This window comes from Nocardia salmonicida, from assembly GCF_036142455.1.
In the GTDB taxonomy this organism is placed as follows: Bacteria; Actinomycetota; Actinomycetes; order Mycobacteriales; family Mycobacteriaceae; genus Nocardia; species Nocardia salmonicida.
On sequence record NZ_CP108014.1, the window covers coordinates 510,999 to 1,433,744 of the forward strand.

841 protein-coding genes, 4 tRNA genes, 9 rRNA genes, 1 other RNA gene, 2 pseudogenes and 1 riboswitch (2 of these 858 running past the window's edge) are annotated in these 922,746 nt (G+C 67.2%); of the genes and pseudogenes, 448 read left to right on the forward strand and 409 right to left on the reverse strand.

Going from position 1 to position 922,746, the window contains the following annotated elements; genetic code table 11:
* On the reverse strand, positions 1-672 hold the 5' portion of the coding sequence (locus OHS03_RS02580) for an SDR family NAD(P)-dependent oxidoreductase (protein ID WP_328660484.1). The gene continues 177 nt to the left of window position 1, outside the view; only the first 672 of its 849 coding nucleotides appear in the window; its start codon is at positions 670-672; its stop codon lies off the left edge, out of view.
* A 136-nt stretch (positions 673-808) separates the two neighbouring features.
* Here OHS03_RS02580 and OHS03_RS02585 point away from each other — a divergent pair, with 136 nt between their 5' ends.
* Positions 809-1,477: a TetR/AcrR family transcriptional regulator gene (locus tag OHS03_RS02585; protein WP_328660486.1), complete on the forward strand. Its 669-nt coding sequence runs from the start codon at positions 809-811 to the stop codon at positions 1,475-1,477.
* Positions 1,478-1,576: 99 nt separating this feature from the next.
* Here the strand turns inward: OHS03_RS02585 and OHS03_RS02590 are convergent, their stop codons facing one another.
* From OHS03_RS02590 to OHS03_RS02600, 3 genes are all read right to left on the reverse strand, one after another.
* On the reverse strand, positions 1,577-2,284 hold the full coding sequence (locus OHS03_RS02590; protein ID WP_328660488.1) for an isochorismatase family protein: 708 nt from the start codon (positions 2,282-2,284) through the stop codon (positions 1,577-1,579).
* 50 nt (positions 2,285-2,334) lie between these two features.
* Positions 2,335-2,811: a DUF1772 domain-containing protein gene (locus OHS03_RS02595; protein WP_328660490.1), complete on the reverse strand. Its 477-nt coding sequence runs from the start codon at positions 2,809-2,811 to the stop codon at positions 2,335-2,337.
* A gap of 115 nt (positions 2,812-2,926) precedes the next feature.
* Complete coding sequence (locus OHS03_RS02600) at positions 2,927-3,499, reverse strand: TetR/AcrR family transcriptional regulator (RefSeq protein WP_328660492.1); 573 nt, start codon at positions 3,497-3,499, stop codon at positions 2,927-2,929.
* A gap of 124 nt (positions 3,500-3,623) precedes the next feature.
* Here OHS03_RS02600 and OHS03_RS02605 point away from each other — a divergent pair, with 124 nt between their 5' ends.
* Complete coding sequence (locus OHS03_RS02605) at positions 3,624-4,643, forward strand: aldo/keto reductase (RefSeq protein WP_328660493.1); 1,020 nt, start codon at positions 3,624-3,626, stop codon at positions 4,641-4,643.
* Between the two features lie 7 nt (positions 4,644-4,650).
* Here the strand turns inward: OHS03_RS02605 and OHS03_RS02610 are convergent, their stop codons facing one another.
* Positions 4,651-5,430: an ATP-grasp domain-containing protein gene (locus OHS03_RS02610; protein ID WP_328660495.1), complete on the reverse strand. Its 780-nt coding sequence runs from the start codon at positions 5,428-5,430 to the stop codon at positions 4,651-4,653.
* Positions 5,431-5,574: 144 nt separating this feature from the next.
* Positions 5,575-6,102, reverse strand: coding sequence for a nitroreductase family deazaflavin-dependent oxidoreductase (locus OHS03_RS02615; protein ID WP_328660497.1), 528 nt, complete (start codon positions 6,100-6,102; stop codon positions 5,575-5,577).
* A gap of 210 nt (positions 6,103-6,312) precedes the next feature.
* On the opposite strand from OHS03_RS02615, the gene OHS03_RS02620 reads away from it, so the two are divergent.
* The 6 genes from OHS03_RS02620 to OHS03_RS02645 all read left to right on the forward strand — a co-directional run bounded on the left by OHS03_RS02620 (position 6,313) and on the right by OHS03_RS02645 (position 11,692).
* Positions 6,313-7,239, forward strand: coding sequence for an ABC transporter ATP-binding protein (locus tag OHS03_RS02620; protein ID WP_328660498.1), 927 nt, complete (start codon positions 6,313-6,315; stop codon positions 7,237-7,239).
* Positions 7,236-8,048: an ABC transporter permease gene (locus OHS03_RS02625; protein WP_328660499.1), complete on the forward strand. Its 813-nt coding sequence runs from the start codon at positions 7,236-7,238 to the stop codon at positions 8,046-8,048. The genes OHS03_RS02620 and OHS03_RS02625 overlap by 4 nt, the downstream gene beginning before the upstream one ends.
* Positions 8,048-9,190 carry a sensor histidine kinase gene (locus OHS03_RS02630; RefSeq protein ID WP_328660501.1) on the forward strand — a complete coding sequence of 381 codons (1,143 nt, stop codon included), beginning with the start codon at positions 8,048-8,050 and terminating at the stop codon, positions 9,188-9,190. The genes OHS03_RS02625 and OHS03_RS02630 overlap by 1 nt, the downstream gene beginning before the upstream one ends.
* Entirely contained in the window at positions 9,187-9,807 is a 621-nt protein-coding gene (locus OHS03_RS02635; RefSeq protein WP_328660503.1) for a response regulator, read from the forward strand. Before OHS03_RS02630 ends, OHS03_RS02635 begins: the two co-directional genes overlap by 4 nt.
* Before the next feature lie 59 nt (positions 9,808-9,866).
* Positions 9,867-11,096 (forward strand): vWA domain-containing protein, encoded by a 1,230-nt coding sequence (locus tag OHS03_RS02640; protein WP_328660505.1) that lies wholly within the window; start codon positions 9,867-9,869, stop codon positions 11,094-11,096.
* 107 nt (positions 11,097-11,203) lie between these two features.
* Positions 11,204-11,692, forward strand: a complete 489-nt coding sequence (locus OHS03_RS02645; protein WP_194828570.1) for an FBP domain-containing protein — start codon at positions 11,204-11,206, stop codon at positions 11,690-11,692.
* 164 nt (positions 11,693-11,856) lie between these two features.
* Here the strand turns inward: OHS03_RS02645 and OHS03_RS02650 are convergent, their stop codons facing one another.
* Complete coding sequence (locus tag OHS03_RS02650; protein ID WP_062988119.1) at positions 11,857-12,129, reverse strand: hypothetical protein; 273 nt, start codon at positions 12,127-12,129, stop codon at positions 11,857-11,859.
* A gap of 205 nt (positions 12,130-12,334) precedes the next feature.
* On the opposite strand from OHS03_RS02650, the gene OHS03_RS02655 reads away from it, so the two are divergent.
* Positions 12,335-12,625, forward strand: a complete 291-nt coding sequence (locus OHS03_RS02655) for a hypothetical protein (RefSeq protein WP_056821229.1) — start codon at positions 12,335-12,337, stop codon at positions 12,623-12,625.
* On the opposite strand, the gene OHS03_RS02660 is transcribed toward OHS03_RS02655, so the two are convergent.
* Entirely contained in the window at positions 12,622-14,388 is a 1,767-nt protein-coding gene (locus OHS03_RS02660; RefSeq protein WP_328660507.1) for a TerD family protein, read from the reverse strand. The two genes, OHS03_RS02655 and OHS03_RS02660, sit on opposite strands and share 4 nt — an antisense overlap.
* A gap of 282 nt (positions 14,389-14,670) precedes the next feature.
* Here OHS03_RS02660 and OHS03_RS02665 point away from each other — a divergent pair, with 282 nt between their 5' ends.
* Entirely contained in the window at positions 14,671-15,165 is a 495-nt protein-coding gene (locus OHS03_RS02665) for a hypothetical protein (RefSeq protein WP_328660509.1), read from the forward strand.
* A 3-nt stretch (positions 15,166-15,168) separates the two neighbouring features.
* On the opposite strand, the gene pabB is transcribed toward OHS03_RS02665, so the two are convergent.
* Positions 15,169-17,229, reverse strand: coding sequence for an aminodeoxychorismate synthase component I (pabB, locus tag OHS03_RS02670; RefSeq protein WP_328660511.1), 2,061 nt, complete (start codon positions 17,227-17,229; stop codon positions 15,169-15,171).
* 70 nt (positions 17,230-17,299) lie between these two features.
* Here pabB and OHS03_RS02675 point away from each other — a divergent pair, with 70 nt between their 5' ends.
* The 3 genes from OHS03_RS02675 to OHS03_RS02685 all read left to right on the forward strand — a co-directional run bounded on the left by OHS03_RS02675 (position 17,300) and on the right by OHS03_RS02685 (position 20,195).
* Positions 17,300-18,364, forward strand: coding sequence for a phosphotransferase family protein (locus tag OHS03_RS02675; protein ID WP_084787306.1), 1,065 nt, complete (start codon positions 17,300-17,302; stop codon positions 18,362-18,364).
* 71 nt (positions 18,365-18,435) lie between these two features.
* Entirely contained in the window at positions 18,436-18,960 is a 525-nt protein-coding gene (locus OHS03_RS02680) for a DinB family protein (RefSeq protein WP_328660513.1), read from the forward strand.
* A 104-nt stretch (positions 18,961-19,064) separates the two neighbouring features.
* On the forward strand, positions 19,065-20,195 hold the full coding sequence (locus OHS03_RS02685; protein ID WP_328660516.1) for an NDMA-dependent alcohol dehydrogenase: 1,131 nt from the start codon (positions 19,065-19,067) through the stop codon (positions 20,193-20,195).
* Here the strand turns inward: OHS03_RS02685 and OHS03_RS02690 are convergent, their stop codons facing one another.
* Positions 20,196-20,552 (reverse strand): iron chaperone, encoded by a 357-nt coding sequence (locus OHS03_RS02690; protein ID WP_328660518.1) that lies wholly within the window; start codon positions 20,550-20,552, stop codon positions 20,196-20,198.
* A 10-nt stretch (positions 20,553-20,562) separates the two neighbouring features.
* Positions 20,563-21,240, reverse strand: coding sequence for a zinc ABC transporter ATP-binding protein AztA (gene aztA, locus OHS03_RS02695; protein WP_328660520.1), 678 nt, complete (start codon positions 21,238-21,240; stop codon positions 20,563-20,565).
* Positions 21,241-21,288: 48 nt separating this feature from the next.
* On the opposite strand from aztA, the gene aztB reads away from it, so the two are divergent.
* Genes aztB through aztD form a run of 3 tightly spaced genes read left to right on the forward strand, consistent with a single transcriptional unit; the run spans position 21,289 to position 25,506 of the window.
* Positions 21,289-23,355 (forward strand): zinc ABC transporter permease AztB, encoded by a 2,067-nt coding sequence (gene aztB / locus OHS03_RS02700; RefSeq protein WP_328660522.1) that lies wholly within the window; start codon positions 21,289-21,291, stop codon positions 23,353-23,355.
* 5 nt (positions 23,356-23,360) lie between these two features.
* Positions 23,361-24,320 carry a zinc ABC transporter substrate-binding protein AztC gene (gene aztC, locus OHS03_RS02705; RefSeq protein WP_328664057.1) on the forward strand — a complete coding sequence of 320 codons (960 nt, stop codon included), beginning with the start codon at positions 23,361-23,363 and terminating at the stop codon, positions 24,318-24,320.
* 25 nt (positions 24,321-24,345) lie between these two features.
* Positions 24,346-25,506 (forward strand): zinc metallochaperone AztD, encoded by a 1,161-nt coding sequence (aztD, locus tag OHS03_RS02710; RefSeq protein WP_328660524.1) that lies wholly within the window; start codon positions 24,346-24,348, stop codon positions 25,504-25,506.
* A gap of 82 nt (positions 25,507-25,588) precedes the next feature.
* Here the strand turns inward: aztD and OHS03_RS02715 are convergent, their stop codons facing one another.
* Complete coding sequence (locus tag OHS03_RS02715) at positions 25,589-26,785, reverse strand: serine hydrolase domain-containing protein (RefSeq protein WP_328660525.1); 1,197 nt, start codon at positions 26,783-26,785, stop codon at positions 25,589-25,591.
* A 39-nt stretch (positions 26,786-26,824) separates the two neighbouring features.
* Between OHS03_RS02715 and OHS03_RS02720 the strand changes: the two genes are divergently transcribed.
* Both OHS03_RS02720 and OHS03_RS02725 read left to right on the forward strand, forming a co-directional pair.
* Entirely contained in the window at positions 26,825-27,640 is an 816-nt protein-coding gene (locus OHS03_RS02720; RefSeq protein WP_328660527.1) for a serine hydrolase domain-containing protein, read from the forward strand.
* A gap of 103 nt (positions 27,641-27,743) precedes the next feature.
* The gene (locus OHS03_RS02725) at positions 27,744-28,280 is read left to right on the forward strand and encodes a DUF3145 domain-containing protein (protein ID WP_056821216.1); all 537 of its coding nucleotides are present in this window, start codon (positions 27,744-27,746) and stop codon (positions 28,278-28,280) included.
* Between the two features lie 46 nt (positions 28,281-28,326).
* On the opposite strand, the gene OHS03_RS02730 is transcribed toward OHS03_RS02725, so the two are convergent.
* On the reverse strand, positions 28,327-28,698 hold the full coding sequence (locus OHS03_RS02730) for a nitroreductase family deazaflavin-dependent oxidoreductase (RefSeq protein ID WP_328660529.1): 372 nt from the start codon (positions 28,696-28,698) through the stop codon (positions 28,327-28,329).
* Between the two features lie 94 nt (positions 28,699-28,792).
* Between OHS03_RS02730 and OHS03_RS02735 the strand changes: the two genes are divergently transcribed.
* Positions 28,793-29,446, forward strand: coding sequence for a TetR/AcrR family transcriptional regulator (locus tag OHS03_RS02735; protein ID WP_328660531.1), 654 nt, complete (start codon positions 28,793-28,795; stop codon positions 29,444-29,446).
* Positions 29,447-29,520: 74 nt separating this feature from the next.
* Complete coding sequence (locus OHS03_RS02740; RefSeq protein WP_328660533.1) at positions 29,521-29,937, forward strand: hypothetical protein; 417 nt, start codon at positions 29,521-29,523, stop codon at positions 29,935-29,937.
* A 40-nt stretch (positions 29,938-29,977) separates the two neighbouring features.
* Here OHS03_RS02740 and OHS03_RS02745 read toward each other — a convergent pair whose 3' ends face one another.
* Positions 29,978-30,868, reverse strand: a complete 891-nt coding sequence (locus OHS03_RS02745) for a ribonuclease Z (protein WP_328660535.1) — start codon at positions 30,866-30,868, stop codon at positions 29,978-29,980.
* 126 nt (positions 30,869-30,994) lie between these two features.
* Between OHS03_RS02745 and OHS03_RS02750 the strand changes: the two genes are divergently transcribed.
* A complete protein-coding gene (locus tag OHS03_RS02750; RefSeq protein ID WP_328660537.1) occupies positions 30,995-31,756 on the forward strand; it encodes a class I SAM-dependent methyltransferase in 762 nt (253 codons plus the stop codon).
* Positions 31,757-31,807: 51 nt separating this feature from the next.
* Here OHS03_RS02750 and OHS03_RS02755 read toward each other — a convergent pair whose 3' ends face one another.
* Both OHS03_RS02755 and OHS03_RS02760 read right to left on the reverse strand, forming a co-directional pair.
* Positions 31,808-32,443 (reverse strand): histidine phosphatase family protein, encoded by a 636-nt coding sequence (locus tag OHS03_RS02755; RefSeq protein ID WP_328660538.1) that lies wholly within the window; start codon positions 32,441-32,443, stop codon positions 31,808-31,810.
* An 83-nt stretch (positions 32,444-32,526) separates the two neighbouring features.
* Positions 32,527-33,345, reverse strand: coding sequence for a CE1 family esterase (locus OHS03_RS02760; RefSeq protein ID WP_328660541.1), 819 nt, complete (start codon positions 33,343-33,345; stop codon positions 32,527-32,529).
* 574 nt (positions 33,346-33,919) lie between these two features.
* On the opposite strand from OHS03_RS02760, the gene OHS03_RS02765 reads away from it, so the two are divergent.
* From OHS03_RS02765 to OHS03_RS02775, 3 genes are all read left to right on the forward strand, one after another.
* The gene (locus OHS03_RS02765) at positions 33,920-35,188 is read left to right on the forward strand and encodes a PucR family transcriptional regulator (RefSeq protein WP_328660543.1); all 1,269 of its coding nucleotides are present in this window, start codon (positions 33,920-33,922) and stop codon (positions 35,186-35,188) included.
* A 178-nt stretch (positions 35,189-35,366) separates the two neighbouring features.
* Positions 35,367-35,930, forward strand: coding sequence for an RNA polymerase sigma factor (locus OHS03_RS02770; protein ID WP_328660544.1), 564 nt, complete (start codon positions 35,367-35,369; stop codon positions 35,928-35,930).
* Positions 35,923-36,195, forward strand: a complete 273-nt coding sequence (locus OHS03_RS02775) for a hypothetical protein (RefSeq protein ID WP_328660546.1) — start codon at positions 35,923-35,925, stop codon at positions 36,193-36,195. The genes OHS03_RS02770 and OHS03_RS02775 overlap by 8 nt, the downstream gene beginning before the upstream one ends.
* 51 nt (positions 36,196-36,246) lie before the next feature.
* Here OHS03_RS02775 and OHS03_RS02780 read toward each other — a convergent pair whose 3' ends face one another.
* The 6 genes from OHS03_RS02780 to OHS03_RS02805 all read right to left on the reverse strand — a co-directional run bounded on the left by OHS03_RS02780 (position 36,247) and on the right by OHS03_RS02805 (position 41,078).
* The gene (locus OHS03_RS02780; protein WP_328664059.1) at positions 36,247-36,840 is read right to left on the reverse strand and encodes a GNAT family N-acetyltransferase; all 594 of its coding nucleotides are present in this window, start codon (positions 36,838-36,840) and stop codon (positions 36,247-36,249) included.
* A 27-nt stretch (positions 36,841-36,867) separates the two neighbouring features.
* On the reverse strand, positions 36,868-38,196 hold the full coding sequence (locus tag OHS03_RS02785) for a hypothetical protein (protein ID WP_328660548.1): 1,329 nt from the start codon (positions 38,194-38,196) through the stop codon (positions 36,868-36,870).
* Entirely contained in the window at positions 38,193-38,507 is a 315-nt protein-coding gene (locus OHS03_RS02790) for a hypothetical protein (protein ID WP_407942495.1), read from the reverse strand. The genes OHS03_RS02785 and OHS03_RS02790 overlap by 4 nt, the downstream gene beginning before the upstream one ends.
* Before the next feature lie 50 nt (positions 38,508-38,557).
* On the reverse strand, positions 38,558-38,746 hold the full coding sequence (locus OHS03_RS02795; protein ID WP_165610175.1) for a hypothetical protein: 189 nt from the start codon (positions 38,744-38,746) through the stop codon (positions 38,558-38,560).
* Complete coding sequence (locus OHS03_RS02800) at positions 38,743-40,590, reverse strand: hypothetical protein (RefSeq protein ID WP_328664062.1); 1,848 nt, start codon at positions 40,588-40,590, stop codon at positions 38,743-38,745. Before OHS03_RS02800 ends, OHS03_RS02795 begins: the two co-directional genes overlap by 4 nt.
* 146 nt (positions 40,591-40,736) lie before the next feature.
* Positions 40,737-41,078, reverse strand: coding sequence for a winged helix-turn-helix transcriptional regulator (locus OHS03_RS02805; RefSeq protein ID WP_328660553.1), 342 nt, complete (start codon positions 41,076-41,078; stop codon positions 40,737-40,739).
* Positions 41,079-41,212: 134 nt separating this feature from the next.
* On the opposite strand from OHS03_RS02805, the gene OHS03_RS02810 reads away from it, so the two are divergent.
* On the forward strand, positions 41,213-41,866 hold the full coding sequence (locus OHS03_RS02810) for an FMN-dependent NADH-azoreductase (protein ID WP_328660555.1): 654 nt from the start codon (positions 41,213-41,215) through the stop codon (positions 41,864-41,866).
* Between the two features lie 67 nt (positions 41,867-41,933).
* Here OHS03_RS02810 and OHS03_RS02815 read toward each other — a convergent pair whose 3' ends face one another.
* Complete coding sequence (locus tag OHS03_RS02815; RefSeq protein WP_328660557.1) at positions 41,934-43,133, reverse strand: lipid-transfer protein; 1,200 nt, start codon at positions 43,131-43,133, stop codon at positions 41,934-41,936.
* Entirely contained in the window at positions 43,126-43,572 is a 447-nt protein-coding gene (locus OHS03_RS02820; RefSeq protein WP_371852098.1) for a Zn-ribbon domain-containing OB-fold protein, read from the reverse strand. Before OHS03_RS02820 ends, OHS03_RS02815 begins: the two co-directional genes overlap by 8 nt.
* A 119-nt stretch (positions 43,573-43,691) precedes the next feature.
* Here OHS03_RS02820 and OHS03_RS02825 point away from each other — a divergent pair, with 119 nt between their 5' ends.
* On the forward strand, positions 43,692-44,432 hold the full coding sequence (locus OHS03_RS02825; RefSeq protein ID WP_328660560.1) for a GTP-binding protein: 741 nt from the start codon (positions 43,692-43,694) through the stop codon (positions 44,430-44,432).
* Between the two features lie 73 nt (positions 44,433-44,505).
* Positions 44,506-45,408: an aminoglycoside phosphotransferase family protein gene (locus OHS03_RS02830; RefSeq protein ID WP_328660562.1), complete on the forward strand. Its 903-nt coding sequence runs from the start codon at positions 44,506-44,508 to the stop codon at positions 45,406-45,408.
* A 387-nt stretch (positions 45,409-45,795) separates the two neighbouring features.
* On the opposite strand, the gene OHS03_RS02835 is transcribed toward OHS03_RS02830, so the two are convergent.
* Together OHS03_RS02835 and OHS03_RS02840 are read right to left on the reverse strand one after the other, a co-directional pair.
* The gene (locus tag OHS03_RS02835; RefSeq protein WP_063003365.1) at positions 45,796-46,008 is read right to left on the reverse strand and encodes a hypothetical protein; all 213 of its coding nucleotides are present in this window, start codon (positions 46,006-46,008) and stop codon (positions 45,796-45,798) included.
* A 126-nt stretch (positions 46,009-46,134) separates the two neighbouring features.
* Positions 46,135-46,818 carry a DUF8020 domain-containing protein gene (locus tag OHS03_RS02840; protein WP_482809856.1) on the reverse strand — a complete coding sequence of 228 codons (684 nt, stop codon included), beginning with the start codon at positions 46,816-46,818 and terminating at the stop codon, positions 46,135-46,137.
* A 589-nt stretch (positions 46,819-47,407) separates the two neighbouring features.
* On the opposite strand from OHS03_RS02840, the gene OHS03_RS02845 reads away from it, so the two are divergent.
* Positions 47,408-48,550: a serine hydrolase domain-containing protein gene (locus OHS03_RS02845; protein ID WP_328660566.1), complete on the forward strand. Its 1,143-nt coding sequence runs from the start codon at positions 47,408-47,410 to the stop codon at positions 48,548-48,550.
* Between the two features lie 46 nt (positions 48,551-48,596).
* Here OHS03_RS02845 and ligD read toward each other — a convergent pair whose 3' ends face one another.
* The 4 genes from ligD to OHS03_RS02865 all read right to left on the reverse strand — a co-directional run bounded on the left by ligD (position 48,597) and on the right by OHS03_RS02865 (position 51,631).
* Positions 48,597-49,502, reverse strand: a complete 906-nt coding sequence (gene ligD / locus OHS03_RS02850) for a non-homologous end-joining DNA ligase (protein WP_328664064.1) — start codon at positions 49,500-49,502, stop codon at positions 48,597-48,599.
* A gap of 401 nt (positions 49,503-49,903) precedes the next feature.
* On the reverse strand, positions 49,904-50,749 hold the full coding sequence (locus OHS03_RS02855; RefSeq protein WP_328660568.1) for a helix-turn-helix domain-containing protein: 846 nt from the start codon (positions 50,747-50,749) through the stop codon (positions 49,904-49,906).
* Positions 50,746-51,276: a DUF6879 family protein gene (locus tag OHS03_RS02860; RefSeq protein ID WP_063003362.1), complete on the reverse strand. Its 531-nt coding sequence runs from the start codon at positions 51,274-51,276 to the stop codon at positions 50,746-50,748. The genes OHS03_RS02855 and OHS03_RS02860 overlap by 4 nt, the downstream gene beginning before the upstream one ends.
* The gene (locus tag OHS03_RS02865; protein WP_245661351.1) at positions 51,260-51,631 is read right to left on the reverse strand and encodes a hypothetical protein; all 372 of its coding nucleotides are present in this window, start codon (positions 51,629-51,631) and stop codon (positions 51,260-51,262) included. The genes OHS03_RS02860 and OHS03_RS02865 overlap by 17 nt, the downstream gene beginning before the upstream one ends.
* A 206-nt stretch (positions 51,632-51,837) precedes the next feature.
* Here OHS03_RS02865 and OHS03_RS02870 point away from each other — a divergent pair, with 206 nt between their 5' ends.
* Both OHS03_RS02870 and OHS03_RS02875 read left to right on the forward strand, forming a co-directional pair.
* Positions 51,838-52,059 (forward strand): hypothetical protein, encoded by a 222-nt coding sequence (locus OHS03_RS02870; RefSeq protein ID WP_328660570.1) that lies wholly within the window; start codon positions 51,838-51,840, stop codon positions 52,057-52,059.
* Positions 52,060-52,276: 217 nt separating this feature from the next.
* On the forward strand, positions 52,277-52,705 hold the full coding sequence (locus tag OHS03_RS02875; protein WP_328660571.1) for a Z-ring associated ZapG family protein: 429 nt from the start codon (positions 52,277-52,279) through the stop codon (positions 52,703-52,705).
* Positions 52,706-52,755: 50 nt separating this feature from the next.
* Here OHS03_RS02875 and OHS03_RS02880 read toward each other — a convergent pair.
* Positions 52,756-52,827: transfer RNA gene (locus OHS03_RS02880), tRNA-Val, on the reverse strand.
* 34 nt (positions 52,828-52,861) lie between these two features.
* On the opposite strand from OHS03_RS02880, the gene OHS03_RS02885 reads away from it, so the two are divergent.
* Complete coding sequence (locus OHS03_RS02885) at positions 52,862-53,482, forward strand: GTP-binding protein (RefSeq protein ID WP_328660573.1); 621 nt, start codon at positions 52,862-52,864, stop codon at positions 53,480-53,482.
* Positions 53,483-53,698: 216 nt separating this feature from the next.
* Here OHS03_RS02885 and OHS03_RS02890 read toward each other — a convergent pair whose 3' ends face one another.
* Positions 53,699-54,625 (reverse strand): winged helix-turn-helix transcriptional regulator, encoded by a 927-nt coding sequence (locus OHS03_RS02890; RefSeq protein WP_056821189.1) that lies wholly within the window; start codon positions 54,623-54,625, stop codon positions 53,699-53,701.
* 253 nt (positions 54,626-54,878) lie between these two features.
* Here OHS03_RS02890 and OHS03_RS02895 point away from each other — a divergent pair, with 253 nt between their 5' ends.
* Positions 54,879-56,117, forward strand: coding sequence for an acetyl-CoA acetyltransferase (locus tag OHS03_RS02895; RefSeq protein ID WP_056821187.1), 1,239 nt, complete (start codon positions 54,879-54,881; stop codon positions 56,115-56,117).
* A 112-nt stretch (positions 56,118-56,229) separates the two neighbouring features.
* Here the strand turns inward: OHS03_RS02895 and OHS03_RS02900 are convergent, their stop codons facing one another.
* The 7 genes from OHS03_RS02900 to OHS03_RS02930 form a co-directional block, all read right to left on the reverse strand.
* Positions 56,230-57,711, reverse strand: coding sequence for a carotenoid oxygenase family protein (locus tag OHS03_RS02900; RefSeq protein WP_056821185.1), 1,482 nt, complete (start codon positions 57,709-57,711; stop codon positions 56,230-56,232).
* On the reverse strand, positions 57,708-58,241 hold the full coding sequence (locus OHS03_RS02905; protein WP_245661349.1) for a PaaI family thioesterase: 534 nt from the start codon (positions 58,239-58,241) through the stop codon (positions 57,708-57,710). Before OHS03_RS02905 ends, OHS03_RS02900 begins: the two co-directional genes overlap by 4 nt.
* 1 nt (position 58,242) lies before the next feature.
* Entirely contained in the window at positions 58,243-59,982 is a 1,740-nt protein-coding gene (locus tag OHS03_RS02910; RefSeq protein ID WP_056821183.1) for a class I adenylate-forming enzyme family protein, read from the reverse strand.
* Between the two features lie 35 nt (positions 59,983-60,017).
* Positions 60,018-61,214 carry a thiolase family protein gene (locus tag OHS03_RS02915; protein ID WP_328660575.1) on the reverse strand — a complete coding sequence of 399 codons (1,197 nt, stop codon included), beginning with the start codon at positions 61,212-61,214 and terminating at the stop codon, positions 60,018-60,020.
* A gap of 2 nt (positions 61,215-61,216) precedes the next feature.
* The gene (locus tag OHS03_RS02920; RefSeq protein ID WP_328660577.1) at positions 61,217-62,878 is read right to left on the reverse strand and encodes an aldehyde dehydrogenase family protein; all 1,662 of its coding nucleotides are present in this window, start codon (positions 62,876-62,878) and stop codon (positions 61,217-61,219) included.
* A 170-nt stretch (positions 62,879-63,048) separates the two neighbouring features.
* Positions 63,049-63,990 carry a winged helix-turn-helix transcriptional regulator gene (locus tag OHS03_RS02925; protein WP_056821793.1) on the reverse strand — a complete coding sequence of 314 codons (942 nt, stop codon included), beginning with the start codon at positions 63,988-63,990 and terminating at the stop codon, positions 63,049-63,051.
* A 53-nt stretch (positions 63,991-64,043) separates the two neighbouring features.
* Positions 64,044-65,237 (reverse strand): thiolase family protein, encoded by a 1,194-nt coding sequence (locus OHS03_RS02930; RefSeq protein ID WP_328660579.1) that lies wholly within the window; start codon positions 65,235-65,237, stop codon positions 64,044-64,046.
* Between the two features lie 94 nt (positions 65,238-65,331).
* Between OHS03_RS02930 and OHS03_RS02935 the strand changes: the two genes are divergently transcribed.
* Complete coding sequence (locus tag OHS03_RS02935; protein ID WP_328660581.1) at positions 65,332-66,888, forward strand: class I adenylate-forming enzyme family protein; 1,557 nt, start codon at positions 65,332-65,334, stop codon at positions 66,886-66,888.
* Between the two features lie 43 nt (positions 66,889-66,931).
* Positions 66,932-67,936 (forward strand): NAD(P)H-dependent flavin oxidoreductase, encoded by a 1,005-nt coding sequence (locus OHS03_RS02940; RefSeq protein ID WP_056821173.1) that lies wholly within the window; start codon positions 66,932-66,934, stop codon positions 67,934-67,936.
* Between the two features lie 262 nt (positions 67,937-68,198).
* On the opposite strand, the gene OHS03_RS02945 is transcribed toward OHS03_RS02940, so the two are convergent.
* From OHS03_RS02945 to OHS03_RS02960, 4 genes are all read right to left on the reverse strand, one after another.
* A tRNA-Val gene (locus OHS03_RS02945) sits at positions 68,199-68,270 on the reverse strand.
* A 32-nt stretch (positions 68,271-68,302) separates the two neighbouring features.
* On the reverse strand, positions 68,303-68,767 hold the full coding sequence (locus OHS03_RS02950) for a peroxiredoxin (RefSeq protein ID WP_056821170.1): 465 nt from the start codon (positions 68,765-68,767) through the stop codon (positions 68,303-68,305).
* Positions 68,768-68,840: 73 nt separating this feature from the next.
* On the reverse strand, positions 68,841-69,263 hold the full coding sequence (locus OHS03_RS02955) for a DUF3052 domain-containing protein (RefSeq protein ID WP_056821168.1): 423 nt from the start codon (positions 69,261-69,263) through the stop codon (positions 68,841-68,843).
* Between the two features lie 127 nt (positions 69,264-69,390).
* Entirely contained in the window at positions 69,391-69,939 is a 549-nt protein-coding gene (locus OHS03_RS02960; RefSeq protein ID WP_328660584.1) for an Rv2240c family protein, read from the reverse strand.
* A 214-nt stretch (positions 69,940-70,153) separates the two neighbouring features.
* Between OHS03_RS02960 and aceE the strand changes: the two genes are divergently transcribed.
* The 7 genes from aceE to OHS03_RS02995 all read left to right on the forward strand — a co-directional run bounded on the left by aceE (position 70,154) and on the right by OHS03_RS02995 (position 79,163).
* A complete protein-coding gene (aceE, locus tag OHS03_RS02965; RefSeq protein WP_407942456.1) occupies positions 70,154-73,036 on the forward strand; it encodes a pyruvate dehydrogenase (acetyl-transferring), homodimeric type in 2,883 nt (960 codons plus the stop codon).
* A gap of 44 nt (positions 73,037-73,080) precedes the next feature.
* Positions 73,081-74,382, forward strand: a complete 1,302-nt coding sequence (locus tag OHS03_RS02970) for a PucR family transcriptional regulator (protein WP_174551937.1) — start codon at positions 73,081-73,083, stop codon at positions 74,380-74,382.
* Between the two features lie 127 nt (positions 74,383-74,509).
* Positions 74,510-75,424 (forward strand): ACP S-malonyltransferase, encoded by a 915-nt coding sequence (locus OHS03_RS02975; RefSeq protein ID WP_194828530.1) that lies wholly within the window; start codon positions 74,510-74,512, stop codon positions 75,422-75,424.
* Positions 75,425-75,505: 81 nt separating this feature from the next.
* A complete protein-coding gene (gene acpM, locus OHS03_RS02980; RefSeq protein ID WP_056821158.1) occupies positions 75,506-75,811 on the forward strand; it encodes a meromycolate extension acyl carrier protein AcpM in 306 nt (101 codons plus the stop codon).
* A gap of 9 nt (positions 75,812-75,820) precedes the next feature.
* The gene (locus tag OHS03_RS02985) at positions 75,821-77,077 is read left to right on the forward strand and encodes a KasA/KasB family beta-ketoacyl-ACP synthase (protein ID WP_056821156.1); all 1,257 of its coding nucleotides are present in this window, start codon (positions 75,821-75,823) and stop codon (positions 77,075-77,077) included.
* 118 nt (positions 77,078-77,195) lie between these two features.
* Positions 77,196-78,626 (forward strand): acyl-CoA carboxylase subunit beta, encoded by a 1,431-nt coding sequence (locus OHS03_RS02990; RefSeq protein WP_328660586.1) that lies wholly within the window; start codon positions 77,196-77,198, stop codon positions 78,624-78,626.
* 72 nt (positions 78,627-78,698) lie between these two features.
* Entirely contained in the window at positions 78,699-79,163 is a 465-nt protein-coding gene (locus OHS03_RS02995; protein WP_056821152.1) for a winged helix-turn-helix transcriptional regulator, read from the forward strand.
* 1 nt (position 79,164) lies between these two features.
* Here OHS03_RS02995 and OHS03_RS03000 read toward each other — a convergent pair whose 3' ends face one another.
* Entirely contained in the window at positions 79,165-79,857 is a 693-nt protein-coding gene (locus tag OHS03_RS03000; RefSeq protein ID WP_328660588.1) for a nitroreductase, read from the reverse strand.
* A 114-nt stretch (positions 79,858-79,971) separates the two neighbouring features.
* Positions 79,972-81,807, reverse strand: a complete 1,836-nt coding sequence (locus OHS03_RS03005; protein WP_328660590.1) for a vWA domain-containing protein — start codon at positions 81,805-81,807, stop codon at positions 79,972-79,974.
* Between the two features lie 194 nt (positions 81,808-82,001).
* On the opposite strand from OHS03_RS03005, the gene OHS03_RS03010 reads away from it, so the two are divergent.
* Complete coding sequence (locus OHS03_RS03010) at positions 82,002-83,762, forward strand: Eco57I restriction-modification methylase domain-containing protein (protein ID WP_328660592.1); 1,761 nt, start codon at positions 82,002-82,004, stop codon at positions 83,760-83,762.
* Here OHS03_RS03010 and OHS03_RS03015 read toward each other — a convergent pair.
* From OHS03_RS03015 to OHS03_RS03030, 4 genes are all read right to left on the reverse strand, one after another.
* A complete protein-coding gene (locus tag OHS03_RS03015; RefSeq protein ID WP_328660594.1) occupies positions 83,730-84,341 on the reverse strand; it encodes a TetR/AcrR family transcriptional regulator in 612 nt (203 codons plus the stop codon). The two genes, OHS03_RS03010 and OHS03_RS03015, sit on opposite strands and share 33 nt — an antisense overlap.
* Before the next feature lie 13 nt (positions 84,342-84,354).
* Entirely contained in the window at positions 84,355-84,537 is a 183-nt protein-coding gene (locus OHS03_RS03020) for a hypothetical protein (RefSeq protein WP_062992070.1), read from the reverse strand.
* 117 nt (positions 84,538-84,654) lie between these two features.
* Positions 84,655-85,170, reverse strand: a complete 516-nt coding sequence (locus tag OHS03_RS03025) for a gamma carbonic anhydrase family protein (RefSeq protein WP_056821791.1) — start codon at positions 85,168-85,170, stop codon at positions 84,655-84,657.
* A gap of 8 nt (positions 85,171-85,178) precedes the next feature.
* Complete coding sequence (locus OHS03_RS03030) at positions 85,179-86,135, reverse strand: GlxA family transcriptional regulator (RefSeq protein ID WP_328660597.1); 957 nt, start codon at positions 86,133-86,135, stop codon at positions 85,179-85,181.
* 71 nt (positions 86,136-86,206) lie between these two features.
* On the opposite strand from OHS03_RS03030, the gene OHS03_RS03035 reads away from it, so the two are divergent.
* On the forward strand, positions 86,207-86,977 hold the full coding sequence (locus tag OHS03_RS03035; protein ID WP_328660599.1) for an MBL fold metallo-hydrolase: 771 nt from the start codon (positions 86,207-86,209) through the stop codon (positions 86,975-86,977).
* A 508-nt stretch (positions 86,978-87,485) separates the two neighbouring features.
* Here OHS03_RS03035 and OHS03_RS03040 read toward each other — a convergent pair.
* Positions 87,486-87,674, reverse strand: coding sequence for a hypothetical protein (locus tag OHS03_RS03040; RefSeq protein WP_328660601.1), 189 nt, complete (start codon positions 87,672-87,674; stop codon positions 87,486-87,488).
* 48 nt (positions 87,675-87,722) lie between these two features.
* Here OHS03_RS03040 and ald point away from each other — a divergent pair, with 48 nt between their 5' ends.
* Positions 87,723-88,835, forward strand: coding sequence for an alanine dehydrogenase (gene ald / locus OHS03_RS03045; protein ID WP_328660604.1), 1,113 nt, complete (start codon positions 87,723-87,725; stop codon positions 88,833-88,835).
* A 10-nt stretch (positions 88,836-88,845) separates the two neighbouring features.
* On the opposite strand, the gene sigJ is transcribed toward ald, so the two are convergent.
* On the reverse strand, positions 88,846-89,772 hold the full coding sequence (sigJ, locus tag OHS03_RS03050) for an RNA polymerase sigma factor SigJ (protein WP_328660605.1): 927 nt from the start codon (positions 89,770-89,772) through the stop codon (positions 88,846-88,848).
* Positions 89,773-89,890: 118 nt separating this feature from the next.
* Here sigJ and OHS03_RS03055 point away from each other — a divergent pair, with 118 nt between their 5' ends.
* Positions 89,891-90,832 carry a cobalamin biosynthesis protein gene (locus OHS03_RS03055; protein ID WP_328660608.1) on the forward strand — a complete coding sequence of 314 codons (942 nt, stop codon included), beginning with the start codon at positions 89,891-89,893 and terminating at the stop codon, positions 90,830-90,832.
* A gap of 599 nt (positions 90,833-91,431) precedes the next feature.
* On the opposite strand, the gene OHS03_RS03060 is transcribed toward OHS03_RS03055, so the two are convergent.
* Both OHS03_RS03060 and OHS03_RS03065 read right to left on the reverse strand, forming a co-directional pair.
* Positions 91,432-92,298 (reverse strand): SURF1 family cytochrome oxidase biogenesis protein, encoded by an 867-nt coding sequence (locus tag OHS03_RS03060; RefSeq protein ID WP_328660610.1) that lies wholly within the window; start codon positions 92,296-92,298, stop codon positions 91,432-91,434.
* Entirely contained in the window at positions 92,298-92,801 is a 504-nt protein-coding gene (locus OHS03_RS03065) for a low molecular weight protein-tyrosine-phosphatase (RefSeq protein WP_328660613.1), read from the reverse strand. The genes OHS03_RS03060 and OHS03_RS03065 overlap by 1 nt, the downstream gene beginning before the upstream one ends.
* A gap of 71 nt (positions 92,802-92,872) precedes the next feature.
* On the opposite strand from OHS03_RS03065, the gene cobC reads away from it, so the two are divergent.
* Both cobC and OHS03_RS03075 read left to right on the forward strand, forming a co-directional pair.
* Positions 92,873-93,925 carry an Rv2231c family histidinol phosphate aminotransferase CobC gene (cobC, locus tag OHS03_RS03070; RefSeq protein WP_503629752.1) on the forward strand — a complete coding sequence of 351 codons (1,053 nt, stop codon included), beginning with the start codon at positions 92,873-92,875 and terminating at the stop codon, positions 93,923-93,925.
* A 46-nt stretch (positions 93,926-93,971) separates the two neighbouring features.
* Positions 93,972-95,087 carry a Nif3-like dinuclear metal center hexameric protein gene (locus OHS03_RS03075; protein WP_328660617.1) on the forward strand — a complete coding sequence of 372 codons (1,116 nt, stop codon included), beginning with the start codon at positions 93,972-93,974 and terminating at the stop codon, positions 95,085-95,087.
* A 6-nt stretch (positions 95,088-95,093) separates the two neighbouring features.
* Here OHS03_RS03075 and OHS03_RS03080 read toward each other — a convergent pair whose 3' ends face one another.
* Positions 95,094-95,696: a hypothetical protein gene (locus tag OHS03_RS03080; protein ID WP_328660619.1), complete on the reverse strand. Its 603-nt coding sequence runs from the start codon at positions 95,694-95,696 to the stop codon at positions 95,094-95,096.
* Between the two features lie 134 nt (positions 95,697-95,830).
* Between OHS03_RS03080 and OHS03_RS03085 the strand changes: the two genes are divergently transcribed.
* The 3 genes from OHS03_RS03085 to OHS03_RS03095 all read left to right on the forward strand — a co-directional run bounded on the left by OHS03_RS03085 (position 95,831) and on the right by OHS03_RS03095 (position 98,546).
* Positions 95,831-96,568 carry a zinc ribbon domain-containing protein gene (locus tag OHS03_RS03085; RefSeq protein ID WP_062991542.1) on the forward strand — a complete coding sequence of 246 codons (738 nt, stop codon included), beginning with the start codon at positions 95,831-95,833 and terminating at the stop codon, positions 96,566-96,568.
* A gap of 16 nt (positions 96,569-96,584) precedes the next feature.
* On the forward strand, positions 96,585-97,715 hold the full coding sequence (locus tag OHS03_RS03090) for a bifunctional RNase H/acid phosphatase (protein ID WP_328660621.1): 1,131 nt from the start codon (positions 96,585-96,587) through the stop codon (positions 97,713-97,715).
* A gap of 141 nt (positions 97,716-97,856) precedes the next feature.
* Entirely contained in the window at positions 97,857-98,546 is a 690-nt protein-coding gene (locus OHS03_RS03095; protein WP_062991546.1) for a S1 family peptidase, read from the forward strand.
* 63 nt (positions 98,547-98,609) lie between these two features.
* Here OHS03_RS03095 and OHS03_RS03100 read toward each other — a convergent pair whose 3' ends face one another.
* A complete protein-coding gene (locus OHS03_RS03100; protein WP_407942496.1) occupies positions 98,610-99,380 on the reverse strand; it encodes a helix-turn-helix domain-containing protein in 771 nt (256 codons plus the stop codon).
* A 141-nt stretch (positions 99,381-99,521) separates the two neighbouring features.
* On the opposite strand from OHS03_RS03100, the gene OHS03_RS03105 reads away from it, so the two are divergent.
* Together OHS03_RS03105 and OHS03_RS03110 are read left to right on the forward strand one after the other, a co-directional pair.
* Positions 99,522-99,914 carry a hypothetical protein gene (locus OHS03_RS03105; protein WP_328660625.1) on the forward strand — a complete coding sequence of 131 codons (393 nt, stop codon included), beginning with the start codon at positions 99,522-99,524 and terminating at the stop codon, positions 99,912-99,914.
* Positions 99,911-100,303, forward strand: a complete 393-nt coding sequence (locus tag OHS03_RS03110) for an SgcJ/EcaC family oxidoreductase (RefSeq protein ID WP_328660627.1) — start codon at positions 99,911-99,913, stop codon at positions 100,301-100,303. Before OHS03_RS03105 ends, OHS03_RS03110 begins: the two co-directional genes overlap by 4 nt.
* Before the next feature lie 21 nt (positions 100,304-100,324).
* On the opposite strand, the gene OHS03_RS03115 is transcribed toward OHS03_RS03110, so the two are convergent.
* Together OHS03_RS03115 and OHS03_RS03120 are read right to left on the reverse strand one after the other, a co-directional pair.
* Positions 100,325-100,867, reverse strand: a complete 543-nt coding sequence (locus OHS03_RS03115; protein WP_328660629.1) for an NUDIX domain-containing protein — start codon at positions 100,865-100,867, stop codon at positions 100,325-100,327.
* A gap of 40 nt (positions 100,868-100,907) precedes the next feature.
* Positions 100,908-101,795 carry an alpha/beta hydrolase gene (locus tag OHS03_RS03120; protein WP_328660631.1) on the reverse strand — a complete coding sequence of 296 codons (888 nt, stop codon included), beginning with the start codon at positions 101,793-101,795 and terminating at the stop codon, positions 100,908-100,910.
* A 36-nt stretch (positions 101,796-101,831) separates the two neighbouring features.
* Here OHS03_RS03120 and rnpB point away from each other — a divergent pair.
* An RNA gene (rnpB, locus tag OHS03_RS03125) (RNase P RNA component class A) lies at positions 101,832-102,239 on the forward strand.
* A 63-nt stretch (positions 102,240-102,302) separates the two neighbouring features.
* On the opposite strand, the gene OHS03_RS03130 is transcribed toward rnpB, so the two are convergent.
* The gene (locus tag OHS03_RS03130) at positions 102,303-102,674 is read right to left on the reverse strand and encodes a hypothetical protein (protein WP_062991551.1); all 372 of its coding nucleotides are present in this window, start codon (positions 102,672-102,674) and stop codon (positions 102,303-102,305) included.
* A gap of 414 nt (positions 102,675-103,088) precedes the next feature.
* Here OHS03_RS03130 and OHS03_RS03135 point away from each other — a divergent pair, with 414 nt between their 5' ends.
* Both OHS03_RS03135 and OHS03_RS03140 read left to right on the forward strand, forming a co-directional pair.
* The gene (locus tag OHS03_RS03135) at positions 103,089-103,421 is read left to right on the forward strand and encodes a hypothetical protein (protein WP_056821111.1); all 333 of its coding nucleotides are present in this window, start codon (positions 103,089-103,091) and stop codon (positions 103,419-103,421) included.
* A gap of 68 nt (positions 103,422-103,489) precedes the next feature.
* Positions 103,490-104,926: an RNB domain-containing ribonuclease gene (locus OHS03_RS03140; protein WP_328660633.1), complete on the forward strand. Its 1,437-nt coding sequence runs from the start codon at positions 103,490-103,492 to the stop codon at positions 104,924-104,926.
* A gap of 13 nt (positions 104,927-104,939) precedes the next feature.
* On the opposite strand, the gene OHS03_RS03145 is transcribed toward OHS03_RS03140, so the two are convergent.
* From OHS03_RS03145 to panB, 4 genes are all read right to left on the reverse strand, one after another.
* On the reverse strand, positions 104,940-105,797 hold the full coding sequence (locus OHS03_RS03145) for a CHAD domain-containing protein (protein ID WP_328660635.1): 858 nt from the start codon (positions 105,795-105,797) through the stop codon (positions 104,940-104,942).
* A 3-nt stretch (positions 105,798-105,800) separates the two neighbouring features.
* Positions 105,801-106,763 carry a prolyl aminopeptidase gene (gene pip, locus OHS03_RS03150; protein ID WP_328660636.1) on the reverse strand — a complete coding sequence of 321 codons (963 nt, stop codon included), beginning with the start codon at positions 106,761-106,763 and terminating at the stop codon, positions 105,801-105,803.
* Complete coding sequence (locus OHS03_RS03155; protein ID WP_255284813.1) at positions 106,763-107,167, reverse strand: hypothetical protein; 405 nt, start codon at positions 107,165-107,167, stop codon at positions 106,763-106,765. The genes pip and OHS03_RS03155 overlap by 1 nt, the downstream gene beginning before the upstream one ends.
* A 143-nt stretch (positions 107,168-107,310) precedes the next feature.
* Positions 107,311-108,177, reverse strand: coding sequence for a 3-methyl-2-oxobutanoate hydroxymethyltransferase (panB, locus tag OHS03_RS03160; protein ID WP_328660638.1), 867 nt, complete (start codon positions 108,175-108,177; stop codon positions 107,311-107,313).
* Between the two features lie 199 nt (positions 108,178-108,376).
* On the opposite strand from panB, the gene OHS03_RS03165 reads away from it, so the two are divergent.
* The 3 genes from OHS03_RS03165 to OHS03_RS03175 all read left to right on the forward strand — a co-directional run bounded on the left by OHS03_RS03165 (position 108,377) and on the right by OHS03_RS03175 (position 114,440).
* Positions 108,377-109,909, forward strand: coding sequence for an alpha/beta hydrolase (locus OHS03_RS03165; RefSeq protein ID WP_328660640.1), 1,533 nt, complete (start codon positions 108,377-108,379; stop codon positions 109,907-109,909).
* Positions 109,910-110,030: 121 nt separating this feature from the next.
* Positions 110,031-111,371, forward strand: a complete 1,341-nt coding sequence (gene glnA / locus OHS03_RS03170; protein WP_062991563.1) for a type I glutamate--ammonia ligase — start codon at positions 110,031-110,033, stop codon at positions 111,369-111,371.
* A 57-nt stretch (positions 111,372-111,428) separates the two neighbouring features.
* Positions 111,429-114,440 carry a bifunctional [glutamine synthetase] adenylyltransferase/[glutamine synthetase]-adenylyl-L-tyrosine phosphorylase gene (locus tag OHS03_RS03175; RefSeq protein ID WP_328660642.1) on the forward strand — a complete coding sequence of 1,004 codons (3,012 nt, stop codon included), beginning with the start codon at positions 111,429-111,431 and terminating at the stop codon, positions 114,438-114,440.
* A gap of 11 nt (positions 114,441-114,451) precedes the next feature.
* Here the strand turns inward: OHS03_RS03175 and OHS03_RS03180 are convergent, their stop codons facing one another.
* The 11 genes from OHS03_RS03180 to OHS03_RS03230 all read right to left on the reverse strand — a co-directional run bounded on the left by OHS03_RS03180 (position 114,452) and on the right by OHS03_RS03230 (position 124,025).
* A complete protein-coding gene (locus tag OHS03_RS03180) occupies positions 114,452-115,714 on the reverse strand; it encodes an amidohydrolase family protein (RefSeq protein ID WP_328660644.1) in 1,263 nt (420 codons plus the stop codon).
* 15 nt (positions 115,715-115,729) lie between these two features.
* The gene (locus tag OHS03_RS03185) at positions 115,730-116,797 is read right to left on the reverse strand and encodes an acetamidase/formamidase family protein (protein WP_328660646.1); all 1,068 of its coding nucleotides are present in this window, start codon (positions 116,795-116,797) and stop codon (positions 115,730-115,732) included.
* A complete protein-coding gene (locus OHS03_RS03190; RefSeq protein WP_200950515.1) occupies positions 116,794-117,195 on the reverse strand; it encodes an allophanate hydrolase-related protein in 402 nt (133 codons plus the stop codon). The genes OHS03_RS03185 and OHS03_RS03190 overlap by 4 nt, the downstream gene beginning before the upstream one ends.
* Before the next feature lie 15 nt (positions 117,196-117,210).
* The gene (locus OHS03_RS03195; RefSeq protein ID WP_056821090.1) at positions 117,211-117,861 is read right to left on the reverse strand and encodes a GntR family transcriptional regulator; all 651 of its coding nucleotides are present in this window, start codon (positions 117,859-117,861) and stop codon (positions 117,211-117,213) included.
* Entirely contained in the window at positions 117,858-118,739 is an 882-nt protein-coding gene (locus OHS03_RS03200) for a hypothetical protein (protein ID WP_056821089.1), read from the reverse strand. The genes OHS03_RS03195 and OHS03_RS03200 overlap by 4 nt, the downstream gene beginning before the upstream one ends.
* 40 nt (positions 118,740-118,779) lie before the next feature.
* Positions 118,780-120,153 (reverse strand): allantoinase AllB, encoded by a 1,374-nt coding sequence (gene allB, locus OHS03_RS03205; RefSeq protein ID WP_056821087.1) that lies wholly within the window; start codon positions 120,151-120,153, stop codon positions 118,780-118,782.
* Positions 120,154-120,184: 31 nt separating this feature from the next.
* Positions 120,185-121,240: an ABC transporter substrate-binding protein gene (locus tag OHS03_RS03210; RefSeq protein ID WP_328660649.1), complete on the reverse strand. Its 1,056-nt coding sequence runs from the start codon at positions 121,238-121,240 to the stop codon at positions 120,185-120,187.
* Positions 121,241-121,278: 38 nt separating this feature from the next.
* Positions 121,279-122,073, reverse strand: coding sequence for an ABC transporter permease (locus OHS03_RS03215; RefSeq protein ID WP_328660651.1), 795 nt, complete (start codon positions 122,071-122,073; stop codon positions 121,279-121,281).
* Positions 122,070-122,828: an ABC transporter permease gene (locus tag OHS03_RS03220; RefSeq protein ID WP_056821083.1), complete on the reverse strand. Its 759-nt coding sequence runs from the start codon at positions 122,826-122,828 to the stop codon at positions 122,070-122,072. The genes OHS03_RS03215 and OHS03_RS03220 overlap by 4 nt, the downstream gene beginning before the upstream one ends.
* On the reverse strand, positions 122,825-123,631 hold the full coding sequence (locus OHS03_RS03225; protein WP_328660653.1) for an ABC transporter ATP-binding protein: 807 nt from the start codon (positions 123,629-123,631) through the stop codon (positions 122,825-122,827). Before OHS03_RS03225 ends, OHS03_RS03220 begins: the two co-directional genes overlap by 4 nt.
* Positions 123,632-123,821: 190 nt before the next feature.
* Positions 123,822-124,025, reverse strand: a complete 204-nt coding sequence (locus OHS03_RS03230; RefSeq protein ID WP_056821080.1) for a cold-shock protein — start codon at positions 124,023-124,025, stop codon at positions 123,822-123,824.
* 221 nt (positions 124,026-124,246) lie between these two features.
* Here OHS03_RS03230 and OHS03_RS03235 point away from each other — a divergent pair, with 221 nt between their 5' ends.
* Both OHS03_RS03235 and OHS03_RS03240 read left to right on the forward strand, forming a co-directional pair.
* Positions 124,247-125,269, forward strand: coding sequence for a hypothetical protein (locus OHS03_RS03235; RefSeq protein WP_328660656.1), 1,023 nt, complete (start codon positions 124,247-124,249; stop codon positions 125,267-125,269).
* Between the two features lie 103 nt (positions 125,270-125,372).
* Positions 125,373-127,886: a GmrSD restriction endonuclease domain-containing protein gene (locus tag OHS03_RS03240; protein ID WP_328660657.1), complete on the forward strand. Its 2,514-nt coding sequence runs from the start codon at positions 125,373-125,375 to the stop codon at positions 127,884-127,886.
* Here the strand turns inward: OHS03_RS03240 and OHS03_RS03245 are convergent.
* Positions 127,883-128,164, reverse strand: a complete 282-nt coding sequence (locus tag OHS03_RS03245) for a hypothetical protein (RefSeq protein ID WP_328660658.1) — start codon at positions 128,162-128,164, stop codon at positions 127,883-127,885. The genes OHS03_RS03240 and OHS03_RS03245 overlap by 4 nt on opposite strands.
* A gap of 61 nt (positions 128,165-128,225) precedes the next feature.
* Between OHS03_RS03245 and OHS03_RS03250 the strand changes: the two genes are divergently transcribed.
* Positions 128,226-129,176, forward strand: coding sequence for an endonuclease/exonuclease/phosphatase family protein (locus OHS03_RS03250; protein ID WP_328660660.1), 951 nt, complete (start codon positions 128,226-128,228; stop codon positions 129,174-129,176).
* A gap of 74 nt (positions 129,177-129,250) precedes the next feature.
* Positions 129,251-130,696 (forward strand): neutral zinc metallopeptidase, encoded by a 1,446-nt coding sequence (locus OHS03_RS03255; RefSeq protein ID WP_063057199.1) that lies wholly within the window; start codon positions 129,251-129,253, stop codon positions 130,694-130,696.
* A 1-nt stretch (position 130,697) separates the two neighbouring features.
* Here OHS03_RS03255 and OHS03_RS03260 read toward each other — a convergent pair whose 3' ends face one another.
* From OHS03_RS03260 to OHS03_RS03270, 3 genes are read right to left on the reverse strand one after another with little or no spacing between them, the layout of a single operon-like run.
* Positions 130,698-131,159: a 6,7-dimethyl-8-ribityllumazine synthase gene (locus OHS03_RS03260; RefSeq protein WP_194828495.1), complete on the reverse strand. Its 462-nt coding sequence runs from the start codon at positions 131,157-131,159 to the stop codon at positions 130,698-130,700.
* Positions 131,160-131,192: 33 nt separating this feature from the next.
* Positions 131,193-132,029: an alpha/beta hydrolase gene (locus tag OHS03_RS03265; RefSeq protein WP_328660662.1), complete on the reverse strand. Its 837-nt coding sequence runs from the start codon at positions 132,027-132,029 to the stop codon at positions 131,193-131,195.
* Entirely contained in the window at positions 132,026-133,444 is a 1,419-nt protein-coding gene (locus OHS03_RS03270) for a M20/M25/M40 family metallo-hydrolase (RefSeq protein WP_328660664.1), read from the reverse strand. Before OHS03_RS03270 ends, OHS03_RS03265 begins: the two co-directional genes overlap by 4 nt.
* 119 nt (positions 133,445-133,563) lie before the next feature.
* On the opposite strand from OHS03_RS03270, the gene OHS03_RS03275 reads away from it, so the two are divergent.
* Positions 133,564-134,307 (forward strand): DUF4191 domain-containing protein, encoded by a 744-nt coding sequence (locus OHS03_RS03275; protein ID WP_056821069.1) that lies wholly within the window; start codon positions 133,564-133,566, stop codon positions 134,305-134,307.
* Positions 134,308-134,389: 82 nt separating this feature from the next.
* Here the strand turns inward: OHS03_RS03275 and OHS03_RS03280 are convergent, their stop codons facing one another.
* Positions 134,390-134,845, reverse strand: a complete 456-nt coding sequence (locus OHS03_RS03280; protein ID WP_328660665.1) for an RDD family protein — start codon at positions 134,843-134,845, stop codon at positions 134,390-134,392.
* Positions 134,846-135,133: 288 nt separating this feature from the next.
* On the opposite strand from OHS03_RS03280, the gene glnA (OHS03_RS03285) reads away from it, so the two are divergent.
* Positions 135,134-136,570: a type I glutamate--ammonia ligase gene (gene glnA / locus OHS03_RS03285; RefSeq protein WP_328660668.1), complete on the forward strand. Its 1,437-nt coding sequence runs from the start codon at positions 135,134-135,136 to the stop codon at positions 136,568-136,570.
* 156 nt (positions 136,571-136,726) lie between these two features.
* On the opposite strand, the gene OHS03_RS03290 is transcribed toward glnA (OHS03_RS03285), so the two are convergent.
* A complete protein-coding gene (locus tag OHS03_RS03290) occupies positions 136,727-137,938 on the reverse strand; it encodes a lipase family protein (protein WP_328664068.1) in 1,212 nt (403 codons plus the stop codon).
* Between the two features lie 242 nt (positions 137,939-138,180).
* Positions 138,181-138,768: a TetR family transcriptional regulator gene (locus OHS03_RS03295; RefSeq protein ID WP_056821063.1), complete on the reverse strand. Its 588-nt coding sequence runs from the start codon at positions 138,766-138,768 to the stop codon at positions 138,181-138,183.
* A gap of 44 nt (positions 138,769-138,812) precedes the next feature.
* Here OHS03_RS03295 and OHS03_RS03300 point away from each other — a divergent pair, with 44 nt between their 5' ends.
* A complete protein-coding gene (locus tag OHS03_RS03300; RefSeq protein ID WP_328660670.1) occupies positions 138,813-139,775 on the forward strand; it encodes an SDR family NAD(P)-dependent oxidoreductase in 963 nt (320 codons plus the stop codon).
* Between the two features lie 7 nt (positions 139,776-139,782).
* Positions 139,783-141,429: a CocE/NonD family hydrolase gene (locus tag OHS03_RS03305; RefSeq protein WP_328660672.1), complete on the forward strand. Its 1,647-nt coding sequence runs from the start codon at positions 139,783-139,785 to the stop codon at positions 141,427-141,429.
* A gap of 52 nt (positions 141,430-141,481) precedes the next feature.
* On the opposite strand, the gene OHS03_RS03310 is transcribed toward OHS03_RS03305, so the two are convergent.
* The 3 genes from OHS03_RS03310 to OHS03_RS03320 all read right to left on the reverse strand — a co-directional run bounded on the left by OHS03_RS03310 (position 141,482) and on the right by OHS03_RS03320 (position 144,884).
* Entirely contained in the window at positions 141,482-143,218 is a 1,737-nt protein-coding gene (locus OHS03_RS03310; RefSeq protein WP_328660674.1) for an alpha/beta fold hydrolase, read from the reverse strand.
* 70 nt (positions 143,219-143,288) lie between these two features.
* Positions 143,289-143,843: a TetR/AcrR family transcriptional regulator gene (locus OHS03_RS03315; protein ID WP_328660675.1), complete on the reverse strand. Its 555-nt coding sequence runs from the start codon at positions 143,841-143,843 to the stop codon at positions 143,289-143,291.
* Positions 143,844-143,933: 90 nt separating this feature from the next.
* Positions 143,934-144,884 (reverse strand): NAD(P)H-dependent flavin oxidoreductase, encoded by a 951-nt coding sequence (locus tag OHS03_RS03320; RefSeq protein WP_328660678.1) that lies wholly within the window; start codon positions 144,882-144,884, stop codon positions 143,934-143,936.
* 107 nt (positions 144,885-144,991) lie between these two features.
* On the opposite strand from OHS03_RS03320, the gene OHS03_RS03325 reads away from it, so the two are divergent.
* A complete protein-coding gene (locus OHS03_RS03325) occupies positions 144,992-145,294 on the forward strand; it encodes a hypothetical protein (RefSeq protein WP_063006120.1) in 303 nt (100 codons plus the stop codon).
* Here the strand turns inward: OHS03_RS03325 and OHS03_RS03330 are convergent.
* On the reverse strand, positions 145,230-145,808 hold the full coding sequence (locus OHS03_RS03330) for a TetR/AcrR family transcriptional regulator (protein ID WP_328660679.1): 579 nt from the start codon (positions 145,806-145,808) through the stop codon (positions 145,230-145,232). The genes OHS03_RS03325 and OHS03_RS03330 overlap by 65 nt on opposite strands.
* Before the next feature lie 99 nt (positions 145,809-145,907).
* On the opposite strand from OHS03_RS03330, the gene OHS03_RS03335 reads away from it, so the two are divergent.
* Entirely contained in the window at positions 145,908-146,576 is a 669-nt protein-coding gene (locus OHS03_RS03335; RefSeq protein WP_328660682.1) for a class I SAM-dependent methyltransferase, read from the forward strand.
* Between the two features lie 73 nt (positions 146,577-146,649).
* Entirely contained in the window at positions 146,650-147,291 is a 642-nt protein-coding gene (locus OHS03_RS03340) for an HD domain-containing protein (protein WP_328660684.1), read from the forward strand.
* 116 nt (positions 147,292-147,407) lie between these two features.
* Here OHS03_RS03340 and OHS03_RS03345 read toward each other — a convergent pair whose 3' ends face one another.
* The 6 genes from OHS03_RS03345 to OHS03_RS03370 form a co-directional block, all read right to left on the reverse strand.
* Positions 147,408-148,169, reverse strand: a complete 762-nt coding sequence (locus tag OHS03_RS03345; RefSeq protein WP_328660686.1) for a copper homeostasis protein CutC — start codon at positions 148,167-148,169, stop codon at positions 147,408-147,410.
* Position 148,170: 1 nt separating this feature from the next.
* Positions 148,171-148,950, reverse strand: a complete 780-nt coding sequence (gene nagB, locus OHS03_RS03350) for a glucosamine-6-phosphate deaminase (protein WP_056821047.1) — start codon at positions 148,948-148,950, stop codon at positions 148,171-148,173.
* Positions 148,950-150,116, reverse strand: coding sequence for an N-acetylglucosamine-6-phosphate deacetylase (locus OHS03_RS03355; RefSeq protein WP_328660687.1), 1,167 nt, complete (start codon positions 150,114-150,116; stop codon positions 148,950-148,952). The genes nagB and OHS03_RS03355 overlap by 1 nt, the downstream gene beginning before the upstream one ends.
* Before the next feature lie 208 nt (positions 150,117-150,324).
* Positions 150,325-151,989, reverse strand: a complete 1,665-nt coding sequence (ptsP, locus tag OHS03_RS03360; protein ID WP_328660689.1) for a phosphoenolpyruvate--protein phosphotransferase — start codon at positions 151,987-151,989, stop codon at positions 150,325-150,327.
* A complete protein-coding gene (locus OHS03_RS03365; protein WP_328660691.1) occupies positions 151,989-152,252 on the reverse strand; it encodes an HPr family phosphocarrier protein in 264 nt (87 codons plus the stop codon). Before OHS03_RS03365 ends, ptsP begins: the two co-directional genes overlap by 1 nt.
* A 4-nt stretch (positions 152,253-152,256) precedes the next feature.
* Positions 152,257-153,603 carry a PTS transporter subunit EIIC gene (locus tag OHS03_RS03370; RefSeq protein WP_056821038.1) on the reverse strand — a complete coding sequence of 449 codons (1,347 nt, stop codon included), beginning with the start codon at positions 153,601-153,603 and terminating at the stop codon, positions 152,257-152,259.
* 228 nt (positions 153,604-153,831) lie between these two features.
* On the opposite strand from OHS03_RS03370, the gene OHS03_RS03375 reads away from it, so the two are divergent.
* From OHS03_RS03375 to OHS03_RS03385, 3 genes are all read left to right on the forward strand, one after another.
* Entirely contained in the window at positions 153,832-154,062 is a 231-nt protein-coding gene (locus OHS03_RS03375; RefSeq protein WP_056821036.1) for a PTS sugar transporter subunit IIB, read from the forward strand.
* Entirely contained in the window at positions 154,059-154,514 is a 456-nt protein-coding gene (locus OHS03_RS03380; RefSeq protein WP_328660693.1) for a PTS sugar transporter subunit IIA, read from the forward strand. The genes OHS03_RS03375 and OHS03_RS03380 overlap by 4 nt, the downstream gene beginning before the upstream one ends.
* A gap of 496 nt (positions 154,515-155,010) precedes the next feature.
* Entirely contained in the window at positions 155,011-156,069 is a 1,059-nt protein-coding gene (locus OHS03_RS03385; protein WP_328660694.1) for a class I SAM-dependent methyltransferase, read from the forward strand.
* On the opposite strand, the gene OHS03_RS03390 is transcribed toward OHS03_RS03385, so the two are convergent.
* Complete coding sequence (locus OHS03_RS03390) at positions 156,051-159,341, reverse strand: DEAD/DEAH box helicase (protein WP_328660695.1); 3,291 nt, start codon at positions 159,339-159,341, stop codon at positions 156,051-156,053. The two genes, OHS03_RS03385 and OHS03_RS03390, sit on opposite strands and share 19 nt — an antisense overlap.
* Positions 159,342-159,463: 122 nt before the next feature.
* A complete protein-coding gene (locus tag OHS03_RS03395; protein ID WP_328660697.1) occupies positions 159,464-159,718 on the reverse strand; it encodes a hypothetical protein in 255 nt (84 codons plus the stop codon).
* Between the two features lie 127 nt (positions 159,719-159,845).
* Here OHS03_RS03395 and OHS03_RS03400 point away from each other — a divergent pair, with 127 nt between their 5' ends.
* On the forward strand, positions 159,846-160,499 hold the full coding sequence (locus tag OHS03_RS03400; RefSeq protein ID WP_328660699.1) for a hypothetical protein: 654 nt from the start codon (positions 159,846-159,848) through the stop codon (positions 160,497-160,499).
* Here OHS03_RS03400 and OHS03_RS03405 read toward each other — a convergent pair.
* On the reverse strand, positions 160,426-161,049 hold the full coding sequence (locus OHS03_RS03405) for a SanA/YdcF family protein (RefSeq protein ID WP_328660701.1): 624 nt from the start codon (positions 161,047-161,049) through the stop codon (positions 160,426-160,428). The genes OHS03_RS03400 and OHS03_RS03405 overlap by 74 nt on opposite strands.
* 482 nt (positions 161,050-161,531) lie before the next feature.
* Here OHS03_RS03405 and OHS03_RS03410 point away from each other — a divergent pair.
* The 3 genes from OHS03_RS03410 (at position 161,532) to rrf (OHS03_RS03420) (ending at position 166,747) form a co-directional block, all read left to right on the forward strand.
* Positions 161,532-163,050 (forward strand): 16S ribosomal RNA (locus OHS03_RS03410).
* 326 nt (positions 163,051-163,376) lie between these two features.
* A 23S ribosomal RNA gene (locus OHS03_RS03415) occupies positions 163,377-166,514 on the forward strand.
* 116 nt (positions 166,515-166,630) lie between these two features.
* Positions 166,631-166,747: ribosomal RNA gene (gene rrf / locus OHS03_RS03420) — 5S ribosomal RNA — on the forward strand.
* Together the 16S, 23S and 5S rRNA genes form the textbook arrangement of a ribosomal RNA operon.
* A 68-nt stretch (positions 166,748-166,815) precedes the next feature.
* On the opposite strand, the gene OHS03_RS03425 is transcribed toward rrf (OHS03_RS03420), so the two are convergent.
* On the reverse strand, positions 166,816-168,777 hold the full coding sequence (locus OHS03_RS03425) for a UvrD-helicase domain-containing protein (protein ID WP_328660703.1): 1,962 nt from the start codon (positions 168,775-168,777) through the stop codon (positions 166,816-166,818).
* Positions 168,778-168,969: 192 nt separating this feature from the next.
* Here OHS03_RS03425 and OHS03_RS03430 point away from each other — a divergent pair, with 192 nt between their 5' ends.
* Both OHS03_RS03430 and OHS03_RS03435 read left to right on the forward strand, forming a co-directional pair.
* Positions 168,970-169,431, forward strand: coding sequence for a hypothetical protein (locus OHS03_RS03430; protein ID WP_328660705.1), 462 nt, complete (start codon positions 168,970-168,972; stop codon positions 169,429-169,431).
* Positions 169,432-169,533: 102 nt separating this feature from the next.
* On the forward strand, positions 169,534-170,907 hold the full coding sequence (locus OHS03_RS03435; RefSeq protein ID WP_328660707.1) for a DoxX family protein: 1,374 nt from the start codon (positions 169,534-169,536) through the stop codon (positions 170,905-170,907).
* A 25-nt stretch (positions 170,908-170,932) separates the two neighbouring features.
* On the opposite strand, the gene OHS03_RS03440 is transcribed toward OHS03_RS03435, so the two are convergent.
* The gene (locus OHS03_RS03440) at positions 170,933-171,205 is read right to left on the reverse strand and encodes a MoaD/ThiS family protein (RefSeq protein WP_328660709.1); all 273 of its coding nucleotides are present in this window, start codon (positions 171,203-171,205) and stop codon (positions 170,933-170,935) included.
* Between the two features lie 4 nt (positions 171,206-171,209).
* The gene (locus OHS03_RS03445) at positions 171,210-172,295 is read right to left on the reverse strand and encodes a WD40/YVTN/BNR-like repeat-containing protein (RefSeq protein WP_328660712.1); all 1,086 of its coding nucleotides are present in this window, start codon (positions 172,293-172,295) and stop codon (positions 171,210-171,212) included.
* Positions 172,296-172,507: 212 nt separating this feature from the next.
* Between OHS03_RS03445 and OHS03_RS03450 the strand changes: the two genes are divergently transcribed.
* Entirely contained in the window at positions 172,508-172,768 is a 261-nt protein-coding gene (locus tag OHS03_RS03450; protein ID WP_328660714.1) for a hypothetical protein, read from the forward strand.
* Between the two features lie 171 nt (positions 172,769-172,939).
* On the opposite strand, the gene OHS03_RS03455 is transcribed toward OHS03_RS03450, so the two are convergent.
* From OHS03_RS03455 to OHS03_RS03465, 3 genes are all read right to left on the reverse strand, one after another.
* Positions 172,940-174,190, reverse strand: a complete 1,251-nt coding sequence (locus tag OHS03_RS03455) for an McrC family protein (protein ID WP_328660715.1) — start codon at positions 174,188-174,190, stop codon at positions 172,940-172,942.
* Positions 174,183-174,611, reverse strand: a complete 429-nt coding sequence (locus OHS03_RS03460) for a hypothetical protein (protein ID WP_328660717.1) — start codon at positions 174,609-174,611, stop codon at positions 174,183-174,185. The genes OHS03_RS03455 and OHS03_RS03460 overlap by 8 nt, the downstream gene beginning before the upstream one ends.
* 98 nt (positions 174,612-174,709) lie before the next feature.
* Positions 174,710-175,357 (reverse strand): hypothetical protein, encoded by a 648-nt coding sequence (locus tag OHS03_RS03465; RefSeq protein ID WP_328660719.1) that lies wholly within the window; start codon positions 175,355-175,357, stop codon positions 174,710-174,712.
* 426 nt (positions 175,358-175,783) lie between these two features.
* On the opposite strand from OHS03_RS03465, the gene OHS03_RS03470 reads away from it, so the two are divergent.
* A complete protein-coding gene (locus OHS03_RS03470; protein ID WP_328660722.1) occupies positions 175,784-176,188 on the forward strand; it encodes a DALR anticodon-binding domain-containing protein in 405 nt (134 codons plus the stop codon).
* A gap of 154 nt (positions 176,189-176,342) precedes the next feature.
* Here OHS03_RS03470 and brxL read toward each other — a convergent pair whose 3' ends face one another.
* From brxL to OHS03_RS03550, 16 genes are all read right to left on the reverse strand, one after another.
* Complete coding sequence (gene brxL / locus OHS03_RS03475) at positions 176,343-178,490, reverse strand: BREX system Lon protease-like protein BrxL (RefSeq protein WP_328660723.1); 2,148 nt, start codon at positions 178,488-178,490, stop codon at positions 176,343-176,345.
* 61 nt (positions 178,491-178,551) lie between these two features.
* A complete protein-coding gene (gene pglZ, locus OHS03_RS03480; RefSeq protein ID WP_328660725.1) occupies positions 178,552-181,044 on the reverse strand; it encodes a BREX-1 system phosphatase PglZ type A in 2,493 nt (830 codons plus the stop codon).
* Positions 181,037-184,471: a BREX-1 system adenine-specific DNA-methyltransferase PglX gene (gene pglX / locus OHS03_RS03485; RefSeq protein ID WP_328660727.1), complete on the reverse strand. Its 3,435-nt coding sequence runs from the start codon at positions 184,469-184,471 to the stop codon at positions 181,037-181,039. The genes pglZ and pglX overlap by 8 nt, the downstream gene beginning before the upstream one ends.
* The gene (brxC, locus tag OHS03_RS03490) at positions 184,471-187,950 is read right to left on the reverse strand and encodes a BREX system P-loop protein BrxC (RefSeq protein ID WP_328660728.1); all 3,480 of its coding nucleotides are present in this window, start codon (positions 187,948-187,950) and stop codon (positions 184,471-184,473) included. Before brxC ends, pglX begins: the two co-directional genes overlap by 1 nt.
* Positions 187,951-187,955: 5 nt before the next feature.
* Positions 187,956-188,567 (reverse strand): DUF1788 domain-containing protein, encoded by a 612-nt coding sequence (locus OHS03_RS03495; protein WP_328660730.1) that lies wholly within the window; start codon positions 188,565-188,567, stop codon positions 187,956-187,958.
* Complete coding sequence (locus OHS03_RS03500; protein ID WP_328660731.1) at positions 188,567-189,175, reverse strand: DUF1819 family protein; 609 nt, start codon at positions 189,173-189,175, stop codon at positions 188,567-188,569. The genes OHS03_RS03495 and OHS03_RS03500 overlap by 1 nt, the downstream gene beginning before the upstream one ends.
* Before the next feature lie 81 nt (positions 189,176-189,256).
* Positions 189,257-189,466, reverse strand: coding sequence for a helix-turn-helix domain-containing protein (locus OHS03_RS03505; RefSeq protein ID WP_328660734.1), 210 nt, complete (start codon positions 189,464-189,466; stop codon positions 189,257-189,259).
* A 276-nt stretch (positions 189,467-189,742) separates the two neighbouring features.
* Positions 189,743-190,681: a GIY-YIG nuclease family protein gene (locus OHS03_RS03510; protein WP_328660736.1), complete on the reverse strand. Its 939-nt coding sequence runs from the start codon at positions 190,679-190,681 to the stop codon at positions 189,743-189,745.
* A complete protein-coding gene (locus tag OHS03_RS03515) occupies positions 190,674-190,832 on the reverse strand; it encodes a hypothetical protein (protein WP_328660738.1) in 159 nt (52 codons plus the stop codon). The genes OHS03_RS03510 and OHS03_RS03515 overlap by 8 nt, the downstream gene beginning before the upstream one ends.
* 413 nt (positions 190,833-191,245) lie before the next feature.
* Positions 191,246-192,118: an IS3 family transposase gene (locus tag OHS03_RS03520; protein WP_328660740.1), complete on the reverse strand. Its 873-nt coding sequence runs from the start codon at positions 192,116-192,118 to the stop codon at positions 191,246-191,248.
* A gap of 14 nt (positions 192,119-192,132) precedes the next feature.
* Entirely contained in the window at positions 192,133-192,462 is a 330-nt protein-coding gene (locus OHS03_RS03525; RefSeq protein ID WP_328660743.1) for a transposase, read from the reverse strand.
* 124 nt (positions 192,463-192,586) lie between these two features.
* Entirely contained in the window at positions 192,587-194,545 is a 1,959-nt protein-coding gene (locus tag OHS03_RS03530) for a UvrD-helicase domain-containing protein (RefSeq protein WP_328660745.1), read from the reverse strand.
* A gap of 385 nt (positions 194,546-194,930) precedes the next feature.
* Positions 194,931-196,013: a HigA family addiction module antitoxin gene (locus OHS03_RS03535; RefSeq protein ID WP_328660748.1), complete on the reverse strand. Its 1,083-nt coding sequence runs from the start codon at positions 196,011-196,013 to the stop codon at positions 194,931-194,933.
* A 26-nt stretch (positions 196,014-196,039) separates the two neighbouring features.
* Positions 196,040-196,339: a type II toxin-antitoxin system RelE/ParE family toxin gene (locus OHS03_RS03540; RefSeq protein WP_328660750.1), complete on the reverse strand. Its 300-nt coding sequence runs from the start codon at positions 196,337-196,339 to the stop codon at positions 196,040-196,042.
* A gap of 223 nt (positions 196,340-196,562) precedes the next feature.
* On the reverse strand, positions 196,563-198,068 hold the full coding sequence (locus tag OHS03_RS03545) for a hypothetical protein (protein WP_328660753.1): 1,506 nt from the start codon (positions 198,066-198,068) through the stop codon (positions 196,563-196,565).
* Positions 198,065-198,280 (reverse strand): hypothetical protein, encoded by a 216-nt coding sequence (locus tag OHS03_RS03550; protein ID WP_328660754.1) that lies wholly within the window; start codon positions 198,278-198,280, stop codon positions 198,065-198,067. Before OHS03_RS03550 ends, OHS03_RS03545 begins: the two co-directional genes overlap by 4 nt.
* Before the next feature lie 103 nt (positions 198,281-198,383).
* On the opposite strand from OHS03_RS03550, the gene OHS03_RS03555 reads away from it, so the two are divergent.
* Entirely contained in the window at positions 198,384-199,103 is a 720-nt protein-coding gene (locus OHS03_RS03555; protein WP_328660757.1) for a TetR/AcrR family transcriptional regulator, read from the forward strand.
* Between the two features lie 297 nt (positions 199,104-199,400).
* Here OHS03_RS03555 and OHS03_RS03560 read toward each other — a convergent pair whose 3' ends face one another.
* On the reverse strand, positions 199,401-200,819 hold the full coding sequence (locus OHS03_RS03560; protein ID WP_328660759.1) for a WGR domain-containing protein: 1,419 nt from the start codon (positions 200,817-200,819) through the stop codon (positions 199,401-199,403).
* Positions 200,820-201,286: 467 nt separating this feature from the next.
* Between OHS03_RS03560 and OHS03_RS03565 the strand changes: the two genes are divergently transcribed.
* The 3 genes from OHS03_RS03565 to OHS03_RS03575 all read left to right on the forward strand — a co-directional run bounded on the left by OHS03_RS03565 (position 201,287) and on the right by OHS03_RS03575 (position 203,420).
* Positions 201,287-201,928: a VldE C-terminal domain-containing protein gene (locus OHS03_RS03565; RefSeq protein ID WP_328660761.1), complete on the forward strand. Its 642-nt coding sequence runs from the start codon at positions 201,287-201,289 to the stop codon at positions 201,926-201,928.
* Between the two features lie 137 nt (positions 201,929-202,065).
* Complete coding sequence (locus OHS03_RS03570) at positions 202,066-202,806, forward strand: glucose 1-dehydrogenase (RefSeq protein WP_056816690.1); 741 nt, start codon at positions 202,066-202,068, stop codon at positions 202,804-202,806.
* Between the two features lie 80 nt (positions 202,807-202,886).
* On the forward strand, positions 202,887-203,420 hold the full coding sequence (locus tag OHS03_RS03575; RefSeq protein WP_062991977.1) for a hypothetical protein: 534 nt from the start codon (positions 202,887-202,889) through the stop codon (positions 203,418-203,420).
* A 48-nt stretch (positions 203,421-203,468) separates the two neighbouring features.
* Here the strand turns inward: OHS03_RS03575 and ppnP are convergent, their stop codons facing one another.
* The 6 genes from ppnP to sucB are packed head-to-tail and all read right to left on the reverse strand — an operon-like array spanning position 203,469 to position 208,810.
* Positions 203,469-203,780 (reverse strand): pyrimidine/purine nucleoside phosphorylase, encoded by a 312-nt coding sequence (ppnP, locus tag OHS03_RS03580; protein ID WP_328660762.1) that lies wholly within the window; start codon positions 203,778-203,780, stop codon positions 203,469-203,471.
* A 38-nt stretch (positions 203,781-203,818) separates the two neighbouring features.
* Positions 203,819-204,841, reverse strand: a complete 1,023-nt coding sequence (gene lipA / locus OHS03_RS03585) for a lipoyl synthase (protein WP_328660764.1) — start codon at positions 204,839-204,841, stop codon at positions 203,819-203,821.
* Positions 204,838-205,587, reverse strand: coding sequence for a lipoyl(octanoyl) transferase LipB (gene lipB, locus OHS03_RS03590; protein WP_328660766.1), 750 nt, complete (start codon positions 205,585-205,587; stop codon positions 204,838-204,840). Before lipB ends, lipA begins: the two co-directional genes overlap by 4 nt.
* Positions 205,588-205,631: 44 nt before the next feature.
* Positions 205,632-206,135, reverse strand: a complete 504-nt coding sequence (locus tag OHS03_RS03595; RefSeq protein WP_328660768.1) for a GNAT family N-acetyltransferase — start codon at positions 206,133-206,135, stop codon at positions 205,632-205,634.
* 8 nt (positions 206,136-206,143) lie between these two features.
* Positions 206,144-207,037, reverse strand: a complete 894-nt coding sequence (locus tag OHS03_RS03600) for a TIGR01777 family oxidoreductase (RefSeq protein WP_328660770.1) — start codon at positions 207,035-207,037, stop codon at positions 206,144-206,146.
* Positions 207,038-207,049: 12 nt separating this feature from the next.
* Positions 207,050-208,810 (reverse strand): 2-oxoglutarate dehydrogenase, E2 component, dihydrolipoamide succinyltransferase, encoded by a 1,761-nt coding sequence (sucB, locus tag OHS03_RS03605; protein ID WP_328660772.1) that lies wholly within the window; start codon positions 208,808-208,810, stop codon positions 207,050-207,052.
* Between the two features lie 232 nt (positions 208,811-209,042).
* Here sucB and OHS03_RS03610 point away from each other — a divergent pair, with 232 nt between their 5' ends.
* Entirely contained in the window at positions 209,043-209,393 is a 351-nt protein-coding gene (locus OHS03_RS03610; protein ID WP_056816674.1) for a hypothetical protein, read from the forward strand.
* Here the strand turns inward: OHS03_RS03610 and OHS03_RS03615 are convergent, their stop codons facing one another.
* Entirely contained in the window at positions 209,394-210,902 is a 1,509-nt protein-coding gene (locus tag OHS03_RS03615) for a leucyl aminopeptidase (RefSeq protein WP_328660774.1), read from the reverse strand.
* Positions 210,903-211,039: 137 nt separating this feature from the next.
* Between OHS03_RS03615 and OHS03_RS03620 the strand changes: the two genes are divergently transcribed.
* The 6 genes from OHS03_RS03620 to OHS03_RS03645 all read left to right on the forward strand — a co-directional run bounded on the left by OHS03_RS03620 (position 211,040) and on the right by OHS03_RS03645 (position 218,263).
* Entirely contained in the window at positions 211,040-211,825 is a 786-nt protein-coding gene (locus OHS03_RS03620; RefSeq protein ID WP_056816669.1) for a hypothetical protein, read from the forward strand.
* Positions 211,822-212,907, forward strand: coding sequence for a hypothetical protein (locus OHS03_RS03625; protein ID WP_328660776.1), 1,086 nt, complete (start codon positions 211,822-211,824; stop codon positions 212,905-212,907). The genes OHS03_RS03620 and OHS03_RS03625 overlap by 4 nt, the downstream gene beginning before the upstream one ends.
* Positions 212,904-214,385 (forward strand): hypothetical protein, encoded by a 1,482-nt coding sequence (locus tag OHS03_RS03630; RefSeq protein ID WP_328660778.1) that lies wholly within the window; start codon positions 212,904-212,906, stop codon positions 214,383-214,385. The genes OHS03_RS03625 and OHS03_RS03630 overlap by 4 nt, the downstream gene beginning before the upstream one ends.
* A complete protein-coding gene (locus OHS03_RS03635) occupies positions 214,382-215,689 on the forward strand; it encodes an AAA domain-containing protein (RefSeq protein WP_328660781.1) in 1,308 nt (435 codons plus the stop codon). Before OHS03_RS03630 ends, OHS03_RS03635 begins: the two co-directional genes overlap by 4 nt.
* Positions 215,690-215,912: 223 nt before the next feature.
* A complete protein-coding gene (locus OHS03_RS03640; protein WP_328660782.1) occupies positions 215,913-217,892 on the forward strand; it encodes a sensor histidine kinase in 1,980 nt (659 codons plus the stop codon).
* The gene (locus OHS03_RS03645; RefSeq protein WP_063056814.1) at positions 217,889-218,263 is read left to right on the forward strand and encodes a DUF742 domain-containing protein; all 375 of its coding nucleotides are present in this window, start codon (positions 217,889-217,891) and stop codon (positions 218,261-218,263) included. Before OHS03_RS03640 ends, OHS03_RS03645 begins: the two co-directional genes overlap by 4 nt.
* Here the strand turns inward: OHS03_RS03645 and OHS03_RS03650 are convergent.
* From OHS03_RS03650 to OHS03_RS03665, 4 genes are all read right to left on the reverse strand, one after another.
* Positions 218,260-219,723 carry an MFS transporter gene (locus tag OHS03_RS03650; protein WP_328660784.1) on the reverse strand — a complete coding sequence of 488 codons (1,464 nt, stop codon included), beginning with the start codon at positions 219,721-219,723 and terminating at the stop codon, positions 218,260-218,262. The genes OHS03_RS03645 and OHS03_RS03650 overlap by 4 nt on opposite strands.
* A gap of 126 nt (positions 219,724-219,849) precedes the next feature.
* Positions 219,850-220,317: a MarR family winged helix-turn-helix transcriptional regulator gene (locus OHS03_RS03655; RefSeq protein ID WP_328660787.1), complete on the reverse strand. Its 468-nt coding sequence runs from the start codon at positions 220,315-220,317 to the stop codon at positions 219,850-219,852.
* Between the two features lie 177 nt (positions 220,318-220,494).
* On the reverse strand, positions 220,495-222,450 hold the full coding sequence (locus OHS03_RS03660; protein ID WP_328660788.1) for a GMC family oxidoreductase N-terminal domain-containing protein: 1,956 nt from the start codon (positions 222,448-222,450) through the stop codon (positions 220,495-220,497).
* A gap of 111 nt (positions 222,451-222,561) precedes the next feature.
* The gene (locus tag OHS03_RS03665; protein ID WP_328660790.1) at positions 222,562-222,978 is read right to left on the reverse strand and encodes a carboxypeptidase-like regulatory domain-containing protein; all 417 of its coding nucleotides are present in this window, start codon (positions 222,976-222,978) and stop codon (positions 222,562-222,564) included.
* 223 nt (positions 222,979-223,201) lie between these two features.
* Here OHS03_RS03665 and msrA point away from each other — a divergent pair, with 223 nt between their 5' ends.
* A complete protein-coding gene (gene msrA, locus OHS03_RS03670; protein ID WP_328660791.1) occupies positions 223,202-223,717 on the forward strand; it encodes a peptide-methionine (S)-S-oxide reductase MsrA in 516 nt (171 codons plus the stop codon).
* Between the two features lie 108 nt (positions 223,718-223,825).
* Positions 223,826-224,872 carry a DUF2189 domain-containing protein gene (locus tag OHS03_RS03675; protein ID WP_301905760.1) on the forward strand — a complete coding sequence of 349 codons (1,047 nt, stop codon included), beginning with the start codon at positions 223,826-223,828 and terminating at the stop codon, positions 224,870-224,872.
* A 54-nt stretch (positions 224,873-224,926) separates the two neighbouring features.
* Here the strand turns inward: OHS03_RS03675 and OHS03_RS03680 are convergent, their stop codons facing one another.
* Positions 224,927-225,175 (reverse strand): hypothetical protein, encoded by a 249-nt coding sequence (locus OHS03_RS03680; RefSeq protein WP_328660794.1) that lies wholly within the window; start codon positions 225,173-225,175, stop codon positions 224,927-224,929.
* Between the two features lie 115 nt (positions 225,176-225,290).
* Between OHS03_RS03680 and OHS03_RS03685 the strand changes: the two genes are divergently transcribed.
* Positions 225,291-226,325, forward strand: a complete 1,035-nt coding sequence (locus OHS03_RS03685; RefSeq protein WP_328660796.1) for a glycoside hydrolase family 18 protein — start codon at positions 225,291-225,293, stop codon at positions 226,323-226,325.
* On the opposite strand, the gene OHS03_RS03690 is transcribed toward OHS03_RS03685, so the two are convergent.
* The 3 genes from OHS03_RS03690 to OHS03_RS03700 form a co-directional block, all read right to left on the reverse strand.
* Positions 226,292-226,945 (reverse strand): nucleotidyltransferase domain-containing protein, encoded by a 654-nt coding sequence (locus tag OHS03_RS03690; protein WP_328660798.1) that lies wholly within the window; start codon positions 226,943-226,945, stop codon positions 226,292-226,294. The two genes, OHS03_RS03685 and OHS03_RS03690, sit on opposite strands and share 34 nt — an antisense overlap.
* Before the next feature lie 83 nt (positions 226,946-227,028).
* Positions 227,029-228,621: a bifunctional phosphatase PAP2/diacylglycerol kinase family protein gene (locus tag OHS03_RS03695; protein ID WP_235569525.1), complete on the reverse strand. Its 1,593-nt coding sequence runs from the start codon at positions 228,619-228,621 to the stop codon at positions 227,029-227,031.
* Positions 228,622-228,728: 107 nt separating this feature from the next.
* Positions 228,729-228,926, reverse strand: coding sequence for a hypothetical protein (locus OHS03_RS03700; protein ID WP_328660800.1), 198 nt, complete (start codon positions 228,924-228,926; stop codon positions 228,729-228,731).
* Between the two features lie 111 nt (positions 228,927-229,037).
* Between OHS03_RS03700 and gcvT the strand changes: the two genes are divergently transcribed.
* Positions 229,038-230,138 (forward strand): glycine cleavage system aminomethyltransferase GcvT, encoded by a 1,101-nt coding sequence (gene gcvT, locus OHS03_RS03705; protein ID WP_328660803.1) that lies wholly within the window; start codon positions 229,038-229,040, stop codon positions 230,136-230,138.
* A 54-nt stretch (positions 230,139-230,192) separates the two neighbouring features.
* Positions 230,193-231,290: a branched-chain amino acid aminotransferase gene (locus OHS03_RS03710; RefSeq protein WP_328660805.1), complete on the forward strand. Its 1,098-nt coding sequence runs from the start codon at positions 230,193-230,195 to the stop codon at positions 231,288-231,290.
* 37 nt (positions 231,291-231,327) lie between these two features.
* On the opposite strand, the gene OHS03_RS03715 is transcribed toward OHS03_RS03710, so the two are convergent.
* The 6 genes from OHS03_RS03715 to OHS03_RS03740 all read right to left on the reverse strand — a co-directional run bounded on the left by OHS03_RS03715 (position 231,328) and on the right by OHS03_RS03740 (position 236,722).
* Positions 231,328-232,041: an MBL fold metallo-hydrolase gene (locus OHS03_RS03715; RefSeq protein ID WP_056816620.1), complete on the reverse strand. Its 714-nt coding sequence runs from the start codon at positions 232,039-232,041 to the stop codon at positions 231,328-231,330.
* Positions 232,042-232,174: 133 nt separating this feature from the next.
* Positions 232,175-232,924: an adenosylcobinamide-GDP ribazoletransferase gene (locus OHS03_RS03720; protein WP_328660806.1), complete on the reverse strand. Its 750-nt coding sequence runs from the start codon at positions 232,922-232,924 to the stop codon at positions 232,175-232,177.
* Positions 232,925-232,949: 25 nt separating this feature from the next.
* Positions 232,950-234,065 (reverse strand): nicotinate-nucleotide--dimethylbenzimidazole phosphoribosyltransferase, encoded by a 1,116-nt coding sequence (gene cobT / locus OHS03_RS03725; RefSeq protein WP_357367956.1) that lies wholly within the window; start codon positions 234,063-234,065, stop codon positions 232,950-232,952.
* A 39-nt stretch (positions 234,066-234,104) separates the two neighbouring features.
* Positions 234,105-234,626, reverse strand: coding sequence for a bifunctional adenosylcobinamide kinase/adenosylcobinamide-phosphate guanylyltransferase (locus OHS03_RS03730; protein ID WP_328660810.1), 522 nt, complete (start codon positions 234,624-234,626; stop codon positions 234,105-234,107).
* 37 nt (positions 234,627-234,663) lie between these two features.
* Entirely contained in the window at positions 234,664-235,554 is an 891-nt protein-coding gene (locus OHS03_RS03735; RefSeq protein ID WP_328660812.1) for an alpha/beta hydrolase, read from the reverse strand.
* Between the two features lie 214 nt (positions 235,555-235,768).
* On the reverse strand, positions 235,769-236,722 hold the full coding sequence (locus OHS03_RS03740; RefSeq protein WP_328660813.1) for a helix-turn-helix domain-containing protein: 954 nt from the start codon (positions 236,720-236,722) through the stop codon (positions 235,769-235,771).
* Between the two features lie 85 nt (positions 236,723-236,807).
* Between OHS03_RS03740 and OHS03_RS03745 the strand changes: the two genes are divergently transcribed.
* Positions 236,808-236,975 (forward strand): hypothetical protein, encoded by a 168-nt coding sequence (locus tag OHS03_RS03745; RefSeq protein WP_156677469.1) that lies wholly within the window; start codon positions 236,808-236,810, stop codon positions 236,973-236,975.
* A gap of 59 nt (positions 236,976-237,034) precedes the next feature.
* Here the strand turns inward: OHS03_RS03745 and OHS03_RS03750 are convergent, their stop codons facing one another.
* The gene (locus tag OHS03_RS03750; RefSeq protein ID WP_405150624.1) at positions 237,035-237,691 is read right to left on the reverse strand and encodes a DUF3043 domain-containing protein; all 657 of its coding nucleotides are present in this window, start codon (positions 237,689-237,691) and stop codon (positions 237,035-237,037) included.
* Between the two features lie 257 nt (positions 237,692-237,948).
* Here OHS03_RS03750 and OHS03_RS03755 point away from each other — a divergent pair, with 257 nt between their 5' ends.
* Complete coding sequence (locus tag OHS03_RS03755; RefSeq protein ID WP_056816608.1) at positions 237,949-238,305, forward strand: HesB/IscA family protein; 357 nt, start codon at positions 237,949-237,951, stop codon at positions 238,303-238,305.
* 221 nt (positions 238,306-238,526) lie between these two features.
* A complete protein-coding gene (locus tag OHS03_RS03760) occupies positions 238,527-239,453 on the forward strand; it encodes a carbohydrate kinase family protein (protein ID WP_407942497.1) in 927 nt (308 codons plus the stop codon).
* A gap of 56 nt (positions 239,454-239,509) precedes the next feature.
* On the opposite strand, the gene asnB is transcribed toward OHS03_RS03760, so the two are convergent.
* Positions 239,510-241,453: an asparagine synthase (glutamine-hydrolyzing) gene (asnB, locus tag OHS03_RS03765; RefSeq protein WP_328664072.1), complete on the reverse strand. Its 1,944-nt coding sequence runs from the start codon at positions 241,451-241,453 to the stop codon at positions 239,510-239,512.
* A gap of 483 nt (positions 241,454-241,936) precedes the next feature.
* Here asnB and ctaC point away from each other — a divergent pair, with 483 nt between their 5' ends.
* Both ctaC and OHS03_RS03775 read left to right on the forward strand, forming a co-directional pair.
* Entirely contained in the window at positions 241,937-242,926 is a 990-nt protein-coding gene (gene ctaC / locus OHS03_RS03770; RefSeq protein WP_373864364.1) for an aa3-type cytochrome oxidase subunit II, read from the forward strand.
* Between the two features lie 10 nt (positions 242,927-242,936).
* On the forward strand, positions 242,937-243,353 hold the full coding sequence (locus tag OHS03_RS03775) for a cytochrome c oxidase subunit 4 (RefSeq protein WP_062988680.1): 417 nt from the start codon (positions 242,937-242,939) through the stop codon (positions 243,351-243,353).
* A 223-nt stretch (positions 243,354-243,576) separates the two neighbouring features.
* On the opposite strand, the gene OHS03_RS03780 is transcribed toward OHS03_RS03775, so the two are convergent.
* The 13 genes from OHS03_RS03780 to OHS03_RS03840 form a co-directional block, all read right to left on the reverse strand.
* The gene (locus OHS03_RS03780) at positions 243,577-244,848 is read right to left on the reverse strand and encodes an FAD-binding oxidoreductase (protein ID WP_056816601.1); all 1,272 of its coding nucleotides are present in this window, start codon (positions 244,846-244,848) and stop codon (positions 243,577-243,579) included.
* 51 nt (positions 244,849-244,899) lie between these two features.
* The gene (locus tag OHS03_RS03785) at positions 244,900-246,453 is read right to left on the reverse strand and encodes an alkaline phosphatase D family protein (RefSeq protein WP_328660817.1); all 1,554 of its coding nucleotides are present in this window, start codon (positions 246,451-246,453) and stop codon (positions 244,900-244,902) included.
* 97 nt (positions 246,454-246,550) lie between these two features.
* On the reverse strand, positions 246,551-247,930 hold the full coding sequence (locus OHS03_RS03790) for an ABC1 kinase family protein (RefSeq protein ID WP_062988678.1): 1,380 nt from the start codon (positions 247,928-247,930) through the stop codon (positions 246,551-246,553).
* A gap of 183 nt (positions 247,931-248,113) precedes the next feature.
* Positions 248,114-248,842, reverse strand: coding sequence for a lysophospholipid acyltransferase family protein (locus OHS03_RS03795; RefSeq protein WP_328660819.1), 729 nt, complete (start codon positions 248,840-248,842; stop codon positions 248,114-248,116).
* Positions 248,843-248,960: 118 nt separating this feature from the next.
* On the reverse strand, positions 248,961-249,956 hold the full coding sequence (locus tag OHS03_RS03800; protein WP_328660821.1) for an ROK family protein: 996 nt from the start codon (positions 249,954-249,956) through the stop codon (positions 248,961-248,963).
* Entirely contained in the window at positions 249,953-250,663 is a 711-nt protein-coding gene (locus OHS03_RS03805; protein WP_328660823.1) for a hypothetical protein, read from the reverse strand. The genes OHS03_RS03800 and OHS03_RS03805 overlap by 4 nt, the downstream gene beginning before the upstream one ends.
* Positions 250,653-251,933 (reverse strand): ArsA family ATPase, encoded by a 1,281-nt coding sequence (locus OHS03_RS03810; protein ID WP_328664074.1) that lies wholly within the window; start codon positions 251,931-251,933, stop codon positions 250,653-250,655. The genes OHS03_RS03805 and OHS03_RS03810 overlap by 11 nt, the downstream gene beginning before the upstream one ends.
* Complete coding sequence (locus tag OHS03_RS03815; protein ID WP_056816585.1) at positions 251,930-252,367, reverse strand: SRPBCC family protein; 438 nt, start codon at positions 252,365-252,367, stop codon at positions 251,930-251,932. Before OHS03_RS03815 ends, OHS03_RS03810 begins: the two co-directional genes overlap by 4 nt.
* Before the next feature lie 104 nt (positions 252,368-252,471).
* The gene (locus OHS03_RS03820; RefSeq protein ID WP_056816580.1) at positions 252,472-252,861 is read right to left on the reverse strand and encodes a hypothetical protein; all 390 of its coding nucleotides are present in this window, start codon (positions 252,859-252,861) and stop codon (positions 252,472-252,474) included.
* A gap of 43 nt (positions 252,862-252,904) precedes the next feature.
* A complete protein-coding gene (locus OHS03_RS03825) occupies positions 252,905-254,032 on the reverse strand; it encodes a glycosyltransferase family 4 protein (protein WP_328660825.1) in 1,128 nt (375 codons plus the stop codon).
* A 63-nt stretch (positions 254,033-254,095) separates the two neighbouring features.
* Complete coding sequence (locus OHS03_RS03830) at positions 254,096-255,103, reverse strand: peptidase MA family metallohydrolase (RefSeq protein WP_328660827.1); 1,008 nt, start codon at positions 255,101-255,103, stop codon at positions 254,096-254,098.
* Between the two features lie 9 nt (positions 255,104-255,112).
* Positions 255,113-256,177: an NlpC/P60 family protein gene (locus OHS03_RS03835; protein WP_328660829.1), complete on the reverse strand. Its 1,065-nt coding sequence runs from the start codon at positions 256,175-256,177 to the stop codon at positions 255,113-255,115.
* Positions 256,178-256,401: 224 nt separating this feature from the next.
* On the reverse strand, positions 256,402-256,971 hold the full coding sequence (locus tag OHS03_RS03840) for a C40 family peptidase (RefSeq protein WP_328660831.1): 570 nt from the start codon (positions 256,969-256,971) through the stop codon (positions 256,402-256,404).
* Between the two features lie 673 nt (positions 256,972-257,644).
* Between OHS03_RS03840 and OHS03_RS03845 the strand changes: the two genes are divergently transcribed.
* The 4 genes from OHS03_RS03845 (at position 257,645) to OHS03_RS03860 (ending at position 262,174) form a co-directional block, all read left to right on the forward strand.
* Complete coding sequence (locus OHS03_RS03845; protein ID WP_328660832.1) at positions 257,645-258,919, forward strand: ATP-binding protein; 1,275 nt, start codon at positions 257,645-257,647, stop codon at positions 258,917-258,919.
* Between the two features lie 488 nt (positions 258,920-259,407).
* Positions 259,408-261,210 (forward strand): DEDD exonuclease domain-containing protein, encoded by a 1,803-nt coding sequence (locus tag OHS03_RS03850; RefSeq protein ID WP_328660834.1) that lies wholly within the window; start codon positions 259,408-259,410, stop codon positions 261,208-261,210.
* Between the two features lie 132 nt (positions 261,211-261,342).
* On the forward strand, positions 261,343-261,894 hold the full coding sequence (locus OHS03_RS03855; protein WP_328660836.1) for a phosphoribosylanthranilate isomerase: 552 nt from the start codon (positions 261,343-261,345) through the stop codon (positions 261,892-261,894).
* Positions 261,895-261,898: 4 nt separating this feature from the next.
* Positions 261,899-262,174 carry an Lrp/AsnC family transcriptional regulator gene (locus OHS03_RS03860; protein WP_056816554.1) on the forward strand — a complete coding sequence of 92 codons (276 nt, stop codon included), beginning with the start codon at positions 261,899-261,901 and terminating at the stop codon, positions 262,172-262,174.
* A gap of 10 nt (positions 262,175-262,184) precedes the next feature.
* Here the strand turns inward: OHS03_RS03860 and trpD are convergent, their stop codons facing one another.
* Together trpD and OHS03_RS03870 are read right to left on the reverse strand one after the other, a co-directional pair.
* Entirely contained in the window at positions 262,185-263,246 is a 1,062-nt protein-coding gene (gene trpD, locus OHS03_RS03865) for an anthranilate phosphoribosyltransferase (protein ID WP_328660838.1), read from the reverse strand.
* A 90-nt stretch (positions 263,247-263,336) separates the two neighbouring features.
* Positions 263,337-263,753: a hypothetical protein gene (locus tag OHS03_RS03870; protein WP_328660840.1), complete on the reverse strand. Its 417-nt coding sequence runs from the start codon at positions 263,751-263,753 to the stop codon at positions 263,337-263,339.
* A gap of 179 nt (positions 263,754-263,932) precedes the next feature.
* Here OHS03_RS03870 and ctaE point away from each other — a divergent pair, with 179 nt between their 5' ends.
* The 4 genes from ctaE to qcrB are packed head-to-tail and all read left to right on the forward strand — an operon-like array spanning position 263,933 to position 268,217.
* Positions 263,933-264,544 carry an aa3-type cytochrome oxidase subunit III gene (ctaE, locus tag OHS03_RS03875; protein WP_056816546.1) on the forward strand — a complete coding sequence of 204 codons (612 nt, stop codon included), beginning with the start codon at positions 263,933-263,935 and terminating at the stop codon, positions 264,542-264,544.
* A 57-nt stretch (positions 264,545-264,601) separates the two neighbouring features.
* Positions 264,602-265,474, forward strand: coding sequence for a cytochrome bc1 complex diheme cytochrome c subunit (gene qcrC / locus OHS03_RS03880; RefSeq protein ID WP_169812834.1), 873 nt, complete (start codon positions 264,602-264,604; stop codon positions 265,472-265,474).
* Entirely contained in the window at positions 265,471-266,610 is a 1,140-nt protein-coding gene (gene qcrA, locus OHS03_RS03885) for a cytochrome bc1 complex Rieske iron-sulfur subunit (RefSeq protein ID WP_328660842.1), read from the forward strand. Before qcrC ends, qcrA begins: the two co-directional genes overlap by 4 nt.
* Positions 266,607-268,217: a cytochrome bc1 complex cytochrome b subunit gene (gene qcrB / locus OHS03_RS03890; RefSeq protein ID WP_328660844.1), complete on the forward strand. Its 1,611-nt coding sequence runs from the start codon at positions 266,607-266,609 to the stop codon at positions 268,215-268,217. The genes qcrA and qcrB overlap by 4 nt, the downstream gene beginning before the upstream one ends.
* A gap of 60 nt (positions 268,218-268,277) precedes the next feature.
* Here qcrB and OHS03_RS03895 read toward each other — a convergent pair whose 3' ends face one another.
* Positions 268,278-268,775, reverse strand: coding sequence for a polyadenylate-specific 3'-exoribonuclease AS (locus tag OHS03_RS03895; RefSeq protein WP_328664076.1), 498 nt, complete (start codon positions 268,773-268,775; stop codon positions 268,278-268,280).
* A gap of 183 nt (positions 268,776-268,958) precedes the next feature.
* On the opposite strand from OHS03_RS03895, the gene OHS03_RS03900 reads away from it, so the two are divergent.
* On the forward strand, positions 268,959-270,344 hold the full coding sequence (locus OHS03_RS03900) for a class II 3-deoxy-7-phosphoheptulonate synthase (protein ID WP_056816537.1): 1,386 nt from the start codon (positions 268,959-268,961) through the stop codon (positions 270,342-270,344).
* A 177-nt stretch (positions 270,345-270,521) separates the two neighbouring features.
* On the opposite strand, the gene pknB is transcribed toward OHS03_RS03900, so the two are convergent.
* The gene (gene pknB / locus OHS03_RS03905; protein ID WP_063005433.1) at positions 270,522-272,441 is read right to left on the reverse strand and encodes a Stk1 family PASTA domain-containing Ser/Thr kinase; all 1,920 of its coding nucleotides are present in this window, start codon (positions 272,439-272,441) and stop codon (positions 270,522-270,524) included.
* 125 nt (positions 272,442-272,566) lie between these two features.
* Between pknB and OHS03_RS03910 the strand changes: the two genes are divergently transcribed.
* On the forward strand, positions 272,567-272,935 hold the full coding sequence (locus OHS03_RS03910; RefSeq protein WP_062988752.1) for an Rv2175c family DNA-binding protein: 369 nt from the start codon (positions 272,567-272,569) through the stop codon (positions 272,933-272,935).
* Positions 272,936-273,245: 310 nt separating this feature from the next.
* Here OHS03_RS03910 and OHS03_RS03920 read toward each other — a convergent pair whose 3' ends face one another.
* From OHS03_RS03920 to OHS03_RS03935, 4 genes are all read right to left on the reverse strand, one after another.
* Positions 273,246-274,196, reverse strand: a complete 951-nt coding sequence (locus tag OHS03_RS03920; RefSeq protein WP_328660845.1) for a phytoene/squalene synthase family protein — start codon at positions 274,194-274,196, stop codon at positions 273,246-273,248.
* A gap of 22 nt (positions 274,197-274,218) precedes the next feature.
* Positions 274,219-275,880: an alpha-(1->6)-mannopyranosyltransferase A gene (locus OHS03_RS03925; RefSeq protein ID WP_062988648.1), complete on the reverse strand. Its 1,662-nt coding sequence runs from the start codon at positions 275,878-275,880 to the stop codon at positions 274,219-274,221.
* A 101-nt stretch (positions 275,881-275,981) separates the two neighbouring features.
* Entirely contained in the window at positions 275,982-277,559 is a 1,578-nt protein-coding gene (gene crtI, locus OHS03_RS03930) for a phytoene desaturase family protein (RefSeq protein ID WP_328660847.1), read from the reverse strand.
* 13 nt (positions 277,560-277,572) lie between these two features.
* Positions 277,573-278,727 carry a polyprenyl synthetase family protein gene (locus tag OHS03_RS03935; RefSeq protein WP_405151556.1) on the reverse strand — a complete coding sequence of 385 codons (1,155 nt, stop codon included), beginning with the start codon at positions 278,725-278,727 and terminating at the stop codon, positions 277,573-277,575.
* A 250-nt stretch (positions 278,728-278,977) separates the two neighbouring features.
* On the opposite strand from OHS03_RS03935, the gene OHS03_RS03940 reads away from it, so the two are divergent.
* Complete coding sequence (locus OHS03_RS03940; protein ID WP_393287179.1) at positions 278,978-279,979, forward strand: methylenetetrahydrofolate reductase; 1,002 nt, start codon at positions 278,978-278,980, stop codon at positions 279,977-279,979.
* Positions 279,980-279,988: 9 nt separating this feature from the next.
* On the opposite strand, the gene OHS03_RS03945 is transcribed toward OHS03_RS03940, so the two are convergent.
* Both OHS03_RS03945 and OHS03_RS03950 read right to left on the reverse strand, forming a co-directional pair.
* Positions 279,989-280,567, reverse strand: coding sequence for a DUF2867 domain-containing protein (locus OHS03_RS03945; RefSeq protein ID WP_328660849.1), 579 nt, complete (start codon positions 280,565-280,567; stop codon positions 279,989-279,991).
* Positions 280,568-280,713: 146 nt separating this feature from the next.
* Positions 280,714-282,291 (reverse strand): DHA2 family efflux MFS transporter permease subunit, encoded by a 1,578-nt coding sequence (locus OHS03_RS03950; protein WP_328660851.1) that lies wholly within the window; start codon positions 282,289-282,291, stop codon positions 280,714-280,716.
* A gap of 87 nt (positions 282,292-282,378) precedes the next feature.
* Here OHS03_RS03950 and OHS03_RS03955 point away from each other — a divergent pair, with 87 nt between their 5' ends.
* Positions 282,379-282,855, forward strand: a complete 477-nt coding sequence (locus OHS03_RS03955) for a MarR family winged helix-turn-helix transcriptional regulator (RefSeq protein WP_328660853.1) — start codon at positions 282,379-282,381, stop codon at positions 282,853-282,855.
* A 50-nt stretch (positions 282,856-282,905) separates the two neighbouring features.
* Here the strand turns inward: OHS03_RS03955 and OHS03_RS03960 are convergent, their stop codons facing one another.
* Genes OHS03_RS03960 through OHS03_RS04015 form a run of 12 tightly spaced genes read right to left on the reverse strand, consistent with a single transcriptional unit; the run spans position 282,906 to position 296,518 of the window.
* Positions 282,906-284,054: an LLM class flavin-dependent oxidoreductase gene (locus OHS03_RS03960; RefSeq protein ID WP_328660855.1), complete on the reverse strand. Its 1,149-nt coding sequence runs from the start codon at positions 284,052-284,054 to the stop codon at positions 282,906-282,908.
* Positions 284,051-284,860: a DUF1684 domain-containing protein gene (locus OHS03_RS03965; RefSeq protein ID WP_328660856.1), complete on the reverse strand. Its 810-nt coding sequence runs from the start codon at positions 284,858-284,860 to the stop codon at positions 284,051-284,053. The genes OHS03_RS03960 and OHS03_RS03965 overlap by 4 nt, the downstream gene beginning before the upstream one ends.
* Complete coding sequence (locus OHS03_RS03970) at positions 284,857-286,224, reverse strand: NtaA/DmoA family FMN-dependent monooxygenase (protein WP_328660858.1); 1,368 nt, start codon at positions 286,222-286,224, stop codon at positions 284,857-284,859. Before OHS03_RS03970 ends, OHS03_RS03965 begins: the two co-directional genes overlap by 4 nt.
* On the reverse strand, positions 286,221-287,381 hold the full coding sequence (locus OHS03_RS03975) for an LLM class flavin-dependent oxidoreductase (protein ID WP_328660861.1): 1,161 nt from the start codon (positions 287,379-287,381) through the stop codon (positions 286,221-286,223). The genes OHS03_RS03970 and OHS03_RS03975 overlap by 4 nt, the downstream gene beginning before the upstream one ends.
* The gene (locus OHS03_RS03980) at positions 287,378-289,042 is read right to left on the reverse strand and encodes a dipeptide ABC transporter ATP-binding protein (RefSeq protein ID WP_328660863.1); all 1,665 of its coding nucleotides are present in this window, start codon (positions 289,040-289,042) and stop codon (positions 287,378-287,380) included. The genes OHS03_RS03975 and OHS03_RS03980 overlap by 4 nt, the downstream gene beginning before the upstream one ends.
* A complete protein-coding gene (locus OHS03_RS03985; protein WP_328660865.1) occupies positions 289,039-289,935 on the reverse strand; it encodes an ABC transporter permease in 897 nt (298 codons plus the stop codon). The genes OHS03_RS03980 and OHS03_RS03985 overlap by 4 nt, the downstream gene beginning before the upstream one ends.
* Complete coding sequence (locus tag OHS03_RS03990) at positions 289,928-291,043, reverse strand: ABC transporter permease (RefSeq protein ID WP_328660867.1); 1,116 nt, start codon at positions 291,041-291,043, stop codon at positions 289,928-289,930. Before OHS03_RS03990 ends, OHS03_RS03985 begins: the two co-directional genes overlap by 8 nt.
* A 2-nt stretch (positions 291,044-291,045) precedes the next feature.
* The gene (locus tag OHS03_RS03995) at positions 291,046-292,665 is read right to left on the reverse strand and encodes an ABC transporter substrate-binding protein (protein ID WP_328660869.1); all 1,620 of its coding nucleotides are present in this window, start codon (positions 292,663-292,665) and stop codon (positions 291,046-291,048) included.
* A complete protein-coding gene (locus OHS03_RS04000; protein ID WP_328660871.1) occupies positions 292,662-293,732 on the reverse strand; it encodes an LLM class flavin-dependent oxidoreductase in 1,071 nt (356 codons plus the stop codon). Before OHS03_RS04000 ends, OHS03_RS03995 begins: the two co-directional genes overlap by 4 nt.
* A gap of 28 nt (positions 293,733-293,760) precedes the next feature.
* Positions 293,761-294,720: an ABC transporter substrate-binding protein gene (locus OHS03_RS04005; RefSeq protein WP_328660873.1), complete on the reverse strand. Its 960-nt coding sequence runs from the start codon at positions 294,718-294,720 to the stop codon at positions 293,761-293,763.
* A 32-nt stretch (positions 294,721-294,752) separates the two neighbouring features.
* Positions 294,753-295,514: an amino acid ABC transporter ATP-binding protein gene (locus OHS03_RS04010; RefSeq protein WP_328660874.1), complete on the reverse strand. Its 762-nt coding sequence runs from the start codon at positions 295,512-295,514 to the stop codon at positions 294,753-294,755.
* The gene (locus OHS03_RS04015) at positions 295,511-296,518 is read right to left on the reverse strand and encodes an amino acid ABC transporter permease (RefSeq protein WP_328660877.1); all 1,008 of its coding nucleotides are present in this window, start codon (positions 296,516-296,518) and stop codon (positions 295,511-295,513) included. Before OHS03_RS04015 ends, OHS03_RS04010 begins: the two co-directional genes overlap by 4 nt.
* Before the next feature lie 158 nt (positions 296,519-296,676).
* A riboswitch (SAM riboswitch) is annotated at positions 296,677-296,770 on the reverse strand.
* A gap of 371 nt (positions 296,771-297,141) precedes the next feature.
* Here OHS03_RS04015 and OHS03_RS04020 point away from each other — a divergent pair.
* A complete protein-coding gene (locus tag OHS03_RS04020) occupies positions 297,142-297,855 on the forward strand; it encodes a hypothetical protein (RefSeq protein WP_328664080.1) in 714 nt (237 codons plus the stop codon).
* 36 nt (positions 297,856-297,891) lie between these two features.
* On the opposite strand, the gene OHS03_RS04025 is transcribed toward OHS03_RS04020, so the two are convergent.
* From OHS03_RS04025 to OHS03_RS04045, 5 genes are all read right to left on the reverse strand, one after another.
* Positions 297,892-299,064: a glycosyltransferase family 2 protein gene (locus OHS03_RS04025; RefSeq protein WP_328660878.1), complete on the reverse strand. Its 1,173-nt coding sequence runs from the start codon at positions 299,062-299,064 to the stop codon at positions 297,892-297,894.
* A 1-nt stretch (position 299,065) separates the two neighbouring features.
* Positions 299,066-299,821, reverse strand: a complete 756-nt coding sequence (locus tag OHS03_RS04030; RefSeq protein ID WP_328664082.1) for an LppM family (lipo)protein — start codon at positions 299,819-299,821, stop codon at positions 299,066-299,068.
* An 84-nt stretch (positions 299,822-299,905) separates the two neighbouring features.
* Positions 299,906-300,826 (reverse strand): carotenoid biosynthesis protein, encoded by a 921-nt coding sequence (locus OHS03_RS04035; RefSeq protein WP_328660880.1) that lies wholly within the window; start codon positions 300,824-300,826, stop codon positions 299,906-299,908.
* Complete coding sequence (locus OHS03_RS04040) at positions 300,823-302,388, reverse strand: phytoene desaturase family protein (RefSeq protein ID WP_328660884.1); 1,566 nt, start codon at positions 302,386-302,388, stop codon at positions 300,823-300,825. Before OHS03_RS04040 ends, OHS03_RS04035 begins: the two co-directional genes overlap by 4 nt.
* Positions 302,385-303,011 carry a GNAT family N-acetyltransferase gene (locus tag OHS03_RS04045; RefSeq protein WP_062988623.1) on the reverse strand — a complete coding sequence of 209 codons (627 nt, stop codon included), beginning with the start codon at positions 303,009-303,011 and terminating at the stop codon, positions 302,385-302,387. The genes OHS03_RS04040 and OHS03_RS04045 overlap by 4 nt, the downstream gene beginning before the upstream one ends.
* A 117-nt stretch (positions 303,012-303,128) precedes the next feature.
* Between OHS03_RS04045 and OHS03_RS04050 the strand changes: the two genes are divergently transcribed.
* The 15 genes from OHS03_RS04050 (at position 303,129) to ftsZ (ending at position 321,206) form a co-directional block, all read left to right on the forward strand.
* On the forward strand, positions 303,129-303,578 hold the full coding sequence (locus OHS03_RS04050; protein WP_056816477.1) for an SAV_6107 family HEPN domain-containing protein: 450 nt from the start codon (positions 303,129-303,131) through the stop codon (positions 303,576-303,578).
* A 125-nt stretch (positions 303,579-303,703) separates the two neighbouring features.
* A complete protein-coding gene (locus tag OHS03_RS04055; protein WP_328660886.1) occupies positions 303,704-304,132 on the forward strand; it encodes an SCO2097 family morphological protein in 429 nt (142 codons plus the stop codon).
* Between the two features lie 401 nt (positions 304,133-304,533).
* Entirely contained in the window at positions 304,534-304,965 is a 432-nt protein-coding gene (mraZ, locus tag OHS03_RS04060) for a division/cell wall cluster transcriptional repressor MraZ (RefSeq protein ID WP_056816815.1), read from the forward strand.
* 196 nt (positions 304,966-305,161) lie between these two features.
* The gene (gene rsmH / locus OHS03_RS04065) at positions 305,162-306,160 is read left to right on the forward strand and encodes a 16S rRNA (cytosine(1402)-N(4))-methyltransferase RsmH (RefSeq protein ID WP_328660888.1); all 999 of its coding nucleotides are present in this window, start codon (positions 305,162-305,164) and stop codon (positions 306,158-306,160) included.
* A complete protein-coding gene (ftsL, locus tag OHS03_RS04070; protein WP_328660890.1) occupies positions 306,157-307,176 on the forward strand; it encodes a cell division protein FtsL in 1,020 nt (339 codons plus the stop codon). The genes rsmH and ftsL overlap by 4 nt, the downstream gene beginning before the upstream one ends.
* Entirely contained in the window at positions 307,173-309,050 is a 1,878-nt protein-coding gene (locus OHS03_RS04075) for a peptidoglycan D,D-transpeptidase FtsI family protein (protein WP_328660892.1), read from the forward strand. Before ftsL ends, OHS03_RS04075 begins: the two co-directional genes overlap by 4 nt.
* Positions 309,051-309,255: 205 nt before the next feature.
* Entirely contained in the window at positions 309,256-310,845 is a 1,590-nt protein-coding gene (locus OHS03_RS04080) for a UDP-N-acetylmuramoyl-L-alanyl-D-glutamate--2,6-diaminopimelate ligase (protein WP_328660893.1), read from the forward strand.
* Entirely contained in the window at positions 310,842-312,335 is a 1,494-nt protein-coding gene (locus tag OHS03_RS04085; RefSeq protein ID WP_328660895.1) for a UDP-N-acetylmuramoyl-tripeptide--D-alanyl-D-alanine ligase, read from the forward strand. The genes OHS03_RS04080 and OHS03_RS04085 overlap by 4 nt, the downstream gene beginning before the upstream one ends.
* Positions 312,332-313,408, forward strand: coding sequence for a phospho-N-acetylmuramoyl-pentapeptide-transferase (gene mraY, locus OHS03_RS04090; RefSeq protein WP_062988615.1), 1,077 nt, complete (start codon positions 312,332-312,334; stop codon positions 313,406-313,408). Before OHS03_RS04085 ends, mraY begins: the two co-directional genes overlap by 4 nt.
* Before the next feature lie 50 nt (positions 313,409-313,458).
* On the forward strand, positions 313,459-314,895 hold the full coding sequence (gene murD / locus OHS03_RS04095; RefSeq protein WP_062988613.1) for a UDP-N-acetylmuramoyl-L-alanine--D-glutamate ligase: 1,437 nt from the start codon (positions 313,459-313,461) through the stop codon (positions 314,893-314,895).
* A 153-nt stretch (positions 314,896-315,048) separates the two neighbouring features.
* Positions 315,049-316,422 (forward strand): putative lipid II flippase FtsW, encoded by a 1,374-nt coding sequence (gene ftsW / locus OHS03_RS04100; RefSeq protein ID WP_062988611.1) that lies wholly within the window; start codon positions 315,049-315,051, stop codon positions 316,420-316,422.
* Between the two features lie 51 nt (positions 316,423-316,473).
* Entirely contained in the window at positions 316,474-317,589 is a 1,116-nt protein-coding gene (murG, locus tag OHS03_RS04105) for an undecaprenyldiphospho-muramoylpentapeptide beta-N-acetylglucosaminyltransferase (RefSeq protein ID WP_328660896.1), read from the forward strand.
* A complete protein-coding gene (murC, locus tag OHS03_RS04110) occupies positions 317,586-319,100 on the forward strand; it encodes a UDP-N-acetylmuramate--L-alanine ligase (protein ID WP_062988608.1) in 1,515 nt (504 codons plus the stop codon). The genes murG and murC overlap by 4 nt, the downstream gene beginning before the upstream one ends.
* An 8-nt stretch (positions 319,101-319,108) precedes the next feature.
* Complete coding sequence (locus OHS03_RS04115; protein WP_056816807.1) at positions 319,109-319,786, forward strand: cell division protein FtsQ/DivIB; 678 nt, start codon at positions 319,109-319,111, stop codon at positions 319,784-319,786.
* Between the two features lie 160 nt (positions 319,787-319,946).
* On the forward strand, positions 319,947-321,206 hold the full coding sequence (ftsZ, locus tag OHS03_RS04120) for a cell division protein FtsZ (RefSeq protein WP_056816448.1): 1,260 nt from the start codon (positions 319,947-319,949) through the stop codon (positions 321,204-321,206).
* A gap of 66 nt (positions 321,207-321,272) precedes the next feature.
* Here ftsZ and OHS03_RS04125 read toward each other — a convergent pair whose 3' ends face one another.
* A complete protein-coding gene (locus OHS03_RS04125; RefSeq protein WP_328660899.1) occupies positions 321,273-321,818 on the reverse strand; it encodes an LppU/SCO3897 family protein in 546 nt (181 codons plus the stop codon).
* Positions 321,819-321,996: 178 nt separating this feature from the next.
* Between OHS03_RS04125 and OHS03_RS04130 the strand changes: the two genes are divergently transcribed.
* The 8 genes from OHS03_RS04130 to ileS all read left to right on the forward strand — a co-directional run bounded on the left by OHS03_RS04130 (position 321,997) and on the right by ileS (position 332,333).
* Entirely contained in the window at positions 321,997-324,921 is a 2,925-nt protein-coding gene (locus OHS03_RS04130) for a helix-turn-helix transcriptional regulator (protein ID WP_328660901.1), read from the forward strand.
* 82 nt (positions 324,922-325,003) lie between these two features.
* Positions 325,004-325,735 carry a peptidoglycan editing factor PgeF gene (gene pgeF / locus OHS03_RS04135; RefSeq protein WP_056816443.1) on the forward strand — a complete coding sequence of 244 codons (732 nt, stop codon included), beginning with the start codon at positions 325,004-325,006 and terminating at the stop codon, positions 325,733-325,735.
* Positions 325,732-326,454 carry a YggS family pyridoxal phosphate-dependent enzyme gene (locus OHS03_RS04140; RefSeq protein WP_328660903.1) on the forward strand — a complete coding sequence of 241 codons (723 nt, stop codon included), beginning with the start codon at positions 325,732-325,734 and terminating at the stop codon, positions 326,452-326,454. Before pgeF ends, OHS03_RS04140 begins: the two co-directional genes overlap by 4 nt.
* 107 nt (positions 326,455-326,561) lie before the next feature.
* On the forward strand, positions 326,562-327,317 hold the full coding sequence (locus OHS03_RS04145; RefSeq protein WP_056816438.1) for a cell division protein SepF: 756 nt from the start codon (positions 326,562-326,564) through the stop codon (positions 327,315-327,317).
* 89 nt (positions 327,318-327,406) lie between these two features.
* Complete coding sequence (locus OHS03_RS04150; RefSeq protein ID WP_056816435.1) at positions 327,407-327,709, forward strand: YggT family protein; 303 nt, start codon at positions 327,407-327,409, stop codon at positions 327,707-327,709.
* A 60-nt stretch (positions 327,710-327,769) separates the two neighbouring features.
* Positions 327,770-328,627 (forward strand): DivIVA-like cell division protein Wag31, encoded by an 858-nt coding sequence (wag31, locus tag OHS03_RS04155; RefSeq protein ID WP_062988599.1) that lies wholly within the window; start codon positions 327,770-327,772, stop codon positions 328,625-328,627.
* Positions 328,628-328,716: 89 nt separating this feature from the next.
* The gene (locus OHS03_RS04160; RefSeq protein ID WP_328660905.1) at positions 328,717-328,917 is read left to right on the forward strand and encodes a hypothetical protein; all 201 of its coding nucleotides are present in this window, start codon (positions 328,717-328,719) and stop codon (positions 328,915-328,917) included.
* Between the two features lie 281 nt (positions 328,918-329,198).
* Positions 329,199-332,333 (forward strand): isoleucine--tRNA ligase, encoded by a 3,135-nt coding sequence (ileS, locus tag OHS03_RS04165; RefSeq protein WP_328660907.1) that lies wholly within the window; start codon positions 329,199-329,201, stop codon positions 332,331-332,333.
* Positions 332,334-332,393: 60 nt separating this feature from the next.
* Here ileS and OHS03_RS04170 read toward each other — a convergent pair whose 3' ends face one another.
* Positions 332,394-332,807 carry an organic hydroperoxide resistance protein gene (locus tag OHS03_RS04170; RefSeq protein WP_056816423.1) on the reverse strand — a complete coding sequence of 138 codons (414 nt, stop codon included), beginning with the start codon at positions 332,805-332,807 and terminating at the stop codon, positions 332,394-332,396.
* A gap of 111 nt (positions 332,808-332,918) precedes the next feature.
* On the opposite strand from OHS03_RS04170, the gene OHS03_RS04175 reads away from it, so the two are divergent.
* On the forward strand, positions 332,919-333,452 hold the full coding sequence (locus tag OHS03_RS04175) for a TetR/AcrR family transcriptional regulator (protein WP_328660909.1): 534 nt from the start codon (positions 332,919-332,921) through the stop codon (positions 333,450-333,452).
* A gap of 6 nt (positions 333,453-333,458) precedes the next feature.
* Here the strand turns inward: OHS03_RS04175 and OHS03_RS04180 are convergent, their stop codons facing one another.
* Entirely contained in the window at positions 333,459-333,878 is a 420-nt protein-coding gene (locus OHS03_RS04180) for a hypothetical protein (protein WP_328660911.1), read from the reverse strand.
* Here OHS03_RS04180 and OHS03_RS04185 point away from each other — a divergent pair.
* The gene (locus OHS03_RS04185) at positions 333,877-334,239 is read left to right on the forward strand and encodes an NlpC/P60 family protein (protein ID WP_328660913.1); all 363 of its coding nucleotides are present in this window, start codon (positions 333,877-333,879) and stop codon (positions 334,237-334,239) included. The two genes, OHS03_RS04180 and OHS03_RS04185, sit on opposite strands and share 2 nt — an antisense overlap.
* Here the strand turns inward: OHS03_RS04185 and OHS03_RS04190 are convergent.
* Positions 334,236-335,117: a UTP--glucose-1-phosphate uridylyltransferase gene (locus OHS03_RS04190; protein WP_328660915.1), complete on the reverse strand. Its 882-nt coding sequence runs from the start codon at positions 335,115-335,117 to the stop codon at positions 334,236-334,238. The two genes, OHS03_RS04185 and OHS03_RS04190, sit on opposite strands and share 4 nt — an antisense overlap.
* Positions 335,118-335,296: 179 nt before the next feature.
* Here OHS03_RS04190 and OHS03_RS04195 point away from each other — a divergent pair, with 179 nt between their 5' ends.
* From OHS03_RS04195 to OHS03_RS04205, 3 genes are all read left to right on the forward strand, one after another.
* The gene (locus tag OHS03_RS04195) at positions 335,297-336,598 is read left to right on the forward strand and encodes a DNA polymerase IV (protein ID WP_407942498.1); all 1,302 of its coding nucleotides are present in this window, start codon (positions 335,297-335,299) and stop codon (positions 336,596-336,598) included.
* A gap of 60 nt (positions 336,599-336,658) precedes the next feature.
* The gene (locus OHS03_RS04200; RefSeq protein ID WP_056816407.1) at positions 336,659-337,156 is read left to right on the forward strand and encodes a WKL family lipoprotein; all 498 of its coding nucleotides are present in this window, start codon (positions 336,659-336,661) and stop codon (positions 337,154-337,156) included.
* Between the two features lie 105 nt (positions 337,157-337,261).
* Positions 337,262-340,501 (forward strand): arabinosyltransferase domain-containing protein, encoded by a 3,240-nt coding sequence (locus OHS03_RS04205; RefSeq protein WP_328660918.1) that lies wholly within the window; start codon positions 337,262-337,264, stop codon positions 340,499-340,501.
* A 30-nt stretch (positions 340,502-340,531) separates the two neighbouring features.
* Here the strand turns inward: OHS03_RS04205 and OHS03_RS04210 are convergent, their stop codons facing one another.
* Both OHS03_RS04210 and rarD read right to left on the reverse strand, forming a co-directional pair.
* Positions 340,532-341,461: an ADP-ribosylglycohydrolase family protein gene (locus tag OHS03_RS04210; protein WP_328660920.1), complete on the reverse strand. Its 930-nt coding sequence runs from the start codon at positions 341,459-341,461 to the stop codon at positions 340,532-340,534.
* A 123-nt stretch (positions 341,462-341,584) separates the two neighbouring features.
* Positions 341,585-342,502 carry an EamA family transporter RarD gene (rarD, locus tag OHS03_RS04215; RefSeq protein ID WP_328660922.1) on the reverse strand — a complete coding sequence of 306 codons (918 nt, stop codon included), beginning with the start codon at positions 342,500-342,502 and terminating at the stop codon, positions 341,585-341,587.
* 34 nt (positions 342,503-342,536) lie between these two features.
* Between rarD and OHS03_RS04220 the strand changes: the two genes are divergently transcribed.
* Both OHS03_RS04220 and OHS03_RS04225 read left to right on the forward strand, forming a co-directional pair.
* Positions 342,537-344,960, forward strand: coding sequence for a cation-translocating P-type ATPase (locus tag OHS03_RS04220; RefSeq protein ID WP_328660924.1), 2,424 nt, complete (start codon positions 342,537-342,539; stop codon positions 344,958-344,960).
* A 118-nt stretch (positions 344,961-345,078) separates the two neighbouring features.
* The gene (locus OHS03_RS04225) at positions 345,079-345,252 is read left to right on the forward strand and encodes a hypothetical protein (RefSeq protein ID WP_328660925.1); all 174 of its coding nucleotides are present in this window, start codon (positions 345,079-345,081) and stop codon (positions 345,250-345,252) included.
* Positions 345,253-345,268: 16 nt separating this feature from the next.
* Here OHS03_RS04225 and OHS03_RS04230 read toward each other — a convergent pair whose 3' ends face one another.
* From OHS03_RS04230 to lspA, 3 genes are read right to left on the reverse strand one after another with little or no spacing between them, the layout of a single operon-like run.
* Positions 345,269-346,108, reverse strand: coding sequence for a hypothetical protein (locus OHS03_RS04230; RefSeq protein WP_328660927.1), 840 nt, complete (start codon positions 346,106-346,108; stop codon positions 345,269-345,271).
* Positions 346,101-347,027, reverse strand: coding sequence for an RluA family pseudouridine synthase (locus OHS03_RS04235; RefSeq protein ID WP_062988582.1), 927 nt, complete (start codon positions 347,025-347,027; stop codon positions 346,101-346,103). Before OHS03_RS04235 ends, OHS03_RS04230 begins: the two co-directional genes overlap by 8 nt.
* Positions 347,024-347,641, reverse strand: a complete 618-nt coding sequence (gene lspA, locus OHS03_RS04240; RefSeq protein WP_328660929.1) for a signal peptidase II — start codon at positions 347,639-347,641, stop codon at positions 347,024-347,026. Before lspA ends, OHS03_RS04235 begins: the two co-directional genes overlap by 4 nt.
* 85 nt (positions 347,642-347,726) lie before the next feature.
* Between lspA and OHS03_RS04245 the strand changes: the two genes are divergently transcribed.
* Both OHS03_RS04245 and OHS03_RS04250 read left to right on the forward strand, forming a co-directional pair.
* Positions 347,727-348,680 (forward strand): hypothetical protein, encoded by a 954-nt coding sequence (locus tag OHS03_RS04245; RefSeq protein ID WP_056816393.1) that lies wholly within the window; start codon positions 347,727-347,729, stop codon positions 348,678-348,680.
* Positions 348,677-349,393, forward strand: a complete 717-nt coding sequence (locus tag OHS03_RS04250) for a hypothetical protein (RefSeq protein WP_328660931.1) — start codon at positions 348,677-348,679, stop codon at positions 349,391-349,393. Before OHS03_RS04245 ends, OHS03_RS04250 begins: the two co-directional genes overlap by 4 nt.
* A gap of 13 nt (positions 349,394-349,406) precedes the next feature.
* On the opposite strand, the gene OHS03_RS04255 is transcribed toward OHS03_RS04250, so the two are convergent.
* Positions 349,407-350,255 carry a TIGR03619 family F420-dependent LLM class oxidoreductase gene (locus tag OHS03_RS04255; protein ID WP_328660932.1) on the reverse strand — a complete coding sequence of 283 codons (849 nt, stop codon included), beginning with the start codon at positions 350,253-350,255 and terminating at the stop codon, positions 349,407-349,409.
* Between the two features lie 191 nt (positions 350,256-350,446).
* Between OHS03_RS04255 and OHS03_RS04260 the strand changes: the two genes are divergently transcribed.
* Entirely contained in the window at positions 350,447-350,917 is a 471-nt protein-coding gene (locus OHS03_RS04260; protein ID WP_328660934.1) for a VOC family protein, read from the forward strand.
* A gap of 8 nt (positions 350,918-350,925) precedes the next feature.
* On the opposite strand, the gene OHS03_RS04265 is transcribed toward OHS03_RS04260, so the two are convergent.
* Entirely contained in the window at positions 350,926-351,348 is a 423-nt protein-coding gene (locus OHS03_RS04265) for a QcrA and Rieske domain-containing protein (RefSeq protein ID WP_328660935.1), read from the reverse strand.
* A gap of 163 nt (positions 351,349-351,511) precedes the next feature.
* Between OHS03_RS04265 and OHS03_RS04270 the strand changes: the two genes are divergently transcribed.
* Together OHS03_RS04270 and OHS03_RS04275 are read left to right on the forward strand one after the other, a co-directional pair.
* On the forward strand, positions 351,512-352,777 hold the full coding sequence (locus tag OHS03_RS04270; protein WP_328660937.1) for a Fic family protein: 1,266 nt from the start codon (positions 351,512-351,514) through the stop codon (positions 352,775-352,777).
* Positions 352,778-352,859: 82 nt separating this feature from the next.
* Positions 352,860-353,843 (forward strand): NAD(P)-dependent alcohol dehydrogenase, encoded by a 984-nt coding sequence (locus tag OHS03_RS04275; protein ID WP_328660939.1) that lies wholly within the window; start codon positions 352,860-352,862, stop codon positions 353,841-353,843.
* A 25-nt stretch (positions 353,844-353,868) separates the two neighbouring features.
* Here the strand turns inward: OHS03_RS04275 and OHS03_RS04280 are convergent, their stop codons facing one another.
* From OHS03_RS04280 to OHS03_RS04315, 8 genes are all read right to left on the reverse strand, one after another.
* On the reverse strand, positions 353,869-354,489 hold the full coding sequence (locus OHS03_RS04280) for an LON peptidase substrate-binding domain-containing protein (protein ID WP_328660941.1): 621 nt from the start codon (positions 354,487-354,489) through the stop codon (positions 353,869-353,871).
* A gap of 166 nt (positions 354,490-354,655) precedes the next feature.
* Positions 354,656-356,560 (reverse strand): acetate--CoA ligase, encoded by a 1,905-nt coding sequence (acs, locus tag OHS03_RS04285; protein WP_328660943.1) that lies wholly within the window; start codon positions 356,558-356,560, stop codon positions 354,656-354,658.
* Between the two features lie 76 nt (positions 356,561-356,636).
* Positions 356,637-358,274: a monocarboxylic acid transporter gene (locus tag OHS03_RS04290; RefSeq protein WP_328660945.1), complete on the reverse strand. Its 1,638-nt coding sequence runs from the start codon at positions 358,272-358,274 to the stop codon at positions 356,637-356,639.
* Positions 358,271-358,627 carry a DUF485 domain-containing protein gene (locus OHS03_RS04295; protein ID WP_328660947.1) on the reverse strand — a complete coding sequence of 119 codons (357 nt, stop codon included), beginning with the start codon at positions 358,625-358,627 and terminating at the stop codon, positions 358,271-358,273. Before OHS03_RS04295 ends, OHS03_RS04290 begins: the two co-directional genes overlap by 4 nt.
* Positions 358,628-358,779: 152 nt before the next feature.
* Positions 358,780-360,534, reverse strand: a complete 1,755-nt coding sequence (locus OHS03_RS04300) for a sodium/solute symporter (RefSeq protein WP_328660949.1) — start codon at positions 360,532-360,534, stop codon at positions 358,780-358,782.
* A 10-nt stretch (positions 360,535-360,544) separates the two neighbouring features.
* Complete coding sequence (locus OHS03_RS04305) at positions 360,545-360,910, reverse strand: hypothetical protein (RefSeq protein WP_328660951.1); 366 nt, start codon at positions 360,908-360,910, stop codon at positions 360,545-360,547.
* The gene (locus OHS03_RS04310; protein ID WP_328660954.1) at positions 360,907-361,704 is read right to left on the reverse strand and encodes a LytR/AlgR family response regulator transcription factor; all 798 of its coding nucleotides are present in this window, start codon (positions 361,702-361,704) and stop codon (positions 360,907-360,909) included. Before OHS03_RS04310 ends, OHS03_RS04305 begins: the two co-directional genes overlap by 4 nt.
* 60 nt (positions 361,705-361,764) lie before the next feature.
* Complete coding sequence (locus OHS03_RS04315; RefSeq protein ID WP_328664085.1) at positions 361,765-362,943, reverse strand: sensor histidine kinase; 1,179 nt, start codon at positions 362,941-362,943, stop codon at positions 361,765-361,767.
* Between the two features lie 156 nt (positions 362,944-363,099).
* Here OHS03_RS04315 and dnaE point away from each other — a divergent pair, with 156 nt between their 5' ends.
* The gene (gene dnaE, locus OHS03_RS04320; RefSeq protein WP_328660956.1) at positions 363,100-366,663 is read left to right on the forward strand and encodes a DNA polymerase III subunit alpha; all 3,564 of its coding nucleotides are present in this window, start codon (positions 363,100-363,102) and stop codon (positions 366,661-366,663) included.
* A gap of 54 nt (positions 366,664-366,717) precedes the next feature.
* Here the strand turns inward: dnaE and OHS03_RS04325 are convergent, their stop codons facing one another.
* Together OHS03_RS04325 and OHS03_RS04330 are read right to left on the reverse strand one after the other, a co-directional pair.
* Entirely contained in the window at positions 366,718-367,914 is a 1,197-nt protein-coding gene (locus tag OHS03_RS04325) for a Cmx/CmrA family chloramphenicol efflux MFS transporter (protein WP_328660959.1), read from the reverse strand.
* An 82-nt stretch (positions 367,915-367,996) separates the two neighbouring features.
* A complete protein-coding gene (locus tag OHS03_RS04330) occupies positions 367,997-368,569 on the reverse strand; it encodes a TetR/AcrR family transcriptional regulator (RefSeq protein ID WP_328660961.1) in 573 nt (190 codons plus the stop codon).
* Positions 368,570-368,700: 131 nt separating this feature from the next.
* On the opposite strand from OHS03_RS04330, the gene OHS03_RS04335 reads away from it, so the two are divergent.
* From OHS03_RS04335 to OHS03_RS04345, 3 genes are all read left to right on the forward strand, one after another.
* The gene (locus tag OHS03_RS04335; protein WP_328660963.1) at positions 368,701-370,614 is read left to right on the forward strand and encodes a hypothetical protein; all 1,914 of its coding nucleotides are present in this window, start codon (positions 368,701-368,703) and stop codon (positions 370,612-370,614) included.
* 45 nt (positions 370,615-370,659) lie between these two features.
* Positions 370,660-372,411, forward strand: a complete 1,752-nt coding sequence (treZ, locus tag OHS03_RS04340; RefSeq protein ID WP_328660965.1) for a malto-oligosyltrehalose trehalohydrolase — start codon at positions 370,660-370,662, stop codon at positions 372,409-372,411.
* 75 nt (positions 372,412-372,486) lie between these two features.
* Positions 372,487-373,740, forward strand: coding sequence for a serine hydrolase domain-containing protein (locus OHS03_RS04345; protein ID WP_328660967.1), 1,254 nt, complete (start codon positions 372,487-372,489; stop codon positions 373,738-373,740).
* Positions 373,741-373,756: 16 nt separating this feature from the next.
* Here the strand turns inward: OHS03_RS04345 and ilvA (OHS03_RS04350) are convergent, their stop codons facing one another.
* The gene (gene ilvA / locus OHS03_RS04350; RefSeq protein ID WP_328660969.1) at positions 373,757-375,109 is read right to left on the reverse strand and encodes a threonine ammonia-lyase IlvA; all 1,353 of its coding nucleotides are present in this window, start codon (positions 375,107-375,109) and stop codon (positions 373,757-373,759) included.
* Positions 375,110-375,197: 88 nt separating this feature from the next.
* Positions 375,198-375,632, reverse strand: a complete 435-nt coding sequence (locus OHS03_RS04355) for a nitroreductase family deazaflavin-dependent oxidoreductase (RefSeq protein ID WP_062992459.1) — start codon at positions 375,630-375,632, stop codon at positions 375,198-375,200.
* A gap of 97 nt (positions 375,633-375,729) precedes the next feature.
* Here OHS03_RS04355 and OHS03_RS04360 point away from each other — a divergent pair, with 97 nt between their 5' ends.
* Positions 375,730-375,945 (forward strand): hypothetical protein, encoded by a 216-nt coding sequence (locus OHS03_RS04360; protein ID WP_328660971.1) that lies wholly within the window; start codon positions 375,730-375,732, stop codon positions 375,943-375,945.
* A 27-nt stretch (positions 375,946-375,972) separates the two neighbouring features.
* On the opposite strand, the gene OHS03_RS04365 is transcribed toward OHS03_RS04360, so the two are convergent.
* The gene (locus tag OHS03_RS04365) at positions 375,973-378,738 is read right to left on the reverse strand and encodes an AAA family ATPase (RefSeq protein WP_328660972.1); all 2,766 of its coding nucleotides are present in this window, start codon (positions 378,736-378,738) and stop codon (positions 375,973-375,975) included.
* Positions 378,739-378,896: 158 nt separating this feature from the next.
* Between OHS03_RS04365 and OHS03_RS04370 the strand changes: the two genes are divergently transcribed.
* Both OHS03_RS04370 and OHS03_RS04375 read left to right on the forward strand, forming a co-directional pair.
* Positions 378,897-379,253 (forward strand): nuclear transport factor 2 family protein, encoded by a 357-nt coding sequence (locus OHS03_RS04370; RefSeq protein WP_056816327.1) that lies wholly within the window; start codon positions 378,897-378,899, stop codon positions 379,251-379,253.
* Positions 379,254-379,279: 26 nt separating this feature from the next.
* Positions 379,280-379,699, forward strand: a complete 420-nt coding sequence (locus tag OHS03_RS04375; protein ID WP_328660974.1) for a hypothetical protein — start codon at positions 379,280-379,282, stop codon at positions 379,697-379,699.
* A gap of 73 nt (positions 379,700-379,772) precedes the next feature.
* On the opposite strand, the gene treY is transcribed toward OHS03_RS04375, so the two are convergent.
* The 3 genes from treY to OHS03_RS04390 all read right to left on the reverse strand — a co-directional run bounded on the left by treY (position 379,773) and on the right by OHS03_RS04390 (position 384,927).
* A complete protein-coding gene (treY, locus tag OHS03_RS04380) occupies positions 379,773-382,160 on the reverse strand; it encodes a malto-oligosyltrehalose synthase (protein ID WP_328664086.1) in 2,388 nt (795 codons plus the stop codon).
* A 48-nt stretch (positions 382,161-382,208) separates the two neighbouring features.
* Positions 382,209-384,314: a glycogen debranching protein GlgX gene (glgX, locus tag OHS03_RS04385; protein ID WP_063057215.1), complete on the reverse strand. Its 2,106-nt coding sequence runs from the start codon at positions 384,312-384,314 to the stop codon at positions 382,209-382,211.
* 67 nt (positions 384,315-384,381) lie between these two features.
* Positions 384,382-384,927 carry a cupin domain-containing protein gene (locus tag OHS03_RS04390; protein ID WP_328660977.1) on the reverse strand — a complete coding sequence of 182 codons (546 nt, stop codon included), beginning with the start codon at positions 384,925-384,927 and terminating at the stop codon, positions 384,382-384,384.
* 29 nt (positions 384,928-384,956) lie between these two features.
* Here OHS03_RS04390 and OHS03_RS04395 point away from each other — a divergent pair, with 29 nt between their 5' ends.
* The 19 genes from OHS03_RS04395 (at position 384,957) to OHS03_RS04485 (ending at position 407,410) form a co-directional block, all read left to right on the forward strand.
* Positions 384,957-385,424 carry a MarR family winged helix-turn-helix transcriptional regulator gene (locus OHS03_RS04395; RefSeq protein WP_328660978.1) on the forward strand — a complete coding sequence of 156 codons (468 nt, stop codon included), beginning with the start codon at positions 384,957-384,959 and terminating at the stop codon, positions 385,422-385,424.
* A 60-nt stretch (positions 385,425-385,484) separates the two neighbouring features.
* Positions 385,485-386,762: an adenosylmethionine--8-amino-7-oxononanoate transaminase gene (locus OHS03_RS04400; protein ID WP_328660980.1), complete on the forward strand. Its 1,278-nt coding sequence runs from the start codon at positions 385,485-385,487 to the stop codon at positions 386,760-386,762.
* A gap of 151 nt (positions 386,763-386,913) precedes the next feature.
* Positions 386,914-388,062, forward strand: a complete 1,149-nt coding sequence (locus OHS03_RS04405; RefSeq protein WP_328664088.1) for an 8-amino-7-oxononanoate synthase — start codon at positions 386,914-386,916, stop codon at positions 388,060-388,062.
* Positions 388,059-388,739, forward strand: coding sequence for a dethiobiotin synthase (gene bioD, locus OHS03_RS04410; RefSeq protein WP_328660982.1), 681 nt, complete (start codon positions 388,059-388,061; stop codon positions 388,737-388,739). The genes OHS03_RS04405 and bioD overlap by 4 nt, the downstream gene beginning before the upstream one ends.
* A 444-nt stretch (positions 388,740-389,183) precedes the next feature.
* A 16S ribosomal RNA gene (locus OHS03_RS04415) occupies positions 389,184-390,702 on the forward strand.
* Between the two features lie 330 nt (positions 390,703-391,032).
* A 23S ribosomal RNA gene (locus OHS03_RS04420) occupies positions 391,033-394,167 on the forward strand.
* A 124-nt stretch (positions 394,168-394,291) separates the two neighbouring features.
* A 5S ribosomal RNA gene (rrf, locus tag OHS03_RS04425) occupies positions 394,292-394,408 on the forward strand.
* A 181-nt stretch (positions 394,409-394,589) separates the two neighbouring features.
* A complete protein-coding gene (locus OHS03_RS04430) occupies positions 394,590-395,672 on the forward strand; it encodes a sugar ABC transporter substrate-binding protein (RefSeq protein WP_328660984.1) in 1,083 nt (360 codons plus the stop codon).
* Entirely contained in the window at positions 395,672-396,436 is a 765-nt protein-coding gene (locus tag OHS03_RS04435) for an ATP-binding cassette domain-containing protein (protein ID WP_328660986.1), read from the forward strand. Before OHS03_RS04430 ends, OHS03_RS04435 begins: the two co-directional genes overlap by 1 nt.
* The gene (locus OHS03_RS04440; RefSeq protein WP_328660988.1) at positions 396,433-397,674 is read left to right on the forward strand and encodes a sugar ABC transporter permease; all 1,242 of its coding nucleotides are present in this window, start codon (positions 396,433-396,435) and stop codon (positions 397,672-397,674) included. Before OHS03_RS04435 ends, OHS03_RS04440 begins: the two co-directional genes overlap by 4 nt.
* 25 nt (positions 397,675-397,699) lie before the next feature.
* A complete protein-coding gene (locus tag OHS03_RS04445) occupies positions 397,700-398,896 on the forward strand; it encodes an ROK family protein (protein ID WP_328660990.1) in 1,197 nt (398 codons plus the stop codon).
* Positions 398,897-398,931: 35 nt separating this feature from the next.
* Entirely contained in the window at positions 398,932-399,399 is a 468-nt protein-coding gene (locus OHS03_RS04450; protein ID WP_328660992.1) for an SRPBCC domain-containing protein, read from the forward strand.
* A 148-nt stretch (positions 399,400-399,547) separates the two neighbouring features.
* Positions 399,548-400,639 (forward strand): ABC transporter substrate-binding protein, encoded by a 1,092-nt coding sequence (locus OHS03_RS04455; protein WP_328660994.1) that lies wholly within the window; start codon positions 399,548-399,550, stop codon positions 400,637-400,639.
* Complete coding sequence (locus tag OHS03_RS04460) at positions 400,639-401,499, forward strand: ABC transporter permease (protein ID WP_328660995.1); 861 nt, start codon at positions 400,639-400,641, stop codon at positions 401,497-401,499. Before OHS03_RS04455 ends, OHS03_RS04460 begins: the two co-directional genes overlap by 1 nt.
* The gene (locus OHS03_RS04465) at positions 401,475-402,239 is read left to right on the forward strand and encodes an ABC transporter ATP-binding protein (RefSeq protein ID WP_328660997.1); all 765 of its coding nucleotides are present in this window, start codon (positions 401,475-401,477) and stop codon (positions 402,237-402,239) included. Before OHS03_RS04460 ends, OHS03_RS04465 begins: the two co-directional genes overlap by 25 nt.
* Positions 402,236-403,585 (forward strand): LLM class flavin-dependent oxidoreductase, encoded by a 1,350-nt coding sequence (locus tag OHS03_RS04470; protein ID WP_328660999.1) that lies wholly within the window; start codon positions 402,236-402,238, stop codon positions 403,583-403,585. Before OHS03_RS04465 ends, OHS03_RS04470 begins: the two co-directional genes overlap by 4 nt.
* A gap of 49 nt (positions 403,586-403,634) precedes the next feature.
* Positions 403,635-404,858 carry an MFS transporter gene (locus tag OHS03_RS04475; RefSeq protein WP_328661001.1) on the forward strand — a complete coding sequence of 408 codons (1,224 nt, stop codon included), beginning with the start codon at positions 403,635-403,637 and terminating at the stop codon, positions 404,856-404,858.
* 159 nt (positions 404,859-405,017) lie between these two features.
* Positions 405,018-406,163: an RNA-guided endonuclease InsQ/TnpB family protein gene (locus OHS03_RS04480; RefSeq protein ID WP_328661002.1), complete on the forward strand. Its 1,146-nt coding sequence runs from the start codon at positions 405,018-405,020 to the stop codon at positions 406,161-406,163.
* 101 nt (positions 406,164-406,264) lie between these two features.
* Positions 406,265-407,410, forward strand: a complete 1,146-nt coding sequence (locus tag OHS03_RS04485; protein WP_328661004.1) for an alpha/beta fold hydrolase — start codon at positions 406,265-406,267, stop codon at positions 407,408-407,410.
* On the opposite strand, the gene OHS03_RS04490 is transcribed toward OHS03_RS04485, so the two are convergent.
* A complete protein-coding gene (locus OHS03_RS04490; protein ID WP_063005105.1) occupies positions 407,411-407,995 on the reverse strand; it encodes a TetR/AcrR family transcriptional regulator C-terminal domain-containing protein in 585 nt (194 codons plus the stop codon).
* A gap of 150 nt (positions 407,996-408,145) precedes the next feature.
* Here OHS03_RS04490 and bioB point away from each other — a divergent pair, with 150 nt between their 5' ends.
* The 6 genes from bioB to OHS03_RS04520 all read left to right on the forward strand — a co-directional run bounded on the left by bioB (position 408,146) and on the right by OHS03_RS04520 (position 412,163).
* Complete coding sequence (gene bioB / locus OHS03_RS04495; RefSeq protein ID WP_056824775.1) at positions 408,146-409,159, forward strand: biotin synthase BioB; 1,014 nt, start codon at positions 408,146-408,148, stop codon at positions 409,157-409,159.
* A gap of 72 nt (positions 409,160-409,231) precedes the next feature.
* Positions 409,232-409,441 carry a biotin synthase auxiliary protein BsaP gene (gene bsaP / locus OHS03_RS04500; protein WP_405151566.1) on the forward strand — a complete coding sequence of 70 codons (210 nt, stop codon included), beginning with the start codon at positions 409,232-409,234 and terminating at the stop codon, positions 409,439-409,441.
* The gene (locus OHS03_RS04505; RefSeq protein WP_328661006.1) at positions 409,441-410,091 is read left to right on the forward strand and encodes a DUF2567 domain-containing protein; all 651 of its coding nucleotides are present in this window, start codon (positions 409,441-409,443) and stop codon (positions 410,089-410,091) included. Before bsaP ends, OHS03_RS04505 begins: the two co-directional genes overlap by 1 nt.
* Positions 410,092-410,162: 71 nt before the next feature.
* Entirely contained in the window at positions 410,163-410,696 is a 534-nt protein-coding gene (locus OHS03_RS04510; protein ID WP_328661008.1) for a DUF1353 domain-containing protein, read from the forward strand.
* 61 nt (positions 410,697-410,757) lie between these two features.
* Entirely contained in the window at positions 410,758-411,897 is a 1,140-nt protein-coding gene (locus OHS03_RS04515) for an AI-2E family transporter (protein WP_328661011.1), read from the forward strand.
* Positions 411,898-411,995: 98 nt separating this feature from the next.
* Positions 411,996-412,163 (forward strand): hypothetical protein, encoded by a 168-nt coding sequence (locus tag OHS03_RS04520; RefSeq protein ID WP_165610398.1) that lies wholly within the window; start codon positions 411,996-411,998, stop codon positions 412,161-412,163.
* A gap of 39 nt (positions 412,164-412,202) precedes the next feature.
* On the opposite strand, the gene OHS03_RS04525 is transcribed toward OHS03_RS04520, so the two are convergent.
* The 4 genes from OHS03_RS04525 to nadA form a co-directional block, all read right to left on the reverse strand.
* The gene (locus OHS03_RS04525) at positions 412,203-412,586 is read right to left on the reverse strand and encodes a hypothetical protein (RefSeq protein WP_328661013.1); all 384 of its coding nucleotides are present in this window, start codon (positions 412,584-412,586) and stop codon (positions 412,203-412,205) included.
* A 39-nt stretch (positions 412,587-412,625) separates the two neighbouring features.
* Positions 412,626-413,486 carry a carboxylating nicotinate-nucleotide diphosphorylase gene (gene nadC, locus OHS03_RS04530; RefSeq protein WP_328661015.1) on the reverse strand — a complete coding sequence of 287 codons (861 nt, stop codon included), beginning with the start codon at positions 413,484-413,486 and terminating at the stop codon, positions 412,626-412,628.
* 101 nt (positions 413,487-413,587) lie between these two features.
* A complete protein-coding gene (locus OHS03_RS04535) occupies positions 413,588-415,201 on the reverse strand; it encodes an L-aspartate oxidase (RefSeq protein WP_328661016.1) in 1,614 nt (537 codons plus the stop codon).
* Between the two features lie 31 nt (positions 415,202-415,232).
* The gene (gene nadA / locus OHS03_RS04540) at positions 415,233-416,270 is read right to left on the reverse strand and encodes a quinolinate synthase NadA (protein WP_328661018.1); all 1,038 of its coding nucleotides are present in this window, start codon (positions 416,268-416,270) and stop codon (positions 415,233-415,235) included.
* 78 nt (positions 416,271-416,348) lie between these two features.
* Between nadA and OHS03_RS04545 the strand changes: the two genes are divergently transcribed.
* A complete protein-coding gene (locus OHS03_RS04545) occupies positions 416,349-417,065 on the forward strand; it encodes an NUDIX hydrolase (RefSeq protein WP_328661020.1) in 717 nt (238 codons plus the stop codon).
* A 32-nt stretch (positions 417,066-417,097) separates the two neighbouring features.
* On the opposite strand, the gene OHS03_RS04550 is transcribed toward OHS03_RS04545, so the two are convergent.
* The 4 genes from OHS03_RS04550 to OHS03_RS04565 all read right to left on the reverse strand — a co-directional run bounded on the left by OHS03_RS04550 (position 417,098) and on the right by OHS03_RS04565 (position 419,569).
* Positions 417,098-417,508 (reverse strand): arsenate reductase ArsC, encoded by a 411-nt coding sequence (locus tag OHS03_RS04550; RefSeq protein ID WP_328661021.1) that lies wholly within the window; start codon positions 417,506-417,508, stop codon positions 417,098-417,100.
* Positions 417,509-417,523: 15 nt separating this feature from the next.
* On the reverse strand, positions 417,524-418,609 hold the full coding sequence (gene arsB, locus OHS03_RS04555; RefSeq protein WP_328661023.1) for an ACR3 family arsenite efflux transporter: 1,086 nt from the start codon (positions 418,607-418,609) through the stop codon (positions 417,524-417,526).
* Positions 418,606-418,977 carry a metalloregulator ArsR/SmtB family transcription factor gene (locus OHS03_RS04560; RefSeq protein WP_328661025.1) on the reverse strand — a complete coding sequence of 124 codons (372 nt, stop codon included), beginning with the start codon at positions 418,975-418,977 and terminating at the stop codon, positions 418,606-418,608. Before OHS03_RS04560 ends, arsB begins: the two co-directional genes overlap by 4 nt.
* A 73-nt stretch (positions 418,978-419,050) precedes the next feature.
* The gene (locus OHS03_RS04565; RefSeq protein WP_328661026.1) at positions 419,051-419,569 is read right to left on the reverse strand and encodes an ArsI/CadI family heavy metal resistance metalloenzyme; all 519 of its coding nucleotides are present in this window, start codon (positions 419,567-419,569) and stop codon (positions 419,051-419,053) included.
* A 99-nt stretch (positions 419,570-419,668) separates the two neighbouring features.
* Here OHS03_RS04565 and OHS03_RS04570 point away from each other — a divergent pair, with 99 nt between their 5' ends.
* Entirely contained in the window at positions 419,669-420,028 is a 360-nt protein-coding gene (locus OHS03_RS04570) for an Rv2640c family ArsR-like transcriptional regulator (protein WP_328661029.1), read from the forward strand.
* A 39-nt stretch (positions 420,029-420,067) separates the two neighbouring features.
* On the opposite strand, the gene OHS03_RS04575 is transcribed toward OHS03_RS04570, so the two are convergent.
* The 3 genes from OHS03_RS04575 to OHS03_RS04585 form a co-directional block, all read right to left on the reverse strand.
* Positions 420,068-421,246: a winged helix DNA-binding domain-containing protein gene (locus OHS03_RS04575; RefSeq protein ID WP_328661030.1), complete on the reverse strand. Its 1,179-nt coding sequence runs from the start codon at positions 421,244-421,246 to the stop codon at positions 420,068-420,070.
* A 79-nt stretch (positions 421,247-421,325) separates the two neighbouring features.
* On the reverse strand, positions 421,326-421,877 hold the full coding sequence (locus tag OHS03_RS04580; protein ID WP_328661033.1) for a P-loop NTPase family protein: 552 nt from the start codon (positions 421,875-421,877) through the stop codon (positions 421,326-421,328).
* 47 nt (positions 421,878-421,924) lie between these two features.
* On the reverse strand, positions 421,925-422,257 hold the full coding sequence (locus OHS03_RS04585; RefSeq protein ID WP_328661035.1) for an ArsR/SmtB family transcription factor: 333 nt from the start codon (positions 422,255-422,257) through the stop codon (positions 421,925-421,927).
* A gap of 99 nt (positions 422,258-422,356) precedes the next feature.
* Here OHS03_RS04585 and OHS03_RS04590 point away from each other — a divergent pair, with 99 nt between their 5' ends.
* From OHS03_RS04590 to hisH, 12 genes are all read left to right on the forward strand, one after another.
* Entirely contained in the window at positions 422,357-423,565 is a 1,209-nt protein-coding gene (locus tag OHS03_RS04590) for an MFS transporter (protein ID WP_328661036.1), read from the forward strand.
* Between the two features lie 89 nt (positions 423,566-423,654).
* Positions 423,655-425,829, forward strand: a complete 2,175-nt coding sequence (locus OHS03_RS04595) for a TRAP transporter permease (protein WP_328661038.1) — start codon at positions 423,655-423,657, stop codon at positions 425,827-425,829.
* Between the two features lie 47 nt (positions 425,830-425,876).
* Positions 425,877-426,857 carry a TAXI family TRAP transporter solute-binding subunit gene (locus OHS03_RS04600; RefSeq protein WP_328661040.1) on the forward strand — a complete coding sequence of 327 codons (981 nt, stop codon included), beginning with the start codon at positions 425,877-425,879 and terminating at the stop codon, positions 426,855-426,857.
* 89 nt (positions 426,858-426,946) lie between these two features.
* Positions 426,947-428,002 carry an alpha/beta hydrolase family protein gene (locus OHS03_RS04605; RefSeq protein WP_328661041.1) on the forward strand — a complete coding sequence of 352 codons (1,056 nt, stop codon included), beginning with the start codon at positions 426,947-426,949 and terminating at the stop codon, positions 428,000-428,002.
* 66 nt (positions 428,003-428,068) lie between these two features.
* Positions 428,069-428,929, forward strand: a complete 861-nt coding sequence (locus tag OHS03_RS04610; protein ID WP_328661044.1) for an arylamine N-acetyltransferase family protein — start codon at positions 428,069-428,071, stop codon at positions 428,927-428,929.
* Between the two features lie 120 nt (positions 428,930-429,049).
* Entirely contained in the window at positions 429,050-431,098 is a 2,049-nt protein-coding gene (locus OHS03_RS04615; RefSeq protein ID WP_407942499.1) for an acyltransferase family protein, read from the forward strand.
* A 67-nt stretch (positions 431,099-431,165) separates the two neighbouring features.
* Positions 431,166-432,908 carry a penicillin-binding transpeptidase domain-containing protein gene (locus tag OHS03_RS04620; protein ID WP_328661048.1) on the forward strand — a complete coding sequence of 581 codons (1,743 nt, stop codon included), beginning with the start codon at positions 431,166-431,168 and terminating at the stop codon, positions 432,906-432,908.
* Positions 432,909-433,095: 187 nt separating this feature from the next.
* Positions 433,096-434,595, forward strand: coding sequence for a serine/threonine-protein kinase (locus tag OHS03_RS04625; RefSeq protein ID WP_407942500.1), 1,500 nt, complete (start codon positions 433,096-433,098; stop codon positions 434,593-434,595).
* A gap of 130 nt (positions 434,596-434,725) precedes the next feature.
* A complete protein-coding gene (hisD, locus tag OHS03_RS04630; protein ID WP_056824713.1) occupies positions 434,726-436,063 on the forward strand; it encodes a histidinol dehydrogenase in 1,338 nt (445 codons plus the stop codon).
* Positions 436,060-437,187 (forward strand): histidinol-phosphate transaminase, encoded by a 1,128-nt coding sequence (locus tag OHS03_RS04635; RefSeq protein ID WP_328661053.1) that lies wholly within the window; start codon positions 436,060-436,062, stop codon positions 437,185-437,187. The genes hisD and OHS03_RS04635 overlap by 4 nt, the downstream gene beginning before the upstream one ends.
* Before the next feature lie 23 nt (positions 437,188-437,210).
* Positions 437,211-437,825, forward strand: a complete 615-nt coding sequence (gene hisB, locus OHS03_RS04640; RefSeq protein WP_328661055.1) for an imidazoleglycerol-phosphate dehydratase HisB — start codon at positions 437,211-437,213, stop codon at positions 437,823-437,825.
* Positions 437,822-438,451: an imidazole glycerol phosphate synthase subunit HisH gene (hisH, locus tag OHS03_RS04645; RefSeq protein WP_056824708.1), complete on the forward strand. Its 630-nt coding sequence runs from the start codon at positions 437,822-437,824 to the stop codon at positions 438,449-438,451. Before hisB ends, hisH begins: the two co-directional genes overlap by 4 nt.
* A gap of 30 nt (positions 438,452-438,481) precedes the next feature.
* On the opposite strand, the gene OHS03_RS04650 is transcribed toward hisH, so the two are convergent.
* Positions 438,482-439,723 (reverse strand): DUF2786 domain-containing protein, encoded by a 1,242-nt coding sequence (locus OHS03_RS04650; RefSeq protein WP_328661057.1) that lies wholly within the window; start codon positions 439,721-439,723, stop codon positions 438,482-438,484.
* 211 nt (positions 439,724-439,934) lie between these two features.
* Here OHS03_RS04650 and OHS03_RS04655 point away from each other — a divergent pair, with 211 nt between their 5' ends.
* Positions 439,935-440,537 (forward strand): maleylpyruvate isomerase family mycothiol-dependent enzyme, encoded by a 603-nt coding sequence (locus OHS03_RS04655; RefSeq protein ID WP_328661058.1) that lies wholly within the window; start codon positions 439,935-439,937, stop codon positions 440,535-440,537.
* Between the two features lie 35 nt (positions 440,538-440,572).
* Here OHS03_RS04655 and OHS03_RS04660 read toward each other — a convergent pair whose 3' ends face one another.
* A complete protein-coding gene (locus OHS03_RS04660; protein WP_328661060.1) occupies positions 440,573-441,484 on the reverse strand; it encodes an RNA polymerase sigma-70 factor in 912 nt (303 codons plus the stop codon).
* A 164-nt stretch (positions 441,485-441,648) separates the two neighbouring features.
* Here OHS03_RS04660 and OHS03_RS04665 point away from each other — a divergent pair, with 164 nt between their 5' ends.
* The 5 genes from OHS03_RS04665 (at position 441,649) to OHS03_RS04685 (ending at position 445,643) form a co-directional block, all read left to right on the forward strand.
* Complete coding sequence (locus OHS03_RS04665; protein ID WP_328661062.1) at positions 441,649-442,134, forward strand: carboxymuconolactone decarboxylase family protein; 486 nt, start codon at positions 441,649-441,651, stop codon at positions 442,132-442,134.
* Between the two features lie 84 nt (positions 442,135-442,218).
* Positions 442,219-442,950 carry a bifunctional 1-(5-phosphoribosyl)-5-((5-phosphoribosylamino)methylideneamino)imidazole-4-carboxamide isomerase/phosphoribosylanthranilate isomerase PriA gene (priA, locus tag OHS03_RS04670; protein WP_056824696.1) on the forward strand — a complete coding sequence of 244 codons (732 nt, stop codon included), beginning with the start codon at positions 442,219-442,221 and terminating at the stop codon, positions 442,948-442,950.
* 8 nt (positions 442,951-442,958) lie between these two features.
* A complete protein-coding gene (locus tag OHS03_RS04675) occupies positions 442,959-443,780 on the forward strand; it encodes an inositol monophosphatase family protein (protein WP_056824693.1) in 822 nt (273 codons plus the stop codon).
* 5 nt (positions 443,781-443,785) lie between these two features.
* Positions 443,786-444,601, forward strand: a complete 816-nt coding sequence (gene hisF / locus OHS03_RS04680) for an imidazole glycerol phosphate synthase subunit HisF (RefSeq protein WP_056824868.1) — start codon at positions 443,786-443,788, stop codon at positions 444,599-444,601.
* A 103-nt stretch (positions 444,602-444,704) separates the two neighbouring features.
* Complete coding sequence (locus OHS03_RS04685) at positions 444,705-445,643, forward strand: TIGR03564 family F420-dependent LLM class oxidoreductase (RefSeq protein WP_328661064.1); 939 nt, start codon at positions 444,705-444,707, stop codon at positions 445,641-445,643.
* A gap of 7 nt (positions 445,644-445,650) precedes the next feature.
* Here the strand turns inward: OHS03_RS04685 and OHS03_RS04690 are convergent, their stop codons facing one another.
* The 7 genes from OHS03_RS04690 to OHS03_RS04720 form a co-directional block, all read right to left on the reverse strand.
* Complete coding sequence (locus tag OHS03_RS04690) at positions 445,651-446,808, reverse strand: acyl-CoA dehydrogenase family protein (protein WP_328661066.1); 1,158 nt, start codon at positions 446,806-446,808, stop codon at positions 445,651-445,653.
* A gap of 87 nt (positions 446,809-446,895) precedes the next feature.
* The gene (locus OHS03_RS04695; RefSeq protein ID WP_328661068.1) at positions 446,896-447,642 is read right to left on the reverse strand and encodes a DUF8020 domain-containing protein; all 747 of its coding nucleotides are present in this window, start codon (positions 447,640-447,642) and stop codon (positions 446,896-446,898) included.
* 74 nt (positions 447,643-447,716) lie between these two features.
* Entirely contained in the window at positions 447,717-448,973 is a 1,257-nt protein-coding gene (locus tag OHS03_RS04700) for an ABC transporter substrate-binding protein (RefSeq protein ID WP_328661070.1), read from the reverse strand.
* Positions 448,963-450,015: a branched-chain amino acid ABC transporter permease gene (locus OHS03_RS04705; RefSeq protein WP_328661072.1), complete on the reverse strand. Its 1,053-nt coding sequence runs from the start codon at positions 450,013-450,015 to the stop codon at positions 448,963-448,965. Before OHS03_RS04705 ends, OHS03_RS04700 begins: the two co-directional genes overlap by 11 nt.
* Positions 450,012-450,890, reverse strand: a complete 879-nt coding sequence (locus OHS03_RS04710) for a branched-chain amino acid ABC transporter permease (RefSeq protein WP_328661073.1) — start codon at positions 450,888-450,890, stop codon at positions 450,012-450,014. Before OHS03_RS04710 ends, OHS03_RS04705 begins: the two co-directional genes overlap by 4 nt.
* On the reverse strand, positions 450,887-451,636 hold the full coding sequence (locus OHS03_RS04715; protein WP_056824671.1) for an ABC transporter ATP-binding protein: 750 nt from the start codon (positions 451,634-451,636) through the stop codon (positions 450,887-450,889). The genes OHS03_RS04710 and OHS03_RS04715 overlap by 4 nt, the downstream gene beginning before the upstream one ends.
* Positions 451,633-452,391: an ABC transporter ATP-binding protein gene (locus OHS03_RS04720; RefSeq protein WP_328661075.1), complete on the reverse strand. Its 759-nt coding sequence runs from the start codon at positions 452,389-452,391 to the stop codon at positions 451,633-451,635. Before OHS03_RS04720 ends, OHS03_RS04715 begins: the two co-directional genes overlap by 4 nt.
* 134 nt (positions 452,392-452,525) lie before the next feature.
* Here OHS03_RS04720 and OHS03_RS04725 point away from each other — a divergent pair, with 134 nt between their 5' ends.
* Together OHS03_RS04725 and hisI are read left to right on the forward strand one after the other, a co-directional pair.
* Entirely contained in the window at positions 452,526-453,815 is a 1,290-nt protein-coding gene (locus tag OHS03_RS04725) for a PucR family transcriptional regulator (RefSeq protein WP_056824665.1), read from the forward strand.
* Positions 453,812-454,156: a phosphoribosyl-AMP cyclohydrolase gene (gene hisI / locus OHS03_RS04730; protein WP_056824662.1), complete on the forward strand. Its 345-nt coding sequence runs from the start codon at positions 453,812-453,814 to the stop codon at positions 454,154-454,156. The genes OHS03_RS04725 and hisI overlap by 4 nt, the downstream gene beginning before the upstream one ends.
* On the opposite strand, the gene OHS03_RS04735 is transcribed toward hisI, so the two are convergent.
* The 4 genes from OHS03_RS04735 to OHS03_RS04750 all read right to left on the reverse strand — a co-directional run bounded on the left by OHS03_RS04735 (position 454,153) and on the right by OHS03_RS04750 (position 456,227).
* The gene (locus OHS03_RS04735; protein WP_328661077.1) at positions 454,153-454,620 is read right to left on the reverse strand and encodes a MarR family winged helix-turn-helix transcriptional regulator; all 468 of its coding nucleotides are present in this window, start codon (positions 454,618-454,620) and stop codon (positions 454,153-454,155) included. The genes hisI and OHS03_RS04735 overlap by 4 nt on opposite strands.
* A gap of 144 nt (positions 454,621-454,764) precedes the next feature.
* Positions 454,765-455,337, reverse strand: coding sequence for a permease (locus OHS03_RS04740; protein ID WP_328661079.1), 573 nt, complete (start codon positions 455,335-455,337; stop codon positions 454,765-454,767).
* A 67-nt stretch (positions 455,338-455,404) separates the two neighbouring features.
* Entirely contained in the window at positions 455,405-455,875 is a 471-nt protein-coding gene (locus tag OHS03_RS04745) for a peroxiredoxin (protein ID WP_328661081.1), read from the reverse strand.
* Positions 455,876-455,948: 73 nt separating this feature from the next.
* Positions 455,949-456,227: a hypothetical protein gene (locus OHS03_RS04750; RefSeq protein ID WP_328661083.1), complete on the reverse strand. Its 279-nt coding sequence runs from the start codon at positions 456,225-456,227 to the stop codon at positions 455,949-455,951.
* Positions 456,228-456,360: 133 nt separating this feature from the next.
* On the opposite strand from OHS03_RS04750, the gene OHS03_RS04755 reads away from it, so the two are divergent.
* From OHS03_RS04755 to OHS03_RS04805, 11 genes are all read left to right on the forward strand, one after another.
* A complete protein-coding gene (locus tag OHS03_RS04755; RefSeq protein WP_328661085.1) occupies positions 456,361-457,899 on the forward strand; it encodes an anthranilate synthase component I in 1,539 nt (512 codons plus the stop codon).
* Entirely contained in the window at positions 457,896-458,645 is a 750-nt protein-coding gene (locus tag OHS03_RS04760; protein ID WP_328661087.1) for a TIGR02234 family membrane protein, read from the forward strand. Before OHS03_RS04755 ends, OHS03_RS04760 begins: the two co-directional genes overlap by 4 nt.
* A gap of 124 nt (positions 458,646-458,769) precedes the next feature.
* Positions 458,770-459,591, forward strand: a complete 822-nt coding sequence (gene trpC / locus OHS03_RS04765; protein WP_067459522.1) for an indole-3-glycerol phosphate synthase TrpC — start codon at positions 458,770-458,772, stop codon at positions 459,589-459,591.
* A complete protein-coding gene (gene trpB, locus OHS03_RS04770) occupies positions 459,588-460,856 on the forward strand; it encodes a tryptophan synthase subunit beta (RefSeq protein ID WP_328661089.1) in 1,269 nt (422 codons plus the stop codon). The genes trpC and trpB overlap by 4 nt, the downstream gene beginning before the upstream one ends.
* A complete protein-coding gene (gene trpA / locus OHS03_RS04775) occupies positions 460,853-461,653 on the forward strand; it encodes a tryptophan synthase subunit alpha (RefSeq protein ID WP_328661091.1) in 801 nt (266 codons plus the stop codon). The genes trpB and trpA overlap by 4 nt, the downstream gene beginning before the upstream one ends.
* A gap of 121 nt (positions 461,654-461,774) precedes the next feature.
* Positions 461,775-462,884 carry a prolipoprotein diacylglyceryl transferase gene (gene lgt / locus OHS03_RS04780; RefSeq protein ID WP_328661093.1) on the forward strand — a complete coding sequence of 370 codons (1,110 nt, stop codon included), beginning with the start codon at positions 461,775-461,777 and terminating at the stop codon, positions 462,882-462,884.
* 224 nt (positions 462,885-463,108) lie between these two features.
* Positions 463,109-463,636 (forward strand): TM2 domain-containing protein, encoded by a 528-nt coding sequence (locus OHS03_RS04785; RefSeq protein WP_056824628.1) that lies wholly within the window; start codon positions 463,109-463,111, stop codon positions 463,634-463,636.
* A 177-nt stretch (positions 463,637-463,813) separates the two neighbouring features.
* Positions 463,814-464,566, forward strand: a complete 753-nt coding sequence (locus OHS03_RS04790; protein ID WP_328664090.1) for an amino acid ABC transporter substrate-binding protein — start codon at positions 463,814-463,816, stop codon at positions 464,564-464,566.
* Between the two features lie 3 nt (positions 464,567-464,569).
* Positions 464,570-465,241: an amino acid ABC transporter permease gene (locus tag OHS03_RS04795; protein ID WP_056824623.1), complete on the forward strand. Its 672-nt coding sequence runs from the start codon at positions 464,570-464,572 to the stop codon at positions 465,239-465,241.
* Positions 465,242-465,385: 144 nt separating this feature from the next.
* On the forward strand, positions 465,386-466,804 hold the full coding sequence (gene pyk, locus OHS03_RS04800) for a pyruvate kinase (RefSeq protein WP_194828909.1): 1,419 nt from the start codon (positions 465,386-465,388) through the stop codon (positions 466,802-466,804).
* Positions 466,805-466,806: 2 nt separating this feature from the next.
* Positions 466,807-467,703, forward strand: a complete 897-nt coding sequence (locus OHS03_RS04805) for an acyl-CoA thioesterase (RefSeq protein ID WP_235569919.1) — start codon at positions 466,807-466,809, stop codon at positions 467,701-467,703.
* A 31-nt stretch (positions 467,704-467,734) separates the two neighbouring features.
* Here the strand turns inward: OHS03_RS04805 and OHS03_RS04810 are convergent, their stop codons facing one another.
* The 3 genes from OHS03_RS04810 to OHS03_RS04820 all read right to left on the reverse strand — a co-directional run bounded on the left by OHS03_RS04810 (position 467,735) and on the right by OHS03_RS04820 (position 469,550).
* Positions 467,735-468,091 (reverse strand): hypothetical protein, encoded by a 357-nt coding sequence (locus OHS03_RS04810; RefSeq protein ID WP_328661095.1) that lies wholly within the window; start codon positions 468,089-468,091, stop codon positions 467,735-467,737.
* Between the two features lie 140 nt (positions 468,092-468,231).
* On the reverse strand, positions 468,232-468,855 hold the full coding sequence (locus OHS03_RS04815) for an arsenate reductase/protein-tyrosine-phosphatase family protein (protein ID WP_328661096.1): 624 nt from the start codon (positions 468,853-468,855) through the stop codon (positions 468,232-468,234).
* 185 nt (positions 468,856-469,040) lie between these two features.
* Complete coding sequence (locus OHS03_RS04820; protein WP_056824613.1) at positions 469,041-469,550, reverse strand: monooxygenase family protein; 510 nt, start codon at positions 469,548-469,550, stop codon at positions 469,041-469,043.
* 112 nt (positions 469,551-469,662) lie between these two features.
* Between OHS03_RS04820 and OHS03_RS04825 the strand changes: the two genes are divergently transcribed.
* The 8 genes and pseudogenes from OHS03_RS04825 (at position 469,663) to polA (ending at position 479,112) form a co-directional block, all read left to right on the forward strand.
* Positions 469,663-469,749, forward strand: a tRNA-Leu gene (locus OHS03_RS04825).
* A 165-nt stretch (positions 469,750-469,914) separates the two neighbouring features.
* Entirely contained in the window at positions 469,915-470,526 is a 612-nt protein-coding gene (locus tag OHS03_RS04830) for an ANTAR domain-containing response regulator (RefSeq protein WP_056824610.1), read from the forward strand.
* Positions 470,527-470,798: 272 nt separating this feature from the next.
* A complete protein-coding gene (locus tag OHS03_RS04835) occupies positions 470,799-471,956 on the forward strand; it encodes a branched-chain amino acid ABC transporter substrate-binding protein (protein ID WP_328661099.1) in 1,158 nt (385 codons plus the stop codon).
* Between the two features lie 72 nt (positions 471,957-472,028).
* Positions 472,029-473,066 carry a branched-chain amino acid ABC transporter permease gene (locus OHS03_RS04840; protein WP_056824606.1) on the forward strand — a complete coding sequence of 346 codons (1,038 nt, stop codon included), beginning with the start codon at positions 472,029-472,031 and terminating at the stop codon, positions 473,064-473,066.
* Positions 473,063-474,499 (forward strand): branched-chain amino acid ABC transporter permease, encoded by a 1,437-nt coding sequence (locus OHS03_RS04845; protein ID WP_328661101.1) that lies wholly within the window; start codon positions 473,063-473,065, stop codon positions 474,497-474,499. Before OHS03_RS04840 ends, OHS03_RS04845 begins: the two co-directional genes overlap by 4 nt.
* A gap of 41 nt (positions 474,500-474,540) precedes the next feature.
* Positions 474,541-475,446: pseudogene (locus tag OHS03_RS04850) on the forward strand (ABC transporter ATP-binding protein); the annotation flags it as partial.
* Between the two features lie 150 nt (positions 475,447-475,596).
* Positions 475,597-476,292: an ABC transporter ATP-binding protein gene (locus tag OHS03_RS04855; protein ID WP_235569926.1), complete on the forward strand. Its 696-nt coding sequence runs from the start codon at positions 475,597-475,599 to the stop codon at positions 476,290-476,292.
* A gap of 81 nt (positions 476,293-476,373) precedes the next feature.
* Positions 476,374-479,112, forward strand: a complete 2,739-nt coding sequence (gene polA / locus OHS03_RS04860) for a DNA polymerase I (protein ID WP_328661104.1) — start codon at positions 476,374-476,376, stop codon at positions 479,110-479,112.
* 66 nt (positions 479,113-479,178) lie between these two features.
* Here polA and OHS03_RS04865 read toward each other — a convergent pair whose 3' ends face one another.
* Both OHS03_RS04865 and OHS03_RS04870 read right to left on the reverse strand, forming a co-directional pair.
* Positions 479,179-479,517, reverse strand: coding sequence for an LGFP repeat-containing protein (locus OHS03_RS04865; protein ID WP_056824593.1), 339 nt, complete (start codon positions 479,515-479,517; stop codon positions 479,179-479,181).
* A gap of 113 nt (positions 479,518-479,630) precedes the next feature.
* Complete coding sequence (locus tag OHS03_RS04870) at positions 479,631-480,548, reverse strand: haloalkane dehalogenase (protein WP_328661106.1); 918 nt, start codon at positions 480,546-480,548, stop codon at positions 479,631-479,633.
* 220 nt (positions 480,549-480,768) lie between these two features.
* Here OHS03_RS04870 and OHS03_RS04875 point away from each other — a divergent pair, with 220 nt between their 5' ends.
* On the forward strand, positions 480,769-481,533 hold the full coding sequence (locus tag OHS03_RS04875; RefSeq protein ID WP_328661108.1) for an acyl-[acyl-carrier-protein] thioesterase: 765 nt from the start codon (positions 480,769-480,771) through the stop codon (positions 481,531-481,533).
* A 78-nt stretch (positions 481,534-481,611) separates the two neighbouring features.
* On the opposite strand, the gene OHS03_RS04880 is transcribed toward OHS03_RS04875, so the two are convergent.
* Positions 481,612-481,941, reverse strand: coding sequence for a DUF6191 domain-containing protein (locus OHS03_RS04880; protein ID WP_328661110.1), 330 nt, complete (start codon positions 481,939-481,941; stop codon positions 481,612-481,614).
* Between the two features lie 338 nt (positions 481,942-482,279).
* On the opposite strand from OHS03_RS04880, the gene OHS03_RS04885 reads away from it, so the two are divergent.
* Entirely contained in the window at positions 482,280-482,699 is a 420-nt protein-coding gene (locus OHS03_RS04885) for a 2-keto-3-deoxygluconate kinase (protein ID WP_328661112.1), read from the forward strand.
* 82 nt (positions 482,700-482,781) lie between these two features.
* Here the strand turns inward: OHS03_RS04885 and trxA are convergent, their stop codons facing one another.
* Positions 482,782-483,159: a thioredoxin gene (gene trxA, locus OHS03_RS04890; protein WP_194828899.1), complete on the reverse strand. Its 378-nt coding sequence runs from the start codon at positions 483,157-483,159 to the stop codon at positions 482,782-482,784.
* 197 nt (positions 483,160-483,356) lie between these two features.
* Here trxA and OHS03_RS04895 point away from each other — a divergent pair, with 197 nt between their 5' ends.
* The 4 genes from OHS03_RS04895 (at position 483,357) to OHS03_RS04910 (ending at position 487,187) form a co-directional block, all read left to right on the forward strand.
* The gene (locus OHS03_RS04895) at positions 483,357-484,436 is read left to right on the forward strand and encodes an isocitrate/isopropylmalate dehydrogenase family protein (protein WP_328661113.1); all 1,080 of its coding nucleotides are present in this window, start codon (positions 483,357-483,359) and stop codon (positions 484,434-484,436) included.
* Between the two features lie 126 nt (positions 484,437-484,562).
* Entirely contained in the window at positions 484,563-485,468 is a 906-nt protein-coding gene (locus OHS03_RS04900) for an ABC transporter substrate-binding protein (protein ID WP_062985500.1), read from the forward strand.
* Position 485,469: 1 nt separating this feature from the next.
* On the forward strand, positions 485,470-486,408 hold the full coding sequence (locus OHS03_RS04905) for an amino acid ABC transporter permease (protein ID WP_056824570.1): 939 nt from the start codon (positions 485,470-485,472) through the stop codon (positions 486,406-486,408).
* Positions 486,409-486,434: 26 nt separating this feature from the next.
* Entirely contained in the window at positions 486,435-487,187 is a 753-nt protein-coding gene (locus tag OHS03_RS04910; RefSeq protein ID WP_328664092.1) for an amino acid ABC transporter ATP-binding protein, read from the forward strand.
* A 71-nt stretch (positions 487,188-487,258) separates the two neighbouring features.
* Here OHS03_RS04910 and OHS03_RS04915 read toward each other — a convergent pair whose 3' ends face one another.
* Positions 487,259-487,900 (reverse strand): MerR family transcriptional regulator, encoded by a 642-nt coding sequence (locus OHS03_RS04915; protein WP_328661115.1) that lies wholly within the window; start codon positions 487,898-487,900, stop codon positions 487,259-487,261.
* A gap of 102 nt (positions 487,901-488,002) precedes the next feature.
* On the opposite strand from OHS03_RS04915, the gene OHS03_RS04920 reads away from it, so the two are divergent.
* Both OHS03_RS04920 and OHS03_RS04925 read left to right on the forward strand, forming a co-directional pair.
* The gene (locus tag OHS03_RS04920; protein WP_328661117.1) at positions 488,003-488,950 is read left to right on the forward strand and encodes a hypothetical protein; all 948 of its coding nucleotides are present in this window, start codon (positions 488,003-488,005) and stop codon (positions 488,948-488,950) included.
* Entirely contained in the window at positions 488,947-489,408 is a 462-nt protein-coding gene (locus OHS03_RS04925; RefSeq protein ID WP_328661119.1) for an ABA4-like family protein, read from the forward strand. The genes OHS03_RS04920 and OHS03_RS04925 overlap by 4 nt, the downstream gene beginning before the upstream one ends.
* A 45-nt stretch (positions 489,409-489,453) precedes the next feature.
* On the opposite strand, the gene OHS03_RS04930 is transcribed toward OHS03_RS04925, so the two are convergent.
* Positions 489,454-491,001 carry an acyl-CoA carboxylase subunit beta gene (locus tag OHS03_RS04930; RefSeq protein WP_062985676.1) on the reverse strand — a complete coding sequence of 516 codons (1,548 nt, stop codon included), beginning with the start codon at positions 490,999-491,001 and terminating at the stop codon, positions 489,454-489,456.
* Positions 491,002-491,133: 132 nt separating this feature from the next.
* Here OHS03_RS04930 and OHS03_RS04935 point away from each other — a divergent pair, with 132 nt between their 5' ends.
* A complete protein-coding gene (locus OHS03_RS04935) occupies positions 491,134-491,805 on the forward strand; it encodes a pyridoxamine 5'-phosphate oxidase family protein (RefSeq protein WP_328661120.1) in 672 nt (223 codons plus the stop codon).
* 25 nt (positions 491,806-491,830) lie between these two features.
* On the opposite strand, the gene OHS03_RS04940 is transcribed toward OHS03_RS04935, so the two are convergent.
* Positions 491,831-492,742 carry a LysR family transcriptional regulator gene (locus OHS03_RS04940; protein ID WP_328661123.1) on the reverse strand — a complete coding sequence of 304 codons (912 nt, stop codon included), beginning with the start codon at positions 492,740-492,742 and terminating at the stop codon, positions 491,831-491,833.
* A gap of 71 nt (positions 492,743-492,813) precedes the next feature.
* Here OHS03_RS04940 and OHS03_RS04945 point away from each other — a divergent pair, with 71 nt between their 5' ends.
* The 3 genes from OHS03_RS04945 to OHS03_RS04955 all read left to right on the forward strand — a co-directional run bounded on the left by OHS03_RS04945 (position 492,814) and on the right by OHS03_RS04955 (position 495,290).
* Positions 492,814-494,157: an FAD-binding oxidoreductase gene (locus OHS03_RS04945; RefSeq protein WP_328661124.1), complete on the forward strand. Its 1,344-nt coding sequence runs from the start codon at positions 492,814-492,816 to the stop codon at positions 494,155-494,157.
* A 66-nt stretch (positions 494,158-494,223) separates the two neighbouring features.
* Positions 494,224-495,111: an SPFH domain-containing protein gene (locus OHS03_RS04950; RefSeq protein WP_056824543.1), complete on the forward strand. Its 888-nt coding sequence runs from the start codon at positions 494,224-494,226 to the stop codon at positions 495,109-495,111.
* A gap of 8 nt (positions 495,112-495,119) precedes the next feature.
* Positions 495,120-495,290 carry a type II toxin-antitoxin system antitoxin gene (locus tag OHS03_RS04955; protein WP_131816700.1) on the forward strand — a complete coding sequence of 57 codons (171 nt, stop codon included), beginning with the start codon at positions 495,120-495,122 and terminating at the stop codon, positions 495,288-495,290.
* A gap of 20 nt (positions 495,291-495,310) precedes the next feature.
* On the opposite strand, the gene OHS03_RS04960 is transcribed toward OHS03_RS04955, so the two are convergent.
* Positions 495,311-496,342, reverse strand: coding sequence for a helix-turn-helix transcriptional regulator (locus tag OHS03_RS04960; RefSeq protein ID WP_328661126.1), 1,032 nt, complete (start codon positions 496,340-496,342; stop codon positions 495,311-495,313).
* 104 nt (positions 496,343-496,446) lie between these two features.
* On the opposite strand from OHS03_RS04960, the gene OHS03_RS04965 reads away from it, so the two are divergent.
* Both OHS03_RS04965 and OHS03_RS04970 read left to right on the forward strand, forming a co-directional pair.
* Positions 496,447-496,797 carry a hypothetical protein gene (locus tag OHS03_RS04965; protein WP_328661128.1) on the forward strand — a complete coding sequence of 117 codons (351 nt, stop codon included), beginning with the start codon at positions 496,447-496,449 and terminating at the stop codon, positions 496,795-496,797.
* A gap of 4 nt (positions 496,798-496,801) precedes the next feature.
* Positions 496,802-497,383, forward strand: a complete 582-nt coding sequence (locus OHS03_RS04970) for a hypothetical protein (RefSeq protein WP_328661129.1) — start codon at positions 496,802-496,804, stop codon at positions 497,381-497,383.
* Here OHS03_RS04970 and OHS03_RS04975 read toward each other — a convergent pair.
* Positions 497,380-498,228, reverse strand: coding sequence for a class I SAM-dependent methyltransferase (locus OHS03_RS04975; RefSeq protein WP_328661131.1), 849 nt, complete (start codon positions 498,226-498,228; stop codon positions 497,380-497,382). The genes OHS03_RS04970 and OHS03_RS04975 overlap by 4 nt on opposite strands.
* 228 nt (positions 498,229-498,456) lie before the next feature.
* Between OHS03_RS04975 and rpsA the strand changes: the two genes are divergently transcribed.
* The gene (gene rpsA / locus OHS03_RS04980) at positions 498,457-499,935 is read left to right on the forward strand and encodes a 30S ribosomal protein S1 (RefSeq protein ID WP_056824523.1); all 1,479 of its coding nucleotides are present in this window, start codon (positions 498,457-498,459) and stop codon (positions 499,933-499,935) included.
* A gap of 155 nt (positions 499,936-500,090) precedes the next feature.
* Positions 500,091-501,632: a phospholipase C gene (locus OHS03_RS04985; RefSeq protein ID WP_328661132.1), complete on the forward strand. Its 1,542-nt coding sequence runs from the start codon at positions 500,091-500,093 to the stop codon at positions 501,630-501,632.
* A gap of 37 nt (positions 501,633-501,669) precedes the next feature.
* Here OHS03_RS04985 and OHS03_RS04990 read toward each other — a convergent pair whose 3' ends face one another.
* On the reverse strand, positions 501,670-501,885 hold the full coding sequence (locus tag OHS03_RS04990) for a hypothetical protein (protein WP_328661134.1): 216 nt from the start codon (positions 501,883-501,885) through the stop codon (positions 501,670-501,672).
* A gap of 149 nt (positions 501,886-502,034) precedes the next feature.
* Here OHS03_RS04990 and coaE point away from each other — a divergent pair, with 149 nt between their 5' ends.
* Together coaE and OHS03_RS05000 are read left to right on the forward strand one after the other, a co-directional pair.
* A complete protein-coding gene (coaE, locus tag OHS03_RS04995) occupies positions 502,035-503,237 on the forward strand; it encodes a dephospho-CoA kinase (protein ID WP_328661136.1) in 1,203 nt (400 codons plus the stop codon).
* Between the two features lie 120 nt (positions 503,238-503,357).
* Positions 503,358-503,789: a hypothetical protein gene (locus tag OHS03_RS05000; protein WP_328661139.1), complete on the forward strand. Its 432-nt coding sequence runs from the start codon at positions 503,358-503,360 to the stop codon at positions 503,787-503,789.
* Positions 503,790-503,817: 28 nt separating this feature from the next.
* Here OHS03_RS05000 and OHS03_RS05005 read toward each other — a convergent pair whose 3' ends face one another.
* The gene (locus OHS03_RS05005) at positions 503,818-504,369 is read right to left on the reverse strand and encodes a ribonuclease FAU-1 family protein (RefSeq protein WP_063005068.1); all 552 of its coding nucleotides are present in this window, start codon (positions 504,367-504,369) and stop codon (positions 503,818-503,820) included.
* Between the two features lie 46 nt (positions 504,370-504,415).
* Positions 504,416-505,036: a ribonuclease FAU-1 family protein gene (locus tag OHS03_RS05010; protein ID WP_328661141.1), complete on the reverse strand. Its 621-nt coding sequence runs from the start codon at positions 505,034-505,036 to the stop codon at positions 504,416-504,418.
* Between the two features lie 372 nt (positions 505,037-505,408).
* On the opposite strand from OHS03_RS05010, the gene uvrB reads away from it, so the two are divergent.
* Positions 505,409-507,589 carry an excinuclease ABC subunit UvrB gene (uvrB, locus tag OHS03_RS05015; protein ID WP_056824505.1) on the forward strand — a complete coding sequence of 727 codons (2,181 nt, stop codon included), beginning with the start codon at positions 505,409-505,411 and terminating at the stop codon, positions 507,587-507,589.
* Positions 507,590-507,622: 33 nt separating this feature from the next.
* Here uvrB and OHS03_RS05020 read toward each other — a convergent pair whose 3' ends face one another.
* Complete coding sequence (locus OHS03_RS05020; protein ID WP_056824502.1) at positions 507,623-508,090, reverse strand: VOC family protein; 468 nt, start codon at positions 508,088-508,090, stop codon at positions 507,623-507,625.
* 62 nt (positions 508,091-508,152) lie between these two features.
* Here OHS03_RS05020 and OHS03_RS05025 point away from each other — a divergent pair, with 62 nt between their 5' ends.
* From OHS03_RS05025 to OHS03_RS05035, 3 genes are all read left to right on the forward strand, one after another.
* Entirely contained in the window at positions 508,153-508,992 is an 840-nt protein-coding gene (locus OHS03_RS05025) for a DUF6597 domain-containing transcriptional factor (protein ID WP_328661142.1), read from the forward strand.
* Positions 508,993-509,122: 130 nt separating this feature from the next.
* Complete coding sequence (locus tag OHS03_RS05030; RefSeq protein ID WP_328661145.1) at positions 509,123-509,554, forward strand: hypothetical protein; 432 nt, start codon at positions 509,123-509,125, stop codon at positions 509,552-509,554.
* 268 nt (positions 509,555-509,822) lie between these two features.
* Positions 509,823-510,275 (forward strand): universal stress protein, encoded by a 453-nt coding sequence (locus tag OHS03_RS05035; RefSeq protein WP_328661148.1) that lies wholly within the window; start codon positions 509,823-509,825, stop codon positions 510,273-510,275.
* Between the two features lie 76 nt (positions 510,276-510,351).
* Here OHS03_RS05035 and OHS03_RS05040 read toward each other — a convergent pair whose 3' ends face one another.
* Together OHS03_RS05040 and OHS03_RS05045 are read right to left on the reverse strand one after the other, a co-directional pair.
* A complete protein-coding gene (locus tag OHS03_RS05040) occupies positions 510,352-510,732 on the reverse strand; it encodes a cupin domain-containing protein (protein ID WP_056824489.1) in 381 nt (126 codons plus the stop codon).
* An 11-nt stretch (positions 510,733-510,743) separates the two neighbouring features.
* Positions 510,744-512,180, reverse strand: a complete 1,437-nt coding sequence (locus OHS03_RS05045; protein ID WP_328661150.1) for an MFS transporter — start codon at positions 512,178-512,180, stop codon at positions 510,744-510,746.
* Between the two features lie 66 nt (positions 512,181-512,246).
* Here OHS03_RS05045 and OHS03_RS05050 point away from each other — a divergent pair, with 66 nt between their 5' ends.
* A complete protein-coding gene (locus OHS03_RS05050; protein WP_328661151.1) occupies positions 512,247-512,903 on the forward strand; it encodes a TetR/AcrR family transcriptional regulator in 657 nt (218 codons plus the stop codon).
* Between the two features lie 19 nt (positions 512,904-512,922).
* On the opposite strand, the gene OHS03_RS05055 is transcribed toward OHS03_RS05050, so the two are convergent.
* From OHS03_RS05055 to OHS03_RS05065, 3 genes are read right to left on the reverse strand one after another with little or no spacing between them, the layout of a single operon-like run.
* Positions 512,923-515,208: a HelD family protein gene (locus OHS03_RS05055; protein WP_328661153.1), complete on the reverse strand. Its 2,286-nt coding sequence runs from the start codon at positions 515,206-515,208 to the stop codon at positions 512,923-512,925.
* A 44-nt stretch (positions 515,209-515,252) separates the two neighbouring features.
* On the reverse strand, positions 515,253-515,588 hold the full coding sequence (locus OHS03_RS05060; RefSeq protein WP_056824476.1) for an antibiotic biosynthesis monooxygenase family protein: 336 nt from the start codon (positions 515,586-515,588) through the stop codon (positions 515,253-515,255).
* 13 nt (positions 515,589-515,601) lie between these two features.
* Positions 515,602-516,939: a diguanylate cyclase domain-containing protein gene (locus OHS03_RS05065; RefSeq protein WP_328661155.1), complete on the reverse strand. Its 1,338-nt coding sequence runs from the start codon at positions 516,937-516,939 to the stop codon at positions 515,602-515,604.
* 87 nt (positions 516,940-517,026) lie between these two features.
* Here OHS03_RS05065 and OHS03_RS05070 point away from each other — a divergent pair, with 87 nt between their 5' ends.
* Entirely contained in the window at positions 517,027-518,220 is a 1,194-nt protein-coding gene (locus OHS03_RS05070; RefSeq protein WP_328661156.1) for a beta-ketoacyl synthase N-terminal-like domain-containing protein, read from the forward strand.
* 1 nt (position 518,221) lies between these two features.
* Here OHS03_RS05070 and OHS03_RS05075 read toward each other — a convergent pair whose 3' ends face one another.
* Positions 518,222-520,045 (reverse strand): sensor histidine kinase, encoded by a 1,824-nt coding sequence (locus tag OHS03_RS05075; RefSeq protein ID WP_062985543.1) that lies wholly within the window; start codon positions 520,043-520,045, stop codon positions 518,222-518,224.
* A 139-nt stretch (positions 520,046-520,184) separates the two neighbouring features.
* On the opposite strand from OHS03_RS05075, the gene OHS03_RS05080 reads away from it, so the two are divergent.
* Positions 520,185-520,967: a sigma 54 modulation/S30EA ribosomal C-terminal domain-containing protein gene (locus OHS03_RS05080; protein ID WP_056824467.1), complete on the forward strand. Its 783-nt coding sequence runs from the start codon at positions 520,185-520,187 to the stop codon at positions 520,965-520,967.
* A 4-nt stretch (positions 520,968-520,971) separates the two neighbouring features.
* On the opposite strand, the gene OHS03_RS05085 is transcribed toward OHS03_RS05080, so the two are convergent.
* Complete coding sequence (locus OHS03_RS05085; RefSeq protein ID WP_056824462.1) at positions 520,972-521,604, reverse strand: response regulator transcription factor; 633 nt, start codon at positions 521,602-521,604, stop codon at positions 520,972-520,974.
* A 320-nt stretch (positions 521,605-521,924) separates the two neighbouring features.
* On the opposite strand from OHS03_RS05085, the gene uvrA reads away from it, so the two are divergent.
* Positions 521,925-524,915: an excinuclease ABC subunit UvrA gene (uvrA, locus tag OHS03_RS05090; protein ID WP_328661158.1), complete on the forward strand. Its 2,991-nt coding sequence runs from the start codon at positions 521,925-521,927 to the stop codon at positions 524,913-524,915.
* Between the two features lie 464 nt (positions 524,916-525,379).
* Here uvrA and OHS03_RS05095 read toward each other — a convergent pair whose 3' ends face one another.
* Positions 525,380-525,721, reverse strand: a complete 342-nt coding sequence (locus OHS03_RS05095) for a DUF1844 domain-containing protein (RefSeq protein WP_194828871.1) — start codon at positions 525,719-525,721, stop codon at positions 525,380-525,382.
* A gap of 335 nt (positions 525,722-526,056) precedes the next feature.
* Here OHS03_RS05095 and infC point away from each other — a divergent pair, with 335 nt between their 5' ends.
* The 4 genes from infC (at position 526,057) to OHS03_RS05115 (ending at position 528,350) form a co-directional block, all read left to right on the forward strand.
* Positions 526,057-526,788: a translation initiation factor IF-3 gene (gene infC, locus OHS03_RS05100; protein ID WP_056824840.1), complete on the forward strand. Its 732-nt coding sequence runs from the start codon at positions 526,057-526,059 to the stop codon at positions 526,786-526,788.
* Positions 526,789-526,817: 29 nt separating this feature from the next.
* Positions 526,818-527,015 (forward strand): 50S ribosomal protein L35, encoded by a 198-nt coding sequence (gene rpmI / locus OHS03_RS05105; protein WP_056824456.1) that lies wholly within the window; start codon positions 526,818-526,820, stop codon positions 527,013-527,015.
* Positions 527,016-527,130: 115 nt separating this feature from the next.
* Positions 527,131-527,517 (forward strand): 50S ribosomal protein L20, encoded by a 387-nt coding sequence (rplT, locus tag OHS03_RS05110; protein WP_019046423.1) that lies wholly within the window; start codon positions 527,131-527,133, stop codon positions 527,515-527,517.
* A gap of 35 nt (positions 527,518-527,552) precedes the next feature.
* Complete coding sequence (locus tag OHS03_RS05115; protein WP_328661160.1) at positions 527,553-528,350, forward strand: TrmH family RNA methyltransferase; 798 nt, start codon at positions 527,553-527,555, stop codon at positions 528,348-528,350.
* Positions 528,351-528,353: 3 nt separating this feature from the next.
* On the opposite strand, the gene OHS03_RS05120 is transcribed toward OHS03_RS05115, so the two are convergent.
* The gene (locus tag OHS03_RS05120; protein ID WP_328661163.1) at positions 528,354-528,842 is read right to left on the reverse strand and encodes a MarR family winged helix-turn-helix transcriptional regulator; all 489 of its coding nucleotides are present in this window, start codon (positions 528,840-528,842) and stop codon (positions 528,354-528,356) included.
* 94 nt (positions 528,843-528,936) lie between these two features.
* On the opposite strand from OHS03_RS05120, the gene OHS03_RS05125 reads away from it, so the two are divergent.
* Entirely contained in the window at positions 528,937-529,803 is an 867-nt protein-coding gene (locus OHS03_RS05125; protein WP_328661164.1) for an NmrA/HSCARG family protein, read from the forward strand.
* Positions 529,804-529,816: 13 nt separating this feature from the next.
* Here the strand turns inward: OHS03_RS05125 and OHS03_RS05130 are convergent, their stop codons facing one another.
* Complete coding sequence (locus tag OHS03_RS05130; RefSeq protein WP_328661166.1) at positions 529,817-530,389, reverse strand: TetR/AcrR family transcriptional regulator; 573 nt, start codon at positions 530,387-530,389, stop codon at positions 529,817-529,819.
* 101 nt (positions 530,390-530,490) lie between these two features.
* Between OHS03_RS05130 and OHS03_RS05135 the strand changes: the two genes are divergently transcribed.
* Positions 530,491-531,924, forward strand: a complete 1,434-nt coding sequence (locus OHS03_RS05135) for a DHA2 family efflux MFS transporter permease subunit (protein ID WP_328661167.1) — start codon at positions 530,491-530,493, stop codon at positions 531,922-531,924.
* Here OHS03_RS05135 and OHS03_RS05140 read toward each other — a convergent pair.
* A complete protein-coding gene (locus tag OHS03_RS05140) occupies positions 531,903-532,373 on the reverse strand; it encodes a hypothetical protein (protein WP_328661169.1) in 471 nt (156 codons plus the stop codon). The genes OHS03_RS05135 and OHS03_RS05140 overlap by 22 nt on opposite strands.
* Before the next feature lie 728 nt (positions 532,374-533,101).
* On the opposite strand from OHS03_RS05140, the gene pheS reads away from it, so the two are divergent.
* From pheS to OHS03_RS05190, 10 genes are all read left to right on the forward strand, one after another.
* Positions 533,102-534,163, forward strand: a complete 1,062-nt coding sequence (gene pheS / locus OHS03_RS05145; protein WP_405151571.1) for a phenylalanine--tRNA ligase subunit alpha — start codon at positions 533,102-533,104, stop codon at positions 534,161-534,163.
* 19 nt (positions 534,164-534,182) lie between these two features.
* On the forward strand, positions 534,183-536,684 hold the full coding sequence (gene pheT, locus OHS03_RS05150) for a phenylalanine--tRNA ligase subunit beta (protein WP_328661172.1): 2,502 nt from the start codon (positions 534,183-534,185) through the stop codon (positions 536,682-536,684).
* Between the two features lie 130 nt (positions 536,685-536,814).
* Positions 536,815-538,197, forward strand: a complete 1,383-nt coding sequence (locus OHS03_RS05155; protein WP_328664094.1) for a TerD family protein — start codon at positions 536,815-536,817, stop codon at positions 538,195-538,197.
* The gene (locus tag OHS03_RS05160; protein ID WP_328661174.1) at positions 538,194-538,952 is read left to right on the forward strand and encodes an alpha/beta hydrolase; all 759 of its coding nucleotides are present in this window, start codon (positions 538,194-538,196) and stop codon (positions 538,950-538,952) included. Before OHS03_RS05155 ends, OHS03_RS05160 begins: the two co-directional genes overlap by 4 nt.
* Positions 538,953-538,991: 39 nt before the next feature.
* Positions 538,992-539,492, forward strand: a complete 501-nt coding sequence (locus tag OHS03_RS05165; RefSeq protein ID WP_062985559.1) for a PspA/IM30 family protein — start codon at positions 538,992-538,994, stop codon at positions 539,490-539,492.
* A 45-nt stretch (positions 539,493-539,537) separates the two neighbouring features.
* Positions 539,538-540,563, forward strand: a complete 1,026-nt coding sequence (locus tag OHS03_RS05170; protein ID WP_056824431.1) for a hypothetical protein — start codon at positions 539,538-539,540, stop codon at positions 540,561-540,563.
* Between the two features lie 376 nt (positions 540,564-540,939).
* Positions 540,940-543,738: a sensor histidine kinase gene (locus tag OHS03_RS05175; RefSeq protein ID WP_328661176.1), complete on the forward strand. Its 2,799-nt coding sequence runs from the start codon at positions 540,940-540,942 to the stop codon at positions 543,736-543,738.
* 27 nt (positions 543,739-543,765) lie between these two features.
* Positions 543,766-544,194: a roadblock/LC7 domain-containing protein gene (locus OHS03_RS05180; protein WP_056824424.1), complete on the forward strand. Its 429-nt coding sequence runs from the start codon at positions 543,766-543,768 to the stop codon at positions 544,192-544,194.
* Positions 544,191-544,631, forward strand: a complete 441-nt coding sequence (locus tag OHS03_RS05185) for a DUF742 domain-containing protein (RefSeq protein WP_056824421.1) — start codon at positions 544,191-544,193, stop codon at positions 544,629-544,631. Before OHS03_RS05180 ends, OHS03_RS05185 begins: the two co-directional genes overlap by 4 nt.
* Positions 544,632-544,641: 10 nt before the next feature.
* Positions 544,642-545,208 (forward strand): GTP-binding protein, encoded by a 567-nt coding sequence (locus tag OHS03_RS05190; protein ID WP_056824418.1) that lies wholly within the window; start codon positions 544,642-544,644, stop codon positions 545,206-545,208.
* Positions 545,209-545,226: 18 nt separating this feature from the next.
* Here the strand turns inward: OHS03_RS05190 and OHS03_RS05195 are convergent, their stop codons facing one another.
* From OHS03_RS05195 to OHS03_RS05225, 7 genes are all read right to left on the reverse strand, one after another.
* Positions 545,227-546,756, reverse strand: coding sequence for a hypothetical protein (locus tag OHS03_RS05195; RefSeq protein WP_328661178.1), 1,530 nt, complete (start codon positions 546,754-546,756; stop codon positions 545,227-545,229).
* Positions 546,753-547,379 carry an AF_1327 family membrane protein gene (locus OHS03_RS05200; protein WP_328661179.1) on the reverse strand — a complete coding sequence of 209 codons (627 nt, stop codon included), beginning with the start codon at positions 547,377-547,379 and terminating at the stop codon, positions 546,753-546,755. The genes OHS03_RS05195 and OHS03_RS05200 overlap by 4 nt, the downstream gene beginning before the upstream one ends.
* 95 nt (positions 547,380-547,474) lie before the next feature.
* On the reverse strand, positions 547,475-548,854 hold the full coding sequence (locus OHS03_RS05205; protein WP_328661181.1) for a lipase family protein: 1,380 nt from the start codon (positions 548,852-548,854) through the stop codon (positions 547,475-547,477).
* A 79-nt stretch (positions 548,855-548,933) separates the two neighbouring features.
* Complete coding sequence (locus OHS03_RS05210) at positions 548,934-549,575, reverse strand: TetR/AcrR family transcriptional regulator (protein ID WP_056824405.1); 642 nt, start codon at positions 549,573-549,575, stop codon at positions 548,934-548,936.
* Positions 549,576-549,591: 16 nt separating this feature from the next.
* Positions 549,592-550,401 (reverse strand): ABC transporter ATP-binding protein, encoded by an 810-nt coding sequence (locus OHS03_RS05215; RefSeq protein ID WP_328661184.1) that lies wholly within the window; start codon positions 550,399-550,401, stop codon positions 549,592-549,594.
* Positions 550,401-551,483, reverse strand: coding sequence for a FecCD family ABC transporter permease (locus OHS03_RS05220; RefSeq protein WP_328661185.1), 1,083 nt, complete (start codon positions 551,481-551,483; stop codon positions 550,401-550,403). The genes OHS03_RS05215 and OHS03_RS05220 overlap by 1 nt, the downstream gene beginning before the upstream one ends.
* Positions 551,480-552,511, reverse strand: a complete 1,032-nt coding sequence (locus OHS03_RS05225; RefSeq protein WP_328661187.1) for a FecCD family ABC transporter permease — start codon at positions 552,509-552,511, stop codon at positions 551,480-551,482. The genes OHS03_RS05220 and OHS03_RS05225 overlap by 4 nt, the downstream gene beginning before the upstream one ends.
* A gap of 83 nt (positions 552,512-552,594) precedes the next feature.
* On the opposite strand from OHS03_RS05225, the gene OHS03_RS05230 reads away from it, so the two are divergent.
* The 4 genes from OHS03_RS05230 (at position 552,595) to ppc (ending at position 557,609) form a co-directional block, all read left to right on the forward strand.
* Positions 552,595-553,662, forward strand: coding sequence for an ABC transporter substrate-binding protein (locus OHS03_RS05230; protein WP_328661189.1), 1,068 nt, complete (start codon positions 552,595-552,597; stop codon positions 553,660-553,662).
* Between the two features lie 54 nt (positions 553,663-553,716).
* Entirely contained in the window at positions 553,717-554,274 is a 558-nt protein-coding gene (locus tag OHS03_RS05235; RefSeq protein WP_328661192.1) for a sugar O-acetyltransferase, read from the forward strand.
* Positions 554,275-554,348: 74 nt separating this feature from the next.
* On the forward strand, positions 554,349-554,771 hold the full coding sequence (locus OHS03_RS05240) for a VOC family protein (RefSeq protein WP_328661194.1): 423 nt from the start codon (positions 554,349-554,351) through the stop codon (positions 554,769-554,771).
* Positions 554,772-554,837: 66 nt separating this feature from the next.
* Positions 554,838-557,609, forward strand: a complete 2,772-nt coding sequence (ppc, locus tag OHS03_RS05245) for a phosphoenolpyruvate carboxylase (RefSeq protein WP_328661196.1) — start codon at positions 554,838-554,840, stop codon at positions 557,607-557,609.
* Between the two features lie 3 nt (positions 557,610-557,612).
* Here ppc and OHS03_RS05250 read toward each other — a convergent pair whose 3' ends face one another.
* The 4 genes from OHS03_RS05250 to OHS03_RS05265 all read right to left on the reverse strand — a co-directional run bounded on the left by OHS03_RS05250 (position 557,613) and on the right by OHS03_RS05265 (position 560,100).
* Complete coding sequence (locus OHS03_RS05250; protein ID WP_165610252.1) at positions 557,613-557,780, reverse strand: hypothetical protein; 168 nt, start codon at positions 557,778-557,780, stop codon at positions 557,613-557,615.
* Positions 557,781-557,885: 105 nt separating this feature from the next.
* A complete protein-coding gene (locus OHS03_RS05255) occupies positions 557,886-558,293 on the reverse strand; it encodes a RidA family protein (RefSeq protein WP_328661198.1) in 408 nt (135 codons plus the stop codon).
* Positions 558,294-558,298: 5 nt separating this feature from the next.
* On the reverse strand, positions 558,299-559,069 hold the full coding sequence (locus OHS03_RS05260; protein ID WP_328661200.1) for an IclR family transcriptional regulator: 771 nt from the start codon (positions 559,067-559,069) through the stop codon (positions 558,299-558,301).
* Positions 559,066-560,100, reverse strand: coding sequence for a sugar kinase (locus OHS03_RS05265; protein WP_328661202.1), 1,035 nt, complete (start codon positions 560,098-560,100; stop codon positions 559,066-559,068). The genes OHS03_RS05260 and OHS03_RS05265 overlap by 4 nt, the downstream gene beginning before the upstream one ends.
* Before the next feature lie 157 nt (positions 560,101-560,257).
* Between OHS03_RS05265 and OHS03_RS05270 the strand changes: the two genes are divergently transcribed.
* From OHS03_RS05270 to OHS03_RS05285, 4 genes are read left to right on the forward strand one after another with little or no spacing between them, the layout of a single operon-like run.
* Positions 560,258-561,550, forward strand: coding sequence for a type III PLP-dependent enzyme domain-containing protein (locus tag OHS03_RS05270; protein WP_442942370.1), 1,293 nt, complete (start codon positions 560,258-560,260; stop codon positions 561,548-561,550).
* A 9-nt stretch (positions 561,551-561,559) separates the two neighbouring features.
* Positions 561,560-563,173: an N-acyl-D-amino-acid deacylase family protein gene (locus OHS03_RS05275; RefSeq protein WP_328661205.1), complete on the forward strand. Its 1,614-nt coding sequence runs from the start codon at positions 561,560-561,562 to the stop codon at positions 563,171-563,173.
* Positions 563,170-563,811, forward strand: coding sequence for a bifunctional 4-hydroxy-2-oxoglutarate aldolase/2-dehydro-3-deoxy-phosphogluconate aldolase (locus tag OHS03_RS05280; protein WP_328661207.1), 642 nt, complete (start codon positions 563,170-563,172; stop codon positions 563,809-563,811). Before OHS03_RS05275 ends, OHS03_RS05280 begins: the two co-directional genes overlap by 4 nt.
* A gap of 11 nt (positions 563,812-563,822) precedes the next feature.
* Positions 563,823-565,250: a GntP family permease gene (locus OHS03_RS05285; RefSeq protein WP_328661209.1), complete on the forward strand. Its 1,428-nt coding sequence runs from the start codon at positions 563,823-563,825 to the stop codon at positions 565,248-565,250.
* Positions 565,251-565,257: 7 nt separating this feature from the next.
* Here the strand turns inward: OHS03_RS05285 and OHS03_RS05290 are convergent, their stop codons facing one another.
* From OHS03_RS05290 to OHS03_RS05305, 4 genes are all read right to left on the reverse strand, one after another.
* Positions 565,258-565,926 carry a response regulator gene (locus OHS03_RS05290; protein WP_328661212.1) on the reverse strand — a complete coding sequence of 223 codons (669 nt, stop codon included), beginning with the start codon at positions 565,924-565,926 and terminating at the stop codon, positions 565,258-565,260.
* Positions 565,923-566,903 (reverse strand): sensor histidine kinase, encoded by a 981-nt coding sequence (locus OHS03_RS05295; RefSeq protein ID WP_328661214.1) that lies wholly within the window; start codon positions 566,901-566,903, stop codon positions 565,923-565,925. The genes OHS03_RS05290 and OHS03_RS05295 overlap by 4 nt, the downstream gene beginning before the upstream one ends.
* Positions 566,900-568,315, reverse strand: coding sequence for a serine hydrolase domain-containing protein (locus OHS03_RS05300; RefSeq protein ID WP_328661216.1), 1,416 nt, complete (start codon positions 568,313-568,315; stop codon positions 566,900-566,902). Before OHS03_RS05300 ends, OHS03_RS05295 begins: the two co-directional genes overlap by 4 nt.
* A gap of 107 nt (positions 568,316-568,422) precedes the next feature.
* Positions 568,423-568,971 (reverse strand): TetR/AcrR family transcriptional regulator, encoded by a 549-nt coding sequence (locus tag OHS03_RS05305; protein ID WP_328661219.1) that lies wholly within the window; start codon positions 568,969-568,971, stop codon positions 568,423-568,425.
* A 99-nt stretch (positions 568,972-569,070) separates the two neighbouring features.
* Here OHS03_RS05305 and OHS03_RS05310 point away from each other — a divergent pair, with 99 nt between their 5' ends.
* Positions 569,071-570,168, forward strand: coding sequence for an FAD-dependent monooxygenase (locus OHS03_RS05310; protein WP_328661221.1), 1,098 nt, complete (start codon positions 569,071-569,073; stop codon positions 570,166-570,168).
* A gap of 32 nt (positions 570,169-570,200) precedes the next feature.
* On the opposite strand, the gene OHS03_RS05315 is transcribed toward OHS03_RS05310, so the two are convergent.
* Positions 570,201-571,187, reverse strand: coding sequence for an MBL fold metallo-hydrolase (locus tag OHS03_RS05315; protein ID WP_328661224.1), 987 nt, complete (start codon positions 571,185-571,187; stop codon positions 570,201-570,203).
* A 47-nt stretch (positions 571,188-571,234) separates the two neighbouring features.
* On the opposite strand from OHS03_RS05315, the gene OHS03_RS05320 reads away from it, so the two are divergent.
* A complete protein-coding gene (locus OHS03_RS05320) occupies positions 571,235-571,630 on the forward strand; it encodes a MerR family transcriptional regulator (protein ID WP_063005045.1) in 396 nt (131 codons plus the stop codon).
* Here OHS03_RS05320 and OHS03_RS05325 read toward each other — a convergent pair.
* A complete protein-coding gene (locus OHS03_RS05325) occupies positions 571,625-572,611 on the reverse strand; it encodes a helix-turn-helix transcriptional regulator (protein ID WP_328661225.1) in 987 nt (328 codons plus the stop codon). The two genes, OHS03_RS05320 and OHS03_RS05325, sit on opposite strands and share 6 nt — an antisense overlap.
* 63 nt (positions 572,612-572,674) lie before the next feature.
* On the opposite strand from OHS03_RS05325, the gene OHS03_RS05330 reads away from it, so the two are divergent.
* From OHS03_RS05330 to OHS03_RS05365, 8 genes are all read left to right on the forward strand, one after another.
* Complete coding sequence (locus OHS03_RS05330) at positions 572,675-573,163, forward strand: pyridoxamine 5'-phosphate oxidase family protein (protein ID WP_328661227.1); 489 nt, start codon at positions 572,675-572,677, stop codon at positions 573,161-573,163.
* Positions 573,164-573,257: 94 nt separating this feature from the next.
* Complete coding sequence (locus OHS03_RS05335; protein ID WP_328661229.1) at positions 573,258-574,481, forward strand: cation:proton antiporter; 1,224 nt, start codon at positions 573,258-573,260, stop codon at positions 574,479-574,481.
* Positions 574,482-574,508: 27 nt separating this feature from the next.
* Entirely contained in the window at positions 574,509-575,567 is a 1,059-nt protein-coding gene (argC, locus tag OHS03_RS05340; RefSeq protein ID WP_328661230.1) for an N-acetyl-gamma-glutamyl-phosphate reductase, read from the forward strand.
* On the forward strand, positions 575,564-576,790 hold the full coding sequence (argJ, locus tag OHS03_RS05345) for a bifunctional glutamate N-acetyltransferase/amino-acid acetyltransferase ArgJ (protein ID WP_328661232.1): 1,227 nt from the start codon (positions 575,564-575,566) through the stop codon (positions 576,788-576,790). Before argC ends, argJ begins: the two co-directional genes overlap by 4 nt.
* Entirely contained in the window at positions 576,787-577,701 is a 915-nt protein-coding gene (gene argB, locus OHS03_RS05350) for an acetylglutamate kinase (RefSeq protein ID WP_328661234.1), read from the forward strand. The genes argJ and argB overlap by 4 nt, the downstream gene beginning before the upstream one ends.
* Positions 577,698-578,900 (forward strand): acetylornithine transaminase, encoded by a 1,203-nt coding sequence (locus OHS03_RS05355; protein ID WP_328661236.1) that lies wholly within the window; start codon positions 577,698-577,700, stop codon positions 578,898-578,900. Before argB ends, OHS03_RS05355 begins: the two co-directional genes overlap by 4 nt.
* Positions 578,897-579,829 carry an ornithine carbamoyltransferase gene (gene argF, locus OHS03_RS05360; protein WP_328661238.1) on the forward strand — a complete coding sequence of 311 codons (933 nt, stop codon included), beginning with the start codon at positions 578,897-578,899 and terminating at the stop codon, positions 579,827-579,829. Before OHS03_RS05355 ends, argF begins: the two co-directional genes overlap by 4 nt.
* A gap of 34 nt (positions 579,830-579,863) precedes the next feature.
* Positions 579,864-580,367: an arginine repressor gene (locus tag OHS03_RS05365; protein ID WP_056824335.1), complete on the forward strand. Its 504-nt coding sequence runs from the start codon at positions 579,864-579,866 to the stop codon at positions 580,365-580,367.
* A 6-nt stretch (positions 580,368-580,373) separates the two neighbouring features.
* Here the strand turns inward: OHS03_RS05365 and OHS03_RS05370 are convergent, their stop codons facing one another.
* Positions 580,374-580,937, reverse strand: coding sequence for a TetR/AcrR family transcriptional regulator (locus OHS03_RS05370; RefSeq protein WP_245661643.1), 564 nt, complete (start codon positions 580,935-580,937; stop codon positions 580,374-580,376).
* A gap of 126 nt (positions 580,938-581,063) precedes the next feature.
* Between OHS03_RS05370 and OHS03_RS05375 the strand changes: the two genes are divergently transcribed.
* Positions 581,064-582,479, forward strand: a complete 1,416-nt coding sequence (locus tag OHS03_RS05375; protein ID WP_328661240.1) for an MFS transporter — start codon at positions 581,064-581,066, stop codon at positions 582,477-582,479.
* Here OHS03_RS05375 and OHS03_RS05380 read toward each other — a convergent pair.
* The 5 genes from OHS03_RS05380 to OHS03_RS05400 form a co-directional block, all read right to left on the reverse strand.
* Positions 582,363-583,184 carry a DUF4184 family protein gene (locus OHS03_RS05380; RefSeq protein ID WP_328661242.1) on the reverse strand — a complete coding sequence of 274 codons (822 nt, stop codon included), beginning with the start codon at positions 583,182-583,184 and terminating at the stop codon, positions 582,363-582,365. The genes OHS03_RS05375 and OHS03_RS05380 overlap by 117 nt on opposite strands.
* Positions 583,185-583,214: 30 nt before the next feature.
* Positions 583,215-584,024 (reverse strand): aldose epimerase family protein, encoded by an 810-nt coding sequence (locus tag OHS03_RS05385; RefSeq protein ID WP_328661243.1) that lies wholly within the window; start codon positions 584,022-584,024, stop codon positions 583,215-583,217.
* 66 nt (positions 584,025-584,090) lie between these two features.
* On the reverse strand, positions 584,091-584,246 hold the full coding sequence (locus OHS03_RS05390) for a hypothetical protein (protein WP_156677664.1): 156 nt from the start codon (positions 584,244-584,246) through the stop codon (positions 584,091-584,093).
* 62 nt (positions 584,247-584,308) lie between these two features.
* Positions 584,309-584,440 (reverse strand): hypothetical protein, encoded by a 132-nt coding sequence (locus OHS03_RS05395; RefSeq protein WP_255284563.1) that lies wholly within the window; start codon positions 584,438-584,440, stop codon positions 584,309-584,311.
* A 30-nt stretch (positions 584,441-584,470) separates the two neighbouring features.
* Positions 584,471-584,611: a hypothetical protein gene (locus tag OHS03_RS05400; protein ID WP_165610251.1), complete on the reverse strand. Its 141-nt coding sequence runs from the start codon at positions 584,609-584,611 to the stop codon at positions 584,471-584,473.
* Between the two features lie 271 nt (positions 584,612-584,882).
* Here OHS03_RS05400 and OHS03_RS05405 point away from each other — a divergent pair, with 271 nt between their 5' ends.
* Together OHS03_RS05405 and argH are read left to right on the forward strand one after the other, a co-directional pair.
* Positions 584,883-586,085 carry an argininosuccinate synthase gene (locus OHS03_RS05405; RefSeq protein ID WP_056824327.1) on the forward strand — a complete coding sequence of 401 codons (1,203 nt, stop codon included), beginning with the start codon at positions 584,883-584,885 and terminating at the stop codon, positions 586,083-586,085.
* Between the two features lie 106 nt (positions 586,086-586,191).
* Positions 586,192-587,610 carry an argininosuccinate lyase gene (argH, locus tag OHS03_RS05410; protein WP_328661245.1) on the forward strand — a complete coding sequence of 473 codons (1,419 nt, stop codon included), beginning with the start codon at positions 586,192-586,194 and terminating at the stop codon, positions 587,608-587,610.
* Positions 587,611-587,632: 22 nt separating this feature from the next.
* On the opposite strand, the gene OHS03_RS05415 is transcribed toward argH, so the two are convergent.
* From OHS03_RS05415 to OHS03_RS05425, 3 genes are read right to left on the reverse strand one after another with little or no spacing between them, the layout of a single operon-like run.
* A complete protein-coding gene (locus OHS03_RS05415; protein ID WP_328661247.1) occupies positions 587,633-590,008 on the reverse strand; it encodes a PEP/pyruvate-binding domain-containing protein in 2,376 nt (791 codons plus the stop codon).
* Positions 589,999-590,991, reverse strand: coding sequence for a TIGR03617 family F420-dependent LLM class oxidoreductase (locus OHS03_RS05420; RefSeq protein ID WP_328661248.1), 993 nt, complete (start codon positions 590,989-590,991; stop codon positions 589,999-590,001). The genes OHS03_RS05415 and OHS03_RS05420 overlap by 10 nt, the downstream gene beginning before the upstream one ends.
* A 10-nt stretch (positions 590,992-591,001) precedes the next feature.
* Positions 591,002-592,117: an Rv3169 family protein gene (locus OHS03_RS05425; protein ID WP_328661250.1), complete on the reverse strand. Its 1,116-nt coding sequence runs from the start codon at positions 592,115-592,117 to the stop codon at positions 591,002-591,004.
* Positions 592,118-592,166: 49 nt separating this feature from the next.
* Here OHS03_RS05425 and OHS03_RS05430 point away from each other — a divergent pair, with 49 nt between their 5' ends.
* Positions 592,167-592,790: a TetR-like C-terminal domain-containing protein gene (locus OHS03_RS05430; RefSeq protein WP_328661254.1), complete on the forward strand. Its 624-nt coding sequence runs from the start codon at positions 592,167-592,169 to the stop codon at positions 592,788-592,790.
* Positions 592,791-592,834: 44 nt separating this feature from the next.
* On the opposite strand, the gene ilvA (OHS03_RS05435) is transcribed toward OHS03_RS05430, so the two are convergent.
* Both ilvA (OHS03_RS05435) and OHS03_RS05440 read right to left on the reverse strand, forming a co-directional pair.
* Positions 592,835-594,058: a threonine ammonia-lyase gene (ilvA, locus tag OHS03_RS05435; protein ID WP_328661256.1), complete on the reverse strand. Its 1,224-nt coding sequence runs from the start codon at positions 594,056-594,058 to the stop codon at positions 592,835-592,837.
* A 60-nt stretch (positions 594,059-594,118) separates the two neighbouring features.
* A complete protein-coding gene (locus tag OHS03_RS05440) occupies positions 594,119-595,297 on the reverse strand; it encodes a serine hydrolase domain-containing protein (RefSeq protein WP_062985629.1) in 1,179 nt (392 codons plus the stop codon).
* A gap of 106 nt (positions 595,298-595,403) precedes the next feature.
* Here OHS03_RS05440 and OHS03_RS05445 point away from each other — a divergent pair, with 106 nt between their 5' ends.
* From OHS03_RS05445 to OHS03_RS05455, 3 genes are all read left to right on the forward strand, one after another.
* On the forward strand, positions 595,404-596,126 hold the full coding sequence (locus OHS03_RS05445) for a GntR family transcriptional regulator (protein ID WP_328661259.1): 723 nt from the start codon (positions 595,404-595,406) through the stop codon (positions 596,124-596,126).
* 84 nt (positions 596,127-596,210) lie between these two features.
* A complete protein-coding gene (locus tag OHS03_RS05450; protein WP_328661261.1) occupies positions 596,211-597,698 on the forward strand; it encodes an NCS1 family nucleobase:cation symporter-1 in 1,488 nt (495 codons plus the stop codon).
* Complete coding sequence (locus OHS03_RS05455; RefSeq protein WP_328661263.1) at positions 597,698-598,426, forward strand: aspartate/glutamate racemase family protein; 729 nt, start codon at positions 597,698-597,700, stop codon at positions 598,424-598,426. The genes OHS03_RS05450 and OHS03_RS05455 overlap by 1 nt, the downstream gene beginning before the upstream one ends.
* Positions 598,427-598,434: 8 nt before the next feature.
* Here the strand turns inward: OHS03_RS05455 and OHS03_RS05460 are convergent, their stop codons facing one another.
* Positions 598,435-598,788 (reverse strand): hypothetical protein, encoded by a 354-nt coding sequence (locus tag OHS03_RS05460; protein ID WP_056824299.1) that lies wholly within the window; start codon positions 598,786-598,788, stop codon positions 598,435-598,437.
* A 186-nt stretch (positions 598,789-598,974) separates the two neighbouring features.
* Entirely contained in the window at positions 598,975-599,535 is a 561-nt protein-coding gene (gene idi / locus OHS03_RS05465) for an isopentenyl-diphosphate Delta-isomerase (protein ID WP_328661265.1), read from the reverse strand.
* Between the two features lie 614 nt (positions 599,536-600,149).
* Here idi and OHS03_RS05470 point away from each other — a divergent pair.
* Positions 600,150-603,107, forward strand: coding sequence for an AMP-binding protein (locus OHS03_RS05470; RefSeq protein ID WP_328661267.1), 2,958 nt, complete (start codon positions 600,150-600,152; stop codon positions 603,105-603,107).
* A gap of 90 nt (positions 603,108-603,197) precedes the next feature.
* Here the strand turns inward: OHS03_RS05470 and rffA are convergent, their stop codons facing one another.
* Positions 603,198-604,334 carry a dTDP-4-amino-4,6-dideoxygalactose transaminase gene (gene rffA, locus OHS03_RS05475; RefSeq protein ID WP_056824291.1) on the reverse strand — a complete coding sequence of 379 codons (1,137 nt, stop codon included), beginning with the start codon at positions 604,332-604,334 and terminating at the stop codon, positions 603,198-603,200.
* The gene (locus OHS03_RS05480; protein ID WP_328664096.1) at positions 604,331-605,371 is read right to left on the reverse strand and encodes a glycosyltransferase; all 1,041 of its coding nucleotides are present in this window, start codon (positions 605,369-605,371) and stop codon (positions 604,331-604,333) included. The genes rffA and OHS03_RS05480 overlap by 4 nt, the downstream gene beginning before the upstream one ends.
* A 261-nt stretch (positions 605,372-605,632) precedes the next feature.
* Between OHS03_RS05480 and OHS03_RS05485 the strand changes: the two genes are divergently transcribed.
* From OHS03_RS05485 to OHS03_RS05495, 3 genes are read left to right on the forward strand one after another with little or no spacing between them, the layout of a single operon-like run.
* Positions 605,633-607,876 (forward strand): hypothetical protein, encoded by a 2,244-nt coding sequence (locus OHS03_RS05485; RefSeq protein WP_328661268.1) that lies wholly within the window; start codon positions 605,633-605,635, stop codon positions 607,874-607,876.
* A complete protein-coding gene (locus OHS03_RS05490; protein ID WP_056824284.1) occupies positions 607,873-608,310 on the forward strand; it encodes a GtrA family protein in 438 nt (145 codons plus the stop codon). Before OHS03_RS05485 ends, OHS03_RS05490 begins: the two co-directional genes overlap by 4 nt.
* A 9-nt stretch (positions 608,311-608,319) precedes the next feature.
* The gene (locus tag OHS03_RS05495; RefSeq protein WP_056824282.1) at positions 608,320-608,544 is read left to right on the forward strand and encodes a Trm112 family protein; all 225 of its coding nucleotides are present in this window, start codon (positions 608,320-608,322) and stop codon (positions 608,542-608,544) included.
* A gap of 89 nt (positions 608,545-608,633) precedes the next feature.
* Here OHS03_RS05495 and OHS03_RS05500 read toward each other — a convergent pair whose 3' ends face one another.
* The 5 genes from OHS03_RS05500 to OHS03_RS05520 form a co-directional block, all read right to left on the reverse strand.
* Positions 608,634-609,269, reverse strand: a complete 636-nt coding sequence (locus tag OHS03_RS05500) for a TetR/AcrR family transcriptional regulator (protein WP_328661270.1) — start codon at positions 609,267-609,269, stop codon at positions 608,634-608,636.
* Positions 609,270-609,303: 34 nt separating this feature from the next.
* On the reverse strand, positions 609,304-610,065 hold the full coding sequence (locus OHS03_RS05505) for an ABC transporter permease (RefSeq protein WP_328661272.1): 762 nt from the start codon (positions 610,063-610,065) through the stop codon (positions 609,304-609,306).
* Positions 610,062-610,796 carry an ABC transporter ATP-binding protein gene (locus OHS03_RS05510; protein WP_328661273.1) on the reverse strand — a complete coding sequence of 245 codons (735 nt, stop codon included), beginning with the start codon at positions 610,794-610,796 and terminating at the stop codon, positions 610,062-610,064. The genes OHS03_RS05505 and OHS03_RS05510 overlap by 4 nt, the downstream gene beginning before the upstream one ends.
* 72 nt (positions 610,797-610,868) lie before the next feature.
* Complete coding sequence (locus tag OHS03_RS05515; protein ID WP_328661275.1) at positions 610,869-612,380, reverse strand: multicopper oxidase family protein; 1,512 nt, start codon at positions 612,378-612,380, stop codon at positions 610,869-610,871.
* 91 nt (positions 612,381-612,471) lie between these two features.
* Positions 612,472-613,362 carry an oxidoreductase gene (locus tag OHS03_RS05520; protein WP_328661277.1) on the reverse strand — a complete coding sequence of 297 codons (891 nt, stop codon included), beginning with the start codon at positions 613,360-613,362 and terminating at the stop codon, positions 612,472-612,474.
* A 95-nt stretch (positions 613,363-613,457) separates the two neighbouring features.
* On the opposite strand from OHS03_RS05520, the gene OHS03_RS05525 reads away from it, so the two are divergent.
* From OHS03_RS05525 to rrf (OHS03_RS05575), 11 genes are all read left to right on the forward strand, one after another.
* On the forward strand, positions 613,458-614,015 hold the full coding sequence (locus tag OHS03_RS05525; RefSeq protein ID WP_328661279.1) for a TetR/AcrR family transcriptional regulator: 558 nt from the start codon (positions 613,458-613,460) through the stop codon (positions 614,013-614,015).
* Positions 614,016-614,105: 90 nt separating this feature from the next.
* A complete protein-coding gene (locus OHS03_RS05530; RefSeq protein WP_328661282.1) occupies positions 614,106-615,284 on the forward strand; it encodes an NAD(P)/FAD-dependent oxidoreductase in 1,179 nt (392 codons plus the stop codon).
* Positions 615,285-615,298: 14 nt separating this feature from the next.
* Positions 615,299-616,177 (forward strand): RNA polymerase sigma-70 factor, encoded by an 879-nt coding sequence (locus tag OHS03_RS05535; protein WP_328661283.1) that lies wholly within the window; start codon positions 615,299-615,301, stop codon positions 616,175-616,177.
* A 73-nt stretch (positions 616,178-616,250) separates the two neighbouring features.
* Positions 616,251-617,396 carry a low temperature requirement protein A gene (locus tag OHS03_RS05540; RefSeq protein ID WP_328661285.1) on the forward strand — a complete coding sequence of 382 codons (1,146 nt, stop codon included), beginning with the start codon at positions 616,251-616,253 and terminating at the stop codon, positions 617,394-617,396.
* Positions 617,397-617,430: 34 nt separating this feature from the next.
* Positions 617,431-618,042 carry a DNA-3-methyladenine glycosylase gene (locus tag OHS03_RS05545; protein ID WP_328661287.1) on the forward strand — a complete coding sequence of 204 codons (612 nt, stop codon included), beginning with the start codon at positions 617,431-617,433 and terminating at the stop codon, positions 618,040-618,042.
* Between the two features lie 119 nt (positions 618,043-618,161).
* A complete protein-coding gene (locus OHS03_RS05550; RefSeq protein ID WP_328661289.1) occupies positions 618,162-618,584 on the forward strand; it encodes a DoxX family protein in 423 nt (140 codons plus the stop codon).
* Between the two features lie 204 nt (positions 618,585-618,788).
* Complete coding sequence (locus tag OHS03_RS05555) at positions 618,789-619,637, forward strand: alpha/beta hydrolase (protein ID WP_328661292.1); 849 nt, start codon at positions 618,789-618,791, stop codon at positions 619,635-619,637.
* A 28-nt stretch (positions 619,638-619,665) separates the two neighbouring features.
* The gene (gene tyrS, locus OHS03_RS05560; protein WP_056824249.1) at positions 619,666-620,952 is read left to right on the forward strand and encodes a tyrosine--tRNA ligase; all 1,287 of its coding nucleotides are present in this window, start codon (positions 619,666-619,668) and stop codon (positions 620,950-620,952) included.
* 553 nt (positions 620,953-621,505) lie between these two features.
* Positions 621,506-623,024: ribosomal RNA gene (locus OHS03_RS05565) — 16S ribosomal RNA — on the forward strand.
* Between the two features lie 337 nt (positions 623,025-623,361).
* Positions 623,362-626,499: ribosomal RNA gene (locus OHS03_RS05570) — 23S ribosomal RNA — on the forward strand.
* A 125-nt stretch (positions 626,500-626,624) separates the two neighbouring features.
* Positions 626,625-626,741: ribosomal RNA gene (gene rrf, locus OHS03_RS05575) — 5S ribosomal RNA — on the forward strand.
* 22 nt (positions 626,742-626,763) lie between these two features.
* Here the strand turns inward: rrf (OHS03_RS05575) and OHS03_RS05580 are convergent.
* Complete coding sequence (locus OHS03_RS05580; protein ID WP_328661294.1) at positions 626,764-628,758, reverse strand: hypothetical protein; 1,995 nt, start codon at positions 628,756-628,758, stop codon at positions 626,764-626,766.
* Positions 628,759-628,830: 72 nt separating this feature from the next.
* Between OHS03_RS05580 and OHS03_RS05585 the strand changes: the two genes are divergently transcribed.
* The 6 genes from OHS03_RS05585 to recN all read left to right on the forward strand — a co-directional run bounded on the left by OHS03_RS05585 (position 628,831) and on the right by recN (position 634,771).
* A complete protein-coding gene (locus OHS03_RS05585) occupies positions 628,831-629,769 on the forward strand; it encodes a hypothetical protein (protein WP_328661296.1) in 939 nt (312 codons plus the stop codon).
* A gap of 292 nt (positions 629,770-630,061) precedes the next feature.
* Positions 630,062-630,955, forward strand: a complete 894-nt coding sequence (locus OHS03_RS05590; RefSeq protein ID WP_328661298.1) for an HAD-IIA family hydrolase — start codon at positions 630,062-630,064, stop codon at positions 630,953-630,955.
* Positions 630,956-630,968: 13 nt separating this feature from the next.
* Entirely contained in the window at positions 630,969-631,253 is a 285-nt protein-coding gene (locus tag OHS03_RS05595; RefSeq protein ID WP_328661300.1) for a hypothetical protein, read from the forward strand.
* Position 631,254: 1 nt separating this feature from the next.
* Positions 631,255-632,076 carry a TlyA family RNA methyltransferase gene (locus tag OHS03_RS05600; protein WP_328661302.1) on the forward strand — a complete coding sequence of 274 codons (822 nt, stop codon included), beginning with the start codon at positions 631,255-631,257 and terminating at the stop codon, positions 632,074-632,076.
* Positions 632,073-633,002 (forward strand): NAD kinase, encoded by a 930-nt coding sequence (locus OHS03_RS05605; RefSeq protein ID WP_056822857.1) that lies wholly within the window; start codon positions 632,073-632,075, stop codon positions 633,000-633,002. The genes OHS03_RS05600 and OHS03_RS05605 overlap by 4 nt, the downstream gene beginning before the upstream one ends.
* Positions 633,002-634,771 (forward strand): DNA repair protein RecN, encoded by a 1,770-nt coding sequence (recN, locus tag OHS03_RS05610; RefSeq protein ID WP_328661304.1) that lies wholly within the window; start codon positions 633,002-633,004, stop codon positions 634,769-634,771. The genes OHS03_RS05605 and recN overlap by 1 nt, the downstream gene beginning before the upstream one ends.
* Before the next feature lie 181 nt (positions 634,772-634,952).
* On the opposite strand, the gene OHS03_RS05615 is transcribed toward recN, so the two are convergent.
* Positions 634,953-635,372: an SRPBCC family protein gene (locus tag OHS03_RS05615; protein WP_056822863.1), complete on the reverse strand. Its 420-nt coding sequence runs from the start codon at positions 635,370-635,372 to the stop codon at positions 634,953-634,955.
* Between the two features lie 115 nt (positions 635,373-635,487).
* On the opposite strand from OHS03_RS05615, the gene steA reads away from it, so the two are divergent.
* From steA to der, 11 genes are all read left to right on the forward strand, one after another.
* Entirely contained in the window at positions 635,488-636,687 is a 1,200-nt protein-coding gene (gene steA, locus OHS03_RS05620; RefSeq protein ID WP_063005342.1) for a putative cytokinetic ring protein SteA, read from the forward strand.
* Positions 636,684-637,625: a copper transporter gene (locus tag OHS03_RS05625; RefSeq protein WP_328664097.1), complete on the forward strand. Its 942-nt coding sequence runs from the start codon at positions 636,684-636,686 to the stop codon at positions 637,623-637,625. The genes steA and OHS03_RS05625 overlap by 4 nt, the downstream gene beginning before the upstream one ends.
* Positions 637,626-637,828: 203 nt before the next feature.
* A complete protein-coding gene (pyrG, locus tag OHS03_RS05630; protein ID WP_082844127.1) occupies positions 637,829-639,550 on the forward strand; it encodes a CTP synthase in 1,722 nt (573 codons plus the stop codon).
* A gap of 21 nt (positions 639,551-639,571) precedes the next feature.
* On the forward strand, positions 639,572-640,237 hold the full coding sequence (locus OHS03_RS05635; RefSeq protein ID WP_328661306.1) for an NUDIX domain-containing protein: 666 nt from the start codon (positions 639,572-639,574) through the stop codon (positions 640,235-640,237).
* Positions 640,238-640,293: 56 nt separating this feature from the next.
* Positions 640,294-641,226, forward strand: coding sequence for a site-specific tyrosine recombinase XerD (xerD, locus tag OHS03_RS05640; protein ID WP_056822918.1), 933 nt, complete (start codon positions 640,294-640,296; stop codon positions 641,224-641,226).
* A 251-nt stretch (positions 641,227-641,477) separates the two neighbouring features.
* Positions 641,478-642,311: a ParA family protein gene (locus OHS03_RS05645; RefSeq protein WP_131816759.1), complete on the forward strand. Its 834-nt coding sequence runs from the start codon at positions 641,478-641,480 to the stop codon at positions 642,309-642,311.
* Positions 642,308-643,192: a segregation and condensation protein A gene (locus OHS03_RS05650; RefSeq protein ID WP_371852114.1), complete on the forward strand. Its 885-nt coding sequence runs from the start codon at positions 642,308-642,310 to the stop codon at positions 643,190-643,192. The genes OHS03_RS05645 and OHS03_RS05650 overlap by 4 nt, the downstream gene beginning before the upstream one ends.
* Entirely contained in the window at positions 643,189-643,845 is a 657-nt protein-coding gene (scpB, locus tag OHS03_RS05655) for an SMC-Scp complex subunit ScpB (RefSeq protein ID WP_328661308.1), read from the forward strand. Before OHS03_RS05650 ends, scpB begins: the two co-directional genes overlap by 4 nt.
* 67 nt (positions 643,846-643,912) lie before the next feature.
* Entirely contained in the window at positions 643,913-645,304 is a 1,392-nt protein-coding gene (locus tag OHS03_RS05660) for a pseudouridine synthase (protein WP_328661309.1), read from the forward strand.
* Positions 645,305-645,342: 38 nt separating this feature from the next.
* A complete protein-coding gene (gene cmk / locus OHS03_RS05665) occupies positions 645,343-646,047 on the forward strand; it encodes a (d)CMP kinase (RefSeq protein ID WP_328664100.1) in 705 nt (234 codons plus the stop codon).
* A complete protein-coding gene (gene der, locus OHS03_RS05670; RefSeq protein WP_328661312.1) occupies positions 646,044-647,459 on the forward strand; it encodes a ribosome biogenesis GTPase Der in 1,416 nt (471 codons plus the stop codon). The genes cmk and der overlap by 4 nt, the downstream gene beginning before the upstream one ends.
* Positions 647,460-647,511: 52 nt before the next feature.
* Here der and OHS03_RS05675 read toward each other — a convergent pair whose 3' ends face one another.
* Entirely contained in the window at positions 647,512-648,108 is a 597-nt protein-coding gene (locus tag OHS03_RS05675) for a TetR/AcrR family transcriptional regulator (RefSeq protein ID WP_328661314.1), read from the reverse strand.
* Positions 648,109-648,198: 90 nt separating this feature from the next.
* Here OHS03_RS05675 and OHS03_RS05680 point away from each other — a divergent pair, with 90 nt between their 5' ends.
* Together OHS03_RS05680 and OHS03_RS05685 are read left to right on the forward strand one after the other, a co-directional pair.
* Positions 648,199-649,086, forward strand: coding sequence for an alpha/beta fold hydrolase (locus tag OHS03_RS05680; protein WP_328661315.1), 888 nt, complete (start codon positions 648,199-648,201; stop codon positions 649,084-649,086).
* 178 nt (positions 649,087-649,264) lie between these two features.
* Entirely contained in the window at positions 649,265-649,540 is a 276-nt protein-coding gene (locus OHS03_RS05685; protein ID WP_056822932.1) for a YggT family protein, read from the forward strand.
* Here OHS03_RS05685 and OHS03_RS05690 read toward each other — a convergent pair.
* The 3 genes from OHS03_RS05690 to OHS03_RS05700 all read right to left on the reverse strand — a co-directional run bounded on the left by OHS03_RS05690 (position 649,530) and on the right by OHS03_RS05700 (position 651,355).
* Positions 649,530-649,736 carry a hypothetical protein gene (locus tag OHS03_RS05690; protein ID WP_328661317.1) on the reverse strand — a complete coding sequence of 69 codons (207 nt, stop codon included), beginning with the start codon at positions 649,734-649,736 and terminating at the stop codon, positions 649,530-649,532. The two genes, OHS03_RS05685 and OHS03_RS05690, sit on opposite strands and share 11 nt — an antisense overlap.
* Position 649,737: 1 nt before the next feature.
* Positions 649,738-650,232: an SMI1/KNR4 family protein gene (locus OHS03_RS05695; RefSeq protein ID WP_328661318.1), complete on the reverse strand. Its 495-nt coding sequence runs from the start codon at positions 650,230-650,232 to the stop codon at positions 649,738-649,740.
* Between the two features lie 268 nt (positions 650,233-650,500).
* Entirely contained in the window at positions 650,501-651,355 is an 855-nt protein-coding gene (locus OHS03_RS05700) for a helix-turn-helix transcriptional regulator (RefSeq protein WP_328661321.1), read from the reverse strand.
* A 101-nt stretch (positions 651,356-651,456) separates the two neighbouring features.
* Between OHS03_RS05700 and OHS03_RS05705 the strand changes: the two genes are divergently transcribed.
* Positions 651,457-652,209, forward strand: coding sequence for an SDR family oxidoreductase (locus OHS03_RS05705; RefSeq protein WP_328661323.1), 753 nt, complete (start codon positions 651,457-651,459; stop codon positions 652,207-652,209).
* 22 nt (positions 652,210-652,231) lie between these two features.
* On the opposite strand, the gene OHS03_RS05710 is transcribed toward OHS03_RS05705, so the two are convergent.
* Positions 652,232-653,353: an ACT domain-containing protein gene (locus OHS03_RS05710; RefSeq protein WP_328661325.1), complete on the reverse strand. Its 1,122-nt coding sequence runs from the start codon at positions 653,351-653,353 to the stop codon at positions 652,232-652,234.
* A 201-nt stretch (positions 653,354-653,554) separates the two neighbouring features.
* Between OHS03_RS05710 and OHS03_RS05715 the strand changes: the two genes are divergently transcribed.
* Both OHS03_RS05715 and OHS03_RS05720 read left to right on the forward strand, forming a co-directional pair.
* Positions 653,555-654,811, forward strand: a complete 1,257-nt coding sequence (locus OHS03_RS05715; RefSeq protein ID WP_056822945.1) for an aspartate kinase — start codon at positions 653,555-653,557, stop codon at positions 654,809-654,811.
* Between the two features lie 69 nt (positions 654,812-654,880).
* The gene (locus tag OHS03_RS05720; protein ID WP_328661327.1) at positions 654,881-655,726 is read left to right on the forward strand and encodes an alpha/beta fold hydrolase; all 846 of its coding nucleotides are present in this window, start codon (positions 654,881-654,883) and stop codon (positions 655,724-655,726) included.
* Positions 655,727-655,730: 4 nt separating this feature from the next.
* On the opposite strand, the gene OHS03_RS05725 is transcribed toward OHS03_RS05720, so the two are convergent.
* The gene (locus tag OHS03_RS05725; protein ID WP_056822950.1) at positions 655,731-656,453 is read right to left on the reverse strand and encodes a GNAT family N-acetyltransferase; all 723 of its coding nucleotides are present in this window, start codon (positions 656,451-656,453) and stop codon (positions 655,731-655,733) included.
* A gap of 790 nt (positions 656,454-657,243) precedes the next feature.
* Between OHS03_RS05725 and OHS03_RS05730 the strand changes: the two genes are divergently transcribed.
* From OHS03_RS05730 to OHS03_RS05745, 4 genes are all read left to right on the forward strand, one after another.
* Positions 657,244-657,534: a hypothetical protein gene (locus OHS03_RS05730; RefSeq protein ID WP_328661329.1), complete on the forward strand. Its 291-nt coding sequence runs from the start codon at positions 657,244-657,246 to the stop codon at positions 657,532-657,534.
* A 314-nt stretch (positions 657,535-657,848) separates the two neighbouring features.
* The gene (locus tag OHS03_RS05735; protein WP_328661331.1) at positions 657,849-659,333 is read left to right on the forward strand and encodes a sugar porter family MFS transporter; all 1,485 of its coding nucleotides are present in this window, start codon (positions 657,849-657,851) and stop codon (positions 659,331-659,333) included.
* 36 nt (positions 659,334-659,369) lie between these two features.
* Positions 659,370-660,512: a N(5)-(carboxyethyl)ornithine synthase gene (locus OHS03_RS05740; RefSeq protein WP_056822953.1), complete on the forward strand. Its 1,143-nt coding sequence runs from the start codon at positions 659,370-659,372 to the stop codon at positions 660,510-660,512.
* Positions 660,513-660,651: 139 nt separating this feature from the next.
* On the forward strand, positions 660,652-661,131 hold the full coding sequence (locus OHS03_RS05745; protein ID WP_328661334.1) for a DUF6328 family protein: 480 nt from the start codon (positions 660,652-660,654) through the stop codon (positions 661,129-661,131).
* On the opposite strand, the gene OHS03_RS05750 is transcribed toward OHS03_RS05745, so the two are convergent.
* Complete coding sequence (locus OHS03_RS05750; RefSeq protein WP_328661336.1) at positions 661,058-661,990, reverse strand: TetR-type transcription factor C-terminal domain-containing protein; 933 nt, start codon at positions 661,988-661,990, stop codon at positions 661,058-661,060. The genes OHS03_RS05745 and OHS03_RS05750 overlap by 74 nt on opposite strands.
* Positions 661,991-662,118: 128 nt before the next feature.
* On the opposite strand from OHS03_RS05750, the gene OHS03_RS05755 reads away from it, so the two are divergent.
* Both OHS03_RS05755 and OHS03_RS05760 read left to right on the forward strand, forming a co-directional pair.
* Positions 662,119-663,327: an acyl-CoA dehydrogenase family protein gene (locus OHS03_RS05755; protein ID WP_328661338.1), complete on the forward strand. Its 1,209-nt coding sequence runs from the start codon at positions 662,119-662,121 to the stop codon at positions 663,325-663,327.
* On the forward strand, positions 663,324-664,343 hold the full coding sequence (locus OHS03_RS05760; RefSeq protein WP_328661340.1) for a phosphotransferase family protein: 1,020 nt from the start codon (positions 663,324-663,326) through the stop codon (positions 664,341-664,343). The genes OHS03_RS05755 and OHS03_RS05760 overlap by 4 nt, the downstream gene beginning before the upstream one ends.
* Before the next feature lie 40 nt (positions 664,344-664,383).
* Here the strand turns inward: OHS03_RS05760 and OHS03_RS05765 are convergent, their stop codons facing one another.
* Positions 664,384-665,043, reverse strand: coding sequence for a TetR/AcrR family transcriptional regulator (locus tag OHS03_RS05765; protein ID WP_328661342.1), 660 nt, complete (start codon positions 665,041-665,043; stop codon positions 664,384-664,386).
* 101 nt (positions 665,044-665,144) lie between these two features.
* Between OHS03_RS05765 and OHS03_RS05770 the strand changes: the two genes are divergently transcribed.
* From OHS03_RS05770 to OHS03_RS05785, 4 genes are all read left to right on the forward strand, one after another.
* Positions 665,145-665,981: an SDR family NAD(P)-dependent oxidoreductase gene (locus OHS03_RS05770; protein ID WP_328661343.1), complete on the forward strand. Its 837-nt coding sequence runs from the start codon at positions 665,145-665,147 to the stop codon at positions 665,979-665,981.
* A gap of 23 nt (positions 665,982-666,004) precedes the next feature.
* Positions 666,005-666,931, forward strand: coding sequence for a ferritin-like domain-containing protein (locus OHS03_RS05775; protein WP_328661345.1), 927 nt, complete (start codon positions 666,005-666,007; stop codon positions 666,929-666,931).
* Entirely contained in the window at positions 666,928-667,422 is a 495-nt protein-coding gene (locus tag OHS03_RS05780; RefSeq protein WP_328661347.1) for an NAD(P)/FAD-dependent oxidoreductase, read from the forward strand. The genes OHS03_RS05775 and OHS03_RS05780 overlap by 4 nt, the downstream gene beginning before the upstream one ends.
* Before the next feature lie 61 nt (positions 667,423-667,483).
* Positions 667,484-668,968, forward strand: a complete 1,485-nt coding sequence (locus OHS03_RS05785; RefSeq protein ID WP_328661349.1) for a flavin-containing monooxygenase — start codon at positions 667,484-667,486, stop codon at positions 668,966-668,968.
* Positions 668,969-668,983: 15 nt separating this feature from the next.
* On the opposite strand, the gene OHS03_RS05790 is transcribed toward OHS03_RS05785, so the two are convergent.
* Positions 668,984-669,952: a helix-turn-helix transcriptional regulator gene (locus tag OHS03_RS05790; RefSeq protein WP_328661351.1), complete on the reverse strand. Its 969-nt coding sequence runs from the start codon at positions 669,950-669,952 to the stop codon at positions 668,984-668,986.
* 62 nt (positions 669,953-670,014) lie between these two features.
* Here OHS03_RS05790 and OHS03_RS05795 point away from each other — a divergent pair, with 62 nt between their 5' ends.
* Positions 670,015-671,154, forward strand: coding sequence for an epoxide hydrolase family protein (locus OHS03_RS05795; RefSeq protein WP_328661353.1), 1,140 nt, complete (start codon positions 670,015-670,017; stop codon positions 671,152-671,154).
* On the opposite strand, the gene OHS03_RS05800 is transcribed toward OHS03_RS05795, so the two are convergent.
* A complete protein-coding gene (locus OHS03_RS05800; protein ID WP_328661354.1) occupies positions 671,151-673,145 on the reverse strand; it encodes a BTAD domain-containing putative transcriptional regulator in 1,995 nt (664 codons plus the stop codon). The genes OHS03_RS05795 and OHS03_RS05800 overlap by 4 nt on opposite strands.
* 107 nt (positions 673,146-673,252) lie before the next feature.
* Here OHS03_RS05800 and OHS03_RS05805 point away from each other — a divergent pair, with 107 nt between their 5' ends.
* Complete coding sequence (locus OHS03_RS05805; RefSeq protein WP_328661356.1) at positions 673,253-674,131, forward strand: alpha/beta fold hydrolase; 879 nt, start codon at positions 673,253-673,255, stop codon at positions 674,129-674,131.
* Between the two features lie 14 nt (positions 674,132-674,145).
* Here OHS03_RS05805 and OHS03_RS05810 read toward each other — a convergent pair whose 3' ends face one another.
* Positions 674,146-675,615, reverse strand: a complete 1,470-nt coding sequence (locus OHS03_RS05810; RefSeq protein ID WP_328661358.1) for an alpha/beta fold hydrolase — start codon at positions 675,613-675,615, stop codon at positions 674,146-674,148.
* A 122-nt stretch (positions 675,616-675,737) separates the two neighbouring features.
* Here OHS03_RS05810 and OHS03_RS05815 point away from each other — a divergent pair, with 122 nt between their 5' ends.
* Positions 675,738-676,625 (forward strand): LysR family transcriptional regulator, encoded by an 888-nt coding sequence (locus OHS03_RS05815; protein WP_328661359.1) that lies wholly within the window; start codon positions 675,738-675,740, stop codon positions 676,623-676,625.
* A gap of 39 nt (positions 676,626-676,664) precedes the next feature.
* On the opposite strand, the gene OHS03_RS05820 is transcribed toward OHS03_RS05815, so the two are convergent.
* Entirely contained in the window at positions 676,665-677,219 is a 555-nt protein-coding gene (locus tag OHS03_RS05820; RefSeq protein WP_328661361.1) for a TetR/AcrR family transcriptional regulator, read from the reverse strand.
* Positions 677,220-677,396: 177 nt separating this feature from the next.
* On the opposite strand from OHS03_RS05820, the gene OHS03_RS05825 reads away from it, so the two are divergent.
* Positions 677,397-678,734 carry an MFS transporter gene (locus OHS03_RS05825; protein ID WP_407942501.1) on the forward strand — a complete coding sequence of 446 codons (1,338 nt, stop codon included), beginning with the start codon at positions 677,397-677,399 and terminating at the stop codon, positions 678,732-678,734.
* A gap of 38 nt (positions 678,735-678,772) precedes the next feature.
* Here OHS03_RS05825 and OHS03_RS05830 read toward each other — a convergent pair whose 3' ends face one another.
* From OHS03_RS05830 to OHS03_RS05840, 3 genes are all read right to left on the reverse strand, one after another.
* Complete coding sequence (locus OHS03_RS05830) at positions 678,773-679,495, reverse strand: MerR family transcriptional regulator (RefSeq protein ID WP_328661363.1); 723 nt, start codon at positions 679,493-679,495, stop codon at positions 678,773-678,775.
* 10 nt (positions 679,496-679,505) lie between these two features.
* A complete protein-coding gene (locus OHS03_RS05835; RefSeq protein ID WP_328661366.1) occupies positions 679,506-680,408 on the reverse strand; it encodes an alpha/beta fold hydrolase in 903 nt (300 codons plus the stop codon).
* A gap of 64 nt (positions 680,409-680,472) precedes the next feature.
* Entirely contained in the window at positions 680,473-681,897 is a 1,425-nt protein-coding gene (locus tag OHS03_RS05840; protein ID WP_328661368.1) for an aminotransferase-like domain-containing protein, read from the reverse strand.
* Between the two features lie 64 nt (positions 681,898-681,961).
* Here OHS03_RS05840 and OHS03_RS05845 point away from each other — a divergent pair, with 64 nt between their 5' ends.
* Positions 681,962-682,300 (forward strand): cupin domain-containing protein, encoded by a 339-nt coding sequence (locus OHS03_RS05845; protein ID WP_328661370.1) that lies wholly within the window; start codon positions 681,962-681,964, stop codon positions 682,298-682,300.
* A gap of 43 nt (positions 682,301-682,343) precedes the next feature.
* Here OHS03_RS05845 and OHS03_RS05850 read toward each other — a convergent pair whose 3' ends face one another.
* Entirely contained in the window at positions 682,344-683,189 is an 846-nt protein-coding gene (locus tag OHS03_RS05850) for an aldo/keto reductase (protein ID WP_328661372.1), read from the reverse strand.
* Between the two features lie 172 nt (positions 683,190-683,361).
* Positions 683,362-683,910 (reverse strand): TRADD-N-associated membrane domain-containing protein, encoded by a 549-nt coding sequence (locus OHS03_RS05855; RefSeq protein ID WP_328661374.1) that lies wholly within the window; start codon positions 683,908-683,910, stop codon positions 683,362-683,364.
* Here OHS03_RS05855 and OHS03_RS05860 point away from each other — a divergent pair.
* Entirely contained in the window at positions 683,909-684,301 is a 393-nt protein-coding gene (locus OHS03_RS05860) for a hypothetical protein (protein ID WP_328661376.1), read from the forward strand. The genes OHS03_RS05855 and OHS03_RS05860 overlap by 2 nt on opposite strands.
* Positions 684,302-684,494: 193 nt before the next feature.
* Positions 684,495-685,796 carry a lipase family protein gene (locus OHS03_RS05865; protein ID WP_328661378.1) on the forward strand — a complete coding sequence of 434 codons (1,302 nt, stop codon included), beginning with the start codon at positions 684,495-684,497 and terminating at the stop codon, positions 685,794-685,796.
* 58 nt (positions 685,797-685,854) lie between these two features.
* Here the strand turns inward: OHS03_RS05865 and OHS03_RS05870 are convergent, their stop codons facing one another.
* Both OHS03_RS05870 and OHS03_RS05875 read right to left on the reverse strand, forming a co-directional pair.
* Positions 685,855-686,205, reverse strand: coding sequence for a histone-like nucleoid-structuring protein Lsr2 (locus tag OHS03_RS05870; RefSeq protein WP_056822989.1), 351 nt, complete (start codon positions 686,203-686,205; stop codon positions 685,855-685,857).
* A gap of 123 nt (positions 686,206-686,328) precedes the next feature.
* Positions 686,329-687,177: an SDR family NAD(P)-dependent oxidoreductase gene (locus OHS03_RS05875; RefSeq protein ID WP_328661380.1), complete on the reverse strand. Its 849-nt coding sequence runs from the start codon at positions 687,175-687,177 to the stop codon at positions 686,329-686,331.
* Positions 687,178-687,267: 90 nt separating this feature from the next.
* On the opposite strand from OHS03_RS05875, the gene OHS03_RS05880 reads away from it, so the two are divergent.
* On the forward strand, positions 687,268-688,209 hold the full coding sequence (locus OHS03_RS05880; protein ID WP_328661382.1) for an alpha/beta fold hydrolase: 942 nt from the start codon (positions 687,268-687,270) through the stop codon (positions 688,207-688,209).
* On the opposite strand, the gene OHS03_RS05885 is transcribed toward OHS03_RS05880, so the two are convergent.
* The gene (locus OHS03_RS05885) at positions 688,191-688,781 is read right to left on the reverse strand and encodes a dihydrofolate reductase family protein (protein ID WP_328661384.1); all 591 of its coding nucleotides are present in this window, start codon (positions 688,779-688,781) and stop codon (positions 688,191-688,193) included. The two genes, OHS03_RS05880 and OHS03_RS05885, sit on opposite strands and share 19 nt — an antisense overlap.
* Positions 688,782-688,956: 175 nt before the next feature.
* Between OHS03_RS05885 and OHS03_RS05890 the strand changes: the two genes are divergently transcribed.
* From OHS03_RS05890 to OHS03_RS05920, 7 genes are all read left to right on the forward strand, one after another.
* Positions 688,957-691,152: an MMPL family transporter gene (locus OHS03_RS05890; RefSeq protein WP_328661385.1), complete on the forward strand. Its 2,196-nt coding sequence runs from the start codon at positions 688,957-688,959 to the stop codon at positions 691,150-691,152.
* 48 nt (positions 691,153-691,200) lie between these two features.
* A complete protein-coding gene (locus OHS03_RS05895) occupies positions 691,201-691,662 on the forward strand; it encodes a VOC family protein (RefSeq protein WP_056823283.1) in 462 nt (153 codons plus the stop codon).
* Positions 691,663-691,677: 15 nt separating this feature from the next.
* Entirely contained in the window at positions 691,678-692,190 is a 513-nt protein-coding gene (locus tag OHS03_RS05900) for an anthrone oxygenase family protein (protein ID WP_328661387.1), read from the forward strand.
* A 46-nt stretch (positions 692,191-692,236) separates the two neighbouring features.
* The gene (locus OHS03_RS05905) at positions 692,237-693,067 is read left to right on the forward strand and encodes an alpha/beta fold hydrolase (protein ID WP_328661390.1); all 831 of its coding nucleotides are present in this window, start codon (positions 692,237-692,239) and stop codon (positions 693,065-693,067) included.
* 112 nt (positions 693,068-693,179) lie between these two features.
* Positions 693,180-693,842 carry a hypothetical protein gene (locus OHS03_RS05910; RefSeq protein WP_328661392.1) on the forward strand — a complete coding sequence of 221 codons (663 nt, stop codon included), beginning with the start codon at positions 693,180-693,182 and terminating at the stop codon, positions 693,840-693,842.
* A 50-nt stretch (positions 693,843-693,892) separates the two neighbouring features.
* Positions 693,893-694,558: a GNAT family N-acetyltransferase gene (locus OHS03_RS05915; protein ID WP_328661393.1), complete on the forward strand. Its 666-nt coding sequence runs from the start codon at positions 693,893-693,895 to the stop codon at positions 694,556-694,558.
* A gap of 594 nt (positions 694,559-695,152) precedes the next feature.
* Positions 695,153-696,424, forward strand: a complete 1,272-nt coding sequence (locus OHS03_RS05920) for a PucR family transcriptional regulator (protein WP_328661396.1) — start codon at positions 695,153-695,155, stop codon at positions 696,422-696,424.
* Here the strand turns inward: OHS03_RS05920 and OHS03_RS05925 are convergent, their stop codons facing one another.
* A complete protein-coding gene (locus OHS03_RS05925) occupies positions 696,425-697,978 on the reverse strand; it encodes an acyl-CoA carboxylase subunit beta (RefSeq protein ID WP_328661398.1) in 1,554 nt (517 codons plus the stop codon).
* Between the two features lie 139 nt (positions 697,979-698,117).
* Positions 698,118-699,863 (reverse strand): GMC oxidoreductase, encoded by a 1,746-nt coding sequence (locus OHS03_RS05930; protein WP_328661400.1) that lies wholly within the window; start codon positions 699,861-699,863, stop codon positions 698,118-698,120.
* A gap of 290 nt (positions 699,864-700,153) precedes the next feature.
* Here OHS03_RS05930 and OHS03_RS05935 point away from each other — a divergent pair, with 290 nt between their 5' ends.
* The 8 genes from OHS03_RS05935 to OHS03_RS05970 all read left to right on the forward strand — a co-directional run bounded on the left by OHS03_RS05935 (position 700,154) and on the right by OHS03_RS05970 (position 710,529).
* Positions 700,154-700,975, forward strand: a complete 822-nt coding sequence (locus tag OHS03_RS05935) for a hypothetical protein (RefSeq protein ID WP_328661402.1) — start codon at positions 700,154-700,156, stop codon at positions 700,973-700,975.
* 357 nt (positions 700,976-701,332) lie between these two features.
* The gene (locus OHS03_RS05940) at positions 701,333-706,795 is read left to right on the forward strand and encodes an ATP-binding protein (RefSeq protein WP_056823021.1); all 5,463 of its coding nucleotides are present in this window, start codon (positions 701,333-701,335) and stop codon (positions 706,793-706,795) included.
* Positions 706,796-707,046: 251 nt separating this feature from the next.
* Positions 707,047-707,235 carry a hypothetical protein gene (locus OHS03_RS05945; protein WP_056823023.1) on the forward strand — a complete coding sequence of 63 codons (189 nt, stop codon included), beginning with the start codon at positions 707,047-707,049 and terminating at the stop codon, positions 707,233-707,235.
* A gap of 76 nt (positions 707,236-707,311) precedes the next feature.
* Positions 707,312-708,271 (forward strand): Acg family FMN-binding oxidoreductase, encoded by a 960-nt coding sequence (locus OHS03_RS05950; RefSeq protein WP_328661404.1) that lies wholly within the window; start codon positions 707,312-707,314, stop codon positions 708,269-708,271.
* Positions 708,272-708,374: 103 nt separating this feature from the next.
* Positions 708,375-708,665 (forward strand): hypothetical protein, encoded by a 291-nt coding sequence (locus OHS03_RS05955; RefSeq protein ID WP_056823027.1) that lies wholly within the window; start codon positions 708,375-708,377, stop codon positions 708,663-708,665.
* Positions 708,646-709,341 (forward strand): HemK2/MTQ2 family protein methyltransferase, encoded by a 696-nt coding sequence (locus OHS03_RS05960; protein WP_328661406.1) that lies wholly within the window; start codon positions 708,646-708,648, stop codon positions 709,339-709,341. Before OHS03_RS05955 ends, OHS03_RS05960 begins: the two co-directional genes overlap by 20 nt.
* 13 nt (positions 709,342-709,354) lie before the next feature.
* A complete protein-coding gene (locus OHS03_RS05965) occupies positions 709,355-709,534 on the forward strand; it encodes a CDGSH iron-sulfur domain-containing protein (RefSeq protein ID WP_245661687.1) in 180 nt (59 codons plus the stop codon).
* Positions 709,534-710,529 (forward strand): iron-containing redox enzyme family protein, encoded by a 996-nt coding sequence (locus tag OHS03_RS05970; protein ID WP_328661408.1) that lies wholly within the window; start codon positions 709,534-709,536, stop codon positions 710,527-710,529. The genes OHS03_RS05965 and OHS03_RS05970 overlap by 1 nt, the downstream gene beginning before the upstream one ends.
* On the opposite strand, the gene OHS03_RS05975 is transcribed toward OHS03_RS05970, so the two are convergent.
* The 4 genes from OHS03_RS05975 to OHS03_RS05990 all read right to left on the reverse strand — a co-directional run bounded on the left by OHS03_RS05975 (position 710,504) and on the right by OHS03_RS05990 (position 712,939).
* Positions 710,504-710,932 carry an ATP-binding protein gene (locus OHS03_RS05975; protein WP_328661410.1) on the reverse strand — a complete coding sequence of 143 codons (429 nt, stop codon included), beginning with the start codon at positions 710,930-710,932 and terminating at the stop codon, positions 710,504-710,506. The genes OHS03_RS05970 and OHS03_RS05975 overlap by 26 nt on opposite strands.
* Before the next feature lie 79 nt (positions 710,933-711,011).
* Positions 711,012-711,428: an STAS domain-containing protein gene (locus OHS03_RS05980; protein WP_328661412.1), complete on the reverse strand. Its 417-nt coding sequence runs from the start codon at positions 711,426-711,428 to the stop codon at positions 711,012-711,014.
* 139 nt (positions 711,429-711,567) lie between these two features.
* Complete coding sequence (locus tag OHS03_RS05985) at positions 711,568-712,404, reverse strand: RNA polymerase sigma factor SigF (protein WP_056823036.1); 837 nt, start codon at positions 712,402-712,404, stop codon at positions 711,568-711,570.
* Between the two features lie 97 nt (positions 712,405-712,501).
* The gene (locus OHS03_RS05990) at positions 712,502-712,939 is read right to left on the reverse strand and encodes an ATP-binding protein (RefSeq protein WP_056823038.1); all 438 of its coding nucleotides are present in this window, start codon (positions 712,937-712,939) and stop codon (positions 712,502-712,504) included.
* Positions 712,940-713,134: 195 nt separating this feature from the next.
* Between OHS03_RS05990 and OHS03_RS05995 the strand changes: the two genes are divergently transcribed.
* A complete protein-coding gene (locus OHS03_RS05995; RefSeq protein WP_328661414.1) occupies positions 713,135-715,282 on the forward strand; it encodes a catalase in 2,148 nt (715 codons plus the stop codon).
* Positions 715,283-715,410: 128 nt separating this feature from the next.
* Positions 715,411-715,827 (forward strand): hypothetical protein, encoded by a 417-nt coding sequence (locus OHS03_RS06000; protein ID WP_328661416.1) that lies wholly within the window; start codon positions 715,411-715,413, stop codon positions 715,825-715,827.
* A gap of 21 nt (positions 715,828-715,848) precedes the next feature.
* Here the strand turns inward: OHS03_RS06000 and OHS03_RS06005 are convergent, their stop codons facing one another.
* The gene (locus tag OHS03_RS06005) at positions 715,849-716,535 is read right to left on the reverse strand and encodes a PAS and ANTAR domain-containing protein (protein WP_062988414.1); all 687 of its coding nucleotides are present in this window, start codon (positions 716,533-716,535) and stop codon (positions 715,849-715,851) included.
* A gap of 124 nt (positions 716,536-716,659) precedes the next feature.
* Between OHS03_RS06005 and OHS03_RS06010 the strand changes: the two genes are divergently transcribed.
* The 3 genes from OHS03_RS06010 to OHS03_RS06020 all read left to right on the forward strand — a co-directional run bounded on the left by OHS03_RS06010 (position 716,660) and on the right by OHS03_RS06020 (position 718,612).
* Entirely contained in the window at positions 716,660-716,833 is a 174-nt protein-coding gene (locus OHS03_RS06010) for a CsbD family protein (protein ID WP_328661417.1), read from the forward strand.
* A gap of 75 nt (positions 716,834-716,908) precedes the next feature.
* On the forward strand, positions 716,909-718,018 hold the full coding sequence (locus OHS03_RS06015; protein ID WP_407942502.1) for a glutamate--cysteine ligase 2: 1,110 nt from the start codon (positions 716,909-716,911) through the stop codon (positions 718,016-718,018).
* A 141-nt stretch (positions 718,019-718,159) separates the two neighbouring features.
* A complete protein-coding gene (locus OHS03_RS06020; protein WP_328661421.1) occupies positions 718,160-718,612 on the forward strand; it encodes an STAS domain-containing protein in 453 nt (150 codons plus the stop codon).
* A gap of 7 nt (positions 718,613-718,619) precedes the next feature.
* Here the strand turns inward: OHS03_RS06020 and OHS03_RS06025 are convergent, their stop codons facing one another.
* Positions 718,620-719,405 carry an alpha/beta fold hydrolase gene (locus OHS03_RS06025; protein ID WP_328661423.1) on the reverse strand — a complete coding sequence of 262 codons (786 nt, stop codon included), beginning with the start codon at positions 719,403-719,405 and terminating at the stop codon, positions 718,620-718,622.
* 182 nt (positions 719,406-719,587) lie between these two features.
* Here OHS03_RS06025 and OHS03_RS06030 point away from each other — a divergent pair, with 182 nt between their 5' ends.
* The 4 genes from OHS03_RS06030 to OHS03_RS06045 all read left to right on the forward strand — a co-directional run bounded on the left by OHS03_RS06030 (position 719,588) and on the right by OHS03_RS06045 (position 724,569).
* Positions 719,588-720,796, forward strand: coding sequence for an alpha/beta hydrolase family protein (locus OHS03_RS06030; RefSeq protein WP_328661424.1), 1,209 nt, complete (start codon positions 719,588-719,590; stop codon positions 720,794-720,796).
* A gap of 211 nt (positions 720,797-721,007) precedes the next feature.
* Positions 721,008-721,511, forward strand: a complete 504-nt coding sequence (locus tag OHS03_RS06035) for a 2Fe-2S iron-sulfur cluster-binding protein (RefSeq protein ID WP_062988422.1) — start codon at positions 721,008-721,010, stop codon at positions 721,509-721,511.
* On the forward strand, positions 721,508-722,494 hold the full coding sequence (locus OHS03_RS06040; RefSeq protein ID WP_328661426.1) for an FAD binding domain-containing protein: 987 nt from the start codon (positions 721,508-721,510) through the stop codon (positions 722,492-722,494). Before OHS03_RS06035 ends, OHS03_RS06040 begins: the two co-directional genes overlap by 4 nt.
* Complete coding sequence (locus OHS03_RS06045) at positions 722,491-724,569, forward strand: xanthine dehydrogenase family protein molybdopterin-binding subunit (protein ID WP_328661428.1); 2,079 nt, start codon at positions 722,491-722,493, stop codon at positions 724,567-724,569. The genes OHS03_RS06040 and OHS03_RS06045 overlap by 4 nt, the downstream gene beginning before the upstream one ends.
* Here OHS03_RS06045 and OHS03_RS06050 read toward each other — a convergent pair whose 3' ends face one another.
* From OHS03_RS06050 to OHS03_RS06060, 3 genes are read right to left on the reverse strand one after another with little or no spacing between them, the layout of a single operon-like run.
* Positions 724,570-725,757, reverse strand: coding sequence for a lipase family protein (locus OHS03_RS06050; RefSeq protein WP_062988428.1), 1,188 nt, complete (start codon positions 725,755-725,757; stop codon positions 724,570-724,572).
* A 23-nt stretch (positions 725,758-725,780) separates the two neighbouring features.
* Entirely contained in the window at positions 725,781-726,989 is a 1,209-nt protein-coding gene (locus tag OHS03_RS06055; RefSeq protein ID WP_405150984.1) for a lipase family protein, read from the reverse strand.
* Positions 726,979-727,875, reverse strand: a complete 897-nt coding sequence (locus tag OHS03_RS06060; RefSeq protein ID WP_062988432.1) for an oxidoreductase — start codon at positions 727,873-727,875, stop codon at positions 726,979-726,981. The genes OHS03_RS06055 and OHS03_RS06060 overlap by 11 nt, the downstream gene beginning before the upstream one ends.
* A gap of 236 nt (positions 727,876-728,111) precedes the next feature.
* On the opposite strand from OHS03_RS06060, the gene OHS03_RS06065 reads away from it, so the two are divergent.
* Genes OHS03_RS06065 through OHS03_RS06080 form a run of 4 tightly spaced genes read left to right on the forward strand, consistent with a single transcriptional unit; the run spans position 728,112 to position 740,039 of the window.
* Positions 728,112-734,591: a type I polyketide synthase gene (locus tag OHS03_RS06065; RefSeq protein WP_328661430.1), complete on the forward strand. Its 6,480-nt coding sequence runs from the start codon at positions 728,112-728,114 to the stop codon at positions 734,589-734,591.
* Between the two features lie 26 nt (positions 734,592-734,617).
* The gene (locus OHS03_RS06070; protein ID WP_328661431.1) at positions 734,618-737,755 is read left to right on the forward strand and encodes a type I polyketide synthase; all 3,138 of its coding nucleotides are present in this window, start codon (positions 734,618-734,620) and stop codon (positions 737,753-737,755) included.
* A complete protein-coding gene (locus OHS03_RS06075) occupies positions 737,752-738,726 on the forward strand; it encodes an AfsA-related hotdog domain-containing protein (protein ID WP_328661432.1) in 975 nt (324 codons plus the stop codon). The genes OHS03_RS06070 and OHS03_RS06075 overlap by 4 nt, the downstream gene beginning before the upstream one ends.
* A 14-nt stretch (positions 738,727-738,740) precedes the next feature.
* A complete protein-coding gene (locus tag OHS03_RS06080; RefSeq protein ID WP_328661434.1) occupies positions 738,741-740,039 on the forward strand; it encodes a protoporphyrinogen/coproporphyrinogen oxidase in 1,299 nt (432 codons plus the stop codon).
* Between the two features lie 27 nt (positions 740,040-740,066).
* Here the strand turns inward: OHS03_RS06080 and OHS03_RS06085 are convergent, their stop codons facing one another.
* The 3 genes from OHS03_RS06085 to OHS03_RS06095 form a co-directional block, all read right to left on the reverse strand.
* A complete protein-coding gene (locus OHS03_RS06085; RefSeq protein ID WP_328661436.1) occupies positions 740,067-741,317 on the reverse strand; it encodes a PucR family transcriptional regulator in 1,251 nt (416 codons plus the stop codon).
* Between the two features lie 148 nt (positions 741,318-741,465).
* On the reverse strand, positions 741,466-742,731 hold the full coding sequence (locus tag OHS03_RS06090; RefSeq protein WP_328661438.1) for a YhgE/Pip domain-containing protein: 1,266 nt from the start codon (positions 742,729-742,731) through the stop codon (positions 741,466-741,468).
* Positions 742,732-742,823: 92 nt separating this feature from the next.
* The gene (locus OHS03_RS06095) at positions 742,824-743,102 is read right to left on the reverse strand and encodes a hypothetical protein (protein WP_056823080.1); all 279 of its coding nucleotides are present in this window, start codon (positions 743,100-743,102) and stop codon (positions 742,824-742,826) included.
* Positions 743,103-743,256: 154 nt separating this feature from the next.
* On the opposite strand from OHS03_RS06095, the gene OHS03_RS06100 reads away from it, so the two are divergent.
* Positions 743,257-744,168 carry a hypothetical protein gene (locus OHS03_RS06100; protein ID WP_328661440.1) on the forward strand — a complete coding sequence of 304 codons (912 nt, stop codon included), beginning with the start codon at positions 743,257-743,259 and terminating at the stop codon, positions 744,166-744,168.
* Positions 744,169-744,175: 7 nt separating this feature from the next.
* Here the strand turns inward: OHS03_RS06100 and OHS03_RS06105 are convergent, their stop codons facing one another.
* From OHS03_RS06105 to OHS03_RS06120, 4 genes are all read right to left on the reverse strand, one after another.
* The gene (locus OHS03_RS06105) at positions 744,176-745,846 is read right to left on the reverse strand and encodes a DUF885 domain-containing protein (protein WP_328661442.1); all 1,671 of its coding nucleotides are present in this window, start codon (positions 745,844-745,846) and stop codon (positions 744,176-744,178) included.
* A 104-nt stretch (positions 745,847-745,950) separates the two neighbouring features.
* Positions 745,951-746,592, reverse strand: a complete 642-nt coding sequence (locus tag OHS03_RS06110; RefSeq protein ID WP_407942503.1) for a DNA alkylation repair protein — start codon at positions 746,590-746,592, stop codon at positions 745,951-745,953.
* Positions 746,593-746,653: 61 nt separating this feature from the next.
* The gene (locus OHS03_RS06115; protein WP_328661446.1) at positions 746,654-747,295 is read right to left on the reverse strand and encodes a class I SAM-dependent methyltransferase; all 642 of its coding nucleotides are present in this window, start codon (positions 747,293-747,295) and stop codon (positions 746,654-746,656) included.
* 129 nt (positions 747,296-747,424) lie between these two features.
* Entirely contained in the window at positions 747,425-747,979 is a 555-nt protein-coding gene (locus tag OHS03_RS06120; protein WP_301906199.1) for a DUF8020 domain-containing protein, read from the reverse strand.
* Positions 747,980-748,308: 329 nt separating this feature from the next.
* Here OHS03_RS06120 and OHS03_RS06125 point away from each other — a divergent pair, with 329 nt between their 5' ends.
* Positions 748,309-749,127: an NAD(P)H-binding protein gene (locus OHS03_RS06125; protein ID WP_328661448.1), complete on the forward strand. Its 819-nt coding sequence runs from the start codon at positions 748,309-748,311 to the stop codon at positions 749,125-749,127.
* A 299-nt stretch (positions 749,128-749,426) separates the two neighbouring features.
* Positions 749,427-750,245, forward strand: coding sequence for a DUF4129 domain-containing protein (locus OHS03_RS06130; protein ID WP_328661450.1), 819 nt, complete (start codon positions 749,427-749,429; stop codon positions 750,243-750,245).
* Positions 750,246-750,262: 17 nt separating this feature from the next.
* On the opposite strand, the gene OHS03_RS06135 is transcribed toward OHS03_RS06130, so the two are convergent.
* The 4 genes from OHS03_RS06135 to OHS03_RS06150 form a co-directional block, all read right to left on the reverse strand.
* On the reverse strand, positions 750,263-750,910 hold the full coding sequence (locus tag OHS03_RS06135; protein ID WP_328661452.1) for a TetR/AcrR family transcriptional regulator: 648 nt from the start codon (positions 750,908-750,910) through the stop codon (positions 750,263-750,265).
* 244 nt (positions 750,911-751,154) lie between these two features.
* On the reverse strand, positions 751,155-752,204 hold the full coding sequence (locus OHS03_RS06140) for an alpha/beta hydrolase (protein ID WP_328661454.1): 1,050 nt from the start codon (positions 752,202-752,204) through the stop codon (positions 751,155-751,157).
* Positions 752,205-752,247: 43 nt separating this feature from the next.
* The gene (locus OHS03_RS06145; protein ID WP_328661456.1) at positions 752,248-753,816 is read right to left on the reverse strand and encodes a glycosyltransferase family 39 protein; all 1,569 of its coding nucleotides are present in this window, start codon (positions 753,814-753,816) and stop codon (positions 752,248-752,250) included.
* 16 nt (positions 753,817-753,832) lie between these two features.
* Entirely contained in the window at positions 753,833-756,043 is a 2,211-nt protein-coding gene (locus OHS03_RS06150; RefSeq protein WP_328661458.1) for an MMPL family transporter, read from the reverse strand.
* Positions 756,044-756,311: 268 nt separating this feature from the next.
* Between OHS03_RS06150 and OHS03_RS06155 the strand changes: the two genes are divergently transcribed.
* The 6 genes from OHS03_RS06155 (at position 756,312) to ligA (ending at position 770,063) form a co-directional block, all read left to right on the forward strand.
* Entirely contained in the window at positions 756,312-762,743 is a 6,432-nt protein-coding gene (locus OHS03_RS06155; protein WP_328661460.1) for a type I polyketide synthase, read from the forward strand.
* The gene (locus tag OHS03_RS06160) at positions 762,743-764,149 is read left to right on the forward strand and encodes a condensation domain-containing protein (RefSeq protein ID WP_062988561.1); all 1,407 of its coding nucleotides are present in this window, start codon (positions 762,743-762,745) and stop codon (positions 764,147-764,149) included. Before OHS03_RS06155 ends, OHS03_RS06160 begins: the two co-directional genes overlap by 1 nt.
* Positions 764,146-764,862, forward strand: a complete 717-nt coding sequence (locus tag OHS03_RS06165) for a hypothetical protein (protein WP_328661462.1) — start codon at positions 764,146-764,148, stop codon at positions 764,860-764,862. The genes OHS03_RS06160 and OHS03_RS06165 overlap by 4 nt, the downstream gene beginning before the upstream one ends.
* The gene (locus OHS03_RS06170) at positions 764,859-766,292 is read left to right on the forward strand and encodes an MFS transporter (protein WP_328661464.1); all 1,434 of its coding nucleotides are present in this window, start codon (positions 764,859-764,861) and stop codon (positions 766,290-766,292) included. Before OHS03_RS06165 ends, OHS03_RS06170 begins: the two co-directional genes overlap by 4 nt.
* 68 nt (positions 766,293-766,360) lie before the next feature.
* On the forward strand, positions 766,361-768,013 hold the full coding sequence (locus tag OHS03_RS06175; RefSeq protein WP_328661465.1) for a bifunctional 3'-5' exonuclease/DNA polymerase: 1,653 nt from the start codon (positions 766,361-766,363) through the stop codon (positions 768,011-768,013).
* A gap of 58 nt (positions 768,014-768,071) precedes the next feature.
* Entirely contained in the window at positions 768,072-770,063 is a 1,992-nt protein-coding gene (ligA, locus tag OHS03_RS06180) for an NAD-dependent DNA ligase LigA (RefSeq protein ID WP_328661467.1), read from the forward strand.
* A 69-nt stretch (positions 770,064-770,132) separates the two neighbouring features.
* Here the strand turns inward: ligA and OHS03_RS06185 are convergent, their stop codons facing one another.
* The 6 genes from OHS03_RS06185 to OHS03_RS06210 are packed head-to-tail and all read right to left on the reverse strand — an operon-like array spanning position 770,133 to position 775,789.
* The gene (locus OHS03_RS06185) at positions 770,133-771,743 is read right to left on the reverse strand and encodes an acyl-CoA synthetase (protein ID WP_328661469.1); all 1,611 of its coding nucleotides are present in this window, start codon (positions 771,741-771,743) and stop codon (positions 770,133-770,135) included.
* Positions 771,744-771,767: 24 nt separating this feature from the next.
* The gene (locus tag OHS03_RS06190; RefSeq protein ID WP_328661471.1) at positions 771,768-773,006 is read right to left on the reverse strand and encodes a hypothetical protein; all 1,239 of its coding nucleotides are present in this window, start codon (positions 773,004-773,006) and stop codon (positions 771,768-771,770) included.
* Between the two features lie 5 nt (positions 773,007-773,011).
* Complete coding sequence (locus OHS03_RS06195; protein WP_063005268.1) at positions 773,012-773,563, reverse strand: hypothetical protein; 552 nt, start codon at positions 773,561-773,563, stop codon at positions 773,012-773,014.
* A complete protein-coding gene (locus tag OHS03_RS06200; RefSeq protein ID WP_328661473.1) occupies positions 773,563-773,790 on the reverse strand; it encodes a ferredoxin in 228 nt (75 codons plus the stop codon). The genes OHS03_RS06195 and OHS03_RS06200 overlap by 1 nt, the downstream gene beginning before the upstream one ends.
* On the reverse strand, positions 773,787-774,584 hold the full coding sequence (locus OHS03_RS06205; protein ID WP_062988485.1) for an SDR family oxidoreductase: 798 nt from the start codon (positions 774,582-774,584) through the stop codon (positions 773,787-773,789). The genes OHS03_RS06200 and OHS03_RS06205 overlap by 4 nt, the downstream gene beginning before the upstream one ends.
* Positions 774,584-775,789, reverse strand: coding sequence for a cytochrome P450 (locus tag OHS03_RS06210; protein ID WP_328661475.1), 1,206 nt, complete (start codon positions 775,787-775,789; stop codon positions 774,584-774,586). Before OHS03_RS06210 ends, OHS03_RS06205 begins: the two co-directional genes overlap by 1 nt.
* A 190-nt stretch (positions 775,790-775,979) precedes the next feature.
* Between OHS03_RS06210 and OHS03_RS06215 the strand changes: the two genes are divergently transcribed.
* The 9 genes from OHS03_RS06215 to OHS03_RS06255 are packed head-to-tail and all read left to right on the forward strand — an operon-like array spanning position 775,980 to position 784,536.
* Positions 775,980-776,921, forward strand: coding sequence for an ABC transporter permease (locus OHS03_RS06215; RefSeq protein ID WP_328661476.1), 942 nt, complete (start codon positions 775,980-775,982; stop codon positions 776,919-776,921).
* The gene (locus OHS03_RS06220; protein ID WP_328661478.1) at positions 776,921-777,784 is read left to right on the forward strand and encodes an ABC transporter permease; all 864 of its coding nucleotides are present in this window, start codon (positions 776,921-776,923) and stop codon (positions 777,782-777,784) included. The genes OHS03_RS06215 and OHS03_RS06220 overlap by 1 nt, the downstream gene beginning before the upstream one ends.
* A 4-nt stretch (positions 777,785-777,788) precedes the next feature.
* Positions 777,789-778,832 carry an MlaD family protein gene (locus OHS03_RS06225; protein ID WP_328661480.1) on the forward strand — a complete coding sequence of 348 codons (1,044 nt, stop codon included), beginning with the start codon at positions 777,789-777,791 and terminating at the stop codon, positions 778,830-778,832.
* Positions 778,832-779,830, forward strand: coding sequence for an MlaD family protein (locus OHS03_RS06230; RefSeq protein ID WP_328661482.1), 999 nt, complete (start codon positions 778,832-778,834; stop codon positions 779,828-779,830). Before OHS03_RS06225 ends, OHS03_RS06230 begins: the two co-directional genes overlap by 1 nt.
* Positions 779,818-780,822, forward strand: a complete 1,005-nt coding sequence (locus OHS03_RS06235) for an MlaD family protein (protein ID WP_328661484.1) — start codon at positions 779,818-779,820, stop codon at positions 780,820-780,822. Before OHS03_RS06230 ends, OHS03_RS06235 begins: the two co-directional genes overlap by 13 nt.
* Positions 780,822-781,928, forward strand: a complete 1,107-nt coding sequence (locus OHS03_RS06240) for an MlaD family protein (protein WP_328661486.1) — start codon at positions 780,822-780,824, stop codon at positions 781,926-781,928. Before OHS03_RS06235 ends, OHS03_RS06240 begins: the two co-directional genes overlap by 1 nt.
* Positions 781,925-782,989: an MlaD family protein gene (locus tag OHS03_RS06245; protein WP_328661488.1), complete on the forward strand. Its 1,065-nt coding sequence runs from the start codon at positions 781,925-781,927 to the stop codon at positions 782,987-782,989. Before OHS03_RS06240 ends, OHS03_RS06245 begins: the two co-directional genes overlap by 4 nt.
* A complete protein-coding gene (locus OHS03_RS06250; RefSeq protein ID WP_328661490.1) occupies positions 782,986-783,942 on the forward strand; it encodes an MlaD family protein in 957 nt (318 codons plus the stop codon). Before OHS03_RS06245 ends, OHS03_RS06250 begins: the two co-directional genes overlap by 4 nt.
* A gap of 18 nt (positions 783,943-783,960) precedes the next feature.
* Positions 783,961-784,536: a hypothetical protein gene (locus OHS03_RS06255; protein ID WP_328661492.1), complete on the forward strand. Its 576-nt coding sequence runs from the start codon at positions 783,961-783,963 to the stop codon at positions 784,534-784,536.
* Positions 784,537-784,541: 5 nt separating this feature from the next.
* On the opposite strand, the gene OHS03_RS06260 is transcribed toward OHS03_RS06255, so the two are convergent.
* Entirely contained in the window at positions 784,542-784,688 is a 147-nt protein-coding gene (locus OHS03_RS06260) for a DUF1059 domain-containing protein (RefSeq protein ID WP_063816260.1), read from the reverse strand.
* Between the two features lie 88 nt (positions 784,689-784,776).
* On the opposite strand from OHS03_RS06260, the gene OHS03_RS06265 reads away from it, so the two are divergent.
* Positions 784,777-785,433, forward strand: coding sequence for a class I SAM-dependent methyltransferase (locus tag OHS03_RS06265; RefSeq protein WP_328661494.1), 657 nt, complete (start codon positions 784,777-784,779; stop codon positions 785,431-785,433).
* A gap of 3 nt (positions 785,434-785,436) precedes the next feature.
* On the opposite strand, the gene OHS03_RS06270 is transcribed toward OHS03_RS06265, so the two are convergent.
* The 6 genes from OHS03_RS06270 to OHS03_RS06295 form a co-directional block, all read right to left on the reverse strand.
* On the reverse strand, positions 785,437-786,459 hold the full coding sequence (locus OHS03_RS06270; protein ID WP_328661498.1) for a prenyltransferase/squalene oxidase repeat-containing protein: 1,023 nt from the start codon (positions 786,457-786,459) through the stop codon (positions 785,437-785,439).
* Positions 786,449-787,180, reverse strand: coding sequence for a class I SAM-dependent methyltransferase (locus OHS03_RS06275; RefSeq protein WP_063005259.1), 732 nt, complete (start codon positions 787,178-787,180; stop codon positions 786,449-786,451). The genes OHS03_RS06270 and OHS03_RS06275 overlap by 11 nt, the downstream gene beginning before the upstream one ends.
* Before the next feature lie 37 nt (positions 787,181-787,217).
* Entirely contained in the window at positions 787,218-788,462 is a 1,245-nt protein-coding gene (locus OHS03_RS06280; protein WP_328661500.1) for a glycosyltransferase family 4 protein, read from the reverse strand.
* The gene (locus OHS03_RS06285; protein WP_328661502.1) at positions 788,462-789,721 is read right to left on the reverse strand and encodes a cytochrome P450; all 1,260 of its coding nucleotides are present in this window, start codon (positions 789,719-789,721) and stop codon (positions 788,462-788,464) included. The genes OHS03_RS06280 and OHS03_RS06285 overlap by 1 nt, the downstream gene beginning before the upstream one ends.
* 19 nt (positions 789,722-789,740) lie before the next feature.
* Positions 789,741-791,093: a lanosterol 14-alpha demethylase gene (cyp51, locus tag OHS03_RS06290; protein ID WP_063056482.1), complete on the reverse strand. Its 1,353-nt coding sequence runs from the start codon at positions 791,091-791,093 to the stop codon at positions 789,741-789,743.
* Between the two features lie 107 nt (positions 791,094-791,200).
* Positions 791,201-791,794, reverse strand: a complete 594-nt coding sequence (locus OHS03_RS06295; protein WP_062988513.1) for a TetR/AcrR family transcriptional regulator — start codon at positions 791,792-791,794, stop codon at positions 791,201-791,203.
* Positions 791,795-791,911: 117 nt separating this feature from the next.
* Here OHS03_RS06295 and OHS03_RS06300 point away from each other — a divergent pair, with 117 nt between their 5' ends.
* Genes OHS03_RS06300 through OHS03_RS06320 form a run of 5 tightly spaced genes read left to right on the forward strand, consistent with a single transcriptional unit; the run spans position 791,912 to position 795,962 of the window.
* Positions 791,912-793,381: an aldehyde dehydrogenase gene (locus OHS03_RS06300; protein ID WP_328661504.1), complete on the forward strand. Its 1,470-nt coding sequence runs from the start codon at positions 791,912-791,914 to the stop codon at positions 793,379-793,381.
* Between the two features lie 36 nt (positions 793,382-793,417).
* Complete coding sequence (locus tag OHS03_RS06305) at positions 793,418-794,167, forward strand: SDR family oxidoreductase (RefSeq protein WP_062988517.1); 750 nt, start codon at positions 793,418-793,420, stop codon at positions 794,165-794,167.
* Positions 794,164-795,051 carry an NAD(P)-dependent oxidoreductase gene (locus OHS03_RS06310; RefSeq protein WP_328661506.1) on the forward strand — a complete coding sequence of 296 codons (888 nt, stop codon included), beginning with the start codon at positions 794,164-794,166 and terminating at the stop codon, positions 795,049-795,051. The genes OHS03_RS06305 and OHS03_RS06310 overlap by 4 nt, the downstream gene beginning before the upstream one ends.
* On the forward strand, positions 795,048-795,428 hold the full coding sequence (locus OHS03_RS06315; RefSeq protein ID WP_056823156.1) for a carboxymuconolactone decarboxylase family protein: 381 nt from the start codon (positions 795,048-795,050) through the stop codon (positions 795,426-795,428). The genes OHS03_RS06310 and OHS03_RS06315 overlap by 4 nt, the downstream gene beginning before the upstream one ends.
* A gap of 51 nt (positions 795,429-795,479) precedes the next feature.
* The gene (locus OHS03_RS06320) at positions 795,480-795,962 is read left to right on the forward strand and encodes a nitroreductase family deazaflavin-dependent oxidoreductase (RefSeq protein ID WP_407942504.1); all 483 of its coding nucleotides are present in this window, start codon (positions 795,480-795,482) and stop codon (positions 795,960-795,962) included.
* Positions 795,963-795,966: 4 nt separating this feature from the next.
* Here OHS03_RS06320 and OHS03_RS06325 read toward each other — a convergent pair whose 3' ends face one another.
* Positions 795,967-796,803, reverse strand: a complete 837-nt coding sequence (locus OHS03_RS06325; protein ID WP_328661510.1) for an SDR family oxidoreductase — start codon at positions 796,801-796,803, stop codon at positions 795,967-795,969.
* A 105-nt stretch (positions 796,804-796,908) separates the two neighbouring features.
* On the opposite strand from OHS03_RS06325, the gene OHS03_RS06330 reads away from it, so the two are divergent.
* On the forward strand, positions 796,909-797,493 hold the full coding sequence (locus OHS03_RS06330) for a TetR/AcrR family transcriptional regulator (protein ID WP_328661512.1): 585 nt from the start codon (positions 796,909-796,911) through the stop codon (positions 797,491-797,493).
* A 3-nt stretch (positions 797,494-797,496) separates the two neighbouring features.
* Here OHS03_RS06330 and OHS03_RS06335 read toward each other — a convergent pair whose 3' ends face one another.
* Positions 797,497-798,294, reverse strand: coding sequence for an MBL fold metallo-hydrolase (locus OHS03_RS06335; protein ID WP_328661513.1), 798 nt, complete (start codon positions 798,292-798,294; stop codon positions 797,497-797,499).
* Positions 798,295-798,302: 8 nt separating this feature from the next.
* Positions 798,303-798,773 (reverse strand): PNPOx family protein, encoded by a 471-nt coding sequence (locus tag OHS03_RS06340; protein WP_328661515.1) that lies wholly within the window; start codon positions 798,771-798,773, stop codon positions 798,303-798,305.
* 87 nt (positions 798,774-798,860) lie between these two features.
* Here OHS03_RS06340 and OHS03_RS06345 point away from each other — a divergent pair, with 87 nt between their 5' ends.
* A complete protein-coding gene (locus OHS03_RS06345; RefSeq protein WP_328661517.1) occupies positions 798,861-799,994 on the forward strand; it encodes a helix-turn-helix transcriptional regulator in 1,134 nt (377 codons plus the stop codon).
* Between the two features lies 1 nt (position 799,995).
* Here the strand turns inward: OHS03_RS06345 and OHS03_RS06350 are convergent, their stop codons facing one another.
* A complete protein-coding gene (locus tag OHS03_RS06350) occupies positions 799,996-800,571 on the reverse strand; it encodes a TetR/AcrR family transcriptional regulator (protein ID WP_082844136.1) in 576 nt (191 codons plus the stop codon).
* A 225-nt stretch (positions 800,572-800,796) separates the two neighbouring features.
* Here OHS03_RS06350 and OHS03_RS06355 point away from each other — a divergent pair, with 225 nt between their 5' ends.
* Positions 800,797-801,204, forward strand: coding sequence for a helix-turn-helix domain-containing protein (locus OHS03_RS06355; RefSeq protein ID WP_328661519.1), 408 nt, complete (start codon positions 800,797-800,799; stop codon positions 801,202-801,204).
* A 6-nt stretch (positions 801,205-801,210) separates the two neighbouring features.
* Here OHS03_RS06355 and OHS03_RS06360 read toward each other — a convergent pair whose 3' ends face one another.
* Positions 801,211-802,041 (reverse strand): MaoC/PaaZ C-terminal domain-containing protein, encoded by an 831-nt coding sequence (locus tag OHS03_RS06360; RefSeq protein WP_328661520.1) that lies wholly within the window; start codon positions 802,039-802,041, stop codon positions 801,211-801,213.
* A 55-nt stretch (positions 802,042-802,096) separates the two neighbouring features.
* Entirely contained in the window at positions 802,097-802,585 is a 489-nt protein-coding gene (locus OHS03_RS06365) for a DinB family protein (RefSeq protein ID WP_328661522.1), read from the reverse strand.
* A gap of 434 nt (positions 802,586-803,019) precedes the next feature.
* On the opposite strand from OHS03_RS06365, the gene OHS03_RS06370 reads away from it, so the two are divergent.
* Positions 803,020-803,093: transfer RNA gene (locus tag OHS03_RS06370), tRNA-Pro, on the forward strand.
* A gap of 484 nt (positions 803,094-803,577) precedes the next feature.
* Here OHS03_RS06370 and OHS03_RS06375 read toward each other — a convergent pair.
* The 4 genes from OHS03_RS06375 to OHS03_RS06390 all read right to left on the reverse strand — a co-directional run bounded on the left by OHS03_RS06375 (position 803,578) and on the right by OHS03_RS06390 (position 806,003).
* Complete coding sequence (locus tag OHS03_RS06375) at positions 803,578-804,081, reverse strand: IS30 family transposase (RefSeq protein ID WP_442942350.1); 504 nt, start codon at positions 804,079-804,081, stop codon at positions 803,578-803,580.
* Positions 804,082-804,445: 364 nt separating this feature from the next.
* A complete protein-coding gene (locus tag OHS03_RS06380; RefSeq protein ID WP_328661524.1) occupies positions 804,446-804,805 on the reverse strand; it encodes a MerR family transcriptional regulator in 360 nt (119 codons plus the stop codon).
* A gap of 506 nt (positions 804,806-805,311) precedes the next feature.
* Positions 805,312-805,443: a YegP family protein gene (locus OHS03_RS06385; RefSeq protein WP_328661525.1), complete on the reverse strand. Its 132-nt coding sequence runs from the start codon at positions 805,441-805,443 to the stop codon at positions 805,312-805,314.
* 227 nt (positions 805,444-805,670) lie between these two features.
* On the reverse strand, positions 805,671-806,003 hold the full coding sequence (locus tag OHS03_RS06390) for a hypothetical protein (RefSeq protein WP_328661528.1): 333 nt from the start codon (positions 806,001-806,003) through the stop codon (positions 805,671-805,673).
* 233 nt (positions 806,004-806,236) lie between these two features.
* Between OHS03_RS06390 and OHS03_RS06395 the strand changes: the two genes are divergently transcribed.
* Positions 806,237-806,440, forward strand: coding sequence for an ATP dependent DNA ligase (locus tag OHS03_RS06395; protein WP_328661529.1), 204 nt, complete (start codon positions 806,237-806,239; stop codon positions 806,438-806,440).
* Positions 806,441-806,488: 48 nt separating this feature from the next.
* Here the strand turns inward: OHS03_RS06395 and OHS03_RS06400 are convergent, their stop codons facing one another.
* The 3 genes from OHS03_RS06400 to OHS03_RS06410 form a co-directional block, all read right to left on the reverse strand.
* A complete protein-coding gene (locus OHS03_RS06400) occupies positions 806,489-806,761 on the reverse strand; it encodes a hypothetical protein (RefSeq protein WP_328661531.1) in 273 nt (90 codons plus the stop codon).
* Positions 806,762-806,828: 67 nt separating this feature from the next.
* The gene (locus OHS03_RS06405; protein WP_328661533.1) at positions 806,829-807,437 is read right to left on the reverse strand and encodes an NUDIX hydrolase; all 609 of its coding nucleotides are present in this window, start codon (positions 807,435-807,437) and stop codon (positions 806,829-806,831) included.
* 189 nt (positions 807,438-807,626) lie between these two features.
* Complete coding sequence (locus OHS03_RS06410; protein ID WP_328661535.1) at positions 807,627-809,147, reverse strand: phosphatase PAP2 family protein; 1,521 nt, start codon at positions 809,145-809,147, stop codon at positions 807,627-807,629.
* A 325-nt stretch (positions 809,148-809,472) separates the two neighbouring features.
* Between OHS03_RS06410 and OHS03_RS06415 the strand changes: the two genes are divergently transcribed.
* Entirely contained in the window at positions 809,473-810,129 is a 657-nt protein-coding gene (locus tag OHS03_RS06415; protein ID WP_056817616.1) for a nitroreductase family protein, read from the forward strand.
* Positions 810,130-810,712: 583 nt separating this feature from the next.
* Positions 810,713-810,958: a microaggregate-binding protein 1 gene (gene mbp1, locus OHS03_RS06420; RefSeq protein ID WP_328661538.1), complete on the forward strand. Its 246-nt coding sequence runs from the start codon at positions 810,713-810,715 to the stop codon at positions 810,956-810,958.
* A gap of 588 nt (positions 810,959-811,546) precedes the next feature.
* Here the strand turns inward: mbp1 and OHS03_RS06425 are convergent.
* The gene (locus OHS03_RS06425; protein WP_328661541.1) at positions 811,547-811,963 is read right to left on the reverse strand and encodes a hypothetical protein; all 417 of its coding nucleotides are present in this window, start codon (positions 811,961-811,963) and stop codon (positions 811,547-811,549) included.
* A gap of 1,102 nt (positions 811,964-813,065) precedes the next feature.
* Positions 813,066-813,281: a hypothetical protein gene (locus tag OHS03_RS06430; protein WP_328661543.1), complete on the reverse strand. Its 216-nt coding sequence runs from the start codon at positions 813,279-813,281 to the stop codon at positions 813,066-813,068.
* Between the two features lie 380 nt (positions 813,282-813,661).
* Here OHS03_RS06430 and OHS03_RS06435 point away from each other — a divergent pair, with 380 nt between their 5' ends.
* On the forward strand, positions 813,662-815,101 hold the full coding sequence (locus tag OHS03_RS06435; protein ID WP_328661545.1) for a helix-turn-helix domain-containing protein: 1,440 nt from the start codon (positions 813,662-813,664) through the stop codon (positions 815,099-815,101).
* Here the strand turns inward: OHS03_RS06435 and OHS03_RS06440 are convergent.
* Positions 815,084-815,947, reverse strand: coding sequence for an alpha/beta hydrolase (locus tag OHS03_RS06440; RefSeq protein WP_328661547.1), 864 nt, complete (start codon positions 815,945-815,947; stop codon positions 815,084-815,086). The genes OHS03_RS06435 and OHS03_RS06440 overlap by 18 nt on opposite strands.
* A gap of 238 nt (positions 815,948-816,185) precedes the next feature.
* Positions 816,186-816,806, reverse strand: a complete 621-nt coding sequence (locus OHS03_RS06445) for a hypothetical protein (RefSeq protein WP_328661550.1) — start codon at positions 816,804-816,806, stop codon at positions 816,186-816,188.
* A gap of 23 nt (positions 816,807-816,829) precedes the next feature.
* On the opposite strand from OHS03_RS06445, the gene lanKC reads away from it, so the two are divergent.
* The 5 genes from lanKC (at position 816,830) to OHS03_RS06470 (ending at position 823,508) form a co-directional block, all read left to right on the forward strand.
* Positions 816,830-819,391, forward strand: coding sequence for a class III lanthionine synthetase LanKC (lanKC, locus tag OHS03_RS06450; RefSeq protein WP_328661552.1), 2,562 nt, complete (start codon positions 816,830-816,832; stop codon positions 819,389-819,391).
* A 529-nt stretch (positions 819,392-819,920) separates the two neighbouring features.
* Positions 819,921-821,183: an MFS transporter gene (locus OHS03_RS06455; RefSeq protein ID WP_328661554.1), complete on the forward strand. Its 1,263-nt coding sequence runs from the start codon at positions 819,921-819,923 to the stop codon at positions 821,181-821,183.
* A 33-nt stretch (positions 821,184-821,216) separates the two neighbouring features.
* Positions 821,217-821,669, forward strand: coding sequence for a hypothetical protein (locus tag OHS03_RS06460; protein WP_328661555.1), 453 nt, complete (start codon positions 821,217-821,219; stop codon positions 821,667-821,669).
* A complete protein-coding gene (locus OHS03_RS06465; protein WP_328664108.1) occupies positions 821,662-822,861 on the forward strand; it encodes a sensor histidine kinase in 1,200 nt (399 codons plus the stop codon). Before OHS03_RS06460 ends, OHS03_RS06465 begins: the two co-directional genes overlap by 8 nt.
* Positions 822,858-823,508, forward strand: coding sequence for a response regulator (locus tag OHS03_RS06470; RefSeq protein WP_328661558.1), 651 nt, complete (start codon positions 822,858-822,860; stop codon positions 823,506-823,508). The genes OHS03_RS06465 and OHS03_RS06470 overlap by 4 nt, the downstream gene beginning before the upstream one ends.
* Positions 823,509-823,539: 31 nt before the next feature.
* Here OHS03_RS06470 and OHS03_RS06475 read toward each other — a convergent pair whose 3' ends face one another.
* Together OHS03_RS06475 and OHS03_RS06480 are read right to left on the reverse strand one after the other, a co-directional pair.
* Positions 823,540-824,046: a hypothetical protein gene (locus tag OHS03_RS06475; protein ID WP_328661560.1), complete on the reverse strand. Its 507-nt coding sequence runs from the start codon at positions 824,044-824,046 to the stop codon at positions 823,540-823,542.
* Between the two features lie 210 nt (positions 824,047-824,256).
* On the reverse strand, positions 824,257-825,693 hold the full coding sequence (locus OHS03_RS06480; RefSeq protein ID WP_328661562.1) for an MFS transporter: 1,437 nt from the start codon (positions 825,691-825,693) through the stop codon (positions 824,257-824,259).
* A gap of 261 nt (positions 825,694-825,954) precedes the next feature.
* Here OHS03_RS06480 and OHS03_RS06485 point away from each other — a divergent pair, with 261 nt between their 5' ends.
* Entirely contained in the window at positions 825,955-826,593 is a 639-nt protein-coding gene (locus tag OHS03_RS06485; protein ID WP_063893731.1) for a TetR/AcrR family transcriptional regulator, read from the forward strand.
* Here the strand turns inward: OHS03_RS06485 and OHS03_RS06490 are convergent.
* A complete protein-coding gene (locus OHS03_RS06490; RefSeq protein WP_056820874.1) occupies positions 826,590-827,270 on the reverse strand; it encodes an SGNH/GDSL hydrolase family protein in 681 nt (226 codons plus the stop codon). The genes OHS03_RS06485 and OHS03_RS06490 overlap by 4 nt on opposite strands.
* A gap of 329 nt (positions 827,271-827,599) precedes the next feature.
* Between OHS03_RS06490 and OHS03_RS06495 the strand changes: the two genes are divergently transcribed.
* The 7 genes from OHS03_RS06495 (at position 827,600) to OHS03_RS06525 (ending at position 846,658) form a co-directional block, all read left to right on the forward strand.
* Positions 827,600-834,133, forward strand: a complete 6,534-nt coding sequence (locus OHS03_RS06495) for an SDR family NAD(P)-dependent oxidoreductase (protein ID WP_328661564.1) — start codon at positions 827,600-827,602, stop codon at positions 834,131-834,133.
* A gap of 120 nt (positions 834,134-834,253) precedes the next feature.
* Entirely contained in the window at positions 834,254-835,195 is a 942-nt protein-coding gene (locus OHS03_RS06500; protein WP_328661566.1) for a hypothetical protein, read from the forward strand.
* A gap of 13 nt (positions 835,196-835,208) precedes the next feature.
* Positions 835,209-836,987, forward strand: coding sequence for an FAD-dependent monooxygenase (locus OHS03_RS06505; RefSeq protein ID WP_328661568.1), 1,779 nt, complete (start codon positions 835,209-835,211; stop codon positions 836,985-836,987).
* On the forward strand, positions 836,978-838,315 hold the full coding sequence (locus OHS03_RS06510; protein WP_328661570.1) for a GDSL-type esterase/lipase family protein: 1,338 nt from the start codon (positions 836,978-836,980) through the stop codon (positions 838,313-838,315). Before OHS03_RS06505 ends, OHS03_RS06510 begins: the two co-directional genes overlap by 10 nt.
* 11 nt (positions 838,316-838,326) lie before the next feature.
* Positions 838,327-844,716, forward strand: a complete 6,390-nt coding sequence (locus OHS03_RS06515) for an SDR family NAD(P)-dependent oxidoreductase (RefSeq protein ID WP_328661572.1) — start codon at positions 838,327-838,329, stop codon at positions 844,714-844,716.
* A gap of 39 nt (positions 844,717-844,755) precedes the next feature.
* Positions 844,756-845,778, forward strand: coding sequence for an NADP-dependent oxidoreductase (locus OHS03_RS06520; protein ID WP_328661574.1), 1,023 nt, complete (start codon positions 844,756-844,758; stop codon positions 845,776-845,778).
* Between the two features lies 1 nt (position 845,779).
* The gene (locus tag OHS03_RS06525; RefSeq protein ID WP_328661576.1) at positions 845,780-846,658 is read left to right on the forward strand and encodes an SDR family NAD(P)-dependent oxidoreductase; all 879 of its coding nucleotides are present in this window, start codon (positions 845,780-845,782) and stop codon (positions 846,656-846,658) included.
* 54 nt (positions 846,659-846,712) lie between these two features.
* Here OHS03_RS06525 and OHS03_RS06530 read toward each other — a convergent pair whose 3' ends face one another.
* The 5 genes from OHS03_RS06530 to OHS03_RS06550 form a co-directional block, all read right to left on the reverse strand.
* Positions 846,713-847,975, reverse strand: coding sequence for an FAD-dependent oxidoreductase (locus tag OHS03_RS06530; RefSeq protein WP_328661578.1), 1,263 nt, complete (start codon positions 847,973-847,975; stop codon positions 846,713-846,715).
* On the reverse strand, positions 847,972-853,416 hold the full coding sequence (locus OHS03_RS06535) for a type I polyketide synthase (protein WP_328661580.1): 5,445 nt from the start codon (positions 853,414-853,416) through the stop codon (positions 847,972-847,974). Before OHS03_RS06535 ends, OHS03_RS06530 begins: the two co-directional genes overlap by 4 nt.
* Positions 853,417-853,448: 32 nt before the next feature.
* Positions 853,449-855,602, reverse strand: coding sequence for an AMP-binding protein (locus tag OHS03_RS06540; RefSeq protein ID WP_328661582.1), 2,154 nt, complete (start codon positions 855,600-855,602; stop codon positions 853,449-853,451).
* A 25-nt stretch (positions 855,603-855,627) separates the two neighbouring features.
* Positions 855,628-856,533: a menaquinone biosynthetic enzyme MqnA/MqnD family protein gene (locus OHS03_RS06545; RefSeq protein ID WP_056820862.1), complete on the reverse strand. Its 906-nt coding sequence runs from the start codon at positions 856,531-856,533 to the stop codon at positions 855,628-855,630.
* A 70-nt stretch (positions 856,534-856,603) separates the two neighbouring features.
* Positions 856,604-858,574, reverse strand: coding sequence for a helix-turn-helix transcriptional regulator (locus tag OHS03_RS06550; protein WP_328661584.1), 1,971 nt, complete (start codon positions 858,572-858,574; stop codon positions 856,604-856,606).
* Between the two features lie 460 nt (positions 858,575-859,034).
* Between OHS03_RS06550 and OHS03_RS06555 the strand changes: the two genes are divergently transcribed.
* On the forward strand, positions 859,035-859,808 hold the full coding sequence (locus OHS03_RS06555; protein WP_328661585.1) for a thioesterase II family protein: 774 nt from the start codon (positions 859,035-859,037) through the stop codon (positions 859,806-859,808).
* Positions 859,809-859,906: 98 nt separating this feature from the next.
* Here the strand turns inward: OHS03_RS06555 and OHS03_RS06560 are convergent, their stop codons facing one another.
* The 3 genes from OHS03_RS06560 to OHS03_RS06570 form a co-directional block, all read right to left on the reverse strand.
* Positions 859,907-861,364 (reverse strand): FAD-binding protein, encoded by a 1,458-nt coding sequence (locus OHS03_RS06560; protein WP_328661587.1) that lies wholly within the window; start codon positions 861,362-861,364, stop codon positions 859,907-859,909.
* Between the two features lie 206 nt (positions 861,365-861,570).
* The gene (locus OHS03_RS06565) at positions 861,571-862,032 is read right to left on the reverse strand and encodes a cupin domain-containing protein (RefSeq protein WP_328661589.1); all 462 of its coding nucleotides are present in this window, start codon (positions 862,030-862,032) and stop codon (positions 861,571-861,573) included.
* Complete coding sequence (locus OHS03_RS06570; RefSeq protein ID WP_328661590.1) at positions 862,029-862,466, reverse strand: hypothetical protein; 438 nt, start codon at positions 862,464-862,466, stop codon at positions 862,029-862,031. The genes OHS03_RS06565 and OHS03_RS06570 overlap by 4 nt, the downstream gene beginning before the upstream one ends.
* Positions 862,467-862,470: 4 nt before the next feature.
* Here OHS03_RS06570 and OHS03_RS06575 point away from each other — a divergent pair, with 4 nt between their 5' ends.
* Positions 862,471-863,310, forward strand: coding sequence for an inositol monophosphatase family protein (locus OHS03_RS06575; RefSeq protein ID WP_328661592.1), 840 nt, complete (start codon positions 862,471-862,473; stop codon positions 863,308-863,310).
* A 45-nt stretch (positions 863,311-863,355) separates the two neighbouring features.
* On the opposite strand, the gene OHS03_RS06580 is transcribed toward OHS03_RS06575, so the two are convergent.
* The 4 genes from OHS03_RS06580 to OHS03_RS06595 form a co-directional block, all read right to left on the reverse strand.
* Positions 863,356-863,820 (reverse strand): pyridoxamine 5'-phosphate oxidase family protein, encoded by a 465-nt coding sequence (locus tag OHS03_RS06580; protein ID WP_328661594.1) that lies wholly within the window; start codon positions 863,818-863,820, stop codon positions 863,356-863,358.
* 71 nt (positions 863,821-863,891) lie between these two features.
* Positions 863,892-865,373, reverse strand: a complete 1,482-nt coding sequence (locus OHS03_RS06585; protein WP_328661596.1) for an FAD-dependent oxidoreductase — start codon at positions 865,371-865,373, stop codon at positions 863,892-863,894.
* A gap of 241 nt (positions 865,374-865,614) precedes the next feature.
* Entirely contained in the window at positions 865,615-866,370 is a 756-nt protein-coding gene (locus OHS03_RS06590; protein ID WP_328661598.1) for a dienelactone hydrolase family protein, read from the reverse strand.
* A 579-nt stretch (positions 866,371-866,949) separates the two neighbouring features.
* On the reverse strand, positions 866,950-868,626 hold the full coding sequence (locus tag OHS03_RS06595; RefSeq protein WP_328661600.1) for an ABC-F family ATP-binding cassette domain-containing protein: 1,677 nt from the start codon (positions 868,624-868,626) through the stop codon (positions 866,950-866,952).
* 209 nt (positions 868,627-868,835) lie between these two features.
* Here OHS03_RS06595 and OHS03_RS06600 point away from each other — a divergent pair, with 209 nt between their 5' ends.
* The 7 genes from OHS03_RS06600 to OHS03_RS06630 all read left to right on the forward strand — a co-directional run bounded on the left by OHS03_RS06600 (position 868,836) and on the right by OHS03_RS06630 (position 875,723).
* Positions 868,836-870,620: an N-acyl-D-amino-acid deacylase family protein gene (locus OHS03_RS06600; RefSeq protein ID WP_328661602.1), complete on the forward strand. Its 1,785-nt coding sequence runs from the start codon at positions 868,836-868,838 to the stop codon at positions 870,618-870,620.
* Positions 870,617-871,222 carry a TetR/AcrR family transcriptional regulator gene (locus tag OHS03_RS06605; RefSeq protein WP_328661603.1) on the forward strand — a complete coding sequence of 202 codons (606 nt, stop codon included), beginning with the start codon at positions 870,617-870,619 and terminating at the stop codon, positions 871,220-871,222. Before OHS03_RS06600 ends, OHS03_RS06605 begins: the two co-directional genes overlap by 4 nt.
* Positions 871,219-872,052, forward strand: coding sequence for an alpha/beta fold hydrolase (locus OHS03_RS06610; protein WP_328661605.1), 834 nt, complete (start codon positions 871,219-871,221; stop codon positions 872,050-872,052). The genes OHS03_RS06605 and OHS03_RS06610 overlap by 4 nt, the downstream gene beginning before the upstream one ends.
* A 436-nt stretch (positions 872,053-872,488) precedes the next feature.
* Positions 872,489-873,529: a ThiF family adenylyltransferase gene (locus tag OHS03_RS06615; protein WP_328661607.1), complete on the forward strand. Its 1,041-nt coding sequence runs from the start codon at positions 872,489-872,491 to the stop codon at positions 873,527-873,529.
* On the forward strand, positions 873,526-874,158 hold the full coding sequence (locus tag OHS03_RS06620; protein WP_328661609.1) for a GNAT family N-acetyltransferase: 633 nt from the start codon (positions 873,526-873,528) through the stop codon (positions 874,156-874,158). The genes OHS03_RS06615 and OHS03_RS06620 overlap by 4 nt, the downstream gene beginning before the upstream one ends.
* Positions 874,159-874,330: 172 nt before the next feature.
* Positions 874,331-875,305, forward strand: a complete 975-nt coding sequence (locus OHS03_RS06625) for a helix-turn-helix domain-containing protein (RefSeq protein ID WP_056820844.1) — start codon at positions 874,331-874,333, stop codon at positions 875,303-875,305.
* A 202-nt stretch (positions 875,306-875,507) separates the two neighbouring features.
* The gene (locus tag OHS03_RS06630) at positions 875,508-875,723 is read left to right on the forward strand and encodes a helix-turn-helix domain-containing protein (protein ID WP_056820842.1); all 216 of its coding nucleotides are present in this window, start codon (positions 875,508-875,510) and stop codon (positions 875,721-875,723) included.
* Between the two features lie 49 nt (positions 875,724-875,772).
* Here OHS03_RS06630 and OHS03_RS06635 read toward each other — a convergent pair whose 3' ends face one another.
* Positions 875,773-877,146 (reverse strand): cutinase family protein, encoded by a 1,374-nt coding sequence (locus OHS03_RS06635; protein WP_328661610.1) that lies wholly within the window; start codon positions 877,144-877,146, stop codon positions 875,773-875,775.
* 437 nt (positions 877,147-877,583) lie between these two features.
* On the opposite strand from OHS03_RS06635, the gene OHS03_RS06640 reads away from it, so the two are divergent.
* Both OHS03_RS06640 and OHS03_RS06645 read left to right on the forward strand, forming a co-directional pair.
* Positions 877,584-878,651 (forward strand): phosphotransferase family protein, encoded by a 1,068-nt coding sequence (locus OHS03_RS06640; RefSeq protein ID WP_328661611.1) that lies wholly within the window; start codon positions 877,584-877,586, stop codon positions 878,649-878,651.
* Complete coding sequence (locus OHS03_RS06645) at positions 878,651-879,805, forward strand: acyl-CoA dehydrogenase family protein (protein ID WP_328661612.1); 1,155 nt, start codon at positions 878,651-878,653, stop codon at positions 879,803-879,805. The genes OHS03_RS06640 and OHS03_RS06645 overlap by 1 nt, the downstream gene beginning before the upstream one ends.
* A 54-nt stretch (positions 879,806-879,859) precedes the next feature.
* On the opposite strand, the gene OHS03_RS06650 is transcribed toward OHS03_RS06645, so the two are convergent.
* Entirely contained in the window at positions 879,860-880,429 is a 570-nt protein-coding gene (locus OHS03_RS06650; protein WP_328661613.1) for a hypothetical protein, read from the reverse strand.
* A 281-nt stretch (positions 880,430-880,710) separates the two neighbouring features.
* On the opposite strand from OHS03_RS06650, the gene OHS03_RS06655 reads away from it, so the two are divergent.
* Both OHS03_RS06655 and OHS03_RS06660 read left to right on the forward strand, forming a co-directional pair.
* Positions 880,711-881,934: a cytochrome P450 family protein gene (locus OHS03_RS06655; RefSeq protein WP_328661614.1), complete on the forward strand. Its 1,224-nt coding sequence runs from the start codon at positions 880,711-880,713 to the stop codon at positions 881,932-881,934.
* A gap of 332 nt (positions 881,935-882,266) precedes the next feature.
* Entirely contained in the window at positions 882,267-883,175 is a 909-nt protein-coding gene (locus tag OHS03_RS06660) for a hypothetical protein (protein ID WP_328661615.1), read from the forward strand.
* A gap of 46 nt (positions 883,176-883,221) precedes the next feature.
* Here OHS03_RS06660 and OHS03_RS06665 read toward each other — a convergent pair whose 3' ends face one another.
* A complete protein-coding gene (locus OHS03_RS06665; RefSeq protein ID WP_328661616.1) occupies positions 883,222-883,830 on the reverse strand; it encodes a DUF8020 domain-containing protein in 609 nt (202 codons plus the stop codon).
* A gap of 313 nt (positions 883,831-884,143) precedes the next feature.
* On the opposite strand from OHS03_RS06665, the gene OHS03_RS06670 reads away from it, so the two are divergent.
* Positions 884,144-884,749, forward strand: coding sequence for an LppU/SCO3897 family protein (locus tag OHS03_RS06670; RefSeq protein WP_442942371.1), 606 nt, complete (start codon positions 884,144-884,146; stop codon positions 884,747-884,749).
* Positions 884,750-884,785: 36 nt separating this feature from the next.
* On the opposite strand, the gene OHS03_RS06675 is transcribed toward OHS03_RS06670, so the two are convergent.
* Positions 884,786-885,391 (reverse strand): TetR/AcrR family transcriptional regulator, encoded by a 606-nt coding sequence (locus tag OHS03_RS06675; RefSeq protein WP_328661618.1) that lies wholly within the window; start codon positions 885,389-885,391, stop codon positions 884,786-884,788.
* A gap of 150 nt (positions 885,392-885,541) precedes the next feature.
* Here OHS03_RS06675 and OHS03_RS06680 point away from each other — a divergent pair, with 150 nt between their 5' ends.
* The 3 genes from OHS03_RS06680 to OHS03_RS06690 are packed head-to-tail and all read left to right on the forward strand — an operon-like array spanning position 885,542 to position 888,647.
* On the forward strand, positions 885,542-886,921 hold the full coding sequence (locus tag OHS03_RS06680; protein ID WP_328661619.1) for a flavin-containing monooxygenase: 1,380 nt from the start codon (positions 885,542-885,544) through the stop codon (positions 886,919-886,921).
* The gene (locus OHS03_RS06685) at positions 886,918-887,871 is read left to right on the forward strand and encodes an alpha/beta hydrolase (RefSeq protein ID WP_328661620.1); all 954 of its coding nucleotides are present in this window, start codon (positions 886,918-886,920) and stop codon (positions 887,869-887,871) included. The genes OHS03_RS06680 and OHS03_RS06685 overlap by 4 nt, the downstream gene beginning before the upstream one ends.
* The gene (locus OHS03_RS06690) at positions 887,868-888,647 is read left to right on the forward strand and encodes an SDR family NAD(P)-dependent oxidoreductase (RefSeq protein WP_328661621.1); all 780 of its coding nucleotides are present in this window, start codon (positions 887,868-887,870) and stop codon (positions 888,645-888,647) included. Before OHS03_RS06685 ends, OHS03_RS06690 begins: the two co-directional genes overlap by 4 nt.
* Before the next feature lie 49 nt (positions 888,648-888,696).
* Here OHS03_RS06690 and OHS03_RS06695 read toward each other — a convergent pair whose 3' ends face one another.
* The 3 genes from OHS03_RS06695 to fadD1 are packed head-to-tail and all read right to left on the reverse strand — an operon-like array spanning position 888,697 to position 892,494.
* Positions 888,697-889,782, reverse strand: coding sequence for a phosphotransferase (locus tag OHS03_RS06695; RefSeq protein WP_328661622.1), 1,086 nt, complete (start codon positions 889,780-889,782; stop codon positions 888,697-888,699).
* A complete protein-coding gene (locus OHS03_RS06700) occupies positions 889,779-890,903 on the reverse strand; it encodes a TIGR03857 family LLM class F420-dependent oxidoreductase (protein WP_328661623.1) in 1,125 nt (374 codons plus the stop codon). Before OHS03_RS06700 ends, OHS03_RS06695 begins: the two co-directional genes overlap by 4 nt.
* Positions 890,890-892,494, reverse strand: a complete 1,605-nt coding sequence (gene fadD1 / locus OHS03_RS06705; RefSeq protein WP_328661624.1) for a fatty-acid--CoA ligase FadD1 — start codon at positions 892,492-892,494, stop codon at positions 890,890-890,892. Before fadD1 ends, OHS03_RS06700 begins: the two co-directional genes overlap by 14 nt.
* Before the next feature lie 234 nt (positions 892,495-892,728).
* On the opposite strand from fadD1, the gene OHS03_RS06710 reads away from it, so the two are divergent.
* The 3 genes from OHS03_RS06710 to OHS03_RS06720 all read left to right on the forward strand — a co-directional run bounded on the left by OHS03_RS06710 (position 892,729) and on the right by OHS03_RS06720 (position 896,964).
* Positions 892,729-894,267, forward strand: a complete 1,539-nt coding sequence (locus OHS03_RS06710) for an aldehyde dehydrogenase family protein (protein ID WP_328661625.1) — start codon at positions 892,729-892,731, stop codon at positions 894,265-894,267.
* Positions 894,268-894,355: 88 nt separating this feature from the next.
* Entirely contained in the window at positions 894,356-895,261 is a 906-nt protein-coding gene (locus OHS03_RS06715) for an SDR family NAD(P)-dependent oxidoreductase (protein WP_328661626.1), read from the forward strand.
* Positions 895,262-895,296: 35 nt separating this feature from the next.
* Positions 895,297-896,964 carry an FAD-dependent oxidoreductase gene (locus OHS03_RS06720; protein WP_328661627.1) on the forward strand — a complete coding sequence of 556 codons (1,668 nt, stop codon included), beginning with the start codon at positions 895,297-895,299 and terminating at the stop codon, positions 896,962-896,964.
* A 56-nt stretch (positions 896,965-897,020) separates the two neighbouring features.
* Here OHS03_RS06720 and OHS03_RS06725 read toward each other — a convergent pair whose 3' ends face one another.
* The 6 genes from OHS03_RS06725 to OHS03_RS06750 all read right to left on the reverse strand — a co-directional run bounded on the left by OHS03_RS06725 (position 897,021) and on the right by OHS03_RS06750 (position 902,177).
* A complete protein-coding gene (locus OHS03_RS06725) occupies positions 897,021-897,875 on the reverse strand; it encodes an LLM class F420-dependent oxidoreductase (protein ID WP_328661628.1) in 855 nt (284 codons plus the stop codon).
* 20 nt (positions 897,876-897,895) lie between these two features.
* Positions 897,896-898,981, reverse strand: coding sequence for an S-(hydroxymethyl)mycothiol dehydrogenase (locus OHS03_RS06730; RefSeq protein WP_328661629.1), 1,086 nt, complete (start codon positions 898,979-898,981; stop codon positions 897,896-897,898).
* A gap of 5 nt (positions 898,982-898,986) precedes the next feature.
* Positions 898,987-899,538 carry a Cif family virulence factor gene (locus OHS03_RS06735; protein WP_063003945.1) on the reverse strand — a complete coding sequence of 184 codons (552 nt, stop codon included), beginning with the start codon at positions 899,536-899,538 and terminating at the stop codon, positions 898,987-898,989.
* Between the two features lie 171 nt (positions 899,539-899,709).
* Positions 899,710-899,982, reverse strand: coding sequence for a hypothetical protein (locus OHS03_RS06740; RefSeq protein ID WP_328661630.1), 273 nt, complete (start codon positions 899,980-899,982; stop codon positions 899,710-899,712).
* Between the two features lie 174 nt (positions 899,983-900,156).
* Positions 900,157-900,933, reverse strand: coding sequence for an SDR family NAD(P)-dependent oxidoreductase (locus OHS03_RS06745; protein WP_328661631.1), 777 nt, complete (start codon positions 900,931-900,933; stop codon positions 900,157-900,159).
* Positions 900,934-901,064: 131 nt separating this feature from the next.
* A complete protein-coding gene (locus OHS03_RS06750) occupies positions 901,065-902,177 on the reverse strand; it encodes a GGDEF domain-containing protein (protein ID WP_328661632.1) in 1,113 nt (370 codons plus the stop codon).
* Between the two features lie 175 nt (positions 902,178-902,352).
* Between OHS03_RS06750 and OHS03_RS06755 the strand changes: the two genes are divergently transcribed.
* From OHS03_RS06755 to OHS03_RS06765, 3 genes are read left to right on the forward strand one after another with little or no spacing between them, the layout of a single operon-like run.
* Positions 902,353-902,961 carry a TetR/AcrR family transcriptional regulator gene (locus tag OHS03_RS06755; protein WP_328664110.1) on the forward strand — a complete coding sequence of 203 codons (609 nt, stop codon included), beginning with the start codon at positions 902,353-902,355 and terminating at the stop codon, positions 902,959-902,961.
* Between the two features lie 48 nt (positions 902,962-903,009).
* The gene (locus OHS03_RS06760; RefSeq protein ID WP_328661633.1) at positions 903,010-904,173 is read left to right on the forward strand and encodes an oxygenase MpaB family protein; all 1,164 of its coding nucleotides are present in this window, start codon (positions 903,010-903,012) and stop codon (positions 904,171-904,173) included.
* A 53-nt stretch (positions 904,174-904,226) separates the two neighbouring features.
* Positions 904,227-905,063, forward strand: a complete 837-nt coding sequence (locus tag OHS03_RS06765; protein WP_328661634.1) for an LLM class F420-dependent oxidoreductase — start codon at positions 904,227-904,229, stop codon at positions 905,061-905,063.
* Between the two features lie 69 nt (positions 905,064-905,132).
* Here the strand turns inward: OHS03_RS06765 and OHS03_RS06770 are convergent, their stop codons facing one another.
* The 3 genes and pseudogenes from OHS03_RS06770 to OHS03_RS06775 form a co-directional block, all read right to left on the reverse strand.
* Positions 905,133-905,663, reverse strand: a complete 531-nt coding sequence (locus OHS03_RS06770) for a zinc-binding dehydrogenase (protein WP_328661635.1) — start codon at positions 905,661-905,663, stop codon at positions 905,133-905,135.
* 79 nt (positions 905,664-905,742) lie between these two features.
* Positions 905,743-905,802 (reverse strand): annotated as a pseudogene (locus OHS03_RS34655) (hypothetical protein); the annotation flags it as partial.
* Positions 905,803-905,944: 142 nt separating this feature from the next.
* Positions 905,945-906,775: a helix-turn-helix transcriptional regulator gene (locus OHS03_RS06775; RefSeq protein WP_328661636.1), complete on the reverse strand. Its 831-nt coding sequence runs from the start codon at positions 906,773-906,775 to the stop codon at positions 905,945-905,947.
* A gap of 142 nt (positions 906,776-906,917) precedes the next feature.
* Here OHS03_RS06775 and OHS03_RS06780 point away from each other — a divergent pair, with 142 nt between their 5' ends.
* Entirely contained in the window at positions 906,918-907,808 is an 891-nt protein-coding gene (locus tag OHS03_RS06780) for an NmrA/HSCARG family protein (protein WP_328661637.1), read from the forward strand.
* A gap of 76 nt (positions 907,809-907,884) precedes the next feature.
* On the opposite strand, the gene OHS03_RS06785 is transcribed toward OHS03_RS06780, so the two are convergent.
* The 5 genes from OHS03_RS06785 to OHS03_RS06805 form a co-directional block, all read right to left on the reverse strand.
* On the reverse strand, positions 907,885-908,643 hold the full coding sequence (locus OHS03_RS06785; RefSeq protein WP_056820811.1) for a MerR family transcriptional regulator: 759 nt from the start codon (positions 908,641-908,643) through the stop codon (positions 907,885-907,887).
* Positions 908,644-908,748: 105 nt separating this feature from the next.
* The gene (locus OHS03_RS06790) at positions 908,749-910,269 is read right to left on the reverse strand and encodes a flavin-containing monooxygenase (RefSeq protein ID WP_328661638.1); all 1,521 of its coding nucleotides are present in this window, start codon (positions 910,267-910,269) and stop codon (positions 908,749-908,751) included.
* Positions 910,266-911,186, reverse strand: coding sequence for a ferritin family protein (locus OHS03_RS06795; RefSeq protein WP_056820993.1), 921 nt, complete (start codon positions 911,184-911,186; stop codon positions 910,266-910,268). Before OHS03_RS06795 ends, OHS03_RS06790 begins: the two co-directional genes overlap by 4 nt.
* A 1-nt stretch (position 911,187) precedes the next feature.
* Positions 911,188-912,087: an SDR family NAD(P)-dependent oxidoreductase gene (locus OHS03_RS06800; protein ID WP_328661639.1), complete on the reverse strand. Its 900-nt coding sequence runs from the start codon at positions 912,085-912,087 to the stop codon at positions 911,188-911,190.
* Positions 912,088-912,089: 2 nt separating this feature from the next.
* Positions 912,090-913,094 carry an alpha/beta hydrolase gene (locus OHS03_RS06805; protein ID WP_328661640.1) on the reverse strand — a complete coding sequence of 335 codons (1,005 nt, stop codon included), beginning with the start codon at positions 913,092-913,094 and terminating at the stop codon, positions 912,090-912,092.
* Positions 913,095-913,206: 112 nt separating this feature from the next.
* On the opposite strand from OHS03_RS06805, the gene OHS03_RS06810 reads away from it, so the two are divergent.
* Positions 913,207-914,250 carry a 2Fe-2S iron-sulfur cluster-binding protein gene (locus OHS03_RS06810; protein ID WP_328661641.1) on the forward strand — a complete coding sequence of 348 codons (1,044 nt, stop codon included), beginning with the start codon at positions 913,207-913,209 and terminating at the stop codon, positions 914,248-914,250.
* A 31-nt stretch (positions 914,251-914,281) separates the two neighbouring features.
* Here the strand turns inward: OHS03_RS06810 and OHS03_RS06815 are convergent, their stop codons facing one another.
* Positions 914,282-915,199 (reverse strand): DAPG hydrolase family protein, encoded by a 918-nt coding sequence (locus OHS03_RS06815; RefSeq protein WP_328661642.1) that lies wholly within the window; start codon positions 915,197-915,199, stop codon positions 914,282-914,284.
* A gap of 126 nt (positions 915,200-915,325) precedes the next feature.
* Between OHS03_RS06815 and OHS03_RS06820 the strand changes: the two genes are divergently transcribed.
* Complete coding sequence (locus OHS03_RS06820) at positions 915,326-916,225, forward strand: fumarylacetoacetate hydrolase family protein (protein WP_328661643.1); 900 nt, start codon at positions 915,326-915,328, stop codon at positions 916,223-916,225.
* Between the two features lie 31 nt (positions 916,226-916,256).
* On the opposite strand, the gene OHS03_RS06825 is transcribed toward OHS03_RS06820, so the two are convergent.
* Positions 916,257-916,730, reverse strand: coding sequence for a MarR family winged helix-turn-helix transcriptional regulator (locus OHS03_RS06825; RefSeq protein WP_328661644.1), 474 nt, complete (start codon positions 916,728-916,730; stop codon positions 916,257-916,259).
* A gap of 119 nt (positions 916,731-916,849) precedes the next feature.
* On the opposite strand from OHS03_RS06825, the gene OHS03_RS06830 reads away from it, so the two are divergent.
* Both OHS03_RS06830 and OHS03_RS06835 read left to right on the forward strand, forming a co-directional pair.
* Positions 916,850-917,731, forward strand: a complete 882-nt coding sequence (locus OHS03_RS06830; RefSeq protein ID WP_328661645.1) for a DODA-type extradiol aromatic ring-opening family dioxygenase — start codon at positions 916,850-916,852, stop codon at positions 917,729-917,731.
* Between the two features lie 78 nt (positions 917,732-917,809).
* A complete protein-coding gene (locus OHS03_RS06835) occupies positions 917,810-918,745 on the forward strand; it encodes an NADP-dependent oxidoreductase (RefSeq protein ID WP_328661646.1) in 936 nt (311 codons plus the stop codon).
* A 118-nt stretch (positions 918,746-918,863) separates the two neighbouring features.
* Here the strand turns inward: OHS03_RS06835 and OHS03_RS06840 are convergent, their stop codons facing one another.
* A complete protein-coding gene (locus OHS03_RS06840) occupies positions 918,864-920,684 on the reverse strand; it encodes an ABC transporter ATP-binding protein (RefSeq protein WP_328661647.1) in 1,821 nt (606 codons plus the stop codon).
* A 77-nt stretch (positions 920,685-920,761) separates the two neighbouring features.
* Here OHS03_RS06840 and OHS03_RS06845 point away from each other — a divergent pair, with 77 nt between their 5' ends.
* Positions 920,762-921,166: a MarR family winged helix-turn-helix transcriptional regulator gene (locus OHS03_RS06845; protein WP_328661648.1), complete on the forward strand. Its 405-nt coding sequence runs from the start codon at positions 920,762-920,764 to the stop codon at positions 921,164-921,166.
* Between the two features lie 60 nt (positions 921,167-921,226).
* On the opposite strand, the gene OHS03_RS06850 is transcribed toward OHS03_RS06845, so the two are convergent.
* On the reverse strand, positions 921,227-921,718 hold the full coding sequence (locus OHS03_RS06850) for a beta-class carbonic anhydrase (protein WP_328661649.1): 492 nt from the start codon (positions 921,716-921,718) through the stop codon (positions 921,227-921,229).
* A gap of 275 nt (positions 921,719-921,993) precedes the next feature.
* On the opposite strand from OHS03_RS06850, the gene OHS03_RS06855 reads away from it, so the two are divergent.
* Positions 921,994-922,476 (forward strand): nuclear transport factor 2 family protein, encoded by a 483-nt coding sequence (locus OHS03_RS06855; protein WP_328661650.1) that lies wholly within the window; start codon positions 921,994-921,996, stop codon positions 922,474-922,476.
* Between the two features lie 56 nt (positions 922,477-922,532).
* On the forward strand, positions 922,533-922,746 hold the beginning of the coding sequence (locus tag OHS03_RS06860) for a hypothetical protein (protein ID WP_328661651.1). Its footprint extends 353 nt past the window's final position; the window shows 214 of its 567 coding nt (coding positions 1-214); its start codon is at positions 922,533-922,535; its stop codon lies off the right edge, out of view.

Sequence of the window (922,746 nt, forward strand, 5' to 3'; positions counted from 1 at the left end):
TGCCGCTTCGACGGGTTGGCCCTGGTCTCGCATACGGGCGACCAATGCCGCACTGGCGGCGTCGTATTCGCCCGTGAAGGCGGTTGATGTCAGGCCGGGGTGTAGGAGAACGTAGCGAATCCTGCTGTCGGGATAGTGGCGGGTGAAGGCTACTGCCAGTAGGTCGCTCAGCTTGCCGCACTGGCCCATGACCTCGTCGGGATTGTAGGAATCCTCGAATTGCAGATCGTTCCAGCGGATTCGGGACAGGTCACCGCCTGGGCCGGACAGGTCGAGGATCACTGGTGAGTCTGCCCGATCGAGATGGCCGACGAGGCCGTGGCCGAGCAGGTATCGGCTCAGGTAGAACAGGGCGAAGTTGGCTTCGAATCCCTCCGCGGTGACGAACCGCGTCGCGCGGAAATAGCGCGCGCCCAGCACCAGTGTGTCCACTCTCGGATACGTCGCACGAATCCGATCGATCACCCGCCGGTTCTCGGACACCAGGCTCAAGTCGGCCTGGATGAACTCGACGCGCTGACCGGCCCCGATTTCGGTGGCAGCCGCCAGAACCGCTTGACCTTTCGGTGCATTGGTGCCGACAACGATCACCTGCTCGCCACGTTCCAGATATGTCAGCGCGAGCGCCTTGCCCATGCCGTCGGTTCCGCCCGTAATGACCACGGTTTTCACGCGTATCTCCTTGGCTGTGCTCGATGACTGCACTACGCAGACTGCTTATCTAGACTCATGAGTCTAAGCAGACTCGTGAGTCTATGTAAACAGGGCGGTAGGTACAGTTCCGTCGAAATCGCTATAGGATCGGGTGATGAGTGCGGCTTCGAATCCGACCCGATCGTCATCGGTCACACCTCGTGGGCGGATCGACAAACAGCAGGCAGTGCTGGCGGCGGCGTTCACCGTGTTCGCTCGGGCGGGCTACGCGCAGGCCCGCGTCGACGAGATCGCCGCCGTGGCACAGGTCGCCAAGGCCACCGTCTACAACCATTTCGGCGACAAGGAAAACCTGTTCCGTCAAGTAGTGCAGTCGCTCACGAACACGGCCCTGGCGGCCAATTTGGCCGCGGTCGAGCAGCTGGTCGGCGACGGCACCGATCTGCCGGAGAATCTGCGCGAGGTCGGCCTGCAGTTGGCAACCTGCTACTGCCTCGAAGAGTCCCGCGCCCTACGACGACTGGTCGCCGCTGAATCCGCACACTTCCCAGATCTGATCGATATTGTCGCCGAGGTTCCTCACCGGGTTGTCCAGACCCTCGCCGACCGCCTTTCCCGCCTCGCTCTCGCGGGCGTACTCCGGATCGACGACCCAGAATTGGCGGCCACCCACTTCACCGCACTGCTCACCGGCAGCATCGACACCCGATCCAAACTCGGCACCCACCCCCTCGCCACCCCCGAATTACGCATCATCTCGGACGCCGCGACGACGACCTTCCTCAAGGCTTTCGGTGCATCTGCCATTCATTCGGCGCCGTGAGGGCGCGTCCATGGTTCCGTGAGCACGGCTGGACGACTCCGCGGCGCTGAGTCGATCTCCTCCGAGTGCGCATTCGGCACCGACGGATTGCTGTCGGACCTATCCGGAGGTCGTGCGAGATTCCGTAACTGGGGCAGAGGCGTTGAGCATCTCGAGTACGTCGGACGTCGGGCGTACGTCGCCGAACGAGCGGTAGATCGTGTGGAGGGTCGCGTTGTGTTCGTGGTCGTTCCGTGCGGCATTGGCGTCGGCGACCATGATCGTTCGGAAGCCGAGGGTCGAGGCATCGCGGGCGGAGGACTCGCTGCACACATTGGTGACGGTGCCCGCGATCAAGACCGTGTCGATCGCGCGTTGTTCGAGTAGTCCCGGTAACGAACACCGGCCGGGGAAGAACGCGCTGAAGGCGGATTTCTCGACGAACAGGTCACTCGCGCCGACGGTCAGATCAGGCCAGAGGCGGTCGGGTAACGGGCCAAAACCGCCTGTGCTGCTATAGCTTTCGGCGACTTGTGGGCCGAAGAACTCGATCGCGGCATCGGTAGGTTCCCCGTCGCTGGGCAGAACCCAGGCAACCGTCCCGCCCACCGCTCGCAGCGCATCTGCGATCCGGTTGATGTTGGGCACGATCCCACGGCAATAGGGATTGGCTCCGACGTGAAACGGCACCATGTCGATCACCACCAGGGCGGTACACGCCGCAGTGAGAACCGGGTAGGCGTGCCTGCGTCCGCGCCGAGCCTCATGGCGGGCGTACTCACCGACACCGATCTTCCAATCGTGCAGCGCGACCGAGTTCTCACCCATAACCCCATCGTGCCGTAGACATGGTCCAGTCGGCGCTGCGACTTCTGGGATCAGAACAGGATCAGCGCGGCACACAGGCCGGCAAGGGCGATGAACTGCAGGGCGACCCGGTACTTCAGAATGCTGTCCCACTTGTCCTGCAGCGCGCGGGCATCGGCCGGAATGATGCCGCTCAGGGCGGCGGCGGTCTGCTGGGCATTGATCGGCTTGGCGATGCGGACGTAGAAGGCGAGCCAGGTGAGCAGTGCTGCCACCGTGATGCCTGCCGCGACAGCGGCACCGATCTGGCCGGCCAGCAGTGCGATCAGCAGGGTGAGCACCGCGGCGACCACGCCGCCCGCCCCGACGACCGGCATCCGCTTGTCGCCGTAGTAGTGACCCCATCCCGCACTGACGGTCACGGTCGCGTCGTCGAGCTTGCGGTACACAGACCGCATGATGACGGCCCCACAGACATCGGTGCCGTAGACAACGGCATTCGCGAGAACGGCGACGACGGCGATGATCTGGCCGGTGACAATGAGCATTTCGGGTCCCTCTCCAATATCTAGCAGCGCTAGAAGCTAGAGCAACGGTAACATTTGCTCGCTAGACTGTCTAGCGTTGCTAGATTATGATGGCGTCAGGCTCCGCGTCTCAGGTCTACTTCGCGCTCAGTCCCGCGATGAGGAAGGCGACCATTCGGCGCGGGTTGTAGCGGGGAGTGTCGCCGCCGATGCAGAGATTGCCGACCGCGCGGAGCAGTTCGTAGGGGTCGATGTCGGGGTGGATTTCACCTGCGGTGGTGGCGGCGGAGAGCAGGGCGGCGCAGGTGGGGACCAAGCGGTCGAGGAAGTAGGTGTGGAGGGTTTCGAAGGTGGCCGCGTCGGATTGCAGTGCTTCTGCCAGGCCGTGTTTGGTGGTGAGGAAGGCGGCGAAGAGGGTTATCCATTCGCCGAGTGCGGCGTGAGGGGAGCCGTGGGAGGCAAGGAGGGCGGGGCCGGCTTCGGCGCACGCTTCGACCTGATGGCGGTAGACGGCGACGATGAGGTCGGCGCGGGTGGGGAAGTGGCGGTAGATGGTGCCGACGCCGACACCTGCTCGGGTGGCGATCTCGCGGACGGGGACGTCGACGCCGGAGGCGGCGAAGGCGGCCGCGGCGGCGTCGAGCAGCGCTTGCTGGTTGCGCCGGGCGTCCGCGCGTTTGCGCGGCGCCTCGATCGGGTTGTCGACCACGGTCGCGAAGCCTCCCTTGGCAAACGGAACGGTGTTCCGTATGTTGGTTAGCGGAACATTGTTCCGTTTGGTTGAGGATGCCAGAACCGGCGAACCGAACCAAGCTCATCTGGGAGGAACCGCCATGCACTACCGCACTCTGGGCCGTACGGGCGTTCAGGTCAGCACGCTCGTGCTCGGCGCGATGAACTTCGGCAAGCTGGGAAAGTCCACACAGGACGAGGTCACCGCCATGATCGACGTCGCCATCGATGGCGGCATCAATCTCATCGATACCGCCGATATGTACGGTCAGGGCGAATCGGAGGAATTGGTCGGCAAGGCCATCGCGGGCCGTCGCGACGACATCGTGCTGGCCACGAAGGCGAGCATGCCGATGGGCGAGGGGCGCAACCATCGCGGCGGCTCGCGCCGCTGGTTGACCACCGCGCTCGACAACAGCCTGCGCCGACTCGATGTCGACCACGTCGACCTCTATCAAATCCACCGCTGGGATCCCGAAACCAGCGACGAGGAAACTCTCGCGGCACTGACCGATCTGCAGCGCGCAGGCAAGATCCGTTACTTCGGATCCTCGACGTTTCCCGCCTACCGCATCGTGCAGGCGCAGTGGGCCGCCAAAGAGCATCACCTGAGCCGATACGTCACCGAACAGCCCAGCTACTCGATCCTTCAGCGCGGCATCGAAACTCACGTCCTGCCGGTCACCGAGGAATACGGCCTCGGCGTGCTCGCCTGGAGCCCGCTGGCCTCGGGTTGGCTCTCGGGCGCGATCCGCGCCGACCGCGAAATAACCACCAGCCGTTCGACATTCATGCCGGACCGCTACGACACCACCATCCCGACCAACCACGCCAAGATGACCGCCGTCGAACAACTGGCCACGGTGGCCGACCAGGCCGGCCTGACCCTGATCCAACTCGCCCTAGGTTTCGTCACCGCCCACCCAGCCGTCACCAGCGCCATCATCGGCCCACGCACCATAGACCACTTACACTCCCAACTGGCCGCCGCCGACACCGTATTGCCGCCGGACGTCCTCGACGCGATCGATGCCATCGTCGCCCCCGGCACCGACCTCGCTCCCCACGAAAAACACGACACCCCACCGGCTCTACTCGACCCTTCCCACCGTCGTCGATGAGCCGACGCTAGAAGCTCGTGGTTCGTGTCGGCCGCACCTCGGAAGTCAGTAGGGCGCGCCATCGATTCATCAGCAGTGCGGTGTACTGGTCGGCGGTGATGTCGTAGGCGCCGAGGGCGTAGCCGTCGTTGGCCTCGACGAGTGTCGTCTCACCGTTGGGCAGTACGCCGAAATCGATGGCGTAGGCAGTAGGGGCGGTTCCGGAACGGTAGTAGGCGGTGACCGCTGACTCGACTGCTTCCATGTTCAGCGGCACGGAGTTGTCACCCTCGTAGTGGTCGACGGCGACGATCTGCCTGCCGATGACGTAGACGCGGTATTCCGACACCCAGGTGACGACCTCGGAGCACCAGACGCGCTGGCGCCGACTGGTGTTCCCCCATGCGGCGAAATCGTGTTCCGAGTAGCAGACCGAGCCCGTGAAGGCCTTTCGGCGGTCCGCGGGTTTGACGAAAACCGGTGGGGAGGAGCCGCCGTCCATCGAGCGCTCGATCTCACCCAGTGTCGACGCCCACACCTTCCGCCCGAGGAAGCCGCGAAGCACTTCGGGATAGTCGTCGGGTTGCGGTATAGGAATGCCCAATTGGCGCATCGCGCCGTGCATCGCATCCATGTCCCCGGCGATGAAAATGCCGGGCCCCAACGCCAACTGCCTGCGTTGAATGCGCTTCAGGCTGTAGTGGCGGACGGGGACGTCGAGTTTTCCGAGGCCCTCCGTGAGGAGCTTCTCTTCGTGCCGCATCGGACCCGATCCGGCGTACTGCAGGTAGGCCACCGTAAAACTCATGCATTGATTTTGCATGTCGGAGGCGTTGTGGCTTCAGCAAATGGCTGGGAAATTACTTGTGCGCCAATCGAAGTCCCTTCCGGTCGGCAGCGGATCGGGGCACGGCAGTGGAGGGGACCGCTCGGGGACTTGATCGGATGGCATCTAGGTGCGGGGAGTGAGGATGACGATCGGGATCGTGCGGTTGCCTGCGTGGCGTTGGTAGAAGTCGTAGCTCGGAAAGAAATCGATGAACTTCGGCCACAAGAGGTTTCGTTCCTCGTCGGTTGCTACGCGGGCTCGGACGGGGTGGGAGCGGGCGCCGATTCGGATGGTGGTGTCCGGGTTGGCTTTCAGGTTGTGAAACCAGGCCGGGTGGGTTGGTTGGCCGGCTTTGGATGCGGCTATGGCGATGAGGTCGCCGTCGGCGTGGTACATCAAGGGTGATGTTCGGTGGGTGCCGGACTTGGCGCCGACGTGGTCGAGGAGCAGGATTCGGGCGTCGGGCCAGGCGGGCAGGTGGCCGCCCACTCGGCCGTTGGTCCGGCGGTACAGGGCCACATGGAGTTTCGTCGATCGGCGGCCCAGGAAGATCCCGCGCTTGTTCAGGAACTGAGAACTCGATTCCACCAGTCGTGCCAGCGGTGACCTCTTGGGGCCACGCCGGGGATCGGCATTGTTCGGATCGCTCATGGGCTCCTCCGATGTTCGGTCTACTACGTTCAATAGTAGACCTGCGGTGGACCGGCGGATGGTGAATCGTCAAGCGACGAGGCGGCGGGCACGGGGGTGGTCGCCGGTGGGACCGATGACGTATGTCATGACCGACCCATGCGAATCCCATCGCGCATCGGTGACTGCGCTTACTACTGGTGACACCCCGCGTCGACCACCGTAGAAGGCATGGGAAACACAGACGTCATCACCGCACGCGGGCTGCGCCGGACGTACGGTCGCGGCGACGACGCATTCGAAGCCGTCAAAGGTGTCGACCTCGAGGTGCACGAGGGGGAGGTGTTCGCGCTGCTCGGGACGAACGGTGCGGGCAAGACCTCGACGCTGGACATGCTGGAAGGGCTCGTCGCCCCCTCGGCGGGCGAGGTCGAAGTCTTCGGCCTCGACCCCCTCCGACACCGCGCCCAGGTGCGCGCGAGGGTCGGCATCATGTTGCAGTCCGGTGGGTTGCCCGCCGAACTGACCGTCGGCGAGACGCTGGAGATGTGGCGGGGGACGTGCACCGATCCGACCACCACCGAGGCCGTGCTGGCGCAGGTCGGCCTGACCGATCGGACGGGCGTGCGGGTCGGCTCGCTGTCGGGTGGTGAGCAACGCCGCGTCGATCTGGCGTGTGCCCTGCTCGGGCAGCCGCGCTTGCTGTTCCTGGACGAACCGACCACCGGCCTCGATCCGGAAAGTCGGCGTGGGACATGGCAATTGCTCGCCGACCTCAAAGCGTCGGGGGTGACGATGGTTCTCACCACGCACTATCTGGACGAGGCCGAAGCTCTCGCCGATCAGATCGCGATCATGCACAAGGGCGCGATCGCCCGCAGGGGCACGCTGCGCGACATCGTCGACGACCATCCTGCGCGGATCGCGTTCGACCACCCGGGGCTGCCCGTGCCGCAGTTCCGTGGTGCCCGCGTCGATGCAGGCGCGCGAGTCACGATCAGCACCAACGATTTACAGGGCCATCTGTTCGAGCTGCTCGGCTGGGCACGCGAAGCGGGCGTGCGGTTGACCGGACTCGAAGCGCGCGCCGCGTCGCTGGAATCGGTCTTCCTCGATATCGCCGAGGCCACCACTCCCACCTTGATCGGAGCACGATGACTACCACCCTGCCCGCCCATGGATTCCGCCGTCGACCGCTCACCGCTCTGGCCAAGGCCGAGTGGCTGCAGTTCCGGCGCAACAAGACTCTCGTCTACATGGCGACGGTGTTCCCGATCGGCATTCCGGTGGCCACCTTCTTCATCGCCCGCAAAGATGCCGAGCCGACAGCGGCGATGGCGGCAGTGACCTTCGAAATGCTCGCGCTGCTCGCCTTGCTGTTCGTGCAGTACTACTCGGTGCTGTCGATGGTGACCACCCGCCGCAGCGAAGGGGTGCTGAAACGGTTGCGCACCGGTGAGGCCACCGACTGGCAGATCCAGCTCGCTCCGGCCATCCCCGGTGCGATCATGACGGTCGCGTGCACGGCTGTCGTCACCGCGGTGGTCTACGGAACCGGCACACCCGCGCCGATCAACCCGCTGGCGATCGTGGTCGCGCTCGTCGGCGGAACGGTGCTGTTCTCGCTGCTCGCCCTGGCGACCAGCGCGTACACCAAGAACGCGGAGGCGGCGCAGATCACCTCGCTGCCGGTGATGATCATCGCGATGCTCGGCATGTCCTCCATCCGTGGTGTGCTGCCGGACCGGCTGGCACAGCTGGCCGAGTGGACCCCGTTCGCCGCCGTCTCCGACCTCATCTCCCTCGGCGCGGCGGGCAAGATGTCGGCGGTCGCCGAATCCGACGCCGCGCTGGGCTTCGTGGACACCGTCACCGAATCCGGCCGACCGTTTGCGACACTGGCGCTATGGACCGTGCTGGCGCTCGCGCTGACCCGCAAGAGCTTCCGCTGGGACGATCGCGGGTGATGCGCGCGACCGCCTGGTGGCACGAGCTGTCCGGGGCAGCCAAGTTCCGGCTCTACAGCCGGGGCTCGTTCCAGGCGGTGATCGCCGTGCTGGTCGTGGTGCTGGCGATCAAAGCCGAGTCTGTGCCGTCGGTGCTCGGGATCGTCGTGGGTGGCCTCGCGGCCGCTGTCGCACTGGAGGCGCAACCTGATTTCGCCACCTTCCCCGGCGTGGTGACGCGGCCACGGATGTTGCCGATCGCCGTCGCAGTGCTGGCTGCGCTGTGGGCGATCAGTGGGGTAGTCGCCCGAGTGGCGAGCAACGAGTCGACTGTCGTCAGCGCGCGCATGGTGGGCATGGCTGCGGTGATCATGGCGATCTTCTCCGTCATCCCGTTCACGCGCCACCAGTGGTGGATTCTGATCGGACTCAGTGTGGCCACCCCGCTGCTGGTCTTCGGAACGCCGCTACGCGCGGGCCTTCAGGGGGCGGCGGTGCTGGTGATCACCGGGATCTGCGCGATCGTGTTGACCCGGCTCACGGTGTGGGGACTGGGAATCATCGACGAATTGGAGCGAACCAAAGGTGTCGAGGCGCAACTCCAGGTCGCCGAGGAACGGCTGCGTTTCTCTCGGGACCTGCACGATGTCGTCGGCCGCGGGTTCTCGGCCATCGCGGTGAAAAGCGAACTAGCGGTGGCACTGTCGCGGGCGGGCGACAGCGATCGGGCGACCGCGGAGATGGAAGAGGTCAGAACGCTGGCGGTCGAGTCGATGGGGCAGATGCGCACCCTGGTGCGCGGCTACCGCAATATCGACCTGCGTGGCGAGGTGGCCGGGGCCCGGTCACTGCTGTCGGCGGCGGGATGCGAACTCGTCGTCGAGGGCGACGCGGCCAAGGTGCCCGCGGCATTCCACGAAGTCGCGGCCTGGGTGGTGCGGGAAGGCACGACCAATATCGTCGAACACTCGGCGGCGGCGACCGCGACGCTCACCCTCGGCGGGTCGGGCATGTCGCTGCGCAACGATCGTCCGCAGGGCGCGATCGGCGAACGATCCGGGCTGCGCGGCCTCGGCGAACGACTCGCCGCCGTCGGCGCGACCCTCGACATCGCCACATCCAGCGACGAGTTCACCCTCGAAATCCATTGGGAGAATCAGTGATTCCCGTATTCCTGGCCGACGACGAAACCCTCATCCGCGCCGCGATGGCGACGATGCTCGGCCTCGAGCCCGATCTCGAGGTCGTCGCCCACGTCGGTTCCGGTGCGGAACTCGTCGCGGCCTGGCGTCGCAGGGCCGAGGAAGGTGAGCCCGCCGCGGTCGCCGTCATCGATCTGCAGATGCCGGGCATCGATGGCATCGACACTGCCGTCGAACTGCTGCGGATCACCCCTGGCGCAGGCACTTTGATCGTCACCAGCCACGGCAGGCCCGGCTATCTCAAGCGCGCGCTTTCCGCGGGCGTGCGCGGGTTCCTGCCCAAGACGACCTCGGCGACGACGCTGGCCGAGGTGATCCGGTCGGTGCACAACGGGGGCCGTTACGTCGATCCCGAACTCGCGGCCGAAGCCATCAGCGCGGGGGACACCGTCCTCACCGCCCGTGAGGCCGACGTCCTCGAATTCGCCGCCGACGGCGCGTCGGTGGAGGACATCGCCAAACGCGCGCACCTCTCCCCGGGCACCACCCGTAACTACCTGTCCTCGGCGATGACCAAGCTCGGCGTGTCCAATCGCTACGAAGCAGCACTCAAAGCTCGTGAGAAGGGTTGGATCTAGCGCGTTTTCGCTAGGGTGTGGGGCATTACGGCCGAGCACGTGTGAGATGAGGAGCGACAGTGGCTGCTGCGCTGGTGAAGGGGCAGAACGCTGGACTGGCGCCGGGCGAGGTGGTGCTGTCGGTTCGGGGCGGGGTCGCGGCCGATCTCTCGGCGCTGTTGGTTACCGAGGCGGGGAGAGTTCGCTCGGATGCCGACTTCGTCTTCTTCAATCAGCCACAGGCACCAGGGGTTCGGCTCAACGGTGCGGGGCTCGAGATCTCACTCGGAGCGGTGCCGGGCGAGATCGCGCAGATTCGCGCGGTGATCACTGTCGCGACGCAGGGCGATACGTTCGGAACGGCCGCGGCGCCGGTGGCATCGGTCGCTGATCGTGCGGGGAATGTGTTGCACGAGTATGTGATCGACGGACTCGATCGCGAGTCGGTGGTGATCGCGCTCGAACTGTATCGCCGGGGCGAACAATGGAAGGTCCGCGCTGTCGGGCAGGGCTATGCGGGCGGGTTCGCCGACCTGGTCACCGATCACGGGGTGAGCGTCGACGACGAGCCGGAAGTTGTCGCGGCGCCCGAGGTTCGGACCGTACCCGGCGAGGCGGCGCTGTCGTTCGACAAGCGTCAGACGCTGGACATGCGCAAGCGTGAAGTCGCGAAGGTGCTGATCGACAAGAGCGCTTTCGGCGCCAGAGCGCGGGTGGTGCTGGTGATCGACAAGACCGGCAGCATGCAGAAAATGTATCGCGGCGGCACCGTGCATCGGGTCGTCGAACGGATGATTCCGGTTGCCACCCAACTCGATGACGACGGCACGCTCGAGGCCTACCTCTACGCACTGACCTACGCGAAGCTGCCCGATATCACCGTCGCGGACGGGGAGCGGTGGGCACAGACCTACCTCCATCTCACCGGCACGCACGAGGGCATCGACTACGACGCCATGGGCGGTCGCAACGACGAACTGCCGATCATGCGCGCGATCATCGAAACCCTGACCGAGCCCACCCTGGTGCTGTTCTTCACCGACGGCGGCTTCGCGAAGAAACGCGAGATCGCCGCACTGATGCGCGAGGCCGCCCACCTGCCCGCCTTCTGGCAGTTCATCGGCCTGGGCAAAGCCAACTTCGGCGTTCTGCGCACCCTCGACGAACTCGACGGCCGCATCGTCGACAACGCGGGCTTCTTCGCCCTCGACGATATCGACCAGGTCGACGACGCCGAGCTCTACCGGCGCCTTCTCGGCGAATTTCCGGACTGGCTGCGCGCCGCCCGTACTGCGGGGATCGTCGGCTGACGGGTCCGCCCAGCGTCGGCTGGGCGGTGGGAAATCCGGTTGTTTCCGCAGGTGGTGATCGTTAGCGTGTCTATCGTTTGCTGTTCGCAGACTGAAAGGATCAACGCATGGAACCCATTACCGAACGCGACATCAGGTCGTCGTTCGTCAACTGTTCGAAGGGTGACGCGAAGCGGTTGAATGTGCCGCGTGACCTGGGTGAACGGCCCTGGGACGATCTCGACTTCCTCGGCTGGACCGACCCGTCGTACGCGGGGCGCTGTTATATCTCGGTGCCGAGGGAGGACGGGCTGGTCAGTGTCGCACTGCGGCACGAGACCGGCGGATCGGGCAAGACGCAGATGTGCACGATCTGCCTCACCACGCACTCGGGTGGCGGCGTTTCGCTGATGACCGCGAGCAAGACGGGCGAGTCGGGGCGCAAGGGGAACACGGTCGGCAGCTACATGTGCACCGATCTGGCCTGTTCGCTGTATGCGCGCAACAAGAAGCGGCCGTCGATGGGCAGCCGCTATCGCGAGGATCTGACGCCGGAGGAGAAGGCCCAGCGCGTGGTGGAAAACCTGAACGCCTTCGTGGACCGGCTCTACACCTAGCCGACCCGAACCACCGAATGACAGGAGGTAGATGCTGTGCGCCGACACTCGACAAACCAGTTGACCCGAGTTCTGTTGAATCCGAACAGAACTCGGGTCGATGTGTTCCTGGCCGGTCGAGTCGGGCCGGGTTGATCCCGGACCGACCCGAGCGGAGCGGGAACCTAGAGCAACGCTTGCATGATGGTGCCCGCGCTGGTGGCGACGACGCCGCCGATCATGGCGCCCGCGACCATCTTCGGTGACTCCATGGAGCTGCCGGTCCACTTCTCCCAGGCGAACTTTCCGCCCGCGACAGTGATGGCGATGATGCCGGACAACAAGATGAACCAGGTCAGGTACCTGACCAGCTGCATGATCTTGTCCGCCAGTGGCGGTGCTTCGGGGGTCGGATTGCCGATCTGCGCCAAGGTATCGGTGACGGCGGCCAGGAGCATGGGGTCTCACTCGGTATCTCGGAGGAACGGGACGACGATGAACTCAGCACTGATGGTATCCGGTCGTGTGCCACCGTGTCGGCGCCCATCTGACCGAACCGATCGGTTTTGTTGGTGTGCAGCGGGTTCGCGCCCGTATCCTGGACCACGTTCGAATACGGCAGGGCTGGAACGCAGTTCGCGTCACGCGATAGGGGAGCAGGCTATGAGCATCATTCTGACGTCGATGGCCGACACCATCACCACGTACGCGCAGATCGGCAATCCGACGCCGGAAGCGCCTCCGCTGTCGGACAAGATCATGAAAATGGTCCAGTACCTGACCTGGTTCATGATCCTGTCGGGCGTGCTCGCCATCACCGTCGCCGGTGGAAAGTTCGCCTGGGAGAAGTGGAACGGTAGCGCGATGGAGTCGCCGAAGATGATCGCGGGCGCCATGATCGGCGGTGTGGTCGCTACCAGCGGCGGCACCATCATGAACGCGATCCTCAGCTAGATCCGCGCGCCCTTGGCGCGATTGCAGGCCCGGCACAGGATCTGCAGATTCGTCGCGCTCGTCGCACCACCGCGACTGAGCGGGATGATGTGGTCGAATTCCAGGTAGTGGCCGTCGCCGCACTCGACGCACGCGCCGCCGTCGCGCTGCCACACCTGGGCTTTCACATCCTGGGGAATACTGCGGCTGTCGAGCTGTCCCGGCGTCAGGACCAGGCGTTTCGACACGCGCAGCGCACCCTCGAGTGCTGCCGCCACATAGTCGGGATCGGTGACGCCGAAAGTCGCGCCGCCCCGCGCGGACGTCGCCGCGAGCACGACGGTGCCGTGCTCGGGATGCACTGAAACCACCCGGTTCCACGGCAATTCGATGCCGGTGCCGTCGCCGACGAAGCGCAGTTTCTTGGAGCTGCCGATGAGCCGGCCCTCGGTGTTGCGTGGACCGCGGGCGAGCATGCGGATGTGGACGGCGGGCAGGTCGAGGTGAACGCGCTCGTCGGGGTCGAGGTGCAGGCCGGGGGTGTTGATGGTGGGCAGTTCGCCGGCGCGCAAGCGGGAGAGGGTGCGGCCGCGATACATTCGGCGGCGCAGATCGTCGACGACGGCGCCTGACAGCGCCAGCTCGCTGACGACGTGTTCGAAGGCATCCAGTTCGTCGGCGAATACCTCACCGTCGGCGAAGGCGAAGGCGACCATGCGCTCGACCTGGGTCAGGCCCGCGTCGCGTAGGAGTGTTCGGCCGCGCTCCTCGTCGATGCGCTGGAAGCGCAGGGCGGCCCACACCTCGGTCCATTCCTGCGACATCGTGCCGGGGCCCGCGAGCACGCGCCTGGCCCGGTTGCGCCAGTGGGTGAGGAATTCCTCGATCTCCTCGGCACAGTTCTTGCACGGTCCGTGACCGCCGAACAGCTTGCGACGCAAGGGATTGCCGCAGCGGGTGCAACGGGTGCGGTGATCGTGGATGTGCGGGTGGACGCTGGAGGTCCACTCGTCGCCGTCCCACCAGCGGAGTTGATCGGGGGTTTCCGGATCGGGGTGCCAGTCGGCGAGCTCGGGGTCCGGCGGTGGTGGCGGGGGGACGTCGATGACGCGGCGGGTGAGGGCGGGAGCGTGGGTCGGTGCCGGGACTTCGTCGAGTGGATAGGCGGCAGCGGGCGTAACAGCCCGGTGCCGTTGGTCGGGCGAGCCCTCGAACTGGCCCATGACTGCGTGGGTCGGTCGCGTGGGGGTGCTCGATCCGGTGCCGGCACGTCCGGCGGTGGGTTCGTCCACCGTTACCCCGAATTCGGTGGCCAACCCGGCCAATCCGCCCGCCCAACCCTGGCCGATCGCACGGAAGCGCCATTGGCCGTCGCGGCGGTAGAACTCGCCGAACATCATCGCCTGGACGTCCTCGATGCCGTCGATGGTGAACTGGGCGATCGGGCCGTCGGCGGCGTGCACGGTCAAGGTGAGGTCGGGGAGTTGGTCGAAGGTGGCGTCGTCGAGGGACGCGCTGATGACGATGCGTGCCACATCGGATTCGGTGCGGGGCAGCGAAATGCTCAGCCGCGCGGTGCCGGGGGCGGGCTCCTGGTCGAGGGTGACCGCCTGGGAGGCGTGGCGGGGCGCGTTGAAGAAGACGAAATCCCGGTCACCGCGGACCAGGCCCGATTCGGTGACCAGCAGGGCGTGCGCGTCTACGGCATGTGCCGACCGCCATGAAACGACCACGGCGAGAAGCGATGTCGGGACCGGCGCGTGCGCACCCTTGCGTAGTTCCATGGTGCTCGCATGATGTCATGAGGGTCCGACAGAGTTTGTTTGAGCGCTGGCGCGCTCGAGTTCGCGGCCCTGCCGGTCCCGCTGTTGCGGCACCGTTGCTTGCTCCTTCGTCGCCTACGCAACGGCACCGCAACAGCGGGACGGCCGCGAACCGCCGCTGCGCGGCGGACCCTCCTCGAGGTCGGGTCGTGCGTGGCTGGTTGTGCGGTAGGCGGCCGGACACGAAGCGGAGGGCGGGTGCTCATCCCTGCGTCTGTGGCGTCCTTGCGGCACAGTGGTGTCATGACGAACCCGAGGAAGCGGGGGCGCGCGCAGGAGGCTGCTCCGCCGGCGCAGGCGCGGAAGGTGCCAGGGGCCGAATTGTTGTCGGCGGCGCAGGCGGCGGTGGGGGCTGCGCAGACCGCGGCGGGGCAGGCTATCGATGCCGCTCAGCAGACGGCCGGATATGCCTTCGACGCGGCGGTTCGGTTGCCGCCCGCTTCGGCGCAGCTGGCCGCGCAGTTGCCGGATCTGGTGGAGAACCTCTCGATCGCGGTCGATCGGCTCAACAGCACCATCGATCGGCTCGATCGGACCTTGGCGTTGGCCGATCCGGTGTTCGCCACCTACGACCGGTTGTTGCCGCGGCTCGAGGCGTTGATCTCGCTGGGTGAGGACGTGCTCGGTGCGGTGGCCAAGCTGCCGGGTGTCGGCCTGCTCGGGCGGATCACGGGGCGTGGGGGCGAGGAACCCGCACCGGAACCGGAGCCGGACAAGCGCGGCCGCCGGCGGCGGTGATGCTCACGTTCCGGGCGGCAGCGCGCGGAACGTCGCTGCCGCCTTGAGCACCATCTCCGCGTACTCGTCCTCGGGATCGGAATCCAGCACGATCGCGCCGCCCGCGCCGATCCGCCACTCGCCGTCGTAGCGCACGGCAGTGCGGATGACGATATTGAGGTCGGCGGTGCCGCTCAGGCCGAGGAAGCCGATGGTCCCCGAATAGATTCCGCGCGCTTCGGTTTCCAGTTCGTCCAGGATCTCCATGGTCCGCAGCTTCGGTGCGCCGGTCATCGAACCGCCCGGGAAGCAGGCGCGCAGACAGTCGATCACGCTGGCGTCGGGGCGCAGCGTCCCGCGCACGGTCGACACCAATTGGTGCAGGGTGGAATAGGTTTCGGTGTCCATCAGCTTCGGGACGTGCACCGAACCGACTTCGCAGACGCGGCCGAGGTCGTTGCGCAGCAGGTCGACGATCATCAGATTCTCGGCGCGCGTTTTCGGGTCGTCGGCCAGCGCGCGACGCAGGCGTTCGTCCTCGTCGGCGGTCCGACCGCGCGGAGCGGTGCCTTTGATCGGCTTGCTCTCGACCACCCGGTCCCGGTCGATCTCGAGAAACCGCTCCGGCGAGGAACAGGCCACATCGAGCCCGTCGAAGCGCAGGTAGGCGGCGTACGGGGCGGGATTGCAGCGGCGCAGTCGCCGGTAGAAGTCGAGTCCGTCATCGGGCGCCGCGGCGACGACGACCGCGTCGGTCAGGCAGATCTCGTAGGACTCGCCCGCGTGCAGCCGATCCTGACACACCGCGATATCGGCCAGATAGCGGTCGCGGCCACGTACCAGATGCGCCGGCACGGCGTCGGGATCGGCGGGCACGCGCAGGTCGGCCGGGTTGACCCAGGTCGGGAGGTCGCCGAGGGCGTCAGAACTCTCGCGCAGCCACCGCTGCGCGTCGTGCTCGGTGGCGGGTTCGCTCAGGGCGATCAGGTGGGTTCGTCCTGCCTCGTGGTCGACCACGATCAGCCGGTCCGCGAAGATCCACTGGGCATCGGGAGTGGGCGAGCGGTGCGCACTGCGCCCACCGCAATCGGCTTTCACCTCGTAGCCGAGATAGCCGACGTAGCCGCCCGCGAAATCGAAAGGCAGTGGTGGGGTCTCGCAGTGCCGAGCCCGGAGTTCGCGGTCGAGATAGTCCAGGACCGTGCCCGCGACGGTGCGGGTGCCCTCGACGTCCGTCACGGTGACGGAGCCGTCACCGACCCGATAGCCGACGATTTCGGCGTGCGGTCCACTCGCGTCACCGAGGAAGGAGAACCGGTCGAGTCCTGGTTCGACGTGTTCGCTGTCGAGCCAGAACGCGCGCACGGCGTCGGCGAAGCGGCGCAGGAAGATCGCTTCGGTGTCGATCGCTCGTTCGATCACCGTGTGCTGCAAGCGAAACGATCGTTCGGGCGAGGTGGGCACTGCTGCCGAGGGCCCGCGCACGACGACGGGTGCGGAAACCTGCGCGCGCGCTTTGGTCAGGTCGGCGAAGTTGCGCAACAGCGCGGCACCGAATTCACTCGACACCGACTCGGGATGGAACTGCACACCCCACTGCGGCCGCTCGCGATGACGCACGCCCATGATCACCCCGTCGCTGGTCGAGGCGGTCACCTCGAGGGCCGCGGGCAGCGGGCTCCGCGCCACGAGCGAGTGATAGCGCACCACGGTGAAGCCCTGCGGCAGACCGGCGAACAGATCTCGATCGCCATGGGTCACTTGATCGAGAAAGCCGTGCCTGGCCTGCGGCGCGCGCTCCACCGTCCCGCCCGCCCCGAGCACGATCCCCTGATGGCCGAGGCACACGCCGAGCAGCGGCAGTTCGGTCTGTGCGATGAGCGAGGTCGACACGCCCATGTCCCGCGTCCGATCCGGTCGGCCGGGTCCGGGCGAGATCACCACATTGTCGAAGTGGTCCAGGTTCAGGACGCTCTCGGTCTCGTCGTTGCGCACGACGGTCGGCTCGCTCCCGTTGACCTCGCTGATCAGCTGATAGAGGTTGTAGGTGAACGAGTCGTAGTTGTCGATCAAGAGCGTGCGCATCGTGGCAGAAACATTACGCCGGGCGTGCGCGTGCGCATTCCCGCGCAGTCCCCACAGCTGCCGGGGCACAATGTGCCCCATGGCTGTTTCTCAACCTGTCGATGTTGACCCGGCGATCGCTGATTTCGCGGCGATCGGGCGGTGGATGGACGAACAGGGCTTGCCCGGGACGGAATTCGAGGCGGTCACCGCGCTCGGTGGCGGAACGCAGAACGTGATGTTGCGCTTCACCCGGGGCGGGCGCGAGTACGTGCTGCGGCGCGGACCCAAGCATCTGCGCGCCAAGAGCAACGACGTGATCGGCCGGGAATCACGGCTGCTCGCCGCTATCGCCGAGACCGAGGTGCGTTCGCCACGGGTGATCGCCGCTTGCGACGACGAGTCGGTGATCGGCGCGGTCTTCTACCTGATGGAACCCATCCACGGCTTCAACCCGCAGACCGAACTGCCCGCCCTGCACGCTGGTGATCCCGAGATCCGACGCCAGATGGGCCTGTCCGCGGTCGAGGCCATCGCCCGGCTCGGCTCGCTCGACTACCAGGCGCTCGGCCTCGAGGACTACGGCCACCCCGCCGGTTTCCTCGAACGACAGGTACCGCGCTGGCTGCGCGAGCTCGACTCCTACAGCGGCAACGAGGGCTACCCCGGCCCGCAGATCCCCGGTCTCGAGCAGACCGGTGACTGGCTCGAACGGCACCGGCCGACGGACTGGACGCCCGGCATCATGCACGGCGACTGCCACCTGGCGAACATGATGTTCGACTACGACGGTCCCGAGGTGGCGGCGATGGTCGACTGGGAGATGTCGACCATCGGCGACCCGCTGCTCGACCTCGGCTGGCAGCTGGCGACCCGACCCGAACCCGGCACCGTCGGCGCGGGCCTGATGGGCACCCTCGGCACCGTCGGGGGCCTGCCGAGCGCGGCGGAGATGATCGAGCACTACGGCAAGTTCTCCGACCGCGACCTCGGCGCGGTCACCTGGTACACCGTGCTGGCCTGCTTCAAGCTGGGCATCGTCCTCGAAGGCACCTATGCGCGGGCGTTCGCGGGCAAGGCGCCCAAACAGGTCGGCGACTTCCTGCACGCGGTGACGCTGGAACTCTTCGAGCAAGCGAATCAGCTCGCCGAATGATGCCCGGATCTCGCCGATAGTTGGCTCGATATTGATGGAGCATAAGAAGCAGACAACCTAGGCTGACTCCCATGATCGTCCCCGACACCAAGAACTGGACCTGGGTCCTCGAGCGTGCCTGCTCCGAATGTGGATTCGACGCCGAGCACACCGCGTACGCGGCCGTTCCCGAGATCGTCCTCGACAGCGCCGCCCGGATCGGCTCGGCGCTCGAACGCGACGACGCTCGGGTGCGCCCCGACGAGCTCACGTGGTCTGTTCTCGAGTACGGCGCCCACGTGCGCGACGTGTGCCGGATCTTCGACAGCAGGCTCGCGCTGATGCTCGGCGGCGACGGCGTCGAGGCGCCGCGGTTCGAGAACTGGGATCAGGACGCGACCGCCGTCGCCGACCGCTACGGTGAGCAGGACCCCGCGGTCGTCGCGCGGGAATTGGCCGTTGCCGCTGATCGGGTGGCCGCCGCGTTCGCCTCGGTCCCGTCGGATCGGCTCGACCTGCGGGGTGCGCGCAGCGACGGATCGCTGTTCACGGTCAGCTCGCTGGGTCGGTACTTCCTGCACGACGTCGTTCACCACGTCCATGACGTGCGTGGATAGAAAACTCTCGGAAATTTTCTAGAACGTGTTTCAGAAACCGGTGATTTGTGGCTAGGGTGAGTGCAGTCACAACGAGGCACGAGCTTGGCGAGAGGTCTACCGGCATGAAGACGAAGGGCGCGATCCTGTGGGGCATCGATCAGGAATGGTCGGTCGAGGAGATCGAGGTCGGCGACCCCGTCGCCGGTGAAGTGCAGATCCGGATGGAAACGGCGGGCATGTGCCACTCCGACCATCACATCGTCACCGGCGCGACGCCGATGCCGGGCTACCCCGTGATGGGCGGACACGAGGGTGCGGGTGTGATCACCAAGCTCGGCCCGAACTGTCCGGCCGATCTGGCCGTGGGCGACCACGTCATCCTGTCGTTCATCCCCGCGTGTGGGCGTTGTCCCTCGTGCGTCTCGGGCAACATGGCGCTGTGCGACCTCGGTGCCGGACTGCTGATGGGACAGGCGATTTCGGACGGTACCTACCGCATTCAGGCGCGCGGCGAGAACGTCATCCCGATGTGCCTGCTCGGCACATTCAGCCCGTACATGACGGTGCACCACACCTCCGTGGTGAAGATCGATCCCGCCATCCCGTTCGAGGTCGCTTGCCTCGTGGGCTGCGGCGTGCCGACCGGGTTCGGATCGTCGACCCATGTCGCGCAGGTGCAGCCGGGTGAGACCGTGGTGATCGCGGGCATCGGCGGCGTCGGCATGAGCGCGCTGCAGGGCGCTGTGATCTCCGGTGCGTCGAAGGTCATCGCCATCGACCCGAATCCGTGGAAGCGCGAGCAGGCTCAGAAGTTCGGCGCCACCCACACCTACGAGAGCATGGCCGCCGCGATCATGCCGATGATCGAGGCCACCGAGGGGCGGATGGCCGAGAAGGTCATCCTCACCATGGGTGAGATGCACGGCGACTACGTCGAAGAGGGTCTGATCCTCACCGGCAAGGCGGGCACCCTCGTCGTCACCTCGATGGGCCGCATGGACGCGGGCGACGTCAAGATGAACACCTTCCTGCTGTCGATGTTGCAGAAGACGGTGAAGGGTTGCATCTTCGGCGGCGGCAACGCCCGCCAGGACGCGCCGCAACTGCTCTCGCTCTACAAGGCGGGCCAGCTCAATCTCGACGACATGGTCACGCGCAGCTACTCGCTCGAAGAGATCAACCAGGGCTACCAGGACATGCTGGACGGCAAGAACATCCGCGGGATCATCCGCTACACCGAAGCCGACTGGTAGTCAGCTCTCGCCGACTCGCTCGGCGAGACGAACCGCCACCTGAGCGATCAGGTCGTACGGGATCGGTTCGCCGAGCGGGAATTTCAAGGTGCCACGACCCGAGTTGTAGGGCTCGATGGCTTTCTCGAGCGCCTCGTCCCCCTCGGGGACGGGGTACACGCTCACGTGGGACTTCCAGCCCGCGAAGAAGATGAACACCCGGCCGTCGATGGTGGCGGCCGGGATGGCGTAGCTGATCTTCTCGCCCGTGTCCGGCACCGCGCGATGGATCGTGTCGCGGATCTGCTGCAGGACGGCGCGTTCGGCCGACGGCTGGGCCGCCAGGTAGGCGTCGACGGAGTCGGGTTTCTCGGTCATGCTCTCGACTCTAGGCTCTGACCAGCACTTTCTTCGGGTGACCCGCTGCTTTCAATTGGCCGTCGCGCAGTAGTAGGCAGTGGTCGGCCCTGCCTGCCTCGTCCCGATCGTGGGTGGCTTGCACCACGGTCACACCGGCCGCGCTGATCTGAGCCAGAGCGCGGGAGATCTCGGCCTGCGAGGTCTCGTCCAAGCCCGCCGCCGGTTCGTCGAGCAGCAGTAGATCGGACTCCTGCGCCAGAGCCTGTGCGAGCAGGGTGCGTTGGCGTTGTCCGCCCGACAGGGTGTCGAGCCGCCGAGTCGCCAAGTCGGTGAGCTCCATTCTTTCCAGGCAGGTTCGCGCGATCTCGCGATCTGCCCGAGTCAGTCGCCGCCACGGTCCGCGGTGTGCCCAGCGTCCCATCGCGACCACTTCGCGCACGGTGATCGGCAGGGTCGGCGGAATCGCCGTGTGCTGCACCACGAAGGCAGGACGCCGGGTGGTGCTCCGGTGCACCGCTCCCTCTTGCGTCTGCACGGTTCCGGCGAGGACTCCGAGCAGGGTCGATTTTCCCGAGCCGTTGGGTCCCACGATCGCGGTCACCTGCCCGCGCGGGATCGTGGCGGTCACCTCGCGGAGCACGGGTCGTCGGGCATAACCGGCCGTCAGGTGCTCGATCCGGATCGCTGCGTCATCTGTGTGGTTCATCTCACCTCAATTGAAACGATAATCATTTTCAGTATATCGTCTCGCGCTATGGATTGGCTGTTCGCCCCGTTCGAGGTGGCATTCGTGCAACGCGCGCTGTGGGGTGGGCTGCTCGTCTCGTGCGTGTGTGCCCTCGCCGGGACCTGGGTGGTGGTGCGCGGCATGGCATTTCTCGGTGACGCGATGGCGCACGGGATGCTGCCCGGCGTCGCGGTGGCGGCGTTGCTCGGGGGGAACCTGATGCTCGGTGCCGCGGTCAGCTGCACTGCCATGGCTGCCGGGGTGTCGGTGCTGAGCCGTGGCAAGCGCTTCGCGCCGGATACCGCGATCGGGCTGTTGTTCGTCGGGATGCTCGCGGCCGGGGTGATCATCGTGTCGAGGTCGCAGTCGTTCGCGGTGGATCTGACCGGGTTCCTGTTCGGCGATGTGCTGGCCGTGCGAGCCGTCGACCTGTGGTATCTCGTTGCAGCCCTGGGCATCTCGCTGGTCGTGGCGATGCTCGGCCATCGTGCGTTCGTGGCGCTGACCTTCGATCCGCGCAAGGCGCACACCCTCGGACTACATCCGAGACTGGCGCACGCGGCGCTGGTGGGGTTGGTGGCGGTGGCGATCGTGGCGTCGTTTCATGTCGTGGGGACGCTGCTGGTCTTCGGATTGCTGATCGCGCCGCCCGCCGCCGCGGTGTTCTGGTCGAACCGGGTGCCGGTGGTCATGGCGGTCGCCGCGCTGATCGGCGGGCTGTCCACCGTGGGGGGACTGGTCATTTCGTGGCATGCGGGAACCGCGGCGGGGGCCACCATCGCCGCCGTGGCCGTCGGCTCGTTCTTCCTGTCCGCGATCGTCTCCGCGCTGCGGGAACGGGTCGGTCGGGTGGGAGTGGTAGCGCTCGCCGCCGTGCCGTTGGTCGGCTGTGGAGCGGGGCAGGTGCCGGTTGTCGAGGAGGCGGCGCCGCACGGGTTCGTCGCCGGTGCGGAGGAGATGAGCGAGGCCCAGAAACGAGTGGTGGTCGCCGATGCGACCGGAGCCGTTCGGGTGATCGATCTGCTGACCGAGCAGGTCACGCCGATCGACCCGGAAAGTGCTCGAGCGCAACCGGACTCGTCCTCATCGGCAAATCCCTCGCCGTTGTCGAGTGGCGACCAGCGGGGTGCGGTCGGTGACGGGCGCTTCGCGTATCTGAGCGCGGGTGCGTCGGTACAGGTCGTGGACAGCGGGGCGTGGACCGTCGACCACGGCGACCACCGGCACTATTACCGTGCGCCGAGCCGCGATGTCGGTGCGGTCGCCGGCGATACGTCGCCAAGCGAGCCGGGGGGTGCAGGCCCCGGAAGCGCGGGTGGTTCCGAGGCGGTCGGTGCGTACAGCGATGCCGCCGTCGCGTCGGTGGTGCTCGGCTCCGGTGCGACGATCTTGTTCGACCGCGCGGAGCTGGACGGCGGTCTCGCCCGAGCACAACGCCGGGTCGATGGCATCGCGGTGCCGTATGCCGAGCGGATCGTCGTCGCCGACAGTTCGGGGCGGGTCGAGGTGCGCGGGCGTGACGGCGCGGCGGGGCAGGTCCAGCCCACCCCGTGTCCGCAGCCGAAGGGCCAGGCTGTGACCAGGCGCGGAGTCGTCTTCGGTTGCGCCGACGGAGCACTCGTGGTGGCACAGCGCGACGACGCTTTCGTCGCCGAGAAGATCCCCTACCCGGCGCCGACGGCGGAGCGGGCGAGCGCGTTCACCCATCGCCCCGGCAGCACCACCCTGACCGCGATCGCAGGCCGCGATGCCGTCTGGACGCTCGACATCAGGAAGAAGACCTGGACGCGGACTCCGATCGCCGACCCGGTCGCGGTGAACACCGCGGGCGAGGGATCGTCGTTGCTGGTCCTCACCCGCGACGGCGTGCTGCACGGGATCGACCCGGTAACCGGCACGGAGACAGCGCGGAACCCGCTGCTCGGAGGACCCGTCGAGGGCGATCCGGTGATCTGCGTCGACTCGGAACGGGCCTATATCAACGATTCTCGGGCGCGCGTCGTCCACGAGATCGCCTACAACGACAACCTCCGCCTCGCGCGCACGTTCTCGCTGGACATCGCGCCCTCGCGGATGGTGGAGACGGGCCTGTGAAGCACATGTTCCCCGATGACCGTCGGACCTCGCGGACCGATCGGCTACGCAGGCTGATCCAGTTGCTTTCTGCCGCAGTACTTCTCGTGCCCTTGGTGAGCGCGTGTACCGGCGGGAGCGAGCGGTCCGGGATCGTGGTGACCACGAACATTCTCGGCGATCTGACCCGGGCCGTCGTCGGTGACACGGTGCCGGTGACGGTGTTGATGCAGGCGGGGGCCGATCCGCATTCGTTCGCTATTTCCGCTCGTCAGGCGGCCGAGATCGAGCGAGCCGCGCTGGTGGTGCACAACGGGCTCGGGCTCGAGGAAGGCGTGGCGCGGCACGTGGGGGCCGCCGCGGCCGCCGGGGTTCCCACGCTTGCCGTGGCGGAGCGGGTCGATCCGATCGCGTACACCTCCGATGAGTCGGCGGGGCAACCTGATCCGCACTTCTGGACTGATCCGCGCCGGGTGCGCATGGCCGTCGAGGCGATCAGTGCCGAGGTGCTGGCACGAGTCGACGGCGTCGATGCCGCTGCGGTGCAAGCGAATACGCAGCGCTACCTCGGTGAGATCGATGAGCTGGACCGGTGGATGACCGAGCGGTTCGCGGCCGTCCCGGCAGAGCGCAGGCAGTTGGTCACCGACCATCACGTCTTCGGTTATCTCGCACAGCGATTCGGGTTCCGGGTGATCGGCGCGGTGATTCCCAGCGGCACCACTCTCGCCTCACCCAGCGCCTCCGATCTCGACGACCTCGCGACCGCGATCAGGACCGCCGGAGTGCGGGCGATCTTCGCCGATTCCGCACAGCCCGATCGGCTTTCGCGCGTCCTCGCCGAACACACCGGTCTGCAGGTGCAGGTGATCGCCCTGCACACCGAGTCGCTCACCCCACCCGGTGACGGCGCGGGCACCTATCTGGAGATGGCCCGCGTCAACACCGAGGCCATCGCCCGTGGTCTATCCGGGCCTACAGCTTAATTCGCACAAAGAGATGGAGCATTTCATGAACAGGTCACGGACCACCACGATGGTGGCCATGTCCGGGGTTCTCGCCTCGGTGGTAGCGCTGAGTGGTTGTGGCACAGAGGATTCCGGCCATGAACATCAGCACACGCCGGGCGCCGAACCGATCGCCCTGACCTACGACGGCGGGATCTACGTCCTCGACGGCGCGTCACTGACCCAGCGGGCCGACGTGAAGATCGACGGATACAACCGGCTCAATCCGGTCGGCGACGACGACCATCTGATGGTGTCGACCAAGGAGGGCTTCCGTGTCTTCGACGCCTACGACGGCGCGTTCACCGGAACCCAGTTCCCCGCCGCCAAACCGGGCCACGTTGTTCGGCACGCGGGCAAGACCGTGCTGTTCGCCGACGGGTCCGGTGAGGTCACCATTCTCGAGACCGCACAGGTCGACAGCGGTAAGCAGACAGAGGTCTACAAGGCTGCCGCACCGCACCACGGCGTCGCGATCGAGTTGAGCAACGGGAATCTGGTGCTCACTCTCGGCACCGAGGACAAGCGCGTCGGCGTCGTCGCGCTCGACAAGGGCCGCAAGGAACTCACCCGCAACGAGGACTGCCCCGGTGTGCACGGCGAAGCCGCTGCCCAGGGCGAAGCGGTCGTGATCGGCTGCCAGACCGGCGCCGTCGTGTACCGCGACGGCAAGATCACCAAGGTCACCAGCCCGACCCCCTACGGCCGGATCGGGAACATGTCCGGCAGTGAGGCGTCGCCGATCGTGCTCGGTGACTACAAGCAGGACAAGGACGCCGAACTCGAACGTCCGCAGCAGGTGTCGCTGGTGAACACCACCGACGGCACACTGCGCCTGGTCGATCTCGGCACCAGCTACACCTTCCGTTCGCTGGCTCGCGGCCCGCAGGGTGAGGCGCTGGTACTCGGCACCGACGGCAAGATCCACGTGATCGATCCGTTGGCGGGCACGGTCGTTCGCACCATTCCCGTGATCGGCGCCTGGCAGGAGCCGCTCGACTGGCAAGCCGCTCGCCCGGCTCTGTTCGTCCGCGACGGCATCGCCTACGTGAGCGATCCGGCCGCCAAGCAGGTGCACCGCGTCGACCTGACTGCCGGAAACATCACCGCCACCGCCACTCTGGCAGGCACGCCGAACGAACTCACCGGCGTCACCGCGCACTGAGCGCGCCGATCGAGGTCACCACGCTGGTCCGGAAACACTCCGCCGAGAGCGTGGTGATCCTCGTTCGCGCCTGACGGACAGGTCAGTCGGCGCACCGCACGACGACCTCGCGCAGGTTGCGGCTGCGCACATCGTCGAGGATCGCCATGCCGAGGCGGTTCATGCTGTAACCGAAACCCAATCCGGTTGTCGGGTCGGCGAATCCGAAGGAGCCGCCCAAACCGGTGGTGCCGTAGGCGCGTTTGTCCGAGCCGAAGCGGAAAGTGCCGCGCGACTTACGGAAACCGAGGTGGTAGCGGCTCTTGGTGTGCAGGACTAGATCGTCGGCGGGCACATCGTCGGCGGTGTCGGCGGCGGCGAGCAGGTCGAGAACACCGTCGTCGATGGGCAACGCGCCGGTGCGGCCCGCCGCGGCGCCGTAGACCTTCGCCAGCGCGCGGGCATTGCCGACGCCGTTCATGCCGGGCCACTCGATCTCGAGGAACTCCCGCCGGGCGGCACGCGCCGGGGCGCCGGGGCGCGGATTGGTCAGCGCCGCATAGGAATATCCACGCTTGGCGTAGACCTCGCCGCCGACCCGCAGCGGGATATCGCGACGCTCGTAGCGCCAGATGTCCAAGCCCTTGGTCGCCGACAGCTGGGCCACCCGTTCCATGGGCTCGGTCTCGGGCAGACCGATGAATAGATCGGCGCCGACCGGTCCCGCGATCTCCTCGGCGAAGAATTGGCCGAGACTACGGCCCGCCGGATCCACCCGTCGCAGCAATTCGCTCTGATACAGGCCCAGCGTGAGCGCGTGATAACCGTGCCGGGTGCCGGGCTCCCACGCCGGTTTCTGCGCGGCGAGCAGCTGGCCGAGGGCGTCACGATCGATCAGTTCCCGCAGTTTCACGATCCGGTCCAGCCCGGACAGCCCCGCCTGGTGGTCGATCAGCTGACGCACGGTGATCCGTTCCTTGCCGTGCGCGCCGAATTCCGGCCAGTACTTCACCACCGGCGCCTCGTAGTCGAGCAGCCCCCTCGACACCGCCGTCGCCAGCGTGAACGCCGACATCCCCTTCGACGACGAGAACACCGGCACGATCGTGTCGCGCTCCCACGCCACCTCGCGTGCGCGATCGCGATGGCCTGCCCACAGGTCGACCAGTGGCTGGTCGCCGGAGTAGACGGCGACGGCGGCGCCGATCTCGCCGTGGTGGGTGAAGTTGCGGCGGAAGGCGTCGGCGACGGGGCCGAAACCGGCCGCCACGTCGCCGTGGATCGATGGTGCGGGACTCATGGTGTCCTCGATCGTAGCCGCGTCTCGTACGCTGCCGATATGCGATCGTTGCAGCAGATTCAGCACTGGCCGGTCAAGAACGCCGCCGCCGCCGTGGTCACCGCCGACGGTGTGTCGACCCTCGGCGATACCGAGCGGGTGTTCCGGCTCGCCTCGGTGACCAAACCGCTCGTCGCCTATGCCACGCTCGTGGCGCTCGAGGAAGGCGCGGTCGAACTCGACCAACCGGCGGGTCCGCCCGGTTCCACCGTGCGCCATCTGCTCGCCCACACCTCCGGCGTCGCGTTCGCCACTCCAGAAGTTCTCGCCGAACCCGGCGCCCGCCGCATCTACTCGAGCGCGGGATTCGAACTGCTCGCCGATTTCCTCACCGCCCAGACCGGTATCGAATTTCCGCGATATCTGCGCGAAGCGGTTTTCGATCCGCTCGGCATGGCCACCGCGGTCCTCGACGGTTCCGCCGGCCACGCGGGCAGCGCCTCCCTCGCCGACCTCACGCTATTCGCCACCGAGTTGCTGACGCCTCAATTGATATCTCGGCAAACCTTGGACGACGCGACCTCGGTGCAATTCCCCGACCGCAACGGAGTCCTGCCGGGATACGGCTCCCAGCGTCCCAACGACTGGGGATTGGGATTCGAAATCCGCGACGGAAAAACCCCGCACTGGACGGGTTCAGCCAATTCCGCCCGCACCTACGGGCACTTCGGCCAGTCCGGCACGTTCCTCTGGGTCGACCCGGAAATAGCGGTGGCGACAATCGCGCTGAGCGACGAGAATTTCGGTGACTGGGCCAGAACAGCGTGGCCGAAATTCAGCGATTCCGTTATCGCAGAGACACATAACACGCAGTAAAGTAACACGCGCAACACCGCACACTTCAGTACACTCGTGCCACGCCAGACCACGACGGGCCGTTGGGGAAGACGTTCCTTGTCGAGGCTGGAGGTGTTGGTAAGTGCGCGCATCGAGTCAGTTCGCTGACGCGACGGCGGGTGTGGTTTACATCCACTCATCGCCCGCCGCGTTGTGCCCTCACGTGGAATGGGCGCTGTCCACCGCGCTGTCGTCCCCCGCGAAATTACGCTGGAACACCCAACCAGCCGACGGGCAACTCCGCGCCAGCAGCGACTGGGTCGGTCCCGTCGGCACCGCGGCCCGGATTGCCCAATCATTGCGCACCTGGCCTGTGCTGCGTTTCGAAGTCACCGAGGACCCCAGCGAAGGGGTCGACGGCGAGCGCTACAGCTTCGTCCCCACCCTCGGGCTCTGGCACGGATCCACCGGCGCCAACGGTGACGTGATGCTGGGCGAAATGCGATTACGAGCCTTACTCCAGGCCGCCAAAGAACTCGACGTCCACGGAACCTTCGACCTCTCCACCGAACTCGACAGGGCACTGGGCGCGCCGTGGGACGAGGACCTCGAGGCCTACCGGCAGGGGACCGACAGCGTCGGCGCCGAAGTCACCTGGTTGCGGCGGGATGTGGGTTGAGAGCTGATCCGGGGCCATTACGGGATCCCGATGATCAGGGGCGAAGTCAATCGGCGAGGTCCATGCGGAGGAACTCGGTGATGCGGAGGAGTTTCGGTGGGTGGGGGATCTCTGGGGGCAGTGCCTGAAATGCTTCGTCTCTGCCGACGACGCGTGGTGTGGTGAGGGCTATCTCCTGGCCGTCTTTGCGGAGTTGCGCGGTGCCTGTGGCCAGGATGTTCTGCACCCAGTCCGAGGCCGATCCGTAGACGAGGACGAACAGGTAGCCGCCGTCGACGGCGTGGGCGTCGAGCGGGGCGCGGTAGGTCTTTCCCGAGGTGCGGCCGGTGTGGGTGAGGACCGGCCATTTTCCGCCCGCGACGGCGCGGGGATTGAAGACGCGTTTGTTGATTTTGCCCCACCAGATCGGCATAGGCATGGGGGTGCTCCCTTGTTCGGGCCAGCGTGACTTACACCTGTAAGGCTGACTTACATCTGTAAGCTTGTCAACGCTTCGTCACCGAGGAGGTCCCATGCCCGTACGGCAACCGCTGAGTCGCGATCGTGTGCTCGATGCCGCGATTCGGGTCGCTGACCGTGGGGGAGTGGAGGCCATCACGATGCGGCGGGTGGCGCAGGAGTTGGGGGTGGAGGCGATGTCGCTCTACAACCATGTGCCGAACAAGGACGCGATACTCGACGGCGTTGTCGACGCGGTGTTCGCGGCGATCGAGTTGCCGGCGGCCGGACGCGCCGATTGGCGGGAGGCGATCCGGGCGCGGGCTCGCTCGGCACGTTCGGTGCTGGCGCAACACAGTTGGGCGCTCGGGTTGATGGATTCGCGTCGGAATCCCGGCTCGGCGACCCTGCGTCATCACGACGCGGTCCTGGGAGTTCTTCGGCAGGCCGGGTTCTCGCTGCCGATGGCCGCGCACGCGGTCTCGCTGATCGACAGCTATGTGGGTGGTTTCGTCCTGCAGGAGGCGAACCTGCCCGTGTCCGTACCGGCGGACGTCGAGGAAGTCGCGGGCGGCATTCTCGCGAATCTGCCGGCAGACGAGCTGCCGTATCTCACGGAGATGATCGTCGACCATGCCTTGCAGCCGGGGTACGACTACTCGGGCGAGTTCGGATTCGGGCTGGATCTGATCCTGGACGGGCTCGAAGCGCGCCGAGGTCAGCGCTGAGCGCCAGCCCCTGATTGCAGGGGCACGACTTTTCCTTGTGTCGAAATTCGTTGTCGTGCAGCATCGAAGAGGTGATGAACAGACGAATTTCTGGAGCATTCCTCGCCGCATCCGCCGCCCTAGTCGCATTCGGTCCCGTCGCGATCGCCCCCGCGGGCGCGGCAACGCCGTTCGTAGCACCCGAGATCACCTTCGCCGGAACCGCGGCGGGTACCGTCACCGCCACTCTGCGCAACCCCAACGACCGTGGGCAGTGCTGGGCCGAAGCGGGCGTCGGCCCCGAGAACAACCACGTCTTCTTCGGCGACGGCGCACCGGAATCGCTGGCCGACCCCGGCAAGACGGTCGTGACCTCGCTCGACGGCCTCGAGCCCGGCACCACGATCACCGCACGCGGCGGCTGCGTCAACGGCGCCGAGTTCGCGTTCTCGGAGTTGGTTACCGTGAACGTTCCGACCGCTACGCCGTCGACCGGAAGCTTCGGCTTCTAGCAGATCCGCAGGCAGCCGCGGCGCGATTCTGCGGCTGCTTTCAGCCGCCCGCGCGGCGTGCCGGAAGGGCGACGCGGTCGAGATCGTGGGCGAGAACGGCGCCGGGAAAGCCGGCCTGTTCGATGAACAGGTGATCCTCGCTCGCGGTGTAGCGCTCCGAAAAGTGGGTCAGAACAAGGGTGTTCACCCCGCAGGAGCGCGCCACCTCGCCCGCCTGACGCGCGGTGAGATGACCGCGTTCGTGCGCCTGATCCGTCTCGGAGTCGAGGAAGGTGGACTCGATGATCAGCATGTCGACGCCATCGGCGAGCTGGAAGACGTTGTCGCACAAGCGAGTATCCATGATGAAAGCCACCTTCTGGCCCGGTCTCGGTGCCGAGCATTCCTCGAGTAGCGGCCCCGACAGCTCACGGATCGCGGCGCCGGAGATGCCGTGCTCGCGGAGCTTCTCGGGCAGAAATGTTCGGCTGTCCGGTTCGGCGAGGCGGTAGCCGTAGGTCGGGATGCTGTGGGCCAGCGGGAGCGCGGTGAGGGCGAAACCGTTGCCCTGCAATGTTTCGCGGGGACCGCTCACCGGGTGTTCGACGAGGCTGGGCGAGCCGTAATAGCTCGTCGCGTATCTCAGTCGTTCCCAATACTCGGCGCCCTCGGCGGGGTAGACGGCGTGCACGTCATGGGGCACCCCGTCGCGGCCGAGTCGCTGCACGATGCCGGGGACGCCCAGCGAGTGGTCGCCGTGGAAATGGGTGATGCACAGCCAATGCAGTTCGGTCGCCGAAGCTCCCGCGTGCGCCATCTGGCGCTGGGTGCCCTCGCCGGGATCGAACAGCACGCCCTGCCCGTCCCAGCGCAGGAGGTAGCCGTTGTGGTTGCGGCGGCGGGTGGGCACAGCCCCAGCTGTGCCGAGGACGACGAGTTCTCGTGTCGACATCGACCCATCCTGGCGGGTCGCCGCGTCGGTGTCACGTAGATATGAATGCCGTCGCGGTGGTGAGATGGACCGAGTGCGTGCCTGCGCCGAAGCTCGCACCGATGACACAGCTTCCGGAGGACGACAATGGATCTGTTCGACTACGACGCCGAACTGCGTCGGCACACTGCGCTCTTCTTCGCTGCCACGGAGGTCGGCGCCGGTGATCGCGTGCTCGACATCGGCTGTGGCACAGGGCAGACCACCCGTGCGGCCGCCCGTGCGGCCGTTGACGGGATCGCCGTCGGGGTCGACATCTCGGAGGTGATGCTCGAACAGGCCCGTCGGATCAGCGACGACGAGGGACTGTCGAATGTCAGTTTCGAGCTGGCGGACGCCCAGGTGAATCCCTTTCCGCCAACATCTTTCGACCTCTGTATCAGCAGGTTCGGTGTGATGTTCTTCGCCGATCCGGTCGCGGCGTTCACCAATATCGCGCGCGCACTGCGTCCCGGGGGTCGTCTCGCGTGGTTGGTCTGGCAAGGGCACGACCACAACGAATGGGCATCGGTGTTCAGTGAGGTTCTCGCCGCCACAGTCCCCACGCCGGGTCGCGGCCCGTTTTCACTCGCCGACCCTGCCGCCACCGAATCCATGCTGGCGACAGCGGGTTTCACCGACATCGGCTTCGCCGAGATAGATGAGCCCGTGTACTACGGCCCCGACAGTGGCGCCGCCTACGACAACCTGCTCCGCCTGACGGGCTTCACAGCATTCCTCGCCGACCTGGAGCCCACCGAATCCGAACAAGCCCGCGCTCGGCTCCACGAGATCCTGGCCGACCATCAGACCGACAGCGGCGTGTACTTCGACTCCCGCGCTTGGCTCATTTCCGCTCGTCGTTCTTGAAGTAGATCAGGTTGCGCTGTGGACAGACGCAGCGCGACATCCCGAGACACTTCACGCGGGGTCACGCAGGTGGCCGGTGTCGTCGAGGCGGAACACCTGACGGTTGTGGAAGAAATCGTCTTCTCTCAGCTCGGTGATACCGCCGGGGGTGGCGTGGAAGGCTGCATATCCCGCCGACTCGATCGGCATCGCGATCCATGCCGCGACCACGAACGTGAGGCTGCCGCCGTGCGTCACGATGACCTGGTGTCGGCAGGTGCTGGCCACGATCGAGTCCATAGCCGCGTAGATGCGTTGTGCGAAGACCTCTTTCGTCTCGGCGCCCGGAATGCCTTCGTCGTGCCGCATGCGCTCGCCGACGCGAGGTGGCGCGACGAACCTGTCATCGAGCCACCGCTGCGGCCTGCCTCCTGCCTCGCCGTACGACTTCTCGCGTAGCCGCGCGTCGAGGATCGGCTCGACGCCCAGCCCCGCACCGATCGCGGCGGCCGTCTGCGCTGTCCGTCGCAGATCCGAGGAGTACAGCTCGACTCCGATGTCTGCGGGTATCCGTGCTCGCAGCTCGTCGGCGGCCGCGGCGGCGACGACCGAACCGGCCGGGGTGAGCTCGGAGTCGTACCAACCGCCGACGAGTCGCTCGAGGTGATGCGTCGCCTCGGGGTGTGTGACCACGTAGATCTTGCGCAACTGCTGTCCTCCCGACGAGTGCTTGTGGTGCCCGAATCCAGCTCGTGCCAACCGGTGTTGCGTGTGTCCGTGGGGTGGTTCGCTCAGGTGTTCATCGGATGAGAGCGGAAGAAGTCCCAGATCAGGGCGGTGGCGTTGATCGAGTTCGTATTCTTGCCGACGATGAGCTCCGGGTACAGCGGGGAACTGGTCCCGGGCCAGATGTGCCCGCCTCCGGTGATCGTGTACAGCTGAACGTCGATACCGGATGGGCACGAGTATCGATCCAACACGACGTCGGCGGCGATCGTGGCCCGAACCGGAGCGCCGGTGCAGCCATCGCGGCGCGCCCAGGCCGCCGCGCTGTCGGTCACCGGGTGCTGACCTACGCCGCTGTTCTCGCCACCGGCCGGCCCGGATGCCGAACCGGAATTCGATTGTCCCGCATACGGAACGATCGCGTCATCGGTGCCGTGGAAGGCGATGACCGGCACCGGCCGGGTGGGACGACACCAGCTGAAATCTCGTAGCCCCGACACCGGGGCGATGGCGGCGACGCGGTCGGCGAACTGGCAGCCGATGGAACTGGTGGCGAAGGCGCCCATCGACAATCCGGCGACGAAAATGCGGCGTTTGTCGACGCAGAGGCTGGACTCCACGGTGGTCAGCACTTCCGAGACCCAGGTCATGTCGGCGGAACCGAGACCGTACTCCCACTGCGAGAAACCCAGCCGATCGAGCTGGGGGGTGATCGTGATGAACCCCTCTCGGTAACCGTATTCGCCGAAGCCGCTACCCGCATCGGCGATGTCGATATTTTCCAGGAGGCCGTGCAGGGCGATAACGACCGGCAGCGGGCGATCGGCTCCGGCGGGGACATGCTGCCGATACCGGCCCGTTTTTTCGGTGCCCCGCAATTGCACGGTCGTCTCGCCTCGAGCAGGAACCGGTCGGCCACACCCCGCAGAAGGCGAGGGTGCGGGCCCCGGATCGTCGGCGTGCGCTACGCCACCGGCAGCGGCGAGCAACGCAACGACACATATCGCTCTCAGTGCCCCCGTGGTAACAACCCGCAGTCCGGACCGGACGCTTCCTCGGCGGGAAGTCCCAACTCCGACCTGCGAAATATCATTCTTGAACATGAGAGAAAGGCTCTCAAATCGTGACCGGATTCTTCCGGGTTCGCGACATCTGTCGGAAATCCTGACTGCCACCCCGCGTTCCTGCCTGTAGTGATCACAGGCGGCTGTGGAGTGGGTCACTGGTCACGGTGGAGTCGCACCTTGACTTGATGCGGTGACGTCGGACACACTACCAGTCAGTAACCGGATTCTTATGTCCGGTTATGGTGTGGCCAGCGAGACCACACGACTCGAAGAGGAGTTGTCGATGGAGGAGCGCAAGCGCAACGGGACGCACGGGCAAAGTCGAGGTCTACTGATCGAGCCATCGCCGGCGGGCAAATCGGCGTCGCCGGCATCGTCTGGTTCCGGAACCGTGGGATCTCTCGGACCTGCCGCGACATCGTTGCGCGACACCAGGTCTCTCGCCGAGGAGATGGTCCGGCACTTCAGGCTGACCGTCGCCCGATGCCTGACCCTGCCCGACGAAGCGCTCCGTGGCGATATCACCGCGGTGACCGTCAACTGCTTGCGGATCGCCACCACGATTCTCGACGGGCGCGGCGCTCCTACCGAACGCGAAGTGGCGCAACTGGAATCGGCTGCCGCGCAGTGGGCCAGAGGCGGTGTGCCCATCGATGTGATCCTGCACGCCCTGCACGAGGGTTCGAAAATGGCCCATGAACTGGTGGCGAGCAGGTCAGCGATCGACTCGGTCGCCGAATGCGTGGACATCGGGGCACGCACCGTCGATCTGCTCGACCTGATGACGACCACGGTGACCATGGCCTACCTGCGCGAATACCGCGGCACCGCACACGAACACCGATGTGCGGTCAACACTTTCACCACCGCGCTGCTCAACGGTCGAGTGACGACGGCGATGGCGCGCGAATGCGGTTTGTCGATCGCCGATCACTACCACCTGCTGGCGCTGTCCATCCTGCCTACTTCCCCTGGGTTCGAGGACGGCGTCGATCCCCGGGCAGCCTCCGGGCGCGTGCTTCGGCGAATTCGCGCCGATCTTGCCGAAAGGGGCGGCAACGAGGTCTTGTCCTTGCTGAGCAACAGCGGCGGAACGATCCTGATCCCCAGTACTGCGCTGCCCACCGATCAGCTGGAACCACTCGTCCGGGTAGTCGCTGAGGCAGCCGACGCCGTGGTCACCGCCGTCCATCTCGAAGTGGCCGTCGACGCGATCCCGCAGATGTCACCGACTCTGCACGACATGGTCGACGTCGCCAATCGGCTGACCCGCGTACTGTCGGCCGAGCCCGAGACTCGCCTCTACGATTTCGCTGAGCTGGCCGCCGAATACCAGCTCACCCGGCCGGGGGCGGTCAGGGAGTCCATGGCACGCCGACTGGACCCCTTGGTGGCCAACCCTCTGCTGCTGCGAACGCTCACCGTCTACCTGCTCAGCGATCAGAACCGCCAGCGAGCAGCACGCCGATTGTTCATCCACCCCAACACCATCGACCATCGACTCAAGCGCATAGCGGGGATCACCGGACTCGATCCCGCCCGCGCCGATGGCCAGTGGGGACTGCGCGCCGCGCTCGTCGCCCGCGCTTACCCGTCGGGAACCACGACCGTGGACACTGTGGAAACCGCCGACAGCGGGAACCGGAACGCGCGCACATAGCGCGGGCTGATTTCGGGCGGGGGTGAATCCTTTCGCATCGCGGGTGCCTCTTATGTGTGTCGCGACGGACGTCGGGACGGGACACGGAGGTTTGTTGTGGTCATCGGTATCGGTGTTGTCGTCGGTGTGGTGCTGCTGTGCACATGCATGGTCGTCGTGCGGCGCAAACGAGCTGGGCGTGGGTGAGTCTCGCTGGCCTGACCAGGGGTTGATCGTCGCCGCGCAGGGCGGGGACGTGGATTCGATCGCGGCGTTGGTGTCGGGTTCGCATCCGCATATCCAGCGCTTCGCTCATTCCCTCTGTGCGACACCGGAAGACGCCGAGGACGCGGCGCAGGAGGCGCTGATCATCCTGTATCGCAAGATCGGGATGTTGCGGGCCTCTGGCGCGCTGGCGTCGTGGATGTTCCGGATCGTTCGCAACGAGTGTCTGCGTCGGGCGCGGACGAGTCTGTCGGGGCGAATTGCTCTGCCGGACAACATCTTGGCTGCTTCGGCTGAGGACGAGGTGTTGCGACGTCTGGAGGCGGGTCGGGTGGCGGCCGCGGTCGCCGACTTGCCCGCGGACCAGCGCAGCGTGCTGATCATGCGCGACATTCAGGGCTACAGCGGCCGGATGGTCGCCGATGCGCTCGGGCTCAGTACCGCGGCGATGAAATCGCGACTGCACCGTGCTCGGGCGGCAGTTCAACAAGCTCTACAGGCCACGCCTGGCGACGTTGCTGGAGGACATGATGAGTGATGATTTCGCGAGCAAGTCCATGCCCGAGCACCTGCTGCGTGGCGGGGTGGGTTTCGGTGCGCTGGTCGGATCGGTGGCTCTGATCCCGGTCGTCGGGCCGTTCAGTGTGTTGTTGCTGCCCGTCGGTTTGGTCGCGCTGCGCGGATGCCCGACCTGCTGGGCGATCGGGCTGATGCAGACCTTGTCGAGGGGTCGGCTGCAGCGCTCCTGTGAAGACGGCCAGTGCACACTGACCGTCGGCGACACCCATCGAGTCACTTCCTAGGAGCTGACGCCTTCGAGCGGCCGACGATCCAGCCGGTCGCTCGAAGGCGGTTCACGCGGCGCCGAGCAGGGGTAGACAGGGGGTGAGTCCGTCGATCGTGACGGTTGTTCGCTGGTGGCTCTCCCATCTCGTGCGCGAGAGCCGTACTCGGCGCATGACGGTGATCTTCTCGCGCACAGCGAGGCGCTGGATCCCGTCGGGCTCGTAGCCGAGTTTCTCGGAGACTCGGAACGAGGACGGGTTGTCGGCGAACGCGCCCGAGACCGCATCGGTGGCCTGTAGCCCGGCGAAGGCGAGATGGAGGACCGCCGCGCGCATCTCGGTGCCGATGCCTCGCCCGTGGTGGCGAAGGCCGATCCAGGAGCCCGTGCCGACCTCGTGCAGGGTCGCGAAATTGCGAGCGGAGATAGCCTGCTGGCCGACGATGCGGCCGTGCTCGAAGACCGCGAAGTTCAGTGTCCAGTCGTCGGGGGCCCAGTTGCCGAGTTGGAGCCAATGATGCTGAAACATTGAGCGTGCTCGTTCGAGAGGAGGTAGGTCTGTCCATGGGACAGTGAAGGGCATGCGGTCGGGGTCGTGGACGCCTTCTGCCGCAAGATCGGCCAGCGCGGCCAGCTCCTCATCGGAGGGCAGCCGGAGTTCCAGTCGGGGTGTGGTGAGCCGGAGGCGCGGCTAACCCCCGAACAGCAGATACAGCCCGGTGAACGTGAAGCCGACCATGGTCAGCATCAAGGCCAGCTGGCCGGTCAGTCGGTGACGAGGCGGGAGAAGTTGCAGGCAGCGGTCGTGAGCGGCGGCTACGCCGAGGATGTGGCCGGTCAGGACCGCGAGCACTTTGCAGGTGGCGAGCACAGTCGGATGACTCGACAGCACGTAGGCCACCTCTCGATCGGCCAGGCCCGCGAGGTTCCATCCGCGGTCGAGCGGGTCCGCGAACAGCAGTGCCGTCGCCTGCCCTTTCTCGACGAGAAACGTGAGGTAGTGGGCGATCAGATAGCCCGCCACGATCGGGGTGAGGCTGAGCGCCAGCCGCCGCGGCAGCAGCGCGCGATCGGTGGGGGAGACACCGCCGGTGGCACGCGCGGCGAGGGAGAACAGCCCGCCCACCACTCCGATGAAGACCAGCAGTCCGGCCGTGCGCACCAGTGTCGCTTCGACGACCGGAGCCAGGTCGTCGACCAGTTCGCGCCACCACGGGAAGGTGGAGAAGCTGTCGAAGGCGGTGGATCCGAGCAGCGTCGCCGCGACCGCGACAGATCCAGCGCGTCCGGGAGTCCCCGCGAGATTGTTCAGCGGCATCCGCAGCACCGGTTGGCCCGAGGGGTCGCGGCTGTAGGGGCTCAGGTGCGAAAGCAGCGTGCTGTACACCTCGAGGGGATCGGCCCGCTCTGCCCAGACGGTACCGAACAGCGCGAGCCCGATCGAGGTCACGACCAGATAGCCGAGCAGCCAGGTGAGCACCGAGCCCACCGACCCTGGTGCGCGCCAAGCCAATTCCAGCCACACGAAGGAGAACAGGCCGAGAGCGGCTGGGAGATGACCCCATTCGTCGCGATAGCGGAGAATTCCGTGGTCCGGCGGGCGTCGTAGCAGCAGGCACCCGAATCGATGGAGCGCCCTGACGGGGGAGAGGACCTTCCACACAGGTCCGATCAACAGGGATGCCACCATCACCCCGACCCAGACGCCGATGTACAGCACTCCTGGCACGGGATTCAGAGCCGGATCCGAGGAACGGAACATCGCGATGACGATCACGCAGGCAGTGACCATCACGCTCGCTGTGGCGATGACCATCCGTGGCGCGCGCGCGTCGATGATCCGCTGTACCGGCGCGGGCAGGACGAATCCCGACGAGTCGGGGTTCAGGCGCGGCTGACGCCAGGCGAAGAACAGCAGCGCGAACGAGAAGGTCAGCGCCCACGCCGCGCCGATCAACGCGTAGGTGAGCGGAATCGGCAGGTCCGTGGCGCCGTTGAGGCCGTGGGCGAGGGGAGTCACTGCCGGACCAGCAGCGTCGTCACCGTCCGTCCGAGCTGGTGCAGTTCGATCTCCACCTGGCCCGGCACGGTCACCGTGAAGTCGAACTCCTGGTCAGAAGCCGCAGCGACGGGAAAGGTGTGCGCGGGGGCGGAGTGGATGTGCAGTTCATCGGTGGCGTCACTGTCGACCCGCAACACGATGCGTTGCCCGACCTGGGCTTCGGTGCGTGTATTGGTCGGGGACACCGCGCCGTTCGCGATCCGGATGTCGATGGTGGGGCCTGTTGTCACGGGTTCGGTGGTCGGTTCGCTCGACGAGCAGCCCGCCATCAGTGCCCCCGCGGCGACCGTGAGCAGGCCGAACCGGAGCCGATGAAGGGTCACGGAATCTCCTCGGTGCGGTCGGTCGGCGCGGATTCTGTGCCTTCCTTCTCGCGTTTCTCCGCGCGCCGGTCGCGGAGCGCGATGAACAGCACCACACCGACCAGCGCGACAGCGGGCAGGAAGGCCGGAATCGCCAGCAGGATGGAATGGTCTGCGAGCAGGTCGACGTTCTCCTGGCGGATCAAGGTTCGACCGTTGCCTTCTGGTCCGGTGTGCTGCCCGCCGCCAGATAGCGGTCGTTGACCCGGGCCGCGCCCCACGCCATCGCGGCGATCAAGGCCAGGGAGCACGCCAGCACCACCAGGCCCGCGAGGCCGATCAGCCAGGACGGATGGTCGAAGGACCGCTCGCGCTGCAGTACCGAGATCTCCTCGACGAACGGCCGCGTGAAGCTCGCGGGCGCGGGCACCTCCGCGGCGCCGATCCCGGGATCGAGCGGCATGAAGATCGGAAGCGCGGATTGCATGCGCCCGTCCTGCAAGCGCAGCACCGTTTTCCAGGTGCCGTGCACGGGCACGGGCTGGGTGGACACGAAGTGGTCGTCGCCGAGGCGACGCAGCTTGTCCACGACGAGGCCGTGGCCGGGACTGTCGTCACCGATACCGCCTTGCCAGGCCAGGATTTCCACCCATTCCGGATCGGGGCCGATGAGATCTCCGGGGGAGAGCCGGATGTCGGCGGTGACCATGCGCCCGCCCTGTTCGGGATCGGCGTCGGTGAGCGCGACGGTCGCCGACGCGTCCTCCGGTACCCGGATGATCAGCCCGTTCGCGGTCGCCGCGGCCGCGATCACCACGGCGGCGACCACGATCCCGCGCCGTATCGCTGGCCTGGGCAGTGCCTCGCCGCGCAAGACGGTGCCGAGCATCGCGCCGATCACACCGCCTGCCACACCCACCGGCACCGCCATCGCGAGCAGTTCCAGCCACATCCCGCCGACCCAGGGATTGACGAACATCCGCCCGATCCACAGGGATTCGAGCCAGATGCCCACCGTCGCCACACCGAGCCCGGTGAGCGCGCCCCACCAGAGCGGTCGGCGGATCAGCGGCACGACGGCGAGCAGTTCGACCACGATCGCGGCACCGAGGTAGAGCGGAAAGACGTTGCGCGGCGCCTCGAATCCGGTGCCGACGAGGACCGCGACGATGTAGCGCACACAGAAGGCGAAGGCCACGAGCAGCAGCGTGCTGAGCGGGCCCAGCGTCAACCGCGCCGAGATCAGGGCGATCGTGGCGGCGAAGACGATCAACATCGGTTGCAGCACCAGCCGGAACTGTTCGACGCCGAAGTCGAACTCGACCTGGAACACCGACAGTCCGATCACCAGGCCGCCGAAGGCGAAGCCCTGAATCGCCCAGAGGAACCGCCCGTCGATCCGCTCGGGATCGGGCCGGTTGTATCGGCCCTCGAGTTCGAGCAGGAGTACACCGATCAGCGACAGACCCGCGCCGCCGATGAGCATGAGGTGGGTGGGTCCCCAGAGCGTGACGTCCTGGCCGAACAGTCGGTGCCAGATGTCGTCGAGCGGGAAGCCGATCAGCGCGTACAAACCGGCACCGGCGATCAAGATGCCGCCGACGGGGGCGTACCAGTCGCGGGTGATCTTCACCGCGGCTCTGCCCGGCTTCTCGTCGAGCGGCAGGATCACGGCAAGCATGCCTGCCATGAAGAGGAAGAACAGGCCGACCAGGATGAAGTAGTGCGCCGGATTGGCCAGCGGTCCGGCGTCGCGGCCCTTGCCCACGTGCAGGCTCACATCCCAGATGAAGCCGAGAAACGCGGTCAGGATGGTCGCGAGGAACATCGCGATCGGCAGCGCCACCCAGCCGGGACGGTTCATGATGCGACCGCTGAAGTCGGCCAGCCGCCGCAGCCAGGTGATGCGCCGCGTCCGATGCAGGTAGGCCACCCACAGCAGAACCGCACCGACCACCGCGGACGCGCCGGTCATCAGCGCGACTTGATCGAGGGCCGCGCCACCGCCTTCGGTGCCCTGCGCGACGATGATGGTGGACGGATCGGTCATCGCTGTGGCCACGGCAGTTCCTCCGATGTGTCGAAGCGCCCGGTCTGCGGGGTATCGAACAGTATCTCGAATTCCGCGCGGCACCGATACCCCGCGCGCACAGGTGCGGGTTCGGATCCAGCGGTCGGGGTGCGCGTGCCGGTTGGCTACCCGGCCTGCGGGAGCTGCTTGCGGTACTGCTCGCCCCAGGTCTCCATCAGCCCGATGATCGGGACGAGACCGCGGCCGAAGTGGGTCAGCTCGTACTCGACGCGGGGCGGGACCTCCGGATACACGGTGCGGGTGAGGACGCCGTCGCGCTCGAGTTCGCGCAGCTGCGCGGTCAGCATTCGCTGGGTCACGTGCGGCATGGCACGGCGCATCTCGTTGAACCGCGCCGTTCCCTCACTCAGATGGAAGACGATCATGCCCTTCCATTTGCCGCCGATCACATCGAGGGTGACCTCGACGGGGCAGTCGAAATCGAGATCCTGCTTACGTTTCGTCACGCCACGTCCTCGTCTCACCGGCAAAGGTATGGAAAAGGGTACTGGGTAACAGAAATGTGCGTTCTTACGCGGATATTCCCCCTCGGGCAGGCTCGATCCCGTAAGCCGACCCAGTCCCGACAGGAGCATCACAGATGGCCCAGCTACTTCAGCTCGACGCGAGCCCGCGCCGTTCGCGCTCCCACACCCGCACGCTGACCGGGGAGTTCGTCGCGCGCTGGAGCGAGGGCCGACCCGGTGACACGGTGATCCGCCGCGACCTCGGCCACGAACCGCCGCCGCACCTCACCGAGGAGTGGATCGCCGCCGCCTTCACCACACCGGCACAGCGCACCCCGCAGATGCACGAGGTGCTGGCCTACAGCGACCGGTTGGTGGACGAGCTGTTCGCCTCCGACGTGCTGGTGCTCGGAGTCCCCATGTACAACTTCGGGGTACCGGCGATGCTGAAGGCCTATATCGACCAGATCGTCCGGGTCGGTCGCACCTTCTCCTTCGACCCCGATGCCGCGGCACCGTACACACCACTCACCTCGGGCAAGCGCGCCTTCGTCATCGTCGGCACCGGCGACGCCGACTACGAGGTGGGCGGTCCGCTGGCGAGCATGAATCACGTAGAGCCGTATCTGCGCACGGCACTGGGTTTCATCGGCATCGATGAGGTCGAGTTCGTCTACACGGGCAACGATGAATTCGGCGGTGAGCGCCTACTGCGGTCCCTCGAACTTGCTCGAAACCGGGTAGCCGACCTGACTGCCGAGCGCGAACCAGCCGAAATCGCGGGCTGAAGGCATCTTGGTGCGCGGTGATGCCGAAACCCCGGACAGAGCCCGGGGTTTCGGTAGATCTCCAGGGTCAGCGAGTGGCGATGATCGCCGATCCATGACCGAAGAGACCTTGGTTCACCGCGATGCCCGCGCGGGCATTGTCGACCTGGCGGCCATCGGCCTGGCCGCGCAACTGCCAGGTGAGTTCGCAGACCTGGGAGATGGCCTGGGCGGGGATGGCCTCACCGAAGCAGGCAAGGCCGCCGCTGGGGTTCACCGGTACTCGTCCGCCCAATGTCGTTGCGCCACTGCGCAGCAGAGCTTCCGCTTCGCCGGTCTCGCAGAGCCCGATGTCCTCGTACCAGTCCAGTTCCAGAGCGGTGGAGAGATCGTAGACTTCGGCGAAGGACAGGTCGTCGGGACCGATTCCGGCCTCTTCGTAGGCGGCGTGCGCGATGGCCGACCGGAAGGTGCGTGACGGGGGCTCGACGGCCACGGCGGAATCCGTCGAGAAATCCGGCAGGTCGAGCACGGTTTTCGGGAACGTCGGCGTGACCGTCGACAGCGCTGAGATGCGCACCGGATCCGCGATGCCGTGGCGGCGGGCGTAGTCCATCGACGTCAGCACCAAGGCGGCTCCGCCGTCGCTGGTCGCGCAGATGTCGAGTAGCCGCAACGGGTCCGACACGATCGCCGAGGCGGAGATCTCCTCGACCGAGACTTCCTTGCGGTAGCGCGCATTCGGGTTGTTCAGGCCGTGCCGGGAGTTCTTCACCTTGACCGCGGCGAAGTCGTCGAGGGTGGCGCCGTGCAATGCCATGCGGCGGCGGGCGTAGAGCGCGAAATAGATGGGGTTGGTGGCGCCGAGCAGATGGAAGCGCAACCAGTCGGGGTCGTCGCGGCGCTCGCCACCGACCGGCTGGAAGAAGCCCTTCGGGGTGGTATCCGCGCCGACCACCAGCGCCACCTCGCACAGCCCGGCCAGGATCTGGGCGCGCGCGTTGGCGATGGCCTGTGCGCCGGAGGCGCAGGCGGCGTAGCTACTGGAGATCTGCGCACCCGACCAACCCAGCGCCTGCGCGAACGTCGCGCCCGAGACGAATCCTGGGTAGCCGTTGCGGATGGTGTCCGCGCCGGCGATGTAGCCGACGTCGCGGTGGTTCAACCCGGCGTCGGCCAGCGCCGCGCGTGCCGCCACCAGGCCGTATTCGACGAAATTGCGCCCCCACTTACCCCACGGGTGCATGCCCGCACCGAGGACGGCGATGTCGCGATTCGTATCAGTCATTGACCGGCCTCCACATCCACACCGTGTGCTCTGCGTCCTCGTCCTCGTACAGCGTGCCGACGGTCAGTTCGACCGGCATGCCGACGGCCAGGTCGTCCACCGTGAGACCGCGTACGACCTGCCCGAGAATCACCATCTGCTCGACCTCGAGCTCCACCGCCGCGACGACGTAGGGCACGAAGGGATCGGCCGAGACGTAGGGCGCGGGCGGCTTGTATCGAGCGTCCGCGTAGGACCAGATCCGGCCACGCGTGGAGAACAGGTACTCGACGAGCTCGGAGCCGTCATGGGTACCGGCGCATTGCGGATTGCGGCAGGCGAGGGTGTTCTTCGGGAAGTACGGCGTGCCGCAGTCATTGCAGCGAGTTCCCACGAGGCGTACCTGGCCGTCGTCCGCAGTGAACCAGTCAGCCACGGCGGGGCGTTGTTCTTTCTGCACGTGGCCGACGGTATAGGAACACGTTCTACTTTGGGGCGGAATTCCGTTCCAGCGCTGCTCGGGCGCGGGTACGGTGAGCGGATCGAGGATGCGATGACATCGATCTGGAGTACCGCGCGATGGGCACCAAAGCTATTGACCCGCAGTCGATTCGCAACGTCACGATCATCGGCGATGCCGACGGGACGGCACGGGTGGTCCAACGTCTGCGCCGATGTTTCGGCGACACGGAGAACGCGGTCCACTGGTCGACGGATCACATCGAGCACACGATTCGCGTCGCCGCGCTATCGAGCGATGCACTCATCGCCGACCTGGAACGCGCCATCCGCGTAGCCGACGGGGTGATCGCGGTCGTGAACGCCGCCGCGCACAGCACCCCGCGGCTCGAAACCATGCTGCGAGTCGCCGACGATCACCAGGTCGCCCGCCTGTGCCTGGTCACCGGGCTCGGTCACCCGGGCGCCGACTTCGACCGCTGTGTCCGCACGATCGCCGAGACTCGTGGGGCAGCGCCGTTGGTATTGCAGGTCCCCGTCGGCGCCGGTGCCGACTTCGACGACGTCATCGACCTGGTCCCGATGGCGTTGTCCGGATCCGGAGGAAGTCATGGGGAACCCGTCGAGCGGTGGTATCGCGAACTCGTCGAGACCCTGACCGACCGAGACCACACGGATTCCCTCGCCCTCCGAGACCTGCACAACCGCATCCGCCGCCGCACTCGCAACGGTGACGTCGTGCCCATCCTGTGCGGCACGCCCCTCGCGAGCGACGACATCGCCCCACTCCTGGACGCCATCGTCCGCTACCTGCCATCCCCCCTGTACGTCTGCCAGCCGGAACACGCCCTCGACTACTGACTGCCGCGTTCGGGACGTGCTCCACGCCATAAATCGGTTGCTGGAACGAGCTGGTGGCACCGACGATGACGTGATGCCAGACGCAGCGGATGGTCGCGCCGGAATTGACGCACTCCTGGTAGAAAGCCTGATCGCGGCACAATTTCCGCACTGGCGGGGTCTTCCTGTCACCCCGGTGGAGCACGACGGATGGGACAACCGCACCTATCGACTCGGCGAAGAAATGTCGGTCCGACTGCCCACCGCCGCCGGCTACGCACCCGCGATCGCGAAGGAGCGCCGCTGGCTGCCGCGACTGGCCCCCGCCCTGCCGATACCGGTGCCGGTCGTCCTCGGCGATGGCGTCCCTGACCTCGGCTACCCGTACCCATGGTCGGTGCGTCGCTGGATCCATGGCGAGACCGTCGAACGCGCCGCCGTACACGACATGACCGAGCTAGCGATTTCGCTGGCCGAATTCCTGCGCGCGCTGCAACGATGCGACACCACCGCGGCACCGGCAGCCGGGGCGCACAGCTTCTACCGCGGCACGCCACCGAGCTACTACGACCAGCAGGTCCGGCACTGCCTGAACGCACTCGTCGATCGCATTGATACCGCCGCGGCCACTGCCGTTTGGGAAAATGCCCTCGCCAGCGAATGGGATCGAAGTCCGGTGTGGTTCCACGGCGACCTTGCCCCGACCAACCTCCTCGTCGATGGTGAAAAACTGACCGCCGTCATCGATTTCGGCACTTGCGGTGTCGGCGACCCTGCCTGCGACCTGGTCTTGGCATGGACACTGCTGTCCGGCGACAGTCGCGAAGCCTTCCGTCGAACGGCCGACCACGACAGAGGCACCTGGGCGCGCGCACGGGGCTGGGCGCTATGGAAAGCGATGCTGACTCTGACCGATCAGTCTGCCGACGGCGACTTGGTCGGTCGCACGCAGAACCTGGTCCACGACATCCTGACCGACCACGATCGGCTTGCCTGAACCACCGCGATCGACCATGCGGCTGTTGACGAAGTCGTGATCAGGTGGTCAGGCGTAGGAGCCGTGCCCAGTCGCGGCACCCACCCCATGAGGTGCATAATCGAACGTATGTGCGACTCGACTCGGCTCTATCTGCGCAATGGACGCTGGACGGAACCAGCGCCGCGCTTCTGCCCGAACGGGCACCGACTCGGGGCAGGGCGGTCGCTCGTCAGTGTGATGCCCTGCCTCCGGATCGGCGGACATCACCGAACGCACACCTGTCTCGCCTGTTCCACGACCATCTACTGTCCGCCGATTCACACCGATTGCGAGCACTAGGTCTGCGCTGGTCGAAGTCCTCCGCCCGCCGGACAGCGGGCGGTAAGGAGCTTCTGTATGGGCCGATTACGTGGGGATGATGATGGACCCGCAGGAGTTGGCGCCGACAGCGCATCCGATCGCGGTGAACACGGACTGCAACAGGCTGGAGGAGCCGGTGCCCAACGAGCTGCTGCCCGAGGGGGATTCCGCGACGGCGGGACCGGCGGCGGCGACCAGTCCGGCGGTAATGGCGAGGGCTGCGATGCCGGTGCGCAACGCCCGGGTGGTGAGAGTCATATCGGAAGCGTAGGGGCGATCTGCTGATTCCGATCGCCCCCTAATCCTGGGGCACCGGTGTATTTCAGAGCCTTCGGACGCATGGGACATGCACGACGTTGCGGGTCGGCCGAATCTGCTGGGAGATCACGCGGGCAATAGGGTACCGACTACGGCGCCGACCCCACCGCCGAGTGCGCTGCCTGCTACGGATCCGACCTGTACGAAGCTGACTCCCGCCGTGGCGCAGCCGACAATCGCACCGGCAATGGCCAAGATCCCAGCGGTCGTGGCACCCACTGCGGCACCGGTTCCGAGCCCGCCGAGCACGCAGCCGGCGGCGAAGCCGATCGCACCGCCCACTGCGGCACCGATGACTCGCCCCAACTCGATGGCGCCGGGAATGTCGCGCTGGCGGCCCTCGGTCGACGGGCCGTCGATTGCGGTCACGCCTGCGGCCACCGGCTTTTCGGCGGGTACCGGCGACACGGGCGCAAGGCCGAGCGCGGCTGATTGTGCCTGATCGGCCGTCAAACGCAGTGTGCTGTCGCTGATGTCGGCGGCAAACGGGATCGACCGACCGGCAAGCTCGAACGTCAGCGGCACCCGTAGGACTACTGTCCCGGCCGAGTCGGTGAGTTCGACAGCGTTTCCAGCGTGCCGAAAACTCCCGGAACTGACTTCTGCAACCACAGTCGCCCCGTCGACGCGGGTATCCCAATTGATCTGCGCTACCGGAGCTGCCGAGGCGGATCCGGTAGTACTCACCATTGTCCCCAGCATCGCGACGCCGGTCAGAGCCGACGCTAGTGCAATTCGAACTGTACGCATCGTTGCGTTCTCCCATTCAGGTGGCGATCCGACGAAGCCCGGTCGAAAGGCCGAAGCCTGCTGCGACGTAACCACCGCGCAAACGAAATGTCTACGGCGCGTAGTGATTATCCGAAACTGGCATCATCGAGAATGGAAGTGTAACGGAACCGTTTTACTTTTGGGACGGCTATGGCAACTGTCCGCACCGGCCCGGCGGCCGAGCTGGAAGTCCGCTCCACCTGTGGGTGCGTAAGTCGCGACGGTACCACCGAGGACACACTGAGAAAGGGTGATCGGCCTCGTGGAAATGCTCCTCCATAGCTCCTCGATTTCGTTGCCATCGCCGAGCAATTCAGTGACGGTTCACAGCAACACCTGTCCCTATTCGGCCTATTGTCAGTGGAACACCAGCGATATTTGTTGCGTGAGTTGTTGTTCGTAATAGTCGATTCCCCGACTGAGTTCCAGTGCGTGCCGCGACGAGTTCCGCCCGATCGCCCAGCTGGCAGGTAGCCAGTGGTGGCTGGTCGGTAGTGGTGCCAGCACCACCGGGTATCGGGGTGGCGGCAGGCTCCTCATGACAGGTCGTTCGCCCTAGTTTCAGGGGATGCGAATGAGACTTGCGATGCTGGGGATGACGGTCTTGGTGGCCACATCGTGCGGCGTGGACGATGCGCCCGACGCCATGGAAGCGGGCCGGGCGCAGATCACCGACGCGCTGAACAGTGCGGTGCACCAGGGCTATCCGGGAGCGCAGGCGGTGATCAGCGATCACGGCCACACCTGGACGGTCACCGCAGGGGTAGCGGACTTGAGTACCGGCAGGCCGTTCCCCGACCGTGCTCGGCTCCGGATAGCCAGCAACACCAAGCCATTCGTCGCCACCGTGATGCTGCAATTGGTGGCCGAGGGCAAGGTCGAGTTGGACGCGCCGGTGGAACGGTATCTTCCGGGCGTGGTGCACGGGCCGGGCATCGACGGCAATCGGATCACCATCCGAAACCTCTTGCAGCACACCAGTGGACTCCCCGAATACGCGGCCGAGTTCGGGACGCCACCCGAGCCGGGCCAGATCGCCGGCCTCACCGAGGAAGTCCGATGGGGGACAACGGATATCGCCGCGGCGGTCCGCAACGTGCTCACCACGCCCGCCGATTTCGAGCCCGATGCGCAATGGGCGTACTCCAACACGAACTACGCCGTCGCCGGGATGGTGATCGAGGAGATCACCGGAAATCCGATAGGCACCGAGATCACCCACCGCATCATCGAGCCGCTCGGCTTGCGCGACACCTACTACCCGAGTCCCGATGAAGTCGACATCCGCGGCCCACATCCCAAGGGCTACACCGACATCAGTGGTGTGCGAGTCGACTACACCAGCCAGAACGTCTCGTGGGCAGGCGCGGCAGGCGCCATGGTCGCCTCCGGCGCGGACCTGAACCACTTCTTCATCGCCCTGCTGGACGGAAAGCTGCTCCCACCCGAGCAATTGGCGGAAATGAAGAACGTCCGACCGACCGGAGTGGACAGCACCTGGGCATACGGCCTCGGCCTGGCGCGGATCACGATGTCGTGCGGCAACGAACTCTGGGGCCACACCGGCGGTCTCTCGGGCACAGTGACCTACGACGGCGTAGTGCCTACCACCGGCCGCGCCATAACCATCGCCCTCAACCAAGACCTGATAGACGACCGCTACGACGAAGGCTCCCGGGCCTTGGACGCTGCCGCCTGCGCGGCACCCTAGGGCCTGTGTCGAAGTCCCACCCCGGGCGAGCCTTTGGGGCTTATCGCTATCCGTCCGTGTTGGGAAGGGTGATCTCCTGCGGAGTCTTGTCGGTTCGGATTCCCCGGAAGCTGGGGTGTCGCAGTAGGCCGTCGCCGCTGATCTCGCGGTACTCGATGTCGGCGACGAAGACTGGCTCGACCCACCACGCGGCGTGTGAGATGGGCGGCGGTGGTGGGTTGTCGAGGGGGCTGGTTTCGCGACGGACTTTGTCCAGTGCGGTGCGGATGCTGCGTCGTGATGCCGCGGTGAAGCCGGTGCCGACGCCGCCGATGCAGCGGAGGTGTCCGTCGGGGGTGTGTCCGGCCAGGACCAGGCCGCCGAAGGTGGTGGCGTTGGCGCCGTTGCCGGGGACCGCGCCGACGATCACGGCCTCGGTTGTGAGTCGCAAGACCACTTTCGTCCAGGCTGAGGAGCGGCGGCCGGGTTCGTAAATCGAGTCGCCGTGTTTGCAGACGATTCCCTCCAGCCCGGAGTCGGCGGCGATTCGGAGCAGTTCCTCGGCGTCGGTCTCGGCCAAGGACCACATCGGTGGAACCCGTACGTGCTCACCGTCGTCGAGGGTGAGGTCGGCCAGTTCGGCGCGGCGTGTGCGGTAGGGGTCGTCGAGCAGGCTCTGGTCGTCGACGCCGAGTAGGTCGAACACGAGGTAGTCGACTCGTACCTGGTCGATCAGTAGGGCTGAGGGGCGTCGGACGTGCATGCGTCGCTGTAGCCGGGAGAAGGAGGGGGCGCCGTGGTGGTCGGGGGCGACGAGTTCGCCGTCGAGCAGCATGGTGCGTCCGTCGGTGATCTCGGTCAGCGCGGTGACGATCTCGGGGTAGGAGCCGGTGATCTCGCGTAAGTTGCGGCTCCACAGGCTGATCCCGGTCGGGGTGCAGTGGGCGATCGCGCGGACGCCGTCCCATTTCATTCCGCGCACCAGCCACCTGGCGGCTGTGGTGGCCGTCCGGCCTTGGCCAGCATCGGTGCCGGCACCGAGAAGCCCACAAGATCAGTTTAGGCCGGTCCGGCCGATCAGGCGGTCATGCTCGGCACGGCGATGTCAACAGCGGTCAGGTCGCTCATCGGTCGGCGGACGTTCCGTAGATGGTGTCTTGGCATCTCTGTCGTTCCAGCTCGGAAGCACAGTCCCAGTCATGGGGTTGTCCTCTCACACCGAAGAAGCAGCTGCGCTCACCCTAGCCAGCGAAATAGGGCAACCGCCGAGTCGACACCCGGTCCACGGCGGGGCGGGACAGTCGTATGTAGGCGTGCCGACACAGAACAGCCCCGGAATCCTGATTGATTCCGGCGCTGTTGCCGTCTCGGGGGTCACAGGGCGCTCAGCCGTTTTTCCCTCGCTCGGCGGATCAACGTCCGTGCGCGCTCTCCGGTGACCGCCTGACGGGCGAGGACATCGAACGCTCGTGCGTAGAGCCGGATCTCTCGTGGCTGGGTGACGTTCAGCTCTGCGGAGATTGTTTCGACCTGGACCAAGCGGTCATCGAACATGACGAACCCGTTGATCGTCGGTGCTCGGTAGACCGCTGCGGCGGGGACGATCGCCAACGACACCCGCGCAAGCTCCATGACGGTCTGGAGGCGGTCGAGTTGGCCCAACATGACCTGATCGTCCCCGGCGGTCGTGTGGAGCACCTGCTCAGCGATGACGAACCAGAACCGATGACGGCCGTGGTAGAGCACCCGTTGCCGCTCGATGCGGGCGGCTACGCCCTGCTCGAGGTCGTTCGGGGTTTCGTAGAAATCGGTGACGCGGGCAAGTATCCAACGCGCGTAGTCGGCCGTCTGCAGGAGACCGGGCACTACCTGCGGCTCGTACCAGCGTGTGACCTCGGTGTCGGCTTCGAGCTTGACGGCCTGTTTCTGCCGACGCTTCGTGCCGGTGGCCAGGACGCGCCGGTACTCCAAGTAGGCCGCCTCGATGTTGCGCAGAGCTGCGATGAGGTCGGGCAGATTCTCGGTGCTGCGGGTGTACTCGCACCATGTCCGAACGTCGTCCTCGGACGGCGTCTGTTTTCCATATTCGATCTTGCTGACCTTGGATTCGTGCCAGCCCGCGAGACCCGCGAGGGCGCGACCGGTGAGTCGGGCGTCGTGGCGAAAGCCCCGGAGTTGGAGCCCCAGGGCCTCGCGTGCCGCGTGGACGGCGCCTGTCACCGCTGGGGTTCTCCGGCGGCATACTCATCGCGAGGAACCGACTTCAGCCAGACCGTGTCTCGAACTTCCCGCAGCATCGCGAGAATCCTGCGGTCCGTGGTCACCGCACCGCCCGCGAAACGGCCGGACGGCTCGAAGACGTTGAACGAGGCGACCTCGTCATCGAAGAGCCACCAATCGTCGGCGGTCAGTAGCTCAGGGTCGATGTCGGCGCGGTCGATGTACTGGATCTGTTCCCCCGCGCGGATGTTCTCCCGCGCGACATGCAGACACCACCGCGTGTAGTCGGTGTGCGGACGGCTGACCACCCGAACCCGGCGCACAGTCGCACCGGACGCGGTCAGGTCGGCCACCTGGTCGAGCCACGGCGTCATCCATCCGTAGTCGTCGGGTTCACCGGCCAACCATCGCGTGTATGGCCCGCTTTCGAGGTCCACGGCGTAGGCGTCTTGGACCTCGAGGTGGAACGCGTCGCGCTTGGTTCGGCGGAACAGCTTACCGAACCCGTCGTCACTGAGTTGCTGCATGACCGTAGAACTCTCGCTTTCCTAGCGGTACCTCGATGGCTGTTTCGTCGGCAGCCAGGTGGATCTGTGCGAGCGTGTCCGCCTCAGTGACCGGGCGGCCGGTGAGAGTGAACGTCCCTCGGCCGGTGTCGGTGAGCGTTGCGCCCAAGTAGGTGCGTGGCTTTGCGAAACCGGTGAGCAAGTGGGGGATTTCGACCTTGTCGGCGGTGTCGGTCGTCCAGCCCTGCACCAGGAATGTGTCCTGGTCTGTCTCGTAGAGCGATGGGCACCCGTTCGTGTTCGATCCACCTGATCCCAGAAAATGAAGCTTCACTTTGGACCCTCCCTTCCAGCGGTGTGCGTGAGTTTTCGTCACACACGTTCATGGTCGCGTGAAACCCAGTGTGCTGACCAGTATTTGCGTAGATTCGAGCAAACTGAAGCAAAGTCGTAGTCTTGCTGACCTCGCGGTTCGTACGTTGAACACGGCTCCGGTAGCGAGTGACAGATCCGGATGGCCACTCCCTCTGTGTTGTGCCTCGCTACCGGATGCCTACCAACTTCGGCCCTGGAAGGCTCGCCATGAGCAAGGCGATAGATGAGACGTTGGACGCCCTGCGCGAACGCGCGGCGCTCCGTTCGATGACCGTGAAGTCAGCGCCGGAAGGCTGGGCCCTCGCGAGTCCCTTCCGGGTGGTCTGCCTCGGCTCCTCGGCCGACGTCGCCGATTGGCTCGCGGCCGCCGAATCGCGCAATCACCAGCCGCTCCCGCTTTTCGCGATCGGCGCGAGGGCGGACTCATGATCACGCTCGGGTTCGTTCTCGCGGTTGTCATCCCGGCGGCCGTCCTGGTCGGCGCGATCGTCTGGCCCGAACACATCACAGAGGATCGGACGGTGGGCGGGATCCAAGCGCGCGTCGAATCCGAGCGCGGGCAGGAACGAGGCCGCCGGCATAGTGCCCGGTCGTCGCACCGGGCAACAATGCCACACGCGCACTTGGGATCTGGGAAACTGACGCGGTGGCGATAGACCCAGCAATTGCAGCGCTGCTCGGCACGCTGCTCGGCGTGGTGAGTACGATTTTCACATCTCGAGCAACGGCCAAGGCCGCTGAGCGGAAGGATGTTCGGGCTCGGCAGGCTGAGCTACGCAAAGAGCGTCGTGAAGCCGCCCATGCCTTCAACGAGATCTACCAAGAGCTCGAAGAGCATCTTGCTTCGGGTGGGGAGCGCGACCGAACCCTGATTCGCCGGATGTGGGTCGCTCACAACAAGCTCGCCTACGTAGCGGGCGACGAGTTACAGGTCGCGACCACCGAACTTGCAGATCAGCTCAACGTGATGTTCTGGAGTTCGGAACCTTGGACGAACGGACGCTTCTATGACTCGCTGCTGCCGGTAAATCGTAAGTTCCAAGCCGCCGTCCGTAGCGACCTGCGTGAGGAGTGACCCGGCCACCGGATGTGCAGCTCGGATCGAATTGACCTGCTGTCTGTGAGTGGGCGCAGAGGGGATCGAACCCCCGACCGCTGGTGTGTAAAACCAGTGCTCTACCGCTGAGCTATACGCCCTGGCACCGCCGGGGAGTACCGGCGGTGTCGGGTTATGAATATCGAGCACACGATTCGCGTAGCCGAGCTATCCAGCGACGCCCTCATCGCCGACCTGGAACGCTCCATCCGCGTAGCCGACGGAGTAGTCGCGGTCGTGAACGCCGCCGCGCACAGCACCCCCCGGCTCGAAACCATGTGGCGAGTCGCCGACGACCATCAGGTGGCCCGCCTGTGCCTGGTGAGCGGGCTCGATCAACCCACCGCCGACTTCGACCGCTGCGTCCGCGCGATCGCCGACATTCGTGGGGCAGCGCCGTTGGCACTGCAGATCCCCGTCGGTACCGGCGCCGACTTCGACGATGTCCTCGACCTGGCTCCGATGGTGGCCCTCGGCCCCACGGCAACCGAATCCTTCGGAATCCATGGGAAAGCCGCCGAGCGGTGGTGCCGCACACTCGTCGAGACCCTGACCGAACATGATCCCGCGGACTCCCTCACCCTACGAGACCTGCACAACCGCATCCGCCGACGCACCCGCAACGGTGACGTCGTGCCCATGCTGTGCGGCACGCCCCTCGCCAGCGACGACATCACCCCACTCCTGGACGCCATCGTGCGCTACCTGCCATCCCCGATGTACGTCTGCCAGCCAGAACACGCCTTCGACTACTGACTGCCGCGTTCGGGACAATATCTGTGGGCGCGTGATATCGCGTTGCTCGGCAACCCGCCACAATCGGGCCGCGTCCTCGTGCCGCCCCAGCTTCCAACGCGGTAGTCCGGTCTCGATCTGACACAACGTCACCTGATTTCCCGGATCGTTCGGTGTTTTCCGGTATGCCATGCGTGTCCGGGCTCGTCTGGTGGTGCGACGGGACCGGGCGGCTCGTCAGGATGCTGCCCCCGGTCGGCTGAATTCGGTGTCGGCCCTGCGCAATACGCCGTTGCAGGCGTTGCAGGTGTACTGGGGTTCGAGCAGGTGCTCGCCCGCGCTGTGCACGATCGTCAGACCGGACCGTCCGTCCTCGGTCAAACGTCGCGCCGCCCACGCGTTGAGCGCGGCGAACACGGGAAAGAAGTCGAGGCTCTTGGGGGTGGTGCGGTACTCCTGCCGTCGCGCGCCGTCCACGATCGGCGTGCGGACCAGCATGCCGTTGTCGACGAAGTACGCGAGGCGGTCGGTCAGGGTGACCGGCGAGATCGACCCGAGCCGGTCCTGGAAATCGCCGAACCGGCGGTTGCCCTCGAGGGCGGCGGCGAGCAGGAAGGTCGACCAGCGATCGGCGAGCACGCTGCTGGAGTCCATCCCCGGCGCGTCCGCCTTCGCGGTGCGCCGGGACCGGCGGTCGGCGACGTCGACGAGTAGCGGCGCGTCGACCTCGGTCCGCACGTCGCGGGCGGTCACCCCGATCGCCTGACACCCGCCGCAGCCGAACACCGGGGTGATGAGGTGCCCACATGTGCGGTGCCGCAGCTGGGTGGTCGGCCGGTCGGGTGCCCACGGCGCCCAGTGGCGGTCCCAACTCCATAGTGCGACGAAGGCCAGCCACAGATCGTCGCCGAGATCGGTGAGGCGGTACTCGTTGCGCGGCGGCGCGGTCGAGTACGGATGCGCGTCGAGGATCCCGTCCTCGATCAGCCGGCCCAGGCGATGCGACAGAACGGCGTCGGAGATCCCCAACTCCTCACGCAGTTGCGCGAAACGTTCGGCGCCGCCGAAGACGGCCCGCGTGATCTGCAGATTCCATCTGTCGCCCGCGATGAGCAGGGCGTGCCCCAGCGCGGACGATGCCGGGTGGGTCGGGACTGAGGACATGGCGTCAATGATCGCAAACAGGGTCCGGCCGGGCGCCACGGCGCTGTGTCCGGGCGTCTGCGCGAGTGGCTCTTCACTCAGAAGTAATCGAAAACGTGCACGGCTCAATCCGGGAGGGGTTTGCTGGCATTATCGGCGATGTTTCGCCTTTCTACTGGCGATTCGCCGATGAAAAGGGTGAGTCTTGGTAACTCTTTATCTTGTAGTAATAACGGGTCGTAGCTAGCCTGAGATGCGACAACAAGGAGGAAAGATGACGAACCCCGTGTACGTGCTCGGAGGCGCCCAGACCGACTTCGCCAGGAACTGGTCGAAGGAAGGGCTCGGCCTGGTCGACATGTTCGCCGAGACCGTTCCCGCCGCCCTGGCCGACGCGCGTGTGGACGACCGCGAGGTCGGCGTGATCCACGTGAGCAACCTCGCCGGCGAACTCTTCGCTGGCCAGGCCCAGCTCGGCGGCATGGTGGTCGCGGCGGTGCCGGGCCTGGACGGGCTGCCGAGCACCCGGCACGAGGCGGCGTGCGCCTCGGGCAGCACCGCGATCCTCGCCGCCTGCGCGGACATCGAATCGGGCCGCTATGACGTGGCGCTGGTGGTCGGCGTCGAGCTGATGCGCAATGTGTCCGCACAGACGGCTGCCGGATATCTGGGGACCGCGGCGTGGGCGGGGCGCGAGGCGCTGGATGCGCAGTACCCGTGGCCCGCGCTCTTCGCCGACGTCGCGCAGGAATACCAGCGGCGCTACGGCCTCGATCACGCGCATCTGGGCCGATTCGCGGAGATCGCGTTCGGCAACGGATCCCGCAACGGCCTTGCGCAGACCAGGGACTGGGACTTCCCGGCGGGATCCTTCGACGAGAACGACGAGGTGAACCCCCTCGTGGAGGGGATGCTCCGCAAGACCGACTGTGGGCGCATCACCGACGGCGCCGCCGCCGTGGTGCTGGCCGGACCGAAGTTCGCGCGGGCATGGGCGCAGCGGACCGGAGCCGACCTGGACCAGGAGGCCACGATCGCCGGATTCGGCCATCGCACGGCCACCCTGCTGCTCACGGACAAACTCGCCGCGAGCGCCGACCAGGACTACCTGTTCCCGCACCTGCGCGGAGCCGTCGAGGACGCCTACCGGCGCGCGGGGATCGCGGGCGTAGCCGAACTGGATGTCGCCGAGATCCACGACTGCTTCACCATCAACGGGCTGGTGACGCTCGAGCACATCGGTCTGGCCGATCCGGGCAAGGGCGGCGAGGCGGTGATGGACGGCTCGATCGAACGCGGTGGGCGGCTGCCGGTGAACCCCAGCGGCGGGCTGATGGCGCACGGCCACCCGGTGGGCGCCACCGGAGTTCGCATGGTGCTCGACTCGGCGCGGCAGGTCACCGGCCGGGCCGGAGACCATCAGGTCGACGACGCCCGCCGGGCCCTCACCGTCAATATCGGCGGTTCGTTCACGACCGTGGTGTCCACGGTCGTCGTCCGGGGTACCAGGTGACCGGCGGCCGCGCCCGCCCGGCGCCGGCCTAGCCGCCAACGACGAAAGTCTCCTGGGCGAAGCGGTTTCGGACCGCCTCGCACCAGGAGACTTTCGATTCATCCTCGTCGCGCTACGCGCGGGCCTCGGTGAGCTGATCGGCGCGGACCCAGGTGGCATGGAAGCCGGAGGGCACCCGGCGCGGCAGCAGCACCCGCGCGATCGGTCCCGCCGCGATGTCCTCGGCGTCGAAGATGTTGATCTCGCCCTTGTCCTCGGCCTCGTCGTTGACGAAGCAGACCAGGTAGCCGTCGGTCTCGCCGGTGGATCCGTCGCGCGCAGCGAAGGGCGCCTCCGAACCCCAACGTCCGGCACCGAACTTGTGTTCTTCCTTGGCGCCGGTCTGCGAATCGAAGCGCACGAGGCCGTCGAAGAGCAGGGTCGGCTCATTGCCGAGGCTCATGCTGTAGGAGTACCGGTGCGGGCGGCCCATGACCCGCGAATCCACGCTGGGGAACTCGATATTGGCGTTGTCGAGTTCGGTCTCGATGGTGGCGCCGGTGCGCAGGTTGAAGCGGTACCGGTAGAGCTGGGCATCGAGGCGCATGTACGCGAGCATGTTCGACAGCGGCGAGGCGAACGTCGTCTGGTGCTGAGGGTTCTTCACCCGGCACACGTCCATGATGATCTCCTCGCCCGCTTCCCACGCATTGACTACGTGGTAGATGTAGCAGGGCTTCACCTCGAACCAGCGCACCTCACTGCCCTGTCCGTGCCGGGGAATGACGGCGAACCGGGCGGGAAGTTCCTGATCGTAGAAGATCCGGTACTTGCCTGCCCGGCGCGCATCGTGATCCTGCACCAGCGGCAGGTCCATGAGGATCGAGTAGTTGTCGGTGATCCCGATGTCGTGCGGAAGGCGCGGACCCGGCAGATCGATCTGCGTGAGGTGCGTCTGACGACCGTCGGCGCCGATGATGCCGTAGCGCAGGAAGTCCTGGTCGGGGCCGTAGTCGAACCAGATCAGTTCGCCGGTGGCCTCGTCGACCTTCGGGTGGGCCATCATGTCGCCCGCGAAGGTGCCGAGGAAGTCTTGTGCGCCGAGGGTTTCCAGCGACAGCGGATCCACGCTGTAGGGCGTTCCGCACAGGTACCAGGTCGCCAGGACCTCGCCGCGATGGTAGATCACGTCGGTGTTGGCGGAATCCTTGATCCCGAGGCCGTGTCCGTTGCCCCACGGATTGCCCTCGGGGTTCTCCATGAGTCCGGTCCACAGGGCGCGGCCCGCCTCGGACTCGTCGTGGAAGGCCTTGGTCCGGACGTACCGATTGCGGTACCGCACCTTCCCGTTCTCGAAGTGCGCGGCGTGAATCATGCCGTCGCCGTCGAACATGTGATAACGGCCCGGCGCCTCGAACTGCCGGTTCGGGCCGTTGCGCAGGTACACGCCGTTGAGGTCCTTGGGGATCTCACCGATGACCGTGAGGTCGTCCAGGGTGAGTTCGTCGTGGACGGGCGCGAACACTCCGAGGGTGTACGGATTGTCGTCGGTGGCCTCGACCGGGCGAGCGACGGCGATGGGCTCGCCGTTCGCGCGGGGCTGGGTGGAAGTCATGCCTGCTCCGTTTCGGTATTGCAGAGTTCTCTTCGAGAGTGCGAATGTTGTTGCGGCGCCGTCGGATAGAGCACCATCTGGGTGCAGCGGAAGAGCGCGATCGCCCGCCCGGCGTCGTCGCGGACGGTGGCGTCCCAGACCTGGGTGCGCCGTCCACCATGGACGAGCGTCGCGTCGACGGTGACCGTCCCCGCCCGTGCGGTGCCGAGATAGTTGGTCTTGAGTTCGAGTGTGGTGAATCCGGCCGCCTCGGTGGGCAGCGCCAGCCGCGCGCCGACACCGCACACCGTGTCGGCCAAAGCCACGACGGTGGCCGCGTGCAGGTATCCGTTCGGCGCCAGCAACTCCTCGCGCACCCGCAGGTCGCCGGTGACCGCCGATGCCGAGGCCGCGAGGATGCGCATCCCGACCAGGCCCGGGAACCGCCCGTCGAGCATCGCCGTCAGCTCATCGGCGATGGGCCGGTCGGACCCGGTCGGCGTCTCGCGTGGTCGGCCCACCGGTGCGTCGGCACCATCTGGCGATCCCACGTCAGCCTGCCTGCTCGATCGCGCTGCGGATGTCGCGCCGCTGCAGCTTTCCGATCGGGTTGCGGGGCAGCTCGTCGACCGTGACGATCCGCTCCGGCAACTTGAACGAGGCCACCTCCTTCGCGCGCAGGAAGTTCACCAGGTCCTCGAGTGCGACCCCGTCTCCGGTGGCGGGAACGACGACCGCACAGCACTTCTCGCCGAGAACGTCGTCGTGGTAGCCGACGATCGCCACGTCGGCGACCGCGGGATGGTCGATCAGGATTCCTTCGATCTCGGCCGGAGCGATGTTCATTCCGCCTCGGATGATGATCTCCTTGCTGCGGTCGACGAACCTGAGGTACTCGCCGTTGTCCCCGCACAGCTCGAAGATGTCTCCGCTGCAGAGGTATCCGTCGTCGTCGAACGGGCTCGACGCCGCTGTTCCCTCGAGATAGCCGGCGAAGATCGTCGGTCCCTTCAGGCGCAGTTCGCCGCGCCCGCCGACGGCGGTGACCTGCCTGCCGGTCGCCAGATCCACCAGGCGCACCGAGGTGCGCTCGGCCACGGTGGTGACCCAGGACCTGTCCGGCGCACCGTAGTTCGGCAGGTACTCGGCGCGGATCATCGGGTCCGGTGTGTCCGACGGTGCGCCGAGCAGGCACACGCCTTCGTTCGAGCCGAAGAAATTGAGCACCTCGACGCCCAGCGAGTACTGCCAGTCGCGCACCACGCCGGGGGGCAGCGGAGCGCCGCCCGACCCCACCCGGCGCAGCGCGGACAGGTCGTGCGCGGCCCGCAGGTCTTCTCGTTGCAGCAGCATGGTGAGGATCGCGGGCGGCATGCTCGTGTGGGTGACGCGATAGCGCTGGAGCTGATCGAGATACACGGCCATGTCCAGCGGGTGGTGCAGCACCAGGTGGCCACCGCCGAGCAGCCACGGCAGCAGCGATGTCGCGAACCCGGCCATGTTGACCACCGGGAACGGGTTGAGCATGACCGACGCCTCGTCGGTCTCCAGACCGTCCTGCACCGCCTGCCCGACCGCGATCCAGTCCCCGTGGCAGCGGGGCACGCCCTTGGGCGCGGCCTCGGTACCGCTGGTCCAGCAGATGGTGATGCAGTCGTTCACCGAGCGGGGCAGCGCGGTGTAGGCGCGACGCACGGCATCGACCGATTCGCCGGTGGCGGGGGCCGCGTCCAGCGGCAAGCCGCCGTTCGACGCCGGTGGGCCGAAGGTGAACACCGAACGCAGCGAGGGCAGTTCGCCGATCAGGCTGAGCGCTTCCTCGGACGGTGTTCGGTCACCGAGACTGTTGACGGTGACCACCGCGACGGCCGAGGCTGATTCGACGATCCGCGTGAGTTCGTGCCGTCGATACGAGGCGGGCATGGGGGCCGCGATCGCGCCGAGGCGCCACAGCGCGAAGTAGGTCGCGATCAGGGCGACGGAGTTGGGCATCAGCACCGCGACGACATCGCCGGGACCGACACCGGACTCGTGCAGCGTGGCGGCGAGGTCGTCGACGCGGGCGGCGAGTTCGCGCCAGGTCAGTGCCGTCGGCTCGATCCCGCACAGCGCGGGCAGGTTCGTCGGATCGGTCACCGCCGGGGCATCCCCGCGGCGACGGACCTGGTCGTCGAGGAGGTCCAGCACGGTCAGTGGCGACCACCACTGGTGTTCGAGGTAGTCCTGGACTCGGTGATCGGGATGGCACGGGCGTAAGCGGTTGGCGGCGTTGCCGTCCGAGTTGGCGTGCATGGCGTCCTTCGGTGCGAGAGGTTCGGGGTGGAGGGTCAACGGAGTCGGCGCACGACGACGGCGGCACCGAGCCCGAGCGCTGCCGGGATGGTCACGAGGGCGTACTCGCCGTCGATGCGGGCGAGCTGGTCCAGGGCGTTGACGAGCAGTGCGCCACCGCCCGCGCCCAGTGGGTGGCCGGTGGCGAGCGATCCGCCGAGCGGGTTCACCGCGGTCGGATCGAGCCCCAGTTCCCGGGTCATCACCAGGACGGACGCGGCGAAGGATTCGTTCGCCTCGATCACGTCGAGTTGGTCCGCGGTGATTCCCGCCTTCTCGAGTGCACGCCGCGCGGCGGCGACCGGTGCCGTCAGCAGCGGCGAGCGCACGGCGACCTGGGCTACGCCCACCACTTCGCCGATCGGCTCCCGGCCGATTCGGTCGCGCGCGGCGGCGGACCCGAAGACCGCCATCGCCGCACCGTCGGCCATCTGCGGAGCGGTGGCTGCGGTGTGCAGCCCGCCCTCCGGCCGACCGACGGCGGGCAGCCGCATCGCCACCCTGCTCCACGACGGATCCTCCCCGAAGAGGGGAGCGAGTTCGCCGAGGGATTCGAGGCTGACCTGCGGTCGGGGTCCCTCGTCCGACTCGAGGATCGTGGTGCCGCCCGAGCGGACCGCAATCACCGACTCCGACAGCGGGGCCGCGACGGCACGCTGGTGCGAGGTCACCGCGTAGGCGTCGAGATCGGTTCGGGTCAAACCGTATTGGGCCGCGAGGAGATCAGCGGAGACCCCGATGGTCACGTAGCCGGTGCGATCGCCGAGCTCCTCGTCGCCGACGAAGGCAGGCCGGTCGGACAGCATCGGTACCCGCGACATCGATTCGACGCCACCGGCGAGGACGACATCGGCGATGCCGGAAGCCACCTTGGCCGCGGCGGACTCGATCGCCTCCAGCCCGGAGCAGCACAGTCGCGAGACCACCCCGGCGCCGACCTGGTCCGGCCAGCCCGCCCAGAGCAGCCCGGCGCGGGCGACGTTGCCGCCCTGTTCTCCGACGGCCGTGCTGGTGCCGACGATGACATCGTCGACCGTGTCGGCGGGGAGTCCGCGTTCCTGCAGGGCGGTCAGCAACTGGGCGAGGAGTTCGTGGGCGGGGACATCGGCGAACGTGCCGCCCTGACGCCGGACCCGGGCCTTCGGCGTGCGGACCGCGTCGTAGATGTAGACCCCGGAAGTGAACTGGGACATGGTCATTCCCCCTCGACCTGGCGGCGATCCTGGACGATGCGGAATCGCCCGGCGATGAAGGACTCGTCGGTGAGGGTCGCGTTGCCCGCCGGGTTGAGGCCGGTGACGTGGTAGTCGCTGTAGGCGGCCGCGAACTGCATGGGCATCGAGGACACCAGATTCGCCGACAGGGAGGCCCCGGCATCGGCGTACGCGTCGGCCACCTCGTCGATGACGGCGTCGTCGGTGCAGTAGAGGTAGGAGCTGATCGCGCCGTGGCTGCGGACGCTCGCGGTCGCGTGCGCCACCGCCGACGCGGTGTCGGCACAGTCGACCAGGAACGCGACCGGACCGAACTGCTCGCCCTCGGGAAGCGTCTCGCCCCGACGGGGGTCGACCCGGATGACCAGCGGCGTCACCGCCCGGGCCTGGGGGTAGTCGGGATGCGCGTACGGCACCGGCTTGCGGAGCAGGGTTCCATTCGCCTCGGCCGCGTCGGCGAGCGCGGTGATCGAGTGCAGCGTCGCGTCGGACTGGAGCGCGCCGCAGACCGCACCGGCGCGGCGAGGTGCACCGGCCAGGTCGTCGATCGCCGACAGGAGCGCGGCGATGACGTCGTCCCGGGCGATCACGCCGTCGTCGGTGCGCACGCCCGCGTCCGGGATGTAGAAGTTCTGCGGCGTGGTGCACATCTGGCCGCTGAAGAGCGAGAGACCGCCGGCGAGCGTGCGCATGGCCGCCGACAGGTCGGCAACGGAATCGAGGACGACGGTGTTGACGCCCGCGGTCTCGGTGAACACCAGGGCGTTCGGGACGTTGCGTTCCAGCCACGATCCGAACGTGGGACTGCCGGTGAAGTCGACGATCCGCACTTCGGGACTGGTAGCCAGCTGCCCGGCGACGGGGGCGTCGGCGGTGTCGACGACCAGCTGAACGGCGTCGGCGGGCAACTGCGCCTCGACCAGCACCTCGCGCAGCACGCTCACCGCGAGCGCGGTCGCCAGGACCGAGCGGGGGTGCGGCTTGACCAGCACCGGATTGCCCGTCGCGAGGTTGGCCAGAATCGCCGGATAGGCGTTCCAGGCGGGGAACGAGGCGCAGGCGACGACGAGTGCGGTGCCGAGCGGGCGGACCCGGAAACGCTTGCGCAGGGTCACCTCCGACTTGCCGAATCGCTGCTGCCAGGTCACCTGTCCGGGCACCCGGGTCATGGCCGACCAGGCCGTCGCCACGGCTTCCAGGCCGCGGTCGAGGGCGTTGGTCCCGCTTCCGCTGCACGCCATGGCCAGGCTCTGCCCGGTGGTGTGCGCGGTGACCGCCGCGAACTCCTGGCCACGCTGGTGGATCCGGTGCAGCGCCTCCAGGCACACGCCGACCCGGCGTTCGACGCCGGCGTCGCGCAGGGCGGTGGCGGCGGCCGCCGCGCCCACGAGCGCCTCGTCCACCGACGGCGCGCTGTAGCTGACATTGAGCGACTTCCCGGTGTACGGGGAGACCTCGTCGGCGGTGATCACCGAGCGGGTGGGCGACGACAGCGACAGGGTGGCGCCGTCGTAGGCGCCGAGTAGGGCGTCGGCTCGCGCGGCGTCGGGCGGGGCGATGGGCGCGTACCCGGTCCACGCGGTGCGGGTGCGGTTGGCCTCTGCCGCTGCCTGCAGCAGTTCGAGGTGGGAATCGAAGAACATGGGCGCTCGTTCCTGTGTCAACAGTTGTGCCGAGATCAGTCAGTCATCGGAGGACGGGGCGTGTGTCCGCTCACTCGGAATAACTACTGTTATTGAAGTGAACCAGGACACAGCGTGAATTGTCAACGGCCGACGAGGTCGAACCGCTCGAAGGGGGGAGGGTTTGTCGGCTAGCGCGGGAGCTGAGCGCCGAACGGGAAGGGCTCGAAGTGCACGGAGGTGCGATCCAGCCGGGCGTCGCATCCGCGGCAGCGCAGCGCGGGGAGCAGCCAGGAACCACATTCGGGGTGGCGGAGTCTCGGACCGAGCGGGAGCGCGTCGGGATGTGCGATCTGCGTCCACGAGATCAGGAAGGCGAAGATCGGGAACAGTCCACGGCCGCGTGGGGTCAGCACGTATTCGCGCCCGCCACCGCCGTCGCTGCGGGTGAGTATCTGCACCTCGGACAGCCGTCCCAGCCGCTCGGTGAGGGTCGTCGGCGAGATGCTCAGGATCGACTGGAACTCGCCGAAGCGGCGCACCCCCGACAGCGCCAAGCCCGTGACCATGGCGCTCCAGCGATCGCCGATCGCCTCCATGACCTCGGTGAACTGCAGGTCGGCCCGGCTCACCGACGGGGCATTGCGGGTCGACCGCCGTCGCCCGCTGTGTGCGACGAGGACCAGCGAATCGCGGTCCAGTTCCAGCCGCGCGTCCCGGGCGCCGACGGTGCCGTCGCAGTGCGCGCAGGCCATCGCCGGTGGTCCCCGATGGCCGCAATCGATGTGCACCAGCTCGGGTTGCAGCAGCCCTTCCGGGGACCATTCGCGCTGCCACGCCCACACGCTGGCCAGGATCTCCCAGGTCGCCAGCCCGAGTTCGGTGAGCATGTAGTCGTGACGGTCGCCGCCGTCGGTCTGCGGCCTTCGCTCCATCAGGCCGGCCTCGACCAGCGCGTTCAGTCGCGCCGTCAGCATGGCGGGCGGAGCGCCGGTGCGGTCGATCCACTGGCTGAAGCGGCGCACGTGATCGACGAAGGCCTCGCGCAGGATGGCAAGGGTCAGCCGGTCGCCGAGCAGGTCGATCGTCTGGGCGACCGGGCTCGGAGGTGCGGCGGTACCGGATTCGGTCACCTCACCCACCTCTCCGTAGTACCTGCGACGATCGCATTCCGGCGCTCGCTTCTTCAGGCCTCCAACACAATAGCGATGCCCTGTCCCACACCGATGCAGGCCGCCGCGACCCCGATGCCGCCGCCGAGCCTGCGGAGATGACGCAGGCAATCGACCAGCATCCGCGCCGCCGATGCGCCGAGCGGATGACCCAGGGCGATGGCGCCGCCGAACGGGTTGATCCGATCGATCGGGATGCCGGGAAGTTCACGCAGGCACGACAGCACCATCGCGGCGAACGCCTCGTTGAGCTCGAGTACTCGAACATCGGCGAGCTCGAGACCCGCGCGGTCCAGCGCTTTCGAGATGGCGGCCACCGGCGCCAGCGCGAACCTGTCGGGCTCGGCGCCGACGACCGCAGAGGCCAGCACCCGGCCGAGTGGTTCGACACCGAGTTCGTCGGCGACGGCTCCGGTGCCCACCAGGGCAGCGACCGCTCCGTCGCTGATCGGAGACGAATTCCCGGCGGTGACGCTGCCACCGCTGGAGAAGGCCGGGCGTAGGGCAGCCAGGGTCGCCGCGTCGGGCTCGCGGATCGATTCGTCGCGGTCGAGGTTCGGGTGTGGCACGACGAAGCCGTCGTGGACGCGGTCCGTCCATGCCCGCCCAGCCAGCTCATGGGACCGCAGCGCCCATGCGTCCTGCTCTGCGCGGCCGACGCCCAGTTCCTCGGCCACCAACTCCGCTGACCTGCCGAGCGTCTCGACCCAGGCCGTCGGGAAACGGGGGTTCGGCATGCGCCACCCGACGGTGGTGGAGATCAGTTCCATCGATCGCGGAAACGCGGTGTCCATCGGCGGGAGCACGTACGGTGCGCGGCTCATGCTCTCCGAACCGCCCGCGATCGCGACCTCGGCGTCACCGACCGCGACCCGTCTGACCGCGGACAACACCGCTTCGGCGCCGGATCCGCACAGCCGGTTGACCGACACGCCCGGAATCGTGTGCGGGAGTCCAGCGAGCAGCACAGCCATCCGGGCCACGTTGCGGTTGTCCTCGCCCGCGCCGTTGGCATTTCCCCAGACGACGTCATCGATGCGGCTCGGATCGAGAGTGGGATGCCTGCGGACCAGGTCGGCGATCGGCAGCGCGGCCAAATCGTCGGCGCGGATGTGGGCGAGCGCGCCGCGGACTGCGCCGAACGGCGTGCGGACCGCATCGATCACCCACGGCGCGCGTCGGTCGGCGGGGGAAAGGCGTCGGGTCATGGGTCTCCTCTGGTGTTCGGTCGGTTGCGTGGCCCTTGCGGAAACGCGCCCGCCGTTGTCTACTTCAATAACTGTAGCGAATGAAAGGGATCTCATGTCCATAGCCGACGTGGTTCGTCTCGCGGCCGATCGGTACGGGCCCACGATCGCGATCGAGGACAGCCGCGACACTCGAACGTTCACCGAACTGTCCGACCGGGTACACGCCATGGCCGGGGGCCTGCTGGGCCTGGGTCTCGCGGCGGGAAGCCGGGTCGTGGTTCTGCTCGGTAACTGCACCGCGGCGGTCGAGGTCGATCTCGCGCTGGCGATCGGCGGTTTCGTCCGGGTCTCGCTCAATCCGCGCGTGGGCCCGGTGGACTGGGAACGCGTCGCCGCGGACTGCGTGCCGGACGCGTTGATCGTCGACCCCCGGATCGACGGCGCGGCCGAGTTCGCCGCCCGGGCGACCACATCGACCGTGATCACCGTCGGCGCGACGTCGTCGACCGGTCCGTCGCTCGACGAGTTGGCGGCCGGTGCCGTGGGCCACGCCGCGATGCCCACGCCGGCGCCGGATTCGCTGTGCGCGCTGCACTATTCGTCCGGGACGACCGGAGTACCGAAGGGCGCCCAGCGGACCCACGCGAACCGGCTGGCTTCACTGGGCGCGATGCGCGACCGGGTGCTCGCAGGCACCCTCGACGGCGCCGAGCCCGCGGTGTTCCTGCACGCAGGCCCTGTCATCCACACCAGCGGGCTGTTCGTGCTGCCTTTCCTCGAGGCCGGCGGGCGTCAGGTGCTGCTCGACCACATCAACCCGGCGGGCCTGATCGACGCCGTCGCCACCCACGCCGCGACCCACACCGCGCTGGTACCCACGGTCATCGCCCGGCTGCTGGACTTCGACGACGACCGGCTGTCGGCGCTGCACCGCCTGCGCATGCTCGCGTACGCGGGCGCCCCGATGCCGGTCGAGCACATCCGGCAGGCGTATCGCCGCATCACGTCGAATCTCGTCCAGTACTACGGAATGGTCGAGGCGATCCCGCCCCTGACCGTGCTGACCGCGGCGGACCACCGCCGTGGCGTGCTCGGGAACGCCGATCTGCTCGGTTCGGTGGGGCGCGCCTGCCCGGCGGCGGCCATCGCGTTCCACGCGCTCGGCGGCACCGTCCCCGACGGGGAGATCGGCGAGCTCGTCGTCGCGGGTCCCGCCGTCAGCCCCGGCTATCACAATGCGGGCACGCGCACGGATCTCGGCAAGAGCCACGTCGACGGACGCCTGTACTCGGGCGACCTCGGCTACCGGGACCCCGACGGCTACATCCACCTGACCGGCCGCAGCAAGGACATGATCATCACCGGCGGGTACAACGTCTATCCCCGCGAGGTGGAGGAGGCGATCTCCGCGATCCCCGGGGTCGACGATGTCGTCGTCGTCGGACTGCCGGACGAGGTGTGGGGGCAACGCATCGTCGCCGCGTACACCTCGGCCGACACGACTGTCGAGGACAGCGTCGTGCTGGCCCAGAGCCGCACGCGACTGCCCGACTACAAACGCCCCAAGTCCGCCCACCGCGTCGACCGTCTCCCGTTGACCGCGCTGGGAAAGGTCGATCGGGCGGCGGCCGCCGAACTGCTCGACGCCCTCGTCCGAGCCGCATCGTGAACGCACACAAGCACTTACACCGACACCCGACAGAGGAAACACCATGACCGACTCGTTCCTGTCCACCCTGCGCCTGCCCGTCGTCGCGGCACCGATGTTCCTGGTGTCCGGCCCGGAGCTCGTCACCGCCGCCTGCACCGCAGGCATCGTCGGTTCTTTCCCGACGCAGAATTGCCGCACCGCGACCGACCTCGACACCTGGATGGGATCGATCACCGATCAGCTCCGCGCGGCGGAGGCCACCGGGCGCCAGGTCGCGCCGTGGGCGGCGAACGTGATCACCCACAGCAGCAATGCCCGCCTCGGGGACGACCTGCGCCTCATCGCCGAATATCAGCCGCAGATCGTCATCACCGCCCTCGGGTCCCCGAAACCCGTGATGGACATCGTCAAGGGATACGGCGGCACGGTGATCGCCGACGTGGTGAACCTGCGCCTGGCGCGCAAGGCCGCCGCCGCGGGCGTGGACGGCATGGCCTGCGTGTCGGCGGGCGCGGGCGGGCACACCGGCCACCTGTCGCCCTTCGCGTTCACCTCCGCCGTGCGTGAGTTCTTCGACGGAATGATCATCATCGGGGGCGGCATCAGTGACGGGCACGGTGTCGCGGGGGCGATCACGGCGGGCGCCGACCTGGTCTACATGGGTACCCGGTTCCTGGCGGCCGAGGAGAGCATGGCCGTGGACGGGTACAAGCAGATGGTCGTCGACCACGGACCCGACGACCTCGTGATCAGCTCCGCGATCACCGGCACCCCCGCCTCCTGGCTCGCGCCCAGCCTCGTCGCTTGCGGCCTCGACCCCGACAACCTGACACCGCCGACCGGGGAGAAGAACTACACCGCCGGTGCAGAATCGATGAAGCGATGGAAGGACGTGTGGGCGGCCGGCCAGGGGCTCCAGCCCATCCGCGCGATCGAACCGGTGAGCACGATCGTCGAGCGGATCGAGGAGCAGTACGTCGCGGCGCTGCACCGGACGAACCAGCGGATCGTGACCACCTCGCTCACGTGTGCGGCGCACGCGGAGCCGGTGCGATCCAGGTGGTGAGGTAGGAGCGCGGGGCGGCGCGGGCTTGTCTGGAACCCACCGGGCGACCTGTGCTCGCGGCGCTGCTCCGATGGCTGTGTCTCGGTCGGCGCCCGTGCTGCCGATTCCTTGCGGTAGTCCGCGTCACCGCCGCCGGAGCCAGCTTCGCCGAATAGCGGCCGTGCCTCGACGAAGGTGCTCGCACGCTGAGCGGCGATCACCGGACAAGTGATATCGGGGGAGTGGAGACGGGCGGCGGGAACAGTGCCTGCTGTTTCGTAGGTGGGCGCAGAGGGGATCGAACCCCCGACCGCTGGTGTGTAAAACCAGTGCTCTACCGCTGAGCTATACGCCCTGGCACCGCCGGGGAGTACCGGCGGTGTCGGGTTATGAATCTAGCGCGGCGAGGGCTTTCTCCCAAGCCGCCTGGTCACGGGCTTGTCCGGGGCCGTTCATCTCCGCGAAAGTGATGTAGCCGGACTTGTCGACAACGAAGGTTCCGCGGTTGGGGTAGCCGGATTTCTCGTTGAAGACGTCGTAGGACTGGGTGACGGCGCCGTGCGGCCAGAAGTCCGACAGCAGGGGGAACAGGTAGCCCTGTTCCGCGGCCCAGATCTTGTGGGTGGGTGGAGGGCCGACGGAGATCGCGATGATCTCGGCGTCGTCGTTCTGGAACTTGGGCAGCTCGTCCCGGACCTTGCACAGCTCGCCCTGGCAGATGCCGGTGAAAGCGAGTGGATAGAACACCAGCAGCACGTTCTTCTTGCCGCGATAGTCCGACAGGGTGACGGGCTGGTTGTTCTGGTCCTTGAGCGTGAAATCCGGCGCGAGAGTGCCAACCTCTAGCGGCATACTACGAATCCTCCGTCGTGTCGGGTCCCAGCCGGGCTCGCGAGCCCAACTGAGACCCTAGCGAACGGCGGATTCAGCGCTGTTTGGATGGTGCCTTCGGCTGAACGAGCCGTGAGGCCGTCCAACTGCCGAGGCTGATGGTCGATGTCTGGGTCAGGCCGGCCGTGGGTGCGGCTTCGGCGATCTCGCTCGGATCGACATGGCCTTGTTGACCGGTTTTGGGGGTGAGGACCCAGATGAAGCCTTCATCTGCCAGCGGGCTGATGGCATCCATCAGCTCGTCGGCCAGATCGCCGTCACCTTCTCGCCACCACAGCAGGACGGCGTCGACGACCTCATCGGAGTCTTCGTCGACCATTTCGCCGCCGCTGACCTCCTCGATCTCGGCGCGCAATGCGTCGTCGGTGTCCTCGTCCCAGCCCAATTCCTGAACAACCAAGCCGTGAGAAATGCCAAGCTTCTGAGCGTAGTTCTGCGCGTCCGCCGCGGCGACCACGGTGGTGTCCTCCCTAAACTTCCGACAGTAAGATAGGTGCAAGCGAACATGGTTATCGGCCGCAGCGCAAGCTGATCGGATGAATTGGGACCGTATGCCGCGTGTCGGGAGGGCAAAATCGGCCGTCTCAGCAGGCGTCGTGGACTGAGGTTCGTGCCTGGTTGATGGCGCGACTGGCCTCGTTGAGCTTGCCGACAGGTGAGTTGTAGGTCATCTTTCTGGTCTGCACGGCCAGCTCGCGCGCGGCGACGACGTAGGCGGTGAACTTGTCGGCCAATTCGGTCGGCAACGCGCCCGCCGCGGTGACGATGCCCGACTCGACCTTGGTCGCCGCGTTGTCGAGGGTGGTAGCCGCGGACTCGCGCTTGGCGGCGTAGTCGGGGGCGTTGGTGTCGTGCGCGGAGACGAAGTCGTTGTAGGCGGTGACGCCGGCGCCGGTGGTGGTGGCGAACTGCCCGCAGTTGTCGGTGATCGCGCGCTCTCGCGCCGCCGCGGCGCGCGAGGACGCGGCTGCCGAGGAAGACGCGGCGGCCGCGGTTTTGTAGGCGGCAACTTCGGCCGCGTCGGTCGTCGGTGTGCCGGGGATCTGTTCGGCGCAACCGGCTATCACCGACCCCGCGGTCACGGCGACAAAGGCGCAGATCAGCCCCAGCCGACGCGCGTGCAGCACCCTCATCGTTCGGCGTTCCCTCTCACTCACCTGCGCGACTCGTCTTCCCCACAGAACCTACCTAATGGTATTCCCGCTCAGGTGATGACCTGGGCAGCCGTTTCGGTAAGGATGGGGGTGCACCCGAACCTTTCGTAACGGGTGGTCCGCACACCAAGCGGGCAGGCCCGGGGATAGCGACGCCGACCAAGCAGTTCAGCCCCCATCACGAGGAGCAGATTTGACCGACCTGATCCACTCTGCAGCTTCCAACGATCCAGTAGCGACCTCCGCCGCGGGCGGTGAATCCACCACCAAACCCACCGGTGAACGGGTACGGGTCATCCGCGAAGGAGTGGCGTCGTATCTACCGGATATCGATCCCGAGGAGACCAGCGAATGGCTGGAATCCTTCGATGACATGCTCGACCGCGAAGGCCCCGGCCGCGCCCGGTACCTGATGTTGCGCTTGCTCGAGCGCGCCGGCGAACGCCGTGTCTCGATTCCGGCGCTCACCTCCACCGATTACGTCAATACGATTCCCACCGAGAACGAGCCGTGGTTCCCCGGTGACGAGGAAGTCGAGCGCCGCTTCCGTGCCTGGATCCGGTGGAACGCCGCGATCATGGTCCATCGCGCGCAGCGCCCCGGAATCGGTGTCGGCGGTCATATTTCGACCTACGCGTCCTCGGCGGCGCTCTACGAGGTGGGTTTCAACCACTTCTTCCGCGGCAAGGATCACCCCGGCGGCGGCGACCACGTCTACATCCAGGGCCACGCCTCGCCCGGCATCTACGCGCGCGGTTTCCTCGAGGGCCGCCTCAGCACGGACCGGCTCGACGGATTCCGTCAGGAATACAGCCACGGCGGCCTGGGCAAGGGCCTGCCGTCCTACCCGCACCCGCGGCTGATGCCGGACTTCTGGGAATTCCCGACGGTGTCGATGGGCCTCGGCCCGATGAACGCGATCTACCAGGCCAGGTTCAACCACTACCTCACCGATCGCGGTATCAAGGACACCTCCGACCAGCACGTCTGGGCCTTCCTCGGCGACGGCGAGATGGACGAGCCCGAGTCGCGCGGCCTGATCCAGGTGGCCGCCAACGAGGCGCTCGACAACCTCACCTTCGTGATCAACTGCAACCTGCAGCGGCTCGACGGCCCGGTGCGCGGCAACGGCAAGATCATCCAGGAACTTGAGTCGTTCTTCCGTGGCGCGGGCTGGAACGTGATCAAGGTGGTCTGGGGCCGCGAGTGGGACGCGCTGCTCGGCGCCGACCGCGACGGCGCGCTGGTGAACCTGATGAACTCCACCCCCGACGGTGATTACCAGACCTACAAGGCCAACGACGGCGCATACGTGCGCGACCACTTCTTCGGCCGCGACCCGCGCACGAAGGCGCTGGTGCAGAACATGTCCGACAGCGAGATCTGGAATCTCAAGCGCGGCGGCCACGACTACCGCAAGGTCTACGCGGCGTACTCGGCGGCGATGGCGCACAAGGGCCAGCCGACGGTGATCCTGGCCAAGACGATCAAGGGCTACACCCTCGGCAAGCACTTCGAGGGCCGCAACGCCACCCATCAGATGAAGAAGCTGGCGCTGCAGGACCTCAAGGACTTCCGCGATCTGCAGCGCATCCCGATCAGCGATGCCGAGCTGGAGAAGGACCCGTACCTGCCGCCGTATTACCACCCCGGCATGAACGATCCGGCCATCGAGTACATGCTGGCCCGGCGCAAGTCGCTCGGCGGTTTCGTGCCGGAACGACGCTCGGCCGCCGTGCCGCTGAAGCTACCGGGCGACGAGGCCTACCGCTCGGTCCGCAAGGGTTCGGGCAAGCAGAAGGTCGCCACCACCATGGCCTTGGTGCGCCTGGTCAAGGAGCTGTTGCGCGACAAGGAGATCGGCAAGCGCATCGTGCCGATCATCCCCGACGAGGCCCGCACCTTCGGCATGGACTCGTGGTTCCCGACGCTGAAGATCTACAACCGCAACGGCCAGCTCTACACCTCGGTCGACGCGGAACTGATGCTCGCCTACAAGGAGAGCGCGGTCGGCCAGATCCTGCACGAGGGCATCAACGAAGCCGGTTCCACCGCCTCGTTCACCGCGGTCGCCACCTCCTACGCCACCCACGGCGAGCCGATGATCCCGCTCTACATCTTCTATTCGATGTTCGGGTTCCAGCGCACCGGCGACAGCTTCTGGGCCGCGGCCGACCAGCTCGCGCGCGGATTCGTCCTCGGCGCCACCGCGGGCCGCACCACCCTCACCGGTGAGGGTCTGCAGCACAACGACGGGCAGTCGCTGCTGCTGGCCTCGTCGAATCCCGCTGTGGTGACCTATGACCCGGCGTTCTCGTTCGAGATCGCGCACATCGTGCGCGACGGTCTGCGCCGGATGTACGGCGGCGGCGAGGCCCCGGCCAGTCAGCTGCCCGGTACCGAGGTGTCCGCGGTCGGCACGTTCGGCGGGGAGAACATCTTCTACTACATCACCCTGTACAACGAGCCCTACCAGCAGCCGGCCGAGCCCGATGATCTCGACGTGGCGGGTCTGCTCAAGGGTCTGTACCTGTACCAGGACGGTGGTGAGGGCGAGGTTCGTGCCCAGATCCTGGTCTCCGGCGTGACCGTGCCCGACGGGTTGCGCGCACAGGAGATCCTGGCGCAGGAGTGGGGTGTGGCCGCGGATGTGTGGTCGGTGACCTCGTTCGGCGAGCTTCGCCGGGAGGCGCTCGACAAGGAGATCGCGGCGCTCAAGCACCCCGACGCGGATTCGGGCTCGCCGTATGTCACCCAGGCGCTCTCGGCAGCGCGGGGACCGGTGGTCGCCGCGACGGACTGGATGCGCGCGGTGGCCGATCAGATCCGGCAGTGGGTGCCCGGCGACTACATCACCCTCGGCACCGACGGGTTCGGCTTCTCCGACACCCGCACGGCCGCGCGCCGGGTGTTCAACGTCGACGCGCAGTCGATCGTGGTCGCGGTGCTGGAAGGTCTGGTCAAGGACGGCACGTTCGACAAGGCCAAGGCGGTGGAAGCGGCCGCGAAATACGGCATCGACAGCGTGTCCGCCGCGCCGAAGCCGAGTGCGGACGCGGCAGAGGAACTCGCGTAGCGGACTATTGGACTGTGGAGCGCAAACCGCCGCGGCCCCGTCGGATCACCGAGGGCACCAGCGAACACGAGGTCTATCTGCCGACGGGGGCTCTGTCCCCGAACCGGCAGACCCGTGATCCGCTGCCCGACACGCTGCTCAAGCGGGTCAAGCAGTTCTCGGGCCGGCTGTCCACCGAGGCGGTGGGGTCGATGCAGGATCGGCTGCCGTTCTTCGCCGATCTGGACGCCGCGCAGCGAGCGGGCGTGCAGATGCTGGTGCAGACGGCGGTCGTGAACTTCCTGGAGTGGTTGCAGGATCCCGATTCCGATATCCGCTTCAGCCTGGACGCGTTCCAGGTGATTCCGCAGGATCTGGCGCGGCGGCTCACGCTGCGCCAGACCGTGGACATGGTGCGGGTGGCCATGGACTTCTTCGAACAGTGGCTGCCCGCGTTGGCGCGCAACGATCGTCAGCTGGTGGCGCTCACCGAGGCGGTGCTGCGATACGGGCGTGAGCTCGGCTTCGCGGCCGCCTCGGTGTACGCCAGCGCCGCCGAGTCGCGTGGCGCCTGGGATACCCGCCTGGAGGCCCTGGTAGTCGACGCGGTGGTCCGGGGCGACACGGGTCCGGACATGCTTTCGCGGGCCGCCACGTTGAACTGGGACGCCACCGCGCCCGCCACGGTGCTGGTCGGCACACCGCCGCTGGACCAGGGCGTGTCGACGGTCGGCGCCGTGCACACCATCGCGACCAAACACGGCAGGGCCGCGCTGGCGGTGGTGCAGGGCGCGCGCCTGGTGATGGTGGTCAGCGGGCACCTGGGGGAGTCGGGCATCGGCTCGCCGTTCCTCACCGATCTGCTGGCCGAGGTGTTCTCCGACGGTCCGGTGGTGATCGGCCCCACGATGCGCACCCTCGGCGCCGCGCACGCGTCGGCGATCGAGGCATTGGCGGGAATGGAGGCCGTTGTCGGCTGGCGCGGGGCGCCAAGGCCCGTTCACGCCACGGAGTTGTTGCCCGAACGCGCGTTGCTGGGCGATAGAGCTGCGATAGAGGCGTTGAACGAGTATCTTGTGCTCCCGTTGGCCGCTGCCGGATCTTCGTTATCCGACACACTCGACGCGTACCTGGATTGTGGCGGAGCAGTAGAAACTTGCGCTCGGCAGCTGTACGTCCATCCAAATACCGTCCGGTACCGACTCAAGCGAATCGGCGAAGTCACCGGCCGTGATCCGATGAATCCCCGGGACGCGTATGTGCTCCGAATTGCAGCAACAGTGGGCCGTTTGACACGAACGCATAACGAATCGTCACCCCCAGTCACAGAAACCCCACCCATCCCAATGGCCAAGGACCCCCTGTAACGGGATCGGGGAAACGGTCGATCCCGACACCCCACCTCGGATTTTGTGGGACCCCTACAAAAGCGATCCGAAACCTTCATTCGCGCCGACATCTCATGCGGTGGGGGTCACAGTGTTGTCTTAGGGGGTGATCGCGTTGCTTACCCCTGGACAGGGGTCCCAGACACCCGGCATGCTCACGCCGTGGCTCGCACTTCCCGGTGCGACTGATCGCCTCGAGCTCTGGTCGAAGGCCGCAGGCCTCGACCTGGTCCGTCTCGGCACCACCGCGACGGCCGAGGAGATCGTCGACACCGCGGTGACGCAGCCGCTCGTGGTCGCCGCCGCACTGCTCGCGTTCGCCGAAATCGCCCCCGGGTCGATTCCGGCGGATACAGTCGTCGCCGGACACTCCGTCGGTGAATTCGCCGCAGCCGCTGTCGCCGGTGTCATCACCGCCGACGAGGCAGTCGCCCTCGCCGCCATCCGCGGCCGGGAGATGGCCAAGGCCTGTGCGCTGGAGCCGACCGGTATGTCCGCGGTGCTCGGTGGTGACGAAGCCACCGTGCTCGCACGGCTCGCCGAACTCGATCTCGTCCCGGCCAACCGCAACGCGGTAGGCCAGATCGTGGCAGCGGGCCGCCTGGAAGCTCTGGCGGAGCTCGCCGCGAACCCGCCGGAGAAGGCACGGGTCCGCGCGTTGCCCGTCGCCGGTGCGTTCCACACCGTCTTCATGGCTCCGGCACAGGAAGCTGTCGCCGATGCCATCGCCCAGATCTCGCCTAGCGACCCGATCCGGACGCTGCTGTCGAACTTCGACGGACAACCGGTCACCTCGGGCGCCGACGCGATCGAAAAGCTCGCCGCTCAGGTCACTCGCCCCGTGCGCTGGGACCTGTGCAACGAGACCATCCGCGCCGCGGCCGTCTCGGCCGTGGTCGAGTTGCCGCCCGCGGGCACGCTGGTCGGCATCGCCAAACGGGAACTGAAGGGCACGCCCAATCTGGCCCTCAAGACCCCGGAAGACCTCCCCGCGTTGGTCGAACTGACCACCTCGGGCTAGCTTTCCCCCCGGCGGTCGTGCACAGCGAAGTGCAGGCCGTTCACGAACCCTACAAATAGCAACAAGAAGGGAGCCACCAAAGTGGCCGCTCTGACCCAGGAACAGATCGTCGAAGAACTCGGCAAGATCATCGAAGAGGTTACGGGTATCGAACCCTCCGAGGTGACCCTCGAGAAGTCCTTCGTCGACGACCTGGACATCGACTCGCTGTCCATGGTCGAGATCGCTGTGCAGATGGAAGACAAGTACGGCGTCAAGATCCCCGACGAGGATCTGGCCAGCCTGAAGACCGTCGGCGACTCCGTCGCTTACGTCCAGAAGCTCGAGGCCGAGAACGCCGACGTCGCCGCCGAGCTCAAGGCCAAGTTCGACAGCGCCGGCGAGTAGGGCCGAACTTTGACCACTCCTGCTCCCAGTACTTTGAACGGGAACTTCCCCAACGTCGTCGTCACGTCGATGGCGGCGACCACGTCGATCGCAGGTGATGTCGATGCGACGTGGAAGGGACTCCTCAACGGTGAGAGCGGAATCGACGTTCTCGAGGATTCCTTCATCGAGGAATACGACCTGCCGGTGCGAATCGGCGGTCACCTGAAGGTCAGCCCCGACACCCTGTTGAGCCGGGTCGAGATCCGCCGCATGGCGTATGTCGAGCGCCTGGCGACCGTCCTCGGTCGTGAGGTGTGGAAGAACGCGGGCAGCCCTGAGGTCGACAACGACCGTCTCGGCGTCGCGATCGGTACCGGACTCGGCGGCGGCGACGCCCTGATCGACTCGGTCGACAAGCTGAAGAACGGTGGCTATCGCAAGATCTCGCCGCTGGCTGTTCAGATGGTCATGCCGAACGGTCCGTCGGCGGTCGTCGGTCTCGAGCTGAAGGCCAGGGCGGGAGTGGTCACTCCGGTCTCGGCGTGCTCGTCGGGTTCGGAGGCCATCGCCAACGCGTGGCGGATGATCGTGATGGGTGACGCCGACATCGTCGTCACCGGTGGCGTCGAGGGCTTCATCGACTCGGTGCCGATCGCGGCGTTCTCCATGATGCGCGCGATGAGTACCCGCAACGACGATCCCAAGGGTGCTTCGCGTCCCTTCGACAAGGATCGCGACGGTTTCGTCTTCGGTGAGGCCGGCGCGCTCATGGTCATCGAGACCGAGGAGCACGCCAAGGCTCGCGGTGCCACCATCCACGCTCGTCTGCTGGGTGCCGGTATCACGTCCGACGGTTTCCACCTGGTCGCTCCCGATCCCGAGGGCACCGGTGCGGCCAGGGCGATGACGCGTGCGATGCAGACCGCTGGTCTGACCAAGAGCGACATCACCCACATCAACGCCCACGCCACCGCGACGCCCATCGGCGACTCCGCCGAAGCGAACGCGATCTACAAGGCGATCGGCAAGCACGCTTCGGTGTACGCGCCGAAGTCGGCACTCGGTCACTCGATCGGCGCCGTCGGTGCCCTCGAGTCGATCCTCACTGTGCTCGCTATCCGGGACGGCATCGTTCCGCCGACACTGAACCTGGACAACCAGGATCCGGAGATCGATCTCGATGTGGTGCACGGGGAAGCCCGTCGCCAGGAAATCGAGTACGCGATCAACAATTCCTTCGGTTTCGGTGGGCACAACGTCGCGCTCGCCTTCGGTCGGGCATAAGCCGCCGACTGCATTCCGATCCCCGGTGGGGGTCGTGCCAACTGAATGGTTCGACCCCCACCGGCGGTTCGCCACAGCAGCCGCCGCAGCGGCAATCTCTTTCGAAGGAGTGAGCGCGATGACCATCATTGCTCCCGCGTTTCAAGACACCACCACCGATCCGCGCGACCCACTGGGTCGGCTCCAACGTTTCTTCGACCCCGGCACCGTCCTGCCGCTGCATCCGCGCGACCGCTCCGGCGTGCTCGCCGCAATCGGCGAGGTCGACGGGGTCCGCACCGTGGCCTACTGCTCCGACGCGACCGTCATGGGCGGCGCGATGGGTGTGGAGGGCTGCAAGCACATCGTCGACGCGATCGACACCGCGATCGAATCCGGCATTCCCGTCGTCGGGCTGTGGCACTCCGGTGGCGCGCGCCTGGCCGAGGGTGTCGAGGCGCTGCACGCGGTAGGCCTGGTCTTCGAGGCCATGGTTCGCGCGTCCGGTCTCGTGCCCCAGATCTCGGTGGTGCTCGGCTTCGCCGCTGGTGGCGCCGCCTACGGTCCCGCGCTGACCGACGTGGTCATCATGGCGCCCGAGGGCCGTGTGTTCGTCACCGGACCCGACGTGGTGCGCTCGGTGACCGGCGAGAACGTCGACATGGAGACCCTCGGTGGTCCCACCACACACTTCAAGAAGTCCGGCGTCTGCCACATCGCCGCCGATGACGAGGCCGATGCCATGCACCGCGCGCGTCGGCTGGTGTCGATGTTCGCCGAGCAGGGTGACTTCGACCTGGTCGCGGCCGAGCACGGCGACGTCGACCTCAAGGCGATGCTGCCGGAGTCGGCCAAGCGCGCCTACGACGTGAAGCCGATCGTGCACGAGCTGCTCGACAACGTCGACGGCGAATCCTCCTTCGAGGAACTACAGGGTGGTTACGCCCGCAGCATGGTCACCGGCCTCGGCCGGCTCGGCGGTCGCACCGTCGGCGTCCTCGCCAACAACCCGCTGCGCCTCGGCGGCTGCCTCAACTCCGAAAGTGCCGAGAAGGCTTCACGTTTCGTGCGCCTGTGCGATGCCTTCGGTATCCCGCTGGTCGTGGTCACCGACGTCCCCGGCTATCTGCCCGGCGTCGGTCAGGAACTCGAAGGCGTGGTCCGCCGCGGCGCGAAGCTGTTGCACGCCTTCGCCGAAGCCCGCGTCCCCCGCGTCACCCTGGTGACCCGCAAGATCTACGGCGGCGCCTACATCGCCATGAACGCCCGTTCCCTCGGCGCCACCGCCGTCTACGCCTGGCCCGGCTCCGAAGTGGCCGTCATGGGCGCCAAGGCCGCCGTCGGCATCCTCCACAAGAAGGCACTGGCCGCCGCCCCCGAGTCCGAGCGCGAAGCCCTCCACGAGCGCCTCACCGCCGAACACGAGCAGCTCGCAGGCGGCGTCGAACGCGCCGTAGCCATCGGCGTAGTCGACGAGGTCATCGACCCCGCCAAGACCCGCAGCATCATCGCCGCGGCCCTCGCGTCGGCACCGGCACGCAAGAGCCACCACAAGAACATTCCACTGTGATCTGACCCGTTCTCCGGTAACCCCCGTCGCTGGTTCGAACCAGCGACGGGGGTTACCGCGCATAATGGCAGGGTGCGCTATGAAGAACTCGCAGATGTCCCGTGCTCGATCACGCGGCCGCTGGTGATCTTCGGTGATCGCTGGACCTTACTGATTCTGAAGTACAGCTTCGCCGGAGTGCGCCGGTTCAATGCGTTCCAGAGCGCGCTCGGCATCTCACGCAGCCGATTGCACGATCGCCTCGAGCGCCTGATCGAGCATGAGATCCTGGTGAAACGCCCGGCTGAGGACGGTGCCTACGAGGAGTACCGCCTCACCGAGAAAGGCCACGCCATCTATCCGATCCTGATGGCGATCCGCGACTGGGGCGACACCTACATGGCACCGGACGGGCCGCCGGTGGAATACCGGCATCGCGGCTGCACGGGTGAAGCGCACGCGCATCTGACATGCGACAAGTGCGACTTGGAGGTCACTGCTCGAGATATCGAGCTGGAAGCCGGTCCCGGAATGACCTCGGCCGCACGTCCCGCCTGACTCAGGACGTATGCCAGGTGATCTGGTCTTCCAGAGGCGCGCGGGCGGTGCGGAAGGTGTTGACGGGGTGGTCACGGTCGGGGTGGCCGAAGGAGATGCCGAACACGACCTTGCGGGTGTCGGGGATGGCGAAGTACTCGCGGATGAAGGGGGCGTAGGAGGCCAGGGCCGCCTGGGGGGCGGCACCGAGGCCGAGGGCCTGGGCGCCGAGGAGGAAGTTCTCGAGCCAGAGGCCGCAGTCGATGGCGCCGTAGATGCCGAGGTCGGCTTCGGAGGTGACGATGGCGACGTGCGGGGCGTCGAAGAACTCGAAGTTGCGCACCATCTGGCGCATGGTCTTCTCGTGGTCGCCCTTGACGATGCCGACGCTGTCGTAGAGCTGGAAACCGCAGGTGCGGCGACGGTCGCGGTAGATGCCCTCGTAGGCGGCGGGAAATTCGAAATCGGGTGCGGTGCCGACGGTTTGGATGTGGTCGAGGAGTTCCTTGCGGAACCGGTCGGTGCCCTCGCCCGTGGTGACCACGACCTGCCACGGTTGGGTGTTGCACCACGAAGGGGTGCGCTGCGCGAGGGTCAGGAGCTGTTCGATCGTCGCGCGGTCGACCTGTTCGGGGGCGAACTGGCGGCAGGTCCAGCGTTCGTCGGCCAACCGCCGCAGGGTGGCGAAATCGCTGTCGTGGTCGGTCTGCGCCATCGCGCGGCTCCCTTGGCTACGGAGAACTAGTCTCATTTTGAGACTAACTTAGCAGGTGGGTCACCGCCGCGGAACCCGCCGACACCGCGAATTCGGGTGTCGGCGGAGCCGGAATCAGTCGCGTCGACGGGCGACGACCAAGATCGCGACACCGATGCCGACGACCAGCGCCACTCCCGCCCCGATCAGGACATACATGGCCCACGGCCGGGCGACTGTGGCCGGACTGCTCACGGCGACAGGCTGGTCTTGCGCCGCCTGCGCGCTGACGCCGAGGTAGGTCGGCCCGGGTTCGGCCGTGCCCGACACGGTGACGTCGAGCTGCACCGGAGTCGGCGGCATCGCGTCCGCGCCCATGGGGATGCCGAGTTTGACGGCGATGTAGTGCCAACCGGCCACCGCCTCCCGCTGGACCTGCGCGTCGGACTCTTCCCGATTGGCGTATCGCACCGGCACCGAAGCCAGCGTGAGTTCGGCGCTCGACCTGCCGGTGTACGCGGCGGTGTCGGAGTCGATTTCGCGACCGAGCGGCGAATACAGGGTGGTTTCCACATTCGACGCGGCGGTACTGTTCGCGCCGCCGGTCTCGGCGAACCGCACGCGGTAGGCCAATCCCTGTCCCCAGTCGAGTCGCACGCGATAGAAGACGTACTCACCCGACTGCAGGGTGTCGGTGAAGTTGCCGCTGCCGGGCAAGGTGGCGGCGGCCGTGAAGGAGCCCGCACCGCTCACCGGTTGCGCGGGCCCGGCCGGGTCGGTGAAGGTGACCGGGGTACTCACCGCGGCCGGTCCGGGATCGGTGACCCCGGGTTCGACGCCGACGAGTACTTCCAAGGGCAGGCGCGCGGGCGAGCCCTTGGCCACCAGATCCCAGTTCAGCTCGAAGTAGTAGCGACCCGCACCCTTGCACTTCGCCGAATCAGCGCTGGTGGGTTCCTCGGTCGCTCCCTCGAAAGCTGTTGCGACGGTGAGCGCCACACCGTCGCTGGCTCTGGTCTCGAGTTCACGCTCGCGGATATGGCAGTCCACTCCGTCGCGGCCGTAGACCCGCAGTTCCAGCGCGTTCATGTCCTCGGTCGTGGACACGCCCTTCGCCCGGGGGAACGAGACGATCCCGGTGAAGTAGGCGGTGGCGCCCGCGGGCACGTCGACCGCGTAGAACCGCTTCTGCTGCTGGCCGATGGTGTCGAGGTACTGGCCGGGCTTCGCGACCGGGGCGGTCCGGTATTCGTCGGTGCCGGTGATGGGCGTGCCGGAGGCCTGGTAATTGCGCAGAGCGGCCGAACTGACCCGCGGCAGAATGCGTTCCAGCGCCGCGCCGTCGGCGGCATCGCTGTAGGTGCCGCCGGTGGCCTGCGCCATGCAGGTGAGCTGGGCACGTGCCTTGTCGTCGACGGCGAACCCGATCGAGTGCACGATCAGGTCGAGGCCCTGCTGCTTCAACTCCCTGGCGACCTCGCACGGGTCCGGCGGTGAACAGGTGTCGTCACCGTCGGAGACGAGCACGATCGAACGCGGCCCGGAATCGGGGAGCGCGTCGGCGGCCTGGCGCAGCGCGACGCCCATCGGAGTCCAGCCACGCGCCTGGATACCGTCGACAGCGGCGGTGAGGGCGGGCTTGTCGATGGTGTTCGGCTGCTGCAGCACCTGCACGTCGCGGCAGCCCGCCGCCTTGTCCGCCTCGGAATTGCTGGTGCCGGTGCCGTAAGTGGTGAGACCGACCGAGGATTCGGCAGGCGCCGAGGCGACGAAGCTACGGACCGCCCGCTTGGCGGAATCCATCATGGTGCCGCCCTGATCGGGGCGCTCCATCGAGCCGGAGGCGTCGAGGATCAACATGGTCGGCGCGTAGTGTCCGGGGTCGGCGTGCGCGAGGACCGGGAGTGACGCGGGCAGCGCGGTGAGGGCTACGGCGGTGAGTGCGGCGGTCAGCGTGCTGAGTCTCGACATCGTCCTCGGCTTCGGTGCAGCGGGGTGAAACCGGACAGACGTTACCTATCGACCACTTCTCGCTCTACCCCTGACGAAGTGGTGCAAACCACTGTTTGAAACACTCGATCGCATTTGCGCAGGTGAGACTGTCGCGGTGTGGCCCGGCTCGCGCCTGCGCCGCATCGGGTCGGTTCCGGGGCACAATCGACCGCATGGCTTTGCAGGCCCGCGACGCGCAGGAGCGCAAACGGCACGGCAGGCACTACACGCCACCGGAGCTCGCGCGGTTCCTGGCGCGACGGGCGCTGCGCTACGCCCCGCGCGCCGGGGAGCTGCGTGTGCTCGACCCGGCGTGCGGGGACGGCGAGCTGTTACTGGCGGTGCAGCGGGAAATCGCTTCGAGCGCACCGGATGTCACGGTTCATCTCACGGGATATGACCTGGATCGACAGGCTGTCGACGAAACCGCCGGGCGGGCTGCCGCGCTCGGCGTCGAAATAGACTGCCGTGCGGGCGATTTCCTGGCGGCATCCGCTCATCTGGCCGACGGCTCGTTCGATCTGATCATCAGCAATCCGCCGTATGTCCGGACCCAGCAATTGGGCGGGGCGACTGCCCAACTGCTGAGCAGGCAATTCGGCCTCCGCGGCCGGATCGACCTCACCCATCCCTTCGTGGCCGTCGCGCCGAGGCTGTTGGCCGCCGGGGGAGTCCTCGGATTGCTCTGTGCCAACCGGTTTCTCACCACTCGGGCCGGCGCGAACCTGCGCCGGATCCTCACCGGTGAACTGACGCCGGTGGAGCTCTACGACCTCGGTGACACCAAACTCTTCGCCGCCGCGGTGCTGCCCGCGATCACCGTGGCTCTGCGCGCCACCGGCCCACCCGACTGCCGCTATGTCTCGGTCTACGAGGAGCTGGGAGTCGAACCCGATTGCACTACCGAGCTTTTCGATGCGCTCGCGGGCGAGGACGCCTGTCTCGTCCGCGAGGGCGGGCGCGTGTTCGCGGTGGAGGTCGGCGTGTTGGCGACCGGCGAATCGGCGAGCATCGCAACGCTCCCGACAGGCCCGCCGTTACCTGGCCCCGCGGTGGTGGACCCGGTCGACAGCGGCCGGTCCGATCGTCACGGCGACACCGCCTGGCGTATGTCGCGCCCCTCGGTCGATCACTGGCTCGGCCGCATCGCCGATCGCACCTGGCATTCGTTCGGGGAGACGGCACGCATCAGGGTGGGGATCAAGACCACGGCGGATCGGGTGTTCATCTCGGACCGGTGGGACCAGATGGATCCGACGCCCGAGCCCGAGCTGCTACGGGAGTTGATCACCCACCACGATCTGCAACCGTGGCGAGTCGCGATGGCGCGTGGCACGAGGGTGCTCTATCCCTACGATCTGCGCGAGCCCCGGCGCACCCCGATCGATCTCGCCGAATTCCCTGGTGCGGCTGCCTATCTGCGCTCTCACGAACAGGTGCTGTCGGGCAGACGTTACGTCCTCGACGGTGGCCGGAAGTGGTTCGAGATCTGGGTGCCGCAGCGCCCGCACCTCTGGGGTGCCCCGAAATTGGTGTTCCCCGACATCAGCGAACGTCCGCGCTTCGCGCTCGATCGGTCGGGCGCGGTCGTCAACGGTGACTGCTACTGGATCTCGCTCACCGACCTCGGCAATGGCCGATCAGCCACCGACCTGGCGTATCTGCTGATGGGCGTGGCGAATTCGGCACTGGGTCTGCGGTTCTACGATGCTGTCTGCGGCAACCGGCTGTACTCGGGCCGACGCCGCTGGATCACCCAGTACGTAGCGCGACTGCCGCTGCCCGATCCGGCCTGCGCGGCGGCGGGTGAGGTCGTGCGAAGGGTACGCGCGCTGCTGGAAGACGGTGTGCCGGTAGCTGATGCGGGCATCGATGAGGTGGTGGCGGCGGCGTTCGGCGTGTCAGGGGAGATCGCGGATACCGACCATCGGTAGCAGTGTGCGCCGCGCGAACTCCCGCCCGGCTTCCGCGTCATCGAGCGGAATGAGCCCGTCCGGGGTCAGCGCCAGCGACAGGGCCAGCCGCGCCATGATCTCGGCGACCAGATCGGGGTCGAATTCGGGGACCGATAGCTCGCGTAGCTTCTCGGCCAGATACGCGCGCCCGACGGCGAGAATCGGTCCGGCCTCGGTGGTGAGGCGGGGCAGGATGATCTCCGGTTCGGTGCTGAGCAGCCGGCGCAGCAGTTCGTTGCCCGCGATGGTGGTGACGAAGGCGACGAAGATCTCGACCAGCTGTTCGTCGGGTGCGGTGACCGCGCGTACCCGCTCGTCGATATCGGTCACATAGCGCTGCGCCTCGCGCACGCCGACGGCTTCGACCAGGTCGTTCTTGGATTCGTAGCGCCGGTACAGGGTGGCCGGGCTGATGCCGGCCCGCCGCGCTATCTCGCCCATGCTCGTGCGTTTGATCCCGTAGTCCAGGAACGCCGACAGCGCACTGTCGAGCAGCTTTTCCCCATCGGTGACGGGCTTCTCGAGTATCCGCGCGAGGATCGACGAAACAGTAGGCATTACCCCATTATCCCTATGGGGAAAGATCCAACGCGGCCATCTCCTGCTCGATCGCATTGGCCGCGAAATGCACTCCGGAAGAACGGAGTTCGTGAACGCGGATGTGGAGTGCCTCGATGCCACCGGGCTGGGCGGCGATATCGGCAACGCTGAGCCGACCCGTCGCTCGGTGCACACCGGAATGCATGTATGCCACCGTGATACCTCCTGCCTCGCGTATCCGGTTGCCGATCGCCACTCTCATGATCGGCACGCAATACGCAGGACAAATGCTATCAGGGAAACCTACTGGTCACTTGCTCAGTGTGACTAGTCACAACACCTCGGCGGCCCGGTGGTTGGTCAGATTGTGCAGATACACCGCGGCGTTGAGCTTGATCCCGTCCTGCTGGGCCTGGGTGAGCTCACGACGCACCTTGCCGGGCACGCCGGCCACGAGCGAGCCGGGCGGAATCTGCGCGCCCTCGGGAATCAGGGCATTGGCCGCGATCAGGCTGCCCGCGCCGATCACCGCGCCGTTGAGCACCGTCGCACCCATGCCGACGAGAACATCGTCGCCGATGGTGCAGCCGTGCAGAATCGCGTTGTGGCCCACCGAAACGCCGGTGCCTACGGTGAGGGCGAAACCGGGGTCGGCGTGCAGCACGCAGCCGTCCTGGATATTGGTGCGTGCGCCGATGCTGATCTGTTCGAGGTCGCCGCGCAGGACCGCCGAGTACCAGACGCCGACCTCGGCGCCGAGGCGCACCCGGCCGATCACGGTCGCGTTCGGCGCGATCCAGGCCGTGTCGTCGATCTCGGGAGTGAACCCGCTCACCTTGATGATCATGAACGTCATTATTGCGCCGCGCCGCGGAACTGCGCGCGGTGGGCCGCGGGCGAGGTGCCGAGCATGCGGTGGAAGTGGTGGCGCAGGCTCACCGTGCTGCCGAAACCGGTGTCGCGAGCCACGCGGTCGACGGTGTCGTCGGTCGACTCCAGCAGTAGCCGGGCATGGTCGATGCGCTGCTGCAACAGCCACTGCTGGGGGCTGGTGCCGGTGCGATCGCGGAAGCGGCGGGTGAAGGTGCGCCGCGACATCAGTGCCTCGCGGGACCAGTTGTCGAGGTCGACGGCGGTGTCGAGGCGGGTGCGGGCCCAGGCCATCGCGCATTCGATCGGGTCGTCGGGGTCGTCGTCGGGTACCGCGATCGGGATGTACTGCGCCTGCGAACCGTTGCGGTGCGGGGCGGTGACCAGCGATCGCGCCAGTTCGGTGGCAGCGCGTGCGCCGAGGTCGGTGCGGACGATGTGCAGGCAGCAGTCGAGGGCCGCGGCGACTCCGGCGGAGGTGATCACGTCGCCCAGGTCGCTCCACAGGGTGTCGGCGCGCACGTTGATCGCGGGATAGGCCAGGGCGAGGGCGTCGGCGGCGGCCCAATGGGTGGTGACGTCGCGGCCGTCGGCGAGGCCGGTCGCCGCGATCGCCCAGGAGCCGAGGCACAGCCCGATCAGCCGGGCGCCGTTCGCGTGGGCGGTGTGGACCGCCTCGTTCAGCGCGGGCGAAATTCCTTGGTCGCGTAGCCATCCGGGAAAGACCACCAGATCGGCGGTGCTCACGATGTCGAGGCCGTGTCGGACTGTGATGTCGAAACCGGCTGCCGTAGCCAGTGTTCCGGGCTCCTCGGCGCATACCCGCACGTCATAGGGCGACGTGTTGTCGACGCCGATGCCGGATCTGCCGAACACCAGGGTCGGCACCGACAGGTGGAACGGGCTGATTCCGTCGAACGCGATCACGGCCACCGAGGTCATGGCCCGATCTTATCGTTGTACGGCCTGCAGGCCACTATCGGGACGGGGATCGCTGGGCGAAAGTTGTCCACATGACCGAGATGATCACCCGCCCAGCTCTGGCCGCCGCCCTGCATATCGGCGGTCCGACCCTGCGTTTCCGCTACGGCGGACTGACCTGGCTCACCGATCCCACCTTCGACGAGCCCGGCGACTACCCAGGGCCGATCACCCTGCACAAGCTCAGCGGTCCCGCTGTGCCGGTCGAGGAGATCGGGACGATCGATGTCGTGCTCCTCTCGCACGACCAGCACGCCGACAACCTCGACAACGCGGGTCGCGCCCTTCTCGCTCGAGTCGACACGGTCCTGTCGACCCCCGACGCCGCGGACCGGATCGAGGGTGTGCGCGGCCTGGTGCCGTGGGAGACGGTGACCGTCGGCGCGGTGGAGATCACCGCGGTGCCCGCGCTGCACGGGCCGCAGGGGTGCGAGCCGTTCAGCGGTGTGGTCACGGGATTCGTGTTGCGTGCGCCGGGGGAGCCCACGGTGTACGTCTCCGGTGACAACGCGTCGGTGGAGTTGGTGGAGCAGATCGTCGAGCGGATCGGACGGATCGATGCCGCGGTGTTGAACATCGGCGGGGCCAATGTGGGGCGGTTCGGCGACAGCGATGTCACGTTGAATGCCCGCACCGCCGTCGCGGCCGCCCAGGTACTCGGGGACGCGGTGATCGTCGCCGTGCACGCGGAGGGTTGGGGTCATTTCAGCGAGTCGCTGGACTACCTCGAGCGCACCTTCGCCTACGCCGATCGCGCACACCAGCTGATCGTTCCGGTGCGGGGTGAAATGTTTTCGGTCTGAGCGGCGATCAATGAATAGTTCTGCTATCTAACATCTTTCGTCGACCCGCGCCTGCCTCCGGCAGGCGCGGGTCCGTGTGCTGAGGAGAAGACGTGTTGCGGAAGTTACTGAGGGGCAATCTGTCTCGCGTGGTTCTCGGTCTGCTGCTGGCCCTGGTCGTATTCGCGGTCGGTGCGTGTTCGTCGGATGGCGGCGATTCCGGTGGGTCGGGATCGAGTTCGGTGTCGAAGACGTCGGCGACCGCGACGACATCGGTGCCGCCGACGAGTTCGCCTGCGGCCTCGACTGATCCGGGAGGTTCGGGCGGTGGATCGACGCCGGAGTCGTCGTACTACCACTCGCCGACGCAGGCTGCGCCGGGCGCGCCCGCGCAGGGCGAGATTCCGCCCGGGTTCACCTGCGTGCCGGGCCCGGATTGTGGAACGGATTCCTGCGGGCACAACGAATGTGGACTCCCGCCCGGGCACACGTGCATGCCGGGCCCGGAGTGCGGAACAGACACCTGTGGTCACAACGAGTGCGGCGAGACGGCCCCGCCGGTCACGACAACCGTGGACCCGACTACCACCACCCCGCCTCCGGTGACGACAACAGAGCAAACGACATCGCCGTCCGCCACCACGGCTCCGGCGACCGCTCCGGAAACCACGTCGAGCCCGGCGGCTGCGGCCCCGGCGTAGACGGGCGGTCGCGACACGCGATCGAGGCGGCGGGTGAGCTCCGCCGCAGGTCCTAGGCTTGCCGGATGACGCGAACGGGCGTAGTCGTCGGGGTGCCGACGGAGGTCAAGCCGCAGGAGTTCCGGGTAGCGCTCACTCCGGCGGGCGCCGCTGAACTGGTCGCGCGCGGGCACGAGGTGCTCGTGCAGGCCGGCGCCGGGGTCGGGTCGGGATTCGCCGACGACGACTATCGCGCCACGGGTGCGCGGATCGCGGCCGCCGCCGATCAGGTCTGGGCTCGATCGGAGCTGGTGGTGAAGGTGAAAGAACCTGTCGCGCAGGAATATCCGCTGATGCGCCGCGATCAGGTGCTGTTCACCTTTCTGCATCTGGCGGCGTCGAAGGAGTGCACCGACGCGATCCTGTCCTCGGGGATCGTCGCCATCGCCTACGAGACCGTGCGCGGGGTCGATGGATCACTGCCGTTGCTCGCGCCGATGAGCGAGGTGGCGGGCAAGCTGAGCGCGCAGGTCGGGGCCTATCACCTGATGGCGCCGATGGGTGGTGGTGGCGTGCTGCTCGGTGGTGTGCCCGGGGTGCGACCGGCCGACGTGGTGGTGCTCGGCGGCGGCGTCGCGGGGACGAACGCGGCGAGTATCGCGGTCGGCATGGGAGCCCGGGTGAACGTGCTCGATACGAATCTCGCGCGGCTGCGTGTGCTCGACGCACGCTTCGCCGGCCGGGTCGGCACCCTCGCCTCACACGCACTGGAGATCGACAAGGCCGTGGTCGCGGCAGATCTGGTGATCGGGTCGGTCCTGGTGCCGGGAGCCAAAGCGCCGAAATTGGTCTCCGACGAACTCGTCGCGCGGATGCGGCCCGGCTCGGTCCTCGTCGACATCGCCGTCGATCAGGGCGGTTGCTTCGCCTCGACCAGGCCGACCACGCACGCGAATCCGACCTTCCCCGTGGCTGATTCGCTGTTCTACTGCGTGGCGAATATGCCGGGCGCGGTGCCGCATACCTCGACCGTGGCACTCACCAACGCCACCCTGCCCTTCGCACTGGTGATCGCGGACAAGGGATGGCGCGGAGCATGCGCCGCGGACCCCGGTCTGGCCGCGGGTCTCACAGCCGTCGACGGCAAGCTGCTGTCCGCCGAAGTCGCTGCCGCGCACGGGTATTCGATCGGCGCATAACCGGAACGGGCTACTCACCGCCGCCTAGGTACCAGTCCGGGTCGCCCTCGGTGGGCAGGTCGCGGAGCTTGTCGGGATTGCGGACGACGTTGATCGCCACGACGCGGCCCGCGTCGATGACGAACGAGAAGACGCCGACATTGGTGCCGTCGAAGACGACCAGGCCGGGCATGCCGTTGACCAGCACCGACCGACCCCAGCCGTTCGCGGTGTTGTACCAGCCGAGCAGCATCTTGGCGATGAGCTCCGCGCCACGCACCGGCTGACGGATGGCGGGCACCTTACCGCCGCCGTCGGCGGTGAGGACCACGTTCTGGTCGAGCACGCCGAGCAGCGAACTCAGATCACCCGAACGCCAGGCCAGCGCGAACGCCGAGACGACCTTCTCCTGTTCGACCGGGGACGCGGGAAAACGTGGCGTGCCGTTCTCGACGTGCTTGCGGGCGCGAGAGGCGAGCTGGCGGACCGCGGCGGGCGTGCGCCCGACTACCTCGGCGACCTCGGGGCCGGTCATGCCGAACACGTCCTGCAGCACGAACGCGGTGCGTTCGGCGGGCGAGAGCGACTCCAGGACCACCAGCAGCGCGGTGGTGACACGTTCGTCCTGGGAGATACGGTCGGCGGGATCGTCCCAGGAAGTGACCTCTGGTTCCGGCAGCCACTCGCCGACGTACTGTTCGCGGCGGGCGCGCGCGGACCCGAGCTGGTCCAGGGCGAGGCGGCCGATGACTGTGGTGAGCCAGGCGCGCAGGTTGTCGATCTCATCGGCCTTGCCCGCTTCGAACTGTCGTTGCAGGCGCAGCCAGGCGTCCTGCACCACATCCTCGGCGTCGGTGAGGCTGCCGAGCGTGCTGTAGGCGAGTCGACGCAGGTAGGGGCGATGTTCCTCGAAGCGGAGGGCCAGTTCGGCCTGATCGAGAGGCTGCGATGAGGTCATGGTGTGCGCCCGTTCGGTTGATCTTGCTCGGTCCCCGGCGAGTTTAGAAGTGCCGTCACAGTGATGACGAACCAGTGGTCGCCGGTGTGACATCCCCGCCGCCCGCTACCCTCGGCCGGTGCGGAAAGCGACATCGACGGCGGTCGGGCTGGTGCTGGGGTTCGTGCTCGATCGGGTATTCGCCGATCCGCGGCGGTGGCATCCCGTGGCCGGATTCGGTTCTGCGGCAGCGGCATTGGAAGCGAAGACCTACGTAAACGATCGTCGCGCCGGGGTGGTGCACGAGGTGATCGCGGTCGGCTCGGTCGTCGGAATCGGTTTGCTCGTCACTCGCGGTCGGGGGCGTGGCGGTGTGCTGGTGACCGCCTTGGCGACGTGGACCGCGCTGGGTGGTCGCAGCCTCGTGCGCGCCGGGTTCGCTATGGCCGACCGTCTCGAGGCCGACGATCTCGCCGGTGCTCGCGAACTGTTGCCGTCGCTGTGTGGGCGTGACCCGTCGGTTCTCGATGCCGATGGACTCGCGCGCGCCGCTCTGGAATCCATTGCTGAGAACACTTCGGATGCGACGGTTGCCCCGCTGCTGTGGGGTGCTGTCGCGGGGGTGCCGGGGGTGCTCGGGTATCGCGCGGTCAACACTCTCGATGCGATGATCGGTTACCGGAACGAGCGGTACGAGCGGTTCGGTTGGGCTGCGGCGCGGACCGACGATGTTGCCAATCTCGTTCCTGCTCGCGTTACCGGGTTGCTTACTGCCGGCCTTGCGCCGATTGTCGGCGGGAGTTCTTCGGGGGCGTTGCGGGCGTGGCGACGTGATGCGGGTGGTCATCCGAGTCCCAATGCTGGGGTCGTCGAAGCGTCTATGGCGGGGGCTCTCGGGATCGGGCTCGGGGGGCGTACGGAGTATCGGCATGGGGTTGAGCTTCGGCCGACTCTTGGGGATGGGCCTGCGCCTACGGCTGGGGATTTGCGGCGGGCGGTGCGGATGTCGGCGGGGGTGCAGGTTGGGGCGGTTGTGGTGGGTGTGGGGGTCAGTGTGTTGCGGGGGTGGTTAGAAAGATGACCTGGGTTCGGTAGTCCCAGAAGGTTTGAGGCTGTGTTTGTTGGCGCGCTGGCGCGCGCGTGTCCGCGGCCCTGAGGGGCCGCCGGTCAGGCACCGGTGCTTGCTCCTTCGTCGCCTACGCACCGGCGCCTGACCGGCGACCCGGCCGCGGACCGGCCACTTCGTGGCCGCCGCTCCCTAGGGGTCGCGGGTACGGGGCTGGGAGTGCGGTCATGGCGGACCTGGGGTGCAGGGTGTGGCTGGCAGGGCGGCGGTTATGGCCGGACTTGGGGTGCAGGGTGTGGCTGGCAGGGCGGCGGTTATGGCCGGACTTGGGGTGCAGGGTGTGGCTGGCAGGGCGGCGGTTATGGCGGACTTGGGGTGTGCTGGGTGGCGGGAGGGAGTCCGTTAGGGCTGCGGATTTCAGGGGAGTGCGTGGTGTGGCTGGGTGCACGGTGTGGTTGTGGGTGCCGGCGTTTGTTGCGGTGGGCGCCTGCCTTGATTACCGGGCTGGGGTGGCTCGCCGATCTCCTCCCAGCTGCGGCGCACCCACGCGGGGGCGCCGAGAGCCAGTCGAGCTACCGGATTACGTGCTGCCTCGCCGAGAGGTAGGTCAGCTGTCAGCGGTTGCGGCCGTAGCGATCTGCTAGGCGGGCTTCGGTGGTGGGTTCGGCGGGCGTCGGTGTTTCTGCGGTGGGTGTGGGGGCGGTCGGTGCAGACGGTTGGGCGCGGTCTCGGCGTCGGGCTTTGAGTTCGGCCACTACGAAATAGCCGAGGCCGAGGGGGGCCATCAGGCCGAAGGCGAGCCATTGGAGGCCGTAGGAGAGGTAGGGGCCCGCGTCGAGTTGGGGGAGGGGGGTGGGGGTGAAGGCGCCTGGTTGGTCGGCGGCCAGTTGGAGGTAGCCGCCCTTGTCGGTGCCGGTCGGGACGGGGGTGAGGGGGGTGCCGAGGACGGTGGATTCCTGGGTGGTGTCGACGGTGTACACCTGGCGGAAGCCGTCTTGGGTGCTGGGAGTCTTGTCGGGGACCACGCCCTCGGAGGCTCGGACTCGGGCTTCGATGCTGTGTGGGCCCGCGGGTGGGTCGGCGATCGCGGGTGGGCGGGTGCCGTCCACGGAGGCGACAAGGCCGCGGTCGACCAGCAGGGTGCGGCCGTCGTCGAGGCGGAAGGCGGCCAGGACCGCGTAACCGGGGGCGCCGTCGAGGTGGCGTAGCCGGACCAGGACGGTCGACTCGGGGACGAAAGTGCCGGTCGCGGTCACCTTGCGCCATTCGGTGTGGGTGCCGGTGTCGCCGTCGAGGACCTCGGTCACGGCCACGGGGTCGGCCTGCACGGAGTCGGCGATCAATTGGTTGCGGTGCTCGGTGCTGTTGTTCTTGCCGAGCTGCCATGGTGCAAGGACGGTGAAGCACAGGTAGGCGAACGCGGCGACGATCACCGCGAGGATCAGCCAGCTGGGGCGCAGTAGGAAGGCGATTTTGCGCATCAGAGCGGCACGTCGGCGGGGTTGCGGGCGTCCAGTTCGGCGTGGACCCAGTCGAGCAGGCCGGGGATGGCGGCCTCGATCTGGTCGCGGACCAGGTCGAAGTCGGACTGGTCGCCGTAGTACGGGTCCGGCACGTCGGGGCCGTCGGCTGCGGGATCGAAGCTGCGCAGCAACCTGCGCTGGTCGGTGGAAACGCCGCGGTGCGCGAGCTCGCGGTCGTGGCCGGTGTCCAAGGCGATGATCAGGTCGGCGTCACTGTGCTCGGGACCGAAGGTCGCCGCGGTGTGCTCGGTCGGGTAGCCGGCCCGGCGCAGGGTCGCCTCGGTGCGCGGGTCGGCCGCATCGCCGACATGCCACGAACCGGTGCCCGCGCTGCTCACTCGCACCCGGTTCGCGAGGCCGGCTCGGTAGAGGTGCGCCTCGAACATCTTCGCGGCCATCGGTGACCGGCAGATATTGCCTGTGCAAATGAACGAGACATGTAAGGGACCCACGAGAGCCATTGTCGCCCGTGCTGCCGATTCGCCGCCACGTAGGGTGTTCAGTTGTGCTCGAGGACTCTGTCGACCCCGCGATGTTGCGCCACCACGGCGACGTGGAAGCGCGCCCGGGCATGCTCGATTTCGCGGTGAACGTCCAGGGCCTCGCCCCACCGAACTGGCTGCGCGAACGCCTCGCGGCCCGGCTCACCGACCTCGGCCGCTATCCCAGTTCCGACGACGAACACGCCGCCCGCGCGGCCGTCGCCGCCCGCCACGGCCGCTCGCCGGACGAGGTGCTGCTGCTGGCGGGCGCCGCCGAGGGGTTCGCGATGCTGCCCCGCCTGGCCCCCCGGCTCGCCGCCGTCATCCACCCGTCCTTCACCGAGCCGGAACTCGCCTTACGTGAGGCTGATGTCCCGGTCGCCAGGGTGATCCTCGAACGCCCGTACACCCTCGACCCCACCCAGGTCCCCGACGAGGCCGACCTCGTGGTCGTCGGCAATCCCACCAACCCCACCTCGATCCTGCACCCCGCTGAGACGATTCAGGCACTGCGCCGACCAGGCCGGATCATCGTGATCGACGAAGCCTTCGCCGATGCGGTCGTTGGTGGGCACAGCGCCGATGGTGTGCGATCCAGCCCCGCGTCCGAGGAACCGGAGTCGTTGGCCGGTCTCTCCGCTCCCGATGTCCTCGTTTTCCGCAGCCTCACCAAGACCTGGGCACTGGCCGGTTTGCGTTGCGGCTACGCCCTCGGCGCTCCCGACGTCCTGGCACGGCTCACCCATGGCCGCCCGCACTGGCCACTCGGCACCCTCCAACTCGAGGCGATCATCGCCACCGCCGAACCCGCCGCCGTCGCCGAATCCCGGCAGCACGCACACCGCATCGCCGCGGACCGCACCGCCATGATCGACCGACTCACCGCGCTCGGCGTCGACGTCCACACCCCGGCCACCGGCCCCTTCCTTCTCCTGCGCGTCCCCGACGGGGCCCTGCTGCGCAAACACCTCGCCGATCTCGGCATCGCGATGCGCCGCGCCGACACCTTCCCCGGGCTCGGTCCCGACCACCTCCGTGTCGCGGTGCGTGGCGCCGCCGAAGTCGACCGGTTGATCGACGCGCTGCGTGCGGCACTGTGGTGACTCGGCCACAGTGACGAAAGTTCCGACGGAAAAGAAGGAGGCAGCGGTGACCGACCTGGCCGAACTGATCGGGGTACTCGACGCGGCATACCCGCCGAGACTGGCCGAATCGTGGGATTCGGTGGGGCTAGTCTGCGGTGACCCCGCGCAGGAGGTCACCAAGGTGGTGTTCGCCGTCGACGCGACCGCCGACGTTGTCGACGAGGCAATCGGTTGGGGCGCACAGGCTTTGGTCGTGCATCATCCGCTGCTGTTGCGCGGGGTCGACACCGTCGCCGCCGATACTCCGAAAGGCGCACTGCTGCACCGGTTGATCCGCTCCGGCTGTGCCCTGTTCTCCGCCCACACCAACGCCGACTCCGCCGACCCGGGCGTCTCCGACGCGCTGGCCGCCGCCGTCGGCCTCACCGTCACCGGCCCGCTGGATCCCAAACCACTCGCCTCCGTGGACAAATGGGTCATCCAGGTGCCCCAGACCCACACCGCTTCCTTGATGTCGGCCTTGTTCACCGCGGGCGCGGGCGCGATCGGCGACTACCGCGAAGCCGCTTGGTACACCGCGGGCACCGGCCAATTCCTGCCGATCGCGGGCGCCAACCCGGCGATCGGGGCGATCGGCACCGTCGAAACCGTCACCGAGGACGCCGTCGAGGTGGTCGCGCCCCCGACCTCCCGCCTCGCCGTACTCGCCGCCCTGCGCGCCGCCCATCCCTACGAGGAACCGGCCTACCACGTCACCGAACGCGCACCCCTGCCGTCCTCGCTCGGCATCGGCCGCATCGGCGAACTCCCGCAGCCCGAAACCCTGCGCGAATTCACCGCACGCGTCGGCGTCGGACTGCCACGCACGGTCTGGGGCGTGCGCGCCGCGGGCGATCCCGAACGCGTCATCGAACGCGTAGCCGTGTGCGGCGGCGCGGGCGACTCCTATCTCGACAAGGCCATCCGCGCCGGCGTCGACGCCTACCTCACCTCCGACCTGCGCCACCACCCCGTCGACGAACATCTGCGCCGGGGCGGCCCCGCCCTCATCGACGCCGCTCATTGGGCCACCGAGTTCCCCTGGTGCGGTCAAGCCGAACAGTTCGTCAACATCGCCCTCCCCGCGGTGCAGACCCGCGTTTCGACGCTGCGCACCGACCCGTGGACGGTCAGCGGCTGATCGGTGTCACCGCTGCGCCTGACCGGACCACGATCGGGCGAAGTCGGGATGTGCGCGCACGGTGACCGAGCTCGCGTCCGGTGCCAGGGCCGCTTCGAGGTAACGGTCGGTGCGCGCGAACACCGCGGGACCGAGCGTCATCGCGAGAAGGACGAGCCCGACTCCGGCCGCGCAGAGGATCCACGCGAACGCCGACGGCCGAGCCATCATCAGCGCGCCGCCGACGAACAGCGGTATCAGGCTGCTCACGTAGTAGGCGATCAGTTTCTTGACGCGCGCATCGGCCCGCGCCGCGCATCGCTCGCAGTCGGGCCACCGCGCCTTGACGATGGCGAGGGGCTCGTTGCAATCGACCACGAGGGCGCCGAGGGCGCTCTTCGGCCGCTCCCACAGCAGCCGCCCGACACCTTCCTGGCGGTAGGCGCCCGGCTTGCCCCAGAACCGCAACATCTGCTCCTTCGGCTCGATCGCTGCCAGCCCGTGCACGAGACACACCGGGGGTAGTGGCGTTGCCAAGGTCAGCTGAAGCTGGTGCGCTTCGGCATGGGAGTCGAAGATGTGCGGTCGCAGCGGCAGTGCCAGGTCAATTCTCGGGTTCGATGTGGTCACACTTGCTTGGACGCGGCCGGGACGCGTTCGGTTCCCGCCTTCGGCGATCTCTTCGGGTCATGGCGTGATCACACCCCGCGGCGCGGTACGGTTGATCGATCCATCCGTCCACTGTGTTCAGGAGTTCGTGCGCGTTGAATGTCGAACCGTCGGTCCAGACCAAGCTGTTGCAGCTCGCAGGAGTCGATGCCGAGTTGACGCGCATCGCCCATCGCCGTTCCGCGCTGCCGGAGCAGCAGGAAGTGGCGCGTCTGGCGGCCGAGCGCAACGGCTACAAGGACGCGGCCGTGGCGGTGGAGATCGGCATCGACGATCTGGACCGCGACATCCGCAAGCTCGAGGGCGAGGTCGAAGCCGTCCGCAAGCGTGAGGACCGCGATCGCGGCATGCTCACCGCGGGCACCGTCGCCGCCAAGCAGCTCTCCGAGCTCCAGCACGAACTGGGCAGCCTGGAGCGTCGCCGCTCGGTGCTCGAGGACGAGCTGCTGACCGTGATGGAGCAGCGCGAGGCGATGCTCGCCGACCACGACCACGCGGGTGCGCGCCTCAGCAAGGCCGACCACGACCTCGAGGACGCCGAACGTCTGCGCGACGAGGCGATGGCCGATCTCGAAGTGGCGCAGCAGCGTTGCGAGAAGGATCGCTCCGAGCTGATCGGCCTGTTCCCCGGCGAGCTGATCGCCGTCTACGACAAGCAGCGCGCGGCGCACGGTGTCGGCGCGGCCCTGCTGCAGGCCCGTCGCTGCGGCGCCTGCCGGATCGAGATCGACCGCGGCGAGATGCAGCGCATCGCCAAGGCCGCGCCCGACGCGGTCCTGCGCTGCCCGGAGTGCAGCGCGATCATGGTGCGTACCAAGGAATCGGGGCTGTGACCGGATCGGCGCGTCGATGACCGAGGTGATCGTCGAAGCCGACGGCGGCTCGCGCGGCAATCCCGGCCCGGCCGGTTACGGCGCGGTGGTGTTCGCCGCCGATCACGTGCGGGTGCTCGCCGAACGCAAGGAGTTCATCGGCGTCGCCACCAACAATGTGGCCGAATACCGTGGTCTCATCGCGGGTTTGGCGGCGTCGGCCGAGCTGGGCGCGCGTGTTGTCACGGTGCGCATGGACTCCAAGCTCGTCGTCGAACAGATGTCGGGACGCTGGAAGATCAAGCACGCCTCGATGATTCCGCTCGCCGAGCAGGCGCGGGCGCTGGTCGCCGGATTCGATCGGGTGAGTTTCACCTGGATTCCGCGCGCGGAGAACTCCCACGCCGATCGACTCGCGAACGAGGCGATGGACGACGGTGAACTCACCGGAACCGTGCGCGCGGCCGTCGCGGCCGGACATGCCGCCGGTGACGAAGTCGCGGTGCCGAAATCGGTTGACGCGAACAAGGTTTCGCCCGGCTGGACCGGCGCCGTCGGCAAGCCGACTCGCCTGCTGTTGCTGCGCCACGGCCAGACGGCCCTGTCGGTGGAGCGCCGCTACTCCGGCAGAGGCAACCCGCCACTGACCGATCTCGGTCGTGAGCAAGTCGAACGCGCCGCGAAAATGCTCGCCGCCAAAGGCGATATCGCCGCCGTCGTGAGCTCCCCGCTGCAGCGGGCCCGTTCCACCGCCGAAGCCGCCGCGACCGCCCTCGACGTACCGCTGCGCATCCTCGACGGCCTCACCGAGACCGACTTCGGTGACTGGGAGGGTCTCACCTTCGCCGAAGCCGCCCAGCGCGATCCGCTGCTGCACAGCGACTGGCTCGGCGACCCGTCGATCCCCGCGCCCGGCGGCGAGAGTTTCGATCAGGTGCGCGAACGCGTCGAAGGGGTGCGCCGCGATCTGGTCGCGCTGTACCCGGGCCAGAACGTGGTGGTGGTCAGCCACGTGACCCCGATCAAGACCCTGTTGCAGTTGGCCCTCGGCGTCGGCCCGTCGCTGCTGTACCGCCTGCACCTCGACCTCGCGTCGCTGTGCGTCGCCGAGTTCTATCCCGACGGTGGCGCCTCGGTGCGCCTGGTCAACGACACCTCGTACCTGTGAGCTAGCCGCTTGTCACCCGGGCACGGTACGGTCGCCCCGGCGCACGGTCGGCGTAACGACGACGCCGCATTTCCCGAAAGATTCTCGGGCATGCGGAATGCCGCGGCCACACAGGAAAGGTACTTGATGAGGTTTCTACGGATGGCGGCGTTTGCGGCGGCCATCGCGGGGGTGCTCACCGCGTCCGCGGGCGCGGGTAGCGTGACGGCCGACCCGAGCGTGGTGCTCGGCGCGGCCTCGGGCATTGTCTTCGACAACAACTCCGGTTGCTCGCTCACGGCCATCGGCCACGACGGCGCGGGCCGCCTCGTCGGTCTCACCGCGGGGCACTGCGCGCCGACCGGTTCGCGCGTCGGCGCCGAGCAGGCGCTCAAGGCGGGCGTGATCGGCACGGTCGCGTATTCCGATGACGGCGACTACCTGGATTTCGCTGTGCTGCAACTGGATGCGTCGAAGGTGGTGCCGGTGCGCACCATCGGCCAGACCACCGTCGCGGGTATCGGCGCCTCGCCCGGCCCCGGTACCACGGTGTGCTCGGACGGCCGCACCAGCGGTCGTAGCTGCGGCGTGGTGTGGGGTGAGCTCGAAGGCACCTCCATCAACCAATACTGCTCGCAGCCGGGCGATTCCGGCGGACCCGTCGTGGTCGGCGACCGCCTCGTCGGCATGAACCAGGGCCGCCTCACCGGCCTCGGCCCTGTCGACTTCGACGTGCCCTGCACCGGCGGCGCCAACCCGATCCACTCGCCCGCCTACTTCCAGCCCATCCAGGTGATCCTGGATGTGCTCAACCGCGCGGGCGGCGTGGGCGCGGGCTTCCAGCCCATCTGATCCACTCGCGACAACACAAGGGGCGCAGTACCGAACAGGTGCTGCGCCCCTTGTCGTCGTCGATCACCCGGGTGGCTGTGCGTCGCTCATCGCCCGCAGAGCCGTGGCGGTGGCGTCGTCGAGGGGATAGAAGAACTCGATGGCGAGTTCGGACAGCGTCACATCGGCGGGCGCGCCGAAGGTGGCCATCGTCGAGAACATGGACAGGGTGCCGGTAGGCGTGGTGACGCGGATCGGCACCTGGAACGGGCCGGTGGATTCGGCGGGCGCCCGCGAACCCGGTGGCGCGGGATAGGAGTTCACCTCGTCGTAGAGGGCGCGCAGACGGTCGTCGCCGGTGGCTCCCGCCTGGCGGCGCAACCGTTCGAGGAAGAGTTCCCTGACCTGATGCAGGTTCTCCAGCCGCCGCGCGAGGCCATCCGGGTGCAGGACAAGACGGTAGACGTTCGGGCGGGGGAGCAGCAGTTGCTCGGGTACGCCGATCATCAGGACCGGCATGGCGGCATTGCCCGCGACCACGTCCCACCACCGGTCGACCACCACCGCCGGATACGGTTCGTGCGCGCGCAACATCGTGTCGATGGCGGCCCTGGCCGCCGAGAGTTCGGTGGCGTCGAGCCGTGACTCCTGGTAGGCAGGCGCGAATCCGGCCGCGAGCAGCAAGGTATTGCGTTCTCGCAGTGGCACTTCGAGTGCCTCGCACAGGCGAAGCACCATGGCCCGGCTCGGCTTGGAGCGCCCGGTCTCCAGGTAGGAGAGATGCCGCGCCGAGGTATCCGCGGTCAGTGCCAGATCGAGCTGGCTGAGCTTGCGCCGCTGCCGCCACTCGCGCATCAACGGGCCGATCTGGGCGCTCGTCGTCGTCACCCGGCCAGCGTATCGGCCCTGCCCGAGGCAAGGCCATGACCTCCGAGGTCATTGCCACGACGACCCGGCTGCCGCACAGTGGGCCATCCCCCCAGACAGGAGAAGACGATGACCTCGATCGCCGGTCAACGACCCGGCCTGCTGCCCACGGTGCTCCGTGTAGACGGCTGGAGCACCGGGCTTTTCGGCATCGCGATGGCGGCCGCCGCGCCGCTACTGCGCGACCCACTCGGCCTTCCGGTCCCCGTGTCGCTGCTGTTCGGTGTCGTCATGCTGACCGGCGGTGCCACCCTGCTCGCCATCGCCCGAGGCGGTCCCGCTCGCTTCGCCCCCGCCGTCATCGCGGTCAACGCGCTCTCGGCCATCGGCATGACCGCGCTCGCCGCCACCGACATTTTCGCCCTGACCACCACCGGCATCGCGTTCCTCCTCACCGGCGCCACCGTGGTCGCGATTTTCGCAGCTCTCGAGCATGTCGGCCTCCGGCGGGCGGACCGATGAGCAACGAGACAGCAGTGCTGGAGTTGCTCTCCGAACAGGTCGCAGCCTGGGCAGCCGGCGACGGTACCGCATTCGCCGCGACGTTCACCGATGACGCCGACTTCATTTCGGTGATCGGCGAATTCATTCACGGCCGAGCGCAACTCGCTGCCGGCATGCAGGAAGGCTTCGACGGCTTCATGCGCGGCACCCACCTGTCGGAGCCCGAGCGCAGCACCCTGCGATTCCCCACCCATGACACGGCGATCCTGGTGACATACGGAGTCCGCGTCCTTCGCCCAGAGCAACCTGCTCCACCACCCAGCAGCGTCCAGATCCGCACAGCCGCCCTCACGAACAACGGCTGGCAGTTCACCTCGTTCCAGAACACCCGCATCGCGAACGACTGAGACTGATGCTTTGTCGTGCGATCAGCTGGGGCCGAGACCGCGCTCGTGCATGAGCAGCAACCCGTAGGCGGCTACCGTGTGGGCGTCGATGATCTCGCCGCGCAGGATCATCGCCTCGACCTGTGAACGGGAGAACCAGGCCGTCCGCATGTCCTGCTCCTCGTGCTCGCGGTCCGGCTGGCCCGGTGTGAGGCCGGTGGCCAGGAAACAGTGGCCGCGCTGGTCGGTCAGCGCGGGTGCCGCGGCCAGGGCGCCGAGCCGAAGCATGTGTTCGGCGCGCAGCCCGGTCTCCTCACGCAATTCGTTGTGCGCCAACTCGACCGGCGTCGCAGTGGTGCCGTGTGGCGGTGTGCCCGCGGGGAACTCCCAGCACCGCATGCCCAGCGGATAACGGAACTGTTCGACGAGGTGGAATCCCGTGCCGTCGAAGGGGATCACCAGTGCCCAGTCGACCTTGTCGAGGACGCCGTAGATCCCCACCGAGCCGTCCGCCCGCCGAACAGTGTCCTCCCGCAACCGCATCCACGGGTTGGTGTACAACGTGCGCGAGCTGATCTGTTCCATCACCCCATGGTGCCCCACCCCCGCGGCGTATCCGGGCGGTTCAGGGGCGAAGGACCGACACCAGGAAATCGGTCTGGTCGCGCACTACCTGTTCGAAGACATCGTCGAAGTACACGTCGAAGTGGCCGACCGGATACTGCTTGACCACCGCGTGTTTGGTGCGTTCGGCGGCCTTGCGGGTCGGGCCGACGGGGGCGATCGAGTCGTTTTCGGCGATCGCGTAGAAGACGGGGACCTTCAACGACTTGGCGCGGCGGCCGGGGGAGTCGAATAGGGTCGAGAAGGCCACGCGGGCACCGACTTTGGGGTCGTAGGTGGCGCTCTCCTCGGCTAGTCGGCCGTAGCCCTCCGGCACGTCGGTGGCGCTCATCAACGCCGCGGAGCGTTTGCGCCCGGCCAGGCGGATGCGGATGGGCTTGCGGCGGATCGGGCCGAAGAACAGGTCGGTGGCGGCAATGGTGGCGACCTTGGTGAGGCTGATCGGGCCCTTCGCCATCCCCGACGCCCACCCGCTGGTGAACGGCACCTGGGCCACCACCGCGGCGAGGTAATCGTCGTCGGGCGCCACCGCGAGCACGTGTCCACCGCCGAACGAGGTGCCCCACAACGCGATCCGTGTGGCATCGAAGCCCCGGATGCTGCGCGCGTAGGCGATTGCGGCCTTCCAGTCCTCCCGCTGACGGCCGATGTCGATCACCTGGCGAGGCGAACCCTCACTGGCACCGAAATTCCGGTAGTCGAACGCCAGCACCCCCATTCCCGCCGCGACGAACCGCCGCGCATACCGATCCAACCCCATCTCGCGGGTGGCCCCGAGCCCGTGTCCCATGATCACCAACGGGCGCGGACGAGGCGCGCCGTCGGGCAGGTAGAGCCACGCGGCGCACTGCTGGTCACCCGAAGGGAAACTGACGTCGACACGTTCCATGAGTCAATACCGTAGCGAGTACTCTGTACCGGCGGGCGAGTCGGCCGGGCGACCGCGGTAACGGGAACGGGCACCAACGGTGTCGCTGCCCGGTACCGAGGAAAGTCCGGACTCCACAGAGCAGGGCGGTTGTTAACGGCAACCCGGGGTGACCCGCGGGACAGTGCCACAGAGAACAGACCGCCGCACGCGAGTGCGGTAAGGGTGAAACGGTGCGGTAAGAGCGCACCAGCGCCTCGGGTGACCGAGGCGGCTAGGTAAACCCCGCCCGGAGCAAGGTCAAAGGTCGCATCGGCAACGGTGCGGCTGCGCAGGTGTTCGAGGGCTGCTCGCCCGAGCCTGCGGGTGGACCGCTCGAGGCACCCGGCAACGGTGTGTCCAGATGGATGGTCGCCCCCCGATGCGAATCGGGGACAGGATCCGGCTTACAGGCCGGCTCGCCCGCCCACGAAACGAGAAGGCGGCGGTTCCCACCGGGAGCCGCCGCCTCGCTTCGCCGCTGACGGCTCAGCACATCAGCTTGGACATCTGGTAGACGGCCGTGGCCTCTTCGGTGGTCGCGGCGGTGTCGCCGTTCTTGGCCGCCTTGATGATCGTGGCGACGGTATCGGCCTCGGACTTGCCCGCTTTGATCTCGGAGCAGGAATGGTTCAGCACCGCGGCGATGGCGGCATCGTCACGCCCCTGCGCCAGCTTCGGGAAGGCGTTGCGGTAACTCACCACGAACATGCCCGCCTTGCTGGCTTCGACCTGGAAGGTCGGCGCGGCCGTGGTGGAAGCGGTGGGGGCGCCGGCGGAGGAAGAGTCGTCGCTGCAGCCGGCCAGAAGCAGGGCGAAGACGGTGGCGCTGGCCGCGATGGCGGCGGTAGTTCTACTCACGCAGCGGGATGCTAGCGGCCCAGGAAACACGCCGCTTCCCCTGTGGTTAACGGGAAGCGACATGTTCTGGATCGAAGCGGTGAGCTATCCCGGGTTAATCGCCAGTAGATGCGCCCAATAGCTGGCCGCGTCCGGTCCGAGGATCGGCGACAGGTAATCGAAAATCAGCCACGACATACGTTCGCAAACTCCCATTTATCGACGTGAGTGCCGCACAACCCGGCAGCTGCCGAGTGCGCCGCCGCCACAGTAACAATTGCCCGCGAGGTCATGGCGTTCGTGTGTCCGGACAGCGAAAATGCGCTGGAACTCGCCGGGAACGTGAGCGAGGTCATAGAGTGATCGCCGTCGGCAGGGCTCGCTGCCACTTCCTCGGGCCCATTACATTCGATCGCGGAAGCAGGTCACATTTACATGCGGGTAGTTCGTTCCATTGTCGCCGGTGCACTGATCGCCGGAGCCGCTGCGGTTTTCGCAACGCTGGGTGCCGGTTCGGCGAGCGCGGTCGCGGTGACCCCGCTCGCAGGCGGGGTCCAGGTCGACCTCAGCCCGGCTGATACCGCCTGGGTTCATCAGTCTCGATTCGGCCTGACTGTCGCCGGTCTGCCGCACCCGTCGGCGGCCTCGTTCGGTCAGGCGCTCGACGCGGCCGCGACCGTGTCCTCCGCCGTTCCCAACGGCCGGGTCACGTTCACGGTGTACGGCCCGCTCGATCAGCTCAACGGCACCATGCTCGCCCTGAAGTAGAACTCGCTAGTCTGCGAGCTATGGACTTCGGATCACACACGACGAGTAGTTCGCAGAACCTGGGTCGGATGGCTGGTTTCCGACTCCACCAGCGGATCGTCTCGGCGCCGGTCGACTTCGGCGCCATCCGTTCCGAATTCGGACTGGCCTCGGAATATCCGGCCGAGGCAGTCTCCGAAGCCCGCGACGCGGTCGACGCGTTCGCGGGCACTCGGGTCGATCGGACCGATATCGAGTTCGTGACCATCGACCCGCCCGGCGCGCTGGATCTGGACCAGGCGCTGCATATCGAACGCACTCCCACCGGCTTCACCCTGCACTACGCGATCGCCGATCTCGGTGCGGTGATCGTGCCGGGCAGTGCTCTGGCCGCGGAGGCCGAAATGCGCGGGCAAACTTTCTATCTGCCCGACGGCACGGTCCCGCTCCATCCGACGGTGCTGTCCGAGGGCACAGCGAGTCTGCTGCCCGGCGTCGACCGGCCCGCCGCGTTGTGGACCATCGAACTCGACAATGATGCTGCGCCGCTGAGCTTTTCGGTGACCCGCGCGCTGGTGCGCTCCCGGGAGCGGTTCGATTACGCGCAGGTTCAGGCCGCTGCCGACGCGGCGACGTTGCATCCGTCGTTGCTCGCGCTGCCCGAATTCGGGCGGCTGCGGATCGAGGCGGGATTCGAACAGGGCGCCATCTCGCTGCGGTTGCCCGCCCAGGAAGTGGTTCCCGACGGTGACGGCTGGCGTCTGCAGCTGGAGCCGCGTACCGACGCCGACGACTGGAACGAGCAGATCTCGCTGCTCACCGGAATGTGTGCCGCGCGAATCATGGTGGAGCACAACGGGATCGGCTTGCTGCGCACGATGCCGGCGCCGCCGGAGAGCGCGATCGCATCGATGCGGCGTACGGCGGCGGCGCTGGGCGTGCGGTGGCCCGCCGAGATGCCGGTGGGGCGGATGCTCGCCGGACTCGACGCGAACACGCCCGCGGCGCTGGTCTTGATGTCGGAAGCTACCGGCTTGTTGCGGGGGGCCAGTTACACGCTGCTCGCCGAACTCGACGATCCGTCGCCGGAGCAGTTGACGCACAGTGCGATCGGGGCTCCGTACGCGCATGTGACGGCGCCGCTGCGACGGCTGGCCGATCGGTTCACCACCGAGATATGCCTGGCCTACTCCGCCGGGGTCGAGGTGCCGCAGTGGGTGGTGGACGGGTTGACGGGAGCCGCCGAGACGATGCGGCGCACCGACGGGGTGGCCAACAAGGTGGATCGTGCGTGCGTCGATCTGACCGAGGCCACCGTTCTCGCGCCTCGGGTCGGCGCCGAGTTCTCCGCCGTGGTTCTGCGTGATGCCAACGAGTCTCGGCCCGCCGAGATCTTCGTCAGCGAACCGCCGATCCTCGCGCGCTGTGAGGGACGGCCGCCGGAAGGGCAGACGGTCGCTGTGCGGTTGGCTGTCGCGGATCCGGGAACTCGGACGATCGGGTTCGAATACGACGGGGCCCGTTGATCGTCGGGGACTGTCAGTTCCGCACGGAGATGAAGGCCGCGGCTGCGGGGTAGTGGGAGATGGCTCGGCCCGCGGCCGCTTCTTCGGTATCGGCCAGAAGTTCGTAGACCGTGGCCGCGGGGCCGTGCGCGTGCGCGGCCACCGCCAGGATCGCTTCGCGGGATTCGACGGCGTCACGGTGGTCACCGAGCACGGATTGCAGGCGTTTGGCGCGGGTGCCGAGATCGCCTGCGTCGGAGCCGAGGACGGTGGTCGCGGCTTCGCAGGAATACCGTAACCGCTTGGCGCCCTTGCGGATGTCGTGGAGCAGTTCCACCCGGTCGGCGGGGGTGGCGGTGGGTTCGGCGAAGACCAACTTGCGCAGGCGTTCGCGGTCGCGACGTAGGACCCGGTCGAAGACGTCGGTTGCCTTGTCGCGAGCGAGTTCCGGTGCGAGTGGGGGATCGGTGCGCCAGGTTTTCAGCACTGTGCGCAGGCGACGGTAGCGCTTGGCATCCAGTGCGCTCAATACCTCGGCGTGGGCATCGGTGTAGGCCTTGCGGGACGCGCCGACCAGGGAATCGGTGATCTCGGTGGGGGCATCGTCGTAGTCCGACAGCAGGTCGGTGAACCGTTCGGCGCGGACCTCGGCGTCGCGGGCCACGCCGAGCAGGTCGGCCAGCCACTTCAGCTCCGCCTCGGTGGCGGCGGCTTCGTCGGCGTCGAAGAGCTTGCGGTAGGAGCGAAGGACGCTGCGCAGCCTGCGTGTGGCCACCCGCATCTGGTGGACCGAATCGTCGGCGTCGGCGCGGACGTCGGGCTCGGCGTCGAAGAGCCGGTCGATGTCCTCGCGTAGTGCCGCGACGACGGCTTTTCCGGCCTTGGTCGCCATGTGTCAGCCTCGCTTCCCGAACGCGTCGGTCGCCTCCACCAGGTGGTGGGTGATGCCGGGCTCGTGCGCGGTGTGCCCGGCGTCCTCGACGATGTGCAGGGTCGAGGACGGCCACGCGGTGTGCAGATCCCAGGCGCTCACCGCGGGGCACACGATGTCGTGGCGGCCCTGCACGATCACGCCGGGGATGTCGGCGATCCGATCTATGTCTCGCAGCAACTGTCCCTCGTCGAGGAATCCGCCGTGGCGAAAATAGTGGTTTTCGATCCGGGCGAAGGCGAGTGCGAAGCGCGCCTCGGCAGTTTCGGCGACCCGATCAGGTTGCGGGAGCAGCGAACTCGTCGCGCCTTCCCACGTCGACCAGGCGATCGCGGCATCGAGTGCGACCTGCGGATCGGGGGAGTGCAGCAATCGGTGATACACCTCGACGAGGTCGTCATCGCGGTGCTCGACCGGCACGGGCGCCAGGAATTTCGCCCACTCGGCCGGGTAGACATTGCCCGCGGCGCCGTTGTAGTACCAGTCGATCTCCTTGCGCCGCAACAAGAAGATGCCACGCAGCACCAGTTCGGTCACCCGCTCCGGGTGCGCTTGCGCATAGGCCAGGCCGAGGGTCGAGCCCCACGAGCCGCCGAACACCAGCCAGCGCTCGATCCCGAGATGTGCGCGCAGCAACTCCATGTCGGCGATCAGATTCGGCGTGGTGTTGGTGTCGAGGGAAGCCCCATCGGCGATGTGCGGCATGGACTTTCCGCAGCCGCGCTGATCGAACAGCACGATCTTGTACACCGCCGGGTCGAAGAAACGCCGTTGCAGGGGCCCGGTGCCCCCGCCCGGTCCGCCGTGCACGAACACCACCGGCTTGCCGTCGGGGTTGCCGCTGACCTCCCAGTACACCGACTGGCCGTCGCCGACAACGAGCAGTCCCTGCTCGACGGGCTCGATCTCGGGGTAGAGGGTGCGCATCAGAACGCCAATCCCGCGGCGAGGGAGGGCAATTCGAGGGCGGTGAGGGCCTCGGTACGCACCTCGGGGCAGCTCTCGGTGGTCGCCCGGTCGACCATCGCCTTGTCGGCGAGGATGTGCCCGTTGATGCCACCGTTGCGCAGCCCCCAGTCGTGCACCATGGCGTTGAGCGAGATCCTGCCGAGCGTCGGCCCCTGCACCCGGAAGTTCGACAGCTCCGGCCTGATCATGTCGCACAGCTGCGCGGCGGACGACGGGCTGATCGTCAGAGTCCCAGCCGGTGCGGCTGTGGTCGCCGCCGCGGCAGAGGAGGTGGTGCTGCCCGCACTGCCGGTGGAAGCCGGTGGCACACCTCCGCACGCGGTCAGGGTCGCGGCGGCGAGCGCACCCGCGATCAACAGCACAGAACGAGAATTCCAAGGGCGTCGCGGCATCGGTACCTCTGCTAGTCGAACAGTGTCGACATCGAGTCTGCCATCAGCCGCGGACAAGCACCTTTCACACGCGACGGCCGCCCCCTCGCGGGAGCGGCCGCACGGGTCGAACTTCAGAAGCTGTGTTCGGGACCGGGGAAGGTGCCCTGGCGGACCTCCGCGGCGTAAGCGGCTGCGGCGGTGCGGAGCTCGTCGCCCACGTTGCCGAAGCGCTTGACGAATTTGGCGGTCTTGCCGCTGGTGTAGCCGGCCATGTCCTGCCAGACCAGTACCTGGGCGTCGCAGTCGGCGCCGGCGCCGATGCCGACGGTCGGGATGGTCAGCTTGCGGGTGACCTGGCCCGCGATGTCGGCGGGAACCATTTCCATCACCACCGAGAACGCACCGGCTTCCTGCACGGCGATCGCGTCGGCCACCAGCTGCTCGGCGCCGTCGCCACGGCCCTGGACCCGGAACCCACCCAGGGTGTTCACGCTCTGCGGCGTGAACCCGATGTGGGCCATCACGGGGATGCCCGCGGAGGTGATCAGCGCGATCTGTTCGGCGACACGTTCGCCGCCCTCGAGCTTCACCGCGTGCGCGCCGCCCTCCTTCATGAAGCGGGTGGCGGTCGCGAGGGCCTGCTGCGGCGAGGACTCGTAGGTCCCGAACGGCAGATCGGCGACCACCAGGGCGTGCGGCGCGCCGCGTACGACGCCGCGCACGAGCGGGATGAGCTCGTCGATGGTGATCGGCACAGTGGTGTCGTAGCCGTAGACGACATTGGCGGCGGAATCGCCGACCAGGAGCACCGGGATACCGGCTTCCTCGAACAGCCGCGCGGACGAGTAGTCGTAGGCCGTCAGCATCGACCAGCGCTCGCCCTCGGCCTTCATCTGCTGCAGATGCTGGACGCGGGTCTTGCGGCGTGGTTTCTCGGCGGGGACAGCTTCGGCGGGAGCGGCACCGTAGGCAGGACTCTGCTCATCGGATACGGACATCATCGTCCCTTTCGTCTGGTTCCTCGAGGCCCATACCGGGTCCCCGGGCTTTTCTGACAATCCCAGTGTGCCACCTGCGCCCGCACGGGTTTAAGGCCCGGCGTCGGTGTGATCGGTCACATCGACGATTCGGCTACCGTGAGGCAAGCCCATTCGGGCGCATCGTGTGCGCCGCAGGGCGCGGAAAGGTGGGCCCACCGTGCAGTCTGTCCGGCTCGTCGTGCTCCTCGGCGCTGTCTCCGCGTTGATCGTCACCGGATGCGGCACCGGCGAGGACAGCACACCGCGCGCTGAGCTGCCCCCGCCGCCGTCGGGTCTGAACACCTTCTACGACCAGCAGATCAGCTGGGGCTCGTGTGAGGGCTACGGCAGCCCGGAGGACCGGGTGCCGCCCAAAACCGAGTGCGCGCGGATCACCGTGCCGATCGATTACGCGCGCCCGGACGGCCCGACCGCCCAGATCGCGCTCTCGCGGATCCCGGCCACCGGCAAGAAGGTCGGCTCGCTGCTGATGAACCCGGGTGGTCCCGGCGTCTCCGGCCTCTCGATGGTCGGCGTCGGCAACCGCACCGAACTGGCGGAGAAGTTCGATCGGGTCGGGTTCGATCCGCGCGGTGTCGGCTCGTCGCTGCCCGCGATCGTCTGCCTGACTCCGCAGCAGGCCGATGCCGAACGCGCCGAGCGGCCCACCGACAACACCCCGGCGGGCATCGCCGACGCCGAGGCCGACAACCGCGAATACGCCGACCGCTGCGCCCAGCGATCGGGTGTGGACCTGCTCGGTCATGTCGGCACCCGCGAGGTGATCCAGGACATGGATGTGATGCGGGCGGTCCTCGGTGACGCGAAGCTGAGCTATCTCGGCTACTCCTACGGCACCCGCCTCGGCTCCGCCTACGCGGAGAAGTTCCCGCAGAACGTGCGCGCCCTCGTCCTGGACGGCGCCGTCGACTCCTCGCAGGACCCCGTCCAGGAATCGCTGCGCCAAGCAGCGGGCTTCCAGGGCGTGTTCACCGCCTACGCCACCGATTGCGCGAAGAACGCCGACTGCCCCCTCGGCACCGACCCCGCCCAGGCGGTGGCCCGCTTCCGCGAGCTTGTCGGCCCACTCGAACAGACCCCGGCGCCGACCGCCGACCCGCGCGGCCTCAGCTACAACGACGCGATCACCGGCGTCCAGCAGGCCCTCTACAGCGACGAACTGTGGGAGATCCTCACCCAGGGGCTGTCCGAACTGCGCGGCGGAAACGGCGACACCCTGCTGCAACTGGCCGATATGTACGACGGCCGCCGCCAAGACGGCACCTACGCCAACACCCAGGACGCGTTCAACGCGATCCGCTGCGTCGACGATCCCCGCATCACCGATCCCGCGGTGACCGGCCGTCAGGACTCCGAATACCGCAAGGCCGCCCCGTTCCTCGACGACGGCAAGGGCACCGGCGCCGCCCCGCTGGAATTGTGCGCCGCCTGGCCGGTGCCCAACACCAGCACCCCGCATCGGGTCTCGGCCCCTGGCCTGCCGCCCACCGTCGTGGTGTCCACCACCGACGACCCGGCCACCCCGTACCAAGCCGGTGTCGACCTGGCCGCACAGCTGGGCGCCGACCTGATCACCTTCCGTGGCAATCGGCACACCGCGGCTCTCGTCGCGGGCGATCGGTGCCTCGACGACGCGGTGATCAACTACCTCGTCGATCTCGCCACGCCCGCTCCTGGTCTCACATGCTGAGAGCCAGATTTACTCACCACGCCCCGTCGTGGCCGGTGAGATGTGCGAATGATGTGACGCGATCGCAAACCCGTCTGTGTATGTAACACGGATTTAACGCCGGGTGCTTACGCTCGCCGGTATGGATCGCCAGAAGGAATTCGTGCTGCGGACGCTCGAAGAACGGGATATCCGCTTCGTCCGTCTCTGGTTCACCGATGTGCTGGGCTACCTCAAGTCCGTCGCCATCGCCCCCGCCGAGCTCGAAGGCGCCTTCGAGGAGGGCATCGGCTTCGACGGCTCGGCCATCGAAGGCTTCGCGCGCGTGTCCGAGGCGGACATGGTCGCGCGGCCCGATCCGTCGACCTTCCAGGTGCTGCCGTGGGCCAGCTCCAAGGGCCACCAGCACTCGGCCCGGATGTTCTGCGACATCGCCATGCCCGACGGTTCGCCGTCCTGGGCCGACCCGCGCCACGTGCTGCGCCGTCAGCTGAACAAGGCCGCCGACGCGGGCTTCAGCTGCTACGTGCACCCCGAGATCGAGTTCTTCCTGCTGAAGGACCAGCTCAAGGACGGCTACGAGCCGACCCCGGCCGACAACGGCGGCTTCTTCGACCAGGCCGTGCACGACGCGGCGCCGAACTTCCGCCGCCACGCCATCGACTCGCTGGAATCGATGGGCATCTCGGTGGAGTTCAGCCACCACGAGGGCGCTCCCGGTCAGCAGGAGATCGACCTGCGCTACGCCGACGCGCTCTCGATGGCCGACAACGTGATGACCTTCCGCTACCTCATCAAGGAGGTGGCGATCGACGAGGGCGTGCGCGCGACGTTCATGCCCAAGCCGTTCTCCCAGTACCCCGGCTCGGCCATGCACACCCACATGAGCCTGTTCGAGGGCGAGAACAACGCCTTCGCCGATCCCGACGACCCGAACAACCTCTCGGGCACCGCGCGCTCGTTCATCGCGGGCATCCTCGAGCACGCCCCCGAGATCAGCGCGATCACCAACCAGTGGGTCAACTCCTACAAGCGCCTGATCCACGGCGGCGAAGCCCCCACCGCGGCTTCCTGGGGCCGGTCCAACCGGTCGGCGCTGGTGCGTGTGCCGATGTACACCCCGAACAAGTCGTCCTCGCGTCGCGTCGAGATCCGTAGCCCAGACTCGGCCTGCAACCCGTACCTGACCTTCGCGGTGCTGCTGGCCGCCGGTCTGCGCGGCATCGAAAAGGGCTACACCCTGCCCCCAGAGGCCGAAGACGACGTCTGGTCGCTGACCGACGCCGAGCGTCGCGCGATGGGCTTCCGCACCCTGCCCGGCACCCTCGACGAGGCGCTGCAGGCGATGGAGCGCTCGGAGCTGGTCGCCGAGACTCTCGGCGAACACGTCTTCGACTTCTTCCTGCGCAACAAGCGCCGCGAATGGGCCGACTACCGCTCGCAGGTCACCCCCTGGGAGCTGAAGGAATACCTGAGCCTCTAAGCGTTCCAAGGTTCCCAGGCCGAAAACCCGGCGGCGCCAGCCGCTAGAGTTACAGCTATGGTCCGGCCACCGACTGCCCGCTCCGCTGTACCCGGCGTCGGCCGGCTCGGTTTACTCGAACCGACGGCGACGGCTTCACTGCGTCAGCTCGGCTGGGACAACGTCGACGGGGTGCCCGTGCTCTGGGCCCTGTCGCGTTCGCCCGATGCCGATCTGGCCCTGTGCACGCTCGTGCGGCTTCACGAATCGCTCGAAGACGCATGGCCCGAACTGGATTCGGCGATCCGATCCGACACCACGTTGCGCGGCAGGCTGTTCGGTTTGCTCGGGTCGTCGACGGCATTCGGCGACCACCTGGTCGCTGTCCCGGCCGCGTGGAAAGTGCTGCGCAAGAAGGAGCTTCCCAGCCGGGACGAGCTGATCGCCGATCTGCTCGACGCCGTCGACGCGGCCCCGGAGACCGGTCCGAACGCGGGACCGATGCTGTTTCGCGCCGGCATCGCCGGTCCCGAGGCGGTGGCGTTGTTGCGCAGCAGGTATCGCGATCAGCTGATGCTGCTGGCCGCCGTCGACCTCGCCTCCACCGTCGAGAACGAGCCGGTCCCGCCGTACCTGGTGGTCGGCAAGCACCTGTCGGATCTGGCCGACGCCGCGCTCACGGCCGCCCTGTCGGTCGCGGTCGCGCGGGTGTGCAAGAACGGCGAGCTGTCGGTCCGGCTCGCGGTGATCGCGATGGGCAAATGCGGTGCGCGAGAACTGAATTACGTCAGCGATGTCGACGTGGTGTTCGTCGCCGAACCGGCCGACGCCACCGCGACCCGGCTCGCCGCCGAGATGATGAGCGTGGCCAGCTCGGCCTTCTTCGAGGTCGACGCCGCCCTGCGCCCCGAGGGCAAAGCGGGCGCCCTGGTGCGCACCCTCGATTCCCACCTCGCCTACTACAAGCGGTGGGCGCGTACCTGGGAGTTCCAGGCGCTGCTGAAGAACCGGCCGATGACCGGCGACATGGAACTCGGCCGCCAGTACCGCGACGCCCTGATGCCGATGGTGTGGACCGCCTCCGAACGCCCCGACTTCGTCGCCGACGTCCAGGCGATGCGTCGCCGCGTGGAGGACCTGGTCCCCGCCGACATGCGCGAGCGCGAGCTCAAGCTCGGTGCGGGCAGCCTGCGCGATGTCGAATTCGCCGTGCAGCTACTGCAATTGGTGCACGGCCGGGTCGACGACGCACTGCACGTCACCAACACCGTCGAGGCGCTGGCCGCACTCGCCGCGCGCGGCTACGTCGGCCGCGAGGACGCCGCCAACCTCACCGCCTCCTACGAATTCCTGCGCCTACTCGAACACCGCCTGCAACTGCAGCGGCTCAAGCGCACCCACACGCTGCCCGCCGCCGACGACGAGGAGGGCATGCGCTGGCTCGCCCGCGCCGCCCACATTCGCCCCGACGGCCGCCAGGACGCGGTCGGCGTGCTCGACACCGACATCCGCCGCAACGCCGTGCGGGTGCGCCGCCTGCACGCCAAACTGTTCTATCGCCCGCTGCTGGACGCGGTCGCCCGGATGGACTCCGACGCCCTGCGCCTGAGCCCCGATGCCGCCGTCCGCCAGCTCGCCGCCCTCGGCTACGGCGCCCCTGCCAACGCGCTCGGCCACCTCAAAGCCCTCACCGGCGGGGTCTCGCGCAAGGGTCGCATCCAGGCGCTACTGCTGCCGACCCTGCTCGAATGGCTCGGTGACACACCGAATCCCGACGCGGGCCTGCTCGCGTACCGCCGGGTCTCCGAGGGTCTCGACGACCAGATCTGGTTCCTGCGTGAACTGCGTGACGAAGGCGCCGTCGCCCAGCGCCTGATGATCGTGCTCGGCTCCTCGGAGTACCTGCCCGACCTGCTGATCAACGCGCCCGACACCATCCGCATGTACGCCGACGGGCCCGGTGGTCCGCAGCTGCTCAGCACCAACCCCGAAGACGTCGCGCGCGGCATGCAGACCGCGGCCGCTCGCTACGACGACCCGAAACGCGCTGTCGCGGCGGCACGTTCACTGCGTCGCCACGAACTCGCCCGGGTCGCCTCGGCCGACGTGCTCGGCATGCTCGACGTGCCGCAGGTGTGCGCGGCGCTGTCGTCGGTCTGGGTCGCGGTGCTCGAGGCAGCACTGAGCGCGGTCATTCGCGCTTCGGAGGCCGAACGTGGTGGGCCTGCGCCCGCCGACTTCGCGGTGATCGGCATGGGCAGGCTCGGCGGCATGGAACTGGGCTACGGGTCCGACGCCGACGTGCTGTTCGTCTGCGATCCGCGCCCCGGTGAGGACGAGGCCACCGCCGTGAAGTGGGCCAACGGGATCGCCGAGCAGGTCCAGCGGCTGCTCGGCGCACCGAGTGTCGACCCGCCGCTGCAGGTGGACGCGGGCCTGCGCCCCGAGGGCCGCAACGGGCCCCTGGTTCGCACGCTGGCCGCTTATCAGGCTTACTACGCGCAATGGGCTCAGCCGTGGGAGGTACAGGCGCTGCTGCGCGCCCACCAGGTGGCGGGCGATCAGGATCTGGGCGTGCGCTTCCTGCACGTGATCGACCCGATCCGCTATCCGATCGGTGGGGTGTCGGAGGAATCGGTGCGCGAGATCCGCCGCATCAAGGCCCGCGTGGACGCCGAACGCCTGCCGCGCGGCGCCAATCCGTCCACCCACACCAAACTGGGTCGCGGTGGTCTGGCCGACATCGAATGGACCGTCCAGCTGCTGCAACTGCGCCACGCGGACGAGGTCCCCGCACTGCACAACACCTCGACCCTGCAGGCGCTCGACGTGATCGAGGCCGAAGGGATCCTCGAATCCGAGGACGTCGCGTTGCTGCGCGAATCCTGGATCACCGCGACCGCCGCCCGCAACGCCCTCGTCCTGGTCAAGGGCAAACCGACCGACCAGCTTCCCGGTCCCGGCAAACTGCTGTCGGCGGTCGCCCGGGTAGCGGGCTGGCCCAACGACGACGGCAGCGAATTCCTCGACACCTACATGCGCATCACCCGGCGCGCGAAAGCGGTCGTCGAGCGTGTCTTCGGAGCCTGATTCCGCGCGGCTCAGGCGTTACGCGGCGCGGCCGTCGACAGTTCGGAACGGCTCACCGAGACGAGCCTGCCGTGATGCAGCACGACGCGGTCTACCGGTGCGCAGGCCATCGCGTCCTCGAGGTTCAGCGCGCGAATCGCCAGCAGATCGGCCTGCGCGCCGACCTCGACACCGGCGACCGGAAGCCCGATGACGTCGCGGGCGCCCGTACTCACCGCGCGATAGGCCTCCCGCGGAGTGAGGTGCGCGGCCGTCACCAGCAGCATCGCCGTTTCCATCGCGTCGCTGCGACCCATCGGGTTATACGGGTCGCGTACGTTGTCGGCGCCTGCGGCGAGCCGGACGCCCGCGTCGAGCAACGCGCGGGTCGCGGTGATGCCGCGTGGCGTCGCGGTGGCGTGGTCGCGACCTTGCAGGTAGAGGTTGGTGATCGGCAGGGTGACGATCCCGATGCCCGCGGCCTCTACCGAACCGACTACGCGCGCTAGGGTTTCGGGGTCGAGCATCCCGAGGCTCACACAGTGGCTCGCGGTGACCGGCAGCGTCCAGCCACGGACCGTGTGAGCCAGTTCTTCCAGCGTCAGCATAGTGGGATCGAGCCGCTCGTCGGTGTGCATGTCGACACCCACCCCGCGAGCCAGAGCGACCGCGAGCAGGCGCTGAAGATTTCCGCTGGGGTCCGGTGTCTGGTGCGGATGCCCGCCGACGAAGTCGACGCCGAGATCGATCGCCTCGTGCAGGGCATCGTCGCCGACCACATAGGGCGTCAACGCGACGAGCTGGATGTCCATCAGATCGGCGAGTTCGTCGCGCACCGAGACGAGCGCGCGTACGCCGCGCAGTGGGTCGTCACCACGCAGCAGGTTGACGTGGGTGCGCACGGCCGTTGTTCCGTTGGCGAGCAGGCGCAACGCCGCACGGCGCGCGCGATCGGCGATGCTCTCGACCGTCAGGTGCGGGGTGTGCTCCTCCCACGCGCGGATCGCGGCGCCGAGATCGCCCATGGGCGGCCGGATCTCGTCGAACGACAGTGCCTTGTCCAGGTGGGCGTGTGGTTCGGCCGGTGCGGTGAGCAGCAGGTGGCCGGTGAGATCGAGGTCGCGGTCGCCGGGCGTCGCCGCGGTCGCGGATGTCACCGCGGTGACGACGCCGTCGGCGACTTCGACGTCGACTACGCGGCCGTCGGGTAGTCGCGCGTTGCGCAGTGCGGGGACAGGCAGGCCGTCGGCGCGACGCAGGGTGCCGGACCAGGGCTGTAGAGCGGTGTCGAGCATGGATGGCTCCGGTGGCTAGTGGGTGAAGTCGCGCTTTCTGATCGAGCAGTGCACGCCCTTGACGAGGTCGACGACCTGCGTCACCGAGAAGTCGCCCGCGGCACTGAGATACAGGTACGCGTCGGTCGGTGTCATCCCGGTGTAGGAGGAGAGGAACTCGACGGCGAGCCGGGCGCAGTGCCGCATGGCGACGTCGAGGTCGGCGTCCATCCCGAGCACCACCCAGTGGTCGTCCGTTTCGACGAACGGGAACGAGGCATGCTGGGGCAGGCCCGAATTCACGACCGTGAGCCGGGCGGTCGCCCGCAGCGACCCCTCCAGGGCGGTGAGGGCGATCTCGCCGTTGCCCTGCGCGAAGTGCGGGTCGCCGAGATAGAAGCCCGCGCCGTCGACCTGCACCGGCAGGAACAGCGATGTTCCGGCGACGATCTCGCGGATATCGATGTTCCCGCCGAATGGCCCGGGCGGAATTGTGCTCAATGCCGCACTGCCCGAGGGAGTTACCCCGCACAGGCCCATGAACGGCGCGAGTTCGATCGAGGCCTGCCCGCCGTCGAATCCGAACACCGCGGAGGTGCCGGGCTCGTCGAGCGCGCAGAACTTGCTCAGCACCGCCACCGCGCCTCCATCGGCACTGCGCGGCAACAGTTCCGGCAACGCCCCACGTTGGTGACGGCTCGAAATGATGCCGTAGGGAACGCGGGGAGTGAGATCGAGGAAATCGACGCGCAGCCAGTCACCCGGTCGCGCCCCGCGAACGTGGATCGGGCCGAGCACGATATGCGGACCGAGCGGAACGGCCATCCGGTGTAGGTCCGACCCAGCCAGCTCGACGGCGTCGGGCAGTACCGCGTTCGCGGCGATACCGTACTGCTCGAAATAGGCAATCGGGTCCCGACCCTGGTCCTCCATCAACCCCTCCTGGGAGACGGTGTCGAAGGTGACCGTGTCGCCGCTGTCGATGGTGAGCACGGCGGGGGAGTTCGGCGTGGGCAGGGTTCCCCAGCTGACGGTGTCCGGCGTGCACCACAGGTAGTGGTCCGCGGAGCCAGGATCGATACCCGCCGTGAGTATTTCGCTCATAGGCGGTCGGCCGATGCGGCGCGGTGCTCGTGCCAGCCGCCCGCCGCGGTGATCTCGCGCACGGAATCGTCGCCAGCCGGCAGGCGCCTGCACACCATGCTCAGCGAGCCGCGGCCGTCCTCCAGTTCGATGACCGACAGTTCGAGCTCGGCGGGCTCGCGCGGCAGCAGTTGATCGCGCAGTTCCCGGTAGGACACCTCGTAGATCTCGCCGGGCACGCACCAGCCACCCTCGGAAACCGGTGCGAGACCGGGGAATACGTCATCGAAGTCGAAGAATCGGTAGACCGGCGCGGTGCGGACCCGGCCGACGAAGCGGGCGGAGGCGAGCGCGTCGTGCAGTTGCCCGCCGCGCATGGCCTGGCCGTTGACGAACATGCGGACGGTGTCATCGGACATGGTGGAGCTCCTCATCTACAGAGTGGTGTTGCCGGGCCCACGCAGCGCGTGGATGCGCGCGGCGGTGATGGCGCGCTCGACATCACCGCTGGACAGGTCATCCAGCAGCGTGCGGTGCTGTGAAATCGGCTCGTGCCCTGGCTGCTGGACATAGTCGTCGGTCGGGTAGAGGAACGCTTGGCGCTCCAGGAACGACGAGGTGACCGGCGTGAACGCGGCCCGATTGACGGCCATGTGGAAGGCGAGATGGGCCATCGAATACTGCGCACTTCCGACACCGTGTTCGCGCAGCGCTTCGGCCAGCGGGTCGAGGAGGCCGTAGAGCGAATCCCAGTCGACGGTCTCGGTTTTCGCGCTGATCATCCTGGCGGCCACCTGGTCGAACGCGACCCGCAGTTCGTGCAGTTCGGCTCGCGCGGCCGCGTCGACCTCGACGACGACGAGTTGCCCGCGGCGCACCCGCTCCACGAGACCCTCACTGGTCAAGCGCTGCAACGCTTCCCGGATCGGGGTACGACTCACCTGGAGCTCGTCGGCGATCTGTTCCTCGGTCAGCCGGATGCCGCCCGCGTACTCGCCCGTCGTGATCTGTTGGCGCAGATAGCGATACACGCGTTCGCGCAGACTGGTCGGCTCGCTGCCGCGTGCCGTGCCGAAGGTCGTCACTGCGACCTCGCTTTCAGCAGCGCCGCCCGGCAGGCGTTGGTGGCCCGCTGCATGAACGTTCCCGACATCACGTTCATACCGGCCTGCAGTGCGGCGATCTGCAGGGCGGAGACCCGGTTGTTCAGATCGAAGTAGCTGTTCCCCGGCGCGGTGAGCGCGGCGAAGTCGAAGGCGAACGGTCGGTCCTCCGACACGTCGGTCTCACCCCAGGTGGTGGTGTTGACGAGCAGGGTCGGCGCGTCTTTCGCGAAGAGCCCGGCGAGTTCGCCGGGGGCCACGGTCTCCGCGGCGAAGCGGTCGGCCCAGCCTGCCGACGCGTCGGCATTGCGGGCGCTGCCGACCAATCGTGTTGTCGGCCAAGCACGTCGGGCCGCCAGTGCCACCGAATTCGACGAGCCACCCGAACCGAGCACCACGATCGAGGTCGGAACCTGCCCGCCGAGCAGGGTTTCCATCGCCGCTTGCGCGGCCCAGCTGTTGGTGTTCACCCCGACCGTCGCGCCGCCGCCACGCACCACCGTGTCGACAACGCCGGTGCGGGTGGCCGAAGCGGTGAGCTCGGTCAGGTGCGCGCCCAGCTGCTGTTTCCACGGGCTCAGGACCAATGCCAGATCCCAGGAATCGTCGCCGACCAGCTCGGTCGGATTCGCGAACGGCAGCGTCCGGTCGACCGCGACTTCGTAACGTGCCAGCGCGTCGAGTAGCAAGGTGCCCCGCAACGCGTGCGGCGCCGTGGTCCCGATGCCCGCGATCACCGCGGGCGAGGTGGCCGCGGTCGATGGCGTCGGCACTTCGGCGAGGCAGTGCGTCACGGCGTTGCGCAGGGTGGCCGCCCCGTCGCCGCCCTCGCTGAGCAGGGTTGTCTGATGATCGCTCACGCGTCTCCCTCGGTCATGTGTGTGCGGAAAAGTCGTGCGGTCACGGCGCGACGGTGTGCGCGGCCCGGACGGGGACGACCTGGCGCCCGGTCGGCGTTCCGATGATGTCACCCTTCTCGAAGACCAACCGGCCGCGCAGGTACGTGGCGATCACCGACCCGACCAGCGGCCACCCGTGGTACGGGCTGACATTGTGCTTGGAATGCAGGGCCGCCGCGTCGAGCACGGATTCCGCGGTTGGATCGACCAGCACGAAATCGGCGTCGAAACCCGGCGCGATCTGGCCCTTGTTCGCCATCGACCACCGCTGGGCGGGCCGGTATGAGCACAGCCGCACGATGTCCTCGACGGTGAGTTTGCCCTCGGCGGCGGCCGTGAGCAGCAGCGGCAGCATCGTTTCGACCCCGATGAAGCCACCGTAGGCCTTCCACACGTCTTCCTCGGCCTGTTCAGCGGCGGTGTGTGGTGCGTGATCGGTGGCGATGATGTCGACGTCACCGCGCGCGATGCCTGCCCATAGCGCGTCGACGTCACGGGCGGGGCGGATGGGCGGGTTGAGCTTGATCAGGTTGCCGTAGGTCTCGTACCCCTCGTCGTCGATGAACAGATGCGCGACAAGCGCTTCGACGCTCACCTCGTGGCCCTGGGCACGCAGATCCATCACTCGCTGCAGGCCGACCGCAGTGGACAGGTGGTGGATGTGCAGCTTCGTGCCCGCCTCGGTCGCCATGGTGATGATCCGGGTGACGGCTTCGACCTCGACGAACGCGGGTCTGCCCTCCAGATGCGCGCGCGGGTCCTTGCGTCCCGAAGCCTGTAGGCGCTCGCCGAACATTCGCAGCAGGTGGTCGTTCTCGGCGTGCACCCCGACGACCAGATCCATTGCCGCCGCGGCTTCGAGACCACGGAAGATGGCCGCGTCGTTCGGGCAGCGATTGTCACCGGTGGTCTGGCCCATGAACAGCTTGAATCCCATGGCGCCGAGTTCGGCCATGCCCGCGATCTCGTCGGCGTTGTCGTGGTCGAGCATCCCGTAGAGCCCGAAGTCGACATAGGCCTTGTCGCGCACCAGTTCCAGCTTCTGGCGGTAGCGCTCGGCGGTAGCGACCGGCGGCTTGGTATTGGGCATGTCGACAACCGTGGTCACACCGCCGGCGGCGGCGGCCCGGGTGCCGCTGGCGAAGTCTTCCTTCTCGGTCATTCCCGGCTCGCGCAGGTGGACGTGCATGTCGACCAGGCCGGGCAGCAGAAGCAGACCCGTCGCGTCCACGGTGCGGACGCCATCGGTGGCGAGTTGTTCGCCGACCGCGGCGATCCGGCCGTCGCGGATGGCCACATCGTGGCGGCGCCTGCCGTCGTGGGAGACGACGGTCGCGCCGGTGACGACGCAGTCGAAGGGGGCGGGTGTGGACATTCGTTGTCCTTTCGGTTCGGTGGATCGAGGGTCAGGCGAGGGTGAGCTCGGGGTTCTCCTGGTACACCTCGCGGATCGGCCCCAGCTCGAACAGGTCGTCGGCGGACAGTTTCAGTCCACCCGCGGCGATGGCGGCGATGTTCGCGGCGGCGGCTTCGTCGGAGACGGTGAGGATCTGCTGGCCCGGTTTGCCGTTGCGGATGAGTTCGTTGCCCGCCAGACAGCACTGGTAGGTGCTCTGCGGGTTGAGGTTCAGGGTCTTGCCGTACTCGGTGACGGTGAGGTCGGCGGCACGCTGCGGATCGGCGAGAACGTCGGTCCACCCACGGATCTCGGCCTTCAGGAACGCCTTCAGCTTGGCGCGGTTGTTGTCGATGTTGTCCTGGGTGGTGATGTAGACCTGACCGACAAGGGGGAAGCCGACGTCGGCGAGCAGCATTGTCCTGATGTCGAATCCCTTGGCGCGCAAGTCGACGACCTGGCTGTTGATGAACCCGAGGTAGCCGTCGATCTCGCCTGCGGTCATTCCGATGGGATCGCCTTGCACCGGAACTGTTTTGATGCGTGAGCTGTCGAGGCCGAGTGCGGCGACGAAGTTGCGCCACACCGGTTCGCTGGACGACGCGCAGCCGATAGTCTTGCCGTACAGGTCCTCCGGGGTGTTGATCGGCTTGGTGCCCATCGACATCACGCAGCCCGCGTAGCGCTGATAAACCGCGCCGACGATCTTCAGTGGCGCGCCCTTGGCGACCGCCGAGCCGACGATCGGCACCTGTGAGACACCGGCGAAAGTCCTGGAAAGCACGTCGGATTCGATGGGCGGCGCCGTCGGCCCACCGGCGACGAGTTCAGCGCCGGAGAAGCCGGCCTGGGTGTAGTAGCCGAACTTGTCGGCGAAGTAGCTGCCCGCGAACTGGGTGTTCTTGATCCAGGCCAGGCGCTGGGACGCGACGCCGAAGCCGGCGCCGGAACCGGATTCGGCACCGCTGGACACACAGCCCGACAGCACGGTCGGCGCCGCGAGGGCGAATCCGCCGACGGCGAGGCCACGGGTGAGGAACTTTCGGCGGTCGAACTGAGAGGACATGGTGCTCCGATGGTCGAGAAGGTGACGGGAGGGCGCGGTCAGCGGGCCGCGCGCATACGGGATCCGACGGCGTCTTCGACGACGGAGACGAGCTGGTAGATGACGACGCACACCACGGTCAGGACGACGACCGAGGACCACAGGCGCGCGAACTGGAATTCGTTGGCGTCCCTGAGCATCTGGCCGCCGAGACCCTCGCCGGTCGCCAGCCACTCGGCGAGCAGCGCACCGACCACCGAGGTGGTGACTGCGACCCGACCCGCCGTAAACCACGTCGGAACAGCATGCGGCAGAGACACTTTGAAGAATGTCGCGATCCGTGAGCCGCCGAACGCGGTGATCATGTCCAGGTCGGTGCGCGGGGTCGACCGGATGCCGTGCAGCATCGTCAGCAGTGCGGGAACCACCACGATCGCGGCGCCGACGACGGCGGTGCCGAGCGCGCCGCGTCCGAAGATCAACACCAGGATCGGGCCGACGGTGACCATCGGGACGGCATGCATCGCCGTCACGGTCGGCACGAACATCGACTCGACGGTGCGCGAGAAGTAGAAGACCAGCGAGATCACCGCGGCGAGGAACATCCCGAGGACGAAGCCGTAGGAGGCATCGATCAGGGTCCGCACGAGGTCGGCGGTGATCGCCGAACGATTCGCCGCCGCTTCGGATTCGGTGAACAGGTAGTGCCAGACATCGCTGGGCGATTTGGCGACGAACGGGCTCACGTTCACCAGCCGCAGAAACACTGTCCAGACGGCCACGATGGCTACGCCCGCGCCTGCGAAGGTGATCAGCGTGCGCGCGAGGCTGCGCGCGATGGCGTTCGAGGTCATCGGGTACCTCCCGAGGAGCTGGGCGCCCACGGGGTCGCCAGGCGTTCGACACCGGCGACGAGGGCGAAGGCGATACCGGCGAGCAGGCTGCACACCAACGTGATGCCCCAGGCCCGCACGACCTCACTCGACTGCTGCGCGACGACCAGCGCGGCGCCGAGTCCGCGTTCCTGGCCCATGAATTCGCCGATGATGGTGCCGAGCACCGCGGCGGGTACCGCGATCTTCAGCGAGGTCAGGATGTAGGGGAGCGCGGACAGGAACTGGACCTTGCGCAGGATCAGCACGCGGCCGCCGCCGTAGGCCCGGATCAGATCCTCGCCCGCGGGGTCGGCCCGGCGCAGCCCGTTGACCGTGCCGACCAGCGTCGCGAAGAACACCGACACCGCCGCCATGATCGCCGAGGTGGCCGGCCCGTTGAAGCAGGCCGCGAGGATCGGCGCGATCGCGATCAGCGGGATACAGGCCGACGCGATCCCGATCTGCAGCACCAGCTTCTCCAGCGCGGGCACGGTCATCACCAGCGCCGCACAGGCGATCGCGGCGAGATTCCCCCAGAAGTACCCGACGGTCGCCGAGGTGAGCGTGACGGGCAAATGGGTGCTGTAAAAGGCCGTGCCGTCGGCGACGAGTCCACCGACGATCGCCACCGGAGCGGCGATGGCGGGCCCGAGAACGCCGGTCATGCCGACGAGTTGCCAGACCGCCAGCACGATCGCAGTGCCGAGCGGTCCGAGATACCGCCTGGCGCTCATCGGGCCGGCTCCAGGTTGTCCACTGCGGCCATGTCGGTGCCGAACAGGATCGAGGACAGCAGATCCACGTATTCGTGAAATGCCGTCGTGCGCATCATGGCGGGCGTGCGTGGGCGTGGCAGGTCGATATCGACGACTTTCTGGACGCGACCCGGCCTCGCACTCATCACGACGACCTTGTCCGAGAGGAATACCGCCTCGGAGATGCCGTGGGTGACCATCAGTGTGGTGGCCGGTCGCTCGGTCCAGATCCGCAGCAGTTCGATGTTGAGGTTCTGGCGGGTCATGTCGTCGAGCGCGCCGAAGGGTTCGTCCAGCAGCAGCACCCTCGGTTTGACGACCAGTGCTCGCGCGATCGCGACGCGCTGGCGCATTCCGCCGGAAAGCTGTGTGGGACGGGCATTCTCGAACCCGGTGAGGCCGACCAGGTCGATCAGATCCTGAATGGCGAGGTCGTCGGAGCGGTGACCGGCGACCTCCAGTGGCAGTCGGATGTTCGTGCGCACCGACCGCCACGGCAGCAGCGCGGCGTCCTGGAAGGCGATGCCGAGATGATGGTGTTTGCGCATGTCGACAGGGGTTTCGCCGTGGACGAGTGCGGTCCCCGCGGTCTGGGTCTCCAGTCCGGCAAGAATGCGCAGGATGGTGCTCTTGCCGCATCCGGACGGGCCGAGCAGAGTGACGAATTCTCCTTCGTCGGAATGGATGTCGACGCCGTCGAGGGCGGTGACCTCCTTGCGGCCGACCTCGAAGGTCTTCGTGAGGCTGCCGATATGGATTCCTGGCGCGGTGGGCGGGACCATGCGAGCTCCTAGAGGGAAGGAAGTCGAATCTGTATCCAAGTTTGGATCCAAACTCGTATCCAGGAATCTAGAGCTCGTTTATTTCCGTGGAGTGACGTGCTGACACGACTGGGTTACCGTCCGCTCACCGGGTCCGGACATGAAAAAGCCCCGCACCACTGGTGCGGGGCTTTTTCAGTTCACGCCGAAATCAGATGGCGCGGACGTCCTGGGCCTGCGGGCCCTTCTGGCCCTGGCCGACCTCGAACTCCACCCGCTGTCCCTCTTCGAGGGACTTGAAGCCCGAGCCGCCGATAGCCGAGTAGTGAACGAAGACGTCGGGGCCGCCTCCGTCTTGGGCGATGAAGCCGAAGCCCTTTTCGCCGTTGAACCACTTGACGGTGCCTTGAGTCATGTTTTAAAAGTCTTTTCCGTAGGTGAGCCATGGCGATCACTTGCGATCAGCCCAGTCTCAGCAACCCAGTATGCCATACTCGCCAGCAAACCGCGCCTAGCGCTTTCTCGCAACGCGATCTGGGCGGAGTCTGGGGTGGAAAACCGGCGTGTCGCGTCGCTCGGCAACCAATGTGAGTGCCCCTTTCCCACCGCGTCGCGGACTGTGCCAATCTGGGCGGTATGGGTGAGACGAACGCGGGGCGTGGCGGGCACGTCGACCTGGCCATGCGGGTGCTCGACGCGCATGTGGCGTTCACCAAGCAGCAGCTGCGTGAGCCCGCCGGGTTCCTCGAGTTCGTCACCGAGGAGATCGACGGTGCGCTCGACGAGGCCGCGGAGCTGACGCTGGCCGAGGCGGTCACCCGCGAGCAGATCAAGGCGGTCGCGCACAAGTTCGCCGTGCAGGTTCCGGTGGAGGGGGCGATTCCCGAACTCGTCGGCGAGATCGCGACGCGCTTGTACAACCATCGCGCCAACGACGAGATCGAAGTCGGCGAGCTCGTCGACAACCGCCGCTTCGACGAGCTGGTCGACGCCGTCGCCGACCTGGACCTCACCCACCGTCTGGTGCGGCTGGTGCTCGACAGCCCGGTGACCGTCGACGCGTGCGTCGAGGCGGTCCAGCGCGCGGTGGTCACCGCGGTCGACGAGGGCCTGCACCCCGAAGGGGGAGGGCTGGTCCGATCGTTGCGCGGCGCGCTGTCGCGGTTGGCCGAACCGGCGATGCCGGCGATCGAGAGCGGCGTCGGCAGGCTCACCCGCACCGGCGCGCGATTCGTGTTGCGCGGCACCAGCAGTGACGTCGACGAGGTGCTGCTCGACAGCGCCCGCGAGACCTGGCGCAAACACACCGGCGACGCGGTCGGCTCGTTCCGTGATCTGGTCTCGGCCACCGATGTCGAAGACATCGTGGTGCTCGTCTTCGAATTCTGGCGCACCTTCCGCGATACCGACTACTTCCGCGCCCTGCTCGATGAGGGCGTCGACCACGTCTTCGACAAATACGGCGACACCCCCCTTGCCGAATTGCTGGCTGAGCTGGGCGTAGGGCGCGCGGAGATGCTCGAAGAGGCGCTGCGTTTCGGCCCGCCGGTCCTGGAAACACTCGACGAGCGTGGCTATCTCGATACCGTGCTGCGCCGCAGGCTGGCCCCGTTCTACGCCTCCGACGCCTTCCGGGCCGCTGTGTCCGGGATGGAGTGACCGCACCAGTTCCATTCGGCCGCTGGCATGTCGGGATGTGTCGGTACGATTCGTGCAACGATGGGGCGCTTGCCTGCCACCGGATCTCGATCGAAAGGCTGCCGTGACACGTCTGTCCTCCCTGCTCGACCAGATCGACTCCGGTGCTGTGCTGCTGCCCGAATTCCAGCGTGGCTACGTGTGGAACCGCGATCAGGTGCGCGGACTCATGCGGTCGCTGTACCTGGGGTATCCGGTCGGTGGGTTGCTGGTGTGGGAGACCGGGTCCGAGGACATCGCGGTGCGCGGGTCGACGACCGGCTCGGGGCTGCGCCAGTTGCTGCTCGACGGGCAACAGCGCATCACCACCCTCTACGGGATCATGCGCGGGACGGCGCCGTCGTTCTTCGAAGGCGACGAGATCGCTTTCACCGGTTTGCATTTCGATGTCGAGCGTGAGCTTTTCGAATTCCAGGTGCCCGGCCGCGATACCGCGCCGGCCTGGATCGACATCACCGAACTGTTCGCCCAGGGCCCGATGCACTACCTGTCCAGGTTCCCGGACGAGTCGCCGGAAACCCTTGCGCTCTATCTCGATCGCCTGAACAAGGTTCGCGAGGTCGCCAACCGCGAGTTCAATGTCGAGACCATCACCGGATCGGATCGCACGGTCGACGAGGTGGTCGACATCTTCAACCGGGTCAACTCCGGCGGCACCAAGCTGTCCAAGGGCGACCTCGCGCTGGCCACGCTGTGCGCGCAGTGGCCGCAGGCCAGGGGCAACCTGCGCGACCACCTGATCCGCTGGGACAAAGACGGCTACACCTTCACCCTGGACTGGTTGCTGCGCAATGTGATCGCGGTCGGCAACGGGCGCGCGCACTTCGACGCGCTCGGTGATCTCGCGCCCGCGGAATTCGAACAGGCGCTGGTGGACACCACCGAGCAGGTCGATACCTTCCTCGACACCGTGGCGGGTAGGCTCGGACTCGATCACGACCGAGTCCTGATGGGGCGCTACGCGATTCCGGTGATCACCCGGCTGCTGTTTCTCAACGGCGGCCGTTTCGACAACGATCTGCACCGCGACCGGGTGCTGTACTGGTACGTGCATTCGGCGCTGTGGGGCCGGTTCAGCGGCTCCACCGAGACCTTCCTGCAGCAGGACTACGACACGCTCGAGCGTGGTGGCATCGACGCGCTGATCGGCTCGCTGGAACGGCTGCGCGGCGGCTCGCTCGATCTGTGCGCCGACGATTTCGCCGGTGCCACCCGCGGGTCCCGGTTCTATCCGCTGCTCTACATGCTGACCCGCGTCGACGGTTCGCGTGATCTCGGCAGCGGCTCGGAACTCGGCATCGAGCAGTTCGGTGAGCGCACGCCCGTGCAGGTGCACTACCTGTTCCCGAAAACGCTGCTGCGCGATGCCGGTTACGAACGCAACGAGATCAACGCGATCGCCAACTTCTGCTTCCTCGGCCCCGGGTCCGAGGCCGAGCTCGGCGAGCGCGAGCCCGCCGAATACTTCGCCGAGGTGGAGCGCCGCAACCCGGGTGCGCTCGCCTCGCAGTGGATTCCGACCGACCCGTCGCTGTGGCGGGTGGAGAACTATCGCGAGTTCCTGCGCGCCCGCCGCAAACTGCTCTCCGCCTCGGCCGATGCCTTCCTCGAAAAGCTGCGCACCGGCAAGCTGCACCGCCCGACCCTGCTGACGGTGGGTGTGGCCGGGGTGACCGTCGGCGATCCCGCGGTGGACCAGGTCAACGCGCTCGTCGACGACCTCGTCGCCGACGGCTTCGGCTTCCCGCTGCTCGACAGCGAGGTCTCCGACCCGGTCACCGGGCGCGAACTCGCTGTCGCCGAGGCTTTTTGGCCCGAAGGTCTGCAGCCGGGCGTCGGCATGCCGGTCGTACTCGTGCTCGAACCGTCCAATGCCGACCTCACCCGCTTCGCCCAGCTGGGCTACGCGGTGTTCACCTCCGTCGACGCCCTGCGCGGGTACGTCGACAACCTGCGCGTGGAAGCCTCCGGTGATACCTCCGTCGACGGCCCGGTAGGCGACCTGGCCGTACTGGCCGACCGTCTGCCCGCCACCTGGGTCGGCAACTCCGAACAGGTCTGGTTCCGCTTCGCCTGGAATCAGCTGGAGCACGACCGCGCCGACGGCCCCGATGCGCTGCTCGGCGCCGAACAGCTCGCCCTGCGCTACATCGCCCTGTGGGCGCTCACCCGCACCTTCTACATCCACGCCTTCGACCAGGGCAATCCGGGCGAATGGCGCTACTACCTCGGCGACGCCATCGGCCCGAGCCCTCTGGTTCCGCGCGCCTGGCTGGCCCAGCGCGCCGTCGAATCCGGTGCGCTGGCCCCCGGCATGCCGCCCGGCGACGAAGACATCGCGATCGCGCTCGTGCACGGCGTCATCGATACCGTCGAAGAGGTCGCCACCGCCCTGGCCCATATCCTCGGCGGTCCGGGACTCTTCGCGTCCCTGTGGGCATCGGCGGGCGCGGCCGAGCACTACGGCTACCCCCTGTCCAACGACCAGATCAACGACCTGATCAACCAGGTGGTCAACGACCCCGAGTCCCGAAAGATCCAGGCCTACAACTGGATCGAGGCAGGACTGCCGCTCTAGGGCTTCCCGGTCGCGCGCTGGAAGGTCGAGACGAAGTCGGTCAGCGCGGTGCGATCTTCGAGATCGGCGGGCCGGTAACCGCGATCGGCTTCGACGGTGATCGAGGTGCCCGCGCGCACGGGCAGCTCGTCCCAGCACACCGGCAGCACCGGTAGCTGTACGGTGCGCTCGCCGACGGTCAGGGTGATGGCCGAGGTGTATCTGTTCGCGACGGTCATCAGCGCCTCGACCGCTTGCTCGGTGAGCGGTCCCGCGGCGGTGAATTCTTCGATGTACACGGCCTCCACTCTTCAAGACGCTCACAAGGGAGTGACAAGTGGGGCCGCTTAGGGTGGCGCCATGATGCGTAAATGGGTGGAACGAGCGTTGCTCGTCCTGGGGTGGGGCGCGGTGGTCGCGGCGGTCGTCGGGATCGTGTTGCACGTCGTGGACTGGCGCCAGAAGTCGATGGTGTTGTTGGCGTCGGGGGCGATGTGGTTGATGCTCGGTGCGGTCGTGGGGCTGGTGCTGATGCTTCTCGCGCGGGGATGGCGCAGTTCGGGGGCCGCGATCCTGGTGCTCGCCGGCGCAGCGTGGCTGGTGGTGCCGTCCTACATTCCGGAGGCCAGGGCGGCGCAAGGGCCGGAACTGGTGGTGATGCAGTCGAATATCCTCTTCGGCAAGGCCGACCCGGTCGCCGTGGTCGGTGCGGTGCGTGACAACAACGTCGACGTACTCACCGTCGAGGAATTGACCGTCGACTCGATCGCGGGTCTGCGCGGGGCAGGACTCGAAGAGCGGCTGCCCTACTTCTATCTCGAACCGGCGCAGTCGGGCGGTGGCGGCACCGGCATCTACAGCCGATACCCGTTGCGCGACAACAAGAAGTACGACGGCTTCATCATGAGTAATATCTCCGCGATCATGGAACACCCGCAGCGTGGTCCGATGCCGGTGTTCGCCTTCCATCCGATTCCGCCCAACATCGACTTCGGCGCCTGGTCGGCGGAGATGCGCGAGTTCGACGAGATCCTCGCGGCGACCAGCGCACCCGCGATCGTCGGCGCGGATTTCAATGCGACACATGATCATTCGGCCTACCGAGCGCTGCTCGACGGCGCGTTCGCCTCGGCCGCCGACCAGACCGGCGACGGCGTCCTGCTCACCTACCCGTCGGATCGCCGCTGGGGACCGGTGATCGGGATCGATCATATCCTCGTCGCAGGTGGGGTGGCAGAACAGATCCGCACCCTCACCATCCCCGGTTCCGACCATCGCGCGGTGCTGGCGACGATCCGAATGGGCCTGTGACAGTGGTCGTTTACCATGTGATCGCTCGATCGCGGACCGCACGGCGTCCGCGTCTTTTCCGGGGAGGACAGCGCATGAGAAGACATCGGTTCGGCGCGACCATGGCAGCTTTGGTGAGCATCGGCATGCTCGTATCCGGTTGCGGCGCGACAACAGTCGCCAGCGACCAGGCGCAGCCGGTCATGGACAACCCGTGGGAGGTGGCGGGGGCGGCGTCGTCCACCGGTCCCAGCGGGTCGCGTCCCGGTGTGCCCGACACGGACAAGAAGGCCGACAACGGCGACAACGGCAAGATCGACAAGCTCGCGCTCAATGCCATCGCCGACATCGAGGAGTACTGGCAGACCGAGTATTCCAAGACGTTCCGCGGCAACTTCAAGCCCGCCTCGAAGTACATCTCGTGGTCGGCGAAAGCGCCGGAGTCGGAGTCGGTGCAGTTCTGCAAGAGCAGCACCTACAAGCTGGTCAACGCCGCCTACTGCCCGCTCGACCACACCATCGGCTGGGACCGCACCGTCCTGCTGCCGCTGCTGGTCGACAAGTACAAGGAGATGTCGGTGGTGATGGTGCTCGCCCACGAATACGGGCACGCCATCCAGTCCCAGGCCGACCTGCTGCGCGGGTTCCTCACCGACGCGCTGGTCAAGGAGCAGCAGGCCGACTGCCTGGCCGGTGTGTTCCTTCGCCATGTGGCAGAAGGCAATTCGAAGCACTTCACGCTCAACACCACAGACGGCCTCAACGGTGTGCTCGGCGCCACCGTCGCCGTGCGCGACCGCGACCCCAATGACCCCGACGCCGTCCACGGTTCGGCGTTCGAGCGGGTCACCGCCGTGCAGATGGGTTACACCCAGGGCGCCAAGTCCTGCAAGGACATCAACGAGGACGAGATCGAGAAGCGTCGAGCCGGTCTGCCGGTCACGTTCGAAGAGGATGAACGCGACAAGCAACTGCCGGTGAACAAGGAGACGTTGACTACTTTGGCCGCCCAGCTGGGCAAGTCGATGCCGGTCAAGAACGCGCCGAAGTTCGACTACGCCGGCGTCACCCGCAACTGCTCCTCGACGACCACCACCGAGCCGGTCTCCTACTGCCCGGGTTCCAACACCATCGGCACCGACATTCCCGCTATGGCCAAGCGCGCGGGAGAGGGCTCCAGCACCAAGGAGGAGCCGCTGTCGGCGGTCGTCACCGGCGACTACAACGCGGCCGCGGTGTTCGTGTCCCGCTATGCCCTCGCGGTGCAGCAGGATCGCAAGCTGTCACTGTCGGGTGCCGATTCCGCGGGCCTGCGCACCGCGTGCCTGACGGGCGTGCTGACCACGAAACTCAGTGAGCCGAGCAGTGATCCGCGTCTGTCGGCCGGTGACCTCGACGAGGCGGTTTCGGGCCTGCTCGCCGACGGCCTCGCGGCCTCCGACGTCAACGGCAAGGTGGTGCCGAGCGGATATCAGCGCCTGGAGGCGTTCCGCACCGGCGTCCTCAGCGGCGAACAGGCCTGCCTGAACCAGTTCAAGTAGGTCAGCGCGAAGCGGGCAGTGACCGCAGGGAGCTGAGGGTGTTCGCCACCGCGCGGGCAGCCTCGGCTCCCTTTGTCACGAAGTGGTTGGTGTAGTAGTCCACGTGCTCGCTGTGCTCGTGGAAGTGATGCGGGGTGAGCACCACCGAGAACACCGGCACATCGGTGTCGAGCTGCACGCGCATCAGGCCGTCGATCACCGCGGAGGCGACGAAGTCGTGGCGGTAGATGCCGCCGTCGACGACCAGGGCCGCGGCGACGATCGCGTCGTAGCGGCCGGTGCGCGCCAGGCGCTGGGCGTGCAGGGGGATCTCGAAGGCTCCGGGGACGTCGAACACCTCGACGACCTCGGGATCGAACCCGAAGCCTGTGTATTCGGCGAGGAAGCCCTCGTGCGCCTTGTTGACGATGGAGCTGTGCCAGCTCGCGCGGATGAAGGCAACGGCGCCGGAAGACGTGGTCATGAGCAGAGTCTACTAGGTCACCCGCACGGGAACTTACTGGCCGGTAACATGGGCTGACAGCCAGTCGGTGACATCGCCGAGCACCTGCGCGCGCTCGGGTTCGTTGAACACCTCGTGGTAGAGCCCGGGGTAGCGCAGCACTGTCACGTCGGTCGAGCCCGCGTCACGTTCGAGAAGGTCGGCGCTCGACGGAGACGCGATCACGTCGGCGGTGCCGTGCAGCACCAGCAGTGGCGCGGTGAGCGCGCCGAGGCGCTGTTTCACCAGTGCGGTGTGTTGCAGGATCTCCACCGCCGTGCGCGCTGGCAGCTTGCCGCGGAAGACCAGCGGGTCGTCGTCGTAGGCGCGAACCACCGCGGGATCGCGGCTGATCGTGGACGAATCCAGAGTCAGCACACCGAGATTCGGCGCGAGCCGGGTGAGCAGCGGAGCGGCCAGGCGCTGGATCGGGTTGCCGAGCGGGATGTCGAGGGGTGGCGCGGACACGATGATGCCCGCCACGTCGAGCGGTCCGCGAGTCGCCAGGTGCAGCACCACCAGGCTGCCCATTGAATGTCCCAGCAGGAACCGGGGGATACCGGGATGGGCGGCGCCCGCGAGACCGAGCAGAGTCGCGACATTGTCGGCGGCGCCCTGCATCGAACCGATATTGGCCGCCGCACCCTCGGACAGGCCGTGCCCGATGTGGTCGAGCGCGTAGACGGCGAAACCCGCGTCGGTCAGTGTGGTGCTGACGTATTCGTAGCGGCCCGAGTGTTCGGCGACGCCGTGCACCAGCACCACCACCGCGCGCGGCGCCGTCTCGGGTTGCCATGCGCGCCAAGCGATCTTGCCGCCGTGCCCCGCGAACTCGCCGGTGTCGGTTGTCATCGTGGCGCTCCTCCTGCTCCGGGCGCCGCGGCGAGCCGCTCGATGAGACGCCGGTTGAACTCGATCAGCCGAGCGTAGTTGAGCCGCGAGATCCGCTCGTCGGTTCCGTGGATACGTTCCAGATCGGCCGCGTTCACCACGATCGGCGCGAAGTTGCACCGGGTCACGGCCAAGCCGTCGTAGTGGCGTGAATCGGTGGCGCCGGGCACGATTCCGGTGGTGGTCACGATTCCGGGCACCACGCTGGAGGCCAGTTCGGCGACCAGGTCGTAAGCCGGGCCCGGCTCGGTGAACCGGGAAGGCTCCGACGCCGGTCCGACGAGGTCGATCGCCACGCCGATATCGCGGATCACCCGGGCGCAGTGCGCCAGCACCGCCGCCACCGAATCACCGGGCAGGATACGGAAATTCACCAGCGCCTCGGCGCTCTGTGGGAGCACATTGGCCTTCACCCCGCCGCTGATCACCGTGGGTGCGGTGGTGGTGCGGACAAGTGCTTCGGTGGTCGGGCCCGCCGCCATGATCCGGGCGACGAGCGGGCCGGTCAGTCTGGCCAGTCCGCGCGTGTCGGTGAGTTCGAGCAGTCTGCGCCGTGGTTCGGGCATTGCCTCGCGCATGCGGGCGAGCATGTCGCTGATCACCGGCGTCAGCCGCAGCGGCATCGGATGATCCTGCACGCGCGCGACCGCACGTGCCAGTCGTCCCACCGCGGTCTGCTTGCCTGGCATCGAGGAGTGACCGCCGGTCTCGGTGACCGAAAGCCGGACGGTCGCATAGCCTTTCTCGCCGAGCATGATGCTGGCCACCGGCCGGTCGACCCCGTCGGCGACGCCGTCGGTGATCACCCCGCCCTCGTCGAGCAGCAACTCCGCGCGCACGTTCTCCTTGCGCAGGTGCTCGGCCATCCGGACCGCGCCGCCGTCGCCGAAGACCTCTTCGTCGTGCCCGAAGGCGAGGAACATGGTGTGGCGCGGGCGAATTCCGGCCGCCAATGACCCCTCGACCGCCTCCAGGACGGCGAGCACGCGGCTCTTGTCGTCGATCGCGCCACGGCCCCAGATGAATTCGTCGTCGACGACACCGGCGAACGGGGGATGGGTCCAGCGTTGCGCGTCGTCGGCGGGCACCACGTCCTGGTGGGCGAGCAGGATGGCCGACACCGAGCCAGGCTCGGCGCCGTCCCAGCGGTAGAGCCTGCTGTGGCCGAAGCTCGTCAAAGCCAGCTCGGCGTGCACGCGGGGGAACGAGGTCTCCAGGTGGGTGGCCAGGCGGACGAACTCCGCGTCGGCGGTGTGCGCGGGATCCTCGGTCGACACCGTCGCGCACTGCAACGCGACGGCCAGCCGCTGTGCGACCTCGTCGTCGACGCCCTCGGTGACGGGGGACATGGCGGTGTTCTCGGTGATCGGGCGCATCTCAGTCATTGTGGCCCGTGGCGAGGCCCTTCGCCCAGCAAAGGCGTCCGAACCGCCGAGATGGTGGCGCGGTGTGATGCGGTCAGACGGTCCGGCGACGCGCCATCTAAGCTGGCACCATGGCAGGAGGCAAGGGCGGCAAGCCGTCGAAGGAAGCCAGGGCCGCGGCTAAAGCGGCCCGTAAGCAGGCATCACGCGAGCGACGTCAGCAGTTGTGGCAGGCGTTCAACATGCAGCGCAAGGAAGACAAGGCGCTGCTGCCGCTGATGATCGGCGCACTGGTCGGCACCACGGTGGTCTTCTTCCTCATCGGGCTGATCTTCGACATGCAGTGGTTCCTGCTGCCGCTGGGTCTGCTGCTGGGTGTGCTGCTGGCATTCATCCTGTTCGGGCGCCGCGTGCAGAAGAACGTGTACCGCAAGGCCGAGGGTCAGGCGGGCGCCGCGGCGTGGGTGCTGGAGAACCTGCAGGGCAAGTGGCGGGTCGCCAACGGCGTCGCCGCGACCACCCAGCTCGACGCCGTGCACCGCGTCATCGGCCTGCCCGGGGTGATCTTCGTCGCCGAGGGTTCGCCGCAGCGGGTCAAATCGCTCATTCAGCAGGAGAAGAAGCGCACCGCCCGCCTGGTCGGTGACACCCCCATCTACGAAGTGATCGTCGGCAACGAGGAAGGCCAGACTCCCCTCAAGGAGCTGCAGAAATACCTCACCAAGCTGCCGCGCAACATCGATGTCAAGCGGATCGACCAGATCGAGGGCAGGCTCTCGGCCCTGAGCTCGCGCAGTGGTCCCGCGATGCCGAAGGGCCCGATGCCCCCCGGCGCGAAAATGAAGGGCATGCAGCGCGCGATCCGTCGCCGCTGACCCACTCCCGCCACGAGCCCGTCACCTGTCCGGTGACGGGCTCGCGACGTTGTCAGGCGTTGGGTGAGCGGGCCCAAACGGCTCAGCGAGCGTTGACCAGTGCCGTCCCGGTGGCCCGGTCGTGCATGCCGCGGCCGTCGGCATCGGTGAACAGCGCGGGCACCACGAACACCAGCAGCACCTGCCTGGCCAGCGCGCGCACGAATCCCACCGCCACCGGTGCGTCGATGCGCAGCACCCGCAGCTTCATGAAGTACTGGCCAGGGGTGAACCCGAACAGCGTCACCGCGGCTACGCCGACCACGAACCACACCAGCAGCGGCACCGACGACGACACGAAACTGCGGGTGATCACCGCCGCGATCCCGACCGCGATGAACCAGTCGATGAACAGCGCGACGACTCGGCGCCACGTGGGGGCGAGGGAGCCCGCTCCTTCGCGCGGCAACCCGTACAGCTCACCGGGGTAGCCGGAGATGTCCGAGTCGCCGGGTTCGCTCGGGGATCCGGATAGCCATGTGCCGGTAATACGCGCCATGGCTCCCAGGATAGTGGCGCGCGATCGGCCGCCCACGACCGCATTAATGGAGGTCACGTCAGCGCGGGATCACGCGGATGGCAGGATTAGCGTGAAGGTCGCGCCCGGATGGCTGACATCACCCAGGTATCCGGCTCGCGTAACACTGGCGAAACACAGCCTTGACTGTTGGGAAACACCGCGTCCTTAGCGTCAGGTCGCGACGAACCCCTTCGTGGCGACTGCGCGCAGGTCGTTCGAAAGGGCCAGCATCGCGACTGGCTGGGAACCGATTCGTAAGGAGAGCAAGTGACGTTCAGCACGGCCGAAGAGGTCATCCAGTACATCAAGGAAGAGGACATCGAATACGTCGATATCCGCTTCTCCGACCTGCCCGGCGTCCAGCAGCACTTCTCGATCCCGGCCAAGGCGTTCACCGCTGACCTGGCGGAAGAGGGTCTGGCGTTCGACGGCTCCTCGGTGCGTGGCTTCCAGTCGATCGACGAGTCGGACATGCTCCTGCTCCCCGACTTCAGCACCGCCCGGATCGACCCGTTCCGTGCCGCGAAGACGCTCAACCTGAACTTCTTCGTGCACGACCCGTTCACCCGTGAGGCGTACTCCCGCGACCCGCGCAACATCGCGCGTAAGGCGGAGGAGTACCTGCGTTCGACCGGTATCGCCGACACCGCGTTCTTCGGTGCCGAGGCCGAGTTCTACATCTTCGACGGCGTTCGCTACGGCTCGCAGATGAACAGCTCGTTCTACGAGATCGAGTCCGTCTCGGGCTCGTGGAACACCGGCAAGGAGTTCAACCCGGACGGCAGCCGCAACCTCGGCTACAAGGTCCGCAACAAGGGTGGCTACTTCCCCGTCGCACCGTACGACCACTACGTCGACCTGCGCGACGAGATCTCGACCAACCTGCAGAACGCGGGCTTCGAGCTCGAGCGCGGGCACCACGAGGTCGGCACCGCCGGTCAGGCCGAGATCAACTACAAGTTCGGCACGCTGCTCTCGGCGGCGGACGACCTGCAGCTGTTCAAGTACATCGTGAAGAACACCGCGTGGAAGGCCGGCAAGTCGGTCACCTTCATGCCGAAGCCCCTCTTCGGTGACAACGGCTCGGGCATGCACGTGCACCAGTCGCTGTGGAAGGACGGCAAGCCGCTGTTCCACGACGAGGCCGGCTACGGTGGCCTCTCGGATCTGGCGCGTCACTACATCGGCGGCATCCTGCACCACGCCCCGTCGCTGCTGGCGTTCACCAACCCGACCGTGAACTCGTACCACCGTCTGGTGCCGGGCTACGAGGCCCCCATCAACCTGGTGTACTCGCAGCGCAACCGCTCGGCTGCCGTGCGTATCCCGGTGACCGGCAACAACCCGAAGGCCAAGCGCATCGAGTTCCGCGCGCCTGACTCCTCGGGCAACCCGTACCTGGCCTTCGCCGCCATGATGATGGCCGGCCTGGACGGCATCAAGAACAAGATCGAGCCGCTGGCTCCGGTCGACAAGGACCTCTACGAGCTCCCGCCGGAGGAGGCCAAGAACATCCCCCAGGCCCCCACCAGCCTGGCCACGGTCATCGATCGCCTCGAGGCAGACCACGACTACCTCACCGAGGGCAACGTCTTCACGCCTGACCTCATCGAGACCTGGATCAACATCAAGCGCGAGCACGAGATCGCCCCGGTCAACCTGCGCCCGCACCCGTACGAGTTCGAGCTCTACTACGACGTGTGATCCTGACCTGCGGGAACGGGCCTGATCGGCCCGTTCCGTACGCAGTGGGTACGCAGTAAACGGTGTCGAGTCCACCCGCCCCGTGATCACAGAACGCGATCACGCGGCGGGTGGACTCGTCTGTATCCGGGCACAGATGCCCGGCGAGGTAGCGCGCTATGAACCACCGAGCGACATGGACGTCACCGTGCGCGTCGGGCAACCGTCCGGCGCGGGCTGCCCTGCCAGACGCTCATCGATCCAACGCAGGACCGCGGAAGTCGCGCTGATCGCGAGACTGACGTGCTCGCTCAATTGGTCCCGCGTATAGGTGATTCGGGCCCCCGATGCGCACCACTGTGCCACCGCCCTGTCGGGCCCCGCGATGGTGACGATCTCGTCGTGCACGGCGTTGTAGAGGAACAGCGGCGCGGTCTGCGACGAGGGGCTGAAGTCCAACTCGGCCAACGACTCTTGTATCTGCTCGATGAGTTGCGAAAAAGGGATCGTCAGGTAGTCGTCCATGCGCAGGAACGCGTGCTGAGCCACGTTCGGCGTCACGCATTTGCTGTCCCCGGCGGCCATCAGCGCTTGCCCGGCAGGCGTCAGGTATTTGTCGAAGGCCGCCGCCAGACGTGGATCGGCGCGCAGCATGCCCGGCAGGAGCGACGGCAGGAAACCGGAGAACGGACCGGCATCGAGCGTCCCCATGTAACTGCCGATGGGCGCTGTCCCTCCACCCATGCCGACGCCGACCAGTCGTATTTCGGGAGCGTAGGTCGGCTGCACGTGCGCGACCCAGCTGGTGCCGTACGCTCCGCCGGAGTAGCCCATCGCGGCAACCGGAGTATCGGTGCCGGACAGGCCGAGCGGCGCGAATCCCTGGGCCGCGCGCACTCCGTCGAGCGCGGCGTAACCCGGCTGTCTCGGGGCGAACAGCGTCCCCTTCGGCCCCTCCCAGTCGGGTACGGAAATCGCATGACCGGACGACAACATCTGCTCGATCTGAATGAGATCCAGCGAGGAGTCGTACTTGTCCGGCGCTCCTTGCCGGAGCACGTAGGAGGGTGCGCACTGTGGGGCCGAGGCATCCGTGGCAGCCTGATAGGTGATCAATCCTTTGACCTGACCGGCTCGCGGGCGCAGCACCGTCGTCACGGTCGCCATGGGTCGGCCGTCGGTATCTGTCGTTCGATACAGCAACTGCCAGGCGTCGGCGTCCTGTGCCTGTGGCGTCAGCGAGGCCACCTCGGCGGGTCGCGAATTCAGGATGGCGCCCGGTGCCTGCGAGTCCCAGCCCGACGGCGGGGTGTAGAACGGGTCGTTCTGCGGAGTGGTCAGCGGATCCGCACTACCGACCGCAGTGGGAGTACCGGTCAAGCACAACACGGCCGAAACTGCGATCAGAACCGAGCGCAGCTGACCGCGCTTGACCACTGAACGCCTTGCACCACAGGCTGATACGACACTGCCCACCATTCGGACTTCCCTCCCTGGAGGGGACCGCTCCGAATCCCCCTGAAGGCAGCCAGATTACATCCCCTGATCCGGATGAATGCCCGAACCGACGACGAAGTTGGTCCCTCGATCAGTTCGCCCGCAGCGAGCGATCTGGCCGGGTTGGTGGCGCGTCACGTGCGTCGGGGAACGGATTCGGCCAACGCCGCGCGGGCATCGATCAGGTGTCGGTCGAGGTCGCCGCCTTCGTGGAGCCAGACTCGGTACGCGGAGAAGAAGCACGCCATCCCGATCTTCGCCCACAGGGCAGGCCGCACGTCGCTGTCGACAGCGACGCCCAGTTGGCGGGCCAGGTGGTGTTCGATGAGCTTTTCCACGGCGGCCTGTTTGGCCAGGTCGCGGGCCTGTAGCGCCGGCGTGCTGGTGATCAGGGCGTCTCGGGTGCGCGCCTGTGCGAGTTGTTCGCCGCCGAATCTGCTGATCAGTGGAGTGATGACGACGGCGAGGGTGGTTTCGGGGTGTTCGCCCTCGGGGCGTTCGGCGAGGAGTCGGGCCAGGTCGGCGCGCAGGTCATCGTCTTCGGGGAAGACCAGCTCTTCTTTGCTGGTGAAGTAGCGGTGCAGGGTGCGGGTGCCGACTTCCGCGGCTGCCGCGATCTCGGCGACGGTGACGCCGTCGAAGCCCCGTTCGGCGAACAGGCGGAACGCGGTGTCGACGATGGACTGCCTGGTCCGTTCCCGTTTGAGTTCCCGCAGCGACATCGAGACAGTGTCGCACGACAGCAATATATGGCAGACTGTGCCATATGACATCAAGTGACAGAACATTCGTCGTCACCGGCGGCACGAGCGGGCTCGGCTACGAATGCGCCAGGATCCTCGCGCTCGACCCGATCAACACGGTGGTGATCACCGGTCGCGACGCGACTCGAACTCGGGAGCTGGCCGCGACGATCGGTGCGCACGGTATGGCGCTTGACCTGTCCTCGCGATCGTCGGTCGGCGCGTTCGTCGCCGAACTCGTCTCCGCCGACCTGCCACCGCTGGCCGGCCTGGTGTGCAACGCGGGCGTGCAGTTCACTCGTCGGACCCTCACCGCAGACGGTATGGAAGCGACCTTCGCCACCAATCACCTCGGCCATCTCGGCCTCATCCTCGATCTGCTCGACCACTTCACCGCACCGGCGCGAATCCTCCTGGTGTCCTCGGGAACCCATGACCCCGACCAGTTCACCGGGATGCCGCACCCACTGCACGCCACGGCACACGCATTGGCCTACCCGCCGCCGCCGACCGAATCCGCACAGCGCGACGCTCGTCGCCGCTACACCACCTCGAAACTGGCGAACCTGCGAACCGCCTACCACCTCGCCCGCGAGTTGGCCCCGCGTGACATCACGGTGAACGCGTTCGACCCAGGTCTGATGCCTGGAACCGGATTGGCCAGGGACGCGGGCGCTTTCCAGCGGCTGGCCTGGAAGACGATCGCCCGCGCCCTCGTCGTACTCCCCGGTGTCCGCACGCCGCAAGGATCCGGCGCGGACCTCGCATGGCTGGCCGCGGCGCCGACCCGCGAGGGGATCACCGGCGAATATCTCGTGCGGCGCACACCGGTCCGATCCTCCGCGGCGTCCTATGACGAACCGGCCCAGCGGGCTCTCTACCGAGACAGCCTGGAGTTGCTCGCCGAGTTGGATACGGACGGCCCGAAGATCGGCGACACGCCCCGGATAATCGGGGCTGGACGGCGAGGCGGCGACCGGCAATAGTCCGGGGGTGCGATTGGGTGTTGTGGTGGCGCGGGCGGTGGCCGGAGTGGCGTTGGTGCTCGGGATGGCGGCGCCGGTCACGGCCGAGCCGGTGAATGTGGCGTTCACGTGGACGCAGGAGTATTTCACCGCGCCGGACGGGACTCGGCTGCACGCTGATGTCCTTCGGCCGCCGGGTGTGGCGGCTGACGCGCGGACTCCGGTGTTGTTGACGGCGAGTCCGTACCGGGCCCATCTGGCGTACCTGTCCCAGCCTAGGCCCGGTGGTGGGCCGTCGACCGATAACCTGCCGGTCGAGTGGGCGCTGCGGGCCGGATACACGTATGTGATCGTCGATCTGCGCGGGTTCGGTGGGTCCAACGGATGCCCGGATTTCGGTGGCCCGGGGGAGCGGTCGGATGTGGCGGCGGCGGTGGAGTGGGCGGCGAGCAGGCCGTGGTCGACGGGTCGGGTCGGGGTGGTCGGGACGTCCTACGAGGGGTGGACCGGGATGATGGCGCTGGCCGCGAAGCCGAAGGGGCTGGCCGCGGTGGCGGCGTTCGAGCCGGTGGTCGATCCGTACTCGTACCTCTACATGCAGGGCACGGCGTGGAAATTCGGTGGAAAACCGTTGACCGAGGACGGGATTCGCCCCGCCGACACCGCGGGCGCGGAACACCTGGCCATCGCTTCGACTCCGGGCCACCCCGACGACGGCGACGAGTACAAAGCCAACGCGATCCAGATGACCCAGGACTGCGCGGCCCGCTACCTCGCCCTCACCACCGACCACAACGCCGCCAACCCGGACTGGCGCGAGCGCGACATGGTCGAGGCCGTCCGCGGCAACACCACCCCGATGTTTCTCGGCCAGAGCTTCCTCGACTCCAACACCCGAGCCGACCGCATCATCGACGCATGGGAAGCCAGAGGCCCCGGCGAACATCGCGCCTGGTTCGGCCAATGGGGCCACTCGGACTGCCGGGAAAAGTGCGGCACACCCCAATTCGGCTCGGAGCTCTACGCATTCCTGGACAAACACGTGGCGGGTGCCGATGTGGAGGTGCCGGGTCCTCCGGTGACCGTCGGCCAGTTCGACGGCGGTTGGCGCGGTGAAACCGTGTGGCCGCCTACGGATTCCCGGCGCGTGTCGGTCGCCTTGCGCACCGGTACCTACAACGATCGTGGTCTGTTGCCCGGCGCGGACCGGGAAATCTGGTCGATTTCGGCGCCGGTCACCGAGCCCGTTCACCTAGCGGGCCGCGCCACCGCGGAGCTGACCCTCTCCGGCCCGCCCGAAGCGACTGTCGCACTGGAGCTTTACGACATCGCTCCCGACGGCCGTGCCACGGTCATCACCCGTGGCATCGCCCCGGTCCGCCCCGAATCCGGGATCCGGTTGCTCTGGCAGGACGCCCGCCTGGCCGCCGGCCACCGCCTCGGCGTCCGGATCACCAACGCGGTCGACGACGTGTGGTCGCACACGCCGACGAACGCCGCCGTCACCGTCGCCTCCGCCCGCCTGGACCTGCCCTTGCTCACCACCCCGCGCGAGCTGGACCTGCCCGGCGGCGTCCCCATTTGGCACGCGCGGTGGCGAACCGAGGAGACCATCGCACTTCCGCCGGAGATGTTGAACGACCCCGCACTTCGCGTCGAACTCGGTGCCGAGTGAGTGTGGTCCGCGCGGCGGCACGGCCGAGTCTCCACGGATGCGGTCATCCTGGCTAACGGTTCATCGTCGGGCTGTTCTCCACGTATCGCGGTGCGGCGCTGACATCTTCGCCTCGCACGACACGCGCGACCAGATCAGGATGGGTCAGCTGCGGGTAGTGCCCGGTGCCGACGATCGTAGTGACCGGCCGATCGGTCGGCTCGATCAGCGGATCGTCCGCACCCACGATGATGTCGACCGGAACCGTGACCCGCGCAAGCTCGGCGGCGAGCTCGTCTCGCGAGGAACCCGCGGCGCGCAAGGCCGCGAAGGTGCGCTGAGCGACGCCGGGCCGCCGCAGATTCGCCACGGCGGAGGCGACGGCGGGTCCATCCGGAATGCTCAGTCGCGCAGCCAATGCCGCAGGAGACATCCGCTTGACGACCTCGGCGGCGATGGGTGAACCCGTGAGCCGAGAGGTCGGCTGTTGCAGAAATGCCGGGGCGATGAGCACGAGTCGTGACACCCGATCGGGATGGCGAAGCGCGAATTCGATGGCGGGCCAGGTACCGAACGAATGACCCACGATGACCGGTCGAGTCCGCACCGGCGCCATCAGCTCCGCCATCCAGTCACCGGTCGACTGCGAAGTAGCCGCCGAACGGCCCAGCCCGGGCAGATCGGCTGCCAGTACCGGTCCATCCAATTCGCGCACTACCTCGGCCCACGAATCACTGTCGACCGGAATGCCGTGCAGTAGAACATATTCCGGCTCGACCTGCTCGCCTACCACCCACGTACCGTCGCGGAATCCGGATTCGGGCGCGGGTGTGACGGTGCCGTTGCGACTGGCGACGATCCCGTCGGCGTAGGTGCGCAGCAGTTCGCCGACCGGCGGATGAGCGACGCCGAGCCGTCGCGCGACGATATCGCTGTCGCCGGTGTCGTAGCGGTCGCTGCTGATGAAGGACAGTGCTTCGGGATCGGCGTGGGTCACCGCCCGTGGCAGTCGCCGGACCAGCGCGGTCGGCAACGTGAAGCGCGGCGCGGCGACGTGCAGATGATCGGCGACGAGCCGAATCAGTTCGGGCAGTGCGGGAGTCGCGGCATCCAGCAGCGGATAGGACTTGCCGACCGTATCGGGTTGCGTGGGCAGCCCGACCATGAACCGGGCCACGTAGTCGAGATCGACGACCGGGACGAAGGTATCGGCGGAGCCCGGCAGTGCGGGCAGGCGACCCTGCCAGAGATTGTCGATGATGTCGGAGAGCCCGAAATACTGGCCGGGTCCGAGCACCCCGGAGGGATTCGCCATGGTCAGCGGGATGTCACGATCGGCCGCGATGCGCCGCAGCAGCAGATCGGCCTCGACTTTCGACGCCTCGTACGCGCCGTTGCCGTAGTCCTGCTCGCCGCCGTCCTCGGCGGCGCGATAGCCGGTGATGTGCACGACGCGCCGCAGATCCGGTTGCCGTGCGGCCCATTCCAGTACGTGCACCGCCCCGTCGAGATTGACCCGACGCGCCACCTCCGCATCCAGCCCGAACTTCATCAACGCGGCCGCGTTGTACACATCGCGCACCCCGTCGATCGTGTCGCCCAGCGCGAGATCCGGTTCGGCGATATCGGTGGTGGTGATGGTCAACCCGGCCGTGTCGACACTCTGCGTGTCGAGCCAGGTCCGCAGCCGATCCTGACTGCCCGCACGCACCGCGGCGGTGACGGTGTGCCCGGTTCGCAGCAGCTCGGCGACCAACGAGCGGCCGATGAATCCGGCGGCGCCGAAAACAATCGAGTCGGTGTGTGCCATGGTGTCCTACTTTCAGTAGACCGATTTACATATTTTGAAGACGTAAGTCCGGAGCGGAGGCGGGAGGAGTTCAGACCAGAATGTCGATGGTGTCGGCGAGGTGCCGCAGCGGTTGGCGTGAGCGGTGGGTGCGAGCCAGCACCAGTCCGCCTTCGATCAGGGCGAGCGCGACCGTGGTGATCCGTTCGGGCTCGGGATGACCGAATCCGATCAATCGTTCCCGGATCGCCTCTTCCCATAGTCGATATGTCGCTGAACAAGCTTGCTGCACGGCGTCATTGGTAGCCGCGGTGTCCAGGGCGACAGCCGCCACCGGGCAACCGATGGTCCAGTCCGATGCTTCCAGCTGATCGCCCAGCAGGTTCATCATCTTGCGCGCGAAATCTCGTGCGTCCGTCGCCTCGATCGTGCGGATGATCCCCGCGATATCGCTACCGCTCTCGGCAAGCGCCGCGGCCACCAATTCGTCCTTGCCGCCGGGGAAGTGGAAGTACAGGGACCCGCGCGGCGCCCCGCTCTCCTGCACGATCTGATTGAGCCCGGCGCCGAAGTAGCCATGCGACTCGATCAGCGACCGCGTCGCCCTGATCAACTTGCACCGCGTTTCGGCTCCCTTTTTGCCCACCCGTTAAAACTAGACCGATCTATATATTTCTGCAACCGTGGCGAACCTCGGCGCCGGTTGGTTTGTCGCAACCAGCGGGCGCCGACTCGACTACGTGTGGCGTGATGCCAGAAGTTCGGCCGCGTCCCCGCACAAGCGGTCGATAACAGCGGCGGCGGGCTCGATATGGGTCACCAAGCCGACTCCCTGGCCCGCGTCCACGGGCGCGAGCTTGGGATCGTCGACCGCGATCGCCGCGCGAAGGCGTTCGGCGTCGGGTAGGTCGTCGGCGTCGGGTCGGGCCCACGGGTCGGTGAACTCGTTGCGCAAGACACGCGCCGGATAGATCGGCGGCCAGGGCAGATCGAGCGCCTCGTCGAACGCGGTGGTGACGGTGGTGCTGCTGGAGTCCGCGGCGAGCATCGCCAGGCGGGCGGATTCGGGCAGCAGTGATTCCTCGGCGGCGGCCAGGCAGGTCCCGAGCCACGCTCCTGCCGCTCCCGCTGCGAGCACGGCGGCGAGCGTGCGCCCGGAGCCGATACCCCCGGCGGCCAGGACCGGCACGGTAGCGATCTCGAGAACTGCGTCGAGCAACGGCAGCAGGCCAAGTCGGTCGGCGCCGTGGCCGCCGCCTTCGCTACCGCGCGCCACCAGAACGTCGATGCCCGCATCCTGCGCCCGGTGCGCGCCTGGGGCGTCGTACACCTGGGTGACGGTAAGGATGCCCGCGTCCTGTACCTGCGGCACCCAGGCGAAATCGGTGCCGAAACTGACCGAGATCAGCCGTGGACGTGCGGCGATCGCGGCTTCGAGCAGGCCGGTTTCGCGGGCGCGGACCCAGTCGACGAGCCCGATCCCGTCCGGCGTACCCGCGATGGCCACCTCGCGCCGCAACGCCGCGACCGACCCCGCGCTGCCCATCCCGATCATCCCGAGCCCACCCGCCGCGCTGACCGCCGCCGCGAGCCGTCCCCCCGCGGCGCCACCCATCGGCGCGTTCACGACCGGCACGCGCAGACCCAACGATCGAGACCACGGTGTCGACAATGACTGCTCTGACATCGGTGCACCTTTCGCCATGGCTGTGACACTCACATCATGGCAGCCGCCAGCGGGCCCTCGAGGCGCGTATCTTCGACGGCACTGCCGAACGATGAGACGGGGACGCTATGACGATCAGAGATCGCCTCGAACAGATGGTGGTCGAGCCGCCGATGGTGTTCGGCGAGCCGATCGACACGGCCGACGGCACGACCATCATCACCGTCTCGCGCGGGAGTGGTGTCCTGCGCCACGCCCGTCCGGTCGGATTGTTCGTCGTCCACGAGGGACGTGTGCACTGGACGCCCGCGATGGACACCAATCGCATCGCTCAATTGGGCGAATGGATCGGCCTACTCGCCGCGGTCATTGCGGCACTGGCGATTCTGCGCCGCCCGCCGTGGCCGGATCTGGGCCGCCGGACCCACTGAGCCCGTAGAGCGCGAGCGTCTCGAATCGCTGCCACGCCTGCGCGGGTGGTGTCGGCGCGCTCGGTTCGATCACTGTGCCGAGCACGCCGATCAACCCACACGACACGAACGCGATCGTGCCTGCTGGCTGCTCGCCGAGGAGCTCACCGACCAGTTCGGTGACGCATTGCTGGTAGGCGCGCACAACGGTGGCGGTCGCTTTCGGCCCGATCAGCGGGCCGTACACCTCGGGATACTGCGCGGCGAGATGGAACATCACGCGCAGCGGCAGGAGCGGGGAACCCGGCGTGGTGGTGCGGACGATCTCGCGACGCAGGAATTCGGTGCAGCTCACCAGCAGCAGGTCGTCCTTGTCGCGATAGTGCGCGTAGAACGTGGACCGCCCGACATCGGCGCGAGCGATGACGTCGCTCACGGTCACCTTGTCGTAGCCGCGCTCGATCATCAGCTCGATCAACGCCTTGTGCAGCGTGTCCCTGGTGCGTCGAACCCGGCGATCGGGGCGCTCGGCCATCGCTTCCTCCTGCACGGTTTTCCCGGATCTGTTCGATAACGGACACCTCGGGCGATTCTGCTCCTGGTGACGTGCGCGGCGGCGTCCGACCATGAACTCATGTCCCGAAATCAGCTTCTCACCCCAATGTTCGTCGACGACGCCGACACCGGCCTCGTCATCGCAGGCCTGCGTCGCTACAACCTGTTCACCTCGGTGTTCTTCCTCGGCAGACACCGTCGGCTGCTCGCCGAACTCGTCACGCGCTCCGGTGCGAACCCGGGTGCTCGCGCACTCGATATCGGTTGCGGTCCCGGCAAACTCGTCCGAGCGCTCGGCGGCGCGGTCGGACCGAGCGGAACTGCCGTCGGTGTCGATCCCTCGGCCACCGCGGTCGCCGACAACAGCGACAGGGATCGCACCACGCACCATCGGTACGTGGTCGGCCCGGCGCAGTCGCTGCCCCTACCCGATGCCGAATTCGACGTAGTCACCTGCACTTTCGTCATGCACCACATCCCCGAGCCACATCGTGACGCCGCGATCGCCGAGATGTGGCGGGTGTTGCGACCGGGCGGGCGACTCCTGCTCGCCGACGCGTCACCGTCACCCCGCATGCGGAAAGTACTCTCGCTGTTCCTCGGCCGTGGCGGCGATCCGTTGGCCGACGCCGATATCCGCCACTACACCGGCCAGGTCGAGGCGGTCGGCTTCACCGATCTCACCTACACCCAGAGCCGCGACCAGACGGGCATCCTGACCGCGCTGAAGCCGGTCGCCCACCACTGATCTCGGCACCGTGTCGGTGCCCTCGGTTAGGGTCGATCTCGACACGATCACCAATCGAGCACGGGGGTGCGGCATGGAGTTCGATCAGCGCGAAATCGAAGCACGGGAGTTCGCCATCGCGGCACATGGTGATCAGCGCTATGGCGAGCATCCCTACATCACCCATCTCGCGGCCGTTCGTGGTGTCCTCGACGATTTCGGCTACAGCGGTGAACTCGCCCTCGCGGCCTGGCTCCACGACGTCGTCGAAGACACTCCGGTCACAGCTGAAGACATCGAATCTCGTTTCGGCCGTGAGGTTCTCGACCTGGTCTGGGCGGTCACCGGCATCGGCCCCGACCGCAAGGCGCGAAACCAGAACGCCTACACCAAGATCGCCGCACACCCGAGGGCCGTGATCCTCAAACTCGCCGACCGCACCGCCAATGCCGAGGCCAGTCCGCTCGCCAGCAGCTGGATGGGCATGTACCGCACCGAGCACCCCACCTTCAAGGCCCACCTCGGCGAACTCCTCGCCGACGACCCCACCGTGGCCCGCATGTGGGAACGCCTCGACCGCCGTCTCGACCCCTCCGTGGCCCCGCCCACCGATCAGTGGGCCGATATCGACCAGCTCGTTGCGGCCGGTGAACACGAGAAGGCCGTCGCGGCAGTTCAAGCGGCCTTCGACTGCAATCCCGGCGAAGCGGAGTTGATCCTCGCCGAGCGCGCCTGAAACGCGTCGCTGACGGCGGTGGCGGGCGCCGCTGTGATTCGGGCAGGTCTCGACCGCGATGTGGCCCGCGAAAGCCGAACTCCTGCCGGCCCTTCTCGTCGTCGCGTGCGGCTGGTTCAGCAGCCTGAATCAGGTCGGGGATTCGGGGTAGTCGGCCGGTCTACAGCGAGCAGCTGACGAGCAGCGGCGACTGCGAGCTCTTCGTCCAGTTGTTCGTGGCCGGTCTTGCCGCCCCCGCCGGGTCCGCCGTCGTCAGCGATGACACGTCGGGCCGACAGGTGGATCCCGTCGACGCCGGTCCGGAGCAATGCCGGGATGTCGCCGACGGCGATTCCGCCACCCGCCATGATCTGGATCCGCCCTGCGGCGTGATCGACCAGTGCGGCGAGTCCGTCGAGGCCCTCGGCGCAGGTGGCTGCCCCGCCGGACGTGAGCACCCTGGTCATGCCCTCGGCGATCAGCATGTCCAGCGCCGCCTCGCGGTCGCGGATCTGATCCATCCCACGATGAAAGGTCAGCTCTATGTCGTCGACATCGACACCATCGAGAACACGGCGTAGACCCTCGTCATCGACCTGGTGGGCGGGGGTGAGCGCACCGATCACCAGACCGGACGCGCCAGCCGAAACCGCCGCGCGCGCATCAGCGTTCATCACCGCGAGCTCAGCAGCGTCGGAGTACACGAAACCGCCGGCCCGGCACCGGATCAACACGTGGACGGGAATCCCGGTCCCCACCGCGGCCTCGATCGTCCCGATACTCGGCGTCAGCCCACCCGTACCGCCCAGCGCCGCACACAATTCCACCCGATCCGCCCCGGCGCGGCGAGCGCCGAGCGCACCCGCCACGTCCTGCACCGCGAACTCGAGCGCGGTCACGTCAGAACGATTGCCAAGCGGGCTTGTTCGCCAGCGCGTACTTGTAGTAGTCCGCCAACTTCAACTTGCTGGCCGCGGCTTCGTCGATCACCACCGTCACGTGGCGATGCCACTGCATGACCGAGGCCGGGCAGAATGCCGACAACGGCCCCTCGGCGGCGGCGGCGATCGCATCGGCCTTGCCCGCGCCGAGCGCGATCATCACCAGGTGTCCGGCCTCGTTGATGGTGCCGAGACCCTGGGTGAGCACGTGATGCGGCACATCCTCCGGTCCGTCGAAAAAGCGCGCGTTGTCCTGACGGGTCTGCTCGGTGAGCGTCTTCACTCGCGTGCGCGAGGTCAACGCCGACCCGGGTTCGTTGAACCCGATATGCCCGTCGGTCCCGATGCCGAGCAGTTGTACGTCGACCCCACCCGCCGCGGCGATGGCCGCGTCATACCGTCGGCCTTCCCCCGCGACGTCGCCTGCCTCGCCGTTCGGGCTCAGCACCCGGGCTGGATCGAGGTTCACGTGGTCGACGAACTCCGACCGGATCACCGAGAAGTACGACTGCGGATGATCTTTCGGCAGCCCCACGTATTCGTCGAGCAGGAAGGCGCTCGCGGTCGTGAAGTCCAGCTCACCCTCGCGATAGCGGCGTGCGAGCTCCTGATAGCTCCCCAGCGGCGACGACCCGGTAGCCAAACCGAGGATGGCGTTGCCGCCTGTCACATAGCCGCCGACGATATCGGCGACCGTGCTCGCCACCTCGTTCTCATCAGCCCGGATCACGATTTCCATCAGATTCCTTCCGTTTCGGCGACGAAAACCCGCCGCGGCCGCAATGACTGGTCGGTGACAAGGATGTCGGCACGTGCGCCGACTATGAGACTGCCGCGTTCGCCCTCGAGGCCGAGGACGCGAGCAGGGGTACGTGTCGCGGCGATGACCGCGTCGGACAGCGGTATGCCCGCATCGAGGACGGTCCAGCGCAGCACATCGATGAGTCGTGCCGTGCCGCCCGCGATCGCCCCGGGCGAACCGTCGTCGGTGGCGAGCCGGGCGACACCGTCGTGCACCTGAACATCGAGGGCGCCCAGCCGGTAGTCACCGTCGCTCATGCCCGCCGCCGCCATCGCGTCGGACACCAGCGCGATCTGATCCGGACCGACGGTGTCGAACACCATCACCACCGTCTCGGGTGCCAAATGCACACCGTCCGCGATCAATTCGACCACCATCTCGCCCCGCCCGGCCGCGGCCAGGCAGGCGGCGACGGGTCCGGGGGAGCGGTGGTGCAGTGCGGGCATCCCGTTGAACAGGTGGGTAGCGGTGGTCGGCCCGCCACGAGCATCGGCGATGCGCGCCGCGGTGGTCGCGGCATCGGCATCGGTATGCCCGAGGCTCGGCAGCACATCGTGACGGCGCATCGCGGCCAGCAGTTCGTCGAAATGCGCGGTTTCGGGAGCCAATGTCATCGACCGCACGGTGCCGCGCGCCGCCGCGTAGATCCGCTCGAACAGGGCGGGGTCGCCGGGAATGATCGCCGCGGGATCCTGTGCGCCGCAGCGGGTCGCATTGATGAACGGGCCCTCGAGATGCACCCCGAGCAACGCCCCGTCCTCGACGAGATCAGCCAGTATCGCCGCCTGCGCGACCAACACGTCCGGCTGATCCGACACCAAACTTCCCAGCAACCCGGTAGTGCCCTGACCTCGATGATGCGCCGCCGCGACCCGAGCACCGCGCGCATCAGCATTCGGAAAACCGAATCCGGCGCCACCGTGGCAGTGCAGGTCGATCAACCCAGGAAGCACGAGATCATCGCTGGGAGCCGGAAACTGTTCGGAGTCAGGATGATTCGCGACAGGGCCGACCCAGGTGATCCGACTGTCATCGAATTCGACGATCCCGTCCGCGATCTCGCCCTCGGCCGTCCCCACGAGTCGACCGCGCAGCACCCCCATTACAACCAGCCCTTCCGGCCACGCCTGTCACCGGAGCGGCTGACAGCTCCCGAGCATCTGAAGGACGCGAAACCGGCCACCGGATATGCACGCTCGGTCCGCACGAGATCGGCAGTCAGACGGGTGGCCCCCACCCTCTTCGACGACCGACGACGGAAGCCACACCGCGGTCCGACCGACGGCCGGACCCCGCACATAACAACCGTTTTCACGACCGCCCGATGATCGCCGCAACAACCTCACGCGCCACCTGCGGATTCCGCGCCGCACACGCCGCATCCGCCGCGTCCTGGCACCGCTGCATATCCACCGCGGCCAACGCCGCCCGCACCGCGGGCAAAGCGGGCACCGACATCGACAAACTCGTCACCCCGAGTCCCACCAGGACCGGCGCCAACGTCGGATCCGATGCCGCCTCACCACACACCCCGACCGACTTACCCGCAGTCGCACCGGCAGCACCGACCATAGCGATCAGATCGAGCACCGCGGGCTGCCACGGATCGAGCAGCTGTGCGAGCCCGCCCGCCATCCGGTCGACCGCACACGTGTACTGGCTCAGGTCGTTCGTCCCGATGCTCACGAAGTCGAGATGCGCGAGCAGATCGGCGGCGCGCAACGCGGCCGCCGGGATCTCGATCATCGCCCCGACCTTCGTCAACCCGGATTCCCGTGCCAGCGCGGCGAATCCGGCAGCCTCGTCCGCGGTGGCGACCATCGGCGCCATCACCCACAGGTCGGCCCCGGTCGCCTCGCCCGCGCGGGCAAGTGCCGTGAGCTGCGTGGCAAGCGTCTCCGGGAACACCGTGCCGATTCGCAGCCCCCGCACACCGAGCGCCGGATTCTCCTCGCTACCGAGATCGAGAAACGGCAGCGGCTTGTCCGACCCGGCATCGAGAGTCCGCACCACTACGCGCCGCCCGGCGAACTGCTCGAGAACCGTTGTGTACGAGGCGGTCTGCTCGTACAGCGACGGCGCGGACGCCTTCCCGAGGTACATGAACTCGGTGCGGAACAGCCCCACACCCTCACTGTCGACCGGGCCCGCCTTCACCGCGTCGTCGACGGTGCCGATGTTCACCAGCAGCTGCACCGGCGTCCCGTCAGCGGTGTGTCCCGGCCCGCTGGCCGCCGCGATCCGCGCCTTGTCCGCGGCGGCCTGCTCGACAGCGGCCCGCTGATGCTCAGGACTGGGATCGATCACGACCTCGCCGGTGGTGCCGTCGAGCAGCACCGGTACGCCATCGACGAGCCGATCGGTGTCGGGACAGCTCACCACCGCGGGCAAGGCGAGCGACTTCGCCAGAATGGCGGTATGGCTGGTCGGCCCGCCCTCGGTGGTGAGCAACCCGACCACATCACTGTCGCCCAGCATCGCCGTATCGGCAGGTGCGAGATCCCGCGCGACCAGCACGAACGGATACCCCGGCTCCGGAATACCCGGCATCGGCAGCCCGAGCAGCACCGCGACAGTGCGTCCGCCGATATCGCGCAGATCGGTCGCCCGCTCCGCCATGTACCCGCCGAGCGCTTCCAGCTTCGCGCAGAATCCCTCGAACGCCAGGTGCACCGCGTGTGCCGTCGGCATTCCGGCCTCGAGTTCCTTCTGAGTGGCGGCGACGATGCCCGGATCACGGGCCATCGTCGCCGACATCGAAAGGATTTCCGCCGCAACACCGGTCACCCGCGTGGCCCGCGCGGCCATCTCGTCGGAGACGACGCCGAGCGCGTCCTTTACCCGTGCCAGCTCCTCGGCGGGCGAGCCGCCGACAGGATCGTGCGCCGAAGTCTCGAACTGCGCTCCGAACCGCAACCACGGCGCGCACACCACGCCCGGACTCACGCCGAGCCCACGGATCACCTGCTCCGGCATCAGGCCGCGTCCAGGTCGGAGGCGATGAGTTCGGCCAACTGGTCCAAGACGTCGTCGGCACCCTCGGCGTGCAGGGTCACCTCGGCCCCGTGGTCGGCGCCCAGTGTCATCACCGCGAGCACGCTGGCCGCGTCGACCGGTTCGCCACCTCCCACCGAAATCCGCACCGGCACCCCCGCGGCCTGCACGGCCCTGGTGAGTTTCGCGGCGGGCCGCGCGTGCAGCCCCACCTCGGATCCGACGATGACGGTGCGGGTGCTCATGGCTTCACTCACCTTCCAGTTTCTTGTCCAACTTCGATTCGACTTCGGCGACCGATGGCGCATCGGTTCGAGTATCGCCCGTGGCGGTCAGCGCGGCCTGCGCCTCCACCGCGGCCGTGTCGGGCACGCCGGCCTCGACGTCGGTTTCCGACTCGCGACCGGGGGTCCGCAGGTTCCACTTCTTGATCACGAAGCTGAACAGCGCGTAGTAGATCACCGCGTAGCCGAGCCCGATCGGGATCAGCAGCCACGCGTCGGTCGCCTTGCCGAAGTTGAGCAGGTAGTCGATCGCGCCGGCGGAGAACGTGAATCCGTCATGGATGCCGAGCGCGTTCACCAGCGCCATCGACGTGCCCGTCAAGATCGCGTGCACCACATACAGTGGCCACGCCACGAACATGAACGAGAACTCCAGCGGCTCGGTGATGCCGGTGACGAACGCGGTCAGACCGGTCGACAGCATGATGCCGCCCACCAGCTTTTTCTGCGACGGCCGCGCATTGCGCCAAATGGCAAGCGCGGCAGCGGGAAGCGCGAACATCATGATCGGGAAGAAGCCCGTCATGAACGTGCCCGCGGTCGGATCACCGGCGAAGAAGCGGTTGAGGTCGCCGCGCACGACCTGGCCGGAGGCATCGTTGTAATCGCCGACGAGGAACCAGACCGTGGAGTTGAGGATGTGGTGCAGACCGGTCGGGATGAGCAGTCGGTTGGCCGTGCCGTAGATGCCGCCACCGACGACCGCGTTGTCCGCGACGGCCTCACCCACCCAGGTGAGCGCGGAGTTGAACGCCGGGTACAGAAACGCCATGCCGACGCCGACGATCAGGCCGGTGAACGCCGTCAGGATCGGGACCAGGCGCCTGCCGTTGAAGAAGCCGAGGAAATCGGGCAGCTTCGTGCGATAGAACCGCTGCCACAGGATCGCCGACAGCAGACCCATCACGATGCCGGCGAGGACGCCGTAGTTGATCAGCGCCTGCGCGCCCTTGGGGTCGGTCTTTCCCGCGAGCACGATCGGTGACATCGCGTCGAAGACGCCGTTGATCACCATGTAACCGACCACTGCGGCCAGCGCCGTCGACCCGTCGGACTTCTTGGCCCAGCCGATCGCGATACCGACGGCGAAGATCAGCGGCAGCCAGGTGAACACGGCCTGCCCGGCGGCCGAGATGACCGAGGCGGTGCTCTCCAGCGCGGAGAAGCGGCCGAGGAGATCGTCCTGGCCGATGCGCAGCAGGATGCCCGCCGCGGGGAGCACCGCGATCGGCAGCATGAGGCTGCGACCGAGGCGCTGCAATCCCGCGAACACCTTCGATTCTTGTTTGGGTGTGTCGGTAACGGCAGTCATGTCGACCTTCTTCGTGCCGGCTTCCCGGCGGTCTCGGCGAGGGAGGAGCGGCTTGCCTGCCGATCCGGGTTAACTGTTGTGAACCGGTGTACCTGACGGGTACTGTCCGGTCATAACCAGTTGCCAGTTTGACCAGGTGGAGGTCGGATGTCAACCGCTGAATATGACGTGGCGCACATTCGAGGCTCCCATACTGGTACCGGCAACCACCGTGGAAAGGGAGAACGCATGTCCAAAGCGGAAGCGATCGTTGCGGGCCTCGGCGGCGCAGACAACATCGTCGAGATCGAGGCCTGTATCACCCGGTTGCGCACCGAGGTGAAGGACGGAAGCAAGGTCGACGAGGCCGCGCTCAAGGCCGCGGGCGCCCACGGTGTGCTCAAGTCGGGCTCTGTCGTGCAGGTCGTCGTCGGCCCCGAAGCCGACACTTTGGCCGACGACATCGAGGACATCCTGTGAGCATCCCGGTCCTCGCCCCGCTCCCCGGCACGGTCGTTGCCCTGTCCGAGGTCCCCGATCAGGTCTTCGCCGAACAAATCGTCGGCTCCGGCGTCGCCCTCGACCCCGACCGCACCCGCGGCCCCCTGATGGTGACGGCCCCCATCGCAGGCAAGATTCTCAAACTCCACCCCCACGCCTTCGTCATCCTCGGCCAGGGCGTCGGCGTCCTGGTCCACCTGGGCATCGACACGGTGAAACTCAAGGGCGAAGGCTTCGACCTCCTCGCTACCGAAGGCGACACGGTAGAAGCAGGCGCCCCCATCGTCACCTTCGACCCGACGAAAACCGCCGCCACCGGCTACTCGATCATCTGCCCCGTCATAGTCATGGACTCAGCGAAGAACTCCGTCCGCACCGGCACCATCGGCACCACCGTGGAATCCGGAGTCCTTCTGTTCGATTCGCCGTAGGGCGCGCGGCCGTACATCGGCGAATCAGCTAGGTTCACACCCCAATCCGTTACCGTCGCGGTCGAGTCCGTACTCATCGGGCCCGATCACGCGAACGGGCCCGGTGTACACCGGCCCATCGCCGACACCCTCGCAGTCCACGTCGCTGACGATCGGGACACAAGGTTCATAGGACGAATGACAGTCGCGATCCGGTGCTGCTCGGAACTGGCTCGATTCGCTGTTGCGAAGTACGTCGGTGATCGGTTCAGCGGTGGCTGACGGCGACATCGCGATGGCGATAGCTACGGCAGCGCAACTGGCTGATCCGAGTAATTGCACTGTTCTCATAACTGATCCGATCATTAGAAGCTCAACGATCATTGTCTCGCTAACCTCCCGCAACGGATAGGTTGGAGATCGAATCGTTGGGCGGGTGAACCGTTGGTCTCGGCGGCGCGTAGTCCGTACCAGCGGGTCGATGCCGATTCGTGTCGCATCAACAGGAGGACGACCGGTGAGTGGAGCGGATCAGACCAGTGAGCAGTTCGCCGACCGGTTGTTCGGGGCCGCGCTCGGGGCGATCGACATTCTCGCGGTGCATCTCGGGGATCGGCTCGGCTGGTATCGGGCGTTGTCCGAGGGTGGTCCCGCGGATGCGGGTGAGCTGATCGCGCGGGCGGGTGGGGATCGCCGGTATGCGCAGGAGTGGCTCGAGCAGCAGGCGGCGACCGAGATTCTGACGGTGACCGCGGACGGGCGGTTCGCGCTGCCTGCCGGCGCTGCGGAAGTTCTCACCGACCCGAACAGTCTCAATTACCTTGCGCCACTTGCTCGTATGTTGGCGGGCGCCGCCGCCCAGATGCCCGCGCTCGTGCGCGCCTACCGCGACGGCGGTGGTGTCGGCTGGTCCGAATACGGCGCCGACATGCGCGAATCCCAGTCCGACATGAACCGGCCCTGGTTCGAACAACGTCTCGCCACCGATCTGGCCGGGGTCCCTGACATCCACGCGCTGCTTTCAGGCCCGAATGCCAAGGCGGCCGACATCGGCTCCGGCGGCGGCTGGTCCGCGATCGCCCTTGCGCGCGCCTACCCCGAGCTGGCGGTCGACGGCTACGACATCGACCAACCCTCGGTGCGGATGGCCACCGACAACGCCGCCGAGCTCGGCAACCGTGTCCGCTTCCACCACGCAGACGCCGCCACCGACCTCCCCGGATCCACTTACGACGCGCTGTTCGCCTTCGAATGCCTGCACGACATGCCGCACCCCGTCGAGGTGCTGACCTCGATGCGCAAAGCCCTGCGTCCGGGTGGGTCGGTGATCATCATGGATGAGGCCGTCGCACCGGAATTCATCGCACCCGCGAGCGATCTCGACCGCCTGATGTACGGGTTCAGCCTGCTGGTCTGCCTGCCCGACGGCATGGCACATCCCGGCTCGGCAGGCACCGGCACGGTCATGCGCTCGGCGAAGCTGGGGGAGTATGCCGCGAAGGCCGGTTTCACCGCCGTGGACGTCCTCCCGATCGAGGACTTCGGATTCTGGCGCTTCTACCGGCTCACGGTCTGATCGACCAACTGCTCGGTCTCGACCGTCCAGCGCCTGGCGAGGTCGTCGAAATACCGCTGGCTGCTCCACAATCGGTAGTTGCCGATCACGTAGACCCGCCGCCGTGCCCGCGACACCGCCGTATTGAGCACATTCGGATTCGTCGCTGCCCACCGTCGCGATCCGCCCGCGGCAGGCGATGTCCCCAGGATCAGCACCACGACCTCGGCCGAACTGCCGTGCATCGCGTGGACAGTACTCACCTGCCGCTGCGCGAACTCCGCACCGAGCACCTCACGCGCGACCTCCTGTGCGCCACCGGCGACGTCACGGAACGGGCTGACCACCCGGATATCGGCCGCGGCCACCCCGTCCTCGGTCAACCGCGCGAGCAGCGCGGCGAGCGCTTCACCCTCACCGGGAATCCAATTACCTTCGGCGCGTACGGATCTGACATCGATCCATCGATCGTGCCCGGGAAACTCCGGCCGATCCGGGGTGGCGAACACCAGCAGATCATCGCCATAGGCAATGTGATGGGTGAGTTCGAAGATCGGCCGGTCGCTGCGCCGATGGACCCGCAACGGCGTACCGACCCACACCGGCGCGACCGAATCCGAGGGCATCAGCCACGTCCCGAACCGCGCCCCACGATCAGCGGCCTGGCGCACCGACGCCTGGTCCGGCATCCACTCCGCATCGAGTCCGTACTGCTGCACCAATGCTTCCTGCGCCGAAGTGGGCAGCACGCCAACAGGTCCCAGCTGACGATGATCGCCGACGATCACCGCACGCCGAGCCCGCCACAACCCACCGGCCACCGACTGCGGCGCAGCCTGCCCGGCATCGTCGACGAACAACCATCCGAGCGCCTCGGGACCGAGCCCGGCGAACAGTCGAGGCAGCGCGGTGAAGGTCGTCGTGATCATCGGCACCGCGAAGAACAGCGTCTGCCAGGCCGCCGCAACGGTTTCCGGTTTCGGCGCGACCGCGAGCTCACCACGGATCAACGCGATGGCGACGATCAGATTGTCGCGAATCCGGGGCGCCGCGTTGAGCAGGAACACGCGATGCAACTTCAACGCCGACAGGAACAACTCGCGCCGCGCGCTCGCGTACTGTTCGTCCGCCCAGGGATTGCACAGCTGGAACTGCTCGTCGTCATCCGCGACATCACCGAACGGGATAGTGCGCGCCCAGTTCTCGCGCCCACGCTCGATGATGTCCAGCGCCGCCGCCCGCCGCTCGGTCAACTCGACATGCTCGCGAATGAGCGTGCGTCCGTTCTCGGCCGCCCCCGCCCACTGTTCACGCGTGTATTCGACTTCGGTCTGGCGTCGCCGCATCTCCGCCTCGGCGATATGTCGTTCGCGCAGCAACTCATTGCTGCGCGCACTCCACCGCCGCCCCGCTCGGAAACCCGTCGACAGCGATGCCACGAACCCGGGCTTGCGCCCACCGTGCTCGGTGAGGAACTTGCCTGCCCGATGATGGGCGGCCTGCGCGGCCCGCAGATGTTCGGTCGCCAGCTGATGACGCTCTCGCCAATGCGCGTGTGCGTCATCAGCATTGGTGATTTCGACCGCCGTCGACTGCAAACCCGCGTTCATCGTGGGCAAGTCGGCAACCGCATCGGCGACGTTCTGCCGGTCTTGCGCGAGCCTGCGCACCTCGGCCCGACGAGTGGTGAAGTCGCGCACCGCGGTCGACCAATCCGGAATCGAATCCGGGTCGGCCTCGGCTTGTTTGAGGATGTCGAGCATCCCACCGTTGGGCGCCCCGGTCTTCCGCTCGGCGGCGAACCGATCCCCGAACCAGAACTGTTCGGCGAATGTTCGTCGCGTTCCGCCCAGTGCCGCGGCGACCAACCCCCACGCGGGTGCACCGCCGACGAGTTCGGCCAGGTCGGTGAAGTGATTGAGCTCGCCGTCGATCGCGCCACGATGCTGGACCTCGGCGACCACATCGGCCGCGGTGGCATCGCTGCCCGTCGCGAGCACCACTTCGAACCCGGTCACGCTGTTCGCCAATCGGTGCGCGCCCACCGTGTAGTTCTTCGCCACCTGGACCTGCTCGGTGATCCCCGCGAACACCGCCATCGGATCGTCGAAGGCCGCCAGCTGCGCGGCCCGCTCGACCAGGATCCCGGCCAGCAGGTCTCGCAGCATCGTCGTCGTCCCGGTTCCGGGCGCGCCGTGCACGGCGAAAATTCCGGCACCATTACGTAATTCGGACAGCGCGCGATCGACCGCGAACTGCTGACCCGACACCAGCGGGTCACCCGGCCAGCGACCGTCCGGAACGAGCTGGGGGAGTAGTCCTTCGACCACTGCGTCCTGTCGTCGACGCACATCGATGCGGTCGTCGACGGCCAGCCCTTCCGCCGCCATGAGGTAGCTCCGCAGCGCCGCGCCGATATCGCCGCGTTCCACCGCCTTCGCGAGTTCGGCCAGATCGGGACCCAGCCCGCTGTTCAGCCGATCCTCGGCGGCATCGCTGTCGGCGTCACGCGCCGCGACCTGGACGCACGCCACCCGCACGCCACCGGCCCGCAATTCCGATCGAATACCCAGCGCGGCACACAGTTCACCGGTGAATATTTGCAGGTCGCGCCCGGTCAACCGGGGCGCTTCGGCGATATCCTCGTCGTCGGCGGTGGCGAACCGTTCGGCGAAGGCCAACGCCGACATCCCGGCGAGCCCGGGCGAGATGACCCCGTCCGCCCCCGCCGCCATCACCGAAGCCGCCACACCACGGCCTGCCACATCCAGTGCACGCCACCGCGGCGCCGGACCCATCTGTTCGTTGTCGGACTGCGTGTCTCGCGTGAGCGTGTCGAGCGCGGCAGTGAATGCCGCCGAGTCGTGGTCGAACCCGTCGGCCCAGCCGATATCGTGGGGCCCCGGCGCTCGCAACCGATTCACGGCCCATGCCAACCCCGACAGGGTCGCCGAGCCCCCGACAACCGCCCCGCTGTCGGTCAGCGTCACCGCGAAAGCCGCTGTGGTCCCGGCCCGTCGGGCGTCGGCCTCGAGCTGATCCTCGCCGAAAGTTCGTACCAGCGATTCCCGCGCGCGCCCCAGCTGGAACAACCCGCCGTACACGACGAACTGCCACACCCGCCCGGTTTTCAACGGGGGCAGGGCGGCGAGATTTTCCCACGGCGCGCGTTCATCCGCCGCGAGATCGACCACCAGTCCGTCGGTCTCGACGTCCGGTACAAGTTGTGGACCGAACAACTCCACGGTCTGCCAGAAACGCACGAGCCGCGCCGCGTGCTCGGAACCGCCCACGATGCACCCCAATCCGGTCGGCGATCATTGCAGACAACCCCGATCACGGTACGCGATCAGGATTCCGCTGGCACGTCACCCCGACGGTCGCGTCGGTCGTGGCGAGACCATCGATGCTGGTCCTACAGTCGCGGCAAGCACCCCGCCGCCCGCAGCCGCCCCGCCAGCGAACTCGAAACCAGCGCCCCGGAACCGCTTCCGCCGCCGAGCGCCACCAACACATCCCCACCCAATCCGGCCCCGAACGAACACCCCAGCACAGTGATGTCGATGACGATGTTCTCCTTCGGCTCCGATTCCGCCACAGCAGAACCCGCCCCAACAACAGTCCCAGTTACAACCGCCGCCGTGATCGCAATTGCCTTGATGATTCCCACTCGTTCTCCTCGATCAGCGCCATAGATACCGACGAACAGGGTTGACCGCCCTGAGCTCCCGGAAACCTCGGCCGCTCGCCCGGAAAACCCTTTGACCCGTAGACCTTCGGCCGCGCACGCTGGAATCATGGACGACTTAGCCCACGCCGCAGACCTGTTCGTGCTCGGTGAGCTCGATGGCGCGGACCTGTCCATGGCCGCCGCCGAGGCGCTCGCGCGTGGACTCGAGAGTCCGGCACTGGTCGAGCTCGCTTGCCTGCACCGAACAGATTGCAGTGGAGCCCCCGAACTGTTCCGCACCGCCATGGCCGAACTGCACGTCGTGACTGACTGGCGGGCGAGGGAAGTAGATGTCCGGCTCCGGCTGGCCCGAGAACACGCGACAGCTCTGCTGGCCGACGAGGGCGCGTTGGCCTCCCACCTGGGTGGGATCACAGTGCAACTCCGGGAGCTCGCCGGATACCCGGATCCGCCCGCACCGGAATTGGAGGACCTTGCCAGAGAGTTCGCGGTGCTGTCCGAGTACCTGGAGTTCGTCGACCCGGCGACGATCCGAGACCAGATTCGACAGGGGTGCCGCAACCTACTGGCGGGCCCGCCTTACGCGCTGGTGAACGCGCACATAGTCACTGCGCCTCCCGGGCAGCAGCCGGCACGACCTGCGAGATGGCGCCGATTGGTCGCCTCTCTGCGGTCGAGGCGCGCGATCAGCGCAGAATCATCTCCGCCACGGCCTTCGGTGCTGCAAGCCATTCACGAACGTTGTTGCGTACCTCGGTGATCTGCCTGCACTCGCAATAGGCCACCACCCCGTCGGCCTCGATCCCCGCTGCCCGGCACAACGCCACCGCACGGGGGAGATGCTGATACTGGCTCACGATGATCGCCCGATCGATGCCGAACATCGACCTAGCCCGCTCACAGGTCTCCCGTGTGGAGAGCCCCGCACGATCCGACCGGACAATGGCCGGATCGATACCGTGGTCGAGTACATAGCGCGTCATCGACGCGATCTCGTCGCCCGACGAGCCGCCGGCATCCCCGGACAGCAGAATCTCCGCGGCCTTGCCCGCCTCGACCAACTCGATCGCCACATCGAGACGTCCCCGCAGATAGGCCATCGGAGTTCCGTCCAGCCCGACCTTGGCACCCGGGACGATCACGACAGGTGCACTGGGCGCGGCCGCCACATCACTTCTATGGCCGGACGACAAAGTCCACATAGCGATGTTCGCCCCAGCCGTCACCAACACCAGGCCACCCGCCACGACAAGTCCGGTCTTCGCGATGCGACGCAACCGCCCACGGTTCCCGCTATGTTCCTCCGCCATGCGCACTTTCATACATGAACACTGCGAAAATATCCCCTGACTAGGGGATTTGACATTGCATTTGTCGGCACGTAACTTTATTCCAGTCAGAGCGACACGGACACCGACTCAGCCGCCCAGCGGCCGGGACACGAGGTAGTACGATGAGCGCCTGACTGATTGCGTGTTCAGTGCAATCCGGATCGGATTTGCTTCCGGCTGGTTGTCTGAGCTAAGTTTGAACCCTTGCCTCACCGAAACCCCGACGACATGTTGTGGGTAGAAGTGTGTGCGTGTGTTCTTTGAGAACTCAATAGTGTGTCGATGAATGTCAGTGCCAATAGTTATTATTGGTTCCAATCTTTCATGTACCCCCCGGTCGTGGGAGGTTGGACATTGAACAACAGCGAATCTTTTTGCTGGTGTTCGCATTTGCTAGGTTTTCGGACTCTAGTTAGATAATTTTGATTCGCTCTCCTTTGGGAGGGTTGTTTCGAGAGTCTTCAACGGAGAGTTTGATTCTGGCTCAGGACGAACGCTAGCGGCGTGCTTAACACATGCAAGTCGAGCGGTAAGGCCCTTCGGGGTACACGAGCGGCGAACGGGTGAGTAACACGTGGGTGATCTGCCTTGCACTTCGGGATAAGCCTGGGAAACCGGGTCTAATACCGGATATGACCACTGAATGCATGTTCGGTGGTGGAAAGATTTATCGGTGCGAGATGGGCCCGCGGCCTATCAGCTTGTTGGTGAGGTAACGGCTCACCAAGGCGACGACGGGTAGCCGACCTGAGAGGGTGACCGGCCACACTGGGACTGAGACACGGCCCAGACTCCTACGGGAGGCAGCAGTGGGGAATATTGCACAATGGGCGAAAGCCTGATGCAGCGACGCCGCGTGCGGGATGACGGCCTTCGGGTTGTAAACCGCTTTTGACAGGGACGAAGCGCAAGTGACTGTACCTGTAGAATAAGGACCGGCCAACTACGTGCCAGCAGCCGCGGTAATACGTAGGGTCCGAGCGTTGTCCGGAATTACTGGGCGTAAAGAGCTTGTAGGCGGTTCGTCGCGTCGTTTGTGAAAACTTGGGGCTCAACCTTAAGCTTGCAGGCGATACGGGCGGACTAGAGTACTTCAGGGGAGACTGGAATTCCTGGTGTAGCGGTGAAATGCGCAGATATCAGGAGGAACACCGGTGGCGAAGGCGGGTCTCTGGGAAGTAACTGACGCTGAGAAGCGAAAGCATGGGTAGCAAACAGGATTAGATACCCTGGTAGTCCATGCCGTAAACGGTGGGTACTAGGTGTGGGGCTCCTTCCACGGACTCCGTGCCGTAGCTAACGCATTAAGTACCCCGCCTGGGGAGTACGGCCGCAAGGCTAAAACTCAAAGAAATTGACGGGGGCCCGCACAAGCGGCGGAGCATGTGGATTAATTCGATGCAACGCGAAGAACCTTACCTGGGTTTGACATACACCGGAAACCTGCAGAGATGTAGGCCCCCTTGTGGTCGGTGTACAGGTGGTGCATGGCTGTCGTCAGCTCGTGTCGTGAGATGTTGGGTTAAGTCCCGCAACGAGCGCAACCCTTATCTTATGTTGCCAGCGCGTAATGGCGGGGACTCGTGAGAGACTGCCGGGGTCAACTCGGAGGAAGGTGGGGACGACGTCAAGTCATCATGCCCCTTATGTCCAGGGCTTCACACATGCTACAATGGCCGGTACAGAGGGCTGCGATACCGCGAGGTGGAGCGAATCCCTTAAAGCCGGTCTCAGTTCGGATCGGGGTCTGCAACTCGACCCCGTGAAGTTGGAGTCGCTAGTAATCGCAGATCAGCAACGCTGCGGTGAATACGTTCCCGGGCCTTGTACACACCGCCCGTCACGTCATGAAAGTCGGTAACACCCGAAGCCGGTGGCCTAACCCCTTGTGGGAGGGAGCCGTCGAAGGTGGGATCGGCGATTGGGACGAAGTCGTAACAAGGTAGCCGTACCGGAAGGTGCGGCTGGATCACCTCCTTTCTAAGGAGCATCTGCATTCCTCGGTTCGAGTAGTCGAACTTTGAGGATGCCAGAGCCGTTTCGGACTCATATGTAGTCCGGCGGTGCTCATGGGTGGAACGCTGACAACTTTCATCGCATACGGTCGAAGCAATGTCTTCGACCGCGATGGGTATACCGACACACTATTGGGTCCTGAAAGAACACGCGAGTGTCTTTCACGGCAAAACAAACGATCCGAGAGAGTTTTCCTCGAAACCGCCGGCCGCAAGGTTGGGTAGGTCTGGGTACGGAACTTTCTGGGGTGTGTTGTTTGAGAACTGCACAGTGGACGCGAGCATCTTTGTTAGTAAGTGTTTAAGAGCGTACGGTGGATGCCTTGGCACCAGGAGCCGATGAAGGACGTAGGAGGCTGCGATAAGCCTCGGGGAGCTGTCAACCGAGCTGAGATCCGAGGATTTCCGAATGGGGAAACCCAGCACGAGTGATGTCGTGTTACCCGCATCTGAATATATAGGGTGTGTGGAGGGAACGTGGGGAAGTGAAACATCTCAGTACCCACAGGAAGAGAAAACAACAGTGATTCCGTGAGTAGTGGCGAGCGAAAGCGGATGAGGCTAAACCAGTTAGATGTGATAGACGGCAGTTGTTGTCTAGCTGGGGTAGTGGGAACATTCTTCTCAACTCTGCCGAGTTGAGCAACAGTAAGAAACCAAGTGGTTAGTTGAAGTGGTCTGGAACGGCCTGCCATAGACGGTGATAGTCCGGTAAACGAAAACTTCTTGGCTGTTGTGGATGTCTCCCGAGTAGCAGCGGGCCCGTGAAATCTGCTGTGAATCTGCCGGGACCACCCGGTAAGCCTGAATACTCCCTGGTGACCGATAGCGGACTAGTACCGTGAGGGAAAGGTGAAAAGTACCCCGGGAGGGGAGTGAAATAGTACCTGAAACCGTGCGCTTACAATCCGTCAAAGCCTTCGCACTCTTGAGTGTGTGGGGTGATGGCGTGCCTTTTGAAGAATGAGCCTGCGAGTCATCGGTGTGTGGCGAGGTTAACCCGTCGAGGGGTAGCCGTAGCGAAAGCGAGTCTGAATAGGGCGAAACTTTAGTCGCACATTATGGACCCGAAGCGGAGTGATCTACCCATGGCCAGGGTGAAGCGACGGTAAGACGTCGTGGAGGCCCGAACCCACTTAGGTTGAAAACTGAGGGGATGAGCTGTGGGTAGGGGTGAAAGGCCAATCAAACTCCGTGATAGCTGGTTCTCCCCGAAATGCATTTAGGTGCAGCGTCACGTGTTTCACACCGGAGGTAGAGCTACTGGATGGCCTAGGGGGCCTACAAGCTTACCGAAGTCAGCCAAACTCCGAATGCCGGTGTGTGAGAGCGTGGCAGTGAGACTGCGGGGGATAAGCTTCGTAGTCGAGAGGGAAACAGCCCAGATCGCCGGCTAAGGCCCCTAAGCGTGTACTAAGTGGAAAAGGATGTGGGGTCGCTTAGACAACCAGGAGGTTGGCTTAGAAGCAGCCACCCTTGAAAGAGTGCGTAATAGCTCACTGGTCAAGTGATCCTGCGCCGACAATGTAGCGGGGCTCAAGTACACCGCCGAAGCCGCGGCATTCACACAATAGCCCGTCTCAACTGTAGTGGTTGGGGCCAGGTGTGTGGATGGGTAGGGGAGCGTCCTGTGGCCGTGGAAGCAGCAGTGTGAACTAGCTGTGGAGGCCACGGGAGTGAGAATGCAGGCATGAGTAGCGAAAGACGAGTGAGAAACTCGTCCGCCGAATGACCAAGGGTTCCTGGGCCAGGTTAATCCGCCCAGGGTGAGTCGGGACCTAAGGCGAGGCCGACAGGCGTAGTCGATGGACAACGGGTTGATATTCCCGTACCCGTGTATCCGCGCCCAATGCTGAATCAGTTGTGCTAAGTATCCAAATGTTGTTTTACTGAGCCTTCGGGCGAGGGGAGCAATTGCTGCATACGACCCTGGCTGTAGTAGGTAAGCGATGGGGTGACGCAGGAAGGTAGCTGGGCCAGGTGATGGAATACCTGGTGTAAGCCTGTAGGGCGAACGGTAGGCAAATCCGCCGTTCATATAGCCTGAGAGGTGATGCGTACCCGTTGAGGGGAATTCAGTGATCCTATGCTGCCGAGAAAAGCCTCTAGCGAGCTGGTACACGGCCCGTACCCCAAACCGACACAGGTGGTCAGGTAGAGAATACTAAGGCGATCGAGAGAACTGTGGTTAAGGAACTCGGCAAAATGCCCCCGTAACTTCGGGAGAAGGGGGACCACGCCCGGTGAAAACCCTTGCGGTTGGAGCTGGGTGGGGTCGCAGAGACCAGAGAGAAGCGACTGTTTACTAAAAACACAGGTCCGTGCGAAGTCGTAAGACGATGTATACGGACTGACGCCTGCCCGGTGCCGGAAGGTTAAGAGGACCGGTTAGCCTGTTATGGGCGAAGCTGAGAATTTAAGCCCCGGTAAACGGCGGTGGTAACTATAACCATCCTAAGGTAGCGAAATTCCTTGTCGGGTAAGTTCCGACCTGCACGAATGGCGTAACGACTTCTCTGCTGTCTCAACCACAGACTCGGCGAAATTGCATTACGAGTAAAGATGCTCGTTACGCGCGGCAGGACGAAAAGACCCCGGGACCTTCACTATAGCTTGGTATTGGTGTTCGGTACGGTTTGTGTAGGATAGGTGGGAGACTGTGAAGCTCGGACGCTAGTTCGGGTGGAGTCGTCGTTGAAATACCACTCTGATCGTATTGGACTTCTAACCTCGGACCATGATCTGGTTCAGGGACAGTGCCTGGTGGGTAGTTTAACTGGGGCGGTTGCCTCCCAAAATGTAACGGAGGCGCCCAAAGGTTCCCTCAGCCTGGTTGGCAATCAGGTGTTGAGTGCAAGTGCACAAGGGAGCTTGACTGTGAGACTGACAGGTCGAGCAGGGACGAAAGTCGGGACTAGTGATCCGGCACCGGCAAGTGGAAGCGGTGTCGCTCAACGGATAAAAGGTACCCCGGGGATAACAGGCTGATCTTCCCCAAGAGTCCATATCGACGGGATGGTTTGGCACCTCGATGTCGGCTCGTCGCATCCTGGGGCTGGAGTAGGTCCCAAGGGTTGGGCTGTTCGCCCATTAAAGCGGCACGCGAGCTGGGTTTAGAACGTCGTGAGACAGTTCGGTCTCTATCCGCCGCGCGCGTAAGAAACTTGAGGAAGGCTGTCCCTAGTACGAGAGGACCGGGACGGACGAACCTCTGGTGTGCCAGTTGTTCCGCCAGGAGCACTGCTGGTTGGCTACGTTCGGAAGGGATAACCGCTGAAAGCATCTAAGCGGGAAGCCTGTTCCAAGATGAGGTTTCTCTCCCACTTGATGGGTTAAGGCCCCCTACAGACCATGGGGTTGATAGGCCAGAATTGGAAGCCAGGTAACTGGTGTAGGTGACTGGTACTAATAGGCCGAGGGCTTACTTATGAAGGTGTTACGCGTCCACTGTGCGGTTTCTGAAACAACAGACACTGCAGCAAACCTGATCAACGGGTCCCGTGAGGGGTGTGTTGGTTGGGGAGCGCTGTCTAGTTTCATAGAGTTACGGTAGTTATAGCGGTGGGGAAACGCCCGGTCCCATTCCGAACCCGGAAGCTAAGGCCACCTGCGCCGATGGTACTGCACTCGACAGGGTGTGGGAGAGTAGGACACTGCCGGAACATCATTGCGAAAGGCCCTCAACCATTGGTTGGGGGCCTTTTTGCGTTCCCAGTCCTTATCCCTTGATTCAGTCCGACAGGTAGGCGACCCAGAGATAGTCACGGGCGCGGCTGGTGGCGACGAGCAACTGTCTGGCGAGCATCTCGGCTCGGTCCCTGGCACCGCCGGACAGCGCATCGAGGTTACTCGGCGGTTCCTCGGTGATGTGGAAGACCGCGGCGAAATCCATTCCCTTCGCACGGCGCACCGTGCCCACCTTGACCGGCCCGACCTGTGATCCGTCGTAGTTCTCCAACGAGACAGCCTGGAAGCCAGCCCGACGGAGCACCCGCAGATATCGCGTGACTTCGCTCGGCCAGTTCACGATCACCGCGATCTCGGAACCCGGCGCCAGTTGTGCCTCACGGAGGGCACGGGGGAGTAGACCATCGATATCGCGGCGGGAGACGCGAACGTCTGCTGCCCGACCGTCCGGCAGTGTCGGATCGCTGTCGCGCAGGATGACGCCGGCGCCACCATCGAGATCATCGACGGTATTGCCTGCCTCTATTCGTTGTGAGTACCGAAGCACCGCTTCACGATTACGGTAGTTCGTGCGCAACACACGGCCACGACCACCGGCGAGCGGTATCCCCGCCTCGGACAGGGTGCAACCGCCGGCATAGACCTGCTGCTGTCCATCGCCGACCAGGAGCAACTGAGCATCGGGACCGCCGCCCGCTATCTGGTGCACGAGCTGTAATTGCATGAGGGTGAAGTCCTGTACTTCGTCGACGACGACCATGGCGTACGCCTCGGTGCTGTCGAGCGGACGGGCTCGAAGTTCGTCGACGGCGAGTGCGATGACATCGTTGAAATCGTGGGCATGCCGCGTATCCAGGACTTCCTGGTACGGCTGATACCAGTTCTTCCAGACGAATTCACGGCGCGGCGACCGCAGGCTGATTCCCTCACGACCCACCCGCTGCACGCGCTTGTACGACTCCAGGTCGGTGATCCTGCGCCCCTTGATTACCCGGTCGATCTCGTCCTGCCAGTAGCCGTGGTCGGTGCCCTCGACCCGACCCAACACCCCTCTGGCACCTTGCCACGCTTTGGCGAATCCGGCGTGGATCGCTTTGTCGTCCAGGTTGAATCGGACCTCGCGGCGGATCAGAAAGGCTTTCGCCCACGCATGCAGGCCGGTGAACTCGGCACGTTGGGTGGCGTGCGGCGCGAGCTGTGCGAAACCTCGCTCGTGGTAGGCGGGCAGACTCCTGACGAATGTCGTGAAGAGCAGTCGCCCAGGAGTGCGCTTGGCGAAATGCGCCATGCGATGTAGCGCGACGACCGATTTTCCGGTGCCCGCCGGACCGCTGAATCGGGCGGGGCCGGTGAATGTGGTGTGGACGAGCGACAGCTGATCGGGATCGAGGAACGTCATCCAGTCGCTGAACGGTCTGGCGAGCGCGGATGACCTTGCGTCGGCACGGAGGTCGTCCTGGTCGAACAGGCCACCGGCATCGACAGTCTCGGCTTCCGGAGCGTCGTCCGCGCAGAGATATCTGTGTGTAGCGAGCTTCTCCGCAGCGGTCGCCGCGAGTTCACTGACCCGCTCCGCGCGCATCCGCTTCTCACGACGCACCAATGTGTCGACGAAATCGGACTCGTCGACGACGAGATAGCGGCCGTCTGCCGAAGCCCGCGAGCCACGCGACATGAGCAGCGCGACACCGACGGAATGCGGTACGAACTGAGCGCCGCCGACAACCAGCCTGGAGAACGTTCGTTCGGCATCGCCACGAATCTTCAGAACGTCGGCCGAGCTGGGCAGCGAGTCGGTGAAGACGAGGGCGAAAACGCCCGTGCGCCCCAGCGCGAAAGCCGCGATCCGGTCGGGCATGGGCGAACCGCGGTCGACGAGAACGTGCCAGCCGCGCACAGTGAGAAGCGCTGCGAGGAACCGCCGCTGATCCGGCGTCAACTGTCGCTGCTCGGCGAGGGTGCGCTCCGCCCACCGTGCTACCCGCTCGCGATGAATATTCGGCATCGATCCCCCTCCGGATACCTCAGCTCCGTACAGCGGGCGGAGCTGTAATGCGTTGAGTACCAACATAGTTGACATCGGAGGAGACGGCATACGGATCGACTGGACGGGCTCCGAGCGGTTCGACCTCGGCACGTACACCTCCGGCGAGCCTCGACCTGGCCGTGGTCATGTGGTCTGCGCATTTCCAGCAGGGTGCCGCGTCGTGCAGAGCTTTCCGGTTGGCTTCCGCACGAGGGGATTTCATTCAGGCAGCGTTATCTGGCGCCCATCGCCGTCTCGGTCGTTCTGGTCGGTGTCACCGGGTGCGGGAGCGCCGAGTCGCCGGCCACGATCTCGGCCAGTGCAGCGCCGACGCCGGGTCTCGGAACTCCCTTCGCGTTCACCGACGCGTCCAATGGTGCGAACGTCAGCACCATCACGTTCACCGAAATTGCGCTCGCGCCAGCGGAGTGCGTGACCGAGCTGCTTCCAGGCCGCGTCACTTTGGCGGTTCGCGCCCAGGTCGAGAGCATCGGCACCAGCCGGATGTCGCAACCCGACCAGTGGCCGCTCAGCACCGTGGACCGCGCCGGCATCACACAGCTGGACAGAGCACGCCATCCTCTCTGCCTCGGCCAAGGACCGGACGGCAATGTGTGGTCTGTTCTGAATTGACGCGTGACCCGAATGCTCGGGGCAACGATATTGCTGGATTTCCGAGTCCCGCCAGCTGTCATAGCGTTTCACCCGCACGGCTTTCGACCGTAGGAGTGATGGATGGTGACAGGGGTGTTGGCTCAGCGGGAGCCCATCGTCGACGTCGAACGGGAAGTCGTGGAGCGGTGGCATCCGGCTGTCCGGGTTGTCTTCCGGTTCGGGTTTGTTGTTCTCGGTATAGGGATGGCCGGGGTGTGGCTGCTGCATGCGTTGCTGCGCACTTTTGGTGTGCCGCAGGAGACGGTGAGTGAGGTCGCCAAATGGACGGCGTTGCATCCCCTCACCGACTGGGTCGGCACCCAAATCTTCGATGTGCGTATCGATTACACCGTCACCGGCAGCGGTGACACTGCTGCGAAGTGGGTGGCTGTCTTCACCCTGCTCCTGGTCGCTGTACCGGTCACCGCTGCCTGGTCGGTCCTCGACCGGCGCCGCCCGAACTACGTGCGCCTGTATGAATGGTTCCGGCTGCTGCTGCGTATTTCCCTGGTCAGCGCTCTCTTGCTGTACGGGATGATCAAAGTGCTGCCGTCCCAGATGTCGTTCAACCTCGAGCGGCTGGTCGAACCGTTCGGTCATATGAGTCCGATGGCGGTGCTGTGGGCTCAGTCGTCGCTGTCGGAGCCGTATGAGATGGCATTGGGTGCGGCGGAAGTCGCCGCGGCGCTGCTGCTGATCCTGCCGGTGACCGCGGGGCTCGGGTCTGTGCTGGCCGTGATCGTGGCTCTTCAGGTGCTGCTGATGAATCTCACCTTCGATGTGCCGGTGAAGCTGTTCGCCATTCAATTGTTCCTGTACGCAGCGGTATTGGCCGCACCAGACATCGTTCGCATCGTGCGCGCCCTGCTCGGCCGGGCCGTAGGAACTCGACCGCAGGCACCTTTGCTTTCCACACCGCGCGGTGGCCGAATCCTTGTGGCAGCCCAGGTACTGATGGGGGTGTGGCTGCTCGGCGCGACGACCGTCGAGGCATACGACGGCTGGCACACCTACGGCAACGCACGGCCCAAGTCACCGCTCTACGGCATCTGGAACGTCACCGTGTACTCGGTTGGTGGCGAGGAGGTGCCCGCCTTGGTCGACTTCCGCGAATCGCGGCCCAACGGCGGAATACCGAGCGCCACCGAACGATTTCGCCGCATCATCTTCGACATCCCCCAGGGCATAACCATGCAGCGGCTCGACGATTCACTTGTCTCGTTCCCTGCCCGGATCGACACCGACCAGCACACCATCACACTGTCGAAAGACACGACACACCAATGGAAGCTCGCGACCTTCAGTTACGTTCAGCCACAGTCGGATCGGTTGATCTTGGAGGGCTCGCTCGGTGGACGACCAGTGCGAATGCAACTGGACCAGGTCGACCTCGCGCAGTACCCGGCTGTCTCACGAGGGTTCCATTGGGTGCAGGCCACGCCCTATTTCCGGTAAGCATTGTGCTCCAACAGAATACGGATCATCCACCGGCGACCGAAGGAATGATCATCACCTCGGTGCCCGCACCGACAGCGGTGTCCTGACCATCGAGCAGACGGCATTCGTCACCGTCGACATAGAAGTTCACGTACCGGCGCAACGTCCCGCGTTCGTCGCGGAGTCGGCGTTCCAACCCGGGCGACCGTTCGCGCAGCGCATCGAGAACCTGCTTCAGGGTCGCGCCGTCGACGTCCAATTCCTTGGCGCCGTCGACGTAGGCGCGGAGCATGGAGGGCAGACAGACACGAGCCATCGCGCTAACCGACGACCGCGGCGCGCACGCACAGCACGTCCGGCAGCTTGTCGGCCACGAGCTGCCAATGGTCGCCTTCGTCTGCGCTGCAATACACTTCGCCGTTGCGGGTGCCGAAATAGATGCCGGTCGGGTCGGCGTCGTCGGCACACATGGCGTCGCGCATGACCGCCGCCCAGAACGGGACCTGCGGAAGCCCATCGTTCTGCTTCGACCATGTCTCGCTGCGATACACCGCGCAGGTGGCATCGGGTGGGAAGCGGAAGCGCTCCATGTCCGCGACGAGGGGGAAGGTGTAGATCACCCCCGGCTTACGCGGATGCGCGACGATCGGGAAGCCGAAGTTGGACGGCGGCAATCCACCGTCGATCGATTGCCAGCTCACGCCTGCATCGGTACTTCTGAACACGCCACCATGGTTCTGCAGATACATGGTGCTCGGCGATTCGGCATCGAGGGCGACTTTGTGCACGCACTGCCCCCATTCCGGCAATTCGCCGGGCATGAAATCCGCGGTGACGCCTTTGTTCGTCGGCGTCCATGATTCGCCGCCGTCGGATGTCTGATAGACCCCACCGGTGGACATGGCCACCGCCATCCGCTGCGTATCGACCGGATGTGGCAGCACGGTGTGCAAAGCCAGCCCGCCACCGCCCGGCTCCCACTGCGGCCGATGAGGATGGTTCCACAACCCCCTGACCAGCTCGAACGTCCGGCCGCGATCAGCCGACCGGAACAACGCCGACGGTTCGACGCCCGCGTACACGACATCCGGCTCGGCATCGGTGGCAGGAGTAATCTGCCAAACGCCGCCCAATGCAGCCTCGGTATCCTCCGGAAACGCCAGCGGCGCGTCATCCGGCTCGCTCCATGTCTGCCCGAGATCATCACTGACCACCAACGTCGGCCCGAAATGACTGTTCAACACCCCGGCGAGTCCCCGCGGCGTCTCCTGCCGGGTATCAATCGCCAACGCCTTCACGTCAGCAACCGGGAACTGGGGCGGCGACACCGTCCAACTGGCCCGCTCATCCCGACTGCGAGCCAGAAATAATCCCTTACGTGTTCCGATTCCGAGCAGTACGTCCATCGCGAACCTCCGGTTGGTCACCCGCAACGCCGATATGCGTGACACTACGCCGTCACACCGACAACACCCGAGGGTTCATGGGGCACTCGTTACCGAACCTGCAAACTCATGGGGAGTCCGCGAGCACCCAACTAGCTCTGCCAAGAGCGGTCAGATTTCGCAAAGATTGATACAAATAGACGTTGGTCTCGGTCGATGAAGGGTGGATAAGTATGTCCTGGAAAGATATCCAGGCTTTCAGCAGCAGGACTGAGGCTGCAGACTCACTTGCGGCACGTGCCCGCGACGTCGACCGCTGGGCCGAATCCGAAGGCTACGAGGTGCTCGATGACGGCTCGATCCGTGACGTCTGGCGGGCTACCGGCCGTGACATCGAACTGACCGGCCCGGAGTCTGTCCGCCGCTACAAGTTGGTGTTCGACCTCCGTGCCGCCATCGATGAGGTCCTTTCGCAAGCACGATCTGCCGAGTAGGAAACTCGATGTCGGTCTCGACCAGGTCGCCGTTGGAGGCGGCGGAGAAGCTCGTCCATGTCGCCACAGCCAACCTGGTTCGGTAGGTGTGCGATTTGTCGAAGACTGCCAGACCAGAAGGCCTCGACGGACGTGCTGAAGGTTGGTCTTCACGGTTACGGAGGCTGTGGATCACAACGCCTGAACAGAGTCCAACATTCCGGTGCGGAGCCATGTCGCGGTAGCGGTAGGAGCTTGGTCGACATCGATGCCGATGGTGTGAATTGTGCCTAGGTGCCGGTTGTTTCCGTGGACACGCAATGTTCGGAGAGAGTGCCGATGGGTGCGCGGGTGGATTATTGCGGCCGTGGGGGCGTCTTCGGGGGAGTATCCGGTGATGTAGGTGAGAAGTTGGTGAGTGTCGGCGGCTGAGATGGAACTGTCTTCGTAGCCTTTGTATTTCGCGTCGATGGGGAGGTGTCGCGGTGTGCCGAGCGAGGCGAAAGTGACTACAACGTCTGGGCGGAACGTTCGGGTCGACAGGTCGCCGGAGACCGTGATCTTGGTGGCCGAGGTGGTGGTGGCTGTGGTCGTGCCGGGTGGGACAGAGTCGGCGATGAGGCGGGCGACGGCTACTTCCCAGATGCGGGGGAGATGGAGAAGAAGGCTTTCGGCGCTGGTGCCTGTGTCAGTGAGCAGATCGGCTACCCCGCCGGCTCGAAGGATCAGACCGGCCCAAATATGGGCTGGGCGATAGCGATGATTGAGGCGGTTATAGGTGGCTCGGGAGAGGGCATTGACGGCGCCGGAAACCCTTCCTGAAGCGGGGAATTCGGCAGCAATCATCGACAGCCGTTGTGCCAGTAAGGGATCGGATACCTTCGCGCGAGCGGCGATGAGCGCGTGGCCGCAGACTTCATTCTCCCAGATCGACGGGCTGCGGTCGAAGGTGTCGTGGTGAAGTTGGTCGAGCATGCCATAACGGCGAGTGGCTTGAGCTACAGCGTCGAACCGGCCACGCAGCACAGGGGCGAGCTGATGATTGCGAACGTAGTCGCGGCGTAAGCCGTCTCGGAGCAGAATTTGGCATTCGTGCAGAAGTGCGGCAGCGATGATGTCGGTGAATCCGGTTCGGGAGACGGACCAATCGCGCGCGGTCGAATCGTGTGGGACGGGTACGGACAGGGCGTAGCAGAGCCAGCGAATGAGGGACTCACCGGTAAAGGCGAGCTTCGGTTCGATGACCAAACGAGTTCGGTCCAGGTTGAGGATGCCGACCGTTCCGTTGGCCTCGAGACGCCAGCCTGTACGTGTCTCCTCCACTTTAAAACGGCCCTGGGCTTGGAGGGCACGCAAGCGGGCGAGGTCGCCTGGGGTGATTAGGTCGTCGTCGACCGGGGCGGATCCGTACTCGTGAAGACGAACCTCGATTCGATCACTCATCGAGAGCTGTTGAGCTGGTAATGAATTCGACGGCAAGCGATGTCGGAAGGTCGGTGACCGCGATGACATGGGGTCGGCCGGTTTCGGGATCCACCAGGGTGCCGAGCACGCGGTGCAGCAGTTCGGCGCGACCCACGCAGTAGTCCTCGAGCAGCGGCACGATGTCGTGGTAGTAGGCGGCGGCGAGTTCCTCTTCGGTCGAGACCGGGAGTCCGTTGTGGAGCAAGTATGAATGCCCGATCTGGTGGTCGGTGTCGAGGTGAACGGCGATTCGGTCGTTGAGCGCAGACAGCAGCTCGGGAAGATCGATAGGACCGATGGTGCCGGACACTACTTCCGGATCGGGGCCGACGTGAATAAACGCGAAGCGGCGGCGAATCGCCGCGTCGAGGTGGCCGACGCTGCGGTCGGCGGTATTCATCGTACCGATGATCTGGACGTTGGGTGGCACGGCGAAAGTGCGCTGACTGATGGGCAGGTCCACGCCGAGGCCGCGCTTGTCGGTTTCCAGGACGGTGATCAGCTCGCCGAACCGGGATCCACCCGATGTGACTGTGGCGTAAGAGCATTGAATTCGACGGTTGCTTCTGCGTCGAGTACGTAGGACGCAGCCAGGCCGACGGTCTCTTTCAGGAGCTTTCCGACGTAGCCAGACCACTTGTCCACCGGTAGATCTGGCGACGTACCCGCGATAAACAGATGTCCGCGACGATCGAGATCCGTGAGTGCATCGACGACGGAGCCGACTTCGTCTACTCGAACGATGCGCGGTCCAGCACCGAGTAGGTGATCTCCGTCTCGGCCGTGAAGCACCGCGAGCAGGTCGCCCGCGAGGCGTGGTGTCTTTGCCGAAGGACCTTTCTCTGGACTCTCCAGATCGATCCATACCCAGCTGTCGCGCTCCGAGCGGCCCTGGTGGATCGTAAGCTCGGTAACCCAACCTGCGCCCTGAACGAACCGATACCGAGTAGTCCGTGTCCCGTCACGGGGCTCTTCGGACAGTGCGACGCCGACAACCTCCGGGGCGATGTCACGTGCGGCACCGAATCGGAGTGCATCGATGTCCCACTGCTTAGACCGCAACCATGAGTTCAGCTGCTGGGTTGCCAGCTCGAGCAGCCTTGGCTCATCCCGAACGCGAAAGAACGAACGGTACGCGAGTGGCATTGGGTCAGATCTCCTTCAAGCCGCGACGGCCCATCTTGGTTGGACTGGGCCATAACAGCTTTCCTTAGATTCACAGCGGGTGCGTGAACTCTATCGCCGGAGTACGACAGGGCGGGCCACGAATGCTCGGACCGTGGATGACCTGCTGGGTGTCGTAACGCCGGAGACGGTCAAACGTCAACGACACAAGGCTGTTGCGGCTGCGCGGACTTGTCCGCGACCACGCGGACCAGGTGCGTATCGTGTTAGCGCCGCGTTCACATGCACTCGGCACCGAAACCCATACGGAGGAGGTTGGATGAGCGGCGGGGACTACTGCTCGATCCTGCGGTAGGCAGACGCCACAATGAAGATCACGGTCGACAAGGCTGGTCCACTCGAACCGGCGGAACGGCAGCTCGCACTGCCTCCAGGCGGCTACGCATCGTGCCGGCGAAGGTGGCCGAAGCGTTTGAGCCCCGCCGCCTGGCGAAATGTCGCTACGATCTTGCCCGCGCATACACCACCTTCTACGACTTGTACCCGGTCGTCGCAGCGGATAAGCCGATTCGCTCGAACCGAATCGCGTTGTGCCAGTTGTCTGCTCAAACACTGGAGCAGGGGTTGGGTCAGTTGGGAATGGCGCCCGCAACGGATGTGATCCTTCGGCCGGACGCTCGCTCATATCGACGCTCTGTCTTGGCCGACAGTCCGTTGCTGACCAAGAAGTTCGACGTGGAGAGGGCGGTCAAGCAGTGGGCACCATGCCGTACGGGCTACTGCTGGTATCTGACCGTCGATGACTCCGACCTGATCGAACTCGCTGCCGATGTCAGGGGGCGCTATCAGTGACGATCCACAGCACGCCGGAAAAGTGGCAAATGGCCTCGCCACGTCGCGTGCTCATCTGTTCGCCACCATCGTGTGGCCGATGCCGACGCGTTGACTCCATCGATTGCCTGCCCCATTACGGACTCGTGCGGGAGGCTATTGATGCACACCTGGGTCACAGTGTTGCCTCCAGTTCCGGCGTGACGGGGATCTTCACGTAGTGGACGGTGAACGCCGATCCGATGAGGCGGAACTCCTGGCGGTTACGGCCGAAGTCGAAGGGGTTGTCGCTCGTCTTCTGCCAGATGTCGAGCCCCTTGCCGAGGTCGATGCGCCAGCCGTGATTGGTCTCGATGCGGCGGTCGTGGATCGTGTCGTCGAGTCGCACCGACAGGCGCACACCCACAGCGTCGGATGCGTCCTTGATCGCTTTCAGCATGAGTAGTTGACTCTGCTTGAACTCAGCTTTCGGCTGCTCGGTGGTGACGAGCACGACATCGATTTCTTCGGCGTCGTCCTTGGCGGCCGCGAAGAGGCTGAGCAGGTCCGCAAGGTTACGTCCTTGATGCGGCATGCGGATATACGGGTCGGTGATCGTGATCTTGGATGCGCCGCGGAGGTAAGGCAGGAGGAGAGTCTCGTAGGAGACACGCATCTGGCCAGCTGAAAAGTCCTGGTGCCCTTCGGTCAGTGGAACATCAGCCGGCCGCGTCGGAGCCGCTGCGCCGGATGCGTCACCGCCGACCGGTCCGGCGGGAGCGGACCCGCCTGGTACGGGCGCGACGTCGTCGCCACCTGAACTGACGTCGCTGTGCGGCGCCGCATCCCAGTTCCGCCGGTACAGCTGGGGGTACTGGCTTTCTTCAAGAGTTGCGACCTCGTGCCACGTCCCGGTCACATCCGCATACCTAAAGTGCACGCGGGTATCGCGCATGGTGGCATCGATCCGCAGGATCGAGTCCTTTACACGCTTGCGGCCCTCGATCGCGAACTCCAGCAGCACGCGGACCTCATCCTCGGTGGCCTCGCCTGTCGGGTGGACGAGCTTCATCAATCCGGAGAACGTCTTACGGATGGCATCCTGGTCGCGCGTCGAGACCGAGTTGTCGAGGGTGAAGGAGTGCTTGTACTTGTCCGAGAAGTCCTCGGACCGCTTCGCCCGCAGGATCTCGGCGAGGTAGTCGACGACGAATCCGTATCCCGTGGAGAACATCTCCGAGCGAATGGGGGCGACTTCCCAGCCGGGAATGTAGTGGTGGATGCGGTCGAGCCACGCCGGGTCTCGGTAGGCGTCGGGCAGCTCATCAAACAAGTCGGAGTTCTTGAGCATGTAGGGCACCGTGTGTGTCGTGTTGCCGATGAACGCCATCGATGCATCGGCTCCGAAGATGCTGGTTCCGCGCGAGAACGACTTGTTCGCGAGGTAGTTCTTCATCACGTTGACGAGGTTCTTGTCCGCGCGGCGATTTGCTGCGAACTCGTCGAAGGCGATGCAGTCCCAGTACCCGACCAGGCCGATGCGGCCGCTCGCGTTGTTGACGAACAACTTCGCAACGGTCACCTCGCCGCCGGAGATGAGAATGCCGTTCGGGGAGAACTCGCTGAACGTGTGTGACTTGCCGGTCCCCTTCGGGCCGAGTTCGACGACGTTGTAGTTGCGCTCTACAAACGGAATGAGGCGGGTCAGGGCGATCAGCTTGCCGCGCTCGGTGAACTGCTCAGGGTTGAGGCCGATCGACTGCGTGAGGAGGTCGACCCACTCCTCGGTGGTGAACGCCTTGCGCGCCTCGTGGTAGTGGTCGATATCGACGCCGGCGACCTGGATGGGTTTGAGGCTGCCCAGGATCCACGGCACGACGCGCTGGTCGTCGGAGTGGAAGTACTCGATATCGCAGATGCACCACACCCCGCCGACGAGGAGCTTGGGGTTCTGCTTGACCGTGACGTCGTCGATGATGACGCCCTTGACCTGAAGGTTTTCGAACTCTGCCTCGTGGACATCGTCCTTCTCGTTGAGCGTGACCGTGACCCTGTCGATCACACGGTGTCGGCCCTTGCTGCGGATCTTCGACTTCACAAGCATGTGCTCGTTGCGGTTGACGTAGTGCGCCGCGAGGATCTGGCGCACACTGTCGATGCCGGCCTGGATGGTCGCTTCGTCGTCGGACGCGGCGTACTGGCCCAGCAGGTACTCCAGAACGTAGGACGGCACGACGGCGTTGCCGCGGACTGCCTTGACAAGGTCTTTGCGGACGACAGCACCGGCGAAGTGCTCGTTGATCTTGTCATCGAGGGCTGACTTCGTCGGCGCGGTATCGGTCACGTCGGCAGCAGCGAGGACGTCGATCTCGCCGAGAGCGTCTTCGAGATTCGTCATGGCTCTCCTAGAAGTCGAAATCCGTCGTGAACGACCGCCTGATGGTGTAGTTCCCCTTCGAGAACAGCTTCCACTGCGTCGTGTTCGGGATCGGCTCTTCGAGCCTCAGCTCGACGGGCCGGTTGTTGTACTGGTCTGCATCCTCGGTCAGGTAGAGCACGGCTTTCTGGTACCGATCGCGCTGGTCGTCGGACGCGCTGTCGAACGTGAGAATGGGCTGGTTGGAGATCAGGATGTCACCCACGTGGAGGCCGAGCCGGACCTGGCGCGGTTGGATCTTGTCCGTGACGGGCTCGCGCTGGACCAGTTTGACCGCGAGCTGCCCCGTCGTGATCTTGTCGGTCTCCGGCATGAGGTCGACGTTGACCGGACGAATGTCGCTCTTGCGCTTCTTGTTGACCGTGATCACCGGGACGACGATCTCCTGGAGGGATGCGCCGCCATGAACGTAGCGGGTGCCGGCGCCTGGTTGCGGGATACGGTGGATCGACTTGGGAATCTGAATGTCGATGTCTCCCACTAGTCCAGCCTGCGCCGAGGTGAACGTCATGAAGGACGGAGACGGCTTCAGCGACCGGCCGAGCACGTAGCGGCGGTTGATCTTGGTGACCGCGTCACCTTGGGGAGGCTCGGAGACGTAGTAGGACTTCTCCAGTGGGATGTCCTGGTAGAGGAACCCGTGGTCGGCGGTGATCAGGATGTTGGTCGCGTTCGCGTTGGTCCACTTCTTCACCAGATGGAACAGTTCGCGGAGGGTCTCCTCGGCGGCCTCGAAGACGGTCCGCTCCGTTGGCGCTTTGTCCCCGGCGGCGTCGATGCGGTCGTGGTAGACGTAGAAGATCTGGTGCTGCTTATAAAGTTCGCGCAGTTCGTCACTGGGCATCGCGATCACATCGGCGGCTGTGATGGCGTTCCCCTTGACCGGGTGCAGGATCTTGCCTCGGTTCACGGTGCCATTCGTCGGCTTCCCGTCCGCGAGGACCGGGAGACCCCCGGGGTCGAGCTCCAGGCTCGACTGCGGCAGCAGGGACGCCATGCCGAGTTGGGTGTAGCTGGGCACCGAGCCAAGCACGGCGGAAAGCGAAGCGTCGAACCGATCCTCGCTGCGGATCTTAGAGGCCAGTTCCTCACCGATCTCGTAGCGCATGCCGTCGGAGATGATGACGACCACTTTGGTGCGCCCGCCTTTCACAACGGGGGCGACGTGATGTTCGAAGAACGTCGCCTGCGGCGCGAGGGCCGCGGACTTCCACTCACCCGTGGGCTCGAGTGCCTGCTGCCAGAGCCCGCCGAAGTCGTAGAGGTACTTGTTGGCGTACTGCTTGTCGACTTCGGTCTTGAGCGCTTCGAGCGGCTGCTGGAAGTCGGCGGTCTGGTGGCCGTGGGTGAACCAGCGGTACTGCTGGTCGATGCGGAACCAGTCGGACTGGTACTTCTCCAGCCCGAGCGCCGCCGAGGCGATGGCGTGCGGCAGTCCGGCGATCGCGGCGAGCAGTTCCGACGCGCTGCGGATGGCCTCGTAGAGCTTGGCGTACTTGGCGCTCCACAGGCTGTGCTGGCGCTGCCGAACGATGTCGGCGACCTCGCGGGGCGTCACCGACTGAGTGGCGACGGCGGCGGCGAGGTCCACGATCACCTTGCGGTCAATCTCTTCGAAGATCGTGATCGTGGCCAGCTCGCGGTAGTCGCGGTGTTCGATCTTGGACTTCACGTCGAGCGCGGCGGACGCTCGGGATGCGAGCGTCGTCATCGCTTCCTGGGTGCGGACGTCGTAGCGCAGGCTGTTGAAGTCGCTGCGGATATTGCGGAGCTCGTCGGGAGTGGTCGATGCGAAGTCTTCGACGGCGCGGCCGAACATCCAGAGCACGAAGTCGTCGATCGTCGGCGATGTGCTCGGGTACTTGTAGATGCTGGCGAGCCCGTTCCAGAAGAACTGGTCGAGGCCGTAGGTGACGAGGTCGTCGAACTTGGCCGTCTTCCTGGCCGCGTTCTCGACGAGGAGTTCGCGAATGATGTCGGTCAGCTTGTGCCCTGACGCTTTGACGAGCACCTGGCACATCTTGGCACTGAGGAGGGCGGCGTCGTCTCCGTCCTTCAGGAGTTTCTCCAGTGCCTGTTTGCGGCTGTTGGCGGCGAAGAACTTCTGGTGCTGCTCGATCACCGGCAGCAGCGCCGGGTCGCTGAGGCCGAGTTCCCGCTGGAGCATGGAGGTCTTGTCGGCGGTGAAGACGCCGTAAGCGAGTTCGAGATCGAGCAGCCAGTTCGCGGTGCCACGCGGGAGGTCGCCGCAGCGGTAGACGAGGCGCTTGCCGACGTGGTCGGCGAGAATCGTGTTCTTCACGCCGAACTCGTTGTTGTGCACGCGAATGACATCAACTGCCCCGAGCTCGAGTGCATCGAGGTCGGCGTCGTACTCGCCAGCAGGATCGTGCCAGAACACAACCCGCTGCGATTCGAGTCGGCTCTGGAGGGCCTCCTGCACGGAGGTCAGATCAGTCACTCGCCGCCTCCAGTCCGGGGATCTTCTTCAGCGCCGCACCGAACTTCGGATAGTTCGCCTTGACTCCGTCGTCGAGATCGATGATGACGTTCTCGGATGCCTTCGGGTAGAGCGTGTCGTGCTCGTACTCGTTCAACTCGACGAGGATCTTGCGGAGCCGATCCGCTTCCTTCGCGTTCCCGGCCCGCTCCGCCTGCTGGAGGGCCGACTCCAGCTTGGTGACGTACTCCCGCAGGTAGGTCAGCACCGTCGAGACCATCGACGGTCTGTAGCGGTGCAGGTAGACCAGGGCATTGAACGAGCCCTTGGGGCTGGAGAAGAGCCAGTAGATCGGCCGCTTCTTGTAGCGCTGGACGTGGTCGTCGTAGAATCTTGACGCCGCCCCGCGCGCGGTGGTCTTGATGAAGTAGTCCCGCAGTGTTCGAATACCCGTGATTGAACTCACAGTGTCGGTGACGAACCGCAGGTTCTCCTCGAAGTGCTGCTCGCCGAACGCGACGCGGAGGAACTGGCGGAACCGCTCGACGATGTCGTCCTCGAACCAGTCACCGTCCACGATCGGAATGACATTGTCGGCATCCGGCGCGAACGTCGGGTGCGGGACTTTCGCGAGGTAGTCGTCGAGGGTGGATCCCTGGTCGCCGAGGATGAGGTCTGGTTCATCCAGGCTGTAGCGGCCGAACATGCAGCCGACAGCGTAGGAGACGAGATCTCGAACCTGATCACCAGAAGTGGTTGTGGTTTCGGGGTCCACGACGTCATCCCAAGCCAGCGGTGCCGCCATGTGTCCGAAGGTCAAACTCAGGATCGCCTCATTGGCCAGCTCAAGATCTCGTACGAGCTGCGCCCTTTCCCCACGTCGGCGGTCCACCTGCGCGACTGCGTCCTCCAGCATGTCTGATCGGAAGGTCAGCAGTGGCAGTTGGCTGAAGGAAACGCTGATCTCCAACTCATCCCATGTCTCCCGAGCGGCGGCAACGAGCGTCGCGACATTGGAGCGCAGGGAGGCCTCGTCAATGAATTCCTTTGGCAGTGGGAGGGTCATGATGTCGCCCACCAGGTAGTTGATCGTCGGAGCTACGGCCTCCAAGTACTCCGCTGCAAATCGCGAGTTCAGGTACCCGAGGACGGGATACGTGCGCGCCTCATCGTTCAGAAAGATGAACAACGCCGCATTGTTAGCGATTTCATCGGCCTCAAGGATACGGAAGGATGCGCGAGTAGTGGAAACGGAGGACCAGGTGATCCCCGAGAGATCCCAAAACTCTGACGCAGGGATTCGTGCGATCCGGTCCTTCCGGTAGTGGGCGCGAGCGGATGGCGTCCAATCGACGACCGTCTCTACGTTTCCGTACCATCGCCGGAAGCCGCCGCCCTTGGGATGAAGCCGCCATCCGCCCTGGGCGCCCACGTCGCGACGATTTACTTCCCAGTGCTTTCGCAGGAATCGCGCATTGTCCCCGGTCTTGACCGCGCCCTCTGACTTGGCGTGGTCCCGTACCGTTCCCAACGCAAAGGCACGAATAGCAGCCTTCTGAAGCCAGTAAGCGTAGATCCCCCCAGGAATCTCGACCAGCACCTTCGAATCGACGGCGTATCGGTGCGGGTGAGAGGGTTCATGGGCCGCCGAGCGCAGAATCGATGCCTTGATCGCCTCGTTGGGCGCATCGACCAGTCGAATGAACGCACTCTTCGTCGCGCCTCCCGGGGCTTTTAGTATGACGAAAGCGCAAGTTGCGACGACCTCGCCACTAATACTGTCGAAGGCCCCGGCACCGAGATGGGCCATCGACAGGAGGGTGTTCGCTCGGCGGATGTCGTTCCGCAGGGCTACATACGACCCGAGAAACATCCAGCTCTCCATCGTGATCATGCCGACGACGCCGCCGAAGCTGGCGAGGTCGAGACATCTCTCGATGAACATTGCGTAAAGGTTGGCCTTGGTGCGTGGATACGCGCGCCTGGCCATCTCACTCAGTGACGAGCACATGTTGCCAGAGCTCATGTACGGCGGATTGGCGACCACAGCCGCGTAGTCCGCAGTAAGGACCTTCGCCTGCCTTAGAAGGTTTCCGGCCCTATCGATTACGTTCGCTCTGAGCAGGTCTCCGGAGTCTTCGAGCGTTACCAGGTGGCGCGACAGCCGAGATGTCAGCTCCGGAACTGGCCGGACCAAGGAGCCGAAGGTGTCTGCCTCGGCGAACTGGTTCCAGAACGCCACCTCCGCCTGCCGGTCCCCATCCTCGGTTACCAGGTAGTCGAGCTCGTAAGGAGCGAAGGTGATGGGGTCGAGGACGCAGATGTTCGGCTCGACCGCGTTCTTGAGGAAGAGCTTGCGTTTGGCTGCGGCCTTCATCGTCAGGGCGAACGCAGCCAATGCGCCGGCGCGCGGGTCGATCTCGGTGCCAAAGAGGTTGTTCGTGAGGATCAGGCCCGGGATCTGCGAGGGTGTGTAGCCCTCCTCCTCGTAGATCGCGTACAGGAGCTCGAAGGCGTAGGTGAGCATATGGCCCGAGCCGCACGCTGGGTCGATGACCGTGAGATCCTCGGGCCCGTTGATCTCAAGGAAGTCGATCTCCTCGGCGACCGGGGCGATATAGTAGTCCATCTGGTCGACGAGGCGAGACTCAGGGTGGTTGAGCATCCACAGGCGGCCCACAGAGTTCTCGACGAGGTATCGGACGATCCAGTGCGGGGTGAAAAGCTGCGTGGCAGACGGGATCTCGTCGGCATCGGCCTTCTTGTTCTTCTTGAACCCGGCGAAGACCTCGTCCTTGCGCTCCGAGATGTAGAACTGGTACAGCCAGCCGATGACCTCGACGTCGTGACACACGTCCTCCGTCAGCACCTTGACGGAGCGACTCAGGGCCGAGTCGTCAGCAAGAAGGTTGGCCGGGATGAGCAACTCGGTGTAGTCGCCTTCGCGCTCGAATATGAAGGGCATTGCGCTGTTCCAATAACGGCAATAATCTGTGAGAAGCAACGCATACGCCTCCGCCTGAGCGTCGACGCCGGTACGCGGCTGGCGGGTGCCGTTGAGTAGCCCCGCGATGGTCGCGGCGTCCGTTCCCCTGACCACCCCACCATCGATCTGGCCACGCTTGGCTGCGGCCAACACCTCGGGCTGACCGACTTGATCGGCCGCAGGCGAAACCACACCAATGCCGGTGTAGCTGTTGGCATCCATGAAGCGCAGGGCGATGATGCGGTTAAACCACGTATAGGCGACCTTGTCCGCCACATGCGCCTTGCCGTTGTCAGCACTGCCCGCCCGGGCGATGGCACGCTCCAGCGCCTTCACTGCCCCGGGCTGCTCGATGCGCTCCGGTGAGCCTTGGGCGAGCACAGCGGTGATGCGCGCGCCCACCTCACGGATGAGTTCCGTACGCGCCGAGGTGGCGAAGGACTTGAGCGGGGCGGTGTCCATCAGAGCGTGATTCGCTTTCCGTCGTTGAGGGTGGCGACAAGCGCGGCGCGCAGTGCGGCGAGGTAGTTGTCGATGTCGGTTTCGGATTCGAGGACACCGGAAACACCCGAGACCTGGATCGTCTTGACCGACACCATCGGCTTCGGCGCCGGCTCATCGTCGCCCCCGCCCTGCTGAGATTCGACGAGCTGGCTCAGCAGCACCGGGTAGTCATCCTGTTCGAATGTCGAACCTGTCTGAAGAATGAGGGCGATCTGAGTCTCGCCGACGAGTCGCGCGAGGAGCGCGTCGATCTGCCCGATCACACTCTTCTGGGCGCCGGCAGTGGCGTCGGCGTAGTAAACACTGCCGAGAATCTCCGCCTTGCGGCCCTCGATCGCTGCGGTCACGTCCGCGCGCTTCTCGGCAACGACATCATCGATTTGCCCCCGCAGGGCGTCGGCTGCGGCCTTGAGCTTGTTCATCTTGCTGCCTCGGAAGGCGTTGGGATCGGCGAGCAGCGCCGTGACCGAATCGGCACTGCCAGGAAGGTAGCCAAGGTTCCCGGCATTGGCGCTCAAGAGGGCCTGCGCGTCGTCGAAGATCTTGGCCTGCTGGCCCTTGAGGAAGGACTTGATCGGGTCGATCAACTCTTCCTTGGCTTCGCGCAGCTCGTCGGCCTTGTCGAAATCGCTGAGGTACCAGTCCACCGTATTGCCGACAGCGTGATCGAGCATGGTGACGACTTCGCAGAGCTGGCTGACGAACGAGTAACGACTGCTGGAGACGAGGGCATTGAGCTCATCGCGCCTGGCCGCGAGCTTGTCCTTGCCGAATCGGGCCAACTCGGTGGGGTCGCTCGGCACGGCACCCTCGTCGAAGAAGTCGGCGCAGAACTTCTTGAAAGCGGCGACCTTCGCCTGGTCGTATGACTTCTGGGGCGCCACGACCGTGTGCTGGTGCTTGCCGGTGTTTCGGATCAGGGCTGCTGCCTCGGTGCGAACGATCGGGTTGGAGTCGACGCTCAGCGCCACCTTGCCGTTGCCGACGAGCCAACCCAACACCACCTCGATCGAGCCGAGATCCCAGCCGTAGGGCTTGCGCTCGAAGCGATCGACGACCTTCTTTATCGTCACTTGCTCACCCAGACCTGTCTGAGTGAGGATCCAGGACTCCACCTCGGCGCCCGGGGAGTTGAGAACACTCAGGTTTCCCGCGCTGAACAGACCCTGGTCGTCCTGGACCGCACCGGCGACCTGCTGTTCGGGGTATACCTTGCCGCCGAGTAGACCGAGATTCGTGTAGGTCCGGCTGACGAGTTCCTGGAACCCGTCCGCCACGCGGGTGAGGGCATCCTGCGAGTTCGAGGTGACTTCGGCGGCGTTGATGATCAACTGCGCCTTGCCGACCGCCTGGCGAAGGCGCTCGATGAGATCCTTCTCGCGGTCCGCGTTGAGCACCTGCTTCGACTGGAGGAGCGCCTGCATCGACGGCGTCGCGCCCGAATTCGTGCGCTGTTTGGTGTACTTCTCGGTCTTCAGCAGCAGACGCAGATCCGCCAACAGGCGTTTGTCACGACCGAGGAATACCCGGAGTTCGTCCCTGCCCATGCTCTGCGCGGCGATCTCCGAGTCGCTGTAACTCGTCTCCGGCGTGATGAAGTGGATGGTCAGCTCGCGCTGGTTGCCCTGCACGGTGTCATCGAGCTTGTAGCCGAACGGGAAGTCCTGCCCGTTCTTCGCGTACTTGAGCTTGTTCGTCTTGAGGATGTCGGACGAGAGGTACCGGAAGAGCTTGCTGGACACCTCGGAGGAGTCGACGTCGACCCCTTTGATTTCCTTCTCGATCTCCTGTTCATCATTCGTGAGGTATTCATAGATGTTGCCGTTGCGCTGGACGTAGGACTGCGACTCCAGCAGGTTGAGTGCCTCCTGCACCTGCTTACCCAGCCCAGTGAGATCCAGCCCGAAGCGGTCGTATACGAGCACGGTCAGGTTGCGGGGCGTGGCTTTGAAGGTGTCCACGTACTTGACCAGGAACAGCGCCTTCAGCAGGCGGTTGGCCAGGATCGTGACGTCGGAATCAGGGTCGGGCAGGTGCCTTTCAGCCTGGAGGATCGCGCTCTGGGTTGCTGACTTCAGCGCCGCACTGATCCCGGCGAACATCTGGTCGAAGGTCGCGAGGTAGCCCATCTGCTCGCCGCCGATGCGCTTGGCAACCTCCTGGACCACCCCGAGCATGGACCGCTCGCCCACCGAGCTGTTCCTGCCCTCGAACATGTTGTGATCGGACAGGCCTTCGATGGAGGCCTGGAACATCGGGATCTGGTAGGTGACGAACGGGTAGGTGTTGACGAAGCGGGCTTCGTCAACGTAATTGCGGTACGACTTTGCGCCGTCAACAAAGTTGAAGATCGTTGGGAAGTTTGCGGCTTCCTTGGCGTAGATCGACTCGAGTGTGGCCGCGCCTGCATCGTTCTTCTCCAACAGACGCTTGCTGATGACCTCTTCGACATCTTGGCTGGTCAGCTTCACTTTGGTGCTGAATCGGGCCTGGATCTTGGAGAAGTCGTTGCCCTGCTGTCTCGTTCGGTCGCCGATGACCTTGTCCATGTCCTCCTGCGACGTGACGAAGACCCAGGAGTTTCCCTTGCACTTCGTGTTGAGGGACTCGGCGATGGACTGGAGGTTAAGCATCAGCTTCACGTCGTCGGCGATGAACTGGCCGACCTCGTCGACGAGGAAGTTGAGCCGGAAGCCGGGCTCCTGCTTGTCGATCCATGCCTTGACCGATGCGGCGAAATCCTCGATCGAGACGGCGTAGGAGTTCTGGTACTGGGCGATGATGCCGGGGTTCGCCTCGCCGTTGACCTCGGCGAACGCCTTGTCGATGTTGTGGCCCTCCAACGCGGTCTGCTCGCGCCCCTGGGGCCAGTCGATGCCGGCGTACTGGGCAAACGCAGTTTTGAAGGCGTCGTACTGGCCGCGCTTGTCCAGATCTTCCTCGAAGCGGGCGACGGCGCCGTCGTTGCCGAAATATCCGCGGCTCTCGTCGAAGACCTTGACGAACACCTTGAGCAGGGCGTCGGTCTGGTCCTTGGCGATCAGGGTCGCCTTCACGTCGATGTTGAACAGCAGACTCTTCGCGGGGATCGCCGCGGCCTTCCTCAACGAAGCGATGAGCATCGCATCGTCGGTCTTGCCGAGGAAACTTTCACTCACCTTTTCGCGCGGGAACGCCTGACCCTCGACGTCGCCGAGGAGATGCGCAAGCATCTTGAGCAGGTGGGACTTACCGGAACCGAAGAAGCCCGAGATCCACACACCATTGGAGTTCGTGTAGTTGGTGTACTCCTCCAGCAACGGCGCGACACCCTTCGCGGCGTCGTTGGTGAAGACATACTCCTCGACCTCAATGCCCAGGTGGTCGGCATCGTCGGCCTTGACCACGCCCTCGATCGAGCGGGTGACGTCCTTGTGGAAGACCTCGTTGAGTTTCATCGCAATCATGCTTCCTGGTCGAGAATGCGCTTGGCACGGTAGAAGGAATCGTCCTTGAGCTGGGCGAACAGCACCAGTGCTGAGCCCTGTGTGGTCGACACCTCGTACCGTCCGGGAAAGAACATCAGCATGGGCTTATCCGAGACGACGGTTTGCAGGTTGCTCAGCACCGTGTGCGAACGCACGAACGGGAACACCTCGCCAATGCCGGTGAGGAAGAGGATCTGGAACGACTCGTCCGCGATGCGCTCCTTGATCGCCGGAGCCAAATGCATCTGCGGGTCGAGCATGTTCTGCAGCATCTTGAGGAAGTCGGGCTTGTCCATCGACGGCTCAGCAGCAACGACGCGCTCCCACACGTTGCGTTTCTTCAGCAACTCGACGCACAGGTCGTAGAGGTTGATCTCGAAGACCTTGATGCCCAGCTCGGTGTCGAGCTTGGTCTTGATGCGCTTCTTGGCCTGGGCGACGTCGAGCGCCCACGCCGGGTCATAGTCGTAGATGAAGTGGGCGACCTCGTTGCCGAGGCCCTCCATCTTCAGGAATCGTTCGCTGCTGAGCACCTTGAACAGGTGCTCCTCGTGCTGAGCCAGTGTCGTCTTGGAGTGCAGGGGCATTAGACCACCCTCGTCGGGAAGAAGCGGATGTCGCTGGGGATGCGGTGGGTGAGGCATTCGACGACGCGCGCGGAGAAAAAGGCGGGCTCGATGGCGCCCTTCGTCGTCAGCAGCCCTGCCTCGACCATCATCTTGAAGACCACCTGCCGGAGCTTCTTGTACGAGAGGTCGGTCACCTCGCTCAGCTCGTCGTGCCACATGGCCTTGGCGCGGTAGAAGGAGTCGTAGTCCTCGTAGGACACGGCGCCCGCCAACGTGAGGAAGCGCTCACGAAGGACTTCCTCGGCGAACTCACCGATGAGGTCGTAGCGACGGCACGCGGCTGCCCACATGAGGTGGCCGCGCTCAGAGGTGGTGACGTCGGCGAGGATCGCAACCTCACGGTCGGACAGCGCTGACAGGCGGTTGACGGCCTCTCGCACTCGACGGACACCCGTGCTGTGAGTTCGCGTCTGAAGGAGGTTCTCTTCGACGGCGATGTCGCGTACCTTCGCCCAGTCGCGATGCTCGGCGTACACGGGTGCCAGGACTGCGGCCTCTCGCTCCAGGAGGCCGCCGGTCGTGAACGACAGGGCGTAGCGCGACGACGTGGGCGAGCTGCTGCTCACGGGAGACCCCCTCTGGAAAATGGCGAGTTGATCAGAATACGTCAACCCTGCGACACATTGGCCGACGAGCGGCGCAGGCGATCACCTGTCGGCCCGGTCGTCGCGCTCGTGAGAATCCGGTGCGGCCCCACCGCCACGCACCCACTCGTCGATCTCGCTGGTCTGGAACTTCCAGAGTCGGCCGACACGGTGAGCAGGCATCTTCTTGTCGGCGATCCAGTCGTAGACGGTGTCTTTTGTGATGCCAAGGTGAGCGGCGATCTCCTCAGCAGACAGCCAGGGCTCAGCCACGTCAGGACACCTCCGGGGATCGGGTGCGCGGACCACGCACAACCTTCATCCTATCGACTGTGAGACCCTGTGGGTACCCGTGACGCACGGTGTCACCCGGCAAAACCCGCAAACGCCTCTCCTGCTTCACCGCTGACGGGGTGACAATCGATCACGGAGCCCGCGCCTCCTGTGGAGGCCCAAGCACAAAGAGCTGCGCGATCAGAATGCCCGGCTCAAGCGGCTACTCGCCGATGCCGACCGGGAAAGGGCGCGTGACCCGCGGTCGGGACCCAGTCACACATTGCTCCCCCCTTGTTTCATCGCCTCCTCAACCCCTTCGGTTTCCCACTGCCCATAGCTTGTCTGTGAGCCCTTAACCTGCCAGTCCTTGCGGCCATTGGCGGCGCGGCCGGCGACGATGGCCGCCGCCGCGCTCGGACTAGCAAACACGTGGTTGCGAGTGAAGCGCATCGTTGGGCCATCGGGCACGAGCGTGCCATCGTGCTCCAACTTCTCCCGCAGGCCCACGTAGCTGTGGCTCTCGTCACCGATCCAAGCCAGTCGCGCGCAGGAACCTTCGATCACTGTGAACTCGCCATCGACCTCCTGCGCGGTCGCGGTGATGCCCAACTTCTTAACCGCCATCTCGAACAGCGGCGAATCCTTTCGGGTTTCGGTAGTTTCGGTGTTTGATCCCACTGAAGTCGCTCGTGGCGACCGAAAGAGATTCACCCCGAGGACTGGCAGCACGATCTTGGCCTGCTGGATGAAGTACTCCATGTCCGACACGTCGGCCTCGGGCAAGGCGATCGGTGGTGGTGTGGTGCCGTTGGTGAGCCGAGCTCGATTGGCCTGTACGGCGAGCGTGATGAACCGGCTCTCCAGGTACCGAGCATGCGCCTTCGTCAGGTTCGTATCTTTACTGGTCAGCACGATGGCTCGATCCCAGAAGTCTTTGCCGTTCCGGTCTTCCGGGCGAGCGTGCTGATACAGGCGCTTGCTGACGTCGTCGCCTTCGCCGATGTAGGCCATCTGCCCGCCAAGACTGTTCGGATCATCGCCGAGCAGAATGTAGATGCCAGTGCGTGTCGCCTCGGGGCGCTTCAACAGTGCCGCGAGGTCCGAACGCGGAGCAGCCACGACGTGACCGGTCCAGTTCATGATCTCGGCCGTGAGTAGCCCACCAGGTGTGCCGTCAGCCAGGAACAGCCGGACCGATTTGCCGCTACTCACGAGGCCGCCTCCACGGGTAGACGAGGAACTGCTGAAGCATGTCGGTTAGCGGGAACTCGGTGTGGATTAGCTTGCGCTTTTCCTCGGCATTGGTGACCCGTGGGACGGCGCTGGTGCGATCGAACTCCGCAGTGGCGGTGGCGAATTCCATGATGGCGACCATATCCCTAGCGTCGGCTGCCCCGCTTGCAAACTAGTTGGTCCCTGCCGTGTGGATCGCGTCTATCCACGCGTTCACCTCGGTAACGGCGTCATCGAGCGAGAGCTGGATCCCGCCGGACATGGCAGCTTTCGCGAAGTCGCTAAGCTAGTGCGGATACGTCGCAATAGTTGGCGGCCAAGAGCGAGGTGGGCGCCCGAGATGGCGAGCTTCGTGGGCACGGGCCTCGAACACGGCCGTTCACGCTGTTTGGATCTCCGAAAGCGTCGGCCTCCCAATGCCAGCTGCGAGGTCTCGGATGAGAAGCAGGCCGACGATGTCACGGGGCGATCGTTTGACCGAGAACGGTGGTTCGATCGCCTCGAAGTCGTCGCCGTGGGGTTCCCCCGAAAAAGTGGACGGGGTTAGCTTGCTTGCGCGGCCGTCTTGAGGGGCAACTCGTAATCGATGGGTGAACGCATCCCGATCGATGAGTGACGCCGCCGATGATTGTAGAACACCATCCAATTGTCAACCGCGGCAACAAGTGCAGCCTTCGCAGCGAAGCTGTGCCGGTAATAGCATTCGTGTTTGAACGTTGACCACAGCGATTCGGAGCCAGCGTTGTCCCAGCAGATCCCGGTCGCGCCCATCGACCGCAGCAGCCGATGCCCGGCGCAAGCCTGCGCGGTCGCCAACGCGGTGTACTGAGTTCCTCGGTCGGACTGCAAGATCACACCCCGAACCCGACCACCACGCACGAAGACCGCGTCATCGACCGCGCCGATCACCAGTTCGGCACGCATGTGATCAGCGACGCGCCATCCCAGCACCCGCCGGGAATGTTCATCGCGGATCGCGCAGAGAAACATGTCACCCTCACCGCAGGTCAGGTAGGTGATATCTGAGGACCAGACCAAGTCCGGTCGGCCGCGATCGAAGCGGCGCCCGACCAGATCAGGTGGGAACACCGCCGCCGGATCGGTAACGGTGGTGGTCTTGAACGTGCGTGGACTGATCCCTTCGATTCCGAGGTCGACCATGATCGCGGCGACGGTATTGGCCGAGACGGCTTCACCTTCAGCACGCAGGTCAGCCGTGATCCGCGGCGATCCATAGGTGCGGTTGGACGCGCGATGGTGGGCGAGGATCTTCACCTCCAGGTCGCGCCGACGCTGGACCCGTGGCGAGACCTCCAGTGCTGAGCGGACCTGCAGATGTCGGTAGTAGCCCGAAATCGAAACGTCGAGTAGCTCGGCCATCCTGGTCACGTCGTGGTCGGCGCACTCTGTGGCCATGAGCTCGAACCTGCTCACTTTGGATGCTTTGCCGCAAAGTACGCCGACGCTTTTTCCAGGAACGCGATGTCCTTGGCCTGCTCGGCGACCTTGGCCCGCAACCGCACCAACTCGGCCTGCTCCTCAGAGGAAAGCTCTTGTCCGACAGCGCTATCCGGGCCGCGTGCTGCGGCTTGGCCCGCAGCGTTCATGCGGCGGCGTTCCTCACGCACCCATTTATGGAGCAGGTTCTCGTGGACATCGAGTTCGCGGGCGATGTCGCGGACCGGCCGCCCGGAATCGATGACCCGGTGCGCGGCTTCGACCCGGTACTCGGGTGAATACGATCGACGCGGACGAGACATGGTGAACATCCTTCCAGGGACCGATGGTCCCGCTATCTCGGATGTCCACTACTTCAGGGGAACCTCATTCTGGATGGTTCATCGGGAGTCTCTGCGGTCTGGCCGCGCTGATACAACAAGGTGCTCAGTGGTCGGTGATGTAGGCCAGCCATGCGTAGTCACGGGCGCGGGTGATCGCGACAAGTTTCTGCCGCGCGGCCAGCTCCGCGCGATCGCGGGTGGCACCGCGCACGGTCGCGAATGTCGCTGGCTCAGTGGTGATGTGGAAAACGGCGGCGAAGTCCATACCCTTGGCGCGGTGTACGGTGCCGACCTTGATCTCCTTCAGTTGTGTGCCGTCGTAATCATCGAGAGGCATTGTCGGTAGTCCTGCTGCCTGCAGGACATCGCGCAGGTGCTTGGCATCTTTGCGAGTGTCGACGATGACCGCGATGTCGCCTGTGGGGACGCCGCACTCTACGACGGCCCGCAGGAAGGCGGCGTCGATTTCGCGGCGGCGTAGATGCAGCTCCACGGCGTGGCCGTCGGGCAGAGTTCCGTCGCTCTCGCGCAGGATGAATCCGCGGCCGCCGTCGAGGTCGTCGACGGTGTTGCCTGCCTGGAACTTTTTGGCCAGATCCAATACGGCGGCACGGTTTCGGTAGTTCGTTCGCAGCACGCGGCCGCGGCCACCCGCCAGGGGGATCCCGGCGTCGGACAACCGCCAGCCGCCGGGATAGACCTGTTGCTGACCATCGCCGACCAGGAGCAGCTGGTCGGAGGCTGTGCCGCCGGCGATCTGATGGACCAATCGCAGTTCCATCAGGGTGCAGTCCTGGACTTCGTCGACGACGACCATCGAGAAGCGTTCGCTGTCATCGAGCGGCCGCTGCCGGATTTCATCGACGGCCAGGGCAATGATGTCGTTGAAGTCGTGTACCTGACGTTTCCGTAGCCGGGATTGGTAAGGGAGGTAGAGATTTTGCCAGATATATGCCCGCTGGCGGCCGTCGAGGCGGACGCCGTCGCGTCCGGATCGTGCGATGGCCTTGTACTCGTCCAGGGAGATCAGGCCGCGTCCCTTGATGACTCGCTTGATCTCGTCGGCCCAGTAGTTGTGGTCGGTGCCTTCGTAGCCGTCGAGTTTGTGACGGACACCGATCCACGCGCGCGCCATCGCGTCGTCGGCCGCCTCTACCCCCAGGTCGAAGACGACTTCGCGGGAATTGAGGAAGGCGGTGGTCCACGCGTGGAGACCGAGGAAGGTTGCCCGGTCGGCGACTACCGGGGCGATCCGGGCGAAGCTGACCTGGTGGTAGGTGGGCAGGGTACGCACGAAGCTCGTGAACAGCAAGCGCCCCGGGTTGCGCTTGGCGAAATGCGCCATCCGGTGCAACGCCACCACGGATTTGCCGGTTCCGGCAGGGCCACTGAAGCGCGCCGGGCCGGTGAACTTCGCGTGGACGAGCGCGAGCTGGTCGGGGTCGAGGAAGGTGACCCAGTCGCGAAACTGGCGCGCCAGGGAGCTGGACCGGGAGTCCTCGTCGAGGTCTGCGCGATCGAAGAGACCTTCGGTGGATACCGGATCCGGTGTCGGCGCGTCGTCGGTACAGATCCAGGTGCTCGTGCCTATCCGTGCCGCGACAGCGGCGGCAATGGCGTCGGCCCGATGGCGGGTCAGGAGCCGGTCGCGTGCCAACACGGTGTCGCGGACTGTGGATTCGTCTGCGGTGACGAACGAATCGTGGGCCTCGGTGGTGATTCGATGCGGCATGAGCAGCATCACCTCGAGGGTATGCGGGACGAACTGCCCGCGTTCGACTAGCAGGCTGGCGAAGAGCTCCTCGGCGGCGCGGCGGATCTCGCGCAGAATCTGGGCGGTCGGCACGGTATCGGCGAAGACCAGAACGAATACGCCGGTTCGGCCGATCGCGACAGCTGCCGACCGGTCCGGGCGGGGTGTTGCCGGATCGAGCAGCAGATGCCAGCCCTGTTCGATCAAGATGACCGAGAGGAAGCGGCGCTGTGAGGCGGTGAGTTGTGGGTGCGCGGCGAGCTGCTCGGCAGCCCAGTCGGCACGGCGTTGCCTGCTGATGTCGGACATGATTCCCCCGATTCGGTGCGCGACACAGTGTGTAATGCCTTGTCTGCCAACATAGTTGATCGTCCGGCCAGATCGCAGGGCTTCGAGTGGCGTGAGGCGCGCCGCGCATGACGAAAGTGGTGACCCGAGCGGGACCACCGTGTTGCGGTCGGATCAACCGAAGTGTCAGACGTGGCGCAAGACTTCGATGAGACCCTCCGAAACGACGCTGAGCAAGATCAACAAGTTCCGGGCGCTACAGGACGACTTCGCTGCTCGCGCGCGGGGAGTAGGCAAGGGGATCTTGATTCCGGGTTCCGAGCTGTGCTGTTCGAGCTGCCGTACGGCCATCGATTCCTGCAGCTGCTGACGGTGCCGTGACAGGGCGTGGTAGCAAGACTGCCATCTACAACCATGCGCTGAGATATCCGCGCACGTTCGGCGTCAACTCACGTAGGTGTGTCCAGGGCAGGATCTGCTGGTATTGCAGTCTTCCCACGATGAGACCCGGATGAACGCCCATTTCTGACGCACGTTGGACAACGGCTCGTTTGGAAATCGGCGGCATCAGCTTGATCTTTTCCGGCAGGGCCCAACGCATCGCAAGGCGGTCCGCGTCGCGTTCTGCTTGATTTTCCGTGGCCGCACATACATCAGAGTCCAATGTGATGCCTTCGGCCAAATGATCGAGATGTAGGTGCGCGAGTTCGTGGAGAAGCGTGAATACCACGCTGTCGATGCGCTGTGTACGACCCGAAACGCCGATCACTGGCATGCCCGAGTCGTCGAGGTAGGCGCCACCGTCTATCTTTCCCGATTTGAACGGCTGAACGTAGAGCAAGCGAATGCCGAATTGCGCAAATAGCTCCGGCAATCGGGACAAGCTGGCCGGATCCTGCGCTCGCCGGACCACCTCCGAAGCGAGCGCGGAAACATCACCAAGGTCAGGCAGTGGGGAGGTTCGGCGCTGCGCCTCTCGGCGCACACACGCGATCCATGCCAGTTGTGGTGGTGAGATCGGTGCAGTTTCCTCGGAACGGCGTGCGGCGAGCCTGATGGGTGGCGGGGCGTCGAGGTCTGTCACCTGGAGGAGGTCGAGGATCGCAGCTTCCTCTGCGTCGAGGTCGGCCCCGGCTGGGATGATTCCTCGTCTGCGCAACTCGGGCATCGGGACCAGCTTGGCGAGGCGGGCGCGGCGCGAAACCGCCGTTGTGCGCATCTGGTTCGGGATCCTTGACAGCTGCCACAGTCGATAGGTGTTCTGGAGTCGGAGCCAGGTGCTTGCCTCGGTGTCGGTCGCGGCGGCGATCTCGAGTGCGGTTTCCGCGGTGATCTCTTTGTGTCCGTTGAGGATCTCGGAGATCGCCTGCTGGGGGCGTCCGACAATCTGCGCAAACTCGGAAACGGTCCAGCCCCGAGCTTCGATTTCGTCCCGGAGGTAATCACCCGCAGGAAATGCCTGCGCAGGTAGCCCTCTGTATTCGTTCATGGTTTCAGGCCTCCCCTCGCGGCGGATCAGTGGTAGTCGCACAGTTCGAGTATCAAAACTGTGCGTCCTATGTCATCAGTCTCGAACTGTAGGATCAGTCGCCATTTTCGCGTCAGCCTGATCGAGTACTGCCCCTGCCGATCGCCCTTCAGCTTCTCTAGATTCAACGAGCGAAAGTTTCGTAGCTCCATCTCGCTGGACGCAGCCTCGAGAAGTTGAACCTTCCTCCGGAAGGCTGTCACTGTCTCGGGGGCGAGCCCGTTGATTCGGAATGCCTCGCTTTCCCACAGGGAGCGAAGTTCGGCCTTCGCGAACTCGAGTCGCACTCCGCTCTCCCTCCATCACCCTACAGGTGATGGCCACTCTACAGGTGCAGTTTGCTGAGAAGAAATCGAATCTTGACCTCGACGGACTCGCCGTTCGACTGTTCGGCCGGCTCCGGCACTCCACGACGCTCCGTCGATGATGGATGCCATGAGTTCGGTTCATCCACAGACCGTCATGTGGGAAGCGCGACAAGGGATACCGACAGCTTCCTGTGGGAGTGTTTCAGGGTGTGAGTTGTGTGCTGATTGTGAAGAGTTCGCATCGGGTTGCGTGCTCTGCCAGCAAGGTACGCAGGTTGGGGGAGAGCTCGGTTTTTATGTGGGACAAGGCTTCCCAAGTTGGCAGATCGGCGTCGGTGAGGGTGGCTATCAGGGATTCGAGGTCGGGGATCGTGTCGAGAAGGGCGAACGATCGGGCGCGGTCGGAGGTGGGCTGGCGGAGGACGAGGTCCAGGAGGGTGGTGGGGGAGGCCGTGGTGCCAGCGTGGACGGCAGCGCGAAATTCGTCGTCGGTGAGAGTGGTGATGGCGGTGGCGAGGGTGTCGTGGGTTTCGGTGGGGAGGGTAGCGAGGAGGGGGAGGGCTTGGGGCCAGAGGTTGTGGGTGGCGGTGGCTCGGACGGCCGCGGTGAGGGTGTCGGGGCGGTGCATGACGGGGAGGGCGGCTAGGCGGGTGCGGGCGGCGTCGTCAAGGGAGAGGGCGACGGGGATGAGGTGCTCCCATTGAGATCCGGTGTGGGCCTGCTCGATCAGTCCGGTGAGGGCGTCGTTGGGTTCGGCAGACACTCGGGCGGCGACCGGGTGGAGTTGAGTGGGGGAGAGATGGGTGGCTAGGGGGAGTAGGGAGAGCCAGAGGTTTTGGGTTAGGGCTAGGTCGGCGATTTTGGTGAGGAGGGTGGGGTTTTGCATGGCTGGGCGTTGGGCCAGGCGTTGTAGGGGTTGCGGGGCCATGCCTGCTGCTACGGGGAGGAGGGTGTCCCAGGCGTCGACTTCTTCTACTGCGGCGAGTAGGCCGTCGATGACTTCGTCGTCTTGGGCGGCGACGACGTTGGCCAGGTTGGAGCGTTCGGTGGGGCCGAGGAGAGCGAGCAGGGTGATTGCTTTGGGCCACTCGTCTGCGTCGTGCGTCGCGCGGATGACGCCGGGGACGCGGTCGGTGACGATGGTGAGGAGGCGGTCGGCTGCTGAGGTTTCCTCGAGGTAGTAGCCGACCTGGAGGATGTCGAGGTCGGAGGCGTGGGGGAGGGCTGCGCGGAGGACTGAGTCTGGGACCGAGCCTGCGAGGTTGCCCATTGTCAGATAGTCGCCGCGGCTGATCAATTCGCTGGCTACGGCTGCTGCCATCGGGCCGGGGACCTGGGCGATCAGTTCGACGGCTCGGCGGGGGTCGAGGGTGAGAGTGCCGTCGGCTAGGAAACTGGGGGAGAGGGCGCTGGCGATGGCTACGGCGCGGGCTGGGTCAACGGAGCCGGCGAGCGCGGCGGCGAGAACGGGGCCGAAGGCAGCTTCGGTGATCTTGGCGGCGATGGTGGCGGGGACCAGTTTGGCGGCGGCGCCGACTCGCTGCATGCGGCGGGCTTCGCGGCGGGCGGCGAGATCGGTGATCTGGTCGCGGAATTCGCGGAGGGCCGTGGGTGGGAGGGTGGCGAGGAAGGCCAGTTCGGAGGGGTCGCGGTTGAGGACGCGGGCCAGTTTGGTGAGTTCGACGGTGGTGTGGTGGGTCGCGGTCACAGTCCTAGCACCTTCTTCACGGCGGGGCGGGCCAGGCGGGGGATGAGGCTCATGCCGGAGTCGAGGGCGTCGTCCAGGGCGGCCTTGCGGTGGTCGAGGGCTGCGCGGACGTAGTTGTCGAGGAGGGCCAGCTCGTCGGGGGTGAGGGTGGCGAAGTCGGGTGGTGGTGGGGCGCCGAGTGTTGTGATGAGTTGGCGCAGGGGATCCGACACGGACCGTCTCCTTCGATGCGATGTCCGGTAGTTCGTACTGCCGGTACGGTCAACGATACTGCCGGTACGAGGTACCTTCTGTAAAGAGCCCTCGGAGCGTGATGTGTTGGACGACCTGAGCGTACTGCTGGTACGTGTATCGTTCCCGACCGTGACTCGTGCCAGTCGACGACCTCCGCCGGTGAGCCGGGATGTCATCGTCGACGCCGCGATTCGGGTGCTCGATCGGGACGGGCCTTATCCGAGCATGGATGCTTTCGCGGTCGAGGCTGGAATCACGAAGCCGCGGCTGTATCGGCAGTTCACCGACAAAGGTGACCTCTATGCCGCCATCGGTGCACGATTCGCCGACTCGGCGTTCGCCGTGACAGGAACCGACCTGACCCTGCTGTTGCAGCCGCCCACCGCCGCCATTGATCGTGCGCTCGCCGACTATGCCGTCGGAATTCTTGCCCACCCCAACGTTTTCCGGTTCCTGACGCAGACGAGCGCCAACCGTGAGGGGGTGACGGGTCAGTACGACCTCGCCGGCGCGGTGGCGGGTCGCTTCGCGGAAAAAGCTCAGGCGGTGGCGGATTCGATTCCCCTTGATGCCGAGGGGATCGAATATCTGGCGCGGGCGATCGTCGGTGTGATGATCGTGCTGACCGACCTGTGGTTGAGCGACACGGAGCCGAATTCCGGTGAATTCGTGAGTAGGGTGCATGAATTGGTGTGGGGGATGATCGATGCGTTTCTGCGCGGGCGGGGGATCGCGGCGGATCCAGAGGTGCCGATCTTTGTCACCTTGGCGGCGTTGAACCCGGATACGGGCGAAGTCTGAGGCATCGGCGACCAAGGCTGAGCTGTATCCGACCCTGTCGGGGGACGCAGCCCGCCGCAGCCAACATCTCATGGCTTGCGGTTTCATACGAAACGGATCGACCACGACCAGGGCTCGACTATCGGGTGGACTGCCGCGGGTGAGGTTCGCTGGCGAACCTCACCCGCGCCAGACTTCGAGCGCAGGACGGGGTCATCCTGTCAGTCGTGAGGGCGGTATCGGAGTGCGAATGTTGCGCGGGCTTGCTGTTCCTGGAATAGGCCAGCTCGAGCACGTTTCCGTGGTCGGTTCACCGACTCAGCCCAGGCGGCGGATGTCGCCGCGGACTCGGTAGAAGCCGCCTCGGGCGGATTCGGAGACGGCGTCGACGACGTAGCGGGCGCCGGCGAGGCGGATGTCGCGGGGGAATTGGACGTTCCAGCCGGGGTCGTAGCCGGGGGAGATGACGTGGACGCGGAGGGAGTCGCCGTGTCGGAGGCATTCGACGATGACGCCGGTGCCGACGTCGGTGGTGAGTTCGAGGGTGGTGCTGGGGGCTACAGCAGAGAATTCGGGGGCTTTCACCGAGCGGGTGGTGGGGAGGACGCCCTGGTCGGCGTCGCGGATGGCGGATTCGCTGACGTCGAGGCAGGCCAGGGCGCCGGAGGTGGTGACCAGGTAGAGCTTTTCGTCGTGGTACTGCATGGAGTAGGCGGAGCCGCAGCCGGTGGCGAGTTTCCACAGGCGGGTGCCGGTGGCGTCGAAGCAGTAGACCGAGGAGTGGGAGTCGCCGGCGAAGACGTAGCGGCCGTCGGGGGAGGCGGCGCAGGAGAAGACGGCGGCGTCGCACTGGTAGGTGCGGGTGGCGGTGCCCTGCTTGGTGATCTCCTCGACCTGGTTGTGGGAGGTGCCCGCGTAGACGGTGTCGGATTCCTGCCAGCCGAACAGGACCGCGCCGCGGGTGGACGAATTCCACTGTGAGCGGCCGGTTTCCAGGTGGTACTTGGTGACGCCGGCGCTGTGGCCGTGGTAGACGCCGGTGGGGTCGACGCGGACCATCCAGCCGGAGTTGCCCTTGCTGCGCGCCGACCAGAGGGATTCCTCTTCGTGGTCGATGACGGTCAGGCCGCCCGCGGAGTCGGAGGCGGCGAGGATGCCGTCGTGGATGTCGAGCCAGTAGACGTCGTCGGCGGAGACGTCGTAGGCGGCGCGGGGGACCTTGCCGGACAGGTCGTAGACGCGGCCGTCGTCGCAGCCCGCGTAGATCCAGAAGTCGTCGGCGACGATGCATTTGACCGCGTCGGGCAGTCTGTAGCTGTTGGTGACGACGCCGGCGGGGGAGAGGGTGAAGACCTCGCCGTCCTCGTTGCCGACCCAGCAGCGCTGCTCGTCGACGAAGATGCCGAAGGCGGCGGCGCCGGAATCGAAACGCCACAGCACGGGGGCCGACTTGGCGGTGGAGCGCTGGCTGGTGATGCTGCGGCGGGTGACGGTGCGGCGTTCGCGTGCGCCCATGACGGCGGCGGCGTAGCCCTTGCGCACCTTTTCGCCGATCTTCTTCTGCGCGGCCGACTTCGCCTTGTCCTCGGTGGCGAAGGAGCTCGCTTTGGACGTTCCCTGCTCGCCGATGCGGCCGTAGCGGATATTGACGTTCGTTCCGGTGACGACTACCTCGTAGAACTTGTGCGAGGAGCCCGCGTCGTCGGACAGTTCGAGATAGGTGGTTTCGGCGGTCATGCGTCCTCGCTGAGCTCGTGGAGATCGAATGCACGAAAAGTAGCAAGGGGCACCGACATCGGCGCGGCGCTCGTCTGCGGTGGGGAATCCGGCCGACGGAGGGTAGACGAATGTGAGCCGACCGCACTGGGGCCGCCTGCGCGGTGAACAAGCTGATCGGGCGCGTCGGCAGCTCGACCCCGACTGCGCACAAGCCGCCTGGATAGTGGGATCGCGGCGATGACCGATGGGTTCGTGGGAGGCGATGGATCCCGATCCTTGTTATGTCGACGAGTCGAGCCGGTGACATGAGCGACAGTTGAAGCGCCTTGCGTCGCGACAGGCCGTCTTGATAACGACACGCGGCGAAAGGATTGCGAGATCGCTTCGGGTGATAGATGCTGGTCCGACTGTGTAGTGTGCGTCTGGGCGTGACATTTCCGCGACCGTTTCGTAATCTTACAGTGACCTGTTCTCGACAACGACTGGTGATCTACATCGTGACTGCTTCGCATCGCAAAACGTCGGCTCCCAAGAGCCGCATGCCGCTGGCCGTATGCAGTCTCGCGGCAACCATTCCCGGCATGTTGATGATGGTGATGCGGCCGGGTGGGGCGGAGGTCGAGGCAGTGGCTTCGGTCGAACCGCTGTCGACTTCGGCCATCGAACTCGACCCGATCGCTGCCGCGCCGATGCACGATGCGCCGCAGCCGGGGCCGATTGTCAGGGCCGATGACGAACTGGCCGCATTGTCGGCGCTGAAGGTGAAGGTTTTGTGCGGGACGGAGTTCAACGGGACTCTGCCGCATGTGGCGCAGGTCGGTCACCTGCTGCAGAAGATGTTCGGAGTCTCGGATATCGGTGGTGCACACGGTCGTTATGACGGCGACCACGGCGCGGGACAAGCGCTCGATGTGATGACGGGCAACCTTGCTCTGGGTAACACCATCGCGGATTTCGTCCTGGCCAACAAGGCGCGCTTCGGTGTCACCTATGTGATCTGGCAGCAGCGATACAACGACGGTAACGGCTGGTCCTACATGGAGGATCGCGGCAGCCCGACGCAGAATCACTATGACCATGTGCATATTTCGTTCCAGTCGTCAGGCGCGGCCAACATCGCCTGCTGATATCAGCTCGCGGTCGGCCTGGGGACGAGTCGCCGCCCACTGAGCAAAATTGGAACGTGTTCTAGCAATACTGCCCATTCGTGCGGACCATCCTCATACGGTGTGAGGGGTTCGATTCGACGAAGGAGTATGCGGACATGGGACGGTTGGCCGGCAAGGTTGCGGTGATCAGTGGTGGGGCTCGGGGGATGGGGGCGGCGCATGCTCGGCGGTTTGTCGCCGAGGGGGCGTCGGTGGTGATCGGGGACGTTCTCGACGACGAAGGCGCCGCGGTGGCAAAGGAACTCGGGGATGCGGTGGTGTATCGGCATCTCGATGTTCGTGAGCCGGAGCAGTGGGCGGGGGCTGTGGCGGCGGCGGTCGAGGAGTTCGGTGGGCTGCATGTGCTGGTGAACAATGCGGGGATCGTCAATGGGAATCTGTTGGTGGACTTCGCGTTGGACGAGTGGCAGCGGATTATCGATATCAATCTGACCGGGACGTTTCTCGGGATGCAGGCGGCTGTTCCGGCGATGAAAGCCGCTGGTGGCGGGTCGATTGTGAACATCTCCTCGGTGGAGGGGATGCGGGGTAGTCCGGGTCTGCACGGATACACGGCGACAAAATTCGCGGTGCGTGGGCTCACCAAGTCGGCGGCACTCGAGCTCGCGCCGCAGGGGATTCGGGTGAATTCGGTGCATCCGGGACTGATTTCCACGCCGATGACCGAGGGGATTCCCGCGGACTTCCTGCAGATTCCGCTCGCGCGGGCGGCCGAGCCGGATGAGGTGTCGGCGCTGGTGGCGTATCTGGCGTCCGACGAGTCCTCGTATTCGACCGGCGCGGAGTTCGTGGTGGACGGTGGTCTTACCGTTGGTGTACCGCACAAAAGCTTCTGACCTGGCATGAAGCGCGTTTTGGGCGATCGACTCACCCGAACGGGTGATCTCGGCGCGCGAAAGCGAGGAAGATGGGGAGTATGGCCCCCAACAGTGCGAAATATCTGATCAGCAACGGCACCGACGACCGGGTGTCGCTTTTCGATGACGGGCGCGTGAAGGTTTGGTCGACCACCCACCTGTGGACCGAAGAAGGTCGCGAGCGGCACAACGCTCTCGGCGAGACTGTGCTGCTCGGAATCGGGCGCACGCTAGGTGAGCCCGGTCCCGTGGATCGGCGTCAGCAGTGTGATGCGGAGTTCGAGCTCGACCCCGAGAAGGGGCACACGGTGGCTGCCACCGTCGGCGCGGACAACGGGACCTTCGTGCAGTTCTTCCATGACGGCAAGATCGCTGTCGGCAACGACGGACGCGATGTGGCGACGGTGTTCAACGCCGGCCGGGAAACGACGTCGGCTCGCGGAACGACCGGGGTCGGTGGGTCGGTGATGGTCACCTTCGGTGGCAGTTACCGACCGAGGACCAAGCGCGAGAGTGACTTTCAGGTGGAATTGAGCGAGGCTACCGCCCCGCGGCCCAACCGGCTGTACAAGGACGAATTCCTTGTGAAGTAGATCCGGCGATCCGGGGCGACCGAGATGGTCGCCCCGGATCCGGGTTTGTCAGCCGTAGTAGCAGACGTAGTGCAGGGTGTCGACGACCTCGATGTCGAACGAGCTGTCGCCGGGGACCTTGAACGACTCGCCCGCACGATAGGTGATGGCCTCGGTCGTACCGGCCAACGTCACGTTGGCCTCACCCGCGACCAGCTCCATGATCTCCGGAGCGTTGGTGGAGAAGCTGAGCGACGACGGCTGGATCACGCCGACCGACACCGAGGCGCCATCGGGCAACTCGAGGCTGTAGCTGACGCATTTGCCGTCGAAGTAGACGTTGGCCTTCTTGCTGACGGAGACGTTCTCGAACTTCGACATGGGTCCTTCCGAGGGGGTGAGGGGACCCTTAGTCTAGGTCAGCTGCCGAAGCGGGCCAGGACCGAGCTGGCTTCCTGGGAGGCGGTGCCTTCCTTGGCGAGGTGGGCCATGGCTTCGGGGATCTCGCGGCCGTGGTGGGTCATCGCCTGGGCGTAGAGGCGGCCCGCGCGGTAGGAGGAGCGGACCAAGGGGCCTGCCATGACGCCGGCGAAGCCGAGTTCTTCGGCGACCCGGGAGTGCTCGACGAATTCCTCCGGCTTCACCCAGCGGTCGACCGGGTGGTGACGGGGGCTGGGGCGCAGGTACTGGGTGATGGTGAGGATGTCGCAGCCCGCTTCGTGGAGGTCGCGCATCGCCTCGGTGACCTCGTCGGGGGTTTCGCCCATGCCGAGGATGAGGTTGGACTTGGTGACCAGACCTGCCTCGCGGGCGGCGGTGAGCACGGCGAGGGAGCGCTCGTAGCGGAAGGCGGGGCGGATGCGCTTGAAGATGCGCGGCACCGTTTCCAGGTTGTGCGCGAGGACCTCGGGGCGCGACGAGAAGACCTCGGCGAGCTGCGCGGGGTCGGCGTTGAAGTCGGGGATGAGGAGTTCGACGCCGGTGGCGGGGTTGATCGCCTTGATGGCGCGCACGGTCTCGGCGTAGAGCCAGGCGCCGCCGTCGTCGAGGTCGTCGCGGGCGACGCCGGTGATGGTGGAGTAGCGCAGGCCCATCGACTGGACGCTCTCGGCGACGCGGCGGGGCTCGTCGCGGTCGAGGGCGGCGGGCTTGCCGGTGTCGATCTGGCAGAAATCGCAGCGGCGGGTGCACTGTTCACCGCCGATGAGGAAGGTGGCCTCGCGGTCTTCCCAGCATTCGAAGATGTTGGGGCAGCCCGCTTCTTCGCAGACCGTGTGCAGGCCCTCGGACTTCACCAGGCTCTTGAGCTCGGTGTATTCGGGGCCCATGGTGGCGCGGGTGCGAATCCACTTGGGTTTGCGCTCGATCGGGGTCTCCGCATTGCGCGCTTCGATGCGCAGCAGCTTGCGTCCGGCGGGGGCAGAGGCGTCTACGGAACTCACCGGACCGACTCTACGCTCGGGGCCTGCGCGTTCGCCGGTGCGGTGGTGCGATCAATGTCATGCGGCGAGACGGGAATTTCGCCGTCGAGCGCGGCAACAATCGCGGCGGCGACGAGAGGCTTGAGCTCGGCGACGGTGACTTCGCGGCCGAGTTCGCGGGTCAGGGTGGTGACGCCGGCGTCCTTGATGCCGCAGGGCACAATCGCCTGGAAGCCGTCGAGGGCGGAATTGCAGTTCAGGGAGATGCCGTGCAGGGCGACGCCGCGCTGCACGCGCACCCCGATCGCGGCGATCTTGCGCTCGGCGAGCAGTTCGGTGGCGGGCAGCCACACGCCGGAGCGGCCGTCGATGCGGCCGCAGGTGATGCCCAGACCGGTGACGACCTGGATCAGTGCCTCTTCCAGGCGCCGGACGTAGTGGACGACGTCGACGGGCTCGGCGAGGCGAATGATCGGGTAGCCGACCAGCTGGCCGGGTCCGTGCCAGGTGATCTTGCCGCCGCGGTCGACCTGCACCACCGGGCTGCCGTCGATCGGCAGATCCTCGGCCTCGGTGCGGCGGCCCGCGGTGTAGACCGACGGGTGCTCGAGCACGAACAGCCGATCGTCGCCTTCGCCTGCGGCGCGCTGATCGGCGGTCTGCCGTTGCAGCTCCCAGGCGGCGTGATAGTCGATGAGTCCGAGATCCTCGACCACGATCGGGGTCGAATCGAATCGAGCGGACGCGGTGGGGCGCGTGTCGTTCACCGTTCTGACGTTACGCCGGGGGACCGAGGAGGCCAAAGAGGGTGTCAGGGTTCGATCGGGAAGGTGCGCTGCATCAGGGTCAGATCCATCCAGCGGCCGAATTTGTGGCCGACCTCGGGGAGTTCGCCGACGGTGTGGAAGCCGAAGCGTTCGTGCAGGACGATCGACGCGCTGTTGCCGGACTCGATAGCGGCGATCATGGCGTGGACGCGGCCGGAATCTGTTGCGCGCGCGATCAATTCGGTGAGCAGGGTGGTGGCTACGCCGCGGCGCTGGAACTGGTTGTCCACGTAGACGGAGTTCTCGACGGTGAAGCGGTAGCCGGATTTGGGGCGCCACTGGCCGTAGGAGGCGTAGCCGGCGACCTCGCCGTCGATCTCGGCGACGAGGATCGGCATGGCGGCGGCGGCGCGGGTGGCGAACCAGGCGAGGCGGTCGTCCAGGTCGACTTCGTCGGTGTCCCAGATCGCGGTCGACTCGGCGATGTTGGTGTTGTGGATGGCGAGCACGGCGGGGAGATCGGCCTTGTCGGCGTCGCGAATCAGCATCGATGGGCTCACTGTCTGCCGACGGCGGCGGACAGGGCGGCGCCGAGGGTCGGGTGCTGGTAGGTGTACCCGGCCTCCTCCAGCACCGAGGGGATGGCGCGTGGGCCGTGCAGGATCGAGTCGGCCAGCTCGCCGACCAGGGCTTGCACGGCGAAACCGGGGACGATGAACGGGGTCGGCCGATGCAGTGCGCGGCCGAGGGCGCGGTTGAATTCCGCGTTGGTGACGGGGGCGGGGCCCGTGGCGTTGATCGGGCCGGAGAGCTCGGGGTGGGTGAGCGCGAAGACGATGGCGCCGACCTCGTCGTCGAGGGAGATCCACGGGAAGTATTGGCGGCCGCTGCCGAGTCGTCCGCCCAGGCCGACGAAGTACAGCGGTTGCAGCTTGCTGAGCAGGCCGCCGTTGCGGGCGAGCACCACGGCGCTGCGGATCAGCACGGTGCGCACACCCGCTTCGGCTGCCGGTTCGGTGGCGGCTTCCCAGTCCCGGCACAGCATGGCCAGGAAATCTGTTCCGGCGGGTGATGTCTCGTCGACGACGGCGTCACCGGTCTCGCCGCCGTAGTAGTGCGCGCCGCTGGCGTTGATCAGTGTCGGCACGCCGGCGGCGGCGACCGCGGTGGCCAGCACGTCGGTGGGGGTGATGCGGCTGTCACGGAGCAACTGCTTGTAGGTGCCGTTCCAGCGGCGATCACCGATGCCGACACCGCACAGGTTCACGACCGCGTCGGCCCCGCGCAACGCCCGCTCGTCGAGCTGGGCGCGCGCGGGATCCCACGCGAATTCGTCCGGTGCGGCCGCAGTGCGGCGCACCAAGCGGGAGACCTGGTGCCCGTCGCGGCGTAGTGCCGCGACGAGCGCCGTCCCGATCAGGCCGGAGGAACCGGCGATGACCACCTTCATCGAATTCCTCGGCTACAGGCCGAGATCGGCCTCGAACGCCGAATCTTCCAAGCGGTGCTTGATGGTGGAGACGAACCGGCCCGCGTCGGCACCGTCGATGAGACGGTGATCGTAGGTGAGCGGCAGGTACACCATCGAGCGCACGCCGATGGACTCGCCACCGGCCTCGTCGGTGACCACCACCGGGCGCTTCACGATCGCGCCGGTGCCGAGCATGCCCGCTTGCGGCGGGAGCAGGATCGGGGTGTCGAAGAGCGCGCCCTCGCTACCGATATTGGTGATGGTGAAGGTGCCACCGGACAGCTCGTCGGGCTTGAGCCCACCGGTGCGCGCGCGGTTGGCGATGTCGGCGATCGCGCGGGCCAGACCGGCCAGCGACAGGTCGCTGGCGTTGTGGATGACCGGCGAGAGCAGACCCTGCTCGGTGTCGACCGCGATCCCCAGGTGCACCGACGCGTGGTAGGTGATCTCCTTGGTGTCCTGGTTGTAGGACGCGTTCACGTTCGGGTGCACACCGAGCGCCTCGACGACGGCCTTCGCGAAGAACGGCAGGTACGTCAGGTTGACGCCCTCCCGTGCCTTGAACGACGCCTTCGCGAGCTGACGCAGATGCGCGATCTTGGTGACGTCGGCCTCGTGGACCTGGGTCAGCTGCGCGGTGCTCTGCAGCGATTCGAGCGTCTTGGTCGCGGTGATCTGACGGATCCGGCTCGCCTTCTGCGTGGTGCCGACGAGGGCGGCCAGCTTCGGGGCGGCGGACTGCTTGGCCGGGGCCGCGGGTGCCGCGGGTGCCGCGGGTGCAGCGGCCGGAGCCGGTGCCTCGGCGGGCGCCTTCTTGGCCTCGGCGGCGGCGAGTACATCCTGCTTGCGGATGCGGCCGCCGACACCGGAACCGGTGATGCTCGACAGGTCGACGTTGTTCTCGTCGGCCAGCTTGCGGACCAGCGGCGTCACGTACGGGGTGCTGCCGTTGGCCGAAGCCGGGGCAGGAGCGGACGCGGGCTTGGGAGCCGGAGCCGGAGCGGGCTTGGGAGCCGGTGCAGGCTTCGGCGCGGGCGCCGCGGCGGCGGGCTCGGGAGCCGGTGCCGCCTTGGGCTCAGGAGCCGGTTCGGGCTCGGGAGCCGGTTCGGGCTCGGGGGCAGGAGCTGCGGCCGCGGGCTGACCGCTACCGATCACACCCAACTGACCACCCACATCGACGACGTCGTCTTCCTGCGCCGTGATCTCGAGCAGCGTGCCCGCGACCGGCGAAGGGATCTCGGTGTCGACCTTGTCGGTGGACACCTCGAGCAGCGGCTCGTCGACGGCGACGGTGTCACCCACGGCCTTGAGCCAGCGGGTAACGGTGCCCTCGGTGACCGACTCGCCCAGTTCGGGCATCTTCACGGGCGTTCCGGATCCGGCGGACGCGGCAGGCGCGGCAGTCGGGGCGGGAGCCTCGGCGGCGGGGGCCTGCGCGGCGGGCTCGGGTTCGGGGGCCGGCTCGGGGGCGGCGGGCGCGGAAGCAGGCGCAGGAGCGGTGGCGGGGGTTTCGCCGGCATCGCTGATCACGCCGAGTTCACCGCCGACCTCGACGATGTCGTCTTCCTGGGCGACGATCTTGGAGAGCACGCCCGCGGTCGGCGAAGGGATCTCGGTGTCGACCTTGTCGGTGGAGACTTCGAGCAGCGGTTCGTCGACCTCGACCGTGTCTCCTTCCTGCTTCAGCCACCTGGTCACCGTGCCCTCGGTGACGCTCTCACCAAGGGCTGGCATCTGGACGGAGAAGGCCATGTCCTCTGACTCCTCTGAGTGTGTACCCGGCGGACATCCGTCGCGGGTCGCGGCTTTCGTCCACCCCGCCGGTCTCGGCGGAGCACCCGGGAAACGTTGGTTCTTGTTCCGGCAACCATCCTTGCACTCGTCCGTCGCGGGTGTAGCGCAGGGCGGCGATCCGGGCGAAGCTGGCACCATGGAATGTACGGCGGTGAGCAGAATTCCGCCGGAATGTAGGAGGTCGAGCGGGATGGGTTTGCTGGATCGTTTCCGTGGTGGGCGCGGTGCGAGCAGGTCAGGCGCTCGCGAGCGCGCGTCGGAGGTGAGCGCCCTGGCGGACTGGGCGCGCACGCGGCGTGGCGTCGAAGCCTTCGTCGAACCGAAAACGACTGTGACCGATGTCACAGCCGTATTGGTGGCCGCGGACGGTGAATGGACCCGTCGCATCGTCGGCGAAAAAGGCGCGCGCCGGTTGGCCGGTGCGTTGAAGATTCCGGTCTACGACGTCAACCGCACCGGCTACCCGCAACGCATGCGCGACTTCGATGCCCGCCGCCGCATCGAGGAGCGGCGGGCTCGCGAAGCCGAGCTGGAGGAGTGACTACTCCGCGCCGATCTGCTCGATCACGGTGATGAGCGTGCGCACCGGGACACCGGTGCCGCCCTTGCCGATGTAGCCGAACGGGCCGCCGGTGTTGTAGGCCGGACCCGCGACGTCGAGGTGGGCCCACTGCACGCCCTCGGGCACGAAGTCCTTGAGGAACAGCGCGGCCGAGAGCATGCCGCCCCAGCGGTGCGGCGCGACATTGGCCAGATCGGCGACCTTGGAGTTGAGGTCGGCGCGCAGCTCGGCCGGAAGGGGCATGGCCCAGCCGTTCTCGCCGACCGAGCGCGAGATCGCGGCAACGCGGTCGCGGAATTCGTCGGTGCCCATCACGCCGGGGGTGCGGGTGCCGAGCGCGACCATCTGCGCGCCGGTGAGGGTGGCGACGTCGATCAGGTAGTCGGGCTCGTCCTCGACCGCGCGCACGATGGCGTCGGCCAGGATGAGGCGGCCTTCGGCGTCGGTGTTGATGACCTCGACGGTGGTGCCGCCGTACTGGGTGAGCACGTCGCCGGGGCGCTGCGCGGTAGCCGACGGCATGTTCTCGGCCATCGGGACGGTCGCGGTGACGGTGACCGGCAGGCCGAGGCGCCCGGCCAGCAGCACGGTCGCGACGACCGCCGCGGCGCCCGCCATGTCGGAGGTCATGTTCTCCATGTTGGCGGCGGGCTTGATCGAGATGCCGCCGGTGTCGAAGGTGATGCCCTTACCGACGAGCGCGACCTTCTTCGGGCCGCCCGCGTAGGTGATGCGCACCAGTCGCGGCGGACGCGAGGAACCCTGGCCGACGCCGATGATGCCGCCGTAACCGGCTGCGGCGAGGGCGTTCTCGTCGAGCACCTCGACCTCGAGGCCCGCCGCTTCGGCGAGCACCCGGGCCCGGTCTGCGAACTCGGCGGGGTACAGCGCGCTCGGCGGGGTGTTCACGAAATCGCGCGCGGTGGCGATGGCCTCGGCGACCAGCTGGGCGCGCAGCAGTTCGAGGGCGCCGAATTCCGGTTCGGGAACCAGCAACTCGACGCGGACCACCGGCCGCTCGTCCGGCTTGGGCGCGCTCTTGGACTTGAAGGTGGAGAAGGTGTAGGCGCCGAGGTAGAAACCTTCGGCCGCGGCACCGAGATCGATGCCGGACAGGGTGGTGGCGACGAGTTCGGTGCCACTGAGCGCGCGACCGGCGACGCCGGCGCTGCGGCGCACCTGTTCGGCGTCGACCTTGTCGGCTGCGCCGAGTCCCACGGCGAGCACGCTGGTGACGTCGGCCAGGGACGACGGCGCGGGCACCCGGGTGAGTTCCTCCGGCTTGCCCTTGGCGCCGACCGCGCCGAGTGCGTCCAGCAGTTCCGCGCGGACCTCGGCGGTGAGTACGTCGCCGAACAGGTCGGCGGGGACGATGGCGGGGCCGTTCTCCGACGACGTCAACCCGATCACCAGCACGTCGGTGTCGGGGGCGATGGTTTCGGTGCGCGCCAATTCTGGTCCGAGTGAACGATCTGCGACTGCGGTCATTGCCCCAGGTTATTCGGTCGCTATCGGTGCTCGCATCACGAGTCCGGGTGTGCGGGTGTGCGGTGCGTTCGTTCGGCCGTCACGTAAATACTGGGATTTACTGGACAATACTGGTAGCTGTGGATACGCTCCGACTCGTGACGGACTCGGCCGAAGAGCTGGAGGTGCGCATCTCCGGTTTGCGGGCCGAGGTGCGGCGGGCCGCTGCCGGTGGGGATCGGGCCGGGGCTCGGCAATTGCGCGCGGAATTGCGTCGGGCCGAATCGGCGTGGGACGCGGCGGTTCTCGGGTCGATTCCGGAAGAGCCGTCGGAGGCGCCGGGGGTGCCGGTGCGTGAACATGTGCATCGCGCGTTGACCTTGCTGTCGGTGCCGTCGTCGCCGAAATTGGTGCTCGCCACGCATGACGCGTTCTTTTCCGGCGAGCTGCTGCCCGCCCGGCTGACCAGTCTGCGGCGCGACGAGGAGCGTTCCTTCCGGTCGGCGCCGTACGCGCGCCCGTACTACCTGTGCGCGGCGCTCACCACCGATCTGCTCGCCCCCGCCCGTGGGTTGATGGCGGTGAGTTCGTGGCCACTGGAACGGCGGATGGTCGGTCCGTTGAGTCCGCGGGTGGGGCTGCTGGTGTCGGCTATTCGCTTGGCTGAACACCTTTCGGCGCAGCCTGCGGGGGAATCGTCCGGATTGCGCGTACTGTGGCGGCTCGCCGTATCGATTCCTGGCATCTCCAGTGCTCCGGATTCGCTCGACCCGGCGAAGGTGATCGAGGCCGCACGGCGTGAGCTCGCGGTGCACGAGGACGAGGACGCACGGCAACGGTCCGCGGCCGCGCGACGGGCGGCGGATCAGCTGGCGGATCCGGCCGCACAACTATTCGGTGTTCGGCTCGGCGTAGCCGATCGGCGACGAATCGAGGTGGAATGAACACTCTCGCAGCACAGTTGGACCAGTTGCGCGGTGAAGCCCCCGCGACCAGGCACAATGCCCGCACCATCGCCGCGCTGACGGCCAACCCCGGATGTGCCCGCCGCGCTCTGCTCGACGCGGCCGCGCTGGACAAAACCGTGATCGCCCAATCGCTGGGATTCCCACCACAATTCGGTCAGTCCCAGTTCGCCATCACGCGCGGCAATGCTTTCGAGGCGATGGTCAAGGCGAACGGTTGCGCGGAACTGCTCGCGTTGTTGCGCGACAAACTGGGTTTCACGATTCCCGAAGTCGCCTACCACGACCTGAATTCGGTGGGGGAGAACACCGGTAACGCGGTGCGCTATCAACGCACGAGGCAATTGTTGAAGAGCACGATCGCGACGGGCGACGGCACCCTGTTCGATCACCCCATGCTGCGGCTCGATATCGCCGGCGCCACCGCCTATCTCGAACCCGATGTGGTGGCCGTGCAGTTGGACGGCAAGTTCCATGTGGTGGAGGTCAAGGCCTTCCCGGTCATCGACGGGCAGGCCGATCCGGCGCAGGTGGCGGCCGCCGCGCGTCAGTCCGCGGTGTATGTGATCGCCTTGCGCGAGTTGATGGCCGAGATCGCCGAGTCACCGGAGATCGTGTCGCACAATGTGATTCTGGTGTGCGCGAAAGACTTCTCGAATCGTCCTACCGCCGAACTCGTCGATCTGCGTAAGCAGCTCGCGGTGGTCTCGCGTCAATTGACCAGGCTCACCGCGATTCCCGATCTGCTCGACCTGTTGCCGCCGGAGGCCACGTTCGCGCCGGGGGAGAACCTCGAGAAGACGATCGCCGCCATTCCGGCTCGCTACGCGCCCGAGTGCATGTCGAGTTGCGAGCTCGCGTTCGCCTGCCGCGACGAGGCGCGCACCTGCGGTTCGGTGGACGCGCTCGGTCGTGGGGTGTGCGACGTGGTCGGTGGCATCGACAACATCCACACCGTCCTCGGCTTGGCCGACGGCACCCTGGAACCCGGCCCCGAGCACGCCGACATCACCGCCATGCTGCGGACCGCCCATCGGCTGCGGTGGGAGATCGCCGGATGAGCGTACTGGCGGCCCTGGCCAAGGCCGAGGCCGTGCGGGCCGGCCGCGCGCAGGCGACCGCCGCGGTGCGCCACATCCACCTCGCCGAGCGACCACTGGTCGCGGTGCCGTTGCGGCTGGCGGGGGAGGCGGCGGCGCCGGTGGCGATCATGATCGGCACCTCGCCCGGGGACCAGAACGTGTTGACGGTGCCACAGCCCCGCGACCGAGTGCTGCGATTGCGGTTCATCGAACAGTTGGCCGATGTGGTGCTGCCCTATCTGTCGACCTATCTCGTCGAGACCGAGGAACTCACCAGCAAGGCCGGCGAGACCTACACCCGGTGTCTGGACGCGCCACAGATGTGGACGCCCAACCCCGGCGGCGTGAATTTCCTCAAGCTGCTGGGACGTTCGGTGCGGTTTCACCGGGTCGACGGGGACAACCCGGTGCCGGAGTCCATTCCGCTGCTCGGACGGTGGCTCACCTGGTTCGGTGATCGGGCCGAGCATCCCGGTTCGGCGGTGTTGCCCGCGATGACGGCGGCGCTGACGTCGCACTGGGCGTCGGGTCAGTCCACCCTCGAAGACGGTAATCTCGCGGCGCTGCTCGGGTGGATCGATCCGCCTGCCGGGCTCAGCGGTGCGGAAGCCGCTGCCCTGGCCGAAGATCCGCTGCTGTCGCCGCCCGCGGGCCCGGCCACCGATCCCGGATTCGACAACGAAGAACTCGCGCCGTTGATCGCCGCCTACAACGCCGCACTCGACGACTCGGCCAGAGCCGTCGCGGCCGAACGGCTCGAGCGCTCCCTGCGCGGACAGCTCGAACCCACCTGGCGGCTGATGTGGCGCTCGATCGAGCTGCTGAGCGCGCTGCCGGAAGGCGCAAGCGTCGAGAATCGGTGGACCGACGATCGCGGTGCGTTCTCCCGCTTCGCCGCCGATGTCGCGGAAGGTGTTCCGCAGGCCCGCCGCGATTCCGCCGTTCCCGCGGTGCGCAGGCTGCTGGAGCGTGAACGGGCCTCGGAAGCGCTGCAGGCCCAGTGCGCTTTCGACGACCCGCTGCGCATGCTCGAACATCGGGTGAGCGGCGCTGCCTTCCGCGGCACCGTCGTGCACAGTGAACCGGAGCGTCTCGATCGTTCGGGATCGCGTCCGAAATTGCGCCCGCACATTCATATTCGCACCACCGATCCGTTCATCGCGGTGGTCGGCGAGGAGCTGACGTGCGTCGAACGGCCGAAGCAGACCGGACTGGTCGTCGACATCGACGGTGACAGCATGGTTCTCGAACTGTCCGGTGGGATGGGGCGCAAACTCGTCGCCGAATCGGGAAGCGTGCCGGAGGAGGGCGAGGACCTCGGTTTCGCCCGCTTCAAACCCACGCCGTTCAACGGGATGCTGAATCTGCCCGCGCGCGAAGAGACTCCGTGGACCCACGGTGGTCCGCCACCGGAATGGACGCCGCCCACCGACGACGAAGGGGAGGACATCCAGTGACCACGCCGGACGAGGCCGTCGCGGGAATTCTCACCGACCTGCGTGACGAGAGCCATCGCGCGATCGTGGTCGATTCCCCGCCGGGCGCGGGCAAATCCACGCTGGTGGTGCGCGCGGCCCGCCAGCTCGCCGAGGACGGCGATCAGCGGATGATCGTCGCCCAGACCAACGAACAGGTCGACGACCTCATCGACCGCTTGGCCGTCGCGGATCCCGCGCTGCGGATCGGACGGCTCTCCAGCGCCGCCTACGTGGTGAGCGACCGGGTCGACCGGCACGGCAATGTCCGGGTCGCCAAGCAGCCGGGCGATCTCGAGGACCGCACCATCGTCATCGGCACCGCGGCCAAGTGGGCCACCATCACCGAGGGCAGTTGGTCGCACGCGATCATCGACGAGGCGTACCAGATGCGCTCGGACATGCTGTTGCGCATCGCGAATCGCTTCGATCGTGGGCTGTTCGTGGGCGACCCGGGACAGCTCGATCCGTTCGCGACCGTCGAGACCGCGCGCTGGGCCGGGCTCACCTGGGATCCGACGATGAGTGCCGTGAGCGTGATGCTGGCCAACAACGACAACATCCCCACCCACCGGCTGCCGGTGTCATGGCGACTACCCGCTACCGCGGCGCCGGTGGTGTCGAAGGCGTTCTACCCCTTCACCGAATTCCAGTCGGGCACCGGATTCGGCGACCGGCGCATGGATTTCACGACCCGCGGCATGGGCGGCCCGATCGACGCGGTGCTGGAGGAAGCCGCCGAATCCGGCTGGGGCTGGTACGAATTGCCCGCCCGGCACACCCTGCGCACCGACCGTGAAGCTGTTGCCGCGATCGCCGCGATCGCGGCCCGGCTGATCGAACGCGGCGCGAACGCCCACTCCGAATCCGGCAGCCACCCTGTGACCACCGAACGGGTCGCGATCGGCACCGCGCACCGCGACCAGGCCGACGCCATTCGCACCGCCCTGCGCGGCACCTGCGCCGAACCTGTCACCGTCGACACCGCCAACCGCCTCCAGGGCCGTGAATACGACGTCACCCTTGTGCTGCACCCACTCTCGGGCCGGCGCGACGCCAGTGCCTTCCATCTGGAGGCGGGCAGGCTCTGCGTGCTGGCCTCCCGGCACCGCCACGCCTGCATCCTCGTGGGCCGCGCGGGAATCCCCGAACTCCTCGACGCCCACCCCTCCGCCGACCCGGTCCATCTCGGGGTCCCGGTGAAGTTTCCTGACGGCTGGGAGGCGAATCAGGCGGTGTTGAGCCACCTGTCGAGCCACCGCGTCCGTGCGGCGGCGGTTCACTAGCGAGTGGCGGGGCGGATGTCGTTCCCCAATGAGGGATGGGGAATTGTGTCGGAAGCTACAGGTTTGCCTGATAAACCGTATGTTTCGACATCCGGCTACATCCCGCGCACGGTCGGGTAGTCGGTTAGTCTCACGGCGAGACACGCGTGGCGGGTGGCCCACCGACGGCACCAGCTCGTAGCGGCGCGCCGGGGGCGTTCCGGGGAGTGGAAAGATTTCAGATTTGAATATCAGACGTACCGGTGTTCGCGGCCGGGTCAGTGTGCGTATCCGATTGCTGTCGATGGTGCTCATCTCCAGCGTGATGCTGTTGGTGGTCGGTGGTGGCGGCGCCGTCTATCTGGTGAATTCGGCCAGGGATTCCACCGAATGGGCCGAATTGGCGAGCAGTACCACCGCTCCCGCGATCCTCATGGTGTCGGCATTCCAGGAAGAGCGCAGACTTTCGCTGTTGCGGCTGGCCGGTGACGCGTCGTCGGCTCCCGCGTTGGTCACGGCCAAGCAGCGCTCCGATGAGGCGCTCGCCGCGGTGATGGCGAAAGGCGACGCCGCTCGCGCGCTGAACCCCGACGGTTCCCGCGAGGATATCGAGGGCTACAACAAACTCTTCGCCATGGTGCCGGTCGTGCGCAACGGCGTCGAAGCCACGCGGATTCCCCCCGAGGAAGTGTTCGCGTTGTACACCGGGGTGATCAGTACGATCATCGCCGCCTCGATGCTGGCCGCCCGGGTCGCTCCGGAGGCGAAGGTCGGTATCGAACTGGGCTACGCCGTCGACCAGCTGCGTGCGGCCGAGGCACTGTCGCAGGCCGACACTCTCGGTTCTGTCGCGTTGACCACGGGGAAGATGAGCAGTGCCGAGGTGGTCGATTTCGGCCGTCGGGTCGGCGAATTCCGTGGTGAGGCCGCCTATTCCGCGGCGGTGCTGAAAGGCCGCCGCCTGGCGCAACTGTCGGAGATCACCGCGAGTCCGCAATGGCAGCGGGTGATCGCGATGCAGGACGCGCTGCTCTTGCGCGGACCGGTATCCGCGAAGGACCCTGAGACGGAACTTCCCGTCAGTCTGGCGGAATGGCAGGACGCGTCGAAGTTCGTCGGACTGGCGCTGCAGAAACTGTGGGAAGACCAGAGTGGCGACGCCCACGTGATCGCGAGGCAGCAGGGTGAACGCGACTCCGACAGCGCGCTGCTCGGCGGTGCGCTGATCGCGTTGGCCGCGGTGGCCGCATTCCTCATCGCGTTGGTGATGGCGAACCGATTCATCGCACGGATGCACCGCCTGCGCCACGACACCCTCGAGCTCGCCGATGAGCGGCTGCCCGAGGTGATGCGCAAGGTCGAGGCCGGTGAGACAGTCGACACCTCGACCGAGGGCTCGCAGCTGGACTTCGGCACCGACGAGCTCGGCCAGGTCGCCGCGGCGTTCAACCGCGCCCACGTCGCCGCGATGTCGGCCGCTGTCGCCGAGGCACAGACCAAGGCGGGGATCAGCACGGTCTTCCTCGATATCGCGCACCGCAGCCAGGTGGTGGTGCACCGACAGCTCTCCCTGCTCGACCGTGCCGAGCGCGACGAGAACAACGCCGATCAGCTCGATCTGCTGTTCCAGCTCGATCATCTCGCCACCCGCGCCCGGCGCAACGCCGAGAACCTCATCATCCTCGGTGGCGAACAGCCGGGTCGTCGGTGGCGCAACCCGGTCCCGCTGATCGATCTGGTGCGTGGCGCGATCGCGGAAAGCTTGGACTACACCAGGATCGCGGCCAAGCAGATGCCGCAGGTGAAGATCTCCGGGCATGCCGTCGCCGACGTGATCCACCTGCTCGCCGAGCTGATGGATAACGCGACGGCCTTCTCCCCACCCGAGAGCCAAGTCTCGGTGTCGGGGATCGTGGTCGGTCGCGGTGTCGCGGTGGAGATCACCGATCAGGGTCTCGGCATGCCGGAAGCCGATCTGGCGCAACGCAACGCGATGCTGGCCGATCCGCCCGCCTTCAGTGTCGGCACGCTGGCCGGCACTTCACGGCTGGGCTTGTTCGTCGTCGCCACGCTGGCGGGCAGACACGGCATCTCGGTGCGGATGTCGGAATCGGTGTACGGCGGCGTGCGAGTGGTGGTGCTGATCCCGACGGCGCTGGCCGAAGCGAGCGATCCCGAGTCGGCGATCTCGGGTCAGTTCCCCGCCGTCTCGCCGAGACCATGAGCGACGAGCGCGAACACTGGTACGAGGACGAGGCGAGCCCGCTGGTTCGCCTCTACGCCGTCACCGGCGGGCGCGCGAAGGCGCAGCGCCTGGACCTCGAGCTCACCACCCTGCTCGTCGATGCCCGCTCGGGCGTGCGCTCACGCTTGCTCGCGCCCGAATACGACGCGATCGTCGAGTTGTGCCGCACCGCGCTGTCGGTCGCGGAGGTCTCCGCTCACCTGCATCTGCCGCTGACCACGACGAAGATCCTCATCGGCGACCTGATCGACGAGGGCCGACTCCGCGCCCGGGCACCCCGAAACCAGCCGAACACCGCCCCGGACCTGGACGTCCTACGGGCGGTGCTCGCCGGGATCAAACGGTCCTAGGCTTTCGCCACCGACACCGGCTGCGTCGACAGTGTCGCGAGTTCGGTATCGAGATCGGTGGGCTCGGCCGCTCGGCGCGGAATGGTCAGAGCGATACCCGCTGCCCCGAGCGCTACCGCGGCGCCGATCAGCAGGCCGACATGGAAACCGGCCTCCGAAGGCACCGCATGCCCGGCGAAGTCGGTCGTCATATTGGCCAGCACCACACCGACGACGGCGGCCGAGACCGACGTACCGAGCGAGCGCATCAGCGTATTGATGCTGTTGGCGGAGGCGGTTTCCGACAGCGGGACCGCGCCCATGATCAGGGCGGGCATGGCGCCGTAGGCCAGGCCGACACCGATATTGGTGATGCAGACCATCGTCATCAGGCCCCAGGTCGACCCCATCAGCACGGCCGACGAGCCATAGCCGAGGGCGATGATCAGCGCCCCGACCGCGAGGGTGACCTTGGGTCCGCGCGCGGCCGACAGTTTCGCGCCCGCCGGTGACAGCGCCATCATCATCAAGCCGCCCGGCGCCATCCACAGACCCATACCCAGCATGGTTTGTCCCATGCCGTGGCCGGTGGCCGAGGGCAACTGCATCAACTGCGGCACGATCAGCGCCTGGCCGTACATGGCGAAGCCGACCAGCACGGATGCGGCATTGGTCAGCAGCACCTGCGGTCGCGCCGTGGTGCGCAGATCGACGAGCGGGTCGGAAGTCCGCGATTCCCACCAACCCCACGCGGCCAGCGTCACCACCGAGGCGGCGAACAGCCCGAGCGTCGTGGCGCTGGTCCAGCCCCACCCGGCGCCCTTCGACACCGGAAGGAGCAGGAATACCAGTCCCGCGCCGAGTCCCACCGCGCCGACGAAGTCGAACCGTCCGCCCGCGTCGCCGCGCTTCGACTCGGCCGGAACCAGGGTCACGATGAGCACCACGATCAGGGCGCTCAGCGCCGCCGCGGCCCAGAACAGGACCCGCCAGCTCGCGTACTGCGCGACCGCGGCCGACACCGGCAGACCCAACGCGCCACCGACGCCGAGCGAGGCGCTCATGAGCGCGATCGAGGAACCGAGCCGCTCGGCGGGCAGCACATCGCGCATCAGGCTGATGCCCAACGGGATCAAGCCGACCCCCATGCCCTGGATTCCGCGTCCGATCAACATGGGGACCAGCGAGGAGGACATGGCGGCGACCGCGGCGCCCACGATCAGGAATCCGCCGGAGACCAGCAGCATGCGGTGTTTTCCGTACAGGTCGCCGAGCTTGCCCGCGACCGGGGTGAACACCGCTCCGACGAGCAACGTCACGGTGATCACCCAGGACGCGTTCGCCGCGCTGGTGTGGAGCAGTCCCGGAAGTTGCCCGATGATCGGCACCACCGCCGTCTGCGTAATCGCGGCGACGGTGCCGCCGAAGGCGAGTACGCCCACGACCACTCCGGGCCGGGCCGTCTTCTCCGAAATCCCCACGTACCGCTCCTGTCGACCAGCAAGTTATGTACAGAGCACAAGGCATGCATACTGCATTAGATGTGTATAGTACACATCAATGGGCACGGACTCGATCGAGGAATCGTGATGTCGGTCGCAGTTCCGCTAGTGGTCCACGGGCAGGGTCGCGAGCGGGCGCGGCCAGTACTCGCCCGACCGGCGTTCGATGTCGGTGTTGAATCGTCGCAGGTAGCCGACGAACGCGGCGATATCGTCGGCGGGCCAGTCGGCGAGGATCGAATCCAGAGCGTCGACGATCAGGGCCCGTTCGGCGTTCAACCGGCGCTCGCCCTTGGAGGTGACCCGAAATTTCCGCGCCATCCCGCCCTCGGGATCCGGAATCCGCTCGAGCACGCCGACCCGCATCATGGCGGCGGTCTGCCGGTTGAGCGTCGAGGCGTCCAAACCCAGTGCGTCACTGAGCTGCCCGATGGACATCAGTCCACCCATCCGCAGTCGGCTCAGCAAGATATAGGCGCTGCGGTCCATGGCATCGGGCCCGCGGCGCGATCGCAGACTGTGACGGCCGAGAAGCATGGTCTCGAACTCGACCAATTGGGTCGCCTTGTCCATCTCAGCCCTTTCACGATTTCGCACCTGCCCGGCACGGGCGGATCCACCCCTTATGTACCGACCACATTACGTGTCCACTACACATCGGAGCACCGCATCACCCGGTTTTCAGCGTGTGATGCGATGTGATCGGCACGGTCGCGCCGCCGACGCACGTGGGCGTCGGCGGCGCGGGTCTCAGCTCAGTCGGACCGCGAGCCGTTTCGCGTTCATGTAGCCGACCGCCTCGATGCTGACCATCGGGTTCACGCCGGGTGCGGTGGGGAAGCTCGACCCGTCGGCCACCACGATGTTCGGCACATCCCAGGTGGCGCCGTCCGGATCGGTCGCCGAGAGCTCCGGCGTGCCGCCCATCCTGGCCGAGCCCATGATGTGCAGGGCGCCCATCGAACACTGGCCGGGTCCGTAGCCCGCTTTCTCGGCGGCGGCGCCGAACTCCGCCAGCGAGCCGCGCGTACCCGGCTCGAACGAAACGCCCGCCTGATGTCCCGAGTAGATCTGTCGCGCGCCCGCGGCTTCGAGCACCGAGGCCGCGCCGACGATGCCGGTGTGCAGATGCTTGGCGTCGTAGTCGGACAGTTTGTACTTCACCACCGGTTCACCGCTGCTGTCGATCGAAACGGTGCCGGGATCCCGGTCGCGGGTGATGACGCCGACCGAGCTCGTTCGCGCGAAATCGAGCAGCCGGGTGCGATATTCGTCCGCACCGCGCCAGCTCATGAACCCGGTCGCCAGGCCGGGGTGGTTGGGGCCGGTCTCGTAGATGACGCCGTACCCGTTGCCGTCGAGGTTCGCGTGGTGCCTGCTGATACGGGCCTGCAGCGCGCCCTCCCACGGCCGGATCTCCTCTTCGAACAATCCGAACACCGCGGCGGCCGGATGCAGGCGCAGGTGCTGTCCGATGTTCTTGTTGCGCAAGCCGGATCGTCGCAGCAGCGCCGGCGTCTGGATGGCGCCCGCGGCGACCACAACCGCCTTGGCACGCACGGTGATCTCGACCCCGGAGGCGGTGACCGCCGACACCGATTCGGCCCGACCCGCTTTCACGGTGATCGCGCGGACGTCGGCGTCGACCACCAGGCGCGCGCCGTGCTCGGCCGCATCGGCGAGCCAGGTCTTGGTCGCCGACTGCTTGGCGCCGACGCGGCAGCCGTAACCGCACCGTCCACACTCGATCCCGGCGTCACAGGCATCGCTGACGTTGCGCGGCAGGGTATCCACATCCCAGCCGAGCGCACGCGCGCCGCGCTCGAGAATGCCGTCGCGCGCCGAGAGCGGCGATTTGGCGTCGGTGACGCTGATCCGCTTCTGCACGGCGGCCAGCGCGTCGCCGAACTCGTCGGAGGCGAACTGCGGAACGCCGGACTCGGCCCATTCGGCGCGCACCGAGTCGGGTGTCGGCAGCGAGGTGCTCCAGTTGACCACGGTGCCGCCGCCCAGACAGCTACCCGCGACGAGGGTGATCTGGCCTTCCGCCGACGCGGCGGGGCCGGGTGAATACAGGCTGGTCAGCGCGTCGAGTTCGCCGTTGCCGAAATCCTGGTCGTCGTAGTAGTTTCCGCGTTCGAGCACGATCACGTTCAGGCCCGCTCCGGCCAGGACGGCCGCGGCGGCGCCACCACCGGCACCGGAGCCGACCACTACGACATCGCAGTCGAGCGCGGTGGATTCGGTGAACCGCAGGGGGGACAGCGGCGGCTTCGGGGCGGTCGCGAGGTGGCCCACCGGTGCCGGGTAACCGATCTCCTTCCACAGCGGGTTGGCCCCGGTGGGGCCGGGGCTCACGTTGTAGGCGAGCAGAGATGCCTGTTTGAGGGCCTGGAAAATCGCTCGGGCCGGGGCAAGGCCGGAATCGGCCAGGCGCAGTAGGGCGGCCTCGCGTCGTTCCTGCGAGAGCGTGGAGAACCGGCGCAGGCCGCTGCCCGTGATCAGGCCGAAGGCACGAGAATCCCAGAGCCCCAACAGGGTTGCCAGCTGCTTCTGCTCGGCTTCGCGGGGGTTGCGCCCCAGGATGCGGAAGATTGTGTCGACCGCGCCGATCTCGGTCGCGGCGGGCAATCCGGGCCCGCCGGCAGGGAGAAACGTATCGCAGATCATGCCCAGCGCGGCCCGCTGTTCGGCTGTTGGTTCCATGCGGAAACCACCCCTTTTCATTCTGGGGTGAGTTGTATCACGGGACACGAGACCGCGCTGGGGTCATCGGGTTTCGGGCTGGGCAGCGAGTGCCCGGCCCACCCGCCTCGATCAGTCGGCGGAGCCCGCGGTGAACTGGATCGTTTTGAGCGAGGGCGTCGACAGGTCGACATCGGCCCTGGTGATCGACTTCGCCGACGAGTTGTTGCGGTATGCGGTGAGCTGGTATCGGCCGGGTAGCAGTCCGCGGAAACTCACCTGGCCGGTGGCGCCGGTGGACATGTGCCGGTGGATGTTGTCGCCGCACGCGTCGATGCCGGTGAGGACGATCCTTCCGCCCGCGATCGGCGTACGGGTCGTCGCGGTGATCAACACCGCGTCGATCTGGCCCGCCGCCGCCGGGGTCGCCGCGCGGACTCCCTGGTTGTTCTGACGTGCCTGTCGTAACTCCTCGCAGGGCGCCGCGTTCTGCGCGATCGTGTCGTCGGTACCGGGATGCGCCCCCGCGCTGCCCACCGCCGTCCCCATCAGAGCTGCTGCCGCCAATCCGATCGCCAAACACTGGGAAATGACAAACCGTGGCATTGCGCCGTATTCCTCCTGCTTCGCCTGACATGAAAGTGCACGTGGACATTGCTGAGGTAACGCTCGGACGGAACAATACTGACGGGAATTCCGACGCTGAAACCGGTGTTCCATAGAGGCGGTTGTGGCCGATTTGTGCGACCGTTGAGCCTATGAAGGAGGATGTGTGAGCGACACTCGTAAGGCGATTCTGGCCGGTGGATGCTTCTGGGGCATGCAGGATCTGATCCGTCGTCAGCCCGGCGTGCTGGCCACCAGGGTCGGCTACACCGGCGGAACCAACGACAATCCGACCTACCGCAATCATCCGGGCCACGCCGAGGCCGTCGAGATCGACTATGACCCGGCGCAGACCGACTACCGCGCGCTGCTCGAGTTCCTGTTCCAGATCCACGATCCGACCACCAAGGATCGGCAGGGCAACGATCTCGGTGACAGTTACCGTTCCGCGATCTTCTATCTCGACGACGATCAGCGCCGTATCGCGCTCGACACCATCGCGGATGTGGACGCCTCCGGCCTGTGGCCGGGCAAGGTCGTCACCGAGGTGACCCCGGCGAGTGCGTTCTGGGATGCCGAGCCCGAGCACCAGGACTACCTGATTCGCTACCCCGATGGCTACACCTGCCATTTTCCGCGCCCCGGCTGGAAACTCCCGAAGCGCGAGAACACCGACAAGTAGCGTTTTCCATATGTCATGATCGGCTGTGTCGGCGTGACCGTGACGTCGGATCGGAGTACTCATATGAGCGGCATCGGCCGTCTCGAACGATGAGGGGAAGCGATTCGGATGACATATGGACAGCAGCAACCCGGTTATCCCCCGGCGGGACCGACGCTCAGTGTCGGTGACGCCATCGGGTACGGGTGGACGAAATTCAAAGACAACGCGCTCGTCTGGATCGGGATGGTGGTCGTCTCCTTCCTGATCCAGGCGGTGATCAGCTTCCTGTTCGGCCTCGGCAACAACACCGACACCGACTATGACGGCGGTGTCAGTTTCGGATTCGGGCTCTGGCAGATCATCGGCACCATCGTGAGCACCGTGATCGGCTATCTGATCTCGGCGGCATTCGTGCGTGGCGCGCTGCACGAAACGGATGGGAACAAGCCCGGATTCGGGGCGTTCTTCCAGTTCACCAATGTGGGTGCGGTGATCGTGGCCGGCCTGCTGGTCGGTCTGGCGACCGGCATCGGCCTGCTGCTGTGCATTCTTCCCGGCCTGGTGATCGCGTTCTTCACCTGGTGGACAATGCAATTCGTGATCGACCGCGACCAGGACGGTGTCACCGCGATCAAGTCGAGCTTCGCGGCGATCTCGAGCAACGCGGGCCCGCTGCTGCTGCTGGCACTGGCGCTGTTCGGCATCAACGTCGTCGGAGCGCTGCTCTGCGGCATCGGCCTGCTCGTCACCATCCCGTTGACGATCATCGCCTCGACCTATGCGTACCGGGTCGTCACCGGTGGGCCGGTCGCCGGCGCGGCGAAGGCTCCTGAGCCGGGCTACCCGCAGCAATACGGCGGGCCCGCAGGCGGATTCGGTGGGCAGCCGGGGTACGGCGGTCCGGAAGGCGGACAGGGTTACGGCGGCCCCGGTTACGGCGGTCCCGAAGGTGGACAGGGTTACGGCGGCCCGGGTTATGGCGGTCCCGCTGGTGGACCGGGTTACGGCGGTCCGGGCGCGGGTGGACCGGGTTACGGCGGTCCGGGCACGGGTGGCCCCGGCTACGGCGGTCCGGGCGCTGGTGGTCCGGGTTCGGGTGGTCCCGGTTACCCCGATGGTCCTGATCTGGGCAAGCCCGGTGACCAGGGCTGGGGACCTGAGGGCAACCGCTGAGCAGTTGATCCCGAGGGGCGTGCGATGTCGTTCATCGCACGCCCCTCGGGCTGTTCACTCGCAGCCGATGCCGTCCCCGTCACGATCGAGGCCGTAGTCGTCGGGTCCGATCACCGTGACGCGGCCGGTGTAGACGGGTCCGTTGCCGCTGCCGCCTTCACAGTCGACATCACTGACGATGGGCAGGCACGGGGTGTACGAGCCGTGGCACTTCGAGGGCTGCGCGGCGGCCACGGTCGGCGTGGCGATCGCGAACGCGAAGGCCGCGATGGCGGCGGAACCGAGGGTTGCGACGTATTTCATTGTGCTCCATTCAATTGTTCAGCGGCGCACAGTGTTTCACGGGCGGGGGATTTGTCGGAAGTTTGCTTGTCGGTACGTGTCAGTAGTATCGGGGGATCTCGAACAAGGGGGAGTGATGCGGGGGAGATGGCGGGCGTGGTCGTGGTGGGCGCGGGGTGCGGTGATCGCGCTCGTGGTGGTCGTCGTGGTGTCGCTGCCGGTGGCGGGGGTGGTCACGGCCTTGCTGGTGCACAACATCGGCGATCAGTCCGACCAGGCGCGGACCCGGGGTAAGGACGCGGTCTGGCTCGGCCATGCCTGGGTGGACGGGCGCAAGACCGACGCCGATATCGACGGGCTCGCGAAGTTGCTGGCAGGTACCGGAGTTCGGGATCTGTATGTCCACACGGGTCCGTTGGAGCACGACGGGAGTCTGCGCGACGATCTGGCTCCGCGTGCGCGATGGTTCGTCGACGCGGTGCACGCGCGACTACCGGGAATTCGGGTGCAGTCGTGGCTGGGCGATATCGTGCGGCCCGAATTCGACGGGCTGGATGTGGAATCGGCGGCCTCGCGTGCGCGTGTGGTGGCGTCGGCACGGCGGGTACTCGACTACGGGTTCGACGGCGTGCACTACGACCTCGAACCCGTTCGATCGGGATCGCCGGGATTTCTCGCGCTGCTCGACGCGACGCGGTCGGTGACTTCCGCGGCGCGGGTGCCGCTGTCGGTGTCGGCGCCGGTGATCGATCCACTTCCGGGTCTGCATTCGCTGGGCTCGGCTGTGGCCGATCACGGAAAGTGGTGGAGCCAGCCCTATTTAGCCGAGGTGGCGCGGCGATCCGATCAGGTGGCGGTGATGTCCTACGACACGGCGATGCCGACGCGAGCGCTGTACAGCGGGTATGTGGCGCAGCAGACCGAGCTGGCCGCCGAGGTGACACCCGATGGCGTCGACCTGCTGATGGGAGCTCCCGCCTTCTGGGCCGACGACCGAGGACATCGCGGAGCCGCCGAGACCGTCGCCGCGGCGGTGCGGGGGATCCGCCTCGGCCTGACTCGGGCCGAGGTGAACCGGGCGAACTTCGGTGTGGCGATGTATGTGGATTTCGCCGCCACACCCGAGGATTGGGCCGACTATCGAAGAGATTGGTGTCGGATGGCCGACTGAATCTCGGTCGACCACGGGTGGTCCGGGTAGAGCAGGGTCAGCCAGGAATTCAAGCGGGCGAGCCGGTGCTCCGGAAGTAGCGGGATGATGCGCTGGAAGTCGCTGTAGTCCTTGGGGCGGTTGGCTTTCGCCTTGAACAGCAGTACGACCTCGGGAATCAGATACGGAATGCCGTTGGTGGTGGTGCGGATGAGTTCGGTGTACGGGAGGGTGATGGCGGGGTCGCGGCGGCAGATCCAGGTATCGCCGTCGTGCGGCTCGCGGAACACATCGAGGTGGAAGGCGCCGGTGAAGGGATCACGCAGCCAGGTTTGGTGGAGGTCGAGGCGGGTCTCGGCCAGGGGATAGGGCCACAGCTCGCCGTCACCGACGATGTCCCACTCGTACTCGGGAAATTCGGCCGCGATATGGGGGAAATCTGCTCGGGGGACAGTGATTTCGATGTCGTCGTGGGCGCGGGAGATGCCGCCGGCGAACAGGTCGAGGGCCCAGCCGCCCGCGACGGCCCACGGCACGGGACAGGTCGCCAGGCGAGCGGCGACCACACTCGGGGTCCACGGGTCCCAGCGACGACCGGCTTCGGTTGCGGTGATCGGACGTCCACCGTCCGGCGAGCTCATCCATCCATCCTCGGCACCGGCGGCCCGGGGCGCAAGGCTGTTGTGGGCGATGGTGATCGAGACGAGACGGGTTTGTGAAGAAGTCAGCGTCGGCGGTCGGTGAGCCAGGCCAGGGGGCGGCGGTGGTGCGGTCGCGGGCGGTTTTCCCAGCGGGGGTTGTCCTCGTTGCGGCGGTAGACCGGGATCCGACCTGCGACGGAGAATCGGAAAGTGGTCGCGATGCCGACCACTTCGCCGTCGGCGGCCACGGCGACAGGAGTTCGCGAGGTGACGGTGAGTTCGTGCATCTGGCGTTCGCCGTAGACGCGGCTGTGGCCGATGGCGGCGAGCATCAGGGCGATGACGGCGCGGGTGCGCGAGAAGCGGACGTCGGCGCGGAGCCAGCGGACGTCGAGCAGTCCCTCGTCGAGGCGCGAACGGAAGGCGGGGACGGCGCCGTGCGGGTGGTAGGGGCCATTGCCGATGAACAGGAACCACATGTCGTGCCAGCGGTCGTCGAGCCGGATGTGGATCGGCTCCGCGCGGCGCAGGGTGACGACGAGAGCCGCGGCGAAGGCGGGCCACTTGCCCCAGCGGTCTTCCCACTTCTCACGCAGGCGCACCAGCTCCGGGTAGGCGCCGATGCTCGCGGTATTGATCAAGTGGTGGGTGTACGGGCCGTCGGGGGTGTCGAATCCGACTGCGGCGATATCGACTTCGACGGCTTCGCCGGTGCCGGTGGCGTCGGCCACCTCGCGCAGGTCGTAGACGCCGAGATCGCGGGCGAAGTGATTCAGGGTGCCCGCGGGGATGACAACCAGGGGCAGGTCGTTGCCGACCGCGACGGCGGCCGCCGCGGCGATCGTGCCGTCGCCGCCCGCGGCACCGACCGCGAGGACCGTGGTGCGGTCGGTGGCCGCGTCGTCGGCCGCGCCGCCGACAGCGGCGTCGAGGGCTTCTTGCAGGAGTTCGACGGCGTCACGACCGGGTTCGGTGCGCACCAGCGTCGCGGCGGGCAGTGCCTCGGCGATGTCGTCGGTGGGGTCGTAGCTGGAGTCGCCCGAGCGCGGATTCACCAGTAGCAGAAGGCCTTTGCCGTCGGCGAGGATCGGTGCGCCGTGCACGACGTGCGCGTCGGCCTCGTCGGATTCGCGGATCGGCCACCAGCGGCGGGTGGTCAGCGCGATAGCGGTGCCGACGCCCGCGCCGACCAGCACGTCGGACGGCCAGTGCGCGCCGGTGTGGATGCGGGAATAGGCGACGGCCGCGGCCACCGGTGCGATGGCGAGCGCGGCGCGCGGGCTCTCCAGGGCGACGGCAGTGGCGAAGGCGGCGGCATTGGCACTGTGGCCGGATGGGAAGGACGACGACACCGGTGCGGCGACCAGCCTGCGGCCCAGCGGCATCAGTTCGGCCGGTGGCCGCCGGCGCGGGATCAGCGTCTTGAGCACGAGGTTCACGACGAAGCTGCTGCCACCCAGTGCGATGACACCGCGCAGCGCGGCGCGGCGTGGGGGACCCGGCTTCACCGCGAGCGCCGCCGCGACCGCAAGCCATAGGCCACCGGTGTTGGCGGATCGGGTCAACCGCAGCATGCCGCGATCGACTGCGGTTTCGGGGATACGCGATACCGCGCGGCTCATCGTGTCGTCCATCCGGGCGACATGGCCGAACCGAGCTCGGGGCAACTCACTCACAGTATGAACCCTACAGCCGTTGGGCATCACACTCTTTGGACTCGAACCGCGCCACCCCTGCACCCCTCGAGGGCAGGCGCGGCGCGCTGTCGGTGGAGGACGCGGTATTACTGCGCCGGAATCGAGGGCGGGTTGCAGTCGGCGGTGGGCGGAATCCCCTGGAGCGCCTGGATGAGGCAGCCGATGTTGATCGAGGAGGAAGCCGAATTGCCGCTGCCGGTATCGGCGGCCTGCGCGACGGGTGTGGTGACGAACAAGGAAGCGGCGACCAACAGGGTGCCTGCGGTGATTGTGCGAACGGTCATGCCGTCGATCTTCGCACCGAAGCGCGGAAATCGAACCCCGCGGACCGCCCCCCAATTGCAGGGGCATGGTGCCGATTCGACCGGACGCGCGCGACCGATAAACTTCGGCCCATGACCGACACCGCGCTGCTCGAGGGCCCCATCCACGCCGTCCATGTCGAGCTCGGAGCCACCTTCGCGCCGTTCGGCGGGTGGGAGATGCCGGTGCAGTACGGCGGCACGGTCGGCGAGCACACCGCGGTCCGCACCACGGTCGGGCTGTTCGATGTGAGCCACCTGGGCAAGGCGACGGTGTCGGGACCCGGCGCCGCGGCGTTCGTGAACTCGGCATTGACCAACGACCTGGGCCGGATCCGGCCGGGAAAGGCGCAGTACACGCTGTGCTGTGCCGAAGACGGCGGCGTGATCGATGACCTGATCGCCTACTACGTCGGCGACGACGAGGTGTTCCTCGTACCGAACGCGGCGAACACGGCGGCGGTCGTCGCGGAGCTGCGGAAGGTGGCGCCCGCGGGGATCACGGTGACCGACCAGCATCGCGACTACGCGGTGTTCGCGGTGCAGGGGCCGAAGGCCACCGAGGTGCTGACCGCCCTCGGCCTGCCCACCGAGATGGAGTACATGGCCTACGCCGACGCCGAGTGGGAGGGCCGCCCGGTGCGCGTGTGCCGGACCGGTTACACCGGTGAGCACGGCTACGAGCTGCTGCCGAAGTGGGCGGACGCGGAGCCGGTGTTCCGGGCGCTGATCACCGGGGTCGAGGCGGCCGGTGGCCAGGCGGCCGGACTCGGCGCGCGCGACACCCTGCGCACCGAGATGGGCTACCCGCTGCACGGGCACGAACTCTCCCTCGACATCACCCCGAACCAGGCCCGCACCGGGTGGGCCGTCGGCTGGAAGAAGCCCGAATTCTGGGGCAAGGCCGCACTCGAGCAGGAGAAGGCCGACGGCCCACGCCGTACGCTGATGGGGCTCAGGGCCCTGGATCGCGGCGTGCTGCGCCAAGGCCAGACGGTGCTGCGCGATGGCGCGCCGGTCGGCGAGACCACCTCGGGGACGTTCTCACCGTCGCTGAAGGTCGGCATCGCGCTGGCGCTGCTCGACACCGACGCGACGCTGGAACCCGGCGACGAGGTGGAGGTCGACGTGCGCGGACGCAAGCTGCGCGCCACGGTCGTGAAGCCGCCGTTCGTCGACACCAAGACCAAGTAACTCCCCCGTAGTGGGGGCGAGACAGCACCGAATCTGCCCGGATAGGATCGCACCATGACAGTCGCCGCACAGTTCAGCCGTATTCCGCACCCCGCGCCCATTTCGGCGCAGCAGCGGACAGAGGTACTGGCGGCCCCCGGTTTCGGACGGTTCTTCACCGATCACATGGTCTCGATCGACTATGCCGACGGCCAGTGGGGCAACGCGCGCGTCGAACCGTACGGCCCGCTCTCGATGGACCCGGCGACGATGGTGTTCCACTACGGTCAGGCGATCTTCGAAGGGCTCAAGGCCTACCGCCAGCCCGACGGCGAGATCGCGACCTTCCGCATCGATGCCAACGCCGCGCGCTTCCGCCGCTCGGCCGCGCGCATGGCGATGGCGGAGCTACCCGAGGAACTGTTCATCGAATCCGTGCGCCAGCTGCTCGACGTCGACGCCGACTGGGTGCCTGCGGCCGGGGGCGAGGACTCGCTGTACCTGCGGCCGTTCATGTTCTCCACCGAAGCGGGCCTCGGCGTGAAGCCCGCTTCGGCGTACAAGTACCTGCTGCTCGCCTCGCCCGCGGGCGCCTACTTCCCGCGCGGTGTGAAGCCGGTGCGGGTGTGGCTGTCGACCGAATATGTGCGTGCGGCCCCCGGCGGCACCGGCGAGGCGAAGGTGGCGGGTAACTACGCCTCGTCGCTGCTCGCGCAGGCGCAGGCCACCGACCAGGGTTGTGACCAGGTTGTCTGGCTGGACGCCTGCGAGCGTCGCTACGTCGAGGAGATGGGCACCAACAACCTGTTCTTCGTGTTCGGCACCGGCTCCGAGGCACGCCTGGTGACTCCCGAACTGTCCGGTTCGCTGCTGCCCGGTATCACTCGCGACTCGTTGCTCACCCTGGCCGCCGATTCCGGCTACCCGGTGGAGGAGCGCAAGATCTCGGTGGAGGAATGGCGCAAGGGCGCCGAATCCGGTGAGATCAGTGAGGTCTTCGCGTGTGGGACCGCCGCGGTGATCACGCCGGTCGGCTGGGTGAAGTCCGGTGACGGTGAATTCACCATCGGCGGTGGGGAACCCGGTGAGGTGACGATGGCGCTGCGCGACACCTTGACCGGAATCCAGCGCGGCACGTTCGCCGACACCCACGGATGGATGCGGACGCTCTGACCCGGAGCGCTGGCGCTCGGGCGGGCCCCTTCGGAGGCTAGCCCGGCATCAGCGCTTGCCACTCGCCCAGGGACTTCGGGCGCAGGACGTAGTTGCTGTCACGCAGGGACGCCAGTGCGCCGCTCGGTGCTTCGGAGTACCAGTGGCCGGGGTAGACGACCGGGTTGCCGTCGAGGGCGGCGAGTCGGCGCAGGCTGCGGAACATCTCGTCGGAGTCGCCGCCGGGGAAGTCGGTGCGGCCGCAGCCGTCGACGAACAGGGTGTCGCCGGAGATGAGGCGGCCGTCGAACAGGAAGCACTGACTGCCCGGCGTGTGGCCGGGCGTGTGGAGTAACTCGATGTCGAACGCGCCGACCGTCACCTTGTCGCCGTGGTCGTGGCCGGTCAGGTCGCCGGGGGCGATGCCGGTGGTCTGGGCGACCCACTCGAGTTCGTGCTTGTTGACGTGCACCGGGACGTTGGTCTTCTCGAGCAGTTCGGCCACACCGCCGAGGGTGAAACCGAGCATGGTGCCACCGACATGGTCGGGATGGTGATGGGTGGCGAGCACGCCGGACACGCGCATGCCGTCGGCCTCCGCGACGTCGACGAGGTCGGCTGCCTGGTAGGCGGGGTCGACCAGGAGGGTCTCGCCGGTCTCCCGGTCGCCGATCAGATACGCGAAGTTGCGCATCTGCGTGGCGATCGGATCGCCGACGGCGTAGTCCCGGCCGGACAGCAGCTGGCGGAAGTAGAGGCGCTCGGATGACATGCGGTCCACTGTATTGCCACCGGTGTGCTGGCGACGCACCCGAGTACCGTTGACCGGACGGTCTGTGGGAGCACACAATCGCCGATATCTTGGACTTGTGACCAGTCCGAGTTTGCGGTAACCGTGCGAGCAGCTATAACTCCAGTGAGAAGCCTACTGCGGCAATCGAAACCATGATTTCCACGACAGTGCCGAGAATATCGCCGGAGAGGCCCTCGAAACGCCGGACGCAGTGGCGGGTGATCGCGACGGTCAGCGCGAGGGCGGCGATCACCACAACCGGGCCGAGCCAGAGGTTGTCTGGTGTCGCCCAGACAGCGGTGATCACGGTGATCGCCGACCAGATCAGCACCGCGGTGCGCGGCTGGGTGCCCGCGACCAATGCACCGAAACCCGCGTCGGGGGCGGCGGGGATGCCGGTGCGGCAGGCGAGGACGACGGCGACTCGGCCCGCGGCGACGGCGAGGACGATCGCGAGCCAGCGGTGCTGATCGGCCAGCGTTGCGAACGCGACCGATTGGATGGCGACGGCGAAAACGAGAGCGGCCACGCCGAACGGGCCGGCACCGCCGGACTTCATGATCTCGCGGGCGCGCTGGGGCGGGCCGTAGCTGCCGAGGCCGTCGACGGTATCGGCCAAGCCGTCGAGATGCATGCCCCGGGTGAGCAGCGCGAGGAGACCGACGACGAGCAGACCTGCGAGAAGGGTGGTCAGACCCGCGCTGACCAGCAGCCAGAGGGCCGCAGCCGCGAAGGCCCCGAGTGCGAGGCCGATCACCGGGGCGAGCGTGATCGCGTGGCCGGCGGTGCGCCGGTCGACCGCCGCCGGGCCTCGGACCGGGACGACGGTCAGCCAGGAGACGGCCAGCCGTAGCGCGTTCACGAGGATCCGCCCACGTTCGGTTCGCTCACTTGGCCAGGTCGACGGTGTCCGATTCCTCGGCCGAGGTGCTCACGCCCGCGTCGGCGAAGGTCGACATCTCGGCGAGGGTGGCGACGGCGGCCCGCAGGATCGGCAGGGCGGTGAGGGCGCCGGAGCCTTCGCCGAGGCGCATCTCCAGGTCGATCAGCGGGGTCAGGCGCAGGTGCTTCAAGGCCAGGTCGTGGGCGGGTTCGGTGGAGCGGTGGGCAGGCAGCCACCAGGCTTTCGCGCCCGCGGCGAGGTCTTCGGCGACCAGGGCGGCGGCGGTCACCACGACGCCGTCGAGCAGGACGGGGGTGCGGCGGATGGCGGCTTGGGCGAGGAAACCGGCCATGGCGGCGAAGTCGGCGCCCGCGGCGACGCGGAGCAGGTCGACGGGGTCGGTGGCCACCGGGCGGGCGCGGCGCATGCCGTCGCGGATCGCGGCGACCTTGCGAATCCAGCCCTGGTCGTCGACGCCGGTGCCGCGGCCGACGGCGGCGACGGGTTCGGTGCCGGTGAGGATGGCGATGAGAACGGTGGCGGGGGTGGTGTTGCCGATACCCATGTCACCGGCGATGAGCAGGTCGGCGCCCGTGTCGATCTCCTCGTCGGCGATCGCGCGGCCCGCGGCCAGCGCGGCGGTGACCTCGGCCTCGGTGAGGGCGTCCTCGCGGTCGATCGAACCGCTCGCGCGGCGCACCTTGTGCTGGGACACCGAGGGCTCGGTGTCGCCGTCGACGGCGATATCGACGACCCGCACGGTCGCGCCCGCCACGGCGGCCAGTGCGTTCACGGCCGCGCCGCCCGCCAGGAAATTGGCCACCATCTGCGCGGTGACCTCACTCGGGTACGCCGAAACGCCGTGCTTGGCCACGCCGTGATCGCCCGCGAACAGCACCACCCTGGCGCGTTCGAACTGCGCGGGCGGGCACACTCCCTGGCACGCGGCGACCCAGTTGCCGAGTTCCTCGAGCCGTCCCAGCGATCCGGCCGGTTTGGTGAGCTGCGTCTGGCGCTGCTCGGCCGCCGCGCGCACCTGCGCGTCCGGGGCCGCGACCGGGTCGAATCCGTGAGTCACTGGCAAGCCTTTCGGAGGTGGTACATGGTGTTCGACGCTCATCTTGCCCGGATCACGGTGCGCGGCGCCGACCGACCCGGCTCATTTCAATCGAATCGGCAGCCCGGCGACGATGAGATACGCCTCATCACAGGCCTGCGCGAGACGCTGGTTGAGTGTGCCGATCTCGTCGCGGAACAGTCGCCCCGAGCGGGTCGCGGGGATGACGCCCATCCCGACCTCGGGAGATACGATCACCAGCCGCTGCCGATACGCCGCGACGGCCGCGACGAGCTCGTCGCAGTCCGGGGCCACGGTGCCGCGCGGAGCATCCCACGCCATGCGGGTATCGAGGCGGGCAGTGATCCAGGTGCCGATGTCGTCGAGCAGTGTCGCGGGAGTCTCGGTAGCGAGAACCGTTGCGGGTTCGGTGTTCTCGACGGTGGTCCAGTGCGCGGGACGACGATCGCGGTGGACGGCGATCCGGTCGGCGAAGTCGAGATCGGCGGCGTCGAGAACAGCGGTAGCCAGATAGCGGACCGCGGGCGCGTCGGTCAGCAGGGCCTCGGCATAGGCCGACTTGCCGGACCGCGCACCGCCGAGAACGAGGATGCGAGTGGACATCCGAGCACCGTAGCCGCCCACTGACGTCGCAGGAACATCAGGCGGATAGAGCGTCCAGGATCATCGGGCGGGCGGTAGCGAGGGACTGCTGCCAGTACGGCCAGGTGTGGGTGCCGTTGGTGAAGTCGACGCGGGCGGGGATTCCGAGGGCGGCGGTGCGGTCGCGGAAAGTGCTCGCCGTGATCACGGCGAAGGCCTCGATCGCTGCCGCGTTGACCGTGTTACCGACGCCGCTCGGGAGGTCGAGGGGGCCGGGGACACCGTTGCCGCTGGTCACGTACAGCGGTAGGCCGCGCAGCAGTTCGGCCTGGACGATGGCGTCGTTGCGATTCCACGCGGGATCGCCCGCGGCGCCCCACATGTCATCGATGTTGAAGCGACCCTCATCGAACATGGCCGCGCGCATCACCTGGTTCCACATCGGGGCCGCCGGGTTGAGGAACCCGGAGAACGATCCGGCGAAGCGGAACTGGTCACGATGGTGGGCGGCCAGTGTCATGGCGGCATTGCCGCCCATGGAGACGCCGACGATGCCGTTGTTCGTGCGGGAGACGCCGTATCCGGCCAGGAAGTCGGGCAGTTCGCGGGTGAGGAACGTTTCCCACTTGTAGGTCGTCGATTGACCATTGGTGCTGCTCGGCCGGTACCAATCGGTGTAGAAGCTGGAGTTGCCGCCGACCGGCAACACCAGAGTGACGTCGTCACCGGCGAACTGGCGCAGTGCGTCGGTGTCGGTGGTCCACTGGCTGTGGTCGGCGGGGGCGCGCAGACCGTCGAGCAGATACAGCGCGGAACTGCCGCCGCGCGCCGCCCACTGCACCTGGACCTTGATCGGACCCATGCTCGACGGAACGATCAGATCCTCGACACCGCCCGCGGGCGTCCGCATCACCGGCGCCCCGATCGGCACGGCGACGGCCGTGGACATGCCGACCGACGATGACACGACCACGGCCGCCGCGACAATCGTGAGAGCTCTGCTCAGCCGACGAAAACTACCCCACCCAGCATCGAACACCCTGCTAGCCGACCAGTTTCCGCCGATCGAGTCAAGCCGATTGTGCGGCGTCACAGCATCGCGGTAGTGCCGCACCGCACCGCTCCAACCCGCCGACGCGGACCTCGTCGGAGTGAACGTCGGCTCAACCGGCCGCGCCGAAGCGGCGACGGTATTCGGTGGGGGCGAGGCCGACCTGGCGCTGGAAGTGGTGGCGTAGGAGGGCACCGGAGCCGAAGCCGGACTCGTCGGCGATCCGCTCCAGGGCCATGTCGGTGGTTTCGAGCAGGTGCTTGGCGAACAGGACACGCTGGGTGGTGAGCCACTTGACCGGGGTGGTGCCGGTCTCGGCGGCGAAGCGGCGGGCGAAGGTGCGGGTGGACATGCTGGAGCGGGCCGCGAGTTCGTCGACGGTGTGCGGGTGGGCGAGGTTCTCGGTGAGCCACGCCAGGGTGGTGGACAGGCCGATGGAGCTGCACTCGGGGACCGGCTGTTCGATGAACTGGCGCTGACCGCCGTCGCGCTGCGGCGGGACGACCATACGGCGCGCGATACCGTTGGCGGCGGCGGTGCCGATCTCGCGGCGGACCAGGTGCAGGCAGGCGTCGATGCCCGCGGCGGTGCCCGCGCTGGTGATCAGGTTGCCCTCGTCGACGAACAGGACGTCGGGATCGACGGTGGCTTCGGGGAACATCGCGGCGAGTCGGTCGACATAACGCCAGTGGGTGGTGCATTTGCGGCCGTCGAGCAGACCCGCCGCACCGGCTAGGAAGGCGCCCGAGCAGACGGTGAGCACGGTCGCGCCCGCGGCGGCGGCGCCGCGCACCGCGTCGAGCACCCGGTCGTCGTACTGGTCGATCGGGGAGGCGGGGATGGCCACCAGGTCGGCCTCGGCTAGTTGGTCGAGGCCGAACTCGGGGGTGACGGAGATGCCGGGGGTGGTGGAGCGCAGCGGCGTGCCGGGGTCGGCGCCGCAGACCCGGAAGTCGAAGCCGGGCAGGCCGTCGGCGGTGCGGTCGAGGCCGAAAACCTCACAGACCACGCCGAATTCGAACATGGCGAGCCGGTCGCTGAGGACCACGGCAACCTTCGAGAGCATGCCTCATCGTAGCTGGCTGAATCTTTACGCACAATGACGGAACAGCCACTTTCGGCTGAAAATCATCGAGCGCAAAATTACTGCCATGCTTACTTTTCTGATCGTCCTCGCCGTCATCATCGGACTCGCCGTACTGATCGGTCGCGGCACCGCCGGATCCACCGGAATCGTCGACCGTGACGCCCAGCGCATGGACACCGAGCTCAAGGCCATCGCGGGCTATGCCGACTACATCCGCCCCATTCACCACTGAAAGCACGAATGCCGCCCCATCCAAAGGGATGAGACGGCATTGCGGAGCCGGGAAAGAACTCAGACCGCGTCGCCGGGGCCGACCCGGGGCTTCGGAGCGCGCATCTTGCGGATCTGGGAGGCGCGCACGAAGGCGTACCAGCCGAGCTTGAAGCCGGTGTCGGAGGTGTCGGGGAAGCGCTCGATCACCCGGTTGCTCACGATCCTGCCGAGGACGAAGCCCTCGATGATCATGAAGACCATCATCACCAGCATCGCGAGCGTGACGATGGTCTGCAGGCCGGGGGCCACGAACATCGACAGGATCAGCACCAGCGCCATCGGCATGAACAGCCCAACCAGGTTGCGGCGGGCGTCCACCAGGTCGCGCACGTACGCGCGGACCGGGCCCTGATCGCGGGGCAGCAGGTACTTGTCCTCGCCGGCCAGCATGCGCGCGCGGCGGTCCTGCACGGCGGCGCGGCGGTCGGCGGCGGCGGCCTTGCGGTCCTGTTTGGTGCCCTTGACAGCCTTGCGGCGGGCGCGGGCTTCCTTGGCGGTCAGCGGGGCGGGCGCGACCGGGCCGCGCCGCTTGCCTTCGGCCTCACGCCTTTTCGGCGTCGGCCTGCCCTTACCGGGTGTGGTCGAAGCGGTAGCGGCGGCCTGTTCGGAGCCGGACACCGACGGGTCGACGGACTCGTCGATGGTGCTGGACTCGTCACGACGAAACAATTTCACGTTCACCAGGCTATTCGATGATGCCGAGCATCGGGAAATGCGGTCCGCTCAGCGGTGAGCCCGGTCTCATCTCGCGCGGGCTACGACACAGATCACGCCGTCACAGGGCGTAGTGTGGGCACAAGCACCCAGGTGGCGTCTACTGGCTGCGCCGAGGGTGGCAAAATAGGAATAGCAGTTGCTGCGACAGCGTTGAAATCAGTCGTGCGCTGTGCACCTGAGGTCCGTTGACGGGCTGAGTCGAACTAGGAGTGTCCATGACTGTGCAGAACGAGACCGCCACCGAGACCCACGGTGCGACGTTGACCGACGCTGCCGCCATCAAGGCGAAGGCGCTGCTCGACCAGGAGGGTCGCGACGACCTTGCCCTGCGGATCGCCGTGCAGCCCGGTGGCTGTGCCGGTCTGCGCTACCAGCTGTTCTTCGACGATCGCATCCTCGACGGTGACATCGTCGTCGAGTTCTCCGGCGTGAAGCTGGCCGTCGACCGCATGAGCGCCCCGTACATCGACGGCGCCTCGATCGACTTCGTCGACACCATCGAGAAGCAGGGTTTCACCATCGACAACCCGCAAGCCACGGGCTCCTGCGCCTGCGGCGACAGCTTCAACTGACGTACGGAGCTGCGAGTTAGCCGTGCTTTCCGTGCCACGCCCGGGAACATTGTCGTTGCGTGGCGAGGTAGCGAACAGGTGAACCACAGGCGGTAGCGCTTGCTAACGTTGAAGTCCGGGATCCGGTGATCCCGGACTTCTGTGTTTTCCTACCTCTAGCGTCGAAGGGGCCCTGCCTCGTGCCTGTTGCCGTGTCCGCATCCATCGCCACCGACCACCTCATGCGCTTTCCCGGCCGGTTCGCCGATGCGCTGCTCGCTGATCAACTCGATCATGTGTCCCTGAGCTTCCTCGTCGACGATCTGCAGATCCGCCGTGGCGGAGTGGCGGGCAACATCGCCTACGCGATGGGTCTGCTCAAGCAGCGCCCGGTGCTCGTCGGCGCCGTCGGCGCCGATTTCGCCGAGTACCGGCAGTGGCTGGAGAACAGCGGCGTCGACTGCTCCGCGGTGCATGTCTCCGCGACGTCGCACACCGCGCGGTTCGTGTGCACCACCGATGAGACGATGGCGCAGATCGCATCGTTCTATCCGGGTGCGATGAGTGAGGCGCGCGATATCGACATCGCCGCGATCGCCGCCGCGCACGACGTCGACCTGGTGCTGGTCGGGGCGAACGATCCCGACGCGATGGTGGCCCACACCCGCCAGGCCAAGGCGCAGGGCATCGCCTACGCCGCCGATCCGTCCCAGCAGCTGGCCCGCCTCGACGGCGAGCAGGCGAGCGAACTGATCGACGGCGCCGCCTACCTGTTCACCAACAAGTACGAGTGGGCCCTGCTGCAGCAGAAGACCGGTCTGAGCGAAGCCGACATCACCGCCAAGGTCGGCATCCGCGTCACCACGCTGGGCTCCGAAGGGGTGCTCGTGGTCGACGCCGACGGCACCGAGGTCCGCGTCGGCGTGGTGCCCGAGGTGGCCAAGGTCGACCCGACCGGCGTCGGCGACGGTTTCCGCGCGGGCTTCCTCACCGCCCACCGCGCCGGCCTGAGCCTGGAACGCGCCGCCCAGCTCGGCTCCCTCGTCGCCGTGCTCATCCTGGAGACCACCGGCACCCAGGAGTGGACGCTCAACACCGACGACGCACTCGAGCGCCTCACCAAGGCCTACGGCAGCGACGCCGCCGACGAACTGGCCCCGCTGCTCTGACCTACGGAACACGAACGCCCCCTGGCTCTTTCGATCCAGGGGGCGTTTTTCGTGGATTACAGCGAGACCGGGTAGACCGGCTCTTGGATCTCGGGCTTGATGCGGTCCTCGACGAAGATGCCGTGCCAGACCATGAAGACCAGAACGGTCCAGAGGCGGCGGCTGTGGTCGGACAGGCCCGCCTTGTGGTCGCGGAGCATCTGGAGGATGGCCGGCTTGTTCAGCAGGTGGTCGGTCTGGGACTCGGCGATCTGGGTTTCGGCCCAGTCGTAGAGTTCGGTGCCGCGCAGCCAGTGGCGCAGGGGGACCGGGAAGCCGAGCTTGGCGCGGTTGAGGACATGATCGGGCACGATCCCGTCCAGGGCCTGGCGCAGCGCGTACTTCGAGGTTTCCTTGGTGATCTTCTGGTCGAACGGGATCCCCTCGGCGACGCGCAGGACCTCGCTGTCCAGGAACGGCACGCGCAGTTCCAGGGAGTTGGCCATGGTCATCTTGTCGGCCTTGACCAGGATGTCGCCGCGCAGCCAGGTGAACAGGTCAAGGTGCTGCATGCGCGCGACCGGGTCCCAGCCCGCGGACTGGGCGTAGATCGGGGCGGTGACGTCCTGGTGGGTCCACTCGGGACGGAAGTCGCGCAGGACCGCGCGCAACTGGGCGTCGTTGAAGCTGCGGGCATTGCCGTAGTAGCGGTCTTCGAGGCTGAGCGAACCGCGCTGCAGCAGCGACTTGCCGCGCTTGCCGTCGGGGATCTTGTCACCGAGCTTGCCGAGCAGCTTGCGCGCACCGGCGGGCAGGTACTCGAAGGGCTTGAGCGACAACGGTTCCCGGTAGATCGTGTAGCCGCCGAACAGTTCGTCGGCGCCCTCGCCGGAGAGCACCACCTTGACGTGCTTGCGCGCTTCCTTGGCCACGAAGTACAGCGGGACAAGGGCGGGGTCGGCGACCGGATCGTCGAGGTACCAGACGATCTCGGGAATCGCGGCGGCGAACTCGGCGGGGGAGACCACCTTGACGATGTGGCGGGCGCCGATCAGCTCGGCGCTCTCGGCGGCCACGTCGACCTCGGAGTACCCCTCGCGCTCGAAGCCGGTGGTGAAGGTGATCAGCTTCGGGTTGTGCCGCATGGCCAGCGCGGCGATGGCGGTGGAGTCGATGCCGCCGGACAGGAACGAACCGACGGTGACGTCGGCGCGCATGTGCTTGGCGACCGAGTCCTCGAGCGCCGCGGCGATCTCGGCGTAGCGGGCCTTCTCCGACCCCCCGGCGAACGGGCGGACCCGGAAGTCGGGGCGGAAGTAGCGGGTCGTGGCCGGCTCCTGACCGACCTTCACCGTGGCGTAGTTGCCGGATTCGAGGCGGCGGATGTTGCGGTGCAGCGACTCGGGCTCCGGCACGTACTGCAGCACCGTGTAGTGCTCGAGCGCGCGCGGGTCGAGCTCGTCGGACACCCCGAGCGGGCTCAGCAGTTCCAGCAGGCTCTTCTTCTCGCTGGCGAAGGCAGTGCCGCCGGGGCCGGTCGCGATGAACAGCGGCTTGATGCCGAACGGATCGCGCGCGAGGAACAGTTCAGAGGTCTCGGTGTCCCAGATCGCGAAGGCGAACATGCCGCGCAGCTTGCGCACGGCCTCGGGACCCCAGAAGTGGAAGGCGGCCACGATGGCCTCGCCGTCACCGTCGGTGGCGAAGATCTTGCCATCGGGGAATGCGGCGCCGTGCTCGGCGGCCAACTGCTCACGCAGTTCGAGGTAGTTGTAGATCTCGCCGTTGAAGGTCATCGCGTAGCGCTGCGGGTTGTCCGCGGGGCCCCAGCGCAGCGGCTGGTGCGAGTGCTCGATATCGATGATGGACAGGCGGTTGAACCCGAAGATCATGTGATCGTCGTGCCAGGTGCCCTTCTCGTCCGGGCCACGATGCCGCTGGCAGTGCAGCGCGTCGTACACCTGATCGACCACCGCGGTCGTCGCGGTGTCAGCTGTCAGGAATCCGAGCAGTCCGCACACGGTGTCGCCCAACCTTCTCTCGTTCGATGATGGGGTGGCCACAAACGGGCCGAAACGCTGTGTCCGAGTATGCCGCACACCTGCCCGACACGCCGCGCTCGCCCGCTCGCTCGGGGTGCGCGGCAACCGGACGGGAGCCAAACCGCAGGTCGCGACGATCCCGGCGGTCACGGCGGAGTGTCGAAAGTGACCCCGCGACAAGACAGTGCCCGCTTTGGTCTACGCTGCGTAGTACTCAGGTCCTTCTCAGGTGTGCAGGCGTCACAGCGGCAATACTTCGGGACGGCCTGAAACTGCTTTGAAGAGGTGTCGGACGGGCGAATCGCCGCCCGGAAGACGCAATGTGTCGGAATGTGTGGCGACCAGGAAGGCGTGAGCGTGGCGCACAAGGCGAGCGAAGAGATCGGGGCACGACCCGTTAAGGGTCGGCAGGGCCGGATCCTTCGGCGGGCCGGGCTGGCGGTGTCCTTGGGGATCACCGCGATGCTCGTCTCGGGCTGCTCGATCGACAATGTTTGGCTCCGGTTCGGCTGGCCATCGGGTATCACCCCGCAGGCCACCCGGATGCGCGAGCTGTGGACCTGGTCGGTGCTGGCCGCGCTCGCCATGGGCGTGCTGGTCTGGGGTCTGACCTTCTGGACGATCATCTTCCACCGCAAGCGCAAGAACTCCCCGGAGTTCCCGCGTCAGACCGGGTACAACGTGTCGCTCGAGCTGACCTACACGGCGATCCCGTTCGTGATCATCGCGGTGCTGTTCTACTTCACCGTGGTCGTGCAGAACTACGTGCACGAGAAGACCGACAACCCGGATGTCACCGTCGACGTGACCGCCTTCCAGTGGAATTGGAAGTTCGGCTACCGCAACATCAACAATGTCGGCGGTCTCACCTGGAACGGCATCGACACCGAGAAAGAGCTGCTGAACGAAGAGCAGCTCGCCGAGTACCGAGAGCTGAAGAACGACAAGGGTCACCCGCAGCCGGGTCCGGTGCACGGCAAGCCGGCCAACGACATCCTCTCGTACCTGCACTACGACAAGGTCGAGACCTTCGGCTCCAGCGAAGAGATTCCGGTGCTGGTGCTGCCGACCGGTAAGCGCATCGAGTTCCAGCTCGCCGCCGCGGACGTGATCCACGCCTTCTGGGTGCCGGAGTTCCTGTTCAAGCGCGACGTGATGCCGAACCCGAAGGAAAACCAGTCCGACAACGTCTTCCAGATCTCCGAGATCGAGAAGGAAGGCGCGTTCGTCGGCCGCTGCGCCGAGATGTGCGGCACCTACCACTCGATGATGAACTTCGAGGTCCGCGCGGTCTCGCCGGAGAAGTACGCCAAGTACATGCAGGCGCGCATCGAGGGCAAGACCAATGGTGAGGCGCTGGCATCGATCGGCGAGTCGCCGGTGGCCACCTCCACGTACCCCTTCAACACCAAGCGCGATGCCAAGAGCGCTTCGGTGAACGAGAGCAAGTGAGGATTCTGATATGAGGATCGAAGCGCGGATCTTCGAACTGCTCACGGCCTTCTTCATCCTGGTGGGCATCGTCTACGGGTTCTTCACCGCGCAGTCGCGCACCGGCATCGAGTGGGCGGGCACCACCGCGATCGTGCTGACCGCGGGCCTGTCGCTGATCATCGGCACCTACTTCCGGTTCGTCGCGCGCCGCATCGACCTGCGGCCCGAGGACTACGAAGAGGCCGAGATCGTGGACGGCGCCGGTGACCTGGGCTTCTTCTCGCCCGGTAGCTTCTGGCCCATCCTGCTGGCCGGCGCTGGTTCGGTCACCGCCCTTGGCCTGGCGTTCTTCCAGTTCTGGCTGATCGGTCTCGGCGTGGTGCTCGTGCTCACCGCCGCAGCGGGCCTGGTGTTCGAGTACTACCTGGGTGCCGAGAAGCACTGAATTATCGGAGCGCTGGCGCGCTCGAGTCGCGGCCCTGATTGCCCCGACGAAAAACGACCCGAGACTCGCACCTGCGGTGCATTGTCTCGGGTCGTTTTTCCTCGGGGCGGCCGCGACGCTCGCTGCGCTCGCGATGCCTCCCCGAGGTCGGCCCCACGGGGTTGCGTTGTGCGAACTAAGAAGGCCCCCACCGTTTCAGGTGAGGGCCTTCTTAGTTTGTCAGCTACACGCTATAGCGCAGGGCCTGTTCCGAGCGGCAGATGTCGTCGATACCGGAGACGATCTCGCGCAGCTGCTCCGACGGCAGGGCTGAGGGGCGCAGGCGGCAGGTGAAGGTGATCAGGCCGTAATCGGCGGGGGTGAGGCCGCGGGCGGCGGCTTCGGCGCGCAGGTACTCCGAGCGCACGCCGTAGGTCATCGCGGAGATGACGGTGAAGCAGCCCGAGCGTTCACGGTGGGCCGAGAACAGGTCGTGCAGGCCGTAGAAGACCGAACCGTAGTTGGCCAGGGGAGCGAACACGCCCACGCGGTAGGCGGGGCCGCGCTCGGAGGAGTTGATGACGGTATCGGCCAGGTACTCGGCGTCGCGCATCGTGAGCACCTTCGGCGCGAACATCAGCGCGCCCGCCGCGGCGTTGCGGACCGGCATGCCCGCGCGCCCGCCCGCCGCGGACGCGATGGCGCCCAACGACTTCCGGGTACGGGTGCCGACCTCACGCCGGGCCCGCAGACCACGGGTGGGGGCGGTGGGGTACAGACTCGACCACTGACCGAAGCGCACGGCGCCGAGGGTCACCTGGCCCGCGCCGACGGGGCGCGCCACCTTCAGCGGGGCGGTATCGACCCAGCGGCCGACCTGGAGCGCCGCGCTGCCGGGATTGGTGATCTCGTTGGTGGCGTGCTCGACGAAGGAGTCGAAGTCGAGGAACCGGTCGGCGTCGGTGGTGAGCATGGTGTGGTCTTTGTCGACCTCGACCACATCGAGGGTGAGGGCGGTGATGATGCCCGCACGACCGCCCGCGCCGAGAATGCGGTGGAAACGCTCGGTGTGGTGGCCGCGCCCGCAGGTGCCGATCCGGCCGTCGGGGTCGACGTACTCGAGGTCGACGATCTGGTCGATGAACATGCCGTAGCGGTGCGAGGCGGTGCTCACCCCGCCGACGGAGGCGAAGCCGCCCGCGGTGATGTCGCGATGATCGCCGACCACCGGCAGACCGAGACTGTGCGCGCCGAGGCGGCGGTCGATCTCGGACAGCTTCGCGCCCGCCTGCACCCGCACGGTGCGCCTGCCCAGGTTGATGTCGAGCACCGAGTTCATCTTGCGCAGCGAGAGCACGCCGCGCTGATCGGCCAGACCGTAGGACTCTTCGGTCTGTTCACCGCCGCGCACCGTCAACCGTTCCGACCGGCCGCGTGAATCACGCACAGTGCGAACGACATCCGCCGTATCGGTGGGGAGATATTCTTCGGAGATGACGGTATGCGGCGTGCCCATGACCGCATAGCTAACCACAGGTGGGCGGTTCTTGCGCAGGGTACTTCGCACCTATTTCCGCGTGGGCGCGAGTTGCTTGGTGAACAGGACTTTTCCGGTCGCGTCGCACAAGTTGACGGTCATTTCTCCGGTGCGTCCGTCGATTTTCACCTCACCGAAGTGCTGGTACTCCGGGTCCAGCGGGGAGGCGTTGGGTGTGGGCGGCGCGTGGACGTAGACCGCTTCGGGTCCGAAGGTGGGGTCGAGGGGGTTGGGGCCGAACGCGCCGGCGTTGAGCGGGCCCGAGACGAACTCCCAGAACTCGTCGAAATCAGTGAAGGCGGCGCGGGTGGGGGAGTAGTGGTGCGCGGCGGTGTAGTGGACGTCGGCGGTGAGCCAGACGACGTCGGCGACCCTGTTCGCCTTGATCGCCGAGAGCACCTGGGCGATCTCGGTTTCGCGGCCGGAGGGTGTGCCGGGGGCGGCATTGGCGGGGCCTTCGAAGGCGGTCTTGCCGTCGGGGACGACGACGCCGAGCGGCAGATCGGCGGCCACGATCTTCCAGGTGGCCTCGGAGTCCTTCAGACCCTCGGTGAGCCACTCGATCTGGGCGGCGCCGAGGATCTGGCCATGGGGCGCGGTATTGGCCGTGTTGGCGTCCTTGTAGGCGCGCATGTCCAGGACGAACACGTCGAGCAGCGGGCCGTAGGAGATCTTGCGGTAGAGACGGCCGTCGACGGCTTCCTTCGGCTCCAGGGGCATCCACTCGTGGAAGGCCTGCCAGGAACGCGTCGCGAGGGTGTCCATGCTGCGCTCGGTGTAGCCCTTGTCGGCGGCGACCGTCCCACCGGGCGACCAGTTGTTGGTCGTCTCGTGGTCGTCCCACTGGACGATCTGGGCGACGGCGGCGTTGAACCGGCGATAGTTGTCGTCGGTGAGGTTGTAGGCGTAGTTGCCGCGGAACTGGTCGAGGGTTTCCGCGGGAGCGTTCTTCGCCTCGGCGGTGATGTTCTTCCAGACCCGGCCGTCGGGCAGCGTCACGGACTCTTTGAGCGCGTTGTCGGCGTAGATGCAGTCGCCGGAGTGCAGGAACAGGTGCGGGTCGCGGGCGGCCATGGTGGAGAACACCTTCATGCCGCCGAGGTCGGGGTTGATGCCGAAACCCTGGCCCGCGACGTCACCGGACCACAGCAGCGAGATGTCGGAGGGCGCGGTCGGTGCCGTGCGGAAGACACCGGTGAGAGTCTCCGAGCTCGAACCGTCCTCCCCGTCGAGGCGCACCCGGTAGTGCACGAGTTGTCCCGCGGGCAGACCGTTCACCCGCACGCGCCCGGTGCCGTCGGTGGCCGGGGTGAGCAGCGGCCCGGTGAATCGCTTGACGTCGCTGAACTTCTCGGTCGCCGAGGTCTCCACCACCAGCGTGGCAGGCCGATCCGACCGAGCCCAGATCAGCGCACCATCGCTGCGCGGATCACCGACGGCGATCCCGTGCGTGAGCGCGGGCCTGGCCCGCACCAGCGCGGGCCCGTCGTCACCGCAGGCCACCAGGGCAGGAGCAGTCACCACACCGAGTGCGGTTGCACGCAGCAACGTGCGTCGAGACATCGCGAAATCCGAGACAGCCATGAGCCTCACGGTGCGCCACCGGTCGTAACACCCGGTCGTTAGCAAGGCAACGGAACATGAACGATGCCGTACGACAGGCCGAACTCGGCTGACGCGTCTAGAGCCCTGCGGCGGCGGCGGTTTCGGGGTACCAGCGGGTGCATTCGGCGCGGAGGGGGACGGCGGTGTGGAGTTGGCACAGGACCGCTACGCCGCCGAGGAAGGAGCGGAGGATGGGAGTGTGGCCTGGGGGCATCGTCAGTTGGCGTAGGACGTTGGACAGGCGCAGGTCGGTGGCCAGGCGGACTTGTTCGCGGAGCCAGTCGGCCGAGAGGGGGTAGGTGGGGGCGAGGAGGGCTTCTCGGACCGGTTGCAAGCGTGCGGCGACGGTGGCGATGTCGAGCTCGCGGTCGGGGGCCACGAAGCCGTGGCGGCGCATGGCTGCCTCGAGGTCGGCGGGGGAGTCGGCGATGACGGCGGCGCCGATGTCGCTCGCCACGTCGAGGAAGGTGGCGGGCCAGGGGGTGCAGGCGCCGAAGTCGACGACACCGAGGCGGCCGTCGGGCATGCGAAGGAAGTTGCCGGGGTGGGGGTCGCCGTAGACCAGGGCGGCGCGGGCGGGGGCGGAGAACAAAAAGCGCATGATCAGCACACCGAGGCGATCGAGTTCGTCGGCGTTGCCGCGAACGATCAACCGGGACAGGGGAACGCCGTCGAGCCATTCGGTGACCAGGACGTCGCCGCGCTGGGCGATCACCCGGCTCACCACCACGTCGGGGTCGTCGGCGAAAGCGGTGGCGAAGGCGCGCTGGTTCACGGCCTCACGGGCGTAGTCGAGTTCGTCGCGGATCTCGTCGCACAGCGCCTCCACCACCGGGCGGGTATCGGCGCCGGGCAGCAGCGCGGTGAACAGCGGGGTCGCGCGACGCAGAGCTTGGAGATCGGCCAGTACCGCGCGGCGGGAACCGGGATACATCACCTTGACCGCCACCTGGGTGCCGTCGTGCCAGCGGGCGCGGTGGACCTGGCCGACCGAGGCGGCGGCGGCGGCGCGGTCCTCGAATTCGAGGAACAGTGAGCGCCAGTGCGGGCCCAGATGGGCGGCGAGTTCCGCGTGGACCGCGCCGGGCAGCATGGCGGGTGCCGAATCGTGCAGGCGAGCGAGGGCTTGACGGTACGGCTCGGCCAGATCGGGAGCCAGCCCGAGTTCGAGCAGGCCGAGGAGTTGGCCCAGTTTCGCGACGCAGCCCTTGAGTTCGCCGAGCACTTGGAAGAGGTGTTCGGCGGTGCGCACGCGGATGTCGCGGTCTACGTCGGCGGGGTCGCGGCCCGCGGCGCGCTTGCCGAAGCCTGCGATGCGCCGACCCGCGTAGGCGACCGGTACCGCGGCCAGACGGGCGCTGCGTACTACTCGGCCGGTGGGTGGATTACCGTCGCGAGGTGTCGTACGGCGGGTGAACGCCATGACGCGACCCTCGTCGGATTCGCCTCCGGCCATGCCTACCTCGCTGTCCGCCGACGCCCGCCACCTCTGGTGGCCCGCCCGCCCATCGGCCCGTGCCTGGCACAGGGTACCAATCGGGCGCGCGAGCGTCCGGGCAACGACCGTGGATGCGTAGACGTCCAGTCGATCAGCGCGTGAACAGTGCGATGGTGTCCAGGCGGCGGAACAGGTTTCGGCTCAGCTCGCCTTGGTTTCGGGGATCCGGGTGGCGTCGAGCTGATTGTCGGTCGGGGCGACGCCCTTCTTGAGGCTGTGCGCGTAGACGTCGACGTATTCCTGGCCGGTGAGGCGCATCAGTTCGTACATCACCTCGTCGGTGACGGCGCGCTCGACGAAGCGGTTGCCGCTCATCCCCTCGTAGCGCGAGAAATCCAGGGGCGCACCGAACTTCAGGGTGACCTTCTGACGACGCCACTTGAACGGTCCGGGCGGGCTCACCTTGTCGGTGCCGATCACCGCGACCGGGATCACCGGGACGCCGGTCTCGAGCGCGAGTCGCGCCATGCCGGTCTTGCCCTTGTACAGGCGGCCGTCGGGGGAGCGGGTGCCCTCGGGGTACAGGCCGACGAGACGGCCCTCGTCGAGGAGCTTGGTGGCCGCGCTGAGCGCGTCCTCGGCGGCCGAGGCGCCGCTGCGGTCGATCGGGTACTGGCCGGTGCCGCTGAAGAAGAACTTCTGCAGGCGGCCCTTGAAACCGGGGGTGGTGAAGTACTCGGCCTTGGCCAGGTAGTTGATCCGGCGCGGGCTCAGCAGAGGAGCGAAGAGCCAGTCGGAGAAGGAGAGGTGATTACCCGCCATGATGGCCGGGCCGTCGGTCGGGATGTTCTCGACCCCTTCGACCTCGGGCCGGTTGTACATGTGCATGAACGGTCCCACGAGAACGAACTTGAGCAGCCAGTAGAACATGGCGTCCTTTCCCCAGGGACCGGGATAATTGTGTAGAGCCTCGTCGGACAACGACTTTACCGCTGGTCGCAGGTCACAACCAACCCAGGATGGTAGCTGGCGCACATGGCTGTGACCCTTATCTCGCCGCGCGACCGGCCACCGGCGTGTCGATCGACACCCTGGCCAACTCCGCGGCGCCGATCATGCCCGCGGCCTCTCCGAGCTGGGTGGTACGCAATCTGGCCAGCGGCCGATGCCCGGATCCGGTGACCGCGCTCGCGTAGTGTTCGCGCGCCTCGTCGAGGAACAGCGGCGCCGAACTGCTCACGCCACCCGCGATCACCACGAGGTCGGGATCGAACAGATCGCTGACGAAAGCGAGGCCGAGTCCGAGCCAGCGGGCGAAGTCGGCCATCACCCGGACCGCGAGTGGGTCGCCGTCCTGGGCCGCGTTCGCGACCCGTCGGCCGGTGAGCGAGCCGGGATCACGGATCACGTCACGGGCCAGCACCGAGCGCACGGGGTCGGTGGCGAGCATCTCGATCGCGGTGTCGGCCAGTGCCGTTCCACTGCAGTAGCGCTCCCAGCAGCCGTGTTTACCGCAGGGGCACGCGCGGCCCTCGGGGACGACCTGGAGATGGCCGAGTTCGGGGGCGATGCCGTGGCTGCCGCGATAGAGCCGACCGTCGATGAGCAGCGCGGCGCCGATGCCGGTGCCGATCGCGACGAGCACCACTGTCTGCCCGCCCGCCGCCGCGCCGAAGCGGTACTCGGCCCAGCCCGCGGCGTTCGCGTCGTGTTCGAGGATCACCGGCAGGCCGAGGCGCGCGGTGAGCCGTTGCGCGACGGGGGCGTTCTGCCACGGTAGGTGCGGCGCGAACAGGACCGTCGATTGATCCGTGGAGATGAAACCGGCGACGGCGAGCCCGACCGCCGCGATCGGATGGCGCCGGGCCAGCTCGCGCACCGAGCGGTCGATCGCGTCCTCTAGCGCACGCGCCGAATGCGGGGTCGGCGCCTGCACGGTGTCGAGCACCTCGCCCTCGGCGTCGACCACCGAGGCGCGAATGTTCGTGCCACCCACGTCGATGCCGACGGTGAGCAGGTGTTGAGGGTCGATCCGGCTGGTCATCCCCGGATCGTCACCGGGATGTCGACATAGTGCGAGCGTGGCGCGCGAGCGGTGGCCGAGCGATCCTCGGTGGTGGCGAAAGCGCCTGTGCCCGACGCGTTCGCGGCGGTATCGGCCGATTCGGGGGCGATGTGGGGGGCCTGCGGGGTGCGGGAGGTGCGTGGCGCGGAGTACTCGTCGACCCGGCGGGGGCGCGGGGCGCTGGCAGCGTTCTTGCGGGAGGTGCCCCACTTCGGCCCGCTTCCGGCGTCGGCTTGCGCGGCGGTGGTGTGCTGCTGTGGGCCGGATGCGGGGTCCTCACCTGTAGGACCGGCCGCAGTGGGGTCGGAATCGGGGTGTGCCGCACGTCCTCGAGCGCCGGCACCGTCGGTCGAATCCGGGTGGCCCGCAGCGTGATCGGCCCACTCCGGGGGCATGACCGGTTCCACGGGGATGCCCGCGAGGGCTTCGCGCAGGACCGTCACCAGGGAGGTGCCGTGTTCGGCGAGGGCCGCGACGACGTCGTGGTGGTCGCCGCGCACCAGGGCCGCGGCCGCGCAGACCGGGCACCAGGCGCAGCCGCCCAGGTCGGCTCGGCCGTCGGCGGCGGTGCGGCGCAGCACCGGTTCGACTCGGGCTAGCAGGACTTCGGAGAGTAGGCGCAGCTCCTCGGTGAACTCGGCGAAGCCGTCGTGGCCGTGGCGCTCGGACTGGGAGTCAGTGCTCATCTGCGGTGGCCTTCGTGTAGTTCGGATCGGCGGGCCACACCCGCGGATCGGGCCGGAAGCGGACCACGAGGTGACCGGTGTCGAGTTCGGCGCCCGCCACCGTGCAGCGTCGCAGCACCGGCGCGAGCCGTACGCGTGTGCGTACCCCGTCGGCTCCCACGATCAGATCGTCCTCCACTCGGCCCAGCCGCAAGGTGCCGGGATCGACCACCGGTAGCCGCATCCGCATCGCGTACACGGAGTCGACACCGGAGCCGGACTCCCATCGAACCACCGGTTCACCCGATTCCGTGCCCTGCGCGTGTGAGGCGGACGGCGTGTCGACCGAATGCGAGAACGCCGACAGCGAATTCACCCCCACCGGTTCGGCACCGGCGTGCTGGGCGATCAGAATCGGGACATCGGTGAGTTGTTCGTGCAGCCGGGCCACCACCTCGAGTTGCTCGGCGCGGCGGTTGAGATACCAGTGCACGGCCGGGTGGGCGTCGTCGCCGGGCGGCGGCACCGGGGCCAGCACCTTGTTCACCACCACCGCGTCCATCCGCAGGCCGAGCAGCGCGGCCGCCGAACGCACCCGTCGCGCCTCGGCGACGGCGACCTGTTCGGGGCCGGTGATCAGGCGGGCGCTGGTGCGAGTGCGGTCGGCGAGCAGGTCGCGAACCTGCGTCACCGCCACCACGATCCGTTCGACCGCCGCCGCGAGCACCGCCTTGCGCAGGTCGAGCCCGATCGCGCTCATGGTGCGCGCGTGCTTGGGCCAGAGCCGTTCGAGGTAGTTGAGCAACGTGTCGGGAGCGGTGACGATGCGCAGCATGTCGGCCGAGGGCGGGCAATCGACGACGATGACGTCCCAGTCGTTCTCCTCGGCGTACTGGCCGATCTCGACCAGCATCAACAGTTCCTGCACACCGGGTAGTCCGGTGAGCTCGGCTGGGTCGAGCGCCGCCAGGTCGAAGCCGTGATCGTGGCCGCCGCCCGTGGCCAGCATGGCCACCACATCGCGGAAACGGTCTTCGAGCAGGGCGAGGGAGTCGATCTCGATCACTTCGATACCAGGCGCCACCCTGGCCACTCCGGCGACGGTGCCCGGATCGTGCGGGAAACGGAAACCGAGCGCGTCACCGAGCGAATGGGCCTGATCCAGCGAGGCGATCAGCACGCGCTGACCCGAGCGGGCATAGGCCATGCTCGTCGCGCAGGCCAGCGTCGTCTTCCCGACACCACCCTTGCCGACGAACAGTTCGACGCGGGTACCGCCCGGGGCGCTCAGCCTTCGACCCGCTTCTTCAGCTCGTTGAGCGCGGTGTCGGTGATGACCTTCTCGGCTTTGCGTTTGAACATGCCGATCATCGGGATGTTCAGATCGACGGTGAGTTCGTAGACCACCTCGGTGCCGCCGCCGGGCCGGTCGAGCAGTTCGTAGCTGCCGTCCTGGGCTTTCTGCAGGTCACCGCTGAGCAGACGCCATGACACGGCTTTGCCGTCGGCCCGCCAGGTGTAGGACAGCACGTAGGTGTCCTTGACGACGCCCGCGTCGAGCACGAACCGGGCGGTGGCCGCGCGGTCCTGCGCGTCCCGCTCGATGACCTCCACCGACTTCGCGGCAGCCACCCACTCCGGATAGGACTCCAGATCCGCGATGACGGCCATCACCTGCTGCGACGGTGCGTCGATCAGGATCGATCTCTGAGTCCGGTCAGCCATGGCGCCCAAGCCCTCTTCTCTGTTTATGGCGGCTGGTGCCGCGGTTCTCCTTTGTCGCACCCGTGCCGGTCGGTCCATCGGCGAAGGCGCGCCGAGAACGTGCGTCAGGGGGCGGCGACCGCGGGTGCGACGCCCGCGGGTCGACCGGCTTCGAGCCGTGCCTTGAGTTCGAACGCCATGGCGCGGCCCGCGACCCGGCGGGACCGATTGGCCGCGGCCAGCACGCGCGCCGACTTCGGTTCGGCCGCGGGTTCGGCGTGCAGGAAGTAGTGCAGGATCGCCCCCTCCGGGACTGCCTCGAGCCATACCTCCATGGTGCCGGTCAACGCGCCCGCCACCGTCCAGCGGATGCCTTTGTCGCCGCGATCCTCGCGCACGTCGAGGCGCAGATCGGGCCACCAGCGGCGCCAGTTGTTCGCGGCGCTCAGCACCTCGGCGATCGCGGCGCCCGGTGCGGCGAGGAAGGTCTGATCAGCGACCTGGATACTGCTCACCCGGCTGAGCGTAGTGGACGCCACACCGGGTCCGGGCAGGGTGTCACCGCAGCAGTTCCCGCAAGCGGGCGCCCTGCCGGTCCCAATGCCAGTTCTGCTCCACCCAGGCCCGGCCCGCGGCGCCCATCTGGGCGGCCTTGTCCCGGTCGGTGAGCAGCTCGACGATGGCATCGCTGATCTGCGAGACCGACCGGCCGTGCACCACGATGCCGGTCTCGCCCTCGCGCACGGTCTCGGGGGCGCCACCGGAATCGCCGGCCACGACCGGGACCCCGGAGGCCGACGCCTCGAGGAACACGATCCCCAGACCTTCGACGTCGAGGCCCGCCCCGCGCGTGCGGCACGGCATCGCGAACACGTCGGCGATCGTGTGATGGGCGGCCAGCTCGCCCGAGGGCACCCGCCCGGTGAACACCACACTGTCCTGCACGCCGAGGGCCTCGGCCAGCGCGCGCAGCCGCGTCTCGTAGGGTCCACCGCCCGCGATCACCAGCACCGCGCCGTCGACGCGCTCGCGGATCTCGCTCATCGCCACGATCAGCATGTCCTGGCCCTTGCGCGGGACCAGCCTCGACAGGCAGAGCACGGTCGGGCGCTCGCCGAGTCCGTAGCGGGCGCGCAGCTCTTCCCTGGCCGCCGGGTCGGGCCGGAACTCGGTGGGGTCGACGCCCGGCGGCAGGTGCTCCAGCGCCGCGCGCGGACCGAAGGCCGAGGCGAAGCGGCCACGGGTGTACTTGCTGACATAGGTCACCACATCGGTGTGCTCGCCGATCGAACGCAGCACCTGGCGCGATCCCGGCAGCATCGACCAGCCCACTTCGTGACCGTGGGTGCTGGCCAGGATGCGCTCGGCGCCCGCGCGTCGCAGTATCGGCGCCATCACCGCCAGGGGTGCGGCCGCACCGAACCACACTGTGTCGCAACGGTGTTCGCGCAGCAGCGCGCTCGCCCGCTTGATGACCGAGGGGGTCGGCAGCATCAGCGTGGTCGGATGGCGCACCACCTGGAACTTCTGTGCGGCGTCGAACTTCTCGTGGCTGTCACCGCGCCAGCGCGGTGCGTACACCACCAGGTCCTCGGGCGGCAGCTGATTCGACAGTGCCTGCAGATACGACTGGATTCCGCCCGGCCGAGGCGGGAAATCGTTGGTAACCAGCAGAGTTCGGGCCATAAGAGAACAACCTAATCGGTCGGCTGACAGGTGGGCGGACGTGGTCAGGCGTAGCCGCGATCGTCATGCAGCGCGACCGCGCAGCCAGGCCCGCCACCCGTCGAGCACCTCGGTGCGCGAGGCCCCGAGCACGGCGGTGAACGCGGCGTCCTGCGCCGTGGGGGACTGCGGGCCGGTGGCCAGCCGCTTGTACAACGTGATGAGGGCGGTGGTGCCGTAGCGGTCGGCGAGGAACGCGCAGGTGCTCCACGCGCTTTCGTAGGAGTAGGCCGCGTCGACACCGGTGAAGTCGGCGTCGGCGACGAGTTCGGTGGGCACGGTGCCCGCACGCAACCGAGTGGTCAGCGTGGGCGCGATCTGGGAGAAGGTGGTTTTCTGATCGCGCTGGGCGACGTACTCGGCGAAGCCTTCCAGCATCCACAACGGTGCGCCGTCGGTGGTGTCGGCTCTGGTGGCGAGGTGGGTGAGTTCGTGACGCAGCAGCGTGGCCAGACCCTCGGTGCCGACGCGCCGACGCGCGTCGGGGTTGAACACGATGCGCTGGTCGGTGGGCTGGGTGCCCGGAGCGTAGGACCCGGTGAGCGACACGGCGGCTACGTCGGTGCCGGTGGCGCCCGCGGACCTGGTGAGCGCGGTGAATTCGGCGGGCGTGCTCGCCACGACCACGACGGGCGCGCGATTCCAGTCGGTGCCCCACACCGCGCTCACATCCGAAATGGCTCGGCCCAGTTGATGTTCGAGGACATCGAGGTCGGCGCGATGGCTGGGATGCGCCACCAGCAGTGCCGGGGAGGCGGCACCGTCGGCGACTTCACGGACCAGGATCGGGCCGTAGGGCTGTAGCTCGCGGCGCACCGGGCTCAGACGCGGATTGTCGAGGCCCTCGGAGGTGTCGAGCACCTCGGCCTCGTCGGTGGCCAGCTGTAACGAGCCCGCGTTGCGCGGCAGCAGGATCAGTGCGACGCACGCTCCGGTCAGCAGCGTGACCGAGGCGAGCGTGATGCAGAATTCGAGGCGGCCGTTCGACGAGAACCACGAACGTAGGCCCGCACGGGGGAACGGATCGGTCACCGGTCCGGCTCAGTATCGCCGGGCCGAGTGATACGGGGTGGTGTTGATCGGCGCGACAGCGACCGGCACACCGAAAGTGGAGGCGTGCACCATCATTCCGTTGCCCGCGTAGATGCCGACGTGGGTGATGTCGGGATAGAACAGGATCACGTCGCCGGGCAGCAGTTCATCCTTGGACACCGGCGTGCCGTAGCCCGCCTGCTGGGAACTGGTACGCGGCACGTTCTTGCCGACCTGCTTGAACGCCCACTGCACGAGGCCGGAGCAGTCGAACTGGTCGGGCCCGGTGGCGCCCCAGACATACGGATCGCCGACGCGGGTGAGCGCGGCGGCCAGCGCGCTGGTGCCGCTGCCGGGAACCAGGCCCGCCAGCAACGAGTCACGGTCGAAGCCGGGCGGGAACGGCGAACCGGCCAGGGTCGACTTGTCCCGGGCCGAGAGCTGGCTCCACGCCTCGACCACGGAGGTGGTCGACGCGGCGAGATCCTGGCGTTTGCGTTCGACATCGGCGCGCACCGCGTCGGCGGCGGTGGTCGCGGCATGCGCGGCCTCGGCGGCGGTGCGGGCGACGGTGTCGGCCGCGGTGGCGGCGTCGGCGGCCTGTTTGAACTGGCGGACCGTCTCGGTGGTCTGCTGAGCCAGCACGTCCAGCGTCGACATCTTGTCCAGCAACTGCTGTGGTGAACCGCTCGACAACACGGCGAACATGCTGTTGGTGCGCACTCCGGTATAGGCGGCCACGGCGGTGCGGTCGATCATCGGCTGGAACTTGCGCACTTCGGCGCGGGCGGCCTCGACGACCGCGGAGGTAGCGGCGACCTTGTCGTCGGCGTCGCGTTGCAGCGCGAGCTTGGCGTCGAGATCGATCTGCGCGGTGAGCGCTTGTTGGTTGAGCTGTTCGGACTGGCGCGAGAGGTCGACCATCCGGGAGATCGCGTCGGTCGCGGTGGTCGGCAGGGCGACGGGGTCGGCGCCGGAGGGGCCGGCGGTGTAGATCGCGCACACCAGGATCGCGGCGGACAGGGTTCCGGCGAAACCACGCGTAGCGTGCGAATTCCGGTGGTGTGCAGTCACAGTGGCCCGTGCCCCGTTCTCTCGTTGTCCGCCGATACAGCGCAATACCTGAGCGCGATCTCCTCGTCAGCCGAGAAGGTCTCGATCAGGTTACGGAACCGCACGCATGCGTGTCCAGTAAAAGGTACGTGCGCCGTCCAACCCAGTGGACGGCGCATATACCCAGACGATCACTGCGGCTTCGGTGCGCCCTTCCCCGCGAACGACGCACCGTGCCCGGCAGATCAGAAGCGGCGAGCACCCGCGAACGGCATCGACGACAGCGCCGCGATCTGGACCGGGGTGCCCGCGGTGGAGGCGTGCACGACGTTGCCGTCGCCCGCGTACAGGCCGGAGTGGCCGCCGCCGTAGAACGACACCATGTCGCCGGGCTGGAGCTCGTCGATCGAGACCGGGGTGCCCGCGCCCAGCTGGGCGTCGCTGGTGCGCGGAATGTCCATGCCCGCCTGGGAGTAGGCCCACTGGACCAGACCCGAGCAGTCGAAGGCGTTCGGGCCCGCGGCGCCGTAGACGTAGGGCGAGCCGATCTTGCTCAGCGCGGCATCGAGGGCGATGTCGGCGGCGGTGGCGCGCGGTGCGGTGAAGACCTGCGGTGCGGCCGGGATCTCGATACCGGGCACACCCTGGGGCAGCGGAATCTCGTTCGGAACCTCGAACGTGCCGATGCCGGGCACGGTCACCGGCGTGGCCGATGCCGGGGCGGCCGGCAGGAGGAACGCGCCGATGGTGGCAGCGCCGACGGCTCCGACGGCAACGGCACGCTGCGCCTGACGCTTGACGGTGTTGTTCGCCATGATGCGGAACTTCCAATCTGCCCCACGACGCCGTGTCCGTTTGACGCGGCGGGCTTCGTCTCGCTGACCGTTTCCGATCGGCGGGACTCCGTGAGGTCTCGAAAAGGTTACGAAGACATCACGGGGGTTTGTAAAGTCGGACATCGGTCCAATGGGGGTTCGGTGCGATATCACCGGGGAAAGTGTGCGAGCTGGGTCACACCCGATCACGAAACGATAACGCCAGGTCGCGCCGATCGCGATTTCGAGTGCTACCGGCGCGTCGCCAATAGGGCTCACGCGGTGGTTTTCGCCTCTCGAAACGGCAAATCCGCAGGTGGTGCGTGCTCATGGTGATCATCGCCGGTGCGCCGCGAGGTTCGCCTCGCGGGCGGCGCGCCGTAAGCTGCGGCGCGCGCAGATTGGTAAGGCCACTTACCCATTGAAATCTGATGAATTCATGTGAATTCGATAAATATGTGAGCCCGGTCACTATTGTGTTTGCTCTCGGTCATTTTGTTCGCATCAGAACGAAAGTCTCGCGCCGAATTGTCGGCTTCGGAGTTCACGGGTCCACGTTGTGCCGGGTCGCGGGACGGGCTGTTTCGTGGTATTCGCATGCTCGCCGCTTGGCGGGAAAGCCGTTGTGGCCGTTAGGGTACGGCCGAATGTTCGCAGTTCGAAGGGGGCGCGGGTGGCCGACGACCAGGTTTTGACCGACATGCTGACGATGCTGGAGCGCAGTCCGGGGGTGCTCGCGCTGCGCGTGTGCGTCATCGAGCTGCTGATCGAACGGGAGCGTTACGCCGACGCGCTGGCCCACTGTGGGACAGCGCTCGGCCACGAACCGGGGAACGCCCAGGTCCTGGCCCTGATGATGCGCTGCACGACAGCGTTGTCCGGTGGTTCTCCAGCACCGGCCACCACCTCGGTCGCCGCGAGCGCCACCCCCGCGTCCGGCTCGGCCGCCGCATCCTCCGTCGCTCAGCCGGACTTCGACTGGGCCGCCGCCGAGGACGAGGTCGGCGACATCATCGAACCGGCATTCGTGCACGGCGTCCCCACCGAGTTCGTCACCGACGACGACGCCGCCACCGTCGAACGCCCGACCCTGCGCCTGGCCGACGTCGGCGGAATGGTCGAGGTGAAACAGCAACTGGATCTGACCCTGCTGGGTCCACTGCGCAATCCCGAGCTGGCCAAGGCGTTCGGCACCTCGGCGCGCGGCGGCCTGCTCCTCTACGGGCCGCCCGGGTGCGGCAAGACGTTCATCGCCTCGGCGGTAGCGGGTGAACTCGGCGCCAACTTCTACCCGATCGAGATCACCGACATCCTCGACATCTACACCGGCGCCAGCGAACGCAATGTGCACAGCATCTTCGAAATGGCCCGGCGTAATGCTCCCTGCGTGCTGTTCCTCGACGAGGTCGACGCGCTCGGCCACAAACGCAGCCAGATGCAGGCCTCGACGACCATGCGCACGGTCGTGAACCAGTTGCTCACCGAGATGGATTCGGCCACCCACAGTAATGAGGGGGTGTTCGTGCTCGGCGCGACCAACCATCCGTGGGATGTCGACGTCGCGCTGCGCAGGCCGGGCCGATTCGACCGGATGATCTTCGTCGGCCTGCCCGATCTCGCCGCCCGCACCTCGATCCTGCACTACCACCTGCGTGACCGGCCCGTGGCAGGCATCGACCTCGATGCCCTCGCGGCCCGCACCGACGGCCTCTCCGGCGCCGACCTCGCCCACGTCTGCACCTCGGCCACCCAACTGGCCATGGCCGACTCGATGCGATCGGGCGAGGTCCGCCCGATCGGCATGGCCGACGTGCAGGCGGCGCTGACCCAGATCCGGCCGAGCACCGGGGCCTGGTTCGAATCCGCCCGCAACGTCGTCGAATTCGCCAACGGCGATGGCAGCTATGACGAACTCGCGACCTACCTCAGACGGATGAAGCGGCGCTGAGACGCCGATGAGCGAACGAGAGCCCGACACCGGTCCCGGCGTCTGCCACCGCGCCGCGGCCGTATCGCGCGAGGAACAATGGTGGCGGCGTCCAGCGCAAACATATGGTCTGGGCGGCGCTGGTGCTCGTGACGCTCGTGTGGCACGGCGTGCTGGCTGTGGCCGGTGGCTCCGACTCGCCGTCGACTGGATCGGCCTCGCGGACAACGACCTACCCGCGGTCCTGTTACCGGTTGCCGCCGAGCTACCTTCAGCCGTTGCCGAGTCTGCCGAAGTTCCCGTCGGACCGTTGGCCGACCGGAAAACCCTGGCCGACACCGCGTCCGTCCCTCCCGAACGCGCCGCAGGGCGGTTGAGCCGGGACCGCGCACCTCGCCGGCGACCCGAAGGCCGTGGGACGCGGCCGCGCCTGAACCTCGGGAGGACCGGCCACTGCCGATTCGTTCGACGCGGCGAGGTTGTCGGACCCTCGTCCTACGCTGCTCGCCGTGCCCGATCCCGTTCCGCTCCCGGCTGCCGCTCGGCAGCTGGCCTTCGATGAGCTCGATACCCCGCTGTATGCCACCACTTTCGTTGTCGTGGACCTCGAAACGACCGGGACCAGCGCTGATCGGGACGCGATCACCGAGATCGGGGCGGTGAAGGTGCGCGGGGGAGAGGTGCTGGGGGAGTTCGCGACACTGGTGAATCCGGGGTACGCGATTCCGCCCGCCATCGTGCAGATCACCGGGATCACCACGGCAATGGTGTACGACGCGCCGCGGATCGAGGGGGTGTTGCCGGGGTTCTTCGAGTTCGCGGCGGGGGCGGTGCTGGTGGCGCACAACGCGCGATTCGACACCGCGTTTCTCAAAGCGGCCGCGGCGCGTCAGGACATCGCGTGGCCCAATCCGCAGGTGCTGTGCACCGTGAAGCTGGCGCGGCGGGTGCTCACGCGCGACGAAGCCCCGTCGGCGCGGCTCGGGGTACTGGCGCAGATCCTCGGTGCGTCGACCACACCGACGCACCGCGCGCTCGACGACGCCCGCGCCACCGTCGACGTGCTGCACGCGCTGATCGGGCGGGTCGGCAATCAGGGTGTGCACAGCCTGTCCGAACTGCTCGACTATCTGCCCGGCGTCACCGGAACCCAGCGCGCCAAGCGCACTTTCGCGACCGACCTGCCCGCCGCACCCGGCGTCTATCTCTTCCGCGGACCGTCGGAGGAAGTCCTCTATATAGGGACGGCGGTGAATCTGCGCCGTCGCGTGCGCAATTACTTCACCGGTTCGGAGACCCGTGGCCGCATGAAAGAGATGGTGGCACTGGCGATTCGGGTCGACCATGTGGTGTGCGCGCACGGCCTCGAAGCGGGGGTGCGCGAGCTCCGATTGCTCGCCGCGCACGCCCCGCCGTACAACCGCCGCTCGAAGTTTCCCCGGCGCGGGTGGTGGCTCACCCTCAGCGACGAGGCCTTCCCACGGCTGGTAGCCGTGCGCACCCCGACCCGAACAGCGTTGGGGCCGTTCAATTCTCGGATCGATGCGGTCGACGTGGCGTCGACGATCGCCGAATTCGCCGGGATGCGAACCTGCGCCACCCGCCTCACCCGCACGGCGAAACACACCTGCCCACCCGCGGTCGTCGGCGGCTGCCCCGCCGCCCGCCACGACGGTGACCACGACGCGACGAGCTACGCTCCGGCCGTCGAAGCGGTGCGTGACCTGTTCACCGGCCGCGCCGACACCCTGCTCCGCGCGATGATCGAACGCATCGAATCCCATTCCACCGCAGAGCATTTCGAGGCAGCTGCGCGCCTGCGCGACCGCACCGCCACCGTTGTCACAAAACTGCACCGCACCCAGCGTCTCGCGGCCCTGGCTCGCCTCGCGGAACTCATCATCGCGCTGCCCGACGGCGCGGGCGGCTGGGAATTCTCCGTCATCCGCTACGGCCGGCTCGCCGCCGCGGGCACCGCTGCCCGCGGCACTCCACCGATGGCCGTTGTCGATCAGATCGTCGCCGCCGCCGAAACAGTTGTTCCCGACCTGGGCATCGCGTCGTCGGGGAGTGGGACCCAGCCTCCACTGGGCGAGGCCGACGACCACATCCCACCCCTGCGCGGAGCGCCACCGGAGGAAATCGGCGTCATCGCTCGCTGGCTTGCCAAACCCGGTGCCCGGATCGTGCGAACCAGCGACGGCTACCGCGAACCGCTGCACGGCGCCGCGCGGTGGGTGGGGTGGGCGCAGCTCGCGCGAACCGCCGCGACCACCAGGAGCGAACAGGAGCAGTACCTCGCCGAACGATGACGAAGCGAGATCGCCCGCTCGATGGATGACTCGGCCCGGTCGAGGCACTACTCGGCGGGTGCGCTTTGGGGTCCTGGGATCATGGACCGGGATTCCGTGTGGCGGGTCCTATGAATGAAGGAGTAGCGGCGGATGTTCGTGAAGGTGTGCGGTCTGACCACCGAGGAGCAGATCGACTGGGCGATCGAGCTCGGGTACTCCGCGATCGGCGTCATGGTGACGACGAAGAGCAAGCGCTACCGCACCCCCGCGCAGGCGCGCACCCTCGCCGACTACGCACGCGGTCGCATCACGACCTTCGCCGTCGCCCTCGAGGCGCGCGAGGTCGCCGATGTGGCCGACGCGTTCGACGTCGTGCAGCTCTACCAGTGGGCCGACCTGCCGAACCTGGCCTTCTGCTCCTCGAACCCGCCGGCCCCCGAGCAGGCCAGCGAATATTTCTTCTACGACGCCAGCGCGGGCTCGGGCGTGTTCGAGGAGTTCCCCGACTGGGTGCGCGAGCAGCCGGGCCGAGTCGTGCTGGCGGGCGGCCTCGACCCCGACAACGTCGCCGCCGTGATCGCCCGGCATCGGCCCTACGGTGTCGACGTGTCCAGTTCGGTGGAATCGGCGCCCGGTGTGAAGAGCTATGACCTGATGCGACGGTTCAAAGCGGCCACCGAGGGGCCGGAAGTTCTAGAGTGATCCCATGATTACCGCGATCGTGATGATCCAGGCGCAGAACTCTCGCATCCCCGAGACCGCGCAGGCCCTCGCCGATACCGAAGGAGTCGCCGAGGTGTACTCCTGCGCGGGCGACGTGGACCTGATCGCGATCGTGCGCGTCCGCGACCACGCGCACATCGCGGAGGTGGTCACCTCGGGCATCGACAAGGTGGACGGCGTGGTTCGCACCACCACCCACATCGCCTTCAAGTCCTATTCCAGCGCCGACGTGGAAGCCGGATTCTCGCTGGGGGAGTGAGCCCTCGGGCTCAGCGCTCGTCGAGCACCTGGGTGAGCTCGGCCCAGCTCTGCAGCAGTTTGGCCGCCGCCCCGCTGTCCACCGCGGCGGCGGCGCGCTCGAGCCCGCCGACCAGCGCCGCGTCGAGATCGGAATCGACATCGCCGACCCCGCGGGACAGGTCGTAGGCCACGATCGCCGCGGCCGAGTTCAACAGCACCGCATCACGAACCGGCCCCGGCGTTCCCGCGAACACATCGCGTGCGACGCGGGCGTTGGCCTCGGCATCCCCGCCGCGCAGGTCGTCCAGATCCACCCTGACGATGCCGAGCCGCGTCGGGTCGAGCACCGTCTGACGAATCCGCCCACCACTGACCACCCACACATCCGTGAGGTCGGAAGTGGTGATCTCGTCGAGCCCGTCACGTCCACGCACGACCAGCGCACTCGCCCCGCGCGCCGCGAACACCCCCGCGATCACGGGCGCGAGATCGGCGAACGCGCACCCGATCAGCCCGGCCCGCGGCTGCGCCGGATTGGTCAGCGGCCCCAGCACGTTGAACACGGTCGGGATGCCGATCTCCTTGCGCGCGGCCCCGGCGAAACGCAGTCCGGAATGGAACAGCGGCGCGAAACAGAACCCGATCCCGGTCTCGCGCACCGACCGCGCCACCGACTCGGGTCCGAGCGCGAGCTTGACCCCCAGCGCTTCGAGCACATCGGCGCCACCGGCCTTCGACGAAGCCGCCCGGTTCCCGTGCTTGACCACCGGCACCCCGGCCGCGGCCACGACCACCGCGGACATGGTCGAGATGTTCACCGACCCCGAACGGTCGCCGCCGGTACCGACGACATCGACCGCGTCCCCGTCGATGCGAACCAGGCGCGCGTGCCCGAGCATCCCGGCCACCATGCCCGCCAGTTCGGTCGGCGTCGGGCCCTTGATCTTCATGGCGACGCCGAACGCCGCGATCTGGGCGGCGGTGGCGTTGTCGGTGAAGATCTCGTCGATCACCCAGGTGGTGTCGTCCGCGGCCAGGTCGCCACCGTCGACGAGGGTTCCGAGCACCTGGGGCCAGCTGCGCACGCTCATCTGCTCTGCTTCTCCTTAAACGACACCGTTGCGCCACTGTAGATCGGGCAGGCGGAGATGGCGCAAGGACATTTGCGCCGTCGGGCAAGTTTACGGGGTGGTGCGCGGCGGCTGCAGCGCGTCCCAACCGTCGGCCACGCCGTCGTGGCGCTGGGCGAGCCCGGCCATCCGCGAGCGTTCCTGCGAACAGGTCAGCGGATCGAGCCGCTGTACCCGCTGCAAGATGATCGGAACCAGGTCCGGCGCGGCAGCGGTGGCCTCGGCGCGTTCGTATCCGTCGTATCCGGCGATCTCGCACGCGGCCTCGATCTGGCCGGCGGGTAGCCGCAGATGATGGCGCAGCACCGCGTCGGCCTCCCGATCCAGCTCGCCGGCGCGGTCCAGCGCGGTCGAACAAGCCTCGACATCGTCGAAACTCGATGCGACCACGACGAGATCGTCGCGCTCCGGGTCCAACTTCTGCGTCGACCCACCGAACAGTCGCCGCCACATCCGCACCACGACCATCGTCGCCTCCTCGTCTCAGCCTATCCACATCCAACGCTGTCACAATGGGTTGTCGCGCGATCGTCGCCAACACGCCGACGGATGTCGTAGACCCCCTCTGTGCGTGGGTTTTCCGACTTGCGCCACAAACTTTCGTACCCGGGTACATGTGTCGTACTACGAAGAGTCATACTTACCCCGTGACGACCGCAGTAGGCACCCCAGGATCGGCCATTACTCAGCGTGTGCATTCGCTGAACCGGCCCAACATGGTCAGCGTCGGAACCATCATCTGGCTGTCCAGCGAGCTGATGTTCTTCGCCGGCCTGTTCGCCATGTACTTCGTTGCTCGCGCGCAGGCGCACGGGAACTGGCCCCCGGAGCCGACCGAGCTGAACATGAAGCTCGCGATTCCGGTGACGGCCGTCCTGATCGCGTCCTCGTTCACCTGCCAGATGGGTGTGTTCGCCGCGGAGAAGGGCGACGTGTTCGGCCTTCGCCGCTGGTACACGATCACCCTGATAATGGGCGCGTTCTTCGTCGCCGGGCAGGGCTACGAGTACTACCACCTGGTGGAGGAGGGAACTTCGATCGCCGGCAGCTCGTACGGCTCGGTTTTCTACATCACCACCGGCTTCCACGGTCTGCACGTGATCGGCGGTCTGATCGCGTTCGTGTTCCTGCTCGTCCGCACCACGCTGAGCAAGTTCACCCCCGCCCAGGCCACCGCCGCGATCGTGGTGTCGTACTACTGGCACTTCGTCGACATCGTCTGGATCGGGCTGTTCGCCACGATCTACTTCGTCCGTTAGCGCGCGGCGCGCACAGCATTTGCACAAGTCGGTTCCGTCTACTCCAAAGGGACACAGATGAGTTCATCTCCCCCGTCGGCCCAAGAGCCCGCCGGCCCCGGCGCCGGGCAGGACGCACAGGCCGCCAAGGCGCGTAAGCAGCGCCGCGCCCGCCGTCGTATCGCGGGTGCTCTCGCGCTGATGATCGGCTTGGTCGGAGCCGGCTTCCTGGCTACCGCGCTCACCCCGCAGGCCCAGGTCGCGACCGCGCACGAGGACCAGTCCGCGCTCATTCGCGAGGGCAAGCAGCTCTACGAGACCTCCTGCGTCACGTGCCACGGCGCGAACCTGCAGGGTGTCGCCGATCGTGGTCCGAGCCTGATCGGTGTCGGCGAGGCCGCGGTCTACTTCCAGGTCTCCTCCGGTCGTATGCCGATGGCCGTCAACGGCGCCCAGGCGATCCGCAAGCCGGAGAAGTTCGACGCGCACCAGACCGATGCGATCGGCGCCTTCGTCGCCGCCAACGGTGGTGGACCTTCGGTGATCCGTGACGCCAACGGTGAGATCGCCCAGGAATCGCTGCGCGGCGACGACATCGCCCGTGGTTCGGAGCTGTTCCGTATGAACTGCGCCTCCTGCCACAACTTCACCGGTCGCGGTGGTGCGCTCTCCGGCGGTAAGTTCGCGCCGCCGCTGGCCGAGGCCAACGAGCAGCAGATCTACGACGCGATGATCACCGGCCCGCAGAACATGCCCAAGTTCTCCGACCGGCAGCTGACGCCGGAGGAGAAGCGCGACATCGTCGCCTACGTCAAGAACTCCGCGGAGGAGAAGTCGCCCGGCGGCTGGGACCTCGGCGGTTTCGGTCCGGCGACCGAAGGTTTGGCGATCTGGGTCATCGGCATCACCGCAGTGGTCGGCGCCGCGATGTGGATCGGATCCCGATCATGAGTGGACAGGAGCACAGCGACATGGGTCGCGAACCCACCGAAGACGAACTGGACGCGATGTCGCGTGACGAGCTGGTCGAGCTCGGCACCAATCGCGACGACGTCGATGTCGTCTACCGCAACGAGCGGTGGCCGGTGCCCGGCACCAAGGCCGAGAAGCGCGCCGAACGTGCGGTCACGTTCTGGTTCGCCGTCTCCGGCCTCGCCGCCGCCGCGCTCATCGGTGTCTTCCTGTTCTGGCCGTGGGAGTGGAAGGGCTACGGCGACGAGGGCCACAGCGCCTACTCGCTGTTCACCCCGCTCGTCGGCCTGACCTTCGGCATCTCGGTGCTGGTCATCGGTATCGCGGTGGTGCTGATCCGTAAGCGGTTCATCCCCGCGGAGATCTCGATCCAGCAGCGCCACGACGGCCCGTCGGACGAGGTCGAGCGGCGCACCCTGGCGGCCGAGCTGCAGGACGCGCTCGACACCTCCACCCTCGGTCGCCGCAAGATGATGCTCGGTACCGCGGGCGCCGGTGTCGGCGTGCTCGGTATCGGCGCGCTGCTGGTGTTCGTCGGCGGCATGGTGAAGAACCCGTGGGCCAAGCGCGACAAGTCGCCGCTGTGGGTCTCGGGCTGGACCCCGGACTACCCGGGCGAGACCATCTACATCCGCCGCGACACCGGTCGCCCCGGCGACATCGTGCTGGTGCGCCCGGAAGACCTGGACGCCGGCTCGATGGAAACCGTGTTCCCGTGGAAAGAGAAGTGGCGCGGCGACGAGCACGCCACGCTCGAGTCGCTGCGCGGTATCCGCAACGCGGTCATGATGATCCGCCTGCGCACCGAAGACGCCGAGAAGGCGATCAAGCGTAAGGGGCAGGAGAGCTTCAATTTCGGCGACTACTTCGCCTACTCGAAGATCTGCACCCATCTCGGCTGCCCCACCTCGCTGTTCGAGCAGCAGACCAACCGGATCCTGTGCCCGTGCCACCAGTCGCAGTTCCTCGCGACCGAGTGGGCCAAGCCGGTCTTCGGTCCCGCCGCCCGCGCACTGCCTCAGCTGCCGATCACCGTCAACTCCGAGGGCTTCCTGGTCGCCGCGGGCGACTTCATCGAGCCGCTCGGCCCGGCCTTCTGGGAGCGTCGTTCATGAGCCAGGTAAACGAGATGGACGAGCGGTATCGCGCCGCCGCGTTCGTCAAGCGGTCGATCAACAAGGTCTTCCCGACCCACTGGTCGTTCCTGCTGGGTGAGATCGCGCTCTACGCGTTCATCATCCTGCTGCTGTCGGGTGTGTACCTGACGCTGTTCTTCGATCCGTCGATGACCCACGTGGTCTACGACGGCGCCTACCAGCCGCTGCGCGGCGTCGGCATGTCGCGGGCGTACGAGACCGCGCTGAACATCTCCTTCGAGGTGCGCGGCGGTCTGTTCGTCCGGCAGATCCACCACTGGGCGGCCCTGCTGTTCGCGGCGTCGATCATCATCCACCTGTTCCGCATCTTCTTCACCGGCGCGTTCCGCAAGCCGCGTGAGGCGAACTGGGTGATCGGCTCGCTGCTGCTGATCCTGGCGATGTTCGAAGGCTTCTTCGGCTACTCGCTGCCCGACGATCTGCTCTCCGGTACCGGTCTGCGCGCCGCGTTCTCGGGTATCACCATCGGTGTGCCGATCATGGGTACCTGGCTGCACTGGCTGATGTTCGGCGGCGACTTCCCCGGCGACATCATCATCCCGCGCCTCTACATCGCGCACGTGCTGCTGCTGCCCGGCATCATCCTGGCGCTGATCGGCGCGCACGTCGCGCTGGTCTGGTACCAGAAGCACACCCAGTTCCCCGGACCGGCCCGCACCGAGCACAACGTGGTCGGCGCGCGCATCATCCCGGTGTTCGCCGCCGATCAGGGCGCGTTCTTCGCGTTCACCCTCGGCATCGTCGGCATCATGGGCGGTGTCCTGCAGATCAACCCGATCTGGAACCTCGGTCCGTACAACCCGTCCCAGGTGTCGGCGGGCTCGCAGCCCGACTTCTACATGATGTGGACCGACGGTATGGCGCGTCTGATGCCGCCGTGGGAGATCTACCTGGGCAACTACACGATCCCGGCGGTGTTCTGGGTCGCGCTCATCATGGGTCTGGTGTTCACGCTGCTGATCGCCTACCCGTGGATCGAGAAGCGCCTCACCAACGACCACACGGCGCATCACAACCTGCTCCAGCGTCCGCGCGACGTGCCGGTGCGTACCGCGATCGGCGCCATGTCCATCGCGTTCTACGTGGTGCTCACGCTCTCGTGCGTCAACGACATCATCGCGCTGAAGTTCGACATCTCGCTGAACGCGACCACCTGGATCGGTCGTATCGGCGTGCTGCTGCTGCCGCCGATCGCGTACTTCATCACCTACCGGTTCTGCATCGGTCTGCAGCGCAGTGACCGGGCGGTGCTCGAGCACGGCATCGAAACCGGTGTGATCAAGCGTCTGCCGCACGGTGAGTACATCGAGGTGCACCAGCCGCTGGGCGGGGTCGACGCACACGGCCACGCCATCCCGCTGGAATACCAGGGCGCCCCGGTGCCCAAGAAGATGAACAAGCTGGGTTCGGCGGGCAAGCCGGGCACCGGTAGCTTCCTCAAGGCCGACCCCAAGGCCGAGGGCGACAGCTGGGCCGAGATCGAGGAGAACGAGGAGCACCGGATGCTCACCGTCCTCGCCGAGCAGCAGGCGATCGCCAACAACAGCGAGCCGTCCGGTCACTGACCGAACAGCACGAAGCACGAAGGCCCCGAGTCGAATTCGACTCGGGGCCTTCGCTTCGTCCTACAGCCGCGGGGTGCGCCGGTATGTCTCGATGGCCTCGAACTTGGCCAGGTTGTGGCGGGCGTCGGCGAGGGCGTCGTGGGCGTCGTCGGGGATGGGCGGCAGGGTGGGGCTGCCGTTGACGGCCCAGTGCTGGCGCAGTTCGTTGGTGTAGCGCGGCATGCCCTTGGGCAGCGCGGTCATGTCGCCCCACAGTTGGCACAGCGCCACGTGGTCGTACGCGCCGACCCAGGCCCACAGCTCGGGTTGCACACTCGGCCGGGGGAGGAAGAACTTGAACAGGTCGTCGCGGATCTGTTCCCTGGTGCGATACAGCGGCGACCCGGCACTCGGCAGCTTCGGCAGCACGTGCTTGCGCACCCACGGCCCTGCCCGCTTCGCATCGAATTCGGTGGACACCGCGTAATACTCGCGCCCGTCCTCGCAGACGACGCCGATCGAGATCAGGTCGATCGTCGTGCCGTCCTCGATGAATTCCGAGTCGTAGAAATATCGCAGGGAGATCGCCTCTTCGTGTCGGTAGGTTGCTCGTGGGGTCCGACTCGACGCGGCGGGCGAGAGACCCACGACGGGTCGACGAAACCTTATGTCGGTACGTCGCGCGTACCGCGCACGGGTCGGCGGTGCCCGCTGTGGGTGCGCCAGATATACGCCAGTGGCTGGGGGCCGTATTCTTAACTGGTGACCTGGACCGTCGATGTACCCATTGACCGCCTGCCGGAACTGCCGCCGCTGCCCGACGACCTACGCGGTCGCCTCGACGCTGCGCTGGCCCGCCCGGCCCTGCAGCAGCCGTCGTGGGATGCCGACGAGGCCGCGACCATGCGGACCGTGCTCGAGAGCGTGCCGCCGATCTGCCTGCCCGCCGAGGTCGAGGACCTCAAGGCGCAGCTGGCACAGGTGGCTCGCGGCGAGGCGTTCCTCATGCAGGGCGGTGACTGCGCGGAGACCTTCGCCGACAACACCGAACCCCACATCCGCGGCAATATCCGCACGCTGCTGCAGATGGCCGTGGTGCTCACCTACGGCGCGAGCATGCCGGTGGTGAAGGTGGCGCGGATCGCAGGCCAGTACGCCAAGCCGCGCTCGTCCGACACCGACGCGCTCGGCCTGACGTCCTACCGCGGTGACATGGTCAACTCCCTTGTCGCCGACGAGGCACTGCGCCGCCACGACCCCTCACGCCTGGTCCGCGCCTACGCCAACGCCAGCGCCGCGATGAACCTGGTTCGCGCCCTGACCAGCGCGGGCACCGCCGACCTGCACCGCCTGCACGACTGGAACCGCGATTTCGTCGCCCAGTCGCCCGCGGGTGCGCGCTACGAGACCCTCGCCGAGGAGATCGACCGCGGACTGCGTTTCATGGCCGCCTGTCAGGTCAACGACCCGAGCCTGAAGACCGCGCGCATCTACGCCTCGCACGAGGCACTCGTCCTGGACTACGAGCGCGCCATGCTGCGGCTGAGCGAGTCCGAAACCGGCGAACCGCTGCTCTACGACCTGTCCGCGCACTTCCTGTGGATCGGTGAACGCACCCGTCAGCTCGACGGCGCCCACATCGCGCTGGCCGAACTCCTCGCGAACCCGATCGGCCTCAAGATCGGGCCGACCACCACGCCGGATCTGGCTGTGGAATACGTCGAGCGGCTCGACCCGAACAACGAGCCGGGCCGGCTCACCCTGGTCGCGCGCATGGGCAACGGCAAGGTGCGCGATGTGCTGCCGCAGATCATCGAGAAGGTCCAGGCCACCGGCCACCAGGTGATCTGGCAGTGCGACCCCATGCACGGCAACACCCACGAGTCGTCCACCGGGTTCAAGACCCGCCACTTCGACCGCATCGTCGACGAGGTCCAGGGCTTCTTCGAGGTCCACCACGCCCTCGGCACCCACCCCGGTGGCCTGCACATCGAGCTGACCGGCGAGAACGTCACCGAGTGCCTCGGCGGCGCCCAGGACATCTCCGATCTCGACCTCAGCGGCCGCTACGAAACGGCCTGCGACCCGCGCCTGAACACCCAGCAGTCCCTGGAACTGTCGTTCCTGGTCGCCGAGATGCTGCGGTAATTCTGGAGCGCTGGCGCGCTCGAACCGCCGCTGCGCGGCGGACCCTCCTCGAGGTCGGGTCGTACGTGGCTGGTAGCGCGGTCATGGCGGACTCGGGGGTGTGCGGTTGGCGGGCGGACGCGGTCAGCGAGGACCGCGTCCGGGTTTTTCTTTGTCCTTCTCGGGATCCTTGCCCCTTCAAGGCAGGGCGGTGAGCGTCACGACGCTGCCCGCCTCCACGTTCGAGTTGAAACCAGGAACCTGGCCGATCACCAGCGAACTGTCGGAGTCGGTGAGGGATTTGACCTCTACTCGTAGACCGAGCTGTTGCAGCTTGGAACGGGCACTGCCGACGCTTTGACCCATCACATTGGGCACCTTCACCGCGTTCGACAGGATCAGTGTCACGGTGTCGCCCGATTGCAGGGTGGCGCCGACGGCGGGCTCGGTGGCGATGGCCTTGTCGCCCTCGATGCTCTTGTCGAACTGCACGCGCGTATCGCGAACGACCAGGCCCGCGGTGGTCAGGGCGCTGGCTGCCTCCTCGGCGGTCTTGCCACGCACATCGGGCACATTGACCGGTTGAGATCCCTTGCTGCGGTATACCTTCACCTGGCCGCCCATCGGCAGGATCGTGCCCGGCGCGGGCTCTACTTTCGCCAGTGAGCCCTTCGGTGCGGTACTGGCCGCTTCACCGGCGTCGATCGGTTGCAGACCGCCGTCGCGGATCGCCTGGTTGACGGCGCTGATCTGATCGCCCGCCTTGATATCGGGCACCCGCGGTTTGCCGTTCGAGATCAGCACCGCGATCGTGGAACTCTTGGTCACCCGCGACCCGGCCGACGGATCGGTGCCGACAACCCCGCCCACCGGAATGGTGTCGGAAGCTTTCTGCCGCAGCTCTGTGTCGAAACCGGCCTCTTGCAGCACGGCGACGGCCCGTTCGGAGTCCATGCCCGCGATCGGGGGCACCGAGCTGTAGCGGCCGACCCCGAGCCACCAGCCGCCGATGCCGACCAACAGGGTCAGCGCGGTGACGATGCCCACCCACACCAAGCCTGTTCGGCGAGCATGGCTGTCGCCGGTGCCGAACGCGGTCGCCGCCGGTGCGGGGGCGTACTCCTCCGGCCGCGGGCGCGGCGCGGTCACCACCCTGGTGTGGTGCGGCTCCGGTGCGGGGGAATGGTGCGCGGCCAGCGGCGGCGGGGTGATCGGGCGCTCGCCGGGATGATGCGCGGCGCCGGTCTGATAGCTCTCACTGAGATGTTCGGCCGAATCCCGGGGTGCGGGCACCCGATACGGCGGCAGGTTCAGCTCCATCGCGATCGACTGCAGTGTCGCCGCCATCTCGTTGGCGTCGGCGAAGCGTTGCGCGGGGTCGCGGGAGGTCGCCTTGGCGACGAGTGCGTCGAATTCGGGCGGCACGCCACCGATGAAGTTGCTCGGCGCGGGCACGTCGTTCTCGACCCGCTGATACGCCACCGACAGCGAGTTGTCGCCGGTGAACGGCACCCGCCCGGTGAGCAGTTCGAAGATCAGGACGCCGAAGGAGTACACATCACTGCGCGCGTCCGCGGTGCCGGTGGTGACCTGCTCGGGGGAGAGGTAGGCGGCCGTGCCGAGGATCACGCTCGCGGAGGTGGTGTTGGCCGCGGCCACGGCGCGTACCAGGCCGAAGTCGGCGATCTTCACCTCGCCCGCGTCGGAGATCAGCACGTTCTCCGGCTTCACGTCGCGGTGAACCAGGCCGGCGTCGTGCGCGGTGCCGATCGCGCGCAGCACCGGCTCGGCCACGGCCCGCACGGCGTGTGGCGGCATCGGCCCGCGTTCGCGCAGCAGCTCACGCAGCGTGCCGCCCTCGACCAATTCCATGATCAGGAACGGGTATTCGCCGTCGACGCCCTGGTCGTAGACCGCGACCAGTGACGCGTGCTTGAGCTTGGCCACCGCGCGCGCCTCGAACTCGAAGCGGCTCAGGAACTGCGGGTCGCCGGCGAACTTCGGGTCCATCACCTTGATCGCGACGGGGCGATCGAGCCGGGTGTCGGTCCCGCGGAAGACCATCGACATCCCGCCACGAGCGATCGGCGCATCGATGCGATAGCGCCCTTCCAGCATCTGGCCGATCAAGTGATGTCCTCCGGCATTCAACCGGCCGCCGTGTGCGGCCACCACGATGGTAACCGGGTGGTGTGGGCATGCCAGACGATGCGTGTGTGCCGACACGTACTACCGTTGTGTGGGTGAGTGCCTTCCCCTGCAGCGACGACGTGCTGCCCGACACCGAAACCATCGTCTCGCTCCCCGAGGCGGCCGACATACTCGGTGTCCCGGTCACCTCGGTGCACCAACTGCTGCGCGACCACCAGATCCTGGCGATCCGCCGCAACGGCATCCCCGGCATTCCCTCCCGCTTCTTCGACTCCGAAGACGAGATCGTCCGCATGCTCCCCGGCGTGATCACCGTGATGCGTGACGGCAAGTACAGCAACGAGGACATCCTCGAGTGGCTCTATACCGATGACCCCTCCCTCCCCGGCCGCCCCGTCGACGCCCTCCACGGCCACCTGGCACGCGAGGTAGTCCGCCGCGCCCACGCCGAACCCTTCTGATCGTCAGACCGGATCGAACGGGTTCACCAGGGCGGCACCGGAACCCTTGAAGTGCTTGGTATTTCGGGTCGCCACGGTGTGCCCGTGTGTCAATGCCGTTGCCGCGATCAGACCGTCGCCGACGTCGACGGTGGCGGGGATCAGCGCCCATCGATGGATGACGGGGACATCGACAGCCAGAATGCGTTGCGTGTAGCTGCCCTCGATCTCGTCGACGGCAGCCTCGATCCGGTCCGCGCGGGCGCTCTCCCGCCGCGTGCCCAGGAGTGCGACGCCACGACGGAATTCTGCTGGTCCGGTCGACCGGCGACTAGCGGTGGCTGGTGGTCAAGCCTTTGGCGGCGACGAGGATTCGGCGACGGTGGGAGACCGTGGCGCGGCGCGTGAAGACCTGGTAGTCGGCTGCTTCGATGCGGTCGAGGATCTCGGCGTAGAGGGTGGCCGCGGTGGCGATCGCCGGGCGGACCCGGGGGGCGAGCAGGGCGATGCCGGGCACGGCTCGCCGATAGATGTCGCGGTTGACGGCGATCAGGTGAGCCAGCGCGCGTCGCAGGGGTGCGTCGGTGTGGCCACGATGGTGGCAGGCGCGCAGGTGGGCTTCGTCCACGCCGAAGGCCCGCAGTTCGTCGGTGGGCAGATAGATGCGGTCGCGGTCGAGGTCCTCGGCGACGTCGCGCAGGAAATTGGTGAGCTGGAAGGCCTCGCCGAGGGCGGCGGCCGCGGGTTCGGCCTCGGTGACGGGGACGACGGTGCCGAGGACCGGCAGCAGTTGCAGGCCGATAGCGGCAGCGGATCCGCGCATGTACTCGCGGAGCTCGCTCATCGTGGCGTAGCGGGTGCGGTGGGTGGCCGTGCCGGGGACGTCCATGCGCATGGCGTCGAGGAACGTCCAGATGTGACTGTGCGCGATGTCGTAGCGGGCGATGGTGTCGGCGGCCGCGGTGACGATCTGGCGGCGGCGCACGTCGGTGGTGGCGACGTGACGGTGCTCGAGGGCCGCGCGCAGTTGTCTCTCGACGAGGTCGAGATGCGCGGCGGGGGAGACGTCGAGGACCTGCCGTGCGCCGTCGCGCGGGTCGAGGACACGGGCGGGGTTGTCGGCGTGGTCGACGATGTCATCGACCATTCGCGCGAACGCGTACAGCGCGTGCACGGCCCGCCGACGCTCCGGTGAGAGCAGCGTGGTCGCCAGGTAGTACGTACGCCCGTGCTCGGCGGCGATCCGCCGACAACTCGCGTAGGCCGCGTCGAGCTCGATCATGCCTGGCGCTCCCGCGCACCACTCATGCCCGGACGGGCGGCGCAGGTTTACCGGCCACAGCCTTCGACGTGGCCGAACGCAGACGCAGCGGATCAACGGTCCGCAGCGACACCGCCGCGACCACGGCGGCGAACGTCGCCAGCGCTACGTGCCAGAAGTTGTAGAGCCCGATCGACCCGTCCGGCTGGAACACCAGCATCAACCATGTGCAGATCCCCACCAGCCACATCAACGTCGTGGTCGACAGGGCGAACGCGGCGGCCAGCGCCAACGGCCACGAGTAGTACCAGGGCAGCGCGGCGGGAGAGAGCAGCACGATCGCGACGAAGGCGATGATGATGCCCATCACGGCCTCGCGTTCGCTGTGGCGGAACCGCCACCACGTCGCGACGAGCAACACCACCATGGCGATCTGGCACAGGGGACGGGTCACTTGCAGTACCGCGTCGCGATCCAGCGGGGTCACCCAGGTGACCATGTGCGCGAGAATCGTCGGTAACGAAAGCCAGTTGATGATCTTGTTCGAACCCTGCAACGCGGTGACCCAGCCGAAGCCGACCCCCGCGATCACCGACGCCGCGCCGAATACCAGCGCGAATACGCCCACGCCGATTCCGGCGATCTTGGCGAAGACGAGCAGTGGGTGCGGCATATCCGGGGACGGTCTGGCAGCGTCGGGGTGTTTCTGCTCTTCGGCGAGCGCGGCATCGGAATCCACCACGGCTCGACGCTCGGCAGCTCGTCGTTCCTTCTCGTGCAGAATCCAGATCCACACCAGGAACGGCAACGCCACCCCGGCAGTCGCCTTGATCGCGACGCCGATGGCGACCACCACGATGCCCGCCACATGGTGGCGTTCGAGCACGAGCGCGACGCCCGCACACATCAGCCCGACCATCAGCATCTCGTTGTGCACGCCGCCGATCAGGTGCACCAGCACCAGCGGATTGAGCACCGCCAACCACAGCGCCACCGTCGGCTTACCGCCGAGATGCTTGGTCAGATACGGCACGGCCCACATCATCAGCGCCAGCCCGGGCAGCATCGCGAAGCGCAGGGCGATGGTCCCGGCGATCACATTGTCGCCGGTGATCGAGGTGATCGCGCGGCCGATGAGTAGGAACACCGGCCCGTAGGGCGCGGTGGTGGTGGTCCAGACCGTGCTCACGTTGTCCAGCAGCACACCCGGATTGGCGACGGGCCCTACCTGATAGGGGTCGAAACCGTCGCGGAGCAGCGCGCCCTGGGCAAGGTAGGAGTACACATCGCGACTGAACATCGGCGCCGCGAACAGCAGTGGCGTGATCCAGATTCCGACGATCGCCCGCAACTCGTTGAGGGTGACCGTCGATTCGCCTTTGCTGCTGGTGATCCGGCCGAGTCGAACCCACGCCGTGATCATCATCAACACACCGATCCAGATCAGGATCGACGACAACGCGTACCCGTGGCCGAACCGGAGCCAGGACAGGTGCAGCGCCTCGAGCAGCGGGTCGCGTTTGCGGACAGCGCCCGCGCCGAAGCCGCCGAAGGTGATCATGGCCGCGCCGAAGAATCCCATGATGGCCGCGTGGCCTTCGGGGCTCCTGGCGAACTCACCTGCGGTGCGCAGCCATGTCCGAACGCCCGGGTCGGTTCGAGCGGGTAGGTGGCGCTGGCGCTCGAGTGTGCGCGTGTTGTCCATTGTGCCTACGGTCGTCTCGGAGGGCGGCATGTTCGGTCGGTCCCCCCGGATGGTCGGCGGTCGCAACCGCGAGCTGATAAGTCGGCCGTCAGTTTACGGCTTCAAGTGGGAACACTAACCCGGTGGTCGGTACCGGCGTGTGCCCGGCTGCCGGTGATTCGTGCCGCAGCCAGCTTGCCCGACAGCAGCGTGGTGGGCACACCCACCCCCGGAGTGGTGCCGCAACCTGCGAGAACGACGTTGTCCACACCCCTTGGCAGATTGCGTGGCCGGAACGGGCCGGTTTGCCGGAACAGGTGCGCGATCGAGAACGGCGTGCCGGCGATCATGCCCTGGGCGGCCCAGGTGGCAGGTGTGTCGAGGTGGTCGACGCGGAAATGCTCGGTGATCCCGGTGTAGCCGCGCTGCTCCAGGACCGCGAGCAGTTCGCGCAGATAGGCCGGGCCGAGGCGGTCCCAGTCGAGCGGGGCGGCGGTCAGGTTGGGGCAGGGTGCGAGCACCGACAGCGGTTCGAAGCGGCCGGTCGCCCGGTCGACGAACTGCTCGGCGTCGGTCAGCGCGGGCCGCGTGAGCAGCAGTGAAGGATCGCTCATGAGCCGGCCGCGGCCCTCGCGCGCGGCGATCTCGGCGAACGTCTGCGCCCAGGCGGCGCCGAACTCGATGGTGTGGTGCGCCTGCACGGGCCAGCTCGCGGCGATCTCGGCGGGGACGGTGCCGTGAGCGACCACCGCTGACGGTGAGGCGCGCAGGCCGCGACGACGGCGCAGGCCGAATCGAGGCAGGGAGCCGATATCGGCGGTGAGCACCACCGCGTCGCAGGGATAGGCGCCGCCGTCTGTCGTCCGAACCGCTTCGGCACGGCGGCCACCGGTGTTCGTGATCCGATCGGTGCGCGTCCCGTAGTCGATGCCGTCGACCTCGGCGTTCAGAACGAGCTGACCACCCGCGGCGGTGAAGGCCTCGGCGAGCGCGGCCGTGATCGCGCGCATCCCCCCTTCGGGGAAGTAGACCCCGAGGCAGGTGTCCATGTTCGGGATCGCGCCGTAGACCGCCAGCGCGTCATCCGGGGACATGCCCGCGTACAGAGCTTGGAAGGTGAACAGCCTGGTCAGCCGCTCGTCGCGCAGGTAGGACCGCACGCGAGGCCCCAGCTTGCCGAACCCGCCGAGCTTGGCGAGCGCGACCAACGCGGCCCTGGCGCGCGGCGTGCGCACCATGTCGAGCGGCGAATCGAAATCGGCGTTCATGAACTCGTCGAACTCGGCGTCGTAGATGCGACCGAGCCAGTCACGCAGTCGCCGGTAGTCGCGCGCTTCGGCGGGCCCGCAAGCACTTTCGACCTCGGCGGCCATCTGGTCGGCATCGTCGAAGACGCGGATGGCGCTGCCGTCGGCGAAGCGTGCGTGATAGGCGGGGGTGAGCCGGTGGATGCGCAGGTCGACGCTCTCCCTGGTGTGCCCGACGGCGGCCAGTGCGTCGTCGATCACCGAGGGCAGGGTGAGCACCGTTGCGCCGCTGTCGATCTCGTAGTCGTCGAACCGGTAGCGACCCACCCGCCCGCCCGGATGATCGGCCCGCTCCAGCACCGTCACCCGATGGCCCGCGCCCCGCAGATGCAGCGCGGCCGCCAGACCTGCCAGCCCGGCTCCGACTACGACGACATGATTCGCTTGTCCCACAACACTTTTCCTATCAGGCTGCGCGGCGAGTGGCGGCCAACGCCATGGCGTGGAGCAACTGCTTGGCTTCCAGCGTCGCGGAACTGGTCGCGATCGCGGCGAGCCCGGTCTCGGTGAGCTCGGCGATCCGCCGCTCCACCTCGTCGACCGCGCCGAGGTCGGTGAGCACCGTGCGCAGCTGATCGACGGCGGCATCGTCGAGATCGGTGCCGAGGCCCGTGCGGATCAGGTCCGCGGATGCCTGGTCGGCCCGGCGCAGCGCTTCGGCGATCAGTACGGTCCGCTTGCCTTCCCGCAGGTCGTCGCCCGATGGCTTCCCGGTCACCACCGGGTCGCCGAACACGCCCAGTAAGTCGTCACGCAGCTGGAATGCGATTCCCACGTCGGTCCCGTAGGTCCGCAGCGCGTCCACCAGCGCTTCGTCGGCGCCCGCGAGCACCGCACCCAGGTGCAACGGCCGTTCGATCGTGTACGCGGCGGTCTTGTACCGGTTGATCCGCAAGGCGGCCTCAACCGATTCGTCGCCACCGGCCTCGCCGTTGATGTCGAGGAGCTGCCCACCCAGCACCTCGGTCCGCATCCGCGCCCACACCGGTGCGAACCGGGCCAGCGCGTGTGGGTTCAACCCGGCTTCGTTGACCAGATCATCTGCCCAGGCCAGCGCGAGATCGCCGATCAGAATCGCGACGGCCGAGCCGTAGGCGGCGCCGTCGCCGGGCCAGCCCGCCGCCTCGTGCCGATCCTCGAAGTCGATGTGCACGGTCGGGAACCCGCGCCGCGTCCGCGAGGAGTCGATGATGTCGTCGTGCACGAGCGCGCACGCCTGTACCAATTCCAGCGCCGAGCAGGCGGTGAGTACCGCGGCGGCGTCGGGCCCCGCAGGGTCGCCACCGGCGCCCAGCCACCCGGTCCACGCGAACCCGGGCCGCGTCCGCTTGCCGCCGCGGACAACGAACTGTTCCAGCGCCTGGACGGCATCGATGAAGACGGGTCCCAGCGGCTCGACGATCTCCCGCCGGGTGGCGAAGAAACTGGTCAGCACCTGTTCGACAGCGGCGACGAAGGCCGGTGTTCCCGGTGTCAGCGCGACGAGATCGACCGAGGTCAGAGCGTCGGCTGCGGACCGGGAGAGCGGGGTACCGATTCCGGCGGACAGGGCGGCCTCCAGGGGCGAAGTGGGCGAACAGCGGGACCGGTTGGGCACTCGGTGGTGCGGTCACCAGCGTTGTGTCGAACGATACGCGGGCGGGCTCGGCGGGCTCCCGGCGCACAGTGCCGCTGCGACGCAGCCCACACCCGGCGTTTCGGTGGGTTCTGTCGCCGCGGCCTGTCCATCGGACTTGACACAATGCTCGGTGTTCGGTGGCCGGATTCCCAGTCGGTGCCGGAGCGTCATCGCTTCCCACTAGACTGAGCCGGTGGATTTCGACAATGGACGGGGAAGTTCGACCCCAGATCGACCCGCCCAGCGGCCGTCGATCGTCTCGAACACCCCCTCGGTGGTGCAGAGTCTGCGCACTCACTCGGGCAGTAATGTGCCCTTCTCCGTGGAGTTCAACCCCCCGCGTGACGCGGCGGGCGAGGCTCGGCTGTGGCGTGCGGTCCGCGAGTTCGAACGCATGCATCCCGCCTTCGTGTCGATGACCTACGGCGCGGGCGGTTCCACGCGCGACCGCACCGTGCGTATCACCGGTGCCCTTGCGCAGGAAACCACCCTGCTCCCGGTCGCCCACCTCACCGCGGTCGGCCACAGCATCGCCGAACTGCGCTCCCTGATCGGCTCCTACGCCGACTCGGGCATCTGCAACGTCCTGGTCCTGCGCGGCGACCCGCCCGGCGACCCACTGGGCGAATGGGCCAAGCACCCCGGCGGTGTCGAATACGCCGAGGAACTGGTTCGCATCGTGCGCGACCTCGGCGATTTCCACGTCGGCGTCGCCTCGTTCCCCCAGGGCCACCACCGCTCGCCCGACCTCGACCACGACACCCACCACCTGGCCGCGAAACTCCGTGCGGGAGCGGAGTATTCGATCACCCAGATGTTCTTCGACGTCGAGCACTACCTGCGCCTGCGTGACCGCGTGATCGCCATGGACCCCATCGAGGGCGCCAAGCCGATCATCCCCGAGTTGATGCCCATCACCTCCCTGCGCACCGTCGCCCGCGCCGAAGAACTCAGCGGCCGCCCCGTCCCCGCCGACGTCGTAGCCCGCCTCACCCGTGCGGCAGGCACCGGCCCGGAGGAAGACCGCGCCGCGGTCCGCGCCGAAGGCATCCAGATCGCCACCGAAATGGCCCAACGCCTCACCGACGAAGGCGCCCCCTGCCTCCACTTCATCACCCTGAACTTCGCCAAAGCCACCAGCGAAGTCCTCACCAACCTCGGCTACGGAGTAACCGCCGCCCCGCTCAGCGCGTAGGAGCAGTGCTCACCGCGTGACGGCGAGGTCGTTCCAGGTTCGTTCCCAGCGGCGGGTCATCGCGGGGTAGACGATGCCGTAGCGGAAGGGCTTGATCAGGGCCATGTAGAAGCGGCCGAACCAGCCGTTGGGCTTCACCAGGACGGCCATTTGCAGGTGGTAGCCGGTGGTGTCGGGGACCCAGCCGAGGTGCATGATGCCGTGCATCGTGCCGTTGGCGATTTCGGCGGCGTATTCGTGGTCGAGGACGTAGAGGGCGGTGAGGGGGCTGTCGTCGGCGGGGACGTCGGTGTCGCGGAGGTCGGCGGGGAGGCGGTCGCGGAGGGAGGCGACTCGGGTGCCGGTGCCCGCGTCTTCGCGGTCCCAGCCGAACAGTTCGCCCAGCTTCCAGCGGATCTCGAACAGCAGGCCGCTGACGCCGGTGGACTCGGAGGCGCGGTCGGCCTGGAGGGCGGCTAGCAGGGCAGGGAAGTCGTCGGGGCCGCCGCCTGGAGTGCGGAACTGCCAGATGTCCTCGACGTCGAAGTCGGGGGCGATCTCGTGGATGCGCCAGGGTTGGTCGGTGTGGGCCGATTCGGGTAGTCGCATTGCGGAACCTCCATGTGTACGGCTGCGTATAACTCGAGAATACCGCTGATATACGCCTACGTATAGAAGGTGGAGGTGTGACGGACGCGGGCTTGACGAGCGCGGGGGCGCGGCATGAGTCCGCGGCCCCCGCGCTCTCGGTGGTGCTACTCCTGCCGTGCGGGTTCGACGAAGGCTGTAGTGGCCAACGCGAGGACGAGCAGGCCCGCGCACAGGTAGCTCGCCACCTCGATACCCGCGGCCATGGCTGCACGACCCGCTTCCGCGACGGGCAGTGTGTGCGGATTCTCGGCGAGAGCTCCGATCGCCGCGCCCGCGCTGTCGGTGACGGTCGACTCCAGTTGCCGCACCTCGGATTCGGGCAAGCCATCATCGGTCAGTCGTTCGCGCAGGCCGGTGCCGACCGTGCTGAAGTACACGGTGGTGAGGACCGCGATGCCCAATGCTGAGCCGAGTTCCCTTGCCGCGCTTTGAATTCCCGAGCCCTGACCCGCGCTCTCGCCCGGCACGTCGGCGAGCACGATATTGGTGACCTGGGCGGTAGCGAAGCCGACGCCGATGCCGTAGACGAACAGCGCGAGCGCGATCGACCACCAACTGCTGTTCGCCGCGGCGAACAAGCCGAGCATCGCCAGCCCGGCCGCTTCCAGCGCCAAGCCGATCCTGACCTGCCCCAAGGCCGAGACCGAGGCTGCCAGCGAGAAACTCGCGCCACTGGCGACGAAACTGCCGATCGCGAGTGGCATCAGGGCGAGCCCCGCTTGCAGTGCGGTGTAGTCGAGGGCGAATTGCATCCACAGTGGCAGGACTGCGATGATGCCGAACTCGCCGACGCCGACGATCAGCGTCACCACATTGCCCCTGCGGAACGAATCGATCGAGAACAGCCGCACATCGACCAGCGGCTGCCCATCGGCCCGACCGAGCATCGCCTGCCTGCGCCAGAAGAGCCCGAGGACGAGCGCGGCGCCGACGAACGCGACGAGAACCGGTGAAGGCCCACTGCGCCAGACGAATTCACCGATGTTCAACGGCTCGGCGACGACCAGCCAGCCATAGTGCCGTCCCTCGATCATGGCGAAGGCGAGCAGGCCGAGGCCGAGCGCGGACTGGGCAGCCCCGAGCCAATCGACGCGACCGGCGTTCCTCGGTGCGGCGGGAAGGTAGGTCAGCACGGCCACCATGATCAGCGCGACCGCCGGGATATTGATGCCGAAGGCCCACCGCCAGGAGAAGTCGGCGAGCCAGCCGCCGAGCAACGGGCCGACCGCCGCGGCCGCGCCGATCGTGGATCCCCAGATCGCGAAGGCCTGCCCGCGAGCCTTTCCGGTGAATGCCGCGTTCACCAGGGCGAGTGAGGTCGGCAGGATCATCGCCCCGCCGATGCCCTGCAGGAAACGGGCCGCGATGAGCAGGCCGCCGCTCGGTGCGAGCGCGGCGAGCAGGCTCGTGGCGCCGAAGACCACCAGTCCGATCAGGAACAGCCTGCGTGCGCCGTAGAGGTCACTGAGCCGACCGGCGACCAGCAGTAGCGCCGCGAAGACGATCGCGTACGACTCCTGGATCCATTGCGCCTGAATCGAGGTGATCGCCAGATCCTCGACGATCGGCGCGAGGATCACGTTCACGATCGTCAGGTCGACCACGATCAACGCGACGCCGAGCGAGACGGCGATCAGCCCCAGCCACAAGCGCAGCGGTGGAGTCTCGGTTTCTGTCCGCACAATACCTCCGTCATAAAGTTACTTTACGATGAAGGTAAATGTCGGGCGGTAAGTTGTCAATCGGGCGGTCGACGAGAGGACGAGATGGTGGAGCAGACATCCGGCGATGTCGTGATGCGGCGGCAGCGACTGGCCGCGGGGCTCATCGACTACGGCAAGAGCTTCACCGAACTGGGCCGCCGATTCGCGGAATCGCTCGGCGTGCACACCACCGACGCCTTCGCGCTGATGGAGATCGCCGCCGCCGAACATGCCGCGCGGCCGCTGTCTCCCGCGCTGCTGAGCAAGCGGATCACCCTGACGTCAGGGGCGATGACGACCCTGTTGAACCGGCTGGAGCAGGCCGGCTACATCACCCGCAGCCGCGAGCACACCGATCGGCGGGTCGTGACCTTGCGGTGCAGCGAAAACGCTCGACGGTTGGCCGACGAGTACTTCCACCCGGTCAATGCCGAGCACGACGCGATCCTGGCCGAATACGAGCCCGCCCAGCTCGCGGAGTTCGAGCGTTTGCTCGGGCGATTGCGCACGGCGATGGACAGACAACACGAGGGCGCCCCGTAGTCGAGTCGACATCGCGGGGCGCCCTCATCGGTATGGGCAGGTCGGCGTGGTCAGGCGGCGCGGGCGGCTCGCTGTCCCCACGCCTCGGCCAGCAGACGGTGGGATTCGAGGCGGTCGGCGTGGTCGTGGGTGATGGTGGTGATCAGCAGTTCGTCTGCGCCGGTGACCTTTTGGAGGGCATCGAGCCGCTCGACCACCGTGGTGGGCGAGCCGACGATCTGGGACGCCAGGCGGTCGGCGACGAGGCGCAGCTGGTCGGGGGTGAGCGGGGACGCCGTCGCGGGGTCGAGGTATTCGGTGGCGCCTCCGCTGCGGATGCTGTGCACCCAGTGCCCGTAGCTGCTCGCGTGATGGCCTGCGGTGTCGTCATCGGCGGCGACGACCACATCCGCCGACACGATGACGCGCGGTTCGGCCAGTTGCTCCGATGGTCGGAACGCCGCCCGATACGCCGCGACCGCGTCCAGCGCGGTGCCCGGCGCGACGTGGTAAGCCGCCGCGAACGGCAACCCCGATTTGCCCGCCAGCTCGGCACTTTCGCCCGCCGAACTACCGAACAACCACAGCTCGGCATCGATGCCCTCACCCGGAACCGCGTGCAGTTCCACCCCCTTGGGGGTGAAGTAGCGGCCCTCGATCAGCGCTTGCACCTCGGCCACCTGGTCCGCGAAGTCCAGCGACTCCGCACCGGGCTGCTGCAGCGCCTCGGCTGAGGCGAGGAACTTCGTGCGGTCGGTGACCCGGCGCGGATCGAACGGCGGGGGAACCACGACGCCGTCACGGATCTCGGTGCGGCCGGTCACCGCGTCGAGCACCGGACGTCCGCCCCTCGTGGTCGCGGTCTCGGCGCCGAACTGGCTGCGTCGATGTCCTGACCGGCCCAGGCCCAGATCGAGTCGTCCCGGATACAGCGCGTCGACGGTGCCGAACGCCTCCACGATCGAGGCGGACGTGTGATGGCCCACTTGCACCGCGCCGGTCCCGACCCGGATGCGCGAGGTGGCCGCGGCGACCAAGCCGAGCAGCGTCAGCGACGACGAACTCGCCACCGACACGAAATGGTGTTCGGCCAACCAGTATCGGTGATATCCCCACTGTTCGGCGTGCTGGGCGAGATCGACGGTATTGCGCAATGCCTGTGCGGCACTCGACCCTTCGCTGATCGGCGACAGATCGAGGATCGACAGCGGAACGCTCATAGCTTCGGATCCTGTTCTCCCGCTTCGATCGCCACGCGCAGCCTGTTCTCGCGTGGCGCCACCGGGCAGGTGGCGAAATCGGTGAACGCGCACGGTAGGTTCACCGCCCGGTTGAAGTCGAGGGTGACGGTGCCGTCGGCCTCGACCGCTCCGACGGCGAGCGAACGGGCGGCCGGGTAGGTGGTGACGCCGCTGGTGGCGTCGGTGAACAGCACTTTCAGATCGGCGGGGTTGCCGAAGGCGAGCAGCGCTTCGTGGCTGTCGCCGATCGTGAATTCGATGATCCCCGCGGCGCTGTGCTGGTGCTCGAGCCCGTCCACCACGGCGCCCGTGGTGATGGTGCGTGCCTGCTCGAACGCGGTGAAACGCCCGGTCACGACCCAGCGCGGGTCGGCCGGATAGGCCGAGACCCCGGTGAACGCGGTCAGCGTCGCAGCGGCCGGATCGTGCACGCGCACCGCGTACTTCCCGGAGCGGCGGATCACCTCGAGAACCCTCGACTCGTTGAGCACGCTCACCCCCGGCGCGCCCTCCACGGGGACCACTATCTGCACGCCGCCGATCCGCTCGCCGTCGACATCGAGCCGGTCCGCGGGCTGCGCGGTGATGAACACCTTCTCGTCGGTGACCCACCAGGTGCCGGGGACGCCGTCGAGGCGCTCCGGGCTGTCGGTGAGCCAGTGCAGCCCGGCCAGGCTGAGCCACCCGAGCGGATCGCGCAGGCCGTCTTCGCGGGCATGGTGCCAGCGCGCCCAGTCGTCGGCGAATGTCGTGGTGGCGGTCGGGTTCTCGACGGTGATTGTCATGACGCGCGTGCTCCTTCGGCGACGGTGTGGTGGTGGGGGTGACGCAGACCGAGATGGTCGCGCAGAGTGGTGCCGGTGTATTCGGTGCGGAAACTGCCGCGTTCCTGCAGTTCGGGGACCACCGTGTCGACGAAGTCGTCGAGTCCGGCGGGCGTCAGGTGGGGGACGAGGATGAAACCGTCGGCGGCATCGGACTGCACGTAGCGGTCGATCTGCTCGGCGACCTGGGCCGGCGTGCCGATGAACTGCTGACGGGCGGTGACCTCGATGATCAGTTCGCGGATGCTGAGGTTGCCCGCCTCGGCCTGCTCACGCCACGCTGTCGCCACGGCCAGCGGATCTTTCGCGTGCCTGACCCGGCCTCGGGTGATCTCGGCGGCGGCGTCGGGCTCGACATCGGGCAGCGGGCCGTCGGGGTCGTAGCCGGAAAGGTCACGGCCCCAGACCTGTTCGAGGAAGGCGATGGCGGTCTGCGGGCTCACCTGCTGGTAGCGGATGGCGCGGGCCCGCTCGTTCGCCTCCTCGGTGGTGTCGCCCAGGACGAATGTGGCCGCGGGCAGAACCAAGAGATCGGTGTGTGCGCGACCGTATTTGGCCAGCCGACCTTTGACATCGGCATAGAACTTCTGGCCCGCCTCGAGGGTGCCGTGCCCGGTGAAGATCGCATCGGCGGTCTTCGCGCCGAACTCGCGTCCTTCGTCGGAATCGCCCGCCTGCAGCAACACCGGGTGTCCCTGCGGACTCGGCGGGACGACGAACGGCGCCGCGAAGTCGAATTGCGTACTACGGAACGTGGTCTCGGGAACCTCGCGGGCGAAGACGCCGCGCTCCCGATCGATCACCAGCGAGTCGGTGGGCCAGCTGTCCCACAGCGCCCTGGTCGCGGCGACCACCTGTTCGGCCCGCCGATACCGCTCACCGTGTTCGAGGTAGCCACCGCGCCGGAAGTTCTCCCCGGTGAACGCGTCCGAGGAGGTGACCACGTTCCACGCGGCCCGGCCGCCGGAGAGGTGATCGAGCGAGGCGAACTGCTTGGCCACCTCGAACGGTTCGTTGTAGGTGCTGTTGATGGTGCCCGCCAACCCCAGCCGCTCGGTGACCGCCGCCACCGCGTTGAGCACGGTGAACGTGTCGGGCCTGCCGACCACATCCAGGTCGTGGATCTGTCCGCGATGCTCGCGCAGCCGCAGCCCCTCGGCCAGGAAGAAGAAGTCGAACAGGCCGCGTTCGGCGGTCCGCGCCAGATGTTCGAAGGACGCGAAGTCGACCTGCGACTTCGACGCCGGGTCAGCCCAGACGGTGGTGTTGTTGACGCCGGGGAAATGCGCGGCAAGGCGGACTTGCTTGCGCGGTTTCGAGGTCACAGCGCTGCTCCTGTCGTGGCGTATCGGCTGAGTGGGCGGGGGAGACCGAGGCGGTCACGCAGGGTGCGGGGCGCGCCGGTGTCATGCGGTGCGGCAGCAGGGCGGTGGGCGGCGAGCGCGGTCAGCGTGGCGCGCAGGGCCAGGGGTCGCAGGACTACGCCGTCGGCGATGCCGGACCGCGTGATCTCGCCGAGCAGATCGTCGAGCGCGGCGGCTGTGCCCACATGGTGGAGCAGACCGGTCTCGAGAGGCGGCTGCTCGGTGGCGACGTCGGACCGTGCCGCCCACCGGTCGAGCTCACCTACCGCTGCCCGCGCCTCGTCGGCCGAATCAGCCAGGTGAACAGGCAGATCCAACAGAATCCGCACTGTTTCCGGGTCGCGGCCCGCGGCGGCGACGGCAGCGCGCAGGGCCAGGCGTCGGTCGGTCGCGGTGGCGAGATCGGGCGCGGTGATCCGGATGATGTCGGCGCGGCGAACGGCGACCTCGGTCGACTCGGGGTCGTCGGCGCGGACCGTGACGAGCGGCTGTCCCTGGGGGGATCGCGGGGTGATCGACGGGCCCTTCACCGAGAAGTTGTCACCGGCGAAGTCGATGTAGTGCAGGCGGTCGCGGTCGATGAACCGGCCGGTGGCGACCTCACGGATCTCGGCGTCGTCCTCCCAGCTGTCCCACAATCGGGTCACCACCTCGATCGCTTCGTCGGCCTCGTGCCACAGAGACTCGGGTTGCTGAACCTCTTTGCGGCCGAACGCCTTCGCCTCGACCTGGTCGGTGGACACCGTCACCTCCCAGCCGGCGCGCCCTCGGCTCGCGAAGTCCAGCGCGCTCACCGCCTTCGACACGTGGAACGGCTCGGTGTGGGTGACCGATGCCTGGGGGATCAGGCCGATCCGGTCGGTCGGTGGCGCGGTGCGGGCGGCGATCGCGACGGCGTCGAGTCGGCCGCGGGTCACGGCCGCGCCGCCCTCCTGGATGGCGAACGAGTCGGGCAGGAAGACCGCGTCGAACCCGAGTTGCTCGGCCGACGACACCACGCCGGTCCAATATCCGGGCGTGAACAGGTCCTCGGCCCCGGAGTCGGCGCGACGCCATGACGCGGGATGGGTTCCGGTCCCCGCGGTTTCGATGCCGAGGAACAGTGCGGGCTCGCTCATCGGGTGATGTCCTTTCCGTCGAGGGGATCGATGCGCACACCCGGTCGCGGGATCGCCGCGAGCAGCTCCCTGGTGTAGGCGTGCTGTGGATCGGTGAACAGGGTCGCGGTCGGCCCGGTTTCGACGATGCGGCCGTGGCGCATCACCGCGACCCGGTCGCTGATGCGGCGCACCACGGCCAGGTCGTGGGAGATGAACAGGTAGCCGAGGGCGAGCTCGGTCTGGAGGCCGTCGAGCAGATCGAGGATCTGCGCCTGCACCGAGGCGTCGAGCGCGGAGACCGGTTCGTCGAGCACGAGCAGGTCGGGGCGCAGGGCCAGCGCGCGGGCGATCGCCACTCGTTGTCGCTGCCCGCCGGACAGTTCGGCGGGCTTGCGGGTGGTGAAATCCGCGGGGAGCGCGACCTGTTCGAGGAGCTCGGCCACTCGTGCGGTGCGGGCGGCGCGGTCACCGACGCCGTAGGCGCGCAAAGGTTCGGCGATGATGTCGGCGACTTCCCAGCGCGGGTCCAGCGAGGAGTACGGGTTCTGATACACCACCTGGAACCGTTTGCGCAGCGCGCGCAGGCGATTGCGGCGGGCACTGCTGAGGTTGTGGCCGTCGAAGGTGACCGTCCCGCTGTCGGCCTCGGTGAGCCGCAGGGCGATCCGCGCGGTCGTCGACTTGCCCGAACCCGATTCACCCACCAGCGCGAGCGTTTCCCCGCGATCGAGGCTGAACTCCACCTCGTCCACGGCGGTGATGGAGCCCGCGCCCGCATGGAATCGCTTGTGCAGGGCATGAACCGACAGCAAAGGTGTTTCCGCTCTGGAACGTAGGGGCCGGAATTCGGTGGGCGAGAGCGCCGGGGACGCGGCGAGCAGACGCTGCGTGTACGGCTGTGCCGGGCGGGTCAGCACCTGTGCGGTAGTGCCGGATTCGACGACCTTGCCCTGTTCGAGAACCACCAGCCGATCGGCCCGTTCGGCGGCAACGGCCAGATCGTGGGTGATCAGCAGCACGGCCGTGCCGCGGGCCGCGATCCGTTCGGCCAGCCGATCCAGCACCTGCCGCGCCACCGTCGCGTCGAGGGCGCTCGTCGGCTCGTCCGCGATGATCAACTCCGGTCCGCACGCCAGCGCGATCGCGATCAACACCCGCTGCCGCTGTCCACCGGACAACTCGTGCGGATACTGCCGTGCCCGCAACTCCGGCTGATCCAGCCCGACTTCCTCCAGCAGATCGAGCGCTCGCAGGCCCGCCCCACGCCGGTCGGCCAGCCGATGCACCAGCAGCGCCTCGGCCACCTGATCACCGACCCGCAGCACCGGATTGAGCGAGAGGCCCGGATCCTGCGGCACGAACCCCACCCGCGCCCCGCGCAGCCGCCGCAAGGCCTTCTCGTCAGCCGGATCGACCCGCTCACCAGCGAATTCGACCTTGCCCGAAACGACCTCCGCCGAATCCCCGAGCAGCCCGATCACCGCGTGCGCCAAGGTCGACTTCCCCGACCCCGACTCGCCGACGAGAGCGACGACCTCTCCGCGCGCCACCTCGATCGACACCCCGCGCAGCGCGGCGACGGGCCCCGCGCCGGTGCGATACGCGATATGCAGATCCTCCACCTGGAGCAAGGGTCCGTCCGTCGCGGAGCGCTGCGTTGCGTTCTTCTTGTCGTTCATCGTTTTTCGGTCCTTCCCGCGAAACGGCCGAGACGCTGGGCCGACAACACCACGGCGACGATGACGAGGCCGGGCAGTGTGGTGAGCCACCAGGCGGAGGCGAGGAAGTTGCGCCCCTCCGAGATCAGCGAACCCCATTCGGGGGTAGGCGGTTTGGTGCCGTAGCCCAGGAAGCTGAGCGACGACACGGCCAGCACCGCCATACCGAATTCGACGGCGGCCAAGGCGAGTACGGGCTGGAAGGAGTTGGGCAGGACGTGGCGGATGAGGACCGCGTACCACCGCACCCCCGATGCGTGCGCGGCCTCGACATAGGGCGCGTGCCGCACCCGCAGCACCTCCGACCGCATCACCCTGGCGAAGTTCGCGATCAGCGAGATGCCGACGGCGACAGCCACATTGCGGGTGCCGAAACCGAGGGCGGTGACCAGGGCGAGCGCCAGCAACAGCGACGGGATGGACAGCAGCACGTCGACGACCCGCATGATCGCGGTGTCGACGATGCCGCCCGTGGCGCCGGACAGCAGCCCGAGCACCGACCCGACCACCAACGCGATCGCGACCGCGGTCAGGGTGGCGGTGAGCGAGAGTCCCGCACCGTGCACCATCCGCGTGTACAGGTCGCGCCCGAGATTGTCGGTGCCGAACCAGTGCGCGGCGCTGGGTGCCTGGAACTTCTCCGCGGGTACCCCGATGAGCGGATCACCGGAGGCGAACACCGATGGCGCCACAGCCCACCCGACGGCGATCACGAGAACGACACCCGAGAGCGCGAGTCCGAGGTGTCCGCGCGTCCAGCGGACAATGTGTGCACCGCGACTGCGGGGCGTGACGCCGGAGGTCGCAACGGGCCGATCAGCCACCACCTCACGTCGCACTAGAACGTCAACCATGCTCGGTCCCTTCGGTGTCGGTGGTGCGAGGCCACCGAGAGGCGGTGGCACCTGTGACCGCCCCGCTGCTGCGCGGCGTTGTCGCGACGTCTGCGGCGGCCACAGACGCCGCGGCGACCGGTAGGGGACTGTCGGCAGGCGCGTCTGCTTGCGCCTCGACCGGACGGCTGCGCCGCGATCCGGTGATGCGTGGATCGAGCAGGGGATAGAGCAGGTCCACCGCCAGATTCACGCCGACGAAGATCAGCGCCGAGAGCAACACCACGCCCTGGACGACGGGAATGTCCTGGTTGAGCACTGATGTCTGGGTGAGTCGGCCGACGCCCGCGCGGGCGAACACCGACTCCACCACCACCGACCCCGCGAGCATCGTGCCGACCAGCACGCCGGCGATCGTGAAGGCGGGCACGCTCGCCAGGCGGGCGATGTGGCGGCGCTGCACCCACCACCGCGAGGCGCCCTTGGCCACCGCCACGTCGGTGAACGGCTGACGCCAGGTCTGTTCCAGACCGGCCGCGAGAACCTGAGCGAGCACCGCTCCGATCGGCAAGGCCAGGGTCAGCGCGGGTAGCAGGGTCCCGCGCACACCGGTCCCGCCGAAGGCTGGGAACCAGTGCAGCCGAAAAGAGAACAGCTGCAGCAGGAGCAGACCGGTCCAGAAGGTCGGCACCGAAACACCCAGTGGCGGTAGAGCGCTCAGGGTGTTGCGCAGCCACGGCCGTCGTGTGTAGGTAGCCGCGAAGGCCAGCGCGGTCCCGCCGATCACCGCGAAAAGGAGTGCGAGAGCCGCCAGCCCGAGCGTGGGCGGTAGCGAATCACCGAGGGCCTCGGTGACGGGTTGACCAGTGTTGATGGACCGGCCCAGATCGCCGGTGACGGCGTTTCCGAGCGCGGTCACGTACTGCTCCCACAGTGGCTTGTCCAGCCCGTAGCGGGCTTGCATCTCCGCCACCGCGGCCTTGTCGACCGGGGTGCCGAGACCGGCGCCGTCGGCCGCCATCGAGACCGGGTCCGAGGGCAGCGCGTACAGCACGAGGAAGGAGATCGTGAACGACGCCCACAGCACCCAGACCGCCTGCAGTACCCGCGAACCCACGTATCGGCCCATGATCAGTGCCCGCTCAGCCAGGTGTCGAAGAACTGCAGCCGCGCCGAGGCTTCGAACTTCAGGTCCTGGGTGTGCCCGGCCGCGCCGATCGCCTGCGACAGTTCGATCGTGGGGAGGTACAGGCCGTTGTCGAGCACCAGCTTCTGCACGGTCGCGAGCAGTTCCTTGCGAGCCGCGGGGTCGTTGGTGGCCAGCTGCTTGTCCAGGGCGTCGTCCAGAGCCGGAATCGGGCCGCGCACGCTGAGATTGCGACCGGTCAGCGAGAACGAGGTACGCAGGATGTCACCATCGGCGCGAGTGGAATTGCCGTAGAAGGAGTCGTAGTCCTTGGAGTTCATCTTCGCGGTGCTCTCGGGTCCGGAGACCAGGTCGAGCTTCAGATCTACCCCGACTTGGCGCAGCTGCTGCTGAGCCAGTTCCAGAATCGCCTGGTTGCCCGCGAACACCTGGCTGAAGGTCACCGAGAAGCTCAGGCGCTCACCGTTCTTGGCGCGGATACCGTCGCCGCCGGGCACCCAGCCCGCCTGGTCGAGGGCGGCCTTGGCCTTGGCCGGGTCGTAGGCGAGCCGGGCCGACTGATCCAGGTAGTCAGGCGTGGCCGAGGCCAGGCTGCCGGTCGCGTACTTGAACTGCGGGCCCAGCACGGTGTCGACGAGCTGCTTACGATCGAGGGCGGTCAGCAGAGCCAGACGGACGGCCTGGTCACGCAGCGGACCACGAGTCACATTGAGCTGGAAGCCGAACGGGGTTCCCGGGTTGGAGGTGGACAGCACCCGCCCGCCCGCGGCCTCGATCTGCGGCGCGTCCTGCGGCAGCGCGTCACTGACCGCATCGAGCTGACCCGACGACAGGCTGCCCGTTCGCACACCCGATTCCGGGACCACGGTGAACTCGATCTTGTCCAGGTACGCCTCGCCCTGGTGCCCGAAAACGGCCGAGCCCCAGTTGTAGCCTGCCCGCTTGGCCAGCGTGGCCGAGGAGTCCTGCTTCCAGCTGGTGTAGGTGAACGGTCCGCTGCCGATGTTGTCGCCCGCGCACCGCGCCTCGGCGGGCTTGGCGTTGGTGGACTGGGCGAGGATGCCCAGCTGCGGAGTCGAGGTGGCCTGCAGGAACTGTGCGTTCGGCTGGCTGAATTCGACACGGGCGGTGAGCTTGTCGACGGCGGTGGTGCCGACGTAGTTGGTGAGATAGCTGACGCCGAGCGCGGCCTTCGCCCCGCCGAGCTTGATCGTCGAGTCGAAGGTATCGCGCACCGAGTCCGCGGTGAGCGGAGTGCCGTCGCTGAAGGTCACGCCGTCGGCGAGCTTGAACGTGAACACCTTCGCGTCCGGGCTGACCTCCCAGCTCTTGGCCAACCAGGGTGTGATCGCGCCGGTCTTCGGGTCCTGATCGGTGAGCGAGTCGACGATCTGGCGAGCGACATAGATGGTCTGATTGCTGGCCGACTGAGCCGGATCCGAGCAGGTCGGGGCCTGCGAGAGGCCGTAGCGCAGCGTGCCGCCGGGCTGCGGCGGTCCGGCCTGACCTCCCGAGCCGCCGGAGTCGCTGCCGCACGCGACCACCGTGGTGACGGCGGCCAGTGCGCCGGCGAGGGCGGCAATGCGATGACGGGGACGGATCACGAGGTAACTCCAGAGAATTCACGGCCGGTGGCCAGGGGACGGCTGGGGATGCGGCGGCGCAGTTCGGGCGCCACCTCGGCCTGGAACAGTTCGAGACTGTCCAGGTATCGGTTTTCGGTGCGGCCGTCACGTTCGGCGGACAGGTGGATGACCTCGTGCCCGAACTGCTCGTGATAGCGGCCGACCTTGTCGATCACCTGCTCCGGGCTGCCGACCAAGGCCGACGAGCGGGCGACGAAGTCCTCGATGGTCTCGAACACGACCGGATTGCCGATCTTGCGCTGCAAGGAGGTGCGGGCCTCGTAGAGCGGCCGGTACACCTCGACGGCTTCTTGCGAGGTGCGCGCGACGTGGAAGCCCGCGGTGCCCGCGCCGACCAGTGCATCGGCCGGGTCGTGACCGTGGTGCGCCCACTGCTCGCGGTAGTGGCGGATCAGTTCGGCGTACGGCTCGATCGGATTGGTGACATTGGCCGAGAACACCGGATCACCGTGGCGGGCGGCCAGTTCCACCGATTCCTTGCTCGTCGCGCTGCCGTGCCAGATCCGCAATCGCGGCTGTAGCGGTCGCGGCAGGGCCTTGGCGGCGGTGAGCGAGGGCCGGAACTGTCCCGACCACGTCACTTCGTCGCTGTCCCACAGCTTCCGGAACAGTTCGTACCCTTCACGATTGCGGTCCCACTGATCCTCGGTGGTGACGTGATAGAGCTGTGCCTGTGCCGCGCCGTTACCCTTGCCGATGATCAGTTCGAGCCTGCCCTCGGACAGGTTGTCCAGGGTGGAATAGTCCTCGAACGCGCGCACCGGATCGAGCAGGCTCAAGGTGGTGACCGCGGTGAACAGGCTGATCCGCGAGGTGAGGGCCGCGATATGGCTCAGCACCACCGGGGGAGCGGCGGACAGGAACGGATCCTCGTGCCGCTCACCGACGGCGAAACCGTCGTAGCCGAATTCCTCGGCGCGCCTTGCCTGTTCGATCACCTCGTGCAGACGATCGCGGGTCGTCGGCACCACGCCGGTGACCGGATCGGGTACCCGGGTGATCAGCGTCATCAGCAGGAATTTCATGCGCCGACTCCCCGCTCGTCGAATGTCCTCATGCGGCGGGCTTCTTCGGCAGACCGGGCGGGTTGATCCGCGACTCGGTGACCTTCTCCGAATCCAGGCCCCAGCGGTCGAGGATCTTCTGGTAGCTGCCGTCGGCGATCGCGTGCTGCAGCGCCTTGTGGATCGGGCCGATCAGGCCGTTGTCCTTCTTGGTGAGCGCCGCGATCTCGCCCTGCAGCTGCTCACCCGCGCCCGAGAACGTGGCGATGATCTTGCCGTCGCTGGTGGCGGAGTGGTACACAGCCGCGGGGTTCGGGCCGATGTAGCCGTCGATGCGCTTGGAAGCCAGCGCCAGGTAGTAGTCGGTGCTCTGCTGGTAGTAGGCGATGTCGACCGGGGGCAGACCCTCGGCGATGTTCTTCTCGTTCCAGCTCACCAGCAGCTGTTCCTGGTTGGTGCCCGCGCCGATCCCGATCCGCTTGCCCGCCAGGCTCTTGCGGTCGGTGTAGGTCAGCGGGCTGTCCTTCGGGACCTCGAGGGCGACGGTGTCGGTGCGGTAGGTGGCGAAGTCGTACTTCTCCTTGCGCTCCTCGGTGACGGTCACGTTCGAGATGAACGCGTCCACCTCACCGGAATCCACGCGCACGAAGTTCTGCGACCAGTCCGCCACCTGGATGTCGAGCTTCAGGCCCAGGATGTCGGCCACCAGGGTGGCGAAGTCGACCTCGGAGCCGATGACGGTCCGGTCGTCGGTGGCGTAGAACCGCAGCGGCGGCACGGAACCGGCGGGACCGGTCACCACCAGCGTGCCGCGGTCGCGGATGGCCTTGGGCACCTCGGCGGCGATCGCGTCGACCTTGGCGGCGCGCACCCTGCCCTCCTGGGCGGGGGACAGGTCGTAGGTGACCGCACCGGCCTGCACGGTGTCGGCGGCCTCTGGATCGGCGGTGCAGCCGGTCGTCAGCAGGGTGGCTGCCGCGACGATGCCGATCAGTGTGGAGAGCTTCATCAGTGTCGAAACCTGTTCGTGGGAGGGAATGATCAGCGCACGCGCGACAGGAATGCCTGCGTGCGTGGATGTGTCGGTTGGTCGAGAACGGTGGCCGCCGGGCCCCGTTCGACGATCTGTCCTTCGTCGAGGAACACCACGGTGTCGGCGACCTCACGGGCGAAACCGATTTCGTGGGTGACGATCACCAGGGCGGTGCCGCTGTGCGCGAGATCGCGGATCACCGCGAGGACCTCGCCCACCAGTTCCGGGTCGAGCGCGGAGGTGGGCTCGTCGAACAGGATCAGCCGTGGCTTCAAGGCGAGCGCCCGCGCGATGGCCACGCGCTGCTGCTGACCGCCGGAGAGCCGCCGGGGGTAGGCGTCGACGAAATCGGCCAGGCCCACCCGATCCAGGAGCTGTTTCGCCTCGGCGACCACCTCGTCGCGCGGGCGGCGCTGTGCCGAGATCGGGGCGAGCACCACATTGTCGAGCACGGTGAGATGCGGGAACAGGTTGAACTGCTGGAACACGAAGCCGATGTGGCTGCGCTGGGCGCGCACCGCGTGGTCGGGCAGCGAACGCAGGATGTTGCCACGTTGCCGGTAGCCGATCAGCTCACCGTCGACGTGCACCGTGCCCGCGTCCTGCGCTTCCAGATGATTGAGCACCCGCAACAGGGTGGACTTGCCCGAGCCGGACGGTCCGATCACGGCGACCACCTCGCCGGTGTCCACCGCCAGATCCACGCCGCGCAGCACCTCGGTGCCGTTGTAGGACTTGCGGATTCCGCGCGCCAGCACCGCTGCGGTCATCGGGTTGCTCCTCGGGGTGCGGCCGCACCGGCGGCGATCTCGGTGACCTTGGCGCGGACCCGCTGCCACGGTGTCGGCGGCACCTCACGGTGCGCGCCCTTGGCGTAGTGGCGTTCGATGTAGTACTGGACGATCGACAGCCCCGTGGTGAGCACGATGTACCAGACGGTCGCCACCATGAGCAGCGGCACCACTCGGCCGTTGCGGCCGAAGATCACCTGGACCTGGTAGAAGAGCTCCGCGATCGCCATCACCGACACGATCGAGGTGCCCTTGAACAGGCTGATCACCTCGTTGGCCGCGTTCGGCAGAATCGAGCGCATCGCCTGCGGCAACACGATCGTGCGGAACTGCCGCCAGCGCGGAATGCCCAGCGCGGCGGCCGCTTCCAGCTGACCGTCGTCCACGGCGAGCAGACCCGCCCGGATCAGTTCGGCCGAGTATGCCGCCTGATGCAGGGCCAGACCGATCACCGCCGCGGTGAAACCACTGATGACGCCGTTGACTTCGAAATCGAAGAAGGCCGGTCCGAACGGAATGCCCACCGACAGTCGGGGATACAGGTAGGCGATGTTGAACCAGAACAGCAGCTGCACGATCAGCGGGATCGAACGGAACGCCCAGATGTAGGTCCACGCGATCACCCGCAGTACCGGATTGTTCGACACCCGCCCGATCGCCAGCAGCGTGCCGAGTACGAAACCGAGAACGGTGCCCCACAGGGTCAGTTCGATGGTCACCCGGAGCGCGGACATCACCGACTTCGCGGTGAAGTACTGGGCGAAAGTGCCCCAGTCCCAGCCCGGATTGGTGATCAGACCGTGCGCGAACTGGGCTACCACCAGCAGCGCGACCGCCCCGACGACCCAACGCCACGGGTGCCACGATCCGGCGATCCGGGGGAGATCCTCGGACGCCTTGTCGGCGGATTCCGGCTCAGTAGGGGGAGCGTCGCCGGGCGGTAAGGGCGCGGTCTCTGCGCCGGATACGGCAGACGCGGTCATGGGAGTCCTTCGGAAAACAGTGGAACGAGGCACGGTGACCTCCACCCGGCCAGCGACGGGTTCGCGATCTGGCGGCGCTCAGACCCGACACGCCGTCGCTGTCACCCGGCACTGGTCGATATGTCGGCGGCGGTAGCCCACGTTCAGCACGAAAATCTCCTCCATCGATCCCGGCAGAAGCACCCACACCCCGAAACGGGCGGGTTGCTGCGACGTCATCGAGCCAGGTCTCTCGGTCGCTCTGGATGGTTGCGCCCCGGGTTCGTGGCCCGAGCTGAATCAGCATGTGGCATATGCACGACTGCGCACAACGGTAGAAATCATCGTGAGCGCAGAGCTTGGAGACGGCCGTAGACGCAGTCATAATTGCCCCGGTTCGGCGTGGTCAGTGACCCGCTGGCGGCCGTGATCGGGGGGTCGAGACGATCGGTCGTCCAGACGGGTGGTGTGGGAGCGCTGCGCGGTGGTCGCCGGATCGGGCGGCGAGTTGCGGGCGGACGCCGAGTTGCGGTCGCTGCGAGATTGCGACGCGCCGAACGGCCGGTTACTTCACCTGGCCTGATTCACACCTCGCACGCGGTAGCGTCGGGCTCCTCTGCGTCGATGAGGAGTACGTCGTGATCATGCCGCGTCGTTCCACCACACTGACCTCGCTGGTGGCCTGCGCCGCCGCGCTGCTGCTCGGCGTGCCGTCGGCCGCCGGCGAACCGGCCGCGCCGGTGACGCCTGTTGTCACCAGGGACGCACCGAACGCCACGCCCACGGCGGGGCCGGGTGATCTGCTCGGTGCCTACCAAACCGTCGTCGAGACGCTGAAAGCCATGGGTATCCAGCCGTTTCTCTACCCCACAGTCGCCGCGAACTGCACCGGTGACGGTGCGGGCCTCGTCCCGGCTGTCGCGGGCGCGGTCCCCGGCCCGTGGCCGACGAACACCCTCCCGATACCCGGGCTCGATCTCTCGGCCGTGAAATCCGGCCAGACGCTGTTCACCTTCCTGCCCTACGGGCTCGCTCCCGACACCGCCGCCACGAAGACCTCCGGTATGCAGGTGGCCTGGCTCAATATCAGCACCGGTCGGGGCGGGATGGCCTCGATGGGTCCGATCGCCGACATCGTGCGCGCGATGGTGCCGCCCGAGGTTCCCGTCGAGTTGCGTCCGCTCGCCGAGACCGCCATTCGTGACTTCCTCTTCGCCGCGATCCCGGTCGGCGGTGTTCGTGCTGTGCCCGTCGATACCGGTCGGGGCACTGTGCTGGCCGCTGTCTTCGGCACCACCGACAATGCGGGCCGATCCTGCTTCTTCTTTCCGACCATCGGGATCACCGAAGTGGCGTGAGTGCGCTCGCTGTCCGGCCGTGGAATTCGAAGCGGCTCAGGCGTGTTGGGCGATCGGGTTGTCGGGGGTGACCAGGGGGCGCTGTTTCCAGCGCAGGCGGCCGGTGCGGTGACGATGGTGGGAGCGGGTCCACAGGCTGAGGTAGTGGGCCACCGAGAGAGGGTGGGCAACGGCCGAGGCCACGTCCGGACCGGTAGGCGCTCGACGGGTTTCGATGGTGCGGGCGGTGAGTCGGCTCGTGACGGCGGCCAGGTAGCCGAGCAGACCTGCTCGACGGGTGCGTCCGCGGCCGAAGATCGCTGCCAGTGGGGGGATCCAATAGGCAACGGCGGCAAGGATGGCGATGGCCGCGCCGGTGTCGAGACGGCTGCCGTAGGCCGACCACAGCCAGCGGGTGTAGCCGTCGGTGAGCTCGGTTCGGCCGGTATACATTCGGGTCCTGGCGGCCGGGCCCGCGGTCACCAGCGCGGTGCGGTGGCCCGCGCGACGCACGGCACGGGCGAGGTCTAGATCCTCGGTGGCACTGGCGGCGACGGCCGCGTGACCGCCGCCCGCGCGGTAGGCCTCGGCGTCGACGGCGAGGAACTGCCCGCACGCGACGGCGGTGGACGGTCGCAGACTGTGATTGGCCGGGCCGACCGGCAGGGTCGACGCCCACGACCACGCGAGCAACGGCTGGACCAAGCGCTCGGTGGTCGAACCTGCTTCCTGGATCGGCCAGGCCGACACCAAACCCGCACAGCGCCTGCGTAATTCGGTCACCGCCGCGGCGACGGCGTGGGGCGCGAGGCGGACGTCTGCGTCGACGAAGACCAGGGCGGCCGCGTCGGTGCGGGCGGCGAGGCGCGCGCAGGCGGCGGCTTTGCCGGTCCAGCCGGGGGCGGGGTGGGCGGCGGAGCGCAGGACGGTGAAGCGCTCGTCTGCGGCGATCGCGGCCAGTGCGGCTTCGTAGGTGTCGTCGGTGGACGCGTCGTCGAGGATCAGCACGTTCATGCGGGGTACGCCGGTTTGGGCGCGAAGGTCGGCGATCAGCGCGGGCAGGCGGGCGGCTTCGTCACGGGCGGGGACGCACACCGTGACCGTTTCGATCACGCCCGCGACTCCGCGTGGCAGGGTGCGCAGGGTGACCAGGTTGTAGGCGGCGGTGGTCGCGCCGAGCGCGGCCAGACCCGTGCCCGCCCAGGTCAGGTAGCGGGCCTCCGCGCCCACGTCAACGGCCCAGTCTGCGACTGGAGATCTCGCGCCACATCTCGGAGGGGGAGAAGCCGCCGCGCGGCGCGTTCGGCGGGCCGGGGTTGCGATCACGGAACGCCAGGCCCGCGATCAGCGCGGCCACCGCGAGAGTGATGCCGCCGACGATGCCTGCCCAGCCCGCGAACGAACGGGTGTTGGGGTCGGCGTACTTCACCTCGGCGCGCATGGTCGACACCTCGCCCGCGGGCAGCTTCCACGACACGGTGTTCTCGCTGTCGGTGGTCTCGCGGGTGCCGTTGGTCTTGGCGACGCGGGCCGGGAACGCTACGGAGAACTGCACGTCCGAGCCGTGCGGGGGGACCGATTCCAGATCGACCCGCCCGGTGAGACTCACCAGATCGCCACTGCGCTGGAAGTCGAGGGTGAACATGCCCTGCGTCTGATCCGAGAGCCCGCCGAGCTGGCCGACCTCGCCGAAGGACAGATCGTCGAAGAACACCTGGGTGCCGATGTACCCGTCCTGGTTGTAGTTCTCCACCCGCACCTTCGCCGCCAACGCCTCCGGCGCCTTCAGCTGGGGTCCTTTGTCCTCGGGCCCTGTCGGCACCACCGCGGCGACGATCCGCCCCGACACGCGGTCGTTCGACGACACCCCCATCGACACCTGCACCCGCAGGCACCCGGCCAGGGCGGGCACGAGCAATGCCAGCAGGACGGCAACGGCCGCGACGCGCCGCGCGGGCACGGAACGACGCGGCGAAGGAGCGGGCATCTCGGCGACGGGACTCGGCTGCACGGTTGACATCGTGCCAGGCTCAGAGCCCAGAGCCCACACGACGGGCCCACCGGGCGCCGCTCACCCGTGCCGATCAGGCGTTTTCGCCCGGAATCGGGGTGTGTCTCGGCGGGGTCGGTTGCTCAGAACGCGCGTTGCCCAGGGCCGCGCGCGCCGAAACAAGGGGACTCCGAGCACGCCGAGACCGGCGAAACCCCAGATCGCCGACGCCGGGAGACCGAGGAATACCGCGTGCGCGAGGGCCGAGCCGAGCCAGGTCCACCCGAACACCGCGACCGGGACCGCCACCGAGGGGTCGTGCGGGAGCGCGAGGCGCTGGTCGAGCACGGTGAGCAGCACCGCCATGATCCCGGCGACGAGCGCCCAGCCCAGGTAGTTCGTGTACGGGATCTCGGGCAGACCGGGGAGACCGGCGTCGGTGACCGCCCACATCCACTGGCCGTCGGCGACCATCTGCGGATCGAGGAACAGATCCCAGCCGACCGCACCGAGGGCGAACAGTCCCACGCGCCGGACGTTCGACCCGACCGGGGGCCCGGCGGACACCAGCATGCTCGCGACGATCCAGATCGGGTACAGCCCGCCGGTCCACGCCAACGGCACCGCCAGCGGAACATCGGCGAACGCGGGCCCGAGCCGATCGACGGCATAGGCGTAGCTGCCGAAAGGGAATCCGGTCGCGGTGCCGACGATCTCCGCGATGAGCCCCAGTCCGGACACGATGACGAAGAATCCGCAGGCCCACCGCAGTCCGCGAGTCGTCGCCGCGTGCGACAAGGCCGTCGCGGCCGACAGGGCCACGACGGCAACGGTGATCCGATCGCGTGCCACACCCGCACTCAGGGGATAGGTGATCTGCACGAGCACCAGTGCCAGCGCGATGACAGCCGGAATCGCACGGCGGCGATCGACCCGAACCCAGCGAGTTCGCGGCGGTGTGCACCCGAACGGACTCAGGCGGTACGACGACGACGCTTTCATCGCTTGTACGGCAGGGTGAAGCGGCGCTTACGGCGATCACCCAGCACCAATCGGGCCGCGCTGCGCCCGCTGGCTCCGGACACTCCGCCGCCGGGGTGGGTGGACGCGCCGGTCAGGTACAGGCCGGGAGCGCCGGGGACGCGCTGGCCCGACAACTCCGGCAGCGGGCGCCACATCATCATCTGATCGAGCGACATCTCCACGTGCATGACATTGCCGCCGCGCAGACCCATCTCCCGCTCGAGATCGACCGGCGTCTGCGTGAATCGTCGACGCACCGACGAGGCGAAACCCTGGGCGTACCGTTCGACCTCGGCGACGATCCGATCGGCCTCGTGCTCGGCGTGTGCTGCCCAGTCGCCGCCATCGGCGAGCTCATAGGGATGCCATTGCGCCCACAGCGATAGCTGATGTTCGCCCGCGGGCGCGATGGACGGGTCGAGCGCGCTGAAACTCATGGCGAGCACCACCGGACGTGGCGGCAGCGAACCGGCCAGCGCGGCGCCGTGGGCCAGTCGGAGCTGTCGACGATCTGAGACGAGAAACTGCAGACCACGGGCGGATTCGGCGGGGGAAGCCCCGGGGTATTCGGGTAGCCGATCGGTGGCCAGCCGCACCACCATGCCGATGCCGGGGCCCACCCGGATGCGGCGCTGCCAATCGTCGAGAGCAGCGGCGTCGAAATCACCCGCGCGCAACAGGTCGAGCGTCGACAGGATGTGGGAACCCGCGATCACCGTGTCGGCCCGCAGAGTCCGGCCCGACTCGGTCGCCACCTGCCAACCGCTGCCGGAACGGCGCAGCGAGGTGACGGCGTCACCGGTATGCAGCTCGCCACCGTCGGCACGAAGGCGCGCGATCAACGCCGCACTGAGCGCCCCACTGCCACCCACCGCGCGACCGGGCGGCAAAGTATGCATGAGCGCCGCGAACCCGGCCATCGACGCCGTCCCCGGTTCCGACATCGGCGGACCCGACTGCGCGCCGAACCATGCGAGCGAGGCCTTGAGCCGTTCGTCGTCGAACCAGAAGTCCAGCAGCGCGTCACCGGTCTGCAAGAACTCCCGCGACAACGCCGACCCACCGGCCCGCGCGTCCAGCCCCCAGAACGAGCGAAGAAGCCTGCCCGGCGTCGGCGGCCCATCGAACGAGCGCATCACCCGTGCGCTCCGCTCGCCCCACACGCCGACGAAACGCCGATATGCGTCAGCGTCCTTGACGCCACAGGCCGCCGCGATCGACGCGCACGTCTCGTCGAGATCACGGTGGAACACGATCGGCGCGCGTACACCGTCGGACGGTGTGAACCCCCATGGATCACAGTCGAGATAGCGCAACCCGAACCGCTCGAGCTCGAGCTCCTCGATGATCCCGGTGTGCCGGATCATGATGTGCGCCGAAGATCCGCGATCGACGAGATGCCCCGGGAACCGCTCGACGGTCGACACCGCGCCACCGGGCACCTCGTCGCGCTCGAGCACCTCTACCCGCTGCCCGGCTCTCGCCAGATAACAGGCCGCGACCAGTGCGTTGTGGCCCGAACCGACCACTACTGTCGTCACGGGTGCGCGGGAGGCATCGGCAGCCTGCGCCCGAGGATGGCGAACGGACGCGTATCGCCCGCGAACACGAAATTGCGGATCACATCGGTGAATCCGGCCCGTCGGTACAGCTTCCAGGCGCGGTTCGCCTCCTCCGGGACTTCCGGCGTCGACAGCAGCACGGCCGCCTCGGCGCGGTCGGCCAGCAATCGCTCGAGCAGCCGCGCCCCGATCCCACGCCCCTGCGCGGCCGGGTGGACGTGCAGCTCGGTGAGTTCGAAATAGTCGGCGAGCAGGTCGCGGGCGGCGGCATCGGGCCACCCGCAGCGCCGCATCCCGGTCTGCACCTGCTGATGCCACCACTGCCGCGGTGCGCCGCTGTAGCCGTAGGCGATGGCCAGGATGGGCGCGGTGCGCAGGTCGACGCCGCCCGAATCGTCGGGCAGCACCGCGGCGACCGCCCGCCAGCCCGCCCGTGTGGTGTGTTCGGTCCACATCGGGGCGCGATGGTGTTCGGTGCCGCGGGGGTAATCCATGGCGGCGACATAGACCGACAGGGCGTCGTGCAGGCGTGCGCGCAGGGCGGCGACGCTGAGGTCGACGACGACGGGTGCGGGGGTGTGATTCGGCTTGACGGCTGTCATGGCTCTCGTCGATGGCGCGCGGACGCGGAAAGTTGTCGGTGGGTGTCCCTATATTCAATCTCAATTCAAACGTTCGAATGTTAGTTCGATCAGTGCGAGGGGCGAAAGGGGCAGCAGATGGCTGGTCACAACGATGGTCGAGCACACGCGGGCCACGATGGGCGGGCCGGCGGACTACTACGCCAGGCCGATGCCCTGCTCACCGATTCCGCATGGGAGCACGAACCGGGGGAGCGGTTCCGCACCGCCTATCTGGCCGCGCTGCGTGGCGCGGGCTCGATGATCGCGCTCACCGGCGCCGACCGGGCGCCGCGAGCACGCTCACGCAGCGCCTGGGTGTTACTGAGACGCGCCAGCCCGGAATTCGTGATGTGGGCCGACTACTTCGAGGCGCACTCGCAATTGCGGGCCGCGTTGGAGGCCGGATTGGACCGCGCGATCACCGACACACAAGCCGACGAGTTCTGCTCACGGGTGGGCGCATTCCTCTACGACGTCGACGATGCGCTGGTAGCCACGGCTAAGAGCCTCCCGCAGCCGAGTCGTGGCCGCGACATGACCGCTTAGTTATGACCGAGTAGGTGGTACGCCGCCGATCGAACTCGTATCATGGGGAGCAGATAGCCGCCAAGGTCGGCTACCCGTCGCCTACCCGGAGGCGACCAGCCACGCCTAGTGCCGGGGGAGGTACCGTGCCACTCTCCGAGCACGAGCAGCGCATGCTCGAACAGATCGAGAGCGCTCTCTATGCTGAGGATCCGAAGTTCGCCTCGTCAGTTCGCGGCGGACGACTTCGCTCCACGTCGAGTCGACGCAGACTCCAAGCTGCGGCATTGTTCGCCGTCGGCCTTTTTCTGCTCGTCGCCGGCATCGCCGCCCCCTTCAAACCGGGCGGTTTCCCGATCATCAGTCTCGTCGGATTCATCGCCATGTTCGGCGCTGGTGTCCTGCTGATGATCGGCACCTCGCGTCGCGCCGCCCGATCGGACGCGACCGAGTCTCCCGCGGCGGGCAGCGGCCCGACGACGGGACCCGCCGCCCGAGGCGGTCGCCAACGCAAATCCGGCGGCTTCTCCGAGCGAATGGAAGACCGATTCCGACGACGGTTCGAGCAGGAATAGCTCAGACCTAGCCGACCACGAAGGCGGCGCCCCACCCAGCATCGGGTGGGGCGCCGCCTTCGTGCGTCTGTGGGTCCCCGCGCTGATGGCGCGCGGTCAGGGCGGTCCCCCCACTTTCCCCACCGCGCCCCACACTTCCCCCATCCGGGCGTCCGGCCCACGTCGCACCTGCGATGTTTGCTGAACGTTGTCGGAACCGCGGGTTGCCGACCCGCGCGGGTTGCCCGAACACCGGATAACCGCGAATCTCAGTGATAGCTGGGATGACCTGCGGAATTGTGTTGGCGGGGAGCAGGATCACTCAGGGTTTCGATTGAAAGTGGGGGAAAGTGGGGTAATGTGGGTCGCGCACTACAGGAGAGGCCGTACGGCGAGGTGAATCCAGTAGGGAGGTGGCCGAGATGTTCCTCGGTACCTACACCCCCCGATTGGACGACAAAGGGCGGCTGACGTTGCCTGCGAAATTTCGAGACGATCTGGCGGGAGGGTTGATGGTCACGAAAGGCCAAGACCACAGCCTGGCCGTGTATCCCAAAGACGAGTTCACCGCGCTCGCGCGGCGAGCCGCGTCGGCGTCCCGAAGTAACCCGCAGGCAAGGGCTTTCGTTCGAGCGCTGGCGGCAGGCACCGATGAGCAACGTCCGGACGCACAGGGCCGGATCACGCTGTCGCCGGATCATCGGCGCTACGCGAACCTCTCGCGGGATTGCGTGGTGATCGGTTCGGTCGACTTCCTCGAAATATGGGATAAGCAGGCGTGGGAGACCTACCTCGAAGAACACGAGGAGGACTACGCGCAAGCCGGAGACGAGTCGCTGGGCGGAATCTTCTGACCCGGAGCACGCGAGTGCTGCGAGGCCTCTGCCCGGGCGTGGACCCTGACGTACTTCCCCGACGCCAGGTGCCTTGCCCCGGTCAGAGACCTCGAAGCATTCGCATCACCCACTCGTTCGACAAGCACTCATTCGAAAAGCACTGTGTGGCAAGGCGACCTGTCTGCGACGCGAGGCAGTATCCCGGGAGGTCGAGGTGAACCATGACGCCGAGAACCCCCGTCATGTGCCAGTTCTGCTCGAGCGCGCCGACGATCTGCTCGGCCCCGCGCTGAGCGAACCGGGCGCGATCTATATCGACGCGACCCTCGGATTGGGCGGGCACGCCGAGCATTTCCTGCGCACCTACCCGCAGGCGCGTCTGGTCGGTCTCGATCGTGACACCACCGCGTTGCGCATGGCGGGCGAGCGCCTGGCGCCCTATGCCGACCGGATCACGCTGGTGCACACCCGTTACGACGGCATCCCGGCGGCGCTGGCCGAAGCGGGGCTGGACGAAACCGGTTCCGTCTCAGCCATTCTCATGGACCTCGGAGTGTCGTCGATGCAGCTCGACGAGGCCGAGCGCGGCTTCGCCTACTCCGTCGACGCGCCGCTGGACATGCGGATGGACCCGACCACCGGCATCACCGCGGCCGACGTGCTCAACACCTACAGCCACGGAGATCTGGCCCGGGTGCTGAAAACCTATGGCGACGAACGGTTCGCGGGCAAGATCGCCTCGGAGGTGCTGCGCAGGCGGACGGTCAAGCCGTTCACCACCAGCGCCGAACTCGTCGAGGTGCTCTACGCGACCATTCCGGCCGCTGCGCGCCGCACCGGCGGACATCCGGCCAAGCGCTCGTTCCAAGCGCTGCGGGTGGAGGTCAACGGTGAGCTCGACTCGCTGCGGGCGGCATTGCCCGCGGCCCTGGATTCACTGCGTGTGGGCGGACGGATCTGCGTCATGTCGTACCAGTCGCTCGAAGACCGGCTGGTCAAACACGAACTCGCGCCACGGATCATCTCCCGGTCGCCGATGGACCTGCCGGTCGAACTGCCCGGCATGGGCCCGGAATTCCGGATGCTGACCCGTGGAGCGGAAAAAGCGACCGAGTCCGAGATCGAGGTCAATCCGCGATCCGCGCCGGTGCGGATGCGCGCGGCCGAACGAATCGCGGAGAGGTCAGGGAGGACACAGGAGGGGACACGATGAGCGTGCGGACGAGCACAGTCGCGGTGCCGAGCAAGGCTGCCCGGCGCGTGGAGGCGGCCGAACGAGTGAAATCCGGTGCGGCACAGCGGGCCTATGCCCGCAAGCGCACCAGGGAACAGCTGCTCGACGGCATCGAACTGCCCGAACGGTCCTCGACGATGGCGGGGCGGATCCCGTTCGTCACCGCGATCATCGGACTGCTCGGCTGCGGCCTCGCCCTGACCCTGTTACTCACCACCCGTGCCGCCGAGGACAGCTACCAGCTCGGTGACGCCAGGGCGGTCAACCGCAAGCTCGACGACGAGCGGGCCGCGCTGCAGCGCGAGGTCGCCGCCGCCGACTCCGCTCCCGAATTGGCTGCCCGCGCACGTGAACTCGGCATGATCCCCGCGAAGGATCCGGCCCGGCTGGTACTCGGCCCGGACGGCGAGGTCAGCGTGATCGGTAACCCGACGCCCGCACAGGGCGCGCCGGTGCCGCCGCTGAACGGTCCGCCGACCACCACGCCGAATCCGGCGCCGGGCCACGCCCAGGCGCAGGGTGAGCGTGTGGTGCCGGTGCAGCCAGGTGCGGCTACCGCGAGCGCGCCCCGCGGCGCTGTGCCCAGCAGCGTTCCGGCGAACGTGCTCGCGTCACCGGCCGCGCCCACACCCCCCGTCGTGAACGCGCCGCAGCCGGCGGCCGCCCCGGCCCCGATCGTGCCGGCTCCGGTCGACGTGGCCGTTCCCGCTCCGTCGAACGGCGAGGTTCCCGCGCCGGTGGACGGCGGCGCCCCGGCTCCGCTCGCCCCGACGACCGTGCCCGATCGGATCGACGTCGCAGGTCAGGGTGAACCGCTGGTCGCGGTCGACACGCCACCGCTCGCACCGGGTGTCGTGGCCGACCCGTCGGCTCCGGTCGACGCGCCGTTACCGCCGCCGGGCGTCGCCGCGTCGGCCCCCGGACAACGAGCCCCCGCGGCCGGACCGCCGAGCGAACAGCCGCAGGTCGTCGAATCGCAGGATGGTCCTCGATGAAGCAGAGCGGGCCCGCGTCGCAGCAGCGACGCGGGCCGGTCTCGTCGAGGGCCCGTCGCTCGGGCTCGCTCTCGCCGGACCGGCCGATCCGCCTTCGCCTCGGCGTCGGCCGGGTCACCCTGCTGGCCACCCTCGCGGTGGTCGCGTTGCAGTTGCTCTACATCCAGAGCTTCGCCGCCCCCGCCCTGTCGGCGCAGGCGGCCTCACAGCGCACCATCAAGGCCACCGAGGCGGCCGTGCGCGGCCCCATCACCGACCGGCACGGCAATCAGCTCGCCTTCACGCTCACCGTGAAAGCCCTGACCTTCCAGCCGGTGACGGTGCGCGAGCAACTGGCCGAAGCCAAGAAGCTCAAGCCGAGTGCACCGGATCCGGAGCAGCGGCTGAAGGACATCGCGAAGTTCATCCACGAGAAGCTCGGCGCACCCACCGAGCAGGAACTGCTCGACAAACTGCGCAGCGACAAGAAGTTCCACTACCTGGCCAAGAATGTCGATCCGCGAGTGGCTTCCGAGATCACCGCCAAATTCCCGGAGGTCGGCGCCGAACGGCAGGACTTGCGCGAGTATCCCGGTGGCTCGCTGGCGTCGAATGTCGTCGGCGCGATCGGCGGCGACCGGCACGGTCAGATGGGCCTGGAATCGGCACTGGACTCGGTGCTGTCGGGTACCGACGGTTCGCGCACCTACGACCAGGGCTCCGACGGCGCGGTGATCCCCGGTAGCTACCGTGACCTGCAGCCCGCCGTGAACGGTTACGGCGTTGAGCTGACCCTCGACGCGGACCTGCAGTACTACGTGCAGCAGCAGGTGCAACAGGCCAAACAGGTGTCCGGCGCGTCCTCGGCCTCGGCGGTGGTGCTCGACGCCAAGACCGGCCAGGTGCTCGCGATGGCCAACGACGGCACCTTCAATCCCGCACTCGGCCCGAATCATTGGGCCTCGGGCAAGATGGGTAACCCCTCGGTCGCCGAACCCTTCGAACCCGGCTCGGTCAACAAGATCGTCACCGCGGCGGCCGCCATCGAATACGGCGTGACCACTCCCGACGAGGTGCTGCAGGTGCCGGGCTCGATCCGCATGTCGGGCGTCACCGTGAACGACGCGTGGCAACACGACGTCGCGCCCTATACGACGACCGGCATCTTCGGAAAGTCCTCCAACGTCGGCACTCTCATGCTCGCCCAGCGTGTGGGCGAGGACCGGTTCGCCGATATGGTCAGCCGGTTCGGGCTCGGGCAGCGCACCGGCGTCGGTCTGCCCGGCGAGAGCGGCGGCCAGGTGCCCGCCCGCGACCAGTGGTCCGGCGGCTCCTTCGCGAATCTGCCCATCGGCCAAGGCCTTTCGATGACGACCCTGCAGATGACCGCCATGTACCAGGCCATCGCCAATGACGGCCTGCGGATTCCGCCGCGCATCGTCAAGGCCAAGGTCGCCCCCGACGGCACCCGCACCGAGGAACTGCAGCCCGACGGCGTGCGCGTGGTGAGCCCGCAGACCGCGCACACCCTGCGCGAGCTGTTCCAGGCGACCGTGCAGAAGGACCCGATGGGCGTCCAGATGGGGACCGGCGCACCGGCCTCGATCGAGGGATATCAGGTGGCGGGCAAGACCGGCACGGCGCAGAAGGTCGACCCCGCGTGCCGGTGCTATTCGACCTCGTCGTTCTACAGCACGTTCGCCGGGATGGCGCCGGCCGACAATCCCCGCTACGTGATCGGCATGATGCTCGACGCGCCCGTACGCAGCTCCGACGGCACCGGCGGCGGGTCCGCCGCCCCGCTGTTCCACAGCATCGCCTCCTGGGCGTTGCAGCGCGACCGCGTGCCGCCGTCGCCGGAGCCCAAGCGACTGGTGCTGGAGGCGGTGACATAACGGCTGGTGCCGCAGTTCTCGGCCCCTGGTTGCCCGCCTCTTCCTTCCCTCCGGGTACTCCTTCGCCGCACCCTCCACTCAGTCCAGAGGCGGGCGGGCCGAGAACAACAATTAACTCAACCCGCGTTGTCCGACCGACACCGCGCGTCGGTAACCTGACTGCTCGTCTCGCCTACGCGCTCGATCACTCTCAGAGAGGAGCCTTGTGCCCGCGCAGTCCAGCCCGCACGCGCTCCGGCCAACCACTCCCTTGTCGACGTCGCTGCAGGCCGTGGCGGACCTCACCGGCGCCACGACGGCGACTCCGGCGTCCGCCGAGGTGCGCGTCACCGGCATCGAGCAACGATCCAACGCGGTGCGCGCCGGTGACCTGTTCGCCGCGTTACCCGGCGCGAACGCGCACGGCGCCCGATTCGCCGCCGACGCGATCGCCAACGGCGCGGTGGCGGTGTTCACCGATGCCGCGGGCGCCGAGTTGATCGGTGACGTCGCGGTACCGGTGCTGGTGCGCGAGCAGCCCCGCGCGGTACTCGGTGAACTCTCCGCCGAGATCTACGGCCATCCCAGCGATCGGCTGCGCATCATCGGCATCACCGGCACCTCCGGCAAGACCACCACCTCGTATCTGGTGGAGGCCGGTCTGGCCGCGGCCGGACTGTCCACCGGGCTGATCGGCACCATCGAGACCCGCATCGGCGGGCAACGGGTGCCGAGCGCGCTCACCACGCCCGAGGCGCCGCAGTTGCACGCGATGTTCGCCGCGATGGTCGAGCAGGGCGTCGACGCGGTCGTGATGGAGGTGTCGAGCCACGCGCTCGCGCTGGGCCGGGTCGACGGTGTGCGATTCGCGGTCGGCGCGTTCACCAATCTCTCCCAGGATCATCTGGACTTCCACTCCGACTTCGAGGACTACTTCGCGGCGAAACGTCGGCTGTTCGACGCGGATTCGCCGGTCGCCGCGCGCACCACGGTGATCTGCGTCGACGACGAATGGGGCACCCGCCTGGCCGGTGACCTGGTCGAGCCGGTCACCGTGTCGACGACCGGCGCGGCCACCTGGCAGGTCAGCGGCGACGTCAAGACCACCGGCGGCGAACAGGAATTCACCGCCGCCGGACCCGACGGCGAACTGACGGTGCGCCTGCGCCTGCCCGGTCGCTACAACGTCGCCAACGCGCTGCTGGCCGTCGCCACCTGCGCCGCGGCCGGCGTCGATCCCGCCGTGGCGGCCCCTGCGCTCGCCGTTGTCGATGTGCCGGGCCGGATGCAGCGCGTCGAGCACGGCCAGGATTTCCTCGCCGTCGTCGACTACGCGCACAAGCCCGCCGCCATCGAATCGGTCGTCACGACCCTGCGTGGCCACCTCACCGAAGCCGGAGTCGGCAGGCTGGCCGTCGTGCTCGGCGCCGGTGGCGACCGTGACGTGGCCAAACGCCCGCTCATGGGCGCCGCGGCGGCCCGCGCCGACCTGCTGATCGTCACCGACGACAACCCACGCACCGAGGACCCGGCGGACATCAGGTCCGCCGTGGTGGCCGGTGCGCACGAACTCCCGGCCACCGACCGCGGCGAGATCCGCGAGATCGGTGACCGCGCGGCGGCCATCGCCGCGGCACTCGACTGGGCGCGTTCGGGCGACGTGGTACTCGTCGCGGGCAAGGGCCACGAGGTGGGGCAGGAGATCAAGGGCGTCAAGCATCCCTTCGACGACCGCGAGGTGGTCGCGGCGGCGTTGGACGCCTTACGGAGACGACACAGTCCGCACACGGACTCGGAGGACTTGACGGTTTCATGATCGAGATGACACTGCGGGAGATCGCGGACGTCGTCGGCGGCGAGCTGCACGACGTACCCGACCCCCAGGCACTGGTGACCGGTTCGGTCGAATTCGATTCGCGCCGAATCGGTTCCGGCGATCTGTTCCTCGCCCTACCCGGAGCCAACTCCGACGGACACGACTACGCCGCCACCGCTGTCGCCGCCGGGGCGGTCGCGGTCCTCGCCGCCCGCCCGGTCGGCGTGCCCGCGATCGTCGTGACCCCTGATCTCGGCTCGGTGCCCGCGAGCTCGGTCGCGCTGAGTGCCGACGGTGACGGTTCCGGTGCCGCCGTGCTGGCGGCGCTGGCCGAACTGGCCCGCGTGAGCACCGAGCGGCTGGCCGAACGGACCGGGCTCACCGTCGTCGGCGTCACCGGGTCCTCCGGCAAGACCTCGACCAAAGACCTGCTCGCGGCGGTGCTGGCGCCGCTGGGCGCGGTGGTCGCGCCGCCCGGCTCGTTCAACAACGAACTCGGCCACCCGTGGACCGCCCTGCGCGCGGGCACCGACACGAAGTTCCTCGCGCTGGAACTGTCCGCGCGCGGTCGCGGACACATCGCGGAACTGGCCCGCATCGCACCACCCCGGATCGGCGTGGTGCTCAATGTCGGCACCGCCCACCTCGGGGAATTCGGTAGCCGTGCGGCGATCGCACAGGCCAAGGGTGAGCTGGTCGAAGCACTGCCCGCCGAAGGGCTGGCCGTGCTCAACGCCGACGACCCCAACGTCGCGGCCATGGCATCGCGGACCAAGGCACGTGTGGTGAAGGTCGGCCTGTCCGGCGACGCCGACATCCGCGCCACCGACGTGATCACCGACGACCAGGCCCGAGCCCGGTTCACCCTGCACGCGGCGGGCGAATCGATCCCGATCCAGCTCGCGGTGCACGGCGAACACCAGGTCGGCAACGCCCTGGCCGCCGCGGCGGTCGCGCTCGAATGTGGCGCCGATCTGGCGACTGTGGCCAAGGCGCTGTCCGGCGCCACCGCGGCCTCGGTCCGCCGGATGGATGTGACGACCACGCCCGCGGGCGTCACCGTCATCAACGACTCCTACAACGCCAACCCCGACTCGGTGCGCGCGGCGCTCAAAGCGCTGGTCACCCTCGCGAAGTCGAGCCCGGAACCCCGGCGTAGCTGGGCCGTGCTCGGCGAGATGGGCGAACTCGGTGACACCTCGGTGATCGAACACGACGCGATCGGACGCCTGGCCGTGCGCCTCGATGTCGATCGATTGATCGTGATCGGCACCGGACGACCCTCCCACGGCATGCACCAGGGAGCGGTGATGGAAGGCTCATGGGGCGAGGAATCGATCCTCGTTCCCGATATCGACGCGGCGATCGCGCTGCTCGACGACGAGATCGCCGCAGGCGATGTGGTACTGGTCAAGGCGTCGAAGGCGGTGGGCCTGTGGGCCGTCGCCGAGCACCTGACCGGGGCAGCGGAAGGTAATACGGCTCGATGAGGCAGATCTTGTTCGCGGCGGGGATCGCATTGGCGGTGTCGATCCTGTTGACGCCGTTGCTGGTTCGGGTGTTCGCCAGGCAGGGCTTCGGCCAGGAGATCCGGGTCGACGGTCCGGCCAGTCACCAGGCCAAGCGCGGTACCCCCACCATGGGTGGTGTCGCGATCCTGATCGGTATGTGGGCGGGCTATCTCGGCTCGCACCTGATCGGTATCGGCTACGACGCGGAGGGTCCGACGGCGTCGGGTCTGCTCGTGCTCGGGCTCACCACCGCGCTCGGCATCGTCGGATTCCTCGACGACTTCATCAAGCTGCGCAAGCAGCGCAACCTCGGACTCTCGGCCGCGGGCAAGTACATCGGGCAGACCGCCGCCGCGGTCATCTTCGCGGTGCTGGCCCTGCAGTTCCGCAGCGCCGACGGGCTCGCTCCCGCCAGCAAGCACCTGTCGTATGTGCGCGACTGGAGCACGGTGTCGATGGGCGCGCTCATCTTCGTCGTCTGGGTGCTGTTCCTGGTCGTGGCCTGGTCCAACGCGGTGAACCTCACCGACGGTCTCGACGGTCTCGCGGCCGGTTCGATGAGCCTGCTGCTCGGCGCGTACGTGATCATCACCTTCTGGCAGTACCGCAATTCCTGCTCCACCAACCCGGGCCCCGGCTGCTACGACGTGCGCGACCCGCTCGATCTGGCCCTGGTCTGTGCCGCCGCGGCCGCCGCGTGCATCGGCTTCCTCTGGTGGAACGCCGCGCCCGCGCGCATCTTCATGGGCGACACCGGTTCGCTGGCGTTGGGTGGTCTGATCGCCGGTCTGTCGATCACCACCCGCACCGAGCTGCTGATGGCCGTGATCGGCGCGCTGTTCGTCGCCGAGGCGGCATCGGTGATGCTGCAGGTGGCGGTGTTCCGCACCACGCGCAATCGGTTGTTCAAGATGGCGCCGTTCCACCATCACTTCGAGTTGAGTAAGTGGGCCGAAACCACGGTGATCATCCGGTTCTGGATTTTGGCGGGCATCTCCGCCGCAGTGGGCCTCGGCCTGTTCTACAGCGAATATCTGTCACAGGTCGGGTGAGTAGAGACATGGTCGAACACTCGCCCCGCGCCCTGCGTTCCCCGGGCCCGATGCTCGAATTCCTGCGTGGTCGTGACGTTCTCGTCGCCGGTTGGGGCGTCTCCGGACGCTCGCTGATCGAACCGCTGCGCGATATCGGCGCGCACCCGGTGGTCACCGACAACGGCGCCAAAGCATTGGCCGAAGCCGCCGAACTCGGCCTCGAGATCGCCACCAGCGTCGAACTCGAAGGCGCCGACCTGAGCCGGTTCGCGCTGGTGATCACCAGCCCCGGCTGGCGACCGGATTCGCCGGTGCTGGTCTCCGCGGTCACCGACGGCGTGCCCGTCTGGGGTGACGTCGAATTCGCCTGGTGGGTCGATCAGGCCCGTATCTACGGCCCGGTCCGCAAGTGGCTGGTGATCACCGGCACCAACGGCAAGACCACCACCACCCAGATGACGCACTCGATCCTGCGCGCCGCGGGCATCTCCAGCGTGGCCTGCGGCAATATCGGCCTGCCGATCTTGGACGCCCTGCGCCGCAACCCCGGGCCGCAGGTCCTGGCCGTCGAGCTGTCCTCGTTCCAGCTGCACTGGGCGCCGTCGGTGCGACCAGAGGCAGGCGTCGTGCTCAATGTCGCCGAGGATCACCTGGATTGGCACGGCGGTCTCGATGCCTACGCCGCCGCGAAAGCGCGCGCGCTGACCGGTCGGGTCGGCGTCGTCGGCCTCGACGATCCGGTCGCGGGCGCACTGGCCCGTAAAGCCAAGGCCCGCCGCACGGTCGGTTTCCGCATCGGTGTCCCCGCCGACGGCGAGCTGGGCGTGGTCGACGGCAAGCTCCTCGACCGCGCCTTCACCAAGGCCGCGATCCTCGCCGAGACCAGCGACATCAGCCCGCCGGGACCCGCGGGCATCGCCGACGCGCTGGCCGCGTCCGCGCTCACCAGGGCCATCGATGTGGCGCCGCAGTTCGTCAAGGAAGGTCTCGCCGAGCACAAGGTGGGCCCGCACCGCACCGCGTTCGTCCGCGAACTGGGTGGCGTCGAGTTCATCGACGACTCCAAGGCCACCAACCCGCACGCCGCACGCGCCGCGATCATGGCGCACCCGCAGGTGGTATGGGTGGCGGGTGGTCTGCTCAAGGGCGCGAGCGTCGACGACCTGATCGAGGAGGTCGGCGATCGACTGGTCGGCGCGGTGTTGTTCGGGGCCGACGCGCCGGTGATCGCCGCCGCGATGGCGCGACACGCACCCGAAGTCCCGGTCATCGAGCTGGATGCGGGAGACGATGCAGACATGGAGTCGTCGAGATCCCAGCGAGCCGAGGCGGTCATGGGCCGCGCGGTGCGCGCCGCGGCGGGCCTGGCCGGCGCCGGAGACACCGTCCTGCTCGCGCCCGCGGCCGCTTCCCTGGATATGTACGACGACTACACCCATCGCGGACGCTGTTTCGTGGATGCGGTGACGGCACTGGAAGATGGTGACATCGGGCGGGCGCTGTGACGAAGGCGCGCCCGGCCGACCCGTCGCCCGAAAGGGGGCAGCGTGGGTAAGAGCCGGGGCAGCGTCGACAGCAGCCGGGTCGGTAAGAGCGCGGGTGCCACCCGACGCGGTTCGGGGCAACCGAATTGGGCGGGGGAGCGCTTCGGCGCCTGGTTGGCCCGGCCGCTCGCGTCGTTCCATCTGATCGTCACCATCGCGACCCTGCTCACCGTGCTCGGTCTGGTGATGGTGCTGTCGGCGTCGAGCGTCGAGGCCTATGCCGGTGGCGGTTCGGCCTACGCGCTGTTCATCCAGCAGGCTATGTTCGCCGGGCTGGGCGCGATCGCCTTCTACGTGGCGTTGCGGCTGCCGCTGCGGCTGTTGCGGCAGTGGTCGTTTCCGATCTTCAGCATCTCGGTGCTCGCGCTCGTACTGGTGCTCATCCCCGGCATCGGCTCGATGCACGGTGGCGCGCGGCGCTGGTTCGACATCGGCCCACTGTCGATCCAGCCGTCCGAAGTGGTCAAGGTGACCCTGGTGGTGTGGGGCGCGCACCTGCTCGCCTCGCGACGCGGTGCGGCGCTCAAGGACATCCTGGTGCCGCTGGTGCCCGCCGGTCTGCTGGTGTGCCTGCTGGTGGTGCTCGAACCGAACCTGTCGACCACCATCGCGCTCGGCATCGTGCTGATGGCGCTGCTGTGGTTCGGCGGGCTGCCGGTGCGGCTGTTCGTCGGGATCATGGTGACCGGCCTGGTGGCCGCGTCGGTGCTGGCGCTGTCGGCCGGATACCGCTCCGACCGGGTGCGCGCGTTCTTCAACCCCGGTGACGATCCGCAGGGCGCCAACTATCAAGCGCGTCAGGCCAAGTACTCCCTCGCCGACGGCGGAATCTGGGGCCGCGGCCTCGGACAGAGCCGCGCGAAGTGGAGCTACCTGCCCAACTCGCACAACGACTTCATCTTCGCCATCATCGGCGAGGAACTCGGCTTCCTCGGCTGCATGCTGGTGCTGGCGCTGCTGGCGCTGTTCGTCTACGCGGGCATCCGCATCGCGCTGCGCTCGGTCGACCCGTTCCTTCGCCTGCTCACCGCCACCGCCACCACCTGGATCACCGCGCAGGCGCTGATCAACATCGGCTATGTCGTAGGGCTGCTGCCGGTGACCGGTTTGCAGTTGCCGTTGGTCTCGGCCGGTGGTTCGTCACTGGCGATCACGCTGTTCATGTTCGGCATCATCGCCAGCGCCGCCCGGCACGAACCGGAAGCGGTCTCAGCGTTGAAGGCGGGCCAGGACGGCCGACTCAGCAGGCTGCTGCGGCTGCCGGTGCCCGAGGTGTACACCCCGCCCGCGCCGCGAAAAGTCGCGCCGCGCCCCAGAACCGAACGCCCACGTCAGGCCCCTCGCCGCCAGCCGCCCGCCGACCGCAGGCGACGCGCGCCGGAGAGCCGCGGCACGAGTTCGCTACGGTCGACACGAGCATGGGAACCGACCTACCCGATGCCACACCGCCCGGTGAAACGGCGGACCGGCGGAGGTGGCGGCGCATGACGCCCGCCTTCGCGAGATCGATTCGAGATAGAGAGAACGAGGTAGATCCAGGTGAGTAACCCGCGATCCGGGTTGTCGGTGATCGTCGCAGGCGGGGGAACCGCAGGCCACATCGAACCCGCGCTGGCTGTCGCCGACGCGCTGCGCAGACTCGACGACTCGATCCGGGTGACCGCCTTGGGTACCGAGCGTGGACTCGAGACGAAACTGGTGCCCGAACGCGGGTACCCACTGGAACTGATTCCACCGGTGCCGCTGCCGCGCAAGCCCTCCGCCGATCTGCTGCGACTGCCCGGCCGGGTGCTCGCCTCGGTGAAGGCGACCAGGGCGGTGATCGACGACGTGCAGGCCGACGTGATCATCGGGTTCGGCGGCTACGTCGCGCTACCCGCGTATCTTGCCGCGCGCGGTGGGCTGTTCGGGCGCAAGCGCAAGGTGCCGGTGATCGTGCACGAGGCCAATGCGAAGGCCGGTATCGCCAACAAGGTCGGCGCGAAACTCGCCACGAAAGTGCTCGCCGCCGTTCCGGATTCCGGGCTGGCGGGCGCGCAGGTCGTCGGCATTCCGGTGCGCGCCTCCATCACCGAACTCGACCGTGCCGCTTTGCGCGCTGAGGCTCGCGCGCACTTCGGCCTGCCCGCCGAGGGACCGGTGCTGCTGGTGTTCGGTGGCTCGCAGGGCGCGCGCAGCCTCAACGAGGCCGTCTCCGGCGCCGCACCGCAACTCGCGGCCGCCGGCGTCTCGGTGCTGCACGCGCACGGGCCCAAGAACAGCGTGGAGGTGAGCACCGCCGACGCGCCGGCGCCGTATGTGGCGGTGCCCTACCTGTCGCGGATGGACTTGGCCTACGCCGCCGCCGACGCGGTGGTGTGCCGATCCGGCGCGATGACCGTGGCCGAGGTGTCGGCGGTCGGACTTCCCGCCTTCTACGTGCCGCTGCCGCACGGCAACGGCGAACAGGAATTCAACGCCCGACCAGTGGTCGCGCAGGGTGGTGGCACAATTGTGGCCGACGCCGAGCTGACCCCGAAATACGTGATCGATGAGGTGATTCCGCTGCTGCTCGACCCCGCTCGACTCGCGCAGATGAGCCGCGCCGCCGCAGGCGCAGGCCATCGCGACGCCGCCGACACGGTGGCCAGGATCGTCACCGAGGTCGCCCGATGAGCAAGCCGGAACAGGAGATCGGGGAGTCCACCGGCGCGGCCCTGCCCCCCGAGCTCCAACGCGTGCACATGGTCGGCATCGGCGGTGCAGGCATGTCCGGTATCGCGCGCATCCTGCTCTCGCGCGGCGGGCAGGTCTCCGGTTCCGATGCCCGTGAGAGCCGCGGTGTGCTGTCGCTGCGGGCTCGCGGCGCCGAGGTCCGCATCGGCCACGCCGCCGACGCGCTCGATCTGCTGCCCGGCGGCCCGACGGTCGTCGTCACCACCTATGCCGCCATCCCGAAGACCAACCCCGAACTGGTCGAGGCGAATCGGCGCGACATCCCCGTGCTGATGCGCCCGACCGTGCTCGCCGCGCTGATGCGCGGGCACCGGACCCTGCTGGTCTCCGGCACCCACGGCAAGACCTCGACCACCTCGATGCTGATCGTCACGTTGCAGCACTGCGGCGCCGATCCGTCGTTCGCGGTCGGCGGCGAGCTCAACGAGGCGGGCACCAACGCCCACCACGGCAGCGGTGACATCTTCGTCGCCGAGGCCGACGAGTCCGACGGCTCACTGCTGCAATACGACCCGGACGTCGCCGTGGTCACCAATATCGAATCCGATCACCTCGACTACTTCGGCACCGACGAGGCCTACATCCAGGTCTTCGACGACTTCGCCGACCGGCTCGCCCCCGGCGGTCTGCTGGTGGTGTGCCTCGACGATCCCGGCTCGCTCGCGTTGGCCCAGCGGGTCGCACCGCGCATGGCCGAACGCGGAATCGAGGTTCTCGGTTACGGCTCCGGCGATCTGGCCGACGCTCCCGTGCCCGTCGGCGCCCGGCTGATCGACTGGCAACCGCGGGACGTGGGCGGCATCGTCGAGTTCCAGCTCGACGGCGAGACGGTGCCGCGGTCGTTGCGACTGTCGGTGCCCGGCAGACACATGGCGCTCAACGCGCTGGCGGCGCTGCTGGCCGCCCGCGCCACCGGCGCCGATATCGACGAGATCGTGCAGGGCCTGGAGGGATTCGGCGGCGTGCATCGCCGGTTCCAGTTCACCGGTCGGGAAAACGGGGTGCGTGTCTTCGACGATTACGCCCACCACCCGACCGAGGTCCGCGCGGTGCTCGAGGCCGCCGCCCAACTGGTCGCCCAGGAAGCGCGTGACGGCGCCCGCCTGCAGCGCGGCCGGGTGATCGTGGTGTTCCAGCCGCATCTCTACAGCCGCACCGCCACTTTCGCCACGGAGTTCGGCGCCGCGTTGAGCCTGGCCGACGAGGTGGTCGTGCTCGACGTCTACGGCGCCCGTGAAGACCCGCTGCCCGGCGTCAACGGCGCGCTGGTCGCCCAGTCGGTGACCGAACCCGTGCACTACCAGCCGGATATGTCCAAGGTCGGCAAGCAGGTCGCCGGGCTCGCGGGCGACGGCGACGTCGTGATCACCATGGGCGCGGGCGATGTCACGATGCTCGGCAGCCAGATCCTCGACGGCCTGCGGGCCAGGCCGCAGCAGGGCGGCCGGTGAGATTGCCGATGCCCGCCGCGCGCGGGTGGCACGGCTACCGTCTCTGGACGGTGGTCGGGGTGGTCGTGGTGACCCTGCTGGTGGCACTGGCCTGGTTCACCCCGGCCTTGTCGGTGCGCACCGTGCGCATCGACGGCCTGTCGGCGGTGCCCGACGCCGAGGTGCGAGGTCGACTCGAAATTCCCGACGGCCGTTCGATGTTACGGATCGATACCACCGCGATCGCCCAGCGCGTGGCCGCGATCCCGAAGGTGCGCTCGGTCAGAGTGCAGCGTAAATTCCCCTCGACAGTGCTGGTCACGGTCGTGGAGCGAACCCCGGTGGTGTATTTCGACGCCCCGGACGGCGCCCACCTGATCGACGCCGAGAGCGTCGAATTCGCGATCGAGCCCGAACAGCCCATCGGGGTGCCGAAACTGCTCACCGAGGGCTCGTTCACCGGGCCCGCGGCGGCCAGGGCGGCGGTCGATGTGCTGGTCACCCTGCCGCCCGCCCTGTCGGTGCAGGTGGGCGAGGTTGTCGCACGGTCGATTTCGGACGTCTCGCTGAGCCTTCGCGATGGCAGGAAGGTAGTGTGGGGCGGCACGGGCGACGGCGAGCGCAAAGCTGCTGTCGTGTTGCCGCTACTGACCCGTGAGGGGACCGTGTTCGACGTTTCGAGTCCGAATCTGGTCACGGTAAAGTGAGCGACATTCTTTGTGGCACAAGATTCTGGCTCTCATCTCGGCGCGCCTGCGCCGCGATCGCAGTGGCTGCGAATAGCGTTCCGCAGCAGTCGGATACTTGACATAACGCCAACCCTATGGTTGAGGTTGAGGGTTTAAGATCGAAGGAAGGCGAGAGCCCATGACGCCCCCGCACAACTACCTTGCAGTGATCAAGGTCGTCGGTATCGGCGGCGGCGGCGTGAACGCCGTCAACCGAATGATCGAACAAGGACTCAAGGGAGTCGAGTTCATCGCGGTCAATACCGACGCGCAAGCCCTGCTGATGAGCGATGCCGACGTCAAACTCGATGTCGGCCGCGAACTCACCCGAGGTCTCGGTGCCGGAGCCGATCCGGAAGTCGGTCGCAAGGCCGCAGAAGACCACAAGGACGAGATCGAAGAGGTGCTCAAGGGCGCCGACATGGTCTTCGTCACGGCAGGCGAGGGAGGTGGCACCGGTACCGGTGGCGCCCCTGTCGTCGCCAGTATCGCCCGAAAATTGGGCGCCCTGACTATAGGGGTCGTCACCCGGCCGTTCTCTTTCGAGGGCAAGCGGCGCGGGAACCAGGCCGAAGTAGGGATCAACCTGCTTCGCGAGTCGTGCGACACCCTCATCGTCATTCCGAACGACCGGCTGCTGCAGCTGGGCGACGCGGCGGTGAGTCTGATGGACGCCTTCCGCTCCGCGGATGAGGTGCTGCTCAACGGTGTTCAGGGTATTACCGACCTGATCACCACCCCCGGTTTGATCAACGTCGACTTCGCCGACGTCAAGAGCGTGATGTCGGGTGCCGGATCGGCGCTCATGGGCATCGGCTCGGCGCGTGGTGAGGGTCGTTCGGTGAAGGCGGCCGAGACGGCGATCAATTCGCCGCTGCTCGAAGCCTCCATGGATGGTGCGCACGGCGTGCTGCTCTCGATCGCGGGCGGTTCCGATCTCGGCCTGTTCGAGATCAACGAGGCGGCCTCGCTGGTGCAGGAGGCTGCCCACATCGAGGCCAACATCATCTTCGGTACGGTCATCGACGATTCGCTCGGCGACGAGGTGCGGGTCACCGTCATCGCCGCGGGCTTCGACGGTGGCGGCCCGTCTCGACGCAATACCGAGACCAGCGCGGTCACCACCAGCCGGACCGGGTCGAACCCGATCGGTTCGGGTCGCGCGGGCGAGATCGGCCAAGGACGTCCGTCCGAGGCGCCGTCGCGTCCCACCGAGCCCGCCACGGCCGGGGTGTCCAGTGGTCGGGCCGCGGCGCCGAACTACCGCGATACCGAGCGGTACCGGGAGTCGGAGCGTCAGCGGGTGACAGAGGCGGCCATGAACCGCGTCAACAACCCGGAAGTGCACGAAGGCGACGACGACGACGAGATCAACGTCCCGGACTTCATGCGTCGATAAGCATTCGCAGACACGAAAGCGCCCGAACTCCTGTCGAGTCCGGGCGCTTTCGCGTTGCGCGGGGGATCAGCCCTTGGCGCTGCCGAGGCAATAAGTGATCTTCGGCTCATTGACCACGAGCACCTGGTCGGCGTCCTCGCCACACAGCTGCTCGTCGACCTGACCGTCGACGCGGGTGACTACCTTGAAGCTGGCGTCGGAGGCGGTGCACGGCACGAACTTGTAGCCGGTCATCATGCCCTCGTTGTAACAGCTGCCCTCTTTGAAGTTCGGGGCGAGACAGAGGAACGCGACCGTGCCGCCGCTGCCGAAGGTCTCCTCGTAGGAGGTGTAGTCCTCGTGGCATTCGACCTTCTTGTCGTGGACCTGCACGACCTGGTAGACGGCGTTCTCGGCCGAGCAGGCGACCGGCTCGGTCTTGGAGTCGATGATCGACGCCGAGATCACGTTGATGCACTCACCGACCTTCGAGCGGGCGGTGTCGGACTTGCTCGCGTCCTTGGCGACCTCGGAGACCTTGTCGATGGCCGAGCAACCCGCGGCACCGAGTGCCGTGACCGCCAGCAGCGCGAGCGAGAACCGCGAAACCATGCCCTTGCCGGTGAACGTCATGCGAACCTTCTTTCTGCAGAACCTCACCGCGGACCCTTCGGCGGTGTAGGCCCCGATCACCCAACCTCACCCCGAGCCGCCGAGCATCCGGGAAACCACGGTAATTCCGGGTAGGTGGCACCGTTATGCTCTGATCCGGCCGTTCACGGCCGATATCGCCAGTGAGCTACGGAGTGTCATGTTCGAACGCGCATTCGTCGGCCGCGCCGCCGAACTCGCCGCACTGACCACGACTTTCACCGGCCCCGACGCACCCTGGTTGCTGCTGGTCGACGGTCCGGCCGGAATCGGCAAGTCTCGCTTGATCGCCGAGTTCGTCGGCGCCGCCCGCTGTCGAGTGCTGATGGTCACCGGCACCGAAGACGCCAGGGCCCAACCGCGCTACCTCGCCGACGACATCGTCGAGCAGTTGGACGAGAGCCCGGTCGACGCCGACGAGGCACCGGCCGCACCGGAATTCGCCGCGCTGGACAGCAGCGAGATCGCGTCGTCGGCGCCCGACGGTGCCGACTTGGCTCGCCGGGTGCGACGTGCGCTCGGCGCGAAGGCGACCCTGCTCGTCGTCGACGACCTCCAATGGTCGGATCTCGAATCGTTGCGGTTGCTGAACTTTCTGATTCGCAACCGCCCCGTCCGCGGATTCCGGCTGCTGCTCGCCTTCCGCGAAGGCGGTTGCCCGCCGTCGATCGCCCGGCTGGTGCGGGCGCCGCGGGTGCGGACCGTACAGGTGCGGGTTCCGCCGTTCACCGAAGCCGACGTCGACGGTCTGCTGCCGGGGGAGGATCCGCGTCGGCGGGCCAGACTGTTGAGTGCCTCCCATGGCAATCCGCTGTATCTGACGCTGCTCGCCGATCTTCCCGACCGTGAATTGGACCGGGCGCTGCGTGGGGAGGAACCCGACCCCGCGTCGAACGACTTCGCGGCGCTGGATCGGACCATCCGCGCCGAACTGGCCCAGCTCCCGGAAACCGAGCGGCTGGTCGCGCAGGCCATCGCGGTGTGTGGGGTTCCACCCGATTTCGAACTACTGTGCGCGACAGCTGCTCTGCCGGAGTCCGTGGTGGTCGCGGCGGTGGACGGCCTGGTCGGGCGCGGCGTGGTCGGTGTGGGCGACGGCGCGGTGACGTTCGCCCATCCGCTGATCCGCACCGCCGCCTATCGCGTTTCCGGCCACGCATGGCGAGCGATGGCCCACCGCCGGGCCGCCGTCGCACTGCGGGCCCGCGACGCATCGATGCCCTCGCGCGCACGCCATCTCGAGCACGCGCTCCTCGGCGCGGACGAGATCGCGGGCGCGGAACTGCGACTGGCCGCCGAGCAGGTGCTCGCCGACGCACCGGCGGCGAGTGCGCGCTGGCTCTCGGCCGCCGCGCGCGTCGCCCCCGCGACCGACGACCCACTCGCCGAAGCTCTGGCACTCGGCCGGGCCCAGTTGCTGTCCGGTGCGGCAGCGCAGGCGGGGGAGACGCTCGAACCGGCGGCGGCCACCGCGGGCAGGCACCAACTGGAGGCGCTGCTGCTGTCGGCCCGGTGCGCGCGCATGCTCGGCCGCATCGATCAGGCACGAACACTGCTCGCCCACGGTGCGACACTGCCTCGCCGCCCCGGTGACGGACCGGTGCAACTGGAACTCGCGATCCTGGAAACGCAGGACCACCAGGACTCCGAAGGCCGAGCCCGCCTCACCGCCCTGTTCGACTCCGATGCCATCGACGACCCGGCCGTGCGCGCCGCCGCGACCGCCCTGCGCTGCCTCGGGCTGCTCGCCGACGCGCGAATCGTCGAGGCAGCGCAGCTCTACGATCCCTGCGACCGTGCCTTCGGCCAGCTCACCGACGCCGCCCTGCGCGAAGTGGTCCACGCCGCTCCCGTGTTCGGCTGGTGCGCGTACTTCCTCGACCGCGACGCGAGCGGCCTCCGTCAGCTGGATCGCGCGATCGCGGTGAGCCGCCGCTTCGGCCGCACCTACGCCCTCGCCGAACTCCATACTGTCCGTGCCTACTGCCTGGCCAAACTCGGCCGCCTCACCGACGCCATCGCCGCAGCCGACGAAGCCACCGATGCCGCGACCACCTTCCACTACCCCGACCTGCTCTCTTTCGCCGGCGCACTGAAACTGCGCACCCTGCAACTGACCGCTGCGCCCGCAGCGGTCGCCGCCCAGTGGCACACCGTCGCCGCCCTCCCACGCCCCACCATGCGCTGGTGGCGACAAGTCGTGGAGACAACCCTCTCCGATACCGCCCGAGCCGTCCCCGGCCCGATGCCCCCCGAGGACCGCCCGGGCCCTCTGCACCCGACCCACCTCTCCCGAGCGGCCCACGCCGCGATTGTCACCGGCGATCTCTCGACCGCAGACGCCTTGATCACCCGAGCCGAAGCAGCCGCCGCGGCGACGGCCACCACCCACGGCGCCCGCCCTGCCCACCTCCCCGACGCATCTGCCCCGGTCGGTGACGCGACTGTGGACGCGGAGTTTCCACTGGCAGCGGACGAGCGCCCGAACACAGGCACAGAGCTCGTCTCCTGTATCACCGGCGACCCTGCTGCCCCCGATGGCGCGCCCCCGAGTCGGGCAGTCGACGGACTCGGCAGCCAAGTCGGTGCGGCAGCCTTGGCACGCGCCGACTACGCCGCGGCCATCGGCGATACCGCGGCGGCGGCCGCGGCCGCCGAGGTGGCGATCGCGGCGTTCGCGCGTGCCGGGATGGTGGTGCACCGTGCGCAAGCCGAGTTGTTCGCCGGTGCGATCGCGGGCAGACGCGGTGACTTCGGCCAGGCGACCAGCCGATTCGCCGCCGCGCGTGCGACTTTCACCGAGACCGGCGCCATCCGCCTGCTCGACGAGGTGACGACCGCGCAGCGCAGGCTCGCAGGCGCCCAGCCAGTCGGCGCGCCCGCCGCCCTGACCAGGCGCGAGCGCGAGGTCGCCGAATTGGCCGCCCACGGCCACACGAACAAGGCCATCGCCGAGCACCTCTACCTCAGTCCACGCACCGTCGAGGACCATCTCGGCCGGGTCCTGCGCAAACTGGGACTGACCGGCCGCGCGGGCATCGCCCGCAGGCTCGGCGATCTCGACGGCGCCGATTCGTCCGCGTGATCGGCGGACCTCCTACCCGGGTTGACCGACGTCACCCCGGGCGCGGACCGCGCGACCTCACAACGGCACTACGCTCGAACACATGACTTCCGCACCTCCTACCGTGACCGTTCGCCGGGTGACCACCACCCGCACCGGTGGCTTCTCCGCCGCGCCCTACGACTCGTTCAACCTGGGTGACCACGTCGGTGACGATCCGGAAGCTGTGCGCCGCAACAGGGTTCGGCTGGCAGAAGGTATCGGCCTCACCCCTGATCGGTTGGTGTGGATGGAGCAGGTGCACGGGCGCACCGTCGAGATCGTCGACGGCCCCCGCGCCGAACCGGTACCGGTGACCGACGCACTGGTCACGACCGTGCCGGGACTGGCGCTGGTGGTGCTCACCGCCGATTGTGTGCCGATCCTGCTCTCCGACGACGAGGCGGGCGTCATCGCCGCCGTCCACGCGGGGCGCATCGGCGCCCGGATCGGCATCGTGCCGCGCGTGCTCGACGCGATGGTCTCGGTCGGCGCCCGCGTCGACCGCATCGGCGCCTTCCTCGGCCCCGCCGCCTCGGGTCGTCAATACGAAGTCCCCGCCGCCATGCGCGCCGACGTCGAAGCCCACCTACCCGGCAGCGCTACCACTACCGTTCGAAAGACCCCCGGTCTCGACCTGCGGGCGGGTATCCGCCGACAGCTCACCGAGGCGGGTGTCAGCGGAATCGCCGTTGACCCCCGCTGCACCATCGAGGACAAAACCCTGTTCAGCCACCGCCGCGGCGCCCCCACCGGCCGCATCGCCGGTGTGATCTGGATGGACTCCGCCGCATGACCGAAACGGGACGCGCCGCGGAGCTCTCAGCTCGTCTCGACGGCCTGCTCGCCCGCATCGACGCCGCCGTCGAATCGGCGGGTCGCCCGGCGGGTTCGGTCAGCCTTCTCCCGGTGACGAAGTTCTTTCCCGCCACCGACGTCGCCATCCTGCACGCCCTCGGCCGACGCGAATTCGGCGAGTCCCGCGAGCAGGAAGCCTCCGCGAAGGTCGATCAGCTCGGCTACGACGACGTCGAATGGCACATGATCGGCCGTTTACAACGCAACAAGGCACGCGCGGTGGCGCGGTGGGCGCACACCGTGGCTTCGGTCGACAGCGAACGGCTGGCAAACGCTCTCGACCGTGCCGCGCAGGACGCACTGGCAGCCGGCGAGCGTATCGCGCCGCTGCGGGTGCTGCTGCAGGTGAGCTTGGACGCCGACCCCGGACGCGGGGGTGTCGCACCGGCCGATCTGCTCTCCCTGGCCGACCTGGTAGCGAAGGCGCCCGGCCTGCATCTGGCCGGTCTGATGGCGATTCCGCCCCTTGACGTCCCGAGTCATGTGTCGTTTGCGAATCTTGCGACATTGCACACTTCGCTGCTTGCGCAACACGCCGAGGCCACCGACCTTTCTGCAGGTATGTCGGGTGATTTGGAGATTGCGGTCGAACACGGTTCGACGTGTGTGCGTGTCGGAACCGCCTTGATGGGCGCCCGGCCGATAACCTCGGCGTAGCAAAGAAACCTCACCAGTCACATTCGACACATACGATTGGGCTGAAGAGGCGCTGAGCAAGAACTTCAACACCCGGCCGCCACCGGGGCCGAAGGAAGGTCGACCAGATGAGTACCCTGCATAAGTTCAAGGCGTACTTCGGCATGGTTCCGCTCGATGAGTACGAAGACGACTACGTCGACGATCATGCCCCTCGCGGCGCGGAGGAGCGCGCGGGTCGCGTCCGCCCGCGCAGCTACGACCGCTATGCCGAAGACCGGTACGGCTCCGACCGTTTCGAGGACGAGGCCGACGACTTCCCACAGCCGGCGTACAAGTCGGCCTACCAGGCGCGTCGTGACGACTATGTCGCCGACACCTACGCCGACGATCGCTATGAGACGCCGCGTCGCCCCACCAGGATCGAAACGGCGCCGTCGTCGGGCCGGTCCTTCCGGGCAGGCGGTGTCGCACCCGGTATGCGCGGCTCCACTCGTGGTGCGCTCGCGGTCGATCCCGACGCCGAGGAGCGCAGGCTGGAGGAGCGCATGCGCCCCGAGCCCGCGCCCGCGCGGCGTCCTGGGATCTTCGAGGACGGAGGTCCCTTGTCCAAGATCACCACGCTGCGTCCACGCGACTACGGCGAGGCCAGGATCATCGGTGAACGGTTCCGTGAAGGGAATCCGGTCATCATGGACCTGGTCGACCTGAGCAATGCCGATGCCAAAAGGCTGGTCGATTTCGCGGCCGGACTCGCTTTCGCGCTGCGTGGTTCGTTCGACAAGGTAGCGACGAAGGTGTTCCTGCTCTCACCGGCCGACGTCGACGTATCAGCGGAAGAACGCCGCCGTATCGCCGAAAACGGCTTCTACAACCAGAAATAGACAACGCACACCCGATGCCGAGATGGCCGCCCGCGCACTGCGCGGCGCGGCCATTTTGCACCCTGCCGATTTTGCGGCAGAGTGAAGCCGTGGCCCTGTTCGCGGTTCTGTACCTCGTGCTTTTCATCTTCTGGCTGTTGCTCATCAGTCGGGTGATCGTCGAGTTCATTCGCAGTTTCGCGCGCGACTGGCGCCCGACTGGTGTAGTGGTGATCGTCTTAGAGGTGATCTTCACTGTTACCGACCCTCCGGTGAAACTTCTGAGGCGGTTGATACCTCCTGTGAATCTTGGGGGGATTCGTCTCGATCTTTCGATAATGGTCCTGCTCTTCCTCGTCTTCATCCTGATGTCGATCGTGGGTAGGCTCGGGCAGCCCGTGACCTCCGTGTGACACAATGAAACGAGTAGACCGCTTGCTAGTTCTCCAAAAGACGCGTGAAGGGATCCTTCGATGCCGCTGACTCCTGCCGATGTGCACAACGTCGCGTTCAGCAAACCGCCGATCGGTAAGCGCGGCTACAACGAGGACGAGGTCGATGCCTTCCTGGATCTCGTCGAACAGGAGCTTTCGCGCCTGATCGAGGAGAACGCCGACTTGCGTCAGCGGGTCGCCGAACTCGACACCGAACTGGCCGACGCCAAGAAGAACCGCGGACCTGCCCCGGTCAGCGCCGCCAAGGCGCCCGTGCAGCAGGTACCTCCTCCCGCGCCGGAACCTGTTCCGCAGCCGATCCCGGTCGCACCGCCCGCCCCGATGCCCGTCGCGGCGCCGGTGCAGAACAACGGCCCGGACGCGAACATGCAGGCCGCGAAGGTGCTCACCCTGGCGCAGGAGATGGCGGACCGCCTCACCACCGACGCCAAGACCGAGGCCGAGGGACTGCTCTCGAACGCGCGAGCAAACTCCGAGCGACTGGTCGGCGACGCCCGCACCCGTTCGGAAGCGATGATCGCCGACGCGCGTCAGAAGTCCGACGCGATGCTGTCCGACGCGCAGAATCGCTCCGACACCCAGATCCGGCAGGCCAAGGACAAGGCCGAGGCGCTCACCGCCGACGCCGAGCGTCAGCACGCCGAGATCATGGCCACCATCACCCAGCAGCGCACGGTGCTGGAAAGCCGCATCGAGCAGCTCAAGACCTTCGAGCGCGAGTACCGCGTGCGCCTGAAGTCCTACCTGGAATCGCAGCTGGAAGAGCTCGAGAACCGTGGGTCGGCCGTGCCGGTCGACGGCGGCGAGTTCGCGGGCGACACCAACGGTTCGGCCAACAGTCTGGCTCCCGCTTCCTTCGCCAAGGGCGGCAAGTAAACTAGTTTCCGAGTCGCGCGGCGCAGCGCGTCGCGTGATTCGGGAATGCCCAGTTATCGTCGGGCTGCTCGGTTGGCTTGGGAGTCACCATGCTCGTCTTGACGCTTGTTCTTGCGGCGATCGGCTTCGCACTGCTCGTCGCGGCGCTCGCCACCGGTTCGGTGGTATGGGCGTGGGGGTGCATTCTGATCTGTGTTATCGGTGCCGCGAGTTTGCTCGTGAGCGCGCTGACCAGCCGAAAACCCGAGAACGAACCGGTCCCACCCGGCCGACACGCCCGGCGGAACTGAACGGGCGCGGAATATCGACTGGACGCACCCGGTTAGAATCGAACTACACATGGCGCTGATCCGGCTATCACCGGGGAGCCTTCGGAAGAACGGCGCGCAGCGCTCAGTAGAACCGAACGGGGGAGCCCGTCACAGCTCACACAACGAGAGGCTCGTGCCGCTCCCGGCGAGGGACAGCGCGAGCAAACGGGGTGGTACCGCGGTACGGCGCACCGGCGCCGACATCGTCCCCGTGCCCACATTCCGCGCTCACGGCGCGGCGGCACGAGGAGCAATCCGCGATGGCGGACGAGACAACTACCGGTAGCGCATACCCCCGGGTCGATTTCGGCGCGGCTTCGGGCGCGACGTTCCCGGAGCTCGAAACCCAGGTGCTCGACTACTGGGCCCGCGACGACACCTTCCGCGCCAGCATCGACAACCGCGACGGTGAGGGTGAGTTCGTCTTCTACGACGGGCCCCCCTTCGCCAACGGCCTGCCACACTACGGCCACCTGCTGACCGGCTACGTCAAAGACCTGATCCCGCGCTTCCAGACCATGCGCGGCAAGTTGGTCGACCGCCGCTTCGGCTGGGACACCCACGGCCTGCCCGCCGAGATCGAAGCCGAGAAGCAGCTCGGCATCACCGACAAGGCTCAGATCGACGAGATGGGGCTGGCCGAGTTCAACGCCGCCTGTAAGTCGTCGGTGCTGCGCTACACCGGTGAATGGCGCGACTACGTCACCCGCCAGGCCCGCTGGGTCGACTTCGACAACGACTACAAGACCCTCGACCTCGACTTCATGGAGTCGGTCATGTGGGCGTTCAAGTCGCTGCACGAGAAGGGCCTGATCTACCAGGGCTTCCGGGTGCTGCCCTACAGCTGGTACGAGCAGACGCCCCTGTCGAACCAGGAGACCCGCCTCGACGACGCGTACAAGATGCGTCAGGACCCGGCGGTCACCGTCGACATGCGCCTGTCCGTCCCCGCCGAGCACCCCTTCGCCGCGCTGGACGGCGCGAACGCGCTGATCTGGACCACCACGCCGTGGACCCTCCCGTCCAACCTCGCGATCGCGGTGCACCCCGACGTGCGCTATGTGCACGTGCGCGGCGCCGACGACAAGCGCTATCTGCTCGCCGCCGAACGTCTGTCGCACTACAGCCGCGAACTGGGCGAGGAGCCGGAGGTGCTCGGCGAGTACGACGGCGCGGCGCTGGCCGACCTGTCCTACGCCCCGCCGTTCGACTTCTTCGTCGGCCACCCGAACTCGCACCGCGTGCTCACCGCCGACTACGTCACCACCGACTCCGGCACCGGAATCGTCCACCTCGCACCGGCTTTCGGTGAAGAGGACATGGACGTCGCCTCGGCCAACGGCATCGAGATCGTCCAGCCACTCGATCCGGCGGGCAAGTTCACCTCGATGGTGCCGCCGTACGAGGGCTTGATGGTGTTCGACGCCAACCCGGTGATCATCAAGGACCTCAAGGCGGCCGGAAAGCTGCTGCGGCACGAGACGATCGAGCACTCCTACCCGCACAGCTGGCGCTCCGGTCAGCCGCTGATCTACATGGCCGTGCCGTCGTGGTTCGTCGCGGTCACCAAGTTCCGCGATCGGATGGTCGAGCTCAACCAGCAGATCAGCTGGGTGCCCGAGCACATCCGCGACGGCCAGTTCGGCAAGTGGCTCGAAGGCGCGCGCGACTGGAACATCAGCCGAAACCGCTACTGGGGCAGCCCGATCCCGGTCTGGGTCTCCGACGACCCGGCCTACCCGCGCGTGGACGTCTACGGATCGCTGGACCAGCTCGAAGCCGACTTCGGCGTGCGCCCCACCGACCTGCACCGTCCGCACATCGACGACCTCACCCGACCCAATCCCGATGACCCGACCGGGAACTCGACCATGCGCCGGGTCCCCGAGGTGCTCGACTGCTGGTTCGAATCGGGCTCGATGCCCTACGCCCAGGTGCACTACCCGTTCGAGAACAAGGAGTGGTTCGACAGCCACTTCCCCGGCGATTTCATCGTCGAATACAACGGGCAGACGCGTGGCTGGTTCTACACGCTGCACGTGCTCTCGACCGCGCTCTTCGACTCGCCGTCGTTCAAAACGGTGGCCGCGCACGGCATCGTGCTCGGTGACGACGGTCTGAAGATGTCGAAGTCGAAGGGCAACTACCCCGACGTCAACGAGGTCTTCGACCGCGACGGCTCCGATGCCATGCGCTGGTTCCTGATGAGCTCGCCGATCCTGCGTGGCGGCAACCTCATCGTCACCGAGCGCGGCATCCGCGAAGGGGTGAGCCACGCGATGCGGCCGCTGTGGAACGCGTGGACGTTCCTGCAGCTCTACGCCTCGAAGCCCGGCGTATGGCGCACGGATTCGCCGAACGTGCTCGACCGCTACATCCTCGCCAAGCTCGCGGTCACCCGCGACGTGGTCACCGAGGCGCTGGAGACCTACGACATCGCCGGTGCCGCCGACGAGTTGCGTGGGTTCGCCGACGCGCTCACCAATTGGTATGTGCGCCGGTCGCGTTCGCGGTTCTGGTCCGAGGACCGCGACGCGGTCGACACCCTGCACACGGTGCTGGAAGTGGTCACCCGCCTCGCGGCGCCGCTGCTGCCGCTCATCACCGAGGTCATCTGGCGTGGGCTCACCGGCGAGCGCTCGGTGCACCTCACCGACTGGCCGACCGAGACCGAGCTGCCGCACGATCCCGAACTCGTCGCCGCGATGGACGAGGTGCGGGTGGTCTGCTCCACCGTGCTGAGTCTGCGCAAGGCGCAGAACCTGCGGGTGCGGCTGCCCCTGGCCGAGGTCACCATCGCCGCGGCCGATGCCGAGCGGCTCGCGCCGTTCACCGAGCTGATCGCCGACGAGGTCAACGTCAAGAAGGTCGACCTGACCACCGACGTCTCCGCGCACGGCCGGTTCGAGCTGGTCGTCAACGCGCGCGCCGCGGGCCCGCGCATCGGCAAGCAGGTCCAGACGGTGATCAAGGCCGTCAAGGCGGGGGAGTGGAGCGAATCCGCCGACGGTGTCGTCACCGCCGCCGGAATCACCCTGCTGCCGGAGGAGTACACCCAGCGTTTGGTGGCCGCCGAACCCGAGTCCACCGCCGCCCTGCCCGGCAATGCCGGCCTGGTGGTGCTGAACTCGGTGGTCACCGAGGAGCTCGAGGCCGAGGGCTGGGCCCGTGACCTGATCCGCGACCTGCAGGAAACCCGCAAGTCGCAGGGTCTGGAGGTGTCCGACCGGATCAGCGTGGTCCTGGATGTGCCCGCCGAACGGGCGGAGTGGGCCGCGACCCACCGCGACCTGATCGCCGGGGAAATCCTCGCGACCGCACTGACCTTCGGTGACGCCGGTGCCGATGCCGCCGAGATCACGGGCGGCGTGAAGGTGTCGGTCGCGAAGGTCTAGTACTTCGAGACAGCGAAAGGGCGGGACCTGCTGGTCCCGCCCTTTTTCGCGTGAACGCGGTTACTCGACAACCAGTTCCACCGGGATATTGCCCCGAGTGGCGTTGGAGTACGGGCACACCTGGTGGGTGGCCTCGATGAGCTGGTTCCCCTGCTCGTTGTGCAGGTGCTCCGGCAGTTCCACGCGCAGCACGACCGAGAGTCCGAACCGGCCGCCTTCCAGGGGGTTCAGGCCGACCTCGGCGGTCACCGAGGCGTCGTCGGCGTCGAGCTTCATCCGCTTGGCGACCAACTGCAGCGCACTGGCGAAACAGGCCGAGTAACCCGCCGCGAAGAGCTGCTCCGGGTTGGTGCCCGCGCCGTCGCCGCCCATCTCCTTGGGCCGGGCGAGGGTCAGATCGAGGACGCCGTCATCGGTGTAGGAACGGCCGTCGCGGCCGACCGAGGTTGCGATTGCGGTGTAGAGGGGTGCCATGTTTGTCCTCCTAGACAGACTTGTCTGTTCGCTTGTGATCTCAGAGTAGACAGACCTGTCTGGTATCGTCAAGAGGAAGCGCTGATTCCCGGAAAGGACACAGGTCAGGCGATGAGTGCGGCTCGTGAACGTCTACTCGACACGGCAACCCGGTTGTTCTATACCGAGGGCGTCCACATGGTGGGCATCGACCGGATCATCGCCGAGGCCGGCATCGCCAAGGCCACGTTCTATCGCCACTTCAAGACCAAAGAAGACCTGGTGGTCGCCTATTTGCAGCGCGAATACGCCCGCCAGCGCGCCGCGCTGGAATCGGTGCAGGGCGAAGGCTTCGCCACCATTACCACCATCTTCGACACCCTCAGTGACATCAGCTGCGGCCCCGGCTTCCGTGGCTGCCCCTTTCTCAATGCCGCCGTCGAATTTCCCGACCCGCGACACCCGGTGCGTCGCGTCGTCGACGATTACCGCACCTGGTTTCGCGAACTGATGGCCGAACACCTCCGTGCGGGCGGCCACTCCGCCCCCGACGACGCGGCCCGCGCCCTGCTGCTCACCCGCGACGGCGTCACCATCAGCGGCGGCGTCGGTGACAGCGATACGGTGCGCGCCGGTATCCGTGCGGCATTGACCCACATCGCCTGAGCGTTCTCAAAAATATGCTGGAAAGTTGCTGAAGTTGATGACATCGGCGAGCCCGTCCGGCACAATCGTGATGTTGCTGCTGATGCGCATGGAACCGCTGAGGCGACAGTGACTGCTCGTGATGATTGTCCTGTGGAAACGGTGCCGCGCCGCTGATGGCGACATCTCGGCGCGACACCGGATCAGTGGGTGGCCCACCCGAGGATCAGGCGATGCCGCCCGATAGCCGACCAGCCGGAAGATCGACTCCCGGCCGTGAGGAAGGGCGCACATGATGCGAAAAATCCTGAGACGGTTGGCCTTCGGCTTCGTCGCCACCGTCACCACGACAGCAACCCTCGCCGGTCCCGCTCTTTCGCAGCCCGGTAGCTCGTCGGGCTCGGGCTCGTCGGGATCATCGTCGGGGAGTTCCAGTGGCTCCGGCATGATTCCGCTGCCGAGCGCCACCGGTATCGGCGCACTCACCGCCGCCATGACCCAGCTCGGCAAACCCTACGAGTGGGGCGCCATGGGCCCGCACTCCTGGGACTGCTCGGCGCTGGTCCAGTGGGCATTCCGGCAGGTCGGCGTCACCCTGCCGCGTACTACCTGGGAGCAGGCGAAGGTCGGCCTCCCGGTGACCTTCGGCGGGCTGGCGCCCGGCGACGTCGTCATCCTCAACGGCGACGGCTCCCATGTCGGCATCTACGCGGGCATGGGCCAGATCCTCGACGCCCACGACTGGGGCGTCCCGGTCGGCCTGCACCCGCTGCGCGAATTCGATATCTTCGCGATTCGCCGGTTCTAGTTCTCGTCCACCAGCTGACGCAACAACGGGCCGTATTCGGGATGGGCCAGGGCCGAGGCGAACTGGGCCACCAGGTAGTCGGCCGGGTTGCCGGTGTCGTACCAGCGGCCCTGGATCACCTGGCCGTACACCGCGTGCTCGGCGGCGTAGTTGTTGATCGCGTCGGTGAGGTACACCTCGCCGGTCTGGTGGGTGTACCAGTTCTCGGTCTGGGTACGCAGCTCGTCGATGATGCCCGGCGTCACGACATACCCACCGATCGCCGCGAAGGCCGACGGCGCGTCTTCGGGCTTGGGCTTCTCCATCAGGCCGGAGATGCGCAGCAGTCCGTCGTCGAGGTCCTCGCGCACCACCGGCACGCCGTAGCGTTGCGATTCACCCGGCGCCATCGGCAGCAGGGCCAACACGGGGCACCCCGTCGATTCGTAGGCGGTGATCAGCTGCTGGGCGCGCGGTACCTCGGCGACGAACACGTCGTCGGGCCACAACACCAGCATCGGTTCGTCGCCGAGGTGGCGCGCCGCGTTGAGCACCGGCGTGCCGTTGCCGTACGGGCCGTGCTGGTCGAGGTAGGTGATGTGACCCTCGCGGGAGAGCTCGCCCACCTCCTCCACGGCATCGGCGTAGGCGGACTTGCCGTCGGCGCGCAGCTGCGCCACCAGCGCCGGATTCGGCCGGAAGTGATCCTGGATCAGCGACTTGCCGCTGCTCACGACGATGGTGATGTCGGTGATCCCGGAGGCCACCAGCTCACGCACCGTGTGCTCGATAACCGGTTTGTCCCCGACCGGCAGCATCTCCTTCGGCGTCGCTTTGGTCAGCGGAAGCAGCCGGGAGCCGATGCCCGCCGCCGGAATGACAGCCTTGCGGATCTTCATCTCCCGATCATCACATATTCGGCTGTGTCATCTGTGTGCGACGGCTGGCAATGTCCTCGAGGAATTTGTCGGTCGCCCGGCGTAGATTGCGCCTCGTGAGCATCCACACCCCTGCCGCCGGGGCTCCGGCCAGGCCCGATGCGGCGGTCACCGCCCGTCGCTGGGTGCTGCACATCGATATGGACGCCTTCTTCGCCTCGGTAGAACAATTGACCAGACCCACCCTGCGCGGGCGCCCGGTCCTTGTCGGCGGGGCCACTCAGCGCGGTGTCGTCGCGGGGGCCAGCTACGAGGCCCGGGTCTACGGCGCGCGCTCGGCCATGCCGATGCATCAGGCCCGGCGCCTGATCGGCGTGTCGGCGGTGGTCGTGCCGCCGCGTGGCGCGCTGTACTCGGTGCTGAGCGCGCGGGTGTTCGACGCGTTGCGCAGCTGTGTTCCGGTGCTCGAGACGCTGTCGTTCGACGAGGCCTTCGCCGAACCGGCCGAGTTGGCGGGCGCGAGTGTCGCGCAGGTCGAGGACTACTGCGCGATGCTGCGCGCTCTGGTGCGGGCGCAGACCGGGCTCACCGCCTCGATCGGCGCGGCGACCGGGAAACAACTCGCCAAAATCGGCTCCGGCCTGGCCAAACCCGATGGTATGCGGGTTATTTCACCCTCGGAACAGGGCGAGCTACTGGCCGCGCTGCCGGTGCGCAAACTGTGGGGGATCGGTCCGGTGGCCGAGGCGAGGCTGCGCAGCCTCGGCATCGAGACGGTCGGCGCGTTCGCCGCGCTGCCGGAGTCGGAGGCCGTCTCCACCCTCGGCGGCAGCATGGGCGCCGCCCTGCACCGGCTCGCGCGCGGAATCGACGACCGCCCGGTCACCGAACGCGCCGAGGCCAAGCAGATCAGTGCCGAGAACACCTACGAGCGCGACATCGTCACCATGGCCGACCTGCGCGCCGCCGTCACGGCGATGGCCGCGTCGGCGCATCGCAGGCTCGAACGCGACGGCCGCGCCGCCCGCACCGTGGTCCTCAAACTCAAGAAGTCGGATATGGGCATCGTGACCAGGTCGTTCACCCTGCCCTACGCCACCGCGGATCTGACCACCCTGGCCGCGGCCGCGCAACGCTCGGCGATCGATCCCGCCGAGCTCGGCCCGATCCGCCTCGTCGGTGTCGGTTACGGCGGACTGTCGCTGGTGCGCCAGGAATCGCTGTTCCCCGAACTGGATCAGGCGGTACCCGCCGATGTCGGCACAGTCGAGGACCCGCCACCGCCGTTGCCGGAGGGGCAGCCGAATCTGCCTGTGGGACTGTGGTTTCCGGGGATGGACGTGAATCATCCGGAATTCGGGCACGGCTGGGTGCAGGGTGCGGGGTACGGCGTGGTGACCGTGCGTTTCGAGACCAGTTCGACAGGCCCCGGCGCGGCGCGTACCTTTCCTGCCGACGACACGGGGCTGACACGGGCCGATCCGCTCGCCAGTCTCACGTGAGCGAGTAGCCTCGGCTACCGCGATGGAACCACTCCCACCTCGAACGCAAAGGACGAGCAGTTGAAGCTTCGTACGACCGGACGTGTAGCGATCGCCGGACTGGCCGTGGTCGCCGCCCTCGGCCTGAGCGCGTGCAGCGACGACAAGGGTGACAAGCCCGCCGCCAAGGTCACCAGCAGCGCGAAGGCTTCGGCCTCGGCGGCAGCGAACCTGCCTCCCGTGCCGACCGTGGAGCAGCTCAACGAGCAGCTCACCACCGCGCTGGATCCGGCGGTCCCCAACGATCAGAAGCTGGACTTCGTGCAGGGCGGCGAAGCCGATCCCGAGCTGCCGAACCGCTTGGCCCAGGCCGCCTCGGACGCCAGTGTTCAGGTGCAGGTCACCGAGGTGACCTCCTTCGGTGACAGCGTCAACGCCAAGGCCAACTTCACCGTGAACGGTCAGACCAATGTCGTCGACGTGCCGTTCGTGGCCGAGGACGGCAAGTGGAAGGTCCAGAAGTCGTGGGCCTGCGGCATGATGACCAACCTGGGTCAGACCTCGGTCGCCTGCCCCTGATCTTCCGCGCTCGAGCCCCGTTCGGATGTTTCCGAACGGGGCTTTTGCGTGTGAGTCGAGACGGTGTTTCGCCTGCTGTCGGTGGCGCGGCTACTATCGGGCCCCGTGGTAGAGACGATCGTGCGGCAGGGGCATCCGCCCAAGGATGTTTCGGGGCCCGCGCGACGTGCTCGCCCGGGGTGGGCGCGCATCGTCGCGATCGTCGCGGGACTGATCGGCATTCTCAGCGCCGCGGTGATCCCGTTCCTGCCCGTGCGGGTCGATGCCGCCACGGTGTCGTGGCCCCAGCAGGGTTCGCCCGCCGCGGTCGAATCCCCGCTCGTCGCCTACGCGCCCGCCGCGCTGTCGGCGACGGTGCCGTGCGCCGCGTTGAGTTCCCTGGCCGGAACCGGCGGTGTCGCTGTCTCCACCGTGCCGCGACAGTCGGCCGACATGGAGAAGTACGGCTTCGTCGTGAAGGTGGTCGCCGATACCGCCGAACGCCCCGGCCGCGTGGACGTGGTCTCGCGCTCGACCCTGGTGTGGACGGCCCCGCTCGCCGACGTGCTGGACCGATCCTGCGCGCTGACGATCGCGATCACTCCGCAGGAATCCACGGTCACCACAACCGGTCTCGGTGACGGCGCCGCCGTGGCCGCCGATCTGCGTCCGCAGGTCGTGGGCGTGTTCAGTGAGCTGACCGGCGCCGCCCCCGCGGACCTCGCGGTGCGCGTCGACGTCGATGCCCGCTACACGTCGTCCCCGACCTGGCTCAAGCTGGCCGCGATCGTGCTGTGCCTGCTGGCAACGGCGGTGTCGCTGTTCGCCCTGCACCGCCTCGACGCCCTCGACGGCCGCTCCGCGCGCCGGTTCCTGCCGCAACGCTGGTGGCGGCTGCGCCCGGTCGACTGGCTGGTGTTCTCGGTACTGGTCGTCTGGCATTTCATCGGCGCCAACACCTCCGACGACGGTTACATCCTCGGCATGGCGAGGGGTGCGCGCAGTTCGGGCAACATGTCCAACTACTACCGCTGGTTCAGTGTCGACGAGGGCCCGTTCTATACCCCCTACGTCGACATCATCGGTTGGCTCACCCACATCTCCGCGGTCAGCCCGCTGGTTCGGCTGCCCGCTCTCGGCGCGGGCGTGCTCACCTGGTGGTTGATCAGCCGCGAAGTGCTGCCGCGACTCGGCGTGGCCGTGCGCCGCGAACGCGTCGCCACCTGGACCGCGGCCTTCGTATTCCTCGCCTTCTGGCTGCCCTACAACAATGGTCTGCGCGCGGAATTCGTTGTCGCGCTGGGCGTTCTGGTCACCTGGGTCTCGGTCGAACGAGCGATCGCGACCCGGCGGCTCGTGCCGTTCGCCGTCGCGGTGATCGTGGCCGCGTTCACCCTCACGGGCGCACCCTCTGGCCTGATCTGCCTCGGCGCGCTGGTGGCCGGTGCGCGCGTGGTCACCGCGATCATCGTGCGGCGGTCGAAGTCGGTGGGCTATGCGGCGCAGTTGCTGCCGATCCTGGCCGCGGGCGCGGTGGTGGTCACCGTCGTCTTCGCGGACCGGACCTTCGCCGGCGTGCGGGAGATGTTCGCCGTGCACAGCGTGATCGGGCCGGGGGAATCCTGGTTCTTCGAATTCCTGCGCTACCAGTATCTGCTCCAGCTCAACGCCGACGGCTGGCTGACCAGGCGATTCGGTGTCTTCGTGATGCTGATCGGCCTGATCGTCTGCACCGCGGTCATGCTGCGGCGCGGCGGCCACATCCCCGGCACCGCGGTCGGCCCGGTCCGGCGCATGCTGGGCATCACCCTCGCCGCCATGGTGCTGATGATGTTCTCGCCGACGAAGTGGACCCACCAGTTCGGCGTGTTCGCGGGACTGGCCACCTGCGTCGCCGCGGTCACGGCGGTCGCGGTGAGTTCGGACGTCCTGCGGCCGTTGCGCAATCGTGCGCTGTTCGCCGCGGGCATCTTCTTCACCCTCGCCATGACCTGGGTCGGCGCCAACGGGTACTGGTACGTCTCCTCGTGGGGCATCCCCTGGTGGGACAAGCCGCCCACCGTCGCAGGCTACGGCGTCTCGACCGTGTTCGTCGGCCTGACCCTGCTGGCGCTCGCGGTGGCGGCGTGGTTCCACGTCCACCCGAATCCCAACCCGAAGGCCGAGGTGGGCAGGTTCGCCGGGACGCCCGTCCTCGCTGTCGCCGCCGCGATGATGGTGCTGTTCGAAGTGGCCTCCTTCGCCAAGGCCACCGTCGCCCAGTACCCCGCGTACTCCCTCGCCGGCGCCAACCTCTCCGCGGCCTTCGCCGGCGGGTGTGGCATGGCCGACGAAGTTCTCGTCGAAACCGACCCGAACGCCTCGATGCTCGCGCCGCTGTCCGGTGACCTGACCACCACGATGATCGGCACCGACTCGACCGGCTTCCGGGCCGACGGCGTCGCGCCGGTGCTCACCTCAGACGAGGTGGAATCGACCACCGGCCAAGCGAATTCGGTGTCCGACGATCCCGACAAGCTGCGGGACGCCTCGACTTCGGCGGGCTCGGAATCGCGGCAGGGCTCGTTGCAACTGCCGTTCGGTCTCGACCCCGCGACCACCCCCGTCCTCGGTAGCTACCGCTCCGGCGCCCAGGAACCCGCCGCGCTGACAACGGGCTGGTTCCGCCTGCCGGACGGCCCGCGCGGCCCGCTGCTGGCGATGTCGGTGGCAGGCCGGATCCGCTCGGTCGACGCCGACGGGATCGTCCACCCCGGCCAGGAACTGGCCGTCGAGTACGGCACCGCCGCGGCCGACGGCACCGTCACCGTGACCGGCCAGATCGCGCCGACCGATATCGGCCCCGCGCCGATGTGGCGCAACTTGCGGGTCCCGATGGATCAGCTGCCCTCGGACACGAGCGTCGTCCGCCTGGTCGCCGCCGACAGGGATCTCGGCGCCGACCAGTGGCTGGCGCTCACCCCGCCACGCATGCCGCAGACCACCACGCTCAGCGCGGTCGTCGGCCGCTCCGCCCCGGTCCTGCTGGATTGGGCTGTGGGACTGCACTTCCCGTGCCAGAACCAGATGCCGACCTACAACGGCATCGCCGAGCTCCCCGAATACCGCATCCTGCCCGACCGCAACGGCGCCACCATCACCAACCTGTGGCAGGGCCACGACGGTGGTGGCCCGCTCGGCTGGACTCAGCTCCTCTTCACCGCCCGCACCCTGCCGACGTATCTGAACAACGACTGGGACCGGGACTGGGGCTCCCTCGAGCAGTACCTGCCCCTCGATACCACCGCCGGCCCCGCGAAGGTCACGGTCGACTCCGAAAACCGTTGGGGCACCTGGACGCCCGGTCCGATCATCACCGCCTGGTAGCCGGTGGCCGTGGTGAGCGGCTGCCCCGCGTCAGCGGGAGTTGGTGGCGATCCGCAGGGCCAGATCGGGAAGGTCGGCGCCGGTGAGGCCGGGGTACCCGTGGAGGAGGCCGCGCCAGCGGGCGGGGACGGCCGAGGCGCCCCAGCGGGCGCCGAGGAGGCCGCCCGCGATGGCCGCGGTGGTGTCGGTGTCGTTTCCGGCGCGGACACACATCTCCAAGGCGAGCGGAAGGTGTTCGGGCGTCGACTGGTCGGTGCTCGTGATCGCCCACCACGCGGTCTGGAGCGCGTGCACGACCCAGCCGTTGTTCGGGAAGTCGGCGGGCGTGCCCTTCTCCGCTTCGTCGAGACGGTCGGTCCAGTACGCGGATTGTGGTGAGCCGTCGATGTATTCGCGAACCCCGTCGAAATCGGCGTTCAGGACGGCATGCCGGATCGCGTAGGTCCACAGCTTGCACGCCTCGACGGCGTTCTCGTCGTGGTGCGTGAGCAACCCGACCCGGCCCGCTGCCGCGATGCAGGCCGCGGCGTCGTCGAGATAGGCCAGCGCGACCGGCGCGGTCCGCATCAGCGAGCCGTTTCCGCCGGTTCGGCCGGTGAGCGACATCGCCACGGCCTGCATGTCCAGCGCGGAGGAAGGCCTGGCGGACAACACGTTTCGCGTCTGGTTCCCGATGTCCGGCGGCTTCGAGTCGTACCAGGAGACGAACCCGGCCGCGACCGCGTCGAGATCGATTCCCGGCCCACTGGACGCGGCTACCGCCACGGCGACGGCCATCGACGTATCGTCGGTCCACTCGCCCGGCGCCCAGTCGAATACCCCGCCGCCGATCATGTCGATCACCGTGTCCGGCCCCGGATGAGTGAACTCGTAGCCCGCCCCCAGTGCATCACCGGCGGCGGTACCGACCAGCACGCCGGCGACCCGATCCGAGTACCCCGCATCGTGCACAGAATCCACCCCTCTCGGGTGTGTCCGCTATCCGATTGTCCGCTCGACAAGCCTACCGGTCGGCTTGTGATCCACCGGCGATGCACGCCGGGGTGACACCGAATCGAGCTTCCGGTGTGACACCGATTCGGGCTAGCGCGTGGTCGCGTCTGCCGTCTCGGCCACCGAGAGCTGCCTGGTGCGGCGCGCCCGCAGCAGGGCGTCGGTGGTGAACACCGCCAGCGCCGTCCAGATCAAGGCGAATCCGACCCAGCGGGAGGCGGGCATGGGTTCGTGCATGACCGCCACGCCCCAGGCCATCTGCAGGGCGGGGGTGAGGTATTGCAGGATGCCCATGGTCGAGAGCGGGACCCGCTTGGCCGCGACGGCGAACAGCAGCAGCGGTAGCAGCGTGACCGGCCCGGTGGCCAGCATGAGACCGAAATGGGCAGGGCTGGAGGTCATCTCACTGCGGCCGGTGGCTATCAGGACGATCAGAAAGGCCAGCGCGAAAGGCACGGCGACAATGCCCTCGGCCGCGATCCCGGGCAGCGCGTCGAGCCGGATCACTTTCTTCACCAGCCCGTAGGCGGCGAACGAGCAGGCCAGGATCAGCGCGATCACCGGCGGTCTGCCGTAGTCGACGGTCAGCACCACCACCGCCAGCGCGCCCAGCCCCAACGCCACACACTGCGCCCGGGTGAGCCGCTCCCGGAACAACAACACGCCGATGGCGACGGTGACCAGCGGATTGATGAAGTAACCGAGCGCGCATTCCACGATGTGCCCGGTGGTGACGCCGAAGACGTACACGCCCCAGTTCAGCGACAGGGCCGCCGACGCCGCGGCCGCCAGACGCCAGGTCCTGGCATCGATCCCGCGCAAGTTCCCCAGTCGCCCTGTCAGCGTGAGCACGAGCAGCACCACGGCCAGCGTCCAGACGATCCGCTGCGCCACCACTTCGGCAGGTGAGGCGAACGACAGCAGCCCGAAGAAGGCGGCGAACGAACCCCAGATGAGGTAGGCCCCCGCACCGAAAACCACGCCGGGCGGGGAGGAGCTGCGCTGCATTCATCCCATGTTACGACCGGCTAATCTGGCGAGCATGTCCATATCCGTGCAGGAACCCGCGGCCGCCGGGCTCACCGCAGCACAGGTCGATGAGCGTCGCCGCGACGGGCGCACCAACGACGTCCCGGCCAGGGCGAGTCGTTCGGTCGCCGAGATCGTTCGCGCGAATGTCTTCACCCGTATCAATGCCATTCTCGGTGTGCTGTTCCTGCTCGTTCTGTCGACGGGCTCGATCATCGACGGCATGTTCGGGCTGCTCATCGTGGCCAACAGCGCGGTCGGCATCATCCAGGAGGTCAGGGCCAAGCGGACCCTGGACGAGCTGGCGATCGTCAGCCAGGCCAAGCCGACCGTGCGCCGCGACGGCCTCGCCCAGCAGGTCGCGCCCGGCGAGGTGGTCCTGGACGATCTGATCGAGCTCGGTCCCGGCGATCAGATCGTGGTCGACGGCGAGGTCGAAGAGGCCGCCGCGCTCGAGATCGACGAGTCGCTGCTGACCGGTGAGGCCGACCCGATCCACAAGGGCGTCGGCGCGCCGGTGATGTCGGGCAGCTTCGTGGTGTCGGGCTCGGGCGCCTACCGCGCGACCAAGGTCGGCAAGGACGCCTACGCCGCGAAATTGGCGGAGGAAGCCAGCAAGTTCACGCTGGTGCACTCCGAATTGCGTTCGGGTATCGACAAAATCCTGAAATTCATCACCTACCTGCTCATTCCGGCCGGTCTGCTCAGCATCTACAACCAGCTGGTCTCCAGCGGGGAATCGTGGCGACCCGCCGTGACCGGGATGGTCGCCGCGCTGGTGCCGATGGTTCCCGAGGGCCTGGTGCTGATGACCTCGATCGCCTTCGCGGTCGGTGTGGTGCGTCTGGGCAAACGCAAGTGCCTGGTCCAGGAACTGCCCGCGATCGAGGGCCTGGCCCGCGTCGACGTGGTGTGCGCGGACAAGACCGGCACCCTCACCGAGAACGGCATGCGCCTGGCTCAGGTCGAACCGCTCGGCACGTTCGACGAGGCACAGGTGAAGACCGCACTGGCCGCGCTCGCCGGCGACGACCCGCGCCCCAATGCCAGCGTGCAGGCTATCGCCGAAGCGCTGCCCGACTCGCCCGGCTGGTCGCAGACCGCCATCGCGCCGTTCTCCTCGGCCAAGAAGTGGAGCGGCATTTCCTATGGCGCCCACGGGGATTGGCTGCTCGGCGCCGCCGACGTGCTGCTCGATTCCGGCTCCGCCGACGCCGCCCATGCCGAGCAGCTCGGCTCGTCGGGCCTGCGTGTGCTGCTGCTGGCACGCAGCGACCGCCCGGTCGACGCCGACGACGCGCCCGGCCGGGTCGAGCCCGCCGCCCTGGTGGTGCTCGAGCAGAAGGTGCGCCCAGACGCCAAGGAGACCCTGGAATACTTTGCGAGCCAGCAGGTCTCGATCAAGGTGATCTCCGGCGACAACGCCGTGTCCGTCGGCGCGGTCGCCTCCTCACTCGACCTGCCCGGCGGTGACCACGCGGTCGACGCGCGCACCCTGCCCGACGATCCGGCCGCGCTCGCCGACATCCTCGATCACGAAACCACCTTCGGCCGGGTCCGTCCCGACCAGAAACGCGCCATGGTCGGCGCCTTGCAGTCGCGTGGGCACACCGTCGCCATGACCGGTGACGGCGTCAACGACGTGCTGGCGCTCAAGGATGCCGATATCGGCGTCGCGATGGGCGCCGGCAGCCCGGCCACCCGCGCGGTGGCGCAGATCGTGTTGCTGGACAACAAGTTCGCGACCCTGCCGTACGTGGTGGGGGAGGGCCGCCGGGTGATCGGCAATATCGAGCGCGTCTCGAACCTGTTCCTCACCAAGACCGTGTACTCGGTGTTGCTGGCCTTCCTCGTCGGCATCGCGGGCGTCGGTTCGCAGATCTTCGGCTACGACCCCATCGGGTATCCGTTCCTGCCGCGCCACGTCACCATCGCGGCCTGGTTCACCATCGGCATCCCGGCCTTCGTGCTCTCGCTGGCGCCCAACAACGAGCGCGCCCGCACCGGCTTCGTCGGCCGGGTGATGCGCCTCGCCGTGCCGTCGGGCGTGGTGATCGGCATCGCGACGTTCGTTTCTTACCTCATCGCCTACGCCGGACCGGAAGCCTCGGAGACGCAGAAGGTGCAGGCGGGCACCACCGCGCTGATCACGCTGATCATGATCGCGGTGTGGGTGCTCGTGCTGGTGGCGCGGCCGTATGTGTGGTGGAAGGTCGTGCTGATCGCGGTCTCCGTACTCGCCTACGTCGCGCTGTTCACCATCCCGTTCACCCGCGAGTTCTTCAAACTCGACCCGTCCAATCCGCGGCTGACGCTGGCCGCGGTGGTGTGCGGTGCGATCGGCATCGTGCTGGTCGAGCTGGCATGGTGGGTGCAGGCTCGGCGCTCCGGCGGTGCGGGCAAGCTCTTTCCTCCGGTGGGTGCGCAGGGAGCGTGAGGAGTAGCTGACCCTGCCGTAACCGATTCCAGAACCCTTGTGCCGGACCGACATTCGGTGTTGGAGTACCTTTGCCGGTTATGGAGGTAACGCTGTCGCGCCGTCTCGGGACCACCCGATGACCCCCGACGAACTGGACGATCTTTTTTCCGATCTCATCGTGGCTATCGACCGGCTCGATGCCGGTGCGCTCGAAGTGATGGCGGATGCCTACGACCAGGCCGGCGATGTGGACCGGGCACGCACGCTGTGGGAGCTGGCCGATTCGCGCCGTGCCGGCGATCGGCCGTAGGTGGCCGACCGGGGTGCTACTCGGTCGGAACCGGGCCGTCGTCGGGGGTCGGGGTGACGGTATCGGTGCTGCCCGGCAGCAACGGGCTCACCGCGAACCGGCCCGCGACGGCGTCGGCCGGTAGCGCCTGCACCGCACGGACTCCGGATCGTGTTGCGAGGTCACGTAATTGGGGCAGCGTGCCGCGCACGACGATGCCCGCCGTGCACGCGCAGCCCGCCCGCAGGCGCGACTCGGTGAGATGGGCGATCTCGGCGCTGCGCTGATCGCGGAACTGTTGTGCCGCGACCAGACCCGCTGCCGCCTCGCCGGATTTCACCGCGGGCTCGTCGCCGGCCGGAGTGGCGACCGTGATCACCGGTGTCTGCACCCGATCGACCGGCACGTGCTGGATCACCCCGGAGACCCGCAACCCTTCGGCCGTAGCCGGAATCTGTTGGGGCGTCAGGTATTCGGAGAACGACACCAGCGCCCAGTGCTGGTCGGCGCCGTCACCGCCGAGCGAGGCCAGCGCGTCGTCGAGGTAGTGCTGAACCTGCTCGCCGGGTGCGGGTCCGAGCCGGTCGGTCGCCACCGCCGACGCGGGCGGCGGCTCGCGGAACGCGACGACCAGCAGGATCAGCGCACCGATCGTCGCGATCCCGTAGATGACGGCATTGCGTAGGGAGAGTCGGTGGTCGTCCGAATCGCCGTCGTCGGCCGGTGATCCCGGCTCGGCGGGCATGTTCCCGAGCGTTTCCGAGGAGGTGGGTGCGCTGTCGTCCACCGGTGCTCGCGCCGGTTCGGCGGGCGGTTCCCCGCGGTCGTCCGGCGCCGGGTCCGGCGCCGGCTCGGACGACCGCGGGTCGTCAGGCATTGCGTAGTACGTCCAAGGCGCCCGCTAGGTCGGCGGGGTACTCGCTGGTGATCTCGAGCCAGCGGCCGTCGGCGGGATGATGGAAGCCGAGCTGACGTGCGTGCAGCCACTGCCGTTCCAGGCCGAGGCGTTTGGCCAGCGTCGGGTCGGCGCCGTAGGTGAGGTCACCCGCGCAGGGGTGGCGCACCGCCGAGAAGTGCACCCGGATCTGGTGCGTGCGGCCCGTTTCGAGGTGGACGTCGAGCAGACTGGCCGCCTGGAACGCCTCGATGGTGTCGTAGTGGGTGACGCTGGGCCTGCCGTCGCCGGTCACCGCGAACTTCCAGGCATTGCCCCGCGCGCGCCCGATCGGCGCGTCGATGGTGCCGCTGCTCGGATCGGGGTGTCCCTGCACGAGTGCATGGTATTGCTTGTCGACCGTGCGTTCCTTGAAGGCGCGCTTGAGCATCGTGTAAGCGTGTTCGGATTGTGCCACCACCATCACACCGGAGGTGCCCACATCGAGCCGGTGCACGATGCCCTGCCGTTCGTGCGCGCCCGAGGTGGAGATGCGATAACCCATCGCCGCCAGGCCGCCGACCACGGTCGGTCCGGTCCAGCCGACGCCGGAGTGCGCGGCGACGCCGATCGGCTTGTCCACGGCGACGATGTCGTCGTCGGCGTAGAGAATGTTCATCCCGTCGACCGGGGCGGCCTCGACCGTCAGTTCGCGCTTGGGTTCGGGGAAGATCACTTCCAGCCACGCGCCCGCGGTGAGCCGGTCGGACTTACCCGCGGCGACCCCGTCGATCTGCACCGAGCCGTCCTCGGTCAGCGCCACGACCGCGGTCCGCGAGAGGCCGAGCAGGCGGGCGAGTCCCGCGTCCACCCGCATCCCGTCGAGTCCATCGGGGACGGGCATGGTTCTGGTTTCTCTCATACGGTCTCCTCGGTGTGTTTGCGACCGCTGCGGGTGCCGTCCGGTTCGAAACCGAACACGGTGAGCGCGACCAGCAGGATCGCCCCGCACACGATGGCCGAGTCGGCGACGTTGAAGACCGGCCACCAGCCGATGGCGACGAAGTCGACCACATGGCCCTGCAGCGGGCCTGGGTATCGGAAGATCCGGTCGACCAGGTTGCCCAGCGCCCCACCCAGCACCATGCCGAGGCCGATGGCCCACCACAGCGAACGCAGGGTGCGCCCGATCCGGATCACGCCGATCACCACCGCGGCGGCGATCAGGGTGAGCAGCCAGGTCATGCCGGTCGCCATCGAGAACGCCGCGCCCGGGTTGCGCACCAGGGTGAACCGCGCGAAATCGCCGATGATCGGCACCGATTCGCCCGGGTCGATGAAGGCGACCGCGAGGCATTTGGTCAGCAGGTCGAGCCCGAACAGGACGACGGCGATGATCAGCAGCGTCGTCAAACGGCGGCGACCAGCGGGTTTCGCCGTGTCGGCGGCCTCGGGTGTGGCAGCGGCCGAGGGGGTGGCTGAGTCGTCGCCGGTCTCGGGGACGGCAGCGTTGTCGGTGGGCCGGTCTTCACTCACGCGTCCATCATTCCCTAGTGGTGATCTGGCCTGCGCCGCGGTGCCGAGGAGTCCCAGGTGTTACTCAGGAAGCGGTCGTACCCTGATGGCTGTGACGGTGTTGTCTAGATCTCGCGTACCCCGCATCGCGCGCCCCGGGGTGTTACTGGTGGCGCTCGTGCTCGGGTTCGCGACCTTCGGCGCCGGGTGCGCCGATCGCTCGGCCCCTGCCGCGGAGGTGGACGGCACCGAGCCGCTCGGCATCGGCAAGGAAGTCACCGTGCCGATCTCGGCCGCGGTCACCACGATGGTCTCGCCCGGCGAGGAGCCGCGCGATCTGCTGCGACCGCGCTACGCGGTGGGCACCACTCAGGAAGTGACGCTGCGCACCGACTACCGGATCCAGCAGCAGGTCAACGATCAGCCCTCCCGCGACTTCTCGCCCGCCGCGCTGACCATCCCGATGACCGCGCGCGCGGGCAGCGACGGCGTCGACCTCACCGTCGGCGCGGTCACCACCCCCGACCCCGCGCTCAACAAGGCGTTCACTTCGGCCGACGGTTCACACGCCGGTTTGGGGATGAGCGACTTCGGCGCGATCACCGAGCTGCGCATGGCCCCGTCGCCGGATACCCCGAATACCGCGCGGGCCGCGCTCGAACAGGCCTTCTACCAGGCTGTGTATCAGTCGATCGCGTTCCCGGACCAGCCCGTTGGGGTCGGTGCGGTGTGGACGGTGCATCAGACGATCACCGGCGGGGTCACCCTGGACCAGATCACCACGGCCACGCTCACCAGCCGGGAGGGCGACCGGCTCACCATCGATCTGCAGGTGAATCAGACGCCCACCGACACTGTGTGGGAGCTGCCCAACGACGCGGGTGAGCTCGACATCGACGGCTACGTGATGGAAGGCGTCGGCTCGATCACCATCGATCTCGGTATGCCGCTGCCGGTTTCGGGTTCCATCGAGATCGGTGGCCAGCAGACCTATCGGGACGCGCGCAGCGTGAGCACCCTGGTGCAGACGCAGTCGACCCGCGTTTCCTGGACGGAATGATGCGAGCAGGTGCGCTGCGCGTCGGCGCGGCTGTTTCGGCCTGTGTCGGGTTGGCCGCGGTCGCGGGCTGTGGGTCAGACGACGCGGCGGATTCGCCGGGATCGGGTCCGTTCTCCGCCCCTGTCACGGCCGCCCCCGGAACCGGGGCTGTCGTTCGCGATGCGGCGCAGTTGTCGGCCGGTCTGCTCGCCGCTACGGATCTGCCCGGTGATTTCGCGGTGGTGCCGCCGCGCGGTGACGCCGCCGAGCCTGCGGTACCGCCTGCGGCGCTCACGGATCCGCCGGACTGTGGGCGTCTGCTCTCGCCGATCGCGCAGCAGTGGCCGGGGTCGGCGGCCGCCGCGTCGGTGCAGTTCGCGGGGCCCAGCTTCGCCACCATCGACATCGACGCCGCGAGCTACCCGGACACGGCGCTGGCCCCGGCGTTCGACGCGCTCCAAGCCCAGCCCCGGCGCTGTACCAGCTACTCCGGTGACGACGCGGGCGTGCGGATCGAGTATCGAACCAGCGCGCTCGCGCAGCCGCCGGTGGGCGACGCCGACTCGGCGTTCACCCTGACCGCGACGAGCGACGGGCTCACCCTCACCTCGGCGACATCACTGGTCCAGGTGGGCAACACGCTGGTTCAGGTGGTCGTCACCGCGCCGGAAGTCGTCGACCCCGGCGTGCTCTCCGATCTCACCGCGGCGCAGGTGCGCAAGCTCCGCGGCTGAAACCGGTTCGGGCTCACGCCGAGACGGCGAGTTTCCCGCCGAGGTGGCCGAGATAGCCACGGACGTCGTCGGCGGCCTTGTCTGGAAGACCGAAGACGACCTCGGTGACGCCGAGGTCGGCCCAGCGAGCGAGTTGCTCGCCGTCGTGACGACCCGCCAGCGCGATCACCCTCGGGGTACCGTCACGACCCGCGTCCTTCCAGACACGGTGCAGCAGTTCGACTTTGGCACCGAGGTCGCCTTCGGTCGGGGTGGTGATCCAACCGTCCGCGTTGGCCGCGAGCCAACCGAACGATTTCTCGGTACCGCCCGCGCCGAGCAGCACCGGGACCCCGGCGCGCACCGGCTTGGGCCAGGACCAGCTCGCTCCGAACTTCACGAAGTCGCCGGAGAACTCGGCTTCCTCCTGCGACCACAGTGCCCGCATCGCGTCGAGGTTCTCGCGCAACACCGTGCGTCGCTTGTTCGCGGGAACGCCGTGATGGGCGAGTTCGTCGGTGTTCCAACCGAATCCGACCCCCAGCTCCACCCGGCCACCGGACAGGTGATCCAGGGAGGCGATGGTCTTGGCGAGGGTGATCGGATGGTGTTCGGCGGGCAGCGCCACCGCCGTCGACAACGTGATCCGCTCGGTGACCGCGGCGGCGGTGGCCAACGCGACCCACGGGTCGAGGGTGCGCAGGTACCGGTCGTCGGGGAGCGAGGAGTCCCCGGTCTGCGGATGGGCCGCGGCGCGTACGACCGGGATATGGGTGTGCTCGGGGACGTAGAACGCGTCGAATCCGGCGTCCTCGGCGGCCTTGGCCGCATCGGCGGGCGTGATGCCCCGGTCACTGGTGAACAACACAACCCCGTAGCGCACGTCCCGGCCCTCCGACTTCGACAGCAAAACTGAAACAGGTTCTACAACCTGAACCCAGTTCTACATGAGTAGAACCAGTTCTACTAGTCCTGATCTCAGTGGCAGGCCGAGCAGGTGATGGCCTTTCCCCGATCAGGCGAGGGGAATACGCTGGTTCCGTCCGAGCATCACTCTCGACACGGAGGTATCCGATGTCTGATGTTTCCCCCTTTCCTGACGGTTATCCGCGGATCTGTCCCGGGCTGGCGTGCGCGGGAGCGGCCGCCGCGATCGACTTCTATGCCGCGATCTTCGGCGCGACCGTGCGGATGAAGATGGATGGGCCTGGCGGCACCGTCGTCCACAGTGAACTGCTCGTCGGCGACTCGGTGCTCATGGTCGGCGACCCGGTCCCCGAGATCGGCTTCGTCGACCCGAAGTCCGTCGGGGGCTCCCCGGTGAACCTGATGGTCTACGTTCCCGACGCCGATGCCGCCTTCGCCGCGGCGCTCACCGCGGGCGCCACCGCGACCACCCCCATGACCGACCAGTTCTACGGCGACCGCAGCGGCGCCTTCGAAGATCCGTGGGGTCACCGCTGGACGGTGGCCACCCACATCGAAGACGTCTCGCCGGAAGAAATGGAACGGCGCATGTCCGAGATGATGGAGGCCGCCGGCTGATCGTCCGCTCACGCGGGAACGATCGAGTCTCCCTCGACGCGAACGGGTTCGGCGGCCAGCGGCTTCGTGGCCGGCCCGCCACGCACGGCGCCGTCGAGCCCGAATCGGCTGCCGTGGCACGGGCAGTTGATCGTGCCCTTGGCCACGGTCGCGACCTTGCACCCGGCATGCGTGCAGGTCGACGACAGCCCGACGAAGTTGCCCGGGGTCGGCTGGGTGACCACCGTGTCGCCGACGATCACCCCGCCGCCCACCGGGACATCCGCCACCTTGACCAGCGCACCGGCGGGTGCCCCGGGCCCGGGCGGCGCCACGGGTGCCGAGTCGCCCATCTCGGCCGCGCCGCACGCGGTCAGCGTCGCCGCGGCGGCCAACACACCCGTGCCGACGACAACAGCGCGTCGGTTCAGCGAGAAATCGTTGATGGTCATCGCTCGTTCTCCGATTCAGTCGATACCCCCGCCGATACGCCGACCGGCTCTTCCCCTGTCAACGTCGGACATCCCCTCCCGGTTCGACCGAACCCGATTGCAGGCGAGCGATCTCTACTTCTTATTAAAGATTAGCCGGTAAACTTTAATAAGGAGGTGTGATGTGGCAGAGCTGCTGTCGTGTCGGTGGGAGAGTTCTCTCGATCGTGGTGGGTTGTCCCGTCGTGACCGGAGCGCCGGTTCTTTTGCTGCCTATCTACCGGATCCGCTGATGGGCAGGGCCTTCACCTTCGACGGCGCCACGGCCGCCGATATCGCGGATGCCGAGATCGCCATCGCCCGGCTCGATCGGGACGCGACGGCGTTGTCCGATACCGAGGTGCTGTCACGACTGCTGCTGCGCGCCGAGGCCGTCGCCTCCTCGCGCATCGAAGGTCTCGAAATCGGCGCGCGACGGTTGCTGCGCGCTGAGGTCGCGTCGGCCTTCGACGGAGTATCCACCGATGTCACCGCAGTGGAAGTGTTGGCGAATATCGATGCGATGGCACTGGGCGTGCGCTCGGTCTCGCGCGGTGAGGAAATCACCGACGCGGTGCTGACCGACGTGCATCGACGATTGATGACCGGCACGCACCTCGCCTCCCACGGCGGGCGGTACCGGGACCAGCAGAACTGGATCGGCGGCAGTTCCTACAACCCGCGCTCCGCTGTGTATGTGCCACCGCCGCCGCAGTACGTCGCGGAGTTGATGGCGGACCTGATCTCGTTCGCCAACACCGACGATCTGCCCGCGGTCGCGCAGGCCGCGATCGCACACGCCCAGTTCGAGACGATCCACCCGTTCGTCGACGGCAACGGGCGTGCAGGACGTGTCCTGATCCACCTCGTGCTCCGTCGACGAGGCCTGTCCGAGCGGGTGATCGCGCCGGTTTCGCTCGTCTTGGCCACGGCGACCCGTAGCTACATCGATGGTCTCACCACGTTCCGTCACCTCGGTCGACCCGATGCGGCGGCGGCCGTGGCGGGCGCGAATGCTTGGATCGGCAGGCTCGCCGCAGCGTGTACGCAGGCGGTCACCGACGCCATGGTGTTCGAAGCGAGAACCGCCGCCTTGTTGACGCGATGGCGCGAGCGAGTCGCGCCGCTACGATCGGATTCAGCTGCGGCCCTGCTACTTCCGCATCTCGTCGGCGCACCGATCGTCACTGTCGCTACTGCCGCCGCCCTGGTCGAGCGCAGCTTTCCCGCCGCCAATACGGCGATCGAACGACTGGTCGATGCCGGAGTCCTGCGGCAATTGACGGTCGGCCGCCGCAATCGCGCGTTCGAGGCTCCCGAAGTCTTCGAGGCGTTCGGCGCACTCGAACGGTGCTTGGCGAACCCCGATGGCGAGACACGTTCGCCGCAGCGGCCGGTGCCTCGTGGGTAGTGCCGCACCGGCGTGAAATCTCCGGGTAGATCGGGGGATTCCCCTGATGTGGTGGGCGGTCGGGGAGCCTAGCGTTCTCGGTGTGAGGGCGATTGCGCAGCAGGTATACGGGTCAGCGGCGATGTTGACGGCAGTGGAGGTCGGGCGGCCGTCGGTGGGCGCGGGTGAGGTGCTGGTTCGGGTGCGCGCCTCGTCGGTGAACGCGCGGGATTGGCATGTGATGCGGGGGGATCCGAAGATCGCGCGGTGGATGGATCGGTCGGTGTTCGGTCGCCAGGGACCGGCGAACCCGGTGCCGGGTGGGGACTTCGCGGGGATCGTCGAGGCGGTGGGGGACGGTGTCGCGGAGCTGGCTCTGGGCGAGGAGGTGTTCGGCGAGGCGGTCAGCGGTGCGTTCGCGGAGTACATCGCGGTGCCGCGGGCGTTGCTCGACCGGAAACCGGCGAATCTGAGCTTCGAGGAAGCCGCGGCGGTGCCGTTGGCCGCCAATACCGCCCTGACCTGCCTGCGCCACGTCGGCGAGGGCGAGCGGGTGCTGATCATCGGCGCGTCCGGTGGGGTCGGCACCTTCGCGGTCCAGATCGCCCGAGCACGGGGCGCGCAGGTCACCGGGGTGTGCAGCACCCGCAATGTCGAGGCTGCGCGCGCGCTCGGCGCGGAGCATGTCGTCGACTACACGCGCGACACCGTGACCGGCCGCTACGACACCGTCCTCGACCTTGCCGGAACGCGGAACCTGCGGGCACTGCTGCGCCTGGTCGAACCCGCCGGGACGCTGGTGCTCTCCGGTGGCGGCAACTTCGACGGCGGCAGCTGGTTCGGCCCGGTCGGCCTGCTCGCGCGCGGTCAGCTGGCTCGACCGTTCGTGAAACCCGCCATCCGGGTTCCCACGGCCGAGCAGACTTCGGAGTCGCTGACCGAACTGCGGGAACTGATCGAGTCGGGCCTGCTCCGCCCGGCAATCGACCGGACCTATCCGCTGGCCGAAACGCCCGCCGCGATCGAGTACATGGAGACCGAACACGCGCGGGCGAAAATCGTGATCACCGTCGCGTCGACGGACTGACCTCACAGCAGGCGGAACTCCATCATCACTCCATCATCGCGATCGCGTCATCGACGGAGGTGGACAGGGCCGCGAGCCGACTGCGTGGATCCGGAGCGGCCAGGGCCGACTGGCGGTCGGTCGGCCCGATCGGCAGGCGAGCGGCGAGCTCGTAGGAGCGGGTGGTCGGATCGTCGGACAGATCGTCCAGCGATGCCGACGGCGGCGGCCTGCGGATGCCGTTGCGCCGCGCGAACTTGGCCGTCAGCGTGTGCAGACGGTCCGCACGTTCACGCAGGCCCGCCAGCAACTCGCCGTCGTCGGCACCGGCGCCGTCCGGCCAGAGTTCGGCTTCCGCCCGGGGATACGGGGCGTCGTCGAGCCACTTCTCGACGCGGATGCGGTCGGTTCCCTTGCAGCGCAGCCGGTATCGCGAACCGGGAAGTTCGATCACCTCGGTGATCCTGGCGACGGTGCCCACCTCCGTGCGCACCTCACCACCTCCTACCTCGTGCCCGCGCGCGATCAGCACGACACCGAATTCCGGCTCCCGCCGCCCATCCGTGCAGTCCTCGACCAGCGCCACGTACCGTGGCTCGAAGATCTGCAACGACAGCGACTCACCGGGTAGCAGCACCGCGCCCAGCGGGAATATTGGTATCTCCACCGTTCCAGCATGCCCGGTGTCGCGCGGACTACGTCCATCCGGCGCGCTCACGCTGTGTCCTTTCGGCAGGTTCGTGGCCGCTTGTCGGTGACGTGGGCCAGGCGATTCCCGCGCCATCGTGCGCCTTTCGCGATAACGAAGGGTGCTCGCCCGCGGCCGAGGCCCCTCACGCGGTGGCGATCGATTCGAACACCCTCGGGTCGACCAGTGTCGAGGTGTCGCCGAGTTCGCGACCTTCGGCGACATCGCGCAGCAATCGGCGCATGATCTTGCCGCTGCGAGTTTTGGGCAGCTCCGGCACGATGTGGATCTGGCGCGGCCTGGCGATCGGACTGATCTCCAGCGAGACCGCTGCCTTGAGCTCGGACACGAGGGCGTCGGTCGTGGCCGCCGACCCGGTCAGGATGACGAAGGCGACAATTCCCTGTCCGGTGGTCTCGTCGGACGCACCGACCACGGCGGCCTCGGCGACGGCCGGGTGCCCGACGAGCGCGGATTCCACCTCGGCGGTGGAGATGCGGTGACCGGACACATTCATGACGTCGTCGACGCGCCCCAGGATCCACAGATCGCCGCCGGCGTCGAGCTTGGCGCCGTCCCCGGCGAAGTACCAGCCCTCGGAGGCGAAACGCTGCCAATAGGTTTCGCGGTAGCGGTCCATGTCGTTCCAGATGCCGCGCAGCATCGACGGCCACGGCTGATCCAGGATGAGCAGCCCGGATTCGTCGGATCCCAGTGGCGTGCCTTCGTCGTCGACGACCTGGGCGGAAATCCCCGGTAGTGGGCCCATCGCGGCACCGGGCTTGGTCGCGGTGACGCCCGGTAGCGGCGAGATCATGATGGCGCCGGTTTCGGTCTGCCACCAGGTGTCGACGATCGGAGTCTTGTTCGCGCCGAACACTTCTCGGTACCAGCGCCATGCTTCGGGGTTGATCGGTTCGCCGACGGAGCCGAGCACTCGCAGGGTGCTCAGATCGTGCGCGTCGGGGATCTCGCGGCCCCACTTCATGAACGTGCGGATCAAGGTAGGCGCGGTGTAATAGATGGTGACGCCGTACTTTTCGATGATCTGGAAGTGTCGGTGTTCGTCGGGGGAGTTGGGGGTGCCTTCGTAGACGACTTGGGTGGCGCGGTTGGCGAGTGGTCCGTAGACGATGTAGCTGTGTCCGGTGACCCAGCCGATGTCGGCGGTGCACCAGTAGACGTCGTGTCCGGCTTTGTGGTCGAAGACGTTGTGGTGGGTGTAGGCGGTTTGGGTGAGGTAGCCGCCGGTGGTGTGCAGGATGCCCTTCGGTTTACCGGTGGTGCCGGAGGTGTAGAGGATGAACAGTGGGTGCTCGGCGGGGAAGGGTTGTGCCTCGTGGGAAGGCGAAGCGACAGCGACGGTTTCGTCCCACCACAGGTCACGTACCTCGGTCCACGGCACATCGAGTCCGACTCGGCGCACCACCAGCACATGCTCGACGCTCGACGGATCCGAACCCAGCGCCTCGTCGACGGCGTACTTCAGCGCGGCGGGCTTGCCTCGCCGCCACTGACCGTCGGTGGTCACGATCAACCGCGCCTGGGCATCGTCGACCCGCTGACGCAAGGCGGTGGGGGAGAACCCGGCGAACACCACCGAGTGGGTGAGCCCGAGTCGCGCGCACGCCAGCATCGTCACGATGGCTTCGGGCACCATCGGCATGTAGATCGCGACCCGATCACCGGCGACCAGGCCGAGCGCGGTGAAAGTATTGGCCGCCCTGCACACGTCATCGAGGAGCTCCGCGTAGGTGATCGCGCGCGAGTCGCCCGGTTCGCCCTCCCAGTGGATGGCGACCTGGTCGCCGTGCCCGTCGACGACGTGGCGGTCGACGCAGTTGTAGGAGACGTTGAGTTCGCCGTCGCCGAACCAGCGCGCGACCGGCGCGTCGGTCCAGTCGAGCACCTCGGTGAAGGGCTTGTGCCAGTGCAACCGGTTGGCCTGCTCGGCCCAGAAACCGTCGCGATCGGCGCGCGCCCGCTCGTACAGCGAGGCATCGGCATTGGCCGACGCGGCGAACTCGGGGGCAGGCGGGAAACTGGTCACAAGAAACTCTCCTTCGGAAAACGTGGGGTACAACCCGTGCCGGTGGGGTGAACCACCGGCACGGGCAGGGTTGGCGTCAGTGCGAGATCGCCTTCTCCGCACCGACGCCGGTCAGCGACCGGACTTCCATCTCCGCGGCCTTGGCCTGATCGACATGCTCGCCACGTCCACCGAGGAACGTGCCGAGCACACCGAGCGCGAATGCCAGCGGAATGGACACGATGCCCGGGTTGGACAGCGGGAAGTAGTCGAAGTCGGCACCCTTGATCATCGCGGTCTTGCTGCCCGACACCGCGGGCGAGAACACGATGAGCACGATGGTCGAGATCAGGCCGCCGTACATCGACCACAGCGCGCCGGTGGTGTTGAAGCGCTTCCAGAACAGCGAGAACAGGATGGTCGGCAGGTTCGCCGCCGCCGCCACCGCGAACGCCAGCGCCACCAGGAACGCGATGTTCTGGCCGTTGGCGAGGATGCCCAGACCGATCGCGAGCACACCGATCACCACCGCGGTGATCCGCGAGACCCGCACCTGCTTGACCTCGTCGACCTTGCCCTTCTTGATGACACTGGCGTAGATGTCGTGGGCGAACGAGGCCGACGCGGTGATGGTGAGTCCGGCCACGACCGCGAGGATCGTCGCGAACGCGACCGCCGAGATCACCCCGAGCAGGATCACCCCGCCCAGTTCGAACGCCAGCAGCGGAGCCGCCGAGTTCTGGCCACCCGCCGCGGCGAGGATCCTGTCCGGGCCGACGATGGCCGCCGCGCCGTAGCCGAGCACCAGGGTGAACAGGTAGAAGGCGCCGATCAGGCCGATCGCCCACACCACCGAGCGCCGAGCCTCTTTCGCGGTCGGGACCGTGTAGAAGCGCATCAGCACGTGCGGCAGACCCGCGGTGCCCAGCACCAGGGCAAGGCCGAGCGAGAGGAAGTTCAGCTTGGACATCTCGCTGCCGCCGTATTGCGCGCCGGGAGCGAGCACGTCGCGGGCGGCGACCGCCTTGTTGGTGGATTCGCTCACCGATTCCTGTGCGGCACCGAGGATGTCGGAGAAGTTGAAGCCGAACTTGGCCAGCACCATGACCGTCATCAGCGCGGCGCCCGCGATCAGCAGCACCGCCTTGATGATCTGTACCCAGGTGGTGCCTTTCATACCACCGACCAGCACATACACGATCATCAGCACGCCGACGGCGGCGATGACGATGGATTGCCCTGTGCGACTGGAGATATCGAGCAGCAGCGCGACCAGGCCACCGGCGCCCGCCATCTGCGCGAGCAGGTAGAACAGCGAGACGGTGAGGGTGGTCAGCGCGGCCGCGGTGCGCACCGGGCCTTCCTTCAAGCGGAAGCTGAGCACGTCGGCCATGGTGAATTTGCCGGTGTTGCGCAGCATTTCGGCCACCAGCAGCAGCGCGACGAGCCAGGCGACGAGGAACCCGATCGAATACAGGAACCCGTCGTAGCCATAGACGGCGATCGCGCCCGCGATGCCGAGGAAGCTCGCGGCCGACAGGTAGTCACCGGCGATGGCGATGCCGTTCTGCGGGCCGGAGAAGCCGCGTCCACCGGTGAAATAGTCGGCGGCACTGGCGTTGTTGCGGCTGGCCCGGATCACCACGACCATCGTGACCGCGACGAACAGCAGGAAAATGGCGATATTGGCGATGGGATTGCCCACCGTCGAAGACGCGGCAAGGGTGACGCTCATGCCTGGCCCCCTTCGAGTTCTTCGCGGATGGCCGCGGCGCGCGGGTCCAGTTCACGGTTGGCGAAACGGACGTAGAGGCCGGTGATGAGGAACGTGGAGACGAACTGCCCGAGGCCGAGCAGCAGACCCACATTGACGTTGCCGAAGACCTTCTGCGCCATGAAGTCGTGCGCGTAGGCGCCGAGCAGCACATAGCTCAGGTACCACGTCAGAAACAGGGCGGTCATCGGGAAAACGAAGCGGCGCAGTCGATCGCGCAGATCTTGGAACTGTGGACTCGCTTGTACCGCGAGCCATTCGTCGGCACTCGGTGTGCGCGGATCTGGCGCTTCTTCGGTGTCGGTTTGGGTCATGCCGGTCGTCCTAGCGTGAAGGGGGGTCGTGCGTGGAGATGACGGTAAGTGCCCGGACGTGCGCGCATGATGGTGTGGTGTGGGTCACTCGGCGAAGGTGGCCGCCCGTGCGGTGAGCGGTCGGTGTGGTGCGACGAACGGTCGTCTCGAGATCACCGATGGGTGGCTGTTTCGGGGTCGCGGTCGGCGCTCATCCCGAGCCGTTCGGGCGCGTGCATGCGCAGGAAGACCCCCGCGACCGCCCGGGGATCCTGACCCCTGGTGGCCAGGCTCACCAGGATCGTCACCGCGAAGGCCAAGGGCACGCTGACCGCGCCGGGATAGTCGACGATCGCGGCGGGCCAGCCGTTCGCCAGATCGGGGGATACGCCGCCGAGCACCGCCAGCACGGTCGCTCCACCCGCGGTGACGCCGCCGGTGAGCATGCCGGCGGCCGCGCCGGTCGCGGTGAGTCCGCGCCACCAGATACCGAGGACCAGCAGGGGACACAGGGTCGAGGCGGCCACCGAGAAGGCCAGTGCGACAGTGCGCGACAGGTCGAGGGACGCGACGGTCACCGCGAGCGTCAGCGGGACCAGGCCCGCGACCAGCGCGGCGAGTCGGAAGTCGCGGATGCGCCCGCGCAGCACGTCGGTGCTGAGCACGCCCGCCAGGCTGACCAGCAGCCCCGACGAGGTGGACAGGAACGCCGCGATCGCTCCGGCCGCCGCCAGCGCGGCCAGCAGTTGTCCACCGAGTCCGCCGAGCACCGCGCCGGGCAGCAGCACCACCGCCGCGTCGGAGGCGCCGGTGATCAGCAGTTGTGGCACGTAGAGGCGGGCGAAGACGCCGAGCAGGATCGGGAACAGGTAGAAGACGCCGACCAGCCCGATCACCGTCAGCGCGGTCCGGCGAGCGGACGGGCCGTCGCGGTTGGTGTAGAAGCGGACGAGTACGTGTGGCAGGCCCATGGTGCCGAGGAAGGTCGCCACGATCAGCGAAAACACCTGATATTGGGGGTGTTCCCCGCCGAAGCCGCCACCGGCCGCCACCCAGCTCGCGCCGTCGGCCGGTGCGCCGGCCACCACCGGGACGGCCGAACCCGGCGCGAGGATCAACTCGGTCCCTTCGGCGAGGGTGTGATCGCCTGGTGCCAGCACGACCGGACCTGCGATGGGATGAGCGTCGAGCGTTCCGGTGATCGTGACCTGCTGCGAAACATCCAGGTGTACGACGACATCGGTGGAGATGTCGACGGTGGTGCGCTCGTCGACGGTCGGCGGCGCTGAGGTGTCGACCGGTCGTTCGTCGGCGAGGAAATGCATTCCGAGCACCAGCGCGGGCACCGCCACCGCGGTCAATTTCAGCCAATACTGGAAGGCCTGCACCAAGGTCACCGACCGCATTCCGCCGCCGATCACATTCGCCAGCACGATCGCGCCCACCGCGACCGCGCCCACCCAGGCGGGCACTCCGAGCAGAATATGCAGAGTGAGTCCGGCCCCTTGGAATTGCGGGATCAGATACACCGCGCACACCAAGACGACGAGACCGGCGGCCATGCGCCGCAACCGAATCGACCCCAACCGGAACTCGGCGAAGTCCGGCACGGTGTAGGCACCGGAGCGGCGCAGCGGCGCGGCCACGAACATCAACAGGCCCAGATAACCCGCGGTGAATCCCACCGGATACCAGAGGGCATCGGCGCCGTATTTTGCGATCAATCCGGCGACGCCGAGAAACGAAGCCGCGGAAAGGTATTCACCGGAAATCGCCGCCGCGTTCCACCGCGAACCCACCGTGCGCGACGCGACAAGGAAGTCCGACGTCGTGCGGGAAAGACGCACTCCATAGAACCCGATGCCGACGGTGGCAAGCGCCGCCAGCAGCAGCGCGGCGACCGTGAGCGCGGGAGTGTCGGGGCTCATGAGCTCGGCGTCAGTCCCCGGCCAGTTCCAGGAAGTCGTCTTCGTTGCGTTGGGCGAGGCGAACATAGGACCACCCCACCGCGTACAGCGTCGGGAACGCGAGCACGCCGAGAATCAGCCAGGGCAGGCGGATGCCGACCACCGTGGCCTCGGCGATCGCGTCGAGGCGGAACAGCACCGGCAGCGCACCGAACCCGACCGCCACCACCAGTCCCAGCCGCAAGGCCAGGCCCAGCTGCGCCCGGATCAACCCGCCGATCAACGCCGCGCCCAGATCGGTCTGCTCGACCACTTCCGTGCGGGTGCGCACCTGACGCGCCCCGCGCCGCTGCGCCAACACCACCCGTTCGCGCGGTGGTCGCTGTGGACCCGTCACCGCTGCGACCAGTTCTGTCGAGGTCCGTGTACGAGCCGCTGCTTGAGTTCGCGCACCTGCCGCCGACTCACCGGCAACTCCACCGCTCCGGCCGCCCCCTCGGCCCGCAAACACACCACCGTCGCATTGCCCGCGCTCCGCAAACCGGTCACCGATCGCAACGCCACCAGATACGACCGATGCACCCGAAGAAAGCCGGCGTCCTCCCACCGTGATTCCAATGCCGACAACGGAATCCGCACCAGATGCGACCCGCTCCCGGTATGCAGCCGCGCGTAATCCCCGTCCGCCTCGACCCACGCCACATCGGCCCGATTCACCAGCGTGGTAACCCCACCGAGTTCCACCGGAATCACCTCACTGGGATGGGCGGACTTCGCGACCACCGTCGCGGGCACCGAAACCCGCCCCGCCAGAATCCGCCGCACCGCCTCGCCCAATCGAGCGCCCCGCAGCGGTTTGAGCAGATAATCCACCGCTCCCAAATCGAAGGCGGCCACCGCGTGGTCATCGTGGGCGGTCACGAAAACCACGGCGGGCGGCTCCGCGAACTCCGACAGAATTCCCGCCAACTCCATTCCGGTGAGCCCCGGCATATCGATATCGAGAAACACCGCGTCGATCGGATGCGCCCGCAACAATCGCAACGCCCCGGTCGCCTCACCCGCCCGATGGATCTCACCGACGCCCGCCTGGGTGCTCAGTAGATACACCAGCTCATCCAGCGCCGGTTTCTCGTCATCGACGGCGAGCACCCGCAGAGCGGTCGAGGGTTCATCGGTGTTCCAAGTCACAACCCATCCATCGTAACCGGCGCTGTTGGCGCGGCGTCGAACAATGCCCCGCGAGGTGGATCAGGCGCGAATTCCGGCGCGGAATTTCGGGACGCGCATGCTGACCTTCGTCCCAGCGCCGGGCGCGGTTTCCACGACCAGGCCGTAGTCGTTGCCGAAGGCGGCGCGCAGGCGGTCGTCGACGTTGGCCAGGCCGACGTGGGCTGCCTCACCGGTGCGGGCTGGGCCGGAATCGGTGTCGACGGCGTCGAGGGCGCCCGAGCGCAAGAGGTCGGGGTCCATGCCGATGCCGTCGTCTTCGACGCTGATCAGGCAGTCGGTGCCCGCGTCGGTGGCGACGATGTTCAGTTGGCCGCCCCGGCCGCCGCCGGCGAGGCCGTGTCGGACCGCGTTCTCGACCAGTGGCTGCAAGGCGAGGAAGGGCAGCACGACGCCGAGGACTTCCGGCGCGATGCGCAGGCGCACATCGAGGGCGTCGCCGAAGCGGGCCTGTTCCAATGCCAGGTATCGCTCGATATTGCGCAATTCGTCGGCCAGAACGGTGAATTCGCCTGCGGCGCGGAAGGAGTAGCGGGTGAAGTCGGCGAATTCGAGGATCAGTTCGCGGGCCCGATCGGGGTCGGTGCGGACGAACGAGGCGATCGTGTTGAGCGCGTTGTAGATGAAGTGCGGGCTGATCTGGGCTCGCAGCGCCCGCAATTCGGCCCGGTCGACCCGAGCCCTCGAGGCATCCAACTCGGCGAGTTCCAACTGCCCGCACGCGTACCGCGCCACCTCCGCGGCCGCCCCGAGCATGCCTGGCCCCGGCTTCCCGGTCGTCACCATGCCGAGCACACCGACCGCGGTCCCGGTATCGATCAGCAACGGTTGCGCGATCAACGTGTGCTCGTCACCGGTCACCAGCACCGGCCGCTCATCGGCGACGGCGCGCCGCGCCGCGTCGGCGAACAGCGCGAGCATCCCGGTGTGCGGCCCATCCCAGGCGAGCAGCGTCGCGTCGGCGTCGGCCACGCCCAACGCCTCGGCACCGGCGAGAGCACGCAGATGCGGCGCCGCCTCGCTCGCGGATTCCTCGGTCAATCCGCGCCGCAACGGCACCGCGGCCAGCGACGCGGTGTGCAGCGCCTGATGGACGGCGCGCTGGGCGGGCGTGGTGACGACACGCTGGGTCCGCCGCCAGACCAGCAAGGCCATGACCAGCAGGGCGGCGATCACAACGGCCACGATGACGGTGGTCAACGAGTGGGCCGATCGGAGTACACCCACCGAGTATGCCGGTGACGTTCACCACGACACGCCGGTCCATGCCGAGGTACCGCTCGAGGCGCGCGCGCCGAGTGCGAATTCTGTCGGACCCCCGTGCATAGAATGCCAAGGCCAACCCCCGCCGACTCTATGGGAGGAAGGACCGTCTTGGCTCCGTCCGGATCGTTCGTTCACCTGCACAACCACACCGAGTACTCGATGCTCGATGGAGCGGCGAAGATCTCGCCGTTGTTCGCGGAGGCGGATCGGTTGGGCATGACCGCGGTCGGTATGACCGACCACGGCAACATGTACGGCGCCTCGGAGTTCTACAACTCGGCCAAGAAGGCGGGCATCAAGCCGATCATCGGCATCGAGGCCTATATCGCACCGGGCTCGCGTTTCGACACCAAGCGGGTGAAGTGGGGCGATCCGGGTCAGAAGGGCGACGACGTCTCGGGCTCGGGCGCCTACACGCACATGACGATGGTCGCCGAGAACGCGACCGGTCTGCGTAACCTGTTCAAGCTGTCGAGCTTGGCCTCTATCGAGGGTCAGTTGGGCAAGTGGGCGCGGATGGACGAGGAGATCATCGCCCAGCATGCCGAGGGGATCATCGCGACGACGGGCTGCCCGTCGGGTGAGGTACAGACGCGTCTTCGCCTCGGGCACGAGCGTGAAGCGCTCGAAGCCGCCGCGAAGTGGCAGGAGATCTTCGGCGCCGACAATTTCTTCCTCGAGGTGATGGACCACGGTCTGTCCATCGAGCGCCGGGTCCGTGAGGGCTTGATCGATATCAGTAAGCAGCTCGGGATCCCGCCGATCGCGACCAACGACTGCCATTACGTCACCAAGGACCAGTCGGTCAACCACGAAGCGCTGCTGTGTATTCAGACCGGCAAGACGCTGTCGGACCCGACCCGCTTCAAGTTCGACGGTGACGGCTACTACCTCAAGTCCGCCGCGGAGATGCGCGCCATCTGGGATGCCGAAGTCCCCGGTGCCTGCGACAACACCGAGCTCATCGGCGCACGGGTACAGCCCTACGACGAAGTCTGGGAACACCGTGACCGGATGCCGATCTTCCCGGTGCCCGAAGGCCACGACCAGGCCAGCTGGTTGCGCAAGGAAGTCCTCGACGGTCTCGATCGCCGCTTCCCGGACGGTGCCTCGCGCGAATATCTCGACCGCGCCGACTTCGAACTCAAAGTCATCTGCGAGATGGGTTTCCCCGCCTACTTCCTCGTTGTCGGTGACTTGATCAAGCACGCGCTCGAGGTCGGTATCCGGGTCGGTCCGGGCCGTGGTTCGGCGGCGGGTTCGCTGGTCGCCTACGCGATGGGTATCACCAATATCGACCCGATCCCGCACGGTCTGCTCTTCGAGCGGTTCCTCAACCCCGAGCGCGTGTCGATGCCCGATATCGATATCGACTTCGATGATCGCCGTCGCGGTGAGATGGTCCGCTACGCCACCGAGAAGTGGGGCAGCGACCGCGTGGCCCAGGTGATCACCTTCGGCACCATCAAGACCAAGGCCGCGATCAAGGACTCCGCGCGAGTGTTGTTCGGCCAGCCCGGTTTCGCTATCGCCGACCAGATCTCCAAGGCGTTGCCGCCGCCGATCATGGCCAAGGACATCTCGGTCTCGGGCATCACCGATCCTGACCATGAGCGGTACAAGGAAGCCGCCGAGGTGCGTGAGCTCATCGGCTCCAATCCTGATATCGCCAAGATCTACGAGACCGCGAAAGGCTTGGAGGGCCTGATCCGCAACGCGGGTGTGCACGCTTGCGCGGTCATTATGTCCTCGGAGCCGCTCACCGACGCGATCCCGGTGTGGAAGCGCGCCCAGGACGGCGCGATCATCACCGGCTGGGACTACCCGTCGTGTGAGGCCATCGGGCTGCTGAAGATGGACTTCCTGGGTCTGCGCAACCTCACCGTGATCGGTGATGCCCTGGAGAACATCAAAGCCAACCGTGGCATCGATCTGGACATGGACAACCTGCCGCTCGACGACCCGGCCACCTACGAACTGCTCGCCCGCGGCGACACTCTCGGCGTGTTCCAGCTCGACGGCAGCGCCATGCGCGACCTGCTGCGCCGCATGCAGCCCACCGGCTTCGGCGATATCGTCGCCGTCCTCGCGCTGTACCGCCCCGGCCCGATGGGCATGAACGCCCACAACGACTACGCCGACCGCAAGAACAACCGGCAAGAAGTCAAACCGATCCACCCCGAGCTCGAAGAGCCGCTGAAAGAGATCCTCGCCGACACCTTCGGCCTGATCGTCTATCAGGAACAGATCATGCAGATCGCGCAGAAGGTGGCCGGGTACTCGCTCGGCCAAGCCGATATCCTGCGCCGCGCCATGGGTAAGAAGAAGCTGTCGGTGCTGGAAGAGGCCTATGCGGGCTTCCGCGACGGCATGCTGGCCAACGACTTCTCCGAGCCCGCCATCAAGGCGCTGTGGGACACGATTCTCCCGTTCGCCGGTTACGCGTTCAACAAATCGCACGCCGCCGGCTACGGCCTCGTGTCCTTCTGGACCGCCTACCTCAAGGCCAACTACCCGGCCGAGTACATGGCCGGTCTGCTCACCTCCGTCGGTGACGACAAGGACAAGGCCGCCATCTACCTGTCGGATTGCCGCAAGATGGGCATCACGGTGCTGCCGCCCGATGTCAACGAATCGGAGCTGAACTTCGCCTCCGTCGGCACCGATATCCGGTTCGGCCTCGGCGCGGTCCGCAATGTCGGCACCAACGTGGTCGGCTCGATCATCAACGCGCGCAAGGAGAAGTCGAAGTTCACCGACTTCTCCGACTACCTGAACAAGATCGACGCGATCGCCTGCTCCAAGAAGGTCACCGAATCCCTCATCAAGGCAGGCGGTTTCGACTCACTCGGGCATCCGCGCAAGGGCTTGCTGCTGATCCATTCCGATGCGATCGACGCGGTGATGTCGACCAAGAAGGCCGAGGCGATCGGCCAGTTCGACCTGTTCGGCGGCCTCGGCGACGGCGACGATTCGATGGCATCGGTGTTCAACGTCAAAGTGCCGGAAGACGAATGGGAGACCAAGCACAAGCTCGCCCTCGAACGAGAGATGCTCGGCCTCTACGTGTCCGGGCATCCGCTCAACGGCGTCGAGCATGTGCTGGCCGCCCAGGTCGACACCCCCATCCCGGCGATCCTGGAAGGCGACGTCAAGGACGGCGCGCAGGTGACCATCGGCGGCATTCTCGCCTCGGTGAACCGCCGCATCAACAAGAACGGCCTGGCCTGGGCTTCGGCCCAGCTCGAGGACCTCACCGGTGGTGTGGAAGTGCTGTTCTTCCCGCAGTCGTACTCGGTGTACGGCATGGATGTGGTCGAAGACGCCGTGGTGCTGGTGAAGGCCCGCGTCTCGGTGCGTGACGACCGCATCTCGCTGATCGCCAATGACCTTGTCGTGCCCGATCTCTCGGCCATCGGCGTGGCCAAGCCGGTGGCAGTCGTGATGACCACTCGCATGTGCACGCCCGACAAGCTCGGCGAACTCAAGAAGGTCCTCTCCCGCCACCAGGGCACCTCGGATGTCTTCATCCGCCACGTCGGCGCCCGCGAGAAGACCACCATGCTCAAACTCGACGACGCCTGGCGGGTCTCCCCGTCCTCGGCCTTGATGGGCGATCTGAAAGCACTGCTCGGACCGGGCTGCCTGGGTTGAGCGAACAACGGCGAAACGACCCGCTGCCCTGCGGATCGTTTCGCCATCGAGGGTCTACTGAGGGATGAACTCGGGTACGCGAGCCTCGGAAGAGGCAGTGGCTGTACCTGGTTCACGCTCGAGCCGGTGGGACAGCGCTACGGTAGCGAGCATGGCAAGTCCTAGCCCCGCGCCGATCCAGCCCACCGAGGTGAAGCCGAGCCCGGCGCCGATGGCCAGTCCGCCGAGCCACGGGCCGACCGTGATCCCGATGTTGAACGCCGAATAGTTGGTCGCCGCGGCCAGCGTCGGCGCACCGTCGGCGAGGGTGAAGACGCGGGTGTTCAAGGCCGGGTTCGTGGCGAAACCGAAAGCGCCGAGCAGCAAGACGAGCACGACCATCGCCGCGGGGGAGTGCGCGGAGACAGCGATCGCGGCCGCGGCCACTGTCATTCCGGTGGCCCCCACGTACAAGGTGCGGAACGGGTGCGCGTCGGCGAAGCGCCCACCGATCGTGATGCCGATCAACCCGCCGACGCCGTACAGACCCAGCACCGCCGGGATCCACGCCGCCGAGATGCCGGTGGTGTCGGCCAGCAACGCGCCGAGATAGGCGAAGGTGACGAACGCCGAACCCGTCGACAGCGCGGTGGCGCCGTAGGACACCCACAGTCGCGGGTTCGCCATCACCCGCAATTCGCCGCGCAGCGCCGCGACCGTGCTCGGCCGGCCACCGGGAATCTTCGCGAACACGCCGATCATGGTCAGCGCGGACAGTCCGGCGACCGCCCAGAAGGCCGCGCGCCAGCCCCAGTGCTGGCCGATCACGGTGCCTGCGGGCACCCCGACGATCGTGGCGATGGTGAGTCCGCCCGCGACGATGCTCATCGCCCGTCCGCGTAACCGCGGCGCCACCAGGCTCACCGCGGTCGCGGCCGCCAGCGCCCAGAACCCGGCGTAGACGAAGGCGCTCACCACTCTGGTCCCGAAGATCACCCAGTAGTTCTCGCTCAGCGCGCCGACGACATGGGCGGCGACGAAGATCGCGAGGAAGGCGAGCAGCGCGTCGCGGCGCGGCCAACGCAGCGTCACCACGGCCAGCAGCGGCGCGCCGACCAGCATGCCCAGCGCGAAGGCCGAGATGAGCAGTCCGGCACTGGGAATGGAGACATCAAGGTCGGCGGCCATCTCGGGGAGGAGACCGGCGAGCATCAGCTCGGAGGTCCCCTGCGCGAAGATGGACAGGCCGAGGATGTAGACAGCGGTCGGCATGACAAGCCTTTCTGACGTGAATGGTTTTGAATCGATCAGTCCAAAATGAGGGCATGGCGAAAGTGGCTCGGGTTCGGTGAGCTCAGAGGCAGCGCATCGCGGTGTCGGCGATCGAGGAGAGGGTGGCGTGGTCCGCGCCGCCTCGCGCCGCGACCCGGATACCGCTGATCGTGGCGGTCAGGAACTCGGCGATGGCGCGGGGATCGCGATCATCGGCGAATTCGCCTGTGCGCTGGCCGCTGACGACGGTCGCCGTGAGCGCGTCGAGGCGGCGCTCCTGATCGGCGGCCAGAGTGGCGTTGATCTCGGCGTCGTGCGGCGCGAGTTCCACGATCGAATTGACGACGAGGCAGCCCGTCGGTTCGGTGTCGGGTGCGTCGGCGGCCCGGTGCAGGACGGCGCTGATCCGCTCCCTGGCCGGTGCGTCGCTGTCGAGGAGGTCGAACAGGGGTGCGTTCTTCATGGTGATGTAGTGCCGCAGTGCGCGATCGAACAGGTCGCGTTTGCTGGTGAAGGTGTTGTAGATGCTGCTGCGACCCAAACCTGTTGCGGCGCAGAGATCCTGGGTGGACGTCGCCTCGTAACCCGCGGACCAGAACGCGCGCATCGCGGCATCCACCGCGCGGTGCTCGTCGAATTCCTTGGGTCGGGCCATGGCGACGACCGTAGCATGTTTTGAACAGATCAGTCCAAAATTGGAGCTGTGTGCGGGTACAGGCCATCGGCGGCTTCCCTGTGGTGGGTCGTGATGGCCGCCCCGCGAACGACGAGCTAGCGTCGAGAGACGTGACGTCCGTGCCGCTGCTCGACTCGCCATCGCCCGCCGAGATGTCGTCTCGGCCGGGGCGGCTCGCGTTGTCGAAGCGGGCGGTGCTGATCGCCGCGGCCTGTCTGATCGTGGCGCAGCTGATACTGCGCGGGTGGGTGGCCGGGTCCGGGTTCTTCTACTGGGACGACTTCCTGCTGATCGGGCGGGTGAGCAGTCAGCCGGTGTTCTCGACGGAATTGCTGTTCACCAGTCACGACGGGCACGTGATGCCGCTGGCCTTCGTACTGACCTGGCTGGTCACCGAGGTGGCGCCGCTGCAGTGGACGCCGGCGGTCATCGTGTTGGTGGCGTTGCAGTTGCTCGCGTCGCTGGCGGTGGTGCGCTTGGTCGTCGTGCTGCTCGGAGTTCGCGCCAGGATGCTGGGGCCGTTGGCGTTCTACCTGTTCGTGCCGTTGACGGTGCCCGCGTTCGCCTGGTGGGCGGCGGCGGTGAATGCGCTGCCGTTGCAGATCGCGCTGGCCTGGGTCAGTGCGGACGCTGTGCGGCTGGTGCGGACCGGGCGGCGCGGGTACGCGGTGTCGGGGGCCGTGGTGTTCGCGGTGGCGTTGCTGTTCTTCGAGAAATCGGTGGTCGTGCTGCCGGTGGCTTTCGCGGTGGCCGTGCTCGCGGCCCACGTCTCGGGAGGGTCGGTGCGCGACACCGCCCGCCGTGGCGCCGCACTGTGGACGGCGGCCGGTGCGGTATTGCTGGTGTGGTCGGCGGGCTTCCTGCTCGTGATCCAACGCCCACGGGGACTCTCGGCTCCCGAACACCCCGGATCCCTGTGGAGTCGGGCGCTGTCGGACGGGCTGGTGCCCGCCCTGCTCGGCGGTCCGTGGCGCTGGGAACGCTGGCAACCCGCCACGCCGTGGGCCGATCCACCGGGCCTGCTGGTCGCGCTGAGCTGGTTGTTGCTGATCCTGTTCGCGGCGTGGACGATTCGCACCCGCCGCCGGGTGGTCGCGGTGTGGGCATGCACCGCCGCGTACGCGGTCCTGACCATCGCGCCCGTCGTCCTCCTGCGCGACGGCCCGAGTACCCCGGGCCTGCTGCTCCAGTCCCTGCGCTACTTCGCCGACTTCGCCGTCATCGCCACCGTCGCGCTCGCGCTGATCGCCGCGGCGCCCGGTCGGTCACGGTCGGATGCGGTGCCTGGATCGAACAAGCCTGCACGACAACGGGTTCTGTCGAGTGTCCGTCGTGGCATCGTCGGCGGGTCGGCGTCGATCGAGAAGGGTGACGGACGAGCGCGGCAAGTAGCTGGTGTCGCGGCGATCACCCTGTTCCTCGCGAGCAGCGTGTACTCGACGATCACTTTCACCAGATCGTGGGAACCGAGCCCGGCTCGCACCTATGTCACCGGAGTGCGAGCCGCTCTTCCCGGAGCCGCCGACGCCCCGCTGCTGCCGCAGGAGGTGCCGTGGAATGTCTTGAACCCGTTGGCCTTCCCCGAGAACATGACCGACCGCGTCTTCGCCCCGATCGCGACACCCACCACCTTCGCCCTGTCGACCCCACGCCTGCGCATGATCACCGATGAAGGCGACATCGTCGACGCCCAGGTCTGGTGGAACCGCGCGATCGTCGCGGGGCCCGAACCCCGCTGCGGCCACCGCGTGCGCGGCACCGCGGGCGCCAACCTCCCACTCGACGGACCCATGCAGATCCGCGACTGGACCGCCCAGCTGAACTACAACGCCGACCGTGACGGCCGGATCGCCCTGTCCTTCGAAGGCGAGACCGAAACGATCGCCGACGTGCGCGCGGGCCTGAACACCGTGTACGTCCGGCTGCTCGGCGGTGGCGACACCCTGCGCATCCGGTCCCTCGACGAGCGGCAGTCACTGTGCGTCGGCGCCGGACCGGTCGGGGTCGCCGCGTACCCGCGGTGATTCGTTGATCGAGCACACCGGCGCGGGGCATGCGATGCTGGGCCGATGAGGCAGTTTCGGGTGTGGGCGCCGGAGGCGGGAGCGGTGCGGCTGCAACTGGACGGGGTGGAGCACCCGATGCGCCGAAACGGCGGCGGCAACTGGTCGGTGCGCGTCGACGCAGGTCAGGGTGCTCGATACGGGTTCCTGGTCGATGACGATCCGACGGTACTGCCCGACCCCCGCTCGGCCCGTCAACCCGACGGGGTGCACGAGACCTCCGCGGTCCACGACCTCGACCCGACGGCCTGGACCGACCGGAGCTGGACCGGTCGCCCCCTGGCCGGCTCGGTGTTCTACGAACTCCACATCGGCACCTTCACCCCCGACGGCACCTTCGACGCGGCGATCGCCCATCTCGACCACCTCGTCACCCTCGGCGTGACCACCGTCGAACTCATGCCCGTCAACGCTTTCGACGGCACCCACAACTGGGGCTACGACGGCGTCCTCTGGTACGCGGTGCAGGAGAGCTACGGCGGCCCCGACGGCCTGCAACGCTTCGTCGACGCCTGTCACGCCCGCGGCCTGGCCGTCTGCCTCGACGTGGTCTACAACCATCTCGGCCCCTGCGGCAACTACCTGCCGCGCTTCGGCCCCTACCTCGCCACCGGCCGCAACACCTGGGGCCAGAGCCTCAATCTCGATGGTCCCGGGTCGGACGCGGTCCGCGCCTACATCATCGACAACGCCCTGCGCTGGCTGCGCGAGTTCCACATCGACGCGTTGCGCATCGACGCCGTCCACGCGCTGGTCGACCGCACCGCCACCCATCTGCTCGCCGAGCTCACCGTCGAAACGACCGCGCTGGCAGCACATCTGGGCCGACCGCTCAGCCTGATCGCCGAGAGCGACCTCAACGATCCCCGACTGATCACCCCGCGCGCGGCGGGTGGCTACGGACTGACCGGCCAGTGGAACGACGACCTGCACCACGCCGTCCACACCGCTGTTTCCGGCGAAAGGCAGGGCTACTACGCCGATTTCGGCTCACTGGCCTGCCTCATGCACACCCTCACCCACGGGTTCTTCCACGCCGCTACCTATTCCAGCTTCCGCGGTCGCACCCACGGGGCGCCCATTCCCCGCGACCTCGTCCCCGGCAGTGCCCTGCTCGGCTACACCTGCAACCACGACCAAATCGGCAATCGCGCGATCGGTGACCGCCCCAGCGACTACCTCACCCCCGGCCAACTCGCGGTGAAGGCGGCACTGGTGTTGCTCTCGGCGAGCACCCCGATGCTGTTCATGGGGGAGGAGTGGGGCGCGCGCACCCCGTTCCAGTTCTTCACCTCCCACACCGACCCCGTCGTCGCCGCGGCCACCGCCACCGGGCGCCGCGCCGAATTCGCCCAGCACGGATGGTCCAGCGAGGAGGTGCCGGACCCGCAGGACCCGGCCACCTTCACCCGCTCCAAGCTCGACTGGACCGAGATCGGTCGCGAACCGCACGCCCGGTTGCTCGCCTGCTATCGCGGCCTGCTCGCGCTACGCGCATCGAGGCCGGAGTTCACCGACCCATGGCTGCAACGAGTGTGGGCCGACTATGACGAAGCACAGCGTTGGTTCATCCTGCGTCGTGGTCGAATCTCGGTGGTGTGCAACCTCGCCGAGGACGAAGTGGTCATCCCGGTGCACGGTCGTGTGCTGCTCGCCTGGTCGCCTGCCACCGAAAGTGGTGCGGGAACACTCATTTCGGGTCACAGTTTCGCGGTGCTCGAAGAGGGCGACGGCGCGGGGACGGTGGTCACCGAGTGATGACGACAGGGCACGGGTCGGCCACAGTCCGAAACGCGCCATTGCCGAATAGGCATAACGCCGTATAGTTGGATGATGAGCAACGACGCTTACGGGCAGGATAGCGCTGCCCTCCCGGCCGGTGTCGGGGGTTTCGCCCCTGCCGGGTTCGGCCCGCTGGTGCGGGCTTTCGCCGGCTTGATCGGCCACCGCCGCGGCGCGGGCGGCGCCCTCGCGGTATATCGGCACGGTGAACCACTCGCCCATTTCTGGATCGGCAGTGCTGGTGACACCGCGTGGACCGCGAACACCGGTTCCATCGTGTTCTCCGCGACCAAGGGCGTCACCGCCACCGTCATCCACCGGCTCGCCGACCGCGGACTCATCGACTATCAGGCGCCGATCGCCGAATACTGGCCGCGTTTCGCCGCGCACGGCAAAGGTTCGATCACCGTGGCTGACGTCCTCACCCACCGTGCCGGGCTGTCGTCGCTGTCGGCGGTCGCCAACAGCGCCCAAGAATCCCTCGATCACGAGCTGATGGAGGATCGGCTGGCGATGGCCGCCCCCGACCGGATGCTCGGCGTGCCCACCTATCACGCCCTGACCTACGGTTGGCTGCTCGCCGGCCTGGCCAGGGGCGTCACCGGCAAGAGCATGAGCGAGCTGATCCGCACCGAGGTCACCGACCCTCTCGGCATCGACGGGATCCACCTCGGCCACCCGGGCGCGGGGTCCTCGACCGAGTACGCCCGGCTGGCAGGCGCGCACCTGAGCTTCGCCGCGCACCCCCTCGCCGCCGCATTCCTCGGCAAGGTCGGCTTCCGGCTGCCCGGCCCCCTCGGCGCAGCTGCCCGCTGCCTGTTCGTGCCCGGCCTCGACGGCATTCTCGACGGCGACCACCCGCCGATCCTGAGCACCGAGATGCCCGCGGGCAACGGGGTCGCCACCGCTCCCGGCCTCGCGAAGATGTATGCCGCGCTGGCCGACGGCGTCACCGTCGACGGCTCGCCTTTCCTGCAGCCGAGCACACACGCCGCGATCCGCAAGGTCCAGACCTACCGGCTCGACCACGCCTTGTTCTACCTGCCGATGATGTGGCACCTGGGCTACCACTCGATGCCCGCGGTCGGTGCGCGGAACGGGTTCGGCCACATCGGCCTCGGTGGTTCTTTCGGCTGGGTCGACCCGCAGTCGGGGCTTTCCGTGGCCTACGTCCACAACCGGCTCGACCAGATCCTGCTGCCCTACGACCAGGTCGCCATGGGCTGGCTGCTGCCGCTGGTGCTGTCGAGTGTTCGCGCGGCGGGCCGCGAGGCCGGACATCGCGAGGACCGCGCGGCGGCATAACCGCCGCGCGGACTCCCTACGTGAGGTAGCGGTAGGCGGGGGAACCCGGTTCCAGGCGTTCGGCCTGGATCGGGGACTCCTCGATGCGGTGCATCAGCGAGGCCAAGTTGTCGGTGGCGCCGAGTTCGATGCCGACCAGCGCCGCCCCGGTGTCCCGGTTGTTGCGCTTGACGTACTCGAACATGGTGATGTCGTCGTCGGGGCCGAGGACATCGTCGAGGAAGCGGCGCAGCGCGCCGGGCTCCTGCGGGAAGTCCACCAGGAAGTAGTGCTTGAGACCGCGGTGCACCAGTGAGCGTTCGATGATCTCGCCGTAGCGCGAGACATCGTTGTTACCGCCCGAGACCAGCACCACGACCGTGCTGCCGGGCTCGATGTCGATCTCGGCCAGTGCCGCGGTGGCCAGCGCGCCCGCGGGTTCGGCGATGATGCCTTCGCTCTGGTAGAGGTCGAGCATCGCGGTGCAGATGGCGCCCTCGTCGACCAGCATCACCCGGAAAGGCGCTGTGCCGGTGTGGTCTTCGGGCGTCGTGAGCAGGGGCAGCGAGGCGTGCGAGACCATCCGCCCGCCGAACGACGCGGCCGTCCGGTAGGGCAGTTCACCGATGCGGCGCACAGCGGCACCGTCGACGAACGGGTCGATCTCGGGCAGCGTCACCGGAGCACCGGCGACCAGCGCGGCGGTGAGCGAGGCCGCGCCAGCGGGTTCCACGCCGAGCAGGCTGGTGTGCGGTGCTCGTTCGCGCAGGTAGGTGCCGATGCCGGCGAGGCAGCCGCCGCCGCCGACCGGCACGACCACCAGATCGGGCGCGGTGCCGAGCTGCTCGAGGAATTCCGCGGCGATGGTGCCCTGGCCCGCGGCGGTGCGCGGGTCGTCGAACGGCGGAACCATGGTGGCGCCGGTGCGGGCCACATCGTCGGCGGCTGCCGCGGCCGCGGCGTCGTAGGTCTCGCCGACGGCGATCAGCTCGACGAACTCGCCGCCGTGCACGCGGATGCGGTCACGCTTCTGCTTGGGGGTGGTGGTCGGCACGTAGATGCGCCCGCGCACGCCCATCGTTCGGCAGGCGAAGGCCACGCCCTGCGCGTGATTGCCCGCGCTGGCGGCCACCACACCGGCCGCGCGCTCGACGGCGGTGAGTTGCACCATCAGGTTGTAGGCGCCGCGCAGCTTGTAGGAGCGGACCGCGGTCAGGTCTTCGCGCTTGAGATACACCTGGGCGCCGGTGTCGGCCGACAGCCGCGCGCTGTACTGCAGCGGCGTCGGCTCGATGATCCCGGAAATTCGCTTCGCGGCGGCGTCGATCTCGTCCGCGGTGAGCGGCGGACGGGTTACGGGCACTTCGGCGACGTCAGCGATGTGGGACACCCCGACCATGCTACCGAGGCTCCTCGCGCGCTCGGTCAGCGGAACCACCCGCCGTGGTTACCACGGCGGGTGTGCTCCGACCTGCGGTTCAGCGCGGGGTGAGGACGAAGACCGGGATCACGCGATCGGTCTTCTTCGTGTACTCGTCGTAGTCGGGCCACGCGGCGACCGCGCGCTCCCACCACTGCGCTCGCTCGTCGCCGACGACCTCGCGCGCGGTGTAGTCCTTGGTGGTGGTGCCGTCGCGCAGTTCGACGTGCGGATCGGCCTTGATGTTGTGGTACCAGACGGGATTCTTCGGCGCCCCGCCCAGCGAAGCGACGACGGCGTACTCGCCGTCGTGCTCGACCCGCATCAGCGGTGTCTTGCGCAGCTTGCCGGACTTGGCGCCCTTGGTGGTGAGCAGGATGACGGGTTTGCCTTGCAGCGAAGTGCCCTCGGCACCGCCGGAATTCTCGTAGGTCTCGGCCTGTTCGCGTGCCCAGTCCGAAGTGCTCGGTGCGTACTCTCCTGTCAATGGCATAACTTGCACAACGAATCGTCGCTTTGTGATGTTCCTGACAGAGTCATGCGGATAAGTTCGGTGGCCCGAACTTCGATGTGCGCCTATCCTGGTCTTCATGGCAGTGCTCACCTCATCGGCAGCATCCGCGACCGTCGACATCGCGGGTAGCGCTTGGCCGGTCTACAAGCTCGAGGCGCTGGTCGCCGCGCTCGTGGTCGGTGCGCTGTTGCTGCTGGTCGTCGGGTCGCCGCAGGTCGCGGTGCTTGCCGCGGCAGCGGTCGCCGCCGTCCGCTGGACCGTGGGCGCGACCCGCACCGCCTCGCGTACTTGATTCGGTCGGCCTAGCCCTGTCGCGGATTCACTCCGTCAGGTCGAGCGCGCTCAGCTCACCGCGCGACAGCACGCCCAGCTTCGGATACGCCTTGTACAGGTGATGGCCGACCGTGCGGTGGCTCAGGAACAACCGCGCCGCGATCTCCCGGTTCGACAAGCCCTGCGCAGCCAGTCGCACGATCTGTGATTCCTGCGGGGTGAGCGAGCTCAGCGGCCCGCCGCTCGCCCGGGCGCCTGTGCCGACGCCGAGCGCGCCCAATTCGGTGCGGGCTCGCTCGCTCCACGGCGTCGCGTCGAGCCGATCGAACAGTTTCATGGCCAGCTCCAGCTGAGTCCGCGCGTCGACCTTACGTTTGTCGCGGCGCAGCCACTCGCCGTAGAGCAGCCGGGTGCGGGCTTCGTCGAACGGGCGGTTCACGGCGAGCGCGGCCACGAAGTGCTGCTCGGCGTCGGATCCGTCGGCCAGCAGCGCACGCCCGCGGGCCGCCAGCGCCGCGATCCACGCCTGTCCGGCGCGCTGTGCCCAGTTGGTGAGTCGATCCAGTGCTTCGGTCGCCCGGTCCGTCGCGCCGAGGCGAACCGCCACTTCGATCTGATCCGGGAGCGTGCGCAGCCCGATCACGTGGTGGCGAGCCGGTTCGATCGTCATATGCGCGAGCTCTGTTTGTGCCTGCTCCAGCCTGCCTTCGCCGAGCGCGAGCAGCGCCACGGCCGCGTGCGCCCACGACGCGCCCACCGCGCCCGGCCCACCGAATTCCTCGGCCACCGCACGATCGGCATGATCGCGACAGGCTGTCGGATCACCCTGTAGGGCAGCGAGATACGCCAGGAACGCGTGGATCTGACTCACCCATTGCGCCTGCCCGATGTCCTGTGCGATCCGCAGCCCTTCCTCGGCCGCGATCCGACTCTCGCGTGGCCGCCCGCCGAACGACAACCCCTCGGAGCGAAAGAACAGCAGTGGCGCCAGCAAACCGATCCGTCCCTGCTCCCGGCATTCCCTGACCAACTCACCGGCCAGCTCTTCGACCTGCGCGTCCTGGCCGACAACCAAGCCGCTGCCACACAACTGCACGAGGTCGGCCGGACTGTCCGCTCCGCCCGCCCGGGCGGCGGCCGCCGCGTCGCGCAGTTCAGCGACCCGGTGTCCGGTCACCGACCCGGTCAGGTATCGCACAATCGGCGTCGCGGGATCGTCCTCCACCAGCCGCAGCGTCGTCAGAACGGCGGCGACCTCGTCGAGCTCATCGGGTCCGAGGTACCACGCGGTGTGTACGGCCTTGGTCAGAATCCGGGCCGCGCCACGGGGATCGGTCTCGCGCGCCGCGACGGCCGCCGACATCAGCCGTCGATGCGCGGAACCCGGTTTGCCACCGGCGAATTCGGCCTGCGCGCGCACCAAGTCCAGCCGCAGTTCGAACCCGGATCCGTCGGAACCGAGGGCGGCCGCCGAACGTGACCGGCTCGTCGGGTCGGTCTCCGCTCGGTCGACGTCGGCATCGAATTCGGCCCGGTGGGACAGCGACTCGGCTCGCTCGGCCAGTCGCTCCGCTCGGTCGGTGAGGCCGGCTTCGGTCGCGGTCTCGGCGGCGAGGACGAGCCTGCGCACCCGCGCACCGGCGTCGGTACTCAACGCCGCCGCGCGATCATAGGCGGACACCGCGCCGTGGAAGCCGTGACGGCGTCGGGCGCGATCGGCTGTTCGCTCCAGCGCGGTCGCGGTGTGTTCGTCGGGACCCGTTGCCGCGCAAGCGAGGTGCCACGCGCGCAGATCGGCGGCGTCGTCGTCGACCAGTGCGTCGGCGAGCGCGCGATGGGCGGCGAGGCGGTCGGTGAGCGCTGAGCCCTGGTACACCGCCGAGCGCAACAGTGGATGGCGCCAGGTGAGCACCTGACCGTCGGTGGCGACCATGCCCGCGTCCTGCGCGGGTTGCAGATCCGGAAGTGACGCGCCGAGTACGGACGCGGCACGCAGAACCGGAGCGAGGTCTGCCGCACCCGCCGCCGCCGCGATCAGGAGCACGGTTCTGGTCGCTGCGGGCAGGCGGGTGACCCGCCCGTGGAAAGCCAGTTGCAACCGCTGTGTGAGCGGCAACGGATTGCTCTCGTCGACTATGCCCTCGCCGACCACAGACGGAAGTTCCAGCAGCGCAAGCGGATTACCGCCCGCTTCGGCGAGCAGTCGATACCGCATGGCCGGACTCAACGAAATCGTCCCGGCGTCGAGCAGTGCCGCCGCGGCATCGGGACGCAACCCCGCCAGCGCGAGTTCCGTCAGCCCGGGAGCGGGAAAATCCTGCGGTCCCGAGCGAGTCGCGAACAGCATCACCACCCCTTCGGCATCGAGTCTGCGGGCCGCGAACAGCAGTGCCTCCGCGGTGGCCCGGTCCAGCCAGTGCGCGTCGTCGATCACACACAGCAGCGGGCCCTGCGCCGCCTCCTCGGCGAGCAGGGTCAGGACCGCCAGCCCGATCAGCATGCGGTCCGCGGGGGCGCCCTCGCCCAGTCCGAAAGCTGCCTCGAGTGCCTCGCGCTGCCGCGACGGCAGTTGCCGCACCAGCTCCATGCCGGGGCGGACCAGCAGATGTAGTGCCGCGAAGGGCAATTCGGCCTCGGACTCGATGCCCGCACTGCGCACGGTCGGAATGCCTTGCGCCGCCGCGTAATCCAGCAGCGCGGTTTTTCCGATCCCGGCATCGCCGCGCAGCACCATGGCCCCGCTCCGGCCCGCGCGCGCCCCGCTGAGCAGGTCATCGATCATGGCCTGTTCGGTGTCGCGTCCGTGCAGCATGGGTATCACCGTATCGCCGTACCGGTATCGCCAGTAGTCGCGACGGAAAAAGTACCTATAGGCGACTGATTCGACCGACCCCCTGCGCGCCATAACGTTGGTGTCATCGCAGGAAAAACCCGCGAAATACCAGTTCAAAGCCTATTTCGGAGGTCGAGATGAACACCGTCGTCGCACAGTACCTGGAAGCCTGGAACACCCGCGAGCCCGCCGCCCGCCGCTCCGCGGTCGCCCGTCTGTTCACCCCGGACGCCCGCTACGTCGACCCGTTGGTCGCGGTCACCGGCCATGCCGAACTCGAAGCCGCCATCGCGGGAGTGCAGTCGCAGTTCCCCGACTGGACCTTCACCCTGGCCGGCCCCGTCGACGCCCATCACGACCAGGTCCGCTTCACCTGGGGTCTCGGGCCCGCCGACGCCCCCGCCGTAGTGATCGGCTTCGACGTCGCTGTTCTCACCGACGGCCGCATCGACAGCGTCTACGGCTTCCTCGACCAGGTCCCCGCCACCACGTAACCCTCTCGCAGCCAAGGAGATTCGCCATGACCACCACCGCCCCGTCCCGCCTGTCCGCCCTGTTCGCCTCCGGCGAGAACCTGCTGCGGGTGTCGTTGCGCCTCGACGCGGTCGTCACCACCGCCAACGGCATCGCCTACCTGGCGCTGGCGCAACCGCTGGAACGGCTACTCGGACTCGATGCCGGCGTCGGCCTCGCGATCGGCGCGTTCCTCACCGCCTACGGCCTGGCCGTCGCGTTCGTCGGCCGCTCGTCTCCGGTCAACCGGACCGCGGCGTCGGTGGTGGCGATCGGCAATACCGCCTGGGTCGTGGCCGGCCTCGCCGCGCTGTCGACCGGCGTACTCGGTCTCACCACGGTGGGCGCGGTGTGGGCGGTGATGCAGTCGGTGACCGTCGGCGGATTCGCTGCCCTGCAGTACCTCGGCCTACGTCGCAGCAACTGAGCCGGACCCGAAGGGCCGACGCACACCGCGTCGGTCCTTGGCCCGTCCCGGAGCAGTACGTGATGCGCGGCGTTCAGCGCACCAGCAACGCGACAGGCAGTCGGGCGAACAGTTTGTCCACCCGCGCACTTCCCGCGAAGGTGTTCCCGGTGAGTCGATCGGTCCAATTACCCTGCGGCAGCGGCAATGTAGTGTCCAGCCAGCCCGTCGCGGCGAGCCCCACCGAATGCCGGGTCGCCGCCACGATCACCTCCGGCGCCTCGCCCGCCGGCCCCCGCCCATAGGCGATGAACCGATGCGCGTGCTCACCGATGGCATACAGCGGCCGGTACATCCCGCCGACGAAGCACTCCGGCCGCTCCCTGCGCAACCACAGCGCATAGGCCACCACCCACATCTTCGCCGCCCCGGTGGTATCCAGAGTCGGTGTGTCGGTGAGTGATTGGAGCATTCCCACGCGAGTGGCGAAGTTGACCGGCCGTCGGTTGTCGGGGTCGACGAGGGAGTCCTCCCACAATTCGGTGCCTTGATAGATATCGGGAATCCCCGGCGCGCCCAGCTGCAAGAGCTTCTGCGCCACCGCGTCCGACCACGCGTGCGGTGCGAGCTCGTGCGCGAGGTCGCCGATGCCGGTACCCACCGGCCCGTCGATCACCGCGTCGAGCCAACCGTGCACGGCCGATTCGAACTCCGCGTCGGGCTCCTCCCACGAAGTCTTGGTCCCGGCCTCGCGAATCGACTTCTCCGCGAACATGTGCAGCCGATCGCGCAGCCCGGGCACCGAGGATGCGGGCCGTCCGTCGGCAGGCCACACCCCGAACATGTTCTGCAGCAGGAACAGTGCCGTCGCGCCGTCGGGCGCGGGGGTCGTCTCGAGCCAGCCGCGAACCCGCTGCGACCAGACATCGGCGACCTGTGACAGCACCCCGATCCGGGCGCGCACATCCTCGCCACGTTTGGTGTCGTGGGTCGAGATCGTCGTCATGGTCGCGGGCCAGCGCTGCGCGCGTTCACTGTTGGACAGGTGGAAGTCGTTGACGGTGTGGCCGAATCGCGCCGGATTGCCGCCCACCTCCTGCAACGACACCAGCCGCGCACCCTGATAGAACATGGTGTCCTCGACCGACTTGGCGGTGATCGCCCCACACACCTGCGAGAACCTGGTCGCCGCTTCGCCACCCACCGACAGCGCGGTCACCAGCACCGACAGCGGTACCGTCAGTTCGGCATTGCGTTTCTCCACCTCCGCCACGACCGCGGCCGTCATCCCGGCCAGCGGGGCGTAGTCCACCCGGTACACCGGCATGAAGGCCAGTACCTCGATGGTCGCGTTGCTCACCGCGAGGGTGTCGAAACTGCCCGCGTTGCCGTCGCGCTTGATCGCGGCCACCAACCGCCGGATCTCCGGCGCCAGAATGGTCTCGGCGACGGCCCGCTTGATCCGGTGCTCGGTCTCGCCGAACCACGACCGGTCGCTACCGTGTCCCGCGACATGCTGGGACAGTTCGGTCAGCGTCGCCTCGCCCGCCGGATCGATGAGCACCCCACCGAGATCGGCCAGCGCGTCATAGCCGGTGGTTCCGTCGATCGGCAGCGTGGCGTCGAGGGGTTCGCGATTGGCCAGGATCTTCTCGACGAGCAGCAACCGCTGCGGTCCGATCAGCCTGCGCAACCGGGTCAGATAGGCACTCGGATACGACAATCCGTCCGGATGGTCGACCCGGACGCCATCGATCAGATCGTGTTCGCACCACGCTGCCAGCTCCCGATGCGTCGCCTCGAACACCTCCGGGTCTTCCTGTCGGATCGCCGCAAGACTGCTCACCGCGAAGAACCGCCGATAGGTACACACCCCCGCCTTCCAGCTCACCAGCCGATAGTGCTGGCGGTCGTGGATGCGCAGCGCGTTGTCGCCGTCGGTGCCCGCCGCGATCGGGAACCGCAGATCGTGCAGTGCCAGCATCGGCTCCGCCCCCGACCGGTCGACGGTCAGCGCGGCCGGGTCGTTCTCGTTCTGCAGGACCGGCAGCGCCAGCCGCCCGCCCGCGCCGTTGCCCGAGCTCCAGTCGATGTCGAAATACTTGGCGTACTGCGACTTCTGCCCGTTGCGCAGCACATCCCACCACCACGGATTCTGTCGCGGATCGCCGACGCCCACGTGGTTGGGCACCATGTCGACGATCAATCCCATGCCGCGACTGCGTACTTCGTCGGAGAGCACCTTGAGCCCCGTCGGCCCGCCGAGGGCGGCCGAGACCGTGGTCGGATCGGTGACGTCGTAACCGTGCGTCGACCCGTGCGCCGCGGTCAGGATCGGCGACAGGTACAGGTGCGAGATGCCCAACTGCTGGAGGTATTCGGCGATGGCGCGGGCATCGGCGAAGGTGAGCGCGTCGGGTCGCAGCTGCAACCGGTAGGTGCTGCGCACCGTGCCCGCTCGCACGGGCGCGCGATGCAGCATGGTCAGCGGGTCGGTCACATAGGTCTCGGTCATGATCTCGCTCGGCGGCTAGGCGGTTCGGCGCAATACGAGCAGGCAGCGGCTGGCAACCGGCAGCGTCGCCGCCGCGGCGTGCACCGCGTCGGCCGCGCCGGTAGGGGTCGAACAATCCAGGGCGAGCGACCATTGCGCACCGAAGTCCGGGCCGGGCAGTACGAAATCGATCGCTTCGTCGTGCGCATTGAAGCACAGCAGGAACGAGTCGTCGGTGATGCGCTCACCACGCGGACCCGGTTCGGCGATGCCGTCGCCGTCGAGCAGCACGGCCAGCGACTTCCCGAACCCGCTGTGCCAGTCGTCGTCGGTCATCTCGCTGCCCGCGGGCGTGAACCAGGCGATCTCCCGCCGGTGTCCCTGGTCGTCGCTCGGACCGGCGGCCAGGAAACGGCGCCGCCGGAAGATCGGATGCTCGGTGCGCAGGGCGATCACCGTGCGGGTGAATTCGAGCAGGTCGGCATTGGCCTGCGCCAGCGACCAGTCCATCCACGCCAGCGGCGAATCCTGGCAGTACACATTGTTGTTGCCGAGCTGAGTGCGTCCGATCTCGTCACCGTGGGCGAGCATCGGCGTGCCCTGACTCAGGATCAGCGTGGCCAGCAGATTGCGTTGCTGACGAGCACGCAGCGCCAGGATCCGCGGATCGTCGGTCTCGCCTTCGACGCCACAGTTCCACGATCGATTGTGGCTTTCGCCGTCGCGATTGCCCTCGCCGTTGGCATCGTTGCGTTTCTCGTTGTAGGACACCAGATCTCGCAGCGTGAAGCCGTCGTGCGCAGTGACGAAGTTGATGCTGGCGCCCGGCCGACGGCCCGTCGACTCGTACAGATCCGACGACCCGGTGAGCCGGGAGGCGAACTCGCCCAACGTCGCGGGCTCCCCACGCCAGTAATCACGCACCGTGTCGCGGTATTTGCCGTTCCACTCGGTCCACAGGCTGGGGAAGTTGCCGACCTGGTAGCCACCCTCGCCGACGTCCCACGGTTCGGCGATGAGCTTGACCTGGCTCACCACCGGATCCTGGTGCACCAGGTCGAAGAACGCGGAAAGCCGGTCCACATCGTGCAATTCGCGCGCCAGTGTCGCGGCGAGGTCGAAGCGGAAACCGTCGACGTGCATGTCCAGGATCCAGTACCGCAGCGAGTCCATGATCAGCTGCAGCGTGTGCGGATGGCGGACATTGAGGCTGTTGCCGGTGCCGGTGTAGTCCTTGTAGTGCTCGGGAGTGGTGTCGTCGAGCCGGTAGTAGGCGGCATTGTCGATCCCGCGCAGGCTCAGTGTCGGGCCGTTGTGGTTGCCCTCGCCGGTGTGGTTGTAGACGACGTCGAGAATCACCTCGATGCCCTCGACATGCATCGCACGCACCATCGCCTTGAACTCGGCGACCGCACCGTCGCCGCGCGGCCGGGCCGAATACTGGTTGTGCGGTGCGAGATACCCGATGCTGTTGTAGCCCCAGTAGTTCCGCAGTCCCTGATCGGTGAGCACGTGATCGTGGAAGAACTGGTGTACCGGCATGAGCTCGATCGCGGTGACGCCCAACGACTTCAGATGCCCGATGATCGCCGGATGCGCCAGGCCCGCATAGGTGCCGCGCAGATCCTCCGGGATATCCGGGTGGGTCATCGTCAGGCCCTTGACGTGCGCTTCGTAGATCACCGTCTCGTGATAGGGCCGGTTCGGCGGCCGGTCGGGACCCCAGTCGAAGAACGGGTTGATCACCACCCCGGTCATCGTGTGGCCCAGCGAATCCAGTCCGTAGGTGTAGAGCGAGGGGTCGTTGACGAACTCGCCGTCGAAGGCCTTCCCATACGGGTCGAGCAGCAGTTTGCTGGGATCGCAGCGCAATCCGAGCTCCGGCTCGTACGGGCCGTGGATGCGGAAGCCGTAGCGCTGACCCGGCATGACGGAGGGAAGATAGGCGTGCCAGACGTAACCGTCGACTTCGTCGAGATCGATACGCGTCTCGGAGCCGTCCTTGGCGATCAGGCAGAGCTCGACCTTCGTGGCGACTTCGGAGAACACCGAGAAGTTCGTGCCCCCGCCGTCATAGGTGGCGCCGAGCGGATACGCGGTACCCGGCCACACCTCATCGGATCGGTCGTTCGGGCTCGACATGCTACGACAGTAATGGAACCTCTGGCCCCACCGCGCACGATGTGACCGGCCGCTCGCTGACCGCGGCTCAGGCGGAGGCGGTCGCGAGCAACCGCCGGACGTAGCCCGTGCGCCGCGCGAGCCCGGCCAACCCGCCGAAGATCAACCGCTGCAGCAACGCGGGGGGACCGGCGAGATAACCGTCCTGGTACTCCCAGAGCAGTCCGAGGGCGAGCGGATTGCGGGGGAGTTTGCTCGCTGTCGTCTTGTTCGCGTTATCGAGGCCGCTCCAGAACTCGAACATCTCCCAGTGCTGGAGCGGCGGACGGATCACATGGTCCAGCACGGTGTCGTTGGCTTCGGTCCAGAACTCGTGCACGGCCCGCGGGGGTGCGGTCACCGTATCGCCGGGACCCGCGACGATGTCTTCTCCGTCGACTCGGAATCGCACCCGACCGGTCCGAATGGTCCAGGTTTCGCTGATCTCGGGATGCCAGTGCGGGCCCGCCTCCCTGCCGATATGCGGCAGCACGTGCTCGAGGCGCAGATAGGCGCCCCGCGCGTCGGCGCCGCGGTCGACGAGCGTGACCCGATGCCCGTTGCGGAACGTGAGGACGGAACCGATGTCAGTCATCATCCAGATATAAAGGTAACCTTCCTATCATGTCAATGGTCGAGCCGTCCTCATTGTTGAAACTGCTGGTCCAGGCGGCCGATGCCTACGAGCGCGCGTTGAACCCTCCGCTGCGCGAGGGGCTCGGAACCGACCTGCGCCCCGCGCACTACGCGGTATTCCGGTATCTGGCACCGAGCGGATCTCGGGTGACCGCGTTGGCAGAGGCTGCCGGAATGACCCAGCAGTCGATGGGGGAGCTGGTCACGCACTTGGAGAAGTGCGGTTACGTGGAGCGCACACCCGATCCAGCGGACGGGCGCGCGCGGCTGGTCGTCACCACTGCGGCCGGGCGGGCGGCCGTGGCGCTGGCCGGGCAGCACATCCAGCGGATCGAACAGGTGATCGCCGCCGAACTCGGCGCGGAATCGCTCACCGTGGTCCGCGACGCGCTCGCCCGCCTGCCCGCCGTGCTCGCGAATCAGTCGGACACTCGGTCCGCGAATGGCGGCAAGTGATAACTTGAACAGCGTTCAAGGCTGTCGTCTCGGCAGCCCCGGGCGACGACGAGGAAACCTGTGGACCTGAGCCCCGAGCAGATCACCGCCCTCGATGCCGAGCATGTCTGGCATCCCTACGGCGGATTTCCGGCCACGACCGAGCCGCTGGTCGTGGCGAGCGCGGCGGGCACGCGACTCACCCTCGCCGACGGCCGCGAACTCGTCGACGGGATGAGCTCGTGGTGGGCGGCCGTCCACGGCTACTGCCACCCGGTCCTGGACGCGGCGCTACTCGCGCAATCGCAGCGGATGAGTCACGTGATGTTCGGCGGCCTCACCCACGAACCGGCCACCCGCCTTGCCCAATTGCTGGTCGAACTCACGCCCGCGGGCCTGGACAAGGTCTTCCTCTGTGATTCGGGCTCGGTCTCGGTCGAGGTCGCGACGAAGATGTGTCTGCAGTACTGGCGCGGCGTCGGTCGCCCGGCGAAGAACCGGCTGCTCACCTGGCGTGGGGGATACCACGGCGACACCTTCACGCCGATGAGCGTCTGCGACCCCGACGGCGGAATGCACGCGCTGTGGACCGACGTCCTCACCGAGCAGGTCTTCGTCCCCGCGCCGCCGCGCGACTTCGAACCCGACTACGTCGCCGAACTCGAGTACGCGGTGGCGACCCATCGTGACGAGCTCGCCGCGGTGATCATCGAACCGGTCGTACAGGGCGCGGGCGGCATGCGCTGGCACGACCCCCGCTACCTCACCGAACTGCGTCGGATCTGCGACGACAACGATGTCCTGCTCGTATTCGACGAGATCGCCACCGGATTCGGCCGCACCGGCGAGCTGTTCGCCGCCGACCACGCGGGCGTCGCGCCGGACGTGATGTGCGTCGGTAAAGCGCTGACCGGGGGCTACCTCACCCTCGCCGCGGCGCTGTGTACCGCGCGGATCGCGGAGACGATCAGTGCGGCGCACGGCGGGCTGATGCACGGGCCGACCTTCATGGGCAATCCCCTGGCCTGTGCCGTCGCGGTCGCCTCGATCGAATTGCTGCGCTCGCGAGACTGGCGAGGCGAGGTGGCCAGGATCGAGTCCGAACTTCGGGCCGGCCTCGCGCCGCTCGCCGAGCTGCCCGGTGTCGCCGAGGTCCGCGTGCTCGGTGCGATCGGCGTCGTCGAACTCGACGAACCCGTCGAGATGCGCGCCGCGACCGATGCCGCCGTCGACGCGGGCGCCTGGCTGCGCCCGTTCCGCAATCTCGTCTACACGATGCCCCCGTTCATCAGCACCACCGCCGACATCGCCACCATCACCGAGGCCGTGCGCGCGGCGGTGAAGGCCTCGGTCGCATGAACCTCGCGGCGGATCGGCACCGGGGCCGACACAGCGCGGCTCGTAGGACCGACTGGTCGAGCGTCACGTCGGCCGCGGTGACGGCAGCGCTCAGATGAGTGCGCGGGCAACCGTCCTGAACGGTGTTCAAGTATGCTGCTCAACTGTGAGTATGGATCCGTTGAGCTGGTTGGACGAGCGCGCGGCCGAGCGGGTCGACGCCGGGCTACGCAGGCACTTGCGCGAGCGCGCCGCTGAGTCGCCCGCGATCGACCTCGCCTCCAATGACTACCTGGGCCTGCACCGGCACCCCGAAGTCGTCGAGGGTGCGATCGCGGCTGTGCGCCGGTGGGGAGCGGGAGCCACGGGTTCGCGACTGGTCACCGGAACCACCACCGAGCACGCGCTCCTCGAAGCCGAGCTGGCCGAATTCGTCGGCGCCGAAACCGGATTGGTCTTCGCCACCGGCTACGCCGCCAACCTGGGCGTGGTCACCGCATTGGCCGGACGCGGCACCCTAGTGGTCTCCGACGCGGGCTCGCACGCCTCGCTGGTCGACGCGTGCAGGCTCTCCCGCGCCAGAGTCGCGATCGCCCCGCACCGTGATGTCGCCGCGGTCGAACGACTGCTCGCCGACCGCACCGAGGAGCGCGCGCTGGTCCTCACCGATTCGGTCTTCAGCGCCGACGGCGACCTCGCGCCACTGGCCGATCTCCATCGCGTCGCCCGGGCGAACGGCGCCATCCTGATCGTCGACGAGGCCCATGGCCTCGGGGTGCGCGGCGCGGGCGGCCGCGGCCTCGTGCACGAGCTGGGCTTGGCCGGCGAACCGGACCTCGTGGTCACCGCGACCTTGTCGAAGGCATTCGCCGCCCAGGGCGGAGCAGTCCTGGCCGATGCGAGGATCCGCGCCCACCTCATCGATACCGCCCGTACCTTCATCTTCGACACCGGTCTCGCTCCCGCCGCGGTCGGCGCGGCGCGCGCCGCGCTGGCGCTGCTGCGCCGCGACCCGTCGATGGCCACCCGCGTCCTCGACCGCGCCGCCGACATCGCCCGGATCGCCGGTGTATCCGACCCGGATTCCGCTGTGGTCTCGGTGGTCCTCGGCGAAGCCCAAGTCGCGTTCGACGCCGCGCAGGCCTGCCGTGCCCGCGGTCTCGACGTCGGCTGCTTCCGCCCGCCCTCGGTCCCCGAAGGCACCTCGCGACTGCGCCTCACCGCTCGTGCCGACCTCACGTCCGCCGAACTCGAGACGATCGCCGAGGTCCTCGGCGATGTTCTCGCGGCGGCTCGCGGCAAGGAATCGGTGACGGCATGACTGTCCTGCTGATCAGCGGCACCTCGACAGACGTCGGCAAAACCGTCGTCACTGCGGCACTGGCCGCCGCCGCACAGGCCGAGGGCCGCACCGTCGCGGTCTGCAAGCCCGCCCAGACCGGCATCGCCCTCGGCGAGCCCGGCGACCTCGCCGAGGTCACCCGCCTGACCGGAGTGACCCGAACCCTCGAGCTCGCCCGCTACCCGGACCCGCTCGCCCCCGACACCGCCGCTCGGCGCGCGGCCATGCCCTTACTGACGCTGAGCGAAACTGTCGCCGCCGTCGATTCGCTCGCCGACGCCGACGTGGTGCTGGTCGAAGGTGCGGGTGGACTGCTGGTGCGGATGGGGGAGTTCACCCTGCTCGACCTCGCCCAGAAAATCAGCGCCCCGGTCGTGGTCGTCGCCGCAGCCGGCCTCGGCACCCTCAATCACAGCGAACTCACCACCCGCACGCTCGCCGCGGCCGGTGTTCCCTGTGCAGGCTTGGTCATCGGCTCGTGGCCGACCGATCCCGACCTCGCCGCTCAGTGCAATCGGGACGACCTTCCACGAGTCACCGAGACTCCGATAGTCGGCACAATCCCCGCAGGGGCGGGGCAGTGGGAGCGCCACCGCTTCACCGAGGCCGCGCCGAGCTGGTTCACTGCCGACCTGCTGCGTGGAAACCACCCTTGACCACCCGATTTGACTTCGTGTTTGTCGGCACGTAACTTTATTCGAGTCAGAGCGACACGGACACCGACTCAGCCGCCCAGCGGCCGGGACACGAGGTAGTACGATGAGCGCCTGACTGATTGCGTGTTCAGTGCAATACGGATCGGATTTGCTTCCGGTTGGTTGTCTGAGCTAAGTTTGAACCCTTGCCTCACGGAAACCCCGACGACATGTTGTTGGTAGAAGTGTGTGCGTGTGTTCTTTGAGAACTCAATAGTGTGTCGATGAATGTCAGTGCCAATAGTTATTATTGGTTCCAATCTTTCATGTACCCCCCGGTCGTGGGAGGTTGGACATTGAACAACAGCGAAAACTTTTTTGCTGGTGTTCGCATTTGCTAGGTTTTCGGACTCTAGTTAGATAATTTTGATTCGCTCTCCTTTGGGAGGGTTGTTTCGAGAGTCTTCAACGGAGAGTTTGATTCTGGCTCAGGACGAACGCTAGCGGCGTGCTTAACACATGCAAGTCGAGCGGTAAGGCCCTTCGGGGTACACGAGCGGCGAACGGGTGAGTAACACGTGGGTGATCTGCCTTGCACTTCGGGATAAGCCTGGGAAACCGGGTCTAATACCGGATATGACCACGAGATGCATGTCTTGTGGTGGAAAGATTTATCGGTGCGAGATGGGCCCGCGGCCTATCAGCTTGTTGGTGAGGTAACGGCTCACCAAGGCGACGACGGGTAGCCGACCTGAGAGGGTGACCGGCCACACTGGGACTGAGACACGGCCCAGACTCCTACGGGAGGCAGCAGTGGGGAATATTGCACAATGGGCGAAAGCCTGATGCAGCGACGCCGCGTGCGGGATGACGGCCTTCGGGTTGTAAACCGCTTTTGACAGGGACGAAGCGCAAGTGACTGTACCTGTAGAATAAGGACCGGCCAACTACGTGCCAGCAGCCGCGGTAATACGTAGGGTCCGAGCGTTGTCCGGAATTACTGGGCGTAAAGAGCTTGTAGGCGGTTCGTCGCGTCGTTTGTGAAAACTTGGGGCTCAACCTTAAGCTTGCAGGCGATACGGGCGGACTAGAGTACTTCAGGGGAGACTGGAATTCCTGGTGTAGCGGTGAAATGCGCAGATATCAGGAGGAACACCGGTGGCGAAGGCGGGTCTCTGGGAAGTAACTGACGCTGAGAAGCGAAAGCATGGGTAGCAAACAGGATTAGATACCCTGGTAGTCCATGCCGTAAACGGTGGGTACTAGGTGTGGGGCTCCTTCCACGGACTCCGTGCCGTAGCTAACGCATTAAGTACCCCGCCTGGGGAGTACGGCCGCAAGGCTAAAACTCAAAGAAATTGACGGGGGCCCGCACAAGCGGCGGAGCATGTGGATTAATTCGATGCAACGCGAAGAACCTTACCTGGGTTTGACATACACCGGAAACCTGCAGAGATGTAGGCCCCCTTGTGGTCGGTGTACAGGTGGTGCATGGCTGTCGTCAGCTCGTGTCGTGAGATGTTGGGTTAAGTCCCGCAACGAGCGCAACCCTTATCTTATGTTGCCAGCGCGTAATGGCGGGGACTCGTGAGAGACTGCCGGGGTCAACTCGGAGGAAGGTGGGGACGACGTCAAGTCATCATGCCCCTTATGTCCAGGGCTTCACACATGCTACAATGGCCGGTACAGAGGGCTGCGATACCGCGAGGTGGAGCGAATCCCTTAAAGCCGGTCTCAGTTCGGATCGGGGTCTGCAACTCGACCCCGTGAAGTTGGAGTCGCTAGTAATCGCAGATCAGCAACGCTGCGGTGAATACGTTCCCGGGCCTTGTACACACCGCCCGTCACGTCATGAAAGTCGGTAACACCCGAAGCCGGTGGCCTAACCCCTTGTGGGAGGGAGCCGTCGAAGGTGGGATCGGCGATTGGGACGAAGTCGTAACAAGGTAGCCGTACCGGAAGGTGCGGCTGGATCACCTCCTTTCTAAGGAGCACATCTACGCAAACACCTCGAATAGTCGGGAGTGGTTGTGTCAGAGACCGTTTAGTTCCCTTTCGTGGAGCTGCGGACGCTCATGGGTGGAACGCTGACAAACTTCTTCGCATCATGGTGTCGGCTCAGTCCGATATCGCGGTGAATATATCGACACACTGTTGGGTCCTGAAAGAACACGCGAGTGTGCTTTCAAGGCAAAGCAAACGATCCGCTCGGATCTTCGAGATACTGCCGGCCTTCGGGTCGAGTGAGTCTCGGAACATGGTTTTGAGTGGGTGTGTTGTTTGAGAACTGCACAGTGGACGCGAGCATCTTTGTTAGTAAGTGTTTAAGAGCGTACGGTGGATGCCTTGGCACCAGGAGCCGATGAAGGACGTAGGAGGCTGCGATAAGCCTCGGGGAGCTGTCAACCGAGCTGAGATCCGAGGATTTCCGAATGGGGAAACCCAGCACGAGTGATGTCGTGTTACCCGCATCTGAATATATAGGGTGTGTGGAGGGAACGTGGGGAAGTGAAACATCTCAGTACCCACAGGAAGAGAAAACAACAGTGATTCCGTGAGTAGTGGCGAGCGAAAGCGGATGAGGCTAAACCAGTTAGATGTGATAGACGGCAGTTGTTGTCTAGCTGGGGTAGTGGGAACATTCTTCTCAACTCTGCCGAGTTGAGCAACAGTAAGAAACCAAGTGGTTAGTTGAAGTGGTCTGGAACGGCCTGCCATAGACGGTGATAGTCCGGTAAACGAAAACTTCTTGGCTGTTGTGGATGTCTCCCGAGTAGCAGCGGGCCCGTGAAATCTGCTGTGAATCTGCCGGGACCACCCGGTAAGCCTGAATACTCCCTGGTGACCGATAGCGGACTAGTACCGTGAGGGAAAGGTGAAAAGTACCCCGGGAGGGGAGTGAAATAGTACCTGAAACCGTGCGCTTACAATCCGTCAAAGCCTTCGCAACTTGTTTGTGTGGGGTGATGGCGTGCCTTTTGAAGAATGAGCCTGCGAGTCATCGGTGTGTGGCGAGGTTAACCCGTCGAGGGGTAGCCGTAGCGAAAGCGAGTCTGAATAGGGCGAAACTTTAGTCGCACATTATGGACCCGAAGCGGAGTGATCTACCCATGGCCAGGGTGAAGCGACGGTAAGACGTCGTGGAGGCCCGAACCCACTTAGGTTGAAAACTGAGGGGATGAGCTGTGGGTAGGGGTGAAAGGCCAATCAAACTCCGTGATAGCTGGTTCTCCCCGAAATGCATTTAGGTGCAGCGTCACGTGTTTCACACCGGAGGTAGAGCTACTGGATGGCCTAGGGGGCCTACAAGCTTACCGAAGTCAGCCAAACTCCGAATGCCGGTGTGTGAGAGCGTGGCAGTGAGACTGCGGGGGATAAGCTTCGTAGTCGAGAGGGAAACAGCCCAGATCGCCGGCTAAGGCCCCTAAGCGTGTACTAAGTGGAAAAGGATGTGGGGTCGCTTAGACAACCAGGAGGTTGGCTTAGAAGCAGCCACCCTTGAAAGAGTGCGTAATAGCTCACTGGTCAAGTGATCCTGCGCCGACAATGTAGCGGGGCTCAAGTACACCGCCGAAGCCGCGGCATTCACACAATAGCCCGTCTGTTTCTTCGGATTCAGGCCAGGTGTGTGGATGGGTAGGGGAGCGTCCTGTGGCCGTGGAAGCAGCAGTGTGAACTAGCTGTGGAGGCCACGGGAGTGAGAATGCAGGCATGAGTAGCGAAAGACGAGTGAGAAACTCGTCCGCCGAATGACCAAGGGTTCCTGGGCCAGGTTAATCCGCCCAGGGTGAGTCGGGACCTAAGGCGAGGCCGACAGGCGTAGTCGATGGACAACGGGTTGATATTCCCGTACCCGTGTATCCGCGCCCAATGCTGAATCAGTTGTGCTAAGTATCCAAATGTTGTTTTACTGAGCCTTCGGGCGAGGGGAGCAATTGCTGCATACGACCCTGGCTGTAGTAGGTAAGCGATGGGGTGACGCAGGAAGGTAGCTGGGCCAGGTGATGGAATACCTGGTGTAAGCCTGTAGGGCGAACGGTAGGCAAATCCGCCGTTCATATAGCCTGAGAGGTGATGCGTACCCGTTGAGGGGAATTCAGTGATCCTATGCTGCCGAGAAAAGCCTCTAGCGAGCTGGTACACGGCCCGTACCCCAAACCGACACAGGTGGTCAGGTAGAGAATACTAAGGCGATCGAGAGAACTGTGGTTAAGGAACTCGGCAAAATGCCCCCGTAACTTCGGGAGAAGGGGGACCTGGTCTGGTGACGTTCTTTACGGACTGAGCTGGACGAGGTCGCAGAGACCAGAGAGAAGCGACTGTTTACTAAAAACACAGGTCCGTGCGAAGTCGTAAGACGATGTATACGGACTGACGCCTGCCCGGTGCCGGAAGGTTAAGAGGACCGGTTAGCCTGTAAGGGCGAAGCTGAGAATTTAAGCCCCGGTAAACGGCGGTGGTAACTATAACCATCCTAAGGTAGCGAAATTCCTTGTCGGGTAAGTTCCGACCTGCACGAATGGCGTAACGACTTCTCTGCTGTCTCAACCACAGACTCGGCGAAATTGCATTACGAGTAAAGATGCTCGTTACGCGCGGCAGGACGAAAAGACCCCGGGACCTTCACTATAGCTTGGTATTGGTGTTCGGTACGGTTTGTGTAGGATAGGTGGGAGACTGTGAAGCTCGGACGCTAGTTCGGGTGGAGTCGTCGTTGAAATACCACTCTGATCGTATTGGACTTCTAACCTCGGACCATGATCTGGTTCAGGGACAGTGCCTGGTGGGTAGTTTAACTGGGGCGGTTGCCTCCCAAAATGTAACGGAGGCGCCCAAAGGTTCCCTCAGCCTGGTTGGCAATCAGGTGTTGAGTGCAAGTGCACAAGGGAGCTTGACTGTGAGACTGACAGGTCGAGCAGGGACGAAAGTCGGGACTAGTGATCCGGCACCGGCAAGTGGAAGCGGTGTCGCTCAACGGATAAAAGGTACCCCGGGGATAACAGGCTGATCTTCCCCAAGAGTCCATATCGACGGGATGGTTTGGCACCTCGATGTCGGCTCGTCGCATCCTGGGGCTGGAGTAGGTCCCAAGGGTTGGGCTGTTCGCCCATTAAAGCGGCACGCGAGCTGGGTTTAGAACGTCGTGAGACAGTTCGGTCTCTATCCGCCGCGCGCGTAAGAAACTTGAGGAAGGCTGTCCCTAGTACGAGAGGACCGGGACGGACGAACCTCTGGTGTGCCAGTTGTTCCGCCAGGAGCACTGCTGGTTGGCTACGTTCGGAAGGGATAACCGCTGAAAGCATCTAAGCGGGAAGCCTGTTCCAAGATGAGGTTTCTCTCCCACTTGATGGGTTAAGGCCCCCTACAGACCATGGGGTTGATAGGCCAGAATTGGAAGCCAGGTAACTGGTGTAGGTGACTGGTACTAATAGGCCGAGGGCTTACTACGAAGGTGTTACGCGTCCACTGTGCGGTTTCTGAAACAACAGACACTGCAGCAGACATGAGGAAACTCTGCTCTCTTTTGGAGGGTGTGGTTTCCGAGATTGTCGCGCTGTCTAGTTTCATAGAGTTACGGTAGTTATAGCGGTGGGGAAACGCCCGGTCCCATTCCGAACCCGGAAGCTAAGGCCACCTGCGCCGATGGTACTGCACTCGACAGGGTGTGGGAGAGTAGGACACTGCCGGAACATCATTGCGAAAGGCCCTCCAACTTCGGTTGGAGGGCCTTTTTGCGTTCCCGGGGAACCTCGTCGGACCACTATGTCCGAATCGCGAGTGGGCCAGGTCACCCTGGAGTATGTTGTCGAGAACAACATTCGCTCCAGCTCGACCGCCCACAGGCGGTGGTTCCACGAAAGGCCCACGCTCATGCGTCAGGGGATCTTCGGCATCGCGGCCGTCTCGATCGCACTTCTCACTTCGCTCACCGCCTGCGGCGACGACACTACGAACTCCTCGGGGGGTGGCGCCAAGATCGGCGTGATCCTGCCCGACAGCAAGACCTCGGCGAGGTGGGAGACAGCGGACCGCAAGTATCTTCAGCAGGCGTTCGACGCCGCGGGGATCAAGGCAGACATCCAGAATGCCCAGGGCGACAAGAACGCCTTCCAGACCATCGCCGATCAGATGATCACCAACGGCGCCTCGGTGCTGATGATCACCAACCTCGACAGCGGCACCGGCAAGGCCGTCATCCAGAAGGCAAAAGCGCAGGGCGTCACCGTGATCGACTACGACCGGCTGACCCTCGGCGGCGGTGCGCCGTACTACGTGTCTTTCGACAACGTGAAGGTCGGACAGCTCATGGGCGACGGTCTCGCGAAGTGCCTGGCTGACAAGCAGGCCGCCAAGCCGGTGGTCGCCTACCTCAACGGCGGCCCCACCGACAACAACGCCGCCCTGTTCAAGAGCGGTTACGACGGCGCGCTGAAGTCGAAGTTCGACGCGGGCGAATACGTGAAGGGCCCGGATCAGGCCGTCCCGGAGTGGGACAACACCAAGGCGGGCACCATCTTCGAACAGATGCTCACCGGCACGCCGAACCTCGGTGGCGCCGTGGCGGCCAACGACGGTCTGGCCAATGCCGCCATCGCCGTGCTGAAGAAGCAGAAGCTCAACGGGCAGATTCCGGTGACGGGTCAGGACGCCACGGTGCAGGGTCTGCAGAACGTCCTGGCCGGTGACCAGTGCATGACCGTCTACAAGGCGATCAACCTCGAGGCCGCCGCCGGCGCGAAGCTGGCGATCGCGCTGGCCAACGGCGAGAAGGGCGAGGCGCCGAGCACCGTCGACGACCCCGAGGCGAAGACGAAGGTGCCCGCGGTGCTGCTCGAGCCGAAGGCGATCTTCAAGAGCAACGTGAACGATGTCGTGGCGGACGGTTTCGTCGACAAGGCCGAGCTGTGCACCGGTGAATTCGCGAAGCTCTGCGCGGATAACGGCGTGCGCTGATGACCGAGACCCCGCTCATCGAATTGCGCGGATTAGAGAAGAGTTTCGGCCCGGTTCATGTCCTGCACGACATCGACTTCTCCGCCTACCGCGGTGAGGTGACAGCGCTGGTCGGCGACAACGGCGCAGGCAAGTCCACGCTGGTCAAGTGCATCGGCGGCACCCATGCCATCGACGCGGGCGAAGTGCTGTTCGACGGTGAGCCGGTGCAGATCGGCAATCCGAGGGACGCGGCCGAACTGGGGATCGAGATCGTCTATCAGGATCTCGCGCTCTGCGACAACCTCGACATCGTGCAGAACATGTTCCTCGGCCGCGAGAAGAAGCACGGCATCGTGCTCGACGAGTACGGCATGGAGGAACTCGCGGGCTCGACGCTGGCCGGTCTGTCGGTGCGGACGGTGAAGTCCGTGCGGCAGAAGGTGGCGAGCCTGTCGGGCGGACAACGCCAGACCGTCGCCATCGCCAAGGCCGTGCTGTGGAACAGCAAGGTGGTGATTCTGGACGAGCCGACCGCGGCGCTCGGTGTCGCGCAGACCCAGCAGGTCCTCGAACTGGTGCGCCGCCTGGCCGACAAAGGTCTGGTGGTGGTGCTGATCTCGCACAACATGAACGACGTGTTCGCGGTATCGGACCGCATCGCGGCGCTGTATCTGGGCCGGATGGCCGCGCAGGTGCGGACCGCCGATGTCACCCATTCGCAGGTCGTGGAACTGATCACCTCCGGCCGCAGCGGGAGTCTCGGAATCGGAGTGCGGGCATGAGTGTGGTCGTGACGGACAAGGCCGCCGAGCCCGCCGCGCCGATGACCGAATTGGTCACCGGCTATGTCGGGCGGATTCGCAGCGGCAACATGGGTGCGCTGCCCTCGGTCATCGCGCTGGTCGTGCTGTCGGTCGTGTTCTGGATCGCGCGGCCGGTGTTCATGACCCAGGGCAATATCGCGAACCTGCTCACCCAGGGCGCCGCCATCGCGGTGATCGCGATGGGGTTGATCTTCGTGCTGTTGCTCGGGGAGATCGACCTCTCGGCCGGCTTCACCAGTGGTGTGTGCGCGGCGGTGCTCGCGGTGCTGCTCACCGACAAGGGGTGGCCCTGGTACGCGGCGGTACTCATGTCGCTGCTCACCGGGGTCGTGATCGGGCTGACCATCGGTGCGATCGTGGTGAAGATCGGTGTCCCGTCGTTCGTGGTGACGCTGGCCGCGTTCCTCGCGCTGCAGGGTGTCGCACTGAAGATCATGGACAACGGCCGCAATATCTCCATCCACGACGAGACGATCCTGGCGATCGCCAACAAGAACGTGCCGCCCCTGCTCGGCTGGGTGATGTACCTGGTGTTGCTCGGCGGGTTCTCGTTCGTGCAGTACCGAAAGTTGCGGGCGCGCAACACACTCGGGCTGACCGGCGAGACGGCGCCGGTGGTCGCGTTGCGGATCGCGGCGGTCGCGCTCGTCGCGGGGGTGGCGGTGCTGGTGCTCAATGACGAGCGCAGCCGTAACCCCGAGGTCAACTCGCTGCAGGGCATGCCGATCGTGGTGCCGATCATCATCGCGCTGCTGCTGCTGTGGACCTTCGTGCTCAATCGCACCTCGTTCGGCAGGCATGTCTACGCGGTCGGCGGCAGCGTGGAAGCTGCTCGGCGCGCGGGCATTCCGGTCGATCGGATCAAGATCAGCGCGTTCGTGCTCTGTTCGACGATGGCCGCCGTCGGCGGGTTGATCGCGGCCTCGCGGGCCAACTCCGTGGATCCGAACACCGGCGGTTCCGATGTGCTGCTCACCGCGGTCGGTGCGGCGGTGATCGGTGGCACCAGCCTGTTCGGTGGTCGCGGCCGGATGCTGGACGCGGTGCTCGGCGCCGCGGTGGTCGCGGTGATCAACAACGGGATGGGGCTGATGGGCTACAGCGCGGGCACCAAATTCGTTGTGACAGGATTTGTCCTGCTGCTCGCGGCGGGGGTGGACGCGCTGTCGCGCAAGCGTTCGCTGCCAGGAAGTTGACCATCGACCGGGAAGGCTGGGCCGAATGAGGGCTGCACCCGCCCCGGACGAGATCCGAACCCGCAACCTCGCCGCGTTGCTGCGCCACGTCCATGTGAGTGGCCCGGTCTCGCGGGCGGTGCTGGCCGAGCGAATGGGCTTGAACCGCAGCACGATTCTGGCCCTGACCACCGATCTCGCCGCTGCCGGGCTGGTGAGTGAGGAACTGCCACGCCAGACGGGAAGGGCCGGACGACCGTCGCTGGTGGTGCGGCCCGAATCGGAGCGGGTGTATGTGCTCGCGTTGGATGTCGGCGCCGACCGGCTCGCGGTGGCGCGGGTCGGTCTCGGCGGAGTGATTCTCGACCGGCGCGAAACACCGCGTGACAGTACGGCATTCGATCCCGATGAGGTGATCGAATCACTGGCGGTGATGGCCGAGACGATGATCGGCTCGGCCGGGCCCGACAGTGTCTGTGTAGGTGTCGGGCTCGCGTTCTGTGGCATGGTGCGCGAGGGCGACGGCGTGGTGCGGTACGGGCCGAATATCGGCTGGGTGGATGTGCCGGTCGGCGCGAAACTGTCCGAGCGGCTCGGTGTTCGGGTCGTGGTCGGCAACAATGCCAACCTGGGCGCGCTGGCCGAGCGTGAGCGCGGTGTCGGCGCCGGGGTGTCGGATCTGATCTATCTGCACGGCGAAGTCGGCATCGGCGGTGGCGTCATCATGGGCGGTGAGCTGCTCGGCGGCGAGGGCGGCTACGGCGGCGAGGTGGGGCACATGATCGTGAACCCCGGCGGCCGGGCGTGCAGGTGTGGTTCGCGCGGTTGCCTGGAGGCGGAGGCGGGGGAGCTGGCGCTGATCGCGGTGGCGGGCCGGGCCGACCTCACCGGCCGGGCGGCAGTCGAGGCGATTGTCGACGCGGCGGCCCGTGGTGACGCGACCGCCCGCGATGCGCTGCACCAGGTCGGCGACTGGCTCGGGTTCGGGGTGGCCAACCTGGTCAATATCTTCAACCCGACGATGGTCGTGTTCGGCGGGGTACTGCGCGAGATCTACCTCGCCTCGGCCGCGCAGGTCCGGAGCCGGTTGGCCGTGAACGGGCTGTTGGCGGTCCGTGAGCGCGTCCGGCTCCGGACCTCAGCGCTGGCCGACGACGCCCCGCTGATCGGGGCCGCGGAACTGGCGTTCGTCGACGTGCTGACCGACCCGCTACAGACACTGGCACGCGCCTACGGCAGTTGATCGATCGGCGCCGGTGTGGCGACTATCGTGAAGTCATGGCGACCACCAGGATCGGTACGCACATCAATGCGCCTCGCTCCACCGTCTACCGCCTGTTGCTCGACGGCGACGCGGTAGGTGTCTGGATGGTGCCCGACGGGATGACCAGCGAGGTGCATCGGTTCGAGCCGGTCGAGGGCGGATCGTTCTCGATCACCATCACCTACGACGCCTCCACCGACGGGGGCGATACAGATCTGCAGCACGATGCCTACTTCGGGACGTTCCGATCGCTGGTTCCGGACGAACAGGTGATCGAGGTGCTGGAGTTCGTCACGGTGCGGCCGGACATGACCGGCGCACAGTCGGTCACCTTCACACTGACCGACGTTGACGGTGGCACCCTCCTCGATGTCCTGCACGAAGGGGTTCCGCCGGGACTCAGTCTCGCCGACAACGAGGGAACCTGGCAGATGGCGTTGACCAAGCTGGTCTCGTTGGCGGAGCGGGGCACGATCGACTGAAACACAGTGCGCCGCAACGGGTTCCCGTACTTGCCGGGGATGACGCCCGACTCCGACGCGGTACTCGATGCCGAGAAGTAGCCGAGCACTTCAAATCATGGCAAGGCTAATGGTGTTCGGGGGTGATCGCGGTTGCTTGAATCCCTCTATGCACCGACCGAACACCTTTCGACCCGGCCTGCGTGGCCGCGCCACCGCCGCACTCCTCGCGATGGCAACCGTTGCGACGCTCGGCCTGACCGGCTGCGCGCAAGGCAACGACACACCGGTCGGCACCCCCGACGCGCCACTGCCCACCGAGGTTCCACCGGGGACCACGCTCGTCGTCGCCGATCAGTCGGAACGTCTGCAATCGGCGCTGCGGCTGTCCGGCGAACTGGACAAGCTGCCGTTCAAGATCGAGTTCGCGAACTTCGTCGGCGGCCCGGCCATCCTCGAGGCCTTCCGGGCCGGCGCGGCCGACGTCGGTCAGGTCGGCGATGTGCCGCCGATCCACGCGCTGGCCGCGGGCCAGGACGTGCCGATCATCGGTTCCTATCAGACCAACCCGCAGGCCCTGAAACTCGCTGTGGCGCCGGGCCGTTCGATCACCAAGCTCACGGATCTGAAGGGCAAGAAGATCGCCTACGCCGAGGGCACCGCCCAGCAGGCGGCGGTGTTGAAGGCGCTCACCAAGGCGGGTCTGAAGCCCACCGATGTGGAGCTGGTCCGGCTACAGCTGGCCGAGTTCCCCGACGCGGTCCGCACCGCTCAGGTCGACGTCGCGCCGCTGATCGAACCCAACGTGACCCGGTTCCTCCGCACCGAGGGCGCCTCGCTGATCCCGGACTCGGAGACCACGGGCATCTACAGCGGCCTCGCCTACCTGTACGCGCGCCGGGCGGTGGTCCAGGATCCGGCGAAGGCCGCCGCGACCCGTGCTCTGGTCGGCGCGTTCGTGCGCGCCTGGCAGTGGACCAACACCCATCGCGAGGAATGGGCCACCCGCTACTACGTCGGAAGCCAGAAGGTCAGCGCCGACGACGCCAAGCGGATCGTCGAATCGCTGGGTACCTACACTTTCCCGCACCTCGACCAGCAGTTGATCGCCCGGCAGCAGACCACCATCGACGCGATCGACGCCGTGGGTGAGCTGCCGAAGAAGATCAAGGCCGTGGACGGTTTCGACCTGCGCTTCGATGCCGCGGTCACCGAGGCCGTCACTGCCAGCGGGGCCGCGTTCGCACCGGCGGTGAGCTGATGGCCACCATCGACGCGGGCGCACTGCGCAAGCTCAGGGCCAGCACGGCCCCGGTCGAGGCACTCGCCCCGCGTGGGCGAGGTCGGCGCAAACTGGGGCCGGGCAAGCCGATCCCGTTCGGCTTCGCCCTCGGTCCGGTGCTGCTCATCGGCACCTGGGTGATCGGTTCCGCGATCGGTGCCATCGACCCGGAGACCCTGCCCGCGCCGTGGACGGTCGCGCAGACCGCGGGCGACCTGATCGCCGACGGCCGGTTGCAGTCGAACCTGCTGACCTCGTTGCAGCGTGCCGTGATCGGCCTCGTTCTCGGTGTGGCGATCGGCGTGGTGCTCGCGCTGGTCGCGGGGCTGAGCCGGATCGGTGAGGCGGTGGTCGACGGTCCCGTGCAGATCAAGCGGGCGATCCCGACGCTGGCGCTGATCCCGCTGTTCATCGTCTGGTTCGGGATCGGCGAGCAGATGAAGCTGATCGTGATCACCACCAGCGTGCTCATTCCGATCTACATCAATACCCACGCCTACCTACGCAGCGTCGACTCGCGCTATGTGGAACTGGCCGAGACCGTCGGGCTGTCGCGGTGGGGATTCCTGCGTCGCATCGCGTTGCCGGGCTCGTTGCCGGGCTTCTTCCTCGGGCTGCGGCTGGCGGTGACCATTTCCTGGTTGGCGCTGGTGGTGGTCGAACAGGTCAACGCGACCAGCGGCATCGGCTACCTGATGACCCAGGCGCGCACCTACGGCCAGATCGACGTGATCGTCGTCGGTCTGGTGATCTACGGGCTGCTCGGACTGTTCGGCGATCTCGCCGTGCGGGCAACGGAACGAAAGGTGCTGGCATGGCGACAGACACTGGGCGACTGAGCTCCGACGAGCGGGTCGTCGTACGCACCCGCGCCCTGACCCGCGGCTTCGGCGAGCGAATCGTCTTGAACGGCATCGACATCGAGATCCGGCGCGGTGAGTTCGTCGCGCTGCTCGGGCGCAGCGGGTCGGGTAAGAGCACGCTGCTGCGGGCGCTGGCCGAACTCGATTCCGAGGTACCGGGATCCGGCGAGCTGACGGTGCCGACACAACGCGCGGTGGTGTTCCAGGATTCGCGGCTGCTGCCGTGGTCGCGCGTCCTCGACAATGTGGTGCTCGGGCTGACCGGGCGCGACGCGCAGCAGCGCGGGCGTTCCGCACTGGCCGAGGTCGGGTTGGCCGGACGCGAGAAGGCTTGGCCGCGAGAACTTTCCGGCGGTGAACAGCAGCGGGTGGCCTTGGCCAGGTCGCTGGTGCGTGAGCCGGAACTGCTCCTGGCCGACGAACCGTTCGGCGCGCTCGACGCGCTGACCCGGATTCGGATGCACGCCCTGCTCCAGGCCCTGTGCGAGCGGTATCGGCCCGCCGTGCTGTTGGTGACCCACGATGTGGACGAGGCCGTGCTGCTCGCCGATCGGGTGCTGGTTCTCGACGAGGGCCGGATCACGATCGATCAGCGCATCGAGACCCCGCGCCCGCGCAGGCACGCCCACCCGGAGTTCGTCCGGCTGCGGGAAGTGCTGTTGACCGGACTCGGCGTCGACACAACAGATTTAGAGAAAGTGAAACAGGCGTCATGAGTGCACCGCGTCAACTGAGTCTGAACGCGTTCATCTACCCGTCCGGGCACCACGAGGCCGCCTGGCGGCATCCCGACAGCAGGCCAGACCGCATCTACGACGTCTCCTACTACCAGGAGATCGGGCGTACCGCGGAGGCGGCGAAGCTCGACGCGGTGTTCTTCGCCGACGGCCCCGCCCTGCGCACCGACGTGCGGCACAACGCCGCGCCCGGCTTGGAGCCGATCACGTTGCTCACCGCGATCGCCGCGGCGACAACACATCTCGGCCTGATCGCGACCGCGTCGACCACCTACTACGAGCCCTACAACCTGGCGCGGTTGTTCTCCTCGCTCGACCACATCTCCGGTGGACGCGCGGGCTGGAACATCGTCACCACCGGCACCGACCTGGCCGCGGCCAACTTCGGGCTCGAACGCCACCCGGACCACGCCGAACGCTATGCCCGCGCGCGGGAATTCGTCGACGCGGTGGTCGGGCTGTGGGACAGCTGGGAGGACGACGCGATCGTGCTCGACCGCGCCGCCGGCGTGTACGCCGATCCGGACAAGATCCATCCGATCGACTTCGTCGGCGAACATCTCAGTGTGCGTGGGCCGTTCAACTCGGCGCGGACCCCGCAGGGACGTCCGGTGCTGGTGCAGGCAGGGGCGTCGAACGAGGGCCGTGCCTTCGCGGGCAAGTACGCGGAGGCGATCTTCACGGCCCATCAGCGACTGTCGGACGCGCAGTCCTTCTACGCCGATATCAAGTCCAAGGCCACCGAGTTCGGCCGTACCGCCGACGAGGTGAAGATCCTGCCGGGGATCAGCCCGTTCATCGCCGACACCGAGGCCGCGGCACTGCGGTTGGAACGCGAGTTCAACGAGCTGACGGTCCCGGAATACGGGCTCAAGCAGCTGGAATCGATCACCGGCACCTCGCTGCGCAGCCTCGCGCTCGACGAGGTGGTACCCGTCGAAACGTTCGCGGGGGCAGGCGATGTCACCGATAACGCGCGCAGCAGGTTGCAGGTGGTGGCGGGCATCGTCGAGCGGGAACGGCCGACCCTGCGTGGGCTGCTGCACCGGCTGGCCGGCGCGCGCGGACACCGGGTGTTCGCGGGAACGCCCGAGCAAGTGGCCGACACCATCGAAGAGTGGTTCACCCAGGGCGCGGCGGACGGCTTCAACGTGATGCCGCCGTACTACCCCGGTGGGCTCGAGGTATTCGCCGAAACGGTGGTGCCGATCCTGCAGGAGCGCGGGCTGTTCCGTACCGAGTACACCGGGACCACGTTGCGCGACCACTTCGGGCTCGCGCGCCCGGAGAGTCAGTTCGCCCGCAGTGCCGCACTAGCCGGATGACGGTGGGCTGTAGCAGCCGGCACGGCACTCGCCGGTCGGTGGCGGCGTCGTGACCCAGCTGCGATCCATGGCGCTGGCGGTCTTCGTTCCGTCCGCCATCTACGGAATCGGTTCGGGCGCAGCGGCTCCCATGCTGCCGCTGCGCGCCCTCGAACTCGGCGCGTCGGTCGGAACCGCGGGCGTGGTCGTCGCCATGATGGGCTTCGGGCTCATCCTGGGCGATCTGCCCGCGGGCTGGCTGGTGGCGCGCACGGGGGAGCGCAAGGCGATCGCGCTCGGCTCGTTCACCTGCGCGCTGGGTCTGCTCGTGGCCATCCTCGCGCCGAATATCGGCGTGTTCGCGGTCGGGCTGCTGATCAACGGCGCCTCGGGTGCGGTGTGGGGGCTGGCCAGACAGACCTACATCGTGGCCGTGGTGCCGAGTGCCGATCGGGGACGGGCCTTTTCGGCGCTGGCCGGGTGGATGCGGTTCGGGTTCTTCGCCGGACCTTTCCTCGGGGCGGGCGCGGTGCACTGGCTCGGCCCGATCGGTGGGCTGTGGATCCAGCTCGTGGCCATGCTCGTCGCGGGTGCGCTGGTGTTCGCTATGCCGGAGACCGACGGTTCGCCGACGGTGGTCAGCGACAACACGATTCGCTCGGTGGTGGTCGAGCATCGCAAGCTGCTCAGCACGCTCGGACTCGGCGCTCTGCTCATGGGCGCGGCACGGGCCGCTCGGCAATCGCTGCTGCCGTTGTGGGCGGTGCACATCGGTGCCGACGCGGCGACCACCAGCATCGTGTTCGGTATCGCGGGCGCGGTGGACGTGCTGATGTCCTATCCGGCCGGAATCTGGCTGGATCGCTACGGTCGCAGGGCGATCGGCGTTCCCGCGATGTTCGCCTTCGCCGCGGGCTACGCCCTGTTGCCGTTCGCGGGGTCGGTGGTCGGGCTGACCGCGGTCGCCGTGCTGCTCGGCTTCGCCAACGGGTTGAGCAACGGCGTGATCATGACTGTGGGCGCCGATGTCGCGCCGCCAGGTCAGCGCGCGGAGTTCCTCGGCGCCTGGCGGCTCACCCATGACATCGGCATGTTCGCGGGTCCGATCGCGGTCGGCGCGATCAGCGCGGTGACGGTGCTCGGTGCGGCGGCGGGCGCGCTCGCGGTGGCGGGTCTCGGTGGAGCGGCCGCGATGTATCGCTGGTTCCCCGGACGCCCGGTGGCCACGGTCGCGGCGCCCGAACAGAAGACCGCGGGTCTGCACGAGCCCCGGGAGTCGGTGGACAGCAACTGACCGCGCCCCTTCGCGGTGCCGTGGAGTCGGCGCGCTTGCGGCCGCCTATGCCCGGGCGGGTTCATGCCCGTCCGGTTGCGAGCGCGCCTCGGTGTGCGAAGCGCTGGCGGCCCATTTGCCTGCAATCAGCTATTGCTTGATGAGGGTACGCTATGAATTGTGCAGCTCCGGTACAACTTCCGCGTCTACCCGACGCCTGGCCAGCAGGTCTCGCTGGCTCGCGCGTTCGGATGTGCGCGGGTGGTGTACAACGATGGCTTGCGAGCTCGCCGACAAGCCTTCAGCGCTGGCTCGAGCATTAGCGATTCCGAGCTGTCCAAGCGGCTGACCGCAGCGAAGAAGACCCCGGAACGTGCGTGGCTGCGCGAGGTCTCGTCGGTAGTGTTGCAGCAGGCGTTGGCGGATTTGAACACCTCGTACAACAATTTCTTCGCATCGGTGAGCGGCAAACGTCGGGGTGCGAGGGTCGGCCCGCCACGGTTCCGGTCTCGCAAAGACAACCGGCAATCAATCCGGTTCACCCGGAACGCTCATTTCTCGGTCAGGTCGGGGGCGAAGTTGCGACTCCCCAAGATCGGGGAGCTGAGAGTGGTCTGGTCTCGGGAACTCCCGTCGGAGCCGTCATCGGTCACGATCACCAAAGATCCAGCGGGCCGATACTTCGCCTCATCTGTTGTCCATGTCAACGATCCACCTCGTCCCCCAGTCGACTCCGAGGTGGGTATCGACCTCGGACTAGCGACGTTCGCGGTTCTGTCGGACGGCAGGACGATCACTTCGCCAAGGTTCTTGCGCCGTGCCGAACGCCGATTGCGAAAGGCACAGAAAGCGCTGTCCCGCAAAGACAAAGGCTCCCGCAACCGAGCTAAGGATCGGTTGCGGGTAGCGAAGATTCACGGCAAAGTCGCCGACACTCGGCGAGATTGGGCGCACAAACAATCCACAACGATCATTCGCGACAATCAAGCGATCTTCGTAGAGGACTTGTGTGTGAAAGGTCTCGCTCGAACGAGGTTGGCGAAGTCGGTGCACGATGCTGGGTGGGCCCAGTTCACCCGCTTGCTGGAGGAGAAAGCCGCCCGGTACGGGCGGACCTTCGCCAAGGTCGATCGGTTCTTCCCATCGACCCGGTTGTGTTCGGCTTGCGGGCTGGTGAGCGACAAGAAGCCGCTGCATGTCCGGGAATGGATCTGCTGTTGCGGTGCCCATCACGACCGCGACCTGAACGCGGCGATCAATATCCTCGCGGCCGGGCAGGCCGAGAGGTTAAACGCCTGCGGAGAGATGATAAGTCCCGCCGCTTAGCGGACGGCACGTCCCTATGAAACAGGAACCCACCGGAGCGGCACCCAGGTGACGCAGGAGGAACCTTCGACTTCGGCCGAAGAGGATGTCAAAGTGGAGGGATGTCGTCCTTCGATCGGCATCCGTCCACCGTCGCGGACTTCGACGATGCGCGTCGGCGGGATCGGTTGCGGGAAACCAGGCTGGGACACGGGTGGCGCGGTTGGCGCCGGACCAGGCTGGCGGTGCTGCGAATTCTCGGGGTGCTGCTGGTCGCGATGATCGTGTTCGGGCAGTACTGGGTGCATGATGTGGCTCCCGAACGCGATCGGCTGGCACAGACCACGCCGGAGTTGCTGCCCGCGAATCTGCCCGCGGACGCGCGGGATTGGGATACCGCGGTCGTCGACATGGTGGGGCTCGGGGGAGTCAACGCGGCACCGACAGCCAAGGCACTGCCCGCGTTCAGCCGCCTCGGGGTGGTGTGGGCGGTGCGCTACGACAACGCGGGTATCGACACCAAGGTCATCGCCGAGATGATCGTGCGGGCCGCGCGGTACGGCAATGTGCGCAATATCGTGCTGGTCGGTCACAGCATGGGCGGGATCATCGCGCTCGAGGTGGCGCGCCATATCCACCTGGGCAGCGATCGGCGATTGGTGGCCGTTGTGCTGGACTGCACGCCGATGGACCTGGACGCGGTCCGACCCGAGAGTCGCAGCCGCGGCGCCGATCTGGTGCGGTGGGTGGGGTGGTTGCCCGGGGCGAGGGAGAGCAGGCTCCTACGCTTCGTGGTCGAGATGTCGGCTCGGCGTGAACGTTTCGCGCAACGGGACGGACTGTTCTTCGACATCGATTACCGCGCCATGGGTCAGGCAGCCTCGGAGGTATTGCGCGACAAGATCTTCTCCCGTGATGCCGCCAGCAACGGGTTGATCGAGGCGCAGTTCCTGGCGATCGTGGCAGGCGGCGGCACGGCGGATCTGCGGGCGCTCGGCAAGCCGAATCCGGACAAGCGAAACCCGGCGATCGTGTTCATCCGGCCCCGCGAGGCGTCGCACGACGACGTAGTGGACGTGGAGTATTCGCACAGGGTGCTGATCGAACAGTCCGGCGGCGTCAACGGCACCCTGTCGGTGGTGCGGCCGACTCGGACCGAGCACGCGAATCCGATTCAGCGACCGCGTGAATACAACGAGGTCATCGAAGCGCAGGTACTGCCGTTCGTGCGCCGCTATCAGGAGGCCAATCGCAATGATCCGCCCTGATCAGCGCACGCGAGCTCCGAGAATGGTGCGCACGCCCGCGATGAACAGCTGCAGACCGAAGTCGAATCGAGCCGTGGGATCTGGGGTGTCGAGCAAGGGGGTGTTGTCCTCGGGCAGCGCGCCGACGGAATCCATCTGCATGCGCGACTGCTCGTCGACGGTCTGGCCGAGCACGTAGTAGAGCAGGGTGTAGGCCGTGAGATCGGCTTCCTCCCTGGTCATTCCGGCACGGATGACAATGCCCGCCAGGCGTTCACGCGCCTTGCTCGTGGTCAGACGCGAGGCGTAGGTGGCCGAGACCAGTTCGGCGCCGTCGCGATAGGCGAGCAGGCAGTCGCGCAGTCGGTGGGCGAGCTCGGTGAGCTGCGCGGGCCATTCGGTGGCCGTGATCGGCTCGTCCATCGGAGCGAGAATCCGGTCGGCCACCGCGCCGAGCAGGGACTGCTTGTCCTTGACGTGCCAGTACAGCGCCCCCGGCTGCACCTGCAGCGAGCCGGCGAGCCGGCGCATCGTCAGGTCGGCGAGCCCGTACTGATCGAGAATCGCGACGGCGGCATCGACCACATCCGTCTTCCGCAGTTGCACGCGCGTCCTTCCGTCCGATTTTCCGACCCGAGTGTCGTGACTCACTCGCAGCCGCTACCCTATCCTGAACACCGTTCAAGTTGCACGGCCACGCCGGGTGGATCACACCCACGGCTCGTGCGCACACCCCCGTCGAAGGGACATCACGTCGTGACGCAGGCACCCGTCCAGACCGATATTCTGGCCATCGCCCGTGAGCAGGTGCTCGAGCGCGGCGAGGGCCTCACCGAGCAGCAGGCCGTCGAGGTGCTGCGCCTGGGTGACGAGCACCTGGAAGCGCTGCTCGAGCTGGCCCACGACGTGCGGATGAAGTGGTGCGGCCCCGAGGTCGAGGTCGAGGGCATCATCAGCCTCAAGACCGGCGGTTGCCCCGAGGACTGCCACTTCTGCTCACAGTCGGGTCTGTTCCAGTCGCCCGTGCGCGCGGCCTGGCTCGACATCCCCAGCCTGGTCGAGGCGGCCAAGCAGACCGCCAAGACCGGCGCCACCGAGTTCTGCATCGTCGCCGCGGTGCGCGGCCCCGACGAGCGCCTGATGGCGCAGGTCGCCGCCGGTGTGGAGGCCATCCGCAACGAGGTGGACATCCAGGTCGCGTGCTCGCTGGGCATGCTGAACCAGGAGCAGGTCGACCAACTCGCCGCGATGGGCGTGCACCGCTACAACCACAATCTCGAGACCGCCAAGTCGCACTTCCCGAAGGTGGTCACCACCCACTCCTACGAGGAGCGCTTCGAAACCCTGCGGATGGTGCGCGAAGCGGGCATGGAGGTGTGCTGCGGCGGCATCCTCGGCATGGGCGAGACCATCGAGCAGCGCGCCGAGTTCGCCGCGCAGCTGGCCTCGCTGAACCCCGACGAGGTCCCGTTGAACTTCCTCAACCCGCGGCCCGGCACCCCGTTCGGCGACCTCGAGGTGCTGCCCGCCGCCGACGCGCTGCGCGCGATCGCCACATTCCGGCTCGCGATGCCGCGCACCATCCTGCGTTTCGCCGGTGGTCGTGAGATCACCCTCGGCGACCTGGGCGCCAAGCAGGGCATGCTCGGCGGGATCAACGCCGTGATCGTCGGCAACTACCTCACCACCCTCGGCCGCCCCGCCGAGTCCGATCTCGATCTGCTCGGTGAGCTGAGCATGCCGATCAAGGCGCTCAACGACACCCTGTAAAACGCTGTGTACGATCGAGTATCGACCCAGGTCGCGGCCGTCGAGTCGCACTTCGCAGAGGCGGTAACAGCATTGGACGAGCGCTACAACCCGTTCACGGGTAAGCGGATCGTGCCCGGGCTCGACGACGCGATGCCCGTGTCGGCCGCACTCGGTCTCGAACCGCCGCGATTCTGCGAGCAGTGCGGTCGTCGGATGATCGTGCAGATCAGTCCCGACGGTTGGTGGGCCAAGTGCTCGCGCCACGGTGTCATCGAATCGGCACGGTTGGAACGTCGGTAGTGCTCGGCCGCGGGGAGCGCCATGAGGTATTGCGTCGTGAGGCCGTCGGCGTCGGCATCGTCCTCGCGGCGGTGCTGGTCGCGAGCGTGGCGGCCGGGGTGGTGTGGGGTCTGCTCGCGCCGACCGAGCGGTTGCGGGTGACCCAGCCCGGCCGCGCGGCCGTGCTCACCGGCGAGAGTCTGCACCTGTTCGACGCGGTCGGGATGTTCCTGTGCATCGGCGCGGTGGTCGCGGTGCTGAGTGCGGTCGGTGCCTGGCGGGTCCGGATCACCCGCGGGCCCGCTCTCGTGCTCGGCATGCTGGTCGCCTCGGGGCTCGGCGCGGCGCTGATGATGTGGATCGGGGAATGGGTTGCGGGCGTGCGGCATCCGCGTCCCGATGATCCGGCGATCGGCCAGATCATCGCGCTGCCTGCGGAAGTCGGCACCGATCTCGCCCTGCTGATACAGCCGTTCCTCGCTGCCCTCGTGCTGTTGTTTCTCGCCGCACTACACCCGTCCGTCGATCTCGGTTCCGGTGCTGCCGGCCTGCTCGGTGACCTGCGCCCGGCCGATTTCGGCGACGATCCCGACGCCTACCGCCTGCCGTACGGAGTCGAACAGTATCGGCCAAGCGGCGATTTCGATCCGAGTTCGCAACCACGCGGCTGAGCGATCATTGCGCGATACCATTTCTGCATAACGGCAGGTAGATACCTTGCTGCGGTGCGAGAGGAACGGTCGTGGCATTCATCGGTGGTGGTCCGGTCGTCGAGGAACTCGACGCGAAATTCTGGCGGCTCACCGAACCGCTCACCTATGAGGGCGCGGTCGAAACCTTCACGGTGCCTGCCGGATTCCGCACCGACTTCGCCTCGGTGCCGCGCGCGTTGGTATGGCTGATCCCGCGCTACGGCGCCTACACCAGGGCCGCGATCCTGCACGACTATCTGTGCCGCACAGCCGAAGTGGGGCCCGCCGACGCGGACGGGATATTCCGGCGCAGCCTGCACGAGGCGGGGGTGTCGGTGCCGCGCCGCTGGATGATGTGGACGGCCGTTCGCCTCGGTAGCCGGTTGCGCGGGGCGCGTGCGGTCGACGTGCTCGGCTGGTCGCTGATCGCGGTGCCCTCGCTGGTCTTTCTCGCGGTCCCGGTGCTGGTGGTGACCGCTGCGCTGCTGGTGTTCTGGGTGGTCGAGTTGGGGTTCTGGGCCCTGGGTCGGATCACGCGCGGCACCGCGGCACCGCCGCCGAAGCCGCAGATGAAAACGGCCTGAGCCCGGATCTCACCCGGAATGGGGGAGGCGCCCATCCCTTCGCGTGGCTACCGTTCGGCGCATGTCCGAGCCGAGCACCGAACCCGCGACCGCGGCACCGCCTGTCGAATGGTCGATTCCGCGCGGACTGATCGTGCTGTTGTCGCTCGCGGCCATGGTGGTCACCATCGCCGGACTGGAGGCCTTCTCCGGCGTGGTCGGACCGGTCTTCCTCGCACTCATGCTGACCATCGCGGTGCAGCCGATCCAGACCTGGGCGGTGCGCAGGGGCTGGCCCGCCTGGCTCGGCATGGCGGCGGCGCTGGTGGCGGTGGTCGCGATTCTGTTCGGAATCGGTGGTGCGCTGGCACTGTCGGCGGCGCAGCTGGCCTCACTGCTGCCCAACTATGCCGACGAACTCAACAGATTGCTCGACCATGGGCGCGACTGGCTGTCGAGTGCGGGGGTGAGTTCCGATCAGATCCACAAGGCGCTGAGCGGGATCGATGTGGGCAAGGCCGCCGGTGTGATCGAGGAGGTACTCGGCGGCCTGCTCGGGGTCTTCTCGAATCTGTTCTTCGTTCTGGCACTGCTGCTGTTCATGGCCGTCGACGGGATGACGATGAACCGTCGGCTGGCGATGGTGGCCCACGAGCGGCCCGCGATCGCGCAGGCACTGGGCGATTTCGTTGCCGGGACACGCAAATACCTCATTGTCTCCACGGTGTTCGGCGCGATCGTGGCCGTGATCGATGGTGGTGCACTGTGGTTGATGGGCGTGCCGCTGCCGATCCTGTGGGCCTTGCTGTCGTTCATCACCAACTACATTCCGAACGTCGGGTTCGTCATCGGCGTCATTCCGCCCGCGCTGCTCGCCCTGCTCGACAGCGGGCCGGAGCTGATGATCTGGGTGATCGTGGTCTATTCGGGGATCAACTTCGTGATCCAGTCGATCATTCAACCCAAGTTCGTCGGTGATGCCGTCGGCCTCGGGGTGACCATCACGTTCGTGTCATTGGTGTTCTGGGCATGGGTACTCGGTGCGCTCGGTGCGCTGCTGGCGATTCCGCTGACGTTGCTGGTGAAGGCGCTGCTGTTCGACATCGATCCGACAACGCGATGGGCGGACGTGTTGCTCGGTGCGCCCATGGAGAAAAAGCCCGCGCCGCGCGAGAAACCGGGCAAGCCCGCACAGCCCGAGGCGGCGGTGGACAAGGAATAGCGGGCGCCGTGGAGCGATTCACCGGAAAACCAGTGGAATGTGGTCGTACCCGCTCCCTATCCTGGCGGCATCGTGATTTTCGGGGGAGGACCTTGACCATGAAGACCGCAGCCGAGCAGGTCGCAGCGCAGCCCGCCGAGCGACCCGATCTGGTCGCCTGGCGCCGCCGCCATGCCCTGCGCAGTTCGTCGGCCGCCACCGCGGTACCGAGCGGACGCACCTATCGGCGCTCGTCGAAGCATCGCGATCGTCGCCACGATTCCTGAACGGGGCCGGGCTGTTCCGGTTTCGTCCTGCCGCCACGGCTACGCGGTCTGCACGGTGATCCGGTAGCCGAGGCCGATCCCCTTGCCGATATACGCGGCTCCGCCGAGGTGGAGCCAACGGTCGGTGCCGCCGCGCGGATCAGCCAGGAACGTGGCACGCACGTAGTCGACACCGGCGGGGAATCCGCCGGCAGGCGAGGACACGGTGCTCATGACATACGCCTCAGCCCACACCCGGGGCTCGTCCGCGATGCCGCGCAAGGGCGCCACATCGGGGACGAAGACGCCGAACTCGTCGGCCGGTGCACGAAGAGACTGGAGGAACTTCCCCGTGACGGCAAGCCGCACCACGCCGGTGTAAACGGTGCAGCTCGGCGTCAGCTGCAACGGCGAGGCGGGCTGGATGTCGCACTGCAATGCCATATTCCGACTGTACGGACTGCCGGGAGTGGGGCTTCGGTTTCACATATCGAGCCCGAGATCGAGTACCCGCACGGAGTGGGTCAGGGCGCCGATGGCGAGGTAGTCGACGCCCGTGCCCGCGTACTCGGCGGCTTGATCGAGCGAAAGTCCGCCGGAGGACTCGAGTTTCGTCTCGGGAGCTGCTGCGTTGCGGCGCTGGACGGCGGCCTGCGTCTGCCAGAGCGCGAAGTTGTCCAGCAGCACCAGTTCGACGTTCTCGGCGAGCACCGCGTCGAGTTGTTCGAGGCTGTCGACCTCGACCTCGCAGGCGATTTCCGGGGCCAATTCGCGGACCGCGCGCAGGGCGTTGACGACCGAACCCGCGGCGACCACGTGGTTGTCCTTGATCAGCGCGGCATCGCCGAGCCCCATCCGATGGTTCACGCCGCCACCGACGCGGACCGCGTACTTCTGCAGGGCGCGCAGGCCGGGCAACGTTTTGCGGCTGTCGCGGATCTTGCACTCGGTGCCGTCGACCGCGTCGACCCAGGCGGCGGTCGCGGTGGCGATGCCGGACAGGTGGCAGACCAGGTTGAGCATGGTCCGTTCGGCGGTGAGCAGGCCGCGGGTGGGCGCGACGATGCTCAGCACCGACGTGCCAGGCTCCACCCGGGTGCCGTCGGGGACTCGCGCGGTGATCTCGTAGGCATCAGCGCCGAGCACCTCGTCGAGCACGAGCAGCCCGACGTCGATGCCCGCGACGGTGCCGTGCTGGCGTGAGACCACCGAGGCCTTGCTCACGGCGTCTTCGGCGACGGTGGCGACCGTGGTGACGTCGGGCCCGTAGCGCAGGTCCTCATCGAGAGCGGTACGGATCAGCGTCAGCAGCTCATCACGGTCCAGGGTGGCGTCCAGAGCCATCACTGCACTCCTGTTCTCCGGGCGACTGTGCGCCGCGTCGATCGGGCGGGGCGAGTCTCGCTCCGCCGGAATTTCTTGAACAACAGACCGGGCGTGCGATGTCACCGCACCCCGGTCGGCAAGGGCGCGAAATCGACTGCCGCGGTGGATAGCTCGAGTGCGCCGTGCGTGTCGAGAGCGACCGCGATGCTGTGCCGCTGCCCGTCGACGGTCCCCGGATACTCCGAGCGGGTGTGGCAGCCGCGACTCTCCTGACGTGCCGCCGCCGCGAGCAGCAGGGCGCGCGCCGTCACGGTGAGCGCCGCGTCCTCGATCCGGCGCAGGTGCGGGGCCGCGGTCACCGAATCCTCGGCAGTGTCGAGCATCGGCACGACCGAACTCGCCGCATCGATGCGCGCCAGCGCCTCGGTGAGTCCGGCGCCGTCACGCACGACGGAAGCATGCTCGGTCATCGCCTGCTGTACCACCGAACGATCAGCGAATTCCAGTGTCCACGAAGAGATCTCGGCTATCCGAGCGCGCGTGCCGATACGTTCGGCCGCCGCCGCGCCTGCCCGCTCGCCCACCACCAGCCCTTCGAGCAAACTGTTGGAGGCCAGTCGGTTCGCGCCGTGCAGTCCCGTTCTGGCGACCTCGCCCGCAGCGTAGAGCCCCGCGACGCCGGTGCGCCCGTGCGTATCGGTGACGACGCCGCCGCACTGGTAGTGCGCGGCGGGCGCGACCGGGATCAGTTGCGCCGCAGGGTCGATCCCCGCCGCCAGGCACGACGCGGTGATCGTCGGGAACCGCTGGGCGAACCCGTCGACGGCGCGCGCGTCGAGGAAGACATGGTCGGTGCCCGACGCCCGCATGCGCTCCGCGATCGCGCGCGACACCACATCCCGGGGAGCCAGGTCGCCTCGCGGATGCACCCCGTCGGTCACCGAGTGCCCGTGGGAATCCACGAGTATCGCGCCTTCGCCACGAACCGCCTCGCTGATCAACGGCCGCCTGCCCACCCCGCCCGGGGTGTAGAGCACGGTCGGATGGAACTGCACGAACTCGAGATCGGCCACCGCCGCCCCGGCCCACAATGCCAGCGCCACACCGTCACCGGTCGCTCCCGGCGGATTGGTACTCAGCGCGTAGAGCTGCCCGAGCCCGCCGGTGGCCAGCAGGACAGCGGGCGTGTGCACGACACCGACACCGTTGTCCGACACCGCGATAACGCCCTGCACGCCGTCGGCGCCGGTCACCACGCGCAGTGCGGCGGCGCCGAAGATCACCGGCAGCCCCGCCGCGTTGAGCGCGCGCTGCACCTCGGCGCCGGTGGCGTCGCCGCCGGCATGGATGATGCGGCGTGTGCTGTGCCCGCCCTCGCGAGTGCGCGAGATCTGCCCGTCGCGACCGAGGTCGAAGACCGCGCCGAGGTCGGTCAGCGCGGCCACCGCGGCCTGCCCGCCCTCGACGATCGAACGCACCGCGTCGACCTCGCACAACCCGGCGCCTGCCTCGACGGTGTCGAGCACGTGCGAGTCCACCGAGTCACCGAGCGGTGCGACGACAGCGATGCCGCCCTGCGCGTACTGGGTCGAGGTATCGGTCGGACCGCCCTTGCTCAGGATGAGCACCCGCAGCCCACGCAACGACGCCGTACGCGCCGCGGTGAGACCGGCCACGCCCCCGCCGATGACGACCAGGTCGACCTCGGCCTCCCAGGAAACCGGAACCGTCATGGTCGTTACCGGCTCGGCCCCGCGGCGGCGGTCATTCGCCACCGCCGGAGTTGCCGATGGCGATCATGCGCTGCACCGAGGCGCGACCGGCCTCGGCCATCGCCAGGTCGACGTGCACCTCGTCGGCGCCCTCGACCAGGCAGCGCAGCAGCGCGGCCGGGGTGATCATCTTCATGTACTTGCAGGACGCGCGATCGTTGACGGCCTGGAAGTCGATTCCGGGCGCCGCCTTGCGCAGCTGGTGCAGCATGCCGATCTCGGTCGCCACCAGCACCTGGGTGGAGCGCGAGGCCTTCGCCGCGTCGATCATCCCGCCGGTCGACAGGATGTGCACCCGCTCGGCCGGGAACGCGCCCTCGCCGGCCAGGTACAGCGCCGAGGTGGCGCAACCGCACTCCGGGTGCACGAACAGCTCGGCATCAGGGTGGGTGCGGGCCTGCTCGGTGAGCTCGTCGCCGTTGATACCGGCGTGCACGTGGCATTCGCCCGCCCAGATGTGCATGCTCTCGCGGCCCGTCTCACGCTTGACGTGCGCGCCGAGGAACTGGTCGGGCAGGAACAGCACCTCACGGTCGCGGTCGATCGAGTCGACCACGTCGACGGCGTTGGAGGAGGTGCAGCAGATGTCGGTGAGCGCCTTCACCTCGGCGGTGGTGTTCACATACGACACCACCATCGCCTCGGGGTGCTCGGCCTTCCAGGCGCGCAGTTCCTCGGCGGAGATCGAATCGGCCAGCGAGCAGCCCGCGCGCTGATCCGGGATGAGCACGGTCTTGGCCGGGCTCAGGATCTTGGCGGTCTCGGCCATGAAGTGCACGCCGCAGAACACGATGGTGTCTTCTTCGGCCTCGGCCGCGATGCGCGAGAGCGCCAGCGAGTCGCCGACGTGGTCGGCCACGTCCTGGATCTCGGGCAGCTGGTAGTTGTGCGCGAGGATGGTCGCATTGCGTTCGCGCGCCAGGCGGCGCACCTCCTGCGCCCATTCCGGCGTCGCCTCGACACCCGCGTAGCCCGTGGGTCCGTCGAAGACGGAATCCATCAGCGTCCGCTGTGCAGTCGTCGTCGCCATGGTGGCTCCCTTCATCGTGCGAGCGGCTCCATCGCCGCGATTCGCACCTGACCAGGTTTTCGACTTATAATCGAAAACGTGCCCCATAGTAACACCATCCACGAATCGCTGACCGCGGTGTTCCAGGTACGCCGCTTCCCTCCGAGCATTTCCGCAGGTAGAGGCGCCAAGCACCCGGAGTTGGCGGTTCTGCTGTGGGAACGTGCGCTCGATCCGCAGAAAGGCACGTGGTCGCTACCCGGCGGCCGCCTGCGCGACGACGAAGACCTCGACACCTCCGCCCGGCGCCAGCTCGCCGAGAAGGTCGACGTGCGCGATCTGCACCACCTCGAGCAGGTGTCGGTGTTCAGCGACCCCGACCGAGTCCCCGCTCCGCGCCGCATCGCCTCGGCCTACCTCGGCCTCGTCCCCCTCACCACCGAACCCGAACTCCCGTCCGACACCACCTGGCACCCGGTCTCGGACCTGCCCGACATGTCCTTCGATCACCGCACCGTCGTCGACCACGCCCGCACTCGCCTGGCCGCCAAGCTCTCCTATACCAACATCGCCTACGCACTGGCTCCCGACACGTTCACCATGTCGACGTTGCGCGAAATCTATTGCGCCGCACTCGGCTACGACGTCGATACCACCAACCTCCAACGAGTTCTCACCCGCCGCAAGGTGATCACGCCCACCGGCGATACCGCTCCCTCCGGGCGGGCGGGAGGTCGGCCTGCGGCGCTGTACCGTTTCACCGACTCCGGCCTGCGCGTCACCGACGAATTCGCCGCGCTACGGCCACCGGGCTGAGTGCGAGCCCCGGTCCGGGGCGAGTGCGAGACTCAGGCGTGGGTCGGCATCAATTCGGCGACAAGGGCTTCGATGCGGGACCTGATCTCGTCGCGGATCGGGCGCACCGACTCCATGTCCTTGCCCGCGGGGTCTTCCAGGACCCAGTCGCGATAACTCACGCCGGGAAATACGGGACAGGTGTCGCCGCAGCCCATGGTGATGACGACGTCGGAGGTTTCCACGGCGTCGTAGGTGAGGATCTTCGGCGTCTGGTCGGCGATGTCGATGCCGAGTTCGGCCATCGCCGCGACCGCGGCCGGGTTGATCGTCTCGGCGGGCGCGCTGCCCGCGGACCTGACCTCGACGGCGTCACCGGCGAGGTGGGTGAGGAAACCGGCGGCCATCTGGGAGCGACCGGCGTTGTGGACGCAGACGAACAACACGCTGGGCTTGGTGGTCATGTGGGGCAATGCCTTTCAGTGGGCCGGGGAGGCCGAGGGCGTAGTGGTGGGAAAGCGTTGACGCAGTGCCAGCGAGACATAGACCAGCGCGACGAGGACGGGGACCTCGATCAGGGGGCCGACGACTCCGGCGAGTGCCTGGCCCGAGGTGGCGCCGAAGGTGGCGATCGCTACCGCGATGGCGAGTTCGAAGTTGTTGCCCGCGGCGGTGAAAGCGAGGGTGGTGGTGCGGGCGTAGCCGAGGCCCATGGCGGCGCCGAGGGCGTAGCCGCCGCCCCACATCACGGCGAAGTACACCAGCAAGGGCAGGGCGATGCGCACGACGTCGACGGGATGGGCGGTGATCTGCTCGCCCTGCAGGGCGAACAGGATCACGATGGTGAACAGCAGACCGTAGAGCGCCCATGGGCCGATCCGGGGCAGGAAACTCTCCTCGTACCAGTCGCGACCCTTGGCGCGTTCGCCCAGGCGGCGGGAGAGGAAACCGGCGAGCAGCGGGATGCCGAGGAAGATCAGGACCGATTTCGCGATCTGCCAGGGGGAGACGTCGATCGTGGTCTGCTCGAGGCCGAGCCACCCGGGCAGGACCGACAGATAGAACCAACCGAGCACGGCGAACATGAGGACCTGGAAAACCGAGTTCAGGGCCACCAGTACGGCGGCGGCTTCGCGATCGCCGCAGGCCAGGTCGTTCCAGATGATCACCATGGCGATGCAGCGGGCCAGGCCGACGATGATCAGGCCGGTGCGGTATTCGGGCAGGTCGGGCAGGAACAACCAGGCCAGGGCGAACATCAGCGCGGGGCCGAGTACCCAGTTCAGGACCAGCGAGCCGATCAGTAGCTTGCGGTCGCCGGTGACCGAGTCGAGGCGGTCGTAGCGCACCTTGGCCAGCACCGGGTACATCATGATCAGCAGGCCGAGTGCGATCGGCAGGGAGACGCCGTCGATCTCGACCGCGCTCAATGCGTCGCCGAGGCCGGGGATCATGCGCCCGAGCAGCAACCCGGCGGCCATCGCCACCCCGATCCAGACCGGAAGGAAGCGGTCGAGCGTGGACAGTTTGCCCACGACGGCGGGATGCTCGGTCGCGGTGCTCATAGAGTCACCGCTCCGGCCTCGGTCGCGAGTACATCCGACAGCCGCGCCAACGCGTGCGGGACGACCCGGTAGTACACCCAGGACGCGCGGCGTTCGCTGGTCAGCAAACCGGCTTCGCGCAGCACCTTCAGGTGGTGGGAGATGGTGGGTTGGGTCACGTCGATCCCCGTCGACAGGTCACAGACGCAGGCCTCGCCGCCGGCGCGGGACGCGATCGCCGAGAGCAGCCGCAGTCGAACCGGGTCGGCGAGCGCCTTGAACAGCACGGCCAGCTCGGTGGCGGTCTCGCCGGTCATCGGTGCGCGGGTGCTGAGTGTGGCCTCACACGAGGGTGCGGCCACACTCAGCGGCAGATCCTGATTCGACATACGTCGATATTGATCGATGTCTAATCAAGAAGGCAAGCGAACATCGAGTGAACTCGCTCGCAGCAGGGCCGGGTCAGCCGCAGCAGCTCGCGCCGGAGTCGACCGCCTTCGCCTTGGCCTCGGTGCCGCAGCAGGCGCCCTCGGCCTCTGCCTCGGCGGCGGTACCGCAGCAGACCTCGACCGCTTCGGCGTCGGTGCGGCCGAGTTCGGGTGCGGTGCCGAAGGTTTCGCTGTCGGACAGCACCGTGTAGACCTCCCACCGTTCGGCGCCCGGCCCGGTCACCCACACCTTGTCCTGGGTGGCGAAGCAACAGGTGGTCGCGATCTGCTCCTCGGTGAACAGGCCCGCTTGCGAGAGTCGGGCGATCTCGCCGTGTACCTGCTCGGAGGATTCGACCTCGACCCCGAGGTGGTTGAGGGACCCGCCCTGGCCCGCGTTCTCGATCAGTACGAGCTTGAGCGGGGGCTCGGCGATCGCGAAGTTGGCGTAGCCGGGCTTGCGCTTGGCCGGTTCGGTGGCGAACAGGGTGGAATAGAACCGCACGGCGGTGTCGAGGTCGTCGACATTGAGGGCCAGCTGGATACGAGACATGATCGAACCTCCACTTGTGTGACATATATCGAAGAACTTGTGAGGCCGAGTCTGCCCACCTTTTCGACATATGTCAATACCGCGAGTAGGGTCGATGGCATGCCGAAGGCGCTACCGATGATCGATATGTCCGCCCCCGTCTGCTGTGCGCCCGTGGCGGCGGGGCCCGTCGACGACGCCGCCGCGCTGGAGGTGGCGTTGCGGCTCAAGGCGATCGCCGACCCGGCCAGGGTCAGATTGCTGTCACTGCTGCTGACCAGCCCGCTCGGCGAGGAGAACGGCGGCGACCTCGCCGCCGCGGTCGGTCTGAGCGAGTCCACGGTCTCTCACCATCTCGGCCAGTTGCGCAGAGCGGGCCTGGTGGAGTCCGAACGGCGGGGGATGAACACCATCCATCGCGCCCGCCGCGACGCGCTGTCCGCGCTGTGCACGGTGCTCGATCCCAACTGCTGCACATAGTCTTCCGCCGTTCGAGCTTCGTCGTGGGTTGATTCGCCCTCAGGCGGTGAGCTCGCGTTGCAAAGGGGTGCGGAAGCGGGGGATGGCTCGGACTTCACCGAACCAGGTTGTGGTGCGGGCGATTTCGGCGTCGATGAGTTTTTCGGTGTCGGAGCCGACATCGTCGAGTAGACGGGTCACTACTTCGCCGTCGGAGCGTTGGGCCCAGCCGCCCACTATGCGGCCGTCGGCCCAGATGGTGGGGCCGATATTGCCGTTGGTGTCGAACAGGGCGGCGGTGTGAGGGCCGAGGAACCAGTCTCGCGATTGCCAGCCCATGGGGGTCGGGTCGAGGGCGGGGAGCAGGGCTGCCCAGGGTTCGGGGGTGGGGACGGGGGCGAGGTCGTCGGCGAGGATGATGCCGGGGGTGCCGTCGAGGTCTACCTCGACTGTGTCGAGTTCTGCCAAGGCTTTTCGGACTTCACCGAGCGTCCAGCCGGTCCACCATTTCAGGTCGGTGACGGGGGCCGGTCCGAAGGTGCGCAACCACTGACGGACCAGTTCGACGCGGGCCTGTGCGGTGGGCAACGGTGAAAACCCTTCGGGTAGCCAGGTTTCCACGGGGGCCCAGGTGTACTGGCTGCTGGTCCAGCTGCCGTTCGGGCGGCCGCGCACGATGCGACCTTCGGCGCCGAGGACGACCAGGACCCAGGTGGTGATGCTGGTCGGTTTGGAATAGGGCTTGCCGGGCGCGGTGTCTATCTGGGTGCGCAGGCGTGGCACATCTTTGCTCAGCTGGACGCCGGTCGCCGCGCCGCGGGTCAGCAATGCCGCATGGGTCTCGGCTTCCACGTCGGCGAGCCAGGTCGAGATGTCGCCGTCGACCACGCCGGCCTGTTCGATGTAGCGACCGTAGGTGCGGCGTTGCTTGTGGGCCAGCGCATCGCAGGTGGAGGCCTGCAGAACAGGGAGCAACTCGGTCGGCGCGACGAACATCGTGCGGCGCATGGCGAGCATGCGAATCAGGGCGCGGTCGTCGTACAGTGCCTTCTCGACGTCGGCCGGAGTGAGATCGATGCCGCGGGCGCCGACCGAAAGGAACACCGTCGCCGGGTCGGTGGCGTGCAGAACCACCATCGAGCGCGCGATATCGACCGGGTCGTTCGAGCGGGCCGACGGCGCGAGCCGATGCCTGGTCGCCAATCTGGCGCGACGCTGCGCGGTATCGATCGAGAGCATGAGCGGATGGTATGCGGGGACACCGACAACCACGCGCCTGTGCGGCGCGCGCCGGATCGGCTGTGCTGTCGAGGGCGCGTCAGCTCGGCGGTGGGACGGGGGTGAGACCGTCGAGGAACTTTGCGGCCTCGCGATGTGAGCCGAGCCGAACGAAGGTGAGGTTCTGAAATGTCGGGTCGGATTGTGCCGCAAGGTAATTTACCCGGTTCCTCGCGTGGGTCGTCCAAGCCCACATGATCACCGATCGTTGCGGGTCGAGCGAGAACATCTGGCTCCAGCGTTCCCGATTGCCGTTCCACAGCTCGCACCCGGCCAGTGCGCGGCCCACCGTCCGGCGGACGACCTGGCGCATGACCAGCGACCGGGGCAGATCGAACCAGGCCACCGTATCGGCCCGTCGCCACACCAGATCGCCGAGTTTGCTTCGATAGCCGCCGTCGACCACCCAGGCATCCCCGGCGATCCGCTCGGCGACGGCGGCCCGGAAGTCGGGCGCGGGCATCGGCGTCCAGTTCGGTTGATGGTGGATCGCGTCCAGTTCGATGTGCGGGATGTCGAGCCGGGCCGAGATCTGTCGGGCCAGCGTGCTCTTGCCCGACCCCGATGTCCCCACCACGACGATTCGTCGCATCCCAGCCACCACGACAGTATTCACCCCGGTTCGGCGGGATCGAGGGGTTATTCGGGGCGCCAGGTGCGGACGAGGTCGAGGAGGCCAGGGAAGCGGGTGTCGAGGTCCGCGACTCGGACCTGGCTGCGGCGTTCGAGGCCGTAGCGGTGCTGGCGGGTGATGCCTGCTTCGCGGAGGGCGCGGAAGTGGTGGGTGAGCGTCGACTTGGGGCGGTCGATGCCGAACCAACCGCAGGGGCGGTCGAGGTCGGGGGATTCGATGAGGAGCTTGTGCACGATCCCGAGGCGGAGTGGATCGCTGAGTGCGCCCAGGACGACATCGAGGCGCAGGTCTGCGCGCGCGGGCTCGGGGAGTCGTTCGGCTTCGATCGCTGCCTGCATCGGACACCTTCCACGTCGGGGGTTGTACGAATCTTATCGTACTGAGTATGTTCGACTTCTCTCGTACTAGTACGAGAGAAGTCGAACAAGGGAGTGGGCATGACGATTCAGGCCGTGGCACCACGAGTGCGCGATGCGGCGATATGGGCGGCGGCGTGGCCGGTGCTCGCGGTGTTCGTACTTTCGAACGCGGCGACCCCGCTCTATGTCGTGTGGCAGCGGGAGATGGGATTCTCCTCCGGCACGCTCACTCTCGTGTTCGCCAGCTATATCGCGGGATTGCTCGGGGCGCTGACCGTCGCGGGGGTGGTCTCCGACCGGGTGGGGCGCAAACCGGTGCTGCTGCCCGCGATCGTGCTGGCGATGGTGGCGTGTGTGCTGTTCGCCTGTGCCGGTTCGGTGCTCGTGCTCGCCCTGGCGCGGTTGCTCACCGGCATCGCCGTGGGCTGCGCGGTCTCGGCCGGTATGGCGGCGGTAACCGATATCGCCGGCCGGGGCCGGACGGCGAAGGGTGCCTTGGCGGCTTCGGTGGCCATGGTGCTCGGCGCCGGGCTGGGTCCGCTGCTGTCCGGGGTGCTGTCGGAGCTGGCACCCGGCGCGACGGTGACCGTGTTCGTCGTCGAAATCGTGCTGCTTGCCGTCGCTTTCGTGGTGGTACTGAGGATGGATCTGCCGAGCGGCACGGGCGGGCGTGGCCCGTGGATCCGGTTGCCCGCGGTGCCCGCGCAGGGCCGGACAGCGGTGCTGCTCGGGATCGCTGCCTTCGCCCCTGGCATCACGGCCACTTCCTTCGTCCTGTCGCTCGGCCCCTCGGTGCTCGGGTTGCTCGGATCGGCGAATCGGGTCGTGGCGGGCGGGACGGCCTTCGTGATGTTCCTGGCCGCGACCGGGATTCAGTTCGCGGTGCGGCACAGGGGTGTTCGCGCGATCTTGGTCGGCAGCTCGGTGGCGACGACAGCGAGCACTGTCGCGCTGGCCGGTGCGGTCGCGACGGCGTCGGTGCCGGTGTTCGGTGTCGCCGCGGTACTGGCGGGGATGGGGCAGGGACTCGGGCAGCTGGGTGGTTTGACCGCGATCGGGTCGACGGTGCCGGCGGATCGGTTGGCCGAGGCCAACGCCGCGCAGAACGTGGGCGGATACCTCCCCGCCGCGGTTTTGCCGCTGACGGCCGGATTTCTCGGCGACGCGGCCGGGCTGGCCACGGCCACGAAGGTGTTCGCGGGCGTCGTCGCGATCGCGGCCCTCGTGGGTGCCACCTTCGCGCTGCGCCGGGGCACGGAGGTGGAACCTGTTGTGGGGCAAGGGTGATCGTCACCCGTGCGTAGTGTCCATTTTGTACAGACTGTGCGGTTGTCGATTTCGTCACCGGGCAGGAATCTCGTTGCTATCGTCCGCTCATGAACGCGGCGCCACCTGTTGTCACTGCGGCTGAGCTGGGGGTGGATGACGAAGTGCGGCCCGCGCGGGTGCTCTCCGGATTTCCCGGTCGGCTGGTCGGTGTTGTCGCGCTCGGGCTCGCGCTGTTGTCGGTGTGGCAGGTGTTTCGGCCGTTGGCGCAGGGCAGTCAGTACTACCTGGTCATTTTTCTGGCTGTCGCGCTGCCGCTGGTGTATCTGAGCTACCGGTCGTGGTGGGGTCCACTCGATCGGGCTGACGGGCCCTCAGTGCTCGACTGGGTGCTGGCTGCGATCACGGTGGTGGTGTGTCTATATCCGGTGCTGCCGATTCGGATCGGTGACGCGGGCGGCGGATACGACGCGTTCCTCGATCGCCAGGGAATGCTGGCGCCGCTCGATGTGGTGATGGGCGGGCTGCTGCTGGTGCTGGTGCTCGAGGCGTGCAGGCGTACCACCGGGGTGATCTTGCCGATCGTGTGTCTGGTGTTCCTCGGGTACGGGTACTACGGCGGACTGTTGCCGCAGGACTGGTCGATCGCGCACGCGGGGCTCGATGTCGACCAGATCGTCGACGCGCTCTACAACTCCGGCAGTGGCTTCTACGGCACACCGCTGGACGTGGCCGCCAGTTACATCGTGTTGTTCACGCTGTACGGGGCGGTGCTCGAATTCTCCGGTGCCGCGAAGTTCTTCGTCGATCTGTCGGTGTCGTTGTTCCGTCGCTCGCACAGTGCGGCGGGGCGGACAGCGGTGGCGTCGGGATTTCTGCTCGGGACCGTCTCGGGGTCGGGGACCGCGACCGCGGTGAGTACCGGCGCGGTGACCTGGCCGATTCTGCGCAAGGCCGGATATCGGCCCGAGCAGGCGGGCGGGATGCTGGCCGCGGCGGGCGTCGGTGCGATTCTGTCGCCGCCGACGCTGGGCGTCGCGGCGTTCATCGTCGCCGAGTATCTCGACGTGACGTATGTGACGGTGCTCGGGTGGGCACTGATCCCGACATTGCTGTACTACCTCGGCATCCTGCTGTCGGTCGAGATCGACGCGCGCCGCATCCACGCGGAAGGCCGCGCGCCCGCGGATCTGGTCGATGGTCCGCTGCCGACGCCGTGGTGGAAGCTGCTGGGGCGCTTCGGGTATCACTTCTCGTCGCTGCTCGTGATCGTCGTGCTCTTGCTGGCCGGTGTGAGCGCGACCCGCGCGGTCGTCTACGCGACGGTGCTCGCGCTGCTGCTCGCGATCCCGGACCGGATGCTGCGGACCGCCGCCGACGAGAGTGCGAGCCCCGCCGATCTGACGAAAACACCCGCCGGACAGGGGGTTGCGGAATCGGCTGACAGTGCGATCACCGACCGTGGCTCGGCTCCGAAGGTGGGTGGGTTCAGCTGGTCACGGAAGAGCGTGGGGCAGTTCGTGATCGAGGCTTTGCGCTCGCTGTCGTATGGCATGCGCTCGGCGCTCCCCGTGGTCGCGGTGTGTGCCGCCGCCGGCGTGATCACCGCGATGACCACCAAGACCGGACTCGGAGCGCAACTGGCCGCGCTGCTGGTCAAGGCGGGATCGGCACTGTCCGACGATCCCGCCGTGGTGCTGGCGACCACCGCGGTGCTGGCGGCGATCGCGTTGTCGCTGCTCGGCCTCGCGGTGCCGGTGACGGCGTCGTTCGTCATCGGCTGGGTGATCATCGGGCCCGCGTTGCTGGACCTGCACGTGGCCGCACCCGCCGCCGCCATGTTCGTCTTCTACTTCTCGGTGCTCTCGGAGGTGACGCCGCCGACCGCGCTCGCCGCCGTCGGCGCGGCTGCCGTGACCGGCGCGAAGGCCATGCCGACGATGTGGCACGCCCTGCGGTATGCGCTACCCGCGTTCCTGGTGCCGCTGATGTTCGTGCTCACCGACTCCGGACAGCATCTGCTCGGACTCGGCTCGGTGCTCGACGTGCTGTGGGTCAGCGCGGCCGCCTGCGTGGGTGTCGCGGCGCTGGCCGCGGCGACGGGCGGATGGTTGTTCGGGATCGGGGCGATCGGCCCGATCGCGCGTGCGATCGCCGCCGCGGCGGGTCTGACATTGCTGTACCCGAATCCGGTCGCCACGGGGATCGGGCTCGGACTGCTGGTCCTCGCCGCGGTGGCGGGTCTGGTCGAACGGGCGAACAGAACATCCACGGACACACCGTGATCCGTGGGAACAGGCAGGCGGCCTCGCCGTCGACGGAAGGGGACCTCATGGTCAGAACAATTGTCGCCGTGGTCGCGGCCGCCGCGTTACTCACCGGCTGCGGTGGGCGCCAGGACACCCCGACGGCCGACACGGGTGGTGAGGTGAGCTGCGAAGTGAAGCAGGACACCAGGATCGGCATCGCCACCGGTAACGCGACCGGGGTGTACTTCGCGCTGGGCAACGCCTATGCCGAGCAGATCTCCTCCGCCACCGGCGGCACCGTGAAGGCGACCGCGGCCGAGACCGGCGCCTCGGTACAGAACATCCAGCAGGTCGTCGGCGGCACCTATCAGGTCGGATTCTCGCTCGCCGACTCCGCGGCCGACGCGGTCGCGGGCACGGGCAGCTTCACCAGTGAGCAGCCGATTCGCGCACTGGCCCGGCTCTACGACAACTACACCCAGGTCATCGTGCGCACCGACGCGGGCATCAACTCCCTCGCCGACCTGCGCGGCAAACGGGTCTCCACCGGCTCGCCGAAATCGGGCACCGAGGTGATCGCCCAGCGCGTGCTGCAAGCCGCGGGGCTCAACCCGGACAGCGATGTCTCCGCCCAGCGCCTCGACCTGACCAAGACCGTCGACGGGCTCAAGGACGGGTCCATCGACGCCATGTTCTGGTCCGGTGGCCTGCCGACACCGGGCATCACCGACCTGTTCACCACTGCGAAGGACAAGGTCCGCTTCCTCGACATCACCGGGGTGCTGCCGAAACTGAAGGAGATCAACCCGGTCTACGAGACGGGCTCGATCCCGGCCGCCACCTACGGCCTGTCCGCCGACACACCGACCATCGTGGTGCCCAACCTGCTGGTGGTGCGCGAGGACCTCGACGCGAACCTGGCCTGCGTGCTCACGACAACGTTGCTGGATCGCAAACCACAACTGGAACAAGCGAATCCGGCGGCCAAGGGGATCAACGCCGACACCGCGAGCAAGACCGCGCCGGTGCAGTTGCATCGCGGGTCGGAGGTCGCGCTGCGCTGAGGTCACCTCGGACGGACCCGCGCCGACACGCGGGTTCGGGCGGTCCTCGCGACCACTACGACTGGTAGAGGTCGCGAGGACCGTGTCAGGTGAGCGCGGGAACGCGCGAGGATGTGCTGGACCCCCGCCGACGGGTGGCGGACAATCGCGGCATGAAGCGGGTCGGAGTCGTCGTGGCGGTGTGCGCGTTGCTGTTCGCGATGGCGGCCGCGGTCGGACCCGCCTTGCGTGCGCAACCGCCGTGCACCGCGGGCGTCGACCTGCGACAGGTCGCGATCACCGTGGACGGCGAGCGTGCGACCGGGCGCGTGTACGAGCCGTATCGCTGTGTCCCCGGCGATATCTCGGCCACGAAGTTGGTGGTCGCGGTACACGGTCACGGCGGGTCCTCGGCCGATTTCGCGCCGTATATGTCCGCGCTCGCCCGCACGGGCGGGTCGCCGATTCTGCTCATGGACCTGCGCAGCGCCGACGGACCGTGGCGCACCGGTGACTGGAATCTGTGGGCGGGCTGGCACGACCTGGTGGCGGCGACGCAGTGGTATCGCGGCGAACATCCCGATATCGCGTCCACCATCCTGTGGGGATGGAGTCAGGGCGGCATCACCAGCGGGCTCGCGGTGGCGCACGGTCCGCCCGGACTGTTCGACTACTGGGTCGACAACTACGGTCCCTCCGACGATTTCACCATGTGGGCGGCCAGCGGGTCGGTGAACCCGGCGCTGCCGCGACAGATCGAACGTGACGCGGGCGGCTGCACGCCGATGATCTGCCCGCTCGCCTACATCGAGCGCTCGCCCGCGCTGCTCGCCGACCGGATGAGCATGCGCAGGGCCTTCCTGATCCACGGCACCGCCGATGCCGTCGTGCCCTTCGCCACCAGTGTGGAATTGCGCGCGGCGCTGACCGCGGCGGGCAAACCGTTCTCCTTCTACACGGTGGTCAGCGGGCGCGATCTCACCGGCGCGATCGTGCCCGGTGATCACGCTGTCGGGCCCGCGCTGTTCGAGGGCGGGTGTGTGGTGTTGCGGCTGCTCGCGGGGACCGAGCCGCTCGCGCCGCAGGTCAGCGACTATGTCGTCGATGTCGGGCACGACCTGGTCACCGCGCCCCCGGCGCCCGCGGGCGCGAAGTGCGCGGCCTGAGGCGTCAGGGAACAACGTTCGCCGGACCGCGGTTGTGCGAAAGACACCGACCGGAACGAGGATGCGATGACCGACCCAGTGCCCGACGATCACGGCTGGCGGGGCGCCGAGCTCGACCTGGACGCCTACCTGGCCCGGATCGGCTATGCCGGGCCACGCACCGCGTCGGTCGACACCCTGCGCGCACTCGTGCGCGCCCACACGACCTCGATCCCCTTCGAGAATCTCGAGATCATCCTCGGACGGGGCATCCCGCTCGACCTCGACTCGCTGCAGAGCAAGCTGATCCGTCAGCGTCGCGGTGGTTACTGCTACGAGAACGTTGGGGTGTTCGCCGCCGCGCTCGAACGGTTCGGTTTCGGTGTCAGCGGACTCAGCGGGCGGGTCACCTACGGTGTGGCCGATACCGGCGTGCTGCGGCCGGCGACCCACGCCCTGCTGCGCGTGAGCACCCCTGACGACGATCGCGTCTGGATCTGCGATGTCGGTTTCGGTTTCGGACCGCTGGAACCGTTCGAACTGGTCGACAGCGGCGGCGAATTCGCGCTCGGCGACTGGCGCTACCGGCTGGAGCACCGGGCCGGTGGCCTGTGGGTGCTGTACCAATTCAGCCGCGACGGCTGGACGGACCGCTATACCTTCACCGAGAACCCACAGTTCCGCATCGACTACGCGGTCGGCAACCACTTCGTGTCGACCTCGCCACGCTCGCCGTTCACCACCCGCCCCTTCCTCCAGCGATTCCTGCCCGAGGTCCACCATGTGCTCGATGACCTGACGCTGAGCTCGGAATACCCCGACGGCACCGCCACTTCGCGTGACCTCGATCCCAGCGAGCTGACCAAGGTGCTGGCCGAAGTGTTCGATATCGACCTCGACGAAGCCGACGCGGCGACCCTGGCGACCACGCCCTGGCGAACCCGATAGCACCCGCTCCGCGCGGCACGGCGGTTTGCTTCCTGGGTGTCCCTACGGCAAATTGATGGTTACTTGCCGGGAAACAAATCTGTTGTGGGGGCCGATTCTGTGGGGTCGTTGGTGCCGAATATCCGGACCGCATCGCCGCTCGTGCCGGGTGCGGCGGTTCGCGGCACCGTCGAACGACGCCAGGATCTGGACGGACTGCGCGGGGTAGCGATCGCGCTCGTGGTGGCGTTCCACGTGTGGGCGGGCCGCGTATCCGGCGGAGTCGACGTTTTCCTCGTGCTGTCGGGATTCTTCTTCACCGGCGCGGTGGTGCGCGGGGTGGAGCGCAGCGGCGGGGTGTCGGCCAAGGAGACGGCGCGACGGACCCTGCGCAGGCTGATGCCGTCGTTGATCGTGGTGTTAGGGGCGATTCTGCTCGCCACGGTGTTGATGCGGCCGTATACCCAGCTGGGCGAGGCCGCGGCGCAGACGTTGGCCTCGATGTTCTACGGCCAGAACTGGTATCTGGCCACCGCCGAGCTCGACTACCTCTCACCCGATCCCTCGGTGAGCCCGTTGCAGCACCTGTGGTCGATGTCGGTGCAGGGGCAGTTCTACCTGGTGATCCTCGCGCTGCTGGCGGGGTGGGCCTGGTTGCGCAGACGCGGTTCGGCCGGACGGCTCACCCTGGTGATCGTGCTGGGCGGGCTGGCGTCGCTGTCGTTCTGGTACGCCGTTTCGGGGACCGGGCAGCACCAGGCGTGGACCTACTACGACAGCATCGCGCGCGGCTGGGAGTTGCTCGCCGGTGCGATGCTGGCCGTCGCGGCACCCTGGTTGCGGTTGCCGAATCGGCTGCGTGGGCTCGCGGCCGCGCTCGGGCTGGCGATGGTGCTGTCGTGCGGACCGCTGTTCGACGGCGCGAATCAGTTCCCCGGTGTCGCGGCGCTGTGGCCGGTGGCGGCCGCCTGCCTGGTGATCGCCTCGGGGTTCGCGGCGGCAACGCAGGCGTGGCCGAACCGGCTGCTGGCCGGACGGTTCTGTACCGAACTCGGCGCGCTGGCCTACCCGCTGTACCTGTGGCACTGGCCGATCCTGATCTTCTATCTGGGCGAGACCGGGCGCGCGAATGCCGGGATCGTCGACGGGCTGGTGGTGATCGGCGCCTCGCTGGCGCTGGCTTACGCGACCACTCGGCTGATCGAGACGCCACTGCGCATGCCGCCTCGGGGCGAGCGGCCGGAAACCCGCAAGGCGGCCGGCGCCCTGGTCACCGCCACCGCGGTGGCGGTGCTGATCGCCTCGGTGGGGTGGCAGGTGGTGCTGGTGGCCAACCCGGCGGTGCCGCCGCAGGCACTGGACACCCACCGATATCCGGGCGCCGCCGCCCTGTTCACCGGCGCCGAGTACTCGCCGGAACCCATGCGCCCCACGGTCTTCGAAGGCCAGGCCGACACCCCGTCGCCGACCACCGACGGCTGTATCACGCCCAACCGCGAAGTCCGCGTCTGTACCTACGGCGACCCCACCGCCACCCGCTCGATCGCGCTGGTCGGCGGCTCGCACTCCGAGCACTGGCTGCCCGCGCTGGAACCGCTCGCCGTCGAACACGGGTTCCGGGTGGTCTCCTATCTCAAGGAAGGGTGTCCGGTGGTCCTCGCCGATCAGCCGTCCTATGCCGAGTGGCCGTTCCCGGAGTGCCACGAATGGTCGGTGGAGGTGCTCGACCGGCTGTCGGCCGAACCACCGGACTGGGTGCTGACCCTGTCCACCCGCTACCGCATGAACGGCGTGGGCGATGAGGTGCCCGCCGAATACCTCGAGGTGTGGACGGCGATGCAGGACCGGGGCTTCAACGTGCTCGCGCTGCGTGACACCCCACGGCTGCGCCGCGACGGCGTCCTCTACCGCGCCACCGATTGCCTGGCCCACCGCGGCGACCCCGACAGCTGCGGGCTCGATCGCGGCGAGGTCCTCGACCCGCACGATCCCGCCGAGGTACCGGCGGCCGGCTACCCGAATATCCATCCGCTGGACCTGTCCGATGCCGTCTGCCGACCGCAGCGCTGCCGGGTGGTCGAGGGCAATGTGCTCATCTATCGCGACGAGCACCACCTGACCGCCAGTTATGCTCGCTCGCTCGCTCCCGAACTCGGTCGTCAGATCGGGGCGATCACCGGCTGGTGGTAGCGGATGGGCTCGTCACAGCAGAAACGACAACCCCACCGGCACCACGGATCGAGCTAGTCTCGGACCCGTGCGCACTCCACGGAAGGCATCGGTCCTACTCGTCGCGCTCGCTGCGCTGCCCCTGGCCTGCTCGTCCGGACCCGATCAACCACAGACCGTCGCCGAATCGTTCGCCGCCGCGCTGACCAGCGGAGACGCCGCCGCCGCTGCCGAACTCACCGACGCACCCGAGGCAGCCCGACCGGTGCTGACGGCGCTGTTCGACAACCTCGGCAAGAACGACACGGTCCGGGTGTCGTCCACCGACGACACGTCGTTCACGCTGGAATCCACCTGGAAATTCGGCCCCGACGGCCGCAACGCATGGACCTACTCGAGTGCCGGAACCACCACCGGCGCCGACGGGTGGAAGATCGCCTGGAAGCCGACCACGGTCGCGCCCGGCCTCGACCTCGGCGCACTCAGCTACAGCCCGGTCGCCGCGAAACCGGCCAGAGTGCTCGACGCCTCCGGTGGTGACCTGATGACCCAGCAGGTGGTAACGCTGGTGAACGTCGGGCCCGATGCCGACCTGCCCGCCGTCGCCGCGCTGCTCGCGCCGCAGGGGGTCAGCGAGGCCACCTTACGGACGGATCTGGCTGCGGCACAGGGCAAACCGATCACCGCCGTCGCCCTGCGCGATGCCGACATCGCGCCCGTGCAGCAGGCACTGACCGGAGTGCGCGGGGTGACGCTCGCGCCACAGACCCGGCTGCTCACCGTCGACAAGACGCTGGCCGGACCCACCATCGGCGGGCTCGCCGAGGTCTGGCAGGACCAAGCCGACACCGCCGCGGGCTGGGCGATCCGCGCGCAGACCGCCGAGGGCACCCAGCGCATCGCCGGACCCGACGCGAAGCCGACCCCCGACATCGCCAGCACCCTCGACATCGACCTCCAGCACGCGGCGGAGGACGCACTGACCCCGATCGCCACCCCGTCCGCCATCGTCGCGCTGCGACCCTCGACCGGCGAGGTGCTGGCCGTCGCGCAGAACGCGCCCGCCGACGCCCAGGGCCCGATCGCGCTGACCGGGCTCTACCCGCCGGGCTCCACGTTCAAGACCGTCACTGTCTCGGCGGCCCTGCAAGCGGGCGGCGTCACCCCCGATACCGTGCTGCCCTGCCCGGGCCGCGCCACCATCGAGGGCCGCACGATTCCCAACGACAACGGCTTCGACCTGGGTATGGTGCCCCTGCACACCGCGTTCGCGCGGTCGTGCAACACCACGATGGCCGAGTTGGGAGTGAAATTGCCCGCCGACGGATTGACCGCGGCCGCCCAACAGCTGGGCCTCGGGGTGGATTATGTGACACCCGGCTTGACGACTGTCACAGGGAAAGTTCCACCCGCCGAAAATCCGGCGCAACGGGTCGAATCGAGCATCGGACAGGGCACGGTGACCGCCTCACCGTTCGGGATGGCGCTCGTCGCTGCCTCCCTGGCGCACGGTTCCGCGCCCGCGCCGAGCCTCATCCGCGGCCGTCCCGGCACCCCGGATCGGACCTCGCCGCCGGTGCCCCCGACGGTGATGTCGCAGCTAGAGACCATGATGGGGGAGACGGTAAGTGCGGGCACAGCCACCGCGCTGCGCGACATCCCCGGTCTGCTCGGCAAGACCGGCACCGCGGAGTATCTCGACGACACCCACGCCCACGGCTGGTTCGTCGGCATCGAGGGTGATCTGGCGTTCGCGGTGTTCGTCGCGGACGCCGGAAGCTCCGGACCGGCGGTCGAGGCAGCGGGACGGATGCTACGTGTGACACCATGAGTCGTCTTTCCCCCCGCAGGCGAGCAATCCCCCCGCTGCCGCACGCGGTCACCACTGCGCCAGCTACACTCGGCGGCGGACCATACCCATGGTCAATACGCGGGATGTCACAATTTCGAGAAGGTTCGGAGTAGGCGCCATCGATACCGGTCAGAAGATCGCGGAGCATTACCGCCTGGTCGAGCGTATTGGTAGCGGCGGCACAGGCGTTGTATGGCGTGCTGTCGACGAACGCCTCCAACGCTCCGTGGCTGTGAAGCAGATCCACATCAAACCCAGCTTGCCCGAGGGCGAGCGGGATGTGTTGCGCCAGCGCGCGATTCGGGAAGCCCGCAACGCGGCTCGCTTCCAGCATCCCAATGCCATCGTGGTATTCGACATCACCGAGCACAACGGTGATCCGTGCCTGGTGATGGAGTACCTCAAGTCGGTCAGCCTCGCAGGGGAACTGGGTCAGAAGGGCCCGCTGCCACTGCTCGAGGTCGCGCGCATCGGTGAGATGGTCGCTTCCTCGCTGATCGCCGCGCACCAGGCCGGTTTGGTGCACCGCGACGTGAAACCGGGCAATATCCTGCTCGGCGACCACGGTGAGGTGAAGATCACCGACTTCGGCATCTCCCGTGCGGCCGGCGACGTGACGCTCACCGAGACCGGGCTGATCTGCGGAACTGCCGCTTATCTGGCACCCGAGGTGGCGCGCGGTTCCGACCCCACGCCCGCCGCCGACGTATTCGCCCTAGGCGCAACGCTTTTCCACGCGCTGGAAGGCGAACCGCCTTACGGCGCCAACTCCAACCCCCTCGCGGTGCTCTACGCCGCCGCCAACGGTCAGGTGCGCGAGCCCCACAACGCGGGCCCCGCCACCGACTTCCTGCTCGATCTGCTCAGCCCGGACCCTCTCGACCGTCCGACGATGACCGAAGCCCGCGACGCGCTGGCCTCCTTCGCTGAGGACGACGCGGTCCCCGCCGGATTCGTGCCCGCCAGTGAGGCTTTCAATCGTCGTAACTCCGCGGCGACCACCCAGGTGATCCGGCAGTCCGGTCGCCGGGCCTCCCACGCGGGCGCGTCCACGGCCACGACCCGTCAGATCCGCTCGAACCCGCGTCCACAGGTCCGGCAGGACACCGCGGCGCACCCGCAGACCCAGGCCCATCCCATGCCCGCCCCCCCGCGCAAGCAGGCAGGCAAGGGGCGTGCGGTGCTGATCGGGTCCGGTGTCGGCGCGCTCGTCGCGGCGATCGCCGTCGCCGTCAGCGCGCTGAGCAGCTCCGATTCCGATTCACCGCGGGTGCAGGCGAGTCCGCCGACCTCGGTGCAGGCCTCGGCGGCTCCCAAGCCGAGCGCGGCGGTTCCGCCGCTCGGGCAGGCCAGTAACGTCGGCACGGTCGACATCGGTTCGGCCGGTCTGCTGGTCGAGAACTTCTTCAGCAACCCGGGCGGTTCGTGGTCGCTGCTCACTCCCGCCGCGCAGGAGGTGTACGGCAGTGAGTCCGCGTTCCGCGAATACTGGAACGACCGCACTGTCGAGAACTTCGCCAGCATCACCGCGGTCAGCGGCAACAATGCCGACGGCTCCACGAATATGCGCCTGGCCAGCATCACCATCAACGGCTCGACAAAGGCCATGGTCATGCGCGTGGTGAGCTCGGGTGGCAGTCTGCGCATCGACGGAGACACCCGCTAGGTGGTACGTGCGACGGATCCGCAGGACGGGTCCGTCGCCTCGGCGGGATGTGGGTGGAAAAGCGATGGCGGGCGACCATTAGGCTGGTACCTGACCTGAGCCCCACCACAGAACAGGACCGTACCCCGATATGACTTCCCGCATCGAGCTCGCCCGCGTCGATCTGCGCGGTCGTACTCCTTCCGCTGCCGAGCTGCGCACCGCGCTGCCGCGCGGAGGGGTCGACGTGGACTCGGTGCTGCATCATGTGCGGCCGGTCGTCGAGGACATCCGCGATCGGGGCGCCGCGGCGGCGCTGGACTACAGCGAGAAGTTCGACGGTGTGCGGCCCGCCGTGGTGCGGGTGCCGGTCGGCGAGCTGACCAAGGCGCTGGCCGAGTTGGACCCGGCTGTGCGCGCCGCGCTAGAGGTGGCGATCGAGCGGACCAGGAAGGTACACGCTGATCAGCGGCGCACCGACACGGTGACCGAGGTCGTGCCCGGCGGCACCGTCACCGAGAAGTGGCTGCCGGTGGAGCGGGTCGGGCTGTATGTGCCCGGCGGCAACGCGGTGTATCCGTCCTCGGTCGTGATGAACGTGGTGCCCGCGCAGGCCGCCGGAGTCGAATCGCTGGTGGTGGCCTCGCCGCCGCAGGCGCAGTTCGGCGGGCTGCCGCACCCGACGATCATGGCGGCCGCCGCGCTGCTCGGGGTCGACGAGGTGTGGGCGGTCGGTGGCGCGCAGGCGGTGGCGTTGCTGTCGTACGGCGGTGTCGATACCGACGGTGGGGCGCTCGAGCCCGTCGATCTCATCACCGGGCCCGGCAATATCTATGTCACCGCGGCCAAGCGACTGTGCCGTGGGCTGGTCGGCATCGACGCCGAGGCGGGCCCGACCGAGATCGCGGTGCTGGCCGACGCCACGGCCGATCCGGTGCATGTGGCCGCTGATCTGATCAGCCAGGCCGAGCACGATGTGCTCGCGGCCAGTGTGCTCGTCACCGATTCCGTAGCGCTGGCCGACGCGGTCGACGCCGCGCTGAATGCTCAACTCGCCGTGGTCAAGCACAACGATCGCGTGCGGGAAGCATTGAGCGGCAAGCAGTCCGGGACCGTGCTCGTCGACGACATCGCGCAGGGCCTTCGGGTGGTCGACGCCTATGCCGCCGAGCACCTCGAGATCCAGACCGTCGACGCCGCCGCGGTGGCCGCGCGGGTGCGCAGCGCGGGCGCGATCTTCGTCGGGCCGTGGGCGCCCGTCAGCCTGGGTGACTACTGCGCGGGCTCCAATCACGTGCTGCCGACCGCGGGTTGCGCGCGGCACTCCTCGGGGCTGAGCGTGCAGACGTTCCTGCGTGGCATCCACATCGTGGAGTACACCGAGGCGGCGTTGAAGGATGTGGCCGGACACGTTGTCGCCCTGGCCAACGCGGAGGATCTGCCCGCGCACGGTCAGGCTGTGCAGGCGCGTTTCGAGGCGCTGTCGTGAGCACTCCCACCGTGCCGGGCGCCTCGGCGACCCTGGATCAACTGCCGTTGCGGGACAACCTGCGGGGCAAATCGCCTTATGGCGCACCGCAGTTGACGGTGCCCGTCCAGCTCAATACCAACGAGAACCCGCACCCGCCGAGCAAGGCGCTGATCGATGATGTCGCCGAATCGGTGCGGGCCGCCGCCGCGGACCTGCACCGGTACCCGGATCGCGACGCCGTCGCACTGCGTCACGACCTGGCCGAGTACCTGACCCGCCAGACCGGCGTCGCTGTCGACACCGCGAACGTGTGGGCGGCCAACGGCTCCAACGAGATTCTGCAGCAGCTGTTGCAGGCCTTCGGCGGGCCCGGCCGCAGCGCACTGGGTTTCGTGCCGTCGTACTCGATGCACCCGATCATCTCGGAGGGCATCGACACCGAGTGGGTCGAGGCCAAGCGCAGCGGTGACTTCTCGCTCGACATCGACTACGCGCTGGCCCAGATCGTCGAACGCCGCCCCGATGTGGTGTTCGTGACGAGCCCGAACAACCCGACCGGGCACAGCATTCCGATCGACGAGCTCGAGCGGATTCTCGATGTCGCGCCCGGCATCGTCGTCGTGGACGAGGCCTACGGCGAGTTCTCGGCGGCGCCGAGCGCGATCACGTTGATCGACCGGTTCCCGACCAAGCTGGTGGTCACTCGGACCATGAGTAAGGCGTTCGCCTTCGCGGGTGGGCGCCTGGGTTACCTGGCCGCCTCGCCCGCGGTGATCGACGCGATTCTGTTGGTGCGGTTGCCGTATCACCTGTCGGTCGTCACCCAGGCCGCGGCGCGCGCGGCCCTGCGCCATGCCGACGAAACCCTCGGCAGCGTCGCGGAACTGGCGGCTCAGCGTGACCGGGTCGCCGCCGCGCTGGCGGCGCTCGGCTTCGAGGTGATCCCCAGCGACGCCAACTTCGTGCTGTTCGGCCGGTTCACCGACGCGGGCGCGGCGTGGCAGCACTACCTCGACGCGGGCGTGCTGATCCGCGACGTCGGTATCCCCGGTTATCTGCGCGCCACCATCGGCCTGGCCGCCGAGAACGACGAATTCCTGCGCGTGAGCCGCGATATCGCGGGCACCGACCTTACTCACTGAATCCACCTGTGGAGGAACACATCATGAGCAGAACAGCGCGGGTGGAACGCGTCACCAAAGAGTCCTCGATTCTGGTGGAGCTGAACCTCGACGGCACCGGGCAGACCGAGATCGCCACCGGGGTGCCGTTCTACGACCACATGCTGACCGCACTGGGTGCGCACGCCGGGTTCGACCTGGTCGTGCGGGCCGAGGGCGACATCGAGATCGAAGCCCACCACACGGTCGAGGACACCGCGATCGTGCTGGGTCAGGCACTCGGCCAGGCGCTGGGCGACAAGAAGGGCATCCGCCGCTTCGGCGACGCGTTCATCCCGATGGACGAGACCCTCGCGCACGCCGCCGTCGACGTGTCCGGTCGCCCCTACTGCGTGTTCACCGGCGAGCCGGAACACCTGGTGCACACCATCATTCCCAGCGCGGGCCCCGGCGCCTCGTACTCGACCGTGCTCAACAAGCACGTCTTCGAGTCGATCGCGCAGAACGCCCGTATCGCCCTGCACGTGCGGGTGCTCTACGGCCGCGACCAGCACCACATCACCGAGGCCGAGTTCAAGGCTGTCGCGCGGGCTCTGCGCGCCGCCGTCGAGATCGACCCGCGGGTCAGCGGTGTGCCGTCCACGAAGGGCGTGCTGTGAGATCGGTTGTTCTGCTCGACTACGGTTCCGGCAACCTGCACTCCGCCGAACGCGCGCTGGTGCGTGCGGGAGCGCAGGTAGAGGTCACCGCCGATCCGCAGGCCGCGTTGGCGGCCGACGGACTCGTCGTTCCCGGCGTCGGCGCGTACGCGGCCTGCATGGCCGGGCTGCTCGCGGTGCGCGGTGACCGGATCATCGGCCAGCGCCTCGCCGGTGGGCGTCCCGTGCTCGGCATCTGCGTCGGCATGCAGGTGATGTTCGACCGCGGCGTCGAGTTCGGCGTCGAGACCGAAGGCTGCGGCGAATGGCCCGGCACGGTCGCGGGCCTGGACGCCCCCGTCCTGCCGCACATGGGCTGGAACACGGTGAAGGCCCCCGCCGACAGCACCCTGTTCGCCGGCATGGACGCCGACACCCGCTTCTACTTCGTCCACTCCTACGCGGCCCAGCAGTGGGAACTGCCCGAGAACGAACACATCGCCTCCCCGAAGCTCACCTGGGCCGAGCACGGCGTGCCGTTCCTCGCCGCGGTAGAGAACGGGCCGCTGTCGGCTACTCAGTTCCACCCGGAGAAGTCCGGCGACGCGGGGGCGCAGCTGCTGCGCAACTGGATCGGCTCGCTGTAGCCCGAGCGAGAGCCTCGAGTCGTTGTCGGGTCAGGGTTTGTCGACGTCGGCTCGGTCGGCGGCTTCGGTGCCCGCGGTCCAGCCTTCGGCGCTGCGAATGGTGATGCCCCGGGTGCGGACGGTGGGGAAGTAGGCGTCGAAGGCTTTGTCCACTCGTTGCTGGTGGGTGGCCAGGACCGGGAGTAGGTCGGTGCGGTCGGGGGAGTCGGCGATGGTCGCTTCGGCGGCCTCGGCGAGGCGTTCGCCGATGCGGGTGGCGTAGGCGGTGAGGAAGGCCTTGCGGTAGTGGCGGGAGCGGGATTCGTCGGTGGCGGCGTTGTCGATCATGGTGCGGGTGGCTTGGACGAGTAGGGAAGTCGACAGGATTTCCACGGCGTCGAGGTCGGGATCGTCGCCGACGATCGTGACGAAACCCCAGTCGGCGACGAAGATCGCGCGGGAGCGGTTGGCTCGGGTGACCATGTCGATGAGCAGGGCTTTGGCGTCGGTGTAGGGGGTTTCGAGCCAGATACGGCGGGCGGTGGGGAGGTCGGGGTCGGTGCGCTGGGAATCGATCAGGGCACGGTCGATCGCGTACTTGGTCATGAGTTCCTGTGCCTTGGCGGACAGGGTTTCGGCTTCCTCGGCGAAGGACGTCGACTCGGCTTTGGCGAGGAGGCCGCGGACTCGGCCGAGGGTTCTCTCGTCGACATGGTGGTGGGTGACGGTCTGCCCGCGGGTGCCGGGGAGGGGAACGATCTGCTCGAGTTTCGGGAGTTGGATGAGCAGGGCCAGGGCGGTGAGGGCCGACTCGAGGACCTCGTCGTCGGTGAGCAGTGCACGGTCGGCCCACTGGTGGAGGTGGGGGCGCTCGGCTGTCCACCACACCGTGGCGTCCAGTTCGTCCAGTTGGGACTGCCAGATCTCGTCGACCGACTCGGGCGCGAAGCCGACCCGGTGGTCGGCCAGCAGATCGGTCAGATAGCCGACCGCGAACTCGTCGACCCGCCTGCGCGCGGCCTCGTGAACATCCCTGGGCAACCAGCCGAACTCGAAGGCGCGGGCGATGATTCGTCGCGCGGCGAGCTGGACCCCGGCGGCCGCCTCCACGCCCGCTACCTGTTCGACGAACCTCGTGATCGCGATCTTGTCGCCCTGCGCGGCGAGAAAGGCGACGGTCGCGATCGCGTCGGCGACCTGCGACGGATCGCCCGACAACGCGGCATCGATCGGGAGTCCGGGAGCGGCTGTCGGCTTGCGACCGGTCCTGCGCCGACGATTCTGCTTGGCCAAGGTGTGCGTCGATCCTGTTCGTGGAGGAGAAAGCGGACAGCGGAGGAGAAGTTCGCGGCGTTCATTGTCGCGCATCGCCGCACGGTCGGCGTCGACGCGTCAGTCCAGGTCAGCCGCCCTGGACGAATCGCGGATCGTAATCACTCCTCGCCCAGGAGAATCCGACCGTGGAAGGATTCGCCGAGGCGGTCGGTCCGATTAGGGTGGCGGTATGAGTTATCGGGGGATGCTGGCCGACGAACGGGCCGAACTGGTCGAACTGCTGCGAGGGCTGAGCGAGCAGGAATGGGAGACGCCGTCGCTGTGCGCGGGGTGGCGGGTTCGCGATGTCGTGGGACACCTGATGCAGGACACGCTGAGTCCGCTGAGCTACGCGGGGGTGGTGCTGAAGAGCCGGGGCTCGGTGAATCGCACCAATAATGCTCTCGCGCAGTCGTTCTCGGAGCTCTCGACCGAGCAGTTGGTGGACAAACTCGACAGGGAGTCGGGTCGGCTGTCGAAGTATTCGCCCCGGCTCATGCTCTCCGACCTCGTGGTCCATCACCAGGACATCCGACGCCCACTGGGTCGTCCTCGCACCATTGCCGCCGACCGGCTCGTCGCGGTCCTGTCCTACCCCGATCCCTTCGCCTTCCCCGGCAGATTCACCAAGGGCCTGCGTTTCGTCGCCACCGACGTGTCCTGGTCCTCGGGCGAGGGCCCGGAAGTGCGCGGCCCAGGTGAGGCCATCGCCCTGGCCGTGGTCGGCCGCACCGTCGCGCTCGACGATCTCACCGGCGACGGACTGCCCGAACTTCGCCGCCGCTTGACCTGACCCACCTCGACGAGATCGCGCGCGGGCCGATCCGCTCAGCGCCGCAGCGCGGTCTCCGTCTCCGTTCGCGACAACTTGTCGGGATTGCGCACGGAGTAGAGCCCGGTGATCAGACCGTCGTCGACGCGCACCGCGAACACCGTGTCGATCGTGCCGTCGAGTCGAAGGATCAGGGCCGGGTGGCCGTTGAGCTGGGCCGGTTCGACGGTCATCTCGGCCCCGATCCTCGGCACACTGGCGGTGAGCAGGGCGGCGACCAAGTCGGATCCCACGATGGGCGAGAGTGCGGCCTGTTTGATCCCGCCGCCGTCGCCGAGGAACACGACATCCGGTGCGAGGAGGTCGAGCAGGTTCTGGAGATCACCGGTTTCGATCGCCCGCTGGAATGCCGCGAGCGCATCGCGGGACTGGCTCGCGGACACGATTGCGCGCGGTCGGCGGGCCGCGACGTGGGCGCGCGCTCGGTAGGCCAGCTGTCGGACGGCGGCGGGGCTCTTGTCGACCGCCTCGGCGATCTCGTCGTAGTTCAGATCGAATACTTCGCGCAGCACGAACACCGCTCGCTCGATCGGCGCCAGCGTCTCCAAGACCAGCAGCATCGCCATCGAGACGCTCTCGGCCAATTCGACGTCCTCGGCCACGTCGGGCGTGGTCAGTAGGGGCTCGGGTAGCCAGGGGCCGACATAGGTCTCCTTGCGACGGCCGAGCGTGCGCAGGCGATCGAGCGACTGGCGGGTCGTGATCCTGACCAGATACGCGCGCTGGTCGCGCACCGCGGCGAGATCGACTCCCACCCAACGCAGCCAGGTCTCCTGCAGGACGTCCTCGGCGTCGGCGGCCGAGCCGAGCATCTCGTAGGCGACGGTGAACAGCAGATTGCGGTGGGCGACGAACACCTCGGTCGCCGGGTCCTTCGCTGTGTCGTCGGGTGTGGTGTGCGGCGCCATGGGTTGCTCCTGTTTCCGCTCGGGTGCGTCACCACCAGACGCCGGCCACCGCCGTGGCGTAACACCGACGCGCCATGGCGTCGGTCACGCCGGGAACGTGTTACGCGGATCCGGTCGTCGTCGTCTCATGGTCGTTCGATTCAGCAACCAGTGAGGAACACGACATGGAACCCCGATTCAACCTGTTCGATACCGCGGTCGGCGCGAAGTTCGCCAAGCGGTTCGCCAACGCCAGCCTGGCCCTGCTCCAGTCCAGTGTGCCGAAGGCCACCCAGGATCTGGTGATGTTGCGCGCCAGCCAGATCAACGGCTGCGGCTACTGCACCGATGCGCACAGCAAGGATCTGGCTCACGCGGGAGAGGCCGCGACGCGGATCAACCTGGTCGCCGCGTGGCGCGAGTCCACCGTGTTCACCGAGGCTGAGCGGGCTGCCCTGGCACTCGCCGAGGAAGGCACCCGCGTCGCCGACGCCGCGCAGGGCGTGTCCGACGAGACCTGGGCGCAGGCGCGCGAGCACTACGACGACGAACAGCTCGCCGCCTTGGTCGCGGTGGTGGCGCAGATCAACGCGGCCAACCGGCTCGGGGTGATCCTGCGTCAGCAGGGCGGCTCCTATGAGCCCGGCATGTTCGAAGCCGCGGCCGACTGAGCGCACGGCGGGGTTCGCGTGACACGGGCCTCACCGCCGCGGACCGTTGCGGGAACGCGGACACAGACCTACTAGTCTGAATGGGTGAGTCTTGTGCTGTTGCCCGCTGTCGATGTCGCCAATGGTGAGGCCGTGCGCCTTGTGCAAGGGGAGGCCGGTAGCGAAACGAGCTATGGGTCGCCTCGGGACGCGGCGTTGGCGTGGCAGCAAGCGGGGGCCGAATGGGTGCATCTGGTCGATCTGGACGCGGCCTTCGGCAAGGGGAGCAATCGCGAACTGATCGCCCAGGTCGTCGGCGAGCTCGATGTAAAGGTCGAACTGTCCGGTGGTATCCGTGACGACGACTCGCTGAAGGCGGCGCTAGCGACCGGGTGCGCGCGGGTGAACATCGGCACCGCGGCGATCGAGAACCCGCAGTGGTGTGCCCGGGTACTCGGCGAATACGGCGACCGGATCGCGGTCGGACTCGACGTCAAGCAGATCGACGGACAGTGGCGCCTGCGCGGCCGCGGCTGGGTGACCGACGGCGGCGACCTGTGGGAGGTGCTCGAACGCCTCGAGCGTGACGGGTGCGCGCGCTATGTCGTCACCGACGTTTCCAAGGACGGCACGCTGACCGGGCCGAACCTGGAACTGCTGAGCGAGGTCGCCAACGCCGCCGAGGCGCCGGTGGTCGCCTCCGGCGGTATCTCGGTGCTCGACGACCTCGTCGCCATCGCCGGCCTGGCCGACGACGGTGTGGAGGGCGCGATCATCGGCAAGGCGTTGTACGCGGGCCGGTTCACGCTGCCGCAAGCGCTGGCCGCGGTGCGCTGACACCACTGATGACCGCCACGCCGAGCACTGCCGAACTGACCGACCTGCTGACCGTCGCCACCCAGATCCTGGACGGCGTGGTGCCGCGCTTCGTCGAAGGACTCGGCGCGCCGAGCGCGGTGACCAAGGGCCGCAACGACTTCGCCACCGAACTCGATCTCGAGCTGGAACGCACCATCTCCGCCGAACTCCAGCAACGCACCGGGATCGCGGTACACGGCGAGGAATTCGGCGGGCCCGCGCTCACCTCGGGCACGGCCTGGGTGCTCGATCCGATCGACGGCACCTTCAACTACTCCTCCGGCCATCCCATGTCGGGCACGCTGCTGGCACTGGTGCACGAGGGCGAACCGGTGATCGGCCTGACCTGGCTGCCCATGCTCGGCCGCCGCTACGCCGCGGTGACCGGTGGGCCGGTGTACCTCGACGGTGTGGCGTTGCCGCCGCTGGCGCCGGGCAGGCTCGCCGACGCGATGATCGGCTTCGGCGCCTTCAACCTCGACTCGGCGGGCCGCATCCCCGGCCAGTTCCGGTTCGACCTGCTCGGTGCGCTGAGCCGATTGTCCTCGCGGGTGCGGATGCACGGCGCGACCGGCATCGACCTGGCGTTCACCGCGTCCGGGGCGCTCGGCGGCGCGGTCGTGTTCGGGCACCATCCGTGGGACAACGCGGCCGGGGTCGCGCTGGTGCGCGCCGCGGGTGGCGTGGTCACCGACCTCGCCGGCGCGCCGTGGACCATCACCTCCGGTTCGGTGCTGGCCGCCGCGCCGGGCGTGCACGAGGAACTGCTGGAAATGATTTGCACCGTCAGCGAAGAAGAACGAGGGTGAACCGCATGACACCGCGCACCGACGAACGAGCGAGCACCACGGCGCCGAGCACCCTGGCGGTACGCGTGATCCCGTGCCTCGACGTCGACGCGGGCCGTGTGGTCAAGGGCGTGAACTTCCAGAACCTGCGCGACGCGGGCGATCCGGTGGAACTGGCCGCGACCTACGACGCCCAGGGCGCCGACGAGCTGACCTTCCTCGACGTCACCGCCTCCACCGGCGACCGCGGCACCATGCTCGACGTGGTGACCCGCACCGCCGAACAGATCTTCATCCCGCTCACCGTCGGCGGCGGCGTGCGCACGGTCGAAGACGTCGACCGGCTGCTGCGCGCGGGCGCGGACAAGGTGTCGGTGAACACCGCCGCCATCGCGCGCCCGGAAGTGCTGTTCGAGATGTCGCAGCGCTTCGGCGCCCAGTGCATCGTGCTCTCGGTCGACGCGCGCACCGTGCCCGACGGTGCGCCCGACACCCCGTCCGGCTGGGAGGTCACCACACACGGCGGCAAGCGCGGTACCGGTATCGACGCCGTCGAATGGGCCATCCGCGGCGCCGAACTCGGCGTGGGCGAGATCCTGCTGAACTCGATGGACGCCGACGGCACCAAGGCCGGTTTCGATCTGCCGATGATCACCGCGGTGCGCGCGGCAGTGCGGGTGCCGGTGATCGCCAGTGGCGGCGCGGGCGCGGTCGAACACTTTCCACCCGCCGTGCACGCCGGTGCCGACGCGGTGCTGGCCGCGAGCGTGTTCCACTTCGGCGATCTCACCATCGGTCAGGTGAAGGACGCGATGCGCGCGGACGGCATCACCGTTCGCTGACGCGAGCTCCGGCCGAATTCGCCGGACGTCGAGACTCTTCCGACGCTGGAATCACCGTGCGTCGATCGCGATGACTCGCGATGTCGACGGTGTTGTCACCGGGATGAGCATCGGAATCGCGTTGTCCCCGTTCACCCTCGACCACTCCGCCAATGCCGTGGACACGGCCGTCGACCTGGGCCGGGCGGCCGCCGAGGTCGGGGTGAGTTCGGTCTGGTTGGGCCAGACCTACAGCAATGACGCGATCGTGTTGTCGGCGTTGATCGGTCGTGCCGTGCCCGGGATCGAAGTGGGTACTTCGGTGGTTCCGGTGCCGGGCAGGCATCCGCTGCTGGTGGCGAGTCAGGCCCAGACCGCGCAGGCGGCGACCGGGGGACGGTTCGTCCTCGGGTTGGGGCTCGGTGCTCGAGCGCTGTCCGAGCGCGCGTTCGGCGGTCCGTTCGACCGGCCCGCCACCCGGCTGCGCGAATTCCTCACCGCGCTGCGGTCGATTCTCGACACCGGCGAGGTCGACTTCCGCGGTGAGACAGTGACCGCCGCCAGTCCGATGCCCACTGCGGTCGCGGGGGCCGACCCGACGGTGCCGGTACTGGTCGCGGCCATGGGGCCGCAGGCGCTGCGGGCCACCGGCGAACTGGCCGACGGCACCTTGCCCTTCCTCGTCGGCCCCGAGGCGCTGGCCGAGCACATCGTCGCGCCGCTGCGGGCCGCCGCGGCGGACGCGGGCAGGCCGAGTCCCCGCATCGTGGCGATGGTTCCCGGTGTCGTCACCGCCGACGTCGCCGCGGCGCGCCACATCGCCGCGGCGAAAACCGCCTTCTACGACACGATTCCGTCCTATCAGCGCGTGGTCGCGCTCTCGGGCGCGCAGCGGGCCGCCGAACTGGTGGTGATCGGCGACGAGGAGACGGTCGCCGCACGGGTGGCCGACTACTTCGCCGCGGGCGCCACCGATGTGGTGTTCTCGCAGACCGACCTGACCACGCCCGAAGACCAGCAGCGCACCTGGCGGCTGCTCGGTGAGCTGAACCGCGCCCGCTGACCCGGCCTCACAGGCCCATCTCGGCGGCGATGATCGTGCGAAGGACGTCGCTGGTGCCGCCCATGATGCGGTCGATCCGGTGGTCGGCGTAGAGGCGGGCGATGGGGGAGTCCGCGAGATAACCGATGCCGCCGTGCAATTGGAGGCACCGGTCGATCACCCGCCCCGCCGACTCGGTGCAGAACAGTTTGGCCGAGGCCGCGTCGGCGGGAGTCAGGTCGCCGCGGTCGTGGGCGGCCAGCGCGCGGTCGACGACCGCCTCGACGGCATCGACCTCGGCGCGGCAGGCGGCCAGTTCGAACCCGGTGTTCTGGAAACTCGCCACCGAATGCGCTGACGCGGTGCGCTCGGTGGTGAAGCGGTGGGCGAAACGGACCGCCGCCCTGGCTTGCGCGTGGGCGCCGACGGCGATGGTCAGACGTTCCCGTGGCAGCTGCGCGGCGAGATGGGCGTGGCCGCGGTGCGCCTGGCCTAGGCGATCACTCACCGGCACCCGCACATCGGTGAAGGTGAGTTCGGCTGTGTCGGAGACCTTTCGGCCGAGGGTGTCGAGCGCGCGGCCCACTCGGTAACCGGGCGCCGTGGCATCGACGACCAGCAACGACAGGCCGTAGGAGGGGTCCGCGGAATTCGGGGACGCGGTGCGCGCGCACACGATGACGCGGTCGGCGTGTACACCACCGATGACGAAGGTCTTCGAACCGTTGAGCAGGTATTCGGTGCCGTCCAGCGACAACGGCGCGGTGGTGCGCATGCCGGCGGGCTCCGTGTCGGTCCCCGGTTCGGCGACCGCGAGCGCGAACATCGTTTCACCGGTGACGAATCCCGGCAGCCAGCGCCGTCGCTGTTCGGCGGTCGCCAGCTCGTCGAGCAGCGGCAGACAGCGCGACACATGGGCGCTCGAACCACCGAAAGACACTGCGGCGCGCGCGATCTCCTCCGCGAGCACGGCGCGGTAGCGGATCGACTCGAAGCCGGAGCCGCCGTACTCGACGGGCACCTCCAAACCGAGGATCCCGAGTTCGCCCAGCCGGTAATAGAATTCGCGCGGCACCCGTCCGTCGTCGTACCACCTGCCGAAACTCGGCACGACTTCGTCCTCGATGAACGCGCGCATCGACGCCCGGAAGGCGCGGTGCTCGGCATCGAAAACTGTTCTGCGCATGAGATTCCTAACCGGCCGGAAACGGCCACGAGCCGGCCCGCCCGACGAGGTGATCGTGGGCGGGCCGGCGAGAACGGCGGTGGGAGACTACTTCGGCGGTGTGGGAACCGCGGGGTCCTTGCAGTACGCTCCGAGGTCGGCCGGGCACGGCGCGAGAATGGTGGAGAAGTACTGGTAGGCGGAGAAGACCGCCAGCGGGCCACCGACGGTGACCAGGCCGATCATCGTGCCGACCGCGCCGAGCGTCGCCGCGCCGAGCACACAACCGGCCACCGTGGCGCCGACCCACGGCACCAGCAGCACGATCACCGGGCTGGCGATGGCCGCACCCGCGGCACCGCCGACCAGACAGCCGATGCCGCCGCCGACCACCGCGCCGACGATGGCCGCCACGGCGCCGCCGACGCCGAGGCGCTGGCTGAGCACGCCGAGCGCGGCTTGATCACGCGGGGTGAAGGACTCGGCGATCTGCTGCGCGGCCGCATCCTGGGTGATCACGTTGGTGGCCGCGGCCACCGGGGCGCCGTTCTCCTTGGACGGTGTCAGGGTCGCGGTGCCGCCGTCGATGGTGGCCGCGATCGGGAACACCTTGTCGTCCATGCGGTAGGTCAGCGGCAGGGCGGCGACCGGGGTGTCGGCGCCTGTGGTGAGCAGCAGCTGGCCGTCGACGATGTGCAGTTTGCCGTCGGTGGACAACACCGCGGACTCACCCTGCCTGCTCACCTCGTAGCGCACCTCGGTCTGCGGTGCCGGATCGGCGTTACCGGTCCCGGTGCTGACGCACAGCGCCAGCGCGGTCATGGCCGCCGTGGCCAGAGTGGTTGACAACTTCATATTCGGATCCTCATCGTTCGGATATTTCGAGAAGCCGCGCACGCTGGGCTGCGCTGCGCAACGTCGAGGGGCGACTACTTGCCGCTGGTGTCGATCAGGCCGCCGTCGGTCAGCGACCAGTGCTCGCCGACGAAGGTCTGGATACCGACGGCCTGGAGCGGATAGCCGTCGTCGGCACCGGTTTTCATCGAGATGCCGGGCAGCATCAGGTCGGCGGAGACGTTGTCGAGCGAGCGCATCGCGTCACGCAGGCCCTCTCGCGTCGGGCACTTCGCCGATTCCATGGTCTTGCGGAAGCTCTCAGCCATCGTCCATCCGGCCATGGCGTGCTGGTTCTCGGGATCGGCGCCGGGGGCGTACTGCGCCAGCTTGGATCGGTAGGCCTGCATACCCGCGTCGGAGGCCCAGCGCGGGTCGGCGGCGTCCTTGAGGAATGCCGCGGTCACCGTGCCCTGGACATTGGGCAGGCCCACCGGACGCAGGGTGGCCATGGTGTTGGAGACCACGGCGAGCACGTGCAACGGATTCCAGTCGGCGTTGCGCACATCGGCGGCCAGCGCCTGCGAGGCGAACTTCGGGGTCGAGAAGTTCAGCAGCACATCGGCTTTGGAGTTGGCCAGGTTGCGCACCTGGGCGTCGACGGTGGGGTCGGTGACCTCGAAGCTCTGCTCGGCGATCACCTTCACCCCGCTGCCTGCGACGCCCTCGGTGAACGCCGCGAGCAGGTCCTTGCCGAAGTCGTCGTTCTGGTAGAGCACCGCCACTGTGGCGTTCGGCCGCTGCGCCTTCACGTACTGCGCGTAGGCCAGACCCTCGGTGCGGTAGCTGGGCTGCCAGCCGATGGTCCACGGGTGCTCGGTGGCCGCCCCGAATTTGTTCGCCCCGGTGGCGACGAAGATCTGGGGCACCTTGCGCTGGTTGAGGTAGTCGGTGACCGCCGAAGAGGTTGCCGTGCCCAGGGTTTGGAAGACCGCGAACACTTGGTCCTGTTCGACCAGGCGGCGGGTCTCCTCGACGGTCTTGGGCGGCTGGTAGCCGTCGTCGCGGACGATGTACTCGACCTTGCGTCCGTCGATGCCGCCCTGCTCGGCGTTGATGTAGTCGAAGTAGGCCTTGGCGCCCTTGGGGACCTCGCTGTAGGCCGAGGCCGGACCCGACAGCGGGTACGCCCCGCCGAGTTTGATGGTGGTGTCGGTGATTCCGGTGGTCTGCTGACCCTGGCAGTCGCCTTGACCGACGGAGCCGGTCTCCTCGCCGCGACCACCACACGCGGTGAGGGTCGCGAGAAGCGCGGCCGTCACACCGATGGAGCGGATTGCCCTAGTGCGCATGAGTTTTCCCTTTCCGGACACGATGTCCGAGCCATTGCGTCCACTGGGTGGCCAGGCCGGCCAAACCCTTCGGCGCGAGGTACATGACCGCGATGATCAGCAGTCCGAAGATGACGCCGGGTGCGGCTTGGTTGACGTCCTGGGCGAAACTGGGCACGAACATCACGAACAGTCCGCCGAGCAGTGGGCCCCAGGTGGTGCCGAGCCCGCCGACGACCAGCCCGGCCAGCAGCGTGATCGACAACGTCAGCGCGAAGGAGTCGGGCGAGACGAACGCGATCACCCAGGTGTAGACACAGCCGGCCACACCGGCCAGCAACGCGCTCCAGGCGAAGGCGAGCGTCTTGTAGTGCGCCAGATTCACCCCGAGCACCTCGGCGGCGATCTCGTTGTCGCGCATCGCGTGCAGTGCGCGGCCGACTCGCGAGCGCAGCATCCCGGCGACCAGCACGAAGCTGAGCACGGTGGTGGCCAGCGCCAGGAAGTACAGCCACTGGTCCTCGGCGAGGCCGGTCCACGCGGGCGGCACCGGCTTGTCGACGACGAGTCCCATCGAGCCGCCGGTGAGTCCGTCGAACCGCTTGAGCAGGGGGACCAGGAAGATCGCGATGGCCAGGGTGACCAGCGCCAGGTACAGCCCGCGCAGTCGCAGCGCCGGGACGCCGAGTGCGAAACCGAGAACGAAGGTGATGGCCGCGGCGATCGGGATGGTCGCGAAATACGGTATGTCCCAGCGCTCCATCGCGATCGCGGCGGTGTAGGCGCCGACGGCGAAGAAGGCGCCGTGGCCGAGCGAGATCTGGCCGGTGTGACCGACCAGCAGGTTCAGCCCGAGCAGGGTGACCGCGTAGATCATCGCCATGGCCAGCTGGAAGGTGTGGAAGGGCACCAACTGGAAGGGGGCGAGGCAGGCCAGCAGGAGAACTCCGGCCGTCGCGACGAGCGGCCAGCGCAGCGTCGTCAGTCGGTGCAGGATCGGCTTCGCGACCGGCGTTGCCGACGGAGTCGTCGAAGGCTTTGCCGCAATATTCACTTCGCTCATACTCTTTCCACCGCCGCGTGTCCGAACAGACCTTGCGGGCGCAGCAACAGCACGCCCAGGATGATCACCAGCGGCACGCCGATCTTGAGTTCGGTGCCGATCGCGTCGACGTAAGCGCCGGTGAGGGTTTCGGCGACGCCGACGATCAGACCGCCTGCCACCGCGCCGCCGGGGGAGTCGAACCCGCCCAGGGTCGCCGCCGCGAAGGCGTAGATGAGGACTCCGCCCATCATGTTGGGTTCGAGGAACAGCAGCGGCGCCGACAGCACGCCCGACACCGATCCGACCAGCGCGGCCAGTCCCCAGCCGAGCGCGAGCACGGTGCCGACCCGGATGCCGACGAGTTTGGCCGACTGCGGGTTACAGGCCACCGCCCGCATCGCGAGCCCGATCCTGGTGTAGCGGAACAGCAGATACAGCAGCGCCATGACCACGGCGACGACGAGCAGGACCCCGAGACTGCCGTAGCCCACACTCAGGCCGCCACCACGGAGAGCCCCCTCCGGGAAGGGATTCGGGAACGATTTGGTCTGATACGACCAGATCCAGCCCGCGGTGGCGTTGATGGTGAAGAACAGCCCGACGGTGACGATCACCAGGGTGATCTCGGGTGCGCCCTCGACCGGACGGATCACCACCCGTTCGATCAGCATGCCGCCGGCGAAGGAGATGGCGAGGGTGAGGATCAGCGCCGCCCAGAACGGCATGGTCTGGCTCAGCTGCCAGGCCAGGAACGCCGAGAACATGGCCAGCTCGCCCTGGGCGAAATTGACGATCCCGGTGAATCGGTAGATGAGCACCAGCGCCAGCGCGAGGCCCGCGTAGATAGCGCCCGCGGACAGGCCCTCGACAAGTTGCTGCAGGAATTCGATCACGGCTTCACCTGGATTCCCAGGTAGGAGCGGGTGACCTGCTCATCGGCCCTGATCTGCTCGGCGGTGCCCGACAACACGATGCGCCCGGTTTCCAGGACGTGCGCCTGCTGGGCGACACTGAGCGCCAGGTGGGCGTTCTGTTCGACGACGATCACCGTGGTGCGTTCCTCTTCGTTGATGGTGGCGACGATCCCGAACAACTCCTGGGTGACCAGCGGTGAGAGGCCGAGCGAGGGTTCGTCGAGCAGCAGCATGCGTGGGCGCAGCATCAGCGCCCGGCCGATGGCGAGCATCTGCTGTTGGCCGCCGGACAGGCCGCCCGCGGCGTCGCGCTGTTTGTCGCGCAGGATCGGGAAGTAGTCGTAGACGCGACGCAGGTCGGTATCGACGGCGGCGCGGTCACGGCGCGTGTAGGCGCCGAGGCGCAGGTTCTCTTCGACGGTGAGCGGGGCGAAGGTACCGCGTCCCTCGGGAACGTGGGCGACACCGAGTCGCGCCATCGATTCCGGTGCGCGACCGGATACTTCGTCACCGTCGAGGACCAGGCTGCCGCGAACCTTGATCATCCCGCACAGGGCGCGCAGCAGGGTGGTCTTGCCCGCGCCGTTGGGGCCGAGGATCGCGCACACCGTGCCCTGCTCCACCGAGAAGCTGACGCCGTGCAGGACTTTCGCCGCACCGTAACCGGCATGCAGATCGGTGACGGTCAGGAACGCGTTGTCGGCCGTCGGCCAGTGCTCGCTCATGCCGAAGCTCCCAGGTAGGCGCGGATGACGGCCGGATCCTGCTGCACCGCTTCGGGTTTTCCCTCGGCGATCACCTGGCCGAACTCGAGGCAGATCACCCGGTCGCAGGTGCCCATCACGAAACCCATGTGGTGTTCGACGACGATCACGGTGAGCGCGAGGTCGGCCTGCAGGCCGCGCAGGCGGGCGGCGAATTCGTCCACTTCCCCGTGGCTCAAGCCGTTCACCGGTTCGTCGAGCAGCAGCAGCTGTGGCCGCACTGCCAGCGCCCTGGCGAGTTCGATGCGTTTGAGGGTGCCGAACGGCAGGCCGGAGGCCGAGTGGTCGGCGACCGCGGTCAGGTCGAGGCGTTCGAGCAGTTCGTCGGCCTGGGCGCGCAGGAGTTTTTCCTCCTTGCGGACCTTCGGCAACCGCAGTCCGGCTGAAACGAAGCCCGCACAGGCCCGGTGGTGCGCGCCGACGAGGACGTTCTCGCGCACCGAGAGGCGGGGGAACAGGCCCAGGTTCTGAAACGTGCGGGCGATACCGAGCGCGGCCAGCGCGTCGGGCCGCACCGTGGACAGATCGGTGTCGAGGTAACGCATGGTGCCCGACGTCAGCCGGTTGCGCCGGGTCATGCAGTTGAACAGGGTCGTCTTGCCGGCGCCGTTGGGTCCGATCAGGCCGACCATCTCGCCGGGAGCGACCGTGAACCCGACGTCCTGTAAAGCGGTGATGCCGCCGAAGCGCACCGTCAGGTTGGTTATCTCGAGCATGTGGAGAACACTAAGACCGCAGGTCGGAGCCCACATCGGACGTTGCGGACCAAGAAACTCGGCCGGTGCTCGTCCGCTGCGGACAGTGTGACGTGGTTGACACTGTGGGCGCGTTGCATGCACACTCCCGAAATATGTCAGCTGGATCACTTTTATCCGTTTCGACCGAGTCCGATCAGGTGCGGGCCGAGCGTCACCGGATAGCGGGCGCCGCTTACGACCACGCCGACGAGATCGCCGACGATGTGATGGCCAAGATCCGCGCCGAGCTGCCCGGCTACGCCACCGCGGGCCCCGGCCTGCTCGATGACGTGCACGATCAGCTCGCCCGGCTGAGCCGCACGGGGCTCGGCGCGTTGCTCGAGCACCGACGGGTCTGCCCGTCCGATGTCGCCTATGCCCGGCAGGCGGCGGCGCGGCGGGCCCGCACCGGGCTGCCGCTGGTCGACTACATCGCCGCGTTCCGTCTCGGTCAGCGGGCCATCTGGAAATCGCTGCTCGCGCACGCGGGCGATTCCGAGGCGGGCCGCGCGGCCGTGCTGTCGCTGGCCGGTCCGCTGGCGCGCTACACCGATCTGATCAGTACCCAGGCCACCGACGCGTATCTGGAATTCCAGCAGTACGTGGCCGCCGAATCGGGGCGCGACTCGCAGGCTCTGATGGACGCGTTGCTCGACGGCGCGCTGCCCGCGAGCGGTCCGCACCTGTCGGTGGCCACCGCGCACGGCATCGGGGCCGAACGCGCCACGCCGGTGGTCGTCGTCACCGCGGTGGTCCTGGATCGGGGCGAGGACTCGTCCGAAAGTCTGCTTCAGGCAAAGCAATTGGTATCCGCGGCGCTGGCGCGGTGCACGGTCAACGGATTGCGGACCCTGTCGGTGGTGCGCGGATCCGAGATCGTCGCGGTGCCCGCGCTCGGCGCGGGCGTCGCGGCCGACGGACTGTGCGAGCGGCTGCGCGCGATGCAGGACGAACTGGGTGCCGAGGGCATCACCCTCGCCATCGGGGTGAGCACCACGGTGACCGAGGTAGCCCAGATTCCCCGCGCCTACCGGCAGGCGCAGGCCGCGCTGGAGCTTCTGCCCGAAGGGGGTGGGGTACTCGCGTTGCCGCAGATCACGCCGTTCAAATACCTGCTCCTGCGTGCCGATGACACGACCCGCCAGCTGGTCGACCCGCGCATCGGCAGCGCACTGGCCGAGGACCGTGTTCGCGGCGGGACCTTGGCCGAGACGATCCGCGCGTTCGCCGCCGCCGACATGAATCTGCGAGAGGCCGCCGACACCCTCCACATCCACCTCAATACGGCCAAGTACCGCCTCGGCCGGATCCAGGAGCTCACCGGTCGCAATGTGCGCAGCGTGAACGACCTCGTCGAACTGCTGGTGGCCATCGAACTGGCTGCTGTTATAAACGAGGCATGAGCCTCGACCCTGCCATCGCCGCCCGCCTCAAGCGCACCGAGGACGGACTGATCGCCGCGATCGCGCAGGAGAAGGCGACCGGTGACGTGCTGATGATGGCGTGGATGGACGACGAGGCGCTGGCCCGCACGCTGCACACCCGTCGGGCGACCTACTATTCGCGCTCGCGGCAGCAGTACTGGGTCAAGGGCGAGACCTCGGGGCACACCCAGTACGTGCACGAGGTGCGCCTCGATTGCGACGGCGACACCCTGCTGCTGATCGTCGATCAGGAAGGCGCGGCCTGCCACACCGGCACCCACACCTGCTTCGACGCCGACGTCCTGCTCGCCGCGGACTAGTCGCCGTCTTCGGTGAGGATTCGATTCAGCCGGTCGGACAGAGTTTCCCCGAACACCGCCAGTTGCGCGGTCTGCTGATCGGTGAGACCGTCGAGCACGAGCCTGCGCACGGCGTCGACATAGCCGGGGGCGGCCTCGACCACCTTGTCGAAGCCCGCGTCGGTGAGTACCGCGTGCACTCCGCGTCGACCCGCGGTGGTGTCGCGGCGGGCCCAGCCGAGTCGTTCCAGCTTCGACACCACATGGGACAGTCGCGATAGCGACGCATTTGCCTTGTGGGCGAGATCACTCAACTGCAGACGATGGCCCGGCTCCTCCGAGAGCACGCTGAGCACGCGGAATTCGAAATGGGTGAGCCCGGACTCGCGTTGCAGCCGGGTGTCCAACGCGCCGGGAATCCGGGTCATGAGCGCGACGATCGCCTGCCATGCGCGTTGTTCGACGGGGTCGAGCCACTGAGTCATCGCCGTGACTGCCTCGCGGCCGGACGGCGGACATGGTGGAGTTGGGCGCGCACAAGAAAGAGTTTGCCACGACGTCGCTGTGGCGTCCGCGAGTTGGTGGTGGTCGTGAGGTCACTCACATCACCGCGGGGGTGTGTGTGAAGGCTATCGATCGCCGGTCATCGGCGGGGTGACGGGCTCGGGCGCCTGGGCGGCGGCCTTGGCGGCCTTGTGACGGCTGAATCCACGCTTGCCCAGCAGGGCGAGCACCAGTGCGAACACCACCGCCGCGATGATGGCGCCGACCAGGCAGGCGCCGCGGAAGGCCGGTGCGTCCACATCCAGAATGCGTTGACCGGCGTGTGCGGCATTGTTGCCACCGAGCACGATCGTCAAGGTCATCAGATTCGGCAGCGAGCAGGCCAGCGCGACGATCACCGCCGCGCCCGCCATGAACTTGCCGCCCTTGCGCTTCCAGACCCGCACCGCGAATATCAGCAGTACCAGTGGCAGCAGGGTGAACACGAACCCGTAGACCAGTCCCCACCAGATGCCCGAGCTGAAACTGCCGTGCACAGTGTTGGCCAGTCGCTGTGCCCACCATCGGGGGATGAACGAGGAAAGAACGAAGTAGGCGATCACCAGCACCACCACCGTGGCGAGCGTCATGATCGCCCGGTTGCGCCAGATGGCGGCCGTGGATTTCTGACCGCTCGACTGCACCTCGCCGGTTGTCATCTGGCCAGCGTAAGTGCGTCGAGGTCGCCGGGCGTCGATCCGCCGCCCGGCGATTCGTCGATCGGTACTACTCCGGGGTGTGGCTGCGTTCGCGCAGGAAAGCCAGTGCTTCGTCGGCGTGCACGGCCGCGCGCAGTTCACCGGTGATGATCTTCAGGATCGTGCGGTCGGTGTCGATGACGAAGGTGTGCCGTTTGACGGGGGCGAGCTTGCCGAGCAGTCCTCGCTTGACGCCGAATTCGGCGGCAACCGCGCCGTCTTCATCGGACAGCACGGGGTAGTCGAGGCGCTGCTTGGTGGCGAAACCGGCCTGCACCTCGGTGCTGTCGGTGCTGATGCCGACGCACGAGGCGCCGAGCGCGGCGAACTCGCCGCTCAGATCGCGGAAGTGGCAGGCTTCCGCGGTGCACACCGGGGTATTGGCGGCGGGGTAGAAGAACAACACCACCGGGCCGTCGGCGAGCAAGCCGTCGAGCGAGCGGAGCTGGGCGGACTGATCGGGGAGCTCGAACTGCGGAGCGCGCTGGCCTGGCTGCATGCCCAGACAGTAACGATCAGCGGCCGAGTAAGGAAGATCCCCGCTCACGGAGACGAGCGGGGATCTTCGCGGCCTACTTGTCGAGCAGCGCCGCGATGTCGGGATTGCGGATCTGCATCACGTCGAGGATGCCGTGTGCGCGCAGCAGTGGTTCCAGCTCGCGGATGCGATCGCGGTGCCCGGCGTACTCGTCGGGGAAGTTCTTCTTGTCGAGGTCCTGGATGGCCTTGGCGTAGGTGACGAACGAGTTGATCGCGCTCGTGGACACCGCCTGCTGGCCGGGACCGTAGTGCTGCTGCGACGGGACAGCCAGCCGGCCGTCCTGTGCGCCCTGGTGCGAGGGGTACAACATTGCTCCTCTCGGAAAGGGGATTACCGCATGCGACATGGAACGCGCGCGAGTGTAGTGATGCCGGTCACCGCCCGATTCGGCGCGGGGTCGGGTCCGCGCGCGTCGGCGGCGGCACGCCTGGGATGATGGGCTCATGCAGGGCGCGTCGACACCAACCACCACGACCCGCGAACAGTTCCGGCTGCTCGCCGCCGAGCACCGGGTCGTCCCGGTGACCCGAAAGGTGCTGGCGGACTCCGAAACTCCGCTCTCGGCCTATTCCAAACTGGCCGGTGACCGGCCGGGGACCTTCCTGTTCGAATCCGCGGAGAACGGGCGTTCGTGGTCGCGCTGGTCGTTCATCGGCGCGGGCAGCCCGTCCGCGCTCACCGTCGTCGACGGTGAAGCCGCCTGGCTTGGCACGGTGCCCGCCGACGCACCCACCGGCGGTGACCCGCTGCGCGTGCTGCACGAGACGCTCGAACTGTTGCGCACCGAACGGCTGCCCGGTCTGCCGCCGCTCACCGGCGGCATGGTCGGCTTTCTCGGCTACGACGCGGTGCGCCGGATCGAACGACTGCCCGAGCTCGCCGCCGACGATCTGCGAGTTCCCGAACTGGTGCTCATGCTGGCCACCGACCTGGCCGCGTTCGACCACCACGAGGGTGCGATCACCCTCATCGCCAACGCGGTGAACTGGGACGGCACCGACTCCCGCGTCGACGCCGCCTACGACGACGCCGTCGCCCGGCTCGACCGGATGACCGCCGCGCTGGCCACCCCGGCGCCCTCGACGGTGTCGGTCTTCGACCAGCCCGAACCGCAGTTCCTGCGCAGGCGCACCACCGAGGAATTCGGTGCGGGCGTGCGCCGCCTGATCAAGGAGATCGAGGCGGGTGAGGCGTTCCAGGTGGTGCTCTCGCAGCGCTTCGAAATGGATTACACCGGGTCCCCGCTCGCGGTCTACCGGATGCTGCGGGCCTCGAATCCGAGCCCGTACATGTATCTGATGCACATCCCCGACGGCGAGGGCGGCACCGCGTTCTCCATCGTCGGATCGAGTCCGGAATCGCTGGTCACCGTGAAAGACGGGGTGGCCACGACACATCCGATCGCGGGCACCCGCTGGCGTGGCGACAGCGCCGAGGACGACATCCTGCTCGAGAAGGATCTGCTCGCCGACGAGAAGGAGAACGCCGAGCACCTGATGCTCGTCGACCTCGGCCGCAACGATCTCGGTCGGGTCTGCCGTCCCGGCACGGTGAAGGTCACCCAGTACCGGCACGTGGAGCGGTACAGCCACGTGATGCACCTGGTCTCGACGGTGTCCGGGCTGCTCGCCGAGGGCAAGGACGCGCTCGACGCGGTGCGGGCCTGCTTCCCCGCGGGCACGCTGTCAGGAGCGCCGAAGGTGCGGGCGATGGAACTGATCGAGGAGCTGGAACCGACCCGTCGCGGCATCTACGGCGGCGTGGTCGGCTACCTCGACTTCGCCGGTGACGCCGACACCGCCATCGCCATCCGCACCGCCCTGCTCAAGGACGGCACCGCCTATGTCCAGGCGGGCGCGGGCGTGGTCGCCGACTCCGACCCGATCGCCGAGGACACCGAGGCCCGCAACAAGGCCATGGCGGTGCTCAAGGCGATCGCGGCGGCGCAGACCCTGCGCACCTACGAAGGCGGGGCCCTATGACGGCCACGCCAGGAGAAGACGACACCGGACGGTCGGTCGACGCGACTGACGCCGACGTGCCGGGGACGGGCGCCACGCCCGCCCCGACGGCGAAGCCGATCGTTCCGGTCGTGTTGCTCGCGCTGGCGGCCGCCGGTCTGTGGGCGTCCTCGCGGATGACGTGGGTGACGGTGCACTCGGCCGACGGTCTCACCGAACCGCGCACCGACGACCTCAACGGTGGCGTGTGGTTCGGCGCCCTCACCCCGCTCGCGCTGGTGTTGGTCGCCTCGATCGCGGCGGTCTTCGCGGTCAAGGGCGTGCTGCGTCAGCTGCTCGGGGTGGTGATCTCGGTGGTGGCCGCGGCCGCCGCGGTGCCGGGCTTCGCGCTGGCCGTCGGCGCGGGCAGGACCGCCGAACGGGCGGGCACACTGGCCGAGCTGCCGGTGCGCGCGGTGGTCAGCTCCGCCGAGACGCATCTCGCCCCCGCGATCCTGTCGATCTTCGCGGCGAGCCTGGCACTGGCCGCGGGCATCCTGCTCACCCGCCGCCCCGGTGAACGCGCCGAGGTCTCCGACAGATACGACAACCCCGTGTTCCGTAAGGCCGACGCCAGCGCCGCGGTGAGCAAGCAGAACACGGAGACCGGAACCGCGGCGCCACTGTCGGACCGGGTGCTGTGGGACGCGCTCGACGCGGGCACCGACCCGACCGACACCTCCGACACCCCGGGCGCCGACCAGCGTCCGGCCGAGGGAAACAAGTGACCGGCAGCACCCCCGCCGCAGTGACACACGCGACGGGCATTTATTCTTTACCAGCATCGGTGAGACAGCGCCTGAGGGGACTCTCGGGCGAGAAGTGCGTCTCCCCAGAAAGGATTCGAGCCAGATGACGGTACTCGACTCGATTCTCGACGGGGTCCGAGCGGATGTTGCCGCTCGCGAAGCCCTCCTCGATTTTCAAGCGATCAAAGCTGCTGCCGCCGCGGTCAAGGGACCGCTGGACGCACACGCCGCGCTGCACGAGGACGGAATCGGTGTCATCGCCGAGGTGAAGCGAGCCAGCCCCTCCAAGGGCGCGCTGGCCGACATCCCCGATCCCGCCGTGCTGGCCAAGGCCTACGAAGACGGGGGCGCGCGCATCATCAGCGTGCTCACCGAGGGCCGCCGCTTCGGCGGATCGCTCGACGATCTCGACGCCGTGCGCGCCGCCGTGAACATCCCGGTGCTGCGCAAGGACTTCGTCGTCGGTCCGTACCAGATCCACGAGGCCCGTGCCCACGGCGCCGACGTGATCCTGCTGATCGTGGCCGCGCTCGAACAGGACGTGCTGTCCTCGCTGATCGACCGCACCGAATCCCTCGGCATGACCGCCCTGGTGGAGGTGCACACCGAGGAAGAGGCCGACCGCGCCCTCGAAGCCGGTGCGACGGTGATCGGCATCAACGCGCGCAACCTCAAGACCCTCGAGGTCGACCGCGATGTGTTCGCGCGGATCGCGCCCGGTCTGCCCTCCGAAGTCATCCGGGTGGCCGAGTCCGGCATCCGCGGCACCGCCGACCTGCTGGCCTACGCCGGTGCGGGCGCCGATGCCGTGCTCGTCGGCGAGGGCCTGGTGACCAGTGGTAACCCGCGTTCGGCCGTGTCCGAACTGGTGACCGCGGGCACGCACCCGTCCTGCCCGAAGCCGGCCCGCCGGAGCATCCGGTGACGGTGCTTCCCCCGGCGAGCGCCGGTGTCGCGCAGCACTCCGACTACGAACCCGACGCGGGCGGCCACTTCGGCGTCTACGGCGGACGCCACGTCCCCGAGGCGCTGATGGCCGTGATCGAAGAGGTCACCGCCGAGTACGACAAGATCCGCACCGATCGCACCTTCCTCGACGAGCTCGACCGGTTGCAGCGCGACTACACCGGCCGTCCGTCGCCGGTGTTCGAATGCACCGGGCTGGCCGCGCACGCCGGTGGCGCGCGGATCTTCCTCAAGCGCGAGGATCTCAACCACACCGGCTCGCACAAGATCAACAATGTGCTCGGCCAGGCCCTGCTCGCCAAGCGGATGGGCAAGACCCGCGTCATCGCCGAGACCGGAGCGGGCCAGCACGGCGTCGCGACCGCCACCGCGTGCGCGCTCCTCGGCCTCGACTGCGTGATCTACATGGGCGCGGTCGACACCGCCCGCCAGGCGCTGAACGTGGCCCGCATGCGGCTGCTCGGCGCCGAGGTGATTCCGGTGACTTCGGGTTCGCAGACCCTCAAGGACGCCATCAACGAGGCGTTGCGCGACTGGGTCAGCCACGCCGACGACACCTTCTACTGCTTCGGCACCGCCGCGGGCCCGCACCCGTTCCCGCTGCTGGTGCGCGATTTCCAGCGCGTGATCGGCCTGGAAGCGCGCGAGCAGATCCAGAGCACGGAGCAGGCGGGCAGGCTGCCCGATGCCGTCGTGGCCTGCGTCGGCGGTGGTTCCAACGCCATCGGCATCTTCCACGCGTTCATTCCCGACGCGGGCGTGCGGCTCGTCGGTTTCGAAGCGGCCGGTGACGGCGTCGAGACCGGGCGTCACGCGGCCACCTTCACCGGCGGCACCCCCGGCGCGTTCCAGGGCGCGTACTCGTACCTGTTGCAGGACGAGGACGGCCAGACCATCGAATCGCATTCGATCTCAGCCGGTCTGGACTACCCGGGCGTCGGCCCTGAACACGCCCACCTCAAGGACATCGGCCGCGCCGAATACCGGCCGATCACCGACACCGAGGCGATGGACGCGCTGCTGCTGCTCTCGCGCACCGAGGGCATCATCCCGGCGATCGAGTCCGCGCACGCGGTGGCGGGCGCGCTGAAGCTGGGCTCCGAGCTCGGCGAGGGCGCGGTCATCCTGGTCAACCTGTCCGGTCGTGGCGACAAGGACATGGACACCGCGGGCCGCTGGTTCGGCCTGTTCGATGACGATGCCGCCGAGGAGAACAAGCAGTGAGCCAGCAGTCCCGTCTCGCGAACACCTTCGCCGCCGCGCGTAGCGAAGGTCGGGCCGCCCTGATCGGGTACCTGCCCGCGGGCTTTCCCGACCTCGCCGGATCCATCGCCGCCTGCCGCGCGCTGGTCGAAGCCGGGTGCGACATCGTCGAAGTGGGCGTCGCCTACTCCGATCCGGTGATGGACGGCCCGGTCATCCAGGCCGCCGCCGAGCAGGCCCTGCGCAGCGGGGTGCGCGTACGCGACGTGTTCTCCGTCGTCGAGGCGATCGCCGCTGCCGGTGGTCAGGCCGTGGTGATGAGCTATTGGAACCCGGTGCTCAGCTACGGCGTCGACACCTTCGCCCGCGACCTGGCCGCGGCCGGCGGCGCCGGGATGATCACCCCGAACCTGATTCCCGACGAGGCCGACGACTGGTTCGTCGCCTCGTCCACCCACAACCTGGATCGCATCTTCCTGGTCGCACCGTCCTCGACCGAAGAGCGTCTGGTCAAGACCCTCGAGGCCTCGCGTGGCTTCATCTACGCGGCCTCGACCATGGGTGTGACCGGTGCGCGCGACGCGGTCTCCTCGGCCGCGCCCGCGCTGTGCTCGCGCATCCGCGCGCACTCCGACATCCCGATCGGCGTCGGCCTCGGCGTGCGTTCGGGTGCGCAGGCCGCCGAGATCGCCGCGTACGCCGACGGCGTCATCGTCGGTTCTGCGCTGGTCTCGGCCGTCACCGAGGGCCTCGACGCGGTCCGCGCGCTGACGGCCGAGTTAGCTGAAGGCGTGCGCGCGGCGACCGTTCGTTCCTGAGAGTTCGCACGATGGGCCCGGCCGCTGATCAGCGGCCGGGCCCATCGCTCGTCACCGGCCCGTCGTCCGCCGTCCGGGTCGCGGCAACACGCCCGTAAGCCTCTCCACTAACGTGGGCCGGGTGAACTCAGTCCTGGCTTACATTCCGAGTCCGCCCCAGGGGGTCTGGCACCTCGGACCCTTCCCGCTGCGGGCGTACGCACTGTTCATCATTCTCGGCATCGTCGTCGCCATCTGGTGGGGTGAACGGCGGTGGCGCGAGCGCGGTGGTCAGCCGGGCGCCGTGCTCGATGTCGCGATGTTCGCGGTGCCGTTCGGCCTGGTCGGCGGCCGGATCTATCACGTGGCCACCGACTGGCAGAAGTACTTCGGCGAGGGCAAGCACCCCGTCGAGGCGCTCTATATCTGGCAGGGCGGACTCGGCATCTGGGGTGCGGTGTTCTTCGGCGCGATCGGCGCCTGGATCGGCTGCCGGATGTACAAGATCCCGCTGCCCGCGCTCGGCGACTCTGTCGCCCCCGCGGTGCTGTTGGCGCAGGCGATCGGCCGGCTCGGCAACTACTTCAATCAGGAGCTCTACGGACGCGCCACCGAGGTCCCGTGGGGTCTGGAGATCTACGAGCGGTTCGACCCGGAGACCGGCGCGCGCGACATGATGAACGGGGTGTCGACCGGGCGAGTGCTCGAGGTCGTGCAGCCGACGTTCCTCTACGAGCTCGTCTGGAACGTACTGGTCGTCATCGCGCTGGTGCTGCTCGACAAGCGCTACAAGATCGGTCACGGTCGCCTGTTCGCGCTCTATGTCGCGGGCTACAGCTTCGGCCGGTTCTTCGTCGAACTGCTTCGCAGCGACGAAGCCACCCACATTCTCGGCATCAGGATCAACTCGTTCACCTCCGCACTCGTCTTCCTCGCCGCCATGGCCTACTTCGCGTTGGCGACCAAGGGGCGCGAGACAGCGGCGCAGCTGCAGCCCGATGCTGAGCCACGCCCCTGGCCGTGGCAGTTCGCCGCGCTGCGGGCGGCCGGTGCGGCCGACGACACCGTGGTGGCGACGGACGCCGAGACCGCGGCCGTCGATGTCACGAAGAAGTCGGATTCCGCTGCGGTGGAAAAGGATTCGGGTGATGAGGCCGACGAGAAGGCCGCGGCGGAGGCGACCGGCGAGGAATCTCCTTCCGCGACCGACGACTCCACGGAGTCGACGAAATCCGGTGCGAAGAAGTCCTGATCCACGACAGTTTTCGTGGACTCGGCGGGCGTCCGGCAACATTGCGGACGCCCGCCGCGATATTCCGAATGTATGGCGAGCGCCGATCGGTGGCACCCGACAAGACAACACAGGGCAGTACCGGCAACAATGTCGGCGTGATCGTCGCGGGCGCACCGTCGTTCGGTTGATCGCCACTGGCCGGGGGCCACGATGGGTACCCGCACGAATGATGGAGGACATGAGTGACCGACCCCTACAACCCCAATCCCCAGTACGGACCTGACCTGAGCAAGCCGCAGGACAGCGGCTCGCAGCCGCAGTACGGTCAGCCGGCCTACGGTCAGCCTTCCGATCCGTACGCCCAGCAGCCGCAGCCCGGCTACGGCCAGCCGCAGTACGGTGCGCCGCAGCCGCAGTACGGTCAGCCCGCCGATCCGTACGCCCAGCAGCCGCAGCCGGGTTACGGTGCCGCGCCGTACGGGGCCATGCCGCAGGGCTACAACCCGAACGATCCGGAAGCGCCCTACGGCCGGGACATGTACGGCGTGCCCTTCTCGGACAAGCAGAAGCTGATGGCCGGTCTGCTGCAGATCTTCCTCGGCAGCTTCGGTGTCGGCCGCTTCTACCTCGGCTACACCGGCCTCGGTATCGCCCAGATCGCGGTCACCTGGCTGACCTGTGGCCTCGGCGCCATCTGGCCGCTGATCGACGGCATCATGATGCTCACCGGCAAGGTACCCGACGCGCAGGGTCGCCCGCTGCGCGAGTGATTGCTCGCCCACACGGGGATGTAGACGGGTGCTCTGCTGACGCGGAGCGCCCGTTTTCGCGTTTCCCCACCGGTATTGCGATCACGGTGAGCGATACTCTGTGTCGGTCTGTGGCGGCGCCGTAGCGTCGCTGGGCCTGCGCGTGCCCCCATACGCGCAGCGGAGAAAGGGATGTCCGTGCGCAAATTCATTGCCGCCGCCGTACTCGCTGTCGTCGCCGCGACGGGCCTGTCGGCCTGCTCGTCCGCCTCGGACCCGAATGTGCTGAAGGTCGGCACCGAGGGCACCTACGCGCCGTTCAGCTACCAGGAGGGCGGCACGCTCACCGGCTACGACGTCGAGGTCGCTCGCGCGGTCGGCGAGAAGCTCGGCAAGCAGGTGGAATTTGTGCAGACCCCGTGGGACTCGATCTTCGCCGGTCTCGAGTCGAAGCGTTTCGATCTGGTCGCCAACCAGGTCACCGTGAACCCCGAGCGCACGGCCGAATACGCGCTGTCGCAGCCGTACACGACCTCCGAGGGCGTGATCGTCACCAAGGCCGACAACACCACCATCACCTCGCTGGCGAGCCTGGCGGGCAAGACCACCGCGCAGTCGGCCACCAGCAACTGGAGCAAGGTCGCCGCGGGCGCGGGCGCGAAAGTCGAAGCGGTGGAAGGGTTCGTGCAGGCGGTTCAGCTGCTGAAGGCCGGTCGGGTCGACGCCACCGTCAACGACACCCTCGCCGTGGGCGAGTACACCAAGAAGACCGGTGACACCGGCATCAAGGTCGCGGCCCGGACCGGCGAGACCAGCAAGCAGGCCTTCGCCGCGCGCAAGGACGACACCGCGTTGATCACCGACGTCGACAAGGCGCTCGCGGAGCTGCGGGCCGACGGCACCCTGGCTCGGCTGTCGGAGAAGTACTTCGGCACCGACGTCAGCAAATAGCGGATGGATCCTGCTACCTGGGAGCTGATCCGGCAGAACCTGGTGCCGATGCTGAAGGCCACGGTGACGATGACGTTGCCGCTCACGGCCATCAGCTTCGTCATCGGCCTGGCCATCGCGGTGGGTGTCGCGCTCGCGCGGATGTCGACCCGGCGGGTGCTGTCGCTGCCGGCCCGCTTCTACATCTCGATCATCCGCGGCACCCCGCTGCTGGTGCAGTTGTTCATCGTGTTCTACGCCCTTCCGCAGTTCGGGATCGTCATCGATCCGTTCCCCGCTGCGGTGATCGCGTTCAGCCTCAATGTCGGCGGGTACGCGGCGGAGGTGGTTCGCTCGTCGATCATGAGCGTGGCGCACGGGCAGTGGGAGGCCGCGCAATCGCTGGGCATGTCCTATGTCCAGACGCTCTGGGACATCGTGTTCCCGCAGGCCGCCCGGATCGCGGTACCCCCGCTGTCGAACACGCTGATCTCGCTGGTCAAGGACACTTCTCTGGCTTCGACCATCCTGGTCACCGAACTGCTGCGCACTGCCCAGCTGGCCGCCGCGCCCACCTTCGACTTCTTCGCCCTCTACGGCGTCGCGGCGCTCTACTACTGGGTGATCTGCCTGATTCTCGGCTTCGGTCAAACCCGTCTGGAGACAAGGCTTTCCCGACACGTAGCAGTTCGGTGACAAGTGATTTCGTGAACACATGGGTAACTCATCGGGAACGCTCGGCCCCGTTGCGTCGATAACCGCCGGTCCGGTCGATAGGTGAGGACAACGCCGCGACCGGCAAAATTCGCGGAGCGGCGGACAAGCACTAGGCTAGGGGCCGTGATGCGACGGACGAAGATTGTGTGCACCTTGGGCCCGGCCACTGCCACCCAGGATCGTATTCGTGAGCTCGTCGAAAGCGGCATGGATGTGGCCCGGCTGAACTTCAGCCACGGCGACCACGCCGACCACGCCGACAACTACAAGATGGTTCGCGCGGCCTCCGACGAGACCGGCCGCGCGGTCGGCATCCTCGCCGATCTCCAGGGCCCCAAGATCCGCCTCGGCCGCTTCGCCGACGGCAAGACCGTGTGGGCCAACGGCGAGCAGGTGCGGATCACCGTCGACGAGGTCGACGGCACCCACGACCGTGTCTCGACCACCTACAAAGAGCTCGCCCAAGACGCCAAGGCCGGTGACCGGCTGCTCGTCGACGACGGCAAGGTCGGCCTCACGGTGGAATCCGTCGAGGGCAACGACGTCGTCTGCCGGGTGACCGAGGGCGGCCCGGTGAGCAACAACAAGGGCCTGTCGCTGCCGGGCATGAACGTGTCGGTGCCCGCCCTGTCCGAAAAGGACATCGCCGACCTGGAATTCGCCCTGGAACTGGGCGTCGACTTCATCGCGCTGTCGTTCGTGCGCTCGCCGTCCGACATCGAACTCGTGCACGACATCATGGACCGCGTCGGCCGTCGGGTCCCGGTGATCGCCAAGCTGGAGAAGCCGGAGGCGATCGAGAACCTCGAGGCGATCGTGCTGGCCTTCGACGCGGTGATGGTCGCCCGCGGTGACCTCGGTGTCGAGCTGCCGCTCGAGCAGGTGCCGCTGGTGCAGAAGCGCGCGATCCAGATGGCGCGCGAGAACGCCAAGCCGGTCATCGTCGCCACCCAGATGCTCGAGTCGATGATCGAGAACTCGCGCCCCACCCGCGCGGAAGCCTCCGATGTCGCCAACGCGGTGCTCGATGGCGCCGACGCGGTGATGCTGTCGGGTGAGACCTCGGTCGGCGCATGGCCGATCGACGCGGTGCGCACCATGGCCCGCATCGTCACCGCGGTCGAGACCGAAACCTCGCGGGTACCACCGCTGACCCACGTGCCGCGCACCAAGCGCGGCGTGATCTCCTACGCCGCCCGCGATATCGGCGAGCGGCTCAACGCCAAGGCCCTTGTCGCGTTCACCCAGTCCGGTGACACCGTGCGCCGCCTTGCGCGTCTGCACACCCCGCTGCCGCTGCTGGCGTTCACCCCGATGCCGGAGGTGCGCAGCCAGCTCACGCTGAGCTGGGGCACCGAGACGTTCATCGTGCCGATGGTGGACACCACCGACGCGATGATCCACCAGGTGGATCAGGCGCTCCTGTCGCTGGAGCGTTATCGCAAGGGTGACCTGGTGGTCATCGTGGCCGGTTCCCCTCCGGGTACCGTCGGTTCCACCAACCTGATCCACGTGCACCGCATCGGCGAAGAGGACCACTAGTAGTGAACAGTTCGATCGAACTCGAGACCACCCAGGGCGAGCCGACACCCGATCTGCGGGTGTTGCTCGACCTGCTCGACCTCGAGTTGATCGGCGAGGACACCTTCCTCGGCAAGCATCCGGAGAAGGTGTGGAGCCGCACCTTCGGCGGGCAGTTGGTCTCGCAGGCCATCATCGCGGCCGGTCGGACGGCGGGGGATCGGCCGCTGCACGCGATCAACGCGCATTTCGTGCGCGGCGGCGACGTGAAGAAGCCGATCGAGTATCACGTGCAACGTCACCGTGACGGCCGGGCGCTGGCCAACCGCACGGTGACGGCCAGCCAGGACGGCCAGGAACTGTTCGTCATGCTGGCCGCGTTCCAGGATTTCGGCAAGGGCCTCGAGCACTCCCACGAGGGCCCCGACGTGCCCGATCCCGAAACCCTGCCCCGGGTGGAGGAGAGCTTCGCCGGCTTCGAGGACAAGCTGGAGATGTTCATCAAGGCGCCGCACCCGATCGACATGCGCTACACCAATGATCCGGCGTGGATCCTCAAGGGCACCGGCGAGAAGCTCAATCACAACCGCGTCTGGATGCGTACCGACGGCACGTTGCCCGCCGATCCGCTGCTGCACACCGCCGCGCTGGGTTATTCCTCCGACACCACCGTGCTCGATTCGATCATCACCACGCACGGTTTGTCGTGGGGGCTGGACCGAATTCTCGCGGCGACGGTGAACCATTCGATCTGGTTCCATCGCCCGTTCCGTTTCGACGAGTGGGTTCTCTACGCCACCGAGTCGCCGGTCGCGGCGGGTTCGCGCGGTTTGGCGACGGGCCGGTTCTATTCGCGCACCGGCGAATTGATCGCCACCACCGTGCAGGAAGGCGTCATCCGGCATTTCCCGGCGCGCTGAGTACCGCTGAAGGCTCACACGGGCGGACAGCTCAACGCAGTTCGTGGTCGAGTTCCGGTGCGACGACGTCGGTGCGCTGATCGGCGCGCAAGGTGAAAGGCACGCCGTACACGGCCAGTGCCAGCCCGCGCTCGAGGTCGGCGATGTCGGCGTCGGTGAGATCGGCCGGATCACCGACCAGACTCAGCGCGATCTCATAGGTGCTCTCCGCGCTCGGATCGCAGCCGGGAAAGCTTCCGCGCCACTGTGATTCGAGATCGCGATGAATCGGATCACTCGCGTCGACAGGCATGGTGAACCGCCAGGCATAGACATCGCGGTCGTGCACGTGGTCGTCGAGGACCGTTCGAACACCGGCGACGATGCGGTCGAGGATCTCCGGCGTCACATACACATGGAGCGAAACATCCGAAATGCGTTTCGGCAAGTCTGTAGTCCCGTCGTGTGTCGAACCTGCAAGGGGTAACCACCCACGTCCGCGCCGAAGTCTAATCCCTGCGCGCCGTGGCGAACAGCCCTAGCGGAGACTCAGCGCCCGCGTTGCGCGGCGAGGAAGGCCGACAGGGGCCCGGCCGGCCCGCCGGGGGCTATCACCAGGCCGGGGCGATCGCCGTCGCCGGAGAGTTTCGTCTGTTCGTGCGGGGCGAGCGCTCCCAGTACGGGGAACAGCATCTCGGCGATGCGGTCGCCGACCTCGAGGAAGGCTTCCGGCGAGAGGCCGATCGGATCGGCGATGTTCTCCCGGCCGACATAGGCCAGGTTGTTGCGCGCATGGTGCAGGGCGGCAATGGATTTCGCGCCGGTGACCTTGGCGATGCGATACGCCTCGGCGAGGGTGAAAGTGCGCGGCGCGGCGCCGAAAGCCAGTTCGCCGACCTGATCGCGTAGAGAATCGGTCATCGTCAGCACCAGATCGGCGCGATCGACCATCTCGGGCCGGAGCTTTCTGGCCTTGAATCCGGAGGTGTCGCCACCGAGGCCCTGGATGGTCTCCACCGCCATCGGCTCGGGCGGAAAACCGACCAGGGCGCGGGTGCCCGCGCTTTCCGCGGTGAGGCCGGGTAGTCGGTGCTCTGTCGCGAACGCCCGGGTGAGCCGTTCGGCGATCACCGACCGGCACACATTGGAGTTGCAGACGAAGAGCACGTGCATACCGACACCGTAATCGGGTCGATTGTCACGGAGTAGGCCGGAATTGTAACCATCACAAGCGCGGTACTACTTATTCACCTTTCGGTTGAATGCCGTACATCATTCACGATGCGCAAATCTGTTGTGTGTGACCGTGATACCCGCGAGATAGGGGTGGGAAACCTTGCGATGATATGTGTCGGCCGTCACTCTTTCCGATCATAATAATTTGATTCGGTAATAACCGGCGGCACCGCGGGTGGGGTGCCGTGCACGCGGCCCCTGGTGGAGAACATCGGGCCACGCGCGGGCACGACCGGCGCGAACGCCGCCAGTCCGGTCGTGGTCGACATGTCGTCGTAGACAGCGTCGATCCCACCGCGGCGGAAGTAGGCCTCGTGCCAGAAGCCGGTGCCGCCGGAATCGCGGAGGAATTCCCGCCACCACTGCCGGTGCGGCTCCGATCGCGTCCAGCGCTCGAGCGAATCCAGATCGCGCCAGTACTGCCTGGCTCCCCAGTGGGGCGGAAACATCGACCACACGATGTCTTCGTGCCGGAGCAATCCGTCGGGCCGGTCGGTATGTGAGCGATACAACTTCGGGCCGACGCCGAGTAGCCGCAGCACCCCGCGTGGCGTGCGCACGCGCATCCCGAGCAGGATCATCACCAGGTCGGGGTAGGCGTCCAGGTCGACCGTAGTTCTGTGCACGCGCATGATCGCAGCCCCTTCCGTGGTGCCCTTACGAGGTACTACGGCGCGGGCCGACGTCCGGTTCGACCGGCGGTTGGCTTCCCGGCGCGCCGAGACGCTATAGTGACCGCGGTGCGCCGGGTTGGCGGAACTGGCAGACGCGACGGTCTCAAAAACCGTTGTCCGGAAGGACGTGTGGGTTCGAGTCCCACACTCGGCACCACGGCGGAAGCGCGGCGCAAGTGGCCGCGCTCCGCGGGGGAGTATCCGGCGCAGGGTGTGCGCGATCTCATCGCAGGCGCATTCTCTGCGCGGAAGCAAAAGGTACTCTTTACAACGCCAGTCGTGGTGTGATCGACAGGCATCAGAATCCAGAGGGGTCGAACCTATGAGCACGAATGCAGCCGGCGCCACGCGTGAGGCCGCGGCCAAGCGGGTCGTCGTCGCCGAGGATGAGGCCTTGATCCGGATGGATCTCGTCGAGATGCTCAAGGAAGAGGGCTACGACGTCGTCGGCGAAGCGGGTGACGGGCAGCAGGCCGTCGAGCTCGCCGAGGAGCTGCGCCCAGATCTGGTCATCATGGACGTGAAGATGCCGCGCCGTGACGGCATCGATGCCGCCGCCGAGATCGCGTCGAAACGTGTTGCGCCCGTGGTGATTCTGACCGCGTTCAGTCAGCGCGATCTGGTCGAGCGGGCACGCGACGCCGGCGCGATGGCCTATCTCGTCAAGCCGTTCACCAAATCCGATCTGGTCCCCGCGATCGAGCTCGCGGCCAGTCGTTTTCACGAAATCACCGCGCTGGAAACAGAAGTAGCGAATCTGTCGGACCGTTTGGAGACGCGCAAACTGGTGGAGCGGGCCAAGGGCGTGCTCATGCAGACCCAGGGGCTGTCGGAACCGCAGGCGTTCAAATGGATTCAGCGCACCGCGATGGATCGCCGCACGACCATGAAGGCGGTCGCCGAAGTCGTGCTGGAGAACCTCACCCCGCAGTGACACGGTTCGGCTCTCGCTGCCTCGCGGGCCGAAAGCAGGAAATATTTACGCAAGCGAAACAATAATGTGAACTATTGCTGGACAAGAGGCGTCCGACATGATGCGAATGTGATGCGGATCTAACAAAGCGGCGATATGTTCTCTGCGGGCTGAACGTGGTCGGCCCCCTCGGTGAACCCGGGGAGCACAGGACATAGAGGTGAGACGTGCTCAGTTCGACATGGCGCAGTCGGTCGACGCGAGGAGTTCTGGTTATCGGAGCTGCCGCGTCGTTGGTGTTGTCCGGATGCAGTGACAAGTCGTCCGATGGCGGCGGTGGCGGCAACACCGATCTCTCCATCCAGTCGGTCGTTCAGCTCGATACCCAGGGTAAGGCCGTCGCGACAACCGAAGCCGGTGCGGCCGCGGACCCCGCAGGCGACGGCAAGGCCAAGTGCGCGCCGCTGACCCTCGGCATGGCGGGCCCGCTGACCGGCGGCAATGCCGCCCTCGGCATCAACATCATCATGGGCGTGAAGCTCGCGCTCGACCAGCACAACAAGGCCAACCCGGACTGTCAGGTCTCGGTGAAGCAGTTCGACACCGAGGGCAAGCCGCAGATCGCCAGCCAGGTGGTTCCGACGATCGTCGCCGACCCGAACATCGTGGCGCTGGTCGGCCCGACCTTCTCGGGTGAGACCAAGGCGACCGGCCAGATCCTCAGCGAGGCAGGCATGCCCACGCTGACGGCGTCGGCCACCAACCCCACGCTCACCCAGAACGGCTGGAAGACCTTCTTCCGCGGTCTCGGCAACGACGACTCGCAGGGTCCGGCCGTGGCCAACTACCTGACCGGCGAGAAGGGCTTCAAGAAGATCTGCGTCGTGCAGGACAACACCGACTACGGTGCCGGTCTGGCGAAGGCCTTCATCACAGCCGCGGGTCCCGCGGCCGACGCCTCCTGCGGGACGAGCGTCAAGGAAGGTGACAAGGACTTCTCGGCAGCGGTCTCGAAGCTGTCCGCGGCCAAGCCCGATGCCATCTTCTACGCCGGTTACTACGCCGAGGCGGCGCCGTTCGTGCAGCAGCTGCGTTCCGGTGGCGTGACCGCGGCCTTCGTTTCCGCCGACGGCACCAACGATCCCGAGTTCGTCCGTCAGGCCGGTTCCTCGTCCAAGGACGCGCTGCTGTCGTGCCCGTGCAGCCCCGCGCCGGAGAAGTTCGCCGCCGACTACAAGGCGCTCAACGGACAGGCGCCCGGCGTCTACTCCGTCGAGGGCTACGACCTGACCACGATCCTGCTCAAGGGCATCGATTCCGGCAAGGTCACCCGCGCCGAGCTCGTCGACTACGTCCGTAACTACAACGGCACCGGTGTCGCCCGCCAGTACAAGTGGGGCGAGACCGGCGAGTTGGCCAACATCCAGATCTGGATGTACCAGGTCAAGTAGTTCAGACGATGTGTGCGGCGGTGCGCGTGGCTGTGATGCCACGCGCACCGCTCGCCTGACGCGAGAGTAACCATGACATCAGCGGCTTCGCTCGGTGTATCCCTGTTAGCCGAGGGGTCCATCGATTTCAACGTCTCCGGGGTGATCGACCAGTTCTGGCGATTGACCGTGGACGGCCTCACCTACGGCTCGATCTACGCTCTGGTCGCTGTCGGCTACACGCTGGTCTACGGCGTGCTGCGATTGATCAACTTCGCCCACTCCGAGATCTTCATGCTCGGCATGTTCGGCACCTATGTGGGACTGGAACTGCTCGGCTTCGCGCCCAGCGGCAACGTGTATTCCCAGGGTGTCGGGCTGACGGTTCTGTATCTGGGCTTGGCGATGCTGTTCGGCATGCTCGTCTCCGGCATCGCGGCGGTGGGGCTCGAACGAGTCGCCTACCGGCCGCTGCGCAGGCGGGGCGCGAAACCGCTGGCCTTCCTGATCACCGCGATCGGTATGTCGTTCGTGATCCAGGAGTTCGTCCACTACATCCTGCCCAAGATCAAGCCCGGTCTCGGCGGGTCCAACGCCCAGACCGGTATCCGGCTCGTGGAGCCGAAGGTGCAGTTCACCTTCCTCGGCGCGCCGGTCACCAATGTGGCGCTGGTGATCTTCGCCGCGGCCATCGTGCTCGCGGTCACCACCGAGATCGTCATCAACAGAACCAAATTCGGCCGCGCCATCCGTGCGGTGGCCCAGGACCCCGACACCGCCACCCTGATGGGCGTCTCGCGTGAGCGGGTCATCGTGTTGACCTTCCTCATCGGCGGGCTGCTGGCAGGCGCCGCCGCGATGTTGTACACGCTCTACATCCCCACCGGCATCATCTTCTCCGGCGGCTTCATCCTCGGTATCAAGGCGTTCAGCGCCGCGGTGCTCGGTGGCATCGGCAACCTGCGCGGCGCGCTGCTGGGCGGGTTGATCCTCGGCGTCGCCGAGCAGTACGGACAGATCCTGTTCGGTACCGAATGGCGTGACGTGGTGGCATTCGTCCTGCTGGTGACCGTGCTGATGTTCCGGCCGACCGGCATCCTCGGCGAGAGCCTGGGGAGGGCACGCGCATGACCGACCTGACGAAAACCCCGAAAGCGCCTGTCGCGCACCAGGATCGACGTGGCGTCGGTGACGCGATCCGGGTCTGGTGGGACGGGCTCTCGCGTCCGGCCCAGTGGGCCGTCGGCGTGCCGATCATCGCCCTGCTGGCGCTGATGCCGCTGTTCCCGCCCCCACTGCTCGACACTCCGGGCGTGAGCTTCGGCGGTGTGATGGCGCAATTCGCCATGTACGCGCTGATCGCCATCGGCCTGAACGTAGTGGTCGGCCAGACAGGTCTGCTCGACCTCGGTTACGTCGGCTTCTACGCCGTCGGCGCCTATACGGTCGGCCTGCTCACCAGTCCGAACAGTCCGTGGAACCAAACCGACGGCGGCTGGCTGGAACCCGGCTGGGCGTGGGTGGCCTGCCTGCCGATCGCGATCGCGCTGACCGCGCTGGCCGGGCTGATCCTCGGTGCGCCGACGCTGCGCCTGCGTGGTGACTACCTCGCGATCGTGACGTTGGGCTTCGGCGAGATCGTCCGGCTGATGGCCGACAACCTGACCGAGCTGACCAACGGCAGCCTCGGGCTCTCCAAGATCGCGTACCCCGCGGTCGGCGAGTCCGAGGCGCACCCCGGCGGCTTCTTCTCCCCGGGCAACCTCGGCGACCCCAACAGCTGGAATCCCTTCCAGCGGGCGAGCAACGGCACCTGGTGGTTCTGGCTCGGCATGGCCTTCGTGATCGTGGTACTGCTGATCATCGGCAACCTCGAGCGCAGCCGGGTCGGCCGCTCCTGGGTCGCCATCCGCGAAGACGAGGACGCCGCCGAGATCATGGGCGTGCCGACCTTCAAGTTCAAGCTGTGGGCGTTCGTGATCGGGGCCTCGGTCGGCGGACTGTCCGGCGCGATGTATGCCGGTCAGGTCACCTACGTCAACCCCAAACAGTTCGACATCATCTTGTCGATGCTGTTCCTGTGCGCGGTGGTGCTCGGTGGTTCGGGCAACAAACTCGGCGTGATCGTCGGCGCGTTCCTCATCGCCTACCTGCCGATGCGGTTGCAGTCGGTGCAGTTGGTGTCCAGCGAGTCGACCGGTTATCTGATGCTCGGCCTCGATGTCGTGCTGCTGATCGGGCTGTGGCTGCTGTGGCGGTGGAAGAAGGAGTCGCTTGCCGTGTGGGTCCGGCGGGTGGTGATCGGAGTGGCGATCGTCGCGGTGGTCCTCGGTTTGCTGCTGTTGGGCAGCGTGTTGCTGTTCCGTCCGGGCGGCGCGCAGAACCTCGGTGACCTGAAGTACCTCTACTTCGGCATCGCGCTCGTGGTGATGATGATTCTGCGGCCACAGGGTTTGTTCCCGGTGCGGCAGAAGCTGCTCGCCTACGGCAGACAGGTGTACCAGGCCGTGACGCGCACACCGGTGCGCGAGCCGGCGGCCGAATCGATCGGAGCAGGGCAATGACGGGGCCGGGCGCGGGAGACGCGCTGTACGACAACGAAGACATGAAGGCCGGTTACCGGCCGCCGCCCGAGGTCGAGCCCGCGGGCGAGGTCGACGTCACCGCGGTGATGCCCGAACTCGCCGATGCCGAGACGGTCGCCGAGGTGGTCGCGCCGCATCGCGCGATCGAGACCGCCGTCGGCGAACCGCTGCTGCGTACCGACGGTCTGACCGTCAAATTCGGCGGTCTGACCGCGCTCGACGGGGTCAGTTTCGAGATCCGCCGCGGCGAGATCCTCGGCCTGATCGGCCCCAACGGCGCGGGCAAGACCACCTGCTTCAACGCGATCACCGGTGTCTACAAGCCCGCGTCGGGCAGCGTGCACTTCGACGGTCAGCCACTGGCCAAGACCAAGCGCAACGAGATCACCCGAATGGGTATCGCGCGCACGTTCCAGAACGTGCGGTTGTTCGGCGAGATGACGGCGCTGGAGAACGTCGTCGTCGGCACCGACGCTCGCCACACCACGTCGGTGCCCGGCGCGGTGTTCCGTACGCCGAAGTTCAAGCGCGAGGAACGCGACGCCATCGAACGCGGCATGGCGTTGCTCGAGTTCGTCGGTATCGCACCGCGCGCGGTGGAGAAGGCCCGCAACCTGTCCTACGGCGACCAGCGCAGGCTCGAGATCGCGCGGGCGCTGGCCACCGAGCCCAAACTGCTGTGTCTGGACGAACCGGCTGCTGGTTTCAATCCCAGCGAGAAGTCGGCGCTGATGGATCTGATCCGCAAGATCCGCGACGACGGCTACACCGTGCTGCTCATCGAGCACGACATGCGCCTGGTGATGGGCGTGACCGACCGGATCGTGGTCCTGGAGTTCGGGCGCAAGATCGCCGACGGCCTGCCCACCGAGGTGCGCGAGGACCCGGCGGTGATCGCGGCCTACCTCGGCGTTCCCGACGCGGACACCGTCGAAGAGGTGCGCGAGGGCTCGGTGGCGGCCGCGGCGGAGGGTGTGACCTCTCCGACGGTTGCGGACACCGTGGCGGTGTCCGAGCGCGAGGACGAGCCGCAAGCCGCTGTCGAGTCGGCGGCGCCGCTGCTCGAGGTGCAGGACATGGTCGTGAACTACGGCCGGATCGAAGCGCTGCACGGCATTTCGCTCTCGGTCGCCCCGGGCGAACTGGTGACCCTGCTCGGCGCCAACGGCGCGGGCAAGACCACCACCATGCGGGCGCTGTCCGGTCTGCTGCCGCTCACCTCGGGTCGGATCCTGTTCCAGGGCAGAGACATCACCACGATGAAGGCCCACGATCGGGTGGTCGAGGGTCTGATCCAGGCCCCCGAAGGTCGCGGGGTGTTCCCCGGCATGACCGTCGCGGAGAATCTCGACATGGGCTGCTACGGCAGACCTTTCGAGAAGAAGGCCGAGTACCAGCAGACCCTCGACTGGGTCTTCGAGCTGTTTCCCCGCCTGGCCGAACGTCGCAAGCAGGTCGGCGGCACGATGTCGGGCGGCGAACAGCAGATGCTCGCGATCGGGCGCGCCCTCATGGCCCGGCCCAAGCTGCTGCTGCTCGACGAGCCCTCGATGGGTCTGGCTCCCATGGTGATCCAGCAGATCTTCCGGATCATCAGCGAGATCAACCGCCAGGGCACCACCGTGTTGCTCGTGGAGCAGAACGCCCAACAGGCTCTGACCCGCAGCGATCGCGCCTACATCCTGGAAACCGGTGAGGTCACCAAGTCCGGCCCTGGTGCGGCGTTGTTGACCGACTCCGCGGTGAAGTCGGCCTACCTCGGCGTCGACTGACCCGGGATCCGTCGAGTGTCCGGCCCCGCATCTCTCTCGGGCGATGCGGGGCCGGTTCTGTCGGTGGGGGTGCCTAGACTCATGCGCGTGAGTTCACCGACGACTGCGCAGGCATCGACAACGACCACTGCCCCCGATGGCGAGCGGCCTACGCTGCTGCTCCTGGACGGGCATTCGATCGCCTATCGCGCGTTCTTCGCGCTACCGGCGGAGAACTTCAAGACCGTGACGGGTCAGACCACCAACGCGGTGTACGGATTCACCTCGATGCTGATCAATCTGCTGCGCGACGAGAAGCCGAGCCATGTCGCCGCGGCGTTCGACGTGTCGCGCAAGACTTTCCGCACCGAGGCGTACCCCGAGTACAAGGCCAATCGCAGCGCCACCCCCGACGAGTTCCGTGGGCAGGTCGAACTCACCAAGGACGTGCTCGGCGCGATGGGCATTCCGGTGATGGCCATCGACGGCTACGAGGCCGACGATGTGATCGCCACCCTCACCACCCAGGCGATGACCCAGGGCTACCGGGTTCTCATCGTCACCGGCGACCGCGACGCGATCCAGCTGGTCAACGACGACGTCACCGTGCTCTACCCGAAGAAGGGCGTCTCGGATCTCACCCGCTTCACCCCGGCCGAGGTGGAGACCAAGTACGGACTCACGCCCGCCCAGTATCCCGACTACGCGGCCCTGCGTGGCGACCCGAGCGACAATCTGCCCGGCATTCCCGGGGTGGGGGAGAAGACCGCCGCCAAGTGGATCCGCGAATACGGTGACCTCGCCACCCTGGTCGACCGGGTCGATCAGGTGAAGGGCAAGGTCGGCGAGTCGCTGCGCGCGAACCTGTCCAGCGTGGTGCTCAACCGCCAGCTCACCGAGATGGTGCGCGAGGTACCGCTGCCCTACAGCCCCGATCAGCTGGCCAAGGCGCCGTGGGACCGCGACAAGATCCACCAGCTCTTCGACGACCTCGAGTTCCGGGTCCTGCGCGACCGGCTCTTCGACACCCTCGGTTCCCCCGAGCCGGAAGCCGAATCGGGTTTCGAGATCAGCGGTGGCGCCCTCGATCAGGGCGCGGTCGCCGACTGGCTGGCCGAGCATGCGAAAGCCGGTGTGCGCCACGGCCTCTCGATCGTCGGAACCGGCACCCCGGTGCACGGTGACGCGCGGGCCCTGGCCATCGCCGCGGCCGACGGCGAGGGCGGCTACATCGATCTGACCGTGCTCACCCCCGAGGACGAGACGGCCCTGGCGACGTGGCTGGCAGACCCCGAGGTGCTCAAGGCCCTGCACGAGGCCAAGTCCGCCGGTCACGCCTTGCGCGGGCGCGGCTTCACCCTTGGCGGTCTCGCCACCGACACCGCCCTGTCGGCCTACCTGGTGCGCCCCGGCCAGCGCAGCTTCAATCTCGACGATCTGTCCTTGCGCTACCTCAAGCGCGAACTGCGCGTCGAGACCGGCGACACCGGCCAGCTCTCCCTGCTCGACGACGAGGACACCGTCGCCGCCGATATCGCGCGCGAGGAGATGCTGCGCGCCCGCGCGGTCGCCGACCTGGCCGTGGCCCTCGATACCGAACTCGAGGCGATCGAGTCGACCCCGCTGCTCACGGAGATGGAGCTGCCGCTGCTCGGGGTGCTCGGTCAGCTCGAGGAAGCGGGCATCGCGGTCGACGTCGCCCAGCTCGAAAACCTCCAGCAGCAGTTCGCCGACCGCGTCACCGAGGCGGCGAACTCCGCCTACGACGTGATCGGCAAGCAGATCAACCTCGGCTCGCCCAAGCAGCTGCAGGTGGTGCTGTTCGACGAGCTCGACATGCCCAAGACCAAGCGCACCAAGACCGGCTACACCACCGACGCCGACGCGCTGGAATCGCTGTTCGAGAAGACCGGCCACGCGTTCCTGGAACACCTGCTCGCCCACCGCGACGCGACCCGGCTCAAGGTGACCGTCGACGGCCTGCTCAAGTCGGTGTCCGACGACGGCCGCGTGCACACCACGTTCAACCAGACCATCGCCGCGACCGGTCGCCTGTCCTCGACCGAGCCGAACCTGCAGAACATCCCGATCCGCACCGACACCGGCCGCCAGATCCGCGACACGTTCGTGGTCGGTCCCGGCTTCGCCGAGCTCATGACCGCCGACTACAGCCAGATCGAGATGCGCATCATGGCGCACCTGTCCGGCGACGCCGGTCTGATCGAGGCGTTCAATTCCGGCGAGGACCTGCACACCTTTGTCGCGTCGAAGGCCTTCGACATCCCGATCGCGCAGGTGAGCCCCGAGCTGCGCCGCCGGATCAAGGCCATGTCCTACGGCCTCGCCTACGGTCTCAGTTCCTATGGCCTGAGCGCCCAGCTGAAGATCAGCACGACCGAGGCCAAGGAGCAGATGGACGTCTACTTCGATCGCTTCGGCGGCATCCGCGACTACCTGTCCGACGTCGTCGACCAGGCCCGCAAGGTCGGCTACACCCAAACCCTGTTCGGTCGCCGCCGCTACCTGCCCGACCTGGACTCCAGCAACCGCCAGCGCCGCGAATCCGCCGAACGCATGGCGCTCAACGCCCCCATCCAGGGCACCGCGGCCGACATCATCAAGGTCGCGATGATCAACGTGCAGAACGCGATCCACGACGCCGGACTGCGCTCGCGCATGCTCCTGCAGATCCACGACGAACTCGTCTTCGAGGTGGTCGAGGGCGAACGTGAAGCGCTCGAAGCCCTTGCGCGCGAACAGATGTCAGCCGCGATCGACCTCTCGGTGCCGCTCACCGTCTCCGTCGGCACCGGACGCAGCTGGGATGCGGCCGCGCACTGAGACGGCCCAGACGCCACGATGGGCACCTACCCGTGCGGGTAGGTGCCCATCGTCAGGCAACGCTGATTACGCGTTGACCGTCACCGCATCGTCGGCGATCGAGTAGCTGATCGAGCCGTTCTCGAACTGGCTGATCTTGCCGCCGTCGATGTCCTGCTCGTCGGTGGTCGGGTAGCCCAGTCGGCCGCCCGCGCCGCCTTCGGCTTCCCATGCCAGTCGGATGGCGCCGTACACGGTCTTGGCTCCGGTCGGGAGCTTGAAGTAGATGACTCCGCCGGTGAATTCCTGGAACTTGCCACCGTTGGGGGCGTCCTGCTCTGCCGAGGTCGGCTCACCCAGCGGGCTGGACGCGCCACCGGCTTCGTTGTAGTGATCGCCGATAGCCCCAGTGACTTCGAATGCCATGTCGAACAATTCCTTTCACGCAGTAACAATTGGCCTAGCGGCGGCGACGCTACAGTGCGATCGCCCGTTCCCGGCGGCGACGCGCGGGAGATTCACAATCTGGTCACACTTTATTAGCCAGAGATTCGCTCGGACTCGACGACCGGAACCGGCGCACCGTCCAGGCGGTGCCAGCGAAAACGCTGGACGATAGCTTCGGCGATCGTGCCGGGCTCGTGTTCGGGGACGAAGTGTCCGGCGTCGGGCAACTCGACGACCTGGTGATCGGTGAACGTGCCGCGCATCCGTGGCAGGAACGACGCAGGCCGGAAAGCCATGTCCTTCATGCCCCAGATCAGCAGTGTCGGGGTGGCCGCGAGTCGAGCGGGCACGTCGGTGGCCAGCTGCTCGAGAAAGGGGCGGGCAGCCAGGATCTGTCCGGGCATCGCGGCGATGCCGTGCCTGGCTTCTGGTGAGGGCTGCACCGCGCGATAGTGATCGGCCTCGGCGTCGCTGATCGTGTTCCGCAGCTCACGGAGCAGAAAACGCTCGACGAGCAGGTTGTCACGCAAGATCCGCCGCTGCATCGGCGCGCTGCCCATGACCCGGCTGAACGCCTTCTGCGGCCACGTTTCCGTCGGCCACAACAGGGTGTTGCCGAGCACCAGCCCGCGAACCCGGTCGGCGCGGTCGGCGCCCACCGCGGCACCGATCGGCCCGCCCCAGTCCTGGCCCATGATCACGAACCGGTCGAGTCCGAGATGGTCGACGAGCTCGCCGACGACAGCCGAGTGCTCGGCGATGGTGTAGCCGTAGCCCGGCGGCCGCTCGGACAGGCCGAAGCCCGGGTAATCGACTGCTACGCAACGAAACCGGTCACCCAATCGCATGATGATCTTGCGATAGAGAAAGCTCCACGTGGGGCTGCCGTGGCAGAACAGGAGGGGGATCCCGGAGCCCTCGTCGATGTAGTGCACCCGGCCGGCCGAGGAATCGAACCAGCGGGACTCGAAGGGGTAGAGCGCTTGGTCCGGTGTGAAATCGATCAGCATCGCGTCCGTCCTGTCCGGGGGCTTCGAACCGACCTTACGGACGAAAAGTTCTGCGGTTCACTATCTTCGGTCGAGGCATCGCTGAGACGCTCGCCATGCGTGCGGGGTGACGGGCCCGGACCGACCGCGCGCCGACCGGAGTGTTCCCGGCGACCGGCCGGTGCACGCCCGGGTTCGTCGGATCGGGGCGGGCGTGGCGAACTATGGCAGCATCGGCCCTATGACTGCTGACGTCATCGCGACCCCGCTGCCCGACTGCCCCGATATCGAGCAGGCCTTCGCGATGTCGTGGCCGGTGCGGCTGGGTGATACCGACGGCGACGACCGGTTGCGGCTCGACGCGGTGGCGCGGTATCTGCAGGACATCGGGTTCGATCACCTCGATGCCGTCGAGGACGGCCACACCCATCAGGCGTGGATCGTGCGACGCACTGTGATCGACGTGTACGAGCCGATCGTGTTCGGCGACCGCGTCCAGCTACGTCGCTGGGCCGACGCGCTCTCGAATCGCTGGTGCGACATGCGAATTCAGCTGCGCGGAGAGAAGGGCGGACATATCGAGGCCGCGGCCTTCCTGATCCACATCGACCCGGTGGCCGGCCGGCCCGCCCGGATGAGCGAGGCGTTCATGGCGCCGATGCTGGCCAGCACCACCGAGCACCGCCTCCGCTGGAAAGCGGCCCTCACCGAACTCGACGACCCGCACGTGGAGTCGGTGCCGTTCCCGCTGCGCGTCACCGATGTCGACCGGCTCGGCCACGTCAACAACGCCGTCTACTGGGAAGCGGTCGAGGAGGCGCTCGCGGCGCACCCGGGCAGCCACCGGTTGCCGTATCGGGCGATCGTCGAACACGTCGGCCCGGTGATGATGGGCGACAAGGTGGTATTGCGGACGAGCTCGCAGCCCGACAGCCTGCGCGTGCAGGTCGATGTCAACGGTTCGGCGCGGGCTCTCGCCTCGGTCGACCCCCTGCCGGGGCGCTGATCGAGCAGCGGCGGCGATGTCGTCGAAAATCTAGGGCGCGCTGAGGCTTTCGCCCGCGATACCGCGCTGCGAACGGCTTCAGCGCTCGCGGGCCACCAGCGATGCCGACCCGCCGGTCAGATCCACCCGATCTCGCGGCGGCGCACCCTCCGACGGGTTCTCCCGGTGCATGAGCGTGCTCTGGCGCTGCTCGAACTCGTGGTGCTTGGACCCCTGGAACATCGCGGTGAGATGTTCGAATCCGGTAGCCGACGCGACCGTGCCTCCACGCTTGCGCGTCCACGGCAGAAAACGTGTCCCGGTGACCCGGTTGATCGCCACCTCGACGAACGCCAACAGGACCAGCAGACACGCGAGCCCGGGAATCGTCATCGCCATGAGCAGACCCATACCCGATACGGTACCCATCGCTGTCACCGGGGGCGATGTTACCGATCCTGAGCTGCGGTGATGGTACTCACCAGTAGACACTCCGGGCGGTGAACCAGGTTGCGGTTTCGAGGCGATCGCCCTATTCTCGACTGCGTGCCGAATCCCGCCCGCTGTGCCGCGCTGCTAGTCGCTGACCGCGACCTCGCGGTCGCTGCTGCGCAGACCGCGCAGGTAGCTTCACGGCGAATTCTTCTCGTAGTAATCCGCCGTAGCGGGGTCTGATTCGGACCAGCCCCTACGCTGCGGGCTGCTTTTCATCGTTCTGCTGGTCCCACCCTGCCAACGAAGACATCTTCGGGAAGACCTCACCTGCAATGACGCTGACACTGGACCATGCCCTGTTCGACGCCGCCCCCAAGGGCCTGCGCGCCGAGCTCACCGACCTCGACCCCGCCGCCTTCCTCGACCGGTACACCCGCGCCGACGGATCCATCGCGCTTCGCGAATGGTCTTGTTCCGGAACGGATTTCACCGCCACCCTGGAATTCGCCGACCACCTTCGCACCGTCATCGCCACCGGCAGCCCCGTTGCCGCGATGACCTCCGCGCTCTACGACGAGGGCTACCCCCTCGAGATCCTGCGCTTCCACCAGCGCCCGACCACCGACGGCATCGCCACGTTCATGCACTGCGAGATCAACGGCAGGCGTGGCTGGGCGGTGGCGACAGCCGCCGACAGCGCGGAATCGACCGTGCGCGCCATGATCGCCGGCGTCAACCTGCTCGCGGGCTGACACCACACGAACACACAAGGGCCCGTTCACCGCGAAAGGTGAACGGGCCCTGTGCGTTGCGTCCGAAGTACGCGGCGCCGAACTACTCGGCGGGAGTGGACTCCTGCTGCTCGGCGATCTGCTTGCGGACCTCGTCCATGTCCAGGTCCTTGATCTGGGTCACCAGATCCTCGAGCGCGGCAGGCGGCAGCGCGCCGGGCTGGGCGAAGACGAGCACGCCCTCGCGGAAGGCCATGATGGTCGGGATCGACTGGATGTTGGCGGCAGCGGCGAGTCCCTGCTCGGCCTCGGTATCGACCTTGCCGTAGACGACGTCGGTGTGCTTTTCCGACGAGGTCTCGTAGGTCGGCGCGAAACTGCGGCACGGACCGCACCAGGAAGCCCAGAAATCGACGAGGACCACGTCGTTTCCGGTGATGACTTCGTCGAAGTTCTGCTGGGTCAGCGTCTGGGTGGCCATGACGTCCTCTCCTTGTCGGTGTCCTCGGCTGTAACGCCGCGGCGTCCTACTATCTTCCCCCGATCGCGCGACGCTCCGGCCGTCACGGCCCGGTCGGGCAGCGAATCCGCACTACAGCGGCCAGAAATTCGGTCCCGGCCGCGTGTCAGTACCGCCCGCGTGGTCACCGCTGGGCGGGTCCGCGCGAAGATAGCGGAGTGAACGCGACGAAGGCGAGCCTGCGACTCGGAGTGATCGACGGCGACGGAATCGGCCCCGAGGTGGTGGCCGCGACCCGTGCGGTCGTCGACGAGGCGATCGGCGCGGCCGGGCTCGCCCCGGTGCAGTGGGTTCCGCTGGTGATCGGGCACGACGCGATCGCCGCCTACGGCAACCCGCTGCCGGAACAGACGCTGGCAGCCCTCGAGGATCTCGACGCCTGGATCCTCGGCCCCCACGACAACGCCTCCTACCCGTCGGACATGCGGGTGGCACCGGGCGGCGTCATCCGCAAACGCCTCGAGCTCTACGCGAACATCCGCCCCGCCGTCGCGTTCACCGGGGTGCGCGCGATGGCGCCCGATATCGATCTGGTGATCGTTCGGGAGAACAGCGAGGGCTTCTACGCCGATCGCAACATGTTCGCCGGCTCGGGGGAGTTCCGTCCCACCGAGGACGTGGCGATGGCGGTCGCGGTGATCACGCGCCAGGCGTGCGAGCGGATCGCGCATCAGGCGCTGCGCCTGGCGCAGGGTCGGCGCAAGCGGGTCACCGTGGTGCACAAGGCCAATGTGCTGCCGATGACGACCGGCCTGTTCCGTGACGTCTGCTACGCGGTGGCCGAGCAGTATCCGGAGGTGACCGTCGACGACGAACACGTCGACGCGATGGCGGCGCACCTGGTGCGCTCACCCGCCGAGTACGACGTGATCGTCACCGAGAACCTGTTCGGCGACATCCTCTCGGACCTGGCCGGTGAGCTCAGCGGTTCCCTCGGCATGGCGGCCTCGCTCAACTGCTCCGACACGCGCGCGATGGCACAGGCCGTGCACGGCGCGGCGCCGGGTCTGGCCGGACATAATCGAGCCAATCCCGCCGCGCTGCAATTGTCGGCGGCAATGCTGTTGCGCTGGTTGGCAGTTCGGGACGACAATCGTTTTCTCCATGATGCCGCCGACCGGATTACCCGCGCCGTGGCGGCGACGTTCGCGGCCGGAATCGCGACCGCGGATCTCGGCGGACTGGCTTCCACCAGCGAATTCACCGAACAGGTCAGTGCCCGTGTGCACCGGAGGTGAAGGGACCCCTTTCACATCGGCTGATTAATCTTCGGTTACTGTCGCACCACGCTGTGTCCGGTTCGCATACATTGCCAAACAGGCGCTGACACGTGGCCGGCGTCGACGTGAAATGTGGAGGCTCCTTTGTCTGTTCGAACTGTCCTCGGCCGTGGCGCCGTGCGGCTGCTGTGTACCGTCGCCGGCGGTGCCTTGTTGTTGACCGGCTGCGCCGAGAACACCGAGGGCGACGGCGCCTCGGTGGACAAGGTGTCGGTGGAGAAGGTCGACGCGCTCGCCGCGGCGGTCCCCGACAAAGTGAAGCAGGCAGGCAAGTTGGTCGTCGGCGTGAACGTGCCGTACCAGCCGAACGAGTACAAGGACGCGAGCGGCAAGATCGTCGGCTTCGATGTGGACCTCCTCGATGCCGTCGCGAGCACCCTCGGACTGAAGGTCGACTATGTCGAATCCTCGTTCGAGAAGATCATTCCCGCCATTCAGGCAGGGACCTACGACGTGGGTATGTCCTCGATCACCGATTCGCGCGAACGGGAGCAGCAGGTCGATTTCACGACCTATTTCTCCGCGGGGATCCAGTGGGCCCAGCAAACCGGTAAAACGATCGATCCGAACAATGCGTGCGGCCTGAAAGTCGCCGTACAGGCCACTACGGTCGAGCACACCGACGAGATTCCCGCCAAGAGCGCCAAGTGCGTCGCCGAGGGTAAGCCCGCTATCGATATGAAGGCATTCGACGAGCAGAGCGCCGCGACCAACGCATTGATGCTCGGCCAGGTCGACGCGATGTCGGCCGATTCCCCGGTGACCGCGTACGCGATCAAGCAGAGCGAAGGCAAGATCGAGTCGGCGGGCCCGCTGTTCGACTCCGCGCCCTACGGCTGGGCCGTGCAGAAGACCTCGCCGCTGGCGGTGTCGTTGCAGAAGGCGCTGCAGCACCTGATCGACAACGGCAAGTACGGCGAGATCACCACCAACTGGGGTGTGCAGGACGGTCAGATCAAGACCTCGGTGATCAACGGTGCAGTGAGCTGACGTGACCGACGAGAAAGACACGGTGGAGGTGCCCGGACCGGGCACCGAACCCGAACCGATCAAAGCGGTCCCGCTGCGCAGGCCGGGCCGCTGGATCGCGGCGGCAATCATCCTGATCCTGGTGGGATTGTTCGTCTACGGTGCTGCTACCAATCCCGCCTACCGGTGGGATACCTACGGCAAATATCTGTTCGACACCCGCATCACCCAGGGTGCGATCGTCACCCTGGAACTCACCGTGCTCGCGATGGCGATCGCGGTGGGTCTGGGTACGGTGCTGGCGGTGATGCGCCTGTCGCCGAACCCGGTGCTGCGCACGGCCGCGTGGATCTACCTGTGGATCTTCCGTGGCACTCCGGTGTTCGTGCAGTTGGTGTTCTGGGGTCTGGTTCCCTCGCTGTACAAGCAGATCGACCTCGGCGTGCCGTTCGGTCCGCAGTTCTTTCACCTCGACGTGCAGAACCTGCAGGCCGCGTTCCTGTTCGCGGTGATCGGCCTCGGTCTCAACGAGGCCGCGTACATGGCCGAGATCGTGCGCGCGGGCATCAACTCCGTCGGCGAGGGTCAGCGCGAAGCGTCGGTGGCGCTGGGTATGTCGTGGACGCAGACCATGCGCCGCACGGTGCTGCCGCAGGCCATGCGGGTGATCATCCCGCCCACCGGCAACGAGCTGATCGGCATGCTCAAGACGACCTCGCTGGTCACCGCGATTCCCTTGAGCACCGACCTGTTCGGCCGCGCCCGTGACATCTACGGCGTGAACTTCCAGCCGATCCCGCTGCTGCTCGTCTGTGCCACCTGGTACCTCGCGATCACCAGCGTCCTCATGGTCGGCCAGTACTACTTGGAGCGCTATTACTCGCGCGGTGCCACCCGGCAGCTGACGGCCAAGCAGCTCCAGGAACTGGCCACGGCGCAGGCGGCGGTGAAGGCGAAATGACCGAACCACAAGTGGCAGTCCCGCCGATGGTGCTGGCCGACCGGGTGTGCAAGAACTTCGGCGCGCTGCAGGTGCTCAAGGGCATCTCGCTCGAGGTGCAGCGCGGCAAGGTGCTCACCCTGGTCGGGCCGTCCGGCTCGGGCAAGTCGACGTTCCTGCGGTGTATCAATCACCTCGAGCAGGTGAACGCGGGCAGGCTCTATGTCGACGGCGATCTCGTGGGCTACCGGGAGAAGAACGGCAAGCTCTACGAGATGCACGAGCGCGATGCCGCGGTGCAGCGTCGCGATATCGGCATGGTGTTCCAGCATTTCAACCTGTTCCCGCACCGTACGGCGTTGGAGAACGTGATCGAAGCGCCCATCCAGGTGCGCGGGATCCGCAAGTCCGAGGCGATCGCCAGGGCCGAGGACCTGCTCGAGCGAGTCGGGCTCTCGGCCAAGCGCAATGCCTACCCCGCGCAGTTGTCCGGCGGTCAGCAGCAGCGCGTCGCCATCGCGCGAGCGCTGGCGATGGATCCCAAGCTGATGCTGTTCGACGAGCCGACCTCGGCGCTGGACCCCGAGCTGGTCGGTGAGGTGCTCGCGGTGATGCGGGAGCTGGCCGATTCGGGCATGACCATGCTGGTGGTGACCCACGAGATGGGCTTCGCCCGCGAGGTCGCCGACGAACTGGTGTTCATGGATGCCGGTGTGGTGGTGGAGTCGGGTCCGCCGCGTGAACTGCTGGCCAACCCACAACAGGAGCGGACCAAGGCTTTCCTGTCACGTCTGCTCTGACTGTCCCGCCCTTCCCGCGTATTTCGGCCGGACTGTGTTCTTGCGAGATCAGTTGACCCCCTGAGGTTTTCTCAGGGGGTTTCCTGGTTCTTCAGGCGTTCCAACGAGACCTGGGCCTGGGCGATGCGGCGGATGGCGGCCAGTGCGGTGTCGCCGAGGACGGTGAGTACGACGACCGCGTCGATGATGTCGTCGCGTCCGCCCGCGGACAGGGCCGACGCCACGTCGTTCTCCGCGACCGCGCGGGTGCTGTCGAAATAGGTGGGCAGGGTGGTGGTAGCCCAGTCCCGGTAGCCGAGTTGGGCGAGTCGAACGATCACGCCGGTAAGGGTGTCGATGGCCTGTGGGCTGGGTTTCATGTCCCAGCCGCGCCGGTCCATCTCCGTGCGCACGGCCTCGTACGCACGGTCCCATTCGGCATCGTGGGCGGCGGGCACGGGTGTGGACAGACTGTCCTGCGTCACCCCGAGCACATGGAACAGGGGCATCTCGGGGGAGTCGATCGCGGCGAGGACATCGGAGACGGTGGCGACCGGTATCCCGCCCACCTCGATCAGCGCGCGGATCAGGCGCAGTCGGCGCAGGTGGTCTTCGCCGTAGCTGGCCTGGTTGGGGCTGCTGCGTTCACCCGCGGGCAGTAGTCCCTCACGCAGGTAGTACTTGATGGTGGCCACCGCGATGCCGCTGCGTTCACTCAACTCCGAGATTCGCACTCTTACCTCCGTTGTGTTCCTACCCCTTGCCTACGTCACCCATAGCGGATAGTCTAGCTATCCATAACGGATAGTATAGCTATCTATCTCTGGGAGATTTCAATGTCAGTCCTGACCGTTCCCTCGCTGCCCCGCCCCCAAGCTCCTCTGCATCGACCACTGATGTATTTCGCTGCCGTCAACGCCGCGCTCGTCGTGGTCGGCCTGATCGGGATGCTGGTCGACGACCGGATGATCGCCGGGTCGACCGCCTGGTTCAAGCCGACCAAGTTCGCGATCTCGTTCGTTTTCTACGGCGTGGCGCTGGCGTGGTTGATGTCGTTGCGGCCCAAGCCTTCTCGGCTCGCCTCGGGGATGGCCACGGTGATCGTGATCGCCGGGGTGATCGAACAGGCGATCATCTTCGGACAGGTGATCCGCGGGACTCGCAGCCACTACAACACGACCACCGCCCTGGACGGCACCCTCTGGGTGATCATGGGATCCACCATCCTGATCCTGTTCCTGGCAACCCTGGTGATCGGGATCGGACTGATGCGCGCACGCCTCGGTGACGCCTCGATCACCTGGTCGATTCGTCTCGGCATCGCGATCACCTTGGTCGGGTTGGCGCTGGGAAATCTGATGCCGCAACAGGAATCCGGCGTCGAGGGAATCGCGGGCGCGCACACGGTGGGAGCGCCCGACGGTACGCCCGGCATGCCGCTGACCGGGTGGAGCACGACCAACGGCGACCTGCGCATTCCGCACTTCTTCGGCATGCACGCCCTCCAGGCGCTGCCGTTGCTCGCGGCACTGCTGGTTGTGTTGGCGCCACGGATTCCGCTGCTGCGATCGGTGCGTGTCCGGCTCGGCTTGATCATCACCGCGTCGGCGGGTTACGCGGCGGTGCTCGCGCTGGTCACCTGGCAGGCGCTGCGTGGGCAGCCGTTGATCCACCCCGATCGGGCCACGCTCACCGTTGCGGCTGCGATCGTCACCGGAGTTGTTGTCGGAGTAATGATCTCGGTCGCGAGCGCGGCCGGCAATCGAAAGGTAGCCACCGCATGAGCACGCTGTTCGACCTGTCATTCTTCGTCACAGTGCCGTTCTGGGCGTTGATGATCTTCGCCCCGACCTGGCGCTGGACCCGCACGATCATCTCCTCACTGTGGATCGTGCTGGTGCCCTTGGTGGTGTGGGCGATCGTCGCGGTGCCGGTATTGGGCGCGATGTGGTCGCTGGTGACATCGCCGTCCTTGACCGCCATCACCGAGGCCGCTGCCGACCCCGCTGTGCTCACCGCACTGTGGGCGCAGATCATCGCGTGGGATCTGTTCCTCGGACGCTGGATCTACCTCGACAGCCGCGAGCGCAACGTCCATCCGCTGCTCATGGGCCCGCTGCTGGTCGGCACAATCCTGTTGTCGCCCATCGCTTTCCCGATCTATCTGCTCGTCCGTGAGGTCGTACGGCGCTCGCAGGTCGGGAGCTCTGCTGTGGCACAGGCAGATCCGGTCGGGGCTTAGCCGCCGTGAGCCTGGCCTACGGCGTCGGTTGACAGTGACGGGCCGCTACAACGGCATCAGGCGATGTTTGCGGGGCGCCTGCTCGATGTGCTTGTCACCGAGCAGGCGCAACGCTTTACGGATTTCCAGGCGGGTGCTCGAGGGCTCGATGACCGCGTCGATATAGCCGCGTTCGGCGGCGATCCACGGGGTGGCGACGGCGGCGTTGTAGAAGTCGACCATCTGCTGACGCACAGCGGGCCGGTCGGCCTCGGGAACGGCGGCGAGCTGTTTGCGCTGGGTCAGGCCCACGGCGGCTTCGGCGCCCATCACGGCGATCCGCGCGGTGGGCCACGCGAGGTTGATGTCGCCACCGAGTTGCTTGCACCCCATCACCGCGTAGCCGCCGCCGTAGGCCTTGCGGACCACGACGGTGACGATCGGAACGGTCGCCTCGACCACCGCGTAGAAGAACCGGCCGCCACGTTTGATGACGCCGATCTTCTCCTCCTCGACCCCGGGCAGCACGCCCGGAGTGTCGACGACGAACACCAGCGGAATGTCGAACGCGTCGCAGAGGCGGATGAAGTGCGCGGCCTTGTCCGACCCGCGCGCATCGATCGCGCCGCTGGCCACCAGCGGCTGATTGGCGACGACACCCACGCTGCGCCCGTCGACCCGCGCGAATCCGGTGATCAGGTTGCGGGCGGCGCCGTCGCCGATCTCGTGGAACTCCCCGTCGTCGAAGATCCGGAGCAGCACCTCGTACATGTCGTAGCCCCTGCGATCGGAATCCGGTATCAGCGCGTCGAGTTCGCGATCGGAGTCGGTGATCTCCGGTTCCAGACCGGGATTCACCAGCGGCGCACGCTCGTAGCAATTAGACGGCATGAAGCTCAAATAGGTACGCGCCCACTCGAATGCGGACTTCTCGTCCACCGCCACATGGTGGATATTGCCGTTGTGCGCCTGGTTGAACGCGCCGCCGAGCTCGTCGAGGGTCACTTCCTCGCCGGTGGTCTCGCGAATGACGTCGGGACCGGTGACGAACATGTACGCCGACTCGGTCGCGATCAGCACATCGGTATTGATCGGCGAATACACCGCGCCCGCAGCACATTTTCCCAGCATCACCGACACCTGCGGCACCACCCCGGATAGCCGGGTCTGGCGCCTGCTCATCTCCGCGTACCAGGCCAGCGAGGTGACCGCGTCCTGTACCCGCGCACCGCCGGAGTCGTTGATCGCCACGAACGGGCAGGCGATATCGGCCGCCAGATCCATCGCCATCGCGACCTTGCGCCCGAACATCTCACCCACCGATCCGCCGAACACGGTCTGGTCGTGGGCGATCACCACCACCGGTCGCCCGTCGATCCTGCCGTGTCCGGTGACGACGCCGTCACCGTAGAGACCGTCGGCCGCGCCCGGCTGTTTCACCAGCGCGCCGATTTCGGTGAAACTGCCCTGGTCGAGAAGTATTTCGATGCGTTCGCGTGGGCCGGGTATTCCTTTCGCCGCACGCTTGGCGATTCCCGCATCCCCCGCGGGTTCCCGCGCCGCCGTCAGATTGTCCCGCAGCTCTTGCAGTTTCGCAGCAGTAGTCGACTCCACCACGCACGCCCTTCCTCGTCCTGGTCGAGCTCTCCTTCATCGGTTAGCCAAAGCGTAGCGCTGACGCCCGCGCCGACATCAGCGGCACGGCGGACCGATCCTTGACGAATCACGAGTCGTACCGTGGGTGGGGTGAACAAGCCGACCCGATACGGAGCCATCGCCTTCTCCGCGGCCACCGCGCGCCGCCAGCACAGTGGTGGTGGTTTCACCGTCCACGGCAGGCGGATGGCCGACGGCGCCGACATCGGCGAACCCGAAGAACTGGAGCCGCAAGTGGCGGGCCTGATCCGGGCGGCCGACGCGTTCTACCTCGCGACCGTCACCGGCTCCGGCTGGCCCTACATCCAACATCGCGGCGGTCCAACGGGTTTCGTGCACGTACTCGACGCCGCGACCATCGCGTGGGCCGAATACTCGGGTAACAACCAGTTCGTCACACTGGGCAACCTCGACACAGACGATCGGGTCGCGCTGTTCTTCATCGATTACCCGACCCGCACCAGGGTCAAGATCTTCGGCCGGGCCGAAGTCGTCGAACGCGCCGACGATCCCGAGCTCCTCGACCGACTCCTGACCACCTCGGCGGGCCCGATCGACGTGCGCTCGGACCGGGCGTTCGTGGTGCGGATCGAAGCGTTCGACCGCAACTGCACCAAGAACATCACTCCCCGTTACCGCACCGAGTGGATCCAGCACTACGCCCGCGCCGGCCGCGCTCCACTCGAAGCCGAAATCGACCGCCTCCGACACCGCAACGCCGAGCTCGAAGCCGAAATCGCCCGTCTGAAATCCACGTCCTGACCGGCCGCGCCTCCCGGGCGACGGCTCAGGCGTGACCACCGAAGGCGATGCGCAACTGCCCGAGCAGCACCTTCGCCGCCGGGCCGGGCGGGGGATCGGTGCGCCAGGCCAGGGCCAGTCGGCCGTGGATGGTGGGCTCGACGATGTCGAGGGTTCGCACGCCGAAGGCGTCTGCTTCGGCGGGGGTGAGGGCGGGGACGATGGCGGTTCCCAGTCCGCGCGCAGCGAGTTCGAGCAGTAGCGGGGGAGCGGCGGCCTCGAAGGCGATGTCCGGCGTGAAACCGGCTGCGGCACAGGAACGTTCGAAGACCCCGCGCAGGCCGGTGCCCCGGGTCAGGCAGATGAGGCGGCGATCGGCGAGGTCCTGCAAGGCGATAGCGCCAGCCGATTCGGCGGGGTCGACGGGTGCGTCGCGAGCGACGGCGGCGACGAGTGCGGTGTGCAGGATCACGTGCAGGCCGATGCTGGAATCTGTGGGGGCGCCGGTCAATCCGGTCAGTGCGATATCGAGCTCGCCGTGCTCGACGGCGGCGAGCATCCGTTCGGCGGTGTCCTCGGTGAGGCTGATCCCGACCTGCGGATGGTCGTGGTGGAAATCGGCGAGCACCCCGGCCACGTCGAAGACCTCCGACGCCGCCCCGGAGATCATGCCGACCCGAACCTGCCCGCGCAGCAAGCCCGTGAACTCCCCGACGGTATCCCCGATTCGATCGGCGGCGGCCAGGGCGGCACGCGCGTGCTCGAGCACGGCGGCCCCGACGTCGGTCAGCGCCACGGTGCGAGCGCCGCGGTCGAGCAGGCGCTGTCCGAGTTCGCGTTCGAGTTGCCGGATCTGAGTGCTGAGGCCGGGCTGGGACAAGTGCAGCCGCTCGGCGGCCCTGGTGAACCCGCCTTCGTCGACGACCGTCACGAAGTAGCGCAGCTGCCGCAGTTCCATAACTATCAATTATAGGTAGGAGAAGATCTATCTCTTGTACTTATTCTTCCGGTCGGCGCAGAGTCGAAGACATGACCGATATCGCAACGAAGTTCGCTGGTCCCGTATTCACGCCGGACGACCCCGGGTACGCCGAGGAGGTCGCCGGCTTCCAAACCGCCTACACGCACCGTCCGGCGTTCGTGGTCGGCGCCCTGCACAGCCAGGACGTGCGTGCCGCGGTGGAGTTCGCCGCACGGCACGCGCTGTCGGTCGCTGTGCAGGCGACCGGACACGGTTTGTCGGTCGCTGTCGACGGTGGGGTGCTCATCACGACCGGACGCATGGACAACATCACCATCGACCCGCAGGCTCGGACCGCCCGCGTCGGTGCCGGGGTGCGCGCGGGTGCTTTGGTCGAGGCGGCCGCTCGACACGGGCTGGCGCCTTTGAACGGGTCGTCACCGTCGGTGGGCGTCGTCGGGTATGTGCTCGGCGGCGGGCTCGGACTGCTGGCGCGTGAATTCGGCTATGCCGCTGATCATGTCCGGCGCATCGAGCTCGTGACCGCCGACGGCCGGGTGCGCTCGCTCGGCCCGGACGACGAATTGTTCGGGGCGGTACTGGGCTCGGGTGGGAACTTCGGTGTGGTGACCGGGCTCGAACTCGACCTCGTCCCCGTCGCCGAAATCTACGGTGGTCAGTTGGTTTTCGACGCGCCGCTCGTCGATTCGGCGCTGGCGGCGTGGCGGGAATGGACCGCGACCGTGCCGAGCGAGCTGACCTCGACGATCGCGGTGGTGACCTATCCCGATATCCCGCCCGTGCCGGAATCGCTGCGCGGCCGCCACGTTGCCTCGATTCGGATCGCCTTCGACGGGACGACCGAGGAAGGGGAACAGTGGGTGGCGCCGTTGCGGCGGATCGGACCTCGTCTACACGAGGACCTACGGACGATGCCCTACGCCGAATCGCACACCATCCACAGCGATCCGCCTTTCCCCCACGCCTATGCCGCGACCAATGCGCTGCTCGCGGAGCTGACGCCGCAGGGCCTGTCCGCGCTGCGCGCGTTGACCGCTCCGGGCGGTCAGGTCGACGCGGTGATCGACATCCGCCATCTCGGCGCAGCCCTCCGGCACGGCGGCCCGGCGTCGATCGATCATCGGAACGCCGAATTCATCGTGCGGGTGATCACCGGACCTGGTGCGGGCGACGCCGCGCCCGAAGGGCTGGCCGCCGTTCGAGAAGCGTTGGCGCCGTGGACGATCGGACACAGCCTCGCGTTCCTCTACGGCGCGGGCGGTGCGGCGGACGCGGCCCAGACCGCGGCCGGGTACTCCCCGGACACCTACCGCTGGCTGACGGCGGCGAAGGCGAAATACGACCCGCGGAACATGTTTCGGGCCAACCGCAACATCGCCCCCGGTTCCTAGCGCCCCTTGCCCGTCCTCCCGATATCTACTATCTTAGTGATATCACTCAGATATCGGGAGGATGTCATGGAGCTGCGGTCCGCATTCCGCGCCAACGGATTCGTCGTCGTGCTGGGGTGGCTGGTGTTCACCCTGTTGTTCGGCGGCGCTGCCGTTCTCGCGTTCATCTCCGCCACCCAGCACAACGGTGGCGCACTGGCCTGGACCGGCGCGGTCGCCGCCGTCGTCGTGATCCTTGTCGTGTGGTTGCTCGCCACCGGGCTGATCATCGTCAACCCCAACGAGGCCAAGGTCGTCACCTTCTTCGGCCGCTACATCGGCTCGGTCAGTGACCCGGGGTTCTTCTCGGTGGTCCCGCTCACCGACCGCAAATCCATCTCACTGCGGGTGCGTAACTTCGAAACCCAGAAGCTCAAGGTCAACGACGCCGACGGCAACCCCGTCGAGATCGCGGCCGTCGTCGTCTACAAGGTGGTCGACAGCTTCAAGGCCGCCTTCGCCGTCGACGACTACGAGGAATACGTCGAGACCCAGTCCGAGGCCGCCGTGCGTCACCTCGCCACCACCCACCCCTACGACGCCCACGACGACGCCCGTACCAGCCTGCGCGACGGCGCCGAGGTCGCCGAGGAACTGACCGTCGAGTTGCGCGAGCGCACTCTCACCGCGGGTATCGAGGTCATCGAGGCTCGCATCACCCACCTCGCCTACGCCCCGGAGATCGCCCAGGCCATGCTCGTTCGCCAGCAGGCCGCCCAGGTCGTCGCGGCCCGCACCCAGATCGTCGAGGGCGCTGTCGGCATGGTCGCCCTCGCGCTCGATCGCCTCGCCGAACAGGGCACCGTCGAACTCGACGAGGAGCGCAAGGCCAACATGGTCTCCAACCTGCTCGTCGTCCTCTGCGGCGACCGCGCCACCCAGCCGGTCGTCAACGCCGGATCCCTCTACTCCTGAGCCGCCCGATGACCCAGCCGAAGAGGGACCCCAAAAAGATCCTGCTGCGGCTCGACCCGGCCGTCCACGAGGCAATAGCCAAGTGGGCGGCCGACGACCTGCGCAGCATCAACTCCCAGATCGAATACGCCCTGCGCCTGGCCCTCGACCAAGCGGGCCGAAAGCCGAAGCGGGACTAGCGGATCGATCGCACGGCCGATCAGCCGACTCCGAGGACGCGAGACAGGAGGCGTTGGCGGGTTCGGGTGTCGGATTTGGCGAGGATGGCTTTGACGTGGTCGTTGATCGTGTGTTCGGACAGGAACAACTCCGTGGCCAGCTCGTGGGAATCCAGGCCGGTCGCCAAGAGCGTCAGGACCTGGGATTCGCGGGTGGAGAGGCCGTGGGCTCGGGCGAACAGGTCGAGGCGTTCGGTGGCGGTGCTCGGTTCCAGGGCCACGGCGATATCGGTGCCGATGCGGTCGGCTTTCACGGTGAGCCAGCGATTGCCACCCAGGTGAACGCGTGACGTGGCGGGGCCGAGGGGCGTGTCCGCCTCGATGGCGAGCAGGGCGGCGGCCGCGTTGTAGACCGAGGCGGGGACAGGCGGCATCGGTTCGTCCGGGGGGAGTAGCCGCAGGAGGGAATCCGCGGCGGCCGCTGTTCGGGCGCGCACTCGCAGGGTGTCGTCGAGGAGTACGACCGCGGGGCCGAGGGGTGGAAGGCGGGCGTCGGATTCGACGAACGTGGCCCCGACGGTACGGCGCAGGCCGACGGTGAGTGTGGAGGTCAGCGTGCTCAGCGCGGTGAGTTCTGCTGTGGTGAAAGGGGATTCGGTGTAGCGGAGCAGTTCGAGAAAGCCCCAGCAGCCATAGCGGTCGGCGAAAGTGATGGTGGCGGAGTCGGTGACGCCGAGATCGCGCTGGGCGGTGCGCCACAGCAGGGACCGGGTCGGGTCGCCGTCGGTCGCGCCGAGCAAAGAGTGGGCGCCGGTGCCGCGCACAGTGTCCCAGCGATTGAGCGGGGTGAGGTAGCGGGCGTGGATCAAGTCCGGCAGGAGCCCGAAGTCGAGGCCGGGGACATCGGCGAGCGGCGCCGTCGCGACCGCGGTGACGGGATCGGTGAGCGCGAAGACGTGACCGGCGAACGGGATCGTCGCGCGGATCTCGACCAGGACGAGTTCACGCAGTCGTTCGGCGGAGTGATCGGCGCGGCACAGACGGCCGATCCGGTCGGCCAAGGTACTCGGCACATGTCCCAGCCTACGGCGAAATCCCCCCAGGATCAGGGATGTTGCGGCGCTCCGGACGGGCCGATGATCGAGATATCCCACTCGGCACGACAACGGAGGCCATCATGACCGTCACCTTGCACATCGACAACACCGTTCGCGACTACGACGACTGGAAGGCCGCGTTCGACCAGTTCGAGCGGTTCCGCGCCGACAACGGGGTGCGGGGCTACCGCGTCGGCCGGGTCGCGGATACACCACAGCGGGTGCTCATCGATCTCGATTTCGACGACCGCTCGGCCGCCGAGGCGTTTCGCACCGCGTTGGCGTCCGTGCTCGCCACCCCGCGCAGCCGCGCGATGGTGATCGATCACGAAGCCTGGCTCGTCGATTTGGTCGAAGAGCGCGTTCGTCCCCTGATCGACGCGCCGAGCGCCGCACGGGGACAACCGAAGTCGACAGCGCCGGTAAATTGATCCGGTGCCCATCTCGTTCGACATTCCTGGAATGCAACAGTTGGACGACACGACCTGGGGGAATCCGGCCACTCGTGACGTCGTCGCGCTGAACTATGTCAACGGCGTGCCCGACCTGCCCGCTCGACTCGACGACCTGAAACGGTTACGCAGGCGACTGGCCGAGCACCACGCACGGACCGGCTGCCTGATCGAGGCGTTCGTGGTGTGGGTCGACCAGTTGCCCGCCCTGTTGCGGGTGGAGAAGACCCAGCTCGGGGGTCCGCGCGGCGAGCTCGTCTTCGCGGCGTCGATCGTGGTGCCCAAGGACCGGTGTTCGGCGGTGTTCCAGGTCATCTGCCCCGAGACCGGTGTGCCCGGTGCGCGCGAGACCGCGATCGGGCGGCAAGTGCGACGCGACGAGATGTGCCCGCCCCACCCGTACGCGCCCGGCCTGCGTGGCCGGTTGCCCTATCTACTGTCCGACGACGTCCGCTTCGATGTCGAGTTCCCCGACCACGCCCTGACCAGGGCGCGCCGCTGGGTCGCCGACACGGTGCCGAATGTGCGCGTCGACCCGTCCTTCGCCGCGCTCCCGGAGTTCTAGGGCTTCTCGGCGATGAAGATGGCGGTGCCGGGGAAGATCTGTCCGCGCAGCGGCGACCACTGGCCCCATTCGCGGTCGAGCCATTCCGGCCAGTCCGGTTCCACGATGTCGACCAGGTGCAGGCCGGCTCCGACGATCTCGCGGACGCGGTCGCCGATCGTGCGATGGTGCTCGGCGTAGGTCGGCACTCCGTCCCCGTCGACCTCTACATAAGGAGTGCGGTCGAAATAGGGGATCGTCGCGGTGAGCCCCGCCTGGCCCGGATCGTCGGGGAAGATCCAGCGCATCGGATGGTTCACCGAGAACACCCAGCGCCCGCCCGGCCGCAACACCCGCGCCACCTCGCGCATCACCAGCGCCGAGTCGGCGACGAACGGCACGCCGCCGAACGCCGAGCAGGCCAGGTCGAACGACGCGTCGGCGAAGGGGAGTGCCTCGGCCCCCGCCTGAACCAGCGGCACCCGCGGTCCGCCCTGATCCATCGCGGCCACGCCACGCTCCAGCATCCCCATCGACACATCGAGCCCGACCGGGAACGCGCCGTGGCCTGCCAGCCATCGCGAGCACGGCGCCGAACCGCAGCCGATCTCCAGGATCGTCTTGCCGGTCACGTCACCGAGGAAGCCCATGTCACCCTCGTGCAGGCCCTCCGGGCACCACACGAACTCACCGCCCGGGGAGTCGACGCCGAGGAAGTCGGCGTGGGTCCGGTGGTACTGCTCGGCGTCGGCGTCCCACCAGCGGCGATTCGCGCGCTCGCTGTCGCGCGAGTCGATCTTGGTTCGAGTGGTTGCTGAGGTACCGAGTAGCGCGTTGGCCTGCGCGTGGCGTTCGTCGTCGGACACGCCGAACAGGGTATCGGCGTGGTGCGGGGGGTGGTTTGCCCGGCTCGGCGCGGGTCGCGTAGGCTGATGCACGCTGTAGAGGGACGCTGAAGTTGATCAGCGGCAAGTGCGACGGTCCGTGCGATACTTTACCGGTATCCCTTCGTCGCGTCGTCGCGGTGATCTCGCAGCGTACCGAAAGATCCAATGTCCGCAACCGACCACAATCCGTCCGGAGCAAACCCACATATGCCCACCACCGTCACCTCGCCGCAGGTAGCCATTAACGATATTGGCTCCGCCGAGGATTTCCTGGCCGCCATCGACGCAACGATCAAGTACTTCAACGATGGTGACATCGTCGAAGGCACCATCGTCAAGGTCGATCGTGACGAGGTCCTGCTCGACATCGGTTACAAGACCGAAGGTGTCATCCCCTCCCGCGAGCTCTCCATCAAGCACGACGTCGACCCGAACGAGGTCGTTTCCGTGGGCGACGCGGTCGAGGCCCTGGTCCTCACGAAGGAGGACAAGGAAGGCCGCCTGATCCTGTCGAAGAAGCGGGCGCAGTACGAGCGCGCGTGGGGCACGATCGAGGAGCTCAAGGAGAAGGACGAGGCCGTCAAGGGCACCGTCATCGAGGTCGTCAAGGGCGGCCTGATCCTCGACATCGGTCTTCGTGGCTTCCTGCCCGCCTCGCTCGTCGAGATGCGTCGTGTCCGCGACCTCCAGCCGTACGTCGGCAAGGAGATCGAGGCCAAGATCATCGAGCTCGACAAGAACCGCAACAACGTGGTTCTGTCGCGTCGCGCCTGGCTCGAGCAGACCCAGTCCGAGGTCCGCAGCGAGTTCCTGCACCAGCTCCAGAAGGGCCAGGTCCGCAAGGGCGTCGTGTCCTCCATCGTCAACTTCGGTGCCTTCGTGGACCTGGGTGGCGTCGACGGCCTGGTGCACGTCTCCGAGCTGTCCTGGAAGCACATCGACCACCCGTCCGAGGTTGTCGAGGTCGGCAACGAGGTCACCGTCGAGGTTCTCGACGTCGACCTGGACCGCGAGCGCGTCTCCCTGTCGCTCAAGGCGACTCAGGAAGACCCGTGGCGTCAGTTCGCCCGGACCCACGCCATCGGCCAGATCGTGCCCGGCAAGGTCACCAAGCTGGTTCCCTTCGGTGCCTTCGTGCGCGTCGAAGAGGGCATCGAGGGCCTGGTTCACATCTCCGAGCTGGCCGAGCGCCACGTCGAGGTCCCGGACCAGGTTGTGGCCGTCGGCGACGACGCCATGGTCAAGGTCATCGACATCGACCTCGAGCGTCGTCGTATCTCGCTGTCGCTGAAGCAGGCGAACGAGGACTACAACGCCGAGTTCGACCCGTCGAAGTACGGCATGGCCGACAGCTACGACGATGCGGGCAACTACATCTTCCCCGAGGGCTTCGATCCCGAGACCAACGAATGGCTCGACGGGTTCGACAAGCAGCGTGAAGAGTGGGAAGGCCGCTACGCCGAGGCCGAGCGTCGCCACAAGATGCACACTGCTCAGATGGAGAAGATGGCAGCCGACGCTGCCGCCGAGGCCGCCGCTGGCGGTCCCGTCGCGGGCAACTACTCCTCCGAGACCGGTGGCAGCGCGGCTGCGTCCACCTCCGGTCCGGCCGAGTCCACGGGCGGCTCGCTGGCCAGCGATGCCCAGCTCGCGGCTCTGCGGGAGAAGCTCAGCGGCAACGCCTGAGTGAGCGGCAACGCCTGATTCACCGGTAACGGCTGAATCGACAACTGCACTACCGAAGGCCCCGGTCCACACGGACCGGGGCCTTCGGCCTTTTCCGGTGGGTGTAGCGTGTGCGCGATTGCTCCATCCCCTACGGGAAAGGTGCTCCATCCACGATGAGTTCTGGTCCCTTCGCCGGTCTCAACCGGCGACAATTCCTTGCGAAGGCTATGGCCGCCGGTGCGGTGGGAACGCTTGCCACCTGGGCGAATCCGATCATCGACCGAGCTTTTGCCGCCGATCCGGCCGGCATGGGCGGGCTCGGCGACATCGAGCATTTCGTCTTGCTCATGCAGGAGAACCGGTCCTTCGACCACTATTTCGGCACCATGTCGGGGGTGCGCGGGTTCGGTGAGGCGTCCGCGTCGTGGCGTCAGTTCGGGTGGTCGCCCGGAATCGGGCCCACCGCAGCGGGTTTCGTCGAACCGTTTCGGCTCGACACCACCCGCGGCGCCACCCTGGACGGGGAGTGCATCAACGACCCCGACCACACCTGGCCCGGCATGCACAAGGCATTCAACGACGGGCGCAACGACGGCTGGATGCCGATGTCGGTGGCCTCGGTCGGGCCCGGCAACGCGCCCGCGGCGATGGGTTACTACCTGCCGGAAGACATTCCGATTCACACCGAGCTCGCGCAGGCATTCACCCTCTGCGACAACTACCACTGCTCGGTGCTCGGTCCCACCGACCCCAACCGGCTGTACTGGATGAGCGCGAGCATCGACCCCGACGGCCTGGCGGGCGGTCCGCTGGTGGAGACGCCGACGCTGATCCCGAAGAACGTCTACAGCTGGCGCACCTACCCGGAGAACCTGTCCGAGGGTGGGGTCCCGTGGAAGATCTACAGCAATCGCGATGCCGGTCCGGCCTCCTCGATGATCCTGGACGGCATGATGGGTTGCTTCACTCAGGCCGCCGACCCGAATTCCGAACTGGCGCGTCGTGGTATCGCACCGACCTACCCGAACGACTTCCAGGCCGACGTCGCCGGCAACACCCTGCCCGCGGTGTCCTGGGTGGTGCCGTCGCTCCTGCACTGCGAACATCCCGCGCTGCCCGCGGCTTTCGGCGCGCTCGGGATCGTGCAGCTCCTCGATATCCTCACCTCGAATCCGGCGGTGTGGGAGAAGACCGCGCTGATCATCAGCTACGACGAGAACGGCGGCTTCTTCGACCACGTCACCCCACCGACCCCACCGCCCGGCACCCCGGGTGAATTCCTGACGGTGCCACTGGATCGGGTGCCTGCGGCGGGCGGGATCACCGGCCCCATCGGACTGGGTTATCGGGTGCCGTGCATGGTGATCTCGCCGTACAGTCGAGGTGGGCTGGTGGCATCCCAGACCTTCGACCACACGTCCCAATTGCGTTTGCTGGAAACCAGATTCGGTGTCGACGTGCCGAACCTGACCGCCTGGCGACGCGGCATCACCGGCGACATGACCTCCACGTTCGACTTCGCGGCGGCGCCGAACGCCGCGAAACCGGTGCTGCCCGACCCGCGGCCCAAGGCCGACGCGGCGATCGCGCAGTGTGGTCCGAATATCGCGGCGGGCAGCCTGGGGCGGGGTGTGCCGTACCCGGTGCCGCCGAATGCGATGCCGACGCAACAGCCGGGCACCCGTCGCGCGCCGAGTGGTCTCATCGGGGCGTGAGCCGGTGGTGGGCTCGGCGCTGCGCCGGGCCCACCGATCAGTTCGCGGCCGCGGCGGGCGACCAGTAGCCGGTGGCCATGCTGGGGCGTTTGCGCATCGCGGCGAAGCTGTGTCTGGCGGGGGAGAGCAGGGTGCTGAACCAGGAGCGTCGATATTCGGCGAGAGTTGCTGCCACGGCGGGGAATTCGATGCAGTGCACACCGCCCGGCATGCCGAGACGGTGGCGAGCCGTCCGGTCGTTCCTGGTACCCATGATCATCCCGTCGGTAGTCGTGCGGCCTTCTCGCCTGCGCGGTAGATTAATCCACTCGACGCGCCCGGCCGGGGATCTCCCGCCGCTCCGCGCGTGGGCGTGTCGTGGGACCTGCCCCGGCCCGTCGGTCGGGATGCGAGACTGTGCCCATGTTGCGGATCGGCCTCACCGGAGGCATGGGAGCGGGTAAATCCACAGTGGCGCGGACACTGGTCGAGCTAGGGGCGGTGCTCATCGACTCCGACGCGATCGCTCGCGAGGTCGTCGCCCCCGGCACGCCGGGCCTGACCGCGCTGGTCGAGGAGTTCGGTGAGCGAATCCTGAGCCCCGACGGCAGTCTCGACCGGCCCGCGCTGGCCGCGGTCGCCTTCGCCGATGATGTGTCGCGGGGCAAGCTCAACGCCATCACCCACCCGCTGGTCGGTGCCCGCACTGCGGAACTGATCGGCGACGCGCCCACGGATGCCATTGTGGTGCAGGATATTCCGCTGCTCGTGGAGAACGGGCTCGCGCCGCTGATGCAGCTCGTCGTAGTGGTCGGGGCCGAGGAGGAGACCCGGCTGCGCAGACTGGTCGAACACCGCGGGGTGGCCGAAGCGGACGCGCGAGTCAGGATCGCCGCGCAGGCCACCGACGAACAGCGCCGCGCGGTCGCCGATGTGTGGCTCGACAACAACGGCGCACCGGAGGTGGTCGAGGAGCAGGTCCGGGAGCTGTGGACGCGACGGTTGGTGCCGTTCGAGCGCAATCAGCGTGAGGGCGTCCGCGCGCGCGCCGACTACCGCCTCGTCACCGACCCGGAATGGGACGTGCAGGCGCGCAGGATCATCGCCCGGCTGCATCTGGCGTGCGGTGCGTCGGCGGTGCGCATCGATCACGTCGGATCGACCGCGGTGCACGGCCTGCCGGCCAAGGACATCATCGACATCCAGGTGACGGTGGCCGACATGGCCACGGCCGAATCGCTGACCGACGCCCTGACGGCGGCCGGATTCCCGCTGGCCACTCGGGTGACGCACGACAATCCGAAGCCGAGCGAGGGGGATCCCGAAGGCGCCGACCTCGCCCGGTGGGGAAAACGCCTGCACGGCAATGCCGATCCCGGCCGACCCGCCAATATCCATCTGCGCGTGCAGGATTCACTGGGTCAGCGGTTCGCGCTCGACCTGCGCGACTGGTTGCGGTCGAACGACAGCGCGCGGGCGGAGTATCTGGCGGTCAAGCGGGGGGCCGAGCTCGCGGCGGCGGATCTGACCCATGACGCGGCCGGTGATGCCTACTACGTGGTGAAGGAACCATGGTTCGACGCGGTCTATCCGGTGGTCACCGAGTGGGCCCGTGCCCGCGCGTGAACCGCGTACCAATCTGTTAAACATCAATGTTTCGGAAACTGTCCGCACGCTACAGCGCGCTGTGTAAATTGTGCGAAGTCACTACAGGGTGACTCGATTCACAGGGAAGTTGTAGCGCCTATGACAACACATCACCGTCAGTTCGGCCGTGCGGGCTTCGGCATCACCGCCCTCGGCGCCGTGGCCGCCAGCCTCGTGCTGGCCGCTCCGCAGGCCTCGGCCTGGGTCGGCAATCTCGCCGTGGCCGGAACCGACCACAAGGTCGGTTGCAGCTACAAGTTGACCGCTAGCGTCGAGGTCGACCGGCTGACCTCGGTGAAGTTCACCGACAACGGGGTGGATATCCCGGGCAGCCCGGTGTCGCCGTCGCTGCTGTCGGGCACGGTGAGCATCACTTGGAAGCCGACCACGGCGGGCCAGCACAAGCTCGAGGCTCGTCAGCTGCTGATCAGTGACACGATCACCATCACTGTCGGCGCGGCGGGCAGCACCGGCAGCGCGTCGTGCGGCGGCGGCCTCGCGGATCTGTTCCCGAGCCTGTCGGCAGGCTGACACCGACTCCGCGAAACCGCCCGGACCCTTACCGAGGGCCGGGCGGTTCGTCGTTTCGTCGCCAGGTCAGGGTCATCCCGAAGGTGCTCAGCCAATCCTCGAGGGAATACCCGTGCGCGGCGATCCCGTCGATCGCGGCGGTCGCGTGTTCGATCGCGGCCTGGCATTGCGCGGCGTCGAGCAGACCGTCGGTGTGCGCGGCCAGCAGTTCGTCCACATCGACGAGCCGCACGTCACGTCGGGTGCGCACCAGCAGATCGAGATAGTGGTCGACCGAGCGCCACAGCGTCGGCGACTCCCTGGTGAACGCGCCGACATCGACATAGATGTCCTGCCACTGTTCGACGCCGGGGTTGTAGTGGAGCTTCGACGCCCGCAGCGACAGATCGGGCAGCACCCACGATTCCAGGTAGTGGAAGTGCGCGTGATCGGAGTGACGACCCATGTACAGGCCCCACGGCTCCACCCGATAGATCTCCACCGGCCGGACGAAGCCCTTGGGGTCGGTGTTGGTTCTGGCCGCGACGTCGAAGTACTCCACCTTGGGTGGATGCACGTGCACGGTGGATGCCTGCGTCATGAGCGCAGAATCTACCGGCGCTGGCGAACCCTCGCCCGGTCGCCGGCTACATCCAGGTCAGCGTGATGTCGCGGGAGCGCAGCCACTGTTCGACATCGTGGTCGTTGGCGGCCAAGCCGTCGAGCACGCGAGCGGCGCGTTCGAAGGCCAGATCGGCGTGCTCGGTGTCGACATGGCCCGCGGCGTGCGCGGCGAGCAGTTCGCTCGACCCGGACAGGGTCGACGACCGGCCGCGCCGCACCGCGATGTCGAGGAAGTAGTCGGTGGCCCGCCACCGTTTCGGCCCGACCTGGACGAACTCGACGATGTCGAGCACGTAGTCGTGGCTGCGGTGATGGCCGGGCCGATCGTGGCTGATGGTGGCGCGAACGGCGTGGCCGGGCAACATCCACGACTCCTCGTAGCGACCGTGCGGCCGGTCGAGGATGCGGGCCAGGTAGACCCCCCATGGCTGTACCTCGTACCGGTCGACCGAGTGGATGTAGCCCTTGGCGTCGGTACTGGTCAGCTCGGCGAGGTCGAAGTACTCGACCCGGGGTCTGGCGGAGGGTGAAACGAGCGTCGGATCAGTGGGCGGTGCGTGCGGGCCGCGTATCTCTCTGGCGAAATAACCGGCGAACCCGGTTACCGCTGGAGCCGCGACGAGCAGGGGAAGCAGAACGCTCATGGCCTTGTCCTTCACCACGTGCCGATGATCAACTCAGGGTACGCCCGCGTCGGGGTGTGTGGCGGGTTCGATTCGCGACCACGCTCGTCGAATATCATTGGGACAAAGGACTTTTCGGACATCGGGCGAAGTGCCGGGCATTCGCCGCGTTCGAACGCGATCGCCTGTACCAGGGGAAATGGCAGTCGCCGTCGGTTTGCGTGCCAGTGATCGTCGTCATCTTCGCGCAGCGCTGTGACGGTATCGATGAGCAGAAGTTCACGGGAACGACAACGACGTGACCGACGGTCGTCGGCGCGGCGCGTGGTGTGGCGAACGGGAGCCTGCTCGCCGGAGCCGAAACGTGTCAGTGGTCGCGCCTAAGCTGGGTCCATGGCATTCGCAACCGAGATCCCGACGGAAGGGTACGAAGAGCGGGGTCACCCGATCGCCCATTCCGAACACCGCCCCGTCGGCACGATCGAGCGCTCGGGCGCCCGGTTCGAGGTGGTCAGCGAGTACTCACCCGCCGGCGACCAGCCCGCGGCCATCGCGGAGCTCGAGCGCCGGGTGAACGCGGGGGAGAAGGACGTCGTCCTGCTCGGCGCCACCGGTACCGGTAAATCGGCCACCACCGCGTGGCTGATCGAGAAGTTGCAGCGGCCCACCCTGGTGATGGCGCCGAACAAGACCCTCGCCGCGCAGCTCGCCAACGAACTGCGCGAGATGCTGCCCAACAACGCGGTCGAGTACTTCGTCTCGTACTACGACTACTACCAACCCGAGGCGTACATCGCCCAGACCGACACCTACATCGAGAAGGACAGCTCGATCAACGACGACGTCGAGCGGCTGCGGCACTCGGCCACCTCGAGTCTGCTCTCGCGTCGCGATGTCGTCGTGGTCGCGTCGGTGTCGTGCATCTACGGCCTCGGCACCCCGCAGTCGTATCTGGATCGGTCGGTGCAGCTCGAAGTCGGCGGCGAGATCGACCGCGACGCATTGCTGCGCCTGCTCGTCGACGTGCAGTACACCCGCAACGATATGGCGTTCACCCGTGGCTCGTTCCGGGTGCGCGGCGACACCGTCGAGATCATCCCGTCCTATGAGGAGCTGGCGATCCGCATAGAGTTCTTCGGCGACGAGATCGAGGCGCTCTACTACCTGCATCCCCTCACCGGTGATGTTGTGCGCCAAGTCGATTCGGCGCGCATCTTTCCGGCCACCCACTACGTGGCGGGGCCGGAGCGGATGGAACGGGCGGTCGGCGACATCGAGTCCGAACTGGCCGCGCGGCTGGAGGAATTCGAGCGTCAGGGCAAGTTGCTCGAGGCCCAGCGGTTGCGCATGCGCACAGAATACGACCTGGAGATGATCCGTCAGGTCGGCTTCTGCTCGGGTATCGAGAACTATTCGCGCCACATCGACGGGCGCCCGGCAGGTTCGGCGCCGGCCACCCTGCTCGACTACTTCCCCGACGATTTCCTGTTGGTGATCGACGAATCGCACGTCACGGTGCCGCAGATCGGCGGCATGTTCGAAGGTGACATGTCGCGCAAGCGCAACCTGGTCGATTTCGGTTTCCGGTTGCCCTCGGCGGTCGACAATCGCCCACTGACCTGGGAGGAGTTCGCCGGGCGAATCGGTCAGGCGGTGTATCTGTCGGCGACTCCCGGCAACTACGAGCTGGGGCAGGTCGGTGGCGAGGTGGTCGAGCAGGTCATCCGCCCGACCGGTCTGGTCGATCCGAAGGTCGTGGTCAAGCCCACCAAGGGACAGATCGACGACCTGGTGCACGAGATCCGCGAGCGCGCGGAGCGCAACGAGCGGGTCCTTGTCACCACGCTCACCAAGAAGATGTCCGAAGACCTCACCGATTACCTGCTCGGCCTCGGCGTGAAGGTCCGCTACCTGCACTCCGAGATCGACACGCTGCGCCGCGTGGAACTGCTCCGGCAGCTGCGCCTTGGCGAATACGACGTGCTCGTCGGCATCAACCTGCTGCGTGAGGGCCTCGACCTGCCCGAGGTGTCGCTGGTGGCGATCCTCGACGCCGACAAGGAAGGCTTCCTGCGGTCGAGCACCAGCCTCATCCAGACCATCGGCCGCGCGGCGCGCAATGTGTCCGGCGAGGTGCACATGTACGCGGACAAGATCACCGACTCGATGCAGCACGCCATCGAGGAGACCGACCGGCGCCGTGCCAAACAGATCGCCTACAACACCGAACACGGCCTCGACCCGCAGCCGCTGCGCAAGAAGATCGCCGACATCCTCGACCAGGTGTATCTCGAGGCCGACGACGAAGTGGCCGTCGGCGGCTCGGGTCGCAACGCCAGCCGCGGCAGGCGAGCCCAGGGCGAGCCGGGCCGGGCGGTCAGCTCGGGCATCTACGCCGAACGCGACGTGAAGTCGATGCCACGCGCCGAATTGGCCAACCTGGTCACCGAACTCACCGCGCAGATGATGAACGCGGCCCGCGAACTGCAGTTCGAGCTGGCGGGCCGGTTGCGTGACGAGATCGCCGACCTGAAGAAGGAGCTGCGCGGCATGGACGCCGCGGGGCTCAGCTGAGCGATGCCGAGCCGAGCCCCGCGGCGCACGCCGTCAACCCTGCTCTGCCATCCAGGCGGCGACGCGGCGGTCGGCCTCTTCTTTGGAGACGTCCTCGACGCGGGTGATCACCGCCCAGCGGTGGCCGAAGGGGTCGATCACCACACCGAAGCGATCGCCGGTGACGAAGGTCTGCGGCTCCTCGGCGCTGCGGGCACCGTGTTCGAGCGCACGGGCGATCACCGCGTCCACATCGGGGCAGTAGTGCACCACCGAGGTGTGCACCCAGTCCTGCGGCGCGCGAACATTGCTGTCGGGGATGGGCATCCCGAGCTGCAGGGTGGAATCACCGATGAGCAGTTCGGCGTGCGCAGGCTGGCCGTCGGGCTGATCGGCGCGGCTGAGCACCTTGGCCTCGAAGACCGCGGTGTAGAAGTCGATGGCCGCGTTTCCGTCCGGTACGGCCAGGAAACAGGTGATGGAGTGGTAGCCCTCCGGAATGGGCGCAACGGGATTGGTCATGACTACGATCCTGCTCCGGCGCTGACGGCCCGTCTTGTAAGAACGCGACAGATCGGCCGGTGATGACGGCGGCGCCGGATCCCGGTGATGTGAAAGGAATTCTGCACCCCGAGGAGCAGGCCAGACACCGATCGCTGAACCGGCTCGGGGTCGGGCCCGCGCTGGCCGAGTTCGCGGACCGGTATTGGGTGGTGCGCTGGGATTTGCGCGGGCAGCCCAGTTATTCGGCCGAGGTGCTGTCGTTTCCGTGTGTGAATGTCACCTTCGAGCGCAGCGCCACCCGCACCGGTGGCTTCGTCAACGGGGTGTGCACGACGAAATACGTGCGTGAACTCGCCGGGGAAGGTGAGACTTTCGGTATCCGGTTCGCCCCCGGCGGCTTCGGTGCCTTCACCGGCATGGATGTGGGAGCCCTGCGCGATGATTCGGCGCCGCTGGGCGCGGTGATACCCGAGGCGGCGGGGTTGGCCGAGTGGGTGCTGGCCGAACAGTCCGACGAGTGCAGGCGGGTCATCGTCGAGGAATTCTTCGCGGGCCGCGGTCGCACCGACGATCCGCACTACGCGCTGGTGACGCGCATTGTCACGGCCATGGCCGAGGATCCGGAGCTGACCAGGGTCGACCAGGTCACCGATCGTTTCGCGATCCCGATCCGCACCCTGCAACGGTTGTTCCGCCGCTATGTCGGGGCAGGCCCGAAATGGGTGCTGTGCCGGTTCCGATTACAAGACGCCGCAGACCTGCTCGCGCGCGGCCGCCCTGATCTCGCGGTACTGGCCGCCGAGCTCGGCTATTTCGACCAGGCGCATTTCAGTCGCGAATTCACCGCCGAGATCGGGATGTCACCGATGGAATATGCCCGCAGCGCACAGGCGGTGAGCGCGGTCCCCGCCGCGCGGTGATCGTGCGTACAGACCCCAGAAGTAGGGGGTCTGAAATATTGGCATTCCAACTAAAGACGGCGGCGTTCGTCGATAGTGTCTGCGCATTCGCAGCGGCAGCTGCTGCGTGGAGAAGTCAGGACATCAACAAGTGACAACATCTTTCGCCCGTATCTCGCGTTTCGGCGCCGCTCTCGCGACCGCATCGGCCGCCACGGCCTTGCTCGCACCGGGCGCGCACGCCGATATCTCGGACGGCCAATGGGTCAGCGTATCGAGCTCCGATCCGCAGGTCGGCTGTTCCTACACCCTGGTCGCGGTCAATGTCGTCGGCTACAGCTCCGGCAATACCGGCGCCCCGGTGACCTTCTACGACAACGGCGCGGTGATCGGTACGGTCGAGGTCCCGACGATCGGCGAGACCAAGACCTCGTGGCGTCCCACCGCCGCCGGCGCGCACGAGGTGACGGCGAAGGTCGACAATCACCTCAGGGTCTGGTGGATCACCCCCGCCTCGGTGACCGTCGCCCCGAATACCGGTACCGGAAGCGCCGCCTGCGGGCTCCCGAGTTTCTCCGGCTGATGTGATCAAAGTCCCAGGCGCACTGCGGTGTTGATTGTGTTGTGATAGGCCACAATTTCTTCGATCTGCGGTCTTATTGCCGCAGGTCGATCTTCTCCACTGTCGCGAAGGCCACCGTGACCACGGGTAGTGGCGTCAACACTCCCGGTGTGATCTGTTGCGATTTCTGATAAATCGGCCTGATTTGGCGTTAGGGTCGAGCCAATTGCCGCGCTGACGCTCGATTCCCGAGTGGTTCGGTGCTGGCACCGACCAAGTTGGAGGAGAGATGACCGCCTACCGGACCATTGTCGTCGGTACTGATGGCTCGGATTCGTCGTACGTGGCGGTGGAGAAGGCCGCGGCGCTCGCCGGGGACGCGGGGGCAACTCTCGTGCTGGCCTGCGCCTTCTTCCCGACCGACGATCGCGACGTCGCCGCCGCCGCCGATGTGCTCAAGGACGAGGCCTACCAGGTCCGTGGCTCGGCCCCGACCAACGAGATCCTGCTTGTCGCCCGGGAGAAGGCCGTGGCCGCCGGTGCGAAGGACATCGTCGATCGCGCGATCGTCGGTGAGCCGGTGGATTCGCTGCTCGACCTCGTCAACGAGGTGGACGCGGACCTGCTCGTCGTCGGCAACCGAGGCCTGAACACCCTCACCGGGCGCCTGCTCGGCTCCGTCCCCTCGGATGTAGCCCGCAAGTCCCGTTCGGACGTACTGATCGTGCACACCGTCCGCTAGTTCACAGTCGGTACTGCACGAGGTCGAGGGCGCCGGGAAACCGGCGCCCTCGACCTTTTTCGGCGGTAGCCACCGGTCAGCCTGCGACGGGCTCCTGCCGGGTACCGCCGCGCAGCCCGATCGACATGATGTCGGACGGCTCGTCGAGTTCGATTCTGTGCCAGCGGTTGCGCGGCACGAGGAACGCGGTTCCCGCCGTGAGTCGCACCGCGGTTTCCGCCTCGCCCGGACTCTCCGGTCGCAGGTAGAGCCGCAGCGAACCGGCGAGGCAGCACACCGCTTCCTCGCTGGATGGGTGCATCTCCCACTGGTCGGCGTGGACGTCGGCGTCGGTGTCGACATGGAAGGTGGCCAGTTGCCAGCCGCCCGACTCGGCGGCCATCCGGCGCGGGCCCGAGCGCACCGCGCCCTCCGGCTGGAAGTGCAGGGCGCGGGCGAACAGATCGATGGGTGTCATCGGAATTCCTTTCAGGGGGTCACCGCGGGAATGTCCTCGCGGACCGGGTTTTCGGTGCGGTCGAGCCGGGTGGGTAGGACGGTGGCCGCGACGAGCGCGGCAGCGGCGAACAGCACAGCGGCGATCGCCAACGCGAAGGCGTAGCCGTTGTTGAGCGCGACCGGATCGGCGCTCGCGCCGGTACGACCCGCCGCGAGGGTGGCCAGTACGGCGACGCCGACGCTGCCGCCGAGTTGGCGGGCGCTGTTGAAGGCGCCGGAGGCCATCCCGGCTTCACCGGGTGCCACGCCGCTGACGGCTGCCACCGCGACGGGCGCGAGGCAGAGTCCGAGCCCGAAGCCGCCGACGATCGACGGGCCGAGGACATCGGTGAGGAAGTCGCCGTCATGGCTGATCAGTGCGAACCAGCCGATGCCGACGGCAGCCAGTAGACCGCCCCCGAACAGCAGTGGCTTGGGGGAGAAGTGGACGGCCATTCGGGTCGCGGCGAGGGTGCCCACGATGACGCACAGCGAGAACGGGATGAAAGCCGCCCCGGTGGCTCCCGCGCTCATGTGCAGCACCTGCTGCATATACAACGACACCAGATAGAAAGCCGAGAACTGGCCCGCGGCGGCGCAGAAGACGAACAAGTCGGCACCGCTCACCCAGCGGTTGGTGAAAAGACCCAGCCGCAACAGCGGGTTCGCCGAGCGTGTCTCGACCACGAGGAAACCCGCGAGGAGCGCTGCCGCTACGGCGAGGGTCACGCCTGTCTCGGGAGAAGCCCAGCCGTAGTGATCGGTGCGGATCACGCCGGTGACGAGTAGTCCGATACCGCCCGTCGCCAGCACCGCGCCGGCGATATCGAGCGGGGCCCGCGTACCCGTCGGTGCGTCGGCGGGTACGCCCCGGACCAAGGCGAGCAGCGTGATCGCGACGATCGGGATATTGACCAGCATCACCCAGCGCCAATTCGCGTACTCGGTGAGTAGTCCGCCGGCGAGCACGCCGAGCGCGCCACCCGCGGCGTTGACCCCACCCCAGACGCCGAGCGCTCGGACGCGGGCGGGCCCTTCGGGAAAGGTCGTGGTGAGCGTGGCGAGTGCGGCCGGTGCGATGGCCGCGGCCCCGATGCCCTGCGCAGCTCGCGCGGCCACCAGCTGCCATGGCTCCTGCGCGAATCCGCCTGCGAGCGAAGCGATCGCGAAGACGAGCAGTCCGCCTGCGAACAGCCTGCGCCGCCCGTACAGGTCACACGCCTTGCCGCCGAGCAGCAGGAAACCGCCGAAGGTCAGTGCGTAGATGTGCACCACCCAGGCCAGGTCGAGCGGTGCGAAGCCGAGCGCGTCGCCGATCGACGGAAGCGCCACATTCACGACCGCCATATCGAGGGCGATCACGAACTGTGCGATGGCGACCGCGGTGAGCGCGGTGCCGGGACGAGAAGGAGAAGTGTTTTTATACACGTATAAAAACTAACGCCGCCGCAGCCCCTTGTCCATACCCCGCCTTCGCATGGGCAAGATGGGACCATGCCCACCTCGCAGTCGGATCAACCAGCGCGTACCGGCAGACCCGCGCGCATGTCCCGCGCGGACATCGTCGCGGCGGCGCACCGGGTGATCGCCGCCGACGGCGTCGAGAAGCTGACGATGCGCAGGCTCGCCGCCGAACTCGGCTGCACGCCGATGGCGCTCTACCACCACGTCCGCGACAAGCAGGACCTGCTGCGCCTACTCCTCGACGACTACGCCGACGCGATTGCCTGGCCCGAGCTCCCGGACGACCCGCGGCAGCGAATCCTGGTGGCCGCCACCGCGATGCGCGACGCCCTCGCGGCCCACTCCTGGATCGTCGACGTGCTCGCCGACGGCGACCTGCTCGGCCGCTCGGCGCTGTGGTTCCCCGAGACCATCATCGACGCGGCGATCACCGCGGGCCTTCCCCTCGAGCGCGCGGTGGCCGCGTATCGCACCATCTGGCATTACACGGCGGGCGAGCTGATCGTCACCGGCCGAGCGGTGCGGCGCGCCGAGGAAGGGCCGACCTACCGGGCCGAGGTCTTCGCGAACCTCGACCCCGAGCAACTGCCCCGGTTGGCCGAGATCGGTTCCCGCTGGACCGAATTCGACGCCGACAGCACCTACGCCGCCGGCCTGGAGGCGCTGGTCACCGGCTTGCTCGCGTGACGCGCTCCGGTCGTGACACTTAGCCCAAGGAGGACAGCACCTCGGGAAGCTGCTCGGTGTGCACCACGGCCAGCCGCTGGGTCGCGCGGGTCAGCGCGACATACAGGTCGTTGAGTCCGCGCGGGGACTCGTCCAGGATCGCCTGCGGCTCCACCAGGTACACACGGTCGAACTCGAGGCCCTTCGCGTCGTGCACGGTGAGCACCTGCACGGATTCGCCTGCCAGCGAAGACAGTTCGGGTACCCAGGCCGCGGGCGCGAGGACCGCGGCGGTGCCAGGACCGTGCTCGGCTTCGAGCAACCGTGCGACCTCGCCCACGACGTCGGCGGGCGGCACCCGGTAGGCGCGTGGGGGATTGCCGGTCTCGCGAACCGAACGCGGCACCTCGGTGCCCGGATCGATCGCGGCGAGCACGTCGGCCGCGACCGCCATGATCTCGGCGGGGGTGCGGTAGTTCACCGTGAGTTCGGTGAGCTTCCAGCGTTGTGCCACATAGGGTTCCAGTACCCGCTGCCACGACGAAGCACCCGCCGGATCGCCGGTCTGGGCGACATCGCCGACGACGGTGATCCAGCGATTCGGGATGCGGCGCATCACCATTCGCCACGCCATCTCCGAGAGTTCCTGTGCCTCGTCGACGATCACGTGACCGTAGGTCCAGGTCCGGTCGCCCGCGGCGCGTTCGGCGGTGGTCTGCCGGTTGCCGAATTCCTGGCGCTGAGCCAGCTGGGAGGCGTCGATGAGGTCGTAGGCCATCAGGATCTCGGGATCGAGTTCGTCCTCGATGTCCTGTGGCGCGGAACCGGTGAGGATGTCGAGGGCGTCCTGGGCCTCCTCGATCTGGGCCCGCCATCGGCGACGCGAGCGTTCGCGTTCCTCGGTGTCGTCGACGCCGAGCAGTTCGGCCAGCTCGTCGAGCAGCGGGGCGTCGGCCGCGCCGAACATGCCGTCGTCGGAACGCACCAACTCGGCGCGATCCTGCGCGCTCAGCGTCGTGGCCGCGCGGTCGAGGCGGGCCGGGTCGGCGAGCAGGTCCGCGAGCACGTCCTGGGGCGACAGCACCGGCCACAGCGCGCTGATCGCGGCCTGCACGTGCGGGTCGGCGCGCATCTCGTCGCTGATCTCGCTGAGGTCGGCGGAACTGAGCAGGCTCGTGCCGCCGGACAGATCGGCGCCCATGGTCGCGGCGAGCTGATCGGTGAGCGCGTCGATCACCGACGAGGCGAAGATCGGCCTGGCCAGGTTGTGCGGGCGCCGCGAGGAACGGGCCCGCCCGCGCGCCCTGGTCGCGATCTTGCGATCCAGGGTCACCGGATAGCCGTCGAAAGCGAGGCGAACCGGCTCCGCCGGCACTTCCTGACGGTCGCGCACCGCCTGCTTGAGCACCTCGAGCATGTCGAGGGAGCCCTTGATCTCCCCGGCGCGTAGCGAATCCTCGCGCACCGCCTTCACACCCGGATACAGGTCGCCGATGGTCGACAGCAGTACGCCGGTCTCACCGAGTGAGGGCAGCACCTGACCGATGTAGTCGAGGAAGGTGGCGTTCGGGCCGATGATCAGCACGCCGCTCTTGGCCAGCTGCTGACGGTAGGTATAGAGCAAAAACGCCGCGCGGTGCAGCGCGACCGCGGTCTTGCCGGTGCCCGGCCCACCCTGCACCACGAGCACGCTCTTGTGCTCGGAGCGGATGATCGCGTCCTGCTCGCTCTGGATCGTCTCGACGATGTCGTTCATGTGCCCGGTGCGCGCGGCATTGAGCGCCGCCAACAGCGCGCTCTCGCCGCCGACGCCGTCGTCGGTGCCGACCACACCGTCGCGTCGGGCGGCATCGAGATCGAGGTATTCGTCGTTGATCGCGGTCACGGCGCGATTGCGCGAGCGGATGTGCCTGCGGCGGGTGACGTCTTCGGGGTTGGCGGTGGTGGCCAGGTAGAACGGGCGGGCCAGCGGAGCTCGCCAGTCGAGCAGCAGCGGCTCGTAGTCGTTGTCCTCGTCGAGGATGCCGAGCCTGCCGATGTAGCGCGCCTCGTCCTCGGTGCCCTCGAGATCGATCCGGCCGAAGCACAGACCGTGCTCGGCGGCGTCGTATTTGGACAGATCCTCGTTGTAGAGCTGGGTGAACGACTCGCGCTCACTGCGCGCCTGCGGCGTGCCGCCGGCTTCCAGCAGCACGGTCTTGAGCCGGTTCTGCGCGTACTCGCGCATGGCGTCGAGCCGGTCGTAGAGCACCGAGAGGTACTGCTGCTCCTGTTCGATCTCGCGGTTGTCCGCGGCGGGGGAGACGTCGGCGAGGCGGTCGGGCAAAACAGGACTCCTTTGTCACCGCGTTGAGAACAGAGTTGTCGAGTCTACGTGTCCGCCGGCGTAGCCGCCGCGACCGGGAAGACTTCGTCACCGAGGACCGGGGTGAAGTGTTCGACCACCGGGAAAGGCTCGTAGAAGTGGTGCAACAGCGCACGCCAGCGCTGATATTCCGGCGACTCACGGAATCCCACGGTGTGGTCGGTCAACTGTTCCCACCGCACCAGCAGCAAATAGGCGTCGGGCCGCTCGACGCAGCGCGACAACGACAACCCGCCGAAACCGGGCATTCCCGCGATGATCGGAGACGCCTGCGCGAAGGCCGCCTCGAAAGCGGCGGCGGCACCGGGGCGCACGGGGAGCAGCACGTGTTCGACGATCACGCCGACCAGTCTGTCAGGAGGCGTGGGTGTTGTTCGAGCGTCGATTCTGACCGAGACCGAGCTCACGATGTGCCGACGGCTTGTCGCGGTACATCGCCAGGTCGGCGTCGTGCAGCACGGCCTCGGGCGTGCGGTTCTCGTGCGGGCCGAGTTCGGTGATGCCGACCGAGGCGCTCACCTCGAGGCGGTGACCGCTGGCGATGATGGGTTCCGACATCGTGACGCGCAGCCGCTCCACCAGTGCGGGCAGATCGGCGCGCTGCGGATGACCTGCCAGCAGCACCAGGAATTCGTCGCCGCCGAGTCGTCCGACCAGGTCCTCGCTGCGCAGTGCCTGTTGCAGCCGCTGGGCGACGATCTGCAGCACCGTGTCACCGATGGCGTGGCCGAGGGTGTCGTTGATCGCCTTGAATCCGTCGAGATCGATGAACAGCACCGTGGTGACCATGCTGCCGCCCTCGTGTGCCAGCGCCGAGGCCAGCTGCGACAGGATCAGGGAACGATTGGCGAGCCCGGTCAGTGCGTCGTGGGTGGCCTGGAACTCGAGCTGGCGCCTGCTGGCCCGATACGCGGTGATGTCGGAGAACGAGGACACCCCGGAGGAATCCGGACTTTCCGGGTTGAGCAAGCGACAGTTGCACGACACCCATACCTGGTGTCCGTCGGCGCGCTCGACACCGAAGACGAACTGGGTGACCACCTCGCCGGTCGCGAGGGTATGCGCCATCGGATGCTTGCCCGGCGGCAACGGCTGCCCGGCGCTGTCGAGCATCTTCATCGGCAGATCACCGAAGAGCCGCCCGATGACCTCCTCGGAGTCGGCGATGCCGAATATGCGTTTGCCCGCGGGGTTGATCGACTCCAGGCGACCCCGACGATCGACGACGAGTACGCCTTCCTCGAGCTGGGACACCACGGTCGTGAAATACGCTTCCGCCCGCCGCGCCGACGCCTCGGCCGCCCGCTGTGCGGTGAGGTCGTGCACCACCACCTGGTAGGCCGGTTCGCCCTGCCACACGGTCAGGACCGACACCGTCTGGACCGGGACCGTCCGCCCGTCCACCCGGACGAGGTCCATATCGGCGGGCGGCGATGCCGAACCCTCGGCGGTGAGCTGGTCGATCCGGTCGAGCATGGCCGCCACGGAATCGGGGTGGACGAACACGGTGATCGACAAGCCGATCACGTCGTCGGCCGAGTGGGCGCCGAGCAGGCGCACCATGGCCGGATTGACATAGACGATCGTCCCGGACTCGTGCACGCAGATGGCATCGGGGGTGTGTTCGACCAGCGACCGGTAGCGCTGCGCGAGCTGCTCGGCGCTCGCCGCGTCGGTCCTTCCTTCTCCCACTGCGAAACCCCCGATCTCGGCCTGGTCTGCGAACGGCATAACCCGGACTAGTCTGGTGATCCTTCATGAAAATCCGCGAGGAGCGATGTGACACCGGATGTGCTCACGGGCGGCATGACCCACCGCACCGATTCTATGTCGCTTGCGGGCATCGGTGTCGTCTCGAGTTACGGGTGGGGTCGCGAACTACTGTGGCAGGGATTGATGGGGGGAAAACCGGCCGCCCGTTTGTACCCCGGTTACGGGCCCGGACGCGATCAGTATGCCTGGGTCGGGCGGATACCCGACGGTGGTGACGCGGCGCACGGAACCGGCCTGTTCGGGCGTGCCGTCTACGCCGCGGCCGCCGAGGCGATCGACGACGCGCAGGCTCGTGGCTGGCGCCGCGAAGGCCGCACGGTGGGCCTCATTCACGCGTTCACCCTGGGTGATGTCGCCGACTGGCGCGATTTCTACCGTCGTGACGACGGCCATCGGCGCTCGCGCGATTACCTGCGGCTGCTGCCGTCCACACCCATTTCGGTGGTGATGCAGGAGTTCGGCTTCCACGGGCCTGCGATGAACGTGTCGGCGGCGTGCAGTTCGGGCACTGTCGCCCTGCTGACGGCGAAGATGTGGCGTGACGCGGGTCTGGTCGACGATGTGCTGTGTGTCACAACCGACCTCTCGGCCACCCCGGACATGCTCGAGCATTTCGTCGGCCTCGGCGCCGCGATCGCCGATGCCGAACCGTTCACCGCCTGCAGGCCCTTCCAGGAGGGTTCGCTCGGTTTCACCATGGCCGAGGCGTCGGTGGCGCTGCTGCTCACCGACGCGGTCGAGCTGCCCTACGCACGGCTTCTCGGCGGCGCGATGACCAACGACGCCTTCCACGTCGTCTCGGTCGATCCCGGCCACGCCCAGATCATCGCCTGCGTCCAGCGCGCACTGGCCGACGCCGGGATCGAGGCTGCCGACGTGGCGTACTACAACGCGCACGGCACCGGTACCAGGCAATGCGACGCTGCCGAACGCGACGTGATGACCACCGTCTTCGACGACCGGCCCGCCATCGCCGCGCTCAAACCACTCACTGGGCACAGCCAGGGCGCGTGCGCGGCGATCGAGGTCGCCACGATCGCACTGTCCTATGAGCGTGGCATCGCCGCGTCGGCGCCGATCGTGGCGCCCGCGCACCCGCGACTGCTCAACGGACCGACCCCGCTGATCGACGGCCCGACGGTGAAGCTGTCGATGGGAATGGGCGGCAACAACGCCGCCGTGATCCTGGCCCCCGCCTGACTCAGTCCTCGCCCGTCTCGGGTCCGGCCGCGAGGGCGAACCCGCCGGTCGTCGGCGCGTCCTGGGGCAGTGGCACCGCCCAGCGCAGCTGCGTGCCCGGCATCTCGGGGTGATTGCCGTCGGCGTCGGGGCGCTCTGCCGGACCGATCTCGAAGTTCCCGGCCGCCTCCTGCGCGCGTTGTTCGAGATTGCGCAGCCCGCTGCGGATGACGTGGGCGGGGATGCCCCAGCCGTTGTCGGACACCGTGATCACCAGATCGTCGGCCACCTCGATCACGATGGCGACGGTGTCGGCGCCGGAATGGCGCACCGCGTTGCTCACCGCCTCGCGCACCACCGCCTCGGCGTGGTCGGCCAGCTGCGGATCGAGCACCGACAGCGGGCCCGACACCTGGATCGTCGCGCGCAGGGCGATGTCGGCGGTCTGGCGCCGGATCGCGACCTCGAGGCGCTGCTGCAGTCCCTCACTGTGGCCCGAACTGCCCGCGTGCAGATCGAAGATGGAGGTGCGGATCTCCTGGACCACTTCTTGCAGATCCATGATCACCGTCGAAAGCCGTTGCCGCACTTCGGGAACCACCGCTTTGGGCATGGTCGCCTGCACGGTGAGGCCGATCGCGAACAGTCGCTGGATCACATGATCGTGCAGGTCGCGCGCGATCCGATCACGGTCGGCGACGAGGTCGAGTTCGCGCATTCGCTGCTGCGCGTCGGCCAGCCGCACCGCCAGCGCGGCCTGATCACAGAACGCCGCGGTCAGCTCGAGCATCTCGTCGGAATACGGCGCGAAACCCGGCGGCCGGAACGTCACCAGGACGCCGAGGGTGGCATCGGGCGTGCACAGCGGCAGCACGAGAGCCGGTCCGGCGCCGGGCAGTTCGGCCACGGGGAACTCGACGCCGAGCGTCACCTTCGACACATCGTCGAAGCGCAGTGGCGTCCGCCTGCTGAACGCGTCGCCCACCACCGTCCCCGCGATCGGAATGGTCTGCCAGTCCTGGCCCGCGTCGGGGCCGGTCCACTGCGTGACCACCAATTCGCTGATTTCGCCCGGTAATTCGTCCGGTACCGGCACCGAGGCGAGGAACGCCTGATGCGATCCGGTCAGCCCGCGCGCGTGATCGACCACATGGCCGAGCACCCGGTCGGATTCGGTACCGGCCAGGAATTCCGTCGCGATATCGCGGGTGGCCTCGATCCACGCCTGCCTGGTGCGTGCCTGCTCGTAGAGCCGCGCGTTGTCGACCGCGATCCCCGCCGCGGCCGCCAGCGCCAGGACCAGGACTTCGTCTTCCTCGGTGAACGGCTGTCCATCGGACTTCTCGGTGAGATAGAGGCTGCCGAAGACTTCGTCCCGAATGCGTACGGGCACACCGAGAAACGTGTGCATCGGCGGATGTCCCGCCGGAAAACCGATCGAGGATTCGTGCTGGGTGAGATCGGCCAGCCGCAGCGGCGCCTTGTGTGCGAACACCGCGCCGAGTACGCCGTGGCCCGCGGGTAATCGCGCGATCCGGTCGCGGATCTGATCCGGCATGCCCTCGTCGATGAACTGCGCGACCTGCTGATCGTGGCCGCGCACCGCCAGCGCGCCGTAGCGGGCGTCGACGAGGTTCATCGCGGTCCGCACGATGGTGCGCAGGGTTTCGTCCAGGTCAAGACCAGCGGTCACCGTGAGCATGGCCTCGACGAGGCCGTCCATCCGATCGCGCGAACCGATCATCACTTCGACCCGATCGGCGACCTCGCCGAGCAGGCTGCGCAACATCTGCCGCGACACCGTCTGGTCAGCCGAATAGCGGCCGCCCCGACCGTCGTTCGCCATCGCAGTACCCCGTCTTCGCAGCTCCTCGAGTGAGTCCATTCGAAGTCTAGTCCGCAATGAGGGGACTTTCGGCCCTTCACTCGCACCGGCGGTAGTGGTGGCATTGGGCACCGGGAATTGGGATCGAGAAGTGGGGCACATGATGAATTCGTTGTCGAGCACCCAGCACTGGACGACCGCCGCGGACCCGGAGCTCGCCGTGACCACCCGCGGCGAAGTGCCGGCCCAGGATGTCACCCGTGCTGTTCGCGCCATCACCCGCGTGATGCGCAGGCACCACCTCGACAGTCCGGCCAGGGTGCGCGTCACCGCGCCGCAGGGCTACGACGAGCCGACTCTGGTGCAGGCCAACATCCGTACCAACGACACCTTCACCCGCGTCCAGGTCACCGGGCCCGGCGGTTTCGCGGTCACCTTCGCCGCCGAACGGCTCGACCGCCAGCTCGCCCGGCGCGCGGGCAAGGAAGCGCGCGGCGCGTGGCCCGATCCGGCCCGTCGCCCGCTGGCCCAGATCACCGAGACGCGGCCGATCATCCGCCGCAAGGACTGTGCCCTGATGACCGGCACCCCGCTGGAGGCCAGCACCGTCCTGGACGCGATGGACTACGACGCCTATCTGTTCACCGACGCCGACACCGGCGAGGACGCCATCGTCACCTGGGCGGACCCGCACGGCGTCGCGCTGGCGAGGCAGCGCCACACCGCCGCGGCGGACGCGTCGGCCGAGCTGCCGCTGACCGCGAGCGCGATGCCGGTGCGGGTGGTTCAGGACGCGGCTCCCATCTTCGCCGAGGACGAAGCCTCCGACGCGTTGTGCGCCGCCGGGCTGCCCTACCTGTTCTTCACCGACAGCCACTCCGGCCGCGGGAACCTGCTCTACCGGCGCTACGACGGGGACCTGACCATCGTCGTCCCGTCCTGAGCCGTCACGGCTCGCGCAGTTTCGTCGCCAGGACGGCGGCCTGGGTGCGGCGCTCCACACCCAGTTTCGCCAGCAGCCGCGACACGTAGTTCTTGACCGTTTTCTCCGCGAGGAACATGCGCGCGGCGATCTGCCGGTTGGTCAGGCCCTCGCCGAGCAGTTCGAGTAGTCGGCGTTCCTGGTCGGTGAGCCCGGCCAGTGGCCCGGAGGGTTCGGCGCTGCGGCGCAGCCGGGCGCGCAACGCGTCGGCCGCTCGGGTATCGAGCAGCGAGTGGCCGGCGCCCACCTGTTTGATCGCGTCGGCCAGTTTCATCCCGTCGATGTTCTTCACCACATAGCCGCTGGCGCCGGCCAGGATGGCGTCGAGCATGGCGTGCTCGTCGGAGAACGAGGTCAGGATCAGGCAGTGCAGGTCGTCGAACTCCGCGAGCAGGTTGCGGCACAGTTCGATGCCGTTGCCGTCGGGTAACCGCACGTCGAGGACCGCGACGTCGGGGCGGGCCTCGCGGATGCGCACCATCGCCTCGGCGACGCCGCCTGCCTGACCGATCACAGTGAGTTCTGGATCACCCTCGAGCAGGTCGATCAACCCTCGCCGCACGATCTCGTGGTCGTCGACCAGAAATACCTCGAGCACGCCGGCTCCTTCATCATGTCGAACGATCCCCACCTGTCGTCAAACATAATCCGCATCGCCGAAATCGTGGGCGTAGAGCCGAAACTCGACGACAACGACCCGACCCCGAGGAGGGTTCGCCGCGCAACGGCCGCCCTGTCGATCAGGTGTCGTCGCGAGGCGACGGGGGAGCAAGCGACGGTGCCTGATCGACGGGACCGACGGGGTCGCGAACGCGAGCGCACCAGCGCTCCAGCCAAACCTGTCGGACCCCCGGCCTAGCATTGTCGACGGGGGATTATGTCCGATCGGCGGATGACGATGGAGAAGGGATTCACCAGGTGGCGGAACGCCTCACTGTGCGCGGAGCTCGGGAACACAACCTGAAAGGTGTAGACCTGGATTTGCCGCGCGACAGCCTGATCGTGTTCACAGGTCTGTCCGGTTCCGGGAAGTCGAGCCTGGCGTTCGACACGATCTTCGCCGAGGGGCAGCGCCGCTACGTCGAATCGCTGTCGGCCTACGCGCGACAGTTCCTCGGTCAGATGGACAAGCCGGATGTCGACTTCATCGAGGGCCTCTCGCCCGCGGTGTCGATCGACCAGAAGTCGACCAACCGCAACCCGCGGTCCACGGTCGGCACCATCACCGAGGTCTACGACTACCTGCGCCTGCTCTACGCCCGCGCGGGCACGCCGCACTGCCCGGTTTGTCACGAGCTGATCGCCAAGCAGAGCCCGCAGCAGATCGTCGACCAGGTGCTCGCCATGGACGACGGCCTCAAGTTCCAGGTGCTCGCGCCGGTGGTGCGCACCCGCAAGGGTGAGTTCGTCGACCTGTTCGACCAGCTCAAGACCCAGGGTTACTCGCGCGTGCGGGTCGACGGTGTGGTGTATCCGCTCACCGATCCGCCGAAGCTGAAGAAGCAGGAGAAACACGACGTCGAGGTGGTCATCGACCGCCTCTCGGTGAAGGCCGCCTCCAAACAGCGCCTCACCGACTCGATCGAGACCGCGCTGCGGCTGGCCGACGGCATCGTCGTGCTCGATTTCGTCGACCGCGACGAGCACGCGCACGACCGCGAGCGCCGCTTCTCCGAGCGCCTGGCCTGCCCCAACGGCCACCCCCTCGACATCGAAGACCTCGAGCCGCGCTCGTTCTCCTTCAACTCGCCCTACGGCGCCTGCCCCGACTGCACCGGCCTCGGCATCCGTAAGGAAGTCGACCCGGAACTCGTGGTGCCCGATCCGGACCTGAGCCTGGCCGACGGCGCGATCGCTCCGTGGTCGCGCGGGCAGACCGCCGAGTACTTCAACCGATTGCTCTCCGGCCTGGCCGAAGCGGTCGGCTTCTCCATGGACACCCCGTGGCGCGATCTGCCCGCGAAGGCACGCAAGGCCGTGCTGGAAGGCAGTTCCGACCAGGTACACGTGGCCTACACCAACCGCTACGGCCGCAAGCGCTCCTACTACGCCGATTTCGAAGGCGTGATGCCGTTCCTGCAGCGGCGCATGGAGAACACCGAGTCCGAGCAGATGAAAGAGCACTACGACGGCTACATGCGCGATGTGGCGTGCCCGGTCTGCAACGGTTCACGACTGCGCCCGGAGATCCTGGCCGTCACCCTGGCCGCCGACGGCACCGACAAGTCGATCGCCGAGGTCAGCGAGCTGTCCATCGGCGACTGCGCGCACTTCCTGAACTCGCTCACGCTGGGGGAGCGCGAGACCGCGATCGCCGGTCAGGTGCTCAAGGAGATCCAGGCCAGGCTCGGCTTCCTGCTCGATGTGGGCCTGGAATATCTGACGCTCTCGCGCGCCGCCGCGACCCTGTCCGGTGGTGAGGCCCAGCGCATCCGGCTGGCCACCCAGATCGGTTCGGGCCTGGTCGGTGTCCTCTATGTCTTGGACGAGCCCTCGATCGGTCTACACCAGCGCGACAATCGCAGGCTCATCGAGACGCTGCTGCGCTTGAAGAAGCTGGGCAACACCCTGATCGTCGTCGAGCACGACGAGGACACCATCCGCGCGTCGGACTGGGTGGTCGACATCGGTCCGCTCGCCGGCGAACACGGTGGCCGGGTGGTGCACAGCGGCACCTACGCCGAACTGCTCGACGTGCCCGAATCCCTCACCGGCGCTTACCTTTCTGGCCGCGAGCAGATCGAGCTGCCGCTGGTGCGCCGCGCGATCGACAAGAAGCGCAGGCTCACCGTCGTCGGCGCCACCGAGCACAATCTGCAGAACGTCGATGTGGCGTTCCCGCTGGGTGTGCTCACCGCGGTCACCGGTGTCTCGGGTTCGGGCAAGTCGACCCTGGTCAACGACATCCTGGCCACCGTCCTGGCCAACAAACTCAACGGCGCCCGCCAGGTACCGGGCAGGCACACCAGGATCAACGGTCTCGACAACCTCGACAAGCTGGTGCAGGTCGACCAGTCGCCGATCGGTCGTACCCCCCGCTCGAATCCGGCCACCTACACCGGCGTCTTCGACAAGATCCGCACCCTGTTCGCCTCCACCACCGAGGCGAAGGTGCGCGGCTATCAACCCGGCCGGTTCTCGTTCAACGTCAAGGGCGGCCGCTGCGAGGCCTGCTCGGGCGACGGCACGCTCAAGATCGAGATGAACTTCCTCCCGGACGTCTACGTCCCCTGTGAGGTCTGCCACGGCGCCCGCTACAACCGGGAAACCCTCGAGGTGCACTACAAGGGCAAGACCATCGCCGAGGTCCTCGACATGCCGATCGACGAGGCCGCCGACTTCTTCGAGGCGATCACCTCGATCCACCGCTACCTCAAGACCCTCGTCGAGGTCGGCCTGGGTTATGTGCGCCTCGGCCAGAGCGCGCCGACCCTGTCCGGCGGTGAGGCCCAGCGCGTGAAACTGGCCGCCGAACTGCAGAAGCGGTCCATGGGGCGCACTGTCTACATCCTCGACGAGCCGACCACCGGGCTGCACTTCGAGGACATCCGCAAGCTGCTCAAGGTGATCAACGGGTTGGTCGACAAGGGCAACACGGTGATCGTCATCGAGCACAACCTCGATGTCATCAAGACCGCCGACTGGGTCGTCGACATGGGTCCCGAGGGTGGTTCCGGCGGCGGCACCGTGGTCGCCACCGGCACCCCCGAAGACATCGCCGCGGCGTCGGACAGCTACACCGGCCAGTTCCTCAAGGAGGTACTGGCCGCGCCCGCACCGAAGAAGCCCGCGGCGAAGAAGACCGCGCCGAAGAAGGCTGCCGAGAAAGCCGCCCCCGCGACCAAGAAGGCACCGGCGGAGACGGCCGCGGCCAAGCGGTTGGCCCGAAAGGCGGCCGCGCTGCGCTGAACCGAGCTACCTTCCTTCGAGACATCCCGGAAGGGACTTTCCGAAAGCACCACGAAGTGAAACAGTCGTAGGTAACATTCGCCTCACCGTCCCCGGAATGCCGGGTCGTAGCGGTTTGTCGACGGCTCGATCGTCGTGTAGTTCGAAAGGAACGTCCTCATGGATGAAGCCACCACGGCGCTCATCGCCCAGATTCTCGGTTTCCTCGCCGGCGGGTCATCGTTGGCTTACGAGCCCACCAAGCCGACCGTCTGACCTGGATTCGAAAGGAACGCCTGTAATGGATACCGGAAGCGCCGCCCTGCTCGCCGCACTCGCGAACATGATCTCCTCCGGATCGGCCGTGTCGGTCACCCCCGGTGGCCCCACTCCGACCCCCGTGGTCTGAGTCGCGACGTTCGTTCGCAACACAGAAAAGATCCGCCGACGCACTGCGTCGGCGGATCTTTTCGTTGACAGAACTTTCAGTGCACCGGGCCGGTGTACTTCTCGCCGGGGCCCGTTCCCGGCGCGTCCGGCACCGACGACGCCTCGCGAAAGGCGCGCTGCAGCGCCTGCAGGCCCTCGCGGATCGGACCCGCGTGCGGGCCGAGGTACTCCACCGACGCGGTGACCAGCCCGGCCAGCGCGGTGATCACCCGGCGCGCCTCATCGAGGTCGACGCCCGCACCCGAATCCGGGGTCTCCTCGGCCAGGCCCAGCTTCTCCGCGGCCGAGCTCATCAGCATCACGGCGGCCCGGCTGATCACCTCGACGGCGGGGATGTCGGCCAGGTCGCGCACGGGAGGATCGAGCTCGTCAGTCATGCTGATCAGGCTATAGCGAGCCGGATTCCGGATGCTCGCGCCAGGTGCGATTCGGTCATAGCCCAACGCCATGCTAAGCTCTTCGCTGACGACCGCCCCTGGATGTGTCATGCATCCGTGGGGCAGATAAGTGGAGCCCGACTCCCACCGTTACCGGCGAGCAATCGTTCGGATAAACGGTCCCGGTCACCCGCTCATTGTGGTGGGTTTCCCGTGTGCCTGGCACGCGGGGGTCGACAACCGAGCCTGTGAGGGCTTCGGCTGTGGGCGATCGGTCGACATCGGGCCCCGTGGCGGAGAAATACCGCACCGGGGCTTTCGTGTTGAAACAGGGGTTGCAGTTATTGCGTGCGGTCGTTAAGACGACACCGCTTGACCTAGGAGGCCCCATCAGCACTGAGACCCGCATCAACGATCGCATCCGTGTTCCCGAGGTTCGTCTCATCGGACCCGGCGGCGAACAGGTTGGGATCGTGCGTGTTGAAGATGCACTACGCGTCGCGCTCGAAGCCGACCTCGACCTCGTCGAGGTAGCACCCGATGCCCGTCCGCCGGTCTGCAAGATCATGGACTACGGCAAGTTCAAGTACGAGACCGCGCAGAAGGCGCGCGAGTCCCGTAAGAACCAGGTCCAGACCGTGATCAAGGAGCAGAAGCTCCGTCCGAAGATCGACGACCACGACTACGAGACCAAGAAGCGCAACGTCGTTCGCTTCCTCGAAGCCGGGTCCAAGGTCAAGGTCACGATCATGTTCCGCGGTCGTGAGCAGTCGCGTCCCGAACTCGGCTTCCGGTTGCTCCAGCGTCTGGGCTCCGACGTGGCCGATCTCGGGTTCGTCGAGACCTCGGCCAAGCAGGACGGCCGCAACATGACCATGGTCCTCGCTCCTCACAAGGGCGCGAAGACCCGGGTGAAGGCCCAGCAGGACTCCTCGGCGCCGGCGGCGACACGTCAGCCGCTGCCGACCGGTCCCGCCAGTGCCGAACCGGCCGCGCTGGTCGAGACGGCCGCACCGGTCGAGCAGGCCGCGCCTGCCGAGCAGGCTGCGCCGGCCGACCCGCAGTAAACGATTTCAACGACTAGATAGAGGAATCCATGCCGAAGAACAAGACCCACAGCGGCGCCAAGAAGCGATTCAAGGTGACCGGCCGGGGCAAGCTGCTTCGCGAGCAGGCGAACCGTCGCCACCTCCTGGAGCACAAGTCCTCTCGCCGGACTCGTCGTCTGGAAGGCACGGAGTCCGTCGCTTCCGTCGACGTCCCCCGCGTGAAGCGGCTGCTCGGTCTCGCCTGACCTTCGGGTCAGCTCGACCGTCGCAACCCGACGATTCCGCGGCCGGGACAACCGGACGCCGACAACTACCGAATTCGGGCGCCGCCGCGCCCCCAGATGATCAAGGACTACCAAAGTGGCACGCGTCAAAAGGGCCGTCAACGCTCAGAAGAAGCGCCGTTCCATCCTCGAGGCCTCCAAGGGCTACCGGGGCCAGCGTTCGCGCCTGTACCGCAAGGCCAAGGAACAGCAGCTCCACTCGCTGACCTACGCCTACCGCGACCGCAAGGCGCGCAAGGGTGACTTCCGCAAGCTGTGGATTGCTCGTATCAACGCCGCCGCGCGTCTGAACGACATCACCTACAACCGCTTCATCCAGGGCCTCAAGGCCGCTGGTGTCGAGGTGGACCGCAAGATCCTCGCCGAGCTCGCGGTCTCCGACGCCGAGGCCTTCGCCGGCCTGGTGGCTGTCGCCAAGGCCGCACTGCCGGCCGACGTCAACGCCCCGGCCACCGCTGCCTGAGCTTGACCACACATAGCGATCTGTCGGAACGACCCGTGGACGCGCTCTCCGAGCGCAACCCGCGGGTCGTTTCCGCTGTCAAGCTCCAGCGCGCGGCCCAGCGGCGCAAGTCCGGCCTGTTCCTCGCCGAGGGCGCCAACGCCGTATCCGCCGCCCTGGAGACCGGTCGCGTCCGGGAGATCTTCTATTCGCTCGCGGCCGCCGGCCGGGAGAACGCGCTGATCGCCGGTGCCGCCGCCGATGGCGTCCGCACCACCCTGGTCAGCGATCGCGCCGCCGAACATCTCGGCGAAACCGTCACCGCGCCCGGCCTCGTCGCGGTGTGCGATCTCGTCGACGTGCCGCTCGGCGAGATCCTCGACCGTGGCCCGCGCATGCTCGCCGTCCCTGTCGAGATCGCCGAACCCGGCAACGCGGGCACCCTGATCCGGGTCGCCGATGCCGTCGGCGCCGACGGTGTGGTGCTGGCGGGCGAGACCGTCGACCCACACAACGGCAAGTGCGTGCGCGCCAGCGCGGGCAGCCTGTTCCACGTCCCTGTGGCCCGCAGCCGCGATATCACCGCGACGCTCGACGCGATCTCCGCCGCCGGCGTGACGATCCTCGCGACCGCCGCCACCGGCGAGGTCGACCTCGACGCCGCCGACGACATCCTCAGCGGACCGGTCGCCTGGCTCTTCGGCAACGAGGCCCACGGCCTCGACCCCGCCGTCGCCGCCCGCGCCGATCACCGCATCCGCATCCCCATCCACGGCCGCGCCGAAAGCCTGAATCTGGCTGCGGCAGCGGCTATCTGCCTCTACGCGAGCGCCCGCGTCCAGCACGCGAAGTAGTACTCACGACGGTGCGCTCCGGCCCCGGAGTCGTTCGATCTGGGTGTGGCTGAGCTGTTCGGCCTTGCGCATGTGCTCGGTGATCACCGCGAGCTCGTCCTCGGTGTGGGTATCGAGTAGCGCTTGCCAGCCTTCGCCGAGGTCGTCCCATACGGCGGTGACGCGGGCGACGCGCTCGGGCACGGGGGAGACCAGGACTCGACGGCGGTCCTCGGCGTCGGGTTCGCGCAGCACATAGCCGTCGCGTTCGAGTCGATCGACCAAGCGGGTGGCGGAGCCGGTGGTGAGCCCGGTCAGGTCGGCGATCTGTTTGACAGTGAGTGGCCGCGGCTCCGCGGTGAGCAGGCTCAGGCATTGCAGATCGGTGGGGTGCAGGCCCAGATGGTCGGCGACAGCCTGGTTGAACAGGACGTACGAGGCCATGTACTGCCGCGAGACGCGCGACAACTCCGCGTAGCGGGCACGTCGACTCTGCTCTGTAATCCGGATCACCCTCTCAATTAGCTGCGCGGCGCAGTTAAATCGGATAGATTGCTGCATGACGCAGTTAATGCGCCACACAGCAAATTATACCGGAGGAAACATCGTGCTCACCATCGCCGTTACCGGCGCCACCGGCGCGCAAGGCGGAGCCACCGCTCGCGCCCTGCTCGCCCTGGGTCATCGCGTCCGCGCGCTCACCCGATTTCCCGAAGGCCCTGCCGCCGTCGCGCTCGTCGACCTCGGCGCCGAGGTCCACTACGCGGATTTCGACCACCGCGATTCTCTCGACATCGCCCTGGCGGGAGTCGATTCCCTGTTCGCTGTGACCACGCCGTTCGATACCGACACCACGGTCGAAACCCGCCACGGCATCACCCTGGTCGACGCCGCCGTCGCCGCGCGCGTCGGCCACATCGTCTTCACTTCCGCCGCGCACGCCGACCGTGCCACCGGAATCCCGCACTACGACAGCAAATTCGCGATCGAAGAGCACCTGCGGGCGAGCGGCGTCCCGTGGACCGTCATCGCGCCCGCCGCCTTCATGGACAACTACGCCACCGGCTGGACCCTGGACGGCCTCCGTGACGGCACCTTCGCCTGGCCGATGCCCGCCGACCAGCCGCTCACCCTCATCTGCGCCGAGGACATCGGCGCCTTCGCCGCACTCGCTCTCGACCGTCGCGCGGAATTCGCGGACCGCCGCATCGACCTCGCCGCCGACGAGCTCACCCCGGCCCGGCTCGCTGCCGCGCTGACCGTCGCTATCGATCGCCCGATCGCGCACCACGAAGTCCCGCTCTTCGTCGTTCGCCGCCACTCCGAAGATCTGGCCGCCATGTTCGAATACTTCGCCACCGTCGGACTCGATGTCGACGTCACCGGCCTGCGCCGGGATTACCCCGATGTCGCCTGGCACTCGTTTGCCGACTGGGCGGGCGCGCAGAACTGGCCTGCTCTCCTCGCGCATTGACCGGTCGCGGACTTCAGCACTCGGGGGCGGTGACGCTGCGCAAGTCGGTGAGGATTTCGGTGGCCCAGGGGAGTGGGATCGCATTGCTGCCCGCGACCTGCATGGCGGTCATGATGGTCAGCAGCATGCCGGTGGCGACGAAGCGGCGCGATTCCGCCGTGTCGGCGCCGGTGAGTTCGCCGATCAGGCGGTATATGCGCCCGAACCGCTCGCGCATGTGGTCGCCGATCGCCGGGTCCGCACTGGCGGCGGCGCCGTGGAGCAGGACCAGGGGGAGTTCGCGTTCGGCCAGGAACACGTCGAAGCCGTGGCCGAGGGCGCGCAGTGCCTCCGGGGTGTCGGCGCCGGGGGCGATCTCGGCGTCGCGGAAGACCTGTTCGATGCGGGTGCAGACCTCGAGCAGGCAGGCGAGGAACAGTTGCTGTTTGGTGCCGAACAGTCGGATCACGTAGGGCTGCGAAACCCCCGCGAGCCGGGCGATCTCGTCGGTCTTCGTTGCGGCATAACCGGATTCGGCAAAGGCTTGGATCGCGGCTTCGAGTACTTGCGCGCTGCGTTCGGACGCGGTCATCCGGGTTCGCGTCATGACGTCACTGCCTCCTCGATCGTTTGCCTCTTGACATGTTATCAGCCGATGCATAACCATAGGAGGCGAAGTTATCAGTCAATAACAACAAAGGGTTTGGCATGACGCAAACACTCGAATCCGGCGACGCGGAAGCGGCCGAAGCGCCTCGGAATTCCGGGGCGAAGACCAAACCGCTGGGTGCGGTCATCGCCGCTGTCGGCATCCCGATGTTCATGGTCACGTTGGACAACCTCGTCGTGACGAACGCCCTGCCGGTGATCAAAACGGAACTCGGAGCCTCGCTGACGGACCTGCAGTGGTTCATCAACGCCTACACGCTGTCGTTCGCGGCGCTGCTGCTCTCGGCCTCCGCGCTGGGTGATCGGATCGGCCGTCGCCGCGTGTTCCTGGCGGGCATCGGCGTCTTCGTCGTTGCCTCGGCGGCCTGTGCGTTGGCCACCGAACCGTGGATGTTGATCGCGGCCCGTGCGGTGCAGGGCGTCGGTGGTGCGGCCGTGATGCCGTTGTCGCTCACCTTGCTCGCCGCCGCGGTGCCCGCGACGATGCGCAGCGCCGCGATCGGCATCTGGGGCGGCATCGCCGGTCTGGGTGTCGCGGTCGGGCCGGTCGTCGGTGGTGCCGTGGTCGACGGCCTGAACTGGCAGTGGATCTTCTGGCTCAATGTCCCGATCGGTCTGTTGGCGCTGCCGTTCGCCGCGCGAATGCTCTCGGAATCACGAGGCGCCGCACGCAAACTCGACTACCTGGGCGTGCTGCTCTCGGCCGGTGGTGTGCTCGCGCTCGTGTGGGGTGTCATCCACGGTGCCGACGACGGCTGGACCGCACCGCAGGTGCTCACCGCCCTGATCGGCGGCGTCGCGCTGCTCGTGGCGTTCGTCGCCTGGGAAACCTACGTCACCGACCCGATGCTCCCGCTGCGCATGTTCAGATCCCGCGGCCTGAGCCTGAGCTTCATCGTGTCCTTCGGCTTCTCGTCCGGCGTCTTCGGCTCGATCTTCCTGCTCGCTCAGTTCTTCCAGGTGGTGCAGGGCTACTCGCCGCTGGAATCGGGCATCCGCACGATGCCGTGGACGATGGTTCCGATGGTCGTCGCGCCACTGGCCGGCCTGATCGTCGACCGTGTCGGCGCTCGCACGCTCATCGCGATCGGCCAGCTCTGTTTGGCGGTGTCGCTCGCCTGGATGGCGATGATCACCACCGCCGACGTCGCCTACCTGGCCTTCGTCGCCCCCTTCGTCCTCGGCGGCATCGGCATGGGTCTCACCTTCGCCCCCTCGTCCACCATCGTCATGGCCAGCGCTTCCCCCGCTGACCAGGGCATGGCATCGGGCATCAGCAGCACCGTCCGCGAAGTGGGCGTGGCCATGGGCATCGCCGTCCTGGCCTCGGTGTTCGCCTCCTACGGCTCCTATACCGACCCCCAGTCCTACGTCGACGGGCTGGTTCCCGCGGTGTGGGTCGGCGCCGCTCTAGTCGCCTTCGCCGCGGTGGTAGCGGTTTTCCTTCCGCGTCACAGCAAGCCCGCGGAATAGCCACCGACCGCAGTCGGCTGCCCCGGCCGACTGCGGTTCGGCTGAACGACCACCTGCTGGGGATCGTCATAGATGACGGTTCCCGGCGCGTCGGACTCCTGTCGCTCCCACTCGATCCCGTGGGCGTCGAGAATCGCGAGATAGCCACCGACGCGCTCGATCATCGACACCGCGCTCGACTTGAACCACGAGGCCGCCCCCGGATGCAGGTCCCGGTCGTACACGCGCGGATCCACATCGCTCGGGTTGGTCAGATTCTCACTGAACCAATCATTGCCCGAGCGCCGGAACCGGACCTCCTCGGCGCTCAACTGCCCCTCCATCCACAACCCGTTGACCAGCCCGAACACGCCTGGATAGCGACCGTGCCGATTGGGCTGGGCACCTTGGAACCGAACATAGGCCGAACCGGCAGGCGATCCGCCCCGACGGTCGCCGATCCCCGTCACCCGACACCATCCGGGTGCTGCCCCTGCTCCGGGGCGGCCTCGCGTCGCTCGGGACGCCGCGCACACAAACTCTCCACGCGCGGAGACGAATGTCGCCCCGCGGGCCGTATCCCGAAGCCACACAACGCAAGACCGCTCCCGGGAGCGGTACGCCGGGTACGCCGCCCCTGCGGCGGCGTTGGATCGCAGGTCTGTTCAGCCATCGAGTCGTCCTGTTCTCGAGTCGAACACGCTGGTGTGTTTGATCATTTGGACGCGCCCCGAACCCATTCGGTTCCCTCCGATTCCGATCGCTTTCCGATTGCTCTGAGAAACAGTCGATTTCGCGCCGGTTGCCACAGGCCGCACGGAACTCCCGCCCATAGGGAGGGTGAGCAACATGATGTGGTCGCGGGGTTTCGGCTACTCCGCCGACTCGGCCGAGAACTGCTCGTCGTCGACCTGCTGGGAGCCGGTGCGGAAACCATCGAGGTCGGTGGGCTCGACGGCTATCGACCGAGTCGCCCATTCGCCGGCGTGGCGGTCAGGACCCCCGAGCGCGAGTCAGACGATCATCGTCCTGACCTGGACTGGTCGGTCCGCACTCGGACCCGTGGACCAGCGACGATCGGCTCGCGAGTAATCCGGATGAATCGCGGGAACCCCATCCCATAGGATTTACGCAGCACCGATGCGGGATGGCAATGACGCGCCCGCGAACCGATCCCCAGGGGAGAGTCGAGAAGATCGTGGCCGACGACAACAGTGGAGTCGAGCAAAACGCCTCTTTGACCGAGGAGGCACTCGCGGCAGCGGCGGCGGAGGCCGAGAAGGCGTTTGCCGCGGCGGCTGATCTGGACGCGCTGGCGGTCGCCAAGACCGACTTCATCGGCGGCAAGTCGCCGATCGCGCTCGCGCAGCGTGGGCTGGGCAGTGTGTCCAAGGAGGAGAAGGCCGAGGCCGGTAAGCGGGTCAACGTCGCGCGTAAGCGGGTGTCGGAGGCGTTCGAGGCGCGCCGTGCCGCGCTCTTGGCAGAGCGCGATCAGGCGGTGCTCATTTCCGAGAAGATCGACGTCACGCTGCCCGCCCGCCGTCAGCCCGTCGGCGCCCGGCACCCGATCACCGTCATCTCCGAGCAGATCGCCGACTTCTTCGTCGGGATGGGCTGGGAGGTCGCCGAGGGTCCCGAGGTGGAGACCGAGCACTTCAACTTCGACGCGCTGAACTTCTTGCCCGATCACCCGGCGCGCACCATGCAGGACACCTTCCACATCGCCCCGGAGGGTTCGCGCCAGGTGCTGCGCACGCACACCTCCCCGGTGCAGGTGCGGTCCATGCTCGAGCGCGAGGTGCCGATCTATGTCGCGTGCCCCGGTCGCACCTTCCGCACCGACGAGCTCGACGCCACCCACACCCCGGTGTTCTCCCAGGTGGAGGGTCTGGCAATCGACAAGGGCCTGACCATGGCGCACCTGCGCGGTGTCCTCGACGCGTTCGCGCAGGCCATGTTCGGGCCCGAGACCCGTACGCGCATGCGCCCGAACTACTTCCCCTTCACCGAGCCGTCGGCCGAGGTCGACGTGTGGTTCCCGAACAAGAAGGGCGGCGCGGGCTGGATCGAGTGGGGCGGCTGCGGCATGGTCAACCCGAAGGTCCTGATCGCCAGCGGCATCGACCCCGAGGTGTATTCCGGGTTCGCGTTCGGCATGGGCATGGAACGCACCCTGCAGTTCCAGACCACGATCGCCGACATGCGCGACATCGTCGAGGGTGACGTGCGGTTCACCCTGCCCTTCGGTATCCGGTCTTAGAGAGAGAGCGAAACGTCAAGTGCGAGTAGCACAGTCCTGGCTGACCGAGATCCTGCAGCGCACCACCCCCGAGTGGTCGGTGACGGCGGAAGAGCTCGACGCGGGCTTCGTCCGGGTGGGTTTGGAAGTCGAAGAGGTCGACAAGCTCGAGCCGATCGGCGGTGACATCGACAAGCCGCTGGTCGTCGGTCGCGTCGCCGAGATCACCGAGCTCACCGAGTTCAAGAAGCCGATCCGCTTCTGCAAGGTCGATGTCGGCAACCCCGAGTTGCAGGAAATCGTCTGTGGCGCACGCAATTTCGCGGTCGGCGACCTCGTCGTGGTCGTGCTGCCCGGCGGTGAGCTGCCCGGCGGGTTCAAGATCTCCTCGCGCAAGACCTACGGGCACACCTCCAACGGCATGATCTGCTCGGTCGCCGAACTCGGCATCGGCAAGGATCACGACGGCATCCTGGTGCTCGAGCCGGGTTCCGCGCAGCCGGGTGACGACGCGAACGTGCTGCTCGGCACCGATGACACCATCATCGAACTCAACATCACTCCCGATCGTGGCTACTGCTTCTCGGTGCGCGGGCTGGCCCGCGAACTGGCCTGCGGCTTCGACCTCGAATACGCCGACCCGGCCGTGCGCACGCTGCCCCAGGCCGAAGCGCTCGCCTGGGCGGTGCGCCTGGACGACGATTCGGACTGCACCCGCTTCGGCGCGCGCCGCGTCACCGGGATCGACCCGAACGCGGTGAGCCCGCTGTGGTTGCAGCGCAGGCTGATGCTGTCGGGCATGCGCCCGATCTCCCCGGCTGTCGACGTCACCAACTATGTGATGCTCGAGCTCGGTCAGCCGCTGCACGCCTTCGATGCGGCGAAGCTGCACGGCGGCTTGGTCGTTCGCTCGGCGCACAAGGGCGAGACCCTGCGCACTCTCGACGACACCGAGCGCACCCTCGACGCCGAGGACGTGGTGATCGCCGATGATTCCGGCGTCATCTCCCTCGCCGGTGTCATGGGCGGTGCGAGCACCGAGGTCGGGCCGGAGACCACCGATGTGGTCCTGGAAGCCGCCGTCTGGAACCCGCTGCGGGTGTACCGGACCTCGCGCCGCCACAAGCTCTCCTCGGAGGCGGGCAAGCGGTACGAACGGGTCGTCGATCCCGAGATCAATATCGCCGCGCTCGACCGCGCCGCGACCCTGCTCGCCGACATCACCGGCGGCACCATCGAATCCGCGCTCACCGACATCCGGGTGCCCCTGGAGCCGGTCGCGCCGATCGCGATGGACATCGACCTGCCCGACCGCGTCGCCGGCGTCACCTACCCGGCGGGCACCTCCGTGCGCAGGCTGGCCCAGATCGGCGCGGGCGTCGAGATCGAGGTCAACGACGCGGGCAAGACCCAGCTGCTGGTGACCCCGCCGAGCTGGCGCCCCGACCTCGCCCAGCCCGCCGACCTGGTCGAAGAGGTCCTGCGGCTGGAAGGGCTCGAGCAGATCCCGTCCATCCTGCCCACCGCACCCGGTGGCCGCGGTCTGACCGCGCAGCAGCAGCGTCGTCGCGCGGTGAGCCGGGCGCTGGCGTTCGCCGGCGCTGTCGAGGTGCCGCCGCCCGCCTTCCTGCCCGGTGGGGTGTTCGAGGTGTGGGGTCTGGACGCCGACGACCCGCGCCGCAACACCACCCGCGTGCTGAACCCCCTCGACAGCGACCGCCCCGAACTGGCGACCACGTTGCTGCCGGGACTGCTGGAAGTGGCCATCCGCAATATCTCCCGCGGTGCGCGCGACCTGACCATCTACGGCATCGCCCAGGTGGTGCTGCCTGGCGCGCAGACCCACTCGGTCGAGGCGCTGCCGGTGGATCGTCGTCCCACCGACGAGCAGATCGCCGAGCTCAAAGCCTCGCTGCCGGCCCAGCCGGTGCACGTGGCCGCGGTGCTCAGCGGCAAGCACGACCCGCGTGGGCCGTGGGGGCCGGGCCGTGCGGCCGAGGCCGCCGACGCCTTCGCGCTGGTCGACGACATCGCCGACGCGGCCGGAATCGTCATCGAACGCCGATCCGCCAACTACCTGCCATGGCATCCCGGCCGCTGCGCCGAACTGCTCGTCGACGGTGTCGTCGTCGGTCACGCGGGCGAACTGCATCCGGCCGTCCTGGAGCGTGCCGGTCTGCCGCCGCGCACCTGCGCGCTGGAAGTCGATCTCGACGCCCTGCCGCTGAACGAGTCCCTGCCCGCCCCGACGATCTCGGCCTTCCCCGCCGTCCTGCAGGACGTGTCGATCAGCGTCGAGAAGACCGTCCCCGCCGCGCAGGTGGAAACCGCGCTCCGCACCGGCGGTGGCGACCTGCTCGAAAGCATCGCCCTGTTCGACGTCTACGAAGGCGCCCAGGCAGGCGAGGGCCGCAAATCCCTCACCTACGCCCTGCGCTTCCGTGCCCCCGACCGCACCCTCACCGAAGACGAGGCGAGCGCCGCTCGCGATGCCGCCGTCGCCTCGGCCACCACCGCGGTCGGCGCCGAACTGCGCGGCTGATCCGCACTCGACACCCGAAGGCCGTCCGGTTCCACCGGGCGGCCTTCGTCGTGTGTGATTGTCCCTCGCGCCGGAATGCGGGGGAGCAGGGGCGACGGGTCGGGCGCGGGATAGGTTGGGCGGTGTGTCGATGATGAAAGGCGCCAATGTTGCGGTGCCTGCCTCCGCGGTCCGCGTCGAATTGGGTTGGCAGTCGGGGCAGGGCGTGCCCGATGCCGATGCCTCCGCGCTGTTGCTCGCCGGGGCGAAGGTGCGCTCCGATGACGACTTCGTGTTCTACAACCAGGCCGTGCATCCTTCGGGGGCCGTTCGGTACGAAGGAAAACAGCAGGGGCAGACCGTTGTCGACGCCCTGTCGGTGAACCTCGCGCAGGTCGAGCCGCAGATCGAGACGATCGTGCTCGCCGCCTCCGCCGACGGGGGAACGTTCGGGCAGTTCCGTGGGCTCTACATCCGGGTGATCGATGCCGCGAACGGTGCGGAGGTCGCGCGCTTCGACAGCAGCGGGGCGACCACCGAAACCGCCTTCGTGCTCGGTGAGCTGTACCGACGCCAGGGTGCGTGGAAATTCCGCGCCGTCGGTCAGGGGTATGACAGCGGCTTGGCCGGGCTCGCTACCGATTTCGGCATCTCCGTCGACGATGCCCCCGCCGCGCCGCCCGCACCCCCGCAGCCGCAGGGACAGCCATACGCCTCGGGCCAGCCGAACCAGCAACAGTCCTACGCACCGCCGACGCAGCCGTTCATCCCAGCGCCCCAGCCGAACCGGCCGAGCACCCCACCTCCGACGCCGCCGACTCCCACGTTCCCGCCGAATCAGTCCCAGCCGTACCCGCCGCCGCAGCAGCACCCCCAATTCGCCCCGCCCCCACCACCTCCGGTCAATCTGGCCAAGGTCTCGCTCACCAAAGAAGCCCCGTCTGTCTCCCTGACCAAACACGGCGCCACCGGCGGCGTCCTGCGCGTGAACCTCAACTGGACCTCGATGGCCGCCACCGGCCGTCTCTTCGGCAAACTCCGCGGCAAGAACATCGACCTGGACCTGTGCTGCTTCTTCGAACTGGTCAACGGCGCCATCGGTTCCGTGCGAGCCCTCGACCGCCGCTTCGGCGCCCTGTACGAACCGCCGTTCATCCACCTCGACCAGGACGACCGCACCGGCGCCAGCATCACCGGCGAGAACCTGTCGGTGAACCTCGACTACACCCAGTTCATCCGGCGCATCCTCGTGTTCGCCTCGATCTACGACGGTGCCAGCGATTTCCGCAATGTGCACGCCACCGTCACTTTGAACACGGTGAATTCCGCGCCCATCGAGATGACGCTCGACGGCTGCACCGACAACTCCCGCGATGCGGTGCTGTTCGCACTGGAGAACGTCAACGGCGAGTTCGTGGTACGTCGCGAAGGCGCCTTCGTCCGACCGCCCGCCGGTCAACCGGGTGGTGGCGTCGTGGAGATCGCCCGCCTCTACCACTGGGACTTCGGTTTCCAGGCGGGTCGCGGCAAGTGATCCGCCACCCCGCGACACGCGTCCTCAACGCGCTGGTCTACCACCCCGAGAAACACCTCGCCCAGACCCCGGCGGCACTGGGGCTGGACTATCGCGATCTGACCATGCGCACCGCCGATGGCATCGAGGTGCACGGCTGGTTCGTGCGCGCCGAGCGCCCGCGCGGCCACATCCTCTACGCGCACGGCAACGCGGGCACCATCGGCGACCGCGTCTCGATTATCGCCCTGCTGGTCGGAGCCGGTTTCGACGTCCTGGCGTTCGACTACCGCGGCTTCGGTCGCAGCACGGGCACTCCGAGCGAACAGGGCACCTACCTCGACGCCAGAGCCGCCCGCCAAGCCTTGCTCGACCAACCGGAAGTCGATCCCGATCGGGTCTACTACCTGGGCAAATCCCTCGGTGGCGGGGTACTGCTCGAACTGGCGGGCGAATATCCGCCCGCGGGCATGATCCTCATGTCGACGTTCAGCGGCATGCGCGCCGCCGCGCGCTCGGTCTACCCGTTCCTGCCCGCACCGCTGATCCCGAACGCGTATCCGAGCCTGCGGCGCATCGCGAACCTGCGCGTCCCGGTGCTGATGATGCACGGCGACCGCGACGAACTCCTGCCACTGCGCCACGCCGAACGCCTGTACGCGGCGGCACAGGACCCGAAACAGCTGATCGTGGTCCCTGGCGCGGGCCACAACGATGTGATCGACACGCTCGGCGCCGAGTGGGCCGAGATCATCGCCGACTGGGCGGCGCGATAACGCTGGTCGGCGGTCGCTGATGCTGCGTAGCCTGGCGGTATGAGCGAAACGAGCGAACTCCTCGGCCGGATGGCCGCGCTACCCGACCACGAGCTGGTTTCGGTGCTGCGCGCCGCGGTCGCCGGACGTCCCGGGCTCGTCGCGGTCGCCGCCGCACTGGCCCAGGCCGACATCGGTCATGCCGATACCGGATCACCTGTGACTCTGGACACCGACGTCGTCGACGCGGATGTGGTGCCCGTCGCATCCGGGCAGGTAGGAGGCGCGATCCCGGTACCGCCGGTACCGTCCGGACTGCCGGTGACCGGCGCACCTGCCGCCACCGGCGGATATTCCACTTCCGGAGTGCCGACATTCGACTCGGTTCGGGATAAGGTCGAGCAGCGTTTCGGCACCGCGCAGGGAATGGACGAGCTCGACCGGCAGACTCCCGCGGGTCGCAGCGTCGACGAACAGTGGGAGGCGCGGGAAAAAGCCGCGCGTGAGCGGCTGGATCAGATCCGGAAATCGGTGCAGGGCAACGATTCCGGCGACAAGTAGCCACGCGTCCTCCCCTCGAGCAACGACCGTGATGGGTGGACACAAATGACGCAGGCGCGCCAGATTGCCGACCGACTGCTCGACGCGCAGGTGGAATTCCTGCTCGCCGAGGTGACCGGTGACCGGTTTGCCGAGGTGATCGCCCGGGACGTGGCCGCCGTGCTGGCCGTCGGTGAGACGATTCGGTTCGGCGACGTGGTCTCCCTCGAGCAGGGCGAACAGACGGTGGCCACGGTGTTCGACCGCATCGGCGGCAGCCCCGTGATCGCCGATACCGTCGGCATCTTCTCCGATGCCATCTACGACCACATCGCGTCGAACACCGAATACACCCTCGGCGACGTCGTCGACCGCGAACCGGTGGAAGCGCTGCTGGAGAAGATCTTCGGCATGCACCAGGCCCAGGAGCGGATCCTGGACCGGCTCACCGAGAGCCCGCTCGTCGCCACCGTGGCCTCGCGTTTCGTCGACAAGCTGATCGGCGACTTCATGCAGGCCAATCGTGAACGCGCCGAGAAGATTCCGGGCGTCTCCTCGCTGATGTCGCTGGGTCAGACCGCGGCCAATCGGGCCAAGAAGGTCGCGGCCGACAGCACCTTCGTCGGTGACCTCGCGGGCAAGGGCGCGCTGTTCGCGCTCAAGCGCACCAACAACGCGATCCGCGACATGCTGCGTGACGCCCCGGTGCACTCGGCCGCGATGGAATTCTGGGACCTGCACGCCGACGAGCCCGTCGCGGGCCTGCGTGAATACCTCACCCAGAAGGACCTCAACGAGCTGGTCCAGATCTGCTACGAGATCGCGGTGACGACCAGGGAGAAGGAGTACTTCGGCCTGCTCGTGCGCGAGTGCGTCGAGGTGTTCTACACCAGGTACGGCAACCACACCCTCTCGGCGATGCTGCCCGAACTCGGCCTCGACGCCGACGACATCAGTGCCGAGATCCTGCGCTACGGTCCGGCCGTCATCGAGTCCGCCAAGCGCAACGGGGTGCTGGCCGGGCTGATCAGGGAACGCCTGGAGCCGTTCTTCTACTCGGATCAGGTGCTGGGAATTCTCGGCGGCGAGTAATTCCACGAATACCGTTCGGCAATGCGCATTGATCGACACGACTTCACTTCTCGATTTGCATGGCATCGTCGCAACCGGTATAGAGTCGGCACTGAATTGCGCCTTCTGATCGGCCGCGCCAAATGTGTTGCGCGTCACGATCTCTGGTGACCCGTATGTATCCGGCAGTGAACCGGTCGGCCAACTCGCTGCCGATACGACTGTGAGCATTCGGCTACACAAAGCCCGCTGAATTTCCGGCATGTTTAGATCAGCGCACGAATTGCTGCTTTACACCGTTCCGCATTGACCGCGCACCGCGCGGAGTGCAAGTTTGCACCTGTCTTTCCGTAGGCCACCGTGACCGACGTTGCGGTGGCATTGCAAAGGAGTAGGTGTGCGTGCACGTTCCCGGCCGAACCCGACCGGAACCCGATCGGACGGCGGCGCTGGAGGGCAGCGGCCCGGCGTCGCGCTGATCCGGCCGCGCACCATCTCCGGTCAGCTCGCCCGGATCCTGGTGGTGTCGCTGGTGTTGGTGCTAGCGCTGCTCGGGCTGACCATGTCGACCCAGGTCAGCGCCTACCGTCGCAGCGGGGAAACCGTGGACGCCGTGGCGGTCGCGCTGGCCGCGCAGGACCTCGTGCAGCAGGTGCAGCGCGAGCGAGGTCTGAGCAACGGTTTGCTCGGTGGTGATCAACGCCTGCGTCAACCCGTCACCGACCAGCGCGCGGGCACCGACGCCGCCCTGCGCGCCCTGGTGAACGCCGTCGTGGGCGACCCGCCCGGTGCGGGGGAGGTGCGCTCGGCGCTGGGCCATCTGGCGGGGCTGCCCGCGATCCGCTCCCAGGTCGACAATCGTAATGTCACCCGGCAGGCGGCGTTCCAGTTCTACACCGACGGCATCGACGCGCTGAACCGTCTCTCGCTCGGTCTGGACCAGGCGCGTGACCCGGCCGTCCGGCACGGCCTGCAAGCGCTCTACGCCCTCGGCGACGCGAAGGAATTCACGGCCCGTGAGCGCGGGTTCCTCAACGGCGTCTTCGCCGCCGGGGAATTCGCGTCGGGGGAGTACGTGCAGTTCCTCGACATCCGGGCGGCCCGCAATGCCGCGCTCACCGCCTTCGGCCACGACGCGACGCCCGCCCAGCAGGCTCGTCTCGACGCGGTTCTCGCGAGTGAGAACGCCACGCGGGCAACCGAATCGGAGAACATCGCGATCGCCTCGACGCTGGGTCCGCTGATCCAACCGGTCGACCCGGCCGTGTGGTGGGCACAGATGACGGCGGTCATCGACGAACAGCGAACCGTGCAGCAGGTCATCGGCGACGACGTCGGCGCGCGGGCGGAGAAACTCCGTCTGGACGCCGCGCTGATGCTCGCCGCTTTCGCCGCGGCCGCGCTGTTGGCGATCGCGGCCGAGTTCGCGCTCGTCCTCGCCAGCATCAGGGCTATCGTCCGCCCCTTGGCCCGGTTGGCCACCGAGGCCGATGATGTCGCCTCCACGCGACTGCCCGAGGTGATCGAGGCCTGGCACAGCGCCGCCGACGCCCATCCCGATCCGCCCGCGCCGGTGCGCACGCCGCGCGGTGCGAGCGTCGAGATCGCCGCTGTCGCGAGCGCTTTGGATCGGGTGCAGACCACCGCGTTCGACCTCGCCTCCGAGCAGGCGCTGGTGCGGCGCAACACCACCGAATCGATGGCGAACCTGGCCCGCCGCAATCAGAACCTGGTGCGGCGTCAGCTGGGATTGATCAGCGAGTTCGAGCGCGAGGAACTCGACCCGAAAGCTCTGTCGAACCTGTTCGAACTCGACCACCTGGCCACCCGTATGCGGCGCAACGCCGAAAGCCTGCTGGTGTTGGTCGGCGAGGCCAGCCCGCGCCGGTGGGCCGAACCGATCGCGCTCACCGACGTGATCCGGGCCGGACTGTCCGAGGTCGACGACTACCGGCGAGTGGTGCTGCGCCGGATCGACGACATCGCGGTGACCGGCGCCGTTGTCAGCGAACTGGCCCACATTCTGGCCGAACTCATCGAGAACGGGCTGGCCTTCTCCCCGCCCGATCTCGAGGTCGAGGTGTACGGCCGCAAGGTCGCGGGCGGCTACCTGCTCGCCGTTGTCGACCACGGCGTCGGCATGCCCACCGAACAACTCGCCGAAGCCAACGCCCGGCTGCGCGGGGAGCAGGACTTCATCGTCGCCTCCACCCGCTACCTCGGCCATTACGTGGTCGGTCGGCTGGCGGGTCGCCTCGGCATCGACGTGGAACTGAACACGTCACCGGTCAGCGGCATCGTCGCCCGCTTGCTCCTCCCGCCGTCGCTGCTCGCCGACGAAAAGGCCGGGCAGACAGCCGACTCCAGAAACGGCGCCAACCGAGGCTCCGGAGTGGGTACCGGCTCGGCGGACCTCGTGGCGCTGGAGCGCGATGCCACCGTCGTGGTGGACGCGCAGTCGTCCGGATCCGGGGTGTACGAGGCAATGCCGACGCGCAACGGTGCGGTCGCCACCGGCAAGAGCACGGTGGCGATCGCCGGGCGTGGCGATGCCGCAGGCCACTCGGTAGGGCAGGCCCGCAATGGCGTCACGGTCGGCTCGACGACGCCACGACACCACGAGATCCCCGCCGGTGTGGCAGGTTCGGGCTCCTCCCACGCCCTCCCCGGCGACGGCACCACGTGGTCCGGCACCAACGGCCGATCTCGGCACAGCCGCACCGTGGAATCCGGACCGAGCAGTGGCAACGGTCAGACCTCGGCGAACCATTCGTCCAACGGCTCTGCCTACGCGCAATTCCTCAGCAGCACACCAGAATCCACGCACTCACCGCGCGACGGTGCGGTCCGTAACGGCTCATCGGCCGACGATCACTACAGTGCGGTGATTCCGGAGCGTTCCGAGGGAGCAGCCCGAGGCCACAACGGCTCGACGGTAGAGCCGCCGCGTGAGCTACCCGCCGGTGCCCCCGCCGTGGAACGCACACGCAACGGCCTGGTCAAACGCAGCAAACGCACCAAGGTCACCGGCGCACCGGAGCGACCCCGCCGCGATCCGGCCGTCGAGCAGGCCCGTCCCCCGGTTGTCGAACGGACCCCCGACCAGACCCGCAGCATGCTCTCCTCGTTCCGCACCGGCCACGAACGCGGCGGCGAGACCGACTCTGCCGCCACCCCACTCGATCCCACCCGCTGACGATCGGACCAGACCCAAGGAGACCCGGTGACCACCCACCTACCGACCACTGATCCGCACACCTTCAACTGGCTGCTCGGCAATTTCGTCCGCAATACCGACGGCGTGCGCGACACCGTCGCCGTCTCCTCCGACGGATTGCTGATCGCGATGTCGGACGGCCTCGACCGCACCGGCGCCGACCGGCTCGCCGCGATGGTGTCCGGTCTGTCCAGCCTCGCCCGCAGTGCCTCGCGCAGTTACGATTTCGACGGTCTGAAGCTGATCATGATCGAGATGAAGCGCGGCTTCCTGCTGGTGTCGGCACTGGGCGACGGCAGCTGCCTCGGCGTGATCGCCGACGGCGGCTGCGATGTCGGCCTGGTCGGCTACGAGATGGCCGTCCTCGCCGAACGCGCCGGATCACTGCTCGACCCGCTGCTGATCAGCGAATTGCGAGAGTCGTTGCGCAGATGAGAGATCCCGATCTCCCGCGGTTGCCCGACCCGCGCATGATCCCGATGAGCCGGCCCACGGGCTGGCGTGGCCCCCTGCCGTCGGTGCCGGTGACCCCCACCGCGCACGACGATGTCGACGACCGCTTCGTTCGCCCGTTCGTGCTCACCGCGGGCCGCACCGTTCCGGTGCTGGACGGCCTGCGCATCGAGACCCTTGTCCAGGCGCCGCCGTCCGCGCTGTCGGCGCCGCTGCGGTTCGAGGAGCGCACCGTTGTGCAGCTGTGCCTGACACCGCATTCCATCGCCGAAATCGGGGCCGCCCTGCGGGTTCCGATCGGCATCGCCAAGGTGATCGTCAGCGATCTGGCAGCGGCGGGGCATGTCACCGTCCGTGACGCGCCCGAACTGTCGACCGCCGCCATCGAGAGGATCCGCGACCTTGTCCGCGCACTTTAAGGCACCAACAATGCCGTCCTCGGTGAAGATCGTGGTCAGCGGCGGCTTCGGCGTCGGGAAGACCACCTTCATCGGCGCCATCTCCGAGATCGAGCCGCTGGTCACCGAGGCCTCGATGACCGAGGTCTCGCTCGGCATCGACGATCCCGGTCATCGCGCCGAAAAGACCGCGACCACAGTGGCTTTGGACTTCGGCCGCATCACCCTCGAGCAATCCCTGATCCTCTACCTGTTCGGGACGCCCGGCCAGGACCGGTTCGTGTTCCTGTGGGACGACCTGGTCGACGGCGCCCTCGGCGCGGTCATCGTCGTCGACACCGGGCGGGTAGAGGACTGCTATCCGGTCCTGGACTACTTCGAAGAACACCACACGCCCTTCGTCGTGGTGGTCAACCGCTTCGCCGACGCCACCCGCTTCGACCTCGACGAGGTCCGCGAAGCCCTCGGCCTCGACGACTGGATCCCGGTGCTGGACTGTGATGCCCGTGACCGCGACTCCGTCCGTGATGTCCTCGTCGCGCTCCTCGAGCAGGTCCTGCTGCACCGCGTCCAACCTCGCCACCGGGAGGTGAGCTGAGCACACCCCGGGGTGTGCTCAGCGCCGATTCAGGGTGAGATCCGTCAGGGCCAGATGGAACCGCGCGTCGGTGACATCGACCGAGGTATCGGTGAACCTGTGCCCACCCAACGTGTTCCGCACGAAATCACGGACGGCGGGCGGCTGCGTATCCAACGTGGCCAGCAGTTCCTGCGACACCTCGACGGTCCCATCGAAGAACCGCGGCTGACCGGTGATCCCGGGCTGCTGCGGCGTCTGCCGTAAGCCGTCGACGGTGTGCAGCACGATGTCGAGCCCGCTCCCGTCACCGAATTCGAGCCGCAGCGGTGTGGGGGAGACAGCCGGATCGAAGGACTGGATCCGCGCGGTCCGCCCCTGGGACGAGACGCCCTGGTAGTCGTAGGGCGACACGGGACCGAGCGTCTCCTGTGCGCGGTTCACCGGCGAGTTCTCCAGCACCGCACCGGATAGCGGTTGATCGGTGGCGACGAAGGTCCACGACTCGTCGGTGAGCGTCTTGTGCCAGAACCCGGTCCTGCCACCGGCGCGACCTTCGACGCGCAACTCCCGCGCCGCCGAGCCGGGCCCGGTCCGGTGAACGGAGATGCGGTCGGTGATCTCGCCGGGCACCTTCGGCTGCGCGATCCAGTCCGGTGCGGGCAACTGGATGGCCGCGAAGCGGGGGTCGATGCGCTCGGAGAGCATGTCCGGCGCTTCGGGCAGGCCCCGCTGGTCTTCGTAGGAGTAGCGGAAGAAGACCTTGTCCGCGCCGGAGATGTCGAAATCGTAGAGGCGCGTGTAGAAGTCGCCGAACCGGTTGACCACCATCGAAGTCGACGCACTGGTGGACAACGCGACGGCCTGGAACCGCCCACCGAGCGGAGTGCCCATCTCGTAGCTGTGATCCACCGGCAACCACGGGTCGACGTACTGGATCCGCTGACCGCCATGGGTCAGCGCGAACACATGCGACACCTTCGCGCCACCGACCGGATGCTCGTTGCCCGCGGTATCGGTCCACCGGTGATCTTCGTTGGGCGAGAGCACCGACCACGACCAGGTAGACGCGCCGGGCGGCAAGGTGTTGCCGGGGCCGGTCCACAGCGGAGTGCCGTAGCGGCTGCTCCAATTCCACGCCGCGGGGGCGCTGAGCGCGTGATCCATCGTGATGAACCGGCCGTCGCGGTCGATCATCATCACTTCGTCGTCGTCGGCAGAGACACCGGCGATCGTGCCTGCCAGACAGCCCGGCAGCGCGACGGTGCGCCAACCACCGAGAGCGGCAGCCTCTTTCATGTAGACCTGACCGTCGCGGGCGGCGAACGTCCAGCGCCGGTTGAACGACTCGGTGGTGGTGCGCAAGTGCACCTGCTCGGGGAGCGCGACCGTCGCCGAGGTGAAAGCCGCCAGTCCGGCGGTGGATTCGTCGACTGTCACTTCCGGCGTGCCGACGGTACCCACCGGCAGACACGCCGGATCGGCGACAGCCGCCGATTGTGTTGTCACCCCGGCGAATACCAGTCCGGCCGCCGCGATCAACGCGGAACGCCGGAGCCCGCGCCTCACAGCCACCCCGCCGCGCCGAAACCGATGAGGGCGATCGCGTCGATCCCGAAGATCGTGCCGACCACGAGCGCCTTGCTTCGCACGCTCGCCAGATCGTGCACGAAGAAGCACACCGCGAAGAACGGCACGTACCCGATGATCCAGATCAGGAATGGGAAGCTCGGCTGCCACCACGACCAATCCCAGGTGAGGACCCCCGCCTTGTTCAGCAGCACCTCCACACCCACCGCCGCGATCGAGTTGATCGCGACGAGCACCGGTCGGTTCGGCAACCCGAAGATCCGGGTCTCCTTGGGCGGCAACATCTTCGCCGCCGCGATTCCCATGATCGCGAACATGAAGCAGATCTCGATATTCAGCCCGATCAGGATCTGATAGGCCGTCGGTCCGCTCGCCGCCCAGACCGGCGCCCGCTCGGTGAAGTGGAAGACCAGCGCGTTCCAGATCTCGTTGAACCAGTCCATGCCCCACAGCGCGAGCCCGGCGAACAGCACATTCCAATTACGCCGCTCGACCTCGACCGCGTAGAGGTAGATGACCAACAGCAACAGCGGAATGACATACCACTTGAACTGGCTCGCATCGCGAAGAATCTCCAGCGCGGCCCGGGCGTTGTCGGTCAACGGGGCACCTCCTGCTCATGATCGACGAACTCGGCGAGTATGATACAAATCAACATCAAACGTCAATGTGTATCGCCGAGTTGACGAGTCAGCGGCTACCCGAGCGGCATGCCGAACAGGGAAGCGAACTTCGCGGCGAGCGAGTCGCCGAGGAAATCCAGGGCGCCAGGGGTGGCGGCCATGGTGCCCGCATCGGAGATGGTGCAGCCGGTGGGGGCCGCAACGCCGTCGAGGCGGTCGCGGAGCCAGATCAGCGCGGCCGGACCGCCGACCACTTCCGCGACGATGTGTTCGCTGGCATGGTCACGGGTGTAGGTCAGCGACGTGTTCGGAGTACGGCAGTAGGTGTCGACCAGGGTGTCGGTGGCGGCGAGCGGCAGGATCTCGTCCCAGGCGGAATGCCAGAGGAACAGCGGCATATCGGGGACCGACTTGCCCATGCGGGTGTCGGCGATCATGGCCGCGACCGGCGGATCATCGAGGGGATTGCCGTCGGAGCCGATCATGCCGGTCAGATTCAGGAACGGCAGCAGTGCCGACTGATACTGCACGCACAGTGGGGATTTGATCGCGGTCAGCGCTTTGCCGAGTGGGTCGAGCCGCTCGTCGAGATAGGCGGCGAAATCGGGGTACTCGCGGGTGAGCCCGAGAACGGCGGCGAAGACGAGACCCGAGGTGAGCTGGTTGTTCGCCATGCTCAGCGCGGCACTGAGATCGGCGCCGACGCCGCCTTCGGCCGCGCCGACGATGTTCAGTTCGGGTGCGTAGGTGCTGCGCAGTTCGGCGGCATGGCCGGTCGCGATGGAACCGCCGGAGTAGCCGTAGAGCCCCACCGGCGCGGTCGGTCCCGTCTCGAGCGGGGCGAAGCCGGTCGCCGCGCGAATGCCGTCGAGGGTGATCCGGCCTGCCAGCGGTCCGGCCGCGTAGGCCGAGTTCGGACCCTGATGGTCCGGGACGACCACGGCCCAGCCCTGCGACAGCGCCGCTTGCGCGAACAGGAATTCGGCGGGCACCACGATCTGGCCCGCCACCGCGGCCACCGAAAGATGTTGCAGCGCATAGGACGGCGCGCAGTAGCCCGCGGTCGAGTCCTCAGCCAGCTGCACCGACAGCAGCTTGCGCGGCGAGGGCGCCTGCCCGCGCGGTTTGATCAGGGTGGCGACCGCGGGGATCGCCTCGTCACGGCTGTTGTTGGATCGGTAGGACACCTGCCAGGCGTCGACATCGATCGGCAGCAGGCCGAAATCGGCGATCCGAACCTGTCGGACCGCGATGATCGCGCCCGGCGCCGTCGCCGCCACGACGTCGGCGGGCGGCAGGTAGAAGCCCGGATCCAATTCGGGCGGCAGCGGAATCACCGGCGGGGGCGGCGGGGCGGCCGGCTCGGCCGAAACCGGCCCGGCTGTCACCACTGTTGCCGCCGCGAGCAAGCCGGTGGCAAGGGCGAGCCATCGCTGAACGAAGGGAGATCTCATCGCGCACAGTCCTCACATCTATTGAGACTCCTTCGTCTCAATTGCGGCAACTATGACATGAGTGTGGCGTGGATCGCAATCAGCTGCCGGCGGGTGCCGCCGAGATCAGGCTGTTCAGGATGGTGGAGAAGACATCGACCAGCTCGTCGACGGGCGGTCGAGGGTCGTCCAGGCTCCATTGGTGCACGGCGCCGTTCACGGCGCCGATGAACGCCGCCATCGGCACCCGCCATCCGCCGGGCGGCATCCGTACCCCGTCGCGCCCGGCCGCGATCGCGGCGACCACCTCGCCCCATCGATCCCTGACCTGCGCCCGATACTTCTCGATCTCGGGACTCACCCCGACGATGTCGACGAAAGCGACTTTGGCACAACGGATATCGTCGGTGATCGCCTTCGCGTACGCCCGCACCGCCGCATCGATGAGTGCGCGCACATCGTCGGATTCCGCCGCCGCCAGTGCCTCGGCCACCGCCGCCCCGGCCTTGTCCTGCACGGCGTCGTACACCGCGACGAGCAGTTCCTCGCGCCCGGCGAACTGTTCGTAGAACTGCCGACGCGACAACCCCGCGACCGCGCACACATCGGTCAGCGAACTGTTGGCGTACGACTTCTCCGCGAACACGGTCAGTCCCGCGTCGATGAACAGCGCTCGGCGCTCGACCTGTCGTTCGGCCACCGAGGTGCCGGTGTAGTTGTGTCGTGTCCGCCCAGATGTCACCCCATGACCCTACTGTTCAGCGTTCGGGCGAGATATCGGTGTCGACGGGTCCGATCGGGACCACCAGCGGGGTCCCGGTGACCGGGTCCTCGATCACCTTCGCGCGCAGCCCGAAGACCTCCGCCACCACTTCCTCGGTGAGAACTTCGGCCGGCGTTCCCGCGGCAACCACCCGGCCCGCGCGCATCGCGACCAGCCGATGGGCGTAGCGCGCCGCCAGATTCAAGTCGTGCAGCACCATCACCACCGTCCGGCCCGCTTCGGCGTGCAGGCGCCGGACCAGGTCGAGCACCTCGATCTGGTGGGCGAGGTCGAGGAAGGTCGTGGGTTCGTCGAGCAGCAGCAGGTCGGTGTTCTGGGCCAGCGCCATCGAGATCCAGGCGCGTTGGCGTTGCCCGCCGGACAACTCGTCGAGTGAGCGATCGGCGAACTCGACCATGTCGGTCCAGGTCAGGGCTTCGTTGATGGCGGATTCGTCGTCGTCGGACCACTGGCGGTACCAGCGCTGGTGCGGATGTCTGCCGCGCGCGACCAGGTCGGCGACGGTGAGACCTTCGGGGGCGAGCGGTGATTGGGGCAGGATGCCGAGCACGCGCGCCACTTCCTTGGTCGACATGCGGTCGATCCGCTTGCCGTCCAGCTGGACGTGGCCACCGGTGGGGCGCATCAGCCGCGCCATCGCGCGCAGAAGCGTGGATTTGCCGCATCCGTTGGGTCCGATCACCGCGGTGACGGTGCCACCGGTGATATCCAGGTCGAGACCGTCGACGACGGTGGTCGGTCCGTAGCCGAGGGTCAGCTCGCTGGCCTGTAGCCGAACGGTCATCACGCGCCCGCTTTCCCGGCACGGTTGCGCCGCATCAACAGATAGATCAGATAGGGCGCGCCGAGGACTGCGGTGATCACCCCGACGGGGAGTTCGCCTGCGGGCAGCAGGGTGCGGGCGACGAGATCGGCCGCGACGGTGAAGGCCGCGCCGAGCACCACCGAGGTGAGCAGCGGGGGTTGCGCCGAACCGGTCAGGCGCAGCGCCACCTGCGGCACCGCGAGCGCGATGAAGATGATGGCGCCCGCCGAGGCGGTGGCGACTCCGGCGAGCAGCACCGCCAGGACCAGCAGCGCCAGGCGGGCGGCGTTGAGCCGCACGCCGAGCGAGCGGGCGGTGTCGTCGCCGAAGTGCAGCGCGCCGAGCAGGTGGGTGCCCGCGAGCACCACCGGCACCAGCACGGCCAGGGCGATCGCCACCGGTGTCACCTGAATCCAGCTGCTGCCGTTGAGGCTGCCGGTCAGCCAGGTCACCGCTCGCGTCGCGACATCGACGTCGCCGACGCTGAGCAGCCAGAAGGTCACGCTCGAGAGCAGTGAACCGGCGCCGAGACCGACGAGCACGAGCCGATAGCCTTCGATCCCGCCTCGCCAGGCCAGCACGAAAACGCACAGCGCGGCGAGCAATCCGCCCAGCATCGACGCCACGGGCACCCCGATCTCGGCGGCGGCGCCGCTGATCTGGCCGCGGCTGCCGGACAGGGCGATCACCGCGACCGCGGCCACGCTAGAGCCCGCGGTGACGCCGAGAATATCGGGACTGGACAACGGGTTCCGGGCGATACCCTGGGTGATCGCGCCGGACAACGCGAGTGCCGCGCCGACCAGCGCGCCGGTGAGAATCCGGGGCAGCCGCAGATCCCACACCACATAGGCGAGGCCGTCGTCGCCGCCACCGGTGAGCACCGCGAGCACGTCCCACGGCGTGACCGGGCCTCCGTCGGGCATCGTGTAGGTGCCCAGCGCGAGCGCGACGCAGGCCCCCGCGGCGAGTATCGCGAGTCCGAGCAACAGGACCGCCGTCGTGCGTAGTCGCAGTTGCCATGACACCGGTCCCAGCCGGACCGCCCGGACCGTACTCATATGCTCACCAGCTTTCGGCGGCGGACCAGCACGATGAAGAACGGGACGCCGACGAAGGCGAGCATGATGCCCGCGGGCAGTTCGCCCTTGTCCAGGACCAGCCGTCCCGCGATGTCGGCGACCAGCACCATGACCACGCCGAGCAGCCCGGCGACGGGCACCAGCCAGCGGTAGTCGGGCCCGGTGATGCCCCGCGCCAGGTGCGGAACGACGAGCCCGACGAAGCCCAACGGCCCGGCGATCGCCACGACCGCACCGGTCAACAGCACGATCGCGCCGATGCCGACACTGCGCGCCAGGAAGACGCGATGGCCGAGGGCGCGGGCAGTGTCCTCGCCGAGGCCGAGCGCGTTGAGCGCGGAGGTGTTGGCCAGGGCGAGGACGATCCCGACGAGGACGAACGGTGTCGCCTTGCCGAGTACGTCGAGGTCGGACCCGACCAGCGAACCGGCCTTCCAGAAGCGATAGATGTCGGTGACGTCGGTGTCGAACAGCACCACCGCCGAGATCAGGCCCTGCAACAGGTAGCTGACGGCGGCGCCGGCCAAGGCGAGGGTCACCGGCGTGGGTCCGCCTCGGCCCGTCGCGCCGATGACGAACACGGTGATGGTGGCGATCAGCGCACCGGCGAAGCCGAACCACACGTAACCGAACAGGCTCGAGATGCCGCCGATCATCACCGCGAGGACGATGCCGAGAGCCGCACCCTGGGTGATACCGAGCAGCGCCGGATCGGCCAGGGGGTTTCTGGTGTGCCCCTGGATCACCGCCCCCGCGATGCCGAGCGCGAGACCGGCGAGGACGCCGAGCAGGGTGCGCGGCAGGCGAAGGCCGTTGACGATGGCGCCGGTCTCGGTGTCGGTCGTGCCGCCGAGCGCGTGCAGAACATCAAGGGGAGCAATGAATTTCGAACCGATGGCCAAACTGAGCAGAACGGCCGCGAAGACCGCGGCCAAGAGTCCGGCGATGAGTAGCAACCGGCGAGTCCGCGTGTTGGCGAACACGACTCCGGGCGGCGATGCGGGCACTATCCCTCTTCATAGTTGGTAATTAGGTAAGGCTTCGCTAGGTTAGCAACCCTAAAGAACTCTGAACCACTCGGGAGACCTCGATGAAGACCCCACTGAGCCGTCGGCTCGCCGCCGCCGCGGCAGTCGCCGCCGCCGTACTGAGCCTGTCCGCGTGTGGCCAGGACCGGTCGGCCACCGGCGCCGCCGGTAGCGATTGCGATACCGCGAGCAACCTCGACGGCGGGGCCTACCCGCGGACCATCGAGGCAGGGGCGGTCAAGGACAAGGCTGGAACGAATGTCGGCACGGTGGTGGACCCGGCCACCATCACCACCCGGCCGGTCCGGATCGCCGCTCTCGACCAGACGTTCGTCGACGCCGCGCTGGTGCTGAACACCGAAGTGGTCGCGTACACGACGTACCAGTCCATGGGCGAGAAGTTGCCCGCGTTCCTCGGCGCGGCCGCCCAGACCTGCGGCGGGCGAGCGGTGAACATCGGCAATCTGCAGACCCCCGATATCGAGAAGCTGGCAGGCGCCCGACCGGATCTGATCGTGTCGGCGAAGGTGCGTCACGAGAAGCAGTACGAGCAGTTCAAGGGCATCAAGCTCGGATCGGGCACGGTCCCGGTCGTGTTCAGTCAGACCACCGGCGCCACCTGGAAGGAAAATCTCCTGCTGCTCGCCAAGGCGGTCGACAAGGAGAATCTCGCCGAGGCCAAGCTCGCGGCCTACCAGGACCGTGCCGCCAAGATCGGCGCGGCGATCAAGGAGAAGAACGGCGGCAACGCGCCCACCGTGTCGCTGCTGCGCTTCCTGCCCAAGGAGGACCGGCTGATGCAGCGGGTCAGCTTCGTCGGCGACATCTTCGCCGACACCGGCCTGAACCAGCTCGACAAGTCCGACGATCCGAAGAACGACTTCTCGATCACCCTGAGCCCGGAGCGTCTCCTCGACGCCGACGCCGACTACATCTTCCTCACCAGCAACGGCGAGGACGCCGCCGCCCAGCGCAAGGCGGCTGCCGCGGCCAACCCGCTGTGGAATCAGCTGCGGGGCAAGGTCACTCCGGTCGACGATCTGGTCTGGCTGACCTCGGTCGGCCTCACCGGCGCGCACGCGGTGCTCGACGACATCGCGACGACCTTCGGGGTCGACCCGGCGAAGTAAATCGCCGCGCGCAGCGCACTCGGGCCCTGTTCGCCCACCCCTACACTCGGCGGGGTGGGCGAACAGAAGCGGCGGATGCTGGCCGGGGAGCTGTATCGGGACAACGATCCAGAACTCGTGGCCGAACGGCAACGGGCGCAACGATTGTGCGACGAGTTCAACCGCACCGGGCCCGACGAGACCGGGCGGCGGACCGAGTTGCTGGGCGATCTCCTCGGCAAGCTGGGGGAGGGGTCCTGGATCATGCCGCGGTTCCAGTGCGACTACGGCTACCTGATCGAGATCGGGGCGAACAGCTTTCTCAACTACGACGCGATCCTGCTCGATTGCGCGCCGATCACCATCGGGAACGACTGTTCGATCGGGCCGCGCTGCCAACTGCTCACCGCGCTGCATCCGATGGAGGATCACGAAAAGCGCAGGCAGCGCTGGGAATCCGCAGCGCCGATCCGGATCGGTGACAACGCGTGGTTCGGCGGCGGGGTGATCGTGTGCCCCGGCGTGACGCTCGGGGACGATGTGGTGGTCGGCGCGGGCAGCGTGGTGACCCGCGACCTGCCGGACCGGGTGTTCGCGGCGGGCAATCCGGCGCGGGTGATCCGGCAACTCTAGGTTTGCTGGCTACTCTGGACGGCAGGCGCCGACGACGTCGGCGCGCCCATCCGTGCCCGACCAGAGGAGACCGTATGCGCCACGGCGAAGATCTCTCCCTCACCCACGTCATGCTGCTCGTGGGCAACCAGGACGAGGCTCTCACCTTCTATCGCGACCTGATCGGCCTTCAGGTCCGCACCGACATGCCGTTCGGCGACAACACGCGCTGGCTGACGGTCGGTCCGGTCGACCAGAAGAATCTGGAATTCGTGCTCGAGGTCCCGGAGATGGCCCCCGACGCCGCCTACCGGGCGGCCGCGCAGGCGCGCATCGATGGCGGCGCCCAATCCACGATCATCTTCGCCACCGACGACGTCGACGCCACCTTCGCCCGGATTCGCGACGCCGGGGCAGAGGTCGCGCAGGAGATCGTGAATCAGCAATACGGCCGCGATTGCGCGTTCCGTGACCCGTGGGGCAACCAGATCCGCTTCACCGCCCGCCACCGCGGCTGAGCGCGACATGCGGGGCGGGTGCGGCGTCGGGTCGCGCCCGCGGGCCCGCGGCAATACTGTCTGACCATGGGCGAATCGCGAATCGAGATGGAACCCGAAGCAACCCGGCCGCTGCGCGAGGACATCCGCTTCCTCGGCGGCATCCTGGGCGACACCATCCGTGACCACGAGGGTCCCGAGGTGTTCGACCTGATCGAGCGCGTCCGGATCGAGGCGTTCCGGGTGCGCCGCGAGGAGGTCGAGCGCAGCGCCGTCGCCGATATGCTCGACGGCACCCCCACCGAGGTCGCGATTCCGCTGATCCGGGCGTTCAGCTACTTCGTGCTGCTGGCCAATCTGGCCGAGGACATCCAACGTGATCGCCGCCGCGCCGCGCACGTGGCGGCGGGTGAGCCGCCGCAGGATTCCTCGCTGGCCGCCACCTACGACAAACTCGACGCGGCCGGACTCGACGGTTCGGTGGTGGCCGACCTGCTCACCGACGCGCTCGTCTCCCCGGTGATCACGGCGCATCCGACCGAAACCCGCAGGCGCACCGTCTTCGACGTGCAGTCCAAGATCACCGAGCTCATGCGCCTTCGTCGCCGCCTCGAACCCGGTGAGTCCGGTCTCGAAGAGTCCGAACTGCGGATCCGGCGCGAAGTGCTCACCCTGTGGCGCACGGCGCTGATCCGGTTGGCGCGCTTGCGGATCCAGGACGAGATCTCGGTCGGGCTGCGCTACTACGACCTGACCCTCTACGACGTGATCCCCGCGATCAACGCGCAGGTACGGGCCGCGCTGCGGGCGCGCTGGCCCGGGAAGGAGCTCCTGCCACGCCCGATCCTGCGGCCCGGATCGTGGATCGGCGGCGACCGCGACGGAAACCCGTTCGTCACAGCGGACGTCGTGCACACCGCAGCCGAACAAGCCGCCGCCTACGTTTTCGGCCGGTACCTGGACGAGCTGGTCGAACTCGAGAAGACCCTGTCGCAATCGGCTCGTCTGGTGCAGGTGTCGCCGCTGGTCGCAGAGCTCTCGGCCGCGGGATATCCCGACCCCGGCCTGTTCGCCGACGAACCGTATCGCCGCGCGCTGCACGCGATTCGGGGTCGGCTCAGCGCTACCGCCGAGCTGGCACTGGGCGAACTGCCCGAGCAGGGCCTCGATGCCGGCGCGGACCCGTATCCGACACCCCAAGCCGTCCTCGACGACCTCGACGCGATCGATGAGTCCATGCGCGCCAGCGGCGACGGCCTGCTCGCCGACGACCGCCTCGCCGCCCTGCGCCACGCCATCGAAACCTTCGGTTTCCATCTGCAGGGTCTCGACATGCGTCAGAACTCCGAGGTGCACGAACAGGTCGTCACCGAACTGCTGGCGTGGTCGGGTGTGCACCCCGACTATCCGAGCTTGCCCGAGGCCGAGCGCGTGGAGTTGCTGGCCGCCGAATTGCGCACGCGCCGACCACTTCTCGGGCCGAACGCGCAGCTGAGCGAGCTCGCCACCAAGGAGCTGGGGGTCTTGGGCGCCGCCAAGGAGGTCATCGATACCTTCGGCGCCGCCGCCATCCCGAACTACATCATCAGCATGTGCACCTCGGTCAGCGACATGCTCGAAGCGGCGTTGCTGCTCAAGGAAGCGGGCATTCTCGATCCGGGTAGCGGCGACACCGCGCCCAGCTGCCCCGTCGGTATCGTCCCGCTCTTCGAAACCATCGAGGACCTGAGCGCGGGCGCGGCGACTCTGGCCGCGGTGCTGGAGGTTCCGGTCTATCGCGAGTTGGTCGAGGCGGCGGGCATGCGCCAGGAAGTGATGCTCGGCTACTCCGATTCCAACAAGGATGGCGGATACCTCGCCGCGAACTGGGCCCTCTACCGCGCGGAACTCGACCTGGTGGAGGTGGCGAGGCAAGCGGGAATCCGGTTGCGGCTGTTCCACGGTCGCGGCGGCACCGTCGGTCGCGGTGGCGGCCGCAGCTACGACGCCATCCTGGCGCAGCCCGCGGGCGCGGTGCGCGGATCGCTGCGACTGACCGAGCAGGGCGAGGTGATCGCCGCGAAGTATTCCGAATCCGGTGCGGCACATCGCAATCTGGAATCGCTGATCGCGGGCACGCTCGAATCGACGCTCCTGGATGTGGAGGGCCTCGGCGACGACGCCGAACCGGCCTACGAACTGCTCGACGACCTCGCCGCGCGCGCCCGTGCCGCCTACGCGAACCTGGTGCACGACACCCCGGGCTTCGTCGAGTACTTCCGCGAATCGACTCCGGTCGCCGAGGTCGGCGACCTCAATATCGGCAGTCGGCCCGCCTCCCGCAAACCCACCAACTCGGTCTCGGACCTGCGCGCCATCCCGTGGGTGATGGCCTGGAGTCAGGCCAGGGTCATGCTGCCCGGCTGGTACGGCACCGGCACCGCCCTCGAAGACTGGGTCGGCGACGACCCGGCCCGCCTCGCGCGACTCACCGACCTCTATCAGCGCTGGCCGTTCTTCAATACCGTGCTGTCGAACCTGGCCCAGGTGATGGCCAAGAGCGACCTCGACATCGCCGCGCGCTACGCCGAGCTCGTCTCCGACAAAACCCTGCGCGCCGACATCTTCGCCATGATCGCCGACGAACACGCCCGCACCATCCGCATGTACCTGGCGGTCACCGGCCACACCGAACTCCTCAGCGACAACCCGTCACTGGCCGAATCGATCCACAACCGCTTCCCCTACCTGGAGCCGCTGAATCAGCTCCAGGTCGACCTGCTGGCCCGGCTGCGCGGCGGTGACGATTCCGAACTGGTGAAGCGGGGCATCCTGCTCACCATGAACGGCCTGGCCACCGCCCTGCGCAACTCGGGATAACACTCAGAGGCAGACGCTGATGGTGAACGGTCCGACCGGGATGCCGGTGCAGATCGACACTGAGCCGACGACCGGCTGCGCGGGGGCGGCCGAGGCGGTTCCGGCGCCGATCGCGGTCACGGACAGGGCGAGGCCGGCAACGGCGAGCGGGCGGGCGAACTTGGCGAACATAGGCTGATCCTCGGGTAGAACGGGGTGAACACCCCCGTGTGGGGGCGCCCCATCACAACACGCACGCACCGACGGCGTCCATGACATGGTGGGAATCGCCGTGGCTCAGTCGGTTACGACGGCGATCGCGTCGATCTCGACCAGCATCTCCGCGCGGGGCAGGCCGGTGAAAACGGTGGTGCGCGAGGGCAGTACGCCGTTGCTGGTGTGCTTGGTGACGAACTCGCCGTACGCCTCGTTCATGATCGCGAAGTCCTCACGTTTGGTGAGGTAGACCCGCAGCATCAGCACGTCGTCGAAGGTGGCGCCGGAGGCGTCGATGATCGCCTTGACGTTCATCAGGGTGCGGGTGGTCTGGGCGGCGACATCGCCCTGGTGCAGGTACTCGTTGGTCTCGGGATCCACCGGGCCCTGACCGGACACCTGAACGAACGGGCCCTTGCGCACGCCCTGGGAGAAGGTGTGGGCGGGCGCCGGGGCGTCGGAGGTGCGCACGGCGGTCTTGTCGGACATGGGGTTCAGCCTTTCCTCGCGGGGACGTCTCGGCGGGGGTCCCAGCCGAGTTCGGTGGAGATGGCGTCGGCCGTCGCCCTGACCTGCGGCAACAGCGCCAGCACTTGATCGTGGTCGAGCAGCACATCGGGAACCGAGACCGACACGGCGGCGACAACGGAACCGATCCCGTCGCGCACGCCGACGCCGATGCAGTTGACGAAGCTCTCGTGTTCCTCGTGATCTTCGGCGAACCCCTGCGCCGCGACGAGATTCAGTTCGGCCAGATACTGCTCGGGGGTCCGCAGGGTACGGGTGGTGAACGGGTGGAAGTCCAATCGCGCTGCCACCGCGGGCCATTCGTTGCGGGGTAGCGCGGCGACGAGCACCTTGCCGACGGCGGTGCAGTGCAGCGGTGCGGGCCTGCCGATGCGCGAGTACATCCGCACCGCCTGCTCGGCGTCGACCTTGTCGATGTAGACAGCGTCGCCGGATTCGTAGGCGGCCAGGTGCACGGTCTGCCCGGTGGCCGCGCCCAGCGCGCTCAGGTGCGGGCGGGCGACGGTGCGCACATCACGGTTCTCCAATGCGCGACTGGCCAATTCGAACATCCGGGTGCCGAGCGAATAGCGGTGCGCGTTGTCGCGCACGACGAACCGATCGGCCTGCATGGTCTGCAGGAGCCGCAGCACTGTCGACTTGTGGACGCCGAGCCGGACTGCCAACTCGTCGAGGGACTGCGAGCTCTCGCCGAGGGCGATGAGAATGGACAGGGCCCGCGACACGCTTTGACTCATGCGCTGATCGTTTCATCCAGAGCCGCCGGATAGCGCAGCGTGGCCCAGATATCGTCCGGGAGCAGCGCGAGGCGCTGAATATCCTCCGGCGGTGGCAGTTTCGCCGCATCGCCGGTCGCGGTGAGCGCCGCCGCCGCGCACAGATGGCCGTACCGCAGGCGCGTGCGGAGGTCCGCGCCGTGCAGCAGGGCGGCGAGGTAGCCGCCGGCGAAGGCGTCACCGGCGCCGATGCGTTCGGTGATCGCCAGGGAAAGCGCGGGCGCCTCGATCGAGAACTCGCCGTCGAAGCCGGTGACGGTGTGCTTGTCGTTCTTGACGATCAGCTGGGCGGGCTCGGGGAACAACGCGCGCAAGGCGGCCGGGTCGCCGGTGCCGAAGATCTCCTCGGCCTCGTCGGCGCCGAGGAACGCCACGTCGGCGCCGCGAATGTGCGCGTCGAGTTGGTCGGCGGCCTCGTCGATGCGCGAACCCCACACCGCCGGACGGTAATTCAGGTCGAAGCTGACCAGTCCGTGCCGTGGCCGGGCGAGCAGGGCGCGGGTGAGTTCGGTCGCCGACTCCGACAGCGCCGGGGTGATGCCGGTGAAGTGCACGAGATCGGCGCTGTCGAGTAGCGACGCCTGGGCCGCGAGGTCGGCGGTGGACAGCGCGCTGGCGGCCGAACCCGTGCGGTAGTAGTGCATCCGGCTGGCGTCGGCGCCCAGGTCGTTGGCCGCGCCGGAGCCCGCACCGCGTTCCTTGACGTAGAGACCGGTCGGCCGCGTCGGATCGACGGCGACCGACTCGACGTCCACCCCCTGCGCGCCGAGTTCGGCAACGAGGTATCGCCCGAATCCGTCGTCGCCGACCCGTGAGAGCCACGCCGCCGACACGTCGAGCTGGGCCAGCACCACGGCCACATTGGCCTCCGCGCCGCCCGCTCCGCGCTCGAACCGCGCGGACTGTTCCAGGGGCCCCGCGCCCGCGATCAGCACGGCCAGGCCCTCGCCGACGGTGACCGCCCTGGGCCGAGTGGTTGTTGCCTGGGTCACCTCGTTCGCCTTTCGTGCTTGCGGTCACTGCCCTCGGGATGCACAATAACGAGCAGAAACACTCAGCGCAACCATCGTTGCATAATACGCAATGTTGATCCGACATGATCGATCGAGCCGCCACCCCGGGTTCGGTCGAGGAGAAAGGGATGCTGTGATCATCGACAACGACGTCGTCGACGCCCTCGCCGACGAGGTGCTCGGACCCCAGGACAAGAGCGCGCCGCCCGCGGCGTGGGGGAGCACCGTGCGCGAATACCTCGACGGCGCACCGCGTCTGGATCAGTGGCAGACGCCGTTGCTCACCCTCGATCGCGGTAGGCTAGAGGCGAACCGCGACCTCATGGCCGAGTGGACCACCGGCGCGGGCGTCGCGCTCGCCCCGCACGGCAAGACGACGATGGCGCCGCGGCTGTGGCGCGAGCAGCTCGTAGCCGGGTCGTGGGGGATCACGCTGGCCACCGCGTGGCAGGCCCAGCTCGCGCGCTCGTTCGGCGTCGGCCGGATCATGCTCGCCAATACGCTGATCGACCCGGTCGGAGTGGCCTGGGCCGCAGCGGAATCGGCGCGGAATCCCGACTTCGAGTTGTACTGCTGGGTAGACGGCGTCGCCACCGTCGAACTGATGGACAAGATCCTGCGCGATACCGCCCCTGGGCCGCGCGTGCGGGTGCTGGTCGAACTGGGCGGACCGCACGGCCGCACCGGCGCGCGCACCCGTGCCCAAGCGCGCGCGGTCGCCGCCGCCGTCGGCGCGAGTGAGCGGTTGAGCCTGGCCGGTGTCGCGGGCTACGAGGGCGCGCTGGCGCACGATCGCAGCACCGAGGGCGTGGCGGCGGTGCGTGGCTATCTCGGCGAACTGGCCGCGCTGCACACCGAACTCGCCGCGGTGGGCGCCTATTCGGGTTCGGCGGTCGTCACCGCCGGCGGCAGTGCCTACCCCGAACTCGTGGTCGACGAACTCGCCGGACTGGACGATCCCGAGGGTGCGCGCGGCGTGGCGACCACCGTGGTCCTGCGCAGCGGCGCCTACCTCGTGCACGACGACGGCTTCTACGCGGGGATCTCCCCGCTCGCCGCGCCCGCGAAGGAACCCGGCCTGCGTTCGGCGATGCACGGCTGGGCTCGGGTGGTCTCGCGACCCGAACCGGAACTGGCCCTGCTCGACGGCGGCAAACGCGATTTCCCCTTCGATGAAGGCCTGCCGGTGCCCCAGCAGGTCATCGGCGGCACGCTCCCGCCGAACGCGGTGGTCACCGCGCTGAACGATCAGCACACCTTCCTGCGCATGCCCGGCGCGGATCCGGCCGATCTGCCGGTCGGCTCCGTCGTGCGGCTCGGCCTCTCGCACCCCTGCACCGCGTTCGACAAGTGGCGCCGCATCCCGGTGATCGACAGCGCCGACGCGCCCGACCCGCGCGTGGTCGACCTGATCCGCACCTACTTCTGACGGATGACCATGACGCACTCGCTCTTCCGTGACATCGACATCGTCGACGGCACCGGCGCCCCACGCACCCGCGGCGACGTGCTGGTCCGCGAGGGCCGCATCGCCGAGATCGCGCCACCGGGCACCATCGACGCCGACGCGAGAGTCGTCGCGGTGCGACCTGGTTCGGTCCTCACGCCCGGATTCATCGACATGCACGCGCATTCCGACCTGTATCTGCTCACCCATCCCGACCACTTCCCGAAGATCACCCAGGGGGTCACCACCGAGGTGATCGGCCAGGACGGGCTGTCCTACGCGCCCATCGACGAGGCCACGCTCGCGGTGGTGCGCAAGCAGATCGCGGGCTGGAACGGCAACCCGGCGGACTTCGATTTCAGCTGGCGCACCGTCGCGCAATACCTGGACCGCCTCGACCAGGGCATCACGCCCAACGCCGCCTACCTCGTCCCGCAGGGCACCCTGCGCATGCTCGTGGTCGGCAGCGAACAGCGTGTCGCCACCACCGCCGAGATCGATCGGATGTGCGCGCTGCTGGCCGAGGGCTTCGACCAGGGCGCGGTCGGTATGTCCAGCGGGCTCACCTACACGCCCGGAATGTATGCCGACACAGGCGAACTCGCCGCGCTGTGCGCGGTGGTCGCCTTCTACGGCGGCTTCTACGCACCGCACACCCGCTCCTACGGCGCGGGCGCGCTCGAGGCCTACGCGGAGATGATCGGCCTGGCGAAGGCCACCGGCTGCGCGCTACACCTGACCCACGCCACCATGAACTTCGGCGTGAACCGCGGCCGCGCACCGGAATTCCTCGCGATGCTGGCCGCGGCCCGCGCCGACGGCTGCGACATCACCCTCGACACCTATCCCTATCTGCCCGGCTCGACCACCCTGTCGGCGTTACTGCCCAGCTGGGCGATGTCGGGCGGCCCCGACGCCGCACTGGCTCGACTCGACGATCCGGCCGAGCGCGCCAGGATCACCGCCGATGTCGACGTCAACGGCTCGGACGGCTGCCACGGTGTCACCGTCGAATGGGAGACCATCCAGGTCAGCGGCGTCGGCGACGACGCGCTGTCGGACATGGTGGGCCGCACGGTCGCCGAGATCGCGGCCGAGCGCGGCATCGCCCCGGTGGACGTGTTCTTCGACCTGCTGCGCCGCGACCAGCTCGCCACCACGATCCTGCAGCACGTCGGCCACGAGGAGAACGTGCGCGCCATCATGGTCGACCCCGGCCACATGGGCGGCAGCGACGGTCTGCTCGTCGGCGCCCGACCACACCCACGCGCCTGGGGCACCTTTCCGCGCTACCTGTCGCGCTACGTCCGGGAACTGGGCGTTCTCGGTCTCGAGGACTGCGTGCACCACCTCACCGGCCGACCGGCCGCGCGACTGCGCCTGGCCGAGCGTGGCCTGATCCGGGCCGGTTACGCCGCCGACCTCGTCGTCTTCGATCCGGCGACGATCCACGACACGGCGACCTTCGACCACCCCCAACAGCAGGCGCGCGGTATCGAGCACGTGCTGGTCAACGGCGAATTCGCGCTGGAGAACGGCACCGCGACGGGCCTGCGCGCCGGACGCGCCCTGCGTCTGGACACCACGAAGGAGGAAACGCGATGAACCCGATGCTCAGCTCGTCGTCGGAGGCCATGGACGTGATCCGCGCGGACCGGGCCCTCACGGTGGTCCGTGCTCCTGACATCCCCGATCCGGCCGCGCTCGCCGCCGCGCTCGCGGGCGCCGGGTTGCGGGCGGTCGAACTGACCTTCACCACCCTCGGTGTGCTCGACGCGATCAGCAGGGCCACCGCGGTCACCGACGCCGTGATCGGTGTCGGCACCGTGACCACCCGCGAGCAGGCCGAAGCGGCCATCGAGGTCGGTGCCCGGTTCCTGGTGACACCCGCGCTGCGCCCGGAGGTCGCGGAAGTGGCTGTAGCGCACTCGATTCCGGTGATCATGGGTGCGTTCACGCCGTCGGAGGTCCTCGCCGCGGCGGAGATGGGGGCAGCCGCGGTGAAGATCTTCCCGGCACGCACGCTCGGCCCGCAGTACGTCAAAGATCTACTCGGCCCGTTTCCGCACATGTTCCTGATCCCCTCCGGCGGCGTCGATTCCCACAACGCCCGCGACTTCCTCCGAGCGGGCGCGATCGCCGTCACCGCGGGCACCGAAGTGGTGGCCCCGTCCGACGTCGAGGCGGCGCGCTGGTCCCACATCGGCTCCAAAGCCGCGCATTTCGTTCATTCGCTTGATTGAGAGGTTCTTCCATGGGCGCCACCATCGACTGGTTGCGCACCACCACCCCCGGGTTGCTGGTGCTGTGCGGTCTCGCGATCGCTGTGCTACTCATCGCCATCATCAAGGTCAAACTGGAGCCGTTCATCGCGCTACTGTTGACCGGACTTCTGCTGGCGCTGGCCGCCGGACTACCGATCTCCCAGATCGTCGGAACACCGCTGAAAGCCGGTGAGTCCCTGCTGGAAACAGGCTTCGGTGGCATCCTCGGCCACATCGCGGTGATCATCGGTCTGGGCACCGTACTCGGCGCGATCCTCGAAAGATCCGGTGGCGCCGACGTTCTCACCGACAAGCTGCTGAAGATGTTCGGTGAGAAGGGCGCTCCCGTCGCGATGGGCCTGCTCGGACTCATCTTCGGCATCCCCGTGTTCTTCGATATCGGCATCTTCGTGCTCGCGCCGCTGGTCTATGTCGCGGCCAAGCGCGGTGGGCGATCGCTGGTCCTCTACGCCATGCCGATGCTCGCGGGTCTGTCGATGACGCACGCGTTCCTGCCGCCGCACCCCGGTCCCGTCGCGCTCGGCGGGCTGCTCGGGGTGAGCCTGGGCTGGCTGATCCTCATGGGCTTCGTCTGCGGCATCCCGGGTTTCCTCGCCGCGGGCATCGTCTGGGGCTCCTATATCGGTCAGCGCGTACAGGTTTCGGTGCCGGAGGAGTTCGTGCGCTTGGAGCCCGAGCCGGAGCCGGCTGAAGGTTCGGGCGGGACCGCGGTGATCACGAAGGCGCCGCCCTCGGTCGGGTTGATCGGTTCCATCATCGCGATCCCGCTGGTCTTGATCCTTGGCGCCACCTTCGGCTACCAGCTCCTCGACACGGATTCGGCGCTGCTGCAGGTGCTCACCTTCTTCGGTACCCCCGCGGTCGCACTGCTCATCACCGTGCTCGTCGCGTTCTATCTGCTCGGGATCCGGCGTGGTTCGACGGTGCAGGAACTGAGCACCATCACCGCCGAATCGCTCAAACCGGTCGGCATGGTGCTGCTGGTGGTCGGTGCGGGCGCCTTCTTCGGCAGGGTCATCTCGGCCACCGGCATCGGCACGGCGCTGGCCGACACGATGTCGGCGGCCGGTCTGCCGATCATCGTGCTCGCCTACCTGATCAGCTGCGGACTGCGGATCGCGCAGGGTTCGGCGACGGTCGCCATCGTCACCACGGGCGGCATCGTCGCCCCGCTGGTCGCCGAGCAGGGCTACTCGCAGATGTCGATCGCGTTGATCGCCATGGCGATCGCGGCGGGCTCGATCATCCTCAGCCACGTGAACGACGGTGGCTTCTGGATCATCGCGAAGTACTTCAACATGACCGTCAAACAGACGCTGCAGACCTGGACGGTCCTGGAAACCATTCTGTCCGTGGTGAGTTTCGCGGTCGCGGCCTTGCTGTTCTCGATCGTCTGACCACTGCTCACCGAGCCGGGCTGTCCCCACGGGTCAGCCCGGCTTCGTATGCCAGGATCGCGGCCTGCACGCGGTTGTCCAGGGCGAGGCGGCGCAGAATCGCGCTCACATGGAACTTCACGGTCGCCTCCGCGAGGAACAGCGAGCGGCCGATGTCAGCGTTGGACAGCCCGCACCCGAGAAGTGCGAGGACCTCGCGTTCGCGGTCGGTCAGCGCGTCGACGCGCCCTCGGGCCACGGTGTCGGTCGGTGCGGTGCCGTCGAATCGGGCGATGACCTTCTGGGCGATGCGCGGAGACAGGTAGGCCGCGCCGTCGGCCACGGCGCGGACACCGAGGATCAGTTCACGCGGGTCCGAGGCTTTGAGCAGGAATCCGTCGACGCCGTGGGTCATCGCCGCGTCGACATAGTCGTCCTCGTCGAAGGTCGTCAGCAGGACCACCGCCACCGACGGCAGGGTGGCACGCAGTTCGGCGGCGGCGGCGAGTCCGTCCAGCCGGGGCATCCGGATATCGAGGAGCGCGATGTCGGGCCGGTGGCGGCGGGCCAGCTCGACCGCTTCGCGGCCGTCTGCTGCCTCGGCGATCACCTCGACGTCCGGGTCCGTCGCCAGGACGGCCTTGACTCCGGCGCGGATCAACGGTTCGTCGTCGGCGAGCAGCACTCGGATCGTCATCGAGTTCCCCTGTTCCGGTCGAGCGGGATCCGCGCGCGGACAACGAACCGGTCGTTCTCGGCGTCCGCGTGCAATGTTCCGTCCAGTGAGTGCGCTCGTTCACGCAGACCTGCGAGGCCGACTCCGGTCCGCGCACTCCACGGACTGTCCACCGCCGCGTGCGACAGCTGGTTGCCGATCGTCACCTCGACCAGTGTCGCCGTGCGCTCCACGCGAATCACCACCTCGGCGCCGGGTGCATGGCGCACGGCGTTCGTCAGCGACTCGCGCACGATGTAGGCCACCGTCCGCTCGACGAGTGGCGGCAGCGCTGACCCGTCGAAACCCTGTGTCGTGACGACCATTCCGGCGCTGCGGGCACTGTCGACGACCGTGGTGACGTGTCCGATGTGCGGCTCGATCGGGCCTGCCCGACGCAGCACCCCGATCGTCTCGCGAAGCCGATCGGTGGCCGTCGCCGCGAAGGCTCGCAGCTCGGCCGCCGCCTGCTGGTTCTGCTCGGACAGGTCACCCGCCAGTTCCAGCGCACCGGCGCGCAAGGCGATCAGCGCCAGATCGTGGCCGAGGCTGTCGTGGATATCGGCGGCGATCCGGGTGCGTTCGCGCAGCTCGGCGCGCTCGCCGATCAGCCGCTGCTCCTGCTCTAGATGGGTCACGCGCTCGGCGCCGGCCGCCAACAGCTCGGCCTGCTGACGCCGGAACCGGCCCGCCGACCACGGCAGCGCGCAGGCGAGAACGAACGATCCGAGCACACCGCTGCCGAGGGAGAAGTCGACCAGAGTGAGCACCGCCCCCGGCGCACCGAGCGCGCCGAGCACCGTCCACTCGTGGGGGAACGGCAGCCGTCGTCCGTGGAGATACGCGAGCACGCCGAGCACGGGATACAGCGCCTGCCGCCACAGCGGAAGATCGTCGAGGAACAGCCCGTTGACCTGGGCTGCTCCGGCGAGCAGCACCAGCGCGGCCGCGTTCCTCATTCGCCCGACCTTACCGATCGCAGCCGAGACAGCCGAGCCACCACGGTGACCAGCCCGGCTACGGCGGCAACGCCCGCCGCGATCGGCAGCGGCGCGTAGTAGCTCAGTTGCGCCCAGGTGACTGTTCGCCCGTTCATGATGATCGAGATGACCGCGGGAAAACCGGCGAACAGCAGGACCGGAGTCAGGGCGGGCAACAGCCGTGCGCCGACCCACCAGATCGACGTCCCGCGCCTGGCGCGCGCCCACCGTCGCGCCCGGACCGCGCCCAGTACACCGAGTCCGAGTGCGGCCACCGCGGTCGCCGCGAACGCGGACTCGGTCCACAGTCGGTTGTGCCCGGGCACTTCCGGCGTCTCGCCACGGCTCATCGCGGCCAGGCCGAGCATGATCGGGTAGGTATCTTCGGCGAGTCCGGCGCTGTTGGTCAGCACCGCGAAGCCGTATCCGCTGTCCGGGTCGATCGCCTGCGCGGCGTTGTAGGTGAACAGGTTTCCGGAATGGACGAGCAGTTCGCCCTCTTCCTCTGTACCCCAACCCATTCCATATCGGTGCAGAACCGGCGTGTGCATCGTCGTCAGGCTCTGCGCGGTGACGAGTTGCGGGCCGTTGCCGGTATTGCTGATCAGCCAGCGGCCCATATCCGCTGCCGTTGTGATGACCGAACCCGCTCCGCCGCCTTCGAATCCGAGGAGATCGGGTCGCGCGATCCACTGCCCGAACAGTGAATTGAAGCCGGCAGGCGGTGCGGGTAGGTCGGCGTCGGTGCCGCTGGCGGTCATCCCCAGCGGGCCGAAGACCCGCTCCCGCAGAAAGTCGCCGAAGCTGCGGCCGCTTGCCACTTCCACCAGTCGTGCCGCGATGTCGTAGTTGACATTGCAGTAGGCCCACCGGCTGCCCGGCTCGGCTCCCAGCTCGCCGGTGCGCAAGGTGGCAACGTACTCGGTGAGTGACCGCGCCGTGTCGGTGGCGCCGATGTCCACCGTCCGATCCGACAGTCCCGAGGTCTGATTCAGCAAGTGCCGCAAGGTGATCCGCTCCGCCCGGGCATCGGCCATCCGGAACTCGGGTAGCTGCTCGACCACCGGCGCGTCCAGCGCGAGCCGCCCGTCGTCGACGAGCATCATCACCGCGGTCGCGGTGATCGACTTGCTCAGCGAAGCGATCCGCATCGGCGAGTCCGCGGTGATCGGCTCCCCGCGCGAATTCCGACCCGCGCCGGTGGCGTGCACGACGGTGTCGCCATGGGTGACCACCACCGAGACTCCCGGCAGCCCGGTCGAATCCATCGCCTCCGCCAGATAGGCGTCGATCGCAGCAGGCGAGAACTCGGGCGGTGTGGGCGCGGCCGCCGCGCTCGAGGGAACGACGAGGCCGACAAGGAGGACGGCCGTGACCAGTACACGATGCATAGCCGAAACGTTAGAAACGGTGCGCCGGGATCGAATCCGACGAACGGCGACCATCCACCTAGACGAAAGTCGGGAATCTCCGTGCGAGATGGACCGGTCGGCGTGGATCAGTCGAGTAGCGCGCGGGTGAGCCGGGCGAACGCTTCGCGGGGGTCCTTGCCGTCCTCCGCGCCGGTCAGCCGGTGGACGACCGCGCCGTCGAGATAGTCGACGAGGATGCCGGCATCGGTCGCGGCCACACCGACAGCAGCGGCCATCTCGACCGCCCAGGCCCGCAGGCGCTGGTGCCCGCGATGCAGTGATTCGGAGAGCGCGGGCATCGTCTGCGACTCGCCGAACAGGGCCAGGCGTGCCTGGGTGCGGATGCGGTCGGTGGTGGTCGCATGAGTGACGAACAGGGCGAGACCGTCGATGAGGTGCTCGACGGTTGCGGGGCCGAGTGCGCGGTTCAGCGTCTCCCAGTCGGTGTGATCGCGTTGCTCGAGGCGTTCGGCGAGACCGCAGAGCAGGGCCTCGCGAGTACGGAAATAGTTCGATGTCGAACCCGGCGGCAGGTCGGCGGCCCGGTCGACCGCGCGGTGCGTCAGCGCACGCGACCCGCCGGTGCCCAGTACCTCGATAGCGGCGTCGAGGACCTGTTCGCGTTTGGTAGACACGTGCCGATACTACGCCCGTAGTGAATCGCACTACATTCGTAGTGTTGGCCACTACAGCCGTAGTACGGTCACGGAGGTACCTGAACGAGGGAGTGTGCGATGTCCACAGCAATCGTCGTCGGTGGCGGAATCGGCGGCATGGCCGCGGCGCTCGCGCTCGCGGGGAGGGGCTGGTCCGTCGAGGTGTTGGAGCGAGCGCCGGAGGTCGCGGAGGTGGGATCCGGGATTTCCCTGTGGTCCAACGCCTTACGCGCGCTGGATGCTCTGGGCGTCGGCGACACGGTCCGGGCGCAGGGAATGGCGGAGGTGTCGGCCGGAATTCGAGACGACCGTGGGCGATGGCTCTCGCGCACCGACGTGGCGACGCTGCGCGAGCGTTTCGGAGCTCCGGTCGTGATCCACCGTGCCCGGCTGTTGGACATTCTGCGCGCGGCGCTCGACGATGGCATGGTGCGCACCGGCGTCTCGGTTCGCGAAGTGACCACCGACGGGACGGTGCTCCACTCCGCGGGTACCTCCTCGGCTGATCTGGTCGTCGGTGCCGACGGGATCCACAGCGTCGTCCGGCGTGCCGTCTGCGGCGACGTCGCACCGCGCTACGCCGGCTATACCGCCTGGCGCGCGGTGGTCGACATCGACGAGGTGCTCACCGAATTCGGTGAAACCTGGGGTCGGGGTGCACGTTTCGGTATGGCTCCGCTCGCGGACGGCCGCGTCTACTGCTTCGCGGTCTACAACGCCGTCGAGAACGCCACCGGCAGCCTCGCCGAAGTCCGCGATCTCTTCGAGAACTGGCACCATCCGATCCCGGCCCTGCTCGCCGCCGCCGACCCGGACACCGTGCTGCACAACGATATCTACGACCTCCCCGCGCTGCCGACTTTCACCGCGGGCAACATCGCCCTGCTCGGCGACGCCGCCCACGCGATGACGCCGAACCTCGGCCAGGGCGGCTGCCAAGCCCTCGAAGACGCGGTGGTCCTCGGCCGGCTGGCAGGCGAGCCCGACGGCCTCGCTCGCTACGACCGAGAACGTCGCCCCCGGACCGAGATGATCACCGAGCGCTCCGCCCGGATCGGCATCGTCGGTCAGCTGTCCGCGCGGCCCCTGGTAGCCCTCCGCAACACGGCACTGCGCCTGACTCCCACATCGGCCCAGCTCCGTGCCATGACAGAGATTCTCGACTGGACCTGTTGAGCCGCGGTCGGTGTCGGCGAAACCCGACTGCCTCAGATCTGGCGCGATCGGCAGGTGTGTGGGTCCTGTGTCCACGCGCACGCCGCCTGATGATCGTGACTGGGAATGATGCGGACGGCGCCGCGGATCGCGTGCAGGCGGTGAACGGTTCGCCACGTCTCGGTGCGGTCGTTGTCGGCCAGCATGCCCGGATAGCCCGACTTCTGACGCAGCTCCTCGACCTGCAGGTTGTGCCAGATCGCGTCGCCCGCGAGCAGGACCGGGCCGCGCTCGGTGCGCAAGAGCAGGCCGACGCTGCCCGGGGTGTGGCCGGACAGGTCGACGAGCACCACTGCGCCGTCTCCGAACAGGTCGTGACTGCGGGAGAAGGAGAGGACGGGGGGACCGTCGAGGTCGTAGACATCGAGAGGTCTGTCGCGAACAGCTCGCCGCACGCCGCCGACCGGTGCCACCGGACCCTCCATCGCCCAGTCGTGCTCGGGCAGGTGGAGCCGCAGTGGCAACTCGGGGAGATCGAGGAGCCCGGCGATATGGTCCCAATGCAGATGCGTCGGTAGCGCGAAGTCGATGTCATGGGCGGCGATTCCACTGCGGTGCAGAGAGTCTCGGATATCGATGATGTCGCTCGGTGGTGTCACCGCGACTCGCAGAACGCGGGGAAGCTCGGCCACCGCCTGGTCCTGAACATCCGCGCAGATGCCGGGGTCGACGAGAAAGGTCGCCGTCGGATGCCGGACGACGAAGGCCGTCATCGCGGATTCGATCCGGCGCGGGGCGAACACGCCTTCGACGACGGCCGCCGTCGGCACCCGCTTGGCATTCTGCGCCAGAACCGTCAGCTCGACCGTCGTCGTGCCGCGGGGGAGTCCGTTGTCGGGCAGCGAGGTCAGGAACCTGCGGTCGGGTCGGCGTGGTCGCAGGGCGCCCGTCACCGCCGACCCCACCGACCGGCAACACCGCCACAGGTCCGGCGACGCGACCGGGTCGATCAACTGTGTTCGATTGTCGTTGTGTCCCATGCGAACTACGCTAAAACTTCAGGTCCACCTGAAGTAAAGGGGCCAATGTGTCGAATACCGCCGAGTCGCGCCGCATCGGCGATGTCGCCGCCGAGCTGGGTGTCGCCACCCACGTCCTGCGTCACTGGGAAGACGTGGGCGTACTCGTTCCACCCCGCGCGCCCGGCGGACAACGGATCTATGGCGGCGACCTGATCGTCCGAGCCCGCCTCGTCCAGCTCTGTCAACGAGCCGGGCTGTCGCTGGCCGAGATCAAAGATCTGTTCGCCGCCCGATCTCGCACCCGGCGCGTGGCGGTCTTCGCGGACAAACAGGCCGAATTGCGAACTCGTGTCGACGACCTCACCCGAACCATCGACTTTCTCGCCCATGTCCTGCGCTGCACCCACCCGATCGTGGACGAGTGCCCGGACTGCGTCGAGTTCAGCCGGGGCGGCTCATAGGGGAGTCGGCGACGACCGGTGGTAAAGCGCGAGCATGGCGGCGGCAGTAATTGTCATGGTCGCGCGGAATTCGGGTGGGTCGAGGACTTCGACGTGCTGTCCCAAGGGGAGTAGGGCGTGGGCGAGGACCTCGTAGGACTCGGCGGGAATCGTGATGTCGGCCCAGCCGTCGGCGTCGGGTGGGCCTGCGGAGGCGAGGGCCTCGCGCACCGCGGCCGGGTCGTTCATCAGACGCAGCAGGCTCAGGTGGGCGGTGGAGATCCGGCAGTGGGCGCTGACGCGCAGCATCGATCGCGCGAACTGCTCGGCCGAGTCCTGCCAGTGCGCGGCGAGGTCGAAATCGGCGGGGCGGGTGAAGGATTCGCCGGTGGGTTCGGCTGTGGCGATCCGGCCGGCCCGGTACGAGCGGATGTCGGAGTGCTCGCGGGCGATCAGGTACCAGGTGCCTGCCTTCATGACCAGGCCGAGCGGGTCGAGGGTTCGTTCCACCGTGCGGTCGCGGCGGTGGTAGGTGATCGCGAGGCGGCGGTCGTGCCAGAGGGCGTCGGCAACCGTGGCGAGCGTGGGGGTGTCGTCAGGGCGCGCGAACCAGCCGGGCGCATCGATGTGGACGCGTTCGGCGATGCGGGTGGCCCGGCCGCGCAGTTCCGGCGGGAGGGCGGCGAGCATCTTCAGCTGGGCGGTGGCCAGCACGGTGCCGAGGCCGAGGTCGGCGGCGGCGCCGGGGAGGCCGGCGAGCAATACGGCGTCGGCTTCGTCGGAGGTGAGGCCGGTGAGTCGGGTTCGGTAGCCGTCGATCAACCGCACGCCGCCACCGCGCCCCGGTTCGCTGTACACCGGAACGCCCGCCTCCGACAGCGCCTCCACATCCCGATACACCGTGCGCACCGAGACCTCGAGCTCCTGTGCCAACTCGCTCGCGGTCGCCCCGCCGCCTGCTTGCAACAGCAGCAGTAACTGCACCAACCTGCTCGCCCGCATATTCTCGAGACTAGCCGCAAAACCTGACAGGAGATGTCAAGGTTTGGTCGTACCGTACGAGATATGACCACGTGGAGCCAGTTCACCGAAGAAGCACCGAGCGTCGCCGCCCTGTTCTCGCGTCGGCACCAGGCCACCGGCAAGCTGTGCATGCTCGCCACCCTGCGTGCCGACGGTTCGCCACGAATCAGCCCGATCGAACCGGTGATCTTCGAAGGCATGCTCGTCTTGGCCGGTATGCCGAACACCCGAAAATTCGACGACCTCGCCCGCGACCCACGCTTCTGCCTGCACACCGCCACCGTCGACACCAGGGTCGCCGACGGCGACGCGAAACTCTTCGGCACCGTCACCGACCTCCAGGATGAGACCGTCCACGCCCGCTTCGCCCAAAAGCTTTTCGACGACAGCGGTTTCGACATCCGCGGCGAGAAGTTCGACCACTTCTACATCGCCGACCTCACCGGCGCCTCGACGGTCGAAGTCATCGACGACCGCCTCGATATCACCGTCTGGAAACCCGGTGCGGGCGAAACGATCGTCCACAAATGAGCTGATCGAAGGCTGCCTGGTGCAGTGAGTGGGGTGACGATCGGCCGCGCGCGGTTTCGCGGATCGGGCATGGCGCTGTGCCACGATGAGCTGCATGGATCTGCTCGCTTCCGCTGGTGTCGGCGATCCCTCGCCGATCGTCTCTCTGTTCTGGATCGCGCTCATCGCGGTGGCCGCGCCGCTGCTGTCGCGGCTGGTGCGCGGGTACCTGCCGGATGTGGTGCTCCTGCTGGTGGCCGGGGCGGTGGTCGGGCCGCATGTGCTCGGGTGGGCGAGTAGCGCGGGCGGCGTCGACCTGGTCAGCGAGTTGGGGCTGGGGATGCTGTTCCTACTGGCGGGCTACGAGCTCGATCCGCGGTTGCTGCGTGGCCGATCGGGGCACACAGCGTGGATCGTGTGGATCGTGTGCCTGCTGTTCGCGTTCGCGATCGTCGCGGTAGCGGCGGACAAGTCGACCGGCACGCGCGTCGCGGTCGCCATCGCGTTGACCTCTACCGCGCTCGGCACCCTGCTGCCGATCCTGAAGCAGTCCGGAATCGTCGACTCGCCCTTGGGCCGCGCGGTGATGACGCACGGCGCCGTGGGTGAGCTGGGGCCGATCGTGGCGATGTCGGTGCTGCTCACCAGTAGAAATCCTGCTAGCGCGGTGGTGATCGTCTTGATGTTCGCGGTGGCTGCCCTTGTCGTCGGTTTCGTGCCGTTGCGAATGCTCGACCGCATGCCCGATCTCGGCGGCGCGCTGGGCAAACTGGGTGGCGGCACCTCGCAGCTGCCGGTGCGCGGGGTGGTGCTGCTGCTGTTGGTGCTGATGGTGGTCGCCGAGGTCTTCGATCTGGACGTGGTCCTCGGCGCGTTCGCTGCGGGCATGATCCTGCGGCGGCTCATCGCGGCGGGCCACCCGGATGTGGACTCGTCGCTGGAAGCCATCGGGTACGGGTTGCTGATCCCGGTGTTCTTTGTGGTGTCGGGGATGGGCATCGATGTCGCGGCGGTCGGTCGCGATCCGGGGCTGTGGTTGTGGTTCGTGGTCACCATCGCGATCGCCCGGGGCGTGCCCGTCTGGCTGAGCGAGCGATTCATGCCGCGCGGGGACAACCTGCCGACCGGACGCGAGCGGGTCGAATTGGCCCTCTATGCCGCGACGGGCCTGCCGATCATCGTCGCGGTGACCCAGGTAGCCACCCAGGCGGGGCTGCTGACCGCTGATGTCGCCTCGATCCTGGTTGCGGCGGGCGCGATGACTGTCTTGGTGTTTCCGCTGGTAGCGCGCCTGATCGGGGCGTCGGAGGCGAAGTCGGTCACACCCGCTCATGAATGAGCTTGCATAGTCGTGCATAATCATCACATGGTTGATTCGTCGGGAGGACCCGTGTTGCGGGTGGCGGTTGCCGGTGCGAGTGGATACGCCGGTGGCGAAGTGTTGCGTCTACTGCTCGGGCATCCCGAATACCGAGCCGGGCGCCTCGAGATCGGGGCGCTGACCGCCGGTTCCAACGCGGGCACCGCACTGGGCGCGCTACAGCCGCACCTGCTGCCGCTGGCCGACCGGATCCTCGACGAGACCACCCCCGAAATCCTGGCCGGTCACGACATCGTGTTCCTCGGCCTCCCGCACGGTCAGTCGGGCGCGATCGCCCAGGCGCTGTCGGACGAGACGGTCATCATCGACTGCGGCGCCGACTACCGGCTCACCGACGCCGCCGCCTGGGAGAAGTACTACGGCAGCCCCCATGCGGGCAGCTGGCCCTACGGTCTGCCCGAACTGCCCGGTGGGCGGGCGAAGCTCACCGGCGCCCGGCGGATCGCGGTGCCCGGCTGCTATCCGACCGTGTCGAGTGTGGCGCTGGCCCCGGCGATCGCCGCCGGGATCATCGAGCCCGCGGTGAATGTGGTTGCGGTGAGCGGTACTTCGGGCGCGGGACGCAAGCTCGATGTCGGCCTGCTCGGTTCCGAAGTGATGGGCAGTGTCCGGGCCTACAGTGTCGCGGGCGCCCACCGGCACACCCCCGAGATCGCGCAGAACCTGAAAGCCGCGGGCGGCGTGGATGTCTCGGTGTCGTTCACGCCGGTACTCGCCCCGATGCCGCGCGGCATCCTCGCCACCTGCACCGCCCCGACGAAGGTCGATGCCGCGCAGGCGCGTGCTGTCTACGAAAAGGCGTATGCCGAAGAACCTTTCGTGCACCTACTGCCCGAAGGCGTACTGCCGCAGACCGGTTCGGTACTCGGCTCCAACGCCATCACCCTGCAGGTGACCGTCGATGTCGACGCGGGTCTGCTCGTGGTGATCGGCGCGATCGACAACTTGACCAAGGGCACCGCGGGCGCCGCGGTGCAATCGATGAATCTGGCCGTCGGATTCGACGAGACCGCAGGACTTTCCACCGTAGGAGTGGCACCGTGACGACCCCTGATCCGCAGACCCCGGACCACGGCAAACTGATCCACACCCAGGGCGTCACCGCGCCGCTCGGCTTCCGCGCGGCGGGTATCGCGGCCGGTATCAAGGCCAGCGGCAAGCCGGACCTCGCACTGGTGCTCAACGAGGGCCCCGAGTACTCGGCCGCCGGTGTGTTCACCAGCAACCAGGTCAAGGCCGCGCCGGTGCTGTGGTCGCAGCAGGTACTCAAGACCGGTCACGTGCGCGCGGTGATCCTGAACTCCGGCGGCGCGAACGCCTGCACCGGCCACGGCGGCTTCCAGGACACCCACAAGACCGCCGAGGAACTCGCCGCGGCACTGAGCAATTGGGGCACCGAGACCGGCGCGGGCGAGATCGCGGTCTGTTCCACCGGTCTCATCGGTGACCGCCTGCCGATGGACAAGCTCGTCCCCGGTATCACCGAGATCGTGCACGAGATGGGCGGCGGCATGTCGGGTGGCTCCGATGCCGCCCACGCCATCATGACCACCGACACCGTGCCGAAGGAGTCGGCGTTCCACAGCGAGGACAAGTGGAATGTCGGCGGCATGGCCAAGGGCGCGGGCATGCTCGCGCCGTCGCTGGCCACCATGCTCGTCGTGCTGACCACCGACGCCGTCGCCACGCCCGACCAGCTCGATTCCGCGCTGCGCAAGGCCACGAAGTACACCTTCGACCGGCTCGATGTCGACGGCTCCTGCTCCACCAACGACACCGTGCTGCTGCTGGCCAACGGCGCCAGCGGCGTCGCGCCCTCGCAGGAGGATCTCGACGCCGCGGTGTTCACCGTGTGTGACGACCTGGCCGCGCAGCTGATGGCCGACGCCGAGGGCGTCACCAAGCGGGTCCAGGTCACTGTCGCCGGCGCGGCCTCCGAGGACGAGGCGCTCACCGTCGCCCGCGCCGTCGCCCGCGACAGTCTGGTCAAGACCGCGTTGTTCGGCTCCGACCCGAACTGGGGTCGCGTGCTCGCCGCCGTCGGCATCGCGCCGGTGACCCTCGATCCGAACCGGATCGCGGTGTCGTTCAACGGCAATCCGGTCTGCGTCGACAGTGTCGGCGCGCCCGGTGCCCGCGAGGTCGACCTGTCCGGCGAGGACATCGACGTGCTGATCGAGCTCCATGTGGGCGAGGGCACCGCGATGGTGCGCACCACCGACCTCTCGCACGCCTACGTCGAAGAGAACTCGGCGTACAGCTCATGAGCAGCAGTGCGGTGCACAACCTTTCGGCGCTGGACAAGGCGCACGTGCTCGCCGACGCGCTGCCGTGGCTGCAGAAGTTCCGCGACAAGATCGTGGTCGTGAAGTACGGCGGCAACGCCATGGTCGACGACGAACTCAAGGCCGCCTTCGCCGCCGACATGGCGTTCCTGCGCACCGTCGGCGTACATCCCGTGGTCGTGCACGGCGGCGGCCCGCAGATCACCGCCATGCTGAAAAGGCTCGGTATGGCAGGCGAATTCCGCGGCGGCTTCCGCGTCACCACCCCCGAGGTGATGGACGTGGTGCGGATGGTGCTGTTCGGTCAGGTCGGCCGTGAACTCGTCGGGCTGATCAACGCGCACGGCCCGTACGCGGTCGGCATCTCCGGCGAGGACGCGCACCTGTTCACCGCCACCCGGCGCACCGTCGCCGTCGAGGGCGTCGCCACCGACATCGGCCTGGTCGGCGACGTCACCGAGGTCAACCCCGGCGCCGTGCTCGACCTGATCGACGCGGGCCGCATCCCGGTGGTCTCCACCATCGCCCCCGACGCCGACGGCGTGGTGCACAACATCAACGCCGACACCGCCGCCGCCGCGCTGGCCGAGGGCATCGGCGCGGAGAAGCTCGTGGTGCTCACCGACGTCGAGGGCCTCTACACCGACTGGCCGGACCGCTCCTCGCTGACCAGTCAGATCGACGTCGACGCGTTGGCGAAGTTGCTGCCGCGCCTGGATGCGGGCATGGTGCCGAAGATGGAAGCGTGCTTGCGCGCCGTGCTCGGCGGGGTCCCCAGTGCCCACGTGATCGACGGGCGCGTGCCGCATTCGGTACTACTGGAACTGTTCACCGGAGAAGGAATCGGAACCATGGTGACCCCCGCCGGGTCGCCGGATGGAACGCAATCATGAGCGAAGTAGAGAAGCTGCAGCAGCGGTGGTCGGCCGCGATGATGGACAACTACGGCACCCCGAAGGTCGCGCTGGTGCGCGGCGCCGGTGCGGTGCTCTACGACGCCGACGGCAAGCGCTACATCGACTTCCTCGGTGGCATCGCGGTCAACAGCCTCGGCCATGCCCACCCCGCCATCCTGGAAGCGGTCACCCAGCAACTGGGCACGCTCGGCCACGTGTCGAACCTGTACGCCAGCGAGCCCGTGATCGAGCTGGCCGAGAAGCTGCTGGCCCACTTCGGCGACGGTGAGGGCAAGGCGTTCTTCTGCAACTCCGGCACCGAGGCCAACGAGGCCGCGTTCAAGATCGCGCGGCTCACCGGACGGTCCAAGATCGTCGCCGCCGAGGAGGCGTTCCACGGACGCACCATGGGCGCGCTCGCCCTGACCGGTCAGCCGGCCAAGCGGACGCCGTTCGAGCCGATGCCGCCCGGCGTCGTGCACGTGCCCTACGGTGACGCCGCCGCGCTCGAAGCCGTGGTCGATTCCGACACCGCCGCGGTATTCCTCGAGCCGATGATGGGGGAGAGCGGTGTGGTCGTCCCGCCGTTCGACTACCTGGCCAAGGCGCGCGAGATCACCTCGCGGGCCGGGGCGCTGCTGGTCCTCGACGAGGTGCAGACCGGAATCGGGCGCACCGGAACGTTCTTCGCGCACCAGGCGGCGGGCATCGTGCCCGACGCGATCACCCTGGCCAAGGGCCTCGGTGGTGGCCTGCCGATCGGCGCCGTGCTGGCCCAGGGCCGGGCCGCCGAACTGCTCACGCCGGGTCTGCACGGCACCACCTTCGGCGGCAATCCCGTCTGTGCCGCGGCGGCTCTTGCCGTGTTGCGCACGATCGACTCCGACAACCTGCTGACCCACGTGGAGTGGGTGGGCAAGAAGCTCAGCGACGGCATCGCGCTGCTCGAGCATCCGGAGATCGACCACGTGCGTGGTGCGGGTCTGCTCATCGGCATCGTGCTGAAGAACAACATCTCCGCCTATGTCGACGAACGGGCGCGCGAGGCCGGCTACCTGCTGAACCCCGCCAAGCCCGACGTGATCCGGTTGGCGCCGCCTCTGGTGCTCACCGAAACCCAGGCCGATAATTTCGTCGCCGACCTGCCCGAGATCCTCGACAAGGCCGCCGCCGATGCTAAGGGAGCAACCAAGTGACCCTGCGTCATTTCTTGCGCGACGACGATGTGAACCAGGCCGAACAGGCCGAAATCCTCGCCATCGCCGCCGCATTGAAGAAGGACCCCTTCCTGCACCGGCCGCTGGACGGCCCGCGCGGGGTCGGCGTGATCTTCGAGAAGAACTCCACCCGCACCCGCTTCTCGTTCGAGCTCGGCATCGCCCAGCTCGGCGGCCACGCGGTGGTCGTCGACGGCCGCGACACCCAGTTGGGTCGTGAGGAAACCCTCGGCGACACCGGCAGCGTGCTCTCGCGCTACGTCGACGCCATCGTGTGGCGGACCTTCGAACAGGCCCGTCTCGACGAGATGGCTGTCACCGCAACGGTTCCCGTGGTGAACGCACTGTCCAACGAGTTCCACCCCTGCCAGGTACTCGCCGATCTGCAGACGATCAGCGAGCGCAAGGGTTCCCTCGCCGGGCTGAACCTCACCTACTTCGGCGACGGCGCCAACAATATGGCGCACTCGCTGTTGCTCGGTGGCGTGACGGCGGGCATGAACGTGACGGTGGCCGCGCCCGCGGGCTTCGAACCGCTGCCGTGGATCTTGGACGCCGCCGCCAAGCGGGCCGCGGAAACCGGTGCGACCGTGTCGGTCACGGGTGACCCGGTGGTCGGCGCGACCGGCGCGGACGTGCTCGTCACCGACACCTGGACCTCCATGGGTCAAGAGAACGACGGTCTCGACCGCGTCGGCCCCTTCCGTCCGTTCCGGATCGACACTGAGCTGCTCGCCCACGCTGCTTCGGAAGCGATTGTGCTGCACTGTCTTCCGGCGCACCGCGGCGAGGAGATCACCGACGAGGTGCTCGACGGCGAACACAGCGTGGTCTGGGACGAAGCCGAGAACCGCCTGCATGCCCAGAAGGCACTGCTGGTGTGGCTGCTCGCGAAAGCTGCCGCGTGAGACCGCGAACCGGGGCCGGCGTGGGGGCGCGGCGATGAGCGCACCCGAGAAGGGCTCGCCCGCCATCGCCCGCACCCGCGCCGGCCGCCAGTCCCGCATCATCGAACTGCTGACCTCGCATTCGGTCCGCAGTCAGACCGAGCTCGCCGCCCTGCTGTCGGCCGAGGGCATCGAAACCACCCAGGCCACCCTGTCGCGTGACCTCGACGAACTGGGTGCGGTGAAACTGCGCGCGGCCGACGGCGGCGCGGGCGTCTACATCGTTCCCGAGGACGGCAGCCCCGTGCGTGGGGTCACCGGCGGCACCGGCCGCCTGTCCAAACTCCTCGGCGACCTGCTCGTCTCCACCGACGCCAGCGGCAACCTCGCTGTCCTGCGCACCCCGCCCGGCGCGGCCCACTTCCTGGCCAGCGCCCTCGACCGCGCCGCCCTGCCCTACATCGTCGGCACGATCGCCGGCGACGACACCATCGCCGTCATCGCGCGCGAGCCACTCACCGGCGCCGAACTGGCGGCGAAGATCGAAGACCTGGCCTGAGCGCGATCAGCGCTGGGCGCGTAGGCCGGCGAGCGCCACGTCGGTGAGCAGCGGGGCGGACTCGGCGGCGGCCTGGCAGCCCGCGCCGATGCCGTGGCCGAGGCGAAGGATGTCGCGGGGACTCACCTCGGGGCGGATCTCACCTGTCTCCTGTACCGGGATCAGCACGGAACCCGCGGCCTCGGCCAGCAGGGCGGAGCAGGCGGCGAAAGTGTCGGAGGTTCGGTCGATGGCGGCTTTGAGAGTGGTTGCCAGGCCGTGCTTTTCGAGAATGTAGGTGACCAGTTCGCCGAACCAGGCGTCGAACGCGTCGAGGGGGGCGTGCGTTCGACGTAGTTCGCCTGCCCGTGCGGCGAGCGTCTCGATATTGGCGCGATACACCGCTTCCATCAGCGTGGTGCGATTCGGGAAGTGGCGGTACAGCGTTCCGGGACCGACCCCCGCGCGTCGCGCGATGTCGTCCAGCGGTGCGTCGGTGCCGTGCTCGGCGAACGCGTCGCGGGCGCAGTCGACGATACGCTCGTAATTGCGGCGTGCGTCGGCGCGCATCGGCCGCGACGGTGCGTCCACAAGATCCTCCACTGGAAACGGATGAAGTCTCCGTTTAGTCTTGCGGAACCGGAGACTTTCTCCCTATGCTAACTCTGTCATAAACGGAGACTCTCTCCGTTTGAGTTCCTTGTTGATGGAGCGTTCTTGACTACCCCCACACTCTCCGAAATCGACCGGGCCGAACGCGTTCGGCCACGGCTCGTCCTGGTCACCCTGCTGACCTGTCAGCTCATGATCATTCTCGACATCACCGTGATGAATGTGGCGCTGCCGCACATCAGGACCGACCTGGAGTTCAGCGCGACCGGCCTGTCCTGGGTGATGAACTCCTACACGCTCGTCTTCGGCGGCCTGTTGCTGCTCGGTGGCCGCGCGGGCGACCTGTTCGGCAGGCGCACCATGTTCACCGCGGGCGTGGTGCTGTTCACCGTGGCCTCGCTGGCCGGTGGCCTGGCGCCGTCGGCCGGGTGGTTGCTCGCGGCCCGCGTGCTCCAGGGCATCGGCGGCGCCATGGCCGGGCCGAATACCCTTGCGCTGCTGACCACTACGTTCACCGAGCCCAAGGCTCGAATCCGGGTGCTCGCACTGTTCTCCGGGATGTCCAGCGCCGGATTCGCGATCGGCTTGATCGTCGGCGGGTTGCTCACGGAATGGTTCGGCTGGCGCTCGGTGCTGTTCATCAATGTGCCGTTCGGCCTGGTCATCGCGGTACTCGCACTGCGGTACCTGCCCGACTTGCCGCGTCGCGCCGCCCGGCTCGACCTGCCGGGCGCGGTGACGGCGACCGCGGGCGTGGCCGCCCTGGTCTACGGTTTCATCAGTGCCGCCTCGCACGGGTGGGGCGCGGCGGGCACCGAGATCTGGCTCGCGGTCGGGGTGGCCTTGCTGGCGGCCTTCATCGCGATCGAACTGCGTGCGCCACAACCACTTCTGCCCCTGCACCTGTTCGCCGATCGTAACCGCGCCGCCGCCTATCTGAACATGTTCCTCGGGCCGATGGCAGGCATGTCGATGTTCTTCTTCCTCACGCAATATCTGCAGGACGTGCTGGGAATGAGCTCGCTGGCAACGGGTTTCGCGTTCCTGCCCACGGCGGTGCTGATGTTCACGATGATCCGGCTGATCCCGCGGCTACTGGCGCGCCTGGGCCCGAAGCCGGTGACGCTCACCGGCGCCGTCGCGATGGTCATCGGACTCGTACTGCTGACCCGGCTGTCGGAGAACTCCGGCTATTTCCCACTGCTGTTCGTAGCGATGGTGGCGATGGGCTGCGGTATCGGGCTGGCGTTCTCACCGCTGAACGTGATCATCATGTCCACGGTCTCGCCCGACGAGGCGGGTGCGGCGGGCGGCGCCCTACAGACCATGCAGCAGACCGGCGGCGCGCTGGGCTTGGCCGTCCTGGTGACGATCTTCGGCACCGCCGCGCGCGACGCGGGCGGTTCACCGACCCATGCCCTGGTCGGCGGCATGACCGCCGCCTTCGCGGCAGCCGCCGTCATCGCCGCCCTGACCTTCCTGGTCGCACTCACCTTCCGCAGCGTCCGCTCGCCGCAATGAGCGCATGCGACCTGTGCCGAGACGCCAGAGCACGGCGTAGACGGCCCAGGCGACAACCGTCGCCTGAGCCGCACCGACGATCGTGTGTCGGATCAGGTCGTAGGTGCTGACCCGGGTGACCGGGTCGTCGACGGCGAGCGCCGCACCGATGACGGGCGCGGCGAGCAGCACGGCGACGACGGCCCGGTGCGTCCACGTGGGAGTGCGAACGGTGCGCCGGGTGCGGCGCACCACAAGGTAGGCGAGGGTCGCTGTTCCGGCGAGAGAGGAGAGATAGCCGAGGACGTTGTAGGTCTTGTGCGGCTCGATGACCGACGTCTGCAACAGAGCCGAGTGCTGGACCGCGAAACCTGTTGTCTGAGTGAAGGAATCCCAAATCACATGTGTTGCGGCACCGAGCGCGATGGCGGTGACCGTCGAAACCACCTCTAGCCCCGCTGATCTGGGATCAGGGGAAGAGGAGGGCGAGAGGCGGAGAAGCGTCGACGCCGGGCCGTCGGAAAGTCGGAAGGCGACAAGCAGTACGAGGCCGATCAGCAGGTCCCAGCACAGGACGCCGACAACCGAGTGGGTTGTGGTGCCGGACAGGGGACCAGGCAGGTAGTAGACGACATCGGGGGCGATGGATCCCGCGACGAGTGCGGGAAGGGGGAGATATCGAGCGAAGGGCAGCACCGCGACAGGATGGGCGAACGTGATCGGCACGGATTCACCGTAATCGGCTGTGGTGCGGGGCTACTCGGGCTGCGGAGTCGATAGACGCTGCCAGGTCCAGTCGACGCGCACATCGAGCGGTGAGTCGGGTGTGACCACCCGTGGTTCGGTGTTCAGGCCGTTGGGTGGGCCGGACTGGGCCTCCACCGACAGGGATTGTTCCGGCAGTGTCCAGACGACCGCGTCGTGGACGGGGCTGGTGATGGTGAATTCCAGGAATCCGGGCCAGGTGAGGCGGGCGAGAACGCCGTTGGGCATGCCGAAGCAGTCGTCCCACGGTGGCGGTGTCGGCGCGATCTTGCGGCCGGTGGGCAGGTAGTCGTCGCCGCGTTCGTACTGCCATGCCGGGTCGAAATCGAGCCGCACCGGCCCGGTCGCGGGCGGGACTTCGCGCAGGAACCACGGATGCCAGCCGCCCTGGGCGGGGAAGGCGTCGTGGTCGGTGGCGATGCGCATCGCCAGGGTGAGGCCGGTGTCGGTGAGGGTGAACGTCTGGGTGACCGTGCCCGCGAACGGCCACGGATCACCGAGACGATGGCTGATCGTCGCCTCGGTCGGCGAGGCCGCGACCACCTCCCACGCTCCGTCGCGGGCGGTGCCGTGAATGCTGTGCGGCGGGTTGTTGATCGGCATCTGATACGTGTGGTCGCCGACGGTCAGTTCGCCCTCGCCGAGCCGACCGGCCCACGGCGCCATGACGAAACAGCCGGTGCCCGGATCCTGCCGGAGCAGTTCGGTGCCGTCGACGGTGAGGCTGTGGATCGCACCGCCGTCGCCGGGGGCGATCGTGAGACCTGCGGAACCTGCGTCGAGCCGAACATCGTCGGTCATGATTCGCACACTAGCCGCGCGGCGCTGCCGTCAGCGGTAACTCACGCCGTCAGCGGGGATGCGCCGTCAGTTGAACGGGTACTGCCCACCGCCCGCGCCGCCACCGCGGTTGTTCGGAACAGCGATGTCGATGATGTCCTGGACCAGCTCGACGACTGCCCTGCCGACATCGAGAACACCGTTGCCGAGGGTCGAGAATTCCTGCGCGATGTAGTGGAGCATCTTGTTCGTCCTCACGTGTGGCGAGCCGAATAGTGCTCTCCCAGAGTGCCACAGGTGAGGTGTCAGGAGTTGAGGAAGTTCAGGATCAGCAGGGTCAGTGGGGCGGTGATCTCGAAGACGGCACGGCCGACATAGAGGCCGAGGGCGGCGCCTGCCTCGTAATTGTCGGAGAGGAACTGCAGGACTTCATCCATGATGTGCTCCCTGGATTCGAGGTCGGTGGGTCAGGCGAAGAATCCCTGGAGCAGGGGAGTGCCGAGGTCGATGACGGCCTTGGCCACTGTCAGGCCGAGGTTCCCGAGTCCGATGACCACGGTTCCGATCAGGTCGTAATTGGCCTCGGCGAAATCACGTAGCGACTGCATGATGGCTCTCCTTCGGTCCCGACCCAATGGCTATCTGCTGTGACCAGCGTCTCATAGCTGAGCGTACTCGCCTAGGGTGGCGATGGCGTCGTCGCAGGTGATCGGCTATTTCGCGGTAGTCGGCCCGAGGCCGTACCCCCCGGTTATGAATGAGATTGCATCATCATGCATAATCATTTGTAGCAACGGCGTGAGCCGACCGGCGGCCGGAGCATCCATACTGCTCAGGGCAGCCCTTTGTACGTACCAGACTTCGAGGAGCACAACAGACATGTCCGATCGCGTCGTACTCGCCTACTCCGGTGGGCTTGACACCTCCGTCGCCATCAGCTGGATCGCGAAGGAGACCGGTTCCGAGGTGGTGGCCGTGGCCATCGACCTGGGCCAGGGCGGCGAGGACATGAGCGCGATCCGACAGCGCGCACTGGACTGCGGCGCCGTGGAGGCCATCGTGGTCGACGCGCGCGACGAGTTCGCCGACGAGTACTGCCTGCCCACCATCCAGGCCAACGCAATGTACATGGGCCAGTACCCGCTCGTCTCGGCCATCAGCCGGCCGCTGATCGTCAAGCACCTCGTCGAGGCCGCGAAGTTCCACAACGCCACCACCGTCTCGCACGGCTGCACCGGCAAGGGCAACGACCAGGTCCGCTTCGAGGTCGGCATCGGTGCGCTCGCGCCCGACCTCGAGGTGATCGCCCCGGTCCGTGACTACGCCTGGACCCGTGAGAAGGCCATCGCCTTCGCCGAGCAGAACAGCCTGCCGATCAACGTCACCAAGAAGTCGCCGTTCTCCATCGACCAGAACGTGTGGGGCCGCGCGGTCGAGACCGGGTTCCTCGAGGACCTGTGGAACGCGCCCACCAAGGACGTCTACGACTACACCGCCGACCCGACGGTGAACTTCGAGGCGCCCGACGAGGTCATCATCACCTTCGAGAAGGGTGTGCCCGTCGCCATCGACGGCCGCCCGGTCTCCGTGCTGCAGGCCATCGAGGAGATGAACACCCGCGCGGGCCGTCAGGGTGTGGGTCGTCTCGACATGGTCGAGGACCGGCTCGTCGGCATCAAGAGCCGCGAGATCTACGAGGCGCCGGGCGCCATCGCGCTGATCACCGCGCACCAGGCCCTCGAAGCCGTCACCGTCGAGCGTGAGCTGGCCCGCTACAAGCGGCAGGTCGAGCAGCGCTGGGGCGAGCTGGCCTACGACGGCCTGTGGTACTCCCCGCTCAAGCGCGCGCTCGACGCCTTCATCTCCGACACCCAGCAGACCGTCACCGGCGAGATCCGGATGGTGCTGCACGGTGGGTCCGCGGTGGTCAACGGCCGTCGCTCCGAGCAGTCGCTCTACGACTTCAACCTGGCCACCTACGACGAGGGCGACACCTTCGACCAGTCCCTGGCCAAGGGCTTCGTCCAGATCCACGGCCTGTCCTCGAAGGTCGCCGCCCGTCGCGACCTGAACCAGAAGTAACAGGCGCAGAGTCACCCTCGTAGTCTCGACACCGGCCGGTCCCCACGGATCGGCCGGTGCCGTCATCATCCATGCCCGCCATCCCGACCCGGAGGAGACATCGACTATGACCCACAGTGGAACCAACGAAGGTGCGCTCTGGGGTGGGCGATTCGCTTCCGGTCCGGCCGAGGCGATGGCGGCGTTGAGTAAGTCGACCCACTTCGACTGGGTGCTGGCCCCCTATGACATCCGCGCTTCCAAGGCGCATGCCCGTGTGCTGCACAAGGCCGGACTGCTCGCCGACGACGACCTGCCCGCCATGCTGGCCGGACTGGACGCGCTCGCCGCCGATGTCGCCTCGGGCGCCTACGGCCCCGCCGACTCCGACGAGGACGTGCACGGCGCACTCGAGCGCGGGCTGATCGAGCGGGTCGGTACCGAACTCGGCGGCCGACTGCGGGCCGGTCGTTCGCGCAACGACCAGGTGGCGACCCTGTTCCGGATGTGGCTGCGGGACGGTGTGCGTCGCGTCGCCGCCGGTGTGCTCGACGTGGTCGACGCCCTCGTCGCCCAGGCCGCCGCGCACCCCGACGCCGTGATGCCGGGCAAGACCCACCTGCAGGCCGCCCAGCCGGTGCTCCTCGCGCATCACCTGCTCGCCCACGCGCATCCGCTGCTGCGTGATCTGGAACGTCTGCGTGATTTCGACAAGCGCGCCGCCATCTCGCCGTACGGTTCGGGCGCGCTGGCCGGTTCCTCGCTCGGCCTCGACCCCGAGCAGATCGCCGCCGAACTGGATTTCACCGCCTCCGCGGCCAATTCGATCGACGCCACCTCCTCGCGTGATTTCGCCGCCGAGGCCGCGTTCGTGCTGGCCATGATCGGTGTCGATCTGAGCCGGATGGCCGAAGAGGTCATCATCTGGAGCACACCGGAATTCGGCTACGTCACCCTGGCCGATGCGTGGTCGACGGGCTCGTCGATCATGCCGCAGAAGAAGAACCCGGATGTCTCGGAGCTCACCCGTGGCAAGGCGGGTCGTCTGATCGGTAACCTGACCGGCCTGCTCGCCACGCTGAAAGCCCAACCGCTGGCCTACAACCGGGACCTCCAGGAAGACAAAGAGCCCCTGTTCGATTCGGTGGCCCAGCTCGAACTCCTCCTACCCGCCATCGCGGGTCTGGTCGGCACCCTGACCTTCCACACCGACCGCATGGCCGAACTCGCACCCGCCGGGTTCACCCTCGCCACCGATATCGCGGAATGGATGGTGCGCCAAGGTGTTCCGTTCCGTGTCGCCCACGAGGCGGCCGGTGCGTGCGTGCGCGTCGCCGAGGCGCGCGGTGTCGGTCTCGACGAGCTGACCGACGAAGAGTTCGCCGCCGTCGACCCCGCGCTCACCGCCGGTGTGCGCGAGGTGCTCACGGTTGGGGGCTCGATCGCTTCGCGTAACGCCCGTGGTGGCACCGCCGGTGTGCGTGTGGCCGAACAGCTCGACGAGGTCCGCAAGACCGCCGAGGATGCCCGCGCCTGGTTGAGCTGATCGCCAGGGCGCGGGCCTGGCGTCAGGGCGGTCCGAGCCGGGTGACCAGACCTCGGTCGCCGTCTACCCGGACCCGGTCTCCGGTGCGCAGCACCGTCGTGGCCACCAAGGTGTTGACCACGCACGGGAGACCGTATTCGCGCGCCACCACAGCGCCGTGCGATACCGAGCTGCCGATGTCGGTGACCAGCGCGCCGATCACGGTGAAGTACGGCGTCCACCCCACGTCGGTGACCGGGGCGACCAGGATCTCGCCGGGCCGCACTTCTCGCGCGTCGACGATCGACTTCGCCACGCGCACAACGCCTTCGACGCTGCCCCGGCTCGCGGGCCTGCCCACGATCTGATCGTCGGTGATCGCGTGCGGCGGCGGGGCGAGCCGCGGGGCAGGCCTGCCCACCGATACGTCGTCGAACTCGAGGGAGTTCTGGTACGCCAGTGCTTCTCGCCGCTGCAGCGCGCACTGCACGAGGTCGGCGATGTCATCCGCGCCGGCGACGCGAGCCAACTCGGCACGGTCGAAGAAGAAGACGAGGTCGGCATCGGGCAGTCGCCCCGACTCGGCCAGCACCGCTCCCAGGTGGCGGTAGCCCAGCTTCAGCGCGTGCGCCATCATCGCCATCTTCGACTTCGTCTTCTCGCGTCCGCGGGCGCCGCCCTGCGCCAGCCGGGCGAGAAACCTGATGGTCGCCGATCCGGGCGTCCGCTCGGGCGCGGGCAGCGGTGCGCGGTGGGCCGGATCCAGTGCGGAGCGCAGCATGACCTGCATCATCGCTCCCAGCCCGCCGGGGTCTTCGGCCCAGGACGGATCGCGCATGCACAGCTCGCGGTACCCGCGGTGACCGTGCCGAGCCGAGAACTGTCGCAACGCCTCGCCGCCGGGGTTACTCGCCGTCCGCAGCTCGATCACCGCGTCGGCAGGCTCCGCCGCGAGGAACCTCTCGGCGGCCATGTGATCGGCGGCGATGGTTCGCACCACCGCGTCGAGCTCCTCCACCATGAGCGCGCTCTCGACATCGGACGCGCCGGCCATCAGCCGGGTGGCCTCGGCACGACCCTCGTCCGCGTCGAGTCCGTTCTCGACCGCCTGTTTGATCAGCACGCCCTCGAGAATGTTGGCCGCGACAGCCGCGCGGGACGAGGACCGCACATGAGTCAGCGTGATGTCGCAATACTCGTCGACACCGAACTCCAACTGGCGCAGTATTTCTCGCGGGTCGTCGCCGGTCGGGATCCGGAATCCGGCGATCTTGTCGTCCAGACGGCGGATCGCGGGCCCGGCGGACAACGCGTGCGTGGTCAGTCGGATCGTGTTGACGAGTCTGCGGGCGAACGGTTTCGGCGGTTCGGCCTTCAGTTCCTCGACGACCCGGCCGCAGATCGACGTGGAGAACTGCTCCAACGAGTTGCCGAGCAGGCCCGAGCTCAGCGCCGTGCCCTCGGTCAGGTTCAGGAACATGTGCCCGTAGAAATAGCCGACCTGCAGCCACGGCCGCTCGTACCTCGGCTGCGCCCGCGCCACCACCTGCGTCATCTGCATCGCGTAGTCGATGGCATAACCGGACACCGAGGCGGTCAACGGGCAGAAGGCCCCCGGCATCATCTCGCCGATGTTGCAGCGTGTGTACACGTGGTCGGCGCCCGCGAGCGGCGAATCCATCTCGTTGAGGTCACCGGGCAGGGTGGTGATCGGTCGAGCCTGCAGCCACCACAGTGTGCCGGAGCGGTCGATCGCCCACTCGAGGTCCATCGGCCTGCCCCAGTGCCGCGCGGCGCGCAGCGCATCGGACCGAATCTCGGCGATCTCCGTCGGCGACAAGACGGGGACCGCGCCGACCTCGCACACGGCGGTATCGCCGTGGGAATCGAGGACGATGTGGTCCGACGATGCCGTACCGTCGACGAGCGCTTCGCCGAGCCCCGCGACGGCGTCGATCACCATGAGGTCGCGTCGGCCAGTTGCCGGATCCGCGGTGAACACCACGCCCGCGGCACGCGCGTCGACCATCTGCTGCACCACCAGATGCATAGTGGCGGGAGCTTTTTCGCTATAGGACGCCACTCGCCGGGAATGGACGGACGCGGCGCACTCGCGCACGGCCGCGGCGAAGGCATCGACGGAGTCGACACCGAGCACGGTGTCGTACTGGCCGGCGAAGGACTGGTCGTCTCCGTCCTCCCCGACCGCGGAGGACCGGACCGCCACGGAAGTCGCGCCGGCGGTCAGCTCCGAGAACCGCTCCGTCACAGCGTCGATGCCGTCCTGTGCGGAAGCGTCGGCGATGACGAATCCGACCGGCACAGCGAGTCCGAGACGGCGCAGTTCGGCCAGCCCGGCCGCCTTGCCGCCGTAGCTGTCATCGATGACCTGGTCGAATTCGATCGTTGTCAGTGACATGGGGATCCTTTCAGCGCGTCCACGATCTCGGCGAGCGCGTCGACAGCGATGGGCCCCGGCTGATAGAGGCAGAGCCGGTCCGACACACCGTCGACCCGATCGCGAATATGCGCGGCCACCTCGGCCGGAGTGCCGCACGCGGCGATGGTGTGGAGGATGTCGTCGTCGATCAGGGCGGCCATCTCCCGCCACCGTCCCTGCTTGGACATCGCGTTGAGTTCCGGCTGCAGATCACCCCAGCCGTGGGCGTCGAGCACCGGCCGGTAGGCCGGGGTGGAACCGTAGAACGCCAACAGCATCCGGGTCGAGGCGTGGTCGTCACCTACCGAGACGATGATCTCCGGCACGACCTCGAAGTCGTCCTCGGAGCGTCCGGCGGCCGACAGACCGGCCCGCACGGCAGGCAACGTCGTCTCGTGCAGGAACCGTTTCGTCCCGAACGGCATCACCAGCAGACCGTCGGCCACCTCCGCGGTGGCTTGGGTCAACCGCGGCCCGAGCGCACCGAGATAGATCGGTGGCGGACCGTACGGGTTCGGCCCCGGGACGAAGGTCGGCGTCATCAGGGTGTGTCGGTAGTACTCACCGCGAAAGTCCAGTCGCGCACCGTCGTTCCAGGTGGCGAAGATCGCGCGCAACGCCCCCACCATCTCCTTCATCCGCGCGACCGGGCGGTCGAACTCGGCCCCGTAGCGCTTCTCGATCTGCGCGCGCACCTGCGTGCCCAGACCCAGGATGAACCGACCCTCGGTGAGCAGTTGCAGATCGTTGGCCTGGTGTGCCAGCTGAATCGGATTGCGGGGCAGCGCGATCGCGACGTTGGACATCACGTCGAGCCCCTTGACCGCCGATGCGAGCACCAGCGGCGTGAACACGTCGAACGGTCCTTCGAAGGTGAATACCCCGGATGCGCCTGCCTCCCGGAGCACGGTCGCGCGTTCGACCGCATCCGTCGGCCCGTAGAGCGCTGTCATGATCTTCATGGCACCGTGCCTATTTCGCCACGTCGGTCCAGTCGGAGAAACCCGACGGATAGTGCGGTCCGATCACGCCGTGCTCGAACAGGCCCGCGCCCTCGCGCGTGCGCCCGTCGGCTTCCGTGCACACCGCTCGGCCCACGTGGTCGATGAGACTGAACGGCGCTCTGGCCATGACCTCCGGATCCGTCATGTCGTAGCTGACGCGTTCCGCGAACGGTCCGCCCTTCCAGGTGCCGTGTGCCCACGAGGAGTCGCCGCCGTAACCGGAGCCGAACGCGATGGGCGCGAACAACGCCGATTCGACGTCGAGTTCGATCCGATCACCCGCCCTGTTCATGAACTCGACGTGCGCGCCTGTCGGGATCCGCGTTCCGGGCCGGTAGTGGATGGTCGCACGCACACCGTCGAGCTGCTCGACGCGACCGTCGCGCCAGCGGCGGGTGCAGTCGTAGAGGCTGCGGTGACCATCGGGATCCTCCTGCAGGATCAGGAACAGCTGGTAGTCGTCGAACGCGAGCGGCAGATAGAGCCACCACATGCCGCGGAACGCGGCATCCGGGCGCCCGGCGGGTTCGGGCGCGCCGATCGGGCGGATGCCCCACGAACGATCACGGCTCGCCACACTGGTGTCGTGCTCGACCGTCAACCGTTCGCCGTCGACCTCGATCCAGCCCTCCCATGTACCGACCTGGGCGAAGCGGCACGCCTGCAACGTCACTCGCCGCTCGGTCAGCATCTCGTGCGGCCGCTCCAGCGCGGCGGGGAACAGCCCGCGCCAGGTCAGATCCGCGGCGATGCCCTCGGTCTCGGCCAAGGTCAGGCGTAGCTCCTGCAGGGGTTCGACGACATCGATCCGGTAGCCGTTGACGTGTTGGTGCAGGCGGTCGTCATCGATGGCGTCGCTCAGCCGCACCGCGGTCTGGGTGTCACCCCGGCGGACGACGAAGTATGCGTCCTTGACCCCGAGGCGCGGGTAATAGCCGATCCCGGTGAGCGCCATGAAGCGTCCGTCCCGGTCGAGCACGTTGAAGTAGGACCGATCGTAGAAGTTCCGATCGGAGGCGCCCGGCCAGGTGAGGGGCGCAGCCACCTGATGCAGCGGGTACTCGTCGAGCGGGCTCAGATTCACAGGTCGTCCTCAAATATGATGCATGCCGTATTGGAATTATGCTGTGATCATGACAACAGAAGGCGGGAGCGAAGGCAAGAGGTCTGCGCCATCCACCCCGGGGCGCCCACGCGACAGCCGGATCGATGCCGCGATCATCGCGGCCACCAGGGAGCTGATTCTCGACACGGGTTACCCCGCGCTGTCGCTGTCGGCGATCGCCGCGCGTGCCGGGACAACCACGGCCGCCATCTACCGGCGATGGTCGAACAAGGCGCAGCTCGTCCACGAGGCAGTGCTGTCCGCCGAAGTCATCGCGCCACCGGATGTTTCGGGCGGCGATATCCGCGCGGACATCCGGGCACTGGTCGAGACGGTCCGCACGATGTTCGACAGCCCCGAGGTGCGCTCGGCGCTACCGGGATTGATCGCGGACACCGTCGCCGCCCCCGAAGTGCACACAATGATGATCGACCGACTGGCCGGCGACCTCGCCGCCTTCGAATCCCGCTTCGGCCACGAACGCCGCGCCGATGATCAACTCCCCATGCTCGCCGAAGTCGTAGCGGGCACCGCGATCTTCCGCATCCTCATCCGCCGCGACGCCGCCCTCGACGACACCTGGGTGGACCAGATGACCGAATTGATCACCGACCGCTGGCCCCCGGACCGGGCGCCCGAGGGCTGCGGCTAGCGGGCTCTCGTGCTTGCCGGAAACCAGGTGGGCGCGCCGGGTTCCTAGAGCTCCGCGTGGACGCGGAAACCCGCAGCACGTAGTGCGTCCAGGACGTCGTCGCGATGCGCGGCACCTCGGGTTTCCACGGTGAGTGACACCTCGACCTCGTCGACGGCCAGCCACGGACCCGTGCGCGAATGCACGACGTCGACCAAGCTCGCGCCCGCGCGCCCGACCACGGCGAGCAGCGCGGACAGGGCTCCCGGACGGTCATCGATCGTGACGTGCATGGCCAGGTAGCGGCCCGCGGCGCTGAGACCGTGGCCGATCACGCGGGTGAGCAGAAGCGGGTCGATATTTCCGCCCGACAAGATGGTCACCACCGGGCCGGGCAGATCCTGGAGCGCGGACGCGAGCAAGGCGGCGACGCCCGCCGCACCCGCGGGCTCGACGACGAGTTTGGCCCGTTCGAGGCAGAGCAGCAGGGCTCTCGACAGGGCGTCCTCGTCGACGGTGACTATCTCGGACACCAGCTCGGCGACATGGACGAACGGCACCGCGCCGGGTAGCCCGACCGCGATACCGTCGGCCATCGTCGACATCCGCGGCACTCGAACCGGTCGGCCCGCCGCCAGCGAATCCGGCCACGCCGCCGCCTCGGCCGCCTGCACGCCGATCACCCGGACATTCGGCGCCAACGCGTGCAAGGCCACCGCGACGCCCGCGAGCAGCCCACCGCCACCGGTCGGCACGACGACCGTGCCCACATCGGGAACCTGCTCGAGAATCTCCAGCGCGACCGTCGCCTGACCGGCGACGATGTCGGGATGGTCGAAGGGATGGATCAGGGTCGCGCCGGTCCGGTCGGCGAATTCCTGTGCGGCGATCAAGGATTCATCGATCGTGTCACCCACCAGATGCACGTCGGCGCCATAGGCGCGCGTAGCGACCAGCTTCGGCAGCGAGGCCCCGACCGGCATGAACACCGTCGAGGCGATCCCGAGCTCGCTCGCCGCCCATGCCACCCCTTGCGCGTGATTGCCCGCGCTGGCCGCCACCACACCCCGCGCCCGATCCGCCGCGGGAAGATGCGCGATCCGGTTGTAGGCCCCGCGTGGCTTGAACGACCCGGTCCGCTGCAAGTTCTCGCATTTGAGCAGCACCTGCGTGCCCGCCCGCTCCGACAACACCCGCGACCCCACGGTCGGCGTCCGCCGGATCACCGGCTCCAACAGTCGCGCGGCTTCCTCGATCCGCGCCAGCCCAACGGTCTCCATCCGCCACATAGTGCCAGGCCCGACCGGTACGAGGCGTCGGTTCCGGGCCCGGCTCGGAACCGGGCAGGGTCAGGTGCGTAGTTCGGTCTTGGCGATGTTGTGAGCGATGGTGCCGAGGCGGGTGAGGCGGGCATCGCCCAGCGGGGTGAGTCTGCCGCCGAGACGGTTGGTGACGAAGGCCAGGGACAGGCCGGTCTCGGGGTCGGCGAAGGCGCCTGAGCCGCCGAGGCCGAAATGGCCGAAGGCGGAGATGGGGTCGGCCTTGGAGGGTTTCATGGGAACGCCGTGGAAGCCGAGGGCCCACGGGATACGAAACGCCAGGACATAGTCGGGGGTGAAGACCTGGCGGGTGGCGAAGCGGGGAATCGAGTCGGGGGACAGGATGCGGGTGCCCTCGAGCTCGCCGCCGTTGGCGAGGGCGGCGTAGAGACGGGCCAGGGCGCGCGCGGAGAAGACGCCGTTCACCCCGGGCATCACCGAATCGTGCACGCGCGCATCGACGATCAGGTCGGCGAAACCGCGCGGGGTGGTTTCGGCGGCGGCGCTGAAGCGGGTGCGGGTGAGCAGGTCGGAGCCGGTGTCCCAGTCCATGCCCGCGGCGCGCAGGCGCGGGAAGGTGGTGGCGATGCGGTGGCGCTGGTCGTGCGGCACCCGGAACCAGAGTTCTTCGGCGTCGAGGGGTTCGGCGAGCTCGGTGCGCACCACATCGACGAAATCGCGGCCGGTGACCCGCGCGACGATCTCGGCGGCCAAGTGCCCGTAGCTGATGCCGTGATAGCCGCTGGTGATCCGGTGCCGAGGGTCGGGAGCGGCCGCGGCCAGGGCGGCGGTGACGGCTTCGTCATCGAGGAAACTCTCGATCGGGCCGGGCAACAGACCGCGCAGACGGTGCAGGCCCGCGCGGTGGGTGAGCACATCACGCACGGTGATGTCGGCCTTGCCCGCGGCGGCGAACTCCGGCCAGTACTCGGCGACGGGACTGTCGTAGTCGAGCTGCCCGCGATCGGCCAACTGGTGGATCACTGTGGAGGCCACGCCTTTTCCGGTGGAGAAACCCAACGCCACCGACTCCGCCGTCCACGGCACACCCGGACTCGCATAGCCCGCCCACACATCCACCACCGGCTCGCCGTGCAGATAGACACACAGCGCGCCACCGCCGTGTGCGGGCTTGCGGAACAGATGGTCGAAGACGGCGACCAAGCGGACGAAACGGCGATCCACCGACTGTGTTGTGGTAACTCCCATCACCCGAGCATGCCATCGCACACTGGGGACCGGTCGGTACGGTGATCGTTTCCCAACTGTCACATCGGGCAGCCCGGGCGCAATACACCGGCCATAGCATGTTCGCATGTCCTCGAGACGACGATCGGCGCTGCTCGCAAGGCTTGTGGTCGATGAGCCAGGCCGACCGCAAGTGATCCTCGGCGAACTGCGCCGGGTGATCCTCGACGGCGCCGTACCGCCGTGCACCGTGATCCCGCTGCGTGAAGTCGCCGAGCTGTTCGGGGTGAGTCATATCCCGGTCCGTGAGGCGCTCAAGACGCTGATCGGGGAGGGGCTGGTCACCCACCGCCCGCAGCGCGGTTACCAGGTGGCCCAGCTCACCGCCCGTGAACTGCGCGAAATGTACATCGTGCGTGACACTTTGGAGACGGCGTCGCTCGCCGCGGCCGCGATGCACGCCGACGAGCCCGAACGCGCGCACCTGCTCGCGGTGAACGACCTCCTCGAACGCGCCATCCTCGACGACGATCCCGAGGCATACCAGCGGCAGTCCCGCAGCTTCCATGTGGCGCTGACGCGGCCGTCGCGGATGTTCCGGCTGCTGCACATGCTCGAGGCCGCGTGGAATGTGACCGAGCCGGTGCAGTCGATGGTCCATATCGACCGGCTCGACCGCGAGCGCCTGCACATCGACCATATCGCCATGCTCGACGCGTTCCTCGCGCGCGATATCGACCGCCTCCTCGCGGCCGCCGAGGAGCACCACCGGAGGCTGGAAACGGTGGTCGCGACCCTGCCGACCGATACCGGACTGCTCGCGCCGGAAGATATATCTTCGGTGCAATAGGCGCGAAATTCCCGGGAAACCGCAGGGCAACTGCTGATACTTACCGTCAGTTCAGCAGATGTACCCTTTCGGACGGGAACGATCATGACCGACACCATTACGTCCTCGGCGGTTCTCGCCGACGAACCTCCCACTTATGATCCGCGGCTGACCAACGATGATCTGGCGCCGCTGCGCAAGCAGAATTGGGGCACTTACAACATCTTCGCGTTCTGGATGTCGGACGTGCACAGCGTGGGTGGATATGTCACGGCGGGAAGCCTTTTCGCGCTCGGTCTGGCGAGTTGGCAGGTGCTCGTCGCGTTGCTCCTCGGCATCACCATCGTGTATTTCTTCTGCAATCTGGTGGCGAAACCGAGTCAGATGACCGGTGTGCCCTATCCGGTGATCTGCCGCAGCGCGTTCGGCGTGCTCGGCGCCAACGTCCCCGCGATCATCCGCGGGTTGATCGCGATGGCCTGGTACGGCATTCAGACGTTCCTCGCGTCGGCGGCCTTGGATGTCGTTCTGGTGAAACTGTTTCCGGGGCTGGCGCCCTACGCCGTCACCGCCGACTACGGGTTCCTCGGCCTGTCGGCCCTGGGCTGGGGCAGCTTCCTGCTGCTGTGGGTGGTGCAGGCGTGCGTGTTCTGGCGCGGCATGGAATCGATCCGCAAGTTCATCGACTTCTGCGGTCCCGCTGTGTATGTCGTCATGTTCCTGCTCTGCGGCTACCTCATCGCGAAGGCGGGCTGGAGTGCCATCGATCTGAACCTCGGCGATGTGAAATACACCGGCTGGGCGTCGGTGCCGGTGATGCTCGGCGCGATCGCGCTCGTCGTGTCGTATTTCTCGGGTCCGATGCTCAACTTCGGCGACTTCTCCCGATACGGCAAGAGTTTCGCCGCGGTGAAGAAAGGCAACTTCCTCGGGCTCCCGGTGAATTTCCTGGTCTTCTCGGTACTGGTCGTGGTCACCGCCTCGCTGACCTTGCCGGTGTACGGCGAACTCATCACCGATCCGGTCGCCACCGTCGCCGAGATCGATTCCACCTTCGCGATCGTGCTCGGCGCACTCACCTTCACCATCGCCACCATCGGGATCAATATCGTCGCCAACTTCATCTCACCGGCTTTCGATTTCTCGAACGTGAGTCCGCAGCGGATCAGCTGGCGGGCGGGCGGCATGATCGCGGCGGTCGGTTCGGTGCTGATCACACCCTGGAATCTGTACAACAACCCCGATGTCATCCACTACACCCTCGAGGTGCTCGGCGCCTTCATCGGCCCGCTGTTCGGGGTACTGATCTGCGATTACTACCTGGTGCGCAAACAGAAGGTGATCGTCGACGATCTGTTCACGATGTCGGAGACCGGGACCTACTACTACACGAAGGGTTACCACCCGGCCGCGATCATCGCGACCGCCGTCGCCGCCGCTGTCGCGGTGTTCCCGGTGCTGGCCAACAGCCTGCCCGGCATGCACACCGCCGCCCAGTACAGCTGGTTCATCGGCTGCGGCATCGGCTTCGTCGTCTACTACCTGCTGACCGGCGCCAGGCGCGCGGCCGCTGCCGAGGAGGTCGGTGTCTGATGCGCATCAGGGTCGTCAACCCGAACACCACGCGGGCGATGACCGACACGATCGAGCAGTGTGCGCTGGCCGTCGCGGGCCGGGGCACACTGCTCGACGCGGTCACCTCCGAGATCGGGCCCGCCTCGATCGAGAGCCACTACGACGAAGCGATGAGCGTGCCCGGCCTGCTCGCCGCGATCCGGCAGGGCGAGGCCGACGGCGTGGACGGGTATGTCATCGCCTGCTTCGGTGATCCGGGATTGGACGCGGCACGGGAACTGGCGGCGGGACCGGTGATCGGGATCGCGGAGGCGGCTATGCGCACCGCGAGTCACCTGGGTCGCGGATTCAGTGTCGTCACGACGCTCGACCGCACCATCGGGCGGGCGGCGGATCTGGCGCAACACTATGGGATGCAGAGGTTCTGCCGGGGGATTCACGCGTGTGAGATACCGGTACTCGCACTCGATACCGACCCGGACGCGCGCAAGATCGTCACCGAGGCGTGTCGGGTGGCCGTCGCGCAGGACGGGTCCGACGCGGTGGTGCTCGGGTGCGCGGGAATGGCCGATCTGTGCGCGCACATCCGCGACGAGATCGGGGTGCCGGTGATCGACGGTGTCGCGGCGGCGACGTTGACCGTGCAGTCGCTGTTGACGATGGGACTGCGCAAGTCGGGTAGGGGAGAGTTCGCGACACCGCCCGCGAAGACCTACGTGGGTCTGCTGGAATCCTTCGGTTCGTGAAGGCCGATTCAGACGCCGGCGGTCTCGGTGGCCAGTGCGTTCAGCACCGCGTCGAGATCGTCGACGTCGACCACCAGGCGGGTGAAATCGGGCCCGTCCAGGTCGATGCGCACCGCGCTGCCGCCGAAGGTGGTGTCCCAGAACTCTTTGCGGCCCTTGCCGCGGTAGACGCCCGCGGCGATCACGCCGGGAATGAAGGTGCCGGGGGCACGGACCCACGGGGGCCGTAGGTCCACTTCGGCGCTGACGATCTCGGTGATCGCGGCGCGGTCGATCACGACCTGCTGGCGTAGGGCGAGTAGGCGATGTCCACCGAGCACATTGACCGTCACCGTGTCGTCGTTGATCTCGACCTCGACCATCGTTACCTCACTCGCCGTCGTGCGGACCGTTCGATGTTCAGCTTTGTCGGACGGCCTGTTCATGGACTGTGGTGAGCCTGTGAGTTAGCCAAGGAATCAGAAACATCGACTGATATAGATATGCGCATCTGTTCTGTTGCTCACTATAGGGAGCGGAACGAAGAAAAATCGCACGGACGGGCCCGGTCAGGGGCGGTGGGCCTGTCCGGCGATCTCGAGCACTTGTGCCAGCCACGGCGTGAACTTGCCGGGGTTCTCCGCGAGATCGGCACGCACGGCCTGCGGAGCGATCCACGCCCAGTGCGCGATCTCGGCCGGGTCCGGCCGCGGGGCCGGATCGCCGACGACACCGATCAGGACGTGGTCGTATTCGTATTCGACGCGGCCGGTCGTCTCGTCGCCCGCACGGTAGGTGAACGCACCGACCTCGGTGAGCTCGGCCGCCATCCCGAACTCCTCGCGCAACCGGATCGCGGCCGCCTCCGTCACCGCCTGACCCGGCGTCGGATGCCCACAGCAGGTGTTGGCCCACTGCAGCGGGAACCTGGTCTTCACCGCCGCGCGCTGCTGGAGCAGGACGTGCCCGTGCCGGTCGAACAGCAGCACGGAGAAGGCGCGGTGGAGCGTGCCCGGTGGCCGATGAGCATCGGCCACCGAGCACGCTCCGATCGCCACACCCGCGTCGTCGACCAACTCCACAGGCATTGCTTCACGGTCGGTCGACGGGTCGGCGAGCTGTTCGGTCACCTGGCCACCTTATCGGCGACGATCATCGGGTACTGGAAGCTGCCCTCTCTGTACCCGGTGATACAGGGCTGCTCAACGGTCATGGCATGTGTCCTCACCTGGGGAGCGGCACGGCCGATCGACCTGTTCGCGAGGGGTGCGCGACAGGCTGAAGGGTGGGTAACAGTGCGAAGCGAATGGTCCTGCGCGGAAAACCGGGCTGGTGAAACGGTGTTGCACGAAATCTGATGCGTGTCAGTACGTTCCGGACGTCAACGATGGTAGGTGGTCGAAGTGGCCGCACGTCGGGTATTCGGTAAAACATAGTGATGACCGGGAGATCCGTTGTGTGGGAAGCGATTGCGGGCACGGCGGTGGCCGGCTGATCGACGTGACGAGTCGGCTCCGGTCGCCTGGGCCATCCGTTTCGGGGCGATCTCGGGTGTGACGGCGAACCGTTCGAGAGTTGTGACCGCAGCGTGATCGGCCGTTGAGCGGGGCATGTGATTCGAATCGCTGGAACATGCGGCCTGTCACAGCCGACACATAATAGAGGTCTGGTGTGGTTAGCTCATGTGAGCACATCGGGGTGTGTGAGATGTGTCACTATAAGCAGGTAAGGCCAGGTGGGAACGGTGGATATCAGTCCAAAAGGTGTGGTCGGTTCGGTGCAGCGGTTGCTGGCTACCGCGCAGAACGGGCTGGAGGTGATCCGCTTCGGCGGATTGTCACACGATGTCGAGTCCTCGCCCTTCGAGGTCGTCGAGCGTCGCCGCATGTATCGGCTACGGCACTACTTCCCCGACGATTCGACGCCGGGCCGTCCGGTGGCGCTGCTGGTGCCGCCGTTGATGGTGAACGCCGACATCTGGGACGTCAACGCCGAAGGCGGCGCGGTCGGCATCCTGCACGCCAGCGGAATCGACTGCTGGGTCATCGATTTCGGCTCACCCGCGACCGAGGAAGGCGGCTGGGAACGCGACCTGGCCGACCACGTACTCGCGGTGAACTCCGCCATCGACTCCGTCTGTGAGGCCACCGGCGCGCAGGTGCACCTGATGGGGTACTCCCAGGGCGGCATGTTCGCCTACCAGACCACCGCCTATCGCTACGGCAAGGGCGTGGCCTCCATCGTCACCTTCGGTAGCCCCGTCGACATCGTCAACGGGATGCCGTTCGGCCTGCCGTACGGTCTGGTTTCCGAAGTCGCCGATTTCCTCGCCGACCACGTGATGCACCGGCTGCCGATCACCGAATCGATGGTACGCATCGGTTTCCAGATGCTCGATCCGATGAAGACCGCCAAGTCGCGCATCGACTTCCTGCTGCAACTGCACGATCGGGAAGCGTTGCTGCCCAAGGAACGTCAGCGCCGCTTCCTCAACAGCGACGGCTGGGTGGGGTATGCGGGCCCGGCGGTGGCCGATCTGCTCAAGCAGTTCGTCGCCCACAACCGGATGATGCTCGGCGGCTTCGTGATTCGCGATCATCCGGTGTCGCTCGCCGAGCTGAAGTGCCCGATTCTCGCGTTCGTCGGCGAGGTCGACGACATCGGCCAGCCCGCCGCCGTGCGTGGCATCGTGCGGGCCGCGCCCAATGCCGAGGTGTACGAAGCCAGCTTGGTGGCAGGCCATTTCGGACTCGTGGCCGGTTCGACGGCCACCAATCACACGTGGCCGATGGTGCGTGACTGGATCACCTGGATGGACGGCAACGGCACGTTGCCCGAGCAGATCGTGCCCATGCACGAACACGTCGCGAGCAACGCGCCGCGCACCGCCGCCACCCGGATGGTGCACACCGCTGCCGGTCTGGCCGAGGCGGGCGCGGGCGTCGGTAAGGCGCTGGAAGGCATCGCGGGCAACACGATTCGCGGATCGATCGAGATGGCGGGCGAGGCGGCGCGTGCGCTGCCTCGGCTGACGCGGCTCGGGATGATCCAGCCGCACACCCGTATCTCGCTCGGCAAACTGCTCAGCGAGCACGCCTCCCGCGCGCCGCAGAAGGACCTGGTGCTCTTCGACGACCGGGTGCACACCAATGCCGCGGTCGAGGAGCGCGTCGACAATGTGGTGCGCGGCCTGATCTCCGTCGGCATCCGGCCCGCGATGCGGGTCGGCGTGATGATGGAGACGCGACCGAGTGCGCTGGCCTCGGTGGCCGCGCTGTCGCGGATCGGCGCTGTCGCGGTGTTGCTCGCGCCCGGCGCCGAACTCGACCGCGCCATCGAGCTGACCGGCGTGCAGACGCTGATCACCGACCCGGAGAACCTGCGCTCGGCCGCCGCGACCGCTGCCAGGGTGCTCGTGCTCGGCGGCGGCGACAGTCGTTCGCTCGCGGTGGCCACCAGTGACCGGGTGGTCGACCTGGAGCAGATCGACCCGGCGAAGGTCAGGGTGCCCGCGTGGTACCGGCCGAACCCGGGTCTGGCGCGCGAACTCGCGTTCGTGCTCGTGCTCGGCTCCGGCGACCGCCTCGAGGCGAAGTACATCACCAACCATCGCTGGGCGCTGTCGGCGTTCGGCACCGCGAGCGCGGCCGATCTCGACCGTCGCGACACCGTGTACTGCCTTGCGCCACTGCATCATTCGTCGGGGCTGTTGGTGAGCCTCGGTGGGGCGATCGCCGGTGGCAGCCGGATCGCGTTGGCCAGGCCGGTGGACATGGACCCGAACCGCTTCGCCGAAGAGGTGCACCGCTACGGCGTCACGGTCGTCACCTACACCTGGACCATGCTGCGCGATCTGCTCGACGCCCAGGTCTTCCCCGCGGGCCACAACCACCCGATCCGCTTGTTCATCGGCTCCGGTATGCCCGCTGGACTCTGGCGGCGCACAGTCGAACAGTTCGTCCCCGCCAGGGTGCTCGAGTTCTACGCCTCGATCGACGGTGATGTGGTGCTGGCGAATGTCACCGGCGCCAAGATCGGCTCCAAAGGCAGGCCAGTGCCCGGCACCGCGCGCGTGGAACTGGTCGCCTACGACCCGATCAGCGAACAGATCCTCGTCGGCGACGACGGATTCGCGCGCCGCTGCGCCGACAACGAACCCGGCCTGCTGCTCGGCAAGGCCGTCGATGGTGGCGACATCTCCGACGGCGGCCTGCGCGGTGTATTCCGGGCCGGTGACGCCTGGTGGCCGACGGAGAATCTGTTCCGGCGCGACAGCGACGGTGACTACTGGCTGGTCGACCGGCGCGACACGGTGATCCGCACCGCACGCGGCCCGGTGTTCACCCAGCCGATCGTGGACATGCTCAACGACATCACCCCGGTCGACATGGAGGTCGCGTTCGGACTGAAGACCGCGGCGGGGGTCATCGCCGCGGCCGCGCTGAGCGTGCGTCACGGCTTCCGGATCGAACCGGGCGATGTCACCGAGGCGATGCGCGGACTGGAGGGTTCCCAGCGTCCCGACCTGGTCTACGTCGTCGACGAGATCCCGCGTAGCGCCAGCTTCCGCCCCTCGGCGTCGGCGGTCCAGGCGGCGGGTCTGCCCGAGGCGGGCCCGGGCACCTGGATCTACAACCGGGAAACCGAGACCTACGAGGTGCTCACCGACGCGGTCGCGGCGGTGCTGTTCGGCGGGAGCTGATCGGCGACCGCGGCGGGGGTGTCCCGGCCGCGGTCCATTGCACGACAAAGGCCGCCCGGCGCAACCGGGCGGCCTAGTTCGTAGAGAGGGCTACACCCGGTATTCGGTGACCGCGTCGACGACCCGACCGAGCTGGGCCTCGCTGAGCAACGGCCACAGCGGCAGTCGCACGATCGTCGCCGAGAAGTTCGCCGAGCGCGTGCACGGCACCGGGGTGCGGCCGTACTTGAGGCCGGCCGGGCTCGAGTCCAGCGGAATGTAGTGGAACGGCGCGACGATGCCGCGTTCGGCGAGGTGGGCGATGATGCCGTCGCGGCTGTCCTCGGTGGGCATGCGCAGGTAGAACAGGTGCGCGGTGTGGCCCGCGTCGGCGGGCACCGTCATCGGGCGCACGTCGTTGCGCGCGGCCCACTCGGGCAGTGCGGCCGCGTAGGTGTTCCACACGCGGTGACGGTTGGCCTGGATGGTGTCGAACTCGGCCAGCTGGGCGTCGAGCACGGCGGCGTTGAGTTCGCTGGGCAGGTAGCTCGAACCGATGTCCTGCCAGGAGTACTTGTCGACCTGACCGCGCAGGAAGCGAGCGCGGTCGGTGCCCTTCTCCCGCATGATCTCGGCGCGACCCATCAGGATCTCGTCCGAGAGCAGCAGCGCGCCGCCCTCGCCGCAGTGCACGTTCTTGGTGTCGTGGAAACTCTGCGTGCCGAGGGTGCCGATCGTGCCGAGTTGCCTGCCACGCCAGGTGCCACCGAGGCCGTGCGCGTTGTCCTCGATGATCGCGACGCCGTGCTGGGCGGCCAGCGCGAGCAGCGGTTCCATGTCGGCGGCGACACCGCCGTAGTGCATCACCACGATGGCCTTGGTGCGGTCGGTGATCGCGGCGGCCGCGGCGGCGGGGTCGATATTGCCGGTGGACTCGTCGATGTCGACGAACACACAGGTGGAACCACGCAATGCCATCGAGGTGGCCGCGGAGGTGAACGCGAAACTGGGGACGATCACCTCGTCGTCGGGGCCGAGCTCGAGCAGCAGCGCGCCCAATTCGAGTGCGTGCGTGCACGAGGTGGTGAGCAGCGCATGGTCGGCGCCGGTGATGGCCTTGATCTTCGCGGTCGCCGACTTGGTGAATTGACCGTCGCCATGACTGTGATCGGAATCGAGCACGGTCATCAGATTGGGGCGTTCAGCGGCAGCCCGGAACGGCCTGCTGAAGATGATGCGGTCGCTCACTCGCGGTTGCCCTTCTCCGTCGCGGCTGCCGGTACCACGGCGTCGACTAGATGGTTCACGGCCGGCACATGCATCGTATCCGGGCGCGGTGTCGGGGTTTGCACCGTCAGGTACAGCGGCTTGCCGACCAGGATGTGCAGTGCGACACCGAGATACTCGGCGATCAGTCCGAGCGAGAACAGCATCGCGCCCGAGCACAGCAGCATCACTACGATGATCGAGGCCCAACCCTCGGGATCGTGGTTGTCCTGGGTGAGCGCCTGCACGATGACCACCCCGGCCATGATCACTCCGGCCAGGGCGAGGGTGATCCCGAGCATGCTCACCAGCCGCAGGCCGCGAGTGCCGCTGCACAGGACCATCTTCCAGAACAGCGAGAACAGGCGGCGATAGTTGTAGCCGGATTCCTCACGGCCTTCGGCGCGCAGCACCACCGGCACCGACACCGTATTGCCGACGACCCAGGTGAGCGCCACGTCGAGGTACACACCGTTGGCCGCGACCTCGGCGAGCTGGCGACCGATGTCACCGCGGATCAGCCGGAAGCTCTCGAAGCGTGTCGAATCCGGGAACGCGAACACTGTCGCGAGGACCACTTTGGCGCCGCGAGAGGTGAGATTGCGCAGGAAGCCGTGCGGGCGTGTGTTGGACGGCTTCGAATAGACCAGGTCCGCGCGCGAGGCTAGCGCCGCGTCGAGGAAGTCCGCGATGAACGCGGGGTCGTGCTGACCGTCCTCGTCCATCGTGACGATCCAGTCGCCCTGCGCCGCCGCCATCCCGGCGATCGTCGCCGCGTCCTGACCGAAATTGCGGCTCAGCCAGACCGCGCGCACCTGTGGGAAGGAACCCTCGAGTTCCTGCAGGACGACATCGGAGCGGTCGGGACCGTTGTCGTGGACGAGGATGATCTCCTCGACGGCGAACCGGGCGCCCGCTGCCGTCGTGCTCGGGCCGGTCAGCCGGTCCAACTCGGCGACCAGCGCGGCGATCGTATCCTCACCCCGGTACACCGGAACGACCACCGAGACCGAGTGCACCGGGCTCGACCCGTTGCGATCGGGCGCGCCCGCACGCACCACGGTGTCGGGCCTGGACAAGGGTGCGGACGGAATCGGCATCGCGGACACTTTCGGTATTTGTGGCGGCCGTGGCCGCGCGGTTCTCGGCCGAGAACCAATTAGGAGCAGAGACCCTCAGGTCTGGGCACTTTAACACTGCGGCGTGACACCTCGGGGGAAGCGATCCCGCTGTGCGACGGTGCCGGTGCGGCCGTGTGCCTGTAGGGTCTGGTCCTCGTGGTGGAAAGTAGAACCCCGTCCCGTCGTTCCGTCTATATCTGGGGCCTGATCACCTCCCTCGGAGTGATCGCGGGCTATGGGGCGGTTCTCCTCGCCAACGTTCGGCATTTCTATACCGACGACACCGAATCCCAGTACGTCCCGCTGTGGGTGATGCTCGGAAACCGGCTTCGCAACGGTGATCTGCCGGTGATGGTGCCCGAGCACTGGATGGCCGGAAACTACGCGATCGAGGAAGCCGGGCTGCTGAATCCGCCGCAGCTGCTGATCGATCTGATCGCGCCCTCGGTCGACAATCTGGTGCTGTACGCGACCGTGGTGAAGTTGATCTTCGCGATCATCCTGGGCCTCGGTGTCTATCGGATCTGCCTGGCCTACGGCTCGCGCGTGCAGTGGGCGGCGCTGGCCGGCGTCTCGATCTCGTTCACCGGGTGGCTGCTGTTCTTCGACGAGGCCAGCTGGATGACGGCGTTCACCGGCACCGCGTGGATGGTGCACGCGTGGGCGTCGGGGGTGCGGTACTCGCGCGGTCGGGGTGGTCCGATCCCGGTGTTCGTCTACCTCTACCTGGCGATCTCGGTGCAGTACATCTTCCCGGCGGTCGAAGCCGGTCTGATGATCGGCGCGGTCGCGATCGGTGAGCTGATCTACCAGCGGACCTGGCGTCCGTCGCTGAAACTGCTGACCGTGGCAGGGCTGGCGGCGCTGGCGGGAGCGGCCACGTATCTGCCCAGCATGCTGTCGGCGAAGGTTACCTGGCGTGGCACCGCCCAGATCAACAACGACCAGTTCCTCACCGTGCCCTGGTCGGAATCGCTGAACGCGAGCCTGCCCTCGACGCTGCCCGCCTTCACCTCGTGGTGGGGTTACGTGCAGCCGCTGCCGGTGGTCTACATCGCCTGGTTCCTGATTCCGGCACTGGCCTTCATCGACTGGGGCAAGGCGCGCGCGGCCTGGCGCGAGCTCAGCGGGATCGCGCTGTTCGCGATCGCGGCGCTGATGTGGACGGCAGGCCCCGGCACGATCGGCCCGCTGCGCTGGCCCGCCCGGGTACTGCCGATGGTGGCGCTCGGTCTGCTGCTGCTGGTGTGCGTGCTGCTCGGGCGGTTCGCGACGTTCAAGGACTGGCGTGCGCGGGGGATCGCGGCGGCGGTACTGATCGGCTTGCTGTGGGTGCGGTCGTTCTCGGCCGACCCGCACAACTGGATCGCGCATGTGATCGCGGCGCTGGCCACTGCCGCGCTCGGGGCCGCGCTGGTGTGGCTGGCGGTGAACAAGGGGATCTCGGCGGCCGTCGCGCTGGCGATCATCGCGGTGTCGCCGATCGCCTATGCCCAGGTGGAGCGGGCGCAGCCGACGCCGATGAGCTGGAATCTGCCCAGCGATCGGGCCGCGGCGCGCGCGGCGTTCCCCGAGTTCGCGGGGACCACGCTGCAGCTCGGCGATCGTGCGCTGATCCAGCCGGGGGAGCGCACCCTCGACGGCGCGTACGGCTCGCTGGTGTTCGGCAACTACGCCAAGGACATCGAGCGCACCTACGTCAGCGGGTACACCCCCAACGGCCACTTCTGGTTCGGCGACATGCTCTGCATGCGCTGGGACACCAGCGTGTGCCCCGACGCCTACCGCCGCGCGTTCGCGGTCGAGCCGTCGACGGGCAAAACGGTTGTCGATCTGATGAACATCGACCGGGTGGTGCTGCAACGCGCGCTCTACCCGGCCGCGCGCACGGAACCGGCCCCGGCGGGCTGGAAGTGGGTCGACTATCCCGGCCACGAGAACTACATCTCGGTCCTCGAACGCGAGGACGGGCTGATCTCCACCCGCAACGGCCGGATCTCGGCGGTCGAGAACGCCACCGCGGTCTCGACCTCGGAAAGCGATACGACCAGCCGCGTCACCGTGAGCTCCGAGACAGGCGGGCGTGTGGTGTTCGCGCGTCTGGGCTGGCCGGGATACCGGGTGAGCCTCGACGGCAAGGACATCCCGTTCAAGGTCGTCGCGAAGAGTTTCGTCGCCGTCGACATCCCGGCCGGAACCCGCAACGGCGACCTCGAGCTGACCTGGCGTCCGCCGGGCTGGAAGATCGGCGGCGCCGCGATCGGCCTCGGACTGCTCGGCCTCGCGGTGTTCCAGTGGCTGTATGTGCGCGGCCGCAAGCCCGACGACGAGCAGGAGCAGCAGGCCCCGGCGGCGGAGTCGATCGCCGACGACGACACCGCACTCGCGGACGCCCTGCGATGACTGTCGAGGCGGCGGGCGGCGTGCTCGAGACACCGGGTCCGCTGCTGCGCGTCGTGAAACGGCAGGAGCTGGCGTTCGCGATCGTCGGCGGGTTCAACACCCTGCTCGGCATGGCGCTCGTCGTGTTCTGGCTGCACGTGCTCGGCGACGGCAGGCCCGGTCTGGCCGTCGTCGCCGCGTACGCGGTGAGCACGATCGTGGCCTTCGTCCTGCACCGCACCCTGGTGTTTCGCGTGCAGGGCCACCTCGCCCGGGACTTTCTGGCCTTCTGTGGGGTGAACCTGGGTGGTTTGCTGCTCAACGTGATCCTGGTGGAACTGGCGGTCACCGGCCTCGGGTTCCCCGCCGCGCCGGCCTCGGTGATCGTCATGGGTCTGGTCGCGGTGCTCAGCTTCTTCGGACACCGCTACATCTCGTTCCGGCGGGCGCGGTAGGTTAGGCACATGGCGCACGAATCCACCATCGACGCAACCCTGCTCGGCCTGCTGGCCTGCCCCCAGGACAAGGGCCCGCTGCAGCTGGTGCGCACCGAAGCCGATGTGAGTGTGCTCTACAACCCGCGGCTGCGTCGGGCCTACCCGATCGACAACGGCATCCCGGTGCTGCTGATCGACGAGGCCCGCGACGTCACCGCCGCCGAACACGAATTCTTCGTCGCCGAATCCTGACCGGCCCATCCGGTAGCCGCCCCACTACGCGGCGTTGCTGCGGTCGTGGACTCCGGCGGTCGGCGAGGTGACGGTGAGCTCGCGCTGAATCACCACCTGCCGGTGTCGATATCGCCTGTCAGATAGCGCTGGACAACCGGGCCGACAGCATCGACCACGAGATCGATCGGCATCGAGGCCAGCGGTTCCAGTGCGATGATCTTGCGGGCGGTCAGCACCCCCACCATCTGGGCCGCGGCCAGCGAGACTCTGGCGCGTCCGTCGTCAGCTGGGGTCGCGATGCGCACGCGGACCCGTTCCAGCACCACTTGGAGCAGGAAAGACCGCGCGAGATTCTGATCCCCGCCCGCGAAAATGCTGCGCACCATGGCCACGATGCCGGGTCCGGCGGGGGAGTCCCACACCGTGACGACCGCGCGCACGATGGTCTGCCCGAGCTCGTCGAGCGGTGCGGCGTCGACCGCGAGCAGCGTCGTGTCCGGGTCGACCGGGAAGTCCACCGCGGCGGCGAACAGTTGCTGCTTGTTGCCGAAATAGTGATGCACCAGCGCCGGGTCGACATCGGCATCGGCCGCGATCGCGCGGATGGATGTCTTGTCGAACCCGGTGCCCGCGAACCGCACCCGCGCCGCGTCGAGAATCGCCAGCCTGGTGTCGGCATTGCCCGGCCTACGGCCAGTGCGACCGGATTTCGCTGTGCCGGAACCGGATTCGCCGTCACTCATGGGTGCTCCTCTCGTCGTTGCCCGGCCTCGGTCGCTAGGGGGTGCGTCGACGCAGAGTAGCCGCGGCGAGGCCGAGCGCCACCACCGCGAACCCGGCGACGACGGCGATATCGCGCCACATCGCGGCCGTCGGCTCGGCATGCACCGACACCTGCTGCAGCGCGTCCACCGCGTAACTCAACGGCATCACATTGCTGATCGCCTCCAGCCATTCGGGTAGCCGGTCGCGCGGAACCAGCAGCCCGCACAGGAAGATCTGCGGCGCGACGATCACCGGCATGAACTGCACGGCCTGGAACTCGGTGCGCGCGAAGGCGCTCGCCAGCAGTCCGAGCCCGACCCCGCAGACCGCGTCGACCATCGCGATCAGCATGACCCACCCGGGGCTGCCCGCGGCATCGAGCCCGAGCAGCCAGAACGCGACCACGCAGGCGACCGCGGCCTGTGCGCCAGCGGCCAGGGAGAACGCGCTGCCGTACCCGGCGAGCAGATCGAGCTTGCTCAGCGGAGTGGTGAGCAGCCGTTCGAGGGTGCCCGATGTGCGTTCGCGTTGCATCGCGATCGCGGTGATCAGGAACATCACGATGAACGGCAGGATCCCGAGCATGGTGATACCCACCCGATCGAACATCGTGAGCGGGGAGTGCGGCGCGCGGGGCGCATCCTGATAGATGAAGTACAGCAGGGTCATGAGCAGCGCGGGAACCACCAGGATCATCGCCACGGTGCGGTGATCGTTGCGCAGTTGTCGCAGAATCCGGCCGGTGGTCGCGATGTAGGGGCGCAGGGTGGTCATCGGTGCTCTCCCATCGTGATCAAGGTCAGGAAGGCGGCCTCGAGGTTCTGTTCGTCGGTGCGCTCGCGCAGTTCGTCGGGGCTGAGCTGGGCCAGCAGTTCGCCGTCGCGCATCAGCAGCAGCTTGTCGCAGTGTTCGGCCTCGTCCATCACATGACTCGACACCAGCAAAGTCGTTCCCGCCGCGGCCAATTCGCGGAACTGCTTCCACAACTCCACGCGCAACACCGGATCCAGGCCCACCGTCGGTTCGTCGAGTACGAGCAGCTCGGGCTTGCCGACGAGCGCGCACGCCAGCGACGCCCTGGTCTTCTGCCCGCCCGAGAGCTGATCGCCGAGCTGATCGGCGTGATCGGCCAAACCGACTGCGCCGAGCGCGGATTCGGTGTCGTCGCGGCCGCGCCCGTAGAGCGCGGCGTAGTAGGCCACGTTGTCGCGGACGCTGATGTCGGCGTAGATGCTCGGCGCCTGGGTGACATAGCCGACCCGACGACGTAACCCAGCGCTGCCCGCGGGCTCCCCGAGCACGGTGACAGTGCCCGACTCCACCAGCTGCGTTCCCACGATGCTGCGCAGCAGGGTGGTCTTCCCGCAGCCGGAAGGACCGAGCAAGCCGGTGATCGAGCCGCGCGGGATGTCCAGGGTCAGGCTGCGGAGGACGGGACGTTTTCCGCGCTGAACGGTCAGGCCCGCGACCTGGACGGCGATCGGTGGCGGTGCGGTGTGCGACATGGTCGCCTCAATTCATCGAGTGTTGAATTCACTACGCGATGAATTTAGCGCGACGGTATCGATGTGGCAAGGTCAGTGGGCGTGTCTCGGGGGTGTTTCGGCCTGCTGACCAGGTTCGACGACGGTGAACTGGCCCATCATTCCGACATCTTCGTGCCACAGGAGGTGGCAGTGATACATGTACGGCCTCGTCGGATCGGCCGGTCCGTCGAAGCGAAGAGCCAGGGTCGTGGCCGTATTCGGTGGCAGGAAAATCGTGTCCTTGGGGCCGGTCAGCTCGGGTGGGGGCGGGGCGCCGTCGTAGTCGAGCAGCCGGAACTGCACATCGTGGACGTGAAAGTTGTGTGCCATGCCGTCGATGTTGCGCACGACCCAGGTCTCGGTGGTGCCCCGGGTGACGGTGGTGTCGATGCGGCTCATGTCCATGCGCTCACCGTTGATACCGCCCAGGGTCAGGTCGAAGCGACGTTGCACGACCGAATCCCCGCCGTCGGGAATCGACGGCGGCACCAGGGCATCCGGCAGCGCGGGGGAGGGCCGCAAGGTGGTGGCGGCGCGCAGTTCGAGGACATCGAAGGTGTCGTCGCCGCCGGAGAACCGGTGCGACCAGAAGCCGAGGCCCGCCTCGAGCTTCTCGCTGCGCAACACGGTGCGTTCGCCGGGCGCCATCCGCACCACGATCTCCGCGCGTTCACCGGGAGAGAGACGGATGCGATCCAACGTGGCGGGCCGTTCGAGCAGGCCGCCGTCGGAGCCGATCATGGCGAACGGGCGGGCGTCGTCGAAGGCGAAGGTGTAGATCCGCGCGGTCGAGGCATTGAGCAGGCGCAGCCGCACCGATTCGTCGCCGACCTCCTGATAGGGAGACAGGGTGCCGTTGACCATGGTGCGATCGCCGAGGAACCCGGTATCGCGGAAGATCGCGTGCGTGCCGTCGAGGCGGCGGCCGCGCAGGCGCATGTCCTGCACGATCACCGGGATATCATCGACGCCGTAGGTGCTCGGCAGCGGCAGCTCCGCGCTCGGCACGTCGTCGATCAGGAACATCCCCGCCAGGCCGCGGCGCACGTGGTCCTCGGTCGCGCCGTGCGGGTGTGGGTGGTACCAGAGGGTCGAAGCGGGTTGGGCGACAGTCCATTCCGGCGTCCATGACGCTCCGGGGTCGACCATCTGGTGTGGTCCGCCGTCCATGGCGGCGGGCAGATGCATGCCGTGCCAGTGCACTGTCGAGGCCTCGGGCAACTGGTTGCGCACCTGGACCCGCACGCGCTCGCCGCGGGCCGCGCGCAGTGTCGGGCCGAGATAGCTGCCGTTGAAACCCCAGGTCTCGGTGGCGCGCCCGGGCTCGAAGGTGGTTGTCCCGGACTGCATATCGAGCGAGAACGTCCGGGTGCCGTCGGCGTCGACGGTCGACTCGGCCAGCGGTGGAATGACCAGTGGCCGAGTGAATTCTGTCGTCCCCACGGTGGAGACGTCGGCGGCGGCCCACGTCCAGCTCACCGCGCCTGCGATCGCGGTGATCAGGGCGAGTACGACAACGGCGACACCGAACAGAATGCGTCGCGGGCGAGCACGAGAAGACATGCTCCGACGGTAGGAATCCGGACCCTCGCCGCACATCGGGAAGCGCCCCCATCTTCACCCTGGGAACTACCCCCGAGTGGCCGAGGTCGGTTCAGGTTTCGAATCCGACGCCGGTCAGTTCTTCGGATACCGCCCACAACCGAGCCTGGCTGTCGCGCTGGTGCGCACGCTCGGCGGCCTCGACCTGTCGCGGGAATCCGCCGATCTCGAAAAGACCTGACGGGCCGTAGTATTGGCCGCCCGACGCGGCAGGATCGGTGGCGGCGCGCAGCGTCGGCAGCGCGCCCATGGCGGGCGTACGGCCGAACAGACGAGCGATCGCCAGATTCGGTAGCCGGAATGCGGCGGGCGAGTAGCGGAAGACCTCGGTGCTGGCGCCACCAGGATGGGCGGCGAGCGCTTCGGCCGGGGTACCCGCGAGCCTGCGGTCGAGTTCGTAGGTGAACATCAGGTTCGCCAGTTTCGACTTGGCATAGGAATTTCCGGTCGTCGCGGCCGGGTCGGCGGCGTCGATCCGGCCGAACCGGTGGCCGATGCTGCTGACGGTGACGACTCGCGCCGCGGCAGCCGCGACGATGCGGTCGATGAGCAGCCCGGTGAGTGCGAAGTGGCCCAGATGATTGATGCCGAACTGGATCTCGAACCCGTCCTCGGTGCGACCGGTCAACCCCGTGACGCCCGCGTTGTTGATCAACAGATCGATACGGTCGAATCGGCTGCGGATCGTCGCGGCCGCGGCGCGGACCGAAGACAGGTCGGCCAGATCGAGCTCAACGCAGTCGATCGAGGTTCCGGGTGACCGCTCGGTAATTCGCCGGGCCGCGTCCTCGGCCCGGCTCCGGTCGCGGCACGCCAGGACGACGCGGGCGCCGTGTTCGGCAAGCGCGCGAGCCGTTTCGAAGCCGAGGCCGGTATTGGCGCCGGTGACGACGGCGACTCTGCCGGTCAGATCAGGGATATCTGCTTCGGTCCAGCTGTTCAATCGACTCACTCCTAAAGGTGAATGCCTGGTTCAGGTTAAAGTGAACCAGTGGTTCATGTTATTCGCAAGACTGGATCTGCGAGGATGGCGGCGAGATGAACGGTCAACCCCTGCGCGCGGACGCGCTGCGTAATCGTCAGGCGATCCTCACCGCCGCACGCGAACTCGTCGCCGCGTGCGGGCCCGAGGTCGGCATGGATCAGATTGCCGCGGCGGCGGACGTCGCGGTCGGCACCCTGTATCGACACTTCCCGGCCAAGAAGGACCTGATCGAGGCAATCGCTGCCGATCTTGTCGACGGTGTCGGCGAGTCATTGGATGCCGTACTCGAAGCTGTCGAGAACGGCACGAGTTCGGGCCTCGACGCGCTCGTCGCACTGTTTCGACGCGTCGTGATCGACCTGCGCCAGGAGCGGCTGTTCCGGCTCGCCGTCACGGGAGTCGCCGACGAGTCGTTGCGTGAGATCCAGCGGCGCGGCCGGGGGGCAGTCGAGCGGTTGGTCGCCGCGGCGCATGGTGACGGCGCGTTGTATCCCGACGTCACCGCCGATGATGTCGTACTGCTGCTGAGTGCCGCACCGGTCGAGCCGATGCCGGAGGCGGAGCAGCGACGGTGGCTGATTCTGATGCGAAGGGCGCTCACGCCGCTGTAGACAGTGACGTGATGCAGGTCACATATAAGGCTGTCACGTTGGTCGCCGCTCACTTGTCCTATGAACATCCCATCGACAAGGAGCACCGCAATGACCACCACCACGCACCGCATCGTTGTTCTCGGCGCCGGCTACACCGGCATGCTGGCCGCGATCCGCCTGGCGCGGCGCACCAGGAAGCTGGATGTGGCGATCACGCTGGTCAACCCGTCGGCCCGCTTCACCGAGCGGCTGCGAATGCACCAGATCGCCGCGGGTCAGGAACTCGCGCACCACGACATCCCGGAAATCCTCGACGGTACCGGCATCGAATTCGTCCAGGGCCGGGTCACCGCGATCGACCCCGCCGCCCAGCGCGTCCAGGTCGACGGCGCCGGCGAACTCGCCTACGACGAACTGGTCTACGCCCTCGGCAGCACCGCCGAAACGACTCTCGTGCCCGGCGTCGCCGAGCACGCCATGACCCTCGACGACCCGCGCCGAGCCCACGAATTCGCAGGCGAGCTGGCCACTCTCGCGGCCGAGGGCGGTTCCGTCGCTGTCTGCGGTGGCGGTCTCACCGGCATCGAAGCCGCCGCCGAGATCGCGGAAAGCCACCCCGGTCTGCGCGTCACGCTGATCAGCTCGGGCGAGCCGGGGGCGATGATGGGCGACAAGGCCCGCACGCATCTGAACAAGACACTGGATCGGCTCGGCGTCACCCGCGAGATCGGCGTGCGGGTCGCCGAAGTGCAGCCTGACGCGGTCGAGCTCGCCGACGGCACAGTGATCGCCGCCGACCTCACCCTCTGGACCACCGGCGTGCGGGTCTCGCCGCTGGCCACCGAGGCGGGCATCGAGACCGACTCGCGTGGGCTGATCGTCGTCGACCCCACACTGAAGTCGGTGTCGCACCCCACGATTCACGCGATCGGTGACGCCGCCGCCGTCCGTCAGGCCTGGGGTCGGGTACACGGCACCTGCCAGAGCGGGCTGCCCACCGCCGCCTACACCGCCGACGTGATCGCCGCCGAACTGCGCGGCAAGAGGATTCGTCCGTTCCGTTTCGGCTACTTCCACCAGCCCGTCAGCCTGGGCCGCCGCGACGCGGTCATCCAGTTCACCAAGGCCGACGACAGCCCGCGCCGCCTCTACCTGACCGGCTGGGCCGCGTGCACCTATAAGGAAATGGTCAGCAGCAGCCCCGTTCCGACCTTCAAGGCCAGCAAGAAGATGACCATGAACGTGCAATTGTCCAAGGGCGGTAGCGCAACCCGCGCCGCCGCGTGAAGTAGGTTGACGCCGTGGCCGACCAGGATCCGTTCCTCGAACACCGTCGCCTGTTGTTCGCGACCGCCTATAGAATGCTCGGCACCGTCACCGATGCCGAGGACGTCCTGCAGGACACCTGGCTCAAGTGGAACGACACCGACCGCACCGCGGTCGCCCACCCCAGGGCCTACCTGGTCCGCACGGTCACCAATCTCTCGCTCAATCGGCTCACCTCCGCCCGCGCGACCCGTGAAAGCTATGTCGGCCCTTGGCTTCCCGAGCCGGTGCTGACCTCGCCCGATATCGCCGAGGACACCGAATTGGCCGATACCGTCTCCACCGCCATGCTCGTCGTGCTGGAAACCCTCACCCCCGTCGAACGCGCGGTGTTCCTGCTGCGCGAAGTGTTCGGCTACTCGCATGCCGAAATCGCCGAAGCCCTGAACCGTCCCGAGGCCAGTGTGCGCCAGATCGCGCACCGCGCGAAGAGCCACGTCCAGTCGCGCCGCCCACGATTCGATACCGACAAATCCGCTCGCGCCCAGGTCACCGCACAATTCATGGCCGCCTGCGCCGGCGGTGACCTCAACGCCCTGATGGACCTGCTCGCCCCCGATGTCACGTGTTGGTCCGACGGCGGCGGCGTGGTCACCGCCGCGCGCCGCCCGCTGCACGGTCCCGACCATGTCGCCCGCTGGATCCTCGGCGTCCTCGCGAAACCGTCGTCCGCGGGCTTCGAACTCACCGCGGCCGACATCAACGGCGAGCTCGGCGCACTGGCCTCCTTCGCCGGAAACCCCGGCGCCGCCTTCACTTTCGATCTCGTCGACGGACACATCCAGAACCTGCGGTTCCAGGTCAACCCCGGCAAACTGGCTGGTCTGTACCGCGGCACCGACCTCCTCGGATGACGAGCTGACACCGGCAGGAATCGCTCCTCGCGCTGGGTTCGCGGGAACGGGCGGCTGGCCCTAGCATTCTGCCGTGTCAAGCAATCGCACCGATCGGGCCGAGGGCGGCCAGGTCAGGGTCTCCACCCTGGAACTGTTCTTCGACTTGGTCTTCGTTTTCACGATCACGCAACTCACCCACGTGTTCGTCCACCATCCGGGGTGGGAAGCGGCGTTGCAGGTGGCGTTGATGTTCGGCGTCATCTGGTGGATGTACGGCGGGTACGTCTGGCTCACGAACGAAGTCGCTCCGAGCAGTTCCTCGCGCCGGACCTTGCTGCTCATCGGCATGTCGGCGTTCTTCGTGCTCGCCCTCGCCGTGCCGGACGCCTTCCACGGCACCGGTGTCGCGTTCGGGGTCGGCTACGTGCTGGTGACCGCGATCCACACCGTGATGTTCGCCTCGGCCGGCGGGGCATCGGCCAGTCTGGCGATCCGGCGGATCGGCCCGCTCAACGCGGCATCGGCCACCCTGGTCGTCGTCGGCGGATTCACCCACCCGCCACTGCAGTACCTGCTCTGGGCAGCGGCTTTCGCTCTTCAGGTACTGAGCCCCTACCTGGTCGACACCGGTGGCTTCGTGGTGCGGGCGCCGCACTTCTGTGAACGCCACGGCCTCGTGATCATCGTCGCGCTCGGCGAGTCGATCGTCGCGCTCGGTGTCGGGCTGGCCGGTGAACCGATCACGGTCGCGCTGATGGCGATGGTGGCTCTCGGCCTCGCGCTCGCGTACGTGCTGTGGTGGGCCTACTTCGGCTTCGATGACGAACGCGGCGAAGAAGCGCTCGCCGCCCGGCCGGACCGGGAGCGCGTGCGGCCCGCGCTTGTCGCCTACGACTACGCGCTCTATCCCTTGCTCGTCGGCGTGATCCTCACCTCGGCCGGAATCGCGCTGAGCATCGCGCACGGTGGTGAGCCCGCGAGTTGGGCGGCCGCCTGTGCGCTGTCCGGCGGTGTCGCGCTGTACTTCGCCGGGCAATCCTGGTTCCGCGCGACGCTCGGTCTGCCGGGATCGGGCAGCAGGTTGATCGGCGCCGTCGTCGTCGCCTCGACTGCGCCGATCGGGGTGTATTGGCTCGCGTGGGGGCAACTCGCCGCACTGGTCGCACTCGCCTACGCAGTGGTGATCATCGATGACCGGCGCATTCTGCGGGAGGGCAGGCACAGCGCCTACGCCTGACCCGGCAGCCTCGGGCGCGCCGGCTCGGGTGAGAATGACGGTCGTGTCCGCCCAGGAACTGGCCGTCGATCCACCCGCCGCCGCGCACCGGTTGCTCGGCGCGATCCTGCGATCGGGTCCGGTGGCGCTGCGCATCGTGGAGGTCGAGGCCTACGGCAGCGATCCCGGCGGTCCCTGGCCCGATCCGGCCGCCCACTCCTGGCCCGGACCGACAGCCCGCAACGCGGTGATGTTCGGCCCCGCCGGGCGGCTCTACGTCTATCGCTCGTACGGAATTCACCTGTGTGTGAACGTGACCGGTGGCTACGACGGTGAGGCCGGTGCGGTGCTCGTTCGAGCGGCGGAAGTGGTCGACGGCATCGATCTCGCGCGCGAGCGCAGGCCCGCTGCCCGCAAGGACGCCGATCTGGCCAGGGGGCCGGGCAATGTCGGCAGCGCACTCGGCGTCAGCATGTCCGACTACGGAACCGAACTGTTCGACCCCTTCTCCGCCCTGCACCTCGAACTGAAATCACCTGTGCCACAAGAAGATATCGCGTCCGGTCCGCGGGTCGGGGTCAGCGTCGCGGCCGAGGTGCCATGGCGGTTCTGGCTTGCGGCCTCGCCCGCCGTCTCCGTCTATCGGCGTAGCCCACGCGCGCCCTAACCGAGGACGTAGCAGCGTGCGGAAAATCCTTTGCCGACAGCGATGAGTTCGCGGGCGATGGTCCGTCTTATCTGGTGAACGCGCTACCGACCGAGCGCGACCGACCCGAAGGACACGAAATGACCACCGCAACCCCCTCCGCGAACTTCTCCGACGCCGCCTACCAGCCCGGCAAGATCCGCAACCGCGTCCTGTGGACCTTGCAGGTAGTGCTCGGCCTGTTCTTCATCATCGCTTCGGGCGGTCCGAAGCTCGTCATCCCGAACACCTTGATGGAGAACGCCCCCGAGAATCTGACCATCCCCCTCGGGCTGCTGATCTTCATCGGAGTCGTCGAGGTGGCGGGCGGTATCGGCCTGATGGTGCCGCGACTCAGTGGTCTGGCCGCCGCCGGACTGTCCGTGCTCACCGTGCTCGCCGCCGCGACGCAGGCCTTCATCGCCGACAAGCCCGCGATGGGAATCTTCCCGCTGGTGCTCGCCGCGATCTTCGTCTGGATCGCCTACGAACGTCGCGCCACCATCACCGCGCTGGTGCGCTGATCTGCGACTCGACACGCTGACGATCGCCGGAGCCCGGGGGGTTCCGGCGATCGTCGGCGTGCCGAGGAGTGTCGGCCGACGAGGCGCTTCGGCCGCGGAGCCAAGATCACCCCGCCGATCTCGTCGGCGAACCCAATTGGGCGAATCGGACCGGAATGCGACGATCGAAGACCACGTCGAAAGACCGTACGAGCAGGAGCGCCCGTGTTCACTTTCCCCAGCAGCGACGGCACCGCCATCCATGTGCGGAGCTGGCTCCCCACGGATGCCGAGCCGCGTGGCGTCGTGCAGATCGCGCACGGCATGGGCGAGCACTCCGACCGTTACGGTCATCTCGCCGAACGACTCGCCGGCCTCGGATTCGCCGTCTACGCCGACGATCACCGTGGCCACGGTCTCAGCATGGGCGCGGTTCCCGGTGACCTCGGCCCCGACGGCTGGAACCTGCTCGTCGCCGACGAGGTCGCGCTCACCGAGATCCTGCGCGAACGCCACCCCGGCCTGCCCGTCACCCTGATCGGCCACAGCCTCGGCTCGTTCGCCGTGCAGCAGTACCTCCTCGACCACTCCGACCTCGTCGACGAGGTCGTCCTGAGCGGCACGACCGCCGTCGACGGGCTGTTCGGCGAGATCGTGGCCGCCGGCGGTGACCTCATCGGCTTCTTCAACGCCGAATTCCAGCCCACCCGCACCGAGGCCGACTGGATCAGCCGCGACGAAGCCCAGGTCGACGCCTACAACGCCGACCCCTGGTGCGGTTTCGCCATCGACGACACCAATATGGGTCTGCTCGCGGCCAACGCCCAGACTCGGCTGTCGAACCCGAGCACCGTGCGCACCGACCTGCCGATCTATGTGATGGTTGGCGAGAAGGACCCGCTCAACAACAAGCTGCGCCTGTCCGACCTGCTCGTGCAGCGTTACCGCGACGCGGGCCTGAACGACCTCACCTATCAGATCTACCCGGACGCCCGCCACGAAGTCCTCAACGAAACCAACCGCGACGAGGTCGAAGCGGATCTGCTCGCCTGGATCACCCGCGCACGCGACTGACGAACCGCATGCGGAAAGATAGGTCAGCGTGACCGGCGACATCTTCGACGAACTGACCTGGCGCGGCCTGATCGCGCAGTCCACCGACCTGGACGAGCTGCGCGCTGCCGCGGCCGCCGCACCCCTGACGCTCTATGCCGGCTTCGATCCGACCGCCGCCAGCCTGCACGCCGGCCACCTCGTCCCGCTGCTCGCGCTCAAGCGCTTCCAGCTGGCCGGGCATCGGCCGATCGTGCTCGCCGGCGGCGCGACCGGAATGATCGGCGACCCGCGTGACGTGGGCGAACGCACCATGAACTCGACCGACACCGTGGCCGAGTGGGCACAGCGGATCAGGGGCCAGCTCGAGCGATTCGTCGACCTCGACGAATCGCCGACCGGGGCGGTCATCGTCAACAACATGGACTGGACGGGCCCGCTGTCGACCGTCGACTTCCTGCGCGACATCGGCAAGCACTTCTCGGTGAACGTCATGCTCGCCCGCGACACCGTCAAGCGGCGGCTCGAAGGCGACGGCATCTCCTACACCGAGTTCAGCTACATGCTGCTGCAGGCCAACGACTACCTGCAGTTGCGGCGCGAGCACGGCTGCACGTTGCAGGTCGGCGGCTCCGATCAGTGGGGCAACATCATCGCCGGCGTGGAGCTGAACCGGCGAGTCGACGGCGCGCATGTGCACGCGCTCACCGTGCCGCTGGTGACCTCGGCCGACGGCAAGAAGTTCGGCAAGTCCACCGGTGGCGGCAGCCTGTGGCTCGACCCCGAACTGACCAGCCCCTACGCCTGGTACCAGTACTTCGTGAACACCGCCGACGCCGACGTCGTGCGCTACCTGCGCTGGTTCACATTCCTGAGTCGCGAAGAACTCGACGAACTCGAGCAGGCGACGGTGGAACGTCCGTTCGCCCGCGAGGCACAGAAGCGCCTGGCCGCGGAGATGACCACGTTGGTGCACGGCGCGGACGAGACCCGCGCGGTGGAACTGGCCAGCGGGGCGCTGTTCGGTCGCGGTGAGCTGGGCGAACTGCCGCTGTCCACGCTCGGCGCGGCGCTGCGCGAAACCGCGGTGGACGGCAAGGTGGCCGAGGTCGTGCCCGGTGAACCGAACACGATCGTCGACCTGCTCGTCGCGTCGGGCCTGTGCGAGAGCAAGGGAGCGGCCCGCCGGGTGGTCAACGAAGGCGGCGCGTCGGTGAACAACCAGCGGGTGAGCGATGTCGAATGGACTCCGTCCGATGCCGACTACCTGCACGGTGAGTGGCTGGTGCTGCGGCGCGGAAAGAAGAACATGGCGGGCGTGCATCGGATAGCCTGACGTCGTTGCGGAGGCCTGAGTCACATACGTGTGATTCAGGCCCGCGCAGCGGCTGAGCGCGCCGCCGTGACCTGCGGAGATCCGGTGTTGTCCAGGCGATTTGACGCGGCGTTATCCGGCGCGTAACTTATTGGAAGTCAGAGCGACACGGACACCAACCCGGAGCCGAGACGCTAGCCCGAGAGGCTGGCGGGCCAAGGGAAAACGCGGTAGTACGGGGAAAGCGCCTGACGGAGCTGAAGATCTTGTGACCAGGCTTACGATTGACATCGTCTGGACGTGAGGTTAGGCTGGAACAGTTGCCCTTCGGAAGATCCGGAAAAATCCGGTTATTCTGTTTGTGCGTGTGTTCTTTGAGAACTCAATAGTGTGTCGATGAATGTCAGTGCCAATATTATTATTGGTTCCAATCTTTCATGTACCCCCCGGTCGTGGGAGGTTGGACATTGAACAACAGCGAATCTTTTTGCTGGTGTTCGCATTTGCTAGGTTTTCGGACTCTAGTTAGATAATTTTGATTCGCTCTCCTTTGGGAGGGTTGTTTCGAGAGTCTTCAACGGAGAGTTTGATTCTGGCTCAGGACGAACGCTAGCGGCGTGCTTAACACATGCAAGTCGAGCGGTAAGGCCCTTCGGGGTACACGAGCGGCGAACGGGTGAGTAACACGTGGGTGATCTGCCTTGCACTTCGGGATAAGCCTGGGAAACCGGGTCTAATACCGGATATGACCACTGAATGCATGTTCGGTGGTGGAAAGATTTATCGGTGCGAGATGGGCCCGCGGCCTATCAGCTTGTTGGTGAGGTAACGGCTCACCAAGGCGACGACGGGTAGCCGACCTGAGAGGGTGACCGGCCACACTGGGACTGAGACACGGCCCAGACTCCTACGGGAGGCAGCAGTGGGGAATATTGCACAATGGGCGAAAGCCTGATGCAGCGACGCCGCGTGCGGGATGACGGCCTTCGGGTTGTAAACCGCTTTTGACAGGGACGAAGCGCAAGTGACTGTACCTGTAGAATAAGGACCGGCCAACTACGTGCCAGCAGCCGCGGTAATACGTAGGGTCCGAGCGTTGTCCGGAATTACTGGGCGTAAAGAGCTTGTAGGCGGTTCGTCGCGTCGTTTGTGAAAACTTGGGGCTCAACCTTAAGCTTGCAGGCGATACGGGCGGACTAGAGTACTTCAGGGGAGACTGGAATTCCTGGTGTAGCGGTGAAATGCGCAGATATCAGGAGGAACACCGGTGGCGAAGGCGGGTCTCTGGGAAGTAACTGACGCTGAGAAGCGAAAGCATGGGTAGCAAACAGGATTAGATACCCTGGTAGTCCATGCCGTAAACGGTGGGTACTAGGTGTGGGGCTCCTTCCACGGACTCCGTGCCGTAGCTAACGCATTAAGTACCCCGCCTGGGGAGTACGGCCGCAAGGCTAAAACTCAAAGAAATTGACGGGGGCCCGCACAAGCGGCGGAGCATGTGGATTAATTCGATGCAACGCGAAGAACCTTACCTGGGTTTGACATACACCGGAAACCTGCAGAGATGTAGGCCCCCTTGTGGTCGGTGTACAGGTGGTGCATGGCTGTCGTCAGCTCGTGTCGTGAGATGTTGGGTTAAGTCCCGCAACGAGCGCAACCCTTATCTTATGTTGCCAGCGCGTAATGGCGGGGACTCGTGAGAGACTGCCGGGGTCAACTCGGAGGAAGGTGGGGACGACGTCAAGTCATCATGCCCCTTATGTCCAGGGCTTCACACATGCTACAATGGCCGGTACAGAGGGCTGCGATACCGCGAGGTGGAGCGAATCCCTTAAAGCCGGTCTCAGTTCGGATCGGGGTCTGCAACTCGACCCCGTGAAGTTGGAGTCGCTAGTAATCGCAGATCAGCAACGCTGCGGTGAATACGTTCCCGGGCCTTGTACACACCGCCCGTCACGTCATGAAAGTCGGTAACACCCGAAGCCGGTGGCCTAACCCCTTGTGGGAGGGAGCCGTCGAAGGTGGGATCGGCGATTGGGACGAAGTCGTAACAAGGTAGCCGTACCGGAAGGTGCGGCTGGATCACCTCCTTTCTAAGGAGCAATTCTCCAGTGGGTGTCTCGAAGAGTCGAGATCGCTGCTGGCAGAGACAGTTTCGGACCCATTCGTGGTCCGGCTGGAGCTCATGGGTGGAACGCTGACAAACTTCTTCGCATCATGGTGTCGGCTCAGTCCGATATCGCGGTGAATATATCGACACACTGTTGGGTCCTGAAAGAACACGCGAGTGTGCTTTCAAGGCAAAGCAAACGATCCGCTCGGATCTCCTTCGAAACCGCCGGCAACCTTCGGGTTGGCGAGTAGGTCAGGAAATCAATCCGATGCGGGTGTGTTGTTTGAGAACTGCACAGTGGACGCGAGCATCTTTGTTAGTAAGTGTTTAAGAGCGTACGGTGGATGCCTTGGCACCAGGAGCCGATGAAGGACGTAGGAGGCTGCGATAAGCCTCGGGGAGCTGTCAACCGAGCTGAGATCCGAGGATTTCCGAATGGGGAAACCCAGCACGAGTGATGTCGTGTTACCCGCATCTGAATATATAGGGTGTGTGGAGGGAACGTGGGGAAGTGAAACATCTCAGTACCCACAGGAAGAGAAAACAACAGTGATTCCGTGAGTAGTGGCGAGCGAAAGCGGATGAGGCTAAACCAGTTAGATGTGATAGACGGCAGTTGTTGTCTAGCTGGGGTAGTGGGAACATTCTTCTCAACTCTGCCGAGTTGAGCAACAGTAAGAAACCAAGTGGTTAGTTGAAGTGGTCTGGAACGGCCTGCCATAGACGGTGATAGTCCGGTAAACGAAAACTTCTTGGCTGTTGTGGATGTCTCCCGAGTAGCAGCGGGCCCGTGAAATCTGCTGTGAATCTGCCGGGACCACCCGGTAAGCCTGAATACTCCCTGGTGACCGATAGCGGACTAGTACCGTGAGGGAAAGGTGAAAAGTACCCCGGGAGGGGAGTGAAATAGTACCTGAAACCGTGCGCTTACAATCCGTCAAAGCCTTCGCACTCTTGAGTGTGTGGGGTGATGGCGTGCCTTTTGAAGAATGAGCCTGCGAGTCATCGGTGTGTGGCGAGGTTAACCCGTCGAGGGGTAGCCGTAGCGAAAGCGAGTCTGAATAGGGCGAAACTTTAGTCGCACATTATGGACCCGAAGCGGAGTGATCTACCCATGGCCAGGGTGAAGCGACGGTAAGACGTCGTGGAGGCCCGAACCCACTTAGGTTGAAAACTGAGGGGATGAGCTGTGGGTAGGGGTGAAAGGCCAATCAAACTCCGTGATAGCTGGTTCTCCCCGAAATGCATTTAGGTGCAGCGTCACGTGTTTCACACCGGAGGTAGAGCTACTGGATGGCCTAGGGGGCCTACAAGCTTACCGAAGTCAGCCAAACTCCGAATGCCGGTGTGTGAGAGCGTGGCAGTGAGACTGCGGGGGATAAGCTTCGTAGTCGAGAGGGAAACAGCCCAGATCGCCGGCTAAGGCCCCTAAGCGTGTACTAAGTGGAAAAGGATGTGGGGTCGCTTAGACAACCAGGAGGTTGGCTTAGAAGCAGCCACCCTTGAAAGAGTGCGTAATAGCTCACTGGTCAAGTGATCCTGCGCCGACAATGTAGCGGGGCTCAAGTACACCGCCGAAGCCGCGGCATTCACACAATAGCCCGTCTCAACTGTAGTGGTTGGGGCCAGGTGTGTGGATGGGTAGGGGAGCGTCCTGTGGCCGTGGAAGCAGCAGTGTGAACTAGCTGTGGAGGCCACGGGAGTGAGAATGCAGGCATGAGTAGCGAAAGACGAGTGAGAAACTCGTCCGCCGAATGACCAAGGGTTCCTGGGCCAGGTTAATCCGCCCAGGGTGAGTCGGGACCTAAGGCGAGGCCGACAGGCGTAGTCGATGGACAACGGGTTGATATTCCCGTACCCGTGTATCCGCGCCCAATGCTGAATCAGTTGTGCTAAGTATCCAAATGTTGTTTTACTGAGCCTTCGGGCGAGGGGAGCAATTGCTGCATACGACCCTGGCTGTAGTAGGTAAGCGATGGGGTGACGCAGGAAGGTAGCTGGGCCAGGTGATGGAATACCTGGTGTAAGCCTGTAGGGCGAACGGTAGGCAAATCCGCCGTTCATATAGCCTGAGAGGTGATGCGTACCCGTTGAGGGGAATTCAGTGATCCTATGCTGCCGAGAAAAGCCTCTAGCGAGCTGGTACACGGCCCGTACCCCAAACCGACACAGGTGGTCAGGTAGAGAATACTAAGGCGATCGAGAGAACTGTGGTTAAGGAACTCGGCAAAATGCCCCCGTAACTTCGGGAGAAGGGGGACCACGCCCGGTGAAAACCCTTGCGGTTGGAGCTGGGTGGGGTCGCAGAGACCAGAGAGAAGCGACTGTTTACTAAAAACACAGGTCCGTGCGAAGTCGTAAGACGATGTATACGGACTGACGCCTGCCCGGTGCCGGAAGGTTAAGAGGACCGGTTAGCCTGTTATGGGCGAAGCTGAGAATTTAAGCCCCGGTAAACGGCGGTGGTAACTATAACCATCCTAAGGTAGCGAAATTCCTTGTCGGGTAAGTTCCGACCTGCACGAATGGCGTAACGACTTCTCTGCTGTCTCAACCACAGACTCGGCGAAATTGCATTACGAGTAAAGATGCTCGTTACGCGCGGCAGGACGAAAAGACCCCGGGACCTTCACTATAGCTTGGTATTGGTGTTCGGTACGGTTTGTGTAGGATAGGTGGGAGACTGTGAAGCTCGGACGCTAGTTCGGGTGGAGTCGTCGTTGAAATACCACTCTGATCGTATTGGACTTCTAACCTCGGACCATGATCTGGTTCAGGGACAGTGCCTGGTGGGTAGTTTAACTGGGGCGGTTGCCTCCCAAAATGTAACGGAGGCGCCCAAAGGTTCCCTCAGCCTGGTTGGCAATCAGGTGTTGAGTGCAAGTGCACAAGGGAGCTTGACTGTGAGACTGACAGGTCGAGCAGGGACGAAAGTCGGGACTAGTGATCCGGCACCGGCAAGTGGAAGCGGTGTCGCTCAACGGATAAAAGGTACCCCGGGGATAACAGGCTGATCTTCCCCAAGAGTCCATATCGACGGGATGGTTTGGCACCTCGATGTCGGCTCGTCGCATCCTGGGGCTGGAGTAGGTCCCAAGGGTTGGGCTGTTCGCCCATTAAAGCGGCACGCGAGCTGGGTTTAGAACGTCGTGAGACAGTTCGGTCTCTATCCGCCGCGCGCGTAAGAAACTTGAGGAAGGCTGTCCCTAGTACGAGAGGACCGGGACGGACGAACCTCTGGTGTGCCAGTTGTTCCGCCAGGAGCACTGCTGGTTGGCTACGTTCGGAAGGGATAACCGCTGAAAGCATCTAAGCGGGAAGCCTGTTCCAAGATGAGGTTTCTCTCCCACTTGATGGGTTAAGGCCCCCTACAGACCATGGGGTTGATAGGCCAGAATTGGAAGCCAGGTAACTGGTGTAGGTGACTGGTACTAATAGGCCGAGGGCTTACTTATGAAGGTGTTACGCGTCCACTGTGCGGTTTCTGAAACAACAGACACTGCAGCAGACATGAGGAAACTCTGCTCTCTTTTGGAGGGTGTGGTTTCCGAGATTGTCGCGCTGTCTAGTTTCATAGAGTTACGGTAGTTATAGCGGTGGGGAAACGCCCGGTCCCATTCCGAACCCGGAAGCTAAGGCCACCTGCGCCGATGGTACTGCACTCGACAGGGTGTGGGAGAGTAGGACACTGCCGGAACATCCTTCGCGATAGGGGACCCTTATTTGGGTCCCCTATCGGCGTTTGTGGGCTCGAAGCGAGTCCGGTACGCCAGGCGGACGATGCCCCGTCCTTCGTCCGTGGTTGAATTCTTAGTGGCGGGGCCATGACAACACTCCCCGGAGGCCGGGGAACCTAGAGAGGGATCGCCGTGTCGGAACACAACGACGGACGGAAGCCTTTCCGCCGGGACGGAGACGCCCCCGGTTTCGGCCGGCGAGGCGAACCGACCGATCGCCCCCGCGGCGGACACGGTGACAATCGCGGCTCGGGCCGTGGCGAAGGCGGCGGTTTCCGCCGTGACGACGCGGGCAGCCGGGGAAGTAGCGCCGGTCGTGGTGATTCCGATCGTGGCAGCTCCGATCGGGGTGGATTCCGTCGCAATGACGACAATCGCGGCTCCGGTCGTCCCGAGGGTCAGCGTGGCGGATACAACCGTGACGATCGCGGTGGCAGCAGCGATCGTGGTGGATTCAAGCGCAGTGACAGTGGCGACCGTGGCGGCTATCCGCGCCGCGATGACGCCGGTCGTAGCGGCTCCACTGATCGCGGTGGATACCGCGGCAACAACGACGACCGTCCCCGTGGTGGCTCGGATCGTGGCGGCTCCTCGGATCGCGGTGGCTACCAGCGTCGCGACGACGGCAACAAGGGCGGCTACCCCAAGCGCGACGACGCCGGTCGCAGCGGTGGTTACCAGCGCCGTGATGACAACGATCGTGGCGGATACAACCGTGACGATCGCGGTGGCAGCAGCGACCGTGGTGGATTCAAGCGCAGCGACAGTGGCGACCGCGGCGGCTACCAGCGCCGCGATGACGCCGGTCGTGGCGGCTCGAGCGATCGTGGTGGATTCAAGCGGAACGAAGGCGGCAGCGACCGTCCCTCCGGTGGTTACGATCGCGGCGGTGACCGTGGAGGCTACCGCGGCAACGACGACCGCCCCCGTGGTGGCTCGAATCGTGGTGCCACCACGGATCGCGGTGGCTACCAGCGCCGCGACGACAGCAACAAGGGTGGCTACCCCAAGCGCGATGACGCCGGGCGCGGCGGTTACCCCAAGCGTGACGACAACGATCGCGGCGGATTCAAGCGCAGCGACAGTGGCGACCGCGGCGGCTACCAGCGCCGTGACGATGCCGGTCGTGGCGGCTCGAGCGATCGTGGTGGATTCAAGCGGAATGAAGGCGGCAGCGACCGTCCCTCCGGTGGTTACGATCGCGGCGGTGACCGTGGAGGCTACCGCGGCAACAACGACGACCGTCCCCGTGGCGGTGCAGGCGGGTTCCGTCGCGGCGAAGGCGACGACCGTTCGCGCGGCAGCTCCGATCGTGGAAGCGACCGTGGCGGCAGTTCGGATCGCGGTGGCTTCCGTCGCAATGACAGTGACGACCGTTCGCGCGGTGGTTCGGACCGTGGCGGCTACCAGAAGCGCGACGACAAGGGTGGTTACCCGCGGCGCGACGACAGCAACAAAGGCGGGTACCCCAAGCGCGACGACAACGATCGCGGTCCCCGCCGGGACGACGATCGTGGTCGCGGCGGCTTCAAGCGTGATGCCCGCGCCGGTGGCGGTCAGGGACGGTTCGTCGGCGAGGACGGTAAGCCGCTCAATGGCACCTACCGCGAGAAGCGTACGGAGCGCGAAAGCGATGTACTCGGCGTCGTGTCGGCAGCGGCCGCTTCCGATATCGACGAGTCGACCATCGACGACAGCGTGGCCTCGGTCAGCGAGTCGGACAACATCTCTGCGGCAGCGACGGACAAGTCGGCTGCGGCCACTGAGCAGTCCGAAGACGCCGCATCCGAGCGTCCCGAGTCGAATGAGGCTCGGGTAGCCGACGTAGACAAGGCCACCGGAAGCACATCGGCTGACACCGACGCGGATGCGGGCGATCGTCTTCGCGGAGTGTCGGATAGTGACGACCGGGCCGGCTCCGGGGATGTTGACGACAACAAATCGCGTAGCCCTGTGACCCCTGATGGTCAGTCGCAAACTTCGGCCGTCAGCGATCGCGCTTCGGACCACGGCGATGATCCCCGTGACGCTTCAGATCACGGCGAAACCGTGCGTGCCGGTAACCAGTCGGATCGTGATGACAGCCCGCGCGGTGCCAGTCGTGACGACCGTTCCGGCGGTTCGGTTCGCGACGATCGGGTTCGCAGTGACTCCGATCGCGGCGAGCGCCGTGGATTCGCTGATCGCGGTGCCCGTACAGATCGTGACGACCGATCGCGGAGCGGTTCGGAGTCCGGTGGCGAGGACCGTCGTCGTGGCGGCGAAGGTGCTCGCACAGCAGGCGGGCGGGCGGACGATCGCCGTGCGGCTCGTCCCGAGGAGCCCGATCTGCCCGAGGACGTGCAGGCCTCCGATCTGGATCCGGCCGTGCGCCGCGATCTGCTGAGCCTGGACAAGAACAACGCCGATTCGGTGGCCCGGCACATGGTGATGGCCGTCGAACTGCTCGAAGACGACCCGCGCCTGGCGCTGGCACACGCACGGGCCGCGCGGCAGCGTGCGGGCCGGATCGCGGTGGTGCGTGAGACCGCCGGTGTGGTGGCCTATCACGCCGAGGAGTGGGCCGAGGCCCTCTCGGAGCTGCGGACCGCGCGACGGATGTCGGGTGGCGCCGGACTGCTCGCGGTGATGGCGGACTGCGAGCGTGGTCTCGGCAGGCCGGAACGGGCCATCGAGCTCGGTCGCAGCGAGGAAGCGCAGACGCTCACCGGTGACGAAGCCGCCGAGCTGCGCATGGTGGTGGCCGGCGCCCGGATGGATCTGGGTCAGTTCGACCAGGCCGTGGTGACGCTGCAGGCTTCGGACCTGGATCCCTCGCGCACCGGTTCCGCCGCGGCGCGCCTGTTCTACGCCTACGCCGATGCGCTGGTGGCGGCAGGCCGGACCGACGACGGACTGCAGTGGTTCCTCAACGCCGCGGCCGCCGACCTCGACGACGAAACCGACGCCGAGGAGCGGGCAACCGAACTCACCGGCGACGCGCAGTAGATCTGCACCAGGCCGCGGGCCGAGAACTCTTCACGGGTTCCCGGACTGCGGCCTTTTGCATGTCAGAAGGGTGCCGAACCACGGCGGCCGGGTCGGGAGCAGGCGATGGTCTCGCCCGCGACTCGCTGGTCGCCGAAGTGGGAAGCGGCACACCGTGCACGAATACTCGGCACATGCTCGATCATGAAGGGTGCGAATGCTATTCGACAGCGCAGCAGAACCGAAGCTGTCGGTGCCTTCGCCTAGGGTCGCGGATGTGCTCGGCCCGGCAGTGACAACGGAGTGAGGGTGGATGAACCGGCTGCGCGATCAATACGACGCTTTGCTGCTCGACCTGGACGGGACGCTCTACCGCGGACCCGAGGTCATCGAGGGTGCTCCCAAAGCGCTGGTACCGGACGGTGATTCGGCCCAACGGTTGGTCTACGTCACCAACAACGCCGCACGCGGTCCCGGTGCCGTGGCACACCACCTGGACGAGCTCGGCTACCCAGCGACCGCGGACGACGTGGTGACCAGCGCGCAAGCCGCCGCGCGCATGCTGGCCGAACGTCTGAGCCCCGGCGACAGAGTGCTCGTGGTCGGCACCGACGATCTGGTCGCCGAGGTGAAAGCCGTCGGCCTCGAGCCCATCCGCCGGTTCGGCGACACCCCGCCGTCGGCAGTCGTGCAAGGTCATTCGCCGACGACCGCGTGGGCGGACCTAGCCGAAGCCGCCTACGCCCTGCGCGCCGACGCGCTGTGGATCGCCGCCAATGCCGACCGCACCCTGCCCAACGAGCGAGGCCTCGCGCCGGGCAACGGTTCGATGGTCGCCGCGCTGGCCACCGCCTCCGATCGCGAGCCGTTGGTCGCGGGTAAGCCCTACGCGCCGCTGATGGAAGACGCGATCGAGCGAGCGGGCACCCGTCGGGCCCTGGTGGTCGGCGACCGTCTCGATACCGATATCGAGGGCGCCAACGGCCTCGGCCTCGACTCGCTGCTGGTGCTGACCGGAGTCAGCACCCTCGACGAGGTGATCAGCGCACCCGCGGCCCGGATCCCCACCTACATCGCCGCCACCCTCGACGCCCTCAACGACACCGCCCTGGCCGAGCCCGCCGCGCCCGCGGACATCGCGGAACTGTTGCGACAGCATCCCGGCCGGGCGGTACGGGTGCGCGCAGCCGATTCGGAAATCCGATAGCGTTGACGCCACGATGAGTACTGCGAGTTCACCGCCGAACGGCGCGTCACAGCCACCCCGGCCCGGGATTCCCGTGCCGGGCGCTCACCTGCCCGGTGTCCCGGCACATCAGGAACCGGCCGATCCGAGCAGGATCAAGGCCGATGTGGATGCACTGCTCGCCGAACTCGGTCCGCGTCCCGCCGTGAGCCCGGCGGAGAACACCGAGACCGGCGCCGACATCACCCGCCGTGCGCGCATCCTCGAGCAGGCGCACGACGTACTGGTGGACGCGCTGGCGACAGTGGACAAGATCTGAGGTGGCCAGGCGAGCGCGCGTGGACGCCGAACTGGTTCGCCGCGGATTGGCGCGATCGCGAGAACACGCGGTCGAACTGATCGGCGCGGGCCGCGTCCTGATTGCCGGAACCGTCGCCGTGAAACCCGCGACGGCCGTGGAGACGGGAACCCCGCTGATCGTGCGGGAGGAACCCGACGAGGTGTCGTGGGCCTCGCGTGGTGCGCACAAACTGCTCGGCGCACTCGAGGCCTTCGAACCCGAGGGGCTCAGCATCGCGGATAAGCGGTGTCTGGACGCGGGTGCGTCGACCGGCGGTTTCACCGACGTGCTGCTCAACAAGGGCGCGCGCGAAGTGGTCGCGGTCGACGTCGGCTACGGCCAACTGATCTGGCGACTGCAGAACGACGACCGGGTCAGGGTGTTCGACCGCACCAACGTGCGCAACATCACCCCCGAATCCATCGGTGGCACAGTCGACATCGTCGTCGGTGACCTGTCCTTCATTTCGCTCGGGCTCGTACTTCCCGCGCTGGCGGCCTGCGCGGCCGACGGTGCCGATCTGCTGCCCATGGTGAAACCGCAGTTCGAGGTCGGTAAGGACCGGGTCGGCTCGGGTGGGGTGGTGCGTGACCCGGCGTTGCGTACCGAGGTGGTGTGCGATGTGGCGAACGCCGCGGCCGCGCTCGGACTGCGCACCCTGGGTGTGGTCGCCAGTCCGCTGCCGGGCCCGTCGGGCAACGTCGAGTATTTCCTGTGGCTGCGCAAGGTCGGCCCGTTCGACTACGACGCCGAACAGGTGCGGGCGCTGGTCGCGCACGCTGTCGAGGAGGGTCCGCAGTGAGTACGCATCCCGGCGGCAGGGAGATCCTGCTCGTCGCCCATCCGGGCCGCGCGGAGATCATCGAGACCGCGCACCGGGTGGCGAAGATCTTCGCCGAAGCGGGCATCTGCCTGCGGGTGCTGGCCGACGAGGCCGACAGCACCCGGTTCGAAGACGAAGCCGGATACCCGGTGCGGGTGGTGCCGCACAGCCCGTCCGCGGCGCAGGGCTGCGAGATGGTGCTCGCCCTCGGCGGCGACGGCACCTTCCTGCGCGCGGCCGAACTCGGCAGGCCCACCGGTGTGCCCGTGCTCGGAATCAACCTGGGCCGCATCGGTTTTCTCACCGAGGCCGAGGCCGAGAACCTCGACGAGGCGCTCTCACAGGTGGTCGATCGCGACTACCAGGTGGAAAACCGGATGACCATCGATGTCACCGTGCGCGTCGACGACACGATCGTCGAACACGGCTGGGCGCTCAACGAGGCCAGCCTCGAGAACGCGCAGCGTATGGGTGTGCTGGAAGTGGTGCTCGAAGTGGACGGGCGGCCGGTCTCGGCGTTCGGCTGCGACGGCATCCTCATCTCCACTCCCACCGGGTCGACCGCCTACGCGTTCTCGGCGGGTGGGCCGGTGGTCTGGCCCGAAGTCGAGGCGATGCTGGTGATTCCGAGCAATGCGCACGCGTTGTTCGCGCGGCCACTGGTGACCAGTCCGGATTCGCGGATCGCGGTGGAGACCGTGGCGACCGGGCACGATGCGATCGTGTTCCTCGACGGCAGGCGAACCCTCGCGCTGCCGCGTGGTGGCCGTGCCGAAGTGGTGCGCGGCGAACAGCCGGTACGGTGGGTGCGGCTCGATTCGGCGCCCTTCGCCGACCGGATGGTGCGCAAGTTCCAGCTGCCGGTCACCGGCTGGCGGGGCAGACAGCGAACGGAAGAGCACTGATGCTGACAGAGATCAGGATTGACGGACTCGGTGTCATCTCGACGGCCACCGCGCAGTTCCATGCCGGTCTTACCGTGCTCACCGGCGAGACCGGTGCGGGCAAGACCATGGTTGTCACCAGCCTGCACCTGCTCAGCGGTGCGCGCGCCGACGCGGGACGGGTACGCCTCGGCGCGACGAAAGCCGTGGTGGAGGGCCGTTTCGTCGTCGATGACGTGAATGAGGCGGCGCGCGCGGCGGTCGGGGAAGTGCTGGAATCGGCGGGCGCCGAGGCCGACGAGGACGGCAGCGTGATCGCGGTCCGCACCGTCAACAGCGACGGACGTTCGCGCGCGCACCTCGGTGGGCGCGGGGTGCCCGCCTCGGTGCTCGGTGAGTTCACCTCGCGGCTGCTGACCGTGCACGGCCAGAACGACCAGTTGCGGTTGCAGCGGCCCGAACAGCAACTGTCGGCACTCGATCAGTTCGCCGGAGACGGGGTCGCCGGACTGCTGCGCAAGTACCAGGTGTATCGCCGGTCCTGGTTGGACGCGCGCACCGAACTGCTCGAACGCACCGCGCGCAGTAGGGAATTGGCGCTCGAGGCCGACCGGCTCAAGTACTCGCTCACCGAAATCGACGGCATCGCGCCCGAACCCGGTGAGGACACCCGCCTGGTCGCCGAGATCCGCAGGCTCAGCGACCTCGATTCGTTGCGCGAGGCGGCCGTCGCCGCGCACGAGTCGATGTCGGGTCCCAGCGACGCGCCGGCCGACGGCGGTGGCGTGCTCGATCTGCTCGGCGGTGCCCGCGCCCGCCTGGACTCCGCCGACGACCCGGCGCTGGCCGCGCTGGCTCCCCGGCTGGGCGAGGCGATCGCGGTGGTCGTCGACGTGGCCACCGAACTCAGCAGCTACCTGTCGGAATTGCCGTCCGATCCCAGCGCGCTGGACACGATGCTCAATCGACAGGCCGAGCTCAAATCCCTGACCCGCAAATACGCCCCCGATATCGACGGCGTGATCGCCTGGGCCGACGAGTCGCGCGCGCGCCTCGACTCGCTCGATGTATCCGAGGACGCGCTGGCCAAGCTGGCCGGTGAGGTCGAGACCGCCGCGGGCAAGGTGCGGGAGGCGGCACGCAAACTCAGTGCCGCGCGCGCCAAGTCGGCGGGCAAGCTGGCGAGCGCGGTGAGCACCGAGCTCGGTGGGCTGGCGATGGGCAAGGCGCGCTTGGAAGTCCACGTCCGTCCGCTCCCGGCCAGTGCCCAGGATTCGGCGCCGCTCGAGATCGGCGGGGTGCAGCTGCATGCTGGGTCGAATGGGTGCGACGAAGTGGAATTCCGGCTCTCCGCGCACTCCGGCGCGCAGTCGCTGCCCTTGAGCAAGAGTGCTTCCGGCGGTGAACTCTCGCGGGTGATGCTCGCGCTCGAGGTGGTGCTCGCCGGTTCCGATCACGGCGCGACCATGGTGTTCGACGAGGTCGACGCGGGTGTCGGTGGCCGGGCCGCGGTGGAGATCGGCAAGCGCCTTGCCCGCCTGGCCCGCACCCACCAGGTCATCGTTGTGACCCACCTGCCCCAGGTGGCGGCCTTCGCCGACACCCACCTGGTGGTGAACAAGTCCGACGACGGAAAAGGCAAGGTGGACAGCGGAGTTCGCACGCTGACCGACGAGGAACGAGTGGTGGAGCTGGCACGCATGCTCGCGGGTCTGGACGACACCGAGACCGGCCGCGCGCACGCGGAAGAACTTCTGGAAACCGCTAGGGCCGAACGCGCCCCGGCCTAGCTGCGTCCCGCACTCCGAGCCCCGTACATCCCGACCTCGAGGAGGGATCGCCGACGAAGTCGGCGGTTCGCGCCCGTCCCGTCGATCAGGTGCTGTTGCGTAGGCGACGAAGGAGCAAGCAACGGCACCTGATCGACGGGACACAAGGGGGCGCGAACTCGAGCGCGCCAGCGCTCCAGAATTACCGCAGGGCTTTGCGCACGCCCCCGATGAGCTGGTTGGTCAGCTGACGCAGGCCGAACTCGAGCACCTTCGCGGGCACGGGCAGCGACGGCTCGGACTCCATCGTGTACACCACGCGGGTGCCGCCCTCTGTGGTGTCGGCGAAGGTGATGGCGCCGACGTGGCGCTTGACCGGCGCGCCCTTGACGATCTTGTATTCCATCCGCTCGCCGGGAACCAGCGCGGTGATCTCCTCGGTGACGCCGAGCTTGCCGAAGCCGAGCACGTGCTGGGCGCCGACGCCGGTGGTCGGGTCGCCCGCTTTGACGAGCTTGACCTGGATCGGCAGGTACGGGCTGACGGCCTCACGCTCGGTGAAGAGGCGGTAGACGATGTCGCGAGGTGCGTCGAAAACCGTCTCGACGGTGCTGCGTGGCATGAATATGTCTCCTGTCCGAAATGTCTGTGACCCGGAGCATACGGGTAGTCGTCACCTGTGTGCCGACCGGCGCGCCTCCACCAAAGGTTGAGGGTTTGGCTTCATCATCGGCCTTATGAGGATGCCGGCGTTGTTGTCACGGAACACGGAAACGTTGCCCGGTGTCGCCGGGATCGCCCGGGTGGATCGCGATACCGGACGATTGCTGCGGCGGGTCGGTCCAGGGGACGTGGTCGTCCTCGACGAGACCGATCTGGACCGCCACACCGCCGACCGGTTGGTCGAGGCGGGGGTGCTCGCGGTGATCAACACCTCCCCATCGATTTCCGGGCGGTATCCCAATCTGGGTCCAGAAGTATTGGTGGCCAACGGGATTGTATTGATGGACACGGTGTCCTCCGACGCGTTCGGCAGAATCAAGGACGGGTCGAAGGTCCGCATCGACGGTGGCATCGTCTACGCCGACAAGCTCACCAAGAAGGAACCCGAGGTCCTGGTCGAGGGCATCGAATTCGACGAGTCGGCCATCGCCGATCGCATGATCGAGGCGCGCAACGGCCTCGCCGACCACCTCGACGCGTTCGCGGGCAACACCACCGAATTCGTCCGCACCGAGAGCGCGCTGCTGATCGACGGTGTCGGCGTGCCCGATATCGAGCTGGACATGCGCGACCGGCACGTGGTCGTGATCGCCGACGGCTCGGGCCATCTCGCGGAACTGCAGCGTCTCAAGCCGTTCATCAAGGAGTACGCGCCGATTCTGATCGGGGTCGGCAGCGGCGCGGATACCTTGCGCAAACTCAAGTACACGCCCGACCTGATCGTCGGCGATCCCGACGAGATCAGCACCGAGACCTTGAAATCGGGCGCCGAGATGATCCTGCCCGCCGACACCGACGGGCACGCCAAGGGGCTGGAGCGCATCCAGGATCTCGGTATCGGCGCCACCACGTTCCCGTCCTCTGGTTCGCCCACCGACCTCGCGTTGATGCTGGCCGACCATCACGGCGCGTCCCTGATCGTGCTGGCGGGCGCGCCTGCCTCGCTCGAGGATTTCTTCGACCGTGGTCGTCGCGACAGCAATCCGGCCACCTTCCTGACCAGGTTGAAGGTCGGTGCGAAGCTGGTCGACGCGAACGCGGTGTCGACGCTGTACCGGCATCGTTCCGCGGGTGCCGCGGTGGCGTTGGTGGTGCTGGCCGCGCTGGTGGCGATCGTGGTGGTGATCTTGGCCTCGCACAACGGCTCCGAGATGCTGGACTGGGCCATCGAGTACTGGAACAGCTTCGTCCTGTGGGTGCGTGGTCTGCTGTGATCTCGCTGCGTCAACACGCCATCTCGATCGCGGCGATCTTCCTCGCACTCGCGGTCGGGGTGGTGCTCGGTTCGCACACCCTCGCGGGCGGCATGATCTCGGGCTTGCGGTCGGACAAGACCGACCTGAACACCCAGGTGGACGAACTGGCTGCCCAGAACGCGCAACTCACCGCCCGCCTCGACTCCGCCGATCAGTTCATCGCGGGCTCGGCAGCCCGAATCCTGAGCGGCACGCTGGCCGACCGCACGGTTGTCGTCCTCACCACTCCCGACGCCGACCCCGCCGACATCGACGGCGTGAGCAAGTCCCTGCAAACAGCAGGCGCCACACTCACCGGCCGCGTAGCCCTCACCGAGTCCTTCGTCGACGCGGGGGAGGGCGACCGCATGCGCTCCACCCTGACCAACATCGTCCCCGCGGGTGCCCAACTGAACACCGGCGCGGTGGACCAGGGCAGCCTCGCAGGCGATCTGCTCGGCCTCGCGCTGCTCCAGGACCCCACGACGAACCAGCCTCGCAGCACTCCCCAGGAACTCGCCCTGATCCTCGAGACCCTCCGAGGCGGCGGCTTCCTCACCTATGGCGACACCCCGACCGGCCCCGCCCAACTCGCTGTCGTCGTCACCGGCAACGGTGTCGAATCCGACACCGGCCAGGGCGCGACTATCGCCCGCTTCACCGGCGCCCTCCGCGCCCGAGCGGCGGGTACCGTCCTCGCGGGCCGCGCGGGCGCCGCCGAAGGCAACGCCCCGATAGCCACCGTCCGATCCCAGACCCCCCTGGCCACAACGGTCACCACAGTCGACAACCTCGACCGCGAAACAGGCCGGGTAACAACAGCACTCGCCCTCACCGAACAACTCACCGGCGGCGCGGGCCGCTACGGAACAGGCACGTCAGCGACCTCACTGACTCTGGTAGCAATGCCCCGCTGAGTGAGAACCTCACCACCTTCCCGAGTCGAGTTCCCGCGCCTGGCGTCCCGACGAAACTCCTGATCTCGCGAGAACATGGGTAACTCGCCGGGCACGTCCAGCAGTCTCGAACCCCGCTCCGCAGGCCCGGCAGCCCAACACGCGGGCCCGCAAACGACCGGCAAAATACGCGGAGAGGCGGACTAGCGGTACAGTGGTGGTCCGTGGGTCATCAACGGAATCAGGCTAAAAGTGCCACCAAGCACATCTTCGTGAGCGGTGGCGTCGCCTCCTCATTGGGTAAGGGTCTCACCGCCTCCAGCCTCGGTCAGCTTCTGACCGCGCGCGGCATGCGGGTGACGATGCAGAAGCTCGACCCGTATCTCAATGTCGATCCGGGCACCATGAACCCGTTCCAGCACGGCGAGGTGTTCGTCACCGAGGACGGCGCGGAGACCGACCTGGACGTCGGTCACTACGAGCGCTTCCTCGATCGCGATCTGACGATGGACGCGAACGTGACCACCGGTCAGATCTATTCGACGGTGATCGCCAAGGAACGTCGCGGTGAGTATCTGGGCGATACGGTGCAGGTCATTCCGCACATCACCGACGAGATCAAGAGCCGCATCCTGGCGATGCAGGGTCCTGATCTCGAGGGGCATGTGCCGGATGTGGTGATCACCGAGATCGGTGGCACCGTCGGCGACATCGAGTCGCAGCCGTTCCTCGAGGCGGCCCGCCAGATCCGTCACGATGTGGGTCGCGACAATGTGTTCTTCCTGCATGTGTCGCTGGTGCCGTACCTGGCGCCCTCGGGTGAGCTCAAGACCAAGCCGACGCAGCACTCGGTGGCCGCGCTGCGCAATATCGGTATCCAGCCCGACGCGCTGATCCTGCGTTGCGACCGTGAGGTGCCGCAGGGTCTCAAGAACAAGATCGCGCTGATGTGCGACGTCGATGTGGAGGCGTGCATCTCCACGCCGGACGCGCCGTCGATCTACGACATCCCGAAGGTGCTGCACAGCGAGGGCCTCGATGCCTATGTGGTGCGCAAGCTCGGGCTGCCGTTCCGCGATGTGGACTGGAAGGTGTGGGGCGATCTGCTCGATCGCGTGCACAGCCCGCGCGAGACCGTCGAGGTCGCGCTGGTCGGCAAGTACGTCGATCTGCCGGACGCGTACCTGTCGGTGACCGAGGCGCTGCGCGCGGGTGGCTTCGCCCATCGCGCCAAGGTGAACATCCGCTGGGTACCCTCGGACGAGTGCGAGACCGAGGTCGGCGCACAGGCGGCGCTGCGTGATGTCGACGCAGTCCTGATCCCCGGTGGGTTCGGCATCCGTGGCATCGAGGGCAAGGTCGGGGCGATCGGCTACGCCCGCCACCGCGGCATCCCGCTGCTCGGGCTGTGCCTCGGTCTGCAGTGCGTGGTCATCGAGGCGGCGCGGTCGGTCGGCATCGCCGATGCCAACTCCGCGGAATTCGAGCCCGACACCGAGAACCCGGTCATCTCGACCATGGCCGATCAGGAAGACGTCGTCGCCGGTGAAGCCGATCTGGGTGGCACCATGCGCTTGGGCGCCTACCCCGCCACCCTGAAGAAGGGCTCGGTCGTCGCGCAGGCGTACGGCACCGAGAACGTGTCCGAGCGGCACCGGCACCGGTTCGAGGTGAACAACTCCTACCGCGACGCCATCGCCAAGAGCGGGTTGGTCTTCTCCGGTACCTCGCCGGACGGGCACCTGGTCGAGTTCGTCGAATACCCGGCTTCGGTGCATCCGTTCTTCGTCGCCACCCAGGCGCATCCGGAGCTCAAGAGCCGTCCGACCCGGCCGCATCCGCTGTTCGCGGCGCTGATCAGCGCCGCGTTGAAATACAAACTGGCCGAACGCCTTCCCGTAGACTTTCCGGAGGAAGAGCTCGCGGAGCAGCCCGCGCAAGCCTAGGAACATCGGCGATAGGAACGCATGAGCGAGCCCGGTAGTCACGACTTCGAGACGGTGTCGAGCCGGGTGCTCTACAGCGGCGCGATCCTGGCCCTGCGCCAGGATCAGGTCAGGATGCCGGACGGGCGGGTCGCCGAGCGCGAGGTCATCGAGCACCACGGTGCTGTCGCGGTGCTCGCGCTCGACGACGACGGCAATGTCGTGCTGATCCGTCAGTATCGGCATCCGATCGGCACCCGGTTGCTGGAACTGCCCGCCGGGCTGCTCGATATCGAGGGTGAGGACCCGCTCACCGCGGCCAAGCGCGAGCTGGCCGAGGAGACGGGCCTCGCCGCCGCGCAGTGGTCGGTGCTGGTGGATGTGGCGTTGTCGCCGGGCTTCACCGACGAGGCGCTTCGCGTGTTCTTCGCGACCGGTCTCAGCGTCACCGACCGGCCCGATCCCGAACACGAGGAAGCGGATCTGGAACTGGTGCGGATGCCGCTCGACGAGGCGGTGCGCGCCGCGCTGGCGGGCGAGATCGTGAACGCGACCGCGGTCGCGGGCGTGCTCGCCTACGCGGCGGCTCAGGCGAGCACGGCGCCGCTGCGCGCTCCCGACGCGCCGTGGCCCGGTCAACCGACGAAGTTCCTGCGGCGTAAGGCCGCCGATGCGCAGTCGGCGCCGGCTCACGGTAATCACGCGTGACCACAGCAGCGGCGCGCGCCTCGGCAGCCGAACCCGCGTACTAGACGGGCAGGGGCGTGCTCGAGCGGGAGATCGACGCCTACCTCGACCACCTCGCGGTCGAGCGCGGAGCCGCGCGCAACACCCTCGGCGCCTACCGTCGTGATCTGGCCCGCTACCGCAATTTCCTCACCGGACGCGGCGTCGAGAGCTTGAGCGCGGTGGCCCGAGGCGACGTCGCCGAATTCACCATGGCCTTGCGTTCCGGCGGCGCCGATCATCCTGCCCTGGCAGCCGGTTCGGTGGCCAGGGCATTGATCGCGGTCCGCGGACTACACCGCTTCGCCGCCGCCGAAGGAATCACCGACACCGATGTGGCGCATGCGGTGAAACCACCCGCGCCCGGGCGCCGGCTGCCCAAAGCGTTGCCCTACGACCAGGTTCTGCGACTTCTCGAGTCGGCGGGCGGTGAATCGGAGGGCTCCGACGGGGGACCGCGCGGACTGCGCGACCGGGCCCTGCTGGAATTGCTCTACTCCACAGGCGCGCGGATCTCGGAAATGGTCGGGCTCGACGTCGACGACATCGATGCCGAGCAACGCTGTGTGGTGCTGCACGGCAAGGGCGGAAAACAGCGCCTCGTGCCGGTCGGCCGTCCGGCCCTGGCTGCCGTCGACGCGTACCTGGTGCGTGGTCGCCCCACCCTCGCCGCGAGCGGAAAAGGTTCCGGCGGAGCGCTTTTCCTCAACGCTCGCGGCGGCAGACTGTCACGGCAGAGCGCATGGCAGGTATTGCAGACTGCCGCCGAACGGGCCGGGATCGGGGCGACGGTCTCACCGCACACCCTGCGTCATTCCTTCGCCACCCACCTGCTCGACGGTGGCGCCGATGTGCGGGTGGTGCAGGAACTGCTCGGCCACGCTTCGGTGACCACGACCCAGATCTACACCCTCGTCACGGTGAGCACCCTGCGTGAAGTGTGGGCCACCGCCCATCCCCGTGCCACGTGAACCATCACCTCCGATACGCGCTGAGCAGGTATCGTGCGAACACGCCCGGCGTTGCCATGCTGTACCTCACCGGTCCGAGCGGTAGCGTCTACCCCAGAGTCAGACCGTACGAAAGCGAGCCGGTCCCGTATCGGCCTCGCTACCCTCGACAGGGGTTACCGGCAAGGAAAACGTATAAGGAGCAGCGGATCGTGACGACAGCGGAAACACCGTGGGACGGTGGACCGGAAGAGGTCGCCGAGGCCGTCGAGATGGGCCCGACAGGCCGCCCGCTGCGACTGGTACCCGATCCACCCCAGGTCCAGCGACATGGCGACGCACTCGTCGTCGCCATGTGCAATCAGAAGGGCGGGGTCGGAAAAACCACCTCGACCATCAATCTCGGTGCGGCACTGGCCGAATACGGCCGCAGGGTGCTGCTCGTCGACCTCGACCCGCAGGGCGCGCTCTCGGCCGGGCTCGGAGTCGCGCACCACGATCTCGATCTCACCGTGCACGACTTGCTGATCGGCGGCAAGGCCAAGGTCGATGACGTGCTGCAGACCACCAAGGTCGACGGCATGGATCTGTTGCCGAGCAACATCGACCTGTCGGCCGCGGAGATCCAGTTGGTCAACGAGGTCGGCCGCGAACAGTCGCTCGGCCGTGCCCTGCACAGCGTGCGCGATCGCTACGACTACATCCTCATCGACTGCCAGCCCTCGCTCGGCCTGCTCACGGTCAACGCGCTGGCCTGCTCCGACGGCGTGATCATTCCGATGGAATGCGAGTACTTCTCGCTGCGCGGCCTCGCCCTGCTCAACGACACCGTCGAGAAGGTGCGCGACCGCCTCAACCCGCGGCTGAGCCTCTACGGCATCGTGGTCACCATGTTCGATGCGCGCCTGCTGCATTCGCGTCAGGTGATGTCGCGCGTGGTCGAGGTGTTCGGCGATCTCGTCTACGACACCGCCATCTCGCGTACCGTGCGCTTCCCCGATGCCAGCGTCGCCGGGGAGCCGATCACCACCTGGTCGCCGAAATCAGGCGGCGCCGAGTCGTATCGAGCGATGGCCCGTGAAGTCATCCACCGGTCTGGCCGGTGATCGGAGCTACACCTGCGGTGCAAGCAGTACCCGAAGACGCGGTGCCGGCCGAGGAGAAAACCGGTTTTCATCTGCGGCTCACTAATTTCGAGGGGCCGTTCGATCTACTGCTGACGCTGATCAGCTCGCGCAAACTCGATGTCACCGAAGTCGCGCTTCATCAGGTCACCGACGAATTCATCGCCTACACCAAGGCATTGACCGCCGAACTGGCCGGCAATACCAAGCTGCGCGCGGACAAGATTCTCGATCAGACCACCGAATTCCTCGTCGTCGCCGCGACTTTGCTCGACCTCAAGGCGGCGCGGCTGCTGCCCTCGGGCGAGATGACCGACGCCGACGACCTGGAACTGCTCGATGCTCGCGACCTGCTGTTCGCGCGACTACTGCAATATCGCGCGTTCAAGCAGGTGGCAGAGCTGCTCGCCGAGCTGGAAGCCGCGGCGCTGCGCCGGTATCCGCGCTCGGTGGCGCTCGAGGAACAGTTCGAAGGACTGTTGCCCGAGGTCACCCTCGGCGTGGATATCGCCGCGTTCGCCGAGATCGCCGCGGCGGCATTTCGGCCACGCCCGATCGCCGAAGTCGGGCTCGGGCATCTGCACATGCACACCATCTCGGTCGCCGAACAGGCCGAGCTGGTGCTGGCCATCTTGAAGCAACGCGGTCCGGGCGGCTGGACGACCTTCGCCGAATTGGTGGTCGACTGCACAGTCCCGGTGGAAATCGTGGCGAGATTTCTGGCGTTGCTCGAGCTGTACCGGGGCAAAACCATCGCGTTCGACCAACCGGATCCGCTCGGGCCCCTCGCGGTGAGCTGGCTCGGTGAGCTGGATCCCGACGCCGAGGCCGCGGCGTTGACTTTCGAGGAGGACTACGGATGACAGAGGCAGTGGTGGAATTCACCTCTGAGCCACTCGACGACCTCGAAGTGCGCTCGGCGCTCGAGGCGATGTTGCTCGTCGTCGACGCCCCCGCGCCGACAGAACAGCTGGCAGCGGCCCTGGACGACACCACCGAGCGCATCGAAACCGTGCTCCGCGCGATGGCGGCCGAACTGACCGAACGGGGCAGTGGCATCGACCTGCGTTTCGTCGGTGACGGATGGCGCTTCTATACTCGACAGGAGTACGCGCCCTATGTCGAGCGTGTACTGCTCGATGGGGCCCGGACGAAACTGACCCGGGCCGCCTTGGAAACCTTGGCGGTGGTCGCCTACCGCCAGCCGGTGACTCGCATGCGGGTCAGCGCGGTCCGAGGAGTGAACGTCGACGGAGTGATGCGCACGCTGCTGGCCAGAGGCCTGATCGCGGAAGCAGGTCAGGACCCCGAAACCAACGGCACGTTGTACCGCACCACCGAGTTGTTCCTCGAACGGATCGGGCTCGCCTCTCTCGGCGACCTGCCACTGCTGGCGCCGCTGCTTCCCGGCGTCGATCTGATCGACGAGATCAGCGAGAGCCTGGAAACCGATCCGCGGTTCACCAGGCTGAAGAAAACCGCCGAGTCCGACATGGATCTCGGCACCGACGATTGACAGTCACCAAGCTGAACAAACCCGCCGAGTCCGACAGGGATCCCGGCACTGACGATTGACAGGACAGATGAATAATTCCGCTCGCCGAGATGGCACACCGGATCGAAGAAATCGCAGCGACCAGCCCCGAAGTGGCGCGAATCGAACCGCGGGTAACCGTGGCGACAGTGCGCGCACCGGGCAGGGTGGCTCTCGCGCAGCGGCTCCCAGCCGGCGCGGCACCGGCGCGGGTGGCTTCCAGCGCGGTAATCAGACAGCCGCCCGGTCCGCGGGCAGCTTCCAGCGTGACGCGGAGTCCGGCGGCCGCCGTGGCACCTCGACCGGGGGTGGCTACCAGCGCGACGATCGTCGCGGCGGCCCCGCCGGCGGTGACCGTCGCGGCAGTTCGCCCGGTGGCTACCAGCGTGATGATCGTCGTGGCGCCCCGGCCGGTGGTGACCGTCGTGGCCCGTCTGCCGGTGGTTACCAGCGTGACGACCGTCGTAGCACCGGTGCTTCCAGCGGTGGCGGTTACCCGCGTGGTGACGCCGACCGCGAACAGCGTGGCGGCACGGCTGGTCAGCGCAGCGGCGCTTCGGCCGGCTCCCAAGCCTTCGCGGCGCGCAAGAAGACCTCCTCGAAGCCGCAGAAGAAGGTCGTCGCTCCGACGATCCTGAACAACGCCAAGCCCGCGCGTCACCAGCACGCCGAGGTCACCGAGGGCCCCAAGAAGCTCCCGTGGGGCGAAGGCGAACGCCTGCAGAAGGTCCTCGCCAAGGCGGGTGTGGCTTCGCGTCGCGCCGCCGAGGAGATGATCGCCGCCGGTCGCGTCGAGGTCGACGGCAAGATCGTGCGTGAGCAGGGTCTGCGCATCGACGCCGAGAACGCGGTGGTGCGCGTCGACGGCACCCGTGTCGTGGTGCGCGACGAACTGGTGCACCTGGTGCTGAACAAGCCCAAGGGCTGGCAGTCCACCATGTCCGACGATCTGGGGCGCCCCTGCGTCGGCGATATCATCGCCGAGCGGATCGCCGCTGGTCAGCGCCTGTTCCACGTCGGCCGTCTGGACGCCGACACCGAGGGCCTGCTGCTGGTCACCAATGACGGCGAGATGGCGCATCGACTGATGCACCCCTCGTTCGAGGTGCCCAAGACCTACCTGGCCACCGTCGACGGCGAGGTGAACTACCGCCTGGTCGGTAAGCGCCTGCGCGAAGGCGTCGAGCTCGAGGACGGGCCGGCCAAGGTCGACAAGTTCATGGTGCTCGAGGCCTACCAGGGCCGGTCGCTGGTGAAGCTCGTGTTGCACGAGGGCCGCAAACACATCGTGCGTAGGCTGCTCGACGAGGTCGGCCACCCGGTGATCCGGCTGGTGCGCACCCACCTCGGCCCGGTGGCACTGGGTGACCAGCGCCCCGGCACGCTGCGGGTGCTCGGCCGCGACGAGATCGGCAAACTCTACGAGGCGGTGCAGCTGTGAACGGTGTGGACTTTCCCTTGGAGTTCGAGAGCGACCGGATGACCGGTGACGCGACGCTCATCGTCGCGATGGACGGCCCCTCCGGTACCGGCAAGTCCAGTGTGTCGCGTCGCCTGGCGGCGCGCCTGGGCGCCCGCTACCTCGACACCGGTGCCATGTACCGGGTCGCGACCCTGCGCGTGCTGCGTGCGGGCGTCGAGTTGACCGATGCGGCCGCGATCGCGGAAACCGTTGCGGCACTGCCGCTTTCGATCGGCACCGATCCCAGCCACGAGGTCGTCGAACTCGACGGCGAGGACGTCTCGCAGGAGATCCGCGGCGACGCCGTCACCAAGGCCGTCTCGGCGGTTTCCGCGGTGGCGCCGGTGCGCGAGCAGCTCGTGGCCCTGCAGCGCGAGATCGCCGCGATGTCAGGGCGCATCGTGGTCGAGGGCCGCGATATCGGCACCGTCGTGCTCACCGGCGCCGATGCCAAGATCTATCTCACCGCCTCCGCGGAGGCACGCGCCGAGCGGCGCAATGCTCAGAACATCCGCGAGGGCCGCGGCGACGATTACGCGGCCGTGCTGGCCGACGTGCAGCGCCGCGACACCCTCGACTCCACCCGCACAGTGTCGCCCTTGCGCCCCGCCGCCGACGCGGTGCTCGTCGACACCAGCGACCTGACGATGGCACAGACCATCGAGGAGCTGTATCGCGTGGTGGCTCAGCAGCTTTCGGCCACGACAGGAGGTCCGCGATGATCGAAGAGATTCTCGTAGGCGACGGAACCTGGACCGACGAGTCCGAATGGGACGTTCTCGATATCGATGCGGACGGCGAAGGCGAACAGCACATCGCGATGCCGACGCTTGCGGTGGTCGGGCGCCCCAATGTGGGCAAGTCGACCCTGGTCAACCGCATTCTCGGCCGACGCGAAGCGGTCGTCGAAGACGTTCCCGGCGTCACCCGTGACCGCATTTCGTACGAGGCCAACTGGGCCGGGCGCCGCTTCATGGTGCAGGACACCGGCGGGTGGGAACCCGACGCCAAGGGTCTGCAGCAGCACGTCGCTCGCCAGGCCGAGGTGGCGATGGAGACCGCCGACGCGATCCTGCTCGTCGTCGACGCCACCGTCGGCGCGACCACGACCGACGAGGCCGCGGTGCGCAAGCTGCGCCGCTCCAAGATCCCGGTGATCCTCGTGGCCAACAAGGTCGACGACCAGAAGGTCGAGCTCGAGGCGGCCACGCTGTGGTCGCTGGGTCTCGGCGAGCCGCGCATGGTCTCGGCCGCCCACGGCCGCGGCACCGGCGACCTGCTCGACGACGTGCTCGGCGCGTTGCCCGAGACCCCGCGCGAAGGCACCGCTGTGGCGGGCCCGCGTCGCGTGGCGCTGGTCGGCAAGCCGAACGTCGGCAAGTCCAGCCTGCTCAACAAGCTGGCGGGCGACGAGCGTTCGGTGGTCCACGATGTCGCGGGCACCACCGTCGACCCGGTCGACTCGCTGGTCGAGTTGGGTGGCAAGACCTGGAAGTTCGTCGACACCGCCGGACTGCGCCGCAAGGTCTCCAATGCCACCGGTACCGAGTTCTACGCGTCGCTGCGCACGAAGTCGGCGCTGGAGGCCTCCGAGGTCGCGATCATGCTGATCGACGCCTCGGTACCGATGACCGAGCAGGATCTGCGCGTGATCAGCCTGGTCGCCGAGTCCGGTCGCGCGCTGGTGCTGGCGTTCAACAAGTGGGACCTGGTCGACGAGGACCGCCGCTACATGCTCGAGCGCGAGATCGATCGAGATCTGGTGCGCGTGCCGTGGGCCCAGCGGGTCAACATCTCCGCCCACACCGGCCGCGCCGTGGCCAAACTGGTGCCGCAGATGGAAACCGCGCTCGAGTCCTGGGACAAGCGCATCTCCACCGGTCGCCTCAACACCTGGCTCAAGGAAGTCATCGCGGCCACCCCGCCGCCGATGCGTGGCGGCCGTCAGCCCCGCGTCATGTTCGCCACCCAGGCGAGCACTCGCCCGCCGACGTTCGTGCTGTTCACCACCGGGTTCCTCGAGGCAGGCTACCGCCGCTTCCTGGAGCGCCGTCTGCGTGAGGAGTTCGGTTTCGACGGTTCGCCGGTGCGCATCTCGGTGCGCGTGCGCGAGAAGAAGGAACGCAAGAAGTAATTCGAGAGATTCACGATCGGCCCCGGCGAATATTGCCGGGGCCCTTCGCTTTTCAGGCGTCGAGTACGCGGTCGAGGAGGTGGTCGACCAATTGTGATGCACGCGAGGCATAGTCGTCGTTGGTGAGCATTCCCTGCGCCAGTCCGCCGACCGCGAGCAGGATCACCTCGGCATCGGCGATGATCGACTTCTCATCGGCATCGGGACCGCGCAGTTGCCGCAGCTGCGTCGCGACCGCATCCACGATGTAGTTGGGCGCTCCCGCGGTGTCGGCGGATTCGACATCGGGCCCGGTGAGCGTCGCCGCGTGGAAGATACCGAGAACGACCGCGTTGTGCCGACTGGCTTCATCGAGGGGCAGGATCGAGAGCAGAATCGTGCGGACGATGTCACGCGGGCCGGGCTCGGGTCCCAGGCTCGCGAACCCGGCGGCGACCCGGGCGCCGGAATCCGCGACGACCGCGCGATGCGTGGCGAGCAGAAACTCCCTTTTGGTGCCGAAGTAGTACTGCACCGATCGGACAGACACCCCGGCTTCGGCGGCGACGGATTGGAACGTCGCGCCTTCGAGCCCGCCCCGGACGATGACCCGGCGCACCGCATCGGTGATCGACCTGCGCCGCTCCTCGTGATCGGCCAATCGTGGCATCGCGACTCCTTCTGTCCGGGCGAGTTTTCATGGTACGCCCATATCACCTTTGTGGTACGTTGATATCACCAACGAGTTGAAGGGGCGGACATGGCCAAGATCGGGCGGTTCAAGAACGACAAGGCGCGCGAGGAGTATCTGCGGAACTATCGAGAACTGGAGAAGCAGTGGACGGTACCGTCGACCCTGCTCGAGGTCTCCACTTCTTTCGGGTCCACCCGTGTCCGCAAAGCTGGCGCGGGAGAAGGCGTCCCGATCGTGCTCATGCACTCACTCGGCGCCAACAGCTTGTCCTGGAACCATGTCATCGAGGATTTCGCTCGTGACCGCGTCGTCCTGATGCCCGAGATGATCGGCGTGCCCGGTCTGAGCGTGCAGACCGCACCGATCGACGAAAATGGCTTCGGTACCTGGTTCGGCGAGGTTCTCGACGGGCTCGGCGTCGACCGGGTCCACCTGGTCGGTTACTCGCAGGGCGGGTGGCAGGCGATGGCGATCGCCACCACAGCGCAGCCTCGGCTGGTGAGTCTGACCCTGCTCGAGCCGGGTGGCACGCTGACGAAGATCAAGTGGAGCCTGCTGTGGACGATGATCAGAGTCGGTGCCCGGCCCACCGACAAGAACCTGCGTGCGATGAACGCACGGCTCAACCCCGGCGTCACGTTGACCGATGCGGAATTCGACGGGGTGAAGGCAGCGCTGGGGTATGCCCCCTCGATCGGCTACCCGAAGATGTTCACCGACGAACGGTTGGCCACGATCACCACGCCGACGCTGCTACTGCTCGGGTCGGAGTCGTTGGTGGTCGACTCGCAGCTCGCTGAACAACGCCTGCGCGACAACGTGCCCACCTGCGAAGTCGAGATCTTCCGCGGGGCCGGGCACGGCCTCTTCCACGAGATTCCGAAGCCGGTGACTGCCCGCATTCTCGGCTTCACCCGCCGCTACGAGCCGACGGACGCCCGCCGCGGCGAGTAGTCGACGCCGCTCGCCGTTGCCGTTCAGATGCCACCACGCCGCGCCCGCGATCACCGCGAAGAACGTGACCGCGGGCCTGATAATCGCCTGAGAACAACCAATTGGTGGACACCTTGGCAATGTCGGGCACGTTGATAGCGATAAGAGGTCCTCTGTGGCCTCCGCGAGGGAGTGTGTCATGAGTCTTGTCGGAACCCTGGTCGGTTACGCGCTGACCGTGTTCTTGGTGCTGTTGATCGCCCGGATGGTGGTGGACTGGATCGATGCGCTCGGCAACGGTCCACAGTGGGCACGCAAGGCGCGGGAGGTGACCCACGCCGCCACCGAGCCGGTCATTGCCCCGGTGCGAAAAGTGTTGAAGCCGATACGCATCGGCGACTTCTCCCTCGACCTGGCCTTCACCGCGGTATTCATCGCAGTCCTGATCCTGCGCGCGGTGGCTTTCAGCCTGTAGTCACCGAGAGGCCGGCGAGCGGGACCAGAGACTGCTCGGCATCGGGGAGGCATTGTTCGATCACCTGCGGACGTGCGCTGCAGCGTTCACTTTCCAACGGCGGACGGTGTTCATCGTGTCGAAGATGGACTGGATCGTCGGGGTGCTCGCCCATTTCCTGGGCGAGGTTCGGCCGCAGTTCGATGTCGGCGCGCATCTTACATTTGATGTCTCTCCCTACGCATCGCTTCCGTAGATTCGCGAGTCTTCTGCTGGATACGCCAGGACTGGCGAAGGAATTCAATGAACCCATCTGCAAGCTTTTGGTCCTCGGAAGTACCCTCCTGGTAGGCATAGACTGCACCAGATCCGCGCTTAAAGAAATACACTTTATAACCTTGGTGATGACCGAAGAAAAACCGGCCATCCAACGTTAACCCCTTGCCAGAGACATCTTCGGCCGCCTCTATGGCATCGAGCATTCGTGGAAAGAATAGGTCAGTTCCTCTAAAGAGCGTGCCAGCCTTCTTTCCCATATATTCAAGAAACGCCTGATACTCATCAGGGATAGGGAAGCCTTCGGGTGCAACGGAGTGGACCTGTGCGATCTCTGCTGAGTCGCACCCTATGATCGAGTCGCTCGTGGCAAATCCGGACGCTATCAACTCGCGACCAAAGGTCTCTATGTCTTGGTTACTCTCGTCACGCGCCATAGGTTACCTTCACTTTTACTCCAGGATATTTCTTCACGCCCGTCTACGATCAACTGCCGTGTCATGCCACGGCGGATGGGGAACCGACGACCAGTGGCACCTCTGCTTCAACCGGCGACGCCCTTTTGTTTCGATCGAGGAACTGAAAGATACTCATCGTCTCAGCCTGCTATTCATCGACCGCGGCGGCGCACTCGAAGTTGCTCCTACCGGACGACGCGGTTCACCGCGGTATTCATCGCCGTCCTGATCCTGCGCGCGGTGGCTTTCAGCCTGTAGTCACCGATGAGTGCCCGGGCGCGCTGTCTACGGACAGGCCGGCGAGCAGGACCAGGGACTGCTCGGCATCGGAGCCCGGCTCGGCGTGATAGACGACGAGCGTCTGCCCTGGCACCCCGTTGACCGCGAATGTCTCGTAGGACAATGCGAGCTCGCCCACCAGCGGATGGGTGAATCGCTTCTGCCCGGCGGTTTTCGCACGGACTTCGTGCTTGGCCCACAGGCGGCGGAAGTCCTCGCTCTTCAACGACAGTTCGCCGACCAGTTCCGTCAGGCGCGGGTCGTCGAGGTCGGTGCCCGCGCTGACCCGCAGCCCGGCCACGGTCTCCGCGGCGATCTTCGGCCAGTCCGGAAAAATATTGCGTGCCTCGGGATCCAGGAACACCATTCTGACCTGATTGACTCCCGGCGCCGAACAGGAATTCAGCGCGACGGCCAGCGGCGTCGCGGCCAAGACATCCATATGCCGCCCGAGCACCAGCGCCGGCGTGTCCGACCAGGTGCGCATCAGACGCAACAGGCTCGGCGTGACTCGTTCCGGTCTTCTCGTCGCGCGGGTGCGTCGCGGTGCCGGACGCGCCAACTCCCGCAGATGGGCGGCGCCGTCGTCGTCGAGAGAGAACACCCTGGCCAACGCCGCCACGATCTGATCGGACGGATGCCTGTCGCGACCTTGCTCGAGCCGGATGTAGTAATCGGCGCTCATCCCGGCCAGCATGGCCACCTCCTCGCGCCGCAGTCCGGCGACTCGGCGCTGACCGCCCCCGGCCATCCCGAACTCTTCGGGGCTGACCTGCTGGCGGCGGGCCCGCAGGAACGCACCGAGACGATTGTCGGAATCCATGGCTTCGAGGGTAGGCCGACCCCGCGGTTGCTGGGTGGCCCCCCATTACCAGGAAGTTTCCGACCTGGCACGCCCGGGGGACCGAGACGAACGTGGTGACCATGACAAACAACAACATCGAAGGCCGGGTCGCCGTCGTGACCGGAGCATCCAGTGGCATCGGTGCCGCGACCGCACGTCGGCTGGCGGCCGACGGCGTGAAGGTCGCGCTGCTCGGGCGGCTCAAGGATCGGCTGGAGGAGCTCGCCCACAGTATCGGCGCGAACACGCTCGCGGTGACCGTCGACGTGAGCGCGCGGCAGTCGGTCCTCGACGCCGCGGCCGAGGTGCGGGCCGCGTTCGGCCCCGTCGATCTGGTCATCGCGAACGCGGGCGTCATGCTCGGCGCGCCGTTCGAGCACGCCGAGATCGACGAGTGGGACCAGATGGTGGGGACGAATATCAACGGATTGCTCTATACCGGAAGAGCTTTCATCGATGACCTACTCGCCGCCGCGGACGCCGGTCGGCGCGCTGATCTGGTGCTGGTCGGTTCAATCGGCGGCCATGTCGCGTTCCCGAACTACGGCGTCTACTGCGCCACCAAGGCAGCGGTGGCCCATCTGACCCGCACGTTGCGCACCGAGTTCGGCCCACGCGGGGTTCGGGTCAAAAATGTCGAACCCGGATTCGTCGGCACCGAACTCGGTGCCGGAATGCGCGACGACAACCGGCGCGCTGAGCTCGATGCATGGCGCAACGACTTGGAAGTCCTTCTCCCCGAGGACATCGCCGACGCTGTCACTTTCGCCGTCTCGGCGCCACGACGGGTGAATGTGGCCGAACTCGTCGTCGTCCCCACCGAGCAGGGATGACCTGGACTCCGCTGGTGGAGGTTCACGGCTGATCGGGGGCACCCTCCACCCGCCACCGCGTCAGCACCGCGCGCACGCAGGATGCGTCGGTGAGCGCGTCGACCGTGTCGGTGAGGGCGGATTCCCTGGCGCGGTGGGTGAGCACGATCAGGTGGGCGGCGTCGTTGTGGTGCTCCTGACGGACCCGCTCGATGCTCACCCCGTGGTCGGCGAAGATCGAGGCGACCTGGGCCAACGCGCCGACATGGTCGGTGACGCGCAGGTTCAGGTAGTAGCGGGTCGGGGTGTCGCCGAGGGGACTCACGGGGAGTTCGGCGTAGTAGGAGGCGCGGGGTGCGCGGCCGCCGTTGACGCGATTGCGCGCGGCGGTGACCAGGTCACCGAGCAGAGCTGACGCGGTGGCGGTCGGGGAGTCGCGGCCGGTGAACATCAGCCGTCCGGCGCTGTCGGCTTCGACGGTCACCGCGCTGAACGGTGCGTCCACCTGGGCGAGCGGGTGGGCCTCCGGGAGCAGCGCGGGGTGCACGCGTACCGAAATACTCTCCTTGCCACCGGCTTCGGGGCCGGGTCGCTCACTGATCCTGGTGCAGACGGTGAGTGGCCGCAGCCGCAGGGACAGCGCGGCCGCGGCGGCGAGGTCGTGCGGGTCGGCCGTGCCGAACTCCTCGAAATGAACGTCGGTGACGTCCACGCGGGTGTGGAAGGCGAGCGTCGCCAGGATCGCCGCCTGCGCCACCGCGTTGGTCCCGTCGGTGGGGAAGACCGCGAGCACCTGCCGCACCCGATCACCCGACAGCGATTGAGTCAGCGGCCGGACCACGGGTACGCCGCCGGTCACCGCCGCCTCGAAGAACAGATCGGCCCTGAATTCCTCAGCGGCCGAAGCCAACCGGGGCCCGTGCTCGGCGACCAGCGCCGTGTTCGCGGTGATCACCGACCGTCCCGCCCGCAGCGCGTCGAGCACGGCAGGCGCCGAGGCGACAGTCTCGGTCGCGTCGATGACGAGCTCGGCATCGGACATCGCACCGAGCACCAGTCGCGTTCCGGCCCGCTCGCTCAGATCGTCGACGGTGTCGCGAATGATCCGCACTGCCTCCGTGGCGAGTGGGCCGGTGCCGAGAACAGCGATGTGCTGATGGGTCATAGGAATTCGCCTAACGCCGAGACTGCCGAACCGGGAGCCGACACAGCGCGCGCCACCCCCTGCCCGCCAGTATCGCGGCCGAAACCATTCGGCCGCAGCCATTTTCGTTTCCGAATTGGTACGGCCGTGCCCGGATTGCCTGGATACTCGAAGGGTCACCCGCGGATCGCACGCGGGCGAGCAGGGGAGAGGACTTCGTAGATGGCCCTGGTTGTGCAGAAATTCGGCGGTTCGTCGGTAGCCACCGCGGAGCGGATCCGGCGGGTTGCCGAACGGATCGTGGAGACGAAGAAGCAGGGGCACGATGTCGTGGTGGTCTGTTCGGCGATGGGCGACACCACCGATGAGCTCCTCGAATTGGCGGGGCAGATCGCCTCGGCGCCGGAACCACGTGAGCTGGACATGCTGCTCACGGCCGGGGAGCGGATCTCGAATGCCTTGGTAGCCATGGCTATTCACGCACTCGGCGCGGACGCCAGATCGTTGACCGGCTCCCAAGCCGGCGTGATCACCACCGGCGCGCACGGTCGCGCCAAGATCATCGATGTCGATCCGGGGCGGGTGCGCCGCGCCCTCGACGACGGTGAAGTGGTGTTGGTCGCCGGGTTCCAGGGCGTGAGCCAGGACAACCACGATGTGACCACCCTCGGCCGCGGTGGCTCCGACACCACCGCTGTCGCGCTGGCCGCGGCGTTGCATGCCGATGTGTGCGAGATCTATACCGATGTCGACGGGGTCTTCACCGCCGACCCGCGCATCGTGGCCGACGCCCAGAAACTCGACCAGATCTCCTACGAGGAGATGCTGGAAATGGCTGCCTGCGGTTCGAAGGTTCTCATGCTGCGTTGCGTCGAATACGCGCGCCGCTACCAGGTGCCCGTGCACGTGCGCTCGTCCTACACCGACACGATCGGCACCACCGTCTTCGGTTCGATGGCCGACATCCCCGCCGACCAGGCCGTGCTCACCGGCGTCGCGCACGATCGCAACGAGGCCAAGGTCACCGTCGTCGGCCTGCCCGACGAACCCGGCTACGCGGCGAAGGTGTTCCGCGCGGTCGCCGATGCCGAGATCGGCATCGACATGGTCGTGCAGAACACCGGTACCGGTCGCACCGACATCACCTTCACCCTGCCCGCCGCCGACGGCGCGCGTGCGGTCGCCCTGCTGCGCGAGCGCCGCGCCGAGATCGGCTTCGCCGATGTCCGCTACGACGACCGCGTCGGCAAGGTCTCGCTGATCGGCGCGGGTATGCGCAACAATCCGGGCGTCACCGCCTCCTTCTGCGAGGCGCTGGCCGAGGCGAACATCAACCTCGACCTGATCGCCACCTCGGAGATCCGCATCTCCGTGCTGGTCCGCGACACCGACCTCGACGACGCCGTGCGCATCCTGCACCGGGCCTTCGACCTCGGCGGTGCGGAAGTCGCCGTGGTGCACGGTGGAACGGGCAGATGAGCCTTGTTGACGTCACACCCGAGCCGGTAGTAATTTACCAATGAGTAAATTACCGAATCGGAGGGTTCGTTGAGTACCAAGTTGACCACCTTCACCAGGGCAGGACTCGAGTTCGACGTCGTCGACTCCGGCCCACCCGACGGCCCCGTCATCGTTGCGCTGCACGGCTTTCCGCAAACCGCCACCTCCCTGCAGCCGCTCACCGCCTTGCTCAACGCCCGCGGCTACCGCACCATCGTCCCGAACCAGCGCGGCTATTCACCGGGCGCCCGTCCGGCGGGCCGCATGGCCTACCGTGTGCACGAACTCGTCGACGACGTGGTCGCGTTGATCGACGACATCGACCGTGGTCCGGTGCATCTGGTCGGACACGACTGGGGCGCGATGGTCGCCTGGTCGGTGGCCGCGGCCCGCCCCGAACTCGTTCGCACGCTGGTGACCGTGTCGGTGCCGCATCCTGGCGCCTTCACCCGCTCGATGATCAGCAGCGATCAGCTGCTTCGCTCGTACTACATGGCGTTGTTCCAGCTGCCGGTGCTCCCGGAGCGCTTCATCCGCGCACGTCCTGCCGTCTTCGATCAGATCTTGGCCAGATCCGGCATGTCCGCCGACGCGATCGCCCGCGTGCATACCGAGATCATCGATGCGGGCGCGCTCACCACCGCGTTGAACTGGTATCGGGCCCTGGCGATCACCACACCGCGCGCCGTGACGGCGCGCGTCAGCGTGCCGGTGACGCATGTGTGGAGCACCGGCGACGTGGGGCTGACCCGCCGCGGCGCCGAGCTGACCGGCGGATTCGTCACCGGTGACTACCGCCTTGCCGTGCTCGACGGCTCGCACTGGCTGCCGGAGGAGCGCCCGGACGAACTCGCCGCGCTGGTCATCGACCGGATCGAGTCGCTGCGGGGCTGAGGTCTCAACCGATCGGCGAAGAAGCCAACGGCCGCAACGCTTCCACGGTCGCCGGGATCAACGGCGCGCGCCGCAATGCCGCGCGGGCGGCCAGTTGCTCGATGATCCGCCCGCGTACCCCCGGCCATTCGTCGTGCAGGATCGAATAGAACGCGGTGTCTCGCACTTCGCCGTCGAGCCCACGCGAATGTGCCCGTCGCACACCGTCACTCACCGCACCGAGGCGTTCGATCGCCGCCCGGGAGCGCAGGTTGCGGGCGTCGGCGCGCAGGGTCACCCGCCGCACGCCCCAGCTGTCGAAGGCGTGGGCCAACAGCATCAGCTTGGAGTCGAGATTGACCTGACCGCCCCGCACCGCCGGGGTGAGCCAGGTATTGCCGATCTCCACCGCGTCGGGGATCGCTCCGCCCGGCAACGCGGTGACCGGTTCGGCCGACAACGGCCAGGTCAGCGGCCCCTGCCAGTAGTCGATCCGGGTGAATCGGGTCGCCCCGACTACGCACTCGTCGGCGACGGTGACGATCGCGAAGGCCAGCGCCGTGCCTGCCAGCTGTGCCGCCTCGGCCTGGAAGACATAGGTGCGTGCCTCCTGTTCGCCGTGCGGGACGACAGTGAACCCGGCCGGTCCGTCGAGCGCGGCGGCCGCGGCGATCAGTCCGGGTACGTGGTGGGGTGCGAGAGGTTCCAGCCGTGCGATGCGGCCGTGGAGGATAACGGGTGCGGGCATGGTGACCGGCGTCCCTTCGTCTGAGAGGGTCGCCGACAGCGCGAGGCGTGGATCTCACGCGGCACGCGATTTCGGCGAAGCGACACGAACGATCCAGCAGCATCGAAAAAACTAGATGCAAGATAGCCGACGCGAAGCGTTCGCTAGTTCGAACCCACGCGGATGTCGCGGCCGGAAAGTTTCGGGTTGCGATGATCGGTCTACCGCGGGTCGATGCCCCCTTCGGCGGTGCTGAGGGCGCGCCGTGGCCCAGGGGGGAGACGTCTCGTGTCACGGCCCGGTTTCTGCGCGACATAGCGACCGAAGCGGTTCGGGGCGTGTGGGTTCGGGGCGCGTGTCGCACTCGTTGATCGGACTTCGTCACGGTGCCGTGTCGAAGGGCTCGTGGACGTACCAACTGGATCGCGGTGCGAGTCAGGGCTCGTTTTCCCACGTCAGGGCCGTAACGGTTCGATAAATGACACGCGTGTCGGCTTCTTGAGCAAATGTCCAGTTCAATGGGAGTTTCGCCAGTTCCAACCCGTGTTCTTCGGATATGTAACGCGCGTTATCCCCTCGTGTCGCACAATTGTTCGATGTGATGCAGATCACACCTCCTATTCTCTGCCCTGCCCAGCTGGCAAGCTCGTAATTGCTGAACGTTAACCGTTCGTGATCATCAACCGGATCGACGCCGATTCTCGGTCACGAACGGCCCGCAGTCCGCCGCGGCGCGACGGTCATCGAAAGATCCGATACGGATCGTCTACCGGCCGTATCGGGACGGCTGTCCGGAAGGGGCCTAGTTGATATGAGCAGCTACTACTTCGACTCGAACAGCAATCTTCCAGTTACTGAACGAAGTCGCCGCCTCGCCGCGACCTCGGCCGTCGAATCGTCCATCGCCCCGCTGGCGACGCCCGGGTTGATCCTCGGCCTGATCCTGCTCGGTCTGGGTGTGGCCGGCCTGCTGCGCCTCGGTGATTGGGTGGGCAATTACGGGTCCGTCCTGGTCGTGTTGGCCTATCTCCTCTATATGGCCGCGGCGGTGAGCCTGGCGCTCTGGGGTGCGGTCAGCGTCTGGTCGCTGCATCGGCGATAGCCCAGCGGTGGGCCGTGCGTGAATCGGGCAAAAGCGACACTCGCTGGTTACGGTTCGACCGATGGATGGTGTCGGATGGCTACGCGGTGCGTATTGTGGAATCTGGCAAATGTCGAGCATTTCGGTCGCCGGCGATTCCGATAAAAGCGTGTTGATCGGGGAATGTTATCCACCGCAGGGGGTGGGATAACATTCCCCGATCGTCACTTACCTCTCGTCGCCGACGAAATGTGCGTGGATTTCGAGCTGTTGCCGAGCTTCCGAGCTCGATAAGGTGCAGGAATTGACCTACTCCATCCGGCGGAGGTGTGGACATGCCCGATTCCTCTCGTGGATCCACCGATAAGGAGCCGGAGCGGCTCGGCGCCATCATGAATCGGTCCGAGAAGGTGGTCGTTTCCCCGGTCACCGAACCGCCGGTCGATTCCACGCCCGACTCGCCCGAACGGGTCGCGATGCGGGCCGAGATCAAGAAGTTCGTGCTCACCGTCGTCGTCATCGCCGCGCTCGGCGGCGCGCTGTTCGGCTACGACACCGGCGTCATCTCCGGCGTGCTGGTCTACCTGACACCCGACTTCGCGCTCAGTCAGACCCAGGTCGGCGTCATCACGAGTTCGCTGCTCATCGGCGCCGCGATCGGCTCGATCACCGGCGGCTGGATGGCCGACCGGTGGGGCAGACGGATGACGCTGCTGTTCGCAGGCGCCCTGTTCTTCGTCGGTGCGCTCGCCCAGGCGCTCGCACCTGATGCCACGGTCATGATCATCACCCGCCTGGTCCTCGGCGTCGCCGTCGGTACCGCCTCGCTGGTGGTGCCCATGTACGTCTCCGAGATCTCCCCGCCGACCTATCGCGGGCGCCTGGTCTCGATGAACTCGCTGATGATCGCCAGCGGACAGTTGCTGGCCTACATCGTCAACGCACTGCTCGCCCCGACCGGGAACTGGCGGCTCATGCTCGCGATGGCGGCCATTCCCGCCGCGGCGCTCGTGATCGGCATGTATTTCATGCCGGATTCGCCGCGGTGGTACTTGAAGCAGGGCCGCACCGCTGATGCGAAGAAGGTGCTCGAGCAGTCCTACTACCCCGAGAACGTCGAGCCGACGATCGCCGAGATCGAACAGTCCGAAGCCGCTGACGAGGCGGTCAGGGACAGTTTGAGCGACCAGTTGCGCAAACCGAAGGTGCGCGCGCTGTTCTACACCGGCGTCGGATTGGCCTTGATTCAGCAATTCGTCGGCGTCAATACCGTCATCTACTACGCGCCGTCCACTCTCGCCCAAGCTGGCATGGGCGACAACGCGGCGATCACCTCCTCGATCGGCATCGGTGTCGGCGCGGTGATCGGCGTGATGCTCGGCATGAGCCTGGTCGACAAGATCGGCAGGCGCCCGCCGATGTTCATCGGGCTGGGAATCATGGTCGTCGCGTTGGTCGGTATGGGTCTGATGGAAGGACTCACGCAGAGCACCGCCACCGGCTACGTGTTGGTGACATTGATGATCGTCTACGTCTGTGCGTTCCAGCTCGGCGTGGGTGTGCCCACCTGGTTGCTGATCTCGGAGATCTTCCCCGCCCCGATCCGCGCCACCGCGATGAGTATCTGCACCTTTCTCATCTGGATGGGAAACTTCACCGTCTCCCTGATTTTCCCGCCGCTGGGCGAACTGTGGGGCGCCTCGACGATGTTCTTCCTCTTCGCTGTCGTCTCCGCGATCTCGCTGGTGTTCTGCTATCGCCGGGTGCCCGAGACCATGGGCGAGTCCCTCGACGACATCACCAACGAAGCGGAGAGCTGAAAGGGCCTACGGGTAGGCTGACCAGGTGAAGCAACTGTGAAAAACCTGACGGTCGGCGTCGTCGCGACCTCTCGCAAGGAAAACGAACACCGGCTGGCCATCCACCCGGCTCACTTCGACCGCATCAGTCCCGAACTGCGCGGTCAGATCTACCTGGAACACGGTTACGGCAATCGATTCGGTTACCCCGACGATGTCCTCGCCCCATTGGTAGCGGGCCATCGCACGCGAGAAGAGCTCTTCGCCGAATGTGATGTGCTGCTCCTGGCCAAGCCGTTGGCCGAAGACCTCGCGCAGATGCGTCCCGGCACGATCGTGTGGGGCTGGCCGCACTGTGTGCAGGACGCGAGCATGACCCAATTGGCTGTCGACCGCGACCTGACCCTGATCGCCTGGGAGGCGATGAACCACTGGACCAAGTCGGGTGCTTTCAGCGTCCACGTGTTCCATAAGAACAACGAACTGGCCGGTTACTGCTCGGTCATGCACGCTCTCCAATTGCGCGGCGTGAGTGGAGATTACGGTCGCCGGATGCGCGCGGCGGTGATCAGCTTCGGCGCCACCGCACGTGGCGCGGTGCGGGCGCTGTCGGCGCTGGGGATCAGTGATGTGACGGTCCTGACCCAGCGCAGTGTGTCGGCGGTGGCCTCGCCGTTCGCCTCGGTGCGGATGCAGCATTTCAAGCGTGATCCAGCACTGCCGGGCCGGACACTCGCCCTGAAGGCGCCGGAGCCGGGGCCGCTGGCGGAGATGCTGGCCAACTACGACGTGATCGTGAACTGCATGTTCCAGGACACCGAGGACCCGTTGACGTTCGTCATGAACGACGACCTCGAACTGTTCACGCGCGGAACACTTTTCGTCGACGTCTCGTGCGACGAGGGAATGGGATTCGAGTTCTCGCGCCCGACCTCGTTCGCCGATCCGATGTTCACCGTCGGTGACGATCTGCACTACTACGGTGTCGACCACAGTCCCTCGTTCCTCTGGGACTCGGCGACGTGGGAGAACTCCGAAGCCCTGCTCGAGTACCTGCCCGTCGTGCTCGGCGGCCCCGAAGCGTGGGATGGCAGCGAAACGATTCGCCGGGCGATCGAGATTCGCGGCGGTCGGGTGCAGAACCCGCGGATCCTGTCGTTTCAGGGTCGCTCCGACACCTATCCGTACGCGGTGAACTGACCTTCGACCATCAGCGGCGCACGGGGGCATTCCCCGTGCGCCGCTGGTCTGTCTGCTCGAAATCGGTCGGCCGGTTCCTGGCATATGCGCAGTAAGATGGCAGGAAATCGAGAGTTATTCGCAATGGCGAGGAGCGGCGATGGATGGACACGACGCCGCGTGGAACGAGCGAGTGCGCGGTGAGAACACCACCCAGCGCCTCGATCGGAACTGGTCCTCGCTCCTGCAGGAATTGCGCGTCCTGCAGACCGGCGTCCAGGTGCTGACCGGCTTCCTGCTGACCTTGCCGTTCCAATCCAGGTTCGACACCCTGAACACCCCGTTGCGCGTTGTCTACCTCGTGGTGGTTTCCGCCGCCGTCGCCGCGACCGCGCTTCTGGTCGCTCCGGTGGCCATGCACCGGGTGCTGTTCCGCCGACATCGTCTCGATGTGCTCGTGATCGGCGCCCACCGCCTGGCACTCGTCGGAATCGCGCTGCTCGGCGTCGCGTTGACCGGCATGGCGGTGCTGATCTTCGATATGGTCATCGGCACCGCCGCGGGCGTCATCGCGGGAATTGTCGCGGCTGTGCTGTTTCTCGGTCTCTGGGTGATCCAGCCGTTCCTTTATCGGCGCTAGCCAAGCCGAGCAGGCCGAGGGCGAAATCCGCGTAGGCGGTGGCGATCTGTTCGGGGGAGGACGGGCCGTCGAGCCGGAACCATTGGGGGAGCGCGGTGCACATCGTCGCGATGGCACGCCCCGCGTCGCGGGCACGGTCGGTCGATCTGTCCGCTTCGGCGAGCGCGGTGTCGATGTCGGCATCGAGGATGTACTGGATCTCGTTGCGGGAGGACGTGATTCGATCGCGATCGGCCGGGTTCAGGCTGCGCATCTCGCTGGCGCCGATGAAGGCGAGTTCGCGGTGGTGGGTGTGGAACAGCGCGAGCGCCTCGACGACACGGATCACTCGTTCGCGGCCGTTCGCGCCGTCGAGACGTGCCGCGCGCACCCGCCGGTGCAATTCGTCCATGGTGAGGTCGAGAGCGCGGACTAATAGGTCCTGTTTGTCGCGGTAGTGGTGGTAGACGCCGGGCACGCTCATTCCGGCGCGCGCCGCGATCGAGCGCATCGTGGCGCCGTGGTAGCCGGTCTCGACGAAGGAGTCGATAGCGGCGGCGAGCACCGGGTCGATATCCAGCGGCGGGAACTCGCGCCAGGAATCCGCTGTGGCGCCGGTGTGCGGGCTGCGTACGTCGGGGCGGGCATCGTGCGCTCGGCGCGGCTGGTCGCCGATCAGCCAGGCCACCGTCGTGCCCAACTCGACAGCAAGGGATCGCAGGCGTGCGACCGATGCGCCGGTCTTGCCGGTCTCGACGGCGCTCAGCGTGGCCGGACTGACGCCGATCCGCTGGGCGACCGCCCGCAGTGACAGCCCCGCCGCGGTCCTCGCCTGGCGCACCCGCGCGCCCACTGCGTGTTCAGTTGCTGTCGACTCCATATTGTTCAGAATAACTGAACAATTCGGCCCAGCGACCACGCCTGTTGACAGCAGTAATCAGCGCATGTCACTGTCATTGCAGTCTATTGCCGAGCGATCGTTCGGCAACCGAGCCGAGGAGCGGACCCGTGCCGATCGACCTGTCCCATCCGTCCGAGGTGCAGAGCCTGGCCGAGCGCACTCGCGCCTTCATCCGCGACCATGTGCTCTCGGTCGAAGACGCGCACGACGGCGACATCGCCGCGGCAGGCGGCGAGAAGCTGCGCATCGAACTCCAGCAGGCCGCCCGCGACGCGGGTGTCTTCGCCCCGCACGCGCCGATCGAATACGGCGGCCACGGTCTCGACATGTCGAGTCGCGCTCCGGTGTTCGAGGAGGCGGGCTACTCGCTGTTCGGCCCGACGGCCCTCAATATCGCCGCCCCCGACGAGGGCAACGTCCACATGCTCGCCCACATCGCCGACCCCGAGCAGAAACAGCAGTTCCTCGCCCCGCTCGCTCGTGGCGAGGTGCGCTCGGCCTTCGCCATGACCGAACCGGCCCCCGGCGCGGGCTCCGACCCGTCGGCGCTGAGCACCCGCGCGGTCCGCGCCGACGGCGGCTGGCGCATCACCGGCCACAAATGGTTCATCACCGGCGCCGACGGCGCGGGATTCTTCATCATCATGGCCCGCACCTCGGGCGAGCCCGGTCAACGCGGCGGCGCCACCATGTTCCTCGCCCCCGCCGACAGCCCCGGCATCCGCGTCGGCCGGCACCTCGACACCCTCGACAAGTCGATGATCGGTGGCCACTGCGAGGTCTTCTTCGACGACCTGCTCGTTCCGGAATCGGCCGTACTCGGCGAGGTCGACCGCGGCTTCGAATACGCCCAGGTACGCCTCGGCCCCGCCCGCATGACCCACGTGATGCGCTGGCTCGGCGCCGCCCGCCGCGGCCATGACGTCGCCCTCGCGCATGTGGCGCAGCGCGAGGGCTTCGGCTCCCGGCTCGGCGACCTCGGCATGGTCCAGAAGATGATCGCCGACAACGAGATCGACATCGCCGCCACGCGCGCGCTGCTGACCCGCGCCTGCTGGGAACTCGACCGAGGTGAACCCGCCGCGAACGCGACCTCCATCGCGAAAACCTATGCCGCCGAAGCGATCTTCCGCATCGTCGATCGCAGCATGCAGATGTGTGGCGGTCTCGGCGTCTCCGCCGACCTCCCGCTGGCGCGGCTCTCGCGCGAAGTGCGTCCGTTCCGTATCTACGACGGCCCCTCCGAGGTGCACCGCTGGGCCATCGCCAAACGCGCGGTGAGCGCGGCCAAGCGCGCGAAGCGAGAATCCGAATGACACTGCCGGGCATGGACATCGCCGCGCTGGAGCAGTTCCTGCGCGGGCAGGGTGTCGAGGTGCGCGGCGAGCTGCGCGTCGAACTGATCAGTGGTGGCCGGTCCAATCTGACGTTCGCCGCCGCCGATGACGTCTCGCGCTGGGTGGTACGCCGCCCGCCGGTCGCCGGACTCACCCCGTCCGCACACGACATGGCCCGCGAATACACCGTCACCAGCGCGCTGCAGAAATCCGCGGTGCCCGTGGCGAGGACGATCGCCTTCGACGCGACCGGATCCGCGCTGGGCGCGCCGATGACCGTCGTCGAGTTCGTGGACGGGACGGTGTTCCGTGACCAGGACGAGCTGGCGACGCTCACCGACGAGCAGGTGAATTCCAGCGCGCGCGAACTGGTCCGCGTTCTGGCCGAGCTGCACGCGGTCGACCCGGCCACGGTCGGGCTCGAATCATTCGGTCGGCCGAACGGTTTCGTCACCCGGCAGGTCAAGCTCTGGGCATCCCAGTGGGAGCGCGTCAAAACCCGCGAGCTCCCCGACGTGGCAACCCTGCACGCGGCGCTGTCCGCCGCGATCCCGCGGGAGTCGGCGTCCTCGATCGTGCACGGGGATTTCCGGATCGACAACACGATCCTCGACAGCACGGACCCGAATATCGTGCGTGCCGTGGTCGATTGGGAGCTCTCCACCCTGGGCGACCCGCTCACCGACGTCGCCCTGATGTGCGTGTACCGGGCTCCGATTTTCGACCTGATCCTCGGCACCCGCGCCGCGTGGACCAGCTCTCGCCTGCCGTCTCCCGACGATCTCGCCCAGACCTACGCCGCCGCGTCCGGGCGCGAGCTGGACAACTGGGGCTTCTATCTCGCCCTGGCCAACTTCAAACTCGGCATCATCGGCGAGGGCATCACCCACCGCGCCCACCAGGGTTCCGATACCGGTTCTGCCGCCGACCGGGCCGCCGATGCCACGCCGGAATTCATGGCCGCCGGTCTGCGCGCACTGAAGGGCTCCGCGTAGTAATCATCGACAGCGCCGCGGGTCAGCCCATCGCTCGTCGTCAGGAATCCTGGTCGCCGATGATCTCCGTCGGCAGGAACATCGCGCCGAGCTGCATCGCGATCGTGCTGCTGTGTTCGACGATTCGCTCCGCGTCTACGTCGAGCACGCCCGTGCGCCAGGCCGACACCAGTTCCATGAAACCGCCGATACCGGCCAGTGTGCTCATGCGCATGGCGGTTTCGTCGATATCGGGGCGTAGGTAGGGCCACGCGATAGCGATCAGCCCATCGGTCGCGTCGGTGAGCATGGCTTTGCGTCGCTGTTCGAGCACGGCACTGCCCGCGTGATCGGCCAGCAGGATCCTGGCCCGCCCGCGTAGATCGGTCTGTAGCGCGACGGCGCGGGCAATGGTCGCGCGGGTGATCTCGAGTGGCGTCCGGTCGGCCTGTTCGACCACGACGTTGACCAGCTCGGCGAACACCTCCGTGCGCACCTCGTCCCAGACCGCGGCGAGCAGTTCGTCGCGATCGGCGAAGTGCTCGTAGAAGTAGCGGTCGTTGAGCGAGGCCCGTTGACAGACCCCGCGCATGGTGACCGCGGCCCACCCGTGGTCGAGCCAGATATCGAGGGCGGCCTCGACCAGGCCGACCCGTCGCTGCGCCCTGCGCTCCTCGGCCGTCCGCCCGCCCCACGTCCGTGCCGGTGCGCGCACATCCATGGTTGACAAAGTACACCTCCGCGCGCCTAATTGGTGTCAGGTGCGGCCAATGGTGGCAGATGCCACCAATTAGAGCCTCGCCGGTAGAACCGGGAGTTGCCATGCGATTGTTCCCCTTCGGCGGCCAGCGCAGGACCACGAACGCCGATGCGGTGGTGACCGGCGCGGGCAGTGGGATCGGACGCGCGTTCGCCGTCGAATTGGGTCGCCGAGGCGGGCGCGTCCTGTGCTCCGACATCGATCGAGACCGCGCGGACGAGACCGCCGAACTCGTCGAAGCGGCGGGCGGCAAAGCGATCGGAACCCGCTGCGATGTCACCGTGATCGATGAGGTGACGCAATTGGCCGCCACCGCGCAGGACTGGTTCGGCGGTCCGCCCACCGTGGTGATCAACAACGCGGGTATCGGCGCGGGCGGGCCGGTGGTCGGCGAGTTCGCCCTCGACGATTGGCAGCGCACGCTCGGCGTCAATCTCTGGGGCGTCATCCACGGTTGCCACGTCTTCGCGCCGATCCTGCGCGCGGCCGGGCGCGGATCGCTGGTGAACGTCGCCTCGGCGGCCGCGTTCGGCGCGGCACCGAGGATGGCCGCCTACAACGTCAGCAAGGCCGGCGTGCTCGCGCTGTCGGAGACGATGTCGGCCGAGCTGGCAGGCACCGGCGTCGGCGTCACGGTGTTGTGCCCGACCGGCGTGAAAACCAATATCATGCAGGCGGATTCACCCATGGACGACACCGCCGAGCGGCTGGGCGGACTGCTCCTGCGCTGGACCGGACGCGCACCGGCGGCCATCGTCCGCACCACCCTCGACGCGGTCGACCACGGCGACCTCTATGTGGTGCCGCAGCTCGAGGCCAAGATGCTCTGGCAGGCCAAACGATGGCTGCCCACCACCTACACCCGTTCGGCAGGCCTGCTGGAGCGGGTCGTGCGCTGATCCACCCCGAAGGAGATCGAACAATGACGTTCGCCTATCCCGAGATGCTCGCCACCATTCGCGCCAAGCAGTGGGCGCTGGCCGATATCGATTGGGACGCACCGGGTGCCGACACCATCACCGACGAACAACGCCCACGGCTTGCCACCTTCATGGCCGACCTGGTGTGGATCGAACATGTCGGCGCCCGGGGCTTCGCCGCGCTGACCCACCAGGCGCCACCCGGCCCGCTGCGCGAGATCTACCGGTACTTCCACGCCGAGGAACAGAAGCACGCCAACGCCGAACTCGCGCTGATGCGCCGCTGGGGAATGCTCCCCGAGGGTGACGCGATGCCGTTGCCCAACAAGAACATTCGTCTGGTGATCAGCTGGCTCGACCGCTACGCCGACCAGCTGACCCTGCCCGTGCTCGGCACCGTGATCCCCTCGCTGGAGACCGCGCTCGACGGCGCGCTGGTGAAGTTCCTGCTCGACGAGGTCGAGGACCCGGTGTGCCACGAGGTGTTCCGGCACATCAACAGCGACGAGTCCCGGCACCTGGCAGTCGGATTCCAGGTCCTCGAACAGCTCGGCGCGGGCCCGCTGCGCCGGATCGCCATCGAGACGGCTGGTTTCGCGGTGCGTCCGTCGTTCGTACTCGGCGCGCTGCTGTACGCGCCACTGCTGTCGCGGATGTCGACCAACATCATCGCGCTCGGCCTCGACGAGGAGAAGCTGTGGCAGGCGGTGCGCCGCTACGAGAACGTGGGGGAGCGCAGCCCGGCCATCCGCCGGGTCCCGCTCTACCACGTGGTGAAGATGCACGGAAAAGCCACCATTCACCGTCGCCAGCCGTTCCAGTTGCTGGCCGATGTGTCCAATGCCTGCATCGACCGTTTCCCGATTCGTGTCCTCGGCCGTCGGCCGTCCTGGTCGGACGAGCTCACCTACGAACCGGTGGCGAAATGACGACGCCGCGTTACGCCGATACCTTCACCGGCCCGCAGGTGCACCGCACAGCCTTCGCGCCCCGGCACGAATTCACCGGTCAGCGCGTCGCGATCATCGGCAGCGGGGCGGCGGCCGCGCGACTGCTGCCCGGCATCGCCGCCGAGGCCGCGCGGGTGACGGTGTTCCAGACCGAGGCGGTGTGGGTCCTCCCGCGCCTACCGCTGCCCGCGGCGACGACGCTGCGCCGCGCACCGCAAGGACTGCTTCGACTCGCTGCTCGCGTCAATCTCCGGGTCCAGGTGCGCGATTCGTGGCTGCGCCACCGCCTGACCCCGGACGACACCGCGGGCGTCGCGGTGCACAACAGCTACTACCGCGCCCTGCGGCAACCGCACTGCACCCTGGTGACCTGGCCGATCGCACGACTGGTACCGCTGGGCGTGCGTACCGTCGACGGCATAGAACACCGGGTGGACGCCATGTCTACGCCGACGACGCGGGCCATGTAGTACGCACGGTCGCCCGGCCCGGCCGCCTGCATCCGTCGGCGGAACTGATGAAGGAGATCGCATGACCACCACCGGAATCGAGCACGAGATCGTCATCGTGGGAGCCGGGTTCTCCGGGATCGGCGTGGCGATCGAGTTGCGCAAGGCCGGGTTCGACGACTTCCTGATCATCGATGAGGCCGACGGTGTCGGTGGCACCTGGCACTGGAACACCTATCCCGGTGTCGCCGTGGATATTCCGTCGTTCAGCTATCAGTTCTCCTTCGAGCAGCGCACCGATTGGTCGCGGGTCTACGCGCCCGGCCGCGAGCTCAAGGCCTACGCTGAGTCGTGCGTGGACAAATACGAGCTGCGCCCGCGCATTCGTTTCGGCACCACCGTGACCGGCGCGGACTTCGACGAGAAGGCCGACCGGTGGGTGTTGCACACCGCCGACGGCAGCGATTTGACCGCGCGTTTCGTGATCAGCGCGACCGGCGTACTCACCAGACCCAAACTCCCCGATATCCCCGGCATCGAGTCCTTCGCGGGGACCGTCATGCACACCTCACGCTGGGATCACCGCCAGGACCTGCGGGGAAAGCGCGTGGCGATCATCGGCACCGGCGCCTCCGCGGTCCAGGTGATCCCGGAGATCGCCTCGCAGGTCGAGCACCTGACGGTGTTCCAGCGCACGCCGATCTGGTGCCTGCCCCGCCCCGACCTGCCGTTGCCCCTCGCCGCCCGGCTGGCGCTGAAGGTCCCCGGCGGACGGACGCTGACCCGACTGGTGAGCCAGACCTACGTCGAGTTCACCTTCCCGCTGGCCGCCCACTATCACAGCTCGCTGCCCACCGCCGCGATCGGCGAACGCGCGGGCCTTGCCCATCTGCGGCGCCAGGTGAAGGACCCCGCCGTGCGGGCCGCGCTGACCCCGAAATACGCCCTCGGCTGCAAACGGCCCAGCTTCTCCAACGACTATCTGTCGACGTTCAATCGTTCGAACGTGACCCTGGAAACCGACCCGATCAGCGAGATCACCGCCACCGGCGTCCGCACCGCCGAAGGCGCCGAACACCCCGCCGACGTGCTGATCCTCGCCACCGGCTTCAAAGTCATGGAATCGGGCAATATGCCGACCTATGACCTGCGCGGCGTCGACGGCCGCGATCTGGAGACCTGGTGGGACAAGAACCGGCTGCAAGCCTACGAGGGCGTCAGCGTCCCCGGCTTCCCGAACTTCTTCTCCATCATCGGCCCCTACGGCTACAACGGCGCGTCCTACTTCACCCTGATCGAGAACCAGACCCGCCACATCCTGCGCTGCCTGCACCACGCCCGCACCCACGACGCGGACCGCATCGAGGTCAGCGAGGAAGCCAACGACCGCTTCTTCCGCGAGATGCTCGCTCGCCGCGGCGGTCAGGTGTTCTGGGACGAAAGCTGCGCCACCGCCAACAGCTACTACTTCGACAAACACGGCGACGTGCCCCTACGCCCCAGCTCCACCGTCGAAGCTGCTTGGCGCAGTACACATTTCCCGCTCACCGACTATGTCTTCACGTAGCCGTGTGCCTCGGGGTTACTCGGTGTCGGTACCCGAGGCCACGGCTTCGGTGACGCGAGCCGCCAGTGCGCGCAGGTGATCGATGAGTTCCGGTGGCTCGTGGACCCGGAAGCCGAAGCCGAAAAGGCCGACGTAGACGGCGATCTCGTCGAGCGAGTTCGACCCCGTGTGCAGCAGGCAGGAGCCGGCGTCGATGGCTTCGATGACACCGACTGTCGCCGGAATCCGGTCGGCGGCTTCGACAGCCGACACCAGCAGAGTGATGCGAGCCTGGTACCGATAGGGGGCAGTGCTCACGCTGCGTGAGACGAATCCGGCGAGATCGATGTCGGGCGCTGGGCGTGGGTCGTAGCGCGGTCCGGTCGGGATGCGGGGCTGTAATCGGTCGACACGATAGGTGCGCCAATCGGCGCGGTCGACGTCCCAGCCGACCAGATACCAGCGTCGTCCGGTGTGGACGAGCCGATGTGGTTCGGCGGTGCGGCGGGTGGTGCCGCCGTCATGGGTGCGGTAGTCGAATCGGAGTAGGTGGCGATCACGAATCGCACCGGCGATGGCGGTGAGAGTCTCCGGATCGACCGGCGTTGTGCCGCTGGGCACGGTCACCGTCGCGGCCTGCAACGCGGCGATGCGATGGCGCAGCCGCGACGGGAGCACCTGTTCGAGTTTGGCGAGCGCACGCAGCGACGACTCTTCGATGCCCGTGACGGTGCCTGCGACGGCCGTCCCCAGTCCCACCGCGACCGCGATCGCTTCCTCGTCGTCCAACAGCAGGGGAGGCAGCGCGGCCCCGGCCTGAAGCCGGTACCCGGCCGAGCCCGCGACGGCGTGTACGGGGTAGCCCAGTGTGCGCAGCTTGTCGACGTCGCGACGCACCGTCCGGATATCGACATCGAGGCGTTCGGCGAGGTCGCGACCGGTCCAATCGCGGGGGGTCTGCAGCAGGGAGAGCAAGCGGAGCAGTCGCGCTGAGGATTCGAGCATGAATCCATTCTTCCGGAAAGCTAGGGCCGAAGCTGTCCTAGGTGCTGCTTAGCGTAGTACTCATGAGCACCGAGATCACCCCCTTCCGGATCGACATCCCCCAGGCGAACCTCGACGATTTGCACCGTCGGCTGGACGACACCCGCTGGCCGGACGGGGTTACCGGCGTCGGCTGGTCACAGGGCATCCCGCTCGACTACACCAGGGAACTGGCCGGCTACTGGCGCAACACCTACGACTGGCGAGCGCAGGAGGCCCGGCTCAACTCCTTTCCGCAGTTCCGCACCGACATCGACGGACACGACATGCATTTCGTCCACGTGCGATCGGCTGAACCCGAGGCCTTGCCGTTGGTGCTCACCCATGGCTGGCCCGGCTCGATCGTGGAGTTCCTCGATGTGATCGGGCCGCTGACCGATCCGGTGGCGCACGGCGGCAGAGCCGAAGACGCTTTTCATGTCGTGGTGCCGACCATCCCCGGTTACGGGTTCTCCGGCCCCGCGGTCGGCTGGTCGACCACACGAGCCGCGCACGCCTGGGCGCAGCTGATGGCCCGGCTCGGCTACGACCGCTACGTCGCGCACGGCGAAGACACCGGTGCGGCCATCTCCCGCGAGCTGGCGGTGATCGACGCCGAACATCTGCTGGCACTCCACGTGACGATGATCGCCTCGGCCACGGTCACTCCTGAGACCGCTGACCTCGACGACCCCGCCGAGAAGCGCGCGCTGGAGCTTGCCCAACGGGCCCACTACGAACTCGGCGCGTACGCGTTGCTGCAAGCCAGTCGCCCGCAAACTCTGTCCTACGCACTCGCCGACTCACCGGTGGGCCAATTGGCGTGGATCGTCGAACGATTCAAGGACTGGACGGATTCCACCGATGCGCCGGAGGACGCCGTCGACCGCGACGCGATGCTCACGAACGTGATGATCTACTGGCTCAACGGCACCGCGGGCTCGTCGGCGCGCTACTACTACGAGGGCGCCGCGAACTGGGGCCGGGCCGAACCTGCCACCGATGTTCCGGTCGCCGTGGCCGTCATGCCCTTCGATCTGGGTGTCCCCGTACGCCGCATGGCCGAACGCAATCACAACATCGTGCGCTGGACCGAGTTCGAGCGCGGCGGCCACTTCGCCGCCATGGAGGAACCCGACCTGATCATCGACGACCTGCGCGCCACCTTCGGCGACTACCGCTAGTCGCGCCTGCGATGTGACGACAGCGCCGATTCGATGTCGTCGAGGTATGTCCGAACCGGACCCACGCTGAGAAGTCCGCTCTGCGCGGTGGTTTCGGCCGCGGCGGGGCTCAGCTGGGTCCGGGCTCGGCGCATGACCTCGACATCGTCGACGGTGACGGCCGCGTGCGCCACGATCGCCCACAGCGCTTCGAACAACAGGTCACGCGGTGGTGAGGTGATGTCGCGCAGGGCATTTCGCGCTCCGTCGAGCTGTCCTCGGGCGACGAGCAGGGTGGGCTCGACCCAGGATCTGTAGGGCCCCCAGTCGGTATCGGGGGCGATCGCCGCGATCCGCGCGGTCTGCTGGTGTCGCAGATACAGGCTCAGCTCGGCCAGCGGCAACAGGCCGAGCTCGAGCCCTGGCATACCGGCACCGGTGAGTGCGGTAGCGGCTGCCCTATACGCCGCCTCTCCGGTCGCGAGATCTGTGGTCGCACTGGTGTGTAGGGCACGGAACCAGGTGGTGAACACCTCGACCAGTGGCAGTTCGTAGCGCTGCGCGAGCGCGTCGGCGGCATCGGCGTGCCGGTCGGCGCCGGTGTGATCGGCCAGGGCGCAGCGCGTTTGAACGAGGATCAAGTGGCCGAGCACCTCGTAGGTGGCGAGCTTGCTCTTCGCCGCTACCGCGACGATCTCGGTGCCGACGGCGTCGCGCCGCTGCGCCAGTCCGGCTCGCTGGAAGCTCTGCATGAACACCCCGTTGAGCGCGAACGCCAGCAGTGCGGGGTCGTGCAGTCGGCGCGCGATGTCCTCGGCCTGGCGGGCGGCCCGCAATGGGCGCAAACCGGCCTCGGTCGGATCGTTCACCGGCAGGCCGCCGCGCGATTCGACGGCGATGGTCGCGAGCAGTCTGGCCCGGTCGGCGGCGTCGTCGGCGGGCAGTCGCAGCAGGGTCCTCTCGGCGATGTCGATGAGTCGTCGATCCTGCGCCGGGTCGTCCGAGCGGGTCCAGATCGCGGGCACGTCGTAGATGCCGATCACCCGTGCGGTCAGTTCGGGGTCGCCGAGTTCGTCGGCGGCGGCGACAGCGGAAATCCGATGTGCGCGTGCCGCTTCCAACCCGCCGCCGCCCGTCACCGCGAGGTCGCGCATCAGTCCGGCGGTCGATTCCAGGCGCGTCCTCGTGCGTGGCGGGATCGCGCTGTCGTAGGCGGCGCGGGCCTGTTCCCAGACTTGCGCGGTGGGATCGGCCGCGAACGGGTCGAGGTGTGCCGCCTGGCGCCGCAGGTCGTGTTCGAGGCGGCGTAGTGCCGGTCCCGGGTCGATGCCCAGATCCTCGGCCAGCATCCGCCGGGCCCTGGCGAGGACGGCGAGCGCGTCGGCTTGCCGGCCCGAGCGATACAGGGCGGTGGCCAGCAGCCCCCACGCGTCTTCGCGCCACGGATGCTCGGTGACGTGCGCGTCGAGGTCGGGGACCGCTGCCGCGGCGGCGCCGAGCGCCACTTGGGCTTCGGCACGGCGTTCGACCGCCAACAGTCGCTGCTCGGTGAGCCGCGATCGTTCGGCCTTGGCCCACCCCGCATCGGCGAAGTCGGTGTAGGCAGGTCCGCGCCACCAGCCCAGTGCCTCTGTGAGTACCGAGAAGGCTTGTCCCGCAGACAGAGTCGATGCCATTCGGACCGCATCGTCGAATCGCCACGCGTCGACGGCATCGGGTTCGGCCCGCAGCGCGTAACCGAGCCCTTCGGTGACCAGCAGGCGCGCCGGTGTGCGAGGCGGGCGGTCGGGCTCGAGCGCGCGCCGCAGTCCGGCCACGAAGGTGCGCACCGCGCCCACCGCGTCCGCGGGCGGCTCGTCCCACAGATCGTCGACCAGTCGACTGACCGGAACCACGCGCCGGTCGGCGAGGATCAGCCGCGCGAGCACCTCGCGATAGCGCGGCCCGCGCAGCGCGACCGGTCCGCCCAGGTCGTCGTGCGCGGTGACGGGACCGAGCACCTGAAACCGCATCAGGCCAATGTAGTGCGCGTTCATCGGGTGCTCATCGCGACACCGCACGCTCGAACTCGATCCGCTCGGACCCCGCGGACCAGCCTTCGAACGAAAGAGTCAACGCGATGACCCACACCATTCCCGGATTCGACTACCACCGGGTCCCCGTCACCGACGAGGTCGCGCTCAATGTCGCCGCAGTCGGTTCGGGGGCTCCGATCGTGCTGCTGCACGGCTTCCCGCAGACCCACCTGATGTGGCGTCACGTCGCCGCCGACCTGGCCGCCGACCACACGGTGATAGTGCCGGACCTACGCGGCTACGGAGACAGCGACAAACCCGCCGACGCCGTAGCCGATACCTACTCCAAGCGGCGCATGGCAGCCGACATCGTCTCCGTGGCAGCGGCTTTCGGTCATGAGCGCTTCGCGCTCGCCGGCCACGACCGCGGCGCACTGGTCGCCTTCCGCGCCGGACTCGACCACCCCGCGGCGATCACCCACCTCGCCTGCCTGGATGTGCTACCCACCCTCGACATGTGGGAAGTGCTACACGGTGTCGACGCCGCCGTCGGATTCCACCTGTACCTGATGGCCCAGCCGCCGGGTCTGCCCGAACAGATGATCGCGGCCGGCGCCGACGCGTTCTTCGCCTACTTCCTCGACCTGTGGACCAAGGATCCCGCCGCGATCCCCGCGCCCGTTCGCGCCGCGTATCTGGATGCCAGTCGCGAAGCCGTCCCCTCGATCGTGGCCGACTATCGCGCCTCGGCCACCATCGATGTCGACCACGACCGCGCCGACCGCGCGGCAGGCGCGCGGCTGTCCATGCCCGTGACGGTTTTGCAGCAGGACTGGGGCGCGGCGCTCGGATTCGAAGCGGCGGCGCTGTGGTCGAGTTGGGCACCGGATCTCGACCACCGCACCGTCGACGCGGGTCACTTCATGGCCGAAGAGGACCCTGAATCCGTGGCCGCGGCCCTTCGTGAACTGGTCCTGCGCTGAGCCAGGCGTGCAGCTCAATACGAGACGGTGAAGCGTTGGCCGACGAAGGAGCCGTCTTGTAGTGCGTCGACGATGGCATCCGCGTAATCGCCGACGCTGATACGACTTTCACCGTCGGCATCCGTGATCGGGGTATCGCGCGCCTCGGCCCGGTAGGCGCCGGTCGCCTCGCCGGGGACCAGGTGCACGGGCGGCGGGCTGACGTAGGACCACCGGACCGGCGAGTCGGACGCCCGCAAGATCTCCAGCGCTTCGGTCTGGTCGCGAGCTGTCTCCAGGTACTGGGCGGGGAAGTTCGGCGCGTCGACGAAACGCTGTCCCGGCGCGTACTCGAGGCTGCCGCCCCCACCGAGGAACACCAGGCGATCGACCCCGGCGAGAGGAAGGGCTTCGAGCAGGGTCGCGGCACCGCGCGGCACCAGTCGATCCTCGCCCTTGATGGCCGCGACGACGGCGTCGTGACCCGCGACGGCATTCTTGACCGAGGCCGCGTCGGTGACATCCATCGTGTCCCGGCCGAGCGCGGTGACCTGCCAGCCGCGAGCGACGGCCTCCCTGGCCACCGCACCGCCGAGGTTGCCGCCGGCACCGATGACCGCGATCTTCATGGGTCTGCGGTGATACAGGCGATCGACGAAATCATCGATCAGCGGCGCGATGTCGGGCAGATTCTCTTCGAGCGCGAAATGTCCGGTGTCGAAAAGGTGGATCGCGGCGTCGGGGAGGTCACGAAGGTAGGCGGTGGCGCCCGCCTCGGGGAAGAAGGCGTCGTTGCGACCCCACAGCACCAGCGTCGGCGGCTGGTGCTCGCGCAACCACTGCTGCCACACCGGGTAGAGCGCCACATTGGTGTGGTAGTCGAGGGCCAAATGCACCTGCGCGTCCTTGCGGCCAGGGAGGTCGAGGAAATGCTGATCCAGGGTCCAGCCGTCGGGCGCGATGAGCTCCGGATCGGTGGTGCCGCCCTCGTATTGGCCGCGGGTGACGGGCAGTTCGAGGATCTGTCGAACATTGTCCTCGGCGCCCGGCAGACCTGGCTTGTTCGCGGTCATCGCGCGCGCCATCTCGGACAGGCCCTCGTCGTAGGCGTTGGAGTTCTGGACGATCAGACCCGCGATCTGCGCCGGACGGCGGGTCGCGAGCCGCAACCCGACCGGACCACCGAAGTCGAAGGCGTACAACACGAATCGTCGCAGTCCGACCGCGTCGACGAACCCTTCGACGATATCGGCGAGGCGCTCGAAGGAGTAGACGAAATCGTCGGGGACTTCGGTATGCCCGAAGCCGGGGTAGTCCGGGGCGATCATCCGGTATCGCCCGCCCAGTGCGTCCATGAGCCGCCGGAACTGGTGCGATGCCGAGGGAAAGCCGTGCAGGAGAAGCAGTGCCGGCGCGCCGGTCGGCCCGGTTTCTCGGTAGAAGACCCGGACGCCGTCGATCTCGACGACCCGATGCCTGATGTGCGGAACGGTCACTACCGCCATGTCGAAACCGGCCTCTCTGAACACTTTTCGTAGACGGATCTATGATCAACCGTTCGCCGGGAGTGATCAACGACAAATCACCCAAGGGTCGTTAACCGGTGGGCAATGATCGAAGGCGGGGCGTGGAGCGAAACGAGATCGAGGCGTTCCTGACGCTGTCGGAGGAACTGCATTTCGGCAGAACCGCGGAACGGCTGCGGGTCTCGACGGCGCACGTCAGCAAGACGATCAAGGCGCTGGAGCGGCAGGTCGGGGTGCCGCTGTTCGAACGGACCAGTCGCAAGGTCGTCCTGACGCCGGTCGGATGTCAGCTGCGCGACGAGCTTCGGCCGGCCTACGAACAGGTTCAGCGCAGCGTACGCAATGCCACACTGGCCGGACGCGGCATCCACGGCACCCTGCGGGTCGGCTATTTCGGGTCGGCCGGCGGACGGTACCTGCTCGAGGTGGGCGAGATCTTCGAGGCCAGGCACCCCGAATGCACCGTGCGGATCACCGAGTTGCAGCTGAGCGACGGTGCGAATCGGTTGCGCGAGGGTGATGTCGAAGCCATGCTGTGCTGCTTCCCGATGAACGAGCCCGACATGACCATCGGCCTACCCCTGCTCCGTGAAGACAAGATGCTCGCCGTCCCCTCCGGCCACCCTTTCGCCCGCAGGCCCGCGCTGTCCCTGGAAGACCTCGCCGAGGTCGCCATGATCCAGAACCCGCCGCAGCTTCCCTCCTACTTCGACGAATTCCACCACCCCAAGAAGACCCCATCCGGCCGCCCCATCGAACCGGGCCCGACCGCCGCCACCTTCCAGGAAATCCTCGCCCTCGTCGGCGCAGAAAAAGGCGTCTACCTGACCACCGAACAAGCCCCCCTGTTCTACGTCCGCCCCGACGTCACCTTCATCCCCGTCACCGACGCCCCACCCCTACAATTCGGCCTCGGCTGGCTCAACACCGGACTCACCGCACGAGTCCAGGCCTTCGTCCGCGCCGCGTGCGACACCGCCCGACTCTGACCGTAAGCGGGCAGGGCGGCACGGTTCGTGCCATCTCGGCTATCGGGGAAGGAGCTGAAGGATGCCCCGGGAGGCGCGGCGGAACGGTTCGCCTGACTGTGCGCCACGAGCGAGGACGTAGGCGCCCTGTCGAACAGCGAGGATAGTGGCGGCGAGGTCGTCGATATCCAGGCTCGCATCGAGTTCCCCGTTGCGGACGCCCTCGGCGAGGACCTGTCGGATCTGATCCTGGATCCAGTCGAACATCGTGGCGATCGGTTCTCGGAGCGCATCGTCGGCCACCACTGCCGTGTCCTGGGCCAGCCGCCCGAGTCTGCAACCGCGCAGGACGTTTTCGTCGAGGGTCAAGAACGCGGCAACCTTCTCGCGGGTTGTCGATCCGCTGTCGAGTCGGGCGGTGATCTGTTCCCTCAGCTCTTCGCCCATCCGAAGCTCGGCGGCAACGGCGAGTCCCGCTTTGCTCCGGAAATGGTGGTACATGCTGCCTTGGCCCGCATCGGCAAGTTCTTGCACCGCGCGTGGGCTCGTCCCTGAGTAACCGCGCTCCCACAGCAGAGTTTGCATGCTTTCGATCAAGCGGTCGGCCGTCGTCATACGGCAACTGTACCTACTGGTATGTACAGTATCGATCTGTACTCATAGGTACAGGATCTGTGGAGGGGTGGTCATGGAGTCATCGAGCTCGGAGGGGCACGCAGGCCGGTCGGCGTCTCCGAACAACCGGACAGCAGCCGAAGGCGGACGCCGAATGAAAGCGCGGCCCTGACGGCAATCTGCCTGGGATTCTTCATGATCCTGGTAGACGGCAGCGCACTGAACATCGCGTTGCCCTCGATTCGAACCGAGGCGGGCGGGTCGATGGCGGCTATGCAGTGGTTGGTGAACGTCTACACGATCGCGCTGGCAGCGTTACTGCTCAGCGCGGGAACGCTGGCCGATCGTCTCGGTGCCCGACGGGTGTTCGTTTGGGCGCTCGGCGGATTCACTGTCGCCTCGCTGGTCTGTGCCGTGAGCACCAGCCTGCCGATGTTGCTCGTCGCCCGATCCGTTCAGGGGATCTTCGCGGCAGGAGTACTGCCCACCACGCTCGCGATCATCGCCCGGACGTACCCGGATGCGACGAGGCGGGCGCGCGCGATAACGGTGTGGGGCGCGACCGGCGGTATAGCGTTGGTCGCCGGGCCCATCGGAGGTGGGCTGCTCACCGAGTCGCTGGGTTGGCGGGCCATCTTCTTCATCAATGTGCCGATCGGTGCGTCGGCGCTGTGGCTGACATGGCGCCACATCGCCGAGACCACGCGCCGTGGCGACGAATCCTTCGACTGGGTAGGTCAACTGCTGGCCATCGCGGGGTTGGGTGCGCTCATCGGCGGATTGATCAAAGGTGGCGACCGTGGTTGGTCTTCGCCGTTGACGCTGCTACTGCTCGTCGCATCCGTGCTCGCCCTACTGGGATTCGCCTGGGCGGAATCACGAGTGCCGTCCCCGGTCCTGCCGTTGGCGATCTTCCGGAACAAGTCGTTCGCAGCTTCGATAGCGAACGGATTCGCTTTCCAATTCGGTGCCTACGGACTGCAATTCATGCTGGCCATCTTCTTGCAGAGCCAGTGGGGCTACGACGCCAGGACTACGGGCTTGTTCTTCCTGCCGTTCGCGATGCTGTGGACTTTCGCGACGCTGGTGCTCAATCGCTTGTGGTCGGGCCGTGGGATGAGGTGGCTACTGGTCACCGGGTCGCTGATTGCAGTGGCCGGTGCCGTCGTGTGTTCGGCGGTGGGGGATCCGACGAGTTGGCCCGTACTGTTGGTCGGCTCCGCAGTGGTCGGACTCGGGTGCGGATTGTTCGGGCCCAGCTGCAACGGGGCAGCGATGGCAGCCGCGGACCCACGCTATGCAGGCTTGGCGTCGGGAGTCCTGAACACCTCCCGTCAAATCGGAATGGCGATCGGGATCGCGCTGCTGGGCGCATGTCTGGTGCTTCCGAATCCCATTCTCGGCGTACGCATCGGGAGCACCCTGACAGTCGCATGTTTCCTCGCGATCGCGCTACTGAGCTCGCACTACGTTCCGGGCCGTCCACGAACCTCGGCACGACCCGGTTCGAGCTGATCGAGCGCACTCCGCGCCAGGCCACCGACTGGCCGGGGTCAGCTCTCGGTGGCTCGCTGTTGGGTTCGGTGGGTGAGGGCGTTGACGATGCGTTGCCAGGCGGGGGAGGACTCCGAGATTCGGGAGGCTACGAGTTCGGTGGATCGGGTGGTGGGGCGTTGGTGTCGGATCTGCCAGGTGTCCAGGTCGTCGATGAGTTGGTCGAGGCGTGGATCGTGGGGGTTCCAGTCGACCGATTCGTCGACTGCGAGGTAGAGGCGGGTGGTTTCGGGGTCGTCGAATTCGGCGTTCTTCTCGCGGATTCGCTGGGGGAGGGCGTCGGCGTCCAACGCTTGCAGCAGGATCCAGGAGTCGCGCTCCAGTCGCACTCGTTGTTCGCTGATGCCGAGACCGCGCATCCGGTTCAGGATGGCGACCACTTCGGTGGGGAGGAAGAGGCTTTCGCCGCCGGCCAGTTCGGCGATCCGGTGGCGGTACTCGGCGAGCTGATCGATCTTGCGCTGCAACGCCGCGTCGATATCGCTGATGGCGGAAGCGAATTCGGTCGGTTGCGCGTGCAGCAGCGCGTCGATCCTGGACAGGGGGACGCCGGCGTCGGCGAGGGTTCTGATCCGGATGAGATCCACCGCCGCCTGCGCGGGATAACGGCGGTAGCCGGAGGCGTCGCGCTCTGGCTCGGGCAACAGCCCGACCTGGTGGTAATGGCGCACGGTGCGCACGGTCACGTCGGCAGTCGCCGCGAGTTGGCCGATGGTGAGCACCGCGCCGATTCTAGGGGCCTGCCACCTGGTCGACGACATCGCGGATCGCCTCGACCACGGCATCGGGGCGGTCGAAGCAGAGCCGGTGGTGCACGGTGTCGGTGATGATGCGCTGCTCTCCTCGCGAAACTCCGCTCACCAAGGCCGCGTCCATTCGTCGCCTGCCGTCGTGGATCTCGGCCAGCGCCTCAGCGGGCTGGCTGGGGTCGGCGCCCATCACGCTCAGCGCTACCAGGGGGACATCAGGAAGGTTCGGCCCGGCGTGCAGTTCGGTCGCCACTTCGGTCAATCCGCTGCGCTCGGCGAAGCCCGCACGGATCCATTCGGCACTCGACTTGGCGTCGATCAGCGGCTGCCGCACGTGCTCGGGGTAGTCCGCGAGCAACTCGCCGCGCAGCTCGCGCAGGGCGGTGCGCATCTGTTCGACCTGGTCGAGATCGGGCGCCGGCGCCGCGGCTGCCGCCAGGTGCATCGCCTGCGGCATGAACTCGTCCCAGTCGCGATGCAGGCCGTCCATCCAGACCAGTCCGGCCACGTCCTGTGGGTACAGCTGAGCGAACCGGTGCGCGTAGAGGCAGCCGAGGGAGTGCGCCGCGAGAACATAAGGGGCGGCGATGTTGTGGGCGCGCAGCAGCTGATGCAGTTCCGTGGCGACCGCTTCGGCGGTACGAGGCAACGGTAGCGGATCACTGTAGCCGGTGCCGGCGCGGTCGTAGACGACAGCAGTGGTGAACTGGGAAACCTGTTGCTGCACAACGAAATAGTCCAGACCGACCGCGCTCGCGCCGGGCAGGAACACCACGGCCGGTCCGCCGCTGCCCGACCGGTGCGCGAAGACGAGCGTGCCGTCGATCTCCTCGAATCCGCCGACCGGCGGGGCAAGCCGGGTCGTGGACGTGTTGTTGTTCGTCATGCGACAAGGGTGCAACCCTGACGCAGCGTCAGGGTCAACCCGTGCCGATCACCGAGGCGAGACGTCACATCGCCAGGGGTGGTGTCGTGACAGTGGGTCTGTTCGGTGGGCGGTAGGTGCGCCAGGCTTCGGCGAGACGGTCGACTGCCGCCGTGAGGGTTTCCAGCGGATGGAGGAAATGAAGCCGCAGGTAGCGCTCGCTCCCGCCGGTCGGATCCAGGCCGCTGCCCGCGAGGATCGAAACATGGTGGCGCAGTGCGGCTTGTGCGAAGGAAACGCCGTCGCCATGTGGCAATCGGATCCAGAGGGTCTGTCCGCCATCGACCGGCGGTACCTCCCATTCGGGGATTCGGCGGGCTAGTTCCGCGCGGAGATGGTTGTGGCGAAGTCGGCGCTCGGTGGCTTGCGCGCGCAGCAGGTCGTCGAGGCGGGGGACCAGCTCGGCCGCGGCCAGCTGGGCGGGAAGGTTGCCGCCGAGGTCGTGTACCGCGCGAAGCCTGGCGAGCTTGGTGACGACAGGGGATGCCGCGCGGATCCAGCCGACTCGCAGTCCGCCCCAGACGCTTTTACTCAGCGAACCGATGGTGATCACGGTGTCCGCGAACGCGGCGAGTGGTCGCGGAGTCTCGTGGCCGGGGAAGCCGAGCTCGGCCAGGACTTCGTCATCGATGAGCGGAATTCCTTCTGCTGCTGATATTTCCGCGAGTCTGCGCCGTGTGAGCGTGGACAGCACCGAGCCTGTCGGGTTCTGGAACGTGGGGATCACGTAGGCGAGAGTGGGGCGCTGGTCGCGGATCGCTCCCGCGAAACCGTCCAACCCCGGCGGCAGACCGCACACGACCGCCGCTTCCGCGCGAAAGGCTTCCAGCGCGCCGGGATAGGTCGGAGCCTCCACGAGAACGCGATCACCAGGCCGGAGGAAGGCGCGTGCGAGGAGCGAAAGCGCCTGTTGCCCACCGGTGGTGACGAGGATCTGCCCGGCCTCGGTCGGTAGACCCCGCCCACGGTAATACTCGGCGACGGCCTCCCGAAGCGCCGGATGGCCGGACGGGTAGTAGCCGATGTCGTCGGTCGTGGCGGCCAAGGCGGGCAGCATCGCCGCATAGGACTCGGCCACTGCGTGGGGAGGTCGATCCGGTGCCGCGCACGCCAGCGAGATCACGTCGGACCGCGGCTCGAGCAGGTCGAGGAACATCGGCTCACTGGTAGTTTCCGGCGGATCGACCTGTGGCGATCCCGCGACACGGGTGCCACTGCCTTGTCGTCGAACGATTCGCCCTTCGTCGTGCAGCAGGTCATAGGCCGCCACCACGGTGCTCCGCCCGACCGACAATGCCACAGCCAGCTTGCGATCCGGCGGCAGCAGCGCGCCAGGAGGGAGTTCGCCGTCCTCGATCAGCCCGCGTAACCCCGCCGCGAGCAGCGCATACAGCGGGCCGCGCCCCGCCGACCAGCGACCGAGCCGATCTATCACAGTAATTGGATCCATAGCCAAACCAATTATGGCCGATTGGCGCTGGATCGTCGCCCCGAGCAGCTCGACGATGATCACCATGACAGCCTCGAGCACTACCGGTTCGGTATCGATCCCCGCGGCCATCGCCGCCCTGCCCGGCCCCTTTCAACAGCAGGAGCTGGCCATGGTCAACGACACCGTCGTCCGCGTCGCCCAACTGTCGGGCGAATTCCCCTGGCACCACCACGACGAAGACGAACTCTTCCTCTGCTGGGACGGCACCTTCCGGATCGAACTGGAAGACCGCGCCCCCATCATCCTGCATCCGGGCGAATTATTCGTGGTGCCCAAGGGAATCCGGCACCGCCCGGTCGCCGACGAGGTCGCGCACGCGCTCTTGATCGAGCACCCGGAGACAGCGCAATACGGCAACTGAACTTCCTCGGCGACGACCTCGGTGTTCATGCGCGCGGCGGTGATCAGTCGATGCGGTGGGTGCCGAGGTTGTGGGTCATCGTCGGGTCGCGGTGATCGAAGAACAGTGACTTGCCGGTGTCGAGGTCGGCGATCTGCTGCATCTCGTCATCGGTGAGGGTGAAATCGAGGCAGTCGAAGTTCTCCGCCATGCGTTGCGCGCGAACAGATTTGGGTATGGCGACGACGCCTCGTTCGGTGAGCCAGCGCAACACGACCTGGGCGACCGACTTGTCATGAGCTTCGGCGATCGACACCAGGGTCGGATTGGTGAACAGGTTGTTCTTGCCCTCGGCGAACGGCCCCCACGACTCGATCTGCACACCCAGTTCGCTCATCAGTGCCTGGTCGTCGCGGCGCTGGAAGAACGGGTTGGTTTCGATCTGGTTCACCGCCGGAGTGATCTCGTTGTGGTCGATCAGGTCGACCAGGCGGTCCGGGTAGAAGTTGGCGACGCCGATCGCGCGGATCAGGCCTTGCTTGTGCAGCGCTTCCATGGCACGCCACTCGGCGTAGTAGTCGCCGTAGGGCTGGTGGATCAGGTACAGGTCCAGATAGTCGAGGCCGAGGCGGCGCAGGGAATTCTCGAAGGCGCGCGTCGTGTTGTCCTCGCCGGAGTCCTGCACCCACAATTTGGTCGTCACGAACAGCTGCTCTCGGGGGATGCTCGCAGCGGCGATCGCGCGTCCGACGCCTTCCTCGTTCTGGTAGGCCGACGCGGTGTCGATCAGCCGATATCCGGTGGCCAGGGCGTCGCTGACGGTCTTCTCGACCTCGTCGGCGGGGATCTGGTAGACGCCGTAGCCCAGGATCGGCATCTCGACACCGTTGTTCAACGTGACGTGCTGCATGCTTGCGGTCCTTTCGCGAGTTCGGTGGGAGCGGTCAGCGTGGCTGTCGCGACGACGGCCACTGCGAGCATGACCGCGCCGCCGAGTCGGGTGTCGGCGACACGCGCTGTTCACACCATTCGACACCGTGGGTGTCGCGCGTGGAAGTGACTGCTGTTCCAGGTACTGCCAGTCACCCCTGCGGTCGTACCGCGGCGACTCGGTGTCCGGATTCGACCGGCACGGTCCGTAGGAGTTCAGCGACTTCCGCGGGCGTGGCGGACGGAAAGAGTTGCCGCACCCCGATCATGGCCAGTAGCCGGTCCTGATCGGCGCCGACCCCCATTCGCGACACCACATCGTGCGCGGCGCGGTTGGCTTCCGCGATCTCGTCGGCTTTGCCCAGGCGTGCGAGGTTCTCGCCCACGATTTTATCGAGGTCGGTGGAACGCTTGTAGAACAGCGCGGTGATCCCGACCGGCACCGCACCCATGATCGAGGTCGCGGCGGCGGCGTCTCGATTGCCGAACGCCACCATCGACGCCGCGGCGAGAACGACCACGACTCCACAGCAGCCGCTGATCATGTACGCCCAGAAGAACGCCGTGCTCTGCGCCATCGCGCTGCGCACCTGCCGGAGGTATTCCTCGGTTCGAGGTCGCGGCGTCTGGGTGTGGTCGGTGTCCTGATCCGCCGGTTCGGTCGGTATCGAGACCACGGGAGGAACGGCGTCGGCGGTCATGGTGGTTTCGATCGCCCGCTTGTTGATTCGGCGACTGAATGTCGTCGAGAACCACGCCGACACCGCCGCGATCACCGTCGGGATCAGCCCACCCACCCCGATCAAGGCCAAGATTTCGTTCACGGTATCCCCCGAATCCAGCTACACCCCTGCGAATTACCCCGCGCACTCTACCGCGAGCCGTTATCCCCTTTCCTGTTGTCTACTCGCGCAGGATGATTCGCGTTCATCGTTCGGCCGCCGGCTTGTTGTGGAAGGCGGCGATCCGCCACTGGCCGTCGGGTTCGCGGACCAGGATGTAGGTCTGGGTTTTCGACAGCTCGGCGGGCTTGTTCTTGTCGTATCGGTCGCCGCGGCTGGTGGCGATGGCGAAAGAAGTATCTGCGTGTGAGAAGAGAGTGTGGCCGCGGCGGATCCTTTGTCAACGGCACAGGTCGGGCGTTATGAACAAGAACTCTTGTTAGAAACAAGCGCTCGTGCTGTAATCAGCGTCACCTACCAGAGGAGACGCCATGCAGCGCAGCGCGGCAGCCACCATCCACTCGAGTCGCCGGGGTGGACGCGGTCGACCGAAGCGGGGACGAATGTTCAGAACGAGATGGGCGGCAGTGCCGCTGGCGGCGGTATGTCTGGCGGTGTCGAGCGCGGGCAACGCCACCGGCGACCCGTATCCGAGATTCCCGCCGGACCAGAACCAGCTCCCACAGCTGCCCGCCGAACCCCAGCTCTACGACATGCTGCCGATCCCGGTGCCCGCGGAAGATCCCTGGTACGACGACCCGGCGGACCTGAATTCCTATGCGCCCGGACAGATCATTCGCTCCCGAACGGTGCAGACGCGTCTGCTCGGCCTGCCCTTCCCGGTGCACACCGAACAACTGCTGTTCCGAAGCAACGACGTGCACGACAACCCGATCGCGACCGCGACCTCGGTGATCGTCCCCGGCATCCCGTGGTCGGGCAGTTCGCGACCGGTGGTGTCGTTCCAGGAGGCCATCGACGCGACCGATTCGTCGTGCAACCCGTCGTACACGTTGCAGACGGGCACGATGAAAGAGGCCGCGCTGGCGATCTATTGGCTCGCGCAGGGATTCGCGATCAACGTCGCCGACTTCGACGGCAAGTTCAATACCTTCAACACCTATGACGAAGGCAAAATGGTGCTCGACAGTCTGCGCGCCATGAAGAACTCGGCGTTGGGCCTGACCGACTCCGGGATCGCGCTCTACGGGTACTCCGGCGGCGGCTCTGGTTCGATCCGCGCGGCCGAACTTCGCGAGAGTTATGCCCCCGATGTGCGGTTGCTCGGCACCGCGGTGGGCGGATTCCCCGCCGACCTCCGCGCTCAGGCCCGTTACGCGATCGCCCAGCAGCCGGGCCTCACCGGCGCCAGTAATTTCACGATGTGGCTCGGCTTCGCCGCGTTGTCGCGGGAATTTCCCGACCAGTTCGACGCCAAGGAATTGCTGACCCCCGAAGGTCAGCCGATTGTGGCGGATATGCGGAGTCGCTGCGTTTACACGATCGCCGCGGCGGGCGCGTACCGGCCGATCAGTGCTTATTTCCAGCCGGGGAAGTCACTGGAAACGGCGCCGGGTGTGATGGAGGTGCTCGCGGATCAGAGTCTGGGGCACCATATTCCGGACATCCCGATCTTCTGGTGGCACGGAATCTGGGACGAGCTGATCCCGACGTCGGCGGTCCTGCCGACGGTGAACGACTACTGGAACCGCGGCGCGGACCTGCGGTTCTACACGATGCCGCTGCCCGAACACGTCGTCAACGCCGTCGCGGGCTGGCCGCCCGCGGTGGCCTGGACCAGTGCGGTGCTGCGCGGTCTTGCGCCGGGTGAGCGATTCAAGGCTGATATTCCGCTGCCCAACTAGACGACAACAGCACGGCGCGCGGAGGGAATGCGCGCCGTGCTGTCGACGAACCGAAGCTTTACGCCGAAGCCTGCTCATAGGCCGAGATGACTTCCGCCGAGATCCTGCCGCGGCTGGACACGGTGTGCCCGTTCTGCGAAGCCCACGCCCGGATCTCGGTCAGATCGTTGCGACGGGTGGATTCGGCTGCCGGTGCCGAGCCGAGGCGACGTGCGGCGCCTGCTTTGGCCCGACCGGTGCGACGCGCGTACGGAACCCACTGTTCGAACACCTCACGCAACTCTGCCGCGTTGGCATCGGACAGGTCGATTTCGTAGGCTGCCCCATCGATTCCGAATGTGACAGTCGCATCGGCAGCGGACGTGCCATCGAAATCATCGACAAGTGTGACAACGACTTTGCGCGCCATGGGAGTCCTGTTCGTTCGGGTGCCGAGAATTACCGTCGCTGATCTTAGTTGACCGCGGCGCGGGTTATTCGCTCGGTTCGTCGACCGTGTTCGGACGTCGCCGAAGAATCCGCCGAGGAGTGGTCAGTCGGCGCGAGGGATGCGTCCGTCGACGTCGGTGAACCCGTAGTCCTCGGCGAGATCGGCGACTTTCCAGGATTTCCCGGTGCGCGTCGACCGGCCGGGGTCGGCGGCCAGCGCTACCACGGCGCGCCCGGGGAAGCGTGGGGACTCGGCGGTGTCGAGATCGAAGGTGCCTTCGCCGGGCAGGGTGACCTGGCGACGGCCGTTCTCATCAGCCGGAACCATTTGCAGCAGTTCGGTATTCACGATCCCGGGCCAGATCGAGACCGCGGTTGCGCCGGTGCCTGCCAGGTCGTGCGCGAGGTCGGCGGTGAGGCGATCCAGGGCGGTCTTGCCGACGCCGTAAACGGCATTGTGCATGTACCGCCGGGCGCCGGGGGAGGAGACGTTGACGATGAGGCCCGCGGACTCGATCAGCAGCGGTGCGGCGAAAACACTGGCCACATAGTGCGATCGCACGCCGATGACGAAGGTCTCGTCCCACGCCTTCGGCGGCACGTCCCAGAACTTGCGGCCCAGCCAGCGCGCGGCGGCGGGGGAGTTGTAGACATTGTTGACCAGCACATCGAGGCGCCCCTGCTCCTCGCGGATCCGGGTGAAGAGCTTCTCGACCGCGTCGTCGTCGCGATGATCGCAGACTGCCACGACGCCGTGTCCGCCGAGCTCGGTGACCATCGCGGCGGTCTCCCCTACGGTGCCGGGCAGCTTCCCGGGCTCGGTGGTGCGTCCGGTGACGTACACGGTCGCCCCGGCCGCGCCCAACTCGAGGGCGATGCCTTTACCGATGCCACGACTTGCCCCGGTGACGACCGCGACGCGCCCGGCCAGAATCTTGGGTGTTCCGCTCATGACCTCAGGACACTACCGTCAAATCAGAACACGTTCTAGAAATTGGAGGCGGTAGTGGAGCAGAGATTTCTCGACACAGGCGAAATCAGGATGCATGTCACCGAGCAGGGGCAGGGCTACCCGGTGGTGTTCTGTCATGGATTTCCGCACACGGGGTTCATCTGGCACCGGCAGATAGCGGCTGTGGCCGAGGCGGGATTCCGAGCCATCGCGCCCGACCTTCGCGGCTACGGTCGAACCGAGGCGCCCGCTGACGTCGCCGCCTACACCAACGAGGCCGTGATCGGTGACCTCCTGGCGCTGCTCGACGACATCGGCGCCGAGAAGGCTGTGTTCGTCGGCCTCGATTTCGGTGCCCAACTGGTGTGGGAGCTGTCGCTGCGCGCTCCCGAACGCGTCGAAGCCCTGGTGGTGCTGAACAATCCGTACTCGCCGCGCCCGCCGCGTCCACCGTCGGCCTTCTGGACAAAGGCCGCCCAGCGCCACTTCCTGCACCTGTCCTACTTCCAGGAGCCCGGCGTCGCCGATGTCGAACTCGCCGCGCGACCGAGGGAATTCCTGTCCCGCGTCTACTTCTCCCTCTCCGGGGACTACCACTATCTCGACACCTGGAAGAACCCGCCGGGGCTCGGTTATCTGGATGTGCTGCCCCAGGCGCCCGCACTGCCGTGGACCTGGCTCAGTGACAGTGAATTCGACACCATCGCCACGGATTTCGAGCGGACGGGCTTCACCGGGGGATTGAACTGGTACCGCAATCTGGACCGCAACTGGGAACTCGCCGAGCCGTTCGCCGATGCCCGGATCGAGGTGCCGACCTACTTCCTCTACGGCGAGAACGACCCCGACATGGAGGGCTTCAGTGGTCGCGACCCGCTTGCCACCCTCCGGGCGAATGTCGCCGATCTCCGTGCGGTAGTGGAACTTCCGGGTGCGGGCCATCTCGTGCACCTCGAGCGAACCGACGCGGTCAACGACTTCCTGGTCACCGCGCTGCACGAAGTCGGTGTCGATCAGCGCGCGCGGTCGTAGGTCAGGGCCAGCTCGCCCAGTTCGCCGGCCTCGTGACGGGTGAGCGTCCACCGTGAGCCGGGCAGCCCGTCGTCGAACAGTCGCTGTCCGTCGCCGGCGATCTCGGGGCACAGCAGTAGGTGCAGTCGGTCGATCAGGTCCGCCGCGAGCAGATCCTTGATCACGGTCGGGCTGCTGTTGACGAGAATGTCACCCGTTCCGGTGGCTTTGAGCGCGGTGACGACGTCGGCGGTCGGTGCGTTCGCGATGCGGGTGCGCTCCCACGGGGCCTCGGTGAGCGTGGTCGACAGGACCACCTTCTCGGTGTCGACCAGCCACTTCGCGTAGGCGCGGTCGCGCGGGTCGGCGTTCTCGTCGGCGGCGACCGTCGGCCAGAACCCCAGAAAGCCTTCGGCATTGACCCGGCCGAGCAGCGCCGTCGTCGCGCCCTCCCAGATGCGGGTGAGGTGATCGCGGGCGACATCGGTGGTGGCGTAGCGGACGATCGCCTGCATGTCGGTGGGGCCGCCGGGGCCGTTGTAGCGTCCGTCGAGGGTGAGGCCGATATTCGCGGTCACAGTGCGTTCGGTCATGGCTGCTCCTTGTCGCGGGGGAGTGTGTCGGCGAGATCGTCGAAGAAGTATGAATCGCTCGGCGGAAAGTCGCGAAGAGGCGGTACTTTTGGTGGGAGGCACATCGGGCGGACCACCTGAAAGGATGCGGCCTCTTGAAGATTGCACTCGGAGCCGACGAACGGACGACGAGCTAGTGTTCACGCGCTGGGGCGATGTGGTCTATCGGTTCCGGTTCGGCGTACTCGGCGTGGTGGTGGCCGCACTGCTCGCGCTCGGTGGGTACGGGCTGGGGCTGCACGATGAGCTGAGCTCCGGTGGCATGGACGATCCCGGCTCGGAATCCGCGCTGGCGGGGCGCTTGGCGGACAATGCGTTCGGTCGCAATCACGACCTCGATGTGGTCGTGCTCTACACCGCACCGCCCGGCAAGACCGTCGACGATCCCGAGTTCAGCCGCAAGATCGTCGACAACCTCAACAGCTTGCCGCGTGCGTACCCCGGGGTGATAGCCGGCGTCAACGGGGCCTACTGGCAGACGGAAACGGGTCGGGCGAGCGGTTCCCTGTTCGCCACCTCGGATCGCACCCGCGCGGTGGCCGCCGTCGCCATCGTCGGCGACAACGATACCGAGATGTTGCGCAACACCAGAAAGGTGAAGGACGCCTTCGCGATTCCCGGTGTCGATGTGCAAGTGGGCGGGCTGCAACCGGTGGCGGGAACACTCAACGACACCCTGGCCGACGACATCCGCCGGATGGAATTCCTCGCGTTCCCGGTGGTCGCGCTGCTGCTGTTCTTCATCTTCGGCGGTGTGGTCGCCGCCGCGCTGCCGTTGATCGTCGGCGGGCTGACGATGCTGGGCGCGAGCGGAATCGTGCGCACCTTCACCTACGTCACCGAGGTGAACTCCTTTGTCGCGCCGGTTGTTTCGATGATCGGTGCCGGCTTGGCCATCGACTACGGGCTGTTCATCGTGAGTCGCTTCCGCGAAGAACTCGCCGAGGGCCACGACGCCGCGGCGGCGGTACGGCGCACGATGACGACGGCGGGGCGCACCGTGGTGTTCTCCGCGACGATGATCATCGCCAGTGCGGGAGGCATGCTGCTGTTCCCGCAGGGGTTCCTGAAATCCATCGCCTATGGGGCCATCGCGACCGTGTCGCTGGCCGCGCTCACCGCGATCACCTTGCTGCCCGCGATGCTCGCGATTCTCGGCGCCCGCGTGGACATGTGGGGAAGTAGGCGGCTCCGGAGAACGAAGTCCGCGCACGAGGTGGAGAACGGGTTCTGGGGCCGCAGCACACAGTGGGTGATGAAGCACCCGGTGAAGGTCGCGGGCGTGCTGTGCGTGGTGTTGGTGCTGTTGATCCTGCCTGCCCGCAACCTGGCCTTCGGTGGCTTCAGCGAACGATATCTGCCGCCGGACAACAGCACTCGCGTCGCACAGGAGCAGATCGACGCGACCTTCCCGGGCCGCAGATCCGATCCGATCGACCTGATCTTCGTTTCCGGCGACACCGTCGCGATCGGCGCCGCCCTGAAACTGGCCAACCAGGCGCCCGGTCTGGCGACGAAGTTCGAGCTGCCGTCGCGGTCGCCGGTGCAGTCGGATGTGTACCGCACCACAACGACACTCGCGGACTCCGATTCCGCCGACGCCACCATCGACTATCTCCGCGGCATCGAACTGCCCGACGGAGTGCGGATGCTCGTGGGTGGCGTCCCCGCCATCCAGAAGGACAGCCTCGACGCGTTGCTCGAGCGCATGCCGTGGATGATCGCTCTCGTTCTGCTCGTCACCACGCTGCTGATGTTCTTGACCTTCGGTTCGCTGATTTTGCCGATCAAGGCCGCCCTCATGAGCGCTCTCGGCCTCGGCTCGACGCTGGGCATCCTCACCTGGATCTTCATCGACGGCCACGGCGCGGGCCCGCTGAACTTCACCCCGCAACCTATTCAGGCCAACATGCTGGTGATGATCATCGCGATCATCTACGGCTTGTCCACCGACTACGAGGTCTTCCTGCTCTCGCGCATGGTCGAAGCGCGGGCCCAGGGCGCCACCACCACCGAGGCGGTCCGCATCGGCACCGCGCACACCGGTCGCATCATCACCGCCGCCGCCTTGATCCTGCTCGTGGTCACCGGCGCCTTCGCGTTCTCGGACCTGGTCCTGATGCAATACGTCGCCTACGGCATGATCGCCGCGCTCATCATCGACGCCACCGTGCTGCGCATGCTCCTCGTCCCCGCGACGATGAAGTTGCTCGGCGACGACTGCTGGTGGGCTCCGACGTGGATGAAGACCGTCCACGACAGATTCGGACTGGGCGAATCACCGTCCCCGGCAACCACCGCGGCAGATTGTCGGACCCCTGGCATACGGTGACGAAAAGGTCTGCCACCCGTGTGTTCAGCTGCCATGAACGGAGTCATGATGAGCCGCCATATTCAGATCACCTTCGACGCGCACGACCCGGCCGCGCTGTCGACCTTCTGGCGCGACGCGCTGGGTTATGTGCATCCGGGACCGCCGGGAGTCGAGGTGCCTGCCGGGGTCGACCCGCTGGTCGTGTGGGACCAGTTTCTCGCGCGGATCGGTGTTCCGGCCGAAGAGCGGAACTCGAAGTCGGCCATCGAGGATCCGGAGGGGCATGGTCCTCGGGTGTTCTTCCAGCAGGTGCCGGAGGGCAAGGTCGCGAAGAATCGGGTTCATCTCGATGTTCGGGCGGCGCCCGGGTTGCAGGGCGACGAGCGGATGGCGGCGTTGGAAACCGAGTGCGAGCGGCTGGTCGCGCTGGGCGGCAAGCGGGTCGAGCGCTTCGAACCCGAGCCGCCGATGAGTGCGGGGTGGATCGTGATGACCGATCCCGAAGGCAACGAGTTCTGTCTTGATTGATCTGACACCCACCTCATGAACCACGCTCCGATACGCGCGCTCGCCCTGCTCACCACCGGCCTTCTCGCCGGTGCGTTCGGCTACGGCGCCGCGAATCTGGTCCCGACTTTTCATCGGGTCCCGCTACAGATGCGCCTGGAATTCCACACCGAACTCATGCAGAACAACAGCATCAGCATGCAGCTCACGATGGCCGCCGCCGCGCTGAGCTGCCTCGCTCTGGCCATCGTGCAGACCGGCAGGGACCGGGTGCTCGCCGCGGCGGCCACAGTGCTGGTGGTCGGGTCGTTCCTCATCACCCGGCTCGGCAACGTGCCGATCAACCACAAGATCAATGCCTGGGCCGTCGACGGAGCGCCCGCCGACTACGCCGTCGTCCTCGAGCGATGGGACTTCTTCCATTTCCTGCGTACCGGGACAGCGCTGGCTGCTTTCGCGCTGATCATCGTGCTGGTGGTGTGGTGTTCTGGCGAGGCGAAGCGGGAGTTTCGCCCTGCGGGCGAGGGTGTCGGCGCTACCGTGGATTGACCACGACGACGTGGTCACGTGGCTGCCACTGGAAGGAAGCCCCGGGATGCGGCATTTCGACTTTCGCGGGACCTTGATCGCCTATGACGAGGCGGGTGCGGGGCCGCCGATCGTCTTCCTGCACAACCTCGGCGGAGACCGTCACATCTGGCGTGCGCAATTCGACGCACTGAAGCACAACCATCGGGTCTTCGCCATCGACCTCATCGGCTACGGCGACTCGGACGCCCCCGACAACGGGTACACGGTCGAGAACTATCTGGCTATGGTCACCGCGTTCCTCGAGGAGCAGGATCTGCGCGATGTGACGCTGGTCGGCCACTGCTTCGGCAGCGCGCTGTCGCTGCTCTATACGCGGCGCAGTCCCGACCGGGTGCGGTCGCTGGTGCTCAGCAGCCCGCTCACCCCGGCCACCTTGCGACCGACCCGCACGGCATGGGCGGCAGCGCTCGGTCGACGGCTGCACATCGACTCGGTGCTGGCGCGAGTCCGCATTCCCGGCCCGGTGGCCGGGCTGCTCGTGGCAGAACAACTCGGTTCGGAGAACGCCCCGGCCGAGGTCGTCGCGCATCTGCGCGAGAGCTGGACCGAACCCCGTCGGCTGATGGTTACCGCCGCGATCTCTCGCGAGATTCCGCTGCTCGGCGAACTGGACAGCTTCGTGCCGCCGGCCGGCTTTCCGCCCGTCACCACGATCTGGGGCAGTCGTAATCGAGTGCTGTGCGCGCGAGCCGGCGCCACGCTGAACAGCACGTTGAAACCGTCGCGGTCGATCGTTGTCGACGGTGCGGGTCACCTGGTGATGGTCGAGTCGCCCGAGCAGTTCACCGCCGCGGTGCTCGCCGCGACGACGGGCACGCGCGTCGTGGATTCCTAGTCCGAACCGCCGTCGCGGTCGAGCGTTGATCCCGCCGCCGCGACATGCGGCCGCAGCGGGCGCTGAGCGTCGGTGAACCGAACTTGTCGGTGCGCACCTCTATTCTGCTCACATGGACGGACCGGACTCTGCGCTACGCCGCCTGACACGCGAGGCGGGAAAGCTGTTGCGGCCATATGGCTTTCACGGAACGGAAGCCGCCTGGACGCAGATCACCGCCGACGGTGTCGCAACGATCCGCCGCACCCGCACCCAGCGGACCTGGACAGACGGTCAGCAGGCGATCGGATTCGGCCTGGAACTCGGCGCGACGCCGACTGCCTGGTGGGAATACTGCAACTGGCGCGACACCGTGCGAGGACTCCCACCGACCGCGCTCGAACAAGCGACCGGGCCCGCACTGATCGACGATCGTGGAATGGGCGAGGAGCTGACCGAGTTGTGGTCGCTGCGGGTCGATCCGGCCCATCGGTCGCGCCCCGCGCTACAAGCCGACGTCGACGCCATTCGCGCCGACTTGCCGGTGCGCGTCCATTCCTACGCGCGCCGGGCACTGCGCCTGCTCGAGCCGGACGCCTACCTCGATGAACTATTGGCGGAACCGAATCCGCAACCCGCCGCCCTGGAGGCGATCGTCGTTCTGCTCGCCGATCACGGCCCGGGACCGCGACTCGATGACGCGGTGGACCGGTTCCGATCATCCGTCGCCGACTCCGATGACTCAGGCGCCGACAGCGTCATCGCCTACCTGCGGGGTCGAGCCGTCCCGGTCTGATTGTCCAGCTCGGGCGGCCCGATGGACGACTCGCCATTATCATTCCGCCCGTGGGAGATGCGGTACACGGGAATACTCGGCGGATTCGCCCCGGCAACAGGAAGGACTTCGGCGTCGCCGCCGAACTGTTGGCCGCGGCCTTGGCGGACGACCCGGCGACCCTGTGGCTGCACCCCAAGGAATCCACCCGCAGGATCAGGCTTGCCCGGTCGTTTCGATCCTCGCTCGACGATTCCCGCGATTGCAGCGATGGGGTGGACCTCGCCCTCGACGGCACCGGCGCGATCGTCGGCGTCGCGGTCTGGCTGGCGACCTTTCATATCCTGCCCCGAGCGACGGTAGGTCGACAGCTCGGAGCGCTGCGTACCTACGGTTCACACGCCGCACAGGCGCGCGCGGGCGCGCAGGCGACCTACGCGGCGGGCGTGCAGGAGCAGCATTGGCACCTGTTGGCGCTCGGCGTCTCCGCGAAAGCGCGCGGACGCGGACACGGACAGGACCTGGTCGCGGCGGGAATGTATCGAGCGGCCGCCGACGGTGTCCCCGTTCATCTGGAAACAACGAACCCGAACAACCTCTCCTTCTACGAACGCCTCGGATTCGACACGACCGCGGTGATCGACCTCCCCGGTGGCGGCCCGTGCAGATGGCTCATGCGCCAAGTGCCGCAACCGATCTCGAGTCCTGTTCGCGGTAGAAGGTCACGCAGTACCTGACGGCGCTACGAAACGCGAGTAATTCGTGGAGGAAATTGTTGTGGAAATCCATGACGATTCCGCGGAAAGGGAATAGGAACGTCAAAACCTGTGCGTGGTGATAGCGATCGGCGTGACGTTCGTGATCTGATCGAGATGTCCCGAAGCTGGGATGTTTCACAGACTGTAAATGAGGATGACCGTATGAACTCCAGAATTTCCCGTCCGCTCGCCGTCGCCGCCATCGTATTGTCCGCCGGTGCGATCGGCGCCGGTACCGCTACAGCGGCGGCTCCGGCGCCCGTCTCGGGTTCGGTGGAAGTGTGTGTCCCTCTTCCGCTTCCGGTGCTCGAGGTCAGCCTTTGTCTGTGACCGGCTAACACGGATACATGCGGCGGTGGCGGCACCGGTCACGGGGTGAAGATGTGCGCGGCTCCGTTCGGAAGCCGCCACCGCCGCACCCGAGTAGACCCGCAGGCCTGCGGGCTTTCTTGTCGGAAAGCATCAATGATCCAGCGTTCTCTTACGCTTTGTCACAAGCGAAGCTTGGACGGCCGATTGTCGTTCACGGTAGTTTGGGGGCTTGCCCAGTGATCTGGGTGGGAAGGATTCATCATGGCTGGCGCAACTTCCATCGAACCGTTCCTGACAGTTTCGGGGCGGCCGGTATCGAACCCTCTGAAGGATGTGCGGACGATATCCCGCCAGATGGTGGTGCATTTCATCGAGAATGTCGTACCCTGTGGCACGCTGCCCGGCGAAGCGCTCGACGGAGACGTCACGACGGTGACTCGCGTCTGTCTGGAACTGACCAGGAGCATGCTCGACGGCCGCGATATCCCTGGGCGCGTGGAGCGGGTGCAGGCCGCCGCCGCCGACTGGGCGCGCGAGGGAATCCCGATCGACACCATCCACGACGCGGTGCACGAAGGCTTCAAACTCGGCTTCGATCTGGTCATTACCAATGTCACCAACCACGACTACGACACCGTCGTCGGGGTGGCTCGGCGGCTGATGGACGCCCAGAAGATGATCACCTCGGCGGTCTCGGTGGCCTACGTTCGTGAACTGCGATCGGTGGACAGCGAGCACCACACGGCGGTGCACACCCTGACCTCGGCATTGCTCGGCGGCCAGAACACCTCGACGATGGCGCGGGAGTGCGGCATCGAGGTCGCCGATCGCTATCACGTGATGGCACTCGAACTGCCGCCGCACGCAGAGGAATTCGATCCCACCCTCGATGCCAAGGTCGTCGCTCGACGCAAATTGCGCCGCGTGCAGGCAGAACTGGCGGATCGCTGTGACGGGAAGGTGCTGTCGTTGTTGAGCGTGGACGGCGGCACACTCCTGTTGCCCGCGCACGAATTCACCCAGGTGGAATTGGACGAGTTGATCGTGCACCTGTCCGCCGCGGCGCAGGTGCCGGTGCGTGCGGTGGCGACGCCGGCGACGCCGTCCGAAATCCCGCACGTCGCCGAGCAAGTCCATGAACTCGTCGAAATCGTGCATCGGTTCGGTGGTCCGAGCAAGGTATATCGCCCGCACGAGTTGGCCTTCGAATATCAACTGACCCGACCGGGGCCCGCACGCGATTATCTGAGCTCCATCGTGGATTCCCTCGAAGCCCATCCTGAACTATTACGCACGCTCGAGGTGTATATGTCCACGAATATGCAGCGTGCGCGGACCGCGCGCCTGATGTTCATTCACACGAACACCGTCGACTACCGATTGAAACGGATCGGCCAGATGACCGGGTTCGACCTCAATGACGTTTCCGGTGTGTGCCATCTGCGCGCCGCTCTGTTGATCCGGGCCCATCGTGGATCCGGATCAACAGAGCTCTATCGAAGCCCGAGCGAAACCAGTTCGCGCGCAGGCTGATCACATGGGATAGAGCGGGTGCTTGCGGGGGTTGAACTCCGGCTTTACCGGCGGCTTGTCGCGCAGCAGGCGCAGTGCGTGCCGGATCTCGAGGCGGGTGCGTGAGGGCTCGATCACCGCGTCGATGTAGCCGCGCTCGGCGGCGATCCACGGGGTGGCGATGGTCTCGTTGTACTGGTTGATCATGAAATCGCGCGCCGCGGCGCGGTGTTCCTCGGGGACAGCGGCCAATTGGCGTTTGGCGGCGAGGTCGACGGCACTTTCGGCGCCGATCACGGCGATCCGGGCGGTCGGCCAGGCGAAGCTGACGTCGGCGCCGACCTGACGGCACCCCATCATTCCGTAGGCGCCGCCATAGGACTTGCGCACCACCAGGCTGATGATCGGTACCGTCGCCTCGATGATCGCCCGCGGCATCCGGCCGCCCCGGATGATCACACCCGCGTCTTCCTGCTCGAGGCCGGGCAGCACGCCGGGGGTGTCGGTGACGAAGATCAGCGGGATGTTGAAGGCGTTGCACAGCCGGATGAAGTAGGTCCCCTTGTCGGAGCAGGCAGCGTCGACGGACCCGCCGAGGACCAGTGGCTGATTGGCGATCACGCCGACCGGATAGCCGTCGACCCTGGCGAACCCGGTGATCAGGTTCGGGGCGAAAGTCGCTCGGATCTCATGGAATTCACCATCGTCGAACAGGCGCAACAGGACGTCGTGCATGTCGTAGCCCGCACGATCGGAATCCGGGATGATCGTCTCGAGTTCCAGGTCGTAGGCGGTGATGTCGGGTTCGAGGCCGGGATTGACCCGCGGCGGCTGTTCGAGGCAGCTCGACGGCATGTAACTGAGGTAACTGCGGGCCCAGTCGAAGGCTTCCTGCTCGTTGTCCGCGACGTGATGCAGGGTGCCACGTCTGGCCTGCACCTCCGCGCCACCGAGCGCCTCGGCGCTGATGTCCTCACCGTTGACGGCCTTGATCACGTCAGGCCCGGTGACGAACATGTAGGTGTCCTTCGTGCCCACGAGCACGTCGGTATTGATCGGCCCGTAGACCGAGCCCGCCGCGCATTTGCCGAGCATGATCGACACCTGCGGCACATAGCCCGACAACTTCTCCAGAACCCGGGTCATGTCGCCGAACGAGGCGAGCGAACCGGCCGCATCCTGAACCCGCGCGCCCGGGGATTCGTTGATCGTCACCACCGGGCAGCCGTTGTCGAACGCGAGTTTCAGCGCCTGCATGAACTTACGCGCCGCCGTGATACCGACCGACCCGCCGTACACGGTCGGATCGTGAGCGATCACGACCACGGTCCGGCCATGGATCAACCCACGACCGGTCACCAGTCCGTCACCGTAGAGGGCATCAGGCTGTCCGGGCTGCCGGGCCAGTGCTCCGATTTCGAAGAATGTTCCAGGGTCGAGCAGCATGTTCATCCGCTCGCGAACGCTCGGAACGCCCTTCTTCGCTCGCTTGGCTACGGCGGCTTCACCTGCTGGTTCCGCGGCGATCGCCAGAATCTCAGCCAGCCCGTCGAGCTTCGCCTTGGTGCTTACCACGCTTACTGCCACCTTCCAACCAACTCAAGTGCTGTGCGCGACGGTAGTCGAATCACCGTGTGGCAGCACGAGAAGCAGAGGAGGCGGGAGAGATCACAAAGTCTCGCCCAGCTATCTCGTCGCATTCTCTACAGCGCGTTCAGCGGTCCTTCGGTACGGTCGCGGTGACCGGCCAGATCGGCAGACGCAGTGCGGCGGTCGCGGTGGCGGGAACGACGGGGGCGTTCGGCGCCACCGTGGCGATCCGCTCGTAGGGATCGCCCATCGCCGGGCGCGGATCCGATTCGCCCTTGTTGGGCCACAGCGCGGCGGCGCGTTCGGCTTGGGCCGCGATCGTCAGTGACGGATTGACACCGAGGTTGGCCGAGATCGCCGAGCCGTCGACGACGCTGAGACCGGGGTAGCCGTAGACCCGGTGGTAAGGGTCGATGACGCCGTTGCCCGCATCGGTGCCGATGACGCAGCCGCCGATGAAATGCGCTGTCATCGGGACGTTGAACACATCCGGCCACGTGCTGCCGGGAGTGGCGCCGAGTTTCGCGGCGACGTGCCGTGTCGCCTCGTGACCGGGCGGGATCCAGGACGGATTGGGTTCGCCGAACCCCTGTTTGCTGGTGAACCGGCGACCGAACACCCCGCGTGTGGTGTAGGTGGTGATCGAGTTGTCGAGGCTCTGCATCACGAGCAGGACCAGCGTGCGCTCGCTCCACCGATTGGTGCGCAGCAGTCGCACGGTCTGTACCGGGTGGCGCCCGGCGATCAGCAGGACTCGCGACCAGCGCGGCAGTCGGTGATCGCCGTCGACGAGATAGGTGTTGAGCAATCCCATGGCATTGGAACCCTTGCCGTAGCGCACGGGCTCGACATGGGTGTTCGGCGTGGGATGGAACGAGGACGTGATCGCCACGCCCTTGGTGATGTCTACGGCCGGGTCGACCTCGGTGCGTCCGGCGCCGAGGATCGCTTCGGAATTGGTCCGCGTGAGCACGCCCAGCCGCGGCGAGATCTCGGGGAGTATCGCGGCGTCTCGCATGCGGAACAGCAGGTGCTGGGTGCCCCAGGTGCCCGCGGCCAGCACGACGCGTCGCGCCGACAGCGTGGCGCGGTTCTTGCGCACCCAGCGTCCGGTGCGTTCGGTGTCGACCAGCCAGCTGCCGTCGGACTGCGGCCGGATCGCGGTCACGGTGGTCATCGGCGAGACCACGGCCCCGGCTTTCTCCGCCAACCCGAGATAGTTCTTGACCAGGGTGTTCTTGGCGCCGTGACGGCAGCCGGTCATGCATTCGCCGCACTCGATACATCCGGTGCGCTCGGGTCCAGCACCGCCGAAGTAGGGGTCGGCGACGGTCTCGCCCGGAGTGCCGAAATAGACGCCGACCGGGGTCGGCACGAAGGTGTCACCGACTCCCATCTCCTTCGCCACCGACTCGATGATCGTGTCGGCCGGTGTCATGTGCGGATTGCGCACGACGCCGAGCATGCGGCGCGCCTGGTCGTAATGAGGACTGAGCTCGGCGTCCCAGTCGGTGATGCCCGCCCACTGCCGGTCGCCGAAGAACGATTCGCCGGGTTTGTAGAGGGTGTTGGCGTAGTTGAGCGAACCACCGCCGACCCCGGCGCCGGCCAGGATGAAGCAGTCGCGCAGGCGGTGGATGCGCTGAATCCCGTAGCAGCCGAAGCGTGGGGCCCACAGGTATCGGCGCAGATCCCAGTTGGTCGCCGCGAAGTCCGCGTCCGCGAACCGGCGACCGGCCTCGAGGACGCCGACGGTGTACCCCTTTTCCACCAGGCGCAGGGCGGTGACGCTGCCGCCGAACCCCGACCCGACGATCAGGACGTCGTAGTCGTAGGAAGGGCCGGCGCTATCGGAGGAGGCTTCTGACACGGACCCGACGGTAGAAGCCCGCGTGCCGAAGTGACCGATTCGACGCGCCCACTGGCAGAACTCACGATCTCGGGCGCGCGCATATGGCACGGATTACAGTGGATGAATTCGTTGTGGATTCGCCATCGCCGTCGCGCTTCGTGACCGCTGTGCGCTCATCGAGAACGAGTTCGTTCGCGACACGGGTGTGGTGGCCGTGCTGTTCGCTGATCTCCCGGGGGTTCTTCATGTCTTCGCTTCCACCCGAGCCGCTTCCCGCCCCGCCGCCGAGGCCGAGACGGAGGGCCACGTTGGCCGTGCAGGCCGGAGCTGCGGTGGTCCTGCTCGCCGCTGCCGTCCTCGCCCTGCGACCACCCGCTGCGAATGTCGCCGACACGGTGTCGAATACGACGCTCACGGTCGACGAGAGCGCGAAGGTCGACCTCGCCAGGCCCTTCGTCGATACCCCCGCGGACAGCTGGGCCGAGGGGGAGACCGGAATCGTGCCGCCGGCCGCGGTGGCCATCGGTCGTTACTCCGCCGACCAGGTGGCGACCGTGATGGGCGCCGTGCGCCGACTCATCGCGACGTCGCGGCTGAATCGGTATGTGATCGAGACCCACGACGCGGAGCCGGTGCTGGCACTGCTCGCGCCGCACCAGGCCGAGGAGATGCGGACACAGCGGGCGAACAACGAAGCGGGTAACTGGCGGCTCTCGGTCCGGATCGCGCGAGGATACGAGCTGTTGCCGGTGACGCCGCGGGCAACCGGCACGATGGCGGTTCTGGTCAACGCCAAGGGTGAGTTGGTGATCCGGACGAATTACCTGGTCGCGTACGCGTTCGACGCGCCGGACCCGAGCTCCCTGGACGGCCCGCTCGACATAGTCGCCGTCGATCGGTGGGAAGCCGACTACATCTGGGTCGACGACGAACGATACGACGCCGGATCGCAGGGCATCTACTACGGCGATTTCCGCGGCTTCCAGTATTCGGTCAACTGCGCGCTGCCCAGCGGGATCATCGCGCCCGCCTACAGCGATCCGACGACAGTCCGGCCGCACGGCCCGAACGCGCCGCCCGAGAGCTACTTCGATCCGAACGCGCCGATGCAGACCGTAGGCGGCTGTTGATCGATCGGTGGGGGAGAGGGATGTCACCTCGAATATGTTGTAGGTCAACATGATTGATAGGATTTCGAAGTGAGTGGATGGTCCGGGACCGCAGACCTTGGCCGTCCACTCGCTTGGGGAATGGGATTGTTCAACTGTGCGGCATCACAATGCCCGCCAGCCGTCATCTCGGCGCCTTCGCCCGCTCGCGTTCGTCGAGTTGTATGGTGCTCGGCGGCCACCCGTGTTATGGCTACGTGCCGGTAACCCCCGCACGGTGTTTCCTTATGAGACACGGGGGTGCAGACTGCGCACGGACCGGGAGTTGCAAACCTCACCCGCAGGACGATGTCCTGGGTAAATGGAAGGAGTCGGCGAGTGTTCAGCCGTATCGCCATCGTGAATCGGGGCGAGGCCGCAATGCGCCTCATCCATGCCGTCCGTGATCTGGCGGCGGCAACCGGGCTACCTATCGAAACCGTAGCCCTGCACACCGACGTCGACCGGAACGCGACCTTCGTCCGGGAAGCCGATATCGCCTATGACCTCGGTCCGGCGTCGGCACGCCCGTATCTGGACCTCAAGGCACTCGAGAACGCGCTGGTCGCCACCAAGGCCGACGCGGCCTGGGTGGGCTGGGGCTTCGTCGCCGAGGATCCCGCCTTCGCGGAGCTGTGCGACCACATCGGCGTCACCTTCGTCGGGCCGAGTGCCGACGCGATGCGCAAGCTCGGTGACAAGATCGGCGCCAAGCTGATCGCCGAGGAAGTCGGTGTGCCCGTCGCGCCGTGGAGCCGGGGCGCGGTCGACACCGTCGAGGACGCCATCGAAGCGGCCACCGAGATCGGGTACCCGCTGATGCTGAAGGCCACCGCCGGTGGTGGCGGTCGCGGCATCCGCGTGATCACCAACGAGGCCGAGCTCGTCGACGCCTACGAGCGCACCAAGCAGGAAGCCGCCCGCGCCTTCGGCAGCGGTGTCGTCTTCCTGGAGCGCCTGGTCACGGGCGCCCGCCACGTCGAGGTCCAGGTGATCGCCGACGGTCAGGGCACCGCGTGGGCGCTGGGCGTGCGCGACTGCTCGGTGCAGCGGCGCAACCAGAAGGTGATCGAGGAATCCTCCTCGCCCGTGCTGAGTGCCGAGCAGACCGCCGAACTCAAGGCCTCGGCCGAGCGCCTGGCGATCGCGGTCGGGTACTGCGGCGCGGCGACCGTCGAATTCCTGTACCACCCCGGCGACAAGCTGTTCGCGTTCCTCGAGGTCAATACCCGCCTGCAGGTCGAGCACCCGATCACCGAGCTCACCACCGGTTTCGACCTGGTGCACGCGCAGTTGCGGGTGGCCTCGGGCATCAAGCTCGAGGGTGAGCCGCCGGTCGAGCGCGGCCACGCCATCGAAGCCCGTCTCAATGCCGAAGACCCCGACCGCGACTTCGCGCCCGCTCCCGGTCGCATCGTGCGCCTCGATCTTCCTGCGGGCCCGGGCATTCGCGTCGACACCGGCGTCAGCCAGGGCGACACGATCCCCGCCGACTTCGACTCGATGATCGCCAAGATCATCGCCTACGGCCGCGACCGCGACGAAGCCCTCGGCCGACTGCGCCGGGCCATGGCCCAGACCCGCGTCGTCATCGCGGGCGGCGCGACGAACAAGAGCTTCGTGCTCGACCTGCTCGATCAGCCCGAGGTCATCGACGCCAGCGCCGACACCGGCTGGATCGACCGGGTGCGCGGCGAAGGCCGCCTGGTGACCCACCGTCACTCCACCGTCGCGCTGGCCGTGGCCGCGATCGACGCCTACGAGGAAGACGAGCGGGTCGAGCGGCATCGACTGCTGTCGACCGCGTCCGGCGGGCGTCCGCAGGTGCAGCACGAGAGCGGCCGACCCCTGGATCTGAAGCTGCGTGGCGCGGGATATCGCGTGCGCGTGGCCCGGATCGGCGCGCACCGCTTCCGCGTCGGCATCGAGGCCGGTGGCGACTTGCGCACGGCCGATGTCGATCTCGAGCGTTTCGATCACCACACCGGCCAGATCGTCGTCAACGGCACCCGTTACCGCCTGATCACCGGCACCCACGGGCCTACCCACGTGGTGGATGTCGACGGCGTGACGCACCGGATCAGCCGCGACGAAGGCGGTGTCGTCCGCTCGCCCGCTCCCGCGCTGGTCGTGGGCACCCCGCTCGAGGTCGGCGCCGAGGTCGAGGCCGGGGCGCCCGTGCTCGTGCTGGAGAGCATGAAGATGGAAACGGTGCTGCGCGCACCGTTCCGGGCCCGGTTGAAGGAATGCGCGGTCTCCGTCGGCACCCAGGTCGAGGCGGGCGCGCCGCTGCTGCGGCTCGAGCCGCTCGCCGACGACGACGAAGCCGCCGAAGCCGAGACCACCGGCACCGTCGAACTCGACTTGCCCAGCGCGGCAACACCGTTGCGCGCACACGAGCGCGTAGCCCGCGGCCTGCAGGACCTGAGCAGCCTGCTGCTCGGCTTCGACGTGGACCCGCACGACGACCGTCGCGTCCTCGACGACTACCTCACGGCCCGTCGCGAAGCCGTCGCCGACAGCCTGCGTCCGCTCGCCGAAGAGCTCGAACTGGTGCAGATGTTCGCCGACCTCGCCGAACTGAGCCACAATCGGTCGGCCGACGACGATCACGGCCACGGGCACGTGCACAGCGCCCGCGAGTACTTCCACACCTACCTGCAGAGCCTCGACGTCGAACGGGCCGGACTCCCCGAGTCGTACCAGGCCAAACTCGGTACGGCGCTGCGCCATTACGGGATCACCGAGCTGGACCGGACCCCCGACCTCGAAGCGGCGGTCTTCCGGATCTTCCTCGCTCAGCAGCGTCCCACCGACACCGTCACCGTCGTCGCCGCGCTGCTGCGCGAATGGCTGACCGAGCCGATGCCCGACCAGGTGCTGCGCGAACCCGTCGGCCTGGCGCTCGAGCGTCTCGTCGCGGCGACGCAGGTGCGTTTCCCGGTGATCGCCGATCTCGCCCGCGGTCTGGTCTACGCCTGGTACGGCCAGCCACTGCTGCGCCGCAACCGTGCTCGCGTGTACACCAATGTCCGTAAGCACCTGAGCTACCTGGACGCGAACCCGCAGGCCGATGATCGCGACGCCAGGATCGCCGAGATGGTGCGCAGCACCGAACCGCTGGTGCGGTTGCTCGGCCAGCGGCTCGAGCGCGACAAGCCCGACCACACCTCCATGCTCGAGGTGCTGACGCGGCGCTACTACGGCAACAAGGGTCTCACCGGCGTCCGGACCGAACAGGTCGGCGACACCACCTTCGTCGTCGCCGAACGCTACGGTTCGACGTTGGTCTCGACCGCCGTGAGTTTCGACAAGCTCGACTCGGCACTGGACGGGCTCGCCGAATTGGCAACCGGCACTGTCTCCATCGACGCCGACATCTACCTCAGCTGGGAATCGCAGCCCGAGGACTTCGACGCGATGGCCGCGGCCCTGCAGGAGGTGCTCGGCGCGCACCCGGTGCCCAACCAGGTGCACCGGATCACCGCCACCGTCGCCGGCAGCGGCGGCTCGGTCATGCACCACCACTTCACCTTCCGTCCGTCGGTGACCGGAATGGCCGAGGAGCGGCTGATCCGCGGGCTGCACCCCTACATCGCGCAGCGGATGCAGCTGGAGCGGCTGCGCAAGTTCGACCTCACCCGGTTGCCGTCTTCGGACGAAGAGGTCTACCTGTTCCGCGGCGTGGCCAAGGAGAACCCCTCCGACGAGCGCCTCATCGCCTTCGCCCAGGTCCGTGACCTCGCGGCGTTGCGCGATCACGACGGCCGATTGGTGGCCCTGCCCACCGCCGAGAGCGCCATCGCGACCTGCGTCGACTCGATCCGTCGGGCCCAGTCGCGGTTCCCCTCGGCCAAGCGGCTCAACACCAACCGCATCGTGATGTACATCTGGCCGCACATGGATGTCACCCGCGCGGAGCTCGAGACCATCGGCGGCCACGTGCTGCCGACGGCCGCGGGCGCCGGGCTCGAGGAGATCCTGCTCATCGCCCGCCAGCGCGATCCCGAGACCGGTGAGCTGACCAAGGTCGGTGTGCGCATCTCGTTCCGCCCCAACGGCGAATCCGAGGTGACGGTCGGTGAACGGACCGACGAACCGGTCGAGCCGCTGGACGAATACCGGCAGAAGGTCCTGCGCGCCGCGGCTCGCAACACCGTGTACCCGTACGAATTGACCTCGCTGCTCGGCGATTTCGCCGAGTACGATCTCGATGCCGACCATGCGCTGGTGCCGGTCGATCGGCCGAAGGGCCACAACACCGCGGCGATCGTCGCCGGTGTGGTGACCACGCCGACCGTGCAGCATCCGCAGGGTGTCACCCGCGTGCTGCTGCTCGGTGACCCGACCAAATCCCTCGGGGCACTGTCGGAACCGGAATGCCGTCGCGTGATCGCCGCGCTGGATCTGGCCGAGAGCCTGCAGGTTCCGCTCGAGTGGTACGCGCTGTCCTCGGGCGCGCGCATCTCGATGGCCTCGGGTACCGAGAACATGGACTGGGTCGCGGCCGCGCTCAAGCGGATCGTCGAATTCACCCAGGACGGTCGCGAGATCAATATCGTGGTCGCGGGCATCAACGTCGGCGCGCAGCCGTACTGGAACGCCGAGGCCACCATGCTCATGCACACCAAGGGTGTGCTGGTCATGACCCCCGACTCGGCCATGGTGCTGACCGGCAAGCAGTCGCTCGACTTCTCCGGCGGCGTCTCGGCCGAGGACAACTTCGGCATCGGCGGCTACGACCGTGTGATGGGCCCGAACGGGCAGGCGCAGTACTGGGCGCCGAACCTGTCCGCCGCCCGTGATGTCCTGATGGCGCACTACGACCACACCTACGTCGCCCCCGGTGAGCTGGCACCGCGTCGTGCGGCGACCGGCGATCCCGTCGACCGCGATATCTCGGGCTTCCCGCATGTGTTGGCGGACAGCACCTTCGCCACCGTCGGCGAGATCTTCTCCGCCACCGCCAACCCGGATCGCAAGAAGCCCTTCGACATTCGCACGGTGATGCGGGCGCTGGCCGACCAGGACCACCCGGTCCTGGAACGCTGGGCCGGGATGGCCGACGCCGAGACCGCGGTGGTGCACGACGCGCACCTCGGCGGAATCCCGGTGTGCCTGTTGGGCATCGAGTCACGCAATGTGGCCCGGCGCGGCTTCCCGTCCACCGACGGGCCCGACACGTACACCGCGGGCACGCTGTTCCCGCGTTCGTCGAAGAAGGCCGCACGGGCCATCAACGCCGCCAGCGGCAACCGCCCGCTGGTGGTGCTGGCCAACCTGTCCGGCTTCGACGGCTCGCCCGAATCGATGCGCAAGCTGCAACTCGAGTACGGCGCCGAAATCGGCCGCGCCATCGTGAATTTCGAAGGCCCCATCGTGTTCTGCGTGATCTCGCGCTACCACGGCGGCGCGTTCGTGGTGTTCTCGAAGGCACTGAACCCGAACATGACGGTGCTCGCGCTGGAAGGTTCGTTCGCCTCGGTGCTCGGCGGCGCCCCGGCCGCGGCAGTGGTGTTCGCCGGTGAGGTGAAGGCAAGGACCGCGGCCGATCCGCGCGTGCGGGAGCTGGAATCCCGGGTCGCGAACGCCGTCGGCACCGATCGAGCGGAGCTGAGCGCCGAACTCGACGAGACGCGGTCCTCGGTGCGCGCGGAGAAGCTGGGCGATGTGGCCGCGGAGTTCGACCGCGTCCACAACATCCAGCGCGCGGTCGAGGTCGGCTCGGTGGACGCCATCGTCAGCGTCGCGGATCTGCGGCCGCGGATCATCACCGCTATCGAGGCTCGACTGCCCGCGTAGTAGCGGCCGACCGGGCTCGGAATTCGACCGAGCCCGGTCAGCCTGCGCCGTACAGGCGCGATACCGACGATCGGAACTGAGCGTCCACAGTCGCCACGGTCGTCGGAACAAGCCGAATCTCGTGAGCTCGGTCGCATCGTGGTGACCGCTGTCAGGAATCGGTCGAGAGCCGTAGTGGCGAGGTGGTCCGGACCACAGTGAACGCCCAGCTACCCTGGTCACTTCGCATCATTCGACTAGGAGCGTTTCTGATGGCCTTGGCTCGACACTGCGACCGGGATGGTTGCGACAGCTGGCAGCGCATCGATCACGACGTCAACAACCGGTGGATCACCGTCGACCTCGGTGCGGGCGACGTGCGGCACTTCGACACCCGTGATTGCCTGCTGCACTGGGCGGCGGCCACCAGCGTCCCCACCGAGGTCTATCCGGCTGTGTGATTTTCACAGGTTCGCAACCTATGGTCGGGTCCGCCCTCAGAACGCCTACCTGCACAGGAAGGAAGACTGGCGAGACATGCCGAGCATCACAACATGCCGAGACGCGCTGGAATTGGCGGTGCGTGCTCCCTCGGTGCACAACACCCAACCCTGGCGGTGGCGAATCCAGCGGGGTCGGGTCGATCTGTTCGCCGACTTCGGGCGACAGGTCACCGCGACCGACCCACTGGCGCGCGCTCTCGTGGTGAGTTGCGGCGCCGCGTTGCATCATCTCGAAGTGGCGTTCGCCATGCTGGGATGGCAGGCCGACACCGACCGGATGCCCGATCCTGATCGTCCCGACCATCTCGCGACGATGAAGTTCACACCGCGCCCGCCGTCGGATCATGACATCCGGCTCGCCGCCGCCATCCACCTGCGCCAATCCGATCGGCGCCGCTACCCCGGTCTGCCGGTGGCAGCACACGACCTGCGTGCGGTCTCGCGATGTGCCTCCCGGTTCGGAGCCGCGGCCAGGCATGTCCCCGACCGCATGCTCTCGGAGCTGGCCGCCCCCATGCGCCGAGCCGCCGCCCGACACGCGACGGACACGAACTATCTCGCCGAACTCGAGCAGTGGAGCGGCTGCCATGGTGAGACCACCGGCGTGCCTGCGCGCAACGCGCCCGCCGCCAGGGCATCGGACGAACTGCCGGTGCGGGTCTTCGCCGAAGCCGAGCTGTCGGAGTACACCGACGAACCCGACTCCGCGCATTGGCTGGTCGTGTGCACCCCGCACGACAACCGACTCTCCCAGCTGGGCGCAGGTCAGGCGACGAGCGCGATATTGCTCCAGGCCACCTACCTCGGCCTGGCTACCAGCCTGCAATCCGAACCGCTGGGAATGCTCGACCTGCGTGAACAGATCCGCACCACAGTCCTGCAGGAATGTGCCTATCCCCACGTCATGATCCGGGTCGGCGTCATGCCGCACACCGCGGCCCCGCTGGAATCCACCCCGCGCCGCCCGGTCGCCGAGGTCATCGAGACGAACTGAACATCGGATCGACCGGTCACGGTCCGGGGTGCCGGCTGATTGCTTTGCCCGTTTGCGGGCATGTCCACGACAGGGCGGTCTCGTCCTCGAAAGGAGCATGCGCATGAACCAGACGGAGAAGCAGTTCCCCGATGACGCTCGGACCACTCGCTCACACGCGGGGGAGTCGATCAGGGACGCGAGGAACTGGCCCGGATTGATTCTTGCCGCGATCGGATTGGTGCTGCTCGGTCTCACGCTCACCGCCGCCGGGTACGGCTTCGCGGGTTGGGCCGTGATCGCGGGCGTGGCCTGTGCGGTGTGTCTGTTGCTGGGAATCGGGCTCGTGGTCGCCGAACATCGGCGGGTGAAGGCGCAAGAGGGTCTCGCCCTGGGTGAACCGCGGGGTCACTGACGTGGTGGTCATCCGCGCCCCGCGTGTCTACCGCCCGCAGGCCGATACCTGGATGCTGGCCCGTGCGCTGAACGAGGTGCCGTCGCTGCGCGGCGGCCGGGTGCTCGACGTGTGCGCTGGTACCGGCGCGTTGACGGTGGCGGCCGCGGCGGCGGGTGCGGGCAGTCTGACCGCGGTCGACCTGTCCCGGTCGGCGCTGATGTCGACGTGGATGAACTGCCGGTTGCGTGGGGTGGCGGTGGAGTTGCTGCACGGCGATTTCGCGTCCGCGCTGCGGCTGCCGCGCTTCGACGTGGTGGTCGCGAACCCGCCCTATGTTCCCGCCGCACGGGCGGGCGGTCGCGGTGCGGCCCTGGCGTGGGACGCGGGCCCGGACGGCAGGAGCGTGCTCGACCGGCTGTGCGCGATGCTGCCGGACCTGCTCACCGAACGCGGCGTCGGGTTGATCGTGCATTCGGTCATCAGCGATCCTGGGCGCAGCTTGGACCAGCTCCGCGAGCTGGGTGCGAACGCGGAGGTCGTGGCGACGGGAACGGTGCCGTTCGGACCGGTCATGCGCTCGCGTGCCGAATGGCTGGCCGCGAAGGGCTTCATCACTCATGGCCAGCGCGATGAAGAACTGGTGGTGATCCGTGTCGACCGAACCTCGTCCCCTGTTGTCTCCGACCCCGCGTGAACCGCGGCGAGTCGTGCTCACCGACGACGGGCCCGCGCTCATCGACGGACCTGTCGACCTGGTCACCGCCGACGGCGCCGTGCTGCACTGCGACCGTTTCGTGGTGGCGCTGTGTCTGTGCCGTCGGTCGAGCACCTACCCGCTCTGCGATACCAGCCATCGGCGCCGACGTCATCCGAGGAGCGCGCAGTGATGCCCGGCCGATCCCTCCCGCGCCCGCGCGGCGAGCTGTCCGCCGCGGTGGTCGAATTGCTCACGCGCACACCAGGTTCGGCGGTTCCTGAGGCTGCCGGACTCGACCCCTACGGCGAAGATCTTCTGCTGACCCTGCACACCTGCTACGAACTGCATTATCAGGGATTCGCCGGTGTCGACGAGAACTGGGAATGGGACCCCGACCTCCTGCGTGTGCGCCGCGACCTGGAGAACACCCTGCTCACGGCGCTGCATGCCGATGTCCCCGGTGGCGACGACGTCGAGGGGGAACTCGACCGCCTGCTCGAACCGACCAGCGACACCGACGGCATCGCCGGATTCCTCGCCGAGCGGGGGACCGCCGACCGATTGCGCGAGTACTTCGTCCACCGCTCGATCTACCACCACATCGAGGCCGACCCGTATGCCTGGGTGATCCCGCGGCTGCGCGGACAGGTGAAAGCGTCGCTGGTGGCGGTGGAATTCGACGAGTTCGGCGGCGGGCGTGGCGAACGCGTCCACGCGCAACTGTTCGCTGACCTGCTCTCGGGCGCCGGCCTCGAACCGGGCTACCTGCACTACCTCGACACGGTGCCCGCGCCGATGCTCGCACTGGTGGACATGATGTCGCTGTTCGGCCTGCATCAGGGGCTGCGCGGCGCACTGATCGGGCATTTCGCCACCGCCGAGATCACGTCGTCGCCCGCCTCGCGGCGCCTCGCCGGGCTGGCCCGCACGCTGCTCCCGCATCCCGCCTGCGCGCACTTCTACGCCGAGCACGTCGAGGCCGATGCCGTGCACGAACAGGTGATGCGGCGCGATGTGATCGCCGGGCTGCTGGCCGCGGAACCGGGCTCGGCTGCCTCGATCGTCTTCGGCATCCAGGCGACGAACCTGCTCGAAGACCGCTTCGCCGATCACGTCCTGAAGTGCTGGAACGAGGACCGCAGTTCCCTGCGCGAGCCGCTCAGTGCACCCGCCGAACCTGCGTGAAGGTGATGGCGACCGGATAACCGCCTTGTGCCCGGTCGTAGGCATCGTGATCGGCGGTGAGGTGGTCGGTGATCGAGTGCATCACATGCCAACCGAACCCCGCCGTGTCGATCGGGTCGGTGTCCCCGCACACCGCACCTACCTCGATCCGGATCCGGAACCCGTCGGCGACGACGTCGCAGTTGAGTTGGGAATCGGGCACCGCGCCGAGAATCAGGCACGTGGCTGCCTCGTCGAGCGCTACTCGCGTGTCTGCCACCTCGTCGACGGTGAAACCCGCGATCAGGGCGACGGTTTCGGCGACGGCCCGGAGCATGACAACCTGGCTGAGATCGGCGTCGATCTGAATTTGGATCGATGTCGCATGTATCGAATCGGCGATGATCCTGTCGCTCGAATCCACGATGTCCTCCTCCCGAACTGCGCTGGAGTGGCTTCACGGTGCGCATACCCAGGAATCGGTGGGGTGAAACAGCTCCTCACTAGCCGGATTCCGGTCCCGACGCCTCGTCGATGGACAGGTAGTACCGAAACAGCGGCCGCACGCCGACCAGGCCGAGTGCCCGCTCCACCTCACGGCTTCCGGTGAGCAGTCGGATATCGACCCCCCGTGCCCACGCGTCGGCTTTGGCGACGCCGAGCAGCGCGGCCATCCGCAGGCTGAGGAACTCGGTATCGCGCAGATCGAGGACGACCACGCGCGCGCCGGAACGCACCGAGCGGTCGAGCAACGCACAGAAGCGGGGCATCCGCGCCGCGTCGAGTTCGATACCGCCGTGTAGTACCCAGCAGCCGGGTCGTCCCGGATCGCGCAGCGCCAACTCCGCTGCGGCAGCCGCAGAGCACCCGCGATACCAACGCAGTCGGCTCGGATGCCGACGATCCATGACGACAGACATAGAACCTCCTGTGCGACAGGAATGTCCGGCTCGCGCCCGCCGGTGCGGAACAGGCCGACTTGCGGGAAGCGGCACACGAGAACCAGGGTCGGCTGGAGGTCTCAACCTGCAACAATTCTGGCACGTGCCGCCGTTGCTGTCACCGTGTTGGCGTCGGCTCGGCGAGTGCCTGCTCCCGCAGCAACGCCAAGGTCCGCGACAGGATCCGGGAGACCTGCATCTGGGAGACGCCGAGCTCCTCGGCGATCTGGCCCTGTGTCTTGGCCTCGTAGAAACGCATGATCAGCACCCGCCGCTCCTCGGCGGGGAGCGCGGCGATCAGCGGGCGCACCGCCATCGCGTCCTCGGTGAGCTGATAGCACGGTTCCTCCGAGCCGAGGGTGTCGGTGATCGGCTGCGAGGAATTGTCGCGACCGTCGTGGGTGACACCGTCGATGGAGTTGGTCTGATAGCCGTTGCCCGCGACCAGCGTGCGGGTGACCTCGACCAGGTCGACGTCGAGTTCGTCGGCGAGTTCGCGCGCATTGGGCAGCCTGCCGAGTCGCTGCGACAGCTCCTCGGTGGCGGGTCCGATCCTGAGCTGGATCTCCTTGAGCCGACGCGGCACGCGCACCGCCCACGTGCGATCACGGAAGTGCCTGCGCACCTCGCCCATGATCGTCGGGATCGCGAAGGACAGGAAGGAGGAGCCACGGGTGACGTCGTAGCGATCGACGGCCAGCACCAGCCCTACCCGGGCGGTCTGCTCGAGGTCGTCGAACTGCTCGCCACGGCCGTTGAACTTACGCGCGATGTGGTCGGCGAGCGGCAGACACAGTTCGATGACCTGCCCGCGTAGCGCGTCGTGGTGTTCATCGCCGTCGGGCAGTGCCCGCAGCTTCTCGAACCACGGTTCGATGTTGTCGTAGCTGTCACCGTGCGAATGTGATCGCCGGGCGGTCGGACGATCGGCTGCTGCAGTTGAATCCCATGTCATCGCTACTTGCCTCACTTCCAGGCGGTTGCAGATGTGTTCATGGGGTACCCACCGGGACCCGGGGCCATGCCCTACCTAAGAGGCTAGCGCCCGATGGTCACGACTCGGTAGGTCCGTGCAATCGTCGGATCCAGCCGAATTCGACGGTGGTCGGGTAGCCGCCGCGGGCCGGGTCGAAGCCGGCGTAATCGGTGCGCAGCGCGTCGGTGAGCGTCGCGACGACGTGCCAGCCGAAAGATTGTTCGTCGAGGGCGTCGGGCTCTCGTGCCAGTGCGCTCACCCTGGCACCGAGGGCGCCGTCGCCACCGGTGAACGAGCAGTCGAGCTGGGAATCCGGCATCGCGACCATCATCAACGCGGTGGCGACCTCGTCGAGCGCCAGGAGCAGATCGGTGACTTCGTCGAGCGCGAAACCACCCACGAGCAGGACGGTCTCGGCGAGTGCGTGCACCATGCTCAGCTGGTCCAGCTCGGCGGGCACCTGGAATCCGACGGTTCTCGAGCGGGGAGCGGTGTCGCGATCTCGAGCTCGCACGCCACCTCCCTCATCACCGACCGTTTGGTCGGAGGTTACCCCGTAACCATCAGGTCACGCCTCTGGCCCGTTTCGGATCGTCCTCCGCCGAGGCCGAATCGCTGTTTGCCGCGCGCAGAACGCGGTAGTCCATCCTGGACGGCGGCAGCCCGATTTTCGAATTCCGCGAGTGTGACGAAGGGACGACGAAATAACATGACCGACCACGATGTTCCGTCCGAATTCACCCACCCGCCCACCCCACCGGACGAGGATCCGGGGACACCGTGCGAGCAGGCGGGCCCGGCCCCCGACCAGGAGGGACCCGCATTGCGCGGCCCCACCGGCGCCCCGATTCCCGGCGAGGCGACCGTGCGCGCCCAGCAGGGCCCTCGGCTCACCACCCCGCAGGGCGCGGGCGTGGCCGACACCGATCACGCGCTCAAGGCGGGTCCGCTAGGTCCGACGTTGCTGCAGGACTTCCATCTGCGGGAGAAGATCACCCATTTCGATCACGAGCGCATCCCCGAGCGGGTGGTGCACGCCCGCGGCACCGCCGCCCACGGGGTTTTCGTGGCCAACGGTGCCGCGGCGTCGCTGACGCGGGCGAAGTTCCTGGCCGCCGACGCGCGCACACCGGTATTCGTCCGCTTCTCCACGGTGCTCGGCTCACGCGGGTCGGCCGACACGGTGCGTGACACCCGTGGCTTCGCGGTGAAGTTCTACACCGGCGAAGGGGTCTACGACCTGGTCGGCAACAACATCCCGGTGTTCTTCATCCAGGAAGCGATCAAATTCCCCGATGTGATCCACGCCGGGAAACCGGAGCCGGACCGCGAGATCCCGCAAGCGCAATCCGCCCACGACACCTTCTGGGACTTCGTCACCCTGCACACCGAGGCGACCGCGCATACCTTCTGGAATATGTCCGATCGGGCGCTGCCGCGCTCGTTGCGGATGATGGAGGGATTCGGCATCCACACCTACCGGCTGGTCGCCGAGGACGGCACGACGAGTCTGGTGAAATTCCACTGGAAGCCGCGCCTTGGCGTGCACTCGATGCTGTGGGAGGAATGCCAGCTGACGGCCGGGTTCGACCCCGATTTCCATCGCCGGGATCTGGCCGACTCGATCGCGGCGGGCATGACACCGGAGTGGGATTTCGGCGTGCAGGTGTTCCCCGATACGCCCGAGCATCTCTTCGAGGGCATCGATCTGCTCGATCCGACCAAGCTCGTGCCCGAGGAACTCGCGCCGGTGCAGACGATCGGCACCCTGCGGCTCACGGCGAATCCGGAGAACTTCTTCGCCGAAACCGAGCAGGTCGCCTTCTGTCCGACCCACTTGGTTCCTGGTATCGAGGTCACCGACGACCCGCTGCTGCAGGGCAGGTTGTTCTCCTATCTCGACACTCAGATCAGTCGCCTCGGCGGACCGAACTTCACCCAGTTGCCGATCAACACACCGCACGCCGATGTCAACGACCTCTCCCGTGACGGTATGCACCAGGGCGCTGTGCACGCCGGAGTCGCTGCCTACAAACCCAATTCGCTGGGCGGTGGTTGCCCCTACGCGGCGAGTTTCGCCGACGACGCCTATGTCGAATCCCCGACGCCCATTCCGCCGCCGACCGCGAAATTGCGGACCTCCGCCAACAGCGCGGGCTCGGTATCGTTCGCCGACCACTACTCGCAGCCGCGGATGTTCTATCGCAGCCTGACCGCGGGCGAACAGCGGAATCTGGCCGACGCGTTCTCGTTCGAACTCGGCAAGTGCCTGTCCGAGACGATCCAGAAGCGTGGTCTGCAGATGCTGGTCAATGTCGATGACGGGCTGGCCGACTATGTCGCCGGGCAACTCGGGCTCGACAAGCCGTCCCCGAACAGCGAACCCATTGAGCTCGCGCCGAGTCCCGCGTTGTCGCAGCGGCACGGCAGTTTCCCGGTGGACGGGCGGACGGTGGCCGTACTGGTCGACGAGGCCACGTCGGCCGACGCGGTGCAGGAGGTCTCGACCGCTTTGGAAGAGGCCGAGGTCCGGCCGATGGTCGTGGCGGCACGCGGCGGAGTGATCGACGGCGTACCGGTGGCACGGACCTTCGCCACGATGCGGTCGGTCGAATTCGACGGTGCGCTGCTGCTGGCTGCCCCGGAGGACTCGAGGGTGAACCTGCTGGTCGAGGAGATGTGGCGGCACGGCAAGGCGATCGCGGCGGTCGGTACCGCGGTCTCGGTGCTGCAGCGCAACGACATCGACTCCGACGCACCGGGAATCACCGTCGCCGATTCCGGGGCGGCCGCGAGCGGACTGCTCACCGACCTGGGTGAGCATCGCGCGTGGGCGCGCATCGAAGGCGAGTCCTGAACCGTGCCGACGTTTCGGGTCCCCTCGTCGTTTCGACTGCGGGCACGCGGGCATTCCCTCCCTGTGGCAATCGGCCGAATGTAGAACGGGCGCCGAAGAACCGGCCGAGCCACGCGTTTCGTTCGACGGTGTCGACACCGGAATACCTCGGGGCAGGTCGAGCGTCCCACCGCGATGCCAACGACGTCATCGCGGTGTGCACGCTCGACCTGCGTCGCGGCCTTCGCGGGCGCGCGATGCGCGCGCCCGCGTGCTTTGACGAACAGGAGGCGATGATGTTCGCGATCGAGCTCACCGAGCCGAGCCCGGTGCCCGCACCCCCGGATCCCGCGCCGCCGGGCCCCGCGCCCGACCCGTTCCCGCCGGGTCCCGGCGACCCCGTGCCGACGCCGCCCGTCCCGCCCGGCCCGGCTCCGGTACCCGCTCCGCCGGTACCGCCCGGTCCCGATCCGGTGCCGGCCCCGCCGACTCCGCCCGGTCCCGGTGAGCCGGTACCCCCACCTGCCCCGCCCGGCCCCGACCCGGTGCCGCCGCCGGTCTTTTGATGACCTGGTGGTCGTCGGACCCTAGCTGAGGGTGTCGACCTGGGCGCCTTCGTGCGCGGTCAGCAGCACGTGGTCGAGCCGGGTTCGCAGCCGCACCTCGTCACTGGCTACGGTCGGCAACTCGGCCACCACGTGTTCGGCGATCGCGCGCAGCTTCACGTTGGTCTCCTGCGAACGCCACCGAAGCACCCGGAACGCCTGGTCGGCGTTGACGCCGTAGGCGAGCATCAACGCGCCCTTGGCCTGCTCGATCACCACGCGCGCCTCCAGCAGTCCCGGCAGCGTGCTGTCGAGCGCCTCGCGCCGGTATTCGGCCGCGGTATCGGACAGGTCGATGTAATAGCCCTCGGTGCCGATCACCGTCCCGTCCTCGTCGACGAGCGGCTCCGACACGACCAGCACATCACGCACCCGCCCCTGCGTATCGACGATGCGGTGATGGCTGGAGAACACGCCGCTGTCCTCGACAGAGGTGATCATCGCCGCGACCCGATCCCGATCGTCGGGGTGCTTGTGCGAGACCAGCATCTCGGTCGTCGGCACGGTGCCGGGCAGGTACCCGTGCATCTTCGCGACCTCGTCGGACCATTCCCATTGCCGGTCGGCCGATCGAAAGCGGAAACGGCCGACCGTCAACGAGTCGCCCACTCCGATCACGCGCTCGACAAGAGCGCGCTCTGCCATGGATTCGTCGTCCCGTTCGGTCATGGTCTGATTATTCACCCTGGATGGCGCGCCTGTTTGCACCTGGCAGACCCGGGTAGGCCGTTGATGGGTCCCCAGGACGGCCCACGGTCACCAGGTGGCCGAGAAACAGCCTGAAAGGAACATCATGGGTATCGCTGACAAGGCGAAGAACAAGGCCGACGAGCTGGCAGGCAAGGCCAAGGAAGCTACCGGTCGCGCTACCGACGACCGCAAACTCGAGAACGAGGGCCGCGGTGATCAGGCGAAGTCGAACCTCAAGGACGCAGGCGAGAAGGTCAAGGACGCTTTCCGCGACTGACCTGCTGTACGCCGCCCGGGTCATCGGTCCTGCACGGGCCGATGACCCGCGCTCACTCCGCGGGTGCTGGAGGTGATGGAAGTGTCCGCGCATGTTCCGACGGTCGGCGTCGAAGAAGAGTTCCTGCTCACCGATCCCGAGTCCGGGGCGCCCGTGGCGAAGAACACCCAGGTCGCCGCTACCGCGAAACGGGCGGGGATCGATCTGCAGCTGGAGCTGACGAGCTGTCAGGTCGAGACGAGCAGCGCGGTGCACTCCGATATCGGAGCCCTGCTGGCGGAATTGCGGACCTCGCGGCGCCGGGTGGCCGAATGCGCGGCCGAGAACCGAACCCGCCTGCTGGCGGTCGGGGTGCCGCCGACCCTGGTCGAGGGATATCCGGTCACCGATACACCGCGCTACCAGCGCATCGCGCACTCCTTCGGCATGATCGCCCACGAGCAGGGGCTGTGCGGGTGCCACGTGCACGTGGCCGTTCCCGACCGCGATACAGCGGTCCTGGTCAGCAATTATGTCCGCCCGCGGCTACCGATCCTGCTGGCGTCGACCGCGAACTCGGCGATCTACCGTGGCAGCGAAACCGGTTACGCGAGTTGGCGCAGCATCCTGTGGCGCCGATGGCCCAGTGCGGGTCCGCCACCGTATTTCACCTCGCTGCGTGACTACGAATCGATCGTCGCGATGATGCGGGCCAGCGGCAGCATTCTGGACAATAAGATGGTGTATTGGGATGTCCGCCCGTCGGAGAGCTTCCCGACCGTCGAAATCCGGGTCAGTGATGTCCCGGCGACCGTGGAGGAATCCGCCCTGCTGGCCGCGCTCATTCGAGGAATCGTCAGTACCGCACTCGATGCGATCGCTCAGCACATTCCCGCTCCGGCGGTGTCCGGCGAGGTATTGCGCGCCGCCTATTGGAACGCCGCGCGCTCAGGTCTGGACGGCGACGGACTCGACCTTGTCGCCGGTCGCGTCGTTCCCCATCGTGAACTACTCGCCGAGCTCATCGACGACATCGCACCGGCACTGCGTCGTTGTGGCGACCACACGTTCGTCACCGAGACGGTCGCGAGACTCGGCGAGCGCGGAAACGGCGCGCGTCGGCAACTGGCGGCGTGGAATCGAAGGCGCGAGATCGGCGATGTCATCAGCGAACTCGCCGACGCCACCCTCGAAGGATGCCGCTGACCGCTTCCGGCGGCATCAGATCCATCACAATCGCTGACACCACCGACTCGGCGTGCTCAAATGGAAACACCTGCCGTCTTGAGCTACCAGGATCGGCCGGGGCAGTGTGTACCCCTGCCGGTGTCGAGGGATCGAGCACTCGTGAACACCCATTCCAGTCATGGCGACGATGCGATCCGGGTCGGGGAATCCGACTCGGCACTACGCGCTGAGGTCACCCTCCATCACACAGCGACCGTGCTGCACGTGCACGGCGAGATCGACGCGTGCAACCTGCTTTTGTGGCGCGTGATTCTCGACGATGCCATCGCGGCGGAGGGGGAGTCGGGTCATCTGGTGATCGACATCAGAGATGTGACCTTCATGTCGTGCCGGGCGATCCTCGACATGGCTACCCGCGCCCGACAGAGCGAGCTACGCACGAGCGTGGTCATTCCCGTGCCGTCGGTCACCAACCGGATCATCGTCGCCGCAGGCCTCACCGAGTGGCTACCGGTCTACGTCAGTCGCACCGAAGCCATAGCCGCCGCGCCCACGGTTCCGCTCCAACAGTCCATCCGGACCACCCCGCCGGCGTCGTGGACGACGACGTAGGCACGGTTCACTCGTTCGCGACGGAATTCGTCAGGAGCGGGAGCAACGCCTTGGCGCTGACCATATGGTCCTGTCCGGCGAGCACCCGATGCGTCGCCTGGGGAATCGCCGCGGCCAACTCCCGCGCCACCTGCTGCATGCCGGGCGGGTTCTTCTCTCCGACAACGATATTCACCGGCACCCGGATGTTCTCGAAACGCTCTACCGGGGGGAGTACCTCGGTGATGGCGATGTCGTACATCAGCGTGGGAGCGAGTGCCTTCATCGTTTTCCAGCCGGGGAACAGCGGTAGCAGCGCGACGAACGCACCCGGCATCCCGATCCCGCGCAGGAATGCCTTCAGCGCCCGCGCGTTCTTCGCCTCGCCGAGAAGTGCGCGTACCGACTCGCCCAACTCGGCATAGGACGCCCGCTCGGCCTCGTCGTGCACATAGGGCGCGTCGTAGACCACGACCCTGTCGATCTTGTCCGGCATCCGGACCGCCGCTTCGAGTGCCAGCGCGGCACCCGATGAATGCCCGTAGAGAATCGCGCGCCCGCCGGCGGCATCGACAACGGCCTCGATATCGTCGACTTCCCGCTCGATCGCATACGGCAGCTCGTTCCCGCTGTCCCCACGCCCGCGCCGGTCATAGCTGTAGACGGTGAACTTCGAGGCGAACACCCCCACGTCGGCGACGATCGGCCGAAACCTCCGGAAACACGTCGCGCCGGTGATGTACACCAGTACAGGTCCGTCGCCGGACACGTCATACGCGAGTTCGGTGCCATCCTTCGATGTAGCGATCCTCATAACTCGTTCCTCTCGGTGCCGGGCGCGCGATCTCTGATCCGATGTCTTCTACCAGTACGACGCCCTCGCCCCCCGAAACTCATCGGTGCGTCGAGAAGCCCTGCCCGTTCCGAGCTGTATATTTGCGCCGCAGTCGGACCGGGACGCGTGTTCGACACGGCGAATCGGGAGGATAAGTGGTGATGGGTTCGGGCGTGAAGCGGGCAGTCGCTGTGGCGCTGGCAATCACGGTATCGGCGGTACCAACCGCCTCCGCTGATCCCGCGTCCGACGGACTCGAATTCTATTCGCCCGCACCAGAATCAGTGGCCGGCGAGCACGGCTCGGTGATCGCGTCCCGACCGATAGTCGGGGATCCCGGACTACCGGGCGCGCACAATTTCCTGGTGCTCTACCGGTCGGTGGATATGGGCGGGCAGCCGGTCGCTGTGTCGGGCACGGTCGCTGTTCCCGAGGGAACTCCGCCGCCCGGTGGTTGGCCGCTGATCTCCTGGGCACACGGAACCACCGGCACCGCTGATGTGTGCGCGCCTTCGCGCGATACCGGCGCCGAATTCCCCGCCCACGACTACACCTCGTTGACCCGCGAGACCCTGGCTCAGTGGGTGGCAGCCGGATACGCGGTGGCGCAGACCGACTATCAGGGTCTGGGTACGCCGGGGCCGCACGGATATCTCATCGGTGAGGCCGAGCAGCGTGCGGTCGCCGACATGGCGCTGGCCTCGCGCGCGATCGCGCCCGAGATCGGCACTCGCTGGGTGGCGATGGGACATTCCCAGGGCGGCCAGGCCGCGGTGTTCGCCAACGCGCGCTCGCAGCAGTGGGCGCCGCAGCTGCAGTTGCTGGGTTCGGTGGCCATGGCGCCCGCCTCGCATCTGGGGGTGGTGGTGCGGGGGTTCGCCCTCGCCGAGCGCACCGGCATCGCGGACAAGGTCGACGCGCCGGCCGGGTCGGTGTCGTTCATCCCGTTGTTCATTCGTGGCGCCCAGACCGTCGCCGCTATCGACCCCTCGAAATTCCTTGTGGACAAGGCTGTTTCGATGGTGGATCAGGCCGACGATCGCTGCATCGGACAATTGCGTGAGCGGAATTCCTGGGGTGCCCTCGGCGCGGGCGAGGCGTTCTCCGCCGATGCCGACCCCAGCGCGCTGGTGAAGGTCCTCGACGACAACGACCCCAGCGGGTTGCCCCTCACCACCCCGATGCTAGTGCTGCAAGGCAAGGCCGACACCGTCGTCCTGCCGGCGGGAACCGACGCCATGGTCGCCCAGCAGCAGCTCAGCGGCGGATCCGTGGAATACCGCACCTACCCCGGCGTCGATCACCGGGCCGTCCTCGGCGCGGGCAACGCCGACGCCCTGGCGTGGGTGAACGCCCGCTTCGCCCGTTGAAGCGCCCACGGGCGAGGAACCGGACGGCGGTCACGATGTCCGGCGAAACCACGGCGGATGTGGTCGCGGCGTCCGACGGTCAGGCGTCGAGGTTGGTAGCGTGGCCGACGTGCGCTTGCGCACAGCAGTTGCGTAGGTGCTGGTAGCGGGCCTGGAAGGGTCGGCTGCGGTTGTCTGTGGAGTCGCCTGTCCCACGACGAGAGGCCGTTCGATGCGTGCGCGAATCAGTGTGACCGTCGATGGGCGGACGCGGGTGGTCGACGTCGACACCCGCACCACCCTGTTGGATGTCCTACGCGAACAGCTGGGCGTCACCAGCCCGAAGAAGGGCTGCGATCGCGGACAATGCGGGTCGTGCACGGTCCTGTTGGACGGACGAAGGGCGACGTTGTGCCTCGCGCTGGCCGTCGCCCACGACGGCGCCACGATCGTCACCGCCGACGGACTCGCCGACGGCGACGACCTGCATCCGGTCCAGCAAGCCTTCCTCGAACACGACGGCTTCCAGTGCGGATACTGCACGCCGGGGCAGATCTGTTCGGCGGTCGGCATGCTCGACGAGGTGAAGGCAGGCGCTCCGAGCCAGGTGAGCGCTGATCCGACGGCCGAGAACGCGTTGAGTGCCGCCGAGATCCGGGAACGGATGAGCGGCAATCTGTGTCGCTGCGGGGCGTATCCGAACATCGTCGCGGCGATTCAGGAGGTCGCCCGATGAGGGAGTTCGCCTACGAACGCGCCACCGACGCGGGGCACGCGGTCGCCGCGGTTCTCGCCGAACCCGACGCCGTATTCCTCGGCGCGGGAACCAATCTCGTCGATCACCTCAGACTGGGGATCATCGCGCCCGGCAAGGTGGTGGATGTCAGCAGACTGCCGTTCGATCAGGTGACCGACCTGCCCGACGGTGGTATGCGCATCGGTGCGGCGGTACGCAATGCCGACCTGGCCGCGCATCCAGCGATCCGGGCGCGCTATCCGATGCTGTCGGCCGCCCTCGTGGCGGGAGCGTCCGCCCAACTGCGCAACCTCGCCACCACCGGCGGAAACCTGTTGCAGCGCACCAGATGTCCCTACTTCCAGGACTCGACTGTGCCGTGCAACAAGCGCGAGCCGGGCAGCGGATGCTCGGCGATCGGCGGGTTCGATCGCGACCAAGCCATCCTCGGCGCTTCCAGTCGGTGCATCGCCACCCATCCCTCCGATATGGCGGTGGCGATGGTCGGGCTGGGCGCGATAGTGCGGGTGCTCGGCGCGCACGGCGAGCGTGAAATCCCGCTGGTCGACCTGTACCGGTTGCCCGGCGACGAACCCGAACGCGACACCGTCCTCGAGCACGGGGACCTGATCACCGCCGTCGACCTGCCCGCGCTCGAGTGGGCTACCACCTCCACCTACCGCAAGGTCCGCGATCGTGCGTCGTTCGCCTTCGCGCTGGTCTCGGTGGCGGCCGCCGTCGACATCGCCGACGGGGTCGTGCGAGATGTGCGGATCGCCTTCGGTGGTGTCGCGGCCAAACCATGGCGAGCGCACACCGCCGAGGCCGAACTACGCGGGCGGGCTCCCACCGAGGACAACGTCGCCGCCGCGGCGGATGCCGAACTCGCCGACGCGCGCCCACAGCGTCAGAACGGATTCAAGATCGCCTTGGCGCGCAACGTCCTCGTCGCGACCCTGCGCGAGCTGAGCGAGGCGCCGTGAACTCACCGGCGATCGGCACCTCACCCACCCGCCTCGACGGACCGGCCAAACTCCGCGGTGTCGCGCCCTACGCGATGGAGCATCCGCAACCGGATCCTCTGTACGGCGTCGTGATCCAGTCGACGATCATCCGAGGCCGCATCCGTGAGATCGACACCTCCGCGGCCGAGCGGATCGACGGTGTCGTCGCGGTGCTCACCCACCACAACGCCGCCCGGCTGGCCGTCGACGACGACAACGAACTGTTCATCCTGCAGAACGACGAGATCGCGTTCCGCGGGCAGGTGATCGGCGCGGTCATCGCGACGAGCCCGGAAGTGGCCTGTGAAGCCGCCGCGCAGGTGCGCGTGACCTATGACGAGCGGCCCGCCGACGTCACGCTCGATGCCGACAGCGAGAACCTCCACGCTCCCGAGGAGGTGAGCGGCGGCTTTCCCACCGACACCTCGATCGGCGACGTGGACGCGGCCATGGCCATCGCCCCGGTCACGATCGACCAGACCTATACGACCGCGATGGTCCACAACAATCCGATGGAACCGCACGCCACCGTCGCGCACTGGACCGACGACGACACCCTGGTGCTGTACGACTCCACCCAGGGCCCACACGTCGTGCGGGCCCAGATCGCGCCGCTGTTCGGGTTGGCGCCCGAACAGGTGCGGGTGATCGCGCCCTTCGTCGGCGGCGGCTTCGGGTCCAAGGGCGAGCCGCACGCCAATATCGTGGTCGCGGCGATGGCGGCGAAACTGTCCGGCGGGCGACCGGTGAAACTGCCACTGACCAGGCAGCAGCTGTTCTCCCTCGCCGGTTACCGGACCCCGACCATCCAGCGGGTCCGGCTCGGCGCGCATCCCGACGGCACCCTGACCGCGATCGCCCACGCGGCGATCGCACAGGCCTCCACGGTGAAGGAATTCGCCGAACCGACCGCGGTGGTCAGCCGCGTGATGTACGCGGCGGCCACCCGATCGACCTCGCACCGTTTCGCGACGCTGGATGTCCCGGTCGCGTCGTGGATGCGGGCGCCCGGACACTGTCCTGGAATGTTCGCGGCGGAGACGGCGATGGACGAACTCGCGGTCGCCCTCGGCATGGACCCGATCGCCTTGCGCATGCACAACGAACCCGAGGTCGACCCGGAATCAGGGCACCCCTTCTCTACGCACGGGCTGGCCGAATGCCTACGAACCGGGGCACAGCGCTTCGGCTGGGCCGAACGCGACCCGGCGCCGAAGTCGCGGCGCGAGGGCCGCTGGCTGATCGGATCCGGGGTCGCGGCGGCCACCTACCCGGCCGACACCGCCGCGGGCAACAGCGCCCGCGTGCGTCGCACCGGCGACCGCTACGAAGTCGCCATCGACGCGGTGGACATCGGCACCGGCACCTGGACCTCGCTCGGCCAGATCGCCGCCGACGCGCTCGGTGTCGACCCGGACCGCATCGAGCTGCGCATCGGCGATTCCGATCTCCCAGAGGCGACGGTCGCGGGCGGTTCGACCGGCATGGCGTCGTGGGGCTCGGCCGTGGTGGCGGCCGCGCGGGCCTTCCGTGACAGATTCGGCCAGGACCCCGCCGACGGCGCCGAGATCACGGTGCAAGCCCCCGAATACCCTGAGCGAGAGAGCTTTTCGACCCATGCCTACGGTGCCCACTTCGTCGAGGTCCGCGTGAACTCCGACACCGCCGAGATCCGGGTTCCCCGTGTGGTCAGTGTCTTCGGCGCGGGTCGCATCATCAATCCGCGGCTTGCCCGTTCGCAGTTCGTCGGCGCCGTCACCATGGGTCTGTCGATGGCGCTACTCGAACAGAGCGAATTCGATCCGCGCCTCGGCACGGTCGTCAACCACGACCTGGCCGGGTACCACATCCCGGTCAACGCCGATATCGGCGAGATCGATGTCAGCTGGATCGATGAACACGACCCGCATCTGAACCCGATGGGCAGCAAGGGAATCGGTGAGATCGGCATCGTCGGGTCGGCGGCCGCGATCGGCAACGCGATCTACCACGCCACCGGCGTCCGCCTCCGGCATGTCCCCATCCATCTGGAAGACCTGCTCGGCGCGCTGTGATCAACAGCGAGTCGGCGCGGGTTCGCCGCGGAATCGCGCTTCGATGAAGTTCCAGGCCTCGGGCAGACCCGCCACCGCGGTCGTCATGTGTTCGGCGATCTGATAGCGGGAGAAGGTGACCGGCGCGCCCGCCGCGCAGTAGCGGGTGGCCACGTCGTCGACGGCGTCGAAGGGTGTCAGTTCGTCGAAGACGCCCTGCCAGATCAACATCGGGGTCTCGGGAATCTCGGGGTCGTAGCGCAAACTGTTCTCGCGCAACACCGCCCGCGCTTCGGGACTGTCCATCAGGGACTTGGTCGCCGCCAACTGTTCGGCGCTGCGGGCCACACCGTGGAACAGCAGAAAGCGCCGGCATTCGTCAGCGGTGAAGTCGCGGAACCACAGACCCTCGCCGTTGAGCTGGTCGGAAATGGGCAAACGCTGCGGGTATTCGCGTTCCAGGCCCATCGCCGCCGCCCAGGCGAGGCCGAAACCGGGATGGTGGCCGAAGCCGATCCCGAGGGCCATCTGTTCGAGGTCGGCCGGGATGCCGCCCGCGGCGACGCCGGCGAGCTTCAACTCCGGTGCGTAGGTCGGTTGCATGGCGGCGGCCCACGCGGTCGCCAGTCCGCCCCCGGAGTACCCGGCGAGTGCGATGGGGGACTGTCCGAGGCCGAGTTCGGGCGCTCGCTGCAGCGCACGCACGCTGTCGAGGGTCACCATGCCGCTGAGCCTGGCGGCGCCGTAGGCGACATTCGGGCCGAGGTAGTCGGGCAAGGCGACCGCCCAACCGCGCCCCAGCGGCAGGACCGCGCCGAACGCATCGGGGGTCTCGTCGTTGATCAGCGAGGTGGAGGGGTTGCACTTGGTGCCGAGGGAGTTGATCAGCGCCTGGTACGACACCAGCGGCGGGTTCGCGACACCGGCGGGGATCAAGACCGTGGTCACACCCATGATCGGGTCGCCCGCGGAGTCGGTCGAGCGGAACGCGACGTGCCAGATGTCGGTGCCCTGGTAGGCGCCGAGGTTGAACTTGCGTTGCCGCACCACGTCACCGGGAGCGAAGTCGCCGATATCGGCCGGTGCGGTGAAGAAGGGGTCGGGATTCGGTGTGGGGTAACGCGGTTCCGGCGTCGCCATGGGAGCGAAAATGGCGACGGTGAGGCTGTAGAACAGCGCCGTCAACGCGGCCGTCAATATCCGGCGCATGGAAATTCCTATCTCTCGAGAAGTCAGCAGTTGCTCGGGGCGGTCTCGCCGCGGAATCGGGCATCGAGCCACGCGACGGCAGACGGAAAACCCATCACCGCGGTGGCCAGATGATCGGGGCTCGGATAGAGCTCGGACAGCACCGGTGTCCCGGCCCGGCAGTAGCGCTGGTTCGTGCGATCGACGGCGTCGACGGGGATGAGCGGGTCGATGGGGGTGTGCCACTCGAAGATCGGCATCGTGGGCACGGGCTCGAACAGCTCCAAACTGTTGGCGTCGCCCACTTCCCACGCCCGCGGGTCGTCGATCAGGGACACGGTCGAGGCGAGATCGGAGGCGCTGTGCATCGCACCGGCGGCGATGAGTTCGACGGTGCAACCGTTGGACATGGCATCGCGCACCGCCAAGCCGGTGTCGTTGAGCTGCGCGCTGATCGGAAGACGATCGGGGTACTCGCGTTCGAGCCCGAGCGCGGCGGCCATCGCGAGCCCGAACATGGGATGCGGGGCGAAACCGAGTGCGCGCGCCATCGTGGTGATGTTCATAGGCACACCGCCCTGCGCGGCGCCGACCAGGCGCAGTTCGGGCGCGTACTGGGGCGCGAGCGCGGCAGCCCAGCCGGTGGCCATGCCACCGCCGGAGTAGCCGAGCATGGCCGAGGGGCTGTCGGCGAGGCCGAGTTCTCCGACCCTGGTCGCGGCGCGAATGCCGTCGAGGGTGATCTGGCCGCCGAGTTTGGCCGCGCCGTAGGCGGCGTTCGGGCCGAGATGGTCGGGCAGGGCGATGCTCCAGCCGCGCAGCAGCATCGTATTCAGCAGCGGCACAGCACGATAGAGCAGATTGGGATCGTAGGCGTAGAGAGCGCGCGAGACCGCGCACTGGGTGCCGAGGCCGTTGATGATGTGCTGATAGGACAGCAGCGGCGCGCCCGGGCGATGATCCTTCGGGGTGAGGATCGTGGTGGTCGCGGCGATCGGTCGCCCCTGCGAGTCGTTGGATCGGAACTTCACCAAAGTGACTGTGGCGGTGGGGAAGTAGGGCAGCGGCTCCTGCACGCGGACCGCGAGCACGGCGCCGGGTTCCTTGCTCGCGATGTCGGCGGGCGCGGCGTAGAAGGGGTCGGGGTCGGGCGCCGGATACACCGGTGGCGCGCCGACAGCCGACGGTGGGCCCGAGGCGGCGAGCAATCCGACCATGAGGGCACAGGTCAGGGTGCGCAGACTAATTCTCATGGATCACCGCCGACGCGGGGAAGTGGACACCGGTGGCGCGTTCGGACACCGTCCACAACTGCTGCCACAGGGCCCGGTCCTGCGACAATGCGCTCGACGGGCAGGCGCCGACCGGTCCTCGGGTCTTGAACAGCTTGGTCGGGCCCCAGTAGATGTCGGGGTCCGCATCCGGTGCGGTGGCGGCATACAGCATGGATCGGGCCGCGGCGGTGCGTGATTGGCCGACCAGGCGGATGAACGGCTCGGCGACGTAATCGAGTGGCGTCTGGGTCTTGGCGACGAGCCCGGTCGGCGCGACACCGGGGTGCACGGCGTAGGAACGCAGCGTCGACCCGGATTCGCGGAGCCTGCGCTGCAGTTCACGGCCGAAAATCAGAGTCGCCAGTTTCGATTCCGGATAGGCCGCATGCCGGCTGTATCGACGGTGTTCGAAGCGCAGATCGTCGAGCGGAAGCGCGTTGGTCCACCCGTGGGAAATGCTCGACAACGAGAGCACCCGGTCTTTGATCCGATCCAGCAGCAAGCCCGTCAACGCGAAGTGCCCGAGATGGTTGACCCCGAATTGTGTTTCGAATCCGTCGGCGGTACGGGCGAACGGCACATTCATCAACCCGGCATTGTTGATCAACACATCGAATTCGCCACACTCTCGCGCGAATCGGCGCACATCGGACAGGTCGGCAAGATCCAAGGCGGCCACGGAGATATCGCCGTCCAGCTGATCGGCGATATCCCGCCCTCGTTTCGTATCCCGGCAGGCCATGATCACCGTGGCGCCACGGGCAGCCAACGTGCGGGTCACCACCTCGCCGAGTCCGCCGTTGGCCCCGGTGATAACGAATCGTCGGCCGTGCTGATCCGGTATCGGATCGGGAGTCCTTGCCATGGCGCATGACCTTACGAATCGCAGTCATCGGGTGGCAATGCGTTTGGAAAATGTCAGGGACGACGCGGCGGCCATTGGTCGTTTCCCAAAGAGGTTCGGCGCGCCGCGAATTCGCTTGCCCACTGTCGTAGCGTGGCGCCGGTCAGTGTTGTCGAGTAGATCGCTGGGCGAATACCCGATCCCGCCGCACTGCTCGCTTCCCTGTCGATACCCCTGATGCAGGAGATGTTTGCCCTATGGCTCGCGAAGACGAACTACGCACTTACATGAAGAAGGCGATCCGGGAACTGCAGACCACCCGCGCGCGCCTCGACGATGTGGAAGCGCGGGCGACCGAGCCGATCGCCATTGTCGGCATGGCGTGCCGTTACCCGGGTGGGGTGACCTCGCCGGAGCAGTTGTGGCAGGCGGCGGTCGACGGGCGCAGTCTGGTGTCGCAGTGGCCGACCGATCGCGGCTGGGACATCGAGGGTCTGTTCGATCCGGAACCGGGCGTGCCGGGCAAGTCGTATGTGCGAACGGGCGGATTCCTCGACGGCGCCACCGGATTCGACGCGAACTTCTTCGGGATCAGCCCCCGTGAGGCCCAGGCGATGGATTCGCAGCAGCGGCTGGTGCTGGAGACCGCATGGGAAGCCTTCGAGCGGGCCGGCATCGACCCGACGACGGTTCGCGGCAGTGCGACGGGCGTCTTCGTCGGCTTGATGCCGGACTCCGAAGGCCCGTCGTCGCGCGATATCGATGATCGATTGCGCGAGACGATCGACCAGTTCCTGATGACCGGTCAGGCGTCGAGCATCGCCTCGGGGCGGGTGTCGTATGTGCTGGGACTCGAAGGCCCGTCGGTCACGGTGGACACGGCGTGCTCGTCGTCGCTGGTCGCGATACACCAGGCGGTGCGATCGTTGCGCTCCGGTGAGTCGACGATGGCGCTGGCCGGCGGTGTCACCGTGATGTCGACACCGGCCGCGTTCGTCGCGTTCTCCACCCAGCGCGCGCTGGCGGCCGACGGCCGGTGCAAGTCCTTCGCCGCGGGTGCCGACGGCACCGCGTGGGGCGAGGGTGTCGGCATGCTTCTGCTCGAGCGCGTCTCCGAGGCCAGGCGCCTCGGGCACAAGATCCTGGGTCTGGTGCGTGGCACCGCGGTGAACTCCGACGGCGCGTCCAACGGTCTGACCGCGCCGAACGGGCGGTCCCAGCAGCGAGTGATCCGATCGGCGCTGGCGGACGCGGGGTTGGCCACGACGGACGTGGACGTCGTCGAGGCGCACGGGACCGGGACCCGGCTGGGCGATCCCATCGAGGCGGAGGCCTTGCTCGCCACCTACGGTGCCGAGCGCGAGGGCGGCGAGCCGCTGTTGCTCGGCTCGCTCAAGTCGAATATGGGACATACGCAGGCCGCCGCCGGGGTCGGTGGGCTGATCAAGATGGTGATGGCGATGCGGCACGGGGTGGTGCCGCCGACGCTGAATGTCGATGAGCCGACGCCGCATGTGGATTGGTCGTCGGGCTCGGTCCGATTGGTGACCCAGGCACAGGCGTGGCCCGCGACCGGGCAGCCGCCGCGCGCCGCGGTGTCGTCCTTCGGCATCAGCGGCACCAACGCGCACGTTGTCATCGAGCGAGGCGATTTCTCGCCGGAGGTAGATCGAGCTGCCGAAACCGTTGCACCGCCGGTGATTCCGTGGGTCGTCAGCGCGCGCTCCGCGGCCGCGGTGGCCGCTCAGGCGAGCGCGCTGCTCGCCCGGCTCGAGACAGCCGACCCGGTCGATGTCGGCGTCGCGCTGCTCGGCACCCGTGCTCGATTCGAGCATCGCGCCGTGATCGTCGGCCACGACGCCGAGGAACTGACCGCCGGGCTGCGAGCGCTCTCGGATGGGCAATCGGCGCAGAACGTGGTGCGTGGCACTGTCACCGGGGCGGTCACAGCGGTGATGTTCCCCGGCCAGGGCGCTCAGCGCGCGGGGATGGGGCGCGAGTTGTACGAGGGCTATCCGGTGTACCGCGCCGCCTTCGACGAGATCTGCGCGGAGTTCGACCAGCATCTCGAAACACCACTGCGCGAAGTCGTTTTCGACGATCAGGACACCGTGGGCGCGCTCGACCGGACCGAGATCACCCAGGTCGCCCTCTTCGCCACCGAGGTGGCGATGTACCGCCTGGCCGAATCATGGGGATTGCGACCGGCGTTCGTGCTCGGTCACTCGATCGGAGAGATCGTCGCCGCCTATGTGGCCGGGGTCTGGTCGCTCGCGGATGCCTGCACCCTGGTCGCCGCACGCGGTCGACTCATGCAGTCCGCGCCCGCGGGCGGGGCGATGATCGCGGTCGCCGCGGACGCGGAGACCGTGGCCGAGCTCGTGCGCCGACACGATGATGTCGGCATCGCCGCGGTGAACGGGCCCGCGTCCGTGGTTGTTTCGGGTGCGGCGGATTCCGTGGACGCCATCGCCGGGCAACTGTCGGCCGACGGCGTGCGAACCACCCGGTTGCGGGTGAGTCATGCGTTCCATTCGTCCCAGATGGACGCGGTGCTGGCGGAATTCGGTGCAGTCTGTCGTGGACTCATCTATCGCCCGCCGACCGTGCCGGTGATCTCGGCGCTCACCGGCAAGGTGGCCGAGGCCGCGCAGCTGTGCTCGCCGGACTACTGGGTGAGCCACCTGCGCGAACCGGTCCGCTACCTGGACGCGGTGCGGTGGGCGCGCGAACAGGGCGCGGTGAACTGTTTCGCCGAGATGGGGCCGGGGGCCGCGCTGACGGCGATGGTGCACGAGATCGTCGATGATGGCGCGGGGATGACCGCCGCCGCGTTGCAGCGGCCCGGCATCGCCGGTGATATCGCGTTCGTCGCCGGCTTGTCCGCGCTGTATTCCCAAGGGGCAGCGCTGAATCTGGCCGCACTCTTCGAGGGCGCCGACCCCCGTCCGATCGACCTGCCCACCTATGCCTTCCAGCGTGAGCGGTTCTGGCTCGAGGTGAGCGAGGGCAGCAATGTGCGCGGCGCCGGACTCGACGCCGACGATCATCCGCTGCTCGGCGCGAAGATCGGCCTGGCTCGGGACGGCGGATTGTTGCTGACCGGGCTGCTGTCGCTGCACTCGCACCCCTGGCTGGCCGGGCACCGGATCGGTGGCGCGGTACTGCTTCCCGGCACCGCGTTCATCGAACTGGCCTGGCATGCGGGTCAATCGGTGCAGTGCCCGGTTGTCGGCGAGCTCGTGCTCGAATCCCCGCTCGTGATTCCCGAGACCGGTGCGGTGGAACTGCAGGTACTGGTCGGACCGGCACAGGAATCAGGGCATCGGACGATCGGGGTGTACTCGCGTCTACAGACAGCTTCCGCGCCCGAGCTGCCGTGGATCGGACACGCCACCGGCACCGTGCGACCGTCGGACGAGATCGCCGCTGCCACAGCGGACGGCGGCGCGTGGCCGCCCACGGGCGCGGTCGCGCTGACCGTCGGCGACCCTTACGACGCGATGGCGGCAGCCGGATACGAGTACGGCTCCGCCTTCCGCGGCCTCGGTCAGATCTGGCGCCACGGCGACGACGTACTGGCCGAGGTGGCGCTGCCCGAATCGGCCACCGCGGACGCTGCCGAATTCGGTCTACACCCGGCACTGCTCGACGCCGCACTGCACGCGATGATCGCGACCGGCACGGTCGGCCCGACCGAATCCGGCAAGATCCGCCTGCCGTTCGCCTGGGAAGGCGTGTGTCTGCACGCCGTCGGCGCGTCGTCGCTGCGGGTTCGGCTCACCCCGGTCGGCGCCGACCGCATCGGCCTCGAACTCACCGATTCGGCGGGTAGGCCGGTCGCCAGCGCGGAATCGCTGGCACTGCGCGAGATTCCCCTCGCGGCGTTGGGTCAGCGGGCATCCTCCTCGGACGGCGGACTCTACGAAGTGAACTGGGTGACCGTGCCCTCACCCGGACCCATTGCGGGACACGGTGAATGGTCCGAGCTGGACTTCGCTGCCGGCGGCGTAACTGTCGAGCGGTGCGAACGCGCTGACCGCGACCTCGTCGTCGTGCGCGTTCCCACAACCAGCGTCGGTTCGGTGGATCCGGCCGCAGTGCGCGAGCAGGTGACCGCCGTGCAGACGGTGGTGCAGCAATTGCTCGCCGACGACGACTTCGCCAAGGCCCTGGTGATTTTCGTGACCAGCGGCGCCGTCGCGACCCACGGCGCCGAAGATGTCGGTGATCTGGCAGGCGCGGCGGTGTGGGGGCTGCTGCGGACCGCGCAGAACGAGAACCCCGGCCGCATCGCGCTGCTCGATCTCGATGGTCGTGTCGACTACCGCGAAGCGGTGCTCAGCTGCGCCGTGATCACCACCGAGCCGCAGTTGGCGATCCGGCACGGTGAAGCGCACGCGCCGCGCCTGGTACGCGCCGGTGCGGACACGGTCGGGTCCGCCGAACTGCTCGGTGACGACGACTGGCAGTTGGTCGACCACGGGCGCGGAACGCTGCACGGCGACAACATGATTCTGGCCGCGCGACCGGAGACGGAACCGCTCGGACCGGGGCAGGTGCGGATCGCGGTGCGGGCGGCGGGTGTCAACTTCCGTGACGTGCTGATCGTGCTCGGGATGTACCCGATCCCCGATACCGCCATCGGTGGTGAGGGCGCAGGCGTGATCGTCGAAGTCGGCGCCGATGTCGTCGATTTCGCGCCCGGCGATCGGGTGATGGGCATCTTCACCGGGGTGAGCGCCACGGTGGTGGCCGACCGGCGCACGGTCATCAAGATTCCCGCGGGCTGGTCGTTCGAGGATGCGGCGGCCGCGCCGATCGTGTTCGCGACCGCCTACTACTCGCTGGTCGACCTGGCGCAGGTGCGGGCGGGGGAGTCGCTGCTGATCCACGCCGCCACCGGTGGTGTCGGTATGGCAGCGGTGCAGCTGGGGCGCCATCTCGGGTTGGACCTCTACGTCACGGCCAGCCCCGGCAAGTGGGATGTGCTGCGCGCGAACGGCTTCGACGACGAGCGGATCGGCAATACGCGAACCACCGAGTTCAAGACGAAGTTCCTCGACGCCACCGGTGGGCGCGGTGTCGATGTCGTGCTCGACTCGCTCGCCGGCGACAAAGTGGACGCGTCGCTGGATCTGCTCCCGCGTGGCGGTCGGTTCATCGAGATGGGACTGACCGACCTGCGCGACGCCGACGAGATCGCGGGCACCCACCCGGGCGTCCGCTACCAGAACTTCATCCTGATGGAGGCAGGCCCCGACCGGCTGCGCGAGATCCTGACCGAGCTGCGCGCACTCTTCGAATCCGGTGTCCTGCGACCACTTCCGGTCACCCGCTGGGATGTGCGACGGGCGCCCGAGGCGTTCCGGCAGCTGAGCCAGGCCCGCCACGTCGGCAAGTACGTGCTGACCGTGCCGACTCCACTGGATCCAGACGGCACCGTCCTGGTGACCGGCGGCACCGGCGGGCTCGGCGCGCTGGCCGCCCGGCACCTGGTGACCGCGCACGGGGTTCGTCACCTGCTGCTGACCAGCCGTCGCGGACCCGACGCGGACGGCGCGGCAGAACTCGTGGCCGAACTGTCCGCACTCGGCGCCCAGGTCGAGATCGCCGCCTGCGATGTCGGCGACCGCGCCGCGCTCACGGCACTGGTCGCGGCGATACCCGCCGCGCACCCGCTGACCGGGGTGGTGCACACCGCGGGCGTCGTCGACGACGCGCTGTTCACCGAGCACACCCCGGAGCACATCGCGACAGTGTCGCGCCCCAAGGCCGATGCAGCCTGGTATCTGCACGAGGTCACCCGGGCGCACCCCCTGTCGATGTTCGTGCTCTACTCCTCGATCGCGGGTCTGCTCGGCAACCCCGGCCAGGCGAACTACGCCGCCGCCAACGGTTTCCTCGACGCGCTGGCCCAGCATCGGAGCCACCGCGGCCTGCCTGCCACCGCGATGGCCTGGGGGCTGTGGGAACGCGGCACGGGCATCACCGGTCACCTGACCGAGCGGGACCTGCGGCGAATGCGCCGCGAAGGGCTGATCCCGCTCACCGACGACGACGGCATGGCCCTGTTCGACAGCGCCCTGTCGACCGGCAGACCGCTGGCGGTGCCCGCACGGCTCGACCTCACGGCACTGGGCTCGCTCGGCGACGTCGACGAGATGCCCGCGATGCTGCGGTCGCTGCTTCGCGGTCCGCGCCGGGCGGCCGGCGGCGGCTCCGACGAGTCGGCGAAGCTGCTGGCGAGCCTGACCGGTCGCGAACCGGCCGAACAGGAGGCAATCATCCTCGGCGTCATCCGATCGCACGCGGCAGCCGTCCTCGGTCATGCGTCCGCGGAGGCGGTGCCCGCCGAGACCGCGTTCACCGACCTCGGTTTCGACTCGCTGGGCGCCGTGGAATTCCGTAACCGGCTCGAAGCGGCCACCGGCGCGAAGTTGCGCACGACGATCGTCTTCGACTATCCCAATGCCGCCGCGCTGGCCGATTACCTGCGCACCGAGATCGCCCCCGTGGACGACCCGGCAGCGCGGATCGTCGGACAACTCGACGCGCTGGCCGCGGGTTGTGTCGGAGTGGAGCTGGCGCCGGAGCGGGTCGACGAACTGCTGGTGCGGATCAACGACCTCGTGCGCACCCTGCGCGGTGACGCGGCGGGCGATGTCGTCGACAACATCGACGGCGCCGATGACGACGCCCTTTTCGATCTCATCGACCAGGTCCGTTCGGTCTGAGCCGGACCAGAAAGCGAGAGAGTCGAATGGCCGACGAAGCGGAACTGCGCGCCTATCTCAAACGCGCCACCCGACAGTTGCAGGAGACCAGACAGCAGCTCGGTGACGAGCAGGCACGCGCGCGGGAACCGATCGCGATCGTGGGAATGTCGTGTCGGTTCCCCGGCGGGATCGCATCACCCGATCACCTGTGGCAGGCGCTGATCGAGGGACGCGACCTGATCACCGAGTTCCCGGCGGATCGGGGCTGGGACGTCGACGGGTTCTACGATCCCGACCCGGACAAGTTCGCCAAATCCTATGTGCGCGAAGGTGGTTTCCTCGAGGGCGCGGGCGAGTTCGATGCCGGGTTCTTCGGGATCAGCCCCCGCGAAGCCGAGGCGATGGACCCGCAGCAGCGGCTGTTGCTCGAGCTCGCCTGGGAATCGGTCGAGCAGGCCCGCGTCGACCCGACGACGCTGCGCGGCAGCGACACCGGCGTCTTCGTGGGATTCAGCGATCAGGGGTACGGATTCGGCGCCACCCAGGCGTGGGACGGTGCGGAGACCTACTACTTCACCGGCAATCACGCCTCGATGGCGGCGGGACGGGTCGCCTACCTGTTGGGTCTGGAAGGTCCGGCGGTCACCGTCGACACCGCCTGCTCGTCGTCGCTGGTCGCGATTCATCAGGCGATGCAGTCGTTGCGCCTGCGGGAATGCGGCATGGCACTCGCCGGGGGCGTCACGGTGATGTCCACCCCGATGCCGTTCGCGCTGTTCTCCCGTCAGCGTGCGCTGGCGCCGAACGGGCGGTGCAAGTCCTACGCCGCGGGCGCGGACGGCACCGCGTGGGGTGAGGGTGTCGGTTTCGTTCTACTGGAACGTCTTTCGGACGCGCAGCGCCACGGGCACCGGGTACTCGCGGTGCTGCGCGGCTCCGCGGTGAACAGCGATGGTGCGTCCAACGGCCTCACCGCACCGCGCGGTCCGGCTCAGCAGCGGGTGATCGGATCCGCGCTGGCCAATGCCGGTCTGCGCCCGGCCGACATCGACATGGTGGAGGGCCACGGCACCGGCACGGTGCTGGGCGATCCGGTGGAGGCGCAGGCCCTGCTCGCGACCTACGGGCAGCGCGACGGTGCGCCACCGGTGTTGCTCGGCTCGGTGAAATCGAATATGGGACATACGCAGTCGGCCGCGGGGATAGCCGGACTCATCAAGGTGGTCCAGGCGATCCGCCACGAGATGGTCCCGCCCACACTGCATGTCGACGCGCCGACCTCGCACGCCGACTGGACCGAGGATCGCATCCGGCTGGCCCTGCGACTACAACCGTGGCCGCGCACCGAGCACGCACGAAGGGCGGGGGTGTCCTCCTTCGGCATCAGCGGCACCAACGCCCACGTGATCGTCGAGCAAGCACCGCAAACCTCAGCGGCCGATGACCTGACTACACCCGCGCCCGCACACCCGCCGACGCCGTGGCTGCTGTCGGCACGCACCGCCGCCGCACTGTGCGACCAAGCCGCCCGCGTAGGTGAAGCAGTCGCGAACTCCTCGCACCGCCTCGCCGATATCGCCCACTCCTTGGCCACCACGCGAACGCGATTCGACCATCGCGCCGTTGTTGTGGCGAACACCCGCGGTGAGTTCCTGGACGGGCTCGCCGCCATCGCCGGTGGACACACCGCCCCCTCGGCCGTCCTCACGCATCGTGGCACCGGCGGCAAGCTGGCGATGATGTTCCCCGGTCAGAGCGACCGACTCGCGGGCATCGGCAGCGGGCTGTATGACGAGTACCCTGTCTTCGCCGAAGCTCTCGACAGCGTCTGCGCCGGTTTCGACGCCCATCTCGCGCACCCGCTACGCGCGGAGATGTTCGGAACAGGTGAACAGCTCACCCGGACCGAATACACCCAGCCCGCCGTTTTCGCACTGCAGGTGGCGCTGTTCCGGCTGTTCGAATCCTGGGGAACAACACCGGATTTCGTCGTCGGGCACTCCGTCGGTGAACTCTGCGCCGCGCACGTCGCGGGTGTGTTGTCGCTGGACGACGCGATCGCGGTGGTGGCGGCGCGCGGTCGGTTGATGCAACGAATGGCCGTGGGAGCGATGGTCTCGGTGCGGGCATCCTGCGCCGAGGTCACCGACTCGATCGCCGGTCGAGAGTCCGAACTGTCGGTCGCGGCGGCCAATGGGCCGAACGCCACCGTGATCGCAGGCGATGTCGCGGCGGTCGGCGAGCTCGCACGGTACTGGCGAGAACGTGGTCGACGGGTTGCCCGGCTCGGCGTCGACCGCGGTTTCCACTCGCCGCACGTGGATCTGATCGCCGACGAGTTCCGCGCCGTCGTGGCCGGCGTCGGGCTCCAGGAACCGCGTATCCCCATCATTTCCACGGTGACCGGCATGGCATCGGCGCCGGGACAGCTGACTTCGATCGACTACTGGGTACGTCAGGCTCGGGAGCCGGTGCGTTTCCACGACAGCGTGCTGCGGCTGCACGAATCCGGCGTCGTCACCTACCTCGAACTCGGCGCGGGAGACACCCTCTCCGGGCTGGTCTACGAGGCACTCGCCGATACGGGCAGCACGGCGGTCCCGGTGCTGCGCCCCGGCGTCGACGAAGCCGGTTCGGTGGTGAAAGCCGCTGCGGCAGCGTGGGTTACCGGTGCCCAAGTCGAATGGTCGGCGCTGTGTTCCGACGAGACGACCAGGGCGGTCGATCTGCCGACCTATCCGTTCCAGCACCGCCGCTACTGGGTCCACACCGACAGTGCCGTACTGGAGAGCATGATCGGCGTCGCGGGAGCCGAACTCGCCGGTGACCGGAGCGTCGGCCGACGCGAGGGACCGGCGGGGGAGGTGGCGCCCACGCATCCGGACTGGCAGGCCGTCCCCGAGGACGAGCGCTCCGAAGTCGCGGTGCGACTCGTAGTGGATCAGATCCGCGAGATCCTCATCGACCGCACCGAAGACGACATCGATCTCGACGCCACGGTTCTCGCGATCGGACTCACCTCACTGTCCGCCCTCGAACTGCGCGGCAGAATCAATGCCGCCGCGGGCACCGCTCTCTCACTGGAGGACCTGTTCACCCACCCGACCCCACGGGCGCTCGGCGCTGTACTCGCCGCCCGGATCTGGAGCGACGCGTCGACCCACGAGGCGGTGCTCGCATGAGCGGGAAATTGTCGCCGGTGCGTGGCACCCTCGGCTTCGAACAACTGGTGCCCGCCGCGCTGGCCCACCGGCGCGGGCTGGCGGAGGTCTACGTCGCCGACACGGCGATGGTCGGAAGCTCGGAATACCTTGCGGCCGTGCAGGTACCGCGGGCGCACTCGCTCTGGTTCGATCGGCTGGTTCCCTACCATGATCCGTTCTCCGCCGTCGAGGCCGTCCGGCAGGCGCTGCTCGTAGTCGGTCAACGGCACCTCGGTGTTCCCGCCGACGCGCCGGCCAGCCTGCAGCGGATGGCGTTCGCGGTGGAGGACCTGAGCTTGTTCCGCGACAGCGAACGAGAACCGCTAGAGGGGGTGGTTCGCCTTCGACCGGGAGCGGCGGGCACCGGGCGTGGCTACTACCACGACGTGTCCTTCGACGCCACGCTGACCATCCACGGAGCACTGGCGATGACAGTGCGCGGCAGCGGAATCACCTTCCCCCGTGACGCGTACGACGAGTTCCGCGAACTCCAGCAGGGTAAGCGCTCGGCGCTCGTCGCGGTCGGTCCCGATGCGGTGCGGCGTCTCCCACCGGAACTCGTGGGGCGGCGCGATCCCCGCAATGTGGTGCTCGCCCGCACCGCGGCGCAGGACCTGGTCGTGGTGGTGGATCGCGGGCATCCGAGTTTCTTCGACCACCAATACGACCATGTGCCGGGGCCGTTGCTGCTCGAGGTGTTCCGGCAGGCGGCGGTGCTGGCGGCGACCGCGACGGGTCTGCTCGCCTCGCCGGTCGCCGCGGTACTCGACCTCGAGGCCCAGTTCACCGACTTCGCCGAGCTGGACGCCCCCATCACCTGCACCACCGCGGCCGTCGGCGATCTCGACCTGGACGAGATCACGGTCGAGGTGGCGCTGCACCAGTACGGCAACCGCATCGCCCTCGCACACGTCGAGCTGGCGCACTATCCCGTGTCCGGGCAACGATAGGAGAACCTCGGATCATGACCACAGCATCGGCGAAACGGTACGCGGTTATCGGTGGCGGCTTGTCCGGCATCGGCGCCGCCTTCGCACTGCATCGGGCGGGCCACAGCGTCGAACTGATCGAGCAGGACGCGGTGCTCGGTGGCCGCTGCGGCTTCGACACCCTCGGCGGCCGGCCGATCATGATGGGCGGCAAGAACATCGGCCGCCACTACCAGCAGCTGCGAGGCTTCATCGCCGCGTCCGGGGAGCGAACCTACGAGCCGTTCGGAATCAACAGCTCGCAGATCGTCAACGGTGAACTGGTGACCCTCGACAACCCCGGCATCGCCGGTTTCCTGCGCCATCTGCTGCGCATGGGTTCGCCGGTCGACGCGGCGCGCATGCTGTACTACGGTGCGCGCGTGCGGTTCGACGAACGCAACCGCTACCTGGGGTCGGATTATTTCGGTAAGGCGGGAACCGCCAGCGACGACGTCGCGCTCGGCGCGCACTTCGGAGCCGAGTTCGGTCGTACTGTGCTGCGGCCGTTGACAGTTCGGCTCAACGCCGCCGAACCGGACGAGGTGTATCTCGGCGCGTTCGGGGTGAGCCTCGGCATGGTGCAGGACAGATATGACCAACTCGTCGACGGTTTGCAGCCGGTCCTTGACTGGTTCGCCGGGCAGGTGCCGGTCCGGCTGAACACCCGCGTCGATCGCATCGTGCTGCGGGAGGGCCGGGTGATCGGACTCGATACCTCCGAAAACGGCGGCGCCACGACGTTTTCCGCCTACGACGGTGTCGTGCTGGCCGTCCCGGCGTATGCGGCGGCGAATCTGGTGGAACCCGTGGCTCCCGCGCTGAGCAAAGTGCTGGGCCAGGTGGCCTACCAACCGTCCACGGTCGCGGTGGTGCAGTACGAGCAGCCGTTCTTCGGCAGCACCGTTCGGTCGATCGCGTTCGACTCGGGTCCGTGCAGCGCCGCCGGGGTCTACGGCGTCAACGATCTCGACATCGTCCGCTACACCTTCAGTGGGCGCGATGCCCGGCCGACGCCGGATGCGCGACAGCTGGCGAACTGGATCGACGAGGCCGAGGCGAAGGTACGCGGTCATCTCGGTGGACCGTCGATCGCGAGGGTCCGCACCGAAACACGCAGTTGGCCCGCGGCGCACTGCGCCTACCTCCCCGATCACGCCGGGTTCCGCGCGGCTCTCCGCGAGCAGACCGAATCCGTCGCGGGACTGCAGCTTGCGGGTGACTACCTACTCGGGGCGCAGTTGGAAGCCTGCTACCGATCCGGTGTCGCGGCAGCCGACGCATTGACCGCGTGAGCGTGGGCCCGGAGTGCCGCGTGTGAGCTACGCGGCGCCCCGGGCATGCACCATGTCGTCGGCGAGCAGTGCGATGCGAGCCCGCAGAATGCCCTCCGCGGTCGTCAGGTCCAGGTCGGTCAGGCCGCCCACCCGTCGCAGGCGGTAGTCGATGGTGTTGGGGTGCACATGAAGTCGCCGCCCGGTGGCTTTGCGATTGAGACCGGTCGCCATGTAGGTCCGCAGCGTTTCCAGGAGCTCCGGATGGGTGGCGAGCGGGGCGATGACATCGGCCAGATGCTCACGCGCCGGTCCGGGCCGGGTGAGCTGATACTCGATCGCCACATCCGAGAGCTCGTACAGGCCGGCGGGTTTGGCGATGCCGCGCACCAGATCGAGCAGCTCGTGTGCTTCCTCGGTGGCCTTGGGGATCTGGTCGGTCGGGGCGGGCACCAGGGTCGCGGTGAGCTCGACCCCCGAGGTCGCGCTGATCGTGGCGAGGATGTCGCCGGTCATCCGCGCCGTGTCGGGCTCGTCGCTCGGGATCAGCAGGGTTCCGCCGGTGGTGCTCAGTAGTGCGAGCGACCGGGAGGCGAAGGCATCGGCCAGCGCCGCCTGCACGCGTCGAAGTTTGCGCCGCGCGACCACCTGGGCGTCCACGCGTGGGTCGTGCTCCTCGGGCAGCTCCGGAATCATCAGTGCCACCACCTGATACGAGTCGGCCACTCTGATGCCGGTCTGCCGGGTGAGGGCACCGATGCCGTGGCCGCTCAGTAGTGCCGACATCATCGTCTGCGCACCGGTCTGGTGTTCCTTGGCGACCTGGCGCTGCTCTTCGAGATAGGCACTCGTCACCGTCGCGTTGATGACCTCGAGCGTGCGCAGCAGCAGGCGAGTACCCGCGACGACTTCGGCGAGATCGGCCGCTGTCACCTGCCCGATCACGAGTTCGAAGCCGATCCGGAACCCCTCGGCATACGCGCGCAGCAGCGTCCCGACGGGTACACCCTCCCGTGCGTGCTGGGCGGATGCCGCGCGCAGCGCAACGAGTTGCGGCTCGGACGGGGTCGTCCGCCTGTCCAGCATTTCCATCGCCAGCATCAGACAGCGGCGGGTGAACTCGGTGACGTCACCGCGCATCGCCTCGCTCGGCAGTGCCTGGCACGGCATGACATTCTCGGCGAAATAGGAGACGAGCTGTGACACCAACTCGTCGGCGTTTCCCAGGAAACTCGATGCGGTTCGACCGTCCGCGATGATGAGCGGATCGTAGATCCGATCCATGGCTGAAGAATTCATCGAAGGCACTCCGTCGGGGCAGACAGCGAATGGGGCTGGTCGTAGGTCTGTGTGAATCGCAACATAGCCACATCGGAGGTCGTAGTCGTCGGTCCCATCGAATGGGCTGGTGGGATCACGATCCGCTGACATCCGGGTTTGTGCGGGCTCACAGGCGGGCGGTGCCGTCGGTCGCCGATCGGTGGCGAGGCAATCCGACGCGGTCATAGACCGACGTGCTCACCGCACCGAGGACGAGCCCGACCGTCAGGCCGAGCAGGGTCATCCAGAACCCCCTCGCGAGCCCGGATCCGAGGTCGCCGTCGAAGTACAGGATCGCGCGGACCGCCGTGTAGACCTGATGCAGCGGTTCGAACGAGGCCAGCACACCGAAGTAGCGAGGCGTGGCCTCGATCGGCACCGACCCGGCCGAGGACGGCAGTCCGAGAATGACGAAGACGATGAGGTTCACCAGCAGCCCCGCGGAGCCGAACGCGGCCAGCACCGACAGGCCGGTGACGCCGACGGCGATCACGGCGAAGGTGCTGTAGAGGAAGAGCGGAAGCGGTTGTGCGACAGGCATTCCCACCATCGACGCGACGACCGGCAGTACCGCCGTGACCAGATGCGCGGCGACGACGAGTACGCCCCATTTGAGCAGCAGGGTGCGCAGTCGGGAGATCCGCGCGGGTGGCACGTGCGGCGACCACGGCCCGTACTCGGTCGGCACGAACCCGAGCGCGCCGTCGACCATCGTGTGCACGATCATCGCGCCGAGCGTGCCCGCGAGCAGGAGCACGAGTGCGTAGAAGAACGCGCTGAGCCCGGCGCCGCTGCCGTCGGGCAGCGGATGGAACTCGGTGTGGATCACCTCGACGGGGCTGCGCAATGCCACAGCGGTTGTCCCAGGCAGTGCGTAGTCCGGGCCGAGTGTGCTGGTCACGGTCGCGAGCAGTTGTTCGCCGATCCGCGCGTTCACCTCGGTCAATGCTCGATCGCTGACCCGCCCCACGATCGCGGAGGCGAACGCCCCGGTGCGCGGATTGGTTCGCACGGTGATCGTGGGGCGTTCGATCTCGCCGGGAATCACGCTCCCCATGCCGAGATTGCCGAGACGTTTGGTGAAGTCGCCCGCGATGATGATCGCGCCGTAGAGGTCGCCGCTGCGTAGCTGTCGCTCGGCCTGGGCTATTCCGAGCACGCGCAGGTCGATCTTGTCCGCGGGCACACCGTCGCGCAATGCCTCGGTGATCTCGTTGCCGACATCGCGCCACTGCGGCGGCGAGCCGAGCGTATCGCCCACATCCAGGTCTACCAGCGCGATCGGGAAGTCGTGCAGATTCTTCTCCGGGTCGACGACGTAGCCGAGATACATCGTGGCCATCAGCGCACTGAGCAGGGTCAACACGATCGTCGGGAACAGCCAGATACGCACCGCCGCACGCTAACAGCGGCGAAGGCCCGGCGGCGGTGCGTTGGAATCTGTCCAATGCCGGTGATCGAGGACTGGCATCGGTCCGAAACAACTCAGATGTCGGGGAGCAGTCTCGCGTCCGACGGTACGTTCATGAAGGCCGAGATCACGTGATCACTGAGGTAGAGCCTGAATTCCGTGCGGTACTCGGCGGGGATATCCGCCGGGACCATGTCGAGAGCGTCCTCGACCTCCTCCCAGATTCGAGGAAAGGGAATTCCGTTCCGGGAACAGGATTCGACGGCGACCATCAGCTGATGTGTCAGGCTATCCATCTGTACAGTCGATGTCACACTGAATTCCGTGTCGAGTAGCAGCTCGAGATCGTCCATTGTTTTCCCCTTACCAGTTTCGCACCCCTGCAGTGCGCTCAAGGTAGGTGACCGATTCGCGGTGGGGGAAATCGTGCGGGGGTTACTGGGCGTTCGGATATTTTTCGGCCCTCGACTTGTGATCCGCACCGACTGACCGGTGTAGGTTCGACCGATGATCTCCACGGCCCTGTACTGCGGCACTCGCTGGGACGAGCAGGGGCGATGGTTCTACGAGCTGCTCGGCGACGACGGGACCACCGAGCTGATGCCCGGTGTCGGCACGCGGCTGGCCTTCCGGATTACCGATTCCGGCCGATTCTGTCTCGGCTACCACGGGTTCGGCGGTGGGCGCCGGGGGCGGCTGGCCTGTCCTCGCCGCGCACGGCTCGACGCGGGGCGCCAGTGCGAGCAGTGCCGGATCAACGAGGGGTGGTCGGTGGTGCACAGCCATCGCGGTCCGCTCACGGCGTTGCCCGAACAGGTTCGCGACTATATGTCGCAGCCGCACCATCTCTACATCGCGTATTTCGGTGACGGGATGACCAAGGTCGGCACGGCCTCGGCGTCGCGGCGTAATCGCCGTCTGTTCGAACAGGGTGCGCTGGTCGCTCGATTCATCACCGATTCTCCCGACGGACTCCATGTTCGAGACCTCGAACGGACGGTGACCGAGCGAGCCGGCATCGGTCAGGCGGTCGCCGGTGTCACCAAGACCCGCATTCTGACGAAACCGCTGCGTCCGTGGGCGGCCCTGGAATCAGCTGTCGCCGACGCGGCCGAGCATGCCGCGAGCGCACTGCCCGCCGACATCGCGCGCACCGACATCGCCTGGTCGGGCGGGCGTGACTTCTACGCCACGATCCTCGCGCACGGCCGCTTCCCGGTCGCCACCGAAATCGCCGGGGAACCGGGTGAATACGTCATCGACGCGGTTACCGCGCACGGTCACACCATCGCGTGCCGGGACCCCGCGGGCGCGAGCGAACTCGTCCTGGTCAACGACACCCGGCTCGTCGGTCGCCGCATCGAACTCGACCCCACGATCACGGCGACTCCGGAACCCGCGCAGACCAGCCTGTTCTGACGAGTCCTCATTCCATGGCGGCGAGTTGCGCCCGCATGGTATCCAGACCCATGCCGCCCAATCGCAAAGCACGGGTGTGGAATTGCTTCGCATCGAACGACGCGCCCGCACGTTCGCGCGCCTCGTCGCGGGCCGCGAGCCACAGCCGTTCACCGAGCTTGTACGCGGGCGCCTGTCCCGGCCACCCCAGGTAGCGGTCGATCTCGTCGCGGGCCGTGGCCGAATCGGTGACCGTTCGGGTCAGCAGGAACTCCAGGCCGAGGTCGGGAGTCCAACGTTCGCCCTCGTGGAAGTCGGTGCCCGCGGGGATCTCCCATTCGAGGTGCATTCCGATATCCACGATCACCCGCGCGGCGCGAAACAGCTGCTGCGACAGCATGCCGAACAGATCGCCGTCGTCGCTGAGATAACCGAGCTCCTGCATCAGGCGTTCGGCGTAGAGCGCCCAGCCCTCGCCGTGGCCGGAGACGAACGACATCATCCGCTGGTACTGATTGAGCGAATCCGCCTCGCGCACAGCGGTCGCGATCTGTAGATGATGGCCCGGCACGCCCTCGTGGTAGACGGTGCTGACCTCACGCCAGGTCGCGAAGTCCTCTTTCCCCGGCTCCACCGACCAACACATGCGCGCGGGCCGGCTGAAATCTGCACTGGGCCCGACGTAATACGCCCCGACCACCCCGCCGGGCGGTGCGATCGTGGCTTCCAGCCGCATGAGCTCATCGGGAATATCGAAGTGCTCGTCGCGCAGCGACTCCAGCGCCTCGTCGGACATCTTCTGCAGCCACGCCCGAAGCTCTGACTGCCCGCTCACCCGGTACTTCGGGTCGGCATCGAGCACGGTCGCCGTCTCGGTGAGCGAGGCCCCCGGCGCGATCCGGGCAGCGACGGTCGACATCTCGGCCTCGAGCCGCGCGAACTCCGCCCAGCCCCAGGCATAGGCCTCCCGGAGGTCGAGGTCGGCGCCGGTGAAATAGCGCGACCAGAGCCGGTAGGTGTGTTCGCCGACGGCATCGTTGGCGGGAGCCAGAGGTACGAGCTCGGCGCGCAGGAACTCGGCGAACTCGGCGTAGGCCCGCTGGGCGGCGTGCGCGCCCTTGTGCAGTCGCGCCAGCGGCGCACCGTCGATCTCCGCGGCGGCGGCGACGAAGGCGGTGAAGAATCCGTCCCTCCCACCGGATCCGGCCCAGGTGTCGGCCTGCTCGGCGACTTTGACGACCTGTCGCAGCCCACTGATCTGTCCGCGTTCCGCCGCGACCAGCAGCGACGAGCGCACACCGGCGAGCGCGGCGGGCACCCCCGCGAGACGCTGCGCGATCACCGTCCAGTCCGCGGCGGTCTCGGCGGCCATCACGTCGAACACCATCCGAATGTTCTGGACCGGACTCTCGATCACGTTGAGCGAGGCGAGCGGGAGCCCGGCGTCATGGATCTCCACGTCGAGCCCTATCCGTTCGGCGAAGACGGCTTTCGCCACCCGTTCACCGTCATCGGCGGGTTGCGCGGAGAGTATGGCGCGCACTGCGTTTCGAGCGATGTCCGCCCGAAGTTCGTGTCCGGCAGGCGAATAGTCGGTCAGGCGATCGTCGTGCCCCGCGATACCGAACATGGTCGCCGTGACCGGGTCGGCGGCCGCGTAGTCCTCGACGAACCGATCACAGATCTCATCCACACCCATGCCGACACGCTAACGGCGATCGGGCCACGGTGGGTGACCTACTTCCGGGAGTACGGCGGGTCGACGGCTCGTCGGTGACCGGGGCTGCGATGTTCCCGGCGGCGTCAGCCGTTCTGCCGACCTACCATCTCGGTGATCCAGGCGGGTGCGAACGGGGAGGTGCAGCCAGAGGGCGTCGGGTAGTCCTTCAGGACCTGGAGACGCTCGCCGATGTCGAGCGCGCGGGCGCGGTGGTCGGGATGGTCGATGCCGATCTGAGCGAGGCAGTGGTTCATCGCCCATTGCAGGCGATCGGGCGCGGTCTTCATCTGTGCCTCGATGAGGTCGAGCAGACCGGTGAGGTCGAGGCCATCGGGCCTCTTCGCGACTCGTTCGGTGGTCAGCGCCCAGCCCGCGCTCGCGACCACCGGATCCGGGTCGGCGAACCACGACGTGCGCAGCTCCTCGGCGTGCGGGTTCTTCTTCACGACATAGTTGACGAGCCAGTCGTGGACCTTGGGGGTGCGCGCCTGGCGGATCATGGCGTCGAGCTCGTCCCGCTCGAAGAGCTTCGGGCGACAGATCAGCAGCGCGAGCAGTTTCGCCGCGGTGTCGTCGGTGTCCCAGAGCCGGCGGGCCAGTACAGGTTGGGTCTTCAAGCGTGTGGCCAGTGCGCGCAGCTTGGTGAGGTTGACGCCGTGATCGTCGCCGTGCTTCTCGTTCACCGCACGAATCCTGGGATCGTCGAGGGCGGCCAGTTCGGCCATCACCTCGTCCACCGTCGTCTCCGACACCTGTGCCTCCCGGTCTATCGCTCGTCGCTGCCCATCATGCGTCGCGCGGGGTGCGTGCGTTCGAGTCGGGTGCGTGCGAGAACACCGCGACCAGGAAGTCGGAGTCGTCGGTGAAGGGCCGTAGATCCCAGGTCGACAGCAGTACATCGGCGGTGAGACCGACAGATTCGGCATCGGTCAGGAACTCGGCGAACTCATAGCCGCGGTCCGCGCCGAAGCCGACGACGACCCGGCCGCCCGGCGCGAGATGCCCGGCGAATCCCGCCAACACCGCCGACCGGGTGGACGGAGCAAGAAAGGTCATCACATTGCCCGCGCACACGATGGCATCGAAGTCGGCGCCAGGCACATCCAGTTCGGCCAGGTCGCCGACCAGCCACGTCGGACCGGGATGATCCGCGCGCGCCGCGTCGATGAGCACCGGATCGACATCGACCCCCACCACCGTGTGCCCGACGTCGTGCAGGTATCCGCCCGTGCGCCCCGGCCCACATCCCGCGTCGAGCACGCGACTGCCACGCCCGAGCATCGCGTCGATCAACCGAGCCTCGCCCACGATGTCGGTCCCCTGCGCGGCGAGGTCCCGAAACCGCGCCACATACCGACTCGAATGCCCTGGATCCGCGGCGATGATCTCTTCCCACCCGCTGGGTGTGCGCTCGTTCGACGCGTTCATGATCGCTGCCTCCTGGGCTCGGTCCACCGAATCACCCTGCTGACCTTAGTCGCGCAGGTGAGAAGGCCGAGTCACCAGATAGCGGCGTGAATGGTGGCCGTCCGATGGCCGACCACCACTCAGGACCCGCTACGGCGTCGAGTAGCCGATGAGGGCGCCGATACCCGCACCGATCGGGATGGTGACCAGCGCGCCGACTCCGCCGAGGAAGAAGCCGAGCACTGCGCCGATGCCCGCGCCGATGAGCGCGCCGATGCCCGCGTTGTGCTGCTTGCGTGCCTCGACGTCACCGGCCGCGTCGATGAACTCCGCCATGTTGGCGGTGACGACGGCCGGTGCGGCGGTGGGAGTCAGCGTTGCGGATCGGCCGTCGGCGGAAATGCCCGCCACCAGGTCGAAATCGCCTGCGCCGGTAATGATGCGGGTCGGCACCGCGGCGACCACCCGCCCCTCCCTGTTCGTGAGCGTGACCGCGCCACCGGCGACACTGAAGGTGCCGTCCGGGGCGGACACTGTGAGCCCGGAGCCATCGGCCCGCGGACTCGCGGTGAACGCCACGCCGCCGTCGACGCCCTGCACGATGGGAACCGCTGGTGATGGTGCGGCCTGCGCGGTGGTGGTGGCCGCGAGGCCGACAGCTCCTGCCGCGAGAACGGCGATCGAGCTGAATCGCGAGAAGTGCATCCTGCCCCTCCAGTCTGCCCGCCGAATCCGGCGGAACATCCTCTGCCGGACCGGATCTCGGTCCGAGGACATTTTCGCATCGTCGTCGATTCCGTGGAACCCACCAGGAGTGATACCGGAAAAACATCATCACTTCGACACATAAAGCGAATTACATTGCCATACCGTAGATATCGATACGGTTACCGGAAATCTTCCTCTGCCCAGCGGTCCGGAACTTGTTCATCCGCGTGTGCGCGACGAGCTCCCGGCGCGGATCGCCATGTGCGCCGGTCGGATTTCGTAGGCAGGATCGAAGGGTTCGACGAGCCGAGGCGGAGGGAAAACCGATGACAATCCTGGTTACCGGGGCGACGGCCAATATCGGGCGGCTGGTCGTGGACCAGCTGATCGCGCGCGGCGCCACCACCGACATTCGCGCGCTGACCATCGACCCGGGTATAGCCGCACTGCCCGAGGGGGTTCAGGTGGTCCGAGGCCATCTGGGGCGACCGGGTAGCTTGTCCGCGGCGTTCGAGGGCGTCGACCGGATGTATCTGGCACCCTCGCCGGGCACTGTCGCCGAGGTGCTCGAGCTGGCGCGGGCCGCCGGTGTGCGGCACGTCGTCGATCTGTCCGGCGAGCCCGAAAGCTGGTGGGGCAGTGTGTGCAACGCCGTGGAAGGCAGCGGCTTGGCCTGGACCCATCTGTGGCCCGCCGACTTCATGGAGAACACCATGACGTGGTCCCAGCAGATCCGCGACAACGGTGCGGTCCGGGAGCCACACCCCGACACCGCGAGCGCGCCCATCGCCATGAACGACATCGCCGCGGTCGCCGCGACCGCGCTACTGACCGATGGTCACCTCGGCCGCGCACACGCCCTCGCGGGTCCGGAGATCCTCAGTCGCACCGACCTGCTCGCCCATCTCGCCGACGCGCTCGATCGCGAGATCACCTTCCGCACCTCCACTCGGGAGGAAACCATCACCGCCCTGCGGCCCACCATGGGCGACAACGCCACCTGGTACGTCGACAATGTCCTGATCGACTTCGCCCCGACCCCGGAATCCCTGCCTATCACCAGCGTCGAGGACATCACCGGCAAGCCCGCCACCACCTTCAGTCAGTGGGCACACGCGAACGCCGCCCGTTTTCTCGCCGATTGACATGCCCGGCTGAGAATTTCATTGCCCGCGATAGAAGTGTTGTAAGAAACAAGGAATCGGGGGGTGCGGAGGGAGTTCGACCAAACCTTGTGTAGTTGGTTCCTGGTGGGCGGGCGAAATGCCACTATGTGGGCATTTCGGGTGGCTTCCAGGGGTTCGGCGGTACAGCAGTGGGAAAGATATTGGCGCCAATAGGTCGTCTGTTCGCGGCGGTCGTGTTGATTGTCGCAGCGATTATCGCGCTGCACGGGCGTTTACCTGGGACCGATGTTCCCATTGAAACCGGCGGTGCTTCGCCGGTGGCAGTCGCATTGATGCCGGTATTGCTGCTGGTCTCGGTGGTGATCTTGCTCGCCGGAGTCATTGTCAGTCAGCATCGGTTGCCCTTGGCGATGCCCGCGCTCGAGGGTGATCTCGGGGTCCGCCTGTCGTTCAAGCGATTCGCGGTGTTGGCTCCCGTCGCGCTCAGCGCTGTCGCGCTGACGTTCGCTGTCGGAATCACCATGCTGTTCGTCTTGCCCGGTGCCAGGCGGCAACCGACTTCACCGGCTGCGGCGGAAGGGACGCCGCCGGTGTCGGGTGCCGTCGAGGTACAGGTGGTCGACTCGGCGGTCGACTCGTCGCGTCTGAGCGGGACGGCGTTGCTGGGGGCGGTGGGGCTGGCGGTCGTGCTGATCGCCATCGCGCTGGTCGGTCTCGTCGGCGTCACCGTCTCCGGGCGGCGGACGCCCTTGGTCGAAGGGGTGAAGCTGACCGAGGAACAAGTGGCGAACACGGTCGACTCGCTGACCAGGGCAGCGGAGATGGGCCTGGCCGCGATGAACGCGCCGGGGCAGGATGCGCGGACCGCCGTGATCGCCTGCTATGTGGCGATGGAGGCGGGGCTAGCGGCGGATCGTGCTGCGGCACCGCTGGTTTCGGATACGCCGAGGGAAGTGCTGGAGCGGGCTTTCGACAGTGGCGTGCTGCACGACGACGGCGCGCACGAACTGGTCGCGCTGTTCGAGGAGGCCAGGTTCAGTCCGCACGCGATGCTGGGTTGGCAGCGCATCCGTGCCGAACAACTACTGCGCCTGGTACTCGCCGATCTCCAAGCCCGCGACGAGGTTTCGGTGTAACTGCCTGCGCGAGAAGTCTATTCGTGGCGGCGCAGCTCGGCATACAGCCACGTGCCGATCATCCGTGCAGTCATGGCGATGGCAGCGGCGCGATCGCTGTCGGCCACGTCGTCGGCCGAGGCGCGCAACACCGCGGCGAAACCGGTGTTGACCAGAACCCACGACATCATGTCGTGGTCATGGTCGTGTCCGGGCCCGACGAACTGGATCACGATGAGCTTGAGCAGCATTCGCAGTCGCGGTTCGAATTCGGGCAACCCGCTGCTGTAGAACTGCACGCTGCGCACGAGCGCGCGAACCAGATCCGACTTGGCGGCCAGCGCATCGGCGAAGACGTCGAGAATCTCCGACGCGATCGCGATGTAGTCGTCACTGCTGGTCGGCGAGGTCTCTACGGTCAAGCTGAATACGCGCTGGGTGAAATCCTGCTCGACGTCGGTGATCAGGCGATCGAGGAGTTCGTCGACGAGGAAGGACCGCTCCGGAAAGTACCGGTACAGCGTTCCGATGCTGATCCGCGCGTGCGCCGCGATGACATTGGTGGAGGTGTTGTCGATTCCTCGCTGGCCGAACAATTCCGCGGCGGTATCGAGAATGTGTTCCCTGGTCGCCTTCGCCCGCTCTTGCTTCGGGCGGATTCGCCGGTCGACGGGTTTCGGTGGCATCGGAGTTCCTTTTCGGCGAAGTCGGTCCCACCGCTGACATCGGTCGGGCGATCGAGGCGGCGGCATGGTGCGCGTACTGCAGGGGAACTGCCGGGCGGGGAACGTCGAGTTGTCATGGGCGAAGAGTAGATTTCGCGAGCGGGTTTTCGGTGCTCGGTGGACCGGTATTGAGTCGGCTCATCAGGTTCGTGCCAGAACGTGCGTTTGCCGCACAAAGGCACTCGGGGGTGAGCCGAACCGGAAACTACGGGACGACCAGCGCGGCGGCGCGTTCCCAGTAGGTGTGCATGTCCTGCTCCCAGTAACCCCAGGAATGGGTGCCTGCCGGGCGGAAATCGAACGTCGCCGGGATATCGAGTGCGGCCAGTCGGTCGCGCAACAACGCGGTGCACACCACGGTGATCCCGTCGAGCACACCGCCGATGATCAGCTGGTCGAGCAGCTTCATCGGACTGTTCTTGACGCCGGGGCCGTTGAGGGTATCCAGCGGGCCGGGCAGGCCGTTGCCGGTAGTGACATACACCTGCACCCCGCGCAGCTTCTCGGCATTGAGGGCCGCGTCGTTGGTCGTCCAGGCCGGATCGGTGGGCGGCCCCCACATATTCAGCGGGTTGCCGCGCCGCGCGGTGACGATCGAGGCCACCATCGCCTGTCCGGCCGGGTTGCTGGTCTGGATGCAGCCGCTGAAGGAGCCGACCATCCGGAATCGTCGCGGCGCTTCCTGTGCCATCCGGAACACCGCCGCGCTGGCCATCGACAAACCGGCGACCGCGTCGCGGCCGGTGCCGTGGAAGGCCGAGTCGATGATCGGAGGCAGTTCGGTGGTGAGGAACGTCAGCCAGCGATTGCGTCCGGTGCCGGGATCATCGGCCTGCCAGTCGGTGTAGAAGGTGCCCGCGCCGCCGATCGGCATCACCACGTTCGCCTGTGCGGCGCCGAAGAACTCGACGGCATCGGTCTTGGTGAACCAGTTGCTGCCGTCGCGCCAATCGGGGGTGTCGGTGCCGCCGTCCACCCCGTTGATCAGATACAGCGAGCCCGCGGGCGCCGCGGGATCGGCGGCGGGAATGACCGCGACGGTGACCGGGCGGTTCATCGCCGCCGAGTGCACGGTCAGGTCGATCACCTTGCCGGGGCCGTTGGCGGCCGCCGAGACGGCGAACGAGCCGTTCGGCGCCGGTAGTGCCGCCGCCATGGCGTGGGCCGCGACCAGGTCAGGGGCCGCCTGCGCTGTCGCGACGACGGGCAGGCCGGTGGCGGCGAGCGCCACCGCGAGTGTCAGCCGCCGCCTCATCGAATGCGCCACTGTCTTGTCTCCGTTCGCTCCGGTGTCGTCGCTATCGCCCATGGCGGCTCGTCCCATCGACGAACCGCAGCTGCCTGGCATCGGGCCACAGGACCGACCACGGTTGGCTCGGCCCGTCGCACAGCCACACCGCGACGCCGCGGTTCACCCCGGGAAAGCCGAGCGTTTCGTCGATGTGGGTCAGCAGGGTGGTCCGGGTGAAGCGGGTGCGCAGCGCGGTGCCCGGATCGTCGACCCCGACGTAGAGCACGCTGGTCGCGCTGTCGGGTGGTGTGCCGAAGTAGCCGTAGCCGCGGTTCGGGCTGAACACCGGGGGCAGGCCGGCCGCGGGCCCGAGGTCGTCGAGTGCGGCTGCCTGCCAATAGTTCTGGGTCACGATCACCAGAGCTTCGCGCTGCCGCGGCGGTACCCGGTCGTAGCTCTCGGCCACTGCGGTGACCAGATCGTCCCAACCGTCCAGCCCGAAAAGCAGACTGCGCGAGTGGATGTGTGAATAGTCGTCGGTGGACTGTCGCAGTGCCGAGTCCGGTAGGGGCAGCACGACCACGAGCGCGACACAGATCGTGGTCGCGAGTGCGCCGATGCCACCGCTGAAGATCGCCCCGAGCCGGGAGAAGCCGCGGTCTGCCAGATACACCGCGCCCGCCGCGAACAGACCGGGAAACGCCCCGGCGACGAAGTAGGGGCGCAGACCCGCGAGCACCACCGCGCCGAGACCGAGCGCGATCATCGGGATCAGGAAGTAGTACGGCCGGAATCGCTCGGCGCGCAGGCCCGCCCACATGCCGGCGATCAACAGCAGCCCGCCCGCGCCGGTGACCTGGATCATCGTCCACGGCACCGCCGTCAACCCGGCGGTGGCGAGTTGTTCGTCGCGCACGACCGCGCCCATCGCCAACTGCGGCCAGCCGTTGCTGTGCTGCCACCACAGAATCGGGACAGCCGACCCGGCGAGCAGGCCCGAGCCCAGCCACCACGCGGGCCGGCGCAGCATCTCCCTCGGCCCGAACACGGCCACACCGAGGGCGAGCACCGCCCAGATGATCGGAATCAGCCACTTGACCTGAAAGTCGACCGCGGCGACGAACCCCGCCGCGACCAGTAGGTAGTCCTCGCGGGTCCGCACCCAGCGGATCAGCAGCCACGCCAGCATCGCCGTCAAGGTGATGTCGAGGGCGAAGGTGCTCAGCATCGCCGACTGCATCACCGCCATCGGGGTGGTCGCGTAGGCGAGCGCGGCGACGGTCTGGGGGAGTCTTCCACCGCCGAACTCCCTGGCCATCACCGCGCTGAGCACGATGGCCAGCACCGTGAACAGCAGCGCGGGCAGCCGAAGGACGGCGGTGGATCCCGGCGCGAGGTAGTCCGACAGTGCCGCCAGCAGCGGAACCAACGGACCCTGATCGGCATAGCTCACCGACGGGTGCCGTCCGGCCGCGAGGAAATACAGTTCGTCGCCGCCGATGCGGTAGCGGTCGATCCTGGCGAGGAACAGGGTCGCGGCCACGGTCGCGACGATCGACACCTCGCGCCACGCGAAGGCGGGTAGCGCGCTGGTGGGTGCGGCGGGCACGTCGACGGTGCCGCTCCGGACTTTCATGGTGGTACTCCGGGGGTCAGTCCCGGTCGCCGCGGACTGGCGTCGGAGCAGCTCCGGAAGGTGTCGAGTGGGCGAGAGATTCGTGTTCGTGAGTGGGCTGCAGGCGTGTGAGCCACGCCGGCGCCCACCAGCAGGCGTCCCCGAGCAGGCGCATGGACGCGGGCACCAGCAGCATCCGCAGGATGGTGGCGTCGATGAACAGCGCGGTGACCATGCCGAGGGCGATGTACTGCATCATCAGCAGATCCGACAACGCGAACGCGCCGGTGACCACCAGCAGGATCAGCGCGGCAGCGGTGATGATGCGGCCCGTACGGGCGATACCCGCCTGCACCGCTTCGGTCGTGGATGCTCCCGCTGCCCTGGCTTCGACGATGCGAGACAGCAGGAATACCTCGTAATCGGTCGACAGCCCGTAGACCACCGACACGATGACGACCAGGACCAGCGACATGATGGGTTGCGGGGTGAAGCCGAGCAACCCCGCGCCGTGCCCATCGATGAAGACCCACGTCAGCACGCCGAGGGTGGCGCCGAGCCCGAGCAGGTTCAAGGCGGCGGCTTTGAGCGGCAGTATCAGCGAACCGAATGTCAGCGCCATCAGGAGCGTGCAGGCCAGGAAGACGAACGCGATCATCAGCGGCATCCGCTCGACGAGCGCGTCGATACTGTCCTTCTCCACGGCGGGATTGCCCCCGACCATCAGTGTCGTGCCGGGCGGCAGCGGCATCGAACGCAGATAGTCGACGGTCGCCTCGGCGTTGTCGGAACCGGCGAGCACGGTGTGGGTGGTGAGAACCTGGGGCTGGAACGGCGACTGCATCGGCTCGGCGAACGGCGCGCCGATGCCGGGGGCGTGGTTGGCGTCGGCGCGGACGGTCTCGGCGGTATCGGGGTCGAAAGTAATGATGACCAGGTCGATCGGGTCGATCTGGCGCAGCGGGAACAGTTCGTCGAAGTGCTGCTGGGCCATGCGCGTCGGATGGGTCGGCGGGAGAAAACGCTCGTTGATGGAGCCGAAGGCCAGATTCTGGATCGGGACGATGAGCAGCAGCAGTCCGAGGCAGATCGGAATCGCCACCACCAGTGGACGTTTCATGACGCCCGCGGCGAATCGGCCCCACCTGTTGTCGGGGACACGGTCGCCGGCGACCGGTTTGCGGAACCAGTCGACGCCGAGCCAGTCGACTCGCCTGCCCAGCACGGCCAGCATCGCGGGTAGCAGGGTGATCGAGGTCAGCGCCGCCAGCGAGATGGTGATGATGGCGCCGTAGGCGAACGATCGCAGAAAGCCCTGCGGGAACACCAGAATGCCCGCCGCCGCGACCACCACGATCAAGGCCGAGAACAACACCGTGCGCCCCGCCGTGGTCACCGAACGCCGGACCGCGTCGTCGACCGTTCGGCCGTCGGCGAGTTCCTCGCGGAAACGACTGAGCACGAACAGCCCGTAGTCGATCGCCAGGCCGAGGCCGATCATCGAGACAACCGGGGAGACAAAGGAGTTCACCTCGGTGACCGCGGTGAGGCAGCGCAGCAGCCCCCATGCGCCGAGCATGGTGAGTCCGCCGATGATCAGCGGCAGCGCCGCCGCGACGACGCCGCCGAACAGGAAGAACAGCAGGATCGCGACCGCGGGGATGGCGAACAACTCCACGCGTCGCTGATCCTGAACCATGGTGTCGTTCAACGCGAGAGCGACCGGTTGCCCGCCGGCGAGTTCGACCTCGACCCCGGGGATCACGAACTCCTCGGCGATCTTGCGGTAGTTGCGGCCCTGTTCGGTGGGATCGAGGCCGCTGACCGCGACCGAGGCGAACGCGTAGTCACGTTCGGGCGAGCCGAAGACGTCGGGAAGCGCCACGCCGGTATCGGTCGGCCAATACGCGCCGTTGATCCGGTCGATTTCGTTCGGGAAACGCTGCGGCAGACTGTTCAGTCCTGCCACGACTGTTTCGGTAAATGCTGGATCGTCGATTGTGGCGCCTTCGGGCGCTCGAACCAACAAGATCACATCGCTGCTGTGATCACGACCGAATGCGTTGTCGCGCACGTGCGCCGCACGAACCGATTCCGAGGACGGATCGTCGAATCCTTTCGAACTCAGATCCGCGCCCAGCCCGAGCCCGTAAGTTCCCAGTGCCAGCAATCCGGTCACCATAATCAAGATCACCAAATATCGCCGACGCACGACGGTGTCTGCCCACTGTGTCAACTCGGCGAACACATTCGCCTCCCAACTGCTCGCGATGTGTCGAACTTGTCACTGTCAGTAGCCTTTTCGGTCGCTACCGCGCAATGTTGCGGCCGGTCACAACGACTCTCCGAGTCGTGTTGTGAGGCATGACTCGGCTATATGGGCCCGATCACAGAGGGGCGCGCTATTACCCGTCCGAAATTCCAGAGGTCGGTAATCGGACGATCGCCACGGTGGTGGGCTTCTACGTTGACACCAACGGTCATTGCCACAGGCCGGTCGAACCGGAGGAAATCACGTGTCGGATATTGCCATTGTCGGAATCGGATGTCGGTTCGCGGGCGGGATCGACTCCCCGGAATCGTTCTGGGACTTTATCGTCGACAAGCGCGACGGCGTGGTGGAGATGCCCGCCGATCGCTGGGACTGGCGCCGCTACTACGACCCCGAGCCACGGACGCCGGGGCGCAGCTATACCAAGCACGGCGCCTTCATGACCAATGATCCGTGGGAGTTCGATCCCGACTTCTTCGGGATCTCGCCGCGCGAGGCCACGGTGCTCGACCCGCAGCAGCGGCTGATGCTCGAGGTGACCTGGGAGGCCCTCGACGACGCCGGGATCGCGGGGCGCTCGGCCGGCGAACGGGTCGGGGTCTATGTGGGCGGCTTCGTCGTCGACCAGTCGGTGATCGGCGTGGTCGGCCCCGCGCTGTTCCACACCGACATGCACACCCCGGCCAGTGCCTCCTACACGATGCTGTCCAATCGGATCGCCTACGCGCTGAACCTGGTCGGGCCGGCGATCACCGTCGACACCGCGTGTTCCTCGTCGCTGGTCGCGCTGCACCTGGCCTGCCAGGCGCTGGAGAACGACGACTGCAAGGTCGCGCTGGCGGGCGGGGTCAATGTGATGCTGCAGCCGGAAACCTTCGTGCTCATGTGCAAAGGCGGCTTCCTGGCGACCGACGGCCGCTGCAAGTCCTTCGACGCCTCTGCCGACGGCTACGGTCGTGGTGAAGGCGCGGGCATGGTGGCGCTGAAGAAGCTCGAAGACGCTGTCCGCGACGGTGATCGCGTCTATGCCGTGATCAAGGCCACCGGGTCCAATCAGGACGGGCGAACAACCGCGATCACCGTGCCGAACGCCGACTCGCAGGAGGCGCTGGCCCGCACCGTCTGCGAACGCTCGGGCCTGGCACCGGACGAGATCACCTACCTGGAGGCGCACGGCACCGGAACGCTGGTCGGCGATCCGGTCGAATTGCGCGCTCTCGGTGCGGTTTTCGGCGCACCGTCCGGGCGCACCGGCACCATCGGCGTCGGCTCGGTGAAGGCGACGATCGGGCACACCGAGGCCGCCGCAGGCGTGGCCAGCGTGATCAAAGCCGCACTGGCGCTGCAACATCGCACGCTGCCGCCACAGGGCTGGTTGAACAATCCGAACCCCGACATCCCCTTCGACGAGCTGGGCCTGCACGTGCAGACCGAGGCGCAACCGCTGCCCGCCGACGCCGCGCCGATGTCGGTGGCGGTCAACGGTTTCGGTTATGGCGGTACCAACGCCCACGCGATCCTGCAGGAGTTCCGCGCCTCCGCATCGCCGACCGAACCGGCCCGCCACCTCGGCATCCTGCCCATCTCGGCCCGCAGTACCGGCGCCGCGCGCGCGTTGGCGGGCCGGTTCGCCGACCTGATCACCACGGGGGCCGACCCGGATCAACTGGCCGAAGCGGCGTGGACCCGAATGTCGCACCACCCGTTCCGCACCGGCGTCCTCCTCGACGGCTCCACCGACGAACTGGTCCATGAACTGCGCGAGTACGCGTCGGGTACCGGCCGCGACGCCAGCCGCACAGTCTCCTCCAGCGCCGCCGAGCCGGTGTTCGTGTTCTCGGGGATGGGTCCCCAGCACTGGAAGATGGCCCGTGGTCTGCTCGCGGCCGGCGGGGTGTTCGCCGAGACCGCCGCGGAGATCGACGCGGAATTCCGCGCGATCGCGGGCTGGTCGATCATCGAAGAACTGAGCAAGCCGGAGCACGAGTCCCGGGTCACCAGCACCGAGGTCGCCCAGCCCGCGAACTTCCTCGTCCAAGTGGGTCTGGTGCGCGAGCTGGCCGAATACGGCATCGTCCCCGCGGCCATCGTCGGACACAGCGTGGGTGAGGTGTCGGCGGCGTATGTGAGCGGCATGCTGTCACTGCGCGAGGCGGTGCGCGTGGCCTATCACCGGGCGCGATTGCAGGCCACGACCGCGGGAAGTGGCGGGATGCTCGCCGTCGGCATGACCGAGGAGCAGGCCGACGCGCTCATCGTCGGCGATCCGCGCGTCGACATCGCGGCGATCAACAGCCCCACGTCGCTGACCCTGTCCGGCGACGTCGACCGGCTCGACGAGATCGCCGAAAAGCTCACGGAGGACGGCATATTCGCCCGTCGGCTGCGGGTCGAGGTGCCTTATCACAGCCGACTGATGGATCCGATCCACGACGAACTGCGCACGGCGCTGGCCGATCTGGCGCCGCAGGCGCCGTCGGTGCCGCTGTACTCCTCGGTGACCGGCGAGTTGGTCACCGAGGGTGACTGGAACGCCGAGTACTGGTGGTCGAATGTCCGTCAGCCGGTGCGGTTCTTCGCCGCGATCGGGAGTCTGATCGCCGCGGGCAATCGGATCTTCCTCGAGGTCGGTCCACATCCGGTGCTGTCGGGCAACATCCGCGAAGCGCTGGTCGACGCGGACGTGAACGGCACCACGGTGCCCACCCTCGACCGCGAGCAGTCCGATTCGCACAGCTTCCGGCGCACGCTCATCGGCCTGCATGCCGCCGGTGTGCTCGATCGTGGGCTGCTGTTCCCGGCGGAGCGGGGCGCCACCGCGCACGTGCCGCTGCCTCGGTATCCCTGGCAGCGCACCCGTCTGCACTCGGCGCTGCCACTGTTCGAGCAGGCCCGCCTCGGCACGCCCGGCGGCCACGCCATGCTCGGCGACCCCGATGTGGAGGGTCGTCCCGAGTGGTTGCTGCAGGTGGGCACCGAACTGTTGCCGTGGCTGGTCGACCATGTCGTCAACGGCGTCAAGATCATGCCGGGTGCGGCGTACCTGGACGCGGCGCTGAGCGCCACCGCCGCCCGGATCGGCAGCAAACAGGTCGCGCTGGAAGGGGTTCGGTTCGTCGCACCGCTGATCATGGGCGCCCCCGATGTTCCGCTGGTCGCGATGAGCGTGGAGGAGGCCAGCGGCCGCTTCCTGATCAGATCGCGCAGCGCCACCGGTACGGCGTGGACGGTGCACTCGACGGGGCGCTCGTTGACCGGCAGTCACGAACAGACCGACGTCGAGCTGCCCACCATCGAGATCGGTGTCGATGTCGACCCGGCGATGTTCTACGCGGGCCTTGCCTCGGCCGGCCTGCAGTACGGTCCGACGTTCCAGCGGGTGACCTCGGTGCGGGTCGGGCGCGACGTCGTGCTGGCCACCGTCGACGGCAGTATCGCCCGAGGGTCGGGGCATCTGGCGCATCCGGCTGTGGTCGACGCCGCGATGCAGTGCGCGGCGATGCTTTTCGCCGACGAGCGGATCAACGAGGGCGTCATGGTGCCCGTGGGAGTGAACGCGGTGCGGCTGCTCGCCGAACTGCCCGCGGAGATCACCGTCGTCGCCCGCCGCGACCCCGGCGCCCGCCTGCGCGCCGATGTCGACCTGCTCGACCGGGACCGAAAGCTGGTCGCGCGATTGACGGGCCTACAGATCGGCGCGCTCAAGCCCGGTGACAGCCCACTGCACCGGATGGCGGACTTCTACTACACCGAGGTGCTCGAAGAGCGCGACCCGATCGACCCCGCGGCACTGGCCGAAGCCGGGTCGGTGTCCACCCTGATCGTCGCGCTCGGCGACAGCCCACGCACCGCCGAACTCGCCGCCGCGATTCCCGGGTCGCGAGTGTTGCTCGTCGACCCGAACAGCGACGAACTGGAGTCCGATCTCGTCGCGAATCTGGCGGCGGCGAAAGCCGACGACACGCAGCGCACACACGTCTGCGTCGTGGTCGGTGCGGGTACCGATGACGTCGCCGACCTGTGGACGCTCAAGCGCGTCGCGGTCGCGGTGTCGGAGTACGTCACCCCGACCGTGGAAGGCGCCCCGCCGCAGATCAGCTTCGGCGACGGCAACGTGCACGCCACGCTGGTGACCGAATCCGCCTTCATGGCTCCCGTTAGCGAGGTCGAACCGGACCCGCGCCAGGCCGCGCTCGCCGGCGGCCGCCGGGTGCTGCTCAATGAGCAGACCCCACTGCGCTGGCGGTTGATCGACACCGAGCCCGCCACCACGATCGGCGAACTCGTCACCGAACTCGGTGTGCCCGGTGCCTTCACCCTCGACAACAGCGACGAGGTGCTGTTGCGCGCGGGCAAGCGCTTGGCGCCGATGGTGACCAAGCCGCTGCCCGAGCGCATCGAAGAGCTGGAGACGTCGCATCCGCTGGCCGATCCGGAGGTGAACTTCGAGCTGGACATGCCACGCACGCGCATGCTCTCGCAGGTGGCGTGGCGTGAGTGCCCGCGTCCGGAACCCGCGCCGGGCCAGATCGAGGTCGCGATGGCGGTGATCGGATTGAACTACAAGGATCCGCTCAAGGTCATCGGACTGCTCGGCGAACGCGAACTCGCACCCACGTATTTCGGCACCGTGCCCGGCATGGAGGGCATCGGCACCGTGGTGCGGGTCGGCGCCGAGGTCACCGATGTCGCGGTCGGTGACAAGGTCGCGGTGGCGTCCAAGGGCATGATGCGCAGATTCGCCGTCGTCGATCGGGCGCTGGCCGTGATCGTGCCCGCCGACACCGATCCCGGCTACTGCACCAGCACCATCGCCTTCGGCACGGCCGAATACGCTCTGCACGACCTGGCGCGCCTCGAAGCGGGCGAGACCGTGCTGATCCACGGCGCGGCAGGCGGTGTCGGTACCGCGGCCATCCAGGTGGCCAAGTCGATCGGCGCCCGTATCATCGGCACGGCGAGCTCACCCGAGCGGCGCGAACACGTACTGGCCATGGGCGCGGACTTCGCGGTGAACTCGCGCTCGCTCAACTTCGTCGACGACGTCCTCGCGCTGACCGGCGGTGCAGGCGCCGACGTGATCGTCAGCAGCGCGCCCGGTGAGATCCTGCGCCAGAACTTCAACGCCGCAGCCGAATTCGGGCGGATCGTCGAGGTCGGCAAGGCCGACATCTACACCGGCGGTCTGCTGGAACTGGCCAACTTCGACAAGAATCTCGCCTACTACTCGATGGATCTGGACCGCCTGGTCGCGGTGCGCCCGCAACGACTGTCACGACTGCTGCAGCGGGTGTTCGCGAAGGTCACCGAGGGCGTCTACACCCCGTTGCCGTACCAGATGTTCCAGACGCACGAGGTGAGCCAGGCGTTCGAGGAGACCCTGCGGTCCTCGCGCGTCGGCCGGGTCGCGCTGCGGATGGACGACCCGCAACCGCCCGTGCGGCCCTACCTGCCGCCACTCGACATCGACGGCGCCGGAAGCTATCTCATCACCGGCGGGTTCGGTGGATTCGGCATGGCGATCGGTCGCTGGCTGGCGATGCGCGGTGCGCGCAGGCTGGTGCTGGTCGGGCGCAGCGGCGCCGCCACCGAGACGGCGCAGCGCCAGCTCGAGGCGTGGCGCGCGGTGGGTATCGAGGTGATCGAGGAACACGCCGACGTGACCGATGCCGACGCCGTCGCCGCGATCATCGATCGCGCGCACAGCGCACACCATCGGTTGCGCGCGGTGTTCCACGCCGCGGGCGCGGTGGCCGACAACCGACTGGCCAGCATGGCGATCGACGAGCTCGACCGGGTCTATCGTCCCAAAGTCCATGGCGCGCAGGTGATCCACCAGGCGGTAGCCGATGCGGGCATCACCCTGGACATGTTCGTCCTGTGCTCCTCGGGTGGCTCGATGTACGGGATCTACGGTCAGTACAACTACTGCGCCGCCAACGTCGCCGTCGAGACATTGGCACGGCGCTGGGCCGCCGCCGGTGAGCGCGCACTGTGCATCGGCTGGGGCCACCTGTCGGGCGCCTCGGGCGGCATGGCCTCGGACGAAACCGCCGAAAAGTATCTGGACCTGGTGGGGTTCGGCCCGATCGACATGGCCGACGCCACCGCCTACCTGGAACAGGCCCTGCGCCTCGGCGTGACGAACGCGGCGATCATCCCCACCGACTGGGCGAAACTGACCGGAACCTTCCCGCAGCTGGTGCGCACCGGCCGCACCGCCGCCCTGGCTCAATCCTCGGCCAAGGACACCTCCGAATTGGCCAGGCTCCGTGCCGAACTCGCCGCGATGGAGGAGGCCAAGCGCGGACCCGCCATCGCCCGCAAGATGGCCGACGAACTCGCCGTTGTCATGGGGGTTCCGGTCGAGTCGATCGACATGACGGTGCCGGTGCCCGAGCTGGGGCTCGACTCGTTGATGGCGGTCGAACTGGGTGCGCGGGTCACCAAGACGCTCGGCATCGACCTGATGTCGATGCAGATGGGTCGTTCGTTCAGCCTGGAACAGGCAGGCCCGAAGGTCGCGGAGCTGATTCTCGCCTCCGAACCCACTGTGACACCGCCGCTTCCGGAGGTGGCGTCCGTGCCCGGTGAATCCGCCCCGCCAAGTGTCGAAGTGCCCGACCGGTGGACCGTCGACCGATCGGCGGAGGTCTCGATGGCGGGATCGCACTGATGGTCGACTTCGGTTTGATCGACGAATGGCGCCCGTCTCCCGGTCGGCTCGTGACCTGGTTCGCCTCGGCGGACTCGGTCGCGCGCGCGGCCGGGGCGCCGGCCCATCCGGCGCCGCCCTCGCTGCAGCAGGAGCAGTATCTGCGTCTGGCCGACCGGCACGGCGGCGCGGATTTCCGGTTCTCCGGCCTGTGCCTGGTGACCGCCGAGATCCCCACCGGTGACCTCGACCGCGACGCCATCACCCGGGCGATCCACGCATTCCTGATGCGCCACGACACCTTTCGCACGTGGTTCGCCGTCGAACCGGATGGCACGGTCCGGCGCCATCTGGTGCCGGAGGCCGATGTGGAGTTCGTCCCGGTCGACTACGGCCATGTCGACGACCCCGAGTCGATCTGCCGACACGTGGAGAAGACGACACCCGGCCCGTTCCAATGGGATTGCTTCACCTTCGGCACCATCGAGCACGGCGATTCCACCACCGTGTATCTGGCCGTCGACCATCTGCACACCGACGGTCTCGGGCAGTACCTGTCCGCGGCCGACTTCGCCCAGCTCTACGCCGCGCAGCTGTGGGACGAGGCCGAACCGCTCGCTCCCGCGGCGAGCTATCTCGACTATTGCCGCAACGAACGACTCTTCAGTGAGCAGCAGAGCCTGTCCTCTGCTGGGGTGAAGAAGTGGCTGGCGCTGTTGCGTGGCAACGACAATCGGCTGCCGGTGTTCCCGCTCGATCTGGGCGAGAAGACCGACGGCTACCATCGCAGCGCCCACCTCAGTGTCGTGCTGTTCGACGACGAACAGGCCGATCGATTCGACGAGGTCTGCCGGGCCAACGGCGCCGAATTCGTCGGCGGCGTGTTCGCCGCGGCCGCACTGGCCGAACGCGAGCTGGTCGGTTCGGACTACTACTTCGGCATGACCCCGGTCAGTACCAGGACCACCGCAGCCGAGAACAATTCGGTGGGCTGGTACGTGACGCTCGTTCCGGTCGCGTTCCCGCTCAGCGAACGCACCACGTTCGCCCGCGCGCTCATGATCGCGCAACGGGCCTACGACAGTGGACTGCTGTTGGCGCCCACCTCTTTTCACCGTGTTCTCGACCTGCTGCCCGCTGATTCCGAGATCAAGGCCGAGCCGGGGTGGGTCACCCCGATGATCTCGTTCATCGACGCGAGGGAATTTCTGGGCAACGAGCTGTTCGACGGCATGAAAGCCGGGGTCTTCGCCAACCGCGCCGCCTCGGAGGAAGCCCTCATCTGGATCAACCGGCTACCGGGGCAAACGACGCTGAGCGTCATCTTCCCCGACACCGCGGTCGCGCAGGAGTCGGTGCGGCGCTACCTGGCCGCCATGAAGTCCGTATTCGGAGCCATTATCGACAGCGCCACGGAGCACCCATGATCCGAGAAGAGTTCGAACCGACCATCTTTCGTGATCCCGGTATTCCCGATGGCGAGAAGTCGAGATACCGCGTCGGCATCTCCGGCGAGCCCGGCGGCTTCGAGATATCCCACGTCGTCGTGCACGACCGGGGCGGCTACCACACGACGATCGAGGCGAGTCCGGAAGACAAGAGTGGGCGCGACCGTGCACTGGTCATGACGGTCGAACAGCGAATCGGGCGCATCGACGGGCGACTGCACGCGGAAAGCTATCGCGCGCAGACACGGTCGGGAGCGACGGTGGTTTCTCGAGAAGAGGTGAATTTCGTCGACACCGTGCATCTGCAGTTCGGCGGCCTGCCCGGCCCGTTCCCCCCGAATGTGATGCCGATAGCCGCCGGGCTGACCATGTTGCGCGGACTGGACTTCGCCGACGGGCTGATCGAAACGGTCGACGTGTGGCTCGCGTCCTCCGTGCACTGGCCACTGCTGGTCCGGGTGGAGAAACAAGTCGTCTTCGCGGGGACGGCCGGGGTGTTCCCGTGTTGGCAGGTGCGGTTGCGGCCCGGCTTCGAGCAGGTGAACGGGATGCTGGACAAGATGGTCGGCTCGGTGGTGCCGCCGTTCATCGCGCTGTTCGAGGTGGCGGCGCCGCATCGGATGGTGCAGCTGAGTTTCCCGACCCAGATGTCGATGTCGGCCCCGCGCGCCACGATGGAACTGGTGTCATGAGCGAAACCACCGGGGTCGCGAAGGCGCCGATACCCGAGCTCGGTGCGTGGCTGGCGTTCGGCGCCTGTCTGATCGCGGTGTTCATGCAGATGATCGACGTGACCATCGTGAACACCGCGCTGCCGAGCCTGACCGCGGACCTCGGTGCGTCGAGATCGGCGCAGCTGCTGGTGATCTCCGGCTATGCGCTGGCGTTCGCCTGTACCCTGCTCACCGCCGCGCGGATCGGTGCGATGGTCGGTCGACGCACGATGTTCCTGGTGTCGGTGGTCGCCTTCACCGCCGCCTCCGTGTGGTGCGGATTAGTCAGTGGCCCAACTGAACTCGTCATCGCGCGCGTGGTCCAAGGCGCGGCGGGTGCGGGCATGGCGGCCCAGACGATCGCTCTTCTCACCGCCGGCTTTCCGCGCGAACGCCATCCCTTGGTCTTCGCGCTCTATGGGGGAGTGGCCGGATTCGCCGGAATGCTCGGGCCCATCGTCGGCGGCGTGCTGCTCGCCATCGACATCGGGGGGTGGGGGTGGCGGTCGGTCTTCCTGATCAATCTTCCGATCGGGCTGTTCGCGTTCGGGTTGGCATGGAAATTCCTGGACCGGAACAGCCCGGTCGGTCGTGACCGACTCGATCTGGTCGGCGCCGCGCTGTCCGGGCTCGGGTTGTTCGCTCTGATCGCGGGCATGGCGCAGATCCAGGAGCACGGGTGGCGGCTCGACCTCGTCGCCGTGACCGGTGCCGGGCTCGTCCTGACGGCGGTGTTCCTCGCTCAGCAGCGCGCCCGCACCGCACGCGGCGCCGACCCGCTCGTGCGCCTCGACCTGTTCGGCAACCGCGGTTTCCGGATCGGCTCGGTGCTGGTCGGCACCTTCTTCGGACTGTTCACCGCGTTCGTGTTCGCCGCCTCGATCACCATGCAGGATGTGCTCGGCTACTCGCCGCTGCTCACCGGCATGGTGATGACCCTGTTCGCCCTCGGTGCGGGCGCCGGTGCCCTCGGCTCGCTGATTCTGGTTCCCCGCTGGGATATCTGGGCGCTGGCCGCCGGGATCGCGCTGTTCGGCGGGTGCATCGCCGCGGGCGGGGTGTACCTGTACCTGGTCGACGGTGTGGCGAACGCGCTGCTCTGTGCCGGTCCGGTGTTCGCGGCCGGATTCGGTGTCGGCCTGTTCGGCGTGCAACTGCAACCGATGATGCTGTCCGGGTTGGACGCGAATCGGATGGCCGAGTCCTCCGGTGTGCTGCCGACCATCGAACAGATCGGCAATGCTGTCGGCCTCGCGGTGTTGACCACGGTGTTCTTCAGCTCGCACAGCCTGGGCGGCAGCATCATGATGATGGGCGCTATCGCCGTCGTCGCGATGGTGCTCGCGGTGCTGACCTTGGCGATGCCGTCGCGTGCGCGTCGAGAACAGGCCGCGGTCAGCGTTTCCTGAGGTGTCGGCGCTGGTCGTCGGCGTGCGGTTGCCGCTGATTGTCGTACCCCGGTGCCAGACTCCGGCAGGTGAGATGGGCGATAGCGGAGACGGGCGACGGCGGCGTTCGGTTGTGTCCGCTCGATCAGGACGGTCACCCGGCGGGACCGGTCCTCGACGAGCCCTCGCTCGTCGAGGCGGTGCGCAGCCGTCCTGACGTCGAACGGTGGGTATGGCGGTCCACGGCCGAGATCTACCGTGCGCTGCTGGCGGCGGGCGTGTGGGTCGAACGGTGCTACGACGTCCAGGCGGCGGAGTCTCTGCTGATCGGACACGAGGAAGGGCAGGCGGGGCAGGCGCGCTCGCTGGCGGCGGGCTGGGCACGGTTGCACAACCTGGCTGTCCCGCCGGATGCTCCCGCGCGGGCCGCCGAGACCCAGCCCTCGCTGTTCGAATCGGGCCCGGTGCCGCTGCCGCCGGGGATCGACGAGTTCACCGCCTTGCTGGCGGTCTATGCCGGACAGGTCGCGCGCACCGCTCGGGCCGAGCATCCCGAGCGCATGCGGTTGCTGCTCGCCGCCGAATCGGCGGGCATGCTCGTCGCTGTCGAGATGGGGCAGCTCGGCATTCCGTGGCGCGCCGATGTACACCGCGAACTCTTGGATTCGATGCTGGGCGAGCGCTTTCCGGGTGGATCCGAACCGCGGCGGATGGCGGAGTTGGCCGAGGAGGTGTCGCGGGCGTTCGGGCCAGGGGTACGAGTCCGGCCCGATCTGCCCGCCGACATCATCAGAGCTTTCGGTCGCGCCGGAATCCTGCTGTCCTCCACCAGGAAATGGGAGATCCAGCAGATCGACCACCCGGCTGTCGCCCCGCTGCTGGCCTACAAATCGCTCTACCGGCTGTACACGGCGCATGGGTGGTCCTGGCTCGAGCAGTGGGTGCACGGCGGCCGCTTCCGCCCCGAGTACCTCCCCGGCGGCACAGTATCGGGGCGTTGGACCACCAATGGTGGTGGCGCACTACAGATTCCGAAGATCATCCGGCAAGCGATCCGGGCCGATCCGGGATGGTCGCTGGTGGTCGCCGACGCCGACCAGATGGAGCCGAGGGTACTGGCGGCGATCTCGCGTGATCCCGGACTGATGGAGGTGGCGGGCCGTGGCGAAGACCTCTACGCGGACCTGGCGGCTCGTGGATTCGGCGGCGATCGAGACCAAGCCAAGATCGCGCTACTGGGCGCCATCTACGGACAGACTTCCGGCGACGCCCTGACCCACCTCGCCGGCCTGCGCCGGCGCTACCCGGCCGCGGTGGCCTATGTCGACGACGCGGCGCACGCGGGCGAGGAAGGCCGCCTGGTGCGCACCTGGCTGGGTCGCACCTGCACGCCGTTGTCGGTCGGGCTCGACGACACGGACGCGCCCCGCGACACCCGCGCCGATTCCGCCGCCCGCGCCCGCGGCCGCTTCACCCGCAACTTCGTGGTGCAGGGCAGCGCCGCCGACTGGGCCCTGTTGGTACTGGCCGGAATCCGGCACGCGATCCGCGACCTGCGCGCGGAACTGGTCTTCTTCCAGCACGACGAAGTGATCGTGCACTGCCCGACCGAGGAAGCCACGGCGGTGGCCGAAGCGATCGCCGCCGCCGCCGACGCGGCGGGCCGGATCGTCTTCGGGCAGACGCCGGTCCGGTTCCCGTTCACCACCGCGGTCGTCCAGTGCTACGGCGACGCCAAGTAGGACGGTCGCCGCGCGCCACCTGCGCCAGTTGTCGGTGGGTATCGGTAGCGTCTTGCCTGTGGAAACAGGGGAACGTATCCAAGAACTCGCCGACCGGATGGTGGCGCTGCGCGACGCCTACTACCAGGGGGCGCCGCTGGTCGCCGACGCGGAATTCGACGCGATCGAAGACGAGCTGCGAGCCCTGATCGAGGCGCATCCCGACCTCGCACCGGACCCGAATCCGCTCGAACAGGTGGGTGCGCCCGCCGTGCTGCACGCCCCGGTACGGCACTCACGCCCGATGCTGTCGCTGGAGAAGGCGACCAAGCCGGAGCAGGTCGAGGCGTTCTTCGGTCGTTTCCCGGGTCAGTCGGTGGTCGTGATGCCCAAGCTCGACGGCTTGTCGCTGGCCCTGGTCTTCGAGAAGGGGCGGCTGGCGCGTGCGGTCACCCGTGGCGACGGCACCACCGGTGACGACGTGACCCCACTGGTCCGTGCTCTCGTCGACGGCGTCCCCGAGCGGATCGAGCTGCCCGGCCGCGTCGAGGTGCGTGGCGAGGCGGTGATGCTGCGGTCGACCTTCCTCGCCTACAACGCCGCGCACCCGGACAAGCCGCTGATCAACCCGCGCAATGCCGCGGCGGGCACCCTGCGGGCGAAGGACCCGGCCACCGTGTCCGAGCGGCGTCTACAGTTCTTCGGCTTCGACCTGGACACCTCGGCCGACGACGCCGCGCACGACCTCGGGGAAGGGCTGCGCGCGATCGGCGTCGCGGGTGCGCAGATGCGCCTGTGCGCCGATGCCGCGCAGGCGCAGGCCGCGATCACCGAGATCGAGCAGGGTCGCAATGATCTCGACTACGACATCGACGGTGCCGTACTACGCCTGGCCGACCGTGATGCCTACGCGGCGGCAGGGACCCGGTCGAACTCCCCGCGGGGTGCGCTGGCATTCAAGTTCGCCGCCGAGGAGAAGACCACGCTGCTGCGCGAGGTGATCTGGGATGTCGGCAAGACGGGCAAGATCGTCCCCGTCGCGTGGCTCGAGCCGGTGTTCGTCGGCGGCACGACGGTCACGAAGGCGACGCTGGCGAACCAAGAGGTGATCCGCGCTCGCGACATCAAGGTCGGTGACACGGTGCTGGTGCGCCGCGCCGGTGATGTCATCCCGTTCGTGGCGGGTGTGCTCGACGCCGCCAAGCGCACGGGCGAGGAACTCGACATCATCTCGCCCACCGTGTGTCCCTCGTGCGGTCAGCCGGTCACCGAGCAGGGCAACAGCCGAGAACTGTTCTGTACCAACGTTTCCTGTCCCGCGCAAACAGTGCGCAGGCTGATCCATTGGGCCTCGCGCGCGGCCGCCGACATCGACGCCATCGGGGGAGTGTGGATCGAACGCCTAGCCGAGGCGGGCATTCTCGAAAGTCCGTCGGACTTCTACACGCTGACCAAAGAGCGGCTGCTCGAATTCGACCGCGTCGGCGAGGTCTCCGCCGCGCGCATGATCGATTCGATCGACGCCAGCCGTCAGGTCGGCCTGCGCCGCGCCCTGATCGGCCTCGCCATTCCGATGGCTTCCGACGGCACCGCCGCGCGCCTGGCTCGGTCGGGCTTCGGCTCCCTGGAGGAGGTCGCCGACGCGGGCGAGGAACGACTGGTCGCGGTGGAGGACATCGGCCCGAAGGTCGCCGCCTCCCTGGTCGCGCACCTGACGCGACTGCGTCCGGAACTGGACCGCCTACGAGAACTCGGCGTCAGTCTCGATGTGCGCGAAGAGGACCTGCCGCCGGTCATCGCGGCGGGCGCGCCCCTCGAGGGCAAGACGGTGGTGATCACCGGTGCGATCAGCGACCCGCGCTCCGGCGAAAAGGTCGCTCGCCCCACCTTTCAGCGCCTTTGTGAGCAGGCTGGGGCGACGGCCGCGTCCTCGGTCTCGGCCAACACCGACATGCTCATCACCGGCGCCGGGGTCGGTGACAGCAAGCTGGCCAAGGCCGAGAAGCTCGGCGTCGAGGTCGTTGACCAGGGTGAGATCTGGACGTTGCTGATCGACGCAAAGGTCATCTGACGGTCGAAAGGCGCCACAGCGGTATCCGCCGAGTTCGGGAGCGGATACCGCTGTGTCGACAGTGTCTTCTCAATCGGTCCGGTGGTCCGGGGCGCGGTCGGTGACGTAGTCCTTCGCCCAGCGGTAGTCGGGTTTGCCGCTGGGGGAGCGGGAGATCGTTTCCGCTATCCAGATGCGTTTGGGGATCTTGTACCCGGCGAGGTGCGGGCGCAGGTGGGTACGCACGGCATCGAAGTCCAGGGTGCGGTCGGGGGCGATCGAGATGATCGCGGCGACCTGCTGGCCCCACCGTTCGTGCGGGACGCCGATGACCACCGCGTCGTAGATCGCGTCGTGGGATTTCACCACGGCCTCGACCTCCTCGGGGAACACCTTCTCGCCCCCGGTGTTGATCACCATGTTGCCGCGGCCGATCAGGGTGATGGAGCCGTCGGACTCGGCGCGGGCGCGGTCGTCGGTGACCACGATGCGGGCGCCGTCCACCGTCTTGAACAGCCGGGCGGTGCGCTCGGGGTCGTTGTAGTAGCCGAGCGGGACCGCGCCGGTCTTGGCCAGCCAGCCCTCCTCGCCGGGAGCGACGGGCCGCCCGTCCTCGTCGACGACCACCGCGCCGCGCCCGGTCTGCACCCGAGGGCCGCGCGCCGGATCGTCGTCCTTCTGCGCGAAACCGATACCGCCGAAACCGGTTTCGGACGAGCCGATCGAGTCCGACACCATCGACGTCGGAAACTGCTCCAGCAGTGCGTTCTTCACCGGCTGCGACAGCAGCGCGGCCCCCGAGGCGATCACGAGCAGCGAGGAGGCGTCCACCGGTGCTTCGACGAAGGTGTCGATGAGCGGGCGAGCCATCGCGTCGCCGGTGATGACCATGACGTGCGGCTGGTGCGTGGCAACGGACTGCCACACCCGCGCCGGGTCGAAGCGCGGCTCGAACAGCACCGTATTCCCCGACCAGAGTGCGTTGAACGTCGGCATCATCGCCGCGGCGTGGATCAGCGGCGGGAGCACGAACCAGATGGCAGGCACGCCCTTGGCGCCGGTCTCGGACTGCTGATACTCGTCGCGCACCGGTTCACCGCTGTAGAAGTCGACCCCGCCGCCGAGCACACGCCACATGTCTTCCTGACGCCACATGACGCCTTTCGGCATGCCGGTGGTGCCGCCGGTGTACATCATGAACAGGTCGTCCGCGGTGCGAGTGACCGAGGGCCGGACCGGGTCTCCCGCCGCGACGAGCTGCTCGTACAGGACCGCGCCCGCGCCCGGTACACCGACATCACGGTCGTCGTCGACGCAGATCGATTGGCGCACAGTCGGTGTGGCCTCGAGGGCCGCACGGACGGTCTCGCCGTAACAGGCGTGGTAGATCAGCACCTCGAGGTCGGCGTTGCCGTAGACGTAGGCCAGCTCGGTCGGGCCGTACCGGTAGTTGATGTTGATCGGCACGGCGGCCAGCTTGAAGCAGGCGAGCAGCGTCTCCATGGTCTCGATGCTGTTGTGCATCTGGAAGCCGATGTGCGTGCCGCGGCCGACGCCCGACTCGGCCAACTGGTTGGCCAGGCGGTTGGCCCGAATATCGAGCTCCCGGAAGGTCACTCGACGATCGCGCTGAATGAGGGCGATGCGATCGGGCATGGCGTCGACGGAGTGTTCGAACAGGTCGGCGAAGTTGTTGGCCATGTCAGTCCATCTCTTGACGATCTCTCACACGACGGTGAGTGGCAGGGGTTTTCCGCGGTCGGTGAAGGAGAAGCCCGCACCGGTACTGAAGCGGGTCACCGCGACCTCGGATGCTTCTCGGAACGGTTGCTCGGCCAGGTCGATGTCGACGGTCCAGCCGTGCTGGTCCGTCGCCGTGACACGGGCGACGAAGCGTGGGTTGACCCCGCGGACCAGGGCATCGAGGGGACGCAGGTCTTCGGGTGTCAGCATCGAAGGCCAGGCCCCGTCGGTTCGAGCCCCACTGACGTGCGGGAAGCGCAGGCGCACACCGGAGGCCAGCACCGCGATGTCGACTCCGGTGTAGTTCACCGGGTTCAGCGCCGGATGCAGGCGCAGGACCGTGGCAAGCGCGTGCGGATCGTCGCCGAGGGCCAGGCATCGACGAATGCGCTCGGAGGTCAGTCCGGCGATCCCGGCGAACTGCTTGCGCCCGATCCCGAGAGCGGTCTCCGCGTCGGCGCGTTCGTTGATGGCGACCATGAACCCGAGGGTCAGCAGATGCTGCTGCAGGCAGATCTCATCGGCCATCCGCCGCAGGGCCGCGTGGGAGAAATCGGCGAACCGCAGATCGCTCAGCAGGGGCCCGGTGTAGTCGGCCATGCCCTCGTCGCCGGGATCGATCTCGGCCAACTCCAGCCCCGCGGCAACGGAATTCGCGAGGAGCGCGGCATTGCGCGGCACCGAGGGCGGGACGTGCGCGGGATCGATGACCACTGTCCACGCGCACACCGGGGTGCGGTCGGCGGGCCGGCGCGGTGGGCGGTGCACCGGCCGAACCTGGGCGTGCGGATTGGTGGCCAGCGCTGTCGCGTCGAAGGTGGGGTCCTCGATGTCGTGGCACATCGCCACCACGAATTCCTCGCCCATCGGTTCGACATCGGCCAGCGCACCGCAGTGATCGAGCCAGAACTCGCCGTGATCGTGGTCGTCGACCCGGAACCGGAAGTCCATGAACTGCGGCGGCGCGCCGATATCGAGTTGCAGCCCCTTGAAGATGGTCTCGACGCTGTCGCCGGTGAAGCGAAGGGCCCGCTGCATCCGGCGGGTGTAGATCGGGCTGGCCAGCTGCCACTCCTCGATGGCCACCGCCGTCATCCCCTCCCGGCCGAAGGCGGCGATAGTGTGCGCCATCCCGGACCGATCGATGAGGTGACCACACAGCAACAGTTCGGGGACCAGCGCGGCCAGTTGGTGCCGGGACAGCCCGGCGTAGCTGCTCATCGGGCTCACCACAGGGAAGCGGGGGATTCGCCGACAGGGTACCAGCCGGGCAGCGGGTCACGCGAGACGGAGCGTTCGATGCGCTTGTGCATGCCCGGCGAGAGCGCGTTGTCGGTGATCATGTCGAGGAACATCGCCGAGACATTGCCGAAGTCGAAGAAGTCACGCTGCCACGACCATTGGAAGTCGCCGCCGTAGCGGAACCAGCTGCCGCCGATGCCCTCGGGGGAGTAGTGGCGGCCGTCGGCGCGCTTGCCCTCGTTGATCTGCTTCCAGAAGCCGATGACGGTGCCGCTGCGCTCGTCGATGACGAACTCCTGGTACGGGTAGGTCCAGCCCTCGAGGCCGAGCATTTCCTGACCGAGGGCGTAATCGCGGATCTCGTCGCGACCGACGGACATGAACTCCTGCTTGGGACCGTAGTTCCAGCCGTAGGTCGCATCCACCGTGTACATCTCGGCGAGGGGCTTCCAGTCGCCCTTCTCCTCGCACCGCTGGTTCTCCACGACCCAGCGCCGAACCATCTCGTCGAGTTCGGCCCGCTCGAAACTTGCCATCAGTCTGTGCCTTTCACGGAGGAGTCGGGTTCGCCACCGTCGGCGATCGACAGAGCTTGGGTGGGGCAGTAGCGGATCGCGGCCTCGACGGCCGTGCGTTGCGCGGCGCCGGGGGTGGCGTCCACGATCTCGACCAGGCCGCGTTTGGGCACAGTGAAGACCGCGGGCGCCTCGTCCTGGCAGACCCCGTGTCCCTGGCACAGATCCAGATCGACCACGATTCTCATGACGCGCCTCCGTCCGGCACCGGCCGCAGGGGCGCCTCGGGCTGCACCTCGACCAGCACCATGTGGACCCCGCGCGGGACGGAGACCACCGTCGCCACCGCGTCGGCGAGATGCTGCGGCCGCAGCATGTAGGGATGGCGGGCCAAGCCCCAGTCCTTCCAGTCCCGCAGCACCGGCCCGACGATCTCGGGGGTCGAATCCATGCCCATTCCGGTCAGGGTCGGGCCCGGCCGTACCAGTGACGCGCGAATGCCGCTGCCTTCCAATTCCATGCGCAGCTGGCCGACCATCGCTTCGAGGCCGTTCTTCGCGGCGCTGTAGGCGCCGGAGCGCGGCCGTGGATTGTCGGCGCAATCGGAGCTGATCACGACCAGATCGCCGCGCCGCCGCGCTGTCATTCCTGGCAGCACCCGGTGGATGAGGCGTTGGGCGCCGACGAGGTGGACCTGCACCTGGAACAGGAATCGCTCCGGGTCCATCTCGCCCACCAGCGAGAATTCGATATCGCCCGCACCGGAGACGAGGATCTCGGTGGGACCGTGCGTGCGCTCGGCGGCCGTCACGAACTCGTCCACGGACGCGGCGTCGGTGACGTCGAGCCGGTGCGCGTATGCCTCGCCGCCGTCGGCGCGGATCTTGGCGGCGATCTCCTCGCACAACTCGACTCGACGCGCGCCCAGCGTCACCGGATGCCCGAGCTGGGCCAGCGCGACGGCGCTCGCGGCGCCGATGCCGGAGGAGGCGCCGGCTATCAGCACGGGCCTGCGGTCGGGATGGGGTTCGAATCGGGGCACTAGCTGACCTCTACTGTGATGGGGAGTTTGGCGAAGCCACGGACATTCGTGGAGTGCACTCGGGCGATGCCGTCGGCGTCGATGTCGAAAGCCGAGACCCGCGAGGCGAATTCGCCGAGCACGATGGTGGCCTCCAGTCGGGCCAGATGAGCGCCGAGGCAGAAGTGCACGCCCGCACCGAAACTGGCGAGCGCGGAGCTGCTGCTGCGGTCGATGACGTAGCTGTCACCGTCGTCGAAGGCCGCCGGATCGCGGTTAGCCGAGCCGATCAGCAACAGCACCTTCGCGCCCGCCGGAATGGTGCCGCCGTGGTATTCGAGGTCGACCGCCGCGGTGCGGGCCACGATCTGGCTGGAGGTGTCGTAGCGCAGGGTTTCCTCCACCCAGTCGCTGACCAGCTCCGGCTCGGCGACGACCTTGGCGTACTCCGCGGGGTTGGCGCCGGCCCAGTAGAGCGCATTACCCAAAAGCTTGGTGGTGGTCTCGTTTCCGGCGACGACCATCAGGAACATGAAGCCGATGATCTCCTCGTCGGTGAGGGTGTCGTCATCGATCTCGGCATCGAGCAGCGCCGAGGTGAGATCGTCGCTGGGCGCGGCGCGGCGCTGGGCGACCATGTCCGCGTAGTAGCCGAACAGCCGGATCGAGGCGTCGATCGCGTCGACGGGCACATCGAGCACGCCCTCTTCGCGGTGGACCACCAGATCGGCCAAGCGGCGGATCTCGGCGCGATCGGGCTCGGGCACGCCCATCAATTCGGAGATGACGTCCATCGGCAGCTTGCCCGCGACCTCGTCGATCCAGTCGAAGCTGCCACGCGCGAGCGCCGGCTCGAGATGCTCGAGGGTGATCTCCCGGATCCGTACTTCCATCTCGGCTACGCGTTTCGGTGTGAAACCCTTGAAAACGAGCCTGCGCATCCGCATATGTCGCGGATCGTCCATTGCCAGGAACGACATCACCCGATGGGCGTGCGGGCCCCAGGCCGCCGGGTCGAGGGAGACGCCATTGGCGCTGGAAAGCCGATTGCTGTCCCGAAATGCCGCGAGCACATCGGAATGCCGGGAAAGTGCCCAGAAATCGAGCTCCGGATTGTGGTAAAGCGGCGCCTCGGTGCGCAATCGGTGGTAAGTCGGGTACGGGTCTTCGTGGAATCCGTAGTCATACGGGTCGAAAGTCACGGGCTCCACTGTGGCGCTGGTCATCGCGAATACCCCGGTTTCGATAGGTCGTCCCCTTCGGTGGCGGGGGCGGACAACCCCGAGGGAGACAGGTAGCTGGACATGTGTCTGGACGGTACCATCGACACGAGTTCGGCACAACGCTTTCAGGGGTCTTGCGGGGGCTGACCGGCTGGTGGTGGCCGAGTTTCCGCCCGGTCAAATATCTGGACCAGTGTCTGGAATGTGGTCCAAATCATATGGTACCGTCACCGCCATGGCACGGGTAGACGACGAAGTTGCACCGGTCAACGGTGGTGCGACGGACGCGAGTGACACAGATGTGCAGGACGGGGAACAGGCCGGTGCCGGGCAGATAATTCGTCGAAACTTCTCCGACACTGTCCTTTCGAGTGTCGCGACTCTGGGCCGGGCTTTGCGTATCGGCGTGGCAGCGAGCTACATCGGTGTGATCGACGCTATTCGCGGGCGATTCCAGGTACACGAAACGCTCACGCAAGCCTGGTTTCTGATCAGGGTCACCGCGGTACCGAGTATTTTGATGGCCATTCCCTTCGGCGTCATCGTTTCCGCGCAAGTCGGCAATATCGTGTCCGAACTCGGGGCCGATTCGATGATCGGTGCGGCGGGCGGACTCGGCGTCATCAAACAGGGTGCGCCGATGGCCACCGCGATGCTGCTGGGTGGGGCGGGCGCCGCCGCGATCGCGGCCGACCTGGGCGCACGGACCGTCCGCGAGGAGGTCGACGCACTGCGGGTGATGGGCATCGACCCTGTGCAACGCCTGGTGGTGCCGCGTATCGCGGCCATGATGTTGGTCGCGCCGCTGCTCAATATCCTGATCATCTTCATCGGCGTCGGCTCGGGCTTCCTGGTCGCGGTGTCGGCGTTGAACGTCACCCCGGGCAGTTACTGGCAGTCCTTCGGCGCCTTCACCACCTCGATCGACGTGTGGGTATCGCTGGTCAAGGCCCTGATCTTCGGCTTCCTGGTCGTCGTGATCGCCTGTCAACGCGGGTTGGAAGCCAAGGGCGGACCGCGCGGTGTCGCCGACGGGGTCAATGCGGCCGTGGTGATGTCGATCGCCGCGGCCGTTGTGCTGAACACCGTGATCACCCAGGTCGTCACGATGTTCTTCCCGGTGAGGATGGCCTGATGAGCGCGCCCTATTATCCCGCCGCGCTGCGGTGGATCGGCTGGCTGCGCCGTCGTGGCATTCGCCCGTTCGGCCCGATCGAGTCGATCGGGTTCGTGCTCGGCTTCTGCTGGCAGGTGCTCTCGTCGGTGCCCTACACGCTCGTGCACTACCGCCGTCAGACGATCACGATGGTGACGGACATGACCTGGGGCCGCGGCTCGGTGATCATCGGCGGTGGTGTGGTGCCGCTGATGCTGTTGCTCGGCGCGGCCATGGGCGCCTCCATCGGCATCGAGGCGTTCAGTGCGCTCGACCTGTTGTCCCTGGGTCAACTCAGCGGCCTCATCTCGGCCTTCGGGGTGACCCGCGAGCTCGCGCCGATCGCGGCGGGGATCGGATTCGCGGCGCAGGCCGGGTGCCGAATGACCGCCGAGATCGGCTCCATGCGCATCTCCGAGGAAATCGACGCGCTCGAATCACTCGGTATCCGGTCGGTGCCGTTCGTCGTGACGACCCGAGTCATCGCCGGGATCTTCGCCGTCGCACCGGCATTCGTGGTCGCGCTGATCCTGAGCTACTTCTCCTGCGCCTTCATCGTCACGACCATCCACGGGACACCGGCCGGAACGTACAACCACTACTTCGAGCAGTTCGTGGTCGGCTGGGATGTCTTCGCCGCGACTGTCAAAGTGATGGTGTTCGCGGTCGCTGTCGTGCTGATCCATTGCTATCAGGGCTTTTTCGCCACGGGCGGTCCCGAGGGCGTGGGGATCGGTTCCGGGCGCGCCATTCGGGCGAGCCTGGTGGCGATCATCGCGCTCGACATGGTCGCCACCATTCTGCTGTGGGGATTTCAATCCCCCGTCACGTTCACCGGGTGATGCCATGCCTGCCTATGCTCTGCCGGGTACCGAAGTCGGGCCACTGCGTGCCCGCATTCTCGGCACCCTCGCCGTCGTGCTCACGCTGGTGGGCGTGCTCGTCTGGCGGGTGGTGCCCGACAGTGAGCCCGACGACCAGATCCAGGTCGCACTGCTGGTCGGCCAGGTCGGCGAGGGTGTCGGGGAGGGCACCGATGTCCGGCTCGACGGCGTGCGCGTCGGCTCGGTCGCCGCGATCGACTTCGCCGGCCGCGGCGAGCAGCGAATCGAGCTGATGCTGAGTGGTTCTCAGCTGTTCGGCCTGACGAACGCGCTGACCGTCGACTACGCGCCGGGAAACCTCTTCGGCATCAGCGCCATCGAGCTGCATTCGACAGCGGGCGGTGCGGAGCTGGTCGACGGCTCGACGGTCGATCTGACCGACCGCGACGCTGATCGAGTCCACGACGCCACGCTCTCGGCCTTGCTGAACTCGACGGGACAGCTCACCGACGAGGTGCTGACACCGAAACTCGTCGAACTGCTCAGCACGATCTCGCGCGACCTCACGGCCTTCACGCCGCTGCTGCAGGCGATCGGCACGACCGCCCGCTCCTATGCCGAGACCCGGCAGCTCCCGCCGTCGATGCTGTTCGAACAGTTCGGTTCGGCGCTGACCGGGCTGCCGCCGATGCTGACCGGCGGATTGACGCTGCTGAACGCGGAGTACACGAACAAGTACCTGGCGGTACCCGACCAACTCCAACGCTTCGGCCAGATGTTCGAAGGCATCCAATACCAACTGCTGCCGACGGTGACCCAACTGCTCAGCACGTCCCAACAGTATTTCGGTGGAATCCTGCCCATGATCAGCCTTGTCCTCGACCGCCTTTCCGCATCGGTCAGCGACCCGCACCGTTCGGCGCAGCAGCTGAGCGAACTACTCACTCGCCTCGACGCCGCCTTTCGCGACACACCCGACGGCCCGGTGCTCACTGCCGGGGTCGAACTGGATGTGGTGCCCGGTCTGGCGACACCGCTGGCCTCGATCCTCGGGGGCGTGCGCTGATGACGACACGTTCCCTGCTGGTGCGCGTAGCCGCCGCGGTCCTGCTGATGGGTCTGGTACTGGTGGGCGTCCTGCGCGTGATCGAGCGACCGATCGACGGCGAAACCGACACCTACACAGCGCTGTTCACCGATGCGAACGGCCTGCGGGCCGGCGACGACGTGCGCCTCTACGGCGTTCAGGTCGGCAAGGTGCGTGCGGTCGAACTCGACGGCGCGCTCGCTCGCGTGACTTTTATCGTCAGCAGGGATCGGCCGGTGTTCACCAACACCGTCATCGCCATCCGCTACCAGAACCTCACCGGCTTCCGGTATCTGGACGTCGAGCAGCCTGAACAGCCTGCGGGACAGCGTGATCCGGCATCCGTCTTCGGTACCGCGGAGACGGTACCCGACTTCGACATCACCCGACTGTTCAAAGGACTACAGCCGGTGCTGGCCGAACTCTCACCCGATGATCTCAACCAGTTCGCGACCAGCATTCTCGCGGTGGTCCAGGGCGACGGGACCGGTGTCGGGCAGGCGCTGGGCGCCATCGACAAGCTCAGCCGTTATGCCTCCGATCGGCAGGCGGTGCTGTCGACGCTGGTGGGCAACCTCGCCCAGGTGGCCGATCATCTCGGGGGGAAGTCCGGCAATGCGATGACCCTGCTGACCAATCTGACCAACCTGTTCATCACCATCACCGAGAAGCTGCCCGGACTCGTCGACTTCGCGAACGGCATACCCGGTGTACTGCAACCACTTCGGAGCATGCTTACCGTTTTCGGAGTCACCGGGGAGCCCGACGGGGACCTCGATCTAGCGCTGCGCAGAGCCTTCCCTGATCCGTATGACGCGGTGGCCGCATTCGAGAGCATGCCCGGCCTCATTCAAGCAATGACACAGGCCATTCCGCCCACCGGGCCCGACCTCATTTGCTCGCGCGGTGCTGCCACGGCGCCCCAACCTCTGCAAGTACTCATCGCCGGACAGGGGATCGTGCTGTGTCACCGATAGCGCGCGGACGCGACGCCGATCCGCGAGCGGGCGAATTACGCTGGGGGATAGCGGGAATGTGCGCCGCCGTGCTCTTGCTGGTCGCGATCGGCGCGGTCTATGTCACCGGAACAACCGCCGAGCGTACGTATTCCGCCGAGATGGCCCAGGCGGGCTCGGTCCGCACCGGCGACGACGTGCGGCTCGCGGGGATACCCGTCGGGAAGGTGACCGCGCTGACCCTGCTGCCCGATCGGGTCAGGATGGAATTCACCGTCACCGAGGACGCGTTCCTCGGTGATCAGACCACCCTCGACATCCGGATGCTCACCTTCGTCGGCGGCTACTACCTGGCCGTCCTGCCCGCCGGCACGAAACCGCTCGGCGCCGCGGTGATCCCGATGGAGCGAGTCATCGTGCCCTACAACCTGACCAAGGCATTCCAGGACGCGGTGGAGCCCGTCCGCCGGATCGACGGGAGCGTCTTCCGCCAAGACCTCGCCGCACTGTCCACCGCGATCGACAAGAGCCCGGACGCCGTGCGGTCGACGGTGCGCGCCGCCGGTGACGTGGTCGCGATCCTGGACGAGCAGAACGCCGACATCTCCCGTGCCCTGTCCATCGCCGACGAATACCTGACCGCGCTCGACGCGAACGCCGATGTGCTGGCGGATCTGATCATCACCCTCGGCACGCTCGAACAGATCATCCAGACCAACAAGGTGCAGGTTGCCGAATCCCTGTACGACCTGGCAGTGATCCTGCAAGACCTCACGCCGCTCGGACGGGCGTGGGATGCGTCGATCAAAGAGCGCGCCCAGCCGCTCGCCGATGCCATCCCCGCGCTCGAGCAGCTCGGCGGGCGCCTGGGCGCTCTGCTGGATGCCGTGCGCGCGTTCGAACAGCGGCTGCTCCCGCTGATGCCCGCGGGAGGTGGGGTGAGTGTCGACCAGTCCGGCGCGACCATCCAACTTCCCGCCGTGTGCGTGCCGCTGCCGGGAGGTGGTTGTTGATGCTGAACAAGATCCTGGGATCGCGCGGGCTGATGTCGGCCGTGGTCGTCGTGGTGCTGGTCCTGGCCGGTGCGATCGGCCTGCGGCTGAGCTCGCCGAATCCGCCGATGCGTAGCTACTGCGCCGACATGCCGGACAGTATCGGGCTGTATGAAGGCAGCGCGGTCACGGTCATGGGGGTGCAGGTCGGGAGCGTCACCGAGATCAGCATCGAGGGTGCGGTGGCGCGCGTCGAATTCACCGTCCGCGCCGATCGCAAGCTGCCGACCGATGTCGGAGCGGTGACCGTCAGCGACACCTTGATCGCCGACCGGCGGCTGGCCCTGATCGGGGCCGAACCCGCTGGGCCGGGCTGGAATTCGAGCGCCTGCATCACCAAGACGCTGACTCCCAAAAGCCTGACGCAGACCTTCGACGCGCTCGCCGGGCTCGCCGACCAGCTCAACGGTGCGGGCGAAACCGGTCAGCAGCGCACCGCCGTCGGGGCCGGAGTCGATGCGCTCGATCGCGCGACAGCGGGGACCGGTGATCAGATCAACGAGATCATTGCCGCGTTGAGCAGAGCGCTGGTCGCACCCGACGCGGCGATCGGCCACATCGGGCAACTGCTCGACGCGCTCACCGAGCTCGCCCACCGAGCCCGCGGCGGCTGGTCGCAGGTGGAGACCACGGTGAGCGGGCTGCCGCAGACCTTCAACGACATCGTCACCATCGCGTTCCCGCCGATCATCGAGATCGTCGCCGCGCTCGCCGACCTGCTGCCCCAGCTCAACGACGTGATCGTGATGTTCGGGTCGCCCGCGCTGCGTGCGTTGAATTCCGTGCCGGATCTTTCGCGCATGATCGCGGCGGGCGTCGGCTCGCTCGCCGATGTCATCGCCATGGCCCCGGCCGTCGCGAGCGGCTTCGCCGGCGCCGTCGACCCGGCCGGCGGAGCACTGACCATCGGCTACGCACCACCGAAACTCGTACTCGCCCAGCAAGACACGACCCAGGTCTGTGCGGCCGTGCAGGTCATTACCGGACAGCCCTGCCAGTCGACCGAAAGCGGTGCGATGACGATTCCTGCCCTGCCCCTGCTGCTCGGAGCGGTGAGCGCACGATGAAACGCCTTGCCCTGCTCCTGTTCACGGTGTTGCTCGCCGCCACCGGCTGCGGCTTCCAGCCCGCCGACCTGCCGGTACCGGGTTCGGGCGTCGACGGACCGACGTATCAGCTGCGGATCGAGTTCGCCGATGTGCTCAATCTCCCGCAGGGCGCCAAGGTGATCGCGGCCGGTGTCCGGGTCGGCATACTCACCGGGGTCACCCTCGTCGATCCGGTCGCCGCCACACCGGACCGTAGGGCCGTGCCGGGCTACGCCATCGCCGACGTCGCCATCGCGCAGTCGGTTCGGCTCTCGGTCGGCACTACCGCCGAACTCCGCCAGGAGACTCCGCTCGGCGACGTCCACATCGCGCTGACCGAACCGGTGCCCGCGAGGACCGGCGAGCTGACGGCGGGCGCGACCATCCCACTGGCGGATACGACCCAGTCACCCCCGATCGAGGACATCCTGGCCGGGCTGTCCACCTTCATCGGCAGCGGCGCGGTGACCGACTTCCAATCCATCGTGCGCACCATGAACGGTGTGTTCCCCGACGATCCGCGCGACACCGCCCGTCTCGCAGGCCTTCTCGGCGCCGACATCACCGACCTCGGCGACCACCTGCACTCGGTCGACGCCTTGCTCGACGGCTTGGAGGCCACGGTCGAGGAGGGCATGCAGCAGAACCTGCCGATTCTCGACGAACTGCTCACCCCCTACGGTGTCCAACACACCACCGATGCGGTGAACGCGCAGATCCGGGTCATCTTCGTGCTGACCGCGCTCGGCCCGGTCGCACCGAGCGCGCAGTGGCTCGGCCCCCTGCTGTCCTCCCTGGACGACACCACCCGCGCCCTGGTTCCCATGCTGCTGGGCAGCCGCCCGCTCGACGCCGATTCACCGTCGAACATGAAGGCGCTCATCGACCTGATCAACACCGATCTCGTTCCCTTCGCCACCCACGGCCCGAAGGTCGACCTGGTCGATGTCACCCTCGGGCCGTCGACCGGCCCGAGCACTGCCGACGATCACACCGCCCGCATCGTCGACACCCTGCGGATGATCGGACTCCTACGATGAATGTCCGTGCGACAGTGTCGCTCTCCGCGATCGCGGCGGTCCTGGTCTTCGGTGTCGGGTACATGTCGCTCGGGGTGCTGCGGCTGGACCCGCGACTGAGCTACATCACCGCCGACATGCGGCTGGACAACTCGGGCGGGCTCGCGCCGAATTCGCCTGTCCTGCTCGCCGGTGTGCAGGTCGGGCGCACCGAGTCGGTGCGCAAGCAGGCGGGTGGGGTGCTCGTTCGGCTGCGGATCGACAGCCGCTACCGAATCCCGGTGTCCAGCAACGTGCGGATCGAGCAGCTCTCGGCCCTCGGCGAGCCGTATATCGCCTTCGCGCCGCAAACGGGTGCAGGCCCGTATCTCGAGGACGGCCAAGTCGTCGCGGCCGACCGGATCCACCTGCCGATGACCATCACGGCACTGTCGGCCCGACTGGTCGAGTTGCTCGAGCAGATCCATCCCGAGGCGATCGCGAACCTGGTCGACACCTTCGACCGGGCGCTCGCCGGGACGGACACGGCGATGCAGACCCTGCAGCGGTCATCGACCCTGCTCGCGGCCACTCTGCTCAGCCGCACCGAGGGCGTTCGGCAACTGTTCGCCGATGTGCAAGCCCTCGGCGGCAACATGGAATGGCTCGGGCCCTCACTCGGCACGGCGGGTCCACTGTTCGGCGAGTTCGGCGTGACGCTGAACGCGATCGTCGAATCGGGATCGGAGCTCGTCGAGAGCCGCCCGGTGCCCTCGTACTTCACCGGCGACGGCCTCGTGCCGTTCCTGGCCGAGCTCACCACCCTGATCAACGAGATCGGGCCCAGCATCGCCCCGCTGGGACAGGTGCTGGGTCCGGTGGTCACCGATGCGGTGAACCGCACACCCGCCATCGACATCAGCACCCTGATCGAGCAAGCCCTGCAGAGCGTGGACGCCGACGGCACAGTGCAATTGCGCATCGGCGTCAAGTAGTCGAACGAAGGACGGACCATGAGCACAGCGACCGAAGAAGCCACCACCACCGAGGCCGCCGAGCAGCCGCCGCGCACCGTTTCCCTGCGACTGTCGACCGTGCTGAGCACCGCCACGATCGCGGTCCTCGTCGCCGCGGTGGTCACCTTCGCGTCGCTGTACTTCTCGGCCGAGGCGACGATCGCCGATCGCGACGCACGCGACGCCGACGCCCGGCACGTCGAACAGATCGCCTCGGACTACGGGGTCGGCGCGTCCACCATCGACTACCGCGACGTGCGGGCGTGGTTCACCCGGCTGCGAACCGGCACCACCCCGCAACTGGCCGCGAAATTCGACGCCACCGCACCGCAATTGGAGCAGATCCTGCTGCCGCTGCAGTGGACGTCGAAGGCGACCCCGCTCTCGGCGACCGTGACCTCGGAAAGCGGTGGCATCTACAAGGTCAACGCCTACCTCGATGTGGTCTCCACCAGCGCCCAGACACCCGACGGAACGCGGACCACCGTCACCTACTCGCTCACTGTCGACCGCAATGCCGACTGGCAGATCACCGAGGTGGGTGGCCTGCAGAACGCGCTGCCGACCAAGTAGTCGACTCAGTAGGCGATGAAGAGGATCTCGTCGGGGGTGTAGTCGTGTCCGGGGTGGTTTTCGGCCAGGTGCGCCTGGGTCTGCTTGATCAGGTCGTCTTCGTCGGTGCCCTTGATGGCGACGCCGCAGGGGCAGTTCAGACGAGTCTTCATCGGTGTTCTCCTTTGGTTCCGACTATCCGAGCAGGTTTCCGGACAGTAGTCCGGATTGTATTCCAGTTCATATGTTAGCGTGGCTCGCATGGCAGCTCTGGACGAAATCTCCGCCGGTACCAGCAACCTGTTCGCACTCGCCGAACAGGTCACCGGATTCATGCCGCCGGACGAGGGGCACGCGCTCTACGCTGCCGCTCGCGCGTACGCGGGCGACGGAATCATCATGGAGATCGGCACCTATTGCGGCAAGTCGACCGTCTATCTCGGCGCCGCCGCCCGCGAGACCGGCGCAGCCGTGTTCACCGTCGACCACCACCGCGGCTCCGAGGAGCACCAGCCGGGCTGGGAGTACCACGACACCGCCCTGGTCGATCCGGAGACCGGCGTCTTCGACACCGTGACCACGTTCCGGCGCACCATGATTCGGGCGGAGCTCACCGACACGGTGACCGCGATCATCGGCTCGTCCACCGCCGCGGCGCGCATCTGGCGCACCCCGCTGCGGATGCTGTTCGTCGACGGCGGCCACACCGAGGAAGCCGCGCAGCGCGACTACGACAACTGGGTGCCCTGGGTGGCGGGTGGCGGGCTGCTCGCCATCCACGACGTCTTCCCCGACCCCGCCGATGGCGGCCGCGCGCCGTTCAACATCTATCGCCGGGCACTCGACAGCGGCAAGTTCAGCGAACTCTCGGTCACCGGTTCGCTGCGCATCTTGCAGCGCACCGCCGCCTGCGGCTGAGTCTCAGCGGGGGAGCGCGTTGCGGAAGATGCCGTTGCCCGCGGTGGTGCGGCTGAGGGCGTCGGCGGCCAGCACGACAGCCGCCCCGGTCCACGTGGTGCGTTCTTCCGGCCAGCGCTTGCCATCGGTGAAAACCAGTCCGGTCCAATAGGAACCGTCGAGTTCGCGCAGATGCTGCATATTGGCGAACAGTGTTGCGGCGGCAGCGGTGTCGCCGATGGCGTCCAGGGCGAGCACCAGTTCACAGGTCTCCGCGCCGGTGACCCACGGTGCGTCGGAGACGCAGCGGATCCCGAGGTCGCCGACGACGAATTCGTTCCAGCGCCGAGCTATCAGCTCCGTGGCCGCGACGCCGCGCACCGCGCCGCCGAGGACGGGGTAGTACCAGTCCATGGAGTAGCGGCTCTTGTCCAGGAAGGCGTCCGGACGATGGCGCAGGGCGTGGCCGAGCCGGTCGCGGGCCGCCGCCCAGTCCGGGCGTGGATCGCCTACCCGCTCGGCGAGCGTCACCGCACAGCCGAGGCTGTGGAAGATGCTGGAACAGCCGGTCAGCAAGGCTTCGCCGGAGGACCCGGATTCGTTTGCCGACCAATGGATCTCGCCGTGCGCGCCCAGCTGGAGGCCGAGCACGAAGTCGATGCCCGCGCGAACCGTCGGCCACAGCTCGGCGGCGAAGCCGGTATCGCCGGTGACCGACAGGGCGTGCAGGACGCCGGTGGCCAGGTAGGCGCAGAAATTGGTGTCGGCGTCGTGATTCTCGATCACGCCGGCGCGCACCTGCATCGGCCACGAGCCGTCGGAGCGTTGCGATTTCGCCGACCAGATGTAGGCCTCACGGGCCTCGTCCCACAGGCCGGCCACGGTCAGTGCCATCGCGGACTCGATGTGGTCCCACGGATCGGTGTGACCGCCGCTGAACCAGGGAATCGCGCCATCGGGTTCCTGTGCGGCGGCGATGGATTCGGCGGTCTGCCGGATATTCCGCGCGGAGAGGACCCCGGGAAGGGTCGGTAGTTCAACGGGCATCGCCGCGCACCGCCGGTTTCGTGAAGTAGAGCGCGACGGACTTGCCGACCAGCGGATTCAACACACGCTCGGCAGTGCGCGTCACGGCGGGCGCCGACATCATGTCCCACACCAGCATGCGGTGATAGGCGCTCACCAGTGGGTGCTTGTCATTGCGCACGCCGACAGCGCATTTGAGCCACCAGAAGGGTGCGTGCAGCGCGTGCGCGAAGTCCTGGTGGTGGTAGCGCAGACCGCGCGCGGTGATCTTGTCGCGCAGCTCGTCGGCGCGATAGATGCGCACGTGGCCGCCCTCGTTGGCGTGGTACTCGTCCGAGAGCGCCCAGCAGATGCGTTCGGGCAGCCAGCGCGGCACCGTGACCGCCAGCGTGCCGCCGGGTTTGACCACCCGTGCCAGTTCGGCGATCGCCTGCGTGTCCTGCGGCACGTGCTCGAGGATCTCCGAGGCGATGACCACGTCGAATTCCTCGTTGCCGTAGGGCAGATCGAGCGCGTCGCCGCGCACGGTCTCGGCCTTGGCGTACTCCGGCGCCTCGCCGGCCGCGGCCATGGCCTCGAACATGATGTCTACATCGGCCAGGTCGGCGGCGTTCTGGTCGAACGCGACGATATCGGCTCCGCGGCGGTAGGCCTCGAAGGAATGTCTGCCAGCGCCGCAGCCGATGTCGATCACCCGTGATCCGGGACCGACGCCCAAGCGGTCGAAATCGACGGTCAACATGAGGCCTCCAGGTGCTGCACAGGGTCGGACGGTGTCGTCATCGGGCGGTGCCCGGCGGGGTGGGGGAGCGGCGGGTGATCGCCTGGTCGTAGATCGCGACCGTCTGCGCGGCGACGGCCGACCAGCTGAACAGTTCGAGAACGCGAATACGACCCGCCGCGCCGAGGAGCTCGCGCCGGGCGGGGTCGGCGAGCAGTTCGCCGAGCACTCGCGTCAGCGCGTCCACATCGCCCGGCTCGACCAGTTCGGCGCACTCGCCGACGACCTCGGGCAGCGCGCCCGCTCGGCTGGCGACCAGTGGCGTGCCGCTGGCCATAGCCTCGACCGCGGGCAGCGAAAACCCCTCGTACATCGACGGAATGCAGGCGAGCTCGGCGGAGGCGAGCAGTTCGGCCAACTGCTCGTCGCTCATTCCGCTGACCGGGGTGACGATATCGGCGATGCCGAGTTCGGCGATCAGCTTCTCGGTGGGGCCGTTCGGTTCCAGCTTCGCGACGAGCCGGAGCTCGACATCGCAGGCATGGCGCAGCCGGGCCACGGCTTTCAGCAGGTGTGCGATGCCCTTGAGCGGTTTGTCGGCGCTGGCGACCGCGACGATCCGCCCACGCACCCGTGGTGTCTCGCGTGGCCGGAACAGCTCGGTGTCCACGCCGAGGGGAACGGTATGCAACTGTCCCGGCCGCACACCGAAGTCTTCGGCGATATCCGCGGCCGAAGACGACGACACCGTGATCAGGTCCGGAATCTGCTGTGCGACTTTCTGTTGCATGCCGAGGAAGCCGTACCAGCGGCGCACGAACAGCTTGCGCCGCCACGGCGTCGCGGCCAGATCGACCGCGCGGTCGCGCGTGATCGGATGGTGCACGGTCGCCACCAGCGGCAGCTGCTCGGCGATGTCGAGCAGGCCGTAGCCGAGGCACTGATTGTCGTGCACCACATCGAAATCCTGTGCGCGCGAAGCCAACAGCCTGGCCGCGCGCAGGCTGAACGTGCGCGGTTCAGGGAATCCCGCCGTCCACATGGTGGCGAGCTCGAGCAGATCGATGCGATCGCGGATCTCACGGGGATGCGGTGTGCGAAAGGGATCTTCGTCGCGGTAGAGGTCCAGACTCGGCACCTCGGTGAGACGCACCCGCGGATCGAGATCCTCGGGATAGGGCTGGCCGGAGAACACCTCGACCTCGTGGCCGAGCTCGACGAGCCCCTGGCTCAGGTACCGGACATACACTCCCTGTCCGCCGCAGTGCGGCTTGCTCCGGTAGGACAGCAGGGCGATCCTCATCAGTCCCGTTCTCCTGACTCGTAGCTGACCTGCCAGTGTTTGATGCCGTTGATCCACCCAGACCGTAGCCGCTGCGGCTCCGACACCTGGGACAGATCGGGCATCACGTCGGCGATGGCGTTGAAGATCAGATCGATCTCGAGCCGGGCCAGGTTGGCGCCGACACAGAAATGGGTGCCGGTGCCGCCGAAGGCCAGATGCGGATTGGGGTCGCGCAGGATGTCGAAGCTGAACGGGCGCTCGAAGGCTTCCTCGTCGAAATTAGCTGAGCTGTAGAACAATCCGACGCGTTCACCAGCGCGGATGAGCTGCCCGCCGAGCTCGGTGTCGGCGGTCGCGGTGCGCTGGAAGACCGTCACCGGGGTCGCCCACCGCACGATCTCGTCGATCGCGGTCCGTGGGCGTTGCCGCTTGTAGAGCTCCCACTGATCCGGATTGTCGATGAACGCCTTCATGCCGTGGGTGATGGCGTTGCGGGTGGTCTCGTTGCCCGCCACCGCCAGCAGGATCACGAAGAATCCGAACTCGTCGGAGCCCAGCGCCTCCCCGTCGAGATCGGCGTGCACCAGTGTGCTGACGATGTCGTCGGCCGGTTCGGCGCGCCGCTGTTCGGCCATGTTCCAGGCGTAGCCGAGGATCTCCATCGCCGCTGTCGACGAGGCGTCGGTCGTGGTCGCGTCGCCGTACTCCGGATCGTCGTAGTTGAGCATCTGGTTCGACCAGTCGAACAGCTTGCGGCGGTCCTGCTGGGGGACACCGACCAGTTCGGCGATGGCTTGCAGCGGAAGCTCACACGCCACCTGTTCGACGAAGTCACCGCCGCCCGCCTCCCGCGCCGCGTGCACGATTGCCGCCGCCCGTTCGGTCAACGCCGCGCGCAACCCCTCGACCGCGCGCGGCGTGAACCCCTTGGAGATGATGCGGCGGATCTTGGTGTGCTTGGGCGGATCCATATTCAGCAACAGGGCGCCGGTGAGTTCGATCTGCTCGGGAGTCACCTCACCGGGCAGCCGGATGACCGAACCCTTGCGCTGGGAGGAGAACAGCTCGGGATTGCGCGAGATCTCCTTGATGTCCTCGTGCTTGCTGATCACCCAGTAGCCGCCGTCGCGGAATCCGCCCGACTGCGGGTCGGTCTGGGCGTTCCACCAGACCGGGGCGGTGCGGCGCAGCTCGGCGAATTCCTGGACGGGGTTGCGGGATTCCCACAGGGCCGGATCGGTGAAATCGAATCCGCTGGGAATGGACGACGCTGTCACAGTGATTCTCCGCCCGCGCTCAGCGCTGCCTGCGGCGGTAACGGACGCGGCAGGGTTGCTCGAGCTGCACCACCATCTTCGAGTGATCGTTGCGGTAGGTGTCGGACGGCTGGGCGAGTTCGAACTCCCAGTCCCGCAGCAGGATCGAGAAGATCGCCTTGAGCTGCATGAGTGCGAACGGAGCTCCGACGCAGCGATGCTTGCCCGCGCCGAACGGAATCCAGGTCCAGCGGTTGAGGATGTCTTCCTGGCGCGGATCGAGGTAGCGCGCGGGATCGAAGGCGTCAGGGTCGGGGAAGTCCTCCGGAATCCGGTTGGAGACGGCGGGTGTGGCCGCGACCATGTCGCCCGGTGCGATCTGATGTCCGCACACCTCGAACTCCGCGCGCGCCACCCGCATGAGCACGATCAGCGGCGGATGCAACCGCAGCGACTCCTTGAGCGCGGCCTCCAGATTCGGAATCTGGCGCAGCGCATGATGACTGACGTCGGCGCCGTCGGCGTACAGATTGTCGAGTTCGGTGACGACACCGGCCATCGTCTCGGGATGCCGCAGCAGCTCGATGATCGTCCAGGCCGCTGTGCCCGAGGTGGTGTGGTGGCCCGCGAACATCATCGAGATGAAGATGCCGGTGATCTCGCTGGCCGAGAACCGCAGTGCCCCGTTCTCGTCCTTCACCGAGATGAGGACATCGAGCATGTCGCGGTCGTCTTTGCCCTCGGGCGGGTTCGCCTCCCGCTGATCCATGATCGCCTGCACGAGCTCGACCAGGGCGACACGCGCCGCGTCGCGCCGGGTGAAGCTCTCGATCGGCGCGTACGGATCGACATAGGCCAGGGCGTCGGTGCCCTGTTCGAGTTCGTGATAGAGGTGCGCGAAGCGCCCGTCGAGCTGATTGCGGAACTTCACGCCGATCAGACAGGCGGAGGAGGTGTAGATGGTCAGCTCGGCGAAGAACTCGAGCAGGTCGATCTCGCCTTCGTCGTCCCACTGGGCGACCATCTGGTCCACCTCGTGAGCGATGGTGCCCGCGTGCCCACGCATGTGGTCCGCGCGCAGTGCCGAATTGTGCAGCATTTCCTTGCGGCGTTCCGGTGGTGCGTCGAAGACGACGCCCTCGCCGAAGATCGGCTTCATGAACGGGTAGGCCGCGGCTTGATCGAGATCGTCGTCGCCGGCGCGGAAGAAGAATTCATTGGCTTCGGCGCCGGACAACAGGACGACATCGCGTCCCGCGAGTTCGAAGGCCCCGACATCGCCGCACTCGGCTCGCACGCGCCGCATCAGCGCGATCGGGTCGGTGCGGAACTCGGCGAGATGCCCGTGTTCCTCTTCGCCTCCGGATACGCGCTGCGGTTTGACCAGCGTCATTGGAACGTCCTTCCCGGAATACTGTCCAGACACTTGGTGGACATGTGTCTGGACAGTACTACGGTGGCGAGCGTGCGACAAGGCTCGATCGGCCCGAAGCCGGCGCGTCAGTCGTCGGTGGCGGGCTCGACCATCAATCGGCGCGCGCACATTTCGAGCAGATCGGCGACCTGCTCGTAGGACAGCAGGCCCATGCCGCCCTGTAGGAGTGCGCCCGAGTACAGCAGTTCGAGTGCGGCCAGACGTTCCGGATCTTTCGCGCTGAGCGCTTGCTCGAGTCGGTGGCGGATCTCCATGCCGATGCGTACTCGCAGGTGGTGCACGTCGGGATCGTCGCCGAGCAGCGCGCTGCTGACCGCCCCGGCCAGTGCGGGTTCGTCGGCCACCAGCATCGAGACCTGTCGAAGGACGGCGACCACGCGCGTGGTCGCATCGGCATCGCCCGCCTCCAGCGGGGGCATGGCGACCAGTCGCCGCCAGAACACCTCCGAGATCAGGTGTTCCTTGGAGGAGAAGTACGTGTACGCGGTGGCGGTGCCGACGCCCGCCGCCGCGGCGACGAGCCGGATCGTCGTCCCCGAGTAGCCCTCGCGGGACAGCACGTCGACAGCGGCGACAGTCAGGCGGTCCACGGTATCGGCCTGCTTCTCGGTCAGGCGTCGGCGCGTTGCTTCGATGCCGGTAGGCGCGATTTCGGACATGTGTCCGGATACTACTACAGTCGGGTGTACAGACCAATGGACTGTATGGTCTTGCGTCTTGTCATTAAACCGAACTATATTCCGTACACCTGTCCAGACACGTATCGGAGCCTCGCTATGAACGGCCTCGTCCCCCCAGACGGCACACCACTGTTGATCGGCGGCAAGTTGATTCCGGGTGGCTCCGGTGTCTTCGCGACAATCAATCCCGCCACTGAAGAGGTGCTCGGCTACGCCGCCGACGCCTCGGGCGCCGACATGGACGCGGCCATCGCCGCGGCGCGGACCGCTTTCGACGAGACACAATGGTCGCGCGATCCGGCGTTCCGCGCGCACTGCCTACGTCAACTACGTGACGTACTCGGCGCGAACCTCGAGGAACTACGGGCGATCACGATCGCCGAGGTCGGCGCACCGGTCATGCTGACCAGCGGGCCGCAGCTGGAGGGACCGATCGCGGATCTGTCCTTCGCCGCCGACCTGGCCGAGAACTACGTCTGGGAAACCGATCTCGGCACCAGGGACCAGATGGGCATCTCCAGCCGTCGGGTCGTCCGCCGCGAGGCCGTCGGTGTCGTCGGCGCCATCACGCCGTGGAATTTCCCGCACCAGATCAATCTGGCCAAGATCGGGCCCGCTCTGGCCGCGGGCAACACCCTGGTGCTCAAGCCCGCCCCGGACACTCCGTGGTGCGCGGCCGTGCTCGGCCCGCTCATCGCCGAGCACACCGATATCCCGGCGGGCGTGATCAACATCGTCACCTCGTCCGATCACGGCATCGGCGCCCAGTTGGTCCTCGATCCGCGGGTCGACATGATCACCTTCACCGGCTCGACCCAGACGGGTCGCTCGGTGATGGTCGGCGCGTCGGCGACGCTCAAGCGCACCTTCCTCGAGCTGGGCGGCAAATCCGCCGCCGTCGTGCTCGACGACGCCGATATCGCGACAGCGGCCAGCTACACCGCGTTCACGGTCGCCGTGCACGCCGGCCAGGGCTGTGCGCTCACCACCCGGCTGCTGGTGCCGCGCGAGTCCTACGACGCCGCGGTCAGCGCGGCCGCTGGTGCGCTGCGCGGCCTGAAGGCCGGCGACCCGAACAAGCCCGGAACCGTTTGCGGGCCACTGATTTCCGAGCGGCAGCGAGCGCGGGTGGAGCGCTACCTCGAGAGCGCGCGCGCCGAAGGCGGGCACATCGAAGTCGGTGGCGGCAGGCCCGCGGACAAAGAGCGCGGGTACTACATCGAACCGACCCTCATCAGTGGGCTCGACAACTCCGCGACCGTCGCGCAGGAGGAGATCTTCGGGCCGGTGCTCGTCGTGATCGCCCACGACGGCGACGACGACGCGATCCGGCTCGCCAACGAATCGCCCTACGGTCTGTCGGGCTCGGTCTGGGGCACCGATCCGGACCGGGTCGAGCGCGTGGTCTCGGGGGTGCGGACCGGGACCCTGAGCGTCAACGGCGGGCTCTGGTACCACGCCGACGCGCCGTTCGGCGGCTACAAGCAGTCCGGCATCGGCCGTGAGATGGGCGTCGCCGGTTTCGAGGAATACCTCGAGACCAAGCTGATCGCCACCCCCGCCTGACCTCACCGAATCATCCACACTCAGGAGCTGAAAACCATGGCACGTTTCACTGGTCGTACCGCGATCGTCACCGGCGCCGCACAGGGTATCGGTGCGGTCTACGCCACCGCGCTCGCCGCCGAGGGCGCCAATGTCGTTGTCGCCGATCTCAATGTCGAGCGCGGTGAGGAGGTGGCCAAGCAGATCGTCGCCGACGGCGGGTCGGCGGCCTTCCGCCGCGTCGACGTCGCCGATCCCGAATCCGCCGCCGCACTGGCGGAATTCACCGTCGCCGAGTTCGGCGCCATCAACCATCTGGTCAACAACGCGGCCATCTACGGGGAGATGAAGCTCGATCTGCTGCTCACCGTGCCGTGGGATTACTACAAGAAGTTCATGGGCGTGAACTTCGACGGTGCGCTCAATGTGACGCGCGCGGTCTGGCAGCCGATGGTCGCGGCGGGCGGCGGCTCGATCGTCAACCAGTCCTCGACCGCCGCCTGGCTGTACTCGGGCTTCTACGGGCTGGCCAAGGTCGGCATCAACGGCCTCACCCAGCAGCTCGCCACCGAGCTCGGTGGTTCGCAGATCAGGGTGAACGCCATCGCGCCCGGCCCGATCGACACCGAAGCCACCCTGACTGTCACGCCAGGAAACATGGTCAAGGACATGGTGAAGCGCATCCCGATCAAGCGAATGGGCACCCCGCAGGACCTGGTGGGCGCTTGCCTGTACCTGCTCTCCGACGACGCGGGCTGGGTCACCGGCCAGATCCTCAATGTCGACGGCGGACAGATCATCCGATGACCACCGAATCCACCAGTGCCCCGGTCGGTTTCATCGGCCTCGGCAATATGGGCGCGCCGATCGCGCGACGGCTGCTGGAATGGCCGGGCGGGCTGACGGTCTGTGATGTCCGCGCCGAGGTCACCGAAGCGTTCGTCGCGGCGGGTGCGCGTTCGGTCGCCGATCCAGCGCAGGTCGCGGCGCACGCGCGGATCATCTGTGTGACCGTCATCGACGACGCGCAGGTGACCGAGGTCCTCACCGGCCCGGCGGGCATCCTCTCCACCGCGGCGCCGGGCACGGTCGTCGCGGTGCACTCCACCATCAGCGACCGGACCGCGCAGGAGCTGGCCGCCCGCTGCGCGGAGCACGAGGTCGAGTTCGTCGACGCGCCCGTCAGCGGCGGCGCGCCCGGCGCCACCCAGGGCAGGCTCGCGGTGATGGTCGGCGGCAGTGCCACCGCGGTGGACCAGATCAGGGCGCCGTTCGGGTGCTTCGCCGACCTGATCGTGCACGCCGGTCCGGTCGGAGCGGGCACGCGAATGAAGTTGGCGCGCAACCTGCTCCACTTCGTCTCGTTCACCGCCACCACCGAGGCGCAGCGGCTCGCCGAGGCCGCCGGGATCAGTCTCACCGCGCTCGGCAAGGTGGTCCGGCACTCCGACGCGGTGACCGGCGGGCCGGGCGCGATCATGCTGCGCGACACCACAGCGCCGATCGAGCCGGACGACTTCTGGTTTCCCATCCTCGGCCACGTGCGCGATCTCGGCGAGAAGGACCTGTCGCTGGCGCTCGAACTCGGTGACCGGCTCGACGTCGACCTGCCACTGGCCCAACTCGCCATCGCACGCCTGGCCGAGGGGCTCGGCGTCGCCCACCCTGTGCTCGACAAGGAGACATCATGACCACCAATGGAGAAACTCCCGCCGACGTCCGCCAGCGTGGCCTGGCCAAGATGAGCGAGGTCTACGGCTGGGAATTCGCCGACGGCCCCGGCGACCATTTCGCCGTCACCGCCGACCATCTGTTCGCCGACATCTGGTCGCGGCCGGCACTGACCGTGCGTGAACGGCGACTGCTGCTGCTCGGCGCGCTCACCGCGCAGGGCAGTTTCGATATCGCCGAGATCCAGATCGGCGCCGCATTGCGCAACGGTGAGTTGTCCGAGGAACAGCTGCGCGAGATCGCGCTGTTCCTGTGCCACTACGTCGGCTGGCCGGCGGGGACGACACTCGACGGCACCGTCGGCAAGGTGATCGCGCAGGAGCGGCGCAAGAAATGACACACACCGAACGCGGCCGTCCGCGACCGCTGTAGCGTGCGGTCGATGGGTATGCCGAAGAATCAGCCGAAAGGGCTGAACTCGCCGATGACGACGCGGATCATCCGATACGGATCGCGCGCACAGGCGTGGATCTATCGCCGCACCAACGGGCGCGTCGGCGGAAACTGGCGGATCGGCGCCGGGTTCCGCAAGCCGGTGCCGACCCTGCTGCTCGAACATCGAGGTCGCAAGTCCGGCAAGATCTTCACCGCGCCACTGCTCTACCTCGTCGACGGCCAGGATCTGGTCATCGTCGGTTCACAGGGCGGCCTGGCGAATCACCCGCAGTGGTATCTGAATCTGCTCGCGGATCCGAACGCGCACGTTCGGATCCGCGCCGAGCACTACCCGGTCCTGGCCCGCGTCGCCGATGCCGAACAGCGGCAACGGCTGTGGCCGCGGTTGACCGAGCTCTACGCCGATTTCGATGCCTACCGGTCGTGGACGGCGCGGGAGATCCCCGTGGTGATCCTCTCCCGCACCGGCGCCTGAGCGGTCAGTCGGTCGCGAGCCGGTCGTCGTAGACGCGACGGGCATCGCGGTCGACATCGATGAAGGTGCGGTGCACGCCCAACCGGCGTGCCATGAATTCGCCGAGCGGGCGTGGGGTCAGCTTGTTGAAGGCGGCGAGCACACCCGCGAGGCGGGTGACCGAGACGCGTCGTCGTGGCCGGGCGATCAGTGCGGCGACCGCGGTGGCGACGTCGGCGGGGTCGGCGAGCAATGCGCGCGGCGCGCGGGTTCCGGTGATCATCTCGGTCCTGGTGAACGTCGGCAGGACCGCCGAGAACCGCACGCCGGTGCCGCGGTGCTCGAGGCGCATGGTTTCGGTGAAGCTGAGCACGGCCTGTTTGCTCGCGCAGTAGGTGGCCATTCCCGGCGTCGGGTTCTCACCCGCCATCGAGGCCATGTTCACGATGTGGCCGCGACCGCGAGCCAGCATCGACGGCAGCACGAGTTTGGTGCCGAGGGCGACACCGTAGACATTGATGTCGAGAATCCGGCGGGTGATCTCGTCGGACTCCTCGGTGAACCGGCCCACCGGCATGATGCCCGCGTTGTTGATCAGCACATCGACAGGGCCGCAGGTCTTCTCGACCTCGGCGAGGAAGGTCGCGAACGAGGCCGGGGCGGTGACGTCGAGGTGTAGTGCCACCGTCGCGGCGATCTCTGTTCCGGTGCGGGCGACCGTGGTCGCGTCGATGTCGCCGATGGCGACGACCGATCCGGCGTCGACGAGCGTGCTCGCGACCGCCCGTCCGATGCCACGGGCGCCGCCGGTGACAACGACTACCTTACCGACGACGGACCTGGCGTTTCGTTCATCAGACATGTGTCCAGATACTATTCTGGACCGCATTCCGAATCAACCCCGGACAACCCGCCCACGCGGTGCGGTTCACCGAGGCATCGGAACTGCCGAGTAACATCCGGACGCATGTCTGAAAGCGATTCCATCAGTCTCGAAGCAACCAGGCGTCGATTGACCGGTAAGCAGGCCGATACCGTCGATCGATTGACCAGGGCCGCGCTGGTGGTGCTGACACGCGATGGCTTCTCCGGCATGACGATTCGGCTGGTCGCCGTAGAGGCGGGCGTCGCCACCGCGACCGCGTACACCTACTTCTCCTCCAAGGAGCACCTGGTCGCCGAGATCTTCTGGCGTCGCCTACTGGCCTCGGGCTCGCCCGCGAACGAGGATCCCGACCCGACGGTGCGGGTGCTGGCCGAGCTACGCAACATCGCGCTACTGGTGGCCGAAGAGCAGGAGTTGTCCGGCGCGGTCACCGGCGCACTCCTGGGCTCGGACCCCGACGTCGAACACCTGCGCACCCGCATCGGCATCGAGATCCGTGGCAGGCTCGCGCGCGCACTCGGCCCCGACGCCGACAACGAGGTCATCGAATGGCTCGAGATGATCTACGCCGGCGCGCTGGTGCGGGCGGGTATGGGCTACGAGTCGTACTCCGAAATCGCCGACCGCATCGAGCGGGCCGCGTTGAGGATCCTGCGCCCCGCCTGACGTTCACGGTTCGAAGCTCGCCAGCATCTGCTCGAGAGCAGCCTGATCAGGACCCACGAACGGTTCTGCCTGCGGCGCCTCGGCCAGCATGTCCCAGTACTGCGACGTGCGTCCGGGTGCGGGCGGCAGGTGGGTGCTGAGTATCCGTCGTGGGTCGAACGCGCGCACAGCCGACACCGTGGCAAGGTATTTTCTCTCGTCCACGGCGTGCACCCACGGACTGTCCACCGCCGCCCAGAGATGCTGCGCCGCGCGAATCACGTCCGACGGTGCGTAACCCACGTCGTCGGCGGTCGCGAGTTCGGCGCTCGGCATCGGAGCACCGAAACAGTCCGAGGTGAAACATGATTCGCTGCGTTCGTCGTAGAACCCGACGGTGCTCGGGTTGTCGAACAGCGGTGGCCGGAACGCGGTGAGGAGCCGGTCGCCGACGTCGAGGGACTGCCCCGGATTCAGCAGGTACACCCGATCCATCGGGACCGGTCGAGCACACGACATGATGCCCAGGCCGAGGAATGTCGTGATCAGCCGGGCGTTCGGGGCGGCGTCGAGCAGGTCGAACAGCGATCCGGTGTGGTCGCGATCAGGATGGGTGAGCCATATCCATTCCACGTCGGCGGGATCGATGACGGAACTCAGCGCCGCCATGAATCCACGGTCGGGAAGGCTGAGTCCGGTATCGACGACGACGGGTTCCGCTGCGTGCAGAACGTAGGCATTCACCGGTAGATGGCCGATACCCGGAACCTCCAATTCGTCGGCGAGAACAGTGATGTCGGGCTGGATTCGATTGATACGCATGGTGTTCCTCAGTCCTCGAAATCGACTCGAATGATCGAGCGCGCGATGACAGCGAGATCGTCGGCGGTCGGGTCGTAACCACGGGTGAGCTTCAGCCCGAGCTCGAACGGGCGGGCACCGTCGTCCATTGCCGCGCGCATCGCGGCGCCGACTTTCGAAGGCGCGGCATCGACGAGCACGGCGCGACCGTGACGGATATGCCCGCGATGGGTGACCGTGACGGGTGCGCCGCCGGTCAGATTGTGGCGCCACGGCCGCTCGGTGAAGATCAGCGTCTCGTCACCGACTCGATGCAGACAGACCGGGATCCGCAGACTGCGACCGGTGCGACGGCCGGTGATCTCGACCATTCCCTGCCGCCGGATGCGATTGCCGAGCCATCGGGTCGCCAATACGCGCCGAACCACAGGATTGATCAGTCGCATCAATTCCGGCGGCGGCGGACTGAGTCGCACATTCGTGGTTTCGGAATTCGTCATATATCGAGGCTAGGAGCATTCCCGTCCGAGCGATATTCCACAAACGTGGTATTTCCCCTGGTCCGGCAACGGCCTACCGTTGATCTGGTGAGCACGGATTCGATGCGACGCGCCGCCGACCAGATCGGACTGCTGTGCCGCGAGCCGCGCGATCTGGTGTCGCTGTGGCAGCAGGCGACGGAGGTGCTGGCCACCGCCGTCCCGCACTACTGGACGCCGTGCTGGTACACCCTCGATCCCGCGTCGTTGCTGATGACAAGTCACTTCCATCTCGGCCTCACCGAGTTTCCGCCGCAGTGGCTGGCCGCGGAGTACGGCGAGGAGCGCAACGGCATCGTCGACGTCGTCAGGTCGGCGACCGGATTGTCGACCCTGCACGACACCCTCGGCGCTGACCCATCCAACAGTGAACGCTGGCAACGCAATATGACAATGGGTGGGGACCAGGAATTGATCGCGCGCCTGCGCACCCGCTCCGGTGAGGTATGGGGAGCGCTCGCGCTCTATCGCGAACCCGGTGCCGCGATGTTCGACCCCACCGAGAAGGAGTTCGTGGCGACTGTGGCGCCGACACTGGCCGACGGCGTACGCCGGTCCCTGCTGATCGGGCAGGCCGACGAACCCGAATACGCGGATTCACCCGGTCTGCTGGTGCTCGATTCGGCCTACGAGATCGAATCGGCCAGCGCGGGCGTACAGCGCTGGATAGCCGATCTGCCCGACGGTGACTGGGATCGTCAGAAGCTGCCGAGCGCGGTGGTCACCCTCGCCGCCCGTGCGTTCCGCAATGCGGCCGAGGACCGCCCCGACGAGGTGCTCGTCTCGCGAGCGCTGTCCAGGTCGGGCACCTGGGTGGTGTTGCACGGCGCCCGCCTGACCTCGACGGGGCAGACCAGGGTCGCGGTGATCATCGAACCCGCCCATCCCAGCCGTATCTACCCGCTGCTGATGTCGGCCTACGGGCTCACCGAGCGCGAGCGCGACGTCACCCGGTTGGTGCTCCAGGGCGCGTCGACCTCACAGATCGCCCGGGACATGACCGTCTCGGCGCACACCGTGCAGCAGCATCTGAAGGCCATCTTCGACAAGACCGGCGTCCGCAGCCGCCGTGACCTGGTCGCCAAGGTGTTCTTCACCCACTACGAACCCCGCTTCCGGGACAACGAGCACCGCGTCACCGCCACCAAGCCGGTCCGGGGCGGACCATGGCCGACCTACTGACCTAGTTGTCGACGGCGGTGGCGAGCAGTACGCGCAACTCTTCGACAACCTCGTCGAGCGGGGCAGTGGAGCGGTCGACGCGGCACAGGATCACCGCCCCTTCCACGCCGGCGATCGCCATCGTGGCCAAGCGCGCCGCACGTGCCGGTGCGACGCCTTCCGCGGTGATCGCGATGGTCAGGGTGTCGTGCCAACGGTGCAGGATGTTGGCTACTTCGGGTTGCAAGTGGTGGTCCTCGGGGGATCCGCCGACCGCCACCGACACCACTGGGCACCCCGCCTCGAAATCGGATGCCAGCAGGGTCGCCGTCCAGAATTCGGCAATCCCGGCCAGCACTCCGAGGGCGCCGCGATCGGCTGCCGCGGTGATGAGGGCGCTGATCGTATCGCCTGCGAGAGTGAGTGATTCGGTCATGATCTCGGCACGTCCGCCGGGAAAGTGGTGGTACACCGAGCCGCGCGGAGCGCCACTGCGCGCGAGCACCGCGTCGACGGTCACGCCCGCCGCACCGCGCTCGCCCAGGAGTTCGATCGCACCGCACAGCATCTTCTGGCGCGTATCGGTACGAGCTCCCACCGTCAGGCCTCCTTCACCGGCGCCGTGAGCACCTCGATGCGGGCAGGGACATCTTCTATGCAGTTTTGCATAGCCCAGAGCACTGTTGCGTCAGCGGTCGTCAAGCCGAACAGACTGCCTGTCTAGTTTCTGTGATGAGGTCCGCAAGTTTGCTAGGACTATTGCCGGAATCACAGTCCACCTCTCATGATGGTCTTTTGATCACCATGACGCCGAGGAACCGCTGTGACGCACTTCGCCGCCCGCCTCAATGAGCTCTTCGACAACCCATCCGAGCCGGACGTTCGTCTATGCACGAACCGCCACGTGGCGCGCATGCTGCAGGCGGCCGGTCACCGCATCTCCGCACCGTACTTGTCACAGCTGCGGTCGGGGCATCGCGACAACCCGTCCCCGAAAACTGTGGCGGCGTTGGCCGAGTATTTCCAGGTCACGCCCGATTACTTCTTCCTCGCGGCGAACCATCCGGAAGCCGACGATCACAGGCTCATCCGCGAGCTGGAACTCGGCGAGCCGCGCGCACTGTTGCTGCGTGCCGTCGGATTGTCGCGCGAGGCCATGGACATCCTCGTCACGATGGCCGAGCGCCTTCGCGTCAGTGACGGATTGCTCGACGTTTGCCTCGACGGCTGATGCGGGCTATCGATCCGCGCACTGGATCACAGCTACCGCTCGTCCGAAGATCCTCTTGCCATTCTGTTGCGCGGTGATGGCGATCGTCGCGGTCTTGCGGTCGGGATCGACAGCCTTGACTTTGCCCGTGTACTCGACCGTGGCTCCGATGTTGGGCACGTAGACCGGGCTGGCCAGGCGCACCGCGTATTCGGTGACCACGCCGGGATCGCCTGCCCACGAGGTCACATACCCGGCGCCTATACCGACCATCAGCATGCCCTGTGCGACAGGCGATTCCAGATCGACCGATGCCGCCGCCGCGTTGTTCCAGTGCATGGGGTTCGGGTCGCCCGCCACGCCCGCGTAGTTGACCAGATCGCCGAGCCTCACGGTGACGGTTCTCGACGGAAGCTCGTCGCCGACGGCTACCGCGCTGAACGGCACCATGTTCCGGTCCGGGTTCGCGATTGTTGCCCGACGGTGCGGCGCAGGATGCTCGGGTGCGTGGTGTTGTCGTGGAATCGACATGCCATGGCGGAAGTTCCGCATCCGCACTCCGTCGAATATGTGCGACGTGGCGATGTTCACCTCCGACCGGCCGGCGAATGATGTGCGTGTGGTGACGATCTGATAGCCGCGCTGGTCGACGACCGAACACTTGATTCCGAACATGTTGCCTCCGAACACCTTTCGGATCACATCGAGCTCGACCTCGAAGCGCAACGAGTCGCCCACCAGGTTCGGTCTGTCGACGGTGAGGGAGTAGTCGGTCTGCGTGATCCGGCTGAGGTCACAGCTCTGGGCGACTCGATCGAACATATCCATCTGGGCGAGAAGCGCTGGTATCGGGGTCATGCGCACATTCAGTAAGATAGCTAATAGTTAGCCACGTGGGCGATATTTGCGGTTCTCAGGGGGTCGGATGGCCGATCTGCTCACGGAGGATGTCGCCGTGACCTGCGTGGCGAGCGAATTCCTCGATCATGGCGAGCAGTGTCCATCGCATGCTGACCGTCCCCTCGCGGGGATTGTCTTTCGTCTCGTCGAGGTCGAAGCGGGCGGCGATCACCCGTGATCGCGCGCTGGCCCGCTCGAATTCGGCGATCACGTCGTCCAGTGATTCGTCGTCGGCAACGACGAAGGTGCCCTCGTCCCGGCGCGAGTATCCGTCGCACTCGGTCTCGTCGAGTCCGGCCCAGAACCGCTGAAACCAGATCCGCTCCGCGGCGGCCGCATGTTTGATCAAGGAGATCGGCGTCGTCAGCGACGCGACGAGCCGTCGGCGGGCGTCATCGTCGGACAGGCCGCGTGCGGTCGCGATGAGTGCTTCGCGGTTGCGATCGAGCGTGTTCTCGATGATCGCGCGCTCGGCGCCGGTGGTAATCGGGCTGGTAGACATGGACTTTCACTCCGTTCTGTTGCTGATCGAAGAATCGGCGAACTCGGGTAATCGGTAGGGCGCCGCTTCGGCCACTGACTACGGGGCAGGTGCAACGCACCCAACTGCGGAGGCAAAGCGGGGGAGGGGTGCATCTTGTACTCGTCGCAGAATGTGCGCTCAGGAAGGCGATGCGGGTCGATCTTCACCGCGGCCGAGGTAGGTCGAGCGTCGAAGGACTCGACGCCGCCTGACGCGAGTATGGCACATTGCCGATCCGGCACCGAGCTTCCCGGAACCACGTGGGACCCCGATGATCTCGGCACTCTCGTCGGGATCGGCCACCCCTGATGACCGCTCGTCCAGGTCGGGAAAAAGATGCATCTACCAGCCGATTAGTACCTTCGCCAAGACGTGAGGTAATCTTTTCGAGCACCCGGAGACGGGCGCAAGAACGGGCTGTGGCGCAGCTTGGTAGCGCACTTGACTGGGGGTCAAGTGGTCGCAGGTTCAAATCCTGTCAGCCCGACAGTGAAAACCCCTTCCGACCTGGGTCGGAGGGGGTTTTTCTGTATGCGGAAACTTGACGTATTTTGTCCGATATACACACTTATTGCACATAAATTGCTCCAGCCAGCGTGGTCGCGGGCATGCTGAATCTGGATCGACGTCCATTGCGGCCACCTCGGGGGCGACGAGGGCGGGCGTGGGGGAGTGCCAGCAGGGCGCCTTGGGTCACCTGCCCGAGCCGCCATACCCCGGTAGATCGGGTAGCTACAGGCATTGGCTTGTGAGCTCGGAAGTGTCTGGTGATGCTCGCTGTAATTGGCGATCTGAGCGGCCCACCTCGGCTTGGACGGGTGGCTCGGGAATACAGCGGGAGTCGGAGTCGATCGGCCCTACCCGGTGGTGACGACGTGCTGTGCCAGCAACGACTGCACGCGGCGACGCCGGGTGTAGGGGGAGTCGATCGGATCGGACTTGCTCTGGCGTGGATCCGCATGTCATGGGCGTCACAAACAGGAGACCTGGTGAGCTTCGATGCCCTCGGGCAGCGCGACCAGCGCGGTGAATCGACTGGTCCGCTCTACCTGTGTCGCGATGGCAGACGGGCGTGAGCCCATCACCAGGTCGCCTTCCCAGTGCCCTTCGACCCGGCGGTCTTCGACTTCGATAGGTCGTTCGCTGATCGGCACCAGGTCACTGATGACTCCGCGACCGTCTCGACGGCGGCCGGCTCGTTTCGGATGTCGCATCAGTCGATCAGTTCGTAGTTGGCGCGTCAGTGTTGCCTCGATCGCTCTACGTCGGGGATCGAACAACGCCAGGTAGATCGCCTCGTGAGAGATTTGCTTCGATTCATCGCCGGGGAATTGTCGGCGCAACCATCCCGCGATCTGCTCAGGCGACCAACGAACCGAGAGCTTGTCCTCAACGAACTCTCGTAGCATCGGATTCTGCAGCAGTTTGGCTGGTTTCGGCCGTCGCGCACGGTGATATGCCTCCTGATCGGCCACCGCTGCCCGATAGGCCCCGGCCCCGCCGTTGCGCGCGATCTCGCGCGCGATCGTCGAGGGCGAACGGTTCAGTCAAGTGTTGGATGTGCCGCCGCGTCGGCCGGCGCTGGATTCCTCCGGTTTGGGCCAGGAATCGCCTGACGTGCTGCAGCTGCATCCCGAGGGATCGCGCTATCGCACTGAACGATTCCCCCGCTCGCCATCTGCGCCACACCTCGTCCTGACGAGCCGCTGACATTCCGTAGTCCCGCACCCAAACCTCCACGCCGACATGATCATCCACGTGGTGATGCAGTCACCTCTTGAGCCCAAGGTCGTTTCCGACACTCCGGGGCGAAACTTCAAGAACGCGATCGGTTCGGACCTACGCTGGATCGTCGCCGCGGTCGTCGAGTTCGTGCTGCAGGTCGGTGTTGATGCGCTGCGCCTCGGCGAGCTGATCTTCCAAAATCACGATCCGGCACGACGCGTCGAGCGCGTTGCCGGCATCGACGAGTTCGCGCACACGCCCGGCGATACGCAACTGGTAGCGCGCGTAGCGGCGGTGCCCGCTCTCGGGGCGTTGCGGAGTCAGCAGCCGGGCCGCGTCGAGGCCACGCAGAAACGCTGGGGTGACGCCGAGGATCTCCGCGGCGCGCCTCATGTTGTGGGCGGGGTAGGTGTCGTCGTCGAGTTTGTCCGCAGCGCTGGCGCCGGCGGTGGGAGGGGTGTTCGAGTGCTGCACAAGGCCTCTCGGGTTCAACGCCGCAAGGCCCCGGCGCTCTGTGCGCCGGGGCCTTGATTTACGACTTAGGGATTGAGTTCAATTGTGTGCACCGGCCATGGGGCCCGGTCTGAGACTTCGCATCCGAAACTTCCAGGATGCGGAACTGGCAGAGGACTACTCAGTGGCCAACCACCTCCTGGATCGTCGGGTTCTTCCTGCGGTACTGCACTTGCTGGTACTTCACTTGCGTACTGCAACTTGCCTTGCTTCATCGCCTCGCTGGCGGTCCGGCCGACTGCACCGGATTCTCTTCTCCGCCAAGCGAAGCGGTCGAACTTGTCCCGGGCAGCTCACCTGCCCGGCCCATCTGATTTTGCGGAACGACAGCGACTGTATACGCCAATCTCGAGAATGTCTACATCCGCCACAGCAGTTTTTCGCAAGTTCGGGAGGTGGACTATTTACCTGTCGCCCGAGGGTTGCCCTGCAACTTCCGTCGACCTGCAACGCCCGAGGACCGGCGGCTACTTCGTCGTGCTGGTGAGGTCGACGAGAGCGGCGCCGGGGGCGTTGGTCTGCACCGAGGAGATGCCCTTCTTCGCTGACTCCTTGGACTCATAGGCCTGCCACTCCGGGCTGGAAGGGATCGTGTGCAAACGCGGTGACTCTTCCCCGGACTGAGCAGCCAGCATTGTTGACGGTTCCCGAAAAGTAACCCCACAGGCTGTCGTACCTCGGCTTCACCAGACGGATTCGGTTCCGGTGATGAGCTTGACCTGTCGTGACGAGTGGTTGGGTTCAGTCGGTGCGCAACCGCGCATGGCGCATGTCGTGGCGGCTGTCGTGGTGTGCCAACTGCGACGAAGACGAACCGGCTACTCGTTCACTTGTCTTCGATTTCGGCCAAAACGTATCGGTCCGGCGCGAAGACCGGTGCGGTTGACGACTCGCCTTCGTTCGTAATCCAGGCGAGATGGATATACACGTGGTCGGGAAGCCCATCGAGGGCCGCGAGTGAGATCTCGGCGGTTCCGCCGCCCGGACGTGGGACCGGACCCCGGATACCGCCGAACTGCTCTCGCCATTGCCCGAGCGTGCGCCCGCCCGGCCTATCAGGCATTTCTCGCAACGTCTTCTCGTCGTAGTGCACGACGCCCGCGACTATCCACGTTTTCGTCACAACATCCCCCTCCGATTCCGCCCGAACCGCCGCCATCTAGCCAGCGCCTCTTTGCCACGAATCCTACCGACCCAGTACGGGTCACTACGAGAGCTGACTGCGGCGCTGCGGTCGGCGGTACCAGGCGGATTCCAGGGTCGGGACGCCGCGGACAGGGCGGAGCGCGTGGTGGTCTCCGAAGCCGACAAGATGGCATGAACAAGCGCACAAAGAATCGACCGTTAGGCGAGTGCTCGTCTAACGGTCCACTTCATTGCAGGTCTCAGTAGGTGGTGCAGACGTTGATGCCAGCGGGGCTGGTGCAGGGATCGTCCCCGTCGGCGGCGGTCGCGCGGACCGCGTGGTGGGTCGAGCCGGTGTTCGTCGCCGACATCGAGTACCGCGAGATCAGCGGCGACGGACTGCTGCGCCATCCCAGTTTTCGGGGGATCCGGACCGATAAGACACCCAATGAGGTCGGCCCGCCAAGTTGACCGCCGATATCGCCTGAGATGCGGGTGTTATCGGCGGTCATGGTGCGCTCAGCGCTGGAGCTTGCAGTAGTAGCCGTGAACATCCGCCGACACGGACGCGTGTCTGGTCGCCCGGTAGTCGTCTTCGTCCTCGAAGTAGTGGTCCGTGCACACATACGTCTCACCGGTGTCTCGCGCACCGATCGAGAAGGGGCCATAGATGTCTCCGCGCAACGGGGTTTTGGGAATATCACCCGGCTCGTGCGGGCCGGGGTCCTTGATGTCGGCGCGGCGGACACTCCGGAAGTTGGTCGAGACCGCCTGACTGCCACCGAAACTCACTTGTCAAGCAGACAACCCGGTCTTCGACCTCATTGAAACCTGCCGATGTGGAATCCGTCGTCGCCGGCTATCTATGTGTCCACACGGGCTGCAGCAGGTCCGCGACCCTGGTCTCGCGACCGAGTAGCACGACGTCACGGAACTGCAGCAGCATCGCGCCGGTCGGAGCGTGGATGGTCATGGCATCGCCGAGTCGCATCTGCAGCAGACGGGTTCCATCCGGTTGATCGGCCCAGTATGGAACCCCGTCGGCGGCGAGCCGATCGAGAGCAACGAAATGCACCTGGTGCACCTCATGGTTGGGGGAGAGGGCGCCGGGGTTGTCGAGCGCCACTACGATCGGCGTGATCGCGAAACCGGAGGCCGCGGGGAAATCGTCCAGCCGGCCGAGCACCTCTGCGGGGGAAGCATCGAGGCCGAGCTCCTCCTGCAATTCGCGCAGGCCGGCCGCGACAGTGGTCTCGTCGCCGTCGACCCGCCCGCCGGGCAGTCCCCATTGCCCGGCGTTGCGGCCGCGGTAGGCGCGTTTGATCACGATCACGCAGGGCTGTCCGTCATGTTCGAGCACACACAGCACCACTGTCGCGCGCCGCATCCCAGGTGTATCCGCCACGGCGTGAACATCGAACTCGCGCAATCGGGTGGTGGCCACGTCCCGAAAGTTCTGCACACTCATCCATCGAGCATCCCACTATCGGAGATCGACACGGTGTCAAACCCGTGGTGGCGCGGACCTGATCGAGTCTTGGGGCCAGCTTGGACAGGCCGTCGCGGGTGAACAGCGACAGCAGGTCGTGCAGGCGAGAGAGCATCCTCAGCGTCACCGTGCGCTGGTCGGGGTGGCCCTGGTCGATTCGGCCGACGATCAGCTCGCGGATGAACTGCGCCGGGCAGGCCGAGCCTGTGGGAGTGCCGACTGATCGCCCGTCGAGACGGGTCGCACGACCCACCAGACGATCGCGGTCCATACCGAGGACAGCAGGATCGAGCCGATGATGTCGGTGGGGTGGTGGGCTCCGGCATAGAGTCGCTGCGCCGCTACCAGCGCCGGAATCAGGAGTGCCGCGGCGGCGAAGACCCGGTACTGCCATCGGCGTGTGGTTGCCCACACCAGCGCGGCGGTGCCGGCGTAGAGCGTCAGTGCGGCGGCGACGTGCCCGGAAGGGAAACTGGCCGTGGGGGGAAGGTCGGGATTGAGGTGTGCGACCCGGGGCCGGTCCCGGTCGACGATCGCAGCGGTGGTGAGGAATAGCGTGATCTCGCCCAGCAGCGTCGTGCCGAGGAACAATACCGGTCGCCAGCTGCGCGCGATGCCCACCGCGAGTGCTGCGACGATCAGCGCGACTGTGATGATCGCGATGGTATTTCCGATCTCGCCGAACACATCGAGGATCGACGTGAGCGTGGAATTACGGTGCTCGGCGAGCATCGCCACGACGCGGTGATCCCACCCCAGGACAGCGGTGTCGGTGTCGAGGGTGCGCACCAGTTTGCCGATTCCCACCAGCCCACCGACGAGCAGCACCCACGCGACCGCGAGCTCGCCGATCCCTTGCCATGGGTGCGGCAGCGTGGGCGGATGCTGAACCGGGACCGGTCGCAAGTCGTCTTCCTCGGCCGGGGCGACGTCGCCGGGTAGGGGGCCGGTGCTGTCGATCCGGGCGTCGCGACGCCATCGGTGAAAGGCGACAGTTGCCAGTACGAGCCACAATGTGCCGAGCAACCAGCCACCGAGGATATCGGTGAGGTAGTGCACGCCGAGCGCTATCCGGCTCACCCCGATGGCGATCACGATCCCCACCGCGAACACCGTCGCCGCGCGGCGTGCGCCCGCTTGCCAGGTGGGCGTGAAGACCAGCAGCACAACGCCGTAACACACCAGTGAACTCATCGCGTGTCCGCTGGGAAAGCTCCAACCGTCCGTGGTGTAGACGGGCTCGTCCACCACCGGACGCAACCGTGCGACAAGCTCTTTGACGACCGGGTTGAGGATCAGGCCGCCCGCGGCGGTGAGCACCACGTAGACGGCAAGTCGGGGGAGACGACGCACCAGCAGCCAGATGGTGGCGACGGTCAGCACCACGACCAGCGTGCTGGTCGCTCCGAGTTCGGTGATGCCGGTGACTATGCTTTGCAGGGCCTTGTTATCCGCCACCACGGCGACCAGGTGGTCGGTGACCGTTTGATCTGCGGTCTGCATCGGTTCCCACCGCGTCCGGACCAGTGCGGTGAGCACCCCGAACCCGATACCGATGCCCATCGCGCCGAGTAACGCCGCGGCACTGCGGACAGCGAATCGTTCGGCGGCCTCGGCCTCGCTGTGACGCGCGACGACGGAGCTGTCAGCGCCTGTCGCGACATCCCCGTCGCGTTGGTCGACAGACAATGCAACACCTCCTGCGATCATGCGGCATCGCCGACCAGCGAGAACCGCGACGGGCCACCAGTGAACTCCGGTTGCCGGATATCGTTGTTGTTCACGGTTTCCCGTTACAGGCGGTCGCAATCAATCGAGAAATCACTAGCGCGATCCCCGCGCCCGCGTTACTGATAACAGCCGGATCGCCGAGCCCGCGACCGGATGGGCAGTCGGATTCGTGGTGTGCTGGAGGATGGCGATGCCCGTGAAGGGATCTTCGCATACTTTGATATGCGCCCCGTCGACTACATGACGGGGCGATCCTGATACCGAGCGCAAGATGGGAGAACGTATGACTGTCGAGTTCCCGCATCTCGACCTGTCCGCTGACGAGGTACTGACCACGACCCGGTCGGTGCGCAAACGTCTCGACCTGGATCGGCCGGTGCCGCTGGAGGTGGTCACCGACGCATTGGAGGTGGCGCTCCAGGCGCCGTCGGGCAGTAACCTGCAAGGCTGGCATTGGATCGTGCTGACCGATCCCGAGCCCAAGAAGATCGTGGCGGAGTACTACCGCAAGTCCTACACCGCCTACGCTGCGGCGGGTGCGGCCGTGCGTCAGGCGAAGCCGCCGAAGGACGCCGATACCGCGGAGAAGGTGGCTTCGAGTGCGACCTATCTGGCGGAGGTGATGGAGCAGGTACCGGTGCTGGTGATCGGTGCGATCCACGTTCCGGGTGGGCAGATGCCGGAGGGGAACCAGGCCGGTCTGTGGGGTTCGCTGCTCCCCGCCGCCTGGAGCTTCGCGCTCGCACTGCGTGAGCGCGGCCTCGGGTCTGCGTGGACCTCACTGCATCTGGAGTACGAACGAGAGGTCGCCGAGGCGCTGGGAGTTCCCCCGAGTATTCGGCAGGGCGTGCTCTTGCCTGTTGCCTACACGAAGGGCACCGACTTCAAGCTCGCCAAACGCGCCCCGCTCGACACAGTACTGCACGTCAACAAATGGTAGTGCTGAGCCGATTCGCCCGCAGCTTTATCTACGCCCGCGGTCGAGTTGCTCTACTCGGCAGCGGCGGGTAGATAGGTCTGTCTTTCTGGACTGCGCAACACGTTCACTCTTGCGGTCTCGGTCCGCTGATCTGGCACTGTTCGGCTGTGTGCTCGATGGTGTTGCCGAACCCTTCGAATCGATCTCCGCCGAGAGAATGCCTTGCTGTTGACTTCGGTGGCGGGGCCCGAGCCAGGCTCGGCACCCGTAGGCTCGATCGGTCCACGCCCCCTCGACCTCTGCGACGCCGTGCTCGTGCGCGTCCACGCCTACACCAAGCTTCCTTGGAGGTCGAGGCCGTACATGTCGAGGCCGAGCTCAGCGGCGGTGGTGGTCCTGAGGTAGTGCGCGGCTCGTGGCAGCGCTCCTCGGATACGCAGTGACCGCCCGCGCGCATGACCGGACATCGAGAAGGCGCGACCGCGGGGTAACGACCGACGGCGCCCATCACGCGAAGCGTGCCGCCGAATTCGACCCTGGTTGGTTCGGAGGAGTCGGGGTATGTCGGAAACGACAGTTCATCCTTGCGACGAGAGGTCAAACCATGCCCGAGCACGGTAACGGAGTTCGCGAAGGCGTCGAAGGCGTCGTCGAAGACGTCAAAGGCAAGGCCAAAGAAGCCGCAGGTGCGCTTACCGACGACGACAGCCTCAAAGAAGAAGGTCGGGCCCAGCAGGACAAGGCCGAGTCCCAGCGCGAGGCTGCCAGCAAGGAAGCCGCTGCGGAGAAAGCACGCGCTGAAGCCGACATCGATGAGGCGCGCCAAGCAGCGCATCAGCGCGACCGCTGATTTGGGCTGCTGACGAGGTGGGAGGGGCTCGGACGAATTCGTCCGAGCCCCTCCCACCTCTTGTATGCGTGTCCTGGCGAGAGTAGTGACGGGGCCTTCATCCTCCCGAATGGTCTACGCTAGCGGCCTGATTCGGGGTCAGAATGTCAGAGCTGCGCCGGTCATGGGTGTGGCGAGTCCGGGGGGTCGGTGCCTGGAGTCGTGGCTGCGGCGGTCGCGGAGGCGCAGTGGCGGGGTGTCCGATACCGCTAGTCAAGCGGTGGCCACCGGAAACTGAAGGATCTGGTTTCGAGCCATGTTGGTCCATCGAGTATGGAATCGCCAGAGCGCCAACTCAATTCGGCCGCCCGTGTGCTGTGCTACTCGAGGATTTACCGCACGTAGGCGCCGAGAGTGATCAGAGGTTGCTGGCCGCCGCACAGACGTAGCTCGCGGTCGTGCGTGCGCACGAGGCCATTGCGGGTGTGGATGTGGAGAGGGTGTCTGCGGCGGCGTTGCGAAATCGGGAGATCGCGTCAACCGCGGCTCGGGCAAGCTCCACACGGTCGTCGACGTAGACGTAGAACGACTTCCCGGACAGAACCGATCTCAGTGCGTCACGGCGTCGGCGGCGCGGTCACCGAAGGGATGTCGCCAGGTGCGGCGTGCGCTCGCACTACGCGGTGTCTTCGCGAGCACGGTCCCCTTCTCCTTCGGTTCGGCCGAAGGACGGAAGGTCCGCCCGCTCGTGCCGGTGCGACGGGCGAGCCGAAGATCGGCCTTGGTCTGACGCAGGCGCTGCGACGAACGGTGCGCGCCGGCGGTGAGCAGGACCAGGCCGAGCATGCCGAGGGCTCCGAGCACGACTGCCGACAGGAACAACGTGCCCGACGTTGCGGTGATGTGGTAGCCGAGCAGGCTGAAGTCGTCGCTGAGCGTGTGGGCGGGGCCGCTGTTGCTCAGCACGCCCGCCGTGCCGATCACCACCGCGGCGATGAGCAGGACCAGGCCGAGGAAAACAATCATGACAGTCTCCGAATCCGGTTGCACCGGTATACGTGTGGTGTGTCGCCCGCCCGCTGGCCGCGTGCGAGTCGAGTCCAGTCGATGAGCGGACCGACGATCGGGATGCCACGGTGCACAGCGACCCGGCGTCACCGCCCTTCACTCCGTGGAATACCCCGATTCGAGCGGGCGACGCAGCTGCCGGGGCGCGATCATCGAGATGTCACCGCTGGCGATCGGGAGGCCGGTTCCCGAAAGCCTCACCGCGGGTCCGCGATTCGGGGTGGTGCCGGCAGGGTCGGGTCGGCGAACCGCCGCAGCACGAGTACCGCGAAGAGCCCGTTCGGCTCGAGCCCCTCGCCGGCCGCCCCGCCAGATCTTCCGTGGTGGCCTTCCCGACCAGGGAGCGCCGGGCCAGCAAAGTCCGCCCTGAACCAGCTGATGCTCAGCTTCGCCGCGCGGCACGGCAACGACCCGTTCGGAGAATCGGGGGATTCGTGCTAAGGCTATGCTATCTGACGGCCTCGTCAAGGCTATGCAAACTAAGGCGCCATTAAAAATAAATAAGGCGCGGCGCGTCTTGGTGAGCGGCATGCCGCACTGTCCTTCAAGAGCCTCGTTCGCTTGTCTCACCCCGACCCCCACTCCCACAACCATACCGCCACCTGCAAATGCACCCGGCAGTCGTCCGGGCGGTGTTGGCTATGAATCGTCCGTAGCTCCAGCGCACGGGTGAACGTCAGGCCAAGGAGTTGCACCTGGCACATGTGCTCAGCCAACTGGCCACCGGCATCCACGAACATGTTCTGTGCGTTTGGATCTGGCGTAGACATGGCGGAGCGCCCCTTCGAGTTCGGGATGGCGGTGAATCACGCTGACACTGGGCACGTCGTGGGAGTACCTCAGTCCCAAAGCCCGGCGCACGGCAGCGGTGGTAGTTCTGGGTGGAGTTCATCGTCGATGGTCACGACGAACTCCGGGAAGCCGTGAGCCAGTTCGTCTGCGACGTTTCGGGCCTGCTCGGCGCTGGCCCGGTAGTCCAACCTGAGATCCCCCGACTGGATCCGTATGTGCCGGGTACGGCGCAGTGGTTGTGTGGATCGCCGTATCGGCATCGCCGGGGTCACCGCAGGCGATTTTCGGCTGGCACCATCCGCCCGGTACTCACCAGTACGTCGAGTGCCACACTCTTGCGCGGGCACTGCTTCGCCCGGCATGCGACATGGATCTGCATCACCTCGTGCGCCTGCGCTGGCTTGAACAGCAGCATCGGTGCGGTATGCGCACCCGCATCGCAGAGGGCAATCAGCTTGTACATGGCGAGGGACTGGCTGGGCATAGCGTCTCCGGTTCAGCAGCTTTGGTGGTGGGGTTTGGATGCACCCGGCACCGGGGCTTTCGCCACCGCCCTGCCACCCACGGACAGGCCGATGCGCCGCGTGAGGGGCTCGCAGCGTCGCCCGGTGCCGGGTACCTACCTCAGCCTTATCGCCAACGCCGTCCGGCGGTATGCCGCGACTTCGCCCCGGCGTATGCACTGGGCGTATAGCCGGGGTTCGCCCGCCGCCCCTGGCACCGCCCCGTTTAGCCCGAAAAGCCCTTTAAAACAGGGGTTTTCGAGGTATGCATGAAACGTATAGCGCCCTTGGTCAAGGGGTGGTACCGTCCACCTGGCCAGGGAAAATGGCAACACCCGAGCGAATCCGGGAGTAGCAAGTCATGACGCGGGCACCCAAAATGCAGCGCTACTGCGCTCGGTGTGGGAATCGGCTCAGCAGCTACAACGCCCAGAAATTCTGCCATCCTTGCGATCTCGCTTTTCGCGAGCAGGTGGCTCATCCGCCGCAAGTACCCGCCGGATTCTGGCAGACCGACCAAATGCGAGATACGCTGTCTACCTGGCATATTGGCCGGGTCATCAACGCCTATCGGCTGCATCCTCATCATGGTCGCGTGTTGCCACAAGAACTGATCGCCTCGTGGCTTGGTCTGACACAAGCCCAACTGAGCCGGATCGAAAAAGGCCCTGCCCCCGAACAGCTTTCGCGCCTTACCCAGTGGGCGCAGGCGCTGCGGATTCCGGCCGAGTTGCTGTGGTTCAAGTTGCCCGTGACAGACGGGGACGAAGCCACCTCGCCCGACCACCATGACGGCGACGCTGATGTTCGCCTTGCCCGGTGGCTCCTCGCCGGTGGCCGCGGGACACCACCAGTTTCCAGCCACGCTGGTGACCTCGAGCCGATTGCCCTGGCACTAGATGATGCCTATCGCTATTTCGACGGTTCAGTGGTGGAGTTCTTCCGCCAGCAGCTCGCCCGTTGCAAGGCCGACGACGGCCAACGTGGCCCGGCAGGAGCCTTGCCCCTGATGCTGGCGCTACTCGGGGCGATCACGCGGCACAGCAAGGACGTGCAGCCCGATGTTCGCCGGTCACTGCTGGCGGTTGGTGCCGATGGTGCCGAATTCGCAGGCTGGTTGTACCGGGATCTCTACGATCCAGTCACGGCCACCTTCCTGTATGACCGAGCGATGGAATGGGCGCAAGCCGCAGGCAGCCTGCCGCTGCAGGGCTACGTCCTACTCAAGAAATCCCAGATGGCCTACGAGTCCAAGGATGCCGCAGCGGTGTTGGGCCTGGCGCAAGCCGCCAAACAGGGGCCGTGGCAGTTGCCTGCCCGTGTTCGCGCTGAGGTGATGCAACAAGAAGCCTTGGGACTGGCCATGATCGGCGAATCGGCGACGGCGGTCGAGCAGCACCTCGGTGAAGCTTCCGACCTACTCACCCAAGCCCACCCCGACGACGACCAATTGTTCGGCACCTACTTCAACGAAGGAACCCTGCAACTACGCTCGGCAACCTGCTTCACCGAGGCCGGTAAACCGCAACGGGCAGTGGAGATGTTCAGCACGGTATTGGCAGGCAGCGGGTTGTCTCGGCGCGACAGTGGCTTTTTCAGTGCCCGGCAGGCCAATGCCCTCGCCCTCAGCGGTGAACCGGACGAAGCTGCCGCCCTGGCCACCACCGCGGTGATGGTGGCCCGCGAGACACGTTCGGAGCGAACGATGAACCTCATCATCGAAGTGGTGCGGGTGCTCGAGCCGTGGCGCAACCGCGCCAGTGTTCGTGCCCTGCACGAGGTGCTAGCTCCCGCCCGATGAACCGGTGGTGAGCCACTGGGCCACCGTCTCGATGACGAACGTCTGATACTGCTGGCTTTTCGGGTTCAGGTACTGCGGATCGTCATGAACGGCGAAGCCGTGCTGCGAACCGTCGACCTCGACCAACTCGACCGGAGCGGTGAACTGGCTGAGGGCCTGGCGGGAGCCGTCGACCGGCACCAGGGTGTCGGCGTTGCCGTGGACGATCAGGGTGGGGGTTTGGATCTCGCCGAGGACTTCGTTGGGCTTCAGCCAAAACACCTCGTTGAGCAGCGGGCGGCCATGTTTGAGCGTCGGGGTGAACTGGATGGCACCGGCCTTGTTCAGCTCTTGGGCGGCTTCGTCGCTGATGACTTCGTTCGTCCAGTACGGGCGGCTGTCGATGGTGCGCTTCTTGTAGTCGAACTGGGGATTGAGCAGCACCAGCTTCGTCAGTTCGTCGGGCCGTTTGGCGGCGTAGTAGGCGCAAATGCCGCCGCCGAAGCTGGCTCCGAGCAGGCTCAGCGCCGCGGCACCGGTGGATTCCCGTAGTGCCGCCAAGGCAACCCGGATGTCATTGAGGATTGTCGATAGCGTCAGTTCTTCTTGTCTCCCGTCGCTCTCCCCGTGACCGCGCAGATCGAACCGTAGCGAGGCAACTCCCGCCCCGGCGAGGCCATCCGCCAGCCGGGTGAAGAAGCCGCCCTCCTCGCGGGTGACTCCACCACCGTGCACCAGCAGCACGGCGTGAGTCGGCGGTTGGTCAGGGGTGACGACGGTGCCTGCCAGGTGCAGGCCGTCGAGAGTGCGGATGCTGGTGATGGTGCTCGTGGAAACCACAAGGCCAGTCAACCAAACAATCGGCAAGGGTTCTATGCGCCGGTGGCTCCGTCGTCGGGTATCGGCAGTCAGCTCACCAAGGTGCCCGCGTCAATCTTCAATCCACCGGCGATCTTGAGGATGTTGTGCAAGGTACGGTTTCGCGGAACCGACTGCCTGCCGTTCGAGCAGGCGGCCAGCAACTCTGTCAATAATTGATGCTAGGACTTGAGGCCCTCAAGCAGGCGCTTGATTATGAGGCCACCATACTCTTCGATTGCAAGAACTAGTTGATCGAACATCTCCTTCGATACAGAAACTTCTCGCCGATCGATACGGGGAACTTTGGGCAGTCATCACAAAAGCGCGCATCAGCTATTCCTGCTCTGTATGCCCATACATTGCGGATTTGCTGCGCTTCATAAATTGCGTCTTTTATTTCGCGCGGTACTTCGCCATCGAGTTTGACCGGTTCAAGGAGGCGTTCGAATCGGCCAATTCCTTTCCCGAGGTCGGCGTTTGTGTGGCGAGTAAATTCTGTTGCTATCGCTGTCACCTGATCAGCATCTGGCATAAGGAGAACACCGATCGGAAGCTTAAGCTTCTCGAATTTGGTGTGCGCCAAGAAAGTCGGTTCGGACATCAGCCGTGCCTTAAAAATATCTTCAACAAAACATTCGGCTCCCTCGCCTTCCGTGGGTCGATTGGGTGACGTATGAGCCGTGCTGTCTGCAGTTTTTGCGGTTGAGGGTGTTGTTCGCCAGCGGCCGAGGGCGCCTTCTACCGCGGGGCGATGAGGGTGGTCATCGTGGGGCGGTAGGGGAAATCCGCTACTGAGCACTGATTCGGCGAGAGGGGTGCGGCGGTCATTCTGGAGTTCGTTCGATCGACCGACGAACGGCTTCACTACCTGAGAAGGGTTGGACCGCAATGCTTCACGACGCCGCGTTCTTGCTCGCCGACCCCGACTACTTCCAGCCCGTCGAGCGCACCGATCCTGGTCGGCGATATGCCCCCACAGTGCCACCGGCTGGGTGGGCGCGGGGGGAATCGGGGGTGTGGACCTATTGGATGCCGCCCGAGGTTGTACTGCCTGATCAGGGCTGGAAGGTTCACGTCTCCAGTTCGCTGGACAACACCCATCTGGTGTTGGACGTCGTCGCGGGTGTGTGTGGCGAGCTCGGGGTGCCGTTCAAGCATCTGACCGGGCGGACCTTCTTCGGGTGGTTGCACAGCAAGCACGGCAGTCGGGTGCAGAGCGGGAAATTCTGTGCGCTCTATCCGCCGACACCGCAGTGTGCGCACGAGGTGTTGGTGCGGCTGGAGCGGGAACTCGCCGGCATCGCCGGACCGTATGTGCTGACCGACCGCCGGTTCGGGAGCTCACAGTGTGTGTCCTATCGGTTCGGTGCGTTCCGCCCGAGCTATCGGCTGCAGGCCGACGGTTCCACGTTGCCCACGTTGCGGGGTGTCGACGGTACGGAGGTCCCCGACGAGCGACGTCCCGAATTCTTTTTGCCTGCCGGGGTGGTGGATCCGTTCGCGTCGTCGCCGGAGCCGCTCGACGAGGAGTCCGAGGTCAGCTTTCACGGTTACACCTTCGAGGCGGTGCTGCGCCACAGCAATGCGGGCGGCGCCTATCGGGCCCGTGATCTGGAGGGGGCAGCCTGTTTCGTCAAGGAGGCCCGCGGCCACAACGGCTACGTCGGCGTGCAGGATGCGCGGCGACGTCTCGAGCAGGAGTACCTGACGTTGCGCGCGCTGCACGCGGCGGCGCCCGGACTGGCGCCGCGACCCGTCGAGTTGTTCACCGAGTGGGAGCACACCTACCTCGTCACCGAGTTCGTGCCGGGCCGCACGCTCACCAGCTGGATGGTCGCTACGACACCGCTGATCCACGCGGGCGCGAACCCGACGACGATCGCCGCCTACTACCAGCGGTGCCGCCATATTCTCGACCAGGTCACCGCGCAGATCGCCATATTGCACCGGCTCGGCTACGCCTTCGTCGACATCAGCCCGGGCAACGTGCTCGTCGCCGACGACGACACCGTGCGGCTGATCGACGTGGAAGCTGTTCAGCGACTGGATCATCCACTCGGACTCCTGTCCACCCCGGGCTTCATGCCGCCGGAGTTGCGAACACCTGCGGGGCGCTCGAAGGCCGACCCAAGCTATGTCGATTCCTATGGGTTGGCCGCGCTCGCGCAGATGCTCATCTTCCCGATGCACGAAGTGGCCGAGCGGTCACCGCAGTGCTTGGACCATCTCCTCGCCGATCTCACTGAACTGGCGGCACCACCGCGGCAGCTGTGGGACGCGGTAGTGCGCTATCGGGGCAGCGAACACGGGCCGAGTCTGCTGGATCCGGGTGCTGTACGGGCCGACCCCGTTGCCGCGCTGCACTGGCTGCGCGACCGCACCGCTGATGCGCTGGTTCAGACGTCCGATCCGTATCCCTTCGGGCCGGAGGGACACAGGACCAATACGCGCGGTATCGCCCACGGGACGGCAGGCGTGCTGCACGCATTGCGACTGGCGGGACGCGCCATCGACCCGGCGGTGGTCACGCGATTACGCGATGGATCCCTGGCCGCCCGCGGCGACACCTGCCCCGGCCTGCTGTTCGGCAATGCCGGAATCGCCTGGGTCCTCGACGATCTCGGTGAACGCGAGGCAGGCTTGGCCTTGCTCGCTGCCGCGAGCGAGCATCGATTGAGTACCGAATCTGCCACCTGGGGCGGAGGTGCGGCCGGTGTTGCCATGGCGCACTTGGCATTTCATCATCGGACCGGCGACTTCGCCCACCTCGAACACGCCCACCGACTGCTCAGCGGGTTGCCCGAGGATCTGGTTCCCCTGCTGGGCGCCGACAATGCTTCCGGGCTGGTGCACGGCAGACCCGGTGTCGCATTGGCGCTGTACTACCTGGCCGCGTTCACCGGCGAGCAGCGCCACTTCGAGCGCGGCCTGCAGTTGCTGCGCGACGAACTCGTCCATGCGGAGACGATCCCGGTGGACGCCCTGGGTTTTCGCGCCTCGCAGCGCGACCTCCGCGTGATGCCTTACCTCGCATCCGGGAGCGCAGGCTATGCGCAGGTGCTCGCTCGGTATCTGAACAACTACGACGAGCCGGAGCTGGCGGACAGCTTGCGCGGTTGCCTGCGAGCACTGAGTATCCGATTCACGGCTGCTCCTGGACTCTTCCATGGGCAAGCGGGAATGGCTCTGGTACAAGCGGATTCCGCATTTCGAGCCGATCTCCCGGCCGGTGCGGGGTCGCGATTGACCGCACTGTTCAAATACGCGATCCCCGGCGAGACCGGCGTGCGCTGGCTCGGCGGACACGGTCAACGACTCAGTGCCGACCTGGCGACCGGATCGGCGGGTGTCCTACTGGCCCTGCACCACGCCCTGACCGGCTTCCCTGATCCGTTGTTCACCCTCGACGCGGCCGTGCCTGCGCTCGTAGCCCAGCCCGTCGAGCGGTAGACGACCACCAGACCACACACCCCACCACATCCCAGAGGAGGTGAACATCATGATCCAGATCCTGAAGCTGCAGGTCGAGACCGCCAAGAACGACGGCGAAGACGCCGGCTGGAGCACCCTCAGCATGGCCAACTGCACCAACGGCCACGAAATGCAGTGAACCCCGATCGATCCGAATACACCTGAAGGGAGGTGATCACCATGGTCGAGATCTTGAAGCTGCAAGCCGCGACCGCCAAGAACGAGGGCGAGGACGGCGGCTGGAGCACCTGGAGTGTCCAGAACTGCACCAATGTTCACGAAATGTAGTGAGCACCAGTTATTCGAAGGGAGGTGAACACCATGACCCAGATCCTGAAGCTGCAGGTCGAGACCGCCAAGAACGACGGCGAGGACGCCGGCTGGAGCACCCTCAGCATGCAGAACTGCACCAACGCCGTCGAGGCGTAGAGGCACGAAACATTTACTGGGCGCGGGCCTTCCAAGGCCCGCGCCCAGTGATTCTCCGTTATCCGGCAAGGAACCGACCATGGGCGATCTACTCTCGACACGACAGATTTCGGATCTGCGGCGCTACACCGTCGCCCAGGTCGCCTCGACCTTCGGAAGCGCGCTGACCAGCACCACGGTCTCCGTTACCGCTGTCGCTGTCCTCGGCGCAGGGCCGCGCGAGGTGTCATTGGTGGTCGCCGCGTCGGCGATGCCGCCACTGGTACTCGGACCTTTCGCCGGCGTGCTGCTCGACCGAGTGAGCCGGCCACGAAGGTTGCTGATCGTCGCCGATCTGATCGCGGCTTCGGCGATCACGGTCTGTGCGGTGGCGGCGTTCGCTCGCGTACTGACCGTGACCACCCTGATCGGTCTGTCCCTGACGCTCGGGGTGACCGGGGTTGCGCGAGCGGGACTGTACTTTTCGCACTTGAGCACCCTCGGTGTGCGCGATCTGAGCACCACGCGAGCACGGCTGCAATCGAATTCGCTGCTCGCGCGCTCGGCCGGGGCCTCGGTGGCGGGGCCGTTGCTCACCGCCGTCGGTGCCGCGGTGATGTTCAGCTGCGATGTGCTGACGTATCTGTTCAGCGCCTTCTGCCTCGCGGGCCTGTCGACACCCGATCACCGGGAGACCGCTCAACGAGGCGGCATCGCCCGCGAATTCGCCGATGGGGTACGTGTGCTGCGCGACTCGAAGGTGCTGGCCGCTGTGGCGCTGTATCTGCTGATCGGCGGCGCGGCGTCCGGCGGTGTGGCTGCCATGCGTGCGGTGTTCCTGCTCAACGACATACGAATCCCGGTATCCGCGTACGGTGTTCCCGCCGTTGCCGCCACCTTGTCCGCAGCTCTCGGCGCGCTCGCGGCACCACGCATCCTCGCTGTCGGGATCTCGGCCGACCGAGTGCTGCGAGCGACCGTTCTCGCCGCGGCGGTCTGCGCGCTCGCGCTACCCCTGACTACCGGATCGTTGCCCCTCGCCCTGCTGATCGTGTGCGCGAGTACCGCACTGCCGACGTTCTTCGGCGCGATCATGAACATCGCCCTGATCACGGTGATGGGCACCGACGTGGGTGACCGCTACTTCGCTCGCGTGGGGGCACTGCTCGGTACCGGTACCACCGCGGCCAACCTGGTGGGCGCGCTACTCGGCGGTGTGCTGGGCGAACACTTCGGCGTCCGCACCGGGATCTGGGTGTTCGTTCTCGCCGACCTGTTGGCCGCCGTCGCCTTCGCCTCGGTGATCGCCCGGCGTCGCTGTGCAGCGTCCGCGAGTTCGCGCAGGCAGACCGCGAAGGCATAGCCCCGAATACCTTGTCGTGGGACACTTCTGCCCATGACAGCACGCACTTTCGTAGTCGTGTACGCAGTGGACGAAGGTGGCGCCACCGGTCTGCCGGTCGGCCGGGCGACGCTGCTCGAACGGGAATTCGCCCTCGCGCACCCGCCGTTGGCCGCGAGGCTCGCTGAGCGAGAAACGCCACTGCGGCTCGGAGTGTTCAGCGCGGCGCACGAATACGGCGAAGTGGTCGATGTCTCGGCGACGATTGTCGTGCCGGAAGCACCGGACATCGTGCTGCTCCAACTGGCAGAAATCTCGGCGGCACCGCCCCGCGGGGTTCCGGTCACCCTCGGTGAGATCGACGGCGGGCTGGCCGAACCGAGTCGCGACGACGTCATCGCGGCCGTGCGCAAGGTACTCACCGACATCGCCGCCGCGACCCCGCCACCGGCGATGTCGATCGGCAACCCACTGACCTGGGTATGGAAGCTTCTTGGCGGTGGCTGAACTCGGCCCCGAGACCACACGGCTACGCCGCCTCGCCGACGTCGCACTGGTCGTCGCCGTCGGTGGTATAGATCTGGCGGCGTGGGGTGGAGATCGTCAGCTCATCGGCGGCGGTTCGCTACCGTTGTGGGTGGTGCCGACCGCGGCTGTCCTGCTGTGTACGACGCTGCTGGCGCGCGGACGTTTTCCGATCGCGGTGTGGGCGGTGGCCTGGGGATTCACCGCGGTGAATGTCGTTGTGCCGACGTATTTCCCGGTCGGCTATCTGCTCGTCGCCACTTTCGCGGCCGCCTGCCGGGTGTCCGCGTCCGCGGCTCGACTGATCCTCGTCGGGTCCGCGCTCTCGCTCGGACTGTTCACCTATCACAACGGGCTGGCGGGAGCCGCTGGGCCGGAGCTGAGTCATTACCTCGTCGCCGGGACGATGTGGGCATTGGCACTCGGTGTCGTGTGGGGTGTGGGCCGCCTGCTCTATCTGCGCGAGCACCGCGCTCTGGCGACGCAGGCGCGCCTGGCCGCCGAGGCGGAGGCCGCATTGGCGGCGCAACGGCTGCGGCTGGCGCACGAGCTGCACGACAGCGTGTCCGGTGCGGTGGCCGCAATGATCCTGCACGCCGCGGCCGCCCGCGCGTTCACCCCCGACGGTCATCCGAAGGTAGCCGAAGCCTTGGCGGTTATCGAACGAGCAGGGACACAGGCGATGGGCGAACTACACGACCTGCTCGGACTGTTGCGCGCCCCCATCGAGGGGTCGCGCGCGGCGCACTCCCGTCGCAGCGCACCGGCCACACTCGAGAGCCTGATCGAGCTGAATCGCGCGGGTGGGCTGCGTATTCGCCTCGACACCGATGGCACCCGTCCACCGAACGTCGACCCCGACATCGACCTGGCGGCCTACCGGCTCGTGCAGGAATCGCTGACCAACGTCGCCAAACACGCCGGCGCCGGTGCGACCGTCGATATCAGCATCGGCTGGCATCGCACCAGTGTGACCGTCGCGGTGCGCAGTACGGGCGGGGACGGCCCCGCCCCACAGGTCGATCGACTCTCCACTCGCCAGGGCTTGGCCGGGCTCACTCAACGATTGCAAACACTCAGTGGCACAGTCGAATACGGTCCAGACGGCACCGGCTGGTCCGTGGTCTCGGAGATACCGTTGAGCCCCACCGCAATCCAGGAGAACGCCTCGTGACGATCACTGTGATCATCGCCGAAGACGAAGCCCTGGTGCGCGCCGGTGTCGTATTGCTACTCGGCGGCATCTCCGACATCGAGGTGGTGGGTGAGGCAAGTGACGGCACCACGGCGATCGAACTCGCCGCGGACGTCCAGCCCGATGTGGTTCTGATGGACTTGCGCATGCCAGGGACCGATGGAATCAGCGCCACCCGCAAAATCTGCGAATCCATCGACGCACCAGCAGTTCTCGTGCTCACTACCTTCAACGAACAGCACGCTGTGCAACAAGCCCTCGCCGCGGGTGCCAGCGGATTTCTCCTCAAGCACGCGGCACCCGCAGACCTCGCCGAGGCGATTCGCGCCTGCGCCGCGGGGGAAGGCTGGCTCGATCCCGCCGTGGTCAGCGGCGTCCTGACCGCACTGAGATCGGCTACCCCGCCCACCTCCGCTACACCAGGAACCGTGGCCGGGCTGACCAACCGGGAGCGCGAGGTGCTGGTGTTGATGGCGATGGGATACGCGAATGCCGAGATCAGCGCTCGCTTGTTCATCAGTGAAGCCACCACCCGCACCCACGTCTCCCACGTCATCGCCAAAACCGGTTCTCGCGACCGCACCCAGGCGGTGGTTCTCGCCTACCGCAGCGGCCTGATGTGCTGAGGCGGGGCGAGAGGTCCGCCCGGACGCTATGTCAGTTGAGCTGGGGCGAAAGAAGCTGTCCGCGAAGGTCTCTAGCCGGGAAACGCTGCGGCTGGTGCCCCGGACTCGCTGAAGCATCCACATCTTTGGTCCCCAGTGCCGCTGCCACAGTAGCCAGCGACGCGAGGGTCGCGATGGATGCTCCGGCCATCGCGAAATAGCCGCCGGCGAGCGTGATCTGATCCCACGACAGGATCATTGTCGCGACGAAGGCGATCGTCACGACCGCGTCGATCGCGACGACTCCCACGATCCATCCCCCCTCGCCGACCTCGCGGCTGCCCCACGCCGTGACGAACGCGGCGACGAAGCACAGTGCTCCGATGAGGTACAGCAGCGGGGTCGACAGGCCGTCGTCGAGTTTCCAGAGGTCTGCCGCGAGCGCGAATGACGCCAGGCCGAGACCTGCGTTCGCCGCCGCGGCGACCTGGATCACACTTCGGTTCAACAATGGCGGCCTGCTCGCGGTGTTGCTCGGGCTCTGTTCCTTGGTGGACATACGAGGCTCCTGATCAGTAGGAGAAACGGAGGTTCGTGGTCGTGACCGGTCGTGGGATTTCGTGCGGGAGTGGTTCAGGACAGGGGGCTGTCCAACGTGGCGATGCGGTCGGCGATCGCCGAGCCAATGGCTTTCCGGTGCGCGCCATGCCCCGGAAACACCTGAGCGGGGCCGCGAATGAGTGATCCGCGGCCCCGCTCAGGGGCGCGGTTATACCTGTGTCGGTGAAGGCTCCGGCTCGGCGACGGCCTCGGCGATCGGTGTCGAAACGGTCGGACCCATCGGAAGGGCGGCCAGGACTACGGGGATGCACCCGATGGCGCTGAACCAGAACACCGTGTGCAGTCCGTCGAGCCAGCCGGTGGTGACCGACGTGGTGATCGCGGCGAAGGCCGCGATGCCCAGGCCACCGCCCATCTGGCGCGCGGTGGTGCTCATGCCGTAGCCAGAGGCGAACTTCTCCTCCGGCACCGAGGTCGCGGCGGCGCTGGAGACCGCCGTCATCACCAGGCCGATGCCGAGGCCGAGAAGCAGGCCGACCGGGAACCACACCGCCCAGAAGCGCGGCGTCTCATCGAGCAGGAGCGCGAACAGAACCGCCGAGACGCCGAAGCAGATGGTGCCCGCGATCGTCGCGAGGCGCGCGATGTCGGGGTGCTTGGACTTGCCGACGATGGCCGCACCGACCGCCGCGGTGAAGGCGCCGGGAGTGTTGGCCAGACCGGTTTCCCAGACGGAGTAGTCCCAGACGAGGAGGGTCCACAGCGGGGTCGCCAGTAGCCAGGCGAACATCACGATGCCGAACAGGAAGGAGACGGCGCTCGCCGAGGCGAAGGTGCGATTGCGCCACAGGTCGACCTCGAAGGTCGGCACCGGCGTGCGCATCGAGCGCAGGATGCCCAGCGCCAGGAGCACGAGCCCGCCGAGGGTGCAGCCGAGGAAGGCCGGACTGGTCCAACCCCATGAGCCGCCCTGGGTCAATCCGACTACGGCCGCGCCGACGCCGACCGCGACCAGGATGGCACCGATCGGATCGGGCCGTACCGAGGAGGGAACCTTGATCTCGGGCAGCCAGGCGCGGCCCGCGATCAGGGCGAAGATCCCGACGGGGACGTTGATGAGGAAGATGGCCGGCCAATCGAAGGCCGACACCAGGAAGCCGCCGACCGCGGGACCGAACGCCGCGGACACCGATGCGGCGCCTGCCCACGCCGCGACCGCCGCGACCCGCTTCTCCGGCGGATACGCGCCGAGAACCAGGCCGAGCGCGGCGGGAATCATGCCACCCGCCGCCATACCCTGCAGTGCGCGAGCGCCGATGAGAACTTCGATGGTCGGCGCCGCGGCGCACAACGCGGACGCGACGGTGAACCCGAGCAGCGACCACAGGAACACTGTCTTGCGGCCGATCAGGTCGGCATAGCGGCCGACCGGGGTGAGTACCGCCGCGAAGAACACGGCGTAGCCGCTCACCACCCAGGACAGCGTGGAGAGCGAGGTGTCCGAGAAGTCCTCGGCGATGCTGCGGAACGCGACGTTCACCACGGACATATCGAGGAAGGCCACAAAGGTGGCCAGCGCGGTGATCAGCAGAACGCGACGGGGCTCCACCGCGGACGGCGCTTCGGTCGTGGTCTTGTCGGTCATCGTTTACCTGTCCGATCGTCGCACCGTCCGCGCGGGCGCGCGGTGGAGGGGAAAACGTTCATGACGACCTCTCAGTCTTATGTTGAACCGAACGTTCGTACGCATCTATTAACGCACGGGCACCCTGGACATGCAAGAGATGTTGGCTCGGCCGCCGCAAGGTGCGCTAACTGGCCGCACGATTGTTCGGCTATCGTGGGTGATGGGTACGCCACGACAAACGGGCGTATCGGACTTTTGTCAGGAAAGGAGTTCGGGTCGATGAGCGATATCCAGACCGCGCGTGGGCAGGACACCCGCCGTGCCATCCTGCGAGAAGCGGTCCAGGTCGGTGCGGTCGAGGGGCTGGACCGGCTCACGATCGGGCGTCTGGCAACCTCGCTGGGTGCCAGCAAGAGCGGCGTTTTCGGGCTCTTCGGCTCCAAGGAGGAATTGCAGCTGGCGGCGATCGAGGAGGCGAAGGCCGAGTTCATCGCGTCGGTGATCAGCCCCGCGTTGCGCCAGCCGTCCGGCCTCGTCCGGTTGCGCACCCTCTGCGATGCGTGGATCGACCATCTCAACGAGGACATCGGTTCGGGTGGCGCGTGCTTCTTCCTGTCGGTCGGCGCGGAATACGGCGCACGGCCGGGACGCGTACGCGACGCGATCGTGGCGGTCTGGCAGCAGTGGCACGAGTTCCACCGCCAGACCGTGATCGAGGCCAAGCAACTGGGTGAGATCTCGGCCGAGACGGACCCGGCGCAACTGGCGTTCGAACTCGCAGCGATCGAGCGTGCTGCCGCGTCCGACATGATCTTGCTCGGCGACCCGGACGTCTTCGATCGGGCGCGCGCCACCATGCTGCGGTTGCTGCGTGAATGCGCCACCGGCGGGGAACGCGCGCCGGCCCTGATCGGCTAAGCGGTGTTGGCCTGCTGCGGAATATGGGCCGCGAGCGCCTTGACGGCTTCGGCGGCGAGTACGGCGTGGCCCGACATGTTGAAGTGGATCCGGTCGTTGCTCATCACGTCGGGGCGATGCCCGACCGAGTGATGCCACAGGTCGATGAGGATCGCGTCGTGCTCGGCGGCGATGCCGCGCACCAGTTCGTTGAGTCGCGCCAAGCTGCTCCGAAAGCGCACCATCGCCGCGTCGGGAAAAGCGTCGGCCAGGGTCATCGTCATCGTCTGCGCGCCGATGCTCTTGCCTGCCTCGAACAGTTCGGTGAGATTGGCCGCGATCGCGGCGTAGTCCGGGGTCTCGGCCATCAGGTCGTTGCCGCCGCACGAGATCATCACCAGATCGGGCTTGAACGCCACCATCAGGTCTTTCTGCTCCTCGACGACCTGACGTGAAGTCGCCCACGGGGTGCCGAGGTTCATGTAGTTGATCGGACCGACCGCCATCGCCAACGTATCGGCCATCCGGGCGAACGATGTCAGCCTGCGGTAGCCGCGATAGGGCGCGCCGAGACCTATCGCGGTGCTGTCGCCGATGACGGCGAGCCGCCGCCATGGAGCACCGTCGAGCATCGCCGCGGCGCTGGCGTCGTCGATGCAGTCGGGGTCGGTCTCTTCTGTCCAAGTCTGTGAGGTCATTTCCGGCCCTATCTCCCCTTGGCGTCCGATGGCGATCTTCTGTGCTCTGAACGAACGATCGTTCTTATTTACGCACGCAATGTGGGGGCCGTCAAGTCGTCATGCCGAGACGAACGCTACCCCGGTAGACGGCAGGTAGCCATCCGAACGGTTGTGCGGCAAGTAGGGGAGTAGCTAGGGGTTCCAGCGAGTGCTGGGTCCGTTGACGATGGGTGATGTTGGCCGCCGGAGTAATCGACGGCGAACACGCCAGCCGGAGTGCGATCCACGCGAAGTCGCGTCGGAATCGGCGAACCGCGAATCACATCGTTCATCGGAGGAAACGCGCAATGGCGACCGAAGAGGAGCTTCGGGCATACCTGAAGCGAGCCGCAATCGACTTGCATCGCACCCGGCAGCGTCTGCAGGAGGTGGAAAACCGATCGAGCGAGCCCATCGCTGTGATCGGCATGGGTTGCCGGTATCCCGGCGGCGTCAAATCTGCCGAGGACCTGTGGCAGATGGTCGCCGACGGGCGTGACGTGATCTCGGAGTTTCCGACCGATCGCGGTTGGGACGTCGACGGTCTCTATCACCCCGACCCCGACCACGAAGGGACGTCGTACTCGTCGCACGGCGGCTTCCTGGACAGCGCTGCCGATTTCGACGCTGCCTTTTTCGGTATCAGTCCGCGCGAAGCGCTGGCGATGGAACCGCAGCAGCGGCACATGCTCGAAGTCGCCTGGGAGGCGCTCGAACGTGCGGGCATCGACCCGAATACTTTGCGCGGCACCGATACCGGTGTGTTCGCGGGCATCATCGAGGTCGAATACGGCCCGACCATCATGGAAGACCGCAGTGGTCTGGCGGGCTGGTTGCTGATCGGCCGGACCTCCAGCGTCGCGTCGGGCCGAGTGGCGTACTCACTCGGCCTCGAGGGCCCCGCGGTCTCGCTGGACACCGCGTGCTCGTCGTCGCTGGTGGCGATCCATCAGGCAGCGAATTCGCTGCGGTCGGGCGAATGTTCGCTGGCACTGGCCGGCGGCGCGACGATCATGCCGACGCCGGAGGCGTTCATCGCCTTCTCCCGTCAGCGTGTGATCTCGGCGGACGGGCGGGCCAAGGCGTTCGCGGCCGCCGCCGACGGCACCACCTGGTCCGAAGGTGTCGGACTGCTTGTCCTGGAACGACTCTCGGACGCGCAGAAGAACGGCCACCCCATCCTGGCCGTGTTGCGCGGCTCCGCGGTGAACCAGGACGGTGCGTCCAACGGTCTGACCGCACCGAACGGCCCGTCGCAGCGGCGGGTCATCGAAGCCGCGCTGCGCAACGCCAAGATTCCGGCGTCCGGCGTCGATGTCGTCGAGGCGCACGGCACCGGTACCCCACTGGGTGACCCGATCGAGGCGAACGCGCTGCTGGCCACCTACGGCCAGGACCGCACGACGCCACTGCTGCTCGGCTCGATCAAGTCGAACATCGGGCACAGCAGTGCCGCTGCCGGTGTGGCCGGCGCGATCAAGATGATCATGGCGATGCGGCACGGGACGGTGCCGCCGACGCTGCACGTCGACGAGCCGTCGCACCAGGTGGACTGGGACGCGGGTGCGGTGGAGCTGGTGACCGAGGCCACGCAGTGGCCCGAGGTCGACCGTCCGCGCCGGGCGGCGGTGTCCGCCTTCGGTATCAGCGGCACCAACTCGCACGTCATCTTCGAACAGGCGCCCGCCCCCGCCACCGAGGCGAGCGGGCCCGAGGAGACCGGTGTCCAGGTCGAGCCCGCGGCGACGGCATGGGTCGTCTCCGCGGCCACCGCGCCCGCGCTGTCGGATCAGATCGCCCGGTTGAGCACCTTCCTCGACGATCATCCGGAACATTCGCCCGCCGACATCGGGTATTCGCTGGCCACCCAGCGAGCCAGGTTCGCTCATCGCGCGGTGGTGCTCGGTAGCACCCGCGAGGAACTGATCGCGGCGCTGAAGACGGCCGGTGCGATTGTCGAAGACGCCGCGACGGCCGATTCCGGGGCCAACGTCGCGGTCGGTGTGGCGGGCAGCTCGGCCAAGACCGCGGTGATGTTCCCCGGCCAGGGCGCGCAGCGCGTCGGCATGGGACGCGCGCTGTACGAGCGGTATCCGGTGTATGCCGCCGCCTTCGACGAGGTGTGCGCGCGGCTCGACCCGGCCCTGGGGCGTTCGCTGCGCGAGGTCGTCTTCGCCGAGCCCGACACCGACGAGGCGGCGCTGCTCGACCACACCGCCTTCACCCAGGCCGCGTTGTTCGCCGTCGAGGTGGCGCTGTTCCGGTTGGCCGAGAGTTTCGGTGTGCGACCGGATCTGGTGCTCGGACACTCGATCGGCGAGATCTCGGCAGCCCATGTCGCCGGCGTGCTGTCGCTGGACGACGCGGCCACCCTGGTCGCCGCGCGCGGGCGACTCATGCAGGCACTGCCCGAGGGTGGCGCGATGCTGTCGGTGCGCGCGGACGAGCAGACGGTGCTGCCGCTGCTGTCCGGTCGCGAGAGCAATGTGGCCATCGCCGCGATCAACAGCCCGTCGGCGCTGACGATCTCGGGTGTGGCCGAGGTCGTCGACGACATCGCGGCAGAGCTGCGCTCGCTCGGGCACACGGTCAAACCGCTGCGGGTGAGCCATGCGTTCCACTCGCCGCTCATGGAGCCGATGCTCGCCGAGTTCGGCGCGGTCGCCGCGTCACTCACCTACCAGCGGCCGGCTATCCCGATCATCTCCAATGTCACCGGTGCGGTCGCCGAGCCCGAGCAGCTGTGCACCCCGGAATACTGGGTGCGCCATGTCCGCGAGGCGGTCCGCTTCGCCGACGGCGTGCGCGCCGCGCATGATTTCGGCGCGACGGTGTTCCTCGAGGTCGGCCCCGGCGCGAGTTCGACCACCCTGGTCGACGAGGTGCTCAACGACGGTGTCGACGAGGCAGTCGCCGTGGCGACCTCATTGCTGAGGCCCAAGCACGACGAGCCGATCGCGTTCTACGCGGGTCTGGCCGCCGCGCACGCTGCGGGTACCGCGGTCGACTGGACGCAGGGCATCGATGTGCGCGCGGTCGCTCAGGTCGACCTGCCGACTTACGCGTTCCAGCACCGGCGTTACTGGCTGGACAAGCCGACCGGGACCGGCGATGTCGCCGGTGTCGGCCTCGGCGTGGTCGATCACCCGCTGCTCGGCGCGAAGATCACGCAGGCGAGCGGCGGCGACGATGTGCTGGTGACCGGTCTGTTGTCGACTCGGGCCCAGCCGTGGCTGGCCGATCACGTGGTCGGCGGCTCGATCCTGGTGCCGGGCACCGCGTTCGTGGAGATCGCCCTGCTGGCGGGTGGCCAGGTGGGTGTCCCTCGGATCGGTGAACTGGTGCTGCAGGCGCCGCTGGTGTTGCCAGAGCGGGGCGGTGTCGAGGTGCAGGCCGTCGTCGGTGGTTCCGGCGACGATCGGCCCATCACCATCTACTCGCGGCCACAGCAGCTCGACGACGAGGGTGAGCAGGCGGAGTGGACAGTGCACGCCACCGGCTCACTGGTCGTCGATGATGTACCCGCGGTCGTGACAGCGGAGCTGGCCACCTGGCCCGTGTCCGGCGCCACCGCGGTCGAGATCGGTGATCCTTACGCCGAACTCGCCGACGCGGGCTATGGCTACGGCCCGGTGTTCCAGGGGCTGCGCGCCGTCTGGCGACGCGGCGAGGAATTGTTCGCCGAGGTGGAACTGCCGGAGCAGGCGCGCGGCGCGGCGGGAGCCTTCGGGATCCACCCGGCGCTGCTCGACGCGGCGTTGCACGCGATGGCCGTCGCCGGTGGCGATACCGACGGCGACCAGATCCGGTTGCCGTTCGCATGGGAGGGCGTCACCCTGCACGCGGTCGGCGCCACGGCGGTGCGCGTTCGACTCGCCGCCACGGGCACGGATCGGATGTCGATTACCGCGGTCGACGCGGCGGGCGCACCGGTCGTCACGGTGGATGGACTGTCGCTGCGGGCAATGTCACGTGACGCGCTCGGCGGGTCCGCGAAGACAGCGGCCGCCGAGGGTCTGTACGCACTCACGTGGGTGCCGCAGCCGGTTATCGAAGCGGCACAGGGGAACTGGGAGCCCTACGCCGACGTCGAGAACGAGTACGAAGAGGTGGTCACCACCGGGAGCGACAAGGCCGTGGTGCTGCGCTTCGGCAGCGACACCGCCGAAGTGCCCGGCCCGGACGCGGTGCGCACCACGGTGACCACGGTGCTGCGGCGGGTACAGGACGTGCTCGCCGACGAGCGCAACGCCGACGCCACCCTCGTGGTGGTCACCAGCCACGCGGTTTCGATCGAAGGAGCCGAGGCGATCGGCGACCTTGCGGTGGCGCCGGTGTGGGGCTTGCTGCGCAGCGCACAGGCCGAGCAGCCCGACCGCATCCAGCTCGTCGACGTCGACGACGCGGACGACTACCGCGCCGCCGTCGCCGCGACGCTCGGCGGTTCCGAGGGGCAGGTCGCGTTCCGGCGCGGCGTGCCGCACGTCCCCCGCCTCGCCCGTCCCGGCGCGGACAGCGCGGCCGGGTCCGCCCTGGTCGGGACCCAACCATGGCTGCTGACCTCGCTCGGCAAGGGCACGCTGCACGGCGACAACATCGTGCTGGTGCAGAGTTCCGACAGCGAGCCCTTGCAGTCGGGTGAGGTGCGGGTACAACTGCGTGCCTCCGGAATGAACTTCCGCGACGTGCTGATCGTGCTCGGCATGTACCCGGATCCGGACGCGCCGATCGGCGGTGAAGGCGCGGGCATCATCGTCGACGTCGCCGACGATGTCACCGAGTTCGCCATCGGCGACAAGGTGATGGGCCTGTTCTCCGGGCTCGGTTCCACCGTCGTTTCCGATCAGCGCATGGTGGCCGCGATGCCCGAAGGGTGGACCTACGCGCAAGCGGCGGCCGTTCCCGCGGTCTTCGGTACCGCCTACTACTCGCTGGTCGACCTGGCCGGCGTGCAGGCAGGGGAGTCGCTGCTCATCCACGCCGCCACCGGTGGTGTCGGTATGGCGGCGACCCAGCTGGCCAGGCACCTCGGGCTCGAGGTCTACGCGACGGCCAGCGAGCCGAAGTGGAAGACCCTGCGCGAGATCGGCTACGACGACGCCCACATCGGGAACTCGCGCACCCTCGACTTCGAGCAGAAGTTCTTGGCCGCGACCGACGGGCACGGCGTGGACGTGGTACTCGACTCGCTCGCAGGCGATTTCGTCGACGCGTCCCTGCGGCTGCTGCCGCGCGGCGGTCGGTTCATCGAGATGGGCCAGACCGACGTGCGTGATCCGGAGAAGATCGCGCAGGAGTATCCCGGTGTCGCCTACCGCGGATTCGTGCTGATGGAAGCCGGCCCCGACCGGCTGCACGAGATCCTCACCGAACTGGTGGCGCTGTTCGCGTCCGGTGCGCTGCAGCCACTTCCGGTCACCACCTGGGATGTGCGCCGGGCACCGGAGGCGTTCCGCTTCCTCAGCCAGGCCAGGCACGTCGGCAAGAACGTGCTGACGATTCCGGCCCTGCTCGATCCCGAAGGCACGGTGCTCGTCACCGGCGGTACGGGCGTGCTCGGCGGGGAGATCGCTCGCCACCTGGTGCAGGCCAGAGGCATGCGTCACCTGGTGCTGACCAGCCGTAGTGGTTCGGCGGCGGCGGGTGCGAGCGAGCTGCGCGAGGAATTGATCGCGCTCGGTGCCGAAGTCGAGATCGCCGCGTGTGATGTCGCCGACCGCGACGCACTGGCAGCGCTGCTGGCCGACATCCCGCAGGCACACCCGCTGACCGCGGTCGTGCACACGGCGGGCGTGACCGACGACGCGGTGTTCGGGGCACAGACCCCGAAGAGCCTGGAGACCGCGCTGCGGCCGAAGGTCGATGCCGCGTGGAACCTCCACGAGGCCACCCAGGATCTGGCGTTGGCGGAGTTCGTGCTCTATTCCTCGGTAGCCGGTGTGCTCGGCGGTCCGGGTCAGGCGAACTACGCCGCGGCCAACGTCTACCTCGACGCGCTGGCCCAGCACCGGCAGCGACTCGGATTGCCCGCGACCTCGATCGCGTGGGGACTGTGGGCGCAGGCCAGCGGCATCACCGCCGAACTGTCGGACATCGACCGGGCACGCATGCGTCGCGACGGCATGATCGGCATCGACACCGCCGACGGTGTGGTCATGTTCGACAACGCGCTGTCGATGGGTGCGGCGCTCACAGTGGCCGCGCGACTCGATCTCGCGGCGATCAGGGCCGCGGGTGCCGACGACCCGACGCTGTTGCCACCGCCGCTGCGTGGTCTGCTGCGGGCCGCACCCCGGCGTGCCGGTGGTGGCGCGGGGGAGGCGGGCGAGTCCTCGTCGCTGGCGAAGAGCCTGCTCGCGATGAGTCCGGTGGATCAGGAGCGCACGATGCTCAATCTGATCAGGCTGCATGCCGCCGCGGTGCTCGGGCACGATTCGCCCGACGAGATCGGGCCCGGCCAGGCGTTCACCGACCTCGGCTTCGACTCCCTCGGCGCAGTGGAGTTCCGTAACCGGCTCAAGTCGGCGACCGGGCTCAAACTGACCACGACGGTGGTGTTCGACTACCCGACGCCGGCCATCCTGGCGCAGTACATGTGCGAGGAGATCGTCCCGGCCGACGCGGCCGCGGCGCGCATCCTCGCCGAGATCGACACCGTCGCTTCGGGTTTCGCGGCAGCGGCACTGAGCAGTGCCGAACGGGTGGACATCGCCGACCGCCTCGACGAGCTCCTTCGCGCGGTGCGGGGCGAGGAAGACGATGCCGTGATCTCCGAACTCGGCAGCGCCGCCGACGACGAACTGTTCGAGTTCTTCGACAACGACCCCGCGAGCCTGGGGTAGGTCGGCCGCCGCCGCATCCCGGGCACCACAGCGGGCGGCGGCGGCACAGTTTGTCATTTCACCCCTGACCCGGCGTCGTCGAAGACGGCGTCGGGTCGTCAGAAAGGAAATACCGACCTCATGCGAATGCGACATCATGGTGCCGCCGGAGCGATGCGCACCGCACCGGGAGCGTGGCGCCGACGACTGACGGTGCCCGGAACCCTCCTGGTGTCCGCGTTGGCGGTGATCACCAACGTCGTGGCGTCACCGACTGCCGTGGCGAAACCGGGAGTGCCGATCGCGAGCGATCGGTGTACCGCCGAACAGCGCACCGAGTCGCTGCGGGCCGACCAGCAGCGCGTGTTCGACCTGCTCGGTCCGCTGCGGACGCTGAACGGCCCGGAGGACCTGGTGCCGCTGGCGGCCGCGGGCACCTACGGTCCCGACTCGCACGGCTGGGTGCAGTACGAGCGGATGGGCGTGGCGCTGCTCAACCTCGACCAGTCGCTGCAGATCATCACCAAGCAGATGCCCGGTTCGACACCGGGACCCGACACCGTGGTCAGCGGCAAGCCCGCGGGGTTGTTCTACCGCTCACGACAGACCGGATTCAACTACCACGACGCGTACACCCCGCAGTTCCCCTACGACCTGGTCGGCTGGTTCTACGCCGGTGTCTACACCCCCGGTGAGACGCCGACCGAGGTGGGGCTGTGCATGTTCCGCGGCGATTGGGCCTTCCACGAGCGGGGCGTGCACACCTTCCCCGACTTCGACATGTACATGATGCCGCCGGAGGAGGATTACCTCGGCCAGAAGCGCGGCAATACCCCGCTGCCGGGCGGGTCGACACCGTCGGGGCTGGTCCATCCGCGCGGCTGGGACGTGCACATCTTCCTCGACCCGGCGAACCCAACGACGCCGGTGGCCACGGACCTGAGCCCGTTCGGCGACATTCCCGGGGTGGTCGGCGGCATGGACACCGCGTTCCCCTACCCGGTCTGGCCCGACGAGCTCGAGGCCGGCGCCGATCCGCATCCGGTCACACCCGGTATGACCGCCGGGCACAGCCACAATTGATCGGAGCGCACCAATGACACAGTCGGACAACGTCACCGTACTGATCGTCGGCGCGGGCGGGTGTGGGTTGTCCACGTCGATCTTCCTCTCCAATCTCGGCGTGGATCATCTGCTGATCGAGCAACGTGGCGAGACGTCGCGGCTGCCGAAGGCCCATTACCTGAGCCAGCGGACGATGGAGCTGTACCGCCAGCACGGGGTCGCCGACGCGATCACCGCGGTCGGCGCGCCACTGGACAAGTTCGGCAAGGTGGTGTGGCAGACCTCGCTGACCGGCCGAGGCCCCTACGACGGCAAGGTGCTCTACGAACTCGACGCCTTCGGGGCGGGCTCGCTGAGCGAACGCTACGCGGGCGACAGCCCGGTCGATTCGACCAACCTGCCACAGATCCGGCTGGAGCCGATCCTGCGTGACCTGGCGGAGCAGCGTGCGCCCGGACGCGTCCGGTACGGGTGCGAACTGCTCGACTGGGTCGACGAGGGATCGACGATCGTGGCCCGGCTGCGCGACGCCGACGGCGTGGAGTCGACGGTGCGGGCCAAGTACCTGATCGCTGCCGACGGCGGTCGCACCGTGGGGCCGCGGCTGAAGGTGAAGATGGAGGGGTGGCCGAAGTTCCACCAGGTCACGACGGCGCATTTCTCGGCCGACCTGTCGCGCTGGCAGCACGACGGCGCCCTGATCACCTTCTTCATCAACCCCGAACAGGCCGAGTTGTCCGGCGCGATGCTGGTGCAGATGGGCCCCACCTGGGGCAAGTTCTCCGAGGAATGGGGTCTGCACTTCACCGCGGACGCCGACGATCCGGCCCGCACCCGCAAAGACGCGCTGCTGCAACGGATTCGCGATGTGCTCAAGGCGCCGGACCTGCCGATCACCCTGCACAAGGTGAGCAGTTGGACCGTCGACGCGGTGCTCGCGGCGAAGTACCGGGTGGGCAATGTGTTCCTGGCCGGCGACGCGGCGCACCGCATGCCCCCGGCCGCTGGTCTCGGCCTGAACACCGCCATCCAGGACGGACACAATCTGGCCTGGAAGATCGCGGCCGTGGAGTCGGGGCGGTCGGAGGTCACCCTGCTCGACAGCTACGAATCCGAGCGGCGCCCGATCGGCCGGGACAATCTGGACTGGGCGCTGGGCATCCTGAAGAACACCGAGCTGATCACCGAGAACGCGCTCGGCTTCGGTCCCCAGGTGCCGCGGCTGGTGCGGCCCGCGTTCTTCCACGTGTACTTCGAGGATTCCCGTCGTGGCGCGACGACCAGGGCGCGCGCCGGTGAGGTGTTCCGCACCCATCGGGTCGACTGCCAGGCGCACGACATGGAACTCGGCCTGGCCTACGCCGAGGGCGCCCTCACCCCCGACGGCACCACGGCACCGCCCCGCGAGCCGATGGGCGACATCTACCACCCCACCACGCGGCCGGGGCACCGGTTGCCGCACGCGTGGGTGGAAAAGGACGGCACCCGGCTCTCGACATTGGACCTGGTTCCCCGCGACCGCCCGGTGCTGCTGGTCGGTCCCGCGGGGCAGCCGTGGCTCGACGCCGCGCGTGAGCTCAGCGCCGACCCCGATGCCCCGTTCGTGGTCGCCACCATCGGCGACGACCACAGCGCGGCCACCTATCGCGAAAACGGCGCCTGGTCGCGGGTCCGCGAGATCGCCGACGACGGGGCGATCCTGGTCCGCCCCGACCACCATGTGTGCTGGCGCAGCCTGGGCACGAACGACAATCCGGCGGCCGCGTTGCGCGCCGCCTTCGCGAACATAGGAGCAAGTGGATGGCGATGACACGCCGACGCAACCGGGCCAGCTGGCGAGTGCTGGCGATAGTGCCGCTGTTCGCGGGGTTCGTCGCGGTCACCGGTGGGTCTGCCGGGTCGGCTCCGGTCGGCGGTGGTTGCGGGGGAGACCACTGGGTGGCGACCTGGATGGCCGCGCCGTCGGATTCGGCGTCGCTGGCGGACTTCTCGTTCGATCCGATCACGTCGGTGGGTGACCAGACCTACCGCATGGTGATCACCCCGCATCGGGCCGGCGCGACCCTGCGCGTGCACCTGACCAACCGGCTCAGCCCCGCCGAGGTGACCTTCACCTCGGTGACGGTCGGCAAACAGGCCGGAGGACCGCAGGTCTCGTCCGACTCGCTGCGGACGGTGACCTTCGACGGTGGGTCGTCGGTGACGGTCCCGGCGGGCGGCGACGTGGTCAGTGACCCGGTCTCCCTGTCGTTCGGTTCGTTCGAACCGCTGGCGGTGAGCGTCTATGTTCCCGGCAGCTCGCGCGCGCCGACCGAACACCTGCAGGGCATGGCGACCAGTTACTACGGTTCGCCGGGCACCGGGGATCAGACGCACGAGCTCGGCGGCGGATCGCTGGACCGCACAACGACTTCGGTGCTGTACGTCGCCGGTGTCGACGTGCTCGCCCCGGCTGCTGCGTCGACGCTGGTGGCCTTCGGCGATTCGATCACCGAGGGTTTCGTCGGCAGCGGCTACTCCGAGGTGCCGCAGTCACCGGCGGCCGTCGATCAGAATCTGCGCCCGACCGACTTCCTGCAACATCGACTCGACGCGGCGGGTATCCCGGTCTCGGTGGTCAACTCGGGTATTTGGGGCAATCGGCTGCTCGACGATCCGTTGCGTACCCTGCCGCAACTCGGACCCCGTGGCCTGACCCGGATCCAGCCCGACGTGCTCGAGGTGGCCGGAGTCACCGACGCGATCGTCATGTTCGGCGCCAACGACTTCGCGATCCCCGAGTGGGCGACGACCGCGGAGATGATCGCCGGCTACACCGAGGCGGTGTACCGGTTGCAGGCCGCGGGCATCCGGGTGGTGCTCGGCACCAATCCGCCGCTGAAGTACTCGCTGCTGGCGGGCAACTTCGCCCCGTTCTCCGATCAGCGCCGGGTCGAACTCAACGACTGGGTGCGCACGCAGCAGATCGCTGACGGCGTCGTCGACTACGACGCGTTGCTGGCCGACCCGAACGCCGACGCGATCATCCTGTCGCAGTACCGGGGCCTGGACAACCACGTCGGTCCCGCGGGTTACGCCGCCATGGCCGACCTCATCGATATCGCCGCGCTGCGTGGCAGCGGCTGCGGCCGCAACTAGGAGCCGTAGCCATGACGCCACACGACAACGAACTGGTCGAAGCGCTCCGTAGTTCGCTGCTGGAAGGCGATCAGCTACGCAAACGCAACGATCAGCTCAGTGCCCAGCTGTCCGAACCGATCGCCATTGTGGGCATGGCCTGCCGACTACCCGGCGGCGCCGATTCGCCGGACCGGTGGTGGACGCAGTTGCTCGAAGGCGCGGACAGCATCGGCGACTTCCCCGGTGACCGGGGCTGGGCCGACGAACCGGACGCGCCGCCGTATCCCCATCTCGGTGGATTCCTGTACGACGCCATGGATTTCGATCCGGCGTTCTTCGGGATCTCGCCGCGTGAGGCGCTCGCGATGGACCCCCAGCAGCGGCTGCTGCTGGAGGTCGGGTGGGAGGCGATCGAGAGCGCGGGTATCGATCCGGTCAGCCTGCGCGGCAGCGAGACCGGCGTGTACGCGGGGGTGATGTACCACGATTACGCCGATCGCCTGCACGCCGTGCCCAAGCAGGTGGAGGGTCATCTGCGCACGGGCAGTCTGGCCAGTGTCGTGTCCGGCCGGGTCGCCTTCGCGCTCGGGCTCACGGGTCCGGCGGTGACCATCGACACGGCGTGTTCGTCGTCGTTGGTGGCGTTGCATACCGCGGCGCAGGAGTTGCGTCGTGGTGGCTGTTCGATGGCACTGGTCGGCGGCGTCACGGTGATGTCGACGCCGAAGGTGTTCGCCGAGTTCGCGATGCAGGGCGGGCTGGCCACCGACGGCCGGTGCAAGTCCTATGCCGCGGCCGCCGATGGGACCGGATGGTCCGAGGGCGCGGCGGTGCTGTTGGTCGAAAAGCTCTCGGACGCACGCCGTCTCGGCCACGAAGTCCTCGCCGTGTTGCGCGGCAGTGCGGTGAATCAGGACGGTGCGTCGAACGGTTTGACCGCGCCGAGCCGACCGGCGCAGGAACGGGTGATCGGGCGGGCGCTGGCGGCCGCGGGCCTGACCGCCGACGACATCGACCTCGTCGAAGGGCACGGCACGGGCACCCGGCTGGGCGATCCGATCGAGGTGCAGGCACTGCTGGCCACCTACGGGCAGGGGCGGACCCGTCCGCTGCTGCTCGGATCGGCGAAATCGAACATCGGCCACACCCAGGCCGCCGCGGGCGTGGCCGGGGTGATCAAGGCTGTGCTCGCGATGCGTGGCGGAGTCGTCCCGCCCACGCTGCACGTCGATGACCGCACGCCGCACGCGGATTGGGACAGCGGCGCGATCGAACTCGTCACTACGGCCCGGCCGTGGCCCGAGACCGGCAGGCCCCGGCGCGCGGCGGTGTCGTCGTTCGGCATCAGCGGCACCAACGCGCACGTGATCCTCGAATCCGACACAGTCGGCGCCATGGTCGGCGAACCGCTGACCGTTACCCCGGTCGACGCACCGCTGACACCGTGGATCCTGTCCGCCAAGACTTCGGCGGCGTTGCGCGCCAACGCCACCCGGCTCGCCGAGGCGCTCGCCGAGCATCCCGAACACGCGGCCGCCGATGTGGGCTTCAGCGCGGCGGTGAGCCGTTCCCGGTTCAGTCACCGAGCCGTGATCCTGGGCCACGGTCGCGACGAGCTCGAATCCGGGTTGGCGGCGCTGGCGGCGGGCACCGAGTCCAGCGCGGTCCACCTCGGCTCGGCGGACTCCTCGGCCCGCGTGGCGATGCTGTTCCCTGGCCAGGGTGCCCAGCGGGTCGGTATGGGCGCGACGCTCGCCGCGCGCTATCCGGTCTTCGCCGCTGCCTTCGACGAGGTGTGCGCCCACCTGGACGACACACTGGGTCGATCCCTGCGCGAGCTCGTCATCGACGGCGCGGGCGAGCCGGGACTGCTCGACCGCACCGGCTACGCCCAGGCCGCGCTGTTCGCGACCGAGGTGGCACTGTTCCGGTTGCTCGAATCATTCGGTGTGCGACCGGATTTCCTCGTCGGACACTCCATCGGCGAGGTGAGCGCGGCGTATCTGGCCGGGGTCTGGTCGTTGGCCGACGCCACCCGCTTGGTCGCGGCGCGCGGCACCCTGATGCAGTCGCTGCCCGAAGGTGGGGCGATGCTGTCGATCGCGAGCGACGAGCAGACCGTCGCGGCGCTGATCGCCGAGCGGTCCACCCAGGTGAGCATCGCCGCGGTGAACGCGCGCCGGTCGGTGGTGATCTCGGGTGCCGACGCTGCCGTCGCCGAGATCTCCGCGCACTTCGACGAGGCGTCGGTGAAACGCCTGCGGGTGAGCCATGCGTTCCATTCGCCGTTGATGGCGCCGATGCTCGCCGAGTTCGCCGCCGTGTGCGCCGATCTCACCTACCACGCGCCGAAGATTCCGGTGGTGTCCAACCGCACCGGCGCACGCGCCACCGCGGCGGAGCTGTGCTCGCCCGAGTACTGGGTGGGCCATGTCAGCGACCCGGTGCGCTTCGCCGACGGGCTGAATTGGTTGCGCGGATCCGGTCGGGTGGGCGTTTTCCTGGAGGTCGGGCCGGGTGCGGCGCTGTCGTCGCTGGTCCTCGCCGACGACGACGGTTCGTCGAACGCGGTTGTCGCGCCGTTGCTGCGCCCCGCGCAGGACGAGGAGCTCTCGGTGTACACCGCGCTGGCCCGCGCCTATTCGGCCGGCGTCGCAGTGAATTGGGCCGGACTGCCCGCGCTGGCGAGCGGTCGACGAATCACGTTGCCTACCTACGCTTTCGAGCACCAGCGTTTCTGGTTGACGGCCGAGGCCGGTGCCGGTGATGTCACGGCCTCGGGTCTGGACGCGGCTGCGCATCCCCTGCTCGGGGCGGAGATCTCGGTCGCCGACAGCGGTCGCGTCGTCCTGACCGGCGTGTTGTCGACGCGGACGCACCCGTGGCTGGCCGATCACCGGATCGACGGCCAGATCGTGGTGGCGGGCACGGTGTTCGTCGAATTGTTGTTGCGGGCGGCCGACAGTGTCGGTTGTGACCGCGTCGACGACCTCATCGTCGTCGCCCCGCTGACGCTGACCGGCACCGATGACGTGCGCGTCCAACTCATCGTCGATGTACCGCAGGACGGCCGCTACCCGGTGACGGTGCACTCCAGCGAGGGTGCGGGCTGGCGCCGCCATGCCGAAGCCACCCTCAGCTCGGGCGGCGAGCCCGGCGAGCGCGCCGCGACCGACACCGGCTCGGCGGCGCCGTGGCCGCCCGAAGGCGCGGTGCCGGTCGAGACCGCCGACTTCTATCAGCGGCTCGACCGACTCGGCTATCAGTACGGACCGTTGTTCCGGGGTGTTCGCCAGTTGTGGCGCCGTGGGGACGACGTGTTCGCCACCGTCACCGCGCCGGACCACCTCGACACCACCGCGTTCCACCTGCACCCCGCGTTGCTCGACGCCGCGCTGCACGGCATGGTCGACACCGAACCCGGTGCGCCCCTGCGGTTGCCGTTCAGCTGGGAGGGCGTGCGGCTGCACGCGGTGGGTGCGTCGGTTCTGCGCGTCTGCCTCACGGCGACGGCGCCCGATCGTCTCCGGGTCACCGCCGACGACACCGCGGGCCGACCGGTGCTGTCGGTGGAGGCCCTGCTGCTGCGCGAGTCGGGGGGATCCGACGAGCGGACCCGAAACAGCGCGCATCCGCTCTACGCGGTGGAGTGGATTCCACTGCCCGGCGTAGCGCTGCCGAGTGCGCCCTCGACGCCCGTGCCGAGCATCGCCGACCTCGAGGGCACGCAGAGCGCACCCGAGCACGCGGTCCTGGTCGTCGCATCACACGGCACCGACGAGCCCTCGGACGTGCGCGCCACCACGGCGCTGGTCCTGGACCAGGTCCAGCGATTCCTCGCGACCGAACGCCTGACCGACACCACGCTGGTCGTGGTGACGCGCGGTGCGGTGGCGGTCGAGGTGACCGATACCGTCGATCTGCGCGGTGCGGCTATCTGGGGACTGCTGCGGTCGGCCCAGACCGAGAACCCGGATCGGCTGCTGCTGCTCGACCTCGGCCCCGACACCGTGCTCGATGACGCTGTCGCCGCGACCGTCGCGGCCGACGAGCCGCAGGTGGCCTGGCGCGGAGCGAGTGCCTCGGTGCCGAGAATGATCCGCCACGACATACACGACGTGGCCGACCCGATCCGTGATCCGCACTGGCGGTTGACGATCGGGGAGAAGGGCACGCTGACCACGATCGGTCTGACCCGCCTCGCCGAGGATCCCGTTCCCGTGTTGGCCCCGGGCCGGGTACGGGTGCGGATGCGGGCGGCCGGCATCAATTTCCGCGACGTGCTGATCAGCATCGGCATGTATCCGAATCCGGACGCCGTGCTCGGTGGCGAGGGCGCCGGTGTGGTCGTCGACGTGGCGCCCGACGTCACCGACTTCGCGCCCGGCGATCGAGTGATGGGTCTGTTCGACGGTGTGGGGTCGACAGTGGTCACCGACCACCGCACGATCGTGCGGATTCCGGAGGGTTGGTCGTTCCATCAGGCCGCCTCGGTACCGGTGGTGTATCTGACCGCGTACTACGGTCTGCTCGACCTGGCGAACCTGCGCGCGGGTCAGTCCCTGCTGATCCACGCCGCGACCGGTGGCGTCGGTACCGCCGCTCGGCAATTGGCGAAGCACTGGGGTGCGCGGGTCTACGCGACCGCGAGTCCGGGTAAGCAGAACGTGCTGGTCGCGGACGGGTTGGCGCCCGAGCGGATCGCCAATTCGCGGACCCTGGACTTCGAGGAACAGTTCCGTGTCGCGACCGACGGCGACGGTGTCGACGTCGTCCTCGATTCGCTGGCAGGCGACTTCGTCGACGCGTCGCTGCGGCTGCTGCCGCGCGGCGGGCAGTTCGTCGAGATGGGCATGACCGATCGCCGCGATCCCGCCGTGATCGCCGCCGAGTATCCGGGTGTCGGCTACCACTCGTTCCTCATCACCGAGGTCGCGCCCGACCGGATCGCGCAGATGCTGGCCGAGATCGTGGCCCTGTTCGACGCGGGCGCGCTCACCCCACCGCCGGTCACCACCTGGGACGTCCGGCAGGCCACCAGCGCCCTGCGGTTCGTGAGCCAGGCCCGCCAGGTCGGCAAGGTGGTCCTCACCGTGCCGCCGCCGCTGGACTCGAGCCGCACCGTCATGATCACCGGCGGTGTCGGCACGATCGGTGCCGCGCTGGCCCGACATGTCGTGGCCGAGTACGGAGTTCAGCGGGTGCTGCTGACGTCCCGACGCGGTGCCGAGACGCCGGGCGCGGCGGAACTCGTCGCCGAGCTGCGCGAGGGCGGCGCCGACGCCACGGTCGCCGCGTGCGATGTCGCCGACCGGGCCGCGTTGGCGGCCCTGCTCGCCGGTATCGATCCCGAGCACCCGCTCGGCGCTGTCATCCACTGCGCGGGCACTGTGAGCGACGCGGCGTTCGAGAAGTTGACCGTCGAGGATCTGGATCGGGTGCTGCCCGCGAAGGTCGACGCCGCCTGGAACCTGTACGAGCAGACCCGCGACCTCGACCTGTCGGCGCTGGTCCTGTTCTCCTCGGCGGCAGGCGTTCTCGGCAACGCGGGCCAGGCCAACTACGCGGCGGGCAACGCCTACCTGGACGGGCTCGCGGTGCGCGCCGCCCGATCCGCGGTGCCCGCGACATCGTTGGCGTGGGGGCTGTGGGCACAGCGAAGCGGCGTGAGTGGACATCTGGCGCAGCGAGATCTGGACCGGATGGCCCGCAACGGGTTCACGCCACTGTCCACCGCGGAGGCGTTGGCGCTGTTCGACGCGGCGCTGACGTCGGGCACGCCGGCATCGGTGCCGATGCGCATCGATGTCGCGGCGGCGAGGGCGTCGGCCACGGCCGGGTCGCCGGTACCCACGATGTTGAGTACGATCGTTCGTATGCGTCGCAATGCGCAGTCGGCGTCGGTGTCGGAGAACACCGCGCTGCTGCTCGTGGGGCGCAGTGGCGCCGACCAGCGTCGCGTCGTGTCGGAGCTACTGGCACGACATGTGGCCACCGTGCTCGGTCGGGTGGCCGATGAAGCACTCGATCCACAACAGAGATTCGTAGACATGGGGTTCGACTCGTTGACAACGGTCGAGCTCCGTAACCACCTGAAGAAATCGATGGGCGTCATGCTGTCGACGACAGTGATGTTCGACTATCCGACACCGTATGCGCTCACCGAACACCTGTGTGGCCTGCTGGCATCCGATGCCGACTCGGTCGCGCCGCTGCTCGGCGAATTGACCGCTCTGCTCGACAGATTGGGCGGGGCCGATCCGTCGGACGCCGAACGCGATCGTGCCGTCGCCGGACTGCTCGATGCCGCGCAACGACTGCGTGGCCCACAACAACCCGACGTCGTCGGTGATCGGATCGATCTGGCCGACGACACCGCGATTTTCGAGTTCATCGACAGCAACCCCGCGTCGGCATGACCCCGGCGCGTCGTTCCACCCTGAGCGAAGGAGCTTGCCTTGCCTGTTACCAGCCGTGAATGGCGTTTGATCGCCCGTCCAGACGGAACCCCCTCGCTAGCCGATGTCGAACTGGCCGCGGTGACGCTGGCCGATCCCGCCCCCGGCCAGGCACTGATCCGCAACGACTGGATGTCGGTCGACCCGTATATGCGCAGCCGGATGAACGCGGGGGTCGGCTATCTGCCGCCGTTCGATCTCGACGTCGCGCTGACCGGTGCCGCCATCGGTACGGTGATCGCCTCGGCCAACGACGCTCTTCCGGTCGGCGCGGTCGTCAGCCACTTCGACGGCTGGCGCGAGTACACCCTGGCGGCCTGGGCGCAGCCCCTCGACGTGACCTCCGTTGCGCCCCAGGCGTATCTGGGCGTGCTCGGCACGACCGGGCTCACCGCGTACGTCGGGCTCACCGAGGTGGCGAAGGTGAGTGAGGGTGACGTGGTGTTCATCTCGGCGGCGGCGGGCGCTGTCGGTTCGGTGGCCGGTCAGCTGGCGCGCAAGCTCGGGGCCAAGCTGGTGATCGGGTCGGCGGGTGGACCGGAGAAGACCCGAAAGCTGGTGGAGGAGTTCGGGTTCGACGCGGCGATCGATTACCGCGCCGGCGATGTGGCGGGCCAGTTGGCCGCTGCCGCACCGGGCGGTATCGACGTCTACTTCGACAATGTCGGCGGCGAGCAGCTCGATGCCGCGCTCGGCGCGATCAAACCCCACGGCCGCGTTGTCCTGTCCGGCTCGCTCGCGACCATCGACGCCGACACCGACTCGCTGCCCCCCGGCCCGAAGAACCTGCCATTGATCATCGGCAAGCGGGTGTCGCTGTTCAGCATGAACGCCGCCGACTACTTCGCGGTCCTGCCCGACTACCTCGCCCAGGCGAAGGGCTGGCTGGCCGACGGCTCGCTGAAGGCCGAGGAGACGGTGTTCCACGGGATCGAGAACGCGTTCGAGGCGTATTCGGCGATGATCCGCGGCGAGAACATCGGCAAGACCGTGGTGTCGCTGTCCGAGTCGGCCGAGGGCTGAGATGGCTGACCCGGCGCCCGGATCGATGTCCGGGCGCACTGTCGTCATCACCGGTTCGACCAGCGGTATCGGCTACGCGGCCGCGGCGGCCCTCGGCGGCGCGGGCGCGACAGTGGTCGTGCACGGGCGTGATCCGCGGCGGACAGCGACCGCGGCGCAGCAGCTGGGCGCCGCGGGCGCGGGGCGTTTCGTTCCGGTCGCCGCCGATCTCGGCTCGTTGAGCGGGGTGCGCGCGTTCGCCGAACAGGTGGGGAGGGCCGCGCCCGGCGGAGTGCACGTGTTGCTCAACAACGCGGGCGGCGGTTTCGCCGACCGTGAGCTCTCACCGGACGGGGTGGAGCGGTCGTTCGCCCTCAACCACATCGCCGTCGCGGCGGTGACGCACCGGCTGTTCGACGGACTGCGTACCGGCGCCGACTCGGCCGGGGTGCCGTCGCGGGTGATCGTGACGTCATCGTTCATGGAGAAACGCGGCAACCCGAACCTGGACGACTGGTCCTACGACCGGAAGTTCCGCCAGGTCGCGGCGTACTGTGACGCGAAGTTGGCCGCCCTCGCCTACAGCTATGCGCTCGCGCTGCGGTGGCAGGGCTCCGGGGTCACCGTGAACGCGGCCGATCCGGGCGCGGTGGCGACCCAGTTCGGCGTGGCGGCAGGCGGATTGTTCCGGGTGATCCAGACCGTCGGGCGCCCGTTCATGACCAGTGCGCACAGCGGCGCGGCCCCGCTCGTCCGGTTGGCCACCGACCCGGAGTTGGCACACGACAGTGGCGGCTACTACGACAAGAACGGACCTGCCCGTTCGTCGTCGGCGTCGCGGGACCCCGCGTTCGGCGCCCGCGTTGTCGAACGCACCGCCGCTGTCGTCGGTGTGGACTGATCTCCTGGTACCGATACGAGAAACGGGGCCTGTCACCAGGCCCCGTTTCTCGTATCAGTGGGAATCTATCGTGGGCAGGTAGGCGCCCTGGTGGATGAGATGTTTCTGGACCGCGCCGACGGCGAGCGCCGTTGTGCGGTCGGCGTAGACCGCCGCGGCGATGCCCGCGGCGTGTCCGGTGGCGAACGCGGTGCCCATCACCCGCAGTGACGCCCCGGCGAGGCGGTCGGCGTCGACGACGCGGCCGGCGGCGAACAGGTTGACGGTGTCGATGCTCTGGAGCACGCCGAACGGGATGTCGTAGAAGCCGTCGTCGTCGATGAACTCCCACTGCGGAAGGACACCGGCGCCGGGGTGGTATTCGATCGGCCAGGCGCCGAGGGCGATGACGTCCTCGGACCGGGCGCCGCTGCGGACCTGGTCCACTGTCAGCTGATAGGTGCCGACGACGTGGCGTGATTCCCTGGTACCGATCTCGGGGCCGGTGCTCACGATGTAGGCGCGCTCCCATCCCGGGATGGCGCGCAGCGCGGTGAGATAGTCGCGCGCCTGGATCCGCGCGTGGGTCTGCGCGCGGGCCAGCTGCCCCACGTCGCGGGCGTCGTATCCTTCGTCGACCACATAGGTGATGACGTCACCCGACACCGGTAGGCGCGCGACGAGTCCGCGTTCGGCCAGCAGCGGAGCGCCGCCGGATTTGGCGGCCCGGATGGCCGCCGACAGGGTATCGCGGGCGATGTCGGCGTCCGCCGCGATACCGCCGAATCGGACACCGAGCGTGCCGTTCTGGACGATTCCGTCGTTGCCGTAGCGCACCGTGGCGCCGCTGAACGTCGCCAGATCGGCCTCGCCGGTCGCATCGACGAACGCGGCCGCGCTGATCTGGCGAACACCCTGATGATCGGCGACGCGAATCGACATGATCTCGCCGGCGCCACGATCGGCGGCGACGAGCTGGCTGTCGAGATGGACCTCGACGCCTGCCTCCGCGCAGATCTCGTCGAGGACGACTTTCACCGCTTCCGGATCGAAAACGACGGCGACCGAAGTGAATCGGGTCGGCGGGGTCAGCGCGTCCATCGCCCGCAGGCCGGCCAACACCTCGTCGGCGATGCCGAACACCACCTGCTGCGGCGGGTCCGACCTGGTGTAGATCCCGCAGTAGGTGAGCACATTGCGCAGCGTGGCCGCCCCGCCGAGGCACGGACCGCGTTCCACCAGCAGTGTTCTCGCGCCCGCCCGGCTGGCGCCGACGGCGGCGGCGACCCCGGCGGAGCCGCCACCGACCACGACGACGTCGTATTCCTGATCGTTCACGCTACGGTCCTGTCGTTGTCGCCGCGAGCCATCCGGATCAGCTCGGCCGCCGACATCGCCGCGATCGCGGCGGTGCCGGGGTCGGCCACTTCGGCGAAGCGGTCGGGGGCGGTCGGTTCGTGGCTCGCCGGTTCGTCGGCCAGCCGCAACACCGAATCGAGCAATCCGACCTCGCGTAGTCGCTGGATCGGAATCCGTGCCAGTGCCGCGCGCACGGCATCATCGGAAAGTCCTGTTGTGGAAGGGATCTCGGCCTCGAGACGTTCCTCGAGATGAGCGGCCACGTCATCCGGTGTCGGATAGTCGAAGACCAGGGTGGCGGGCAGGCGCAAGCCGGTCGCCGTACCCAACCGGGTGCGCAACTCCATCCCGGTGAGCGAGTCGAAACCGAGTTCCTTGAACGAGCGGTCGGCGTCGACAGTCGAGTCCGCGGCGTGGCCGAGGACGGTCGCGATGGTGTCGCGCACCAGATCTCGCACGTATTCGCGGCGGCTGTCGGTGTCCATCACAGCGATTCGGGCGGACAGGTCGGCCGGATCGGTGGCGCCGGTGTCGTGGCGCCGGGTGGCGCCCGCGCCGATATCGGTGCGCCGACGCGGGCGGATCAGGTCGCGCAACGGCGGTGGCGCACCGGCCGGATCGAGTGCGCCCGCCTCGAGTGCGACCGCGGCCAGGAAGGTCTCCTCGCGCTCGCACGCCGCGTCGAACAGGCGCAGCCCCTCGGTGTCGGACAGCGCGACGATGCCGGTGCGCGCCAGACGGGCGTGATCGGTGGCGTCGAGGTGGCCGGTGATGCCGGTCTGACGGGCCCACAGCCCCCAGGCCAGCGCCGTCGCGGGCAGCCCTTCGGCGCGGCGTTGACCGGCGAGGGCGTCCAGGTAGGCGTTCGCGGCGGCGTAGTTGCCCTGACCGGCCGCGCCCAGGACGCTCGCGACCGACGAGAACAGCACGAAAGCGGTCAGATTCAGCTCGCGGGTGGCGTTGTGCAGGTTCCATGCTCCGTCCACCTTGGGACGCAGCACCCGCTCGAACTGCTCGGGGGTCAGCGTGTCGACCACACCGTCGTCGACCACACCGGCCGCGTGCACCACCGCGATGAGCGGGTGCTCGGCCGGGATCGTCGCGATCGCCTCCGCCAGGGCGGCACTGTCGGTGACGTCGCAGGCAGCCGTGGTGACCTGGACCCCACGGGCCGTCAGTTCGGCGGTGTCGATGGCGCCGCGGCTCACCAGCAGCAGATGCCGGACCCCGTGCTCGTCGGCGAGGTGTCGTGCGACCAGCCCACCGAGGCCGCCGCTCGCACCGGTGACGAGCACGGTTCCCTCGGGGTTCCATACCGATGCGCGCTGGTCGGACTCGGCCGCGCGCCGCTGCGCGGGAACCAGTCGTGGCGCGAGGAATCGGTCGGCGCGGACGGCGATCTGGGGTTCGCCGTAGGGCAGGGTGGCCGGTTCGCCGTCCAGCACGTCGACCAGGACGAACCGGCCAGGATGCTCGGTCTGCGCCGAGCGCACCAGGCCCCAGACCGCAGCGCCGCCCGGATCGCCCACGGTCTCCGCGCCGACGGCGACAGCGCCGCGGGTACGGATGGTCAGGACGGCGGATTCCTCCTCGGCCAGCCATGATCGCAGCCGGTCCAGGGTCGCGGTCAGCGCGACGCGAACCCCGGCGGGCGTCGGGTCGCTCGCGGGCACATCGAACCAGGTCGGCGCCGCGCCGGTGATGTCGGCGGTGCGTCCCTGCGCCGGGCGGGCGGTACCGGGCAGTTCCACCCAGGACAGCCCGAACAGCGAGTCGACGGTGCGCCCGTTCGCCGACCCGGACTCGAGCATCGTCGGGTCGACGGTCCGCAGCACCAGTGCTGCCGCCGACAGCACCGGGCGATCGGCGGTGTCGAGGATTTCGACGGTCGAATGATCGTCGACGATGCTCAGCCGGGCACGCAGCGGACCTGGCCCCGGCACCCGATGCAGTCGAATACCCCGCCAGGAGAAGGGAAGTCGCGTTCGCTCGGCGTCCACCGAGGCGAGCGGGTGCAGGGCGGCATCCAGGATCGCCGGATGGACGCGGTGTCCGTCGCTGTCCAGCTCGGGTGCGAGCACCACGTCGGCGAACAGGTCGTCACCGCGCGTGAACAGCGCGGTGGCGCGGAAGGTCGACCCGTAGTGGAAACCGGCCGCCGCGAGTTCCCGGTAGCGCGCGTCGACGTCGATCGGCACCGCGCCCGTGGGCGGCCAATCGCGCACCGCTGTGGGACCGGTCGAATCGTGTACCGGGCCGTCGGCGCCGAGGGTGGCCTCCACGTGGCGCGTCCACGGATCCGCCGCGTCGTCGCCGACGCGGGAGTGGATGGTCAGCGATCGGGTGCCGTCGGGCTCGGGCGCACCGACCACGGCCTGCAACGACAGCGTCGCGTGCGCGGGCACGATCAACGGCGCCACCACCGTGAGTTCGTCGACGGAGCCGAGCTCGTCCTGGCCGCACCAGCTCGCGGCGAACAGCGCCATGTCGACGAAGGCGGTCGCGGGCAGCAGCGCGGCACCGTGGATGACGTGGTCGTCGATCCACGGGCAGCCCTCGCGCGACAACGACCCGGAGAACAACACCGCGTCGTCGGCCAGCGTTATCGCGCGGTCGAGCAGCCGGTGCCCGGTCGTGGTGGCGCCGGGCAGCTCGTCCGAGCCCGCGTCGAGCCAGTACCGGCGACGTTGGAAAGCGTGCGTCGGCAGCGGCACCGGTTCGGCGCCGGTGGGTTCGGGGTACCAGTCGACCGGCGTTCCGGCCGCGAAGACGGTCGCGAGGCCGGCGATCACCGCGTCGGTCTCGTCGCGGCGTCCCGGCAGCAGCGGCGCTGTGGTCACGCCGGTCTGTCCGGTGAACGCCTCCCTGGCCAGTGCCGTCAGGGTGGTTCCCGGTCCGATCTCGAGGAACATGCGCACGTCGCGATCGGCGTGCAGGCCGGTGATCCCGTCGTAGAAGCGCACCGGCCGACGAACCTGCGCGGCCCAATACTCGGGCGTGCACAGCACCTCCGGATCGGCCACCGCGCCGGTCACGTCGGACACGAGGGGGATCCGGGGCGGGTGGTATTCGAGGCGACGGCACACCTCGGTGAACTCGGCGAGCATCGGATCCATCAGCGGTGAATGGAACGCGTGCGCCACCTGGAGTCGTTTCGTGCGGCGGCCCAAGGTCTCCAAGGTGGCCGCGATCTCGTCGACCGCCGTGTCGGTGCCGGAGAGCACCACCGCGGCCGTGCCGTTGATCGCCGCCACCGATACCGCGTGTTCGCGGCCGACCAGCAGCGGCGCCACCTTGTGTTCCCCGGCCGCCACCGCGAGCATCGCGCCGCGGCCGGGTAGGCGGTCCATCATGCGCCCGCGCGCGACCACCAGCTCTGCCGCGTCGGCCAGACTCCACACGCCGGCCAGGTAGGCGGCGGTCAGTTCGCCGATGGAATGGCCGATCAGGAAATCGGGTCGCAGACCGAAGGATTCGGCCAACCGGTAGAGCGCAACTTCCACCGTGAACAGTGCGGCCTGGGTGTAGCTGGTGCGGTCGAGGCGCTGGGCGGCCGCGGTGCCGGGCTCGGCGAAGATCACGTCGGCCAGCCCGATGCCGTCGAAGCGCCGATCGAATTCGGCGCATATCTCGTCGAAAGCCGCTGCGTAGGTAGGACTTGTCGCATAGAGCGTGCGAGTCATGCCGTTGCGCTGGGCGCCCTGGCCGGGGAACATCACCGCGATCCGACCTTCGTGGGCGACGCCGCGCACGACACTGGGGGATTCGCCGCCGACCGCCAAGGTGTCCAAGCCGGCCAGCAACTCGCCGCGGTCGCGTCCGAAGATCACGGCGCGGTGGGCGAATATCGATCGGGTGGTGGTGAGTGCGCGCCCGGTCGGGGTGGGGGCGAGGTCGGGTCGCGCGCGGACCCACTGCGCGAGCCGTCCCGCCTGGTCGGCGAGGGCGGCGTCGGACTTGGCCGACACGACCCACGTCGCCAGCGGCGAGGCTTGCTCCCGTGCAGCCGGTGTCGAATTCAACTGTGCCGGTTCGATTTCCGGGGCCTGCTCCACGATGACGTGGGCGTTGGTCCCGCTGATCCCGAACGACGACACCCCACCGCGCCGTGGTCTGCCGGTCTGCGGCCACGCCCGGCTCTCGGTGATGGGCTGTACGGCGCCATCCGCCCAGTCGACGTGCGGTGTCGGGGCGTCGACGTGCAGCGTGGCGGGCACTGTCGCGTGCTGGATCGCCATGATGGTCTTGATCACGCCCGCGACGCCCGCTGCCGCCTGGGTGTGTCCGAGGTTCGATTTCACCGATCCCAGCCACAGCGGCTCGGCGTCGCGTTCCCCGCCGAACACGTCGAGTAGGGCGCGGACCTCGATGGGATCGCCGAGGGTGGTACCGGTGCCGTGTCCGTCGAGCATGTCGATGTCGCCGGGCTGTATACCCGCGGCGCTCAGCGCCTGCCGGATCACGCGCTGCTGAGCGGCCCCGTTCGGCACCGTGAGTCCGGTGGAGGCGCCGTCGGAATTCACCGCGGATCCGCGCAACACCGCCCGTACCTGATGGCCGTTGCGGATCGCGTCGGAAAGACGTTCCAGGACCAGGATGCCGACACCTTCGGAGAATCCGGTGCCGTCCGCGCCTGCCGCGTACGCCTTGCAGCGACCGTCACGGGCGAGGCCCCGCTGGCGACTGAACTCTACGAAGCTCGACGGGCTCGACATCACGGTCACCCCGCCCGCCAGTGCCAGTTCGCACTCGCCGCCGCGCAACGCCCCGATCGCCTGGTGCATCGCCACCAGCGACGAGGAGCACGCCGTGTCCACTGTCACCGTGGGCCCGGTGAACCCGTAGACGTAGGACAGCCGACCCGACAACACACCGCTCGCGCTACCGGTGCCGAGTTGGGCTTCCAGTTCGACGGGCACGGTGCGTAGCCTGCTGGCGTAATCGTGGTACATCGCGCCGACGTACACACCGCATTCGCTGCCGCGCAGCTGCGTCGGGTCGAGGCCCGCGTGTTCGAGCGCTTCCCACGACACCTCGAGCAGCAGCCGTTGCTGCGGATCCATCGCCAGTGCCTCGCGGGGTGCGATGCCGAAGAAGTCGGCGTCGAAATCAAGCGCGTCGTCGAGGAATCCGCCGGTGCGGGCATAGACGGTGCCGGGATGATCGGGATCGTCGTCGAACAGCGAATCCAGTCGCCAGCCGCGGTCATCGGGGAAATCCGACACCACATCGGCGCCGGAGTTCACCAAGTCCCACAGGTCGTCCGGCGAGTGGATGCCACCGGGATAGCGGCAGCCGATGCCGACGACGGCGATCGGTTCGCTGCGTGCGGCTTCCAACCGGTGCAGGTCGTTTCTGGTCTGCAGTAGTGCGCTGGCAGTGCGCCGCAGATAGTGCCGCAGCGTTGTCTCGTCGGTCATCGACAGGTACCTCTCAGGCCGGGATCGGGTACTCAGACCGATCCGAGTTCAGCGTCGAGCAGGGTGAACAATTCGGAATCGGATGCTTCGGCTACGGGGTCTGGTCGGGTCATCGTGGCTTCGGTCGTCGCGAGACGATTGAGCGAACTACGCAGCCGGGTGCGAAGTTCGGTGCGCAGCGCGTCACTCGGCGGGTCCTGCCGGACCACCCGCTCGAACTCGGTCAGGTGCTCGAGGGCGGGGAAGCGGCGGACTTCGGCGGCCAGTTGGGTCTGCAGGTGCTTCACCAGGGCGCCGACCGTCGCGTGGTCGAAGACCACGGTGGTCGGCAGACGCCGACCCAGCGCGACGCCGAGCCCACGGCTCAGCTCGACCGCCGCGAGTGAACTCAACCCGAGGTCGTCGAAGCGGTCGTGTGGCGTGAGCGTGGCGGGCGCGCCGTGCATGGTGCGGGCGATGCTCGCGGTCACCAGGTCGAAGACCGCACGGCGCTGCTCGTCGGGCGGCAGGGAAGCCAGGGTTCGCAATCCGCCCGCGCGCGGCTCCGATGCGGTGCCGGCTGTTCGCGCGGGCCCGCCCGCTGCCGCTTCGCTGAAGCGGTGTTCGTCGCCATCGGCGAGCACGGCGCGAATATCGACCTTGTCGATCTTGCCCATCGCGTTGCGGGGGATCTTTTCGGCGTGCACCACGCGGGTCGGCAGTTTGTACCGGGCCAGCTCGGTCCGGGCGAAGCGGCGCAGTTCGACCAAGCTCGGCTCGATCCCTTTCTGGCACAGCACGATCGCGACGACACTCTCGCCCTCGTGCGGGTCGGGCACGCCGACCACCGCCACATCGACGATGCCGGGGAAGCGGGCGAGCACCTGCTCGACTTCGGCGGAGTACACGTTGTCCCCGCCCACGATGATCATGTCCTTGAGCCGGTCGACGAGGTAGAGGCAGCCGTCGTCGTCGAGATAACCCACGTCACCGGTGTGGAACCAGCCATCCGCGTCGAACGAGGCGGCGGTGGCGACATCGTTGTTGCGGTAGCCCCCTGCCACGGTCGGACCGCGCAGGCACACCTCGCCGCGGGCGCCCGGCTCGTCGAGAACATTTCGGCTCGTCGGGTCGATCACCCGGATCTCGGTGTAGGGCAACGGCAGTCCTGCCGAGGCAGGCGCCGTCGCTGCCTGCTGGGCGGGCAGACAGGTCGCGAACAAGGTCTCGGTCAGGCCGTATGCCTGTTGCAGGGTCACGCCGCGGTCGAGGTAGCGGCCGATGAGTTCGGCGTGTGCCGGGGCTCCTGCGGTGACAGCGGTGCGCAGCGCCGACAGGTCGGCGTCGGCGAATTCGGGTACCGCGGCCGCCGCCGCGAACATCGCGGGTACCGCGAACACCGTGTTGACCCGGTAGTCGACGAGGTCTGCCAGCAGATGCGTCGGCTCGAAGTCGCGGCGCAGCACCACCGTTCCGCCGCGCAACAGGGTGCGCAGGGTGAAGCAGCCGAACGGCGCGGTGTGGAACAGCGGTGCCACCACCAAGGTGATGTCCCCAGGCATCGCGGGTGCGACCATGTCCAGGTTCACGCCGTTCCACCAGAGGTTGCCGTGGGTGAGTTCCACGCCCTTGGGGCGGCCGGTGGTGCCCGAGGTGTAGGTGAGCATCGCGACCCGGTCCGCGTCGCAGCGCAGTGGGGTCGACCGGTCGTCGGCGAACTCCTCGGAGGGTGTGCGGTCGGCGAAGGCGGGGGAAGTGGCCGGTCCGTCGAGAACCGGATCGCCGGGCGCCCACAGCAGCCGCACCCGGTCGTTATCTGTCTCGGCCAGTGCTTCGGCCACGATCTGGCGATGGCCGGGCTCCACGATCAGCGCATGTGGGGCGCAGTCATCGAGAATCAGCGCGAGCTCCGGCGATGTCAGCCGCGAGTTCACCGGCACGAAAACCGCACCGATCCGAGCCGCGGCCAGGAAGGTGGTCAGAAAGGCGAGGCTATTGCCGCCGAGATAGCCGATCCGCTCGCCTTCCATCGCACCGCCGTCCGACAGCGTGGCGGCCAATCGCCTGGACTGTGCCGCGACCACGGCATAGCTGTAGGTAGCGCCCTCGTACACCACCGCGACCTGTTTGCCACGATTCCTGGCCAGCTCGTCGACGCGCGCGGCCGGACTCAGATCGCTGCTGAACGGTGATCCGTGAAATGGCATCACTATCTCCTTCGTCGGTCTCGGCTCAGGCCGAATCGAGCAGCGTCGTAAAAACATCCACCGGAAAGCCCGCCGCGGGGCCGCCCACCCGCGCCGCGAACTCGGCGATGCCGGCGAGGTGTCGTGGGCCGAGTCCGAAGTCGAGTGCGTCGGTGTAGTACCGGCGCAGGGTGGAGGCGTCGAACTCCTCCCAGTGAGCCAGGCGTTCACAGAGCTCGTCCATCTCTGACATGGCGATGTCGCGGGCGGCGAGCAGGTCGGCGTGGACGCGGCGCACGGTTTCTGGTTCCCGCTCGACGAAGTCGCGCCGGGCCGCGATCACCGCGAACACGAAGGGCAGTCCGGTCCAGTCCCGCCACATCTGCCCGAGGTCGTGCACCAGCAGTCCCGCGGCGGGAGCGTCGAACAGCGCGGCGCGCAAGGCCATGTCACCGATCAGCACCGCCGCGGGCGCCTGCGCCAGCATTGTTTCCAGGTTCGGCGGACTCACGAAATACTCGGGCTGGACCCCGATATGTTCCGAGAGGAGTAGTTTCGTCAGCCGCACCGAGGTCCTGCTGGTGGAGGTGAGCGCGACGCGTTCGCCGTCGAGCTGATCGAGCGGAATCTTGCTCACGATCAGACAGGACATGACCGGGCCGTCGCAGCCGATCGCGATGTCGGGCAACATCACGAGTTGGTCGGAGTGACTCAGGAACTCCATCAGGCTGATGGGACCCATGTCGAGATCGTCGGCGACCAGTGCGTCGCTGAGGTTCTCCGGCGTGTCGCGGACTAGATCCAGATCGATGAGATTGCCTGTGCGAGCGAGCCCCCAGAGGATCGGCAGCCAGTTCAGGAACTCGATGTGCCCGACTCGTGGCCGTCGCTGACCGGGGGATCGACGGCGGGGGGACCGGTTTGTCGAGCCGGCACCGGAGATTGTGCGCATGACCTCACTGTCGCGTCATCGGTGATGCGTGCAAACCCCTATGCGTCCCCTAATGGGCTTGTTACAGGTCCTAGCTGGCTTCCGATTCGATCGTCCACTGCGCCGGATCACCCAGCACCATCATCAGATCGGCGCGTCGATGCACTCCGACTTTGCGGTAGATCCGGGTCAGGTGTTGTTCGACTGTGCTCTGCGTGATGTGCAGCTCGCGCGCCACGTCGCGGTTGCGGCTGCCTGTCGCGACCAGCCTGGCGACCTTGAGTTCGGCCGGGCTGAGCGTCTCGGTGGTCCGGTCCGTTCGTTCGGTCTCGAGGAGCGGACCCGGGCCGTTTGTCGTTCCGGCCAATCGACGTTGCAGGGGTTCGGCGCCGCACTGCTCGGCCAGGAGCTGTGCGCGTCGCGTCGCGGCCCGCGCCCGGTCACGCTCGCCGAGCGAGCGATAGGTCTGCGCGAGATCGGCCAGCGCCGTCGCCAGTTCGAAGGTGTCGTTGCCCGCCGACGCGAGATCGACGGAGAGGCGTCGCAATTCCAGGTGCCGTTCGCACAGGTCGGTGGCGGCGATCAGCCGCAGCGACACCCCGCCGCTCGAATGCTTGGTGACGGACCCGAGGTGCGTCAAGTGCGCCAGCGCCCAATAGTGGGCGCCATGGCGGTCGCCCTGTGCCAGCGAGACCATGGCCAGGTCGTTACGCCAGGCCATCAGACCGGGGATGTCCATGTTCCATCGCTGCATCCGACTGCCGCAGGCCGCGAAGTCCGCGTAGGCCTGTTCGTAGTTGTTCGTGGCCAGCATGTACTGGCCGCGCGCGCGCAGCCACGGCAGCGCGACCCGTGAGTTCAGGACGGTCTCCGGTAGTTCGATGTCGAGGTAGCCTGCCGCTTCCTGATAGCGGCCCGCCGCGGTCAACGCGGAGACCAGTGCGGCCACTGCCAGGCCGACATAGTTGCCCAGGTTCTCGTCGCGCACCCGAACCAGCGCGCCGTCGCCGAGCGCGATCGTCGCCTCCAGCTTGCCTTCTCGCAGCAGGATCGCCGACCGCCAGATCGCGAAGATGGAACGCCAGGCAGGTGCCCGCCGCGCGGTCGCCTCCAGCATCAACGCCTCGCACCAATACCCGGCCACATCGAGCCGATCGATGTAGATCAGCGCATCCAGGGCCATCAGCAACGCGCCCAATGTCGTGTCGTCGAGCCGGTGTTCGCGGATCAGCCGCTCCGCCCGCGCGACGATGGAGTCGGACGCGCCGTTCGCGAAGACATCGAGCAGCAGCCGAGCCGCTTCCTCGTCGGGTTCGGCCCAACCCTGCTGCGGGAACAGCGCGGAGTCTTCCTGGAACTGCGCGCGCAGCAGAACCGCGGGCGAATCCGCAGAGTGGTTGTCGCGGATCTCGAGCAACCCCGGATAGTTGCACGACAGCCATTCCTGCATGGCGCCGCGCGCCGCGACGCCGGATTCCTCACCTGCGGAGGCCGCGTCGTCGAGCATCCGCAGAGCGATGCGGGCTTCACCGAGTCGGCCGTGCCAGAGCAGATAGCGCGCGGTTGTCGGGAGACACTGCACCGGGATCGCCCCGTTACGCAGTGCGGTGACAAGCCGCGCGAAGCTGCGGTTCGCCGTAGACGGATTCAGCCGCCAGCGTACGACCGCGATGATCAGCAGGATTACCGCGCCCTCGCTCCCGTCGCGGGTCAGCCGCCAGGCGAGCTCGAGGTAGTCGATCGCCTTGGAGACTTGGTCCTCGGCGATGGCGGCCGCGGCCGCTCGACGCAGAACCGGTACGGCCCAGGGGAATCGGATGTCGTCGGCGCCCAGTAACTGGTCGGCGACCCGCGCATCCGGCGCTTCGCGATCGTGCAGCACCTCCGCCGCTCGGTGGCGTAGCCGCTTCCGTGTCGACAACGGTGTCTCACGGAGCACCGCTTCGCGCAGATCGCGGCGCCGAAACTCGGTGTAGGCAATGAGTTTCGCGTCGGTCAGCTCACCGATGACCGCGTGTAGCGACTCGATGTCGATGGCGAGGATCTGAGCCAGGATCGGCAATGAGACAGCCTCGTCGAGTACTGCGAGTAACTGGGCGACTTGAAATTGTCGCGGTCCGCCTTTTCGTAGTTCTGCCAATACGGCTGCCGCTGGTCGCGGCCACTGCACCGAACTTTCCCCTGGGTCTTTCGATGTCGACCCTGCATTGCTTCCGATAACGCTCAACGTGGCGACCCCCGATAGCTGTTCGTGAGCCTTGCTCACGAAAATCGATCTCGAACCATCGTGGACAACATCGTCCCTTGGATGACGATAGCGGGACCCGAGGGCTTTTGTTAACGGAGGATCCGGCGGCGGTGGTATGTGAGCGAAAGTAACCATATTGTGAAAGGTCTTGTCTCCCAACACTTCCCGGGATCGGCCGAGGTGTGATTCACGCCGCTCCGGCGGGCATGTGAGGCGCCTGCGTTCTATCGTGATGGTTCAGCTACATCGACCACGACATACGGACGCGCTGACTATGGCAGGTACACGAAGTATCGACAGTTTGTGGATTCGTCGCTACCGGGAGGCTGATTGTGGTGCGCCACAACTGATCTGTCTGCCGCACGCGGGCGGCAGTGCGCCCTACTACCTCCCGATGGCCCGCGCGTTGGCGCCGCGGCACGAGGTCATGGCTATCCAATATCCCGGCCGCCAGGACCGCCTCCGCGAGCCCGGCCTCGAGACCGTCGACGACCTCGCTGACCAGATCTTTCCGGTGCTACAGCGCAACGTCGCAGACGATTTCGCCTTGTTCGGACACAGTTTGGGCGCGACCCTCGCCTTCGAGCTGGCCCGTCGCTTCCATGCGGCGGACATGATTCCGCGTGTGACGTTCGTCTCAGGGCGGCCGGCGCCCTCTCGGCATCGGTTCGGCTGCACCGTTCATCTCGCGTCAGCGGCCGGAATCGTCGCCGAGGTCCGCTCGCTCAGCGGGACCGACGATCAGATCCTCGACGACCCCGAGGTGCTGGCCATGGCGCTACCCGCCCTCCGTAGCGACTACAAGGCCGCCGAGACTTACGATTTCCGCCCCGGTCCCGCACTGACCTCTCCGATCCACGCGATGATCGGGGACGCGGACCCGATGGTGACCGAGGATGAGGCGCGGGCGTGGGCCGACCACACCACCGCACCGTTCACCCTTGACGTCTACCGCGGCGGCCACTTCTACCTCGCCGAGCACGGCGGCCAGATCATGCGCACGATCGCCGACCGTCTCAGCGGCCACCACCCCGTCGTCGCAGACTGAGAAACCTCGGCACCACCCGCGGCCACCAGCGATGTGAATGCAGTAAGCGTCCGTTCAGCAATACTCCAGGTTCCGCTCGCGACAACTACTTCCCGCCGTTAGGCGCCGGCGAACATGTCGACGCCGATACCGAGGATCGACTCGGGATCGTAACGACGCTTGCGGGCGACCAGTTCGGGCCAGCGGTCGCCGTATTCGGCCGCCCAGTCCGCCGTGGTGAAGTCTTGGGAGTCGGCCGCGTATCGGACGCCGCCGAGTGCGCGTGCCCGCTCGTACATCTGGCGATTGCGGGTCAGCCAGTACTCGACGTAGGCGGGGTCGGGGCCCGGATGCAGCGAGGTCCGCAGCACGCTCAGCGTGTGGTAGATATCGCTGCCGTCCGGGTCGGGCAGCCGGAACATCGGGTTGGACACCCGGGATCGCCGCACCGTTTTCAGGTCGATCACGCCGAGACCCATGATCTCGGGCGTCCATTCGGGAAATTCCGCGGCGAGGAATTCCGCGGCGACCGAGTCGGGCAGCATCACGTCGAACCAGGGCTTGAGCAGTTGGTCGTAGCCGAGGTTCGAGAATGGATCGACCAGGGCGTCGCTGCGGAGCAGATACGGCAACCAGTCGTAGTCCTCCTGGATCGCCAGCACACCGGGGATGGTCCCGCCGCGCAGATAATGTCCGCCATCGGGTTCGGCACCGGGTTCGAAGTACTTCGCGACCGTCACCAGCCGCACCGGGCCGGTGGACCCCGGCAGCCATTCCGAGTGCACCTCGTCGAGCTCACCGCGCAGGGTGAACAGGCGGGTGTCGGTGACATGATCGGCGTTGGAGATGTAGTTGAATCGCCACTCCCGCACCCGCGTCGGCGCGGGGATCAGCGGGATGGTGGCGCGAACGATCACGCCGAACTGACCAAGACCGCCCAGCACCGCCTCGAACAGATCCCGGTTCCGGGTCGCGGAACAGGTGCGCAGGGTGCCGGTGCCGTCGACGATGTCGAGCTCGAGCACGTTGTCGGTCTGCAGCCCGAAATGGACGTTGGCGCCCGCGCCGCCGACCGAGAGGGTGCCACCCACAGTCAATTTGGTGATCGTGGTGATCACCGGCGGCGTGCGTCGACGCGCGTTGTACGTCGCGACGGCCAGGTCGCCCCAGAAGATCCCCGGATCCACGACGACGTGGTCGTCGGACATCTCGTGAATCGCGGTCAACGAACGGGTCTCGATCGCGAGCCCGTCGGTCAGGGACTGGCCGTGGGTGGCGTGGCCGTCACCGCGCGCGCTCACCGGGATCCCCCGCTGACAGCAGAACTGGATCATCTTCTGGATGTCTGTGGCCGAGCCGGGACGCAGGACGGCCGCGGGTATCCTGGTGACGATCTGGCCGCGGTCGGTGGACATACTGGCGCGAGCGCCGTTGTCCAGGAGAAGTTCGCCGTCCAGCTCCGGCACATTGTCGAACGGGGATTGCGCCGCGGCGGTGCCGTGGGTGATCCACTGGCCGGCCACGATGTCGAAGCCGATCACCGCGGCGGTGACCGCGAGCATACGACGTCGACTCATACCGCTACGGTCGGGATTCGGTTCGGTCGAGTAAATCTCGGACAATCCAGCTCTCCGTATCGCGAATACGTTGCCTACCAACGTGATACGGACATCACAGGCGACAGCCGATGCCGTCGCCACCCCTAGCCGACCCCTACCTCGGCTCACCTCTCGATGGCGGGTCCGGACAAGTGGAACCCGCGCCGAGTGGTCGCAGGTGAGGGCTACGGCTGGTGGTGGATGGGGTCGATCCAATGCACGGCTTCGGGCTTCTCGATCGGCTCGATCTCGAGATTGACGACCACGGCTTCGCTGTCGCTGCGCACCAGTACGCATTCCAGGGGTTCGTGGGTGCTGGCGTTGATCTCCTGGTGCGGGACATACGGTGGCACGAAGATGAAGTCGCCCGGCCCGGCCTCCGCGACGAATTCCAGCTGCTCGCCCCAGCGCATCCGGGCGCGGCCGCGGATCACGTAGATGACACTCTCGAGTGCGCCGTGGTGGTGTGCGCCGGTCTTGGCGTCCGGATGAATCGTGACGGTTCCGGCCCAGATCTTCTGCGCGCCGACACGGGCGAAATCGATCGCGGCCGCCCGCTCCATTCCGGGTGTCTGCGCGGTGTTCGGATCGAGCTGATCCGCCTTGATCACGCGGATACCGTTGTGCCGCCAGTCTTCGGCAGTCATGGGTGCGCTCCTCCACTTCGGTCGTTAGTGTTCAGAATGATATCGACGATTTTGTCGAGCAGTATCGAGCAGTAGTCGATGATCGTCTTCCCGCCTTGCGATCGGCCGTACTCGCCGCAGTCGGGAACTCTGTGTTCGGTGAAAAGGTCGGCCAGGCTCTCCCAGTTCTGATCGTTCAGATGGTGATGGAACGACGTACACAACGCCGTGATTTCCTGCGTGTTCGATGCGTTGGAGGCGCAGCCAACTCGGTGACGCTGCCTCGATGTTCTGGCCCAGTAGTCAAAATCGTTGCACCATTCCTGTTTTTGCTCAACAGATTTGAGATTGATCCTTCGCCCGGAATCTAGCCTGCGCAAGATAAGAGCCCAGTTCCGCGTACCAGAGGTGATCCGCACGTCGACTCGGCGGCAACCGATGTCGACTAAGCTCACCGGCGTGATCGATGCGGTGACCCGGGTACTGTTCGAAGCCGCCGAGACGGCCGTTCGTCCTCGGTTCCGCAGCCTGGCCGAGGCAGACGTGGTCGAGAAGGCACCCGGTGAGATGGTCACGGTCGCCGATCGGGAGGCTGAAAATCTGATCACTGCGGGTCTGCGACAGATCCTGGACATTCCGGTGGTGGGTGAGGAGGCGGTGGCCGAGAATCCTGCCCTGCTCTCGGCATTGAGTACCGAGCCCAGCGTGTGGCTGGTCGATCCGCTGGACGGCACCGCGAACTTCATCGCGAGCAGTCCCGAGTACGCGGTGATGGCGGCGTTGGTGCGCGCGGGCGAGACCGTCGCGGCCTGGATCGTGTTGCCGGAATCGGGACTCGCCTATGTCGCCGAGCGTGGCTCGGGTGCGTTCGAGGGTGGGCGCCGGATCCAGCTGAGCCCGGCGCGGATCGATGCGGCCCGACTGCGTGGCGTCGCACCGACCAGGTTCCTCGATCCGGCGGCGCGAACGCGTTTGGCGGCGGCGGCGGAGGGGTTCGCATCTCTAGGGCCGGGGAGCTCGTGCGCGGGTATCGACTATTCGCGTCAGCTGGACGGCGTACTGGACTTCTCGCTGTTCCACCGGACCCTGCCGTGGGACCATGCACCCGGTGCGCTGCTGCTCACCGAGGCAGGTGGCCTGTCGCGTCGGCCGGACGGGTCCGTGTTCCGACTGTCGGACAACCGTTTCGGCCTGCTGAACGCGGCGAATGCCGACTACTGGAACACTGTGGGTGCTCTGCTCGTCAGCGATGACGCCGAACGTGATCCAGCGTTGTCTGCCCGCCCCACCCCGCGCTAGCAGTCCGTAGGGCGCGGTCGGCGCGCTACCACGGCAAACGGTGCCCTACTCCGAAGGCGACTGTCGCACATTCGAGAAGGGAGTCTGCCACGCAGTCGGGTCCACAACGGGAAACCGGCGACCGGTCACCACGGTGGGTACGAGTCGAATGAAGAAGTCCTTCGCCCCGGCCTGCCACGGAAAGAGGGGGAGATCTACGGTATCCATCACCTCGCCGATCTCACGGATCCCTTCGGCACGACCTTTGACTACCACGCTCCAGGCTTCGTGAGACCCAGAAATGTAGCCGTCGACTTCCAGCGCGACGGGTGCGTCCGACAAGGCGGCGGACATCTTGGTACCCCGCGCGGATCGAAACACAATGGTTCCGTGATCGACCGCGTAATTGAGGGGGAAAATGTCCGGATGGTCCTCCACCCACACCGCGAGGCGACCTACCTCCCCGTCGCGGAGTAACGCCCAGCACTCGTTGACAGCGAGTTCCTTGACACTCGGATCGTCGATCCCCATCATGTCCGCCTTCCTGTCGGCGTTGTTTCGCGCATCATCGTGGACTGGTCCACAGGCTGAAATTCTTCGAGCTACACCGGGATCGGACCGCAGCGTACATCGAATCGTGTGCGCACAGTGTCCAGGGTTTGCCGGAGGTGCTCGCGTCCGCGGCGGTGGGTGAGCATGAACCGCGTCGTTCCGATCATGCGGCGCGGCAGCGGGTACCAGCGATCGAGATCGAATCCACAATCGAGGAACACTGTGTTCGGGACGCTGTCGACGACGAGGCTGAGGTTGTGCATGGCCAGGGAGCCGAGCACATACGGAAGTGCCGCACTCGACTTCGTCCGCAGGTCCAGTGCGTCGAGTTCGTACAGCGGGACGTCCCTGAGCTTGTCCAAGAACAGTAGGTGGGTCAGGAAGTAACCCATGTAGGACGTCAGATGGAATGTCGCGGAGCGCGGCTGCACCGAGACGACCGCACCGCTGTCGGAAACGTAGGGCTCGTAGGGCGGTGGTGGGTCGCCGCGCAGCAGATATCCGGTGCAGTTCACTATCCAGCTGCCCGGTTGAATCTTCTTCGCCGATCCGCTGCGGAACACCAAGTCGACATCGCCGTCGCGGTCGACGGCATCGACGACGTGATCCATGATCACCTCGTTCAGGCCGTCGGCAATCGTCTTGTTCTCCGATTCCGACAGCAAGCCCAGCAGGTAGTTGGCTGTGGTGGGGGTCAACCACGTGCCGTAGGTCGTGCGAAACCAGGTCGCGACATCGGTCTCGTTGGTCCCGTCGAAGCGCCGACCCAACTCCCGGAAAACGCCGGATGCCAGCGCGCCGCCCCACCACCGTCGGCCGCCGACAGGGAACAAGCGGTCACGGTCGGAAAAGAACGTGCCTGAACCTGCCACGAGGTTCACTTCCCGACCGGGGTACTCCGTGATCAGCGTGTGAGCGGTGTCCATCGCGGTCTTCCCCCCGCCCACGATCCACACGGGGGCGTCGCTCGCCCGCATCTCGTCCCTCCGCATATCGCAGAAGTCGGGTGACACCGACACGATGCGTGCGCTGGAAATCTCGAGCGGGTCGTTGGGCACAATCCCGAATCCGATGGCTTTGATCAGTCGCTTCGCCTCGACAACCATGAGCCGGCCATCCGAGGACTTGCAGGTGAGGCGAACAATCCCGGCGGACTCCTCCTGCGAATCCAACTCCCAGCCGAAGTACTCCTCCACCTGAACTCGTTGTCTGACAATCTCGAGGCAGTGTTCGAAGTGGGCGAGCACCTCGTCCTTGGTCGCCAGGTAGGAGCGATCCCGGCCAAGCGTCCACTTGATGTTTCCGGCGGTGAACAGGCCATGTGGCTGGTGCAGCCGAACGTAGGCATAGGTGTCGACCCACATACCGCCGGAACGATCGCGGCGATCGACCAGGATGATCTTCTGCGAGCGAGACAGGTATCGACTGGCGACGAACAGGGCATTGATTCCGGCGATGCCGGCTCCGACGATGCAGACGTCGCAGCGCTCCACCCGAACGGACGTCTCGGCTGACGCGACGCCATCTGTCACCGCGACCTCCCTGGAGAGCCTCGTGATCCAGCCAGAGTGGGCTCTAGTGACGTCACGCTCCAGCGCGTCTTGGTTGCGACCAGTTGGTCCTCTGTCGATCTTCCTCGCAGCCGCCATGATTGTCACCGATGGTTCGCTGTCCTAAGAGCTTCTCTCGGATGTCGGTCGATGCGCCTGACGCTCGACCCGCCAACTTCGCCGGAGCCGTTGGCCACGCTCGTCAAGCGTCTTCGAAAGAGGTTCAGCGCAGGACGCGCGTGAACAAATCAGTCAATTCGGTCCAGTGCCGGGCGTCTGCCTCGGCGTTGTAGACGGCGGTGTCGGATTGGGTGAAGCCGTGGTGGGCGCCGGGATACACCTCGGTCCGGAAGGTGGTGCCCGAGGCGGTGAAGGCGGCGTCGAGTCGGTCGATCTGTTCCGGTGGGAGTCCGGGGTCCGCGTCGGCGTGCGCGAGGTAGACCTCAGCGGAGATTCGGTCGACCACGGTGTGCGGACTGGTGGGGTCCTCGGTGGCCAGTCTGCCGCCGTGGAAGCCGGCTACCGCGGCTACGCGGTCGGGGTAGGCGGCGGCGGTGTGCAGTGCGTTGCGCACGCCCATGCAGTATCCGGACAGGCCCACCGGATTGCCGGTGGTCAAGGGGGAATCGGCCAGCCACGACAGATACGCCTCGGCGTCCGCGACAACGAGTTCGGGTGTCAATGCGGTCAGCAGCGGGCGTAGTGCGCCGAAGATCTCGCCGCGTCGGTCGGCCCCGATGAAGTCGGGAAGCTCGATTACCGGTGCGGAACCGTTGCGGTAGAACACATTCGGAACGAGCACGGTGAAGCCGAGGGCCGCGAGGCGTTCGGCGTCACGGCGGACCACCGGCCGCAGCCCGAACGCGTCGGAGAACACCAGAACCGCGGGGTGGGGAGCGTTGTCGTCGGGGTAGGCGAGGAAGGCATCGGCCTTGCCGTCGGCCGTAGCCACATTGAGGGTGAGCGTGTGCACCGCCACGGCGGAACCTCCTGAGCGCATCGAGTTGGGCACACCCTACTTTTCGCACGGCAGTGATTCGGCGCTCGAGCCGGTCGGAACCGGCATCTGCGCACGCAGCGAATTCGGCGCAGCGCAAGCACATCGCGGCGGAGACCGGGCGGCTAGTGAATCGCCGCTGCCTGTTCCCGTGCCGCGCTGATCGACGTGACGAAGAGGTCGGCCAAGATGGCGGAATGTCTGGTGTGAAGTTCGTGCGACGCGTCGATGGGTTGACTTATGAGTTCGTCCGCGAGGGAGACACATACGGGTTCCCGTCGTATAGGCGGGTCGACCTCGACATTTGGTGTCGCCGACTGCCCGACTTCGGTTGGGTGGTGTGCAACGCGGCCGATGAGGTATCGAGTCGCCCGTTCGACGAACCCGGGCAAGGCGAGCTTCCTCCCGAGGGCGTGTGGGTGAGCCGCAAGGGCGAACGATCCTATGTTTATGACCTCGTGCGCACCGATCCTCCAGCGGGAACCGGCTCCGGAATTCGGTAGGACTGCTCAGTTTTCAGCATCGCCTAGAGAACGTCGCAGCGGCACCGGGCCGGCGGCGTCACCGAATACCTGCACCACCTCGTAGTCCGGCACGTCGTTCGTCGTCGACGCCGGAATCGGGGACTGTGGTCCGGGCTGTTGTTGCCTGTAAGGCGAGGTGGGTGCCTTCCCAGCGGCTGCGTAGTCGCCGGTCGTGGCTGACGACCACGATGGCTCCCGGGAAATGGGCGAGCGCGGTTTCCAACTCCTCGACCAGACCTGGCGACAGGTGGTTGGTCGGCTCGTCGAGGAGCAGCACGTCGACGGGTTCGGTGACCAAGCGCGCCAAGGCGAGGCGCTGGCGCTGGCCGGTGGACAGGTCCTCGACACGCGTCGTGAACTGGGAGACGTCGAACAGGCCGAGTGAGAGCAGTTGGTTGCCGTGGAATTCTGGGTCACCCGGGCGATCACGCGCGAAGGCGACGAACATCATGCGTCCGCGGACGGCCGGCGGTGGTTCCTGTGCGAGGTAGCCGATCTTGCCGGTCCGGGCGACGGTGCCGGTGTCGGGTGCGAGTTGACCGGCCAGCACGCGTAGCAGGGTGGTCTTGCCCGCGCCGTTCGGGCCGGTGATCAGCAGGCGGTCGCCCGCGGCGAGCGTCACGCTGATCGGGGCGAGTCTGCCCGCGACGGAGATGTCGGTGGCCTCGAGCCCGGTCCCCTCTCCGCCTGCGGTCGCCAGGGTGGGAGCGAATCGAAGGGGTTGCGGCGGTGCCGGCACCGGGTTGGCGAGCAGGCGGCGCAGCCGTTCCTGCGCGTTGCGGACCCGGCTGGCCACTGATTGCTGCACCCGACCACCCGCTCGGCCGTAGGCCATCTTGTTGTTGTCGGCCATCGCCCGACCCGGTGCGACCCTGCGGGCGGTGGTGTCGACGGCCTCACGGAATCGTGCGGTATCGGCCAGCCATTGCGCGTGCGCCTGCTCCCATCGCGCTCGCTCGGCAGCCTTTTCCGCCAGGAATCCTGGGTAACCGTCGCTGTAGCGGACGACGCGCTGCCGGTCCGCGTCGACCTCCAGCAGGCTGGTTGTCACCCGTTCGAGGAACGCCCGGTCATGGGAAACCGCCACCGTCGTGCCGCGCCGGGCGATCAGGTGGTCTTCGAGCCAGGTCAGGGCGACGTCGTCGAGGTGGTTGGTCGGTTCGTCCAGCAACAGCAGTTCCGGAGCGGCCGCCAGCACCGCGGCCAGGCGCAGTCGGACCTGCTCGCCGCCCGAGAGCTCGCCGATCGTGCGGTCGCGATCTACCAGGCTCAATCCCAGTCCGTGGAAAGCCTGTTCCACTCGCGCGTCGGCGTCATAACCGCCGTGAAGTTCGAAAAGTAGTGTCAGATCACCGTATTCGTCGATTCCGGACTCGTCGCCGTCGGCCATCGCGATCTCGAGGCGGCGCATCTGGGCTTCGACCGCTCGGAGCTCGGTGAGGGCTCGGTCGATGAGCTGCTGCACAGTGAGGTGCTGGGGGAGCTGCTCGTCTTGCGCGAGGTAGCCGACGCCACCCTCGGCGTGAACGATGATCTCGCCGCTGTCGGGCTGCACCCGCCCGGCGAACAACCGCAGCAGGGTGGTCTTGCCGGAGCCGTTTTCGCCGATGATCCCGGTGCGCTCGCCGACGTCGAGCGAACATGTCACATCCGTGAGAACGGGATCGCCGTCGAACGACTTACTGACCGCGAGCGCGGTGATCTGGGTTGGCATGGCACTCTCCGAAGCATTCGAGGACGACGCGGTCAGGGGACTGCGTGGCCGGGTGAAAAGCTCGGAAGAACAATCGGGCAACCTCGCTCGCGTACGACAACTGTCGCACCACGGTAGCAAGACGACGATGGCCTGATCACGGCGAACCCAAAAGGTTGCGAGTGCTCGCTATCTAAGTTAGCGTGCAGGGAATCTATGACGGAGGTCACATGAACGCTCACCTCTTCGACGTGATCATCAGCGGTGGCACGGTGTACGACGGGAGTGGCAGCCCCGGCGTTGTGCGCCACGTGGGGATTCGCGACGGTGTCGTCTGTGCCCTCTCCGCGGAACCGCTCGATTCCTCCGCTGCCGGGGAAGTGATCGATGCGACAGGCCAGTGGGTGATGCCCGGCTTCGTGGACGTCCACACCCATTACGACGCCGAGGTTCTCGTCAGCCCCGGGCTCAAAGAGTCTGTCCGACACGGTGTTACCACAGTCATGCTCGGCAACTGCTCGCTGTCGACCATCTACAGCACCGCCGTGGACATCGCCGATCTGTTCTCACGCGTGGAGGCGTTGCCGCGAGATCACGTCCTCAAAGCTGTCGATACCGCGAAAACATGGTCCGGGCCGCAGGAGTACATCGAATCCCTCGAGCGTCTGCCGCTGGGACCGAATGTCGCCTTGCTCGTGGGGCACTCCGACTTGCGGGCGCATGTCATGGGACTCGATCGGTCGACCGATCGTCGCCAGAAGCCCACCGGTGCGGAATCTCGGGCGATGGCCGAGGCATTGAGCGAAGCCCTGGACGCGGGAATGCTCGGTATGTCGACGATGACCAATCCATGGGACAAGCTGGACGGTGATCGATATCGTTCGAGGTCGCTGCCGTCGGCTTACGCCAGATGGAGCGAGTTCCGTCGGTTGCACAAGATCCTGCGCAAGCGAGGACGACTGTTGCAGAGCATCCCGAATCTCAACACCAAATACGACATGATCTTCTTCCTCGGTGCCGCAACAGGTCTCGGACGCAAGTCGTTGAAGGTGTCGTTGTTGGCCGCGGCCGACCCCAAGGCGTCGCCGTGGATCCATCAGATATTCGGACCGATCGCGGCCGCTGTCAACGGCCCGGGCCGAGGTCAGTTCCGATGGCAGCATCTGCCCACGCCGTTCGACGTCTACTCCGACGGCATCGACCTCGTGGTGTTCGAAGAATTCGGCTCCGGCCGGGCGGCATTGCACCTACGCGACGAATTGGAGCGCAACGAACTTCTGTCCGACGAAGCGTATCGACGATGGTTCCGCGCCGACTTCGAAAAGAAGTTCAGCTCACGGGTCTGGCACCGCGACTTCGCGGATGTGCAGATAACCGAGTGTCCCGACGGTTCGCTCGTGGGCAAGACGGTCGCCGATATCGCGAAATCTCGTGATATCCACGTCGTCGATGCCTTCCTCGATCTGGTGGTCGAGCATGGACGCGCATTGCGCTGGCACACCACCATCGCCAACTATCGGCCCCGAACCATGGACCGACTGATCAACGCGCCCGGAGTAACCGTCGGATTCTCCGACGCGGGTGCGCATCTGCGCAATATGGCGTTCTACAACTTCGGTATCCGGCTGCTCCATCGTGTGAACAGTGCGCGAGGTGCACGGAATCCGTTCATGAGCGTGGAGAAGGCGGTGCACAAGCTCACCGGTGAGCTCGGCGATTTCTACGGCGTCGACGCCGGGCATCTGCGGCTCGGTGGACGTGCCGATGTGGTGATCATCGATCCCGCGGGCCTCGATGACGACGTCACCGCCTATCGCGAGGAGATCATGCCCGAGTTCGGCGGCCTCAGCCGCATGGTCAACCGCAATGATCGAGCGGTGACGGCGACGTTGATAGCCGGCAAGATCGCCTATCGACAGGGGCAGTTCGCGCCGTGGTTCGGCGTGTCCGAACGTGCCGGTCGATACCTGCGGGCCGGCGCCGACGACTCCATCGCCGTCACGGCGAACACATGAGTCGAACCCAGCAGCAACGCCGCACCGAAACCATCGGCAATCTGATCGACGCCACTATCGATTCGCTGTGCGAAAAAGGTTATGCCGCAACGACAGTCAGTGAGATTGTCGCGCGGGCAGGAGTGTCCTCCGGGGCGCTGTTCCGCCATTTCCCCACGCGACTCGACCTTTTGGTCGCAGCAGCAGAAGAAGTCCGTTCTCGGCAGTTCACCGAATTCCGCGCCGGACTGAGCCGACTCGGCACCGATTCCATCGACCACTGCCTCACACTGCTGCGAGCGGCATGCCGTGCCCCGATCAACGGGGCGTGGTACGAGCTACTCATCGCCGCTCGCAGCGACCCCGCGCTCCGGGAACGGCTGACTCCGTTCACCATTCAGTACCACGAGCAGATCGCACAGTTGGCGAGGACATTGCCGTTCGCGGCCACCATCGCTGCGGAGCGCTTGGATACCGTCATCTTCAGCGTGGTCTACCTCCTCGACGGAGAAGCCCTCGCCGCCGTGGTCCATCCTGACCCCGAGCAAGACGAGCTGCGGCTCACGGTGATCGCGAATCTGCTCCGGGCCGAGGCCGCGAATCAGGAATTCGTCAGCGCGTGACACGGTGGACAGTGCGAACCGATGGCGCCACGATCGCGGTATTCGAATACGGGAATCCGGACGCCGAGAACACCGTGCTGCTCGTGCACGGGTACCCGGATGATCATCGACTGTTCCTGCCGTTGATCGATGCTCTCGGCGATCGGGTGCGAATCATCGCCTACGACACGCGAGGCGGCGGCGATACCGTGGTCGACGATCCCGACTCCCTGCGCTCGTTCACCCTGCCGCGACTGGCCGAAGATGTCTTCGCCGTGGTGGATTCGATTCCGGCCCAACGAACTCCGATCCACGTCTTTGCCCACGACTGGGGTTCTGTGCAGATGTGGGAGGCGATGTCCGCACCTCGCGCGGCATCGACCTTCGCCTCGTATACCTCAGTCTCCGGGCCGAGCCTGGATCATCTACGTCGGCTGGCGAGGGCCCGCGCTGTCGTGCTGTCCCGCTGGCCATCGGTGATTTCGCAGCTCGCGCGTTCCTGGTATATCTGGGGCTTCCATGTTCCCGTTCTTTCGCGGCGTATCCCCACACTGCTCGCGGCTGCCGGGTACTTCGAGGATGCGCCGCCGCTATCACCGGAGAATCAGCGACGGGGCATCGCGCTGTATCGCGCGAACGTAGTCGCACGGCTTGTCGGTGGGCCCGCAGCGGTCTGCAACGTCCCCACTACGATCGTGGCCCCACGCCGGGATCGATTCCTGGCTCCAGATCTCACTGACGCTGTGCACGATTGGGTCAGTGACGTCGAGGTCGTCGCTGTGGATGCGGGACATTGGTGGCCCTACTCCCACCCGTGCGAAGCGGCGCAATTGCTGCTGTCGCGCATGTGAGGCCCGCTCGGGGAATCTTTCGTCCTATCGCCGCCGTCACGGTCTGGTACGGATCCTGCCGGTCCTGGAATCGATGCTTGCGGGATTATTGCGAGACTGCGGAAGGGTGCTCGAGCGGTCGCCTCTCATGCCGACCGAATTGGTCGTAGTCCCATTTCGGCTGGGGTATTTTCGCGCCATGCCGCTGGACCGAAGGTCGATTTGCTGAAGGTGTGCTGTGTGTATCCTTTGCGCGTCCTGGTCGACAGAGACGAGCGGGCGACCGTTCATCTCATGAGGGTCGGAGGTTTGTGCACACATGGTTCGGCATCGCTCGGTTCCGCGTCCGAAGGTACTCACGCCCGACGCTGCAACATCGCATTTCCTTCCCGTGCTGCTCGATGCGTCGAGCCCGGAAGGACTGCGTGATCTGGAAGCGTTGGCAGCGTCGAGTTCTGTGAGTGCCGTACACGACACGATCGAAGATCAGCTCGACGAACTGATCCGCTGCGAGGAGCCTGCGGTCGCGCATTCGACGGGTTCGCTGGCGGCGGCGCGTCGTCGGATCTGTGGTGGGACTGCGCTGTGGCAGTGGGGAACGTGGGTGTTCTATCCGTGGAACGGCCGGTTGGTACATGTGCTGCCGCGCGAGGGTTTCCAGCGGGTGCGGACCGATCGGAATCGCAACAAGATCGACCGAGCGCAGCAGCGAGACCTGCGCGAGCGGCGGATCGGGGTGGTCGGGCTGTCGGTGGGCAACAGTGCGGCAGTGACGCTGGCGATGGAAGGGGTCGGCGGATCGTTCCGATTGGCCGACTTCGACAACCTCGGGCTGTCGAATCTGAACCGGCTGCGGGCCGGGGTGGGTGATCTCGGGGTTTCCAAGGCTGTGCTGGCGGCGCGTCAGATGTTCGAGATCGACCCCTACCTCGACATCGAGGTGTTCACGGACGGGTTGACCGAGGAATCGATCGGACCGTTCTTCGACGGCGTGGGCGGCACCCGGCCGCTGGACCTGGTGGTGGAGGAATGCGACACGGTCTGGGCGAAAGTCGCTGTCCGTGAGTACGCGCGGCGCCGAGCCGTCCCGGTACTGATGGACACCAACGATCGCGGCTTACTGGATGTGGAGCGTTTCGATCGCGAACCCCATCGCCCGCTGTTCCACGGCCGCACCGGCGGGTCGACCTCCGCCGATGTCGCGAGGATGAACCGGGGCGAGCGGCTGTCGTTTCTGCTGGCAGTGGTCGACGAGCCGCGGCTGAGTCCGGCGATGCGCGACGCTGTCGGTGAGATCGACCGGAGCCTGTCCAGCTGGCCTCAACTCGCCTCCGGGGTGATGCTCGGCGGCGCCTTGGTGGCGGACACGGCTCGCCGGATCCTGCTCGGCGAGCTGATCCCGTCGGGGCGAACCTATGTCGACCTCGACGAGCTCATACCCGCGGTAGGTCAACGGGTTACTCCGGCATGCGTGCGGGCGATGGAGGAAGTCCGTTGACGATCGACCTGCGCAACGTGGAACTCGTCGGTGCGCGGCTGCGGTTGCGTGATCTGCGTGCCGGTGATCTCGGCGTCTATCAGCGGATTTTCACCGACCCGCGCCTGACCCGATATATGGGCACCGACAGCATGGGTGTCCGGGAGGCCGCGACATCGTTCGATGCCGCCCTGCGCTCCCGCGGCGAGAGTCCGCGGCGCAGGTACACGCTGGCGATCACGGCACCGGGCGAGGACACCATGGTCGGCACCATCGGTCTGCTGGTAGAGGATTTCGGCAGCAACGCGATGATCGGCGGTCTGGTCGTGGTTCCGGAAGGGGCGCTGCGGGCAGGTGGTATCGAGGCGGGGCGGCTCTTGGCGGCATTCGCCTTCGGGCCGCTCGGGATTCACCGGGTATGGGCGGGGCATCGGCACGATCATCCGGTGATGGACACGGTGATGTCGGGAGTGGGCTTGACGCCGGAGGCGCGGTTGCGGCAGCTCTACCGAACCCAGGGTCGGTGGCGCGATGTGTGTACCTATGCGGCTTTGCGGCCGGAATGGGCTGCGACGGCGACACCCGCCGAACGTCGAATCCTGACGTTACGGCCTACCGCGGCAAAGGAACACGTCATCGTGGGTCGGTGAAGTCGGTGTGCAATCCCTACCGAATCGGGCTCCGGGCGCGCCGGAGCGCGATAACATCGCCGACTACGAACCCACGCAAGCGCTTTGCCTGAATTTCCACCACCCGAAACGCGTAGCGGCCGGCGACGGGAGGGGCTCCACCGCCGGCGAGAATCCGAAGTAGAGATCACAAATGGCAGTGCTGATCGACTCCGACTTCTTCACGCCGGCGGACCGGCGGGAGGCGGTCACCGCAATCCTGCAGGAAGCCGAAATCGGGGCGAACCTGCAGATGTTGGATTCGCCGGCCGAGGTGGTCAGCCGACATCAGGCCTGGATGCTGGGTCCGATCGCGCTGACCCGCTCGGAGGTATCCGGTCACCAGGTCTGCCGAACCAGTCGCCATGAGCGAGCCACGCCCAGCGACACGTTGACGGTTACCGTTCAGAACGGACAGGTCCGCAAGCACGAACAGTTCGGTGCGCAAACGCTGATCGAACCCGGCGCCTGCGAAGTGATCGATTTGGCCACCGCGTTCGCCTCCGGCTGGCACGGTCTCGGCGGAACGTTGTGCCTGCAGCTGTCCAGGGAGCGCCTCGGCATTTCCGCGGAGACGGTCGTCGCGGCTCATGGGCGGCTGGCGGCATCGCCGCTGTACCCGATGGTCACGGCGCAGATCCAGCATCTCGTCGGGATCGCCGACCAGCTCGAAGCTGATCCGGCCGCCGCCTCTGTGGGTGAGTCGTGTCTGGAAATGGTTCGGGCACTATTGATCTCGGCGGCGGGCCGCGGGCCGGGTGACGGAGCCGCCATACCTGAGCAACTGCTGATCGAGCAGATCCTCGGTTATGTGCGGACAAACCTGTCCGATTCGACCTTGAAGATCCCCGGTATCGCCGCCGCCAACAACATCTCCGTGCGGCACCTGTACAAGGTATGCGCGCAGTCGGGTATCAGCCTCGAGCAGTGGATCATCGAACAACGCCTGGTCCGGGCCCGTGACATGTTGATCGACATCGGCTACGCGCACCGGTCCATCGCGTCGGTGGCCGGCGCCGTGGGTTTCCGCGATGCCGCCCACTTCGCCCGGCGATTCCGCGAAGCATTCGGCATGACACCTCGTGACTGGCGCCGCAGCGCCACCGCTGCGGACAACCCACCGAAATAGCCGGGAGTTGTGCGCCCGACGGCGCGCAAATTTTGTGCGTGCACAGTCAGCTGCCGTGCAGTCACAGTCTCCTTCGAAGGCCGATTCACCGATATCTTTCGAATGTGGCTGCGCGAGACCACATCAGCAGTACGAGTGTTCGCCCACGGGGCACTCGCACCGATGGGGTCCGTGCTGAGGGCATCGAGAGAGAGGGGAGACCATGTCCACGACGATCGGCAAAGCTATTCGGGCGGCGAGGATGGCCTCCGGATTCACCCAGGCGGAGTTGGCCGACTGGATCGGAATCGCGGACGGAAACCAGATCAGCCGTTGGGAACGTGATGTGGTGACACCCAGTGCAAACAATGTCGGCGAATTATCGCGAGTTCTGGGAGTGCGGCTCGGCAACTCGGTCGGAGATGCAGTGTCGTGCTGATCTGAAAACCGTTGTGTCGGCTCGATGCAGGTCGAGCCGACACAACGGGCTACGAAACTACCTGGGAGCTCAGGTAGTTCAGGAGGATTTGGACGTCGTCGCGGTAGTCGATATGGGCGTCGGAGGCGTAGAAGTTGGCAACGTCCACGCCTTGGCGGCCCAGCTGGACGAGCTCGTCGACGGTGTCGGGGTCGGTGATGCTGAGCAGGGTTCGGGTGGTTGCGTGGAGGTCTGCTCGGATGCTCGCGGCGAGGGGGCCGAGTACTGAGCCGGTGAGGTCGGCGCCGGTGGCGGCCAGGGTCGCCAGGTCTGCGGCGGCGGCGAGTGGGTCGTTGCGATCGAGGGATTCGACCGCACGCCACAGGATTTCCTGAATTCGGCCGACACTGTCGGCGATGCTCAGGAAATCGATATCCATGAGAGCGTCGGCGATCACGCTGAGGCCTGCGGTCCGACCAGAGGGGTCGACGGCGGCGGCTGCGCGGATGACCTGGGCGACCAGGACTCGGTCTACACCCGCGGCGGCCTGAACCAACGGGGCAAGGGCCACGTTGACCGCACGCGCGCTCCGGTGCGCACCGCGAATGTCACCGGCCGCGAGGAACTCCGGGAGGCGTGTGAGGTTGTCGAGAATGGTGGGCAGGTTCGCCGCGGTGGCTGTCCAGCCGGCGCCCATGGTGACGGCTTGAGTGATCAGGCTGCTGGGATCGGTCGTAGCGGGGACGAGGTTCGCGATCGGTGTGGGATCACCGCTCAGAACCCTGCCCAACACGGCGAGGAACGGGGAGGTGGCGGCATCGAGGGAGCAGTACAGGTCGCCGTCGGCACACAGGGTGCGAACTCGCTCGGTCAACGCACCGAAATCCCGGCTCCGTGTTCCGGCGATGCCGCGACCGGGCTGCGTATTTCCCAGGGAGAGTGTGGTATCCGGGTCGCGATGCGGATCCGACAGTAGCCCGACCCCGACCACGCGATCGGCACCGATGGGACCGTCGCCATTGCCGATCTCGGTGGCGAGATCGCCGATGCCGTCCGCGCCCTGGCTGTAGCCGGCGAGGATGACCCGCGTCGAGCCGCACAGGCCACGCAGCATCTGGCCCAAGCGGGATTCCAGGGTGCTCAGGGACTCCGCGTAGGTCAGACCCTGGTCGAAAGCGCTTGCGGCATAAGGGGTGTAGAGGATAGTGATGTCGCGACCGAACTGCCGTTGCAGTCCGTCGCCGACGGGTCCGAGCATGCCGACGGGCACCTCGGGATCGGCGCCCGGCGTGGTCTCCCAGGTCCCCGGCCCGAAAATTGCGGTGTACGGGGTGCAGGGCTGCGCGCCAGGCGATTCCGCTCCTGCGATGCCGACCGCCGCAGTCCCGGCCGCGACGACGGCGGCAACCAATGTCGCCGCGGCGGATCTCGACAACCTGTTCATCGTCCAATACCTCTGTTGCCGAAGGGGATTCGAGACGGTACGGCAGGTGCTGAATCGTGTCGAACCGTCGGGGCCAATTCTCGCCACTCGCCATCGGTTTCGTAGACACTTTCAGACACATTTTCATTTCAGATTAGGTGTCGGAGGCACCGTGACGCGCGGTGGCGTGGTCGAGTCATCGAAAGTCGTGTTGGCCGAGGTGCCGCGTCAGCGGCTTCGCTTCATCAACAAAGTGACGTCCCGTTCTGGAATCGTGCAACCGCTGTAGCGGCTTGTCGGATGTTGACACGGCACTTCCCGAGACTTTATGTTAATCACAATTCTCGCAGGTGTGGGCTGTGTGAGAAACCTGTCCGGAGACATCCTGAGCCGGTGCCGCCCTGCTTATCCCCTCGGAGCTCCGCGCTCAGGAGGCCTGACCCCGTTCGAGGAGAAACATGTCCGAGCAAGACGCGATCGATGCTGGTGCCGTTCTCACGTGGACCGAGCTGACAGCGCTGACCACCTGGATGGATACCCGTGGCCTCGGATCGGGGCCGCTGGTGTCGGTCGAGCCGGTGACCGGCGGGACCCAGAACGTGATGGTCCGATTCGAGCGCGAAGACCGCGGCTACATCCTGCGTCGCGGTCCGCGCCACCTCCGTCCGCGCAGCAACGATGTCATCCGGCGCGAGTTCACCGTCCTGGATGCCCTGGCGAAAACCGATGTCCCGCATGCGGGTTCGATCGCCGCGTGTGGCGACGAGTCGGTCCTCGGTGGCGCGGTCTTCTATCTCATGGAACCGGTCGCCGGGTTCAATGCCGGGGTCGAACTGCCCGACCTGCACGCGAGCGACGTCGCCGTGCGTCGAGAAATGTGCTTCAGCCTCATCGACGCGCAGGCCAGGCTCGGTGCGGTCGACCACATCGCGGTCGGGCTCGGCGATCTCGGTCGACCGGACGGTTTCCTCGAACGTCAGGTGCCTCGATGGCTCGCCGAACTCGACTCCTACTCGGCGTTCGCGGAATATCCGGGCCCGGCTATCGGGTCGGTCGCCGAGGTCGCGCGCTGGCTCGACGAGCACCGACCCACGTCGTATTCACCGGGCATCCTGCATGGCGACTTCCATGCGTCGAATGTGATGTTCTCCCGGAACGGGCCCGACGTAGTGGCCGTGGTCGATTGGGAGATGTGCACGATCGGTGACCCGCTGCTCGACCTCGGTTGGCTCCTGGCGACCTGGCAGCTACCCGGTGCGCCGAACGAGTTCGCCGGCGAATTGACCCGGATGGGCGGCCTGCCCACGGCACGAGAACTGGTCGCCCGCTACGCCGAGCAGTCCGATCGTGATGTCGCGGCGATCGATTGGTACACCGTGCTGGCCTGTTTCAAACTCGGCATCGTGCTCGAGGGCAGCTATGCCAGGGCGCTGGCGGGCAAGGCGCCGATGAGTCTCGGTGAGCGACTGCATATGACAACTCTGCGCCTGTTCGAACGTGCGCAATCCTTGATGAGTGGAGAGTGATGATCGACTTCGAGATCCCTGCCGAGCTTGCTGAACTGGGTGCCCGGGTACGGAGGTTCGTCGAAACCGAGGTTGTTCCGTACGAACGCGACCCCCGCGTCACCTCGCACGGTCCGACCGACGAGCTGCGCAGTGAGCTGGTAGCGAAGGCGAAGGCAGCCGGTCTGCTGACCATCCAGCAGCGGCCCGAGGGAATGTCGCATCTGGAGCAGGCGGTGGTCTTCGAAGCCGCCGGTTGGTCGACGCTCGGTCCGGTCGCGATGAACTGCGCCGCGCCCGACGAGGGCAACATGTTCCTGCTCTCGAAGGTCGCCTCTCCCGAGCAGGCCGCCGAGTACCTGCAGCCCGTCATCGACGGCACGCGGCGTTCGGTGTTCGCGATGACCGAACCCGATGGCGCGGGTTCGGATCCCAGCCAGTTGACGACGAGGGCGGTCCGCGACGGCGGCAAGTTCGTGATCAACGGCCGTAAGTGGCTGATCACCGGCGCGATCAACGCCGACACCTGGATCATCATGGCCGATGTTCCCGATGAAGGCGCGACGCTGTTCCTGTGTCACGGGAATACGCCGGGCATCGTCATCGAGCGAGTCATGAACACGATGGATCGCAATTATGTCGAAGGGCATTGCGTGGTCAGGTTCGAAGATCTCGTGTTGCCGGAGTCGGCGATCCTCGGCTCGGTCGGCGAAGCGTTCCGCTACGCGCAGCTGCGGCTGGCCCCGGCGCGCCTCACGCACTGCATGCGCTGGCTCGGCGCGGCTTCCCGTGCGCAGGCGATCGCCATCGAACACGCGAAGACCCGCACGTCGTTCGGCAAGCCGATCGGTGAGCACCAGGGTGTCGGTTTCATGTTGGCCGACAACGAGATCGCGCTGCAGCAATGCCGACTGATGATCTGGTGGGCTTGCTGGACTCTGGACAAGGGCGGCAAGGGCCGCCACGAGTCCTCGATGGTGAAGTCGATGGTCTCCGAGGAACTGTTCAAGGTCGCCGATCGCTGCGTGCAGGTACTCGGCGGAATCGGAATCAGTGACGAGACTCCGGTCTCGGCGATCTTCACCGATATCCGCGCCTTCCGGCTCTACGACGGTCCGACCGAGGTACACAAGTACGCCATCTCACGCCAACTGATGCGAGATGTCGCGAAGTAGAAAAGCAGTCCCGTCGCCGAGCGCCACCGTGTGCGCCCGGCGACGGTGACCGCGTCAGGTGACCAAGCCTTGGGTGCTTTCCGAACGCGGGTCCTTTGACCGTGTGGTCGCTGTCGTCGACTCGACGCCGAGCAGAATTCGGTCGCGGTAGATTCGTAGTGCCGCGATCACGGCGAACAGTGCGGTGAGTGCTCCCAACACCACACGCACTGTGTGCGCGACCTCGATTTCCTGTGCCGTGCGGTGCAATTCGTCGACCGTGTGCAGCGCGCGATCATCGAACAGAATCGTCCACCGCGGCCACAGGTACAGCGTCGACAGCAGGAACAGTCCTGAGACCAGTGAGAGCATCGAGGCGAGCGTCCAGGTTCTCGACGTTTTCGACCAGAGGGTTGCTCCGACAGCGACGACGCCGGTCAGCATCAGGACGGCGCCCAGCGGACGCATCACGCTGCCGACCGAGACGACGGCGGTGAATTCGTCGGCCACGATCAGTGACGCCGGAATGTCGTGAAAGTAGTTCGGGTACAGGAAAACAGTCTCGGAAATCATGGTGCAGAACACCAAGACCGCCAGTGCCGCATACACAGTGGTGGCCGCGAGTGCCGCAGTGAGTTTTCGCAAGGAACGCCCCTTCTGAAGTTCTGCAGTAGACAGTAGGCAGGCTCCGAGTCGATGACATCCGGCGTAAGCCCGGAAGACCACATCAGGGAACTCCCTGACTCCACCGTCGGTAGGAGGTCCATCTGGCCTCCAGGCGTCGGGGCGGGGGAGGCGTCGGAGCCACCGTCCTATTCGTCCCCTCGACGGCCCGGCCGCGGGGTAGGTTTTTAACCACACGTGGTCGAAACTGTTTGCGGCACTGTCGATCACGGGCCGCGAACCCTGGTATTGAGGAGATCGTCATGGAACCGATCGTGCTGGATACGACCGGTGCCGACATCCAAGGTGAGTCGGCACGCATTCAGCAGCGTGGCCCGGTGGCGCTGGTCGAGCTGCCCGGCGGCGTGCCCGCCTGGTCGGTCACCGATCAGGCCGTACTCCGGAGCCTGCTCGCCGATCCTCGGGTCTCGAAGGACCCCAGACAGCACTGGATGTCGTTCATCAACGGCGAGATCACCGAGGCGTGGCCGCTGCTGCCATGGGTGGCCGTAGACAGCATGTTCACCGCCTACGGCGCCGATCACCGCAGGCTGCGCCGACTGGTCGCCCCGGCTTTCAGTCATCGCCGCAGTACCGCGCTGCGTCCGCGGATCGCCGAGATCACCGAGAACCTGCTCGACGCACTGGCGGCCGCCCCTGTCGGCGAGCCGGTAGACCTGCGCGACGGCTTCGCCTACCCGGTTCCGATCCGGGTCATCACCGAATTGGTCGGTGTTCCTGAAGGATTCGGGCCCGCGCTGCACAAGTGCGTGGATGGGTTCTTCGACGGCTCGTTCACCGCCGAGCAGGCGCAGGCCAACTATCTCGAAATGTATGGATTGGTCGGCGAACTCGTTGCCTACCGGCGTGCGCATCCCGGTGACGACGTCACCAGCGTGCTGATCGCCACGCGCGACGAGGACGACTCTCAGCTGTCCGAGAAGGAGCTCGTCGACACCTTGATGCTGGTTATCAACGCCGGCCACGAGACCACGGTCAATTTGCTCGACCAAGCGATCGTCGCCCTGCTCACCCATCCCGAGCAGCGCGCCGCGGTAGCCGCAGGCCAGGTGTCATGGACAGACGTGGTCGAGGAGACACTGCGCTTCCAGGCACCGGTGGCACACCTGCCCCTGCGGTACGCGGTCGAGGATATCGACATCGCCGGGGAGTACCGGATCGCCAAGGGAGAGGCGATCCTGGCCTCCTACGCAGGCGCAAGCCGTGACCCGAAAGTGCACGGCGCCGACACCGCGGAGTTCGACCCCACCCGCGCCACCCGCGAGCAGCACCTCGCGTTCGGCTACGGGGCGCACCACTGCATCGGCGCATCGCTGGCCCGTCTGGAAGCGGCCGTTGCGCTGCCCGCGCTGTTCGATCGGTTTCCACAGATGCGCCTGGCCACCAGCCAGGCCGAGTTGGCGCCGGTACCGAGCTTCATCTCCAACGGACACGCGACTGTTCCGGTGTATCTGCATGCCGACTAGTTCGATTTCGCCGCCTCCGCGTAGACCTACGGAGGCGGCGAGGTGATCGGGCCTGGTTGGCAGCGCTGATCGCTGACACTCTCACACTCGCCGAACAGACCGTGAAACCCACGTGGGTCGGATTCTCGACAAGCTCATGCCGAAGTATCGACGGCAAATTCTCGGCAATGGTTTGTCGATGTCAGGTAGGGGAGCTGGTCCGACGGTCCGATCAGAGGGACGCGCGCACGTCCCTCGTGAAGTGGGGCGGGGCTTGACACGGTGCCGGACACGGCTTTGACTTATTCGGAAACCGGTGTTACCTCCTACGGCAGTGTTCTGAGAGGTCGGCTATGGCCAACACTTGGACAGTCAGCTCGGGACGTCGGCGTGGATCGGTCGCCCGCCGCGGATCCCTCTCGGTACTGGCACTGATCGGTGCGTGCCTGCTCTCCTTGACGACTACCCAGACCGTCTTCGGGCAACCCATGGCAAACCCCTCGGACACCGGATTCGCGATCCCCTTCGCCGGTGCGCCCGCCTACGAATACGTGGCACCGCCGCTGATGACGAGTCCGGAGCAGCTCAACCAGCCGCTCGGTCAGGCACGGGCCGACACGATCGCCGGTCAGATAGGTCTCGACAGAGCCGACGCGCTGACCGAGCAGCAGTATCGCGACCTCAGCACCGGCGGCGGTGTCGGCGGCAGCCGCGAGGCGGGCGAGGTGATCGTCGCCTGCGTCGAAATCCTCACCAATACGGTTGGCCGCCCCCTCTATTCCGAGGTCAACGGGCAGAACACGCCCTCGGTACTGGGCAGCTACGGACTGTATGTGAACCCCGGTGGGCTTTTAGAGAGCCCGGCTAACACGGACGCGCCGACCAGGCAGGTGAACACCTTGCTCGCGCCCGGCGGTTACGTCGGCACCTGGTTGCGCGACAACGGTGCGGTTCGAACCCTGGCCGCGCTCTACCGGTCGGCCTACACGGTGCAGGCTGCCTACGGCTTCGCGGCACAGCAGATTTCGGGCGAGGCTCAACTGGTGCCCAACACCAAGGGGGGCGTGAGCACCGTGGTCGGCATGTCGATGGCCCCGCCGCTGTGGATTGTGAACTTCGCCCTGATCTACATCTTGAACCCGGCCTTGGCGGCCGAGATGCCGGCCTACTGGGCTCCGATACCCGCGCAGGTCGTCGATGCCATCAATGCGAGCCCGACCGGCCAGGTTCCTTTCGGCGACTACGCGGCCTACTTCGGCTGATCGGACCGCCCGGCCGCGGAATGCCGCGGCCGGGCGCATCAGTGGGTCAGGGCTGGCCGCTGACGGCGGCGGTGACGGCGTCGAGGAAGGGCTGGCCGCCCATGGCGTAACCGCCGGCGATGGCGCCGAGGACCAGGCCGACAGGGCCGGTGATGATGCTGAGGAAACCGAAGCCGAGGACTGTGCCGATGAGGCCGCCGAGGATGCCGCCCGCGACGACGCCGACCACGTTGCGGTTGATCTCGTTCGTCAGCTGCGACATGGGGCTGATGGCCTGCATCTCCCCGATCTCGGCGGCGCGCGCCTGCGGGGCGAGGACGAGGTGGTGGCCGTCGTCGGAGATCGTCTGCGCCACCCGCATCTCCTTGCCGGAGATCTGATAGATGAGCGGGATACGGGTGACGACGGCGCCGGAGTCGGCGACGAGGGTCACCGCGGTGTTGTCGTCGGTGGCGGCAAAGGTGCCGCCGGCGACGGTGGTGGTCAGCACCCGGGAGAACTCGGTGAGGGTGGCCTCGTAGCGCACGGACTGGTCGACCCCGGACGTGGTGGCCTGGGGGGTCGGTGCGACCGGCTGCGCGGCGGTGGTTCCCGCGCTGATCCAGACGGTGGCGCCGACAAGGAGCGTGGCAGCAGGGAGGTAACCGAGTTTCATCAGGGAATTCCTTTACGCAGCACGAATAATTGCGCGGCAGAACGGCGTGCCCCTGTGGGGGCCCGAACCATGTTGTCCGCCAGAGAGATCGGGCAGACCCTAGCACCCTTTTCCGGCCGTTGGTCAATCCTGCCGAATTGGGCGGCGGACCAGGATTTCTCATTGTTAAAAGACGTGGATTCACAATTAGACACGTTCGTGTGTGCCGTGTAAGAACTGTCAGCGAGTGGGACGTCTGTCGGGGACGTCCAGCGGATGAGTAGGGACAACGCAGATGGCGCGTCGGAGAAACCTGGCCCTACTCGGCGTGGCCATGGGTGCGGTGTTCGCCCTGGCAGGAGCGTTCTACCTGGTGCTTTCCGTCGTCGTGGGGTTCGCCGCGGAAGAGCCCGGACGGCCTGACAATGCCTCTGCCGCAGAAACTTTGCCGATAGAGGTTTCAGCGACTCAACCAGTGGGAACTAATAATGATTTCTATGGCAGTGTCGCGTCCACATTGACCAAGTCCGCGACGCAGATTCCCTGGGTGGAACTCAGCGTCGGCGATTGTGTGGATTTGAATGCGAATTCGGCCGATATTCGGCACGTTGCGTGCGGTGAAGCCAACTCCCGCTACCGGGTGACGGAATTGGCGTCCACGGGCGGCCGCTGCCCGGGCGATGTCGACCGCGCACAACCTCGGACACTGCCGGGTGGCGTGGACCAGACCGTCTGCCTGGATATCGACTGGACCGTCGGCGAATGCCTCGACCTGGAGGGTGACGCGGTCCGGCATGTGGACTGCGCCGCCGACGTCCCCGGTCGGGTCCGTGTTCTCGAGGTCCGCCGAGACACCACGGATGTGAACGTCTGCACGATCGGCGACCGCGGTGTCGTCTACGACCAGCGTCGCTACGTGGTCTGCGTCAGCACCCGCTGATCCGACGCGATCGGAAGTCGGCCGCCACAGCTGAACTCAGGAAGCGCCGGGATCCGCCGTGAGGCCGGGAAGGATGTAGCGCCGTACGTGCCGCAGCACCGCCACCCTGTCATCGGGGTCGATGGTGTCACCGGGGATCGTGCCCAGGCTGATCAGCACGCGCGCCACCCACTCGGAGACCTGGGCGAGGTCGTGACCGGGATGAATCTCGCCCCGCGCTGCCGCGGCCTCGACGTAGGGACGCCAGAAGGAGGCCAGGTCGGGGATCAGGCCCGAGACGCCCGCGTCGGTGCACAAGGCGAATTCCTCGGGTTCGTCGGTGCGTAGCCGAATGAGCAATGCGCCGGGATCGTCGTAGGCCCCTCTGCCGATGCGCACCCCCGCCGCGAGTTGTTCGCCGAAGGTGTCGATCGCATCGAGTTGTCCCCGCGCATCGGTCCAGAAAGCGTCGGTCAGCCGGACGAGCGCCGCGCCGAGCAGTGTCGTCTTGTCGGGGAAGTGCCGGTAGAGCCAGGCGCGCGAGACTCCGGCCTCCTCGGCGACCTCGCTGACCGTCGTGGCCCGGATTCCCTTGGTTGCCAACAACTTCTGTGCGGCGTGGAGTAACCGATCCACGACCGTCGCCGTCGGGGCTTCGGTCACGCTCCTCGCTTTCCGGGGTCGTCGTTCACGGGGGAGCGACTTCGGGTTTTCCGAAACCCTAGCAAGCAGTGGACAGATCTGAGAATGTGACAACTGCGAGTAGACACTCTTGCGAATCTGTCTACGGATCGGCTCGAAAGGGATCGGGATATGTATCAACCGCGGACCGCGGTCATCGGCGCCGGTATCAGCGGCCTCACCGCGGGAAAGATGCTCAACGACTACGGCGTGCCCTATACCTGCTTCGAGTCCTCGGACCGGGTGGGCGGCAATTGGGCCTTCGGCAATCCGAACGGGCACAGCAGCGCCTACCGGTCGCTGCACATCGACACCTCGAAACATCAACTGTCGTTCCGGGATTTCCCCATGCCTGAGCACTACCCGGACTTCCCGCACCATACGCAGATCAAGCAGTACCTCGACGACTACAGCACCGCCTTCGAGCTGACCGAGCACATCGAATTCGAGAACGGCGTCGAACACGCGCGCCGCCTGCCCGACGGCGGCTGGGAGCTGCGCACCCAACGCACCGGGACGCGGTATTTCGATCTGCTCGTCGTCGCGAACGGACACCACTGGGATCCGCGGTATCCCCAGTTTCCCGGCGAGTTCGCGGGCGCCACACTGCACGCGCACCAGTACGTCGACCTACGTACACCGATGGACTTCTCGAACCAGCGGATTCTCGTGGTCGGTCTCGGCAACAGCGCGGCCGATATCGCCGTGGAACTGTCGTCGAAAGCACTGGGCAACACCCTGACTCTGTCGACCCGCTCCGGCGGATGGATCGTGCCCAAATACATCGCGGGCCGACCGGCGGACAAGTACTACCGGACCAGCCCCCACATCCCGTACTCGTGGCAGCGCAAGATCGCGCAGTGGGGCCAGCCGCTCATCTCGGGACGCCCGGAGAGCTACGGCCTACCGACGCCCAATCACAAGTTCTTCGAGGCACATCCGACCCAATCGGTCGAACTCCCGTTGCGCCTCGGATCCGGTGATGTGATCCCGAAACCCGATATCGCGCGGTTCGATGGGCACACGGTGCACTTCACCGACGGCACCAGCGACGATGTCGACATCGTCATCTATGCCACCGGCTACAACATCACCTTCCCGTTCTTCGATCCGGAGTTCCTCAGCGCACCCGACAATCGGATCGATCTCTACAAGCGGATGTTCGTGCCGGGGATCGACGACCTGGTCTTCGCCGGATTCGCCCAGTCGACGCCCACCCTGTTCCCCTTCGTGGAATCCCAGGCGCGGCTGGTCGGGGCGTACGCGGTCGGACGGTACCGGCTGCCCGAGCCGCAGCGGATGCGCGAGGTGATCGTCGCCGATCAGCAGCGCTATACCGGGCACATGCTCGACCGTCCCCGCCACACCCAGCAGGTCGACTACTTCCTCTACGAACACGATATGCGGACACGAGAACTGCCGGCGGGAGCGGAACGGGCCCGGGTCCACGGACCGCCGCCGTGGGCCCGGGTGGCCGATACCGACACCACGACCGTAGGAGTGCCCCGATGACCGACGAGTACCGGCAGATCTCCTTTCTCTCCCAGGGAACCACCTGCGATGCCTGGTTCTTTCCTCCGGCATCGGACGGTTCTCTCACCGGGCCGACCGGCTCGCCCGTCGTGGTCATGGCGCACGGATTCGGCGGCACCAAGGATTCCGGTCTCGCTCCGTTCGCGCAGCACCTCGCCGCCTCCGGCCTCGCTGTTCTCGCCTTCGATTACCGCGGCTTCGGCGCCTCCGAAGGTCAACCGCGCCAACGGGTCTCGATGGCCGCTCAGGTCCAGGACTATCACGCCGCGATCGCCGCGGCGATCGCGCAGCCCGGTGTCGATCCGGCGCGGACAGTGTTGTGGGGCATCTCCCAGTCCGCGGGCCACGTGTTGAGCGTGGCCGCCGAGCGGACCGACATCCGCGCGGTGATCGCGATGGCGCCCATGATCGACGGCATCTCGGCGGGTCGCAATGCCCTGAGCCAGGTGGGCGTCGGCGCGGTCACCCGCTCCGCGATGACCGGTGTGCGCAGCGCGATCGCGGGGCGCCTCGGCGGCCCGCCGATCATGATGCCGCTGGTCGGCAGACCCGGCGAGCAAGCCGCATTGACCGTCGAGGGCTACTTCGAGTCCTACACCGCGTTGGCCGGGCCGACCTGGCGCAACGAAGTCGACGCCGCCGTCGGACTCGAGCTCAGCGGCTATCGGGCCGATCGGCACGCCGACCGCATCACTGCCGCGGTCCTCGTGCAGATCGCCGATTTCGACCGCGCCGCGCCCCCACACGCCGCGGCCAAGGCGGCGTTCAAGGCCCGCGCCGAGGTCAGGCACTACCCGTGTGACCATTTCGACCTCTTCGCGGGCAATCAGTGGTTCGAGACCGCCGTCGCCCACCAGGTGCATTTCCTACGACGACATCTGCTAGACGCAGCGCACAGCCAGGTTCGGACCACGGAGGGAACAGCATGATCGGCGATCGACGTTCGGCACTGGTGATCGGCGGAGCATCCGGAATCGGCCTGGCATCCGCACGCACCTTGGCGGCCGAGGGGTACCGGGTGATCATCGCCGACATCGACGACGGTGCGGCCCGTGACGCCGCGGCGCTGCTCGGCGGCGATGTCACGGCGATCGGAATGGACGTCACCGACGAGGACTCGGTGGCAACAGGATTCGAGTCCGCGCACGGTGTGCACACCGTGGTGAACTGTGCCGGGCTCTCGATTCCGGGCGCGATCACCGAACTCGACCTGGCGCACTGGCAGACCACTATCGATGTCTGCCTGACCGGAACCTTCCTGGTCCTCAAACACGCGGGTCGCCACGCCACCGAGGGCGGCAGCATCATCTGCATCGCCTCGCTCAACGGTCGCCAACCGGGGACAGGTATGGCCTCCTACTGCTCGGCCAAAGCCGGCGTGCTCATGCTCGTCGAGGTCGCCGCGCTGGAACTGGCCGAGCGTGGCATTCGCGTCAACGCGATCTCTCCCGGCCTGGTCGACACGCCACTGGTCGCCGGAATCTCGATGGTGCCGGGGCTGACCGAGGAGTACCTGGACAACACTCCGCTCGGACGCAGCGGGCGACCGGAGGAGATCGCCGAAGCGGTCGCCTTCCTCGCCTCCGACCGCGCGAGCTGGATGACCGGAGCGGCGATCGATCTCAACGGCGGCGCACACCTGCGCCGCTACCCGGATGTGCTGGGCCGGGTACGGGCGATGGCAGCGAACCCGGAGCAGCCGTAAATCGTTGCCGCACCGGCTTTCTCCGCCGCGATCGCACCGAGTATCGGATTCAGCGCAGTGCGCCCGGTACGAGGTCGTCGATCGCGGCGGCGCTGCGCGTGAGCATCGTGTGGAACATCCGGTCGCCGCGTGCAGTGGGAGCGGCCGCGCCGCAACCGAATACGACGATCAGCGGCGCGTGGATCAGCGACGCCACGTAGTCGGCCCAACACTGCTCCGCGCTGTAGCCGGTGACGCCGTGCCGGGTGAGTTCCCGGTGGTAGTCGGCGACGATGGCGCGCTCGTGCAGGCGGCGGTCCTCGATCGTGAGGCTCGTCGAGAGCAGGAACGCGATATCGCGCAGCGGTTGCCCAGGGGTGATCGTCTGCCAGTCCAACACCGTCACCGTGCCGTCCGGCGCGAACATCACATTGTCGACGCGCAGATCCCCGTGCAGCAGTGCGAAATGCCGCAGCGGGGCGATCAGCCACTCACCGGCAGACTCGACGAGCCACGCGACGGCGGCCCGTTCGAGGTCGGTGAGCCGATCATCGAAACGCTCGACGAAGGCGTCGGCCATCGGCCCGAGTACCGAGTCCATCAGGTCGCGATCTTCGGCAGTGGGCAGAGACAGGCCCGGTACCCGGAACAACGTGTCGTCACACCAGCGCGGGCCGTGCAGCCCCGCGGCGGCGACGGCGACCGCGCGCGCCTGTTCGACGGTGCAGCCCGCGATCTGGTCACCCTGCACCGCCGGCGCGAGATCATCCAGTAGCAGCACGAATTCGCTGCCGGATTCCGAGACGACCGCGGCGTGACAGCCCGGCACCGGGGTCCGCAGCGTCGACGCCAGGTCGCGGTAGAAGCGCACCTCGTTGCGGAAGGCGCCCGCTCCGAACCGGCGATGCTCCTCGGAGCCGATGGCGAGTTTGGCGATCATGCTCACCGGCAAGCTGGTGCTGTCGCGATAGCGCAGCAGCAGCCGGTACGAGCCGGCCATCTGACCCGAACCCACCGGCGTCACGGTCACGCTGTCGACCTCCACGGCGTGCCCGTGCGCCCGTAGTGTCGCGGTGAGCCAGGCAGGGGTGAGCGAATCCGGATCGGTCGGGATGTCCTCCGACACCGTTCCGGGAGGCGTGTATTCGGCGGTCATGCGACAACTCCTGACGAGACCGGTAGCGCGACCGAGCCCGGGTTGGCCGGCAGTGCGCGCCGGGTCGAGCGGATCGCTCGGTAGGCCTCGACGACCGGGACCAGTTCGGTGGGGGTGGCGCCGTGCATGATCACCGAGTCGACGCCGAGTTCGAATTGGCGGTCGACCGCCGCGGCGCAGGCATTCGGGGAACCGGTCGCGCAGTCGCTCACCCATTCCCGCGGAATCACCGCGGCGAGTTCGGTGAGTTCGGCGGCATCGGCAGTCGCGTCGATCGCGCCACGCGCCGAAGTGAAGGCCGTGCTCGCCCGCACCCGCTCCAGATCGTCGCTGCGCCAGCTGTTGGCTCGCATCAGAATCTCGGGATAGCCCTGCAGGTAGGTGGCCAGGCGGCCGTAGAGACGCCGCAGTTGATCCTGCTCGTCGAGGTCGTCACCGACAGTGGCCACGACCGACCAGATCCGCACCGAAGCAGGATCGCGCCCCGCGCGTTCGGCGGCCTCGCGCACCGTCGACACCGCGGTCGCGGTGGCTTCGGCGCTGAGGAAGGTGTGCAGGACAACCGCGTCCGCGATGCGGCCCGCCAATCGCAGAGTCCGTGGGCTCATGGTGACCAGCAGCACCGGCGGTGGCGAATCGAGTGCCACGCCGAGATGCAGAACCGGATAGGAACCGATCGCGCCGTCGTGGCCGATGACCGTCTCCCCGCGCCACAACCTGCGCACGATGTCGGTGATCTCGGCCAGTTGCGCACCGGTCACATTCGGTATCCCGAGAACCTGCCACAGTGGCGCGATTCCGCGTCCGAGGCCGAGTGCGAAACGTCCGCCACTGAGTTCGGCAAGGGTCGCGCCCATGTTCGCGGTGACGATCGGATGACGCGTGTTGTGGTTGGTCGCCGCGGTGGCGATACCCAGCCTGGTCGACACAGCGGCGAGGGCGCCCGACAGGACCGCGGCGTCTTTGATGTTGAACCGCTCGGAGACGAAGGCGGTGCCCAGCCCGATCCGGTCGGCTAGCACCGCCTCAGCCGCCAGATCGGCGGGGGTGACGGGATGCCGCGACAGCGCGTAATAGCCGAGTTCGGTCAGCTGTGGCGGGAGTTGTTCATCTGCTGACATCGGCAGGCACCTCCGGTGCGTCGATTTCGTAAGTGGTCGAGCGTGATTCGCGTCGCCAGAGGGTGCCCTCGCCTGCCGTGGCCCCCTGCTCGACGAGCGTGCGTTTGAGGATCTTGTTGGTGGCCGTTGTCGGTAGGTCGGCGGCCAGGCGCACGAAGCGCGGCCAGGCCTTGGGGGAGAGGTCGAGTTGCTCGCCGAGGAACGCGGTGAGCTCGCCCGGATCGAGAGAGGCGTTGTCGCGCAGGACGATCGCGGCCATGACCGCGTCGCCGACCCGGTCGTCGGGAACTGCGTAGACGGCGACCCGGCTGACCGCGTCGAGCCGTTGCAGGATCCGTTCGATCGGACCCGCGGCGAGGTTCTCACCGTCGACGCGCATCCAGTCAGCGGTACGACCGGCGAGATAGAGGAAGCCGTCCGCGTCCTTGTAGGCCAGATCGCCCGACCAGTAGAGACCGCCGCGGGTCCGCTCGGCGGTGGCTTCCTCGTCGCCGTAGTAGCCCATGAACAGGCCGGTCCCGTCGGCGTTGACGAGTTCGCCGACGGCTTCGTCCGGATTGGCCAGGGCGCCGTGTTCGTCGAAGACGGCGCACGGGCATTCGGTGACAGTCGCCGAGTTGTACACGGCCACACCGGGATAACCCTTGCCGATGGAACCCGGCGGGGTACCTGGTTCCCTGGTGATGATGATCGCTAGTTCGGTCGAGCCGAATCCGTCCCACACCGTGCACCCGAAGCGCCGGGTGAACTCGTCGATATCGCGGTCGGTCGCCTCGTTGCCGAAGGCGACGCGCAGCGGATTGTCGGCGTCGTCGGGCTGCTGTTCGGTAGCGAGAATGTAGGACAGCGGCTTGCCGACGTAGTTCATGTACGTCGCGCCGCTTCGCCGGATATCGGCGAGGAATGTCGAGGCCGAGAATTTGGCGGGTGCCATGGCTGCCCCGCTGGCGAGGGCCACGCAGTAGCCGCCGAGTATCGCGGCCGAATGAAACAGCGGCATCGACAGGTAGCAGATGTCGTCGGTGCCGAGGCCGAACCGGTCGACCAGCGGCGGTCCCGCGAACGGCACCATCATGTGCGCGAGCCGCACGGGCTTCGGGTTCCCGCTCGTGCCCGAGGTGAAGATGAGCATGAAGGTATCCATCGCGCCCGGCACGCTGTGCGGCGTCAATTCGGCTGCACTGTCCAGCAATTCGGCCCAGCGTGGCAGCGAGACGTCGAAGACGGTGACGCCGTCGAGGTCGAGTCCGTCGAGCAGTGCTCGGTGCTCGGCGTCGGTGAGCAGGATCTGGACATCGCCGCGCCGGATGTCGTCGGCGAGGGCCGCGCCGCGCCGGGTGTTGTTGATGCCGACCGTGACGTATCCGCCGAGCGCACCGGCGGCGAGGCTGGTGAGCATCTCGGCAGTGTTGCCCAGCAGTGTTCCCACATGCATCGGACGGGCGGGATCGGCGACGGACAGTATCGTCGCGGCCTGGCGTCGAGCCTCGGCGATGTGCTCTCGCCACGTCCAGGTCCGACCAGGGCGGGTGATCGCGAGGGAATCGTCCTCGGCTCGCGCGAGCAGAAGTTCGGTGACCGTTGCAGCCATGGGCCGAATTTAGAACACGTTATCGACGGCTGTATACAGATTTCGAAAATTGTCTACTCGCCGGATCGGCCGTGCACGGGAGGGGTGGTCATTGCCATTCAAGTGCGTCTTCTGCTAGCGTCCAGACAAGTGTCCAGGTGAGTGTCCAACGATAGTCCCTTCACGCCTGTCGTGTCGAAGATTCGGTCGGGTGGTCGGCATCGGCACCTCGAAGACCTAGTTGAGGAGATCGACATGGCGATTGTGCAAGCGCTGCCGCAGGCGTCGGATGGTCGACGTCGTCTCGGGTTGAGCAGTCCGGTGCACGGGGGAGCGGTCGGCGACATCGTGGTGAGCACGGCCGAAGAGGTCGGGCAAGCGGTCGCCCGTGCCCGGGTCGCCCAAGTGGCGTGGGCGGAACGGCCGGTGCGCGAGCGCGCTGCCATCATCCGTGCGGCCGTCGAGGTCTTGATCGCCCGGCAGGACGACGTCGTCGACACTCTTCGGGCCGAATCCGGCAAGCCGCGCGTCGAAGCCTTGGCGATCGAGATCTTGGCCTCGTGCGACTTCCTGAACTATTGGAGCCGCCGAGCCAAGCGGGATCTCGCCGATCATCGTGAACGCTTGCACGGCTATATCCGTCCGTTCAAGAAGCTCACCGTGCACTACCGCCCGTTGGGCGTGATCGGCGTGATCACGCCGTGGAACGCGCCCTTCGTGCTGTCGATGAATCCGGTGGCGCAGGCGCTGCTGGCGGGCAACGCCGTAGTGCTCAAGCCCTCGGAAGTCACGCCGCATTCGGGCGGTTGGGTGGTGAAGATCCTGCACGAAGCCGGTGTTCCGGCGGATGTGCTGCAACTGATTCACGGCGACGGCGAGACGGGCGCCGCCCTCGTCGACGCCGGGGTGGACAAGATCTCGTTCACGGGCAGTGTCGCCACCGGCCGAAAGGTCGCCGAAGCCTGTGCGCGGCAGTTGATTCCGTGCACCTTGGAACTGGGCGGCAAGGACGCCATGATCGTCTGCGACGACGCCGACATCGAACGGGCCGCGGAGGGGGCGGTGTACCTGTCGATGTTCAACAGCGGCCAGGTGTGTCTGAGCGTGGAGCGCATCTATGTCGTGGAAAGCGTTGCCGACGAGTTCATTCGGCTGGTCCAGCAGAAGGCGAAGTCGCTGACCTATGGTGCCGCTGACGGCACCGATATGGGTCCGATGTGCTGGGATCGCCAGGTGGCGATCGTCACCCGTCACCTCGAAGACGCGAAACGCCGTGGCGCCGTGCTGCTGGTCGGCGGGGAAGCCGACACCGCCGATGGCTTGTTCTTCGAGCCGACGGTCGCGGTCGAGGTCACCCATGACATGGAACTGATGCGGGAGGAGACTTTCGGCCCCGTCGCGGCGATCATGCGGGTCGCGGACGAGGAGGAAGCGATCCGACTGGCCAACGACTGTCAGTACGGGCTCAGCGGCAGCGTCTTCACCAAGGACACAGCGAAAGCTCTGCGTATCGCCAAGCGTCTCGACACCGGATCGGTTGTCCACAACGACGCCGCCGTGATCTACGGAGTGCCGGAGGCGCCGTTCGGCGGCCGCAAACACAGCGGCCTCGGACAGACGAACGGCCGCCACGGCCTGCGCGGATTCACCCACGCTCAGCCGATTCTGCTCGATCGGTGGCAGTTGAAGCGGGAGCGGATCTGGTATCCGTACACCGAGGAGTCGGTCGCGATGATCGCAGGCACTCTGAAGTACGGGTTCGGCAGCGCGATCGCGCGACGCTTGATGTCCTGACGGCAACTCGGATCTGCGGCAGTAATTCTTCTGGACCACAGCGTGATTCGAGGCGGTGTGGATGTGGTCGACGTGAGTGGAGAACGGGATGAACGGCGAGCGATCGTTGAGTGGGCGCGGGGCGGTCGTGGTCGGCGGCAGTCGGGGGATCGGCTTCGCAGTTGCCGCACTGCTGGCCAAAAACGGTGCGGGGGTGGTGATCAACGGGCGTGACGAGGCGGCCGTCGACAGGGCGGCCAAGGCGATCACGCTCTCCGGACATTCGGCTGTGGGAGTGGCGGGATCCGCGGCCGATGTGGCCGTCGCGACCGGAGCGATCGATGTCTGTGTCGAAAAATTCGGCGCCATAGACATTCTCGTCAACTGCGCGGGAATCGCCGAACCGCCCGCCTCGTCGATTCTGGATGCGAAGCCATGGGATTGGCGGGCCCTGCTGGATTCGCATCTCACCACGGTGTTCAACACCTGCCGCGCCGCCGCGCCCCGGATGGTCGAGCAGGGGCGCGGTTCGATCATCAATACGAGCTCTTTCGCCTACCTCGGAGACTACGGCGGGACGGGATACCCAGCGGGCAAAGGAGCGGTGACCAGCCTGACGTTGGCGATCGCTGCGGAGCTGAAAGAGTACGGAGTTCGGGCGAACGTGGTGTGCCCCGGCGCGAAGACGCGCCTTTCCTCCGGATTTGCCTACGAGGCCAAGATTCTCGAACTCTATCGGCGGCAGATGCTCGACGAGATAACGATGCGCAGTTCGCTCGACGCGCCTGCCGCGGACTACGTGGCGCCGCTCTATCAGTTCTTGGCCAGCGATATCGCGGCCGATATCACCGGTGAAATCTACATCGCGGCAGGCGGATTCGTCGGCCGCTTCGAACGCCCTACCCCCACCATCGTGGGCTACCGGGACCATCGGGACGCACCGCCGTGGACCATGGCGGAGTTGCGTCAGATGATCCCCGACCGTGGGGCGGATCGCTCGCAAGCCGCGGGCTGACCCTGTCCGATCTACCGTCCATGGAAGGTGTGCTCATGGCCTTTGTCATCACCCAGCGATGCTGCAACGACGCGAGTTGCGTCGCGGAGTGTCCGGTCGACTGCATCCGGCCGCGACCCGGCGATCCCGATTTCGCGAACGCCGAGATGCTGCATATCGATCCCGATACCTGCATCGACTGCGGCGCCTGCATGGATGCCTGTCCCGTGGACTCGATCTATGACGCCGACGACCTGCCGGTGAACCTGCTGCGCTACGCCGAGATCAATGCCGCCTACTTCCAGCACCGCCCGCTCGATACCGATATCGCCGTCGACGCCGCGCCCGCCCGACTGTCGCGTGCGGCGGGCCGGTTGCGCGTGGCGATCGTGGGCACCGGACCCGCGGCCTGCTACGCCGCCGAGCATCTGCTCGGCCGGGGCGATGTGGAGGTCGAGATGTTCGATCGCCTGCCGACGCCGTGGGGGCTGGCTCGGTACGGAGTCGCTCCCGACCATCCCGAGACCCGCGGCGTCACCACGATGTTCGCGTCGGCGTTCAAACGCGACTCGGTCCGATTCCACCTCAATGTCGAAGTCGGACGCGATATTTCGCATGCCGAACTGCTGGAGCACTGCCACGCGGTGATCTACGCGGTCGGCGCCTCCGCGGACGGGCGACTGCACATACCCGGCGAGGATCTGCCGGGCAGTCACTCGGCCACCGAATTCGTGGCTTGGTACAACGGGCATCCCGATTACGCCGACCACCGTTTCGACCTGTCCGGTGAGCGGGCGGTCATCGTCGGCAACGGCAATGTGGCGCTGGACATCGCGCGAGTTCTGACCACTGATCCCGATCAGCTCGCGGGCACCGATATCGCCGATCACGCGGTGGAAGCGTTGCGCCACAGCAATATCCGCCAGGTCCTGCTGCTGGGCAGACGTGGCCTTCGCCAGGCCGCCTACACCGGCCCGGAATTCCTCGCGCTCGGGCACTCGTCCGGTACCGACGTCGTCATCGATCCCGCCGACATCGATGAGGATGTGGTCGCCGCACTGTCGGATCCGGCCATCGATCCGACGACCCGCCTCAAACTGACCCTGGCGCACGAATACAGCACGCGGGGTACCACCGGCGCACCTCGGCTCGTCGACTTCCGTTTCCGCGTCACCCCTGTCGCGCTGACCGGCGAAGACCGGGTCGAATCACTTCGGCTGGCACACAACGAGATTCACAGCGGCCCCCAGGGGCCGGTGGCTGTGGCGACCGACCGCGTGGAAACCATCGATACCTCCCTGGTGCTGCGTGCCGTCGGCTACCGCGGCAGGCAGGTACCCGGTGTGCCGTTCGACTCGGGCAAGGGCATCATCCCCAACGACGGCGGCCGGGTGCTCGACAGCGCGGGCGCGGTACTGCCCGGTGCTTATGCCGCCGGGTGGATCAAGCGCGGGGCGCGAGGCGTGATCGGCACCAACCGTGGCGACGCGGAGCAGACCGTCGCCGGGATCGTCGAGGACTTCACCGCCGGACGCCTGGCCACACCAGCCGGCGACCGGGAAGACCTGCTGGCCCTGCTGTCGCGTCGTTGCCCGAATCTCGTCGACCGGGACGGATGGGCGCTGATCGACGCCGCGGAGCGCGCCAACGGCGCTGCGGCGGGCCGTCCTCGCATCAAGTTCACCCGGGTCGAGGACATGGTCGACACCGCACGTGCACGTTAACGAGACGCGGGCCGGGCTGTAGTAGCCCGGCCCGCATCTCGGGATCTGTTCTCGGGTCAGAGCCCGGTCAGATCGGCGAGTTTCGCCGCGAGCCGGTCGAGATAGTGCAGCACCTCGGTCTCGGTGCGGTCGGGTAGCCCGTACAGCACGTCGGTGACCCCGGCCCCGGCCCACAGCGCCAACTTGGCCGGGTCGGGTTTGAAGTCCAGTGCGACCACGCGTGGTCGGTCACTGCGCCCGGCATCGGCCCAGATCTTGTGCAGCAGCGCCAATCGTGCGGTGATATCGGTTTCGGTCGGCGTGGTGATCCAGCCGTCCGCGTTGCGGGCGATCCACTCGAAGGTGCGCTCGGTGCCTGCCGCGCCGATGAGTACCGGGACATGGCGCTGGACAGGTTTGGGCCACGCCCAACTCGGTCCGAACGACACGTAGTCACCCTGATAGCCGGCTTCCTCCTCGGTCCACAGCGCTCGCATCGCTTCGATGTACTCGCGCAGTACCGTGCGCCGCTTGTTCGGCGGCACCCCGTGATCGGCGAGTTCGTCGGTGTTCCAACCGAATCCGGCTCCGAGCGTCACCCGCCCGTCGGACAGATGATCCAGGGTCGCGATCGTTTTGGCCAAGGTGATCGGGTCGTGCTCGACGGGCAGCGCCACGGCGGTGGACAGCTCGATCCGCTCGGTGACCGCCGCCGCCATGGCCAACGACACCCAGGGATCGAGGGTTCGGGTGTAGCGGTCATCGGGCAGCGACGCGTCGCCGGTCGACGGATGGGCCGCCTCCCGCTTGATGGGTATATGGGTGTGCTCGGGCACGAAGAACGAAGCGAAGCCGCGCTCCTCCGCCGCCCGGGCGGCCACCGCGGGCCGAATGCCGCGGTCGCTGGTGAACAGGACGATCCCGAATTTCATCAGTGTCAACTCTTTCCGGTTCACCACGTCACCACGGAGCGCAGAACGCGGCCGGATTTCATGGTTTCGAAGGCCTTTTCGACGTCGGCGAGGCCGATGCGTTCGGTGACGAACAGGTCGAGGGGCAGGCGCTGTTGGCGATACAGCTCGATCAGCGTCGGGAAATCGCGCTCCGGGAGGCAGTCGCCGTACCAGGAGGATTTCAGCGCGCCGCCGTGGGAGAAGAAATCCAGCAGCGGCATCTCCAGCCGCATCTGCGGCGTCGGTACGCCGACGAGGACAACTGTTCCGGCCAGATCGCGGGCGTAGAACGCCTGCTTCCACGTCTCGGGGCGGCCCACCGCGTCGATTACGACGTCGGCGCCGAAACCGTTGGTGAGCGCACGGATTCGCTCGACGGGATCCTCGGTTCCGGCATCGACGGTGTGGGTCGCACCCAGTGCGGTCGCGCCGGTCAGTTTGGCCGGATCACGGTCGACGGCAACGATGGTGCTCGCTCCCGCCAAGCGCGCCCCGGCGATCGCGGCCGCCCCCACGCCGCCACAGCCGATCACGGCGACCGAGTCGCCACGGCTGACGTTTCCGGTGTTGAGAGCGGCCCCCAACCCGGCCATGACGCCGCAGCCGAGCAGGCCGGCCACGGCGGGGTCGGTGGTGGAATTGATGACGGTGCACTGCTTTTCGTGTACCAGCGTCTTGTCCGCGAAGGCCCCGATTCCGAGCGCGGGGGTGAGCGGTGACCCGTCGCCGAGTGTCATCTTCTGCTCGGCGTTGAAGGTATCGAAGCAGTACCAGGGGCGGCCGCGACGGCACGCGCGGCAACTTCCGCAGACCGCACGCCAGTTCAGAACGACGAAATCGCCTACGGCGACATGGGTTACGGCGGTGCCGATCCGATCGATGACCCCGGCTGCTTCGTGGCCGAGCAGGAACGGGAACTCGTCGTTGATCCCGCCTTCGCGGTAGGTGAGGTCGGTGTGGCAGACCCCGCAGGCCAGCACCTTGACGACGACATCATGGGCTCCGGGTTCGGGGATGATGATGTCGACCATCTCCACCTCGGCACCGGCTCGGCGCGCGATGACGCCCCGCACTGTTTCAGTCATCGCGTTCACCACAGGGGGACCGGAGAGGTGCCGAGGCGGTACCAGCCGGGCAGCTTGCCTTTGGAGTTCACTACGCGCTCGATGCGCTTGTTCACGCCGGCGGGCAGGTCGTCGTTGGTGATCATCTCGGTGAACAGCACGGTGAGGTTGCCGTAGTCGAAGAAGTCGCGCTGCCACTTCCATTGGAAGTCGCCGCCGTATTTGAACCAGCTGCCCTGAATGCCGTCGAGGGCGTAGTTCGTGCCGTCGGCGCGTTTGACCTCGCAGACCTGCTTCCACAGGCCGAGCATGTCGCCGGTCTTCTCGTCGGTGACCCAGGCCTGATAGGGGTAGGTCCAGCCATCGAGGCCGTCCATTTCCAAGCCGATCGCGTAATCGCGGATCTCGGTGCGCCCGATCGCCATGAAGTCGTGCTTGGGCCCGTAGTTCCAGCCGTAGGTGGCGTCCTCGGTATAGAACTCCGCCAGTGGCCGCCAGTCACCTGCCTGCTCGCACTCGATGTTCGCCTGCAACCACCGTTGGATCATTTCGTCGAGTTCGGCGCGGGGAAACGACATGAACATTGCTCCGATCTGTACAGCGGACTCCGCACCGCATGGCACCGAGTCCGAGAGATAGCACGTACGGTACACAGAGTGTGAACAAGTGTATAGACACATGTCCAATTTAATGTCCATATTTTGATGGCTGTGCGCAGTACATGGTCGACGAGGGTGTCGAGTTCGGGCCTAGGCCGTGATGAAGGCAGCCCACAGCAACGCCGTGATCGCGATCAGGACCGGTGTGGTGATTCGCGCGACCCGCGCTCGCTGATGGCGAGCGAAAACGAAGGGGAGAGCCACCGCGGTGACAAGAGCGGCGGGCACCGACAGCACGGTTCCCGCGACGAGTCCGTATCCATGGGGATCGAAGCCGGGGTCGGTCACGAGGCGAAATGCGAGCACAATGTAGATGCATCGCAACCAGACCAACCCGGCGGCAGCACCCACAGCACCGGCCATCAGCCGAACTACCCAGCGCAGAGCGGACGGCGGGGAAGAGGAGGGTGGGTTCATCGGACCGCGACCCGGCCACAGAGATTCTCGTGCATGGTTGCCCTCCCGGTGACAATCACAGCACAGCGCCCGAGTCGATGGAACAGTGTGGCCGAGATCGGCGTCAGCGAGCAGCCCCGTTCAGAACGACTGCCCAGGTAGCGGCAATATGCCGAGGTTGGCGTCGAGGCCGCCATCGACGACGAGGGTGGTCCCGGTGATGTATCCGGCGGCGGGCGAGGCGAGAAACCAGATCGCCTCCGCCTGTTCTCGGGGCTCTGCGAATCGTCCGAGCGGAATCCGGCGCTCGATCGCGGCGAGCAGTGCCGGGTCCTGCTGGACCCCTGCGGTGATCCCGGTGCGGGTGAGGCCGGGGGCGATGGCATTGATCCGAACGCCGTGGGCCGCATAGTCGATCGCGACCGCGCGGACCAGATTGATCAACGCGCCTTTGGACGCGTTGTAGGCCCAGTTCCCGGCATCGCCCCGCAGTCCGGCCACCGACGCGGTCAACACCGCCGAGCCCCCGAACCGACGCAACGCCGGAATCGCCGCCCGCAGCCCGCGAATCGGGCCGAGGAGATTCACGTCGAGGATGCGGTCGGCCGCGCGGACCGCATCGGCGGACTCGAGCGGTGGGGTGCCGCCGGTTCCGGCATTGAGGACGATGGTGTCGAGTCGACCGAAGCGGCTCAGTGCGGTGTCGACAGCCGCCTGGTTCACGGCATCCGCGGAGACATCGCCGGACAGGGTCACGATGCCGTCGCCGAGCCCGGCCGAGCTGTGCTCGGAGATGTCCACCGCGACCACGTGGTGCCCGCGTTCGGCGAACAACTCGACAGTGGCACGGCCGATACCGGACGCGGCGCCGGTCACGATCGCCACGCGACGCGCGTCGGCGGGGGAGGGCTCGGTCATCTGATGCCTTTCACGGCCAAGGGATTCGATCTTCACCGGACAACGAATGCCCGCCGAGAGTCGATGGCGTTAGAACACCTCTGACGCAAACCATTTCGCCTACCGGCCGGTGCGCCTACGGCCGCCCACCCTTACTTTTCGTCTCCGGGATCGGTCGGGTGCTGATGATCCAGCGGCGGGGTGAGTTCGTCGACCACGACCAGATTCCCGCCGGACTGTTTGGCCCGGTACATCGCCGCGTCGGCGGATTGCAGCAGCCGGTCCGCAGTCGGGTGGGGACATCGTGGACAGGCTGTCGCGTCGAATACCGCCACCCCGACGCTGGCGGTAACCCCCACCGCGGCCTCCGCGGGTTCGGCGACCGCACAGCGCAACCGTTCGGCTTCGCCGCGCGCGGCAGCCGCGGCGGCGGGGACAGCGACCACGAACTCCTCGCCCCCCGTACGGGCCACCACCGCAGTCTCCCCGGCCGCATCGCGCAACCGCCGCGCCGTCCGGACCAGGACGATGTCGCCGATGCGGTGGCCCCAGGTGTCGTTGACACTCTTGAACCGGTCGAGATCGAAACAGATGACACAGATCGAGAGGTTGCGGTCCATCAACAGCGGGAGCTGGTTCTCGAGGCCTCGTCGGTTCAGCAGCTCGGTCAGCGGGTCCGACAACGATTCCGTGCGCAACAGCCAATAGAGGAACTGGAACGCGGGGACCGCGATGAATACCGACGAGAGCAGCAGCGCGACCGCGACCGCAAGGTGGACGCCCCCGCCGCCGGTGGCGATCCGCACCGACAGCACCAGCACCGACAACAGCGACCAGGCCGAATGCACGGCCAGCTCCCGAGTGTTGTGAAAAAAGCTCAGGTAACTGCCTGTGCCGAGGAGTAGTACCGTGCCCATCGCCCCGAACAGCCGATCCTGCAGCTGCAGGAACTCCATCGTGAACAGCACATCGGCACAGGCGATCAGCACCAACGACTCGGTTCTGCTCGGCCAGGGCAGCAGCCACCAGCGCAGCGCCCACAGGGTCCCGGACAGCACCCCGATCGTCGAAGCGAGGCCGGGATGACCGGGCGGCCCCACCGGTGTTCCCGCGATCACCGCGCCCATCACCGCGATCGTCGCTCCCGCGAGGCCGATCAAGAGCTTCAGCGGTAGCAGCGCCGATCGCGCCGCGAGGGTGCGCACCAGCCATCGGTAGTCGGCCTGGTCCACCCACCAGTCCCGCAGCGTCTTGCTGTCATTCATCGACTCACCCTTGGTCCCGACTGCATCGCCCGCCTCGTTTCCTTGTCGAGAGCGAGAACTCCAGGAGATCCCACCAGCTGATCGGCAGTAGTCTAGGTCGGACCTGCGCATACCCGACGTCTGCGTACGTGTCACAGCAGGCGCGAACCTGCCGAGGCGCGCTACGTTGCAGCTCGTGACGGAAATTTCAGGAAGCGCATCGCGTGATGAACGCCGACCGGACGTCGAACGGCGGCTGATCGCGGCGGTCTCGGATCTCTGCGCTGACGGTGCGCGCTTCGCCGATCTGAGCATTTCGCGGATTGTCGGGGCGGCGGCGATCGGACGTGCGACGTTCTATCTGTACTTTCCGGATCGCTCGGCGTTCTCGCTGCGCCTTGTCGATCACGTACGCGCGGAGTTGGCCGGGAGTGTCGCAGCGGTGTGGCGAGCTGCCGGAGATCGCGGCGCGTTGGAAGCGGCCCTCGCCGATTTCGTCGAGATATTCGCGCGCGAATACCCGTTGATCACCGCGGTGATGGATGCGGCTGTCACTGATGCGCAGGTGGCCGGGCGGATGGAGGACAATGTGCAAGCGTTCATCGCCGAATCCGCTCGCACTATCGAACTCGCTCAACAGCGTGAAACCGTTCGCGGCGATCTGCCTGCCGTCGAGACGGCCTCGGCACTCGTCTGGATGGTGGAGCGCACCTGCTCCCGCATGATCGGTGGCAGCGATGAGCAGGAACGTGTGCGCCTGACCCGAGCGCTGACGACCATTATCTGGCACACCCTCCATACGTGAGGAATCGAGGTTGGACAGCGTGTCCAACCCCTGTTAACGTCGTAGTGCATGACGACCACGCGCTTTCTGAACCGAGACCTCGCGCGCCACCGTTTCGATCCTCGTCTCGTGTGGCGATTGGAACAGGGTCTCGAAGAGGCGGACTCGCTCGCCGACGCGGTGGTCGCTTCCTTCGGCTCGAGTCCGCAACACTCGTTCCGCGCCGTCAACGCGTGGCTCGAGGGCGAAACCGGTGTTCCGGACAGTCTCGCGACCATGTTGGAGCCGATCGCCGAGCTACCGGATTGGCTCGATGAGGACGCGCTCGAGCGGGGTTCGACGGCGTTGTGGCGCAATGGGATCCTGTGGATCGGGCTGAGTTTCAACTGCGCGGCCCTGGCGGCCGGATATCAATCGGGGGCAGGGGTCAAACCACTCACCTTCACCGGCGAATTGAACTACCGGTCTCGCCGACGAATGCAGGAGACCGGACGGTGGTTTCTCGCAGCGACGTCACCCGGGGCATTGCGACGAAACGGTCCAGGCTTTCGGGAGACCGTGCGCGTCCGATTCATGCATGCCGGCGTGCGAAAGCGCATTCTCCAGTCCGGCGAATGGAATCAGGAGGCGTGGGGGGTGCCGATCAATCTCACCGATACCGCCTACGGCGTGTCAGGGGAATTCTCGACGATTCCGCTGGCGGCCATGCGCGATGCGGGAGTGCACTTCACCGAGCGCGACCTCGATGACATCCAACATATGTGGCGCTATATCGGCTACCTGCTCGGCGTACCCGACGACCTGCTGCCCTACAACGCGGCACGTGCCAGGGAAATCATCGCGATCAAAGACCTCACGGACACACCCGCCGACGCGGATTCGCGACAGCTGGTGAAGGCGCTGATCGAAAACGGTTTCGACCCGGCTACCGTGCTGCCGAAGTCGATGATCGGCATCGGCACCCGCCCTCTCGTCGCGACGCTGTACGCACTGACCCGACGATGGGCCGGCGAGGAAGTGGCCGACAGTCTCGGCCTGCCGAACACGAGTCTGAAGTACCTACCGACGCTCCTGCGCCCCGCGGTGCGGGCAGGCGAGGTCGCGCGGCGATGGGGCCTGCGCGACGAACAGCGACTGGCCAGCCGGACCCGGGCGAGCTTTCGAGAGCTGCTCGACGACGCCCGAGCACCATCGACCGTCGCCGCCGAAGCCGTTGTGCAAGCCGCTCTGTAAAACGTCGGTGGCAGTCTCGGAATAGTCGCGAGGAGGCCCGCGTTGCCTTCGGCATGACCGGTGATGATCTCGGAAAATTCGGTGTGTGGCGGCACTACAAGGGGTTCACCCCAGCGGCGGCCCGCGAGATCGAAGAATTGGGATACGGCGCGTTGTGGCTCGGCGGTTCGCCGCCCGCGGATCTGCCGGTGACCGAATCGCTGCTGGAGGCGACGGAGTCGCTGACTGTCGGCACCAGCATCGTGAACATCTGGACGGCACCGGCGGACATCGTCGCCGAATCCTTTCACCGGATCGACCAGCGATTTCCTGGCCGCTTCCTGCTCGGCATCGGGGTCGGTCATCGGGAGGCCAACGGCACGGAGGCGATCAAGCCGTATGACGCGCTCGTGGCCTACCTGGACGAACTCGACGCGGCGGGTGTGCCGAAGGAGCGCAGGGCATTGGCGGCGCTCGGCCCCCGCGTCCTGAAACTCGCCCGAGACCGGACCGCGGGCGCTCTGCCCTACCTCGCCCCGCCCAGCCACACCGCGATCGCCCGCGAAACCCTCGGCGGGAGTGCGCTACTCGTCGCGGAGCAGAAGGTGGTCCTGGACGATGATGTGGCGCGGGCACGCGAGATTGCCAGGGGCACGCTGTCGATGTACCTGGGCTTGGTGAACTATCTGGGCAATCTGCGCCGCTTGGGATTCTCCGAGGAGGACGTCACCAAGCCCGGCAGCGACAGGCTCGTCGATGCCCTCGCCATCCACGGCACACCCGCCGAGGTCGGAGCCGGATTGGTGGCGCACCTGGACGCGGGTGCCGATCATGTCGCGATCCAGCCGTTGAACGAGGACTACCTCGCGGCACTCCGCGCGCTGGCCGAGGTGCTGCCGTTCAAGCAGTGAAGTAGCGGAACGGTCAGCTACTGAGGCGCTGACCGCGCAGCGCCGCAAGCGCACTCAGCCACGGCAACGTCAGATGGTAGCGACGATTTTGCCGGTGTGATGTCCATGCTCGAGGTAGTTGTGTGCGGCGACGATGTCGTCGAGCGTGAACACGGTGTCGATGACGGGACGCAGTGCGCCGGTGCGGATGCCTGCGGTCAGAAACGCGGCGATGCGGCGCACGACCGCCGTATCGAGGGTGTGTTCGAAGCTCATGTACCGGATCATGGTGATCGGGTCGGCGGGATACGGCGCCGGCCGGGGGTCCAGCCAGCCGACGGTGACCAATCGGCCACTGAATCGCTTGACCGCGCCGGCCAGTTCGGCCAGGCCGGGGCCGGTGATCGAGTCCAGGACGATGTCGGCGCCGACGCCGTTGGTGTATCGGTGCGTTGCTTCGACAACATCGTCGTGGTCGGTGACGATGACGCCCGCGGCGCCGGCGGCCAGCAGGCTGTGCTCCTTCGCGGCGCTGCGAGTGACGGCGAGCGCGATTGTGCCGATCTGGTTGGCGATCTGTATGGCGGCCAGGCCGACGGAGCTGGAGGCCGCCGTGATCAAGTTCCGTGTAAGTGCCGTTGGTGTCCATATCGGGCACGGCCGTGACGATGACCGCATCACCGGCGGCCCATCCTTCGACTCCCGAGCCGAGGGCGTCGATCGTGCCGGTGGCTTCGATACCGAGGCGCGCGTGCGGCAGATGGGGACTCCTGACCGCTCATCAATTTCTCGTACAGTCGTTCTAGGAATGTCAATCGCGGTGCATCAGGAGGCAAGTGATGGCGGGACGACCGGTCGACCATCGACGCAGGGCGACGACGAAAGGGCCGCGTCGTCGAACGTCACGTGTTCAGGTAGGTGTGGACGCGTTCGCGGTCGTTGTCGGTTGCCGGAAGTTGGACGACGAGTAGCAGTTCCGGGTTCTCGACCAGCCGCAGTTGGAACAGTTCCAGGTCGATCGGCCCTGCCTCGGGGTGGTCGATGCTGATGATGGTCGGCTTGAAGTCCTGTATCGGATACTCCGACCACCAGGTGCGGAATTCCGGGCTGGCGGCGCTCAATTCGGTCACCACCTGGGTCAGGCGTGGGTCGCCCGGACTGTTGCCGAGCAGAACTCGGAACTGGCTGATGATGGCCCGTGCGGCGGCTTCCCAGCGGCGCATCATGGCGCGGTTGCGTTCGTCGGTGTACATCCACCACAGCAGATTCCGGTGCTCGGGCGCGAGCGCGGCCGGGTCGGCGCGGATCCGGCTGAACGCACTGTTCCACACGACGAAATCCAACCGCGCATCGTGCACCACCGCCGGGGTCGGATGCATCGCGTCGACCAACCGTTGCAAACGCGCGATCTCATCCCCTGCCTGATATTTCACCACCGGATCGGCGAGCCCAGCGAGCCTCCGCAATTGCCTGTGCTGGACAGGCTCCAGACGCAACGCCCGCGCCAGCGCGTCCACTACCTGCGGGCTGGCCGCGATCTTGCGGCCTTGCTCCAGCCATGTGTACCAAGTGAGACTCACCCCAGCCAACTCGGCAACCTCTTCACGACGCAGCCCCGGGGTGCGCCTCCGCCCTGGGATCAGATCCGCAGGCAGACCGACGTCGGCGGGCTGCAAGCGGGAGCGGTGTGCCTTGAGGAAATCGGCGAGTTCGGCGCGGTGCTTGTCGATCATCAGGTGGTCCCTCACCGGGTCAATCAGTGAACATTGCTGTTCTGGGTAGCAGTATTCGTACCAGGACCAGCGTCGCTGGGCGATCTAGCGTCGATATCAGCAGGTGATCGACGACATCACCGACGACGAGGAAGCAGTTACCATGAGTAGCAACGAATTCCGACCGATTCTGGTCATCGGCGCCACTGGTCGTCAGGGGAGTGCGACCGTGCGTCAGCTGCTGGCGCAGGGGCGTCCGGTCCGTGCGTTCGTCCGCGATCCCGCGGCTCCGGCGGCTCAGCGGTTGGCGGCGGCCGGCGCGGAGTTGGTCGTCGGTGATCTCGACGATCCGGCCGCGGTGAAGTCCGCGCTGGATGGCGCTCACGGTGTCTTCCTCATGCTGACCATGATGGAAGGGGTTCATATCACCGAGGCGGGGCTGGCTGCCGAGCGGCGACGCGGCGAGCTCGTGGTTGATCTGGCGCGTGCGGCCGGTGTCGAGCACCTGGTCTACAGCTCGCTGCGCGGCGCCGGGCTCGGCACGAAGGTCACCTATTACAAGGTGAAGGAACACCTCGAGGCCTACATTGCGGACAGCGGGGTGCCCGCCACCGTGTTGCGGCCGACCTTCTTCATGGACAACTTCGACACCTTGAACCGGCCTGCCGTCGGTGACGACGGCACCCTGATCGTCAATCTGGCTGTGCGGGAGGATATTCCGCTGTCCCTGATCGCGGTGGAGGACATCGCGGCGTTCGCGGCGATCGCCTTCGCCCGGCCGATGGACTACCTCGGTGCCACGGTGTCGCTGGCGGGCGACCGGCTCACCGCGCCGGAGATCGCCTCGGCCTTCGGCGCGGTGAGCGGGCGACCGGCCCGGAGCAATCGGCTGCCGATCGAGATGGTGCGAGCTTTCGATGAACATGTCGCCGAGATGTTCGAGGCGTTCGACACCGTACCGGATCTCGGTATCGACATCGACGAGCTGCGCCGTCTGCGTCCGGAGCTGCTGGACTTCCCGGGATGGCTCGCGCGCAGCGGGTGGAAGTCCTGACAATTCGTTGAGCGAACGCATTCAGCTGCGGTCGGTATGCGGCGATCGCGTGGAGGCAGGCGGGTGTACGGAACAGCTACTCCGGGTCCGCGGCAGAGCGGCTCTCGGCGGTGGTGGCGAGGTATTCGCCCAATTCCTGGGTCAACGTGCGGTCGAGCGCTTGGACGAGGCTGTGCTGCACGGCGGCAACGGCGACGTCGCGCAGGTGATTGATCATGGTGGTGGTTTCGGCGATCTCGGCGTCGGTGGTCGGTAGCCAGCCGGGGCCGTGCAGCTCGACGAGATGGTCGCGGGTGACGGTGAACATCTGGTGGGCGATGTCGTCGAGACGATGCTGGACCACTGCCTGCAGGTCGGCCAGGCGGCGTAGATCGAACTTGTACTCGCGTAAGTCGACGAAGGTCTCGAGCAGGAGTGGATCGGTGAATTCCACCATGTCGCCGCGGACTCGGAGCACCCCGAGCTCGCTGAGGCGAGTCAGCATCGTCGGGTCGTTCGCCTCGGCGCCGAGGAAGGTCGCGACGAGTTCGAGGGGGACCTCGAGTGAGGCGTCGACCGGGTCGGGGGTCGCCGTACGCGGCAAACCGAGGACATCGACGAGATCCTTGCCGGTTTCCCAGCTGGTGATGAAGTCGGCGATGTGCGCGGTGGTGAAGCCGCGTTGCAGCAGCGCGTCGATGAGTTTCAGGCGCTCGAGGTGGGTGTCGTCGTAGATCAGGGCGCGCCCGGCGCGGGCGGTCGGCACCGGGAGCAGTCCGCGCTCTTGATACGAGCGCACGTTGCGGGCGGTGGTTCCTGCGGCGCGGGCGAGATCATCGATGCGGTACTCCGACACCCGTCTCGTCTCCTGTTCGTCTCGCGGCCACCGAGCAGGCACCGGCTTGTGTCCATGTCCCCGGGATGCGTCCTCGGGGACATGGACACAGGGATCGTTGTCACCCTAGCCGAGCGGGACCACGGCATGGTCGCTGGTTCCGATCACCGATTCGGCGTCGGCGGGTGTGAACAGGAAGTCGTCGGGGTCGACGACAGCCAGTTGCCGAACGTACTGGGTGCCGAAGCCGGGGAACATCGTCGCGTTGAAGCCGTCCTCGGTGAGATACCAACTGCGGCAGCCGGAATTCCACGTCGTCGTTGTCAGACGCTGCTGTAGATGCTCGTTGTACCGGTCCTGTTTGTCGCGGCGCACTTCGAGGGTGCGCAGATTCTGCGTCAGGATCATGCCGATGGCGTCGGTCAGGTAGTCGATCTGCGCTTCCATGTACACCAGCGCCGAATTGTGGCCGGGTCCCGAATTCGGTCCGAACGTGAGGAACAGGTTCGGGTATCCGGCCACGGCGACACTCTTGAACGCGTAGGCCCCCTTGCTCCATTCGTCAGCGAGGACCCGTCCGTCGCGGCCGGTCACCGGGATCGGGCTGCCGGTCTTGGAAACCTCGAATCCGGTGGCGAAGACGATGGCGTCGATACGGTGCTCGATACCCTCGGCGGTGCGGATGCCGTGTTCGCTGATGCGGGCGATCGGCCAGGTGACCAGGGTGCAGTTGTCCTTCTGCAGTGCCGGGTAGTAGTCGCTGGTCATCAGCAGCCGCTTGCAGCCGGCGCGGAACCCCGGGGTGAGCTGGCGGCGCAACCACGGGTCGCGCACCTGGGAACGCAGGTGCAGCTTGGCCACTGATTCCACGACCCGGGTCAGCGGCGTGTTCCAGACGACCCCGAGCGCCACCGACTCATGCCCCCAGAACCAGCCTCGGCGGGCGAGGGTCTGGGTGACCGGCAGCCGACGATACATCTGCTTGGTTCGCCGACTGGTCGGTCGGTTGACCCGAGGTAGCACCCACCCCGGAGTCCGCTGGAATACCTTCACCGTCGCGGCGCGACGGACGAGTTCGGGAACGATCTGCACGGCACTGGCGCCGGTGCCGACCACCGCGACCCGTTTACCGGTGAAGTCGTAGTCGTGATCCCAGCGTGCGCTGTGGATCTTGTGCCCCTGGTAGTCCTCGATCCCGGGAATGCTGGGAAGACTGGCATTGGACAATGGTCCGGAGGCGATGACGATCGTGCGCGCCTGAACTGCGCGCTTACGCCCTGCCATGGCGATGGTCCACAGGCCGGTCACCTCGTCGAATGTGGTTCCGGTGACGTTGTGCCCGAACCTGATCTGGGCCCGCAGGTCGAATTCGTCGACCATCGACTCGATGTAGTCGAGTATCTCGGAACTGCCGGAGTAGGTGTGCGACCAGTCTGGATTGGGCGCGAAGCTGTATGAGTACAACCGCGAGGGAATGTCACACGCGGCGCCGGGATAGGTGTTGTCGCGCCAGGTGCCACCCACCTGTGACCCGCGTTCGAAGATCGCGAAGTCGGTGATCCCTTTCTGGCGCAACCGAATCGCGGTACCGATGCCCGCGAAACCCGCACCGATGATCGCCACATCCAGCGGCTCGGCGGCGCTCACGCGACCGGCTCGTAGGTCAGTTCCTTGGACCAGGTCGGCTGCGGTCCGAGGAAGCGGTCGGGAACACGTGCGGTCAGTTTCACCAGCGCGTCGGCGAGCAGGTGGTAGGGGTGATCGCGGTTGATCACCCAATTGGCGTGCATCTTGACGATGCGGTACATGGGTACGCGGTTGGCGATCGGATTACGTTCACCGACAGCCCTGAAGCGCCGCATTGCCGTGTACAGGCGTTCCTCGTCCACGCCCAGGTCGACAACATTGTCGCGCATCTTGTTCAACAGCGGCACATAGCTCAGAACGCCGATGAGGAACGAGGGCTTGGCCCAGCCGCCGACCAGATCGATGAGCAGCTTGCGGGCGGGGGAGTGGCCGAGCAGTTCCATGACCGCGTAGTCGGTGGCCAGGTGCCGGGATTCGTCGGCATTGATCTTCTTGAACGCGTCCTGCGCGACCGGGTCGGTGACCTCGTCGGTGATGAATTTGATCAGCGCGCCGTCGAGAGCGACCTCGAGCATCGGAATGACCGTGCCTAGGAAGGAAAGCGACATGCCGTCGGCATGCTTGTCGAGGAAGTCGATCACCAGTTTGACGTTGATATTCGGTTCCGGGATCTCGTCGCCGTCGAGCATTCCCCAACGGCGCATCAGCGCCAGTTCGGCGTTGGCGTGGCGCTGTTCTTCGGCGTGGAAGTAGCGGTAGATCTCACGCAACGTCTCGGTGGGCGCCTTCTGTGCCATGGCGGCGAATCCGCGGGCGCCGACGTTCTCGATCCACATCAGATCGGCCATGAACGGCTTCAGTTTGGCGTGCAAAGCGGGGTCGACGAGTTCGGCGCCCGGTGCGTCCCAGTCGATATCGGCCAGTGCCCACTGTCGGGCCTTGATCTTGGCCAGCATGTCGTCGAAGTCGAAGGACATCTCAGACTCCTGTCTTCTCGGTGTCGGTGGTGGTGACGGGCTTCGGGTTCGAATCGGCTTGCGGGAGCAGGCGATTGAGGGTGCCGAGGCCGCGGGTGTAGAGGGTGGGGAATTGCCGCTTGAGCAGCCAGATCAGCCGTGCGTCGAGCTGGGGCAACACATAGAGGCGGCCTCGGTCGTTGGCATCGAGGGTCATCCGGGCGACGCGCTCGGGGGAGTAGCCGGTCCAGCGCATCAGCGTTTCGGCCAGGTTCATCGCCGTGGCGTCGATGCGGCCGTCGCGGGCGACATTGGTCTTGACGAAGGTCGGGCACAGCACGGTGACCGCGACTCCGCTGCCGGTGAGCTCGGCGGCCAGTGTTTCCGACAGCGACATGACCGCGGCCTTGGAGACGTTGTAGGGCCCCATGGTCGGTGCGGCGGCGAATCCCGCCGCCGACGCGACATTGATGATGCCGCCGCGTCCGGCGGCACGCAGTTGCGGGGTGAACAGCTCACAGCCGTGGACCACACCCCACAGGTTGATGCCGAGTGCCCATTGCCAGTCGTCGAGACCGATGTCGCCGACAGGGCTACCGCCGATGCCGACGCCGGCGTTGTTGACCACCAGGGTGGGTGGGCCGCCCAGGAGCAGTTCGGTGTGCAGTGCCAGGCTCTCCATGTCGCTGCGAGAGGCGACATCACAGAACAGGGCATGCGCGGTCGCTCCGTGCACGCGTTCGATCAATCGCACCGTCTGCTCGGCCCGGTCTTTGTCGATATCGGCGCACACCACCTGGCCGCCGCGGGCCGCGAGTTCGAGCGCGAACGCCCGGCCGATGCCGCTGCCAGCCCCGGTGACCACGGCCTTGGCGCCATAGGATCGACGGCTGTTGCCCGGTAGATAATCCAGTATTCCCACGGTCAGCTCACTCGCTCTCGGGTCGAGGTATCGGATGCCGCCAGTGCGTCGGCGATGAAACGGGCCGCTCGGCGCAGCGCCGGTGCGGCCTCTGGCACCAGCAGCGGCAGGGCCTGGAAGACGTGGACCTGTCCGGGCCACAGCTCGAGTTCGCAGGAGCCGCCGGCCGCTGTCACCATCTCGCGCAGGTGCACGGCATCGCCGACCAGCATTTCCGTGTCGCTGGCCTGCACGAACAGCGGCGGCAGCGCCGTGCCGGGCGGGATTGTCAGCCGCAGTCGCGGTGAGTCGGCCGGTTCCTGCGCGATGTACAGTTCGGCAGCGCTGCGGCCTACGCGCGCCGAGGCCATGGCTTCGGTGCCGTGGCGCTGATGGTGCTCGGCCAACCTGAACGAAAGGTCGATCAGCGGCGAGAACAGCACGGCACCGGCGGGCTGCGGGAGGGTGGTCCTGGCGTTGTCCAGCAGGAGGTCCATCGTCAGATGGCCACCGGCGGAGTCGGCCGCGATGAGCACATCCGTTGCGCGATAGCCGTTTCCGAGCAGCCACCGATACCCTGCCCCGACATCGTCGGCGGCGGCCGGGAACCGGTGCTCCGGCGCGAGCCGGTAGTCGATCACGAATACCGGCAACCCGGTCTCCCGTGACAGCCGGGCCGCCAGACCGCGGTGCGTCCGCGCCGAGCAGAGCACGTATCCGCTTCCGTGGACGAAATAGATTGCCCGGTCGCCGAATTCGACATCCGCGGCCCGAACCCATTCCCCGCGCACCGCACCGGACCGCACGGGCGTGACCCGGGTTCCCCTAGGGGGCGGTCCGCCCACGGCCATGATCGCGGCTGTCACCGTTCTGGCCGCGGCTATGCCGAGTCGGTTGTGCGGAAGTGCGCAGTTGATCGGACGGAGCACGTGGTGGCCCGCGGTCAGTGCCAGCCGGGATCGTCGTGAAGGTGGCACCGCCACCACGTTCGCCAACCGTGAGGTCGCCGTTGACCTTGTTGTTGTCATGGACCCTAGTGTCATCAGCTTATGTGCCATTTGTCAATGGCACATTTGTGGTCCACACTGTGCCTGCAGGGGCGCCGAGACTCGATACCCGCCACGAGGGAGTTGCACGACGATGTCAGCCACAGGGCTCGAACAGCACATCTACCAGGTGAAAGTCCGCGATGTCATCCAGGAGACAGCGGATGCGGTGTCGTTGACGCTGGATGCGGTGGCGGGTCCGGCGGCGCCGTTCGACTACCAGCCGGGACAGTTCCTGACACTGCGGGTGCCATGCCCGAACGGGTCGCTCGCTCGCTGCTACTCATTGTCGAGTTCGCCGCATCTACCGGCCCGCCCGACCATCACGGTCAAACGCGTCCCTGACGGCCGTGCGTCCAACTGGATCTTCGACAATGCCTCGCCCGGAACGGTTTTCGACGTTCTCGCACCGGCGGGCAGCTTCGTCCCTCGGGACTGGACCGTGCCGTTCCTGCTGGTGGCCGCGGGAAGCGGAATCACCCCGATCATGTCCATCCTGCGGACTGCCCTTGCCCTGCACCACAATCCGATCACGGTGGCCTACGCGAACCGCACCGCCGAATCCGTCATCTTCACTCGCGAACTCGATGCGCTGGCCCGATGCCACCCCGAGCGTCTCACCCTCACGCACTGGCTGGAATCGGAATCCGGCCGCCCCACCGAGGTCGCGCTACGGTCCTGGCTCACCGCGCCCGCGGAGTCACACGCCTACCTCTGCGGTCCGGCGCCCTTCATGGCGGCAGCTCGCGGCGCATTGGTCGCCAACGGCCTTGCCGCGCAGCATATTCACGCCGAGACCTTCCTGTCGCTGACCACCGATGCTTTCAGCCCACCCGCCCAGGCGGTCTGCGACAGTGCGTCGAGCTCGACAGCGACGGTCGAACTCGACGATGAGATCCATTCCATCACCTGGCCGGCTGAGGCCGTGCTCCTCGACGTGCTGCTCGCTCGTGGATTGGACGCGCCCTATGTGTGCCGCGAGGGAACCTGCGGCGGCTGCGCGTACACCCTGCGACGAGGCGAGGTCCACCTGCGCGAGAACCACACCCTCGACGAGCACGATCTGGCCCGCGGTACCCGTCTTGCCTGTCAGTCACTGCCGCGAAGCGACATTCTCGACGTCGCATTCGACCTATGACCGGGCTCGAATGGGTCGCGCTCGATCGGCGTCAGCGGGCGAATTCCTGGTAGAGCTGCGGCAGAAATCCGGCCAGATGATTCATTTCCTGACCGCAGTGCAGGAGTAGTTCGCGGGCGAGGTCGACATCGAGGACGAGGTCTCGGGGGTCGACGGCAGGCCCGCGTTCGATTGCTCGCGCGGCCTGGGGCAGGTCGGGTTGGTGGAGGCCGTGGATATTGAGGTAGAAGCGACTGCGCATCTCGCATCCCGCGGGTATCGGCCTCACCTGGTGCGCCAGCCATCCGAGGTCGACCGGTGCGACGATGCTGCCGACCCGTCCGAGAATGATCGTGTGCTGGTCGGGGACGTGGAAGCCGTGGGCGCGCGGGTCGGTGAAGGCAATCGCCAGTTGCTGGAGTTTCGGGCCGATGTACTCGTCGACGTAGGCGATGTTGCCGATGTACTTCTCGCGGTCGGGGATGCGTTCCGCCGACCGGTCTCGGGCGACGGCGCAGTAGAGGTGCGCATCGGGGTGCCAGAGTTTATAGCGCGCGGATTCGACGGTGTGCCAGGCGAACCACCAGTCCCACATGGCGGCGGTGACGCCCCGCATCTCGGTATGTACCGCGACCCAGATCGCGCCGGATGCGGTTGTGCCGTAGCCGGTTTCCACCGCGGCGACGCCGTGCGGTGAGAGGTCCGTCGGAAGTGCGGAGAACTCGGGAATCTGCTCCGGTGGCGTCGGGCCACCGAGATAGGCCGCAGCCACCGACGGCAGAACGGGAGCAGTTTGTGCGGCCATGAATTTCGCGTACGGTTCGGCGCGGTCCTCGGCGGAGTATCCACGGTATCGAACGTTCGGATCGGCGGCGGCGGAGACCGGGAGACCGGACAGTGCCAAACCTGCGCCGACGACCATCGCGAGTTGGATCGCGCCGCGCCTGTTGGGTTTTGGGTGACTCGGCATCTGCCGACCCTATGGTCACAGAGAACGGGTACCGAGGCCTTGGATCAGGTCTGTGAAGTGCCACAATTTGCGGAGGTGGCATCGGTGCCGAGCCGACCTTCGGCCACAGCGAACAGAGGATCGTCGATGAAGTTGCGTCGTGTTCGGACCGAGGACGGTTTGCAGACACAGTCTTTCCGTGATGGGCAGTGGTCTGCGCATCCGGAACCGATGGTGGGCACGGTGTTCAGTGATCAGTGGGAGCTCGGCGTCGCTGACGGGCACCTGCGGGAGTCCGAGCTGTTGCTGCCGTTCAACCCGGCCTCATTTCGGGACTTCATGTTGTTCGAGCAACACAATATCGACGCCAGCCGCGGTCTGGTGCGCCGATTCCATCCGACGCAGTACCGGTTGGCCGCCGCGGTAGAACGGCTGAGCGGTCGGAGTTTTCCGCTGTTCAAGCCGAAGCCGTTGTTCTATCAGCAGCCGATCTACTACATGGGAAACCATCTGACATTCGTTCCGTCGGGTACCCCGATCTGCGCGCCGGCCTACTCGTCGGCATTGGATTACGAACTCGAGATCGGATTCGTTCTCGCTGAGCCGCTGTACTGTGCGACGCCGGAGCAGGCCGCCGCCGCGATCGGCGCGTTCGTCCTGCTCAACGACTTCAGCGCGCGAGACATTCAACGAGCCGAGATGGCCAGCGGATTCGGGCCACAGAAATCCAAGCATTTCGCCAGTTCGATGTCGGCGACAGCCGTGACCGCGGACGAAATCCTGCCCCGCATCGACAATCTCACCGGGTCGGTCAGAATCAACGGAGACACCGTCGAGACGGTGTCGAGCGCCGGGATGCGATGGAGCCTCGGTGAAGTCCTCGCCCATGCTTCCCGCAGCGAACATCTCTATCCCGGAGAGTTGTTCGGAACCGGCACGCTGCCCGGCGGCAGCGGTATGGAAACCGGCCACTGGCTCGAACCTGGAGACGTCCTCACCTTGACTCTCGACGATATCGGCGAGGTCGAACACCTCATCACCGGCTGATAGGTATCCGCTGCGGCGAATCCCACGCCGCTCAACCCTGTTCGAGTTCCCCGCGCACAGTGGCGGCGATGCGGGTGAGTGCGGTCCCGAGGTTGCGCCGCTGAGCGGCGGTCAGCGGATCGAACACGAGCCGCTTCACGTGCGCGACGTGCTCCGGGGCGGTCTCGACGAGCTTCTGGCGGCCGCCGTCGGTGAGGGTGGCGAAGGTGTATCGGCCGTCGCTCGGGTCGGGTCGGCGGGTGACCCAGTCGCGGGCTTCGAAGCGGTCCATCGCTTTCGACAAGCGGGGCTGGGTGCTGTCGCAGACCCGGGCGAGGTCGCTCAAGCGCATCGTGTCGTCGTCGGCCATGGACAGCTGGGCGAGCACCCCGTACTCGAAGTTGGAGATGCTCGCGTCGCGTTGGAGCTGGCGGTCGAGAGCTGCCGGGAGGGCGATGACGACCGTCAGCAGTGCCTGCCACAGCTCCTGTTGTTCGTCATCGAGCCAGGGTGAGGGGGTGTTCATCCGCTCATCGTACTTGCCTGGGAAACCTTGACTTGCCTGGGCAAGTCAAGGTGCGCTACATTTTTACTTGCCTGGGCAAGTAAAAACACTTTCCCGGGCAAGCTGAGGAGCTGATTTCGATGACTACGAGCCGAGGGCCTTCCACGAACGACCGAGCTTCCAACAGGCCCGCCGCGGCCTATGCGGATCTCCTCGCTCGCGTTGTGCCACAGGCGCGCGACCAACGCCCGTGGAGTCCGGCCGATGGGCCACTGCCGAGCCTGTTCGTCAGCCACGGCGCCCCGTTCACCCTCGACGATCCGCAATGGCTCGGCGACCTCTACGCCTGGGCTCGATCGATGCCCAAACCCCGTGCGATCGTGGTCGTTTCGGCTCACTGGGAACAGGCACCGGCCGCGATCACCGCAGCCGCGGCAGGTACCCCGCTCTACTACGACTTCAGCGGCTTCGACCCCCACTACAAGACCCTTCCCTACGCGACCCCGGACGCCACCGACCTCGCTCGCCGACTCGCAGGTCTGCTGGGCTCCACGCCCGTGCACGAGTTCGCCGACCGCGGCCTGGACCACGGCGCGTTCATCCCGCTCATGGCCATGTACCCCGCAGCCGACGTCCCGATCGTGCAGCTGTCGATGCCCAGCCTCGACCCCCGCGCGCTTCTCGAACTCGGCGCACGTCTGCGGCCGCTGCGCGAAGAAGGCGTCCTCGTACTCGGCTCGGGCTTCATGACGCACAGCTTCGCCGTCTTCCGCCGACCGGAGCTCGTCACCGCGACAACAGCTTTCGACGAATGGGCAACCGATGCTCTCGCTCGCGGCGACGTCGATGCCCTCACCGATTACCGCGTGAAGGCACCCGGTGCCGCCGTCGCCCACCCGACGGACGAACACTTCGTCCCGCTGCTGCTCACTGTGGGTGCCGCTACCGACCCCGCCAGCGCGGTGAGCGCCATCGACCGCCTGGTCATGGGTAACTCCATCCGCTCGGTCCAACTGACCTGAGCCGGAACGACTTTCCCCTTCCCGCTCGATCGCCTCATCTCGGGGCGACGACATCGAAACACCCCGGAGGACAGTTCCATGAAGGCAATTCGTTTCCACGAGTTCGGCGCCAGTGAAGTCCTGCGTTACGAAGACGTCGACCGTCCGGTTCCCGCGCCCGGGCAGGTGCTCGTGCAGGTCGAGGCCACTTCGTTCAACCCGGTCGACGATCACATCCGCGCCGGGCACCTGGCGGAGATGATCCCGATCGCGCTGCCCTACGTTCCGGGCATCGACCTGGCAGGCACCGTCGTCGAACTCGGCGCGGACGTGACGAGCTGGGCAGTCGGCGACCAGGTCGTGGCGATGCTGCCTCTCGACTCCGCAGGCGGCGCAGCCGAATTCGCACTGGTCCCCGCCGCGTCCCTGGCCACGGCACCGCAGACGATCGAGTTGGTCGACGCCGCGGCGCTGCCGCTGACCGGCCTCGCGGCCTGGCAGTCGGCGTTCGAGCTCGCCGAGCTGAAACCGGGTCAGACGGTCCTGGTCAACGGTGCGGCGGGTGCGGTGGGCAGTCTCGTGGTGCAGCTCGCCGTCGATGCGGGAGCGCAGGTGACCGCAGTGGACGCGCCGGAACACGCCGACCGGCTCCGCGGCTACGGCGCGGTCCGGGTCGAAGGCCCCCTCGACCTCGCCGACGGTCCGGACGCGGTGGGCGGTCCGTTCCAGGTCGTGGTGAACCACGTACGGGTTACCCCCGAGGAACTCGCACAGCTGACGAACTATGTCGCCGACGGCGGGATCGCCACAAGCTCGGCAGGCCCGATTCCCGAGGACACCGCCCGCGGGGTCCGCAGCGAGAGCCTGTGGGTCCGCAGCGACGGAGCGCAGCTGAGCGAGCTGGTCACCAAGGTGGACGCAGGCAAGCTACACCTCCACATCGCCGCACGCCGCCCGGTGACAGAGCTGGCCGACGTGCACGCGGACGCAGGCGCAGGCCGCCTGACCGGAAAGACCGTCCTGCTCGCCCCCTGATCGTCGTCAGCCGAGGTGAGGTGCGCACCCTGCGGGAAGGTACGCGTGCTCCTGTACCGAGACCCGCAGAGCGGAGATCCTGGAACGAGCGGCGGTCGCCGAGGGAGAGCCCCTCGGCTCAGGCCGCCACTACCTCGGCGGCGCCGTTGAGTCGGGCGTAGCGTCCCCCGCCTGCGACCAGCGTCGTGTGATCGCCGAGCTCGACGACCCGGCCGTGGTCGAGTACGGCGATCTGGTCGGCGTCGCGGATGGTGCTGAGCCGGTGGGCGATCGTGATAACCGTGCGGCCCTGGGCCACCACGTCGATGGCGGCCTGCACCGCACGCTCGGTCTCGTTGTCGAGGGCGCTGGTCGCCTCGTCGAGCACCAGCACGCGCGGGTCGCGCAACAGGGTGCGGGCCAGTGCGATGCGCTGCTTCTCACCGCCGGAGAACCGGTGTCCACGCGACCCGACCACGGTGTCGTAGCCCTGGGGCAGCGAGGCGATCAGTTCGTGGATCTGGGCGGCGCGGGCCGCGCGCTCGATCTCGGCGTCGGTGGCGCTCGGCGCGGCGAAGCGGAGGTTCTCGCGAATGGTCGTGTGCAGCAGGTAGGACTCCTGCGACACCACACCGACGATCCGAGCCAGGGTGCCCAGCTCCAAGTCGCGGACGTCGACGCCGTCAATGGTCACCCGCCCGGCGGTCGCATCGTGCAGTCGCGCGACGAGCGAGGCGAGGGTGGTCTTGCCGGAGCCGGTCTCGCCGACCAGGGCCAGTGTCGACCCAGCCGGCACGACGAGCGAGACGCCGTCGAGCACGTCGGGGCCCGCCGCGTCGTAGCGGAAACCGACACCTTCGAACCGGACCTCGCCCACGACATCGCGCGGGTCGAGGTCGACCGGCTGGGTGGGCTCGTCGATCTCGACCGGAAGGTCGAGGTAGCCGAAGATCCGGCTGAACAACGCCATCGAACTGGTGACTTCGACACCCACGTTGAGCAAGGCCATCAGCGGCCGGAAGAGCCCGGCTTGCAGCGTGGTGAACGCGACCAGCGTGCCGATCGTCATGCCGCTACTGGTCGCCGGAAGTCCGGCGGCGAGGTAGAGCAGGGCGGGGATGGCCGCGAAGAGGATGCTCATGGTGGCCATCCGCCAGCGGCCCGCGAGCTGCGAGCGCACTTCGAGGCCGACCAGATCGTGCGAGGTCTTCTCGAACTGGGCCGAGGCGAGGGGACCGGTGCCGAGGGTCTTGCCCAGCTGCACGCCGCTCACCGAGAGCCCCTCCTCGACCTGACCGTGCAGGTCGGCGAGGTGGCGTTGGCGCTGGGCGGTGATGTCGCGGCGAAGCAGGGCGACGCGTCGGGTCAGCCAGATCGCCGGCGGCAGCACCACCAGCGACAGCAGCGACAACCGCCACGACAGCACGGCCATCGCGACGGCGGTGCCGACCACGGTGGTGACGTTGCTCGCGATGGAGGTCGCGGTGCTGGTGACCACCGACTGCATGCCGCCGACGTCGTTGATCAGGCGGGACTGGACCTCACCGCCGCGCGTGCGGGTGAAGAACGCCAGCGACTGCCGCTGCAGGTGGCGGAACACATCGGCCCGCAGCACGTGCATGACCTGCTGCCCGACGGTGGTGGAGATGAGCGTCTGGCCGACGCCGAGCACCGCGGTGAGCACGGTGACGGCGAGCATGCCGCCCACGGCCCAGAGCAACAGCGACACGTCCTGGTGGGGCAGCGCGTCATCGATCACCAGTCGCAGCAGGAACGGCGAGGCGAGGCTGATCGTCGAACCCGCCACGATCAGGGCGGTCAGCACGACGAGCTGAAGCCGGTACGGCGCGAAGAGCGCGGCGATCCGGCGCAGAGATACCGGGGACTCGCGCAATTGTGCGCGGTCGGCCGGGTCGGGTCGGCGGGTGCGGCCGCCGCCGGCGGCGACTTTCACTTCCATATGCAACCCCCTTGGGTTGTGTTTATGCTGAGGTTACCTCACTATCTGGTAGGGGAAACAAGGCGAGAGGCGGGTTTATGCCCGACAACGAGAGCGATCTGCTGATGCAGGTGGCCAGGACGCTGCGTCGGCGCTGGTCGGCGGTGTACGCGCCGATGGGTCTGACTCCGCACCAAGCCCGCGCGCTGCGGGTGGCAGGCGAGCACGACGGACTCCGGTTGTCGGCCGTCGCCGATGCGTTGCGGATCAGCCCCCGGTCGGCCACGGAGGTGGTGGACGCGCTCGAAAAAGCCGAGTTGGTCACGCGCGGGCCAGACCCGACAGACCGCCGCGCCACTCTCGTGTCGGTCACCGCACGGGGTAGGCGAACCCTCGACACCCTGACCGAGGCCCGCACGAAGGACGCCGACGATTTCTTCGGAAGGCTCACCGACGAGGAGCGTGCCTCGCTGCGGGACATTCTCGGCAAGCTCGTCTCCTGAGCGGGACGAGAAGTGCAGATGCCCGAGCAGTTCAGCCGCTCGGGCAGTCTCACCCGAGGATCAGTCGAGCACTTCGTTCAGTTTCCCGGTTGCGACGTCGAAGACGAATCCGCGCAGGGAAGTGGTTTTGGTGATGAAGGGGCTGCGTTCGATCCGGCGCAACGAGTTGCGGACGTCCTCGTCGAGATCGCCGAAGGCCTCGGCGGACCAGGTCGGCTTGATGCCGATCTCGTCCTGGATGGCCCGTTTGAATTCGTCGTCGGTGAAGGTGAGCATGCCGCAGTCGCTGTGGTGGATCAGGATGATCTCGGTGGTACCGAGCAGCCGCTGGCTGATGGCCAGCGAGCGGATCTCGTCATCGGTGACCACGCCGCCCGCATTGCGGATGACGTGCGCTTCACCGTCCTGCAGACCCAGGATGCGGTAGACATCGAGGCGGGCGTCCATGCACGCCACCACGGCGACGTGCTTGCTGGGCGGCAGGGGGAGTGGGCCCTTGAATTGCGCTGCGTACGCGGTGTTGTTGCTCAGGTATTCGTCTGTGACGGTCATGGCGGCGTCCTCGGGTCGATGGGTTGCGACATACGAATCTCCGCATTCATGGTTGGTGCAGTGCCGGAGAGCGGCCAGAGATTCGCGCAGATCGAGGAGAAGGGTCGTTCGCAGCGATGCGAACGAGTAGAAGCGCGCATTCCACGCTACCCGATTTGCGATCCCCTGCTGCTCCGCTGATCAGTCCGCCGTGACATCGCGGCGGGAAAGCCTCCTGAGGTGGCAACGTCGGTCGAACGCTCACCCGGATCTAGAACACGTTCTACAATCCGGTCATGGACCTTGTCGCGATCGAGGAGATCAAGCGTCTCAAGCACCGCTATTTCCGCACACTCGACCTGAAGCTGTGGGACGAGTTCGCGGACTGCCTCGCCGAAGACGTCTCCGCGCGCTATGGCACGCAAGCCATGGGCGAGCCGCTGCACTACGACAACCGGGCCGACGTCGTGGCATTCATGGAGCAGAACCTCGGGCCCGGGGTCGTCACGATCCACATCGCCAACCACCCCGAGATCGAGGTCGACGGCGATACCGCGAAGGGTTCCTGGGCCTTCGAGGACACTGTCCTCGTGCCGAGCGCGAAGGTTCAGATCCGCGGCGGCGGATACTATTCCGACACCTATCGGCGCGACCGGGACGGGGCGTGGCGGATCGCCTCGACGCGGTACGAGCGCATCTACGAGGCATTGACCTCGCTGGAGGACCTACCGAGCTTCACACTGCTCGCCAACCGCTGGGATCCCTCGCTCGAGCACTGACTTTCCGAACGTCATGCCGGACAGCACATGTCGGACATCGTTTCTACAATCTCAGCGTGACGCTCACCCTCGCCGACCTCGTCGGCTACACCGATCGTGGCCTCGATGCCGATCTCGCCCGCTGGTTCCCCGATAGCGAACCGGTTGTCGTCTCCGGCGAAACCCGTTCGGTGAAGCCATTTCTCGAGAAATTGGCCCCTGTCGACGCTGCCGCACTCGCGGCCTTCGATCGCCGGGTCCGCTCCGGTCGGCTGCCGGAGTTCCTCGACA

Excerpts from the sequence above, each read along its gene's own strand:
- OHS03_RS02585 (WP_328660486.1), top strand. The coding sequence starts at position 809 with ATGAGTGCGGCTTCGAATCCGACCCGATCGTCATCGGTCACACCTCGT.
- OHS03_RS02590 (WP_328660488.1), bottom strand. The coding sequence starts at position 2,284 with ATGGGTGAGAACTCGGTCGCGCTGCACGATTGGAAGATCGGTGTCGGT.
- OHS03_RS02595 (WP_328660490.1), bottom strand. The coding sequence starts at position 2,811 with ATGCTCATTGTCACCGGCCAGATCATCGCCGTCGTCGCCGTTCTCGCG.
- OHS03_RS02605 (WP_328660493.1), top strand. The coding sequence starts at position 3,624 with ATGCACTACCGCACTCTGGGCCGTACGGGCGTTCAGGTCAGCACGCTC.
- OHS03_RS02610 (WP_328660495.1), bottom strand. The coding sequence starts at position 5,430 with ATGAGTTTTACGGTGGCCTACCTGCAGTACGCCGGATCGGGTCCGATG.
- OHS03_RS02615 (WP_328660497.1), bottom strand. The coding sequence starts at position 6,102 with ATGAGCGATCCGAACAATGCCGATCCCCGGCGTGGCCCCAAGAGGTCA.
- OHS03_RS02620 (WP_328660498.1), top strand. The coding sequence starts at position 6,313 with ATGGGAAACACAGACGTCATCACCGCACGCGGGCTGCGCCGGACGTAC.
- OHS03_RS02625 (WP_328660499.1), top strand. The coding sequence starts at position 7,236 with ATGACTACCACCCTGCCCGCCCATGGATTCCGCCGTCGACCGCTCACC.
- OHS03_RS02630 (WP_328660501.1), top strand. The coding sequence starts at position 8,048 with ATGCGCGCGACCGCCTGGTGGCACGAGCTGTCCGGGGCAGCCAAGTTC.
- OHS03_RS02645 (WP_194828570.1), top strand. The coding sequence starts at position 11,204 with ATGGAACCCATTACCGAACGCGACATCAGGTCGTCGTTCGTCAACTGT.
- OHS03_RS02650 (WP_062988119.1), bottom strand. The coding sequence starts at position 12,129 with ATGCTCCTGGCCGCCGTCACCGATACCTTGGCGCAGATCGGCAATCCG.
- OHS03_RS02655 (WP_056821229.1), top strand. The coding sequence starts at position 12,335 with ATGAGCATCATTCTGACGTCGATGGCCGACACCATCACCACGTACGCG.
- OHS03_RS02660 (WP_328660507.1), bottom strand. The coding sequence starts at position 14,388 with ATGGAACTACGCAAGGGTGCGCACGCGCCGGTCCCGACATCGCTTCTC.
- OHS03_RS02665 (WP_328660509.1), top strand. The coding sequence starts at position 14,671 with ATGACGAACCCGAGGAAGCGGGGGCGCGCGCAGGAGGCTGCTCCGCCG.
- pabB (WP_328660511.1), bottom strand. The coding sequence starts at position 17,229 with ATGCGCACGCTCTTGATCGACAACTACGACTCGTTCACCTACAACCTC.
- OHS03_RS02675 (WP_084787306.1), top strand. The coding sequence starts at position 17,300 with ATGTGCCCCATGGCTGTTTCTCAACCTGTCGATGTTGACCCGGCGATC.
- OHS03_RS02680 (WP_328660513.1), top strand. The coding sequence starts at position 18,436 with ATGATCGTCCCCGACACCAAGAACTGGACCTGGGTCCTCGAGCGTGCC.
- OHS03_RS02685 (WP_328660516.1), top strand. The coding sequence starts at position 19,065 with ATGAAGACGAAGGGCGCGATCCTGTGGGGCATCGATCAGGAATGGTCG.
- OHS03_RS02690 (WP_328660518.1), bottom strand. The coding sequence starts at position 20,552 with ATGACCGAGAAACCCGACTCCGTCGACGCCTACCTGGCGGCCCAGCCG.
- aztA (WP_328660520.1), bottom strand. The coding sequence starts at position 21,240 with ATGAACCACACAGATGACGCAGCGATCCGGATCGAGCACCTGACGGCC.
- aztB (WP_328660522.1), top strand. The coding sequence starts at position 21,289 with ATGGATTGGCTGTTCGCCCCGTTCGAGGTGGCATTCGTGCAACGCGCG.
- aztC (WP_328664057.1), top strand. The coding sequence starts at position 23,361 with ATGTTCCCCGATGACCGTCGGACCTCGCGGACCGATCGGCTACGCAGG.
- aztD (WP_328660524.1), top strand. The coding sequence starts at position 24,346 with ATGAACAGGTCACGGACCACCACGATGGTGGCCATGTCCGGGGTTCTC.
- OHS03_RS02715 (WP_328660525.1), bottom strand. The coding sequence starts at position 26,785 with ATGAGTCCCGCACCATCGATCCACGGCGACGTGGCGGCCGGTTTCGGC.
- OHS03_RS02720 (WP_328660527.1), top strand. The coding sequence starts at position 26,825 with ATGCGATCGTTGCAGCAGATTCAGCACTGGCCGGTCAAGAACGCCGCC.
- OHS03_RS02730 (WP_328660529.1), bottom strand. The coding sequence starts at position 28,698 with ATGCCTATGCCGATCTGGTGGGGCAAAATCAACAAACGCGTCTTCAAT.
- OHS03_RS02735 (WP_328660531.1), top strand. The coding sequence starts at position 28,793 with ATGCCCGTACGGCAACCGCTGAGTCGCGATCGTGTGCTCGATGCCGCG.
- OHS03_RS02740 (WP_328660533.1), top strand. The coding sequence starts at position 29,521 with ATGAACAGACGAATTTCTGGAGCATTCCTCGCCGCATCCGCCGCCCTA.
- OHS03_RS02745 (WP_328660535.1), bottom strand. The coding sequence starts at position 30,868 with ATGTCGACACGAGAACTCGTCGTCCTCGGCACAGCTGGGGCTGTGCCC.
- OHS03_RS02750 (WP_328660537.1), top strand. The coding sequence starts at position 30,995 with ATGGATCTGTTCGACTACGACGCCGAACTGCGTCGGCACACTGCGCTC.
- OHS03_RS02775 (WP_328660546.1), top strand. The coding sequence starts at position 35,923 with ATGAGTGATGATTTCGCGAGCAAGTCCATGCCCGAGCACCTGCTGCGT.
- OHS03_RS02790 (WP_407942495.1), bottom strand. The coding sequence starts at position 38,507 with ATGGCGGGCTGCTCGTCGAGCGAACCGACCACCGAACCCGTGACAACA.
- OHS03_RS02800 (WP_328664062.1), bottom strand. The coding sequence starts at position 40,590 with ATGACCGATCCGTCCACCATCATCGTCGCGCAGGGCACCGAAGGCGGT.
- OHS03_RS02810 (WP_328660555.1), top strand. The coding sequence starts at position 41,213 with ATGGCCCAGCTACTTCAGCTCGACGCGAGCCCGCGCCGTTCGCGCTCC.
- OHS03_RS02815 (WP_328660557.1), bottom strand. The coding sequence starts at position 43,133 with ATGACTGATACGAATCGCGACATCGCCGTCCTCGGTGCGGGCATGCAC.
- OHS03_RS02825 (WP_328660560.1), top strand. The coding sequence starts at position 43,692 with ATGGGCACCAAAGCTATTGACCCGCAGTCGATTCGCAACGTCACGATC.
- OHS03_RS02830 (WP_328660562.1), top strand. The coding sequence starts at position 44,506 with ATGCCAGACGCAGCGGATGGTCGCGCCGGAATTGACGCACTCCTGGTA.
- OHS03_RS02835 (WP_063003365.1), bottom strand. The coding sequence starts at position 46,008 with ATGACTCTCACCACCCGGGCGTTGCGCACCGGCATCGCAGCCCTCGCC.
- OHS03_RS02840 (WP_482809856.1), bottom strand. The coding sequence starts at position 46,818 with ATGCGTACAGTTCGAATTGCACTAGCGTCGGCTCTGACCGGCGTCGCG.
- OHS03_RS02845 (WP_328660566.1), top strand. The coding sequence starts at position 47,408 with ATGCGAATGAGACTTGCGATGCTGGGGATGACGGTCTTGGTGGCCACA.
- ligD (WP_328664064.1), bottom strand. The coding sequence starts at position 49,502 with ATGAAATGGGACGGCGTCCGCGCGATCGCCCACTGCACCCCGACCGGG.
- OHS03_RS02860 (WP_063003362.1), bottom strand. The coding sequence starts at position 51,276 with ATGCAGCAACTCAGTGACGACGGGTTCGGTAAGCTGTTCCGCCGAACC.
- OHS03_RS02870 (WP_328660570.1), top strand. The coding sequence starts at position 51,838 with ATGAGCAAGGCGATAGATGAGACGTTGGACGCCCTGCGCGAACGCGCG.
- OHS03_RS02885 (WP_328660573.1), top strand. The coding sequence starts at position 52,862 with ATGAATATCGAGCACACGATTCGCGTAGCCGAGCTATCCAGCGACGCC.
- OHS03_RS02890 (WP_056821189.1), bottom strand. The coding sequence starts at position 54,625 with ATGTCCTCAGTCCCGACCCACCCGGCATCGTCCGCGCTGGGGCACGCC.
- OHS03_RS02895 (WP_056821187.1), top strand. The coding sequence starts at position 54,879 with ATGACGAACCCCGTGTACGTGCTCGGAGGCGCCCAGACCGACTTCGCC.
- OHS03_RS02900 (WP_056821185.1), bottom strand. The coding sequence starts at position 57,711 with ATGACTTCCACCCAGCCCCGCGCGAACGGCGAGCCCATCGCCGTCGCT.
- OHS03_RS02910 (WP_056821183.1), bottom strand. The coding sequence starts at position 59,982 with ATGCACGCCAACTCGGACGGCAACGCCGCCAACCGCTTACGCCCGTGC.
- OHS03_RS02915 (WP_328660575.1), bottom strand. The coding sequence starts at position 61,214 with ATGTCCCAGTTCACTTCCGGGGTCTACATCTACGACGCGGTCCGCACG.
- OHS03_RS02920 (WP_328660577.1), bottom strand. The coding sequence starts at position 62,878 with ATGTTCTTCGATTCCCACCTCGAACTGCTGCAGGCAGCGGCAGAGGCC.
- OHS03_RS02930 (WP_328660579.1), bottom strand. The coding sequence starts at position 65,237 with ATGACCCGACGCCTTTCCCCCGCCGACCGACGCGCGCCGTGGGTGATC.
- OHS03_RS02935 (WP_328660581.1), top strand. The coding sequence starts at position 65,332 with ATGTCCATAGCCGACGTGGTTCGTCTCGCGGCCGATCGGTACGGGCCC.
- OHS03_RS02940 (WP_056821173.1), top strand. The coding sequence starts at position 66,932 with ATGACCGACTCGTTCCTGTCCACCCTGCGCCTGCCCGTCGTCGCGGCA.
- OHS03_RS02950 (WP_056821170.1), bottom strand. The coding sequence starts at position 68,767 with ATGCCGCTAGAGGTTGGCACTCTCGCGCCGGATTTCACGCTCAAGGAC.
- OHS03_RS02960 (WP_328660584.1), bottom strand. The coding sequence starts at position 69,939 with ATGAGGGTGCTGCACGCGCGTCGGCTGGGGCTGATCTGCGCCTTTGTC.
- OHS03_RS02990 (WP_328660586.1), top strand. The coding sequence starts at position 77,196 with ATGACCATCATTGCTCCCGCGTTTCAAGACACCACCACCGATCCGCGC.
- OHS03_RS03000 (WP_328660588.1), bottom strand. The coding sequence starts at position 79,857 with ATGGCGCAGACCGACCACGACAGCGATTTCGCCACCCTGCGGCGGTTG.
- OHS03_RS03005 (WP_328660590.1), bottom strand. The coding sequence starts at position 81,807 with ATGTCGAGACTCAGCACGCTGACCGCCGCACTCACCGCCGTAGCCCTC.
- OHS03_RS03010 (WP_328660592.1), top strand. The coding sequence starts at position 82,002 with ATGGCTTTGCAGGCCCGCGACGCGCAGGAGCGCAAACGGCACGGCAGG.
- OHS03_RS03015 (WP_328660594.1), bottom strand. The coding sequence starts at position 84,341 with ATGCCTACTGTTTCGTCGATCCTCGCGCGGATACTCGAGAAGCCCGTC.
- OHS03_RS03025 (WP_056821791.1), bottom strand. The coding sequence starts at position 85,170 with ATGATCATCAAGGTGAGCGGGTTCACTCCCGAGATCGACGACACGGCC.
- OHS03_RS03030 (WP_328660597.1), bottom strand. The coding sequence starts at position 86,135 with ATGACCTCGGTGGCCGTGATCGCGTTCGACGGAATCAGCCCGTTCCAC.
- OHS03_RS03035 (WP_328660599.1), top strand. The coding sequence starts at position 86,207 with ATGACCGAGATGATCACCCGCCCAGCTCTGGCCGCCGCCCTGCATATC.
- ald (WP_328660604.1), top strand. The coding sequence starts at position 87,723 with ATGACGCGAACGGGCGTAGTCGTCGGGGTGCCGACGGAGGTCAAGCCG.
- sigJ (WP_328660605.1), bottom strand. The coding sequence starts at position 89,772 with ATGACCTCATCGCAGCCTCTCGATCAGGCCGAACTGGCCCTCCGCTTC.
- OHS03_RS03060 (WP_328660610.1), bottom strand. The coding sequence starts at position 92,298 with ATGCGCAAAATCGCCTTCCTACTGCGCCCCAGCTGGCTGATCCTCGCG.
- OHS03_RS03065 (WP_328660613.1), bottom strand. The coding sequence starts at position 92,801 with ATGGCTCTCGTGGGTCCCTTACATGTCTCGTTCATTTGCACAGGCAAT.
- cobC (WP_503629752.1), top strand. The coding sequence starts at position 92,873 with ATGTTGCGCCACCACGGCGACGTGGAAGCGCGCCCGGGCATGCTCGAT.
- OHS03_RS03090 (WP_328660621.1), top strand. The coding sequence starts at position 96,585 with ATGACCGAGGTGATCGTCGAAGCCGACGGCGGCTCGCGCGGCAATCCC.
- OHS03_RS03095 (WP_062991546.1), top strand. The coding sequence starts at position 97,857 with ATGGCGGCGTTTGCGGCGGCCATCGCGGGGGTGCTCACCGCGTCCGCG.
- OHS03_RS03100 (WP_407942496.1), bottom strand. The coding sequence starts at position 99,380 with ATGCGCGAGTGGCGGCAGCGGCGCAAGCTCAGCCAGCTCGATCTGGCA.
- OHS03_RS03105 (WP_328660625.1), top strand. The coding sequence starts at position 99,522 with ATGACCTCGATCGCCGGTCAACGACCCGGCCTGCTGCCCACGGTGCTC.
- OHS03_RS03110 (WP_328660627.1), top strand. The coding sequence starts at position 99,911 with ATGAGCAACGAGACAGCAGTGCTGGAGTTGCTCTCCGAACAGGTCGCA.
- OHS03_RS03115 (WP_328660629.1), bottom strand. The coding sequence starts at position 100,867 with ATGGAACAGATCAGCTCGCGCACGTTGTACACCAACCCGTGGATGCGG.
- OHS03_RS03120 (WP_328660631.1), bottom strand. The coding sequence starts at position 101,795 with ATGGAACGTGTCGACGTCAGTTTCCCTTCGGGTGACCAGCAGTGCGCC.
- OHS03_RS03135 (WP_056821111.1), top strand. The coding sequence starts at position 103,089 with ATGCGGGTAGTTCGTTCCATTGTCGCCGGTGCACTGATCGCCGGAGCC.
- OHS03_RS03140 (WP_328660633.1), top strand. The coding sequence starts at position 103,490 with ATGGCTGGTTTCCGACTCCACCAGCGGATCGTCTCGGCGCCGGTCGAC.
- OHS03_RS03145 (WP_328660635.1), bottom strand. The coding sequence starts at position 105,797 with ATGGCGACCAAGGCCGGAAAAGCCGTCGTCGCGGCACTACGCGAGGAC.
- pip (WP_328660636.1), bottom strand. The coding sequence starts at position 106,763 with ATGCGCACCCTCTACCCCGAGATCGAGCCCGTCGAGCAGGGACTGCTC.
- panB (WP_328660638.1), bottom strand. The coding sequence starts at position 108,177 with ATGTCCGTATCCGATGAGCAGAGTCCTGCCTACGGTGCCGCTCCCGCC.
- glnA (WP_062991563.1), top strand. The coding sequence starts at position 110,031 with ATGGATCGCCAGAAGGAATTCGTGCTGCGGACGCTCGAAGAACGGGAT.
- OHS03_RS03175 (WP_328660642.1), top strand. The coding sequence starts at position 111,429 with ATGGTCCGGCCACCGACTGCCCGCTCCGCTGTACCCGGCGTCGGCCGG.
- OHS03_RS03180 (WP_328660644.1), bottom strand. The coding sequence starts at position 115,714 with ATGCTCGACACCGCTCTACAGCCCTGGTCCGGCACCCTGCGTCGCGCC.
- OHS03_RS03185 (WP_328660646.1), bottom strand. The coding sequence starts at position 116,797 with ATGAGCGAAATACTCACGGCGGGTATCGATCCTGGCTCCGCGGACCAC.
- OHS03_RS03190 (WP_200950515.1), bottom strand. The coding sequence starts at position 117,195 with ATGTCCGATGACACCGTCCGCATGTTCGTCAACGGCCAGGCCATGCGC.
- allB (WP_056821087.1), bottom strand. The coding sequence starts at position 120,153 with ATGTCCACACCCGCCCCCTTCGACTGCGTCGTCACCGGCGCGACCGTC.
- OHS03_RS03210 (WP_328660649.1), bottom strand. The coding sequence starts at position 121,240 with ATGTCCTCTCAGTTCGACCGCCGAAAGTTCCTCACCCGTGGCCTCGCC.
- OHS03_RS03215 (WP_328660651.1), bottom strand. The coding sequence starts at position 122,073 with ATGACCTCGAACGCCATCGCGCGCAGCCTCGCGCGCACGCTGATCACC.
- OHS03_RS03220 (WP_056821083.1), bottom strand. The coding sequence starts at position 122,828 with ATGAGCGCCAGGCGGTATCTCGGACCGCTCGGCACTGCGATCGTGCTG.
- OHS03_RS03225 (WP_328660653.1), bottom strand. The coding sequence starts at position 123,631 with ATGGTCCCGCCCACCGCGCCAGGAATCCATATCGGCAGCCTCACGAAG.
- OHS03_RS03230 (WP_056821080.1), bottom strand. The coding sequence starts at position 124,025 with ATGACTCAAGGCACCGTCAAGTGGTTCAACGGCGAAAAGGGCTTCGGC.
- OHS03_RS03235 (WP_328660656.1), top strand. The coding sequence starts at position 124,247 with ATGGGTGAGACGAACGCGGGGCGTGGCGGGCACGTCGACCTGGCCATG.
- OHS03_RS03250 (WP_328660660.1), top strand. The coding sequence starts at position 128,226 with ATGATGCGTAAATGGGTGGAACGAGCGTTGCTCGTCCTGGGGTGGGGC.
- OHS03_RS03255 (WP_063057199.1), top strand. The coding sequence starts at position 129,251 with ATGAGAAGACATCGGTTCGGCGCGACCATGGCAGCTTTGGTGAGCATC.
- OHS03_RS03260 (WP_194828495.1), bottom strand. The coding sequence starts at position 131,159 with ATGACCACGTCTTCCGGCGCCGTTGCCTTCATCCGCGCGAGCTGGCAC.
- OHS03_RS03265 (WP_328660662.1), bottom strand. The coding sequence starts at position 132,029 with ATGACAACCGACACCGGCGAGTTCGCGGGGCACGGCGGCAAGATCGCT.
- OHS03_RS03270 (WP_328660664.1), bottom strand. The coding sequence starts at position 133,444 with ATGCGCCCGATCACCGAGAACACCGCCATGTCCCCCGTCACCGAGGGC.
- OHS03_RS03275 (WP_056821069.1), top strand. The coding sequence starts at position 133,564 with ATGGCAGGAGGCAAGGGCGGCAAGCCGTCGAAGGAAGCCAGGGCCGCG.
- OHS03_RS03280 (WP_328660665.1), bottom strand. The coding sequence starts at position 134,845 with ATGGCGCGTATTACCGGCACATGGCTATCCGGATCCCCGAGCGAACCC.
- OHS03_RS03295 (WP_056821063.1), bottom strand. The coding sequence starts at position 138,768 with ATGTCGCTGCGGGAACTCAAACGGGAACGGACCAGGCAGTCCATCGTC.
- OHS03_RS03300 (WP_328660670.1), top strand. The coding sequence starts at position 138,813 with ATGACATCAAGTGACAGAACATTCGTCGTCACCGGCGGCACGAGCGGG.
- OHS03_RS03310 (WP_328660674.1), bottom strand. The coding sequence starts at position 143,218 with ATGGCACACACCGACTCGATTGTTTTCGGCGCCGCCGGATTCATCGGC.
- OHS03_RS03320 (WP_328660678.1), bottom strand. The coding sequence starts at position 144,884 with ATGTCAGAGCAGTCATTGTCGACACCGTGGTCTCGATCGTTGGGTCTG.
- OHS03_RS03325 (WP_063006120.1), top strand. The coding sequence starts at position 144,992 with ATGACGATCAGAGATCGCCTCGAACAGATGGTGGTCGAGCCGCCGATG.
- OHS03_RS03330 (WP_328660679.1), bottom strand. The coding sequence starts at position 145,808 with ATGGCCGAGCGCCCCGATCGCCGGGTTCGACGCACCAGGGACACGCTG.
- OHS03_RS03335 (WP_328660682.1), top strand. The coding sequence starts at position 145,908 with ATGTCCCGAAATCAGCTTCTCACCCCAATGTTCGTCGACGACGCCGAC.
- OHS03_RS03340 (WP_328660684.1), top strand. The coding sequence starts at position 146,650 with ATGGAGTTCGATCAGCGCGAAATCGAAGCACGGGAGTTCGCCATCGCG.
- nagB (WP_056821047.1), bottom strand. The coding sequence starts at position 148,950 with ATGGAAATCGTGATCCGGGCTGATGAGAACGAGGTGGCGAGCACGGTC.
- OHS03_RS03355 (WP_328660687.1), bottom strand. The coding sequence starts at position 150,116 with ATGGGGGTGCTGCGCGGTCGACTCGTGGGGACGGCCGAGGGCGAGATC.
- ptsP (WP_328660689.1), bottom strand. The coding sequence starts at position 151,989 with ATGCCGGAGCAGGTGATCCGTGGGCTCGGCGTGAGTCCGGGCGTGGTG.
- OHS03_RS03365 (WP_328660691.1), bottom strand. The coding sequence starts at position 152,252 with ATGAGCACCCGCACCGTCATCGTCGGATCCGAGGTGGGGCTGCACGCG.
- OHS03_RS03370 (WP_056821038.1), bottom strand. The coding sequence starts at position 153,603 with ATGACTGCCGTTACCGACACACCCAAACAAGAATCGAAGGTGTTCGCG.
- OHS03_RS03375 (WP_056821036.1), top strand. The coding sequence starts at position 153,832 with ATGTCCAAAGCGGAAGCGATCGTTGCGGGCCTCGGCGGCGCAGACAAC.
- OHS03_RS03400 (WP_328660699.1), top strand. The coding sequence starts at position 159,846 with ATGGACGACTTAGCCCACGCCGCAGACCTGTTCGTGCTCGGTGAGCTC.
- OHS03_RS03405 (WP_328660701.1), bottom strand. The coding sequence starts at position 161,049 with ATGGCGGAGGAACATAGCGGGAACCGTGGGCGGTTGCGTCGCATCGCG.
- OHS03_RS03425 (WP_328660703.1), bottom strand. The coding sequence starts at position 168,777 with ATGCCGAATATTCATCGCGAGCGGGTAGCACGGTGGGCGGAGCGCACC.
- OHS03_RS03435 (WP_328660707.1), top strand. The coding sequence starts at position 169,534 with ATGGTGACAGGGGTGTTGGCTCAGCGGGAGCCCATCGTCGACGTCGAA.
- OHS03_RS03440 (WP_328660709.1), bottom strand. The coding sequence starts at position 171,205 with ATGGCTCGTGTCTGTCTGCCCTCCATGCTCCGCGCCTACGTCGACGGC.
- OHS03_RS03445 (WP_328660712.1), bottom strand. The coding sequence starts at position 172,295 with ATGGACGTACTGCTCGGAATCGGAACACGTAAGGGATTATTTCTGGCT.
- OHS03_RS03450 (WP_328660714.1), top strand. The coding sequence starts at position 172,508 with ATGTCCTGGAAAGATATCCAGGCTTTCAGCAGCAGGACTGAGGCTGCA.
- OHS03_RS03455 (WP_328660715.1), bottom strand. The coding sequence starts at position 174,190 with ATGAGTGATCGAATCGAGGTTCGTCTTCACGAGTACGGATCCGCCCCG.
- OHS03_RS03460 (WP_328660717.1), bottom strand. The coding sequence starts at position 174,611 with ATGAATACCGCCGACCGCAGCGTCGGCCACCTCGACGCGGCGATTCGC.
- OHS03_RS03465 (WP_328660719.1), bottom strand. The coding sequence starts at position 175,357 with ATGCCACTCGCGTACCGTTCGTTCTTTCGCGTTCGGGATGAGCCAAGG.
- pglX (WP_328660727.1), bottom strand. The coding sequence starts at position 184,471 with ATGGACACCGCCCCGCTCAAGTCCTTCGCCACCTCGGCGCGTACGGAA.
- brxC (WP_328660728.1), bottom strand. The coding sequence starts at position 187,950 with ATGAAACTCAACGAGGTCTTCCACAAGGACGTCACCCGCTCGATCGAG.
- OHS03_RS03495 (WP_328660730.1), bottom strand. The coding sequence starts at position 188,567 with ATGCCCCTGCACTCCAAGACGACACTGGCTCAGCACGAGGAGCACCTG.
- OHS03_RS03515 (WP_328660738.1), bottom strand. The coding sequence starts at position 190,832 with ATGGAATTCGCCACCGCCACTGCGGAGTTCGATCGCACCAGCGCCGTC.
- OHS03_RS03520 (WP_328660740.1), bottom strand. The coding sequence starts at position 192,118 with ATGGCCACAGAGTGCGCCGACCACGACGTGACCAGGATGGCCGAGCTA.
- OHS03_RS03525 (WP_328660743.1), bottom strand. The coding sequence starts at position 192,462 with ATGTCTCGTCCGCGTCGATCGTATTCACCCGAGTACCGGGTCGAAGCC.
- OHS03_RS03530 (WP_328660745.1), bottom strand. The coding sequence starts at position 194,545 with ATGTCCGACATCAGCAGGCAACGCCGTGCCGACTGGGCTGCCGAGCAG.
- OHS03_RS03535 (WP_328660748.1), bottom strand. The coding sequence starts at position 196,013 with ATGAACGAATACAGAGGGCTACCTGCGCAGGCATTTCCTGCGGGTGAT.
- OHS03_RS03560 (WP_328660759.1), bottom strand. The coding sequence starts at position 200,819 with ATGACCGCCGAAACCACCTATCTCGAACTGTCCGACGACGCGGGCTCC.
- OHS03_RS03570 (WP_056816690.1), top strand. The coding sequence starts at position 202,066 with ATGGGACGGTTGGCCGGCAAGGTTGCGGTGATCAGTGGTGGGGCTCGG.
- OHS03_RS03575 (WP_062991977.1), top strand. The coding sequence starts at position 202,887 with ATGGCCCCCAACAGTGCGAAATATCTGATCAGCAACGGCACCGACGAC.
- ppnP (WP_328660762.1), bottom strand. The coding sequence starts at position 203,780 with ATGTCGAAGTTCGAGAACGTCTCCGTCAGCAAGAAGGCCAACGTCTAC.
- OHS03_RS03595 (WP_328660768.1), bottom strand. The coding sequence starts at position 206,135 with ATGCTGATTCGCGACGCCGACAAGGCCGATCTCCCCGCCGTGCTCGCC.
- OHS03_RS03600 (WP_328660770.1), bottom strand. The coding sequence starts at position 207,037 with ATGAAGGTGGTCATCGCCGGTTCCTCCGGCCTGATCGGGACGGCGCTC.
- sucB (WP_328660772.1), bottom strand. The coding sequence starts at position 208,810 with ATGGCCTTCTCCGTCCAGATGCCAGCCCTTGGTGAGAGCGTCACCGAG.
- OHS03_RS03610 (WP_056816674.1), top strand. The coding sequence starts at position 209,043 with ATGGGTTTGCTGGATCGTTTCCGTGGTGGGCGCGGTGCGAGCAGGTCA.
- OHS03_RS03615 (WP_328660774.1), bottom strand. The coding sequence starts at position 210,902 with ATGACCGCAGTCGCAGATCGTTCACTCGGACCAGAATTGGCGCGCACC.
- OHS03_RS03625 (WP_328660776.1), top strand. The coding sequence starts at position 211,822 with ATGAACACTCTCGCAGCACAGTTGGACCAGTTGCGCGGTGAAGCCCCC.
- OHS03_RS03630 (WP_328660778.1), top strand. The coding sequence starts at position 212,904 with ATGAGCGTACTGGCGGCCCTGGCCAAGGCCGAGGCCGTGCGGGCCGGC.
- OHS03_RS03645 (WP_063056814.1), top strand. The coding sequence starts at position 217,889 with ATGAGCGACGAGCGCGAACACTGGTACGAGGACGAGGCGAGCCCGCTG.
- OHS03_RS03655 (WP_328660787.1), bottom strand. The coding sequence starts at position 220,317 with ATGGACAAGGCGACCCAATTGGTCGAGTTCGAGACCATGCTTCTCGGC.
- OHS03_RS03660 (WP_328660788.1), bottom strand. The coding sequence starts at position 222,450 with ATGGAACCAACAGCCGAACAGCGGGCCGCGCTGGGCATGATCTGCGAT.
- OHS03_RS03665 (WP_328660790.1), bottom strand. The coding sequence starts at position 222,978 with ATGGGGACGGCGGTGGGCAGCGCGGGGGCGCATCCCGGTACCGACGAC.
- OHS03_RS03675 (WP_301905760.1), top strand. The coding sequence starts at position 223,826 with ATGACATATGGACAGCAGCAACCCGGTTATCCCCCGGCGGGACCGACG.
- OHS03_RS03680 (WP_328660794.1), bottom strand. The coding sequence starts at position 225,175 with ATGAAATACGTCGCAACCCTCGGTTCCGCCGCCATCGCGGCCTTCGCG.
- OHS03_RS03685 (WP_328660796.1), top strand. The coding sequence starts at position 225,291 with ATGCGGGGGAGATGGCGGGCGTGGTCGTGGTGGGCGCGGGGTGCGGTG.
- OHS03_RS03690 (WP_328660798.1), bottom strand. The coding sequence starts at position 226,945 with ATGAGCTCGCCGGACGGTGGACGTCCGATCACCGCAACCGAAGCCGGT.
- OHS03_RS03700 (WP_328660800.1), bottom strand. The coding sequence starts at position 228,926 with ATGACCGTTCGCACAATCACCGCAGGCACCCTGTTGGTCGCCGCTTCC.
- gcvT (WP_328660803.1), top strand. The coding sequence starts at position 229,038 with ATGACCGACACCGCGCTGCTCGAGGGCCCCATCCACGCCGTCCATGTC.
- OHS03_RS03710 (WP_328660805.1), top strand. The coding sequence starts at position 230,193 with ATGACAGTCGCCGCACAGTTCAGCCGTATTCCGCACCCCGCGCCCATT.
- OHS03_RS03715 (WP_056816620.1), bottom strand. The coding sequence starts at position 232,041 with ATGTCATCCGAGCGCCTCTACTTCCGCCAGCTGCTGTCCGGCCGGGAC.
- cobT (WP_357367956.1), bottom strand. The coding sequence starts at position 234,065 with ATGAGCGTCGAACACCATGTACCACCTCCGAAAGGCTTGCCAGTGACT.
- OHS03_RS03730 (WP_328660810.1), bottom strand. The coding sequence starts at position 234,626 with ATGTCCACTCGCATCCTCGTTCTCGGCGGTGCGCGGTCCGGCAAGTCG.
- OHS03_RS03735 (WP_328660812.1), bottom strand. The coding sequence starts at position 235,554 with ATGTCCACGGCCGTCGCCGTGCCGATCGGGGCGCCGGTGATGCGGACG.
- OHS03_RS03740 (WP_328660813.1), bottom strand. The coding sequence starts at position 236,722 with ATGCTCTCGAAGGTTGCCGTGGTCCTCAGCGACCGGCTCGCCATGTTC.
- OHS03_RS03745 (WP_156677469.1), top strand. The coding sequence starts at position 236,808 with ATGCTTACTTTTCTGATCGTCCTCGCCGTCATCATCGGACTCGCCGTA.
- OHS03_RS03755 (WP_056816608.1), top strand. The coding sequence starts at position 237,949 with ATGACTGTGCAGAACGAGACCGCCACCGAGACCCACGGTGCGACGTTG.
- OHS03_RS03760 (WP_407942497.1), top strand. The coding sequence starts at position 238,527 with ATGCGCTTTCCCGGCCGGTTCGCCGATGCGCTGCTCGCTGATCAACTC.
- ctaC (WP_373864364.1), top strand. The coding sequence starts at position 241,937 with ATGCTCGTCTCGGGCTGCTCGATCGACAATGTTTGGCTCCGGTTCGGC.
- OHS03_RS03775 (WP_062988680.1), top strand. The coding sequence starts at position 242,937 with ATGAGGATCGAAGCGCGGATCTTCGAACTGCTCACGGCCTTCTTCATC.
- OHS03_RS03780 (WP_056816601.1), bottom strand. The coding sequence starts at position 244,848 with ATGGGCACGCCGCATACCGTCATCTCCGAAGAATATCTCCCCACCGAT.
- OHS03_RS03785 (WP_328660817.1), bottom strand. The coding sequence starts at position 246,453 with ATGGCTGTCTCGGATTTCGCGATGTCTCGACGCACGTTGCTGCGTGCA.
- OHS03_RS03790 (WP_062988678.1), bottom strand. The coding sequence starts at position 247,930 with ATGGCCGGAGGCGAATCCGACGAGGGTCGCGTCATGGCGTTCACCCGC.
- OHS03_RS03795 (WP_328660819.1), bottom strand. The coding sequence starts at position 248,842 with ATGTTCTACTGGCTGCTCAAGTTCGTTCTCGTGGGACCGTTCATGCAC.
- OHS03_RS03800 (WP_328660821.1), bottom strand. The coding sequence starts at position 249,956 with ATGACCAGCCGGATCGACCCTCAACACCTGCTCACCGTCGGCATCGAC.
- OHS03_RS03805 (WP_328660823.1), bottom strand. The coding sequence starts at position 250,663 with ATGAGCACTGACTCCCAGTCCGAGCGCCACGGCCACGACGGCTTCGCC.
- OHS03_RS03815 (WP_056816585.1), bottom strand. The coding sequence starts at position 252,367 with ATGGCTGACCGGACTCAGAGATCGATCCTGATCGACGCACCGTCGCAG.
- OHS03_RS03825 (WP_328660825.1), bottom strand. The coding sequence starts at position 254,032 with ATGGCCCGAACTCTGCTGGTTACCAACGATTTCCCGCCTCGGCCGGGC.
- OHS03_RS03840 (WP_328660831.1), bottom strand. The coding sequence starts at position 256,971 with ATGGCGAACAACACCGTCAAGCGTCAGGCGCAGCGTGCCGTTGCCGTC.
- OHS03_RS03855 (WP_328660836.1), top strand. The coding sequence starts at position 261,343 with ATGTTCGTGAAGGTGTGCGGTCTGACCACCGAGGAGCAGATCGACTGG.
- OHS03_RS03860 (WP_056816554.1), top strand. The coding sequence starts at position 261,899 with ATGATTACCGCGATCGTGATGATCCAGGCGCAGAACTCTCGCATCCCC.
- trpD (WP_328660838.1), bottom strand. The coding sequence starts at position 263,246 with ATGAGCGTGCGCAGCTGGCCCCAGGTGCTCGGAACCCTCGTCGACGGT.
- OHS03_RS03870 (WP_328660840.1), bottom strand. The coding sequence starts at position 263,753 with ATGGTCGTGGTGCGGATGTGGCGGCGACTGTTCGGTGGGTCGACGCAG.
- qcrC (WP_169812834.1), top strand. The coding sequence starts at position 264,602 with ATGAGTTCATCTCCCCCGTCGGCCCAAGAGCCCGCCGGCCCCGGCGCC.
- qcrA (WP_328660842.1), top strand. The coding sequence starts at position 265,471 with ATGAGTGGACAGGAGCACAGCGACATGGGTCGCGAACCCACCGAAGAC.
- qcrB (WP_328660844.1), top strand. The coding sequence starts at position 266,607 with ATGAGCCAGGTAAACGAGATGGACGAGCGGTATCGCGCCGCCGCGTTC.
- pknB (WP_063005433.1), bottom strand. The coding sequence starts at position 272,441 with ATGCTGGAAGGGCGCTATCGCATCGATGCGCCGATCGCTCGTGGCGGG.
- OHS03_RS03920 (WP_328660845.1), bottom strand. The coding sequence starts at position 274,196 with ATGATCGAGCTCGACGCGGCCTACGCGAGTTGTCGGCGGATCGCCGCC.
- OHS03_RS03925 (WP_062988648.1), bottom strand. The coding sequence starts at position 275,880 with ATGGACAACACGCGCACACTCGAGCGCCAGCGCCACCTACCCGCTCGA.
- OHS03_RS03945 (WP_328660849.1), bottom strand. The coding sequence starts at position 280,567 with ATGCGACTACCCGAATCGGCCCACACCGACCAACCCTGGCGCATCCAC.
- OHS03_RS03960 (WP_328660855.1), bottom strand. The coding sequence starts at position 284,054 with ATGAGCGTTCCGCTGTCGATCCTCGATCTGTCGCCGATCAGCGAAGGG.
- OHS03_RS03965 (WP_328660856.1), bottom strand. The coding sequence starts at position 284,860 with ATGACAATCACCGTCGAGAACCCGACCGCCACCACGACATTCGCCGAC.
- OHS03_RS03975 (WP_328660861.1), bottom strand. The coding sequence starts at position 287,381 with ATGAGCGAGCCCGCACTGTTCCTCGGCATCGAAACCGCGGGGACCGGA.
- OHS03_RS03980 (WP_328660863.1), bottom strand. The coding sequence starts at position 289,042 with ATGAACGACAAGAAGAACGCAACGCAGCGCTCCGCGACGGACGGACCC.
- OHS03_RS03985 (WP_328660865.1), bottom strand. The coding sequence starts at position 289,935 with ATGGTTGACGTTCTAGTGCGACGTGAGGTGGTGGCTGATCGGCCCGTT.
- OHS03_RS03990 (WP_328660867.1), bottom strand. The coding sequence starts at position 291,043 with ATGGGCCGATACGTGGGTTCGCGGGTACTGCAGGCGGTCTGGGTGCTG.
- OHS03_RS04000 (WP_328660871.1), bottom strand. The coding sequence starts at position 293,732 with ATGAAATTCCTGCTGATGACGCTGATCACCCGGGTACCCGATCCGGTC.
- OHS03_RS04005 (WP_328660873.1), bottom strand. The coding sequence starts at position 294,720 with ATGAAGCTCTCCACACTGATCGGCATCGTCGCGGCAGCCACCCTGCTG.
- OHS03_RS04010 (WP_328660874.1), bottom strand. The coding sequence starts at position 295,514 with ATGACCGCAGCGGTGCTGGCGCGCGGAATCCGCAAGTCCTACAACGGC.
- OHS03_RS04015 (WP_328660877.1), bottom strand. The coding sequence starts at position 296,518 with ATGACCGCGTCTGCCGTATCCGGCGCAGAGACCGCGCCCTTACCGCCC.
- OHS03_RS04020 (WP_328664080.1), top strand. The coding sequence starts at position 297,142 with ATGCCGCGTCGTTCCACCACACTGACCTCGCTGGTGGCCTGCGCCGCC.
- OHS03_RS04030 (WP_328664082.1), bottom strand. The coding sequence starts at position 299,821 with ATGCCCGCTCCTTCGCCGCGTCGTTCCGTGCCCGCGCGGCGCGTCGCG.
- OHS03_RS04035 (WP_328660880.1), bottom strand. The coding sequence starts at position 300,826 with ATGAAAGCGTCGTCGTCGTACCGCCTGAGTCCGTTCGGGTGCACACCG.
- OHS03_RS04045 (WP_062988623.1), bottom strand. The coding sequence starts at position 303,011 with ATGACAGCCGTCAAGCCGAATCACACCCCCGCACCCGTCGTCGTCGAC.
- OHS03_RS04050 (WP_056816477.1), top strand. The coding sequence starts at position 303,129 with ATGGCTGGTCACAACGATGGTCGAGCACACGCGGGCCACGATGGGCGG.
- mraZ (WP_056816815.1), top strand. The coding sequence starts at position 304,534 with ATGTTCCTCGGTACCTACACCCCCCGATTGGACGACAAAGGGCGGCTG.
- ftsL (WP_328660890.1), top strand. The coding sequence starts at position 306,157 with ATGAGCGTGCGGACGAGCACAGTCGCGGTGCCGAGCAAGGCTGCCCGG.
- OHS03_RS04075 (WP_328660892.1), top strand. The coding sequence starts at position 307,173 with ATGAAGCAGAGCGGGCCCGCGTCGCAGCAGCGACGCGGGCCGGTCTCG.
- OHS03_RS04085 (WP_328660895.1), top strand. The coding sequence starts at position 310,842 with ATGATCGAGATGACACTGCGGGAGATCGCGGACGTCGTCGGCGGCGAG.
- mraY (WP_062988615.1), top strand. The coding sequence starts at position 312,332 with ATGAGGCAGATCTTGTTCGCGGCGGGGATCGCATTGGCGGTGTCGATC.
- murD (WP_062988613.1), top strand. The coding sequence starts at position 313,459 with ATGCTCGAATTCCTGCGTGGTCGTGACGTTCTCGTCGCCGGTTGGGGC.
- murC (WP_062988608.1), top strand. The coding sequence starts at position 317,586 with ATGAGCAAGCCGGAACAGGAGATCGGGGAGTCCACCGGCGCGGCCCTG.
- OHS03_RS04115 (WP_056816807.1), top strand. The coding sequence starts at position 319,109 with ATGCCCGCCGCGCGCGGGTGGCACGGCTACCGTCTCTGGACGGTGGTC.
- ftsZ (WP_056816448.1), top strand. The coding sequence starts at position 319,947 with ATGACGCCCCCGCACAACTACCTTGCAGTGATCAAGGTCGTCGGTATC.
- OHS03_RS04125 (WP_328660899.1), bottom strand. The coding sequence starts at position 321,818 with ATGACGTTCACCGGCAAGGGCATGGTTTCGCGGTTCTCGCTCGCGCTG.
- OHS03_RS04130 (WP_328660901.1), top strand. The coding sequence starts at position 321,997 with ATGTTCGAACGCGCATTCGTCGGCCGCGCCGCCGAACTCGCCGCACTG.
- pgeF (WP_056816443.1), top strand. The coding sequence starts at position 325,004 with ATGACTTCCGCACCTCCTACCGTGACCGTTCGCCGGGTGACCACCACC.
- OHS03_RS04140 (WP_328660903.1), top strand. The coding sequence starts at position 325,732 with ATGACCGAAACGGGACGCGCCGCGGAGCTCTCAGCTCGTCTCGACGGC.
- OHS03_RS04145 (WP_056816438.1), top strand. The coding sequence starts at position 326,562 with ATGAGTACCCTGCATAAGTTCAAGGCGTACTTCGGCATGGTTCCGCTC.
- wag31 (WP_062988599.1), top strand. The coding sequence starts at position 327,770 with ATGCCGCTGACTCCTGCCGATGTGCACAACGTCGCGTTCAGCAAACCG.
- OHS03_RS04160 (WP_328660905.1), top strand. The coding sequence starts at position 328,717 with ATGCTCGTCTTGACGCTTGTTCTTGCGGCGATCGGCTTCGCACTGCTC.
- ileS (WP_328660907.1), top strand. The coding sequence starts at position 329,199 with ATGGCGGACGAGACAACTACCGGTAGCGCATACCCCCGGGTCGATTTC.
- OHS03_RS04170 (WP_056816423.1), bottom strand. The coding sequence starts at position 332,807 with ATGGCACCCCTCTACACCGCAATCGCAACCTCGGTCGGCCGCGACGGC.
- OHS03_RS04175 (WP_328660909.1), top strand. The coding sequence starts at position 332,919 with ATGAGTGCGGCTCGTGAACGTCTACTCGACACGGCAACCCGGTTGTTC.
- OHS03_RS04185 (WP_328660913.1), top strand. The coding sequence starts at position 333,877 with ATGATTCCGCTGCCGAGCGCCACCGGTATCGGCGCACTCACCGCCGCC.
- OHS03_RS04180 (WP_328660911.1), bottom strand. The coding sequence starts at position 333,878 with ATGCCGGAGCCACTGGAACTCCCCGACGATGATCCCGACGAGCCCGAG.
- OHS03_RS04190 (WP_328660915.1), bottom strand. The coding sequence starts at position 335,117 with ATGAAGATCCGCAAGGCTGTCATTCCGGCGGCGGGCATCGGCTCCCGG.
- OHS03_RS04195 (WP_407942498.1), top strand. The coding sequence starts at position 335,297 with ATGGACGCCTTCTTCGCCTCGGTAGAACAATTGACCAGACCCACCCTG.
- rarD (WP_328660922.1), bottom strand. The coding sequence starts at position 342,502 with ATGCAGCGCAGCTCCTCCCCGCCCGGCGTGGTTTTCGGTGCGGGGGCC.
- OHS03_RS04220 (WP_328660924.1), top strand. The coding sequence starts at position 342,537 with ATGTCCATATCCGTGCAGGAACCCGCGGCCGCCGGGCTCACCGCAGCA.
- OHS03_RS04225 (WP_328660925.1), top strand. The coding sequence starts at position 345,079 with ATGACCCCCGACGAACTGGACGATCTTTTTTCCGATCTCATCGTGGCT.
- OHS03_RS04230 (WP_328660927.1), bottom strand. The coding sequence starts at position 346,108 with ATGCCTGACGACCCGCGGTCGTCCGAGCCGGCGCCGGACCCGGCGCCG.
- OHS03_RS04235 (WP_062988582.1), bottom strand. The coding sequence starts at position 347,027 with ATGAGAGAAACCAGAACCATGCCCGTCCCCGATGGACTCGACGGGATG.
- OHS03_RS04245 (WP_056816393.1), top strand. The coding sequence starts at position 347,727 with ATGGCTGTGACGGTGTTGTCTAGATCTCGCGTACCCCGCATCGCGCGC.
- OHS03_RS04250 (WP_328660931.1), top strand. The coding sequence starts at position 348,677 with ATGATGCGAGCAGGTGCGCTGCGCGTCGGCGCGGCTGTTTCGGCCTGT.
- OHS03_RS04260 (WP_328660934.1), top strand. The coding sequence starts at position 350,447 with ATGTCTGATGTTTCCCCCTTTCCTGACGGTTATCCGCGGATCTGTCCC.
- OHS03_RS04265 (WP_328660935.1), bottom strand. The coding sequence starts at position 351,348 with ATGACCATCAACGATTTCTCGCTGAACCGACGCGCTGTTGTCGTCGGC.
- OHS03_RS04290 (WP_328660945.1), bottom strand. The coding sequence starts at position 358,274 with ATGAGCGTCACCCTTGCCGCGTCTTCGACGGTGGGCAATCCCATCGCC.
- OHS03_RS04295 (WP_328660947.1), bottom strand. The coding sequence starts at position 358,627 with ATGACCCAAACCGACACCGAAGAAGCGCCAGATCCGCGCACACCGAGT.
- OHS03_RS04300 (WP_328660949.1), bottom strand. The coding sequence starts at position 360,534 with ATGAGCCCCGACACTCCCGCGCTCACGGTCGCCGCGCTGCTGCTGGCG.
- dnaE (WP_328660956.1), top strand. The coding sequence starts at position 363,100 with ATGGGAGGAAGGACCGTCTTGGCTCCGTCCGGATCGTTCGTTCACCTG.
- OHS03_RS04325 (WP_328660959.1), bottom strand. The coding sequence starts at position 367,914 with ATGCCGACCGCTGTCTACATCCTCGGCCTGTCCATCTTCGCGCAGGGG.
- OHS03_RS04330 (WP_328660961.1), bottom strand. The coding sequence starts at position 368,569 with ATGGCCCGACCCAAGGAATTCGACGAGCACCGCGCGGTGGATGCCGCG.
- treZ (WP_328660965.1), top strand. The coding sequence starts at position 370,660 with ATGAGGCAGTTTCGGGTGTGGGCGCCGGAGGCGGGAGCGGTGCGGCTG.
- OHS03_RS04345 (WP_328660967.1), top strand. The coding sequence starts at position 372,487 with ATGAGCAACGACGCTTACGGGCAGGATAGCGCTGCCCTCCCGGCCGGT.
- OHS03_RS04355 (WP_062992459.1), bottom strand. The coding sequence starts at position 375,632 with ATGCCATTGACAGGAGAGTACGCACCGAGCACTTCGGACTGGGCACGC.
- OHS03_RS04360 (WP_328660971.1), top strand. The coding sequence starts at position 375,730 with ATGGCAGTGCTCACCTCATCGGCAGCATCCGCGACCGTCGACATCGCG.
- OHS03_RS04365 (WP_328660972.1), bottom strand. The coding sequence starts at position 378,738 with ATGCTGCACGGACGCGACACCGAACAGGCCATGATCGATGACCTGCTC.
- OHS03_RS04370 (WP_056816327.1), top strand. The coding sequence starts at position 378,897 with ATGAACACCGTCGTCGCACAGTACCTGGAAGCCTGGAACACCCGCGAG.
- OHS03_RS04375 (WP_328660974.1), top strand. The coding sequence starts at position 379,280 with ATGACCACCACCGCCCCGTCCCGCCTGTCCGCCCTGTTCGCCTCCGGC.
- treY (WP_328664086.1), bottom strand. The coding sequence starts at position 382,160 with ATGCTGCATCGCGCGCCCGTGCGAGCGGGCACGGTGCGCAGCACCTAC.
- glgX (WP_063057215.1), bottom strand. The coding sequence starts at position 384,314 with ATGTCGAGCCCGAACGACCGATCCGATGAGGTGTGGCCGGGTACCGCG.
- OHS03_RS04390 (WP_328660977.1), bottom strand. The coding sequence starts at position 384,927 with ATGACTGACATCGGTTCCGTCCTCACGTTCCGCAACGGGCATCGGGTC.
- OHS03_RS04395 (WP_328660978.1), top strand. The coding sequence starts at position 384,957 with ATGTCAATGGTCGAGCCGTCCTCATTGTTGAAACTGCTGGTCCAGGCG.
- OHS03_RS04405 (WP_328664088.1), top strand. The coding sequence starts at position 386,914 with ATGGATCCGTTGAGCTGGTTGGACGAGCGCGCGGCCGAGCGGGTCGAC.
- bioD (WP_328660982.1), top strand. The coding sequence starts at position 388,059 with ATGACTGTCCTGCTGATCAGCGGCACCTCGACAGACGTCGGCAAAACC.
- OHS03_RS04430 (WP_328660984.1), top strand. The coding sequence starts at position 394,590 with ATGCGTCAGGGGATCTTCGGCATCGCGGCCGTCTCGATCGCACTTCTC.
- OHS03_RS04435 (WP_328660986.1), top strand. The coding sequence starts at position 395,672 with ATGACCGAGACCCCGCTCATCGAATTGCGCGGATTAGAGAAGAGTTTC.
- OHS03_RS04440 (WP_328660988.1), top strand. The coding sequence starts at position 396,433 with ATGAGTGTGGTCGTGACGGACAAGGCCGCCGAGCCCGCCGCGCCGATG.
- OHS03_RS04445 (WP_328660990.1), top strand. The coding sequence starts at position 397,700 with ATGAGGGCTGCACCCGCCCCGGACGAGATCCGAACCCGCAACCTCGCC.
- OHS03_RS04450 (WP_328660992.1), top strand. The coding sequence starts at position 398,932 with ATGGCGACCACCAGGATCGGTACGCACATCAATGCGCCTCGCTCCACC.
- OHS03_RS04455 (WP_328660994.1), top strand. The coding sequence starts at position 399,548 with ATGCACCGACCGAACACCTTTCGACCCGGCCTGCGTGGCCGCGCCACC.
- OHS03_RS04460 (WP_328660995.1), top strand. The coding sequence starts at position 400,639 with ATGGCCACCATCGACGCGGGCGCACTGCGCAAGCTCAGGGCCAGCACG.
- OHS03_RS04465 (WP_328660997.1), top strand. The coding sequence starts at position 401,475 with ATGGCGACAGACACTGGGCGACTGAGCTCCGACGAGCGGGTCGTCGTA.
- OHS03_RS04470 (WP_328660999.1), top strand. The coding sequence starts at position 402,236 with ATGAGTGCACCGCGTCAACTGAGTCTGAACGCGTTCATCTACCCGTCC.
- OHS03_RS04485 (WP_328661004.1), top strand. The coding sequence starts at position 406,265 with ATGTCGTCCTTCGATCGGCATCCGTCCACCGTCGCGGACTTCGACGAT.
- OHS03_RS04515 (WP_328661011.1), top strand. The coding sequence starts at position 410,758 with ATGTCCGAGCCGAGCACCGAACCCGCGACCGCGGCACCGCCTGTCGAA.
- OHS03_RS04520 (WP_165610398.1), top strand. The coding sequence starts at position 411,996 with ATGAAGACCGCAGCCGAGCAGGTCGCAGCGCAGCCCGCCGAGCGACCC.
- OHS03_RS04525 (WP_328661013.1), bottom strand. The coding sequence starts at position 412,586 with ATGGCATTGCAGTGCGACATCCAGCCCGCCTCGCCGTTGCAGCTGACG.
- nadC (WP_328661015.1), bottom strand. The coding sequence starts at position 413,486 with ATGGCTCTGGACGCCACCCTGGACCGTGATGAGCTGCTGACGCTGATC.
- OHS03_RS04535 (WP_328661016.1), bottom strand. The coding sequence starts at position 415,201 with ATGACGGTTCCGGTTTCCTGGGAGGCCGAGGTCGACCTGGTCGTCATC.
- nadA (WP_328661018.1), bottom strand. The coding sequence starts at position 416,270 with ATGGCGACGACGACTGCACAGCGGACGCTGATGGATTCCGTCTTCGAC.
- OHS03_RS04550 (WP_328661021.1), bottom strand. The coding sequence starts at position 417,508 with ATGACCACCAAGCCCAGCGTGTTGTTCGTCTGCGTCCACAACGCCGGT.
- arsB (WP_328661023.1), bottom strand. The coding sequence starts at position 418,609 with ATGAGCACCGCGACCGAGCATCCCGCCGTCGTGGGCAAACTGTCCACG.
- OHS03_RS04560 (WP_328661025.1), bottom strand. The coding sequence starts at position 418,977 with ATGTCGAATCAGGATCTGCCGCTGAGTGTGGCCGCACCCTCGTGTGAG.
- OHS03_RS04565 (WP_328661026.1), bottom strand. The coding sequence starts at position 419,569 with ATGTCTCGTATCCAGCTGGCCCTCAATGTCGACGACCTCGACACCGCC.
- OHS03_RS04570 (WP_328661029.1), top strand. The coding sequence starts at position 419,669 with ATGCCGAAGGCGCTACCGATGATCGATATGTCCGCCCCCGTCTGCTGT.
- OHS03_RS04575 (WP_328661030.1), bottom strand. The coding sequence starts at position 421,246 with ATGCTCTCGATCGATACCGCGCAGCGTCGCGCCAGATTGGCGACCAGG.
- OHS03_RS04580 (WP_328661033.1), bottom strand. The coding sequence starts at position 421,877 with ATGCGACGAATCGTCGTGGTGGGGACATCGGGGTCGGGCAAGAGCACG.
- OHS03_RS04585 (WP_328661035.1), bottom strand. The coding sequence starts at position 422,257 with ATGCAGGCAGCGATCGAAGCCGAACGACTCCCCGAGCCCGCGCGCGCA.
- OHS03_RS04590 (WP_328661036.1), top strand. The coding sequence starts at position 422,357 with ATGACGATTCAGGCCGTGGCACCACGAGTGCGCGATGCGGCGATATGG.
- OHS03_RS04595 (WP_328661038.1), top strand. The coding sequence starts at position 423,655 with ATGAACGCGGCGCCACCTGTTGTCACTGCGGCTGAGCTGGGGGTGGAT.
- OHS03_RS04600 (WP_328661040.1), top strand. The coding sequence starts at position 425,877 with ATGGTCAGAACAATTGTCGCCGTGGTCGCGGCCGCCGCGTTACTCACC.
- OHS03_RS04610 (WP_328661044.1), top strand. The coding sequence starts at position 428,069 with ATGACCGACCCAGTGCCCGACGATCACGGCTGGCGGGGCGCCGAGCTC.
- hisD (WP_056824713.1), top strand. The coding sequence starts at position 434,726 with ATGACTTCCCGCATCGAGCTCGCCCGCGTCGATCTGCGCGGTCGTACT.
- hisB (WP_328661055.1), top strand. The coding sequence starts at position 437,211 with ATGAGCAGAACAGCGCGGGTGGAACGCGTCACCAAAGAGTCCTCGATT.
- OHS03_RS04655 (WP_328661058.1), top strand. The coding sequence starts at position 439,935 with ATGAGTTATCGGGGGATGCTGGCCGACGAACGGGCCGAACTGGTCGAA.
- OHS03_RS04660 (WP_328661060.1), bottom strand. The coding sequence starts at position 441,484 with ATGGCGCCGCACACCACACCCGACGACACAGCGAAGGACCCGGCGACC.
- OHS03_RS04665 (WP_328661062.1), top strand. The coding sequence starts at position 441,649 with ATGGAACCCCGATTCAACCTGTTCGATACCGCGGTCGGCGCGAAGTTC.
- OHS03_RS04675 (WP_056824693.1), top strand. The coding sequence starts at position 442,959 with ATGACCGCCACGCCGAGCACTGCCGAACTGACCGACCTGCTGACCGTC.
- hisF (WP_056824868.1), top strand. The coding sequence starts at position 443,786 with ATGACACCGCGCACCGACGAACGAGCGAGCACCACGGCGCCGAGCACC.
- OHS03_RS04685 (WP_328661064.1), top strand. The coding sequence starts at position 444,705 with ATGAGCATCGGAATCGCGTTGTCCCCGTTCACCCTCGACCACTCCGCC.
- OHS03_RS04690 (WP_328661066.1), bottom strand. The coding sequence starts at position 446,808 with ATGCGCAGAACAGTTTTCGATGCCGAGCACCGCGCCTTCCGGGCGTCG.
- OHS03_RS04695 (WP_328661068.1), bottom strand. The coding sequence starts at position 447,642 with ATGAAGTTGTCAACCACTCTGGCCACGGCGGCCATGACCGCGCTGGCG.
- OHS03_RS04700 (WP_328661070.1), bottom strand. The coding sequence starts at position 448,973 with ATGCGCACTAGGGCAATCCGCTCCATCGGTGTGACGGCCGCGCTTCTC.
- OHS03_RS04705 (WP_328661072.1), bottom strand. The coding sequence starts at position 450,015 with ATGAGCGAAGTGAATATTGCGGCAAAGCCTTCGACGACTCCGTCGGCA.
- OHS03_RS04715 (WP_056824671.1), bottom strand. The coding sequence starts at position 451,636 with ATGAGCGAGCACTGGCCGACGGCCGACAACGCGTTCCTGACCGTCACC.
- OHS03_RS04720 (WP_328661075.1), bottom strand. The coding sequence starts at position 452,391 with ATGCTCGAGATAACCAACCTGACGGTGCGCTTCGGCGGCATCACCGCT.
- OHS03_RS04725 (WP_056824665.1), top strand. The coding sequence starts at position 452,526 with ATGTCAGCTGGATCACTTTTATCCGTTTCGACCGAGTCCGATCAGGTG.
- hisI (WP_056824662.1), top strand. The coding sequence starts at position 453,812 with ATGAGCCTCGACCCTGCCATCGCCGCCCGCCTCAAGCGCACCGAGGAC.
- OHS03_RS04735 (WP_328661077.1), bottom strand. The coding sequence starts at position 454,620 with ATGACTCAGTGGCTCGACCCCGTCGAACAACGCGCATGGCAGGCGATC.
- OHS03_RS04740 (WP_328661079.1), bottom strand. The coding sequence starts at position 455,337 with ATGACAACCGGCGAGGTGCAGTCGAGCGGTCAGAAATCCACGGCCGCC.
- OHS03_RS04745 (WP_328661081.1), bottom strand. The coding sequence starts at position 455,875 with ATGCAGCCAGGCCAGCGCGCTCCGCAGTTCGAGCTCCCCGATCAGTCC.
- OHS03_RS04750 (WP_328661083.1), bottom strand. The coding sequence starts at position 456,227 with ATGTTGTACCCCTCGCACCAGGGCGCACAGGACGGCCGGCTGGCTGTC.
- OHS03_RS04755 (WP_328661085.1), top strand. The coding sequence starts at position 456,361 with ATGCAGGGCGCGTCGACACCAACCACCACGACCCGCGAACAGTTCCGG.
- OHS03_RS04760 (WP_328661087.1), top strand. The coding sequence starts at position 457,896 with ATGACGGCCACGCCAGGAGAAGACGACACCGGACGGTCGGTCGACGCG.
- trpC (WP_067459522.1), top strand. The coding sequence starts at position 458,770 with ATGACGGTACTCGACTCGATTCTCGACGGGGTCCGAGCGGATGTTGCC.
- OHS03_RS04795 (WP_056824623.1), top strand. The coding sequence starts at position 464,570 with ATGGATCCTGCTACCTGGGAGCTGATCCGGCAGAACCTGGTGCCGATG.
- OHS03_RS04815 (WP_328661096.1), bottom strand. The coding sequence starts at position 468,855 with ATGCACGTGCTCTTCGTCTGCAACTCCAATGTGTGCCGGTCGGTGATC.
- OHS03_RS04820 (WP_056824613.1), bottom strand. The coding sequence starts at position 469,550 with ATGCGCGTGCACAGAACTACGGTCGACCTGGACGCCTACCCCGACCTG.
- OHS03_RS04830 (WP_056824610.1), top strand. The coding sequence starts at position 469,915 with ATGAGCACGAATGCAGCCGGCGCCACGCGTGAGGCCGCGGCCAAGCGG.
- OHS03_RS04840 (WP_056824606.1), top strand. The coding sequence starts at position 472,029 with ATGACATCAGCGGCTTCGCTCGGTGTATCCCTGTTAGCCGAGGGGTCC.
- OHS03_RS04845 (WP_328661101.1), top strand. The coding sequence starts at position 473,063 with ATGACCGACCTGACGAAAACCCCGAAAGCGCCTGTCGCGCACCAGGAT.
- OHS03_RS04855 (WP_235569926.1), top strand. The coding sequence starts at position 475,597 with ATGGTCGTGAACTACGGCCGGATCGAAGCGCTGCACGGCATTTCGCTC.
- polA (WP_328661104.1), top strand. The coding sequence starts at position 476,374 with ATGCGCGTGAGTTCACCGACGACTGCGCAGGCATCGACAACGACCACT.
- OHS03_RS04865 (WP_056824593.1), bottom strand. The coding sequence starts at position 479,517 with ATGGCATTCGAAGTCACTGGGGCTATCGGCGATCACTACAACGAAGCC.
- OHS03_RS04870 (WP_328661106.1), bottom strand. The coding sequence starts at position 480,548 with ATGCTGATCGATTTCACACCGGACCAAGCGCTCTACCCCTTCGAGTCC.
- OHS03_RS04875 (WP_328661108.1), top strand. The coding sequence starts at position 480,769 with ATGACTGCTGACGTCATCGCGACCCCGCTGCCCGACTGCCCCGATATC.
- OHS03_RS04880 (WP_328661110.1), bottom strand. The coding sequence starts at position 481,941 with ATGGGTACCGTATCGGGTATGGGTCTGCTCATGGCGATGACGATTCCC.
- OHS03_RS04885 (WP_328661112.1), top strand. The coding sequence starts at position 482,280 with ATGACGCTGACACTGGACCATGCCCTGTTCGACGCCGCCCCCAAGGGC.
- trxA (WP_194828899.1), bottom strand. The coding sequence starts at position 483,159 with ATGGCCACCCAGACGCTGACCCAGCAGAACTTCGACGAAGTCATCACC.
- OHS03_RS04910 (WP_328664092.1), top strand. The coding sequence starts at position 486,435 with ATGGTGCTGGCCGACCGGGTGTGCAAGAACTTCGGCGCGCTGCAGGTG.
- OHS03_RS04920 (WP_328661117.1), top strand. The coding sequence starts at position 488,003 with ATGTCAGTCCTGACCGTTCCCTCGCTGCCCCGCCCCCAAGCTCCTCTG.
- OHS03_RS04925 (WP_328661119.1), top strand. The coding sequence starts at position 488,947 with ATGAGCACGCTGTTCGACCTGTCATTCTTCGTCACAGTGCCGTTCTGG.
- OHS03_RS04940 (WP_328661123.1), bottom strand. The coding sequence starts at position 492,742 with ATGGAACTGCGGCAGCTGCGCTACTTCGTGACGGTCGTCGACGAAGGC.
- OHS03_RS04945 (WP_328661124.1), top strand. The coding sequence starts at position 492,814 with ATGACCGATATCGCAACGAAGTTCGCTGGTCCCGTATTCACGCCGGAC.
- OHS03_RS04950 (WP_056824543.1), top strand. The coding sequence starts at position 494,224 with ATGGAGCTGCGGTCCGCATTCCGCGCCAACGGATTCGTCGTCGTGCTG.
- OHS03_RS04955 (WP_131816700.1), top strand. The coding sequence starts at position 495,120 with ATGACCCAGCCGAAGAGGGACCCCAAAAAGATCCTGCTGCGGCTCGAC.
- OHS03_RS04965 (WP_328661128.1), top strand. The coding sequence starts at position 496,447 with ATGACCGTCACCTTGCACATCGACAACACCGTTCGCGACTACGACGAC.
- rpsA (WP_056824523.1), top strand. The coding sequence starts at position 498,457 with ATGCCCACCACCGTCACCTCGCCGCAGGTAGCCATTAACGATATTGGC.
- OHS03_RS04985 (WP_328661132.1), top strand. The coding sequence starts at position 500,091 with ATGAGTTCTGGTCCCTTCGCCGGTCTCAACCGGCGACAATTCCTTGCG.
- OHS03_RS04990 (WP_328661134.1), bottom strand. The coding sequence starts at position 501,885 with ATGGGTACCAGGAACGACCGGACGGCTCGCCACCGTCTCGGCATGCCG.
- coaE (WP_328661136.1), top strand. The coding sequence starts at position 502,035 with ATGTTGCGGATCGGCCTCACCGGAGGCATGGGAGCGGGTAAATCCACA.
- OHS03_RS05000 (WP_328661139.1), top strand. The coding sequence starts at position 503,358 with ATGACAACACATCACCGTCAGTTCGGCCGTGCGGGCTTCGGCATCACC.
- OHS03_RS05005 (WP_063005068.1), bottom strand. The coding sequence starts at position 504,369 with ATGACGCAGGCATCCACCGTGCACGTGCATCCACCCAAGGTGGAGTAC.
- OHS03_RS05010 (WP_328661141.1), bottom strand. The coding sequence starts at position 505,036 with ATGAGCGTTCTGCTTCCCCTGCTCGTCGCGGCTCCAGCGGTAACCGGG.
- uvrB (WP_056824505.1), top strand. The coding sequence starts at position 505,409 with ATGGCATTCGCAACCGAGATCCCGACGGAAGGGTACGAAGAGCGGGGT.
- OHS03_RS05020 (WP_056824502.1), bottom strand. The coding sequence starts at position 508,090 with ATGACCAATCCCGTTGCGCCCATTCCGGAGGGCTACCACTCCATCACC.
- OHS03_RS05025 (WP_328661142.1), top strand. The coding sequence starts at position 508,153 with ATGACGGCGGCGCCGGATCCCGGTGATGTGAAAGGAATTCTGCACCCC.
- OHS03_RS05035 (WP_328661148.1), top strand. The coding sequence starts at position 509,823 with ATGACCGCCTACCGGACCATTGTCGTCGGTACTGATGGCTCGGATTCG.
- OHS03_RS05040 (WP_056824489.1), bottom strand. The coding sequence starts at position 510,732 with ATGACACCCATCGATCTGTTCGCCCGCGCCCTGCACTTCCAGCCGGAG.
- OHS03_RS05050 (WP_328661151.1), top strand. The coding sequence starts at position 512,247 with ATGCCCACCTCGCAGTCGGATCAACCAGCGCGTACCGGCAGACCCGCG.
- OHS03_RS05075 (WP_062985543.1), bottom strand. The coding sequence starts at position 520,045 with ATGGCGAACGACGGTCGGGGCGGCCGCTATTCGGCTGACCAGACGGTG.
- OHS03_RS05080 (WP_056824467.1), top strand. The coding sequence starts at position 520,185 with ATGATGAATTCGTTGTCGAGCACCCAGCACTGGACGACCGCCGCGGAC.
- OHS03_RS05095 (WP_194828871.1), bottom strand. The coding sequence starts at position 525,721 with ATGACTGACGAGCTCGATCCTCCCGTGCGCGACCTGGCCGACATCCCC.
- rpmI (WP_056824456.1), top strand. The coding sequence starts at position 526,818 with ATGCCGAAGAACAAGACCCACAGCGGCGCCAAGAAGCGATTCAAGGTG.
- OHS03_RS05130 (WP_328661166.1), bottom strand. The coding sequence starts at position 530,389 with ATGACGCGAACCCGGATGACCGCGTCCGAACGCAGCGCGCAAGTACTC.
- OHS03_RS05135 (WP_328661167.1), top strand. The coding sequence starts at position 530,491 with ATGACGCAAACACTCGAATCCGGCGACGCGGAAGCGGCCGAAGCGCCT.
- OHS03_RS05155 (WP_328664094.1), top strand. The coding sequence starts at position 536,815 with ATGATGAAAGGCGCCAATGTTGCGGTGCCTGCCTCCGCGGTCCGCGTC.
- OHS03_RS05165 (WP_062985559.1), top strand. The coding sequence starts at position 538,992 with ATGAGCGAAACGAGCGAACTCCTCGGCCGGATGGCCGCGCTACCCGAC.
- OHS03_RS05170 (WP_056824431.1), top strand. The coding sequence starts at position 539,538 with ATGACGCAGGCGCGCCAGATTGCCGACCGACTGCTCGACGCGCAGGTG.
- OHS03_RS05185 (WP_056824421.1), top strand. The coding sequence starts at position 544,191 with ATGAGAGATCCCGATCTCCCGCGGTTGCCCGACCCGCGCATGATCCCG.
- OHS03_RS05190 (WP_056824418.1), top strand. The coding sequence starts at position 544,642 with ATGCCGTCCTCGGTGAAGATCGTGGTCAGCGGCGGCTTCGGCGTCGGG.
- OHS03_RS05205 (WP_328661181.1), bottom strand. The coding sequence starts at position 548,854 with ATGAGATCTCCCTTCGTTCAGCGATGGCTCGCCCTTGCCACCGGCTTG.
- OHS03_RS05215 (WP_328661184.1), bottom strand. The coding sequence starts at position 550,401 with ATGACCGTTCGGCTACAGGCCAGCGAGCTGACCCTCGGCTACGGACCG.
- OHS03_RS05220 (WP_328661185.1), bottom strand. The coding sequence starts at position 551,483 with ATGAGTACGGTCCGGGCGGTCCGGCTGGGACCGGTGTCATGGCAACTG.
- OHS03_RS05230 (WP_328661189.1), top strand. The coding sequence starts at position 552,595 with ATGAAGACCCCACTGAGCCGTCGGCTCGCCGCCGCCGCGGCAGTCGCC.
- OHS03_RS05240 (WP_328661194.1), top strand. The coding sequence starts at position 554,349 with ATGCGCCACGGCGAAGATCTCTCCCTCACCCACGTCATGCTGCTCGTG.
- ppc (WP_328661196.1), top strand. The coding sequence starts at position 554,838 with ATGGGCGAATCGCGAATCGAGATGGAACCCGAAGCAACCCGGCCGCTG.
- OHS03_RS05250 (WP_165610252.1), bottom strand. The coding sequence starts at position 557,780 with ATGTTCGCCAAGTTCGCCCGCCCGCTCGCCGTTGCCGGCCTCGCCCTG.
- OHS03_RS05255 (WP_328661198.1), bottom strand. The coding sequence starts at position 558,293 with ATGTCCGACAAGACCGCCGTGCGCACCTCCGACGCCCCGGCGCCCGCC.
- OHS03_RS05260 (WP_328661200.1), bottom strand. The coding sequence starts at position 559,069 with ATGAGTCAAAGCGTGTCGCGGGCCCTGTCCATTCTCATCGCCCTCGGC.
- OHS03_RS05275 (WP_328661205.1), top strand. The coding sequence starts at position 561,560 with ATGACGCACTCGCTCTTCCGTGACATCGACATCGTCGACGGCACCGGC.
- OHS03_RS05280 (WP_328661207.1), top strand. The coding sequence starts at position 563,170 with ATGAACCCGATGCTCAGCTCGTCGTCGGAGGCCATGGACGTGATCCGC.
- OHS03_RS05285 (WP_328661209.1), top strand. The coding sequence starts at position 563,823 with ATGGGCGCCACCATCGACTGGTTGCGCACCACCACCCCCGGGTTGCTG.
- OHS03_RS05290 (WP_328661212.1), bottom strand. The coding sequence starts at position 565,926 with ATGACGATCCGAGTGCTGCTCGCCGACGACGAACCGTTGATCCGCGCC.
- OHS03_RS05295 (WP_328661214.1), bottom strand. The coding sequence starts at position 566,903 with ATGAGGAACGCGGCCGCGCTGGTGCTGCTCGCCGGAGCAGCCCAGGTC.
- OHS03_RS05300 (WP_328661216.1), bottom strand. The coding sequence starts at position 568,315 with ATGCATCGTGTACTGGTCACGGCCGTCCTCCTTGTCGGCCTCGTCGTT.
- OHS03_RS05310 (WP_328661221.1), top strand. The coding sequence starts at position 569,071 with ATGTCCACAGCAATCGTCGTCGGTGGCGGAATCGGCGGCATGGCCGCG.
- OHS03_RS05315 (WP_328661224.1), bottom strand. The coding sequence starts at position 571,187 with ATGGGACACAACGACAATCGAACACAGTTGATCGACCCGGTCGCGTCG.
- OHS03_RS05325 (WP_328661225.1), bottom strand. The coding sequence starts at position 572,611 with ATGCGGGCGAGCAGGTTGGTGCAGTTACTGCTGCTGTTGCAAGCAGGC.
- OHS03_RS05330 (WP_328661227.1), top strand. The coding sequence starts at position 572,675 with ATGACCACGTGGAGCCAGTTCACCGAAGAAGCACCGAGCGTCGCCGCC.
- OHS03_RS05335 (WP_328661229.1), top strand. The coding sequence starts at position 573,258 with ATGGATCTGCTCGCTTCCGCTGGTGTCGGCGATCCCTCGCCGATCGTC.
- argC (WP_328661230.1), top strand. The coding sequence starts at position 574,509 with ATGGTTGATTCGTCGGGAGGACCCGTGTTGCGGGTGGCGGTTGCCGGT.
- argB (WP_328661234.1), top strand. The coding sequence starts at position 576,787 with ATGAGCAGCAGTGCGGTGCACAACCTTTCGGCGCTGGACAAGGCGCAC.
- OHS03_RS05355 (WP_328661236.1), top strand. The coding sequence starts at position 577,698 with ATGAGCGAAGTAGAGAAGCTGCAGCAGCGGTGGTCGGCCGCGATGATG.
- OHS03_RS05365 (WP_056824335.1), top strand. The coding sequence starts at position 579,864 with ATGAGCGCACCCGAGAAGGGCTCGCCCGCCATCGCCCGCACCCGCGCC.
- OHS03_RS05385 (WP_328661243.1), bottom strand. The coding sequence starts at position 584,024 with ATGACCGACGATGTTCGGCTCGACGCAGGTTCCGCAGGTCTCACGATC.
- OHS03_RS05390 (WP_156677664.1), bottom strand. The coding sequence starts at position 584,246 with ATGCTCCACTACATCGCGCAGGAATTCTCGACCCTCGGCAACGGTGTT.
- OHS03_RS05395 (WP_255284563.1), bottom strand. The coding sequence starts at position 584,440 with ATGGATGAAGTCCTGCAGTTCCTCTCCGACAATTACGAGGCAGGCGCC.
- OHS03_RS05400 (WP_165610251.1), bottom strand. The coding sequence starts at position 584,611 with ATGCAGTCGCTACGTGATTTCGCCGAGGCCAATTACGACCTGATCGGA.
- OHS03_RS05405 (WP_056824327.1), top strand. The coding sequence starts at position 584,883 with ATGTCCGATCGCGTCGTACTCGCCTACTCCGGTGGGCTTGACACCTCC.
- argH (WP_328661245.1), top strand. The coding sequence starts at position 586,192 with ATGACCCACAGTGGAACCAACGAAGGTGCGCTCTGGGGTGGGCGATTC.
- OHS03_RS05415 (WP_328661247.1), bottom strand. The coding sequence starts at position 590,008 with ATGTCACTGACAACGATCGAATTCGACCAGGTCATCGATGACAGCTAC.
- OHS03_RS05420 (WP_328661248.1), bottom strand. The coding sequence starts at position 590,991 with ATGAAGATCATGACAGCGCTCTACGGGCCGACGGATGCGGTCGAACGC.
- OHS03_RS05430 (WP_328661254.1), top strand. The coding sequence starts at position 592,167 with ATGACAACAGAAGGCGGGAGCGAAGGCAAGAGGTCTGCGCCATCCACC.
- ilvA (WP_328661256.1), bottom strand. The coding sequence starts at position 594,058 with ATGTGGCGGATGGAGACCGTTGGGCTGGCGCGGATCGAGGAAGCCGCG.
- OHS03_RS05440 (WP_062985629.1), bottom strand. The coding sequence starts at position 595,297 with ATGGGAGTTACCACAACACAGTCGGTGGATCGCCGTTTCGTCCGCTTG.
- OHS03_RS05445 (WP_328661259.1), top strand. The coding sequence starts at position 595,404 with ATGTCCTCGAGACGACGATCGGCGCTGCTCGCAAGGCTTGTGGTCGAT.
- OHS03_RS05450 (WP_328661261.1), top strand. The coding sequence starts at position 596,211 with ATGACCGACACCATTACGTCCTCGGCGGTTCTCGCCGACGAACCTCCC.
- OHS03_RS05455 (WP_328661263.1), top strand. The coding sequence starts at position 597,698 with ATGCGCATCAGGGTCGTCAACCCGAACACCACGCGGGCGATGACCGAC.
- OHS03_RS05460 (WP_056824299.1), bottom strand. The coding sequence starts at position 598,788 with ATGGTCGAGGTCGAGATCAACGACGACACGGTGACGGTCAATGTGCTC.
- OHS03_RS05490 (WP_056824284.1), top strand. The coding sequence starts at position 607,873 with ATGACTGTCGAGGCGGCGGGCGGCGTGCTCGAGACACCGGGTCCGCTG.
- OHS03_RS05495 (WP_056824282.1), top strand. The coding sequence starts at position 608,320 with ATGGCGCACGAATCCACCATCGACGCAACCCTGCTCGGCCTGCTGGCC.
- OHS03_RS05500 (WP_328661270.1), bottom strand. The coding sequence starts at position 609,269 with ATGAGTGACGGCGAATCCGGTTCCGGCACAGCGAAATCCGGTCGCACT.
- OHS03_RS05505 (WP_328661272.1), bottom strand. The coding sequence starts at position 610,065 with ATGACCACCCTGCGCCCCTACATCGCGACCACCGGCCGGATTCTGCGA.
- OHS03_RS05510 (WP_328661273.1), bottom strand. The coding sequence starts at position 610,796 with ATGTCGCACACCGCACCGCCACCGATCGCCGTCCAGGTCGCGGGCCTG.
- OHS03_RS05515 (WP_328661275.1), bottom strand. The coding sequence starts at position 612,380 with ATGTCTTCTCGTGCTCGCCCGCGACGCATTCTGTTCGGTGTCGCCGTT.
- OHS03_RS05525 (WP_328661279.1), top strand. The coding sequence starts at position 613,458 with ATGAACGGTCAACCCCTGCGCGCGGACGCGCTGCGTAATCGTCAGGCG.
- OHS03_RS05530 (WP_328661282.1), top strand. The coding sequence starts at position 614,106 with ATGACCACCACCACGCACCGCATCGTTGTTCTCGGCGCCGGCTACACC.
- OHS03_RS05545 (WP_328661287.1), top strand. The coding sequence starts at position 617,431 with ATGACGGTCGTGTCCGCCCAGGAACTGGCCGTCGATCCACCCGCCGCC.
- OHS03_RS05550 (WP_328661289.1), top strand. The coding sequence starts at position 618,162 with ATGACCACCGCAACCCCCTCCGCGAACTTCTCCGACGCCGCCTACCAG.
- OHS03_RS05590 (WP_328661298.1), top strand. The coding sequence starts at position 630,062 with ATGAACCGGCTGCGCGATCAATACGACGCTTTGCTGCTCGACCTGGAC.
- OHS03_RS05595 (WP_328661300.1), top strand. The coding sequence starts at position 630,969 with ATGAGTACTGCGAGTTCACCGCCGAACGGCGCGTCACAGCCACCCCGG.
- recN (WP_328661304.1), top strand. The coding sequence starts at position 633,002 with ATGCTGACAGAGATCAGGATTGACGGACTCGGTGTCATCTCGACGGCC.
- OHS03_RS05615 (WP_056822863.1), bottom strand. The coding sequence starts at position 635,372 with ATGCCACGCAGCACCGTCGAGACGGTTTTCGACGCACCTCGCGACATC.
- steA (WP_063005342.1), top strand. The coding sequence starts at position 635,488 with ATGAGGATGCCGGCGTTGTTGTCACGGAACACGGAAACGTTGCCCGGT.
- OHS03_RS05635 (WP_328661306.1), top strand. The coding sequence starts at position 639,572 with ATGAGCGAGCCCGGTAGTCACGACTTCGAGACGGTGTCGAGCCGGGTG.
- OHS03_RS05645 (WP_131816759.1), top strand. The coding sequence starts at position 641,478 with ATGGGCCCGACAGGCCGCCCGCTGCGACTGGTACCCGATCCACCCCAG.
- scpB (WP_328661308.1), top strand. The coding sequence starts at position 643,189 with ATGACAGAGGCAGTGGTGGAATTCACCTCTGAGCCACTCGACGACCTC.
- OHS03_RS05660 (WP_328661309.1), top strand. The coding sequence starts at position 643,913 with ATGAATAATTCCGCTCGCCGAGATGGCACACCGGATCGAAGAAATCGC.
- cmk (WP_328664100.1), top strand. The coding sequence starts at position 645,343 with ATGACCGGTGACGCGACGCTCATCGTCGCGATGGACGGCCCCTCCGGT.
- der (WP_328661312.1), top strand. The coding sequence starts at position 646,044 with ATGATCGAAGAGATTCTCGTAGGCGACGGAACCTGGACCGACGAGTCC.
- OHS03_RS05675 (WP_328661314.1), bottom strand. The coding sequence starts at position 648,108 with ATGCCACGATTGGCCGATCACGAGGAGCGGCGCAGGTCGATCACCGAT.
- OHS03_RS05680 (WP_328661315.1), top strand. The coding sequence starts at position 648,199 with ATGGCCAAGATCGGGCGGTTCAAGAACGACAAGGCGCGCGAGGAGTAT.
- OHS03_RS05685 (WP_056822932.1), top strand. The coding sequence starts at position 649,265 with ATGAGTCTTGTCGGAACCCTGGTCGGTTACGCGCTGACCGTGTTCTTG.
- OHS03_RS05690 (WP_328661317.1), bottom strand. The coding sequence starts at position 649,736 with ATGCGCGCCGACATCGAACTGCGGCCGAACCTCGCCCAGGAAATGGGC.
- OHS03_RS05695 (WP_328661318.1), bottom strand. The coding sequence starts at position 650,232 with ATGGCGCGTGACGAGAGTAACCAAGACATAGAGACCTTTGGTCGCGAG.
- OHS03_RS05700 (WP_328661321.1), bottom strand. The coding sequence starts at position 651,355 with ATGGATTCCGACAATCGTCTCGGTGCGTTCCTGCGGGCCCGCCGCCAG.
- OHS03_RS05705 (WP_328661323.1), top strand. The coding sequence starts at position 651,457 with ATGACAAACAACAACATCGAAGGCCGGGTCGCCGTCGTGACCGGAGCA.
- OHS03_RS05710 (WP_328661325.1), bottom strand. The coding sequence starts at position 653,353 with ATGACCCATCAGCACATCGCTGTTCTCGGCACCGGCCCACTCGCCACG.
- OHS03_RS05715 (WP_056822945.1), top strand. The coding sequence starts at position 653,555 with ATGGCCCTGGTTGTGCAGAAATTCGGCGGTTCGTCGGTAGCCACCGCG.
- OHS03_RS05725 (WP_056822950.1), bottom strand. The coding sequence starts at position 656,453 with ATGCCCGCACCCGTTATCCTCCACGGCCGCATCGCACGGCTGGAACCT.
- OHS03_RS05730 (WP_328661329.1), top strand. The coding sequence starts at position 657,244 with ATGAGCAGCTACTACTTCGACTCGAACAGCAATCTTCCAGTTACTGAA.
- OHS03_RS05735 (WP_328661331.1), top strand. The coding sequence starts at position 657,849 with ATGCCCGATTCCTCTCGTGGATCCACCGATAAGGAGCCGGAGCGGCTC.
- OHS03_RS05745 (WP_328661334.1), top strand. The coding sequence starts at position 660,652 with ATGGATGGACACGACGCCGCGTGGAACGAGCGAGTGCGCGGTGAGAAC.
- OHS03_RS05750 (WP_328661336.1), bottom strand. The coding sequence starts at position 661,990 with ATGGAGTCGACAGCAACTGAACACGCAGTGGGCGCGCGGGTGCGCCAG.
- OHS03_RS05760 (WP_328661340.1), top strand. The coding sequence starts at position 663,324 with ATGACACTGCCGGGCATGGACATCGCCGCGCTGGAGCAGTTCCTGCGC.
- OHS03_RS05765 (WP_328661342.1), bottom strand. The coding sequence starts at position 665,043 with ATGGATGTGCGCGCACCGGCACGGACGTGGGGCGGGCGGACGGCCGAG.
- OHS03_RS05770 (WP_328661343.1), top strand. The coding sequence starts at position 665,145 with ATGCGATTGTTCCCCTTCGGCGGCCAGCGCAGGACCACGAACGCCGAT.
- OHS03_RS05775 (WP_328661345.1), top strand. The coding sequence starts at position 666,005 with ATGACGTTCGCCTATCCCGAGATGCTCGCCACCATTCGCGCCAAGCAG.
- OHS03_RS05780 (WP_328661347.1), top strand. The coding sequence starts at position 666,928 with ATGACGACGCCGCGTTACGCCGATACCTTCACCGGCCCGCAGGTGCAC.
- OHS03_RS05785 (WP_328661349.1), top strand. The coding sequence starts at position 667,484 with ATGACCACCACCGGAATCGAGCACGAGATCGTCATCGTGGGAGCCGGG.
- OHS03_RS05790 (WP_328661351.1), bottom strand. The coding sequence starts at position 669,952 with ATGCTCGAATCCTCAGCGCGACTGCTCCGCTTGCTCTCCCTGCTGCAG.
- OHS03_RS05795 (WP_328661353.1), top strand. The coding sequence starts at position 670,015 with ATGAGCACCGAGATCACCCCCTTCCGGATCGACATCCCCCAGGCGAAC.
- OHS03_RS05800 (WP_328661354.1), bottom strand. The coding sequence starts at position 673,145 with ATGCGGTTTCAGGTGCTCGGTCCCGTCACCGCGCACGACGACCTGGGC.
- OHS03_RS05805 (WP_328661356.1), top strand. The coding sequence starts at position 673,253 with ATGACCCACACCATTCCCGGATTCGACTACCACCGGGTCCCCGTCACC.
- OHS03_RS05810 (WP_328661358.1), bottom strand. The coding sequence starts at position 675,615 with ATGGCGGTAGTGACCGTTCCGCACATCAGGCATCGGGTCGTCGAGATC.
- OHS03_RS05820 (WP_328661361.1), bottom strand. The coding sequence starts at position 677,219 with ATGACGACGGCCGACCGCTTGATCGAAAGCATGCAAACTCTGCTGTGG.
- OHS03_RS05835 (WP_328661366.1), bottom strand. The coding sequence starts at position 680,408 with ATGACGAACAACAACACGTCCACGACCCGGCTTGCCCCGCCGGTCGGC.
- OHS03_RS05840 (WP_328661368.1), bottom strand. The coding sequence starts at position 681,897 with ATGGATCCAATTACTGTGATAGATCGGCTCGGTCGCTGGTCGGCGGGG.
- OHS03_RS05845 (WP_328661370.1), top strand. The coding sequence starts at position 681,962 with ATGACAGCCTCGAGCACTACCGGTTCGGTATCGATCCCCGCGGCCATC.
- OHS03_RS05850 (WP_328661372.1), bottom strand. The coding sequence starts at position 683,189 with ATGCAGCACGTCACGTTGAACAACGGTGTCGAGATGCCGATCCTGGGC.
- OHS03_RS05860 (WP_328661376.1), top strand. The coding sequence starts at position 683,909 with ATGGTGGTTTCGATCGCCCGCTTGTTGATTCGGCGACTGAATGTCGTC.
- OHS03_RS05855 (WP_328661374.1), bottom strand. The coding sequence starts at position 683,910 with ATGACCGCCGACGCCGTTCCTCCCGTGGTCTCGATACCGACCGAACCG.
- OHS03_RS05865 (WP_328661378.1), top strand. The coding sequence starts at position 684,495 with ATGTTCAGAACGAGATGGGCGGCAGTGCCGCTGGCGGCGGTATGTCTG.
- OHS03_RS05870 (WP_056822989.1), bottom strand. The coding sequence starts at position 686,205 with ATGGCGCGCAAAGTCGTTGTCACACTTGTCGATGATTTCGATGGCACG.
- OHS03_RS05875 (WP_328661380.1), bottom strand. The coding sequence starts at position 687,177 with ATGAGCGGAACACCCAAGATTCTGGCCGGGCGCGTCGCGGTCGTCACC.
- OHS03_RS05880 (WP_328661382.1), top strand. The coding sequence starts at position 687,268 with ATGCATGTCACCGAGCAGGGGCAGGGCTACCCGGTGGTGTTCTGTCAT.
- OHS03_RS05885 (WP_328661384.1), bottom strand. The coding sequence starts at position 688,781 with ATGACCGAACGCACTGTGACCGCGAATATCGGCCTCACCCTCGACGGA.
- OHS03_RS05895 (WP_056823283.1), top strand. The coding sequence starts at position 691,201 with ATGAGCCGCCATATTCAGATCACCTTCGACGCGCACGACCCGGCCGCG.
- OHS03_RS05900 (WP_328661387.1), top strand. The coding sequence starts at position 691,678 with ATGAACCACGCTCCGATACGCGCGCTCGCCCTGCTCACCACCGGCCTT.
- OHS03_RS05905 (WP_328661390.1), top strand. The coding sequence starts at position 692,237 with ATGCGGCATTTCGACTTTCGCGGGACCTTGATCGCCTATGACGAGGCG.
- OHS03_RS05910 (WP_328661392.1), top strand. The coding sequence starts at position 693,180 with ATGGACGGACCGGACTCTGCGCTACGCCGCCTGACACGCGAGGCGGGA.
- OHS03_RS05920 (WP_328661396.1), top strand. The coding sequence starts at position 695,153 with ATGGCTGGCGCAACTTCCATCGAACCGTTCCTGACAGTTTCGGGGCGG.
- OHS03_RS05945 (WP_056823023.1), top strand. The coding sequence starts at position 707,047 with ATGGCCTTGGCTCGACACTGCGACCGGGATGGTTGCGACAGCTGGCAG.
- OHS03_RS05950 (WP_328661404.1), top strand. The coding sequence starts at position 707,312 with ATGCCGAGCATCACAACATGCCGAGACGCGCTGGAATTGGCGGTGCGT.
- OHS03_RS05955 (WP_056823027.1), top strand. The coding sequence starts at position 708,375 with ATGAACCAGACGGAGAAGCAGTTCCCCGATGACGCTCGGACCACTCGC.
- OHS03_RS05970 (WP_328661408.1), top strand. The coding sequence starts at position 709,534 with ATGCCCGGCCGATCCCTCCCGCGCCCGCGCGGCGAGCTGTCCGCCGCG.
- OHS03_RS05980 (WP_328661412.1), bottom strand. The coding sequence starts at position 711,428 with ATGTCTGTCGTCATGGATCGTCGGCATCCGAGCCGACTGCGTTGGTAT.
- OHS03_RS05985 (WP_056823036.1), bottom strand. The coding sequence starts at position 712,404 with ATGACATGGGATTCAACTGCAGCAGCCGATCGTCCGACCGCCCGGCGA.
- OHS03_RS05995 (WP_328661414.1), top strand. The coding sequence starts at position 713,135 with ATGACCGACCACGATGTTCCGTCCGAATTCACCCACCCGCCCACCCCA.
- OHS03_RS06005 (WP_062988414.1), bottom strand. The coding sequence starts at position 716,535 with ATGACCGAACGGGACGACGAATCCATGGCAGAGCGCGCTCTTGTCGAG.
- OHS03_RS06010 (WP_328661417.1), top strand. The coding sequence starts at position 716,660 with ATGGGTATCGCTGACAAGGCGAAGAACAAGGCCGACGAGCTGGCAGGC.
- OHS03_RS06015 (WP_407942502.1), top strand. The coding sequence starts at position 716,909 with ATGGAAGTGTCCGCGCATGTTCCGACGGTCGGCGTCGAAGAAGAGTTC.
- OHS03_RS06025 (WP_328661423.1), bottom strand. The coding sequence starts at position 719,405 with ATGAGGATCGCTACATCGAAGGATGGCACCGAACTCGCGTATGACGTG.
- OHS03_RS06030 (WP_328661424.1), top strand. The coding sequence starts at position 719,588 with ATGGGTTCGGGCGTGAAGCGGGCAGTCGCTGTGGCGCTGGCAATCACG.
- OHS03_RS06035 (WP_062988422.1), top strand. The coding sequence starts at position 721,008 with ATGCGTGCGCGAATCAGTGTGACCGTCGATGGGCGGACGCGGGTGGTC.
- OHS03_RS06040 (WP_328661426.1), top strand. The coding sequence starts at position 721,508 with ATGAGGGAGTTCGCCTACGAACGCGCCACCGACGCGGGGCACGCGGTC.
- OHS03_RS06050 (WP_062988428.1), bottom strand. The coding sequence starts at position 725,757 with ATGCGCCGGATATTGACGGCCGCGTTGACGGCGCTGTTCTACAGCCTC.
- OHS03_RS06055 (WP_405150984.1), bottom strand. The coding sequence starts at position 726,989 with ATGAGAATTAGTCTGCGCACCCTGACCTGTGCCCTCATGGTCGGATTG.
- OHS03_RS06060 (WP_062988432.1), bottom strand. The coding sequence starts at position 727,875 with ATGGCAAGGACTCCCGATCCGATACCGGATCAGCACGGCCGACGATTC.
- OHS03_RS06065 (WP_328661430.1), top strand. The coding sequence starts at position 728,112 with ATGGCTCGCGAAGACGAACTACGCACTTACATGAAGAAGGCGATCCGG.
- OHS03_RS06070 (WP_328661431.1), top strand. The coding sequence starts at position 734,618 with ATGGCCGACGAAGCGGAACTGCGCGCCTATCTCAAACGCGCCACCCGA.
- OHS03_RS06075 (WP_328661432.1), top strand. The coding sequence starts at position 737,752 with ATGAGCGGGAAATTGTCGCCGGTGCGTGGCACCCTCGGCTTCGAACAA.
- OHS03_RS06080 (WP_328661434.1), top strand. The coding sequence starts at position 738,741 with ATGACCACAGCATCGGCGAAACGGTACGCGGTTATCGGTGGCGGCTTG.
- OHS03_RS06085 (WP_328661436.1), bottom strand. The coding sequence starts at position 741,317 with ATGAATTCTTCAGCCATGGATCGGATCTACGATCCGCTCATCATCGCG.
- OHS03_RS06095 (WP_056823080.1), bottom strand. The coding sequence starts at position 743,102 with ATGGACGATCTCGAGCTGCTACTCGACACGGAATTCAGTGTGACATCG.
- OHS03_RS06100 (WP_328661440.1), top strand. The coding sequence starts at position 743,257 with ATGATCTCCACGGCCCTGTACTGCGGCACTCGCTGGGACGAGCAGGGG.
- OHS03_RS06105 (WP_328661442.1), bottom strand. The coding sequence starts at position 745,846 with ATGGGTGTGGATGAGATCTGTGATCGGTTCGTCGAGGACTACGCGGCC.
- OHS03_RS06110 (WP_407942503.1), bottom strand. The coding sequence starts at position 746,592 with ATGGCCGAACTGGCCGCCCTCGACGATCCCAGGATTCGTGCGGTGAAC.
- OHS03_RS06115 (WP_328661446.1), bottom strand. The coding sequence starts at position 747,295 with ATGAACGCGTCGAACGAGCGCACACCCAGCGGGTGGGAAGAGATCATC.
- OHS03_RS06120 (WP_301906199.1), bottom strand. The coding sequence starts at position 747,979 with ATGCACTTCTCGCGATTCAGCTCGATCGCCGTTCTCGCGGCAGGAGCT.
- OHS03_RS06125 (WP_328661448.1), top strand. The coding sequence starts at position 748,309 with ATGACAATCCTGGTTACCGGGGCGACGGCCAATATCGGGCGGCTGGTC.
- OHS03_RS06135 (WP_328661452.1), bottom strand. The coding sequence starts at position 750,910 with ATGCCACCGAAACCCGTCGACCGGCGAATCCGCCCGAAGCAAGAGCGG.
- OHS03_RS06140 (WP_328661454.1), bottom strand. The coding sequence starts at position 752,204 with ATGAGGCGGCGGCTGACACTCGCGGTGGCGCTCGCCGCCACCGGCCTG.
- OHS03_RS06145 (WP_328661456.1), bottom strand. The coding sequence starts at position 753,816 with ATGAAAGTCCGGAGCGGCACCGTCGACGTGCCCGCCGCACCCACCAGC.
- OHS03_RS06160 (WP_062988561.1), top strand. The coding sequence starts at position 762,743 with ATGGTCGACTTCGGTTTGATCGACGAATGGCGCCCGTCTCCCGGTCGG.
- OHS03_RS06165 (WP_328661462.1), top strand. The coding sequence starts at position 764,146 with ATGATCCGAGAAGAGTTCGAACCGACCATCTTTCGTGATCCCGGTATT.
- OHS03_RS06170 (WP_328661464.1), top strand. The coding sequence starts at position 764,859 with ATGAGCGAAACCACCGGGGTCGCGAAGGCGCCGATACCCGAGCTCGGT.
- OHS03_RS06185 (WP_328661469.1), bottom strand. The coding sequence starts at position 771,743 with ATGGCCAACAACTTCGCCGACCTGTTCGAACACTCCGTCGACGCCATG.
- OHS03_RS06190 (WP_328661471.1), bottom strand. The coding sequence starts at position 773,006 with ATGAGCAGCTACGCCGGGCTGTCCCGGCACCAACTGGCCGCGCTGGTC.
- OHS03_RS06195 (WP_063005268.1), bottom strand. The coding sequence starts at position 773,563 with ATGGCAAGTTTCGAGCGGGCCGAACTCGACGAGATGGTTCGGCGCTGG.
- OHS03_RS06200 (WP_328661473.1), bottom strand. The coding sequence starts at position 773,790 with ATGAGAATCGTGGTCGATCTGGATCTGTGCCAGGGACACGGGGTCTGC.
- OHS03_RS06210 (WP_328661475.1), bottom strand. The coding sequence starts at position 775,789 with ATGACCAGCGCCACAGTGGAGCCCGTGACTTTCGACCCGTATGACTAC.
- OHS03_RS06220 (WP_328661478.1), top strand. The coding sequence starts at position 776,921 with ATGAGCGCGCCCTATTATCCCGCCGCGCTGCGGTGGATCGGCTGGCTG.
- OHS03_RS06225 (WP_328661480.1), top strand. The coding sequence starts at position 777,789 with ATGCCTGCCTATGCTCTGCCGGGTACCGAAGTCGGGCCACTGCGTGCC.
- OHS03_RS06230 (WP_328661482.1), top strand. The coding sequence starts at position 778,832 with ATGACGACACGTTCCCTGCTGGTGCGCGTAGCCGCCGCGGTCCTGCTG.
- OHS03_RS06240 (WP_328661486.1), top strand. The coding sequence starts at position 780,822 with ATGCTGAACAAGATCCTGGGATCGCGCGGGCTGATGTCGGCCGTGGTC.
- OHS03_RS06245 (WP_328661488.1), top strand. The coding sequence starts at position 781,925 with ATGAAACGCCTTGCCCTGCTCCTGTTCACGGTGTTGCTCGCCGCCACC.
- OHS03_RS06250 (WP_328661490.1), top strand. The coding sequence starts at position 782,986 with ATGAATGTCCGTGCGACAGTGTCGCTCTCCGCGATCGCGGCGGTCCTG.
- OHS03_RS06255 (WP_328661492.1), top strand. The coding sequence starts at position 783,961 with ATGAGCACAGCGACCGAAGAAGCCACCACCACCGAGGCCGCCGAGCAG.
- OHS03_RS06260 (WP_063816260.1), bottom strand. The coding sequence starts at position 784,688 with ATGAAGACTCGTCTGAACTGCCCCTGCGGCGTCGCCATCAAGGGCACC.
- OHS03_RS06265 (WP_328661494.1), top strand. The coding sequence starts at position 784,777 with ATGGCAGCTCTGGACGAAATCTCCGCCGGTACCAGCAACCTGTTCGCA.
- OHS03_RS06270 (WP_328661498.1), bottom strand. The coding sequence starts at position 786,459 with ATGCCCGTTGAACTACCGACCCTTCCCGGGGTCCTCTCCGCGCGGAAT.
- OHS03_RS06275 (WP_063005259.1), bottom strand. The coding sequence starts at position 787,180 with ATGTTGACCGTCGATTTCGACCGCTTGGGCGTCGGTCCCGGATCACGG.
- OHS03_RS06280 (WP_328661500.1), bottom strand. The coding sequence starts at position 788,462 with ATGAGGATCGCCCTGCTGTCCTACCGGAGCAAGCCGCACTGCGGCGGA.
- cyp51 (WP_063056482.1), bottom strand. The coding sequence starts at position 791,093 with ATGACGCTGGTCAAACCGCAGCGCGTATCCGGAGGCGAAGAGGAACAC.
- OHS03_RS06295 (WP_062988513.1), bottom strand. The coding sequence starts at position 791,794 with ATGTCCGAAATCGCGCCTACCGGCATCGAAGCAACGCGCCGACGCCTG.
- OHS03_RS06300 (WP_328661504.1), top strand. The coding sequence starts at position 791,912 with ATGAACGGCCTCGTCCCCCCAGACGGCACACCACTGTTGATCGGCGGC.
- OHS03_RS06305 (WP_062988517.1), top strand. The coding sequence starts at position 793,418 with ATGGCACGTTTCACTGGTCGTACCGCGATCGTCACCGGCGCCGCACAG.
- OHS03_RS06310 (WP_328661506.1), top strand. The coding sequence starts at position 794,164 with ATGACCACCGAATCCACCAGTGCCCCGGTCGGTTTCATCGGCCTCGGC.
- OHS03_RS06315 (WP_056823156.1), top strand. The coding sequence starts at position 795,048 with ATGACCACCAATGGAGAAACTCCCGCCGACGTCCGCCAGCGTGGCCTG.
- OHS03_RS06320 (WP_407942504.1), top strand. The coding sequence starts at position 795,480 with ATGCCGAAGAATCAGCCGAAAGGGCTGAACTCGCCGATGACGACGCGG.
- OHS03_RS06325 (WP_328661510.1), bottom strand. The coding sequence starts at position 796,803 with ATGTCTGATGAACGAAACGCCAGGTCCGTCGTCGGTAAGGTAGTCGTT.
- OHS03_RS06330 (WP_328661512.1), top strand. The coding sequence starts at position 796,909 with ATGTCTGAAAGCGATTCCATCAGTCTCGAAGCAACCAGGCGTCGATTG.
- OHS03_RS06335 (WP_328661513.1), bottom strand. The coding sequence starts at position 798,294 with ATGCGTATCAATCGAATCCAGCCCGACATCACTGTTCTCGCCGACGAA.
- OHS03_RS06340 (WP_328661515.1), bottom strand. The coding sequence starts at position 798,773 with ATGACGAATTCCGAAACCACGAATGTGCGACTCAGTCCGCCGCCGCCG.
- OHS03_RS06360 (WP_328661520.1), bottom strand. The coding sequence starts at position 802,041 with ATGACCCCGATACCAGCGCTTCTCGCCCAGATGGATATGTTCGATCGA.
- OHS03_RS06365 (WP_328661522.1), bottom strand. The coding sequence starts at position 802,585 with ATGTCTACCAGCCCGATTACCACCGGCGCCGAGCGCGCGATCATCGAG.
- OHS03_RS06390 (WP_328661528.1), bottom strand. The coding sequence starts at position 806,003 with ATGGCGGCGGTTCGGGCGGAATCGGAGGGGGATGTTGTGACGAAAACG.
- OHS03_RS06405 (WP_328661533.1), bottom strand. The coding sequence starts at position 807,437 with ATGAGTGTGCAGAACTTTCGGGACGTGGCCACCACCCGATTGCGCGAG.
- OHS03_RS06415 (WP_056817616.1), top strand. The coding sequence starts at position 809,473 with ATGACTGTCGAGTTCCCGCATCTCGACCTGTCCGCTGACGAGGTACTG.
- mbp1 (WP_328661538.1), top strand. The coding sequence starts at position 810,713 with ATGCCCGAGCACGGTAACGGAGTTCGCGAAGGCGTCGAAGGCGTCGTC.
- OHS03_RS06425 (WP_328661541.1), bottom strand. The coding sequence starts at position 811,963 with ATGATTGTTTTCCTCGGCCTGGTCCTGCTCATCGCCGCGGTGGTGATC.
- OHS03_RS06430 (WP_328661543.1), bottom strand. The coding sequence starts at position 813,281 with ATGCCCAGCCAGTCCCTCGCCATGTACAAGCTGATTGCCCTCTGCGAT.
- OHS03_RS06435 (WP_328661545.1), top strand. The coding sequence starts at position 813,662 with ATGACGCGGGCACCCAAAATGCAGCGCTACTGCGCTCGGTGTGGGAAT.
- lanKC (WP_328661552.1), top strand. The coding sequence starts at position 816,830 with ATGCTTCACGACGCCGCGTTCTTGCTCGCCGACCCCGACTACTTCCAG.
- OHS03_RS06455 (WP_328661554.1), top strand. The coding sequence starts at position 819,921 with ATGGGCGATCTACTCTCGACACGACAGATTTCGGATCTGCGGCGCTAC.
- OHS03_RS06460 (WP_328661555.1), top strand. The coding sequence starts at position 821,217 with ATGACAGCACGCACTTTCGTAGTCGTGTACGCAGTGGACGAAGGTGGC.
- OHS03_RS06475 (WP_328661560.1), bottom strand. The coding sequence starts at position 824,046 with ATGTCCACCAAGGAACAGAGCCCGAGCAACACCGCGAGCAGGCCGCCA.
- OHS03_RS06480 (WP_328661562.1), bottom strand. The coding sequence starts at position 825,693 with ATGACCGACAAGACCACGACCGAAGCGCCGTCCGCGGTGGAGCCCCGT.
- OHS03_RS06485 (WP_063893731.1), top strand. The coding sequence starts at position 825,955 with ATGAGCGATATCCAGACCGCGCGTGGGCAGGACACCCGCCGTGCCATC.
- OHS03_RS06490 (WP_056820874.1), bottom strand. The coding sequence starts at position 827,270 with ATGACCTCACAGACTTGGACAGAAGAGACCGACCCCGACTGCATCGAC.
- OHS03_RS06495 (WP_328661564.1), top strand. The coding sequence starts at position 827,600 with ATGGCGACCGAAGAGGAGCTTCGGGCATACCTGAAGCGAGCCGCAATC.
- OHS03_RS06500 (WP_328661566.1), top strand. The coding sequence starts at position 834,254 with ATGCGAATGCGACATCATGGTGCCGCCGGAGCGATGCGCACCGCACCG.
- OHS03_RS06505 (WP_328661568.1), top strand. The coding sequence starts at position 835,209 with ATGACACAGTCGGACAACGTCACCGTACTGATCGTCGGCGCGGGCGGG.
- OHS03_RS06510 (WP_328661570.1), top strand. The coding sequence starts at position 836,978 with ATGGCGATGACACGCCGACGCAACCGGGCCAGCTGGCGAGTGCTGGCG.
- OHS03_RS06515 (WP_328661572.1), top strand. The coding sequence starts at position 838,327 with ATGACGCCACACGACAACGAACTGGTCGAAGCGCTCCGTAGTTCGCTG.
- OHS03_RS06525 (WP_328661576.1), top strand. The coding sequence starts at position 845,780 with ATGGCTGACCCGGCGCCCGGATCGATGTCCGGGCGCACTGTCGTCATC.
- OHS03_RS06535 (WP_328661580.1), bottom strand. The coding sequence starts at position 853,416 with ATGACCGACGAGACAACGCTGCGGCACTATCTGCGGCGCACTGCCAGC.
- OHS03_RS06540 (WP_328661582.1), bottom strand. The coding sequence starts at position 855,602 with ATGCCATTTCACGGATCACCGTTCAGCAGCGATCTGAGTCCGGCCGCG.
- OHS03_RS06545 (WP_056820862.1), bottom strand. The coding sequence starts at position 856,533 with ATGCGCACAATCTCCGGTGCCGGCTCGACAAACCGGTCCCCCCGCCGT.
- OHS03_RS06555 (WP_328661585.1), top strand. The coding sequence starts at position 859,035 with ATGGCAGGTACACGAAGTATCGACAGTTTGTGGATTCGTCGCTACCGG.
- OHS03_RS06560 (WP_328661587.1), bottom strand. The coding sequence starts at position 861,364 with ATGAGTCGACGTCGTATGCTCGCGGTCACCGCCGCGGTGATCGGCTTC.
- OHS03_RS06565 (WP_328661589.1), bottom strand. The coding sequence starts at position 862,032 with ATGACTGCCGAAGACTGGCGGCACAACGGTATCCGCGTGATCAAGGCG.
- OHS03_RS06580 (WP_328661594.1), bottom strand. The coding sequence starts at position 863,820 with ATGGGGATCGACGATCCGAGTGTCAAGGAACTCGCTGTCAACGAGTGC.
- OHS03_RS06595 (WP_328661600.1), bottom strand. The coding sequence starts at position 868,626 with ATGCCAACCCAGATCACCGCGCTCGCGGTCAGTAAGTCGTTCGACGGC.
- OHS03_RS06600 (WP_328661602.1), top strand. The coding sequence starts at position 868,836 with ATGAACGCTCACCTCTTCGACGTGATCATCAGCGGTGGCACGGTGTAC.
- OHS03_RS06605 (WP_328661603.1), top strand. The coding sequence starts at position 870,617 with ATGAGTCGAACCCAGCAGCAACGCCGCACCGAAACCATCGGCAATCTG.
- OHS03_RS06625 (WP_056820844.1), top strand. The coding sequence starts at position 874,331 with ATGGCAGTGCTGATCGACTCCGACTTCTTCACGCCGGCGGACCGGCGG.
- OHS03_RS06630 (WP_056820842.1), top strand. The coding sequence starts at position 875,508 with ATGTCCACGACGATCGGCAAAGCTATTCGGGCGGCGAGGATGGCCTCC.
- OHS03_RS06635 (WP_328661610.1), bottom strand. The coding sequence starts at position 877,146 with ATGAACAGGTTGTCGAGATCCGCCGCGGCGACATTGGTTGCCGCCGTC.
- OHS03_RS06640 (WP_328661611.1), top strand. The coding sequence starts at position 877,584 with ATGTCCGAGCAAGACGCGATCGATGCTGGTGCCGTTCTCACGTGGACC.
- OHS03_RS06645 (WP_328661612.1), top strand. The coding sequence starts at position 878,651 with ATGATCGACTTCGAGATCCCTGCCGAGCTTGCTGAACTGGGTGCCCGG.
- OHS03_RS06655 (WP_328661614.1), top strand. The coding sequence starts at position 880,711 with ATGGAACCGATCGTGCTGGATACGACCGGTGCCGACATCCAAGGTGAG.
- OHS03_RS06660 (WP_328661615.1), top strand. The coding sequence starts at position 882,267 with ATGGCCAACACTTGGACAGTCAGCTCGGGACGTCGGCGTGGATCGGTC.
- OHS03_RS06665 (WP_328661616.1), bottom strand. The coding sequence starts at position 883,830 with ATGAAACTCGGTTACCTCCCTGCTGCCACGCTCCTTGTCGGCGCCACC.
- OHS03_RS06670 (WP_442942371.1), top strand. The coding sequence starts at position 884,144 with ATGGGTGCGGTGTTCGCCCTGGCAGGAGCGTTCTACCTGGTGCTTTCC.
- OHS03_RS06680 (WP_328661619.1), top strand. The coding sequence starts at position 885,542 with ATGTATCAACCGCGGACCGCGGTCATCGGCGCCGGTATCAGCGGCCTC.
- OHS03_RS06685 (WP_328661620.1), top strand. The coding sequence starts at position 886,918 with ATGACCGACGAGTACCGGCAGATCTCCTTTCTCTCCCAGGGAACCACC.
- OHS03_RS06690 (WP_328661621.1), top strand. The coding sequence starts at position 887,868 with ATGATCGGCGATCGACGTTCGGCACTGGTGATCGGCGGAGCATCCGGA.
- OHS03_RS06695 (WP_328661622.1), bottom strand. The coding sequence starts at position 889,782 with ATGACCGCCGAATACACGCCTCCCGGAACGGTGTCGGAGGACATCCCG.
- OHS03_RS06700 (WP_328661623.1), bottom strand. The coding sequence starts at position 890,903 with ATGTCAGCAGATGAACAACTCCCGCCACAGCTGACCGAACTCGGCTAT.
- fadD1 (WP_328661624.1), bottom strand. The coding sequence starts at position 892,494 with ATGGCTGCAACGGTCACCGAACTTCTGCTCGCGCGAGCCGAGGACGAT.
- OHS03_RS06710 (WP_328661625.1), top strand. The coding sequence starts at position 892,729 with ATGGCGATTGTGCAAGCGCTGCCGCAGGCGTCGGATGGTCGACGTCGT.
- OHS03_RS06715 (WP_328661626.1), top strand. The coding sequence starts at position 894,356 with ATGAACGGCGAGCGATCGTTGAGTGGGCGCGGGGCGGTCGTGGTCGGC.
- OHS03_RS06720 (WP_328661627.1), top strand. The coding sequence starts at position 895,297 with ATGGCCTTTGTCATCACCCAGCGATGCTGCAACGACGCGAGTTGCGTC.
- OHS03_RS06725 (WP_328661628.1), bottom strand. The coding sequence starts at position 897,875 with ATGAAATTCGGGATCGTCCTGTTCACCAGCGACCGCGGCATTCGGCCC.
- OHS03_RS06730 (WP_328661629.1), bottom strand. The coding sequence starts at position 898,981 with ATGACTGAAACAGTGCGGGGCGTCATCGCGCGCCGAGCCGGTGCCGAG.
- OHS03_RS06735 (WP_063003945.1), bottom strand. The coding sequence starts at position 899,538 with ATGTCGTTTCCCCGCGCCGAACTCGACGAAATGATCCAACGGTGGTTG.
- OHS03_RS06740 (WP_328661630.1), bottom strand. The coding sequence starts at position 899,982 with ATGGCCGGTGCTGTGGGTGCTGCCGCCGGGTTGGTCTGGTTGCGATGC.
- OHS03_RS06745 (WP_328661631.1), bottom strand. The coding sequence starts at position 900,933 with ATGACCGAGCCCTCCCCCGCCGACGCGCGTCGCGTGGCGATCGTGACC.
- OHS03_RS06750 (WP_328661632.1), bottom strand. The coding sequence starts at position 902,177 with ATGAATGACAGCAAGACGCTGCGGGACTGGTGGGTGGACCAGGCCGAC.
- OHS03_RS06760 (WP_328661633.1), top strand. The coding sequence starts at position 903,010 with ATGACGACCACGCGCTTTCTGAACCGAGACCTCGCGCGCCACCGTTTC.
- OHS03_RS06765 (WP_328661634.1), top strand. The coding sequence starts at position 904,227 with ATGACCGGTGATGATCTCGGAAAATTCGGTGTGTGGCGGCACTACAAG.
- OHS03_RS06775 (WP_328661636.1), bottom strand. The coding sequence starts at position 906,775 with ATGATCGACAAGCACCGCGCCGAACTCGCCGATTTCCTCAAGGCACAC.
- OHS03_RS06780 (WP_328661637.1), top strand. The coding sequence starts at position 906,918 with ATGAGTAGCAACGAATTCCGACCGATTCTGGTCATCGGCGCCACTGGT.
- OHS03_RS06795 (WP_056820993.1), bottom strand. The coding sequence starts at position 911,186 with ATGTCCTTCGACTTCGACGACATGCTGGCCAAGATCAAGGCCCGACAG.
- OHS03_RS06805 (WP_328661640.1), bottom strand. The coding sequence starts at position 913,094 with ATGACAACAACAAGGTCAACGGCGACCTCACGGTTGGCGAACGTGGTG.
- OHS03_RS06810 (WP_328661641.1), top strand. The coding sequence starts at position 913,207 with ATGTCAGCCACAGGGCTCGAACAGCACATCTACCAGGTGAAAGTCCGC.
- OHS03_RS06815 (WP_328661642.1), bottom strand. The coding sequence starts at position 915,199 with ATGCCGAGTCACCCAAAACCCAACAGGCGCGGCGCGATCCAACTCGCG.
- OHS03_RS06820 (WP_328661643.1), top strand. The coding sequence starts at position 915,326 with ATGAAGTTGCGTCGTGTTCGGACCGAGGACGGTTTGCAGACACAGTCT.
- OHS03_RS06825 (WP_328661644.1), bottom strand. The coding sequence starts at position 916,730 with ATGAACACCCCCTCACCCTGGCTCGATGACGAACAACAGGAGCTGTGG.
- OHS03_RS06830 (WP_328661645.1), top strand. The coding sequence starts at position 916,850 with ATGACTACGAGCCGAGGGCCTTCCACGAACGACCGAGCTTCCAACAGG.
- OHS03_RS06835 (WP_328661646.1), top strand. The coding sequence starts at position 917,810 with ATGAAGGCAATTCGTTTCCACGAGTTCGGCGCCAGTGAAGTCCTGCGT.
- OHS03_RS06840 (WP_328661647.1), bottom strand. The coding sequence starts at position 920,684 with ATGGAAGTGAAAGTCGCCGCCGGCGGCGGCCGCACCCGCCGACCCGAC.
- OHS03_RS06845 (WP_328661648.1), top strand. The coding sequence starts at position 920,762 with ATGCCCGACAACGAGAGCGATCTGCTGATGCAGGTGGCCAGGACGCTG.
- OHS03_RS06850 (WP_328661649.1), bottom strand. The coding sequence starts at position 921,718 with ATGACCGTCACAGACGAATACCTGAGCAACAACACCGCGTACGCAGCG.
- OHS03_RS06855 (WP_328661650.1), top strand. The coding sequence starts at position 921,994 with ATGGACCTTGTCGCGATCGAGGAGATCAAGCGTCTCAAGCACCGCTAT.